This window comes from Hyphococcus sp., assembly GCF_965228385.1.
GTDB lineage: Bacteria > Pseudomonadota > Alphaproteobacteria > Caulobacterales > Parvularculaceae > Hyphococcus.
In genome coordinates, this window is record NZ_OZ245810.1 from 857055 (window position 1) to 1767237 (window position 910183).

Consider the following 910183-nt stretch of genomic DNA (forward strand, 5'->3'; position numbering starts at 1 on the left):
TGGCGGCTTGCGTTCTGACCGCAAGATCGGCGGCCAGGACTTGGCCCACTTCGCCATATCCGATAAGCGCAATCTTATTGATGTTCATGCCGCGCTCCAAGCCGCTGACGGGATATAAATTTCGCCGCGCATTAACAGGCGCGCCGTACGTAACAATGCACAGCGTTTGACCGCAAACGCCTCGCCGTCTTTTTCCAGTTCAAGATCGACCGTGAAAAACCCTGAAGGATGCTCAATATCCATTCGGCGCCAGCCTGCCGACGCTTTCGAAACGCTCGCCGCAACGGAGCCGGGCAGGGCCGCCGCCGCCGCAACGCTGACGGCGCCAAGAACGCCGATGGCTTCGTGAACGCGATGCGGAATGAATGTCCGGGTCGATAGCGCGCCGCCACCTCTCGGCGGAGACACCAGGGTCATTTTCGGCACTGTTTTCGCTTTGACGTCGCCCAGGTTCATCGAAAAGCCAGCTTCAAGTCTTATAGCTTCAATTTGCGATTTCAATTTATCATTGGCCTCGAGGGACGCCGGCGTTTCATCGCCCGTCAGGCCGAAATCCCGAGCGCGGAGAAGCACGACAGGCATGCCATTATCGATGCAAGTCGCTTCAACGCCCGCGAACTTATCGACAATATTGCCTGTTGGCAGCAGTGAACCGCAATTTGATCCCGCAATATCCAGAAATTCAATTGAAACAGGCGCCGCCGCGCCGGGCACCCCGTCAATCGCTGCGTCGCCTTCATACTCGACAATTCCTCCAGGCGTTTGTACCGTCGCAACGGCAAGTGAGCCGTTATTAATTGTCCGTATACGAACACGCGTCTCGCCCTGTAGCGCCGCAATCAGCCCGTTTTCAACAGCCCACGGACCAACGCCCGCCAATATATTGCCGCATGGCTGGCTGTTGGAGACTTGCCGCTCATTAACAGCCGCCTGTAAAAATAGATAATCCACATCCGCATCCGGGTGATCGGACGGTGAAAGCACAGCGATTTTTGACGTGAGCGGATGCGCGCCGCCAACGCCGTCTATCTGTCGCGGATCGGGCGAGCCCATGGCGGCCAATAGTACAGCGTTGCGAGCCGCCTCATTCGAGGGCAAATCGGCAGCGTTGAAATAGAGACCTTTAGAGGTCCCGCCGCGCATTAAAGTTGCTGGAATTGCCCGCAACATAGCCTATTTGAAGTCCTTCTGATCGATATATTTAAGGCCCTTTTCGGCCAGCCGCTCGCGCATCTTGTAAATGTCGAGGCCGAGTTCGCCATTGGCCAGCCGCTGGCGTTTCGTTTCTTCATTCGCCTCGCGATCCTGCGATTTTTTTAGGACGTCAGCGGCGTCCTCACGCGCCACAATTACGACGCCGTCATCATCAGCGATGACGAGGTCGCCTGGTTTGACGAGCTGGCCGGCGCAAATGACGGGCACATTAACGTCGCCCAGCGTTTCCTTGACCGTGCCCTGGCTGAAAACGCATTTTGACCAGACCGGAAACCCCATTGCCGTAAGATCTTTTGTGTCGCGCACGCCGGCGTTGATGATCAGTCCTTTGACGCCGCGCGCTTTTAAAGACGTTGCGAGCAGGTCGCCGAAATATCCGGCGTCAGAGTCGGAAGTTGGCGCCAGCACCAGAACATCGCCCGGCTGGCATTGTTCAACCGCCACATGAATCATCCAGTTGTCGCAAGGCGGCGCAGAAATCGTTATCGCCGGACCGGCGAGATAGGCGCCGGAATAAACGGGACGGATTTGCGGACCGAGCAGGCCCTTGCGATCTTGCGCTTCATGTACGGTCGCGACGCCATATTTACCCTTTAAATAGGCGTCGACGATCTTTCTCTCAGGCCGCGCGATATTGGTTACGACGACTGCCATTAGTTTCCAGCGCTCCCATAAGATTTTTTCCAGTATCGGCAATTGGACCGTTATGATGAAATTAGAAATTTGCACGTATTATAAGGAAACGCTAATGCAGTAATATAGACTGAAACCATGCTGGAGCGGCGCATGAAGGCGCAATGGCCGAATTTATGGCATTTACAGGTATTTTTAATTGTGTTGCAGACGCAAAATCTCTCGCGCGCCGCCATACAGCTTCAGCTAACACAGTCCGCCGTCAGTCAAGCGGTAGCGCGTCTTGAAACATATTTCGAAGCTAGCCTCGCCAGCCGGGATGCAACCCGCGTCCATCCCACGCCGTTCGGAGAGATCGTAGCTGTCAGGGCTGAACGCGCTTATGCTTTCCTGTCTGAAAGTCTTCGTGATGCTGCAAATATCCCAAACCGGCGAGTGATGCAGATTGTCCGGACGATTTCCGCCTCGCGACTTCAAGCGCTTGTCGCTGTCGCGCGCTATCAGGGGTTTGCCGCTGCGGCGCGTTCAGTGGATATATCCGCGCCGTCCCTCCATCGCGCTGCGCGCGATCTTGAACGCACGCTTGAGATTGAGCTTTTCGAATCCACCAGCTTCGGCGTGAGGCCTAATCGGAAAGCCGAGAGAATCGCACGGGCCGCAGCTCTTGCATTCTCGGAAATTAGCCAGGCGCGAGCGGAAATCGATGCAAAAAAGGGGAAGGGGTCCGGCTCCACTGTTATAGGCGCAATGCCGCTGGCGCGAACCCATCTCGTTCCGGCGTCTGTCGAAATGTTCAGCCGCGATTATCCAGATCACAGGTTTACGATCATAGAAGGCGCCTATGACGATCTTCTGGCCGGCCTTCGGCGCGGTGATATTGATATATTAGTGGGCGCCTTGCGAGAAGATTTGGCCTTCCCGAATATCGTGCAGGAAGAAGTTTTCGCTGATCAACTTGCCTTGGTTATGCGAGCCGCTCATCCGCTGGCGCAGGGCGGGCGTTTGACCAAATCCTCTCTGCGCAAATTTGCGTGGGTCGCGCCAAGGGCTGAGTCGCCATTGCGCCGGCATTTTGAGTCTCTCTTTGCTCCTGAAGAGCCGCCGGAAGACTTGATTGAGTGCAACTCACTGGGCGCAGTCCGCGTTATATTGATGAATTCAAATCGATTGGCGCTGCTCTCTGACGCACAAATCAGGTATGAAAAAAAAGCCGGTATGCTTGTGGCAAAGACTGCGCCCGGGCCGGCGAGGGTGCGATCGATTGGTCTTACCAAAAGACAATCGTGGGAGCCGACCGAGATTCAACACCGTTTTCTCACTTTGCTGAAAAAAAACGCACGCATGAAATGAAATCGAACAGCGTGGTTCAGACGCTCTCCCGCAAACCGGGATTATAAGAAGCGATCGCTTATATCGTTGCGCGATCAGCATGGATTTCAGACCGGCCAAATCACAGCTGGCGTCTTCGATTCGTCGGCATTTCATCGGCTTGGTTCACTGGACCTGACCGCCGGCCGCCGCAGGCTCGCGCCACTGGCCGTGATCTGGCATAAATAACCAGAAGACCGGCATTGCGGGTTGCAAAGCATTGAAACCGCCTGTTAATTGCGCCGGTATTGCGGACGTGGCGGAACCGGTAGACGCAACAGACTTAAAATCTGTCGGGAGTAATCCCGTGGGGGTTCAAGTCCCCCCGTCCGCACCACAAGATGAGGGTGGGAACCGCGGAATGCGGAACTTACCTTCGACCTCAAAATACAAGCTTCTATTCAAAACGAAATTGTATCAGTAGCTGTTCTCAACACCCATGCAGCTGTGCAAACGCCTAGTTATCCTTACCCTGTGTGATTTGCTGCCGCGCGTGCGATATAAAACCGGCCCGGTTTTTAAAAAACAATATTCATTTATGGCCGGGTTTCTATACCAGTTTCGAATTCATGCGGCGGAAATTTATCGAGAAGCATCCATTCAGGCATATTGCTGACGTAAAAGAATTAAAAAAATTTACGTTGGTTTCGGCTGATGCGCAATCAATCTTGCTTTGGTGCAAGCTATTGTTTCTCATGCGAAATATTTAGCTGTTTCTTATCTGGCCCTCCATATAAATACCATCAAACATACCAATTATACAAAAGTGGCATAAATAACTTATTGACAGGTGCTTCAGCATTGGTAGATCTTTAAAACAACAATAACAGTCGACGCCATGGGAGGGGTCAATGAAACAGTCGAAATTTACGACGCCGGTAGTGTGCCAACAGAAATCAAATGGACGGCGTCTGCTCTTGCTGACGTCGGCGCTTGCGCCTGCCTTAACGCTCCTGGGGGGGCAAGCCTACGCACAGCAAGAGGATACGCAGGACGTCATCGTTGTTACAGGAAGCCGGAAAGTCGTTCAGGATTCTATCAATCTTAAGCGGAATTCCACGCAGGTTGTCGACGGTCTTTCGGCGGAAGAAATTGGGGATCTTCCGGCGCTTTCCATTGGCGAGGCGTTAGAAAACGTCACGGGTGTTGCGTCTCACAGGGAGAATGGCGGCGCGACAGAAGTATCAATTCGCGGGCTTGGTCCATATCTGTCATCGACGGTTGTAAATGGACGCGCAGCGACAAATGGATCGGGTGACCGCTCGGTAAACTTTTCGCAGTTTCCATCAGAAATGATGAGCAAGCTGGCTGTTTTTAAAACACAAGACGCGAGCCAGCTTGAAGGCGGGGTTGCCGGGCAAATTCAGCTGGAAACGTTGAAGCCTCTGGAATTCGGCAGGCGTCGTTTTCAAGTCGAGGCAAAAGGCAACATCAATCCGGATCAGCTCAATCAGAGCGATACGATAGCGGGGGATATCGGCTATCGCGTAACCGGCAGTTATACAGACCAATTTGACGTCGGCTCGGCAGGCGAGATTGGGTTGTCGATCGGGTACCAGCGCAGTGATATTTCCCAGCCGGAAGCCGAAGCCCGTCAGACTGGTCCCACAAGCAACTCACGTCCGGCTTGCCTGATCACAAATGGATTGGCCGCATATGAAGACCCTGTTAACGGCGGAACTTTCACAGGATTTTCCAACAACCCTGAAACAGCGGACGTAGGCGATGATGACTGCGACGACGTCAACGACGATGAATTCGATATCGCCTTGTCGGGACGTAATTCCCTTGTGGAAGGCGTAGATACGTCTTTGGTCAACGGTGTGGCGGTTGACGCCGGCGTTCCGTTTGTTTTCGCGCCTTCTCAGCGGCATTTTCGTCAGAACGACACCCGCGATGAGCGCGATGCGATTTTCGGCGGATTTCAATGGCAGCCCAGCGATCGCGTTGATATCAATTTTGATGTGCAATGGTCAGAGCGCAAACAATCCGAACTCCGCAATGATCTGACGTTTAATGGCGGCCGCCGCAACGATACGTCGCTGAATATCGGTCCGGGCGGATCGACGACAACGTTGGATTCGCTGGAATATACGGACACGGGCGCAGTTCTCTATCAAATTACTGATAATACGATTGAAGTCCAAGGAGGTGACTTTCAGCGTGTGGAAAGATATTTTGGCGGCGGTCTGAATATCGACTATGCTGTAACCGATCGTCTGACCGTATCGCTCGACGCTTCCTATTCGGATACTGAACGGATGGAGCAGGCGAAGGAATTCCGTATACAGTCGAATCTGTCGCCTGTGATCGTGTATGATCGTACGGATGGCCGCAATGTGCCGCAATACACGCTTTTTGATGACGTGTTTGATGTCAATGACCATTCAAATTACGTTGATCGCCTGCGTGTTCGCATCGACAATGATCTCTTTCGTGACAATACCATCAAGGCGGGACGCTTTGACGTAGACTATGTGGTTGACAACGGCTTTTTTACAAACTTCACAGCCGGTGTGAGGTGGGCCCAGCAAGACTATCTGGAACTGCCGGGCGGGGTTGATTCAGGGGATGCGTACAACATCAACGCCGGACGCTTTTCTTTCGAGATCGAAGACAACACGGACTTGAACATCAACAATACGCAAGTTGTCGATGGCGACGGCGGCATGGGAACAGGTCTCGCCTCCAGTTGGGTCGATATTATCGCTTCGGTGAATTCGGCGTGTCAGACACAGTTTCCGGAAGATAACTTCTTGAGCAGCCAGCGTTCGGGCGACCTCGTCACGAATGTCGCGGATGATGGAACAGTAATCAGCTCTACAAATTCCTGGGCGACTTTTGACGCAGCGTGTGTGGCCGATACTTCCGTTTCAGCTTTGAACTCCATTCTTGATGAAATCAATCTGGCTATTGCTGACCGGGGTGATGTCGATGACCCGCTGACAATGTTGAGCAGCGCGATTCCCGCTCTTGAAGTCATGAACAGCCGGACCATCGATGTAGAGGAAGTCACAAAAGCGTTTTACGCGATGACCAACTATGAGACCAGCCTTGGCGCTTTGCCGGTCTCGGGAAACATTGGCGTACGCGTTGTTCAGACAGAGGTGGAAGCGACAGGTTATCGCTCCGAGTTGACGGTGACCGAAACTGACGGCGTCTTTACGATTTCGGAAGGCTCCCTGATTCCGGTTACCCAGTCACATGATTATACCACCGTATTGCCGAGCGCGACGGCGATTGTCGAACTGACTGATGACAAGCTCTTGCGTTTCGGCGTCTTCCGGGCGTTGTCACGGCCTGATCCGGCGGATATGGGATTTGGCCGCAGCATTAACGTCATCGGTGAAGATGAAGATGCGACGTCTTTGGAAGACCTCATTCAAAACATTACGGCTAGCGGAAACCCATCTATTGATCCGTTGAAGTCGTGGAATTTCGATGCGGGTTTTGAGTGGTACCCGAACGAAGATTCTATCTTTGCCGTCAGTGCATACTACAAGCTCTTCCAGGGCGGCTTTGAAAACGTCATCGCCAATGAGACTTATGTTCTCAACGGGCAGGACGTGGTGTTCCCGGTCGCCGTTCAACAGACCAGCGATCAAACAAGTAATTTGTTTGGCATAGAGGTCACGGCGGCGCATCGCTTCAGCTATCTTCCCGGCCTCTTGAGCGGTCTCGGTGCTAAAGTCAGCTACAATTACGTCGATTCAAATTTTGAATTTGAGGATAGCCGTTATGGCGATCTCTTCACGCGTCAATTAGATGGTTCGATTGTTCAGACCAATGAAGGCATTATCGCGCCGGGCGGATTGCCGGGGCTATCGTCAAATACGTTATCGGCGCAGGTTTACTACCAGATTGGCAAGCTCGATCTTCAGGTTAACTACAAATATCGCGATAGCTATTTTCAGCCATTCGTATCGGACGGGACGCGTCTGCGTTATATTGGCGACGTCGGGGTCTGGGAAGCGCGCGCTTCATATTATCTGACTGATAATGTCCGGCTGACGGCGGAGGCGATTAACCTCTTCAGTGCGCCAAAAGAACAGTTCGCGTTCGTTCGGGACGACCTCTACGAAGTCAATGATTACGGCCCGAGAATATTCTTTGGCGCGCGGGCAAGATTCTAGCCGGATTTTCGCGAGATATATGATTTGACGAGCTTGGTGCGCCTGGCCCGTCTTCAGACCCCGCCAGACCGTCCTCCCGCGGTCTGGCGGGTTTTTTTATTGGGAATTGAAGCGTTATTCGCGACAGATGAGGCGGCTCAAAAATTGGTATGCAAGAACAAAGAATATCTTAAACCAAAAATATAATCCAATTATGGTAATTTGGGCTATTTTTTAAATTGACAAATTTTTAAAAATTGGTCCATTCTCAGAACATAAACAAACAATATCCTGGGAGGGATTTCATGTCTCAAGCGTATCGTCGCGGACGCCGCGAGGTTGCCCGCAATTTCAAAGCAGTACTGCTTTCGTCGGCGATTGCGCCGACCTTGATGATGTATTCCGGCGGCGCTGTCGCTCAGGACGGCGAGCCCGAAGACGTCATTATTGTTTCCGGCATCAGAGGCTCACTGACGAGCGCGCTAAATGAAAAGCGCGCTGCGCCGAGCCTTGTAGAGGTCATCAAGGCTGAGGATATTGGCAAGCTGCCGGACCAGAACCTGGCCGAAGTTCTTGAGAATATCACGGGCGTTCAAATCACCCGTACCGCGGGCGTCGGCACCGGAGTTCAAATCCGCGGCACAAATGACAACCGTGTGGAGATCAATGGCGTGTCGACGGTGGGGTCTGGCACCGGGCGCGGCGGTATAAGCTTTGAAGATATAAACGCCGCTATCATTGCCGCCGTTGAAGTCACCAAAGCGCCAACTGCTAAAACAATTGAAGGTTCAGTAGGCGGCACCGTCAACCTTCGCACAATTCGTCCGCTTGACTTGAGAGGACCATTAATCGCTCTCCGGGCGCAAGGCGAATATAGCGAACTGTCAGACAGCATTTCGCCCCGGTTTGCCGGCAGCTTCGGCAATCGTTGGGAAACGGGTGCAGGCGAAATCGGCATTGTGGTCAGCGGAAGTTATACTGAACAGGAGGCGACGTCATTCCGCCCGCGTGTTGACAGGGATGTTGTGGTCCCTGCCGGCGCAGCCGTTACAGCGAGCGGCGATCCCGGGCCGACCACTCCTTTTCTCGGCATCCAGTTTTTGAATCAGGAACTCGAAAATTTCGAATATGAAACCATCAACATTGCCGGCACGCTGGAATGGGCTCCGAGCGATAATCTGAAATTTTATTTCGATACGATCTACAATGATCAGGAGCGCCGGCAGGATAGTTCGCGCATCCAGGCGTCTGGGGTTAGTTCGCTACTTTTAAACAATGTTCCCTCAACATTCGAAACGGTTGATTTTGGAACGCTGGACGGTGTCGACTTCGGCAGTATAGATGCGGCGGAAACGGGGACCATTCAGCCGAATCTGGCTGTCGATGATGACGACCCGAATTTGCGTTTCTCCAGCGACGTGGGCGCGCGCATCACCACCAGCGAGATTTACAGGGCTGGAACGGAGTTTGAAGTTGGCCGTGCGTCGGTGCGCCTGGAAGGGTCTATATCAACGTCGGATACATTCAGCCCGGACCTCAGTACGACATTGAACTTTATCAACCCCAACCCGCTGACGCCACTCGATGGCACAAGCAATGATAACGCCGTTCCGTTTATTTACGACCTTTCGGGCGGCGCATTAACATTTGGGGTCGATTTTGATTCCCCATTTGCGCCGACGGTTTCTGATTTGCTTGATCCCAATAATGTTGTGCTGGATGCAATCACTGTTGGCCGCAACAGAACGGAAAACGAAGAAAAAGCGTTTCGTGCTGACTTCTCTATCGATACAAATGACAGCTATATAGACGCGCTAATTTCTTCTATTGATATTGGCTTCCGCTTTAACAAAACATCGACCGCCTTTGACCAGGTCCGCTCGACTTTTGGGACCGGTGATATATCGGCAAGCCCTAATGGCGCTCTGTTCTCGGATCTTCTCGTTCCCGGCCCCTCAAATTTTGGTGACTTTGACGGTAGAGAGTTGGCGTTCCGCAACTTCCTTCTTATTGATCCGAACCGGGCCTTTTCCGATGCAGAAGGAACACTGGATGCATTACAGACCGCGCTTGCGACGACAACCGGTTCAATAGATGATCCCACATTTGTGCCTGAAGGCTCGTTTGCCGTCGACGAAAGCACTTTCGCTTTCTATACCCAGGCCAATTTTGATATCGGGATAGTGCGCGGGAACGTCGGTCTGCGTTATGTTGATACGACAATTAATTCCTTCGGCAACAACGTGGCGGCAGGCGTTGCAACGCCTGTAATGGCGAGCGGCGACTATACGGAATTGCTGCCGCGAATAAATGTTATTGCCGATCTGACCGATGATCTGGTGCTCCGGGCGAGTTGGGGCGAAGATATCAACCGTCCGGATTTTAACGATCTCTCGCTCTCGATAAATTTCCCCACTGGCCCGAATGACGCCGTAAACATCGGCAACCCGAATCTGGCGCCGGAAACTGTGACCTCGTATGATATTTCCCTGGGCTGGTATTTCGCGCCTTCATCAGTTGTAAGCGTCGGTTTCTTCCATAAGAGCCGTACAAACTTGTTTGTCGCCCAGCTGGAAGATGTTGCTGTGGACGGGATGGGCTTCAGGGATATCACCCCTCCGTGTGAAGGCGGCGGCATTTTCAATCCGCTGCCGGATCGCAATGTGTTGTCCGACGTGCCGGGAAATGGGTTGTGTGTGCCTATTCAGACGGTCATCAACGACACTGCAAAAACAACGCAAACAGGCATCGAGCTGGCGTTGCAGTATGACCTCTCTGCATTTGAGGATACATTGGGCTTTGCTTCCGGATTCGGCTTTATAGGAAACTATACCTATCAGGAGTTTGGCGGCGGCGAAGCTACCAATAGTGCGTCGACCCGAGGCGCTGATATTTTTGACGCCAGCACCGGAGGCTCCGGACCATACACGGCCGTGCAAGGCTTGCTGGATTTTTCAAAAAATGCTTACAACGTCACGCTGTATTATGAAAAATACGGTATTTCGGCCAGAGCGCGCTACACATGGCGTGATGCATTCCGCACACTGGATACTGCGGGTGGCGCTACGCTCAACAGTACTTTGGGTTTCCCGGTTGTTTCAGAATCTAGAGGACAGCTGAACGCCAGTATCAATTACGCTGTCACTAATAATCTGGATGTGGGCGTTGAAGCGGTGAACCTCACGAAATCTGAAATTACCCAGTCCTGTGTCAATGAAGGCGCGCTACTGTGTTTCCAGGGTTTGCCTGATCGGAGAATAACTTTTGGCGCAAGCTACAAGTTCTAAAGGTCGCTGACTTGGTCTGCTCGCGCCCAGATTATCGTGATTAACCTTCGTAATGGTCCGTTTGTTTTCTCACGGAAGCAGGCGGGCCGTTTTCTTGTCGGCGTCCGGGCTGTGTTTATGAAAATTCAACTGGAAATTGGTATGTAAAATCGATATGGTCTACGCAAAGGCATGGAATCATGACGTTTTATATGCGTAACCGACAGGCAGGCGGATCTCGATGAGTGAAAAACGGCTATATCATACTGTAGCGGAACAAATTAAGGACTTGATTCAGTCAGGATCGTTTCCGCCGGGAAGCCGTTTGCCAGGCGAGCGCGATCTTGCCGAACAGCTGGGTGTTAGCCGGGTAACGGTGCGCGAAGCCGAGATCGCGCTGGAAGCGATCGGGCTGTTGGACATTCGGGTTGGTTCCGGTGTCTATGTTTTACGGAAATTGCGAGAAGACGGGCAGGCCATGCCCGATGTCGGCGCATTCGAATTGACAGAAGCGCGCTCCGCAATCGAATCCGAGGCTGCGGCGCTGGCGGCGGCGGCGATTACGAATGAAGAGCTCGACAGGCTTGATGAAATTGTCGAACGCATGAGCGCGGATACTGATCCAGATAGTCCGCTGGAAGCTGACGCGGATCGCGAGTTTCACCTCACCATTGCCCGCGCAACAAAGAATAATGCGATGCTGGAAACAATAGAACGCCTATGGCGTATCCGGAACGAAAAGCCTGAAGTCAAACAGGCGTATGATTCGATTTGTGAGATAAATCCAGAAAAGCGCCTTAAGGAACACCGGGATATTGCCGTCGCTTTGCGAAAGCGCGATCCGGAACGGGCGCGTAAAGCCATGCGCACACACTTCAAATGCATCATAGAAGCGATGTTAAGCACGATGGAAGCGCAAGCGATCGAAGAGGCGCGCCGCCGGACTCAGGAAAGCCGCGAGCGGTTTCTCAATGGCGCGCCTGCGCTTTCATAAAGCAGCTATTGGCATATTTTATAACATACCAAATAATTTGACCATTTATTTAAATTGGACTGCAAAAACAGTTGTCCAATCCTGAATCTTCCCGTATGGTTCTGAAAAACAACCGCATAAAGCGGCAACAAGAATCAGAAGGGAGAAACAATGGGTGGCCAATCCCTATTATTATTGCGCGCAAGCCGGCTGAAGCGGATTGCAGGATTGACCTTGGCGGCGACATTGCTCGGCGCAAATCCGGTTCTGGCGGAAGACTATCTTGTAAAAGATCAGGGTGCGTATGAGGACGCCCTTAAGCGATTGCAGCCAGGCGATAAGCTTATCCTGGCGGACGGCGTATGGCGGGATTTCGAAATCGTCTTTCAGGCGGTTGGCGAAGAGGGCGCGCCTATTCTCCTGACTGCGCAAACACCTGGAAAAGTCATCATCAGCGGCCAGTCGAATTTACGAATCGCAGGTGAACATCTGGAAGTCTCGGGACTGGTTTTCAAAAATGGATACACGCCTACAAGCGAAGTCATATCTTTTCGCGTGGACTCGAAAACAGTCGCCAATAATTCCCGGATCACTCAAGTCGTTATAGATAACTACAATCAGCCTGAACGGCAGGAAGTCGATTTCTGGGTGATGATGTACGGCAAGAACAATCGGTTCGATCACAATCACATTGTCGGAAAGCGCAATAAGGGAGTGACGATGGCTGTCCGGTTAAACACCGAGGCGAGCCAGGAAAACCATCACCGCATTGATCACAATTATTTCGGACCAAGGCCAATTTTAGGATCAAACGGCGGTGAGACGTTGCGGATCGGTACGAGTCATTATTCGCTGACTGATTCTTATACAGTCGTTGAAAACAATTACTTTGACCGCGCCGATGGCGAACTTGAAATTATCTCGAACAAATCTGGAAAGAACACGTTCCGCAATAACACTTTTTATAAATCCCGCGGCACGCTGACGATGCGGCATGGGAATGACAATCTTGTAGAGGGAAATGTCTTCTTCGGCGAAGATGTGGATCACACAGGCGGCATTCGCGTCATCAATGCGGGGCAGGTAATACGCAATAATTATATGGAAGGCTTGAAGGGAACGCGGTTTGGCGGCGCGTTTGTGGTCATGAACGGCGTACCCAATTCGCCTATCAACAGATATCATCAGGTCAAGGACGCAAGAATAACAAATAACAGTCTGATTAACAGCGATAACATACAACTGGCCGCGGGAAGCGATGCAGAGCGTAGCGCTGTTCCCGTTGACAGCGAGTTTTCCAGCAATCTGATCTATCATGAAAGCGGCGAAAATGTATTCACCGTCTATGACGATGTTTCGGGAATCACGTTTTCCGAAAACGTGATTGCGCCCATGAATCCGCCGGATTTCGCCGAAGGTTTTCGGCTTGAAGAGATTGCGCTTGAGCGCGCGGGCAATGGATTGTTGTATCCGGCAAAGGATATCGACGCCGGCGCGCCGCGCGATCTTGTCGTCGTGACGAAGGAAGAGACAGGCGTCTCCTGGTATCCAAAGTCAGAACCCATCGTCGAGTTCGAATCGGGCCGGACAATAGAGGTATCGCCGCAACAAAACGCGCTTTTCGAGGCTGTCAGCGAAGCTGAGCCCGGCGATACGATAGTGTTGCAGCCGGGAGAATACGTTGTCAGCAAATTTCTCAAAATCAACAAACCAATATCAATCAAGGGAAGGGGGAAGGTTGATATAACCTTCGAACGCTCCGCGCTCTTTGAAATTCTTGACGGGGGCAGCCTCAGGCTGTCGCGCGTCAACATCTCCGGCGGCAAAGCGCCGGATAATGCAGGCAACGCCGTCATTCGCACCAGTCCTTATTCGATGCTGGAGAATTACAGGCTGGAAATTATCGATACGCACTTCACGAACATGGATGTGAACCATTCCTTCAATATCATTTCAGCCGCCAAGGGCACGTTCGCGGACAATATTCTGATCAAGGACTCAAGCGTCAAAGACGTCACCGGCGCAGTATTGAAACTCGACAAGGAAATCGATGATTATGGAATCTACAACGCAGAATATCTGACGATTTCAAACTCGACTTTTGAGAATATACAGGGCGCGTTGGTAGACTTTTATCGCGGCGGCACGGATGAAAGCACTTTCGGACCGCATTTCGAGCTCAAGGATTCGCGTTTGTCGAATGTGGGCGGCGGGAACCGAAACAAATCAAAAACGTCAATTCATCTCCATGGCGTTCAGGTCACGGAAATTTACGGCAACACCATTGAAGACAGCGAGCCGTTCCTCATCAATCACACTGTTGGCGAACCCAAAACGCGGATCCATGACAACGCATTTATCAACACGCCGCTTCCAGAAAACAACGAGCTCAACAGCGGTCTGAAACCGACGGCGGAGATTGAAAACAACAAGGTCAAAAACCGGTGACATTAAATTCTCTCATATTGATGTGCGGATTGGCCATGGCGATAGCGTCATGTCAGCAAGCGGATGATGCATCGATGCAGAACGGCGTAACTGAAACGCAGGCGAGTCAGTCGAGAACAGCTACGGCGAACCCGGAGAATCAATCTATCTCATTTGCAGATACGCTTGATGCGCTGGCGACAAAAATCGACGCTCAAATCACTGTGCCGATTGTCGTGCCGGTCCCTAAAGACGCTGGCGGCGGTTACACGCATGAACAGCATAAAACAAATGCAAAGACGATTTACGAAGCTGGAAAACTGTTTGAGTTTACAGGAGACGATCGCTATGCGGCGTTCGCCGAGAAAATCCTGCTTGCCTATGCGGACATGTATCCCGGTCTTCCGTTGCATCCCGAACAAAAGGAACAGTCGCCCGGTCGTCTTTTCTGGCAAAACCTGAACGAGAGCTGGTGGCTCGTTTACGCCATTCAAGGGTATGACAGCATTAAAAATACACTGTCGTCGGATGCTCGCGAGAAAATTGAAAACGATCTTTTGCGTGAAATAACGACATTCCTGTCAGAAGGGTCGCCGGAGACGTTTAACAAGATCCACAATCATGGCACATGGGCAACCGCCGCTGTTGGTATGACAGGCTATGTGATTGAAGATCAGGAGCTTGTTGAAAAGGCGCTGTTTGGGTTGGACAAGTCGGGAGACTATGGCTTTTTAAAACAATTGGACGAATTGTTTTCGCCTGATGGTTATTACAATGAAGGCCCCTATTATCAGCGCTACGCTTTGATGCCGTTCGTACTTTTCGGACAAGCCATTGAGCAAAACGAACCGCAGCGAAAAATATTCAACTATCGCGACGGGATTTTGCGAAAAGCGATCTATGCGACAATCCAGCAAAATTACGGCGGGCTGTTTTTCCCGATAAACGACGCAATCAAAGACAAAGATATAGCGACCGCAGAATTACAATACGGCGTCGCCATCGCTTATGACCTGACCGGCGATCCGGGGCTGCTTTCGATCGCCAAAGCGCAAGGGCAGGTGGTTCCGACCAAGGGCGGAAAGAAGCTTGCGGATGCGCTGGCGCGCGGCGAGGCCGAGCCTTTCGATTATACGCCCATGCGGCTTCGCGACGGGGCCGCCGGCGATCAGGGCGCGCTCGATATTTTGCGCGCCTCTAACGATCCCGATGATTTGGCGGTTGTGGTGAAGAATACATCGCAAGGGCTTGGGCATGGGCATTTCGATAAGCTCGGACTGCTGGTTTATGATGCGGGCCATGAAATCCTCCGCGATTATGGCGCGGCGAGGTTCCTGAACGTCGAAGCGAAGTTTGGCGGTCATTATCTTCCGGAGAACAACAGCTTCGCCAAGCAGACCATTGCGCACAATGCTTTGGTCGTGGACGAGACAAGCCATTTTAACGGAAGCACTGATACCGGAAATAAATTCGCTCCAAATGTCGGACCATTTATCATTTCGGATAATTTGCAGATCACTTCCGCTGAGATCGAAACAGCGTATGAGGGCGTACGTATCGGCCGCACCGTTGCGATGATTAGTGACGCTGCATTTGCACAGCCGATTATTGTTGATCTGGTCGAGGCGCGTTCTGATCAGGCGCATCAGTACGATCTGCCGTTTTATTTTAACGGTCAGATGGTTGAAACGAATTTTGAAATCTCCGCCGAGCCCGTCTCGCGAACGCCGCTTGGTTCTGACAACGGCTACCAGCACCTCTGGCGCGTCGCCGAAAGTGCGGCCGTAAATGGGAATACGCAACTGACCTGGTTATTGGACAGACGATTTTATTCTGTAACCTCGTCTGTTCCCGATAATACAAAAGTTGTTATTGCTGAAATCGGCGCAAATGATCCGAACTTTAATTTGCGCCGTGAGGCGGCGTTCATCTACCGCGCCCGGGGGGACGGCGGCGCATCATTTGCCTCGGTCATCGAACCGCATGGCGAGTATAATCCCACCGTAGAATACACTTCAGATAGTCATTCCAGCGTTAAATCTGTCACTCATGTTGGGTCTGGCGCCGCTGAATTCGTGGTGATTGAAACCCGGGACGGTCAGCAGATCGGGCTCGGGGTCGCCGATAATAGCGAGGCCGGCGCTGTCCACACAATATCGGTCGACGGACAAGAGTTTACCTGGACCGGCCCCTACAAACTTTTCCACTCACAAAAGCACATGGATGAAGGGAAGTAGCAATGCGCAATGAAAATAAGAAAGAAGCGGAAGGCGAACCCGTTCGAGAAAGCCTTGCTTTCGTGTTCAAGTCACAATCGCCAGTTGAAGCCATCGATCCCGGCATGAAGCGTCAGCTTCTTGGCTATAATGATGAGATCATGGCGGTGCGCGTTTGGTTTGAAAAAGGCGCTGTTGGTCAGCTTCACAAACATCCGCACAGTCAGGTGGCGTATGTCGAATCCGGAAAGTTTGAAGTGACGGTCGGCGATGTAACGAAGACGCTCATCGCTGGCGACAGCTTTTATGTAGCCCCGGATACGATGCACGGCGCCGTTTGCACGGAAACGGGCGTACTCATTGATATGTTCTCGCCGGTGCGCGAGGACTTTCTAGGCGAAAGTGAACGATCATGGTGAAGGGACGCCTCAGATGGGCTGTTGTCAGCCTCGTCGCTCTGGCGACAATCATCAACTATATTGATCGGCAAACAATCAACGTATTGTGGCCGCAACATATTGCGCCGGAACTATGGCCGGACCTCGGACCGGATGGGCACAAACAAATATTGGGCACAATTTCGGTTGCGTTCATTTTCTCCTATGCATTCGGGCAGGCGATCTTCGGAAAAATTTTCGACTGGATTGGCACGCGGTTAGGTTTTGTTTTGTCAATAGGCGTCTGGTCGCTGGCGACAGCGGCGCACGCTTTTGCGCAAGGCGTCTTAAGTTTCAGCATTTTCCGGTCGATTCTGGGCGTCGCCGAGGCTGGTAACTGGCCTGGCGCAACGAAGGCCAACGCCGAATGGTTCCCGATAAAAGAGCGTGCGCTGGCGCAGGGAATTTTTAACTCAGGCGCCGCGATCGGCGGCATTATTTCCATTCCGCTGATCAGTTATCTGGCGATATTTCTGGACTGGAAAGTCATATTCATCTGTGTAGGACTGGTGGGGCTCATCTGGCTGGTTCCGTGGTGGATTATCGTCAAGGCTCCGCCGAAATATCACTCGTGGCTTTCAGAAGAAGAGCGCCATTATATCCTGAGCGGTCAGGCCAACGAGGATTTGAACGAAGACGGTAATCCGGACGGCGGGTACAATCCGTCAACCGCGGAACTTCTGAGCCGTAAGCAAAGCTGGGGCGTTATCATCGCCTCCGCCGCCATTGACCCGATCTGGTGGTTGTTCATCATCTGGATTCCGACATATCTTTTTGAAGTCCACGGGTTCAATATCAAAAGTCTTGCGGCTTCAGGATGGCTTCCGTTTGTAGGAGCTATGTTCGGCGCCTGGTTTGGCGGATTGCTTGCGCAGAACCGCCTCAAAGCAGGATGGAGCGTCGACAGAACGCGCAAATTCACAATCACCTTGGGCTGTTTGATCATGCTCCCGGCATTGCTGACGATGGCGGTCGCTGTAACGCCGGTCATGGCGTTAACGCTGATGTTTATCATCTTGTTCGGATTTCAAACAGCCATCGGCAATGTGCAAACACTGCCTAGTGATTTTTATGGCGGAAAAACGGTCGGCACCCTGTCAGGTTTCGCTGGAATGGCGGCGAAGCTGACGGCGGCGGCGCTCACTTTTCTTGTTCCGTGGCTGACCATGGGCGCCAACTACACGCCTGTATTTATCGTTGGCGCGGCACTCGCGCTAACCGCAATTTTCAGTGTCTGGGTGCTCTGCGGCCGCATTCAACCGCTCAAGCCACGCACTGTTGCATAACAATTTAGACAAGGACGTAACTATGACAAAACCTGTAATCGGTTTCATCGGCCTCGGCCTCATGGGCGGCAATATGGTGGAATGCCTGCAGAAAAACGGCTTCAAGCTCATTGTAATGGACCTTAACAAGGATGCGGTTGCGACGGTGCTTGAACGCGGCGACGCTAGCGAAGCGTCGTCCGCAAAAGAGCTCGCTGAGGCATGCGATATCGTAATGCTCGCACTCACCACATCTGCTGTAGTTGAAAAGGTTGTTTATGGTGATGACGGAATTCTCGCGGGAATCAAGGAAGGGGCTGTACTGATAGATTTCGGCACTTCAATCCCGGCCTCCACCCGCAAGATCGGCGCAGATCTCGCCAAGAAAGGCGCCGGCATGATTGATGCGCCGCTCGGGCGCACGCCTGCGCATGCCAAGGACGGGCTGCTCAATATTATGGCCGCCGGCGATAAAGAGACCTTTGACAAGGTAAAGCCGGTTATCGATGTACTGGGCGAAAACGTGTTTTACCTCGGTGAGCTTGGCGCCGGTCATACAACCAAGCTGATCAACAATTTCATGGGCATGACAACTGTTTGCGCCATGAGCCAGGCTTTCGCTGTGGCGACACGCGCCGGCGTCGATCGACAGCAGCTTTTCGACATCATGTCGAGCGGGCCTTCCAGTTCGCCCTTTATGCAATTTTGCAAAAACTATGCGGTGGACGGCGTGAGCGATCTGGGGTTCTCTATCGCTAACGCCAACAAGGATCTGGGTTATTTTGTAAAAATGGTCGAGGATCTTGATACGCGCGCATTGATCGCCGAGGGGACGTCAACCAATCTGCAGGCCGCTGTCGACGCGGGCATGGGCGCAGGCAACGTTCCCGAAATATTTGATTACTTCCTCAAGCTCGAGGAATAGAGCGACGATGCAAAAGCTTAGCTACTGACGCAATATAGGCGCCTCTTTCTGGCTACTCCCTGAGAGACGCGGGACGACGAATAAGACCTATATGAACGATCGAAAACATAACAATACCATCTACGCACTCGGCGAGTGCATGGTAGAGTTTTCGTGTGCGGGCGCTGAAGAATATCGCCGCTCGTTCGCCGGCGACGTATTTAATACGGCGGTCTATTTGAACCGTCTGGCGCCGGAGGGGTGTGCTGTAGAGTTTGTCAGCGCCGTCGGCGACGATACGATTTCCGCTGCGATGTTGTCAGCGTGGCGCGAGGAAGGTCTTTTTACAAAATACGTCGCCATTCTGCCCGGCAAAGCGCCGGGACTTTATGTTATTGATACAGATGATGCCGGCGAGCGCTGTTTTTCATATTGGCGGAGCCGATCGGCGGCGCGGGAATTGACGGTATCGCTCAAGCACATTGATGGTGATGTTCTGCAGGAAGGCGACTATATTTACTATTCCGGCATTACGCTCGCAATTCTCAATGAGGAACGCCGAAGCGTGCTCTTCGATTTTGTCAAAAAAGCAAAGGCGAAAGGCGTAGTTATCGCTTTCGATCCGAACTTCCGGCCAGCCCTTTGGGAGTCGCATGCCGCCGCCGCCGAAAATACGATGAAGGCTTATGGCCTCTCAGACATTGTTCTGACCGGCGCGGATGAGGAGGCGAGCCTGTTTGGTTGGGGCTCAGAGGCGTCCGAGCTTGGCGAACTTGAACGCATTGGCGTCAAGGAAGCGATTTTGAAGGCGGGCGAACGCGGCGTCTTTGGCGCCAGCAATGGCGAGCGATTTCACATCCCTTTCAATCCAGCAGCAAAAGTCGTTGACACCACGGCGGCGGGTGACTCTTTCGCAGGGGCCTATCTCGCTTTCCGTTTGCGAGGGAAAACCCCGGCCGAAGCGACGGCGCTGTCCGCAAGAGTGGCGCGCATCGTTGTTTCGTCGCGCGGCGCTATTATAGCCCGGCGGGAACTGGAAGCAAAAATGCGACAAGATCCGATACTTTCAAGCGAGTTAGAATATGCGAATTAGTGATATTTTCCGTGTAGCGACGATTATTCCCGTAATTGAAATTACGAAACTGGAACGCGCTGCGAAACTGGCTGAAATATTTTTTCAGGCTAACATACGCGTGATTGAACTTACCCTGCGAACGCCTTGCGCGCTTGAGGCGCTCGCAGCCATGAAAGAGACCGCGCCCGAACTGATAGTGGGTATGGGAACGGTGCGAACCGAGCGCGACATTGAGCGATCGCTGGAGGGCGGCGCTTCATTTCTGGTAAGCCCCGGCGCGACGCCGGCGCTGCTGGAGGCGCTCGGGCGTTCTGGCGCCCCGGCCTTGCCGGGCGTCGCCACAGCCAGCGAAGCCATGGCGGCGGCGGATGCCGGGTTTCGCTCGCTGAAATTCTTTCCAGCCGAACCCGCCGGGGGTGTTGATTACCTGAAATCACTCTCCGGTCCGCTTCCCGATATTGCGTTCTGTCCGACAGGCGGCGTCAGTCCCGAGCGCGCGCCGAAATATTTGTCGCTGCCAAATGTCGCCTGTGTCGGCGGAACCTGGGTCGCGACAAAATCCATGATCGAGAATGGCGAGTGGGATACAGTCATGACCAACGCCAGGCGAGCGGCGCAATTCTAACCGAGACTGTGATCAGTCATACGGCGAAAAACGCCTGGCCTTCACACTCTATTCACTAAGCGCAATTTATCGATTGACGCGATATTGTGAACGTGGCGACGTATCCGTCGCCAGTATTATTTCTCAAGCGTCATTAATCATATAGCCGCACATACAGCGCCGGAACGGGAACATAAAACGGTTGATGCCGGCGCGGATTGACTCTACACCATTGAAATGATGCAAAAAACCAGTCCGCATACGCACAGGTTCTGCGTAGCCCCGATGATGGACGGGACGGATCGCCATTGCCGGTATTTTCACCGGCTGATGACGAAGCACGCGCGGCTTTACACCGAAATGATTACAGCAGACGCCGCCATCCATGGCGATCGCGAATACCTCCTGGGCTTTCACGACAGCGAACATCCCGTGGCGCTACAGCTGGGCGGCAGCGATCCTGCGAAGCTGGCGAAAGCGGCCACGGTCGGCGAGGATTTCGGATACGATGAAATCAATCTGAACGTTGGTTGTCCATCGGATCGCGTGCAGTCCGGCGCGTTTGGCGCCTGCCTCATGAAAACGCCGGAACTTGTGGCTGAATGCGTCAGCGCGATGCAGGCAAAAGTAGATATTCCCGTTACCGTAAAATGCCGTATCGGCGTGGATGACCAGGACCCTGAGCAAAGCCTTTTCAGTTTTGTCCAGACGGTCGCCGACGCCGGAGTTAAGATTTTCATCGTGCACGCACGCAAGGCCTGGCTGCAGGGATTGTCGCCGAAAGAAAATCGCACCGTGCCTCCGCTCGACTATGATCTCGTGCGTAGGCTCAAGCGTGCGCGGCCCGATCTCTCCGTTATTATCAATGGCGGCATTGAAACGATCAACGATGCTGCGAGATTTACTGCTGACTTTGACGGCGTCATGCTGGGGCGGGCGGCGTATGGCGCGCCGTATCTGTTATCACAGGTCGATGCGACTTTCTTTGACAGTTCTGAAACGCCGCCTTTGCGCGATGATATCGCAGTTGCAATGTCGGCATATGTAAAAAAAGAGTTTGAAAACGGCGTCCGGCCGCATTCGATCACCCGGCATATGATCGGTCTTTATCACGGCGCGCCTGGCGCCAGAACCTGGCGGCGATTTTTGTCGGAAAACGCCGGCGTTTTACGCGATGACATTCTTGAAGGGGCGCTTGGCGCCATGCGCGCGCGCCGCGACGCCGCCTAGATGACATTCGCGTTCGAATACGGTCCGCTTGTGATCGCATTACTGATGGCGGGATTTATCGCGGGCTTTGCCGGCGGGCTTTTCGGCGTCGGGGGCGGTATCGTCACAACGCCGGCATTTTACGCAGTGTTTCAAACGCTCGGATTTGACGACGAGATAAGTCTCAAAACAGCGATCGGGACATCTCTGGCCGTCATTATTGTCACATCGCTTCGTTCTCTGGCTGCGCATCACCGCGCCGGCAGTGTCGATGGAGACATGCTTCGCGCCTGGGCCCCGTGGATTGCAGCCGGCGCCGCCATAGGCGGTTTGGCGGTCCGCTGGGCGCCGGCGGAAATACTGGCTGTAATATTTGTTTCCGGCGCTTTTTACGTGGCGTGGCGGCGGTTGTTTTCGAGAAAAAAGGCGCCGCCGGCGCCGCTGAACCTGATGCGCAAACGGATGAAAATACCGTTGGGGCTGGGCACGGGTCTTTTTTCCAGTTTGATGGGAATCGGCGGCGGCGCGCTTGGCGTGATGGTGATGACCCTTTCCGGCCGGAGCATGCATCAGGCGATCGCGACCTCGGCCGGTTTTGGCGTTGCCGTCGCGGCGCCCGCGGTTATCGGTTTCATCATTTCCGGCTGGGGGCTGGCGGGAACGCCTTTTTCCAGTATCGGGTATGTCAACATTGCGGCCTTTACGGCCACAGCGCTGACGGCGGGTTTCGCTGCGCCGCTGGGCGCGCGGGCGGCGCATCGCCTGAACGCTGATATCCTGTCGAAAATCTTCGGCGTATACGTGCTGATCGCCGCCGCCAGCCTCGCCTGGGATATTTTCTGGGGATAAGCTGGATTTTTGTGCGTTGCAGTATCATTATGCAGGAAAGGGAACGCCGGTAAATGTCGAATATGCAGACATGGCGAAAGGGGAAAACGGCATGTCGATAATCGAAACCGTGATTGCGGGCGTCGGGTCCTATTTGCCTGAAAATGTCGTCACCAATCAGGATCTGGCGAAAAAAATCGATACCTCCGATGAATGGATCAGAAGCCGCAGCGGCATCGGCGAGCGTCATTTCGCGGCTGACGGTGAAACATCGTCTGATTTAGCGGCGAAAGCCGCCTGGAATGCGCTGGACCACGCTGGGCTAAAACCGCGCGATATCGGCCTTATTATAGTGGCGACGGTCACGCCGGACAAAACCTTTCCCGCCACCGCCGTTTATGTTCAGGAAAAACTCGGCGTTCCGCCAGGCATAGCTTTCGATTTATCCGCCGCCTGCGCAGGGTTCCTGTATGCCGTGAATATCGCGCATGATTTCATCCGCACCGGGCAGGTGGAGCATGCGCTTGTTATCGGCGCGGAAAAACTGTCATGCTTTCTTGATTGGGAAGACCGCGCGACCTGCGTACTCTTCGGCGATGGCGCGGGCGCGGTTGTCTTGAGCGGCGAGGATTCGCAGACGGCTCGTGAACCTCGCGGCATACTGGCGACGTATTTATCTTCTGACGGCCGGCTTGCAAAACATCTCTACGCAGACGGCGGGCCATCCAGCACGGGAACCGTGGGTCTTGTGCGTATGAACGGCAAGGAAGTGTTTCGGAACGCCGTTGAACAGATTTCCAACGCCGTCTTCGAGGTAACTGAACGCGCGAAAGTCAGCCGGCATGAAATCGACTGGTTTGTGCCGCATCAGGCGAATATCCGGATAATTCAGTCATGTGCGAAAAAGCTGGAACTGGACGAGGACAAGGTCGTCGTGACTATAGACAAACACGCAAACACATCTTCGGCTTCAATCCCGCTGGCGCTGGACGCCGGTATAAAGGACGGCCGGGTCAAACGCGGCGAGCTACTTGTGTTCGCAGCCTTGGGCGGCGGGCTCGCCTGGGGTTCGACCTTGGTGCGTTATTAAGCGAGAAAGGCGGAAGGCCGCACAAGCGCGGCCTTCCTCGGCTCAGATCAGAAATTTACGACGCGTTTTGAACGCGAAGTTTTTTCTTACCGAAACGCCACGCGCCGGCCAAGCCGCCTGTCAAGAACAGCAATGCAGCGCCGGGGATGGGGACTTCGCCAATTTCCGCCGATGCAACCGGCAGTGACGGGCGAAATTCGCCTGCATCGTCTGCAATGGAGCCGGGTACAATGCCGCCATGCAGCACAATTTCACGCAGGAACAAATCAAACAGATCCGCGACTTCAAATCCATCCGCCAGAAGCGAGGAATCAGAAAGGTCATACGTTTGCGAGAAATTCAGCACGCCATCATCGCCCACGGTCGGGAACATGCCGCCGCTATCCGTCAGGCCCAATATGATCGGGCCGTAGGCATTGGCGCCTTCCGGTACGGAAATGACGCCGTCAACGGGTCCGCCATTGCCGTCAAGCGCAAGCGTAGGGTTGACGGAATCGATGGGATTGCCGTCATCATCAAAACGTCCATGGATGTGCTGAGCATGGGTTTGATTGGGCGTTAGCCCTTCGGCGATAATGTTGACATTAAGCAGCATATTGTCGGCGTCGTAGGTGATTGTGCCGTCGCCGCTGACGCCAGATTCATTTAATGGCGTGAATTGAAAATAGCCTTCAAAATCTAGATGCGCGGCGGAGGCGGCTCCGCTGAACATCAGGCCGGTTGCAAGCGCCGCTGCGGGTATCATTTTTCGCGCGCGGCGAATTATCGGTAACATAAAATTACTCCTGACTTTGGCGTTATAAAACTACGCAACATGGTTAATAACGCTGGAAGCGAGTCAGAAGTTTCAAAAAAAAATATAAAATTGAAGAATATGCTCAATCTTCAATACGCATAAGGTCAGATGCGCTGCTCAGCTGCAACTTTCACAGGCTTTTTACCAATTTTCGTATGCGCGATCGGCCATATGAGTTGCTCGGAAATGCTGGTTTCAGGCAAATTCTCAACGCCAAATTCTTCCGGATAGCGCCTCGTTATTTTCGCAGTTCCGAAAATCACATCCCACAAAAATAAAAGATTGCCGTAATTGCCTTTGTAATTCGTGATCCCGTCCGATGCGTATTTTCCATGATGCGCACTATGGGTCGCCGGCGTCGAAATCAGACGCTCGACGACCCACATGGGGGGAGAAAGCCATTTAATCTTATAAAGAGGTTCATCCCAGCGAACATCGCTGTGCGCTGCATAGATGACAGTCATTTTGACGACAACGTAGCCAACGTAAACCCAGCCAAGGCCAAGATAGATCAGCGCTCCCGAAATCCACAGATTTGGCATGAAGAGATAATAAAACAGATTGTTTCTATAAACGACTCTGATGGACAGATAGGGCGCGTTATGATGCGGACGGTGCAGATTATACAGCCAAGGGAATGTATGAGAGGCGCGATGCCACCAATATTGCACCATGTCGTCGCATATGAGGAAAATACCGACGCCGGCGAGTAACGGCAAATGCGCAAGAGATCCGGCGGCTCCTGGCGCGATTGCAGCCGCGATCAGCCCCCCGCCCAGAAGCGCCAGCGGCTGGCTGAGCAAGATGAGCGTCAGGGTGCTGATAATTTCTACAACAGCGTCGCTCGTCGACTGGCCGCGCTTTTTAAAAAAACCGGTAAAAATAATTTCCAGAACAATGAATGTCGCCAGAACACTTAATATAACCACCATATGCGTTTGCATGATTGTAATTCCGTAGCTTTTCCTGGCGTGTTGACTGTATCTGCACTTGCTTTAACGCGAAAAATCCGGTGATAATGCTAAAAACTTAGCATTTGTACATTTATGAGCGAAGATTTTACGCTTGCGACCAACGCAAAGAACGCGCTCCTCTCGCCGCGCGTAATGACGCGGTTAACTAAAGCGGCGGTGCGTGTCGCCTATGCCGATGGCGCTGTTATTCATTCCCGCGGCGACTCCAAGCGCGGGCTTTCCATCATTCATGAAGGCGGCGTCCGGTTCACAAATCCGGGTCTGGACGGCTCGCTTGTCTCAACCGGCGTTATGCGGCCTGGTCATTTCTTCGGCGAAGCTACGTTGTTTGTGGACTTGCCGCGCACCCAAGACGCAATTGCAATAGGGCAAACCCTTATCGATCAGATTTCGAAAAAACGTTTCGACCGTATTTTCGATGAGGAGCCGGAGCTGGCGCGAATGATGATGAAGGTGACAACGGAGCGCTTGTATCTGACGCTGGAATTTCTGGACGATATGCGGCGTTTGCCGCTCAAGGCGCGCGCTGCAAAATTGATTGTCACGCGCGCCTCAATTGCGGAAGATGCAACCGTCGTAAACGCAAATCAATCTGAAATTGCGTTTACGCTTGGCGTATCGCGGGTTTCGATCGGCAAGGCCTTGAGCGCGCTGCAAACTGAAGGATTGATCTCGCTCGGCTACGGCAAAATACAAATCCCCGATCTTTCAGGGCTGAAATCCTGGATTGCGGAAAATACGCCGCTTTCACCGCTCACATACGGGCATTCTTTCTAATGATTGGAACCAAACCCGGGCAGGATGCGTTCAATATTGTATGAGGAAACTATTTTCACTTGCGACGACGGCGCTCGCCTTCGGTAAAGGCGTTATCGCCCTGAACAGTTTTTTGAAAACGCGCCGCAGGGCGCAGGCAAAGGCTGTAGCGAGCGACGCTTTGGAAATCCGCACGTCTGACGGCCAAACGGTGATCTACAAGCCGGTCGACAGCGAAGGGCGCAGCGTCGATACCGTGGAAGAAGCGACATCGTCGACTTCTGACAAATCGGCATCTGACAAGTCCTCAGGCGAAAAACCGCATCAGGACAAGGCCAGCCGCATGAATCTGGCTGAAGACGGCGATACCGCCAAGCAGGCCGGCTAAATTTTCTGATTATATTCGCCAACCTCGGGGTGTTTTCTTAAAACCTCGTCGAGTTCAGCGAACATGGCTTTCATGTTTTTTTCCGAAACCGGACTTTCAATCACCACGACGAGTTCCGGTTTGTTGGATGACGCCCGGATCAATCCCCATGTGCCGTCCTTAGCGGTAATCCGAACCCCGTTCACTGTTACGACATCGCGAACTTTCTGACCGATGATTTCCTTGCGGCCGGATAATTCAGCAACGATTTTTTCAACGACGCCGTATTTTGTTTCATCAGGGCAATGCGGCGACATAGTCGGCGATTGATAAGTCTTCGGCAAAGACTTTCGCAGATCGGAAAGTTTTTTGCCGGGACTTCTGTCCAGCATCTGCAAAAGCGCGATGGCGGCCACAAGACCGTCGTCATATCCGCGCCCGACAGGCGCGTTGAAAAAGAAATGTCCGGATTTTTCAAAACCGGCGAGCGCATTCATCTCATGGCTTTTTCGCTTTATATAGGAATGGCCGGTTTTCCAGTATTCGGTTTTCGCTCCGTTTTCGATCAATACCGGATCGGTAACGAACAGACCCGTCGATTTCACATCGACAACAAACTGCGCATTTTCGTGGATAGCCGACAAATCGCGCGCGATGAGAACGCCAATCTTATCGGCGAAAATTTCTTCGCCTTCGTCATCCACGACGCCGCAACGATCGCCGTCGCCGTCAAACCCCAGCGCCATGTCGGCATCATGTTCACGCACAGCCGCCTGCATGGCGTGCAGCATTTCCATGTCTTCCGGATTGGGATTATAGCGGGGAAAGGTGTGATCAAGCTCAGCATCCATGGGGATCACCTCAACGCCCAGCCTTTCGAGCGCTTCCGGCGCAAAAGCGCCGGCGGTGCCGTTGCCGCAGGCGGCGACAACCTTCAGCCTGCGTTTGATTTGAACGCCGGAGACGATGTCGTCTATATAGCGGTCCCTGAGGCCTTCGACATATTTGTATGCGCCGCCCGCATGCGGCTTACCTTCGCCTTTCAGAACAATATCTTTCAGGCGCCCCATTTCATCAGGCCCAAACGTCAACGGCTTTTCAACGCCCATTTTCACGCCGGTCCAGCCATTTTCATTGTGGCTCGCCGTCACCATGGCGACGCAAGGGATGTCGAGATCGAATTGCGCGAAATAGGCGACCGGCGAGAGGGCGAGGCCGATATCGTTCACTTCAATACCGGCGTTCATCAGACCGACAATCAGCGCTTGCTTGATCGACGCCGAATAGCCGCGAAAATCATGACCGACGACAATGCGCGGGTCTTTCCCCATCTCGCGTATCAATGTGCCAAGCCCCAGACCCAGCGCCTGTATCCCAAGGAGATTGATTTCCTTTTCAAACACCCAGCGGGCGTCATATTCGCGAAAGCCTGTAGGTTTCACCAGGGGCGTGACTTCATACTCATACGTATTGGCGGAAAGATCAGCGCGGGGCTGCGGCAGCATGGGGAAATCCTTTACCAGCTTTGTGGGAGCCGCAATCTAGCGGTGTCTGCGCATGCTGCAACCCATGAATAAAATTGCCGTGAATCAGTGACAATCAGGCCTCGTATGCGCATAGTCCCGGGCTGCAAGAGGGTCATTCAGACGGCGCTGCCGGACAGGCGAGGGGCCGGGGAAGCTGGGGTACGATGGAGCTGCCATTCGAGTTGGCCGATATCGGTTTGCGCGGACAGAGCGCGATAGGGCTCGTCGCGTTTATTTTTATCGCCTGGCTGTTTTCCAGCGCGAAGCTGCGGTTTCCGTTTTTCGCTGCGGTCTGGACTGTGGCGGCGCAAATCGGGATCGCTCTGTTTCTGCTTTATCTGCCGCCGGCGCGCGAAGCGTTGAAAAGCCTGCGCGCCGTTGTGGAAGCGCTGCAGGCGGCCACACAGGTGGGCACGTCCTTTGTCTTTGGCTATCTCGGCGGCGCGGAGCCGCCTTTTGAAATCACCAACCAGAGCGCCATGTTCAATTTCGCTTTTGGCGCGCTGCCGCTGGTGATTTTCTTTTCCGGGCTTTCAGCGCTGTTGTGGCATTGGGGCGTATTAAAGTTCTTTGTTCGCGGATTTGCGTTCGCCCTTGAGAAAATTTTCCGGGTGGGCGGCGCCGTGGCGCTTTCGGCGGCGGCGAACACATTTCTGGGCCAGACAGAAGCGCCGCTTATGATCCGCCCTTATCTTGAACGGGTTTCGAGGTCGGAGCTGTTTGTCATCATTACCGGCGGGTTCGCAACTGTCGCCGGGTCCGTCATGGCGATTTACGCCATTATTCTGCAAAATATCGACCCGTCGATTCTCGGCCACATCATCGTGGCGTCAATTATTTCCGTTCCGGCTGCAATCCTGATGGCGCAGGTGATGATCCCTGAAGAAAAAAACGTCGTGCCGACAAGCGCCGACGCGGCCGATGATTTTTCATACGCCAGTTCGATGGACGCCTTTGTTCGCGGCGTTACTGACGGGTTGGGCCTTTACCTGAACATTATCGCCGCTTTAATCGCATTCACCGCTTTTGCGGCGCTGATTGACATTATGCTGAGCGCCGCTCCGGATGTGGCGGGCGCGCCGTTAACGCTGGAGCGCATTCTCGGCGTGATCTTCATGCCGTTAATGTGGCTGGCCGGCGTTCCCTGGAGCGAGGCGTTCAGCGCAGGCTCGCTTATGGGCGTCAAGACAGCCGTAAACGAGCTTGTCGCCTATTCGCGCCTTTCTGCAGTCCCGGACGGAACGTTCAGTCCACGCAGCTTTTTGATCATCATCTATTCGCTTTGCGGCTTCGCCAATTTTGCAAGCCTCGGCATCGTTATCGGCGGTCTGACTGTGCTGGCGCCGGGTCGGCGTCAGGATGTGATCGCATTGGCGCCGCGCGCGCTTGTCGCCGGCACGCTCGCAACATTGATGACCGGAGCCGTGATCGGTCTGATCTGGATCGGTTAAAATTCACCCGCTAGACGGCCGAACGTAAAAAAACGCGTGCGGCGACAATCGCGCATGTAGCCCGGGAATAAAAGTTGATTTCGCGTGCTGAGGCGAGAGAATAATCGCATGCCTGAAAATCTTCAGCGTCTTGTCAGCAATATCCGCGCCTGCCGTTTATGCGTTGAAACGCCCGCCGGCGATCCGCTCCCCCATGAGCCCAGACCGGTTTTGCAAGTCTCCGGCGCGGCGCGCCTCGCGATATTCAGTCAGGCGCCAGGCAATCTCGTCAACAAAAGCGGGCGGCCGTTTACGGACCCATCCGGCGACAGGCTGCGCGCGTGGCTTGGGGTCAGCGATGAAGAATTTTACGACGCGGCGCGCATCGCGATCATTCCTATGGGGTTCTGCTTTCCCGGATATGACGGCAAAGGGGGCGACCTGCCGCCCCGGAAAGAATGCGCGCCGCAATGGCGTTCCCGATTAATGGCGGCGGCGCCGAACGTGGAAACAGCGATTTTGGTCGGGGCTTACGCCCAAAAATGGCATCTCGGGACGGGCGCGGAAAAAACGCTGACGCAAAACGTGAAAAACTGGCGGAAATTTGCGCCGGAATATTTTCCAACGCCGCATCCGTCCTGGCGCAATAATGGGTGGCTGAAGAAAAACAGCTGGTTCGAGGCTGAGTTGCTGCCAGTGCTGCGCAAGCGGGTTCGAAGCTTGCTGCCGTCCTAGCGACGATAATTCCGCCAGTCGTCAAAGCGCGCGAAAATCACAAATAGGACGGACAGAACAATCAGGATAAGCAGCGCGAACTGCACCTGCGCTTCAACGGCGTGCGCCTCATGCTTGGAGGGACGCTCGGCCGGTACCTCCACCATTTCGCCGGTATCGTCGCCTTCTGCGGAACCGGAGGTTCCGCCATTCGATTCGCTGCTTCCCCCGGCGCTGGGGGGCGGGCTGGAGCCTTCACCGGCGCTGGGATTTTCGGTCATCCCTGTGCCGTTTTCGATGTTAGTTTCGATTTGATCGAGCTCTTCAGCATTGTCGCGTCCGAGCGTGGAGGACGCCACGCCGGCGCCGCCGGCGATGGTCGCGCCTTGCACGGTCCTGCTTTCCGCAACATTGCCGCGCCGCGGCGCGTCTTCCACCGGTTCAGCGCGGGAATTCTCTTCGATATCTTCCGGATCGCGCACACGCGGCGGTTCGGCCGGCGTCAAAAACAGCGCGCGCTCAGAAGCGCGCCGGCGCGTCAGGCCCATCACTTCGCGCAAGACGCCGCCGACCGTCGCCTTGTTCCACCAGGTCAGCGCGTCAGCCGCGCCGACGCGATCGCCCCTGTTCAGGCGTTTTAAGGCTGTGGATCCCCGGAACGCGCCTACGCCCACATTGTAGACAAAGCTGACCAGCGCATCGAATTCATTCTGGTTCAGGGAAACTTTGACGGCGTTATCAACCGCCTGTTCGCGCGGTCTTAAATCGCGCTTTAAAAGCTCTTCAGCGTCTCTTTCGCTGATTTTCATGCCGGGTTCGACATCATCGCCTGTATGGCCATAGCCGATGGTCCAGACACCGGCGATATCCTGATACGCTTCAAGCTCAAGACCTTCAAAACGCTTGATTAGATCAATACCGCTTGGTGATGTTCGCACGGAAAAACTCCCAACCCCGCTACAGTGCTTAATAAAGCATAAACGCAAATCTGGGCGAAAAGTAGCGCACGAACGCAAGGATTCTCACTTTTTCATGAGACAGCGCTTTCGCGCGCCAAGGGCGAGAGCGGTATTTTGTGAGATAAACCCGTGTTTTAGCGAATTTTTCCGGCTTTATATCAAGTAGTTTTGAAGCAACAACAGTGCGTAAAACGCGCGTCGCGGGCGCGGATAAAGTTCAGGCCGTGGCGTCAGCCGGATTCTCCATGAGCGCCTGCTGCTCTTCTAGGCGGGTTTCGAAATCTGTTGTCAGCGTGCGCAGTTCGATCAGCAGCGATTCTTCCACGGCGCAAAACGCCGCCCGGTTGGCCGAGAGCGTTTTTATCGAACGGGCGTGGGAAGCGGCGAGACGCGCTTTTTCAGCCTGATAGGGGCGGATTTCTTCGGCGCGGCCCGCGTTGAGGGCGCTGTTTTCCCGCGCGATGAGGTCGCTGAGCGCTTCTGTAACGCTGATCAGGGAGCGCACGCAATTCGCAGCATTATATTCCCGTTCGAACGTAATGGTCGTCATTGTCTTTGTTCCTCAACTGCTTTTGTGCGCACGCGCGATGCGTTTCTTTTTCTGGTCAGCGACGATCTATAAGCGGTCGTGGAAAACAAAGGCTTTCGGATTTGATTGAAATTGTCTGGATCACGGCGCTCTTTATGTGGCGGTGCAGCAAAACAATTTTGTAAAAGCCGCGCCTTCGGCGCACTGCATGCGCGAGCACCGCAACTGAAAATCAATCATTCGCTTTTAAGGCCGATTGAGAGCTGACCGGGGGCAATTGCGGCTTGAGCCGCCAAGGTCAGATGGCTATAGAAAGCCGCGACTCGTCCGGGGCAAGTTTGCGGCGAGACAATTAGCGTAAGCTGGGAGAAACAGCATGTCGGCGTCCGAGGTAGAAGAATATCGTCCGTCTGAGGACGAAGCGTTCATGAACGATCGACAAAAGGAGTATTTCAAGAAAAAGCTTTTGTCCTGGAAACAGGACATTATCAAGGAAAGTCAGGGCACGCTCAGCAATTTACAGGAAGAAAACAATCAGCTTCCCGATATTGCCGACCGCGCTTCCAGCGAAACGGAAAAAGCGCTGGAATTACGAACGCGCGACCGTCAGCGCAAACTGATCGCCAAAATCGATTCAGCCCTTCGGCGGCTGGAAACGGGCGAATATGGTTATTGCGAAGAGACCGGCGAGCCTATCGGCGTGCGCCGTCTAGATGCGCGTCCGATCGCCACCCTTTCTCTGGAAGCGCAGGAGCGCCACGAAAAGGCCGAAAAAGTCCACCGCGACGACTAGGGTTAAACCGGCCTGACATCGCTTGCATAAAGGTTTCGCCGCGCCTATATGCGGCGCTGCAACTTCTGTTTTGGGCCGCAGCCGAACGCGGCCGACTTTCTGTCTGCCAGGAACCTTTAGCCGGGTTCTTTTTCGACCACTTCCAAGACACGATTTGCGCTAACCGGCCCCGTTGTAAAAAGCGGGGTTATAGATGCTGTTTCTTGGAGAAGAGGCGGCGCGCCTAAATGTCAAGGAGACGAATAATGGCGACAGGTACTGTAAAATGGTTCAATGGCCAAAAGGGCTACGGATTCATCCAGCCGGACGACGGCGGCAAGGACGTGTTCGTTCACGTCACGGCCGTTGAACGCGCCGGCATGCGCCAGCTCGATGAAGGCCAGAAGATTTCTTATGAAATCGCCATGGATCGCGGCAAAGAATCTGCGGCCGATCTGAAAGCGCTCTAAAGCTTTCTTGCAAGTATGAACGAAAAAACGGCGCTCGAAAGAGCGCCGTTTTTGTTTGCGAAGATGACGTTCGCTAACTTTGCGATGGTATGCGCAATGTCTGACCGGGATAGATTTTGTCGGGATCGGACAGCATGGGTTTGTTGGCTTCAAAAATGGCGGGGTATTTCGAAGCGTCGCCGTAGTGCTCCTTGGCGATTTTAGACAGCGTGTCGCCGCTTTTAACGGTATAAAACACAGTCTGGTCCGGCTCGTTTTCAATATCGATGTGGGCGTCGACTTCGCCGACGCCGGGCGTGTTGCCGGCCGCGACAATCGCCTTTTCCGCTTCAGCGCGGTTTTTCGCCCTGCCTTTCAGGACAATGCGGCCGTCGCCGGATTCCTCGACTTCGAGATCTTTCACGTCAGTTTTATGGCCCTGTATACGATCCTTGATGCCGTCAGCCATATTGCTGACGCCTTCGCGGAGTTTTTCCCCGGCTTCACGGGCGAATTTGAATATCATTTCCTCTATCTCCTTTTCGCGGGCTATTTACGGCCGAACAAACCGCCCAGCAGTTTTTTGCCGGCTTGCTCAAGAACGTCGTCTTTAAAATCGCCATCACCATCCTGATCGAGAAAACCCATGAGGCCGCTAAGTTCTTGCGGCGCTGATTGTTGAACACGCACGCTTTCTTCGGTCACCAGACCTGCAAGCCCGGAGGCATCCAGTCCCTGTTCGCGTTTTGCGCGGCCGAGGGAAGCGAGAACAGCCGGGGCGGCCATGGCGAGGAGTTGCGCAATCTCTCCCTGATCAACGCCAGCGGTTTTTGCAAGCGCGCGTTCGGTTTGAGATTGTTTGCCGCCGAGAATATGACCCAGAATTTTCTGACCGTCCGCGAGAACGTCATCACGGCCTAGTTGAGTGACATTATTGAGCAGGCTTCCATCATGACGGTCTAATGCGTTCGCAAGCGCTGCGGCGCCTTCCGGACGAGAAGCGTTTTTCTTCAATCCCGCCATGAGCGCCGCCATGGCCATCGGCATCACTTTTGCGGCAAGGCCTTCATTAAGGCCGGTTTTATGAGCCGCCTGCTGGCTCATCTGGTTTGCGACAACCTGTGTTAGCTGGTCCATCAAAGACATGGATATCTCCACCCCATAATCGGTCCCACGACCGGAAGGGGAACCATAAGGCCAAAATGCAACCGCATCAAATCTCCGTGCGGCGGCGAATGCAGATATAGACCGTAGGAAAGTGGTGCGTAATTTCTAATCAGACTAAGGAAGGCCGTATCTTGATGTCGCGTCAGGTTATGCGGCGGCGGGCGCGGTGCGGGGGCGCTCCTTGTTGCGCCTTTCGGTTCCTGTCGCCGTACCCTTCAGCCAGCGGATCACTAGCGGCGGCTCGAAAACCCAATCGCGCACCTGCTGCAATATTTCGGGATCGGTGTTTTCCACCATCGCCGCCTCTGAAATCAGAACGCCTGCGGTCTGGCTGTTGGATAAATTCAGATCCCGCCGCGTCTTCGCAAGGGCGGAGACAACAGCCGCGGTGGAAATGGCCAGGATCGACGCCGCGTTTCGCGGATCGATTTCCGCCAGATCGGCGATGGCGGTGACCGCGCGGCTGGAGCGTCCGCCGAAAACTTTTCTGAAAACGCGCTCGCCGCGTGCGCGAATATCGGCCGCGCCCAGCCGCTTTTTGTCCGCCAAGAGGTCTTCGCGGAACTGGTTCAGCGCGAAAGAGAGGCCGGCGGCGCCGAGCGGCGCGGCGGTGTTCCGGCGAAGCGCGAAGAGAATTAACCCTACAGTGACCGGCGTCAGCTTCGCTGCGATAGACCTTTCAACGCCAAATCGAAGAGCGGTCTGGTGCGCTGCGTTGGCGACGGCGCGGTGGATGAAATGGCCGGAAAGCGACATGGCGAACATCCTGTCATGGGTGGTTGTTAGATATTAAGCCGAACACCGCGCGGGCGCTTGGGTTCCCGCCATGCGTGCGCGCGCCTGCAGCGGGGTTGAAAGCGGCGATGACTCCGCTATGAAGGCCCATGGAGCGACGCACTTCCTCATCGAAACCGCCCGCAAAACGGCGAAAACGCGCGAAAAAGAGCAATATCGCGTCGACGGCGCTCGGCAAGGAACCTGAAAAGCGCAGTCGTAAAAAAGACGCCCCGAAAAAGGGCGAGGCGGCCAACCGCGAACTCAATGTCCATGTGAAAACCGCCAAGCGCCGCGAATATGGCTCAACGCTCTGGCTGAAGCGCCAGCTCAACGACCCTTATGTCAGGAAGGCGAAGGCGGAGGGCTATCGCTCTCGCGCCGCCTACAAGCTGATCGAACTCGACGAAAAATTCGCGCTGCTGAAGCCGGGCGCGCGCATTGTCGATCTCGGCTGCGCGCCGGGCGGCTGGTGCCAGGTCGCCGCCAAGAAAGTCGGCGCGAAAGGCAAGGTTGTCGGCATCGATTATCTCGCCATGCCGGCGGTGGCGGGCGCTGACGTTCTGGAAATGGATTTTCTTGATGACGCCGCGCCGGAAAAGCTGAAAGAGATGCTCGGCGGCGGCGCGGATGTGGTCCTGTCCGACATGGCGGCGCCGACAACGGGCCATCGGTCCACGGATCATTTGCGCATCATTGCGCTCGCCGAAGCCGCGCTCGATTTCGCGGAAGACGTGCTGGCGCCCGGCGGCGCGTTCGTCTGCAAGGTATTCGCCGGCGGCGCCGAGGGCGATTTGCTGACGCGTCTCAAGCAGAATTTCGAAACGGTCAAACACGCCAAGCCGAAAGCCTCGCGTTCGGACTCGGCGGAGAAATATGTGGTGGCGACGGGGTTTAGAAAAACGGAGAAGGCGGAATGAATATCCGTGAAGCGCTGACATTCGACGACGTATTGCTTGAGCCCGGTCCATCGGAAGTGATGCCGAGCGGGGTGGACGTCAAAGCGCGGCTGACGCGCGAGATTACGCTGGCCATACCGATCCTGTCGTCGGCAATGGACACCGTGACCGAAGCGGAGATGGCCATCGCCATGGCGCAGGCGGGCGGCATCGGCGTTCTCCACCGAAACCTCTCCATTGAAGAGCAGGCCGAGCATGTGCGCCGCGTAAAACGCTTTGAAAGCGGCATGGTGGTCAACCCGCTGACCCTGACGCCGGACGAAACGCTGGCGACGGCGCAGCAGATCATGCTGGAAAAAAGCATTTCCGGTTTTCCGGTGGTGGAAAACCCTGACGCCAACGGCGTCGGCAAACTCGTCGGCGTTCTGACTAATCGCGATATGCGTTTTGCGCGCAATCTCGACCAGCCGGTGCGCGATCTGATGACGTCTGTCGATCTTGTCACCGTCACGCCCGGCGCCACGCAGGATGAAGTGCGCGAGCTTTGCCACAAGCGCCGGATTGAGCGCGTCGTCGTGGTCGATGAGGACTATCGCTGTATCGGTCTTATCACCGTCAAGGACATGGAAAAGGCGCAGAAATTTCCCTTCGCCTCGAAGGACGCCGAGGGGCGCTTACGCGTGGCGGCGGCGTCGTCCGTCGGGGATGACGGGTTCGCGCGGATTGAACGGCTGATCGGCGCGGGCTGCGATGTCATCGTTATCGATACGGCGCACGGTCACTCGTCAAAAGTTGTCGAGCAGGTGGAGCGGGTCAAACGCGCGTCCAATGCAACGCAGGTGATCGCGGGGAATGTCGCCACCTATGACGCCGCCAAAGCGCTGGCGGACGCCGGCGCCGACGCGATCAAGGTCGGCATCGGGCCGGGTTCGATCTGCACGACGCGCATCGTCGCCGGGGTCGGCGTGCCGCAACTGACCGCGGTGATGGACGCGGCGCGCGCAGGGCGCGAGGCCGGCGTGCCGATTATCGCGGATGGCGGCGTGAAATTTTCCGGCGATATCGCAAAGGCTCTCGCCGCCGGCGCCGATACGGTAATGATTGGTTCGCTTCTGGCGGGTACGGACGAGGCGCCGGGAGAGGTTTTCCTCTATCAGGGGCGTTCTTACAAATCCTATCGCGGCATGGGCTCGATCACCGCCATGGCGCGCGGCTCGGCTGACCGGTATTTTCAGGCCGATGTGACGGAGCAGATGAAGCTCGTGCCGGAGGGCATTGAGGGGCGCATACCGTACAAGGGCGCCATCGGGCCGATCCTGCATCAGCTTGTGGGCGGCGTCAGAGCGTCCATGGGCTATGTGGGCGCGCCGAGCATCGCCGAGATGCAAAAGCGCGCGAAATTCGTGAAGATCACCGGCGCGGGCTTGAAAGAAAGCCACGTCCATGACGTCGCCATCACCCGCGAGGCGCCGAACTATCCGACGCAGAGCTGATGCGGTTATCCGGACGCCTTTCGGCCGCCATTGAAATTCTCGAAGACTTCGAACGCCGCCGCGTGCCGCTGAAAACGGCGATCGCCGACTGGTCGCGCAATAACCGCTACGCCGGGGCGAAGGACCGCGCCTGGATATCGGGGCTTTGTCTCGATGCGCTCCGCAAGCGGAACTCTCTTGCTGCGAAAATGGGCGATGAGTCGCCCCGTGCGCTGGCGCTAGGGGCGTTGCGGTTTTTATGGGCGAAACCCGCCGATGAAATTGCTGATGCGGCGGGCGAAGAACCGCATGGGCCCGGGCGGCTAAGCCATGATGAGACGCTTGCGCTGGGCGATGCGGAGGTGTTTTCCTCTTCGCCCTGCGGCGCGGAAGACGTGCGCGCCGAAGAGTGCGCCGTCGCCCTCGCCAGGCCCCATGTGGCGGGCGATTATCCGGAATGGCTGGCGCCGCAAATAGAGCGTGTCTTCGGTGATAACGTCGCCGCCATTATGGCCGCATTCGCCGAGCGCGCCGATATCGATCTGCGCATCAACACGCTGAAAGCGACGCCGGAAAAGACGCTGGCGGCGCTCAAGACCGTGAAGGCCGAAACCGTACCTGTACTGACGGCGGCGGCCCGCATCGCGGCGCCTGATCCCAGCGAAAAAGCGCCGGGCGTTACAGTGATACCGGCCTTCAACAAAGGTTGGGTCGAGGTGCAGGATCTGGGCAGCCAGATCGCCGCAGCGGCGGCGGGCGATATCAAGGGCGCGCAGGTACTCGACTATTGCGCAGGCGGCGGCGGCAAGACCCTGGCGCTCGCGGCGATGATGGAAAATACCGGGCAGCTTTACGCCTATGATCGCGACCCGCGCCGTTTAAAACCGCTCTATGCGCGCGCCAAGCGGGCAGGCGTGCGCAATCTGCAGATACGCTCGCCGGCCGGCGGCGAGAGGCTGGACGATCTCGCCGGTAAAATGGACGTCGTTTTTGTCGATGCGCCCTGTTCCGGCGCCGGAACCTGGCGGCGTCATCCGGACACCAAATGGCGGCTGACAGAAAAGCAGTTGCAAACACGCATGAATGAACAGGATCAGGTGCTGCGCGAGGCGGCCGGTTATGTCAAACCGGGCGGACGGATGGTGTGGGTTACATGCTCGTTCCTCATGGAGGAGAACGAGGACCGCCTTGCGGCGTTTCTGCGTGAGAACAGCGAGTATTTTCAGACGCCGGCGCTCGACGCCATTGAGTCGTCCGGCTTGCTGACGCGCGCCGGACGCGAAACGCTTGAGACTTGCCGCACATCCGGCGGCGCCATTCGCATCACGCCCGATAAACTGCGCGCCGACGGATTTTTTGTCGCGACTCTTGAGAGAACCGGTTAAGGAAACGCATGACACTCGATCCGCACGACCAAATTCACGCCGCCGATCATCATGAACGCGCGCTGATTGTCGATTTTGGCAGTCAGGTGACCCAGCTTATTGCGCGGCGCCTTCGCGAGGCGGGCGTTTATTGCGAAATCCATCCGTTCAACAGGGTCGATAGCGCATTTCTGGACGCATTCTCGCCAAAGGCCGTCATTCTGTCCGGCGGACCCGCAAGCGTGAAACTGGACGCCTCTCCGCGCGCGGCGGCTGAAATCTTCGACTATGGCGTTCCGGTGCTTGGCATCTGCTATGGCGAGCAAGTCATCTGCGCCCAGCTTGGCGGCGACGTGGAGCGTTCCGACCATCGCGAATTCGGCCGCGCGCATATTGACGTTGTGAAAGAAAGCCCGCTCTTTGACGGCGTGTGGGAGAAAGGCTCGCGCCATCAGGTGTGGATGAGCCACGGCGACCGCGTAAACGAAATACCACCCGGCTTTGAAATCATCGCAAAATCCGACGGCGCGCCCTTCGCCGCCATCGCTGACGAGACGCGCCGCATTTACGGCGTACAGTTTCACCCGGAAGTGGTGCACACGCCGGACGGCGCGAAACTCCTAAAAAACTTTGTCGCTAATATCGCCGGGCTTTCCGGCGACTGGACCATGGCGGCGTTTCGCGAAGAGGCGATAGCGCAAATCAGGAAACAGGTGGGCGAAGCGCGCGTCATCTGCGGTCTTTCGGGCGGCGTTGATTCCTCCGTCGCCGCCGTGTTGATCCACGAAGCCATCGGCGAGCAGCTCACATGCGTTTTTGTGGACACGGGGCTCATGCGCGCCGGCGAGGGGGAAGAAGTCGTTCGCCTCTTTCGCGACAGCTACAACATTCCGCTTGTTCACGTTGAGGCGGAAGAGTTGTTTCTGGGCAAGCTCGCCGGGGTCGACGATCCGGAGAAGAAACGCAAGATCATAGGCGCGACCTTTATCGATGTGTTTGACGAAGAAGCCGGCAAGATTGAGAACGCCGAATTCCTGGCACAAGGGACGCTCTATCCGGATGTCATCGAAAGCGTATCGTTCGACGGCGGCCCGTCAGTCACGATCAAGTCGCATCACAATGTGGGCGGCCTGCCTGAGCGGATGAATTTGAAGCTGGTCGAACCTTTACGCGAACTTTTCAAGGATGAGGTGAGGGCGCTTGGCCACGAGCTTGGCTTGCCGGACCATTTTGTCGGACGCCATCCGTTCCCCGGTCCCGGCCTCGCGATCCGCATTCCGGGCGAGGTGACGAAAGAAAAGGCGGAGATTTTGCGCAAGGCGGACGCCATCTATCTGGATGAAATCCGCAAAGCCGGTCTTTACGACGCCATATGGCAGGCTTTCGCTGTCTTGCTCCCGGTGCGCACGGTTGGCGTCATGGGCGATGAGCGCACTTACGATCATGTGCTCGCCTTGCGCGCGGTCACGTCCACAGATGGGATGACCGCGGATTATTATCCATACAGCCATGAATTTTTAAGCGCATGCGCCACGCGCATCATCAACGAAGTGCGCGGCGTCAATCGCGTCGTATACGACGTAACGTCGAAACCGCCGGGTACGATCGAGTGGGAATAGGCCGGCGCTTCAATTCTTCGTATTGGTAATTGTTTTCTTATCAGCGATGGCGAGATAGCCTGAATATGGCGCCAGCGTGCTCGGCGGGCCGTTGTCTTGCGGCGCTGCGTCGGCCTGCGCTATCACAGAAAACCGGTCGTTAAGCGGTGGAGACCACCGCACTTGCTTTTCGGTGATATTAAAAACGCACAATGCACGTTTGTCTTGCAGTGTTCTGTAGTACGCCAGCAATCCATCCGCGTTCTCGATGAATTGAATGTCTCCGAGGCGTAACTCCGGCCGGCGTTTGCGCAGCGCAATGATCTGACGCACGAAATGCAGAACGGAGTTCGGGTCCGTTTTTTGAGTCTCAACTGAAAGCGCCGCATGTCCGGGGTCTACGGGCAGCCATGGCGCGCTCTCAGAAAAACCGGCGTTTGGAACTTCGCTGCGCCAGGGCATGGGCGTGCGGGCGCCGTCGCGGCCAAGGGTCAGCGGCCAGTTTGCAATAGCTTCCGGATCCTGCAGTAACGCAAACGGCACGTCTGCTTGCGGCAGCCCCAATTCTTCGCCCTGATACAAAAACGCATTGCCGCGCAGGCTCAATAAAATCATGGCGAAAAGTTTCGCGGCCTGTGATGCTTGCGCGCCATCAGTCCAGCGGCTGACAACGCGGGGCGCATCATGATTTGAGAAAGCCCAAGAAGGCCACCCTTCATTCGGGTTATCGCCCCATGCGCCCACAGCGTCGATCGTTAATTTGGCTGTTAACTGGTCTGCATACAGAAAAGTGAAATTATAGGCGGAGTGCAATCGCGCATTGCCTTCGGTGAACGCTTTCATTTCTGCAAGAGGTTCTGGACCGACAACTTCTGCAACAGTGAATACGCCTTCGTATTCTTCCGTCACAGTCCTCAGACGTTCAAGAAATAAAGGAATGTCGGGGTGCGAGCGATTGTAGAGATGCCGTTGATAATCGAAAGGCCGCTCGGGCGGTTTATCAGTGACGGGCGCCGGCGGATTATCCCGCAATTTCGGGTCATGCATTGCAAAATTCAGCGCGTCGAGGCGGAATCCGTCCACGCCGCGATCCAGCCAGAAGCGCGCGACGTTCAGGAGGGCGTTTTGTACGGCGTCATTATGCAGGTTCAGATCGGGTTGCGACGCCAGAAAGTTATGCAGGTAATATTGCCGCCGCCGGCTGTCCCACGCCCAAGCGCCGCCGCCGAATACGGACTGCCAGTTCGTCGGCGGCGACCCGTCGGGTTGTGGATCGGCCCAGACATACCAGTCGGCTTTCGGGTTGTGTTTGTTTTGACGACTCTCCTGAAACCAGGGATGGGCGTCGGAAGTGTGCGAGTAGACCTGGTCTATTATAATTTTAAGACCCAGCTGGCGCGCTTTTCCAAGAACGGCGTCGAAATCGGACAACACCCCGAAAACAGGGTCGACATCGCAATAGTCAGCGACGTCATAGCCGAAGTCTTTCATGGGAGAAGTGAAAAACGGCGATAACCAGACGCCATCGACGCCAAGGTCCGCGATGTAATCGAGAGCGGCGAACACGCCTTTCAGGTCGCCGACGCCGTCCGCATTCGTATCGAGAAAACTGCGCGGGTAAATCTGATAGATGACGGCGCCGCGCCACCATTCCGCTTTGCTGGCAGACAACACTTTTTTCACCTACCCCGGTTTTGCAAGCGGCGTGCTGTTTTCAAGACCGCCGCAGGGTCATCTGTATTGGACCTTCGGCGCGGCCATGCACGAATTGATCGACCATCGGGTTGCCTGAGTTTTCCATCTCTTCCGGTTTACCGCGCCAGATAATGCGCCCCTGATAGAGCATCGCGATCTCGTCGGCGATTTTCCGGGCCGACGCCATATCGTGTGTGATGGAAACTGCAGTGGCCCCTAATGCCTTTACCCGCTCCACGATCAGATTGTTGATAACATCCGCCATGATCGGATCGAGCCCCGTTGTCGGTTCATCGAAAAACAGGATCTGCGGGTCCGAGGCGATCGCGCGGGCCAGGGAAACCCGTTTTTGCATGCCGCCGGAAAGAGCGGCCGGTTGCAGATTGCCGACCTCAGGCGCAAGGCCGACTTGCGCCAGACAGTCGATCGCTTTTTCGCGCGCGGTTTTCCGGGATTTTTTTTCGGCGTAGATCAATCTGAAAGCGATATTTTCCCATACGGATAAACTGTCGAAAAGCGCGGCGCCCTGAAACAGCATGCCTGTCTGTCCCGTCATGTGACGCCGGTCGCCGTCGCTATGCCTAGCGATGTTGCGTCCGTCGACTTCAATAACGCCCTTGTCGGGCCGCAATGTGCCAAGCATGCATTTTAACAGGACCGACTTGCCGGTGCCGGAGCCGCCGATGACAACGAGCGAACGGCCTTTTTTAACGTCAAGGTCGATGCCGCGAAGCACGGGTTTGGATTCAAACGCCTTATAAAGACCGCGAACCGATATTTTCTTTTCGTCATCGCGCTTCATGGTTTTAAACTTTCACAAGCAGCGATGTCATGAAATAGTTGGATGCAAGAACGGCGACCGCCGATGCAACGACTGCGGTGCGCGTGGCGGCGCCGACGCCTTGCGCGCCCCCGCGGCTTGCGTATCCATAATAACAGCCCATGACGGAAATCAGGAAGCCGAACACCGCCGCTTTGATAAGGCCGCTGTAAACATCGCGGTTTTCCAGAAACTCGGCGATGTTTGTGACGAAAATCGGCCCTGAAAAATCAAGCGCGTAAACCGCCACGAGATAGCCGCCGTAAACGCCGATGATATCCGCGATCAATACGAGGATCGGCAGGGCGAGCGTTGTTGCAAGGATGCGCGGCGCAATCAGATATTTGAACGGATCGACGGCGAGCGTCGACATGGCGTCAATCTGTTCAGTTACGCGCATGGTCCCGATCTCCGCCGCCATCGCTGAGGAGCAGCGCCCGGCGACCATCAAGGCGGCGAGCACGGGGCCGAGTTCGCGCACAATAGAAACGCCCAGAATTTGCGGCAGAAATGTCTCCGCATTAAATCGCAGGCTGCCGTCATAAATATTCAGCGCCAACGCGCCGCCAGTGAAAATCGCCGTCAGCCCCACAACGGGAAGCGACGCAAAGCCAATCCTGACAAGCGATGCAAAAAAAGCCCGCCAGTAAAAGGGACCGGTCACCCACGCCATAGCGCCGCGCGCGCCAAAATCGGCCATGCGGCCGGTTTCGCGCACCGCGTCGATGGCGACGCTTCCGGTTAAGGCGAATGGATTCATTCAATTCCCCCCTGAGGAATATCTAGACGTAGCGGCGATCAATTCGTCCGCCAAGCCCTGTCAGCAAATCATATGGCACCATACCGCAGTTGGCGGCGGCTTCGTAAAGACTTAGCGCGGGGCCGAAAATCTCCGCTATATCATTAAGTTGCGGCGGATTTTTCAGCGCTGTCACATCGATTGTGATGTAATCCATGGAAACTCGCCCGACAATCGGCGCGCGTTCGCCGTTGATGACGGCTTGCGCCTTGCCGGCGCCGGCGCGCGGAAAACCGTCGCCATAGCCGATGGCGAGCGTTGCGATGCGGCTTGGCCGCGTCGCCGTAAAAGTCGCGCCATAGCCGACCGTTTCGCCTTTTTTGATGTCGCGTAATTGCACGACCGGCGCTTTCAGGGCCGCGACTGGCTGGATGCGGTCATCGTCCGCTTCGAAGGGCGAACCGCCGTAAAGGGCGATGCCGGGACGAACCAGATCGAAATGGAATTTGTCGTCCATGAGTGCGCCGGCGGAAGCGGAAAGGCTTACTTGCGCGCCAGGAAAATGCGCCGCCGCTTCAGCGAAGACATCGCGCTGTGTTTCATTTTTCGGATGCGCAGGTTCGGATGCGCAGGCAAGGTGGCTCATCACCATGGCGATATTGAGCCCAAGTCCGGCGATCGCCGGAATTTCATAAAGCGACGCGCCGCGCCGGTTCATGCCGGTGTCGATATGCAGCCCGGCGGGCGCGCCGCCCATCCGGTTCTGCCATAGCTGCGCTTCGGCGAGACAGTTGAGAGTCGGCGCTAAACTGTATTGTTCGAAAAGCGCCAGCGTGTTTTCGCGCGGCCCGTCAAAAACATAGATAACCGGGTCAGTGTTTTGCAGTTGCGCGCGCAGCGCCGCGCCTTCTTCAGGGTAGACGACGAAAAATGTCCGGCATTTTTCCCGTTCGAAAAGCGTGCGGGCCACCGGCGCCATGCCGAGACCGTAGGCGTCGCATTTAACGACGGCGGACATCGCCGCGCGTGACGCCGCGCTGCGGATCATCGCGTAATTGGCGCACAACGCCGACAGGTCGATTTCGACCCAGGGCCCGTCGCTGATGGATTGGCGCATATCGCTCATAGGCGTAGCCATAAGCGCGTTTTCAGTCGCGGAAAAGAGACAGCCGCCTTGCGCCTTACCCGCCGTAACCGGTGTACATATCGTTGGCGAGATCCGAGAACTTGGTGAATTTCTCTTCAAAATGCAGATCGACCTTGCCGATGGGCCCATGACGCTGCTTGCCGATAATGACCTCGGCCGTGTCGCCGACTTCATCGAGCCGCGACATCCATTTGGCGTGCTCTTCGGTGCCTTCGCGCGGCTCTGCGCGGCTTAGGTAATATTTTTCGCGAAACACGAATAAAACGACGTCCGCATCCTGCTCAATCGAACCGGATTCACGAAGGTCCGCCAGTTGCGGGCGCTTGTCATCGCGAGATTCCACCTGCCGCGAGAGCTGCGAAAGAGCGACGATGGGAACTTCAAGTTCTTTCGCGAGCGCCTTCAGGCCCTGACTGATTTCTGTAATCTCCTGCACGCGACCGTCATTGCGGCGCCCCGATCCGGTCAGAAGCTGCAAATAGTCGACGACCAGAAGATCCAGTCCGTGCTGCCGTTTCAGGCGCCGGGCGCGCGCCGCAAGCTGCGCGATGGAAAGACCGCCGGTATCGTCGATATAGAGCGGCAGCTTTTCCAGCTCTCGCGCGGCGTGATAAATCTTGTCAAACTGTTCCTGATCCACCTCGCCGCGGCGAATTTTTTCCGACGGCACTTCCGCGAACTCGGAAATGATGCGCGTCGCCAGTTGCTCGGCCGACATCTCAAGCGAGAAGAAGCCGACTATGGCGCCGTCAACAGTTTTCAGCGTGCCGTCGGGTTGTTTTTCAGTTTTGTACGCTTTCGCAGCGTTCACGGCGACGTTTGTCGCCAGCGATGTTTTGCCCATGGAAGGGCGCCCGGCGAGAATAATCAGATCGGAAGGGTGCAACCCGCCCAGCATGCGGTCGAAATCACGCAGGCCCGTGGAAACGCCGGCAAGACCGCCGTCGCGCTTCACCGCCGCGTTTGCAAGCTCGATCGCTTCAGTAATGGCGGAGCGGAACGTTTTAAAACCGCCGCCGTATTTTCCGGTTTCGGCCAGCTTGTAGAGCGCCTGCTCAGCATCCTGCAATTGTTGTCCGGGATGATCGTCAAGCGTGGCCACCTTGGCCCGGTCGAACATTTCCGATCCGATGGACATGAGGCCGCGGCAAACAGAAAGATCGAAAACAATCCTGGCATAGTCCGAAGCGCCGGCGGTGGACGGCACATTCGCCGCCAGTTGTTCCAGATAGGTTTTGCCGCCCGCATCAAGATAACCTTGCGCCTTGGCGAGATAGGTGTCGATGGTTACGGGCGAGGCGAGGCGTCCCGAATTGATGAGGTCGCCGCTGGCTTCAAAAATAATCTGGTGAACGGGATCGAAAAAATGTTCCGCTTTCAGGAACAGCGAAATGCGATAAAAAATTTCATTGTCAAACAGGACAGCGCCGAGGATCGCCTGTTCTGCGTCGAGGCTGACGGGGAGTTTTTCCTCCGTACCTTGATGAATTGATGAACCTGGATTTGCGCCGTCCGCCATGTCGGATGTTAAAACAAAAAAAGCGCCGGCTGAACAGTCAGCCGGCGCTTCTATTTTTCCCCTGCAACGGGAAAACGTAACGTAAACTAGTCAGTCTTTTTATCGTCGCTCTCGCTGTCGCCTTTGTCGCTGTCGCCTGCGTCTTCGACGGCGTCGCCTGCGCCTTCATCGAAAAACTCAGGCGCGGCGTCAGCCGTTTCTTCTTCCGCGGCTTCGTCTTCCTGATTGACCAGTACGTTTTCACCGCGCGCCTGGCGTTCGGCTTCATCTTCGGAGCGCGCGATATTAACGCTGATAGTCGCATCGACTTCTGCATGAAGTTTAACCCGTACCGGGAAAACGCCAAGCGATTTTAAAGGCTTGTCGAGACGCACCTGCGCACGTTCAATTTTAACGCCGCTTTCAGAAGCGGCGTCGGCGATATCGCGTGTGGTAACGGAGCCGTAAAGGACGCCCATTTCCGATGATTGACGAATGATAACAAAAGACTCGCCATCGACTTTTTTGGCGACGGCTTCCGCTTCTTTTTTGCGTTCGAGGTTGCGCGCTTCCAGATCGGCGCGCTGCGCCTCGAATACTTTTTTGTTGTTATCGTTCGCGCGCAGCGCCTTGTGCTGCGGCAAGAGAAAATTGCGCGCGTAGCCGGGACGGACTTTGACGACATCGCCCATCTGGCCGAGATTTTCTACGCGTTCTAGGAGGATGACTTCCATGATGTCTTACTCCGAAACGTATGGAAGCAAGGCGATAACCCGGGCGCGCTTGATGGCGCGGGCGAGTTCGCGTTGCTTTTTATGTGAAACGGCGGAGATCCGGGACGGCACAATCTTGCCGCGCTCGGAAATAAAACGCTGCAGCAGTTTCGGGTCCTTGTAATCGATCTTCGGCGCATCGTCGCCGGAGAAAGGACAGGTTTTGCGGCGTCTGAAAAACGGTTTGGCCATTTTAAATTCCTTTCAACGCTTAACGGCGGCGATCGCCGCGGTCGCCCTTGTCGTTGCGGTCGCGGCGCGACAGGACGGGCGAGGGTTCGTCATCCAGTTCTTCAACCTTGACGGTGAGCATGCGCAGCACGTCGTCATTGATTTTTTCCTGGCGCTCAAGCTCGTGCACCGCCTCGGCGGGACCGTCGATATTGAACAGGCTGTAATGGCCTTTGCGGTTCTTGTTGATCTTGTACTGGAGATTGCGAAGACCCCAATATTCGGACTTTTCAATCTTTCCGCCATTGTCGGTGACGACTTTAGCGAGGGTCTCGGTCAACCCTTCAACTTGCGCCGGAGAAATATCCTGACGCGCAATAAATATGTGCTCGTATAGCGGCATGAAGCCAGCTCCTGACTATAGGCGATGGAGACCTTCGAAGATCAGAGCTGGCGATCTCCGGGCGGCCTGCGGCTCGAGAAGCTAAAGGACCATCCTTTGAACCTGAAAGCGTACGTTCAGGCGCCTCACGACCATCGCTCGTGAAGCCGGGGGATGTAACGGAGAAGCCAAGCTTTTGCAAGCGCGAAAAGCGCTCAACCTTCGCCAAACCAGTCTTCCATCAACGACTTGAAAAACCGGACTGTTTCCGCCTCGCTGCAATGTCGGCCCGCATAGGCTCTTGCGGCGTCTCCGAGCGATGCGGCGAGCGCCGGTTTATCGGCTAGTCGCTTGACGGCCTGCGCCATGGCGTCAGCGTCGCCGGCCGGCGTCAACAGGCCCGTTTCGCCGTCGCGGATATATTCCGATACGCCGGCTGCGTCGGTGACGATCTGCGCCTTTCCGAGGTGCATGGCGCCCACAAGCGTGACAAGACCGCATGGCGTATCCCGGCTGCGTAATGGAATAAGGGCGGCTTTTGCATGCCATATGACCGACCACGCCTCGTCGAAGGGAAGGTCAAAAAGCACCCTCATGTTTTGCGGCGGTTCAAGTCCGTCGAAATTATGCGGCCGCGCAACCGCGACGAAATGAATATCCGGGCATCGCTGCGCAGTCTCGCACAAGAGCGCGTAATCTCTGGCTTCGCCGCCGAGCGCAGCGAAATAATCGCCGCTAGCAGGGTGCGCGACAGGCGCGCTAATCGGCGGCGCGACGCCCCAGGGGGCGCGCAGGAATTTGCTTCGCTCGAGCCCGAAATAATCGGCGTAAAGGCTTTGTTCTGCATCGGTAAAAACAGCAAAGGCGTCTATCTTCCTGAAGGCGGCGCCCATGAGGGTTTTACGCGCGCCTGACGGCAGATCGGTAAAGTTAAAGGAATAGGCGAGGTGTTTCTCGCCGCGCCGTCCGCCGGCCATGGCCGTCCAGGCGCTCGCCCACGGCCCGTGCGAGACGATCAGATCGAAGGACTCTTTCGCTGCAGCCAGTTTCCGCGCGCCCTGAAAACGCGTAACGCCGTTTTTTTTCCCTGATAAATCCGCAAGCGAAAACGAGCGCCAGTCAAGCGCACGCCCGGATATAGTGAAATCCGGGCCGACGACATCGCGCAGCCAGGCCCAGTTCGGGTCCGGGTTGTCAGATATGGTGGCGATGCTGATCGGTGGGCGTTTAGACATCTTATCCTGCTCGATTGTGCGCCTGTATTAGCGCGTTTGCGCGTTAGCGCGATAGTTTCCGCCAGGCTTCTTGCCCTTGCGGTTCAGCGCGGCTATGCCCGCTCCTTCTGACCATTGAGGAGACGGCCGCACTATGGCGCGTGCATATATTTTTCCCGGACAAGGCAGTCAGGCCGTCGGTATGGGCGCCGGTCTCGCCGATGCTTTTCCCGCCGCCCGCGAGGTTTTTCAGGAAGTCGACGACGCGCTCGGCCAGAAGCTTTTCAAATTGATGCGCGAAGGGCCGATTGAGGAATTGACGCTGACGGCCAATACGCAGCCCGCCCTGATGGCGCATTCGATTGCGGTTATGCGCGTTCTGGAAAACGAAGCCGGCGCGGATATAGCAAACGCGATGTATGTGGCCGGGCACTCTCTCGGCGAATATTCCGCTCTTTGCGCGGCGAGAGCGATATCGCTATCGGACACGGCGAGACTGTTGCGGATTCGCGGCGAGGCGATGCAGGCGGCGGTTCCGGTCGGCAAAGGCGCCATGGCGGCGCTCATCGGCGTCGATCTGGCAGGCGCGCAAAACGCCATCGATGCAGCGCCTGGCAAGGGCGTTTGCGAAATCGCCAATGACAATGCGCCGGGACAAGTTGTGATTTCCGGCGAGAAGGAACGCGTTGAGGCGGTCTGCGCCGGCGCCAAGGAACATGGCGCGAAAATCGCCAAATTGCTGCCTGTCTCCGCGCCGTTTCATTCGTCGTTGATGCAACCGGCCGCCGATCGCATGGCCGAGGCTTTGGAGAACGCCGACATAAAATCGCCGGCGGCGACCCTCATCGCCAATGTCACCGCGGGTGAATGCGTCAAGCCGGGCGATATTCGCACGTTGCTCGTCAAGCAGGTGACCAGCAGGGTTCGCTGGACAGAAAGCGTTTCCTATATGGCGGGCGAGGGTTGCGATCAGTTTGTTGAAATCGGGGCCGGCAAAGTCCTGAGCGGTCTTGTTAAGCGCATCGCAAAAGATGCCTCGATCCTGAATGTCGGCGAGCCGGGCGATATCGATGTGTTTTTAAAGGCGTAAGAACCTAACGGTAGAACAAGGAAGGCTTCATGTTTGATTTTTCAGGGAAGAGAGCGCTTGTCACCGGCGCATCCGGCGGTATCGGCGCGGCTGTGGCGAAAGCGCTGCACGAACAAGGCGCCAGCGTCGCTGTGTCCGGCACGCGCAAGGAAAAGCTCGATGAACTGGCCGAGGGTCTGAAAGACCGCGTGCATGTTACGCCATGTAATCTTTCCGATCTTGATGCTGTTGACGCTTTGCCCAAACAGGCCAGCGAAGCCATGGGCGGGCTTGATATTGTTATCTCAAACGCCGGCGTGACGCGCGACAATCTGATGATGATGATGAAGCCGGATATGTGGGACGAGGTGCTGAAAATTAATCTCACTGCGTATTTCCGGCTGGCGAAAGCATCGCTTCGCGGCATGACAAAGCAGCGTTTCGGACGGATTATCGGCGTTGTTTCGATTGTCGGCGTTACCGGAAATCCGGGACAGGCGAATTACGCCGCGTCGAAAGCCGGCATGATCGGCATGTCCAAATCACTGGCGCAGGAAGTCGCGAGCCGTAATGTCACTGTAAACTGTATAGCGCCGGGATTTATTGCAACGGCGATGACCGATGCGCTCAATGACCAGCAAAAGGAAACTATTCTGGGCAAAATTCCCGCCGGCGCCATGGGCGCGCCGGAAGATATCGCAGCCGCAGCATTGTACCTTGCATCCGAAGAAGCGCGGTATGTGACCGGCCAGACCATCCATGTAAATGGCGGCATGGCGATGATATAAGCCCGAAGCCTTCAAATGCGTTGGTTTTGGCGTTGCAACAATGCGCAATATGCCGTAATCCCCGCCCTGGAAAGGCGCTTTTCGGGCCGGTCCGCCGCGATAGTCGCGAACCCGTTAGAAAGCGTAAGAAACCCGTAAGACACCGAAGGAGCGTTGAATGTCTGATCTTGCAGAACGCGTTAAGAAAATTGTCGTCGAACATCTCGATGTGGACCCGGCCAAAGTCGAGCCGAAAGCGAGCTTCATCGACGACCTTGGCGCGGACAGTCTCGATATTGTTGAACTTGTTATGGCGTTCGAAGAAGAATTTGACGTTGAAATTCCCGACGACGCCGCCGAGACGATTCAAACTGTCGGCGACGCAATCAAATTTATCGAAGAGCAAAAGAGCTAGCGCTTTTTTGCGTTGACGAGCCGCCGGGCGTCATGAACCTCCGGCGGCGCCGTTTGTTTGCTTTCCTGATTTGCGAAACAGGCGCCGCCCGGTCTTTCGAAACCCGGTTTATCGGTGGACGGAGGATGTAGGCATGCGTCGAGTAGTTGTAACGGGAATGGGCGTCGTCTCGCCGCTTGGCGCCGGGATCGAGCCTGTCTGGCGCCGTCTTGTCGCCGGCGAGTCCGGCGCAGGCCAGATCGAACAGTTCGATGCATCCGGCATGGCGTGCACCATTGCCTGCTCAGTGCCGCGCAGCGACGGTTCACGCGGCGGCGCGGAAGCTGGCGACGCCGCCTTCAACCCGGACGACTGGGTGGAGCCGCGCGAGCAGCGCCGGATAAACGACTTCATTCTTTACGGTATCGCAGCGGCGCAAATGGCGTTTGACGACGCCGGCATTGAGTTGAAAACGCCCGAAGAGAGCGAGCGCGCCGGGGTCATGACCGGTTCCGGCATTGGCGGGCTCAGCGGTATCGAAGATGAAGTTCTTGTCCTGCAGGAAAAAGGCCCGCGTCGCGTTTCGCCGTTTTTCATCACCGGCAATCTGATTAATCTGGTCTCCGGCCAGGTTTCCATCCGCCTGGGGCTGAAAGGTCCGAACCATGCTGTTGTGACGGCGTGTTCCTCTGGCGCGCACGCCATTGGCGACGCGGCGCGGTTGATTGCGCTCGATGACGCGGATGTCATGGTGGCGGGCGGCGCGGAAGCCGCGATCTGTCCCATCGGCATTGCAGGCTTTGCTTCGTGCAAGGCGCTGTCGACGCATTTCAATGACGATCCGAAACGCGCGTCGCGTCCCTATGACAAGGACCGTGACGGGTTTGTCATGGGCGAGGGGGCGGGTTTTGTCGTCCTCGAAGAATATGAGCGCGCCAAGGCGCGGGGCGCAAAGATTTACGGCGAAATTATCGGTTACGGGCTTTCGGGCGACGCCTATCACATCACCGCTCCGGCGGAGGACGGCGACGGCGGTTTTCGTTCAATGAAAATGGCGTTGAAGCGCGCTGGGCTCGATCCCAATGAAATCAATTACATTAACGCGCACGGCACCTCTACGCCGCGCGGCGACGAGATCGAATTGCGCGCCATCGAGCGGCTTTTCGGCGGCGCGGCGGAAAACCTCGTCATGTCGTCAACAAAATCGGCTATCGGGCATTTGCTTGGCGCCGCCGGGGCGGTGGAAGCGATTTTCTGTCTGCTCGCCATGCGCGACGGGATAGCGCCGCCAACGCTGAATCTCGATAATCCCTCCGTGGAAACGCCGATCAATCTGGCCCCGAACAAGGCCGTTGAAATGCCGATCAATGTGGCGCTTTCCAATTCCTTCGGATTTGGCGGGACAAACGCGTCTCTGGTGATGCGGCGCGTAGACGGCTAAGCTCTCCGGGATTCGGAATTGCGGCTGGCGGAGAATTAGAGGGCATGGCGTTCATCAAGGCGAGTAACCGGCGGCGCGCGCAATGCGGCGGCGCGCTGAAATCATTCCTGTCGTTTATCGCCGTTCTGGCGCTGCTCTCGGTTCTCGCGCTCGCCGCGGGCGGTTATTTCGGTTATCGCATGGCGCATGCGCCGGGCCCCTTCGAAAACGACAAAATCGTCCTTCTTCAATCCGGCAGTTCCGTTTCGTCGATCGCCGATGTCTTGAAGTCGGCCGGCGTTATCGAACACGCCGAGCTGTTTATCGCCGCCGTCAGGCTGCGGCGAGAGCAGGGTTCGCTGAAAGCCGGCGAATATGAAATCCCTGCGTCGTCCAGCGTGATGGAAATTATCGATCAGTTGATCGAGGGGAAAACGATCCTGCACTATTTTACGGCGGCCGAAGGGCTGACGACGGCGCAAATTCTCCGTGGACTGAATGCAAACGAAATTTTGACGGGCGATATCACGATAGAACCCGGCGAGGGCGAATTACTGCCTGAAACCTACGCCTTTCATCGCGGCGATACGCGTGATGGCATTATACGCAGGATGATGAACGCGCAAGATCAGCTTATTGAAGCGCAATGGGAAGCGCGGGCGACGGAGTTGCCGTTCGCAACGCCGGATGAAGCGATCATATTGGCGTCCATCGTTGAAAAGGAAACCGCCGTTCCCGAAGAGCGAGACCGCGTCGCGGCGGTTTTCGTCAACCGGTTGAGGCGCGGCATGCGGCTCGAATCCGATCCGACGATTATTTACGGATTGACGCAAGGCGAGCCACTGGGGCGCGGCCTGCGGGTTAGCGAATTGCGCGGCGAAACGCCCTATAACACTTATGTTATCAGTGGCCTGCCGCCGACGCCTATCGCCAATCCGGGCGAAGCCTCCATTCTGGCGGTGCTCAATCCAGCGGATACGGAAGATCTGTTTTTCGTGGCGGATGGAAATGGCGGGCACGCTTTTGCAACGAACTTACGCGACCACAATCGCAATGTCGCCGCCTGGCGGCGGATCGAGCGCGAGCAGCGGGCGGCCGAACAAGAGAACGGTTAGGCAAGTGACGGGTCAGCTTTCTTCCATGACAGGGTTCGCGCGCGCGGACGGCGCCCATGACGCCTGGCGATGGGTGTGGGAGTTGCGCACGGTCAACAGCCGCGGACTGGAATGGCGCGTGCGTATACCGGCTGGCTATGAATCGCTTGATCCGGGTTTGCGCAAGGCGGCGAAAGGAAAATTATCGCGCGGCGCCTTCAACGCAACACTCTCCATCCATTCGGAAAAATCTGAAGCGCAATACGCCGTCAACGAAAAAATGCTGCGCCAGGCGATTTCCATGATCGAACATATACAGGCGCACATGAAATGCGCGCCGCCGCAACCGGAAGGCGTGCTCGCCATAAAAGGCGTCGTTGAACTGGCGGAACATGATGAAGACGAGGCGGACCGGGAGGCGTTGCACGCCGCATTGCTTTCGTCTTTTGAGCGCGCACTCGATAAACTCATCGACGCGCGGCGCGCCGAAGGCGGGGGACTTGCCGCTACGCTGACGGCGCAGATTGACGAGATTGAATCGCTCACGGCCGCCGCGGCGGCGCATGCGGCGTCTGCGCCCGCAGCGCTGAAAGCGCGGCTGGAAACGCAACTGAAAGAACTGCTGGCTGACAGCGCCGTACCGCAGGATCGGCTGGCGCAGGAGGCGGCGCTTCTGGCCGTGAAAGCCGATGTCCGCGAGGAGCTGGACAGGCTGAAAACCCATGTGAGCGCGGCGCGCTCGCTGTTGAACAAGGCCGGGCCCGCGGGCCGCGAACTTGATTTTCTGACGCAGGAATTCAATCGCGAGGCGAACACGCTTTGTTCGAAAGCGTCAGATATGGACTTGAAACGCATCGGCCTCGATTTGAAAGGCGTCATCGATCAGATGCGCGAGCAGGTGCAGAATGTGGAGTAATCACAAGACGGCATGTTAGGCGGAGATCTGAAAGTCGCCCGCAGGGGCCTTATGTTCATCCTGTCCAGCCCGTCCGGCGCCGGCAAAACAACGCTGGCGGACAGGCTGTTGTCGAAAGACGATGAGCTTACCCTTTCTATTTCCGCCACCACGCGAAAGCGGCGGCCTGGCGAGGCGCATGGCAAGGATTATTTCTTTGTCTCCGATGACGAATTCGTCCGTATGCGTGATAATGGCGAATTTCTGGAATCCGCGAATGTGTTCGGTCATCATTACGGCACGCCGCGCAGTCTTGTTGAAGACACGCTGCGGCAGGGCAAGGATGTCTTGTTTGATATTGACTGGCAGGGCGCGCAGCAGCTGGATGAAGTCGCCGGCGAGGATCTGGTCAAGGTCTTTATTCTGCCGCCGTCCCGCGCGGCGCTGGAGGAGCGCTTGCGCAAGCGCGCGCAAGACCCGGAAGACGTCGTGCAGAAACGCATGGCGAAAGCCGACGCGGAAATGTCTCACTGGGCGGAATACGACTATGTCATCATCAACTACGACCTCGACGAGTCGGAAGACTTGCTGCGCTCGATCCTTTTCGCCGAACGCCTCAAACGCCGCCGCCAGATCGGCCTCGCCGCGATTGTGAAGGATATGATCGGGGACGGGTGAAGGTGTCTGCGTAGCAGACGGAGGGGGTGTCTTCTAGGATGTGCAGACAACCCCCCATCGCCCCTTCGGGGCGCTTCCCCCATGAATGGGGGAAGCGTGCGCTTCATTAAAATGACGGCGGCAAAACTGCGAGCGCCTACTTAAAAACCACTTTCTCGATTTCATAAGAGCGCGAGCCGCCGGGCGCCTGTACTTCGACGCTGTCGCCGACGCTTTTGCCGATCAGAGCGCGCGCGATAGGCGATGAAATCGAGATGCGGTGAAGCTTCACGTCTGCTTCAAGGTCGCCGACAATCTGCCAGACTTTTTCTTCTTCGGTGTCTTCGTCGATGAGTGTCACCGTCGCGCCGAACTTCACCGTGTCTCCGTCGAGCGAGGCGACGTCGATCACCTGCGCGCGCGTATATTTGTCCTCCAGATCGACAATCTGGCTCTCGATCCAGCCCTGGCGCTCCTTGGCGGCGTGATATTCGGCGTTCTCGGAAAGGTCGCCATGGGCGCGCGCTTCTGCAATGGCCTGAATGACGGCCGGGCGTTCCTCGTTCTTCAGTTTCTTCAAATCCGCTTCCAGCTTTTCATAACCGCCAAGCGTCATCGGGAACTTTTCCATCGTTGAAGCCCCTTTCTCAAAGGCCCAAGGCGCGCCGCCTTGCAAATAAGCGAAAAAAAATAGCGCGGCCGGGCGGGCGCGCCTGGCCGTCGCTGATTTAGCAAACGATGTATGTAGGCCTCAGGCGGTGCTTTTTCAAGAGCCCGGCCGCCCGAAAAAGCCGCTCTAATGGCCTGTTTTCGGGTGATTTTCCCAAATTTCGGCGGTTTCGCATTTGCGAACGCGCCGCCCTGCCGCCGCCGCCGTCAGGCGCTGTAATAGGACTGAAGCGGCGCCACATCGAGATCGTCAGCCCGCATCGCTTCTATGGCGCGCACGGCGGCGCGCGCGCCCGCGCAAGTTGTGATGCAGGGAATTTTCTGGGCGAGGGCGGTCGTCCGGATGGAGCGCGAATCCTTGATCGATTGCGCGCCCTCGGTCGTGTTGAAGATCATATGGACTTCGCCGTTTTTCAGGGCGTCGACAATATGCGGGCGCCCCTCCAGCACTTTATTCACGCGTGCGATATCAAGGCCTTGCGCTTTCAGGTAGTCCGCCGTGCCGCCGGTGGCGATGATGTCAAAGCCCATGGCCAACAGGCTTTTCGCAGCGTCCACCATTTGCGGCTTGTCGGAATCTTTCAGGGAAACAAAGACGCGGCCGCCCATGGGTATGCGCGCGCCGGACGCGATCAGACTTTTTGCGCGGGCGCGGTCGAAATTGACATCGATCCCCATCACTTCGCCGGTGGAGCGCATTTCCGGCCCCAGCATGGTGTCGACGCCCGGAAAGCGCGCGAACGGAAAGACCACTTCCTTGACCGACATATGCGTGAATGCCGGCCATTTGAGGTCCATGTCTTTTATCTTCGCGCCGGCCATGACTTTTGCGGCGATGCGCGCGACGGGCAGGCCAACGGATTTGGCGACAAACGGCACGGTGCGCGAGGCGCGCGGGTTCACTTCAAGCAGGTAGATGACGTCGTCTTTGATCGCATACTGAACATTCATCAGACCGATAACGCCCAGCTCCAGCGCCATGCGTTTCGTCTGGTCTTTCAACGCCTCAATCATACTGTCGGAAAGCGTGTAAGGCGGCAGCGAACAGGCGCTGTCGCCGGAATGAACGCCCGCCTCCTCAATATGCTCCATTACGCCGGCGATAAAAACATCTTCGCCGTCGCAGATCGCGTCTACATCGACCTCGACGGCGTTTTGCAGATAATGATCGAGCAGCAGGGGTTCTTTTTCATTAATTTCGATCAGCGCCGTCGCCAGGTAATGGCGAAGGGAAGCCTCGTCGCGCACGATTTCCATGGCGCGCCCCCCAAGCACGTAAGAGGGCCGTGTTACGAGGGGGTAGCCCACATCGCCGGCGATTTCGGCGGCTTTTTCCCGGCTCGGCGCGGTTGCATTTTTGGGTTGAACGAGGCCCAGCTTGCGCACCAGCTTCTGGAAACGCTCGCGGTCTTCGGCAAGGTCAATGGCGTCGTAGGGCGTGCCGAGAATGGGGACGCCTTCCGCCTCAAGAACGCCGGCGAGTTTCAGCGGCGTCTGCCCGCCATACTGAACGATAACGCCGAGCAATTCGCCGTTTTCCATTTCCTTTGCGGCGATCTCAAGCACATCTTCGGCGGTAAGCGGCTCAAAATAGAGCCGGTCGGATGTGTCGTAGTCCGTAGACACCGTTTCAGGATTGCAGTTCACCATGATCGATTCAACGCCGATGTCAGCCAGCGCGAAGGCGGCGTGGCAGCAGCAATAATCGAACTCAATTCCCTGACCGATGCGATTGGGCCCGCCGCCGAGAATAATGACTTTCCTGCGCTCGGACGGCGCGGACTCACAGACCGGTTCGCCGCCGAACGATGTTTCGTAGGCGGAATACATATAGGGCGTTCTGGCCGCGAATTCAGCCGCGCAGGTGTCGATCCGTTTGAAGACGGGGCGCACGCCGCGCTCCCGCCTGAAAGTGCGAACGTCTTCTTCTGTTCCGCCGGCGAGCTGGGCGAGGCGCTTGTCGGAAAATCCCATGGCCTTGATGGCGCGCAGGCGTTCCGCGTCGGACGGTACGCCGTCTTTTTCGATGTCTTTTTCCGCCGCGATGATTTCCGCGATCTGGTCGAGAAACCAGGGATCGTACTGGGTGATCGCGCGCACCTGTTCTATGGGCAGTTCATGGCGCAGCGCCTGCGCCGCAACGCGCAGCCTGTCCGGCGTCGGCGCGGCCAGCGCGGCGCGGAATGCGTTGAGATCGTCGTCCTCGCCGAGACCGGCAATCTCTATCGGATCAAGGCCGCAAAGCCCTGTTTCCAGAGATCGAAGGGCTTTTTGCATCGACTCAGAAAAAGTCCGCCCGATAGCCATGGCTTCGCCGACGGACTTCATGGCGGTGGAGAGCATTGGCGCCGCGCCCGGAAATTTCTCAAAAGCAAAGCGCGGAATTTTTGTGACGACGTAATCGATGGTCGGCTCGAACGCGGCGGGCGTTGCGCCGGTGATATCGTTGTCGAGTTCGTCGAGCGTGTAGCCCACTGCAAGTTTCGCGGCGATACGCGCAATTGGAAATCCGGTGGCTTTTGAAGCGAGGGCTGATGAGCGAGAGACGCGCGGGTTCATCTCGATGACCACGAGGCGGCCGGTATCCGGATTGACCGCAAACTGAACATTCGATCCGCCGGTCTCGACGCCGATCTCGCGCATAACGGCGATGGAGGCGTTGCGCATGATCTGGAATTCCTTGTCGGTCAGGGTCTGCGCCGGCGCGACCGTGATGGAATCGCCTGTATGTACGCCCATCGGATCGATGTTCTCGATAGAGCAGATGATGACGCAATTGTCCGCCCGGTCGCGCACAACCTCCATCTCGAATTCTTTCCAGCCGAGCAGGCTCTCATCTATGAGCACCTGACCCACAGGCGATGCATCGATGCCGGAGCGAACGAAATGCTCGAATTCCTCGCGGTTATAGGCGACGCCGCCGCCTGTGCCGCCAAGCGTAAAGGCCGGGCGGATAATGGCCGGCAGGCCGATCTCGTCGAGATATTTCATGGCGCTCGCGACGCCCGATGCGCGGTCATATCCGATCGTTTTGCCGGCGTCGTTTTTAACGGGCGGCGATGAGGCGATGGCCGAGCGCGGGTTTTCCAGCCCGATTTTTTCCATAGCGACGCGGAACTTCTCGCGGTCTTCCGCTTTTTCGATGACGTCCGCGCGCGCGCCGATCATCTCAACGCCGTATTTTTCAAGCACGCCGTTCTTTTCCAGATCGAGCGCGCAATTGAGCGCCGTCTGTCCGCCCATGGTGGGCAACAGCGCGTCGGGACGTTCGCGGGCGATGACCTTTTCCACATAGTCCGGCGTAATGGGCTCGACATAGGTTGCGTCGGCGAGCTCCGGGTCGGTCATGATGGTCGCCGGGTTCGAATTCACCAGAATGACCCGGTAGCCTTCCTCTTTCAGCGCTTTGACGGCCTGTACGCCGGAATAATCGAACTCGCAGGCCTGGCCGATGACAATGGGGCCGGCGCCGATAATCAGAATGGAGGAAATGTCGTTGCGTTTCGGCATTTTTACTCGCGCGCATCCGCGCGGTTCAGACGGCCGCTATTTCAGCCGGCTGCGCGCGGGGATTGAAGAATCAATTGTCGATTAAAGCGTTGTCTTAGGTGAAGAGCGCGGCGAGGGGAAGGGCAAATGCATTGGAAATGTCGCCGCTTGACATAATACCAAAAGGTTTCATATAAAACGAAACCATAAGGTTTTATGTTATGAATCGTATCGAAAAAGATCAAGCTGTCTTCCGGGCGCTGGCGGATCCGACCCGCAGGGCGATTATCGCCATGCTCGCGCACGGAGACCGGCCCATCGCCGATATCGCCGCCGAGTTCGACGTAACAAGACCCGCCGTAGCGAAGCATCTCGCTATTCTGCGCGAAGGCGGAATTATTTCCGTCGAACAGCGCGGCCGGGAACGCATCAACCGCCTCAACCCGCAAGCGCTGAAAACCGCCGCCGACTGGCTGAACGCGTTTGAAAGTTTCTGGGACGAGAGGCTCGCCCATCTCAAAAAAGTCGTGGAGGACAAATCATGAGCAGTATGAAGATCGTCAAAACCATTTTCCTGAAAGCGCCGCCGGAACATGTCTGGAAATTTCTCGTTGAAGCCGACAAGCTGGCCACCTGGTTCCATCAGGGCGAGGCCGATCTGAAAGAAGGCGGCGACTGGGCGCTGCTCATCAACACGCTCGGCAAAGAGGGCGAACGCATGTGCTGGGGCAAGGTGCTGGAGATGAAACCGCCCGCAAAACTTGTGCATACGTTCACGCATCCGCATTTGCAGGAGGTGGAAACGACCTGCACATGGACGCTCGAAGGCGTAAAGGGCGGCACGATTTTAACGCTTGTGCATGAGGGCTGGGAGAATTTCGAAGCCGACCCGTTCGGCATGGCGGCCAATCACGATACGGGCTGGGACGAGCACTTCACCCGTCTGCGCCGGGTGACGGGCTGACGCCCTGAAATCGCGGTTAGCACCTGACAGATTTGTATGGTTTCGGCGGGCCGGGAGCGCGCGCCGGGGCTTAGCCCGCCGGATATCCTGTGGTAGTGTCGTGTCAGAGATTTCAACCACCACGGAGGCGACATACATGATGAAAAGCTCTGCAGCAGCGGCATTGGCGGGCTTGCTCGCACTATCGGGCGCGGCGGCGCAAGACACATCCGCGATGGAAACCATCGATATTCGCGAGTGGGAAGTGCCATATGAAAACTCACGCCCGCGCGATCCGTTTGCGGAAAGCGCCACATCCGTCTGGTTTGTGGGACAGCGCGCCGGTTATCTCGCCCATCTCAATACCGAAACTGGTGAGATTTATAAAGTCGATCTGAAAGAGGGCTCCGCGCCGCACAATCTGATTGTCGGTTCCGACGGCATTGTCTGGTACGCTGGTAATCGCACGGCGCTGATCGGACGGTTTGATCCGCAGACAAAGGAAATTGAAGAAATTCCGATGCCTGATGAAGCGGCGCGCGATCCGCATACGCTCATCATGGATGACGAGGAAGAGCATATATGGTTCACGCTGCAAGGCGCCAACATGATGGGCCGCCTGACGATTGAAGATCGTAAAGTCGACCTTGTTCCGTCCCAGACGGAGGGTTCCAGGCCATATGGCATCAAGATCGCGCCTAACGGATCAATCTGGGTGGCGCTTTTGGGTACGCACAAGCTCGCCAATCTCGATCCTGAGACGATGGCGTTGCGTGAAATCGAGCTGCCGCGCGAGGAAGCGCGCCCGCGCCGTCTTGAAGTCACCGCAGACGGACGGGTCTGGTATGTCGATTACGCTGACGGCTATCTCGGGGTTTATAATCCGGATACGGAAGAATTTGACGAATGGCTGATGCCGCAGGGCGCGGATGCGCGCCCCTATGGCACGGCGTCAGACTCGCAAGGCCGCATCTGGGCGGTCGCCACCGGCGTTCAGCCGAATATGTTCATGGGCTTCGATCCGGAAACGGAAGAATGGTTCAGCGCCACGCCTGTGCCGTCCGGCGGCGGCACGCTGCGGCATATGCATTACCATGAGCCTTCCGGCGCAGTCTGGTTCGGCGCCGACACAAACTATATCGGCCGCGCGATCGTTGAGCCGCAGGACGAGTAGGTTCAAGGAACTGTCATTGCCGGACTTGTTCCGGCAATCCAGCCGATATTTTTAAAGGATTCTGGATCACCGGGCCAGGCCCGGTGATGACAATCGCGAACCGATACAAGTGCTGCAAAAGCTACAAAAGAGGCAGACGGCGTAAGATCCAGGCCTCCAACCTGTGTCCCAGAGCTTCGGGTCACGGATGCTTTCACTGCCAGCGTTTTGACAGTTTCTGATCCATTGCGTTCGCCGGTTTTTTCTCAGCGCCCTTGTAGCCTGTGATGTGGTCGGCGACGAACGGGTTGGACTGGCGTTCGCGGTTGAATGTCGAGGCCGGACCGTGGCCGGGCACGAATTGCAGATCGCCCAGCGGCCAGAGTTTTCCAGTGATTGAGTCGATCAGAGTCTGGTGGTCGCCGCGTGGAAAGTCCGTGCGCCCGATAGAGCCGGCGAACAAGACATCGCCCACAAACGCGATATTGGCGCCGTTGTGATAGATGACCACATGGCCCGGCGTATGGCCAGGCGTATAAACAACGTTGAATTCTATGCCGTCGAGCGTCAGCGTGTCGCCGTCATTCAGCCATGTGTCGGGCGCGCAATTCTCACCCATGCCGGGATGACCATATTGCGCCCAGTGCGCGGCGATCTCGTCGAGCCAGAATGTATCTTCCTTGTGGGGACCGATGATCGGCGCGCCGGTTTCACGTTTCACCGCCTCGGCGCCGCCGGCGTGATCGAGATGTCCGTGCGTCAGCCAGATCTGTTCAATGTCGGCGTCAAATTCTTTCGCCGCGGCCAAGATTTTTTCAGGCTCGCCGCCGGGATCGACCACGGCGGCTTTGCCGCTCGGCGCGCGGATGATGGAGCAATTTTGCTGAAACGGCGTCACCGGTACGATGCGCACCTGAAACGGCGGTTGTGTCTGTTGTTCGCTCATGCCGGGATCAATAGCGGGGAAATCAGCCGATTGCTACAGCGCGCAACGTCACAAGCGACGTCGCACAGTGAACGCGCGTCTCCCCGGTTTCGCCGTACACATCCGATTGAACGACGCCGATCGTGCCGCCGGCGGAGACAACGCGCGCCTCGGCGACAAGCTTGTCGCCCTTGGCGGGTTTCATCAGGTTTATTTTCAACTCCACGGTCAGGCAGACTTTGCCTTCCGGCAGGGTGGAGGCATAGGCCGCGCCGGCGGCGTGATCGGCAAGGCCGGTGACAACGCCCGCATGCACGTAGCCCATGAACTGGGTCAATTCCTCTTTCGACTCAACCTCCAGGGCGACAGCGCCTTTCTCGAAGTCGCGCACGCGAAATCCGGAAGCTTTGGTAAAGCCCTGATCGGTTATTTTTTCAAACAGCGCTTTCAGCTTTGTTTGGTGCATGGCGCGCGAGCGTACATTCGCCTGCGCGCGCGCGAAACAGAAAATAGCAGCGGCGCGACGGGGTTTGTTTACGCGCTGGACGGTTTTTTATCGCTCAGGAGATAACGGTAAACGCCGGTCAGGTTGATCGCCGTCAGGACAATGTTTGTCACCAGGAGGCCGTGGTCGCTTTCAGCGGAAGCAAACCAGATCCATAAAAGGGAAGAAGCGGTAAAAACTACAAACGCAGCGCCGGTGACTTTCACGCTGATATGCGCGGCGATAAGACTGGCGGCGACAATCGTTAAAATCGTCGCCGCCCACTGTACAACATCTATCATGGCGAACGCCCTTAAGCCGCCTCGACGTCATCCTCGTCGATCGGCGAAATGCCGGCGAACACAACGCGCTTTCTGGAGTCAAATCGCGATCCAAGAAGGTCGGCCTGATCCTTGGACAGAAGCTTTTTCGCTTTCGGGAAAAAATCCTCTTCCTCTTCGTCCATATGATGCTCGATCGATTCGGAGAGCGCGCCGAATTTCACGGCCCATTCCTCGCTGTCAACGGGAAAGGTATCGAGTTCTTCCAGCAATCCGTTCGCAACGTGATGTTCGTTAAGCGCTTCGTACGACTCCTTGCTCATCTTGGTGTCGTCGCGAAGATAGGAATAAAATACGGCTTCCTCGACTTTATGGTGCGCCCACATGTCGTTTTTGAATTCGGTAAATAATTTCAGGCGCGTTTTTTCCGCGCGCTCCGTTGTTTCCTTGATTTTTTTCATCACAACGCGGGCGTCGTCATGATCTTTTTTTATGCGCTCAAAGATATCCATGTCTGCCTCCAGTTATTGCAGAGCCAAACACCGGAGTTTTGGATTGGTTCCGGAACGCCTAACGGCGTGAAAAAAATTTGCGGCTCAGGCGGCGCTGCTTTGAAGGCGTCCGATAAAGCGCTTGAAAATATAAAAACTGTCTTCCGGGCCGGGCGAGGCTTCCGGGTGGTGCTGCACGGAAAAGGCCGGCGCGTCCTTTAACGAAATCCCGCAATTGGAGCCGTCGAAAAGGGAAACATGCGTCTCCTCCACATTGGCGGGCAGGGCGGCGGCGTCCACCGTGAAGCCGTGATTCATGGAAACGACTTCCACCTTGCCGGTGGAAAGATCCTTGACCGGATGGTTTGCGCCGTGATGGCCTTGCGCCATCTTTCGGGTTTTTGCGCCGGCGGCGATGGCGAGCAGTTGATGGCCGAGACAGACGCCGAAAACCGGCACCTTGTTCTCGATCAGTTCACGAATGACCGGCGCGGCGTATTCGGCCGTTGCGGCGGGATCGCCCGGGCCGTTGGACAGGACAACGCCGTCAGGCTTCATTTCCATGATGTCGCTATAGCGCGCGCTGGCGGCGACGACGCTGACCCGGCATCCTTCGGCGCTGAGGCGGCGCAGAATGTTCATTTTCACGCCGTAATCGATCACGACCACATGCGGGCCGCCGCCTTGATGGGCGCCGTAGCCCTTGTCCCACGACCACCCGGTTTCGGCATGTACATAGGGTTGAAGCGTTGTGACGCTTTTGGCGAGATCGCGCCCCTCGAGACCGGCCCAGCTCCGGGCGCGTTCCAACAGCGCATCAAAGTCGAATTGTCCGGCGGGATTGTGGGCGATGACGCCGTGCGGCATGCCCTTTTCGCGAATGCGCGCCGTCAGCGCGCGCGTATCGACGCCAGCAATGCCGACAATGCCGCGTCTGCGCATCCACGCGGAGACATCAAGCTGCGCCCGGTAATTGGAAGGACTGGTCGGGAAGGCGCGAAAGATCGCGCCGCGCGCCGCCATGGATTTCGAATCGCTTTCCACATCGTCGGCGTTCGCGCCCACATTGCCGATATGCGGACAGGTGAAGGTGATAAGTTGTCCGGCGTAGGAAAGATCGGTCAAGATTTCCTGATACCCGGTCATCGCCGTATTGAAACAGACCTCGCCGACCGCCTCGCCTGCGGCGCCCACCCCCTGGCCGTAAGCGCTGGTTCCGTCCGCCAGCACTAGTACGGCGGTGCGGCGTTCTGCGGGTGCTTGACTAATTTTCATTGATGCATATCTCTTCGCGGCTTAGTTGCTTCAAGCGTCAGGGCAAGGTTTGCGGCTGGCGATTGCGGTCAGGCCTTGCGCAAACGAGGCCGCGCAAATTGGCGGGAAGCTAGGCGAAGGGACCGAAAGGGTCAATCGACGGATAAGTCAGAATTTATCCTGCAAAAACAACTAGATAAAAAATTGATTGGACGCTGCGGCGCATTTTTTGAATAGCGGGCCGTCATGCGATGGAGAATCATTGATGCTCAAAGAGCAGATTAACACAGCGCTGAAATCAGCGATGAAAGCCAAGGATCAGAAACTGCGCGTCGCCACGCTGCGGTTGATCAACGCGGCCATCAAGGACCGGGATATCGCCGCACGCGGCGACGATCGCTGCGACGGCGTGACCGAGCAAGAGATCCTCGCGATCCTCACCAAGATGGTCAAACAGCGCGAAGAAAGCGCCGCCGCCTTCGAAAAAGGCTGCCGGCCGGAACTCGCCGAACAGGAACGCGCCGAGATCGAAGTGATCCGCGAATTTTTACCGCGCCAGCTTTCCGACGACGAAATCAAAGTCGCCGTCACGGACGTCATTGACGAATATGACGCCTCCGGCCTCAAAGACATGGGCAAATGCATGGGCGCGCTGAAAGAGCGGTATAACGGCTCCATGGATTTCGGTCAGGCCGGCAAACTGATGAAAGATCGTTTGAGCTAACCTTGCGATGGCAGCCGGTCGCGATAGCGGCGGCTGCCGGGCACGACTTCGCCATCAATCATTTCAATCCGAACATCGCCTTCTCCGGTGGGGTCAATCTTTTTGATGTGATCGGCGTTTACGACCCATGAGCGGTGAACCCGCGCGGCTAAAACGCCGGCGTCGGCAAGCTGGTTCTCAATAGCGCCGAGCGTCGCGCGCGCAAGGTGCGTTTCGCCATTCGCTTTTACCTCTACATAGTTCGCCGCCGACTTCGCCCACACCACCGACGCGGCGTCGATGAATATGGATCGTCCGCCGCATTTAAGGGTCAGCTTCTGTGATTTTCTGGCGTCCTCGCGCGCGGCGGCGAGCTCCCGGCGCTGCTGTTCGAGCTGGCGTCCGAAGGTTATGAAAAAGACGATCAGCGAGTAGGTGACGGCGTCCTTGCGGAATTCATAAACGAATTCCCGCAGCAGATTATCCGTAAAGATATACGGCCCATCGAAGACCATGAGAAAGACAGCCTTGCGGATCGCCACCATGGCGATGATGTGGACGATCGAAAAGGCTAGGCAGAACCCGGCGTGAACGGCGATGATGCGCCGCCAGTCATGCTGGCCCGGCGCGGCGTAAGTCACGGCCATACGCATTAACGGATAGAGCGCAAGGATCACCAAAATGCTTGAGCTTTCGTAAAGCGCGTTCCGCGCGACCTCGAGATCGGCAGTGGTGCGGGACTGTTCCGTGATCATGGAAAGAATATCGACAACCAGAAACGCCATGAAAAACCCCGCGACCCAGAACAAAGTCGTCCGGTCGGCGCGGGCGTCGTCGCCGGAAAGCGTACGGGATGGAGGTTCGGCCGCGTTGCTCATCTCGGAAAAGTTTTATGGCGCGCCGGGCGGCGGCGGCAATATCGCGTTTAAAAACCAACGAAAATTCGTCCCCGGCCGCCGCCGCTAGTCCCCAAACGCCACTTGTTTCCGGCCATTCGTCACGGGGCTCCGCCCCTGAACCCTTCATGCTGGCGGGAAACGCCAGCCGTCGCCATCCTTCACGGCACAAAAGAAAAGGAGACCCTCATGGCGGTGGCGGACGGGCATTCAGGCGCTTTTTTTAACGGCGTATCGAGGCGGTACGACCTCGACTGGCTGCGCATCATCGCCTTCGGCCTCCTGATTTTTTACCATATCGGCATGTTCTACGTGACCTGGGGCTGGCACGTGAAAAGCGCGTATGCGGGTCCGGCGGCAGAGCCGCTGATGCTGATCGTCAATCCATGGCGTCTGGCGCTGTTGTTTTTCATTTCCGGCGTCGCGGTGCGATTCGCCTCCGGCAAGGCCGTATCGAACTGGCGGTTCGTCGGATCGCGCGCCTACCGGCTGGGCCTGCCGATCCTTGCAGGCATGATCATGGTTGTCGCGCCGCAGAGTTATTTCGAATTGCGCCAGGCCGGCGCCATTGAGCCGGGCTACTTTGCATTCTGGGGTAACTACCTGAAGCTCGAACAGCTTTATCCAATGATAACACCTACATGGAACCATCTTTGGTATGTGGTTTATCTGTTCGTTTATATCCTGCTGATCTCTCCGTTTTTGCCTATGCTGCGCCGTTTCGCTGAGGGCGCCGGCGCGCGGGCGCTGAATATCATCGCGGGCGGTCCGGCGCGGCTCATGCTGCTCGTGATCGTTCCATTCGTGATTTATGAACTGGTTTTGTCGCCGCAGTTTCCCACAACGCATAATCTTTATGCGGACTGGGCCAACCACGCGCACCGGTTCACGATTTTTCTGCTGGGCTTTTTTGCGGCGAAGCACGACCGTTTCTGGCGTTCGGTCCATGGCGCTTTGCCGCTCGCCGCAGGGTTTGCTGTCGGCTTGTGGCTGCTCGGCGCCTATGTCGAAGCGAACGAGGAAATGGTCGCAGCCTCTTGGGTGGCGCGCATCCCTCATATTGGCGTCATCGAAACGGCGCTTGAAACGCTATATGCGTGGAGCTGTATCGTTGCTTTAATGGCGCTGGCGCAGCGCTTTCTTAATCGGCCATCAAAGCGGCTCACCTATCTGACGGGCGCAGTGTTTTGTTATTACATCCTGCATCAGACCATCATTATCACCGCCGGATATTATCTGACACAGATGGCGCTGGGCGTGTGGACGGAATTTCTGCTGGTTACGACGATCACGATCGCCGGGTGTGTCGCGGGCTACGAACTGTTCCGCCGGATACCGGGATTACGCGTATTTCTCGGCGTCAAAGACCCAGTTCAACAGAAAAAAGTCGCCGCCAAGGCTGAAGCGCTCGCGGCGTAAAGCGCTCTGGACGCCATCGCCAAATTCGCGTGAGGTTGTCTCGCAGCAAGCCGGAAGACGTCTATCCCAAAACAATTCAACATCGCCATTGCCGGCGCGGGCGTCGCCGGGCTTTCGGCGGCGGCGTTTCTGGCGGCGCTCGGACATCGCGTTGTGATCTACGACAAGGCGCCTGCGCCGGCGCCGGTCGGGTCAGGCCTGATTGTGCAGCCCTCCGGACAGGCCGTGCTGCGCGCGCTTGATCTTCTGGAAGCTCTACAGGCGCGGGGCGCCCGGCTCGACCGTCTGGACGGCCGCCTTGAGGACGGGCGGCGCAAGGTGCTGGATGTGCGATACGCAGCGCTGGGCGAGGATGTTCACGGCGTCTCGGTGCATCGGTCGGTTTTGTTCAATCTATTGAGGCAAGGCGCTGAACGCGCCGGCGCGGCGTTCGAGCATGGCAGGGACGTCGCGGGCATCGAACAGAGCGAAGCCGGGCCAATGGTCATTTTCGCCGATGGCGATAAATCAGGCCGTTTCGATTTCGCCATTGACGCTGCGGGCGTACGTTCGCCGCTGGTTGAGCGCGTCAATGCGTTTCTTGATTATGGCGCCCTGTGGGCGAATGCGCCGTTTCCGCATACGGACGGGTTTGATGCTCGCGTGCTGGCGCAGCGTTATCGCAGCGCGGACACATCTTCCGGCGTTATGCCGATCGGCGGGCTGAAGGAAAACGGCGAGCCGCTTGCGGCGTTTTTCTGGACGTTGCGCGCCGATCGCTATCAGGCGTGGCGGGACGCGCCGCTTGACCAGTGGAAACAAGAAGCGCTTGCGCTCTGGCCAGCGCTTGCACCGGTGCTCGACCATTTTACCGGCCACGATCAGTTCGTTTTCGCGCATTATGCGCATCACACGGCGCAAAGACCGGTGGAGGGGCGCATGGTTCATATCGGCGATGCGTGGCATGCGGCGAGCCCGCAACTGGGGCAGGGCGCCAACATGGCGCTCCTGGACGCCGCCGCGCTCTGGCGCGCCTTTGAAAGAACGACGGATGTTGAAATGGCCCTGGACCGCTTCATCCGCATGCGCCGTAACCATGTGCGTCTTTACCAGTTGATGAGCGGCGTGTTCACACCGGTCTATCAATCGGATCTGAAAATTCTCCCCGCCTTGCGCGACGTCTTCGCCGGGCCGTTATCGGCGGCGCCGCCCATGCCGCGCGTCCTGGCGGCCATGGTGTCGGGAACGCTGGGCGCGCCGCTTGAAAGGCTTGGGTTGAAAAACGGTTGAGCGCCTTCGCGCGATTACAACCAGAACCCTCGTTTCTTCAATATTTCCCAGTGTTGGTGGATAGATATCCACCCCCTCCGCCGGCGCCCTTATTATGTCTCTTGCGTTGACATGCGGTTCAATTTTCACGCGCGACAGTCAGACGACGGCGCAATATTCAGAACGGACCCTTTCGGCGTCAGGATCGGGGCGGGAATTTCGCCGCCGGTCCGGGCTCTTTGACATTGTGAATACTATGCGTCCATCGGTCCGTCATTTTCGAGCCCCGTTCTGTCTGGCCAGAGGCCGGCCTGACGCCGGGGCCCGAAAATGACGCGCTGACAGGATGTGAAAGCCTGCGTTCTGACCCGCCCCCGCAAAAGAAAACGGCGCCCGCGAGGCGCCGCTCCATGTGAAATATTTAGAGGCTCAGGCGCGCTTTTTCTTGCGCCGAGCGACCGCGCCAACGCCGGCGAGCCCTGCGAGAAACAGCGGCAGGGCTGCGGGCAGCGGGACGTCGCTTACGCTGAGTTCGGAGATTGTTCCATTCAAAATGTTGTCGTCGATAAAAATATACATGTCACCAACAGCGAATTCATCATCGATAAATACGAAGGTCATAAAGAGCGTGCTTAATGAACCGAGCGCGAGGCCGTCAACGGGAAGCCCCGCAGCTGACGCAAAGTTGTTGATGTCGTCCATGAAAGGGTTTGTAAATACCAATGAGCCGAGATCGTCGGCGCCGGCGCTGGTGCCGAAATTGATGAGGAAACTGGCGCCTGCGTCCAGATTATCGGGATTGCCCGAACTACTCCCTGAGCACGTCGCGCCGCAACTATAGCCGTACCGTCTAAGATTTCCCGGCGTCACCGCCGAAACATCGACTTCAGCCGTGACGGACGTTGTCGCGCTCACCGTGGCGGCGTTCGCGCCAGCAGTGGCCGCCAAAAGAGCAACGAAACCTGAAAGTAAAACCTTGATATTCATAACACTCCCCACATCAATGCCGCCAACCTGACGACCTTTAGGTACAAGGTCAATGAATAAGGCCAGGATTTCCCGGTTAATTTATCGGGCGCCCCTTATGAGGGAATCAGGCGTTTTCTTTCGCGCGTTTTTTTCGCAAATGCGGCTTCAGCGCGATTTTCCGTAGACGGATGGATTTCGGCGTCACTTCGACAAGCTCGTCATCATCGATATAGGAGATCGCCTGTTCAAGCGTCAGACGTTTCGGCGGCGTAAGCTTCACCGCTTCGTCCTTGCCCGCGGCGCGAATATTGGTGAGCTGTTTCGCCTTCAAGGGGTTGACGTCGAGATCGTCGGGCTTGGCGTTTTCGCCGACGATCATGCCTTCATAAACCGCGTCGCCGGGCGAAATAAACATGACGCCGCGCTCTTCCAGGTTCCAGATGGCGTAAGGCACCGCCGAACCGTCGCCATTGGAGATGAGAACGCCGTTGCGGCGCCCCTCGATGGCGCCTTTGTGCGGGGCGTGCTCAAGATAGGACCGGTTCATCACGCCGGTGCCGCGCGTGTCGGTCAGGAACTCGCCGTGATAGCCGATGAGCGCGCGCGACGGCGCATGCATGACGAGACGCGTTTTGCCCGCGCCCGCCGGTTTCATTTCGACCAGCTCGGCTTTTTTCTGCGACAGTTTTTCAATGACGACGCCGGAATAATCGTCATCGACGTCGATAACGACCTCTTCGACGGGCTCGAGGGTCTGTCCGGCATCGTCCGTGCGCGTCACGACGCGCGGGCGCGAGACCGCAAGTTCGAAGCCTTCGCGGCGCATGTTTTCGATCAGCACGCCAAGCTGCAACTCGCCGCGGCCCGCAACTTCGAACGCGTCTTTGTTCACGGTTTCCGTGACGGAGATGGCGACGTCGCCTTCCGCCTGGCGCAACAGGCGTTCGCGAATGACGCGCGACTGCACCTTGTCGCCTTCGCGGCCCGCCAGCGGCGAGTCGTTGGCGGACAGCGTCACCGACAGCGTCGGCGGGTCGATGGGCTGAGAAGGGATCGGCTGGTCGGCGCCAAGGTCGCAGATCGTGTCGGATACGGACGCTTTTGAAAAACCGGCGATGGCGACAATATCGCCCGGATACGCTTCTTCCACCGGCTGGCGTTTCAACCCGCGAAACGCAAGCACCTTGCTGACACGGGCCTGCTCCACGATTTCGCCGTTCCGCGACAGCGCCTTCATGGTGGCGCCGGGTTTGGCGACGCCGGAGACGACCCGGCCCGTCAGAATGCGCCCGAGATAGGGGTCGGCTTCCAGCGTGGTCGCCAGCATCCGGAAGGGCGCTGATGCGCCGTCTTCCGCAATATCCGGGGCCGGCACATGCGCGACCACGGTTTCAAAAAGCGCGTCGAGGTTTTTGCGCGCGCCCTCCAGCGTATGATCGGCCCAGCCGTCGCGTCCCGCGGCGTAGAGAACCGGAAAGTCCAGTTGTTCATCGCTCGCGCCCAGCGCGGCGAACAAATCGAAAGCTTCGTTCAAGGCCTTGTCCGGGTCGGCGCTCGGGCGGTCGACCTTGTTGAGGACGACGATGGGTTTCAGCCCCAGCGCCAGCGCTTTCGACAGGACGAATTTCGTCTGCGGCATGGGGCCTTCGGCGGCGTCGATCAGCAGGAGGCAGCCGTCCACCATGGACAGGATGCGCTCCACCTCGCCGCCGAAATCGGCGTGGCCCGGCGTGTCGACGATGTTGATGCGCACCGGCGAGTCGCCCTGTTCCCAGACGACGCTGGTGCATTTGGCGAGAATGGTGATGCCGCGCTCGCGCTCGATATCGTTGGAGTCCATGGCGCGCTCGGCCATTTCGGCGTTGTCGCGGACCGCGCCGGACTGGCGCAGCATCTCATCGACGAGCGTCGTTTTGCCATGATCGACATGCGCGATAATGGCGATATTCCTCAGAGCCGGATTCATATTTTTACAGCGTCCTTTAAGCGCAGAAAATCAGACGTTCCTTTCAGCATCACGATACGGTCCGGCTCTGACTCTTTAGACTAGCGCCTTTGCGGCATCGGGATTTGGCTGGCGAACGTCTGTCCAGTTCGCTCCGGCGTTGGCGAGGCCAAGGAAATAAGGCGCTGGATGATATATTGCGTTGCGTCATAGGGGCGGCAAGTGCGCGCTTTTAGGCGTCTTGGCAAGGGGCGGCATGGGGAAAAGCCGTTAACGCGCTTTCTATGCGGGGGCGATGGTTGCGCCTATATCTCATTTTTGCAGTTTAAGCCGCCGAGCCATGCCCCGTTTTACGCCTGAATTTCTGGATGAATTGAAGTCGCGGCTGCGGCCCTCCGACGTCATCGGGCGGCATGTGAAGCTGCAAAAGCGCGGCAATGCGTGGTGGGGTCTGTCGCCGTTCAAGCCGGAGAAGACGCCGTCTTTTTCGGTCGATGACCGGCGCGGCACCTATCACTGCTTTTCAACGCAGAACCATGGCGACATCATTACCTTCCTGATCGAGACGCAAGGTTTGAGCTTTCCCGAAGCGGTGGAGCGGCTCGCGACGGACGCCGGGCTTGCATTGCCCGTGGAAAGCCCCGCGGAGGCGGCGCGCGCGGAAAAAGCGAAAGGCCTTGCTGAAGCCTGCGCCGCGGCGGCGAAATTCTATCAGGCGATGCTGCACCGCGCGGACGGCCGTCAGGCGATGGATTACTTGCGCGGCCGGGAGATCACGGACGCGCAGATCGAGAATTTCAGCATCGGTTTCGCGCCTTCCAGCCGCAATGCACTGAAAGACTATCTTCTCAATAAGGGGTTTACGGATGATGTGCTGGTCGACGCCGGGCTCATCATCAAGCCCGATGACGGCGGCGCGAGCTATGACCGGTTCAGGGGCCGCATCATGTTTCCCATTCTGGGCGCGCGCGATCGCGTGATTGCCTTCGGGGGCAGGGCGCTCGATCCGAACGCCCGGGCGAAATATCTGAACTCGCCGGAAACGCCGCTCTTTCATAAAGGCGCGGTGCTCTACAATTTTACGGACGCGCGCAGCGCCGCCGCAAGCGACAAGCAGCCGCTGATCGTCTGCGAAGGTTATATGGACGTGATCGCCCTGTGGGGCGCGGGGATAAAACGCGCGGTCGCGCCGCTCGGCACCGCGCTCACCGAAGATCAGCTTGGCATGCTGTGGCGCGCCTGCGACGAACCGGTCCTGTGCTTTGACGGCGACAGCGCCGGCGTCAACGCCGCGCACCGCTCCATCGACCGGGCGCTTGCTTTGTTGAAACCCGGCGCGTCGCTGAATTTCGCCTTCCTGCCGGAAGGTCAGGACCCGGACGACCTCATCCGCGCCGAAGGCGCCGCCGCCATGAAAGCCGTGCTGGAAAAGGCGCGGCCCTTGGTTGACGTTTTGTGGGCGCGCGAAATCAGCGCCCAGCCGCTGGACACGCCGGAGCGCCGGGCGAAACTGCGCGCGCATCTGCGCGAGCTTGTGAAGTCCATCGCCGACAAGGACGTCAGACGCGCCTACGGCGCGGAGCTTTCCCAGCGCCTCGATGCGCAGTTCAGTCCGGCGCGCCGCGACGCGCTGAGCGGCGGCTACGCGCAGAGCGAACGGCCGCAGGCAAGCGCCAACCCGTTTCGCCGGGGGCCGGCGGGACGGCAGGGCTTTCGCTACGCCGCCCCGGCGCGGCCGACGCCGGGCCTTAAACGCCCGTCCCAATGGGTCCGCGAGGCCTCCCTCATTCTCGCCGCCGTCAATCATCCGGCCCTGATTGAACGGCTGGAATCGGCCTTTCTGGAGCTTGAGATCGCCGATCCGGGCCTGAAAGCGCTGTTAAGCGAGGTTTTATCGGCGATTTCAGCCGATCCCGCCCTTGACAGTCCCGCATTGAAAAGCCATCTCAGCCAGACCGGCGCGGCAGGAAGCTTGGAGCGGGTCGTTAATGATTCCCAGCTCTCGAAACATAAATTCCTGCGCCCCGACGCTGAGATTGACGAGGTAGAACAGGGGTTCACGAACGCCCTGGCGCATCATCTGTTTGAATCGACGTTAAAGCAGGAGGTGGCGCGCTCGGCGTCTCAGATATTCACGGAAGGCGACGATGCTTGGAAAGCGGCGGCGGCCGCGCGCGAGGAAATTGTCAATTCAAGCAAACGCGAGGACGAGAACCCGGAAGAGGATTCACCCAAACGTTTTGACGATGCGCTCGAGCGGATGAGGCGGACAGTCGATAAGAAATTCAGCCGGTAAGGCCCCGGCGATAAAATTCTGGCGGTAAGGATTTAAAAGTCACATGGCGAAAAAAGCAGCGGCGAAAAAAGAAACGGAAACGCAGGAGCAGGGCGACAGCCCGATCCTCGACCTGACCGATGCGGGGGTTAAGAAATTTTTGAAGTCCGCCAAGTCGCGCGGCTTTGTCACCTATGACGAGTTGAACAAGGTTCTGCCGTCGGCGGAGGTGTCTTCCGAACAGATCGAAGACATCATGGCGCAGCTTTCCGAAATGGGCATCAATGTCGTCGAGCATGAAGACGACGATGACGACGACGCCGACAACGACAATGAGGCGAAAACCGCCAAGACCAAAGCCGTCGCCCTGAAAGACGAGAAAAAGGGCGGTCAGGTCGTCACCACCAACACCGGCGCCTCGGCCGACCGCACGGACGATCCCGTCCGCATGTATCTGCGCGAAATGGGCACCGTCGAACTGCTCTCGCGCGAAGGCGAAATCGCCATCGCCAAGCGTATCGAGGCGGGCCGGGAAACCATGATCCGTTCGTTATGCGAAAGCTCGCTGACCTTCGAGGCCATCACCGTCTGGCGCGACGAACTGGAAGAGGGCCGGGTGCTCCTGCGCGATATTATCGACCTTGACGCCACCTATGGCGGCGGGCCGGAAGCGCGCCCCGACATGACGCAGCCGGAAGTCGCCGAGCGGGTCAACCGCGAGGAAGCGGAAAAGGCCGAAAACGCCGAGGACGACGAAGAGGATTTCGACGAAGGCGCGCTGTCGCTCTCCGCCATGGAGGCCGAATTGCGCGACGGCGTCATGGAAAAGTTCGATGAGATTTCCTCGAACTACAAAAAGCTGCGCCGCCTTCAGGACATCATGATCGAGGAGCAGTTGAAGGGCGAGGACCTGACTTCGTCGCAGACCCGCCGCTTTAAAAAGCTGCAGAAAGATATCGTCGAGCGCGTGCGCTCCGTGCGGCTCAACAATCAGCGCATCGAAGCGCTGGTCGAACAGCTTTACGACATCAACCGCCGCCTCATGGCGCTGGAAGGCAAGCTCGTGCGTCTCGCCGACTCCTACGGCGTCAACCGCCAGGAGTTTCTCGGCGACTATATCGGCGCGGAACTCGACCCGGAATGGTTCGACCGCATCTCCAAGAAAACCGGCAAGGGCTGGAAGAACTTCACCGAGCGCGCGGCCGACAAGGTTCAGGACATCCGCGACGAGATCGGCCACCTCGCGACGGAAACGGGCCTCACCGTGCAGGATTTCCGCCGCATCGTCTCCATGGTGCAAAAGGGCGAGCGCGAGGCGCGCATCGCCAAAAAGGAAATGGTCGAGGCGAATTTGCGCCTCGTGATTTCCATCGCCAAGAAATACACCAATCGCGGCCTGCAATTCCTCGACCTCATTCAGGAAGGCAATATCGGCCTGATGAAGGCGGTGGATAAATTCGAATACCGCCGCGGCTATAAATTCTCGACCTACGCAACGTGGTGGATCCGCCAGGCGATCACCCGCTCCATCGCCGATCAGGCGCGCACCATCCGTATTCCGGTGCACATGATCGAGACGATCAACAAGATCGTCCGCACTTCGCGCCAGATGCTGCACGAGATCGGGCGCGAGCCGACGCCGGAAGAGCTGGCGGAGAAACTCTCCATGCCGCTGGAAAAAGTCCGCAAGGTGATGAAAATCGCCAAGGAGCCGATTTCGCTGGAAACGCCCATCGGCGATGAGGAAGACTCCCATCTCGGCGATTTCATCGAGGACAAGAACACGATCCTGCCCATCGACGCGGCGATCCAGTCGAACCTGCGCGAGACGACGACGCGCGTTCTCGCCTCGCTGACGCCGCGCGAGGAGCGCGTGTTGCGCATGCGCTTCGGCATCGGCATGAACACCGACCACACGCTGGAAGAAGTCGGCCAGCAGTTCTCCGTGACGCGCGAGCGCATCCGCCAGATCGAGGCGAAAGCGCTGAGGAAGCTGAAGCATCCGAGCCGGTCAAGGAAGCTGCGGAGCTTTTTGGATAACTAATCAACAAAGCCCCGGCATCGCCCGGGGCTTTTTTAACGGAACCACTGTCCGAATATGTCTGCATTCTACGTAGCAATGGACATTCGTAGACAGAAAGAAAATGTCTGCTTTGGGGCCCTTTGCGGACGGTCGGCGAATATACAATGAATGAGCGAAATGCGGGAAGTGTTGCCGATCTGAAAAATATCTTTCAGCATCGAACAAAATTCATACTTGAGTAGGCTTGTACGTAAGAAGCGATAGTAATGATTTTGTTCTTTTTGATTTGTAATCGTCGCCCACCTTCACAAATTTGAACGAGGTTAGAATGTTTTGCATTGCGCTATTGTCAGAACGAGTAGTTGCGTACACCGCGTGTTCGCCTGATACCTCAATCGCCTTCGTCACAAGACTTTTTGCCAACCCTCTTTTCCTATTCGCGCTGTCCACAAAGATGTAGCCCAGTTCGTAAGTATACGTTTCCGGGCATGCGGAGAAATTCGCTTTTTGAAAGATTTTCTTTCGATAATTGACGTTTGGGCGTTTTAGCACCGCGACGGCGCATATCGCACCTTGATGCGCTACCCATAAAATGGCTTTTGCATTTCGAACCCCTCGTTTAATATCGTCGAGTTCGACCTCCCCGCTATAGGCTGCGAAAGTGGCGAGTTTATCAAGTTCACAATAGAGGCAGTCGGCCGGATGTTTAACGGTGATGTTCACAATTTGACACGCTGAAATGGCCCTAAACCAACTTTGTTTTTTTCTTCAGGGATTGGTTAAAGCTAATTTATTGAGTTCCGATTAAGGGAGGCCGAACATTGAAACAGCCAAGAATCGAACGCCTTTGAAGTAGTGCCGGCGCTGATTTTGCGACAGTTAAAATTTTCATCAATTAGTAAGACGAATTTCAGCTTCGATATCTATTTTTGTTGAAGAAACTGAAATCGCGAGACTGCACATGCGCCCAATATTTTTTATTATGTTCGCCGTGCTATCCTCATGTGCAACGGGCTATGAGGAATTTTATGAAAGCACAACTTCGCAAGGTGAACTTATGGCCCGATTTGAAGAGCCTAGTCATACGCCAGAAGTCGTCGCCGGATACGGCGGGACTTCCGATACAGTGTTAAAGATGTTTGAAAATGGCTACGGTTTGATCGGTTATTCAGCGTTCAATGGACCAATTGAGAAATCGAAGAAAGCGTTAAGCAAAGCTCGGGAAATTGGCGCCACCAAAGTCGTTTTGCTTCGCGAGCATACTGATACAATTCAAGGGGCATACACGATCAACGGTACTAAAGCGGTGACGACGCAGCATAACGGTATGGTCAGCGCATATGGCAGTGGGGGATATGCGTCAGGTAGTTATTGGGGAACCAGCACTTCCTACGTTCCAACACAAACCCAAATTCCATATTCAGTCTCACGATATGACCAGACCGCTTTGTTCTTTGGCCCGTTGAAAACCTCTTGCGTTGGAGTGATGCTGAGTGAACCGTCCGAACAAGAAAAGCGGCTAGTCGATACAAACCAAGTTGTGAAGATTGCAGCGGTTCGGAAAGACTCCGCCGCATACCAGGCGGATATTATTCCTGGAGACTTAATCGCTACAGCAGGTGATAAAGGTATATATCCGGAAAAGCCAAATTTTGGGATGTCAAGCGGCGAACCACACACCATTCGTCTCGCCCGCGGGCGCAGAATTGTTGAAGTTAAATTATTGCCGCAAAACTGTAGTTGAGCAACATTTAAACCATCGAATAGCCGCTGCCGTTTGGCGCAATTTTTCAGAACCGGACCTTCACAGCCGCTGGGCGACCGGCCGCAATGGCGGCGAAACCCCGTCGTTCAGGTTCATTCGGCTTATGTCAGCTTCGCCCATATTTTCGTCGAATCGCGCAATAGACATTTTCAAGGTAAAGGATTCCCGCCCATAACCGCCCCCATCGGCTCGAAAGCCAACAAGTCGCAATTCGATTGCTATGACGATCTCGCAGAGGACGAGCCCTATTTCGTCAACCGCGCCGATGATCCGTTGTCGGACGTTCTAATCGAATGCACGCTGGCGAGCGCGTGAAACTGGTCCGGTAAGACTGGCGGCCGGGACTTTCCTAATCGTCTTGCGCCGACGCCGCAGCCTCATGGGCGCGGCGCACGATGTAGGCGCGGATATTCGCGGCGTCCCGGGGGCTCAGTTCGTCGGCGAACCCGACCATGCCCGCCGGCGTCAGCGCGCCCTCCAGGACAATGCGATTCCATGTTTCTTCATCCGCGAGCGCATAGGAAGAACGCAAATCCGGCAGAACGCCGCCGCTGACGGCCGTATCGCCATGACAGCCGCTGCAATAGCGCGTGTAACTCAGCCGGCCGTCCGCGATCTGCTCGTCGGTTCCGAAGGGGGCGGGGGCCGGGCTCGGCGCGCGCGCCACCGGATAGCGATCGAGGGGCGGGGCGTCGCCGCCCAACCGATAGACGAGAACGCGGCTCCGGTTGACCTGCGCGCCGCTTTCGAGATGCGAAAGCTCGCCGAGCAGAAGCGGCAGGACGCCGCCCCATCCCGCTGCGACAGCGATATATTGCTCTGCGTCAATTTCATACGAAACCGGCGCGGCGATGACGCCGGTCTGCGCATCGCGCTCCCACAGTTTTTCGCCCGTCCGATCGTCATAAGCGGCGAAGCCGCCATTCCGGTTACCTTGAAATACGAGGCCGCCGGCGGTGGAAAGCACGCCGCCATTCCACGGCCCGCCATGGTCGACGCGCCAGACTTCCTTCTGCGCGACCGGATCCCACGCCATCAGGCGGCCTTTCAAAGATCGTCTCACCTGGTCGCGGATTGTCTGTTCTGTAGGCAGAATGATCGGTTCGAGGTCGATGCCGAGATTGGTTGATAGCTTGCTTTTGCGATAATCGGTCTCCGGCGCGTAGGGGAACGCGACGAATTGCGCCGGCAGATAGACGAGCCCCGTCGCTTTACTGAACGACATCGGGTGCCAGTTATGCGCGCCCATGGGGCCGGGCGTTCCCATAAACGGGCTGTCGCCGTTCTCGTGGTAAAGCGCGCCTTCAAGGATGTTGGGTCGTCCCGTTTCGATGTCGACGCCGTCCGCCCAGTTCATCGGCGCGAACGCCTCGGCTGAAATCAGCGTTCCATCCGTACGGTCGAGGACATAGAAAAAGCCGTTCTTCGGCGCCTGCATGATCGCCTTGCGCGGCTCGCCGCCGATGTCGAGATCGGCGAGGATCATGTGTTGCGTGGCGGTATAGTCCCACTGGTCGCCAGGCGTCGTTTGATAATGCCAGACATACTCGCCAGTCTCGGGACGCAGCGCGACAATGGAAGAGATGAAAAGATTATCGCCGCCGCCGGGACTGCGGATCGCCGGATTCCAGGGCGAGCCGTTGCCGACGCCGATATACAAGAGGTCAAGCTCGGCGTCATACGCCATGGAATCCCACACCGTCCCGCCGCCGCCATGCTTCCACCATTCGCCGGACCATGTCTTTGCGGCCATTTCGAGAATCGGATTTTCGAACGGTTTTGAGGGATCGCCCGGCACGGTGAAGAACCGCCAGTCGAGCGCGCCGGTCTCGGCGTCGTAAGCGGAGACGTAACCGCGAACGCCAAATTCGCCGCCGCCATTGCCGATGATGACGCGGCCTTTCACAATGCGCGGGGCACCGGTGATCGTATAGGCCTCGTCCCGGTCGATGATCGTGTCCGTCTCCCAGGCCCGCTCGCCGGACGCGGCGTCAATGGCGATGAGGCGGCCGTCAAACGAGCCTACATAAATTTTACCATTCCAATAGGCGACGCCGCGATTGACGATGTCACAACATCCGCGCACGGCCCATTCGCCGGGAACCTCCGGATCGTACTGCCAGATGAGCTCGCCGGTTTTGGCGTCAAGCGCATGAACCTTACTCCACGCGCTTGAGACATACATGACGCCGTCAATGATGATCGGCGTTGATTCCTGTCCGCGCCGCGTGTCGAAATCGTAACTCCAGGCAAGCTCCAGGTCTGCGACATTACCGCGATCGATCCGCTCGAGCGGACTGAACCTGTCTTCGCCATAGGTGCGCCCATGCAGCGCCCATGAACCCGGATCGCCGAGCGCCTCGACAATTTTGACGTCGGAAGAGGCGGGTGGGGCCGGTTGTCGGTTCTCTTCCGATGCGCGCTCTTGTCCGCCGCAAGCGGCAATCAAGCCGAATGCAAGAAAAATTGGCAAACGAATGAGTGGGTGAATATGCATACTAAGCCCCCGCTGACGCGCCAGCGCGTCATGAAATTTCGATCAGTCCCTTGACGCCATTTCGGCCTGCCGCGGCGCCGATGTCAAATTCTCCGGCGGCGGCTTATGAATCGCGGGCCGCCGCTATCGGAAAAGCCGGCGACGCGCGCCAAGAAAGGAATAAGTGACCGGGCCGAATCGCCCGATAAACCGGCTACAAGTTCCGAGGGTTTTTTCATGTCTCAGCCGATCGGCTCGAAAGCCAACAAGTCGCAATTCGATTGTTATGACCATCTCGCGGAGGACGAGCCCTATTTCGTCATTCGCGCCGACGATCCGTTGTCGGACGCGCTGATCGAACTGCACGCCTATATCGGCGCCGGGCAGTCCGGCGCGGCGCATAACAAGCTCGCGGAGATCATGGAACTGACGCGCGAGCGTCCGCCGCGCCCGTCGGACTCGCCCAAATACCGCGAGACCTTTTCCATCAGCCAGGCCATGGAAAGCTGGCGGCGGGAGAAAAACTGAAAGCGGCGCATGAATTTTTTCACGCGCCGCCTGACAGTGATTGAACGAAAAGCTTATTCCGCCCGTATGTCGTCCAGCCAGGTCAACATCACATCCGCCGTCTGCTCCCAGGCGGGTTCTGCATTTTCCCACCCGTAAGCGGACACAGCGTCTGCATAGCGGCTGTTGCCGTGACCGATATTGTCTTGCACCACAAAAGTCGCCGTCCCCGGGCGCAACCGGTTGACCATGTCGGCGATCACCTGATGGCCGTATTGGCTCTCGAACTGGTCGAACTCATTATAGATGACCAGCACCGGGGCCTCGATGGCGGCCCACGCCGCCAGGAAATTTTTCTTCGCCGCCTGCTGGTGCCACGCGTAAGGCCGGCCGTAATGAGCGCCGTCCTCCATGCCCCTGATGTCCGCGCGGGTTGCCGCCATAGCGTCGCTGTCCTCGGCGATTTCATCCGGGTGGCGATCATTGATCAGATATTCGTAGTGAAATTTGGCGCGGTTGATGATTTCGTCATGAATGTCTTCCGGCGCGACGTCGTCGGGGCGGCGTTCAAGATAAAGCCTGTCGAATGTCAGCATACGCTCGTAATAAGTCTCCGCGCCGCCGCCTTGCACCATAACGCCAGCGATATTGTGGCCTTTGTCCTGCAGCGCTTTCGCCACCAGCGGGGCTGTGGTTGAGCCAAGACTTGAGCCGTAAATATAGACTTCGCTGTTATCGATGCGCTCATCGGCAAGCAGGGCCTCATACGCCTCAATGTAATGGCGCACCTCCGTATCGTAATCGAGTTCGTCACAGGCCGGCCCCTGACTGTCGCCGTCGGAAGAACGCTCGACGCGCATCAGCGCAAGGCCGGATTCCTGCGCCAGTCTGGCGCGTTCGTTCTGGTCGGAACGAAACTCGACGGAACCGCATGAAACCCATTGCGTAAAGAGCAGCGGGTGCGGCGCGCCGCTTGCGCCGTCGGGAATGGTGATGAGCGTTCTTAATGTCGCGCCGTCGGATGTTTCCACCGCGCCGTAATGCGTGGTTACGCCTTCAATATCTTCAAGCGCGCGATCGTCAGCGCGCGCCAGTCCGGCGACCATTTCAGCGCGCGCTTCGCTCGTGTCTTCCTGTGCGCACGCGCTCGCGGTCAATATGCCTGCGCTGCAAGCCGCGGCGCTCAGAACCCTGAAGGTTTTCTGCATTTAGTCATTCTCCTTGCTGTTGATATTCATGCGTATGGGAATTTGTAATTCCGTCAGATATTCGGCGGCGTTGCGCGCCGTCATTTTCTTCGGCAGGCGATAGTCGTCCTGATCGGCGCCAAAGCGGTGATAAACTTCCCGCAGCGGACCGGCGGGTTGCAGCCCGGCGTTATGTATCCACCCGGTCATCTGCGCGAACAGCGTATCGGTCTTGAAATAGCCGCCCGCATAAACCACGGCGCAGGCGATGTCGGCGCCGCCGATGATTGTAACCGCAGCCTGTTCCGGCGCTGCTTGCAAAACGGGAATGCACACTTCCACGTCCAGACCGGTTTTTGTCTCCGGCGGATCGTGAAAAATCAAAAAGGGCGGCAGGGTCGCGCGCGCCTGATTTTCGCCAACGCGCGTCTCGGCTGTCTCGAACATTTTTGTCACCGGCTCGCCGAGATGGGGAACGCGCTGGCGCAGGGCGAAAACCCGCTGAGGCGCAATCGGCGTCAGTTTCAGGGTCGGGGGCGGCGCAGCGCCGCTTGCCGCCGACTGGGCCAGAATATCCGCAATCTTCTGCTTGTCTGCGAGACGCGCCTGCTCGTCCGCCAGCGCCGCCTGCTTTTTCCTGATGGCGGCTTTGACTTCGTCCGGCGGCGGAACGCCGTCGCGCATGATATGGGCGATTTCCGCGATGGAAAAATCGATCAGGCGCAAATTGGTGATGGCGGCCAGCGCCGCCGCCTGCTCCAGCGTGTAATAGCGATAGCCGGTCTGCGCATCCACATGCTCGGGCCGCAGCAATCCCTGTTCGTCATAAAAACGAAGCGCCTTGACGGACACCCCGCCAAGACGCGCCAGCTCCCCGATTTGCAAAAGCCCTTTCACAGCGCAGAAGTGTAGTGTCTCCCCTTGGAGGAGAGTCAAACGCCTGATCGCGCTAAACCTTCGGTTTGCCGCGAAAATCGGCTCCCGCCCGGTTATGCAGCTTCCTCTTGCGCCGCCAAGCCGAGCCGCTAAGGTCGCCCGCGAATCTGGCCTGTCCGCCCGGATCCCGGCGGACCGAAAAAGGAGTGAAAAATGGCTGTTGACGGCAAGTGGAACCTTACGATTAAAACCCCCATGGGCGACCAGACCGGCGTTTTAACGCTCAAACAGGACGGCGATGCGCTGACCGGCGAAATGTCCGGCCCGCAGGGCGCCGCGCCGATCGAGAACGGGCGCGTCGAGGGCGATACACTGAAATGGGACGCGAAAGTCACGCAGCCGATGCCGATTACGCTCGAATTCGCCGGCAAGGAAGAGGGCGGCAATCTGAGCGGCGACGTCAAGCTTGGCGCTTTCGGCAATTCCACCTTTACCGGCGTTCCCGCTTAGCGCCTGATCTGCTAGACTGCGGCATACCGTTTCGCCGGTTGCATTTTTCCCTGTTTCGCGCATTACGTGCGTTTGCGCGAAACAGGGCGTATGGTTGTCTTTCAGTCCGGCGAGCGGCTGCTGTGAACACTAACAACCGGGGTCTCACTCATATGCTGCGCATCACCGCCCTTGCGGCTGCTTTTTTCCTGTCGGCTTGCGGTGATGATACGTCCTCCAAGGAGGCGCCGTCGGCAAAACTCGCCGATGAAATTATCGAGACCGACGTCAAGGAAAGCGAACAGCGTTACATGGTGTCGTCGGAAGACGCCGCCAGCCTTAACGCCATCGCCGAGTCCCTGGTGAAGCTTTCTCTGGCGGCCGGTCAGCACGATCCCGCCTTTGTGGACGCCTATCACGGTCCCGAAGACTGGGCGGAAGCGGCCCGCACGGAAAAACGGCCCCTCGAACTTCTTGAAGCGGACGCAAGAGGATTGTTGATCAGCATTGAGCGCGCCAATGGCGATGCGCCGACCATACGCGGCGCCATGCTGGAAAAACTGACGCGCGCGGCGTTGACTCGGATCCGCATGGTGCGCGGCGAGACTTTCTCGTTCGATGAGGAAACGCAATTATTATACGACGCCGTTGCGCCGGAATATGATATCGCGGCATTCGATGCGATCCTGGAAAAGATCGACGCGTTGTTGCCGGGCGATGCGCCGCTCAATGAACGCGTGGACGCGTTCAGAAACACGCTCGCCATCCCCGGCGACAAGCTCGATCAGGTTTTCGACGCCGCCATAGCCGAATGCCGGCGGCGCACATTCACTCATTACGACCTGCCGGCGAATGAAAGCTTTTCCACCGAATTCGTCACGGAAAAACCGTGGAGCGGATATAACTGGTATCAGGGCGATTATCACAGCCTCATTCAGGTGAATACGGACTTTCCCGTCATCATCGACCGCGCTGTCGATCTTGGGTGTCATGAAGGCTATCCCGGCCATCACACATGGAACGTGATGCTGGAACGCGATCTGTTGAAGGGCCAGGGCTGGATTGAATACGCCGTCTATCCGCTGTTTTCACCGCTATCCGTAACGGCGGAAGGGTCGGCCAATTACGGCATTGAACTGGCCTTTCCGGGCCGCGAAAAAATCGAGTTTGAACGCGATGTTCTGTTCCCGCTGGCGGGGCTTGATCCGGCGATGGCGGAGAAGCTGGAAGCGCTGAACGATCTGCGCCGGGAGCTTTCGCATGCGCGCAATATGGTGGCGCGTCGCTATCTGGACGGTGATATCGACCGGGAAACAGCCATCGAAATGATGATGAAATATCGCCTTGAATCGCGCGAACGCGCCGAGCAGAGCGTGCGGTTCGTGGAAACCTATCGCGGCTATGTGTTAAACTACAATCTCGGGCGCGATATTGTCGCCGGCTATGTCGCCCGCAACGCAGCCGGCGCCGGCGGTGAATGGGAAGCGTTCGAAGTGCTGCTGACAACGCCGCTTTCCGCGTCCGACCTTTCAGTACAGTAAGTTCGCATTCAATGACCTTCAAAGCGATCGTGCAACGGGTTCATTTATGGGCGGGGCTAATCCTCGGGATTCAGGTTCTGCTCTGGATGGCGAGCGGCGTGGTGATGAGCTGGTATCCGATTGAACTGGTGCGCGGCGAGACGGCGGCCTATCGTGCGCCAGCGGCGCCGCTGGAACCGGCGACATACGCATCGCCCGGCGGCGTCCTGGCGCAGGCGGACGGCGCGACCTCGGTTGAGCTGACGCACTTTCTGGGCCGCCCGGTATACATCACCCGCGGTCCGGACGGGGACGGATTATTTGATGCGTCGTCGGGCGAACGGATGTCGCCTTTGCCGGAGCGCCTCGCCCGGCGCGTCGCGGAACAGGATTATCTCGGCGACGGCGAAATCGTTGAGGCGCGGTTGATGTCGTTTCCGCCTCAGGAATATCGCGGGCGCACGCCGGTCTGGCGCGTGGACTTCGACGACAAGCGAAACACCCGTCTTTATATATTACCGGGCAGCGGCGAGGTGAGGGCGCGCCGCAACGACATCTGGCGGCTCTATGATTTCTTCTGGATGCTGCACATCATGGATTATGACGAGCGGGACGACTTCAATAATCCGCTGCTCATGGCGGCGTCGCTCACCGGATTTATCTTCGCGCTGTCCGGCGTCATCATCGTAATTTACAGGTTGTCGCGCGGCCGGTTCGGAAACGACCTCATGCTGATGACCGGGCGGAGGGCGGCGAGGCGGCGCCGCGATGAGAAAAAAGACGCGCAGCAAAACGAGACGCCCTGAAAACGCCAGGCGCGCCCGTCTGATGACGCAATTGTCTGGCGGCGCAATCGTCTGGAGTAAAATTCTAAAAGTCTAGAATGCGAAATAAAGCGGCTCAGGTCCGACCGCGGTTTTTTGCTGATCTTCTTCAGCCCCCTCAGGCGCAGCCGCGGGTTTGGTCTGATTTTCCGGGCAGCTGTCAGCCTCGCTCACGCCATCGGAAGAAGCCGACGCCAGGACGTAATATTGCTGGCCGGCTGAGGGATCCGCGATGGTTTTGAGAATAAGAGACACAAAAGCGTTCGGCTTTTTCGCGCGGGATTTGTCTTCAACCGCGGTCGCCGAGGATGAAACCGTGAAGTGAGCCGTCCCCGAACTGGACGCCATGGCTTCCATCGAGACTAAGAATGGCGTTGCCGCAATAGCGACGGAAATCAAGGTTTTGCGCATTGCACCTCTCCCTGTCCGGAATATGCCCTTGAACCGGCGGCTTCTGCAAGCGAATAAATGGCGTAAACTCTGAACAAATCCTTACTTTGGCGTAATGTCCGCCGTCCGGCGGGGTCTGGCGCGGCGCAGGGGCCGACCAAGATGTTGATCATAAAAATCAACAGCTTAGCAGGCGTGCCCGAGACTACAGTCAGGATTTTTTCAGCGCATGCTCAGCCGGGGTGAACTCGGTGTTCAGCGCTTCAGCGACGGCCTTGTAGGTCACAAGCCCGTGATGGACATTCAGTCCCGCCTGCAGGTGCGGATTGTCGCGCAAGGCGTCGAGGCCCTGATTGGCCAGCATAAGGCCGTATGCGAGCGTCGCATTGTTCAGCGCATGTGATGAAGTCAGCGGTACGGCGCCCGGCATATTCGCGACGCAATAGTGAATGACGCCCTCCACCACATAGGTGGGGTCGGCGTGGGTCGTGGCTTTCGACGTTTCAAAACATCCGCCCTGATCGATTGCGACGTCAACGAGAACGGCGCCTTCCTTCATGCCTTTCAGCATTTCACGCGTGACGAGTTTCGGCGCGTTGGCGCCCGGAATGAGCACCGCGCCGACAACGACATCGGCGACGTCTGTTTCTTCATCGAGCGCTTCGAATGTGGAATAGCGTGTTTTGGCTCGGCCGTTGAAAAGCTCGTCAAGTTCCGCAAGCCGGCGCTGCGAACGGTCGAGGATGGTAACGTCCGCACCGAGACCGACCGCCATGCGCGCCGCATGCGTGCCGACGACGCCGCCGCCGATAACGAGTACTTTCGCCGGTAAAACACCGGGCACGCCGCCCATCAACAGACCGCGCCCGCCCTGATGCGCCGTCAGCGCATAGGCCGCCGCCTGAATGGACAGCCGCCCCGCCACTTCGCTCATGGGCGCCAGCAAGGGCAGGCCGCCCCAACGGTCGGTCACCGTCTCATACGCAACGGCGGTGACGCCTGAATCGATCAGGCCGCGCGCCTGATCGGGATCGGGCGCGAGGTGAAGATACGTATAAAGAATTTGTCCTTCGCGAAGCTGCACCCATTCATTGGGCTGGGGCTCCTTGACCTTGACGATCATATCCGCCTGCTCAAAGACCGATTTCGCATCGGGCGCAATCTTGGCGCCGGCCGCGAGATACTCATCATCGCTGACCTTGATCCCGGCGCCGGCGCCGGTTTCCATAAGCACTTCATGTCCGTTCTGGACATATTCGCGGACGCTGCCGGGCACGAGGCCGACGCGATATTCGTGATTTTTGATTTCCTTGGGAACGCCGACAAGCATGAATAGCCCTCCATATCAGGTTGGTGGGCGTCTTATATTCTCTTTTTTATGGAGCGTTTTGATATTTTTCGGCTCTGCAGCGCCGTAGGTGAATAAATTTCGTTGAATTCGCTTACTATAAGAATACTATTCAATTTATGGATCAGTTTGATACGGCTATTCTCGATATCCTGCAGGAAGACGGACATTGTTCTTTCAGCGACCTTGGCGAGCGCGTCGGCCTTTCCCCTTCGGCCTGTCACAAGCGCGTCAAGGAGATGTGGCGCGCCGGCGTTATCACCCAGCAGGTGGCCATTGTAGACGAGCGAAAAGCCGGGCTTGAAACCTCCGTCTTCGTACAGGCGACGTTAAAGAACCAGCAGCAGGCGACGCTGACCGCATTTGAAAAAGCGGTAACGCTCCACCGGGAAATCATGGAGTGTTATCTGATGGCGGGCTTGTCGGATTATCTGCTGCGCATCCTGTGCCGCGACGGGGCGGACTATGAACGCATCCATAATGAAATTCTGACGCGTCTGCCGGGCGTTGACCGCGTCATCACGAATTTCGCCATCCGCAAGGTTTTCCGGCGCACCGCCGTGCCGCTTTAACGGCCTGATTCTTGCCGCCCGGTAACGAAAAATAAGATTAAATTTCACAGTTGCTGCTTAAGCAACTGGCAAAAATTTTACCGGCATAATTTGCGCGCAACAGACATAAGAGGCAACGATGCTGACCACTGCGCGTGTTGATATTCCGGCCCCCGTCGCCGCGCGCCTGAAAGCCGCCGCGGAATATTCCGACAATGTAAACGATTATGCGCGTGAAGACCTTATCGGTTTCAGCCGGCCCATTTCCGCAGCGTTTGCGCTGGTGGCGCCGCTGGCCATCGCCTTCGCCTATCAGGCGGACCCGTGGTTCGCCGTTCAGATCGCCGGCGCCATCATCATGCTTGTCGCCGGGGGGCTTTACGTGATCGGCCGGCAGGAATGGCCGAACATCGTTGCAAAATTTCAGGACTGCGTAATGACGAAGCGCAAGGCGATCGCGGATCTGCGCTGCGGCTTCGGCGAGTCGTCGTTCCTGAGCAACGGCCGCGCGCCGCAGTTTTTCGCCCATGATCATGGCGTTTTGTTGCTGGCTGACGCCGGCGACATGAAGACGCTGTTTTTCGATATTTCCAATGACGGCACCGATCCGCGCTGGGAGCTTTACGAGAGCGGTGAAATCTGCCGCCGCGTCTGGCGCTGGCTGCGCCTGCCGGTCTCGCGCGAGGTGGTGAAATTCTCCACAGAGGGCGCCCGTCTCGCCCGGATCGGCGAGCCGCCGCGCATCAAATCCATCGAAGCGTGGGAGGCGATTAACGTCTCGCTCGGCGAGCCCATGGACGGCGCGATCATTCACCAGCCTTTCGATGAGGTGATCGATAACGTCAAACGCATGATGTATTAGGGCGCGAAGGCTCCCGGCGACGGCGCAAACGCCTGATTTCAACCCCTTACATTCCGCAGGCGCCGCTGCTACATGGAGCGCATGGCCACGCTAATCGATAATGTCGGCGCGCCGGCGCCTGATAACGGGGCGCGACCGCGCCATCCGGAGAAGCAGAAACGGGAAGATACGCCCGTCCTGCGCAAACCCGACTGGATTCGCGTCAAGGCGCCCGTGTCAAAGGGCTTCTCGCAAACGCGCGACATTGTCCGGTCGAAAAATCTGCATACGGTATGTGAAGAGGCGGCCTGCCCGAATATCGGCGAATGCTGGGACAAAAAACACGCCACCATGATGATCATGGGCGACACCTGCACGCGGGCCTGCGCGTTTTGCAATGTCAAAACCGGCCTGCCGTCCGCGCTCGACGAACAAGAGCCCGCGCATGTGGCCGAAGCGGTCGCGGAAATGGGTCTCAATCATGTAGTGATTACATCGGTCGACCGGGATGATTTAACCGACGGCGGGGCTGCGCATTTTGCGGCGGTCGTGCGCGCCATTCGCGCGCGCTCGCCAGAGACGACGATTGAAATCCTGACGCCGGATTTCCTGCGCAAGGGCGGCGCGGCGGAGACGGTCATCGATTCGAAACCGGATGTGTTCAACCACAATCTTGAAACCGTGCCGCGGCTTTATCTCCAGATCCGCCCCGGCGCGCGCTATTATCATTCCTTGCGCCTGCTTGAAAAAGTCAAAGAGCGCGATCCGCAGATGTTCACCAAATCCGGCATCATGGTCGGTCTTGGCGAAACGCGCGAAGAGGTGATGCAGGTTATGGACGATATGCGCTCCGCCGGCATCGACTTCATCACCATCGGGCAATATCTGCAGCCGACGCGTAAACATGCGGCCATTGACCGCTTTGTGCATCCTGACGAATTCAAGTCCTACGAGACGCTGGCGCGGGCGAAAGGTTTCCTCATGGTCTCGGCGTCGCCGCTCACGCGCTCCTCGCACCATGCGGGCGAGGATTTCGCGAAACTTCGGGCGGCGCGCGCGGCCAGGTCAACATAAGAGAACACCCATGCTGAAACTTTACGATCTGGCGCTGGCTGACCCGGACGTGCGGCCGAGCCCGTTCTGCTGGCGCGCGAAGTTCGCCCTGTTGCACGTGGGAGAGGAATTCGAGACGATCCCTGTACCTTTCGCCGACAAGGACCAGTATCCGGAAAAGGATCACGGCCTTGTGCCTGTGCTTGTGGACGGCGATGAAATGATCTGCGACAGCGAAAACATCTACGCTTATGTGGCGCAGAAATTTCCCGATCCGCCGCTGGTGCAGTCCGCGGGCGAACGCGCGGCCGTCGATTTCTACAACGCCTGGATCGCCGCAGCGCTGTTTCCGAATCTTGCGCCGATGCTGTTCGTGCGCGTGCACGCCGCCGCGCACGAAGACGACAAGGCTTACTTCAGAAAAACCCGCGAACAGCGGCTCGGCAAAACGCTGGAAGAGGCTGCGGCGACGCCCGGTTTGCGCAACAATATCGAGGACGCCCTGCAAACGCTTGCGGCCCCGCTGGCGCGTCACCGTTTTCTTGGCGGTGAAAAACCGAATATGGCCGACTATAATGTGTTCAGCATTTTTATGTGGGTGCGTTTGACCACCAGCGAAGAAATGTTCGAGACGCCGCAGGCTGTCGACGCCTGGCGCGAACGCATGCTAGATCTGTTTGACGGCTACGCCAGGAACGCCAAGCGCGCCTCGTGACGGTTAAAAGGACGCAGACGGAGGTTCCGTATTCGGCGCGCCAGATGTTTGATCTTGTGGCCGACATTGAACGCTATCCGGAGTTTCTGCCCTGGTGCGCCGCGCTGCGTGTTGTGCAAAACGATGTCGCAGACGGCGAGGGGACCATGACCGCCGACATGGTGGTCGCCTATTCGGTCTTTCGCGAACGCTTCCGCAGCCGCGTCAAACTGGATAGAGCCAACGGCCGGATCCACGCCAGTTACGTGGACGGTCCGTTTCGCAATCTGGAAAACCGCTGGCGTTTTACGGACCAGCCGGAAGGCGGCTCGCTTGTGGACTTTGAAATCACGTTCGAGTTCAGGAATTTTCTGCTGCAGGCGACCGCCCAGGCGGTGTTCGACAAGGCCTTCGCGCGGATGAGCGATGCGTTTGTACAGCGCGCCGGGGAAGTTTACGGGTAACGCAATTATGCCGCGCGTTTGCGCTACATGGATTTTTCCTGAATCTTCGCGTGAATATCGTTCACCTTCAACAGCGCCGCGGAGCCGTAATAATTCAGATAATCAACAGTGAAAATCCCGGAGACAATGGTTGGGTCGCCCTCCATCAGGGCTTTCGCTTCGTCGATGCTTTCCACGTTCAGGATGAACAGTCCGCGTTCATCGGTTCCATTGGAAAGCGGCCCGGCGAGAACAAGTTTCCCGTCCTCGGCGAGATTGCGCATATTCGCAAAATGACCGGCGAATAATTCCTGGCGTCTGGCTTCATCCTGAATATCCGCAGGGCCGGTGCGCAGCATCACGAAAATATAGGACCGCATGCCATAGGCGTCCGCTCCAAGTTCCTCCGCGAGCGCCGCATCGAAAGAAGCTTTGTCGTCGCCGGCGCGCGCGCCGCCCGAGGCAATAATAAAACAGAGTGCAGGGATAATGAGGTGAGCAAGGCGCATTTTAAATCTCCGGAATAAATCTAATCGTATTAATGCCTGAAGCGAGCAGGGCTGACAAGCGAGGACGCGCGCAGTACAGCGGGAGGCGCTCGCGCTCATTAAAGGCGAGGCGCCGCGATTTATCCGGTTCCGGTCAACTGCGTCAGGACAAGGTGAAGCGCGGTTTCAACCGCCTTGGTGCGCACGAAATCGCGGCCGCCTTCCGAAAAGACGCGCCGCTCGACGCGCGTAAGGCCGGAACGCTGCGCCAAACCAAACCAGACAAGGCCGACAGGTTTGCGGTCGGTGCCGCCGGACGGTCCGGCGATGCCGGTGACGGCAACGGCAATGTCCGCACGCGAAGCATGAAGCGCGCCAAGCGCCATGGCGCGCGCCACGGGCGCGCTGACGGCGCCGTTCTCATCGATCAGTTTCATCGGTACGCCGAGCATTTCGGCTTTCGCCTCGTTGGAATAGGTGACGAAACCGCGATCGACGACGGCGGACGATCCCGGCACGTCGGTCAGCGCCGCGGCGATCATGCCGCCGGTGCAGGACTCTGCCGTGGCGACGGTCATTCCTTCGGCGCCGGCCTTGTCGATGATCGCCTGCGCCAGCGACCAGATGCGGTGGGTCTGGGTCATGGCGTGCTGCAAATGAAGGCGTTCGCCAGAGCCCCTCTCCACCTGACGGGGGGAGAGGGGTGGCGTTGGTGTCTGATGGTGATAAGAGTTGACGCATCAATGTTCATGATTTCACCTCCGGCAGCGCCACCGTCGCCGTCGCCATGGCGGCGACGCCTTCGCGGCGGCCGGTAAAGCCCAGTTGCTCCGTAGTCGTCGCTTTTACGGAGACGCGCGCAGCGTCGATATTCAGGATTTCAGCGAGCGCGCCGCGCATATTTTCGCGGTGCGGGCCGATCTTCGGCGCCTCGCACATGAGCGTCACGTCGCAATGGGTGATCTTGCCGTTCCGTCCTGCGACCAGATCGCGCGCTTTTTCCAAAAAAACATGGCTGGGCGCGCCCTTCCATTGCGGGTCGGACGGCGGGAAATGATCGCCGATATCGCCTTCGCCGATGGCGCCGAGTATGGCGTCGGTCAGCGCGTGCATGCCCACATCCGCGTCGGAATGGCCTTTCAGTTTTTTGTCATGCGCAATTTCGACGCCGCAGATGATGACGGCGTTTCCATCTTCAAAGGCGTGAACGTCGAAGCCATGGCCCGTGCGGTATTCCATCTGTTTCGCCTTTCGCCCCAATAGCGTTTCGGCCATGCCGAAATCTTCGGCTTGCGTGATTTTCATATTGTCTGGCGAGCCGGCGACCAGCGCAACGGAAAGTCCGGCGGCCTCGGCCACGGCGGCGTCGTCGGTCAGTTGCTGACCGCTGGCGGCGCGATGGGCGGCGAGGATTTTATCAAATCGAAACCCTTGCGGCGTCTGCGCCCGCCACAGCGCATCGCGCGGCACGGTGGCCTCGATCGTGTTGTCCGGTCTCGCGCGCTTTATCGTGTCGTGCACGGGCAGGGCGGCGAGGGCGCCGTCATTTTCACCCAGCGCATCGATAACGCGGGCAATCGTTTTTTCATCGATGAAAGGGCGCGCCGCATCGTGGATAAGCACATGGCGGGGCGCGTCTTCTTCGGCGCTTTCGATACCAAGCCGGACCGAGTCCTGCCGCTCGGCGCCGCCGAAGACCGGTTCCATAAGTTTGGGATGATCGAGGAGCGCGCCCATGGCTGTATTGTATTCGCCGCGATCGTCGCGATGGATAATGACACGCACGGCGCCGATCAGCGGATGATTGAGGAAGGCTTCCGCCGTCCAGGCGATCACCGCGCGCCCCGCAAGATCGCGATACTGCTTCGGCCCGCCGGCGCCGGCTCTGGTGCCGCGCCCTGCGGCGACGATAATTGCGATGGCGTTGTGCGCTGACATCATGCCCGGGCTCCTTTCCTCCCCCATATATGGGGGAGGTCCGGCGAAGCCGGGGAGGGGGTAAAGTCGAATATGCCCCCTCCGTCGCTCCGGATTGCATCCGGTGCGACACCTCCCCCGCAAGCGGGGGAGGAATAGGCGCATAGATCTGTTTGATTAAGCTTCAACACATTTAAATCATCCGGATACTATGTTTGTAACTGCATGCCTTAACGGCTAAATACGCTGATCGCCAAGAACTGATATCAACAATGCTCTCTATCGCCGACATCAAGCTGAAGAACAACGTCGCGCTGGCGCCCATGTCGGGCGTCTCGGACCTGCCGTTCCGGCGCGCGGTCGCGCGGTTCGGCGCCGGGCTTGTGGTCTCCGAGATGACGGCGTCGGAGGAACTGGCGCGGGGCCGGCCGGATGTCGTCCGCCGGGCCGAGGGCGACGGCGAGATTTTCCCCTTTGTCGTTCAATTGGCCGGCCGCGAGGCGCACTGGATGGCTGAAGGCGCGAAGCTGGCTGAAGCCGCGGGCGCGGACGTCATCGACATTAATATGGGTTGCCCGTCGCGGCAGGTGACGGGCGCGGCCTCCGGCTCTGCGCTGATGCGCGATCTCGATCACGCCCTGACGCTGATCGAGGCGACGGTGGCGGCGACGGCGAAACCGGTAACGCTAAAAATGCGTCTCGGCTGGGACTGGAATTCATTGAACGCAGCCGAACTGGCCATGCGCGCCGAAAGCGCCGGGGTGCAAATGGTCACCGTGCACGGGCGAACGCGCTGCGACTTTTACAATGGCGAGGCGAACTGGGCGGCGGTGCGTCCCGTAAAAGAGGCGGTTTCCATTCCGGTGATTGTGAACGGCGATATTCTGAGTGTTGAACATGCGCGCCAGGCGCTGGATCAGTCCGGCGCCGACGGCGTGATGATCGGGCGCGCGGCCACCGGCCGGCCCTGGCTGCCGGGCGCAATCGCAACGGCGCTGAAAACCGGCGGCGCGCTTGTTGAACCGCCGCTGGAACTTCAGCGCGATGCGGCGGCGGCCCATTACGCTGAGACCATCCAGCATTACGGGGCGCCGCTCGGCGTCAGAATGGCGCGCAAACATCTGGCGGCTTACATCGATCACGCCCCGGTCAATATCGATCCTGCGCGGCGGCGGGCCTGCCGCGCCGCGATCTGCCGGATGGCCTCTCCGGTACATGTGGCGGCGGCGCTCGACGCCTGGTTTGAGGGTGATTTCAGTTCGGTTGACGCGCGCGCCGCCTGACGGTGACCAAACGGCAAAAAGCCGTTGTCTCTTTTTAGCAACAAAACTGTTGATTTTTGGCAACAACGGCCGCACGATCCCGCATGGTTCAACGATTGCAACTGTTGCAATCGGAACGTGCCGGTGGAGCGGAGGCCGAATCGGCGGCGGTGCGATTGAGGATTTCGGGCGGATAACGCCTGCCGGGATGGCGTAGTTTTGAGTCACCAGACGGAATTTCATGAAAAGGCCGAGGGCGCACGCGCAAGCGCGCGCCGTTTTGCGCCTGAATGGGTTTTCTCCAACGCCGCCGCCGCCGCCGCGCTGATCGGCGCCGGGGCTGTGGCGTTTTTCACGACGTGGTTCCTCATGTCCCCGCTGGTGGAGACAGTCGACCGCTCGTTCCTGCGGGCGATGATCATCGGCAATATCGTGATCGCCGCCGGTTTCGCGCTGCTTGTGGGCGTCAGGCTTTTCCATGTCTGGACGAACCGCCGGAACCAGCTCGCCGGTTCGCGCACGCATATGCAGCTTGTGGGCATGTTCTCCCTGATCGCGGTCATCCCTGCGGCCATCGCCTTTTTGTTTGCGTTTACGATTTTGCGCGCCAGCCTCAACGACGTCTTCAGTGAACGGATCGAAAAATATCAGGATACCGCGCGCGACCTCGCCAATGCGCTGGTGAATATCAAGGGCGGCGAAATGCGCCAGAATATGAGCCTGATCGCGCAGGATATCGCCAGACAGGAAGAAGCCGGCGTCGGTTTTGAACAAACGCCCATCAGTTTCCGCCGCTATCTTTATGCGCAGGCGCAGGTGAGAGGCCTCTCGGCGCTCTATCTTGTGGACAGTAACGGACAGATCATTGTCCGGGCGGAGATCGAGCGCGGATCCTATGCGCTGCCGGCCGAAGCGCGCCTTTCCGATCTGCGCAACGGCGCGCCCGGTGAAGTTTTCGTTTTCGGCGTCAATAATGACGAAACATTCGATATGTTTCGCGGCGCATTGCGGCTTGAATATTATGGCGGCGGGTTCCTGATCGGGTATCAGCCGGTTGACCCCGTAACGACGCAACGCCTGTTCGCCGTGCGCGAGGTGCGCGAGGACTGGCAGGAGGCGGAGCTTGGCCGCTCCCGGCTGGAACGGGTGTTTCTGGCCGGTTATGTCGTTCTGGCGATCATTATTCTTTTCGGCGCGATCTGGATGGCGCTGTGGGCGGCGACCCGCCTCGTGCAGCCCATTGGCCGGCTTGTGAATATGGCGGAGCGGGTGTCCGGCGGCGAACTCGGCGCGCGCGTTGAAGTCTATAAAGAAGACGGGGAATTGGGCGCGCTGGCGCGATCCATGAATCATATGACCGCGCAGCTTCAGACCCAGCGCGACGATCTGGTGGACACCAACCGGCAGTTCGACGAAAGACGCCGATTTACCGAAGCCGTTCTTTCCGGGGTTTCCGCAGGCGTCATCGGTCTGTCTACGGATGGGTGCGTCACCATCGCCAATACATCGGCGCAGGAACTCGTGGGCGATGAGGACACGGCCCTGACGGGGCGCAATATTTCCGAGATTTTGCCGGAGCTTTCCGCGCTACTGGAGCGTGCGGCGAACTCCCCCTATGCGGAGATCGGCGACCAGATCGACGTGACGCGCCACGGGCAAACGCGCACGCTGAATGTCCGGCTGGTCAAGGACGCTGCCGGCGACGGCGCCAGCTATGTCGCGACGTTCGACGACATCACGCAGCTTATCGCCGCGCAGCGCAACGCCGCCTGGGGCGATGTCGCAAGACGCATCGCGCATGAGATCAAAAATCCGCTGACCCCGATCCAGCTTTCGGCGGAGCGCCTGCGCCGCAAATACGCCGGCGAAGTGCAGTCCAATCCTGAAGTCTTCGAACGCTGCACCGACACCATCATCCGCCAGGTGAATGATATCGGCCGCATGGTTGACGAATTCTCGTCATTTGCGCGCATGCCGAAACCGGTCATCGGGCCGGAGGATGTGCGCGAGCTTGTGAAAGCCGCGATCTTTCCGCAAAAAGTGGCGTTTCCCGATATTGATTTCGTCATCGAGACGCCGGGCGCGCCGGTGCTGGTGCAGTGCGACGGGCGGCTGATCGTGCAGGCCCTGTCGAACCTTCTGAAAAACGCCGCGGAATCAATCTCCGCGCGACTTGCGGATAACGAAGACGGCCCGCCGGGACGCATTGCGGTGCAGGTTGATCCGGGCGAGACGCTAGCGAGCATCCGCATCATCGACAATGGCGTCGGTCTGCCGAAGGAAGAGCGCCACCGCCTCGCCGAGCCCTATATGACGACCCGCGCCAAGGGCACGGGGCTGGGGCTCGCGATTGTCAAGAAAGTCGCCGAGGAACATGGCGGCTCGCTGGAGTTTGCGGACGATCATTCGCTTGGCCCCACGGGCGCGCGCATGACGATATCGCTGCAGATACTGAAATCGAAAGAGGACGCGCCGCATGCCGCGGCGGCGGAGTGAGTGCTGGACGAAAGGGTGTAAAGGGTAAGCCATCATGAGTATAGACGTTCTGGTTGTCGACGACGAAGCTGATATTCGCGAATTGATTTCGGGTATCCTGGAGGATGAAGGATTTAATCCGCGTACGGCTGCGGACTCCGCCTCGGCGCTGGCCGCCGTGCGCGACCGTTGCCCTGCTCTCGTCATTCTGGACGTCTGGCTGCAAAATTCCGAACTTGACGGGATTGAGATACTCGAAACCCTGAAGAAACTGCATCCGGGGATGCCGGTCGTGATTATATCAGGGCACGGAACAATAGAAACAGCCGTGGCGGCGATCAAAAAGGGCGCCTACGACTTTGTGGAAAAGCCGTTTAACGCCGACCGGCTGATCCTGGCGGCGAACCGCGCACTCGAGGCGGCGCGTCTGACGCGCGAAGTCAGCGAGTTGCGCGAGCGGGCGCCAGACTGGGGCCTGATCGGCTCTTCCGCCGCCGTGTCATCATTGCGCAATGTCATTGAGCGCGTGGCGGATGCGCGCTCGCGCGTCCTGATTTCCGGCCCGGCGGGCTCCGGCAAGGAAATGATCGCGCGTCTGCTCCACGCCCGGTCCGGCCGGCAGGGCCGTCCTTTCGTTGTTGTCAGCGCCGCGTCCATCGCGCCGGAGCGGATGGAGGAGGAACTTTTCGGCATTGAAGGCGAGGATGGTTCGACCCGCATGATCGGCCTTATGGAAAAAGCCCATGGCGGCACGCTGATGTTCGATGAGATCAGCGACATGCCCATGGAAACCCAAGGCAAGATCTTGCGCGTGCTGGTGGAGCAGCGGTTCAAACGCGTTGGCGGGCCGAAAGCGGTGGAAGTCGACGTACGCATCGTCTCCACAACGTCGCATGATCTGCTGGCGCTGGCGGCGGACGGGCGGTTTCGCGAAGACCTTTACCATCGGCTCAACGTGGTCTCCATCAATGCGCCGGGCCTTGATGAACGGCGCGAAGACATCCCGGCGCTGGCGGCGTTTTTTGTCGATCGCATCGCAAAAGCGTCCGGCTTGCCGAAGCGGCCGTTCTCATCGGAAGCCATGGCCGCGCTGCAAGCCTGCGCCTGGCCCGGCAATGTCCGCCAGTTGCGCAACGTTATCGAGCGGACGCTGATCCTCATGGCGCGCGATCCGGAAATTGAAATCACCTGCGAACATCTGCCGGCGGAGGTGCTCGATTCCGGCCTGTCGATCCCCGCCGGCGAAGGGCTGGAGCAAATTATCACGCTGCCCCTGCGCGAGGCGCGCGAACGCTTCGAGCGTGAATATCTTATTGCGCAAATCAACCGATTCGGTGGCAATATATCGAGAACGGCGGCGTTTATCGGTATGGAGCGGTCTGCGCTGCACAGGAAACTGAAGGCGCTCGGCGTCAGCGGGCAGGCCCGCGCCGAAAGCGCCTGAAATTGGAAATCTGATCCCGAACGGGAAATGAAAAGGTTTAATATCTCATGCGCGTGATTATTTGCGGCGCCGGCAGGGTTGGCGTCGGCATTGCGCGGCGCCTGTCGCGTGAGAATAATGAAGTGACCGTGATCGATCAGTCGAAAGAGCTGATCCGCGCGGTCGCGGAACGCCTCGACGTGCGCGGCGTTGTCGGGAACGGCGCCTACCCCGAAACCCTGGAAGAAGCCGGCGCGCGCGAGGCCGACATGGTGATCGCCGTGACGTTCTCCGACGAAGTGAACATGGTCGCCTGCCAGATTGCCCATTCGCTTTTCAATGTGCCGACAAAAATTGCGCGGGTGCGCGCGCAAGGCTATCTCGATCCGCGCTACTCCGATCTTTTCTCCCGCGCGCATCTACCCATCGACGTTATCATCTCGCCCGAGCGCGAAGTTTCCGAAGCCATCATTCAGCGCATGTCGACGCCCGGCGCTTTCGAAATCAAATCATTCGTTGACGGACGGGTCTGGGCGGTGGGCGTGAAGCTGCGCGACGACTGCCCCATTATCAACACGCCGCTGCGACAGGTGGCGGAGCTGTTTCCCGATCTCAAAATCACCATTGTCGCCGTCAATCGCGGCGACCAGATCCGCCGGGCGCATTCCGGCGACCAGCTAGAGCCGGGGGATCGTGTTTACTTCATCTCCGACCGAAGCGATGTGACGCGCGCCCTTGAAATCATGGGCGAAGCGGGGCGCCAGGCCCGCCGCGTCATCATTGTCGGCGGCGGCAATATCGGGCTCTTTGTAGCCAAGGGGCTGGAAAAGCACGGCGCCATGAAAATCCGCCTCATCGAACGCGACCGCAAGCGCGCGGAATACATTGCCGAGGAACTTGAACGCACCATCGTATTGGAAGGGGACGGGCTGGACCGTGCGCTGTTGCGCGAAGCGGGCGTTGCGGAAGCGGAAACGGTCGTCTCCGTCACCGACAATGATCAGGTGAATATCCTTGCCTCTGTCGTGGCGAAACGCGAAGGCTCGCGCCGCTCGCTGGCGCTGATCAACGATCTCGACTATGGCCCGATCTCCGAGGCGGTGGGCGTTGATCGCTATGTGGATCCGCGCGCGACGACGGTGTCGACGATCCTGCAGCATATCCGCCGCGGACGGATCAAGGGCGTTTATTCTGTGTCTGACGGCGAAGCGGAGTTGATAGACGCGGTCGCGCTGGAGACGTCGCCGCTGGTCAACAAACCCTTGCGCGACGCAAACCTGCCCGAAGGCGTCATGATCGGCGCCGTCTTCCGGGACGGCGCGGTTCACATGCCGACAGGCGAAACGGTGATCAACGCCGGCGACCGCGTTGTCCTTATGGCCATGCGCGACGCGGTAAAAGACGTTGAACAGATGTTCCGCGTCAGCATCGAGTATTTCTGATCCCATGCGGACAGTGTTTCCATCATGGCGCTGACCGGCATTTTTCGCCTTTTCGCGGCGATGCTGTTCGCTGTCATGCTGGCGCTGCTGCCGCCGGCGGCGCTCGCGCTTGCAACCGGCGCGCCGACGCTCGGCGGTTACGTATTCGCGATTCTCGCGACGGCGATGGTCAGCGCCGGCGCCTATGTTTCTAGCGCAGGCAGACACAACCCGTCCGGCTTTCGCGGCGCGCTGATCGTGGTTTTGTTATGGTGGGTGGCGACGCCGGTGTTTGCGTGCATCCCGATCATGGCCGAGGGACTGAATTTCGCCGACGCCTATTTCGAGACCGTGTCCGCCATGACGACTACTGGCGCATGGCTTTCCAAATCCGGCGCGGTGGCGAGCGCGCCGGGCGCCCTGTGGCGCGCGGAATTGCAATGGCTGGGCGGACTGGCGTCGCTGGCGACAGCGGCTGCGATTTTCATCAGGCCGACATTTATCGGCATCGATACGCTGCTGCCGCCATTTTCACGCGGCGACCATAACTCATTCCTGCGCCCCTTGCGCAACGCCATTGCCTCATTCGCCGGTGTCTATCTGATTGTGACGCTGTTTGCGTTCTCGGCGATCGCCGCCGCGGGCGCCGGCGTGCTCGATGCGGCGATACTGGCGATGACGACGGCGGCGTCGGGCGGATTTATTCCGCACCCGGAAGGGGTCGGCGCCTATCCGCCAGGCGTCATACTATCCATATTCTTTTTTACGTTGCTGGGCGGGGTCAACTTCATCCTGATCGCGCGGATTGTAAAAGCGCAAAAAGAACGATTGCGCGACATTGAAACCGGCGCCTATCTGCTCATCGTGATCTGGGTCGGCGTGCTGTTCTGGATCAGCGCCGGGGCGGGCGATGTCGTACTGATCGCACCGCAACTTTTTAACGCCGCTTCGCTGGTCACCACCAACGGCTACATCATCGGCGAGGCGCCGCCCTTGCTTGCGGTTCTCGTGACCGCCATCATCGGGGCGGCGGCGGTCTCGACAGCCGGCGGGTTTAAAGTCCTGCGCTGGCTAGTCATCATGCGCCGCGCCAATGAGGAAGTGCGCCGGCTGATCACGCCGAGCGCGATTTTCGGCGCGCGCCGCGTCGCCAACGAGCTTGGCGTGTGGATGCATTTTCTGGTGTTCACGCTGACGCTCGCCGGGCTGTTGCTTGCGGTGTCGCTCGGGGGGCATTCATTCGGGCTTTCGGCGGCGGCGGCGACGGCCGCGCTCAGCAACGCCGGGCCGCTGATCGAACTTGCGCAGGGAGACGCTGACGGTTACGCCGTCTTCCAGTCGCCCATCAGGTGGCTTTTGCTGGCGGGCATGATTTTGGGCCGCCTCGAAGCCGCCGTCGCGCTGGCGCTGATCAACCGCGCTTTCTGGAGAGGATAAAAAGCATGTCGCGTTTTGCTTATGTGAACGGGCGCTACGCGCGATTGAGCGAGGCGTATATCCATATTGAAGATCGCGGCTATCAGTTTGCCGACGGCGTATACGAAGTCTGCATCGTGGTTGACGGGAAGCTGTTCGACTTCGCAGGGCATTTCGCACGCTATGAAAGGTCCTTGCGCGAACTACGCATGGCGCAGCCCATGGGCAGGCGCGCTCTGCAAACGGTGATGCGCGAGCTTTTAAGACGCAACAGGTTGAAGACAGCGCTGGTTTATATTCAGGTGACGCGGGGCGTTGCGCCGCGCGATCATGCGTTTCCGGTACCGGATACGCGGCCTGCGCTGGTGATGACGGCCCGGCGGTTCGATCTGCATGCAAGCGACGCAAAAGCCCGCAAGGGTGTTCGGGTCATCACGCACCCGGATATCAGGTGGGGGCGCGTCGATATCAAAACTGTCGGACTCCTTCCCAATGCGCTGGCGAAACAGGCCGCGCGCGAAGCGGGCGCGGCTGAAGCCGTGCTGGTGCGCGACGGCGTCGTCACGGAATGTTCTTCGTCCAATATCTGGATCGTGGACGGGAACGGCGTTTTACGCACGCACCCGAGAGGCAATCAGATTCTCGGCGGCATCACGCGCGAAACGGCGCTCGGTTGCGCGCGGGAATTGCAGATGAAGATCGAAGAACGCGCCTTCACAATTGAGGAGGCGCGCGCCGCAAGCGAGGTTTTCATCACGTCCGCCACTTCGTTCGTGATGCCGGTGGTCGCCATTGACGGCGCACGGATCGGCGACGGCGCGCCGGGACCCGTGGCGGCGCGCCTGCGTGAAGCTTATAAAAATAAGGCCAGCGGCGGCTGAATTGGGACAATCGGCTGAAAATATTCGAAATTTCGGGCTTTGTGCGCCTTAAAAGCGGTTGCAAGGCGGTGATTTCCACGCCAGAATAATATTGCGCTGCAGCATAACAACCGACTCCGAGAAGCGGGACCAATGACCGAAAAAAAACAAAACTTGCAGGATACTTTTCTAAACCACGTCCGTAAGGCCAAAATTCCCGTCACGATCTTCCTGGTGAACGGGGTGAAATTGCAGGGCATTGTGAGCTGGTTTGATAATTTTTGTGTTCTATTAAAGCGCGACGGCCATGCGCAGCTTGTTTACAAGCACGCTATCTCTACAGTGATGCCGCAAGGGCCGATCACGCTGTGGGACGGCGAAGACACCGAATAGCGCGAAAAATTCGCCGTCGTTATATGTTCTGAAACGCGCCAGCGCGGGCCGCGCCGTCCGCGCCAATAAAGTCTTGAGTTACACTTGTCTGACGCCATGTACGCCATAGTCATTCACCCCGCGCTTCGCGGCGGCGAAAGCCTGCGCCTGCCGGAAGCGCGGCTGGAAGAAGCCGTCGGTCTGGCGGCCGCCATCGATTTAACCGTTGTCGAAGCCGATGTTGTGCAGATCGGCCAGCCGCGTCCGGCAACACTGCTCGGCGCCGGTAAGGTCGAGGAGATCGGCCGGAAACTGGATTCGGTTGAACCGCGCCCCGGCCTTGTAATTGTCGACGGCGCGCTCAGCCCCGTGCAGCACCGCAATCTGGAAAAAGCCTGGAATGCAAAAGTGCTGGATCGCACCGCGCTTATTCTGGAAATCTTCGGCGAGCGCGCGCAGACAGCCGAGGGGAGTTTGCAGGTTGAACTGGCGCATCTTGACTATCAGCGTTCGCGCCTTGTCAGGTCATGGACCCACCTTGAACGCCAGCGCGGCGGCGCCGGTTTTCTCGGCGGTCCCGGGGAACGGCAAATCGAATCCGATCGCCGCGCGCTCGACGACAAGATCGTGCGGCTGAAGAAAAAACTCGAAGACGTAAAGCGGACGCGAACCCTGCAGCGCGCGAAACGCAAAAAAGCGCCGCATCCGGTTATTGCGCTTGTGGGATACACAAACGCCGGCAAATCCACCCTTTTCAACCAGATGACAAAATCAAAGGTGATGGCGGAAGATTTGCTCTTCGCCACGCTGGACCCGACCATGCGCGCGATTGATTTGCCGTCGGGCGTGCGCGCGATTCTCTCCGACACGGTGGGATTTATTTCCGATTTGCCGACCGAGCTGGTGGCGGCGTTTCGCGCGACGCTTGAGGAAGTGCTGGAAGCGGATGTGATCGTCCATGTGCGCGACATTTCGCATCCCGATACGGATGCGCAGCGCAATGACGTTATCACGGTGTTGCGCGCGCTCGGGATCGAGGAGGACGATGAGCGCCCCATTATCGAAGCGCTGAACAAGATTGATCTGTTGAGCGCCGAAGACCGCAGCGATATCGAAGCCATAGCGCGCGCCCGGCGCAGCGGACCCGATGAGCATCCGTCAAGGCGCGTCGCGATTTCGGCGCATACCGGCGAAAATGTCGGCGATCTGATGGACGCCATCGAGGATGCATTGACGGCGGCGCATGAAACGCATGCGTTTATCCTGCCGGCGCCTTTTGGCGCCGCGCGCGCTTGGCTGCACAGCCGCGCTGAAATCATCGATGAACAGCAGGCGGAACTGGATCTCCTGTTGACGGCGCGCCTGTCACTGAAAACACAAGGCCAGTTTTTCAAGAATTTTCCCGCCGCGCGCCTCGCGCCGGAAGAGCGCGCCGCCTATAAGAGCGCATGATTATTGACATGGAAAAAACGGCGGCGATCATTGCCGGGATCGCCGAGGAAGAAATTGCGTCGCGTTTCGGCGTACTTGGCAAAAGCGATATCAGCACGAAGACCGGACCCGGCGATTTCGTAACGGCCGCCGATCACGCTGCTGAACGCCGGCTGAAATCGGCGCTGCATGATCTATATCCGGCGGCGGGGTTTATCGGCGAGGAAACAGCGGCGGGCGATCCGGCGATCCTGTCAAAACTGGAAGGGGACGGCGCATTCTGGATCGTCGATCCGCTGGACGGCACGCGCAATTTTGTTGAAGGCGTCTCTGAGTTCGGCTCAATCGTGGCGCTGGTGGAAGACGGCGAAATCCGGCAGGGCTGGATTTACGCAATTCCCAAGCACGCTTTCGCCATGGCCGCAGCGGGAGAGGGCGCCGCATGGCGCGGCGACAAGTTGCAGCCTGTCAATGAACCGGAAGCGCCGGTAACCGGCTATCGCGCCGTCGGCGCGCTATACCCGGAATGGCGGGACCGTATTGTCAAACCCTTGCGGCGGGAATTCGAAACGGCGCCGGCGCGATGTTCCGCATACGCATATATTGACCTCATCCGCGGCAAACGCGACTTCTCTTTGTCGTCGCGTTGCAGCCCCTGGGACCACGCCGCAGGCGTTTTAATGCTTCGCGAAATCGGCGGCCGCGCTGAATATATTGATAATGGGGAGCCCTACGCGCCGCAGACCACAACGGGCCGCCCGATGCTGGCCGCCGGCAATGAAAACGTCTGGAAAGCGGTAAAACAGACGCTTGGCTCCGGCGCCTGAAGGGACTTTCCGGGCGGCTTTCCGGAACCCGCCGCCTTTCTATCTGTTGCACAACTAAGTCCTGGGAACGCAACTGATACGGAAAAGCGCAACATGAAAGACCATCAAGGGCGTTATCGCCGCTTCGCCGCCATGATTGGCGTCTCAATGTTTGTGATGTTCGTTCTTATGTATTTGCACACATATGAATTCGGGCATGCGCGTTTCAGCGAAACACGCCTTACATAAAGGAGACAGCGATGATCGCCGCCGCCGCCGAAACTGACGCCGCGACCTCAACAAAACACGCGAAACTCTATCGTATGGTCATGCCGGAGCATATCTGCCCATTCGGGCTGAAAGCCAAGGCGCTGCTGGAAAGGCAAGGGTTCGAGGTTGAAGACCATCATCTTGAAACGCGCGCGGCGACGGATGCGTTCAAACAGGAGCATCATGTTGAAACAACGCCGCAGGTTTTCATCAACGGCGCGCGTATCGGCGGATACGATGCGGTAAAAGAACATCTGGGCGTATCGGCGCCGAAAAACGAAAGCGATACAACCTACGAGCCAATCATAGCGGTGTTTTCCGTGGCGGCCCTGATGGCGGCGGCGATCGCCTGGGCGGCGTTTGGCGATATCTTCCGTATCAGAACCATCGAATGGTTCATTGCCGTCAGCATGTGCATTCTCGCGGTGTTAAAGCTGCGCGACCTCAGCAGCTTCACCAATCAGTTCCTCGGCTATGATTTGCTGGCGCAGCGCTATGTGCGCTACGCCTATTTTTATCCCTTTGCGGAGGCGTTTGCGGGCGTATTGATGGTTGCTGGCGCGTTTCTCTGGTTCGCCTCGCCGCTGGCGATTTTTATCGGTACGGTCGGCGCAGCGTCTGTCGTCAAGGCGGTCTATGTCGATAAACGGGATTTGAAATGCGCATGTGTCGGCGGCGACAGTAACGTGCCGCTCGGCGCGATTTCGCTGACGGAAAATGTCATGATGGTGATGATGGGGATTTGGATGCTGGTGAAGCCGGCAATTCTTTAACCCGCTTACACCTCCCGCATATCACGCGTCGAGATAGCCGTTTTCCTGCAGATACTCCACAATGCGCGACGCAGCCGCCTCCGCCGCGATTTCCGACGTATCAAGATCAAGTTCCGCGCGCGCCGGGGCTTCGTAATCGCTGTCAATGCCGGTAAAGTTCTTGATTTCCCCGCGCCGCGCCTTGGCGTAAAGGCCTTTGACATCGCGCTGCTCGCACACTTCCAGCGGCGTGGAAATATAAACTTCGATAAATTCTCCGTCTTCCAGCATCTCACGGGCAAGGCGGCGTTCGCTCTGGAAAGGCGAAATAAACGAGACGAGGACAATAAGCCCCGCATCGACCATCAACCGCGCCGTCTCGCCAACGCGGCGGATATTTTCGACCCGGTCGGCGTCTTTAAAGCCAAGATCCTTGTTGAGGCCATGGCGAACATTATCGCCGTCGAGCGTATAAGTGTGGCGGCCCATATCATGCAGCCTTTTTTCCACGAGATTGGCGACAGTCGATTTGCCGGAACCGGAAAGCCCGGTGAACCATAAAACGCAGGGCCGCTGATGTTTGGCGCCGGCGCGCGCAGGCTTGTTGACGTCAAGGTCCTGCCAGTGAACATTTTTGGCGCGCCGCAGCGAAAAGTCCACCATGCCGGCGCCGATGGTGGCGTTCGAGCGCCGGTCGATCAGGATAAAGCCGCCGGTGCGCCGGTTATCCGCATAGGCGTCAAATGCAATCGGGCCCGCCGCGTTAAAATTGCAAAATCCGACTTCATTCAATTCGAGCGTCTTGCCGGACATATGCTCCAGCGTGTTGACATTCACCTTGTGTTTCAGCTCGGTGATCGTCACCGGAACAATGCGGTTGGCCGTTTTCATCAGATACTGACGGCCGGGAAACAACACATCGTCCGACATCCACAAAAGATGCGCGGCGAACTGGTCCGTCTGTTCAGCCGGCGCCTTGCCCGCGCAGATGATGTCGCCGCGGGAAATATCGATTTCGTCTTCGAGGGTCAGCGTTATCGCCATATCAGGGCCGGCTTCGTCAAGTTCGCCGTCCATGGTGACGATGGATTTAACGGTTGAGCGTTTGGCTGACGGCAGGACGACGATTTCATCGCCGGGGCGCACCGCGCCCGACGCCACTGTTCCGGAAAACCCGCGAAAGTCGAGGTTCGGCCGGTTGACCCATTGAACGGGGAGGCGAAACGGTTTTTCCGCCAGCGCGCCGCGAACCTTGATCGTTTCAAGATAGGGCAAAAGCGCGCTTCCCTTATACCAGGGCGTCTCGCGGCTTTTTTTGATGATGTTCACGCCTTCCAGCGCCGACATCGGGATGCAGGTGATGGTTTCGAACCCCAGATCTTTCGCAAATTCGCGATAGTCCGCCTCAATGCGGTCAAACGTCGTCTGCGCATAATCCGCAAGGTCCATCTTGTTGATGGCGATCACCACATGACGGATGCCGAGCAGGGAGACGATATAGCTGTGCCGGCGCGTTTGCGTAAGAACGCCCTTCCGCGCATCGATGAGAATAACCGCGAGATCGGCGGTCGACGCTCCGGTCGCCATGTTGCGCGTATACTGCTCATGGCCCGGCGTATCGGCGACGATGAATTTGCGCTTTTCCGTTGAAAAGAAACGATAGGCTACATCGATTGTGATGCCCTGTTCGCGTTCGGCGGCGAGGCCGTCAACCAGCAGTGCGAAATCGATTTTCTCGCCTTGCGTGCCGTGTTTCTTGGTGTCGCTTTCGAGCGCGGAAATCTGGTCGTCGTAAAGCAGTTTTGAATCGTACAGCAACCGGCCGATCAGGGTCGACTTGCCGTCATCGACGCTGCCGCAGGTGATGAAACGCAGCATGGATTTTTTCTCATGCGCGGCGAGATATTCAATAACGTCGTCGGATGCGTTGAGTGCGACAGCGGACATTCTAGAAATACCCTTCCTGCTTTTTCTTTTCCATGGAGGCGGACTGGTCGTGATCGATGACTCGCCCCTGCCGTTCGGAAGTTCGTGCAATGAGCATTTCCTGAATGATTTCGGGCAATGTCGCCGCGGTCGATTTGACGGCGCCGGTGAGGGGGTAGCAGCCCAGCGTCCGGAACCGCACCATTTCTTCCGCCGGCGCGTCGCCGTTCAACGGCATGCGGTCGTCATCGACCATGATCAGCGCCCCGTCGCGATTGACGACCGGGCGTTTCGCGGCGAAATAGAGCGGCACAATCGGAATGCTTTCGCGATAGATATATTGCCAGATATCCAGCTCGGTCCAGTTGGAAAGCGGGAATACGCGAATGGACTCGCCCTGCGCGATGCGCGTGTTGTAAATGTTCCAAAGCTCAGGACGCTGATTTTTCGGGTCCCACCGGTGGCCGGCCGAGCGGAATGAAAAAATACGCTCCTTGGCGCGGGACTTTTCCTCGTCGCGCCGGGCGCCGCCGAAGGCTGCGTCAAACTTATATTTATCCAGCGCCTGTTTCAGCGCCTGCGTTTTCATGATGTCCGTATGGACCTGGCTGCCATGGGTGAAGGGGCCGACGCCCTGTTCAACGCCTTCCTGGTTGATATGAACGATCAGGTCGAGCCCGAGACGCGCGGCGGTCTCGTCCCGGAATTTGATCATTTCACGGAATTTCCAGGTCGTATCCACATGCATCAGCGGGAAGGGCGGCTTTGACGGGTAGAACGCCTTGACGGCCAGATGCAGCATCACGGCGGAGTCCTTGCCGACGGAATAGAGCATCACCGGATTTTCTGCCTCGGCGGCCACCTCGCGCATGATGTGGATCGCCTCCGCTTCAAGCCGGTCGAGATGCGTCATGGCGATCGGCGATACGAGATCCGCGTCGCTCGGCGCCTGCGCCGGGGCGGGGCCGGCCGGCGTATGCGCCTTGCGCTCGAGATCCGTCAGGCGCGCGCGCGCTGTTTCCAGGGTTTTCAGGGTGCATTGCCCGCCATCCTGAAGCCGGGCGATGGTTTTGCCGTCATTGAACAGCTTGCGGCTGACGGTCGACAGGGTCAGCCCGGAGGCCTCGGCCACAGCTTTCGCGCGCGTCAGTAAGGTGTCGATTTCTGTCATCTTGGGAAATGTCCCACAAATAGTTTGCGCCAATCCGCGCTTCCCATCATATTTTTGCTGAATTTGCAACCGGAAATTAGAAACCCTGCCCCAATAAGTGGGATCATGCCCACGATCAACGATACTGCTTAGCTGCGGCAAGGCGCCCTATGGCGTTCCGGCCGGTGAATTCGGATATTTCTGTCATGACAGAAATTAGTGAAACAAACCCTGCTGTCAGCGCCGCGTCCTTCAGCCCGGCGATGGAGCGGTTCATCCTTCACTGGGGCGACATGGGCGGGAGCTGGGGCGTCAACCGTTCCGTTGCGCAGATCCACGCCTTGCTGCTGGTCCAGGAACGCCCGTTGCACGCCGAGGAGATTGCCGGCCTCCTGGGCATGGCGCGTTCGAATGTATCCACGTCGCTGAAAGACCTTGTGGCCTGGGACCTGGTGCGGCGCGTGCCGATCCGCGGCGACCGTCGCGATCATTTCGAAGCGGAGGGCGACGTCTGGGAAATGGTCTTCCGCATTATCGAGATGCGCAAGGCGCGCGAGATCGATCCGGCGAAATCGGTCCTCAGCCATTGTCTCGATGAAGCGCGCGGCGATCCGCAAACGAATGAAATTGCCGTCAAGCGCCTTAGCGACATCAAGGAACTCATGGATGTGCTCGACGGCTGGTACGGTCAGGTGAAGTCGACGCCGAAAGAAACGTTGCTGCCATTAATCCGTATGGGATCGAAAGCTGTTGATCTTTTGAAGCTGTTTCTGAAAAAGAAGGAAGGAAAAGGCGGGTGATGCATCCCGGCTTCCGCCGGAATGAACGGAGATAGCAAAGGAGACTGAGGCATGGCTTATGATGCGCGCGTTCTGGACAACGGCCTACATGAAACGCCGGCTACGAAAAGTTCAGTCAACACCGGCGCGGCGCAAATGCTCGCCTATCTGGCGTCCGCGCCGCTCATCGCTGCGGCGCTGGTTATTGTCGGGGGCGACCGCGAAACAACGTCCATCGCCGCTTACCTTATGACCGTTTACGGCGCGGCGCTGATCGTCTTTTTCGGCGGCGTCCGCTGGGGCGTCGCCATCATGAAAGCGGGCGGGCCCACATCGCGCGCGCTCCTCGGCGCGGTCCTCCCGCTCGCCGCAGCGATGCCGCTGTTTGCGCCCGCGGGCGGGGTCTTCTGGAAGTTTCCCGTCATCATGGCGCTCGCCGCCTTATTGCTTGTGGACGACCTCAAGGCCACGCGGCGCGGGTCCGGCGCGCCGGAATGGTATCTCGCCGTGCGTCTGCCGCTGACGGTCCTGATCGAGCTTGCTTTTCTAATCGCGATTGTGGGGGTGGCGAAATAACTTGCGATGCTATGAATCATCTCTGTACAAAGAGTTAGAGGGGATCAGTTATGCAAATCGTGAAAGGGTCTGAACGAATTGTAGGGTTAGGCGCGTCAGATCCCGGCGCAGGTAAAGTGATTTGGGCGCCGAAAAAATCCATCTGGATCACTTTCATGACGGCGACTGGCCTCAGCCTTGCGCCATCAACGTTCAGCTGGAGCGCGCTGGCGTTATTTCTGTTTTTAACTGGCGTCACGCTTTGCGCAGGCCATTCCGTCGGCATGCATAGGCGGCTCATTCACAACAGTTTTTCCTGTCCATTATGGCTTGAGTATGTGCTCGTTTATCTCGGCGTGCTGGTCGGCATGGCCGGTCCCTTTGGCATGATGCGTCAGCATGACCTTCGCGATTGGGCGCAGCGGCAAAAAGTTTGCCATGATTACCTGTGTCATCGACGGGAAATATTTCTTGATTATTTCTGGCAGGTCCATTGTGACATCGAACTCGATCAACCGCCAGGTTTCGTGCTTGAAGATCGTTTACAGCGCGACAAAGTCTATCGCTGGATGGAGAGAACATGGATGCTGCAACAGGCGCCGCTGGCTTTGGCGCTCTATTTTATGGGCGGTTGGAGTTACGTTATTTGGGGAGTGGCGCTACGCGTTTGCGTGAGCGTTACGGGTCACTGGCTTGTGGGACATTTTGCGCATCACGAATATCGCGAAACGAATGACGCCATGTCATGGCGTGTTGAGAACGCCAGCGTTCAGGGGCGGGACGTTAAAATCGCAGGTTTCATCAGCATGGGAGAAAGCTGGCACAATAATCATCATGCGTTTCCAGGTTCGGCGAAAATCGGGCTCTTTCCCGGTCAGCCCGATCCCGGTTGGTGGTTTATCTCACTGCTCGAACGGATGGGCCTCGCTTGGAATATCAAAACGCCGGCCAATATGGCGCCGCGCAAAGAAGTGGTGCGCCTTCCTGACAACGGGCGCGGATGGAAAATATGCCAGCTTCGAAAGCTGATCTGGCGGCGTACCTTCGGTCGCGCGCAATGAATAACAAGCTTCATGAACCATACAGCTACAAAGCCGACCCCAACGTCCCGTCCTTCGACGACACGCTCCCGCTGATCATCTTCGACGGCGAATGCGTCTTATGTTCTTCCGGCGTTACGTTCATGATGCGTCGCGATCCGCAAGGCGATACGAAGTTCGCGGTTATTCAGGATGCTTTGCCGCGCGCGCTTTATCGGCATTACGCGCTTGATCCTGACGCCTTCGACACCTTCATGGTGCTGGCGGACGGCGTTCCGCATCTTCGCTGGCGGGGCGTATGCAAGGCGGCGCGGCTGATGCCGGCGCCGTGGAAATGGCTCGGCGCCGCCGGCCGGCTCGTTCCGGATTTCATCGGCGACGCCATTTACGATTTCGTTCAGCGCAACCGCATCGGCTGGTTCGGCGAACGCGACCGGTGCTTCGCGCCCGATGCGCAAATGAGGAACCGCTTCTTGTCGCATCCTTAAGTCTTGCGCTGGCGCCTTGCCCCTAACTGGCGTATGGGCGCGTTCATGGAAATTGATGTATTCAAGGCGGGTTTGCTCTTCGTCGCGGGACTGGCGTCGGGCTGGATCAATGTGATGGCGGGCGGCGGCTCGATCCTCGCCGTGCCGGTCATGGTCTTTCTCGGCCTGCCGGGGCCTGTCGCGAACGGTACAAACCGCATCGGCATCATCGCCCAGAACATCGCCGCCGTTACGGGCTTTTTCCGAAAAGGGTTTTCCGATTTCAAACTCAGCGCATCGCTCGCCGCCTGTGCGGCGTTTGGCGCGTTTTTCGGCGCCAATGTAGGCGTCCGGCTTGAAGGCGTATGGTTCGAGCGCACGCTGGCGCTCATCATGGTGGGCGTGCTGATTATCATGATGACGGGGGCGGGACAAAAACGCGCGCCAGCCGAAGGAAAAGCGAAAAATCTGTTGCTCGGGCATCTTCTGTTCGTGGGCGCGGGCTTCTGGGGCGGGTTCATTCAGATCGGCGTGGGACTGATCCAGATTCCCATTTTGAACCGCGTCATGGGGCTCGATCTGGTGCGCGCCAACATGCACAAGGTTTTTGTCGCGCTGGTGTTCTCCGTGGTGGCGCTCGCGGTTTTCGCGGCGCAGGTTGAAATCGAATGGGGACTGGGCGTTGCGCTGGGCCTTGGCTACGCCGCCGGCGGCTGGCTGGGGGCGAACGCCGCCGTTACCCGCGGTGAGGATTTGATAAAGAAAGTCTTTTATCTTGCGCTGGCCGCCATGGCGGTGAAGCTCATGTTTTTTTAGAGCGCGTAAAAAAACGTATTTCCCGGGGGACGGCGAACCATATATGTCTGGCGCGAAACAGGATCCTGCGGCGAATATTTATTTTCCCGCCTTTGACTGGCTGCGATTGATCCTCGCGATGGCGGTGGCGCTCGCCCATGACGGCGTCTTGCCGGACGGGCGCGCGGCCAATTTCGCGGTGCAGGTCTTTTTCGCCCTGAGCGGCTGGCTGATTGGCGGCATCCTGATCGACAGCGAGCGCAAAAACCTGCCGCGCTTTTATTTCAATCGCGCGATGCGCATCTGGGCGCCCTATTATTTCGCCGTCGCGCTGGTGTTCGCGGTCAGCCTGTTAAAGGAGCCGCTGGATTTCAACTGGCTCGAATATCTGTTTTACGATCTGACCTATACGCATAACTGGTTCATCTCCACCAGAATTCTGGAGATTCAAAATGATTTACCGCTGCAGGGCACGACCAATCATTTCTGGAGTTTGAGCGTTGAGGAACAGTTCTATCTTTTTGCGCCGCTCATCATCCTGTTTGTGCGTTTCGGCCCGGCGCCGGTATTATGGGCGGCGATCGCCGTTCTGGCGGTTGCATTCCAGACTTTCTACGGCGCCATCGCGCTTGGCGTTGCGGCGGTCTCGGTTCAGCGGCGTTATGGCGACTGGCATTTGAGGCCTGCCGCCGTCGCTGTTTTGGGCCTTGGTCTCATCGTGCTGATCGCCGGATACGTCAAAGCGCCGGAATTCTATAATTTTATGGCGCCCGCTGCAGCGGTCTTCATTGTCCTGTTATTGGCGCGCCCCGGGCCGAAACATCAGTTAGGCGTATTCGCCGGCGGCATCTCGTATCCGCTTTATCTTAATCACTGGATTGGAATTTTTGTATCCCATGAAATCGTGCAGCGGTTCGAATTTGTCGAGCGCGGCGCCGGGGTTGTCGCAGGCGCGATCATAAACATCGCCGCCGCGTCGGTGCTGTATCTTCTGATCGACGAACAGGTGCGAAAGCGCAGGTCGCGGATGTATACAGACAGTCGCGGCCGGGCGGCCGCCATTATCGCCTACGGTCTGATTGTTATCGGCGCGGCCGGCGGGCTGACCCTGATGATCGCCCGCCAGTAAATAGTGGATGATGAACCTCGCCTAGCGATATTCAAATGTCGACAGGGCGTCGAGATCGGGTGCGGAATCGTCCAGAAGCAGCTTGCTGGATGAGGCGTCAAGCCGGACGAGGGCGGGATTGATTTCGACCAGCCTGTTGCCGATGGCGCCGACGCCGCCGACGGAAACAATCAGACTGCGCCATTGGCCTAGATCCCCGTAAAGAATGTCGAACGGGTCGGCGATCTCATCGCCATTGGCGTTGACGATCGGGCGGTCGAGGAATTCCCTGACGCTCAACAGATTGCCGGGATTTATGACGCCGTCGGTTGGCTCGAAGGCGAGCGATTCCGTCATCTGGCGCAGATCGCCGTCATTCACCTCGGCGCTGATAATCATTTCGCCATTGCCGGCGACGCCAAAGCGAAAACGGTCGGCGCTGATAACGGCGTTGTCGCCGCCAAGCCCCATGAACGCGCCGTCGCGGATAACCACCGCACGCAATTGCCGGTCATTGGAGAACAACAAATCGTCAATGATCGCCAGCGACTCGCCGGATGCGTCGCGCACCGTCGCGCCGATGACATTACGTGCCGTAAAGCCGCGCGCATTTGATTGCGACAGCTCATTCTCGGCGAAATTCGCCGTTTCACGTACGGCGGTGTCCACAGCTGCGGAAAGCTCCTCGCCGGCGTCCTCAATGGCTTCGCCGGTTTCATCAGCGGCTTCTTCGGCGATATCGCCCGGTTTCGGTTCGTTGGCCGTGCTTTCATCGTCCGCACACGCGCTTAATCCAACACTCAAAGATGCCGCCAGAAGGCCGTACAAATACTTTTTCATGTCTGGTCCCGCCTTTGTTATTTTGCTTATCCGGCAAACACGGTTTTTGCGGGTTGGTTTCAGGCTTTCCCGCGATTTCGGGCGGATAGAGAACGCATCAGGACAATTGACAAATTCTCATAACCCACTGTAAATAAACAATAAGTTTTCCAGAGGCGTTATGACGCCGTTTTCCCCAGGGCGTTTTCTTTGACAGCTTGTCGCAGGCGCGCCAGACAGTGCCGGTATTTCCGGGCCGCCGGCAAACGCGCCCCGCCGATCACGAAAACGCCGATCACGAAAACCTCGAGGATAATTCATGCAAACCCATGCCGTTCACGCCCATCGCTCAAAGGATAATCTGAAGCGCGAAGACCAGCTCGCCTGGAAAATCGCCGCTGTCGCCGCTGACCCGGTCGCCGTAGACGACGAGGCGGCGGATATGATCATTAACCGGATCATCGACAATGCGTCAGTGGGGATCGCATCCTTGAACAGGGGGCCGATCAAATCCGCACGGGCCATGGCGAATGCGCATATGCGTAAAGGCGGCGCGACGCTGTTCGGCTTGCCGGCCGATCATACGGTCTGCGCTGAATGGGCGGCGTGGGCGAACGGCACCGCGGTGCGCGAACTTGATTTCCACGATACGTTTCTGGCGGCGGATTATTCTCATCCCGGCGACAACATCCCGCCCGTGCTGGCGGTGGCGCAGCAATGCGGCAAGGATGGCGCGGCGCTGATGCGCGGCATAGCAACGGGATACGAAATTCAGGTCAATCTCGTAAAGTCCATTTGCCTGCATGAACACAAGATCGATCACATCGCGCATATTGGCCCCTCTGCATCGGCGGCGGTCGGAACGCTGCTTGGTCTTGATACGGAGATTATTTACCAGTCTGTCCAGCAGGGTCTGCACACGACAGTCACCACGCGCCAGTCGCGCAAGGGCGAAATTTCCACATGGAAGGCGTTTGCGCCGGCCTATGCGGGCAAGCTGGCGATCGAAGCTGTAGACCGCTGCATGCGCGGCGAGGGCGCGCCGAGCCCGATTTATGAAGGCGAGGATTCAGTGATCGCCTATATCCTCAACGGCCGGACGGCGCGCGACAAGGGCGACAGCCCCTATGAGCCGACCTATCAGGTGCCGCTGCCGGGCAATGGCGAGGCGAAACGCGCGATCCTTGAGACCTACACGAAAGAGCACTCGGCGGAATACCAGAGCCAGGCGCTGATCGATCTTGCGTTCCGCATGGGCAAGGAAATCGAAGGACGCGGCGGCTTTGACAAGGTGAAATCTATCGTTCTGCATACGTCGCATCATACGCATTACGTTATCGGCACCGGCGCGGGCGATCCGCAGAAGATGGACCCGAACGCCAGCCGCGAAACTCTGGATCATTCGATCATGTATATTTTCGCCGTCGCCCTGCAGGACGGCGAGTGGCACCATGTGAAATCCTATGCGCCGGAACGCGCCAAGCGCGAAGACACGGTGCGCCTATGGCATAAAATCTCGACGACGGAAGATCCGGAATGGACGCGCCGTTACCACTCGCAGGACCCCAACGAAAAAGCCTTCGGCGCAAAAGTCGTGGTGACCTTCGAAGATGGTTCGGAACTGATTGATGAACTCGGCATCGCCAATGCGCACCCGTTCGGCGCGCGGCCTTTCGCGCGGCCCGAATACATCAAGAAGTTCAAAACGCTCACCGACGATATTCTCGACAAGGCGGAAAGCGAAAGGTTCCTCGATCTCGTGCAGCAATTGCCGAATCTGAGCGCAGAGCAGGTAAAACAACTGAACCCCGCGGCGCCAAAAGGCTATCTGGTCGAAAATCAGGCGAATGGGATTTTCTAGCGCACATATGTTGGATGAGCCGTATCCGGGTTGGCTGAGCCATTGGCTACAGTTTTCAGATAGTTGGACCTATACGGCCCTCCGATCACTCAGCCTTATCATTTGTGTTCCGCTCTTCGTGTTCTTCTGGTTTAAGGCTGTTTGGGTGGGACTAAGGTTTTTTGTCAATCTAACCAATGTGACTAGATTAAAAGAATTGTCTTCAGCATTTCTTCTAAATTGGGCGGCCGGATTTGCAGTCGCCGCAATTGGTTGGGGTGCGCCAATGATGACCGCAATGTCCTTTCAGATGTCCAATTGCGAAATGAACATGCTCGTTCTTGGTAGGATAGGGAGCGCTCAATGCGATATAGGTAATGAAAGCCGTGACTAGCAATCTGAATCCTATCAATGAAACCCTTTCCCGCTGGCATGAAATGGTCGCCGCACGCGAACTTTCAAAGGTCGGCGAGATCGCCCGCGAGGATGTAGTGTTCCGCTCGCCCGTGGCGCATACGCCCTATCACGGCCGGGAGGCGCTGACGCTGGTTCTCAATACAGTGATGAATGTTTTCGAAGACTTTAAATATTACCGGGAATTCGTATCTGAAGACGGCAAGAGCGTCGCGCTGGAGTTCAGCGCCCATGTGGCCGGCAAGGAACTGAAAGGCGCCGATTTCATTCGCTTTGATGAAGACGGGCTGATCTCTGAGTTCGAGGTGATGATCCGCCCGGCCTCCGGCCTCATGGCGCTCGGTCAGGCGATGGGCGCCCGGCTGGAGGGCAAGCTGGACGTGCTGAAAGGATAGGCGGCCATGAAGGGTAAATTGAAGACTGCTTTTATCGTCGCGCTTGGCGGCCTGATTATTGGCGGCGCCGTCGCCTTCCTGCTGGCGGGGCTGGTGATTGGCGTTCTCGCGGGGATCGGCCTGGCGCTGGCGCTGGGCCTTGGCGCCTATTGGCGGGTGAAGGACGCGGGTGCGGAAAACGACAAGATCGACCAACGCCCATAGGCGGCGGGATTGAAAATCGCAGGATACTGTTCCGGTCATGAACGATCTTTTTGTAGCAGATTGGAGCCAGGTCGCCAGGACGGCCATCATTGGCGTCACCGGTTATATCGGCATCGTTGTTCTGTTGCGGATCTCCGGCAAGCGCACCCTGTCGAAAATGAACATGTTCGACTTCATCGTCACCATCGCCTTCGGGTCGATACTTGCAACGATGCTTTTATCCTCCGACACGTCGATCGTTCGCGGCCTGACCGCCGTAATCGTTCTGATCGCCCTGCAATTTGCGGTAACCTGGACGTCTGTTCGGTCGAAAACATTCAGCGATATCGTCAAGGCGGAACCGCGCCTCCTGTTCAGCAATGGCGAGTATCTGGAAGGCGCCATGCGCGAAGAAAGAGTCAACAAATCAGAACTCGACGCAGCCATGCGCAACGCATCGATTGGCGTCACGAGCGAAGTGGCCGCCATGGTCCTCGAAACCGACGGCGCCATCAGCGTAATTGCAAAATCAGAAACAGGCGACTGTGATGTCGTTCCGCCCGCAAAGGAGTAAGAATGCTGTTCACGAAAAAATCCGCAACTGAAAAACGCGCCGAATTCCGCAAGGGTCTTGCCTCCGGAAAGCTTTTACAATTTCCGGGCGCTTTTAATCCGCTCTGTGCACAGATGATCGAGCGGAAAGGGTTTGACGGCGTTTACATTTCGGGCGCCGTGATGGCGGCGGATCTGTGCTTGCCGGATATCGGCATTGCAACCATGACGGAGTTTGTCGATCGGGGCCGTCAGATCGCAAATGTCACGGATCTGCCCGCCTTTATCGATATTGATACGGGCTTTGGCGAACCCATGGCGGCCGCGCGGACGATTCGCGCCATGGAAGAGGCGGGACTGGCCGGTTGTCATATTGAAGACCAGGTGATGCCGAAACGGTGCGGTCATCTCGACGGTAAGGAAATCGTTCCCACCGGAACGATGATCCAGCGCGTGAAAGCTGCGGCGGAAGCCAAGCGCGATGAGAATTTCGTATTGATTGCGCGCTCGGATGCGCGCGCCGTGGAAGGGCTTGAGGCGTCAATCGACCGGATGAAAGCCTATGTGGACGCCGGCGCTGATATGATTTTTCCCGAAGCCATGAAATCCGAAAAGGAATTCGAAGCGGTCAGGGCGGCGCTGGACGTTCCGATTCTGGCGAATATGACCGAGTTCGGAAAATCGCGTCTGCTGAACAAAAAAGAGCTTGAAGACCTTGGTTTTAACGTCGTCATATATCCGGTCACAACGTTAAGGCTCGCCATGGGCGCCTGCGATCGCGGGCTTGACGCTATTTTGCGGGACGGAGACCAGAACGGCATTCTCGATGAAATGCAGCATCGCCGCGATCTGTATGATTTGCTGCGTTATCATGAATACAACAAATTCGACGAGTCGATTTATAACTTCCAAGTGGGAGATACGCCCGTTGAGTAGGCGCAAACTTTCAGTGCGGAGCTGTTTCACGAACCCTGGCGTCGCTCGCTATGTTTTATTCTCTATTCAGGCATTCAGAAAAACTAAAGTGCTTGTCACTGACGCAAACAGGGTTCGTTGAATGTCTGAAAAAGGCGCGCGCCGGCGCATTCCTGATGCCAATAAAAGCGCTGTATATAAGGCCGCTTCCGGGACTTTCCTTCGGTTTGGTTATACGCCATAACGCGCGTGTCTTGAATATAGGGTAATGCGATCGCAACCGTCGCCGGCTCCGGCAATTAAGTACGAAGACTGACTAATGAAATTACGCGAGGAGATGAAGACATGACAGATACGGACATCAAATACGGACTGGCGGGCGTCGTCGCTGATGATACGTCAGTATCCAAAGTGATGCCGGAGATTAATTCGCTCACGTATCGCGGGTATAAAGTGCAGGACCTTGCAACGCAGTGCCGGTTTGAAGAGGTCGCGTATCTCATTTGGCATGGAGAACTGCCCAACAGCGAACAGCTCGAGAAATTCAACGCGCTGGAAAAATCCGAACGCGGCCTGTCCGATGACTTAAAGACTGTCATGGCGCTGTTTAATAAAAAAGCGCACCCCATGGATACGCTGCGCACGGCGATTTCATTTCTGGGGCAGGAGGATAATGAGGCCAACGACTCCTCGCCGGATGCATTGATGACGAAATCGGTTCGCATGTTCGCTAAAATTCCGGAAATCGTGGCGGCGGATTTTCGATTGAGACATGGCAAAAAACCGATCCCGGCGACAAAAGACCTGCCGTTTTCGGAAAACTTTTTTCAAATGTGTTTCGGCGAAGTGCCCGCGCCGGAAATTGTCAAATGCTTTGACATTTCCATGACCTTATATGCGGAACATTCATTTAACGCGTCGACCTTTACGGCGCGCACCATCGCCTCATCGACGTCGGATATCTATTCCGCGATTACGGGCGCCATCGGTTCCCTGAAAGGCCCGCTGCATGGCGGCGCCAACGAGGCGGTCATGCACATGCTGGAAGAGGTCGGTTCTCCGGAAACGGCGAAGGACTGGATGCTGGATGCGCTCGCCACCAAGAAAAAGATTATGGGATTTGGCCACCGGGTCTACCGTTCGGGAGACAGCCGCGTCCCCACCATGACCGACGCCTATGAAAAAATGGTCGAGGTGATTGGCACGAAAGAGGCGAAAAAATATTGGGAGATCAGCCAGACGCTCGATGAGACCATGGTGAAAGAAAAGGGGATTTATCCCAATCTCGATTTCCCTGCAGGGCCTGCCTATTATTTGATGGGTTTTGAGATTCCGATGTTCACGCCAATTTTTGTCGTCAGCCGTATTACGGGCTGGACGGCGCATGTCATGGAGCAACTTGCAGACAATAAGTTGATCCGGCCGCTTTCTAACTATAAAGGCCCTGATCAGCGCGAAGTCACGCAGATTAGCGCCCGATAGGAAAACCAATGGCGGGTGGGCCGAAGAAGAGGACCGGACAGGAACGCGAACGCGCCATGAGCGCGGTCCGCGAGCTGATTCGATGGATTGGCGACGATCCGGAGCGAGAGGGCCTGAAGGAAACGCCGCGCCGGGTTGTCGACGCCTTCCTGGAGTATTTCCAGGGATATGAACAATGCCCGGAAGCCTATCTTACCCGCACATTCGAACAGGTCGGCGGCTATGATGAAATCGTTCTGTTGAAAGACATTCCGTTTCATTCTCATTGCGAACATCACATGGCCCCGATTATCGGAAAGGCGCATGTGGCGTATTTGCCGACCGATAGGGTCGTTGGCATTTCCAAACTGGCGCGCGTCGTACAGGCTTACGCAAAACGCCTGCAGGTCCAGGAGCGTCTGACGGCGGAAGTGGCGGACTGCATACAGAAGGTTCTGGAACCACAAGGCGTTGCGGTTGTTGTAGAGGCCACCCACGCCTGCATGACCTGCCGCGGGGTTGAAACCCCGGGAGTGACGATGACGACGAGCCGGATGATGGGCGTGTTCCGTGAAGACGATAAGGCGCGCTCTGAAGTTATCAAGCTTATCGGTCTTGCATAAATCAATCAGCGGACAGGGTTATCCTATGGCTTATGAATGCATTCTTACCGAAACCGAAGGCAATGTCGGCGTGATTACGCTGAACCGGCCTGATGCTTTGAACGCATTTAACAAGCTCTTGATGGATGAAGTCACGCAAGCGGTAAAGGCGTTTGACGCCGACGACTCCATCGGCTGCATGGTGGTGACGGGTTCGGAAAAGGCCTTCGCCGCCGGGGCGGATATCAAGGAAATGGCGTCCAAAAATTATGTTGACGCGATCAATGAGGAATTCATCACCGCAAACTGGGAAGAAGTGACCCGTGCGCGCAAGCCCGTCATCGCCGCGGTCGGCGGTTATGCGCTTGGCGGCGGATGCGAACTCGCGCTGATGTGTGACTTTATCATTGCGGGCGATAACGCAAAATTCGGTCAGCCGGAAATTTCGATCGGCGCTATGCCGGGCGCGGGCGGCACGCAGCGGCTGGCGCGATTTATCGGAAAATCGAAAGCCATGGAAATGTGCCTGACCGGCCGCATGATGGACGCCGAAGAAGCGGAGCGCTGCGGTCTCGTCAGCCGGATCGTGCCAAAGGGAGAGTTGCGCGAAGAAGCGATCCGCGTCGCCAAACAGATTGCGTCCTTTTCGCGCCCCATCGTTTTATTGACCAAGGACTCCGTCAACCGGTCCTATGAAACAACATTAAGCGAGGGCGTGCGCTTCGAGCGCCGGCTGTTCCATTCGGTGTTTGCATTTGAGGATCAAAAGGAAGGCATGGCCGCCTTTCTGGAAAAACGCAAACCGGCCTTTAAAAACAAATAAGAAACAACATCGATGGCGGGGCTATAATGGACAATCTTGTACTGGCTTTCGCTATCATCGGGGCGCTTGGCATTGGCGCGCAATGGCTGGCCTGGCGTTTCAACCTTCCGGCGATTGTGCTGATGGCGATTGCCGGCCTGCTCGCCGGACCTGTGTTCAATATCTTCGCCGCGCCGGACGCCATGCCCGGCGATGCGCCGATGGAAGTCTTGCTGGGCGAATTTTACCGCCCCATCATTGCTGTGGCCGTTGCGGTTATTCTTTTCGAAGGCGGCCTGCAACTCAATTTTTCTGAATTGCGGGGGCTGAGCCGCGGCGTGCGGCGCCTTGTGTTTCCGGGCGTGCCGATTGCGTGGTTTCTGGGGGCCGCCGCGACCTACCTGATCGCCGGTCTGTCCTGGCAGGTCTCGCTGTTATTCGGCGGGATCATGGTCGTCACCGGACCCACGGTGATTATTCCGTTGTTGCGCCAGTCAAAACTCAATCCGCGCCCCGCCACATTGCTGAAATGGGAAGGCATCATCAACGACCCGCTCGGCGCCTTGCTCGCGGTTCTGGTTTATGAATTCCTCGTTATCGGCGAGCATGGCGCAACGTCTATCGATATTATCAGCTCACTGATTCTGGCGTCATTATTGTCGGCGGGGCTTGGCTATGCGTTCGGCCGATTTGTCGCCGCTGCATTCCGGCGCGGCTGGGTGCCGGAATATTTGAAACCGCCCGTCCTGCTGGCGCTGGTGCTCATATGTTTTGAGGTGGCCAATCTGCTTCAGGAAGAAGCAGGCCTTTTGTCGGTGACGGCGATGGGCATAACGCTCGCAAATTCAAAGATTGCAAGCATTAACGATCTGCGCCTCTTCAAGGAAAACATTACAATCCTGCTGGTCTCCGGCGTATTCGTGATATTGACGGCCAACCTGACATGGCAATCGGTCGGCGCGCTCGATTGGTCGATCTTGTGGTTCCTGGCCGCGATGTTGTTCATTGTGCGGCCATTGACCGTGATGATCACGACGATCGGCTCCGGACTGCCGTGGAAGGAACGGTTGCTCGTGGGATGGATCGCGCCGCGCGGCATTGTCGCTGTGGCCGTTTCCAGTTTCTTTGGCGCCTCGCTGGTCGATGCGGGATATATAGACGGTGAAAAACTGATGCCGCTGGCGTTCGGCATGGTGTTCGTCACCGTCGTGCTGCACGGCTTTACCATCTCGCCGCTGGCGCGGGCGCTGGGACTGGCGTCACGCGAACGCCCCGGCGTATTGATCGTCGGCGCTTCGCCCTTTTCTGCATCGCTAGCGACGAAACTCAAGGAAATGGAAATTCCGGTGATGGTGGCCGATACAAGCTGGCGTCGGTTGAAGCCGGCGCGGCTGACGAGCGTTGAAACCTATTACGGCGAAATCCTGTCCGAGGTCACCGAACACCACGTCGACCTCAACCGTTTCGGTTATTTGCTGGCGCTGGGCGGCAATGAATCGCACAATGCGCTGGTGGCGACCGACCTTGCGCCGGAACTGGGGCGTTCGGCGATCTTCCAGGTGAACGCGCGCGGCAAGGACGAAGAAGATCGCAAGGCGCTCTCCTATACGTTGCAGGGGCGCACGTTCCTGCATTCCGGCGCGGCGCTGGATGAACTGTTAAGACGCCATTATAGCGGCTGGACATTTCAACGGACGAAACTTGCCGAAGAATACCCGCCCGAACAGTATAAAAAAGACCTCGGCGCCGAACACGAAATCATTCTGATCATTCGTAAAGGCGTTATTTCCTTTGCTTCGCGCGAAGTGCCGTTAAAGCCGGAGATCGGCGATACGGTGCTGGCCTATATTCCAAAACCGCCTGAGAAAAAGCCCGAGAAGCCGAAATCCGAAACATCGGAAGACGAAAAGCGGGAAAAAGAAGAGCCTGTCTGAGCATTGTCTTAACAGCGCGTAAACGCTCCTTTCGCGGGGATGCTTAACGGCGCATTAGCGCTTGTTTCATAAGCTTTCTTACGGAAAAGCTTATGCGCGCGTTAAAACCATTCAGCCAATCGCAAGGATCGCTGCTTGCGGATTATGCCTCCCGCATGGGAGAGGCGATCGTGCGCCGGCGCGCTGAACTGGAAGCGCGAACAGCCCGTATCGAAGCGGAAATGGCGATAACGGCGCGTTCAGAGTTTCTCGCCAACATGAATCATGAACTGCGCACGCCCCTGAATGCGATTATCGGTTTCGCGACAATGCTGCGCGAGAGCGAAGACTATGAACTTGGCGAAGAGCAACGCGACAGCTACGCCCAGTACATCCTTCAGTCAGCGGACCTTTTGCTGGGCCACATCAATACGCTGCTTGACGTCGCCGCCCTTGAGAGCGGCAAAGTCGACGTACACGATCAGGCGATTGAATGCCGCGCATTGCTGGAAGACGCCGTCAGCCGGGTCAAGGTGAGGGCGCAAGCCGCGGAAGTCGATATTGAAGTTCTTCAGGCAGACGCTGAAGTCATCGGATGGGGCGATGAACAGCGCCTCAGCCAGGCGACGGATCATATACTGCAAACCGCCATCAAATTGAGCCGCAAAGGCGGCCGCGTCATGGCGCGCGCAGGGATCACGGATAAAGGCTGGGCCGAAATCGCCATCCGCGACGAGGGTAAGGGCTTGACCAAGCAGGAACTCTTCGAAGCGCTGGAGGCGTTTCAGCAAACCTTGCGCGGCCTCGACCATTCCTGGGTCGGGCCCGGCGTCGGCTACGCAATTGCAAAGACATTTGTGGAAATCCAGGGCGGCCGGTTCAGCATTGAAAGCCGCCCGGACGAGGGAACGCTCGTGCAAATCTCCCTGCCGCCGCCGGGCGCCGAAGACGCGCCGGACGAAGACTTCGGGGAAGACGATTTTGAAATCGATCTGGAAGATGATGACTTAAGTGCGGAGAGGGAAGATGACGCCGCCTGACAATAACCGGAAAAAAACGCCATTCTCGCGCAAAGGCGCCGCCGCGCCGACGGCGGAAGCGTTCGACATGGCGTTTCAGGACAAGCCGCGCATCGGCGTCGTGGTTTCCGTTACCGGTTCCCATGCGCTGGTCATGCTGGATGAAGACAAGCCCGGCGAAGAACGATCGTCGCGGCCGCAACTGGGCGCGATCATGAGCGTCGATGCGGGAACGTCAATCGTATTGGGCCTCATCTCGGCCATGAGCAATCCGGCGCCCAGTCTCGATCCGGCTGTTCCCGATGTGCGCATTATCGAGATCGAGCTGATCGGCGAGTTTTCAAAACCGACCATCAACGCGCCGGCCCGGTTTCGCCGGGGCGTATCGTCCTATCCGACTCTGGGCGACAGTGTTCATGTGGCGACGCGCGACGAGTTGACGGCCCTCTTTTCGGTCAACGGCGCCGCCAGCGTGCGGGTGGGCGTCGTCAAACAGGACGCGCAGATCCCTGCGACCGTGAATGTCGATGAAATCTTCTCCCGCCACTGCGCAGTACTGGGTACGACCGGCGCTGGAAAATCATGCGCTATCGCGCTGCTTCTGCGCGCGGTCCTGCAAAGGTTCCCCCATGCGCATATCGTTATTCTTGATCCGCACAATGAGTATGCAAAAAGTTTTGACGCGCGCACGGTCGTATTCGATCCGAACAGCTTCACCCTGCCATACTGGCTGTTGACGTTCGACGAACTGGTCGAGGTTTTGTATCCCGGCCGCGCGCGCGATTCCGAAGAGGTGGAAATTCTGGCGGATCTGCTGCCGGCGGCGAAAAAAATGAATCTGGCCGGCTCCGGGCGGGGCGGGCGTTTACGCACGGATATGACGGCGATCACTGTGGATACGCCGACGCCATACCGCATATCCGAATTGCTGGGGCTGATCGACAAGGCGCTGGGCGGTCTCGACGGCGCGCGCAACGGCGCTCCCTACAAGCGCTTGCGCAGCCGCATTTATACGATCAGTCAGGACGCCCGTTACGCGTTCATGTTCGGGGGGCTTACCGTTCAGGATACGCTGAAAGGATTTCTCAGCGAGCTTTTCCGCATTCCGGCCGATGGACAGCCCGTCAGCGTCATTGAACTCGGCGGTCTTCCCGCGGATGTGGTGCAGGTGGTTGTCTCGGTCATTTCACGGCTGGCTTTTGAGTTTGGCTTGTGGAGCAAAGGGGCGGCGCCCATCGCGCTCGTCTGCGAGGACGCGCACCGCTATGCGCCGGCCGACCCGACAGAGGGCTTTGCGCCGACCCGTAAATCTCTCATCCGGATCGCCAAGGAGGGACGTAAAACCGGCGTCGCGCTGTGGATCGCGTCGCAGCGCCCGACGGAGCTCGATCCCACGGTGCTTTCCCAGTGCAACACGATATTCGCCATGCGGCTCGCCAATCAGGCGGATCAGGAGGCTTTGCGCGCCGCGGTGCCCGACGCCTCCACCAGTCTGCTGAGCTGCCTGCCGTCGCTGGGGCTGGGCGAAGCCATCGCTGTCGGGGAAGGCGTCCCCATGCCGACCCGTATCCGTTTTGACGCGCTGCCGGCGAATGCGGTGCCGCGCAGTCTGACAGCCTGTTTTACCGACGGCTGGTCGGTTGAAATCGAGGATAACAGCTTTATCGACCGCATCGTGGAGCAATGGCGCGCCCAGCGCATGCTGACGCCGGACATCGAATAACAAAACCGCCTCTTGATCCGGCGTTCCCCTTTTGCACAATGCTGCGCAAAGGGAGACCATGTAATGAAATTGATGATCTTTATTCTGGCGGCGTTGTCGTTGACGGTCCACGCCTTCGCCAACGAGCATGAGGGCGCCGCACCCGTTACGATTGTGATTCACGGCGGCGCAGGCGCGCTCGAACCCGGACGATACACGCAGGAAGAAGAGGCGGCGTATAAGGCGAAACTGAGAGAAGCCTTGAATGCCGGATACGCCGTATTGAATGATGGCGACGCGGCCATGGACGCCGTTGAGGCGGCGATCGTCATCATGGAAGACTCGCCCTATTTCAACGCCGGCAAGGGTGCGGTTTTTACCCGCGAGGGAACAAATGAACTCGATTCATCCGTAATGGACGGCGCGACGCTGAACGCCGGCGCCGTCGCCGGCGTCACCAGAATAAAAAATCCCATCAAACTCGCCCGTGCGGTGATGGAAAATTCCGTGCACGTAATGTTCACAGGAGAAGGGGCCGAGGAATTCGCGAAAGAACAGGATGTTGAATTTGTCGAGCCGGAATATTTTCACACGGACCGGCGCTGGAGCGAATATGAAAATGCGCTGGCCCGGGAAAATGAAAGCAGGGAAGGCGCGCTGCCGCAGCATCTGAAATACGGCACGGTCGGCGCCGTCGCGCTTGACATGAACGGCAATCTCGCCGCGGGCACATCAACGGGCGGCATGACCCTGAAACGCTATGGGCGGGTCGGCGATGTGCCGATTATCGGCGCTGGAACATTTGCGGACAACAATTCCTGCGCCGTTTCATCTACGGGCTGGGGCGAGTATTTCATGCGGCTCACGATCGCCAGGGATATATGCGCGCAGGTGGAATATAAGGGCGTGAACATAAAGGAAGCGGCAAACGACGTCATTCACAACCGCCTGGAAAATCTCGGCGGCAATGGCGGCGTGATCGTGCTGGCGCCGGATGGCGCTTATGAAATGACCTTCAATTCCGCCGGGATGTTTCGCGGGGTTAAAAACGCGGACACGGAAGATGTCGCCATCTATAAGGAATAATCAGCTTTCAGAGGAAAACAGCCGCTCAACGTCATCGCGGTTGAACAGCGCCGTGCCTTCCGACATCCGCGTTGCGCCCGCCGCCGCCATGCCGTAGCGCAATGCGGCTTCGTTGTCCCAGCCGCGCACAAGTCCGGCGATGAGCCCCGCGACAAAAGAATCGCCGGCGCCGACAGCGCTCGTGGCTTTAATTTTGAATGAGGGCGCGAACGCCACGCCGTCTTTCGTGGCCATAACCGATCCGTCGCCGCCGTGACTGACCACCATCGCTTGCGCCTTGCCCGCCTGCACGCACTCGGCGGCGAAAGCCTTGATCTTGTCCGGCCATTTTAATGTCTTGCCGGAGAGCGCCGGATATTCATGTTCGTTCTGGCGGATCATATAGACCCCTTCCTGTAGCGCCTGTTCCAGTCCGCTGATGGAATCCAGAACAAATCGCGCATCGCATTCTTTCACGATGCGCGCGGCCTGGGCCCAGAAATTTTCCGGCGCGCCCGGCGGCAGGCTTCCGCTCGCCACAACGTAATCGCCGGATTCTGTCTCGTCTTTCACAGCGCGCAGGAACCGTTCGGCTTCTTGTCCGCTCATCTCGGCGCCCGGCAGATTGAAACGGTATTCATTTCCCTTTTCATCATCCTGCACATGGAACGCGAGCCGGGTGTCGCCGGCGATGGGAAGCATGCGCATGGGCACGTTTTCAGCGGCGAGCGATTTCACCAGCGCATCGCCGTAAACGCCGCCGGCTGTGAAAATGGCGAGGCTGTGCGCGCCAAGACGGGTCGTCGCCCGCGCGACATTCACGCCGCCGCCGCCCGGATGCATCTGCGGATCGCGGCAGCGCAGTTTCCGGTTGGGGGCGACAAAATCCGCATGGACGGCGTAATCGAGCGCCGGGTTCGGCGTGAGGGTGATGATGCGGTTCATTTACAAAAGCCCCAGCGATTTAAAACTCGCATGTTTTTCGTGTCCGATCACCAGATGATCATGGACGCGGATATTTAACGCCGCGGCGGCTTTAACGATCTGGTTTGTCATCTCTACATCGGCGCGCGACGGCGTCGGATCGCCGGAGGGATGATTGTGGACAAGGATGATCGCCGAGGCGCCGAGCTCCAGCGCGCGCTTTACCACCTCGCGGGGGTATACAGGCGTGTGATCGACAGTACCGCGCTGCTGCACTTCATCGGCGATCAGAATATTTTTCTTGTCGAGAAAGAGGATGCGGAAGAGTTCCGTTTTTTCGTCCGCCATGGCTGCGCGGCAATAGGATAACAGGGCGTCCCAGGATGAAATCACCGGGCGTTTCAGAACGCGCGCCTGGGAAAGCTTGATGGCGGCGGCCTGCACGATTTTCATCTCCTGCGCCACATTCTCGGAAACGCCCTTGACTTCCGTCAGTCTTTCGATGGGTGCGGCCAGCACTTGCGGAAATCCGCCGAATGTCGCGATCAGGTCTTTCGCCAGCGGTTTGACGTCCTTGCGGGGAATGGCGCGGAAGAGGATCAACTCTAATAATTCGTAATCCTGCACGCCGTCGACGCCGGCTTTTTTGAACCGCGCGCGCAATCGCTCGCGATGGCCTGTAGTGTGAGTTGGAGCGTGGTCCTTGGTACCCGTCTTAATCATATTTGCGCCGTTCGAATTCCACACGACCAGTATTGATAGCACTTGCTAGTTTAGCTGGCTGCTTGGATGATACGAATGAAAGTTTGTCATTGTTCAAATAGATGAGCACCCCAGCATCATGCGAGATGCGAGTCCAGCTAGAAAAAAGCGCCATTCGACCATGTTCTTTCAGTGCTGCATAATAAGATCCAGGCTCTGCACGTGCGACATCTTCAAAGGGCAAATTGTAATATAAAAATATATGCTGGCGAACTGAAAGGCCGTGTTTATCAATAGTGGTAATTTTTTTTTGAAATATAACTAGCGCAGCAAAAGGCGCAATTATGGCCACGAGCATCAAATTTGTTGCTCGATCATATTCATCGGGTGAGTAGAAGAATGCGACTACCGTGAGAAGTAGCATCATTACAATGATGCCTGTAGCAGTTAATAGCGGAGTGCCTTGCCGCTCCTGAAAAATGATCGACTCTTGCCGATCTTTCCCGCCGCACAATGTCCTCATTGATAGGGCGGCTTGTCCAGCCCCTTGGGCGACTTGGTGAAAATCTCGACGCCGTCATCGGTGACGCCGATGGAATGCTCAAACTGTGCGGAGAGGGACTTATCGCGCGACACCGCCGTCCAGCCGTCTTTCAGCAGTTTAACGTCCGGCTTGCCGTCATTAATCATCGGCTCGACCGTAAAAAACATGCCCGCTTTCAATTCCGTATCCGGGGCGCGATGCACGCCGCCCCACCGGTCTTTATATTCAGCATAATGAACAACATTCGGCGCGTCGTGAAAAACGCGGCCAAGCCCGTGACCGCAAAAATCGCGCACAACCGAAAAACCCTGACCTTCCGCGAGCGTTTGAATCGCCTTTCCGATATCGCGCAATGTCGCGCCCGGCTTGACCGCATTAATGCCCGCCATCATGGAATCGTAGGTCGCGTCGACAAGTCGGCGCGCTTTCACCTTCGGCTCGCCGGCGTAAAACATGCGGCTCGTATCGCCATGCCAGCCGTCAAGAATGACCGTAACGTCGATATTCAGGATATCGCCGTTGCGCAGCGCCTTGGGTCCCGGAATGCCGTGACAGATAACGTGGTTCAGTGAGATGCAGCTTGAATGGCGGTAGCCCTTGTACCCGACGGTCGCCGGGACGCCGCCGTGATCCAGCATGAATTCGCGCGCGAGATCGTCGATATGCTCTGTCGGCGTTCCGGGTTTGACATGCTCCGTCAGCATGTCGAGACAAGACGCCGCGAGGGCGCCGGCCTTGCGCATGCCTTCAAAATCTTCCGGCCGGTGGAGTTTAATGGCGCCGGTGCGAATTTCGATGTCTTCGTCGAGGGCTGTTTCAGTCATGGTCTAGTCCAGTATTAGCGCCAGCGGTTGACGGAGAGTTACCGCACCGAGGCTGACTTCGCAATCATAGCACAGGACTTCAACCCCGCTGGAAACCGCTGTTTGCAAGGCGTTTGCATAGGCCGGGTCCAGATCCGCCGCAGGCGAGAAGCGCGTGCAGTCGCTGCGCTGTACGACAAACAGCATGACGGCTCTGGCCCCTGCGGCTTTGACCTTTTCCAGTTCTTGCAGGTGCCGCGTTCCGCGCGCCGTGACGCTGTCCGGAAATTCCGCCAGGCCCGGCGCGCGGGATAGATGCACATTCTTGACTTCCACATAGCAGGGCTTTTGTTTTTCACCGCCCGAAAGCAGGAAATCGATACGGCTGCCTGATCCATACCGGACTTCCCTGGTGATTTTGTCATAGCCGAAAAGTTCGGGAATGGCGTTTGCGTTCAGCGCATCCGCGACGATACGATTGGGGTTTGTCGTGTTGATCGGGATCAGGGTCCGGCCGATCTCTACGAGCTCCCACGAAAAACCAAGCTTTCGTTTGGGATTGTTATGTTCCCAGACCCATACGCGCGCATGTTCCGTGGCGACGCCCAGCATTGAACCGGGATTGGCGCAATGCGCAGTCACCTCCCGGCCGTCATCCAGCAAAATGTCGGCGAGAAATCGTTTGTAACGTCGAAGAAGGCGGCCTGAGCGGAGCGGCGAAGGAAAATTCATGAAATCGCGACATGCCTGTATTTTAACCGCTGCAATTGCGCCAAACCGTTATTTTATGCGCAATCCGTGCGTATGGTGAAAATGCGTTAACCACAAGTTCTAATAAATTTTTATTGTTTGAATGCAAGTTTCGTCTTTTAGGGAACCTTTTGTTAGGCGGTCATGGATTCCTTGCGTAGGGACACAAACGGAAACGTCGCGCTGATGACAGCGCTGTTGAGTCCTGTGCTGCTTGGTTTTGTCGGCGGCGCCGTCGATTTCTATCACTGGTCGAATGAAAACGCGCGCCTGAAACAATTGTCGGACACGCTCGCCACGCGCGGGGCCAGAGAATTTCTGCTGGCGAATGCAACATCCGCACAGGTCGAGGCTGTGGTGGCCAGTGTGCTGGATAGCGGTTTCGCCCATAGCTACGGTTTTTCCGCCGTACAATCAAAAGTCACCATCAATCGGGATAAAGGCGAGGTTACCGTCGATCTCACATCCGAGCCTGCGCGCGCGCTGATCCTCAGCAATTTTGAGCCGTTCAAAGAAAAACTGAAAACGACGTCAACGGCCGTGGCGCTTGGCGGTATGAATGTTTGTGTGATCGCGCTTGAAGATTCCGGGGGCGGCTCTGTGGCTGCGAATATAAATTCGCAACTGATCGCCGAAGAATGCTCCCTGATTTCAAATTCGAGTTCGACACAGGGCGTCGTTTCTTCCGGACTTTCGACAATCGAGGCGGGGATGATCTGCTCTGCCGGCGGCGCGCTTGGCGGATCCAGTAATTTTTCGCCCATGCCGACGCTTGACTGTCCGGTCTATGACGACCCGCTGGCGGAACGCGAACCGCCGCATGTGGGCGCATGCGATGAATACGACGCCGCTTACGGGGAGCGCCTGGACGAAGTTTTAACAGCGGCGACGAACGCGGCTGTCACGGAAGTCACCCGGACCGTCGATGATCTGACCGGCGGGCTGACGGGCGGCCTTACGGGCGGGTTAACCGGCGCTTTGCTGGGCGGTTACACCACATATAATTTATCGCCGGGGGTTTATTGCGGCGGCATCACCATCGGCGCATTCGCGGACGTCAAATTCGCGTCCGGCGCATATATTATCAAGGACGGCGCGCTGAACGCCGACCTCGGCGCCAGAATTACCGGTGAGAATGTATCCTTTTATCTTGTGGGGGACGATGCGACTTTTTACTTCGGCCCCGAAGCAAAAATCGATCTGACCGCGCAAAAAGAAGGCCCGATGGCGGGCATATTGTTTTTTGAAGACCGGCATGCGCCGGCGGATCGCGTACACAGAATATTAAGCGACGACGCGCGCAACCTTTTGGGCACGTTTTACCTTTCCCGCGGCGTGTTGAGCGTCGCCAGCCTGTTGCCGGTCGCCGACCAGTCGGCATACACGGCGGTTGTGGCGAAAAAACTCAATATGACCGGCAGCCCGACGCTGGTTCTCAATGTCGATTACAACGATACCGACGTGCCCGTACCGGAAGGCGTAGGGCCGGTCGGGGGGACAACATATCTGCGCGAGTAGTCCCGGTGATGTAATCGGGAAGCCGAAAGCAAGGACCAATATCGCGTAACATCCCCGCCGCCGCCGGGATAACCGGGCGAGGCGAACACAGCCTTCGGGCGGCAGCTGTGCATCAATCATAATTTAAAATTGCGCTTCTCCCGGCTTTAATTCATAAGCATCACATGGTGCATTCACACACAACCGGGTAGGGATGTCGGATCAGAAAACAGCCGCAATTCTCGCCATCGGCGATGAACTGCTCTCGGGCAGAACCCGCGATGCGAATATGCATTATCTGGCGGGCTGGCTCACGGAACGCGGCGTCAGCCTGAAAGAGGCGCGGGTTGTCGGCGATGAACTTGAGCACATCGGCGAAGCGCTTAACGCGTTGCGCCGTTCCTTCGACTATGTTTTCACGTCGGGCGGCATTGGTCCGACCCATGACGATATTACCGTTGACGCTATCGCGCGCGCGCTCGGCGTTCCGGTCATCGAAAATGAGCATGCGGCGGCGATGATCCGCGCCTATTATCGGGAGCGCAATATTGAAGTGACGCCGGCGCGCCTGCGTATGGCGAGAACGCCGGAGGGCGCCCGGCTGATTGAGAACCCCGTATCCGGCGCGCCGGGCATCCGGATCGAGAATATTTTCGTGATGGCGGGCGTTCCCGGAATATTTCAGGCGATGCTGCATGCGGTAGACAGCGAAATTGAGCGCGGGGCGGTGATCTATTCGCGCGCGGCGACCGCTGTAGGAATGCCCGAATCGATGATTGCCGACGCGTTGCGCGACATACAGGCGGCGCTGAAAGGCGTTTCAATCGGCAGTTATCCCATAGACGGCGACGAAAAAGGCGTCACCGTGGTGGCGCGTTCCACAGATGACAACCTCGCGGCGGCCGCCATAGAGACAGTGTCGGCCGCGATGCGCGCGCTGAATGTTGAACCCGTTCTGGAAGACCGCCGGTAGCGGCCTGATCCGGCCTGGTCCGGCTTGCGCAAAAATCCGTCGGCCATGAGCGGCGCCGCCGCGCCCATCGACGCAGCCCGCATTATAATGTAGGCGTTTGCACGTCCGGCGCTGCAGGGCGCTGCACAAAATGTCCGTGCCTTTTAAGGAGCGCGTCTTTGCTTGGCGTATTTGATATCTTCAAAATCGGGATTGGCCCGTCATCGTCCCACACGGTGGGGCCCATGCGCATTGCCGTGCGTTTTCTGGAAGAGGCGGCGGGCGCGGGCGCGCTGGAAAACGCCGCGCGCGTGAAAGCGGAATTGCATGGATCGCTTGCGCTCACCGGTATTGGTCATGGTACGGATAAAGCGGTCATGCTCGGGCTGATGGGTATGAAACCGGATGAAACGGACCCTGACGACGCGGACAAAGCGCTGGCCGAGCTGCGAAAAACAGGCCGGCTTTCCCTGCATGGCGGGCCTTCCATCCCATTCGACGCCAAAAAGGATATCGACCTGCGCGGCGACATCACGCCCGAGCTTCACCCGAATGAGATGAGCCTGACGCTTTTCGACAAAGCCGGCGAAGAGATTTTCTCGCAGGTTTACTATTCTGTCGGCGGCGGATTTATCGCCAGTGAAAAGCAGTTGAAGGCGCCAGCCGAAGACGATCTTATCGTCGGCGCGCGAAAAGGGCGCCATTTATTTACATCAGCGCGGGAATTGCTGAAGCTTTGCGAAGAGACCGGTCTTTCCATTGCCGATATCATTCTGGAAAACGAAGACGAACATCGCGAGCGCAATGAAACGCTGGCGATGATCGATAATATCTGGTTCGCCATGCGCGACTGCGTTGACCGGGGTCTCAAAACAAGGGGCGAGCTTCCGGGCGGTCTCAAGGTCAAACGCCGCGCGCCGTCCTTATTCGACAAACTATCGGAAACGCCGCTGGCGAATGAGCGCGAGCAGCTTTTCGACTGGCTAAACGTCTACGCCATGGCGGTGAATGAAGAAAACGCCGCAGGCGGGCGCGTCGTCACCGCGCCGACCAACGGCGCCGCCGGAATTATTCCCTCCGTACTCAAACATTATTGCGTCGACGGCGATGAGGAAAATCTCGGTCACATCCGCACATTTTTGCTCACGGCGGCAGGCATCGGCATCCTTTATAAGCAGCGCGCCTCGATTTCCGGCGCGGAGATGGGCTGTCAGGGCGAGGTGGGCGTCGCCTGCTCCATGGCGGCGGGCGGCCTCGCCGCCGTCTGGGGCGGAACGCCGGCGCAGGTTGAACACGCCGCGGAAATCGGCATGGAACACAATCTGGGTCTCACCTGCGATCCTGTCGGCGGGCTTGTGCAGATCCCTTGCATTGAACGCAACGCCATCGGCGCTGTGAAAGCCGTCAACGCCGCGCGGCTTGCCTTGCGCGCATCTGAAGAACACAAGGTCTCGCTCGATCAGGTGATCGAGACCATGCGCCAGACCGGCCTCGACATGTCGCGCAAATACAAGGAAACCTCCGAGGGCGGTCTCGCCGTGAACGTGGTGGAATGCTGAACCGTTTACCCGGGCGGCGCCTGCAAGAGTGGGAGAGAGGGCTTTAATGAAAGAAACATTGAAATTCGCCATCGTCGGCGAGGATGACGCGGTCTATGAAGTCGCCGTTGAGCGGGACACGGACGACACCGGCAATCTGCAGGCGTCCTGCTCATGCGGCAAGGCGCAGGAAGGCGAATATTGCCTCCACCGGTTTGAAGTGCTGGAAGGCGAGACGGCGAACCTGGTGTCGGAAAGCCTCGACGACCTTCAAACACTGCGCGGCTGGATCAAGGGTTCGGACATCGAAGTCGCGATGCAAAATCTGTCGAAAGCGAAAACCGAATTGCTGCTCGCCCATGAAAAACTCGACAAATGCCGCCGCGCCCTGGTCGGGCGCATGCTGGATTAGCGCGAAGCAGCCTATCCGCGTTATTAGGCGCCGCGCTACGCGCCGATGGCGCGATAAATCTCGGTGCGCAGTTCTGTTTCCGGCGTTTTTTGCGGGTCATCCACATAGATTTCCCACACGGGCATGGCTTTGCCGAGATTGTTCTTTTCAACATAATCCCACAGCGCCTTGTGACTCTGGTTCAGCGACGCATAGGGACCCACATGCGTGCCGGTCACCGCTTCGCCGGCCGCTAAGACGTCCGCCTTGACGTTTCCTTCCGCTTTCGCTGCGTCATCGGCGCTGACGAACACGGCGGCGCGAAACTTCATCTTGTCGCCCGCCGGCATCTCCAGATAGATCGATGACGGCATGGTCAGCGGCGCTATGTTTTTCCCTTGCGTAAAGCCGAACACCTCCCCGAAGCCGGACCCCATGGCCGCGCCGATCGACTGCGCATCCATCGCCGTTTCGCGGTCGACGTAAAGATAATGCTGTTCCGGCAGCGTTTTATGCGTGAATTCCATTCTGTTTCTCCCTTTTAGATATGACGCGGTTATCACCCGCTGCGGCGAAAGCCAACTCTATTGCAAAGCCTACTGACGGAGGATTTTCTCCATCGCCTTGCCGCGCGCGAGTTCGTCGATCAGCTTGTCGAGATAGCGGATCTCGCGCATCAGCGGCTCCTCGACGTCCTCCACCCGTACGCCGCAGACGACGCCCGTGATCAGCGCCCGCGACGGATTGAGTTCCGGCGCCTCGGCGAAAAATGTCTCAACATCGACCTGTTTCTTGATCTGGCCAGACAGCTTTTGCGGACTATATCCCGTCAGCCAACGGATGATCTTGTCGACTTCCGCCTTCGTGCGATCCTTCTTCTCCGCCTTGGCCACATAAGCGGGATAGACCTTCGCGAAGCTCATGGAATAGATGCGGTGTCTGATCATGGGGTGAGGATAGGCGAGAGGCCGGGCGGCGGCAATGTTTGCCGGGCGCGCCTGCGAAAGTCGCCTTGGCTGTGAGCGAAACGCTACTTCCCACGCGTAAAGAGTGGGGAGCCGGAGAGGATTGAATGCGCCACCAACAAAAAAACAAGACGCCTTAGCGCCTTGCTTGATTTGGTCGTTAGCCGGTGGAATTCTGGCGGCGTGGTCAGGCCGTCGCGGCTTTACGTTTGCGGCGCATGGCGGCGATTCCGCTCAAACCTAGCAACATCAATGGCGCGGCGGCGGGAAGCGGAACCTCCGAAGGAATCGCGTCGCCAAACACATCCACGCGGAAATCGAACATAAATCTAAAGCCTGAATCAGAGGCCGGCGCCTGAAGATTTTCGATGGTGAGCACGATCGAAGAAATCACGAAACCTTCAAGGTCAATACCGTTGATGCTGGCCGAAGACATGGCGCCGAAGACGCCGGATTCTGGTCCATAACTCACCGAATTTACTGCAGGCGCGCCGCCGATGTTCCTTGCGAGGCCAATGAAAAACTGTTCGTCCGTGCCGTTTGTGACCAAATCCACGAAATAGTCGAACCCGGCGCCGGATGTAATTTCGATAACCGTATCCGCCGTGATCAGCGTATCGCCGAAAATGGAAGGAAACGTGGAAAAAGCGGTACCGAGACTGGGGCTCGGATCAATCCCGAACTCGAAGAACAAACCGCCATCGTTAGAGAAACCAGACGATGAGCTGACGTAGTCTGTCGCGCCATAGCTAACGAGCAGCGCGGCGTTGGCGCTGGTGGCGGTAAAAAATACGGCCAACAGGCCGGCAATCAGTTTTTTCATGGAAGTCCCCCGATACATTTACTTGTGCACCAATGCGTTGTGCATCGCGCCAAGTCAACGCAAGCGGTGAAAAAAATAGCGACAAATGACATTTCCAGCCAAATGCGTGATTCCGTCGCGCGCGATACCCGCAATAGGGGCGCCCGTTCGATGATGTAGTGTTCAATGCTGCGTCATTAACGAGTTGCGACTCTCCACGGCTTGCCCGTGGAGTCCATCACCGCATGGCGCCGCAGGCGTGAAGGCGAAAAATCTGTGATGGCGTTGCGGTCAGGAGATGGACCCCACGCGTAAAGCGTGGGGAGTCGATGGGGGGGTGGATCGCGTTCTAACAACAAACGACTCGCCACGGCTCGACCGTGGCGTCCATCTTGAATTTGACTTGCGTCTCCCTTGCGCGAAGGCGCGCAAATGCAGGGGCTGGAACCTGCATGGCGTCAATGGATTGCGGATCAAGTCCGCAATGACGTGGTGAGAGTTCAGCGCAAAACCATCCGCCATCGTCATCCCGGACTTGATCCGGGATTCATGTTACAAATTCATCCAACCCCTTGCTTGATCAAGTTCATGCAATTGGAATATTTTAATTTCCGCCGATCCAAAGCGCGGTAATTTCGATATAAGCCTTAAGAGTATTCCCGGCTCGTCGCTTACGACTGCAACCCGTTTCAGACTTTTAAAAGCCTCAAGCAACTCTTGGCGCACATTGCCGCCTGTTTGTAATAGCCGCCATAGGCCGTTCGATATTTTGCCGTGTTGCACTTCGAGTAGAGAAAATTCCGGATATTCAGCAGCGTAACGCTTTACGACCTCTTCAAAGTCTTTGCGGTAATTTTCCGGATAACGCTCAAATACTGTAATTTCGATATAAGGCGGATAACGGTGTTCAGTGATTGAATGCATGATCTTAAGCCGCCCGTCGCTTCCGCTTCACCGTCTTCTTTTTCGCTGTCGCTTTGCCCGCCGCTTTGGCGCCCGTTTTCTTCGACGCGGCCCCCAGCATCGGTTTTAAAAACTTGCCCGTGTAACTCTTGGCGACTTTCGCCACGTCCTCCGGCGTGCCCGCCGCGACGATCTCGCCGCCGCCGTCGCCGCCTTCGGGGCCTAAGTCCAATATCCAGTCGGCCTGTTTGATCACGTCTAAATTGTGTTCGATGACGATGACGGTGTTGCCGCCGTCGGTCAGTTCCTGAATGACTTCCATGAGCTTTCGCACATCCTCGAAGTGGAGGCCGGTGGTCGGCTCATCGAGGATGTAAAGCGTGCGGCCCGTGGCGCGTTTTGAGAGTTCCTTCGAGAGTTTCACGCGCTGCGCCTCGCCGCCGGAGAGCGTCGTCGCCTGCTGCCCGATCTTGATATAGGAAAGGCCGACGCGGTTCAGCGTCTCCAGCTTGTCGCGGATCGACGGCACAGCTTTGAAAAATTGCGCGCCTTCCTCCACCGTCATGTCGAGGACGTCGGCGATGGACTTGCCCTTGAATTTCACCTCCAGCGTTTCGCGGTTGTACCGCGCGCCCTTGCAGACGTCGCAGGTGACGTAAACATCGGGCAAAAAGTGCATCTCGATCTTGATGACGCCGTCGCCCTGGCACGCCTCGCAGCGCCCGCCTTTCACGTTGAAGGAAAACCGCCCCGGCTTGTAGCCGCGCGCTTTGGCTTCCGGCAGGCCCGCGAACCAGTCGCGGATGGGGGTGAAGGCGCCGGTATAGGTCGCGGGGTTGGAACGCGGCGTGCGGCCGATGGGCGACTGGTCGATGTCGATCACCTTGTCGAAGTTTTCGAGCCCCGAAATGTTTTTGTGTTCCGCCGGCGCGTCTTTTGAATTGTAGAGCCGGCGCGAGGCGGCCTTGTAGAGCGTTTCGATAATCAGGGTGGATTTGCCCCCGCCGGATACGCCGGTGACGCAGGTGAGAAGGCCGATGGGCACTTCCGCCGTCACGTTTTTCAGATTGTTCGCGCGCGCGCCGGTCACCTTGATGACTTTGCGCTTGTTGAACGCACGCCGCTCGGCGGGCACTGGCACCTCGCGCCGCCCGGCGAGATAATCGCCGGTGAGCGAGCCTTTCGCGTTCATGATGTCTTTCACCGCGCCGCTCGCAACGATTTCGCCGCCATGCACGCCCGCGCCGGGGCCGATATCGACCACATGATCGGCGGTGCGGATCGCCTCCTCGTCATGTTCAACCACAATGACGGAGTTGCCGAGATCGCGCAGGCGCGTCAGCGTTTCGAGCAGGCGCGCATTGTCGCGCTGATGCAGGCCGATGGACGGCTCGTCGAGCACATATAATACGCCCGTCAGGCCCGATCCGATTTGCGAGGCGAGGCGGATGCGCTGCGACTCGCCGCCGGACAGCGTGCCCGATGCGCGCGACAGCGTCAGATAATCGAGACCGACATTGTTCAGGAACAGCAGGCGATCGCGGATCTCCTTCAGGATGCGCGCTGCGATTTCCATTTCTTTTTTGCTGAGCTTGCTTTCCAGCGCGTCGAACCAGCCGCCCGCCGCGAGAATTGAGAAATTCGTCGCCTCTGAAATCGACAGCCCGCCGACCTTTACGGCCAGCGCTTCGGGTTTCAGGCGCAATCCATTGCAAGCTTCGCAATTGGTGATGGACTGAAAACGCGAAAGCTCCTCGCGCACCCATGCCGAATCCGTTTCGCGCCAGCGCCGCTCAAGGTTCGGGATGACGCCTTCGAACGGTTTCACGGTTTCAAACTTGCGCGCGCCGTCGGCGTAGATGAATTTCATCTCTTCATCGCCGGTGCCGTAAAGGACGACATCCTTGTCCTGGTCGTCGAGTTCGTCCCAAGGGACCGTCACCTTGAATTTGTAATGCCGCGCCAGCGCCTGCAGCGTCTGTGCGTAATAGGGGGAGGTGCCTTTCGACCAGGGCGCGATGGCGCCGTTGTTAAGGGCGAGCGATCCGTCCGGCGTGACGAGGTCCTCGTCGAATATCATTTCCGTACCCAGCCCGTCGCAGGATGGGCACGCGCCCGCCGGCGCGTTGAACGAAAACAGGCGCGGCTCGATTTCGTCGATGGTGAAACCGGAAACCGGGCACGCGAATTTCGCGGAGAAAATTGTGCGTTGCGCAACGCCTTTCTCGTCAGTCTTGTCTGCGCTTTCCGCAATCGCGATGCCGTCGGCGAGTTCAAGCGCCGTTTCGAACGACTCCGCGAGACGCGATTCAATACCGTCTTTAATAACGATGCGGTCGACGACGACTTCGATATCGTGTTTCAGTTTCTTGTTCAGCTTCGGAACGTCCGCGATTTCGTAATATTCGCCATCGACTTTCACGCGTTGAAAGCCTTTTTTCTGCAATTCGGCGAATTCCTTCCGGTATTCGCCTTTGCGCCCGCGAATGATCGGCGCCAGCAGATAAAAACGCGCGCGCTCGCCTTCTTTCATGAGGCGGTCGACCATTTCCGTCACGGTCTGCGATGTAATCGGCTCGCCCGTCGCCGGCGAATAGGGAACGCCGACGCGCGCCCACAAGAGCCGCATATAGTCGTAGATTTCGGTGACCGTGCCGACGGTTGAGCGCGGATTGCGCGACGTCGTCTTCTGTTCGATGGAAATCGCGGGGCTCAGCCCGTCAATCTGGTCCACATCCGGCTTTTGCATCAATTCCAGGAACTGGCGCGCATATGCGGACAAACTTTCCACGTATCGGCGTTGTCCTTCGGCGTAGATCGTATCGAACGCCAGCGATGATTTTCCGGAACCGGAAAGGCCCGTCATCACGATCAGCTTGTCGCGCGGCAGTTCAACCGTCACGTTTTTCAGATTGTGTTCGCGCGCGCCGGCGACGCGGATCGATTTCAAACTCATGCGGGCTTCAGTCTCTTTATATAGTGCGAATGCGTTGGGTTGTGCGTGTCAGTCTTTATATCGGCGTTGACAGCAAGAACAAGGTGTGAACATTTGCCCGAATATCAAGTATCTACGTTGTGGAATACCAATCATTGAGCGCGATCCGAATCCGCGCGATGAGCTTCAAGAACCGGGATTTCAGGAGAATTTTTATGGCTGGCAGCGTCAACAAGGTAATTATCGTGGGCAATCTGGGCGCAGATCCCGAAATTCGGCAGACAAAAGACGGCAGACCGATTGCAAACCTGTCTGTAGCGACGTCTGAAAACTGGAAAGACAGAAATACCGGCGAGCGGCGCGAAAAAACCGAATGGCATCGCGTTGTCATCTTCAATGAAGGCCTTTGCCGCGTTGTTGAGCAATATTTGAAGAAGGGTTCGAAGGTTTATATCGAAGGCCAGCTGCAAACGCGCAAATGGCAGGATCAAAACGGTAACGACAAGTATACCACTGAAATTGTGCTGCAGGGATTCAATTCGACTCTAACAATGCTCGACGGTCGAAGCGGCGGCGGCGGCAATTACGATCGCAACGACAACGCAATGTCAGACCAAAGCCGTTCTTCAGGCGGATCAAGTTATGAATTGGACGACGACATTCCGTTTTAATCGCTGAAACGAATCAAAAAATGCAAAAAAAATAACTTGCGCATGCATCACTTTGCGCAAGGACAATACTTTTTTAGGAAATTCGGTTATTGTTCTACTTTCGAATCATGATTCGGAGGTGAACCATGGCGGTCAAAAGAAAAACGACCAAAAGAAAAGCGGTGAAACGAAAAACCGCAAAACGTAAAACTGCTAAGCGTAAGACGACAGCGAAGAAGGCTGCAAAGCGCAAGACAACGAAGCGTAAAACAGCCAAGCGGAAAACTGCAAAGCGTAAGACCGCGAAGCGGAAAACCGCGAAAAAAGCCACGAAACGCAAGGCTACGAAGCGTAAAACGACAAAACGCAAGACAGCCAAGCGCAAGACGGCAAAGCGTAAAACAGCCAAACGCAAGACGGCTAAACGCAAGACGGCCAAGCGTAAAACCGCCAAGAAGGCGACCAAGCGCAAGACTGCAAAGCGTAAAACCGCAAAGCGTAAGACGACCAAGCGCAAAGCAACGAAACGGAAAACGAAACGTCGCTAATCAGCGCGTTTTTCGTCGTTTAGCGGCGTAAAAACTTCGTTTTATCTGTTCGCTGTTCGCAAAAAGTGATGTTTTGAAGCATCACTAATGCAAAAAAAGAACAGCACTTCATCGGGCCGGCGTTACAAGGGCCGATGACTGGCGGGGGCGCTCCGCAGCAAGAATTTCCGGATGCAAATTGCATTCGTACTCTGTCAGAATTCAATTTGAATTCGCTAAAAGCCCCGGCGCACACCGCCGGGGCTTTATTTTTTCCACAATTTTATTTTGGAACCGAATTGTTTTGATGCAAAATTCATAAAGTGCGCCCCGCTTTTGACTCTTTCGCGATGTCGAATGGAACTGAATAGGGAGAGGCGATCATGACAGGCATTGGCACAGTGAAGAGCGGAGCAGCGAACAGCGCGCAGCATGGCTTGTTTTTTCGCAGTGCAATAATTTTTGCAGCGCTCGCTGCATCCGCATGCGCAACTCAGCCTTACGCGTATGAAGAGTGGACGGCGCTGGGCTATCTTTCGCCGGCGGCGACGGGCGAGCCGGAGATCATCGGCGTTTATGAATCGAAGCGCGAATGCGAAGACGCAGGCGAGGCGTGGATGAGCCGTCAGGTTGTTGGAAACCCGGTTTCCGCTGACTGCTTGCCGACGGACCGGAATTGAACGGCGCTGTTTTCGCCGCTTCCGGTTTCGCCTGGCTTCATTCAATTCGTGGGGGATAATATGCGACTATTGAAAATTCTCGGCGGCTTGTTGGCGTTGATCCTTGTCGGCGCGCTTGGGTTTTACGCCTGGCTTGGCGGGTTTCGTTCCGTGCAAATTGAACGCGGCGTGTTTGGCCCGGCGGAAATTGTCTATTCAACCCATCGCGGACCTTACGAAAAGATCGGCAAGAGTTGGGAAGAATTCAGTACAGCTTGGCAGGCGGCCGGTCTTGACGCTTGCGACAGTCTCGCCGTTTATCTCGACCCGCCAGACGCGCCGAAAGAAAGCCTGCGGTCCATCATCGCCTGCCGTATTGACGGTCTGCCGGAAGATGAGCAGGCGAAATGGAGAGCGTCTTTCCCGGGCGTGATGTTGCCGCAATCAGACGCGCTGATCAGCGAATTTCCGTTCAAGAATTATGCGTCATTCATACTGGCGCCGATGAAGGTCTATCCGCATATGGCGGAGCGCATGGAGCGCGACAACCTTCACGGCGCGCTCGCCATTGAAGAATACGGCGTTGACGGCGCAATGGAGACCATTCGCATCATCATGCCCATTGGCGTCAACGCTTCAGCGTATCAGCCGTTACGCGATGCATTTTAAGATTGTAAATTTTATTCTGATCGTGCGGCGCGGTAGAAATCGACACGAAATGTGACTGCGCCGTTGAGGGACACGTAATGTTTCACCGCCGGTTCGATCACGCCGAACGCGCCGGAGGCCAGTCTTCGCGTTTCTTTCGGCGGGCCGGGAACGACATAGTCCAGAGCGCCGTCCTTCACGATGAGTTTGCCCCATACGCCTGGTTTGGTGTCATGTGCTAACGTCAATTTCGCCGGAACGGTTTTTTCGTTGAATTCGGGTGTCCCCCCATATTTAATGAGACCGTCTGGCATCGCATCGCGCATGGGATCAGGGGCTCTTTTCTGTTTGCGGCTTGGGCGCGCCAAGGCCAGCGACGCCAAACATCGCCAGTTGCAGGCTTTCCGCAATGCGCTCCGCCCGTTCCATAAAGTAAGGAACAGCGCCGGGCGCCGGTGCGGTTTCCTCCAGCGTCTCATGAAACAGGGCGAGCCAGATATTGAAATGCCAGGGCTGCGCGCGCGACAGCGCCTTGTGTTTCGGTACGGGTTTCCCGGAATAGCGTCCAGCGTTCATGGCGACGGACGCCCAGAAATCTTTCATGCGTGTAAGATGAACGTCCCAGTTATCGCCGATCTTTTCGTCAAAGACCGGGCCGAGCAGAGGATGCGCGCGCACTTTTCCGTAAAACGTATCGACAAGCGTTGAGATATAGGCGTCGTCAATGCCGAGTTCGTCCGCGCCAACCTGTATCGCTTTCCTGCGCTCGTCAGCCGTTTGAACCTCATTACTCATTACGCGGCGTCTTCCGTCAGCAACAGACGCAGTTTGGCGTTGCGTCTGACGAGGTCATCAAGCGTATAATTGTCGAGCACGCTGAAAAATGCGCAGACGGCTTCGCTCAGCACGTTTTTTAACCGGCAGGCCGGCGTAATGACGCATTCGCCCGCGCCGCCTTGAAAACATTCTACAAGCGCGAAATCCGCCTCCATCTTTCGAACAACTTCGCCGATATTGATTTCGTCAGCGGGAAGCGCGAGCGACAGCCCGCCGGTGCGGCCGCGGATTGTCTCAATATAACCCTCCTTGCCCAGCGCATGCGCGACTTTCATCAAATGATTTTTTGAGATGGCGTAGCGCGCCGCGATGTCTGCAATCGTACACAAGCGATCGGTGTTGACGGCGAGATGCATCAGCATTCTCAGCGCATAATCGGTCTGAAGGTTGAGGCGCATCGCAGGCTCCTAAAAAGATGCATATCATATATTGCATATCAATTCGGGAGACAATATAAAAGATGTATCTTTACTGCATGTTAATGGAGCAATCGCCATGGCGCAGCTGGCCGGAGCAATAGAAACCGCTGTTTTTGAAGCCGAAATCATTTCCGCTCTTGTGGAGCGCGAAACGCCCGATCTGACGCTAGTTGAAGCAGCGAAGACAGAGCCAAGAACAAACACAAGCCTTCATGGCGGCGCATTCAAGGCGCTTGCCTTGATCAACGCCGCCATATTGGGAGTATTCGGGTTGACGTTTTTGCATGACGGCGAGGCGCTGTTCATGGTGGCGATCAGCGCGGTTTATCTCGCAGCCTATCTGGGAACGCCCTATGTTCTGAGCAAAGTCGGCGGCCGTATCGATTCGGCGCAGGAAAAACCGTTTGAACAGTTTCTGGGAGAGCCGTTCGAAACGTGGACAGGCGTTATCAGCGGCCGTGAAGCGCTGTTGCAAATCATGCTGGTGCCCGCCGCGATCCTTATCGCCGTGACCGGCATGGGCGTGATCATCGGACTGAATCAATAGGAAACGGCTAGGGTTCATGCCCTGATAAATCGCCGGCGCAAATTGCGAATCTCACAAAACCATTCGCAAAACTTTTCACCCGCGCCTAGATCTCGAAACTGTCCAGCGCCGCGCTTGTGCCTTCGCCGCCGACTTGTCCTGCGCCGCCCATGACGTAAATCGCGTCGCCAAGCGCAACAGCGCCGAGCCCGTGGCGGCGGCGCGGCATGGCGGCGACCGCGCGCCATTTATCGGTGTCCGGATTATACTCCCACGCTTCGGCGAAGACGCCGCCCGGCCGGGGCGTAAAATACTCGCCGCCAAAGGCGTAGATTTTCCCGTTCAGCACGGCGGCGGCGAGACCGCCCTGCGCTTTCGGCATCGGGCTTGCGCTCGCCCAGCGATCGGACTGCGCGTCGTAAACTTCAACGGCGCCCGTATTGCCTTCGCTCACGGTGCGCCCGCCGATGACGTACAGCACGCCGTTGACGACAGCGCCCGCGGCGGAATTGCGCGGCGTTGGCAACGGCGCCAGTTGAGACCAGGCGTTGGCCGCCGGATCGTAATACCAGTGTTCGTCCGTATCGATATGGTCCGCCCATTGCGCATTGCGGCTGCCCGACGGCGCGCGCCCGCCCACGGCATGGATGTACCCGCCCAGCGAAGCGCATACGAGTTCCGCCTGCGGATGCGGAAGCGGCTGCATGGTTTCCCAGATGCCGTCAATATCGCGCAGCCGCCAGCAGTCGGCGCGCATTTGCCAGCCGCCGCGCGCATCGCGCGCGAAACCGCCGACGCCGAACAGAAAACCGTTGTTGTTGACAAGCGCCAGATGATGGCGCGGCCGGGGAAGGGGCGTTCCATATCCCCATGCATCATAAGCCGGATCGTAAAACGTAACCGCATCGGTGACGTTGAATTCGCCGCCGGGCGTGAGGCCGCCGGCGTTGACGAGAAGGTTGAAAGGATTGGGACGCAATTGCGGTCCCGGATTGCCCGCCTTGCGAAACGGCGCCGGATAAATCTCCTGCACCGGAAACGGCATATCAGAAAGCGGCGTCCAAGCTCCGGCGGGTTCATTGGCGTGCGCCCGCAATGGGGCGCCCGCCAGCCCCGCGGCAAATCCGGCCCCGCCTAACAGCGCGGATCGTCTGTTGATTTTTTCCATAAAAGCTCCCCTACGCAACACCCCAAAACGCGCTTCCAGCGCTTGCTACATCATTCTTGTTTTACTGCGGCGCAGGCGACGCGCGCGCCCGCGCCCCCGATCGGCTGCGTCATATGATCGTCGGCGTTTTCATGCACGACAACTGCAAAACCGTCATTATCCAGAAGATTGTAAAGACCGTTTTCCACCGGACCTTCGGCGCCGACGCTGAGAGACAGGCCCGGCGCAAATATTTCTGCACGCGCATGGCCGCCTGCGCCGGCGTAAAGGTTTGGCAGGTCCGCGCGCTCATGGCCTTGCGGGTTTAACAGACCGTGCTGAAAACCGTCCGGATTGACATGCCCGCCTGACGCCTTGAAGCCTTCCGCGCCGTCTGAGCAGTCGCCAACCTGATGCAGATGAATACCGTGCCAGCCTTGCGCCAGTCCGTTGACCTCAACGCGCAACATAACGCCGCCTTTCGACGCTTCCTTGAAGACAACTTCGCCCCTGACGGCGCCGTCGGCGCCGACAAAATCCGCGCCTGCGTCCGCCCAGTCAGCAGATGGCGCGAGGGCGCCGGCCGAAGTCGCTCGAGCGTTTTCAGCCTCGGTTGAACCGCCGGAATTTCCACAGGCCATCAGCAATAAAAGCGAAACTATGGAAAAGCCTGTATTTTTTGCGGTCAAGATCACCGGATTCCTCAACAATGCGTCAGACATGAGTGTAGCCTATCCGCCGCGCCGAATAAACTCGCGTGAAATGAGCGCCGATGCTTGGCTTTCCGGAGGGCGGATGCTAAGCAAAAACGCTATTTTCCAACTGATTCCAAAGGTTTTATCCCGTGGCCGAAGACGACGGCAATTCCGCTGAAAATTCCGGCGAAACGCCCCCCATCATGCCCAGCGACGGCGTCTCATCCGTCTCCATAGAAGACGAAATGCGTAAATCCTATCTGGATTATGCCATGAGCGTGATCGTCAGCCGCGCGATTCCTGACGCGCGCGACGGGTTGAAACCTGTGCACAGGCGCATTCTCTGGGCGATGCACGAAAATGGCTATGTCTGGAACAAGCCGTATAAAAAGTCGGCGCGCGTCGTCGGCGACGTTATCGGTAAATATCACCCGCATGGCGACCAGGCGGTTTATGACGCGCTGGTGCGCATGGCGCAGGAATTTTCCATGCGCTTGCCGCTGCTCGACGGGCAGGGCAATTTCGGGTCTATCGACGGCGATCCGCCCGCCGCCATGCGTTACACCGAAGTACGCATGGACAAGACGGCGCATGCATTACTTGAAGACATCGAAAAAGACACCGTCGCCTATCAGGTAAACTATGACGGTTCTGAAAAAGAACCGATGGTGTTGCCGGCGCGATATCCAAACCTGCTCGTCAACGGCGCTGGCGGCATCGCTGTCGGCATGGCGACGAATATTCCGCCGCATAATCTCGGGGAGGTTGTCAGCGCCACGCTTGCCATGATCGACAATGCGGACATTTCCGATGAGGAACTGATCGAGATTGTGCCGGGACCGGATTTTCCGACCGGCGGCACGATTCTGGGCCGCGCGGGTTCGAAAGCCGGGCTTTTGCTCGGACGCGGATCGGTTGTCATGCGCGGGCGCGCGACCATCGAGGAGATCCGCAAGGACCGTTACGGCATTATCGTGACGGAAATACCGTTTCAGGTGAACAAATCGATGATGGTGCAGCGCATCGCCGATCTGGTGCGCGAGAAAAAAATCGAGGGCATCGCCGATATACGCGACGAGTCCAGCCGCGAAGGCATTCGTGTTGTTGTCGAGTTGCGGCGCGATGCTGCGCCCGATGTTGTTCTCAACCAGCTTTATCGTCATTCGCAATTGCAGACGAGTTTCGGCGTGAACATGCTGGCGCTGAACGGCGGCAAGCCACAGCAGCTTTCGCTGCGCGACGTGCTGGCGGCGTTTATCGATTTCCGAGAGGAAGTCATAACGCGGCGCACAAAGTTCGACCTTAATAAAGCCCGCGACCGGGCGCATATTCTGGTCGGCCTCGCCATCGCCGTCGCCAATATCGATGAAATCGTTGCGCTGATCCGCAATGCGCCGGACCCGAACACCGCGCGCGAGCAATTGATGGCCAAGGACTGGCCGGCCAAAGACCTCGCGCCGCTGGTGTTGCTGGTCGCCGACCCGCGCCATTTGATGAGCGACGGCAATACGCTGCGGCTCTCCGAGGAACAGGCGCGCGCGATCCTCGATTTGCGGTTGCAGCGGCTGACGGCGCTTGGCCGCGATGAAATCGGCGAAGAGTTGAAAGGCCTTGCGGAAAAAATCGAGGATTATCTCGACATCCTCCGCAACCGCGAACGCGTGTTGACGATTATCAAGGACGAGCTTACCGCCGTGCGCGATGAATTCGCCACGCCGCGGCGTACAGAGATTGTCGATGCGGAAGGCGAGGTTGAGGACGAAGACCTGATCGCGCGCGACGATATGGTCGTGACCGTCACGCACGCAGGCTATGTCAAACGCACGGCGCTATCGACCTATCGCGCGCAAAAGCGCGGCGGCAAGGGCCGCGCCGGCATGAAATTCAAGGACGAGGATTTCGTCAGCCAGCTTTTCGTCGGCGTTACGCACACGCCGCTCCTGTTCTTCACGTCAACGGGCATGGCGTACAAGCTGAAACTCTGGCGGCTGCCGGAAGGCGCGCCGAACTCGCGCGGCAAGGCTTTTGTCAATCTGTTGCCGCTCGGGCCGGATGAGCGCGTCACCAACATTCTGCCGCTGCCTGAAGATGAAAGCGCCTGGGACCAGTTGCATGTGATGTTTGCGACGAAATCCGGCAATGTCCGGCGCAACAAGCTGTCCGATTTCCAGCGGGTGAACCGCAACGGCAAAATCGCCATGAAACTGGATGAGGGCGACCGCATCATCGGGGTGCGGGTCTGCCGCGAGGATGAGGATGTCCTGCTGACGACGGCGGCGGGCATGTGCATCCGCTTCCCCGTTGACGCCGTGCGCGTTTTCGCCGGACGGACCTCGACCGGGGTGCGCGGCATCAGGCTCGATAAGGGCAACAGGGTCATCTCCATGGCGGTGCTGCGCCATGTGGACACCACGTCGGATGAAGCCAAGGCTTATCTCAAGCACGCCGCCGCCATGCGGCGCGCGGCCGGCGACCATGACGCGGAAGATCCGGAAGATTCCGAAACACCAGACGTCGCCATATCGACGGAACGTCTCGCGGAACTCGGCGCAGCGGAACAATTCATTTTGACCGTCACCGAAAACGGTTTCGGCAAGCGAACGTCTTCTTATGAATACAGAACCTCGGGGCGCGGCGGCAAAGGCATTATCGCGATACAGACGACAGACCGGAACGGACCTGTCGTCGCCGCATTCCCCATCGAGGATTCCGACCAGATCATGCTCGTGACAGACGGCGGACAGCTCATCCGTACGCCCATTGACGATATCCGCATCGCCGGACGCAACACGCAAGGGGTGACGATCTTCCGTACACGTGAAGATGAGCATGTTGTTTCGGTTGGCCGCATCGAGGATGTGGACGAGAACGAAGAAGAGGACGAATAGGCGGCGTGCCGGCGCAGCGCCGCCATTTCGGGATTCTCGCCCACAGTGCGGAAGGCGCGGCGCTGTGCCTGCGCACATTCTGCCTTGAAGCTGAGAAATACCTTGGCGATCATATGCATCCGGATGTTTCGCTCGACTGCATCGCCATGGGGCATTCCATGCCGCTGTGGGATGCGGGCGACTACGCGCCGATTCGTGCGATCCATGCGCAATCGGTGGAGCGGCTGGCGAAAGCGGGCGCCGAATTTTTCGCCTGTCCCGATAACACCAGCCACATCGCGCTGGAACAGCCGGGGCCGGACTTCGCCCTGCCGGGATTGCACATTGCGCAAATCGTGGCGGCGGAGGCGGCAAGATGCGGCATGCGCAAAGTCGCTGTTCTGGGGACGCGCTATACGATGGAGGGGCCGGTTTATCCGCAGGCGCTTTCGGCGCATGGCGTTTCAGCGGAGATTCCAGACGCGCCGGAACGCAACTTCATAAACAGCGTCATCTTTGACGAGCTTGTGAAAGGCGATTTTCGCGACGCCGCCAGAGCCGGTTACCTTGAGATCATCGAGCGGATGAAAAAACAGGAATGCGACGGCGTTGCGCTGGTATGCACCGAAATCCCGCTCCTGATATCGGCTGATGCGTCACCGTTGCCCGTGCTTGATTCGACACGGTTGCTCGCGCGCGCCGCGCTTCAGGTTGCGCTGGGCCGCGCGCCCATGCCGGTTTGGCGCGGCGGCGCGTTTGAGGCTATTGTCGGGGCGAAACCAGAATAAAGGCGCGTTGCCCGTGGCGAAACGAATTGGAGTGAATGTCCTCAGGACCGCGGGCTCGGCTATCTTATTTTTCTCATTGATGTTTGTATTTCACTCGATCTACGGAATGTCTAAGCAGATAGACTTTTCTACAGAAGCACAAGCGAGCGCTTTAGTTGCGAGCGCAATGATAACTAGCGTCGTTTTTTTTTATTTCTTCTATTTTATATATCAAGTCATTGTTTTAACCGTTGAGAAGAGAAAGCGATTGTTGGCATATTACCTGCCGCTTGTGGTTTCAGTTATTCTTGCTGTTGTGGGCGGGTATCTTTATTTTTTTGACGAAATGTGGAGAGGCTCAGAAGTTGGTGTAGCGTATATTGGCTACGGCGCCGTTGGCGCGGTATTTAGCTCACTTAACTATAAAATTTTCATAAGGTAGAGCTATGTCGCAGAAACGAATTGGACTTTATCCCGGCACTTTTGACCCGCTGACAATGGGACATGTTGATATTGTCGAACGCGCCGTGAAACTCGTGGACGAACTGGTCATCGGCGTCGCCATCAATCGCGACAAGGGCCCTTTATTTTCCCTCGAAGAGCGCGTCGCCATGGTCGAGGAAGAGATGGCGCGGATTTCCGGCGCCAGCGGCGTGCCGATTTCCGTCAAACCATTTGAGTCGTTGCTCATGCATTTCGCCGAGGCTTCCGGCGCCAATATCATCATCCGCGGCTTGCGGGCCGTTTCGGATTTTGAATATGAGTTTCAGATGGTGGGCATGAACCAAGCCCTGAACGACGATATCGAAACGGTTTTTTTGATGGCCGATGCGCGCTATCAGTCCATCGCCTCGCGGCTCGTGAAGGAAATTGCGCGCCTTGACGGCAATGTAGACGCCTTTGCGCCCGCCCATGTGGTCAAACGGCTGAAAGCCAAATTTTCCGGAAAGTAGATTTCATTTTTCGCGCGCCCTGCGTTATAGGGAGGCGAATTTTCACTGGCTGGGACGGCCCTGAAGGAGTGTATATGCGTAAAATGGCCTTTATCGCGGCAATGGTCGCCGCATACGGTCTGGCGCCGGCTTTTGCTGACGATGACGATGAACCGGCGAAACCGACGCCGGCGGAATTTCTCCTGAACGCGCCTGACGATGTCTGGCGCGCCACAGATCCGGAAAACACGATCTACATGGATCTGCCCGCCGGACTGGTGGTCATCGAACTGCGGCCGGACTTTGCGCCAAATCATGTTCAGCGCGTCAAGGAACTCACGCGCGAGGGATTTTACGACGGATTGAATTTTCACCGCGTCATTGAGGGGTTCATGGCGCAGGGCGGCGACCCGGAAGGCGACGGCACCGGCGGGTCCGACAAGCCTGATCTGCAAGCCGAATTTACGCGAGAGGCCGGCAAGGTCGAAAACTTCATGCAGATCGGCCGCGACCGGATTGCGCCGCGGGTCGGTTATGTGGACGGCATGCCCGCCGCCGCGCAGCCGGAATCGCTCCGGACGTTTCTCAATGCGGGCGATCCCAAGCTCTGGCCGCTGCATTGCCCGGGCGTCATGTCCATGGCGCGCGCCACCGACCCGAACAGCGCCAACAGTCAGTTCTTCTTGATGATCGGCGATTCGCGTCTCAACCTCGATAAACGCTACACGGCCTGGGGCTGGATCATCGACGGGTTCGAAGCGACGCGCCGCATCGTGCGCGGCGAGCCGCCGACGCGGCCGACGCCGATCATCCGTATGCGCGTCGCCGCGGATATCCCGGAATCGGAGCGCACCGATTACCGTGTCATGAGAACCGGCACGGAAACCTTCAACGAATATCTCAACCTGACGGAGGCCGTCGATGAAACGGACTATGTCAAGGATATCTGTGAAATCCGTGTGCCGGTGAAAGTCGATGGAGTGATTGAACGATGAGCGATAAAATGATCCTGAGCCTTGAAACCGGCGATGTCACCATCGAGACCTTTCCGGACAAGGCGCCGCAACATGTGGCGCGCATCAAGGAGCTTGCGGAAGACGGATTTTACGACGGGCTGACGGCGCATCGCGTGATCAACGGCTTCATGGCGCAGATGGGTTGTCCGTCTGGCGACGGCACGGGCGGCTCCGGCCAGAATATCGACGCCGAATTCAACGATGTCAGCCATCAGCGCGGCGTGTGCTCCATGGCGCGCGCGCAAAACCCGAACAGCGCCGACAGCCAGTTTTTCATCTGTTTCGACGACGCCTCGTTTCTCGACGGCCAGTACACCGCATGGGGACGCGTTGTGGACGGCATGGAGCATGTGGACGCCGTCAATGAAGGCGAGCCCCCGGCCAACCCCACGAAAATCAAGTCGTTTCGGGTTGCGGCGTAGGTCTGCGAGAGAAACCGGAGCGTGAGATATGCTGAAACGCAAAATGTTTTTATTTTTGATTTCAGTGGCGTTGGGACCGATATCTCTTCCTAGCTGTACAACGGCGCAGAGTGTTTACGATCAAGCCCCAAGTTATGTTGTTAAATTCAGCAACGTTGACACTTTAAAGCTCGCCACATGCGCGGACGGTATATTCAATGAAAAGCATGAGTCCGCATACTATTCGGTAATCAAAGGCGGCGATCCTTATGTTATCGAACATTGGTGGCGTCTCAAACAGCTTGCACCTATGTTTATTTCTAAATTTTATATGGATCGTGTAGAGATCAATGGGCGGTTTAATGTTTGGGGCGATTATGGAGAACTCTATATCCCTATTGTAAAGGAATGCCTTGCCAGGATGGGCGGCAATGTCATAGGCGAAGTTTAAATTCCTTAAAAGTTAAGAGCTCGTTTGCTTTATCATTTCAAGAAGTCGTTTTGTGAACATCGCCTATCTCATGAACACCTATCCGTTGATCTCGACGACGTTCATCCGCCGCGAGATCGAGGCGCTGGAGCGTCAGGGTCAGCCCATAAAACGCTACGCCATGCGGCGCTGGGACGGCGAACTTGTCGACCCGCTGGACAAGGCGGAGGCTGAACGCACCGACTATATTCTATCGGGCAATACCGGCGCGCTTGTCGGCGGATTTCTGAAAGAGCTTGTTACAAATCCCGGCAAAATCGCAAAAGCATTCGGCCCGTGGCTGTCCTTGATCAAGCGCGCGCGCGGCGGCGTTGTCCGGCATGCGGCTTACTACATGGAAGCGGTCGAGTTCCGCCGCCGGTCGGCGCGCGACGGGATCGATCATGTGCACGTGCATTTCGCCACTAATGCGGCGGCGGTGGCGATGCTCTCGCGGATCATGGGCGGGCCTTCCTACTCATTCACCGTACACGGACCGGATGAGCTGACCGATGCGCCGCTGCTGGATTTTCCGGCCAAAATAGACCACGCGGCCTTTGTCGTCGCCATCTCGAATTTCTGCAAATCGCAGATCGTGCGTTTCTCATCCATCAGGGCGACGAAAAAAATCAAGATCGTTCATTGCGGCCTCGATCTCAAAGATTTCACAGCGGCGCCGCCGCCCGGCGATAAAACGTTCGTCTGTGTCGGGCGTTTGTGTCCGCAAAAAGGCCAGGCGATGATCCCGGAAGCGGTGGCCGCGGTGAAAAAAAACCATCCCGATGTGAAAGTTATGCTGATTGGCGACGGCGAATCGCGCGCGGAGGTGGAGGCTGAAATAAGCCGCTGCGGCGTCAGCGACAATGTTTCCATCGCCGGGTGGATGGAAAACAAAAAAGTACGCGAGCGCGTAGCGGCTGGCCGCGTCATGCTGCTGCCGACATTCGCCGAAGGGCTGCCGGTCGTGATTATGGAAGCGCTGGCGCTCTCGCGACCCGTAATCTCCACATATATTGCAGGCATTCCCGAACTGGTGGACGAGGGCTGCGGCTGGATTATTCCGGCGGGCGATGTTGACGCGCTCGTGCGCGTCATGGTTGAAGCGCTTCAGGCGGATCAGGCTTCGCTGGCCGCGCAAGGCGCTGAAGGGCGCCGGCGCGTCGAGGCGCGGCACGATGTCGACAAGGAAGCGGCAAAACTGAAGACGCTCTTCACGTCGGTTTGCGGGGCGGACGGGCGCGTGCATTCCGCACACGCATAAAGCGAACGGCCCGCCGGAAAATACCTCATAACTGATGAAAATCTAAAGGAATCCCAGTGTTGGTGGATAGATATCCACCCCCCTGTGTAATGGCCTTATGATGCCCTGTGATGACATTGAAACCAGCTACGGATCAAAATAGCGGCGTTGCGTTTCCACTTCCCGCCGACGGGGAGAATGGAAAATCAGCACTGCTGTGTTCGGGTGAGGATGTCCGCGAAATGACACGCCCGATCCGGCGCAATGCTATAGCCTCGAGCGGGAAAAAGCGAAAACAAAATCTCGCCTTCCGCGCGCTGACAGGGGCCCTGCATCGCAAAAAAATCCTGCACAACATTTCCGGCGAAGTTGTGCAACTTCCGCCGCAACGCCTTGCAGAATGCCGATTGCACAACGCGCGAAAAAGGGGGTTGTACAACTTTTCGTCACGCGCCATTCGCCGGCAGGGTAGCGTTCGCCTGTTTTGTCAGCCGTTCAAGCTCCCGGTAAAGACCCGGCGGTGCGTTGTGGCCGGCTGCTTCAAGGCGGGCCACAAGCCGGGTCATTTCCTCAAGTTTCGTGCGGTGCTGAAAACGCCGGAAATCGCGAAATTCCCGCGGCGAAATCAGATAGGCGGCGGGGCGGTTATAGCGCGTGATCGCAACCGGTTCTTGTCTTGCGCGAATCAAAAGCGCCGAAAACCGGCGGCGGGCGTCATAAGCGGAAACAAGTTGCATTCGATACTCCTTACAGGTGCGTTTCGCTTTATTGCGAATTTGAATACGCATAAAAAGGAGTGGGAATTGTCCGGCGCCGTTTCAAGAGAAACCATTCGTAGACAGAAAAACGGCCGCGCGATGCGGCGCCGGCTTGCATATCTGTACAGAAAGCAACATGCTGGTATTGCGCCGCCGCTATTTTCCAAGGCCGCCGAAGAGCCCGTATTTGATGTTGAGATAATCTTCGAGGCCGTATTTCGATCCCTCGCGGCCAACGCCGGAATCTTTTACGCCGCCGAAGGGCGCGACGGGCGTCGACAAAATGCCCTCATTTATCCCGACCATGCCGTATTCCAGCGCTTCCATGACGCGCCACGCCCTGCCGAGATCATTGGTGTAAAAATAGGAAGCAAGGCCGTATTCCGTATCGTTCGCCATTTTGATCGCATCTTCTTCCGTTTCAAAACGGAAAAGCGGCGCAACCGGGCCGAATGTTTCATCATCGGCGATGAGCATGTCATCGGTGACATCGCAGAGCAGCGTCGGTTCGAAGAATGTGCCGCCTTTTTCATGACGCTTGCCGCCGACGGCGATGCTGGCGCCTTTTTTTGTGGCGTCTTCGATATGGTCTTCGACTTTCTGCACTGCGCTGTCGTCGATCAGCGGGCCCTGATCCACGCCGTCCTCAAGCCCGTCGCCGACCTTCAGGGCGCGAACTTTCTCCGACAGTTTCTTGGAGAAGTCGTCATATATGCCGGACTGAACAAGTATCCGGTTCGCGCATACGCAGGTCTGGCCGGTATTGCGGAATTTGCACGCGATGGCGCCCTCGACGGCGTCATCCAGATCGGCGTCGTCAAAAATAATCAGCGGCGCATTGCCGCCAAGCTCCATGGAAACGCGCTTCATATTTTCCATGGCCTTGGAGGAAAGGGATTTGCCTGTTTTGGTGGAGCCGGTAAATGTGATTTTGCGGACGGCCGGGTTTTCGCAGAACTCGTCCGCAATGTCTTGCGCCTTTCCGGTGATGATATTGAGAACGCCTTCGGGCAGGCCGATATCTTCTGCGATGACGCCGAAGGCGAGGGCGGAAAACGGCGTCTGGCTCGCGGGCTTGCTGATAAAAGTGCAGCCTGCGGCGAGCGCGGCGGCGGCTTTGCGGGCGATCATCGCGTTCGGAAAATTCCAGGGCGTGATCGAGCCGACAACGCCGACGGGCTGTTTCGTCACGACGATGCGTTTGTCCGCCCAGGGCGAGGGAATGACATCGCCGTAAACGCGCCGGGCTTCTTCGGCGAACCATTTGAAAAACGCGGCGCCATAGGCGATTTCGCCTTTCGCTTCGGAGAGCGGCTTGCCCATTTCACTGGTCAGCAATTCGCCGAGCGTCTCCTGATTATCCATGAGCGCATCATGAATGGCATGACAATATTTCGCCCGCTCTTCCGCGCTTGCGTCGCGCCATGCGGGAAAGGCGTCCGCCGCCGCCTTGATCGCTTTTCGGGTTTCCTCGCGGCCGAATTTCGGGACCGAGCCGATAATTGCGCCGGTCGCGGGATTGTTCACCTCAATCACGTCGCCGGAAGCGGCGACCCACGCGCCGCCGATGTAACACTTTTCGCGGAAAAAACGGCTATCGGTCATGACGCGATTCCTTGTTTCGGGTTCTGTGGACGGCTTAGTGACTGCAAAGATATTTTGCAATTGCACCGTTCAAAAGCGATATTACGCCAACAAATGTATTCATTGAATTGTTCCTGAGAGAAAGTGGTCATGACTGTAAAATATGAAACGCCCCATGACGGGGTCGCCCTCATCACATTGAACCGGCCAGATAAGCTCAATGCCTATGATCGCCAGATGCGGGCCGATATGGCCCACGCGGTCAAGCAGGCTGGCAGTGATGAAGCGATCCGAGCGGTTGTGATTACCGGCGAGGGGCGCGCTTTTTGCGCGGGGGCTGATGTCAGCTTCTCCAGCGAGGAATACAGTATCGAAGATATTCTGAATACGGAATATGCGGCGTTTCTGCATACTATCAGAAGCATGCCGAAACCGGTGATTGCAGCCGTTAACGGACCGGCGGCGGGTATCGGCATGACGACGGCGCTCACATGCGACTTACGGGTGATGAGCGAAGAGGCTTACCTGATGAGCGCTTTCGCCAATATCGGTCTCGTGCCTGACGGCGGATTATCTTACTTGCTGACGCAGCAGATTGGCTATGCGCGCGCTTATCAGCTCGCGATTGAGGCGGAAAAACTTGATGCGGCGCGGGCGCTTGAATGGGGGCTAGTCAATCGCGTGACGCCGGCGAGTGAAACGCTGGAAAATGCGATTGCGTGGGCGGTGACGCTTACCGAACGCGCGCCGGCGGCCCTTGCGATGACGAAGCGTTCATTCCGCGCCGCCTGCGATGCAGGGCTGTCGAACGCCATGGCGTTCGAAGCCATGGCCCAGCGAACGCTAATTGCGAGCGAGGATTGCGCCGAAGGCGTTAAGGCGCTTTTTGAAAAACGAAAGCCGAATTTTAAAGGCAAATAATTAGCGCCAGTAATAGGACGGCCAGTCAAGCCCGTGGGCGATCATCGCCAGCGCACCTGCCGCGGCGAGGGCCGGGCCGAACGGGACCGGCGTGTCATTCGCAATCCGGCGACCGCTGAATCGCAGCATCGCAATAGACGCGAGCGCGAGAAGCGCGCCGCTGAAAACAATGGGTGCGAGCGCCAGCCAGCCGAGCCAGGCGCCGAGCGCAGCCAGCAGTTTTGCGTCTCCGCGGCCCAGCCCCTCAACACCGCGCGCCCGCACGAATAATTCCGCGATCGCGACAAAAACCAGATACCCGGCGCCGGCGCCGATCGCCGCGCCGGGCCAGGCGACGAATAATCCGAAGCCGTTGGCGATCAGCCCCGCCGCAATCAAGGGCAGCGTCAGCGCATCCGGCAGATATCCTGTCTGCGTGTCGATGAATCCAAGCGCGATGAGAAACCAGAAAAACACAGCCGCGCAAATCGCTGTTACGCCGGGCCCGAACAGGACAAGCGCAAAGACCGCCGCCAGCGCGCCCAGCAGTTCAACCACAGGATAGCGCAATGGAATTCGCATTTTACAGGCTGCGCATTTGCCGCCGAGCATGAAAAACCCAGCAAGCGGAACAAGATGAAAGGGTCTGATCTGTTCACGGCAATGCGGACAATATGAACGCGGCGCTATCAGATCGCCGCGTGACTCGCTCTCAACAAGTTTCCACATAACGGGTCCGCGATAAATCACGACATTCAGAAAACTGCCAATGACCAATCCCGCAACAGCGCATGTGATGAAAATGACCCAATCCGCCATATTCTCAAAACTTTCCTCGACCAGCGAAAAACAGTTTGGCGTGTTTTTTTCGCGCGCGGCCTTGTGTTTTTAAACGATTGATTCGGTAGCGCTAAATTGCAGGTCTTTTATGAAGCAGACATTGAATGCGCACAACATGCGCACGCCAAGACGCACCCCGTGCGCACACTGAATATTTTTCTCCCGGTAAATGTCACCAAACTGAAACAAAGGTGTCATTCCTCTGTCAAACGTCTCACTTAAGCGCCACCCCGAACCGGCGCGTGGGGCGCCCGGTTTTAGCGTGTAATCTTTTTTCCGGGGGCTTCCCAGAATGATCCAGCTTTCCAAAATGAAATCTATCATGTTTGCCGGCGCGGCGCTGTCTTTGGCGGCCTGTACGCAGGGTAATGATATCGAATCACCAGGCCCGACCAATCCAGGTACGCCGCCGGGTGGCGGCGGAGGCGGTGGAGGCGGCGGCGGAGGCGGCGGCGCTTCTTGTCCGTCCGGCTTTACCTGTTCGCGTTCGGTCGCAGGCAATCTCGTGGCCGAGCTTTCAGGCAGCGTATTGAGCAACCTGACCCTGAGAAACGAACCAGGCGTCGTATATGGAATCGACGGCCGTGTTGATGTGGGCGTCGATTGCGGGGCCGATGGTTCCGGCGGCACCTCCGCGACGCTGACGATTGAGCCCGGCGTAACCGTTTTCGGCTCCTCCGGTTCAGACTACATTGTCGTTAACCGATGCTCGCGCATGATCGCGGACGGTACGCAAAGCGCGCCAATCGTTTTTACGTCAGAAAATGATCTTGCGGGGACGCAGGCCGATCCTGAGAATGCAAATTCGGAATGGGGCGGACTTGTAATTCTCGGCCGCGCGCCCATCAACCGCTGCATCGTCGGAACGCCGGGTACTGTTCAGTGCCAGAACAATGTTGAGGGCGTGACCAATCCGGAAGCGCAGTATGGCGGCGCGACCGACGACGACGATAGCGGTGTCATCCGTTACGTTCAGGTGCGTTTCGCCGGCTTCCCGCTGAGCTCAGGCAACGAACTTAACGGCATTACATTCGCAGGCGTCGGCAGCGACACCCTCGTCGATTACGTCCAGGTTCACAACAATTCGGACGACGGCATCGAAATGTTCGGCGGTACGGCTAATCTCAGGCATATCGTTCTGACCGGGAACGACGACGAATCGCTCGACACCGACAATGGCTGGAGCGGCAGCGTTCAGTATATGGTGATCAAGCAGCGCGCATCCGGCGGCGATAACGGCATGGAAATGTCCAGCGTCTCCGAAGGCTTTACGCCGGCGACGGATCCGAAAATCGCTAACTTCACGCTGATCGGCACACAGTCGCGCGCCATTCGCCTGAACACCGGCCATGTGGGCGAGTTCTATAACGGCATTGTCGTTCATCCTGATGAATGTTTCCGCTGGGAAGATGCAGGCGACGCCAATGCATCCTACACGCCCGGCGCCGATCCTTCATTCGACTCCGTGCTTTTTGATTGTCCGACGCTTTTCTCTTCTGACTCAGATGCGGCGGAAGGCAACGCATCGCTTGCCGCAGGTACGAACAACGACACCATGTATTCAAACATGCTGTCGGCCATGTTCTTCCCCGGCATGGCGGCGCAAAACGCCACGGCGTTCGATCTGACGACGCTTGGCGGCGGCTTCTTCGAGGATACCGACTATGTCGGCGCGTTCGATCCGGATACGGAAACCCCGACAAATAACTGGGCGACCGGCTGGACGTTCCGTTTGTTTGACGATCCAGTCTGTCCGTCCGGTACGACGATGACAGGTACAAAAAACGGCCTGAATGTCTGTAGCGTATTCGGCAACCAGACGGCCGATCTCACGCTGACCCGCGGCAATATCTACGAACTCGACGGCCGCGTCGATATCGGCGAGGATGCAGGCTCGGATCTTTCAGGCGGCACGCCGGCGGTCCTGACAATTGAAGCTGGCGCGACAATATTCGGTAACTCCGGTTCCGACTATCTCGTCGTCAATCGCGGCTCAAAAATCTTTTCTCTCGGCACCGTCCAAAATCCGGTCATCTTCACGTCCGAAGGCGATCTGGATTCGCCCAACCGGAATGACGAAGACAATAACTCCGAATGGGGCGGTCTCGTGGTTCTCGGCGCCGCGCCGATCAACCGGTGCATCACGGGTACCCCGGGCACGGTTGCGTGCCAGAATAACATCGAGGGCGTAACCAATCCGGAAGCGCAGTATGGCGGTGCTACACCCGACGACGACAGCGGCGCGATCATGTACACGCAGGTCAAATTCGCCGGTTTCCCGTTAAGCTCTGGTAATGAGTTGAACGGCCTCACCATGGGCGGCGTCGGTTCGGACACAATTGTTGAATATGTCCAGGTTCACAACAATTCCGATGACGGCATCGAGATGTTCGGCGGTACGGCGAACCTGAAATACATCGTTCTGACCGGTAACGACGATGAGTCGCTCGATACTGACAATGGCTGGAGCGGTAACCTGCAGTTCATGATTATCAAGCAGCGCGCCAATGGCGGTGATAACGGTATGGAAATGTCGAGCGTGGCCGAGGGCTTCACGCCGGCGACCAACCCGACGATCGCCAACTTCACGCTGTTCGGCACGCAGTCGCGGGCAATTCGTCTGAACACCGGCCATGTGGGTACGTTCTACAATGGCGTTGTGGTTCACCCGGATGAGTGTTTCCGTTGGGAAGACGCCGGCGATGCGGCGCCAGCTTATGGCGGTCAGAATGTTGATCCTTCCTTCGAAGGCGTCGTATTCGATTGCCCAACGCTGTTCTCATCGGACTCTGATGCAGCGGAAGGCAATGCGGCGCTCGCCGCAGGCGCCGCCATCGACACCGCTTTCTCAGATTCGTTGATCAATATGTTCATCAACGGACCGAATGAGGACGCCGCGACGCCCGCTCCAACGGCGCTGTCCAGCATCGACAGCTTCTTTGTCGACACCGACTATGTGGGTGCTGTTGAAGACTCCAACGATCGCTGGTGGGCTGAGTGGACCTGCGGTTTGGATGCGACTGATTGCTAACACAAGCGTAGTGCGGCGGCGCGCGTCAGCGCGCCGCCCTTATTCGATCGCACACAAATTAAGGTAAATGTCATGAAGTCGTATCTTTCTTCCGGGAGCGTGATGCTTGCGTCAGCCATGTTCCTTCCGCCCCTGACGGCGAACGCCCAGGACGCAACCTCCTCAATTTCAATTCAACCGACGATTGGCGATGAAATCGTGGTTCGCGGACGAAACATTCCGGACCCGCAACGCGCGACATCGGCGGTGGCGACCTTTCTTTCTGAAGAAGACCTTGACCGTACGGGCGATGACACCGCCGCCGAAGCGCTGAAGCGTCTCAGCGGTCTCAGCGTCGTCGGCGGAAAATTCGCTTATGTGCGCGGATTGGGGGACAGATATTCTTCGGCGCGGCTAAACGGCTCGCCGCTTCCCAGTCCCGAACCGCTCCGCCGGACCGTTCCGCTTGATCTGTTCCCGTCAAATATTCTCGGCGGCGCAACAGTTCAGAAAACCTATTCGTCGAATTATCCTGGCGAATTTGGCGGCGGCATTATTGATCTGCAAACCATTCGCGACCCGGGCGAGTCATTTCTGAACGTCAAACTTGGGGTCGGGATCAATACATTTACAACAGCCCATGAAGGAATTTTCGTGCGCGGCGGCGACCGCGACTGGCTGGGCTATGACGACGGCACGCGCGATATCCCGGCGCCGCTCGCGACGGTGATCGATAACGGCCAGGTGCTCGCTGATTTGTCGGACGCGGAAGTTGAAACCATTGGGGAAAGCCTCACGAATTCTCCGCTTAATGTCATTCAAAGCGGCAATATCGGCCCGAATTTCGAAGGCACCATCGACGGCGGGTTTTCGCGTGATTTCAGCAACGGGATGACGTTCGGTTTTGTCGGCGTCGCCGGGTACAAGCAGGACTGGAAAACCGAAGAGGCGCTGAAACAGGTTGCTGCGGATGATGCAATCCGCAGCAGTTACAACTCCGTTGAAACCAGCCTTGACGTGACCGTCAACGCGCTCGGTTCCGGCTCTCTTGAGTGGGACAATCACGGCGTGACTGCGACGGCGCTTTATATTCACTCGACGCGCAAGGAAGCCCAGATTGAAGACGGTTTTGACTTCAACGCCCCGGGCGATGGTTTTGTTTTCGATGAGTCGAGTTCGTTTCTGGAGCGTCAACTCGCCATGGCTCAACTGACGGGAGACCATATTTTCGGCGATCTGGAAATCAACTGGCAGGGTGCGCTCGCGCGATCTGAACGCGATTCGCCATATGAACGTTCGCTTCGCCGCTTCAAGGACACCGTTGACGGCGCGCCGCTTTACAGTTTCGCCAACAACAATTCGATTGCGTTTTCGGATCTCGTTGACGACAGCGTCAGCGGCGGCATTGAGCTACTCTATAATGTGCCTATTTCCGGTGCGCGCGAAATTATCCTCTCGGGCGGTTACGAATATTCCGATCAGGATCGCGAATTCAATTATAATGAATTCCAGTTTGCCGGGATTTCGAACGATCCGGATTTCCAGATGGCCCGGCCGGACTTCCTGTTCTCTCCGGACAATATTGATCCGGCGCGATTGGTCCTGATCGATCTGTCGACCCAAGGGTCGGAGTCCTATCAGGGCGACCTTCTCATCCATGCAGGCTACGCGCAGGCGGAACTGGAATTAATTCCGGCCGTGCGTACGACTGTCGGCGTTCGCTATGAAGACGCGGTGCAAACGGTCAATACGTTTGCACGCAACGGCAATACAGGGCCGGGCGCCAACCTGGAAAATGACTACTTCCTGCCTTCTGCGACCGTAACGTGGAATTTCACCGACAATATGCAATTGCGCCTCGGTTATTCGCATACGCTCGCCAGACCGCAATTCCGCGAACTCTCGCCGTCGCAGTTCGTTGATCTTGAAACAGACCGGACCTATCGCGGCAGCGAACAGCTCGTGGATAGCGAGTTCAGGAATTATGATGCGCGTTATGAATATTATCTCGGGCGCAACCAGTTCATCACATTGGCGGGTTTCTACAAGGAGATCGAAAATCCGATTGAAGAAATTCTTTATGATGAATCAACGTTTTCTTATGTGACAACATTCATCAATTCGCCGAAGGCGGATCTCTATGGCGGCGAGTTTGAATACAGAACGCGTTTTGGCATTCCCTGGAGCGATTGGTTTGACCGCCGGGAGTGGCTGTTCTCGGTGAACTACACATACACCAAATCAGAAATTAAAGTCGCGGCGGGCGATCAGATTATTGATCCTTTCTCCGGCGCACCGCTTGACGCTTCGCTTTACGGTCTCGAAGGCGCGCCGCTGCAGGGCACGCCAGAGCACATCGCAAACGCCCAGTTCGGCTGGGAGGACGAGGACGATCAGTTGACCGTGCTTTTCGGCTGGGTGGATGAGCGAATCCTGCAACGCGGCGACAGAACCGGCGGCGTGTCTGATGTCATCGAAAAGCCCGGGATGCAGCTGGATGTCGTCTATCGTCAGGACATCATCGTCGCCGGATCGGAATTCACGATTGGCCTCAGCGCCCGCAATTTATTGGGCGCGGAGCATGAAGAATTCCAGCTGAGCGATGCGACCGCCAGCGGCCGCAGTGAATTCAACACCTACAAACGCGGCCGCAGCCTCTCGGCCAGCCTGACCGCCCGCTTTTAGGGGCGTTCGGTCTTTTATCGGGAAAGCAACCTTTTCGTGTGCAAAGGCGTAATTGGGTACGGATTGGTTGCTAAGCATAGGGAAAAGCTGAAACTTCCAGGAATTTCAGTCTCTTTTCCTTAATATTTCGGAAGAAATTTTAATGCAGCCGTCCTATTCTATAGGCGGCTGCATATCGTTTTGATAAGGCTTTATGGTTACTGAAGACGCCTATATTGCAAAGCGCGCCCGTCAGCGTGAGGGGCGCAGGTGGTAGAGTTTGGCCAGTCTTGACTTTTTAGCTGTTCCCGATCGGGTCAAAGGCGCGCTGGGCGGCGCGCGGGCGCCCCGTATCGCCGAAGGGCTGTTGGCGATTGGGCTCGGGGCTTTGATCGCATTAGGCTTCGTCAAGCTTCTGGCGCCGCTGCCAACGCCTCAAGGCGATCCGCTCGCGGCTGCGACGCCGCTCAACCACGCGCAACAACGTGAACCACTGGTGGTGAAAAGCCCGTTTCCGAAAACTGAAACTGTAGCGGCGCCTGAAACGGCGCCTGAAGTGGAAGAGACCGCCCTTGATCTGACGCTTACCGGCGTCTGGCCGGGCGACGATCGCGCCTCTGCGATTATCCGCAAACCGGATGGCAAGCAGGACACATTCGCAATTGGCGATACAATCGTATCCGGTGTAACGCTGGCGGCGGTTTATACCGATCAGGTCATCATTCAGCAAAACGGCGTACGGGAATCCCTGCGATTTGAATCCAAACCGCGCGTCCCCTCGCGTGTCTCGGCGCAGAATGCGCAACAGCCGGCGCCCTCACAAGGGCCCGCCAATCCGATTTCTAACGCATCGCTACAAAGTTTATTCCAAATTCGGCCCGTGCAGGCTGATGACGGCGGTATTGAGATTGCAATTTTCGCCGGCTCGGATGCAGGAAAGTTCCGCCAGACGGGATTGCACGACGGCGATATTTTGAGATCGATAAACGGCGCGCCGCCGCCGATGGATCCTCAGGCGCTAACGCAGCTGTTCAATCAACTCGAGAGAAGCGGGGAGGCCGTGCTTGTCGTAGAGCGCGAAAACGAAAGCCAGACCATATCAGTGTCATTAAATGAATTGGGAATAAGGTAATGGGGCGAGCAAGGAAATCACTTCTGGCGTTGGGAATGCTGGCCCTGGTCGGGTTCGCGTCCCCAGCGTTTGGGCAGGAAAATTGCGGCGAGCCGTTCAACTATGAAGAAGCTGATATACGCGCTGTTATCGATGAAATTTCCATGCGCACCGGCCGCACTTTTCTGCTGGACCCGAGCGTACAGGGGCGCGTGACGGTCAAATCGCCGGCGAATGGCGGAATTTGCGCCGATGAGGCATGGGAATTGTTTCAGGCGATGTTGCGCGTAAACGGATTTGTGGCGACCCCGGTCGGAGAGAATAAATATCGTATCGTCCCCTTGCAGCAGGCGGCGCGCGCAGGCGGTGAAGTCGGCGAGGGGCGGGGTTCGGATTTTGTCACACAAATTGTACGATTGAATTTTGTTGATGCGCGGGAAGCGGCGGCGAATTTGGCGCAGATCATCGGCCAGAACGGCGTTGTCAGCCCAGTGCGCACCGGCAACTCTGTCATCATCGTTGACACGGCCGATAACGTTGCGCGCATACAGGAAGTCTTGCGTCAGTTGGACCGGGACGCGACCGTTTTCCGAACCATTCCCCTGGAAAATGCGTCGGCTTCGGATATTGCGCGTCTTGTGCGCGATCTTGGCGCCGAGCTTTCCGAAGACGGCAACAGCCGGGCCTCATTCAGCGTCGTTCCAGTCGACGCCAGCAACTCACTACTCGTTCGAGCGGAACCAACATTAATGCGGCGGCTGGAAATGGTCATTGCCGAACTCGACCGCTATGGCGAAGAGACGTCTGATTTGATCGTTGTTACGCTCAAACATGCAAATGCAGAAGAGCTTGCGCCATTGCTGGCGGAAGTGGCGAACAACGCCGCGGCGGGCGGCCCTGACGAAGCGCCATCGTCCCGCAACCGCGCCACGGTGTCGTTTCACAAGCCCACGAACGCTATTATCATCAATGGCGACGCCAGCATTCAGCGCACGCTGCAAAATGTCATCGCACAGCTCGATATACGCCGTCCGCAGGTGTTGGTGGAAGCGATTATCGTTGAAATTTCAGATACAACGGCGCGCCAGCTTGGCGTTCAGTATTTTCTGACGGGCGATAATATTCCGTTTTCCGCAACAAATTTTTCCGGCTCTCCAAATATTTTTCCGGCGGCCGGCGCGGCTCTGTTAAGCGGCGACCGTTTTTCCAACGTCTTTGAAACAACGTCGACCGTAGTAACCGATGACGGCGTGACAACGAATTCAACGTCAGAAGGCCTGCAGTCTCAACTGGCGACACAGGCGCTGCAATCGTTGCTGGGCGTGCAGGGGCTGACCCTGGGCGGCGGGTTTGAGTTTGGCAACGGCAATATTTTTGGCGGCATATTGACCGCCCTGAAAAATGACTCCGATTCAAATGTCTTATCGACGCCATCAGTCATGACGCTGAATAACCAGACCGCGCGTCTGCAAGTGGGGCAGGAAATTCCAATCACGACGGGCGAAGCCATTGGCGACGATTTCCAGAACGCCTTCCGGACGGTGGATCGCGAGCAGGTTGGCGTCATCCTTGAGGTCACGCCCCAGATCAATGACGGCGACACGGTAACCATGGAAATCATTCAGGAGATTTCAAGCGTGGCAGGTCCAATCAGCACGTCATCCACGGATTTGATTACAAACAAGCGTGAAATCTCAACAACAGCGCTTGTGGACAATGGCGATATTCTCGTCATTGGCGGTCTGATTGACGACCAGCGCGAAGAGCGTGAGGAAAAAGTGCCGCTGCTCGGCGATATTCCCGGCATCGGCAATCTGTTCAAGCAATCCTCGCGCGAGCGCCGCCGCCAGAATCTTATGGTTTTCATTCGTCCGACAATTATTCGCGACCAGCAGGCGGCAAATTCCGCGACGCAGCGCAAGTTTGATTACATGCGCGCGCGCGAACTGTTACGTGATGGCGGCCCGACGTCGGAGATGGAACGGCTTATAAATGAGGTTACGGGCGCCGCCCCGGTGTCTCCGGTGCAATAAAAAGTTAGCGTCACTTAAGATGAGCGAAAACGCAGACATCAAAACGCCGCGGCTTGCTTACGCATTCGCCAAAGAACGCGGCCTGCTTGTGCTGGACGGCGATGCGCGGCCTGTTGTTCTGGGGGCGAGGGGCGAGCCTGATCCCTGGGCGGTGATCGAAGCGCGGCGCGCGGTCGGCGAAGCTGTCATCGTTGACTTGCTGCCGTCTGATGCGTTTGAGCGCAGGCTTTCGGAAGTCTATTCTGTTGAAGGCATTTCAACGTCTGAGTTATATCTCGACAATGACGAAAGCGATCTGGAATCGCTGGCCGAGGGTCTGCCGAAAACAGCCGATCTTCTCGATAGCGAAAATGATGCGCCGGTCATTCGTTTGATCAACGCGTTGATTGCGGAAGCGGTCAAAGTGAAGGCGTCGGATATTCATATCGAGCCCTATGAAACGGCGCTGTCTGTCCGTTTGCGAATTGACGGCGTGTTGCGTGAAGTCCTGTCCTTACCGCCGCGAATGACCCCTGTGTTGACGTCAAGGGTTAAAGTAATGGCGCGGCTTGATATTGCTGAACGGCGAGTGCCGCAAGACGGGCGCATATCCATCGCCCTTGGCGGCAAAGCGGTTGATGTTCGGGTGTCGACTTTGCCGGCGCGGTTTGGCGAGCGCGTGGTTATGCGCATCCTTGATAAGGATGAGGCCCGGCTTGATCTTGATGGCCTCGGCATGCCGGCTGATGTCCTGTCGCGTTTCAAGCATGTGCTGGCTCGGCCAAATGGCGTAATTCTCGTCACCGGCCCAACCGGGTCCGGCAAGACCACGACGCTTTACGGGGCGCTGACGCTGTTAAACGATCCGAGCCGAAATATTCTGACAGTTGAAGATCCGGTTGAATACGCCCTTGACGGGGTCGGCCAGACGCAGATCAATCCAAAAGTGGGCATGACCTTCGCAACCGGGCTGCGCGCCATACTTCGACAGGATCCTGATATCGTCATGGTCGGCGAAATCCGCGATGTGGAAACGGCCGAAATTGCCGTGCAGGCCTCATTGACGGGACATCTTGTGCTTTCCACTGTGCATACAAACTCAGCCACCGGCGCGATTACGCGATTGCGCGACATGGGCGTGGAGCCGTTTTTGTTGTCATCGACGGTGGCGGGCGTGATGGCGCAGCGTCTTGTGCGCAGATTGTGCCCGTCCTGCAAAGAGCCCTATGAGGCGGATGCGGCGACGCGCCGGCTTATGAACGCCGACAATGAGGATTCAATTACACTCTATCGCGCCGTAGGATGCGGTCGATGCAATCATACCGGCTATGAAGGCCGTATCGGCGTTTACGAATTGATCGTCGTTGATGACAAGATGAAACGACTTATTCACGACGACGCCAGCGAGCATGCGTTGGGCGATTATGCTTTTCAAAAGTCGGAAAGCCTCGCGCAAGCGGGTTTTCGGCACGTGCGGTCCGGCGTGACGTCTTTGGAAGATGTCTTGCGCGTCGTGCATCAGGAGGAAGACGATGCCGGCGTTTGAATATGAAGCGCTGGATACAAGCGGGAAGACCAGACGCGGCGTTTTGTCCGCTGACAGCCAGCGTCATGCGCGCCGGGAGTTGCGCGGGCTGAATATGACGCCCATAAAACTTTCAACGCCCCGTTCCAGCGCGCGGTTTCAAACGATCGGGTCCCGGGATCCGCGCATCAAAGCTTCCCAGCTTGTGGTCGTCACGCGGCAGCTTTCAGCTCTTATCGGCGCCGGAACCCCCCTGGAAGAAGCATTGAACGCGGTCGCTGTGCAGTCGGAAAAAGGCCATGCGCGCACGCGTTTGCTTGCCGTGCGTGAGCGCGTGATGGAAGGTTGGCGTTTCGCCGACGCGCTTGGCGAAGATAAGAAATCTTTCCCCGCGCTGTACCGCGCCGTCATAGCCGCAGGCGAAGCTTCCGGCGACCTTGCCGGCGTTCTCGACCGGCTCGCAGGCATGCTTGAAAAAAATCGGGCGATTAAAAACAAGGCGATCGCATCGCTGATTTATCCGGCGGCGTTGGCGGTGATCGCCGGCTGCGTCGTCACCGCATTGATGATATTCGTTGTCCCGAAAATCATCGAGCAGTTTAATGCGTTTGGCGAAGAATTGCCTTTGCTGACGAAAATAGTTGTCGGCATTTCAGACTGGACGGTGCAATACGGCGTTTATGCGCTGTTATTTCTTATCCTTGCTGGTGTGGCGGGGTGGCGCGCGCTGAAGGAGCCATCCATCAAACTGGCTTTTGACCGATTTTTGTTGCGCATTCCGGTGTTCGGGCGGTTGATGCGGGCGGTAGACGGCGCGCGCTTCGCCCGCACGCTGGCAACGCTTTTCTCCGGCGGCGCGCCGTTGCTCGACAGCATAGTCGGCGCGCAGCGGACCATGTCCAATAGTTATATACGCGACCGGCTGAACAAAACGGTCACGATGGTTGGTGAGGGCGCATCGCTTGCGGCTTCGCTGAAACGCGCGAATGCCTTGCCGCCCATGCTGGTGCATATGGTGGCCGCGGGCGAGCGGGCCGGCGCGCTTTCCGAATTGCTGGACAAAGCGGCGGTGCAGTTGGAAGAAGAGTTTGACACAGCCACCACAGTGGCGTTGAGATTGCTCGAACCCGCAATCATTGTCGCGATGGGCGGCGCCGTGCTCGTCATCGTCCTGTCAATTTTGTTACCCATCCTGCGTCTCAACACGCTTGCCGCCGTATAGGGACGGAGAAATTCATGATAGAGGAAAAAGCCGTGCATTTAGCAAGATGTAAACGCCGCAAGCAACGCGGCATTACCCTCGTCGAGCTACTGGTCGTGTTGGCGATTCTGGCGCTGATTTCAGCTATAGTCGTCATCAATGTTTTGCCGGCGCGCGATCAGGCGGCTGTCGACAAGGCGCGGATCGACATCGGCGTTCTGGAAACCGCCCTCGATCAGTATCGTCTGGACATGCTGAATTATCCCACAACGCAACAGGGACTGGACGCGCTGGCGGCCGCGCCCGCTGACGCGCGCAACGCAACGCGTTATCGGCCCGGCGGCTATTTGCGCGGCGGCGCGCCGCTCGATCCGTGGGGCAATCCTTATCAGTACCGAATTCCCGGCGAACGGGGCGGCGCATATGACTTATTTTCCCTGGGCGCCGACGGTCAACCGGGCGGAGAGGGCCTTAATGCTGATATTGGCAACTGGGCGCAAGAACAGTAGCGATTTTCAACAGCGCCGGCGCCAGCAAGGCGTCACGCTCGTTGAGTTGCTTGTCGTGCTCGCTATCATCGCCATGATCGCGAGCGTTGTGGTTCTGAATGCGCCGCCGGCGAGAAGCGACATTGATCGTGCGAGCGAAGTGCTCGCGGCGCGAACCGCCTTCGCCGCCGACGAAGCGATTACGGCCGGAATAACAGTTGGGCTTTCAGTAACGGAATCCGGTTTCCGGTTCTTGCAATATGATGATGGCGAATGGAGCGAGACGAGCAAACCGCAATTGCGTCCGTACACATTCTCGGCAAATTACGCCGTATCATTCGATGCACAGGAAACGGCGGCGCAGAATGAGCGTAGCGAATCTCCAAGAGACGAAGAACGCCGCCCCGAGCCTGAAATTCGTTTTACGCCAACAGGAGAAACAACACCTTTTACCATGACATTCCGGTCCCGCCGCGGAACGGCTGCTGTGTCGCTGAATGATGCTGGAGAAGTCAAATTGTCGGCAGGCGGCGATGAGCAGTAGCGGTTCAGATCGTCAGCACGGGATCACTCTCGTTGAAACGCTGGTGGCGCTGGCGGTGATGGGATTTGTTATTAGCGGTTTGCTCGCCCTGGTTGGTCAGAATACGCGGTTTGCCGCTGCTATGACCGACCGCACATTTGCTTCGATCGCAGCCGATAATCTTATGGTGGAGGCTTTGGCGCTGGAAAACGCAACGGATACCGGCGAGTTGGAAGGAGAGATTACGGTCGGCGAGAGCGTCTGGATGTGGAAACGCACTGTGTCCGAGACGCCGGTGGAAAATATCGTCCGCATCGATGTCGAAATTTTACCGGTTGGCGGCGCACAGGTCTTGGCGAGCGCGACGACGCTGCGGAGAGTAGAATGAGTGTCTCGCGTCAATACGGCTTTACGCTGCCGGAAGTGATGATCGCGCTGTTGGTGTTTGCAGCAATTGCATCAGCCAGCGTTTACGCATTGCGACTTGGCGTAGATTCCCGTGATCAACTCGCCGCCGCTGATGAGCGTCTCAAATCATTTCAGATCGCCCGGACCTTAATAAAGGAAGATCTTGCGCAGGTCGCAGCGCGAAATGTCCGCGATGAGTTTGGACAACCGTTTCCCGCCGCATTTCGCGGCAATATTGTTGAGTTCGGCGGTAACATCCAGGAAGACGAAACATTGTTGCTGGCTTTCGTACGTCACGGCTGGCGCAACCCTAACGCAGCAACGCCGCGCTCATCTCTGCAATATGTTGAGTATCTGTTTAAAGGCGGCGCACTGGTGCGCCGGTCCCGGATTTACCTCGATGAGGCCGCACGCTCCGATACGTCTGAACGCGTCCTTTTTGAAGGTCTCGAAGATGCGCGCGCTTCTTTTCTGATCGGTGAGACGCGAGGCGAGCTGGAATGGGCGGATATCTGGCCTGTATCGAACGCCGTGCAGCCGCCTGCCGCAGTATCGCTCATGTTGATCTGGCCGGATCGCGCGCCGCTGGAACAACGCTTCTGGATTGGCGGGATCGGGAACGCGTCATGAACCCCTTAATTAACCCAGGACGCTCTCAACGCGGCGCGGCCTTGTTGATTGTTCTGCTTCTCGCTGCGACTTTATCGTTTGTGGCGCTCGCCAGTATGGAAAAAACGACGCTCGCGGCAGCGCGCACGATGAATGTACAGTCGCGTGGCGAGGCCATCTGGCGTGGATTTGCAACGGAAGCCCTTGCAGTAGCTGCAATTGAACGCGCTTATTCTGAAAATAACGGGCAAATTTCACTTGATGATCCGTGGGCGTCTGAACCACTGGTCGTGCCGTTTGAAGAGGGCGCGGCGCGCATTGCTTTCGTAGACGCTAGCTTGTGTTTTAACATCAATAGTCTGCGCCAGGTCACGGATAATCCGCTTGAGGCGCCTGCTATTCAGGAATTTATTCGTCTGGCGGGACATTTGGAATTCAGTGAGTTCGAAGCTGCCGCGCTTGCCGAAACAATCGCTGATTGGGTCGATGACGACGCCAGCCGCCGGCCGCAAGGAGCCGAAGACGAATACTATACAGTTTTGCCGTCTCCGTATCGCACGGCGAACCAGCCTGCGGCGTCCGTTTCAGAAATCAGGGCTGTCAAAGGCGTAACCCGCTTCGCCTATCACACGCTGAAGCCATATCTTTGCGCCAGTCCTGACGATGAGCCCAATGAACTTAACGTCAACATGCTGTCAGAACGTCATGCGCCAGTGTTGGCCGCAGCGCTCGGACCAGAAGCGACGTTGCAATCCGCCATCGATATCATTGCTGCGCGCCCTGTCGGGGGCTACGAGAACACCGCTGCGTTTCTTGCCAATCCATTAATCGAGGCGCTGGGCCCGCCGGCGGACGCAGGCGAAAGGTTCACCCTGGTTTCAAAACGCCTCAAGGCGCGTGCAGAGATTATTTATGATACTGCGGTAGTTGAAGTGACAACGGACCTCGCAGTTGACGATACGGGCGCCGCGCGCGTTCTGTCGCGGCGTATCGGAGCGGAAGAGTGAACGAAACGTTAATTCTGATACTCGGACAAACGCCTGCGGCGCCTGTAATCTGGGCTTTCCACAGCGAGGGCCGGGTGCGTCTTGCGAATTTGGCTGAAAATGTCGCTGACCTTGCTTCTATCGCCAGCCGGGCGAATGCGGCGCGGCAAGTTGTTGCGATCCTCCCGGGGGAGTGCGTAACGATGCGCGTAATTCCCGCGCCGCCGAAAACGCAGCGACAGTTTCGCGCCGCCTCTCACTACCTTATGGAAGATGAACTGGCTGAATCTATCTCCAACGTCCATATGGTCGCGGTGCGTCATGAGAGCGGCGCAGGCATGGCTTTTGCGATCAAGCATTCCGTGCTGGAAACTTGGCGGGAGGCCTTGGCGGAATCCGGCGTGTTTCCCGATGTGATGACTGTCGATTTTGCACTTCTTCCTTCAACGTTGGAACGGGCAGTTCTTGTCGACTTTCCAGACCGTCTTTTAGGAAGCGCGGGGCTACAGGGCTTCGCTGTTGAAAAGCCAGTGGCGGACATGATAGCGGCGTCGATCCTCAGCGATGAATCGATTAAAGAAATTGTGCTCTACGGTGAAAGGGCGTTCGATGGCGGCGATTGGGAAAGCTTCACGCTCGACTGGCGCGATCCGCTAACCGACGAGGCGATAATCGCCCTATACGCCGGCGCGCTTGATGCGCGACCGGCGCCGAATTTTTTGCAAGGCGAGTACCGCAAAAAACGGGACTGGAGCGCTGCCGCAGGACCGTGGCGGCGGACGGCCGCGCTCGCCGCAGCGTGCGTGGCGGGGCTGGTGTTTGTTTCTGTCGCCGACAGCGTTCGAACTTTGCGGTTCGCAGAGAGTCTGGAAAATGAAACGCTGTTGCTGCATCAGGCGGCGTTTCCTGACGCGGCCTCAGCAGACCCGCGCACACATGCGCGAACTGTGCTGGCGTCAAGCGGCGGCGGCGCTGCGCTGTTTTTGCCGATATCCACTTACATCGCAGAAACGTTGGAGGAAGTGGGAGACGTACAGATTGACCGCGTGCGGTACAACGCGGAACGTAACGAGTATTCTGTCAATCTGCGTGTCGCCAATGTCGAACAACTGGACGCATTCAAACGCATTCTTGCTACACGCGGCGTGACGGCGACGGAAAGCGGAAGCGTTCGGCGTTCCGGCGGATATTATCTGGGCGAGTTAAGGATGAGCCTGACATGACCGGCTGGTGGAATGACCTTTCCTCGCGCGAGCGCTTGCTGGTTGCATGCGCCGCATTGCTGGCGGGCGCGCTCTTGTTGTCGCTGGTGATTGTGCGGCCTTTGTTTGGCTGGAATTCATCCGCAGACAGTAAGGTTCGTCAGGCGCGCGACGCTTATGAAATGACGGCTGCTGCAGCGGCGGTGTCTGGCCGTGCGTCAACGCCGGCCGCGGCTTCAAACACGCCATTGCGTCAGGCGATTCTTTCTACAGCCAGCAATGCGGGTATTGAACTTGTCCGGATTGGTTCCGCCAGCGATTCCCGGATAGAAATTCAGGCGGCGCCGGCAGATTCCGAAATATTATTTGCATGGTTGAGTGAACTTGAAAGCACTTACGGCATACATGTTACATTCGCTGATATGACAAAGGGCGATATGGGTCGCGTGAACTCGCAAATTCTTGTTTTCGAAGGCGGGTCATGAGCGACAATGGTGTCCATAAAAAAAACCAATGCTGGCTCGGTGCGCTTGGACTGTTGTCTTTCTTCATAACAGCATGCGTTGTCGCGCCAGCTTCGATGCTTGCGAAGTTGGTTGACGTCGAAAACCGGAATGTTGCTTTCGCCGCTATTGAAGGGACGCTATGGCGCGGTTCTATCGCGAATTTAAGCATCAATAACATATCGCTCGGAAATGTTGATTTTCAGCTTGCGCCGTTATCCTTGCTGACCTTATCACCGCGCATCACTCTGAACGCCGAAGGCGGCGACGTATTTGGCAGCGGGGTCATATCCTATGCGCCAAGTGCGAAATATTTCGCTTCAAATGTAAATGCTCAAATCAATCTGGGGGCTACAGCGACGAGCGGTGTTTTGGGGCAGCCGGTCGAGGGGTCGGCCGAACTTTTCGTTGAACAGTATGTTTTCACGGAAAGCAAGGGATGTATCAAGGCCGCTGGCGCTGTCTGGACCGATGTGCTGAATGCGCCGTCAAAGCGATATGATTTGCCTGAGCTTCCGTTAAGCGGCGAATTGCATTGCGAAGAGGGCGCGACGATTATTAAACTCAGCGGTGAAAATGTCCGCGCCGGGACCGATGTCTTGGTTCGTATTTTTCCCAACCTGACATATGAAGTGACGGCGAAGGCGACACCGTCTGAAGCGGAAGTCGCATCGGCGTTACGGTATTTTGGTTTTGAAGATCAAAATGGGGCGCTCATATATGGCGCCGCCGGCGTATTTAAAGGACCTGGATCATGAGAGTGTCTGGAATTTCCGTTTTTGCCTTTTTTCTCGCCGTCAGTGGGTGCGCTTCTCTTGGTCAGTCCAACGATGAGAATTCAAACGCTCAAACAGCAAATTCTGAGCAGACGCTTGGCAATGCAAGGCCGGCGCCCGGCGACCGGCTCAACATCATGCCGCTTCCCGAAGCGGTTCTGCCGGAAAAAAAATGCGGCATGGTTTTGTGGACGCTGGAGGGCAGACGCCCGGCAGCGATTTTTCGTTTTGTTTCAGATGAACGCGCTGAAATGAACTTGTCGGGCGAAATGATCAATTTCAACCGCGTAAATTTTTCCGGTTCAAACGATTTCGGCGTTTTTGAGCAGCAGGTGTTTCGTTCTGAAAACGGGATTGAAGCCGAAGTGAACGCACAGTTTGGTTTGAGTTTTGACGGCGGGGCGTATCTTGAACGCGGCGTTATCAAGCTCCGTGATAATGACGGATGGAGTCTGATAACGCCAGCGGCCGGTATAGCGGGCTGTCGAGATTGATTTAATGCCCGCCAGCCAGACTTTTTAAAATAATCGCTGCGGTGCCGACAATGACGCCTATAGAGGCAATGTCATATCCTCGCTGGTTCGGCGTTTTCGCCGCGTGTGGTCCAAGATGAACGATTAAAACATAGATTAATGCGCCCGCTGCGGCGCCGAGCATCGCGGCTATTGGCAAACCATTTGACGCGTCGATTATCAAATTGGCGAATATTGCTCCGGCGAGTGTCGTAACGGATGCTGCAATTACAGCCAGTATAATCGATCTGGTTTTGCCAAGACCGGCCTGAACCAGAAGCGAATATGCAATAACGCCCTCGGGAAATTCATGGAACAGCAGTCCGCTTGTGGCAAGCCAGCCTGTAAACGCTTCTTCCTGAAACGAGGCGGCGTATATTGCGCCATCGAGAAAAGAGTGCACGGCAAGCGCTAATATGGACACATACCCGAACGTAAGAGCGGCGCCGTCTGCGCGGGGATTAACCAGCGCCTGAACGCCAATGCCGACCAGCACCATGAACATAAATCCAGCCGCCACCCAGCTTAACGCCATAGCGGAGAGGCTCAACGCTTCCGGAATCAGGTGAAACAGGACGCCGACACTCAAAAGTCCAACGGCGAAAGCGGAACAATATGCGCTATTGCGTTGCGCCCAACGCGTGAACATCGACATCGCCAGGATGCCAAAAAGACTGATACTCGCCGCTAGAATACTGGCGAAAAGTCCGTAAAATTTTAACTCAGCCCCAGGCAAACCCCGCAGGCCCCTTCCATGGCCGCTTGCATTCTCGCCTTATACAAAGGCGACGCCGATCAGGATAGCAATGAAAATGTTATCACGTCACTTTTTTTGTGGGCGCATGTGGTAAATTGAACAAACAATTTGTTGAAATTCCTGTGAAACGCTAAGGTTTCGCCTTGCTCTTTGTCAGGCCAACAGACTACTGTTTGCGCGATTCCGAGGGCTGGATTGCGTAAAAAACCGATTTAATTGGCGAGCGCATGGCGAACTGCGACCATCAAATCCATCATGAACCGCATGGCAAGGTTACCTGGCGATTGCTGGCGGCGCTTTGTGTCATTGTCGTATTCATGATCGTCGAAGTCATCGGCGGGATTATATCAGGCTCGCTCGCGCTCCTCGCCGACGCCTCTCACATGTTGACTGACGCCGCAGCGTTAGCGCTGGCTGCAAGCGCGCAATTCTTGGCGGCGCGCCCTGCGGATTCGCGGCTTCATTTCGGATATCGGCGCGCGCAGGTGCTGGCCGCCTTTGTAAACGGCATATTGCTGGTGTTTTTGCTGTGCTGGATCGCTTATGAGGCGTTCAGCCGATTCATGGATCCTGTCAGTGTTAATGCGGGTTTGATGATGTGGGTGGCGATTGCAGGCCTTTTGGCAAACGCTGCGGCGTTTTTCATTTTGCATCGGCGCGGTGAGCGCAATTTGAATGTACGCGGTGCGCTTCTGCATGTTGTCAGCGATCTGCTGGGCTCGGTTGCCGCAATTATCGCCGCTATCGTTATCATGACGACAGGCTGGATGGCGATTGATCCTTTGCTGTCTGTTTGTGTTGCCGTACTGATTGGATATTCCGCATTTCGACTCGTGCGGGAGACCGGTTTTATTCTCCTTGAGGGCGCGCCGTCTCACATTGACATCGATAAGTTGAGAAACGGGTTGAAGTCTGCATCTTCCAAGATAAACGATGTGCATGACATCCAGATTTCACAGATTACGCCTGAGCAGCCACGGTTGACCCTGCATGCCTGCGTTTCTTCACCAGGCGACGTGGCGGAAGCCCTGGAAGAGGCCAAGGCGTTTCTGGATAAGGAATTTCATATCCGTCACTCCACGATCCAGATTGAAGTGGGTGAATCCTGCCCCGATAGCGGCGACCGTCAACCGGAAAAAAACGGCTTTGAAATACGTGAAAAGAAAACGTCCAACGCGTCTGCGAACTTAACGGCTGGCGGCGGCGCTGCAGCTACGGTAGTGGTGGATTAACGAGCCTCTGCGCTCTCTTCATGCAAATCTTCGAAGCGCTTTCGCCCTCGCCAGTTGCGCGCACGGGCGGCCGCCAAAGCAAATCCAGCGGGTTTTTGCTCGGCGACGGCGATTTTTTTCAGCGCGGAAATCAGTGCGATAATGATAAGATAACCATCCCACATTTCCATCGAAGTTGAAGCACCGCCTATGGCGAAAACAACAAGCGACATTTGCGCATAATACGCAAACCGCCACTTCCATGGAGCAAGTTTTGGATTGGTTTTCGATAAATATACGCTCCAGGCTGACAGAAATGCGTACACAAATAAACTCAAGTAGATAAACAGCCCTATAAATCCGGAGCCTCCCAATACCTCAAAATAGATGCTGTGGGCGGCCTTTGCGGTCTCAGCGCGTTCTATATCGACGGTCTGAGCGATTTCTTTATCATAAGAATTACGTAGCCCTACGCCTGTTACGGGATGTGCAGTTGCAAGCTTCCAGTTGATAACCCATGCGTCTACGCGACCTATAAAAGAATCGTCCTGTGTTGCTTCTCCGATGGTTCTCATGCGTTGAGACCATTCGCCAGGCATAAACGTAATTGTAGGGATCATAACCAGCATTAATCCGGCCAGAATGGCGAATTTGTGCCTTGCCCGAATCCAGAAAAACCCCCCGAATACAATCAAGGCGATAAACGCGCCGCGTGAATGCGTGCCGACAATGGCGATAATCGCGAGGCAAAACAGAACGACGAGGCCGCGTTTGATCCACGGATTGGCGGCTTCGGCGCGTAGATAAAAAATTAGCGGCAAGATTGTCGCGACAGCAATGCCGAAATGGTTGTTGTCTTCCAGAACCGTATTCGGCAGACCTTGCACGCGATATTGTCCGAATGTGGCAAGTGTAAAAACAGCGCCTTTCGCGGCAAAAAATCCGATGGCGGCGACTATCGTCCAGACCATGGCATTGAAACGGAGCTTTCCAGCAGCCATTTGCGCGCAAAGCACAATGAATAACAGCGTTTTGATAAAGCGGTCGTAATAGATTTCTGAATTCTCCGGCGCCAGGGAGAAGATTTGCGACAAAGTCAGCCACCCGGCGAACGCGATAATTAATGATGTAATGGGGTCGAACCGGAACTTTGTAATCTCGCCGGATACGATGTAAGCCGCAACGACGACGCCTGCGATGATCACATTGAGTGGAACGCCATAGACGCCGTAAGCCGCCTGATGCGGCGTCATTAAGGTAAACCACGCCCAGGTCAGCAAACCCGCAAAAGGGTGCCGAAGCGCTGCTACGAGGCAGAGCGCTGTGAAACTAAGCAAAATGGCGTCGCGCATGGGCACCGGCCGGTTCAACGCGGGAAAGCCCGCCTGTCAGTTAAGCATATATACAAGGAATGGGCCGGGCGCCTCATCGCTTCGCGATGTTAATAATTTGCTTCGTAAACGGCGCGGGCGATTGAACGGGCGAGACAGTCGGCGGCGGCGGCCCCCACACGCGCAATCAGGCGTTGGCGCGAGAATTCCGGTCCAGCCGGCAATTCTTTTTGCGCTGTAGCAACGGCGAATACAATGTCGCCGTCGAACGCAGTATGAGCAGGGCGGATGGCGCGGGCGATCCCGTCATGGGCCATAATGGCGATGCGTTTTGCTTCAATGTTAGTTAATTGCGCATTCGTGGCGACAATTGCAATTGTCGTGTTTGCGCCGGCTTGGGTTTGTTCCGAGAAGCGAGAATGCGACGGGAAGGGGTCGGCGTTGTCACGCGCGGTGGTTGGCGTATGCGCGCCATACTCGCTGTTCAGTTCCCATGGCCAGGCGTAAAATGTTTTACCGTCCGGCATAAAAACGGAACCAACGGGATTAGCCGCAACCAGTGCGCCGACCATAATTCCGTTCTCAAGTGCAAGTGAAACCGAACCAATGCCGCCTTTGTTAATTCCAGCCATCGCACCACGACCGGCCCCTGTCGCGCCAAGCGTAAATTCAGCGCCGACGCATTTTGCAGCCTTGACGCCAAGCGCGCGGTAGGGAGGCGTTTCACCCCAGTTCTTGTCGCCGTCGTTGGAGAGATCATGGAGGACAGCAGCGGGTACAATAGGAATTGCAGGCCCTTTTACGCCAAGCCGCAAACCAATGTTTTTCGATGATAGCACAGACACAACGCCGTCCGCGGCGGCAAGCCCGAAAACCGATCCGCCCGTCAGCACAATCGCGTCCGCGCGGCCGACCAGGTTTTCCGGAGACAGAACATCCGTCTCCCGAGCGCCCGGCGCGCCGCCGCGTATGTCCACAGCCGTTACAAAAGAAGAAGCGCAGCGTAAAATGGTGACGCCGGTCTTTACAGTCTCGTCGGTCGCATTTCCAACCAGCACGCCCGGCACATCCGTAATCAGGTTCAGCGGACCGGTTTTAAGTCTCTTTTCGGTCATCCCCTTGCTCCATCTGAGTTCGTTGCGTATCTCCACTTTACCACAGGCGCAGCTTCAATGAGTTGATTTGTATATGCCTGCGCTGGATGGTTGAAAATATTTTGCGTCGGCCCGGTTTCAATAATTTTTCCGTCTTTCATCACCATAACGCGGTCAGCAATATCACGTATAACGCTCAAGTCGTGCGTGATGATAAGAAAAGAAACGCCACGTTCGTCACGAAGCGACTGCAGTAAATCCAGTATACGATTTCGTGCAGTTATATCGAGGGCTGACGTCGCCTCATCGAGAACAATTATCGATGGTTCGGTTGCGAGCGCCCGGGCGAGAGCAATACGCTGTCGTTGTCCACCGGAAAATGCGTGCGGATAATTCTGGAGAGCGCTGGCGTCGAGTCCAACCCGATTCAAAAGCACCGCCGCTCGGTCGGTTTTCTCGCTTTGCTCCATATGGCCGCCAAGGAGATGCAAGGGTTCGCAAATTATGTCGCGCACGCGCTGTCGTGGATTAAAACTCGAATAGGGATCTTGGAAAACAATCTGAATATTCCGGCGCAGCGAGCGCATGGTGCTGACAGTAGTTGATGGAAAGGTTTTGTTGTTGATGAACACAGCGCCGCCGGAAAGAGGTTGCAGAGCAAGCAGCGCTCTGGCGAGCGTAGATTTTCCACTGCCGGATTCTCCGACAAGCCCCAGAATTTCGCTTTTCGATAATGAGAACGAAACATTGTCCACTGCTCGAACAGGGTCTAATTTTTGCAAAATACTTCGCGGTTCCGCATAATAACATGAAACGTTCTTTGCGGTTAAAACGGCTGGTTGGGGTGCTGAAGGCCTGGCTTTGCCTTCGGCACGGGCTGGTAAAAACTTTTTCGCGTGCTGGTTTCCGCGGTGCGAATAAAACTGGTCAGCGGATAATGTGTTTTCAATTTTACCGTCTGTCAGGATAACGATTTCATCGGCAACAGCAGAAACTACCGCCAGATCGTGCGTTATCAACAGCAGCGCGATGTTTTCGGTTCTCGTCAGTGATTCCAGAAGCGATAAAATCTCTGCCTGCGTTGTGACGTCAAGCGCTGTCGTTGGTTCATCGGCGATCAATACTGTTGGTTTCATGGCGATCGCGATGGCGATAACAACCCGCTGGCGTTGTCCGCCCGAAAGTTCATGGGGACGGCGCTTCGGAGAAATTTCGTTTGCAGGCAGGCCCACACGGCGTAAAATATCTCCAGCCTTCCTTCTCGCTTCATCGCGTGTAATGTTTTCGTGCGTTAAAAAACATTCTGAAACCTGATCGCCGATCGTCTGCAGTGGGTTGAGCGCAGTCATGGGCTCCTGAAAAACCATTGAGACCTTCTTGCCGCGGAGCCGGCTGAAGTTTTTGTCGTCAAGTTCAAGAAGGTTTTGATCGTTCAGTACGACCGCACCGGTAATTTTGGCCGAACGTGGACAAAGACCCATCATCGCCAATGCGGTCATGGACTTTCCAGAACCGGAACGACCGATCAGTCCCGTAATTTTTCCGCGTTGCAAAAGGAAATTGATATCGGAGAGTATTGGCGCGCCGTCGATCGTTACGGAAAGCGAGTTTATCGCCAGAGCGCTTTTCATAATGTTCCCTTGATATGATGAGGATCAAGATGTTTGCGCAATCCGTCTCCAATCAAATTCAAGCCCAGAACAAATAAGAAAATTGCAAGACCTGGAAAAATCGCCAGCCACGGGGCGAAGCCGATCATTGTCTGGCTTTCTGCAAGCATTCGTCCCCAACTTGGCGCCGGAGGCTGGACGCCAAGCCCGACATAGGAAAGGGCGGATTCAGCGAGCACGGCCAGCGAAAATTGTACAGTTCCCTGAACAATGAGAGTCGGTGCTATATTCGGTAAGATGTGTGCAATAGAAATTTGCAAACTGTTTTTACCTGCAGTACGAGCGCTCATGACGTAGCCACGCGTCCAGATTGGCAGCGCGGCGCCGCGTGTAAGCCGGGCGAAGACCGGAATGTTGAAAACGCCGATTGCAATCACGGCGCTCATGACGCCCGGACCATAAACAGCGGTGATAAGTATAGCTAGGATAAGAGCAGGGAAGGCGAAGATGATGTCGCTCGTCCGCATGAGGATTTCATCCAGAAACCCCTTATTCCCGGCCGCCACAAGTCCCAGCGGTACGCCAATCATCATGCCGCCGACGACTGCAAGAACCGCCACCATAATCGACGCGCGGGCGCCGACCATAATCATGGAAAATACATCCCTTCCAAAGTGATTGGTGCCAAACCAGTGTGTAGCAGAGGGCGCGCTAAGACGGGCGTCTACATTGATGGTCTCAACGTTGTAGGGGGTAAAAAAAAGGGAGATAATCGCCATCGCGATGAACGCGCTGACAATGATTTTCCCGGCGATGTATGCGTTTCGCGTTTCCGATATACGGGCAAATTGCAACATCATGAAGCTTTGACCGCTCGTAAACGCGGATCGACAATCGCATAAGCGAGATCGACAAGGAAGGCGATAGCGATCACTGCAAACACCAGCAGCATGACAATGCTTTCGACAACGATCAAATCGCGCTGGGCTATGCTTTGAAAGACCAGCCGTCCCAGGCCCGGCAGATAAAATACGTTTTCGATAATGACGACGCCGGCCAGCAGGAAAGCAAATTGCAAGCCGAGTATGGTCAGCACGGGAATTAGCGCATTGCGCAATGCATGGCGTATGACAGTATCTCGCCATCTAAGTCCTTTGGCGCGAGCCGTGCGTATATAGTCTTCGCGTAAGGTTTCGAGTGTGGATGAGCGCATGATTTGAGTCAGAATCGCAGCTTGCGGTATGGCGAGAGCAATAGCCGGGAGAACCAGCGCTTTGAGCGCAGGAAAAATACCGGCCTCCCATCCGGGAAAGCCGCCGGCGGAAAACCACTGGAAACTGACAGCGAAAATCATGACAAACAAAATGGCAAGCCAGAAATTGGGAATGGAAACGCCCATTTGCGCCGCCCCGATAATAACGGAGCTTCGCTTTTTATCGCGCATTGCGGCTGCAGCAAGGCCGGCGGGAACGCCTATAAATGTCGAAGTCGCAAAAGCGAGAATTGCGAGAGGCAGTGAAACCCAGATTCGCTCAGCTAACAATTCAGATACTGGTGTGCGATAGGTGTAACTGACGCCCAGATCACCAGAAATAAAACCGCCAAACCAGTCGAAGTATCGCACGACAAGAGAATCATGCAGACCCAGTTCTTTACGCAGCGCCTCTACGGAAGCGGGATCGGCGTTTAGGCCCATCATAAAAGCCGCCGGGTCGCCGGGTGCGATTTCAATGAAAAAGAATATGATGATTGAAGCGGCGGTCACCGTTATTGCCATTGATATGGCGCGGCCGACTAAAAAACCCGGGCTCGGGCGCGCAAAGACCGCCACCCCGATAAACACACCTGCGATCAAGATGAAGAATGGCCATAGCGAGACGGCGCCTGTTTTCTTTGTATTGTTCGTCTTGATCGGCGCGCGGCCGGCTATGTCGGCTTTTGTCAGATCATTGGCTTGCACTGGCGCATTTGCCCATACGCCGGAGACGTCCTTTGACCAGACAGCAAGCTTGGGCCCGGCGGCGATAAAAACATTCACGGCGTCGTTCGCAAGTATGCGCTGCGCTTGATTTAAAAGCTCAAGGCGGCGCTCAGAATTCGATACGCTGCGCAACTCGGCGATCACGGCGTCAAATAACTCATTGTGGTACTGAATATAATAATTGTCGCGGGCGTATATATCGATATCCATGGGCTCCGTGTGAGAGACAATGGTGAGGTCGTAATTTTTGTTGCCAAACACCTGATCCAGCCATTGCGTCCATTCGACATTGCGGATGGTTACATTAATGCCGACGGATTGAAGTTGCGCGGCGACGATCTCTCCGCCACGCCGCGCGTAAGCAGGCGGCGGCAAAGTGAGGGTTAGCGAAAATCCATTTGGAAAGCCGGCCTGCGCCAACAGTTTTCTGGCTTCTATCGGATCGTGTGAATATCGATCTGAAAGATCGACATATCCCGGGCGATGTGGCGGATAGTGGCTGCCGATAGGCGTTCCAAAGCCGAAAAGCGCAGCATCGATGATGGCCTGTTTATCCAAGGCGTGATTGAGCGCGCGCCGAATGTTAATATCGTTAAACGGGACCTTGGCGTTGTTGATGGCGAGCAGAATTTCACCTTCGCCACTACCGGAGACAATTTTAAATCTGTCATCTCGCGCAATCATGCTGAGATTCTCAGCCGCAGGGTAGTTTGGGAATCCGTCTACATCGCCCGCCATTAGCGCCGCAAAAGCGGCTGTCGGGTCCGGAATAAAAATAAAATTTATCTGGTCCAGTTTGGCTGGCGCGCCCCAATATTTGTCGTGACGCGTTAGCACGATTGATGCGCCACGCCGCCATAGCTGAAATTGAAAGGGGCCTGTTCCTACAGGTTTGACCGCATTGGCGGCTGCGCTTTGAGACGAAACGATTACGGCGTCGCCCCATCCAAGATATGTAGGAAAGGCGCCAAGCGCGCTCTTTAGCGTAATCCGGACTGTATAATCGCCATTCGCCACCACTGAGTCGATCATTTCAAATATTGTGCGCTGCGCGTTCGAGGAGGTCGGCGCTTTTGCGCGATTTAAGGAAAACACCACATCTTCGGCGGTGAAAGCAGTTCCATCGTGAAAAGAAACGTTCTCGCGCAATTTGAATTCATAAATCAGGCCGTCGTCAGAAATTGTCCAGTCCGTCGCCAGCAGCGGCGAGACCGAGCCGTCATCATTGATGCGCGTTAGTCCTTCGAAAATGTTGGCGTAAACGATTTCATCAATAGCGGCCGCCGCGCCGCTGGTCGGGTCGAGATTGGGGGGTTCAAGTTGAACGCCAACATTGATAGCTCCGGCGGCGATTGCTTTTCCGGTAATAATTAGCGACGCCGCCAGAATTACGAAAGCGCGATGCAGGATCGGACGAAGCATGTCGGCGATTGCCGGCATTGGCGCTCCTTGAAGCAGGGCTTTAGCTATACAATTGTTTATCAGGGTTTGTTGTCAACACAAGAAAGAGCGAGCGCTATCACGCCCTTTTCATGGCCACTTTGCTTCAGGCGGTAATGACGAAAGGATTGCATCCACGTTACCGCCTGTTTTCAATCCAAAAGCAGTACCGCGATCATATAAAAGGTTGAACTCAGCATACCGTCCGCGTTGGATCAGTTGTTTCTCGCGATCTTCATCAGACCAGGGTCGATCCATCCGTTTAGCGACCAAGGCAGGGTAGACATTCAAAAACGCCTTGCCGATATCCCTGGTGAAAGCGAAATCTTTCTCCCAGACGCCGGTATTGTGCCGGTCAAAAAAAACGCCCCCTACGCCGCGCGGTTCATTCCTGTGTGCAAGCCAGAAATAATCGTCACACCAGTTTTTGAATTTTTCATAATAGGCCTTGTCATGGTCATCGCACGCAGCGCGCATTGCATTATGGAATGAAACCGTATCCTCATGACTTTCACTACGATAATCCGGGTGCATAGGGTTTAAATCGCCGCCGCCGCCGAACCACCACTTCGTCGTTACGATCATGCGTGTGTTCATATGCGCGGCGGGCGCGTGCGGATTGCGCGGGTGCGCTATCAGCGAAACACCTGAGGCCCAGAATCGCGGATCTTCGTCAGCACCGGGAATTTGGCTGCGAAATTCTTTTGAAAATTCGCCATATACAGTTGAGGTATGAATACCGGCTTTCTCGAATACGCGGCCATGTAGCATGCCCATAACGCCGCCGCCCTGATCTTCTGCATTGTCCGGGGTTGCCTGCGTATTGCGTGACCATTCTGTTTTCTGGAAACGACCGGGCTGCATGTTCTCATAAAGCGGACCCGCTTCCTGCTCGATTTGCTCGAACGCTTTAAATAATTTGTCGCGCAGCGTCTCGAACCACTGGCGGGCAAAGTTCTTTTGATTTTCAAGGCTCATATTACAGTCTGTTCAATTGCCTAACGGGTTTAAGCGTATCCTGACGAAGCGTCAAAACCGGCCGGAACAAAGGTTGTTCAAACTTGTTTCCCTAAGGCAGATAAATAAGGTGGTGAAAATGCGTGATTTAGCTGATCAGATTACATGGGTCGCCGTCGCCGACGGCGAAAAAGCGCTGGTCTTTGTAAATGACGATACGCCGGAAAACCCGATTCTTAATGTCATTTCCAAAGACAAGCTGGATAACCCTCCTACACGGGAACAAGCGGCGAACCGGCGCGGGCGGTTTAACGATCCTGGCGCTGGCGGTGCGCAGCGCTCTGCGGTCGATGATACGGATTGGCATGAATTCGAAAAAGAGCGCTTTGCTAAAGATTTTGCTGAAACCTTGAATAAGGCGGCGTTGAAGAACGCTTTTGACCATCTCATTTTATTCGCGCCGCCGCAGGCGTTAGGACGCCTTCGTAAGGAATTTCATAAGGAAACCGATGGAAAACTACTGTTCACGGTGGATAACGATCTAACCAATCATCCTGTTGAAGATATCGAAAAGCATTTGGCGTCGGCGTTTGAAGCTGAGAACAAGCAAGCACCGCTCGTTTAATCCCAGCCAAGTTGCCGGCGCGCTTCGGCAAGGGCCACAGCCGCCGCCACATGAATGTTCAATGAGCGTGCGCCAGGCACCAGGGGAATACGCAAACGGGCGTCGGCGCGTGCATGCACATCAGGGGGCGCGCCTGCGCTTTCGCTTCCCGTCAGTAAAATATCGTCAGCTCTGAATTCAAAGTCCCAGACGGATTGCACTGCTGAAGTCGTCAGCAAGACCAGCCGGGCGCTGTCGATCTGGTTTAGGAAATGGCCCCAGCTTGCATGGGAGGTTGGAGCCGCCTGTTCCCCATAGTCCATGGCGACGCGGCGCAGCTCTCTGGCGTTCAAAGGGAAGCCGCATGGCTCGACAACATCGAGAGCTGCCCCGAAACAGGCGGCGGCCCGTATCGCGGCGCCGACATTCTGGGGAATATCCGGTTGATAGAGAGCCAGGCGCATAATCTTGTTTTTACACCCTTTTTTGAACATTCGCCGCAAAGCTGCAGCGACGCTAGGCCGCAGCGCTTCGTCGCCTAGACTTTGTAAATAGAACATGACAGATAGCCTCGCGATTCTTCTCAATTAGGGCGCAAATTCAAGGGCAAGACAGGTCATGACGACATCCGATGCGACCGAAGACAGCGGCGAAACCAACCGTCGCGATTTTATTCATATTTTTGGAGCCGCGACCGCCGTCGCCGGAGCGGGCGCCGTTCTGTGGCCTTTGGTGCACCAGATGAACCCTGACGCCTCCGTGCTGGCTTTGTCGACCAAGGAAGTCGATCTTTCAGTTGTTCCGGTTGGTCAGGCGATCAAGGTGATGTGGCAAGGAAAGCCGGTTTTCATTCGTCACCGGACTTCAGAAGAAATTTCCGAAGCTGAAGCGACGCCGCTTTCGGCGCTCAAAGACCCTGTTGCACGCAACGCCAATCTTTCCAGCGGCGCCGATGCGACGGATGGTAATTTAACGACAGGGGCAAGCGGAGAGGCGAAGCCCGCGTGGCTGATTCTCGTGGGTGTGTGTACGCATCTGGGATGCATTCCCCTTGGTACCACGGCGGGTGAAAACCGGGGCGATTACGGGGGCTGGTTTTGCCCATGTCATGGCTCACACTACGATATGGCGGGCCGCATCCGGAAAGGCCCGGCGCCGGAAAATCTCGAAGTGCCGCCATATGAGTTCATCACCGATACCATCGTGAAGATCGGTTAGGGAGCGGACAACAATGAGCCATCAATCTACATATAATCCATCGACCGGCATTGAAAAATGGCTGGACCGGCGACTGCCGATCGTTCGCATGAGCGCGGATTTTATGGATTTCCCGACGCCGAAAAACCTCAATTACTGGTGGACATTTGGCGGCATCCTCGCCGTTTGCCTGGTAATCCAGATTATCACCGGCATTGTACTGGCCATGCACTATACGCCGCATACCGATATGGCGTTCGCCAGCGTCGAGCACATTATGCGCGATGTGAACTATGGCTGGCTTATGCGATATATCCATTCCAACGGGGCGTCGATGTTCTTCATCGCCGTTTATATCCATATGTTTCGCGGGCTTTACTACGGTTCGTATAAAGAACCGCGCGAAGTTGTGTGGATGTTAGGCGTTGTCATCTTTTTGTTGATGATGGCCACAGCGTTCATGGGGTATGTGCTTCCCTGGGGCCAGATGTCCTACTGGGGCGCGACGGTTATCACTAATCTGTTCTCAGCGATTCCGGTAATCGGTGATGATATACGCACGCTGTTATGGGGCGGTTTTTCGGTCGACAATCCAACGCTCAACCGTTTCTTCTCGCTACATTATTTGTTGCCGTTCGCCATTTTCGGCGTTGTAGGGCTGCACATCTGGGCGTTTCATACAAGCGGCAATAACAACCCGTCCGGCGTTGAAATAAAAGATGTGAAAAAAGACACAGTGCCGTTCCATCCTTATTATACGGTGAAGGATGGGTTCGCGATTGTTGTTTTCCTAATCCTGTTTGCGGCGTTCGTTTTCTTTAATCCTAACGCTCTTGGCCACGCAGATAATTATATCGAAGCGAACCCGCTGGTGACGCCGGCGTCGATTGTGCCTGAATGGTATTTTCTGCCTTTCTACGCAATTCTGCGCGCGATCACGTTCGATATCCTTTTTATACCGGCCAAGCTTGGCGGCGTGATCGCGATGTTCGGCTCCATTCTCGTTCTTTTCGTTCTGCCATGGCTTGATACGTCGAAAGTGCGCTCCATGCGATACCGTCCGGTCGCCCGGATGTGGTTTTTCCTTTTCGTGATTGCCTGCATTGCGCTCGGCTATCTTGGCGGAAAACCGGCGGAAGGGTCTTACGTGATGTTCGCGCAAATCGCGACTGCGTATTATTTCGCCTTTTTCCTGATCATCCTGCCGCTGCTTGGCATTCTTGAAACGCCAAAACCGTTGCCGCGATCTATTGCTGAATCCGTATTGAACAAAAAACCGTTGAAACCTGAAACATCCGCTGCGCCCGGCGCAACGGTTGCGCCGGCGGAGTAGGGGCCAATGATGAACCGAATGTCTATTGCTCGCACGCTGACCATCGCATTAGGCGCGTCGCTTGCCGTTACTACGGCCGCACATGCGGCCGGCGGCGAATACAAACATCCTGAACATCAGCATTGGCATTTCTCAGGACCGTTTGGAACATTTGATCAGGACGCCTTGCAACGCGGTTTTCAGGTGTACGAAACCGTTTGCTCAAGCTGTCACGGGCTGGAGCTGTTGTCGTTCCGCAATCTTGGTCAAAAGGGCGGACCGTTTTTTCTGGAAAGCTGCCCTGACGGCATTCCAGAAAGCATCGATTGTTCAAATCCCAATGATAATCCGGTGGTCAAATCCATCGCGCAAAATTACAAGTTTAAAGTTGTCGACGGACCAGACGATACGGGCGAGATGTTCGAACGAGATCCGTTGCCGTCAGATCACTTCCCTGGCCCGTTTGCGAATGATCAACTTGCACGCATGGCGAACAATAATGCTCTGCCGCCAGACCTGTCACTGATCACGAAAGCGCGGCACGGCGGCGCGGATTATATTTATAGCCTTTTGGTCGGTTATGAAGATGCGCCGTCAACCGTGGATGTGGCTCCGGGCCAGTATTACAATCCGTATTATCACGGGGACATGGCGCAAGCCATGAAACCGGAATATATGGAAGACGGCCACGTTGTTGAGGGCGTCGAAGTACCGTTGGGCGGCGTGTTGGCCATGGCTCCGCCGCTCGCTGACGGTATGGTGTCATACGGCGATGACAGCCCTCAAACCGTTGAGCAATACGCCAAAGACGTTACCGAATTTTTGATGTGGGCGGCTGAACCGAAGATGGAATCGCGCAAGGCCCTCGGCGTTATGTCCCTCATCTATCTTCTTATACTGGCCGGAATTTTGTACTGGTCATACCGTAAAGTATGGGAAGATCAGCACTAAATTGGCGCCGGTTATATCCGCTGGATAAAAGGCCTGTTGAAGCCGGCTCAAATAAAAAGGGTCGGGTTTTTACATTCGTGTCATCAGGTATCAGGCGACGTTTCAAACGCCCCGCCGGGAACAAGATCAAGATCATCAGCTTCCATAACGCCGGTCGTTGTTTGATCGATTTCCCCAGTATCCGCATTGATGATAATAATTTCATTACGCCGCGGCAGTGTCGCAAATAACCGTCGTTCGCGCGCATCGAAAGCCAACCCCAAGGGTCTGGACGGGAGAGCGATTTCATCAATGATAGCGCCCGTTGATAGAGATATCGATGCAAGGTCAGACGAGGCGTTGCGAAGAATCCAGAGCTTACCGGCATCGTCATCAACCGCTAGTGCGATGGGAAACGCACCGCCGCTTTCGTGACACGTTAATTGCCGTGTGTCAGTGATATCAATTGCGCAAACATTTTTGTCAAAGCTATTCGCGACCCATAAGGTCTTCTCGTCGGGGGAGGCGGCAATAGCTTCAGCGCCGCTTCCGGTTATTATTGTATCAATAGCGCCGTTGTCTGTATCGATAATATATACTTCGCCAGCTTGTGGATTGGATGCAAAAAGTTTTTTTGATTGTTCCAGCAATAAAACTTTATGAACGCCTTTCTTTGTCTTGATGGTGCGTATGATTTTCCCGCTTGCAGGGTCTAATTCGCGAATTTCTGCGCTTTCTTCGCAAGTAATCCACGCTCGGCTCCCTTGCGCTGAAATGGCGGCGCCGTGCGGACGAGGACACTTATCCAACGGATAAAGCTCACTCTCGCCAGTCACCAAATCAATAACAGCAACGCCAGAGCTTGTTACCGATTGCCATTGTAATTGCGAGGGAGAAATTGGATTTTGATGCGGCGCGGGATAAACACCATGTAAGGGCGCAATTGCAATGCGGCCATCTTCGCTGGAAGCAATATCATGCGGACCCTGCCCGACATATATTCTTTTGTTTTCCTTAAGCGTATCCGCGTCCAGCAACACGACATGTCCTGAAGATCGCGCGACGGCGACGAGTTGGGCGGCCAAAACTTCCAGGTCAGTATTTGGCGCGTAATATAAGTTGGAATCGCCGTCTTTAGACGACGAATAGACAACAGATCCGTCTTTATTAAACCGCGCCAGCAAGTCGCTGCCTTGCGTATTCAGCAATGACAACGGTATCGCCGCGCTCCACCGCTCGTTTTCTAAAAAACTGATATACAGGTCACCGGAAGCGGATTTATTTGTCTTTCTTCCTGACGCCTCAAAAATTATTGATGTTCCATCAGGCGAAAAATCAAGATTCCACTCGCCCATAGGGGAATTCAGATCCGCCAAGGGCTCAACTTTCCATTCATCATTGGCGAGTTGCCGGGCGCAATAAAAGTCTCCCTGACCTTGTCCGCCTGGCCGGTCGGAAGAAAAACAAAGCTTACCGGTTGGCGATACAACTGCACTATACTCCTCGCTATCTGAATTTACGGGTTCCGGCAGCCGAACAGTCGAGCCCCATCGGTTTCCTAGCCATTCAACCTGCCAGATATCGCTGTCGCCATAGCGGTTTGAAATGAAATATGCCGTATTGGTCGCTTCACTATAATAAAATCCATATTCATCCGCATTTTGATCGGACCATTCCGGTGTGGAATAAACAGTATCTTGATAGCGATAGATTTTTTGTTGAGAATTTTGCCCCCATGGTCCCGTCATTCTGGTTAAGTAGGCGCCGTCCGGGCCTGCGCTTAATCCGTATTCTGGGTAATCGGTGTTGTATCGGCTCAAATTTTCTGGCGTAAATGTGCCAGCGCCAACAAGCCACGCAAGATAAAAAATATACATCCTGAACTCCCGCAGTATGCGTGTACGTTAGAATTTGTTTTATCGATGCGCCCATGAAAAATGTTAACGAAAGGCCGCACAATGACAACTCACAACCGCGTGCTTGGTTTTATCGGAGGTTCAGGCGTCTATTCTGTGGATGCGCTGGAGGGTGCAGAAAAACTGGTCATGCCAACGCCCTGGGGCGATCCGTCTGATGCGCTAGTGCGCGGCGTGATGAAGGGTGTCGATGTCATCTTTCTGGCGCGGCACGGGAAAGGGCACCGATTGCCGCCTGGGGCTATTAATTATCGAGCGAATATTGACGCCATGAAGCGCGCGGGCGCCACTGATATCATTTCCATATCCGCTTGCGGGTCATTCCGCGAAGACCTGCCGCCGGGAAGTTTCGTTATGGTTGACCAGTTCATTGACCGTACGACAAATCGTGAAAAGAGCTTTTTCGGTCCGGGCTTCGTCGCACATGTATCAATGGCGCGACCGGTCTGTCCGGCGCTGAGCGAAGCACTGGCGGCGTCATGTGCGGCGCTCGATATTTCACATTATCGAGGCGGAACATATATCGCAATAGACGGGCCGCAATTTTCCTCGCAAGCCGAATCAAAGCTTTACCGCGCGTGGGGATGCGATGTAATCGGCATGACAAACATGCCGGAAGCAAAGCTCGCGCGCGAGGCTGAATTGCCATACGCCAGTGTCGCTATGGTCACGGACTATGACTGCTGGCGTGAAACAGAAGCGCCGGTGGAAGTCGGTAAGATTCTGGAGACGCTCAAGCTCAACACGGCAAATGCGGCGAAACTGGTTGGCGATGTCGCTGTTCGTTTGGGGAAGACAAGATCGCTGTCGCCGACTGGCGCTGAGCATGCGCTTGATATGGCGGTTATAACGGCGCCCGCCGCCCGTGATCCTGAAATGATGAAGAAACTGGACGCTGTTGCCGGCAGGGTGTTCAGGCGCTGATCGCCATTTCCGGCGGTTCCAGGGTCAAAATATGGTTTGCAACGGGCGCTGCCCCGATGGCAAAGGACCAGTCTTCGAGGTCTTTATTGACGATGCACACGGTCAAGCCATATGCGGCCGCCATATGTAATTGCCAGTCGTTGAGAGCAATGACGCCATAGCAACGGTCGTTGGGGCGCATGATGGTAATTGCACGCGCTGTCCATCTCGTCTCATTTGACTTGATCCAGATGCTGGCGATATTTTTGAAGAGCATTCTTTCAGCGGCGATAACGCTCAAGTAGTGCTGCTTAAAATTATTTTGCGGGTTCTCTACAGTTGCAATGCGCATTCTCGCTGAGCACGTCGATGTAGCCCTGATAAACGGGCTGACAACAGGATCAGCGGCGTAAAGGGCCGAGAAATCCTCTTTTAGTTCAGATTGCAGCTTGTCTTCAGTATGCGACATTAACTCCAGAGAGGTTTCATTCAACAGAACGGCGAAGCCTTCGGGAAAAGTACGCGCCACTTCTCCTGATATGGACGGTAAGGAACCGAAAGAGACAACGACATGATCGCCTTTCCGGGCTGTGCAATCGCTGCGGATCGCGAGGCTTTTCGATGTAAAATTCAGTGTCCGGCTGATATGTTCAGGACCGCCATTGATGGAAAACCGTACGAAAAGCGCCGCCTCTCGTCTGGGCGCTCTGCGGCGTTCATATTCAGAAATTGCGTTCATGAAAGCAAATTTAGCGAGTTAAGCTTAATTGCTGGTAAAAGCAATTCTGAACAAAGTGTTACGCGATCCGTATGTTGATCAAGTATTAAAACGGAAATGCATGACGTCGCCGTCATGAACAGTATAGTCTTTACCCTCCAAGCGCATTTTTCCTGCTTCCTTGGCGGCCTGTTCTCCGCCCAGGTCCACATAATCCTTGTAGGAAATAGTTTCCGCTCGGATGAAGCCTTTTTCGAAATCAGTATGAATCACGCCTGCCGCCTGCGGCGCGGTGGCGCCGCGGCGCACCGTCCAGGCGCGCGCTTCTTTTGGTCCGGCGGTAAAGTAAGTATGAAGATCAAGAAGGTCGTAACCGGTGCGGATAAGGCGGTTCAGGCCCGGTTCCTGCAGGCCAAGCGTCTCCAAATACTCGGCCTGTTCGTTGTCATCGAGTTGCGCCAGTTCTGATTCGATCTTGGCGGAAATAACAACGGCGGCGGCGTTTTCTTTTTTCGCGCAGCGCTCCACCACCCGGGCATATTCGTTGCCTTCCGCGGCGGCGTCTTCATCCACATTGGCGACGAACAGCACCGGCTTCGCCGTCAGAAGCTGCAATCCGGCCCAGGCTTTTTTCTCCTCTTCCTCAATGGAAGCATTTCTTGCCGGTCGGCCTTCGCGCAATTCCGCCAACGCCTTGTCAATTAATACGAGTGCGGCTTTGGCTTCCTTGTCCTGACCTTTGGCTTTCTTTTCGATATTGACCCGGCGCTTTTCCAGGCTTTCGAGGTCCGCCAGCATCAATTCGGTCTCAACCACTTCGAAATCAGCGATAGGATCGATTTTACCTGAAACATGCGTGATGTCGTCATCGTCGAAACACCGCAATACATAGGCGACGGCGTCGACTTCGCGGATATTGGCGAGAAACTGGTTGCCGAGACCTTCGCCTTTCGATGCGCCTTTTACGAGTCCGGCGATATCGACGAACTGCATGCGCGCTGGAATCACTTCTTTCGATTCAGCGATTTCCGCAAGTTTTTTTAAGCGTGGTTCCGGTACTGCGACATCGCCGACATTGGGCTCAATCGTGCAAAACGGGTAATTCGCCGCCTGCGCCGCCGCCGTCTTGGTAAGTGCATTGAATAAGGTCGACTTACCTACATTCGGCAAGCCGACAATACCGCATTTGAAGCCCATGAAACGTGCTTTCTACTTTTTGCCGTTCAGAAGGTTTTGAAAAGCTTCAGTGAACGGATTTCCTTTTGGTTTGTTCTGCTGACTCTGCGTAGCTTGTGCAATCGCATCACCGGCGTCTTTTGTTTTCTGATTTCTGTTTGCCGCCTTCTTCGCTGGCCGTTCAGGCGTCAAGCGGTGCGCAATATTGCTGGCGAATTGATTGGTTTCACCACTGGCCAACAGGGGCGCTGCGGCGGCGATTGCATCAAGCATCGGATCGAGCCAGTCCCGGTCAGACTTTGCAAAATCGCCAAGAACATGACTGGTCACGCGCGTCTTATCGCCGGGGTGGCCGATACCGATCCGCACACGCTTGAAATGATTGCCGATGTGAGCGTCGATGGAGCGAATGCCGTTATGGCCTGCCGCGCCGCCGCCAATTTTTACCTTCAGTTTTCCGGGCGCAAGGTCAAGCTCATCATAAAATACGACAACATCCTCGGGCGATAATTTATAAAACCGCATTGCCGCGCCCACGGCTTGACCGGATTCATTCATGTAGGTTTTAGGTTTCAATATGAGTGATTTGACCCGTCCGGACGGACCGTCAAGAAACCCCTCGCGCAGTTCACCCTGAAATTTTGACTTGGAGGCGTCAAATCCATGCGCGCCGGCAATGGCGTCTGCCGCCATAAATCCGACATTGTGACGGTGAGATGCGTATTTCTCACCAGGATTGCCGAGGCCCACTAACAGCAGCATGAAACGCTCCCGGGCGTTGACCGCCGGTCAGGGAGGCGGGAAACAAAGAGTTACTCTTCCTTGTCTTCCTCTTCCTTATCGGCTTCATCATCTTCGCTCTCATCGCCAGCTGCGGCGTCCTCATCTTCATCGTCGGAGGAGCGTAGCGCTGAAGGCGCGGCGATCGTGGCGATAGTGAAGTCGCGGTCCGTGATGACGTGCGTCACGCCGTCGGGCAGTGAAATGGCCGAACCATGAATCCCGTCGCCGATTTCGAGCCCCGTCACATCCACTTCGAACAGCTCCGGAATGGCAGTCGCCGGCGCGTAGACTTCTACCGCATGGCGGACAACGTTCAACACGCCGCCTTTTTTCAGTCCGGGAGACTGTTCTTCGTTGATAAAACGAACAGGCACAGCGACGTCGATGCGGGTTTTTTCATCAACGCGCATAAGGTCAACGTGAATCGGCAGCCCTTTCACAGGGTGAACCTGGACATCGCGTGCGATAACCGGCTGCTGGCCATCTTCGCCAGGCACGTCAATTTTCGCCAAATGGGAGCGCAGGCGTCCGTTTTTAAACGCCTTGATAACCTCGTTGCTTTTCAGCTGGATCGCCACAGGGGCGCCGTCGCCGCCATAGAGGACGCCGGGAACCCAGTCCTGACGGCGTGCGGCTCTGGCGCCGCCAGTCCCAGTATTAGGACGGGGCTCGCAGTAAAATACGTCTGTCTCGGCCATGATCGATCTGCGTCCTTCATGCAAAACCGCCGCAGCGGCGAGCCATGGGCTGGCCCGCGCTGGCGGCGCGGAATTCCTGATTAGGCGGCGGTCTATAGAGGAAAGGCTGGCCGACTGCAAGCGCTGAAAAGACCCTATTATTCAATATCTTGATGTTCAGTGATCCGGGCGTCGACGCGGCCGGGCGGCTGATCGAACATCGTTGGACATTCCCGCCGGTTCGAACAATTATGCTCCAGCTAAAAATGGAGGGGTGAAAATGCCCATGACTATCATACAAAACCTGCGGGCGGCGGTGATTGCACCGGCGGCCGGCGTCATTTTCGCCGGCGCATCGTTTGCCGCGGAATTCGAAACGCCAGTGGAATATCACAAGCTCGACAATGGATTGAAGGTCGTTCTTTCAGAGGACCACACTGTCCCGACCACGACTGTCGGCGTTTACTACGGCATCGGTTTCAGAATTGAGCCGCGCGACCGGACAGGTTTCGCCCACCTATTCGAACATATGATGTTTCAGGGGTCCGAAAATCTCGGCAAAGCGGAATTCATCAACCTTGTGAACTCAAATGGCGGAGTTCTGAATGGTTCGACCCGGTTTGATTTCACAAATTACTTTGAGGTTATCCCGTCGCATAAAACGGAGACCTTTATCTGGGCGGAAGCTGATCGCATGCGTGGATTGAAGATCACGCAAGACAATCTCACCAATCAGCAAGGCGTTGTGAAAAACGAAGTCAAGGTGAATGTCCTGAACCAGCCGTATGGCGGTTTCCCATGGCTGGATCTACCGCAGCTTGCCAACGAAAACTGGCACAATGCGCATAATTTTTATGGAGATCTTGAAGACCTTGATGCCGCAACACTGGAAGACGTGCAGAAGTTTTTCAATGATTTCTACGCTCCCAACAACGCGGTTCTGGTCGTCGCCGGCGATATTGATCCTGAACAGACGCTGTCATGGGTCGAAGAATATTTCGGAGATATTCCGGCGTCTGATAATTTGAGTTTTCCGGATATTTCAGAGCCCCGCCAGGAAGAAGAAAAGCGGCTGGAGAAAACTGACGCGCTTGCGCCCCGTCCCGCTATCGCATGGGCTTATCATGTGCCGGAACGCGGAACGCCTGAATGGTACGCCATGCTGGTCATCGACGCGATGTTGACGAATGGCGACGATAGCCGTTTGCATCAACGGATGGTTCAGGAAAAAGGCTTTGCATCGAATGTACCCGGCGGCGTCAACTGGCCGCTTGGAAACGCCTATAATTATAACGGCCCAATGATCTGGTCGGCATTTTTGATTCACGATGATCAGCATTCGCCTGAAACCATCACCGCGGAGCTGGATGCTATCGTGGACGATCTGCAGACCAATCTGGTCAGCGAAGAAGAAATGAACCGCGCTATGACCAAAATCCGCTCCGATCTGTATGATCGTATTGGCGACGGAAACCGCATCGGACTTGTTGATACGCTTGCTGTGTTTGCGTTGTTTGACGACAACCCTGAACGCATCAACGGACTGGAAGAAGAATTCGATGTTGTTACGCCGGAACTCATTCGCGAAACGGCGCAAGAATATCTGCGATCCACAAACCGTTCGGTGATTACATTAAAGCCGGGCGCAGAGCAGTAGGACAGGGAAAGCTGAAATGACACATTTAATGAAACTCGCCACCGCCCTGATCGCCAGCGCTTGCACATTTGCCGGCGCGTTTGCTCAGGAAGTAGAAGCGCCTCCTGAAGGGGGCGAACCGCGCGACTATACGCTGCCGAAACTCGAAACCTACACCTTACGCAATGGCATGAAAGTCACACTCGTTCCCTATGGGCGCGTGCCTAAAGCATTCGTCATGGCGACCGTCCAGGTCGGCAATATCAATGACGGCGATACGCCATGGATATCGGACCTCACCGCCGACATGATGGGCGAGGGGGCTGGCGGCAAGACGGCGTCCGAAATGGCGCTCGCCGCTGCGATGATGGGCGGAGATGTAAACATCGCCGTCGGTCTTGATCAAACGACTGTCAGTATGGACGTTTTGACTGAAAGTGTTTCTGACGCTGTGGAGTTGGTCGCAGACGTTCTGCAGCATCCAACGCTTCCCGAAAGCGAGTTTGAGCGGATTCAGCAAAACCGTCTCAGAAATATTTCCATTGCGGCAACGCAACCGGGATCGCTGGCGCAGGATGCATTCTTAAAAGCAATCTACCCGAATCATCCCTATAGCAATGCGGTCTTGCCGGAGGCGGAGGCCTTTGCAGCGTTAACGTTAGAGGACGCGAAAACCTTTCATGGCGAAAATTTCGGCGCTCAGCGTACGCACCTCTATGTTGTCGGCGAGTTCAATCGCCGAGAAGTAAAACGAGCTATTTCCGACAGCTTCCGCCGTTGGGAAAAAGGTCCTGAGGCGCTCGTGCTTGTGCCTGAACAGCCCGATGCGCCCAAGGTTTCTTTGATTGATCGTCCGGGGGCCGTACAATCGACCATCCGGCTGGGCAAGCGCGTCCCGCCCGTCGATCAGACCATTGATCTGGAAGCGGCGGATACGATCCTTGGCGGCTATTTTTCATCCCGGATTACTCGCAACATCCGGGAAGACAAAGGATTTACATATTCACCCAATTCCGCGATCAGCATCGAAAACGGCGCGGCTTACTGGCGTCAAAATGCTGACATTACGAGTGAGTCCACCGGTCCGGCGCTCGCGGAAATCGTCAAAGAAATCCGCGGCCTGCAGGATGCGCCGCCGCCAGCCGAAGAATTGCGCGGTATCAAAAATTACCTGAACGGCATATTTGTCATTCAGCTTGCTTCGCGAAACGGCGTCGCCAACCGTCTGGCTTTCGTTGATCTCCACGATCTCGGGGCCGAGTATTTGGAAAACTACGTTAGCACTGTCGAGGCTTTAACGCCTGAGACAATTCAGCAGGCGGCGGTTAGTCATCTGGCTGTTGATGAAATGAGTCTTGCAGTGGCCGGCGATCTCGCAAGCGTGCGTGCGCAACTGGAAGCGCTCCCAGACTTTTCCGAACGTCTACCAGAGACTGAATAGTTTCGATCAATCTCACCATTCAACAAGCGCGAGGGCCAAAAGCTCTCGCGTTTTTACTATCTGTTAAAATTTATAGCCAACGGCGCTGAAGGGCCTGTTAACCAAGCTGTCATAGGGTTGTTCGCACCATATCCCGATTTGGAGCGATTTAATCCGGATGAAAATATCGAAATCAATGAGCGGCGCCTCGTCGACACCGTCGGGTGCAAAGCTCCTGGCGACGGCGCTTGCGGCGGGCACATTCGCCGTATTGTCCGTTTTTCTCGCATTTGCAATCTATCATGACCTTTCCGAGCAGGGATTGCGAGAGCGAGAGCTTGAAAAATATCTTCAAACTGTTGGTGAGGCGACCGCATGGGGCGCTGATAACTGGCTTTCAAACCGCATATCCTTGGCGGAAAATCTTGCGAACGCCATAGGTGAGTCGTTTGATGGAACGAATGGCGTAAAGCTGGTCCAAAATCCGGTATACGAACAAAAATTTATCTGGACCTACTTTGGCGAAGTCAATGGTCAATATCATATCTGGCCCGAAGACGAGATGCCCGCCGACTACGACCCGCGCACACGTCCCTGGTATGCAGCGGCGCTTCTGGCGAGAAAAAGCACGCTCACCGAACCTTATTATGACATTTCTACAAATGTTGAGACCATCACTGTTGTTTCACCGGTGTATCGCCAGAGTGAATTGCTAGGCGTAGTTGGCGCTGACTTTTCCACGCAGTCGTTGGGCGATGTGTTGAAAGAAACCAATCTGGGCGGGCTGGGGCATGCGTATCTTGTGGCGGGTAATGGAAAAATTCTCGCGCACCCTAACCGCGACCTGGTATCAAAAGACCTCAGCCATGCTTATCCGGGTCACAGACCAGAAATTGAAAGCGGCGTACAATATCTGGACGATATGAAGGCGCCTGAGATCGTCACGTTTCATAAGATTTCTTCTCTGGACTCGGTTGACTGGTACCTGGCGCTGTCTGTCGACAAGAAAGCGGCTTTTCAAAGTATTTATGAATTCCGGACGACGGCGGCTATAGCGACTCTCGCTGCGGCGCTGGTCTTGGTGCTTGTGCTCGGATTGGTCTTACATCGCGTATTGGTGCGTCCATTAATGAACGCCAGAATAGAGGCCGATGCGGCGAATGTCGCAAAATCCGAATTCCTGGCTTCCATGAGTCATGAAATTCGCACGCCTATGAACGGCGTGCTTGGTATGGCGGAAGTGTTGTCCAACACCAACCTGGACAAACATCAGCACGAACTTGCGTCAATTATTGTTTCCTCCGGAAACGCCCTGTTGACCGTGATCAATGATATTCTGGATTTTTCAAAGCTTGACGCCGGCAAATTGCGCCTGTCGTCCCGGTCCTTTAACTTGCGCCAGACTGTATTTGAAGTTGCGACCATGATGCAGGCGCGCGCGCTTGAGCAGGATATTGAATTGATCGTTCGGTATGCGCCGGAGCTTCCCGAAGGCGTCATCGCCGACGATTCGCGATTGCGGCAGGTTCTTGGCAACCTGATTGGCAACGCCGTTAAATTTACTGAACATGGTTACGTCCTTATAGATGTACGAGGAGTGCGGAAGGGCGAAGAACTCGACCTTGAGTTTAGCGTCCAGGACACGGGGATTGGCATACCCGACGCCGAAATCCCACGGATGTTTGAAAAGTTTGAACAGGCTGACGGCTCGCATACAAGAAAATTTGGCGGAACGGGTCTCGGCTTGGCTATTTGTAAAAACCTGGTTGAGTTAATGGGCGGCGAAATCGGCGCAGAAAGTGAAGTTGGAAAAGGATCGCGTTTCTGGTTTTCGCTGTCTCTACCGGTCGACGAGACAATAAAATCCCTGCCAGTACTAAATCAATCGACATTTGAAGGCGTGAGATTGCTGGCGGTTGACGACAACCCAGTCAATCGAAGGGTTCTGGAAGAATTGATAGCCGGTTGGGGCTTTCGCTCTACTATTGTAGGCGATCCGGTTCGCGCGATGGCCGCGCTTGAAAAATCCGTGAGCGAGAATGATCCATATCACGCAGCGCTTCTTGATTTTCAAATGCCGGGCGAGGATGGGCTGTCTCTCGGTATAAGGATGAAGAACCATCCAAACTTTGCAAGTCTACCCGTCATTATTTTGTCGTCTATTGATGACACCGGCATTCGCGATGCGGCGCAGCATGCGAATATTACGGCATATCTTTCTAAACCAGTGCGGCCGTCGCAATTGATGGATACCCTGGCGCAAATTTTATCCGATGAGGCGACCAGCGTTCTAAAAGACATTTGCCCGTCGAACAAAAAGCTACCGAGCGAAAACCATGCTGATCTGAAAAAAACGAAAAGCATCGCGCGTGCAAAGCTGTTGGTTGCCGAAGACAATATGATCAATCAAATGGTTTTGACAAAATTTATTGATGAGACTTTTTACGAAGTCATCATTGCGGAAAATGGCGAGAAAGCGCTGGAGCTTTACAAGTCAGATCACCCGGCGCTTGTCTTTATGGATTTATCCATGCCGATCATGGATGGCTTTAAAGCGACTAGAAGCATTCGCGCTTATGAAACCAAACATGGCATGCGGCGAACGCCAATTATTGCTACAACTGCACATGTCCTTGAAGAAGACCGGCAGCGCTGTAAAAATGCAGGCATGGATGATTTTCTCTCAAAACCGATAAAGAAAGCAGCTCTCGATCACGCACTAAAACGCTGGATCGATAAGGTGGAAGCGGTTCTTGCAGAAAAATCCGCTTGAAATCACGTAAAATCTTGCTGGTTTTTCTCTGGCCTATCTGATTACGCAATTCAGGCTTGACCCCGGTGAGAAAGAATGTATTAGCGTGATAATACAATAATACATCGCATCCTCATTACCGGCCAGTCAGATTGCATCAGATGAATATCACCGAAGAAGAAAGAGCGCTCTTCAAAGCATTCGCTAGTTTGCGTGACGAATCTGAATCTGCAAAATTTTTGAAAGATCTAGCGACTCCCGCTGAAATCGAAGCTTTTGCGGAGAGATGGCGAATAGCGAGAATGCTCGACGAAGGCGAGTGTTCATATCGAGACATATCCGCCGCCACCGGGGCTTCGACGACGACCATCGGTCGTGTTGCGAGATTTTTACGAGAAGAGCCGTATCAAGGTTACCAGTTGATATTGAACAGGCTCAAAAAGACGCGGAGCACGCATAGATGAGTGAACAACGTTTGCGTATCGCCATTCAGAAATCGGGACGGTTATCGGAAGGCAGCCTTGAGCTGATGAAAAGCTGTGGCCTAAAAATATCCCGCGGGAAAGACAAGCTTTATGGAAGAGTGCAGGAATTGCCAATCGACGTGCTCTTGCTGCGCGACGACGATATTCCTTCCTTTGTGGCGGATAATGCGTGCGATATAGGCATTGTCGGAGAAAATGTTTTTGAAGAAGATCGTCTCAATGGGTCGCGAGAAAACGCAGCTGAGGCGGTGATGCCGTTAGGCTTTGCAAGATGCAAGTTAATGCTGGCTGCGCCCAAGGAATGGGTGTTTGACGGCGCTGAAATGCTGGAAGGCAAACGTATTGCAACCTCTTACCCGGGCTTAACGCTAAAATGGTTGAAGGCGCAGAACGTGTGCGCCAAACCTGTTATGATGAATGGCTCGGTGGAGGTGGCGCCCCGTCTTAAAATTGCAGACGCCGTTTGTGATATAGTTTCTACAGGCGCGACTTTGGACGCTAATGGATTGAAACCAGTTGCGACTGTGTTTGACTCGCAAGCAATTCTGATCAGGCGGAACGCGCCATTCTCTCCTGAAAAACAAACCGTATTTGAAGCTTTGCTAAAACGCATCAATGGCGTGATTACGTCGCGTGACGCTAAATATGTCATGATGAATGCGCCAAAAAGCGCCGTCCGTGCAATCACAGAATACCTGCCGGGCGCAGAGGCGCCAACGGTGCTGGAACTCGCCGGTTCATCTGAAAAAGTGGCCATACATGCAGTATGCCGTGAAAGCGTATTCTGGGACACGCTCGAAGATTTGAAAAAACTTGGCGCCAGCGCAATTCTGGTATTGCCAATTGAAAAAATGATGGCTTGACGTACGAGTTATCTCAATTCCGGCTTGGAACGCGCAATGGCAGCTCCGGCGGTAGAACCACTGCTAGCTTGTGGAGTTGGAAATATTATAAAACGTCGCCGAGTATGGCGGGTCAATTGTAAACAACGCCGGACGCCGGTCCGCGCCGGCTGTTTCCGTCAGAATCTCATCGCCGCCAAACTGTTTTTCGTCAAAAACCGGCTTCCCATCGACGCTGCGCCGCGTTATACCGCGCGCCTCCGGTTTCCGGGCCTTGCGGGTTTCATTTAGGGCTGCCGTAGCTCAGGGGTAGAGCACTCCCTTGGTAAGGGAGAGGCCGAGAGTTCAATTCTCTCCGGCAGCACCATTCAACCACTTTCTTAATCTGCCTAACCATCGACGCCAAAAAGCGTGAAAATATCGGCTCCAACACGCTTTGGTTTACGTGACTGGGCGTGGATCAGGCACCAGTCCGTCAATACTTTTGCTGAGAATCTAGAAGCATTTGGCTTTCGAATATCAACATGGCGCTCGAAACGCGGTCCGGACGCGCGGCCAAGCCAAGTCCGGATTTCCACTTTTTCGCCACTGAACACCTGGTCGCGGTAGTCAATTTCATGGCGAAGTGCGACCCAGACAAAGTCCAGGCGCATGTTTTCAGGCGCGACCGCGCGCCAGTGCGCTACAGCAATATCCTGCGCCCAATTCAAATACACTGCATTATTGACATGCCCGAGCTCGTCAATTTCACGAGCATTGGCGATGCGGGTCATGATTGCAGCCGTGTCATATGACTGCGCGCCCTGCAAGGCGCCGGAAAGCGCGATTTCACTGGTCATAGCGTTCGGGGTTTACGTTAATGACTCTGGCAAGAAAAGCCCGCAATACACCTAAATCGGGCCGGTTGACGAAGTGGCCGCAAGAGCCTTTAAGTCCCGCGATTATGTCGTCAGATACTGATAAATCACGCGAAGAACGAGGCGCCGCCCGAAAAAAACCGCTATCGAGCAGGAAAGGCGAGGACCGTGAAACGCGTCTCGCGGAAGCGCTGCGTGCGAATTTACGGCGCCGCAAACAAAGCGCCCCAAAAGAAGAAAAGAAAGACAAATAAATGGATAAACTGGCGATTATCGGCGGGAGGCCGCTTTTTGGAACAATCCCGATCAGCGGGGCTAAAAATTCGGCGTTGAAAGTGATGGCGGCGGCGCTGCTGACTGATCAACCGATAACGCTGATGAATGTGCCCCGGCTGGCGGATGTCGACATGCTGCTACGCCTGCTTGAACAGCATGGCGCCGAGACGCAATTTGACGGCTCAACACTGAAATTGCACGCCAAGACGATTGCCTCAACTGAGGCGCCGTATGACCTTGTTCGAAAAATGCGCGCCAGTTTCAATGTCTTGGGACCGCTTCTTGCGCGTGAAGGTAAAGCGAAGGTCTCGCTGCCCGGTGGCTGCGCTATCGGCGCGCGCCCTGTAGACCTGCATTTGAAAGCCCTCACATCGATGGGCGCAAACATCGATCTCGATGAAGGTTATGTGCTTGCTGAGGCGCCGGACGGTCTTCGCGGCGCGGAGATATCTTTTCCCTTCGTTTCCGTCGGCGCGACCGAACATACAATGCTGGCGGCGTGCCTCGCCAATGGGGAAACAACAATTGAGAACGCGGCGCGAGAGCCGGAAATCGCTGATCTCGCTGAGTGCCTCAATGCGATGGGCGCCAAAATCTCCGGCGCGGGGGGATCCACCATTACTGTCAAAGGCGTTGATCGCTTACATGGCTGTGAGCATCGCGTTCTGCCCGACCGGATTGAAACCGGCGCATACATGATGGCGGTGGGCGCGACGGGGGGAGAACTGACACTGACGGGCGCGAACAGTGATCTGCTAGGCGCAGCCTGGGCGGTGCTGGAAGAAATCGGTCTCGATATCGAAGCGCAAGATGACGCCATACGTGTCCGGCGCAATGGCGAACGCTGCAAAGCCGTTGATATTGTCACTCAGCCATTCCCCGGCTTTCCGACAGATCTGCAAGCGCAGTTCATGGCGCTGATGACGACCGCGAACGGCGTATCGACAATCAAGGAAACCATCTTTGAAAACCGTTTCATGCATGCGCCGGAGCTGTCGCGCATGGGTGCGAAAATTTCGGTAGACGGTCAAACAGCAACTGTGCGCGGTGTTGAGCGTCTGAAAGGCGCGCCGGTCATGGCGACGGATCTGCGCGCTTCAATGTCGCTCATCATTGCGGCGCTCGCCGCCGAAGGGCAAACCATGGTCAATCGCGTTTACCACCTTGACCGCGGCTTTGAACGGCTTGAGGAAAAGCTTCAGGCGTGCGGCGCGTTGATAGAACGCATCAAGGAATAGGAGAAGGCTTTGGCGTCGCTAAAAGATTATAAACCGCTGCGGCTGATGGCGGGCGATTCGGAAGATCTTGGCGTTATATCGGCCTGTCTTCAGGATGCTGTGGCGAAACTCGGCGATTTTGCCTGGCTTTCAACTGAACGCCGTTTCGCCCTGGTCGCCAATCGGTTTGCCTGGGAGATATCGGCTGACCGGCAAACGGGTCCGTTCTATCGCGTACGGTCGGGTCTGCATTTTGACGACGTCAAGGCGGCGCAATTTCAGCATCTGCGCAAAGACGCCAAGGATGCAGTGGTTGAGCTGCTCGCGATCAACTTCGAGGCGGCTGAAGACGGGACAGGAACGATCATGCTCGATTTCGCGGGCGGCGGCGCCGTGCGCCTCGAAGTGGAAAGCATCAACGCTTATATGTCGGATATGTCCGACCCTTGGCGGACGCGGGCGAAACCGAAACACGAAGAGTAATTTATGGCGCAACGCCTTAACGCCGCCGACACTGATTTTAAAAAATCTTTCGACGCCTTCGTTATGAAGGACCGCGACGGCGGCGAAGATGTCAGCGCTATAGTCCGCGAGGTTGTCGCCAATGTGCGCGCCAACGGACTAAATGCAGTCAAAACCTATACGGAGAGATTTGATCGGTTCAATCTTACCGATAAAAATATGCGCGTAACAGCTGATGAAATCGAAAACGCCGATAAAAAATGCGATATGGCGGACCTGGATGCGCTCGATTTTGCCGCGGCGCGGATCCACTCTTATCATCAGAAACAGATTCCTGCAGATGAGCGCTATACGGATGATGAGGGCGTTACGCTCGGTTGGCGCTGGACGAGCGTCGATGCGGCGGGGCTTTATGCGCCGGGCGGGCGGGCGGCTTATCCCTCGTCTGTTTTGATGAACGCCATCCCGGCGAAGGTTGCGGGCGTCAGCCGCCTCACCATGGTCACGCCGGCCCCGGACGGCGAAATAAACCCACTGGTGCTCGCGGCTGCCAAGCGCGCCGGAATCGACGAAATTTACCGCATTGGCGGGGCCCAAGCGATTGCGGCGCTGGCCTATGGCGCCGGCCCGATCGCCCCCGTTGACGTGATCGTCGGGCCCGGTAACGCCTATGTGGCTGAGGCGAAACGGCAGGTTTTTGGTGTAGTGGGCATCGATAGCGTGGCGGGCCCGTCGGAAATTCTCGTGGTCGCCGATGCTAAAAACGATCCGCATTGGATAGCGGCGGATTTGCTGAGCCAGGCGGAACACGACCCGTCGTCGCAAAGCATTCTGATTACGGATGATAAGGACTTTGCCAATAAAGTAGCCGTTTCGGTGGGCGAACAATTGAAAGAACATACGCGTCGCGAGATCGCCGAAACGGCATGGAATAATAATTCAGCGATCATTGTCGTCGCGTCGCTCGAAGACGCGCCTGCGCTTGTGAACGCCATTGCGCCTGAGCATCTGGAACTGGCCGTGGACGAGCCCGAAGAATTGCTGGTGAATATCCGTCATGCAGGCGCGATATTTATGGGTCGCTTTGCACCGGAAGCCATCGGCGATTATGTAGCCGGGCCTGATCACGTATTGCCGACGGCGCGGGCCGCGCGTTATGCGTCTGGCCTTTCGGTGCTTGATTTCATGAAACGCACATCGATCATTGGCTGCGATGAGACGGCGCTTAAAAAAATCGGGCCTCAGGCTGCGCGTCTTGCCGACGCAGAAGGCCTTCCGAGTCATGCGAAGTCGGTAAGGGTGCGGATTAGAGACTAGCCGCACTCATCTTTACAGACCTGATCCGAAATATATTCTTATCTGAAGACATTATTACATTGATTCCGGATCTAGTCTGGAATTTGGAAACGCAAACTCTTCTCCCGTCTCTTTCCACAACGGATATTTGTCCATCACAGATTTGAACAGGTCCGATTCCATCAGGGTTTTGAGCCAGCGCTGGACGTTTGGAATGGGCGCAGCGTCAAACCATTCCATATCGGCGATGCGGAACTGGCGCACAAAGGGAAAAATCGCGATGTCGGCTAGGGTGCGCGAGGCGCCATAAAGATAATCCGCGCCTGCTAGCTGTGCGTCCAGCTTTTGCAGGAATTTAAAGCCTTCAGCGCGATGTTCCTCGGCGTCAGCGTCTTCATACCGGGTCGAATATTTGTACCGGTCGAGATGATGTTTGAATGGTCCGTCGTTTTCACCGATCAGGTCTTTTGTGTCTTGTGCTGCAAGCCAGCCTTCCGGATCGTTCTGTTCCAGCGCCCAGTGCATGACGTCGATGCTCTCGTCGATAACCCGGTCGCTAAGCACGATAACGGGGACAGTGCCTTTGGGAGACGCCTCAATCATTTCATCAGGTTTGTCGCGCAAGAGGATTTCGCGCAGGCGCACCGGGATATCGCTGACGGCGATCGCCATTCGCCCGCGCATGGCGTAGGGGCAGCGCCGGAAGGAATATAGGATAGGGAGGTCGGTCATGCGGTTAAGATAAAGTTTCAAATAGAGAATTAAACCCCAGCTCCCTCATCCTGAGGTGCAAATGCGTCGGCATTTGCCTCGAAGGACGCGCCGCTGGCCGCAGTGGTTGCAACACATCCTTCGAGGCTTTTCCGCAATCTCCTGATTGCGAAAAAGGCGCCTCAGGATGAGGGCTCTTTTATTTCTTGCCCCCGGCTTTCGCCGGGATGACCGGAGGAGGGTGATTTCGCGCCCAGATGCGTTTCGCCGCGTGCTTTCGCAAGTTCAATTTGCTTTTGCCGTTCAGCGAAGGCGCGGCGTTTTTCTTCCGAATATTTATCGTAACAATGCGGGCAGGAAACGCCGGGCGCGTAATGTTCGGAATGTTTGTCGTCTTGCGTAATTGGCTGGCGGCAGGCGTGGCACATATCATACGAACCGGGGGCAAGGTCGTGACCGACAGAGACCCGGTCGTCGAAAACAAAGCATTCGCCGCGCCATTTGCTTTTTTCTTCGGGAACAGTTTCAAGGTATTTCAATATGCCGCCCCGGAGGTGCACAACCTCGTCTATGCCTTCCGAGCGCAAAAACGCCGTTGATTTTTCACAGCGGATGCCGCCTGTGCAGAACATGGCGACTTTTTTGAACTGGTTTTCCTCGCGAAACTTTCTGAACCATACAGGAAAATCCCGGAAGGATTTTGTTTCCGGATTAATTGCGCCTTCGAAAGTGCCTATGCTGACTTCATAATCATTGCGCGTATCGATGACGATTGTGTCGGGATCGGAGATAACTTTGTTCCAGTCTTGCGGTTCTACATAGTGCTCATGGCTTTTTTCGGGCTCTATGCCCGTCACGCCCATGGTGACAATTTCTTTCTTCAGCCGCACTTTCATTCGCAAAAATGGATTTTCGACTGCATAGGATTCTTTCCATTCCAGCTCAGCGCAGCCGGGCATGGATTTAAGAAATTCCAAGACGGCGCCGACGCCGGCGTGTGGGCCCGCTATCGTGCCGTTCACACCTTCGGGGGCCAGCAGGATGGTGCCCCTTATCCCCGCGTTGTGCGCAGCTGCGTGCAGTGGCGCTTGATAGCGTGCATAGTCCGGCAGGGACGTGAATTTATAAAATGCAGCAACAACGATTTCAGCCATAGCGGCGGCTATGTACGCCAGCCGCATGCATCGCTCAAGCGTTGATGTCTAGAACCCGTAAATCAGCGACGCCTTGGCGATTGTATCGGTGTTTTCACGGCCCAAGGGCGGGTCGGTTTCATAGCGGTATTCAAAGGATATTCCAGTCGAGAGGTCGCCCCAAAGTTGCGTCGTCAGGGCGGTGACCGACTGAATCGTTGTAGTTGGCGATGTCCAGGTGACAGTGACGTCCTGATCGAATTTCAACCCTTCCCGGATCAGCCAGTCGATCTCCGTCGCGGCGTATACTGCGATTTCGCTTTCCACTTCTCGCGTTAAATCAATAGGCGAATAACGGTAGCCGGGACCGCCTTCTATTTTCCACGAAAAAGGCTCGCCTTCGAATAGATAATGTCCAAGACCGGCGCCGGCGAAAAGACGGTAGTCAAATCCTGAAAACTGGTCTTCATCGTAGGAAAAGCGCGCATAGGCATAGGTGCGATCACCAAAATTATAGTCGAGCTTGTAAGATGCGCCCCAGCGTTTCTGATTAGTGACCCCGCCAGACTCTCCAAGATCAAGATAGCCTTTGAAATTATGCTTCCAGGCTCCGGCTGTGCGGGCCGCGTCAATGGAGACGCCGACGGCTGTGTTTTCCGAATTGCCCGAAGAAAGCAGCGCCGATGCGCTGATTTTGCCTTCCCAGGGAGAAATGGCGAACACGCCGTGCGGTGGTTCGTCTGGCGTCTCGCCCGTATTGTCTGCGCCAGATGTTCCCTCTTCCGTCGGGGTCCCATCTTCAGTCGGGGTCAATGACGCAATTCGGGCGTCTGCGCTTCGAGTTATTGCTTCATCATAATCGGGAAATACCGCTTTCACGGCTTTGGCGACCGCAGCAATTTCCTTTGGATCTTCACTCTCGTAGGCGACGTCCAGCATCGCGCGAGCGATGTCAGGTATATTTGCGGGCTCTTGCGCAGCCAGGGCGGGCGTAGAAGCCGTCAGCGCAGCGGAAGCGATTAAGAATGCGATTTTGTCAGTCATGGTTATATTTACTTGAGAATAAACGGTTTAAGGAGCGTTAAGTTCCGTGATTCGATCATTATCGCCTAATTCAAATGAGATACGTGACGCGGCGGGGCGACGCAGTTAAGAAGGAACGTCTATTTTGGAGAGTTCGTGAGCGACGAACAAAGCAACGACGTCAAATTTCACATCGTCAAGATTGATCTTGACGAGCGCTCGCTCGCGCCGGCGACCGCCGATATCGAACATGAGCGAAAAGTTGCGGTATACGACCTTCTTGAGGAGAATTTTTTCAAACCGCTCGGAGCAGGCGAGGGGCCATTCGAGCTGTATCTGTCAAATGTGGAACGGCGGCTGGTTTTCGATGTCCGCCGCGCAGGCGGCGAAGCGCTGGGGCAGATGCATTTGTCAATGACGCCGTTTAGAAAAATTATCAAAGATTATTTCATGCTTTGTGAAAGTTACTACGACGCCATTCGAAACGCTGCGCCTGCGCAGATTGAAACCATCGATATGGCGAGGCGCGCCATGCACGATGAAGGTTCTGAAATTTTGCGGGAGCGTCTAAAGGACAAGATCGAGCTCGACTACAATACAGCCCGGCGGCTGTTCACATTGATCTGCAGCTTTCATATGCGATGAGAACGAAAGTGATAGAAATCATATGACAACATCGGTCCTCTTTGCATGCAACATGAACTCCGTGCGCTCGCCAATGGCGGCGGCGCTTTTGCGCCTGGAAGCTGACGGTGCGTTTACAGTGGATTCAGCTGGCGTTTACGAAGGGGGTCTTGATCCATTTGTCGAGATCGTCATGGGCGAGCTTGGCGTCGCCATGCAGGATCATGAGCCCAAAACGCTGAGCGATGTTGATTTGACGAAGTTCGATGTGATTATCGCCCTGACCCCTGAAGCTGTGATTGAGGCGCGGCGACTCATACCTGACGCAGCGATTGAATTCTGGGACATGGAAAACCCTTCGGAAGAAAGAGGGGGGAGAGACGCCATTATCTCGGCCTACAAGGGCGTTCGAGATACGCTTAGAGTGAAGTTGCGCCGAAGATTCTCCCAAATCTACGAAAAACCTTGATTTTCCACCCGCAGCCAACCATGTTCCCGCCGCACACCGGGCGCAATAGCTGCGGCCTGGCCCTGTTGTATGGTTTTTGAGGAGCGAATGGCGAAAGAAGAATTACTCGAGTTTGAGGGTACGGTGGAAGAATTACTGCCGAACGCGACATTTCGCGTGAAACTTGAGAACGATCACGAGATCATCGCCCATACCGCGGGTAAAATGCGAAAAAATCGCATCAGAGTTCTCGCGGGCGACAAGGTGCTGGTGGAGATGACGCCGTATGACCTGACCAAGGGCCGTATTACCTATCGCTTCAAGTAATTAGTCAGATGCCGGCCCCGCCGCTCATCCTTGCGAGCGCCAGCCCGAGGCGCAAAGAGCTCTTGAAGCTGATTGGCGTTACGCCTGATGAGATTATTCCCGCGGACATTGATGAAACGGAATGCGCTGGTGAAAAACCGGCCGCATACGTGTCGCGTCTGGCGCAGGAAAAAGCGCGTCATGTGGCGAAAGCGAATCCCCGCGCTTTCGTTCTAGGGTCCGACACGGCTGTCGCGTGCGGCAGACGCATCCTGCCCAAAGCGGAAGATGAGCGCACGGCGCGCATATGCCTTGCACTCTTATCAGGGCGGTCGCATCGTGTTTTTTCCGGTGTTGCCCTGGTCAAGCCGGATGGCGAAATACTGTCGAAAGTTTCTGAAACCCGCGTGAAAGTCCGCCGCCTCGATCATAATGCGATAGATGAATATATCGATTGCGGTGAATGGAGCGGCAAAGCCGGCGGGTATGCTATTCAGGGCGTATTTGCAAAGCATATCGTGACGATGCTCGGCTCACATTCAAACGTTGTGGGTCTTCCGCTTTATGAAACGTCAAACCTGTTGACCGGCGCCGGATGGCGTAAATGAAGAGGCGCGTCATAATTGAATGCGGCGTAGCGGAAACGCGCGGTGCATTACTTGTTGACGATGTGGTCTGGAAGTTCTGGTTCGGCCCTGCTTGCGGTGACGAGACGACGGATGAGTTTCCTTTGCCCGGCCGATGTTTCGCGGGCCAGATCAAGGCGGTTAACCGGACGCTCAACGGTGTTTTTGTAGATATAGGAAACGGCCGCGATGCCTTTCTGCCGCTGCAACAGGCAAATCAATCGCTTCTTGTGGAAGGGGCTTTCATACATGCAGAAGTAAAATCGCCCCCGCGTCAAACGAAGGGGGCGATTCTGCGCTTACTCGGTGCGTCAAAACAAAACGCCAGGCCGGGCCGCATTGCGCCGTTTACGAATGCGGCGCTGGAAGCGGCTGAAGCTCTGGGCGCGCTTGACGCCGACATCCTTGTCGATGATGGAGCGTCGGCGCGCCTTTTAAAAAAGGCGGGGTTCCAGCATGTGGCGCATGAGAGTCGACCAGTATCGCTCTTTATAGATAATGGCGTGGAGCAGGATTATTCATCACTATCCTATCCTGAAACCACTCTTCCCGGCGGCGGGCGAATTATAATCGATGAAACGCAGGCGTTGACGGCGATCGATGTGGATACAGCCGGATTGAGCGCATCATCGCCGGCCAGGTTGCGTGAAAAGATTGGCGTCGCCGCTGCGAAAGAGGCGATACGGCAGGTCAGTTTACGGAATATCGGCGGGCACATCGTCATCGATTTCCCGCCGCTCAAAGGGGAAACGCAGCGCAGGCGGTTTCAGGAGCAATTAAAAACTGAACTGAACGCACTAGACGGCGCCGGCGCGGCGAGCTTTTCCAGGTCCGGACTTTTTAGTTTTACAATGCCGCGAAGCATGCCTTCTCTGCTCGAGCGTTTTACGGAAGCAGCAACTGTTGATCCGGTGAGCGGGCGCCGTTTCACCGTGGAGACATGCGCGAAAGCCGCTATTCGTGCGCTGGAAAATCGCCTGCGCGTCGATTCCGGGGTTAAACTGAAAGTTGATATGGGCGCGGCTGTCGCCGAATTTATAGACTTGCATTCAACATGGCGCGCGCGGCTGGCGGAACGTTACGGCGAGCGGTTTCATTTCATGATGAAAGACAATCTGGAGGAGCGGGCTTTTGACCTCACCGAGCAATGACAATGCGGCGCGGCCGCAAAAAACTATGCAATGCCCTATTTGTAACAAGGGTTCGGTTTCGGACTATGCGCCTTTCTGTTCAAAGCGGTGCGCCGATGTAGATCTGCATCGCTGGCTGTCCGGCGGCTATGCAATTCCAGCACAGGAAGACGACAGCGACGGCGCGGTCGAAAACGAAGAATAAGTGGTGGGAGGCGTTTGAGTAACTCTCACCAGGTTATTTTTGGGCCGGAAGGGGTGCATTCGTCTTCCCGATAGACTTTTTACCTTGTTTGTGAAATTATCACACCGTTGAAGCAATTCGCCCTGGAGACTGAATGACGCGCAAAGCGTTGTTAAATTGGCATTCCCGGCTCGGCGCGGCGTTAATAGCGGCCGTGGCGGCTTTCGCTTTGTCTCAAATCCTGGTGTCCTCACACGCCGCCAAATATGGCGACGGCCCCCACGATCATGGCGGACAGCTTTGCGTCCTCTCTCTTGCGGCGCCGCAATCAGACAAGGCTGTCTCTACAGCCGCTGTGGCCATTGTCATGGCGATAGCCGTCTGGCGCGCCGCCGATCAGGTGACGCAGACCGAACGCGCGCTGCTCGTCATCAGAGCCGCCCAACCCCGCGGCCCTCCAAGCTTTTAAACAGTCTGACATTTTAACGCCGATTGTGATTACTGCCAGTAAAACTGCGCAGAATTAGAAGTTTGAGGGATTAATTGAAATGAATACCTATCTGCTGCTGTCCAGCGCAACAACCGCCTATATTGCTCTTGCACAAGGTGCTGGCGCTCAAATTGAACCGTTCGAAAACAAGGAAGATCAAATTATTGTAACCGCTTCTCCCATCGAACGGACAGTAGGCGAAACAATAATCAGCACCTCCGTTGTAAATGGCGAAGAGTTGCAACGCAGGCTGGAAAACTCAATCGGCGAAACACTGCGCCGGGAACCTGGCATTTCTTCAACGTATTTTGGCCCAGGCGCTAGCCGACCAGTAATCCGGGGACTAACGGGCGACCGCATTAGGGTGCTAGACGCCGGAATTGGTTCTATAGACGCCTCTGCCACGAGCCCCGATCATGCGGCGGCGGTAGAGCCGGCGACTGCAGAAAAAATTGAAATCGTTCGAGGTTCAGCAATGCTGCTATACGGTTCTTCAGCGGCCGGCGGCGTTGTGAACGTGTTCAACGGTCGCATTCCTAGCGAGGAACCGGAAGGAGGAATTGATGGCGCGCTACGTATTGGCGGTGCGACAGTCGATGACAGTATTGAAGCGTCCGGCGGATTTGATTTGAAGCTAGGGAGCTTCGGCGATGCTGCGTTAGTCTTTCATGGGGATGGATTTTATAGGGAAGCAGAAGACTACAATATACCGGGATTCGCGGAATCTGCAGCCTTCCGGGCGATGGAAGAAGAAGAGCATGATGATGACGATCATGATGATGACGATCATGATGATGACGATCATGATGATGACCATGATCATGAAGAGGAAGAAGCTTTCGGTATTCTAGAGAACTCTGCGTATGAGACAAAAGGCGGATCAGCCGGGCTGTCGCTGATCTTTGATAATGGTTTCTTCGGTATTTCGGGTACGGCGCTTGATACAAATTATGGCGTGCCGGGCGGTCATGGGCACGGCCATGAAGATGATCATGACGACGAAGACGAAGACCATGATGAAGACGAGGAGCATGGTGAGGAGGAAGAAGGCGGCGTCACTATTGATCTGCGACAGCGGCGTCTCGATCTTCATGGTGAAATTGAAAGTGATTTTGCACTGTTTCAGAAGGCGAAAATCCGAATTGGGTACGCCGACTATGAGCATGCTGAAGTCGAACCGAGTGGTGAAATCGGAACGCTATTTACTAATGAAGGTTGGGAAGGGCGATTTGAACTCGTCGATAAACCTTTCCAATTCGTCGGCGGCGAAGTAAATGGCGCGATAGGGCTACAATATAGAAAACGAGACTTTTCTGCTATCGGTGAAGAAGCGTTCGTACCACCGACAAATTCAAATCAAATTGGGGTTTTTACCGTTAAAGAGCTGTCCTTGGAGAACTGGCGCTTTGAACTTGGCGGGCGTTATGAGCATACAACCCACGAGGTTGAAGCAACCGGACTTGAGCGTAAATTTGATGGTTTCTCCGTTTCCGGCGGGGTGGGCCACCAAATTCATGAGAGTGTTTTTGTCGGCGCTACGGGCTTCCGCACCGAGCGCGCGCCATCTACTGAAGAACTCTTTTCCAATGGGCCGCATTTGGCAACGAATGCCTTCGAAGTGGGTGACCCAAATTTGGATGAAGAGGTTGCGACAGGCGTTGAGGCAACGCTTCGGCTGCAAACTGAACGCTTCAGATTTTCAGTAAGCGGATATCACACTTCTTATGATGATTTTATTTATGAAGCGGCGACCGGCGGTGAAGAAGATGAGTTGCCCGTTTTTCAATTTTTCTCAAATGACGCAACCTTCCGCGGATTTGAAGCCCAAGTGCGGGGAGAAGTTTTGCGTGCTGGGGTATTCGATATTCATGCGGATGCGTCAGTTGATTATGTCAAAGCCACTATTGATGTAGCGGGAAATGATAATCTCCCTCGCATCCCGCCGCTTTCAGGAATTATCGGTCTGGAGGCGCGCTCGCAATTTGCAGATATTCGAGCTGAACTTGATTACGCCGCCAGACAGGATGATGTCAGCGAATTCGAACTGCCAACTAACGGATACCAAGTTTTCAACGCATTTGTGACCTTGCGACCATTTGTGCATCAGCCGAATGTATCAATTAGGCTCTCAGGAAACAATTTAACTGACGAAGATGTACGATTGCATACTTCATTTCTGAAAGACATGGTTCCGCTACCAGGACGTAATTTCAAATTTAGTCTGCGCGGAGAGTTTTAAAGGAAAAAATAGACCCCCGCCGCAATCATGCCGGCGGGGGTCTGTCTTTTTCACAATTGTTTATAACGATGTGCTCGATGAAGGCTTCAATTCTGCAAGCTTCATAAACTTTTTGCGCTCGTCGGTATTCAATTGCTCATCATCGTCTGCGTCGGCTGCATCGAATTGCGCAACGCGGCTATCAATCATTTCGGCTTCTGAAATAGTGTCATCGCCATTGCTGATTTGGGCGAACTGCTCTTCTGCATTGGCCGGCTCGTCAGCCGCAGCAACGTCATTCTCTTCCACAACAGGTTCTTCAGGCGCTGTTACCGGTTGATCGGTACCCTTGAGTTTAGGATCTTCCAGCGGCGCACGAATGACCGCGTAAGCCAGAAACTCGTTACGATCAATCGATCCATCCTGATTGATATCAGCCTGCCTGAATTCCGATTCAGCATATAATTTCGCCTCGTTTTTGGTGTTTACCTGTGAGGCGTCCAAAATTTTGATGTTTGTTGACGCGGTGGTATGCGCCGCATCGTCCATTGGCTGTGAAGTTTCAGCATTTTGCGTTACTGTCTCAGCGGGTGCGGATTGTGATTCCGCTTGTTGTGCATTTTCCTGTGCACATGCGGCAGTCGTCATCAGCGCAATCGTTGAAGCGCTCAAAATAGTTTTGCGTAACATGGCTTACTCCTGATTTTGTTGCTCTCTATTGGCGCTGTGCGCCTCGCAACAAAAGGTAAGAGCATTTGTAATGGTTGTTAGTTAAGTCTGCGTCATGACGTACGCTTAATGACAATACGGTTAGCGCTTACGATCTGGCGCTTAAACCGGCGAATCGACTTTTTCATTGTCAGCGAACATTTCACGCAAATCGACCGACGAACACTCTCCCAGTTTGTCAAAATTCTCATGCAGCCAGGCGTCGGCGATATTTCGGCCCTGTTCCTTCAGTTCTGTTAAAAACGTCCAGTCTGTTCTGTATTTGCTTGCTACATCAAAATCAGCAAGCGCTTTATCTGAACGTACGGAGTGAATCCGTATGTTGCGCAGCCTGTCTCGGTATTCATCCTTAATCCATCCGTCATCCAATAATTTATGAACGAAGTTGATGGCGCGCATTTCTCTCAGCAGAGAGGAATTGAAGCTGATTTCATTGACGCGATTCATGATTTCGGCGGATGTTTTGGGTACGTCGTCACGCTCTATCGGGTTCACATGAACAATCACAATATCTGACGCTTCCGCTTCATAAAAAAACGGATACAGAACTGGATTACCCATATATCCGCCGTCCCAGAAATAATCACCGTCTATCTCTACGGCCTTGAAAAGAAACGGCAGGCAGGCGGAGGCGCAAATCACGTCTGAGGTCACTTCATCTGTGTCAAACACTTTTACCTTTCCCGTGCGCACATTCGTTGCGGCAATAAAAAGTTTTGTGTGTTTGCAATCCTTGAGACTGTCGAAATCAATGCACGCCGCCAGAATTTCGCGTAGAGGGTTTATATCGAATGGATTGAATTGGTAGGGAGAGAGGGCGCGCGTAACTGTTTCAAACATCTGATAGGAAAATGCATTCACCAGATCATTGGCGCCAAAGTTCAGTGGAAAAGGATTTGCGCGCACGGGACTATAGTACTCACCTGCGTTGCTCACCTCGCGCCAAAGGTTATCCAGCGTTTCGCGTGCGCCCTCACACCCGTTCTTGTGCAGTCCGTATGCGACCGCCACGGCATTTACAGCGCCTGCGCTTGAGCCGGAAATGGCGTCTATTTCTATCCTGGGATCTTCCAAAAAACGGTCTGCGACGCCCCAGGTGACGGCGCCGTGAGAGCCGCCCCCCTGTAGTGCAAGGTTAATATGCTTCGTAACTGCTGCGCCGGCCATTATTTGGCGACCCAGCCGCCATCGATCTGATGGGCCGCGCCGGTGATTTGCGATGCGGATGAGGAACACAGAAAGACAGCGAGCGCGCCGACTTGTTCTACAGTGACAAACTGTTTGGTCGGCTGCGCTTCAAGAATAACCTTTTGCACCACTTCTTCTTCGCTCATGCCTCGAGCGTTGGCTGTATCGGGTATTTGCGCTTCCACAAGCGGCGTTTTTACATACCCTGGACAGATTGCATTGCATGTGACGCCAAATTCCGCACCTTCCAAAGCAATCGTTTTGGTAAATCCGACAATACCGTGTTTGGCGGCTACATAGGCGGATTTAAACGGAGACGCGACGAGGCCATGTGCTGAGGCAACATTGATAATTCTTCCAAAGCCTCGCTCTTTCATCTGCGCGAAAACCGCTTTCGTTGTATGAAAGGCGGAAGATAAATTGATAGCGATAATGGCGTCCCATTTTCCGGCTGGAAAATCCTCAATCGGCGAGACATGTTGAATGCCCGCGTTGTTGACAAGAACATCGACCTGACCAAACGCCTCCTGCGCGTCATTGATCAGAGTCTGGATTTCGTCAGGCTTTGTCATATCAGCGTTATTGTATTTCACGTTGACGTCGTATTTCTCCGCCAGCCGGGAGCGTTCGCTTTCAATTTCGTTCTCGTCGCCGAAACCGTTCAGCATCACATTCCAGCCTTCGGCGGCGAAAGCCGTCGCAATGCCAAGTCCGATGCCGGAGGTGGAGCCGGTCACAACAGCATTCAGAGGTTTGCTCATGGGGTCCGTTCCTTTTTTGTAGAATGATACGCGTAGCACACTTGTTGCGACGCACAAAAGAGCGCAATATAAAGCTGCGATTGGCGTTGCAAATAGTGCAAGCGCATGGCTAGGCCGTGGTTTGCGAAGGAGAGGCCAACCATGCGCATGATGTTGATGATTTTTATGTTCGGCGCGGCGGCGTTTCCGGCGGCGGCGCAAATGTCCGTAACGACTATCGGGGCGACTGACGCCGGGGCGTGCTATCAAAACGCGGCGACAGAAGCTTCAAACGATACAGCGCCATGCGACCGTGCGTTAAACGACCAGTCTATCACACGGCTGGATCGGAAAAAAACGTTCGTCAATCGCGGTGTCATACACAATCGCAATGGCGACCTGATGGCCGCACGGAATGATTTTGATGAGGCGCTGGCTATCGATGATATGTTGCCGGAGGCGTACCTTAACCGCGGGAACAGTTATTTTCTGGCGGCGCGCTATTTTGAGGCGCTTGCTGATTATGAACGCGCCCTTAGCGCGGGCGTATCAAAGCCTTGGGTGGCGTGGTACAATATTGGACTTGTGTACGATTCACAAAAGAATACCGATAAAGCGCGCGGCGCATACGAAAAGGCGCTTGAGGAGAATCCAGATTTTACGCTCGCTGAACAAAAGCTAGAGAGCCTTTCTTGACTTTTGTAACTCATCTGGAATGCACTGGAACAGGTAAGCATTATAAAGCCGGCCGTCCGCATAACCTTTCGGAAGCGGGCAAGCCGCTATTTGTGCGTTATGATCTGGAAGGCGTCAAAAACGCACTGAGTAAGGATGAATTGGCCGCGCGCACAAACGGTTTGTGGCGTTATCGTGAGTTCTTACCTGTGACCAATCCGGAAAATGAGGTTTCTCTGGGTGAGGTGATCTCACCGCTTTTCCGGCTGCGCAAGAGTGAAAAAAAGCTCGGTGTAACAGGCGAGGTCTTGATCAAGGATGAAAGCCGCCAGCCTTCAGGTTCGTTCAAGGCGCGCGGTCTCGGCATGGCGGTTTCCATGGCCAAAGAATTTGGCTTGACCCATCTGGCGATGCCAACGAATGGAAACGCGGGTTCGGCGCTGGCGGCGTATGCAACGCGCGCGGGCATTTGCTCTACCGTGTTGTGTCCTGACGACACGCCGGAATGCCACATCAATGAAACGATATATCAGGGTGCTGACGTTTATCTTGTCAATGGGTATATAAACCATTGCGGCAGGATTGTCGCCGAAGGAAGAGAAAAAACCGGATGGTTCGACGTCTCTACGATGAAAGAGCCATATCGCGTCGAGGGTAAAAAAACACTCGGCATCGAAGTGCTTGAACAGCTCGGCTGGGAAATGCCTGACGCCATATTTTTTCCCACTGGCGGAGGGACCATGCCGATTGGGGTATGGAAGGCGTTTGACGAACTGGAAAAGATCGGCTGGATCGGTCCCGAACGGCCAAAAATGATTGTTGTGCAGGCTGCAGGTTGTGCGCCGATCGTTGAAGCCTGGGAAAGAAATGAAGCGCACGCGCGCGTCTGGGAAGAGGCGCATACAGCGGCCGCCGGCATTCGCGTGCCTGCCGCCGTCGGTGATTTCTTGATCCTCAACGCCGTTCGCAAGTCGAACGGTTTCGCCGCTGCTGTAGACGAGGACGTCATTTTTGACGTCTGGCGCGACATTGGCCGCGAGGAAGGGTATATGCTCTGCCCTGAAGGCGCGGCAACTTTCGCAGCTTACCGTCAGGCGCTGCAAGAAGGACGAATAGATAAAACCGAACGCGTCGTGTTATTCAGCTGTGCGTCAGGTCTTAAATATCCATCGACAAGTGCTGTGAAAAATATAGATCGTCATCAGCCCGTTGATTTTAGCCGTTTCAAATAAATTATACCGTAGCATGATTATATGAGGCCCCGTTGACTTTCATATCGCATCTTGAATGCTCCTATACCGGAAAGAAGTATACTGCAGATATTCCTCATAACCTTTCAGAAGCGGGAAAGCCGCTTTTGGCGCGGTACGACCTTGACGCGGTTTCGTCGGCTTTAACCAAGGAAATGCTGGGTGGGAGAAGCGAGGGTTTCTGGCGATACCGCGAGTTACTGCCGGTCTCCAAAGCGGAGAACCGGATTTCTCTTGGAGAAATCGTTACGCCGCTTGTGAAATTGCCGCGCCTGGCGCAACGTTTGAATTTCTCAGGCGATTTAACCGTCAAGGATGAGGGGCGTTTGCCAACGGGCTCGTTCAAGGCCCGCGGCCTGGGGCTTGCCGTTTCAATGGCGAAAGAATTTGGTCTTGAGCATCTCGCCATGCCGACTAACGGCAACGCCGGGTCTGCGCTTGCCGCTTACGCAAAGGCCGCTGGCATGCGCGCTACGGTTTTCTGTCCGGATGATACGCCGCGCGTGAATATTGATGAAATCGCTTTTCAGGGAGCAGATGTTTACTGCGTAAACGGGCTTATCGGAGATTGCGGCAAAATTGTCGGGGAGGGACAACGCGATGCCGGTTGGTTCGATGTTTCAACTTTGAAGGAGCCCTACCGGGTTGAAGGCAAAAAAACCATGGGGCTTGAACTCGCAGAACAATTTGGCTGGGAACTCCCCGATGCAATTTTTTATCCGACCGGCGGCGGCACAGGTCTTATTGGTATGGCGAAAGCGTTTGACGAACTGGAGGCTATGGGCTGGATCGGCTCAAAACGGCCGAAGCTCATCGTTGTTCAGGCTGCGGGGTGCGCGCCTATCGTGAAAGCCTGGCAAACCGGCGCGGAACATGCCGAGCCTTGGGAAAACGCACACACGGCGGCGGCCGGTATACGCGTTCCCGCCGCAATTGGCGATTTCCTGATTTTGCGCGCTGTCCGCGACAGCAATGGATTTGCCATCGCCGTTGAAGAAGATGACATATTCGCTGCGCGTACGGAAGTTTCACAGTCTGAAGGCTTGCTCTTGTGCCCTGAAGGCGCAGCAACCTATGCCGCATTCAAGCAGGCGCTCGCAAAGCAATGGATATCGCCTGGGGACAAGGTCGTCCTGTTTAATTGCGCGACCGGGTTGAAATATCCGATGACAGCGGCGCCCGCGACAATCGATAAGGATGGCGCTATTGATTTCAGCCGGTTTCGCTAAATCCATTAAATGTTTCCGGAGAAATGAATGTCTGTTCAAAACAAAGGACCGGACCCTTCCGCTGCCTATCCCATGCCCGGCGTCAAGCAGGTCGGATTTTTAAAGCCGCTGGTCGATCATCCAATGATCGAAATAGGTGAATACACCTATTATGACGACCCGGCGGGGCCGGCGCATTTTGTTGAGCGCTGCGTTCGCTATCACTTTGAACATATGGGCGACCGTTTAAGAATAGGCCGTTTCTGCGCGATCGCGTCCGGTGTGCAATTCATCATGAATGGCGCCAATCATGCGCTGGAGGGTTTTTCAACCTACCCATTCGCAATCTTCGGCAGCGGTTGGGAAGACGAAACCGCCGATTGGGCCAAAGGTTCGCGCGGCGACACCAACATCGGCAACGATGTCTGGATCGGAACTGACGCGCTGATAATGCCGGGCGTTCGCATTGGCGACGGTGCTGTTGTTGGCGCAAGGGCGGTGGTCGCTGCGGATGTGCCGGCATATGGGATAGCTGTTGGGCATCCGGCGCGGACCAGAAAAAAACGGTTTGATGACAAGACTATTCGCAAGCTGCTGGAGTTGAAATGGTGGGATTGGCCGCCCGAAACGATCACCTCCAATCTGTCCACCATCCGCGGCGGCAATCTTCAGGCGCTTTATAGCCTTGAAATCAAAGACTAATTAAAGATCCGAATTGTTGGCTTCGACGTCGGTTGAAAAAATTTACTCCCCTATATCCCCTTACGACAAGTAGGTGAGTAATGGCACTATCCAGGAAAAGTGACGTTTCCCGAATCGCGCGCGGTCGAGTACCGTCTGCAACCGCGCAAATAAAGGTTCAGGTATGGCCGAGGTTAAATGGCGGGCGGCTTGGCGATGGTTTGTGGACATCGCTATTGGCGAAGCCGTTTCGCGCCTTGTCAATTTCGGCGTCACAAACTGGCAATCCTTGGCCGGGGCATTCGCGGCGTTTGGTCTATCTTCAATGATAGACGGCGCTACTCTTTTTTGGATGTTCATGGCGTTCCTTGGGGGCGGAACCTTGGTCGCCATTTGGCGAAACCAAGCGGTGCAGCGACAAATTTTGTACTCTCCGGAGCACAAGCTGCAAATTGGTCGGGCCGTTTTGGTCGCCGTTGAGCACAAACCTAACACATATCAACTAGGTATTGAGCTTTATAATGCTGGCAATTTCCCAGTATCAACAAAGGTTGATCGAACATATGCGCAATTAGGCAAATCGACCGGCAATCCCGGTAAGCGCCTAAATGACGGCGCTGAAATTGCACCCAGACAAACCTCTGTTCTCTGGATGAGTGAGTATGAACTCGAAGAAAGAAAAAAGCCCTATAAAGGGAAAATTCACTTGGATATTAAGTATGGAAAAAAGGATAAAGAGCGGTATCCGCGCATTGTTTGGAGTCAGGTGGGTTTCCGCATCGACGGCTCGCCAGTTGTTCCCGTGAATGGAAGCCAAGTAGAACCTTTTGCGTTATCGTAATGACTAACACCATCAAGCAACGCTTTGACCGGCTTTTAAAGAAGATGGCGCACGGCGAACCGGCCTCGAAAACGCTTGCAAAAGGATCGGCAACATCAAGTGCGGCTGCTTCCGAAGATTCCAGCGATACTCAAACTCACCGAGATAAACCGGCAGGTACTTCGGTGACATATGAACGTAAGTCCCGCGATAAGCGCCCTTAAACAGGTTCCAGAAGCCTTCGATGGTGTTCGTGTGCGTATCGCCGCGCGCGTATTCTTTTTTCGCGTGATTAATTGTTGAGTGACGGAAACCAAAATCATCAAGATTGTAGAATGCTTTTGCTTCGTCAGTGTTGATGTGCGTTCCCGGCTTAACGAAATGCTTGATGACCGGGCGAATGGCCTTGCGTCCCCGATGAGGAATGATCCACGTCATGACGTTGCCGCCGCGCTCCGCCATGCCGAGAACGATAGACTTGTCGCCAACCGGGTCTTTTGCTCCCTTATCGACGCCGCCAATGAAAGCCTTATCGGCCTCGACAATCGGACCGCCTTTGCCGCCAAGGGGATCGGAGCCGTCAATCTCGCCCATATATTCGCGGATAAGCCGCGCCATGCGCCACGCCGTTTTGTACGTTACGCCTAGCTGGCGTTCCAATTCCTTCGCAGCGACGCCGTTGCGGCTGGCGCAGAACAGGAACATCGCGAAGAACCAAGAGTGGAGAGACGTGCGGGACTTCTCGAAAGGCGTCCCGGCCTTGGGCGCAACCTGAAAGCCGCAATGCTCACAGGCGTACTGCTGGCGCTTTTTGATCCGGTAGTAGTGCGCCAGCTTGCCGCACCCTTGGCAGTCATGGCGCTCGCCGTACCGGGTGCGCATCAAATGCTCTAGGCAGGCGTCATCGTCCGGGAACTCATCGAGGAAGTCTTTGAAAGTAGGCAGTTTTTGCTTGGGCATGGGATCGTCTCTCTCCGATGCCCTTTATGTAGGTATCCCGGCTACTTGTTTCAAGGGGATAATCTCGAATTTACTCGACAAAAGAACAAAAGGAGAATAAGGAACATAAAGGGAACACAATAAGGAGCACGACCTATGGAAAACGAAAGCTTGCGTGACATCGTCGGACTCGGCGTACTCATCACCGTCATCGGCGCGGCGCAGTTCTGGGGCGTGCTACTGGGCGCTTGACCGCCTGTTGAAAACCATATTTCCGGGAGGTCTTGTAGCTGGTTGTGACGGCGCAGTTTGTACATCTTCATCTTCACTCAGCCTATTCCCTGGCGGAAGGCGCTATCCCGATCACGCGGCTCAAGGACCTTTGTCTGAGCGACGGAATGCCGGCCGTCGCCGTTACGGACACGAATAATTTTTTCGGCGCGCTTGAGGCGTCTACGGTACTGGCCGGAGCCGGTATTCAGCCGATTACAGGATTGCAGCAAGCCTTTAACGCGGCGGATTTTAGTCTTCCCTTGTCGCGGGGCGGCCGCCAACCGTCACTTGTGCTGCTGGCGCAATCAGAACTGGGCTATCGAAACCTGTTGAAGATTTCGAGCCGCGCTTTTCTGGATTCCCAATCGGATGACGGTGCGTGTGCGTCGCTGGGTTGGCTGGAGGGGGCTGGCGACGGCGTGATCTGTCTGACCGGCGGTTTCGACGGCCCGGTTGACCGGCTGCTGCGCGAGAACCGTGAGGCTGAGGCCCGCGCGGCGCTGGAACGATTGAAGGCGATTTTTCCGGATCGGCTTTATGTGGAAATTCAGCGTCACGACAAGCGGGAGGAAGAAAACATAGAGGCGGGACTTCTAGATCTGGCGTATGATTTGGACCTGCCGCTTGTCGCCGCAAACGAGCCGTTTTTTCCGCGTCCGGATGACTATGAAGCGCACGACGCCCTGCTTTGTATCGCGCAGGGCGCCTATGTGCATCAGGATGACCGGCGAAAGGTGACGCCTGACCATTACTTTAAAACGGCCGATGAAATGACGGCGTTGTTTGCAGATCTTCCCGAGGCAATCGAAAATACAATCGAAATTGCACAACGATGTGCGTACCGGCCGCGCTTTCACGATCCCATCCTGCCGCGTTTCGCCGCGCAATCGAGCGATGATCTCGAGGCTGAGGCAATGGAGCTCGAGCGTCAGGTTCGCGAAGGGTTGAAACAGCGTTTGCGCTCTGTCGAACTTGCAGAACCTGAAGACGCATATTGGGACCGGTTGAAAACAGAGCTTGAGATTATCAACCGGATGGGATTCCCGGGCTACTTTCTCATTGTCGCCGATTTTATCAAATGGGCGAAGAAGAACGGCGTACCTGTCGGGCCGGGCCGTGGATCGGGCGCCGGCTCGCTGGTCGCCTGGTCATTGACGATCACCGATCTGGATCCCTTGCGTTTTGGCCTCCTGTTTGAGCGTTTCTTGAATCCGGAACGGATCTCCATGCCGGACTTTGACGTCGACTTTTGTCAGTACCGGCGGGATGAAGTTATCCGTTATGTGCAGGAGAAATACGGCCGCGACCGCGTGGCGCAAATTATCACCTTCGGAAAACTGCAGGCGCGCGCAGTCCTGCGAGATGTAGGACGCGTTTTAAACATGCCGTTCGGGCAGGTGGACCGGATATGCAAACTGGTTCCGAATAATCCGGCTAATCCCGTCACGCTCGCCGAAGCGCTTGAGACAGAGCCGCGTCTTAAAGAACAAAGAGATGATGACGAATCAGTAGCGGCTCTCATTGAGAAAGCGCTGAAGCTTGAAGGTCTTTATCGTCATGCCTCTACCCATGCCGCCGGCGTGGTGATCGGTGACCGTCCGCTCGATGAGTTGGTGCCGCTCTATCGCGATCCCCGTTCGGACATGCCCGCGACGCAATTCAACATGAAATGGGTTGAACCCGCGGGTCTCGTAAAGTTCGATTTTCTGGGTTTGAAAACCCTTACCGTGATTGATCGCGCAGTTTCCCTCGCTGCGCAGCGAGGCGTAACGCTCGACATAAGCAAAATTCCGTTTGACGACGAAGCAACATTTAAAATGCTGGGCGAGGGCGCAGCTACAGGCGTGTTTCAGCTTGAAAGCACGGGCATGCGTTCGACTTTGCGCTCCATGAAGCCGGATACGCTCGAGGACATCATCGCGCTGGTCTCGCTTTATCGTCCCGGTCCCATGGAAAATATTCCAACCTATATCGAGCGTAAACAGGGCAAACAGGAGCCTGATTATCTCCACCCCATGCTGGAAGAGGTTTTGAAAGAAACCTACGGGGTAATCATTTATCAGGAGCAGGTGATGCAGATCGCGCAGATCCTGTCTGGTTATTCTCTTGGCGAAGCGGATTTGTTGCGCCGCGCCATGGGCAAGAAAAAGAAAGAGGAGATGGACCGGCAGCGTATCCGGTTTGTCGACGGCGCCAAGGAAAAAGGCGTAAATGCAGCAAAAGCGTCTTCAATTTTTGATCTTGTTCAGAAATTCGCCGGTTACGGGTTTAACAAGTCACACGCTGCGGCTTACGCCTACATCGCGTATCAGACCGCCTGGCTGAAAGCCAATTATCCGGCGGAGTTTCTCGCCGCTTCGATGTCGCTTGACCGGGCCAATACTGACAAGCTTGCGATCTTTTTGAAAGAGGCGCGCCGAACAGAAGTTGCAGTGTTGCCGCCGCATATTAACCATTCGCAACCTGACTTCTCGGTAAAGGACGGCGCTATTGTTTATGCGCTTTCCGCGGTGAAAAATGTCGGGGAAGGCGCTATGGCGCTCATCGCGCAGGAGCGTGAAACAAACGGGCCCTATCGCGATTTAATGGATTTCGCCGAGCGCCTTGACTTAAAACAGGTCGGCAAGAGATCGCTGGAAAATCTCGCGCGCGCGGGCGCCTTTGACGGGCTTTGCGCCTCGCGCGCCCAAAGCTTCGCCGCCGCGGATTTGTTGATCCGCACCTCCGCCGCCATGGCTGAAGAACGTAACAGCGACCAGGCGGGTCTTTTTGCGCTCGATACTGCGCCAGCCCTCGCCAAACCGAAGCTGCCAATTGTTGAACCATGGACGCCGCAAGTGCAACTCGATGAAGAACGTGCGGCGGTCGGCTTTTACTTCAGCGGCCATCCCCTTGACGATTACGAAACAGAATTGAAACGGTTAAATGTCGTTGCGTATACGGAGGCGGTGCAGCGCGCGAAATCAGGCAGATCCGCCATGCAGATGGCTGGCGTTATCCGCACGGTGCGCATGCGCCGTTCGAAAACGGGCAAGCCGTTCGCCTGGGTGGAACTCTCCGATCCAAGCGGCGAGTATGAAGTGACAATGTTCTCAGAAAGCTTGAACGCGTCACGTGAGTTGCTCGAGGCAGGCGCTACTGTGCTTGCAGTCGTTACAGTTGAGCACAGGGACGGCGATGCACGCTTTACCTGCGAATCCATGCGCAGTCTGGACGCCGCCGCCGCCGCGTCGGTTTCTCAGTTGCGCGTTTCGGTTTCGTCGTCTTCTGCGCTCGCAGGTCTGAAACGGCGTCTAGCTTCTGTAAAACCCGCCACCTCCCGGGAAACCGGTTCTGTCGTCGTTGTCATGCGTCTGCCGGATACGGGTCGTGAAGTGGATATTGCCCTGCCGGAAGAAGCCGCGTGCACGCCGGCGATGCGCGGCGCTTTGAAAAGCCTTGAAGGCGTAACCGACGTTGAACTGATTTGAGCCTTCGCGTACGCTGAAGACTCGCATTGCATAAGCTGCATTCAGCTTATGTCGTCCAGAAAATCTTTCAATTTTGAAGCGAACTCGGGCCTTTTCAGACCCAGTGCGATATTCGCTTTGAGCCATCCAAGTTTGTCTCCGCAATCATGGCTGACGCCTTCATATATAAACGCATAAAATGACTGTTCTTTCATCAGCGCGTCCATGGCGTCGGTCAATTGAATTTCGCCGCCCGCGCCGCGGGGTGTTTTTTCAAGCAAATCAAAAATTTCGGGCTGCAGTATATAGCGCCCTGTGATCGCCAGGTTTGACGGCGCCTGTCCCGGCGCCGGTTTTTCGATCATACCGGACATCTCAAACAATGCGCCGACAGCTTCGCCCTTCGGCGCGACGATGCCGTATTTATTTGTCTCTTCAGGCGCAACTCTTTCAACGGCGATAATGTTGCCGCCCGTTTTTTTATAATGCTCGACCATCTGCGCCAGGCAGCCAGTGTTTCCGTCCATGACAACATCCGGGAGCGACACTGCAAATGGTTCCGCGCCGACAATCTGGCGTGCGCACCAGATCGCATGGCCAAGCCCCAGCGGCGCCTGCTGGCGCGTATAGGAGAGTGCGCCGGCTTTCGGTATAGTGTTTCTCACATCATTAAGGATGTCGGTTTTCTTTTTTCCCTCCAGACCGGCTTCCAGTTCAAAAGCGTGGTCAAAATAGTCTTCAATCGCCCCCTTGTTGCGGCCTGTTACCAGCACGGCATGATCGATACCGGCGTCAAAAGCCTCATTCACGACGTAATCGATCAGGGGACGATCGACGAGCGGAAGAAGCTCCTTCGGAATTGATTTTGTTGCCGGTAATACGCGGGTGCCGTGGCCGGCGACAGGAATAACGACTTTGCGTACTGATTTCATGGGGCGTCCGTTTAATTTCTGCTGTAGATGAATGAGTGTTTACGAATTGGCGCGAGCGGAAACGATTTGGATACGTTTGGCCCCTTATCCTTAGTCTGGCAGGCAAGATCAACCGGTTGCAAGGTCTGCCTTCATTTTCCCGGCGGCGCCGCCATAAATTAACCGGACCCGCGCCGCGCGAGGGCCGTAACTGTGATATAACTTGCGCTTGTAGGCGGAGGTCGTACATAAAATCTGCTGCCGGCGGCAACAATCGCCCGGAAAAAATGTTTATGAGCTATCGATGAGCAAAAACGGCGAAAACAAAGATCAAGATTCCGGCGAACGTCGTTCCGGCCTTGGCGGCGACGGCCCGTTGATTCAACCTAAAAAGCAGGGCGTTTTTTCCGGCCTGTGGTCAAATTTTCTTGCCGGCGTGGTGGTTGTCGCGCCGATCGGCATCACGATCTGGCTATTTTATCTGCTGATAACGGGCCCCATGGCGCGGCTGGACTCGTTTGTAAAGCGAACATTGCCTGTCAGCGAGAGTATGCGCGAGCAAGTCTTGCAGGTTCTGCCGGGAGTCGGGGTGCTGGTCGCGATTATTATTCTCGTGTTGCTCGGCGCGCTGGCGAAAAACATTGTGGGCCGGTCCTTTATTCGCGTCGGCGAACGGCTTTTTGAGTCTATTCCGATTATTCGCAACGTATTCGGCTTTTTTAAAAATGTTTTTGAAACAGCGCTGCAGCAGTCCGACCGGTCATTCAAGGAGGTCGCACTCGTAGAGTATCCGCGTAAAGACGCCTGGGTCATGGCGTTTGTGGTCGGATACACTAAAGGTGAAGTCTTATCGAGACTGGATGATATGGGCGATGAGTTGACGTCTATTTTTATTCCAACGGTGCCAAACCCGACTTCCGGTTTTCTGCTTTTCGTACCGCGCAGCGATCTGCGAGTTCTGAAAATGAGCGTAGAGGAAGCAGCGAAAGTCGTATTTTCGCTGGGACTGGTTGTTCCCGAACACGCCGACGGGGCGGAAGCAGTCAGAAAGCTCGAATCCTTAGCCGATGAGGCGGCGTCAAAACGTCCGCCCTTGAAAGAACGCATATTCAAATCCTGGAAAAATTAGCCGGCGCTTAAAAGCTTCACGGCGTCGTCACGGCTGAACAGGTAAAGCAGACAACGCAGCGCTGCGCCGCGTTCGGTTTCAAGTCCTGCATCGCGCTCCAGTATCAGTTTGGCGTCATCGCGCGCTGTAGCAAGTAATTCTGCGTGCACGCTGATATCAGCCAGGCGGAATTGCGGAAAACCGGATTGGGCGGCGCCCAAGACATCGCCTGCGCCGCGCAGGCGCAAATCTTCTTCTGCGATGACAAAGCCGTCTTCTGTATCGCGCAGGACTTTCAGTCGCGCTTTCGCGGTTTCACCAAGCGGGGGCTTGTATAAAAGAATACAACTCGATGACTTGTCGCCCCTGCCAACGCGGCCGCGCAACTGATGTAGTTGCGCAAGGCCAAATCTTTCGGCGTGTTCGATAATCATAATGGTTGCATTCGGGGCGTTTACGCCGACTTCAATAACCGTCGTTGCGATCAATACAGCCAGATCCCCGCGGTAAAACCGTTCCATGACGCTGTCTTTTTCAGGACCGGACATGCGCCCATGTACAAGTCCCACCTTTTCAGCGCCTATCGCGGTTTTAAGGGTTTCAAAACGTTCCTCCGCGGCCGTCAGGTCCAGCAGCGAGGATTCTTCAACGAGCGGACACACCCAATAAGCTTGCTCTCCCTTGTCAGCTGCACGGCGCAAACCCTCGATAACGTCGTTCAAACGGGTTATGGGCAAAGTGCGCGTATCCACCGGTTTGCGTCCGGGAGGTTTCTCCATGATCCGGCTGTGATCCATATCCCCGTAGGCTGTGAGGGAGAGGGTCCGGGGGATTGGCGTCGCGGTCATTACGAGAAGGTCGGGCTTCGGGCCTTTCTGCGTGAGGGCGATGCGTTGGCGGACGCCAAACCGATGTTGCTCATCAATGACAACCAGCGCCAGATCCTGAAACAGGACATCGTCCTGGAACAACGCATGGGTGCCGATCAGAATTTTTATTTGCCCTGAACGAAGCTGTTCCAGTTTTTTTGCGCGCACGCCTGATTTATCCCGGCCCGTTAGAATCTCCAGTTGCACGCCAAGCGCTTGTGCAAACGGTCCCAGTGTTTCCATGTGCTGGCGCGCCAAAATTTCCGTGGGCGCCATGAGCGCCGCTTGTGCGCCGCTCTGTACTGCGCTCAGCATGGCGAAGAAAGCAACGATGGTTTTGCCGGAACCAACGTCGCCTTGCAGCAGGCGGACCATGCGTTCATTGGAGCGCAGATCGGCAAAAATATCATTTAACGCCTGTTTTTGCGCATGCGTCAGGGCGAATGGCAGGGCCTTTTTCATGCGCGCCAGCAACTCTCCGTCGCCCTTTATGGCGCGCCCCCGGGACTTTTTTCTCGCCTTGCGGATCAGCAACAGGGCCAATTGATTGGCGAGCAACTCATCATACGCCAGTCGCTGACGCGCCGGCGCCAAAGGGGATAAGTCTTCCTGTTGTCCCGGCGCGTGCAAGAGTTCGACGGATGTCTTCCAGCCGCGCCACTTACGCGCACTTAGCCAACTTTCATCCTGCCACTCCGCGAGCACCGGCGCACGGTCTAAGGACTGTGCAACGGCTTTTCGTAACACGTTGGAAGACAATCCGGCCGTTAGCGGGTAAACAGGCTCAAAAACAGGCATATCGCCCGGGTTTTCCGGATCAGCTATATAATCCGGGTGCGCCATTTGTCTTTGCCCGTTGAAATCCTCGATCTTGCCGGAGACTAGCCTTTGCGATCCTTCCGGCGCCTGCTTTTTCAGGTAATCAGCGCGAGCGTGAAAAAACACGAGCGTGACAAACCCGGTTTCGTCGGAGCAAATTATCTTATAGGGAAGTCGGCGCCCCTTCGGCGCAGGGTCGTGCTTGTCGATCTGAACCTTTAAAGTGACAATGCGGCCGCTTGGCGCTTCTGCGATCGCAGGCCTGAAAGAGCGGTCTATCAGTCCGGCGGGAGGCGTCAGTACAAGATCGACGATGCGCGGCCCCGCCGCCCTGGAGATTAGCGCAGCTATCTTTGGGCCAACGCCGTTGAGCGTGGTAATGTCGGCGAACATTGAATTCAGAATTTCAGGACGCATAAAAATCTATTAGCCGGGTTTTCAGAAGTTTTCCATTTCTGCAATAACCGCCATAAACTGTGTAGAGGGATTTGGATGTTGAGATCGTTTATTGCGGTGATCGTCGCGGTCGTTGCAGGGCTGACAACGGCGAAATTCGCCGAAGGCGCGGGCGCTGGATTATTGAATTCGGCTCCTCCATCGGGCGCATATCAAATCATTCTATTGATAAGCTGGTTTGCCGGCGCCTTTATCGCAGGGTGCGTGGCCCTGATCATCGCCCGGCGATGGGCGCCTGTGGGTATAATCGCGTCAGCATCCATTTTTATATCGGCGGTTGCAGCCATGCTTGCATCGCCAATGAACTGGTTAGTGTGGTGCGGCGCTGTTGCTGTGACGTTTGCGGGATCGTATATTTCAATATTAATTACGCACGCCAGATTTTCTTTTCCTGATAAGCCTGCGAAAACCGGATTGTTCGAATGAACAGGACATATATACCAGCGGCTACAATCATCTTTTTGCGGGACAAGCCGGAATTTGAAGTGCTGATGGTAGAGCGCCATGCAGAGATCGCATTCGCCGGCGGCGCGATGGTGTTTCCCGGTGGAAGGATTGAAGAGTCTGACAGCGCACAGGAATGGCGTGCGCTATGCAATGGCGCAGATGATTGCCCCGAAGAGCAGTTTGGACCGCGCATTGCGGCCATCCGTGAAGCATACGAAGAAACGGGTCTGTTACTTGCCACGCGAAATGGAGAGCCAATTGGCGCCGAGGCTGAACAATACAATGAGCAGCGCTTGACGATTGAAAATGATGATGCACAGTTTTTGAAATTGATCGGTGACAATAACCTGAAACTGGAACTTGACGGTCTGCATCTTTTTGCAAGGTGGCGCCCGCCGGTAGAAGCCAAGCATAAGCGTTTTGACACCTGGTTTTTTGTTGCAAAAGCCCCGGAGCGTCAACATGCGACGGCTGACGGCGGCGAGGCAGTGAAACTGATCTGGAGCCCGCCGGCTAAGCTGCTTGCAGACCGTGAAGCGGGGCGGCGGAAAATGATTTTTCCAACAGTCCGTAATGTAGAACTTCTGAATGTCAGCCATTCGGCGGAGGACGTACTCAGTTTCGCAAAAGAGCGCGATATCCGGCCGGTAACGCCTGCGCGCATGCGCAGGGACGGGATCGACTATTTAACGATTCCGGCTGATATGGGCTATCCGGTTACGGAAGAGCTGCTTGAAAAGGCGCTTCGCTTCTAGGGCGATGTAGGCTCAATGACAAAGATCGATCCTGTGATGGTCAAAATATAGAGATTTCCGGCAGTATCTTCTCCAAATCCGACGATATCGGACAATGAACCGGCGTCTGGCGCGAAAGCGCTATTTTGTATCAGAAATGACTCCGATGAGAGCGTTGCATCCTGCATCACCGCATCGAGAGGAAAAGACCAAATGTTGTCGGATATAAAGTCAGCGAAAATATAGTGGCCCTGCAATGCGGTAGCGGGCCCGCGATAGACAAACCCACCCGTTATGGAACCGCCCTCCCGCTCGCCTGAACCATGGCTGTACTCCGCTATCGGGGGCGTAAATGCCGGATCATCGGGTCCGGTGTAATTTTGCGTGCCTTCTCTTACAGGCCAGCCGAAATTAAGCCCGCCATCGCCCGCCTCAATCCGGTCTATTTCTTCACGCGCGTTCTGACCGACATCGCCGATATAGAGATCGCCGGTATCGCGATCAAAACTGGCGCGAAAGGGATTTCGCAATCCATACGCCCATATTTCCGGCGCGCCGCCCCCGCCGGCGAAAGGGTTGTCCGCCGGGATTGAATAGTCGCGTTCGGCATCGCCGGGAAAATCATCTGACGCAGGATCAATCCGTAAAATTGTCCCGAGCAACGTGTTTTGATCTTGTCCGTTGCCGAACGGGTCGCCAGCGCCGCCGCCGTCGCCCAGTGAAATGTACAATAAACCGTCCTGGCCAAAATCAATCCAGCCGCCATTATGATTTGTGTCTGGTTGCGCGACGGTGAGGATCACATCCCCGCTCGCGGCGTCAGCCCTGTCGGGATCGCCCGCCGAACGGGTATACCGGCGGATTTCCGTATCGCCGACAGCGTTGGTGAAATGCACATAAAAAATACCGCTAGCGTCATAATCAGGCGCGAGCGCAAGGCCTAACAATCCGCCTTCGCCCGCGGCGCCGACGCTGGCTGAAATATCGAGAAACGCTGTTGTATTGAACACGCCGGTTGCAGGATCAAGGATGCGAATGACGCCATTGCGTTCGCCGACAAGCACGTCGCCGCCAGTCCGGCCGACAAGAGAAAGCGGCGCGGAGGCGGCGGCGGTGACCCGGCGTACCGCGAAGTTTTCTGCAACATCAGTAACAGTCACATTGAGGCCGAGATCCGCCGCTGCGGATCCATCGCTGACCTCAATGGAAATTTCATAAACGTTATCTGTGTTTGCGTCTGCCGGTATCTCAAAATCCGCAGGGGATATGAACGACAAATCGCCGGTTGACGAAAGTGAAAACAGAGCGGCGTCTGCGCCGCCGCCGATTGAATAAGTCAACGTATCGCCGTCCGCATCACTTGCGGTTGCGGTGTAGAAAACGCCAATCGTATTTTCCTGAACATTCGCCGATGCGGGGGACGTAAAACTTGGCGCCGCGTTCGCTGTTCCGCCGCCGCCCCCGCCGGGCATGGGCGGCGGCGTATTATTGTCGCCATCGCCGCCGCAGGCGAGCGTTAAGAGCGAAACCGTAATTGCAGACAATTTTAATGAGTTGCGCACAGCCGCCTCCAGACATTCATTTCGGCGAAATTCCATGATCATTCTCGCCGCGGTAAATTAACACGAAATGGGCGGATTGGTTCAGATGCGATGCGTTCTCCAGCTTTGCACGGCCCGGCGCGTGTATTCCAGCGCCACGGCGTCGTATAAGGCGTGCGTTACCATGGGTGTTATTAAATTCTCGGTGAGTGTGAATATGACGCCAAGATAGACGCCCACCAGGCCGGCGATGAATGCGTAAAGAACTGTCCGCATGTGTAGAACGCCGAATAGTAAATTCGACGCAATAATCGCGACGGCCACAGGGAAAAATCCTGCGAGCCAGGTTTGCAAAACGCCGCGAAACAAAAGTTCTTCAGCGACGCCTGCGGCAATTGCCATCAAGGCAATTCGCATAGGCGTAATAGTAAATCCGATTTCAGCGAAAAACTTTATCTGCGAATTTCGAAAGGCCGCAAGATTTTTCAGCGTCGTATTTGAAAACCACCAGAGAAAAACGGCCAGCGGTAATGTTGCGATCACGCCGATAAAAAAGTCATTGAAGGACAATGCGAATTGCGCGTGCAACGGCGTTTTTAAGATAAAGCTCAACGCGACAGCGATGACGGCCAGCAGCATCGTGCCCGCCAGTACGGCGATGAAGGTGCGCGATTCCGAAGGCGATTGATCGGGCTGGGGGGCGTCCGCCATAGGTTTTGTTTACCGTCTTTTCAGGCTGCCGAGCAAACCGCGCACAAGTTCGCGGGCCAGCGTTCGCGCCGCCGTCTTGAATGCGGCCTCGCTCACGGTTTGACGACTTGACCGGCGTGACTTCGCGGGCTTTTTCGATCGTCGGGATTTTGTTTCTTTCGCGCGGGCCTTTTCTTCCGCTTCAGCTCTTTTCGCCGCGCGTTCTTGCAGTTCCTCGTATGCGGACTCACGATCTACGGCGTCATCGTATTTATCCGTCATATCGGAATATCGCAGAATATCGTTTCGCTCCCGTTTGGTGATTGGGCCCATGCGCGAGGAGGGCGGCCGGATCAGCGTGCGTTCAACCACGCCGGGCGCGCCTTTGCTCTGCAACGTGGAAACCAGCGCTTCTCCAATTCCAAGCTCGGTGATGACGTCGAGCGTTTTAAAGGCGGGGTTTGGTCGAAAGGTTTCCGCCGCAGCCTTGACGACGCGTTGCTCGCGCGGCGTGAATGCGCGAAGCGCATGTTGCACGCGATTTCCAAGCTGACTTGAAACGGAGTCAGGAACATCAAGCGGATTTTGCGTGACAAAAAATACGCCAACCCCTTTTGAACGAATCAATCGAACAACTTGCTCGATTTTCTGAATGAGCGCCTTGGGTGCATCGTCAAAAAGCAAATGCGCTTCATCAAAGAAAAAAACCAGTTCCGGCTTTTCCGGATCGCCGATTTCCGGCATTTCCTCGAAAAGCTCCGACAACAGCCACAGCAGAAATGTCGCATACAGCTTTGGCGTTTGCATTAACCTGTCTGCAGCAAGAATATTGACGACGCCGGCGCCGTCTTCCGTGGTGCGCAGAAAGTCTTTCAGGTCGAGAGCGGGTTCGCCGAAAAACAGCTCGGCGCCCTGTTCTTCAAGCGCAAGCAGCCGGCGCTGGATTGCGCCAACGGATGCGCGAGACACATGGCCGTATTCAGCCGATAATTCCTTCGCGCGTTCAGCGACTTCCACGAGCAAAGCGCGAAGATCTTTCAGATCGAGTAGCAACAGACCTTCATCGTCGGCAAGGCGGAAAGCCAATGTGAGAACGCCTTCCTGGGTGTCGTTCAGGTCAAGCAGCCGCGATAGCAAAAGCGGGCCCATTTCAGAGACGGTCGCCCTGATCGGGTGTCCCTGTTCACCGTAAAGATCCCAGAAGCACACCGGAAAGGATTGCGGCGTATAGTGATCAAGGCCGATTTTGTCCGCCCGTTCCTGTAAAAAATCTTTCATCTCCACAGGCTGCGAAAGGCCTGCAAGATCGCCCTTCACATCCGCCACGAATACGGGAACGCCGGCCTGCGAGAGACCCTCGGTAATGATCTGCAATGTGACGGTTTTACCGGTGCCGGTTGCGCCGGAAATCAATCCGTGCCGGTTGGCGTATTTCAGTTTCAGCGCCTGGGGCGCGCCGCTTTTTCCCAGAAAAACGGATGGGTCAGACATGTTCGCCCCGCATTATCGGTGATCGTGGAAAGGCTGGACTTCGCGGTTTAGAAGGCGTCAGGCGGCTTCGCAACCGCCAAAAGCCGCTATCTGTCCGGTAAATGAAGGTATTATTTACCCCGCTGGAAAATGGGGATAAAATACAAGCAGTTGCACAGAAGGTCGTTGCGCCGGACTACACGGTGAAACGGGGGTGTGTGACGGCGACGACATTGGGCGGAAAGCAACACAGGAAGGGGTTGTTATGTTAAGAATACTTCTCGTCATCGCGGTAGCGCTGGCGGTTATTATCGGGCTGATGAAGCTCACCGACAATGAAGCGACATTGGACGAAGCGGTTGATGCGGTTGAAGAGGCCGCGGACGACGCCGGCGATGCGATCGAGGAAGCGGCGGACGATGTTGGCGACGCCATGTCTTCCGACGATGACCTAGACGGCGACAACGCCATGGAAGAGTCGATGGAAGATGCTGGCGAAGCCATGGATGACGCCATGCAGTCCATGGATGAAGCGGCTGAAAACGCCATGGAAGAAGCCCGGGAAATGGCTGACGACGCCGGCGACGCCATGGAAGAGGCTGCGCAAGACGCCGGCGATGCTGCTGACGAAATGATGGACGACGCAGAAGACGCCGCAGAGGAAGCTGGCGATGAGATGGAAGAGGCTGGCGACGAGATGGAAGAAGCCGCCGATGAGGCGACGGAAGACGATCCCAATAACTGATCTGTTCCATTTTGAACGATAACGATCAACGCCGCATTGTCTTGACCGGGAATGCGGCGTTTATATTTTAACTTTGCGTTAACCAGAGCGAATAAAATTTTAACGAGTTTGAAGCGGCCTTCACCTAGAGTTCTGTCAGACGGAAGAACAAAACAGGGATGGGTGCGCCATGTCAGTATCCAGTGCAATCGATTTCAAACACCTGGACAAATATGTCATGGGCGATGATGATCTGCGCGACGAGGTGCTGGAGATTTTCATCGACCAGTTACATCTTCAATTACGCAACCTCGATCCGTCCAAAGACGATATATCCTGGAAACATACGGCGCATACGCTGAAGGGCGCGGCGCGGGGCGTTGGCGCCTGGGATGTGGGCGATCTTTGTCAGGAAGCGGAATTGCTTGTGGGCGATATCAACAACAAGCAAAAAGCCCGCGAGGCCCTTCTGGCGGCGCTAAGAGATAAAGCGGAAAGCGCTGAGCATGCGGCGCGGAATATCACCGGCGTATCGGCTTAAATATTGAAATAGCGCCGTTGCGCCGCGCTGACATCGCCCGGTGAAAACACAGCCGCCCATGCGAACATTTCCCGATTATCGCTTCAGCTCCCGCATAGCGTACTCAATGCCGCTGAGAGTCAGCGGATACATTCTGTCTCCAATCAGTTCACGGATGAGTTGCGTAGACGGGACATAGTCCCAGCTATTGTCTTTCACCGGGTTCAGCCAGACCACGCGTTCATAAATATCCGTGAGGCGCCTCATCCAGATCGCGCCCGCTTCTTCGTTGAAATATTCCACCGATCCGCCGGGCACGGTGATTTCATAAGGCGACATGGAGGCGTCTCCGACAAAGATCACTTTGTAGTCATGCGGGTATTTGTGAAGCACGTCCCATGTCGGGGTTTTCTCCGACCAGCGGCGCCGGTTGTCTTTCCACACAAAGTCGTACAGAAAATTGTGGAAGTAGAAATACTCCATATGTTTGAATTCCGCCCGCGCGGCGGAGAATAATTCCTCGGTAATTTTGACATACGGATCCATCGATCCGCCGACGTCGAAAAAGATCAGCACCTTGATGGTGTTCCGGCGCTCTGGCCGCATTTTAATGTCGAGATAGCCGGCGCGCGCCGTCGCCTCGATTGTATTGTCCAGATCGAATTCGTCCGGCGCGCCTTCGCGTGCGAACCGGCGTAATTTGCGCAAGGCCATCTTGATATTGCGCGTGCCCAGCTCGACGCTGTCATCAAGGTTTTTATAGTCGCGCTTTTCCCAGACCTTGACGGCGCGGCCCTGCCGCTTGCCTTCATTGCCGATGCGCACGCCTTCCGGGTTATAGCCGCCGGAACCGAAGGGCGATGTCCCGCCCGTGCCGATCCACTTATTGCCGCCCTGATGGCGTTTCTTTTGTTCTTCCAGCCGCTGTTTCAAGGTTTCCATCAGCTTGTCCCAGCCTCCGAGCGCCTCAATTTCCTTCATCTCTTCTTCACTGAAATAACGCTCGGTCATGAGGCGCAGCCAGTCTTCGGGAATTTCGGCGCTCACGCCTTCCGCCACAGATTCAAGGCCCTTGAAGACATGGGCGAAGACCCGGTCGAACTTGTCCAGATTGCGCTCGTCCTTCACCAGCGCAGAACGCGAGAGGTAATAAAAATCCTCCACCTTGCGCCCGGCCAGATCGGCGTCCATCGCCTCAATCAGAGTCAGATATTCGCGCAGGGAAACCGGCAGTCCGGCGGATTTCAGCTCATGGAAAAATTTTGTAAACATGGGGCCATCCTAACAAGGCGCGCGCTTGAGGAAAGGGGCGGGCGCAGCGCCGCGAAACGCATCCGTCGCCGTCGCCGAAAATGTTGTGCAACCCTGAACGTCCCGGCGCGTCTTGTTGGCTTCATTGCTGGCTTTGCGCCGGATGTTGCACAACTTCGCCAAAATATTTGTACAACTTTTTCATTTCGACATGCTTTCCTGTTTTTCCCGGCGCGACGCATGACGCTATCGGGCGATCTTCAACCTGAGGCGCATGATACGGCGCCCGGCCAGGGGGGTGGATATCTATCCACCAACACTGGGAAATATTGAAGACTTTACGGTCTGGGTTGTGCGGCTGCCGTCGGACGCAACTGGCCAACACCTCTCATTCGGGGCCCCCTTCACTTTATTTTTTAACGTGCTAGAGCGGCTTAAAACCCAACGCATATGCGGGAGCCGCCCTTATGGATCACGGAAAGAACGAATTCGCCAGTAATGAGAGCCTGAAAGCGCGCCGCGACGAGGCGTGTCCTGTAGGGTTGCCGTCAAAATCGGGAATATACGCAGCGCGCGCCAAGGGCGCCGAGCTGTGGGACGTCGAGGGCAAGCGCTATATCGATTTCATCGGCGGCATCGGCGTTTTGAATGTGGGGCACGCGCACCCGAAAGTCGTCGAAGCGATTAAAAAGCAGACCGAAAACTTCATCCATACGGCGTTCGGCATCGCGCAATATGAAAGCTACATTGAAGTTGCGGAAAAACTGAACCGCTTGACGCCCGGCGATACGCCGAAAAAGACCGCGCTGTTCAATTCCGGCGCCGAGGCGGTGGAGAACTCCATCAAATTCGCCCGGCAGATCACAGGCCGGCCCGGCGTCATCGCCTTTTCCGGCGCGTTTCACGGACGGACATTGCTGGCGACGACGCTTACCGGCAAATCCAAACCCTACAAGGTCGGTTTCGGCCCTTATGTGCCGGCCGTCTTTCATGCTGAGTACCCTGACGAGTATCACGGCGTTTCGGTTGCCGATGCGATCGCCAGCATCGATCATATCTTCAAGTCCGCGATCAACGCGAATGAAGTTGCAGCCATGATCGTTGAACCGGTGCAGGGCGAGGGCGGCTTCAACCCGGCGCCGAAGGAATTCCTCGAAGCCTTGCGCAAGAAATGCGACGAGCACGGTATTATGCTGGTGGCGGATGAAATCCAGTCGGGCATGGGCCGGACAGGCCATTATTTCGCGTTTGAGCGGTCCGGCGTAGAGCCGGATTTTGTCTGCGTCGCCAAATCCATCGCCGCAGGGCTTCCGCTCTCGGCTCTCACCGGCAAGGCGGAATTGATGGACAAGGTGGTCGCCGGCTCCATGGGTTCGACTTATGGCGGCAACCCCGTCGCCTGCGCCGCGGCGCTGGCCGTATTCCAGATCATCGAGGAAGAGGGGTTGCTGGCGCGCGCAGAAGAGATTGGCGCGCAGACGGAAAAACGCTGGAAGGAACTGCAGTCCGGCGTTGGCAAGGGCGTTATTGGCGACGTGCGCCGCGTCGGCGGCATGATGGCGCTGGAATTTGTAAAAGACGGCGACCCGGCGCAGCCGAACGGCGATGCGGCGGCGGCGATCATGCTCGAAGCGCGCAAGCGCGGCCTTATCATGACGACCGCCGGCGCCTACGCCCAGTGTCTGCGCTCGCTCGCGCCGCTGGTGATTTCCGATGAATTGCTGAACGAAGGGCTCGACATTTTCGCCGATGCGACGGAGGCTGCGCTGAAAGGCTGACAAGTCAAGCACAGAGGAATTTAATCCTTCATCCTGAGGGCAAAATTTCTTTGCCCTTCGAGACGGTCTTTCGGCCTCCTCAGGATGAAGAAATTTTGCGTCTCGAAGGATCGAAGGATTTAAGACTGCCGGGGGAGAGAGCTTCATGCGTTTTATTAAATTATTGTCGGCCGGCATTGCAGCGCTTTGTGCGCCGCTGGCGCCGGCGTTCGCGCAAAAATGCGAACCGGCGGAAGGCCGCAGCGCCTATTTTGTCGAGCGCGAAGTCGCCGGGAACCGCGATTTCAACGAATATCTCGAAGGGCCCGGCTGGACGTTTCAGCTAAAGCGCGCCCCCCATGGCTGGGACATTCGCCTCAACGATGAAAACGGTCTCGACCTGACGCAGATGACGCCGCCATTGCGCGGCGCGCCGAACCCGCGCGAGATTTATGGCTGGCATTTCAGGAACGCCGGCAATACCGGGCCGAACACGGGCGACGTCAACGCGCCGCAACATCTGCGCCTCTTCGGGTTCGATCCGGCGCTTTCCGGCACGGGCGGGTACCGCCCCAATGCGGCGGGCGGGGTCGCGCCTGAGAACCAGCCCGGGCGCGGCGCGCTGACCATCAAGGATATGGGGCTCGCCGACCTCGACGAGGGTGAAAAAGCCCGGCTCAACTATCTGAAATTCAACGTCTGTATGACATGGCCCAAGACGCAACGTGAACATCAGATGGAAGCGGCGGATGCCGCCGAGATGACCGAGCTGCGAAAGGTGACGCCGGAACTGATCGAGATGATGGACTCCTGCGGGCTCGATTATGAAATGTATCAGATCACGCCTTACCTCACGCCGGTGGAGCTGGGCGGCGATTTCGACGCCGACGACGCCCACGATCAGGTTGTGCCCATCATCCGCAAGGCCGACGGCAAGCGCGGTTTGTTTTTCTGCCGGGCGCTGACATACGGCGATGTGGTCGGCATGACGGGACGCATGGGCGCGCATTTGACGCCCGCCTATTTCGACTCGATTGACTGGTGGGCCTTACATACCGGCCCGGCGCGTCAGGGCGCGGGCGGGACGCCGCCGCCGGCGCTGAAGGGCGACGCCGTCACCATCGGCAAGGAAGGCGCGTCATCGGTCCTGATCTATTGGACGGGTTCGGAATATTCGTCTTACTGGCAGGGGGACTAGGCCCATGCGCATGGTCGCCGGTGTGCTGGTCTGGGCGTTGTTCATCGCGTGGGCGGCGTGCGTCGCGCTCGGCTTTAACGCCTATATGACGCTGGAAGCGGACGGGAGCGGCTTTACCCGCGGCTGGAACCGCGTTTCGGCGTTCCTGCAATGGCAGGGCTACGCGCTGATCGCGGCGATCGCCGGCTCCATCGCAGGCCGCGTCGCCAGCGCCACGGGCGTCATGCGCTTCGCCTCGCGCATACCGCTGTGGCTCTCCGGCGGGTTCTTCATTGTACTGACGGTGCTGTTTGTCGGCGCGATTGTTTATACGCGGGTGGTGGGGCAGTAATGCATCCGCTCATCCCGGCGAAAGCCGGGATCCAGCCTTTCTAGAAACTACTTTGCGTTTAAATATTCTTTTCAATATCGGCGTCTTCTGGAAAATCGCTAGGACAAACCATCCGCAGCCCCCACCAACAAGCCAACGGAGCTTTATATCGCGGTTCGATTTTCGAGCTAGCAATCCTTGTCAAATTCTTATCATAAAACACTAACTCTCCATTCTCGGCGCGTAAATATCCGTTTTCTAGGATTAGGACTAGCGCGCCCGTTGCTGAAGGAGCGTTTCCATATTTTTCCCTTATGGAGTTGCTCGAGATTATGCCATGAATTGTCGCAATGCTTACCAAAAACCACACTGTAAGGCATGATTGCAAAAATTTGCGCGAGTTTTCGGTTTCCGGCAGCAAACTATTGCAGGATTGAATTATGCAACCAGCAAAGAATAAGAACGCAAAGCCTGCAAAAAGGATGGGCTGACCGTAATCGATGAAAAATATCAGCAGGAGAACAATTGCTGAAAAAAACAAACTTACTTTTACTTCTGCGGAGATTTTAGTCGGGCCACTTTTTTCCGATTTAGTCTTTATTGAATCGTGATTGCGAAAAGTTGATGTATAACATGCTGTGGCCAATATTATCCAAATCGCCAGGGTGAGTATAACGGCTGCGAAAAGCGAAACAGACTTGTCGAAGTAATCCGAAATTGTGAGAAGCGATGGGTTTAGGCCATCAAACTTTAGAAAAAAAGACGTGTAAAAGACTGAAGAATATATAAGCGCTATTCCAGGAATTAGTATTAAAGCATCTCTTATAATTTTAGTCATGAGACTTGCTTCGCCTAACCCTTCTTCCAGACGCTCCCCTTGCGCAGCGCATCTGCGACTTTGCCCGTGCGTTTGCGCTGGGTTGGGTGGTGATGGGTGAAGGCGTCGTCGAAGCTGGTTGCGGGCGCGCGATAGATAACGCCGAGCGGCATCGGGAACGATCCCATGGGCAGGGTCAAGAGCATCTGCGCCATGACGCGGTTGGTTTCGTCATGCACGAGGACGTCTTCAACCGGCGCGGCGTTCTCGCCCACATCGATGATTTCCAGCGTCAGCGTGGACGTATTGAGCTTCAGGCCCTTTTCGCCCTTCGCGAAGAGGAGCGGCTTGCCATGCTCGCAATGGATCTGCGTTTCCGGAGCGGTTTTCTTGGCGACAAAACCGTCGAACACATCCTTGTTGTAGACGATGCAGTTCTGGAAGATCTCCACAAACGCCGCGCCCTTGAACTCGCGTGCGGCCTTGAGGACCGGCGACAGGTTCTTCGCATCCGTGTCGATGCCGCGGGCGATGAAGCGCGCATTGGCGCCGAGCGCGAACGCGCCGGGCGACACCGGCGCATCGATGGAGCCCGACGGCGTTGAGGGCGAGCGCGTGCCGACGCGGGATGTGGGCGAATACTGGCCTTTCGTCAGCCCGTAAATCTCGTTGTTGAACAGCAAAACAGCCATATCGACATTGCGCCTGAGGACATGCAGCAGATTATTGCCGCCGATGGAAAGCCCGTCGCCGTCGCCGGTGACGAGCCACACGTCAAGTTCAGGGTTCGCGAGTTTGAGGCCGGTCGCAAAGGCCGGCGCGCGCCCGTGGATCGTGTGAAAGCCATAGGCGTTCATGTAATAGGGAAAGCGCGACGAACAGCCGATGCCGGAAACGAAGACGGTCTTGTCCGGGTCGGCTTCGACATCGGCGAGCGTCTTCTGCACGCATTTCAGGATCGCATAGTCGCCGCAGCCGGGGCACCAGCGCACTTCCTGATCGGTGGCGAAATCTTTGGCGGTGAGGGGTTTGTTCATGACGTTATGCCTTGTACGGAATTCTCACCCCCTCCGTCCGCTTCGCGGACACCTCCCCCGTAAACGGGGGAGGAAGGGTGCTCTTTTCTTCCCCCGCTTGCGGGGGAAGTGGCCCGAAGGGCCGATGGGGGTGTAAAACGAAAATGCATCACTCCGCCGCCTGTTTTGCGCCGGGATAGTTCTCGCGGATCGCGCTTAAGATCTCCGCAATCTTGAAAGGCTGGCCGGACGTCTTGTTGAGCTGCACGACTTCCAGGCCCAGCTTGTCGCGTAAGAGCGTCGCACACTGGCCCATATTCATTTCCGGCAGCAATACGCGGTCATAATCGGCGAGGAGCCGGCCGAGGTTCTTTGGTAAGGGCGACAGCCAGCGCAGATGGATTTGCGCCACATCCAGACCCTGCTCGCGCGCTTCATGGACTGCGCGCCAGATGGCGCCATGGGTCGAGCCCCAGCCGACAACCGCGAGCGGACCTTTGGTATTGCCTTGCTCGACGATCTGATCGGGGATGAATTCAGCGACAGCGGCGACTTTTTTGGCGCGCAGGTCCGACATCGCCTGATGGTTCGCGGCGTCATAGGAGATGTCGCCGGTCTCGATGTCTTTTTCCAGCCCGCCGATGCGATGGGCGTATCCCCGCGTACCCGGTTTGATCCACGGTCGCCCGAATGTGGTTTCGTCGCGCCGCCAGATGGCTTTTTTGAGCGCTGACGGATCATCGCCGCCCGCCGCGTCGCCGCCCGCCGCGTCGCCGCCCGCATCGCCGTTTACGGCGTTCGACAGGATCGGTTCATAATCGTCCATGTTCGGCAATTCCCACGGGCCCGCCGCATTGGCGATATAACCGTCGGTCAGGAGAAACACCGGCGTCATGTGGCGGATGGCGGCGCGCGTCGCCTCGATCGCCGCATCGAAACAGTCGCCGGGGCCGGCGGCTGCGATGACGGGCAGGGGCGCATCGGCGTTTCGTCCGTAGACGGCCTGATAAAGGTCCGACTGTTCGGTCTTGGTGGGCAGGCCGGTGGAGGGGCCGCCGCGCTGCGAGTTGACGATGATCAGCGGCAGTTCCACCGCCATGCCGAGGCCGATGGCCTCGCCCTTCAGCGCGATGCCGGGACCGGAGGAGGAGGTGACGCCGATAGCGCCGCCGAAAGACGCGCCGATAGCGGCGCAGCAGGCGGCGATTTCGTCTTCCGCCTGAAACGTCGAAACGCCGAGCTCGCCCATTTTCGACAGATGGTGAAGGATCGACGAAGCCGGCGTGATGGGATAGCCGCAGAACATGATCTCGCGGCCGGCCAGTTCGCCTGCGGCGGCGAGGCCCAGCGCGATCGCTTCCGCGCCGGTGATGGAGCGGTATTCGCCCGCTTCCATGGGCGCTTCGCCGATGACGAATTGCGGGATCTCGGCGGAAAGTTCCGCCGTTTCGGCGAAGGCGTGGCCGGCGTCGAGGGCTGCGAGGTTGCCGGCGAGAATTTCCGGCGCCTTTTTCGCAAACTTCTTGTTCGCCCATTCGACAATCGGTTTCCGGTCGCGACCGAACATCCATAAAACGGCGCCCAGCGCCCAGAAGTTCTTGCACTGTTCAGCGTCGGATTTGGAAAGGCCGAGGGGCTTTACCGCCTCGAGCGTCTGCGTCGAAATCCCGATTTCGATCACCTGAAAATCGTCCAGCTCGCCGGTCTGGCGCGGGTCGGCGGCGATATTGGCTTTCGAAAAGTTCCGGTCGTTAAAAGCGTCCGTATTCAGAACAATCAGCGCGCCTTTCTGCAAAAGCGGCAGGTTCACTTTCAGCGCCGCCGGATTAAGCGCGACGAGAACATCCGGCTGGTCGCCGGCGGTGGAGATGCGCCGCGCGCCGAGATTGATCTGGAACGCGGAAACGCCAAAGGTTGTACCCACCGGCGCGCGGATTTCCGCAGGGAAGTCCGGAAATGTCGAAAAGTCAGAGCCGGCGAGCGCCGTCGATTCCGCGAACTGCGAGCCCAGAAGCTGAACGCCGTCGCCGCTGTCGCCCGCAAAACGTACAACGACCGATTGATTTTCGGGGGTTATTTTACCCATTGATTTGGCCCACCCGTATGCTGGCCGGTTAGCATGTCAAAACCGTCAATAAAAACAAGCGCGTTTCCGGGCTGCGGCGCCGGGTCCCGCGCATTCTCGATTGTCGCATATCTCAAGCCTCATACAAGAAAACAAGACTTTTCCGGTGCGGCCTCTCAGCCTGTTGAACGGCGGCTGCGCCCCCGCAAGAAAAGCTAAAGTTTACAATAGGAAACATTACAAATCGGGATATACCGGCGGTAAGCCGCCATAAGGCGCAAACAGGGACGGCGCGTCAGCATGAACCGGGCCGGACATCGCCGCCGTCAGCCTGTCAGAAAGACCGGCGTTGCTGCTGACAAGGAAATCGCACTCTAGTAGACCTCGTCGGCGAATCTGAAGGAACGTCCTGTTATGAAATTCTTTGTCGACACCGCCGAAATTAGTGAAATCAAGGCGCTCTTGCCAACAGGCCTCGTGGACGGGGTGACGACCAATCCCAGTCTCGTCATGAAATCCGGCCGGGATTTCCGGGAGGTGGTTGCCGAGATCTGCGATCTCGTGGACGGGCCGGTGAGCGCCGAGGTGACCGCGACACAAGCTGACGCCATGATCGCCGAGGGCGAATCGCTCGCGAAGATTGCGAACAATGTCACCGTCAAGCTGCCATTGACGCTTGATGGTTTAATCGCCTGCAAGACGCTGACGGGAAAGGGGATCGACACCAATGTGACGCTGTGCTTTTCCGCCAATCAGGCGTTGCTGGCGGCGAAGGCGGGCGCAACGTTTATCTCGCCATTTATCGGCAGGCTCGATGACGTCAATATCGATGGTATGGAGCTTATTCGCGATATTCGCCTGATTTACGACAATTACGATTTCGAGACGGAAATTCTGGCGGCGTCAATTCGTAGCGCCAATCATGTTAAGGACGCGGCGCTGTTCGGCGCTGATGTTGCAACCGTACCGCCCGGCGTCATCAAGTCGCTGGTAAAACATCCGCTTACGGATAAAGGGCTTGAAGCCTTTCTGAGCGACTGGGCGAAGACAGGCCAGAAAATAATCTAGGAGCGGCGATGCAGGACGCAAGCGCAGCCGGGCCGGCGGGCGATTTCGACACCGGCCCTCCATTCGTTTTCGGATTTGGATTTAACAACGGCGCCGCTGAAGAAATGCGCTGGGAAGACGCCGCCGCGGCGAAATCTTCCTATGACTGGATCTGGCTGCACCTGAACATGAATAATGACGAGGCGCGTTCATGGATTCACGCACAGGAAGATATTCCATACGCTGCGCGCAGCGCGCTTCTGGCGGGTGAAACGCGGCCCAGAGTCAGCAGTTTTGAAAACGGACTGGTCGTCAATTTGCGGGGCGTCAACCTGAATGAAGGCGCTGAGCCGGAAGATATGGTGTCGATCCGCATCTGGTTCAGCAAAAACCAGGTAATCACTACCCGCCGCAGGCGCCTGAAAGCGGCGCAGGACATCCGCAGTGAAATCATAGAAAACGGTCTGCAGCTTTCAGCGCCGGGCGTGCTGGTGGCGCGCATCGCATCGCGCCTGACTGAGCGCATGACGCCGTTTGTTGAACAGATCGAGGATCGCGTCGATGAAATCGAGGATGAGGTTTTGTCCGCCTCAGGCGACGGCGTCAGGCCGCGCCTTGCAGAAGCGCGCCATGATGCGGTGATGGTCCGCCGGTTTATTGCGCCTCAACGCGACGCCCTGACGCGGCTCGCGCAGGATGAATCAACGCTCTTCGATGCGACGACGCGCATCGATTTGCGAGAGACGGCCGATCAGGTGACCCGCCTGACGGAGGAAATCGATGCGGCGCGCGAGCGGGCCATGGTCCTTCAGGATCAATTGACGGATCAGCGTGCGGAGGAAATGAATCGCAACATGATGGTGTTGTCCATTGTTGCGGCGATTTTTCTGCCCTTGGGCTTTTTGACCGGCTTGTTCGGCATCAATGTCGGCGGTATGCCCGGCGTTGAAGACCCGGCGGCGTTCTGGCTGGTTGTGTTCGCCTGCGGCGTTATCGGGGCCCTGCTTCTCGTGATTTTCAGGATGATGAAATGGCTTTGAAGCGAACGCTTCTCTGGCTTCTTTTTTCGCTGACGGTTTTTGCGGCGTTAATCGCGGGCGCGCATGCGCAGTCAGGCCGCTCTGCGGCGATCGAAACGGCGAGCCGTGAAATTGCGGATGTGCGGCGCGCGGTGGATGATGATTCCATCGAAGAACCCGAGGCGCTGGAAAACCGATTGCGGGAAATTCGCGACGGCAGCCGCCAGCGGCTTGGCGCGATTGAGCGCGAACTTGAAGCCAACCGGGCGCAGATCGAATTGCTGGGCCCGGCGCCCGGCGAAAATGATCCGCCTGAAAGCGATTTTCTCGCGGAAGAACGCGCTGCGCTGAACGAGACCCGCGCGCGCCTGTCAGGCCAGCGCACGCGCGTTTTGGCGAACATCTATGAAACCGGCGATTTACTGGCGCGTTTATCCAGCGCCCAGCTCGGAGCGCTTTACCGGTCTCTGACGGAACGCGGCGTTTCGCCATTGTCGCCTGAAATCTGGAGCGGTGCGGCGCAATCGGCGCTGGACGTCGGCGACAGGTTCAGCCGTTATTTTTCAGGCTGGTCGGACCGGAAAAAAGAAAATGGCGTACTCACGCCCACCTTGTTCGCGGTGTTCGCCGCAATCATCATTTCATTGATGTTGTTCGGGCCGGTGCGCGGCTGGGTGATTTCCACATTCACGCATCAGGTGCAGCGTCGCACGCCGACCGCTTCGCGCAGGATTTTTGTCGCCGCCATGACAATGATCGCGCGAACCGCGCCCGGCGTGATCGGCGGTCTTGTCATCATAGAAACATTGCGCGCTACAGGCGTTTTAACCGATGAAGGCGAAAACGCCGCCAGAGCATTCTGGATCGGCGTGCTCGCCGTGCTCACGGTTTCGGGGTTTACTTCCGGGTACTTTTCGCCGCGGGCGCCGTCGTGGCGCATCGCGAAAGTGGACGTGGCGCGCGGAAAGATCATCAGCCGTCTGGCGATGGTCATCGTCGTTGTATTCTCGGTCAAGATACTTTTCACGGCCATCGCCGTCGCCGCCCGCGCCGATGAATCGCTCATTTTGCTGATTAAAGCCGTCTCAAGCATCACCGTGGGCGCATTCTTGTTTTTGATATGCCGAACGCGTTTGTGGCGTGCGGAAGCGCCGGCGAATGAGGACGAACCGCTCGCGGCGGCGGACAATGGGGGCGCCTGGCGCCTGATCCGCCGTCTTGGCCGCGTGCTGGCCGGGGCGATCATTATTGCGACGCTGGCGGGATATATCGTTCTGGCGGACTTCGTCGTGACCAGACTTTGCCTTCTGGCGCTGATCGTCGGCGTTGCATGGTTGTTGCGGGCCATGCTGGCGGAGCTTGCATTGCGCATGCGCGCGCAACTCGCCGTCGCGCCGGAAGAAGCGGCGGCCGCCGAAGAAACCTCTGCGAATTTCCGCTTCTGGTCGCGGCTCATCATCAATATCGTTCTGTTCGCCGCGCTGGCGCCGGTGATACTGGTGCTTTTCGGCGTGCCGGCGGAATCGGTGCGCGATCTTGGCGGTCAGGCGCTGTTCGGTTTCAATATTGGCGGCTTTCACGTTCCGTCCATCGCCAAGCTGTTCTACGCAATTCTTGTTTTCATCATTCTGATGGCGGTGACGCGGCTTGTGCAAAGCGGACTGAAGCGCGGGCCGCTGGCGCATTCACGAGCCGATATCGGCGTGCAGAATTCGCTGACGACGCTGGTGGGTTACGCCGGTCTGGTCATCGCCATGTTTTTCGGCATTTCCGCGCTTGGGTTCGATCTGTCGAACCTGGCTTTGATTGCGGGGGCGCTTTCGGTCGGGATTGGCTTCGGTCTGCAATCCATCGTCAACAATTTCGTTTCCGGCCTGATCCTGCTGTTTGAACGGCCTATAAAAGTCGGGGACTGGATCATCACCAATTCCGGTGAAGGGACAGTCAAAAAAATCAGCGTCCGCTCCACAGAGATTGAAACGTTTGACCGCTCCTCGATTATTATCCCGAATTCCGAATTGATCTCTTCCGCCGTTACCAACTGGACTCACAAGAACAAGCTCGGGCGCATTACGGTGCCGGTTGGGGTTTCCTACAACGCCGATCCTGAACTTGTGCGCGATATTCTGATGAAATGCGCAAAGGAAGAGGAATTGATCGTCTCCTATCCGGAGCCGTTCGTCACCTGGATGGATTTCGGGGCGTCGTCGCTTGATTTTGAACTGCGCGCCTATCTTCGCGATATCTCCGAAGGGTTGCGCGTGCGTACTGCGCTCCGGTTCGCTATTTTCAAGGCGTTGGCCGAAGCCGGCGTTGAAATTCCGTTCCCGCAGCGCGATGTACATATTAAATCGTTACCGGAAGACTATGAGATCGCGCATCGCGATAAAATGAGTGGCGGCCATGCTGAAGCTGAAGGCTGAGTGCGAAAAATGCGGCGCGCCGCTGCCGCCAGACGCCGACGCGCGCATTTGCACTTTCGAGTGCACATTTTGTCCGGATTGCGCGGAAAGAAAACTTGAAGGCGAATGCCCGAATTGCGGCGGGAATTTTGAAAAGCGGCCCATACGGCCGGCGAATTTGTTGCAGAAATATCCCCCGGCGCCAGCCATAACTGAAAATTGAGCCTGTAGCGGCGGAAAGAAGCAGGTTTTTGAATATGGTGTTCGCCAAATGGATTATCGCCGTTGGCGGTCTTGTTTTCCTGCTGCTCGGCGCGATGCATTTTCGCATGACAGTGGCGGATATGAAAAATCCGCGAAAATTCGCGCCGGCAAAGGATGGACTGCTGGAAGAGCTGCAATCGACGCGCATGCGTTTTCGCAAAGATCTTAAAAGTTTTTGGGATTCGTATATCGGCTTTCACTTCAGCCACAGCATCGGGGTCATATTTTACGCGTGTATTGTGTTGTACTTTGCGCTGATACGGCCAGATATTTTGTCCGATTACATTATCAGGGTCGGTATAGTTGTTTTCGGCGCGGCCTATGTGCTGCTGGCGAGATGGTTCTGGTTTATTATCCCTTTTCTTGGCGCGCTCATCGGCGTGTCGGTGATCGCCATTGGTATGGCGATGCTCTATCCTTGAGGGTCCGAGTTTATGAGTTTTGTTTTTGAGCCGCCATCCCGCCCGGGCGTCGCCGTTGACGGCGGCGGTGTATTTCCGGTCCGGCGCGTATTCTGTATTGGCCGCAATTATGCGGACCATGTTCGTGAAATGGGCGGGGATCCGAAATCGTCCGCGCCCGTATTTTTTACAAAACCTGCGGACGCCGTCGTTGGGGAAGGTGAAACTATCCCCTACGCGCAGGCGACGACGAACCTGCATTTCGAGGGCGAACTGGTTGTCGCGCTTGGCGGCGGCGGCAAGGATTTAGCAAGCGAAGACGCCGCCGCCGCGCTGATTTACGGCTACGCCGCAGGATGCGACCTCACAAGACGAGACCATCAGGCGCGCGCGAAAGAGGCCGGCGGCCCCTGGGATACGGCAAAAGCCTTCGATCATTCCGCGCCTATCGGCGCTATCGTCAAAGCGGACGAAATTGATCTTTCATCGGCCCGGTTGAAATCCAGCGTCAATGATGAAACGCGCCAGGATGTGATGCTCGATCAGATGATCTGGCCGGTTCCGGAAATCATTATCGCGCTTTCCGAACAGTTCGAATTAAAACCGGGCGATCTTGTTTTCACCGGCACGCCGGAGGGCGTAGGGCCGCTGGCGCCGGGCGACCGGATTGAAATTGCAATCGGCGACCGGCTTGGTTTGAACTTCAAGATTGGTTAGGAGCCGCGATGACGCCGTCCGAAAAAGCCGCACGATACGAAGACGTCGCCAAGGAAATTGCCGCCGTCATTGACGGCGAACGAAATCTTGTGGCGCGCATGGCGAGCGTCTCCAATATTCTGCATCACGCCTTCGACCACTATTTCTGGACCGGGTTTTATGTGGTCGATCCTGAAAAGCCAGACGAACTTGTGATCGGCCCGTATCAGGGCTCCCTTGGATGTTTGCGCATTCCGTTCGGCAAGGGCGTTTGCGGCGCGGCGGCGAAGACCCGCCAGACGCAACTCGTCGCCGATGTTCACGCGTTTCCGGGTCACATCGCCTGTGACGCACGATCGAAATCTGAAATTGTCGTACCCGTTCTGGATTCAGGCGGACAGCTTATCGCTGTGTTCGATGTCGACAGTGATAAAATGGATATGTTTAGCGACGTTGACCGCACCGGACTGGAATCTATTCTGAAAGCGTCTTTCAGTTCGGAGTAGGGCGGGTTTTTTCATGGCGCTATCCAGCCGGTTACTGCGTGCGTGCCTTATTGCCGGGGCGCTGCTGTGTTCAGCGTGCAGCGTCATCGCTGCGCCGAACGAGACGGTCAGCGCATCCGGCCATGATCTTTCCATCGATCATTTGCAGCGAATTGAACCAGCGCTGCAGGAAGAGGTGGACAACGGCGTGCGCGCCGGTTTTGTGGCTGTAGTCGTCGACAAGAACGGCGCCGTTTACGAAACCGCGGTCGGCATGGCCGATCTCTATAACGCCGTTCCCGCAACGGCGCAGACGCGGTTTCGCATCGCCAGCATGACAAAGCCTGTTGTAACGGCGGCGGTGATGCAACTGGTTGATCGCGGCGACGTCCGTTTGAACGATCCTGTATCCCGGTTCATTCCGGCGTTTGCCGATTTGCGCGTCGCCACATCGCCTGAGCGCAACGGCGACGGTGAATTCGAAACGCGCGCGCCGGCGCGCCAGATGACGATTCACGATTTGCTGACGCACATGTCAGGGCTGGGCTACGTATTCGATTACGAAACCGATCTCGGCAAAGCGTATCTTGCTGCGGATCTTTATGGAAAAACCGGATCGCTGGCCGAACGTATGAATATTCTGGCGGCGCTGCCGCTCTATGAAGATCCGGGCCGCAAATGGCGGTACAGTTACGCAACGGATGTCGCCGGGCGCGTCATAGAAGTCGCCTCCGGCCGGACGCTCGAAGATTTTCTGAAGCAGAACATGTTCGAACCGCTCGGGATGAACGATACGGAATTTTTTCTTGACGAGACTGATTTTGAACGTCTGGCGGTGGTGAATGAATTCGATGAATCCGGCGACCTTGTAAGGCTGGAGGCGGCGAGTCCGGACCGCGCGGGCGTCAATGACGAAGCTTTCGGCGTCATGTCCGGAGGCGCGGGGCTTGTCTCGACGGGGCGCGATTTCTCACGGTTCATGCTGATGTTGCTGAATGAAGGAGAGCTTGACGGTGCGCGCTTACTCTCCCCGGCGACGGTGCGGCTGATGTTGCGCGATCATGTGCCATACGACGCCAGACCGGAAGACTGGCGCGAGAAGGGGCTGACTTTCGGCCTGGGCGGGGCGATTATTGTCGAGCCCGGCTATTTCGGCGCCGTCGCGGCGAAAGGCGAATGGGGTTGGTCCGGCTTTTGGGATACGTGGTTTTTCATCACGCCGGAACTTGGCGTCGGCGCCGTGCTGCTGGCGCAAACCCAATCCAATGCATTCACGCCAACCTCGCGCGCGCGCGACCGGCTGAAGGCGATCGTCTATGGCGCGCTTGAATGAGCAGTTGATGTTTAATCGTCGTCGTCGTGGTTGATGCGGCGGCGTTCGCGCTGGTCGGATCGCAGCGCGGATTTCGCATTCTCGATAATCTTCCGCAATGTGATCGGGTTATCAAGATCGGGCAGCGTAATGACGCCGACGCCCGTGCCGCGCAGGATCAGCTTGCCATAGCCCAGAAAGCGCCCCCAGATCGACTGGTGCAGCGTGATTTCCTCAATCTTGTTGAGACTGACTTCCTGCGTGTCGCGCGAAATCAGGCCTTTTTTGTAAACGAAGCGATAGGTGGTCACGACGATTTCGGTCGTAATCAGAATGATCATGTGATTGAGCAAAATGATCGCGCCGCAAGCCGTCGCGACGCCTGCGGACCACCAGCCGACCTTGAGCTCTTCAAAAGGCACGCCGGCGGCGTATTGCACGAAAAATATCAGCGCAAGGGACGCTGCGCCCAGTGAAAACCAGAAAACCGGAAAAAAACTGTAGGTCCAGTTGAAATTGGCGCGGTGGATAATGTCCTCACCGCCTGCAAGCGTTTTCTCGACGTAACCTGACATCTCGCCCTCATCCCCGCTATTTTGCGCCCACCACCCTATAAGCGATCAGCGCGTGAACGGAAACGTTCTATTGCGTTGAAATGCACAGGCAAGCGCGATAAGACGCCGCGCTGTTCCCCGCTTGCAACGCAAAATCCGCATCAGGAGGCCGAAAGGCGCTATGGCGAAATACCAGTATATCTACTTCATGTCCGGTTTGAGCAAACAGTTCACCGGCGGCAAAAAAATATTGGAAGACATACACTTACAGTTTTATCCGGATGCGAAAATCGGCGTTGTCGGCGTCAACGGGGCGGGTAAATCCACCTTGCTGAAGATCATGGCGGGCGTGGACGGCGAATTTGGCGGCGAGGCCTACGCCGCAGACGGCGCGCGCGTCGGCTATCTGCCGCAGGAGCCGGAACTCGATAGTTCCAAGACGGTTTTCGAAAATGTCCTCGAAGGGGCGGGCGATCTCAAAACCAAGATCGACGAGTTCAACGCCGTCTCCATGGAGCTTGGCGAAAACTACTCCGATGAGCTGATGGAGAAAATGTCGTCGCTGCAGGAAGAAATCGATGCTGCGGACGGATGGGATCTCGATTCAAAAATTGAAATGGCGATGGAAGCCCTGCGCTGCCCGCCGGGCGACTGGGCGGTCGACAAGCTGTCCGGCGGCGAGAAACGGCGGGTCGCGCTGGCGCAATTGCTGTTGTCGAAACCGGATCTATTGCTGCTGGACGAGCCCACCAACCATCTCGACGCGGAATCTGTCGCCTGGCTTGAGCATCATCTGCGCGAATATCCGGGCGCTGTGGTGCTCGTCACGCACGACCGCTACTTCCTTGACAATGTGACCGGCTGGATCCTCGAACTGGATCGCGGCCGCGGCATCCCCTTCGAAGGCAATTATTCGTCATGGCTGGAGCAAAAGCGCAAAAGGCTGGAGCAGGAAAAACGCGAGGAGGGCAACCGTCAAAAGTCACTCGACAGGGAATCCGAATGGATCAAAGCCAGCCCCAAGGCGCGTCAGGCGAAATCAAAAGCGCGTATCAACGCCTATGACGAGCTTTTGAACAAAGCCTCGAAAGAAGACATCAATACCGCGCAGATCCAGATTCCGCCCGGACCGCGTCTCGGCGGCGTGGTCATCGAAGCGGAAGGTCTCAAAAAAGCATTTGGCGACAAGCTTCTTTATGAAGATTTGTCGTTCAAGCTGCCGCCCGGCGGTATTGTCGGGGTGATCGGGCCCAACGGCGCCGGCAAGACTACGCTATTTCGTATGCTGACGGGTGAAGAAACGCCCGACGAAGGGGCGCTGCGGATCGGTGACACCGTGAAACTTGGCTATGTGGACCAAAGCCGGGAAGCGCTGGACGCAAACAAAAATGTCTGGGAGGAAATTTCAGGCGGACTTGACGTTATTCAGCTCGGCAAACGTGAAATTCCCTCGCGCGCCTATGTGGGCTGGTTCAATTTCAAGGGCGGCGATCAGCAGAAAAAAGTCGGCAGTCTTTCCGGCGGCGAGCGAAACCGCGTGCAGCTGGCGAAAATGCTGACAGAAGGCGCTAATCTCCTGCTGCTCGATGAGCCGACCAACGACCTCGATGTGGATACGCTGCGCGAGTTGGAGCGGGCGCTGGAAGACTTCGCCGGCTGCGCCGTCATTATTTCACACGATCGCTGGTTTCTCGACCGTATCGCCACCCATATCCTTTCATTCGAAGGCGACAGCCACGTGGAATGGTTCGAAGGCAATTTTGAAGACTATATGGAAGATAAAAAGCGCCGGCTCGGACCCGATGCGGACGTACCGAGAAGAATTAAATACAAGCCGTTGACGCGCTAGAAGCGTTATGTGGTGCAGTTATTGGCGTCATCGCAAAGCTGCACGCGGTTCGTCAGGCGCGGCCAGCGGATCGACTGCCGATTGAAGACAATTGGCGAGCTGATGAAATGGCCTGTGAGGCTGGGCGTGTAGGTATACGTCATTTCAACGACGATGATGGAGCCGATATCGCTGACAACGTCATCGTCGCTTAAATTCGTATAGCTGGCGCCCTGGGCATAAGGGGTCGCGCCTGTATGGTCTCTGCTCCAGTGAACAATCGGATCGTCGTCATCGTCCAGAATGACGCTCACCAGTGTGAGCTGCAAACCGGTCGGGTCGTTGGGTTCGACAATCGTCATCACCCCTTCAAACAGATCATCCATTTCCGATATGCGAAGCTCGTCGGACTGCGCCGCAAGATCGGCAAGCGTGTTCGATGAAATCGCGACCTTCCGGTTGACCGTCATGGCGTTCGACGCCTCGACCAGGCCGAAGAACAAGATCACGAGGACCGGTAACAGCAGCGCGAATTCGGTCGCTGCAAGACCGCTCGTGCAGCTTTGCAGGTCTTTCCAGCCGTTCAGGAAACGATTGCGCATTTCAGTGCTCATTTAATCTTCATCTTGCTGGTTGAGTTCGTAGGGTTCGTTGCGGAAAATCATGGTCGATACGAGCCGACGCATATTCGTTCCCTCTTCGGCCATGCTGATGCCGATTGCCGGGTTCAGCGTCGTATAGAGATAACAAACACGCACACGGATGATCTGCAATTCCTCGCCGGGATCGAATGGCAAAGCCGCCAGGTCTTCCGGCGGCGCGTCCGCGCAAACCGGCGGGGTGTTGTCGGCGGCCAGCTCGTTGAAAGTGTCAAACGTATCGACTTCCAGCGTCAGGCGGTTGTCGCACCCGCCGAATGAAGAGACAATCCGGCATACGTCGTCGTAAAGACGGTCATATTTTTCTTCATCGTCGCCGTCCCAGCCTTGCACCTGGCCGGTTTTCACGAGCCGCGCCATGTCCGTAATGGAGGCGTCAACCGCCGAGTTGGCGAAATAAAACCAGCCGACCTCGAAAATCGAGAACATCATCACCAGGAAGAGCGGCGCGACAATCGCAAACTCGACCGCCGCCGATCCGTCGGTGTTGCTGCGAAAGCCGCAGCGCCGTCTTTTCAATCGTCGATTTGCCGAACAGCGTAACATGGGCCAGCGCCGCCTATTTACTGATATGAAGATCGACGAGGTCCGCAGCAATATCGCCGAATGCGTCCTCAAGGTCGTTGCCGTCAACCGCGTCATGGAAGTACGGCGCCGTCGGCTTGGTGGCGCAGGCCTTGAACATTTTCCGGACGCTGTTGGAATCGAGGCCGAACATGATGGTGTAGACGAGATAGCCTTCCGCCTTCATGCGGTGACAAACGCGCAGCAGTTTGTCGTCCAGTTCATTTTTCATTTTCGAATGACTGTTTCTGCCGACACCCATGCGTTCTTCAATCGCAAAGCCGTACTGGCCCTGGGTGGAGCCATAATGCGTATTGTTGTCGCTGCCGACGACGTTTTCACCATCGGTCATGATGACAACGGCCTTTTGCCATTTTTCATAATCGGCGTCGCCGGGGCCGATGCCTTCGGTGAAGGGGGCCTGTTTGGAGAGGACGCGCCATCCCCAGGCGGCGCCGTGAGCGATGTCGGTATTGCCGTTAGGATAGAGGGAGTCGACATGGTCTTCCACCTCGTCGCGAACATTTGTCAGCGGCAGAATGGGTCTCGGGCAATCCACCTCCGCCGAAATATAGCTGGAGTTCGGCGTATCGTATTTGCCCTTGTAGGTCATGGTGACGGGGTCCCACCAGCCGACATAGGCCATGCGCAGCAAATATTCCTGCCACCCTCTGCCATGGTTGCTATCGTTCAGCGGCGTTGTGGTGATGCTCAGTTCATCAAGGAAGTCGACAAAGTCGGAATCGGCAATATCGCCTGACAAAACTTCGCGAAAATAGTGCACAACCTTGGCGTACTTATCGAATTGTGCGTTTCCCGCATGCGTATAATTATTGTCGTTGACGAAATAGTAGTGGTTTTGTCCGTACGCGCTTTCGCTGATATTTCTGTTCGATTTGTGGTTGTTATCATCATCCGGGTCATCGAAATAATAGCCATACCATGGCGTGCCATAAATAGTGGTTCCAGAAGCATTGTTATAATCGCTGTCAGATTGGCAATCGGCTGAATTATTGCAGTCTGCAGCGTCAGGCAGGAACACGGGCACCCAGTTGAAGTTTACCGAGCTTGTCAGTTCCGATGAATCGACGGAATATGCGGGCGCGTTATTGAACGCGTCGTACATTTCCTCTTCTTCATCGTTTTCTTCATCCTGATATTCCTCAGGCGTGGCCATATAGACCGCCAGATCCGTGGATGACATCGAGCCGCCGGGCGGAATATCAAGTTCGTCCAGCGGGTAGGGGCGCGCCTCGACGCATCCCTGCCAGTCGGCGCCGGGCGTTGTATTGTAAAGCGTGAAATGATTGACCTTCGTGTCCATATCGACGTTACCGTCTTTATCGACATGGAAAAACCGGCGGCCGTGATAATAGGCGGCGGCGCCGGTGTCCGCCCAGGCGTTATTCCAGCCTGTCGAACCGCCCGGGTTGATGTTGGCGTTGAACGGCACAACGCCGATCTTGATGTTTTCACTCGTCTCGTCGCCGCCGTAAAGCACGTCCATCAGCGTATCGACGGCGTCCTTCAGGCTGTCGATTTTCTTCTCTCCGTCGATTTTGTCGTCCATTGAACCGGTGACGTCGAGAACAAGCGCCAGTTCAACGCGGCCTGAACCTTTTTTGGTAATCTCGACGCATTTATCGATATTCAGATTTTTGATACCGGCGGCGCCGAGCAGATAGGTGTCTATTCTTCCTGTAATGCAGGTTCCGACGACCGCGTCATTATCGAGCGCAAATACAATGTTCCATCCCGCTTCAAGGTTTTGCTCATAGTTGAAGTTCGCTTCGAAAAATTTCCGGCCGTAATCTTTCAGTTCTGCTTCCGTCAGGTCAGGGTTGTTAGCGGCGAGCTGCGCCAGCGCAAGACTGGCGGCGTCCATGGACTCCACCATGTCGGCGCGCACGGCGTTCCAGCGCGAATAATCCACCGCGCCGCCGGCGAACAGAAACAGGAGCGTCGCCATGAACGCAAAAAGAAAGACGATATTGCCGTCGCGATTGGCGCCAAATCGTTTGACGAGATGCGTCAGGCGGCGCCGCGTGCGGGCGCCTGAACGATTTTCAGCATCAACTTTTCTACCGGCATTCTGGACCAGCATCGGAAACTCCCCGCAACTATTTGCGCGAAGGACAGAATGCAGCCGCTATCATTAAAGCGCCGTAAGCAAACGTAGTTAATAAAAAAAGAAAAGCTGCAATTTGAAGAAAAAGTGAAAGCCGCGCGAAACGGGCGCCTTTGCAGATAAAGGATGCACATGGAGTTCTTAAACGGCGTTAACAGGCGCGCTACATTTGCGTTGAAGCGGAAATAATCGCGATCAAAAAAACAAACGCCCGCGCGGCGCCCTATGGCGCCTTCCGGCAGTCTTTTACGAAAGAGGGCGCGGGAAGGACCGGCAATCCTTCCCCGCCGCATGGCTGCGCCGGCGCCCTCGACTGCGGCCCTGAAGCATCACAACTGACATAGCGCGCTGTGGAAAGGCCTTTGGCTGGAAGCGGCCGATTCCGGCGCGCGCCGCAAGAGGCAGGCGCTTATTTCCTAAAGATATCAATTGTATAGGAACATCGCCTGTGTCGTCGCCTATCGCCGCCTGGCGCTCGTTTTCACGCCCCGGCGCTCTCAAAAATTTCACGCAAATCTCGCTGTTTTTCCCAGAATCCGTGTTATTAACCATATTACTGGTCTTTATGGAGGGGAGTCATGGGTTCCAAACTGGCGTATCGCCGCGTCGCCGCAGGCGCAGTCATCACCGCCGCTATGTTGTCGGCGTCGCCCGCAATTGCCGGGCGTTGCGGCTATTCCTATGCGGTGGATTCCCCGACAACGCTCTCCAAGGTTGCGCGCGCCTGTAATGTATCTTTTGCAGCGCTGGTGGAAGCCAATCGCGGCGTCGACCCGGGTTACGTTCGCCCGGGCGAGCATCTGGCTGTGCCCGACGAGGTGGACAATCCCCAAGACGCCGTGGCGCCCGATCCTGATGCGCCTTCCGTCGATACGAGCCCGGCCGCGCCGGTGGTGCGTCATCCCTATATCGCGACGCGCCCGCTGAACACGCAACGCCGCTACGACGCGAGCTATGAAACGAGTTATGAGACTCAGCGGCGCTACGAATATTATGACGGGTACTACAATGATGATGGGCGCCATTATGACGATTATTATCATGATGATGGGCGCAGCGACTTTCGCCCGATCAACGCCAGCGCCCGCGCGCCCGCGACCTATTTCGGGATAAGCGCCGCGCCGGTTGAGACACGCCGGGATTCGCGCCTGAGCTATCAAAAACTGTCCGCGTCGCGAATCCGCAACGCCGGTTATGCGGCGCAACCGCAGATTACGCCCCGGTCTGTCTATTGGGATAACCCCGCGCAGATACGCACCGTCAGCGCCTATCCAACGCCGATTATGGAATGTTCCGTCCTGCGGCGTCAGCCAAACGGAAAAATCCAGCAGGTGCGGGAATTGAGACCGGCGCCGGAGCTGGAACATCAGGAAACGCCGGCGCATTGCGCGTCCGTTAAGCTAGGCAAGCCCGCCAGCGCGATCATGACGCGCAGCGCATTCGCGCAAAACCTGCCGCAAGAGTTTGCGGTGCTGCGCGGCCGCGTCGTCTCGGTGGATTTCGGCTGCATGACGTTACAGGGCGATGATGGATTGCATTGGCGTATCAATGCGCCGCAATCCGCCAGCGATATGTTCGGCAAGGAAGCCACGGTCTGGGCTGCGCCCACGCGCGATCAGTCCTGCGGCGGCCTTATGCTGGATCATGCGGTGTACGCTGAGAAACTATAATTCGTGAGTTGCATCAACGGATAGAGGAACGCGTCGCATTCTGTTGCATTTGCGTGATTGCGAAGGTTTTTCGCATCGGTCTTTCTGCAAATGGCATCACAGCTGCGTCTCTGTCATCCGGCGAACGTTGTGTTGGCGGCCACGATATAATTTTTTGCCGGCGAATGCGGCAGAGTTGACGACCGTTCGCCGCGAAAACGCAAGTGATCTAAAACGGGGGGATTTATGGCCTATTCAAAGACGTGCGGCGCGGCGGTTTTCGCCGCTTTTTTATTGATCGCTTCTTGCGGCTCGCCGGAGGCGAAAACCGAAACCGCCAATGATGCGGCGGCAATGCAGACGCAAAGCGCCGCTGCGGCGTCCGGCGCGCAAACATCACCGGGCGCGGCGGCGCAGACTGCAGCGCAAACGCAACCCGTTTTCGGCTTTGAATCGATCCTGAAAACGCCGATCTACGACGATGGAACCATTGCGCTGACAGAGTATGATCTGATTTTTGCGCCGCAAGGCGAAGTGGACGCCAGCGCCGTCATCAAATCGGGAAACGATACCGCTGCAACATTCGGGTTTTTTCCCACTTACAAGTTCGGGCAGGGCGTCTTTGGCCGTCTGCGTGCGGAAAATCATTCCACCGCCACTTTGACGCCAGGAAATTATAAATTGGACCTCTACGTATCAGGCGCGCTGGCGACGAGCGTACCGTTCAATGTGGTCGCCGGCGCATCGAGCGATGATCCGTTCAATCCGCAGAGCACGGTGAAATTTGTCGGACCGTGGCAGGAATTTGCATATTTCATTTTCACGCCGTTTCAGGACAGCGAAGCGGTGAACGTCAATTTCTGGGCGGGCGCGAGCGATCTGGCGCCGGGCGTGACGCGCGCGCCGGTGCAAATCAAACTGAGCCGCAATGGCAAGCTTGTGGCGCATAGTAAACAGACGCAAGGCATGCTGGACCATGAATTGCTCCGTAAACACACTTTGACGCTTTACCAGCCGCACGACAGGAACGGGGCGGCCAATGCAACCCTGTTCAGCAAGAACGACATTCAACAAAACGGCGACTACACGCTGACAGTGGAGCTGACTGAAACCGGTGAGACAATCCGCGAATACGCCTTCCAGTCGAAAGGCGGCGAACTTGTGCCCCATGCCCGCACGGCGTTGGGCTATCAGCCGCGGGAGGATTACATCGCGCCACGGGTGTTGAAGCCGGGAACGACGTCATATGAATTCGTGGAAGCGTACTGGATAGAGGCGCCCTGAATTGTCAGACGCGGCGCTTGAAAACGCCGCGAAATCGACACGATCACTGACTACCGGAAAGCCCGTCACCCAATAGTCGAGAGGCCGCTTGACGAAGTTCATGCAGATAGACAGTTTGCGCGCCCATTTGCGCAGCCGGGTGGAAGACCGCCTCGACAGGGCCGCCAAGATTTATCTTGGCGATCCCATGCTGGCGAAAGTCAATTTCGCCGAGCCGGCGGGAGAGCCGGCGCTTGTGGGGCCGGATTCAGTTTCCTGGCGGATTTTCAAAAATCCGGTGACGCTGTTTATCGGCGGCGTCGCCGCGGTCATTCTTGAATTCGCCGAACCGCGCGTGCGGTCAGGCGTGTGGGACAACACAAGTTTCCGGACGGACCCGGTGCGCCGGCTGAAGCGCACGGGGCTGGCGGCCATGGTCACTGTTTACGGCGCTCGAAGCGTTGCTGAAACGATGATCGCCGGGGTCAATCGCATGCATGCGCGCATCGCAGGCGAAACCCCGGAGGGAACGCCTTATACAGCGAGCGATCCTGAATTGCTGCGCTGGGTGCAGGCCACCGCCGCTTTTGGTTTCATGGAAAGCTATTCCGCCTACGCATCACCTTTAAGCGACGCCGACCGCGACCGGTACTACGCCGAAGGCCGGCCGGCCGCGCTGTTATACGGCGCGGCTGACGCGCCGCGCTCGCTGGCTGAGGAACGCGCGCTGTTTAAAGACATGCTGCCCGCCCTGGAAGCGTCTGGGATTATTTTTGAATTCCTATCGATCATGAAAAAGGCGGAAGCGTTTCCGCAGCCGGCGCAACTGGCGCAGCATTCGCTGGTGCGCGCGGCTGTCGACATCGTGCCTGAGGAAATCCGCCAAATTCTCGGTCTCACCGAGCGCCATGGGTTGCGACCGTTTGAGGGGCGCGTGGTGAAGCGCATGGCGCGCCGGGCCGACCGTCTGGTGTTGCGATCGAGCCCGGCGGCGCAGGCCTGCAAGCGTCTGGGGCTTGCAGCGGATTATCTGTATAGACCGCGTTATTCCGGCTGATCGCGCGGCGCCTTCCGCATCATTTTCACCCCGAACAGTTCTTCAGTGACGATCATTGCAGCAATATCGGCGTTCACCTCAGGATTGTTCGATGCGGTGAAAATGATCAGGCCGTGATCGGCGTAGTCGGTCCAGTTGGCGAAGAAATTACCATTGCCGCCATTGTGCCAGTAGGACCGTCCAAAAAACGGATCTTCCATCACGACTAATCCATAGCCGTAATGGCCGGGCGCGTTTTCGCCTTCGCGCTGCATGGGGGCCTGCGCCAGTTCAACCGCTGCGGGAGAAACAATATCGCCGCCGGCGAATGCGCGCCGGAATTTTATCATGTCTTCAGCCGTGGCGATCAATCCGCCGTTGCCGATCAGCGCCCAATGGGATTTACCGCCCCAGCTGCCTTCGGCGATGGCTTTTCCATCCTGCATGAGAAGAGATTTTCGGGCGTCAAAAGCCTTCTCATAGCCGACCGCGTCGACGCCCGCGCCTTTCAGTAACTCCTCGCGCAGAAACGCCTCATACGACTTGCCCGAAACCTGCTCGATAATGGCGGCGGCGAGGGAAAATCCTACATTGGAATATTCATACCCGCTTCCCGGTTCAAACAGGAGATCCGACGCCATGGCGCGGTTCAGGAATTCATCCCTGGAAAGAAATTCCAGATCTTCGCCGAGCGCGGGCGCAAAACCGGCTGAATGCGTCAGCAATTGATGGACCGAAATGTTGGCCTTGTCCGCCGGGGCGTCCGGGAAATATTTCGACAATCGATCCGCCATGGAAAGCTTGCCCTGATCCACAAGTTTGACCGCCGCCGCGCCGGTGAAGGTTTTTGTGATCGAACCGACGTCAAGAAGGGTGTCTTTATCAGGCAGCCCGTCTGCGGCGGCGTTCTCGCCAAAGCCGGCGTAAACCGGTGCGGCGCCGTCTTTTGCGAGTGCAATGACGCCGGTAAAGCCCATGTCTCTGAGCCTTTCCCCGGCGCTGTCAAATCCATCGCTGATCTGGACGGCTGTCGGGGTGGAAAGCGGCTGCGCATGGGCGGGCGCGCACAGCGTCAGCAGCGCCACAGCGCAGCATGAGATTTGGCGAATGCGGCGCGCGGTGAAGCGAATAGTGTTTGTGTTGTAGATGAACGTCATTTGGATAAAGTCCTTCGATTAGTTACACTTGTCGCGTTTTGCACCGATGCGGACGTGGAAAGCCTGAAGAAAACATTTCGAGATATGTCATGTCCCTCACGCAAACGACGAAGCATCCTTCTGATCCCGCTGAAAACTGCCACATCCGGCTTGGCGCGGCGACCTACGATCCGAAATTGCGCATTGTGACGGCGAATGGCGGCGCGCAGCCGCTGGAGCCAAAATTGGGCGAGTTACTTGTGCTCCTGGCGACATCAGACGGTCCCGTTTCCAGGGACGCGTTACTGGACCGTATCTGGGGCGATGAAGGCTCGGACGAGGCGCTGACGCAGGCGGTTTCGAAATTGCGCCGCGCATTGGGGGATGTGAACAGGCCCTACGCCATCATCCAGACTGTTCCGCGTTATGGATATCAAATCGGCAATGGCATTGCTGTTCCTGTCCACTCAGTCGAAGCGGCGGATGATTCGCGCAGTATCACATCGGGTTTGCGTGCGCATGTGAACAGGCGCCGCGAGTTTTACTTTGGCGCGCTTTGCGGCGCCGGGCTAGTTATCGTCGCGGTTGCGATTTTGGTGCTGCTCAATCCGCCAAGGCTCCTTGAAAAGGAAGTTATCTGCGGGGAGGGCGTATCGGCGGCGGATTGCGTGACGACCATACGAAGCGGGTCGGACAGCCCTGGCGGCAATCGCATCGATTAAGTCACGCCGTCCCGGCAAGCGCGAATAACGCGCCGGTATTTGGCGTCGGGCGGCAGCTCCATGCTTTTGCCCTGCATGCGAACCGTAAAGGCGCTTTCAGTTTGCATGAGCGCGTCCACAAACAGCCCGTTCGGCGCTGCGGCCCCTTCAACCATGGGAAGGCCCTGGCCTCTGTCGACCACCTCGATATTCGTTGGCGATCCATCGATTTCCATGGTCATTTCACCATTGTCGCCGTTTAAAGGCCCGGCGTGGGTAAAGATGATCTGGCCGTTCTGACAACTGATCGCAAACACCGCTTCACTGGCCGGAGGGCCGAACCCCGCCCAGGGATAGCCGTCCGTTTCTTTATAATGCCACTCGCCGGGAACCGTGGCCACGGATCTGGCGACATTGCGTTCTGAGGCAGTTGCATTCGTGTTTGCGCGCTCCGGCGCCTCGTCAGCGCGGCCGGCGGCGGTTCGATCGTCCGCCGTCACGTCGCTATCGGAATCTCCACAAGCAGCGGCGAGGGCGGCCAGTCCGGCGATGGCAATGATTTTTTTCACAGCGAATTCCTTTGATCCCGCCTTCTACTAACCCGGCCCATTTAAAGCGGTTCCGAACATCGCTATTTGCGCCCCGCGCCCAAGCGGATTAAGGATGCGGCGCATTCAAAGCCTTCACGGATTTCCATGACCGCCATTACCCCTGAAATTGTCGCCGAGCATGGCCTCAAGCCCGAAGAATACGAGCGTATCAAGACACATATGGGCCGCGAGCCCAATCTGGTCGAGCTTGGCGTCTTTTCGGTCATGTGGTCGGAGCATTGCTCGTATAAATCATCGCGCCGCCACCTGAAGAAACTGCCGACCTCCGCGCCATGGGTTGTGCAAGGTCCGGGCGAGAACGCAGGCGTCATCGATATCGGGACGGATAATGACGGCGTCCCGCTGGTGGCGGTCTTCAAGATGGAGAGCCACAACCATCCAAGTTTCATCGAACCCTATCAGGGCGCGGCGACGGGCGTCGGCGGCATCATGCGCGATGTCTTCACCATGGGCGCGCGGCCCGTGGCCAATATGAACGCGCTGCGCTTCGGCGAGTGGGCGCACCCCAAAACCCGCCATCTCGTGGCTGGCGTTGTCGGCGGCATCGGCGGTTACGGCAATTGCATGGGCGTGCCGACCGTCGGCGGCGAGACCAATTTCGACGCCGGCTATAACGGCAATATTCTCGTCAACGCCATGACCGTGGGCGTTGCAGAAAAAGCGAAGATTTTCTATTCCGCCGCGCGCGGCGCCGGCAATCCTGTCGTCTATGTCGGATCGAAAACCGGGCGCGACGGCATTCACGGCGCCACCATGGCGAGCGCTGAATTCGACGACGCTTCGGAAGAAAAGCGTCCCACCGTGCAGGTCGGCGATCCGTTTACGGAGAAATTGCTGCTCGAAGCGTGTCTGGAGCTCATGGCGTCCGACGCGATTATCGCCATTCAGGACATGGGGGCGGCGGGCCTCACATCCTCTTCGGTTGAAATGGCGGCGAAAGGCGGGGGCGGTTTTGAGCTTGACCTCGACCACGTGCCCCAGCGCGAAGACAACATGACAGCCTATGAGATGATGCTGTCGGAAAGCCAGGAGCGCATGCTCATGGTGTTAAAGCCGGGCCGCGAAGACGACGCGCGCGCCATCTTTGAAAAATGGGGCGTCGATTTCGCGGTGATCGGCGTGACCACGGATACGGGGCGGCTGGTCATCATGCATGAGGGCGAGACCGTCGCCGACATGCCGGTGCCGCCGCTGGCGGACGACGCGCCGAACTATGACCGCCCGCATGAGCCGGCCCCGAAGCCCGCGCCGCTGGACGATCCGAAAGTCTCCTATCGAGAGGCCGAAGCGATTTTGAAATCGCCCGGCAAGTCGGAAGAGGAAATGCGCAATGTGGCGCGAACCCTCATCGATGACCGTCTCGCCGATCCTGATCTTGTCGATGCGGTGGGCATGACGGCGCAGGCCGGCGAGGCGCGGGTCTATGTGCGATCCGGGCCCGAGGGCGTCAGCTTCTCCGGATTTGAAGAAGCCGTGCGCAACCTATCGTCGGGCGGTGTCGTTGAAACGACCGAAGTCGAACAGCGCGAGGAAACCTTGTCGCTGGCGGAGGCGCCGGGCGGCGACACCATGCTGACGGCGCTTGCGAAACTTGTCGCGTCGCCCGATCTGTGCTCGCGCCGGTGGATATGGGATCAGTATGATCACACGGTGATGGGCGACACGGTGATCCACCCCGGAGGCGACGCTGCTATTGTGCGCGTGCACGGAACAAACCGCGCGCTCGCCATAACAACCGATGTGACGCCGCGTTATGTGAAAGCTGATCCGCATGAGGGCGGCAAACAGGCGGTGGCGGAAACATACCGCAATATCTGCGCAACCGGCGCCGCGCCGCTGGCGATCACAAACTGTCTTAATTTCGGCAATCCGGAACGCCCGGAAATCATGGCCCAGTTTGTCGGCGCCATTGAGGGCATGGCGGAAGCCTGCGAGGCGCTGAATTATCCGGTGATTTCCGGCAATGTCTCGCTCTATAACGAAACCAACGGCGCCGCGATTCCGCCAACCCCGGCCATTGGCGGCGTCGGCGTTCTGGAAGACGCCACGAAAGCCTGCCGGGTCGGCGGCGCGGAAGCCGGCGAGGAACTGCTCGCCATCGGCGTGACGCGCGGATGGCTCGGACAGTCAATTTACATGCGTGATCTTTTCGCAATTACGGACGGCGCGCCGCCGCCGGTTGACCTGGAGAGCGAACGCAAGACCGGTGAACTTGTCCGTAAGCTGATCAGCGAAGGGCTGGTCACCGCATGTCATGACGTATCGGACGGCGGATTGCTGATCGCGGCGGCGGAAATGGCGCTGGCTGCAGGCAGGGGCTTAAACCTGACGACGCCGGTGAAGCAGCGCAAGGCCGCCTTCTGGTTCGGCGAGGATCAGGGGCGCTATCTTGTGGCCGCCGCGCCCGCCGCCGCCGACACGCTTTTGTTGAAAGCCGCCATGGCGGGCGTTCAGGCGTCGAAGATCGGCCGTTTCGGCGGTCCCGACCTGACGCTGGACAGCAATGATTCGCTCTCATTGCTTGATTTATCTGATATTTTTGAAGCCGCCCTGCCAGATTACATGAACGCCCAGACGAAAAAGGAGCCCGCCCCCATGCCTATGGCCGGAGACGACATCAAGAAACTCATTCTCGACGCGCTGCCCGACGCGGAAATTGAACTGGAGGACCTTGCCGGCGACAATGACCACTGGCGCGCGCGCATAATCTCATCGGCGTTCAACGGAAAGTCCCGCGTTCAGCAGCATCAGTTGGTCTACAGAGCATTGAAAGGCCGCATGGGCGGCGAGCTTCACGCCCTCGCGCTGGAGACGGAGGCGCGGGAGTAGGTTCAAGCGGCAAAGGGGAGACTAATGTTCAAACTTAAACGGCTAGCGATAAAAACAGCATTTGTATTGCTCGGCGTGCTTTGCACATTGGGTTGCGCAAGGAGCGCGGCAGAGAACGATATTCACGATGACATCGATGCGGTCATCATCAATCTTGAAAGCGCCTGGGCGGCCGCCGACGGCGAGGCGTGGTCTGATCAGTTCACCGACGACGCTGACTTCATAGTCTGGTTCGGGCTGCGCCTGCACGGCGCAAAGGAGATCGGCGATGGCCATCAAGGCATCTGGGACGATTTTTACGCCGGAACGGTTTTCGACCTTGAAATAGAATCTGCGCGCCTGATCGCTGACGGCGTTGCAATTGCGCATCTGGATGGCTGGATTTATCGTGCAGGTGAATCTCGTCCGCAAACGCCTGCCGTTTCGAAGCCGATAGTCGTTTTGGCGCAAACCGAACGGGGCTGGAAAATTGAAGCCTTCCAGAACACGCCGGGCTTTGGCCCTCAATGTTTCGGCAACGAACTCGCTGATGTCGTTGCGCGCGGCGGCTGCGTTGCGCCCGGCGGCGGGGAGTGACACGCCCAGCGGGCAGCAGCTTCAGTTGGTCTACAGAGCATTAAAGGGCCGCATGGGCGGCGAGCTTCAAGCCCTGGCGCTAGAGATGGCGGCGCGGGAGTAGTGGGCTTTGGGTCCGGTTAAGGGGCCACTTTCGTTCTTCAGGCCTTTGCTAGCGGATGGCCGAAAATCGCCCTCGAAGTGGACGGTCGAGGCCGACGTGCATCTGTCAAATCGCGGCGCCCTCAAATTCTCCGAGCTTCATTACATGATTTTCCAGGAATTTGTCACGAAGGTTTTGCCGCAAAACGCGAAATTTGCCGCCAACTAAAGTGACCGAACTATTTGGGAGACGCGCAAATGCATAGGACGCGTTCGGAGGGATAATTACATCGCGCCCGTTCACGAGAGACTGAAACGCATCCGTATCATCGTTCGCGCCGTTTCCCCACAGCACAGGGACATGTGCTTTTGCCCCGGCTGGAATTGTCACAGATGAGGCGATTGCGGTCGCGAGAAATGCCCGTCTCGAAAATGCAATCAACTCCGAATCTCCGTCCGCAACACCTACTGAGAATTGCTGCATCAATTTATTCCCTAGTTTGCAGGAGAATGATAGAGCGGGATGCAGTTGAATTCCGGCCGAACAGCAGCCTAGGCCGTTGGATGGAGAATTGTAATGAACCGCCTAAGAAATGATCACCTCTATATGATGCCTGCCCATTTTGGGGGAAAACCGGGAGGTATGACGGCGACAACCTATCATGACACGGTGAGCGCCACCATCCGATACGAAACCGATCAAGACGCACTCGAAGCGCTGATACCAGAAGGTTTTGAACTTCGTTCTGCGGAGATTATGGTTGCCGCAATGATGAATAGAGGCGTGGAATGGATGGCGGGTGAGCCCTATAACATCGTCGCAGTGAATGCGCCGGTGCGATACCGAAAAGCATCACCAAATATCGATGGCTGGTATTCATTGGTTGTATGGGAAAACAAAACCACGCCGATTCTTCCCGGCCGGGAACAAACCGGTATTCCCAAGATTTATTCGGAAATTGAAGAATTTCGGTTCCTCGGCGATGAGATGCGCACTTGGGCGCATTACGGCGGCCATAGTTTTTGCGACCTACATTTTTCGAATATCCGCGAAGCCAGCGCTGATGAGCGGCGCCAAGTTGATGATGAGTTTCGCACAATGAACTGGATGGCATGGCGCCATATTCCCAAACCGGGCGAAGGCGGCGGTGCATCGTTGTCCGAAGCGACCCTGTTTCCGCAAGAATTTGAAAGCAGTCGGGTAAGGCTAGCAGATGCAAGCTGCGTCTGGTCAACGCCGCCCTTTTGGAAAAACCCAATTCAGGCCCATATCATTGCGCGCCTTGAATCTTTGCCAATCGTTTCGCCTGTTGGGCCAGCAATAATCATGAATGCAAAGAATATATTGCGCGGCGATCTAGCGAAGCTGCTCGATTAGCATTTCTGACCCGAATGTCCGAGTAGGGCCCCAAAGCAGTCATGACCACAAAATCAAAATGATGAACATGGCAATCGGCGCGGCGTAACGGATGAAGAACCGCCATTCGCGGAAGCGGCCGCAACGCGTATACACATTTTTTCCACCGATGACCTGCATAAACGCGCGCATCGCGGGCTGAGGTTCCATAGTCGGTGATCCGTTGCTTTATTGCGGCGATCCGGCTTGCTTGCACGGCGTTCCATAGGTCAAAAAGTTCACGTAAAGAGGGGATAGATATGAGACACGGCGCAATTGCGTGTGCAGGCCTGGTCCTGCTGGGCTGCGGCGCAGAAAACGCCGCGCCGCCGGCGCGGCGGCCCGCGCCAGACATACCGGCGCTTATGGCGGCTGCGAATGCGCCCGGCCTGTCGATCGCAACGATTGACGACTGTGAATTGTCGGATGTCTCCCATTATGGCGTTGCGGATATCGAAACCGGCGAGCCGGTTGACGACACCACCCGATTTGAGGCCGCATCCTTGACCAAGACGATCTTCTCGCTGATTGTTAATCAGCTTGCGGATGAAGGCGTGATTGATCTCGATCATCCGATCGCCGACAATTTTGATTACCCGCGTGTGACCGACAAGGACGCCTATGCGGTTTTGACCCCCCGCATGATTTTAGCGCACAGGTCCGGTTTGCCGAACTGGGCGGGCGATCCGCTCGACGCGGAAACCTGGGGCGACATTCCCTTCAACAACCCGCCCGATACGCAGTTCGGCTATTCCGGCGAAGCCTATCAGCTGCTTCAGGCCTATGTTGAGAACGTCACAGGAAAGTCTCTCGATGTTCTGTTCGCAGAACGCCTCGGCGATTTAATGCCGCTTTCTTCCTTGTCGGTGGCGAGAGAGGACGCAAGCCCGAGTTTTGGCCATGACAAAGACGGCGGCAAGGAAAAAGGCCGCGCCATTGGCGAACTGACCAGCGCGGGCGCCGCATATTCGGGGCAGAGCAACGCGCGCGACTATGCGCGGTTTCTCAGTCATCTGTGTGAGGGCGCTGGCATGAGCGCCGATGCGCGCGATGCGATGCTGGAGCCGCAATCCCCGACTGACGCGCCTGAAATCGCGTGGGCGCTTGGCTGGGGCGTGCAGACGGGCGAAAATCCTGTTTATTTCCATTGGGGCGACAATGGACCGTTCAAGGCGTTTACGGCGTTCAACCGGGAAACCGGCGACGGCGTCGTTTATTTTGCCAACGCCATGAACGGGCTGATGCTGATCGAACCCATCGCCGCTCCGGTGGTGGGCGATGTCGGCCCGATCGTTGACTGGCTTGATTACGGACGGGTCGACTAGCCGCCCGACAACATTGCGTTCAACCCAAGCTGAAACTTTGCGTCGATTCCCAGAATTAAAATCAGAAACACCGCAATCGGCGCGGCGTAGCGGATGAAAAACCGCCAGTATCGGAAAACGCCGTCGCTCGTATTGTGCAGTTCCCCGCGCATGATCGCGCGCGGCACGATCCAGCCGGCGAAAATGGCGACGAGCAATCCGCCGAGCGGCAGGAAAACGCTCCCTGAAAAAAAGTCGAGCCAGTTCCCGAGACCGCCGATATAGATCGTCATGGCGCCGATGACCCACGCGATAAGTCCGAAAATTATCGCGGACGATGTACGCCCGAGGCCGAGCTGATCTTCGCCGACCGAAGACGTCACCAGCAATAGCGATATGGACGATGTCAGCGCCGCGATAAAAGCGAGAAAGAAGAACAGCCCGCCGATAAGCGCGCCGGCCGGCATGCCGGAAAAAACTGCGGGCAGGGCGTTGAAAATCAGCCCCATGCCCGCGGCGGGATCCAGCGCATAAGCAAATACGACCGGAAATATCATCAGCCCGGCGACGATGGCGACGAGTGTATCGGCCCCGGCGATGACAGCGGCGTTGTCGCCGATATTTTCGGTTTTGGGCAGGAATGAACCATAGGTCATCATGATCGCGCCGCCGACGCCGATGGAAAAGAACGCCTGTCCCAGCGCGGATAAAACGATGCCCGGCGTGATTTCCGAAAAGCGCGGCGAGAAGAGGTAATCGAATGCCTGGCCCGCAGCCCCTGTCATCAAGGCGTAAAGGCTGAGGCCGATCAGCATCAGGAAAAAGATCGGCATCAGGATTGTCACCACGCGCTCGATCCCGCCTTTCAGGCCGCGCGTAACGATAAAAATGGTGAGCCCCATGAACAGCGTGTGCCAGAACAGCGCCATGCCGGGGCCGTTATAAAGGGAAGTTGCAACGGCCGCGTCCGCCGCCGAGCGCCCGGCGAATTCACCCATGAAAGACATCAGCGAATAGGCCATCACCTGCCCGGCGATCACGCTGTAAGTTGTCAGAACGAGAAAAGCTGCGAGCACGCCTGCCAGCCCGACGACAAGCCAGCCGGGAGATTTCCCGATATCGACGGCAAGCTGTTTCGTGCTGCCGACCGCCGACAAACCCTTGTGGCGGCCGATGGCGAGCTCGCCCATGAGGATCGGGTAGGCGATAAAGGCGACGCAGATGAGATAGACGAAAACAAATGCGGAACCGCCGTTTTGTCCGGTTTGAAACGGAAACCGCCAGAGATTGCCAAGACCGACGGCGGAACCGATCGCCGCCATCAAAAATGCAAAACGTGACGACCATTGTGGCGTGACGCCGCCGGTTGGACCTGCCATGAGACCTCTCAAAAATAGCGCTGCGCGGTTTGCGCGTTTTTTCGAATTATACGTGTTTGCAACCGGCGCGAATAGCCGCGCCGCCGCCTGATTTCGCCCGCGTCTTGCTACGCGCATGCGGGGCGCCTAATGTGCGCGAAAATCCAATATGAGGTATTCCCATGAGTTTACGCGCCGCTGCCCTGGTTTTTTCGCTTTCCGCCCTTGCCGCCGGTTGTTCCCGCGATGGCGGCGACGCGGAGAGGGAGCCGGTAAGCGATGAGCCTGGCGTGGAGACGGAGGCTCACTGGTCGCCGGTCCCGGCGGATGAGGTGCGTGATCCGTTTACCTACTCGAACTATCACGAAGCGCGGGTCACCCATGTGGAGCTCGATCTCGATGTGGATTTTGAGACGAAAACCCTGTCCGGTTCGGCGCAACTGGATTTTGAAAAATTAAGCGACGATGTTTCCACGCTTGTTCTCGATGCGAATGATCTCGATATCGAACTCATTGAGGCGGAAACTGACGACGGCTGGGTAACGGTCAGCTATGAAATCGGCGCCGACGACGCTGTTATGGGGTCGCGTCTCGCCATAGAATTGCCGGACGGCGCTGAATCGGTTCGTGTCAATTATTCAACAAGTCCGGATGCGGAAGGCATACAATGGCTTTCGCCGGAACAGACAGCCAGCGGCGAACATCCATTCCTGTTTACGCAGTTCCAGCCGCTGCTGGCGCGCACCATGGTTCCCTTGCAGGACACGCCCGCCGTGCGCATCACCTACGACGCCCGTATCACGACGCCGCCGGCGCTGCTCGCCGTGATGAGCGCGCGCCAGGATGAAAGCGGCGAACGCGACGGCGATTATTCATTCAGGATGTCGCAGCCGATTCCGTCTTATCTTCTGGCGCTGGCGGTCGGCGATATTCAGTTCGAAGCGATCAGCGCCGATGTCGGGGTTTATGCGGAAGATTATATCGTCAGCGAGTCCGCGGCGGAGTTCGAGGATACGCCGCAAATGGTCGATACGGTGGAGGCGCTTTATGGCCCCTATCGCTGGGGCCGCTACGATCTGATTGTGCTGCCGCCGAGCTTTCCGTTTGGCGGCATGGAAAACCCGCGGCTGTCTTTCATGACGCCGACGCTGATAGCGGGCGATAAAAGCCTCACCAATGTTGTTGCGCATGAACTGGCGCATTCATGGTCCGGGAATCTGGTGACCAATTCCACATGGCGCGATGCATGGTTGAACGAAGGGTTCACCAGCTATGTTGAAAACCGGATCATGGAGGGCCTTTACGGCCCGGAGCGCGCCGTGATGGAGCGCTCGCTTGATAAGCAGAGCCTGATGCGCGACGTCAACGAGGCCGCGCGTCCGGAACTGACGGCGCTGAAAATGCCGGAAGACATCTCCCATCCGGATGAGGCGTTCAGCCAGGTCTCCTACGCCGGCGGCATGTTCTTCCTGAAATTTATGGAGGAGCGTTTCGGGCGCGAAGCCTTTGATGCGTTCCTGCGCGATTATTTCGACAGATTCGCGTTTCAGAGCATCACGACGGAAGATTTCCTCGCCTATTTTGAAGATCATCTCTGGGCGGATCAGCCCGATGCGGTGACCAAGGCGGAGATTGACGCCTGGGTTTATGAACCGGGTTTTCCGGACACGATTGAAAATCCGCAGTCCGACGCCTTCAACCGCGTGGAAAGCCAGCTCAACGCCTGGCTTGGCGGCGGCGATGTGGCCGGTCTGGAAACCGGCGCATGGACGACCCATGAATGGCTGCACTTCATCAGCGTATTGCCTGCGGAGATTTCGTCCGAGCAGATGGCGGCGCTGGATGCGCGGTTTAATCTTTCAACGTCGCAAAATGCGGAGATCGCAAGCGCCTGGTATCTGAAAGCCATTCCCGCCGGCTATGAACCCGCGTTCGAGCCGCTTGATGCTTTCCTGATGCGGGTCGGGCGGGGCAAATTTATCTATCGCCTGTATCAAAGCCTTGCTGATAACGGCCGTCGCGAATGGGCCGAAGCCGTCTATGAACGGGCGCGCCCCGGTTACCATCCGATCGCGCAGCGCCGTATCGACGAGATTTTCGGCGAATAAACCGTTATTGCTGCGTCGCCGCCGGGCCGCGCAGCAATATTTCCAGCATTGGACAGACCATCACGTGTCCGTCAAACACGGCGCCCACAATCAGCGTGTTCGCCCAGACGGCGCCCACCGACGACGCGTTGATTTCGCCGTTGACGGAGATCAAAACGTCCGACGCGAGCCCGTTGCGCGGATTGAGGCGAATAACATGCGACGGCGCCTTTGCATTTTCATCCTTGGCGTGTTCGAGAAATTCAAAAATCCTTGAATGGCCCGCCACCCACAATGCGCCGTCCCGCGAGACCTCTATGTTGTCCGGCGCCGTATTTATTTTCAACGCCTTCACGCGCGAGAGTTCTCCGGTCTCAATATCGCGGTCGAAAACCAGAATACGGCGTTTTAACAGCTCGGCGACATATATTGTTTTTCCGTCAGCCGACTGATTAATACCGTTTGCGTAAGCGATGCCGCCTTTGGCGATCCGGCCGTTTTCACCGTCGTAATAGGCGACGTTCGACAGCGGCAACGCCAGATAGGCTTCCATTGCAGCGAGAAACCCGCGGTCAAATTTCTGATCGTTGGTGACGTAAAACTGCCTTGGCCCGACGGCGACCAGATCGTTGGGCGATTTCATTTGCGGAAAGGAAATCGTTTCCAGATGCGTCAGCGCGCCGTCCGCCGCGATATCGAAAAGTTCGACCAGCTCCTCGCCCGTCGGCGGATGTGAAATCACAAAGAGGCGTTTTTCGCCGTTTGGTCCGCGCCAGAGACTGACGCCGTGCGGCAGGAAATTCTCCATCGGCGGCGACACTTTGCGCACGTCCGATCCGTCCATCGACATGGCGTAAATGCCGTTCCTCGGGTTAACCGATTGCTCTGCGTCCTTGGCGTACCAGCCGCGCCGGTCGGCGGCGGATATGAACGCAAGACCCAGATCCGGGTCGATCGTGACGTCTTCAGCGCCCGGCGCAACATCGACCCTCGCACACTGATTAACGAGCTTGTTGGAAAGTTCTACGCCCGCGCCGGAAGCGGGAATCGCATGCAGCAGCGACCATGCCGCCGCCGCCGCGATAATCGCAGCCGCCCCGCCTAACAGATACTGCATACGTATTCTCACCACACCGGCGCTTCCTCGGCCGAACTCGCCGCAGAAAACTTTACATCACTCGGGAAAAATCCGCTACCCGTGTGGAATTCAACGATTTTTCCGCCATCATGGAAATATTGAGCCTGAATTTGGAGCGAAATTATGACCAGACCCGTCATCGCAACGCCGCGCCGCCTGCCGGAAGCGCTTTCCGGCATGTTTCGCATGAAGTTCGATGTCCGCGAGCCTGATGCGCCGGTCGCGGACCCGGCGGCTTTCGCAGAACTGGCCGGGGATGCGCAGGCGGTCATCGCCACGGCGTTTGACGACATGGACGCTGCGTTTTTCGAACGTCTGCCGGCGGGCGTAAAGTTGATCGCGTCCATCGGGGTTGGCGTCGATCACATCGATCTGGCGGCCGCGAAAGCGCGCAATGTCGCCGTCTCCAACACGCCCGAAGTCACAACCCCCTGTCTCGCCGACACGACCATGGGGCTGATTATTGCGGCTTGCAGACGTTTCCGGGAAGGGCTTGATATAGCGCGCACCGGCGAGGGGCGCGGCATGCTCACCCCCGAAAGCTGGGGCCAGCGTGTGACGGGCAGAACGCTTGGCGTGGTCGGGATGGGAAATGTCGGCCGTGAAGTTGCGAAACGCGCGCGCGCATTCGACATGAACATCATCTATACGACGCCCCGGCCGTCGGCGGATATCGACAAGACTTTCAACGCCCGCGCCATATCCCTTGATGAACTCCTGCGCGAGGCGGACGTCATCACATTGCATTGTCCGTTAAAGGAAGAAACGCACCGGCTGATCGACGCCAAAGCCATCGCGAAAATGAAACCGGGCGCGGTCATCATCAATATTTCCCGCGGGCCTGTAATTGATGAGACGGCGCTGATCGTGGCGCTGAAAGAAAACCGGATATTTGCAGCCGGCCTTGATGTCTATGACACTGAGCCGGGTCCAATCCGCGAAGCCTTGCGCGCCTTGCCGAATGTTTATTGCCTGCCGCACATTGCGTCTGCGACCACCGAAAGTCGTTCCGCCATGGCGGTGCGCGTCCTCGCCAATCTTGACGCGTTTTTCGACACCGGCGCGCCGCTCGACCGGGTTGTGTAGTCTTCATGACGGTTTCGAGCGTGTTGATCTTCGGCGCAGGCGGCGCGGTTGGACTTGAAGCGGCGCGCAATGCGGCGGCGCGCGGGCTATCGGTTGTCGCCGCCTATCGCACAGAGCGCAGCGGCGTCTCTGAAAAAATTCAAAATTGCGGGGCGCGCGCGGTTAAAGCGGATCTTGAAGACACGGATCATATAAAAACGCTGCTGGCGCAGTCAGACGCCGTCATCTTTACGCCGATATTATCGGTCTCGGCGCAGGCCGCGCCGCTGCTCGGAAGAACCCAGCGCGCGATATTTTTCTCCAGCAACAATGTGGCCATCGATCCGCAAGCGGATGATTACGCGAGAATTCTCGAAGCGGAGGCGATGGTGCAGCGCGCCGCGCCCGCGGCGGCGATCCTGCGGCCCACCATGATTTACGGCTATCCGGGCGACGGAAATATATCGCGATTAATGACGCTGATGCGGCGCGCGCCGCTGGTTCCCATGATCGGGCGCGCCAGCGCATTGCAGCAGCCGGTTTATTTCAAGGATCTGGCCCGTGCAGCGCTTGATGAACTGTTCAATGACGCGAAGCCGGCGGGCGTCTGCGCGGTGGCTGGGCCGACAGCCATAACAAAAAAAGAACTCTACCAGGCTGTTGCAGCCGCCTCGGGCGCCAGAACCCATATCTTGCCCGCGCCTGTGGGGCCGGCGGCGGCCATGGCGCAATTCCTCGAGAGGGCCGGCCAGAAAACAGGGTTGAAAAGGGCGCAATTACAACGCGCAGATCTGGACAAGACGCCGAGAGGCGGGCGCCTCATTCTTGGCGAAACCCGCCTGGAAGACGGATTGCGGGCGCTCGCCGCCGAACTCTGACCCATACCGCCGGCGCAACCGGCCTTGACGATGCGCCGGGCGGCGCCTAGCTAACGGTGATCTGTCAGGAGTTTTAATATTATGACCGACGCCGCACATGCCGATATCAAGTCGAAAATCGACGCCAACCCGGTAATGGTTTTCATGAAAGGCACGCCGCAATTTCCGCAGTGCGGATTTTCCTCGGTCGTCGTCCAGATTCTCGACCATCTCGGCGTGGATTATGGTTCCGCGAATGTGCTTGAATCCGACGACTTGCGTCAGGGCGTCAAAACCTTTTCTGACTGGCCGACAATTCCCCAGCTTTATGTGAAGGGCGAATTTGTGGGCGGCTGCGATATTGTCCGCGAAATGTTCGAGCAGGGTGAATTGCGCGGATTCCTGCAGGAAAAAGGCGTTCCGGTCGCAGCCTGACGCGGTTTAAAAAAGATCTTCGCAATATTTGCGGACGCCTCCTCGCCAGGGAGCGCGCAGGCGAATTTGCGCATTGCGCCAGCGCTTTTGCATTTGACCCAATAATGCTAGACATTCCGCTTTCGAGATGAAATTTACGGCGAGGCGGGCGCATCATGAAAGCACGATCCTTTTTGACCGTCATTATCCTGACGGCGTTTGCCGGCGCGTGTTCCGGCGGCGGTGATTCGGAAGCGGAATACGCTGATCGCGACGGCGACGCAGCCGCTTACCAGACCGGCGCGGAGCAGAACGAACCCTATGCGCAATCACAGCAGGGCATGGCGCAACAAGGTATGTCGCAACAAGGTATGGGGCAGTCCGCGCCGGCGCAGCGTTCGATGGCCTCTCAGCAAATGTCCTCGTCGGGAACAGGCACGGGAACAATCGCGGCGGCAAAAGATCTGCCGCCGGGCGCGTACCGCCTGAAGCGGGTTGAGATTATCGACCGGCAAGGCTTTGAAAAACCCATGACGGCGATGACGATGATGGTCCCGGTCGACTGGACGGGACAGGGCGGCGTTGTCTGGGGCGCGAATTCGGGTTGCGGCGCCGGTTCGGGTTATACGACGGACTACACTGTCAGCTCTCCGGACGGGCGTTCGAGGGCGCATCTTTTCCCGTCATATAACTGGGTCTGGAACAGTTTTTCCGGCGGCGCCGGACAGGGCAATTGTCCGTTTCTGCAAATCCGAACCGTCGAGCAATATCTGAATTATCTCGTTTCGCAGACGCGTCAGGGCGCGCGCATCCTTGATTATCGCCCGCGCGCGGATATCGCGGAGGGTTATAAATTCATGAATTCCCGCTCGCCGATGGCGGGCGGTGAAATGCGCAGCTGGGTCGAGGCGGGCGAAGTCCTGATCGGCTATAATCAAAACGGCGCCGAATTAAGAGAAAGCCTCGCCGCGGTGGTCTATTTCAACCAGACGCTGACGCAGCCCTCCATGGGGATGGCGGGTTCTGAAATTATCGCCGGATCGGCCATGCCCGGTTTCGCCATGCGCGCGCCCGACGGCGCCCTTGATTTCAACTTCGCCGAGCTGGTGCGCAAATCCATTAAACCATCGCCTGAATGGTCGCAGCGCATCGCAAGGCATAATTCAAAGATCGCCCAGACCAATCTTCAGGGCGCGCGCGACCGGTCAAAGATCATCGCGCAGACAGGCGAGGAAATTCGCCAGATTCAGTCGGACACATGGCGCACCCAGAGCGAGAGTTTCGACCGCACGTCCAGAGAAACGTCTGAAGCGATCCGCGGCGTCGAAACCTTTAATGACCCTTATTACGGCGGCACCGTTGAACTCGATCATAGCTACGACAATGCGTGGCAACTGAATGACGGGACCTATGTCCTCACCGACGATACGATGTTTGAGCCATACCGCGATCTCGGCGTTGACGGGCAGCGGCTAGAGCCTTCGCAATAAGGGGAATTCAATGAAGCGTTTCGCATATCTGTCGGCCATGTTGTGTCTATGGCCCGGCGCCGCCCTGTCGCAGGACAGTTTTGGCGGCTCCCAGTCGTCCCGCCCACAGCAACAGCAGGAACAGCAACAACAGCAGCAGCAACAATCTCAGAGCCGCGAACAGATGGACCGTCAGTCTGTCCCGCAACAACAGCCGCAGCAGCGTCCTTCGAACGCCGATCCGCAAAGCGCGGCCGAGTTGCAGGATTTTGGCGTTCCGGCGACGAGCCAGTTGCATGCCGGCGCCATGCACGGACCAACGCCGTCAAGCATTCCGGGCGGGCAAATCATCACCACAAAAGGACTGGTTGAATTGATCCAGGGGCGCCAAACGCCCTTTTTACTGCTCGATATTCTGGGCGGCCCGGAAATCTTGCCCGGCGCCGTGTTCGCCGTTCCCGCGCATCAGGCCGGCAATTTCAACGATCAGACGCAACGTGAATTCGGCGGTTTCCTGCAGCAAATGACTGGCGGCGACAAGGAAACGCCGCTCGTGCTTTATTGTCAGTCAACGCAATGCTGGATGTCCTATAACGCGGCGTTGAGAGCGATCAATATGGGGTATACGAACGTATTGTGGTATCGCGGCGGTATCGAAGCTTGGAAAGCCGCCGGCCAGCAGACCACCTATCCGCAGCAATAGGATTTTGTATTCAGGATTTGCGGAGCGCCTTGGGCGGTTCCACAGTCCTGGCGCCGCGCACAAGGATACGTTTGGGGCCGCGCATCAGTTCGCTGGAAAGGTCTGTCTGTTCCTGGTCGCGCAGCCGCCGGAATAACGCGTCCGCCTTGACGCTGCGCGATTGCGACGTCGTTCCAAGGCGCAGGAACAGCTCCTGCGTTGTCGTATCCATACGGCTCATAAGGCCCCCGCCCGATTTTTATTCGCCAAAAGGGTGATTCGTTTTGGTTAACAAAAGGTAAACACGGCAGCGGGGCGCGGGGTCAGGCTTTGACTTTCACGTAACTGCCCGGCGCGTCTTCAATAATAGAGAGTTCGCCGTCGCCTGGCTTGCGCGCATCGGTTTTGCCGGGGCTCACATCGTCCAGCCATTTGATCCAGTACGGCCACCACGAGCCCGGATTGCGTTCTGCCTCGCTCTTCCATTCATCAAGCGACTTCGGCAATTTGGCGTTCACCGAGTGATGATATTTGTGCTTGTCCGGATGGTTGACGACGCCTGCAATATGGCCTGAACCCGCAAGCATATACTGGACTTTTTCATTTCCCTTGGACGCAAACAACCTGGCGGTTCTATAGACTGAATTATGCGGCGCGATATGGTCCGTTTCGCCGGCCTGCATGAAAATCGGAATGTCGACGTCGCCAAGGTCAAGCGTTTCACCGTCAATCACCATTTCGCCATTTGCAAGCCGGTTGTGCTGGTAGAACTCGCGCAGGTAAAACAGATGGACATTTTTCGGCATGCGCGTTGCGTCCGAATTCCAGAAGAGCAGGTCAAAGCGCGCCGGATCTTTGCCTTTCAGGTAATTATCGATAACGAACGACCAGATGAGATCGTTCGAGCGCAGCATGTTGAACGTTGTCGCCATAGCGCGCCCTTCCAGTACGCCGCCCGCCGCGTCCATCTGTTTTTCTATGGCGTCTAGCTGTTCGTCATCCACGAAAAGAAGAAGGTCGCCGGATTCCTTGAAGTCCGCCTGCGCCGTGAAAAAGGTTGCGGAATTGATGCGATTATCTTTCTGTTTCGCCATCAGCGAGAGTGCGGTGGAGAGCATCGTGCCGCCGATGCAATAGCCGATCGTGTCTGCCTTTTTCTCGCCTGTGGCCTGTTTTACAGCGTCCAGCGCCTCGAACAGGCCTTCCTTGATGTAATCTTCAAACGTCTTGTTTTTCAGTTCCGTACCGGGATTAACCCAGCTCATGACAAAGACGGTGCGGCCCTGATCGACCAGCCAGTGAATGAATGAGTTTTGCGGCTGGAGATCGAGAATATAAAACTTATTGATCCAGGGCGGCACAATCAGCATTGGCGTTTTGGCGACTTTTTCCGTAGACGGTTCATATTGAATGAGCTGGAAAATGTCGTTCTGAAACACCACTTTGCCGGGCGTCGTGGCGATATTCTCGCCCAGCTTGAAAAATTCGAGATCAGCCTGACGGATCGCCAGCTCGCCATGGCCGCGATCAATGTCTTCGAGAAGATTTTTCAAACCCTTTAGCAGGTTCTCGCCCTTGCTTTCGATGGTCGCTTGCACAACCTCCGGATTGAGCACGGCGAAATTGGACGGCGCAAAAGCATCAACGAACTGTTTCGTGAAAAATTCGGCTTTCTTTTTGTCGTGCTCGTCCGAATATTCCAGTTGCGCCATGGTTGTTTCCAGCCAGCGCGCGAATATCAGGTAGGACTGCTTGATGAAATCAAGCATCTGGTTTTCCGTCCAGGCCGGATGGGCGAACCGCTTGTCGCCCGGCGGGGGTTCTATGGCCGGTTTGACGGCCTCGCCGGCGGCGCGCTGCGTCATGGACGCCATCAGCTTGGCGTAATCCCCGTAGAGGTTGAATTGCCGCTGCATCACCGTGCCCGGGTCCGCCGAGAGGCCTTTCATCATCTCCTGAAAGGCCTCGCCCACATTGAGCGGGTCAGGGGAAAGCTCGCCGGTAAACCGGCGCATGTCGCGGTTCCGGTCAAAGAATTCTCTGATGACCTCCTGGCTGCGGCCGCTGACATCGGTGAGATATTCCGACAGCGCGTCAAAGTCCTCATAGATGGACTTCGGGGGTTCGGCGCCGCCGGCTTTACCGTTTGCGGCTTTGCTTTCCGGTTTGGCGTCGCGCGCGGTTTTGCCCGCCTTGCCGTCTTTCTTGCCGGCGTTTTGCTTTTTCGCGCCTTTTTCTTTTGAACCTGATTTGTCTTTTTCTTGCGTCATGGAGCCGGTTGGGGGTTAAAGGTGTCCTGTCGCCCTTATAGGATGGACGCGTGCCTTGTGTAAAATCTTCCTCCGCCCGGTTGTGGCGGTTATTCCCGCTCATCGCGCTTTGCGCCTGCGCGAATTCCGAACTTGCCCGTTTCGCGCCGCCGGGGATCGTCAAATATGAAGATATCGCAGGCGATCAGCCGGTGAATCCGCAAGTGGCCGGGCGCATCGCCGAACGAAAATCCGAGCCCGATACGGGAAAATTTCCCATTCTGGCGCAAACGCCTGCTGAACGGCCTGAACAACGCTCCGACGCCGAGGTTGAGCTGATGGAGGAGCAACTGCTTGAATCCCGCGAAAATCTGGAGCTCGGCATTGTCGAGGACCGTGCTGCGGCGGCGGAGGAGGCGGCCGAGACAGGCATATTGCCGGATCGGCGCGATACGTTAAGGAGCGATGTCGATAGAGACAAGAACGCCGCCGCCCGCGAGCGCCGCGAGCAAATCAAACCGCCGCCGCCCCCGGAACAGTAAGCGGCGCAGCGCATCTTTGCAAATCAATTAGTACACGGAAAGAAAAATGTCTGCAGATGAGAAATTCCTCGACCGTATTCTGACAATGGAAGTCGGCCGTTGCACCGAAGCCGCCGCGATCGCCGCTTCCAAGATGATTGGCCGCGGCGACAAAGAGGGCGCCGACGACGCCGCCGTGACCGCGCTTCGCGATGCGTTCAACAAGCTGAAAATCGACGGGACAGTCGTCATCGGCGAGGGCGAGCGCGACGAAGCGCCAATGCTGTATATCGGCGAAAAGGTCGGCTCCGGCGAGGGCCCGAAAGTCGATATCGCGCTTGATCCGCTGGAAGGCACGACCCTGACGGCGAAAGCCATGGCGAATGCGCTGGCGGTGGTCGCAATGGCGCAGGGCGGCACATTGCTGCATGCGCCTGACGTCTACATGGACAAGATCGCCTGCGGTCCCGGCTATCCGGACGGCGTTATCGATCTGGACGCATCCGTTGAGGACAACATCTCGGCGCTGGCCAAAGCGAAAGGCGTGCCGACGGAAGAGATTACGCTGTGTATCCTTGATCGCGAGCGTCACCAGTCGCTGATTGAAGGCGCGCGCAAGATGGGTTCGCGCGTTTTCCTGATTTCCGACGGCGATGTGGCGGGGGTTTTTCACACGACCGAGGCGTCGACCGGTATCGATTTGTATGTTGGACAGGGCGGCGCGCCCGAGGGCGTTTTGGCCGCGGCGGCGCTCAGATGCGTTGGCGGACAGATGCAAGGCCGGCTGTTTTTCCGCAATGACGCTGAGCGGGGCCGCGCAGAAAAGGCGGGCATTACCGATCTTGATCGCAAATATGGCTTGATGGATCTGGCGTCGGGCGATGTTATCTTCGCCGCCACCGGCGTGACCAACGGCACCATGCTGGACGGCGTGAAATGGGAACGCGGCCACGTGTCGACGCATACCGTTGTGATGCGCTCGAAGACCGGCACAGTGCGCTATATTCGCGCCCGTTCGCAGCGCTGAGGGAGGTCTGCAATGTCCGAAGACACGCCGCAATTGCCTGACCGGCTCAGCGTAAATCCGAACAGCCAGTATTATGATGAAGCCGTATTCGACCGGGAAGTGGGCATCCTCTTCAACGGCAAGGAAAAGACCAATGTGGAGGAATATTGCGTGTCGGAGGGCTGGATTAAAGTCGCCGCGGGAAAGTCGGTCGATCGGCGCGGCAATCCGCTGACCATTACGCTCAAAGGCGACGTGAAGCCCTACTTCAAGGAACGCACGTAAAAAATACCGCAAAAAGCGGGCGGGCGTCTGGCGCGCGCGTGATTATGGTGGGCCTCGTGAGAAAGGAGGCTCCCTATGCCGGCAAGCCTGAAGCTGGTGCACTCTGAAAACGAGCTGGAAGCGCGCCGCTGGAAAGCGGTTGAACGCCGCGATGTCGATAGCAACGGCGAATTCTGGACCTGCGTGAAAACAACGGGCGTTTATTGCCTGCCGTCCTGCGCCGCGCGGCCGCTGCGGAAAAACGTCATTTTTGCCGACACCCGGCGCGCGGCGGAAGACGCCGGTTACCGCCCGTGCAAACGCTGTCGACCGGAGAGGTATGTGCAAGGCGGCCTGGCGGAACGGATTGAACGGATTGACTGGGAACGCGCCGGCGCTGTTTTAAACGCTGAGGGGTGGGCGCCGCTCGGCCGAATGCTGAACGATGAAGAATGCCGCCAGTTGATCGGCTCATATGACGAAGACGAACGCTACCGATCCACGGTGGTCATGCGCCGGCACGGCTTTGGCGAAGGCGAATACCGGTATTTTAATGAGACCGCGCCCCGGATCGTCGCCGAATTACGCGCAAGGTTTTACGAAAAGCTGGCGCCGCTGGCCAATCAATGGGCGGGCAAGCTCGGGCGGGAAACAGGCTTTCCGGTCCGGCACGCCGCCTATCTGAAACATTGCGCAAAAGCCGGACAGGCGCGGCCGACGCCTTTAATCCTCAAATACGGTCCGGGCGATTATAACCGGCTGCATCAGGACCTTTACGGCGATGAAGTGTTTCCGCTGCAAATCGCCCTGTTGCTGTCGGCGCCGGGCAAGGACTTTACCGGGGGCGAGTTCGTCATGACGGAGCAGACGCCGCGCCGGCAATCCAGAGCGATCGTCGCGCCGCTGGAGCAGGGCGATGCGATCGCCTTCGCCGTCAACGAGCGCCCGGCGGAAGGCGCGCGCGGGATTTATCGCGTAAAAATGCGGCACGGCGTTTCGGAAGTGAGAACGGGATCGCGTTACTGTCTGGGCGTCATTTTTCACGACGCGGCCTGATTAATCGGCAAGCGGCGCGTAGGCCACCATCCGCAGTTCAACAACACCGTTATTGGGCAGTAGCTCGGAAACCCCGATCGCGCTCCAGGCGGGATGCGGCGCCGGCATGAATTCCCTTTTTACCTCGGCGAGCGCCTCCATATGCGCGCGCTTGTCGCCTGAAAACATGGGACTGCCCCAGACGTGAAACGAAATGATTTCGACGACGTCTTCGAGCGAGGCGTCAGCAGCGCCGAGCACATCGTCGGCCCGCTTGAAAACCTGACGCAGATTTTCCCTGAAGGCGGCGTCGTCCATCGGCTCCCCGCCCCATGCGCCGGCGACAACCCCGGAAAGGTAAACATAGTCGCCAGCGCGATAGGCGCCGGCATAGCCCCATTTGTCGTTGGCCTCGCGGTGGGCGTCGTTGAGATAGACCGCGCCGCCGCCATAGGGGCCGGGGTCGAACACAGGCTCATCCTGGGCGGCGGCCGGGGCCCCAATGAGCGCCGCGAAAACGAGCGCTGCTAAAAATTTTCGCATCAATTCCTCCAAAAATTCCGCCGGAGAAGACTAAAACAAAAACGCAGAAGCGTCGCCACTGTGCTTTGCGGACGCAAATATTCTGGTACTGAGACCGCGTATTTATCCACAAGGGGCGGCGCGCCGGGCCCGAATCAGCGCCTGTTCAATTCATGAATTATCTCGCCCCTCAAACCGCCGCCGGTCTGGAAGCGCCGGTCATCGCCCTGCCGCCCATGGGAACGCCAGCCTCCGGGCGGCGCTGGCGATTGCGCGAAACCGATGCGCGCGAAGCCATGGCGATGGCGCAGGCGCTGGAACTCGATCCGGTGCTGGCGCGCATACTCGCAGCGCGCGGCGTCACGGCGCAAAATGCGGCGCAGTATCTAAGTCCTTCGCTTCGCGACGAGATGCCGGACCCGTTCGTCTTGACCGATATGGAGCGCGCTACAAACCGGCTCGCCGCCGCCGTCGCCAATGGCGAAACGATCGGCGTTTTTGGCGATTATGATGTGGACGGAACGACGGCGGCGGCGATTTTGAAACTCTATTGCGACTGGATCGGCGCGCCGTCGATCGTTTACCTGCCGGACCGCATCACTGAAGGTTACGGACCCAGCGCCAGCGCTTTCAAAGCGCTCCACGCGCAGGGCGCCGGCGTCATCGTCACCGTCGATTGCGGCGCGAGCGCGCAGGAGCCTATTGAAGAGGCGGCGCGGGACGGCGTCGATATCGTCGTTTTCGATCATCATTTGATGTCCGGTCCGCCGCCTGCGGGCGCGGCGGCGGTGGTCAATCCGAACCGGCCCGACGATCTTTCGGGCCTGACAAATCTTTCTGCGGCGGGCGTTGCTTTTATGGGCGTTGTGGCGCTCAACCGGGCCTTGCGCGAGGCCGGTTTTTTTGCCGACCGGACGGAGCCGAACCTGACGCGGCTTCTCGACCTCACAGCGCTGGGGCTTGTCTGCGACGTGATGGCGATCACCGGGCTGACGCGGGTCTTCGTGGCGCAGGGCCTGAAAATGCTGGGCGGTGAATCTAAAGGAAGCGGCGCCAATCCGGGGTTGATTGCGCTGGGCGCGCGCGCCGGCATGAAAGGCCCGGCGAGCGCATATCATCTGGGTTTTCTTTTAGGACCCCGCATCAACGCCGCCGGACGCATCGGCCATGCGCGCCTTGCATTCGAATTGATGACTACGAACGATCCGGCAAAGCGGCTTGAGCTCGCCGAGCGCCTGCATGTTCTAAATGCGGAACGCCAGGAAATTGAAGCGCAAGTGCAGGAAGCCGCGTTGCGCGACATCGAAACCCATCAGCGCCATTCTGACGATGTGATCGTAACGTCGGGCGAGGGTTGGCACCCCGGCGTTATCGGCATTGTCGCCGGACGGCTGAAGGAAATCTACGACCGGCCGGTTATCGTCATCGGGCTCGACGGCGCCGACGGGAAAGGCTCGGGGCGATCAATCGCCGGGGTCGATCTGGGTGCGGCGATCGTCCATGCGCGCGAAGAAGGCGTTCTCACCGCTGGCGGCGGACACGCCATGGCGGCCGGCCTCAGCATAGAGAAAAGCAAAATCGCCGCTTTGCGAAACATGTTGAACGAGCGCCTCAGCGCCGATATCGCAACAGCCCGGCAAAACCGGACACTGGACATTGATGCGGCTGTTGCGCCCGGGGCTGTTTCCAGATCTTTCGCCGATCTAGTGGCCAAAGCCGGCCCCTACGGTCCCGGCAATCCGGAGCCGGTCTTCGCCTTGCTCAACATGCGCCCGGCGCAATCAAAGATTGTCGGCAAAGGTCATTTATCGGTGACGCTGAAAAGCGATACGGGCGAGCCTGTTCGCGCCATTGCGTTTCGCGCCGGGGGCGAACCGCTTGGCGAGATTTTGACATCAGGCGGCAGGCTCCATGTCGCCGGCAAGATCAGGGCGGATGACTGGCGCGGCGGCGACGCCGGACAGCTGCAGATCTCGGACGCGGCGCCGGCGCAAGGCTGAATTTCCGGCGGTCTGGCCAAAAGAGGGCTTGCATGGGCGCGGCGCGGCGCCTATACAGCGCTTCCGCCGCGCGCGGTAAACCGAGCGGGCCCTTCGTCTATCGGTTAGGACGCCAGGTTTTCAACCTGGAAAGAGGGGTTCGATTCCCCTAGGGCCTGCCAGTTTTCACGCCACACCCGCCGGAAAAGTCGCGCATTTTTGCGAATTCGCCGCCTCACAGGCGCAGTCAATCATTGATTTTGGCCGGTTTTTGCCGTCTATTAACCAACGTTAATAGCGTCAGACCGAAGGGGTGGTCCATGAGGGGTTTCATAGCAGTTTTCGCAGCAGCAGCGATGGTTGTCGCACCGGTCTCGCCGGGCTTTGCCGCGAATATATCCAAAAGCGAAATTGAACAGACGCTCTCGTCTCAGGGCTACCGGGTGGAAAGCTGGGGACCGCGTACGCTTGGCGTAACTGTTGACCGGTTTCAGATCCGTATCGATGTTGCGGGCCCGGACGGCGACGTTTCCTATACGACCCTGCTCGATGAAGTGGACGGAAGCGGCATCAGCCACACCATCCTCAATGAATTCAACAACAATATGAAATTCGGTCGCGTATATATCGACAATAATGGTTTTGTTATATTGCAAATGGATCGCAACAGCGCCGGCGGCGCCTCGATCAAGAATATTGAATCGGACTTCGATGTGTTCCTGCAACTGATCAGTTCGTTCCTCGATCATCTCGAAGCAAAAGCGATTGCATAAAACAGCGGCGGCCTCGGGCCGCCGTAATGTTATCTAATCACCACAACCTCACGATGAAAAATAAACGTGAGCAAACTAAAATAGTGCATTTTGTGCGCGAAGGGATTAGTCTTTTCGCGCGGGACCATTATAGTAAATAAAAAAGTCCAAGGTTTAGGGCGCGACAGGGGTACCAAGATTAATATGGACGAGCGGTTTGACCCATCGCACGAGGGCGACGATATTCCTGATACGGAAGAAGAAACGTTTACCGTCAAGGGTATTGTAAAATGGTTTGATCCCACCAAGGGATACGGCTTTATCATTACTGACGACGCTGAAGGCGATATCCTGATCCATTCGTCTTGCCTCAAGGAAGCCGGCATGGTCACGGCGCGCGAAGGGGCGACTGTGGAGTGTGTCGTGGTCCGGCGGGCCAAGGGATTGCAGGCGGCGAAACTTCTGAATATTGACGAATCGACCGCCGCCGCCCTGACGCCGGCCGCGCCCGTGTTGAACCAGACCCCTGCGGGCGATTTCGTCAAGGCGCATGTAAAATGGTTCAACCGCGCCAAAGGCTATGGTTTCCTGACGCGCGGCGACGATACGGAAGATATTTTCGTGCATATGGAAACCCTCAGAAAATGCGGCGTAGGCGAACTGATGCAGGGGGATCGCGTCCAGGTTTCCTTCGCGTCGGGATCAAAAGGGCTGCTTGCGATTGAAGTGCGCGCTGACCCGGACAATTAAAGACTTGCGCTGATCTCCGCATCTTATCATCTGTTTACTGAATAAAATCGGCTCTTTTCCCGCTTGTTAACGCCCCGCTTGTTAACACATCGTCAGGCGTCGGGAAGGGGGCCTGCGTTGCGCGGCGCACGCCGCGGTCGCGAGCGTTCCGGCGGCCGCCGCGCATGCTAAAAAAACCGCGCGTCTCATTCGCCGCCGCCCTGATTGCGGCGGCGGCCAGGCGGTTGACCCTGCGCGAACTATTTCGTCGAGCCCTCGCTGCGCAATCGTCCAAGCCGAAACCATTGATTCGCGGCTCAGGCGCCTTGCGCGCCCGGGACGCATAAATTTTCAGCCAAACGCCGCTTCCGCCGCCGGGGGTCTTTACATCTCCTGCAAGATGACCGATGTCAGCGCCTTGAAAAACCCTCCTGACGGGGCGTAGCGCAGTCTGGTAGCGCATCTGGTTTGGGACCAGAGGGTCGCAAGTTCGAATCTTGCCGCCCCGACCATGAGGCAAACGAAAGCGAAGACCGAGCGGGGAAACGCGAAAACCATGTTCGCACGCATTTTCAAACCATCGAAAACCGCCATGCAGTCGGGCACGGCCAACACCGCCAGATGGGTGCTGGAAGTCGAGGCCGACACCGCCCGCCGGGTCGATCCGCTGATGGGCTGGACCAGCGGCGACAGCGTGACGTCGGGCCAATTGCAATTGAAGTTTTCCTCGCGCGAGGAGGCGGTCGCCTATGCCGAAAAGCATGGCCTGCCTTTCCGTGTGGACGAGCCGAACCAGTCGACGCCCCAGGCCAAAGCCTATTCTGATAACTTCGCCTATCACCGCCGCAAGCCCTGGACGCATTAGGCGGCTCTTGCGGCCCCGTAGCTCAGCTGGATAGAGCACCGGCCTTCTAAGCCGATGGTCGCAGGTTCGAATCCTGCCGGGGTCGCCATTTCCGCTTCGCCGCGCTATCAAGGCGCCGACCGGCTCCGTAGCTCAATTGGATAGAGCATCGGCCTTCGAAGCCGCAGGTTGTAGGTTCGAGTCCTACCGGGGTCGCCAGTTTTCAGTTCTTCACTCAGTCGAGATCCGGCAACGCCGTCGTATCGACGTCCTCGCTCGCGGCGGCGAGTTCGAGCGGCACGACGATCTGTTTTTTGCCGCCGGGGTTCAGCGTTACATATTGCGTCACGAAGCCGGCTTTCGCGATACGCGCTTTCTTGGGGCCGTCGAGTTTTATCACGCACGGGGTTTCGCACTCGCCCGCGCCCTCGACCGCCACCAGCGCGCCCGGCGGGTCGGTCTGCAAATTCAGCCTGTCGCCGGGGCCGCCGAATTCCAGCGTCTGGCAGCCGCTCAACAGGGCAAGGCTCGCGATACCGGCGATAATGCGCATCTTGTTCTACTCCCGTTACCCGAATTTATTTTAGCGCACTCGCCATGGCGGCGAAAGCGCGGTCAAGATCGGCTTTCAGGTCATCGATATCCTCCAGCCCTGCGTGAAAACGCAACACCGCGCCTTCCTCGGACCAGCTCGTGGCGGTGCGGTATTGTTCAGGCCGCACATGCAGGCACAAGCTCTCAAACCCGCCCCATGAAAAACCGATGCCAAAGAGCTTGAACGCGTTGAAAAACGCTTTCAGCGCCGGCAGCGGCGCCGGTTTCAGGACCGCGCCAAAAAGACCGGACGCGCCGGTGAAATCGCGCTTCCACAAAGCGTGGCCGGGGCAGGTTTTCACCGCCGGATGCAAAATGCGCGCGAGTTCGCTGCGTTTGCCAAGCCATTTCACCAGCTCGTTTGCGTTATCCTGATGACGGTCAAGCCGCGTTGACAGCGTGCGCATGCCGCGCAGTGTCATGAAGGCGTCATCGGCTGAAACATTGGAGCCAAGCTGCAACAGCGCGTAATATATTTTTTGCGCAGTTTGTTCGTCTGCGGATGTAATTGTGCCGATCAGGCAGTCCGCATGTCCGGCGAGATATTTAGTGCCCGCCTGAATACTCACATCGGCGCCGAGTACTATCGGTTTATAAAAATAGCCGGCGCCCCAGGTGTTGTCGACGATGAGTTTAGCGCGCGCCTCCTGCGCGGCTTGCGCAAGCGCCGGTAAATCCTGCACCTCGAATGTGAGCGATCCCGGCGACTCCGCGAAAATGAGTTTTGTGTTGGGCCGCATCAGCGCGGCAATGTCATCCTTGCCCGCCACGGGATCGTAAAATGTCGTCTCGACGCCGAAGCGTTTCAGAAACTTTTCGCAGAATTTGCGCGTCGGGTCATAGGCGGCGTCGGTCATCAGGATATGATCGCCAGCGGCGACGAAAGCGAGGATGGCGGCGTTGCACGCCTGCAGTCCCGATGGCGCCAGACGGGTTTCGTAACCGCCTTCCAGCGCCGTCACCGCATCTTCGAGCGCCCTGTGCGTCGGCGTTCCGAGCCGGCCGTAGGTGATCGCTTTTGCGCCTTCCAGATAGTCGTCATAGCTCGGAAAAAGATAGGTGGAGGCGCGCTCCACCGGCGTGTTGACGGGATGGGCGGGGCGATGATGCGGGCGTCCGGCGGCGACAAGCCTGGTTTTGTCTTTCATGGCCGCCTTGTAGCCCGATTTCGCGTTTACTTTAAGATGACGATACATCTGGCGGCGGCAAAACTTCAACGAAGCCCTGGCGCCGGCCAATCACGGAAAAACCGAGCTTTTGATAGAGCGGCAGCGCCGCGGGATGGTCCAGCGTACAGGTCTCCAACCGCACGCGGGGCGGATTTCGCGACCAGACCAGATCGAGAATATTCGACAGGAAAAACCGTCCGAGACCCTTGCCGGTAAAATCGGGCGCGAGGCCGAAAAATTTCAACTCATGGGTGTCGCGCGCCCGCGCATCGATTTCCGCCATGCCGGCGGGCACACCGTCAATATAGAGAATGTAAAGGTAGACCTCTTCATGCCGGATGATGGCGGCGAGATCTTCATCGGTCAGCTTGCGCCGGCTCACCCAGTTATGCGGCCCGCCAATGAGACCATAAAGGTAACGGTAATAGTGGACGGGCGGGTTTTCAGCGCGCAGCAGGGCGGCCTTGCCCCGTCCGGCGGGCGGCGCCGGGGCGAGGGCGGGACGCGATTGCTGCTCCATATAGGTGATGGTGACTTCAACCTGATCGCCGGTTTTCGCCGTCCGGGATAACGGGGAATAACGCAATGTCATTGTTCTCATCTCCCCATTCAGCCCAGGAACCGTCGTAAACGCCATATTCGCGAATACCGGCGACTTCAAGCGCGAGCGCCAGCAGCGCGGCCGTGACGCCCGATCCGCAACTGGTGATGATGCGCGCATCGGCGTCGACGCCCGCCGAGTTTAAAAGATCGCGTATTTCATCGCCAGACTTAAATTCAGCGCCGTCGCGCAAAACAAGATCGAACGGCAGATTAAGGGCGCCGGGCATGTGGCCGGACCGGAGCCCCGCGCGCGGTTCCGGCGCCTGACCGTTGAACCGTTCAGCGGAACGGGCGTCGAGCACCATAGCGCCGTGATCGATGAGCGCGCGGCGCACAGCCTTGTGTGATGCGCAAAGGGACGGAACCGCGCGGGCTTTATAATGCGCTTTGACGATTTGCCGTTCGCCGGATTCGGTCGGGCGTCCCTCGGCCCGCCATCCGGGCAGGCCGCCATTCAGTACAGCGACGCGCCGGTGGCCCATGGCGCGGAACGTCCACCAGACGCGCGGCGCGGAGAAAACGCCTGAGTCGTCATAGACAACGATTTCATCCTTTTCGGTAAGCCCCAGATCGCCTGCGGCGTTTTCAAACGCGGCCGGCGCGGGCAACATATGCGGCAGATCCGTTGATTGGGCGGCGATGCCGTCAATATCGAAAAACACCGCACCCGGAATATGCGATTTAAGAAACGCATCCCTGGCGTTTCCCTGTCCGGGCATGCGCCATGATGCGTCGATAATTTTCACATTGTCGCGGTGCAGGTTTTCTGCAAGCCATGTCGATATGACGAGGGGTCCGAAAGTCATGCAGTTCGGCTCCATCCGTTATCAGCCGGCCTGTGACTGTGTCAGTCAAGCCAGGGCGGCGTCGGCAGCCCTTTTTCCTTCAGGAACTCAGGATTGTAAAGTTTCGACGCATAGCGGTGGCCATAATCGCAAAGCACCGTCACGATGGTATGGCCGGGGCCGAGGTCTTTTGCGAGACGAACGGCGCCGGCGATGTTGATGCCGGACGAGCCGCCAAGACAAAGACCTTCTTCCTGGACAAGCCTGAACAGCACTTCCGCCATTTGCGTGTCGGTGATGCGATACGCGTCGTCAATCGGCGCGTCTTTCAGATTATCCGTGATGCGCCCCTGACCGATGCCTTCGGTGATGGAGCCGCCTTCGGTTTCAGCCTTGCCGTATTTGATAAGGCTCAGGATTTTCGAACCGCCTGGATCAGCCGCGACGGTCCTGACATTGGCGTTGCGCTCCTTCAGCGCCATGGAAACCCCGGCAAGCGTGCCGCCGGTGCCGACCGCGCAGGTGAAGCCGTCGACTTTGCCGCCGGTCTGCTCCCATATTTCCTGTCCTGTCGTCGTCACATGAATGTCGCGGTTCGCCACATTGTCGAACTGGTTCGCCCAGACGGCGCTTCCGGGATTTTTTTCATTCATCCGTTCGGCGAGACGGCGCGAATAGTGCACATAATTATCCGGATTATCGTAAGGGACGGCGTCAACCTCGATCAGTTCGGCGCCGTGCAGGCGCAGCGCGATTTTCTTCTCTTCGCTTTGCGTGCGCGGAATGACAATCTTTGTTTTATAGCCTAGCGCCGCGCCGACCATGGCGAGACCGATGCCGGTATTGCCCGCCGTGCCTTCAACGATGACGCCGCCGGGCTTTAAAGCGCCGGATTTTTCAGCATCGCGGATAATGCCGAGCGCGGCGCGGTCTTTCACCGACTGGCCCGGATTGAGAAATTCCGCCTTTCCCAGAATTTCGCAGCCGGTCTCTTCCGAGGCGCGTTGCAGCCGGATCAGCGGCGTATTTCCAATAAGGTCGAGCATGGTTTGCGGGGCGGTCATGGGCGGTCAGTCTCCGGGTGGCGTATCGTATCTCTATAACCTGTAACGAGAGACAATGCCTGCGGCTCGCAGCAGTTTGAATCGATGATTTCTAAAGAAGAATGCAGATATTATGGATCTCACAAAATGCGCCGCGGAACCGCTCATCCTTTGAGGTAAAGGGATTATTTGATTCATCTTCCTGCCGTAGATTTATCCACCGCCTTCGCTTCTTTCCATACCGCCTCCATTGCATCCAGCGACGCATCGGCGAGGCTTTCGCCGCGATCGGTGAAAGTTTTTTCGATATGCTGGAAACGCCGGATGAATTTCTCATTGGCGCGGCGCAGCGCGCTTTCGGGATCAACGTCGAGGTGACGCGAAAGATTGGCGAGCGCAAAAAGCAGATCGCCATATTCTTCTTCGATATGGCCGGCGTCCGCGCTCTCCATCGCTTCATGGAGCTCTTGCGTTTCCTCCGCGATTTTCGCCAGCACGTCTTTCGCCTCGCTCCAGTCGAAACCGACGCGGGCGGCTCGCTTTTGCAGCTTGACCGCGCGCGTCAGGCCCGGCAATCCGACAGGAACATCCGCAAGCAGACTTTCTTCTCCTTTTGCGGCGCGTTCTTCGGCTTTTTGCTTTTCCCAGGCGTCAGTTTGTTCGCGCGCCGAACGCATGGTCTCATCGCCGAAGACATGCGGGTGACGGCGGATCATTTTTTCAGTGATCGCCTCTGCGACGTCGCCGAAAGAAAATAATCCCTCTTCCTGCGCCATCTGGGTGTGAAAAACCGTCTGGAACAGGAGATCGCCAAGCTCGTCCTTCAGCGCCGCCATGTCGCTTTTCTCGATGGCGTCGGCGACTTCGTAGGCTTCTTCCACCGTGTAGGGCGCAATCGTCCGGAAATTCTGCTCCAGATCCCAGGGGCAGCCGCCGTCTTTCGCCCTGAGGCGGGCCATCACGTCGAGCAGGGCGTCGATTTTCCGGGCGTTTCGGGAAGGCGCGTCAGCCATGAGCGTTACCATCCTTATGGGCGGTTTCTGTCAATTCGGGCGTGCTTAAAGCGTTATCCCGCTAAAGACTACTGGCGGGCGGCGATTGGCGCATCACGTGTCTTGCATTTGCGGCGGAGGTCGGCCATGCAGCCTTTTCAATAACCCGTTGAGACCTGAGAGAAAAAAGGAATATCGCAATGCCAATTCAGGAAGCCAAGCTGATCTGGCGCAATGGTGAAATGATTCCCTGGGCCGAAGCGACGACGCATGTGCTGACGCACGGCCTGCACTACGGAACCTCCGTTTTCGAAGGCATGCGCGCCTACAACACGAAACATAAAGGCGTGTGCGTTTTCCGGAATCGCGAACATATCGAGCGGCTGCAGTTTTCTGCGCGGGTCTATCGCATCGACATCGAAAAATATTCCACTGAAACGCTGATGCAGGTCTGCAAGGACGTGGTGCGCGAAAACGAGCTGGACTCCGCCTATATCCGTCCCATCGCCTATCTTGGCTATGGCGAAATGGGTCCGGCGTCATTCAACGCACCCTCGGAGCTCGCGGTCGCCGCGTTTCCATGGGGCGCTTATCTCGGCGATGAAGGTCTGAAAAACGGCATCGACGTCGCCTTTTCGAGCTGGCGGCGCGCCGCGCCCGGCACGACCCCGTCGGGCGTGAAAGCCGGCGGCAATTATTTGTCGAGCCGGCTTGTCTCGCAGGAAGCCAAACTGAACGGTTTCGCCGAAGGGCTGGGGCTCGCCCATGACGGCACAGTCAGCGAAGGCGCGGGCGAAAACATCTTTATTGTGCTCAACGGCAAAATCTATACGCCGCCCGCCGCATCCTCTATTTTATCGGGCATCACCCGCGACACAGTGATGGTGCTGGCGCGCAAGGCTGGCTACGAAGTGATCGAGCAATCTGTGCCGCGCGAAATGCTCTACGCCGCCGACGAAGTCTTTCTCACGGGGACTGCGGCGGAAGTCACGCCGGTGCGCTCCATCGATAAAATTCCGGTGGGCAAGGGCAATCGTCCGGCCACGTCGCAAATTCAGGACATGTTTTTCGGCATTTTCTCAGGCGACACAAAAGACGAATGGGGCTGGCTCGATCCGGTGGCGTAACGCCTGGGTTTAATTTTCCAGCCCCAGCGCGTCTACAATCACATGGAAGATATAATTCTGTTCAACCGTGCCGGAGAACAGATAGGCCTGTGGGCCGTCAGCGTAGATCGTCACGTCCTGGCCGCCATGGGTTTCTGAACTGGTCGGCACCAGCGACTGCTGCAAAAAGTCTTTCTGTTTGACGGTGTCGCCGGACAGGGCCGGGCGGCCGTCCGAGAGATCCGCATCGCCTGCAAATACCGCGCCCGGACCATTTGCGTAACCGAGCGTGGTGTACGGTTTTCCGTCGGTTGCGCGCGCAATCCCGTCGCCCACGCGGTCATATTCCGGCGCGGTGCTGGCGAGGCCGAGAATATCATTCCCTTTGAGCGGATACCCGGCGAAGGTCAGCGTATGCCCGTGATCGGCGGTGACAATGATCAGCGTGTCGGCCGGATCGGTTAATTCCCGCGCCGCGGCGACGGCCTGCGCATATTCCTGCGCATCATGCAGGGCGCGCGCGGCATTGCCGTCGTGATGGGCGTGATCGACGCGGCCGGCTTCTATCACCAGCGCATAGCCGTTCGCATTGCGGGAGAGAATTTCAATCGCCTTGCGCGTCATCTCTTCAAGCGAGGGCTCGCCCCCGGCGCTGTCATTGCGGTCCGCCTCATATTGCATGTGAGAGCGCTCAAACAGGCCCAGCACGCGCGGGTCCGTGGACGGATCGATGGCGTCAAACTGCGCCTTGTTCCAGACAAAGGCGTGCGCGGCCGATTTCGCCGTCCATTCAGCGACAAGATCGCGCCCGTCCTCCCGGCCGCCGCGCTGTGACGGATCTTCCGGGTCCGCCTGTTCGCCGGTCATGAAATTGCTGCGCCCGCCGCCCATGGCGAGATCGACGCCGTCGCCATGGTCAAAGTCGATAAGCTGGCTGGCGATGTCGCGGCAGCCTGCGGCTTTGGCCTCGTCCGGCGTTGTTGAGTCGCGCTCCCAGTTGCGCTGGGGCGCATGCGCGTAGGCGGCGGCGGGCGTTGCATGGGTAAGACGCGCCGTCGATACGACCCCGGTGGCGAGACCGGCGTCTTCGGCAAGCTCGATGAATGTGGGCGCGGCGGCGTTGAGGCTTGACGCGCAGTCGCCTCGGATCGCCGCATCGGTGAGGGAAATCACGCCGGCCTTGGTCTTGTAGCCGGTGACCATAGCCGACATGGTGCCGGCGGAATCGGGCGTTTGCGAATCCGTGTTGTAGGTTTTGGACATGGCGAGCGCGGCGAACCGCTCGAAAGACAGAAGGTTCTCCTCGCCGTCTTCGCCGCGGGACTGGCCGTCGTAGATCCGCGTCGCCGCGACAGTCGTCGGGTCCATACCATCGGCGACAAATAAAATGACGTTTCGCGCCGGGCGCTTGTTCGGCCTGGCGGCCTTGCGCTGCGCCAGCGTTTCCTGCGCGCCGTCAAACCAGGGATCGCCGGTTTTTGTGAGAACCGGCTGAACCGGCGCATCAACCCGCGCGCTGTTCTTGCCGGCGCCGCCGGCGCAGGCGGCAAGCGCGGCCATGCTGGCGGCGGCGAGAATTGTTCTGGACATATGCGACCCCTCGGTTAACGACAACGTGTTGTATAGACTGACCACTTTGCTGAAAACCATGACAGTGTCATGTCAGGTTCTGCAATTGACAGGAGAAACAAGAAAATTGGTGAAATCATGGGGATGATTTTCCGCTGGGCGCTCGTGGCGCTGGGCGTAGCCGCCTTTGCGGCGCTGTTTTACTTCAAGACACCTGAACCCGCCCGCTTCGATGCGCGCGCCGCAAAAGCGGCCGCCGCCGCTTATGACGCGCGGATTATCCGCGATGCTTACGGCGTGCCGCATATTTATGGGGCCCGCGATGCGGATGCGGCTTTCGGCCTCGGCTATGCGCATGCCGAAGACGACTGGGAAACGATCGAAGAAGTGCTGTTTTTTGCGCGCGGGACGCTGGCGCAGCGCGCCGGGCGCGACGCCGCGCTCACCGATTATCTCGTGGCGGCCATGGGCGCCATGGACGACATCGAGGCGCGTTATGATGCGGACCTTTCGCCGCAAACGCGCGCGCTGGCGGAAGGATACGCCGCCGGGCTCAATCTGTATTGCGCTGAAAAGAAATCGCGCTGCGCGCCGGGCGCCGCTCCGGTAACCGGCCATGATATTGTCGCCGGCTTCGCCACGCGCACGCCGTTCTTTTACGGCCTCGACGAGCACCTGACGAAACTGTTTGAAGGCGATATGGAAATTGCGGACAAGGCCGCGCGCGCAAAAGAGACGTTTTTGCGAGTTCCGCAGGATTTTGAAACCGGGTCCAACGCCATGGCGGTCGCGCCGTCGCGCGCCGCCGACGGTCATACGCGGCTGATGGTCAATTCCCACCAGCCCTATGAGGGACCGGTCGCGTGGTATGAAGCGCGCGTCAAATCCGAAGAAGGATGGGACATGATCGGCGCGCTCTTTCCCGGCGCGCCATTGATACTCCACGGCGCTGGACCCGATCTCGGCTGGACGTTCACCGTGAACAAGCCCGATCTTGTGGACGTCTATGCGCTGAAGGTCGATAATGAGAAAAAACCGGCGCGCTATGAATTTGCCGGCGGGTGGCGCGATTTCGACGTGAAAGAGGTGAAATTCCGCGTTCACATTTGGGGCCCGTTCAGTCTGCCGGTGACGCGCCGCGCCTTATCTTCCGTACACGGCCCGGTATTCGAGACGGACGAGGGCGTCTTCGCCGTGTCCTATGCAGGGCGGGGCGAGATACGCACCATCGAACAATATTACCGGCTTAACCGCGCGCGCAACTACGCCGAATGGCGCGACGCCATGGAGATGATGGCGATACCGAGCCTCAATGTCGTTTACGCGGACGGCGACGGCGTGATCGCTTATTACTATAACGCAGCCTTGCCGGTACGCGCGGAAAATATCGACTGGTCAAAAGCGCAGGACGGCGGCGACCCGGCGCTGGTCTGGCGGGGCAGGCGCAGTCTGAATGACGTCCCGCAGGTCGTCATGCCGGCGTCCGGCTATGTCGTCAACGCCAACCACACCCCGTTTGAAGCGAGCGGAGCGGACGATAATCCGCGTCCGGAAAACTTCCCGCCGCATTTCGGCGTGGATACGCGCGCCACCAATCGCGGCATTCGCATTCAGGCGCTTTACGGCGGTGATGCGTCCATCACGGGCGAGGAATTCGTCGCTTATAAAATGGACGATGTCTACGCGCCCTCATCGCGGCTGATGGAGCTTGTGAACTCATTGATTGTCACGCTGGACGGAAAGGATGCGTCAATGCAGCCGGCGGTGGATCTTTTGAAAGGCTGGGACGGCGCCGTCACCAGAGACAGCCGCGCCGCGCCGCTCGCCATTCTGACGGCGCAGCGGGCGAGGGGTTTTCTTATCAATGACGAAAATCCCGAAACGCCCGATTACGTCGAAGCGCTGACGGCTGTCAAAGGCGAACTGGAAGACGCCTATGGCCGGATCGATCCTGAATGGGGCGAGGTGGTCAGGCTGCAGCGCGGCGATGTTTCACTGCCCCTTGATGGCGGACCTGACACGCTGCGCGCCGTTTACGGCGCGCGCGCAAGCGACGACTATCCGCTGGCGGCGGCGGGCGGCGACACCTATATTCTTTATGCGGACTGGTCTGGCCCGCGCGATGTGGCGATCAAAACCATCCACCAGTATGGCGCAGCGACCCTTGATCGCGCATCGCCCCACTACGCCGACCAGGCGCCGCTATTCGCAGCCGAGGAATGGAAAACGCCGCCCATGGAACTCGACGCATTGCTGGAAGAGGCGACGGCGGATTACCGGGTGGGAGAAAATTGAGGCTAAGTTCAAATCAGCGAACCCCTGCTGCTTCATGCGGGACGCCGCCGGAATTTTCCAGCATTTCGCCTTACGGTTGCATTTTCATGCTGATAACCGCTTTCTAAATTGTCTGAGATCATGCACGGTATCAACATCCTTGTTGCCGAACCGGCATTTATTTTGCAGTGTTAAATTCTAATCAAGGGGGAAGTTCACGATGGGTATCAGAGTTTGGATTTTGGCGGCGTTGGCGAGCTTGGCGGCGACGTCGGCGGGTGCAGTGACGCTTCAGGCGACATTTGGCGGTTCGGTGTCGGACGGCGTCGAAACATTGACGATTTCGGGCGGATTTCTTTATGAAGATTCCGACCCGACGCTGCCGACAGCGATCGCATGGGACGATCCAAGAATTTCAAATTTCGTTTTGAGCCTCACCGGAGGCCCGAGCGCATTCACTTTTGACAGCGGCTCAATCACCAATACAGGTCTTGACCCGGCGCCCTTCAATCTTCAGACGGCGACGATCAATGCGCAAACCTGTTTGCTGGCGAGCGTCCCCGGCTGCAACCCGAACGCTTCGGGTCACGTTATAACATTCATAAATGGAAGCGCTCTCTACAATGCCCTTGGCGGCAACAACATGTCGGGGCCTTTTTCATTTAGCGTCGAAGAGGTCGCCGCCGTTCCGCTGCCGGCCGGACTACCTCTTTTCCTCACAGGTCTTGGGGCGATTGGAGCGTTCAGGCTTCGCGGGAACAAGACGCGTTGCGGTTAGGCGTAACCTAACCATTCCCCTCCGCTGGAAAGCGTAATCGCCATTTGACGCCGTCACGCACAAAGTCCAGCGACGCCTCGCCGTTCAGCGCGGCGGGACAGGCGTCGCGAATAAGCAACAGGCCCAGGCCTGGCCGTTCCGGCGCAATTACAGGCGGGCCCCCGGTTTCGCGCCAGTCCAGCGCAATTTCGCCGTCATTCTGTGACACGGTGACATCCACTTTCCCTTCGTCTACGGACAAAGCGCCGTATTTGAGGGAATTGGTGGCGAGTTCGAACAGCGCCATCGCGATATTATTTGCGGCGTGTGCGGAAACATGCACAGTTTCACTGGTTATATTTATGGCGCCGGAGTCTTCGCCGCTGAATTCCCTGAGCACTTTGCGCACGAGAAGTCCAAGATCAGTTGAGTCCCATTGAGAAAGAGCAAGTTGTTCCTGTGTCTGGGCAAGGTTGCCGAGGCGCTCTTCAAACCGTTGTGGCGAGCGTGTCCTCAACCAGAAGGAAATCTTCCTGCAGGATTGCATGAGCGCAGATCGACGTTTCGAGCGGCGTTTCGTTTACGCCAAGACCAGTCTCAGCCTTGAACCACTGTCGCTCGGTATCAATAAGATTAACGACAGAGATCGGCGCTTCGCACATTTCAGCGGTAAGCGCGACAATTTCGTCGAAGGCGGCTTCGCGCGGCGTATCGAGGACCTCATAGCTGCGAAGTTCAGCGATTCGCTCTTTTTCGCTTGAATGTTTCGCGGCCTCCATGGATTCCCCTTGTTTTCGATAAGAATATAAAGGGTTTATGTATGCTGGTGCTGAAAAGCGCAAACTCTAGAATGTATACCGCTTGAATAGGTCCGGAATCGACGCCACAGGCGCCGGTTCAGTCTGTTTTCGCCCATTCTTTCAGACGTTCAGCGATTTCTTTCTGGACAATATAAGGGTCGGTGTCATGACCTCGCTGCTCATATACGGTGACGGTATATTCCGGAGGATGAAGACCGTTATCCCGCAGCCGTTGTTTCAATATCTGCGGATTGGCCACGGGGACCGCATGATCTTCCGCGCCATACCATGAATGCGTCTGCGGCAAGGTCTCCAGCCAGTATAATGGAGAAGAGGCGATTAACCGGCGGCGGACTTGCCCGAGCGTTTCACCGTCGTCAACAACGCGATCAATGAAATGGTCAAAATCCTGGCCGCCTTCTTCGGTTGGCGCGGGAATCTCGCCCTCGCGCATGACATCCGCCAGCACTTCCCACGTCGTCCAGCCAAGATGCGGGTCCATCGCGGATAAATGGTCCACCGGCCCCACGACGTTGAGAGCCAGATCAATCCTTTTATCGCGGGCGCCAGCCAATAAAGCGACTGAGCCGCCGCGGCTGTAACCGACAATTGCGATTTTGTCCGGATCGGCTTCAGGGGTTACGGAAAGAGCGGCGTTCAGAAAGGCGATGGCGTCATCGGCGGCGCCGTCCCAGGCGTCTGACGGATCGCCTTCAGAAACATAGTCAACATCGTTTATCGTAAGCGTGTTGCCGCGATAATCCGGAACCAGAAATATAAAATTCGATTGTTCCGGTCCCAGTGATCTCAGCGTTGTTGTTCCGGTTGATACATCGCGCGGCGAATAGGTCGGATTGACGCCGCGTGCGTCGATAATAACCGGCGCCGGACCTGGGCCGGCGTTTTTGGGAACGAAGACTGCGCCGAAATGTTTTGATCCGTGTACATTATGGGAAATCACGCGCACGTCAAAAGTCGCATGCGAGAGCGTTAGCTCATGAGTCGAGACGAGCGTCACCTCTTTCGCCTGTAAGTCCCGGTTTGAAACAGCCGCCTTGGTCTCTTGAATGTCTTCCCGTGTCGGCGGCGCAAAGGCGTCGCGCAATAAAAACGGGATGTGTTTTCGATATCCCTCGCCGGCCTGCGGTTCGTCGAAAGTCAGACGGCGGACGGCTTCAAGAGCGACCCTGTTTTCCGGATCCAGCGTCAGCGCTTCACGAGAAACGCGAAGGGCGTCTTCGCGCCTGTTGATTGCGACAAGACTATAGCCATAGAGCGCTTTCAGTTGCGCATGATCTGGATACGCTTCGGAAACGGCATTCAGAAAAATTGCCGAATCTTCGTGCCGGGCGGGGTGGCGAAGAAGCAGCAGCAATGCGTATTCCGCAAGATCATCCGCGCTGAGCGATTGATCTGCAATGGCGGCGCGCGCCGCTTTATGGGGCTCGCGATTGAGAAACAGCAAGGCCGGCGGCGTTTCACCGGCGCCGAGTCGTTCAAAATCTTTCCCGTCGCTGCGCTGTTCCATATTGGCGAGCGTAAATCCGGCGACACGATTTTCCTGATTGCGCGTGAATGTAATCGTCCGGTCCGGCGCCGGGCTTGGCAACATCATGGCGAATGTGTCGTCTGCGCTGCGTTCAAAATAGGGTTTCGATGTCCAGAACGGGGGAACGGCGGCGAGCATATCGTCCACCGCGCTGATTTCTGCGACGGCGAGCGGACCGCTCGCATAAATACCCGCATATTCGGCGAAAACCGGCGGCGTCTCGACGGCTTCGTCTGTAGACGCGCAAGCGAGCGTCGTAATCAAGAACGCAATAGAAATAACAATACGCATGGCGGCCCCGTTCGCTGACAGCATATCTCCTAGCGCCATTTAGCTCATATGTCGCGCGGTGAAAAAAGGGCGTGCGACGAGCGGCGCTTCAAACTGGACGAATGGAACGGGCGCGGGACTTCAACGCGGTTCAAACCGGTCCAGCGTCAGGATATTGCTGCGGTACAGCGCGAAAAGCTCCCTAGATGGCCTTCTGGCGAATAGACAGTTTCCAATTTTTCCAATGCCGCTTTCGCGGCCGGCTCGCCCTATTCCTACACGAAACGGCCGGCGAGCCAGCATTTGTAATTGTGATTTCAGATAATTTTATGGCCGCGTCGTTTCAGCATTACGAAATAGGCGATAAAAAGAACAATAAATACAATATCGCCGACTATCACCACGACGGCGAAATCGGAAGTCCACCCATTAAGGTGCATCACAAGCAGGTTCAGCGCGAAAAGAGCCTTTCCGGTCCCGCCCATGAGGACGATGCCCGTATGACGCACCGGATTTGCAGCCACGATTAAAAACCCGAACCCATAAAGGAAGGCTGTGCCCCAGGCCCCGCGATAAACCGCGACCATGACAGGGTCAGTCAGTTCACGGCCGAATTCGCGTTCAAACATGCCCGCCGTGTCCAGCAAGCCCGGAAAGGCGCCGGCGAAATTCCAGATCGCGGAAATGACAAAAAGCACGCGCAACAGCGTCAGCGTGCGAGCGTCCACGTTATTCATGTGCATCGCCTTTCACAATCGCGGTTTCGTACCGGTTTATCCGCGTCCAGATCTGCTGACGGCAGAGCGGCCCGATGCAACCCTGAACGCGCAGCCGGTCGGGGGAAATCAATTCCAGAGAAGAGCGAAAAGTCTGCCCGGTCTCAGGATTATAGAGCCGTCCTTTTCGCCAGCCTTCCTCTTCACGCAGATAACCCCAAAGAATGGGCAATCCATCGAGCGGCCGGTCTCTGAGAGCCGGGTTTTTATTATTGATATCGCGGGTGTGTCCGCCGCTTACATCATCATCAACTGACTGCAGAAAACCGCACGGTGAAGCATCGCCGCAATCGATGATTTTCACCTCGGCGCCATGGCGCACAGTGCGCCAGGAACCGCTGATTTCGGAGAGGTCGCCGGCTTGGGCCGCGTCTATGAAACCTGACAGACCGGCGAGCGCCAATCCTGCAATTCGGAACATTTCCATATCTCCATTAATTAAATATAACGCGTTATAGAAAAATATGGACTTGGTCAAGCGCCAATGTCAGCATAGGAGTCGCCCATGTCCCCGGCGAAATCATCCAAAGCCGCCTCAAGAGGCCGGCCGGCTCTTTCCGAAGAAGAAATGGCGCACACGCGCCGGCGCATCACCGCGTGCGCCCTTCGGCTTTTTCAGGAGGAAGGCTATGACGCGGTTTCGATGCGCCGTCTGGCCAGCGAAGCGGGATGCACGGTGATGACGCTTTACCGGTATTACGAACGCAAGATCGATTTATTGCGCGAACTCTGGGCGGTCGTCTTCACCGAACTGTTCGACGCGCTTGATGGGGTCGCTGCAAAACATGACGACGCCGTTGAACGGCTGAATGCAGTTGCGCTCGGCTATGTCAATTTCTGGCTTAACCGGCGCGAACATTATTTCCTCGTCTTCATGTCCAGCGGCGTCTCGCAACCGGATGTAAGCATCTTCGTTGAAAGCGAAGGCGCCGTTTTGCAGCGGTTCGGACTGATCTATGACAGTCTTGCCGGCGCGCTCGGATCTGCGGCGGATGAATCGGAAATCATGTTAAAAACTCAATTGCTCTTATGTGCGCTGAACGGCATCGCTCATAATCTGATTACGATCAGCGCTTATCCATGGGCGAAACCGGACGCGCTTGTGGGCGCGGCCGTATCGGGCGCCCTGAATTCGTGAACAAATGCGCCGTCTGGCGCAGCGCCCCAGACGCGTTGCTGAAGAGCGCAGGCAGGGTGTTTTACGCCAGTCCGAATTTTTCCAACGCCGCTTTCGCGATCGGTTCGCCCCATTCCTGTACGAAGTGGCCGGCCTCGGCGACTTCCATGGGTTTCGGACAGTTCCTGATGAACTTGCGCAGCCCGTACATGGCCGGGGGCCCGAGCACAGGATCCTGCATGCCGATCGCCATGAAGGTCTCTCCGTTCCAGTCTTCGGACCAGAATTTGCGCGCCTTCAGCGAGGTTTCAACGCCCTGGCTGGAGGCCGGCGTCAAATCATCCGCGCCTTTTTCCTTCAGCATGACAAGCTCGGGAAAACGCCTGACGCCGCCCTTGTAGGACTGGTCCGGATACGGCGCATTATAGGCGGCGACGTCTTCATCGGTAAGAATTGGCGTTGCGCGCTTCATCAGCCCGCCAACGTCAAGATCGGGCTGGGAGCGGTTGAAGGCGCGCCAGGCGGCGAAGCCTTCGGGCGCTTCCTCTCCGCCGGGCAGGCCGGTGTTCATGATGATCGCCCGCGTATAGCGCGCCGGCGCCGCCATGGGCAGCGTCAGGCCCAGAACGCCGCCCCAGTCCTGCACCACGAGGCAAACGTCGCGCAAATTCATGTATTCGACAAAGGCGAGAAGCGAGTCCCGGTGAAAGTGATACGTATACGTTTCGTCGGCGACCGGCTTGTCCGACCGCCCGAAGCCGAACATGTCGACCGCGACGAAGCGATGCCCGGCCTGCGTGAACACCGGCGCCATCTTGCGGAAGAGATAAGCCCAGCTCGGCTCGCCGTGAATGCATAAAAACGTCGGGCCCTCGCGCTGGCCCTCATCGACATAATGCATGCGAAGCCCCTCATAGCCGGGCAGATCGTCGATATATTTCGGCGTGAAGGGCCAGCCGGAAAGGTTCGCGAAACGGTCGTCGGGCGTGCGCAGGGCCTTGATGGTCATGTTTTTTCCTCGCCGGTTGTTTTCTTCTCATCGCTCGCCGCTATAGTCGCGCGCGAACCAACGAACAGCAAGGATGAGGCGCAGCAGCATGACGGAATTAAATTGTGATCTCGCAGTGATCGGATCGGGCCCCGGCGGCTATGTGGCGGCAATCCGCGCAAGCCAGCTCGGGATGAAGACCGTCATCATCGAGCGCGACGCGCTGGGCGGGGTCTGCCTCAACTGGGGCTGCATCCCCACCAAGGCGCTCCTCAGAACCGCGGAGGTCTACCACCAGATGCGCCACGCCGACGCCTACGGCCTGAAAGCGGAGGGCGTCAGTTTCGATATCGACGCCGTCGTCAAACGCTCGCGCGGGGTCTCGGCGCAGATGGAAAAGGGCGTCGGCTTCCTCATGAAGAAGAACAAGATCGAGGTGGTGAAGGGCGCCGCCACGCTGGCGAAAGGAAAGGACGCGCCGCTGGTCAAGGTCAAGACAGAAAAGGGCGAGACCACGGTCAAGGCCAAACACGTCATCCTCGCCACCGGCGCGCGCGCGCGCACCATCCCGCAGGCCGGGCTGGAGCCCGACGGTAAATTCATCTGGACGGCGAAGGAAGCCATGATCCCCGACATCATGCCGGAAAAGCTGCTGGTCATCGGCTCTGGCGCCATCGGCATCGAGTTTGCGAGTTTCTACAACGCCCTCGGCGCGGAGACGACCGTGGTTGAAATGGTCGACCGCATTTTGCCGGCCGAAGATGCGGAGATTTCGAAATTCGCCGAAAAACAGTTCAAAAAACAGGGCATGAAAATCCTCACCTCGGCGACGGTGGACAAGCTGGAAAAAGGCGGCGAGACCGTCACCGCGACCATCAAGACCAAGGACGGCAAGACGCAAACCGTTGAGGCGGACCGCGTGGTCCTCGCCATCGGCATTACGGGGAACACGGAAGATCTGGGGCTGGAGGCGCTGGGCGTCAAGATCGACCGCGGTCATGTGCAGGTGAACGAATGGCTGGAGACGGGCGTCAAAGGGCTCTACGCCATCGGCGACGTGGTCGGCGCGCCCTGGCTCGCGCACAAGGCGAGCCATGAGGGCGTCATCTGCGTTGAAAAGATCGCCGGGCAAAAGGGCGTTCACCCCATGCAGACGGCGAATATTCCGGGCTGCACCTATTCCCACCCGCAGGTGGCGAGCGTAGGGCTCACCGAAGCAAAGGCGAAGGAGGCGGGGCGCAAGATCAAGGTCGGGCGCTTCCCGTTTGTGGGCAACGGCAAGGCCATCGCGCTCGGCGAGCCGGAAGGCATGGTGAAAACCATCTTCGATGAAAAAACCGGCGAGCTTTTAGGCGCGCATATGATCGGCGCGGAAGTCACCGAGCTTATTCAGGGCTTCGGCCTCGCGCGCTCCATGGAAGCGGTGGAGGAAGACCTCATGCACGCGATCTTCCCGCACCCGACGCTAAGCGAGATGATGCACGAGAGCGTGCTGGATGCGTATGGTAGAGTGATGCATGTTTGATTTGTGCCAAACCCATGTTGGCACTAAATTACAGTTCTCTGCGAAAACTTGAGCCGCGACAAACCTATAACATAACTGCAATTTAACACGCAAAATATTAGATTGACGCTCTCTATTATTTTGAATTCTAATATTCATGGAAGAAAGTAATAATCAGTAATTTCGAGCACAGTGACTAGCTAGGGTGATTGAATGTTCAGGAAACTTTCCGTGAAAAACTACAAGGGGTTTGAAAATGCTAACATTCCAATAAAGCCCCTAACATTACTTTTAGGAAAAAATAGCTCAGGAAAGACCTCTTTAATACAGCTTATTCTTGCGTTGTATCAATCGCATTCCGAAAGGACGGTTCATCCAACGCAGCTACTCCATAATGGTCCCCAGGTTAATTTCGGACCAGCGGAAAATTTATGGCATTCAAAGGATCTTAATCGAAAGTTAGAATTTTCATTTACTTTCGAAAGCTTGGATTTGGCTGAACAAATTACAGGCGGCTTTAAATCATACTTACAGAACGCACTATTTCGCAAGTTGTCATTTTATACAGAGTACTTATTGAGCCAGCTTGAGCCATCAGCGAATGAAATAGAAGAATTTTCGAATTTGCAGGACGCACTAACTCAAGCGACAGAGAAATTTAAGAATCAAAAAGCTTATAATTCTGATGCCACTCTTCCCGTAAACATATTTGAGCCCATACTAGAAATTGAAGAAGTGCTGTCCAAAATTCGATCAAACTTAAAAAATAAGAATCTGGGTCGGTACTTATCCTCGCGGGTTAGGGGTTTCGGAGTTCCAGATCGAGAATTGAAATCAGACTTAGATCTTACATTCAAGTTATTGCGAAACTTTTCAGCCGTAGAAATTGTGCCAAACTTCACGCTACACTACGAAATGGATGTTGATGAGCGGAACAATATTTACGCAAAAACCGTCACGCTCCATGACGCAAATGGAAAATCTATAATTAGCATTAGCTTTGAACGACCAAATAACATTTCAGATAAACAGGTAGTTAAAAACATTCAAAGCGACTTCACTGATGATAATTTGGGGTCATTTGCCGGAACATTAAGCTTAATCGTCGGACACTCATATAACTCATTACTTAGGATAAACGAGGCTAGATTCTACCATGAGGTGGAGGATTTGAAAGGTACGAGGCTGGCGGAATTTGTAACAAAAGTCTTGAGTCACTCTATGGAGGAGTGTTTCACGCCTGACATGACATCAGGTGTAACTCATGTCCCTCCGTTGCGGGCCCACCCGAGAAGATATTACCTTTCAGAGCTTATGTCACAGTCGTTTGATGAGGGTATAATATTTCAAAGCCTCGAGCATAGCCGAACTAAGGCAGAGATAAATGATTGGCTCTCAGAATTCGATGTTTCAATTGACGTGGGTGAATTAGAGCAAGTCATAAAGCGAATAATGATTTCACCAACTAACAATCCCCAGTTATCTTTAGAGATTGCTGACGTTGGTTTCGGCTTCTCGCAAATATTACCGGTAATCTCCCTGATAGTATCGTCGCGTCCAGATTCGCTAATGGTGATAGAGCAGCCAGAGGTCCATTTGCATCCGGATATGCAGGCTGCCTTCGGTGATTTGTTGGTGCGACTTTCGAATTTGCAGGACGGAAATCGTCAGCGACACTTTATTGTAGAGACGCACAGTGAGTACCTTTTAACAGAAGTGCGTGCTCAAATTGCAGCCGGCAATATTTCAGCAGATCAGGTATCAATACTATTTTTTGAATCTATGAATGACGGTAATAACATGGTGAAATCTGCCGATATTGATGAGAATGGAGCAATTACTTGGCCAACTCAGTTTATTGAAAGACACTTTAGAAATCAGAAAATTTTAATTGAAAGACAGATCACCAAATGAGTGTATATGTGGTCTGTCCAAAATATATAGCCGCTCGAGCTCCTGAAGTTGCCGGAGATTTGTGCCACATATTCTTTCGACATTTTCTTGCAGATACAAAATGTCGAATTGCCGTTGATAAGTCAGGGGTAAAATTAGGCTATTTAGTAAGCTGCGCGGGTGAAAATGATGTTATGAGAGGAGTAATCGACTTCCTTTCCAACAATGCTTGTATTGCTGATCGCGCTATCGAACTCCTGCCAGTCGACGAGCCGAAATTGAGCGTTGAGGAGATTGTCCCGCTTCTCCTAGAGTGTTTGTCTAGTGAGAGGAAACTGTTGTGCTATCAAAAGTCGGATTATTCTTATACGGAAGAATATCCACTCATTGATAGAGCAGAGATTAAAGCGTTTATGGAGAATGACTGCAAGGAGATAAATGTGGGAGACAAGCCAAGTATCAAGGTGGGTAATATTCAGGCGCAAAACGTCGCTGTTGGTGGTGAAATTCGCAATAATAGTAATTCGATGAGCGTTGTATCTGAGAGATATGAAAAATCGTACGACGACGTAATATCCGAGATAGAAAGTATCTTGCTTAAAATCCATGAGCAAACGGAAGTCGAATCTGAGGTTATCGAGCCAGTTTTAGTGGCGACTAGAAAAGCTCAGGTCGTACGTGACAAAACTTTGGATGAGTCGATTGGCATGGGTTTGAAGAATATTGAATCCGCGCTGGAGAGGGTGGGAAGTGCGAGTGATCACATTGAGAAAATTTCAAGTCTCTACGAAAAGTTAGGGAATTTAATCGGTTAAGTAGGCATAAAGGCGGGTTCAAATCCTTCGAGGCAAACCCGTTGGGTTTGCGCCTCAGGATGAGGAATGCGGGACTTTCTGGTCCGGGACTTACAGGGCAAGGCGCCTCAGGATGACTCGCCGGGATGAACGCAATCATCCGGAATTCTCACGCCAAAGCGCCGGCGGCGGGCGCCAGTATAAGGCCTGACGGGCGCCGGGGGATAAAATTTAATATATTAAATTCTATCCGCCCCCATGGCCGGCGCCCTTATAGTGGCGGGCGATCCGGATACGGACGGAAAGCGCCGCTCGCGCGACTTGAAGGCGCGGCGCGCCGCCCCCGGCGAAACCAGAAAGGAAAAAAGTTGCACAAGATTTCAGCAAAAGTTGCACAACAATCGCCGCTGCGCCTTGCGGGATGGGGGATAGACGGCGCGCGCACTTTGGGGTTGTACAACTTTCCGGCTTCACGCTTACGGCCCATGGTGCGGGGGCGCCTACGGCCCCATGGGGCGGGGCGCCACAAGGCAGACTTCCGCAATGCCGTCCTCGCCGAAAATGCCGATTTCCTTCGCGGCGGCGCGGGAGAGATCAATGATCCGCCCGTCGACGAAGGGCCCGCGATCATTGATGCGCACGGTCGCGCTTTCCCGGCTGTCGCGGCGCTTGACGCGCACGCGCGTATCGAAGGGCAGGGAGAGATGCGCGGCGGTGAGCGCCTCCGGCGTATAGGTCTCGCCATTGGCGGTAAGCCCGCCGGCGAGGGAGCGGTGATAATAGGAGGCGACGCCGCATTCCGGCTTGAGGCTCGGCGCCGGGGGGATGATACGGGGCGCGGTTCCGGGGGCGCGCGGGCCATCGCCGGAACAGGCGGCGGCCAGCGGCAAAATAAGCGCCAGGATGAGCGCCGACGTGAGCGGCGGGGCGAGCAGCTTCATGGCGCGATTATAATCGCGCTTTGGCGCCCGCGCGAACGGCTTTGTGGTCTAGGCGCGGCGTTTTTTCGGTTTCGCCGGCCGGGTGAACATCAGCGCCGCGGCGAGGGCGGGAAAAAGACCGGATGTGGCGTGCATGGGAAACGCTCCCCTGTTTCATGTTGTCGCCATACCCTTACGCGCTCCGCTTACTGTATGCTGTGATCAGGGTCACAGGAATGCGGCCATACCGGGACCAGAAAAGAAGGAGAAACACGATGGAGCCGAAAACCGCAACCGACCATATCGCGATTTTGTCGCTGATGATGGTGGGCGTGCTGACTAAGCGCCTGAACGAGACCGGCGGGCTGGACGAGGCGACGGCGAATCACCTGCACAAGCTGGTGAAAAGCGTCGGCGGCCATGCGCGCGCCGCCGGTCTGCAGGATCTGAATGTGCTGTTTGAAAATATTGACAAATCTTTAGGCGCGCGGCCGGACTAGCGCGCGTGTAAGGGCTAGCGCGGGCGCCAGGGAACGAATGGCGCCGCGCGGTTGTTTTCATGGGTGAAAATGGGAGGATCTCATGTCCGCAGCGCCAGAGAAAAACGACCGCAACATAGTGCCCGATCAGGACCCTGAAACGCAGGACCTGGAAGACACGTGCGAGAACGAACACAATTATGGCGGACGCGACAATACGCCGGATGCGGACGTCAATGAGGCGGAGCGCATTCATATTGACGACGACGAAGAAGGCGCGCCCGCCAGAACTGAGGATCACGCCGCCCGCCGGCGAAAGGACAGGCCGGCGCCCGGCGGCGACGGAAAAGCCTGATGCGTTTTCCGCCTGACGGGTTTTGCGCCTAACGCGTCTTGCGCAGGGTGCGGCCGGCCTGCACCGCCTCCGGCCCGAATTTTTCGCGCAGGGCGTCTATGGCCTTTTCCGCCTTTGCGATGCGCGCATCCGGCGCGCCGAATAGATCCGCAGGGCGCTCCTCGCTCGCTGCGGGGACGAGGCCGGAAAATCCGACGCCGATCAGGCGGTAGGCTTTCCCGCCCGCCGCTGCGCGCAGCATGGGCGCGGCCGCGGCGAATGCGGTGCGCGCAAGATTGCTGGGGGCGTCCAGCGTGTGCGCGCGGGTGATGGATTTAAAATCGGCGGTCTTCAGTTTCAGGGTGACGGTGCGCCCTTCGAAACCGGCGGCTTTCATCCGTGCAGAAACTTTCTCGCAGAGCGCCCACAGAACGTCTTCCAGCCATCGGACGTCGCGCCGGTCTTCGTTGAAGGTGGTCTCCGACGACAGGCTTTTGGTTTCGCGTTCGGGCTTGACGGGCCGCGCATCCTCGCCGCGCGAAAGCCGCGCCAGGCGCAGGCCCATCTCGCCATAGCGCTTGCCAAGCGTTGCGGCGTCAAGCTGTTGCAGCTGGCCGATGGTCGCGAGCCCGTCTTCGTGGAGCCTGCGGGCCATGGCCTTGCCCACGCCCCAGATCATCGTCACGGGCTGGCGCGCGAGAAACGATGTCGTCTCGGCTTTCCCGATGATCGAAAAGCCGCGCGGCTTGTCGAGGTCAGACGCCATCTTGGCGAGGAACTTGTTGTGGGAAAGGCCGATTGAGGCGGTGACGCCGAGCGCGCTTTGCACCCGCGCCTGCAGCTTCGCCAGCGTGACCGCCGGCGGCGCGCCGTGAATGCGTGCGGTGCCGGAAAGGTCCATGAACGCTTCATCGATAGAGAGCGGCTCAACCATGGGCGTCAGATCGCGCATCATTTCCCGCACGGCTTTGCCGACGGCTGCGTATTTCGCCATGTCCGGTTTGATAATCACCGCGTCGGGGCAGGCCGCTTTCGCCTGGAACATGGGCATGGCGGAGTGCACGCCATAGGTGCGCGCCACGTAACAGGCCGTGGAGACAACGCCCCTGACCCCGCCGCCGATAATCACCGGCCTGTCGGCGAGCGCGGGATTGTCGCGTTTTTCAATCGCCGCGTAGAATGCGTCGCAATCCAGATGGGCGATCGAAAGCGTGAAAATCTCGGGATGCGCGATGATTCGCCCTGTCTTGCAGGAAAAACAGCGCTTTGCCCCGTCCTGCGGGGTGAAACAATCCCGGCAAAAGCCCGTATATTCTGATGAATTAAACATTTAACAAATGGTTACCGCGTTAATATAACTCAAAAAATTACGCCCGCGCCACTCAGGATAAACATTCGATTAAGACCTTTTGCGCAAAACTTTCTATCCGAGGCGCTGATTCGCAGCCGCCTATGAGAGATATGACCGCGAAGGCGTATTATGTCAGCCATGGAAAAGCTTGATTATTCAGCGCTCCCCAAAACGGTGCTCATCGTTGAAGACAACGAGCTGAACATGAAGCTCTTCAGGGATCTGCTTGAAGCGCATGGGTATGAAACGCTGGAAGCGCGTACGGGGCCGGAAGCGCTGGAAGCGCTGAAGGAAACCCGGCCCGATCTGATTTTGATGGATATCCAGTTGCCGGAAGTCTCCGGTCTGGAAGTCACCCAGCAAATAAAAAGCAACTCCGAACTCGCAGATATTCCAGTAATCGCCGTGACCGCTTTCGCCATGAAGGGGGACGAGGAACGGATCCGTAACGGGGGCTGCGAAGATTATATCGCAAAACCCATCTCCGTTGTTTCGTTTATTGAGAAAGTGAAAAGGTATTTGGATTAGGCTCTCGTGCTTAACGCACTGGCTCTAATCAAATGGGGGCACCATGACGGCGCGCGTATTGGTCGTCGATGATCTCGAACCCAACGTCAAACTGCTCGAAGCAAAATTGCGGGCGGAATATTTTGACGTGTTGGGCGCATATTCCGGGCAGGAGGCGATCGATCAAGCCGGTCAGGAAAAGCCTGATATAATCCTGCTTGACGTGATGATGCCTGGCATGGACGGCTTCGAGGCCTGCCGGCGTCTGAAAAACAATCCTGAAACCATGCATATTCCGGTTGTAATGGTGACGGCGCTCGACCAGCAGGCGGATCGCGTCGCGGGCCTTGAGGCGGGCGCGGACGATTTTCTGACCAAGCCGGTCGAGGACCTTGCCTTATTTGCGCGGGTGCGCTCGTTAACCCGTTTGAAAATGATGACGGATGAATTGCGCGCGCGCTATACGACAGGCCAGGATCTGGGCATTGTCGGCAAAATTGACGCTTCCATAAATCCCGGCGAGTCCAGAATTCTGATTATCGACGACAATGAAGAACAGGCGGCGCGTCTGAAATCGTCGATTGGAGAAGACACACATCAAATTACCGTTGAAGCCGAGCCGGAAGTCGCGCTTGGGCGCGCACGGCAGGGTGAATTCGATCTCATTTTAGTAAATCTGTCGATTGAGGCGATGGACCCGCTGCGGCTTTGTTCTTCCATCCGTTCATTTGAAGAAACGCGTCTCACGCCGCTTCTGGCTGTTGTCAGGCATGGCGATACGCGCAAGCTTGTGCGTGCGCTCGATATCGGGGTCAACGACTATGTGACCCGGCCCGTGGATAAAAACGAGCTTTCAGCGCGCATCATGACTCAGCTTCGGCGCAAACGTTACGTTGACCAGTTGCGCTCGTCGTTTGAAGTCAGTCTGGAGATGGCGGTTACGGATCAGCTGACAGGGCTTTATAACCGGCGATATCTCGCCAGCCATCTTTCCGCGATGTTTGACCGATCGTTCTGGACCGGGCGTCCGCTGGCGATCATGGTTCTGGATATCGATCATTTTAAGTCGGTGAATGATAAATATGGGCATGACGTCGGCGATAAGGTTTTGAAACAGTTCGCGGACCGAATCGCCAATTCAATCCGGGGTATTGATCTCGCCTGCCGCTATGGCGGCGAAGAATTCCTGATCGCAATGCCGGATACGGACCTTGCCTTCGCCGCTGTAGTGGCCGAGCGGTTAAGGGCGGAAATCGCCGCCGACAAATTCGTGGTCAATGGGGGGCGCGAGGAACTTGGCGTAACCGTAAGTATTGGCCTCGCGTCTACGGAAAAAGGCGAAGAGGGCGATACGGCGCAAAAACTGATCAAACGCGCTGACGAGGCTCTCTACGAAGCGAAAACGGGCGGGCGGAACCGGGTCATCAACAGCGCCGCCTGAATAATTTCTCACTATCTCTCAGAATCAAAAAAGCCGCCCGGCGGGCGGCTTTGCAGACTTCTCGCAAGAAGGCGGCGTTACTTGATCTTGCCTTCCTTGAACTCGACATGCTTTCGCGCAACCGGGTCGTATTTTTTCAATACGAGCTTTTCCGTCATGGTCCGGGTGTTCTTTTTCGTCACATAGAAAAAACCCGTGCCGGCGGTAGAATTGAGCCGGATTTTAACGGTTGTCGGCTTGGCCATGGGTTGCTCCTGTCAGGACCAGTTACGCGCAAAATGAGCGCGGAACATACCTATCGGTTTTACGGTGTCAAGCGGATGCGGACTGGAAAATCAGGCGTCCGCGGCGGGGTCGGCGTCGGGGCCGGCGAAGCCGTGCATGCCGTTAATCCATTGCAGGCCGACCATGGCGCCTTTTGAAACAGGCAACAGGACAGCGGCGGCCACCGCCATGAGCGGCAGCCAGATCGCGAACTGCATCCACATCGGGGGATCGAAAAGCTGCTTTGACGCAAGGGCGAGGGGAATGGCGATATGACCTACAAGAAAAATCGTGATGTAGGGCGGCGCATCGTCAGCCCGGTGGCCGGAGAAATCGAGGCCGCAGGCGCTGCAACCTGGCGCGATTTTCACGTAATTCGTTAAGAGTTTACCGTTTCCGCAATTGGGACACTTGCCGGCGGCGCCTCGCATAATGGCTGTAAACCAGCCGGGGCGCGCCGTTGCGGGCCCGCCGCCGAATGTCTGCGTCGGATTTGTCATATGAGGTTTATGGGCGCCTGCGCCGCTGATTTCAACGCGCCGTAATATCGCGGGGGTCAGTGATGTTTACCCGCCAAAAACGCGTGAAAAAATAACGTCAACGCTCTTGGTGTGATAAGAGAGGTCGAACAGGCTCTCCAGATCCGCTGCGGCCAGTTTTTGCGTGACGCTGTCATCCGCTTTCAGATTGTCGAGAAACGCGCCTTCCCCGCGCCACGCCGGCATGGCGTTGCGCTGAACCAGCGTGTACGCCTCCTCGCGCGACGCCCCGGCTTGCGTGAGCGCCAGCAAAACCCGTTGCGAAAAAATCAGGCCGCCCAGGCGATCCATATTTTCCTGCATACGATCCGGATAAACGACAAGATTTTCAACGACGCCCGCAAGACGGTGTAGCGCAAAGTCCAGATGCACCGTGGCGTCGGGACCGATGCCGCGCTCAACTGAAGAATGTGAAATATCCCTTTCGTGCCAGAGCGCAACGTTCTCCAGTGCAGGCGCCGCACACATGCGCACCAGCCGCGCCAGGCCGGTGAGGTTTTCGGTCAAGACCGGATTGCGTTTATGCGGCATCGCGGATGAGCCTTTCTGGCCCTTCGAGAAGAATTCTTCCGCCTCAAGCACTTCGGTGCGCTGTAGGTGGCGTATTTCAGTCGCTATCCGTTCGATGGACGACGCGATTACCGCGAGCGCTGAAAAATAAGCGGCGTGCCTGTCCCGGGGAATGACTTGTGTGGAAACGGGCTCGATCTTCAGACCCATTTTTTCCGCCACATGTTCTTCAACGGCGGGATCGATATTGGCGAAAGTGCCGACCGCGCCTGAAATAGCGCAAACGGCGATTTCCTCTCGCGCCGTCTCCAGCCTGCGCCGGCCCCGTGCAAATTCGGCGTAAAAAGTAGCGAGTTTCACGCCGAAAGTTGTCGGTTCCGCATGAATGCCATGGCTGCGGCCAACGCAGACGGTTTCCTTATGTTCCAGTGCGCGCTTTTTCAGCGCGGCCAGCACACGGTCCATACCATCGAGGAGCAGATCCGCCGCCCGCATCAACTGCACCGAAAGGCAGGTGTCGAGAACATCCGAAGACGTCATGCCCTGATGAACGAAGCGCGCATCGTCGCCGACAATTTCAGCCAGATGTGTAAGGAATGCGATGACGTCATGTTTGACTTCGCGCTCGATTTCGTCGATGCGCGCGACATCAAACTCTGCGCTGTCTGCCTTGCGCCAGATATTGGCGGCGGCTTCTTTCGGGATAACGCCAAGTTCAGCGACTTTGTCTGCGGCGTGCGCTTCAATCTCAAACCAGATCCGGTATTTCGCAGCGTCAGACCAGATGGCGGCCATCTCAGGCCGGGTATAGCGGGGGATCATTTTCTGTTTCGTTCCTCGGCAGGGTCGTAATCTATATCCAGCGTGCCCATCGGCGTGTCGCTGTTTTTAGTCATGGGCTGCGCTTTTTGCGGCGCCCCCCATATCCACCAGCCGATCCCAAGCCCTATGCCGAAAGACACGAACAAGAGAACCCAGATATGTACGGCGAGCCAAAGCATCGCTTATGCAAGTCCTTAAAGCCGTCTCAGCGTTTATCGATAGACGCGTAATCCCGTTGCGATGCGCCGGTGTAAATCTGACGGGGACGACCAATCTTCTGATTCGGGTCCTCAATCATCTCGGACCATTGCGCAATCCAGCCGACCGTACGCGCCAGGGCGAACAGGACTGTGAACATATCGGTCGGAAAACCAAGCGCGCGCAAGGTAATGCCTGAATAGAAGTCAATATTCGGGTAGAGCCGCTTATCGACAAAATACGGATCTTCCAGCGCAATGCGCTCCAGTTCCATCGCCACTCTCAGGAGCGGTTCGTCGCGAACGCCCAGCGCATCGAGAACTTCATGACAGGCGTTGCGCATGACCTTGGCCCGGGGGTCGTAGTTTTTGTAAACGCGATGACCAAATCCCATCAAACGGAAAGGATCGTCCTTGTCTTTGGCCCGTTTGATATATTCCGGGATGCGGGACACATCGCCGATTTCTTCAAGCATGTTGAGCGCGGCCTCGTTGGCGCCGCCGTGAGCCGGACCCCAAAGAGATGCTATACCCGCGGCGATACAGGCGAAGGGGTTGGCGCCGGATGACCCGGCAAGGCGTACCGTCGATGTGGAGGCGTTTTGCTCGTGATCCATATGCAGGATAAAGATTTTATCCAGCGCGCTGGAAAGCACAGAATTGACTTCGTATTCTTCCGCCTGCACCGCGAAGCACATTCGCATGAAGTTCGACGTGTAGTCCATGTCGTTCCGTGGAAAGACGAATGCCTGACCGATCGAATATTTATAGGCCATCGCCGCAATGGTCGGCATCTTCGCAATCATGCGGTGGCTGGCGATCAGCCGCTGGGTCGGATCTGTAATATCGGTGGAGTCATGATAAAACGCTGAAAGCGCGCCGACGACGCCCACCATGATGGCCATGGGATGCGCATCGCGCCGGAAACCATTGTAAAAATTCTTGAGCTGTTCATGCACCATCGTATGCATGGTGATCGAATGATCGAATTGCGCTTTTTCTTCCTTTGTCGGCAACTCGCCGTTTAACAACAGATAGGCGACTTCGATAAAATTCGAATGCTCCGCCAACTGGTCGATAGGGTATCCGCGATAAAGCAGCACCCCTTCGTCGCCGTCGATATAAGTGATTTTCGATTCACAACTGGCGGTCGAAGTGTATCCAGGATCAAATGTGAACGCGCCGGTCTGCTTGTAAAGCGTTCTGATATCAACGACATCCGGTCCATGCGTCGCCTTGAAAACAGGCATCTCGGCAGTTTTGCCGTGGATCTCGACATTCGCTGTATCAGTCTGTTTTAAATCACTTTTCATTGGCAGAGCCTTTTCTTCTCGCGGCGCATCATTTGCGTGTTGCGGCGCACACTACCCAGTTTAATCCGGGGATTCCAGCCCTTGAAATCAGTAGATTTGGTCCGTGAGCCGGGCCAGCGATTCTTCGCGGCCAAGGCCATATAACACTTCGCTGAGCCCCGGCGAAGGGCGGCCCGCCGTGAGTGCGGCGCGGGCAGGCTGACCAACAGCGCCAAAACCGATTTCCCGGCTTTCCACAAACGATTTGAGCGCCGCATCAAGCAAATCCGGGGACTTCCAGATATCTGCGCTGTCGAGATTTTTGACCAGATCTTTAAGGATTTCTTTGGCGCCCTCTTTGCGCAATGCTTTAGCGGGTTTGCCTTCCAGCGGCAGAGGCCGTTTGAGGAACAGGTATTCCGACGCGCCGACTGCGTCGGCAAGGGTTGCGCAACGCGCTTTCAGGAAGGGCGCGGACCGCGACAGCCGGTCCATATGATCAGCCTCAAGATGAACCCCCGACTTTTTGATAAACGGCGCACATAAATTGCAGAACTGCGCATCGCTTAACGCCGCAACGTAATGTCCGTTCACATGGTTGAGCTTATCGAGGTCAAGCCGGGCCGGGGCCTTGTTAACGCCTTCGAGGTCAAAAATTTCTGTGGCGCGCTTATACGATATAATTTCCTCGTCACCATGCGCCCAGCCAAGGCGGAGAAGATAATTGGCAAGGCCTTCCGGCAAATATCCAAGATCACGATAGGCTTCGACCCCCAGCGCGCCGTGTCTTTTCGATAGTTTGGCGCCGTCCTGACCGTGGATAAGCGGGACGTGCGCAAACACAGGAACAGGCCATTCCAGTGCGTTATAGATCTGTTGCTGGCGCGCCGCGTTGTTCAGATGATCGTCGCCGCGAATAACATGCGTGACGCCCATATCATGATCGTCCGCCACGACGGCGAGGTTATAGGTTGGACCGCCGTCGCTTCTGAGAATGATCAGGTCGTCAAGCGCGGCGTTCGGAAACGACACCTGTCCCTGTACGGCGTCATTGACAATTGTTTGCCCCTCGCGCGGCGCTTTGAATCTGATGGCGAAAGGCGCGTCAGCCGGTGGAGTTGACGGTTCACGCTCGCGCCACGGGCTTTCAAAACGAACACCCTGATTTTTAGCTTTGTCGCGCGCCTCACTCAATTCTTCCGGGGTCAGATAACAGCGGTATGCTTTGCCGTTTTCAAGTAAACGCTGAACGATATCGGCATGAGCGGCGCGGCGCGAATACTGGGACACTGGCTCACCGTCCCAGTCCAGACCGAGCCATTCCAGGCCGTTGATGATCGCGTTGACAGCCGCTTCGGTGTGCCGTGCGCGGTCCGTGTCTTCAATTCTCAGCAGGAATTTACCGCCGCGCCCGCGCGCGAATAGCCAGTTGAACAGGGCGGTTCGCGCCCCTCCAATATGTAAATAACCGGTCGGCGAGGGAGCAAATCGCGTGACGACAGGCGAATTATCAAATTGATTTTCAGGCATAGCTTGCAGGAGCGCTCTTTTTCCAGTTGCATAGGTGTTTCTCAGAGTGGGCGCGCCATAGCATGGGAATTCTCCAAGGCCTATGCCTGATCAAAATCCATGACTGCTGAACCGGTCGCCACAAGCGCCGCTGCCGGCGCCAGCCGGTCCGGGTTCTTGTCGCCAGCCGTCATGCGAAGACTCTACTTAATACAGGAGACAGCATCGAAATGGGCGGCGCGCGATCTTGCGCGGCTTTCGCTGTGGATGCCTGTCGCGGTCGCTATCGGTGCGGGGCTCTATTTCGGTCTTAAATCAGAGCCGACCTGGTATGCCGGCCCCATGTTGTTGGCGGTTTCCGGCGCCATTGTGATTTTCGCCCCTGGCAAGCGGCGTTTCACGTTCGCCCTTGTTTTTGCAGCAATTGGGTTCACCGCGGCGGATTACAGAACGGCGCATGTCGCTGCGCCCCAGCTGTGGCGGGATCTGGGTATTGTTCAAGCGACCGGCAGGTTGATTTCGGTCGAGGAAAGCGCAGAACAGCGCCGCTATATTTTGGCGCTTCAGTCCATCGAAGGAATTGCGGCGGAAGAGCTGCCGGCACGGGCGCGCATTAGCTGGCGCGGAGAGGAGTTTGAAGCATCGCCCGGCGATACGATTTCGGTGCGGGCGGGGTTGTCGCCGCCGCCGCCGCCCGTAGCGCCGGACGCTTTCGATTACGCCCGGCAACTTTATTTTAAGCGAATTGGCGCGGTCGGGTTCGCTGTGACACCGCCTGAGGTCATAAACAGCAGCGAGAAATCGGCAAGGCAGCGTTTTGCCGCGTCTATTGAGACGTTGCGCTTTTCTCTTTTTAAAAGGATCACGGCGGAAGCGCCGAGCAAGGGTGGGGCGATTATTGCGGCGATTGTCACCGGCAAACGCGACGCCATTTCCGAGGACTCTGAAAATGCGCTGCGAGACGCCGGCCTTGCGCATCTGCTGGCGATTTCCGGGTTACATATGGGATTGGCGACTGGGCTCATCTTTCTTGTCGCCAGATTTGGTCTCGCCGCTATTGAACCGCTGGCGCTGCGATATCCGATCAAGAAATGGGCGGCGCTGGCCGCGCTCGCATCGGGTTTTTTCTACCTTGTTTTATCAGGAGGCGGATGGTCTGCGCGCCGGGCGTTTTTGATGGCGGGCATCATGTTTGTCGCGATACTTGTGGATCGCCGCGCCCTGTCGCTGCGCAATGTCGCCATTGCGGCAATCGTCATCCTGGTGACGACGCCGGAAGCGCTGTTTCATCCGGGATTTCAGATGTCATTCGCCGCTGTCACAGCGCTGATTGCGGCTTATGAATGGTTTGCGTCCAGATCGAAACCGGATCGGGATTTTTCGTGGGGCGCGCGAATAAGGCGATACACTGTTGGTTTGGCAGTAACCGACACAATCGCTGCTTTGGCGACGGCCCCATTTGCCTTGTACCACTTTAACCGGGTCGCGATTTATTCACTGCCAGCGAATATTACGGCAATGCCGCTTATGGGCGTGTGGATTGTTCCTTCAGCCATAATCGCGCTGGCGCTGTCGCCATTCGGCCTCGACGGGTGGGCTTGGCGGGCCAGCGCCGCGGGTATGGATGTTATTCTCTTTATTGCGGTTAATGTCTCGTCATGGCCCGGCGCGGTGTCAGTGACGGCGCAATGGCCGCAGCACGCCATGCTATTTCTTGCTATCGGCGGGTTGTGGCTTTGTCTTTCGCGCGCGCCCTGGCGGCTCGCGGGCCTCGCCGCGATTCCATTGGCGGCTATCGCGGTAAACATGCAGGAGTATCCGCATCTTTTTGTTACGGCGTCCGGGCGGAATGCAGCAGTAATAACAAAGGGAGCGGAGCCGGGCGATGCGCAACTGGCGGCCTTCAATACAAGACGTGAAAAATTCGCTATTGGGATTTTGAAAGAAACAGTCGGGTTTGACCCAGAAGAAAGCCCGACGGCGTCCCTGGAAGACGTCTATGCCTGCGATGGCTCAGGATGTGTCGGCGCTTTTGGCGACACACAGAAAAAAATAGCAGCTTTTACACAAGACAGCTCGACCCTTGCGGAAGATTGCAATCGCGCCGATCTGGTTGTCGCCTTTTTTCCCGTAACCGCAGAAGATTGGCGCGCATGCAGGGCCTATCTTATTGATAGGCGCTCAGTCTGGCTGAGAGGCGCACACGCAGTGCGAATCGACAAACATGGCGAAATGATCGTCGCCAACGCCGCCGAATTCAGAGGCGCGCGCCCATGGACAGGTAATTGAGATCAATAGCGGCGCATCAGGCCGACAAGCTTACCCTGCACCGCGACACGATCCGGACCATAGATCCGCGTTTCAAATGCGGGATTGGCTGCTTCCAGCGCAATGGATGCGCCTTTTTTGCGCAACCGTTTCAAAGTCGCTTCCTCATCGTCAACCAGCGCGACCACAATCGCGCCGCTTTCGGCATCATTGCATCGCTTAATGACGGCGTAATCGCCATCCTGAATGCCGGCGTTGATCATGGACTCGCCTTGCACTTCAAGAACGTAATGGTCGCCTTTACCGATAAGAGCCTCGGGAGCCGCGAATCGGTCAACTTCATGTTGAATCGCTTCAATCGGCGTACCGGCGGCGATGCGGCCTAGAACGGGTAAATCGACGACGCCATTTTGCGCCTCGCGCTGTCGGGCTGCTTTGTTGGGGGCGGCTGAACGGGAGCGCTGAAAATCCGCGTTCACAACGGAAGGCTGGAAACCGCGCGCGGCGGAATTAGCATTTTGTGTCGCCGCGTCGGGCATGCGGACTATCTCCAGCGCGCGCGCGCGATGCGGCAGACGGCGGATAAACCCGCGTTCTTCCAAAGCTGTTATCAAACGGTGGATGCCGGATTTTGATCGCAGATCCAGCGCTTCTTTCATCTCATCAAATGAAGGCGACACGCCGGTTTGCGAAATCCTGTCATTGATGAATATCAGCAGCTCATGCTGTTTTTTTGTAAGCAATTTCGCCTCCCGGCTCGCGTTTCGATTGCGCCGTAACCGCCCAGTTTCAACGAGAGGCTGTTTGCGCGCCCGAAACGACAAAAGAACAAAACAACAACGATGTTCTATTGTTGTTCTTTTGGGGCGTCAACCACCCCTCAGGCGGCTCTATCGCCGTTCAAAAGCGCTCTGGTGGCGCTTTCGACATCGGGCTGGCGCATCAGGCTTTCCCCGACAAGGAAGGCGTTCGCGCCGTAACCGGAAAGGGTCAGAAGGTCTTGATGGTTGGAAATCCCGCTTTCGCTGACCAGTAAGGCCCCATCGGGAGCCGATCTGGACAGTTCCTGTGTTACGTTAAGTGATGTAATAAAAGTCGATAGATTACGGTTATTTATACCAATAAAATCACATTCCAATTTCGCCGCTCTTTCCATTTCCTTCACATCATGGATTTCGACCAGAGCGTCTATGCCGGAATTTTTTGCGCAAAGGTTCAATTCCTGCGCCTGAGAATCGGAAAGGCAAGACATAATCAGGAGGATGCAATCAGCGCCCCAAGCGCGAGCTTCGGCAACCTGATAAGGATCAATCATGAAATCCTTGCGCAATACTGGCAAGGAGACTGCCGCCCGTGCATCGCGCAGATAGTCCGCCGATCCTTGAAAACTGGGGCGATCCGTCAATACGGAAAGGCACGCAGCGCCCCCGGCCTCATAAGCCCTGGCGAGCGCCGGCGGATCAAAATTGGCGCGAATCAAACCTTTTGAAGGACTGGCTTTTTTGATTTCTGCGATCAATGCGAAGCCGTTAGCCGCCCTATCCGCTAAAGCCTTTTTAAATCCGCGCGGCGGAGTATTTTCCTGAGCTTTAGCTTCAAGCGCCGAAAGGGGCGTTTCGGCTTTCGCCAGCGCCACTTCGGATTTTTTATAGGTAATGATGTCGTCAAGTATGGTCATGCTGGACCATTCGATAGTTCAACCAGCTTGTTAAGAGCGGCTTTTGCTGCGCCTTCGTCAATCGCTTTTTCGGCAAGACGCGCCGCGGCGGCGAGGCCGGCGGCTTTTTCGGCGACGATGAGCGCAGCCGCAGCGTTCAAAACGGCAATATCGCGAAACGGGCCCTTCTCTCCGTCCAGCAGGTTCTTGATGGCCTTCGCGTTCTCAGAAGGCTCGCCGCCGACAAGATCGGCGGGCGCCGCCCGTTTCAGGCCGGCGTCTTCCGGCGTGATCTCAAACTCCGTTACTGTGCCGTTCTCAAGCGACGCCACAGATGTCGGGCCCGTGGTTGTTAGCTCATCGAGACCGTCCGAACCATGGACAACCCAGGCCCGCTCTACGCCAAGATGCGGCATCACTTCGGCGATGGGCCTGATGAGGTCTCGCGCAAATACGCCCATCACCTGACGCCTGGCTTTCGCCGGATTGGAAAGGGGCCCCATCACATTGAAAATTGTCCGCACGCCAAGACCTTTGCGGGCGGCCGCCACATGTCGCACCGCTTTATGATGAAGCGCCGCAAACATAAAACCCACATTGGCGTTTTCTATACAGTCGCGAATTCTGTCGGGAGGAATATCCAGCTTCACGCCAAGAGCGTCGAGCACTTCTGACGATCCTGACTTCGATGACGCCGCTTTATTGCCGTGTTTGGCGATCTTGACGCCGCAACCTGCAGCGATCAACGCCGCCGCGGTAGAGATATTATACGTTCCCGCGCCGTCTCCGCCGGTTCCGCAAGTGTCGAGTACGTCGTCTGGCGCGTCCACCTGTACGGCGAGGTCGCGCATGGTCCGGGCGGCGGCGGCGATCTCCTCTACGGTTTCGCCACGTGTTCGCAATGCGGCCAGAAATCCGGCAATTTCAATGTCGCTGGCGTTGCCGGAAAACAACTCCAGCATAGCTGCGCGCATTTCGTCAGCGCTTAAAGGATCGCCCGACATTGCCCGGGCGAGGTGTTTGTTGAATTCAGTCATCGCGCGCCGGCCAGATCGAGAAAATTCATGAAAACTTCGGCGCCGTATTCTGTCGCAATACTTTCTGGATGAAACTGCACGCCCATTATGGGCAGGCTGCTGTGGGAAAGCGCCATAATTTCGTTATCGTCGTCGGATCTGGCGGTAATGGTCAGAGAATTTGACAGGCCTTCAGGACCAGCCACGAGAGAATGGTACCTTGCCGCAGTGAAAGGAGAGGGCACCCCAGCGAAAAGACCCGAACTATCGTGCACGATTCCACAGGTTTTCCCATGCATGAGTTTTTCGGCTTGAGAAATCACGCCGCCGAAGGCCTGGGCGATCGACTGCATGCCGAGGCATACGCCGAAAAGCGGTGTTCTCTTCGCCGCCGCAGCCGTCACGAGCTCCAGGCAAATCCCGGCTTCATCTGGCGTACATGGGCCCGGAGATAAAACAATGGCGTCCGCTTCGAGCGATAATGCTTCTTGCACGCTAAGCGCATCATTGCGCATAATCCGAGTTTCTACGCCCAAACCGCCAATCAAATGGGCCAGATTAAAGGTGAAACTGTCATAATTATCGATTAGCAGGATCATTTGGTCCAAGAATCAGCGATAAATCCAAGTTTTGTAATCGTTTAACGCTGCGTGTGTCTGGCGCAAGCGCTGAACGCGGTGAATTTTCGTAAAAGTACCGTGAATTCAGCCGCTATAGAGAATTTTGAATGAAGCAGCGACGGGATAAGCGGTAAAGTTGGCTCAGCGCAGAAAGATACGAATAGAATTTTTTCGCCGTCGCGTAACACCGCGTCCTCGCGGTTATGCCGGAGACGCAGGATTTGTGGCGACAATCGCGGTGGCCTTCGCGGGCTTGCTGGTCGGCGCGCTCGCCGCCTATATCAGCGAACGCGGGATTGCGGCGACGGCGGCGGGTTCAATCGGGAACGCCTTCAATCGAACACAGGCGACGGGCGAGCCTTCTGAAAGCGCAAGAGACAAGATTGTCGCCAATATTATATCGGGTGATCTGATCCCGGAACGTCTGGTCCCCCCGGCGACATATTTAGCGCCAACGCTTGCCTCAACCCAGAAACCGAAAATCATCATCATCATTGACGACATGGGTGTCGACCGGTGGGCGAGCGAACAGGCGTTGTTATTGCCAGGCCCCGTCACCTATTCATTTTTGCCCTATGCACGAAATGTCGAAGATACAGTCGCAAAAGCCCGAGCTGCGGGCGGAGAGATCATGCTGCACCTGCCTATGGAGCCGCGCGGCGATGCGGATCCTGGTCCCTACGCATTAAAGTCGGGGATGACCGGCGGCGCATTCATAGAAGATCTTGAATGGAATCTGTCGCAGTTCACGGGCTATGTGGGCGTCAATAACCATATGGGCTCCAAATTGACGGCGAATGTCGCTGCGATGAAAACCCTGCTTGCCCACCTCAACCACAAAAATGTTTTTTTTCTGGATTCACTGACAACCGGCGAAACCGCTGTGCGGGAAGCAGCCAATGCGATTGGCGTCGAAGTCTTTGCGCGGGATGTGTTTCTGGACGATGCCGTGGGCGATAAGAATGCTATTCGCCAACAGCTATCGCTTGCTGAGCGCATTGCCCATGAAACCGGTTATGTGGTTGCAATTGGGCATCCGCGAAAAGAGACGCTTGAGGTTCTGGGCCCGTGGCTGACCAGCGCGCCCATGCGCGGTTTCGAACTGGTTTATGCAAGCGATCTCAAAACAATAACAAAACAGCCAAAACCGACAGCGCTGGCGGCTGCGCCAGCGCTGCGGTTATAACGCCGATCAGCTTTTCGTACGTGCAATATAAGCGTCCACCAGTTCTTCCAGAATTGGCAGCGCGACCGCGCCATTTTTCAGAACGACGTCATGAAAAGCGCGAATATCGAAATCGTCCCCCAATTCGTTTTTCGCTTTTTCGCGCAACTCCAAAATTTTGATCATGCCGATTTTATAGGAAAGCGCCTGGGCGGGAAGATCGATATAACGTTCAATTTCTTTTGTCGCTTCCGCTTCCGTCATGGGATTGTTATCGAGCATGTACTTGATCGCCTTTTCCCGCGTCCATTTCTTTGAATGAACGCCTGTGTCGACAACGAGGCGCGCCGCACGGAGCATTTCATTTTGCAAACGCCCAAAATCTTGCATGGGATCAGTGAAGCGGCCTTGTTCTTTCGCCAGGCGTTCGGCGTACAACCCCCAGCCTTCGGAATAGGCGCCGAAGAAAGCGAACTTCTGGAACATGGGAACGTCCGTCAATTCCTGTTGGATGGCGAGTTGAAAGTGATGTCCCGGCGCGCCTTCATGATAGGCGATGGTTTCCAGTTCATGCTTTTGCTTTTTCGTCATGTCGCGCAGGTTGGTGTAATAAATGCCGGGTCGAGATCCGTCTGGCGTCGGCCGGTTATAAAACGCGATCGGCGCGGTTTCTTCGCGCCATTTCTCTACCGCGCGTACCTCAAGCGGGGCTTTGGGCAACACGTTGAAATATTGATCGACATCCTCGTAAATCGAGTCGATGTAGGCCTTTGAAGCGTCCAGATAGGCTTGTCGGCCCTCTTCCGTATCAGGAAAGAAATTCGATGGATCAGTACGCAAGAATTCAAAAAAGGCAGGAAGATCACCGTCAAAACCGACTTCCTTCATGATCTTTGTCATTTCACCGCGAATGCGTTTGACATCGGCAAGACCAAGTTTGTGGACGTCATTGGCGCTGAGACCGGTTTCGGTTGTCCAGAATTCTATGCGGTTTTCATAATATTCTTTTCCCTGCGGCAACGCCCAGACGCCATTTGGCCCGTGGGAATCATCCCGGAGTTCCTCTATCCGCGAAATAATTCTCTCAATGGCCGGTTCGTAGACGCCTGTCAGCGCAGTAGAAGCTTCATTAATAAGGCGTTGTTTTTCATCATCGCTGATATCGAGCGCATTCACCTTTGTCTTGAAATCGGCAAACAGAGCTGCGTCTTCTTCTGAATCATCAAATGGCGCGCCTTTGATGATGTTGCGGGCGTCGGTTATGACCGGGTCAAATGAAAATGACGTCGGCACGATGCCGCGTTCAGCGGCAAGATCAATGCCTTCGATCAGCTGATCTGCTGCGGTCGCGAGCCCGTTTATGCGTGAAATATAGGCTTCCGCGTCTGAAACATTTTCAACACTGTGAATGTTCTGCAGGAACGTGACCGGGAAAGTCACGGGATTATTCATCGTTGAAAAAGCATATCCATGAAACCGGTAGGCGTGATCGCGGATGGCCCGTTCCTGAAGAAATTCAAAAATCCGGTAACTCACCTGCATCTGTTCACTGAGCGCTTCGTAATCAAATTCATCGCGCAATCGCTCAAGATCGCCGACAGTCTGTTCGTGATCGCGAATGGTTTCGGCATCGGAAAAATCATCCCACTCGCCGTAACGTTCCGTCTTCATTCCCAACTGGGCTTGAAATATTGGCGATTCCGACAGCTCTCTTTGAAAAATTTCTTCAAAGAATGCTGACAGTCTCTCATCTTCGGTTTGAACGCTCTCGTTTTGTGTCGCCGCCGAAACTTCCTGGCTATAGGCGCTGGCGGTAGTGACCGCCGTCATGGCGGCCGAGGCGGCAAGCAATAGTTTGAATGATTTACGCATGAATTTCCCCTTCTGGCGGCGCATGAATGCGCGACTGTTTGAAAATACAGATTTAGCTGACTTTACTGGCTTATAACCGGAAAATGCTCTGGATTGACCGCTCCGATCTCTCGGTTCATCGCAAAATCGATCGCCTTCGCACGCACCATCCCTCAATTGCCTGTTCGTGCAAGCGCGGTCTCAGCCGCCGAAAACAGGGCTTGCGCCTTGTTTTCGCATTCTCGTTGTTCCATCTCAGGATCAGAATCCGCGACAATTCCTGCACCCGCCTGCACATGCATGATCCCGTCTTTGACAATCGCCGTTCTCAGCGCAATGCAGGTGTCGACATTGCCATTGGCTGAAAAATAGCCGATTGCGCCGGCGTAAACGCCGCGAGCGGATTTCTCGAGCTCATCAATAATCTGCATGGCCCGAATTTTCGGCGCGCCGGAAACGGTCCCAGCCGGGAAGCCGTTCATGACGGCGTCTACAGGGTGGCGCGTCTCTTCCAGTGCGCCGACTACGTTTGAAACGATGTGCATCACGTGAGAATAGCGCTCTATTGTGAACTGATCGGTCACCCGAACGCTGCCGATCTTTGCCGACCGGCCAACGTCATTGCGCCCAAGGTCGAGCAACATCAAATGTTCTGCGCGCTCCTTTGGGTCTGCGAGCAACTCCGCCGCCAGCGCGCTGTCTTCTTGGGGCCCGACGCCGCGAGGGCGGGTGCCCGCAATCGGCCGGATCGTAATCTCGCCGTCTCTCACGCGCACCAGAATTTCAGGACTGGAGCCGACGATCGAAAAATCGTCAAAGTGAAAGTAATACATGAATGGAGAAGGATTTGACCGGCGCAGTGCGCGGTAAAGCTCGAAAGGCGGCGCGGCGAAGGGAATGGAAAAACGCTGGCTTAATACAACCTGAAATATGTCGCCGGCGCTGATATAATCTTTCGCGCGGTTGACCATGTCTTTATAGTCTGCCTTCGGCGTATTCGAATGCGCAATGTGCTGTTCACGAATAGATGCTGTCGATGATTGCGGGTGCAAAAGCGGCGCTTCAAGTTCTCCAACGGCATCTGATAAGCGTTCGCCCGCACGGGCGTAAGCCGCTCTTGCGGACAGACCATTCTCGGGGCGAATGGGTGAGTATAAAAGAATTTCCTGCCGGATATTATCGAATACAGCGATGATCGTCGGGCGTATAAATATCGCATCCGGCGTTTCTATGTGGACCGGAGGCTTATCTCCCAGGCGCTCCAGCTGACGCGCCATGTCATAGCCAAAAAACCCAAACACCCCGGCGGCCATGGGCGGCGCGTTTTCCGGCGGCGTCAGTTCGGATTCGGCCAGCAGCGATTTCAGATTATCCAGCACAGATCCGGTTTCCGGTTCGAACCGTAGAGTATCTGCTGCAGCGTTTCTATTTATTTCTGATTTATCGCCCAGGCAGCGCCAGATGATGTCCGGTTTCAATCCGATAATGGAAAAACGCCCCAGTTGCTCGCCCCCTTCGACCGACTCCAGAAGAAAGGCGTTTTTCCGCGCGCCGGCGAGTTTCAGATAAGCGGAAACGGGCGTTTCCAGATCATTGACGAGCCGTCGCTGCACAAGCTGCGGGCGCCCGGCGCGATACGCCGTTTCGAAAGCTGGAAAGTCGGGAAAAATGGACAAGACAGCGCGCTATTTTATATCACAGACTATCATTGAAAAGCGCATCGATTTGAGACTGATTGACCTTTACGCCGATATCGTCGCGAACCGTCATAACAAACGCCTCGACCAGTTCCTGATCGATTTGAAACCCGATCATCTCGCGAAGCTGTTCGATCTGTTGCGGCGGTATTGAATTCGGCGCAAAACCGATTTCACGAATCTGAACGATCACCTGGGAGCCGGCGTTTCCGACCGGTCCTGCAACCGTATCATTCAAATCCGTATAGAAAATCTCTTCACTCAAGCTGTCTGAAATGACGTCGTTTTGAAACCGGCGATCGATGACCAGTTCAATCGGCGCGCGATTGAATTCGTCAGCCAAGTCTTCCAGCGATTCATTCGCGGCTAAAGCATCGCGTATTCTGCTGATGGTCGCAGAAACACGGTCGCGCCTTTCCTTCGCGCGCCAGCGTTGTTCGACCTGATCGCGCACTTGGTCAAAGGGTTTCAACGCCGGCGGCGTGATTTCTCTCAGCGCTACGATGAAATATCCGTCTTCGCCGTCCAGCCGCAATGCTTCGCTTTGCTCGCCTTCCTCTAGGATGAAGGCCTCGCGCAAAACTGAACCCGGCACTTTGTCTACGATGGCCCCGCCAGGTTCAAAGCTGACGCGGTCAATCGGGCCAACGGTTTCGACAGAAAAATCGGCCGCTGCTGCTGCGTCCGCAAGATCGGCGCCCGTGTCGCGCACTTCCTCGATTTCATCGATAGCGTCAAGAACGCGCCTGCGGATGTCCTGTTCCAGATAATCGCTTTCAATATCCGCCCGGACGTCTTCGAAGGTTGTTGTCTGCGCAGGCGTAATGCCGGCAATTTGTACGACCGTCCAACCGAACAGGGAGCGTACAGGGTCGATAATATCGCCTTCCTGCAATCCCTCTTCAAAGGCCGCTTCGGCGACGCTTGGGTCCAGAATATCGCGCTTTTGCGCCTCGGTGAAAGTCGCGGCTTCCAGACTGGAGCCTTTTTCAGCGGCGATATTTTCAAAGGGCGCGCCGGAACGAAGCTCTGCAACGGCGGCGCGCGCTTCAGCCTCGGTTTCATACGTCAACTGATAAAGCGTTCGTAGCTCCGGTTTGTCGTATAGACGTTCCTTGCCGGCTTCGTAAAGGCGGCGCAATTCTTCTTCCTGCATCTCCAGACCCTCGCGAAAATCTTCATTGCGAAGCAGGAGCATGTCGAATGTGCGATATTCAGGCGCGGTGAACATGCTTTCATTCGCTGCATAGAATTCCTGCAAATCGTCAGGGCCAGGTTCTGCGGCGACGCCGGCCATTTCATCCGTTACCGTCAGATAGGCGATGCGGCGGCGTTCGGTTTCACGCAGAATCATGGAATCCGCCATCGGCCGTGACGCCGGTCCGGACGCCGCCAGCGCCTGGATCAGCTGTGAACGGGTGAGGTCTTCGCGGATACGGTTTTCGAATTCATCAGCGGTAATCGCATTAACTTGAAGAATGTTTTCAAGCGTGGGCCTGTCAAATTCTCCGGTCGCCGGATTTTGAAATGCTTCATTTTCCTGAAGGTAATCACGAACGAGTTCGCGCGGCATGGTGAGGTTCATTTTTTCAGCGTACTGGGCGAGCGCCGATTGGGTTGCAATGGAATCCACTACGCGCGCCGGCAAGCCGCTCGCGATGGCGTCCTGTCGCGACAGGTCGCCGCCGGATTCACGGTTCTGGCGCTGGTAAATTTTATTGAATTCACTTTGGATATAATTCTGCGAGAAACTCTGTCCGCCGACGCTCACCGTTGAATTCGAAGCAAGGAGTTGGCTCACATTGGGCACGCCCCATAATGCGAACGCCAGAATCAACAGGATCACCACGAGCCATGCAACCGGACCCTTCAGAACACTTCGAACCTTGCTAAGCATTTAAATCGCCTCGATAAATCAGCCCGGATGGCGGGCGCCGCAACTATTTTGCCGGTAACCTAATCGCGCCGCCTTACTGCGACAAGAGCGGCTTTTTGGCTCCTCTGGACAGGTCTCGGGCGTTCCCTTAGGTCCGGATGCGTGAAATTCAGCCTGTAAAGGACTTGGTACATCATGAAGCCATTGATCGCCGGCAACTGGAAAATGAATGGTCTACAGTCCGCCAAACAGGAAATAGAACGCCTGATTGAGAAATTTTCCGGCGCAGCGCCCGATGACCGCGATGTTTTAATCTGTCCGCCGGCAACGCTGATCGCCGGTTTTGCGGCGAATTATTCGGATGAGGCGATCCAGATCGGCGCACAGGACTGTCATCCTGAGACGAGCGGCGCTCATACGGGCGATGTCAGCGCTGAGATGCTCGCCGACGCCGGCGCCGCATTCATTATTGTCGGTCACTCGGAACGCCGCGCCGATCACGGCGAAACCAGCGACATCGTCAGAGCAAAAGCGCAAGCCGCATTGCGCGCAGGTCTAACGCCGATAATCTGCGTCGGTGAAACCCGTGAGGAGCGTGAAGCCGGAGAGGCGTTGAATATCGTTGGCGATCAACTGGACGGTTCGCTGCCGGAGACCGGCGCGGAGATTGTTGTGGCTTATGAGCCGGTCTGGGCGATCGGCACCGGCCTCACGCCGACACTTGAAGACATTGGCGACATGCATGATTTCATCCGTTCAAAAACACCGGAAGGAACGCGTCTTTTATATGGCGGCTCGGTCAAGCCCGGCAACGCCGGTGAAATACTCGCGATCACGAACGTCAATGGCGCGCTTGTTGGCGGCGCGAGCCTGAATGCTGACGATTTCTATCCGATTATCAAGGCTGCGCCGGGCGCAATGTAGGTTTCATGGACCGTATGCGCGTGAGCATCATATTCGTCGCTATCGTGCTGATTACGCTTTTCGGCGTTGCCGGTTGCGCCAGTTGGACAGCGGAACAGAAATTTCCGCCTGCAGGCGCATTCATGGAAATTGACGGCGAGCGGATGCATGTTCTGGACGCTGGCCCGCGCGACAGCGAAAAGCCGACCGTCATCCTTATTCATGGCGCGAGCGCCAATTTGCTCGATATGAAACTGGCGCTTGGCGACGAACTGGCGAAAACCCGGCGGGTAATCATGATCGACCGGCCGGGCAGGGGGTATTCGACGCGCGGCGGCGAGGGCCACCGTCTTGAGTCTCAAGCGAACGCTATAAAAGCAGTCGCCGACAAGTTGAATGTCAAAAAACCCGTGGTTGTCGGCCAAAGCTTCGGCGGTGCGGTCGCCTTGAATTACGCCCTTCAGTATCAGGATGATATGCGTGGAGTTGTTCTGCTGGCGCCAGTCAGTCATGAATGGCCGGGCGGTGTCGCGTGGTACAATAATGTTTCTGAATGGCCCATTGCGGGATTTTTATTGCGGCGGATATTTGTGCCGATTTACGGTCAATTGAGCGCAGAGAAAAATATAGCCGGCTCTTTTGCGCCGAATAGCGCGCCGGAGCGTTATTATGAAAAATCCGGACTTGCGCTATTGTTTCGCGCATCTGATTTCAAGGCGAATGCGGCGGACATCGCCCATCTGAAAGAGCAGATCATCGAGCAACAGGATCGTTACGGAAGTTTGCGTCTCCCGGTGGCTGTAGTGACGGGTACAGAAGACATGGCGGTAAGCCCGAAAATCCATTCCCGCCAACTTGAACGCGATATTCCAGACGCCGAGCTGATATTGTTGCCCGATACGGGCCACGCCCTGCATCACGCGGAAACGCAAAAGATAATACAGATAATTGATGATATGCCAGAGCGGGCCGGCGGCTGATGGACGCGCTCGACAGGAAACGCAAGCGATTGCTTTATCAGGCGAGCTACCGCGGCTTTAAAGAGGCGGATCTCCTGATAGGCGGTTTTGCTCGGACTCATTTGGCGGAATTGACTGACAACGAGCTTGCCGAGTTCGAGGCGCTTTTAAAGATCAATGACCGGGAGCTATACGCCTACGCGACGGGAAACGCACCGGTTCCGGATAATCTTGAGGGCGCCGTCATGGCGAAGCTGAGAGCATTTAAACTCCCTGGCGTTTAGCTTCTGCGTCCATTGGCCGGAGAATACGCGCCGGGTGTAGCAGACCCATTTGATCAGATCGGCGAAGATGACGTGGCGATCAATGCGGAAAAGTTCGTGGATCTTCTCTCATGCGGCGCCGGCGCGTCTCGCAAAGCTGCATGAACAGTTGCGCCTGATCGGCGCCGTCCTTAAGTAAGCGCATCACGAACGCGGGCTGCAAATCAGCGGTCCGCGCATTTTGCGTTGAGGATGGATATGGCTGGCGCTGCAAAATCAATGGTTTCAGGCGTGGCTCTTGTGGGCGCCCACGCGGCCTGGACAACGCAAGGGAGCCTGCCCGTTTTCGGCGCGCCAGAGGGCGCAGACGCCATGGCCGTCGCCGATGCGGCGCGCGCCAGCAACGATATCGTGGCGCATATTGCCCGCGATGGCGCGCGGGCCGCAGCGATGGCGCAGAGTCTGGCTTTTTTTGCGCCGGACATTCCCGTTATCGAATACCCGGCGTGGGATTGCCTCCCCTACGACCGCGTCTCGCCGTCTCCGGCCGTCACTTCGAAACGCATGGCCAGCCTCGCCGCCATTACAAAACGCGGGCCGGGCGCATTTATCGTGATCGCATCTGTAAACGCCGCGACCCAAAAAACGCCGCCTAAAGAAGTTATTGAAAACGCCACGCTCTCATTGGCGCCCGGCGAGATGATGGAAATGGACGTGCTCACGCGATATCTGAGCGGCAATGGCTATGCGCGCTCATCCACTGTCCGCGAGCCCGGCGAATACGCGGTCCGCGGCGGGCTCGTGGATATTTTTCCGCCGGGCGCTGAACAGCCTGTAAGGCTCGACTTTTTTGGCGACAGCCTGGAAACAGTGCGCGCATTCGATGCGGAAACACAACGCACGACGAAACAGCTCGCCGGATTTTCGCTGGCGGCGGCGAGCGAAATATTGCTTTCCGACGCAACCATCTCCCGATTCCGGAAAGGCTATATCGCGACCTTCGGGCCTGCGGGAGACGACCCGCTCTATGAGGCCATCAGCGCGGGGCGCATGCATGCGGGCGCTGAACATTGGCTGCCGCTGTTTTATGAGCGCATGGATACGCTGTTTGATTATCTGGGCGATGCGCTTCTTTTCAGCGACCATCTCGCCGATCAGGCTGTTGAAGAACGTTTGTCTCAGGTTGCAGATCACTATGATGCGCGCGCCGAAGACAGCGAGGTCAAGAAGCCGAAGAACAGTGAATTTTCCGCGCCGGTTTACAGACCGCTTGAGCCGTCAAAACTATATTTGAAACAATCGGAGTGGAACGAAATAGCCGCAGACGCCAATTTACGGCCGCTTTCTCCTTTTGCACCGCCTGACAATACGCGCGGATTTGATTTTGGCGCAAAAATCGGTCGCAACTTCGCCGCCGAACGCGCCGCGGAAAACGTAAATGTTTTCGACGCCGTCAATGCGCACGCCAAATCACTTTTGAACGATAATAAGAACGTTATCATCGCATGCTGGTCTGATGGATCGGCTGATCGTATGCGCACGGTCTTGAGCGATCACGGCGCAAAAGACGTCGCTCACATCAGCGATTGGAAAGCGCGTCCCGCTGCATCTGCAAAGATCGTAACGGCTGTTCTGGGGCTTGAAAGCGGATTTGAAACGCAAGACGCCGCCTTCATTTCCGAGCAGGACATTCTTGGCGACAGGTTGGTTCGACGAGGACGCAAAAAGCGCGCGGAAAACTTTCTGTCTGAAGCGTCAAGCTTGTCGCTGGGCGATTTGATCGTTCATGTTGAGCACGGCATCGGCCGATATCAGGGACTGAAGACGCTGGAAGTCCAGGGCGCGCCGCATGATTGTCTTCATCTTGAATATCACGGGGGCGACAAGCTCTTTTTGCCGGTCGAAAACATTGAACTGCTTTCCCGATTCGGATCGGAAGACGCCGGCGTACAGCTCGATAAACTTGGCGGCGCCGCATGGCAGGGCCGCAAGGCGAAGATGCGCGCGCGCATCAAGATGCTTGCTGAAGAACTTATCGCCATCGCCGCCAAACGGGCTATGCGCAGCGCGGATGTCGTTGGCCCCGCGAGTGGAACTTATGACGAATTCTGTGCGCGCTTCCCATATGCTGAAACGGAAGACCAGGAAAACGCCATTGCCGATGTCGTTGAAGATTTCGCCAAGGGACAGCCCATGGACCGGCTTGTCTGCGGCGATGTCGGCTTCGGTAAAACAGAAGTCGCGATGCGCGCGGCGTTTATTATGGCGATGACCGGCCGTCAGGTCGCCGTCGTGACGCCCACAACCTTGCTTTCGCGTCAGCATTACAAAAATTTTTCAGAGCGTTTTAAAGGATTTCCTTTAAAAGTCGCGCAAGTTTCACGCATGGTCGGCGCCGCTGATGCGAGCGCGGCGAAAGCGGGCATCGCCGATGGGACTGTGGACATTATCATTGGCACCCATGCGCTTTTGCAAAAGTCCATCAAATTCCGCGATCTTGGCCTGGTCATTGTCGATGAAGAACAGCATTTCGGCGTCAAACACAAAGAGCGCCTGAAGGAATATCGCGCCGACACGCACGTCCTGACGCTAACCGCGACGCCGATCCCGCGTACATTGCAACTCGCCATGAGCGGTATTCGCGACCTGTCGCTGATTGCAACCCCGCCAGTAGACAGGCTGGCCGTACGAACCACCGTTGGACCGTTCGATCCTGTTGTCGCGCGTGAAACCCTGCTTCGAGAGCATTATCGCGGCGGGCAGAGCTTTTACGTGGCGCCCCGTATTTCCGACCTTGATAATATTGCAGAATTTTTGAGCGAAGACCTCCCGGAATTGAAATTCAAAATCGCTCACGGACAGATGGCCGCCGGTGCGCTCGAAGATATCATGACGGCGTTTTACGAAGGCAAGTTCGATGTCCTGGCCTCGACGACCATTATTGAGTCCGGGCTTGATATACCGACCGCCAACACAATGATTGTCCATCGCGCGGATATGTTCGGTCTAGGACAGCTTTATCAATTGCGCGGGCGCGTCGGTCGCTCGAAACAGCGCGCCTACGCTTATCTCACGACCAGCCCGCGCAAGAAGCTGACAGCAGCGGCTGAGCGGCGCCTGAAAGTCATGCAATCTCTCGATACGCTGGGCGCAGGCTTTACGCTGGCGAGCCATGATCTCGATATTCGCGGCGCAGGTAATTTGCTCGGGGAGGAACAGTCCGGTCAGGTCAAGGAAGTCGGTGTTGAGTTATATCAACACATGCTTGAAGAAGCTGTTGCGGAGTTGCGCGAGGGCGGCGCTGCAAGCGAGGATCAATGGTCGCCGCAGATCAACATCGGCGCAGCAGTGCTCATTCCCGATACTTATGTCGCTGATCTCGATGTGCGCATGGCGCTTTACAGACGCCTTGGCGATGTCAGCGCGCAGGAAGAAATCGATGGTTTTGCCGCGGAACTCGTAGACAGGTTTGGTCCGATGCCGTCGGAAGTTGAGCACCTTTTGGAAATCGTCGCCATCAAGAGCATTTGCCGCCGCGCGGGCATAGCAAAAATCGATTCAGGGCCGAAAGGCGCGGTCATCACATTTCACAAAGATCAATTCGCCAATGTTGCGGGACTAATAGAGTTTGTTTCAACCTCGCCGCTGGATGTAAAACTCCGTCCTGATCAAAAGTTCGTTTTGCGCCAGGAATGGGTCGGCGAAAAAGACCGCCTTCGCGGAGCAAAGAAAATTGCGGATACTATTGCAAAAATTGCTGAGAAAGCGGTTTGACCGCACGGTTCTCCTGTATCGCTTTCAGCGATAGCGCCACGCATTCCTCAATGCAAAAGCCGGATGGTCTTGCAATCGCGGCCGTCTCCAGTTTGACGCCGTATAACTGTTGATTGTCCGCGCTGCGGAAAACAGTGTTTTCCATAACGCCCTTTATGCGCATTCCCGCCTGTTGCGCATCGGCTTGCGTTGTCGCGGGTGCAAGCACCAAGAACGTATCCGAAGCGATTCGCGCAGTCGTATCTTCTGCCCGCGTAACCCGGTTAATGATACGGGCGGCCTGATGTAATGCGCGGCGGCCCGTTTCCGGTTCTCCGGTATCACACGCGCTTGCGACTATTCTGAGTGCGATCAGCGACATTGGCCGATCTGTCTGGTCGGCCCGGGCACAAAGTCGGGCGCCATGTTCTGAAAGAAAGGCAGGCGTGAACGCGCCGGATGTGGCGTCGCGAATATTGTCGCCTTCGCACACGTTCAAAAATCTCCGCATGGTTTTTAACAAACGCGCCCGGCGGGCGGCGAGTTGCGCCTTTGCGGCCAGGTCTGCGCTGACATGGCCGGCCATGATAAAATCCGCGGCGCCGCGTTTAGTGTAGATTTCTGCATCGTCCGCGTCATGCAGTGGAAACAGCATTGGCAAACTGTTGTGCCGGGGATGGCGGCGCAATGCCTTCACAACGCTTAAGAGCGGATCATTTTCGCGCGCCGGCAAAAAGATAGCGCAATCAAAGCGGGCGTTATCTACAGCGCGCATGGCCTGACCGGCTGAAAATACGCATACGCACTGTTCCGTGATCGGGCGCAAAGCATTGACGGCTGCAAGCGTAACGGCGCCCGGCGCGCCTGCGATCAGGACCCGAAGCGGCGAGGGCGGCGCCGCGATTGGAGGAAATTCATTCAGCCGGCTCAGGCTCGCTAGCGTTTTCAACCGCTCGCCGGCTTCTTCGGCGATGTTGCGAAGCCGCAGAATTTGCCGGCATCGTGCAATCAGGGCGTCGGGTTTGGCGCCGATGACGACGAGTTCGCCGTGCCGACGCAATGCTTGTCGCGCAGGAGCGTCAAGATAGGGATCAATTGCAATAATCACCGTTGATTCCGGCGATTTGCGCCGAAGCAGATTTGCAATCGTCTGCGCTTTTTTAGCGGAGAGCCGCTTTCCTCTCAAATCGATCAAACCAAGATCAGCCGCTGCACCGTCTCTTTCTGAAACGAGGGCGTAACCGGCATCGGTAAAGGGCAGGGTTAACGCAAGCCTGTCTTCTTCCGCGCCGCCAATATAGACAATCCGCGCTTTTGGCGTGACGCCATTTTCGTTCTGCATGCAACCCATCCGGCCGGCGTCGTCGCGCCGCAACATAATCTGAACGCGGCTAGCGTGTTCCCGAGATTTTATTCAAGATACGGGCCGTTGAACGGTCTTCACCGTCAGGTTGAACATCCGATTCCTGATTCGCCGCTGCGGCGACATGGGGTTGCTCTGCAAGACAGATGTCTTCTTCGCCAATAGTCGGGAAAATGCCGTTTGCCGCGCGCTCCTGATAGCAGGGCAGAGCGGCCAAAAATTCCTGCGGTTTATGATGCGGACCGGCTTCGCGATACAGATGCGCGGTTGAAACGCCGACATAGCGCCAATGCCATGGCTCGTAAGGATCCTGACCCGGCAGGTAATTATTGTTGGGCGGATAGGAAAGAATGAACCCAAACCGATAAGCGTTTTCTTCAAAACACTGAAAGCTTTTGTCGCTCGGGCGCATAAAGCGGTCATTTACATTGATGTCGGCGGCGAGACCCGTCTGGTGTTCCGACATCCCGGGCGGCGTCACCGTGCCCCGATCAAGGTTGCGCCGGTAAAGCACGCTCTGTGTATCATAGGAACGATAGCCGGAACGCAATGAGATGCGCTCTCCGGACTCAGACCGGCAAAGGGAAATCAGCTGAGCCAGCCGGACCGGCAAATTCGCTTCCCGCGGATCGGCGTTCGTATCGCCCGCAAGCCGAAGTTTCATTTCGTCTATATTTGGCGATTTTGCAGTCGGTATGGTGAATTCCGCCGCAGAGACCAGGTCACTCGGAGAATAGGCCTTTTCAAGAAGGAACTGCTGTGAGACCGGGCGATTGATATCCTCACGCCGGTCTCTTTCGCGGTTAACCGCATAGCGTTGAGAACCGAATGCGTCGCGGAACAGACGGCGCATATGTTCCTGCAAGGCCTGCGCTTCCGTCAGGCGGCCCTGTTTTTCATAAACGCTGGTCAGAAGTTTTATATAGAGGCTGAGATCCGGGCTGTTGGCGCCTTTTATTTCTTCCTGCGCGTGGAACGCGTCGAGATAAAGACGCTCAGCATCGTCCAACCGTCCCATATTCGTATAAACAGGACCAAGGACAAGCGTTAACTGCACCGTATCCTGATGATCAACGCCAAGCAGTTTTCGGCGGATATGGTATGCTGAAGAAAGCAAACCCGCAGCCGCATATGCGCCTTCGTCGCGCATGGCAAAGAAAGATCCAAGCAACGCCATATTTTTGGTTGTCGCCAGTTGTTCTTCGCGTGCGCCGGCGATCAGTTCGTAAGGTTTTGCATGATTGAGCGCCTCGGCGAACAACTTTTCCGCCTCGCCGACTTTAATGGCGTAATAGGCGCTTAGCGTCGACGGATCTTCAATTTCGCCGCGCGAAGCGTTGTCTCCGGCAAGCTCAAGAAATGAGGCGTAAATCGCGACCGCCGCTTCAATATCGCCGGACAGCAAAGATGAACGGGCGAGTTTGTTTTCAAATGCTGCGCGCTTGCGGCCTGAAAGAACATTAGCAGCATCAGTCGCCAGCGCTTCGCGATACAACTCGGCGGCGCGTTCAAACCTGCGGCGGGCAAACTGGGCGTCAGCCAGCTGCAGCATCATCCCCGCCAGATCTTCGGTTGTCTCACCGTCGCCGGCGCGTAAACGCAAGGCGCGCTCGCCATGTATGGCGGCGCGTTTTTCCGCGTTTCTTTCTATCAGCCAGTCAAACCGCGCTTGCGCAGAATCAGGATCAACACGCACGGCGATATTGAAGTAAAAAGAATACGCAATCGCCAGAGTTAGAAACGCTCCGGCCAGGTAAATCGGCGAACGCAACGCCATCGCCCTAAAAACCCCTCATTACCCCAGAACCACAACCTATAGTGACTTTATCACCCGTTTGCGCATGTTGCGAGCCTTCCGCGTTGATTTTTCTCCTATTATGGCGCCGTGTGCAGGAATTGTTTAAACGGCGCAGGCGTAAAGGGCCGCAAGCAGCAAAGAGGGACATGATGAAGGGGTCGGGCAGAAGGCGCATTTATCTTATGCGCCATGGACATGTGGACTATTTCGCACCGGGACTGACCGATCCGCGCAGCGTTCCTTTAACTGATGAAGGCCGCGAACAGGCGCAAGCCGCGGGAGAGGCGCTGCGCCACGCTCATTTCGATCTTGCCGTTTATTCCGGCTTGCCGCGAACGAAACAAACCGCAGAAATTGTGCTGAAAAACAATGATGCGCCGCCAGCGCTTGAAGCCCATGACGGGCTCGAAGAGGTCAAAAGCAGATGGATCAGGGCAAAAAGCCGAGAGGAGCTGGCGGCGCGCCTTGCATACAGCTTTGACGGCGCAGCAGAACCGAGCGCCAGTTTCCTGCCGGACGGCGAGACATTTGTTGATGCTGAAAGCCGCATTACCAATGCGTTGCAGGAATTGATTTTGGAAAAAACATGGAAATCTGCGTTGATCGTCGCCCATGAAGGGGTCAATCGGATTGTGCTCGGCTGGGCCTGCGGAGGCGGGCTGGCGACCATCGCCGCATTTGAACAGGATTTGTGCTGCATCAACATGATCGACGTCGATGTGACGCCAGACGATGACGGCGACGGGCTCCAGATTGAGCGTATGGCGATCAAAACGCTGAACGTCACCGCCTATGATTATGTAAAAAAAGGACTTTCCCGATCGAGCCTGGAACATCTGTTTGATGTGGATTTCGGGGGACTACGGCCCCGAAAAACGGACGGGAACGCGAAAATATAGGCGATTGCGTGGAAATCGCGTCTTAATCCTTTCTTAATTATGTGGTTAACTGCCCGGCAGGGATATTCCACGTGAGGGAGCTAACCGATGCCGTATGGAGTAAAGCACGGTGTAAAATCACCGGGTAATTTTACGATGGGGGATATGATGGGGCTGGCGCTGTCCGGTTCCGCGGGCATTATCGCCGCACTCGTGACTGACTATCAACAATCGGGCGAAGCGTCGGCGCTCTATACGATCAATCAGTGGGTGGTCCAGCTAGGCTCCATTCTTGGATTTTCGGACATTCCTTTGTGGATGGTCGTGATTGGCATGACGGTTTTGGGCGCCGCGTCGATCTTCTATTTTCAGCCCATCACCAGACAAGGCGCCTTTGCGCAAGGGTTCGGCTTGCTGGCGGTGCTGATGACAGCGGTGCCGGCGAATCTCGCGGGCGGCCTGCAAGGCATCAACGACAATCTGCCCGGGCTTGAACCGGCGGCTACCACGCGAGAAGCGTCACTGCAGGGAAGACTATACAATGCCGCCTATTCGGCTTCACCGGCGCAAGCGATTTTGGTTCAGGACCGGCGAGGCCCCTCGAAATACGATGTCCACTTGACGGTCAATTTTCCGGAAGGGCTGCCGGCTGACATCAGCACATTGATCCGGCGCGGCGCGCTGCGGGGCCGTCTGCATAATGAGGATACGGATCAGACCTGGGACCTTTTCAAATCCTCAGGCGGCACGGTGCGCCAGCAGGGCAATTCGCTGGTGATTCATGCGGGCGTGCCTGCGCGCTCGCAAACAGCGCAATTATGGGTGCGGGTCGAAGCGCAAGGTTACGCCATACAAATTGAATCCTACAGAGCGTCCACGAATAACGCGGTGGAATGGACTGTTAACATGCAGCCATCCAGTACGCCGTTGTTCATGCAGCGTCTGAACAAGAGTTACTGGTTCTAGGAAGCTTTTCCAACCATCTGTTTCTTTTCAAAAAGAAACGTTCTGACAGCCGGATCCGATGCAAGTCCGATAGCGCGATCATAAGCGCTTTGGGCGCCGGCATGTCTGTTCAGCGCGTTTAAAACATGGGCGCGGATCGCCCAATAGGGTTGATAGGAATCAATTAGGTTCGCTGCAATGCTATCCAAGACCAGCAAAGCTTCATCGTGCTGTCCGCCGCTGGAAAGCGCCGCCGCATAGCTGACTTGCGCGCCAATACTCGGCGCGATTTCTATTAACCGTTGATATAGAACAATAATGTCGTCGCTAACGTCGCGGCCTGAAAGTTTGGACGCTGCATGCGCGGATTGAATCGCCGCTTCAATCTGGTAGCGTCCCGGTTGATTCAATCGCCATGCATGCGACAAGGCCCGCTCAGCTTTCTGGATCAGTTGTTTATCCCACAGATTGGTATCCTGCTCGCGCAAGGGCACATAAATACCATCGCGCCGGCGGGCGGCGCGTCGCGCTTCAGCGTGCAGCATTAACGACAGCAGACCCCAGGCCTCCGCTGCATCGGGCGACAAGTCTGAAACTAGCTTGGCGAGAAAAATCGCTTCGAATGTCAGCCCGCGCGAATTCTCGTCCGCGCCGTCGTCATCGTTCCACCCCGTTCCATACGCCGCATAGATAGCCTCAAGCAGTGCGTTAATGCGCAGCGGCAGCGTATCGATTGACGGTTCTGCAAATGGAATATTCGCCGCTTTGATTTTACGTTTCGCACGCACCAGCCGTGCGCTCATCGCTTTCGGCGAAATGAGGAAGGCGGAAGCTATTCGCGCGGCGTCGAGCCCGAGCACGGTTTGCAGCATGAGCGGCGTATGAATACTCGCATCAATCGCCGGGTGGGCGCAGGCCAGCATCAGTTTCAGCCGTTCGTCAGGAAAGACGACTTCATTCTGCAAAGCGTCTTGCGCTTCTTCTGCGGCAAGAAGCAATGTTGATGCTGCATCCGCCCGGGTTTTGTTTTTTCTGGACTGATCGATCAGTTTTCGCCGCGCCGTTGTGAGAATCCACGCTTCTGGCGCGTGTGGAACACCGTTATCCGGCCAATGCTCGAGCGCGGCGCGGAATGCATCAGCAAGAGCATCTTCGGCGCCCGCGACATCGCTTGTGCGGGAGCAAAGCCAGGCGAGAAGTTTGCCGTATGACGCGCGGGCGGTCTGTTCTGCTATCGCCCGCGCATCGTTCACCGCCTAACCGCCAATATTCCAAACGGGGCGGACCTCAACATGCCCGATGCTCGCGCATGGGCAACGCGCCGCCCATTCCAGCGCGTCGTCGAGATTGTCAGCCTCGATCATGTAATAACCGCCAAGCTGCTCCTTGCCGTCTGCAAAGGGGCCGTCCTGGACCTGATCGTTTTGAATGCGTTTTGCTTCGCGCGAATGCACCAGCGGCGCGCCGCCAATATAGGCGCCTGATTTTTTCAGCGCGTCAGAATAAGCGAAATACGATCCAAAAATTTCGTTCCGCTTTTCTTCCGGCATTGAATCCCAGGCGTTTTCATCATCGTAAAGAAGGAATAAATATTTCATTATTCTTCTCCCTCGATTTCCATGATAGCGCGGGCGTCGACAAAGCCGGTTTTCGCCGCAGGGCATTTGGCCGCCCATCGCGACGCCGTGTTCATGTCTGGCGCTTCTATGATGAAAAAGCCGCCAAGCTGTTCCTTGGCGTCGGCGAAGGGGCCGTCTTCGACCGCTCGTTCGCCGTTCCTGACCGAAACCACAGTCGCGGAGGAAGGCGGTTCAAGCGCCGCGCCATCAAGCAACACGCCCTCATTCTTCAGCGCGTCGCCATAGGCGTACCATTCGCCCATATAGGCGTCGAATTTATCCTTATTGTCGCGCAGTGCGAAGTCCTGCGGCGTTTCATTGGCCAGCAACATTATTTTCATCTATGACCTCCTTTGTTGCGCCGGAATGCGCATTTGTATTTTAAAGACGCGCCGGCGCCGTTGATTTCGACGCGGTCCGGCAAAATTAGTCGCCAAACGCGCGCAACAAATTGTTCCGTATGTTCAGCAAGCGATTATATATGGGCAATGGCGTTCCGGTTTGGCGCAAATCTGCAAGCGCCGTCTCAAGCTCTAAAAGCAAGGTGCGATTTTCAAGCGAGCGAATTTTGCTTTTGACCCAGCCGATGCAGCAAATCCGTTCTCCGGAAACGGTCTCTTCGACGCGGTGAACGGCGGTAGATGGGTAGAGAACGAGACTGCCCGCCGCCCCCTTAATGCGGTCTTCTTGCCCGGCGTTGTCGATCACCAGTTCACCGCCCTGGTAACATTCCGGGTCGCTTAAAAACAGCGTGAATGACAAATCCGTTCGTCTTCCGTTGATATAGGCCGCATCAACGTGATCGCCGTAATGCATGCCGGCGCTGTATTTATTAATTGTCGGCCGGATGATCTCTGCAGGTTGCGCCGCCGCCTGAAAAACCGCATGCGCGCTTAAGGCATCGGTGATCTTCGATGTGGCGCCTTTAACAGCCGGCGTGCTTGTGTCCGCCTGAACATTATTCTTTACGGATTTTGCTTCCCCCTTGGCGGTTTTGCGTCCGTCACGCCAAAGGGCGGGGTTTTCGACCGCAGCGCAGACGGCTTCACACTCGATGTGACTTAATACGTTCTCAATCTGCAGGAGCATGCTTCTCTCTATTAATAATCATTTGCATCTGGCGTGGCATTCCATTACATGACGTCAGAAATAATGGAGGGGCAAGATGACGCGACGCCTGAAATTACTGACCGGACTTTCAACCATTGCCGCCGCCGGCGCCCTCGGGCTTTCCGGATGCAGTGTTGAAGGCGAAGGAGAGGGCGGCGAAGGCGAAACGGGTCTTTCCACAGTCGCTGCCGGCGAAGCCGAGGGCGAGGGCGGGGAAAGCGAAGGCGAAGGAGAGGGCGGCGAGAGCGAAGGCTCGGGCGACAATGCCGATCCGGCCGCCAACGACCCGGCTTATCTGCGCCTGCTTGGTCTTGTGCGCGGCCATCTCATCGCATTTATGGAGCTTTACCAGAACGATGCGCGGGAAATGGCGCTGATGCACGTCAAACATCCCGAAAGTGAACTCTATAGTACGCTGGCGCCGGCCATAGACGCGCGCGGGTTGCCGGGGTTCGCAACGCAATTACAGGCTCTGGCCGAGGCCGCGGAATCCGGCGGCGATGTATCGGCCGCTTACAGCGCGGTAATTGGCGCACTCGAAGCGCACGCGCCGCAGACAAGCGTTGCTAATCACCTGCTTGGCGTTTCAGCGATCGTCCGCACGGCGGCCGATGAATTTGATATCGGCGTCGAAGATGACGGATCGATTTCAAACGCCCACGAGTATCAGGACGCTTATGGTTTCCTTATTGCTTCGCGGGAGATATTGGCGGGAATCCGCACCAGCGATGTGAATGAGGTTGAAGCGATAGAGTTGTCGCAAGAACAGATCAGCGTGGCGCTCGAAGCCTTTGAAAGTCTTACCGCTACGCAGACCGGCGGAAAGCCGTCGGCGCTTTATGGCGCAGCGGCGCGGATCGAAATTGCGGCGCGGGGATTGATCTAGTCGCTTCCCACGAGTAGACGCCGGCTCATCAATGTTCTACATTTGTTCTCATGATGCGAAACGAGAACAGCGCGCCTGTTGCGCCGCGCGGCCGCTACAGGGCCGCAGACGGGCTCACCTGTCTTTTTATTGATTTCAACGCTTATTTCGCAGGCGTCGAACAGCACGACGATCCCTCCCTGCGGGGGCGGCCGGTCATTGTCGCGCCGATGGCGTCAGAGCATACGAGCGCCATCGCCGCCAGCTATGAAGCGCGCCCGTTCGGGATCAAACGCGGCACGCCGATCCGCGAAGCACGCGAACGCTGTCCCGGCATCGCCGTGCGTCCGGCGCGTCACGACCGTTATGTTCAGGTCCACAAGCTTTTGATGACTGAAATCGAGCGGCATTTGCCGCTTGAGAAAATTTGCTCCGTCGATGAAGCGGCGTTCCGGCTTTCACGGTCCGAACGTTATCCCGACAAAGCCACAGCGCTTGCGCATCGCGTGAAAAAAGGGATTGCGGAGAATGTCGGGCCCGCCTTGCGCTCATCAATCGGTCTGGCGCCGAGCCGCCTTCTGGCGAAGCTCGCGGCGGAGCGCGTCAAACCTGACGGGCTGACCGTGCTTGAACTGAAAGATCTGCCGCACTCTCTTGAAAATATACCGCTTACGGATATTCCGGGCGTGGGCGCCGGGGTCGCCGCCCGGCTGGCAAAAGCGGGAATTACTGATTTTCTTTCCCTGTGGCGGCTAGAACCGAAACGCGCGCGGGCGATATGGGGCTCGGTGCAGGGAGAACGGTTCTGGTATCAGCTGCATGGATATGAAGTTGAGGAACCGCCGGTAAAAAAATCCATGATCGGCCATAGCCGTGTTTTATCGCGCGAGCATGAAGCCCCGGCGCAAGCGCGCATCGTGGCGCGCGCGCTATTGCTAAAAGCGGCCAGCCGTCTGCGGCATTACGGTTTGTTCGCCAGTTCGCTCAGTCTTTCCGTCCGGCTGCGCCCGGATGGCGGCTGGGAGCGCGGCCGGCGCTTTGCGCATTCGCAGGACAGCTACCGTTTTCTGACTGCGCTGGACGACGCCTGGGATGAGTTTTTGGATGAACGCCGGCGGGACGGCGCGCTCGGGCGCATCGGCGGGGTCACCGTGTATCTGCATGGTCTGGCCAAAAACGGCGACGGCGCCATCGAGCAATTTGACCTCTTCGCCGAACCGGGCGTTGCGGAAACTGAACACCGCCGCGCCGAACTCTGGAGGCTGATCGATAAAATCAACGCCGATCAGGACGCAAAATTCCGGCGCCTGGGCGCAGGAACGCCCCAGAACGGCGCGCCGCTTCAAAGGCATGTCATGCTGGCCAGCCAGGCGGGACTCGATCTTAATTATCTCGGAGCCAAAATTGCGTTTTCCCGCGTGCCTGAAGACGCAGAGTTTCTATACTGAGTTCATACATCGACGCCGGGCGCGGTCGGTTCGGATAAATTTTTCGCCCGCACGCCAAGGTGAGACACGGCAAAATAGACCGCGGCGACAATTTCTGCGGTAATGTCATCTTTCGGGTAGGAAGCATAGACCTTGACATGCCAGTCGAAGGTTTTCGCAATCCAGAAAGCCGTCTTGTAATCAACGCCATTCGTCTGACCAATGGAAAACCCGCCGGCAATGGGTTCTTCCAATCCGGAAAAAAGCGCCGGATTAGACGTATCTTCGTCGCCTGCGGCGAGCGTCACAATCGGCGCCGGCAATTCTTCCGAAACATTGTAGCGCTCAATGATTGACGCCGCAGCCGAGAGGGCGTGATCGTCGCGGGAAACGTCAGGCCAATAAGACGCGAAAACCGCGATGACGGCCCCGCCGGTATTACTCACAAGACCGCAGGCGACGTCCCGCCCGGCGTCGTCAAACTGTGTAATGCGATCCAGCACAAAATGCCGGTTTTCTCCGTCAATGTTTATCTGGCGCTGACAGCTCAATCCGCTTTGCAGATGCACCAGCGCCTCTCCGTTATCGGCCCAGCCGTCGGGTATCGCCGATTGGGTTCTGTGGTAAATGACCTCGCCTTCGCCAGCGCCGCCAAGGTTCTGGATGCGCGAGCCATAATTTTCCGGCAGTTTCGCCATATCGTCATGTGCGGCAGTCAAATCCGATGACGCCGCGCGCAAGACACCGCCTTCAAAAACCGGTGCGGCGCTTTTTTTGAATTTGTAATTTTGCGCAATTTCGACGCGGGAAAAGTTGGCGAGCGACGGCGCCGCAAACGATGGCCGCAAATCCGGATGAGCCGTTTCCGAAGACGTCGCGCAAGCGCTGAGTCCAATTGCGAAAAGCGATACGGCGAAACGAAACAGCATGGGGTAATCCTGACTTTTACGTGATGTGTGAGAAGCGGGCGAGACTAATCGGCGTTGCGCCGCCAAAATGGTTTGCGGCCTGAATTTTCAGAGTCTTTCAGTTTCAGCTCTTTCGGATTCCAGGGGCCATAACTGAAGCTGCGCGCGCCGGGTTGCGGCTGATAGCCCGTGAGCGTGACGCGCTGTTCGGCGAGCGCGCCGGATTGCGGTTCGTCTTCGAGATATTTAACGCTCTTGTTGCGCTTTAATGAATCAGGGAACAGCGCCATCATCTCCATCATGTCTTTGGGCATGTCGTTAGAGACATTGAGACCAAGTTCTCGCGCTTCCCCGTAGGCGATCGGATAATCATGCGTCCAGCGGCCAGACGATAATTGCTCGGCAATGCCGATGGCTGCATTTTCCGAAACGGTTCCGGTTAACAATTCGCGAGCGATTTTTTGCAATTGTGTAATCGCCATGGCCCCTACATCGGCGAGCACAAGCGTATAATCTTCCGTATTCTGAATAGGTTTTTCATTTGCCACCCTGACGACAGAAGCCGCCGGCAAGCCGCCAATCTGCGGATCAATTGGGCCGAGCACGGCGTGCTGGCTGAGAACAACTTCGTCAGCCGCCAGCGCAATGAGCGTGCCGCCCGACATGGCGTAGTGCGGAACAAAAACCGTTGTTTTGCCGGGGTGCGCCTTGATCGCCCGCGCGATCTGGACAGCAGGCAGCACCAGCCCGCCTGGCGTATGCAAAATGAGTTCAAGGGGTTTGCTCGGCGGGGTCTTGCGAATGGCGTCAAGAACGTCTTCCGCATCGTTCAGATCGATGTATCGCAGCATGGGAATGCCGAGCAGGCCCATGGGCTCCTGACGGTGCACAATCGCGATAATACGGCTTTTGCGCTTTTTTTGAACCTTCGCAAATTTACTGACAAGCTCTGCGTGTCGCTGCTTATTGCCTATATTTCGTGCAATAATAAACAACAAAATCAACAGGATGGGCAGCGCGCCCCATAAACCTTCCATGCCCCTGAACCCCTCTACGCAAGACAGGCTAGAACCTTAGGGTCTTTTCGTGAAACTGAAAAGAGCGGAAAATAGTGGCGTTACCGTCGAAACAGAAATCGTTCGCGCTGAAATGGCGCGCATCCATAGCGGTTTCACTGCGCTCTCGTTGAAACTTGTAAAATTTGCGCAGATGCACGTATCGAGCAAAACCGGCTGGCGCCTAGAAGCCAACAGACGCAATGATATTACACGCCTTCACGCCGCGCCAGAAAGGCGAGCCGTTCAAACATATGCACATCTTGCTCATTTTTCAAAAGCGCTCCGTGCAGCGGCGGTATTGCTTTTCGCGGGTCGCGTTCGCTCAATATCTGTTCCGGTAAATCTTCCGCCATGATCAATTTCAGCCAGTCCAGTAATTCGGATGTCGACGGCTTCTTTTTCAGGCCAGGCGCTTCGCGAATTTCGTAAAAGATCTTCAAGGCGTCGGCGACAAGACGCTTTTTAATTCCCGGATAGTGCACGTCTACGATTTCAGCCATCGTGTCGGGATCCGGAAACTTTATGTAATGAAAAAAGCAACGCCGCAAAAACGCGTCCGGCAATTCTTTTTCATTGTTGGAGGTAATAATGACGATCGGGCGCTGTTTTGCGGTGACTGTTTCACCGGTTTCATAAACATAGAACTCCATACGGTCGAGTTCCTGGAGCAGGTCATTGGGAAATTCGATGTCAGCTTTATCAATTTCGTCAATCAGAAGAACCGGCCGTTGATCGGCTGTAAAGGCTTCCCAGAGTTTTCCCTGTTTGATGTAGTTCCGAACATCGCGCGCGCGTTCTTCGCCGAGCTGCCCATCGCGCAAACGGGCGACGGCGTCATATTCATAAAGACCCTGATGCGCCTTGGTTGTCGATTTTATGTGCCATTCAAGCAATGGAGCGCCGAGCGCTTTGGCGACCTCGATTGCGAGCACGGTTTTGCCCGTCCCCGGTTCGCCTTTTACGAGCAACGGCCGCTCCAGCGTTACGGCTGCGTTGACGGCGACTTTCAAATCCTCTGTGGCGACATAATCTTTCGTGCCTGCAAACTTCACTGAATGACCTCACTGCTCCGGCTGTTCAAACTGTGCGCGACTATACGGACGCGCCGCGGGATGGCAATTGACCATAGCAGCGGAGCAAAGCTTTGCATTTTGGAAAAATTTCCGGCAGCTTGCCTCGCCATAAGCTGCGCCGGTTACAGGGGAAGGTCTTTCATGCGCTCATTAGCAATTGCCGCACTCTCATCGCTTGTATTGTTCTCCTGTTCCGCAAGCGATGATCCTGACGAGGACGCCGGGGCGGAAGCGACCGGATCTGAACAAAATCCCGAAGATAATGAAAATAACGGCGTATGGATCGATGAGTCTGTGTCAGACTTTCAGCGAAAGAGCGGTTTTATCACGCTATTTGCAGATGAAAAAGGCGGCCGCGTATTCGCCCAGTTTCCAGCCGCCGATGAAGACGGCGTAGCTCTTCGCGCCATTTATGCATCCGGCCTGACAGCCGGGTTGGGGTCGAACCCCGTCGGTCTTGACCGGGGGCTTTTCGACAGCGGTTCCCTGATCGCATTCCGGCGCGCCGGTGACAAATTGATCGCAGAACGCGAAAACTGGACCTTCCGCGCAAGCGCGGAAAACGAACTTGAGCGAAAGGCCGTAAGGGAATCGTTCGCCCGTTCGTTCCTGTGGGCGGGAGAGATTACAGCCACCGGGCCTGACGGCGAAATTCTTGTGGACCTTTCTTCATTCCTGACGCGAGACGCCCTTGGGGTTGTCAGCTCGTTGAAAAACCATCCGCAAGGCGGCTCGTATACGCTCGCAGCAGATCGTACTTTCGCCGATACATCGAATGCGATGGCGTTTCCTGACAATGTTGAATTTGATTCTTTCATGACGCTGACGAGTGATGCGCCGGGCGCAGAAGTTAATGCAACTGCGCCTGACAGCCGTTCTATCACGCTCGTTCAACACCATTCTCTCGTACGCCTGCCCGAACCCGGTTTTGAACCGCGATTGTTTGATCCGCGCGCCGGCGCCATCAATATTGCGCACTATGATTTTTCGTCGCCCTTGGAAGGTCAAATTCTTCAGTCCGTCGCCAGACGCTATCGTTTGGAAAAGACAGATCCGGAGGCGGCGGTAAGCCCCGCGAAAGAACCGATTATCTTCTATGTCGACTCCGGCGCGCCGCCGCAAATCCGCGACGCGTTGATCGAGGGCGCTTCGTGGTGGGCGGACGCGTTTGAAGCGGCGGGCTTTGAAGATGCGTTTCGCGTTGAGCCGTTGCCTGAAGGCGTGCATCCGCGCGATATTCGCTACAATGTGATTTCATGGACTCATCGCCAGACGAGAGGCTGGTCATATGGCGGGGGCGTCCACGATCCGCGCACCGGAGAGATGCTGAAAGGCAGCGTGATTCTCGGCTCCCAACGCGTACGCCAGGATCGGATGATATTTGAAGGTCTTGTCGGCGCTCAGCAGTCAGGCGAGGGCGGTCCCAGCGATCCTGTCAACATAGCGCTCAATCGCATTAAACAGCTTTCTGCGCACGAAGTCGGCCATTCGCTCGGCTTTGCGCATAATTTCGCCGCATCGTCAAATGACCGGGCTTCCGTCATGGATTATCCGGCGCCGCTGGTCAGCGTTTCGCAAAACGGTGCGCTTGATCTTTCGCAAGCCTATGATGACGGTATCGGCGAGTGGGACAAGCTGGCGGCGACGTGGCTGTACGCAGAATTTCCGCAGGACGCCGATACGCAAGCGGAACTGGAAGCGATCCTGCGTGAAGGTTATGCCGACGGATTGCGATTTATCGGCGACCGCGAAGCGCGCAGCGTCGCAACCGCCCATCCATACGCCAGTGTTTGGGACAATGGCGGTGACGCCGTCGCCATGTTGCGCCAGACAATGGATGTCAGACGTATTGCACTGGAAAACTTTGGCGCCCGCGCGATTAAAGACGGCCGGCCAATGGCGGAACTACGCAATGTGATTGTGCCGATCTATCTCTACCACCGTTATCAGGTCGCCGCCGCCGCAAAGTCAGTGGGCGGGTTTGAGTTTTCCTATAATGCAAAGGGCGATGCATTGTCGGGCGGCGCGCCGGTTTCTGACGATCGGCAACGCGAAGCGCTGGCGGCGCTGGTGGAAACGCTCGATCCTGCCGCGCTCACCTTGTCTGACAGCCTCGTGAACCGTCTGACGCCGCCGCTTGGCGCGTTTGGATCAAATGATATCGCCGAGACATTTGACGGCCAGACGGGTCCTGTATTCGATGTTATTGCTGCTGCTGATACGGCCGGATTGATTACCATGGGCGCGTTGCTGCATCCTGACCGGGCGGCGCGTTTGATGGATTACAAAGCCCGCGATGCATCCCGGCTTGGCCTTACCGACGTCATGAGCGCTATTGAGCGGCAAATCTTCGACAGTCAGCCGACGGATCGGCGGCGCGCTATAGCACACCAGTTACAGGCGCGGTTTGTCTCCACGCTGATTGCGCTGAACGGCGGCGCGCCGGCGCCGGGAGAAGCGCAGGCGGCGGCGGTTGGTCTTTCAAGCGGCGGGGGACAGATCGCTTCCGCCAGCGTACAAAGCACAATCCATCTTTACTTGAAGAATCTGCGCACACGGATCGCCCCGGGCCTTCTGGAGGGGCAGACGGCGGATCGCGCGCATCGCGAATGGCTGATCGCCAATATCGAGCGCCATCTGGAACGCCCGGCGCCGGCGGGATCGGGAATTGTCGCCGCGCCGGAAACGCCGCCGGGCAGCCCGATTGGATCAAGCCCGGTATTCGGCGCGTTCATGGAGACGTGCTGGCATTGCGAATGACGATTTACGGCAAATGCTTGATCATCGCGGTGCGCGGCTTTGCATGAAACCCGTGTGCGGCTTCTACGGCCTGAATGGCGGCGAAATCTTTGTCGCCGGGCGCAAGCGTGAATGCTTTATATCCGATTGAACGGTAAAAGGGTGCGTTCCAGGGGACTTCGGTAAATGTCGTGAGCGTAATATCCCTGTAGCCCTTCTCGCCAGCCCAGCTCTCTCCGGCCGCGATTAACGCGCGGCCTATCCCCTGTTGTTGAAAGCGTTGCGCAACGGAAAGTTCTGCGATATGGGCGCGCCCATCGGCGGGCCAGAGTAAGATAAAGCCGGTTGGTTCCGCGTTTATTTCCGCAACAAAAGTAGCACCGTCCCGCAGGGCGCGCTTGTGTTCTTCTGCGTCGCGAACAGCCCCTTCAGCGCAAAAATCATATCCGATCGCGCGATAGGACTGTGCTGCGTCGTGCTCCAATGCCATGAGCGCCGGAATGTCGGCGGCTTTACCGGAGCGAATGACAAGGCTCATCCCACAAGTCCGATTTCCCGCAACCGCTGGCGCAGGAAATCGTCCGCGCGAATGTCGGGATAGCGCACCCGATCTTGTTTACAGCTTTCCATGCAGGACAGTATCGCATCCGGGTGAGGGTGCATAAAAAACGGCATTGAATATCGTGAAACATTGGGTCCGGACGGATTGACAACGCGATGCGTTGTGGCGGGGATGACGCCATTGGTGATGCGCGCCAGCATATCGCCGGCGTCGACGATAAGATTTTCCGGATCCGTATCAATCGCCAGCCAGTCGCCGTTGCGATCGAGCAGCTCAAGGCCGCCGCCTTCGGCGGCCACAAGTATGGTGATCAGGTTAATGTCTTCGTGCGCAGCGGCTCTTATACAGTCCGGATGTGCGTCATCCGGGATCGGCGGATAATGCAACAGTCGCAGGATCGAGTTACCGTCTGTCGCCATTTGCCGAAAATAATCATCCGGAGCCGCGAGGCTATGCGCCAGCGCTTCGAGCATGACGAGGCCGGCGTCTTCCAGCGCATCGTAAAGCGCAAGGAAAGTCTCTCGAAAGCCGGTTGGCGTTTCAGGCCAGAAATTGCGGGGGTAGATATTCTCCAGCGGGGAGTCATATTCAAATTCGCGTCCCACATGCCAGAACTCTTTCAGATCGGGATGTTGTGAGTCTTTCGCGTGTTCTTTCCCGAACGGCGTATAGCCGCGCTGACCGTCCGGCTGCACAAACGCAGCTTTCTCCTCTGCGGTATGTGCAAAAAACGCTGCGCTTAATCGATAAGCGCGCGAGAGTAGATCATGGCTGATTCCGTGATCTTTCAGGATGATGAAGCCGTAATGTTTGAAACCTTCAAAAAGCGCTTCTTTAAAAGCAGAGCGCGCATCCGCACCGCCATCGGTGTAAGATTTCAGACTGAGTTCAGGAACACCGGCGGTTTTTCGGGGCATGGATTTCTCAAGGACAAATTATCAAACAGGCGCGGGTTTAGGCTGTGCGCCCGATCAGCGCAATGCCGGAATCGATAAACACCGCGGCAATTTCCGGCTATGCGCCGCATTGCTGAATATTCCGGCCCGTCTATAACGCTAGAAAAGAGGAGTTGCTGATGGAAATTTCCGAATTGCTGGCGGAACTCGGCGTTGAAGAAGCGATGAGCGAAAACGGCGATTTGATCGTCGACACGCCCATCGACAGTTCGCAAATTGCGAATGTAAAAATAGACGATACGCAGGCTGTCGAGCGCAAGATCGAGGCCGCGCAAAAAGCGTTCAGCATATGGCGCTCTGTCCCGGCACCGCGCCGTGGTGAAATGGTGCGGCTTTTCGGAGAGGAATTGCGCGCCAATAAAGAGGCTCTTGGCCGACTGGTAACGATAGAGTGCGGTAAAATTCTCTCCGAGGGACTTGGCGAAGTGCAGGAGATGATCGATATCTGCGATTTCGCCGTGGGTCTGTCGCGCCAGCTCTATGGTCTGACGATCGCTTCGGAGCGGCCCGGTCATCATATGCGGGAAGCGTGGCATCCGCTGGGACCGGTCGGCGTCATCTCGGCTTTCAATTTTCCGGTAGCGGTATGGTCCTGGAACGCTGCGCTTGCGATCGTCTGCGGCAATCCTTGCTTGTGGAAACCCTCGGAGAAAACGCCGCTGACAGCGCTCGCGACACAGGCGCTGTTTGAGCGCGCGCTTAAAAAGTTCGGCGACGCGCCTGACGGCTTATCGGCTGTCATCATCGGCGGTCGTGAGACAGGCGAGCAACTTGTCGACGACAGCCGTATCGCACTCGTTTCAGCCACAGGATCGACGCGTATGGGCAGGGAAGTCGCGCCCCGCGTGGCGCAGCGTTTTGGAAGAGTGTTGCTGGAGCTTGGCGGTAATAACGCCGGCATTGTCGCGCCCTCAGCCGACCCTGCGCTTTCCTTGCGCGCGGTTTGCTTCTCCGCGGCGGGTACGGCGGGACAACGATGCACATCGCTCCGCCGATTGTTCGTGCACAATTCTATTTACGATGAATTTACGCCGCGTTTGAAAAGCGCTTATGAATCACTTGAAGTCGGCGACCCGCTCGCCCCGGATACGCTTATCGGGCCGCTGATTGACGGCGCTGCGTTTGACCAGATGCAATATGCGCTGGAGCGCGCAAAGGCGGAAGGCGCCGCCATCACCGGCGGCGAGAGAATTGGCGAGACCGGATTTTACGTCAAACCCGCAATCGTCGAAATCGACAGCCATGACGGTATTGTCAAGGAAGAAACCTTTGCGCCTATCCTTTATGTTATGCGCTATGATTCGCTGGACGAAGCGATTGACTGGCAGAACGGCGTCAGCCAGGGTCTGTCATCGTGTATATTCACTAAAGATATTCTTGAGGCGGAGCGTTTTCTTTCTGCAACCGGGTCCGATTGCGGCATCGCGAATGTCAATATCGGCCCTTCGGGTGCTGAAATAGGCGGTGCGTTTGGCGGTGAGAAAGAAACAGGGGGCGGAAGGGAATCCGGATCGGACGCGTGGAAAGCTTACATGCGCAGGCAAACGCAGACGATTAATTACTCAAGCGAACTGCCTCTGGCGCAGGGCGTAAAGTTTGATATTTGAAAATTATTGGACTACACAAAACTAAGGGGCGCTGATTGCGCCCCTTAGTTTCAAAAAACTTATTGGATCGTTTATACCGGAGGCCGGCCGCGCACTGCACGAGCGACCATCGCCAGAATAAACAGAACGAGAAAGATAAAAAACAGGATTTTGGCGATACCAGCCGCGCCTGCTGCAATGCCGCCGAAACCAAAGATTGCGGCTATAATTGCAATGACAAAAAATGTTAGCGCCCAACCGAGCATGATAACCTCCTTTGGCTATAGCGCTTGCCCTCCAAGGCCAAGCAATCGCGTCAGCGATTAAAGCGAGAACACGGCCATCAGGTCTTTGTTCCAAAGTTTTTGATTGGGCGGCATACGTATTTTATGTGGGATTATGACCGCGTGTCGGCGAACGCCGATTTCACTGGTCTGAACGTATCTGAATCCCCGATCAGCAGACCCACCGGACGCAGGACTTCCGTATAGTCGCAAATTGTTTTGAAAATGACGAGGGCGGGGATTGATATAATAGCGCCCGCCGGACCCCATAGCCATGTCCAGAAACTTATATTCAAAATGATCGCCAGCGGACTGATGGTCAGACGCACGCCGATAAACAGCGGGGTAACGAAATTCGATTCGATAAAATTCAGAGCCATGTAAACCAGGGCGGGCGTCGCCATTTCAATCGGCGTCTCAAAGGTAACGATCCCGGTGATGCTGAGCAGCGCCACAAGCGTCGCCGGACCGAGATAAGGAATGAAATTGAAAAACGCCGCCAGCGCGCCCCAAACGAACGGCGAGGGCATCCCGATTGCGATCATGGCCAGCGTTGTAGCCGCGCCAAGGCCCAGATTGATCAGCAGCATCGTAAACATGTAGGAGCCGACTTTTTGTTCGACAGCCAGCATCATTCGCGACATCTTCAGCATACCCGCCGTGCTGCCGCGCATGAGCATGAGTTTTCTTTGGATATCCCGGCGCGACGCCAGAAAAAAATACGTCAGGACGGTCGTAAACAGCACCTGCACGATGAGCGAACGCGCGGAAGAGAAAATTGCGCCGCTGAAATCTGGCTGTTCCAGCCTCACCTCATTTGCAGGCTGTTCTCCGTCCAGGTCAGTCAGCTCATTGACGCGTTGGGAAACGTCCTGAACTTTATCGACCGCTTCTTGAACGTTTGTAAGTTTGGATTTTGCATCGTCAATCACGTCCGGCAATCGTTCCAGCCATGCTGCGCCGGGTTGTATAGTGATATAGAGCGCGCCGGCAAAAAGACCGAAGGCCAAAGCGACGATGATGAATGCGCCGACGGCGTCGCCGACCGAACGACGCTTCAGCCAATGCGCAGCCGGAGCAAGCAAGACACTTAAGACAAAAGCGGAGGCTATCGGCAGCATTAAAGGCTTCGAAAAGTAAAGCGCGATACATAACGTGACAATCGCGATGATTACGACGCTAAGAGCGATTGTAAATTGCGCTCTGTCGGGAAAGGTCGGCAACGCTTCGGGCAACAGCTTGCGCAAGGCAGCCATTTGCGCCGTTCTTTTAGACGGACGAAAACCGCTGGAGCCTGGTCGTGTCTCTTCTTTTGCCTCGATGACATCCGTCAAGCGCAACCGCCTCGGTCTTTTTTCATATTATAAAACCGTCAATATCGTGGAAAACCCTTGGTTCCGCCATTGGTTCCCGCTTATTCGCCGCCGCCGCCGATCGTAAGATAGAGGAATGCGGCGTAGACCGCCATCATCACGACAGCAAGCGCACCAGCGAGGAGCGCGCGTGGTTTTATTCGGTCGTAAGACGTCGTCCTTGCAATTTCCGCCACGGCTTCAGCCACTTCTCTGGATACGTTATGCGCGGAGTATTTGGACAGCGCCAGCCAGAGGCGGTTGGGGCCCGTTTCCATGGCAAGCATGGCTTCGGCGTAGGTTTTTTCAAATGCAACGCCCGCAACGAATTCCGTCAGCGCACGGCGGGGGTTCCAGCTATGCATACGGACCAGTTGCAGCGCCGGCGCCATAAAGGGAAGGGTCTTCAGCGCGTCGCGCAAGACGAACACAATGATCAGGGTGATAATGATGATGTGAAGGCCTGTATCCGTTAGGTGGCCCTCTAGATACATCCAGTAAGGAAAGGCGATCGCGCCGGCTTTGACGCATAGATTGACGCCAAAGGCGCTGAGCTTCTCGTAGATGACTTGCCCGGTCCTTTTGTCCAGCTCCGCAATAGCCGCCTTTCGCGCAGTTTCGATTTCAACCGGAAGACGTTCCTCGATTTTCTTGTTAATGGCCTTGCGGCCAAGCAATACGCCGCTCCCGATGGCGGCGGCGGCGAAAATGATTATCCGGCTTAGCATTGCATGCCTTTTTTGTAGCCTGGGCCGTCTTTCCCGGTCTTTATATATGCCGGCCGCGAACAATGGCCAGTTAGCAAATAGATGACCGGAACCAACAAATTTGCCAAGTGTTTCATCACCCAAAGGCGGAAAAGGCTGAAATGGCCGATATACTGGAGGGTACTATGGCAGTTGCCGAGAAAAACAATCTTAGCGAATCGACTTCAAGTGAAACGAACGCTGCGTATAAGCAGGTTTCTGACGATCTCAAGTCTTTGCGCGATGATCTGAAGGCATTGCGGCACGACTTTACGTCACTTAGCGAAAGTGCGGCCGGCGATGCGAAACAGCGTTTGAAGGATGGCTTTGAAAGCGCTGAAGAACAGACGCGCGAGGCGTTCGATTCAGCCGCGTCCGAGCTTCAGGAAATTCAATTGCAAGCCGAAAAAGCTGTAAAGAAAAAGCCGATAACGGCCGTCGCGGCGGCGCTGGCGATCGGCTACTTTATCGGCGGTGTAGTACGGCGCTAATTGATGTTTGTATCAGCATTAAAAAAAGCGCATCACGCCGTTGAGGGTGTTGCGTATGAAGCGGCGCTCGGCCTGGCGGCTGTGTTGCTGGCGTGCGGCGCGATTTTGCTCGCTGCCGGCGGGCTCGCCTTCTGGTTAACGACTATTATGCCGGTGTATTCGGCGTTTTTCATCGCCGCGCTGATAGTCGCTATTGCAGCGGCTTTTGTATTTTATCTCAGCCGGCGCGATCCCTCTAAATCCAAGGAAGAGGAAGAAGAGGAAGAAAAACCGGAAAAATCATTTTCTTCTGTAGCGGGCTCGCTCAAATCGATTGCGCAGCCCATGGATGTTGTGGCGTCCGGCTTATTTGCACGGCAGTTTAAAAAAGCGCCCGTGGCGACAATGGTGGCGACCGTTGCGGTTGGCGCTGTTCTGGGCATGATCGCCAATTCGGACGACGACTAGGTCTGAAAAAGCATCTTTTTTTACATAATATAACATCGCGCCGCTTTGCACGTGCACATACTCCCGACAATACCTGTTGCCTTGACCATTGCCTGCGGATTTAGACCGGCGTGAAACGCGCGAGTATACAACTAGAAAACGCGCAATTGCTGATTCTTTTGAATAGCGGGCAGGGGCATTTCTTCTGCGCAAGCGATATTTCACAAAAATAAAACGCTCGCGGACACACATTGTGGAATTTTAATTATCCCCATTTTTTAAATTCTGATTTCAAAAAAACAGAACATGAGCGTCCATTATTACGCGACGGACAGACTTGGCGAGGTCAGGTCGGCTGTAATTATATTGCGATCGATTAACATCTCGGCCTTTACAGCGGCGGTTTCAGAATCTGCGTTAACGGAACCTTCCAGATTCCACTAACAAATCAGCGGTTTGGCTTCGATAAGCACCTATTGATGAACATACGTATGTTACATCGCTTGCGCGGCCTACACATAAAGCTACCGTTACCTGTCTGGCGCCGGTTCAATGAGTTGAAGAAGTGTTGTCAGATCATCTGCATTAGTAAGGTCTACAGGCTGCGCCAGTTCACATCGCCACGTACACGAATTGCTTTGCTATCGAGAAAAGTTCCCGATAACTAGATAACCGCTCAAGTCAATTGAGAGGTGAAAAAATGAGCGCTACAACATTTACTGCTGAAGAACTGAACGATGTAATGCCTGCGCTGCAAAGATTTGCGATGTCGTTGACACGCAATCAGGAAGCTGCGGAAGATCTCGTGCAAGACAGCATTGAACGCGCACTGCGCAAAGCGCATTACTACGAACCCGGAACAAATTTTCGGTCCTGGATGTTCACGCTTTGCCGCCGGTTGTTTTTAAACCAGATCCGCAAACAGAAGTCGCAGGGCGTATCCGTCGAGCTTGATGATTCTCCGCAAGCCAAAATTGCAGAGCCTGCATCACAAGAATCGTCATATGAATTCCATGAGGTCATGGAGCATTTCGACAAATTGCCGGAACGTGATCGCGACGTCATTTCATTGATTGCGATTGAAGGCATGAAATACACCGAAGCGGCTAAAAAGCTGAAAACGCCGGTCGGCACAATCAGGTCGCGGCTGTCGCGCGCCAGAACCCGTCTCAAGGAAATGACGGAAGCGCTGCCCCAGCCGCAGCTTGCCGGCGCCGCGTAAGCGAACGCTGAATAAAAATACAACGCAAGAGGGCGGTCCGTTCATCGCGGCCGCCCTTTTTTAGCGGCTCATCTGGTGAATACGCCTGTCAGCGGAACCGAATGACCAGGGCGATTGTTTGCTCACTGAGTGGATGCAGGAGATACAAATGAATAAAAACGGCATTATTGGGTTGGTTGTGTTGGTACTGGTTGTTGTCGCAGCTATTTTCTTTATTCAAGAAGCTGATGACGGCCCGCTTGAAAATGCGGCGGAAGATATTGAAGACGCTGCGGATGACCTGGAAGATTCAGTAGATCAGTAAACGCGAATATCACAACGAAATGAAAAACGCGCCCCGATGGGGGCGCGTTTTTTTTATATGCGCCGGCGAAAGTAGGGGCCGGGGCGGTTCTCTTTCGCCGGCGCTGCACGTTCCTTCCCCCACTTGCTGAACGCACACAAAGAAAACCCCATATATTAGCGAGGGTTCCGCATTTCATTGATGCTGTTTGTTAAGAAGAGATCAGAAAAAATACGCATTTCGGAAGAGATAAACATGTGCAGAAAATCGCTCCTGGCGCGATCAAATGATGAGTATGGAGCGGGTGCTGATCTTACCCGATTTCAGCACAACGTATGGGCGAGCCGTCTCTTCAAAAATACATCATATGTGTTGAAAATCTCGCTCTTTCCCGCCTTTGGTGGATAGATATCCACCCCCTCCGTGAGGCGCCGTATGATCTGGCTGCTCGTCAATGACAGGCGAAAAACGGAAACTGATCGGAGTGAACTATTGGCGCATTGTGAGGAACATATTCAGCAGGCGAACAACCCGCCATTCCTGCAAGGCGCTCATGACGAGACGCAATTACTTGACTTTTGCGCGCGCTTCTGCTGCACTGCAAAAAGTTTCGGCGCGACGCCGGAGCTCTTTGGGGGTATGTGGGTCGTGGGGAGCGATAGCCATAGCGCCGACTGGCGGCGCAAGCAGCATGCTCAAAATCCGGATGCAAGAGACCGGGAAGCGGATGCTGTTGTGCTGACCGCGCCGATCCCGCCTAATGTTGCAAAACATCCCGATGTTGCAAAAGATATCGCTGGCGATCTGAAAACGTCGGGTCGTCATTCATTAAACCGGTTTAAAACCTCTCTCGGCGTCAAGGGCGCGGGCGCGCGCAAAGCGTTTGAAAAATCCGGTGATGCGCAGCCACAGCGCTGCGCGCCGCAGGTCCTGCCGTTAACGGTGGCGCAACGCGGCATCTGGATCGGCACAAAAATCAGCCGCGTCGGCACGGTTTTTAATGTCGCTGAAGCGATCGAAATTCATGGCGCGGTTGATCCCGGCGTTTTTGTGGACTCAATTCGCCAATTGATCGCAGAAGCGCAAACGACCCGCGCCAACATTTTCGAGGATGCGGCTGGCCCGCATCTGATTATTCACGATAAATATCGCGGTGAAACGCCGTTCCTCGATTTTTCAAACGATGCCGATCCCTGCAAGGCGGCGCGCGACTGGATGATGGCGGACGTCACCGCGCCTTGCGATATGGAGCGGGACGCATTGTGGCTTGGCGCGCTTCTCAAGACCGCGCCGGATCAGTTCTTTTTCTTCCAGCGCGCCCATCATATCGTGCTTGACGGCTTTGCCGGCAGTCTGCTGGTCGCAAGGGTTGCGGAGATTTACAACGCGAAAATTGAAGGACGCGCGCCCCCGCCGGCGAACTTCTCGCCGCTGAGCACGCTTGTTGATCTCGAAAAGCAATATCGCACGGCGAGGGCGCATGAGCGCGATCGCGACTACTGGCTCGAACGCCTCAAGGATTTTCCCGATCCTGTTTCATTTGCGCAGGGCCGGGCCCCCACGGCCGGCGGTCTCGCGCGTGAAACCGCGCGCCTGGCGCCTGAGACGGCAAAACATCTGCGCGAGATGGCGAAAGACTATTCCTGCAGTCTGCCACAGGTGCTGATCGCGATGATGGCCGCCTTCATTCACCGGACCACGGGCGCGCGCGATATCGTTCTGGGCATGCCGGTTTCGGCGCGCAACAAGGCGGCGCGGCGTGTTCCCGGCATGGCGGCGAACGGCGTTATGCTGCGCCTCAATATCGATCCGCAGGACAATTTTCCGGCGCTCGCGGCGCAGGTAAGCCGGGAAGTGCGGCGGGCGCTGCGTCACCAGCAATACCGGTTTGAAGATATGCGCCGGGATCTGGGGCTGACAGGACAGCATGATCATATCACCCGGATCGCGGTGAATATCGAGCCTTTCGATTACAACCTGACCTTCGGCGGCGCGCGAACGACAGCGCACAATCTCGCCAATTCCTCCGTCGAGGATATGGTGATGTTTATTTACGACCGGGGCGACGGCGCCGAACTCAGAATTGATTTCGACGCAAACCCTTCCCTTTATTCTGCACAGGAATTGCTGGGACATCGCGTAAGATTTGAAGAATTTTCGCGCGCGCTTCTCGATTCGCCGGACGCGCCGCTCGAGCATCTTGATTTTCTGTCTGGCGAAGAGCGTCAGAAACTGCTCGCGTTAGGACGGGGGGAGCAAAGAGAAATCGAGAAAATCCCGGCTTTCGTCCTGATCGAACGCCGGGCCGAGCGTTGGCCGCAATCCACAGCCATACGCCACGACAATGAAAGCCTGACTTATAAAGCGCTTAACGCACGCGCCAATCATCTGGCGCGCCGTCTCCTGAACGCCGGTGTCGGCCGCGGCGATATTATCGCCCTGGCGATGGAGCGGACCGCGCAATATCCTGTCGCCATGCTGGCCATTGCGAAAACAGGGGCGGCGTTTTTGCCGCTTGATCCGTGCGATCCGCCGGGGCGCCTTAAAAACCTGATTAAAGACGCCGGCGCAAAATTGACAATCGCCAACGCCGGCGCCGCAGCCAGCCTCGGGGAATCATGCGGCGATGTCTGGCGGGCGGACGAATGCGCAGCAGGCTACGACTCTGACAATATCACTGATGCAGAACGCGGCGGCCCCGTGCAGGACGCGGATCTCGCCTATCTGATATACACCTCAGGCTCCACCGGCGCGCCGAAAGGCGTCATGCTTCACCATGGCGGTCTGACCAACACGGTCTGCGATGCGATTGAGCGGTATCCTGTCGGGCCTGAAGACAAGCTGCTCGCGGTCGCAGCGTTTACATTCGATGCTTCGGTACTTGAAATCTATGCAGCGCTCGCTGCGGGCGCGACGCTTGTCATGGCGCCGCGAAACACGGTCCGCGACCCGGCGGCGTTGTGCGCCTTGATGCAGAGCGAAAGCGTCACCTTCATGATCGCGACCCCGACGCAGTGGGACATGCTGATATCCAGCCGCGGTGTTTTATTGCAGGGCATGAAGGCGGCTGTCGCGGGAGAGGCGCTGACCAGCAGGCTTGCCCGCGCATTGCACGATCTGGGCGCGGTGGTCGCCAATTGTTACGGGCCGACGGAAGCAACAGTGCAGACAGCCACCGCGCCGCTCGGCGAAGCGGACCTTTCAGCGCCGCCCATCGGCAGACCGGTCTGGAATACGCAACTCTATATTCTAGACGATCATTTGGGCCTCTTGCCGCAAGGCGTGGCCGGCGAGTTGTGCATCGCGGGCGCAGGCGTCGCGCACGGCTATCTCAACAATAAGGCCCTTACTGAGGAAAAATTCCCCCTCAATCCGTACGATCCCGACGGCGGGCGATTATACCGCACAGGCGATCTGGCGCGCTGGCGGGAGGATGGAGCGCTGGAATTTCTCGGCCGCCGCGATCAGCAAATCAAACTGCGCGGCATCCGGATGGAGCCGGGAGAAATTGAGTCGGCGCTCATGGCGCAACCGGATGTGCGCAGCGCATTTGTAGACATTATTGAACACGCCAAAAACGGCAAGCGGCTCGCCGCTTATGTTACGGCGAAAGAGAATGCAACGCTTGACGCCGATTCATTGCGTGATGCGCTGCGCAGCGTCTTACCGGCGCACGCCGTTCCGTCGCGCATTTTCATCCTCGACGCCATGCCGGTGACGCGCAACGGCAAGATCGACCGGAACGCGCTGCCGAAAACCGAAGCGCGCGATGAAACCGGCTATGTGGCGCCGCGCACGCCGACAGAACAAAAACTCGCCGATATCTTTACGGAAATGCTGGGTCTTGATCGAATAGGCGTTGAAGATAATTTTTTCGATCTCGGCGCGGATTCCCTGACCGCTGTGCAACTGCTGACCGAGATTGAAACGAAATTTTCAACACAGCTGTCTTTGCTTTCCCTTTTTGATGCGCCGACGATCGCCAATCTCGCGCGCGAAATGGAAAACGCGGAAGCCGGCGATCCGTTTGACGCCGTATTCCCTATTCGCAGGCAGGGCGGCGAAACGCCGATCTTCTGTATACATTCCGTGGTTGGCGTCGCCTGGTCTTACGCCGGTCTTTTGCGGCACCTCAGCCCGCAATCGCCGGTCTATGGCCTGCAGGCGAAAGGCTTGCAACAAGGCGATAACTCCGCATTGCCGGAAACCATTGACGCCATGGCCGATGATTATCTGCAGGAAATAAAGGCGATCCGGCCCCAGGGTCCGTACCGCTTGCTTGGCTGGTCGCTTGGCGGGCTTGTGGCGCATTCGATTGCGGCGAAGCTGGAGGCGGGCGGCGACACGGTAGAGCTTTTGGGTTTGCTCGACGCCTTTCCATTTTCGCCGGCCGTCAATCGCGTCAGCCGGTCGGAGGAGGGGGCGCTGGTCGATATCGCCCTGCAGTTCATCAATCAGCCCGAAGATGCGCTGGGCGGGCGGGACAAAACGCTGGCCTCGCTGGCGGATTACATGTTTACGGCGTTTGACGTCTTCTCAATGCCGCTGGTGCAAAAAGCCGGGCTGGGCGGCGACGCGCTTCGCGATCGTTTTCAGACCGTGATTGCAAATTGTTTTCGTATTACGCTTGAACATCGCCCGCAAACAATTGCGTCCGATATTCATGTTTTCCGTGCACGGAAAGGAAAGACGTCGCCGCTGGACAATGTCATTGAACACGATGCCGGGTCATGGCGGGCCTATACAACAGGCGCCGTGCGTGAATACGATGTTCCTTGCGGACATTTCGAGATGCTCAACGCCGAACCGCTTGAAATCATCGGACCCGCTATCCGCGATGTTCTGCGCTAGTGCCGTTAAAACGAGCAGCCGCAAAACTATAAACCGCGCGGGCATTCGGATCGAGCGATCCGAGGAATGTTATGGGATCAGGGTTTGGAGTAGACCGTGGGCAGTATGAGAAGATAATCCGAGCCGTATCGAACAATGCGAGCCGAAGATGAAGAAATTTTATTCAGCAATTTTAGCGGTAGCTATTCTAGGCTGCCAATCAACGAACCTGTCGATCACTGAGTGTGACCTGAACGGATATTCCTTCTGCGCAAAACTGCCAAAGAATCTGAAGTTTACGAACGAAAGTAAAGGGCCAGATTTTGCAATTTTTAGTTCAAATGACCTTGATAGCGGTTATGGGGTATTCTTTTACGAGGGCAGCTATTCGATCAACGGCGATGATGTGAGGATCATTGAATCGCTTGGGAAAAAGGTATTTGGCGAGGTCGAATACAAAGTCGAAATCGTCTCGACTCTCGGGGAATCATATTCAGTTTTCCTCTCTCGCGATGATATAGCGTTTCCTGATAGCATTCGCATTTTTACGAACAAGAATGAGGGGCAGGAAATGCTCCTGAATCAAGTTCTAAGGGGCTTCAAAGGTTGCGCATCCGTCGAATTTTTTGAGAAGAAGTGCGAATTTTGAATCACAGCAAGTTTAAAGGGTCGGCGCCTCTCGTTTCCTAAGCCTTTGTCTGCACATCGGTTTTGGCGGCGCCACGGCTTGAGGCTGTGGCGCCGACCTGCCGGGCCTTCTCCGCCTAAAATCTGTCCGCTGGACCGATTTTTTTGTTGCGCAAACCGGCTGCGAAGTGCGTCATGCGGGCGAAGGGTAGGACGAGGTTCTGTGCAAGGGTCAAGAGTCGAGTTTTCTGTTGATCTTAAAACAGGATCTGTTGTTACAACAATCACCAGTATCGTTGCAGGAAGTAGAATTCCGCAAAGAGAAAAAATCGAATTTGATATAGGTCAGGAGAATTAAAACCATGATTAGGTTTCTTGGCATGGTTATCTTAATATCTGCCGCGGCTGTTCAATACTCGGCTGCCGACAACATTAAAAACGAAGAACAATTTACTATGAAACGCATTAAATCCATTGAAGTGATGGATTTTTGGCGATTATCTCCATCTGATTTGTCGCTTGTCAATAAAGGTCATCGCATACGTGTTTGGACATTTGACCCGGTTTTTGGTGAGGAATTACAACAGAGCAAAGCGATGCCGGTCGCTATTATCACTTTAGGTGAGAATACGACTGACTCGGAGCCTGTTGCGTATCAAATCAATTCAATGAGGCCGGCACAGATTTCCGGTGCGTCTACAAAGTCCGCTCGAAAAAAGTTGGCCCTGAATTCGGAAATTTTTTGTTTAGAGTAACGCTTTTAACAAAAGAGTGTAGTGATTGTGATGAAGCCGTATTACAAATCGAAACTTCTGAGAATGGGAATTATCGATTTGAAAGTACGAAAATTAGCTTCGGATTTTGACAAGGAGCCCATGCACGGCTGTTTACTCAGTAGTCGGCTTCGCTGTGTAGGCGGGTTGAGCCCAGGCGATACCCGCCGATTGTGTTGTCCTTAATCCTCCGCCCCATGAGGTTCTGGCTTTCTCTTTTCGTTCTGCTGATCGAAACCCCCGCGCGCAAGCGCGCGTTTTAAGATCGTGGGTTGAGAGAAAGCGTCCGTTAGACTATGTTCAATTCAAGCGCTCAAGTTCGGCGTCGATTTCCAAAAGAAACGCCTCACTCTGTTTCCTGAAACGCGTCATCCGAGAAGTCGCGGCTTGGTGCCAGCCTTCGGTCATGATGAACTGGCGACTAAATACGGGATCCTCGCAAAGTTCAGTAAAAGGACGATGCAAGACAATCTGCCCGCGGCTAACATCTCCTTTCGGCGCGACCACGGACACCGAAGGATTTCGAAGAATGTGATCGTCCCACATGAGTTCGTAGTTTATCTTTAGTTGGGACCGTTCATCCGCTAGGCGAGAGTCATATATGTTCAATTCGGCCCGAAAGGCATCTGTTAACAATTCAAGATATTGGTCATTTCTAGCAAGCTCGCGCAGCGAATTGTCAACAAACGACGGAAGGATATCGCCGCTCATGACGTGAATGGTTTTAGTGACGGCACTTATCGCCTCGGGGGAGTCATCGCATCTATCTAGGGCAAGTATAGCGCGATCGCGCGTGGAGCGACTTTCCCCTATCGACGCGATCCTTTCCTCCAACGCTATGGTGCTAAACGACACCTCATTCTTCAACCGTACTAGAGTGTTTTTTGCGCCTTTCTTATTGGACTGCGCCTCACTCCAATTTGAGACCTGCAACGCGAGCAACACGCCCGCTGCCACAATCACGAAATCCAATCCGACTGCGAACCAATTTTGCGTTTTGACGTGTTGAGCAACGCGACGCAGCAGCATTTAAGATCCTCGGCATTGGCGCTCTGCCCCGAAAACACTAAGGGCGCGCATTTATAGTGTTTCTCTCAGGACATTGCCGCTTCGTTCCAACGCGCTTGATTGACGCCGAAGAACGTAAGCCACAATGCAAGCGACGTTTCAGCGATTAGGGCCGGGAGAAGCAAGAACACGCCGTATTCCCCCCTCAACTGCGGTGCCGCAAAAATGGTGAATGTATTCGCGATATAGCCAATTCCGGCGAGTACCAACGCAGCGCCGATTATCCGCGGAATCACCTTTGACCTCAGGATTAATGATGCAAGTATCAGGCAGTGAGCCCCGAAGAAGGCAAGACTTAGAGCAAAACCAGCGTTGAATTTCTGGACGGCGCTATAGGTCAGCGCCGCTCGCTGGGATTCCGTCAGCCCTACAAGGCCTTCTGCATTGATCAAATAACTTAGCGGCTCCAATAAGCTGCGCAGGTTCGCCACTTCCACGATGATGGCGGTCATGAATGTCAGCACCATTAGGTTAGCGATCGACTCGTCAAACACTCGAAACACGCGGTAAAAAACCCAAATCACTGGGATATTACAAGCGAGAAAAACAATCGAAGCGACGATACCGGCGCGGTAAAGACTTTCTTGCTCCATTATATTCGCCGCTGTAGCCGTCGCGTTCCCCGCCACGATAAGCTGTCCACGGACGACAATTTCTGAGAACAGGCCCCCGGCTACAATGATTAGGTAACAGATACCGGCCAACCGCACTGGCGGGATCTTATCTGTCCATTCTGGCGATCGCATTTTGCCTCGAAGATTAGTGTCGCTATCAGTCTGACGTTATCTCTATTGTAACCGTCCGTTGAACGCGGCCTAAAGCCTCTAGGCTGGGTCAGTCACGCTGTTTCTGCAGCGTAAGGCCACGGGAGGAGTTTGTCTAGGCGGATGATTTTGCAGTTTATAATCCGGCCGAGAACGCAAGCACGCGGTTTCACCGCGTAAGGCAGTTTGCGTCCTGATGATACCCGCAATTTGTTTTATCTGCCAATAACATCCGCAAGCGGATCGTGCGCCCGCACGTGGTCGAGACCGATTACGACACCGCGAAGCACGTCGTCCGATATTGAACTGCGCGAAGCCAAAGCGAAAACAGACCGGCGCTTCGCTGATGACGCGTAGCCTTTGACACCAATAAATAGCCGGTTCTTAGTTAAGTACACGATTGGCGGAGGGGGTGGGATTCGAACCCACGGGACGCGTAAACGCCCAACGGTTTTCAAGACCGCCGCATTCGACCACTCTGCCACCCCTCCGGGCCGCGCCCCGCCGAAAGTGACGGGATAAACGCGAAATGCTGGAGCGCACAGATAACGGGCTGCGCGAAAATGACAACCCGAACAGGCGATTTCGCCGCCAGTTGCCGCCGAGTGGCGATTCGATTAATCGGTTAGCGGCGTTCGGCTGCGGCTAAACATTAACAGGCGTGATTACACCCCATGCGCATCTCCCGGTTTTTATTAACGGTTTCGCTTATCTTTCTGGCTGCGGCATGCGCGACAGCGCCGCCTGCAAGCCAGCCGGACGACGCCTCGCCCCATTACAAGATCGGCAAACCTTACAAAGTGAACGGGCGCTGGTATCACCCGAAAGAGGATCCAGATTACGTCGAAACTGGCGTTGCTTCCTGGTATGGGACCCAGTTTCACGGGCGCCTTACCGCCAATGGCGAGATATTCGACATGAATTTGCTTTCTGCGGCGCACACGACGATGCCGCTGCCGTCCATGGCGGAGGTGACCAATCTGGCGAATGGCCGGTCCGTCACCGTGCGCGTCAACGACCGGGGTCCGTTTGCGCATAACCGGATCATCGATATGTCGCGCGAAGCGGCGCGCCATCTCGGATTTGAGCGGGACGGCGTCACCCGCGTGCGGGTCCGCTATAAAGGTCCCGCTCCATTAATGGCCAAAGCGCCGGCGGAGCCGGGCCGGCGCTATGCGCGCGAGACGAGACCGGACCGGGTGGCACGCGCTGCTCCTGTGCGCGATCCTCAGCCGGCAAGCCCGGAAGCTGTCCCTGAACCGCGCTCGGATCGCATTTCCGATCTGCTCACGAGCATGGAAAGCGCTCCTGCGCTCACACCGGGAGCGGAAGAAGTGGCCATTGCAGAGGCTCAGAGCGGCGAGGCGGGCCCAGGCGACCTCCCGGCCGCTGATATCTCCACACCGGATCCGGACGATGCGCGCCTGGTCGATCCAAATGCGAGCCCGGCGGGTGCGCCGCAGGCACTCTACATCATTCGCGTCGCAGCGCTTGCCAGCCTCGACAATCTGGACGCATTGCGCGCGCAGTTGGGCGATATCGGGACATTACGGCTGTCACGAGTGGAGACAGAAGGCGGCGCAACCTTCTACAGGGTCAATCTGGGCCCGTTTTCATCCATCGAAACGGCGGCGCAGCGATTGGAAGCTGTTCGCGAAGCAGGCTATGCTGACGCGGCGCTGGTCACGTTGACGCCTTAACCTTGACGTAAAAACAACAGCTTATATGCACATCTTATGAATAACCCGAGATATTCGAGGAACCGAATGTTGAAATCGTTGAGTTTAATCGCACTGCTTTTTTCGCTTTTTGCTGTACCCGCAGCCGCGCAAACCGCACCGATTGAAACCCCCGCAGAATACGCGATCATCATGGATTACCGAACTGGAGAAATCCTCTTCGAAAAAAATGCGCGTATCCCCACAGCGCCCGCGTCCATGTCGAAACTCATGACGGTCGCGATCGTTTTTGAGCGACTGAAAAACGGCTCGCTTCAACTGACGGATGAATTCGAAGTCAGCGAAAAAGCCTGGCGCGAACGCGAGGGCTCATCCATGTGGGTGCGAGTGGATACGACAATCCCCGTGATTGATCTTTTGCGCGGCATCATCGTGCAGTCCGGCAATGACGCCTGCATCGTGGTTGCGGAGAATATCTCCGGTTCAGAGGAAGCTTTCGCCGAACACATGAATCGCAAAGCGCGCGAGTGGGGTTTGAATGATTCCACTTTTGCAAACCCGCACGGCATGCCGGACCCAAATCAGAAAATGAGCATGCTTGATCTTGCAAAGCTGACCCGGCGTATAATTTCGGAATATGGCGAATATTATGCTTTGTTTGCGGAGCGTGAATTCACCTGGGAAAAAATACGTCAGGAAAATCGCAACCCGTTGCTGGGATACGTTGAGGGCGCGGATGGATTAAAAACGGGGCATACGGAAGAATCCGGATATGGTCTTGCCGGATCTGCAGTTCAAAATGGCGAGCGGCGTATTGTCGTCGTCAACGGATTAACGTCGAACCGCGAACGCACGACCGAATCAGCCCGCCTGATCCGCATCGCTTTCAATGATTTTATAAACAAGACATTTTATGCGCCTGGCGATGTCGTCGGCGAAGCGGATGTTTTCAAGGGTAAAAGCGCAAGCGTCCCCCTTATCGCAAGAACGCAAGTGAATATGCTGTTACACCGCTCCCAGATAGCTGATGCGAAAGCCACGATTGTTTATGAGGGTCCGGTGGCTGCGCCGATCAGGCAAAATCAACAAATCGGCTTTGTGAAAATTGAAACGCCCGGCGGCGCAACACGGGAATTTCCATTGTCGGCGGGGCAGGCGGTTCGTGAAACCGGTATCTGGGGCAAGATTGGTCTTGCAGCGACCAAACTGCTTGCAAAACCCGCCAATGAGGAGGCTGCAGCCGCGCAGGAATAAATGACAACAGCTCAACGACCTACGGGCGTCTTCATCAGTTTAGAAGGCGGGGACGGGTCCGGAAAATCCACACAGTTAAAATTGCTGGCGGATTCGCTGAAGGCGATTGGCCATGATGTTGTTACGACGAGAGAGCCTGGCGGTTCAGACAGTGCGGAAGAAATCAGAAAGCTAATCCTGGAAGGCGATGCGGACCGGTGGTCGCCTTTAACAGAAGCGCTTCTGATGTATGCTTCACGCCGTGATCATCTGGAGCGCACAATTTTGCCCTCGCTGGCGCGCGGGGCCATTGTAATTTCGGACCGCTTCGCAGACTCAACCATGGCGTTTCAAGGAATAGCCGGCGCAGTCGGAGAAGATACAATACACAAGCTGCATGCGCTCGTTGTTGGCGAGCACAACCCCAATCTAACGCTTATATTCGATTTGCCCATTGAGGAAGGTTTGCGTCGATCAGGCGATACCGGCGTCGAACAGCGGTTCGAATCGAAAGGCGCAGCGTTTCAGGAACAGGCAAGACGTGCGTTTTTAAAGATAGCTGAAAGCGAACCGCATCGCTGCGCAGTTGTTGATGCGCGCGGCGATGTCGCGGATGTTGCAATCAGGGTTATGGATAAAGTCCAGAAGCGTTTGCCGGCGCTTTTTAAAAATTGCTGATACTTATTTCCCTGGGCCGCTATTATTGCCTGCTGACGGAGAATACTATTTTACGATGGAAGATGCCGAATTTATCCCCCCGCAAAATCGCATCGACTCGTTTGGTCACGAAGCGCTCGAAAAGCGTCTGCGCCAGACCATGGCGGACGGCGCGCTCAGTCATGGCTGGATAATCTCAGGGCCCAGCGGCGCCGGAAAGGCGACGCTGGCGTATCGGTTGGCGCGTGCGCTGCTTGAACCGCAAGCACTGACTAGCAACGATAGTCTGCAAATGTCGGATATGGCTCGCGCATTCAGATTGATAGCATCAAATGCACATCCGGATCTGTTTGTCGCTGAACGGATATGGGATGCGAAGAAAAGCAAATATCAGACGGATATAACGGTAGACACCATTCGCAGGTTAACCGGTTTTCTAAATAGAACCGCGGCTGAGGGCGGCGCGAGGGTAGCTATCATAGATACGGCTGATGACATGAACCGCAACGCCGCCAACGCTCTTCTCAAAGTACTGGAGGAGCCGCCGCAAGGCGCTGTTCTGCTGTTGCTTTCGGCGTCGCCAGGCCGCCTGTTGCCGACCATCCGATCGCGTTGCAGAACCATTGAAGCACCGCTTCTCGAACAGTCGCAACTTTTCAGGTTTTTATCGCAAGAAGGCGTTGATCCCTCAACCGCAGAAATAGTATCCGCTGTCGCAAAGGGACGACCTGGTTATGCGTTGCAACTTGCGAGTAGTGAAGGCGTTGAGGCGATCAATCTTGCGCGATCTTTTTTGAAAATTGCCGTTTCACATGGCGACCTTTCCCGTATTATTGCCGGCGTGAGTGGAAAAGCCGGTGAAGGGCGATGGCCTATTTTCCGGGATATGATCCTAACGATGCTCAGCGATACCGCCCGGGATGCAGCACGAGGCAATAATAACAATACGCATTTATCGTACGAGACGCCTGCGCTATTAATGGCGTGGGAGGGGCTGAAAGCGCTATTAATACGCGGAGAAGCATTAAACCTGGATCGCGGACAGTTATTACACGCCATGGCGCATGATTTGCGCGAGGCTCTTTTTTTACGGGCCGCATAGGACCAAAATATGTTCGTTGATAGCCATGTTAATCTTCACTCGGAAAAATACGCCGAAGATGCTGGCGAAGTACTGACAAGAGCACGGAGTGCGGGCGTAAAGACTATGCTGACGATTTGCGATCAGTTAGATTCAAATGATGCTATTAAGGCGATTGCTGATTCAGACCGGGATATATGGCGTAGCGTTGGCGTTCATCCCCATCACGCCAATAAACATCCCGACCTTTCCGCAGAAACGCTCATGCAGATGACCAACGATGAAAAAGTGGTTGGCGTTGGCGAATGCGGACTGGATTTTCATTATGAATATTCTGACCGGGACATTCAGAAGACAGTTTTTAAAGCGCATATTGACGTTTCCCGCAATACAGGGCTGCCGCTGATTATTCATACGCGCAACGCGGACAACGAAACCCGCGATATATTGGAGCGAGAATACAGGGAAGGGGGCTTCACGCCTCTCCTCCATTGTTACACGGGAGGCCCAGCCCTAGCGAACGCGGCGCTGGCAATGGGCGGATATATTTCGTTTTCCGGTATCATAACTTTCAAAAACGCCGGCGATGTTCGCGCCATTGCGGAAACGGCGCCGCTCGACCGCATCATCATCGAAACCGATTGCCCTTATCTGGCGCCAGTTCCATATAGAGGCCGACGAAACGAGCCTGCATATGTCGTGCACGTCGCCGAAAAACTGGCTGAAATTAAAGGCGTTTCCTTAGATGAAATCGCCCACGCGACTAGCAATAACTTTTTCCGGCTATTTTCTCGCGCTATTGATCCGCGGACAGCATAATGGCCACAAATCTTCGAGTTACGATTTTGGGGTGTGGGTCGTCTGGCGGCGTACCCAGATTTGGCGGAGCTAACGGCGCTGGCGACTGGGGCGCATGTGATCCGAATGAACCGAAAAATCGCCGGTCGCGATGTTCAATACTCGTACAAAAAAAACATCCAGAGTTTGGGTTTCAACATGATAAAGTGACAAGCGTTCTGGTGGATACGTCGCCGGATATGCGGACGCAATTGTTAGCAGCGCGATGTTCGCGTCTTGATGCGGTATTGTTTACCCATGACCATGCAGATCAATCACACGGCATAGACGATTTACGTGTTTTTGCTTTGCAAATGCGCAAACGAATTCCGGTATACATTGATACTGAAACTTCAGGCGTTCTGCTTGATCGCTTTCGCTACTGTTTCGAACAGGCGCCGGATAGTCCGTATCCGGCAATACTTGACAGAGTAGAGATGCCGGCATGCGGCAAGTGGTTTTCAGTTGATGGACCAAGCGGAGAAATTCCAGTAAAAGCATTCCTGCAATATCATGGTAGCGTTAACTCCCTGGGGTTTCGTTTTGGAGATATCGCGTATTCCAGCGATGTCGTAGATTTTCCCGATGCGAGTTACAAAGAATTAGCCGGCGTAAACTCCTGGATTGTAGACGCGCTACAATATAAGCCGCACAATACGCATGCGCATCTCGATTTAACGCTGGCGTGGATCAAAACGCTCAGGCCGGCGCGCGGTGTGTTGACCAATTTACACATTCATATGGACTATCAGACGCTGAAGAAATCAACGCCGGAAAATGTCGAGCCAGCCTATGACGGCATGCAGATCATGGGTCAGACATAGTCAAACCATTACGCCAAGGTGTATAAATATTACGAATGAGCGATCTTTAAATAATTTACTTTGGACGATATTTTGACCAGAACAGGACCTGTTTTCGCCGCGATTATTAGAGAAAATCTCGGCTAATACTGCTAGGAAATTCGCTATCATGGATCTCCATTATTTTTTGCCTCGGCCAGATTTACGGCCGTATGTACGGGCATATTATTATTTTTCTTCGGAACATGCGTCGGCGCAACCGCTTTGCGCCGAACTTGGAAATATACGCGTGATGTTGGATGGCGGCGGTTTCCTGGTCACGCCAGACGGGGCCAGGCATCATATTTCAAAAGCTTTTCTCATAGGACCCACTATGGGCGCGTACTGTATGCAAGCGCGGGCCGGTACACGCGTCTTCGGCGTCGGGATTCGGCCACAAGGATGGAATGCACTGGCGGGCTTTGATGCTAATGAGGCGGCTGATCAGGTTATAGACTTAACCGATTTTGCGGGCGCGCGTGCGGCCTCCCATATAGATGCAATACGCAATGCAAGCGACTTCCACACGATGGCGGATGCTGCTGACAGGTTTTTCTCAAGTTTGATTTCAATGCGAAAAAAAAATGCTAACGCTTATCCTGCGGCGCTGGAAAAATGGCTGATGGACCCAAATGACCCGTCATTAGACGATTTGTTGGCATCGATGAGCATATCCCAAAGACAGACGGACAGGCTAGCAAAGCGATACTTTGGCGCTTCGCCCAAATTTTTGCAGAGAAAATATCGCGCGCTGAGATCGGCGGATCGTATTCGGGCTGGCGCTGTAGGATGGATGCAAGCAGCCGGTTGTAATTTTTACGATCAATCGCATTTTATCAGAGAATTCAAAACCTTTGTTGGCGTAACACCAAACCAGTTCATTTCAAATCAGGCCGAGTTGATTACCGAAATTCAGAGACGACGCGTACAAAAAAATCCAGGGGGTCTGCTTGGAAGTATTTAGCGGGTTTGTGCGCCTGATGGCCAAAATTTCCTATAGCCAATCATTCTATTCTGTATTTTGCATTTCTCTATGGGAGAATACCGCTACCAGGGCCGTGCTGGGGGAGAGTTTACAGGATGGGCCTTGGTTTCATGGAAGTGCGCCGTTTAGATCAATTTTCAGGCGGCGCACTTCCATTGCACAAAAACATGAACAACAGAATTTTCGACAATACAAATTGTGCGACAATATCTATGATTGTACTAAAAATTGTATATCTCCGCCAAAATGGCAGTTTTCGCTGATTGTTGGGCTGAAGATATTGGGATTTGGCGGTGATACGCGAACTGTAACGGTTCGCGGTGCTGGGCCAAGTATGAGATGGACACAATACCCTCAACAGAATGACGACCAGATTTACAAAGTGCAGATATCAACAATTGTATATCTGACATAAATTCTAATGGTGGAATCTAATTGTTGGCGGAGACCGCAGATAGATTGACGATCATCGTAAAAGATAGCTTTAGTCTGCATAGCTTTTCGTAACGAAGAACATGAGAAAAACCACTTTCATGGTATAATTTTCAAAATGCGCGCATGTTGCTTTATGAGGTAGCCCCGAGAATTCGCATCATTTCCCCTGCTGTTGTTTTAGACCGCTTGTTATTATCCAAAATAGATGATTGAATTTATATAAGTTTTCAATTTTTGAGCCATTAACGCAGAACTTATGACTTATTCAACTCACTCATATTTGACTGACGCACGAAATGATAACATTCTTATTGATATCAATGGCGATTTAACACCTCGAGACGAAGCAAGAGTATCGGTATTCGATTCAGGTTTTGTGCTGGGTGATGGTGTGTGGGAAGGCTTGCGCGTTCATCCGGGGCCTGACGGTAGAGGCGTGACGCCGTATTTAAAGCAGCACCTAAACCGCTTATATGCGGGCGCTAAAACGTTAGACTTTGATATTGGTGTTACACAAAACGCATTAGCAGAAAGACTCTATCGTTGCATAGATGCGAACGAAGCCCATCGCGGCGTCCATATACGCTTGATGGTTACGCGCGGCGTCAAAGCTACGCCATATCAGGACCCTCGGGTTACTATCGGTAAAGCAACGATAGTAATTATTCCAGAGTTCAAAACGCCCTCCCCTGAGGTGTCTAAGGTAGGTTCAAGACTGTTTACGGTACACATCCGACGCGGATACCCTGATGTTCAGGACCCCAAATTGAATTCGCACTCAAAGTTAAATTGTATATTAGCCTGCATTCAAGCTACGAAGGCTGGATATGATGAGGCGCTAATGCTTGACCCTCATGGCTTTGTTGCGACGTGTAATTCAACACACTTCTTTATAGTGCGCGACGGTGAAATATGGACCTCAACCGGAGACTTTTGCCTGGGCGGAATAACCAGAGGCACAATTTTACGCCTAGCCCGTAATCACGACATTACAGTACATGAAAAACGCTTTTCGTTACATGATGTCTATAGTGCGGACGAGGCGTTCATTACAGGCACTTTCGCAGGCGTGACCCCTGTCGCCTCCGTTGATGACCGAACAATATGCGTAGAAAAAGGGCCAATCGTAAAACTTCTACAACAATTCTATAAAGAAGATATTGAATCTGAGGTTAGTAATGGCCGTTAGACCTTATTCAGGTTTCCGTAGAATTGCCATGCTTTCCGGACCACGCAATATATCTACAACTATGATGCGGGCTTTCGAAAGTAGACCTGATACTGCCGTAGTTGATGAACCTTTTTACGCAAGTTATCTCGAGGCGAGCGGCGCCCTTCATCCGATGCGTAAACAAATTATAGCTGCACAATCTTCCGACTGGAAACAGGTACTGGAGCAACTAAACGAGCATAAGAATAAGCAATATCAGTATACATTCGAAAAACATATAGCATTTCATTTTTCATATGCACCGCAAAAGTTGAATTGGCCTGAAAATGCACTTGTATTTCAATTGATCCGAGAGCCTCGCGCTACTATCGCGTCTTATCATGATAAATATGAGGATGTAACGCCGATTATTGACAGTTATAAAATACAGCGAGAAATATTTGAGAATACTAATGCGCCTATCCTGGATTCTACTGAAATTTTAAAGTCTCCAAAACGTGCCCTTGTAATACTTTGTGATGCGCTGAACATTCCATTTTTTGACGAAATGTTGGCTTGGAAACAAGGTCCGCATGAATCGGATGGGCCATGGGCTAGCCATTGGTATAAAGCAGTGTGGGAATCCTCGGGGTTTCGCGAATATAAGAAGAAACCAATAAACCTTACTTCTGATCTGGAAAATGTCGTGAAAAAATGCACCCCAGATTACGAGATACTATATCATAGTCGACTAAAAGTTGACTGAGCTCAGTAAAATATTATCCGGCGAAATTCCTAACGTTACACAGCGCTTTTTTAAGTACAACCGCTGATGAAGACTGACTACCGCAAATTTAAACCTATAAATGCTAACTTGATTTTTCTACTTGAGTAAATTCAAGTTCGACAGGGGTAGCGCGTCCAAAGATGGAAACTGCGACTTTGACGCGTTCAGCATCTTCGTCGACTTCTTCAACAATACCTGAAAATGAAGCAAATGGGCCATCATTGACTCGCACCGTTTCTCCGATGTCGAATGTAATAGTGGACCGGGGGCGCGTTTCACCCTCTTCGATAACACCCCGAATTCGATCAACTTCTTTTTGTGGAACAGGCATTGGTTTATTCCCGGAACCAAGGAATCCTGTTACTTTGGGCGTATCTTTTACCAAATGGTACGTGTCGTCATTCAAAACCATGTTGACGAGAACATAGCCCGGAAAAAAGCGGCGTTCTGTATTGACTTTGCGACCACGTCTTATTTCCGTCACATCCTCAGTCGGAACATATAATTCCTCTATCAGATGCTCGAGGCCTTTTTCTTTAGCTGCAAGCAAGATTGCTTCTGCAACTTTTTTTTCAAAGTTCGAGTACGCGTGAACGATATACCAATTTGCGGCCATGTTCGATAAACCCGGTGTTTGATTAATGGCTAAGGTGAGACACATTCAATAGGCAAAATATTGCAAACAGCGAAACGTAAACCCTGGTCTACAAGAAAAAAGAACAGCGCCATAATCGCAACCATTATCAAAACCATAATGGTCGAAACGATCGTTTCATTTCTCGTTGTCCAGGTTACTTTTGCCGCCTCATTGCGCACCTGTTGAATGAATTCAAAAGGACTTGTCTTTTTTTTATTTTTAACTTCCGTAGCTTTACCTTCAACGAGGGGAGATTTGCCGCCGGACTTTGTTTTTTTAGCCATATTCGATATGCCTTCCAGCCCTGAATATACAGCTTTGTAAACGCCGAAGTGACGTCAATTTACCTACAAGCTTTATGGGATTATTGACCTACGTAAATGATTTTATCGCCGCGTCAAGCGGTAATTTGAAAAAATCAATTGCTTTTGTTTGGTCCCCAGCTCTGATTGTAGGGGTTTTCTGCGCCCAACGGCCCTTCAAACCATGGTTGGCCGCCCAGAGGTCCGGCTAATCCGTAATTTGAAAGAATTGTACCTGGAAATTCCTTAGCTAATGCCTCATTCACAGCGCTGTTTATTCGGCCTCCTGGTTCACCCCACAAAAATGCAAGGTAATGCTCCTCAGTCATCTCGCGAGGCTTTTCAAAATGTGAGCCGCCTTCGTAAGCTCCTATGAATTTCACACCAAATTTTTGAGCAGCTACTCTGTGCGCGCGCCACTGTTTCAGGTTCCAACTTAAAGTTGAGATCGAATTGGCAGGCCCCTCGAGAAACCATTGTTCCAATGCTTGCAGATCATTCGGCTCAACCCCATCGCGTTTAAGGTGAGTGGGATTTGCGCCCCAATAAGAAGCTACCGATACGCCAAATGCTTCGGCGTGGGACGTCCATGACTCATTCTGACTTTCAAAATACGCTTTAGCACCCGCCAGCGCGGATCGTGTCGTTCCTACATTTCCGGCTTGGCCTTCCATAACATATATGAGGTTTTGCGTTCGTCCGGCTTTTTGCAGACTCGCGTCAAGCGCCAGCTTTAGTCGCGCCATAGCGGCGCCATATCCGGTTCTGGTACCCCCGCCCAAACTATTGCCTAGCGCGCCGGCATAACGTGTCGTGAAATTATATTGACCAGCGTAGTTCCAGACTTCATTGGAAACAGTGACATATAAAGCTCGATCCTGTGGGTACCCGCTATCGATGAGTGCGGAGACGAACTTCTCCGCATAATTCTCCCATTCGTCGCTTTCGAAAATATTTTTTTGCTCAGCGGTAATCGCGTCAGTTATATTGTTGAGCCATTGCCCGGCATTTTCATCGTAAATTGCCATGTCAAATATTCCAATTGGCGATCCCAGAGTTATGGGCGCATGAACCCACAATGCAGCGCCGGATTCAACGCCAAGTGCGAATACACTTTTTAGCGGAGGACCCAAAAAAGGTTGCTCGATCTTTTTAGGAGACTTCCATTCGACATTGCCCCAATGAGCAGCTTGCGAACTGGCCAATTGATCAACCGATCGAATAGTGGCGCGATTGGCTTTTTGCATGTCCATTGTACGAATTATGTCATATCCGCTAACCGCCTTTAGAAAAGCAGGGTTGTAAATTTTTCCGGCTTGCAACGCATCTTCATTTACGGCCCGATACATACGCAGTGAAACAAGCGGCGAGCTTAGTTTATGGACTTGTATAGCCATATGGTAAGGCGTGATTTTTCGTTGAGCGTCTCTTGTGAATTCAATCCGGCATTTTCTGGTGCGGGTTATGCTTTTTTCTGGAAAATACAGTAATTTAATACCTGCATTGCAATTACCGTCGGCAGTCTGCCAGTCCAGCACCCATTCGCCGTCCCAATGAGTTATTAGGTCTGTTTTCGGCGGTGAGGAAAAGAAGACCCGGCTTGTTAGGGTCTCACCATCAGGAAGAGAAGACGGTAAACCTATTTTTGAATCCAAATGACCGGTTGCGTATAATTCAGGCACATCAAAGTTTTTTGATGTCCAACGGGCGTCACTAGCGTATATTATATTGATGTACGGCTCTTCAATATTAAACGGCGCAGGCGACCAGGGCCCTACTTGATAAAGTGGTTGTTTGTTATCTGAATTTTCTGTTGAAGGCGCTATAGCTGCATCATCAGAGCTTTCACTCTGTGCAGAACAACCTGAGATTGAAACGTTGGTAACAAGAAGAAAGCCGCAGGCAATACAAAAAATTCTGAATGGCAAAATCTTACTCCAAGAATTCATATGATATAGATACGGTAGAACGTTAAATCTTGTGAGGGCTCAAGGCTTTTATTTTCAGGAATCACAAGTCTTGTTTCAAAGCACAATGGCAGGGGCGGAGGGACTCGAACCCCCGGCCCTCGGTTTTGGAGACCGATGCTCTACCAACTGAGCTACACCCCTAAGGCCTGACTGCATGGATTAAGCCTGATGGCCAGAAATTTCAATAGATTTTAATGATCATACCCTAGCCATTCTAAAATAATATCAGCTGCTAACCCTGCCGCAGGTCCCTGATTTCCGGATAGCTTTTCAATTAAAGGTGGAAATGCAGCAATCTGAGCCTCCCGGATTTCACCGCCAGTAAGCAATGGATAAAGCGCACTGGCTACATCCACAGGCGTCAGGCGCTCTTGGATAAATTCAGGAATAACCTCCCTACCCGCTGCAATATTCACTAAGGATGCGTAGGGCGTTGTAACGGCAAACCGCACATAGGCGGCAGTGAGCCGCGCCATTTTATAGCAAACTACCATTGGCGTATTGTGTATTGCCAATTCAGTAGTAACTGTACCGGATGCGGCCAGAGCCGCATCCGCAGCAGCAAATGCATCATTGCGTTGTCTATGATCGACAATTTGGACTGGAACTGGCCAATCTTCCAAGATGTCCGAAAATTGCGCCGACACACCAGGCGCAGCAACTAGCACTAGGTTGAGTTCGGGAAGCCTTTCCTTGAGCAGTGCAGTTACCATTTTAAATGGTTCAATGTGTCGTTCAACTTCAGTTCTCCTGCTACCAGGAAGAATTGCCAGTATCGGAGCATCTTCTATTTTGTAACGGAGTCTAAACGCATGAGCATCACCCAGATTGCTTTTCGTTTTTTGAAAACCGGAATGGCCTACGCTTCGTACAGGGATGTTTGCATTATTGAAGTAGGGAATTTCAAAATCAAAAAGGCAAAGCAGAAGATCAAAATATTTGGATATTTCTTCGGACCGTCTTGGACGGGACGCCCAGACTTGCGGTGCTACATATTTTATATTTAGTGTTTCAGGTGCGGATTTTTTAATTTTCTTTGCCACTAATTTTGAAAAAGACCAGCTATCCACGAATATTGCACACTCAGGTTTTTCGTCTAATACAGCTTGAGCAAGTTTATTTGATGCGCCAATCGCTTTGGGCAAAGCTTTAATGGCGTCAACTGGACCAAAAACTGATAACTGATCAATATCAATAATACTTTTCAGGCCAACAGAAGCTAACGCAGGACCTCCGCACCCAAATACTGAAATGTCTGAATGACGGTGACGTAACTCTTCAATAAGTTCCGCCGCAAGAGCATCGCCTGATGTTTCGACCGCAGAGATAAATACTTTCATTTTGTATGTTATATTACTCTTTCAAACCATCAGTGGTAATTCCATATATAAAAATATTGGCTTCGTCAGCCAAATTTATGGTTTCGAGCTGATCAATGATCAGCGTTTGATGGCTTTTCACTGCAATCCCGGAAAGCCGCGCCTGCTTAGCGTTTGAAATTGTTTCGGGACCAATTGTAGGTAAATCAATACGTAAATCTTGATGAGGCTTTGGAATTTTAACGAGCACACCGCATTCACTTACATCATTTGGTAACAACGCTGATCGTTTGAGCATATTGTCCGTGCCTTCAGCAGCTTCAACCGCAAGCACATATCCATTTGCTACGATTGCGCCTTGCCCTACATCAAACTTTCCGAGCGTAGAAATTAATGCATGTCCCTTTTTTATATCCATCATATTTTGCATCGATGGTTTGTGCTTACCAATGACTCCTGTTGGAGCAACCAGGTTGTCAGTTATGTCGTTTGCGCCGATAAGGCGAAACCCTTCCTTTTCAATTATCCTAGATAGACTGTTGAGAATATATCCATCGCCGCGCACAGCAGCGGCAATTATTCCGGGTAACAGCCTGGCGCCAAAAGCATCAAGGTTTAAACTTGAAAAATTGGGCCTTTTAACGACACCCGCTAAAACAACAGCGTCACAATTGGACGCTCTTAAGGAGTCGAGGATTTTACCAGCTTGACCAATGCCGCAGTCGACCCCTGGGAATTTATTCAACGTTTCATCTGCTATTGCCGAAAGTCTAATTACAAAGAATGGAAATGATTTTTTCAAACATGCATTAATCAGTTCTGTGGGCAACGCCCCTGCGCCGGCGATAATACCAACCTTTTTCCATGCAGTCATTTTGTTAGCGTGCCGGCGTCATAAGAGGACGAGACTTTGTTTCATCTACAAACTTCAGAATGCGGAGCACTTCTTCACTATGAGAAAAGCTTTTTCGCACAACTTCGACTCTTTCACGAAACGTATCCTTTTCAGAGAATAGTAAAGTGTAAGCTTCACGAAGTTCTTTTATTGTCGCACGAGAAAACTTTTGTCTCTTAAGTCCAACAACATTCAAGCCAACTAAGTATGCATGGTTACCGATAGCTGAAGCAAAAGGAATTATATCCGACGTTACAGCCGCACATCCGCCAATAAATGCATAATCGCCGATGCGGCTAAATTGGTGTACTGCGCATAGCCCGCCCAGGAATGCCATTTCGCCTACCGTGACATGGCCACCCAAAGTTGCATTATTGGCGAAAATTACGTTATCCCCGACGCGGCAATCGTGAGCGATATGCGCCCCAGTCATGAAATAGCCCCCGGCGCCGACACTCGTCTCTCCGCCGCCTTCTATTGTGCCGCAATTCATCGTAACATATTCACGAATGGTATTGTTTTTCCCAATTACCAGTTTTGTTTGCTCATTATCAAATCGAAGATGCTGCGGCGGGCCGCCCAAAACCGAAAATGAGTGCACGGACGTTCCAGCGTGGATTTCTGTATTTCCTGTGACTACAACATGAGCATGGAGACTTACACCGCCGTGAAGCCGTACCTTGCTTCCAACATAACAAAAAGGCCCAACTTGTACTTCGCCAAGTTCGGCTCCATCTTCAATTACTGCTGTAGGATGAATTGACATCACAATACGTTAAACAGCTTGTGCAAGCATTGCAGAATAATTTGCTTCAGCTACGCGTTTATCATCAACAGTGGCTATTCCTTCAAACTTCCACACCGGCGCTCGACGTTGAACTGTTCGAACAGCAATACGTAATTGATCTCCGGGAATGACTGGTTTTCGAAAGCGCGCCTTGTCAACTCCCATAAATAGTACAACTTTTCCTTCAACATCTAATCCTTCAGTATAGGCAACATAAGCTGCAGCGGATTGAGCCATTGCTTCTATTATCAACACGCCTGGCATGACGGGCTTTTGAGGAAAATGGCCTTGAAATATCTGATCACTGTAAGAAATATTTTTAATTCCAACAGCCCCCTCCCCTGGTCTGATATCGACAAGCCGATCCACCAACATAATTGGATATCGATGAGGTAACAGTTGCATTAACTCCTCGACTTCGAGAACATTTTTTCCCGGCTCAATTTTTGCCATGGAACTAACCATTCCTTTTCTTCGTTAATTTTGTCAGCAACGACACTTCCCGAAGCCATTCCTTGATCGGTTTGGCTGGACTTCCGCCCCATTTTTCGTCCGTGGGAACGTTTCTCATCAAACCTGAACCAGCCGCAATCAATGCCCTGTCGCCAATTGTTAAATGATCGGCAACGCCTACCTGCCCGCCCATCATAACGTTATCGCCAATTATGCAACTCCCGGATATACCTGTTTGTGCGGCGATAATACAATTTTGCCCAATAATGACGTTGTGGCCGATTTGAACTAGATTGTCGATCTTCGTACCAGCGCCGATTTCAGTGTCATCAAGCGCTCCACGATCAATTGTTGTATTTGCCCCAATCTCGGCTCTTTCTTTTATAATGACCCGGCCTAATTGTGGAACACGCACCAGACCATTGCGGCCTTGAGTAAATCCAAAACCAGCTTGCCCAATCCTCGCGCCTGAGCTTATACGGGCTTCATCTTCGATAATAGCGTGTTTTATAGAGACGCCGTCTTCAATTACACACCCGGCCCCCAGCACTACACCCGCACCGATGTAGCTGTTCGCACCGACTGTAACGTTTTCTGAAATCATAGCCGACGCAGAAATGTATGCATTTGCCCCTATGTGGACGTCATCAGAGAAACTGAGCCTTTGTTCAGTGTCAATTACCTCTGTATAAAAAGCATCAGCACAAATAGCGAAATCGGCTTTTGGAAAATCTGAAACAGCAATAGCGCCACTTGCAGTAATTCGATCGGCTAATCGTTGGGTGGTTAAACATAAGCCAAATGAAGCCGGGTTTACTTTCTCAATATGCCGGGCGTTATCACAGTAAACAACGCAATAACTATCGCTTTTAGAATGGGATGCTACGCCTGTTAACGTCGTATTCGGATCACCCAATACAAGTTTTGCCCCGGCAAGGCCAAGCATTTCCGTAATCGTCTTGCGAGACGTTACCTTAAAAAAACGGTTGTCTGGCATTGCAAATGTTTCTTTATACAAAAACGGCCGGCGTAAAACGCCGGCCGGGTGAGAGTGAACTCATATCGAAGCAACAGTTAATTACTGATTTTGTGCTTTCGATTGCGCTTCTTGTATGCGTTTTTCGATTTCGGCCAACGATATTTTCTGTACCTCCACGGAGGATAGTTTCTTATCTAACGCCGAAATGACCTCCTGTGTGACATCAGTTTCAGGCGCCGCATACATCACAGCTGAGCGATCCAGCAAAATAGTAGCGCCTCTTTTGTCAACAATATCCTTTAAAATAGGCTGGCTTTCGACGAGAATCTTAGCCTGTGCTTGTTGCACTACGCCGGAAAACGCCTGCTCCATTATCTGAACCCGTTGAGGCAGCCCATACTGAGAGCGAACAGTAAGGTCTTGCTCTGTCTTCTGGCGGACTTCGTCTGACATTAAAGAAGCATTCTTCTGGAAACTTTCAATTTCCTTTTTCAGTTTGCCGGCCTCGCCTTCTAACTCCTGTTCGACGCTGGCTTTTAGCTTTTCAGCCTGTTCCGGAATTGTTTTGCCGGCCTTGGATTGGGCGATTAATTGCGCGCGATCTACGATTAAGATCACGGGCGTTCTGCCGTCACGCTGTGCTTCCGCCTGGCTGAAGAACGCCGAACCCGCTAGTCCGGCAGCCATTAGCGCCAGACACCCGGAAATTGTAATTATCTGTTTTCTCATTTTACACCTCTACCTTATCCTTAAAAGCTCGTCCCCGCGCTAAATCGAAACCCTTCCGTCTGATCATACTCTTCTTTCATCAAAATCTCAGCAAAATCAAATCGAACAGGGCCAAATGGCGAATCCCAGCTTACTGTGACCCCAGCCGTTACGCGTAGGGATAAATCATCTTGAACCGGGGCCAGCATGCGACCGTCACCAACATCGACAAAAAAGTCAGGATTGTCGTTAATTAGCTTCGTACTATCATCCACCAACCCAACGGTGCCAAAGTCACTAAATAAAGCAGCTTTAATACCATATTCAGCAGGAAGAGGCAGCGGTATCAAAATTTCCGCAGAACCAATAGCATAAGCTTTTGCACCAATAGACTGGCTTATGAAACGATCGCGAGTTGTATCGTAGCTACGAATAAAACGAGGCCCCACACCGGCAACTTCAAAGCCTCTAAATGTAGACGCTCCTTCAAAAAATCTGTCTGATAACCGCACACTATCTCCGGCATACCCATTTATGTATCCTGCACGCCCTTTAAGGGCGCCGACAAATCCACCGAAAAGCGGATGGTAGTAAGCGCCGTTAAATTCAGTTTGATAATAGTTCACATCTCCACCTAGCCCGGCAATACTCACGTTAGCGCCAGCTCTCCATCCACGACTCGGAGTAATTGGGTCATTTCGTTTGTCGAAAGAAAGGCTAAACCCAACTAAAGATGTCAAAAAAGATCCACGGGACTCACAACTTGGTGTCAGAAATGCATTAATTTCTTCACATGGTTGTCTGGTGAAGAATTGCTGCTGATTGCCATCATCATCTACGATTGGCTCATTATTATTATTAAAAGCTGGCACCAGATCAAAATCTGCGCCTGGTATCAATACTAGTGCAGGGTCAAAATTCTCATCTACTAAATTTGTTGTGCGATCAATTTCGACTTTATCACGAGTGATTAAATAATTCACACCGCCTCGGCCATATTCAGAGACCTGAAAACCAGCATTAAGACCAAGACCGATCCGGTCACGGACGAAGCCGGATTCTCTGAAATCGGTTCGCTGGTTAAATATTGAGCCACCCGCCGCAAGATTTCGATCAAGAAAGTAAGGTTGGGTGAATCTTAAATCGACCTGTCGCGTTCGAGAGCTTGCCTGCACACGGAAACGCAGAAACTGTCCGCGTCCCATGAGATTACGCTCCTCGACCGATAAATCGACGATAAAATTTTCTGTAGATGAGACGCCTACGCCAACGCTGAACGATCCCGTGGATTGTTCTTCTACTGAAACATCAAGCTCCGTTCTGTCAGGCGCGGAGCCGGGTTTTTCTTCGATTTCCACTTCTTTAAAATACCCAAGCGAACGAATGCGCGCCCTTGAGCGATCCATTAAGACTCGATTAAACGCATCTCCTTCAGCAATTCGAATTTCGCGGCGTATGATTTTATCAAGGGTTCGCGTGTTACCCTTGATATTAATGCGCTCAACATAAACGCGCGGACCCTCGTTTACTTCAAACGTAATATCAATTGTGTTCGACTCAGCGTGTCTGGATAGACGCGGATTTACATCAACAAACGCATAGCCAGCAGCGCCAGTGGCAAACGTTATTGCCTCAACTGATTTTTCTATCTTCTCTGAGTCAAAGATTTGCCCCTCGCGCATAGGAACAAAATTCACAAGGGCGCCGCCGTCCAGCTTTGCCAGCGTCGTCTTTACGCGAACTTCGCCGACAGTATACTCGGGCCCTTCATCGACAGTGAAAGTAATAAAAAAGTCTTTGCGATCGGGTGTTAATTCAGCAACCGCAGATACGACTGAAAAATCAGCGTATCCATTTTGACCGTAATGTTGGCGAAGCAACTCGCGTTCATACTCAAGGCGGTCCGGATCATAATTGTCAAAATTCGTGAAAAACCGCCACCACCGGCTTTCTTTTGTCAAAACTACGCCGCGAAGCTCGTTGTCCGTGAAAACTTCGTTGCCGATAAAATTTACTTTTGCGATGCCTGTTTTTGGCCCTTCGGCGATCTCATAAATGACATCGATACGGTTTTGCTCCAGAGGCGTAACCTTAGGTGTCACTGTCGCCGCAAACCGCCCCTTTGCACGATAAAGTTCTATAATTTTTTGGACATCCGCCTGCACTTTTGCACGCGTGTACACGCCGCGTGGCGCCAATTGTATTTCTTCGGTGATTTTGTCTTCTTTTAAACGCCGGTTTCCTTCGAAAAGCACCCGATTCACAATTGGATTTTCAATTACGTTAATTACGAGAATGTTGTTGGGTTGCATCTCGAGTTTAACGTCAGAAAAAAGCCCAGTTCGGAACAAGGTTTTAAGCGAAATATCGAGAAGCTCTCCATCAGCGGGCATACCTGCTTGCACCGGCAGATAAGAGGCCACAGTTTCGGGCTCAATGCGTTGATTGCCGCGAACAGCAATTCCTTGAATGACTGGCGCCGGTTGGTCAGTGAAAAGCTCGTTTACAACCTGCGCTGCTTGTTGCTGCTGCGCTTGGCTGGGTACATTTCCGTCTTGTGATGTTTGCGCATTTCCCGAACCCAGGGACTGGACAATAATCGCCGCTGTAAACGCCAAAATACGTATCACGTCGCCCCCCGACTTGTACAAACTCATGTCGCCGCCTTAGCTGAAAGATGAAAGAAGATTACTGATGTCGTTCCACGTCACAAAGATCATGAGCGACGCAAGCATTACGAAGCCCAACCGAAATCCCATCGCCTGAGCCTTGGCCCCGAGCGGCCTGCCTGCGACAGCTTCATACGCGTAATACAATAGATGACCTCCGTCGAGAACCGGAACGGGCAACAGATTAAGGAATCCGATAGAAACGGATACAACTGCTGCGAGAAAAATAAAGTCAATAAGACTTGACCGTAACTTAACACCGATTCCCGGCGGCGACCGGTAGGACGAATCATCAAAACCCGACAAGACGGATTGACCGGCATATTGCGCCATTTTTATCGGGCCGCCAAGCTGACTGGCGTCTTCCTGACCAAGAACAATCTTGCCTATGTACTTGATAGTCAGGTTTAAAATTCTACCAAGTTCGCCGATTCCCGCGCCAATCGCCTCAAGTGGTCCATATTGCTTGAAAATAACCTGATCGGCGCCAGGGCCAGCAATTCCAAGCTGCCACCGCTCAATATTGTTGCCGTACCGGTCAACGTCTTCAATCCGCCGCGGCGACACACTTAGCAATAAATTTTGACCATTGCGGTCCACCTCAAAACGCAGTTGTGCCCCTCCACTGACAAGCACGGCGTCTACAAGGTCGTTGAATGACTGAACCCCTTGACCATCAATTGCGAGGATTCGATCGCCAGGCATAAATCCGGCTTCTGCGGCGGGGCTGTTATCCGTCACAGCGCCCACGACAGGTTCAACATAGCTTCGTCCCAGGGTCATGAACATGACGGCGAAAATCACAACCGCCAGAACGAAATTTGCAAAAGGCCCGGCTGCGACAATTGATGCTCGCCGCCATAGCGGTTTAAAATGAAAACAAACTTTTCGTTCTTCTGCAGTCATCCCGCCTTCAAGTTGATTCTTCTCGTCGGGAGCAGGGAACTGAGTCGTAACAGGTTTTTGTTCTGACTCAGGCGGCGCTTGGGATGCGGCGTTCAGATCACCAAAAAATTTTACATAACCGCCAAGCGGCAGCATAGAGACACGCCATTCCGTGCCCTTGCGATCCGTCCACCGGAAAAGCGGCTTTCCAAATCCAATTGAAAAAACATCAACTCGAACGCCCAACAATCTCGCAATGGAAAAATGCCCGTATTCATGGAAAAATACGATAATCATCAATAATACCAAAAAGGCGAAAATCGAAACAGGCAAGATGATCATCGTTTCGAGCATGTTTTCTGTAGCCGGCATTTACCCGTTCCGTACTTTAGCGGCGTTGTTTAGGCCGCTGCTCTGACTGACACACACTCTTCGGCCATTCGACGCGCTTGTGCATCGGCATTGATGACTTCGTCTAAAGTGCGCAGGCTCGATGGTCCGTTCGCTCTTGCTGCGACTTCAAGCACTTGCTCGGTAATAGCGGCGATATCAAGGAATTTGATGCGTCCTTCAAGAAAAGAAGCGACGGCGATCTCATTTGCCGCGTTCAGCGTCGCAGGCGTACTGCCGCCGCTATTGATAGCTTCTCGCGCCAAATGAAGAGAAGGAAACCGTTGAATATCAGGCTTTTCAAACGTCAATTTAGAAATTTCTGCGAAGTTTATAGAAGCGCTAGGGCTTGGTGTGCGTTGCGGCCAGTTCAGCGTAGTAGCGATAGGCGTGCGCATATCCGGCGTTCCGAGTTGCGCCAAAACAGAACCGTCAACATATTCAACCATAGAATGGATGACCGATTGCGGATGCACAAGAATTTCGATCTTGGCGTGATCCACTGGAAAAATATGGGCCGCTTCAATCAACTCCAATCCTTTGTTCATCATTGTAGCTGAGTCGACTGAAATTTTTGCGCCCATTGACCAATTAGGATGCGCTACGGCTTGCGCAGGGGTCGCCTCACTCATTTGTTCTCGGGTCCAAGTTCGAAATGGCCCCCCCGACGCAGTAAGAATAAGACGTGAAACGCGCTGTGGCTGGTCGAAGTCGAAAACCTGAAAAATTGCATTGTGTTCGCTATCGACAGGCAGTAACGCGCCTCCGCCTTCACGAATAGCGGCAAGTACGACCTCACCGGCGCATACAAGGCACTCCTTATTTGCCAGCGCAATGTCCGCTCCACGTTTGGCGGCAAGTAAAGTTGGGCGCAAGCCTGCGGCGCCGACGATCGCCGCCATCACCCAATCTGCATCGCGATTTGCCGCTTCCTCGATGGCCGCAGCGCCTGCTCCTGTCTCAACATTCAAATCACGGACGGCTGCTTTCAAATCATCGCCCATACTCTCATCAGCTACAGCTATAAATTCTGGGCGGAACTGACGGGCCTGCTCCGCCAGCTGCGCTACGTTTTTGTTGGCGGTCAAAGCGATAATTTGAAAATCCGCTTCACCGAGGGAGGCGGCGTGGGAAAGCACGCTCAGTGTGGATTCCCCAATGGACCCCGTGGAACCTAAGATAGAAATTTTTCGGCGTCCTGACCGGGCGCTACTTCGCTGCATATTCCCCATATTCACCCCTGTATATTCTCGGCAAGCATATACACGAGCAGCCCGGCCGTCATGGTCAAAGTGGCTAAAATCATGCCGTCTAGCCGATCTAGCGCCCCACCATGGCCTGGAATCAGGCCGGATATGTCTTTTAGACCGAAATTGCGTTTAAATCCTGATTCTAGGAGGTCTCCGAGTACAGACGCTGCACCGAGCACACTGCCTACAAAAAAGTATATTTTTGCTCCCTGCGGGCCAAAAAACATCATCGCGGCGCAAGCGCCGGCGATACTGCCGCCTAGTACGCCGCCGCCAATTCCAGCCCAGGTCTTATGCGGCGAGAGCGCATAGCTGATTTTCGGCCCGCCTATAAATTTGCCAAAAAAGAACGCCCCTGTGTCTGCAGCCCAAACGACGCTGAAAAGAATAACGGTCATTGCAAACCCGTCGGGTGCATCGAGCCGTAGCCACAACAGGGCTATGCAAGGGACGATAATATAAAAACAACCGAATGCGACCCAGACTCCGATGCCGCCGTCCCGTTTTGCTGTAAAAACGCTAAATCCCGCAGTAAATGCAGCGCCTAATATCGCAAAAACATATTCACCTCTTGCTGCAAAATACATGGCCAGACAGGCGCCAATTGCCAGCACGTAAAATGATTTAGTAAGCGATCGCCTCTCCACCATCCGCGACCATTCATAAAGCATAATAATAGAAGCAAACCCAATCATCGCGGCAAAAAATGCACCGCCCGCAAAAACGCATGCAATAACAATCGGCATTAAAGCAATTGCTGAGAGAATTCTTCTTGTGAGTGGCCCTGATGATACGGGTTTTGCCGTATCGAGTTTGTCTATTGCTGGCGGCATTATGTTTTAACCAGCGCCGCCAACGCCGCCATATCGGCGTTCCCGTCGGCAATATTCGCCTAAAGCTTCAGCGAAGAGCTTTGCGTCAAAGTCCGGCCAGAGCACATCTAGAAAAATATATTCTGCATAAGCGGCTTGCCAAAGCAAAAAATTTGAAATGCGTTTTTCACCGCTTGTTCGAATAACAAGGTCGGGATCTGGCACGCCATGCGTATCCAGAAAGCTGTTGAAGCTTTCTTCGGTTAGATCTTGTACGCCGACGGCGCCGGATTTAAATGCTTTTGCAATTGCACGCGCAGCACGAATCAGTTCGTCCCGGCCGCCGTAATTAAAAGCAATCTGTAAAAAAAATTCTGTGTTGTCATGTGTTTCGTTTTCGGCTCTGCGCACCAATGCCTTTAGATCAGGCGACAGATTTTCGCGGTCTCCAATAATGCGTACTTTGACGCCTTCATCTTTCAAGCGTGGTAAATCATCTCCAATGAATTGCCGTAGCAAGCTCATCAAATCACGAATTTCACCGGCAGGGCGGCGCCAGTTTTCTGTCGAAAATGAATACAAAGTCAGATATTTCAAACCAAGATCACGGGCGCCTTCCACGGCACGCCTTGCCGCTTTTACGCCTTCACGATGGCCGTCGCTGCGCGCCAAACCACGCGCGCTCGCCCAACGCCCATTGCCATCCATGATGATAGCCACATGTTTTGGCGCATGCGCGCTTTCAGCAACCGCATAGTGGTTTCGGTCAGACGCTGGCGACGCGGTCATGGAAGTATCCGCCCGCATATAATACTAACCCGAGAATTTCTAGTTTTTATTGACAATCACTATTCCTGACTTTGGTCAGACCTGCATAATTTCAGCTTCTTTCGCAGCTAGCGCTTCATCCACTTTTTTGACATATTCGTCGGTTAATTTTTGCACGTCTTCCGATAGCTTCTTTTGTTCATCTTCGCCCCCATCAGTTTTTTTGACGGCTTCCATACCTTCCCGCCGTACGTTGCGGATAGCGACTTTCGCCTGTTCACCATATTTCGCAGCGACTTTAGCGAGTTCTGCACGACGTTCTTCAGTCAGCGGTGGAATGGGTACGCGAACATTTTGTCCATCGACAACCGGATTAATACCGAGACCTGCTTCCCGTATGGATTTTTCTACTGCGCCGACAAGCCCTTTATCCCACACATTGATCGTTATCATGCGCGGTTCCGGAACTGTAATTGTTCCAACCTGATTCATGGGCATTTTTGACCCATATGCGTCAACATCAATCGGCTCAACGAGATTTGCCGTCGCCCGGCCCGTTCGAAGCCCGGAAAACTCAGTTTTGAGCGAAGCAATTGCGCCATCCATGCGCTTGCGCAGATCGTTTATATTAAAATCGCTCATCCTGTTTCAGCTCCTCTGTTCTTGTTTTCCGACTTTCCAGCGAAAATCAGATTCAGTCTTGTCAAGATTATGGTTTTTCGTCGGTTATTACCGTAGAGGGCCCCTCTCCCGTCAATGCGCCGATTACGCCCCCGCTCTTTCCTATGGGAAAAACAACAATGGGAATGCCGCTCTCGCGTGTAAGAGATATTGCGGCCTGATCCATGACACGCAAATCGCGCATCAGGACTTCATGGTAGCTCAATTGTTCGAATCGTTCAGCGTCCGGGTTGGTTTTGGGGTCTGCTGAATACACGCCGTCCACCTGCGTTCCTTTTAAAAGCGCGTCACAACCCATTTCCGCGGCCCGTAACGCAGCAGCCGTGTCTGTCGTAAAAAATGGATTGCCAGTTCCTGCAGCAAAGATAACGATGCGCCCTTTTTCCATATGCCGCAGGGCGCGCCGTCGGATATAAGGCTCGCAGATTGCTGTCATTTCAATCGCTGAAAGTACGCGCGTGTAAAGGCCGATACTCTCAAGAGCATTTTGCACGGCCAAGGCGTTCATAACGGTAGCAAGCATGCCCATATAATCTGCGCTCGCCCGCTCCATGCCCTGCGCTGCGGGAGATACGCCGCGAAAAATATTGCCGCCGCCAATGACCAGGGAGATTTCCGCGCCAAGTTCCTTTGCGTCCTTGACCTCATTCGCAATCCGTTTGCAGGTGTCGTTATCGATGCCATATTGGCCGCCGCCCATAAGGGCCTCGCCGCTGATTTTCAGCAATATGCGTTTATATTTCAGCGACGATGAAGGCTTGCTGGCGGATGGCTCGTTCATATGGTTTTTGCCTTCTTGAATCGCGGCACCTTATCCTACCCCGTGGCAATTTTTTTGGGCAGGGCCTCGCCCTAAGCAATCTATGAAAAAGCGCCGCAAAGGCTCTCCCATGCGGCGCTTTTGAAGGGTTTGGCGCGCGGCGTCAAACGCCAGCCCCTGTAATCAATCCTCATCAGCGCTTTTTTCAACGCCGTCGCCAAGTTCAAGACGTGCGAAACCAACGAGTTCGATAGGCTCGCCGACGTCTTTGCCAGCATATTCAATAACTTTTGCGACTTTAGTCTCACCGTCGATTACGAAGATCTGTTCTAACAGCACAGATTCTTCATAGAATTTCCTCAGTCGGCCCTCAACCATCTTTTCGATAATGTTTTCGGGTTTGCCAGAAGAGCGCGCCTGATCGGCCAGAATGTCTTTTTCCTTGTTCACAATTTCAGCGTCCAGATCCTCAATCCGCGCCGAGAGCGGACGGGCTGCGGCGACATGCATCGCGATCTGTTTGCCGACCGCGTGCAGTTTTGCCTTGTCGCCCGATGATTTAAGGCCAACCAAAACGCCGATCTTGCCTGCCCCGTCCGTCACCTGACCGTGAACGTATGATGCAACTACCCCTTCATCGACTACAATGCCCTCAGATCTGCGCAAATTCATGTTTTCACCGATCTGGCCAACCATTTCCGCGACATGTTCATCCACGGACTTGTCGGCCCCCGGAAATGCCGCAGCGCGCAATTTGTCGAGGTCGCCTTCGACCCCAAGGGCTGTTTGCGCGATCTCGTGCACCATTTTTTGAAACAGTTCGTTCCGTGCGACAAAATCAGTTTCAGAATTGACCTCGACGACAACGCCTTTTGCGCCTGCGCCGCTTTCTTCGATAGCAATGACAACAAGACCTTCAGCAGCAGTGCGTCCTGATTTTTTTGCCGCTTTCGATAAGCCTTTTTTGCGGAGCCAATCGACAGCAGCCTCCATGTCTCCACCGGTTTCATTCAACGCTGTTTTGCAATCCATCATGCCTGCGCCAGTCATTTCCCGCAGTTGTTTTACAGTCGCTGCCGTTATGCCAGACATTGTCTGCTCCTCTTGTCTTTTCAATTCAGGCGATTTAACCGCCAATTTATTCAATAACTTCCAGCAATCATAAGAAGAGCGATCGTTACGCCCTGCTGCTTCGCCGCTGAACTTCACACAGCTGAATTTTTAAGCCGTTGCTTTTTCGGGCGACGCGTCTGCATTTTCTTTGTTTTCTTCGGCTACAGCGGGTTCAGCCGGCGCCTCTTCCATAGCGCCAATATCAACGCCGAGTGCGGCCTGGCTTTCACCGATACCGTCAATAACTGCGTCCGCCATCAAGTTGCAGTAAAGCGAGATTGCACGCGATGCATCATCATTACCGGGAATCACGTAATCGATATTATCAGGATCGCAGTTCGTATCGACAACGGCGATAACTGGAATGCCGAGCTTTTTAGCCTCTTGTATGGCGATTGCTTCTTTTTTGACATCAATAACGAACATCAGGTCTGGCAAACCACCCATTTCCCGAATGCCCCCAAGCGAGGCTTCAAGTCGCTCACGTTCGCGATCAAGTTGTAATTGCTCTTTTTTGGTGAGGCCGGAACCGCCGCCGGCGAGACGCTCTTCCATTTCTTTGAGACGCCGAATCGAATTTGAAATCGTTTCCCAGTTGGTTAGCGTGCCGCCGAGCCAGCGTACATTCATATAGTACTGTGCACAGCGTGCGGCGGCCTCAGCTACAGGGCCCTGCGCCTGGCGCTTTGTCCCGACAAAAAGCACGCGCCCGCCGCCTGCCACAACATCGCGAACTTTGACGAGCGCCTGATGCAGAAGCGGGACAGTCTGGGAAAGATCAACAATGTGAATACCGTTACGATCGCCAAAGATGTAACTCTTCATCTTTGGGTTCCAGCGATGAGTCTGGTGGCCGAAATGTACGCCAGCTTCCAATAGCTGCCGCATGGAAAATTCTGGCAAAGCCATATTCCTTGCTCCTTCAGTTTGTCCGCCGCGGCGCGTGTTATCTCCGGTTCGCCCTGAAGCATCCGGATCACTGAGGATCACACCGCGTGAGAGATGGCGCGGCCTATACGCGGGATTTATGCTTTACGCAAGCGCAGCAACAGGTTTTTTGCCAGAACCCCGAAACGGGTCGGGCTAAACATAGCCATGCAGGGACGACCGCGCTTTTGCCAGCGCATCAATCTCCTGCAAATCCTTGATAAACGCTTCAAAGCTGGCCAACGGTATCATATTCGGCCCGTCAGAGGGCGCCTGATCCGGATCGGGATGGGTCTCAGCAAAAACCGCCGCCACCCCGATGGCCGCTGCTGCCCGAGCCAGTGTCGGGACAAATTCGCGCTTGCCGCCGGAGGTTGTGCCAGCTCCGCCCGGCGTCTGGACCGAATGCGTGGCGTCAAATACTACCGGACAATTGGCGGTTTGCGCCATAATCGGGATCGAACGAAAGTCGCTGACGAGCGTGTTATACCCAAAGCTGGCGCCGCGCTCGGTAAGTAAAATGCGTGTGTTGCCAGCTGCGCGAAGCTTCTCCGCGACATTCGCCATATCCCAGGGCGCGAGAAACTGACCTTTTTTGACATTAATAACCTGGCCGGTTTCAGCGGCTGCAACCAGCAAGTCGGTTTGGCGACACAGGAAAGCCGGAATTTGGAGAATATCAGCCACCTCACCCACGACGGCGCAGTGGGCCGGCTCATGAACGTCGGTAAGGACGGGAAGCCCGGTTGTTTCTCGCACTTCAGCAAGAACAGGAAGCCCCTTTTTAAGCCCGACGCCGCGAGCTGAAGACGCGCTTGTCCGGTTCGCTTTATCAAAAGATGTCTTGTAAATGAGGCTAATGTTCAGCCGGCTTGCGATTTCTTTCAAAGCGGAAGCGCATTCGATAGCATGATCGCGGCTCTCCAGAACGCATGGGCCAGCTATGACCGCAAGCGGCAGGTGGTTGGCGATAGAAACAGTGCCGTCGGGCCCTTTGAATTCTACAATATTTTCGCTCTTGATCATTCTTGCGCTCCCGCCGCGATTCTGGCGAAACACCTCTAGGCCCGCGGCATAAGGCGGTGCAAGTGATCTTATGGTATCAGATGCTTTATGACAGACCCGCTTCTCATCGCCCGTGAGGTCCTTACTCAGGAAATCAAAGGGCTCGAAATGCTTAAAATTGCGCTGGGGGAAGATTTCGCCGGCGCTGTGGCTCTGCTGAACAGCGCCGAAGGCCGTGTGGTGGTAACGGGGATGGGCAAATCTGGCCATGTGGCGCGCAAGATCGCCGCCACGCTCGCATCGACAGGCACGTCAGCAATTTTTGTGCATCCAGCCGAAGCCAGTCATGGCGATCTCGGCATGATTTCCGACAAGGATATAATCCTAGCTTTGTCAAAATCGGGTGAAACCGCCGAACTGGGCGATCTTCTTGCTCATGCAGCGCGATTCACCATTCCGGTTCTGGCGATAACGTCCGAATTACAATCGACGCTAGCCAAAGCCGCCGTTGTGACGCTGGGACTTCCGCCCGCGCAAGAGGCGTGCGGTGAGACATTGGCGCCGACAACGTCAACGACGATGATGATGGCGTTGGGAGATGCGCTGGCGGTAGCGCTGTTAAGAGAAAAAGGCTTTACCGCCGGCGATTTTCGGGGCTTCCATCCCGGCGGCAGACTGGGAGCGGCGCTGCGGCGCGCTCGCGATTTGATGCATGGCAGCGAGGCTCTACCGTTGATCGATGAGCAATCGCCTATGCCCATGGTCTTGCAACAGATCACAAATGGCGGATTTGGGTGCGTTGGGGTGATTGACACCAACGGCGTCCTGCGCGGGGTCATCACCGACGGCGACATCAGGCGGCAAGTTGATAAAGTCTCTGACAGGATTCAGGCGCGCGATGTCATGACAAAAGATCCGCGCACGGCCACTCCCGATACGCTGGCTGGAGATGTTCTCGCCTATATGAGCCGGAACAAAATCACGTCAGTGTTTGTTATCGAGGATAAAAGGCCGGTGGGAATTATTCACGTTCATGACTGCCTTTCCATCGGCGTACTTTGATGACTATGCACAGGTGATTTAATCGGCATGGCAGAGCGTCCGGCGATTGTCTGGTTTAGAAACGATTTGCGGACGGAGGACAATCCTGCGTTGCACGCGGCGCGTGAAACCGGAGCGCCGGTTATTCCTATATATATTCTCGACAAGGATATAGCGCATTTTCCGGGCGCCGCTTCGCTATGGTGGTTACATCACAGCCTCTCCAGTCTCGCTGGCGATCTAAAAAACGCCGGCGCAAAGCTGATATACCGCAGTGGAAAGAGTGCGGACGTCTTGAAAAGTCTAGTTAAGGAGACGAATGCAGAACATGTTTTTTGGAACCGGCGATACTACGCCAAGCATGTAGAGATCGACAAAGATCTGAAAAGCGATCTGAAAGCCGGCGGTGTTGCCGTAGAAACATTCAATGGAACGCTTTTGCGCGAACCATGGGAGGTAGAGACGGCGTCCGGCGGACCTTATCGCGTCTATACGCCTTTCTGGAAAGCCCTGAAACAGTTGGGCCCGGCAAGAGCCCACATGCGACCCAATTTACGCAAGATTGTCGGTCCGGCAAATCCACCGAAAAGTGAAAAACTGGCCAGTTGGAACCTGCTGCCAGTCAATCCAGACTGGGCGACGGAAATTGCGGAAACATGGTCGCCGGGCGAACAGGGCGCGCGCGACAGGCTAAACCATTTCCTGAACGACAATATCAACGATTATGCTGACGGACGCGACCGTCCTGATAAGGACTTTACGTCGAGATTATCACCACATCTCTCATTCGGAGAAATCGGACCGCTTCAAATCTGGTCGGCTGTTCATGACAAGATGGCGGACGGAAAAGTCTCTGATAAAGCCGCGATGAAATTTCTATCGGAAGTCGCCTGGCGGGACTTTTCTTATAATTTGCTATTTTACAATGACGATCTCCCGGACAAACCGCTGCGAGAAAACTTCGCCAACTATCCCTGGCGAGACGACCGGGATGGTTTGAAAGCGTGGCGCAAGGGAGAAACGGGATATCCGATTGTGGACGCAGGGATGCGCCAGCTATGGCGCACAGGCTGGATGCACAACCGTGTCCGTATGATTGTCGCCAGTTTCCTTATCAAGGATCTGCTCATTCCCTGGCAGAAGGGTGAAGCTTGGTTCTGGGATACGCTCGTGGACGCTGATCTCGCGAACAACTCCGCCAGTTGGCAATGGGTCGCCGGCTGCGGCGCCGACGCCTCGCCGTATTTCAGGATTTTTAACCCGGTTTCCCAGGGTGAAAAATTCGACCCGGAAGGTCAGTATGTGAGGGAATTCGTACCTGAACTCAAAAATTTGCCGGCGAAATATATTCACGCACCCTGGAAAGCGCCTGAATCCGTACTTGAAGAAGCAGATATAGTGCTTGGAAAATCCTATCCAAATCCTATTATCGATCATGCGAAGGCGCGCGAACGGGCGCTTGAAGGGTATAAAGAGATCAAAAGCGCATAATTTGTGTTCGTAGTGTTTTCGCCCCGCCGTTTGAATACGGCCAAACCGGGAAGAAACATATGGCAAACGATGCAAACCCCGCAGACGCGTTCAAGGATTACCCGTTTTTCTTTCGCCAGGTTTTAAAAATCGCTGGCCGTATCCGCTACGGCACGCTGATGTTTATTTTGCCGGACGGGAAATCGATCACCTTTGAAGGCGAAGACGAGCGCGACGCTAGGGGTGTTATCAGCGTTTCAGACTACGGTTTTGCCAAGCGGGCTATTCTTGGGGGCGATATCGGCTTTTTTGAAAGCTATGCCGACGGACAATGGGACACGCCGGCGCTCGCCGATTGCCTTTATATTTTCGCGCGCAATGCAGAACACGTGCAGGATGCGTTTAAAGGTTCAACCCTGATCAGCCTGGTGCAAAATCTTCGTTCGGTCTGGAACAAGAACACTAAAGCCGGTTCGAAGAAGAACATCGCGGCGCATTACGATCTCGGCAACAGCTTCTATGAGAAGTGGCTTGATCCGACGATGACCTATTCTTCTGCGAAATATGAGGCGCCGCAAGCAAATCTGCGCGACGCCCAACTAAACAAATATAGAAGCCTTGCCGCTGCTATCGATTTGAAAACCGATGAGCATGTTCTGGAAATCGGTTCCGGCTGGGGTGGGTTTGCGGAGTTTGCTGCAAAAGACATCGGCGCGAATGTGACGGGCCTGACAATTTCCCCGGCGCAATATGAATACGCACGCAAACGAATATTCAAACAAGGCTTAAATGACAAGGTTGAATTCAAACTTCTGGACTATCGCGATGTGGACCAGTCTTACGACAAGATTGCTTCCATTGAGATGTTTGAAGCGGTCGGTAAGGAATACTGGAAAACCTATTTTGATAAAGTGCGCGACGCGCTGAAACCCGGCGGCATTGCGGGTCTGCAGATCATTACGATCGCCGACCGGTTTTTTGATCGCTATTCGCGCCAGACTGACTTCATCCAGCGCTATGTTTTTCCAGGCGGTATTTTACCTAGCGATGCGATCTTGAATAATCTCGTGGAAAAAGCCGGGCTTAATATTCGCAGCGCCACTGCGTTCGGCGAAGACTACGCCAGAACATTGCATGAATGGCGAAAACAGTTCTTGTCCGCATGGGACGAAATCAGCCCCCTCGGGTTTGATGAACGCTTTAAAAAACTCTGGCGATTTTATCTCGCCTATTGCGAGGCTGGCTTCAAAGCGGGCACGACCAATGTTCGTCAGGTGGCGGCGCAGCGCGTCTAGGCGGGCGTGTACTCCAGGTCAACGAGCCGCTGTTCTTTAATAATCAATATACGATCCATTCGTTTGGCGAGCCGCTGATCGTGCGTGGCGATGACCGCGGAAAGCCCCTCCTCGCGCACAAGACGCAAGAGGGCGTCAAAAACAACATCAGAAGTTTTGGGATCAAGATTTCCGGTCGGTTCATCCGCCAGCAATATTTTCGGTCTGTTAGCGAGAGCGCGGGCGATGGCGGTGCGCTGCTGTTCACCGCCGGAAAGCTGCCCCGGCTGATGATGAAGGCGTTCGCCCAGCCCCATCACGGTGAGCAGCCGCTCTGCTTCTTTCTCGGCGTCGCCTTTTTTTACGCCGCCAATAAGCTGCGGGAGGGCGACATTACCGAGTGCTGTAAATTCCGGAAGCAGATGATGGAACTGATAAACAAAGCCCAGCGTATCGCGGCGGATACGCGTGCGCTCAGCATCATTGAGGCGCGACGTGGCGCGGCCAAGGATTTCCACCTCGCCCGCCGAAGCGTTTTCAAGAAGACCGGCGATATGCAAAAGCGAAGATTTGCCGGAGCCCGACGGCCCCAACAGCGCGACGGTTTCGCCCGCGACTAAAGAGAAATCGATATGTTCGACGACAACGAGATCGCCATAGCGGCGTGCGACATCGTTCAGGCGTAGGACGGGTGCAGCGCTATTCATAGCGTAGCGCCTCCACCGGATCGAGTTTCGCCGCCCGCCATGCTGGGTAAAGTGTTGTGATAAACGACATGAAAAGTGAGAATCCCGAGATAAGAAGCACTTCGCTGAATTCCAGTTTCGCCGGCACGCCGTCAAGATAATAAACTTCCGCGGGAAACAGGTCGGTCTGGAATAGATTCGAAAGCCCGTTCTCGATAGCGTCGATGTTCAACACAAAAAGCGAACCCAGAATAATTCCCGCAAGCGTGCCGAGCACGCCGATCATCGCGCCTGATAGGACGAAAATGCGCAACACAGATCCTTGCGTTGCGCCCATGGTGCGCAGAACCGCGATGTCGCCTGTCTTGTCTTTCACAAGCATAATCAGCCCGGTGACGATGTTCAGCGTAGCGACGATGATAATCAGAAACAGTACGAGCCGCATTGCGAAACGCTCAATCTCGAGCGCGTTAAAATAACTCTGAAAGCGCTGCTGCCAGTCGAAAACGTTTAAATCCGGTGCGACGCCGGCGAGCTGCTCATGATAGGATTTGATCCGCTCAGGATTTTCAACGAAGACCTCTATTTTCTGCACTGTATCGTCAAATCCAAAAAAGAGTTGCGCCTGTTCCAGCGGCATGAAGCCGTATATGGCGTCATATTCTGCGTTGCCCACATGAAAGATGGCCGCCAGCGTGTAGGTCTTGCGCCGCAAGGTGCGACCGAACGCGGTCTCCGGCCCCTGTCCTGAAATCAGTGTTATCGGATCGCCTGCGCGCACGCCGAGCTGGCTGGCGATACGGCTGCCAAGCGCAATCTCGTTGCCGCCGCGTTCTCCCAGTCCGAAGCTATCGAAACTGCCGTCGACCACATGGTCGGGACCCGTGACATAGTTATTTTTCAAAAGGTCGTCGCGCCGGACGCCGCGCACCACCATGCCGGTTTCACCGGCGGCGCTGGCAAAGACGGGAAGTTCGATCAGCGGGGTTGCGTCCCGCACGCCGTCTACGCGCGACAGCGCATCGGTGAGCGCGTTGTAGTCGGTCAGAGGCGTTTCGGCCTGAACATGCGCGTGACCGTTCACGCCCAGCAACTGGTCAAGCAGCGTCAGGCGAAACCCCTGCATGATAGACATGACGGAGATCAGCGCCGCGACCGCCAGCATGATCCCGCCAAACGCGATCATTGAGATCAGCGATACGCCCTTGCCCGACCGGGTCGCCGCCAGATAGCGTCGCGCGACCATCCATTCGAAAAACGAAAAAGGCTTCGTTGCGGCGGGCGCTGAACGCTCAGTCATATGAAAGCTCTTTTTTCACAGACGCCGCGATCTGCGCAGCGGCGGCGTCAACGGCGCAGGTTGATTTCTCGCCGTCGGCGCGCCGTTTGATCTCCGCCTCGCCATTTTCAAGGCCGCGCGGTCCAATGACAATCTGATAAGGCAGGCCGATCAGATCCATGCGCGCGAATTTTTCACCCGGCCGCGCGCCCGTATCGTCATAGAGAACCTCGACGCCCTGCCCGGTAAGTTCATCATAGATTCTGGCGCAGGCCTCATCACACGCGTCATCGCCCGCCCGCAAATTGACAAGGCCTGCATGAAACGGCGCGACGGACGCCGGCCATTTGCAGCCGTCATCGTCGTGATAGGCCTCGATGATGGCGCCGAGAAGCCGCGACACGCCAACCCCGTAAGAACCCATCTGCACAGGGATTTCGCCGCCTTCCGGACCGGCGACAACGGCCTTCATCGGTTTGGAATATTTATCGCCGAAGAAAAAGATATGACCGACCTCTATGCCGCGTGCCGAAACACGGTTCGCCGCATCGACCTCTTTTTCAAAATCCGCTTCGTCATGCATTTCATCGGTCGCGGCGTAATGGGCGGTAAACTGATCGATGACAGGCTGTAAGTCGCCGTCGAAATCGATGTCCTTTTTCGGCGTGTCCATGTCCACAAGCTGGCGATCGCAGTAGACGGCGCTCTCCCCGGTATCGGCCAGTACGATGAATTCATGGCTTAAATCGCCGCCGATCGGCCCCGTCTCCGCGCGCATGGGTATCGACTTAAGTCCCATGCGGGCGAAGGTGCGCAGATAAGCGACAAACATTTTATTATAGCTTTCGCGCCCAGCCGATTCGTCGATGTCGAACGAATATGTGTCCTTCATCAGAAATTCACGGCCGCGCATGACGCCGAAACGCGGGCGGATTTCATCTCGGAATTTCCACTGAATATGATAGAGCATTTTCGGCAGATCCTTGTAGGACCTGACGCCGGCGCGAAAAATCTCCGTGATCATTTCTTCATTCGTGGGACCGAACAGCATTTCGCGATCGGCGCGGTCGGTAATCCTGAGCATTTCCTTGCCATAGGCGTCATAGCGTCCGCTCTCGCGCCACAGCTCCGCAGACTGGATTGTCGGCATCAGCATTTCCACGGCGCCGGCGCGGTCCTGTTCTTCTCGCACTATCTGTTCGATTTTTTTCAAAACCCGAAAGCCGAGCGGCAGCCAGGCGTAAATCCCTGCGCCTTCCTGGCGGATCATGCCCGCGCGCAGCATCAGGCGATGCGAGGCGATCTGAGCGTCGGCGGGGGTTTCTTTCAATAAAGGCAGATAATATCGGCTGAGACGCATGCGAAATTCCGGATTGCAGTTTCGCATGCCTTCTAGGAAGGCCCGCCGCGCTTGTCTATCCGGGGGTATCCTGCGCAGCGATTTCGGACATCGCAGGCGCCAGTTCAAAGCTGGCGACAAAAGATTGACCAAGCACCGCCACGGCCCAATAGGCGAGCGCCAGACATATGATGAGCGCGCGCACCGCCTAGCGCCCTTCCCGGCAGAATTCGCCGGAGTTGACAATTCGCGCGCCGCCCGGCGTCAGATGCAGATCAAAACGGCGTAATAACCGACGGCTGGCCCATCCGGCTCTGTCTTGCCGGCGGTAGACGATGACGCTGGTATCCGGATTTTCGGGCGTTTCATTGTCCACCCGGACGATGGCGCCGCTGTTCTGTGCGAGCAGAAACGTCTGTTGCGCCGCACAAGGACCGGGGCGCAGAACGATCATGTCTCCGGCGGCCCCCGCCGCGGCGATGGAGAAAGCTATGCCGGCTATGATCATGCGTCCCGCCTCCATGGAGACGGTGTTGCATTGATGGCGCCAGATTAAGGATTAACGCGGATGAGAGGCGCTCCGCCGTGGGCCAGCCGGTCAACGGGGCTGGAAACGGCTGCGGATGGTGCGGTCGAGAAGACTCGAACTTCCACGGGTTGCCCCACAGCGACCTCAACGCTGCGCGTCTACCAATTCCGCCACGACCGCAAATCATCAGCGAAGGGGGCGGGAGATAGCAAAAGCAATCCCCGGTGTGAAGCCCATTCCGGAACGAAACCGCCCTGAAAATCCTGACTTTCAACCGTTTTAACGCCTGCCAGTGGCGAATGGCGCATATTCCGGCGCCTTGCCGCACCGCCGGAAAAGCGCCATCTAGACGGAACGCCGCCAGGCGCCGGATCGCAGCATGAGCCTTGTTACAGACATGACGGACCCGACCCGAACAGAACCGGCTTTGAAAGTCTGGCGCGATGCGCCGGCGCAATGGGCTGTCTCTACCGGGCGCATCGATTATGAAACCGCCGTATCCTTCATGGAGACGCGCGCGGCGGCCATCCGCGCCGGCGATGCGGACGAACTTGTCTGGCTTCTGGAACACCGGCCGCTTTATACCGGCGGCACCGGCGCGAAACCGGACCACCTTCTGCTGGCGGACCGCTTTCCGGTCTATAAAAGCTCCCGGGGCGGACAATACACCTACCACGGTCCCGGCCAGCGCGTCGCCTATGTGATGCTGGACCTCGAAAAACGCGGCAAGGATATCCGCGCCTTCGTGCATGCGCTTGAACAGTGGATCATCGAGACCCTCGGCGAATTCAACGTCCGGGGCGAACGCCGCGACGGACGCGTCGGCGTCTGGGTTGACCGGACGGAACCGGGCGGGCCGCGGCGCGAAGACAAAATCGCGGCAATCGGCGTTCGCGTAAGACGCTGGGTGAGCTTTCACGGCATCGCGCTCAATGTTGAACCTGACTTGTCGCATTTTTCCGGCATCACGCCCTGCGGCATCGCCGAGCCCGGCCTTGGCGTCACCAGTCTCGTGGACCTTGGCCTGCCGATTACGCTGGACGACGCCGACCAGGCGCTTCAGCGCGCTTTCACGCGTATTTTCGGCGCTGCGGAGACAGCGCCCGCGCCGGTTTTAAATGCGGCGGCGCTGACCTAGACAGCTCAAATCAGCGGCGGTTGCGAAAGGCATGCGCCTTTCACGCTGCGCCCGTCTTTGCATCACCTCTCCTCCATCCAGTCGATGGCCGCGCCATAAGCCGCCGATATTTTGTCCGCCGAGCAACACATGGAGACGATTTCCCAGACATATTCATGGCGATTAAGCGCTTCCGGCGTTTCGGCGGCTACGGATGTTTCGTCAGCCCAGCGCCCGCGTTTGCGTTTCCAGTCTCGGGGCGTTTTCCCTTTTCTGCTCTGTTTCATATTTTCGCTCCGTATGCGTATCTGTTCACTGCAGGCGCGTCATAGCCTTTCGCGCCGCGAAAGTGGACAAATCAAGACTCCAGCGCGAGCGCGCAACGCCTCAGCCGTCCGGACAAGTTTTATCGTCACCGCCTTTCATGCGAAAGCGAATGCATAAGGTGGAGAGATTGCGCGAGACGCGAAACTTCCTTTTCAATAACAATAGCGGAGGCTTTGCGCCCCCCGACCGCGAATGCGGTCTAATCATATCGTGCGCGCCTTCGCGCGCGGGCCGGCTTATGCATCATCGCCAACCGAATGCCGCCGGCGCGCGTTCCGCCTCAGACGGGCGTTCCGCGCGTGTCACCCAGGGGCTCGGTTGCAGGTGAATTGGGACCCCAACCCCAATTAACGGCCGGGACTAAGCTGGCGTCCGATCCCCCGTCCGCATGGATTACATGCGTTTGGAGTAACGGGGGCGCCAATCGCCCGACCGCGAACGCGGTCAAATTATAACCTGCGCGCCTTTGCGCGCGGGGCGCCGCGATCCGGATCAGCAAGCTACGGCAGCGCTTACCGTCTCTCCGCATCCGGACTGCCGCGCAGTATAGGCCAGGTTCAAAAGGGGGTGGATATCTACCCACCAACACTGGGTTTTTTTGAAGAATTCAACACATAGGTTGTATTTTTCAACGCGCGATTCACGTAAAAGGGGTGCGCGAATGGCGCCGTTTACGCGTCGGACCGCGAGGCGAAGGGAGAGTGTTCATGCCCAAACAGGTGCTTGTCACCGGGATCAGCGGATTCATCGCCAAACATGCCGCGCTGGAGCTTCTGAAACGCGGATATGAAGTACGCGGTACAATACGTGCGCTGAACAAGGCTGAACAGGTCAAGGCCTCGCTGGCTGAAGCGGGCGGCGATATCGCGCGCCTGTCATTCGCATCCGCCGACCTCACCCGGGACGAAGGCTGGGCGGAAGCGGTGGAGGGTTGCGAAGGCGTGATGCATGTGGCCTCGCCGTTTCCGCTGTCGCAGCCCTCAGATCGCGACGCGTTGACGCCCGCAGCGCGCGGCGGCGTCCTGCGCGTCCTGAACGCCGCCGGAAAAGCGGAACGCATCATCCTCACCTCATCCATGGTCGCCATGATGTACTGTCCGGACCGGCCGAAATCTTTTCCCGTGACAGAAAATGACTGGACGGATTTATCGTGGTCCGCGCTTTCCGCTTATCAGGTTTCGAAAACCAAGGCGGAAAAAGCGGCGTGGGACGCGGCTGTCGAAGGCGGATATAAACATCGCCTGACGACGGTGAACCCCGGTTTCGTCCTTGGCCCGCCGCTTGACGACGATATCGGCGCTTCGCTGGAAGTCATCCGTATGCTTATGACCGGCGCCTATCCCGCCCTGCCGCCCGCCAGCTTTCCCATCATAGATGTGCGCGATCTCGCCGCCATACATGTGAAGGCGCTTGAAAACCCCGAGACCGGCGGGCGCAGATTGATTGCCGCGGGCGAGACCTTGTCCCTGCGCGACATTGCGGAAATCTTGCGCAATGCGTTTCCTGACAGGGCGAAGAGTATCCCGGTCCGCACCCTGCCCGCATGGCTGGTGCGCGTCGCGGCGAATTTCGATCGCAATCTCGCCGCCGTCATTCCGGATCTGAATGCTGTCCCGCAGGCGCAAAGCGACTATGTGAAAGGGTTAACGGGCGTTGCTTTCCGGCCTGCCCGGGACGCCGTTATTGACGCCGCCCGCGCGCTGGAGCGCATTAAAATGATTTAATAATCTCTGGATCAGTCAAACCCTCCGGAATTTTGGGACTTTTTACCCATATCCATGTTAGTCAAGTGAACAAGTACAGGAGTTTAGACCCCGTGAAGTATCAAACGATCATTTTCGCTTTCGTAACGCTTGGCGCCGCCGGTTTAGCGTTTGGCGCAGCCGGGGCCGGCGCGTTTGCGCAAGACGCCGCTGCGCCTGAAAACGCCGCCGCCCAGCAATCTGTCCAGCAATCCGCCCCCCTATCTGACGCAAGTGCAGGAGAGGAAAACACGGTGGAAGTCGACGCCGATAATATGGCGGACATGCTGAACGGGCGCCAGCAGCTGGAACAGACCGTCACCCTGAAGCGGTCCGTGAATGGTGAAGTCATCGAATCCGACAAACGCACCGTTACCTATGACCGTGACGATCCTTATCGCCAGACGGAAGCCGGGCGCAGCACGGTTGAAGAACTGAAAGCCGCGTTTGACGGCGAGGCGCTGACCCGCACAGAAGCGTTTGAGGAAGCAAAGCTCGACTTCGCCATCGCGGATGTCGACCGCAACGGCGCCATGACGGCCGAAGAATTCGCCGGTCTCGTCAACACGTGGCGGGAAAACAACGCGCGCCGCATTGCAGCGCCTACGCGGGAAATTGCCCGCCAGCGCGAATATGACGCGTTTCTTGAAGAGATCGATCCGGATACGGCGGATATGCAGGCCCGCGCTTACGCCCGGGAAAAGTTCGCATTCATGGCGGGCGCTGCAGAAACCTTGAGCCTGCAGGATTTTATCCGCGAACAATTGCTCGACTTTGATTCCATGGATGCGGACAAGGACAGGATTTTACGCGACGAGGAATTGATGCGTTACCGTGCGCTCAATCTCGGCGAGACCATCGCCGCGCAATAAGTTTTCAGTCCCGCATCAGGCTGAAAAACCGGCCGATGCTGATAAATTCATCGCGCATCCGCGCTTCGCGCGCTTTGGCCTCTTCGTCCGCGCCCCAGCGTTCTTCCTGAAAGCGCTCATCGACGCGCGAGGCTTCGAAAACATCGTCAGCGGGATAGGCGCCGCGCCACAGGGCGAGCGCCATCGCCGCCGACCCTGTAATGGCCGTCGCGAGCCGCAGGGCGAAGAGGGTTTCCGGCGCCGCGCCAAGGAGCGCGTTTCTGACGGCTTCGGCGGCGATCCCCGGCTGGGCGACGGCGACAATGCCGCTGGTGGAGATGAGCGCCGCGCCAAGATCATCGCGCAGAAAGTCGAGATAAGGGTCCCAGGCGGCGGCCTGTCTGTCCACAAGCGCCGCCGGCGTTTCCGCCCTGTAGCAGACAAGATCGGAATTCAGATATTCAAGAATTTCATTGCGCCACATTTCGCCGGCCTCTTCGCCGCCGTCGATCGCCGTTGAGAGAATGCCCGTCAGCGGCATGGCGTTCTGGTCGATGATTTTTTCCTGCGCCGCCCATTCATCGGCCAGCGCCGCGCCGAGGCTTTCAGTGGGAGCCGATAGCGGGTTTTTCGCCTTGGTGCGCGCGTTGCGCCCATCGAGCATCAGATGAAACCGGCCGTGGATTTTCTCCAGAGAAACATCCTTGTAAAAAGGTTTGATGGGGGGCGCGGACGTCATTTCAAGTCCTCCGGCCATTCGCAAACCGCTTCGCCATCGAAGGAGAAGAAATTCCATGTCTCGCGCATATGTCCCGTCAGCGGCGCTGTCAGGGTCATGGTCCGGCGGGTGACGGGATGCGCAAAACGCATGGCGCGGCAGAACAGATGCAGCTTTGATGAAACGCCTTCAAGGCGCGCCGCCGCGCCGCCATATTTGCCGTCGCCGACGATCGGGCAGCCTATAGCGGCGGCGTGAACACGCAATTGATGCGTCCGGCCCGTTACCGGCTGCATGGCGAGAAACGCGACGACGCCCGCCTCTTCCAGGGTTTGATAATGCGACAGGGCGGTCTTGGCGTCCTCGCCTTCCGCCGGGACCATGCGCTGCTGGCCGGGGCTCTCCTGACCGGCGCCGCCGATCCGCACCATGCGCTTGGCGACAGGCAGATTGATGGTGCCCTCGGCGGGCCTTGGAACGCCCGCCGTCAGCGCCCAGTAGGTTTTTTCGATATCCCGGCCCTTGAACGCTTCGCTGAGCGCCTGCGCGGCCTTGCGCGTTTTCGCGACCAGCATAAGCCCGCCGGTGTCCTTGTCGAGCCGGTGCACAAGCCGCGGGCGTTCGCCGTCTTTTTCCAGCGCCGCCAGCATGCCGTCAATGTGACGCGTCGCGCCTGAACCGCCCTGCACGGGGAGACCGAACGGTTTGTTGAGCGCGATAAGCGCATCGTCTTCGAAAATAATCAGCTTACGAATGGCGTCCGCGTCTTCCGGATTGAACCGGCGTGGCGGCTTGTTCTGTTTCTGCTCCGTCAGCGGCGGAATGCGGATTTCATCGCCGGTTTCAAGACGGCGGTTCGATTTGGCGCGCCCGCCGGAAACCCGCACCTGTCCCTTTCGCAGTAACTTTTCCAGCTCGCCGTGCCGCACAGCGGGAAAATGCGTCCTGAACCAGCGGTCGAGGCGCATCCCCGCTTCATCGGGTCCGACGGTTTTTGTCTGTACGCCGCTCATGTGAGCTGGCGTCCGATAAAAAGCCCAGCCAGCAATCCGCCGATCGAGAATATGACGGACGCCCCGAGATAGAGTGCGGCGATCATCAGCGTGCGGTCGCGATAGAGTGTGACCGTATCGAGAGAAAATGTAGAAAACGTCGTGAAGGCGCCAAGCAGACCGACTGTCAAAAACGCCCGCAAGGCCGGACTCGCCGGTTCGCGCGCCGAGAGCCAGACGATAACCAGCCCCATAATCATGGACCCGGCGACATTCGCCGCGAGCGTGCCCCAGGGAAAATTCGGGCCCAGCCAGTGCAGCGCCGCGCGCGAAACGCCGTGACGCGCCATGGCCCCAAGCGCGCCGCCGGCGCCGACCGCAATCCAGATTGTGCCGCTCATCGCTCTTTCCTCATGAACGGGGACAGGACTAGCCGGTAAAGTGGTTTGTCTTCAATGGATTCAAGGCCGATTTTCATCTCTCTTGTGCGGACAGTCAGGCTGCGGGATTGAAAGATCCGGTCCCAGAAGCTGAAGATCGCCCCATAATTCGAATGGGTGTCTTTCATCACGGCGTGATGATGCACCCAGTGGATGGACGGCGTGATGATCAAGCGCGACAGACCTTGCTCCCATCGTTCCGGCAGCCGGAAATTCGAGTGATGGAATATCACGGCGCAAATGAAAACCGTTTCGAATATCAATATATGCGTGAGCGGTATGGCCAGCACAATAATGGGAATAAGCCGCAACAACGCGGAGACAACCACTTCGCCGAGGTGAAACCGCACAGCGCTCGTTGAGTCCAGAAATTCATCGAAATGATGCACGCGATGAAATCGCCACATCGCCGGCACGCGATGCCAGGCGCGATGCAGCCAGTAGGTCCACAAATCCAGAAGAATGATATCGGCAAGCAGAACGGTCAGGCTGTTCTGCAATGGCGCCGGGCGCGCCCAGAGCAGATCATTGGCGCCAAAGGCGGCGATCGGCGTGATGATCAGGGGCGATGCAAGCAGGATAATCGCCCAAAGACCCATATTGCGGATGAGCCGCGCCTTGCCGGGCGGATAGGGCGCCGCCGCGCGCAAACGCTCCCCGATAAAAAACAGACCAAACACGCCGCCTGCGACCAGCAGCTTTGCGCCGCCGGGAACCGCCTCGAGGAGTTGCCAACTGTTCGTCACCATCTCAGATATGATCAAAACGCTTCATATGTGAAACGCCGGCCACACAAAGCCTCAGGATGAAGGCTCTTTATTCCGATGGATTGAGAAATTTCCATCACGACCCGGACTGTTCCCGCCGCTTTTTGTTCCAGTAGTCGAGGCGTTTGGCGATCTCCTTGTCAAAGCCGTACTGAGAGGGCTGGTAAAACGCCTGCCGCTCCATGCCGGGCGGGAAATAATTCAGCGCCGCGAACCCTTCTTCCGTATCGTGATCGTAGACATAGCCTTGTGAATAGCCGAGGTCTTTCATCAGCCTTGTGGGCGCGTTCATAGCGTGGGGCGGCGGCATGAGCGAGCCGGTGTCGCGCGCGGCGGCTTTCGCCTGTTTGAACGCCACATGCGAGCGGTTGGATTTCGGCGCCGTTCCCAGATAAGCGACCAACTGCCCGATGGCGATTTCGCCCTCAGGCTGGCCGAGAAATTCGTAGGCGTCTTTCGCCGCGACAGCCAGCGGCAGCGCCTGCGGGTCGGCGTTGCCGATGTCTTCCGACGCGATCACCACCAGCCGCCGCAAAATAAATTTCGGGTCTTCGCCGCCGGCCAGCATGCGCGCGGCCCAGTAGAGCGCCGCGTCCACGTCAGATCCCCGAATGGATTTCTGCAAGGCGCTGGCGAGGTTGTAGTGCGACTCCTGCCCCTTGTCGTAAACGGGCGCCCGGCGCTGGACGATTTCGCCAAGCTCCGCCGGTTCGATGGGTTTGCGTGTCTCGGGCTCGGCGAAAATTTCTTCCGCGAGATTTAGAACGAAGCGGCCGTCGCCGTCGGCCATGCCCCGCAGCGCCGCCCTCGCTTCATCCGTTAGCGGAAGGTCTCGCGCTTCTTCCACCTCGGCGCGCTGCAGTAGTTTTTCCAGCGCGTCGTCATCGAGGCGGTTGAGCGTGAAAACCTGCGCGCGCGACAAGAGCGCGGCGTTCAGTTCAAATGACGGGTTTTCCGTCGTGGCTCCAATCAGCGTAATCACCCCCGCCTCAACATGCGGCAAGAACCCATCCTGCTGCGCCTTGTTGAAACGGTGAATTTCATCAACGAACAGAAGCGTGCCCTTCCCTGCCGCGCGCCGCGCCTTCGCCCGCTCGAACACTTTGCGCAAATCGGCGACGCCGGAAAAAATCGCAGAGATCTGTTCAAATTCGAGATTCGCGTCATCGGCGAGCAGCCGCGCAATCGTCGTTTTGCCGACGCCCGGCGGCCCCCAGAGGATGACGGAAGACAGCCGCCCGGCGTCCAGCATGCGCCTGAGCGGCGCGCCCTTCGCCAGCAGATGATCCTGCCCCACAACATCATCCAGTTTCGCCGGACGCAGTCGGTCCGCCAGCGGCCGCGGCGCGTCTTTTTCAAGCCCGGCGGATTGGAAGAGGTCTGACAATGCGGGTCCTTTTGCGGTTATGCGTCTTCATGGGAGATTGGCTTAACCGAAGTCCTCATCCTGAGGCGCCGCAAAGCGGCCTCGAAGGATGTACGGCAAGCTTAGTCTTTACGTCACATCCTTCGAGGCTCGCGAATGTAATCCGCTCGCGCCTCAGGATGAGGTTTCGTCTCCTCGTCACCGCCCAACGCGCCAGGGCACGATGCGCCCGCCCGTATCGATCTCAAGCTCCCAGCTACGCGCCGTTCTGGCGATCTCACGCGCGAGTTCCGCCGCCGTTTCAACATTTCGTCCGTTGACGGAAACAATCTTGTGGCCGGGGCGCAGGCCGCGCCGCGCCGCGAAAGAACGCGATTGCACATTCGCCACCACAACGCCTTTTGAGAGCGGATCGAGCCCAAGCTCCTCGCTATAGCGCGGCGACAGGTTGGCCACGGTAACGCCGTTCAGCGGATGATTGCCTTCAAGCTCGCGCGGGTCGCGCGCCGGGCTTTCCGGCGGCAGGGCCAGGGTGACGTTTGCGTTCCGGGTCCTGCCGTTCCGGACATAGACAATCTCGGTGCTGTCGCCCTCATTATTGACGCCGACGCGATATTGCAGCGTTTGCGAATCGAACACCGGCTGGCCGTCGACTTCGATAATAACGTCGCCCGGTTCAATGCCCGCTTCATCCGCCGGTCCGCGTTCCCAGATATCATCCACAATGGCGCCGGCCGGCCGGTCAAGCTTCAGGGCCTTGGCCATGTCCGCCGTGACGGTGCTGGAGGAGGCGCCGATCCACGGGCGCACCAGCGCCGTCCCGCTGATCGCCGACTTGATGACCTGCTGCACAAGGCGCGAGGGAATGGCGAATCCGATGCCGTTCGAGCCGCCGGAACGCGAATAGATCGCCGAGTTGACGCCGACGACACGCCCGTCAATGTCAATGAGCGCGCCGCCGGAATTGCCCGGATTGATGGCCGCGTCCGTCTGTATAAAGAACTGATAGTCGGAAATCGAAACCGCCGTGCGCGCCAGCGCTGAAATGATGCCGCTGGTGACCGTCTGGCCGACGCCGAACGGATTGCCGATGGCGAGCACCACATCGCCCACCTCGATTGAATCCGAATTGGCGAAGACCAGATATGGTAAAGGCTCGTCAACCTCAATGCGCAACACCGCAAGATCCGTCTGCGGATCGGCCATCATCAGTTCGGCTTCGTATTCGCGCCGGTCATTCAGGACAACCTTGATCTCCGTCATGCCTTCAATAACATGGTTGTTGGTGACGACCAGCCCCTCCGGACTGACGATCACGCCGGAGCCCAGCGAATTCTGCACGCGCTCGCGCGGCGCGCCGAAATCGCCGCCGCCGAAAAAGCGCTCAAAGAACGGATCGCCGGCGAAGGCGCTGCGCTGCTGCACCACGCGGCGGGTATAGATGTTGACGACCGCCGGCGCCGCCCGCTCCACAACGGGCGCGAAAGACAGTTTCACCGCTTCGAGCGACTGGGGCACGGCGGAAGGCGCGCCGCCGATGGATTCCGCAGCCATTTCCGGCGGCGTCAATTCCTCATCGCTGCGCGTTTCCGGCGCCGGTTGCGCACAGGCGGCGTTCATCGCGAGCATAAGGGCGCCAAGACCGGCGAACAGATAACGAAACATCAAAAAAGTCCTCCAGAACAAAAGAACGCGCGGGAAATATATCCCCGCGCGCCCCTTAATCAAACCATCAGCCGTTTCGGCGAAATGTCTACTCGTCGTCGCCGTCATCCTCGACGCCCATGAAAGGACCGGAATCCTGACCCTTGGCGTCTTCGTCGCGATCGACGAATTCGATGACCGCCAGCGGGGCGTTGTCGCCATAGCGGAAACCCGCCTTCATGATGCGGATATAGCCGCCGTCGCGCGCCTCGTAGCGCGGCCCTATCGTATCGAACAGTTTTTTCGCCATGTCCTTGTCGCGGATTGACGACACGACCTGACGGCGAAGATGCAGCGCGCGGCCTTCGTCCTTTGACGCATGTTTGGCTTTCGTCACGAGCTTTTCGACGATGGGGCGAAGTTCTTTCGCCTTCGGCAATGTCGTTGTGATCTGCTCATGCTTGATCAGCGCGCAAGCCATATTGGCGAACATCGCCTTGCGATGTTCGTGGGTGCGGTTCAGTTTTCTGTGCGCCATCCCGTGTCGCATGGCTTTTTCTCCTTACGCTGACGTTGTGTCAGTTATTCATCAAACTTTTTAGCGAGGTCTTCGATATTGTCAGGCGGCCAGTCCGGCACATCCATGCCGAGATGCAGACCGAGGCCGGCCAGCACTTCCTTGATTTCATTCAGGGACTTGCGTCCGAAATTCGGCGTGCGGAGCATTTCCGCTTCTGTTTTCTGAATGAGGTCGCCGATATAAACGATATTGTCGTTCTTCAGGCAGTTCGCCGAGCGCACGGACAGTTCCAGTTCGTCAACCTTGCGCAGCAGCGCCGGGTTAAACGGCAATTCTTCGCGCGCGTCGCCGCCGGTTTCGCTCTTCGGCTCATCGAAATTGATGAAAATCTGAAGCTGGTCCTGAAGAATGCGCGCCGCATAGGCGAGCGAATCATCCGGCGACAGCGAGCCGTCGGTTTCCACTTCCATGATCAGCTTGTCATAGTCGAGAACCTGGCCCTCGCGGGTGTTTTCAACCCGGTAGGCGACGCGGTTGACCGGCGAGTACAGGCTGTCCACCGGGATAAGACCGATAGGCGCGTCTTCCGGACGGTTCTGCTCGGCCTGCGTATAGCCCTTGCCTGTGTTCACAGTCATCTCGATACGCAGATTGGCGCCTTCGTCGAGGTGACAGATCACATGATCCTTGTTGAGGATCTCGACAGAAGACGTCTCTTCGATGTCGGCGGCGGTGACAACGCCCGGCGTGTCTTTTTTGAGCACGAGGCGCTTCGGGCCGTCCGCATGCATGCGCAAGGCAAGCTGTTTCACGTTGAGGACGATGTCCGTCACGTCTTCGCGCACGCCCTGAATGGACGAGAATTCATGGACGACGCCGTCAATCTGGATCGACGTCACCGCCGCGCCCTGCAGCGAAGACATCAGGATGCGGCGCAGCGCATTGCCGAGCGTCAGACCGAAACCGCGCTCCAGCGGCTGCGCGACAATCACAGCCTTGCGGCTGGAATCGGCGCCGGGCGTGACTTCCAGTTTCGACGGGCGGATCAGCTCAAGCCAGTTCTTTTCAAGAATATTCGTGGAATCCATTTGGATATCGCTCTCTTAATCAGTGTCAGAATTAAACGCGGCGGCGCTTGCGCGGACGGCAGCCATTGTGCGGGATGGGCGTCACGTCGCGGATGATGGTGACCGTCAGGCCAGCGGCCTGAAGGGCGCGCAGCGCGCTTTCCCGGCCCGAGCCCGGACCGCGCACTTCAACGCTGACCGTCTGCATGCCGTGATCCATCGCTTTCTTTGCTGCGTCTTCGGCTGCAAGCTGCGCTGCATAAGGCGTCGATTTGCGCGAGCCCTTAAAGCCCATGCCGCCGGCGGACGACCATGCAATGGCGTTCCCCTGTTCATCGGAGATCGTCACCATGGTGTTGTTGAATGACGCGTTCACATGAACGACGCCGGTCGATATGTTTTTACGCTCGCGGCGCTTGACGCGCGTTCCAGCTGCTTGTTTGGCCATCGTTCAGGTGTCCTTATTTCTTTTTGCCGGCGATCGGCTTGGCCGGGCCCTTGCGCGTGCGGGCGTTGGTGTGCGTGCGCTGACCGCGCACCGGCAGGCCGCGGCGGTGGCGCAAGCCCCGGTAGCAACCCTGATCCATCAGGCGCTTGATGTTCACGGCCACGTCGCGGCGCAGATCGCCCTCGACCATGTAATCGCCGTCGATCGACTCGCGGATCTGCAAGACTTCCGAATCGGACAGCTCGTTGACGCGCCGCTCCGGCGCGATGCCTACCTTTTCGCAAATCTCGGCGGCCTTGGCCGGGCCGATGCCGTGAATATAGCGAAGCGCAATGGTAACGCGCTTGTTCGTCGGGATATTGACGCCTGCAATACGGGCCACGGGATTTATTCCTTTTCCTTCATTCTCCGCCCGGTTCAGGCCGGGGGCGTTCTCCGCCCTGATTCCGGCCGGGCGAGCCGTAAAAATTCATTGCGGCGAAACTGCCGCGAACCAAGCAAAGCCCGCGACGGCGCAAGGGCGAAACGCCCACGCCGAGCGAGCTCATCTCCTGTTGGCGGAGAGCGCGTAGGTATAGCCGCGCGCGGGCCGCCGTCAACCGTTTTCCGGACCTATTTTTTGGCCTGGATCGGGTCGAGAATCGCGTCGATTTCGGCGGAAACGGCCGCAACCGTTTTCATGCCGTCCACGGCGCGCAATTTACCCTGTTTCTCGTAATACGGGACCAGGGGAGCCGTCTCATCGCGATAGACGCCAAGGCGCTTCGCGAAGGTTTCTTCATTATCGTCAGCGCGCAGCTCCTCGCCGCGCTCTTTCGTCTCACGGATACGGTTGCGCATCCGGTCGATGAGCGCCGCCTCGTCCACCTTGAGCTCTATCACCGCATCCACGGAAAGGCCCTTTCTGGCGAGAATGTCATCGAGCATCTCCGCCTGCACCAGGGTTCTGGGAAAGCCGTCGAGCAGGAATCCGTTGGCGCAATCCGCCTCCCCGATACGGTCGGAAACGATATTGCCGACAATCTCATCGGAGACGAGCTTGCCGGAATCCATGACCGCCTTGGCTTTGACGCCCACAGGGGTCTGCGCCTTGACCGCCGCGCGCAGCATGTCGCCGGTAGAGAGCTGCGGGATGGCGTAGCGCTCGACGATGTGCGCGGCTTGCGTGCCTTTGCCCGCGCCCGGCGGGCCGAGGAAAATCACGATCATCGCCGGCCCCCGCGCAGCTTCGATTTCTTGATCAGGCTCTCATATTGCTGGGCGACGAGATGACCTTGAATCTGCGACACCGTATCCAGCGTCACCGACACCACAATGAGCAGCGACGTGCCGCCGATATAAACAGGGATCGACTGCTGATACCCGGCCTTCAAAATTTCCGGCAGAATACACACGAATGTCAGATACATGGCGCCGACAAAGGTCAGGCGCGTCAGCACATAGTCCAGATATTCCGCCGTGCGCGCGCCGGGCCGGTAGCCCTGAATAAAACCGCCATATTTTTTCAGATTATCCGCCACGTCTTCCACGTTGAAGACGACAGACGTGTAGACGAACGTAAAGCCGATGATCAGGAACGCATAAAGTGCGATATAGGCCGGGCGCTGAGGCGCAAAGAGGAATGTCAGATCCTGCAGCCATTGCGGCGAGCCGTCGCCCACGGCGCCGGCGGCCGTGGCCGGCAGCAACAGCAGGGATGAAGCGAAGATCGGCGGAATAACGCCGGAAACGTTCAGCTTCAGCGGCAGGTGCGATTTCTCGCCCTGCGTCATGCGCTGGCCCACCTGACGGCGCGGATACTGGACCAGAACCCGGCGCTGGGAACGCTCCATGAAAACCACAAATGCGATCAGCGCCAGGGCCAGGGCGGCGATAACGAGGATCGCGCCGCCGCCAACGCCTGCGCCCGTGCGGCCCTGATCGAGAAGACCGGCGATAGCGCGCGGCAGCTCCGCCACAATGCCGGCGAAAATGATCAGCGACACGCCGTTGCCGACGCCGCGGGCTGTAATCTGCTCGCCGAGCCATAAAAGGAACATCACGCCGCCCACCAGCGTCACCACGGTCGTCAGCAGGAAGAACGGCCCCGGATTATCAACCACAGGCAAACCGCCGCCCGCATTGGACTGCAGGCTGACGGCGATAAAATAGCCCTGCATCGTTGCGAGAAACACCGTCAGATAACGGGTATACTGGTTGATCTGGCGCCGGCCCTGTTCGCCTTCCTTCTTGATCTGCTCAAGCGAGGGAATAACGGCGGACATCAATTGCATAATGATCGACGCCGAAATATACGGCATGATATTCAGTGCAAAGATCGCCATGCGCTCAACCGCGCCGCCGGCGAAAATATTCAGCGTGCCGAGAAGACCATCCTGCTGGCTTTGAAAGCCTTGCGCGAACGCTTCCGGATTAATGCCGGGAATAGGGACGAAAGTCCCGAGACGATAGACAATCAGCGCGCCCAGCGTGAACAGCAAACGTTTTTTCAACTCCTCCGCCTTGGCGAAGGAAGAAAAATTGATGTTCGACGCGAATTGTTCGGCTGCTGATGTCATCTTAACCCATCACTTGAAATGGAAGCGGGAAGCCACGCCCATGTGGGGTTGCGGTTGAAAACCACAACCCTTGGGCCAAAACCCGCTTACTCGCCGCCCTTGATCGAGACGGCGCCGCCGGCCTTTTCCACGGCCGCTTTGGCGCCTGCTGAGGCGTGAGCCACTTCAATATCGATCTTGGCTTTGAGTTCGCCGGTTCCGAGAAGACGCAAACCGTTCTTGGCGCGGCGGATCACGCCCGCTTCAACCAGCATGCCAGCGTCGATTTTCTTGCCGGCGTCAATCTTGCCGGCGTCGATCGCCGATTGCAGACGGCCAATATTAATCTCGACATAAGCCAGACGGTTCGGCTTTTTAAAACCGCGTTTTGGCAGGCGCATATATAGCGGCATCTGACCGCCTTCATAGGCGCGAATGCCGGAAACGCCCGAACGTGACTTCTGGCCTTTAACACCGCGACCGCCGGTCTTGCCCTTGCCGGAGCCGATCCCGCGGCCAACGCGCATACGCTCTTTGCGCGCGCCCTTATTGTCAGATAATTCGTTGAGTTTCATATCTACCTCGACTTTCGACGGCCTTTTCGCTCCCGAATAGCCGCCTCGCCTTTTAAAAGGTCGTAGGTTGTAGTTGGTGATTATCACCTGCCCTACAAACGATTCCCTACAACCTACAAACTATTCTTCAATCACTTCCACCATATGCGCGACCTTGGCGATCATGCCGCGCATGGCGGGCGTGTCCTGCACGTCGCGTGTACGGCCGATTTTATTCAGTCCCAGCCCGATCAGCGTCGCACGCTGATCTTTCGGACGTCTGATGGGGCTGCCCGTCTGACGGATCTTGATGGTGTTGTTCTTTGCCATTCTCGTTCACCTCTTACGCTGCGTCAGCGCCGGCGCCATTGCCTGCATCAGCGCCGCGGCCGCGATTGGAAAGAATGTCCGAGACTTTCTTGCCGCGTTTCGCCGCCATATTGCGCGGGCTCGACTGGTTTTTCAGCGCGTCTACCGTGGCGCGCACCATGTTGTAAGGATTCGACGAACCGATAGATTTCGCCACGACATCCTGCACGCCAAGCGTTTCGAAAATCGCGCGCATCGGTCCGCCCGCGATAATGCCCGTACCGGCGGGCGCCGAACGAAGCACGACCTTGCCTGCGCCCCAGCGCCCATGGGCGTCATGGTGCAGGGTGCGGCCTTCGCGCAAGGGAATGCGCACGAGGTTGCGCTTGGCTTCCTGGCTGGCCTTGCGAATCGCTTCGGGCACTTCACGGGCCTTGCCCTTGCCGAAGCCCACGCGGCCTTTCTGATCGCCGACAACCACAAGCGCCGCAAAACCGAAGTTCTTGCCGCCCTTCACCACTTTCGCAACGCGATTGATGGCGACAAGCTTGTCGACAAATTCGTCGCGCTCTTCGCGGTCGCCCCGGCCTCTGCCTTGGCCGCGTCCTCGGCCTCGTCCTTCTTCTCGAGCCATGACCGTCTACTCCTTAAAAATTCAATCCGGCTTCGCGCGCGGCGTCCGCCAGCGCTTTCACCCGTCCGTGATACCTGTAGCCGCCGCGGTCGAAGACGACGTTTTTCACGCCGGCCTTTACGGCGCGGTCCGCAAGCGATTTGCCGACTTTCGCGGCGGCGTCCTTGTCCGATCCCTTGCCGAATTCCTTTTCGAGCGACGAGGCGGCGGCAAGGGTTTTGCCGTCCTTGTCGTCGATGATCTGCGCCGAGATGTTTTTCGACGAACGGAACACGGAAAGCCGCGGACGCTCAGTCGTAACGCGCTTCAACTTGCCTCTGGTGCGGGTCGCCCGCGAGTTCATCTGTTTTCGCTTCTGATCGGCCATTGCCGTAATTCCTTATCGAGAGCCGTTACTTCTTCTTGCCTTCCTTACGGAAGATATATTCATCGGCGTATTTAACGCCTTTGCCTTTATAAGGCTCCGGCGGACGGAACGCGCGAATTTCCGCAGCGGTCTGTCCGACCTTTTGTTTGTCGATGCCTGTGACAACGATTTCCGTCGGTTTCGGCGTCGCAATCTTGACGCCGTCCGGCGCCGGATAGTCGATGTCGTGGCTGTAACCGAGCGCAAGGCTGAGGTCCGCGCCTTTCATCTGCGCGCGGTAGCCAACGCCGACAAGCTCCAGCGTTTTCGAATATTCATTCGCGACGCCGTCAAGCATGTTCGAAATCCGCGTGCGGCTCATGCCCCACATGGACCGCGCCGGTTTTGAATTGTCGACCGGCTTGACGGAAATTTCGTTTTCCTCAAGCGCAACCGTGCACAATTCGTTGACAACGAACTGCAATTCGCCCTTCGGGCCCTTGGCGTTCACCGTCTGGCCGTCCACGGAAACCGTGACGCCGCCCGGAACAGGGATCGCTTTTTTACCAATGCGGGACATTTTTGACTCCCAACCCTTAGTAAACTTCGCAGAGCACTTCGCCGCCGACATTGGCGTCGCGCGCTGCCGCGTCTGACATGACGCCTTTCGGCGTCGATACGATAGAGATGCCAAGGCCGTTGCGCACGGTCGCAAGATCGCGCACCGACGTATAAACCCGGCGGCCCGGCTTGGAGACGCGCTTGATCTTCTGAATGACCGGCGCGCCTTCATAATATTTCAGTTCGACGTCAAAGTTCGGCTTTTCGCCTTCCTTTTCCGTACGCGAATAACCGCGGATATAGCCCTCGCTCTGGAGGACGTCGAGAACCCAGCCGCGCAGCTTGGAAGCAGGAACGCTCATAGTGGAGTGACGGCGCATCTGCGCATTGCGGATACGGGTGATCAGATCGCCGACGGGATCATTGATAGCCATTTCGTTTCAGGCTCCCTTACCAGCTCGACTTAACCAGGCCCGGAATTTTTCCGGACGAACCAAGATCGCGCAGCGCGATCCGCGACATTTTCAGCTTGCGATAAAATCCGCGCGGGCGCCCTGTGACGAGACAACGGTTGCGGATGCGCGTCTTGGATGAGTTACGCGGCAGTTCAGCAAGCTTGAGGGCCGCCATGAAACGCTCCTCGCCGGCCTGTTCCTGATCCTTGATGATCGCCTTCAGCCGATTGCGCTTTGACTCAAACTTTTTCGCCATCCGGCGGCGTTTGAGATCGCGCTCGACCATTGCTTTTTTCGCCATGTCTTCTCCTTCTTGGGCCGGTTTCCGCCGCGCGGACCTTGCTCAATGCTTTTTATTTCCGAAACGGGAAGTTGAATTCCCGCAAAAGTTCACGCGCCTCATCGTCAGAGCGAGCGGAGGTGCAGATGATGATGTCCATGCCACGGATTTTATCGACCTTGTCGTAATCGATTTCCGGAAACACGATGTGTTCTTTCAGGCCCATGGCGTAATTGCCGCGGCCGTCAAAGCTTTTTGCATTCAGACCGCGAAAGTCGCGCACACGCGGCAGCGCGATGGTGATGAGGCGGTCGAGAAACTCGTACATGCGATCCTTGCGCAGCGTCACCTTGCAGCCGACGGCCATGCCTTCGCGCAGCTTGAAACCGGCGATGGACTTTTTTGCGTTGGTGATGACCGGCTTTTGACCGGCGATCAGCGTCAGATCCTGCACGGCGGCGTCCACGGCCTTGCGGTCGTTGACGGCGTCGCCGACGCCCATATTGATGACGATCTTTTCGATATGCGGCGTCATCATCGTGTTCGGGTAGCTGAACTTGTCGTTCATCTTGCCCCGGATGGCGTCGTTATAAAGCGTCTTCAGACGCGGTTGATATGCGCTTGCTTCAGCCATCGATTACCTCACCCGACGCTTTCGCGACGCGTACTTTTTTGCCGTCTTCAATCTTGAAACCAACGCGCGTCGGCTTGCCGGTGGAGGGATCTTTCAGCGCCACATTGGAAATGTGCATCGACGCTTCTTTCGAGATGATCCCGCCCTGCTCCGTTTGCGTTTGCTTCTGGTGTTTCTTGATCAGGTTGACGCCGCGCACCACCACGCGGTCGGCTTTCGGCATCACCTGGATCACTTCGCCTTCGGCGCCGCGGTCGCGGCCCGCAAGGACGATGACCTTGTCGCCTTTTTTAATCTTCGCAGCCATGACTACAAAACCTCCGGAGCAAGCGACACGATTTTCATATGCTTGGCGGCGCGAAGCTCGCGCGTCACCGGGCCGAAAATACGCGTGCCGATCGGCTCTTTGTTGTTATTGATCAGAACGGCGGCGTTGCGGTCGAAGCGGATCACCGAACCGTCGCGGCGAATAATGTCCTTGGCCGTGCGAACGACAACCGCCTTCATGACCTGGCCCTTTTTCACGCGGCCGCGCGGGATCGCTTCCTTGACGGATACAACGATTATATCGCCGACGCCTGCGTATTTGCGCTTTGCGCCGCCGAGCACCTTAATGCACTGAACGCGCTTTGCGCCGGAATTGTCGGCGACGTCCAAATTTGTTTGCATCTGAATCATGATGCCGCTCCTAAAAGGCGATACCGCCCGCTAATCTTTCACCTGCCCGCCCGATGGGCGGACCCTTTATCCTTTTGAGCCGCGCCCGATAACTTCCCAGCGCTTCAGCTTCGATTTCGGCGCGCATTCCTGAATGCGCACCAGATCTCCAGTTTTGAATTCGTTGCCAGCGTCATGCGCATGGAAGCGGTTCGACCGGCGCACCGTCTTTTTGAACAGCGGATGCGTGAAAATACGATCGACATTCACGACAACCGTCTGGTTGCCTTTGTCGCTCACGACCGTGCCTTGCATAATCCGTTTGGGCATTGTCTCGCCTCTTAATTCGCCAATTATTTCTACGACCTGGCTTTTTCACCCAGGATGGTTTTCAAACGCGCGATGTCCTTGCGGACCTCGCCAATTCTTGCCGTCTTTTCGAGCTGACCGGAGGCTTTTTGAAAGCGCAGGTTAAACTGCTCGCGTTTCAATTGAAGAATACGATCCTTCAATTCGTCCGGGGTCAAATCTCTTGCTTCGCTGGCGTCCATGTCCTTAATCCCTATTCGCCAATACGCGTGACAATGCGCGTCTTGATCGGCAGCTTCGCAGCGCCAAGCGTCAACGCTTCGCGCGCTACATCGTCCGTCACGCCGTCAATCTCGAACATGATGCGGCCGGGTTTGACTTTCGCCGCCCAGTACTCGACCGAACCCTTGCCTTTACCCATGCGCACTTCGGTGGGCTTTTTCGACACCGGCACATCCGGAAAAATCCGGATCCAGACGCGGCCCTGACGTTTCATGGCGCGTGTGATCGCCCGGCGCGTCGCCTCGATCTGGCGCGAGGTCACCCGTTCCGGCTGCACGGCTTTCAGACCGTGCGATCCGAAATTCAGATCCGTGCCGCCTTTCGCCGCGCCCTTGATGCGCCCTTTGTGCATCTTGCGGTATTTTGTTTTCTTCGGCTGCAACATGGCCAAAAGTCTCCAGATACTTGTTTCTTACGTCGCGCTAGTTGCGCTGCTGATGACCGACGCCGCCCGTTTGCGCGTCAATCAGGCGTTTTTCCTGACCCATCGGATCGTGTTCCATGATCTCGCCCTTGAAGATCCAGACTTTCACGCCGATCGCGCCATAAGTGGTCTGCGCCGTCGCCACGCCGTAATCGATGTCGGCGCGCAGCGTGTGCAGTGGCACGCGGCCTTCGCGATACCATTCCATCCGCGCGATTTCAGCGCCGCCAAGACGGCCCGATACGTTGACGCGGATGCCGAGTGCGCCCATGCGCTGCGCCGTTTGCATGGCGCGCTTCATGGCCCGGCGAAAAGCGACACGGCGCTCAAGCTGCTGCGCGATGTTTTCCGCAACGAGCGTAGCGTCAACTTCCGGCTTTCGGATTTCGACAATGTTCAACACCGTTTCCGATGAGGACAGTTTCGAAAGCTCCTGGCGCAGCTTCTCGATATCGGCGCCCTTCTTGCCGATGACAACGCCCGGACGCGCCGTATAGATCGTCACGCGGCATTTCTTGTGCGGGCGCTCGATGACGATGCGCGAAACGCCGGCCTGGTGAAGACGCTTTTCAAGATAACGCCTGATGCGCAAATCCTCGTGCAGCAAGTCGCCATAGGCGGCCTTGCCGGCGAACCAGCGCGAATCCCAGGTGCGGTTGATCCCGAGGCGCAAGCCGATTGGGTTGACTTTCTGGCCCATTAAGCGGCCTCCTCAACTTCTTTCACTACGATAGTGATTTCAGAAAACGGTTTGTGAATTCTGCCGACCCGGCCCCGCGCGCGCGCTTTCCAGCGCTTCATCACGAGATTCTTGCCGACAAATGCCTGATCGACGATCAGCGAGTCGATATCGAGATCGTGGTTGTTTTCAGCATTGGCGATCGCGCTTTCCAGCACCTTTTTAACATTCAGCGCGACGCGTTTGCGCGAAAAGGTGAGGTCCGCAAGCGCCTTTTCGACCGGCTTGCCGCGGATAAGCTGCGCGACGAGATTCAGCTTCTGCGGCGAGGTGCGGATCATGCGGCCCTTCGCCATCGCCTGCGTTTCGCTGAAGCGCCGGGGATTTTTCTTCTGCCCCATGACTATTTCCTCTTCGCCTTTTTATCCGCGCCGTGACCATAATAGGACCGGGTCGGAGAAAATTCGCCGAACTTGTGCCCGACCATGTCTTCGGTGACATGAACCGGAATGAATTTCTGACCGTTGTAGACGTTGAACGTCAGGCCAACGAATTGCGGCAGGATCGTTGAGCGCCGGGACCAGGTCTTGACGCCGCCTTTATGTTTTCCGTCCTGCGCTTCTTCTGCTTTTTTAAGCATGTAGCGATCGACGAACGGACCTTTCCAAACTGAACGTGGCATATCTTAAAACTCCGTCGCCTTATTTCTTCTTCCGCGCATGACGCGAGCGCAGAATGAATTTGTCTGTTGCTTTGTTCTTGCGGGTTTTGGCGCCCTTGGTCGGCTTGCCCCAGGGCGTCACCGGATGACGGCCGCCGGACGTGCGGCCTTCGCCGCCGCCATGCGGGTGATCCACCGGGTTCATGACAACGCCGCGCACCGAGGGGCGCTTGCCCTTGTGACGGTTGCGCCCGGCCTTGCCGATGGACTGGTTCATGTGATCCGGGTTCGAGACCGCGCCGACTGTCGCCATGCATGAGCCGAGAACGAGACGAACCTCGCCCGACTGCATGCGCACCTGCGCCATGCCGCCGTCGCGGCCGACAAGCTGTGCGTAGGAACCGGCTGAACGCGCAATCTGGCCGCCCTTGCCGGGCTTCAGCTCTACATTGTGAATAATCGTACCCACAGGGATCGATTTCAGCGGCATTGCATTGCCGGGCTTCACGTCGACCTTGTCGCCGGAAATCACCTTGTCGCCGGCTTTCAGGCGCTGCGGCGCCAGAATGTACGCCTGCTCGCCGTCAAGATATTTTATCAGCGCGATAAAACCTGTGCGGTTCGGATCATATTCAAGGCGCTCGACTTTCGCTTCGATGTCAAACTTCGCGCGCTTGAAATCTATTTTGCGATAGGTCTTTTTCACGCCGCCGCCTCGGCGGCGAACGGTGATGCGCCCTGTATTGTTCCGGCCAGCCTTTTCGTTCAGGCCCTCGGTCAGTGATTTGACCGGCTTGCCCTTCCAAAGCTCGCTCTTGTCGACCAGCACAAGCTGACGACGGCTGGGCGTTGTCGGTTTGAATTTTTTCAAAGCCATTGGTCTTGAACCCTTGCCTTACAGTCCTGTGGTCACGTCAATCGTGTGGCCTTCTTCCAAGGTCACGACCGCTTTTTTGACAGTTGAGCGCGTATAGGCGCGCCCGCGAAATTGCTTGCTCTTGCCTTTGACGCGCAGCGTGTTGACCGCTTTGACCTTCACTTTGAAGAGCGTTTCAACGGCTTCCTTGATCTCAGGCTTGGTGGCCGTGATCGGCGTCTGGAAAACCACCTGATTATGCTCCGATGCAATCGTCGATTTCTCGGTGATCACCGGCTGGATCAGGGTGTCGTAATGCGCTTCGGCGCCCATGGTTTTTTGCTCTTTCTTGCTCATTTGAGACGCGCCTCCAGACCTTCGACAGCCGCCTTGGTGAGGATCAGCTTGTCCTTGCGCAAAATGTCGTAAACATTCGCGCCGATGACGGGCAGCATATCGACGCCCTTGAGGTTGCGCGTCGCCAGGCCGAAATTTTCATCGACGCTCGCATCGACAATAAGCGCGTTTGAAATATCGAGCTTCGAGAACGCATCGATCAGCGACTTGGTTTTGGCGTCCGCCAGTTTCGCCTCGTCAATGATGATCAGCGAGTCGCTCGCCGCCTTTGACGACAATGCGTGTTTCAACGCGAGCTGGCGAACCTTTTTCGGCAGAGAAATCGCATGGCTGCGCGGACGCGGACCGTGCGCCTTACCGCCGCCCCGGAAGAGCGGCGCCTTGCGGTTGCCGTGACGCGCGCCGCCGGAGCCTTTTTGCCGGCCGAATTTCTTCGACGTGCCGGTAATCTCATTGCGCTCTTTGGTTTTATGCGTGCCCTGCTGGCGTTTCGCCAGCTGGTACACGACGCAGCGATGCAAAATATCCTTGCGCGGCTCAAGGCCGAAGATGCCGTCGTCGAGATCGATGTCGCCGGCCTTCTTGTTTTCAAGATTGAGGACTTCGCGTTTCATTATTCGTCCCCTTCTTTCTTGGTTTCAGCTTCGTCGCCGCCGGTCTCATCAGTGGACGGAACGCCCGCTTCTTCGTCTTCGGCGCCGGCGCTCTGCTCTTCAAGCGCAGCCTTTTGCTGGGCGAGCTGTTCCTCGCGCGCCGCCTTGGCCGCGGCTTCTTCTTCCGCCGCCGCCTGCGCTGCGGCTTCTTCGGCCTGGCGCTGGGCTTCCTTCTTGGCGGACATCAGCGCCGCCGGCAGAATGGCGTTTTCCGGGTCGGGCTTTTTCACGGCGTCCTTGATCAGCACCCAGCCGCCCTTCGGTCCCGGCACGGCGCCCTTGATCAGGATCAGTCCGCGATCGGAATCGGTCTTGACCACCTGCAGGTTCTGCGTCGTGACGCGCGCGGCGCCCATGTGACCCGCCATTTTCTTGCCCTTGAAGACCTTGCCCGGATCCTGGCACTGACCGGTGGAGCCGTGCGAACGGTGCGAAATGGAAACGCCGTGGCTCGCGCGAAGACCGCCGAAATTGTGCCGCTTCATGGCGCCGGCGAAGCCTTTACCAATGGACGTGCCGGTGACGTCGACGAACTGGCCTTCGTAATAATGATCGGCAATAATTTCTTCGCCCACATCGATCATATTCTCTTCGGAGACGCGGAACTCGGCGACTTTCGCCTTCGGCTCAACATTCGCCTTGGCGAACTGGCCGCGCTCTGCTTTCGTTACGCGTTTTGCTTTCTTCGCGCCGGCGCCGAGCTGAACGGCGCTGTAGCCGTTCTTCTCCGCCGTGCGCTGCGCAACGACCTGGCATCCTTCCAGCTGCATCACCGTGACCGGCACGTGATCGCCGCCCTCGGTGTAAATGCGCGTCATGCCCATTTTCTTTGCAATTAATCCCGTACGCATCGTCAAATGCTCCCTATGCGCCAAGCTTGATTTCGACATCGACGCCAGCCGAGAGGTCGAGTTTCATCAGCGCGTCAACCGTTTGCGGCGTCGGATCGACGATATCGAGCATGCGTTTGTGCGTGCGCATCTCGAACTGCTCGCGGCTTTTCTTGTTTACATGCGGAGACCGGTTCACGGTGTAACGCTCAATCCGGGTGGGCAGCGGGATGGGCCCGCGCACATTGGCGCCCGTGCGCTTCGCCGTATTGACGATCTCCAGCGTCGAAGCGTCGAGCACGCGATGATCAAACGCTTTAAGTCTGATGCGGATATTCTGTTGCATGTTTAGTTCGCTTTGCTTTCCGGTCTAACGCTTCGGTCGGTTTAAAACGTCTTAGGTCTTATCTTCAGAGTCGAAAGCGCGGGCCGATTGGGGCCGGCCCGCGCTCTTCATTCAGTCTTCTACTCTACAATCTTCGCAACAATACCGGCGCCAACCGTACGGCCGCCTTCACGGATAGCGAAGCGGAGCTTCTCTTCCATGGCGATCGGCACGATCAGCTCGACATTGAGCTCTGCATTGTCGCCCGGCATGACCATTTCCGTGCCTTCTTTAAGCGTCACGACGCCGGTCACGTCGGTCGTGCGGAAATAGAACTGCGGACGGTAGTTGGAAAAGAACGGCGTGTGGCGCCCGCCCTCTTCTTTCGTCAGAATGTAGGCTTCGGCCACGAACTTCGTGTGCGGCGTAACGGAGCCCGGCTTGCACAGAACCTGTCCGCGCTCAACGCCTTCGCGCTCGATGCCGCGCAGAAGAACGCCGACATTGTCGCCTGCTTCCCCGCGGTCGAGGAGCTTGCGGAACATTTCAACGCCCGTGCAGGTCGTTTTCTTCGTATCCTTGATGCCGACGATTTCAAGTTCGTCGCCAACGTTCACAACACCGCGCTCAACACGGCCGGTTACAACTGTACCGCGGCCGGAAATCGAGAACACGTCCTCGATCGGCAGGAGGAACGGCTGGTCCACCGGACGGTCCGGCGTCGGAATATATTCGTCAACCGACTTCATCAGTTCCTTGATGGAATTCTCGCCGATATTCTCGTCGCGGCCTTCCAGCGCAGCAAGCGCCGAACCCTTGATGATCGGAATATCGTCGCCAGGGAACTCATACGAAGACAGAAGTTCGCGAACTTCCATTTCAACAAGCTCTAGCAGCTCTTCGTCATCAACCTGATCGACCTTGTTGAGGTAAACAACAATAGCCGGAACGCCGACCTGACGGGCCAGCAGAATGTGCTCGCGCGTTTGCGGCATCGGGCCGTCGGCTGCGTTCACAACCAGGATCGCGCCGTCCATCTGCGCTGCGCCGGTGATCATGTTCTTCACATAGTCGGCGTGTCCAGGACAATCGACGTGGGCGTAATGGCGTCCGTCGGTTTCATATTCGACGTGCGCCGTGGAGATCGTGATGCCGCGCGCTTTTTCTTCCGGTGCGGCGTCAATCTGGTCATAGGCTTTAAAATCGCCGAAATATTTCGTGATCGCCGCCGTCAGCGTCGTCTTGCCATGGTCAACATGACCGATGGTGCCGATGTTGGCGTGCGGTTTTGTACGTTCAAACTTTTCCTTCGACATTTCACTTCTCTCCGTCTTTTGACGTCTCAGTTAACTCTTTTTAATTCCAACCACCTTCAGATAATTCTGGAGGAGGACATCTCTTGGCGATTTGGCTAGCCCGCCAGTTTCGCCTTCACCTCCTCCTCCACTGCCTTTGGGACGCGTTCGTAATGGTCGAACTGCATGGTGTAGTTCGCCCGTCCCTGAGTAGCGGATCGGAGGTTGTTGACGTAGCCGAACATGTTGGCGAGCGGGACCATGGCGTGGACCACGTTCGCATTGCCGCGCATCTCCTGCTCCTGGATCTGACCGCGGCGGGAATTGAGATCCCCGATCACCGTGCCGGTGTACTCTTCCGGCGTGACGACCTCGACTTTCATCACCGGCTCAAGAAGCGCCAGCCCCAGATCGGACTTGTGCTCGCGGAAAGCGCCGCGGGCGGCGATTTCAAAAGCCAGCACTGAGGAGTCCACATCGTGGAAAGCGCCGTCATAAAGCTCGACCTTGAAGTCGAGGATCGGGAAGCCGACCAGAAGACCCGTTTCGCGGATCGAGTTGATGCCTTTTTCGACGCCCGGAATATATTCCTTCGGGATCGAACCGCCAACGATCTGGCTTTCGAACTCATAGCCCGTTCCCGGTTCTTGCGGAATGACGCGGAACTTGATGCGCGCGAACTGACCCGAACCGCCGGACTGTTTCTTGTGCGTATAGTCGATATCAGCGTTTTTCGTGATCGTTTCGCGATACGCCACCTGCGGCGCGCCGATATTGGCCTCAACCTTGAACTCGCGCTTCATGCGATCAACCAGAATGTCGAGGTGCAATTCGCCCATGCCCTTGATGATCGTCTGGCCGGACTCTTCATCCGTGGAAACGCGGAAGGACGGGTCTTCGGCTGCAAGACGCTGCAACGCTATGCCCATTTTCTCCTGGTCGGCCTTGGTTTTCGGCTCAACCGCCAGTTCGATAACCGGATCAGGGAATTCCATCCGCTCCAGCACCACCGGCTTTTGCGGATCGCAAAGCGTGTCGCCCGTCGTCGTATCTTTCAGACCAACCACGGCGATGATGTCGCCCGCATAGGCTTCCTTGATCTCTTCACGGCTGTTGGAATGCATTTGCAGCATCCGGCCTGCGCGTTCTTTTTTGCCCTTAACGGTGTTCATCACCTGCGTGCCGGCTTCCAGCTTACCCGAATAAATCCGGCAGAAAGTCAGCGAACCGACAAACGGGTCGTTCATCACCTTGAAAGCCAGCATGGACAGCGGCTCGTCGTCGGACGACTTGCGCGTCACTTCTTCTTCAGAGTCCGGCAGGTGCCCCTTGATCGAAGGCACCTCAACCGGGCTCGGCAGATAATCCACAACCGCGTCGAGCATGGGCTGAACGCCCTTGTTCTTGAACGCAGAGCCGCACAGCACGGGGTGGAATTCAACCGCGCAGGTGCCTTTGCGAACGAGGCGCTTGATCGTGTCCACATCCGGCTCGTCGCCTTCGAGATAGGCTTCCATGACCGCTTCGTCGATCTCGACGACAGTCTCAATCATTTTTTCGCGATACTCGTTCGCTTTTTCCACGAGATCCGCGGGAATGTCTTCTTCATGAAACGCCGCGCCAAGACCTTCCTCTTCCCAGATGATCGCTTTCATCTTGAGGAGATCGACAACGCCCTTGAAGTCGTTCTCAGCGCCGATCGGCAACTGCAAGACGACCGTCTTCGCAGCAAGGCGACTGTGGATCGTGTCGAGCGAATAATAAAAGTCAGCGCCCAGCTTATCCATCTTGTTGATGAAGAACATGCGCGGCACGTGATACTTGTCGCCCTGACGCCAGACGGTTTCGGTCTGCGGCTCCACGCCGGCGTTGGCGTCGAGCAGCGCAACAGCGCCGTCAAGAACGCGCAGGGAACGCTCGACCTCAATCGTGAAGTCAACGTGTCCCGGCGTGTCGATAATGTTCAGGCGTTTGTCATTCCAGAAACAGGTCGTGGCCGCGGACGTGATCGTAATGCCGCGCTCCTGCTCCTGCTCCATCCAGTCCATCGTGGCGGCGCCGTCATGGACTTCGCCGATCTTGTGGGATTTGCCTGTATAATAAAGGACGCGCTCGGTCGTCGTCGTCTTGCCCGCATCGATATGGGCCATGATGCCGAAGTTCCGATAATCCTCAATTTTATGCGTGCGCGACATGACAGCGAGCCTTTACCCTTAAAATCCGTTACCAGCGATAATGCGAGAACGCGCGGTTGGCCTCGGCCATCTTGTGCGTATCTTCGCGTTTCTTCACGGCCGAGCCGCGGTTTTGCGCGGCGTCCATCAGCTCATTGGAAAGCCTGTCGACCATTGTCGTTTCATTGCGCGATCGCGCCGCAGAAATAATCCAGCGCATCGCCAGCGCCAGCTTGCGGTCAGGCCGCACTTCAACCGGCACCTGATACGTCGCGCCGCCGACGCGGCGGGAGCGAACCTCGATCGCCGGCGTAACATTGTCGAGCGCTTCCTTGAACAGGTCGACCGGCGGACGGCGCAGTTTTTCCTCGATCTTGTCGAAGGCGCCGTAGACAATTTTCTCAGCCGCCGGCTTTTTGCCGTCGACCATGACGTAATTCATGAATTTCGAAACGGTCTTGTCCCCGAATTTCGGATCCGGATGAACGACGCGTTTTTCTGCGCGGTGACGACGTGACATCTGTTAATCCCTTACTTCGGACGCTTGGCGCCGTATTTCGAACGGCGCTGCTTGCGGTCTTTCACGCCCTGCGTGTCGAGCACGCCGCGAATAATGTGGTAGCGGACGCCCGGCAGGTCTTTCACGCGGCCGCCGCGGATCAGCACGACCGAGTGCTCCTGCAGGTTGTGGCCCTCGCCCGGAATATACCCGATGACCTCATAGCCGTTGGTCAGACGAATCTTTGCGACTTTCCGCAAGGCCGAGTTCGGCTTTTTCGGCGTCGTTGTATAAACCCGCGTGCACACGCCCCGCTTTTGCGGGTTACCTTCCAAAGCCGGCACCTTGTTAATGGCGCGCTTTGGTTTCCGCGGCTTGCGGATAAGCTGTTGTATCGTCGGCATTCACCTAATCTCCGGCTTCGCTTCTCGCGGGCGCCAACCCTTAAAACTTCAACGCGTCAGGGAACGCATTTCCATGACGCGAACAAGCGGAGCCCCGTCTGGCGGAACGCCGCTCGAAAAATCATACTGTCTTCAGCTAAAAGCGGCTGCGTTTCAGTGTGTTTCCGCGAGGAATCCTGACGGCCAGCCATTCAGCGGCGCGAGACATAACTGTGCGAATCGTATGGGTCAATATGTTCGCGCTAATATTCAGCGATATATCACTCTTTTTTTCGATTTGGTTCTTCAGGGCCGGTATCCGCGGCGCCGATCCTGTTTTCACAGATGATTTTCAGGCTTTCCGCCTTGTTTTGGCGCAAAAAACGGCATTAAAAACCGCTACTTGTTTGCCGGCCTTTAAGCTCTCGACCCTAGGCTCGGAACATATCGCCCGTCAGCGGGTTCCCGCCGTGACGAAAAGGCCTGAAATCCATGCTTGCGCAAACTGTGTCCGATGAAATTACCGGCCTCGTTGTCGTCCCCGACGACGCCGGGGCCGAATTGCGCCGGCTGATAGGGTTGAAGCCAGACGACGACCTCCGGATTTCCTACATTACAGGCCCGGGCGACGTGCACGGCACCTATGAGTACTGGCTGGACGGAAAACTCGACCCGCGCGTGCCGACAGTCGCCAAAACGGCGATGTATTATGAACTGTGCCGGAAGGTTTCGGCGCGCTGCCAGCTTGTAGCCGATGTACAGCCCGGCCGCGCGCCCCATGACGAAGGCGATGTGCGCTTTGATTACATACCCCGCGCGCGCGGCGGCAATGCGGCGCGGTACTATTGGACGAGCGCCCGGCGCATCAAGCACGCCCTGGCCGAAATCCGCAAGTTCTCGCCGCACTTTGTCGTCGCCTGTACGGATTTTCCGGGCTATGGCTTGCCGCTTTTGAAAGCCGGCGGCGCGAAGCTCATTTTCTCGCTTCACAATACCTTCTGGACCAAGGGCGCCGCGGCGCTGGACCGCAAGGAAATGCTCGCCAATGCAGGCCGGCGGCGCTGGCTGAAAAGCGTGGACGCCGCGCTTTGCACGTCGCTGGAATGCGAACGCCAGTTTCAGGAATTAACCAATGGCGAGATCAAAACGTTCCGGAACATGCCGCAACAGCGCGTTCCCGGCTTTCAACGCGAACCGCAACGGCGCGACGGAAAACGCAAACTTTTGTATCTCGGCCGCACCGAGAAAGCCAAGGGCGTCTTCGATCTGCTCGCGGCTTATAAAAATCTCTGCGATACCTATGACGATATCGAGCTTGTTTTCGCAGGCGACGGGCACGGCGCCGGCGCGCTGGGCGAAGCGATATCCGCTATGGGCGACCCGCGCGTTCGTTATCTGGGCAGGCTGAGCGCTGAAGACGTCTTCGCGCAGTTGCAGGACACTTATCTGGTCGTCTGCCCGACGCGCAACGCCTTCAAGGAAGGACTGGCGCTCGTGGTGATCGAAGCGGCTGTTTACGGCGTGCCTTCCGTGATGAGCACCGCTGTTCCCGCCTCCTACCTGCTGCCGCAATCCGGCGAGGTTTACGAGGCTGACAGCGTGGAAGGCTTAACCGCTTCCATCGATCTTTTTTTGAAGGACCGGGATTTTCAACTGGACCGCGCAAGGCTGGCGCTCGCGGAAAGCCGGAACTTTTTCAAACGCGAACAATCCTGGGGGTCTTATCTCTACCAGGCGATGGTCGAAGCGGCGGGCGATTGATCCGGCGTCTTAGCGGCGGGGCCTCAAACAAAAAAACGCCGCTGTCACTAGGACAGCGGCGTCTTCATGTTTGATTGCAAGAACGCAGCTTATTCAGCGGCGTCCTGAGCGACCTTTTCTTCTTCGTCAGCGGACGCTTCGCATTCGGTTTCCGGTTCCGGCTGGCTCGGCCCTTCAAGCGCTGGCGCATCGGAGACGCCGGCGCGTTTGGCGCGTTCCTCAAGCAGGACTTCGTCGCGGCGTTCCGCCTCGACCTGGTGACGCGACATGGCCCCGCCGGTACCGGCCGGAATAAGACGGCCGACAATGACGTTTTCTTTCAGGCCTTCGAGCGCGTCGATCTTGCCGTTGACGGCGGCGTCGGTGAGAACGCGCGTCGTCTCCTGGAAGGAGGCGGCGGAAATAAACGACCGCGTCTGCAGAGAGGCTTTGGTGATGCCGAGAAGCACCGGCACGGCCTGCGCCGGGCGCTTGCCCTGATCTTCAAGCTTGGCGTTGGTTTCTTCATATTCCAGCTTGTCGATCTGCTCTTCTTTCAGGAACAGAGACTCGCCCGGATCGGTGATCTCCACCTTCTGCAGCATCTGCCGGACAATCACCTCGATGTGTTTGTCGTTAATCGGCACGCCCTGCAGGCGGTAGACTTCCTGGATCTCATCGATGAGGAAGTCGGCGAGCGCCTCAATCCCCATGATCGCCAGAATATCATGCGGCGCCGGGTTGCCGTCCATCAGATATTCGCCCTTGGCGATGAAATCGCCGTCCTGAACCGCAATATGGCGGCCTTTGGGGACGAGATAATCGGAAGGCTCAAGGCTTTCATCCGTAGGAATGATCTTGATACGGCGCTTGTTCTTGTAGTCGCGGCCGAACTCAACCTTGCCGTCCACATCGGCGATGATGGCGTGGTCTTTCGGACGGCGCGCTTCGAACAGCTCCGCCACCCGCGGCAGACCGCCGGTGATGTCGCGGGTCTTGGCGCCTTCCGTCGGGATACGCGCCAGCACGTCGCCCGGACGGATGTCTTCACCGTCTTCAACCGACAAAATAGCGTCCACCGGCAGCATGTAGCGTGCGTCAGAGCCGGTTGAGAGCTTGTTCGGCTCGCCGCTGTCGTCAAGGATCGCAATAGCGGGTTTCATATCGGCCGCGCGCGGGTTCGCCCGCCAGTCCGTGACAACCCGGCTCGCGATGCCGGTCGCCTCGTCGGCGACAACCTGCATGGAAAAGCCTTCCTGCAGATCTTCGAACTTAATCTTGCCGGCGACTTCGGTGAGGATCGGCAGGGTGTACGGGTCCCAGTCCGCGAGACGCTGGCCGCGCGTGACCTTGTCGCCCTCGCCGGCCCGCAATTTCGCACCGTAAGACACCTTGTAGGACGCGTGTTCCTTGCCGTCCTTATCAACGATTTTCACGAGCGTATTGCGGCCCATGACAATGAGATCGCCGTCGGAGTTCTTCAGAACGCTGCCGCCTTCAAGCTTGACGACGCCCTCATGGCTGGCCTCGATAAAGGAGGTGTCGCCGACCTGCGCCGTGCCGCCCACGTGGAAAGTCCGCATGGTGAGCTGCGTGCCCGGCTCGCCGATGGACTGCGCCGCGATGACGCCGACGCTCTCGCCAATATTGACCGGGCAGCCGCGCGAAAGGTCGCGGCCATAACACTTGGCGCAAACGCCGACCTTGCTGTCGCAGGTCAGGACAGAACGCACACGGATTTTCTGGACGCCCGTTCCCTCGATTTCCTCGGCCTGCGCCTCATCGACTTCGTCATTCGCCTTGCCGACGGTCTCGCCGGTGGACGGATGTTTGACGTCTTCGAGCAGCGTGCGGCCGAGAATAATCTGCGACAGCGGCACGACAATTTCACCGCTGCGCACTACAGCTTCGATTGTAATGCCGTTGGTGGTGCCGCAATCGGGCTCGCGCACGATGCAATCCTGCGCGACGTCCACGAGACGGCGGGTCAGGTAACCGGAGTTCGCCGTTTTCAGGGCCGTATCCGCAAGACCTTTCCGTGCGCCGTGCGTCGAGTTGAAGTACTCAAGCACGGTCAAACCCTCTTTAAAGTTCGAGGTGATCGGCGTTTCGATAATCTCGCCGGACGGTTTCGCCATAAGGCCGCGCATGGCGCCGAGCTGGCGCATCTGGGTCGGCGACCCGCGCGCGCCTGAATGCGACATCATGTAGATTGAATTCGGCTCGAGTTGGCGCTTGGTCTCCGGATCGAATTTCGTTTCCGAAATCTCCACCATCATGGCGTCGGCGATTTTGTCCGTACACTTCGCCCAGGCGTCGATGACCTTGTTGTATTTCTCGCCGCGCGTGATCAGGCCTTCAGCGTATTGCTGCTCGAATTCGGAAACCTGATTCCGGGTTTCCTCAACGAGATGCTTCTTCGCTTCGGGAATAACAACGTCGTCCTTGCCGAAGGAAATGCCGGCTTTACAAGCTTCCTTGAAGCCGAGATCCATGATGTGGTCGGCGAAGATCACCGTCTTTTTCTGACCGCAATGGCGGTAGACGATATCGATCAGGCCCTGAATGGTTTTCTTGGTCAGAAGCTGGTTGATCACCGAGAACGGCACATCTGAATTGCGCGGTAAGACCTGCGCAACCTTCATGCGGCCCGGCGTCGTATCGACGATTTCCGTCACCGGCGAGCCGTTCTCGTCGACCGTATTCCAGCGCGCTTTGATTTTCGTATGCAGGGTGACGACGCCGGCGGTGAGCGCGTGCTCGATCTCGTCGATCGTGCCGAAGATTTTGCCCTCGCCCGGCTCGCCTTCTTTTTCCATGGTGATGTAATAAAGACCGAGAACGATATCCTGCGAAGGCACGATGATCGGCTTGCCGTTGGCGGGCGACAGGATGTTGTTGGTGGACATCATCAGGACGCGCGCCTCAAGCTGCGCTTCCAGCGACAACGGCACGTGAACAGCCATCTGGTCGCCGTCGAAGTCGGCGTTGAACGCGGTGCAGACCAGCGGGTGCAGCTGGATCGCCTTGCCTTCGATCAGTTTCGGCTCGAACGCCTGAATGCCCAGACGGTGCAGCGTCGGCGCGCGGTTGAGCAGAACAGGATGCTCGCGAATGACTTCGTCGAGAATGTCCCAGACTTCCGGGCGTTCCTTTTCCACGAGTTTCTTTGCCTGTTTGACCGTGGCGGAAAGCCCCTTCGCGTCGAGGCGCGAATAGATGAACGGCTTGAAAAGTTCCAGCGCCATCTTTTTCGGCAGGCCGCATTCGTGGAGTTTCAGTTCCGGGCCGACAACGATCACCGAACGGCCCGAATAGTCGACGCGCTTGCCGAGGAGGTTCTGGCGGAAGCGGCCCTGCTTGCCTTTCAGCATGTCGGAGAGCGATTTCAGCGGACGCTTGTTGGTGCCCGTGATGACGCGCCCGCGACGGCCATTGTCGAACAACGCATCGACGGATTCCTGCAGCATGCGCTTTTCGTTGCGCACGATGATGTCCGGCGCGCGCAATTCGATCAGGCGTTTCAGGCGGTTGTTGCGGTTGATGACCCGGCGATAGAGATCGTTAAGGTCCGACGTCGCGAAACGTCCGCCGTCAAGCGGCACCAGGGGCCTGAGTTCCGGCGGGATCACCGGCACAACCGTCATGATCATCCATTCCGGCCGGTTGCCGGATTCGAGAAACGCCGTGATCAGCTTCAGGCGCTTGGCGTATTTCTTGGTTTTAAGCTCGGACGTGGACTCGGCGATCTCGACGCGGAGCTTTTCGGTCTCCGCTTCCATATCGATATTCGTCAGGATCTCGCGGATCGCCTCGGCGCCGATGCCGGCGGTGAACGAGTCCTCGCCGTATTCTTCCTGCGCCTGGAGATACTCCTCTTCGGTCAGAAGCTGGTTCGGCGTCAGCGCCGTCAGCCCCGGCTCGATGACGATATACTGCTCGAAATAAAGCACGCGCTCGACATCCTTCAGCGTCATGTCGAGCATCAGCGAAATGCGGCTCGGCAGCGATTTCAGGAACCAGATATGCGCGACCGGGGCAGCCAGTTCGATATGGCCCATGCGCTCGCGTCGGACCTTGGTGAGCGTGACTTCAACGCCGCACTTTTCGCAGACGATACCTTTGTACTTCATGCGTTTGTACTTGCCGCACAGGCACTCGTAGTCCTTCACCGGACCGAAGATGCGCGCGCAGAAAAGCCCGTCCCGCTCCGGCTTGAAAGTGCGGTAGTTGATGGTTTCAGGCTTTTTGATTTCGCCGAACGACCAGGAGAGAATTTTCTCCGGGCTCGCAAGGGAAATGCGGATCTTGTTGAACGTCTGCGCAGGCGCAGTCGGGTTGAAAACGTTCAGCAGTTCCTGTGACATGTAGGCCTCTCAATTCGGTTGCGGGTGATCAGTCCGCGAAGAAACAAAAACAGTGAGCGGGTAACGCAATCTGCGTCACCCGTTCTGAAGCTCAACGTTAAGGCCGAGCGAACGCATTTCTTTCACGAGCACGTTGAAGCTTTCGGGAATGCCCGCTTCGAAACTGTCGTCGCCGCGGACGATCGCCTCGTAAACTTTCGTTCGGCCGGCGACGTCGTCCGACTTCACGGTGAGCATCTCCTGCAGCGTGTAGGCCGCGCCGTAGGCTTCGAGCGCCCAGACTTCCATCTCGCCGAAGCGCTGGCCGCCGAACTGCGCCTTGCCGCCCAGCGGCTGCTGGGTGACGAGCGAGTACGGGCCGATGGAGCGCGCGTGGATTTTGTCGTCGACAAGGTGGTGCAGCTTCAGCAAATACTTGTAGCCCACGGTCACCTTGCGGTTGAACGTCTCGCCGGTGCGCCCGTCATAAAGCGTCACCTGTCCCGATGAGTCGAGCCCGGCGCGCTTCAGCATTTCAAGAATGTCTTCTTCATTGGCGCCGTCGAAGACGGGCGTCGCAATCGGCACGCCGCGGATCAAATTCTGGCCAAGCTCTTTCAACTCTTCGTTGGAGCGCGGCAGGACCTGATCCTCGCCATAGACGTCCTTGAACTGATTGACGAGGTCGTCGCGGGTTTTGGAGCCCGCATCCCACTCTTCGAGCACTTGCCCGATCTGGTGGCCAAGACCGCGGCACGCCCAGCCGAGATGGGTTTCGAGGATCTGCCCTACATTCATGCGTGACGGCACGCCCAGCGGATTGAGAACAATATCGACCGGCGTTCCGTCTTCAAGGAACGGCATGTCTTCCATGGGCGCAATCTTGGAGATCACGCCCTTGTTGCCGTGACGGCCGGCCATCTTGTCGCCCGGCTGCAGCTTGCGCTTCACGGCGACAAAGACTTTCACCATCTTCATGACGCCCGGCGGCAGCTCGTCGCCGCGCTTCAGCTTGTCGACCTTGTCCTCGAAGCGGGCTTCGAGACGCGACTTGGATTCGTCATACTGTTTTTTCAGCGCTTCGATTTCGGCCATGACGGCGTCGTCGGCGACGCCGATCTTCCACCACTGGCCGCGCGAAAGCTGCCCGTCCAGCACTTCCTCGGTAACGGCGCCCTTCTCAAAGCCTTTCGGCCCGGAAACAGCGTCCTTGCCGAGCAGCAGCGGCTTCAGGCGGCCATAGATGTTGCGCTCGAGGATCGCGAGTTCGTCGTCGCGGTCTTTAGCGAGACGCTCGATCTCTTCGCGCTCGATGGCGATGGCGCGCTCGTCCTTGTCGACGCCGTGGCGGTTGAAGACGCGAACCTCAACAACCGTGCCTGCAACGCCCGGCGGCAGTTTCAGGGACGTATCGCGAACGTCGGAGGCTTTTTCGCCGAAGATCGCGCGCAGGAGTTTTTCCTCCGGCGTCATGGGCGACTCGCCTTTCGGCGTAATCTTGCCGACCAGAATGTCGCCGGGATGCACTTCCGCGCCGATGGCGACGATGCCCGCCTCGTCGAGATTGCGCAACGCCTCTTCCGAAACGTTCGGAATGTCGCGGGTAATCTCTTCAGGGCCCAGCTTGGTGTCGCGCGCCATCACCTCAAACTCTTCAAGGTGGATGGACGTGAAGACGTCGTCGCGCACGATGCGCTCAGAGATCAGGATCGAGTCCTCGAAATTATAGCCGTTCCAGGGCATGAAGGCGACGAGCACATTCTTGCCGAGCGCCAGTTCGCCCAGATCCGTGGAGGGGCCGTCGGCGATGATATCGCCTTCGCGCACGACATCGCCGATTTTCACGAGCGGGCGCTGGTTGATACAGGTGTTCTGGTTGGAACGCTGGAACTTGCGCAGGTTGAAGATATCGACGCCGGGCTTTGTCGGGTCTTTTTCTTCCGTGGCGCGCACAACAATGCGCTGGGCGTCCACCTGCTCCACAACGCCGGGACGGCGCGCCGCCACAGCAGCGCCGGAATCGCGCGCAACAATGCCTTCCATGCCGGTGCCCACAAACGGCGCCTCGGCCTGCAGCAAAGGCACCGCCTGACGCTGCATGTTCGAGCCCATGAGCGCGCGGTTGGCGTCGTCGTTCTCAAGGAACGGGATCAGCGCCGCCGCAACGGAAACAAGCTGCTTCGGCGAAACGTCGATATAGGACACGTCCTCGCGCGGGACGAGCGTCGCGTCGCCGCCGACGCGGCAGTTGACGAACTCGTTCATCAGCTTGCCTTCTTCGCTCACCTCGGCGTTGGCCTGGGCGATGGCGAAGCGCTGCTCTTCCATGGCGGAAAGATAGATGACGTCGTCGGTCACCTTGCCGTCGATAACGCGGCGATACGGGCTTTCGATGAAGCCGTATTTGTTGACCTGAGCGTGCGTCGCCAGCGAGTTGATGAGACCGATATTCGGGCCTTCCGGCGTCTCGATCGGACAGATGCGGCCATAATGCGTCGGATGGACGTCGCGCACTTCAAAGCCGGCGCGTTCGCGCGTCAGCCCGCCCGGGCCAAGCGCCGAAAGACGGCGCTTGTGCGTAATCTCGGATAGCGGGTTCGTCTGGTCCATGAACTGCGAAAGCTGCGACGAGCCGAAAAACTCGCGCACCGCCGCCGCCGCCGGCTTGGCGTTGATCAGATCGTGCGGCATCAGCGTGTCGAGTTCGGCTGACGACATGCGCTCCTTGATGGCGCGCTCCATGCGCAACAGGCCGATGCGGTACTGGTTCTCCATGAGCTCGCCGACCGAACGCACGCGGCGGTTGCCGAGATTGTCGATATCGTCGATGTCGCCGCGCCCGTCGCGCAGATTCACGAGCGTTTTCAGCACTGAAAGAATGTCCTCCTTGCGCAGCGTGCGCAGAGAGTCTTCCGTCTCGAAACCGAGACGGATGTTCATTTTCACCCGGCCGACGGATGACAAATCATAGCGTTCCGGATCGAAAAACAGCGAGTAGAAAAGCCCTTCCGCAGTTTCGAGCGTCGGCGGCTCGCCCGGACGCATAACGCGATAAATATCGATCAGCGCCATGTCGCGGTTGCGGTTCTTGTCGGCGTTCAGCGAGTTACGGACATAACCGCCAATATTGATGTGATCGACGTCGATCGTATCGAAGGATTTAATGCCGATCTCTTCGAACGTCTCCAGATGCTCGGCTGTAATTTCCTCGCCCGCCTCGGCGAAAATCTCGCCATTGTCGAAATTGACAAGGTCGGACGCGAAAAAGCGGCCGATCATTTCCTCGTCGCTGAGGAGCAGATCCTTGACGCCGTCCTCGGCGAGCTTTTTGGCGGCGCGGGCGGAAAGCTTTTTACCCGCTTCGAGAATAACTTCGCCGTTCTTGGCGTTGATCAGATCACGGTCAACCTTCACGCCTTTCCAGCGTTCCGGATTGTACGGCATGGTCCAGCCGTCCTTGATCTTCTTGTGGGAAACCCGGTCGTAGAATTCATCGAGGATTTCTTCCTGATCCATGCCGAGCGCATAGAGCAGCGTCGTCGCCGGCAGCTTGCGGCGCCGGTCGATACGGACATTGACGATATCCTTGGCGTCGAATTCAAAATCGAGCCATGAGCCGCGATAGGGAATAATGCGCGCGGCGAACAGGAGCTTGCCGGAAGAGTGCGACTTGCCCTTGTCGTGATCGAAGAAGACGCCCGGTGAACGGTGCATCTGGGAAACGATCACCCGCTCCGTGCCGTTGACGATAAACGTGCCGTTATCCGTCATGAGCGGCATGTCGCCCATGTAGACTTCCTGCTCCTTGATATCCTTGACGGATTTGGCGCCGGTCTCCTCATCGACTTCAAAAACGATCAGGCGCAGCGTCACCTTGAGCGGCGCTGCGTATGTCATATCGCGCTGCTGGCACTCTTCGGTGTCGTATTTCGGGTCTTCGAATTCGTAGGAAACATATTCCAGCGTCGCCGTTTCGGTAAAATCCGAAATCGGGAAAACTGACCGGAAGACAGCCTCGAGCCCGTCAATTGCGCGGTCTTCGTGCTTTACAAAGCGCTGCAGGAACTGCTCGTAGGAATCTTTCTGAACCTGGATCAGGTTCGGCATGGGCGCCGCATCGCCAATGCGGCCGAAATTTTTGCGAATGCGTTTCTTCTCAACGAAGGATTGCGCCATTTCTATCCTCATAAACGGAAGTCAGTCCGATGCGCTTTGGCCCCGCCATTTCAGACAGGGTTAATGAAGACGCGAAAACGACCGCCGGTCGGACATGAACGACCGCGGGTCGCGGATGACTAAATTTAAATCTCGATTAACCGATGCACGTCGCCGCAAAGCCTGAAACCGCCGGCGGACTACCGTCGGCGGCGAAACAGTGTATTAGGCGCGCCGGGATGCGGCTGCAACCCCCCTCAATGCAAAAAAATCGCCTAATTGTTTTTAACAAGGCTGCGACACCTTATCACAAATTTTCCCCGCCGCCTATTCGCCTGTTACTGGCGGCGCGGCGGAAACAAGAAAAAACGCCGCCGCGACCAGTCCGCGACGGCGTTTTGTTCAGTTGAATCAATGCCGGAACTATTTGAGTTCGACTTTGGCGCCGGCGTCTTCCAGCTTTTTCTTGATTTCTTCGGCTTCGGCCTTCGCCGCGCCTTCTTTAACCGCTTTGCCGCCGGCTTCGACGAGGTCCTTGGCTTCTTTCAGGCCAAGTCCTGTGATCGCGCGGACTTCCTTGATCACGTTGATTTTCTTGTCGCCGGCTTCGACGAGAATAACGTCGAATTCGGTTTTTTCTTCAGCCGCTTCGCCGCCGCCCGCAGCCGGACCGGCCGCAACGGCCACCGCGCCCGCAGCCGGTTCGATGCCGTATTCGTCTTTAAGAATGTTTTTCAGCTCAGCCGCTTCAAGAAGCGTCAGGCCGACAAGCTCTTCAGCAAGTTTTTTCAGATCAGCCATTGTCTTTAGTTCCTAGTTGATTGGTTGGATTAGCAAAATTCGTTGTGGTCGATTACGCCGCTTCGCGATTCTCAAGCGTCTCAAGAATGCCCGCAATATTGGACGCCGGAGCGCCAATAGCGCCGGCGATATTCGCAGCCGGAGCGGTAATGGTCGCGACGATGGAGGCCAGAAGCTCTTCGCGGGACGGCATGGAGGCAAGCGCTTCCACTGCGGCCACATCGAGAATTTCTTCGCCCATCGAACCGCCGAGGATGGTGAGTTTCTCATTCTCCTTGGCGAATTTTTTCACGGCTTTCGCCGCTGCGACCGGGTCTTCAGAAAACGCAATCGCGGTCGGTCCCTGGAAAAGATCGGTGAGTTTCTCACTCGGCTTCCCGGAGATCGCGATCTTGGCGAGGCGATTCTTGACGATTTTCATGCTGGCGCCGGCTTCGCGCAATTCCGCACGCAAGCCTTCCATTTCAGCGACGCTAAGGCCGCCATTCGCCACCACGACAACCGAGTTCGAATCGAAAACGCCGCCGATCCACTCGACCACTTCCGATTTTTGGGTTCTGTCCATGAGGCAGTCCCTTCGGTTCAAACAAGGCCTGTCATCACCAGCCGTGATGTCAGGCCCCTAAAATCCCCGCCCGTAACGGGCGGAGGGCTTAACAGGACGAATTTCAGGTGAGAACCAAAAAGGCTCCCCGCGAAATATCGCCCGGAGCCTGCCCCAGAAGGTCTTATGGACATGGCCGGCTTTCCAAAAGGAACGACCGGCTGATCCTTATCCCTCTGTCTATGCGGGAGATTAAGCGAATTGCTCCGCACCCGCAGTCTCGGACAGGTATCGCCGCCCGCGAGGATCAACCCCGTGAACGGCGAAGGCGGTGTCATACCGCCTCTTCTTCAGATTGCAAGCCCGCATTCTAGGCCGCAGCGAAGTTTTTGCGGGAACGGCGGCGTTTTTTGAAATTGCCGCGCCCCGGCTTGTCGGCGCTGGCGCCGGACTTAGCATTCTGCCGTGCGTCCCGGTCGCTCTTTTGCCCCTGCGGGGCGCGTTGTGCGCGCTGACGCTTACCGGCTGGCTTTTTGTTCCTGCTGAATGAACGCCCCCGTCCGTTCCGGGCGCCGCGGCTTTCCGCCGGCGCATCGCCGCTTTCAACCTTGATGCTGACGCGCATCAACTTCTCGACCGAACGTAAAAGCCCGATTTCCTCGGACGAACAAAACGCTATGGCTTCGCCTTCAGCGCCGGCGCGGGCTGTGCGGCCGATACGGTGCACATAATTTTCTGCGACCTCCGGCAAGTCGAAATTATAGACATGGGTAACGCCCGGAATATCGATGCCGCGCGCCGCAACGTCAGTGGCGACGAGAATGCGCGTCTTGCCGCTTTTAAACGCCTTGATGGCGCGCTCGCGCTGGCTCTGGCTTTTGTTGCCATGGATCGACGCGGCGGGCAGGCCAGCGGCGACGAGTTGTTTCATGAGCTTTTCAGCGCCGTGCTTGGTGCGTGAAAATACGAGCGATAGATCGCCGGGGCGTTCGGCCAGACATGTCTTGAGGAGCGCCGCCTTGCCGGATTTTTCAACAAAGTGCACGCACTGCGTCACCTTATCGGCGGCGCGTCCCGACGGCGCTGTTTCAACGCGCACCGGATCGGTAAGATATGCGCGAGACAATTCCTCGATCTGGCGCGGCATTGTCGCCGAGAACAGCATGGTCTGGCGCCCGGTGTTCAAGAGTTTCGCGATCTTGCGCAGGGAATGAATAAACCCGAGGTCCAGCATCTGGTCGGCCTCGTCCAGCACCAGAAATGTCGCCGTATCGAGAAACACCGCTTTGCGATCGACAATATCGAGGAGACGGCCCGGCGTCGCCACGAGAATGTCCGTGCCGCGGCCGAGATTACGGATCTGCCGGTTGATCGGCGCGCCGCCGACTACGCACTCCACTCGCAGGGGCGTGCCCTTTGTGAAGAGTTTCAGGTTCTCGGCGATCTGGTTCACGAGCTCGCGCGTCGGGGCGAGGATCAGCGAGCGCGCGGTTTTCGGCGCCGGCTTGCCGCGCGTGGCGAGAAGATGGTTGACCAGCGGCAGTCCGAAGGCGGCGGTCTTGCCGGTGCCCGTCTGGGCGAGCCCCATGACGTCCTTGCCTTCAAGGACAATCGGAATCGCCTTCTGCTGGATGGGCGTTGGTTGATCAAAACCAAGGGCCGCAATGGATTTGAGAACGGGCGTGGAAAGCCCGAGGGCTTCGAATTGAGTCAAAACAAATACTTTCTGTTGGGCGCAACACTGCGCCGATATTTTCATACATAAACCGTCGGAACGCGCATCCCGGAGGATTGCGCCCTGTGACGATCGACTTCGCGGTTGCGCTCTGAACTGACCCCGGACCGTATTGTCCCGTCAGGCCGTCAGATCGTCAGCACCCCGCGTGATTTGGGAACTTTGATTATCCTGCCGCCTCGGCGATGCGGGAAATCCGCATTGTCTGTTATTGCACCATGCTTGTTTTTGCTTATCGGTGCGGGCTGCTCACGCGGCAGCCATGCGACTGGTCAAACGGCATATCAGCCGCCGCAGGCTTAATGTCAAGGACTAATGCGTCAGGGTTAACATGTTGGAAACGGCGCGGAGGAAGAGACCGCCTGCGCTGGCGTTGTCAGAGGCGCTCAGACCGGCTTGATGAAAATGCAAGAGGCGTTTTTCAGGTTTTCGCGCTCTTCTTCAAGCACCTTGAAGCCTTTCGACTCAACAAGGGGGACCATGATCCCCGGCGTGTTGATAGAAAAATGTTCATTCTGCTTCGCGCGTTCTTTTGTTTTGTCGGAATACTGAATAAAGGCGCGGGCGTCGGGCTTCAGAATTTTCCGGATATTTTCCAGATATCGCTCAATAATATCGAGATCGATATGAACGAAGGTGCCGAAAGTGAAAAGATAGTCGACTGAACCAGGCGCGACGCCGGGAAAATCATCGCCGTTGTTCTTCACATATTCGATATTCGGCGCGTCCACGGTTTTCTTCAGTTCCGCAAACATCTCTTCGTGATAATCGACAGCGTATACTTTCTTGAAGCCGGTGAGATAACGCGTCCACCGCCCGCCCCCGACGCCGATCTCAACGCAGGTCTTTTCAGCATCCACATAAGGCACTATCCACCGGTCGCGGACATTGGCGAGGACCCCGTGCACTTCCGGATCGCCCCAGTGAAGGCCGTAAATCGGCCTGTCCTTATATTTGCGTTTTCCCTGCTCCAGCATTTTCAAATGCAGGTCTGTTTCCAGTCGGGGCATTGTTTCCTCTGACGTGACGCGCCGGCAAGCTATTACAACAAAGCGCGCGCCTTGCAACGGTAAGACCAAAAGGCGCCGTCAGAAAGGGCTCACCGTTTCACTTTGGAAAACAACCCGACCAGTTCGCTGAATTTTTGCCGCTGGTCCGCTTCACTGCCGGAAGCAATTGCTTCAGCCACGCAGGACGCGGCGTGATCGGAAAGGATTGCGTCCTCGACTTTCGACAGCGCCGCTTTGACAGCCTGCACCTGATGCAGAATGTCTATACAATAGCGCTCTTCCTCAACCATGCGCGCAACGCCGCGCACCTGACCTTCGATACGGCTGAGCCGTTTCAGCGTTGATGGTTTATTGCAATCCGTCATATCGGAACCGTGACTTGAAATACCCTATAGGGGTATGTATGTCGTCCTTCGGGATTTGTGAAGCTTACGGTGAAAAATATGCTTGATCGACGCCAGCTTTTAGCCGGCGCTGGGACCATGGGCGCAGGCGCTGTTTCCCAATTCGCCCTTCCCGCATGGGCGCGCGCCGGCGCGGCGAACGATATGACCGGCCTGTCGGCGCTTTCGGGCAATGAATTTCACCTCAAGGCCGGCCGCAGCCGCACCGTCATCGATGGCCGAGGCGGACGCGCCGTCACGATTAACGGCCATCTGCCCGCCCCGTTGTTGCGCTGGCGCGAGGGCGAAGACGTTACGCTGCATCTCCTGAACGGGCTTGATGAAGACACCTCCATCCACTGGCATGGCATATTGCTGCCGCCGGAAATGGACGGCGTGCCGGGACTGTCCTTTCCCGGCGTGAAACCCGGCGACACTTTCACCTATCGATTTCCGGTCAAGCAGGCCGGCACGTACTGGTATCACTCCCACTCCGGTCTTCAGGAACAGTCCGGGCATTACGGACCGATCATTATTGAGCCCAAAGACTCCGACCCGGTTCAGTATGACCGTGAATATGTGATGGTTCTGTCAGACTGGACGTTTGAAAATCCGGATCGCCTCTTCGCCAAGCTGAAAAAGCATTCGGAAAACTATAATTTCCAGAAGCGCACGCTGGTCGATTTCTTTCGCGACGCAAAAGAGGACGGTTTCGGCGACGCGCTTTCCGGCCGCGCCATGTGGGGCGCCATGCGCATGGACCCGGCCGACATCGCCGATGTTACGGGCGAGACATATACGTATCTTATCAACGGTCATGGTCCGGGCGATAACTGGACGGGCCTTTTCAAGCCAGGCGAGCGTGTGCGGCTGCGCATTATCAATGCGTCTGCAATGACAATCTTTAATGTGCGCCTGCCGGAATTGCCGATGACAGTCGTGCAGGCGGACGGTTTGAATGTTCAGCCGGTCGAAACGGATGAGTTGCAGATTGGCGTCGCGGAAACTTATGACGTTGTCGTTCATCCGCAGACGGACAAGGCCTACACCCTCATGGCGGAATCAATCGACCGGTCCGGCTACGCCCGCGCCACGCTGTCGCCGCGCATGGGCCTGACCGCGCCGGTTCCGCCCTTGCGCGCGCGCCCCACCCTCACCATGCGCGACATGACGATGGCCGGTCATGGCGGGCATGGCGATATGAGCGCCGCTGGGCCGGATGACAACGCCGCGCCCCATAATATGCCGATGGAACAAACCGGCATGGAGCACAATCGTCACGGCGCGGCGTCCATGAATCATGACGATCATGACATGGCGTCGATGGATATGTCCGGCGGCGGCGTGCAACAGGCGCACCCTCATGAAACCGGCGCAGGCGTTGCGGGACTGGCCGAAACGCCATTCAGCCGCCTTGATGAACCGGGGCTCGGCCTTGAAAACCAGCCGCATCGCGTCCTGACCTACGCCGATTTGAGCGCGCTCGACATGAATCCCGACATGCGCGACCCGGAACGCGAACTCGAACTCCATCTGACCGGCAATATGGAACGCTATATGTGGTCGTTCGACGGCGTGAAGTTTTCAGAAGTCGAAGACCCGATTGTCTTTCACGAAGGAGAACGCCTCCGGCTCACGCTCGTCAATGACACGATGATGTCTCATCCCATACATCTGCACGGCATGTTTTTCGATGTCGTCAAACAGCCGCATCACGACCACAAGAAGGCGCGAAAACATACGATCATCGTTAAGCCCGGCGAAAAGCTTTCCGTCGACATCACCGCAGACGCCGTCGGCGACTGGGCGTTTCACTGTCATCTGCTGTACCACATGATGGCGGGCATGATGCAGGTGGTTTCGGTGAAACCGGGCGCGCCTGAAGATCATGATAAAATGGATCATGGCGGACATGACGGGCATATGGAGAGCGCGTCATGATTCGGCGCAACGGCTGCATTGGAATTATCGGTATTGCATCGCTGGCCATGACGATCTCTGCTCAAGCGCTGGCCCAGGATACTGCTCACAAAATGAACGAGATGCGCGAGCACATGCAAGACCATCATGGCGGGCAGGTCTTCTGGTACGTGGAAGGCGAAAGGCTGGAGTATCGCAGCAATGAGGGCGATCCTGTATTTTTGTGGGACGCCCAGGGCTGGCTTGGCGGCGATATAAATCGACTTTGGCTGAAAACCGAAGGCGAATTCGATTTCGACGCGGAAGAATTTGAAGACGCAGAAGTCCAGGCTTTGTGGAGCCGCACGATCAGCGATTATTTCGATCTTCAGGCCGGCGTGCGCCACGATTTCGCGCCCGGCGGCGACCGCACTTTCGGGGTCGTCGGTGCGCAGGGATTGCTGCCCTATCTTTTCGAGATCGACGCCGCGATGTTCATCTCCGATGACGGCGATGTCGAAGCGCGCATTGAAACTGAGTACGAACTTCTTATTACCCAACGATTGATTTTACAGCCGCGCGCAGAGCTGAATTTCGCCGCGCAGGATATCCCAGAATACGGCGTCGGCGCCGGGTTGTCCGATATCGAAACAGGCGCGCGCCTGCGATACGAGATCACCCGTCAATTTGCACCTTATGTGGGTGTTTCATGGGAGCGCGCCGTCGGCGGCGCCGCCGATTTTGCGCGCGCAGACGGAGAAGACCCGAGAAGCGTTTCGTTCATCGCCGGCGTGAGAACGTGGTTTTAAATCAACGGGCCGGAGATTGCCGCGAGATCGTCAATCGGCGGCGTATAAAGATCGGCGAGCGTCACGCCATGCGGCTGATAGTGACTGCTGTGTCCGTATTCACCGTCCGAGGGCGTGAGCATCTCGATATCATCTGCATCAGATTCTTTTGAATGGTCATGATCAGCCTGAGCGGCTTCCACGTGGACTTCCTCATGTTCGTCGGACGCCGTTTCATTGCCGGCGTCGCCCGCATGGCTTTCGACTCCTTGATGTCCTGCATGCGCTGCTTGATGATGTGAATGGCCAGTCTGCGCACCGTCGTGACCGGCGTGCGCCACGCCATGCCCCGCGTGACCCGCAAATTCGGTTGCGCCTGTGTCGCCGTGGTGTCCGTGATTTTCGGAAGTCATCTTCTCGCCATGGCCATGCACACTGTTGTGCATTTGCTGACCTGTTCCGCCGCCATGGTTTTGATGATCCGAATGCGGCGCATGGGTCGAATGTGAATCGTGCGAACCGTTTGGCCGATGGTTTTGATGCGTCCCTGCATGCGTATCATGCGTTGTGGCGCGTCTGTCATGATGGCTTGCGTGGTCGCGCGCGTAAGGGCTGTCGAAGCGCGACGCATAAGGGTCGTGCAAATAATGCGGTCCATATGCGCCGCCATGGCGGCCGCTTTCGGCGGCGCCGTTATGATCGTGGGAATTATATGCGGCGTATTTTTCCGCCGACAGGCAGGCTTCATCAAGGCCGCCCAAATCGTCGACGATTTGAAGATTGGCCAGCGGATCGTAAGCCCCCTCTTCCAGCTCTTTGGCCGCCGCCGAAACGCGCGAAGCGCCGATAATTGCTGCAAGACTCAGCGCAGGGGACTTCCCTTTTTTCACCACTGTCTGGATTGACGCCTGCTGGTTACGTTTCTTGATTGCATCGACCAGGGCGGCGATATCGATATTGCGACCGGGCATAGAACACTCAAAACATTACCGGTCCTGTTTTTACGGGGAATGTCTTAAGAACGCCGGCGCGGGCGAATGCAAAATTTGTATCAATTTGTATGGAAATAGTATGTACCGCAGCATTCAGAACTGGCTGCCTTAACATAAAAAAACGGCCCCTCTTGAGGAGCCGTTTTTCGATTGATCTCGCGCAAACGCTTACGCGCTGGGCGCGCCGGCCACATCGATTTTAACGCCGGGGCCCATACTCGAAGAAATCGCAATCTTCTTTATGTAATTGCCTTTGGCGCCCGACGGCTTGGCTTTCGTGACGGCGTCGATAAACGCCTGCACGTTTTCTGCGATGGCTTTTTCGTCGAAGCTCGCCTTGCCGACGCCGGCGTGTACGATGCCGGCTTTTTCAACGCGGAATTCAACGGCGCCGCCTTTTGAATCTTTCACGGCCTGCGCTACGTTCGGCGTCACCGTGCCGACTTTCGGGTTCGGCATCAGGCCTTTGGGGCCGAGCACCTTACCGAGACGGCCGACAATCGCCATCATGTCCGGCGTCGCGATGACCCGGTCAAAATCCATGAAACCGCCCTGGATTTTTTCCATCAGATCTTCGGCGCCGACAATATCCGCGCCGGCTTTCGTTGCTTCCTCTGCTTTCGCGTCTTTTGCGAAAACGGCGACGCGCACATCGCGGCCCGTGCCGTTTGGCAGCGAGACAACGCCGCGGACCATCTGGTCGGCGTGACGCGGATCCACGCCGAGATTCATCGCCACTTCGATCGTTTCATCGAATTTCGCAGACGCATTCGCCTTGACCAGCTTCACCGCCTCTTCAACCGTATGAAACGTGTTCCGATCAACGCCTTCGCGCGCTTTACGGATTCTTTTTCCCTGTTTCGCCATCGTCCCTACTCCTGTACTTCCAGGCCCATCGCGCGCGCCGAACCCATGATGATGCTCGTTGCTGCGTCTAGGTCGTTGGCGTTGAGGTCCACCATTTTTGCTTCAGCGATTTCACGGCACTGCGCTTTGGTGACTTTACCCGCCACTGCTTTACCCGGCGTCGCGCCGCCTTTTGGCAGCTTTGCCGCTTTTTTCAGATAGTAAGCCGCGGGCGGCGTTTTCGTCGCAAAGGTGAACGACTTATCGGAAAAGATCGTGATGACCGTGGGGATGGGCATCCCCTTTTCCATTTCCTGCGTCTTGGCGTTAAACGCCTTGCAGAATTCCATGATGTTCAATCCGCGCTGGCCAAGCGCCGGGCCGATGGGAGGCGACGGAGACGCCGCGCCCGCCGGCACCTGAAGTTTCAGGTAGCCTGCAATCTTTTTCGCCATTTTACTGACCTTCCCGTTTGCGATGGCGGAACCGAGTTAACGGCGCCGCCCGACTGAAGGATCGCGGTGCGGTTCGGAAATGGTCTTGTCCGAAAACCTCCCGCGAAGCCGCGACTCTTAAAGGAGACAGACTTTCTTCGCAAGAGCGAAATCACTGAAAGGAAAGAGAAAAGAAAACGGGCGGCCTCTATGGGGGACTTGAGGCCGCCCGCGTGAAACGCAACTTACAAAATACGCTACTGATTTCACCGAGAACCCGGCGAACCGCCGTGCTCTCGTGATGTTATAAACTTACATTGTTCAGGATGCAAGCACTTGTTCGCACTCGCCTTAAAGGCGAATTTTAACGAATTACAATCGCAACGGGGATAAAAACGGCGAGGCGCTAAACAGCTCGGGGGAGAGAGAAACGCTGCACGCCTCGCCTACGCGAAGCATACACAACACCCTCGCGATGAGCAGAATATTGCATTTAAATAGAATATTGTCGCGGCAAAAAGGCGGCTTTTTTGTGTTATACAATCACGAATTGTAATCTGTTGTTACAATATTACATATGCGCGATTTATCTAACTTGTTGATTTAATTGTATTTTCAGAGCCATCACGCTGAAATTGCAGTATAAGAAGCAAATTCAGATACTTTCCGGCGGAAGCCATACGATCCAAATGGCGACCGACGCTAAAGCAGCATCGCGGCCGGTTCTTCGATAAACGCCTTGAACGCCTGCAGGAACTCCGCGCCGACCGATCCGTCGACCACGCGATGATCGCAGGTCAGCGTTACCGTCATCATCGTCGCAATTTCCATCTTGCCGTCTTTGACGATGACCCGCTCCTCACCGGCGCCCACAGACATGATGGCGCCGTGCGGCTGGTTCACGATCGAGGCGAAGGATGTGATCCCGAACATGCCGAGATTGGAAACAGAAAAGGTGCCGCCCTGATATTCTTCGGGTTTCAGTTTCTTTTTCCGAGCGCGCCCCGCCATATCCTTGATCTCCGCGGAAATCTGCTTGAGGCCCTTTTCTTCCGCCCGCCACACGATCGGCGTGATCAGGCCGCCTTCGATGGCGACGGCGACGCCGATGTCGGCGTGTTTGTGCAAAAGGATCGCTTCATCCGTATAGGTTGCATTGGCCTGCGGTACTTTTTTCAGCGCCATGGCGGACGCCTTGATGATGAAGTCATTCACCGACAGCTTGAACGCCTCATCGCCCTCTTTCGGCGAAGTCGCATTGATGCGCGCCCTGGCTGAAAGCAATTGATCAAGCGCCACATCGATATTAAGTGGGAAATGCGGGACTTCCTGGTTGAAGCTTTGTGTCAGGCGCTTTGCGATCGTCTTGCGCATGCCGTCAAGCTTGACGGCGGTGTAGCTGTCTTCGGGATAAAGCCGCGAATCCACGGAGGCCGGGGTGATTTGCGGCGCGGCGGGCGCACCCTTGCCGGTTCCGTCCTTCAGCGCCTTTTCAATGTCCCGCTTGACGATGCGGCCTTTCGGTCCTGTCCCGTTCAAAGCGGACAGATTGAGACCTTCCTGCTCGGCAATGCGCTTGGCCAGCGGCGAGGCGAGAATGCGCCCGTTCTGCGATGACGCTGGTTGCGGTGAAGGCGCAGCCTCCTTTTTCGGTGCGGCGTATGCGTCGCCATTTGCCGGCTTCGCATCGCCTTTTTTCGGCTCTTCATTTTGGTCAGGCTGTTTCTCAGAAGCGCCGTTCGATCCGCCGCCGCTGAGCGCGCTCTCGTCGATATCCTCGGCGCTCTCCCCGTCATCGAGCAAAACGGCGATAGGCGCGTTCACCTTCACGTTTTCCGTACCTTCGCCCACCATGATCTTGCCGATTGTTCCTTCGTCCACGGCCTCGACTTCCATGGTCGCCTTGTCGGTTTCGATCTCAGCAATGACGTCGCCGGAAGAGACCTTGTCGCCTTCCTTGACGTTCCATTTCGCGAGCGTGCCTTCCTCCATGGTCGGCGACAGGGCGGGCATCAGTATTGGCGTTGGCATGATTTAAATCTCTGCAAAGGCGATAAGAAAAGGACGTAGCACGGTGCGTAAGGCCGAAACAATAATCAATCAAATTTGTAGCGCGGAACGCCGTAATGATCGCGCAGCCAGTCCGACAACCGCTGATAGACGCCGAGCGGCTTCAATTCGATAAAATGGGCGATGGTCGTGTCGTGCTGAACCCACCCCTTCGCCCATAAACGATCGAGAATCCTGAAACCGGTCGGCTTCTTCAACTGCGCGCGGGCGCCGGCGAGATCGAAATCGATATCGGCGGCGCGCCAGGTGGTCGCCATGATGGTTCCCTCCTCCGGCGTATAAGAAATCGGGCGAATACCGTTTCTCGCCATTGCCGCTGAAAAATAGGGCTGATCGGAGAGCCCGTCGCCGCGGCGGGGACGCAACTCGATTAGGTCCGGGTGGCGATCGCGCATCAGTGCGCGCGCATCGTCAAACACTTTCGCGGCGGCTTCGGATTTGCGGAAAAACACGACGCCGCAATTCATGTTGCAGAAATAATCGACGCCCGCCGCCGCCATCATTTTTTTTACGTCGCACCCATAGGCGGACCCGGTGGTCACGACGTCGCCGGAAATCATGAAATCCCGCGCGCCGTATTTCGCCCAGTGGCGGTCCATATCCGGCTTCATGATGAGGCAATCCGCGTCAACATAAAAGTTTTCCGTGTACGGCGCCGGCTCGTAAACGCCGAGTTTGATGGTGACGCCCGGATATTGCGAAGCGTCCGGAAAAGGCGCGCACTGATCGAAAAAGGGCTTCAGGTCTTCCGGCAGCTCAGCCTCTTCCTTGTAGAGAAGCGTAACCGGGCGATCTGGATCGTTGAGCCTTGCCGACAGGGCGAGATTAACGGCCATCTCAAAGAACCGCCGATGACCGTAGGCCATGGTGATATAACCCTGGGTGTTGGCAATGTCGCTCATCACTGCCCTACCCGCTCACCCAGGCGGAAGCCGGGGTCCAGTTCACATAATAAACGGCGGGCTGCGCCCGGCGACTTCATCTTGCTGGATCCCGTCTTGCGACGGGATGAGCGGGTTTTGTTGTTATCTGAGAAACCATCCACCGTCAGTGCGGGCCAAAATTCGAAGCGGCGAGGTCAGGATTTTGAAACCGCGTCGGCGTCCATTTTGCGTAACGCCGCTCGATGCGTTCAGCAGGCGTTTCGGCGCTGTAGTCCATGGGCGCTTCTTCGATGTCAAAAAACGCCTTCATGCGAAGCCCGACAACATTGATCGTTGATACAATCTTCTCGCCCTCGCCCATCACCGCCGCGATATAAACGCCGCATGTCCTGCAGATGAGAAAATCCGCCGTGCGCAGGGCGAATGTATAGCGCTGCACATTGCCCGTTGTGCAGTCGATGGTCGTCAGGCCTTGCGGATCGGAAATATTGACGGCTCCATGAGCGCGGCAGAAGGCGCATTGGCATGTGCGCACACCCAGCGCTTCCGGCGTCTTCTGCGTTTGAAACGTCGCTTTCAGTTTTCCGCAATGACACTGGCCTGTGTGGATCATTTTACTAACCCTACGCCTTCATCCTGAGGGCGCCGCCCCGTCCTTCGAGACGCCCCGCGGGTTTTCAACCCGGCAGGGCTCCTCAGGATGAAGGGGCGGCGCGTCTCGCAGGAGGAAGGCGAATATTTGTCAGAACAAGTCACTGCCGCACGAAGCCCTTGGCGATGATTTTCCACTGGCCGTTTACCTTGGCGAGCGTCAGCGCATCGTAGAACCGATCGGTCGAGCGGAACATCACCGTGGCGATGCGGCTGTCGACGATATTCATGTGCACGATCTCGCCGTCGCGCTCGCCGCCCGGCGGATTGTCGTTGGCCGACCAATTGGCGATCACCTCGTTCATGTCTTTCCACGAGCGGATCGCATCGCTGCCGTCATCGTTCTTAAGGACCCCGACCATGGCGGCGTGATCGCCGGCGAAGGCGCGGTTGAGGCGCTCCGCGCTCGCCTCGCCCTGTCCGTGAAAATAATCCCATACGGCGGCCTCAATAGCGGCCTTGTCGGCAGGCTTGTGATCGTCGGCGCGGGCTGGCGCGAGGGCGAGAACCGTCACCGCTAATATTATTAGTAATTTCATTGTTCAGATCTCCCTCTCTTGCCTCCGTATTCACTATACGCCCGGCCTAAATCATTTTCCTACTCTCCGGTCACGAAAGTTGGATGAGAATTTTTTTGGACTTGAAATATAAATCGACTGGTCAGCCAAGAAGCTCAATGTTTTTCGCCTCTCAATTGACCTTCAAAATTGGCTTTAGCTTTAAGCCGTTTGGAAAAAGCTCTCTCAATTTCAGCATATAAAGTAGCCTCATCACGCGTGGGGTCATCTTGAAGCATGGCGCGAACAGCATGTTTTGCTATGTCAGCGGCGACTGTCCCCCAAACGCTTGGCTCTTTGTCATTGTCAAATAAGCCGATATTCAACGAAACATGATCAACGCCACTACTAATCCAAAAACGGACGAGTTCATGACCTTCTTGTTCTTCATGAATGCCATCAGGAAGGTCAAGAGAATCCAGCTTAGCCATGCCTGCTAATCCTTATACATCACCGTCTTCACCGCCTTGACGATTTTGTCCGCATTCGGAAGGCTTAAGGCTTCGAGGTTGGCGGCGTAGGGAAGCGGCGCGTCTTCCTGCGTCACGCGGGCCGGCGGCGCATCCAGATAATCGAAGGCGTGTTGCGTGACCTGCCAGCCGATTTCGGCGCCGACGCCGCAAGGGCCCCAACCTTCTTCGACTGTGACGATGCGGTTCGTCTTGCGCACCGATTCCAGCACGGTCTCCACATCCAGCGGGCGAAGCGTGCGCAGATCGACGACCTCCGCCGAGACGCCTTCGCCCACCAGTTTCTCCGCCGCTTCCAGCGCGAATTTTACGCCGCGCGAATAGGAAACAATGGTGACGTCGGCGCCCTCGCGCGCGACCTTGGCCTTGCCGATGGGCAGGACCCAGTCGTCAACGTCCGGCACGTCCATTGTGTCGCCGTAGAGAAGCTCGTGCTCGAGAAAAACCACCGGGTTCGGGTCACGGATCGCGGCTTTCAAAAGACCCTTCGCATCAGAAGCCGAATAGGGCGAAATCACAATCAGCCCCGGCACATTGGAATACCACGCAGCATAATCCTGGGAATGCTGGGCGGCGACGCGGCTGGCTGCTGCGTTCGGGCCGCGGAAAACAATCGGCGATCCCATCTGACCGCCGGACATGTAGCGCGTCTTCGCCGCCGAGTTGATGATGTGATCGATCGCCTGCATGGCGAAGTTCCAGGTCATGAATTCGACAATGGGTTTGAGGCCCGCAAACGCTGCGCCCACGCCAAGCCCGGCGAAGCCATATTCGGTAATAGGCGTATCGACGACGCGGCGCGGACCGAATTCATCCAGAAGACCGCGCGAGACTTTATAGGCGCCCTGATATTCCGCGACTTCCTCGCCCATGAGGAACACATCTTCATCGCGGCGCATTTCTTCAGCCATGGCGTCGCGAAGCGCATCGCGGATGGTCGTCGGGATCATCTCCACATCGTCAGGCAGTTCCGGATCGGCGGCGGCGGTGATTTTCGGCTGCGGCGGCGCGCTGTCGTCCTCGCCCTCGGGTTTTTCGTCTTTGGCCCCTGTCTCATCCTCGTCCGAACTGTCTTTCGCATCAGCCTGATCGCCCCCCTGGCTTGCGCCGCCGCCGTTCAGGTTCGACTCGTCGATATCGTCGGCGCTTTCGCCGTCGCCGATCAGGACAGCGATGGGATCATTGACCTTGACGTTCTCGGTTCCCTCGGCGACGAGGATCTTTCCGATCTTGCCTTCGTCGACAGCTTCGACCTCCATGGTCGCCTTGTCGGTCTCAATCTCCGCAATCACATCGCCGGACGAGACGTCGTCTCCTTCCTTGACATTCCATTTGGCGAGTGTCCCTTCTTCCATGGTCGGCGAAAGGGCGGGCATGAGGATCGGCGTTGGCATTGCAATTTCCCAGCGATTTCAGGTGCATTTGCATAGCCGCTAAGCTAGGGGAAGAACAAGACCTGAATAATGGAAGCGGGTTCGCCGATATTCCTGCAATCTCTGCACGGCAAGTCGGGCGATCAGATTGACTGGCAGGTCAAGCGCCGGACGGCTCATCGCCCGCCTGACCCGCCGCTGACAGCCATACGCCCGGCCCTTGCAGAAACCGGGTGATTCCGGTATCCCCCGGCTCCTTCGAAATGAAGCGCTTTGAATTAGGCGCCGGGCTTCCTAGATAACGCCGAAGAATACCTTCCGTTTTCATGTATTCGCCGGCCGGGAATTAAGAGTTTTGCCATGACTGCCGTTATTTTAACGATCCACACACTCATCGTGATGGCGCTGATCGGCGTCGTGCTGCTGCAACGCTCTGACGGCGCCGCGCTGGGCATCGGCGGCGGTGGCGGCGGCGGCGGCGGTTTCATGTCGGGACGCGGCGCGGCAAACGCGCTGACGCGCACGACTTCAGTGCTGGCGGCGCTGTTTTTCGCAACCTCGCTTGTCCTCGCCATTCGCGCCGGCGCCGGCGAAAGCGATGACGACGTCATCGATGAACTCACCGGCGCAACTGGTAACCAGCAGGAAACGCAAGACACCGGGAATGCGCCCGCCTCGGCGGAGGACTTGTTGAATTCTCTCGGCGGCGAAGAGCAACCGGCAGGCGATGAGACAGACGAACCCGCGAGCGCGGCGGAACTCATCGAGTCTCTCGGCGGTGAAGCCCCGCCAGACGCTGCGCCGTCCGGTGCAGAGCCGCAGCAACAGCCTGCGGACCAGCCAGCCCCGGCAAACGAAACACCCGCGGAAGGCGAAGAACCTGAAGAAAACGCGCCCAATCAGTAGAATCGCCGTGATTTTCGCTATCTAGGTTCAGTACGCGTCGAGCTTTATACGGCGCGCACATGCGCCAATGCCGTAAATTCTGCGCCTAATTCAGCCCCTAATTCAGCCCCTGCAATAAATCCATCTCGTCAGCGGAGGTTTGACGCGGCATAATCCGCGCCAGACCGGATTGGCTACGGGGAACATAAGGGGATTTTTTGATGAAACTGGCGGGCAAGATTTTTGGCGGATTATTGGTGTTGATCGTTGCTGCGGCGGCCGGGCTCAGCATGTGGTTCTGGTTCACGCCGGTCGGCGTCAATAATTATGTCAACAAAGTCATGATCGAATTCGCGATCGACACCCCGGAGCTTTTGACCAATCTGGGCGTGGTTGACAATACGCCGCTCGATTTTCACTCCGGCAAGCTGTCCGACTACACCAAGGCGAAGGATGAAAAAGACCGCGCACGGCTGAGGGAAGCGCGCGCCGGTCTCGACAAATATGGCCCCGACGGTCTTGAAGGCCAGGAACGGCTGACTTGGGAAATCACCGCCTGGTTTCTGGACGATCTCATACGCCAGACGGAATATGAATATAGCGGCTATCGTGTCGTGCAAAATTCCGGCGTTACCGTCGACCTACCCAGCTTCCTGACCGACCAGCACGTCATCAAGAACGAGAAAAGCGTCAAGCGTTATATCTCTCGCGTCAATGATTTCGGCCGCGTGCTGCGCGAGGTCAAACGCCGCGTGGAGGACGATCGCGCCAATGGCGTCGTCCCGCCGGATTTCATTATTGAAAAATCGCTCAGCGTCATGCGCAATTTTATCGAAGGCGGCGCGCAGGAAAACGCGCTCGTCACGACCCTGCCGCGCAAGCTCGAAGAGATCGGCCTGTCGGACGAGAAAAAACGGCGCTATATGGCCGAAACAACAAAAGCTGTGGAAACACAGGTTATTCCCGGCTACGAGGCGATGATCGCGCTTTACGAGGAAATGCATGAGACAGCCGATCATAACGCCGGGATCTGGCGCATCCCCAACGGCGACAAGATTTACGCCAATGCGCTGAAATCCAATACCACCACCGACATGAGCGCCGATGAAATTCATAATACCGGCTTGTCGGAAGTCGCGCGCATCGAGCAGGAAATGGACGCGATTCTAATCGCGGAGGGCTACACCGAAGGAACAGTTTCCGAACGCGTCAAGATGCTCATGGAAGAGCCCTCGGAGCTTTTTCCGAATACGGATGAAGGCCGCCGTCAGATGCTCGATTACCTGGTCGCGCTGAACGAAGACGTATTGGATAAGGCGAGCCAGTACTTTGTCGCTCTGCCCCCGCAGGAGCTTGAAATCCTGCGGGTGCCGGAATACTCGGAAGCCTCCGCTCCGGGCGGTTATTACATGCCCGCGGCGCTGGACGGCTCGCGGCCGGGCCGATTCTATATCAATCTGCAAGACACCGCCGACAATCCGCGATGGACACTGCCGACGCTGCTTTATCATGAAGCCGCGCCAGGCCATCATTTCCAGATTTCCACCGCCCAGAATATCAAGGGCGTGCCAATCTTGCGCACGCTGTCGCCGTTCAGCGCCTATAATGAAGGCTGGGGACTTTACGCTGAACGCCTCGCGGCGCTCGACATGAACATGTACGAAGACGATCCGCTGGGCGATCTCGGCCGTCTGCAGGGCGAGATGTTTCGCGCGGTCCGTCTCGTCGTCGATACCGGCATGCATGCAAAGCAGTGGTCGCGCGAGGAAGCGATCGCCTACATGATCGAAAAGACCGGTTATACAGAAGACGAAGCCACGCGTGAGATAGAGCGATATGTTGTCTGGCCGGGACAGGCGACAGCCTACAAGACGGGACAGCTCGCGATTTTGCGGATGCGGGCGAACGCCGAATCGGCGCTGGGGCCGGATTTCGACCTGCGCGAGTTCCACAGGGTTGTCCTGATGAATGGAAGCATGCCGCTCGGGATACTGGAAGGCGTCGTCGAGGACTGGGTGGAAAGCGAACAGGCGCGGTAATTTCCGCCGCTAGAGGCCGCCGCCGGCGCGACAAATGCGCCGCAGAAAATTAGAGTTTGAATGGCGCGCAATCTCCGCTAAGACGGGCTTCCATGACGCGGTATATATTCATTACCGGCGGCGTGGTGTCGTCACTCGGAAAAGGTGTTGCTTCGGCGGCTTTGGGCGCGCTTCTACAGGCGCGCGGCTACAAGGTGCGGCTGCGCAAGCTGGACCCTTATCTCAATGTCGATCCCGGCACCATGTCGCCCTATCAGCACGGCGAAGTTTTTGTCACCGATGACGGCGCGGAGACCGATCTCGATCTCGGTCACTATGAGCGGTTCACCGGGGTTTCTGCTTCGAAAAACGATAATGTCACCACGGGCCAGATTTATTCCCGCATTCTGGAACGCGAGCGGCGCGGCGATTATCTCGGCGCCACGGTGCAGGTCATTCCGCATGTAACCGACGCCATCAAACAGTTTGTCCTGTCGGACGCCGGCGGCGCCGACTTTGTTTTGTGCGAAATCGGCGGCACGGTGGGCGACATTGAAGCGTTGCCGTTTTTCGAAGCAATCAGGCAGCTCGGCAATGAATTGCCGCGCGGCGACGCGGTTTATGTGCACCTGACGCTGATGCCGTTCATCCCGTCGGCGGGAGAATTGAAGACAAAACCAACGCAGCATTCTGTTCGCGAGTTGCGCGCCATCGGCATACAGCCCGACGTCCTGCTTGTGCGCTCTGATCGCGAAATCCCCCAAAGCGAGCGCAGCAAAATAGCACTGTTCTGCAATGTGCGCCCGTCCGCCGTGGTTCAGGCGCTTGATTGCAGGACAATCTATGAAGTGCCGCTGACCTATCACAAAGAAGGCTTTGACAGCGAAGTGCTGGACGCGTTTCAGATCAAAGATCCGCCTGAACCCGAACTTGAAGGCTGGGAGAATATCGTTCACCGCATTACCGAGCCGGACGGCGAAGTCACTATTGCCGTCGTCGGCAAGTACACGGTGCTGAAAGACGCCTATAAATCGCTCATCGAAGCGATCGCCCATGGCGGCATCGCCAATAATGTGCGCGTGAATGTCGAATGGATGGAATCCGACGTTTTTGAAAAAGAGGATTCAGCGCTTTCTGCCCTTGAGGGCGTTCACGGCATTCTGGTGCCTGGCGGATTTGGAGAGCGCGGCGCGGAAGGCAAGATCAAGGCGGCGCAGTTCGCGCGGGAAAAAGAGATCCCCTATTTCGGCATTTGTTTCGGCATGCAAATGGCCATCATTGAGGCGGCGCGAAATCTGCTCGGCGAAGAGGACGCCAGTTCATCCGAATTTGCAGCGTGCGAGCAGCCGATTGTCGGTCTGATGACCGAATGGGTGCGCGGCAACGAAATGGAAGTGCGCACGAGAGAGAGCGACCTTGGCGGCACAATGCGTCTCGGCGCCTATCCGGCGCATCTGAAAGCCGGCAGCCGCGTCAGGGAAATTTACGGCAAGGAAGAAATTGAAGAACGCCACCGCCATCGCTTTGAAGTGGACATGGCGTGGAGCAATCGTCTTGGAGAACACGGGGTCGTTTTTTCCGGCGCCTCGCCTGATGGAGAACTGCCGGAAATCATGGAAATACCGGACCATCCCTGGTTCATCGGCGTGCAATACCATCCCGAGTTGAAATCGCGCCCTTTTGACCCGCATCCGTTGTTTGCATCGTTCATTGAAGCGGCGGTGAAACGCTCGCGACTGGTGTAGCGGCCGCATTAAACGCCGCGATTCTGGTTTTTGCGCGCTACGCGACTTTTTTCCTTAAATTTTTGGAACTTCAAGGCCCGCCTCGCGTTGGCCAACTGTTCCTGTTGAACAAAAGATTGGAGTTTTACCAATGAATTTAAGAACAGCCGTATTATCAGCTTGTTTTGTGACGGCAGCCGGCGTGGGAAGCGCGCAAGCGGCCCCATGTACTGTCGGAACATGCCAAGTAAACGGCGGCCCGCTTGGCGTTATGGATGTCGGCATTGAAGATGAAAATGTCGCCGCCGGTGCGTATGTCGCCGAGGGCAGCTTTGAAGTGGCGACAGCCGCCCCCGCTAATGGATTAGTGGATGTAAACTTTGACGGCCAGTCCGGCTCGGTTCCTTCGGGTTTTAACGACCTGACGATTTCCTTTGAACAGGATTCGATTGACTTAGGGACATTCACCATTACTGACGCAGCAGGATTTCAAATTCTGAACCAGTTTGTTCTCGCCATTGCGAGTACGTCTGACATCTTCTTTGAAATCACTGGCTTTGCCTTTAACGACGGCGTGACGCTGCCTGATTACAATATTCGCATGTCGGCCGTTCCGATTCCGGGTGCAATACCCCTGTTGTTATCCGGTATAGCCGGCCTCGGCTTTGCCGCTCGCCGGCGCAAGCAAGACGCGTAACCCTCCCCAATACGCGCACCCCTGGCGGCGTCTGCACTTCCCCGGTGCGGCGCCGCCTTTTTTTGCGTCGCTTTGCGCCATCCCTGAAGCAGCGTATGTTGCGTTCCCACTGCAACAGGGAGCATTTCCTTGCATCAATCCGTACTGGTCACTGGCGCATCAAGCGGCATCGGTGAAGCTACTGCCGTACATCTCGCGCATAAAGGCTTTCGCGTATTCGCAGCCGCGCGCCGTATAGAAAAGTTGAACGCCCTGAAAGCCCTCGGCGGCGGAAAGATAACCCCTGTCGCTTTGGATGTGACCGACGACGCATCCATTAAAACCGCGCTGGCGGAGATTGAGAACGCTGGCGCCGTTTTATACGGGCTTGTAAATAATGCAGGCGTTTCCGTCATGGGACCGGTCGAACTGGTTTCGTCAGACGAATGGCGCCGTCAGTTCGAAACCAACGTTTTTGGCCTCGTAGCCGTCACGCGCGCCGTCCTGCCGCAGATGCGCGGCGCCGGGCGCGGCCGTATCGTCAATATTGGGTCGATCGCAGGGCGAATCGCTGCCCCGTTTCAGGGCGTCTACGCTTCGTCGAAACACGCCGTGGAAGGATTGTCGGATTCCCTTCGCCGCGAACTGGCGCCGCATGGCGTAAAGGTCTCTGTCGTCAGGCCCGGCTTTATCAACACGCCGTTCGGCCATCAGGAGCAGGAAGCGCTGGAGCGTTTCGAGAATGAAGGCCCCTACGCCGATCAGGTAAAAACATTCAAAGCCTGGCACGCGCGCGGCCATCCATCGGCGCCGGGGCCCAGTGTAGTGGCGGAGGCCGTTCACAACGCGCTGACGGCGCAACGGCCGCATTCGCGCTATACGGCGCCGCCAAAAATGCTGGGCGCGCTCGCCATGAGAAATCTTTTTCCTTCGGCTGTCACCGACCGAATATTCGAACGCGTCAACGGGCTTAACGCCCATCGGAAAGAAGAAAACTAGTCTTCGTAAATTTCGCTCGTTTCGGCTTCAAACACCGACGCAAGAGACGCAAAACGTCGCCTCGGCGTTTCGCCCATCAACGCCTTGCGGTCAGACGGCGCCGTGAACACAATTTCGTTTCCATGTTGTGCTAGTTTGCAGCCCTCAAGCGCGGCGGGCGCCTTGGGCGCAAGCGCCGCGACAAATCGCAACGCCAGTCCGAATTTAGTGGCCTGTGTTTGTGCTTCCCACGGCATGATCGCCATGGCCTGTTCATCCGGCGCCGGCGCTGTACGCCCCTGATGCCGCCGGAATAGCGCAAGCGCCACCCAGAGGCGTTCCGCGTGACTGACGCCTGCAAACGGCGCGCGCAAAGCCGTATCGAATGCATGCCGCCCGCGCAAATCCGGATGAAAATAGGCGCCGATATCGCTTAATAAACAAGCGCCGAACCGTAACCGCGCGCCCTCGGGATCGTCGCCTTCAAACAGCGGTTCGATGATGTTGTAAGCCGCTCGCCAAAGCCTGGCTCCGGCGTCAGGCGCTTTGCATAAAATCGGCAGGCTTCGATAAACGGGTCTTTCTCGCGTTCCTGTTTTGAGAGGTCGCTGTATAACAGGCCTTCGCGAACGCCGCCGGCGGAAACAATAATTTTATCGGCTTTGACGCGCGCAATGACAGCGCGCAGAACCATCGACGCCAGCGGTAGTGTATCGATGCGACGGCGCGGAATACCCGGAATTTCCTCCAGCGATTTGCGGCTCTGACGCGCGATCAGGTCGCACACGTCCAGCGCCTGCGCGCTCGTCATTTCATAATGATGCAGCACCGATAGAGGATAACTTTTCAGGCCCATATGAATCCGGGCGACAGCCCGCCATGCGCCGCCCACAGAATATAATCTGTCTATATGTTTGGGCTTTAGGAATTTAACAGCGTCCAGCTGTTCTTCTATAAATTTTTCCGCCGCTTTCATGTCGCCATTTGCTGCGCGCATCAGGTTGAACGGACCGATCGGCAGACTGATGCTGTCGTCAATTTCGCCTTTGGAAAGCAGCGCCAGTTCAAGGCTGCCGCCGCCCATGTCGCCCACAAGACCGGTCGCCTGCGGTTCAACGGCGGCGACGCCGTAAGCCGCCAGCCTGCCTTCCTCCTCACCGGAGACGACATTAACGTCAAATCCAAGCGCGCACGCCGCCTCGACAAATTTTTTACCGTCACGGGCGTCGCGCACAGCCGCCGTTGCAATCACAGTCGTCGGGGGACGGCCAAGATCATCAAGCACATGTCGGAATCGGGCGAGCGTCGCGAGCGCATCGCTGACGGCATCGGGGTTCAGCCCGCCGTCTTCAGTCATATCGCGGCCAAGACCGCATAAGGCTTTTTCGTTACAGATAGGAATCGGCGCGCGTTTCGGCCCGTCATAGACAACCAGCCGCACCGAATTCGAGCCAATATCCACGACGGCCCGCTTTAGCGACATAGCGCCCTTTTTCGCGATTTTCGTCTCAGACCCCATTTACGGCGCTCGTCATTATAAGTTTCGCCGATTCGACCATTTCGCGATTCGCTTGCGCCTGCCTTTTTATTTCTTGCGCTTGATTTCCTTCGGCGCATTATACTCAAGCGATGCGCCGCGTCCGGAAAGCGACGGATTTGTCATCATATAAGTATGAACGTTGAAATTCTCGCTGTCCGGCGATGTCTTGTAGCGTTCATAAGTTCCGTCAGGGCGGAGCTGCCAACTTTGCGACTCATCATTGAGATTCCCGACCATAATGTAATCGAGAATCTGCTGATGTACCGTAGGGTTTTCCACCGGACAGAACACTTCCACGCGCCGGTTCAAGTTTCGCGGCATCAGATCCGCCGAGGAAACATATATTTTCGCCTGACTGTTCGGCAATGACGCGCCCGCCCCGAAACAATAGATGCGCGCATGTTCCAGAAATCGTCCAATTATGCTCCTTACACGAATGTTTTCGGACAATCCCGGCACGCCCGGCCGCAGGCAGCAGATCCCGCGCACAACGAGATCGATCTGCACGCCCGCCGCAGACGCCTCATAAAACTTGTCAATCAGCGCGCTGTCGACGAGTGCGTTCATTTTCGCCCAGATGGCGGCGGGTTTGCCTTTATTGGCGTTGCGAATTTCCTTGTCGATGAGTTTGGAAATGTGCTGTCTTGCGTTTAGCGGCGCCACAGCAAACTTTTCAAACGACGCTGGCGCCGCATAACCGGTGATATAGTTGAAGACTTTCGCCGCATCGCGTCCGATGGCCGGGTCGCAGGTAAAGAGCGAAAGGTCGGTATAAATTTTCGCCGTTATTGGATGGTAGTTGCCCGTGCCGACATGGACGTAAGTTCGCGCGCCGTCGGCTTCCTGACGTACGACGAGCGACAGTTTCGCATGGGTCTTGTATTCCAGAAACCCGTAAACCACGTTGACGCCAGACCGCTCCAGCGCCCGCGCCCAGCGTATATTCGCCTCTTCGTCAAAGCGCGCCTTCAACTCAACCAGCGCCGTGACGTTTTTGCCGGCTTCCGCCGCTTCGATCAACGCCTCGACAATGGGCGATTGTTTGGAAGTCCGATAAAGCGTCTGTTTGATGGCGACGACTTTCGGGTCCGCCGCCGCCTGTTTCAGGAATTGAACGACGACATCGAAAGACTCATAGGGGTGATGGACAAGAATATCCTTCGCCCGGATGGCGGAAAAGCAGTCGCCGCCATGCTCGCGAATACGTTCCGGAAATCGCGGTTCATAAGGTTCAAATTGCAGGTCAGGCCGGTCGGGCGGGATCAGTTCATTGCTCTGCGCGAGACCCAGCATGCCGTCGACGAAAATCACGTCCTGGGCCGTGGCCTGCAGGCTTTCGCGGATCATATCGCGCAGATGATCGGGCGTGCGGGCGTCAATCTTGACGCGGATCACGTCGCCGCGCCGGCGCCGTTTCAGCATCGTCTCAAAGACCCGTACAAGATCTTCCGCCTCTTCCTCAATTTCAACGTCAGAGTCCCGAAGCACGCGAAAGGCGCCGTGCGACAGGACTTCAAATCCAGGAAAGACGTGATGAATAAACCGCACGAGAACTTTTTCCAGAGCGATAAACCGAACCGGCGGCCTTTTATCGTCAGCGGGCGGCGCATCCGGAAAACGGATATACCGGCCCACCTTGACCGGCACCGGCAACAACGCCTCCATGATTTGCCCGTCTTCGCGCTTCATTTCGAAACACAGCACAAAGCCCATATTCGGGACGAACGGAAAAGGGTGCGCGGGGTCAAGCGCCAGCGGCGTCAGGATAGGAAAAATATTCGACTGAAACTCCGCCTCCAGCCATTCCAGATCATCCCCGGACAGTTCCTCGTCATCCATGACGTGGATACCGGCGTCACGCATCAATGGTTTTAATTCGCGCCAGCACCTTTGCTGCTCTTCCATCAAAAGGCTCGCCCGGTCGGTAATCAGCGAGAGCTGCTCTTGCGCAGACAATCCTTCCTGAGAAATCGCAGAGACGCCTTCACGCAACTGGCCGCGCAAACCGGCGACGCGCACCATGAAAAACTCGTCGAGATTGCTGGCCGATATGGATAAAAACCGCAGACGCTCCAAAAGCGGATGCGTTTCGTTCAACGCCTCTTCCAGAACGCGTCCGTTAAACGACAGCCATGAAAGTTCGCGGTTGATGAACCTGTTCGGCGAGTCCGTCATGATCGGCGCCGCGGTCGTGATATCGTATTTTGCGCCGTCGTCCGCCGCCACGTCCCGTTTTCCTTCAACCAGCATGAGTTTGTAGTTTCCTATTTATGGCGCACTATCGCCTTCAGAAAGGTTAGCAAACAGATTTTGCACGAAAGGCGTTGTTATTTTTCGCTTTTCCGCCATCGCCCGCCGGTCGGCCAGAGCCACGAAGCGATGCGCGGCGGCGAATGTGCGCGCTATGCGCGGCGCGGCGTATTCAATGACCGCAGGGCTCACCATCACTTGCCTGTCGCGAAACCCTTTGGCAATGACCGCGCGGATCAATGTTTCATCAGGGTCGGCGAGAACCGCGCGCGGCGCCGCTTCCAGCCGGGTGCGCAGGTCCTTCAAGCCCAGTGACCAGTCGGAAGGATGTCCCGCGCCAGCCAGGATCAGCCTTTTGCCGCGCGCGCACGCCGTTTCATAAGCGCTGAGGAATTTATGCGGATCGCTCGCAGGCATATCATCGACCAGCACATAATCGGGATCGCCGGTGAAAAAGACGTCAGCCAGCGTTGCCGTTTTATCGTATGGCTCGAGCAAAGCATAAGCGAGATGGGTTTTTCCGGCGCCCTGCGGGCCGCAGATCACCAGCGCAGGCTCATCCGAGCGCAACCACGCCTCCCCGGCGCGCAATGCAGCTTCATTGGATTCCGCTGCGATAAAAGACGCCCGACCGTATTCAGGCGGCGAATCCGGCAGCGCCAGAGAGAGTTGGCGGGCGGCGTTTTCAGTAGACGGCATAATATTCTGACTTGTGATGTATCAAATTTATCCCGTATGACGCCGCCGCTTTAATAACGTACGGGCGCTGGCTGCGTTTCCTCGTAAGCAGCGGGACGCACTGGCGAAGCGGCGCCGCTTTCAAGATCGCCAAACCGGTTGCGCCGATTGCGTCGTTCATCCCGGCGGACACCCTGCGCAGTCGCCGGCGTTGCAACCAGCCAGCGCTCGCCGTCTTCCGTCCACAACACCAGGCCTTGCGATTCCATGGCGACGACAAGTTTGTCCGGATCGCCATAGGCGCGAACCAGCATTTCCGCGCCCTGGCGCGACAGCGATCGCACCTGCACCGAACCGACCAGCGGCGTGGAGATCAGCGCTGACCTGATCTTCGCCCATTCCGTCAGCGTTCGAAAATAGGCGCTCGCTTCCAGAAGCGCCGCCTCCGTATGATCGATCAGCGTACGTTCTTTCCAGGGTTTGGCGTGCTTGGCGATGACCGCCTCGATCGCTTCTTCGGCCAGCGTTGGAAAATTGCCGGCGGGCCGGTTGAAATACGACTCCGCCAGTACGTCGCCGACTTTCGCGGATACAATTGAGGACTCAGGCGCCTGCTGGATGGCCGTCAGGCCTTCATAGGATGAATTTGGCGCATCGATTGCGCCGATTTCATCGACCGCGACTTCCGTCGATTCCCGAAACCCGTTGATCAGACGCACGCGCAATTTGTGCTCGCCGTCGACCTGCCGAAGAAACGCGTGCGCGACAATAACCTGACTGACAGAATACCGGTCCGCCATGGCCTGCAGGGAGCGAGCGTTGAGCGCCAGCGCTTCTTTCGCACTGATGGTCGAGGCGTCTTCCAGATCGCCCAGCGGCGCGGCCATGGGCGTCAATTCATTATCGTAGGGGCGGACTTTCCAGGCGGCCATCCATGGATTGTTTTCTTCCCACAAATAGACGCCGTTGGCTGTTTCCAGCACGGGAAGGACAAGCGCGGTGCGCGTTTGCGCCTCCGAATATGGAATTTGCGCATCGCGCAATAATTTACGGACCGCCGCCGGTTTGAAACGATAGGTGATGAACGCGCGGTATGTGCGCGCCGAACTCTTTTCATTATAAACTTCAAAACCCGCTTCAAGCGCTTCAAGCGCATTATCGTCCAGCGAAACGGCCTGACGGTCGCGGTAGGCGAATGGATCGCTATCTTGCGGACCTTGCGGGCTGACGCCGGCGTCCGGCGCGGACTGATCCGGCGCCGCGCCGTCTGACATGGAGACGACTTGCGGCAGGTACGGCCAGTCCTCCTCAACGGTCAGACGTTTCAAAAGGATACTCAGCGCCCGGCGCCGGCCCTGACGCTGTGCGATAGCTTTCGCCGCCGTTGCGCTGTCCGCCTGCGCCTGCACGGTCACGCGGGGAACGACAAATACGTCTTCTCCCGCGGCCACGGCCGCAGACGCGCCCGCAAAAAACACCGCTAAAATTAATCCTGCCGACCGCATCCAACTCATCCAAAACTCCGTTTTCCGGCTTTGCGCGACTATAACCCTTGATGACGGCGTTTTATAGCCGCTCCAGCGTCCAATATGAGCCAAATTCGCCCTGCGCCGCCGCCGTCTTTACGATATTACAGGGCGCCGCCAGCTATGCTAGATGCTATCTGAAGCCTGGCGCTCTTTAAAAAGGCGATGGAACTTGCGTATGCGTAAATGGATTACGGTTTTGTTGATTTTTTTGGTCGCGCCGGCGGCGGCAAGCGATGGGGCTCCCACGCCGCTGACCCCCTTCGCAACGCATCAGACCACGCAGGACAGCCGGATAGCTGAACTGGACGCTACACTCGAGCGGGCGCTGCAGACAGGCGATTTCGTCGGCCTCGCCGTCGCCGTTGTGCGCGGCGGGGAAACTCATTTTCTCAAAACCTACGGCGATGTGAGCGTTGAAGCCCCCGAACCCGTAACGCCCGATACTTTATTTCGCATCGCATCGCTGTCGAAAGGGTTCGCCTCTTCCCTCGCCGGTATCGCCGTCGATGAGGGATTGCTTTCGCTGGATGCGCCCGCCACTGATTTCGCCCCCATGCTGGCGCTCGCCAACGGCGCTGAAACATCGCTGACCCTAGAACGGTTGCTGAGCCATCGCACGGGATTGCCGCCGAATGCGTACGATAATCTGCTGGAAGCCGGGATAGCGCCTGACGATATTTTGCCGCAATACAGAAAGGTTAAACCGATCTGTCCGGTCGGCGGCTGTTACGCCTATCAAAATATTACTTATGACATCGCCGGCCGTGCTGTTGCGGCGGTCTACGACGCACCCTTTTCAGACATCGTTGCGTCGCGACTTTTCACACCGCTCGGCATGACGACGGCGTCTTATGGAGCGATCGCGCTGTCCGAAAGCCATAGCTGGGCGCGCCCGCATTCACGCAGGAGAAACAGGGACGCAAACGCGCCGGCAAACCCCTGGCGCGTGGTGGACGTCAAAGCGCCCTACTACGCCACGCCCGCCGCTGGGGGCGTAAACGCCAGCATACTCGACATGGCGCAGTGGCTGAAAGCGCAAATGGGCGCGGCGCCTGAAGTGATATCGCCCAGAGTGCTCGACATTATCCATACGCCGCATGTCAACACGCCGTCCGAATCCCGGCGCATGCGCCGGGTCATGCCCAATTTGCGCTCTTCGCAATATGGTCTTGGCTGGCGAATTTACGATTACGCCGGAACGCGCGTTATCGCCCATGGCGGTTCCGTAGACGGTTACGGCGCCCACATCGTGTTCATTCCCGATCTTGAAACCGGCATCGTGATCCTTTCCAACACGCGTACGCGGCGGCTGTGGAGCATCGCGCCCATGTTTCTGGATCTGGCGCTCGACCTGCCGCGCAAGGACTGGCTCGCCCTTGAGGAAACCGGAGACTCGTTCACCGGATCGAAATAGCATCGAGTTTCTGGTGTGATTGCGCACGCCAGAGCAGAGCGTCAAAACTTATTCCGACATACGCAGCTTCCGGTTGTTTCCGCCTTCCCCATCGCCCGCGTCTGAACGCAGAAATCAAAAAATATGCACAATATCACTTGGTTATCGCCGCCATTTGTGCATAAACGAAACGTACAATGACTGGGGGATTATCCAAGATGAAGAAGTATTTGGCATTTGCCTGCGCCCTGACTGTTCTGGCGGCGGGCGCAGTCGCGTCGGCGGCGCCTGTCTCAATCGCGTTTCAGGCGACGAAATCAGACGAGTTTTTTCAAGGCTCGGGTTTTTCCAACCCGAATGTCGGCGCCTACCAGGCGATCAACATGTTGAGCGGCGTCCTGACTTTCGATACTGACGATATCGCCACATCGACCAGCTTTGCTGCGCTTGGCGTAACAATCATGTTTGACGGGATTGATACGGGAACGCCGGATAATACATTCGATGCTCTTGGCCGAGGCGGAACGAGTTCAGGCGGCGTGACAATCAATGAGTTCTTCTTCTTCGAGGATGTATCGCAAAGTTTGAATGTCCGATTCGGGGCGAGAATCTTTGACGACAATCTCGACATACAATCGCTGAGCAATGCCGAGATCGCTGCGAATTTCCCATTCGACTTGTTCGAAAGGTTTGTCATCACCGTCTCTAATTTTAACGGCCTCACTGAATCTATCAATTATACAGCAACGAGTTTCGAGCTGGTTTCAGCCCCGGAAGTGCCGCTGCCAGCCGCTTTTCCGTTGATGCTGGCGGGACTTGCCGGATTCCGGCTGGCTGTACGAAAAAAGCGGAACAGCACGGCGGCCTGAGGTCCATCGCCCTCGCCAGCCGGGCGGGCTCATTACAAATCTGATTAGCCGCCGTCAAAGACCGGCTTTCAAAAACGCATTCGGCGCCGCCTCGGGTTAAACCTGAAGGCGGCGCCCGACTGTCAGATCGGCGTCAAATGCTGCGACAGGACCTCCATCCTTGCGCAGGGGGCCAACCCCGCTTAGGACGGCGCCGAGCAACAGGCGCGATAAATGAGCGACGCATATAAAAAAGCCGGCGTGGATATCGACGCCGGCGACAGGCTGGTCAAAACCATAGGTCCGCTCGCCCGGTCGACGGCGCGTCCCGGCGCAGACGGCGCGCTAGGCGGTTTCGGCGGTCTTTTCGACTTACAGGCCGCAGGCTTTGCCGATCCGATCCTCGTTTCCGGCACCGACGGCGTCGGCACCAAGCTGAAAATCGCTTTCGAGACCGGCATTCACGATACGATCGGCGTCGATCTCGTTGCCATGTGCGTGAACGACGTACTGGCGCAGGGCGCAGAACCGCTTTTCTTTCTCGATTATTTCGCCACGGGAAAACTCGATGAAAACACGGCGGCGCGCATTGTCTCCGGGATTGCAGAAGGTTGCAAACAGGCGGGCTGCGCGCTGATTGGCGGCGAGACGGCCGAAATGCCGGGCATGTACGCCGACGGCGAATACGACCTCGCCGGCTTTTGCGTTGGGGCGGCCGAACGCGGCGCTTTGCTGCCGCGCGCAGCGGCGCCCGGAGACATCATGATCGGGCTTGCGTCTTCCGGCGTTCATTCCAACGGCTATTCGCTCGTGCGCAAGATCGTGGCGGATGCGGGCGCGCAATATGACGCCCCCGCGCCTTTCGATTCCTCCGTTACGCTTGGCGAAGCGCTGATCGCGCCGACGAGAATTTATGTAAAATCCGTACTGCCGTTGCTGGCGCACGAAACAGTAAAAGCCTTCGCGCACATTACCGGCGGCGGACTTACGGACAACGTACCGCGCGTTTTGACCGAGAAGTTGTCGCCTCGCTTCGATGATGCAGCGTTGAAACTGCCGCCGCTGTTTCAATGGTTGCGCGAGGCTGGAAAAATTTCCGAAGACGATATGCGCCGCACATTCAATTGCGGCGTCGGCGGCGTTGTCATCTGCGCGCCAGAAGCCGCCGATGACACGCTGGAAGCGCTTTGCAAAGCCGGTGAAGATGCGCGCATTATCGGCGATGTGAGCGAGACATCCTGATGGCCAAGGCTCGGGTAGCCGTTCTGATCTCCGGCCGCGGGAGTAATCTGCAGGCGCTGATTGATGCGGCCGCACAGCCGGATTATCCGGCGGAAATTGCACTTGTGGTGTCGAACCGGCCCCGCGCCGCCGGGCTGGATCGCGCAGCGAAGGCGGGCATTCAGCAGGAAACCATCGACCACAAGGATTTTGCGACGCGTGATGATTTCGAAGCGGCGCTGAACGATGCCCTGAAAATTTCAAAAATCGATTTTGTCTGTCTTGCGGGCTTCATGCGTCTGCTCACAGACAGTTTCGCCAGCGACTGGCGCGGCCGCCTGATCAATATCCACCCCTCTTTGCTGCCCGCATTTAAAGGCCTGCACGTTCATGAGCGTATGATTGAGGCGGGCGTGAAACTTGCCGGCTGCACGGTGCATTTCGTATCGCCGGAGGTCGACGCCGGACCGATTATTGGTCAGGCGGCTGTGCCGGTCTTGCCGGGAGACGATGAAGACAAGCTGGCGGCTAGAATCCTGGAGCAGGAACACAAGCTTTATCCCGTCTGCCTCAGGCTCCTGATAGAAGGCAAAGCGCGCCTTTCAGGACATACCGTTCCGTTTGCAGACGATATTGTTCCGGACGGCGCCTTCGCCAATCCGCCGATCGAATAAAACTTACTTCAGCGCCGGACCGTTTGCTGGGCGCCCGGTCTCCGCCGTGACCACTCGCCAGAACGGATAAAGCGGCTCTGGCGTGAGGATTTCTCTGGTCCCGATAATCGCCGCCGCAATGGAAAAAGTAGAAGCGCGATTGCCTTGTGCAATGGCGTCGCAGCGCGACAGGCGCAGTAAATCGACCAGCGCCGATTTGATATCCGTGGACCGCATGGTTGAATTCGGACGTTCGATTGCCGCCGTCGCCTCCGGCGCATAAACCTTGCCGCATTTCTTCAGAATACGCACAAAATCGGCGCCCTCCGCCGGATCGTCCGTGAATACGGCATAGCGGCTCTCGCCCTCGCGCGTATGAAATCGCTTCAGCGCGCGGGTGATGGACGCATTTTCGTATTTGCGCACAAACGCATCCGGCGCAAGGCCGTAAAGAGCGCTGAGAGCCGCCGGCAATTCGCGGTTGAGCCCCTGCTTTCGCAACAAAAATGCGCGGAACTGGTCGCGGTGATGTTTAACCCTGTCGGTTCGCCGCAAATGAACGCCGACCAGCGCTTCGGGACACTTTTCACGCCAGCTCCGGACCGAAATCAAGATGTCGTCGCGAAACGCAAGTCCTCTGAGCGCCATAACAAATTTTCGGCAAAACGCCTCTCGTGATAACGACAGCTTTAACGCCTCTTTCAACTGCCGGTGGATCGTCAGCGGCTCCCAGCCATGCGTTTTAAGAACGACAGCGCCCGCCGGCGGCGCGGGGGCGGGAATCAAATTCGGATCGGGCTGAAAAATATCGTCAAACGCGCCGGGACAGGACGGATCGTTGCTCCAGGGAAAATAAATCCTGCGCGCGCCGACACAGGCTTTAAGAGCCGCGATGGCGATCAATCGGTTGCCGAGACCGCATATCGGCCCCGACCACCAGTAATCCGTTGACTGTCCCGTCACTAATCCATCAATCGCCCGCTCATGAAGACGGATAACGACTATGGCGCGACAGCGTCAAGCTTGTCGAAAAATTCCTGTACGCGTTTAGCATTGGCGCCGAGATCTGATCCGCCGACGCGCGATTTCGAACGAACGTCCACCCGCGTCTGGGACCCTTCCGGTGAAAGCCGGACAACAAAATCATCGACAAAACCGTACCAGAACGACGTGTACGCCGCTTCGATCAACCAGCCTTCATCAGTGAGCGTTTCATCCAGAATCACCATGTTCATAGAGGGTATGAGATTTCGGACAATTTCAGCCGTTTCATCAAGACTGGCGTTAACGGTTTTCGGCCCAAGTTCGGGGAAAGCTTCGCGCTGCGCTTGCGCGACCGTCATATCCGTATTGCGCACAAGTTCGTCGCCAACATATTCCGGCGGGTTCACGCGGTCCTCGTCGGCGCCGGCGATGATCGGCGGCGGGTTGTCAAAATCAGTAGTAATGTCGTGAATAAACGGATTGGATGTTGCAAGGTCTCGCATCTTTATCGGAACCATGCCTGCGGCCACTGCCGCAAACGCCGCCAGAATTGCGAACACGCCCAGACCGCGCGGGCGCATGACCAGCGCCGCCAAACCACCCAGCAAGGACAATCCCGCCAGCACGAAAATCGGCGACAGGCTGATACTGCCTTCGATAATATCAATGGGCGACGCTACTTTCCGCATCATGGAAAAACCGGTTCCATAATCCCACCAGCCCATTTTTGCGCCGGGCCCTGCAATTGCAATTGTCAGCGCGCACGCAAACGCTGCAAGCGCTACGATCGTCGTCAATACTCTCATCAGATACTGCCCCTGGTTCTAGCCACCCCAGGCACCTTCTAGAGGAAACCTGTGGAAAATGCACGGGGGCTTATTGAATTGCGCTCGCTTCAAGGTTGAAAACTGCGCCTGAAACCCCATCTATCTCGCGTTTGCGAAAAGGATCGTCAGCATGGCTCGTCCCGTTACCGTCACCGTTTCCCACGAATTGGGCGCTGACGAAGCAAGAAAACGCGTCCGCGAAGGTTTTGGCAGATTAAAAGGCGCGATGAGCGGCGGCATGATGTTCAAATTTACCGAAGAGTGGACGAGCGAAGACCGTCTTTCTTTTACCGCGCGCGGTCTTGGCCAAACGATTACAGGAACCATCGACATCTTCCCCCAGCATGTACGGATCGAAGCCATGCTTCCCGGATTGCTGGCGGCTGTTGCCGAAACCATCACCGGAAAAGTCGAACGCGAGGGTCAGATCCTGCTGGAGAAAAAGTAAGTCTTACGCATGCCCGGCGTGCTGCGCGCGACGCGCTGAAAAGGTTCTCTTTCGAATTCAAAATAACCGATGGTTTGAAACCGAATTCACATCCGGTTTCAAACCGTCTTGGGGTCGCTATTCTCCCAACAATTCCAGCGCGCCGACAGTCATGGCGTGCACGCCGGCTTTCAGGGCCGCTTCCGGCTGCGGCGCGAAGAACGGCGAATGATTTGCCGGCGGCGGCGGCGCCTTGCCTTCGCGGGCGAGTTTCATGGCTTCCCGGTCTTGTCCGCCTGTCCAGAAAATCAGCGTCGGAATGTCCTCGCTCGTCCGGCCGAATTGCGAAAAGTCTTCCCCGCCCATGCTCGGCGGGCGTTCGTAAACGCGATCTTCCCCCAGGCTTTCAGCGATAGCGCCCATCACGCGCGCGGTCATCTCCTCGTCATTATACGTTGACGGCGTGTAATCGCTCTCGATTTTCACTTCCGGCATCAAGTCTTCGGGCAGGCCTGCGGAACGCGCCTGCGCTTCGGCGATGCGTTTTATGCCATCCAGCAGTTTCTGGCGCACGCCGTCTTCATAGGAACGGACCGTGATCTGGAGATGCGCTTCATCCGGAATTATATTGTGCTTGTAGCCCGCCTGAAACGAGCCGACGGTCACGACGCCGGGGGCCTGCGGGTCGATCTCACGCGAGACCAGCGTTTGCAGCGCATTGACAATCTGTGCAGCGATGACAATGGGATCCTTGCCCATCTGGGGCGCTGACCCGTGCGCGCCGACGCCTTTCACGAAAATATCAACGCTGTCCACATTGGCGAGCGCCCAGCCAGGCGTGTACGTCACATCGCCGGCGGCGTCCCATCCGGACGTATGCGTCGCCAGGACGTAATCCGGCTTCGGAAACTTTTCATAAAGGCCGTCATCGATCATCGCCATGGCGCCGAGACCGATTTCCTCCGCCGGCTGACCAATAAGCACAAGCGTGCCGGACCACTGGTCTTTCATCTCCACAAGACGGCGCGCCGTCCCGATCAGAATCGCCATGTGGCTGTCATGGGCGCAGGCGTGCATCACCGGCGCTTCCTGCCCCATATAATCCGTCGAAACGACTTTCGAGGCGTACGGAAGGCCGGTTTTTTCTTCCAGCGGCAGCGCATCCATATCGGCGCGCAGCATCAGCGTCGGCCCGTCGCCATTTTCCATAACCGCGACAAGCCCGTGACCGCCGACGCCCTCGCGAACTTCGCCGGCGTCGGCCCTCGCCTTGGCGCGCGTCCATTCATCTCCGACGCCGGTGGTAATGGTAAAGCCCAATCCTTCCAGTTCGTCGGCCATGCGTGCGGCGCTTTCGCTCTCCTTGAACGATAATTCAGGGTTTTCATGGAAGTGCTTGTAAAGATTGAATACATAATCGTAGTCTTCAGCCACGGCGTCAGCAATGTCATTCGCGGCCGCCGGCCATGCGGCGAGCATGCATGCGGCAAATCCGAGACAGGCGCTTTTCATGTTATTTCTCCTCGTTGGACGAAATTTCAGGTTTATTTCTCTGCATCGATAGTGATGATCGTCCGCAGCAGCACGTCGGCTGCGTTCGCCATGTCCTGCGGCGCTGTAAATTCCTTTGGCGAATGGCTGACGCCGCCGACTGACGGCGCGAAGATCATGCCGGTCGGCGCAATGCGCGCCATGTCCTGTGCGTCATGCCCGGCGCCCGACGGCATATGCATGAAGGAGAGACCCAGCGTTTCTGCAGCCGCCGCTATTGTCTGCCGGATTCGTTCATCGGTCAGCGCGGGATGCGAGGCGACGTCAATATGCTCGAAAGTAATATCGACGCCGCTTTCGTCGGCAATAGCGCCGGCGGCTCTCTCAATTTGCTCGTAAATCGCCGTCATTTTATCCGTTTCGAGATCCCTGATCTCCAGGCTCATGACGACTTCGCCGGGAATGACATTCGGCGCACCCGGCAGCGCCTTGATGCGCCCGACAGTCGCAACGTGCCGGCCGGGCGTCGATACGGCGATGTCGTTGACGGCCTGAACAAGTTTCGACGCCGCCAGCAAGGCGTCACTGCGCCGGTTCATCGGCGTCGTGCCGGCGTGGTTGGCGACGCCCGTCACCGTCACATCCCACCATTCGATGCCGACAATCCCTTCGACAACCCCGATATCGATATCTTCCTCATCGAGGATCGCGCCTTGCTCGATATGCACTTCCAGAAATGCCTTCAAAGCGTCTGGTTCGATAATATCGTTGTCCAGCTTATCAGGATCGCCGCCGATCTTTCTGGTCCCTTCGCCAATCGTGACGCTCGCGTCGCTCATGACTTCGAGCGTTTCTGGTTTAAGGGCGCCCGTCATCGCGAGACTGCCGATCAATCCGCCTTCTTCATTGGAAAAAATTACGACTTCAAGCGGGCTGCGCGTTTCGACTGCGGCTTCATTCAGAAGATCGATCGCCTCGAAAGCCGCAATGACGCCGACGTTTCCGTCATAGTTTCCCCCACCGAGCACCGAATCGATGTGCGAGCCGAACATGATCGGCTTGGCCTCAGGGTCGGTTCCCGGGCGGGTGGCCAGAATATTGCCGCCCGCATCAATTCGCACATTCTCAAGATCGAGAGCGCGCATCAAATCCATGGCCCAGGCGCGCGCCGCAATATCCGCTTCGGAATACGCCACCCGGTCGACGCCGCCATCGTCATTGGCGCCAAACGCGGACAATTGCTCGATGCGCGCTTCCATGCGTGAAGCGTTCGCGCGCGGCAAATCCTGCGCAAGAGCTTGCGACCACATAGCCAATGCCGAAAAGCAGCCCGCAACCGCGATAAGCTTCATAAAGCGCTCCTAATCGTCTGAAAGTTCAAAATCGACGATCGGCATCGGACCGTCTTCGATGCCGCGCGCGGCCTTGTCGTTTGCGACCATTTCCAAGATTTCCTCGCGCAACTTGGCGCCTTCGTAGACGACGCCGTTCTTGATGACAAAATCGACGCCGCCTGTGCGCACCGGCTTGTTAGTGTCGGGATCAAGCTTGATATGACCGGTGGCGAAAAGCGTTTTCAGATTAGCCAGCGGGTTTTCCGAGACAATCACCAGATCGGCGCGCTTGCCGACCTGGACCGAACCGGTTTCACCTTCGACGCCCAATATCTTGGCGCCTTGCAAGGTCGCGGCGTTGATGACTTCCAGCGGATGAAAACCGGCCTCGCGCAATAATTCAAGTTCCTGAATATAACCAAAGCCATAGGTGGAATAGATGTAGCCGGCGTCCTCGCCAACGCCGACCTTGCCGCCGCGATTTTTATATTCGTTGATGAAACGCATCCAGCGCTGGTAATTGTCTTTCCACGCCGTTTCTTGCTCCGTACCCCAATCAAACCAGTAGGAGCCGTGGGCGTTGCGGTCCGGCGCAAAAAACTTCCAGAGGGGCGCCATGGTGTATGTGTCATGCCATTCAGCGCGGCGCATGCGCATCCAGTCGCGGCTGGAAAGATAAATCGAAAATGTCGGGATGATCGAGAATTCCCGCTCCAGAAGGGTCGACATCACCTCTTCCCAACGCGCGCTGCCCGGTTCAGCCGCCTCGGCCCATAACTTGCCGGCGTTTTCAAACCGGTGCTGCTCGTCGGCGTAGTTATAGTCCAGCGGATAATTCTGAATGGTCTGACCGGTAAATAACGCTTCGGGTAATCCGTACCAGTGCTCCATGGAGCCAAGCCCATGCGCCGAGGTATCCATGACATCGGCATGCGCCACATCGAGCTGCGCATGATGCATGGTTGTTTTCAGATCCAGCCGGTCCGCTTCTTCCAACCCGGCCCAGAGAATTTCTTCCGGCGCGCCAAAAAATTTCACGCCGACCGCGCCGTCCCGCTTTAACTGGCGAATACGCGCGCGCGCCTCGTCCGGCGTATCTACCTCGCCCGCCGACCACCCGCGAAACACCGGGTACGGATAGACATTTGGCGCGTCGATTTCATTGTTTGCCGAGCGGCGCGCAATATCCGCTGTCCAAGCGGCTCCTGCGCCGTTGCCCAGATCGCGTACGGACGTGATGCCGTGCGCGAGCCACAGTTTGAAAATATAATCGGAGGGAACGCCCTGACCGCTTTCCTCATTATGAATATGGCCATGCATATTAATAAAGCCGGGCATGAGGTACATGCCCTCCGCGTCGATCACGCGGTCGCCGGCGTCGGGACGCCCATCTTCGTCTATCGCCAGGCCGGGCATGCCAACGGGGACGATCCCAGTGATCCGTCCGCCCTCCACGACAACGTCTATCGGCCCCACCGGCGGCGCGCCGGCGCCGTCTATGACTGTAACGCCGCGAATAACAAGGCGCTCATAGGGGCCCTCTCCGATCGCGCGATCCGGCACTGGTTGAGCAAAAACGGTGGAAATGGTGGAGATGGTTCCGGCGAGCGCAACCGCCAGCAAACAGAGTTTTTTCAAATCGACGCCCCGCATTAGATACAGACTCAGCACCAGCTTAGCGTTCCGGAATACCAATGACGAGAGGCGTGTGAGAAACTAGTTTTCTCAGGACTGCGCCGCAGCCGGTAATCGCGTCCGGATTGTCGTGGAAGGTGGAGTAAACCCGCCTCATGACACAGCGCGGCGAAAAAACACGACAATTTGCCGCTTCACAGTTGACTACATCTGTAATCCAATGCAAAGACTACATTTGTAATCTACCGCACCCTAAGCAAATTCGGCCCCCGAGAAAGACAAAGCATGGCGAAACAAATCAGCTCTGCGGAATTTCAGGTGATGGATGTCGTCTGGAATCAAAATCCGATCGCCGCAACCGAAGTCGCCGAGCGCCTGGCCGGGGATACGGGCTGGAGCCTGAAGACAGTCAAAACGCTTTTGAGCCGTCTCGTTGAAAAAGACGCTGTCGCGCATGAGCCAGACGGGCGGCGCTATCTTTATACGCCGAAATTATCCCGCGCCGATTATGCGCAAGAAGCAACGCGCAAACTTGCTGATCAACTGTTTGGCGGGCGCGCGGCGCCGCTGATAGCGCACCTTGCGGAGGGCGACGGCTTGTCCAGCGATGATGTGCGCGACATCGAAAAACTCATTGAGGACCTGAAACGTGACGGCGATTGATATTCTGAGATGGCTTGGCGAGACATCACTGGCCGTCAGTCTGCTTACGCTTCTTGTGCTGGTCATTAGAAAGCCTTTCGCGAAGACTTTCGGTGCGCGGGCCGCCTATGCGCTCTGGCTGGCGCCCGCCGCACGATTGTTTATGCCGGAATTGAAATTGTTGCCGGCGCCGGCGCAGGGCGCATTCGAATGGGCGGTTGCGCCCTTAACCGCTGAACCATTTGCGTCGTCCGGGGCGGTCGCCGCATCGCCGGCGGGATACGATATAGTCTCGATCGCTGCGGCGACTGCGCTGGTCATCTGGGCGCTTGTTGCTTTTGCATGGTTCAACATCAAACTAGAAACGCAAGCGAAATTCGTAGACGCCATGAAAGCGAAATCCACGCCGGCGGCGAACACGCTTGCAGCAACCGGCGATCACATAGCCAGCACATTTGGATTGAAGCAGGCGCCGAAAATACGCATCGCAGACGATGAAACCGGGCCTTGCGTCGCCGGTCTTCTCCGTCCGGTCATCTTTCTGCCGGCGGCCTTTGAAACCGGTTTTACCGAGCGCGAACGGCATCTGGCGCTGGCGCATGAAATTGCGCATGTGGCGCGCCGCGACATGCTCGCCATGATCGCTGCGCTGGCCGTCCAGTCATTGCAATGGCCGAACCCGCTGGCGCATTACGCTTTCCGCAAATTTCGCGTTGATCAGGAAGCCGCCTGCGACGCCTACGTACTGGCCCGCTTTCGCCAGAATAAAACGGCCGCGATTGACTATGCCGCGGCGATCATGAAATCCGTCAGGCCGGGACATATGAGCTCGCCCGCATACGGATTATCCCTCGCACATCCCGTCAAGGAGAGACTTATGCTGCTCAAAAACCAGAACAACAGCGCCCTTCGCAAGATTACCGGCGCGGTTTGCGCCGCGGCGTTTATCGCCGCAAGCCTGGCAGCGACAGCGTCCTACGGCTATCAGGATGAAGACACAGACATGACGATCATTGACGCTGAACAATCGTCCAAAATGACGATCACCGTTAATGACGAGGAGACGATGGAAATCGAAGGCCTGCGCAATCCGGCGAAGGTTGAATATGATAATCAAAACGGCGCGCGTACCGTCAGGGTTTATAACAAGCGCGGCAAGCTTATTTCCGAGGACATTTACGAGCCCGGCGAGACCATGGCGTTCGATGAAGTGGTCGTCAAAAACAATGATGGCGAGACGACGCACCGGATTAACCTGTCGAAGCCGCCTGCGCCGCCGGCGCCCCCGCAATTCAGCCTCATGAAATCGGATGGACTGGATGGCGACGGCATGGTCTGGAGCTATGAAAGCGACACCGGCGGCGAACACAGGCAGGTCATCATTCGCAAAGGCGCGAATGGCGCCGCCGAACCTTTCGCTTTTTCATCGGGAGGCGAGCCTTTCGCCATGGCGTTTGGCGATATGGATGCTGAATGTATCGACATGGGAGACGACGGGCCGGTTATCATGCAATGGCGTAGTGAAAACGGCTCGGATGATAACGATATTAAGGTGCATAAACGTTCGCATGAGATAGTGTGCCTCGATCGCGAAAACGCCGCGCCCGCCGAACGCGCCGAAGCGTTGCGCAAAGCGATTGCGCACATGGAGGAAAACGCCAAACGCGAAGCCAAACGGCGCGAGGAAATGATCGCGAAAATGCGTGCGCAGTTGCAAGAAGCGGAAGAGGACGCGCGCGACGACTAGGCGGCAAGATGAAGTTGCGGCGAAGCCGCCAAGCCTCATATTGCAATCGCAAGCCTCGTCCTGCGGCTAAGCTTTAACTTACCCCCACGCCTCGCCGATGCTGGAATAGGCGACCCCGCCATCGACGGCGAGCGTGTCGCCGACCACATAATCACCGGCGCGCGAAGCCAGAAATACGGCCGCGCCCGCCATATCCGTATCCCGGCCGATGCGTTTCGCCGGAATCATTTTCGCCACCGCATCGCCGGCGTTTTTCGCCGCCTTGTTCATCTCAGACGCAAAGGCGCCCGGCGCAATCGCAGAAACGCAGATGTTGTCCTTGATCAGCCGCGCGGCCATGCGCCGAGTCAAGTGAATAACCGCCGCTTTCGACGCCTGATAGGCGTAGGTTTCCCACGGATTGATCTTGATGCCGTCAATCGATGCAATATTGATGACCTTGCCGGGGCGGTCTTCGCTGGCCGCCGCTTTCAACAAGCCGTGTACCTTTTGCGTCAGAAAGAAAAGCGACTTGACGTTAAGGTCCATAGTCTTGTCCCAGCCGCGCTCGGGATATTCCGCAAAATCGGCGCCCCAGGCGGCGCCGGCGTTGTTAACGAGAATGTCGAGCTTGCTTTCACGTTCGCCAAGTTCCGCCGCCAGCGCTTCGCAACCTGCAACGGTGGAAAGGTCATGCGGCAGCGAAATGCATGTTCCGTATTGGGAGAGTTCTTCGGCCGTCTGATCGCAGACCGGCGCCTTGCGCGCCGTGATATAGACTTTCGCGCCATATTCCAGAAAACCTTGCGCGATCATCTTGCCGATGCCGCGTGAACCGCCGGTGACGAGCGCAACGCGACCTTCGAGCGAGAACAGGTCTTTCATCATTTGGTCATTTCCTTATTGCGGCGGGAAATACCAGAACCTTTTCACCTTGCCGTCAATAATTTCATACACAACGATTGACGACTGGCTCTGGCGTTCGCCGCCTTCCTCCCATACCGGCGTTTCAACGGCGGTGACGAAATTCCCGTTCGCGGATATATTTTCAAGGCTGGAGGATACAGTCGGATAATTGTCGAAATAGGCGACAAGCTCGCCGTAAAGCTGCGCCGCAGATGACGTCACAACGCTTGCCTGCTGGCCTGAGAGTTCAAGCCAGGTGACATCCGAATGCCAATAATCGCGCATCGCATCGGCGTCATGATCGTTGAACGCCGCCATCAACCCGGTAACCACTTCAACGTTTTTTCCTGAGGCCGGTTCCGGCGCGTTGCGCTCCGCATCCGGCGAACAGGCCGCAATGATAAAAACAAACACAATTGAAAATATGCGCAACATATATCCCCCTACTCGGCGCCAAACTGTGCGCGCCATGCTTCGATCTGATCATCCTCGATTTTGGCGAACAGGACATCCGGCGGCGTAAAGGCTTCTCCACCCTTGAAGCGTGCAAGCGCCTCCGCTGCGGAAGACGGCCAGACCGACGCGTCATCGGGGTCAAGACCGAAGATCGCGAACATCTTATCCGCCGTAAACGGAATGACAGGCCGTGACAGCACGGCGAACAGCACAATCAGATTCAGCGCACACCGCACGGACGCGGCGGCGCGCTCTTTGTCTTCCTTTATCGCCGTCCAGGGCGCCGCGATTTGAAGATATTCATTGCCGGCGACCCAGATCGAGCGTAATTCTACAAAAGCTTTGCGAAATTCCATTTTTTCAAGGCAGTCCGTATACGTTTTGATCCGCCTGTCTAGTTCTTCGACAAGTTTCGCTTCCGCTTTGCCATAGTCGCCTTCGCCCGGAACCTCCTCGCCGAAACGCGCCTTGCAGAACCGCGTGATGCGATTGACAAAGTTACCGAGAACATCGGCCAGATCCTTGTTCACGACGCTGGCGAAGTGTTCCAGCGTAAAAGAAGCGTCGTCGGATTCCGGCGCATTCGCCATCAGGTGCCAGCGCCAGTAATCGGCGGGCAACAGCTCCAGCGCCTGATCCATGAAAATCCCGCGCCCCTGGCTTGTGGAGAATTTCCCGCCATACCAGGTCAGCCAGTTCAGCGACTTCAGCGCATCGACCGTTTTCCAGGGTTCTTCCGAACCAAGAATGGTCGCGGGAAAACTCACCGTGTGAAACGCAACATTATCCTTGCCCATAAACTGAACGTAGGACACGTCGTCCGCGCCCTTGTCGGTGCGCCACCAGCGCGCCCAGTCTTCACCCGATTTTTGCGACCATTCTTCCGTGGCGGCGATATATTCAATCGGCGCGTCAAACCAGACATAGAAAACCTTGTTTTCAAATCCTTCTCTGGCTTTACCCTCATATTCAACAGGAATGCCCCATTTCAGATCGCGCGTGATCGACCGGTCGCGCAATCCTTCTTTCAGCCATTTGCGGGCGATGGACGTTGTCAGTTGCGGCCAGTGCGGTTTTGATTCGACCCACTCGGCGATGCGATCCTGCATTTTTTCCTGCAACAGGTGCAAATGGCGCGTTTCGCGCACTTCCACATTCTTCGATCCGGAAACCGCCGAGTACGGATTTTTCAGGTCAACCGGATCCAGCAACCGACCGCAATTGTCGCATTGGTCGCCGCGCGCTTTTTCATAATCGCAATGAGGACATGTGCCTTCCACGTATCGGTCCGGCAGAAAGCGTTCGTCGTCGATTGAATAAACCTGCTCGTCAGTGCGCTCTTCGATAAGACCTTTTTCTTCCAGCACATGTGCAAAATGCTGCGTCAGGCGATGGTTGGGCGGATTTGACGAACGTCCGAAATGGTCGAAGGAGAGACCGAAAGCCTCCCCGGCGCTTTTCTGGACTTCGTGCTGTTCGGCGCAATAATCGGCAACCTCCCGGCCCGCAGCGGCGGCCGCCAGTTCCGCAGGCGTGCCGTGCTCGTCCGTGGCGCAGATATAGAGCACTTCATGGCCCTGCTGGCGCTTGAACCGGGCATAGACGTCAGCCGGCAGCATCGAGCCCACAAGATTGCCCAAATGCTTGATTCCATTGATGTAAGGCAGGGCTGACGTAATTAGGATGCGGGCCATGGACGGACTTTCATTGGCGTGAAAGCGGTCTATAGCGGCTTGCGGTGCGGTTCTACAAGGCGCGCCGTCTTATGCGCTCAAATCGCGGTACATTATAAAGGCGTCCGACAGTTCGCCGTCCGGCAGCCGGAAAGCATTCGGCACGGTTGCGATAATGTCCATGCCTGCGCGCCGCCAGGCGCGTACGGCGGCGGCGTTCGCCGACACAACCAGATTGAATTTCATGGCTAGATAGCCAAGCGCGCGCGCCTGTTCCTGGGATTGAATGCAGAGCTTTGCGGCGTATCCATGTCCCCGCGCGGTTTCCGCTATGACATAGCCGGCGTTGCACACATGCGCGCCCGGTCCGCCCTGATCGGGCCGTAAGTAATAAACGCCGATGACGCCGCCAGTATTATCGCGCGCCACGCCGTTATACCCGTCTTTCTTGATCCAGTAGGTTTTCGCATCGGCTTCCGTAACGTCGCGCGGTAGCGGATACGACTCGCCAGCGTGAAAAGCAGGCTCCAGCACGCGCCAGACCTCCGGCCAATCCGCTTCTGATTGTTGCGCCACTGTAAAATCCATTAGCGCGAGCATCGCGCAGGCGCCTATACGCTGCAAGCCCTATTAAATGCTTTGCGCTTGCGTCACGGGGATGGAATCGACAACGCCCGCCGCGCTTTGCAGAAAACTCGAGACCATGCCGAGCATGTCGGCAAGCGTATAACCGTTGGCGATAGCCGCTGCGATGGCGATGAATATGATAAGACCTAATGTTCTTGAAACGGTGCGCCGTGCGGCCAGGAACAAAGCAACCCCGCCCAGCAATTCTACCGGCCCGGCCATGCCATTCGCCGCCAGCGAACTCCAGATATTGTCAAGAAAATCTATGCTGCTGCCGCTTGTACCCATAACGCTTTCAGCGCCGGTCAGATGCGTCGCGCCGATAAGCGAGAGAAATCCGGCGCACGCGCCCTGGCAAACATCTTTCGACGCTCCGGCAACACCCGAAAGCGGACCGAAAGCCCCGCGATTTTCTGCGTTTGGCCTGACATCGTAACGTGATCCGGCGCCTGAGACTGCAATGGCCATGATGAAACTCCCCTTGTAACGTCCGCGAAGCCATCTGCTTCGGCGCGATGATCATTTGCGGTAAAATTGCAGGCCGCGCGGCTAAAATCAGGCCGAAACAGGGCGCACGCAAATGTGATCGCTGTATGCGGCTCACCCCGGATTCAATTCACATCAACGCATGTGATGTGCGTTACCCGGAAAAACAGGCAAATGGTGTTCGTCCTTTTCTATATGACGTCACACAGGGGTAATTATGAAAACCATCAGCATTCTGGCCGCCGGCGTATTGGCGCTGTTTTCAATCGCAATCGCTGGCGACACGCCCGCTAACATACAAGCCGCGCTCGATAGCCCGGACCGGTCCGATAACAACCGGGCGAGCGACGCCGACCGCAAACCCGCAAAGGCCCTCGCATTTTTTGGCGTTGAAGAAGGCATGAGCGTCGCGGATCTGGCGGCCGGCGGCGGCTATTTCACAGAAATTCTCTCTGGCGCCGTCGGTCCGGATGGCGAGGTGATCGCCTACTATCCCGCCAATCAGAATTTTGAAAGCGGTAAAGACGCGCTGAAAGCACAATATGCGCCTTTCGGCAATATTGAAATTGTCTCCGCGCCGCGCGGCGAGCCTTTCCCCATTGATGACAGTTCCATGGATATGGTTCTCTTGTCCCAGATTATCCATCACCTTCATTATACTGAGGATTCTGGCGAGGAAATGCCTGCAAGTTCTGCTGCGATCTATGCGGAAATCATGCGCGTTTTAAAACCCGGCGGCGTTTTTGCAGTCATTGAACATACTGCGGCGCCCGGAACGACCCGGGCCGAAAGCGCCGGGTGGCACCGCGCCCCGGAAGATATCATAAAAGCCGACGTCACAAGCGCAGGGTTTGAGTTTGACGGCGCGGCGGATATTCACGTCAATCCGAATGACGATTTGAAGAATAATTTTTTCGAATCGGGTCTTCGCGGTAAAACCACGCGGATGGTTCATCGCTACGTCAAACCGTGGATGTAATCTGAAAATTCAATTCTTTGAAAAGACCGGCGTAACGCCGGTCTTTTTTTTATGCGCGGCGGCGAAAGACCCGCATCCCGATCGCGCCGATTAGAAGGGCAATGATCGCAGCAATGGCCGCCATAATCGGAAACATGAGAATGAGCCCATTGTCCTCGCAGTCATATGCAAGCCCTGCCACTGCAGTTTCTCACAGCCCCTGATCGCGTCTATGACAAGCCATTCGTTGAGACCGTAAACCGCGGCGAAGCCAAGGCCGGCGACCACACCCAGCATCAATAAGAGCGAGGAAAACGCGCTGATGGCGGAGCCGCGCAGTGCTCCTTTACTGATCAGCAGCAGGATAAGCGCCAGAACGAGGCCGGGTCCCACTACGATCGCCAGCTCGACCATCTCGCCGGAGAGCGTCCCATCCATGGCTTACCTGCATCGTTTCCTGCTGAACTTAAGCCCATTTCCGCTTTGTCGCCTTGTAGGATTTCGCCACGATTTTTTCGAGAACGCCTGTATCGACCTTGTCGAGACTGTTGATGTAGAGACACGCCCGGCCAGTCTTGTACGGACCAAGCTTTGTCAAAAGCGGCTCTTCGTCGCCAAGCGATCCGAGCACATAAAGCACCATGTTCGCCTTGCGCGGACTGAAGCCGACCGCGAGCATGTCGCCTTCGCGCCCGCTCTCATATTTATAATGATATTCGCCAAATCCGATAATTGACGGCCCCCACATTTTCGGTTTCTCGCCAGTGACCTTTTTCATCATGGCGAGAAGCTTTGTTGCATCCTTGCGCCGCGTTTCGTTCTCAACGCTGTCTATAAACGCCATTACGTTTGCGCCTGTGGGTATGGTGCGCATGTCGTTTGTTTTCGCCGCTTTTTTCGTTGATTTCTTTGCCGGCGTAGCTTTTTCTCCCGCCGGCTTTTTCGCGGTGGTTTTACGCTTTACCGCCATCGATCGCCTCTCCTGTCGCTTTCGCCCAGTCAGCCGGAAGCTTTTTCGCGAGATACCAGAACCCGCCAATGGAAATTAAACCTGCAATCGCCACAGAAGACAGCGCAACGCGCAAGCCTTGTTCCGACGACAGACCTGAACTGTTCAGAATATCGCTGAGAATACCGACAAATGTCGGGCCGAAGCCGAGCGCGATCATGTTGAGAATAAAGAAAAATATCGCAGTGGAGAGCGCGCGGATCGACACCGGCGCCAAAGTCTGCGCCAGCGCAAAACAGGGGCCGAGATAAAACCCCGTCAGCAGGTGGACGGGCCACCATAAAACGAGCGACCACATGGCGTTGTCGACCCACATGGCGGCGATAAAGATAGGCGCGTTCAATGCAAGCGCAATAACAGGCACCCAGCCATAGGCGGATTTGTTTTTGACCGCCAGCCGGTCAACCAGAGCCCCCCCGATGAAAACGCCCAGCACATAAGCTGTGCCATTAATCACGCCGAGCCAGAAATAAAGGTCGCCCTTGGCGAAATCGGGGTGCGAGCGCTCGAAGAAAACGACAATCCAGTTCGAGATGGCGTATGACGCGAACGATCCAGCCGTCAGACCAATAACAATTGCACGGTAACTGGGTATGCCCAGCAAGTGTTTCGCCGCGCGCCACAACGATGCTAATTCGCCGAACGCAGGGTCGCGCGATCGGGACGGCAGCAGCATGGTCAGCTGCCGGAATATTTTCTCTATAAGGCCTACCGGTTCGGTAACTTTCAAGCCGGCGAAAGCGTCCTGCGCGCCGGCAAGTTCTTGTCCGCCGCGTTTTGGTTCCTTGATTGTGAGCTTGACGATAACGGCGAAAATAACTCCCGGCAGACCCAACGCCAGAAAAGTCATTCTCCAGTCGAAATTCTGCAAGACCCAGCCGCCTGCGAGATAGGCGAGCGTAACACCCACGGGAATGCCCAGCGCATAAACCGCGAGCGCGCCCGCGCGTTTTTCCTTGGGATAGAAATCGGAGATCAGGGAATGCGACGGCGGCGAACCGCCGGCTTCCCCCACGCCGACGCCGACGCGCGCAAGCGCCAATTGCGTGAAGTTTTGTGCAACACCGCAAAGCGCGGTGAAGCCCGACCAGAGAGCGAGCGAAACGGAAATTATCGTGACGCGGTTATAGCGGTCAGCAAGGCGCGCCACGGGGATACCGATCGTGGTGTAGAGAATCGCGAAAGCAATGCCGCCAAGAACGCCAAGCTGCGTATCGTTCAATCCCAAATCCGCCTGCACGGCCGGCGCAACAATCCCCATGATCTGACGGTCAAGGAAATTGAAGGTGTAAACCAGCGTAAGCATTATCAGGACGTAGATGCGATACGGCCGGCCGGCGTCGGTACCGGGCTTTGCAGGCGCTGTTGCGCCGCTCATATCCGAAAGCCTGAAAAGCAGGAGACGCCGGATGCGCCGATGGCCTTGACGGCGCGCGGATTATCGATGGTCATCAGCGACCGGATCGCGCCGAGCGTTGAATCAGCGCGCGACAGACGAAAGGTATATTGCGCAAGATCGGAAAGGTCCTCGCCGGAAAGCCGCTCATCGAGTTCGCCGACCATACAATCGGCTGTATCCGCCGGTATGCCGATAGCCCGGAACCGGTCCTGCAATGTATAGCGCGCCGCCGTTGCGCAACCCGCGAGCAGCAAAATGCATCCCGCCCCCAGAATGAGTCGATTCATGTGTTCTGATCTCCCTGTCGCGCTTCATCTGTCATTGATCGTTTATGCGCGCCGCCACAATGCGTAAGATACCCGCCAAGTGCAAGAACACGCGACATGAGGAAAACAATTGATGAAAGCCATGATGAGCCACGCGCCCGGCGGTCCGGAGACGTTGAAAATGACAGAGGTTGAGACGCCGGAACCCGGACCCGGGCAGGTGCGCATTGCCGTCAAGGCCGCAGGCGTAAATTTTCCCGACACGCTGATCATCCGTGATCTTTACCAGTTCAAACCGCCAAGACCCTTTGCGCCCGGCGGCGAGGTGGCGGGTGTCGTTGAGGCGTCTGGAGAAAATGTATCAAATGTCGCCATAGGCGATCGTGTAATCGCAGGGGGCGTCAATGGCGGCTTTGCAACGCACTTCATCGCCGATGCAGCGCGTACGAACAAAATTCCGGACGCGATGCCATTCGATGAGGCCGCCGCGTTCATGCTGACATACGGCACGTCTCATTATGCGCTGAAAGATCGTGCAAAACTGCAATCCGGGGAGTCGCTTTTCATTCTCGGGGCCGCAGGCGGCGTCGGCGCGGCCGCTATCGAACTTGGCAAGGCCTTTGGCGCAAAAGTCGTCGCCGGCGTATCTTCCGAAGAAAAAGCGCAGTTTTGTAAAGACCTCGGCGCGGACGAAACGCTCATATACCCCCGCGAGCTTGACCGGGACGCGCAAAAAGCCCTGTCGGGAGAAATCAAGAAACTTTGCGGCGGCGAAGGCGCGAACGTCGTCTATGACGCAGTGGGCGGCGATTATGCAGAGCCTGCGGTGCGCGCGCTAAGCTGGGAGGGCCGTTTTCTCGTCGTTGGTTTTCCAGCGGGCATTCCGAAAATTCCGCTCAATCTGACGCTTTTGAAATCCTGCCAGATCGTTGGCGTCTTCTGGGGCGCGTTCACCATGCGCGAACCGGCAAAGAACGCTGAATACATTTCTGAGCTTTTCAATTTTTATGAAACCGGGAAAATTAAACCGCGCGTCACCGCCTCATTTCCACTGGAAGAGGCCGCGGCCGCGCTCGATCTCTTGCGGGACCGCAAGGCCACAGGAAAAGTCGTTTTGAATGTAGCATGAGCAAAAGGTTCCATAGACAGGAAATTCCTGTAGCGTGCCGCAAAAGTCCAATCAATCCGGGGAGGTTCATGTGAAACCGCTAAGACTGATCTGCGCCGCCGCTGTTATGATGACACCGGCAATTGCCGACGAGAATGATAGTGACAGGCGCTTCACGGCGGAACGCGTGTTCGATCTCGAATATGCAAACGATCCTCAAATTTCGCCTGACGGGCGCACGATAGTCTACGCCCGCACGTCAATGGATCGCATGACGGATAAATCCGTTGCTGAAATCTGGGAGATCGATGTTCGCTCGGGCGATCATCGCCCGTTGATCGACGGTGAAGGATCTATCGCGTCGCCGCGCTGGTCGCCGTCCGGCGACAGACTGCTCTATCTGGGCGCCGATGGGGACAAGCTGCAACTGCGCATTCTTTATCGCGACACCGGAAACAGTTTTTCGCTTGCGCAGCTCGACGAAGCGCCCGGCGCGCCCGCCTGGTCGCCGGATGGAAGGTTAATCGCGTTCTCGATGTTCACGCCTTCGGAGCCGAAATCTTTTGCAACAGCGCCCAAGCCGCCGGAAGGCGCAAGCTGGAATAAACCGGTGCGCGTGTTCGATGACATGCAATTCCGTTTCGACGGCGCAGGTTATTCGGAAGAAGGCGAAACGCATGTCTATGTCATCTCATCGGAAGGCGGCACGCCGCGTCAAATTACATCAGGAGATATCAGTTATGACAGTCCGGCGTGGCTCGGTGATGAGACGCTGCTAGTTGTCGGCAATGATGCGCCGGACGCAGAGCTGGACCCGATTGAAAGCGAAATTTACGCCGTCGCGCTCGGTGATTTGTCGATGCGTGCGCTCACGACGCGAGACGGGCCCGATCATTCGCCTGCGGTTTCGCAAAACGGCCGGCGCATCGCGTTTCTGGGGTATGACGACAAGCTCAAATCCTACCAGCAGACCGATCTTTATCTCATGAATGCGGATGGGTCGAACGTTCAGAACCTGACAGCCAATTACGACCGCAGCATTGACGCCATCGCCTGGCGCGGCAATTCGATAGTCGCGCAGGCCGAAGTCGACGGCGAACTGGCGTTGCTCAACGTCACAACAGGCGGCTCGGTCTCCAGCATGACGGGCGATCTCGGCGGCACATCCATCACCCGACCTTATGCAGCCGGTGCGTTTTCCGCCGCAGCCAATAGCGGCGATATCGCCTTCACTGTGGGCAGCCCTGACCGGCCCGCGGAAGTCGGCGTTTTGCGCGGCGGGCGCACGCAAATCCTGACGGCGCTGAATGATGACGTCTTGCCTTATCTCGACATGGCGAGAATTGAGGAAATCAAGGTCCCCTCGTCTTTCGATGAAAAGGAGATCGAGGCGTGGATAGCGCTGCCGCCAGGTTTTACCGCTGACGGAACACACCCGATGATCCTTGAAATTCACGGCGGACCTTTTGCAGAATACGGACCTTTCTTTTCCGCTGAAGTCCAGCGCTTCGCCGCAGAAGGATATGTCGTCGTTTATGCAAACCCGCGCGGTTCGACCGGGTATGGCGAAGCGTTCGCGCAACTGATCGATCTTGCTTATCCCGGCAACGACTATGACGATCTGATGAGTGTCGTCGATGCGGTGATCGCTAAAAATTATGTGGACCCGGAACGATTGTTCGTCACCGGCGGCTCCGGCGGCGGCGTGTTAACCGCATGGATCGTCGGTAAGACGGACCGCTTTGCGGCGGCTGTTTCGGCCAAGCCCGTCATCAACTGGATGAGCATGGCGCTCGCCAGCGACATCGGCGCCTATGTCGCCAGGCACTGGATTCGCGCCGATCCCTGGGCCGATCCTGACGCTTATTGGGAACGCTCGCCATTATCGCTTGCCGGCAATGTCACAACGCCGACAATGTTAATGGTCGGCGAAGAAGACTGGCGCACGCCGACATGGGAGGCCGAACAGTTTTACAGCGCGCTGAAATTGAGAAAAGTGGACACGGCGCTGATACGCGTGCCAGGCTCGCCGCACCTGATCGCCGGCCGGCCAAGCCGGCTGATCGCAAAAACCGATAATATTATGGGCTGGTTTGAAAAGTACGATCCGGCGAAACAAAGTGAGGAAGACGCCAGCGAGGACGACTAGCGATTATTCCTGACGCGGCGATTGCGGCCACATCCACCAGGCAAGGCCGGCCAGGGTGACGCCTGCAAGAAACATGATGGCGGCGCCTTTTTCCGCGAAGGCCGCCGCCTCATTCGTGTCAAAAAGCATTGCCAGAAACTGGCGCAGCTCTGCATCGGCAAGCGCGAAATCACCGACCGCATTGGACAGCGCCACGCCGCCGCCCAGCAAAATAAAACCGCACAGCCCCGTCAGCACCGCTAGTATTTGCCTTATGCCGTGCAAAATCCTGACGCCTTCTTAAATCCCATCAATATCTGAAGGGTCTGGAAGGGCGCCGTCAATAGCGCAAAGCCCCTTTCGCAACCCGAGCAAACTCGGTTAGCCTTTCGGAAAAGCCGGGAGGGATGTCGAAATGGCCGCCAGTCTCGTTGAAAGCGCGCCGCCGGGCGGCGCCCATGAAACCGACGCCATTATCATCGGCGCGGGACCATGCGGACTGTTCGCCGTTTTCGAACTCGGGCTTTTAAATATCAAGGCGCACCTCATTGATATACTCGATAAACCCGGCGGTCAGTGCGCTGAACTCTATCCGGAAAAACCGATACTCGATATTCCCGCCATAAAATCGATCAGCGGCGAGGAACTGACGAAGCAGCTGCTCGAACAGATTGAACCCTTCGAGCCGGTTTTTCATCTTAATGAAATGGCGATAAGTCTTCAGCAAACCGGCGACGGCAAATGGCGTATCGAAACCGACCTCGGCACGTCCATCACCGCGCCCGTGATTTGCATTGCTGCGGGCGGCGGTTCGTTTCAACCGAAAAAGCCGCCCATTCCCGGCGTCGATGACTATGAAGGAAAATCGGTTTTCTATGCGGTCCGACAGCGTGACGCTTTCAAAGGGAAAAACATCGTCATCGCCGGCGGCGGCGATTCGGCTATCGACTGGACCCTGAACCTTCAACCCATAGCTGAGCGTATCACGCTTGTTCATCGGCGTGCTGACTTTCGCGCCGCGCCGGATAGCGTTGACAAAATGCGGGCGCTTGCAGACGCCGGTGAAATCGACTTGCACATTGCGCAGATCAAAGGCCTGAACGGCGCAGAGGGCCGCCTCTCTTCAGTGTCTGTCGAGTCCAAAGAAACCGGCGCCTACGATATCGCATGTGATACATTGCTGGCGTTTTACGGCCTGACCATGAAGCTCGGGCCTATCGCTGATTTCGGCGTCAACCTGACGGAAAACCGGATCAGCGTCGATACGGAAAAATTCGCCACCTCAGCGCCCGGTATTTTTTGCATCGGCGACATGGCGTTTTATCCTGGCAAGTTGAAACTCATACTTTCCGGCTTTCACGAGGCGGCGCTAATGGCGCATGGCGCCTTTCATTATGTTTTTCCCGACAAAAAGCTGAAATTTCAGCACACAACGTCTGCGAAGGATCTGCAGGCCAAACTCGGCGGTCAGTAGGCGGTCAGTAATTGCTCCCTGTTGCCTGAAAGCCGCGACGCATTTCGCACATGCAGCGTGACCGCGCCTGCGCAGAATGGTATTAAATCAGGGGGGACGAGAGGGACGCAGAGAATGCTTTAAGCGTTCGCGCCGTCCCCGGAGGAAACGTCCCGCGGAGGAAACGCCCTTTGGACGGCGCCAGCGCCGGTACGCCAACATCAGTTTGCGCGGCCGGCGCTGACCTTTTAAAGACTTGTCTTCTTAAAGTCTGTCTTCCCGAAATGCGTTTACTGAAAAGCCTGCAATCCTGTCATCGCCCTGCCCAGAATAAGCGCATGAATATCATGCGTGCCTTCATAGGTGTTGACCGTTTCAAGATTCATGGCGTGGCGCAGAATGTGGTACTCGTCAGAGATGCCGTTGCCGCCGTGAATGTCGCGGGCCTGTCTCGCAATATCCAGCGCCTTTCCGCAATTGTTCCGCTTCATGAGCGATATGGCTTCCGGCACATAGGCGCCTTCGTCCAGCAGGCGGCCGAGTTGCAGCGCGCCCTGCAGGCCAAGCGCAATTTCCGTTTGCATGTCCGCCAGCTTCTTTTGCACGAGTTGCGTGCCGGCAATGGGCTTGCCAAACAGAATACGATCCATGGCGTAATCGCGCGACGCCATCCAGCAGAATTCCGCCGCGCCCATCGCTCCCCATGCGATACCGTAGCGCGCTTTGTTCAGACAGGAAAAAGGACCCCGCAACCCTTTTACATTCGGCAACAGCGCATCTTCGGGAACCACGGCGTCCTCAAGCGCGATCTCGCCGGTAATGGACGCGCGCAGGGAAAGCTTGCCTTCAATTTTCGGCGTTGAAAAACCTTTGATGTTTCGTTCGACGACAAAGCCGCGGATTTCTCCGTCCAGCTTTGCCCAGACAACTGCAAGGTCGCAAATCGGCGAATTGGTGATCCACATTTTCGCGCCGTTGAGCTTGTACCCGCCCCCCTGGCTCGATGGTAGTTTTTCCGCTTTCGTCCGCATGGACCCGGGATCGGAGCCTCCGTCTGCTTCGGTCAGGCCAAAACAGCCTATCCATTCGCCGCTCGCGAGTTTCGGCAGATATTTCTGCTTTTGTTCTTCCGTGCCAAAAGCCTCAATGGGATACATGACAAGCGATGACTGCACGGACATGGCCGAGCGATACCCGCTATCGACCCGCTCAACCTCTCGGGCAATCAGGCCGTAAGACACATGGCTTGCGCCGCCGCCGCCATAGTCTTCCGCAACGGTGGCGCCAAGCAGGCCCTGCCCGCCCAATTCGGTCATGATCTCACGGTCAAAACGCTCTTCACGGTTGGCGAGAATGACCCGCGGCATCAACCGGTCCTGACAATAGCCCCGCGCCGCATCGCGGATCATCCGCTCCTCATCGGTAAGCTGGCTTTCCAGCAATAGCGGGTCCCGCCAGTCAAAGCTCTGTTTTTCAACGGTCTTGCCGCTCGCATCCGCCATGAATATCTCCTTGATTGAGCCCGTATGTAGACCCCGGAATAAATCGCTGCAATGCGCGGCCCGGCAGTTTCACCGGCTTTTTTCCCATTGCCAGCGCGCTGGCCCAAACCGCCGGTTTGTGGGATGGTCGGCGCGGGCAACATCCGGGGAACCATCCGACCATGAGAAAACCAACTCTGACACGCCAGGTCATGGCGAGCGCGCTCGTCTTTTCATTCATCGCCGCGTGCTCTCAGGAGCAAGCCGATCCCGACAGCGCCGCCGAACCGGGCGAAACAGCTTCCGCCGAAACCTATGCCGTCATCATCGCCGGAACCCGTGTCGGACATATGAATGTAACGCGCGACGGGCAGAACATCGACATTGATTATGATTACAAAAATAATGGACGCGGTCCCGGCTTCAGGGAAACCCTGACCGTCAATGAAAACGGCGTTCCTGTTTCATGGTCGATTTCCGGAAACACGGCCTTTGGCAATGAGATTGAAGAAACCTATACGTTCAATAATGGAGAGGCCGCCTGGACTGACGCCACCGGCGACGGAACGGCGGCGGTAAGCGAACCATCGCTTTATATCAGCCAGTTCGGCAGTCCTTACGCCGCATACGTTCTTGCCAATGCGCTTTTGCAGGACAGCGACCGGTCGATGCCCGCCCTGCCTGCGGGAGAACTGACCCTGACCGAAATGGATACGCTTACCGTCAGCGCCGGCGACGGCGGCGAGACTGAAGTGACCACCTACGCCATCTCCGGCGCCGACCTCGACCCGGATTATTTCATTCTCGACAGCGACAACAGGTTTTTCGCGTATATCACGCCGCGCTTCATCACGATCCGCGAGGGCTTCGAAGGCGAAGAAGAGCGCTTGCGCAATATGGCCGCCGATTACGGCGCTGCGCGATATGAAGACATTCAGGCGCGCTATGCACATGATTACGGTAAGCCGGTGCGTATCCGGAATGTGCGCGTTTTCCAGCCGGAAACGCTGGATATGTCGGCGCCCGTTTCAGTCGTTGTGGACGGCGAAACAATTGCCTCCATCGATCCTTTGAGCGTCGCAACAGCCGAAGGCGAGATTGAAATCGACGGCGGCGGCGGCTCGCTGATCCCCGGCCTCTGGGATATGCACGGCCACATGGGCGACGACGATGCGCTGATCAACGTGCTGGCGGGCGTTACATCCGTGCGCGACATGGGCAATGAAATGGACGTTCTTGAGCCCTTGCGCGAAAAAATCGAGAACGGCGTTCTTGCCGGACCCCGTATTTCCATGAGCGGCTTCATTGAGGGCGTCAGCGAAACCAACAATTCGACAGGCGAGCTCGCCACTAACGAAGCCGAGGCCGTGGATCTTGTTCAGATGTACGCCGATCGCGGCGGCTATCACCAAATCAAGATTTACAGCTCCGTCAAAGGCGAATGGGTGCCCGCCATGGCGGAGGCCGCGCACGCCAACGGCATGCGCGTTGCGGGACATATCCCGGCCTTTTCAACGCCCGATGAAATGATCGAAGCCGGCTATGACGAGATCACGCATATCAATCAGGTGATGCTGAGCTGGGTGCTCGGGCCGGAAGACGATACGCGCACCTTGAAGCGCATTACCGGCATGGCCAAATTCGCCGATCTCGATCTGGAAAGCGAAGCCGTGCAGCGCACCATTGGCCTGATGGTCGACAACGACATCGCCGCCGATCCGACAACCGTCATTCATGAATACGGCCTTCTCGCCCGCAATGGCGAAACGCGCATCGGCATGGCGGACTACGTGGCCAATATGCCGGTCGCCGTACAGCGCAACGCGAAGGTCGCACTCCTCAATGTCGCCGATGAAGAAGAAGACGCCGCCTATCGCGCGGCGTTCGAGACTATCATCGACACGCTCGCCATGATGCATGAGCGCGGCATTTTCCTGGTGCCGGGAACCGATCTTGGCGGCGCGTTCAACCTGCATCGCGAAGTTGAACTCTTTCAACGGCTCGGTTTCACCCCGGCGGAAGCGCTGAGGCGCGCCACCTACGACATGGCCGATTATATGGGTTTCGCCGACAGCCGCGGCGCCATCGAGCCGGGCAAGCTGGCGGACTTCTTTCTCGTGCCGGGCGATCCGACCGAAAACATCAAGGCGATCAAATCCATCGCCATGGTTTCACGCGGCGGCGTGATTTATTTTCCGAGCGAAATCTATCCGGAATTCGGCATTACGCCGTTTACTGAGGTTCCGGCGGTCAGCGGGGAGTGATTTAAAAAATCCTGGTTTTATTAGCTTTACCAGGGTTAAAAACGGTCGATTGGAAAGCAGACCAGCAAATGAAGCGGATGACTTTCCAACCAAACGACGTGTTTATCATAAATCCCGCGCAAAAAGCCGCATACCCTCATCCTGAGGTGCTTTTGCTGTGCAAAATCCTCGAAGGATGTGCGGCTCACGCATGAAAAGCCACACATGCATCGAGGCTCCCCCTGCGGGCGCGCACCTCAGGATGAGGCTAATTGGCGGAACTACACCAACTCAAGCGCGACACTCGTTGCTTCGCCGCCGCCGATACAGAGCGAGGCGACGCCCTTTTTGCCGCCGGTCTGTTGCAGTGCATTAATCAGCGTGCAGAGAATACGCGCGCCGGAAGCGCCGATCGGGTGGCCGAGCGCAATGGCGCCGCCATGAACATTGACCTTTTCCGCCGGCAGCTTGTGCTCGCGCATTGAAGCGAGCGGCACAACCGAAAACGCCTCGTTGATCTCGTAAAGATCGACTTCATCGGCAGACCAGCCGGCCTTTTCCAAAACAGTTTTTATCGAAGCGACCGGCGCGGTCGTGAACCATTCGGGCTCCTGCGCATGGGTCGAATGGGCGAGAATGCGCGCGACCGGTTTCGCGCCTTTTTTGTCGGCCATGGACTGGCGCATCAGGACGAGCGCCGCGGCGCCGTCGGATATCGCCGAGGCGTTGCCCGCCGTCACCGTACCGTCTTTTTCGAAAGCGGCGCGCAGGGAGGGTATTTTGTTCGCATCCACCAAGCCCGGCTTTTCATCATTCTCAACCGTGACGGAGCCTTTACGGCCTTTCACCTCAACGGAGACGATTTCATCCTTGAACGAACCGTTTTTGATCGCTTCCTGCGCTCTTGTCACCGAGCGCATGGAATATTCGTCCTGCTCTTCGCGGGAGAACTGCCATTCGCGGGCGCATTTTTCGGCGAAAACGCCCATGGCGCGGCCCGGCTCATAGGCGTCTTCAAGACCGTCTATCGCCATATGATCGTAGACCTGCCCCGCCCCGTATTTGATGCCGGTACGGCCCGACGGCAAGAGATGCGGCGCGCCGGTCATGGATTCCATGCCGCCGGCGACAACAATCTCGCTGGCGCCCGCCAGGATCGCGTCATGGCCCATCATCACCGTTTTCATGCCGGAGCCGCACATTTTGTTGACGGTGGTGCAGGCCGTCGAGATCGGCAATCCCGCGCCGAGGGCCGACTGGCGCGCCGGCGCCTGGCCGAGGCCTGCCGGCAGAACGCAGCCCATCAGCACGTCGTCCACATCGCCGGCCTTCACGCCGCCGCGCGAAAGCGCCGCTTCTATCGAGCGCGCGCCGAGCTCTGTCGCTTTGACGTTGGTAAAAGCGCCCAGAAAATTACCGATGGGCGTTCGCGCCATACCGGCGATGACGATGGGATCTTGCTGTGACATGAAATTCTCCTTTGGCGGTCTCAGGCCGCAGATGTCGATTTTACGCCAGACTTGGCGCCTTTGGAAATCACTTCAAGAGCCATCTTGTCAGCGACGGCGCCTGTGGGCGTGTTCTCAGCCTGTGCGCGCTCGAAGATTTCGCTGAGCCGGTCGCCGATTTTATCGATACGGCGGTTCATTTCTTCGGTTGCCCATGTCCCCAGGATTTCCAGCCCGACGCTGATGACGCCGGCGGCGTTGATAACGTAGTCGGGGCAATAAAGAACGCCGCGATCGTGCAGTTTCTGATCCATATCCGGCGTTTTTAACTGGTTGTTTGCAGCGCCGGCGACAATTTTCGCTTGCATCCTTTCAACCGAATCCTGCCTCAGCGATCCGCCCAGCGCACAAGGGGCGAAAATATCCACATCGAGGGCGATTGCATCCTCAGGCGTTGATGTCTCTGCGCCAAAACGCTCAACCGCCTCTTTCATCGCCGTCGGATTGACATCGGCGACCACCAGCCGTCCGCCTTCCTCGTGGATGAGGCGCGCAAGCTCCATCCCAACGGCGCCGACGCCAAGAATGGAAACCGTTAGATCTTTCAGCGTCTCAGCGCCGAATTTGGCGCGCGCCGCCGCCTGCATGCCGCGCCACACGCCGCGCGCGGTGAAAGGCGACGGATTGCCGCCAACGCCCTTGTCTTCCATGCCAGCCGCATAGGGCGTAACGGAGCGGATCATGGCGAGATCGGCTTCCGTAACGCCGCTGTCTTCAGCGGTGTAATAAAGCCCCTCCAGATGATCGACGGCCGCCCCGAAGGCGCGCAACATTTCCGGCGTTTTATCCGTTTTGGGATCAGCGAAAATAACCGCCTTGCCGCCCCCGAAGGGGATGCCGCCAAGCGCGTTCTTGTAGGTCATACCGCGCGAAAGGTTTTTAACGTCTTCAAGACCGGCTTCGAAGCTCGCATAGGGGTAGATCCGGCAACCGCCGCAGCCCGGCCCCAGCGTCGCATCATGAACGGCGATAATTGCGTTCAGGCCCGATTGATCATCGATAAAATGCACCACCTTGCGCCATCCTTCGACGGCCAGAACCTCAGACTTCATGAAGGCGTTCTCCCAAATGCGGCATTGCGGTCCGCTTGTTTCATATCGAGGGCGCGCAATTCAACGCGCCTTTTGATACCGCAGCCCGCGGAGCGCTTCCGGTCAAAGATAAGGTTTTTGATCTTGACGATTAGCATATAATGCTAAATACAGAATAGATTAGCGGAACTGGACCTATGAAACTCGATCAAATCGACCACAAGATCCTGAAGCACCTGCAGGAAAATGCGCGCATCACCAATGCGGAGCTAGCCGAGCGGGTCGGCCTGTCGCCGACGCCCTGCTTGCGGCGGCTGCGCCGTCTGGAGACGGAAGGCATTATTCAGGGCTATCGCACCGAGATCAATCGCGAGGCGCTCGGCGTCAATGTGACGGTCATCATTCTTGTGAAGCTGGAGCGCGAGGACGACAAGACGCTCCGCGAATTCGAAACCGCTATCAAAGACCGCGAAGAGGTGATGGAGTGTTACCTCGTTACAGGAAAATTCGATTATTTCATTCGCGTCGTTGTGCCTTCGCTGGCGACTTACGAAACGTTTCTTTCTGAAACCATGCTGCGTATGCCGAATATTTCAACTGTAGAATCCAGCTTTACACTCAGGGAAGTCGCGCGCCGGGTCGTCACGCCGCTGCCGCAGTCCATTATTCGTTGAGAAAGTTAAGCAGCGCTGGTTCGGTTTTTCTTTTCGCCGGAAGTCATCACGGCATGCTCTATCTCGGCATGAAGCGCCGCTGATTTGACCGGCTTTGTCACATAGCCGTTAAAACCCTGCGCCAAATACTCTTCCACATTTCTCGTCATGGCGTGCGCCGATACGGCGATGATTGGCGTCGGCGAATTCTCGCGACGCTCGCGCTCAAGAAATCTGATCTGGCGCAAGGCTTCGGTTCCATCCAATACCGGCATGGAAATATCCATCAAAATGACATCAAAGGCGCCGTTTTTAAAAGCATCGACAACGGCAAGCCCATCATCTGCATACTGAACTTTGTGGCGGCGCTCTTTCAGGAAGGCGCCAAGCACGGCCTTGTTTACAACATTGTCTTCGCCCACCAAGACGCGAAGACCTGTCAGCCCGCCGTCTTCAGTCTTGTAGCCGCCGCTGGCCGCCGTACGCACCGCATCAGCGGGCGCTAGCGGCATTGGAATATTAATCGAAAAGCACGAACCTGCGCCGGGTTTTGATGCAACGCTGATTGCGCCGCCCATGGCTTCAACAAGCCCCTTGGCGATCGATAGGCCTAATCCGGTGCCGCCATATTTGCGGGTCGTACTCGCGTCGGCCTGGGTGAACGGCTGGAAAATCCTAGCCGCCTGCTCTTTCGTCACCCCAATGCCGGTATCAATCACATCGATCCGCGTGTCGCCGTCTTCTTGAGCCGGCGGCATGATTACAACGCTTACTTTGCCAGCCGATGTAAATTTCACGGCGTTGGCCACGAGATTGTGCAGGACCTGTAACAGGCGATGGCCGTCTCCCAGCCGTGCAGCCGAGCAATCGCCCTTGCAGATAACCGAAAATTCCAGCCCTTTGGCTTTCGCGCTTTGACTATGCAGGTTTTTAACCTTGCGGATTATGTCCTCAAACGTGAAGGGCGCATTTTCGATGACGATCTTGTTGGCCTCGATCTTGGAGATGTCCAGAAGATCATTGAGCAACATCATCATGAGATCGCCGGAATCCTGGATCGCCTGTATCTTTTCGCGTTGCGAATCCGTCAGGTCTTCCGCGTTCAGCGCATCGGCCATGCCGATGATACCGTTCATCGGCGTCCGGATTTCGTGGCTCATATTGGCGAGAAAGGCAGACTTTGCTTCACTTGCATATTCTGCGGCGGCTTGCCGTTTTAACGCCTCCTCGCGCGACTGCCGCATGCCGGCGCTCGACGCCTGATATTCCTTGAATGCGGAAACCAGGTGAGAAAGGTACAACAGGCATGCAACCAGCAACGCCGCAGCGCCCGCCCGCCCCGGCTCTAACCCGGTGAAAAGCGAATACACCGGCAGACCGAAGAAATACAACGCATGCGGAAGACTCGCTGCAATGAACGTCCTCTTTTCATGATGCATATGCATGGTCACATGCAGCAATGCGCCGGCAAGCCAAAGCATGGCGAACGCTTTTCCTGAGGGCCCCCAGAGCCACCAAAGCGCAACGGGAAACAGGGAATATATCAAACTGGCCTGCGCCGCGCTGCCGCATAGCACTAGCCATTCTAACTTTGTAACTGCGCTGCTCCGCTCGGGTTCACGAAAACCCTTCCAGACGAAATCATCGGTCGCCTGACTGATAATCAGCACAGCAAACCAGAACTTGGCGTAGAAAGGATCGACGGCGGCCCACATGATGGCGGCGCCGACGGCGGCGATCACGATACGCGTCGCCAATTGCCTGCGGCGCGTTTGCGCCGTCGATATCAAACCCGACAAAATCGACGGTTCTGAAGAACAGTTTTCCTGCTCTCTCCCCGGCGCGGCGTCGCTCATCGCGCATCTCCAGAAATTCCTTCCGAAAAAATAGAACCAACTTGTTAATGTGCGCCTACCGAACAGCGCGCGGAATGTCTTAAAACGGCACAGAAGTGAAATTGTTACCGCTGAAAATCGAAAAACTTTCCCATTCCAAGAAGAACCGTCAGCGCCTCCATGGCGGCGAAGCTCTCTTCCATCAGCGCCGGGTCTGAAAGATCTTCCGGCGCTATGCGATCACGGTAATGGGCGTTTACCCAATTTTCGAGCGCTGTAATTTTCGCGTCGTCGAGGATGAAGCGCCGGTCGGCTGCGGCGGCTTCCTCTTCGGACAGAACGACGCGCAGACGCAGGCAGGCAGGCCCGCCGCCATTGCGCATGGACTCGCGGACGTTCTTGTAAATGACGCGATTAATCGGATTGTTTCTGGAAACGGTTTCATCGACGAAGGCTTTGACGCGAGGATTTTCCTTCGATTCCTGCGGCAGCAGCAGCGCCATTTCACCGCCCGCTCCGTTACTGGCGGGCAGGGTCAAGAGTTGCGAGTTGAACAGATAGGATTTGATACAGTCTTCCAGCGAAATGGCGGCCGCCGGCGCTTCAATAATCTCGACGAAAGGCGCTTTTTCGCGAATGGCGGCGTATGCAGCATTACGGTCGGCGAAGCTTTGTTCATGCAGGAACAATACAGCCCCATTAGCGACGCCAACGACGTCATTGTGAAACGCACCGGCGTCGAGCGCCGTTGTCGACTGTTGAGCGAATATTGTATGCGCCGGATCGAGCAAATGGTTTCGGGCGACGGCTTCACTCGCGCGCAGTTTCTGACGCGCCGGAAATTTCTCGCCGTCCTGTCCGTAGACGAATAAATGCACGCCTTTATCGTCGTGATTTTTGCAAAGGCGGCCATGGTTTGCCGCGCCTTCATCGCCGAAATGCATGCCCCCCGGCAATGGCGGATGGTGGACGAAATATTTCTCGTCCTTGAAAATATGCTTGAGAACACGCGAGGTCGTATCGGCCTCGATGGAGCGGTGAAAATTCGCGGCGAGATTGGCGGCGGTGAAATGCACCTTGCCGTCGCCGGTGTCGGGCGACGGCGCGACCGTGCCTGCGTTCGCCGTCCACATGGTTGAGGCGGCGTAGCAATTGGCCAGTAATTGCGGCTCCGCCTTCGCCGCCTTTTCGATAATCTGCTTGTCCGTTCCGGAAAAACCGAGGGCGCGCAGCGTTTTGAGATGCGGCCGGTCCTGCGGCGGCAAAAAACCCTGCTTCAGTCCCATTTCCATGGCCGCGCGCATTTTCGCCAGGCCCTGCAGCGCCGCCTCTTTCGGATTCGACGCAGCGCCTGCATTCGTTGCCGAAGCGATGTTGCCGAACGACAAACCGGCGTAATTATGCGTCGGACCGATGAGACCGTCAAAATTGTATTCGCTATAGTTCACAATAAGGCTCGCCAATTATTCATGTTAATCCGGCTTATGGCGCAACGGCCTGTTTGGCAATGCCGCGCTTGAATTTCAGAAAAGGGGCGCATCAAATGATCCATCGGATTTCCGCAACGCTTTCCGGCGCAATGTTAATTCTGCTGAATGCTGCTTGCGCTGCGCAGGTCGAAACGCAAAGCACTCTTCCGCCGAGTTTTCTCGCGGTGATTGTCACTGACGCCGACGCCAGCGCCCAATGGTATGCGGATGTTTTCAACATGCGCGAAATCCGCGACAGAGGCGCGAATGGTTTTGAACAGCTGGTATTAACAAGCGATCATTTGAACCTCGAGATTATTGAAATGACGCCAACAGCGCCAGCGGCGCCGAACCGTGCGCTTGGGCTTTTCAAATACGGCGTGACGGTCGCCGATTTCGATACCTTTGTCGCAGGGCTGCGCGAGCGCAATGTAACGTTTTTCGGCGACGGGCGCGTCATTCTGGACAAGGCGCTTGGACTGCATTCGACGATCCTGCTCGATCCCGATGGCAACCGGATTCAGATTTTTGGCGTCAGCGATCTGGATACGAAGTATGTTTTCGACTGATGTGGCTGTTTACTTTATTCCAACCTGGTCGTCCGCTATCGGAAGAAGCGTCTCGCCTTCCATTGACGCAACCGGATAGGCGCAATAGTCCGCCGCGTAATAGGCCGAGGGTCTGTGGTTGCCGCTCTCGCCGATCCCGCCAAAAGGCGCGGCGCCCGATGCGCCGGTGGTCTGCCGGTTCCAGTTGACGATGCCGGCGCGGGACAGCGCCAGAAAACGGTCCCATTTGCCGCGATCATCGGAAAGAAGCCCCGCCGAAAGGCCAAACTTCGTCGCATTGGCGCGGGCGACGGCTTCATCGAAATCGGCGACGCGCCAGACCTTTAACAGCGGCCCGAAATGTTCCTCGTCCGGCACGGCGTCCGCGCGGGTCACATCGACAATGCCGGGCGTGACGAACGCCGCGCCTTCGTCGCGCACGGAGAGATTGCGGATCGCCTCGCCGTCGCGGTCGAGAAGCTGATCGAAGGCGCGCTCAAGCCCTTCGGCGACTTGCGGCGTAATCACCGGCCCCATGAACGGTTGCGGCTCGTCGAACGGCGCGCCGATGACAAGCCGGTCCGTCAGTTTCGCCAGCGCTTCAATGGCTTTGTCGCCAGAGGCGCCCTCCGGCACGATCAGCCGCCGCGCGCAAGTGCATCGCTGGCCTGTCGTTAAAAACGCCGACTGAACAACCGCCAGCGCAGCGGCGTCCACATCTTTCGTATCCCACCAGATCAGCGGATTGTTGCCGCCGAGTTCGAGCGCGAGAATGACATCCAGCCGGTCAGCAAATTGCTTGTGAATGGCCAGCCCGGTCTTTGCGCCGCCGGTGAACAATACGCCGTTCACATCCGCGCCCGTCAGCGCGGCGCCGGTTTCGCGCGCGCCCTGCACCATGTTGACAACGCCGTCAGGGACCCCCGCCTCAACCATCCGTTCAATGATGAAGGCGCCCGGCCCCGGCGTCATTTCCGATGGTTTGAAGACGGCGGTGTTGCCGGCGATCAGTGCGGGAACAATATGTCCGTTCGGCAGATGCGCCGGAAAGTTGTAAGGCCCCAGCACCGCCATTACGCCATGCGGCCTGTGACGCAAGACAGCGTTCGTGGCCCCGGCGCTGCTGGAGCGCTCGCCCGTTCGCTCATGAAAGGCCTTGATGGAGATATCGACTTTTCCGGCGACTGCGGCCGCTTCGGTCTTGGTCTCCCAAAAGGGCTTGCCGGTTTCGCGAGAGATCAACTGCGCCAGATCGTCGGCGTCGCGCTTGATGAGGTCGCGATAACGCTCCATGATTTCAATGCGCGTTCCAACCGGCGTCAGCGCCCATGTCTCAAACGCTCCGCGCGCCGCCGAAACTGCATCGGAAACATCGGATTTCGTAGCGGACTTGCCGGTCCAGATCTCTTCGCCGGTAGAAGGGTCGCGGCTTGAAAATTCCTCGCCCCGCCCTTCGCGCCATTCGCCATTGATCAGAATTTTATTGGTCATCATGTCACCATTTCACAGCGCGTACGTCATCGCCGGGTTTAACGCCAAGCGCGGCTGCAGTATCTGTTGATATCGTTACGGCGTCGCCATCGATTTTCGCCGGCGCCCGCGCTGTGCGGAACGTTGTTAAATAACCTGCCGCCAGCAGATGCACGGGCGCGTCGCCGGGATCGCCTATCTTTGCGTCGCAAAGCTTGCTGTTCTTGATCGTCGCAATGTCGTCGATATGAGCGTCGACAAGGGGCCCTGCGTCAAATACATCGATATAACCACGGAACGCAAATCCCTCTCGCAGAAGCATATTAAACGCCGGCAGCGCGTCATCATGGGGTTTGCCCAGTATATCGCGCGCCGCCTTCGGCAGCATCGCCACGTAAATCGGATGGCGCGGCAACAGGTCTGAAATGAACTGATTGCCCAGCGCGGAATTCGTCAGATCCGCATCCTCGAATTCCATATCGAAAAACAGTTTTCCAAGCGATTCCCAGAATGGCTGTTCGCCGTTTTTATCGCGCCATCCGCGCAGCTCGGCGCAGACCGGGTCAGCAATCAGCCGGCGGTGCTGCGCAATGAACAGATAGCGTGATTTCGCCAGATATTTTCCGTAACCGCCGCCGCGGGCCTCCGGGGAGAGAAAAAGCGAGCCCACTTCACCGCATCCGGTAAAGTCATGGCTCGGCATCAAGAGGCGCCGCTCAATGCGTTTTTTCAATTGCGATGATACGTGTACGGTCTTGTTAATCCGGTAATTGACAAACCCGTGCTCAAGCCCGATCGCCGAAAACACAGCGGCGGTGCCGAGAACCTTTCCCGCCTCCTCCAGCACCATCATATAGACTTCGCCGGAGGGCGCGTCTGCATTGGCCTCAAAACTTTGCACCGCGAATTCAATTCGCGCCTTCAATGCATCCGGATCGCCTGGCAGATTGGTCATGCCGCCGCCGGATTGCTTGGCGAGCGACAGGACGGCCTCAAAGTCCTCACGCCGCACGGGGCGCATCACGGCCACGCTCATGACGCCGCCTCCGTGGCTGCTTGCGACGTTGCTGCGCCGGGATTGGCGATATCGCCCCCGGCGATCTTCAATAATAGCAATGCGGAAAGCTTTGCGCGTTCCACCAGACTATCGAGCTTTGCATATTCCTGCGCAGAATGAATGTTCGCCCCCCTGACGCCCAGCGTGTCGATAACGGGAATGCCTGCGGCGGCGATATTATTGCCGTCGCAACAACCGCCGGTGGGTTTCCAGTCGATCGCAAGGCCAAGATCCTCGCCGGCCGCGCGCAAGGCGAGAAAGAATTTTTCCAACGGCGGCGTCATCGGTTTCGGCGGACGGGTGAACCCCCCGTTCAACTCGGCGCTGTAACCCTCCCGGGCGTTAATGTCATTGATGAGCGCATCCGCTTTTTTCGTCAGCCATTCGGAGTCTTCCGGCTGCTCAACACGCACGTTGAAACGCACCACTGCAAGATCAGGCACGACATTATTGGGCCCGCCGCCGTCAATGCGCGCCACATTCACGGTCAATCCGTCGCGCCCGCCGGAAAGCTTGTCGATTCCTGACACAAAATCCGCCGCCGCCGCCAGCGCGTTTCGGCCCAGATGATGCTCGCGGCCTGCATGCGCGCTTTTTCCCCTGATGACCGCCGCGAAATTGCCGCTGCCTTTTCTGGCGCCGGCGAGCGTGCCGTCAGCCAGCGCCGGCTCGTAAACGCAAGCGAACTGCGCGCGCGCGGCGGCTTGCGTCAGCATGTGGGCGGATCCGTGCGAGCCGATTTCCTCATCGGCGTTGATCAATACTTCATAACCGATCCGATCGGCCAGCGGCGACGCTTCTATGGCTTGCAGGGCGTACAGCATAACGAGCAGGCCGCCCTTCATGTCGGCGGCGCCAGGCGCATTCAGCGTATCGTCGTCAAGAAAGCGTTCTCCCTGAAACGGATGATCGGCGGGGAAAACGGTGTCCATATGGCCCGACAAGAGTACGCGCACAGGCGCTTGCGGGCGTTTGACGAGGCGCAGCATATCGCCGACCGGTTGCTCGATTTTTTCACCAGCCGGCGTCACAATTTCATGGTTGCGCGAAGCAACCGTTTCCACCGCCGCCTCCAGCGCGCCAAAAGCTTCGCCGAGCGCGGCGTGCATGGCCGCAAGGCCGTCCAGATTGCCGCTGCCGGAGTTGATGGCGCACCACGCCCGCAACGTTTCGGTCATGGCCGCGCGTTTGTCGTCCAGAAACGATAGATCGGTCTGGTAGTCGTGATTTTCTGTCATTGGGCAAAGCACTAGCGAAGCCTGCGAATCCCCGCAAGAGAGGCGGAAAAAGCTAGGCAGATTGGCTATCGCAACGCATTTCTTCCCGGGGCAAAGCCCCCTATAGTCGTAAAAAGATGGCGAAATTGATCAAGACGGGCGTTATTACCGCTGCATGTTGAAATTTATGGAAATGCTGCTCTCCACCTGGGCTGAGGGCGCCCGGAGGGCCGGCGCGCCGTTCGCCGTTTCGATTGTCTTTCTGGCGATTCTGGCCGGCGCATACGCGGCGACGCATCTGAAGGTTAACACCGACACCAGCGCCATGCTTGACCCGGCGCTGCCGTTCCAGCAGCGCGCGGGCGAATTGCGGGACGCATTCCCGCAGATGAAAGAAGACGTAATTGTCGTCATACGCGCCCCAAGCCTTGACGAGGCCGACGCCTATGCGACTGCGTTGCGCGGCGCCCTTCATGAAAGCGACGACTTTACGTCCGTCTTCGCCCCCGCGCAGGAACCGTTTTTTCGCGAGAACGGCCTTCTTTATCTCAGCGAAAGCGATCTGGAGTCGCGGCTTACGCAAATGTCGAAAGCTTCCGGCCTCATTGAAACCCTCATCAAGAGCCCGACCGTCGGCACGCTTTTCACGACCATGGCGGAAAATGACGCGCTCGCTGCGCAATCCGACCTCGGACAGGACACGCTGCAAAGCCTCTACGCCGAACTAACAGAAGTCACAGACGCGACGCTGAACGGCGAGCGCCGCCCTTTTTCCTGGATGGGCGCTATCGATGCGGAAATGTCCGAAAAGGACGCGCATACGCGGCTGCTTTATGCAACGCCGGTGCTCGATTATGCGCGGCTGCAACCGGCGAAAGGCGCGGTGAACGCCCTGCGCACGCAAACCGAACGAATGAATGCGCAGTTCGGCGGACGCGTTGAAACGTATATCACAGGCGATCCGGCCCTGAGGCTTGAAGAGCTTGAAGCTGTCACCACAGGCATCGGATATTCTTTCCTGCTGTCATTCATCCTGGTTACCGTCCTCTTGCTGTTTTGCTACCGGTCGGTTGCGATGGCGGGACTGACGCTGGTCGGGCTTATTATCACGCTGACGCTGACATCGGCTTTCGCCGCCGCCTTCATGGGAGAACTCAATCTCGTATCGGTCGCGTTTACCGTTCTGCTCGTCGGGCTGGGCCTCGATTTCGCGATCCACCTGTTTTTGCATGTTCAGGAACGGCGCGCCGCCGGGCAGGACAATGCAACAGCGCTGAAAGGCGCGCTTCACGAGGTCGGCCCGGCGCTGGCGCTGGCGGGACCGACGACCGCGCTCGCGTTTTTGTCTTTCGTTCCGACCAAGTTTGACGGCATCGCCCAGCTTGGCGTCATCGCCGCGGTTGGCGTGCTTGTCGCGCTTTTTGTCACCATCACCTTCGGACCGGCCTCGCTTGCATTCTTCAAGGGCCGGCCGCGCCAAACCTCCAGCGGACAGATACGAAAACTTTTCGACGGCATATCCAAGATCTCCGGTCCTGTCGCCCTGGCGACAATCGTCCTCGGCGTTCTGGCGCTGGCGCTGATGCCCCAAGTGCGTTTTGACGCGGACCAGATGTCATTGCGAAACCCCGACGCGCCGTCGGTACAGGGTTTCAATCTTCTCTTTGAAGACCCGCAAACGCTGCCCTATCGCCTTAGCCGGCTTGTGGAGTCGCGCGAAGAAGCCGTGGAGACGGCCAAACGGGCGAGCGCGCTGGACACAGTGGCGGCGGTTCGTTCACTGCCGGACTTTGTGCCGGACGCACAGGACGAGAAACTTGAACTGATCGATTTCGGCGCCGGCACGCTTGCTTTTTCGCTCGAGGCGCAACCGAATTCGACGGAAGGACCCTCAGCGGCGGCTGGCATCGAGGCTTTGCATGCGCGCCTAGATGAAGCTTATTCCGAAGGCCCGGGCGCGGAGCTTGCCGCATTGCTCAGCGACATTGATGTGAATGATGAGGCGCGGCTCGCTTTGCTTCAGGAAAACATTTTCGCCTACTGGCCACAGCTCGTTTCGTTGCTGCGCGCGCAGATGAATGCCGATTATATCGAACTCGATTCCCTGCCCGACGCGTTGCGCGCGCGCTATTTGAGCGAAGACGGCAAATGGCGCGTCGATATTATGCCGAAAGCTGATGTCCGCGATTTCCGGGCGCTCGACGCCTTTGTCGATGACGTGGAAGCGGAAATTTCCGGCCTCGCCGGCGGCGCCTACCAGGCCCGCAAAGCCGGCGAGACAATTTCCAACGCGATGCTGCAGGCGACCGCGATTGCCTTTGGCGTTATTGCAATATTCCTGTTGATTCTCGTCCGGCGCCCGCGAACCGTCTTGCTGATGCTGTTTCCGCTGGCGCTCGCGGCGGTGCTGACGGCGGCGACCGGCGTGCTCCTGAATATCCCGTTCAATTACGCTAATGTGATCGTCCTGCCGCTGCTTATCGGCATAGGCGTGGACAGCGGCATTCATCTGGTGATGCGCCAGCGCCAGATAGAGGCGGGCGAAGGCATATACGGCACATCGACGCCGCGGGCCGTGCTATTCGCAGCGCTGACGACGGTGGCGTCATTCGGCAGCCTCATGCTCTCTCCGCATCGCGGGACGGCGTCCATGGGCGAACTCCTTTCCATCGCGATCCTGTTCACCCTGATCTGCACGCTCATCGTGTTGCCGGCTGCATTTCATTACGGGGACAAAAAGCGCTCGATCGGCGATTAGATCGCCAGCAAAATATATATAGTTTACAGGTCGTTAGAACCTGTTCGCCGTTTAGACAAAGCGTAGTTACTGTCCCGTTTCATGAGCGGAAATTAACCGTAGCGCCGCCGTTCCGGCCGGATCATGCTGGAATTCCGCCTCAATCATCCCATATTGGTCGTCACTGGAATTGGCCGGGACGCAACCCGCGCCGGATAAAAGAGGGTTACAGGTCCAATGTTCATGTCACGCGTTCGAATTCTCGCCGCGCTCGTCGCCGCTTCCGCTGTCAGTCCTGTAATCGCACAGGAACCCGAGCCGGTTGCGGAGCAGGAAGTTGATAATGTCGAGGGCGCGACCCAGTTCGCCAAGTCGCTAATCGATGAAGCCTCCGCCACGCTCGCCGACGATAGTCTGTCTGAAGAAGCGCGGCTGCAGACCTTCCGCGCCTTCCTGGGCGACAAAATGGATCTCGATTTCATCTCCCGCATCGTCCTGGCGAAACGTTTTCGAGAGGATATGAGCGACGCCCAGAATGAACGCTATGACGCTGCATTTCCCGCCTACATGACCCGTATCTATTCCGATCAGTTCCACAAAATTTTCGGCAAGCCGTATACGGTTGTCGATTCCAAACCCGCATCGCGCGGCGATGTTTTTGTCTCGACTGATTTTGATATTGGCGACCGCAAGAAGCTGAATGTGGTCTGGCGGATCCGAAATCAGGATGGCGAAAACAAAATCGTGGATATCATCGTCGCCGGCGGCTCGATTATCACGCTGAAGCGCGAGGAATTTTCCTCTTTCGTCGCGGCCAACGGCGTTGACGCATTGATTGACCGGCTGGAAAGCGAAGCCGCGTGAACACATATTGAAAGGGCGTTCAGGCGCGCAAGTTTAGACCGCATGTCAATTCTTCCGCTCAAAGACGAAATCGGCTGCGCCTTTCAGCGGATCGGCGGCGGCGCCGAAGGGGTCGAGATGCGCCTTGCAGCGGTCAACCAGTTCCGCGGCTTTTGTCTTTGCGCCGTCCATGCCGAGAAGCTTGATAAAAGTCGCCTTGTCCATCTCTGCATCCCGGCCCGCCGGTTTGCCCAGCGTTTCCGCATCCGCTGTCGCGTCCAGAATGTCGTCGACAATCTGGAACGCCAGCCCCAGATCTTCCGCATAGGCCGCCAGCGCAGCCACCTCGTCTGCTGACGCTTCAGCGATCAGACCGCCGCCAACCGCGCCAAAGCGGATCAGCGCGCCGGTCTTCAGCCGTTGAAGCTCTTCGATACCTGCAAGGTCGAACTGTTTTTGCTCTGCGTAAATATCGATCATCTGACCGCCCACCATGCCGGCTTTGCCGGAGGCCTGCGCCAGTTCCAGCGCCACGGCGCAGCGCACATTGCCGTCCGGATGGGTTTCCGGACCGGCGAGAATTTCAAAGGCCTGCGTTAACAAGGCGTCGCCGGCGAGGATCGCCGTGGCGTCGTCATATTTTTTATGCACCGAGGGCCGTCCGCGGCGCAGGTCCGAATCGTCCATGGCCGGCAGATCGTCATGGATCAGCGAGTAGCAATGGATCATCTCAACCGCGCAACCGACGCGGATCGAGCGTTCGCGCGGGCAGTCAAACATGTCCGCCGCCGCGATCGCAAGGAACGGGCGCAAGCGCTTGCCGCCGTCAAGCGCGCCCCAGCGCATGGCGCCCGCCACGCGCCCGAGCGGCCCCTCGCGCTGCGGTAAAAATCCCTCGAGCGCGTCTTCGATGAGCGCGGCTGTTTCCTTGATCGTTTCATTGAACGCGGACATGATTTCCATCTTTTAAGTTGTTATGCCCGGGCTTGGTCCCAGGCATCCAGTCATGAGGAGACGTATTCTGGGTCGCCGGCATATAGCCGGCGATAGCGATTGTGAACCCGGTAAAGCGTTTTTGAATCAGCGCTTCGCGACGAAACCTGTTCCGTCGCATTCGCCGCACATCCTTGCGATGAAACCACGCTTGCCGCGACCGCCGCAGTCATCGCAGAGCGCTTTCTTCGCGCCAGCGCCGAGAAAGCTGGCCAGAATATCGACAGGCCTGTCATCAACCGGGGCCGGCGCAACGTTAGCGGCGAAATTTCGCGCCGCCTCCATTTTCGCAGCGGGAAACGCCGCCGCCATGGAAGCCTCTTCCCCGGACAGACCGTGCAGCGTTATCATCAGGTCGCGACGCCATTGCTCCATGATCAGCTTGAACTGCCCGGCGTCAAAATCACCAGTTACGGCAAGTCCCGCCATCAAGAACAGATCCGCGCCTTCAAGAGAAACCATCGAAATATGGAGGTTGCGATTGAGCGCCTCGATCAGTTGGACGTCCACAGGAAAGCCCACAAACCGCGCGAGAAACCCCAATTCGGCGACGCTGCCGGATTGCGGCGCGGTCTGCATCAGCGCCACAACAAAATTGACGCCATTGTCCTCGATACCGAAAACTTTGAGCGCACCCTCTTCCCCGAGCGTTTCGAGCGCGCCAAACTGGCTTTCAAGCGCCGAAACCACTTTCGCCAGCGGCCAGGCCGTCTCCGCTGATGGCGCACCGCGGCCTGTAAACAATTGAAACATTATCGTGAACCCCTGCCCATTTCCCCAGGCGGCGAAGCTACACGAGGGGCGGCGCGCCGCCAAGGCCGTTACCATTCAGTCACACTTGCGCGCGCAGGGCTTGTATTTCGGGGCAAAGGGCACGAGGTTCTTTTGCACTGCAATGCAACACGATATATAGATCAGCGGAAAATTCCGCAGCGTGGTTGTTCCAGCAAGAGCCCCGTGAAATAAGGCGGGTTGGGTTGATTCTTTAGGTATTGGCGGAGGGGGCGTTTTCATGTCCGATCGGGCGCAAGCGTCATCAAACGAAGAAATAAAAGTCGTTCTCGCTCAACCGCGCGGATTTTGCGCCGGCGTTGAAAGGGCGATCGATATTGTCGAGCGCGCACTGGAGAAATACGGGGCGCCAGTATATGTGCGCCACGAAATCGTTCACAACAAATATGTCGTTGATACGCTGCGCGAGCGCGGCGCCATTTTCGTAGAGGAAATTGACGAAATTCCCACCGGCGCCGTGACGGTTTTTTCAGCGCACGGGGTCGCCAGGAAAGTCGAGAACGGCGCTTTGGTCCGGGAGCTTGACGTCATCGACGCCACCTGCCCGCTTGTCACCAAGGTCCACAAAGAGGGTCGCCGTTACGCGGAAAAAGGCTTTGACATCGTCCTGATCGGCCATATCGGCCATCCGGAAGTCGAAGGCACGCTTGGACAAATTCCGGGTACGGTGCATGTGATTTCCGAACCGGAGGATGTTGCGGATCTGAGCGTGACAGACGACGAACGCGTTGCGTTTGTGACCCAGACAACTCTTTCGGTGAATGATACGAAAGACGTCATCGCGGCGCTGAAAAACCGGTTCCCGAAGATCGTCGGCCCTGACACGCGCGACATCTGTTACGCCACGCAAAACCGGCAGACGGCGGTCATCGCCATGGCGAAACAGGTGGATCTTCTGCTGGTTGTTGGCGCGCACAACAGTTCAAACTCTAACCGGCTGCGGGAAATCGGCGAGAATTTCGGCATTCCGAGTTTTCTCATCGAAGACGCATCCATGTTCGACCCGGCCTGGCTGAAAGACGTCAAGACAGTCGGACTGACCGCAGGCGCATCTGCGCCGGAAACGCTGGTGCAGGAAACCATCGCCAGGTTGCGAAACTACCGCACCGTCAATGTGGAAACGCTGGACGGCGTCCAGGAAAATATCCACTTCAAATTGCCGCGTGAACTTGCGGATGTCGAACGTCCGAAAGACGCCATGGAAGCGTGGGCCGTCAGCAACGCTTGAATGTCAGAAGACTGAAAACAAATAAAATCGTCCGGAGAATATCCAATGTCAGTATCGCTTCATCAGCAAATCCGCGTCGGCGCCTATGTGGCCAAGCAAACGCTTATGGGCCGCGATAAATATCCGCTGGTGCTGTTTCTGGAGCCGCTGTTCCGCTGCAATCTCGCATGCCCCGGTTGCGGCAAGATCGACTATCCGGCGCCGATCCTCAACAAACGCCTCTCCGTCAAGGAATGCCTCGACGCTGTAGACGAGTGCGGCGCGCCTGTCGTCGCCGTCCCCGGCGGCGAGCCCCTGATCCACAAGGAAATCGGCGAAATCGTCGAGGGGATCGTCAAGCGCAAAAAATTCGTCTCGCTTTGCACCAACGCGCTGCTGCTGGAGAAAAAGCTCGATCTCTTCAAGCCCTCGCCGTTCCTGTTTTTCTCTGTCCATCTCGATGGTCTTGAAGAAGAGCACGACCACGCAGTCGATCAGAAAGGCACCTTCAAGATCGCCATCAAGGCGATCAAGGCGGCGCAGGACAAGGGCTTTAACGTCAATGTCAACGCCACGATCTTCGATAACATGACGGCGAAACAGGTTGCTGATTATCTCGATTTCGCGACTGACCTCGGCGTCGGCATTTCGATCTCGCCGGGCTACGCCTATGAGCGCGCCGAAGACAAGGACCATTTCCTGTCGCGCGAGAAAACCAAAAATCTGTTCCGCGATATTTTCCGGATCGGCAAAGAGCGCGGAAGGAAGTGGAACCTGTCGCATTCGTCGCTGTTCCTCAACTTCCTCGCCGGCAATGAAGAATATCTGTGCACGCCCTGGGGCTCGCCCACGCGCAACGTCTTCGGCTGGCAAAAGCCCTGTTACCTCCTCGGCGAAGGCTACGTTTCAAGCTTCAAGGAACTGATGGAAACGACCGAGTGGGACAAATACGGCACCGGGAAATACGAAAAATGCTCTAACTGCATGGCGCATTGCGGCTATGAGCCGACGGCCGCCATGGACGCTGTGAAAAACCCGCTGAAAATGTTCAAGATCCCGAACATGTTCAAGATCAAAACCGAAGGGCCAATGGCGCCGGAGATCAATCTGTCAAACGCCCGTCCCGCGGAAGACTATCACGAAGAGATTGTCGAAAGCGAAATGTCAAAGATCGAGGCTGAGAAAAAGCGGGCCAAAGAGAAGGCCGAGGTCGCGGCGTAGCGTTTTCGTCGCGGCGGCCGAGTCAGCGCCAAGCTTCATCAATTCCGGAAACTGTCTGGGGTCGCGCAATGCGGCTCCTAATGTTTTAAGAACGCGGGTCGAGCCGTCCGGCGCCACAGCATCAAGCGCGGCTTTCGGCAGCGCGCGGTCCGCCGGGTCGGCGATGGCGCGGATGGCGGCGAAAGGAACGCCGGCCCTGGCCGCCGCCCGCGCCGCGCCGTGGCTTTCCATATCGACGGCGACGGCCCCATGATTATGAAACAGCGCTGATTTTTTTTGCACGCTGTCGACAATTTCGTCGGCGCCGAAGAGGGCGCCAACAATAATGCTTCGTCCTTCATCTTTCCTCCCCCGCTCGCGGGGGAGGTGTCCGCGAAGCGGACGGTGGGGGCGAGGCGGATGGCTTGTTAGGCCCCCTCCGTCGCCCCGAATAAAATTCGGCGCGACACCTCCCCCATAAATGGGGGAGGAAAAGAGGGCGCCTAGCAAGTCCCGGTCGCTCGCATAAACCGATCCGTCATCGGCGATCACCGTCTCGCCGATGACGAGATCGCCGGGCTTCAGCGCAGGATCGAGCCCGCCGGAAACGCCGATGGAAAGGACCGCGCTCGCGCCCTCGTCGCAAAACCGCTTTGCAATCTCTTCAGCACGCTGTGCATTCGCGCCGGAGACGCCGATGCGAACCTTCGACTGATCAACGCTGGCGGACACAACCGCCGCTTCGGATTTCAGGCCGCAAATGACGCCGATAAACCCTATCACGGCTTATCTTTCTGATGAAACGAAGATGTGGTCGGGCTCTTTAAGTATGGGCTGTTCTGAACATCAACGCCCTTTTCGCGAGCAATATCCAACAACTGGTAAAATCCCCGACGCGTGTTCGAAATTGAAAAACTTCCATCAACGGTCGAAATCCTCGGGCCGTTGGAGCCCATGCTTATAGACTCTACCTCGTTCCAGTAGACGCTTATGTTTCTCCAAAAGGCCTTATATTCTACTTTTTGATCATTAAATCGGATTTTAGCGCAGTAAACGATCAAAAAGTTTTGTAAAAACCAATATCCCATAATCAACATCAAGAGAAAAATCAGAATCGCACCGATATTAAGTTCGTCTAAAAAGAAAGGTGAAAGTACGCCCAAAAAAAGCCAAACTAACGAAAATCCAATTTGTATAACGCCGATCACATGGTCAAAGATAGAACGCTCGGTAGTTACCCAGCCATCATGCCCTATAGGCAAAGGTTTTTTTGCCTGATGCAACGACCAAAATAACGGGCCAAGTATCACTACCACCAACGCGAACATAATTGCGAAGCCAGTCCAACTTGAAAAATCTTGATCCGACATTTTCGCGTTTGACCCCTTACGCCTTCAAAGCCAGCACCGACTCAGCCGCCTTGTCCCCCGACCGGATCGAACCCTCAATCGTTGCGGGGACGCCAGTGTCGATATGATCGCCGGCGAGGAAGACATTGCGCCAGCGCGTTTCGGGCTTGAGGCGTTTGCGCACGCCCTCAGGCGACTGGTCGGGCGTTGCGCGCTTTTCGCGGATGACGCGCACGCGTTCATATTCCTCATCACCCAAATCGAGCGCAATTTGCGTCTCGCGCCAGATTTTCGCCACCACGTCATCATTGGGCCGGTCGTCGGTACCAATGGCGTTCGACGCCGATGTCGTCAGGCTGATCACGTCGTCGCGCACAAACGCCCACTGCCCGTCCGAGCCGATCATGCCGATAAACGGCCCCTCGCCCAGCGCCTTTGTCGGAACCGGTTTCGACATCCGGAAATGAATATTGAGTATGCTGGCGTCATCGTCAGGCGGGTCGATATCCGGCAGCAAGTCTTTCAACCGCGTCGGCGGAATGGCGAAAATAACCCTGTCGCCCTCATCCAGCGTTACGGTTTCGTCGGCGAAGTTGAGGCTAGTCGCTTCTCCGCCTTCCATCCAGATGCTGCGCACGCGTGCGCCCAGACGGACAACGCCGCCATGCTGTTCGATGAACTTCCCCGCAGGATCGACAAACGCGTGGCCGAGGCCTGTTCGCGCCGTCAGCGGGATCGCGGCCTGACCTCCTAACAAAAACGTTTCGCGAATAACGCGCCATAAAAGCTTGGCCTGTCCCTTTTCGGGCGTCGTATTCAGCACCGCGAGCGTCAACGGCTCCCAGAACCGTTCATAAAGGGGGCTTTGCTGATCGACGACATCGGCAACAGTTTTATCTGCACCCGCAAAGGCAATGCCCGCCGCTTTCACATAGTCCATCACGCCGGTATCCGGTACGCGCCAGTGCTTGTCGAACACCCAGAAGGGTATCGGTCCTTCATTGATGCGCACGGTCCAGCGCCGGCCGGACCGCACGTCGACGAACGGATAGATGGCGAATGGCGGCCCTGTAAGCGGGTCTTTCACTGGATCGGGCGCGCCGATGCGTTTCAGATACGACAACGCCGACTTATTGCCGGACATGATCAAATGATTTCCGTTGTCGATGTCGCGCTCAAGATGCTTGTCGTAGAATGTACGGCAGCGCCCGCCCGCCTGCCCGGCGCCCTCATACACTGTGACGGGTACGTCATTTTCGACCAGGCGCACCGCCGCCGCAAGGCCGGAAAGACCGGCGCCGATAATATGAACGCGGCTCATACGTTTGCCTCTCGCCGCGTCAATTTCGGCGCTGCCAGCCAGCGGGCGGCGATGATCGCCTTCTCCGCTTTTGCGATTTTAACCCGCGGCTGCCCGTTCTCCCACCCGCGCGCGGTCATCTTGTCCAGATAGCATTCATAAACGCCCATCATCAGGAGCGCTGGCCTTAACAGGCGCCAGTCGAGCGATGTGAGCGCGGCGCGGGCGTCGGCGAATTTGCGCCGTGCAACGTCCGCCATGTCCGCGCGCACGCCCGGCAGTCCAGCCGCATTGATAATTTTATCGGGCGTCATTGGGCAATCATGCTTTTGTAAGAATTCGAGGGGTAAATAAAGACGTCCCTCTCGCGCGTCTTCTTCGACATCGCGAAGAATATTTGTAAATTGCAAAGCGTCTCCGAGAGAAATGGCGAATTTGTCAGAAACCTCGCCTTGCGGCGCGCCAAAAACCGGCATGGAAAGTTTACCGGCGGCGCCGGCAACCCGGCGCGTATAGGCGAACAGGGTTTCGAGCGCTGGCGCAACAACAGGGCCTTGCGCATCCATCTCCATGCCTTCGATCATCAGGATAAATTCATCTTTAGACAGATCAAAGTCATTGACAGGCGTTAAAAGCGCGACGCCGGTCGGGAATTCCGGTTTGCCGGCGTATAAGCGGTCTATTTCCGCACGCCAATCGGCAAGCGCGCTCATTTTTTCTTCGCGCGTTCCACCTTCATCGGCGATGTCGTCGACCTCGCGGCAGAAGGCGTAAATTGCATACATGCCCTCTCGCCGCGGTTTGGAAAGTATGCGCATGCCGGGACCAAAGGAGGTCTTGGATCGCTTGACCGTTTCTTCCGCATGGCGGCGGGCCGCATCAGGCGAAATGATACTTTCCGAGGTCACTCGTTTGCGCCTTTACCGGCTTGGAAGAATCCAGTGGATGCGCCGCGCAGGCCAGCCGAAGCAAAATCCAGCTTGTTCAGCGCCACGCGCTTCGCCAGCGGATCGCCCTTTCGCAACAGCTGAATCAGCCGGTCGGCAAGGCGCACAATCACCGCCGACTCCATAGCGAGAGATCTTGATTTCAGCGCCGATGGCAATTTCCGGGCGTCGGCCATCAGGTCTTCGCAGCCGTCAAGCATGCGATTGATGACCTTGCGAAATCCGGGCGAAACCTCATTGCGGTCGACGACAGTGATATCCTCGCCTTCTTCTTTCAGCCAGTCTTCGATAATATAGACGCGGTCAAGTTCGCGGCGGTCATCGCCGCAATCCTGCAGATGGTTGACGATCTGCAACACCGTGCACAGAGCGTCGGAATAGCGATAGCCGGAACTGTCTTCTCCATGCAGATCCAAAAGATATCGCCCAACCGGATTGGCCGACAGCTCGCAATAGCCGAGCAGTTCCTCCCATGTGGCGTACCGGTTCTTTTCCGCATCCAATATAAATGCCGCGACAAGGTCGCTACCATGTTTTGTGGTGACGCCTGTTTCCGTCATGCTTTTTCGTAAGGCGTGCGCCTTTTCATATTCCGCGCCATAATCCGGCGCGCCGTTCAAAGCAGCATCGAAGGCCGTGAGCCGTCTGATCTTTTCATCGGCTGACAGCGATCCGTTATCAGCGATATCGTCAATGGCGCGGGCGAAAGCGTAATATTTCGCAACATGCGGGCGCAGCCGCTTGGGCAGCAGAAATGAGCCGACGGGAAAGTTCTCGTCTTTCGCGCCTTTGCCGGAAGGGGTTTCGGCCGGAGCCGCGCCGGTGACTTCGATATCGTGTGTTGTCGACATAGGCGCGCACCTTACGGATTTCGGATGGTTTTCCAAGCGTCAGCGCGCGATTTCAATAGGGCTTTGCGGAGCGGGCGCAAGCGCGCTAATGACGAAACCGGCATGCTGACATTTCTCTCTTTCCTGGCTTTGGCCGCCTGGTTATGGCTGGCGTTTTTCAATGGCGGTTTCTGGCGCGCTTCAGAGCGGCTGACGGACGCGCCTGCGCCGCCTCAGTGGCCGGAAATCGTCGCTGTAATTCCGGCGCGGAACGAAGCGGAAACCATTGGCGATGTTATCGGGGCGCACATGTCATCGGATTATCCGGGCCGGTTTTCCATCATTCTCGCCGATGACGGCTCCAGTGATTCGACGGCGGAAATCGCTTCCGCCGCCGCCGGAACCTCGCGCCACGATTTTGACGCGCTCGCTGTGCCGCCGCTGCCAGACGGCTGGAGCGGTAAATTGTGGGCCGTTCATAATGGGCTGGCCCGTGCAAAAAATACCAGCCCAGATGCGCAATATATTTTTCTCACCGACGCCGATATCAAACCGGCGCCGGATACGCTGACCCGACTGGTCGCGAAGGCTGAACATGAAAACCTGGCGCTCGCCTCGCTCATGGCGAAACTCGACGCCAAGGGTCCCTGGGCGTCATTTTTGATTCCAGCCTTCATTTATTTCTTTCAAAAACTTTATCCCTTCCCGCGGGCGAATGACCCGGACGACAATCTCGCCGCTGCAGCCGGCGGCTGCCTGCTTGTCCGCAAAGACGCAATTGAGTCGATAGGCGGCGTAGAGACGATCAAAGGCGCGCTCATCGACGATTGCGCGCTCGCCAAAGCCATAAAGAATATTACGCCGTCAACCAGAATCTGGCTGGGCCTCGCGCAAACAGAGGCCGTCAGCCTGCGTGACAATCGAGAACTTTCATCTATCTGGAACATGGTGGCGCGCACGGCTTACGCACAACTTCACCATTCTCCCGTTCTACTGGCCGGCGCCGTTCTCGGTATGATGCTTGTCTATCTGGCGGCGCCGCTCATTATACTGACAGTATTCTATCACTGGAACTTTGGGGCGCTGCTTATGGCAGGCCTGGCTTGCGCGATCATGGCGTTCACCTATTGGCCGACTTTGCGTTTTTATGACCGCGCCCCGTGGGAGACGGCCTTGCTGCCAGTTTCAGGCGCGCTATACGCGGCTATGACAGTCTCTTCTGCGGTGCGTCACTGGCGCGGCGAAGGCGGCAAATGGAAAGGCCGTACTTATTCCTGACCCGTCTGCTGCTCTGCGAATTTTTTTGTAACGAGAAAAACCGCGCATGGCGCTTCGCGCACGAGATCGCGCGAGGCGCTGCCCTGAAACAGGGTTTGCCAGAAGCCGCGCTGGTGTGAGCCGGTCACGATCAGATCGGCGCCTTGTTCTTTTGCATATTCGGCGATCTCTTCAGCCGGCTCCCCGTCGATCAGCACTGTTCGCGCGCCCGGCGCAAGCCGGGCGGTCAGATCATGCAGTTGCTTTTCTATTGACTCTCTCCCGACCCGGTTGCGTTCAACCATAGCCTCGGCGGCGACCGCTGAATTCGCCGCCGCCTCGCCGCTGAAGGTAGGGATAGCAGTGCTTAATAGCGGCCAGGCGCTCACAATCTGCAATTCAGCGCCGTCCCGCTCAGCAAGGCTGCGTGCGGCGCGGATGACGCCGTCGGAAAGCTTGTCCTCAACAGCGACGGCGGCGATAATCATTTTGAATTGCATAATCATTCTCCATAAATCGGTGACCGTTGGAAATTTTTACGCCGAAAGCCCTTACAAGGCTGTAAAGTTCCGGACTTCCATCGCGTCAGTCTTCAACCTGATTTGTATATTCACTGTAATCATTGCAATCTCGATGTGACAGTGGGGGAATTTGTTAATGCGTTCCATAGCTTTAAAAACGGCCAGAACCGCCGTTACGGCATTAGAGCGCGCCGGGGCCGCCCCTTCTCTAAACCCGGACAATCTGAAAAACGCAGCAATCCGCCGCGCCAAACTTGATGATTTCGGCGACCTGGAATTCGAACACGGTCTTGCGGCGTTAGTTCGCTCGTCCGAAGAAGACGCACGCTTGAATGCGCTCGGCAGACTCGCGCTGCGGCAATCGATTGTGACGATGCTGGTCACGCGGTTAAAACGCGTCGAGGCGGAGCGCTCACGCCCGGCTTTATTTACGCAGCCCCTCACGCCGCCCATCGTCGTTCTCGGCATGGCGCGAAGCGGCACAACCCTTTTACACAGATTGTTATCTCTCGACCCGCGCCATCGCGGCATACCGGCTTATGAAATTTACAATCCCTTTCCGTGGGAGTCGCAGGCGCAAAAAATTCGCCGCCTGAATCTCAACGCAAAGCTGCTGCTTTTTCTCGCGCCGGATATCGCCGCCAAACACGCCCCGCAAGTGACGGAACCCGAAGAATGCACAGGGCTCCTGGCTACGTCATTCTCATCGCTCGCATTTTGTGCAGCCGCGCCGGTTTACGGTTATGCGGATTGGGTGCTGAGCCAGAATGCAGCAAGGACTTATCGCGAATATGTTTCTTTTCTGCACATTTTACAAAGCACGGCGCCTGAAACGCGACTCACGCTGAAATCGCCGCTGCATACGCCGAGCGCGGATGTTTTTCACGATGCGCTGCAAAGCGGCGTATTCATACAGATTCACCGTGACCCCGCCGAGACCGTCGCCAGTCTCAACAGTTTCGCACACTCCTATCACAGCCTGATTTCCGATATAGATGAAAAACAAATGGCGGCGTTTCACCTGAATTTGCAGGCCGAACTGATAGACCGCAATCTGGAAATACGCGCACGACGCCCTTCATTGATCCACGACGTTTTTTATCCGGAGCTTCTTGAGGATCCGGTGCGCGTGATACGCGATCTCTATGATCGCTGCGGGCTGGGCTGGCGCACTGACAATGAAGCGCTGGTGAACGCCTGGCTGAATGAAAACCCGCAACAAAAATACGGCCGCCATGTTTATGATGCTGAAACGTTCGGACAGACGCCGGAACACATTCGCGCGCGGTTCAGCAATTATCTCGATCAGTTTGGCGAGCGTTTGGGCCTTTAATTTTCAAGCCTCCGTTTCGGGTGCCTGCCGTCAACATACCCCATAAAGGGCGCGCAAATGGAATAACCGATCAGTTCCTGAGCGCGTTCCGGTAAGAGTTTCGCCTTTTCCGCCGACACGGCGAGCGCCATATTTTCAAGCTGGCGCGTCCAGGCGGGACAGTATTGCGGCGTAATGATCAAACGCGCTTTATCCGATCTGTTGGCGCCGCCGCGATGCCAGAGCGTGCCCTTGGCGAGCATGAGCGACCCCGCCGGCATCAGCGCTTTTTTGGCGTCCGCACGGGCCCCCGGATCGCCCATCCGGCGTTGCTCTTTGTTGAAGTCTTCAGCGGCTACCGATCCTTCCACCTGATCATCCCCCCAGAGATGACTGCCGGGCAGAATTTCCGTTGCGCCGTTCTCATCCGTGAGTTCATCGATGGCCCAGAAACACGAAACGCCAAGCGAGGGACGCGGGCGCGGCCAGCGATAATGACTGTCGTCATAGTGCCATGGCTGCGCCGTCTCGCCGGGATGAAGTTTGATGGCGAGGCATGCCGACAGCAGGCAATCTTCGCCGAGGTCCGCTTCAACAAATTTCAGCGCCAGCGGATGAGTTACAAGATCGCCGAAAAGCGGCGATTTCGCCAGCATCGCATAGACGCGATTTGACTCATGCCCTTCAAACTCATTGCGGCCTTTTAAATCCTGCTGAAGATATGGCGCCAGCGCTGCATTTATCGCATCCAGTTCATTCGCCGTCAGAACATTTTCAAAAATCAGATAACCGTCGCGATCGAACTGCGCCCGACACTGTTCGAAAGAGCGGTCAGAAAACCATGTTTCAACATTGCCCGACATCTGCGCCACCTGCACCTGAATAACGGATTACGCCGCGATCATGACGGTTTTTGCCGCATGCTTAAACCGGTTTCAGCAGTTGCTTTTCCCGCGCCCAGTCGAGCATGGCTTTCAGGGACGGCTCGACCGGCGCCGCGCGCCATCCAAGCTCTTGCGCAGCTTTTTCCGACGAAAAAGACACTTGTCGTCCCGCCAGCCTGACGCCCGTAAGCGGCGCTTTTGGCGGTTTGCCGGTAAAAGCTGACACGAGTTTGGTGTCGAGCATCCCGGCTGCGAGCGCCACCCAGTAAGGCATTTTCGTTTTAGGACCGGCCCGCCCAGTGAATTTTTCGATCATCGCAAGCAACTGCGCCATCGGCACGTTGGCGCCGCCCAGAAGATATCGCCCCGCGCGGCGGCCTTTTCCCCTGGCTGCGATCAATCCTTCCGCAAGGCTGTCCACCGGAACGAAGTTCAACACGCAGTCGATGTAAGCCGGCGTCGCGCCATTGGCGAAGTCCAGGATCATCCGTGTCGGCGGCGTCAGACTGTCATCGCCGGGACCCAAAGGTTCCGTCGGTAAAGCAATAACAGCGTCAAGACCGTTCTGGCAGGCGATCTCCACTTCCCGTTCGGCGAGACATTTCGATCGCGGGTAAGGCCCCAGCATATCGTCCGGCGAAAGCATCACGCTCTCATCCGCGTAAGATTCGCCCACAGGCGTTGTTTTTCCGACCAGCGTTGTCAGGCTTGAACAATGGACCAGCCGTTCAACGCCCGCCTGCAACGCCGCGTTTAATATACATTTTGTACCGCCATGATTAATCTGTTCGAAAACGGACGGATCTTTCGCCCAGAGCTGCGCATTGCCGGCAAGATGAAATACGGTGGTTACACCGTCCATAGCGCGTCCCGCGCTTTCCTCATCGGTGATGGAGCCCTGAATATCATCCTCATGCGCGGGCTCGGCAATGTCCAGTGAGCGAACCCGCTCGCCTTGATTGCGTAACATCGCCACCAGCGACTGACCGACAAAACCGGCGCCGCCCGTGACCAGCGTCATGCCGGTCATACCGGCGCCTGACAGACGAGAAGCCCCTCATCCGTTACCGAGCCGGCGACAAGGCCCCTGTTCGTCTCTACGGCTACAGTCGCGGCGCTGAACAATTCCCCGCGCGCGTCATCGAAAAGAACTTTGATCGCTTGCTTTTCCATATCGACTTTCACGATCCGCGAAGGCGCATGGCCGACGCCGAGTTTTCGGTTGAGCGCCAGTTTCACCATTGAAGGATGCAGCGCGGCGATAATCTCCCCGCTGTTAGTCTTCGTCAAATTATCCGGACCGCCCGGAAGCGCAATGCGTTTTTGCACGCTGTAATTTTTTTCATCTACGACAATAAGAGCCTTTTCTCTGGTCGCAGCGATAGCGAGACGGCCATTGTCAAAGCGCGCAATACCGTTCGCAAAAGCCGCAGCGGCGAAAACCGGCTGACCTGATTCCATGACGCCGCTGCGCTTTAAGCGAAAAACATTTTCAATACTGGCGCCGAACCCGCATGACGCATGGTCAAAAGTTGTATAGATACGAGCACCGGACGTCGCCACATCGTTTGCAGCGCAGGGCGCAGACGACGCTTCACCTATGAACACTTCTCCATTGGCGCCGACACGTTGAAGGCGCGGCGTCATACGCCATTTTCGCCCTTGCCGCGCATAGGTGCGATTGACGAAGATCAATTCATGATTTTCAGCGTCATAATGAAGGCCGTGCGGGCGAAGTCCGCCGGTAAAGTCGCCTGGCGAAGCCAGAGAAACAACGCTAATCTTTTGCGTATGCGGATCAAACAGCGTCGCCAGGTTAATTGCATAGACACCGCCATCGGGAGGCGTCTGTTTATTGCTGCGCGCGGCCTTTTCCACGGCGCGCCGGTCATAAGCAGCAACAAACAGCCGGTTGTTCTCCTGATCGAGCGCCAGATCTTCTGCGCCGCGAACAATTTCGCCATGGCTGTCTTCAAGCGCCACGCGCCGGCACATATCGAGGCTGTATTTCGCCGCTCCAATATCGTCTGGCGCGCAAGCCGCTACGGCGAACGCAAAAAAGCCGCCGCATGCCAGCCTAAGCCGCGTTTTCCCCATGGCGCGTCCCCTTGTTGTCCCCGGCCCCGCTTCCCGGCCGTTGATAGCCCCATTTTTCAATGAAGTCGCCGAGACGCGCCTCTACTTTGGCGGCGGCTTCATCTGAATACTCGAATTTATTCTTCTTGAATGTGGAAACGGATGCAAGGTACCGCTCGAAATTCGGTTTCGCCGCCTCGAACCCCGGCAAGGCGAGTGCATTGTAAACTTTTTCAACAGTTTCGAGCGGCGCCGCGTCAAGCTCCTCATAGCGCAATTCCACCAATTGGCCTTCCGGCGTATCGGCCGCATCCCGTTCGTAATCGCGCATCATCCTGTCGTAAACGCTGAGTATGGTCTCATCAATGTCAACGTGATCGTACCCCTGCAGTGCAAATTCCTCTAAAAGTTTTTTATAGAAATTCCGCATGGAAACAAAAACATCATATGGATTGCGATGGATGTGAACAAATTTCGCGTTCGGAAACATATCGCGCAGCATTGCGAAACGGCCCGTGTAAACCGGATTTTTTATGAGCAGCGTCTTTTCGTCCTGATAGAGATAAAGCTTGCGCAGAAAATAGGTGAACTGGCGCCGCCAGTTCCGGATATCTTCCGTTCTGCAGCCATCGAAAAAAAGCCCGCGGCGCACATTGTCCGCAAAATTTCGTGGGAAATAGATTCCGTGATAAAATGAAACCTCCGACATGTTCGCGATGGCGATTTCATCTTCCTGCGGGCTCGTGGGCGTCACCGGAATATTGTCGATATAACGGTGTTTCGGCAAAGCGCGTTCCAGAAGCGGGCTGAAAATCCGCGCAAGTCCGAACAGGTCCCACGGCAATCCCGTTGCGACGGGCGGCACGTAACCCCACTCCCCGCTCTCGCACATGATGTTGTAAAGATGCGTGGTGCCGGAACGCCAATGGCCTAGAATAAAGACCGGCGGGGGCAGGTCTTCCGTTTTTGGAAGCTTGCTTTCGATTGCAAGTTTCTCAATTGTCGACGCTGGCCAGCGCGCCAGCGCTGCAAGCCCGACGCCCAGCCCCTGCAGAGGCTGACTGGGCAGGCCCGAACGGCCGATTACGCTCGCCAATGTTCCGAGATTTGCGCCGCTTAACGGGTGCGCCATGGAATGATCCGCCTTTCAACGTGTTTAATGAAAAAAGGGCATAGCGCACTCCGGCGCGACGGGCCACAATCCCGCCTCGGTTGATCTGTAAAAAACGCCGTGAAATAAGGCGTTGCGCCGGATTTTTCCGCCTTGAAAGAGCCGGTTTGCAGCACAAGGTTAACTATGTCGTGAGAGGGTGCCGCAAAGCGACTCACCACTGGAATAAGCCCGCCGGGTGCAATTGGCGGTGCGGCGACAATGAAACGAGAGTATGTTGCGTCATAAGCGGCGATTTTTCGGACATTTTTGCGCCAGAGCCGTTTCGGTCGCGGTCGGCTGTGCGCTCGTCCTGTCGCCCGCCCACGCCGCCGACACGTACGACGCGACGATCGAGGGCGCGCCGAACGGCTTGAAAGACAAGCTGGAACTGATCTCCGAACTTATAGAAGGGGCGCGTGAATATCCGACCGCAGCGGCGTTGCGCCGCGCCGCGCGGCGCGACATCGAGACTTTCAACGGGGCTCTCCAGGCCGCCGGATATTACGCCGGAAAAGCGAGTTTCGATCTGGTCCCGCCCGACGATGACGGCAAAACGCGCGTTGTCTTTCAGATAGAACCCGGTCCAGCTTTCCAGATTAGCGAATATGAAGTGCTCTTTGAGGATGAGGCTGAGGGACGGCCCCGCTCATTTGACGAAGCCGGGATAGAGACAAAAGGCGCTGCGGACGGCGCTGCGCTACGCGCGCACCAGCAATCGTTTCTCAGCGTGCTCTGGCAAAGCGGGTTTCCTTCGGCTGAAGCCATCGGGCGTCGCTCAATCGCCAATCTTGAGACCGGCGCCGCCAGCGCCGTTTTTGTCTTCCGGTCAGGCCCGAAGGCAAAATTTGGTCCGCCGCAAATTGAAGGCCTTCAAAAAACGGATGCTTCCTTCATTCGCCGCCTGAAAACCTGGGAGGAAGGCGAAGAATTCGATAGATCAAAGCTTACCGCCTATTATGACAAGCTGCGCGAAACCAATCTGTTTTCAACCATCGACGTGGCGCCCGGAACGATTGGCGACGATGGCGTGACGCCTGTGGTTGTAACCCTTGAAGAGCGTAAACAGCGCACCATCGGCGCAGGTCTGTCTTTTTCGACTTCGGAAGGACCGGGCGCACGCATCTATTTTGAAAATCGCAATATATTCGGTCACGGCGAAAACGCCCGTATCGAGATCAAAGGCTCCGAAGTGGAGCAGTCGATTACCGGAAACGTAACGCGGCCGCTCCCCCGTTTTGGCGGACATGCCTTTGGCAGCGCGGCGTTTTCGAATGAAACAACCGACGCATTTAAGGCTCGGACGTTTGTTGTATCGGCTGGCCTTTCAAAGAGGTGGCTGGAGAACAAGCTTGAAACGCGGGGGGCGCTGGCTCTGGAAACGTCAAGCGTCCGCGAAGACGGAATTGAAGAGCGGAATTACTACGTTTCACTGCCGCTTTCCGTAATCTGGAATAATGAAGACGATCTGTTGAACCCGTCCAGCGGTTTTCGCGCCTCATGGTCCGTCACGCCGTATACCGGCTCTGATACATTCACGCAGAGTGAAATATCGGGACGCGGACGGGTGCATGTCGGCGCGGATGAACTCATCACTTTCGCTGCGCGAGGATCGCTCGCCGCGACGCTCGGCAGCACGCTGGATGATTTGCCGCGCAACAAACGGTTTTATGCAGGCGGCGGCGGTTCTGTTCGCGGTTACGGATTTCAGGAGGCCGGCCCGCTCGACGCAGACAACGACCCGATTGGCGGGCTGTCCCGCATAGACGGCGCTTTTGAAACCCGCGTGAAAGTGATGGAAAACCTCCAAATCGCCGCTTTCGTCGATGCAGGTTCCGTATCCGCGAGTAACCTCCCGGATTTCAGCGATGAGTTCTTTTTCGGATATGGCGGAGGCGTGCGCTATATCACGCCTATCGGCCCGATCCGCGCAGACGTCGCCTTCCCGTTTGATAAACGCGAAAGTGACCGTGGTTTTCAAATCTATATTGCTCTTGGACAGCCATTCTGATGCAACGCATAGCGACCATAACAGCGATAATTTTCGCCGCCCTGCTGACGGTGTTCGCCATCATATGGTTTGGCGTTTTTCACACGCCGCCCGGCCGCGCAATGCTGTCCGGCGTCATTGAAAAACAGCTCGGCGCTGCATTGAATTCAGAGGCAGAGGTCGGCGCCTTCAAAGGCGCGCCGCCGGGACATATCGTTTTTGAGGATATCGCGCTTGAAGACGCCGAAGGTCCATGGCTTACGGTTCAGCGCGCGGAGGTGCGCTGGCGTCCCCTCGCGCTCATCCGCAAGCGTATTATCGTTGATCTCATTGACGTCGATAGCCCGCATCTTTTACGCAACCCTCCGCCCGGAGAGCCTAAACAAGAGGAAAGCGGTCAGCTCAGCCTGTCCTTCAACGCGCCTGATTTCACGCTGACGGCGTTCGACCTGAGCGATTTTCAGGCGCCCGTGAACGGCGAAATGGAACGTCTGGATGCGAACGGCTCTATCCGGCTCAACGGAACGGATATCAATCTGCAAACCGCATTGTCGAGCAGCGGTGGGCGCGATCGCGCGGATATTTCGTTCGAGAAGTCTCCCCGGCGGGATATTTTCCTGGTCGAATCGACTTTCCGTTCCGAGTCGGACGGCGTTGTCGCCACTATTCTTGGTCTGGAAGGCCCGCTTGATATCGAAGCGCGCGGAGACGGCGCGATCGACGATGCAGAAATCAACCTGCAGGGCGTTATCGGCGGCTATGGCGAACTGCGATCGACCATTGGCGCCAATTTCGACAATTTCACCGGCGCGGATGTGAACATCAATTTCACCGCCGGCGAAAGGCTATCCGGGGTTGAGGAGCTTTCCGCGCCGATCGATCTGGATGCGCGCATTGATTTGAACAATGACGGCGGCGCAATGACAGTGCGTTCCCTTTCATCAGGCGTCGGCGACACCAACGGAGATATTACGTGGCGTTCTCCGGGCGGGGATGTCGATCAGTTGAATGTAACGATGAACATTCAGTTTGCTGATAATTACCGGCCGGATATTCAAAGTTACCTCGGCGAGACGGCAGATATCATCGCCGAACTCAACTGGCGCAGTGACGACTACGCCTTGACCGCCGCTGTTGACGGCGCACTGGCGAGCATTGAGATTCAGGACGGGCGCACTGATCTCAGCCGCAGATTCGCCGGCGTTATCACGGCAAACCTGGCCGCAAATGATACATTGCCGCCGATTATCGCAAGCGGCGTCGAGGCTAGCGGCGAGGTCGATATCGATCTTGACCGGTCCATGAGCGGTGAAAACCTGGTCGTGCGTACGTCCGACGGCGCATCGTTTAACGGTCGCGGCGCTTACGAAACAGACAGTGAAACAATTACCGCTGCAGGTGATTTTACACTCACCAGCGCAGCGTTGCGCGCGCTGGCGCCTGAAATTGAGGCCGGCGGCGATATCTCCGGCGATTTCGACCTCAGCGGGCCGGCAGACGATTTCACGCTGGAAACCGAATTTGAAACGCCGCAACTGACATTTACAGACGGCGCCCTGCCGCCAATGGCCATGCAGGCAGCGCTTTCCGGACTGCCCAATCGTCCGAATGGCGACATCCTCGCCACCGCACGCAATGACGCGCCCCGGCGTCTGGAAGCGCAATTGCGTTCATCCGGCGACGGTAAAATTCGCGCGCCGAAAATTCTTTACGCCGGTCGCGGATTTCAACTGGACGGCGCTGGAGATTTCGATCCTGGACCGCAAACCGTCAATATCGATCTCAGCTATTCCGGAGAAAATGGCGCGCAACCCTGGCCCGGCCTGACACTTGCCGGCGGCGCAACCATTGACGGTGTTCTTTCCCGTGAAGGCGCGCTGAACAATCTGCAAGTGGAAGCCCCGTCGCTGGCGTTCAATGACATTTCCGTCAGCGGTATGTCGCTCACGGCCGAAGGGCCCCCGGGCGCGGTAAACGTCACGCTTGCAGGCGACGTCTTCTCAGCCCCCGGCGCAGGTGAAATTACGGACTATCGCGCTGAAGCGCAGGTAAACTTGCAGGCCGCGCCTAAGGTCATGCTCACCCAGTTCGAAGCCGTAATCGCAAATAATAACACGCGCATGACCGAACCTGCGACAATCTCATTGGAAAACGGCGTGCGCGTAGAAACGCTGCGTCTCGCCTATGGCGCGAATGGTTCAATCGCGCTTGACGGGGCCTTGCAGCCGGAACGGTGGATAGCCGATGCGAAACTCGTCAATGTGAACATTCCCGAAGCCGACGGCCAGATTACCCTCGACCTTTCTCTGGACACGGACGAACAAACGCCGGCCCGCGCTGATTTCGCCCTGCGCTCGCTTCTGTTAAACGAAGAAGAGGCGTCAATCGCCGGAAATCTGGTCTGGGACGGCGAAAGCCTTACCGTGCGCGATGACGACGCTGATGAAAAAATCGACATGCGCATCGTACTGCCGGCGCGGCTGACGCGCACGCCCGCCATCAGCATCAGCAGCGAGGGACCGCTGGACGGATTTATCCGCTATGACGGCGACATCCAGGCGATTGCGGCTTATCTGCCGCCGACGCTGCAGACCATGGAAGGCAAACTGGACGCGGATTTCAGACTGGGCGGCGACACCAGCGCGCCCGACCTTTCAGGCAGCGCAACTCTTATGGAAGGCGCCTATACAGAACTCAGCTCCGGCTTTTCACTGGCCGGCCTGCATGCCGAGGCGCAAGCCAGTTACGAAAACGGCCGCAGCGTTGTCACCTTTACCGGCGGCGGGCGCGGCGCAGACCAATCCGGCGATGACACGATTACCCTGACGGGCGATCTGACGGTTGGCGAGGATTCCCGCATCGATCTTGAAGCGCAGATGAATGACGCGGAACTATCCGCACACCCGGTAAACAATATTCGCGCCAACGGCTCGCTCAAAATTACCGGCCCCATGGAGGCGTTAAAGGCTGAAGGCGATATCGTCATCGACGAGCTGGATGCGGAAATCGTGACGCCGGAAAGCACTGGTCTCGTCGATATCGAAGTCGTCGCCTATAACGATGAGAATGAAAGCGCCGCGCAAGCGCCGGAAGAGCGCACCTCGAATATTGAATATTCGATCAAACTCAGCGCAGACGACCGCATCTTTATTCGTGGACGCGGCCTTGAAAGCGAGTGGTCCGCCAATGCGACGGTCGTCAACGGCCGCGAACAACCCGTCATTGTCGGCGACTTGTCCTTGCGCCGCGGCTGGCTCGATTTTTCTGGCCGCCGGTTTGATCTGACGCGCGGCGGCGTGAAATTCGATTTGCTGTCCGTAAACAATCCTGTTGTTGATATCCGCGCCGAGCATGAGACAAGCGAGGGCGTGACGGCCGCAATTGTCATATCGGGTCGGGCCATGGAGCCGCAGATAACGCTCGAATCGACCCCCTCCATGCCGCAGGAAGACATCATGGCGCTCGTTCTGTTCGGCAAGCCCGCCGAACAGCTAACGCCGCTTGAATCATTGCAGGCGGCGCAGGCGCTTGCGTCACTCGGCGGGATCGGCCCGTTCGGGGGAAGCGGCGGCGGGCTGACAGGCAGGCTGCGCAGCGCAGTGGGACTGGACCTTCTGAATGTTGACATCGATCCGGAAAGCGGCGGCGGCTCTCTCACCGTCGGCAAGTATGTGGCGGATGGATTTTTCGTATCCGCCTCGCAGGACGCCGAAGGAAAGAACGGCGCTGTGCGCGTAAAATATGAAATCACGGACAATATTACGGTAGAAACCGAAATCGAACAGACCGGCGACCAGACCGTTTCAGCAAACTGGGAAAAGGATTTCTAAAGACGCCTTCGCCGCGCTTAACTCTCTAAAGCGTCTTGTCCGGCTCAGCACCGGTGGGGACTATCCAATAAAGAAAAGCGCCGCTCCTTGGAAAAGAAGCGGCGCTTTTGGGAAACTGTTTTGTGGGAGGATTATTTTTTCGCGTATTTCGCCCGGAATCTCAAATTAACGATCGGACACGAAACCCGCAAAAACATTACAGTTTGGATAAGAAACGGCCGCAAACCCGCATAAATACTGGGGATGGGCTGTTCCTCGCCTTTAGCGTTTCGAGAACTGGAATGAACGGCGGGCTTTCTTGCGGCCGTATTTCTTGCGTTCCACCGTCCGGCTGTCGCGCGTCAGAAAACCGCCCTTTTTGAGGATTGAGCGCAGCCCCGGCTCATAAAATGTCAGCGCCCTGGCAATTCCGTGACGCACCGCGCCAGCCTGTCCGGAGGGGCCGGAACCCGACACCGTGCAATAAATGTCAAATTGATCGTTGCGCTCAGCGGCGACAAGCGGCTGTTTGATGATCATCTGCAAAACAGCGCGGCCGAAATATTCCGTATGATCTTTGCCATTGACGCTGATGCGGCCGGCGCCAGGCTTGATCCAGACGCGGGCGACGGCGGTTTTGCGTTTTCCGGTCGCATAAGAGCGGCCAAGATCGTCGATCTTTGGCTGGGCCTGCGGCGCTTCTTCTTCAGGAGTCGAAACGACCCCTGCTTCCGCGGCGACGTCTTTCAAATCTTCTAGTGATGTCGTGCTCATTTAAGCGTCTCTCTGATTCTTGGAATTCATCGCAGCAACGTCGAGGTTTTGCGGGTTCTGTGCATCGTGCGGATGCTCTGCGCCTGCGTAAATCCGCAAATTCGTCATTTGCTTGCGCGCGAGCGGTGAATCCTTCGGCATCATGCGCTCCACGGCCTTCATCAGCACGCGCTCCGGATGGGCGCCGCCGATAATTTTTTCCATGGTGCGTTCCTTGATGCCGCCCGGATAGCCTGTGTGCCAGTAGAATTTCTTGTCTGACATCTTGGCGCCCGTGAAGACGACTTTTTCAGCGTTCACGACAACGATGTGGTCGCCGCAATCGACATGGGGCGTATAGGCGGGCTTGTGTTTGCCGCGCAGACGGGTCGCGATGACGGATGCGAGACGGCCGACAACGAGGCCTTCCGCATCGATGAGGATCCAGTTTTTCTGATCCGCCGCTTCCGCCGGTTTCATGGCGTAGGTTTTCATGTGTCTTTAATCCTGAAATCTGTCGCGAAACAGGCAAATCGCTGCTCCGCCGTCGAGAAGCGCGGTTGCTAGCGTTGAATTCCGGACGGGTCAACACTATCGGCGGAAATACTGTGAAAACAGTCGATTATTTATGGGGTATTATATTACCGTAAATGTGCGGGCCTGCAAAATTACTGGCCGCTAAAACAAAAGCGGGCTCGCGAGCCCGCTCAAGTTTCACGTCAATTTTGCCTTTTCAGGTATTTGCCCTTTCAGGTAAAAGTCAGCTTTTTTTCCGGCGGCGCGAGGCCAGCCCCAGACCCGCCAGACCGGACAATAACAACGGTATGGCGCCCGGAATCGGCGTTTCGGTAATGACTTCAAACTGGGCGATGTTAAACCCGGCGTTCGGCGTGATGGCGCGGAACTCGAAAATCGTGCCGGTGAAGATATCCGTCAGGAAATCCACCGCCGTGATTGTGGCGAAATACATACCGTCGATCCACAGGTCGAAGTCGCCGCATGGCCCCTCGCCTTGCGGGCCAGAACAATCATTGTCGTCGCCGGCGTTGAATTCAAAATTGGTGATCGACACTTGCGAGTCGAAAATGAATTCAATCGCTTCTAGCGAGCCAAACTGGGTCTGATCGTCCCGGATGCCGCCTTCCGACAGCGCGCCAAGCCCAGAGTTTTCAGGTGAAATATCCTGTATCAACAAAGTCGCATCACGCGCGCTGTAAGTATTGTCGGTGTACTTGTAAGCGGTCGCGTTGAAATTGACCCCGTCCTTGGAATAATTGAAGCCGAGCGCATCAACATCCGTGCACAGGTCGGCGCCGACTGTGCCGCAATCCATGGCCACGTTTCCCGTCGGCGAGTCCAGGAAAGCGCCGCCGGATTTGAAAATAAACGTGGTCGCATTGGCCGGGGCCGCAAGGAGCCCTGCAGCTGTAAACGCAGCCGCCAGCATTCGAAGGGCAGTCATATTTATACCCCCAATTAATTGGTACATACTGTCCGGATTCGCCGGACGCGAACTTTCCGCCAGGCCCGGAACTTGAAACGCCGCGATTTTCATCTTGGTTTGGATCAAAGTCCCGAGCAGACTTTAAGCATTTTTAACTTGCGCTGATTCTGTCGGCTTACATAGCCGAAAACTTTTTATGGCGCCGAAACGATGTATAAAAAATCATAGCAGGCCCAGCATTCAGACAGCCTCAACGTATTGCGCAACGAAAAACGGCAGAACATGTTTGCAATATGATTCGCGTGATCCGCGCGCTTTATTTTAAGGAAATAGGCGCGCACGCGTGAATGCGCGCCTAATTATCACTCGAACCAGTATTTTATAGGTTCTGGTCAGCTTTTTTCCTGCGCCGTGAGGCGAACCCAAGCCCCGCAATACCCGCCAGAAGCAATGGCGCTGCGGCTGGCAGCGGTACGGCCGACGTCGCTTCAAATCCGTTTACATAGAACTGAAGACCGCTTCCCGCATCGTCAAAAGCAAAACGGATGAGATCCACGCCTGACATCACCAGCGCGACCGCTTCAGCAAATGTGAATTGCTGGAATACGTTCGGATCGTTGAACGCGATCAACAGCGTATTGGTGTCATTCGAATTCAAATCATTGTGGAGCGCATCTGTGAAGGAAAAGTCGCTGACCGTGACCGTCTCGGAAAAAGTCAAGGTCACCGCTTCGCCTGAGCGAATATTATCATCGCCCGTATTCGCGCACTCGCTGCCCGGCCCTGCGACCAGCACTTCGCAAACGCCCAGACCGGCCGGCTTGCCCGAGCTCAAATCGTCAAAATAGGCGTAAAACACGCCGGCGCTGAGCGATGAAAAGGTTACGTCCAGTCCGCCGAAGTTGATGACAGTGCCGTCCGCAACGCCGCGTTCATTGCCAGCCGCCTCGGCGACAAAATCTAAAAACACCGCATGAGCGCTACCGGTCAACGCCGCTGCGCTTGCGGCGATAGCCGCTAGAAAGTTCTTCATAGTTCCCACCATATCTTCTTCAAATGATTCAAAAACCATCTGAGAAACTAAACTCATGTCGAATTTACCACGCCCCAAAATTTTCTGTAAATAAAAATCGATACGTCAGTGACGTCACCTATAGCTGCGCATCACAGAATACGCTGCAAGCGCTTTCCCCCTCTGGGTAAAAATGGCGAATACCCAATGCATATAGATATTTGACTGAATTGCTGCATTGCAGATAGCGAAGGCTGTGCAAATCGGACATACACGAATGCAATTCCGGCGGGCGTCTACCGCTGTCGATATCATCGGAGTTCACTCATGAGTTTACGCTTTATACGGTCCACATGCGCTGTTTGGGCGCTCATCGCCATTACCGCCTGCGAGCGGGAAACCGCTGCTCCGGAAGAGCCGGAAACTCAGCCCGCAGAACGGGTTGAAGCCTTGTTCAGCGATGAACTGCCGGGATTGACTTCGCCCGCGTCCGGCGTGGCGTTTTGGGAGCATCCGACATTATCGTTCAACAGCTTGCTGATCGTCGCCAATGAGGACGGCGTCGTCTCCTATACGATGGAAAACGGAACCGAAACCGGCAGGATCGACGGGTTTTCACCGCAAGGCGCCGCGGTGGGTTATTTGGGCTTTGGCGCACAGGCTGCGGGGTTTTTGACCTTTTTTGACGCGGCCGACAGCCTTTTCAGGTTTTACGGCGTCGACAATGCGACGCGCAACTTCCTGCCGTTAAACGACGGACCTGCTATCCGAGGCGCCGTCAGGGGATTTTGCCTTGGCCGCGCGATAACCTCGGAAGCGCCGGCGTTGTTTGTGGTGCAAAACGCCAGGGTGCAGATTTTCAATCTCGCGGCGGATCTGCAAGGCGTTCGGATCGATGGCGAGTCTGCAATCGAAACGCCGGACAATATCGTCAGTTGCGCTGTCGATCATGAGGGCGTTTTACTGCTGGGCGCCGATGACGGCAAAATTTATCGCGTTGCCGGCGAGGATGCGTTTGCCACGCCCTTCGCTGAAGCGGCGGCCGGCGCCGCCGGCGAAATCTCGATTATATCAACAGCGTCGTCCGAATCCGCTGCTTCGCCAGGCGGCCTTCTTTTGTTGCTCGATACAGCAGACGGCGCGCTTCATGTCTTTAGCAGCGAAGACGGGGGCGCGCGCGGCGTTGTCGATCTATCCGGAACAAGCGACATGCCGGACGCCGAACCGGCGACAGCGATGGGCGCGGTTAGCGCCAATCTGGGCGGGGTTTACCGCGACGGCGCCATCGCGTTCAGCGTTGACGGCGATGAAGGGCCAGTGGTTCGGATCGCACCCGTAAACAGCATCTTTAATGCGCTTTCGCTTCCGGTGACCGGCCCCCTGACGCCGCGCGGCGACAATGTTGTTGAAGAACAGGACGGTTTGATGATACCGGCGCCGGAGATCGGCGATCAGCCGGAATGAGCCGCAGAATTGCCGGCGCCATGCGCGGCAAAAAGCGCCGCCGAGAACAACACCAGCGCGCCCGCCTGATGCACAAGGCCTAAAACCAGCGGCGTTGCTTCAAGGACCGTCCAGACCCCAAGCGCGATTTGCAGCGCCGCAGCGCAAATCACCAGGCGCGCGCGCATTTCAAGGGCGGTTTTACGCGCCGCAAGATAAAACCAAACAATACCGCCGGCCAGAAGATAGGCGCCAATCCGGTGGTTGAACTGCACCGCCGCCATCGTTTCGAACAGGTGATGAAACTGCGGGGCGCCAGCGAAATACCCCTCCGGAAAAAACTTGCCGTCCATCAGCGGCCATGTGTTGTAGGTGCGCCCTGCGCGCAAGCCCGCAACAAAAGCACCGAGTATTATTTGCGCAAACACACCCGCGCTCAATGCATAGGCGCCGTATCGCAAACCAGTTGAAACGCTGTGGCGTTTGCGTCCCGGCAATAGGTCCAGTGCAAACCAGAACATCAGCCCGAACAACAGCACTGCAAGGCCCAGATGCGCCGCGAGCCTGTATTGACTGACATCGACCCTGTCCGCGAGGCCGGACGACACCATCCACCAGCCAAGCGCCCCCTGCACGCCCCCAAGCACAAACAGGCCGCTGAGTTTCAGCGCCCAGATTTTTGTCATTTGCCCGGTTGCAGCGAAAAAGATCAGGGGCGCCATGAAAGCGACGCCGATCAGCCGGCCAAGAAAACGATGCGCCCACTCCCACCAGTAGATCGTTTTGAATTCATCAAGGCTCATCCCGAAATTCACTTGCTCATATTCCGGAATGGTCTTGTACTTCTCAAATTCGTCTAGCCAGTGCTCTTGCGTAAGCGGCGGCACAGCGCCAGTGACCGGGCGCCACTCCGTTATCGACAGGCCGGAGTCCGTCAGCCGCGTCGCGCCGCCGACGATCACCATGGCGGCCACGAGCCCGCACATGACGAATAACCAGATCGCAATCCGCTGTGCTGAACGCGCGGATAAAGCGCCGGTGCTTTGCCCGGCGGATGAAGAAGTGGTAAACGCCATGCAGCGTCCTTTAGGCCATTTGGCGGCGTTCAAATATAACCCTGCGGCGCGACCGCGCGTCGCGCCTTAACCTTTGGCACTGTTATTTCCATGCGGCCACGTTCCAAAAAGCTGATTGGGTTTGCGCTCTTCCTGCCGGCGCTCATTCTTTACTTCTTTGCGGCTGCAGCGCTGGGCGAGCGCGTCCCCGATAATCAGTTCCTGAAGGCCGCTTATTTCCTGGTGGCCGGCGTCGCCTGGGCGTTTCCCGCCAAGTTTCTCATGCAATGGATGGACGCTGAACCGCGGCGAAAAGGTTAATCTGGCAAGGGCGTTGCAAGTCTCTCTTCGAGCCGGATGAATGAGGCGAACAGAGGCCCCCATGAGCGTTTTCGACAGCAAGAACCGCACCTTCCGACACCGGAATGAAATAGACGTTCTCTTGCGGCTGAAAGATAGCGACGAGGACGTGCCGGGCGTCATATTCGCAAGCCTTGGCGAAAGAGCGCTGGACCTTTTAAACGACGAGCGCACTTTTATTCCGGTTCGCCGGGATTCAGGCGAAATCATTCTGATCGCCAAATCGCAAATCGCCTCGCTGACCGAGCGTGAAAACGCCAGTAACGCGGACGACGATATCGAGCAGCTTGAAGAAGATTTTTCTCAGGAAACAATCAAGGAAGCGATCGCTAAAAAGTCTTTCGACCCGTACGAAATGCTGCGCGTCTCGCCGGCCGCCAGCCCAGAAGAAGTGCGCGCCGCTTACAAGAAGCGTATCAAGGCGGTCCATCCGGACGCCATCGCATCGCTTGATCTTGACGACGATATCAAAAAAGCAGCGATACTTGCGACGCAAAAAGTCAATTACGCTTATCAGAAAATCATGCGCGAACGCGGTTCAACAACAGAGCGCGTTGTTTAATTTTTAAATACCGACGCAAAAACAAGAGCGATGAAACCTGCGACCCGTTTCACCGCCCTTGCCTTGCGCTTTTATAAATCAAAAGCCGGTTATTGTTCGTTGACAGGTTCATCCATTGAGGCTGCGCCTTCATAAGCGGGCGCGGCTTCAACGTCTTCGGCCGTCATCGAAATCGTATAACCTGACCCGTCGGCGTTCGCTTCCAGTTCTTCAACGCCGACGCTGATTTTCTTAGCGCCAAGGCCGAGAAAACCACCGACGGAAAGAATTGCGTCTTCGCTGCCGTCGGCTGCGACTTCAATGGCTTCGACTGTACCTACAGGCTGGCCGTTTGCATCAAATACGTTTTGACCTTCCAGCTCAGCGCTCTGCGTTGCGGAAGCTTCCGCTTCAACGCTTGCAGGTTCATTTGCGTAGCTTGGCGTTTCCGCCGCGTCTTGAGCGTTGGCGGCGCCAAAGCCGAAAGCAAGCGATGCGATGGAAGCTGTGATAATTGACTTTCTCATTTTCAAACTCCTGTTTGCATTTCCCCGCTCGTTCAAAACTATCGGCATGTTGAATTGAAAATTCGAGTTAACGATACTTCAGATGTGAACGCATGTTCATGATGTAAAATTAAGCCGCTAACAAGGGAACTGTTATCGCACGTTAATTATCATTTTTTTGATACGTATAATGATGAATATACGATATTTAAAATTGAGAAGAATTCGCTGTACCCGTGCGGATTTTTTTCCGCTCTTCAAAAAACACCGCGCAACCACCGGACTGAATTGTGCGCGCGTTGCCGCTGTTGCCTGATCCCGAAAAAACCGATTGACGGCTGACTTACAAATTATTAACTCTTGAACATTACCGCTTGGTAATGGTTATAAGCGTCAGTTAAGGGCCAGTTCGTGCGTTTTTTCCTGCTTTTTTGCGTCACACTCTTTTGCGCGCAGCCCTCGCTCGGACGGGATTACCCGGAATTTCGGCTTCTGAAAATGGATGGCGCGCATGTGAAATGGGGCGCAGCCGAATACGGCGCCGGCGCGGAAGTCAGCTACGCCCTCGTCGACGCGGCGCGCGATTTCCCCGATGCGCGCAATTGCCGGTCAGTTGGCCCTGTAGATCCGATACTCGCCGCCAGCGGCGTCGACCGCAACGCGTTTGACGCCGCGCTGGTGCAAGCCTTCGGCGCCTGGCAGTCTGTTTCCGGTATTAAATTCCGGCCGGCTGACGATCCACAATCCGCCGATATTCTCATTGGATCGGACTTAACGGCGCAAGGCTGGGCGCATGCGGACGTCAAAACGGAAACAAGCGACGACGGCATTGTCAGAATAGAGCGCAGCCTTGTGTGTCTCAGCCCAGCGAAACTCTGGAAAATCGGCTTTGGGGCCAATCCGGACGCGCAGGACATTCGCTATACCCTGACCCATGAAATCGGTCACGCTATCGGGCTGAATCACGCCAGCCCGCAAGGTCAGGTTATGTCATTCACTTATGGCGAGCGTTTTATTGAGTTACAGGCGGGCGATATAGAAGGCGCGCACAGACTCTACGGCCCGGCGAAAGACACCATGATTGCGACCATTCCTGACGCCGCGCCTGTCAACTAAACGTCTTTTCCGGCTAGCCGATCCGGCAATTATATTGGTTCCAGTCAGGCTGCTCCGAACAGTAAGGCAAGGGTTCGGGCTGATTGCGCATGGCGACGAAAGCAGTCAAAGCCGCCAGCACTAGACCGATAGCGACCAGAATCGCCATTGGCCCCGGCGCATGTGGAGCATGCGATAAATGAAAGGGGTCCGGCGCGCGTTTTTTATCTGCGTTTTTGTCTTCATCATCCTCATCATCATCTTCTTCAAACCGGTAAAAGCGGCTTGAACTTGCCGGCGCTTGTTTCGTGACTTGGAGGTTTCTCGGCGTAATTTTTGCGCCGCCAGCGGAAAATCCGGGAACCGCCGTATCGCTGACGGTGAATTTCACCGCGTCACGCTGCGCGCTTTTCGCATTGCTGGGTGCAACGCCGTCAGGCAGTGGTGATACGCGATCCATACACATTCCCCTCATCTCGCCCCGGGCAACTATAGCATAAAATCAGCGGTTCAGGGCAATATCCGCCCTTAAGCTTTTGATGTATATCGGCGATTTTCAGGTATGCTATATCGCCGTCACAATTTGCGTCCATGTTGGTCCGCGCCGGAATAAAGGAAACTGCTTGGGCATGTTGCAAAAACTGAAATCCATGGCGCGAGACGTTCGCGACAATGCGCGCGTTCGCGCCATGCGGGGGGATGATTTTGAATGTTGCTCATGCGGCGCGCAATTGAAAAAATTTCTCGCGCAGGGCGCGAAATTCAGGATTTTCGACGAAAAGCAGATCATCGGGTCTGGATATCGAGAAAACAATTGCTGTCCCGTCTGCTGGTCAACCGACAGGGAGCGACTGGCCCTGAAATATGTCGAATGGGCGAACGGTTTTCTGGCTGAATACTGCGCCATATTGCACGTCGCGCCGGAGCCGAGCATCGCCAGGTATCTCGGCGCGCACCCAAAGATCAATTACGTACGCTCAGATTATCTGAGACCGTCCATGAGCGTTGCGCTCGATATTCAGATCCTCCCCTTCCAGGATGAGGTTTTTGATCTCGTTATCTGCAATCACGTGCTTGAACATGTGGATGACGACCGCAAATCCATGCGCGAATTGCGCCGCGTATTGAGGCCGGGTGCAACAGCGATGCTTCAGGTTCCCTTGGCCATCGACGAATCTGAAACCCACGAAGACAAATCGATTACCGATGGAAAAGCGCGCGAGCGCCATTTCGGCCAGGACGATCACGTGCGCCTTTACGGCCGCGATTATGCGGACCGGATCAAGGCGGCGGGTTTCGCCCTGGAGCTTGTCGACTGGAAAATGCGTCCGGACATATTTGGCGCTGACGCGGAGCGATACGGATTTAATCCGGAAGAATTGCTCTACATAGCGAAAAAAATCTAGCCGAAATAATGAACGAACAGGTCCGGGCGCATCATCAAGGTCAGTATCACGCCTGCGATGGCGCCGCCGAGATGCCCTTCATGGGCGATACGCCCGCCCCCGCCCATCATCCTGGCGGAAATCAGCATGAAAAGAACGCCGAAAATAATTGCTGGAATGCCAATAGGAATGAACAGGAAATAAATCGGCTCAAGCGGAAAAAAAAGGCAAAAAGACAGGATAACGCCGGATACGCCGTCCGAAGCGCCGAGCGAGGTATAGGCGAGATTATCCCGGTTGGCGTAAAACGATACAATGCCGCTTGTCAAAATGGCGCCAAAATAAACGACAAGAAACCCGTCCGTACCAAGAATGCGCTCCACGACAGGACCAAAGAAAAACAGCGTCATCATGTTAAAAAACAGATGAAAATAGTCGCCATGCAGAAATGATGATGTGAAGACGCGATAGTGCTGTTTATGCTTGATCAGCGCGCCGACATTGAACGCGAACTCTTCCGCAAAACTGCGATTAAACGAGAGGGCGTAAACGCTGAGCGCGATATTGGCGATTATCAGCGCATAAACCGCCGGCGCGACGGGTATGTCCATGAAATGAATCCGCTATTGTGCGTCCGCCGATTCTTCGGGCGTCTGGGTTTTCATGGCGAGCGCGTGGATTGGCCCGGCGAGTTCCTGTTTCAGGATATCATTGACCAGCCGCTGGCGCGCCACGCGGTTCAGCCCTGAAAAAGCCGCCGCGACAATGTGCACGCGAAAATGCGATTCGCCGCCTTCGCGGGCGCCTGCATGGCCGGCGTGAAGATGGGATTCATCGACAACGTCGAGCAATTGCGGCTCCAAAGCGCGGTTCAGTTTCTGTCGGATGGTTTCGGCGACTGACATGGCCGCCACACAAGCGGTACCAAGCCCGTTCGTCAAGATTGTGTCAAGCCTCAACCCGCCCCATATTGCACTGCATGACGGAGAAAAAACGATACAAACCGCGGCTCGGCTTCGATATCCGGGTCAAGCCGCCAGGCAAAGAGAAGAAAACCAAGGCCGTGTGGGCGGACCCCGGCGACCAGAGCTGCGCTGCGCCCGATTGCGAAAGCAAGGCGGCCTGCAGCCTGCCGAAATCGCCGCGCGAACCGCGCGAGCGTGTCTGGCTATGCCTTGAGCACGCGCGCAACCACAATCGCAACTGGAATTATTTCGACGGCCTTTCAGACGATGAAGCCAAAAAGGTCCGCGAAGCCAGCCAGTATGGCGACCGCCCCACCTGGTCCATGGGCAAAAATGATCGCGCCCGCGCCGCGGCCAACGCGCGCGGTCCGGCCGATATGGAAGACGCGTTCGGGGTTTTCGGGAAAGAGGCCAAAGTTCAAGCCGAAACCCGCGGCCATTATCGCGGCGGCAAAAAGCTGACGAAACTGCAGGTCAATGCGTTCGACACGCTCGCGCTGCCCTATGCGGCGCCCTCCGGCGATATCCGGCGGCGCTATGCAGAGCTGCTGCGCCGGTTCCATCCCGATTCCAATGGCGGCGACCGCAGCGCCGAAGAACAGCTGAGCCAGGTCGTGAAAGCCCACCAGATCCTGAAAAAAGCACAATTTTTATAGCTTGAAACCGCGTTCGCCTCGCGTTTCAACGTCTGGGCGATTGAATAAAGACAAGCGAGGCCACGTCCTCCCCCGTTCGACGGGATTATGCCCGGGACGGCCCGGCGATATCAGCGGAGGGCCTGGTCTTGGCTTGGATTTATTTATTTTTCGCCGGTTTACTGGAAATCGTCTGGGCCTACAGCATGAAGCAATCCATGGGCTTCACCCGCCTCGCCCCCGCCATCATTACTATTATCTCCATGTTCGCCAGTTTTGGGCTGCTTTCTATCGCCATGAAAACGTTGCCGCTGGGAACGGCTTACACCGTCTGGACAGGTATCGGCGCAGTCGGCGCATTTCTGGTCGGCATCTTCATCCTGAACGAACAGGCTGGGGCGCTTCGACTCTTGGCGGCTGGTCTGATCGTTTCGGGTATCGTTTTGATGAAGTTTACCTCGCCGCCGGTATAGCCCGATAGCGCCGCCGCGATGTGACAATACCGGGCGCCGTGAACCCTTGTCTTTGGCCCGCTTTCAGGCGAGGGTCCGCGCGATTTCGATCTGGCGAACACTTACGAACGAGCATCCAGCCCATGTCCGCGATTACTGAAGATACATTTCCGGAAAAACCTACAAAAACGGTCTCCGCCAAAAAGATTTTTGGCGTTGATATCGATCTGGAGATTCCAGCCTTTGATAAGCCGAACGAATATGTGCCGCCCGTAGACGACGCCTACAGGTTCGACCCGGAAACGACCATGGCGATTCTCGCAGGCTTCGCGCGGAACCGGCGCGTCATGGTGCAGGGCTACCACGGCACCGGCAAATCGACGCATATCGAACAGGTGGCGGCGCGGCTGAACTGGCCCTGCATTCGCGTCAATCTCGACAGTCATGTGAGCCGTATCGACCTGATCGGCAAAGACGCCATTGTTGTCGAAAACGGCGTACAGGTAACGGCTTTCAAGGAAGGGATGCTGCCATGGGCGTTTCAGCGCCCGGTCGCCCTGGTGTTCGACGAATACGATGCAGGCCGTCCGGATGTGATGTTCGTGATACAGCGCATCCTCGAAGCCGAAGGCCGCTTGACCCTGCTTGACCAGAACAAGGTGTTAACGCCAAACCCCTGGTTTCGCCTGTTTGCGACAACCAACACCATCGGTCTTGGCGACACGACCGGCCTTTATCACGGCACCCAGCAGATCAACCAGGGACAGATGGACCGCTGGTCGATTGTCACGACACTGAACTATCTGGAGCATGACGAAGAGGCGGCGATCGTTATCGCCAAAGTGCCGTTATACGATTCCGACACTGGCCGCGAGGCGATTGACGCCATGGTGCGCGTCGCCGACATGACGCGCAACGCCTTTATCGCCGGCGACATCTCTACAGTCATGAGCCCGCGTACGGTCATCACCTGGGCGCAAAACGCCGAGATCTTTCAAAATATCGGTTACGCTTTTCGCGTCACCTTCCTCAATAAATGCGATGAGCTGGAACGCCCGACGGTCGCTGAATTCTATCAACGCGCCTTCGGCGAAGATCTGCCGGAGGCCGCGCCGCAGGTCAGTGTTGCTTGAGGCTTGGGCACGCGTCTGCGCATTGCGCCTCGCGTAGAAAAGCTGCGTAGCGTCCCATGTCTGAAACCGATGAACTCTTGCAAAAACTGGACGTTTTAAGCCGGATCGGCGCTACGCCCGAAGACGGCGTGCGGCGTATCGCGGCGACGCAAGCGGACAAGGCCGGTCGGGACCTGATCGTTCAATGGATGCGTGAGGCGGGACTGACCGTCGAGATCGACCGTATAGGAAACATTTTTGGCGCGCTTGCGGGCGGTAAAAATTTGCCGGCGGTAATGACAGGCTCGCATATCGATAGCGTCGGCAATGGCGGCAAACTTGACGGTCCGCTTGGCGTGATCGCAGGTCTGGTTATCGCATCCGCTTTGAATAAGTCAGGCAAAACGCCCGCGCGCCAGTTCGTCGTCGCTGTTTTCACCAATGAAGAAGGCGTGCGATTTCAACCGGACATGATGGGATCGCTGGTTTTTGCAGGAGGCCTCAATGTAGAGACTGCGCGCGCCGCCAGGGATCGCGACGGTGTACGGCTCGGCGAGGCTCTGGATGAAATCGGATATACCGGCGCCCTTCCCTGCGGCGCCAAACCGCCGGCCTTCTTTGTCGAGTTGCATATCGAGCAAGGCCCGGTCCTTGAGGCGAACCATACGACCATCGGCGCCGTCGAAGCCGTGCAAGGCATCTACTGGACTGGCGTAACGATAACGGGACAGGCGAACCATGCCGGAACAACCCCCATGGCAATGCGGAAAGACGCCGGTTACGCCGCCGCGCGTATCGCAGTCGAGGCGAGAACCATCGCCCAAAGCATAGACGGTCAGGTTGCAACAATCGGCGAGATCGACCTGACGCCCAATCTCGTCAACGTCGTAGCCGGTAGAGCGTATCTCACGGTTGATCTGCGCAACGCCGATGCACAAAGGCTGACCGAGGCGCAGGATCGGCTGGAAAGTGTCATCGAAACGGTCGCGGATGAAGAAGGCGTTGAAATCGCAACTGAAAGCCTCGTGCGCTTCGCGCCGGTGCAATTCGCGCCATCGATAGTCAAGATTGTGGAAGACGCAGCGAAAGATAACGGCTATTCTGTAGCGCGAATGGTTTCAGGCGCTGGCCATGACGCGCAAATGATGGCGCGCCTGTGCCCGAGCGCCATGATTTTCGTCCCCTCAGTCAATGGCGTCAGCCACAACCCTGCAGAACATACGGCGGAAAAAGATATTGCGGCAGGCTATAGCGTTCTTAAAAGAACCATAGAAACGCTTTTGCAAACGCGTTGATGCCTGTGTTCGCACCTTTCCGCATAAAACAAAAACGCCCGCTCAAAAAGCGGGCGTTTCTGTATGTTGGAATGCGCAAAGTCTAGTTGGACGCAATCTCAAGATCGCGCTTGCGCTGATAGCCTTTCAGCTTGGTCTTGGATGTGTAGACCTGCAGCGAATAGCGCCCGGTGAGAAGTTCCGGCGCGCCGCCGACAGTGCTGAGCGGTTGCGGGTCAAGCACGCCGTCGCCGGTGAGATCAGACGGGAAAAATTCATCCGGCGCAGAAACTTCGAGCCGGTAAAATGAATTTTCCGGAAGTTCCGCATCGAAGATTTCCGCGTCGAACAAGCTTTCGAAGCTTTGCAGGTTCGAGGCGATCAGGGTTTCGTTGCCGCGGTTGTCCACCATGTAAAGGCGCAACTGGCCCATGATGCCTTCTTCGAATGTCAGATCTTCGCCAATAACGGAGATCAGCTCGGCGTTCAGATATTCGCCGCGTTTGCCGCGGAAAACATAAGAGTCCGTTTCACCGACGACTGAAATATCGCCCTTGATAACAAGTGCGTCGACGTCGAACTTCTTCCCGGCGTTTTCACCGACAATGATAGTATTCGGCACCTTGATGTTATCGAGGTTGATGCGATAGCGGCCGCCATTCTGCCGAATACGCCATTCGTCAGCGATCTTGCCATCGGCGTTGATGGCGAGGCGCGCCGCAGAGCGTTCGGAGAAGAAGCGATCGCGATCGGAAGAGTCGCCGAGCGAAAGACCGACGCTGGCGCCGGAACCCATCGTATGCCACACGGTTTCCGTAGCGTTCTGTCCCTGATCGAAAACAGGCACGAAATCATTCGGACCGGGCGTGCCGGTGGACGGCAGACCGTCGCCAGGCGCGCCGAAAGAGTTCTGGTGACGCAACCCTTGAATGTGACCGACCTCGTGGGCCGCCGTATTCGCCGTCTGGTTGATCACGGCGTAATTCAACGCGGCTTGCAAATCGCCGCCGAATTCGCCTGCGACATCAATGCCGGAAAACGCCTGGAATAATCCGCCGGACGGGTCGAACTGAACGACAAACTCCCACAGGCTGGCATCCGCGAAAGCGTTGTCGTTGCGATTGCGATTGAGGAAGTCGATGCCGTCCGCCTGACCGAAGAGAATGCTCAAAAAGCCGCCGACGAGCGTTATGTTGCTGCCTTGCGAACAGTCAAACGGCGCGTCGTTGTCGCCGATGCGCACCGTCGAATAATCGCCATAGGCGGGCTCTTCGCTTACAATTTCATAGTTGAAATCATCATAATCCGCCTGAACACGCGCGGTGATTTCAGCCCGTTCCGCCGGCGTGTAGACGTGATCCTGGAATATGCCGAATAAAGTTCCCGTGCTGGTACAGATCGGAAAGGTCGGCAGGCCGCCTGCATCAAAATCAAGAAACACCACTTGAGTCTGGCGGCGCTCCTGCTCCAGCATATGCGGGAAAAAACCGTTGCCTGAGTTGTTCAGTGCGCCGGCTGTGCTGTCCAGCAGCTCCATATAGGCGCGCGCTTCAGCCACATCCGCAAATTCACGCGGACCGCACCCGCGGCAGTCATCCGTTTCAACCCTGTATTTTTCAAGGAATCCATCGCCGCCTTGGGCTCCGCCTTGTGCGTTTGCAGCACCGAAGCTCGCCATCGTCACCGCGGCGATGCTCGCCGCCGAGAATAATAACCCTGTTTTCATTAAGATGCTCCTCTTCCCTTCTCACTGCGCGCTCAGGAGAATGCGCTATTACAAAAGCCCCGCGTAAGCGTATGACGACCGCGGGTCGGAAAACTTGCAGCGCGCAATGGATTGCGCCCCCTGCATGTCTTAAAAGAGTATTCACCTCGTTGATTGCGAACACAAGGCAAATTATCCATGCAATTCATTGAAAACTTTAGTGAAATGAAAGGCCAATTTGCATGACGCCGGAAGCAGGGCCTTGCATGTTCGCGCTACTTTAATCTAATTTGCGCGCCATGCGCATAATCAAGTTCATTCAGTCAACCGCCGCATCAGCGCTCTTGTCTGCACTTTGCATAGGCGCCGCAAATGCAAACAACAGTTCTCAATGCGAAACACTGCCCGAACACATGACGGTCAGTCCCGATCAATTGATCGAAAGAAGTGAGCGAATTGTACTCGCCCGCTTCGCGCCCATGTCCGCCGGCGATGAAACAGAGAAAGCCGACAGCGAACTCGATCGTGAAAACGAAATCGAGAAAGCGGTCGAACAGCGCCGCAACCGCGACATTGACCGTATCATCGCGCCAGTGGGCATTGGACGTTTTTATGTGAAGGAGGATTTGAAAGGCGGCGGCGAGGCGACAATTTACGCTCCTGTTTCCGTGCATACTGACGAGCGCGCCACTTTTGATTTTAGTGATCACAAGGATCCGGCGTTCTGGGATTCCCCCGCGGCGGGCCGCATTATGCCGACGGCGGACTGCCGTTTAGTTCCGAGTTTCGCTGAAGACGAGACTTACTTGTTGTTTATTGGGCCGCAGCACGTGAAATCCTACGAAGTCATTCGCGCTGATGATGATAAATGGCTGGCCTATGTGAAAAGTCAGCTTACCGAATAAGTCACCGGCAAGCTGACTTCTTTTTATTCGGTCTTTATTGCGCCGGCAACGTATAGCCGACTTCCGCGCCCGGCCCCAATGGCAGCCCGAACAGCACCCAGATGAATGTCAGTGCGATACCGCTGATCAAGAGCCAGATCGAATACGGGATCATGGCGGCGGTCAGCGAGCCGAGGCCATAGTTCGGGACCCAGCGCTGCGCAAAAACGAGTACCAGCGGGAAATACACCATGAGCGGCGTGATGATATTTGTGGCGCTGTCGCCCACGCGATAAGCTGCTGTCGCCATTTCCGGACTGACGTTCAACAGCATCAGCATCGGCACGAGGACCGGCGCCATCAACGCCCATTTCGCGCTGGCCGAACCGACGAAAAGGTTCAGCAAACCGGCGAACAACACAATCAGACATATGACAGCCGGCAATGGCAGGCCGGACTCGCGTATCGCGTCCGCGCCGTTCACCGCCGAAATCAATCCGAGATTGGAGATGTTGAACAGCTCCACGAAATACGCCGCAAAAAACGCCAGCACGAGATAGTACCCCATGTCGCGCATGGCGGCGGCCATCATTTCGACGATATCACGGTGATTGGTAATTGTACCCGCCGCCTGGCCATAGGCGACGCCCGTGAAAATAAACAGGATCATGAAACCGGCCACAAGCGACTGGAAAAATGGCACCATCGCCTGCGCGGGTAACAGTCCCGGCGTTTCATCGTAAAGCGGCACGTCGCCGCCATACATGGAGATATCCGTAAACGGAATAAGCGCGACCAGATCGACCGCCATGACAAGCCATATCGCCATCACCACAAGAACGGCGTAACCCGCCCGCCGCAGGCCTTTCTTCTGACCGTCCGTTAAAGGCGCGTTGGGGTCGTCATCGGCGTCGTCGGAGCCTGCAACGGCGCCGCCTGTCCAGGGGCCAAGCCGCCGCTCAACGATCATATCCGTGACGAACCAGATGACCGGCATGTAAATGAATGTCATGACCGCGATAAAATACCAGTTGCCCGTAATGTTCATGACCCATGTTGGATCAATCGGAGCGACAGCGGCTTCGGTAATGCCGAAGAGCAAGGCGTCGAGCTGTCCCGGCAACAGGTTCGCGGAGAAACCGCCGGAAACGCCGGCGAACGCGGCGGTAATCCCCGCGATGGGATGGCGCCCCGCCGCTGCGAAAATAACGGCGGCTAGGGGAATGAGAACAACGTAAGCCGCATCAGCCGCCAAATTGCCCATCATCGCCGCCAGCGCCACTGCGGGCGTCATTAAAAAACGCGGGGCTTTGCGCACAGCGGCGCGCATGGCGGTTCCAAACAGACCGGCCCGTTCAGCAACGCCTGCCCCGAGCATCACAACAAGAACATAACCCAACGGATGGAAGCTGGTAAAAATCTCCGGCATTTCGGTCAGGAGATATTCGATGCTCTGCGGCGCCAGCGCGCTGATTGCATTAACCGCCAGCGGCGCGCCGTCGTCGCCGGTCTGGGTCGGATGCGGAACGGACCATCCCGCAAAGGCGGCGAAACTTGAAACGACCGCCATGACAATAATCAGATAGAAAAAGATGAATGCAGGATCAGGCAGGCGATTGCCCGCTTTTTCGATGAGCCCCAATATCCCCTTTTGAGTCTTCACTTCCGCCATAGCGACTAGCTCCCTGAAATTTTTGTAACTTTGACGATATTTGGCCGAAAGATCAAATGAACGCCTGCTGGATCGCGCCAGCCTTGCGCAGATCAGGGAACGTTTGGCGCCCGCCGCTGTTCAGACGCCAGCGAACAACTTGTAACGCGTAAAGGAGACATAAATGACACCTTTGAAAACAGGTATTCTCGCCGGCGCCGCAACGCTCATCACAGCAGGCGCTGCATCGGCGCAGGGCTATGGCGAAGCGCGCGAAACCTTAGGCCCGTATATTTCGGGCGGATACAACTATCTGGATTTTGATGAAGAAGTCGGCGGCGATGCGAGCGTCAGCGCCATAACGGCGCGCGGCGGCTGGCAATTCGCCAGGTATTTCGCGGTCGAAGGCGACATCAGTTTCGGCATCGACGATGGCGACTTTGATTTCAACGGCGATGAAGACGATCTGGACTTTGATGATAACAATGACGGCGCCTTTGACGATGTAATTGCTGGTCCCGGCGATCTGGGACTGGATTACCTCATTGGCGGCTATGGCCGGTTTATCCTGCCCGTCAGCGACCGTTTTGATGTTTCGGCGCGCGCCGGTTACGCCTTTGCTGAAATCGACTCAACGGTTTCAACGTTCGGCGGCAACGAACTTGTTTTCGGCGGTTCTGACGACGGTCTTGCGTTCGGCGGTTCGGCTTCTTTCGATATTACAGAAGCCCTCGCCATTCGAGCCGACTATACGCATTACGACTTCTCAGACGCCAACGCGGAAAGTTTCGGTTTGAATCTCGAATACAAATTCGGCGGCTAAAGAATCGCGTTTGAAGAATGGAAGCGTTGCGCGGGAATGCGCAGCGCTTCTTTTCTATTCCGGAATCGGTTCGGTCTCCCAGAAATCGCGAATTTCGTTGTCCATACCGGTCATCTGCCAACGAATTAAAGATATGGGCAGGCGCCCGGCGGCCATGAAGTCGTCGTGAAATTCCTTCAGCACAAAGTCATCGCCAAGCTGGGCCGCCCTGTCCGCGAGAAGGCCGCGCATCTGGAAATTGCCGATCGTATAGCCGATGCCGTAGCCCGGCGGCCGGCGCAGATAGATTTCCGCATCGACGCGCGCGACATTTTCATCGAGCCACGGCGTTTTTGACCGCATGAAATCCACCGCTTCCTGCACGGTCATTTCATTGCGTTGCATTCCCACGTCGGCGGGCACGCGCGCCGCACGGAAGATGCCGAACAGGTAAATCAATTCTTCGACCTGCGCATATTCGTCAAGCACGCCGGCGCGCATCATCGATTCTTCAAGATATGTCCCCCACCCTTCTGCGCGAACGCCGTCGGTAATGCGCCCGCGTATAGGGTGGTCATTGTGATCTTCCAAAAGTCCGTCGAAACGGTGGCCGGGAATAACCGCATGCAAATGATCGGGATGCGGGTCGCGAAACTGCACCTGCTCCCAGAAATTCAACCCTTGCGGGCGAGTGATAAAAGGTCCGTTCGTATCGAGTTCGCCCACATAATCGGGTACGGTAATAATCTCTTCACGGACAAGAAATTCGCGAATGTTCCTGTCCGCGGCGTCGATGCGCTTTTGATAGTCCTTTTCCGTTTTCGCGGGCGTCAGATCGGTCAAATCGCGATTGCGGTGCTGCGCCAGCGCATAAAACGAATATAACCGGTCCCATTCCCTGTTACTGAGCACGATCAGTTCATCGCTGGTGAACGGCAGCAATTTGGCGTGTTTCAGGTACCAGTCATATTGCGCCGCGCCGACGCCGGCTTCAGCCGTAAAGGAATCCATATTGTCTTGCAGCCAGTCGCGATAATCGGCGGCGGCGGCGTGCGCGGCGTCTATGGCCGGCATGAGTTCCGGGTGCAGGCCACGCGCGCGTTCACGCAAATCTTCATACCAGCCGATAATACCCGCAGGCGGCTCTGCACGGTAAGGATGGCCATGCCCGACGCCATCCGCTGTCGTCAGATTGTGCAGCGCCAATGCCGCATAATCACCGGCGGGATCGTCAAGGTTCTGTTTCGCCGCCTCGATAATTGCCGGCACGGCCGCAAGCTGACGTTCAAACATCGCCTTGTCTTCTCCCGCCAGAGGCAATTCGGTGAACGTAATCCGAAGAAGTTGATCTGCGTAAAACCCAGGATCGCGCGCCCATGGCTGCGAGACCTCCAACAGAAAAGCTTGCGCGTCAAACTGCGCGCGAACAGCCAGATATTCCGCCTGCTGTGCAATGGGCCACTCGGCGACATTCATATCGTCCAGTCGCGCGCGTAATTCCGTCAGCTCAGCGCGGCGCTTTGCGATCGCGGGCGGCGAATAATCAACCAGGCCGTGATCGGGCGCATCCGGGTCATTAAAATTGGCGTTCCAGGCGGACGGCGCTTTATACGCAAGAAAGTCTTCGAACAGTCCGACGAGGTCAGAATATGTTCCCGCACCCGAAGGCGGAACAGCCGCAGCGGCGCCCGCGAACACAACCGAACACACTACCGTCAGGAAAAAAATTCGAATTCGTCTCATCGCGCACACCCCGTCCAGTGAATCTCACGCGACCTTGTCGGATTTTGCAGCGCCGCGCAATTCAGGCCTGTCAATATCTAGCGCAGCCGCTGCTATTGTGCGAAAACCGCCCAGTGAATTGAAAGGATCAACATGACCAGATTTGCCTTTAGCGCCGCAGCAGCAGCTGCGCTGACACTGTCCCCCGCGATTGCACAATCGCCTGCAGAAACGCAGGCCCCCGCCGCCGCCCAGGATGAAAACATCCTGCAAAAGGTCGACGCACGGTATGATGAAACCGCTGAAGTCGCGCGCCAGCTATGGGAATGGGCTGAGGTCGGTTATCAGGAAGAACAGTCCTCAAAATTATTGCAGGATAAACTGAGCGCCGCCGGCTTCAGTATCGAAAAAGGCGTCGCCGACATTCCCACCGCCTTCATGGCTGAATATGGCGAAGGCGGACCGGTAATCGCAATCCTTGCCGAATTCGATGCGCTGCCAGGCATCAATCAGGACGCAACGCCGACGCGCGACCCGGTCGAAGGCAAGGCCGCCGGCCACGCCTGCGGGCATAATCTTTTCGGCGCCGGATCGCTGACCGCTGCGCTTTCCGTAAAAGAATGGCTCGAGGAATCAGGAACGCCCGGCCGCATTCGCCTTTACGGCACGCCGGCTGAAGAGGGCGGCAGCGGCAAGGTCTATATGGTTCGGGCCGGATTGTTCGATGACGTCGATTTTACGCTTCATTGGCATGCGGATGATGAAAACTCCGCAGCGGCGCGCACAACGCTCGCCAACCGTTCCGCCAAATTCCGGTTCAAAGGTCTTTCCGCACATGCCGCCGGCGCGCCGGATCAGGCGCGTTCCGCGCTTGACGGCGTTGAAGCGTTTAACATGATGGTCAACATGATGCGCGAGCATGTGCCCCAGGACGCCCGCATCCATTATGTCATCACCGCCGGCGGGCTCGCCCCGAACGTCGTCCCCGATTTCGCAGAAGTCTTTTATTATGTGCGCCATCCCAAGCCCGATGGCGTCGACGCCATCTGGGAACGCGTCGAGGAAGCCGCACGGGGCGCAGCTATGGGAACAGGCACGGAAGTGGACTGGGAAGTCATTCACGGCAACAATCCGCTTCTCGTCAATGAAACGCTCGCGAAGATGATGGATCAAAAACTTCGCGAAGTCGGCGGCGTTCAATATTCGACTGCCGAACGCAAATTTGCCGAGAATATTCGCACCAGCTTCGATAACCCTCGCCTCGGCCTTGAAAGCGCCGCTGAAATTCAGCCCTATTCGCGCTCGCTTGGATATGGCTCAACCGATGTTGGCGATGTTTCCTATGCAACGCCCACGGTCGGGATCAGAACCGCCACATGGGCGCCGGGAACATCATCCCATTCATGGCAGGCTGTTGCGGCGAGCGGCATGTCCATCGGTTTCAAGGGCGCGCACAATGCTGCGAAAGCCATGACACTCGGCGCTATTGAACTCTATACAAATCCGGAACTGCGCGAGCAGGCGCGCGAGGAGTTTGATGACGCGCGCGGCGAAGATTACAAATACTCGTCGCTTCTGGGCGACCGCGAACCGCCGCTCGACTACAGAAAATAAGAATACAAAAACAACAAAAACGCGCGGGAGCGATCTCCGCTCTCGCGCGTTTTCCATTTATCCCTAGCCAGCAGACAAGACTTTGCTATTTCAAATGTGTTCTGTTGCGTGGTCCGGGATTCATGTCCGGTCAGATATTCTGTGTGTTTATCAACGCTCCCTTTTTCTCGATTTTTATGCTCAGTTACCGGTACAAGGGGGGATGGTACCTACAAGGACTATCGAATAACACACAACGCCCGCCGTCAAGAACAACAGGCGTTAACCAAGTTCACAATTTAAGAATTTGGTAACAATTCCGAACAAACAATTAACATCATTAGCAGAGCATGCCTCCCCCGTGGAAATCTATGCTTGCTGCAGATGCGAAGTTATGAGTCGCCGCCGACGCGCTGCGCGAGTGCGGCGTTCATGAAATCATCAAGCGCGCCGCCGAGAACCGCATCAGGATCTGGCTTTTCCACCTGGGTGCGCAAGTCTTTCACCATCTGATAGGGCTGCAGGACATAAGACCGGATCTGATGGCCCCAGCCGATATCTGTTTTGGATTCTGCCTGCGCTTGCGCTGCTTCCTCGCGTTTTTGCAGTTCCATTTCATAAAGCCGCGCTTTCAGCATGTTCCAGCATGTCGCGCGGTTTTTATGTTGCGATCGCTCATTTTGACACTGAACTACAATGCCGGTCGGCATATGCGTAATGCGCACGGCGCTGTCCGTCGTGTTGACATGCTGCCCGCCGGCGCCGGATGCGCGGAACGTGTCCACCCGGCAATCGCTTTCGTTGACCTCTATATTGATGTTGTCGTCCACGACCGGAAACACCCACACGGAAGCAAACGACGTGTGCCGGCGCGCATTCGAGTCGAACGGAGAAATACGAACCAGTCTGTGTACGCCGGATTCTGTTTTCAGCCAGCCATAGGCGTTATGGCCTTTCACCTGAATGGTCGCAGACTTTACGCCTGCTTCTTCTCCGGGCTGCTCTTCGATGACATCGACCTTGAAGCCGCGCCCTTTCGCCCAGCGCACATACATGCGCAGCAGCATCGACGCCCAGTCGTTGGATTCCGTCCCGCCGGCGCCTGGATGAATCTCTACAAAGCAGTCATTGGCGTCAGCCTCGCCAGACAACAGCGCCTCGATCTCGGCCTGCGCCGCGCGTTTATGCAGCGCCGCCATCAACTCCTGCGTTTCATCGAGGCTGGCGTCGTCGCCCTCCTCCGCGGCCATTTCCGCCAACCCTACCAGATCATCAAGTTCGGACTGGATTTCACCGACGGCGTTCATCTGCGTTTCCAGGGCTGTGCGTTTTTGCATCAGCGCCTGCGCAGCTTCGGGGTTATCCCAAAGGTTCGGATCTTCCGCGCTGGCGTTTAATTCGCCGAGTTCTTTTTCTGCTTTGTCCCAGTCAAAGACGCCTCCTCAGCAGTTCAATCGACTGCTTGATTTCACCGGCGAGGGTTTCCATTTCGGCGCGCATGGGATGACGTCTCCTGAATTTGAAAACGCACGCAAATCAAAGCGCGCGTTTTTCTATCTTATGGTTTGGTCCCGTGTCTTAGTAAAGACCGTTAAGACCATCGTCGGGCGCGTCGTTCGTCGTTGGCGCTGCGCTTAACGGATCAAGGGAAAAATCATCGCTTGTCCGGTCCGCGCCCGGCTGATCGTCGGGTTTGAACGCTTCCAGAATAACATTGGAGTCGCCGGGTCCGGCGGGCCTGCCGGTTCTCGCATTGACCCGCACAAGACGAATCCCCGACGGCACACGGAAAGGGATGCCAGCTTCTTCTTCTAAAGCGTCCACCATGAAATCCGCAAAGATGGGCGCGGCGACAGTACCGCCCGCTTCGCCCTGCCCGAGCGTTTGCGGCATATCAAAGCCCACATAAACGCCTGCCGCGAGATCGGGCGAAAACCCGACGAACCAGGCGTCTTTATAGTCATTAGTGGTGCCGGTCTTGCCGGCGAGCGGCTTGTTGCTTTTCCCGCCGACTGTCCGCGCCGCGGTGCCGCGAATGACGACGCCTTCAAGGATTGACGTGATCTGGTAGGCGGTGCGCGGGTCCATCACTTGAGCGCGCGTATCCGCCAGTTGCGGTTCGGACTGTTCGGACCAGTATTGCGCATTGCAGGCGGCGCATTCGCGCTGATCGCGTTTGTAGATCGTTTTGCCGGTTCTGTCCTGTATCCGGTCAATCAATACCGGCTCCACAGATTTGCCGCCATTGACGAAAACCGAATACCCGGCCGTGATTCTGGTCAGCGTCGTCTCGCCAGCGCCGAGCGAAATCGCCAGTTCGCGCGGCAAGTCTTCTGACAGATTAAACCGGTTCACATAGTCGAGTATGCGGCCAATGCCGAGATCCTGCGCCAGCCGCGCCGTCATGGTGTTGCGCGACTGTTCGATGCCGAGACGCAAGGTCGACGGCCCGTAATGACGCCCCTCGATGTAATTGCCCGGCTTGTACCAGCTGTCGAGGCTTGGCGCCACGAACGGCGCATCAAGAACGATCGACGACGGATTATACCCGCTGTCGAGCGCAACGGCATAAACGAACGGTTTAAAGGTCGATCCCGGCTGGCGTTCCGCCTGCACCGCGCGATTGAATTCCGACATCTGGAACGAAAATCCGCCGACCATGGCGAGCACGCGGCCCGTATGCGGGTCCATGGCGATCAATCCGCCGTTGACCGCCGGCGCCTGGCGCAATGCATAGGCGTTCTCAGGCGTTGCGCGTCCCTCGCCTTCCGCGTCCGGATCTTTCTTGGGCATGGTCGCGGGTTCATATTTTTCAACGTAAACCACCTCGCCCGGCGTCAGGACGTCGCCCGGCGCATTCACGGCGTCTCCCATGTCATTGGCGGAGATGTATTCACGCGCCCACCAGAGGAGATCGACAGGAATGAAAGCTTCCTCGCCGTCAGGAAAACCGATACGCGCATCGGCGTCGGACACAGACAACACCACCGCCGCACGCCATGGCGCCATATCGTCGGTCACCTTGCGCGCATCACGAAGCCGTTCGACTTCTGCGTCGAGCGTTTCCGCCCAGTCGCCGCCGACGTCAATTTCAGACAAAGGCCCGCGCCAGCCGTGACGCTGGTCATATTCAACAAGCCACTTGCGCAGCGCCTCGCCGGCTTCTTTCTGCATTTCCGGATCGACCGATGTACGCACCGAAAGGCCGCCGTCATAAAGCGCCTCGACGCCGTATAGATCGACGATCTGTTTACGGACTTCCTCGGCGAAATACTCCATCGTCCAGTCGCGCGCGCCGAGCGGCGGCGCGATAACGGCGCCAAGGGGCTGTGACTTCGCATCCTGCGCTTCTTCATCTGTGATAACGCCGTCTTCGTTCAGGCGCGTGATCACGTAATTCCGGCGCTCCACCGCACGCTCTTCATGATCGATAGGGTGATAATTGCTGGGGCCTTTTGTAATCGCCGCCAGATAAGACGCTTCGGCGATGGTCAAATCCGTCAGCGCCTTGTCGAAATAATTCAGCGCCGCCGCCGCCACGCCATAGGACCGGTTGCCGAGATAAATCTCGTTCAGATAAAGCTCGAGAATATGATCTTTGGTGAAGGCGCGCTCCATTTTGCGCGCAATCATCATTTCGCGCAGCTTGCGCTCGACTTTCTGTTCGCTGGTCAGCAAAAAGTTTTTGGCCACCTGCTGGGTAATCGTCGAACCGCCTTCAAGGCGGCGGCCGCTCATCACATTGCCGATGTTTGATAGCTGTGCGCGAACAATACCGCGCATGTCGATGCCGGTATGTTCGTAAAACGATTTGTCTTCCGCCGATACGAACGCGTATTTCACATGATCCGGCATGGACTCGATCGGCACGAACAAACGCCGCTCGCGGGCGAATTCCGCAACCAGCGATCCGTCGCCCGCATAAACGCGCGTCGTCACCGGCGGCGCGTATTCAGCGAGTTGCTGATAATCAGGCAGATCCTGACCGAGACGATGCAGGTACCATGCGGAGAAAGCCGCGACGCTGATCACGCCCAGCGCCGCAACGGCAAAACCAAAACCTGCAAATTTCAGCATGGCGACGCCCCACCCTCCGCCGCCTGAACCGGCGCCGGACGGTCTGCCGCCATCGCCTTTGTCCGGTGCGGAGCCGCCGGCGCGGACCGGCGCGGCAAGCGGCTTATTCTTATCGATCGGAGGCTCCTGATCGTCTTTATCGAGGAGAAATTCATTGTCATCTGTTTCATTCATTGCAATCGCATCATCAGAAGCGACGGGACGATTATAAATCCGGTCGCGATGATCGCCGGGCGCCGCATCCCGGTCACGGCTTGCCGGTTTGCGGGCCGCAAACATGTCATTTTCGATTGGCCCGTCCTCGCGGCGGTGGGCGTCAGCGCTCTCCCCTTCGTCACCGCCGGTCTGGCTGTCGGTGAAGGACAAACGCTCTGGCTCATCGGAAGGCTTTTTGTTCGGCTTTTCGTTGTCGTGATTGCTCATTGAAAATAACGCTTACGATTATCCCGCTATGGCCCGTGATGGATCCGATATCGGCGGCTCGGCTCCCCGCGGGCTTTCCCCGCACTTGCGAACCGCCGGAGAATGCTTCCCTGAAACTGTCTAATACCGCATAAATAGGACGACAGCGAGGCGCAAGAGCGGCGTCAAAGCCCTCATTTTCGTAAGATTTCTCTATTGGCCAGCGCCAGCGCGGGCGTCGGCGTGGCGTTGCGGCGCAGATTCGTCGAAATACTGGTCAATCGAATCGGCGACAGCAGTCATCACGCGGGTGCGCCACGCAGGTGAATTGAGATTCGCCTCATCCTTGGCGTTGGACATGAACGCCATTTCCAGCAGCACCGCCGGGACGTCAGCGGCCAGAAGCACGCGCAAATCGCCGGTCCGGTGGGAACGGTTCAACATCGGCGTTTTACCGGTCAAGGATTCAATGAGAATGGAAGCAAATTTCGAGGAATTGGTCAGCGTGGCTTTCTGGGCCTGGTCGAGAAGAATATCGCCGACGATATTATCGTATTCCTTCAGATCCAGATTATAGACCTGGTTGTCGCCTTCTGATTTCACCAGTTTCGCCGAACGCTCCGTGCCCTTGTCAGATAAAGTGTAGACCGACGCGCCGCGCACCGCCTTTTGATCAAGCGCATCCGCATGCAGGGAAATAAACAAATCCGCCCTGGCCTTGCGCGCCAGTTTTTCGCGCGCGTCGGGCCTGATCGTTTCATCTTCGTTGCGGGTCATCACCACTTCGTAGCGACCGCGTTTCTTCAGAATTTCGCCCAGTTCCTTCGCCGCCGTCAGAGTAACGTTTTTCTCAAGCGTGCCGCTTTGTCCCTGAGCGCCGGGATCGCGCCCGCCATGGCCGGGATCGATAACGACGATCCTTTTCTGTTCCTCCGGCGCGGGCGGTATATCAGCCGTCTTTCGGGTCGGCGTCGGGGGCGTGACGCCCTGCGGTTTTGGCGATGCAGCCGTCTGTTCGCCGGACTGGGCGGTCGCCTGCTCGATCATCAGCGTAAGGTCGCCATAACGCTCCGGCAGGCTCGCCAGAAAGGCGCTCTTGTCTCCTGTGACGAGATCTACAACGAGACGGTGTTTCGTCACCCCGTCCTTCGGCTCCAGGAGAAAGACTTCCTTGATTTTCGCAGTGTTCTTGAACTCAAGGACGGCGCGCACGCCATTATCCCCGCGGTCGGCGAAACCATAGCGCGAAATATGCCCCTTTCCGGGCGCATATTCCTTTTGCGCGGCGTTAAGCGATAGTTCGGCGAAATCCACATACAGTCTGCCATTGCCGGATTTATCGCCGGAAAGCGCGTATTCCGGGGAGCCGGCAAGATCGAAAACGATGCGAGTCGCGTCTTTTGACGGTCCAAAGCGGACATCAAGCAGTTCAGGCGCGGCAGCCGCGCTGACGCCAAAAAAGCCGGCGGCTCCGGCAACCGCAATCGCAAGCGCCGCAAAACGCGTCAACATTCGCCTTAACTCATGAAACACGGCCATTTCGCCCATCCATACGAACCCCGCGCCGCAAATCAACTCCTGCAACGCGCAATATTCTTAAACTGTCCCAACACGGCCGGGACGCAAACGGTCCGGTATCTTGCCTGTGTCAGCCTTAACGCCGCCTTAAGCATTTTGATGAATTGCATGGAACACTGAGTCGGCGTTAACCTTGGGTTTTCTTTTTCCCCGCACTCATGCATGGTCAAAAAATGCTTGCGATTGGCGGTCATATAGGCCACATCGCAAGATGACGTTTTAGAACGGCCCATAAGCGAATTCCACCGGAATACGTTCCTGGCCATTCGATAGAATTTTTCCGGGGAAGCCAGAATTATATAGCTTTTCCAGAAACTTAAGCGCCGGCCGCTCCATTCAGCCGGCCCGCGGGAATGGCCGGCGCGCCAGCCCCGTCCGGAGCAAACAGGCGCTTTTAGCGCCGCAATTGAACCGCGGGCCAGAACCTTCAACGGCGCGGCCCAGCAAGGAAACAGCTTTCGCTGATGAGACGCGACGCACATAAGCAATCCGACGACGCCCTGATGGCGCGCGGACAATGGCGTTCGCTCTTGTTCCAGCGACACATCACAGCCAATGCGCCGGCGCAGCCGCCGCATTGCGGAGCCATAATAAATGACAAAAAAGATGCTGATCGACGCGGCCCACCCGGAAGAGGTGCGCGTCGCGGTGCTCGACAATGGAAAAGTCGAGGATTTCGACTTCGAATCGGCGGCGAGAAAGCCGCTTAGAGGCAATATCTATCTGGCGCGCGTTACGCGCGTCGAACCATCGCTGCAGGCGGCCTTCGTAGAATATGGCGGCAATCGCCACGGTTTCCTCGCCTTCAGCGAGATTCATCCCGATTATTACCAAATTCCGGTGTCCGACCGGCAGGCGCTGCAACGCGCCGAAGCCGAGGTCGCCGAACTCGCCGCTGAGCTGGAACTCGCCCAGCGCGGCGACGAAGACGAATTTGACCATGACGACCATGGCGACCATGATCACGGCTACGAAGACCAGTCCTCTGACCATTCTTCACCAGAAGAAGCGGCCCCTGAGGGAGAGGACGGCGGAGAGGACGCCGATGACTCCAGCTCAAAAACGCGCGTGCGGAAAGCCGCGCAAGATTATTCTGAAACCGCAGACGACGATCCGGTCGATGAAATAGAAGACCTGTCATCGGAAGAAGAGGAAGAAGAAGAGGAGAGCGGGGACGAAGCAAAACCGCCCCGCAGACGCCGGCGAACAAAAAAGAAAGCTGCTGCTGAGGAAAAGCAAGAGCCGGAAAAAGATGAGACCGGTGATGGGCAGCCAGTTCTGGCGGCTGAAGATCAAGCCGGTCCCGAGCCCTCCGACCCTGACGACGCATTTGCCGAAGACATCGCCGAAGATCCGGACGATCCGGCGCCGGCCGCGCTCAGTGATGATGAAGGCATTGATGTCGCCGACGTCGAATCCGGGAATGGCGACGCAACGCCTGAAGACACCCAGCCTGAAGACACCCAGCCTGCAGACGGGGACGCCGCCGGCGAAGAGGATAAGCCAAAAGCGAAAAAACGGGAAAAATCAGCCGCAGCCAAGCGTCAGGAATTGTTTGAGCGCTACAAGGATGCGAAACGCAAACGCTCTCAGCTATTGCGCAACTACAAAATTCAGGAAGTGATCAAGCGCCGGCAAATCCTGCTGATTCAAGTCGTCAAGGAAGAGCGCGGCAACAAGGGCGCAGCGTTGACAACTTATATGTCGCTCGCGGGACGGTATTGCGTGTTGATGCCGAACACGGCGCGCGGCGGCGGCATTTCCCGGAAAATCGCGCATTCGACAGACCGCCGGCGTCTTCGCCGCGTTGTCGACAGTCTCGATGTGCCCCAAGGCATGGGACTGATCATCCGCACGGCTGGCGCCAAACGGACAAAAACCGAAATCAAGCGCGATTATGATTATCTTCTCCGCCTTTGGGAGAACATTCGCACCCTGACGTTAAAATCAATCGCGCCCTGCCTGATTTACGAAGAAGCGAGCCTCATTAAACGTGCGATCCGCGATCTATACGACAAAGATATCAGCGAAGTTCAGGTGGAAGGCGAAGCGGGCTATCGTGAAGCCAAAGACTTCATGAAGATGCTTATGCCGAGTCACGCCAAGCATGTTCAACCGTATAAGGAGCAAGCGCCGATATTTCTGAAACATGGCGTGGAAGCCCAGCTTGACGGCATGTATCAGCCCTCAGTGCGTTTAAAATCCGGCGGTTATATCGTAATTCACCAGACGGAAGCGCTGGTGGCCATCGACGTTAACTCCGGCCGGGCGACGCGCGAGCGAAATATCGAACAAACGGCGCTAAAGACGAATATTGAAGCCGCCTATGAGGCCGCCCGGCAATTCCGCCTGCGCGACCTTGCCGGTCTTGTCGTGCTCGACTTCATCGATATGGAAGAGCAGAAAAACAACCGGAAAGTTGAAAAGGCGCTCAAAGACGCCATCAAGCATGACCGTGCGCGCATACAACTCGGCAGAATTTCGAATTTCGGCCTGCTTGAAATGTCGAGACAACGCCGCCGTTCCGGCATTGTCGACGGTACGACGCAAAGCTGTCCGACATGCGCGGGCGCAGGCGTCATACGTTCTGCGGAAATGGCGGCGCTTCGAATCCTGAGAGCCATCGAAGGCGAAGCCGTTTCCGGCAAAGCGGGCGTGTTGAGCGTCAACGCTTCGCTCGACGTCACTGTTTACGTGCTCAATCATCATCGCGACTGGGTCAAACGTATTGAAGACGAACAGGGCGTGACGATCCAGATCATACCTGATCCGGATAAGGCGGGCGACGACTTTACCCTGGAAAAAAGCGGCGTCCCGCGAGAGCGCACCGGCGGCGCGCCTGTTATTCAGGCCGACCAGATGGACATGATTGAACCGGATCGTGATGAGGCGGCGGCGGAAGCTGACGCCGACTCCGCGGAAGAAGGCGGCGAGCAGAAAAAACGCCGCCGCCGCCGGCGCAGAAAAGACGGCCCGCGCGAGGCCCAAACGGCCAGCGGCGACGATGGCGGCGAAGAAAGCGATGAGGGGCGTCAGGAAAAAACAGAAAAGCAGGCGCGCGACGGCGACGACGATCAGCCGCGAAAGCGCAGGCGCCGCGGTCGGCGCGGCGGGCGGCGCAATCGCCGCACGCGCGAGGATGGCGGTAAAGATCAAGGGGATGCGGCCGAACAGGCCGGAGACAAAGTCTCAGCAGATTCTGAATCCGGTGGACCGCAAGCGGGCATCGCCAAAACTGAAGAAGGCGTAGATACGCCGGCCCCGAAGGCGGAGGCTGAGGTGGAAACGCCTGAAACCGGGAAAGACGATAACTTCGTTTCGCAGTCGCGCGAACCCTCGCCTGCGGCGGAAAAGCCGGAAAAATCCAATGGCGCTTCCGCCGATGAGAATGAAAAAGCACCGGAAGACAGTCAGGTTGATCTGGCCGACGCGCCGCAGCCATCGCCGCCAAAGCGTAAAAGGCGCGGCTGGTGGAGCCGCGCCGGCGACGCCTGAGCGCCAAGCGACGGATAGAGACGTTTTACACGTTAGAATTGATACCGGCGGACCCGGAGCCATGTCTCGCGCCGCGATCACAAAAGCGGCGCCCGCGCGGTTCAAAACCTCGAAATCGCCGCAATGCGCGCCTATAATGAGTACGGTGTAAATTCAGGATTCGCACATGAAAAAGCGAAGACATCTCGTGAAGACGTTGGCCGTCAGCGCAGCCGCTGCGCTAACGGCGTTTGCCCCTGTCAGCGCTAGCGCTCAGAGCATTTCCCTCCTGCGCGATGCGGAAATTGAACAATATCTTGAGGATTACACCTACCCTCTCCTCGAAGCCGCCAACATTCCGCCAAGTTCCATTGAAATTCTCATCGTCAATGACGGGACCATGAACGCCTTTGCCGGCGGCCGCTATATCGGCGTCAACACCGGCATGATTACCTTTGTGGAAACGCCGAATGAGCTGGAGGCCGTCCTTGCGCACGAGGTCGGGCATCTCGCCGGCGGACACGGCGCGCGGCGACAGGATGCAGCCGGCAACGCATCGGCGCCAATGCTGCTGAGCTTGCTTCTCGCTGCCGGCGCCATCGCGGCGGGCGCGCCGGATGCCGGCATCGGTATTCTCGGTCTCGGGCAGACCGTCGGTACAGCGAATTTCCTAAAATATACGCGCAGCCAGGAATCGACGGCCGACCAGTCGTCAATTACCTATCTGGACCGCCTCGGTCATTCGAGCCAGGGCGCAATAGATCTTTGGAGCCGCGTGCGTAATTCCCAGATCATCACCGGAAACCGGATAAATCCGTATTATCAAACCCACCCGCTGGCGAATGCGCGCATGAACGCGCTGAAAGAACGCGCTGAACAATCGCCATATATCAACGTCAAAGACAGCCCGGAAGAAATTCACCGGCTGAAGCTGATCCAGGCCAAAATCGTCGGATTTTTGCATGATCCGAACAGAACCCTGCGCGAATATCCGTTATCGGATCAATCAGAACCTGCGCATTACGCCAGATCAGTGGCGTATTATCGCTATTCAGATATTGATAAGGCGCTGAAAGAGGTGCGCACCCTGACCGGCGACCATCCGGAAAACCCCTTCTACCATGAACTCGAAGGGCAGATCCTGTTTGAGAACGGCCGCACCATGGAAGCGGTTGAACCGCACCGAAAATCAGTAGAGCTAATCCCGAACAATCCGCTGTTTCGCATCAATCTGGGTCGCGCATTGCTGGCGAATGGCGGCCCGGAACAGCTCAGCGAAGCTGAAAAACAATTGAAACAGGCGACATTGCTCGAGCGTGATAACAGTTTCGCATGGTTCGAACTCGCGCGCGTCTATGGCGCGCAAGGCAACGAACCCATGGCGCAGCTGGCCACCGCCGAGTCCCGGTTTCACGCCGGCGCCGAACCCGACGCAAACCAGTTTGCGCGACGCGCCATGACCGGCATCAGGCGCGGCACGCCGGAATGGCGCCAGGCCGCGGATATCATCATGGCGACGCAACCGGCTGAAGGCGGCGCGCCCCTGCCCACGGGCGTCGAGGAGAGCGAACCACAACCCCTGCCAAAACCGGACACAAATCAAGACAAAAAACCGGATGTGCCCGACCCGATTGTGATCGATCAGAGCACTCTTTAAATCTAACGATGGAATAAACAGCGACCGCAAATAGCAGTTGGCGGTGCGGCAAAGGAAAAATTGATGTTCAATACAAAATTTGCAATTGGCGCGGCGCTTGCCGGCGCATTCGTCTTAGGGGCGATCGCCGTCGGTTTTTCATCGGCGCAAACGGATCGCGCCGATCAGACAGAGCGCGGTGCGCAAACCAGTTCAGCGTCGCAGGCGCCGATGCAATCGGAAATGGTCGAGACCTCTTTTTCTGACGGACAGGAAGATGAGATTCGCGACCTCGTCCGCGCTTATCTGCTCGACAATCCTGAAGTGATCATTGAAGCGGTCAATCTTTACAGCCAGCGCCAGCAAATGGCAGGCGAAGAACGCACGCGAGCCGCGGCGGTGCAAAACATAGACTATCTCCTGGATCCCGCGACGAGTTTTGTCGCCGGCAAAAATGTCGAGAAAGCGAAAGTCGCCGTTGTCGAGCTTTACGATTATCACTGCGGCTATTGTAAGCGCGCGGCGGACTTCATTACGAACCTGGCGAAATCAGACGCCGATGTAAAAGTCGTTTTCCGTGAGCTACCGCTCCTGCGCGAAGAATCCGGTTACGCGGCGGAAATGTCTTTAGCCTCGCGGGCGCAAGGAAAATTTCTCGATTTCCATAACGCGCTACTCGGCGCCTCCGGTGTTCTGACCAAAGACCGCGTCCAGAAAATTGCGCGCGAACAGGGTCTTGATGTCAAGAAAATGGAAGCCGCTATTGATGATGAAAATATTGTCGGGATGATCGCCAACAATCATGCGCTCGCAGAAGCGCTGGGCGTCGACTACACCCCCGCTTTCATCGTCGCCTCGACCAACGGCGAATATGTGGAAGTCGTCAGCGGCAACCAGCAGGACGTGCTGAAAGAAAAAATCGAAGAAGCAAAGAAAGCCGCAGGCTAATTGTTGCGCATATCTGTATTCGATTTTTCGGCGCGGTTGGCTTCGCGAAATCTGTGAACGCGCATTGCAATCAAGGCGGCGATCGCCAGAATGCTGGCGCTGTAAGCCGCAGCGATAAAAGGCGTATGCGGTCCAAAATCCATCACGGGTCTACTCACTTGCTTTTGCTGCTACCGGCCTGCTCGGCGTTCGCGTAGCACGTTTCGCCATACGCTGTTGCGCCAGGTCGGTCCGCACGCCGAGAAATACCAGCCAGACAAATAAAGCCGTATAGGCGATAATCATCGCGAATAACGGCCACAGCATGCTTGGATGAATACTCGGGCCGTCGGCGCGCAGAATGCTGGCCGGCTGATGCAGCGAGTTCCACCAGTCCACCGAAAACTTGATGATCGGAATATTGATAAACCCGACCAGCGCCAGGATACGGGCGAACCGCGCGGCGCGCGCCTGTTCGGGCACCGCCTGCCAGACCGCCATATATCCAAAATAGATAAAGAGCAGCAGCAACATAGATGTCAGACGCGCATCCCATACCCAGTATGCGCCCCATGTGGGTTTGCCCCAGACGGCGCCGGTGAAGAGCGCCAGTGCAGTGAAAACCGCCCCGGGAAGCGCTGCGGCCCGCGCCGCCACATCGGCAAGCGAATGTCGCCAAACGAAGGCGACGAGGCTCATCGCGGCAATGAACGAATAAGCGCCCATCGCCATCCACGCCGCCGGCACATGTACATACATGATGCGCACAGCGTCGCCCTGTTGATAATCCGGTGGCGAATAGAACAATCCCGCCGCCAATCCAAAGACGGCGCATATTGCAAAAATCCAGAACGCGACCGGACCGCCGTTGCGCGCCAGTTCGTCAAACTTCGCCGGATTTGAAAATCGGCTCCACATGAAAAAATGCTTCCTATTCCAGACTGATGCGCAATGCGGCGATGGCGAATGCAGGCGTGACCGCCGCCATAAAGAGGCTGAGCGCGCCCAAAATCAAGGTCTCGGGCCCGCCGCCCGCGCCGGAGGCGGCAAGGCTTGTTTTAGTGGCGCTGACGCCGAACACGAGCACCGGCGCAGCGAACGGGGCCGCGATTATCGTCGCCAGCAGGCCGCCGGCGCGCAAGCCGCCCGCAAGCGCCGCCGTTAACAGCGCAATCATCATCAGCGCCGGCGCCCCGATCGCCAGAAGGAGGGCGGCGATAACGCCCTGACCAAAGGGAACGCCAAGCATCGCGAGAAAAAACGGCGATGCAATGATCATCGGCGCCGCCGCCGTTGCGCCAAGGACGCAGGCCTTGGCGAGACAATAATGAAATAGCCCGCCCTGCTCCGCCGCGAATGTCCGCAGCGAGCCGTCGCGCAAATCGCTTTCGAAGATATCCGCCGCCGCGAACTGCACGGCGAGCGCCGCCGCCAGCCAAAGCGTCGCCGGCGCGACGGCAGAGAGCGCGGAAAGCTGCGGCCCGAATGCGATAGCCGCGAGCGCTGTAAACACGGCGAAAAAGAACAGCGCATAAAACCATCCGCCGCCGGAACGAAATGCAATTTTCAGATCACGGGACGCAACCGCGCCCGCAATGCGCAAAAAATGGCTCATCGGCCAAGCTCCAGCCGCTTGAACCCGCCGCCCAGATCGTCATGCGTGGCGATAATCGATATACCGCCGCGCCGCCTGTGCCCATCCGTCAGTTGGCGAATGATCTCAACGCCGGCGCCGTCAATCGCCGCAGCCGGTTCGTCCAGCAGCCAGACCGGGCGGTTGGCCAGAACACTCCGCGCAAGCTCCAGGCGGCGGCGCTGTCCGGCGGAGAGACGGCTGGCGCGCAAGCCAGAAAAATCATCGCCGCCCACAGTGCAAAGCGCTTCGCGCACGCCTTCCTTCGCAGCGCCGTAGATGCGCGCCCAGAACTCAAGATTTTCCAGCGCAGTCAAAGACGGCTTCACGCTCGATTCATGACCCATAAAAAATATGGAATTCTCGAACGGCGTCGGGGATCGCGCCCCGCCAGAGGCCCATGTCAGCGCCCCTTCGACCGGCGCGAACAGACCGGCGAACATCGATAAAAGGCTGGATTTCCCTGATCCGTTCGGCCCGAATAGCTGCAACGCCTCGCCCGGTTTCAGCGAAAAAGTAACCCCCCGCACGATGGCCGCACCGGCGCGGTCGCATCCGGCGTTTTCCGCTTCAAACCCGATCTGTCGCGCGTATTCCTGCATGGGTGCTCCGGCGGTCCCAAAAAACTTCAGGCATTTGAACGGGTTTCGCTCGCCGCGCAACCGGCGCGCGACAATCGGCGCAGGCATTTCCGGTTTGAATCGCGCGCCGCCAAGCCTTAAATATTGTTTCATGAAGCCGATGCATCGCAATCGCCGACTGGGTTTTATCGCCGCCGCCGCCTTTATCCTCGGCGGCGCTGCGTGGCTTGTCTCCACGGCGCTCAGCCAGAATATCTCCTACTTTTATACGCCGAGCGAGGCGCAGGCCGAAGGCGTTACGCCGCATACGCGTATCCGCCTGGGCGGGCTGGTGGAAAACGGCAGCCTCGAACATGGCGACGGTCTTTCCATCTCATTCCGGGTGTCGGACGGCGAAGCGACCATGCCGGTTGCTTATAGCGGTATATTGCCCGACCTCTTCCGGGAGGGTCAGGGCGTGATCGCGCAAGGCGCATTCAATGAGGACGGCGTGTTTGTGGCCGAAACCATTCTCGCCAAGCATGACGAGAATTATATCCCGAAAGAACTGGAAGGGATTTCTCACGATGCGGCGAACGGCGTTTATACGCCGCCTGCGGATTAACCTTTGGTGCCGTAAATACGGTCGCCCGCATCGCCAAGTCCCGGCAGGATGTAACCCTTGTCATTCAATTCCCGGTCCAGCGCCGCTGTAATGATCGGGACGTCCGGATGCGCCTCTGAGAATTTCTCTACGCCTTCCGGCGCCGCGACAAGACAGAGAAACTTCATCTGCATGGCGCCGGCTTGCTTTAGTTCACTGGCCGCCGCGATCGCCGTGTTGCCTGTCGCCAGCATGGGATCGACCATGATGACTTGCCGTTCGTCCAGCTTGTCCGGCGTTTTATAATAATATTTGATCGCTTCGAGCGTTTCATGATCGCGGTAAACGCCCACATGACCCACACGCGCAGACGGGATGAGATCGAGCAATCCTTCCACAAGGCCATTACCGGCGCGCAGAATGGAGACAAAACAGAGTTTTTTGCCTTCCAGATAAGGCGCGCTGATCGCTTCCAGCGGCGTATCGATATCAATCTCGCCAAGCGCCAGATCTTTTGTCGCCTCACAGCCGAGAACAAAGGCGATCTCCCTCAGCACCTGCCGGAAATGCGCGGTCGGCGTTTGTTTATTGCGCAATATGGTCAGTTTGTGCTGGATCAACGGATGATCAACGATGGTCAAGGTTTTGCCCATGCCTGCCGCCTTTGTTGCTGGTTTCAACGACCGTGTTTATCAGGGATAGCACCGCCCTTGTCCATGAAGGAACCAGCACGATGCTGCATGATTTCGACCGCGACTTTATAGAACGCGCCTTCGCGCAGGCGAAAAAAAGCTATGACGAAGGCGGTCTGCCCATCGGTTCGGTGCTGGCGCGCGGGTCTGAGCTGATCTCCGAGGGTCATAACCAGCGCGTGCAGAACGGCGATCCGATCGCCCATGGCGAAATGGACTGCCTGCGCAAAGCCGGGCGGCAAAAAAGCTATCGCGACCTGACGCTCTATACGTCATTGTCGCCCTGCATGATGTGCTCAGGCACGATCGTGCAGTTTAAAATTCCGCGCGTCATTATCAACGACACGCAAAATTTCGGCGGCAATGAAGACTTCCTGCGTGAGCGCGGCGTTAACGTGATCGATGTCGCGCACCCTGCTTCGCTGGAATTGATGGCGAGATTTATAAGGGAAAAGCCGGAATTGTGGAACGAGGATATAATGGAGTGACTAGATCAGTGCACAGATTGCGTCCGTGAACGAACTTGTGGTGTCCTTTCCGCCAATATCGGCCGTACCGCGCCCTGAGCTCAGCGCTTTTGCAACAGCCGCGTCTATAGCGTCGGCGACCTCGCCAGCGTCGAGACTGTAGCGCAGCATCATCGCAGCGCTGAGGATGGCGCCTACAGGGTTGGCTTTGCCCTGCCCGGCGATGTCCGGCGCCGATCCGTGGATCGGTTCATACAACCCGCGCGTTCCCTCGCCCAGCGAGGCCGACGGCGCAAGCCCAATAGAACCCGGGAGCACTGAAGCCTCGTCGCTCAGGATGTCGCCGAAAAGATTCTCCGTCAGGATCACATCGAAATCAGCCGGCGCCAGAATGAGCTTCATGGCCATGGCGTCCACCAGCACATGGGATAATTCGACGTCGCTGTATTCAGCCGCATGTAACTCACTCACGGCTTTGCGCCAGAGCCGGCTCGTAGCCATGACATTGGCCTTGTCGACCGATGCAACCCTGCCGCTACGTTTGCGCGCCGTCTCGAAAGCGATGCGCGCCACGCGAGACACCTCCGCTTTCGTATAGAGACATTCATCGCTGGCCGTCTCATCGCCCTCCATGCGTTTGCCGAAATACATGCCGCCCGTCAGTTCACGGACGATTAAAAGATCAACGCCCCGGACGCGTTCCGGATTGAGCGGCGACAAATGCTCCATCCCGGCAGCGACGCTCACCGGCCGCAAATTGGCGTAAACCCCCAACGCCTTGCGCAAGTCCAGCAGGCCTTTTTCCGGACGGGGGCCGCCGCCGTCCCATTTCGGCCCGCCCACGGCACCGAGAAAAACTGCGTCGGCGTCGAGACAGGCGGCTTTCGTGTCCGCTGGAAAAGGATCGCCCGATGCATCAATGGCGGCGCCTCCGAACAGGCATTCGCGATATTCAAGCGACAGTGAAAACCTCTCGGCCGCCGCGTCCAGAATTTTACGCGCGGCGCCAGCGACCTCTGGCCCGACGCCGTCGCCGGGAAGAAATACGATGTTTCTTGTCATGATCTCGACATTTCAAATTTTTCGATTTCAGGCAATTGATTGAATAGATGCCCCAGTTGATCGACGCCATTCAAAAGGCACTGGCGCGCAAAAGGCTCCATATCAAAATGCGCTTTTTCCCAGACGCTTAACGCAACAATTTGCCGTTCGAGATCAACCGTCGCCTCAGCACCCGGTGATTGAAGCAGACGCGCATGGGTTTTTGGATCGACTTCCACGGCGAGCAATCCGTTTTTCAGCGCGTTGCTTTTGAAAATATCGGCGATATCGGAACTGATAACGGCGCGAAAACCAAATCCATAGAGCGCCCAGGGCGCATGTTCGCGTGATGAGCCGCAGCCGAAATTCGGGCCCGCCACAAGAATTTTATGGCTTTCGGGATTATAGCCATTGAACACGGACGAATTTTTCGGCGACCCGTTTTCATCATAACGCCAATCGTAAAATACTGACTGACCAAGGCCTTCCTTGGAAGTAGTCGTCAAGAAACGCGCCGGAATGATCTGATCTGTATCGATATTTTCCTGCGGCAATACGACGGTGCGTGAAGTGAGCGTACTGAATGGTTCAAAAGACATTTAGGCGCTCTCCTTCATTTGCGTCAGATAAGGGCGCGGATCGGCAATGCGCCCTTCAATGGCGGAAGCGGCGGCGGTCGCCGGGCTCGCCAATACGGTTCTGACGCCCTTGCCCTGACGGCCGATAAAGTTTCGGTTTGACGTGGAGACAACAAGATCGCCTGGCGCGCCTGCGTCGCCGTTCATTGCAATGCACATGGAGCAGCCCGGTTCGCGCCATTGCGCGCCGGCGCCCGTAAAGACCTTGTCCAGCCCTTCGGCTTCAGCGGCGCGCTTGATCGCTTCCGATCCGGGCACGACAAGTGCAACCACCCCACTGCGCACCTTTTGTCCGCGCATGACCGCCGCCGCTTCCCGCAAATCCGAAAGCCGGGAGTTCGTGCAACTGCCGATGAAAACCCGGTTCACGGCGGCGCTGGAAAAAGGCGCGCCCGCCTCGAACCGCATATAGTCGGCGGCGTGTTTTTGCGCAGCCGTCTGCGGGGCAGGCGCGTTAGAATTGACCGGCGCGGCGGCGTCAGGCGAGACGCCAAAGGTGATCATGGGCTGAATGGCGCCCGCATCAATCCGCACTTCCTTGTCGAAAACCGCGCCGGCGTCGCTCGCCAGCGAGCGCCAGTCATTAACGGCGCTCTCCCATTCCTCTTGAGAGGGCGCGTAATCCCGGCCTTCCAACCATGCGAAGGTTTTTTCATCCGGCGCCACCATGCCGGAACGCGCGCCCGCTTCGATTGACATGTTGCACAGGGTCATGCGCCCCTCCATGCCAAGTGAGCGCACAGCCGCGCCGGCGAATTCAATAGCGTAGCCCTGCCCGCCATCGGCGCCGATTTCAGCGATCATGGCGAGCGCCATGTCCTTGGCCCCGGCGCCCGGCGTTAAATCACCGTCGAACGTCACCCGCATGGATTTCGGTTTTCTTTGCAGAACGCATTGCGTCGCCAGCACATGACCGACTTCGGTCGTCCCGATGCCGAAAGCGAGCGCGCCAAAGGCGCCGTGGGTCGACGTATGACTGTCGCCGCAGACAATGGTTTTGCCAGGCTGCGTCAGCCCGAGTTCCGGACCGATGACATGGACGATGCCGCGTCGCGGATCGCCCAGCCCCAAGAGCTCGATCCCGTGCCGCTCGCAGTTTGCAATCAGGGTTTCAACCTGGGTTTTCGCCTCCGGCGTCGCATAAGGCAACTCGCCAGCCGCGTTCGCCGGTAAGGTCGGCGTCGAATGATCGAGTGTGGCAATGGTGCGGTCCGGCCGGCGCACCTGCATCCCGCCTTCATTCAACACAGAGAAAGCCTGGGGCGAAGTCACCTCATGAATGAGATGCAGATCGATATAGAGCACCGCCGGCGCCTCGCGGGTCTCCTCCACAACGATGTGCCGCTCCCAGAGTTTGTCGAATAATGATTTCGCCTTGCTCATGATGCGGCCTTTTCCGACACGGCGCCGGCGCCGGCGCGGATCGCCGCCGCCTGGTTTACCGCCGCAACGAAAGCGGCGACGGCTGCGTCGGCGATATCGACCTCTTCCGCATTGCCGGAATAATGCTGGCCTTCAACCTCAATCACCGCTTCGGCGCGCACGACCCCTTCGGCGGCGATATGATTGAGGTCAAGCGAAAAAATATGGCCCGGCACATCGGCGATGGCGGTGACGGCGGCGAAAGCCGCATCGATTGGCCCCTCGCCTTCATGGGTCACCGTGCGCCGCTCGCCATTGTCATGCTCCATGGTGATGCGCGCATGAGGGCGCGTATCGTCTTCGAAATCCACGTGCAATTCTGTCTTACGCATGCGCCAGGGCCCGATGCGCCCGTCAGTCTCGGCGTTGCCTGTCACAATGCGGACAAGGTCGGCGTCCGTCACTTCGCGGCAGGTATCCGCAAGCCGTTTAAAGGAAGGAAAAATATCCTCGATTTTCTGCTTTGAGACATTAAAACCCAGCGCTTTCACGCGGGCGGCGACAGCGTGTTTGCCTGAATGTTTGCCAAGCACAATAGAGTTTGACGGCATGCCGACCGATTCCGCATCCATAATTTCATAGGTGCGCTTATCCGCGAGAACCCCATGCTGGTGGATGCCGGCTTCATGGGCGAAGGCGTTCTTGCCGACCACCGCCTTGTTGCGCGGGATCGGGTTATGCGTCACGCGCGCCAGCGCCGTTGAGGCGGCGAAAATTTTTGTCGTGTCGATCTGCGTTGAAAGATTGAAGAAATCCCGGCGCGTCGCCAGCGCCATCACCGCTTCTTCCATGGAACAGTTGCCTGCGCGCTCGCCGATACCGTTGATCGCGCATTCAATTTGCCGCGCGCCGCCGCGCACGGCCGCCAGCGAGTTGGCCACCGCCATCCCGAGATCATCGTGGCAGTGAACAGAGAAGGTCACGCGCTCCGCGCCTTTGGCGTTCTCCGTCAGATAGCGGAACAGGTCGGTGATTTCCTCTGACGTCGTATAGCCGACCGTATCGGGGATATTGATGGTTGACGCGCCGGCTTCAATCGCCGCTTCCACGGCTTCAATCAGATATTCACGCTCGGTGCGGATGGCGTCTTCCGGGGAGAATTCCACATCGTCGCAGGCCGTGCGCGCAAAGGCCACGACCTCAGCGATCTGCTTCAAAATCTCATCCTTGGACATTTTCAGCTTGGCGTCGCGATGCAAGGGGCTGGTTCCGATAAATGTATGAATCCGCCTTTTCGCCGCCGGTTCAATGGCGCGAGCCGCCGCCTCGATATCGCTCCTGTTCAACCGCGCCAGCGAGCCGATGACCGGGCCCTCGATTTCGCTTGCTATTGTCTGCACCGCGGCGGCGTCGCCCGGAGACGCGGCTGCAAAGCCCGCCTCGATAATATCCACGTTCAGCGCCTGCAATGCGCGCGCAACGATAAGCTTGGCGTCGGTCGACATTGAAAAACCCGGCGCCTGTTCGCCGTCGCGCAGCGTCGTGTCAAAAATTTTTACATGCGCGTCATCTCTCACTTTCGCGCTATTCGTATCCGATTTTGAATTTGTCATTTTGTATTTCTCTATAGCCTGTTGCTGATTCACCCATTTATTGCGCGCGGCGATTAGCGCCGCGCGGGGCTAAGAAGCAGATTTACAGGATATGAATGTCTATGCGTCACGGCTAATCCTTCTCGACGCCGCGGCGGATGGACAAAACGCCGGTGCGGGAAACTTCGCTCAACCCCAGCGGTTTCATAAGGTCGATAAAGGCGTTGATCTTGTCCCGCGCGCCGGTGATTTCAAAGACAAACGACGTGTGCGTTGTATCGAGGACGCTGGCGCGGAAAACATCGGCGAGCCGCATGGATTCGACGCGCTGCTCGCCTTCATTGACGACCTTGATCAGCGCCAGTTCGCGCTCAAGCGCATCTTTCTCCGCGCTGACGTCGATCACCCGTCGCACAGGCACGAGCCGCCCGAGCTGCGCTTTGATCTGTTCTATTTTCGCCGGCGTGCCGTTGGTGACGACAGTGATGCGGGATGTGTGTTTTTCCACGTCGGTTTCAGCGACGGTCAGGCTTTCGATATTATAGCCGCGCGCGGAGATGAGCCCGACAACGCGGGACAAAACCCCCGGCTCGTTATCGACAATAACAGCGATGACGGCTTCAGCCGCCGCACCCTGATCGGGCGTGACCGGATAAACAGACTGGGAAGGCGCGTTTGGCGTCGAGGTTTGCGCGGTCATACCAGCACCTTTCCTGCATCGCTGACTTCATCGCCCTTGACCTCGCCGAACAGCATTTCGTTATGCGCCGCGCCCGACGGTATCATTGGAAAGACGTTTTCTTCCTGCGTCACCACGCAATCGAAAAGCACCGGCTTGTCGCTATCGATCATTTCACGGATTTTATCGTCGAGCTCATCCGGGGTTTCCGCACGTATGCCATGGCCGCCATAAGCTTCGGCAAGTTTTACAAAATCCGGCAGGCTGTCGGAATAGGAATGCGAATAGCGCCCGCCGTGCAACAGCTCCTGCCACTGGCGCACCATGCCGAGATAAGCGTTGTTCAGGATGAAGATCTTTATGGGCAGACCATGCTGAACCGCCGCTGACATTTCCTGCATGGTCATCTGCACCGACGCGTCGCCCGCAATGTCGATCACCAGCGCGTCCGGGTGCGCCGCCTGAACGCCGAGGGCTGCGGGCAGACCGTAACCCATGGTGCCGAGCCCGCCGGAGGTCATCCAGCGATTAGGCGCGTCAAAATGAAAGTGCTGCGCCGCCCACATCTGATGCTGGCCAACTTCTGTAGTAACGTAAACATCCCTGCCGCGCGTGAGGGCGTAGAGCCGTTCAACGGCATATTGCGGTTTGATCCGGTCTTTTGACGGCGTGTATTGAAACGATTTTTTCGCACGCCAGCCGCCGATCTGTTTACACCATGCGTCGATCCGCTTGCGATCGTGTTTTTCCTGCGCTTCGCGGGCGTTCCATTCCGTCAGCATTGCTTCCATCACGGCGCCGGCGTCGCCGATGATGGCGATATCAACCGGCACGTTTTTATTGATAGAGGACGGATCAATGTCGATGTGAATTTTTCGCGAATTGGGAGAGAACGCATCCAGCCGGCCCGTGACCCTGTCATCGAAACGGGCGCCGATCGCGATCATCAGATCGCAATCGTGCATGGCGTTATTGGCTTCGTAACTGCCATGCATGCCCAGCATGCCAAGCCATTGCGGATGGGAAGCGGGGAACGCGCCAAGCCCCATCAGGGTGGATGTAACGGGAAATCCCGTCGCGTCCGCCAGCGCGCGCAATGTTTCGCTTGCCTGCGGACCCGCATTAATAACGCCGCCGCCCGTATACAGCACAGGGCGGCGCGCATAGCGCATCAAATCAACAAGCTGATCGATTTTTGTCTTGTCGATCTGCGGCGTTTCAATGCAATTGCGATTGTTGGCGTTATCGCGGGAGACATAGGGCGCTTTTTCAAACTGAACATCCTTCGGGATGTCGATCAGGACCGGGCCGGGCCGCCCGCGCCGCGCAATATGAAAAGCCTCATGCACCGTGTTCGATAATGTATGCGCCGACTCCGCCAGATAATTGTGCTTGGTGCACGAACGGGTAATGCCGGTCGTGTCGCATTCCTGAAACGCATCCGTGCCGATCAGCGGGCGCGCCACCTGACCAGTGATGCAGACAATGGGAATGGAATCCAGCAAAGCATCCGCCAGCCCCGTCACCGCATTGGTGGCGCCGGGACCGGACGTCACCAGCGCCACGCCAACCTTGCCGGTGGAGCGCGCATAGCCCTCCGCCGCATGGAGGGCGCCCTGTTCATGACGCATTAGAACATGGCGGATCGTATTGCGCGCATAGAGCGCGTCGTAAATCGGCAAAACGGCGCCGCCCGGATAGCCGAAAATCACCTCCACGCCCTGCTCCTCCAGCGCATCGAGAAGTAGCTCCGCACCGGCTTTCGCCAGCGCGGCGGGCCTGGTCTTTTGCTTTGCAACCGGAGACGTCATGGGAATGTCCTCAAGCCTAATTGATGTTGGCGTCGGGCTTCAGCCACGGCATGCGGGCGCGCAATTCCTTGCCCGTTTTTTCAATCGGATGGTCAAGATCGGCCTGCAGCATCTGGTTGTAACGGACTTTGCCCGCCTGGTTTTCCATGATCCAGTCATGGGCGAAGGAGCCGTTCTGTATGTCTTTCAGCACCTCGCGCATACGCTGCTTGGTTTCTTCATTGACAACACGCGGCCCGGAAACGAAATCGCCGTATTTCGCTGTCTCGGAAATAAATTTGTGCATGCCCTCAAGTCCGCCTTCATAAAACAGATCAACGATGAGCTTTAGCTCATGCATGCATTCGTAATAGGCGATCTCCGGCTGGTAACCGGCTTCCACAAGCGTTTCGAACCCGGCGATGACGAGTTCGGATGCGCCGCCGCAAAGTACGGCCTGCTCGCCAAACAAATCCGTTTCGGTCTCTTCCTTGAATGTCGTTTCAATCACGCCGGCCGTGGCGCCGCCGATGAGGCTGGCGTAAGCGAGCGCCTTGTCCTTGGCCTTTCCGCTTGCATCCTGGTGCACGGCGAACAGGCAAGGCACGCCCCGCCCGCGCTCATATTCGCGCCTTACAAGATCGCCGGGGCCTTTCGGGGCCACCATGATAACGTCAACATTTTCTGGCGGCTGCACCCGGCCATAAAGCACGGTAAATCCGTGTGCGAATAAAAGCGCGTCTCCAGATTTCAAATGTGGCGCTATGTCTTCATTGAAGATTTTCTCATGCGTCATATCCGGCGTGAGGATCGCAATCAGTTTTGCGCCGTCGCAGGCTTTCGACACGGAGGCGACTTCCAGTCCGTCTTCGGCGGCGCGTTTGGCGCCGGGCCCGCCTTCACGCACGCCGACGACCACATCGCAGCCGGAGTTTTTCAGGTTCAGCGCATGGGCGCGGCCCTGACTGCCGTAACCAATAACGGCGACCGGTTCGGATTTGATCAGTTCCGGGCTTGCGTCGTCTTCCGTATAGACTTTCATGTTTTTCTTCCTTCAGTCGTTCAGCGGTTGAATAGTGACGGCGCCTTTTGACGCCGACGAAACGAGTTTTGCGAATTTGTCGTATGCGCCGCCCATACGCTTTGGCGGCCGTGGTTTGTATGCGGCCTTGCGCGCCGCCCAGTCGATATCAGCGTCAATCCGGCGCGCTTCAGCATCAATACTGATCACGTCGCCTTCCTCGATAAGGCCGATCGGTCCGCCGGCGGCGGCTTCCGGCGCGATATGACCGATGACAAAACCGTGGCTGGCGCCTGAAAAGCGTCCATCGGTCATCAGCGCCACCTTGCCGGCGAGACCCTGTCCGGCGATCGCCGCCGTAACGGCGAGCATTTCACGCATGCCGGGTCCGCCCTTCGGCCCCTCATGCCTGATGACCACAACATCGCCTTCCTTGATGTCGCGGTTGGAGACGGCGGCGAAGGCCTCTTCCTCGCTGTCGAAAACGCGGGCGATGCCTTCAAATGCAGCGTCAGCATATCCGGCGGTTTTCAGGACCGCTCCTTCGGGCGCCACATCGCCGTATAAAATGCGCAAACCGCCGGTCTTTTTCATGGGCGCGTCTACAGTGCGGACAATTTCCTGCCCTGGCTTTTCTTCCGCGCGCGCCAGTTCTTCAAACAATGTCTCGCCGCTGACTGTCGGCGTTTCGAAAATTGCGCCGCCTTCCATCAACCGTTTGCCAAAAAGCCGAACGCCGCCCACTTCATACAAATCTTTCGCGAGAAACCGCCCGCCCGGCTTGATGTCGAGGATCACCGGCGTCGAGCGGGAAAGCGCGTCAAACAAATCGATTGAGAACGGCACGCCGGCTTCCGCGGCGATCGCTGCAAGATGCAATACCGCGTTCGTCGATCCGCCGCTGGCGACGACAGACGTGGCTGCATTCTTCAGGCTGGCTTCGGTAATGAAACGCCGCGCCGTAACGCCGGCGTTGACCAGCTTTACAGCTAGTTCGCCGCATCGCGCGGCTTCGGCCGATTTTGCTTCATCCGTCGCCGGCGGGTCGCCGGCGCCGATAGGGGCGAGCCCTAAAAACGCCAGCGCCATGGCCATGGTGTTCGCCGTAAACTGGCCGCCGCATGCGCCTGCGCCGGGGCACGCCGCGCGTTCAATCTGGTCAAGTTCCGCGTCCGAATAATCACCCTTGGCGTGCGCCCCGACAGCCTCGAACACGTCCTGAATTGAAAGATCTTTTTCCTCGCCGCGAAACTTGCAATGGCCCGGCAAGATGGTGCCGCCGTAGAAAATCACGCCGGGAATATCCATCCGCGCCAGCGCCATCGCCGCTGCGGGCAAGGTTTTGTCACAGCCGACCAGAATCACCGCGGCGTCCAGCGAGTGTCCGCGTACGGCGAGTTCTATGGAATCAGCGATTACTTCGCGCGAGATCAATGAGGCGCGCATTCCCTCGCCGCCCATGGTGATGCCGTCGGAAACAACAATGGTGTTGAAGTCGACGGGCGTGCCGCCGCCTTTGCGAACGCCTTCGCGCACCGGCGCCGCCAGCTTGTCGAGATGCATGTTGCACGGCGTAACCGTGGACCAGGTATTGACGACGGCGATCATCGGCTTGGCGAGATCTTCATCTTCAAGACCCGTCGCACGCAGCATCGCGCGGGCCGGCGCCTTGGACGGGCCCTTGGTAATCGCGTCAGATCGTTTTGTTCTCTCGTCGCTCATCCGTTCTTTCCCTCGAACGGAACCGCCAGACATAAAAAAACCCGCTTCCTTTCGGGAGCGGGGTGTCTGGAGTTCCGTGCTGCTTTCTAGCGCGCGGGCTCCATCGCCGCTCCCCGGAAGGGGCTAATAAGGAGTACGACCACCACTAGCAGGCTCACAGACAACATCACCGGGCTCACGGCCGAAACCGCGCCTTCTCCCGCTGAAATTATCCCCGCCATCCCGGCCATGACATTACCTTGTTTTGCGCTTTTTTGCTGCGCTGCACAGCGCTTACAACAGGAAGCCGTTAACAAACAAGCAAAAAATGCCTCTTTTTTCGATTTTCTTCGCCGGAGTATACGCATCGCGCCGCATGGTAGCAGATTATGCTATTGATCGATTCTGCTGTCCAAGACCTGGATATCACGGCCTTACCTGCCCTGACCCGCGCACGATGTTTTTGTAGGTCGTCAGCTCTTCCACGCCCACCGGTCCGCGCGCGTGAAGCCGCCCGGTGGCGATGCCGATCTCTGCGCCCAGGCCGAACTCCCCGCCATCGGCGAACTGGGTTGAGGCGTTGTGCAAAACGATGGCGCTGTCCACGCCGGCGATAAACGCCTCAGCCGTCTCGTTATTTTCCGTGACAATCGATTCCGTATGCCCGGAGGAATATTGCGCAATATGCGCGATTGCGCCGGAGACGCCGTCCACTACAGCCGTCGACAAGACAGGCGCCAGATATTCTGTACGCCAATCTTCGTTACTGGCGGGCGTCGTCTTGGGGTCGAGTTTCACTATGGCCGCATCGCCGCGCAGCTCACAGCCCTTTGCCCGCAACGCCCCGGCGATAACGGGCCAGATTGATTCCGCAACCGTCCGGTCAATCAATAATGTTTCGGCGGCGCCGCAAACGCCTGTCCGCCGCATTTTCGAATTAACGGCGATCTCCACGGCCTTTTGCGGATCGGCGTCGCGATCAATGTAGACATGACAAATCCCGTCAAGATGCGAGAGCACCGGAACACGCGCGTCCGACTGAACGCGCGCAACCAGCGATTTTCCCCCGCGCGGGATTACCAGATCGATATTGCCGTCAAGACCGGAGAGGAGCGCGCCAACGGCGTCGCGGTCAGGCGTTGTGATAAATTGCGCCGCATGTTCCGGCAGGCCCGCGCGCGTTAATCCTTCTGCGAAACAGTCGAACAATATCCGGTTGGATTCGATGCATTCCGAGCCGCCACGTAAAATGACGGCGTTGCCGGCTTTCATGGCGATCGCCGCCGCATCGACGGTGACGTTTGGCCGGCTTTCATAAATCACAGCGATGACGCCGATCGGCGTTCTGACGCGCTCTATATGAAGACCGTTCGGCCGCGTCCAGCGGGCGATGCTTTTTCCGACCGGATCGTCAAGCGTTGCGATATCTTCCAGCGCGCGCGCCATGCCTTCGATCCGCGCGCCGTCGAGCATCATCCTGTCGAGAAACGAGTCCGCAATGTTTTTCGCCTTCGCAGCATCGATTTCCGAAGCGTTAACAGACAGGATTTCGTCCGCCCTCATACGGATCGCCGATGCGGCGTTATTCAGCGCGGCGTTCTTGTGCGCCGTAACCGCACACGCCATCGCGCGCGCCGCCCCTCTGGCGCGAACGCCGATGGCGTTCATGTATTCGGCAAGCGATCCATATGCCGCTGATGCGTCCGCCATCTAATCCGCTTTCAAAATCAAATCGTCTTTTTCTATTACCGCCGGACGGCGCCGGTAGCCAAGGATCGATTCAATCTGATCCGACCGCTGGCCGGCGATTTTTTTGATGTCGCGCGCGTCAAAAGCCGACAGGCCCTTGCCGATGATCTCGCCTTCCGGCCCGGATATCTCGATGGCGTCGCCGCGTGAAAACGTGCCGGTCACTGCGGTGATCCCCGCCGGTAGCAGGCTGGCGCCGCTGCGCAAAGCTTTGGCTGCGCCCTGATCCACCCGCACGGCGCCTGCGGGTTTCAGCCGTCCGGCGATCCACTGCCGGCGGGCGCGGTCGCGCGTATTGGACGGGCGAAACAGCGTCGCCGCGCCGCCCGTCAGAACAGCGTTCAGGGGATAATCGATCAACCCCGGCGCGATCACAGTGGCGCATCCGGCGCCGCAGGCGATTTTCGCCGCGGCGATTTTTGACGCCATGCCGCCCGCGCCGACGCCTGCATCCTGATTGGGTCCGGCGGCGGCGCTTTCTATTTCAGGCGTAATAACATCGACAACAGATATGTGGCGCGCAGACGAGTCGCGCCGCGGGTCCGCCGTATACAAACCATCAATGTCTGACAGAATCACCAGCAGGTCCGCGCCGATGAGCTGCGCCGCATGCGCCGCCAGCCGGTCATTGTCGCCATAGCGGATTTCACTGGTCGCAATAGTGTCGTTTTCATTGATCAGCGGCAATGCGCCAAGGTCCAGCAGGGTGCGCATGGTCGTGCGCGCATTAAGGTAACGGCGGCGTTCTTCTGTATCGTCAAGCGTCAGCAGGATTTGCGCGACATGAATATCATGCGGCGCAAATGCGGCCTGCCATGCTTCGGCGAGCGCCACCTGTCCCGCGGCGGACGCCGCCTGTTTTTCATCGAGCCTCAGTGATCCGGAAAGGCCAAGCTTTTTGCGCCCGAGCGCAATGGCGCCGGACGTCACAACCGCAACCTCAACGCCCTCGCTTCGAAGCCTCGCAATATCAATCGCCAGCGCCGAAAGCCATGCGCTGCGAACAGCGCCGGCGTCGCCGCAAAGGATGGCGGACCCGACTTTAACGACAAGCCGTTTCGCCGCGTGCGCGGCCGCTGCGGCGTCAGACGCCGCACTGAATGTTTCCGGTGAAGACATGAAACGTCTTCTAGTTGAAAAATCCGCTGCGGCGCAAAGAATTTTCCGGGCGTTCGATATTCCGCGACGGTTTCAAACGCGCGATTTTTTCTAGATCGGAAAAGATACTGCCGACCGTGGGCGCCCGGCCCGCGCCCTTGCCTTCGCAGGTGAAGGCGCGACCGTCGGCGTTCGCCACCCGTAACGCATTGCCTTCTTTTTCCACTTTGCGGAAAAACGGATCGTCATCGACCCGCGCGAAAGTCACGCGCGCGGCGATTTCTCCATCCGGGCGGCGTGAAATCTGTGCAAGCTGCTTCCACACGCCGCCGCCCTTGACGAAGCTGTTCGCCCGCTCCGCTGTTAAAGGCTCTACCTGAATGGCGTCGAGATCGATTTCGTGCCCGAACGCCTCATAGGTCAGGATTGAAATCTTCGCCCGGGCATCTTCGCCTGAAAGATCCGCCGTCGGATCAGGCTCGGCAAATCCGGCATCTTGAGCGCGCTTGACCGCTTCGCCAAATGCGGCGCCGTTTTTCATGGCCGACAGAATAAAGTTCACCGTGCCGTTCAAAATGGCGGCGATCTCTCGCGGATCGCCCTGTTCGCGCGCGCGCTGAACGGTTTCCACCATGGGCGCGCCGCCGCCGACTGACGGCGAATAGGCAAGCACCGCGTGGTTTTGTTCGGCGTGCTTGTGCAGCAGCGCCAGTGCGCCGGCGATCGCCTGTTTGTTTGCAGTGACAATACTGACGCCCTGCGCCAGCGCCGCCTCGATCAGGCGCCGCCCCGCTTCGCCTGACGGCAAGGCGTCGACGACAACGTCCGGATGTTCGACCAGCATCACCGCCGGGTCTGAGTATGTCCGCAGGGTTTTTAAAGATACCGCGCGTGTCTTTGCGGGATCACGCACAAGCGCCGCACACAATGCGTAGGGTATATCTTCCTTCGCCAGTTCAAGCGCGGCGCCTTCTCCAATAACGCCAAGACCGGCCACAGCGACGCGAAGGCGCCTCGACGCCGGCGCCCCGCTTCCGTTACTGAATGATAATTCCTTGTCTTCTACATCTAGGCACATTTGCTTGCCGCCCCCTTTGACAGATACGCCACATTGTCTGCGCCCGATGCAAAATCGAGCGCCGTAAATATATCTCGCACGAGATCGTCCGCATGCTCAAGCCCGATGGAAAACCGGACCAGACGATCGGAAATGCCGGCCACCTTGCGCGCCTCCGGCGTCATCGCCGCATGGGTCATGGTCGCCGGCGTGCACACCAGGCTTTCAAAGCCGCCGAGCGATTCCGCAATGGTGAAGATATCAAGGCGGCGTAAAAGTTCGATTACGTCAACGCCTTGTGCAAATTCCACGCTGAACATGGCGCCGAAGCCTGCCTGCTGGCGTTTCGCCACCGCGTGGCCGGGATGATTTTCAAGGCCCGGATAGTAAACGTTTGCGACGCGGTCATCGGCGGCCAGCGCGTTAACCACATCATGGGCGGTTTTCTGCTGGCGTTCGATACGCGGATAAATCGTGCGCAGGCCACGCAGCGTCAGGAACGAATCGAACGGCGCGCCGGTTACGCCGGTGCAGTTCGCCCACCAGGCGAGTTCCTCGCCAAGCTCAGGCGTTCTCGCGATAACCGCCCCGCCGACCACATCCGAATGGCCGTTAATGAATTTCGTCGTCGAGTGGACGACGATATCGCAGCCAAGATCCAGCGGCTTTTGCAGAACAGGCGACAAAAATGTGTTGTCAGCCACGGTGATCGCGCCCGCTTCTTTCGCCAGCGCCACAACGGCGCGGATGTCGGTCACGCGCAACAACGGATTGGACGGCGTTTCGATCAGCACAAGTTTCGGCTGGCGCGCAAACGCGGCGGCCAGCTCTTCAGGGTCGGTCTGGTTCGCATAGGCGATATCGAAATGCCCGCGTTTCGCCCGCGCCGTAAACAGGCGATGCGTGCCGCCGTAACAGTCATGGGGCGCGAGCACGGTTTCGCCGGGATCCACAAGGTTGAGGATAAGATCAAGCGCCGCCATGCCGGAAGAGACAACGACGCCCCGCGCGCCGCCCTCCAGTTGCGCCAGCGCCTGTTCAAGCTGCGTGCGCGTCGGATTGCCGGAACGCGCATAGTCATATTGCGGTTTTTCCAGCGGATCGTTCCAGCCGTAATTCGCCGACAGGTGCAGCGGCGGCGAGACCGAATTAAAAGCGGGGTCTTCGGCGACGCCAGCGCCGGCGATAATGGTTTCCGGACGGAATTCTTCACTCATGACGTAGGCTCCTTTAGAAATTCGCTGATATGCGGACCGATAACGCCGGGCTCTTTCAGAAAGGCGTCGTGGCCGTAAGGGGATTCGATCTGGATGAACCGGCCGCCGGAGATAGCGCCGGCAAGGCGCTCCAGATCGGCAGGCGGCGACAGACGGTCGCTGGAAACGGCGATCACGAGTGTCTGCGCACCAATTTTTGACGTATCGGCGCGGTGACGATCAATGGAATCGGACAAGGTCAGATAGCGCGGCGCCTTCATGGCATAGGCCTCGCCGCGCGCCACGAGATATTCACAAATGTCGTATGGATCGCCCGCAGCGCCGCCCCTTGGCGCGCTCGCGAAGCGCGTTCCGAATTCTTCCGGCGTGCGATACGACACCATGGCGAGCTGGCGCGCCAGCGCAACGCCCGCCTGCGCGTCGCCGGCCTTTTCCGCGAATTCGATAATCCGCCGCTGCACGCCGCGCTGCGCCGTCGCAGCCGGATTTGGCCTGTCCGGCGCGGAAATCGCCACGACTTTTTTAATCCGTTCGGGGAACAGTTCCGCAAAACAAAGCGCGACCATGCCGCCATAAGAAGCGCCGACAAAAGCCTCTACGGTTTCAACGCCGATAATGTCGAGCGCATGGCCCAGCGCGCGGGCCTGGTCTTTCGTTGAGATTGTGCGCGCCGCCTCGCCGTCGCCGGGCAGGAAATCAAATCCCACAAGACAAAACCGGTCAAGGTCGATGGCGCGGCCGGCCCCGGCGAAGTCCCGCCACCAGCCGGTTTCTTCGGCTGTATCGGCGACATTGCGGCCGGCGGAGACGCCGCCCGCCGCGATCACGACCGGCTGCGTCAGGTCGCCGTAAACGCGCACGGTCAGTTCAGGTTTCGACAGGCGCTCGCCGCTGTCCAGTTCGATGTCGCCAGGCAAAAAGACGCTGACTTCGCAAAACGACACCGTTTTGCGACACGCGCTCTCTTCGGTTTTTGTCTGCGCGGTGGTCATCGTTAGTCTCTCGCGTCATTTCCAAAACCGGACCCCGCAAAATGCGCGGCCAACTCATGTTCAGAAATTCGCTAGAGACCTCATCGGACGATCATGACGTCGTTCGTCGTCCGACTCATCTCTCGAGGATCGCCCCTCGAAGGAATTGGCACCTTTCCACGAAAATCGGTCGGATTTTCCGGCGGTTGCCCCAGCGTCAACGGGCCTGTCCCTCGGCTGGTCTTGATGAGTTACCGGCGGTCTTACTTCGCAACTGCGAAGCCGTCAACAGGATATTTTATAGGAACGCTGAAATTGGCAGATACTACTACTTTATTAGCATTTTTTCCAATTGCTGATTTTTTGGTCACGTCCGCCATGACGTGCTGATGGATTGCGTCATTCTATCGTAATTCTCTTTCCAACTTCGATCCGGAAAGCATCTCAATGCTTGCTCGTGTCAAAATGCGCCGCCGGCTTTCTACATTCACCCCACCAGACTGAACGGCGAGGCGTGATTGATCTTCAGGCGTTCTTCCAACGTCGTGCGCACCAGAATATGCGGGCCGTTCATGAACTCCTTCGGCGTGCGCCCGTTGAACAGCTTGAACTCCCTGATGAAATGCGCCTGATCGTAATAGGCGGCGCGCGCAACGTCCCGCCAGTCGTCGAGACTTTGCCAGGTCAGCCGGTTCGCCGCATGCAGCGCGCGAAACTTGCGGTGCAGCTTTTTCGGGCCTGAGCCGAAATAGGACTTACACAGACGTTCGACCTGGCGGTGCGAGATATCCACATGATCCAGAAGATGATGAATTTCGTTCGGCTCCGGATCGACGATCCAGTCTGTCGCCTGATGAATAAACTCTTCATGCACGCTGCGATCATTATCGACCAGCGACAGGAACAGCGCATCGGCGGCGGCGATGACCCCCGCCTGATCCGGCGCATTGAAAATGGCGTCGACGCCGCCGCGCCGGCTCGCCGGAATGGCGTCGGTCAGCGGCATATGCTTATCCGCGGCGTCTTGAGCGCTCATGGAAAAGAGCCGCCGCCAGCCGAGCGGCGTGATGGCCGCGCCAAAGATCCGGGCGCCCGCCTCGAACCTGATTTTGCTGGCGCGATAGGTCGGTCCGCATAATGGCGCCGCGCCGGCATTGAAGGTCACCGCTTCGCCCGACAGCTCTGTCGTGACAGCCCCGTCCAGAATGAAGCGGGCATTGGCGATTTCGGCGCGCATGATATCGGAAATTTCATACGCAAACGCGACGAAGTAGTAGCTGCTGACGAACTGGCGCAAGGCCGGCGCCGGCTCAAAATACGAAAACTCCACTCCCCCGAGACTCCTCAGTTTTCTTTGAAAGCCTTTTTCAAATTTCTTGCAGCTTGCCGGATGCGCTGCTGGTTTTCAACCAGACCGATACGCACATGCCCTTCGCCGAATTCGCCAAAACCAAGGCCCGGCGCAACGGCGACGTCCGCCTTTTCCATCAGCATTTTTGCAAATTCAACCGAGCCCATTGTGCGGAATTTCTCCGGTATCGGCGCCCATGCGAACATCGACGCTTCAGGCCGCGGAACATCCCAGCCCGCCATGTGAAAGTGCTCGATCAGCGTGTCGCGCCGCGTCTTGTAAATGGAGCGGATCTCTTCGACGCAATCCCAGGGACCGTCGAGCGCCGCCACCGCCGCCACCTGGATCGGCGTAAAGGCGCCGTAATCGAGATAAGATTTGACCCGCGCCAGCGCCCTGATCAAACGTTCATTGCCCACCGCCATACCGACGCGCCAGCCGGCCATGGCGAAAGTTTTGGAGAGCGAGTTGATTTCAACGGCAATATCGCGCGCGCCGTCCACCTGCAGGATCGATGGCGGCGGCGCATCGCCAAAATAAATTTCGCCGTAGGCCAGATCGGACAGGATATAAATATCGTGCTTCTTCGCGAGCGCCACGGCTTCCTTGTAGAAATCGAGACCGACCGCCTGCGCCGTCGGGTTTGACGGATAGTTCAAAACCACCGCACGCGGTTTCATGTGTGAGATTTTGATGGCGTCGGCGAGGCCCTGAAGATACGCCTCGGGCGACGGCGCCGCCACCGGCGCAATCACGCCGCCGGCGATAATGAACCCGAAAGCGTGAATGGGATAAGCAGGATTGGGCGCCAGAATGACGTCGCCGGGCCCGGTAATGGCCTGCGCCAGATTGGCGAAGCCTTCTTTCGAACCGATGGTCGCGACAATTTCCGTTTCCGGCGACAGTTTCACATGAAAACGCCGCTCATAATAGCGCGCCATGGCGCGCCTCAGCCCGATGATCCCCCGCGAGACGGAATAGCGGTGCGCTTTCGGATTGCGCGCCGTCTCCACAAGCTTCTCGATAATATGCGGGGGCGTTGGCATATCGGGATTGCCCATGCCGAGATCGATAATGTCCCGCCCCTCGCTGCGCAGCTTTGCTTTCAGCGCGTTCACTTCCTCAAAGACATAAGGCGGAAGCTGTTTGATGCGGTGGAATTCTTCGATTGTTGACGACAAGAATAACTCACATGTTACGGCAGTGTTTCTTTTCACTCATCCAAAATTATCTTCGGCTACATCATGCATACAACTATATCCGTCTCATACTCTCCATCGGGTAATTTTTTGTGAAGTTCATAATTCGCTTTACAAACCCTGTCTGATTTCATTGACGCACATGAGAGGTAATCGCCATTAGAATTTTCAAACCAATTTGTATTCTCAGTATTTTCTGAATCCAGGACGCTCGGATATGATGGCGTGCGGACCCAACCATCGGCAACCAAATCATAGTCGCAGATCGAACTGCTGCTGGCGCAGGCTGACATACAAAATAGAACTCCGGCTAAGAAGCGCGCCATTTATTTCTCCAATTGCCGCCGGTGGGAAACGACTTCAACTCCTTAAGTTTTGCGCCACCTTAATTAAACAGAATTGAACTTCATGCTGATTTGGCGGCGGCTTCCAGCTTTTTTTGCCGGGCGAGTATTTCGCGCGGTTCAATAACCCAGAATTTCGCGCGCGCATTCGCCCAGTCGTCGAGAAGACGGCGCGCTTTCGCGGATTTGGTTTCACGCCAGTGCCTTTCGATCAACTCCAGGCACTGGTGATCGTCATCGCTGTCGATAAAGCCGCGCACGGCGACGCTTTCAGGATTAACGAGGTCTTCAAAACCGCCCTCTTCATCGAAAACATAGGCCCGCCCGCCCGTCATGCCCGCGCCGAAATTCGCACCCACGGGGCCCAGCACCACTGCGACGCCCCCGGTCATATATTCGCAGCCATTGGTGGAGCATCCTTCGATAACGGTTTCGGCCCCTGAATTCCTGACGGCGAACCGCCCGCCCGCGCGGCCGGCTGCGAACAGCGCCCCTGACGTCGCGCCGTAAAGACAGGTATTGCCGATGATCGCGTCGTCTTCGCCCGCCTCGGCGTTGGCGGGCCGGACAACGATTGTCGCGCCCGACAGGCCTTTCCCCACATAGTCATTCGCATCGCCGTCGATAATCATTTTCAATCCGTACGCTGAGAAAACGCCCAGGGACTGCCCGGCGGAGCCCTTCAGCCGCAATGTCACATGATCATTGGTCAGATCTTCAGGCTTGAACCGGCGCACGATTTCCGACGATATGCGCGCGCCGATCGACCTGTCGGTATTCTTGACGGGAAATGAAAGCTGTAGTTTTTCGCGGCGTTCATAAAACGGCGCCAGTTCATCGGCAATACGCTGGTCGAGCGTATCGACGACGTCCTGTCGGCCTTCGCGTTTTGAGCGTTTGGGCCGCTCGCCGGCGTCCACCAGCGTCAGGATCGGGTTGAGATCGAGATCGTCCAGATGCGCGGCGCCGCGGCTGACCTGATCGAGCAGGTCCGCGCGCCCGATGATGTCTTCCAGACAAGAGGCGCCAAGGTCAGCCAGAATTTGCCGCGTTTCTTCGGCGATAAAGGTCATCAGGTGCACGACGTGCTCCGGCAGTCCGGGAAAGCGGCCGCGCAAATCTTCATCCTGCGTACACACGCCGACCGGACAGGTATTGGAATGGCACTGGCGCACCATCAGGCAGCCCATAGCGACAAGTGAGATCGTGCCGATGCCGAATTCTTCTGCGCCCAGCATGGCGGCGATCACGACGTCCCGGCCGGTGCGAATGCCGCCGTCGGTGCGCAGCGTCACCTGCTCGCGCAAATTGTTCAGAGTCAGAACCTGATGCGCTTCGGCGAGCCCCAGCTCCCAGGGTGCGCCGGCGAATTTAATCGAGGATTGCGGGCTGGCGCCGGTGCCGCCGACATTACCCGAAATCAGGATCACGTCGGCTTTCGCTTTCGCAACCCCGGCGGCGATGGCGCCGATCCCCGACGCGGAAACAAGTTTTACGCAGACGCGCGCGTCCGGGTTGATCTGTTTCAGATCGTAAATCAGCTGCGCCAGATCCTCGATGGAATAAATATCATGATGCGGCGGCGGGGAGATGAGCGTGACGCCGGGCGTCGAGTGCCGCATGCGCGCGATAAACTCGGTCACCTTGAAACCGGGCAGTTGACCGCCCTCGCCGGGCTTCGCGCCCTGCGCAACTTTAATCTCCAACTCACGGCACTGATTGAGATATTCAGCCGTGACCCCGAAACGGCCTGAAGCCACCTGCTTGATCGCGGAGTTGGCGTTGTCGCCGTTGGGAAGCGGTTTATAACGTTCCGGCACTTCGCCGCCTTCGCCTGAAACGGACTTGGCCCCAATGCGGTTCATGGCGATATTCAGCGCGCCGTGCGCTTCCGGCGACAGGGCGCCCAGCGACATGCCGGGCGTCACAAAACGGCGGCGGATGTCGTTCGCGGTTTCCACCTTGTCGACGCCGATCGGTTCTCCCTTGGGACGTGCGCGCAAGAGGTCGCGAATTTGCCCTGGCGGCTGGTCTTTCAGCGCTTGCGAATAGCGCGCATAGGCGCCGGCGTCGTCCTCGCGAACCGCCTTTTGCAGATCGTGAACGAGATCCGCTTCAACGATATGGCGCTCGCCGCTGCGCCGGTGCCGGTAAAAACCGCCCACCGGGAGCCGTGCGGCGTCGCTGTCCCAGGCCGACGCATGCAGTTCCACTGTCTTCGCCTCAAGACCCGCGAGACCGATGCCGGATATGCGGCTCGTCATGCCGGGAAAAAATTCCTCGACCAGCGTGCGCGACAGGCCGAGCGCCTCGAAATTGCATCCCCCCCGATAAGCGGAAATGACCGAGATGCCCATCTTGGAGATGATTTTCATCAGGCCGGCTTCGAGTGCGGTTTTATAATTCTTGGCGCATGTCCCGAGCGATAAATCGCCAAAACGGCCGGCCGCATGGCGCTGTGCAATCGAGTCAAACGCAAGATAAGGGCTGACAGCCGTTGCGCCGACGCCGACGAGAACAGCGGCGTAATGGGAATCGATACACTCCGCCGAGCGCACGATGATCGAGCAGAATGTCCTTACGCCAACTTTTGTCAGATGCGCATGCACCCCGCCCGCCACCAGAATCATGGGCGCTGCGACGCGGCCGCGTCCCTGATTTTCATCGGTCAGAACAATATGTCCGGCGCCGTCCTTTACGGCGGCGGCGGCTTCGCGCCGGATGCGCGTTAAAGCCGCCCGCAGCGCCTCGCCGTTTTTCTTGATATCCTTGACGTTGTAGGTGCAGTCAATCTCGACGATCTTCTCATCGAGCAGCCCTTCAAGGCGCGTGAACATGCCGTTTGTCAGAATCGGGCTTTCCAGTACGAACACATTGGTCTGCGTTTTATCCGTAACAAGAATATTGCCAAGGTTCTTGAAACGCGTTTTCAGGCTCATGACGCCGTCTTCGCGCAAGGGGTCAATCGGCGGATTTGTCACCTGGCTGAAATTTTGCCGGAAAAAATGCGAGAGCGGACGGTAGCGTTCAGACAGCACCGCGATCGGCGTATCATCGCCCATGGAGCCGATCGCCTCCTTGCCGGTTTCCGCCATCGGCCGCAAAATCAGATCCAGCCCTTCCAGGTCATATCCTGCGGACCCCTGACGGCGCAGCAATTCCTCGCCGTCAAAAAGCCGGTCCTCCGGTCCGGGACCGATTTTCGGCTCAAGCTCGACGATGTTTTCCAGCCATTCCGTATAGGGATGCTTTTCCGCAAGCAGATCGAGAATCTGCGGCGGCGTGTAGAATTTTGCGTTTTTCATATCAACCGCGATCATGCGGCCCGGCTCCAGCGAGCCGCGCTGCTTGACCTGCCGGCCTTCCAGCGGACACATACCGGTTTCCGAACCGACAGCGAGAATGCCGTCATCGGTGATCGCATACCGCAAGGGCCGCAAGCCGTTGCGGTCAAGTCCCGCAATCGCCCACTGACCGTCATAAGCGGCGATCGCGGCGGGTCCGTCCCATGGCTCCATCACAGCGTTGCAATATTCATAAAGCGCGCGCCAGCGTTCCGGCATGACTGAGGCGCGTTTTGACCAGGCTTCGGGGATAAGGAGCGTCTTGGCCATGGGGGCGGACCGGCCCGCGCGCACCAGGAGTTCGAAAACCTGGTCGAGTGTCGCTGAGTCAGAAGAGCCCGGCTGGATCACCGGTTTGATGTCGTCGCCATTGGCGCCGAAGACCTCGGCCGCCATTGGAATCTCGTGGCTCTTCATCCAGTTGACGTTGCCTTTGAGCGTATTGATTTCGCCGTTATGGGCGAGCATGCGGAAAGGTTGCGCCAGGCGCCATTCCGGAAACGTGTTGGTGGAGTAGCGCTGATGAAAAATCGCCACGCGGGAGACAAAACGTTCGTCTTTCAGGTCCGGATAAAAATTATCGATTTCCTGAGCGAGGAACATGCCTTTGTAGATGACGTCCTGCGACGACAAGGAACAGACATAAAGCTCATGCAGGCCGTCTTCTCTTGCGCGCTTTTCAATCCGTCTGCGGACAATATACAAAATCCGGTCAAGTTCGTCCTGCGAACGCCCTTTGGGATCGTAAAACAGGATTTGCTCGATTTCAGGGCGCGTTGCATTCGCCTTGGCGCCGAGGACCCGCGACTGCACCGGCACCTGGCGCCAGCCGTAAATGTAAAATCCGCGGCGCAGGATTTCCGATTCGACGATGGCGCGCGCGGCGTCCTGCGCGCGTAAATTGGTGCGCGGCAAAAACAGCATGCCGACGCATATATCCGCCTCGACCGCACTATGGCCGGTGCGTTCCACGAATGCGCGAAACAGCTCCTGCGGCACGTTGAGACGAATCCCCGCCCCGTCGCCGGTCTTTCCGTCCGCATCGACGGCGCCCCGGTGCCAGACCGCTTTCAGCGCCGCAATCGCCATCTCGACGATCTCGCGGCGCGGCTCAGCGTCAAGCGCGCAGACGAGACCGACGCCGCAAGCGTCATGCTCAGAAGACGGATCATAAGCGTTGGCGGCGATCAGGCGCTCGCGCTGGCTTACATAGGTCGAAACGCAGTCAGTCATGTTTTTTTACTTCTGTCTTATTCAGCGGCGAGCGGCGTGACGTTGGCCGTCTCCAGCTGTTTTACAATTGCGGCCGCGGCCTTGCGTCCGTCGACGATCGCCCAGACGACCAGAGATGCGCCGCGAACAATATCGCCCGCCGCATAAACGCCCGGCACGCTCGTCTGAAGCGTCGTGCTGTCCACGCGCAACGTGCCGCGCGGCGTCAGTTTCAAGCCGGGTTCGTCAAAAAGCGACGGCAAATCTTCCGCTTCGAAACCGAGCGCCTTGATCACCAGATCCGCTTTCAGATCGAATTCGGCGTTCTTGATCTCAACTGGCGCGCGCCGGCCGCTGTCGTCCGGTGCGCCGAGCTCCATGCGCGCCACGCGGATGCCCGCCGCCCGGGCGGCGTCGCCCATGACGGCTTTCGGCGACGCGAGCCATTCAAAAATGACGCCTTCTTCTTCGGCGTTCGCCGTCTCGCGCGCCGAGCCCGGCATGTTTTTCCGGTCGCGCCGATAGAGGCAGGTGACCGATTGCGCGCCCTGGCGCACCGCCGTCCGGACGCAATCCATCGCCGTGTCGCCGCCGCCAATGACGACAACCTGCTTGCCGGCGGCGTCGAGCGCGCCGCTTTCAAATTCAGGCACCGTGTCGCCGAATCCCTTCCGGTTGGACGCCGTCAGATAATCAAGCGCGGCAATGACGCCTTCATTGCCGGAACCCGGACAGGAGAGATCGCGCGCCTTGTAAACGCCGGTCGCGACCAGGACAGCGTCATGATCGGCGCGCAGCTCCGCCAGCGTGGCGTCGCGGCCGACTTCAAAATTGCGGACAAACTGCACGCCGCTTTTTTCGAGATGCGTTGTCCGGCGTTCAATCACATCCTTTTCCAGTTTGAAATTCGGAATGCCGTAAGTCAGCAATCCGCCCGTTCGGTCATAGCGGTCGTAAATCTTGACCTGGAAACCTTCCTTGCGCAGCTCCTCCGCCGCGGCGAGCCCGGCCGGCCCCGCGCCGATAACCCCGACCGATTGCGGGCGTTCCTGCACCGGTTTTACCGGCTTGATCCAGCCCTTTTCCCACGCCGTTTCGGTGATGTACTGCTCGACAGCGCCGATCGTCACGGTGCCGTGACCGGACTGCTCAATCACGCAGGAGCCTTCGCACAAACGGTCCTGCGGGCAGATGCGCCCGCACACTTCCGGCATATTGTTCGTTGCGGCGGAAAGCGCGTAGGCGTCTTCCAGCCGGCCCTCCGCGACCGCCTTCAGCCAGTCGGGAATATCATTGCCAAGCGGGCAGTGGTCAGAGCAAAACGGCACGCCGCACTGGCTGCAGCGTCCCGCCTGTTCCGATGCGCGCTCATCGGCGAAACGCGCATAGATTTCGTCAAAATCCCGGCGTCTTTCGCCGGGATTTCGCTTCTCTGGCGTTTCGCGATCACGCGAAACAAATTTTAACATCTCGTCTTTTATGTCAGCCTCCAAGCATGACGGCTTTCCAATTAGCTGGTCGCAAATTCCGGATAAGCTTCCAGACCAAGTTCAGATTTGTCCAGACCTATCCGTTCATCTTCATCGCTCGCCCTTACGCCAAGCGTATATTTGAGCGCAAGCCAGCATAATAAACTCACGGCGAACACGAATACGCCAATAACAACGACCCCGGTCAACTGCCCGAAAAATGTCACGCCGCTATTCGACAACGGCACAATCAACGTACCCCAGATCCCGCAAAACAGATGCGCTGGAATAGCGCCGACCACGTCGTCAATCTTGAACTTGTCAAGAACCGGCACTGCAAGCGTGACTATAACACCACCGACGCCGCCGATCAAAATGGCTTGCCAGATCGCCGGTTGCAGGGGTTCTGCGGTAATCGAGACAAGCCCGCCGATGGCGCCGTTCAACACAATGGTCAGATCGACTTTCTTGTAGAGAAGTTGCGTCAAAATCAGCGCGGAGACGACGCCCCCGCAGGCCGCCATATTGGTATTAACGAAAATTTTCGACACATCGGTGGCGTCGGATATTGTTCCGAGCGCCAGTTGCGAGCCGCCGTTAAAACCGAACCAGCCGAGCCACAGGATGAACGTGCCAAGCGCGGCGAGCGGCAGCGATGAGCCCGGTATGGGCGCAACCCTTCCGCCGACATATTTGCCGGCCCGCGGCCCGACCACCAGCGCGCCCGCCAGCGCCGCCCAGCCGCCCGTAGAGTGAACCAGCGTAGACCCGGCAAAATCGTCAAATCGCGCGTCAAGCCAGCCCGCGCCCCAGACCCAGCTTGCCTGGATGGGGTAGATGACGCCGGTCAGCACAGCCACAAAGATCAGGAAGGGAAAAAGCTTGATGCGTTCCGCCAGCGTGCCCGAAACAATCGACGCCGCCGTCGCGACAAACACCATCTGGAAAAACCAGTCTGAATGCGCAGAATATCCGTTGCCCAACGATCCGCTTTCATCGGCGCCCCAGAATATATTCAACGGCGCGATAATACCGCCTTCTCCAACGCCATAGATCAGATCATAACCTATGAGATAAACCATCAGACCCGCGACGGAATAAAGCGCGATATTCTTGACGCAAATGGTAGCGGCGTTCTTGGCGCGCACCAGCCCCGCTTCCAGCATGCAAAATCCCGCCGCCATGAACATGACGACCATGCCCGAGATCATGAATAGAAGCGTGTTGAAGACAAATACCGTCGCTTCTGACGCCTCTGGCTGCGCGGCTGCGGCTTCTGCTACGTCCTGTGCTGCGGCGCCGGACAGCATTGCAGCGCTCGCCGCCGTGATGATGACGGCTGCATTTTTATTGAATGTCATTGATTGTTTCCCGTCTGATTTATAGCGCGGCCGCGCCGGTCTCGCCTGTGCGAACCCGCACGACTTCCTGAAGATCAAGCACGAAGATCTTTCCATCGCCGATCCGGTCCGTTTTCGCCGAAGCGGTAATTGCTTCGACAACCCGGGCGGCCATGCTTGCCTCAACTGCAAGTTCGAGCTTAACTTTCGGTACAAAGTCCACCTGATATTCAGCGCCCCGATAGACCTCGCTGTGCCCTTTTTGCCGGCCGAACCCTTTAACGTCGGAAACCGTCAATCCTTCCACGCCAATGGCGGTCAGCGCTTCGCGTATTGGCTCAAGCCTGTGCGGTTTCACGACTGCAATAATGTATTTCATCTGTGTGCCTCTTTTTTGGTCTTTTTGTAGCGAACCCGAACAGATTGCAGCGTCCGATTCGGATTTCAGGCTAAGCGCAGCAATGCCGCAATGCAACCAATTTTTGCTGCATAGGCGAAAGTTGCGCCATATAATCGCTATTTTATTCCATAATATTGGTGATTATAGCTATAATTGTAGATTATTTTACCAGTTTTTAGCGTGAACAGCGCTTTGTTGCTAAAATGTTATTGTGCGATGCAGCGCTCCATTTCAGTATTAATCCGTAAACCGATTTTTGTATTCAGCATACCTCTCTTTTTAAAACAATAGGGGTAAAAGGAGGACTTTATGTATCGCGCACTCTCCAGCGCCATTGCAATTGCAGTTATGAGCGTTCCGGCCAGCGCCGAAACCTTAGGCGTCTCTACGGATGTCGCTTTTGAATCACGTTACGTATTCAGGGGCGTTCAACTGCAGGAGGCCAGCGTTCAACCTGCAATAACTTTATCATTTGGAAATTTTTACGCCGGCGCCTGGTTCGCCCTTCCCGTAGGCGACGATGATGGTCCGCCGTTGCAGCCATACGGCGATGAGCTTGACCTTTTTGCCGGATATAGCGCACCGCTCAGCGAGGTTGTAACGTTTGACGCCGGCGTTACCTATTATACCTATCCCGACGCCGCGAGCGGCTTTTTCGACGGCTCTACGAATACATGGGAAGCTTATGGCGGCCTTTCATTCGATATTCCCCTGTCGCCGTCCGTCTATGTTTATCGCGATTTCACGCTGGATGCGACAACAGTTGAAGGCGGTGTGTCCTATTCATTTCCGCTCGCCGAAAAAACCAGCTTCGATCTCGGCGGTTCGCTCGGTTATGTCATCGCCGACAATGGCGGAACGGATTATCTTTACGGCGCTGCAACCGCAGACATATCATATGCGTTTTCCGACAATGGCTCGTTCTATGTGGGCGCGCGATTTGGCGGTTCGGACCTGCCCGGCGGCTCAATCATCGACAACTCGGTGCTTGGAACATACGACTCAAGCGGTTTCTGGTGGGGCGTAGGTTTTAGCGCGTCGTTTTAAACAGAACGGGCCTGGCGTTTGCGTTTTCCAGCCGCTCCGTAACCGGCCATGGACTTCATTCAACTAAACCGCCCGGCAGTATCGCCCGGGCGGCTTTTTCCATATGAGGCTTTTCTACGGCCGAAACGATCTGTAAGCTGACGATCACGAATCATGATTGCATTTTAAATTGATTTGCTATATCAATAACTTCCATGGCAAAACCCATCATGTTTCCCGGTTATCATCCCGGAAAAAATTATTGCGAGATTTTCGCGCGCGGAAAATCCACGAATGCCCCCAACGCGCTTGCCGACAGACTGTCAAAATACAAGGTGCGCACGCTCAATCAGCGTAACGCCGCCGCCGAACGCGAACTCCACAATCTCGGCATCACGTTCACGGTGTATTCCGACGCCGGGGCGATCGACCGTATTCTGCCGTTTGACCCGGTGCCGCGTCAGATCACCCAAAAAGACTGGAAGATCATCGACAGCGGCTGCCGGCAGCGCGTCGCGGCGCTAAACGCCTTTCTTACCGATGTCTACGGTTCGCAGAAAATCCTCAAGGACGGCGTAATCCCCAGGGAGCTTGTGCTTGGGAATAAGCATTTCCGTAAAGAAATGATGGGCGTAAAGCTTGTCCACAATACCTACACCCATATCAGCGGCGTTGATTTGATTCGCGACGAAAGCGGTGAATTTCTCGTGCTGGAAGACAATTGCCGCTCCCCTTCCGGCGTATCCTATGTCATCGAAAATCGCCATCTGATGATGCGGTCTTTTCCCGACCTGATGGAAGGCATGAAAATCATGCCGGTGTCCGACTACGGCAAACGCTTGCGCGGGATGCTGATGGAATGCGCGCCGCCGCGCATTCAAAATCCGCATATTGCGCTGTTGACGCCGGGCGTTTTCAATTCAGCCTATTTCGAACATGTTTTTCTGGCGCGCGAAATGGGCGTGCAGCTGGTTGAGGGGCGCGATCTTATCGTCGACGATCAGGACCGCGTTTTCATGAAAACCATCACCGGCCTTGAACGCATTCATATGGTCTACCGCCGGATCGACGATGATTTTCTCGACCCGGAAGTGTTCAATAAGGATTCCATGCTGGGCGTTCCCGGCCTGATGCGCGCGCTCAAGGCCGGCAAGGTTTCCATCGCCAACGCGGTCGGCGCCGGCGTCGCCGACGATAAGGCGGTTTACGCCTATATGCCGCGCATCATCGATTATTATCTCGGCGAAGACGCCATTCTCAATAATGTCGAGACCTACATCTGCCGTGAGGAAGACGACCTCGCCTATGTGCTGGAGCATCTTGAGGAGCTGGTGGTGAAGCCGGTGGGCGAGTCCGGCGGCTACGGCATTGTCGTCGGGCCGAAAGCCACGAAAGCCGAACTCGCCGCAATCCGCCGCGCACTGAAAAAGAATCCGGAAAACTATATCGCTCAGCCCATGGTCAACCTGTCCGTCTCGCCGACGCTCACCGGACAGGGGTTGAAGCCGCGCCATGTGGATCTGCGCCCGTTCGTGCTGACCGGAAAGGAAAGCTGGGTGCTGCCCGGCGGGCTTACCCGCGTCGCCATGCGAGAGGGATCGATTATCGTCAATTCCTCTCAAGGCGGCGGCTCGAAAGATACATGGGTGATGAAATGACGGGACATGATTTGAGCGGGGACGCGCGCTGAACCTATGCTGTTATCGCGATTTGCAGACAATGCGTTCTGGCTGGGGCGTTACATGGAGCGGGCCGAAAGCCTCGCGCGCCTGTTGATGGTGACGGAGTCTTTCGCCGCCGACCAGGAAAGCGACGAGGCGTGGGAGCCGATCCTTTCCGTTTTCGCCGACGGCGCCGCGTTTGAGGCGCGCGGCAAGGCGCTGACGGCGCTGAACGTGGCGCGTTTTTACATCGCCGATGCGGACAATCCGAATTCCGTTCTCGGCGCGGCGCATATGGCGAAAGAAAACGGGCGTTCGCTGCGGCATCTGATCAGCACGGAAAGCTGGCGCCAGCTTTCTGTCTTCCACGCCGATATCGCCGCTTTGAAAAAGCGCCGCTTTTCCCTGTCGAAACTCAGCGACATCTGCTCGGATATCCGCGACGGCTGTTTTACCTTTCGCGGCGTCATGGAGGCGACCTGCTATCGCGACGAGGTGTGGCGGTTCAACCAGCTTGGCGCGGCGCTGGAGCGCGCCGATCAGGTGACCCGCCTCATCGACATCAAATATTTCCGCTTCGACAGGGACGATGACGACGCCGTCTCGCCCCCGGATGTCGCGTGGTGGAACACGCTGTTGCGCTCCGCCTCGGCCTATCACGCTTTCCAGCGTCGCCATTCGTTCAACGCAGACCCCGCGGACGCCGCAAAATTCCTTCTGTGCGACGCGCATCTGCCGCTTTCCGTCACCAATGCGGCGGAAGCGGCGTTCTACCAGATTGACCGGCTGGACCGCGATTTCGGCGCGCAACCGGGCGCTGACGTGAAAAGCGCGGCGAAAGCCCTCGGCGACCGGCTGGCCGCGCCGCCCGCGCGCGCCCAGGGCCGCTCCCTGCACCGCTATCTCGACCAGATCCAGCAGGCGGTGAACGCCCTCGCAAAATCGCTCAATGACCGCTATTTCTCTCCGGCGGCGTGACGCTATATACGCCCTTGAGCGCGCGGCGAAATTGGGGCTTTATCAGCGCCGCCCGCGCATGATAGCCGGCCGGTCACATGAGTATGAAATAATGAACGCGTATGCTTCCGGCGTCAGCACCGATATCTGGCAGGTGCGCCACACCACCCGCTACCGTTATGCAAAACCGGTGGCGTTCGGTCCGCACCGCGCCATGTTCCGCCCGCATGAGAGCAACGATCTGCGCCTGACCGCGTTCGAGGTGACGGCCGCGCCGCACGCCAGGCAGCACTGGGTGCATGATGTTTTCTCCAATTCGAAAGTGATTTTCGATTTTTCAGACGCGCCGCCGGCCGACACGCTGGAAATCTCCTGCGTCTTCAATGTCATCCGCTCCAGCGTCGCGACGCCGGTGTTTCCCATCGCCGCCGCCGCGCAGAAATTTCCGTTCGATTATCCAAAAGAACAGATCCCGGATCTGATCGCGCTCATCAAGCCGGAATACGATCACCCGGAAGCGGCGGTGAATGAATGGGCCAACAAGCTTCGCCGCGAGGCGGGCGACGACACATGGACCATCCTGACCGGCATCAACAGCACGATCCACAAAACGCTGGACTATAAACGGCGCGAGGAGCCGGGCATCCAGCCGCCGCGCAAAACGCTGGAGCTGGCGCAGGGCTCGTGCCGCGACTTCGCCGTTCTGATGATGGAGGCGGTGCGACAGCTCGGGTTCGCCGCGCGTTTCGTCACCGGCTATCTATATGATCCGTACGCTAATCAATCCGGCGCGCTGCAGGGATCCGGCGCAACCCACGCCTGGGTGCAGGTGTTCCTGCCGGGCGCCGGTTGGATCGAGTTCGACCCGACCAACGGCCTCATCGCCAGCGGCAACCTCATCCGCACGGGCGTTGCGCGCACGCCGAGCCAGGCCGTGCCGCTCGACGGCTCGTTCAACGGCGCGGCGGAGGATTTCCTCGGCATGGATGTGGACGTGCAGATCCTGGCGCTGGCCCCGACGCTGCACAATTAGACAGCTTGCCCGCAGCGCCAAAACCGCGCAAGACTTCCGCCAATGACGCCAGAAGACTTTATAAGAAAATGGGGGAAATCGGAGCTAAAAGAGAGCGCCGGCGCCCAACAGCATTTTCTTGACCTTTGCGCATTGCTTGAAGAGCCCGCCCCTGCGGATGTCGATCCCACGGGCGAACGGTTCTGTTTCGAAAAGGGCGCGACCAAATCCACCGGCGGACAGGGTTTCGCCGATGTCTGGAAACGCGGGCATTTCGGCTGGGAGTACAAAGGGCCGAAAAAAGACCTCGACCGTGCGCACCGGCAATTGCTGACCTATTCAGTGGCGCTGGAAAACCCGCCGCTGCTGGTGGTTTGCGACACCAAAAAAATCATCATCCGCACCAACTGGACGAACACGATCCAGGAAACCCATGCGCTGGAGCTGGACGACCTGCTCGATGCGGGCAAGCGCGATCTCCTGAAGGCGGTTCTGTCAGACCCGGAGCGGCTAAAACCGAAAAAGACCCGCACCCAGCTCACCGCCGACGCCGCCAACGATTTCTCCGCCCTCGCCCAGTCCCTGCGCGATCGCGGGCACGAGCCCCATCAAGTCGCGCATTTCGTCAACCGGCTGGTCTTCTGCATGTTCGCCGAAGATGTTGGGCTGTTGCCGAACAAGCTGTTCCAGAAGGCGCTGGAGCGATCCGAATACAAACCCGAAAAAGCCGAAGGTTATCTGCGCCAACTTTTTGCGGCGATGAAGGACGGCGGCGAATTCGGACTCGATGACATTCCGTGGTTCAACGGCGGGCTGTTCGACTCGGATGAGGCCCTGCCGCTGACCCATGACGACGTGGCGCTGACGCTGAAGGCGGCGAAACTCGACTGGCAGGATATCGACCCGTCGATTCTCGGCACGTTGTTCGAGCGCGGGCTCGACCCGTCAAAACGCTCCCAGCTTGGCGCCCATTACACCGACCGCGACAAGATCATGATGATCGTCGGACCGGTGCTCGTCGAACCGCTGACGGCGGAATGGGAAGTGGAAAAGGAAAAGATCGCCGCGGATACGGCCAAGGCCGATAAGGCGAAATCGAAAGCCGCTAAGACAAAGGCGCTGAACGCCGCCGAGCGGCGCTATCAGGCGTTTATTGAAAAGCTGGTCAATTTCCGCGTGCTCGACCCGGCCTGCGGCTCCGGTAACTTCCTCAACCTGTCACTGACGGCGCTGAAAGACCTCGAGCACACCGTCAATCTCGACGCGGAGGCCATGGGTCTGCCGCGCGGGTTCCCCCGCGTCGGGCCCGAGGCGGTGAAAGGCATCGAGATCAATCCGTATGCGGCGGAGCTGGCCCGCGTGTCGATCTGGATCGGTGAAATCCAGTGGATGCGCCGCAACGGTTTCGACGCCGGGCGCAATCCGATCCTGAGAAAACTCGGCAATATCGAATGCCGCGACGCCCTGATCGAACAGGATCCCGAAACCGGCGGCTGGCGCGAAGCCGAATGGCCCGACGCGGATGTGATTGTCGGCAACCCGCCGTTTCTTGGAAACAAGAAAATGATTTCGGAGCTGGGCGAGGATTACGTTTCAACGCTTCGAGAGATTTACAAAGGCCGTATCAGCAGCGGCGTCGATCTGGTTCTCTACTGGTTCCAGAAGGCATGGGAGAAACTGAAAGCAGACAAGCTGCAACGGGCGGGTCTCGTCGCAACGAACTCAATTCGCGGCGGCGCCAATCGGGAGGTACTCAAACCAGTCGTTGAGGACGGCCAAATATTTGACGCGTGGGAAGATGAGGAATGGACAGTGGACGGGGCTGCCGTTCGCGTTTCGCTTGTTTGTTTTAATGCCACACCTGTGAACGCAGTTAGATTAAACGGCCTGCATGTTGCTCAAGTTTATTCAGATTTAACTGCAAGCCAAGAAAATTTTGATATTACATTTGCCGGAGGCCTTGTTGAGAACAAAGGAGTTTCATTTCAAGGTCCAGTAAAGGTTGGCTCTTTTGATGTTGAAGGCAAGTTAGCACGAGCGTGGTTACAATTTCCATCAAATCCAAATGGCTTAACGAATGAACATGTCCTCCGACCATGGACTAATGGGATGGATATTACTCGACGTCCCTCAGGTCGTTGGATTATTGATTTCGATGAACTCACAAGTATCGATGCATCTTTGTTTGAAGCTCCCTTCGAATACGTCGTATCTGAAATCAAACCAATTAGAGCCAAAAACCGGGATCGGCAAAGACGCGAGAACTGGTGGCGATTGGGTCGTTCTGGCGCAGATTTAAAAGCTGCAACTAGCGGGTACCAGCGGGTAATTCTAACACCGCGGGTTTCAAAATATCGCCTATTTATCTGGAGACCTGGTCGCGTTCTTCCGGACTCGGCTGTCGTCGCCATCTCTCGCGACGACGACACAACCTTCGGCATTCTCCATTCGAAATTCCACGAACTCTGGTCGCTGCGCATGGGCACCTCGCTGGAGGACCGCCCCCGCTATACGCCGACAACCTGTTTCGAAACCTTCCCCTTCCCCGAGAGACTGACGCCGAACATTCCGGCCGAGGACTATGCCAACGATCCGCGCGCAATCCGTATCGCCGAGGCCGCTGCGCGGCTTAACGAGCTGCGCGAAAACTGGCTGAACCCGCCGGACCTCGTCAAACGCGTGCCCGAAGTGGTGGAAGGTTATCCCGACCGCATTCTGCCCGTGGACGACGCGGCGGAAAAAATCCTAAAGAAAAGAACGCTCACCAATCTTTATAATGAGCGCCCGGCATGGCTCGACAATGCGCACAAGGCGCTCGATGCGGCGGTCGCTCACAGCTATGGCTGGGAAGAGGACTTCAACGCCGGCGCGCTGACCGACGAGGAAATCTTGAAACGTCTGTTCGAGCTGAATAAGGCGCGCGAGGCAGCGCAGTGACAGCGTCCTAGCCCCGCGTCGGGTCGTCGCTGGCGGCCTGCTCGCCTTCCGCCGGATCGTCAGTATCCGGCGTTTCAGGGTCGGCGTCTTGCGCGTCTTCGAAGTTTCCATCATCCGTATAAATACCAACATCGATAAGTGCGGGCTCTCCCAATTGGTACCGACCGAGAAAACCTGCAGAATTTACAGCCTGGTAATTATCTGATGATTCTCTCAGACCTAACGCATCGAAAAAATCGTCATAAGTACCTTGTGTCATTCAAATTCCTTTATTTTGTGGCGTTACTCAATTTTAGCGCTCGGAAGGGACCAAATCGTTATAGTCTCATCATCGTCCTCATACGGAGATGCGATTGGTGCATTGTTAGTTTCCAGATAGTAAAACGTTTGAACACCGCAAGCATTGAATAAAACTCGTGGAACAGACCAAGAGTAATAATTGGTCACGCCTGCGTCACCCATAGCTAGAGGGATAAAGTTCGTTGTGCCCGCCTGTAAACTGTACAACAATGTCCTGCATCCAGATTGCGGGCAGGGCAATTTATTATTGATAAGGATAATGACGCTTAGGTGTTCACTATTTGCAGCAAAAATAGCAAAGTCACTAAGCTTTTCGTCTCCTGGCAACAGACCCTTTTTTTCCACTTGCGCCAATAATTCTTTATACAAGTTAGGCTTAAAAACAGGCGCCACAGCTTCAGGTGGAAGAATGTCTAGTGAATGACCTTTACCTTGAAATGAATACGTTACTACATGACCATTTTCACAAGGAGGTGCAGTGGTCAAACTTGGATTGTTGCGTTTATCTTCGCTCCCAAGAACATCAATTTCTTCAGCACACGCGCTCAAGCAACAATATGCCAATACCGCGATAATAATTTTTTGAAATCGAAGGGTATTCATCGAATCACTCTCCTTCGTACAACGCTACAAATGACTATCGTCCCGCGTAACCCTTTCTTAAATTTTATGAAGAATGGGTAAATCCGGATAAGCCGGAGATTGAAACTGTCATAAACCAGGCGCGTATTCAGGCGCGGTTTCCTTGTCGAACGGCTTTTCGGGATTTAAACGGCGCGCAAAAGTTTTACGCTGCAAGGCACGCAGCGGCTTCGCCGGATTGCGATTATATGCACAGATTATATGCACAATTGTGGGCGTTTTTCCGGGGCGCGACGCGGATACGCGCGTACAAAAAATCTGAACAATTGTTCGCAAAGCGCTTGCGCAACAGCGCAGTGACAGCGTTCTAGTCTCGCGTCGGGTCGTCGCTGGCGGCCTGCTCGCCCTCCGCCGGATCGTCAGTATCCGGCGTTTCAGGGTCGGCGTCTTGCGCGTCGTCGAACGCGCCTTCCATCTGGCCGTCGCCTTCCGGCACGGTGACGGTGACGTTCGTATCGGAGGCGTCTTCGCGGTCAGTGAGAACATCGGGCGAGACTTCCTCAGCTTCGACGTCCATATCGCTGACGGGGTCTTCCACTTCGACGGCGCGCGTATCGATCGCCGGTACGTCCGATTCCACCGCCGCGTCATCGTCGAACAGCACCCACAGCAAAAAGCCGGCGGCGACAATGACAACCAGAATTGTGATGATGCGGGCCATGGGAAATTCTCCTTGCGATACGATATGGATAAACACTGGCGCGCCGCGATTTGTTCCATGCCCGACGGCGCGCGCGGCGGGGTCAGCGCCGCTTTCACAAGCCCCTTTTCTTTCGGCGCGTTCGCATTATGTTCGCATCCATGAGCAGCAACCCGAAACACCGCCCCGGCTACGACCCGAAAGCCAGACGCCCGTCTTCCCAGCCCGTCACCGATGCGGCCGAGATCACGAAAGGCGGCTTTTCCGAAGCCGTCGCCAGCTATCACGACAGGCTGGCGCAGCCGCTGGAAACATGGGAGCCGCACCGGCCCGAGCGCCCGGAGAAGTCCGGCAAGTCGCGGCCCCTGCGCGTCGTCTCCGACTATGAACCCGCAGGCGATCAGGTGAGCGCGATCCCGGAGCTGACCGCCGGCGTGCGCGGCGGGGAATGGGACCAGGTGCTGCTCGGCGCCACCGGCACGGGCAAGACCTTCACCATGGCGAAGATCATCGAGGCGGCGCAGCGCCCGGCCCTGATCCTCGCGCCGAACAAGACGCTGGCCGCGCAGCTCTATGGCGAGTTCAAGGCGTTCTTTCCCGACAACGCGGTCGAATATTTCGTCTCTTATTACGATTACTACCAGCCGGAGGCATATGTTCCGCGTACGGACACTTATATCGAGAAGGAAAGCTCCATCAACGAGCAGATCGACCGCATGCGCCACGCCGCGACGCGCGCGCTGCTCGAGCGCGAGGACGTGATCATCGTCGCATCGGTCTCGTGCATTTACGGCATCGGCTCGGTGGAGACTTATACGGCCATGACCTTCTCGCTGAAGACGGGTCAGGAGCTGGAGCGCAAAAAACTCCTCGCCGATCTCGTCGCCCTGCAATACAAGCGCAATGACAACGCCTTCGCCCGCGGCTGCTTCCGGGCGCGCGGCGACACCATCGAGATTTTTCCCGCCCACTACGAAGACCGCGCCTGGCGCGTCTCCATGTTCGGCGACGAGATCGAGAGCATTACCGAGTTCGACCCCCTCACCGGCCAGAAAACCGGCGATCTGGAAGAGGTGACGCTCTACGCCAACTCGCATTACGTGACGCCGCGCCCGACGCTGAACCAGGCGATGAAGGCGATCAAAAACGAGTTGAACGAAACCCTCCCCATCATGCGCGAGGAAGGCCGCCTGCTCGAAGCGCAACGGCTTGAACAGCGCGTGCAGTTCGACCTCGAGATGATGGCGGCCACCGGCTCGTGCAACGGCATCGAAAACTATTCGCGCTACCTCACGGGCAGGCAGCCGGGCGAGCCGCCGCCGACGCTGTTTGAATATCTGCCGGAAAACGCCATCGTCTTTTGCGACGAAAGCCACGTCACCGTGCCGCAGATCGGCGCCATGTTCCGCGGCGACTTCAACCGCAAACGCACCCTCGCCGAATACGGCTTCCGCCTGCCCTCCTGCATGGACAACCGGCCCCTGAAATTCGAGGAGTGGGAGAAGATGCGCCCGCAGACGGTGCACGTCTCCGCGACGCCCGGCGACTGGGAGCTGAACCGCACGGGCGGCGTCTTCACGGAACAGGTGATCCGCCCCACCGGCCTCGTCGATCCCGTGGTGGAGGTGCGCCCCGTCACGGGCGACAAATCAAACCAGGTCGACGACGTCATCGCCGAGTGCTTGGGCGTAGCAAAGCGCGGCGGGCGCGTGCTCGTCACCACGCTGACGAAACGCATGGCAGAGGACCTTACCGAATATATGCACGAACAGGGCGTGCGCGTGCGCTACATGCATTCGGATATCGATACGCTGGAGCGGATCGAGATCATCCGCGATTTGCGCCTCGGCGCCTTCGACGTGCTGGTGGGGATCAATCTGTTGCGCGAGGGGCTCGACATCCCCGAATGCCAGCTTGTGGCGATCCTCGACGCCGACAAGGAAGGGTTCCTGCGCTCGGAGACCTCCCTCATCCAGACCATCGGGCGCGCGGCGCGCAATGTGGACGGCCGGGTCATTCTCTATGCGGACAATATCACCGGCTCCATGGAGCGGGCCATGGGCGAAACCGAGCGCCGCCGCGACAAACAACTCGCCCATAACAAGGAACACGGCATTACGCCCGCCACGGTGAAGGCGAAAATCGCCGAGATCGCGACCTCCGACGATGAAGGCGCGAAAGCCGCCATGGGCCAGACCTTTGTGGGGCACAGGAATGTGCGCGCCGGGTTCGCGGAAGAAGCGGAGGAATTCGCCGGCCAGGACGGAAAGCCCGGCCACAACCTGAAAGCCCACCTCGCGGCGCTGGAAAAACAGATGCGCGAGGCCGCCTCCAACCTCGAATTCGAGGACGCGGCGCGCATCCGCGACGAAATCAAGCGGCTGCAAGAGGTGGAGCTTGCTGTGTCGGATGATCCTTTAGCACGCCAGTCTGCGATTGAGGACAGAGTCGAGAAGGCCTCAGAGGGCCGGATTAAAAAGTCCGAAGGTACGGTGAGTAATGTGCGGAGTAAGCCGAGGGGTACGAAGGGGAAGAATCGCTGGAAGTAATATCCAGAGTACTGGAACATGTAGTGAATTGTCAGCTCTAATTAACCCGACGACATAAAAATGACTAATGCCTCACCATTACACGCTCTCGAACAATCAAAAAAGTTCGAAGGGCAATTCGTTGGAGTAGCCGGGCCTTTCTCAAATTGGCCACCAAAGCTTCCTAGTATCATTTTGAACAAGCAGACGGCTGCCGGCACAATACAAGTCACGGCTATGCCTGCATCGACATTGATTGTCGCAACAAGGCAGCATTCAACAATACTGAAACATGTTGAAACATGCCCACTTAAAGGCCCGGACAAATCACCGTTTGTTTTAAGTATTAGATGGCAGGGATCAGAGATTGGCGTATGGGTAAACGGCTCCTGTGCCGCTTCGACGGACACACAGCAAGAGACTGAAACATCCATTGAGTGGCATGCGCCTGTGGATGCAAATCCGATTTTGAGCCTTCACAAAGATAATGAAAGTTCCCGAGAAGCACGCAAAAAAGATTTATTGACCCTAAAGATTCGCGCTAACCGCTTGCCTGCTTCAACAGATCATATGATTAACAAACTTCAATCGGCACGCCTTCAGCTTGCAGACCAGATCGCATCAGTGCAACGAGGCCAAATACATCACGATACCGCGCTTGCAGCTAGATTGCGTGCTTTGATCTGCCATATGAACAACGGATATCCACTATTGCAAAGGCTCGCTGGTGCGTTCGATCTACCGCTCATTGTTTATGCCGTTCCACCAAGCCCCGAACCAAAAGACCTTATTACAGCGGCTCAACTAATTATCGATCAGCATGTTGCGCCATCGGCTACCTATTCAGTTGATGCTGCCATGGACTTAGACTTTTGGCTGAATGCCGAAAAAGCGCACTGTAATGGAAGTGCGTATTCTAATAATGCCATAATTCGTGCTTATGCTGATACTGAAGCGGCACATTATGATGAGGGAATTGAGCCTTTGGTGGCTTCCTTAAAGGAAATGAGTGTCGTAAATCCTCATGGATCGCCAATGATGGCGCTCCATACTTTTCTTCTAAATGTAGCCAAAAGTGTAATGCCACTCTGCGACCAAGTGCTTGCTGCAGCGAGAACACGCTAGTCACTGGCCGGCTTCCACCGGAACGACCGTTAGTGAGAGCCCCCTCCGTCCGATACGCGGACACCTCCCCCGCAAGCGGAGGAGGAGAAATGCCGAATGTGCGGCTTGCGCCCTCTTCCCCCGTTTACGGGGGAAGTCCCGGCGAAGCCGGGGATGCGGGTTAGACACGAACATTGCATCGAACGCGACTTCGTTAGCCTTGGTGTAGCGGCCTCACCCCCTCCCGCAAAAGCGGCTGGCCACCTCCCCCGCAAGCGGGGGAGGAAGAACTTCGCGCTTTTGCGTTAGGCTGGTAGCCCCCTCCGTCTCGGCCTGACGGCCTCGACACCTCCCCCGCAAGCGGGGGAGGAGAAGCGCTGAGCTTGCGGCGAGTTTCCTCTTCCCCCGTTTACGGGGGAAGTACCGGCGAAGCCGGGGATGGGGGTTAGACACAAGCATTGCATCGAACGCGACTTTTTTAGCCTTGGTTTGCGGCTTCACCCCCTCCGTCCGCTTCGCGGACACCTCCCCCGTAAACGGGGGAGGAGAGGTGCCGTGATTGCCGCGAGTTTCCACTTCCCCCGTTTACGGGGGAAGTGCCGAGCGTAGCGAGGCGATGGGGGTTAAGCACATGTTTGCTGCAAACCTCACCCCCTCCGTCTCCCCCGGATTAAATCCGGGGTCGACACCTCCCCGTCCATTGGGGCCCCAACCCCAGTGAACCGGGGGAGGAGGAGTGCATCACTGATCGCTTTTGAAATTATCCTCTTTCATTTTTAAACAGCGCACTGAATTTCCCGCCGCCTCGATAATCGCATCGAGGACGCCGTTCATGTTGTCGCGCACTTCATGATTCCAAAAACGGAGAACCATCCACCCTTCCCTTTCCATGAATGTGTCGCGCGCCACATCGCGCACTGGCGTATTTCCCAATGCGTGCTGTTCGCCGTCGAGTTCGATGACCAGCTTTGCTTCGACGCAGGCGAAGTCAGCAATGTACGGACCGATTGTATGCTGACGGCGGAAGCGAAAGCCGCCGAGCTCTTTGTTGCGCAACCGTGACCATAATCGCCGTTCAGTTTCCGGCATGTCCTTTCGGAGGGTTCGTGCGTTGGGGTGGGGTTTGCGGATCGTCATAGTTTGTCAGTATACCCCCTCCGTCGCCGTTGGCGACACCTCCCCCATTGGCATGGGGGAGGAGAAGTTCGCGGATGGCCGCAAACGCCCTCGATTGGGTCCAACCCCCATCGAAGTCCCCCGTGTACGGGGGAAGGTTGGAAGCATGCTTCCAACGCGAAGCGGGCGATGGGGCTCGGCGCCAGCCTTATTCGAATGCGATCAGACGAACGGTGTCGGCGGCGATCGCCTTGCCTTTTTCATCGAGCAGGCTGACATACAGCATAAGCGTATGGCCATTGCCCAGGCTGCAATGGCCCTGACCGTCTTCTCTCGTGATGCGCGCAAAGATGCGATAGACGCCCGGCGTCACGCCCGACTCATTCTCAGTGCCGCCATCGGATGCCAGCGGTTCGCAGCGAAAACCGGAAGAGGTGACATACTGCACGCGGAACGGGCTGTCGGTTCCTTCAACATGGGAGGGCGTCAGATTGGTCACGGGCCTGCCGTTTTCATCGAGAACGAGAACATGAGCGTAGGTGCGCGCCGGACCGTTTAACGTATAGGGTTTCAGCGAAAACCCTTGCGCGCGCAATTCGTAGTTTTTCGATGGATCGACGCCGTAAACGGGTTTCGGCTGCCATGTGTTTCCGGGCGGCTGTGTTGTCGGTTCTCCCCTGCCTGTTTCTGCGGCGGTTGCCGGCAAGGCGGCGGCGACGCCGATCAGCGCGGCGGCGGCGTATGCAAAACGTAACATGGGTCTCTCCCCTGATTTTTCCGCGGCGGCGAAAAGCCTCCGGTCCGTCCGAATTAACCATCATGCGCGGGCGCCTGTCTGTGACGGCGATCACATGGCGCGCATAGGGAAAATTCGGCGCACGCTGCGGGCGAGTCGGCCTTCGAAAAATACATCCTATCTGTTGAATTCTTCCATAAAACCCAGTGTCGGTGGATAGATATCCACCACCTGGCGATTGGCCCTATACTGCGCGGCATGTCCGGATATGGAGAGCGGTAAGCGCTTCCGTTTCTTATCGGTCCGGACACGCGGCGCGCGGGCGGCGTTCGCCTTCGTCTTTTAACCGGTGTTTCGCCGGGGCGGAGGATCGGACGGACGCTTAGTCCCGGCCTGTCGCTGCAACCGAGCCCCCGGGTGAAAGGCGCGGGACTGTTCCACGGAGCAGGACCGCGCACCGGCGGCATTCGGTTGGCGATGATGAATAAGCCGCGCGCGAGACGCAAAAGCGTCCGTGACTTCAATTTGACGAGGATGTTTTTGCGTCTCGCGCATCTCTCCATTGATATGTTCGGGCCTCAACCGGTCGCGGCAAGGAATGCCTGTGCGGAAAGGATGTCTTAGATGCGCGAGATTTTTGGTTTGCGCGCCTTCGCGCGCGGGCGCCGGAATGATCGGAGTGAAAATGAAAACGCAAAAGAAAGAACACACGCGAAAGCGCGGGAAGCGATCCGCTGAAATACCCGGCGCGGAACCTGACGCGCCGCCGGTGAGCGATGAGAGCATCGCTGCGTTGCATCGGCATCTTGAACGCGAGGTCGCGCCGCGCATTCTCGCCGGCGTCTCCCGCCGGCTCGGCGCCCAGGGCGCGCGCCCGCGCGATTACCGGTGCAATTGCGACCTATCCTATCTCGACGGCCTGCCGATCTGCTGCGGCGTCAAACCGGATTGCCGCTATGCCGGGCGGCTGACGGAGGCCGAGATCGCCGCGCATACGTCCGACGCGGCCCATGCGCGCTATATGATCGTTTACCGCGCCGCCATGGACGCACTCCCGCCGGTGAAACTGCCCGCCAAACTGCGCCGGCAATAACCGTCCGCGAAAAAACCGGCGGGAGTGGAGATCCCGCCGGCTTCGAGTGAACGCAACATTCGCGTTGCGCAGCTTATTGATTGTGCAGCTTTGCTGCTTACTGGACGCAGTTTACTGGTCGATATCGTCCTTGACGTCTTCAGCGCCGTCCTTGGTCTTGTCCCAGGCTTTCTTGGCGCCGTCTTTCGTATCGGTCCAGGCCCTGTTCGCCCGGCTGCCGATGTCAGCGCGAAGGCTGGTGAATGTCGGCGCGGCGTCAAGTTCGGCCTGCGTCATGTCAAGCACCAGGCCGCCGTCGCCCTGCGCAACGGAAAGCTTGGAATAGGCCACCGCATGTTTCTCACCGGCGCCGATGCCGCCGATAATGTTGTTTTGAACGATCAGATGTTCGATAACGCCGCTGTCGGCGATGATAATGTCGTTAACGACAACGTCGTCTTCATTGTCTTCCGACGTTCTGGTCAGATCGACTTCCGCGCCGATCAGCTCGGACGCGAGACTGTAATCGTTCATCTCTTCGGTTTCATATTCCACGGCCGACTGAATCGCTTCTTCCGTCAGCGAGATGTTCACCACCGGCTCGCGGTCTTCTTCCATGGCGATGTCGATGGTGTTGTAATCAAGCGCGCCGCGCTTGCCGCCGAGGCCGAATACGCCGCCCGACAGGAATACAACATCCTGGATCTGGCCGTTAGCGCCGATCACAAGATCGTCGATCCGGGCGATGCGGTCGCCGTCAACGCCGTGAATGCCTTCGCCCAGCAGTTCCTTGACGCTCATGGAGCGGGCGCCGACCTTCATGTCCGCGTTTTCGTCCATGTCCGCGTCAGCATAGGATTTGTCTTTCTGGGCGCTGGTTTTTTGCGCGCTGGTTGTCTGGGCGCTTGTTGTCTGGGCGCTTGTTTCCATGTCGGCGGTTTCAGCGCCGTATGTGGTTTTCGTAACCGTTTCCGCCTTCATTCTATCGGCGTCGGTTTTCATTTTCGACGTAATTTTGGCGTCGGTTTTTCTGTCGACGTTTTCCTGTTCGACAGTCTCCGTCTTCATTTTCGTTTCTTCGGCGTCGCTCTGAGCCGCGTTGACGCCCAACGGCATCAAAATCGCGCTCGCAGCGGCGGTAATGAGGAGCTTATTCATGATAGTCCTTCCTTTCCAATCTGATGTCCGGTTAACAAACGCCGCAGGCGTTCGTTCCAAACGCCGGATGGAAAATTTGAAAGACTTTTTACGAACGAAGCCGTTTGTTACGCCACTTACTGAACAGGCGTCGCTGCGGCGCAGGCATGCGGCGGCGGCGCGGATGCAACGGCGTGTTCATCGGAGAACCATTTCTTTTCAAGCGCGTCCCAGTATCCGTTCAGATCCTGGCCGATCACCCACTCATTCAACGCTTCGTGCAGGGCGTCGCTGTTTTTATCGGTGGCGAAGGCTTCGATCGTGCGGGTCAGTGCAAATTCATGCGGTACAACAAATGTTTTGCCATCAATCTCCTGACTTAAACGAAGGTAGGGGTCGAACAAAACGGCGCCGTCCACTTCGCCATTCGCCATGGCGTCAAGAATGTCGGAAAAGGAGCTGTATCCTTTCAGGCTCGATCCGGGAAACTCGCCATGCGCCACCATGCCGGAAACGCCGCCATGCTGATAGGCGATGGCGATATTTTTACGGTTCACGCCCCGCAGGGTCTTCGCCTGTTTCGCTTTGCGACTTGTCATCGCCAGAAAATACTCCGTATCGTGGTAAGGAAGAGAAAAATCCAGCAGGCGGCGCCTTTCCGGCATGTTTGAAAAGCCGGAAGCGATTATATCCGCTTCCCCGGAAAGCACGGCGTCGGCCAGTTCGCAAAACGGCTTTTCGATATATTCGATTTCAAGGCCCAGATGCTCACCGAGACCGCGCGTTGAATCGATTTCGAAGCCCGAAAGCGTTCCGTCAGCAGCTTTGATGACAAAGGGCGAAAGCGGTGCGACCGCGACGCGCAGGACGCCGCGATCGGCGATTTCATCAAGGTCGGCGGCGACGGCGCTGGAGACCAGCAACAGGACTGACAAAAACGGGGCGAAAATGCGAAACATGTTGAAAGACCTCATATATGAAAACAGCGCCAAAAATGGCCCCGCTATGGCGACAATAATCGCCAAGGTAAAGTTTATGAAACGCCCCGCCAGGAAATCACTCTCCCTCATACGCAACCAGCGCCGTCACATTCATGCCCCGCTCGCGCAATTTTTGCGCACCGCCAAGATCAGGGAGATCTACAATAAAGGAACACAGGACAACCTCGCCTCCAGCGCGTTCAAGCAAATTTATGGCGGCCCCGGCAGTGCCGCCGGTGGCGATCAAATCGTCAACCAGCAGAATTTTTTCGCCTTTTTCAATCGCATCGATATGAATCTCGACTTCATCTTCGCCATATTCCAGCGCGTAGCTTTCACGAATAGTTTTGTAGGGCAGTTTTCCCTTTTTACGGATGGGCGCGAATCCTACGGACAGTTGATGGGCAATCGCGCCGCCCAGAATGAAGCCTCTTGCTTCTATCCCGGCGACCTTGTCAATTTTGGCGCCCGCAAGCGGTTGCACCAGCTCATCGATCGCGCGACGAAACCCGCGCGCATCGGTCAGCAGGGTCGTGACGTCACGAAACATGATGCCGGGTTTGGGGTAATCCGGGATCGTACGAATCACCGATTTCAGGTCCATGGCCATGCCCTCCTTGCTGGCCACACAATGTGCAGGAGTCCGAAAAAATCGGCAAGTAATTTGCTGCGACGCAGTATGTCCTTTTCAGTGGCTAAAATTGAAATGTGGAAAACGTTTCATCCGCGAAAATGCTCTTTTAGTCCCACTCCGCTTGCTCTGCCCTTTGAAATAAGGACATTGGTCGCGGGGAATATAACGCAAGAATAAACCACCGGAATACACGCGAGGAGAAAGCACCGTGAAGAAATTTTTACTATGCAGCGCCGCGACGCTGACGATAGTCGCCTGCGCCGACCAATCCGCAGAAGACGCCTCATCGACCCAGCAGGAATCGAATCAGCCAACAATTGAAACCAGCACTGCCGAAACGCCGGAACTTGGCGAATGGGGTGTTGAAATCGCCGACATTGATCCGGAAACCGACCCTGGCGATGACTTTTATCAATATGTAAACGGCAAGTGGCTGAATAGTTTTGAAATACCGGAAGAGTTTGCTAGTTACGGCTCATTCACAGTATTGTTCGAGCGCTCAGAAGATCGTGTAAGGACAATAATTGAAGACGCCGCAAACAGTAATGCGCCGGACGGCTCCAATGAACAAAAAGTCGGCGATTACTTCAACGCTTATACTGACGTAGAAACTATTAATCAGGCCGGCTATGAAAGCGTCGCCGACGATCTTGCGAAAATTGACTCCGCTTCAACGCATGAGGATGTGGCGCGTATTTTCGGCGAACCGGGTATGATCGGTAACTCGCCATTTGCCGCTTTCGTCAATGTCGATTCAAAGCGCACCGATCAATATATTATGTATATCACACAGGCCGGCCTTGGCATGCCGAACAGGAATTATTATCTCGAAGACGGGTTTGCCGATAAACGTGATCTGTACAAGGATTATATCGCTAAAGTTCTTGAATTAGGCGGCATTGCCAACGCAGAGCAAAAAGCGCAAGCCATATACGATATAGAATACAAAATGGCTGAAGTTCACTGGGAGCCTGCAAAACGCCGCAATCGCGATTTGACTTATAATTTGAAAACACTGGATGAATTGAAGGCGTTTGCGCCTGAAGCGCCCTGGGAAGCGATGTTTGGCGCCGCCGGCCTTGGCGATCAAACTGAATTTGTGGTGAGGGAAGATGACGCCATTGCGAATCTGGCGAAGATTTTCGCTGAAACGCCGGTCGAAAGCTGGAAAGCCTATATGACCTTCCATCACCTGAACACCTATGCCGACGTTCTGCCTTCTGAACTTGATGATGCAAATTTCGCGTTTTTCGGAACGGCGCTACGCGGCACGCCGAAACAGCGTGAACGATGGAAACGCGGCGTGGCTGCTGTTAACGGCGCCATGGGCGAGGCTGTTGGTGAAATTTACGTCGATCAATATTTTCCGCCGGATTCCAAAGAACAAATGCAAGACCTTGTTGCAAATTTACGTATGGCGCTGGATGAACGGCTCGACACCCTCCCGTGGATGAGCGAGGCGACAAAAGAACAGGCGCACGCAAAACTGAACAAGTTCACGCCAAAAATCGGCTATCCAGATAAATGGCGCGACTATTCCGGTTTAACTGTCACCGAAAACGCTTTTGAAAACAGAAAGACGGCCACTGTCTTTCAGTGGGAATGGTCCATCGACAGACTGGGCGGTCCTGTTGATAAAACAGAATGGGGAATGACGCCCCAGCGCGTCAATGCGTATTACTCGCCGCCGCGTAACGAGATTGTTTTCCCGGCCGCAATTCTGCAGCCGCCTTTTTTCGATCCAGCCGCAGATCCCGCCGTCAATTATGGCGGCATCGGCGCGGTGATCGGCCACGAAATCGGACATGGGTTTGACGATCAGGGACGCAAATCCGACGGCGACGGAATATTGCGCGACTGGTGGACCGCAGAAGACGCCGCCAATTTTCAGGAACTCGCAGACGCGCTCGGCGGACAATATGAAACCTACGAACCTGTGGAAGGGTTTTTCATTGATCCCGAACTGACCATGGGTGAAAATATCGGCGACGTGGGCGGCTTGGCCATGGCCTATCACGCGTATAAACTTTCACTCGACGGAGAGGAAGCCCCTGTCATTGACGGTTTCACAGGCGATCAGCGTTTCTTCATGTCCTGGGCGCAGGTCTGGAAACGCGCGACACGCGAAGAAGCCTTGAAAAATCAGGTAAAGACGGACCCGCATTCGCCGGCCGAGTATCGCGTGAACGGCGTCGTTCGCAATATGGATGAGTGGTATGCCGCGTTCGACGTTAGCGAGGATGATAATTTGTACCTGCCCCCCGAGGAACGCGTGCAGATCTGGTAAGCCCCCAATCAGGCGCGCATCGTTCCGGGAAACCCCGCTATATGGCGGGTTTTCCCGGTTGGAAGAATGATTGGCCTATGGTGCGTTCAACGACTATATAAACGCCGATGACGACAAAAGAACAAATCCGCGAAGCCTTTAAAAGAGCGCTTCTTCATACGACGCGCGCACTTTCAGCGCAGCAGGATGTAGACGTTGCCTTCGGCGGCGATCAGGCGGCCGTCCAGGGAAAATCCGCCCGGATTCCCCTGCCCGCCCGGGTTATTGATAAAGCCTCGTCCGCAATCGCCCGGGGTGAAAGCGACTCGGCTGCACTGAGACTGGCGCATCATGACGCCGTTGCGCATCACAATTTCTTGCCAAAAGGCGCAGAAGCACGCGCTGTGTTTTCTGCGCTTGAAAATGCACGATGCGAAGCCATCGGCGCACGCGCTTTGAAGGGCGTAGGCGATAACCTTGCGGCTGCTTTAGAAAAGAATTTTGCAGAGAAGGGATATGACAAACTGAACGTAAAGGAGGCGGCGTCAATGGCTGATGCAGCGGCGCTGATGTTGCGTGAACGCCTCACCGGCCGCACCGCACCAGCTTCAGCGGCGGGTATTGTTGAAGCCTGGCGGGACGATTTGGAATCCCGCGCCGGTAAGTCGTTCGATGCGCTCAGCGACGCGGCCACGCTGAACGATCAGGAAGCCTTTGCAGCTCTCGCACGAAACTTAATTCGCGAACTTGAACTCGACGACAATGATCAGGGAGACCAGGAAGAAGACGGCAGTCAGGAAGGGGAGGACGACCAGGACGAAAGTGATAATCAAAACGATGACAGCGATGAAGAAACCGGCTCCGAAGAAATGCCTGAAGATCCGGGATCTGGAGAAAGCGAAAGTGGAGACTCCGATCTCTCCGAGCAGGATATGGAAAGCGGTATCGAAGAAGATGACGGCTCTACGGAAAACGCTAAAATCTCGTCAATGCGAACGCAATTTGAAGGGGACAGCGGCGCCGCGTACAAAGCCTATACCACAGCATTCGATGAGATTGCTGATGCTGTAGACCTTTGCGATCCTGAAGAATTGCAACGCCTGAGACGTTCGCTGGACCGGCAATTGGAAAATCTACATGCCGTCGTCGCCCGGCTTGCAAATAAGCTGCAACGAAAGCTGATGGCGCAGCAGAATAGAAGCTGGATGTTCGATCTTGATGAAGGCGTACTCGACGCTGCACGCCTTGCCAGGGTTATTGTCGATCCGATGCAACCGCTTTCATACAAAATGGAAAAGGAACAGGACTTTCGTGATACGGTTGTCACCTTATTAATAGACAATTCGGGTTCTATGCGGGGAAGGCCCATAACTATTGCTGCAATCTGCGCTGATATACTCGCACGCACACTAGAGCGCTGTGGCGTAAAAGTTGAAATTCTGGGCTTTACAACGCGCGCCTGGAAAGGCGGCCAGGCGCGAGAAAAATGGGTTGCAGACGGAAGACCGGCCAAACCCGGACGCTTGAATGATTTACGGCACGTTGTTTACAAATCGGCGGATACGCCATGGCGGCGAGCCCGCTCTTCGCTTGGACTGATGATGAAGGAAGGCCTGCTAAAAGAAAATATCGATGGCGAGGCGTTGATGTGGGCGCACTCCAGATTACTGGGCCGGCCCGAATCGCGCCGTATACTGATGGTGATATCGGACGGCGCCCCGGTTGACGACACGACATCCTCCGCAAATGGCGGCGCTTATCTGGAACGTCATCTGCGAGAGGTCATCCATTATGTTGAGAACCGCTCGCCTGTCGAGTTGCTGGCAATCGGTATCGGTCATGACGTAACACGATATTACCGCCGCGCTCTCACAATTGTCGATGTCGATCAACTAGGCGGGGCTATAATTGATAAACTGGCGGAGCTTTTCGATGAAGAAGCACAGCGCCGGTCGGATCAACGTGGCCGCGCAGCTTAACCATCCGGCCGTTATAACGGCAAAGCATAAAAATGCGCGTTGGCGGATGTTCAAAATAATCAAAAACGCGAAACAATTGCATTCATGTCGGGTCGCCCGCGTTCCTTCGGCGACTCCTTTGCAGTACCTATATAGACAAAGCCAGCCGGTCTTTCATGCTCCGACAACCCTAACACTGTACGAATATTCTCGTCGTAGGCGTACCATTCAGTCAGCCACTGGGCGGCAAATCCGTAAGCCGATGAGGCAATCAGCAAATTTTGGCAAACTGCTCCAGCCACTAATATTTGCTCCCATTCCGGCGTTTTGTGAATTGGATTGATTTGGGAGACAACGCATACAATGACGGGGGCGCGCAGAAATCTGGTGCGCTCATACTCGAGTCTGGATTTATCTACATCAGGTTCCTGATCAGCGAAGATGCTGGCAAGAGCGTCGCCAAATCGCTGACGCCCTTCGCCGTCGAAAACAATGAACCGAAAAGGAACAACCCTGCGGTGGTCCGGCGCCCGCGCCGCAAGTTCCAGAAGATCAGCAAGTGTTTCCGTATCCGGGCCTGGCCCGTCGAGAAAATCCGCCGCAGTCGAACGCCGAAATCGAAGCAAGTGAAGCGTTTGCTCGTTCTGGTAAGAAGCGGGTAAAGTCTCTCCGAGGTTGGGTTTTTTCAAGAAATTTCTCCGAAGAATGGTTAATCGCCTTGGCAAACAATGATCGCCTGATATGGAGATAGGCGCAGTACGTGAGTAAGCTCAAGGCGCATGTAGTAACAAATAATTTCGCGAGGAAAAGTATAGAGTATGGCAGGCGCTATCGCTGCATCGGCGGATGGATTTTTGCAACGGTTCAAAGCAGGTCGCCTGCCCCGGCCGGTTAGCGTTACAAGTCTGCGGGAAGCTGACATGACGCCGCAAGACCTCGCGGGGCTATTTGAAAGCCAGCTGACCAGCCGCCGACTCGATCTTGAAGCCCGCCGTCTCGGCGCAGAAAAGCGTGGATTTTATTCGATCGGCAGCGCTGGCCATGAAGGCAACGCCGCCCTCGCCCGCGCGTTCCGTGTCGATGATATGGCGTTTCTTCATTATCGCAGCGGCGCTTTCTATATTGAGCGAGCATCAAAAATTCCTGGCGAAACACCGATCTGGAATATGGCGCTTTCTTTCGTCGCCTCATCCGAAGACCCTATTTCCGGCGGCAGGCACAAGGTTATCGGCTCCAAAACACTCTTTATACCTCCGCAAACATCGACGATTGCATCGCATCTGCCAAAGGCCATGGGCGCTGCTTTTTCGGTTGCGCTAGCGCGTTCTTTAAAAAAGCATGACGCCGAACTGAAGCAAGACAGTGTTGTGCTCTGCAGCTTCGGCGACGCATCGGCGAACCATTCAACTGCCCTCGGCGCAATTAACGCTGCAGCCCATACAGGTTTTCGCGGGTTACCCCTGCCGCTTGTTTTTGTCTGTGAAGATAATGGCATCGGCATTTCGGTGAGAACACCGGAGGGATGGATTGCCGCCAGCTATAGCGCGCGGCCAGGACTACGCTATATTTACGGCGACGCCCGCGACCCTGTTGACGCGATGCGCGCTGCAAAGGAAGCGGAAAGGTATGCGCGCTTAACTCGTAAGCCTGTGTTTTTACATCTTCGCACAGTACGGTTGATGGGCCATGCCGGATCAGACCTCGAAAGCGGGTATCGTGACCGCACGGAAATGGACGCGGAGGCCGATCAGGATCCGCTGCTGCATGCAGCCCGGCGGCTACTGGATTGTGGTCTCATGGGCCACGAAGATATTGAAAAGCTCTACGCTGATATTGCCGGACGCGTGAGACGCGCTATGGAACAGGCGACGCTGCGACCAAAATTAACCAGTGCGTCGGACGTCATTGCTACGCTCATTCCTCCAGCACGGCCTAGACGCGCATTACGAGCGGGGAAAACGCTGACGTCGGCGCAGAACGAAAAGCGCGCCTTAACCGAACCCCAGCACATGTCCCGCCTGATCTCGCTGGCGCTTGCTGAACAGTTGGAAAAGGACGCCAATGTCGCCATCTTCGGTGAAGATGTAGCAAAAAAGGGAGGCGTTTACGGCGCGACTTTAAAGCTGCAACAAAAATTTGGACCGGCGCGAGTCTTCGACAGCATTCTTGACGAACAGTCGATTTTGGGTATGGCCATCGGGCTAGCGCATAACGGTTTCCTGCCAGTACCTGAAATCCAGTTTCTCGCTTATATTCATAACGCTGAGGATCAGTTGCGTGGCGAAGCGGCATCGTTATCTTTCTTCTCCAATGGTCAGTATGCAAACCCGATGGTCGTGCGCGTTGCCGGCCTCGCTTATCAAAAAGGCTTTGGCGGCCATTTCCACAACGATAATTCAGTTGCCGTATTTCGCGACGTTCCGGGCGTTATTCTGGCCTGTCCGTCCAGCGGCGCCGAGGCCGTCATGATGTTGCGGGAAGCCTTCCGGCTCGCCCGCGAAGAAGGACGCATAGTCATCTTCTTAGAACCGATTGCTCTATATGGAACCAAAGACCTTCACCAAGATGGAGACGGCGCCATGACGGCAGTGTTCGAAGAAATTGAGGGCACGGCGCCGTTTGGGTCTGTGAACACGATCGGCGATGGCGCCGATCTGGCCATCATTACCTACGGCAATGGGACATATCTTTCGCAGCGCGCCGCTAAAACCTTGGCGCGGAAAGGCATTGATATGCGCATCATTGATTTGCGCTGGCTTACGCCGTTGCCGATTGAATCCGTCTTGGATGCTATAGGCGGCTGCCAGGATATCCTTATCGTCGACGAATGTCGAAAATCCGGGTCTCCAAGCGAGGAAATCATTGCAATTTTGAATGACCGGCGCGCCGCCGTTAATATAAATCGCATCACCGGCGTAGATACTTTTATCCCTCTAGGCCCAGCCGCCAACGAAGTGTTGATCAGCGAAACTGGCATTGTCGACGCAGCGCTTGCCATATGCGGAAATCTGAAAAAAAGAGCCGCAGAATAATGAAAAAGTCAGCTGTCGTTATTTTTCCCGGCCGTGGCGCCTATGGTAAAGACGAACTTGGATATCTGAGCCGCTATCACACCGAAAAAGAAGATTTTATCACGGACGTCGATAAATGGCGCAAAACGAATGGCCGTGAAACCGTCACAGCCCTCGACAGCGCAAAGGCGTATTCAGCAGCAAAACATGCTTCCAGTATTAATGCATCCCCGCTGATCTATGCTTGCGCTCTTTGTGACTTCGCCGCGATCAATCGTGAGAAATTTGACATCGTCGCTGTCTGCGGCAACTCGCTAGGCTGGTATTTGACGCTCGCCGCCGCTGGCGCCGCCAATCGCGAAAATGCTATTCGCATTATAGATACAATGGGCTCGCTGATGCAAGCGGAAGGCATTGGCGGACAACTGATTTATCCATTTGTGGACGAGAATTGGATTTCCTCTGAAGCCAACCGGAAACGTATCGGCGAAGCACTTCATGCCGGCCGCACCGCCGGCGCGGCATATCTTTCTATTCGTCTTGGCGGCATGGCAATTCTCGCCGGTGATGATGCAGGCATGACGGCGATGGAAAAAACGTTGCCGCAAGCCGAAGGACGTTACCCGTTCCGATTGGCGCGCCACGCGGCGTTTCATACGCCGCTGCTTGAGCATATATCGCAAAAAGCACTCGGCCTGTTTGACCAGAATATAATGCAGGAGCCGGAAATTCCTATGATCGACGGGCGCGGAGCCATTTGGTCACGATACAACATAAACCTCCAAGCGTTATATCAATACACATTCGGCCATCAAATCGTTGAAACTTACGACTTTTCGAAATCAATCGAAGTGGCGATCAAGGAATTCGCACCCGATCAACTTATCCTCGCCGGCCCAGGCGCAACACTGGGCGCAGCCATCGCGCAAGAACTTATCCAGCATGAATGGCTGGGTCTGAAAGAGAAAGCGGATTTCTCCGCCATGCAAAAAGAAAATCCATACTTGATTGCTATGGGACGTGAAGACCAGCGTAAGCGCGCGATCTAGTTTCTTTCGGTATTAAGACTGTCGGGGTCAATACCAAGTGCGGTCATACGATCACGCCAGCGACGATTGGCGAGCACTTGCATATCCTCCACGGTATCCAGTTCATCCATGATTTCAAGACCAATTAAAGTTTCAACGACATCTTCAAGCGTCACTAATCCTTGTACGGTCCCATATTCGTCTACTAGAAGCGCGATATGGCTTTTTTCGTGCATTAGCCTGTCGAAAACATCGGAAGCTGTGACATTATCCAATAAAGCGAGATACTCTCTCCGAAAATCAGAAAGAGGACGGTTAAATTCATCTTTCGCCTGCGCCATCAAAAGGTCCGTTTTTAATACAAACCCGATCACATCATCAGAGTTGGTTTTGTAAATCGGGATACGCGAGAATTGCTTCGTCGAATAGCGTAAAAAATACTCCTGCACCGTAAGGTCAGCAGGCGCTGAAAATATAACAGACCTAGGCGTCATAATATCGCGCGCTGACAAGCTCTGAAGCCGCATCAAATTCGATACAATTTTGAGTTCTTTCGTTTGTAGAAGGCCTTCACGCACGCCGATTTCCGCCATAGCCTCCATTTCGTCACGACTGAATGTAAATCCTCGGGATCCCGATCTTGAGATCAAGCGCGTCAGACGTTCTGACAACCAAACAAACGGCAAAAAGGTGACTGTCAAACCGTGTATTAAGGGACCAAATACCGGTGCAAGCGTACGCCAATGAGTTGCGCCCAAAGTCTTAGGAATAATTTCTGAGAATACGAGAATCAGTAGCGTTAAAATTGCGGATGTCGCCCCAATATATGCACTCCCAAAAACTACTGCTGACTGCGCGCCAACGCCCGCAGCCCCAACAGTATGCGCAATTGTGTTGGCTGTAAGTATTGCAGCGAGCGGGCGATCAAGATTGCTGCGCAGTTTTTTTAACGCCTTTGCGCCACGCGCAGATTTTCGTTCGAGCGTTGCTACATATGTAGGCCTAACTGAAAGCAGAATTGCCTCAGAAATCGAGCAAAAAAAAGATACAAAAATCGCCAGAAAAAGGTAGAATAATAGAAGGGTCAATTGGCTCTCGAACTATAGAGATGAAAGAAACAGCAGAGACGAAAAATCTGCGCGATAAACCGAAACCTATTCCTCGCCTATATTTTTCAGCATATCGGGTTTTAAGACCGTAATCACGCCGCCTTTCTGACGCACAATCCCTTCATGCTCCCAAAGCTTGATCTGGCGATTTACATTTTCGCGCATGAGGCCAGCATGCGCGCCGAGGTTGCCCTGACTCAACTTCATATCGATACAAAGGGATCCGTCCTCGTCGACATGCCCGTAATATTCACCAAGACGCAAAAGCGCGCGCGCCAGACGCGGCCCTGCAGGCAACGTCGCAATATCTTCCAATAAGAAATTTGTGTGGCGAAGCCGTGTGCATAGCGCCGATATTATCTGGAGAGCAACTCCATGATTACGCTCTAGAAAATCTAAGACATCGCGCCTGTATAGGCGCAAAGCGCGCGTTTCCTGTAATGCACTGGCGGCAGCTGAGCGAACGCCGCCATCAAAAACCCCCATTTCACCCAGTATTTCGTTCTCGCCCATAAACGCAAGCACTGTCTCTTTTCCAGTGTCCGAAAAGCTGGAAATTTTTACACATCCTGAAAGTATAATGTAGAGACAGTCACTGTTGTCGCCTTGGGAAAATACCTCTTTTCTGGGCGAGAAGACCACGGTTTGCGCTGCGTTTAACAGGCCTTTCAGAGTCTCATCCGACAAGGCTTCGAAAAAAGGATGACGCTTCAGTTCCCATATGAGACTTGCTGTCGCGGCCGATTTTGCATCTTGTATGGACACCCTATTTCTCCCATGCAGGTCGTCCTTACTCACTACATAGCGAAATAGAAGTCATTTGTCGCGCTCTAGCAGAAAAATGGCGGCGCATCCTTCCCCCAAAGAACGCACCGCCAGTCTAAGATACGGGACGGAATGAGGCATATCCCGGCCCTGGGAGGGTGTTGTCAGCTACCTGGAAACCATAAAGACGCTTGTAACGCCAAGGACGGTATTCATGCCGATAAAGCCTATCAGGATGATTTCTAACGCGCCCATGATTTTCTCCAGTTTCTCGTCTTGTCAGTCATTTCCGAGTGCCGATGTTTTCAATGTAAAGCCGGATCGAACTATCCGCTGTGATGGGCGTCACAGGCTGCTAGGTTTTCAATTTTCCCTGCAACTGCAGGCAAAATATTGGAAAATATCGACGCTTTATCTCAAATTATGCGCGTGAATACTGGGGTTGGGACGTAAAACGGAACGTGGGCGCCAACGGTCAGTAGAGAAGGATCGACTATTGCGACACTGTGAAAATGCTTGAAACACCGAGAACCGCGTTCGTTCCAATAAACCCAATAAGAATGATTTCGATAACGCCCATGATGTTTCTCCCTCTTTTCACTCAATTTCTTTCCACTGCCTATGAGAGAGAAATAAAATACAGGCCGAATTTGTGCTGTGACGACCGTCACAGATAATACAATTTTCGACAAGGTATTGATTTTAAGGGTATAATTCGGAATGGAATTCCAGCCTGTTGACGCGCCGATATCTCCCCTTACGCGTCGCACAACACAGCTTGGCGCCTAACGGCCGGTCGTAAAGAGACTAGAGACGCCCAGGGTAGCGTTAATGCCAATGAAACCGATAAGAATAATTTCTAGAATACCCATTGTCTTTCTCCCGTCGTTCAAAGCTGTCTCAACCGACCGCCATTGAGAGAAAATTATTAGAATTGCTCGTGATCCGCTGTGTTTCACGTCACAGCACTGGCGCTTTAGCAGATGAATTCCTGACACACGCAAATTCACGGTTTTCGTTAAAGCTCAAAACTTTATGGGTCTGTACGCCTGCGGCATCGGTTAGGTACTGCGAATCATGTCTTCTGCACGCCTTTTGAAACTTTTGATGGTTTCCTCAAGGCCGAAAGTCTCCCCCTGCTCGCACGCGCCGAAATGGTCTAGCGCTGCATGGGCGTCCGCATTTTCTAGAGCAACAACACCCATTTCAAATGATCGCCGGAATGACTGAAACGCCAATTTCGCCGCAACAGTATCATCACCAACCAATGCGTAAATAATTGTTGAATCGGTGCGCCCCACCACGGTAGACGCCCCGAGCAACACACCGGCAAAGTCAGGAATACACTCGCGCGTCTGCTTCGACATGATAATGGGCGCGCCGTAAAGTTTCGTCAGTGATTCAAGTCGCGAAGTCAGGTTCACCATATCCCCCAACATCGAATATTCAAGATGATCTTCCGATCCAAAATTGCCTACCCGCGCTTCAGCTGTATGCAGACCAATACCAATTTTAATTTCAGGAACGGGTAATTGATCGTTCTCGCGCCAGACAGCATTCAGCTTTTCAAGCGACTTCAACATTTGCAACGAAGCACGCGCAGCCTGCGCCGGATGATTTGTGACGTCTACCGGCGCATTCCACATGGCCGCCAAACCATCGCCCATAAATTTATCGACTAGTCCTTTATGATTAACCACGATGCGTGTCATCTGAGTAAAATACTGATTAAGCAAGGTTGTGACTTCGGGCGGAGACATTTGCTCCGAAATCGATGTAAAACCACGGATATCGGAGAAGAATGCTGTGATCTCCCGCGATTGCCCTTCCAGCTTCAACAGGGTCGGATCACGTTCCAACCGCTCAACAATAAGGGGAGATAGAAATTTCCCAAAGGCGCCGCGGATAAATTTACGCGCAATCTGTTCCTGTTGAAACATCACGACAAATGAGCCGAAGAAGGATGTCGCGATGATAAGATTCGGCGTTACTGGATCAATAAGTAGACGGCCGAAATGGAATGCGCAAAACGCGCCTGCGAAAAAAGCGGCTGTTAAAATCAGCCAGATTGAAAAACCCATCGCGGCCGACAAGCGTGGTAAGAACAGCAGCATTATCAAGGTTACAAGAATAGCGGCGCCTATTTCAGCCGGGCGCATCAAATCCCAGGCGCGATACAGTGTCTCCTCGGAGAGCGCCTGCTCAACCACCTCTGCGTGAATGTGAACACCCGGCCGCACATCGCCAAGCGGCGTAATTAGCGCATCCCGCAGACCTTCAGCAGATGCGCCAATCATAACGATCCGGCCCTTGACAATCTCACTTAATGAAACCGTTTCACCTTCCAATACATCGACAACAGATAGCCGCCGCTTTTCGATGCTTTCAAGTCTCGAATAATGAATCCAAAGTTGGCCATCTTGCGACGTTGGAAAACGCAAGCTGCAAAGCGCCACCTGAGAGACGGATTGTGTTGCCGTGCTGGTAACGTGTGCTTTGCAAGGGCGCTCTACTGCCTCTTGTACAAAGTCTGTCGGCGCCAACGTGGGGTTAAGCTTGGGCGCGGCGACACGCAAAGCTTCCAGCACGAGGCTTGGATAAATTTCCTTGCCGTCACAAGCGAGCGCAATCAGTGGTACGGTGCGAATGATTGCGTCGTCATTAAGAGCCGCCCGGGCGAATCCTTCTCCACGCGCTGCGTCGCGGAAAATCGGCAATGGCGGCACAATCTGGCGGAAACTCGGCGCAACGCGCGCTAGATCCGATGGCCGTACACCTTGAACGCGCGCCGCTTCCAGAACGGGAGGACAAACTGCAGTCGACGCGCCAGAGCGGGCTGTAATATGCATGACTGTTGGCGCGGCTTCGATCGCAGCCGCAAAACGGCTATCATGATCAAGTTCGTCTAAATTGGATGCGTCAAGCTCGCTTACAATCGGCACGAGCAAAGGCGCGTCTAACCAGCTTGCTGAAACATTGCCCGGGCTTGTGCGGTCGGGCTCCGCAAAAAGTATGTCGAAAACAATTGCGGCGGCGCCAGCTTCATTTAAATTGTCAACTATGGTCGCAAAACGATGGCGCGGCCACGGCCATTGCCCATATTTTTCAAGCGCTGCGTCATCGATTTCAACAACTTTTACCAGATCGCTGTCATAGGCCCGTGGTGATATGCGTTGAAACTGATCAAACAGCCGGTCCCGCGCTACGTTCACCAGCATCGGCTGTTGAAAAACAATGACAAGCGCTAGCGTTGCGCCGATGACACCGGCGATCCGTGGCCCGAAGATACTTCGCAAGTTCTTCATTCAATTACGGAGTTGCGCCATTTTGGCGCAACATATCCTCGTTTACGCCCACCCCGGCGCCGCCATCTCCATCATTGAAATTGAAAAATAGATCTGCAGCATCTCCAGGGGCGCTTCCGTCTCGTATCAGGAACAAGGCATTGTCAATATTGCTGCCGCTGAAATCCTCTGCACCGAGAGCGAAAGCGCCGACGCTGTTGATAGCGTCATCAAAGCTGACAGCGTTCAATAGCTCCGAGAAGGCGAAATTAAATCCACTAGACGGATCGTCTATATTTACGGACACGAAAGAGTTTCCGCCTCCCAATGTGCGGTTTGCAAAATTTATATCGATTGATGCTTCGGATTCGCCAAAAAATAATGCGCCGTCAGCACGTTCAAAATCCACAAAACCGCCAATACCTCGGCCGCCAGCCGTCCCGTCATACCGGAATGTACCTGCGCCAAGGTCAACGGCGAGAACCTCAAGATCGGATATCGAAGTGACTGCACCTTTCGTGTCGCTGAATAGTTCAACATCGGAATAAAGATGATTGCCGTTATTGTCGGAAATAATCGATGAAATATTTGCAGCCAAACCCTCAGGCTCCCAAATGATAGCCTGGCCATTCTGCACCGCCGGATCAGACGACAGAGAAGCGAGCGTGAAGAAGGTAAGCCCGAACAACCCACTGTCAAAGGAAACCGCTTGATCGAGCGCCACATATTGCCCGGTGTTCTCTCCGCCAATAGCCGAATCAGCGCCTGCGGCGACAGCTACGAATGATGATCCGCCGCCTACGGTTCTATTATCAAAATCAATTTCAAGTTGCGCCAACGCCACGCCAGCGAGTTTTGTTGCTCCATTCAGTGTAGAATATACGCTGTCGGAAAATCCGGAAAGTATGGACATCCCGGACGTTGAGACTCCTTCCAGCTCAGTCGGCGTATAAACCAAACCGAGGGGCAGGTTTTGAGTGAAATAAGCCAAATCGCCTTCCCCGGCAGATAGCATGAGGTCAGCGAGAGAACTTGTAACCGAGTACATAATGCCTTGACCATCTGTGTCAGAGTAATCAAGGCTTACATCAGCCATTACCGTATCGTTCGGCCCTTGTCGTATGGTCAGCACGTAGGTTGGCGTTGAGTATTTAGCGACGCCCTCCTCACCATCCGTGAAAGAAATGGCGGCGCTGCCTAGCAGAGCGGCGAAAAACTCTTCGTTGACCGAAAAAGGCGTTGTAAATGAAGATGGACTTTCCTGCGTCAGGTCGTCCGGATTCGACACTGTAAAATCAAACCGCACGAATGAGGCGAGCGCATCAGGTGCAACAGTTCTATTTTGCCAATCAATATCGATTTGAAAAATAACAACCCCATCATACTCGGTGACATTTACGCCGTCATCTACCGTGATAACGGCAGGCGCCAGCGAAAAAATATTGCCGCTTGGACTTGTTTGCATGCCTGCAAAGTCATCGAGGGCATCTAATGGCAAGATGTCTCCTACCGGGATCATCGGATCAGGCGGCTCCATTGGGTCAGGCGGCTCCATTGGATCTGTCGGTTCCTGCGGATCTTCTCCGTCGTTAAATGGCTGCTGAGGCTTTTGCTCTGTTTGTTCGTCCTCTTTTTCGTTGCGTTCTTCAGACTCAAATTGATAAGAATCGCCTTCCTGCGCACCCTGCCCGGAATCATCCAGTGCATTTCCTGCATATTCAAATGTAGATCCGTCGTCTTCGGGAATAACCGGGACAAACGCGCGATAAATACGGCGGAGCAGCGTCCGATCAGCTCGGAAAGGTTCAGACAGTCCATCCGGCCCTATGCGGACAACGAAACCCGGACGTTTCAAAACGGCCTCAATTACACTGCGGTTATCGTTTGTCCAGAACTGCACCAGTCCCTTTGGGGTTAGCCCACTATTGTCACGAAGTGGCCCCTCAAGCAGCGCGTAAACAAAGCCGTCAAGTTCTGCAAGAATAACATTAGTGCCGCGTACACCCATAGTGACGCCTGCGTCCTGAATTTCAACTTCCGTTGATCCCGGCTCTGTTTCACGACCTGAGGAATATCGAAATCCACCGCGCACGTAATTGACTACTCGACGCCGGCCGGCGCCGCGTGCGTCGAAAAATTCGTTGATGGCTGATTCTGAATTCGGTGCGAATGTGTAAGTGCTCCAATCGCACAGCTTTAATTGTAAATGAGACTCATCGCCTGTCCGCACAGTGTCGCCAGTGAACATATCATCGCCGCTTGCAGGCCGAAATGCGCCGTTTCGATTCTGCCTTTCAACATCCACTGACGGGCCTACGACTGCAGTCGCATTTCCAGCTTTTGGATCGTCCGTTTCATGATCAAAACATTCCGCCGCATTTAAGACAACCGGCGTTAAAGACATCGCCGCCGTTGCTACAGCTATTTTCGCAGCTTTAATAAGGCTTGCCCGTTTCATTTTAAAGCCCCCTAAAATGCAATCCGTTTGGATAACAGCAACGCAGCCTTATGCGTATCATAATCAAAATTGAGAATATTCGAATCAACTGTTTCATACTCATACTGCGCGATGATATTTATGTCTTTCACGCCCTCAGGCGCATTTGGCAAGAACACCGACAAAGGTGCGCCGACAGTCGCCCGCGCGCGATAAAGCCATTCGTCTCGAACGATTGACGGGCTGATAAAACGGTCAACGCCATCATATTCCGACCTCTCAGCCCACAATCCGATAAGAGAGAACGCACCTTTCCCTAAAAGCCAGCTGTGCTGCATATTGGCGCCATAACGACCATAAGATTCGCACCCCGACACGGCGCCGGTCAGCGAACATGATGCATCCCCCTGTTTGTCCATATACATGGCCTCCACAGACAAACGTTGCGTTGTGCTGAAGCGCCATTCAAGGCCGCTGCGCGCGCCGAGCCTTCTGCCGGACCGAAGCGGCGCCGACCCAAAATTTGTTGTGGCTCGGAAGTTTTCGTCTTCACCGCGTAAAGTCACATACGCTTTCACATGAGGATTCCAGCGGTATGCGACTTCAAAATCCCCGCCCAGCGTCTTTTGATAGTCCTCGCCCTGAAGCCAGTAAAAGCCGCCTCTAAGTCGCGGTGTAAATGACCAATCACCGGCATACCAAGTACCGCCCAGCGCCAGCGTCGTCGCATCAAGATCGAGTCGATCAACTTCATGTTTGTCGGAATGATAATAGGAAGCTTCCGCATGCAGCGTATGGCCTTCCTGCGATCCGAGGTCATGAATCAAACGTCCTTGTGCGGAGAAGATAAAAGCAGCGTCGCCGTTTCTTTCCTCAGCCGGCAACACACCCAGAAACGATTGCACCATGCCGCTTGATGGCGACTGGTTTCGATTGCGATCCCAGTCGAGCCCCGTGGTCAGCGTTAGCGAACCGCGCGTCTGACGCTGTTCATACTTAATCCGGTTCAGGTATGTTTCCGCCTCGGCCCTCAGCGGCGGCGGCAGGTTATTGCTATCAAGAGCGAGCTCCAGTTCGTAACGCGCGCGATCGAACAGGCCTAACCGATAAAGCACGAGGCCATACAATACTCGTACGTCATGCATGGCTGGGTCGATAAGCAAAATTCGCTCGAGCGTTGATCCGGCTTCTTTAAGATCGCCTCCAATGATCTGTTGGCGCGCATAAGCGATATTGAGTTGGATATTCTCAGGGGTTGCGAGTACTTGCTCAAAAGGAATACCAACAAAATCGCTTTCCCCGCGATCGGAGCCCTGCGCCTGATATTCAAGCAAATTACGATCTACTGTTTCTCGGACAGATTCTTCAGGCTCCTGAGCACTGACAGCGGTCATGAATAAACCCAGCGCAACTGACGCGATTCTGATGAATCGTATTAATAACATGAAAATGGGCCCCTTCCCCATTGCATTTTCCACCAGCCAGCGGGATGTTGCGGCGCAGCGACAGACCACAAATCTATGGTAGCACCGTAGCAAAATCTGCTCACTGGGTCTCTCCTGTCGCAGCGATTATGCCCTCGTGCTCCAGAGCGCCGCAACTCTTTTCTGGCCTTTCCACTCACCAAACCACCTGCATTCCGTCAACAAAGGCGCGAAATTACCGGTAGTTTAAAAGCTGCCAGATTATAAAATAATGCGTCAGGTGATGGACCATTTGATCTAAACCAAATGGAATCCAGTAAGATTGTTTTGTCATATCTGTGAAACGTCCCATCATTATTGGACTCGACTTAATGCGATCCATCGCAAAATGCACTGTAAAATCAACGAAGGCCAGCAACCACAAATCCCGGTTCACAATGAGAACGATAGCTAAGGTCGTCAGCGCGTGAATTAAAACATGCACAGTCAACGGAAAAACAAAATCAACTCCTGTTTTCGTCTTTCCATTCACCATCCACGCTGATTGAAATATGTAATCGCCAAATAACTGTTTAAATTGAAATATGACCAGCATAAGGAATATAAACTGCGCTTCGGACATTGCCGTTATATCCATATCCTATCGCCCTCCCTGCAATCATCGCGCACTTAAACCGCCGCTTAATTTCAGCGAGAATATATCATTCGCCATCTTTCCCCCGATGTGACGCCGCGCACAAACTAAGCTTATATGTACAACTCGTATTGCCTGCGGATTTTACGCGCTTCAGCTCACATGACGCAAGGAACCGTTAACGTTATTTTGTATGGCAGCGAGCGGATCCGCTAAGATATTTTTCTCGGTAGGCTAGCAATAGCGGAATCTGATAAAAAGGATATCGGGAGCATAATGGCTCACCCAAGTGCTCGGAAACTCTTATTCTCTGCTTTAAAAAAACGGCGAACCGCGTCGTTTTTAAAGCGCTATTTTAACGCTGCAATCATATCTCGAATGCTGGCTGCTTCTTGTGAGTCTTCAGGCATGGCGACAAGCAAGCGCTCCCAATAGGTTTTGGCGCGCGCCGCGTCGCCACGCTGGCTGGCGGCGAGCCCTTGAAAATAAAGCGCGAAGGGATGTTCCGGGTTCAGACGGGATACTTCGTCGATGGCGGTTTTTGCATTTTCATCAATCGGTGCGCCTTCCTCCCAAAGGATATTTAGCAAGACTTCCGCTTTACCGAGCCGCAAATCTATGTCCCCTGGCGCCAGTTCGATAGCGCGCGCATAGGCGTCGGCGCTTTTTTGCAAATCGTCCATCACAGCATAAGAACGCGCCAGCATTGTCCAGCCTTCAAGATCATTGGGATCTTCTCTAAGTCGCGAAACAAGCCCCTCGATCATGCCTTCAACCATAACGGTGCGGTCTTCGGTCGACATTCGTTCTGCCGCCTGTATCTGGTCTTGTGTCGGTCCCGCGCCAATAAAGTTATTTTTCATCCCTTGCGATCGCATATTCTCAGAATAATCGTCCTCAATTCCCAGCGTATCAAGCGGGCGACCGAGTTCCGCTGCGATTGAGTCAATCTGTGAACGGACTAGCGGCATCCATCCCGCATTAGCGGGCGAGTCATTGGCAAGCGCCACAAACTCTTTCAGAGCCTTTTCCCTTTCATCCCGCTGATAGGCGGCGAGCGCAAGGTAAAATCTTGCCCGCGGCTCCGCCGAGTCAAGCTGCAGCGCCTGTTGCAGCGCCGCCAAAGCTTCTTTATTAACGACCCCGTCATTCGCCATTGCAAGCGCCTCGCCCTCGGCTGCGTGCAGATTGGCGCTGTCAGGTTCCAATTCGCGGGCCCGGGCAAAGGCGGTAGCCGCTTCCGCAAAACGATCCATGCGGGTATAGCTTTCCCCCAGCATGGCCCAACCGGCGAGATCTTCAGGGGCGTCGGCAAGACGCTGTTCCAAAGCGTTAACGGAAGCGATAAGGCTCGGCGCGCCCTGAGCACCATTACCTGGCTCGGAAAGCTGCGTCCGCTGTGCGAGCTCAATCGCTTTTTGCGTTGTTTGTTGCGCAGGGTTGCCAATCAACGCATAAAGAATAATTGCCGCCAGTGGCGCGGCGCTAATAATTACGATACTGACGTTACGACCGATAAAACCATTGTTGCGTTCATGCGAGCCTTCACTTGTTTTGCTAGCAACAAGCAAACGACGGCGAGCTTCTTTTTCGGTTTCGTCCGCTTCTTTATCACTTAGCAGCCCGGCGGCGCGGTCACGCGCGATATCATCAAACTGAGCGACTAGGTAATCCTTTTCATCAAGATTTTCCGCTTCAGCGGTTTTGCGAAAATAAGGCTCTATCAACAGCGTAAGGACTACAACTGCGATTATTAAAATAAGCGCCCAGATCATTGACTGCGCTCGTAGATGATACGTTCAATTTCTTCTTCATCCTCGTCGCTGAGTTCAAATGCAACAGGTTTTTTAAGACTGCGCAGATAAATCAGTGCAACCACCCCTCCGCTAGCAACAACGAATACCGGGAACAGCCAGAGAAAAATCGTATTGCGCTGAACGCGCGGCATTAGCAGCACATAATCACCGTAGCGATCGACGAGATATTGAATCACTTCTTCATCGCTGTCGCCGACACTTATACGCTCGCGCACGAGAATTCGCATGTCCTTCGCCAGCGGCGCGTTCGATTCCGCCAGGCTCTGGCTCTGGCAGACAACGCAACGCAATTTTTCATCGAGTTCTCTCGCACGCTCTTCCATCACTGGATCGCTTAACACCTCGTCAGGCTCTGCGGCCTCAGCCGAACCGGCGACGACGGCTGCCGCGAGCATGAAGATCAGCAGGATCAAAGGCAATTTCATGAGCGCTTCAATTCCTCGATTAGGGGGCCCAACGTGTTACTCCATGACTGTAGGGTGATCGGGCCAACAAAAACATAACGCACGCGCCCGTCCTTATCGATGACGAAAGTCTCCGGCGCGCCTGTAACGCCGAGATTGATGGCGACGCGCCCATTTTGATCATCGCCTATGCGGGTGTAAGGATTTCCATACCGGTCAAGCCACGCCTTACCGTCGCCGGGCTTTTCCTTCCAGTTGAGGCCATAGATGGGCACCTCCTGACGCGCGGCGAGATCCATAAGCAAAGGGTGCTCCACATGGCAACTGACACACCAGGACGCAAAAACATTCAACAGTGACACCTCTCCCCTGAAATCCTCCGTAGACAGACCGCTAGAGAAACCTTCAGGCGCATCAAGTTCAAATTGCGGTAGCGGTCGATCAATTAGTTGCGAAGGGATACGGGAGGGATCGCGCGTCAAACCCCAGGCGAAGAAAACGCCAATCAGGAGAAAAAGAAATAGCGGCGTGAAGACAATAATTTTTCTCATGCCGGCGCCACCTCAAGCGCTTCCGACTGTTTTGTTTTTTTTCTTTTTAGCCGAGCCGGCCGCCGCCCGCGATCGGCGAAAGCGACAAGCCCGCCAAACGCTGTCAACCCTGCGCCCCACCACAAGCATCCGACAAATGGGTTGTAAAACAGCCTGACCGGCCAGCCGCGCCCGGAGGTATTTTCGCCAAAAGAGATATAAAGGTCTCCTGGCCCGTGCGAACGGATCGCCGCTTCGCTCGTTTCCATTCCTCTGATCGGATAATATCGCCGCTCGCCCGAGAGTGCGAACGTCTCACCACCTTTTGTTGCTGAAAAAACGGCGCGCTCCGCTTCATAGTTTGGTCCGACCAAGTTATCCACTGACGATAATGTGACGACATAGCCAGCAACCTGCGCCTGCTCTCCTTCAGCCATCAGGGCGACTTCTTCTGATTTCCACAGGCTGATCCCAGCTGCACCAAAGGCGAAAAGCGCAAGTCCGATATGCGCCAGCGCTGCTCCCCACGTTGCACCAGGCAAGCCGCGTGCGCGTGCAAAACTTTCGCGAAAAGGAATGCGGGTTAGTTTGGTCCGTTGAACGATTTCACTTAAAGACCCGCCTGCAAGCCAGACAACTAGCATCAAGGCGAAGGCGCCCGCCGCCCGCTCTCTATCCGCAATGACAAGCGCAATCACACCAGCGACGATGGCCGCAACGCCTGCAGGCATCATCGATGCCAAAGTGCTCCGCCAGTTCGCTCGCTTCCACGCTAATAACGTACCAATCGCAGCAAGGGCCAATGTCACGGCAGCGATCTTAGTGAAAATGAGATTGAAATACGGCGCGCCGACCGAAATCTTGTCGCCAGTAAGCACGTCAATAAATAACGGATAGAACGTCCCGACGAAGACTGTAGCACAGGCAGCGATCAGCAAGGCGTTATTGATAATTAGCGCTCCCTCACGACTGACTGGCTCGAATCGGCCTGTCGCGGTTAATGATGATGCTCTTAGTGCATAAACCGAAAGCGCTCCGCCGATTGCGCCGACCAAAATAGCGAGGATGAACACCCCGCGCGCAGGATCAACGGCAAATGCATGCACAGAAGTTAGTACGCCGGAACGCACCAGAAAAGTGCCGACCAGGCTTAAAGAAAAAGTGGTGATCGCAAGCAAAACGGCCCAGCCCTTTAACGCATCACGCCGCTCAACCACACGAATTGAATGAATCAAAGCAGTGCCAGCTAGCCAAGGCATGAATGAGGCGTTTTCCACCGGGTCCCACGCCCACCATCCGCCCCACCCAAGTTCGTAGTAGGCCCACCAGCTTCCGAGCGCGATGCCGATTGTGAGAAACACCCATGCAGCAAGCGCCCAAGGTCGCACCAATCTACCCCAAACCGAATCCGCATTGCCGAGAACAAGCGCTGCAACCGCAAAGGAAAACGGAATAGAAAACCCTACATAACCGAGATATAAAAACGGCGGATGAATGGCGAGTCCCGGATCTTGCAAGAGAGGGTTTAGCCCTGCTCCGTTAGAAGGCGCCGGGAAAAGCCGTTCAAACGGGTTGGATGTGAACAAGATAAACGCAATGAACGCTGTGATAATCAATGCCTGTATACCCAGCGTCAGCATATGGAGCTTCGCCGGCGCCGCCCGGCCTTGCGCCGCCAAAATAGCGCTGAACAAGGTCAAGATCAGCACCCAGAGCATCATGGAGCCTTCATGGTTGCCCCATGTACCTGTTAACTTGTAGATAAACGGCTTTGCAGAATGCGAGTTTTCATAAACATTAATGACTGAAAAATCCGATGCGCCATAGGCGTACATCAGGCAGCCGAACGATAACGCCGTTAAGGAAAATATTATGAATGAGGCGCGTTGCCCGAAAATAGAAAAACGCACATCACCGCTACGAATGCCAATAATTAACGAGATCGCCTGGGCGATCGCGGTCATGAAAGCTAGAACGAGAGCAAAAAGGCCAATTTCAGGAGTCATGCACGTTGTGGGTCAATAAAATCTACAAAGCCGTATTTTACTCAAATTTAGCACTCACGGCGAGCCTTGCGGCCGCGATATATCGCCCTGATTAACGCAAAAAATTGGCAATATCGGCCATAACGCGAAGGTGTTCACCGGCAAAATGACGGCACCGCTCAGGCGACCAGCCCCGGGCAGGATCAGGGTTCACTGCCGCATCCTTAAAAGGCATTTCAAGAGTCATTGAAAGACAGTCCCACGTTTCCGCCACATAAGAATTGGCGACATCAAGATTGGCCTGTCCTGGCGCAGAAGCTGGATAACCGTCTTTAGTCTGGAAGTCTTTGCTGATCTCTAATAATTGGGATGAGTATCGCTCAAACCTTTTCTCATGAACGTCATTCCAGGATGGAATACCTTTGGCGTTATCGAGAAAATTATTGGGTATCGCTTCATCGCCGTGCACATCAAGGAAAAAATCGACGCCGGTTTCGCGCATTCGTTCGCGTACGAGAAAGACTTCAGGGCAATCTTCCATGCTCGCATTTCGCCAGGCGCGGTTCAAGTCTTTGCCCGCAGCATTCGTGCGCAAATGGCCGCGGCGTACGCCGTCAAGATTCATGCAAGGAAGGATATGAACCGTTGCTTTATCCAAGAGCGTTCTGGCTGCGGCGTTGTTCTCATCCGAAAGTCGATCAAGAAATCCTTCCATCCACCACGAACCCATCGTTTCGCCGGGATGCTGTCGCGCAATAACCCAGAATTCGCGAGTTCCCTCGCCAGCTCTAAAATAATCAATACTTTGTCCATCCAGTGTACGGCCTATTACTTGATGCGAAAGCAGTGAAGAAGCTTTGAGAGTCTCTACATACGCTCGGTGCCGTGCCGTCGGATAAGGCGCAAAATAGGCGTAAAAGACAATATCTTGATCTGGAGCATGCTTGATAGTTAACTCGCGCCCGTCAAAAGACGACTCTACACGAAACCAGCTTTCCTGATTATATGACGCAACGGCATTGTAGTTTTTCCAACCATTTATATACGACGCGCCAAATGCATTTTTGAGCCGCATTGTCAGAGGCTGACCGGCGGCGCCATCGACTCGATAATAAAACCACTGATAAAAATCAGCCTTACCGTCCGGTTTAATCTCAAGTTCTAAATTCGATGGATCGGATATATCAAAAGGAATTATATTTCCGCTATCAAAATCACTTGAAATTGTGACCATCTCTGCGCCTTAGTCTTTCTTGTCTGTGATCGGCATGACGACGCGTATATGTACGTCTTTTAATTGTTGCTCCGAAGCGCTAGCGGGCGCATCTAGCAATAAGTCCTCAGCTTGCTGGTTCATCGGGAACATCGTCACTTCACGAATGTTTTCTTGTTCGCAGAGCAACATGACAATACGTTCAATCCCCAAAGCGCAACCTCCGTGAGGGGGTGCGCCATATTTAAAAGCGTTCAACATGCCTCCAAATTTATCTTCGACCACTTGTTTACCGTACCCCGCAATCTCGAACGCTTTGTACATGAGATCGGGGCGATGGTTGCGGATCGCGCCAGAACCGAGTTCATAACCATTGCAGACGATATCGTACTGATAGGCCTTGATAGCAAGTTTCTCTTCATCGGTGCTCGCCGTTTCGAGCGCTTCCAAACCGCCTTGGGGCATTGAAAACGGATTGTGGCCGAATTCAACTTTTTTGTTTTCTTCATCCCATTCGTACATAGGGAAATCGACAATCCAGGCGAGTTCAAATGAGTCTTTCTTTGTGAGATTCAATTCATTACCGATCGCGACACGTGCTTTAGCGGCGACCGCGACGAAGTCAGAGGCTTTACCGGCAAGAAAGAATGCAGCATCGCCAGCATTCAATCCTAATTGGTTACGCACCGCTTCCGCGCGTTCGGCCCCAATATTCTTTGCAAGCGGCCCCTTCACTTCATCTTCGTCGAAGATCATATAGCCCATTCCAGGAAGACCTTCTTTTTGAGCAAATGCGTTCATACGGTCGCAAAAAGCGCGGCTCCCGCCACCCGGCGCTGGGAGAGCGCGTATTTCGTTTTTCGGGTCGGCGTCTAGAATCTGCGCAAAAATCTTAAAACCGGATCCACGAAAATGATCAGAAACGACTTGCATCTCGATCGGACAGCGCAAATCTGGCTTATCTGTTCCATATTTAAGGATGGCTTCGTCATAGCCAATTAATGGGAACGGATATTCTGTAACGCTGCGCTCTCCTGCAAACTTTGTAAAAGTTTCTTCAACTACTGGCCCTACAGCATCAAAGACATCCTGACGTTCTACAAAGCTCATCTCCAGATCGAGTTGATAGAATTCTCCTGCGGATCTGTCAGCCCGCGCATCTTCATCCCGAAAGCATGGTGCAATTTGATAATAGCGATCAAAGCCGGAAACCATTATAAGCTGTTTGAAGATTTGAGGTGCTTGGGGCAACGCATAAAATTTGCCTGGATGCAGCCGCGATGGCACAAGAAAATCGCGCGCGCCTTCTGGAGATGAGGCAGTCAGTATCGGGGTCTGAAAATCCGTAAATCCCTTGTCTTCCATGCCACGCCGAATTTCACGTATCACAGCGGCGCGCAACATAATGTTATCATGCAAGGTTTCGCGGCGCAGATCGAGATATCGATGCCGCATACGAATATCTTCCGGGTAGTCCGGTTCGCCGAAGACAGGCAGCGGCAAATCGTCAGCGGCTGACATCACGTCGTAGGCGTCAATGCGCACTTCGATATCGCCTGTCGGCAGATTTGCATTCACGACCTCAGCTTCGCGGGCCACTACACGGCCGTCTACCTTTATGACGCTTTCCTGTCGAACTTTTTCAATTTCACTGAAAAACGGCGCTTCCGGCTCCACTACCAACTGAGTCAGCCCGTAGTGGTCTCTCAAATCGATAAATAACAGGCCGCCATGATCGCGCTTCCGGTGCACCCAGCCGGATAAACGAACGGTTTCACCAACCTCGGATTTGCGCAGTTGGCCGCAATTGTGCGAGCGATAGGCGTGCATGGTATCCCCTTGTGAATTTTATTGAGCCGGATTGGCAACGCTGCAATGCAAAGTCAAGGCCGTAACTTTAGCGTTAAAAAACTTCACTACATATAAATATAATGTAAAGCTTACTTTACAGGTTTATGTGATAATCTTCGATTGGAATAAAGTGAAAAAAATCATCTGCTTTGTTATCTCAATTTTGACCTGCCAAGGCACCTTCTTTTTGCTGACAGCGTGAGATAGAAGCGCGCTATATGCATATCATCACAACCACCGAAGAGCTACGGAAATTCTCCAAAGAGTTGAGAGATCAGCCTTTTGCCGCTGTTGACACCGAATTCATGCGGGAAAAAACCTACTGGCCTATTTTATGTCTAATTCAGGCTGCGGCTCCGGGAACTGAGGCGATCATTGACCCTATGGCTGAGGACATTGATCTAACTCCATTTCTGGATGTCTTGTTAGACAAGAGCGTCACGAAGGTATTTCACGCAGCACGCCAGGACTTGGAGATTTTTTACAGGCTTCTGGGTAAAGTTCCCGCCCCGCTTTTTGACACACAAATTGCAGCGATGGCTTGCGGCTTTGGCGATCAGATTGGTTACGAGCCATTGATGCGAACATTGTTGAAAGCCAAAATCGATAAAGGGTCCAGATTTACAGACTGGTCGCGGCGACCTCTAACTGACGCCCAGCTTTCTTACGCGTTGTCGGATGTCACTTACTTAAGAGAAGCCTACCCAATTTTGAAACGTTTTTTAGAAGAAAAAGGCCGAAAGCACTGGGTGGAAGAAGAAATGAAAGGGCTAAATGACGACGATATGTATTTTGTTAAACCCGAAAAAGCATGGAAACGGCTGAAACTTAAAGGCGTACGTCCGAAAGAAATGGGCGCTATCGTAAAGCTCGCCGAGTGGAGAGAAAATGAAGCACAGACAAAAAACATTCCACGAAATCGCATTTTAAAAGACGATGCGATTTTCGAGTTGGCTCGTCTCCAACCGAAGGATACAACAAGTTTGTCGCGCGCAAGATCCATACCTTCAGGTTTTGAGCGTTCTCGATCAGGCGCAGCAATCATCAATGCTATAGAAAAAGGCCAGCGTCTGAAGAAGGATTGCTTGCCTCAAATAGAAAAATCAGAACGAGATAAAATCCCTGCAGATGTTTTGGAGCTTTTAAAAGTTTTACTAAAACGTCAGTGTGAAGTATTTCAAGTTGCTCCGAAGCTAATTGCCGCTACGGCGGATTTGGAAAAAATCGCTATAAACGACAACGCGAATGTGCCGGCGCTTAAAGGTTGGCGGAGTGAAATTTTCGGAGACATGGCGCTGCGGCTGAAAAGCGGCGAGATCGCCTTGAAACTCAATGATGGATCCGTTGAAATCATTGAGCTACATTAAACAGCAGTATAGCCTCATGGGCAGGTTTAATTCGCCACGCCATGACCTAGCCCCAGCGAAATTCTAATGAATACCGGAATAGCCCTTTTATTGCCTTTTGCAATCACCAATCAAAACTATACCCGCCGAATTTCAATGCCCCTTAACCGAACCGAAAAGCTGCTCGACGCCATAACAATAAAAATACCTTTGCTCCCCCTTGCCCGCCCTCAAGGCCTTCGCTATACCCCGAATTCCAAATTGCGAATTACAAACAAATTCACTCTTTGGGATAAAGAAAGTTGGCGCGGGGTGGAGCAGCCCGGTAGCTCGTCAGGCTCATAACCTGAAGGTCAGAGGTTCAAATCCTCTCCCCGCACCCAAGTTTCTAATTCATTTCAAGCAGAACTATTACGCTCTTCCCGCTTGCTCTGCGAGATCAGCCAGTATCCCTTCTCGCAATCCGCGATCCGCCACACGAATGCGGCTAGACGGCCATTCCAACAGCAAAGCTTCAAGAATAGCACAACCACAAACCACCAGATCGGCCCGATCCCGCCCAATACAGGGTTCTTTTGCCCGCTCCTCAAAATTCATGGTCTGTAGTCTTATTGCTGTCGCCAGCGCTTCTTTCGAATCTAGCCAGAGCCCATCAACTTTGTCTCTGCGGTACCGCTTTAAGCCGAGAAATACGCCTGCGATTGAAGTTACGGTTCCCGATGTGCCCAATACATGAGCATCATCATTCTGAAAAAAATGTTGTAGACCCGCCGGATCGCCAACTGCTCTAATTTCATGGCGTATTTTCTCAATAATAGCCCGATAGGTAGCCCTATCAATTTCCCTACCGCCCCAGTTCTCCGATAGCGTAACCACACCAAACGACAGTGACGTCCACGCAACGACTTCATGTTTATCGTGCAGTTTGCGCATCCATGAAATTTCAGTAGAGCCTCCCCCTATATCAAACACTAAACCTGCGGAAACATTTGGATCCAGTAACTCTGCGCACCCTGATGCAGCAAGACGCGCCTCTTCCTTTGTCGAAATAATGTCAAATGTTAAGCCTGTTTCCGTTTCAATACTATCAAGAAAAGTCGCTCCATTGCCGGCCGCTCGGCATGCCTGCGTTGCTATACAGCGCATATGAGATACACCGCGTCGTTTGATCTTTTCCGCACATATTATTAAGGCTTCGCGTGTGCGGGCCATTGCATCTTGAGATAACATTCCAGTCTGGGTTAGACCTTCTCCAAGACGTACAATCCGAGAAAATGCATCTACAATTCGTAACCCATTCTTACTTGGCGCCGCTATCAACAATCGACAATTATTCGTACCAAGATCAAGTGCTGCAAACCTTAACCCTTGCCGCCGATGTATTTTTTGTGAGGAGTTGCCTGGCGCTGTTCTAGCAGTTTTTTTTCTGTGCGGTGGCTCGTTTAAAATGCTGTCGGCAGCGCTAACATTGCGCCTTTTAGATGTCATCCGCTGCGTCCTCGCTGGAGCTGCTGGCATGCCGCTCATGAATGAATATTCACCCTAGCCAGCGAGAGAGCTTGGAGCAAGCGCCTTATCACTCTAAAAAATAGTGAATAAACAAATGGGTGCAATATCTTTTCTACAGATGCTCATAGTGTCGCGCGTCGGCTCGAAGTCCAAGAATATCGCTAATGTTGTGAAAACCGTCATTGCAAACAGGACAAGCAGTAGAGCTTTTGCCGTGACCACCAATACAGACATATCATCGCTCCTTAACCACATAAAAATGTGATCGCCATTTTTTTGATATTAAAAGTTTAATGCTATTTCCACACGCCGATTAGACGCCTCGCTCAAGATCGCGAAATGCTTTGTTCAGTCCGTATTCATCAGATGTTACCGTACTCTCAAGATCTGCTATGCGGGTGTCCAATGCGCGAAAGCGGTGTTTTAGATCTGAGAAAGTTGCTTTTGGCCTGGTGGAAAACGTCCTCCAGAAACGTTCTGTTTCTTCATCGATTACTATTGCATGCAGTTCTTCGGTTTTTATCAAGAGTGCAACAGCGAGATATGCTATTGCAGGAAGTGGGAAAAAAAATATTGTGATGAGCACGGATAATACCCTCACCCATTTCACGTTCCATCCGAAATAGTTGGAGAAACCAGAACAAACCCCAGCGATAACACCGCGTTTTGTATCCCGCCTCAGCCTATGAAAATTCGGGCCCGGCCCAGGTTGCCCAGCGGAATGGGCGTAACGATCACGATCGCGCGAATGATAATGATGGTGATGATAATGGCGATCAGGCATGCGGACGCTCCGGATAATCTTTTCGCCAGTCTGGTGTTTCCTTATCGAGAATCGTCTCAAGCGCGTCCACGCGCCGCTCGAGCCGCTGCGCCGTTTTCCAGAGATCATCCACAAGTCGTTCATCGTCGGTTGAAATAGTTTTTGTTTTTCGAAGCTCTGTTTGGTAGTGCAAAAACACCGCCGGCATTGCCACAAATATGATGGCAACTATCGCAATTGGCACTAGTAACTCGTTCATGGATGCGCCCTTTCAGCCCTAATTCAACCTTGCCCGCCCGTCGAAGTGCGGTTTGCAACGCGCTTTTTCAAGGTTTCCAATTCAGCATTGACCGCATCTTCAGATTCGAGTTCCGAAAATTCCTCTTCTAAAGTACGGGGACGGCCCAAAGCCCAGCTTTCAGCTTCAGCCTCTAGCTCATCAATACGATGTTCATACCGATCAAATTTGGACAAAGCCTCCTCGATGCGGCCGTCATTAACCTGACGGCTTATGCGCACGCTATCAGACGCCGCATAACGGCGAATTTCTAGAGATCGTTGCTTTGCGCGCGCCTCTTTTAGCTTGTTTTGAAGCCTTTCAAGGTCTTCATTTGTTTTACCGACTGTCTCATCTATAGCTTTGAGTTCATGATCCAATAAATCAATCATCTCAGCAGCTTTGCGCCGGGCGGAAATTGCGCCTCGGGCCAGATCTTCGCGCCCTTTAGAAATAGCTAATTCTGCTTTGACTTCCCACTCTTTGCCGCGAGATACAAACTCATTTCTTTTACGAGTTACTTCTTTTCTGTCGGCAAGCGCGCGAGCTGCGTTTGAGCGCACCTCAACGAGCGTGTCTTCCATTTCCTGAATAATCAGCCTTACAACTTTTTCCGGATCTTCAGCTTTGTCCAACATGGAATTAATGTTGGAATTGATGATGTCGCTTAGCCTTGAAAAAACGCCCATTTATTTACTCCTAAAATATAACGCCGCCGATAATTACGCCGATGAAAAAAGCGCCCCAGGCAAAACCTGACCGTCCGCGAAGGGTGCGATCAAGTCGATCTTCCCAGTATCGGTAGTCGGACCTGTATCGGCTCATTGGGTTTCTCCTTTTCAAGCAAGCATGTTGTCCCGATATTAACTCTTTTGCGAAAAGCATGCCACTTTCGGAAGAATTCTGTAGTTTGTTGTTTTTAAACACTTTATTTTAATTTTCATAACTTTTTTATGAATTCACCGGTGTGATATTCGCCAATTTAAGGTTATTTTTGCCACATATATGGTAGAATTACCTATGCGTTCCCATCCACAACCGCCTGACCTCATAGGCCAATCAAAAATTTTTCTTGATGCCCTCGACCATGCATCAAGAGTCGCTCCGGTTAATCGGCCTGTCCTGGTGGTCGGAGAACGGGGCGCGGGCAAGGAATTATTCGCCGCACGCATTCATTTTTTATCGTCGCGCTGGGATGGCCCGTTCATCAAAGTCAACTGCGCCGCAATGAGCGAAGAATTGCTTGAGAGTGAATTATTTGGCCATGAAGCCGGGGCTTTCACCGGAGCAACAAAACGTCACAAAGGACGATTTGAAAGGGCGCAAGGCGGATCGCTCTTTTTGGACGAAATAGCTTCAGCGTCGCTCCGTGTGCAGGAAAAGCTGCTGCGCGTAATCGAATATGGCGAATATGAGAGAATTGGCGGTGAAGAAACGCGGCAAGCCGATGTCAGAGTAATAGCCGCTGCAAATGTTGATTTGCGAAACGCCGCCAGGCAAGGAAAATTCAGAGCTGATTTACTAGACCGGCTCGCGTTTGATGTTGTTTTTGCTCCGCCCTTGCGCCAGCGCCCTGAAGATATTTCATTATTGGCGGCATATTTTGCGCAAGGGGTTGCATCCGAACTTGGCGTTGAATTTCCCGGGTTCTCTCCGTCAGGCATAGCGCAGCTTAGAGCATATCATTGGCCGGGGAATGTGCGCGAACTCAAGAACGCCGCTGAACGGGCCATATATTTTTGGGCGGACAGCGGTTCAAAAGCGCCTATCGATCAGATCATCATCGATCCTTTTGAAGCTGCTTTCGGCGCCATTGATGAGACAAAAAATACAGACGTAGACGAGCCCGCCGGTTCAACGAATACGACAAATTGGAGTGAAAAAGTATCTGACTTGCGCGCATATCTGTATGCGATCGAAAAAGAAATTGCCGGCGAGGTCTTACAAAAATATGCCGGCAATCAAACAAAAGCCGCCAAGGCGTTATCGCTTACTTACGATCAAATGCGCGGTATTATAAAAAAACACAATCTGCAAACTGATTAAACCATGCCCGGCCGACGCCGATGCTCTATGGTCTCCGGCAGCAGCGCCGAGGGTGACTTTCCTCAAGCTTCGGGGCGCAAGTAAGCCTGACGGCGTGCAAAGATTGAAAGCTCTGAACGGGTCAGCGCGCCATTTGTATTCAAGTCCGAAGATCTAAAAATGGTATCCTGCAACTGGATGAATTCTTCATTCTGCAACTTTCCATCAGCGCCTGCAAATGTGTAAAAAGTCCGGCGCGCGACAGCATCAATACGTGCATGTTCGCTGGACGAAAGTGCGGACAGTTTGCCGCTGGAAAGAGAAATTGTTTTAACAGCCGCATCATTTTCAACGGAAATAAATCCATTAAGATTGGCGAGCTCGGCGGTCACAATCGTCAGGGCCGCAAATTCGTTCACATCAAGAACATTGTCGCCGTTCCGGTCTGAACGCTTGAAAACACGTTCTGCATGCACGGACGCCTCTTCTGCTGAAAGCCTGTTTAAACTTCCATTTTCGTATGCTGGCGTGTCTTTGACGCCAATAAAGGATACGCCCGCTACACCAGCCGCAGCCAGAATTCCCGTTACAGCGCTCATGAACATCGTGGTGGGCATAGCCGCCTCCTTAATTCTCTCAATCAGGAGACTCACACTTCAGATCGGCAAATGTTCGAATTTTTTTTGATTAAATGCGGGCAAGCATGGCTAAAGCGCGGCGATTTGGGCGAAAATGGGCGAAATTCAACCCTTGCGCGTATTCGCGCTAAGCCCTCCCCTTTTTTCTACTCAGCCGGCTGAACTGCGGCGGGCGGGCTGTCTTCTGGCGCTGGGGATAAGTCTTCGCCCTGTAACCGGCTCCAGCGTTCCTTGATCATGCGCGACGTCAATCGAGAGCCGTCGGGAGACCAGCCGGGCGGCCCGAAAGTGTAACCGAGCACCTCCCTGACCGATTTAGCGGAATAGACGTCTTTGCCTATGCCGAGCCACTCATGGAATGAGATCGTGATGGGATTATATGTGCCCAGATTTTTGATAATTCCGTAACGCGGTTTTTCCTGCGCGTCTTCTTCGATGAAGGTGCCGAAGATCCGGTCCCAGATAATCAACGTTCCCGCGTAATTTGCATCCAGATATTTAGGGTTCGTTGCGTGATGCACCCGATGATGACTTGGCGTGTTAAAAACCCACTCGAATGGACCCATGCGCTTAACAAGCTCTGTATGAATCCAGAATTGATAAAGCAGGTTTATGGCGCCGACAAAAAGAACCATGGCAGGGTGAAACCCGATCAGCACCAGGGGCGTGCGAAACAATACCGGTCCCAGTATCTGACCTGTCCATGTCTGGCGCAGCGCTGTTGTCAGATTATAATGCTGGGATGAGTGGTGAACCACGTGACTTGCCCAGAACCAACGGCGCTCATGGCTTATCCGATGCCACCAATAATAGCGTAAATCATCCAGCACAAAGCAAAGCAGCACCGCCCACCAGACGTTTGGAATTTCCATCAGGCGAAATTCATACGCTGCAGTGAACACCGCCAGCACAATGGCGGCGCCGCCCAGCAACGGCGCCAACTCGCTGCCAAAACCCATAATCAGGCTGGCGGCGGAATCGCGCGCTTCATACCGGCCGCGCTTCAGCAAACGCGCCAGAATAATTTCCGCCAGCACCAGAACGAGAAACGCCGGCACGGCGTAGGCGATGATATCCGGGAACTCCATACGGGCTTTATATCATGTCTTCAGACGAATTTTCGAGCCCATGCTGCAGCTTCAGGCGCGCTTACGGTGACGGCGCGCGAGCCCGGATCGAGCGGCTTAATCCGCAGCGCGCCGGACTGTTCTGTCGCCCGCACCGCCTCTCCCTGAAAACGGCGCGTCACAAGGTCGAGCCCAAGCCTGGAGACCAGCGCATAATCGCCATCCGCCCCTTCGACAAAAACGGCTTTACCTTTATCGTCGACGAGCCAGTGCGCCGGCGTAAAATCCGGTTCATCAAAGGCCAGCCGCTCGCGCGCTTCTTCCTGCGTCACCGGCTTGAAAGGCGTGCGGAACATGACCCATGCGACAAACACCATCAGCCCGATAGCCGCCAGCGAAATTACGGAATCGATAATATAGTCGCCCGTCACGCCGCTATAGCCGCCGCATTAGTAATTTCGTCCGCATACTTCCTTTCCACGCTGACGATATTGTCGCCGGTAATGATATCAACACAGCGCGCAGCGGCTATTCTGCGTCGCATGGAATACGCACCGCAGCCAGCTTGAACGTCTTGACCCATTCATCATTATCGTCCTTGCCGTATGTAATACGCGACCACTGATCCGCGTCATCGATAATAAATTCGGCCCGGAAATTCGGACGGTCAGGATATTCCTGCCACATCGTCAGTACGCCATCTATTACCTTGGCCCGAAGATCCTGAACCTGACGGCCGCCGGTCGCTATCCACATCATGTCCCATTCCTGCGCATCAGGATCATACATGCGGACATTGACGCCGCGCGGCGCGTCCGGATCCTGCGCCGGATCGGGATTAAACCACTCATCGACAATGGCCATGCCGCCGAGGCCATACCAGCCATTCCAGCGCGCCGTTTTGCCCGGCAGGGCCGGAGACCAGTTTTCACCCTGCCATTGATGCAAGAAAATCTGATAATCGCCGATCAGAAAATCGAATTGCGCGGTTTCCGGCGGCGCATTTTCGTGGACTTCGCCGTAATCGCATCTTGGGGGCGCAGTTTCCTGCGCGACGGCTAAACCCGGCGCAAGCGCCGCCAATACGGTCATCATAAATTTCATATCGCCCTCCTGCCGTAAATTATCGGCGATACTCCCCGCGATCATTCGCTGGCGTCAAGCAGTTCTCGCAAATGATCGCTCCATAACACCGCGACTGTATGGCTGCCATGCCCCCGGGTATCATCCGTTATCGCAAGTATGACGGCTTTTCCCTTGGCGACGTTCTGGATCTCTTTTTCAAGAATTTTCAGCTCCGGCGGATTGACCTGATCGTCAGCCGAATTCACAGCCGTCAGGGGCGCGGTGATTTTCTCAAGATGCGGCGCCGGATTGTAATTCCGCGATGCGTCGACGGCGTAAATCGTATCGTTCGGGTCGAGCGCGCCTGTAAACCGCTCCACCAGTGACGCCAACATCGCTTCGGCTTCCTGTCTTGTCGGCGCCATTTTTTGATATTGAAGCGGGCTCGACACCATGAAAATCAACGGATAGGTCGCCGCGGTAAGCCCTTGCACAGGTTTTTCGTCGTACTCTCCTTCATTCCATGCCGGATCCGCCATGATCGCATCGATAATCATCTTGCGCAGCATCCGGTTGCGCCCGGCAATTTCGGTCGGAAGGCTCGCAAGGGGCATGATGGCGTCCATGAAATCCGGATACTTGTAACCCCAGACCCAGGAATGCATGCCGCCCATGGACGTGCCCATGACGAGGCGAAGGTGATTGACGCCAAGCCCCTCGGTCAGCATCAGATATTGCGCGCGGACCATGTCGTCATAATCGTATTTGGGAAAATCCATGCGCAAGCCGTCTGACGGTTTTGACGACTCTCCGTGACCGACGCCGTCCGGAAGAATAATGAAATATTCCTCAGCATCAAGAAGACCGCCTGGCGCGAACAGGACATCGGCGAACGATTCCCGTAACAAACTCGCGCCGGAACCAGTCGTCCCGTGCATGATGAGCACGGCGTTTGTCGCCTGTCCGTTTTCATCGCGCTCTAACTCGCCGATCGTTCGATAATGGATCCGCAACGCGTCAAGCGTCTCGCCAGTTCCAAATTCGAAATCTTCAGCAATATAGTCGCCCTCGACAGGCGTCGGGTATGGCGTCTGCGCGAACGCCATCCCCGCCTGTAACAAACTGGCGACGAGAACTAACAAAACGTTCGCGATCAGACTCATTCACCTTGGCTCCCGGCTGCGCCAGCGCCCGCCATCCTAACGAAATCGTGGATCAAGCGCCATATGCCCGACGTCAACCGACGATTTCTTCTTTCGAAAAGAAATACTCAATCTCCTGTGCGGCCGTGTCCGGACCGTCAGAACCGTGAACGGAATTCTCGCCGATCGACTCCGCGAATTCTGCGCGAATTGTGCCGGAGTCGGCCTCAGCCGGGTTGGTGGCGCCCATAATTTCGCGATTGCGGGCGATGGCGTTTTCACCTTCCAGCACCTGCACGACGACGGGTTCGGAAATCATGAAATCAACCAGTTCGCCAAAGAAAGGGCGGTCTTTGTGGACGGCGTAGAATCCTTCCGCCTGTTCTTTCGTCATATGAATACGTTTGGAGGCGACAACCCGAAGGCCGCCGTCTTCCAGTTTTGAGATGATTTTTCCGGTCAGATTGCGACGTGTCGCGTCCGGTTTGATGATTGAAAAAGTGCGTTCTAGCGCCATGATTGCTATCCTTGATTGTGGAAAAAGTGATTCGGCGCGCTTCCTATCAATGCTTTTGCGCTGCGGCAAGGTTACCATGAACCCGAAAACGCAATATTTTCGGCGGCCGGATTTTCAAAGGCCAGTGAAAAAAGGGGAATTCCATGTCTGAAACGCCAGCGCCGCAAAAGGGCGGCTCACATATTTCCACCAATCCGAACGAAAGCGGCAACGCGAACCTCATCTATATCCTTTACCTTTCGGCGGTTGTGCTGGGCGTTACAGCAATTGTCGGGGTCATCATCGCCTATGTCTCGAAAGATCAGGCGCCGGAGTGGCTTCAATCTCACTATCGCAACCAGATCCATATTTTCTGGAAAGGCCTTTTGTACATGCTCATTGGTTGCGTGCTCATGATTGTGCTGATCGGTTTCGTCATCCTTCTCGTCGCCTTTATCTGGTATGTGGTTCGCATCGTGAAAGGCATGCAGGCGCTTTCCAAAAATGAACCCTACCCGAACCCGCAAAGCTGGGGTTTTTAACGCGCGGCACTCCCGCCAGGGCCCGCCGCCGCATCAAAAAGTTGTGCAACACCGGATCGCCGCGCTGATGCATCCCGCACCATCCAAGGCTTTCAGCCGATTTTTGTGCAACTTCGCGACACTGTCTTGTACTACTTTTCATCCTTTCCAGTCTCCTTTGCCCGCTGCGCATGTCAGGCGGCGTATGAAACCGGGCGCCTCAGCGAATTTTACGACGCTGCAACTGCGCCCGATCAGCTGGTGCAGTATAAGGGGGCGCCGCCAGGGGGTGGATATCTATCCACCAACACTGGGTTTTTTTGAAGAATTCATCAGAAAGGTTGTATTTTTCGCCGTCCGGCTCGCCCGCAACGTGTACGCGATGGGGGGCGTTTAAGAGGGCTCCATGCCGCAAGGCGCGGGCGTTTTCCTCCCATGCCTTGCGGGAAAACGCCGGGGCCGTCATGCAAATGACGGAGGGAGCTTGTCGCTCCCCCCGCCCTATTTTAAGCCGCTTTCGGGTAGAGCGTTTCGCCCTCTTTCGCCATTTTACGGAATGTTTCCGGCGGATTGAAACGGCTTCCGTATTGTTGCGCGAGGCTTTCCGCCTTGCGTACGAAATTTTCAACGCCAACCGTATCGATATGACTCATGGGGCCGCCGGTCCATGGTGCAAAGCCCCATCCGAAAATCGCGCCGATATCGGCCGACTGCGGATCGAATACAATCCCTTCCGCATAACACTGCGCTGCTGGAATCAATTGCGCGTAAAGCAAGCGTTCTTTCGCTTCTTCCAGAGAAGGCTGATCGTCAGCAATCGGAAAATGCTCGGAAAGTCCGGGCCAGAGATATTTTTTGCCGCCTTCCGGGTATTCATAAAATCCGCCGCCGGATTTGCGCCCTTCCCTTTTCAGATCGACAACCATTTTCTCAAGCAGTTCTTCATTGCCTGAAGGTTTATAGGCGTCGCCAAGTTCTTTCTTGGTTGACTGCATCAGCATATGACCGAGCGACAGCGATGTTTCATCGGTCAGCGCCAGCGGACCGACAGGCATGCCGAGTGATTTCGCCGCATTTTCGATAAGCGCGGGTTTGATGCCTTCCTGCACCATGATCATTGCTTCGCCGAGATAAGGCGGCACGACGCGGTTCGTATAAAAGCCGCGCGTATCTTTCACCACGATCGGCGTTTTCTTGATCATGCGCACATAATCGAGCGCAGCGGCAAGCGCCTTGTCGCCTGATTGCTCGCCCGGAATGATTTCCACGAGCGGCATCTTGTCGACCGGCGAAAAGAAATGGATGCCGATGAACTGATCCGGACGCTCGGAATGCTTGGCGAGACCGGTAATCGGCAGCGTTGAGGTGTTCGACGCGAAAATCACATCGGAACCGATGACGGCTTCGGTCTTCTTGATGACGTCCGCTTTCACATCCGGGTCCTCAAACACAGCCTCGATGATCATGTCGACGTCTTTCAAGGCGTTATAATCCGTCGTCGGCGTGATCCGGGCGAGCAGCTCGTCCCCCTTTTCCTTCGTCACCTTGCCGCGCGAGACGCCTTTTTCGACGATCTTCTGCGAATAGCCCTTTCCCTTTTCGGCGTATTCCTGATCGCGGTCGAGCAGGACGACGTCCATGCCGCCTTTTGCGGTGACATAGGCGATCCCTGCGCCCATCATGCCGGCGCCGAGTACGCCGACTTTTTTCAACTCAGTCGGCGGGACATCCTTGGGGCGCTGTTCGCCTTTTTCCGCCGCCTGCTTGTTAATGAACAGGGTGCGGATCATGTTGCGCGTCTGGTCGCTTCTCAAGAGCTTCACGAAATATTTGGTTTCGATCCTGAGCGCCGTATCGATCGGCACGATCGAACCTTCATACATGCAGGAAAGAATATAGCGCACCGCCGGATAATTATGGTTGGTCTCGCGCTGCGCCATGGCGTTCGCCGCCATAAAGAACTGGACCGAGCGCGGATCCATTGCGCCGCCGCCGCCCGGAAACTTGAACCCTTTTTTGTCCCAGGGCTGTGTGACTTTGGGATTGGCTTTCACCCATTCCTTTGCTTTCGCCACAACTTCATCGGCGGCGCGACGTCCTGAATTATGCCCTGGCTTTTGGCGGTGTTCGGATCGATCGGCTTGCCTTGCGTCGCCATCATGGCGGCGTTCTGAAGACCCGCCAGCCGCGGCAGGCGCTGCGTGCCGCCGCCCCCCGGAAGAAGGCCGACCTGCACTTCGGGCACGCCGAGCTGGATTTTCGGATTGTCCGCAACCACGCGATGATGACAGGCGAGAACGAGTTCCAGACCGCCGCCGAGCGCGAGGCCGTTGACGGCCGCCGCAACCGGTTTGGCGTGCGCCGTTCCCTTTTGCAGGTCCTTCGCCGACTGCCCGCCGGTTTCAAGTTTGCGCAGCATTTTGTTCAGGCCAAACGCCGCTTCGAACTGCGCTTCCGGATCACTGGGCGCGCCTTTTCCGTTTTTCGCAGGACCGCCGCTTCCGAGCATGTTCAAATCGGCGCCGGCGAGAAATCCGGATTTTTTGCCGGAGGTGATAACTGCGCCTTTGACCTTGTCGTCGGCGACAAATTCATCAACCCATTTGGAAAAATCCTCGATGAGATCGGCGTCCCACACATTCATGGACTTGCCGGGCAGATCGATGGTGACAAGCGAAATACCGTCGCTGTCCGTCTCAACTTTGATTGTGTTGTAGCTCATGATTCAAATCCGTTTCAAAATTTCTGACTAGACGCGCTCGATGATGGTCGCCGTGCCCATGCCGGCGCCGATGCACAGCGTAATCAGCGCCGTTTCTTTTCCCGAGCGTTCAAGCTCGTCCACCATGGCGCCGAAAATCATTGCGCCCGTGGCGCCGAGCGGATGCCCCATGGCGATGGCGCCGCCATTCACGTTGATATCGGAATGATCGATATCGAGGGCCTGCATGAAGCGTAAGACAACGGAAGCGAAAGCTTCGTTCAGCTCCCACAGATCAATGTCCTTTTTATCCATGCCGGCGCGCTTCAGCGCTTTTTGGGCGGCGAATTCCGGCCCGGTGAGCATGATCGTCGGCTCCGAGCCGATCGACGCCATGGATCTGATGCGTGCGCGCGGCTTAAGCCCGAGTTTTTTGCCGATCTCCTCATTGCCCAGCAGCACCGCGGCGGCGCCGTCGACGATGCCGGAGGAGTTGCCGGCGTGGTGAACGTGATTGATCTTTTCAAGCTCGGCGTATTTCTGGATCGCCACAGCATCGAAGCCGAAATTCTCGCCAAGCATGGCGAAGGACGGATTGAGCGCGCCCAGCGATTGCATGTCGGTGTTTTCGCGTACGGTTTCATCATGATCGAGCACCGTCGCGCCCATTACGTCCTTGACCGGCATGATGGATTTTGAAAACCGCTTTTCCTCCCACGACTTTGCGGCGCGCTTCTGGCTTTCCACGGCGTAGGCGTCCACATCATCGCGCGAGAACCCGTATTTGGTAGCAATCAGATCTGCGGAAATGCCTTGCGGGACGAAATAGGTCTTGAACGCCGTCGCCGGGTCGGCCGGCCAGGCGCCGCCGTCGGACCCCATGGGCACCCGGCTCATGGATTCAACGCCGCCGCCGATGGTCATTTCCGCTTCGCCCGCCTTGACCTTAGCCGCGGCGATATTCACCGCTTCAAGCCCGCTGGCGCAAAAACGGTTCACCTGGATGCCGGACGTGGTTTCCGGATAGCCCGCGTTCAAGATGGCCGTGCGCGTCACGACAGCGCCCTGCTCGCCCACCGGAGACACACAACCGAAAGCCACATCCTCAATAGCGCCCGCATCGATTTCGTTGCGGTCGCGCACAGCCTCCAGCACCTGCGTCGCCAGTTCGACCGGCGTAATTTCATGGAGCGAGCCATCCGCTTTGCCTTTGCCGCGGGGCGTGCGCACGGCGTCGTAAATATAGGCTTCCGTCATGGGGGGCGTTCCTTTCAGGCCTTGACTGTTAAATTTTGGCGCAACGGCTTAAAGCCGACGCTTTTTTCACGCCCTAGTTAGGCCCCGCAAAAGTCCAGCGCAATGGCGCAATGCAGCAGAACCGCTGCAAAACAAGACCAGCGCCGCCAGTTTCAACAACGCGCCGAATGAGCTAAGCCATTGCCGCCATTGAACACGATCCAGGAATCCCATGAGCGCTGAACGCAGTCTGGAAGAACACCGCAAACACATTCGCGATCACTATCTGGAGCCGGAAGAACAGCTCGCGCCCGCCATGGTCGCGGCCGCCGATCTGGATCAGGCGCTGCGGGACGCCGCGCAGGAAAGAGCGGCTGAATTTGTCCGCGCCGCGCGGGCCGGCGCGGCGCGTTCAGGCCTTATCGACAAGTTTTTACAGGAATACGGGCTCTCGACGGCTGAGGGCGTCACCCTCATGCGCCTCGCGGAAGCGCTGTTGCGAACGCCGGACGCCGCGACCGCGGACGCACTCATCGAAGATAAAATCGAGGCCGGCGACTGGGCTTCCCACCAAGGCAAAAGCCCTTTTCCGCTCGTCAATTTTTCCACCCGCGCGCTGATGCTGACCTCCGCCTGGCTCGACGACGTCGAACCGAAAGATCCTTTGGGCAAAATGGCGGCGCGCACCAAGGCCGTCCTCGACCGGCTCGGCGAGCCTGTGATCCGCGCATCCGTCGGTCAGGCCATGCGCATCATGGGCGAACATTTCGTGCTGGGTGAAACCATCGAAGCGGCGATGAAGCGCGCAAGAGGCTTCGCCGAAAAGGGCTACGTTTTTTCTTTCGACATGCTTGGCGAGGCGGCGCGCACCGACCGGGACGCGTTGAAATATTTTGACGATTACAGTGAAGCCATCGCCGCGATTTCAAAACACAGCACGCATGCGCGCGCGGCGGACAATCCCGGCATTTCCGTCAAACTGTCGGCGCTTCATCCGCGCTACGAATACACAAACAAGGAGCGTGTGCTGAACGAGCTTGGCGAGCGCATCCGTGATCTCGCCGTAATGGCGCGCAATGCCAATATGGGATTCAATATCGACGCTGAAGAAGCCGACCGGCTCGATATCTCCCTCGACATCATGGAAATGCTGATGCGGGACCCTGCGCTGGCGGGGTGGGACGGCTTCGGCGTGGTGATCCAGTCCTATCAGCGCCGCGCAATGTTCGTGATCGACTGGCTGGCGACGCTGGCGCGCGATACAGGCCGCCGCGTGATGGTGCGCCTGGTGAAAGGCGCTTATTGGGACTCCGAGATCAAACGCGCACAGGTAATGGGCCTCGAAAGCTACCCCGTTTATACGCGCAAAGTGTTGACCGACGTCAGTTTTATTGCCTGCGCTCGAAAACTGCTTGAAGCGCGGGATGTGTTCTATCCGCAATTCGCGACCCATAACGCCCTGACCGCCGCTATGGTGCAGGCGATGGCGGGCGACGGCGACGATTACGAGTTGCAGCGCCTGCATGGCATGGGCGAAGCGCTGCATGACAAGCTTCTGGCGACCGGCTCTCGCTCGCGCATCTACGCGCCTGTGGGCGGTCATAAGGAACTGCTGCCCTATCTTGTGCGCCGGCTGCTGGAAAACGGCGCAAACTCGTCTTTCGTCAATCAGCTCATCGATCCGGATTTATCCGTTGACGATGTGGTCGCCGATCCCTTCGACGAAATCGCCGAACTGGAGACTTATCCAAACCCGCTCATCCCGGCGCCGCGCGATCATCTTGGCGGACGCCTCGCCGCCAAGGGCTGGGACGAAACCCATCCGCCCACGGCGGCGGCGATGTCGCCGGCAGCGCGCGAAACGCTTCCCTATATTTACGCCCACGCATTGATTGACGGCGCCACGCCCGAGAGCCGCAAAAACGATGAGGCTATAATTCTTAAAAACCCCGCCCGACCCGGTGATGCAATTGGCGAGGTGTCGCCAGCCGCAGCGCATGATGTAAATCGCGCCTGTGAGCAAGCGGCGGCTTTTGCCGGCGAATGGGCGGCGACGCGTGTTCGCGAACGCGCTGACGTCATTCGCCGCGCCGCAGACCTTCTCGAAGAGCGCGGCGAGCATTTTATGGCGCTTTGCGTTTTCGAAGCGGGCAAGAGCTGGCCGGATGCGATCGCCGAAGTCCGCGAAGCCGTGGATTTTCTACGCTATTATCCGGATCGCGCCGAAGCGCTGACCGGCGAGCCTGTGGGCGTCATCGCCTGTATCTCGCCCTGGAATTTCCCGCTTGCCATTTTCCTCGGGCAAATCACCGGATCGCTCTGTGCAGGAAACTGTGTGATCGCCAAACCCGCCGAGCAAACGCCGCTGATTGCATTCGAAGCCGTCAAATTGCTGTTCGACGCAGGCGTCCCGGCCGGCGCCTTATATTATCTGCCGGGCGACGGCCCGTCGGTCGGCGCGCCCCTGACGTCCAATCCGAATATCAACGGCGTTGTCTTTACAGGCTCCACCGGCACGGCGCAGGCGATCAAAAAAACGCTGGTTGAGAGCGGGCGCCATGACGCCGCCCTGATCGCCGAGACCGGCGGCATCAACGCCATGATCGTCGATTCAACCGCGCTGCTGGAAGCCGCCGTTATCGACACAATCGATTCCGCGTTTCAAAGCGCTGGACAGCGGTGTTCCGCATGCCGCGTTGTCTGCGTGCAGGAAGACATTGCCGATCAGTTCAACGACATGCTCGCCGGCGCCATGGCGAAACTGCAGGTCGGCGATCCGGCGAAACTGTCGACCGATGTCGGGCCGGTGATCGACACAGAGGCGCGCGATAACATTCAGCGCAATACTGACAGACTTGAAAGGGATGCAAGGCTGATCGCCCGCACGCCGGAGGTTGCGGGCGACGTGAACGGAACTTTTATCCGTCCGGCGGCGTATGAAATCAGCGCGCTGTCAGAGCTGAAACAAGAGATCTTCGGACCCGTTTTGCATGTCGTGCGCTTCAAGTCGAATGGCCTGGAAGCGCTGGTCGAAGACATCAATGCGCTTGGCTACGGCCTCACCATGGGCGTTCACTCGCGCATCGACGAGACCATGGAGCGCGTGGCGCGGCGGGCGCGTATCGGCAATATCTATGTCAACCGCAATCAGATCGGCGCCGTTGTCGGGGTGCAGCCATTTGGCGGCGAAGGCTTTTCGGGCACGGGTCCGAAAGCGGGCGGTCCGCACTATCTAAGCGCGCTGACAAATCGCTCGCGGCCGGAAGGCGGCGGCTCACCTAATGTCGCCGATGGCGAAATCACGAAAGCTGAACAGGCGGCGTTGTCCGCAGCGGCGAACGCCTATCTTCCCTGGTCGCTCGCCGATCGTTCGACAATTTTGCAGCAGGCTTTTTCCGCCGCCGGTGATAACGCCAGTCTGGACATGGTCGGGCGTATGCTCGCCGCTCTCTCCGCGCAAACAGAACTTCCCGGCCCCACCGGCGAGGCCAATACATTAAAGCAACGCGGTCGGGGCGTCGCATTATGCCTCGGCGGAAACGGCGCCTTGATAAATCAGGTTGCTTGCGCCCTGGCTGCGGGCAATCCCGTGCTGGCGCTACACGATGACGCCATGGCGGCTCTGTCGAACGCGCTCGACAAATCCGGCGCGCCGGACGGATTGCTGACAGTTCTGGGCGAAAATACGACCAGCGCCCTTCTGCTTGACGACCGCATCAGCGCAGTCGTCTTTGACGGCGGCGAAAAAGGCCGTGCAGAGATCGAATCGGTGCTGGCGCGGCGCAGCGGACCGATTATTCCGTTACTTTCCACTATGGATGAGCCCTGGCGTTTCGCGACAGAGCGGACATTAACCATCAATACGACGGCGGCCGGCGGCGACGTTCGATTGTTGTCCCTGACGGAATAGGGTTATTATGACGGGTCGCGGACAAATCGCTGCGACGTTTATCGCATGGCGGAGGCTGTTCGCCGCAGCGCGCCTTGTATTACGGCGAAGACAGGCCTTGTTTCCATGAACAAACCCGAGACTGTAAAAATGAGTGCTGCTGACATCGCCCCCGATCGCGCCGGACCGTTCATTTCCGACCAGGGCCGGTCGCGCCAATGGATGAACTGGTTTTTCGCCGACAAGGGCCGGATGTTCTGGATTCTCCAGACCGCCGGCTGGCTCGGTTTTTTTGCGCTTCATATTCTCAGCGTTTCCACATTCGTGGCGGGGCGCACCTCCATCGCCCTTCTCTACTCCGCCGCATCGTCGCTGATCGGTTTTTTAACGACCAGCATACTGGCGCGCCCGATCTATCGGTTTGCGCGCCGTCAGGGACCGATACTGATCCTTTCCATTGTGATTATTTCCACGATCGCCATGGCGGTTTTGATGTCCGCCATGAAAGCGCAGACATTCGGTTTTCTGATCGGTCAGGAATGGATGGAGCTGAACGGCGATAATCTGGGCACGATCAATTATCTGCTGCTGTTGCTGCCCAGCATGCCCGCGAACCTGTTTCTTCTCGGGTCATGGGCCGGCTTTTACTTCGGCATCAACTATTATCTGAAGCTGCGCAATGAAATGGAACGGACAATATTGTCCGCAAGGCTCGCCGATCAGGCGCAACTGAAAATGCTGCGCTATCAGCTAAACCCGCATTTTCTGTTCAATACGCTGAACGCCATATCGACGCTTGTACTGGAGCAGGACGGCAAACAGGCGAACGCCATGCTGACGCAATTGTCGGCTTTCCTGCGCTATTCGCTCGACAGCGATCCCTTGCAGAAAACCACCCTCGCCGAAGAAGTGCGGGCGCTGGAACTATACCTCGCGATTGAAAAAACCCGCTTCGGCGACCGCCTGACGGTGACCTTTGATATCGAGGAGGAAACGAAAGACGCGTATGTTCCTTCGCTGATCCTGCAGCCGGCCATCGAGAATGCGATCAAATACGCCATCGCGCAAATGGAAAGCGGCGGCGAAATCACCATCATTGCAAAACGCGAAGGCGGCGCGCTGGTTCTGAAAGTCTGCGACAACGGTTTGAATGCGCCGGAAGATCCGGCGGCGCTTTTGCGCAATGTCAAAACCGGCGTCGGTCTTGTGAACATGCGCGACCGGTTGAATTATCTTTATCAGGGACGCGCCGAATTCAGCCTGTGCCATGTGGATCCGCAGGGCTTGTGCGTCAGCCTTAGAATGCCTTTTGAAAATCGGGGACAAAAATGAGTGACGAAAAAATCCGGGTGATGCTTGTCGACGACGAACCGCTTGCCTTGCGGGGGCTGAAACTGCGGCTGGAAAATTTTCCTGAAATTGAAATCATTGGCGAATGTTCAAACGGGCGCGAAGCGGTGAAGGATATCAGGGCGAAATCGCCTGACCTTGTGTTCCTTGATATTCAAATGCCGGGACTGGACGGCTTCGGCGTCGTCCGCGCGCTGATCGGCGGCCCCGCCCCGCTTTTCGTTTTCGTCACCGCCTACGACAAATACGCCATCGACGCCTTTGAGGCGAACGCGCTCGATTATATCGTCAAGCCGGTCGAGGATGAGCGGTTGAGCGACGCAATCCATCGCGCGCGCGAGGCGCTGAAGAGCAAGGTCGCCGCCAATCGCGAATCGAAACTGATTGAAATGCTGGCTTCGCTTTCCGATGACGATCGCGACCGCATCAAGGAACTGATCAACGATCCCGCATGGTCGGAAAAGCAGCGCTATTCCGAAAGGCTTTCGTTCAAGGACGGCTCGAAAGTCGTCATGCTGATGGCCGACGAGATCGAGTGGATCGACGCCGCCGGCGATTATATGTGCATCCATGCAGGCGGCAAAACCCATATTATCCGGGAGACCATGAAAGCGCTCGAGCAGCGGCTTGACCCGGCGCGTTTTCAGCGCGTGCACCGTTCCGCCATCGTCAATATCGGCAAGGTGAAGGAACTGCATCCCCATTCGAACGGCGAATATTTCCTGATTCTGGAAAACGGGTTTGAGCTGAAGCTGTCGCGTTCCTACAAGGAAGTCGTCGCGCGCTTCTTATAGTTTACCTGCTGTTGCTAGACCCGGCGCAAGTCTTTTTCCGCGCGCGCAAGATCTTCGGGCGTATTGATATTGCGGAATAGTTCGCCGCCGGGGAATACGATTTCCATTGCGGCGGCGCGGTTCGCCAGTGTTTTCAGCGCCAGCCCCTCGCCCGGCGTGGACGTCTTAAAGACTTTGCGCAAGTCATCGCACCGCCACCATGCAGATGTCGGATGCGTCCCGGCGTCGTCGCGCGCGACGGCGCTGCAATCCGCCGCGTGGAGTTTTTCAAACAAATCGCCGGGGAAAAACGGCCCGTCCACGGGCGCCGTTACTATTCCATCCGTATCCGGCGCATTTTGCTGAAGCCAGACAAGCGCAGACCACAATCCCGCCGCAGGTCCCGCCGGCCCGTCGTCCCGATCTGGTAAATTTTGACAGCGCGTTTCGTAATCATCGGGCCCGGCAATGAGTATCTGATCGCATTGCGGCGCAAGCCGGGCGATGACAATGTCAATCAACCGCCGCCCGCCAAGCATCAAAGCGGCCTTTTCCGCGCCGCCCATGCGCCTTGCGCCGCCGCCGGCGAAGATCAGGCCATAACGCGGCTTTTTCGCTGTCACGTCACGCCGCCTGCCGCAGCCACAAGATTTCCACCTCGTCGCCTTCCTTTGCCGCCGGCGCGTTCGCCAGTCGCCGGATCAGCGCGTTCGAGCGGGCGAACGGAAACAGTAAGGAACTGTCCTGATCATCGGCGGGAACCGCATTATATCCGTATACTAATGGACTGACCTCCGCGCGCAAATACGCCTCGCGCGCGCTGTTCGCTTTCAAGGGGCGGGAAAGCGCTGCTTTTTCGAACACAGACCCTTCTGTGGCAGCGTGTCCGGCAAGGCGGCGCGCCAGCGGCTGCACAAAGAGCGCTGCGGTCACAATCGCCGAGGCGGGATTGCCCGGCAGGCCGATGATGCGCGCGCTTCCCAGCCGCCCGTGCCATGTGGGCTTGCCCGGTCTGACCGCGACTTTTTCAAAAACAATGTCGCCGCCTTCTTTTGCAAACGCAGTCTTCACAAAATCATAATCGCCGACGGAGGCGCCGCCGATAGGGACGATAATATCGGCGTTTCTTGCGCGCGCGAAAAATTCGCGAATGGCGTCTTCATTATCGGCGGCGCGCCCCAGATATTCCGGAGCGCCGCCCCAGCGCTCCACCATGGCCGACAATGCGTAATGATTGGAATTCACGATCTCGCCCGGCCGCAAATCCCCGCCCGGTTCAATCAATTCATCGCCGTTGGAAAAGAGCGCGACTGTCGGGCGCCCGATGACGCGCGCTTCGCTGATATTGCCCGCCGCGAAAATCGCGCCGTGTATTTCATGCAGCCGCTCGCCGGCCTGCGCCAGCCTGTCGCCTTTTTTGAAATCGATTCCGGCCGGACGGATATGGCGCGGCGCGTCGGCCGTTTCCGTAACGGTGATGCGCTCTCCGTCGCGCGTTACTTTTTCCTGAATGATCACATGATCCGCGCCATCGGGAATGACGCCGCCGGTAAAAATACGCACGGCCTCGCCTGTTCGGATTTCACCTTTAAAAGGCGCGCCGGCAGGCGCCTCGCCGATCACTTTCAATGAAACGCCGGTCTTCACATCGGCGAACCGGACCGCGTAGCCGTCCATGGCCGATGCGGCGAAAGGCGGCTGCGTCAGTTGAGCAATGACATCTTCCGCAGCAATACGTCCCGTCAGCTTTGCCAGCGGCATCGCTTCCGCCTCCAGCGGCGCGGCGCCGCGAAGGATAGCTGTAACAGCTTCGTCAACGCTCAGCATGATCTAATCATCCCGCCTGAAATCCCCGGATTTGCCGCCGGATTTTTCGACAAGCGCCACGTCTTCTATGGTCATGGATTTATCGATCGCTTTCGCCATGTCGTAAATCGTCAGGCAAGCGGTCATGACAGCGGTCAACGCTTCCATCTCAACGCCGGTCTTGCCGGATGTCTTGACCTCCGCCGTCACGACAAAGACGGACGCCTGATCGTCAGGTTCAACGCGTACGGACAATCCAGTAATCGGCAATGGATGGCATAGGGGGATAAGGTCGCTCGTGCGCTTGGCGCCCATGATCCCGGCCAGTTCCGCGATACTTGCTATATCGCCCTTCTTAACCCCCGCCCGCGCTTTTTTAAAAGCGTCCGGCGAAAACGTCACGCGGCCGCGCGCAACGGCGCGCCGTTCGGTATCCGCTTTGGCGCTCACATCCACCATGCGCGCGCGGCCGGTCTTGTCAAAATGCGTAAGATCGTCAGCCATTTATTTTTCCATGAGGCGCGGCATGATTTCCACAAGATTGCAGGGCCTGTGCCGGGAATCGAGCTGGAATGAAATCACCTTGTCCCAGCCGTCCTTGACCGCGCCGTTGGAGCCCGGCAGCGCGAAGATGAACGTGCCTTTTGCAACGCCGGCGCAGGCGCGCGATTGCAGCGTCGACAGGCCCACGCTTTTAAAACTCTCCTGATGAAAAATTACGGAAAAGCCCTCAATTTCCTTTTCAAACAGCGGCGCCAGCGCTTCCGGCGTGATGTCCCGGCCGGTGAGCCCGGTACCGCCGGTTGAGATGACCACATCGATCTTTTCGTCGTGAATCCACCCGCTGACCGTTTTCTGAATTTCTCCAGTGTCGTCGCGAACGATTGAGCGCGCCGCCACCTCATGGCCGGCGGCGCGAATACGTTCCGCCAGCAGATCGCCTGACGTATCGTCTTTCTCCGTTCTGGTGTCCGAGACGGTCAGCACGGCAATCCGTACGGGAATAAATTTCAGCGTTCCATCAATTCCGGGCATTCGTCAGTTTCCCTCCCGCCATCGTTGCGCGTCTTTATAATCCTCATCGCGCGGTTCGATCCACGCTTCACTGGCGCCCCGGATTTCCTTTTTCCAGAACATGGCCTCGGTTTTCAGATAGTCCATCAGAAAATCTGCCGCCTCGAAAGCGTCGCGCCGGTGCGCAGACGCTACGCAGACCATGACAATCGGCTCGCCCGGCGTGAGAGCGCCGACCCGGTGAATAATAAGCGTATTTTTGATCGCCCATCGCTTTTGCGCAGCCGTTTCGATTTTGGCGATGGAGTTTTCCGTGACGCCCGGATAATGCTCAAGAAAAAGCGAAGTCACCTTTTCGCTGTTCGCCTCCTCGCGCACTTTGCCGAGAAAACTGACGACGGCGCCGGCGCCTTTCGCGGCGCGTTCGAAATTTGCGACTTCGGCGCCGGGGTCAAACGGTTTGTCAGTGATTTTTATCATGCCTTCTAGCCGCCGCTGACCGGCGGGAGAAACGCGATTTCGTCCTTGTCGGTAATCGGCGTATCGCCGGAAGCCATTTCTTCATTGACGATAACGCGTACGGAAATTTCCTGTAGCGCTGCGGCGAGCACGCTGTCGTCCTTGCCGATCGCCGCGATAAGGCCGTTTACAGTTTCAGGCTCTTTTGTAAGCGCCACGTTTCGCTCGCGCGCGCCGGCCAGATCGCCGAGCTTGCCGAAAAACAAAATCCGCGCCATCGCTAACCGCCAGTTACCGACATATGCCGTGAAACAGATGGCGCAGCGCCCCGCTCGGAAATATCAAACGCATGGCGCTCCGGCTTTTTCAACATGGCCCGGCCGAGCGCAGCATCAAGCGCCGCGTCCGGCTTCTCGCTTCGGAGCGCCGCACGCAGGTCGATCCGGTCCGAATGCCCGAGGCACATATAGATCTGGCCCGTACAGGTGACGCGCACGCGATTGCAGCCGGCGCAGAAATTATTCGTCAGCGGCGTGATCATACCGAGTACGCCGCCGGTGTCTTCCACTTTGACGTAGCGCGCAGGGCCGCCCGTGCGCATTTCCAGCGGCGTCAGCGTCCATTGCGTCCGAAGATTATCCTCAACCGCTGTCAGCGGGAGATATTGATCGACGCGGTCCGCCTCAATCTCGCCGAGGGGCATAACTTCAATCAGCGTCAGGTCCATGCCGCGTCCGTGCGCCCACGCGATCATGGCGGGGATTTCATCTTCGTTGACGCCTTTCAGCGCTACGGTGTTGATTTTGACTTTAAGCCCCGCCGCCTGCGCCGCATCAAGGCCGGCAAGCACTTTCGACAGGGCGTTGCGCCGCGTCAGGCCGGCGAATTTTTCATCGTCGAGCGTATCCAGCGAGACGTTGACGCGCTTGACGCCGACAGATCGCAAAACGTCCGCGTGGTGAACAAGCTGCGTCGCATTCGTCGTCAGGGTGAGCTCTTCAAACTCGCCCGCTTCAAGACGCCGCCCCAGCCGCGCCATCAACGTCATGATATCGCGGCGCACCAGCGGCTCACCGCCCGTAATGCGAATTTTCTTAACGCCCCGGTCGATAAACGCGCCGGAAAGCTGCTCAAGCTCCTCAAGGCTCAAGACCTCTCGCTTGGGCAGGAACGTCATGTGCTCGGCCATGCAGTAAGCGCAGCGCAAATCGCACCTGTCCGTCACCGAGAGGCGAAGATAGGTGATGTTGCGTCCGAATGTGTCGGTCAGTTTTTTCATCGCCCTAATCATACCACGCCGGCGCAAGGCTGAGCAAACTGGAACAGGGCTTTTCCTCCCCCGTTTATGGGGGAGGTGTCAGCGAAGCTGACGGAGGGGGTTAACCCCCATCCCCGGCTTCGCCGGTACTTCCCCCGTACACGGGGGAAGAGTTCTCTCACGCCAGACCAACGATATCGCCATTTTCATCAAGGCCGATCTCCAGCGCCGCCGGTTTTCTGGGCAGGCCGGGCATTACCATGATGTCGCCGCAAATCGCCACGACAAACCCCGCCCCCGCTGACAGACGCGCCTCGCGCACCTCAAGCGTGTGGGCTTGCGCCGCGCCGACCGCCTTTGCGTCAGTGGAAAAACTGTATTGCGTCTTGGCGATGCAGACGGGCAGTTCGCCATAGCCGAAGGATTCAAACTGCTTCAGGCTGCGCGCAGCGCTGGAATGAAACTCCACATGGTCCGCGCGATAAATTTCCCGCGCGATGGTTTCTATCTTCTTGGCCAGCGGTATTTCATCCGTATAAAGATATTTTGGCTCGCCATGCGCCGCCTCCAGCTGCGCCTTCAAGACTTCCGCCAGCGCAACCGTCCCCGCGCCGCCCTTCGCCCAGTGCTTGGCGATGGCGGAGGAGACGCCCTGCTCCGCGCAGATGCGCTGAACAACGCCGATTTCATCATCCGTATCCTTGACAAAGTGATTGATCGCAACGATCGGCGTGATACCGAATTTTTTGAGATTTTCGATATGCCGGATAAGATTGACGCAGCCGCGCTCAACCGCTTCTGCGTCAGGCGCAACAAGATCCGTTTTGGCGACGCCGCCCTGCATTTTCAGCGCGCGAATGGTGCAGACCAGCACGACGGCGTCCGGCCACAGGCCTGACTGCCGGCACTTGATGTCGAGAAATTTTTCGGCGCCCAGATCAGCGCCGAACCCCGCCTCCGTCACGACCACATCGGCCAGTTTCAGCGCTGTCTGCGTCGCCATTACCGAATTGCAGCCATGAGCGATATTGGCGAACGGACCGCCGTGAATGAACGCCGGATTGTGCTCGATCGTCTGCACAAGGTTGGGCGCAAGCGCGTCTTTCAACAATACCGCCATGGCGCCGTCCGCGCCGATGTCGCGCGCGCGCACCGGGGTTTTGTCATAGCGCAGCGCGATAATAATGTCGCCGAGCCTTCTTTGCAGATCCTTCAGGTCCGCGGCCAAACAGAAGATCGCCATAATTTCGGAGGCGACGGTAATGTCGAAACCGCTCTCGCGCGGCACGCCATGCGCAGGTCCGCCAAGCCCGACATTGATGTTTCTGAGCGCGCGATCATTCATATCGACAACGCGCCGCCAGTTCACGCGTCTCGGATCGATGTTCTGTTCATTCCCCCAGTGAATATGGTTGTCGATCAGCGCCGCCAAAAGAGCGTGTGCGGATGTTATCGCGTGAAAATCGCCGTTGAAATGCAGGTTGATGTCTTCCATGGGCAGAACCTGCGCGCGTCCGCCTCCGGCGGCGCCGCCTTTCATCCCGAAACAGGGGCCAAGCGACGGCTCGCGCAGGCAGACCATGGCGTTCATGCCGATTTTATTCAGCCCGTCGGTCAGGCCGACGCTCGTTGTCGTTTTCCCCTCGCCCGCCGGGGTCGGGGTCACCGCCGTCACCAGCACCAGCTTGCCGTTTTTCTCGCTTTCAAGGGAGGCGATATAATCAAGCGAGACTTTGGCCTTGTGGTGGCCGTAAGGGACAAGCGCCTCGGCCGGCGCGCCAAAGCGTTCTTTTGCAATATCGAGAATTGGCCGCATGGATGCGGCGCGGGCGATTTCAATATCAGGCACGCCCGGCGCGGGCAGTTTTTGTTCGGTCATGAATCCCCGGTCGGCTTTTGTGCTGTTATTACGCAAGGCATTGTTATGGCGATGACTCCAGTACTTCTACGAAACTTTCGCCCGCGCGGCAGTAAAGCGCAATATTGGCTTCCTGCGCCTTCCTGACGGCAAACGCCGTGGGCCCGGAAACGCTCGCGACGGCGCAAACGCCAAGCCGCGCCGCTTTTTCGATAATCTCGTAAGAACACCGGCTCGACATGAGGACAAAACCGTTTTGCAAATTCATTTCTTCACGCGCCAGCGCGCCCAGCACCTTATCCAGTGCATTATGCCGCCCCACATCCTCCCGCGCGAGCAGGATATCGCCATTCATATCCGCCCATGCGGCGCCATGCACTGTTCTTGTCGTATTGTTTAGCGGTTGATGCTCGCGCAGATTTTCAAGCGCGTTTTTCAATGCAGACGAAGGCAAACGCAATTTCTCATCCGCAGCGCGCGGCAGGGTTTCAAAAAACACGTCCGCATTTTCAAGACCGCAGACGCCGCAGCCGGCCCGGCCAACGATATTGCGGCGCTGCTGGCGCAGGTCGAGCCGCTCCAGCTTTTCAGGCGCGATCGCAATATGTAACTCGATACCGCGCGTGCTTTGATGAATATCGGCCGAAGATATCTCTTCCGGCTTATCAACAACCCGTTCGGTGAGCGAGAACCCGACGGCAAAATCTTCCATGTCGGCGGGCGTCGCCAGCATGACGGCGTAGTTTCGGCGGTTGTAAACAAAGGCGACAGGGATTTCGGCGGGTACGGACCATTGTTTTCCATCGCTAATATCAACCGAATGCTTGATATACGGCGGGACGCCGTGCGTTGTGAATGAAATCTTTTTGCTCATTCCGGCCTATTCCTCCCCCGCCTGCGGGGGAGGTGTCCAAACGCAATCGCGACAGCGATGCGGATGGACGGAGGGGGTTATGTCGCAAGCACCCCCCTCGCCCCCTGCGGGGGCACTCCCCCCGTAAACGGGGGGAGAAAAGCGCGTGCTCGTCATCATTCCGCAGGCTCGGCGACACCCGCATCGAGAATACGGCGCAGTTTCGGCGTTGTGGCTTCGTATTCTTCCTGCCACTGAGATTTATGGTTCGCCGGCGCCACCTCGACGGCGGTGACCTTGTATTCCGGACAGTTGGTCGCCCAGTCGGAATTTTCCGTCGTCACCACATTCACCCCGGTTACCGGATGGTGAAACGTCGTATAGACAACGCCCGGCGCCATGCGCGTCGAAATAACCGCTTTCAGCGTAATCTCGCCCTTGCGGCTTCGGATCGACACCCAGTGTCCGTCATGCACGCCGCGCGCCTCGGCGTCGGCGGGGTGGATTTCCAGAACGTCTTCCTCGTGCCAGTCGGAATTTTGCGTGCGCCGCGTCTGCGCGCCGACATTATATTGCGACAGGATGCGCCCCGTCGTGAGTATCAAGGGGAACTTGCGGGTCGTTTTCTCCGTGGTCGGGACATATTCCGTGGTCACGAAGGCGCCCTTGCCGCGCACGAACCCGTCCACATGCATGATCGGCGTGCCGTCCGGCGCCGCGTCGTTGCACGGCCATTGGACGCTCCCCTTTTCGTCCAGCATGTTGTGGGAGACATGAGCGAATGTCGGCGTCAGCGCCGCAATTTCATCCATGATATCGGCGGCGCTCTCATAGTTCATTTCCGCATAGCCAAGGGCGTTGGTCAGCATTTGCGTTGCTTCCCACTCCTGCACGCCGGGCTGCGCGCGCATGGCGGGCCGGACCCGGTTGATCCGCCGTTCGGCGTTGATGAAACATCCGTCTTTCTCAAGAAATGACGTACCCGGCAGAAAAACATGAGCGAAGCGCGCGGTTTCGTTCAGGAAAAGATCCTGCACGATAATGACGTCCATGGCTTTCAGCGCGGCTTCCACGTGCTGGGTGTTGGGATCGGACTGGGCGATGTCTTCTCCCTGTACATAGAGCCCCTTGTAAGACCCGGCTATCGCCTCGTCGAACATATTCGGGATGCGGTATCCGGGCTCCGCGTCCTGCTCGCGCCCCCAGGCTTTTTCAAATTCGGCGCGCACCGTATCGTCGGAAACATGGCGGTAGCCGGAAAATTCGTGCGGGAACGAACCCATGTCGCAGGATCCTTGCACGTTATTCTGTCCGCGCAAGGGGTTCACGCCGACGCCGCGCCTGCCGATATTCCCCGTCGCCATGGCGAGATTGGCCATGCCCATGACCATGGTCGAGCCCTGGCTGTGCTCGGTGACGCCGAGCCCGTAATAGATCGCCGCGTTCCCGCCCACCGTGCTTCCACCAGTCGCGTAAGTCCGCGCGGCCGCGCGGATGTCCTCAGCCGGAACGCCGGTGACTTTCGCGACCGCCTCGGGAGAATTTTCTTCACCTCTGATGAAATCGAGCCATTCTTTGAACGAGCCAAGATCGCAGCGTTCCTTAACGAACGCATCATCGATCATGTTTTCAGCCGCCGCCACATGCGCGAACGCATTGATCAGCGCGACATTCGTGCCGGGTTGCAACGGCAAGTGATGCGCCGCTTCGATATGCGGCGTTCGCACGAGGTCAATGGCGCGCGGATCGGCGATGATGAGTTTGGCGCCTTTCCGAAGACGCCGTTTCATCTGCGAGGCGAAGACGGGATGCGCGTCGGTCGGGTTGGCGCCGATCAGGAGGATGACGTCCGCTTCCTCGACGCTGTCAAAATCCTGCGTTCCGGCGGATGTGCCGAAAGTCTGTTTCAGGCCGTAACCGGTCGGCGAGTGACAGACGCGCGCGCAAGTGTCGATATTATTGTTGCCGAACGCCGTGCGCACCATTTTCACCACCGCCCAGACTTCTTCGATGGTGCAGCGGGACGATGAAATCGCGCCGATGGATTTGCGACCGTATTTTTCCTGCGTGGTTTTCAGGCGCGCCGCAGCGAAGTCGATGGCGTCCGCCCAGTTCACTTCACGCCATGGGTCAGTGATCTTCTCGCGGATCATCGGCTTCGTGATCCGGTCCTTGTGCGTGGCGTAGCCCCACGCAAAGCGCCCCTTGACGCAAGAATGGCCGTGATTGGCCTTGCCGTCCTTGTGCGGCGTCATGCGGATGATCTGATCGCCCTTCAACTCCGCCTTGAACGAGCAGCCGACGCCGCAATAGGCGCAGGTGGTGAGGACGGTTCTGTCCGGTACGCCGTGTTGGACAACCGACTTTTCCTGCAAGGTCGCAGTCGGGCAAGCCTCAACACAGGCGCCGCAGGAAACGCATTCGGAATCGAAAAAGTCCGCGCCGCCGACGGAGACCTTTGAGTCAAAGCCGCGCCCCTCAATCGTCAGCGCCAGCGTGCCTTGCACCTCATCGCAAGCCCTGACGCAGCGCGAGCAGACAATGCATTTCGAAGGGTCGAATTCGAAATAAGGATTGGAGACGTCTTTCGCCTTGTCCAGATGATTGTCGCCGTCATAACCGTATCGCACATCGCGCAGGCCCACCGCGCCCGCCATATCCTGTAACTCGCAATCGCCATTATCCGAACAGGTAAGGCAATCGAGCGGGTGATCGGAGATATAAAGCTCCATCACGCCCCGGCGCAGCTTTGCGAGGCGGTCCGTCTGGGTGCTGATTTTCATGCCTTCCGCGACCGGCGTCGTGCACGAAGCCGGGGTTCCCTTGCGGCCTTCGATCTCGACAAGGCACAGGCGGCAGGAACCGAAGGCCTGCATAGTATCGGTGGCGCAAAGCTTCGGGATGGAGATATCCGCCTCGGCGGCGGCGCGCATGACGCTGGCGCCTTCCTCGACGTCAACCTTGAAACCGTCAATCTCCACCGTCACTTTTTTATCGGTCTTCGGTTTTGGCGTGCCGTAGTCTTTTTCTTTCAATAAACTCATTGCGGGAGGCCCTCCTCCTTGGCGGTCGGCTCGAAACCAATACGGCCCTCATCCTGAGGCGTCTTTTTCGCAATCCGCAGATTGCGGAAAAGCCTCGAAGGATGTGAGACAGTTTCCAAGTGCGCCGCACATCCTTCGAGGCAAACGCGTTGCGGTTGCGCCTCAGGATGAGGCGTTTTTTTGTAGCCAGGGGCAAGCGAGATACCGGTCATCTATGTTTTAATCCCGAAATCTTCCGGAAAATGTTTCACCGCGCTTTGCACGGGGATCGGCGTCATGCCGCCCATGGCGCAGAGCGAACCGTCGACCATTAATTCGCACAAATCGTCGAGCACGGTCAGATTCTTTTCATGGTCCTTGCGCGCCGCAATGCGGTCGATCACTTCGACGCCGCGCACCGAGCCGACGCGGCAGGGCGTACACTTGCCGCAGCTTTCCTCGACGCAGAATTCGAACGCGTAGCGCGCCTGTTCAAGCAGATTGACGCTTTCGTCGAACACCACGACGCCGCCATGACCGACGCCCGCGCCGTTTTCGAGCATGGTTTCGTAGTCCATGGGCAGATCGAAAAGCGAAGGCGGCAGATAAGCGCCGAGGGGGCCGCCGATCTGCGCGGCGCGGACTTTCTTTCCGCTCAGCGTTCCGCCGCCTATTTCGTTCACCAGGCGCCCGAGCGTCACGCCGAACGCGGTCTCGAACAATCCGCCATGCTTGATATTGCCCGCGAGCTGAAACGGCATGGTGCCCATGGACTTGCCCATGCCGAAATCGCGATAGAATTTCGCACCGCGCGCCATGATCGCAGGAACCGAGCAAAGGGTGATCACGTTATGCACCAGCGTCGGCTTGCCGAAGAGGCCTTCTAGCGCCGGCAGCGGCGGCTTGGCGCGCACTTCGCCGCGTTTGCCTTCAAGGCTGTTCAACAGCGACGTTTCCTCCCCGCAGATGTAAGCCCCCGCGCCCATGAAGACTTCTATTTCGAAACCCTTGCCGGCGCCGCGCACATTATCGCCGAGCAAACCAGCCGCCTTCGCCTTTGCAATCGCTTCTTTCAGCACGCGCTCGGCGACGGGATATTCCGAGCGCAGATAGATATAGCCTTTGGTCGCGCCGACGGCGACGCCGGCGATAATCATGCCTTCGATCAGGGTAAACGGATCGCCTTCCATGATCATCCGGTCCGCGAAGGTGCCGCTGTCGCCCTCATCGGCGTTGACGACGATGTATTTCTCGTCGCCCGGCGCCTCGCTCACGGTCTTCCACTTGATCCCCGCCGGAAATCCGGCGCCGCCGCGCCCGCGCAGGCCGCTTTGCATGATCTCTTCGCAGACCGCGCCCGCGTCCATTTTCAGCGCCTTATCCAGACCGGCGAGGCCGCCATGTTTTCCATAGTCTTCCAGCGACAACGGATCGATGACGCCGCAGCGCTCGAAAATCAGCCGCGTCTGCTGCTGAAAGAATGGGATACCCTCAACCGCGCCGACGCATTTGCCGTGCTCGCCGCCGCCGGCGATCGCATCGAGAAGCGCCGCCGCATCATCTTCGCCGACGGGCCCGTAACCGATGCGCGTTCCCTCGCGCTCCACTTCCAGCAAAGGCTCCAGCCAGTGCATGCCGCGTGAGCCGGTGCGAATAATCTCCAGTTTGATCTTGCGCGTCTGCGCTTCGCGCCTCAGCGCATCGGCGAGATCGTCCGCACCCAGCGCAACGGCGGCGGAATCGAGCGGCAAAAAAACCTTCAGCCGGGTCACGCCGCACGCTCCTTCCTTGCGCGCGAGAGCGCCTTGTCAATTTTGCCGGCGTCGGCCCGCGCCACCAACCGGTCGCCCACCATCGCCGACGGCGCGACCGAACACAGCCCGAGGCAGTAAACGGGCTCCAGAGTCAGATCTTTCGCGGCGGCGGCTTCACCCATTTTCACGGCGTATTTCTTTTCAATCTCGGCGATCAGCGCGCGCCCGCCCGCCGCCTGACACGCCTCCGCCGCGCAAAGCCGCATGACGGTCCCGTCTTTCGGGGCGCGGGTGAAGTCATGATAAAAACTGATCACGCCCTTCACCTCAGCCCGCGACAGGTTGAACAGATCGGCGGCGATTGCATCCGCTTCCGCCGGAATATGGCCATACTGCTTTTGCACGGCGCGCATGGCGGCGATCAGACCGCCGGTGCGGCCGACAAAAGGCTGGATAAGACCCGCAAGGTTCATCGCGGTTTTTTTCCTCCCGTTTGTCTTCCATAATAGCACATAAGGCCCCATTTTCGTTACCGAATTTGAGAAATCTTTTGCGATTTTCGCCCGCTTTGGCGCGCCGGCGCGCGCCCTTGCCGTCCGGCGCGGCGCATCGGCTGCGCGTCAAGGGTTCAATTCCGCCCCGAAAAGACGATATAGCGCCCAGCAATGACTTCACGCGAACCCTGAACGGGAGGAGCCTCAGATGCGCGACTACACGAAATTTTATATCGGCGGCGAATGGATCGAGCCAAAAGGCGCGAAAACGCTGGACGTCATCAACCCGGCGACGGAAAAGCCCGCGGGCAAAATCAGCCTGGGGAGCGAGAGCGATGTGGACGCCGCCGTCGCGGCGGCGCGCGCTGCATTTGACGACTGGCGCAATACCTCGCTCGACGATCGCATTGGCGTCATGTCGAAAATCATCGAGACCTACAAATCCCGCGCGAGCGATATCGCCGCTGCAATCACCGAGGAAATGGGCGCCCCCGCCTGGCTCGCCGAAGGCCCGCAGGCCATGTCGGCGCTCGGCCATTTCATGACCGGGATCAAGGCGGCGAAAGACTTCGCGTTTGAGGAAGATTACGGCGCGAGCCGCGTGGTGAAGGAGCCGATTGGCGTTTGCGGTTTCATCACGCCGTGGAACTGGCCGATCAACCAGATCGCGGCGAAGTTCGCGCCGGCGATGCTCACCGGCTGCACGATCGTTCATAAGCCTTCCGAAATCGCGCCCTTCTCCGCCTATCTTTTCGCCGAAGTCCTGCACGAAGCGGGACTGCCCAAGGGCGTCTACAACCTCGTTAACGGCGACGGGCCGACGGTGGGCGCCGCCATCGCCGCTCACGACGGCATCGACATGGTGTCGTTCACCGGCTCGACGCGCGCGGGCGTTGACGTGGCGCAAAAGGCCGCGCCGACAGTCAAGCGCGTGCATCAGGAGCTGGGCGGCAAGTCGCCGAACATCATTCTTGAAGATGCGGACCTCGACAAGGCGATCAAGGCGTCGGTTTCCGGCATGATGGCGAATTCCGGCCAGTCCTGTAACGCGCCGTCGCGCATGATCGCGCCGAATTCCAAAATGGAGGAGATCGTCAAACGCGCCGTCGAGGCGGCGGAAGGCTGGACGCCGGGCGATCCGGCATCGGCGAAAATGGGGCCGGTCGTCTCCGAGGCGCAATGGGACAAGATTCAGGGCCTGATCGAGGAAGGCGTCAAGGAAGGCGCCACCGTCGTCAAGGGCGGTCACGGGAAACCGGAAGGTCTTGAAACGGGTTACTATGTGCGCCCGACGATCTTCGCCAATGTCACCAACGACATGACCATCGCGCGCGAGGAAATTTTCGGCCCGGTCCTGTGCATTATCGGTTACGACACGGAGGAAGAAGCCATAAACATCGCCAACGACACAGAATACGGCCTTGCCGGTTATGTGCATAGCGGCGACATTGAACATGCGCGCGAAGTGGCCGCGAAAATCCGCGCCGGGTATATTTACCTCAATGGCGCGCAGATGGATTTCACCGTGCCGTTCGGCGGGTTCAAACGCTCCGGCAACGGGCGCGAGTTCGGCCGTCACGCCTTTGATGAATTTCTCGAATTGAAATCCGTCGCGGGCTACGCGCCCGCGGCGTAAACGTCCTGTTCCGGAAAAGTTGCGCAACTTTTTCCCGCGCATTTTTCGCGCCGTTCCCTGGCTGGCGGCGAATGTTGTGCAACTTTCAATGGTCATTTTCGTTTTATACTCAAAAAATCTCGTCATCCTTCAAGACAAAATTTTCCTACATCCTGAAAAGGCCGGAAGACCGTCTCGAAGAGCGAAGGAAAATTTTCCTCAGGATGAAGCGCTACCCGTTCATCGATAGCGACCCTACGCGTTAACCATGCGCCCGTGGACAAACGGCGTATTTGCACGCCGCGTTGGTGAGCGCGAATATTCACAAAACGCCTGATCTATTGAGGTTGAACGGGCGAGTGCAGCCCGTGCTTTTCGCCCCAGACGCGATGAATGTTGCGCCGCGCGCACCATTTATTTCTCCTCCCCCATTCATGGGGGAGGAAAAACTGCCTCACAGCCGCTCGGCGTGCCAGCGCAGATGATCTTCGATGAAGGTCGATATGAAATAGTAAGAATGGTCGTAGCCGTCTTGCATGCGCAGCGTCAGTTTCTGTCCGGCCTTGTTTGCAGCCGCCGCGAATAACTCCGGGCGCAACTGCTCTTCAAGAAAATTATCCGCCGTACCCTGATCGATGAGAATTTCGGTCTGCGTCGTATGTTTGGCGACAAGTTCCGTCGCGTCATAATCGGCCCAGTCGGTGGCGTTGGACCCCAGATAATTCGAAAAGGCTTTCTCGCCCCACGGAACCTGTGACGGCGCGACGATGGGCGCGAAGGCGGAGCAGGTTTTGAATTGCTCCGGGTTTTTGAGGTGGATCGTGAGCGCGCCGTGCCCGCCCATGGAGTGACCGAATATTCCGGCGCGCGCGGCATCCACGGGAAACTCTTTTTCGATCAGCGCAGGCAGTTCGCGCGTGACGTAGTCGTACATATTATAATGCTTGGACCACGGGTCTTGCGTGGCGTTCAGATAAAATCCGGCGCCGAGCCCGAAATCATACGCCTCGTCCTTGTCGTCGGGCACGCCTTCACCCCGCGGGCTTGTATCCGGCGCAACGACGATCAGCCCCAGTTCCGCCGCGACGCGCTGAAAGCCCGATTTGGTGATGAAATTCTCTTCGGTGCAGGTCAGCCCCGACAGCCAGGTGAGCACGGGGAACGGCCCCGCCCCGTGCGTTTCTTCCGGCGGCGTGAACACCGCGAATTTCATCTCGCAATGACACGCACCGCTTTGGTGCGCGTAGACGGCTTGGCGGCCGCCGAAGGATTTTGTGGATGAAACCTGCTTCATAACCTATTTCCGATCATTCCGGCGCAAGCCGGAATCCAGTGAAAGAATAAAGCCGGGCTTCGCCCGACAATTTGAAACGCTGGGTCCCGGCTTCCGCCGGGATGAGCGGCGTGTCAATAAGCTTCGGGTCTGCCTCATGGCTCAGCGAATATATCAAATTCACGATTGTTATGATTGGACTTCCGATTCTTTTTGATGCCCCGCAGATCGCAACCAATTGAATATGCGAGCAAGATAGGACGGTCGAAAAGCCATGGCCGACGCGACGATCACTATTGAAAAGTTGGAGATGAAGCTGTTCCAGTGAATGATATTTCGCTGAGACGTTCCAAAGTGAGATTCCTGCGTGGGAGATTCGCCTGCCCGTTGGATAAGCCAGCTCGCCCAATCAATCAGGATTGGAGGCAGATGCATGGCAAGATAAGCGATGCCGATTAAAAAACTACCAATAGCAATCAATGTCTGTGCATCGATATTGAGATTTAAGTCCGGCTTTTTGCTATTGCTGAGTACACGTCGCGAAAGCCACGGGGCGGTGAACCATGCAATAACACCAAGAATCAACCACACTCCAAACGCAGCGAGTTGAAAAATGATACTCCGGTCTGGCGTGCCGCTGAGGGTCATCTCAACGTAGACTGGCGCCAGCATAAGAGAGTTGATGATAGCACTCGCCGACCAGAGTCTGATCATCACAACGATGATTGCGTGAACTGAAGTCATTGCGTTCGACCTCGCTTGAAATGATTTATTCAGTCGAACGCAACTCTATTAGTTATAAGCGCTCGCGCTGCAATATCAATAAACCACCACGCTTCGAATACTCTTTCCCTCATGCATCAGGTCAAACGCCTTGTTGATGTCTTCGAGCGGCATGGTGTGGGTGATCAGCGGGTCGATCTGGATTTTCTTGTCCATATACCAGTCGACGATTTTCGGCGTGTCGGTGCGCCCGCGCGCCCCGCCGAAGGCCGTGCCTTTCCAGACGCGGCCCGTAACGAGCTGAAACGGCCGCGTTGAGATTTCCTTGCCCGCTTCGGCGACGCCGATGATGATCGATTCGCCCCAGCCGCGGTGGCAGCATTCCAGCGCCTGGCGCATCACATCCGTATTGCCGGTGCAGTCGAATGAGTAATCCGCGCCGCCGCCGGTGAGTTCGATGACCTTGTCGACGACATTCCCGGCGCCAATCTCTTGCGCGTTGACGAAATCCGTCATGCCGAATTCGCGGGCGATGCCTTCGCGCGCAGGGTTAATGTCAACGCCGATGATCTTGTCGGCGCCCACCATCTGCGCGCCCTGAATGACGTTGAGCCCGATGCCGCCAAGCCCGAAGACGGCGACATTGGCGCCGGGTTCAACCCCCGCCGTCCACACCACGGCGCCGACGCCGGTGGTGACGCCGCAGCCGATATAGCAGGCCTTGTCGAAGGGGGCGTCTTTTCTGATTTTCGCCACGGAATATTCCGACAGGACGGTGAAATTCGAAAAGGTCGAGCAGCCCATATAATGCGCCAGCGGCTTTCCCTTCCATGAAAAGCGGCTCGTGCCGTCGGGCATCACACCCTTGCCTTGCGTCGCGCGCACGGACGTGCACAGGTTTGATTTCTGCGACAGGCAGGTTTTGCACTGGCGGCATTCCGCCGTGTACAGAGGAATTACATGATCGCCGGGCGCGACGGACGTGACGCCCTTGCCGACCTCGCGCACGATCCCGGCGCCTTCATGACCGAGGATCGAGGGGAAAATGCCTTCACTGTCCTTGCCTTCCAGCGTATAGGCGTCGGTGTGGCAGATGCCCGTCGCCATGATCTCCACAAGCACCTCGCCTTCTTTCGGGCCTTCCAGGTCCACTTCCTCAATAACCAGCGGTTTGTTGGGTTCGACAGCAATGGCGGCTCTGGTTTTCATGTCGTTTCTTCCATTTTGTTACGATTGCGCACACAAGTTTGCTAATTTAACGCAATAAATCAACCTGGCGCCGGCGGCAAAGTGCTACGGGCGCTCCGGACCGGTCGTTGACCCGCCGCCCCGGCGGCGCCAAACCAATAGCGCCGCATTATCGCCAGCAGAACAGATAGGGACCCGCCATGCGCCGCGCCTTTTATGACCGAATCGCCGCGACAATAGAAGACATCCGCGATCAGGGGCTGGAAAAAATCGAGCGCCAGATCACTTCGCCGCAAGGCCCGGTGATCGAGGTCGAGCATAAGGGCGCGCGCAAAAAAGTGCTGAATTTCTGCGCCAACAATTATCTCGGCCTCGCCGACAGCAAGGCGCTGGTTGAGGCGGCGAAAACCACCATGGACGAATATGGTTACGGCATGGCTTCGGTGCGCTTCATCTGCGGCACCACCGATCTGCACAGACGCGTGGAACGCGAAATCGCCGATTTTCTGGGTTATGAGGATTCCATATTGTTCGCCGCCTGCTTTGACGCCAATGGCGGCGTGTTCGAGCCGCTGCTGGAAGCGGAGGACGCGATCATTTCCGACGCGCTCAACCACGCCTCCATCATCGACGGGGTGCGCTTGTGCAAAGCCAAACGCTATCGCTTCGCCAATTCCGATATGGACGATCTGCGCATGCAGCTGCAACAGGCGGAGACGGACGGCGCGCGCACAAAGCTGATCGTCACTGACGGCGTATTTTCCATGGACGGCTATATCGCAAAGCTGGACGAAATTTGTGCGCTTGCGGATGAATTCGACGCGCTGGTCATGGTCGACGATGCGCACGCCACCGGCTTCATGGGACCCCATGGCGAGGGCACGCCCGCCCATTGCGGCGTCGCCAGACGCATCGATATTTTAACGGGCACGCTCGGCAAGGCGCTGGGCGGCGGCATGGGCGGGTATATCTGCGCGTCGGAAAAAGTCGTGCACCTGTTGCGCAATCGCGCCCGGCCCTATCTTTTTTCCAATGCGCTGACGCCGGCGCTTCTCGGCGCGAGCCTGAAAACGCTGGAGCTGATACGCGACGGCGCGGGGCTTCGCGAACAGCTCTTTCGCAATGCGCGCCGGTTTCGCGAACAGATGACCGCGGCGGGTTTTGAACTCCTCCCCGGCGAGCATCCGATCATTCCCATCATGATCTACGACGCCAAAAAAGCCGGCGATATGGCGGCGGCGCTGATGGATGAAGGCGTCTATGTTACGGCGTTTTCATTTCCTGTCGTGCCAAAGGAAAAAGCGCGCATCCGAACGCAAATGTGCGCCGCCCATACTGACGATCAGGTTGACGAGGCCGTCGCGGCTTTCGTCAAGGTCGGGGAACAAATGGGCGTTATCAAGCGTTCCTAGGGACAAGGTTGCAAAGGAGAAGACGCCATGGGCGCCGAAAAGAAACCGACCAAGGAAGAACAGAAGGAACTGGACGAAGCGCTGGACGAATCCTTCCCCGCAAGCGATCCGCCGGCGCCGGCCAGCCCGCCGACCGAAAGTGAGAAGATCGACGAGCGCCGTGAAGACAAGGACGATAAGAAAGACAAAAAATCCTGATCGCCGCGAAAACAGCCCGTGTTCATCCAAGCGTGAACAATAACAGCGCCGTCGCCATAGTGACGGCGCTTTTTTTGCCTGTTAAGAACATGGCCTTCGCGTTCTGTAAAACGCCAACAAATGGTGCGCCATGAAAGCCCTGATGAAAGCCAAACCCGAAGAAGGCATCTGGATGGTCGATACAAGCCGTCCCGAAGTCGGCGTCAATGACGTGCTGATCAAGGTGAAACGCTCAGCCATCTGCGGCACGGACGTTCATATTTATAACTGGGACGACTGGGCGCAGGAAACGATTCCCGTACCGATGACCGTGGGGCATGAATTCGCGGGCGAGATCGTTGAAATCGGCGCCGAGGTTCATCTTGAGCATTTCAACATGAAAATCGGCGACCGGGTCTCAGCCGAGGGCCATGTCACCTGCGGCTATTGCCGGAATTGCCGCGCGGGCAAGCGCCATCTTTGCCGCAACACGGTCGGGGTCGGCGTCAACCGGCCGGGCTCTTTCGCGGAATATGTCGCCGTGCCCGCGTTTAACGTCTACAAACTGCCTGAAGCCGTCTCCGACGATATGGGCGCGATCTTCGATCCTTACGGAAACGCCACGCACACCGCCCTCGCCTTTGACCTTGTGGGCGAGGATGTCCTGATAACCGGCGCCGGGCCCATTGGGATCATGGCGGCGGCGATCGCGAAGTTTTGCGGCGCGCGCCACGTCGTGGTCACCGACGTCAACGATTACCGGCTCGATCTGGCGCAAAAAATGGGCGCGACGCGCACGGTAAACGTGGCCAATGATTCGCTGAAAGACGTCATGTCCGATTTGAAAATGACCGAAGGCTTTGATGTGGGCCTGGAAATGTCAGGCGTGCCGTCCGCTTTCCAGACCATGCTCGATACGATGAATCACGGCGGCAAGATCGCCATGCTGGGGATCATGCCCAAGGGCGCCGGCGTCGACTGGGACAAGGTGATTTTCAAAGGGCTTGAAATTAAAGGCATCTACGGCCGACGCATGTTCGAGACCTGGTACAAAATGGGCGCCATGCTGCAGGCCGGCCTCGACCTTTCACCCATCCTCACGCACCGCTATGCCATAGACGACTATCAAAAAGGGTTCGATGTCATGCGCTCGGGCCAGTCAGGCAAAGTTATCCTGGAGTGGTGACAATCCGCGCGTGACGCGGCAAAACGCCCGTCATGAAGACTCTGCTGAAAATTTTTCTCGGCCTGTCGCTGGTCGCCCTGATCGGTGTCGCCGCCGTCAGTGTGGAGAATGTTCCGGGTTCTGCGGCGACGGCGGAATCGAAACTGCGCCAGCGCGCCGCCGATGCGCTCGGCGTTTCCGCCGCGCAATGGGCGGCATTCGAAATAGACGGACAAAAACTTGTCATCAGCGGGGAAGCGCCAAGCGAAGAAACGCGCGCGGCGCTGGTTCAGCGCATGTCATCGGCGCAATGGCGGGGCGGCGCACTGCTTGGCGGCGTCACAGCCGTTGACGCCAGCGGCCTGACCGCAGCGCCGGCGGCGCCCATCGCGGACCCCTTCACGCTCATTGCGCAATATGAAAACGGCGCCGTCACTCTCACCGGTTACGCGCCCAACGATGATACGCGCCACGCCATGCGCGAACTTGCGCGCGCCGCCTTCCCTGGCGCGGAAATATCCGGAACCATTGATCTCGCAGCCGGCGCGCCGGCGCCGGAACATGAGTGGCTTTCCGCCGTCAATCTCGTTCTCGCCGGTCTTGCGCAATTACAACACGGCGAAGCCGTGATCAGCGGCGCACAAATCGAGATATCGGGAACGGCGCGGTCTCAATCCTCCCGCCAGTCGCTGACGAACTTGTCAGCGCGATTGCCGGACGCCTTTGCGACAACAATCGATGTTGCTGTCGATGCGCCGCCGCCAGAGGAAACACGCACAGAATTACCCGAAGAAACACCTGAATTGACAGCGGAAGCACAATCGCAACCGGACGAACAGGCGGTGGGATCCTCCCCCGAAGCGGCGGCGCTCCCTGCAGACACGCCAGCCGCTCCTGAAGAAAACGAAGAAGAACCGGCGGCGCCCGATTGCGTTGCACTTCTTCAAGCCGCCGCCAATGAAAGACGCATCGGTTTTTCCAGCGCGCGCGCCGATATCGATACGCGTTCGCGCAACCAGCTCCGGGAAATCGCATCGCAGTTAAGCAACTGCCCGCAGGCGCGCCTGCGCGTCACCGGCCACACCGACGCCAGCGGCAACGCCGCGCGCAACCTGCAACTCAGCGGTTATCGCGCTGACGCAGTGCGCACATTTTTAACATCCGTCGGCGCGCCGGCCGCGCGCATTACCGCGCGCGGCGTCGGGTCGGCGCAGCCGCTCGTCAGCAATGCGACGCCCGCGGGGCGTGAACGCAACCGGCGGATTGAGATTGAAGTCATCGCAACCGATGAATAGCTTACGATCATTGTTTGAAAAAAGGACGCGCCCATGACCGGTATCGATGCAAAACTTGACGAACTCGGAATCATCCTGCCTGAACCGGCTGCGCCCGTCGCCAATTACGTGCCGTATGTGATTACGGGCAATCACGTTTTTATTTCCGGTCAGGTCTCCATCGGTCCGAACGGGCTGATCGCGGGAAAAGTCGGCAAGGACGTGTCCTACGAGAATGGCGTCGAAGCGGCGCAGGCCTGCGGCGTGAATTTGATCGCGCAACTGAAAAACGCCTGCGGCGGCGATCTGGGCCGCGTGAAGCGCGTTGTAAAACTTGGCGCATTCGTCAATTGTGCGGATGATTTCACGGATCAGCCGAAAATCGTCAACGGCGCTTCCGACCTGATGGTGGCCGTGTTTGGCGATGCAGGCCGCCATGCGCGGGCCGCGGTCGGCGCGCCAAGCCTGCCCATGAATGCGGCGGTTGAAATCGACGGAGTGTTTGAGATCGATTAATGCCCGACGGTTCACAGTCCCTGGTTGCGCGCACGGTTTCGTCAATTCACGACATTGACGCAAAAGCATGGGACGCGCTCGCCAATCCGTCGGCGAAAACATTCAATCCATTCGTTGCACACGCTTTTCTTTCTGCGCTTGAGGATTCTAAATCCGTAACCCCTGAAAACGGCTGGGCGCCAATGCATCTTGTCGTCGAAGACGGCGCCGCCATCACTGGCGCCGCGCCGCTTTATGCAAAGGGCCACAGCCAGGGCGAATATGTCTTTGATCATCACTGGGCGACGCCTATGCGCGCGCGGGCGGCGCGTATTATCCAAAGCTTTTATGCGCCGCGCCGTTCACGCCCGTTCCGGGCCCGCGTCTGCTGGCTTTGAATGACGCGGCAAAGACGACGCTCGCGCTCGCATTTCGTCAGGTAACGGAACAACTGGGCGCCTCTTCGGCGCATATCAATTTTATGGAGGGGGCGGACAAGACCGCCTCGGAACGCGCCGGCTATCTGGCCCGCATGGGCGAGCAATATCACTGGCTGAACCGCGGCTATCAATCATTCGACGACTTTCTGGGCGCCCTCGCCTCTCGCAAGCGCAAGGCGATCCGCCGGGAGCGGCGCGAAGCCAATGCCGGGCTGGCGATCCGCCGCCTGCGCGGGCCGGACATCACAGAAGCGCACTGGGACGCCTTCTGGCTGTTTTATCAGGATACAGGCGCGCGAAAATGGGGCTATCCGTATCTGACGCGCACATTTTTCCGGCTTATTGCAGAGCGTATGCCCGACAGCCTGTTGCTCATTGTGGCGGAACGGGACGGCGCGCCGGTGGCTGGCGCGTTGAACTTTATCGGCGGCGACGCGATTTACGGGCGCTATTGGGGCTGCACGGAAGATATTCCCTTCCTGCATTTTGAATTGTGCTATCATCAGGCCGTGGAATTTGCGATTGAACATCGTCTGTCGCGCGTCGAAGCGGGCGCGCAGGGACAACACAAGATTGCGCGCGGCTACGAGCCGGTCGCGACATGGTCCGCGCACTGGATACCGGATGAGGGTTTTCGCGATGCGATCGGGCGCTATCTGGAAGCGGAACGCATGGAAACACGCATGGAAATCGACGCCCTGAAAAATTTCACGCCGTTCAAAAAAAGCCTGTAGAAGGATTTTATGAAAGTCATCAAACGCACGCATAATCAGCAGGAAGCCAAAATAATTGTCAGCTTTTTGCAATCGCACAATATTGACGCCGAGTTGCTTGACGGCGCGGTGAACTCCATTCTGCCCGTCGTCATGGGCGTGCGCATCGCCGTGCCCGACGACCAGGAAGCCGAAGCGGTCGCGCTGTTGAAAAACGCGGACCGCGGCGGCGCCCGCATCGATGAGGGTAAGAGCGAATGAGTCTGGATACGGATTACGATAACGACAATATTTTTGCGAAGATTATCCGCGGCGATATGAATTGCGTGAAACTGTACGAGACAGATGACATTCTCGCTTTCATGGATGTGTTTCCGCAAAGCGAGGGCCACTGTCTTGTCATTCATAAACACGCAAAAGCGACCAGCCTTTTCGATATTTCCCCTGACGACCTCTCGGCGCTCGCGCAGGCCGTGCAAAAAGTCGCGAAGGCTGTGAAAGAGGCGCTTGCGCCGGACGGCGTGCGCATTGCGCAGTTTAACGGCGCCCCGGCGGGCCAGACCGTCTATCACCTGCATTTTCATATAATTCCGGTTTTCGAAGGCAAGCGCTTAGACGACCATGCCCGCGGCGGCCCCGCCGAAGCGGCGGCGCTGGAGCCGGCGGCAAAAAAAATCCGCGATAAAATCTGAAACAGCCGGGCTCGCGAATTCGTGTTTTGCGCCGCGCCGCCTCAGCCGGTTATTCAAGCATGGGCGTAAAGTTTCGCCGCCCCTGTTGTGGTGTAGAGTGTGCGGCCGCAAATCCCTTCCAATTCGCGGCTGTTCGCTCGTCCGCTGGCGCGCGGCCTTACCGGTCCTGCGCGCCCGCTAGAAGGCCGCCGCGAACCTTCCCTCGCGGCGGTCTTTTTCGGTTAGCGGAGCGTTTCATACGGCGAAGCGATCGATCATTCATTGCCTTTTGATGACAAATCCGTTTCTCCTGACAGCGAATAATGAAGGGGCGCAACATGAAACGATTTCTGCCGTCAATTTTTGGCGCGCTGGCGCTGGCCGGCGCAGCAGCGGCGCAAGCGCCGCAGACCTATCAGGACCATATGGCGCGCGCAGGCGAAGCCTTTCAGTCTGAAGACTGGGCCGCGCTGAACGAACATCTGGACGCGGCGCAGGAAATCCGCACCTATTCCTTATATGTCTGGCGCAATCGCATCCTCGCGCGGATGCTGGCGGAACGCCCCGATGAAGCGCTGGCGCTCGCCGAAAAAGCGGCGGGACGCGGCCTCGTTCTGAACCTTTCCGGTCATCCGGCGTTCGAGGCGCTGACAGCCTTACCGCAATACGCACCCATCGCTGCGCAGATGGAGGCGAACGCCGCGCCGGCCGGCGAAGCTGACATTGTGTTTAACCATGAACAGGCGGACCTCCTTCCCGAAGCTCTCGCCTATGGCAAACGCAAGATTTTTTATCTCGGTTCGGTCGCAAACGGATCAATTTTAAAAGCCGGCCGCAAGGGCGATGTAGAAACCTTAGCTACCGCGCCGGGCGGCGTTTTTGATATCGAAGCGCGCGGCAAGACCGTCTGGGCTGTCGTCAACAATCAACTCGCCTATAAAGACGCCGACCCGGAAGCGCCGTTTGCAGCGGTCATGGCGTTTCGTGCAAAAGACGGCGCACTCCAGCGCGACATCCGCGCCGCCGAAGACGAAGCGCTGTTCGGCGATCTGGAAATCGCGAAAGACGGAACGGTTTACGCCAGCGATTCATTGACTCCGCGCCTGTTTCGCATGGCGCCGGACGGCGAGACGCTGGACGTCTTCGCCGAAGACCCGCGTTTCGCGAACTTGCAGGGCATAGCGCTCGATGAAAAAAACAACCGCATCTTTGTCGCCGATTATCTCACCGGGCTGTTTGTTATCGATACGCAAACCGGCGCCGCGACGGCGCTTGAAAACACCGCTGACGCGCATCTCGGCGGCATAGACGGGCTTTATCTTTACGATGGCGATCTGATCGGCATCCAGAACGGCGCGACCCCGCAGCGCATCGTTCGTATCGAAATCGACGATGAAGTTTCGGAAATCACAGGCTTCACTGTCATGCAACAGGCGCTGGAGGAATGGAACGAGCCAACGCATGGCGCGGTTGTCGACGGCGCGTTTCACTATATCGCGACCTCCAACTGGCCTTCTTACGATCAGGAGTGGAATGTGCGTGAAGACGCGGCGCTCAAACCGCTGAAAATCATGTCGGTCCCGCTCGAATAACGCCATACTGTGCGCGAAACCATTCAGGAAAACGCGCCTTGCTGGAAATCGCCGACGGACACTACAGCGCATGGATAGCGCCGGAGGCCGGCGGATCGCTCATGTCGCTGCGCTATCGCGGACGGGACATGCTTCGCCCGGCCGCCAATATTGAAACCGTCGCCGCCGATCCGCGAGAGGCCGCATGTTATCCTTGCGTGCCCTGGTTTGGGCGGCTTCGCGGCGGCCTCGATTTTGGCGCCCGTCACTATGACCTCGCGCCAACGCTACCCGCTTGCGATCCGGAACACGCGCTGCACGGCCATGTCTGGACGCAAGCCTGGGAAATTTCGCGCCGCGCGCCCGCGCGTGCAACGTGCCGTCTGGATTATCAGCCCGCGCCGATGATGTTCCCTTTTCCCTTTCGGGCCGAACAGTCATTTTATTTCGATCGGGGGTTCCATCTTTCGCTTCGCATTACCAATATCGGTTGTGGTGCGATGCCGGCCGGGCTGGGCCTGCACCCGTTCTTCCCGAATGGCGAAGACGCCGAAATAAACATAGCGGAAACGACTGGTGAAAACGGCGACCCGGCGGCCATCGAACACAGCGGGCCCGTTCCGTCCAAAGACATCGACAAGACATTACGCGGCTGGAACGGGCGCGCGGAAATTGTACAGAACAGCATGCGTATCGCCATGCGAAGCAATGCGCGGTTCCTGCATCTCTACTCGCCGGAAAATGCGGATTTTTTCTGCGCCGAGCCTATCACGCACGAACCCGGCGACTTCGGGAGCGATCACCTCGCTCCCGGAGAGGATATGGAAATTACCCTGCGCTTGCGCGCTGAGGAATGATTATTCCATCAGCGCGGGGACGTTGGCGCCGTCGCCGCCGTCTTTTGGCTTGTCCGGACTTTCCGGGTCCGGAATATAATCGAATGCGAGCTTGCTCGTGTCTTTTTCATCCACCAGCACCCGCACGACGCCGCCGCCCTTAAGGCTGCCGAACAGGATTTCATCGGCGATCGGCTTTTTGACATATTCCTGAATGGTGCGGGCCAGCGGCCTTGCGCCCATTTCATCGTCAAAGCCCTTATCGGCCAGCCATTTCGTGGCCGCTTCGCTAAGCTCGAAAGTAACGCCCCGGTCGGCCAGCTGCGCTTCGAGTTGCAGCACAAATTTCTCAACGATGCGGTTGATAATCGCCGGCGAGAGTCCCGCGAACTGAATGGTGGCGTCCAGCCGGTTGCGGAATTCAGGCGTGAACATTTTCTTGATCGCGGCTTCGGTTTCGTCGGTCTTCTTGCCGCCTGCGAACCCGATGGCGAACTGCGCCGCGTCAAATGCGCCTGCATTTGTCGTCATGATAATGATCACATTGCGGAAATCGACCTTGCGTCCATTGGCGTCGGTCAACTGTCCGTTGTCCATCACCTGCAGCAGAATATTGAAGATTTCCGGATGCGCTTTCTCGATTTCATCCAGCAGCAATACGCAATGCGGGTTCTGGTCAATGGCGTCGGTCAAAAGCCCGCCCTGATCGAAACCCACATAGCCCGGCGGCGCGCCGATCAGGCGCGATACCGTATGCCGCTCCATATATTCCGACATATCGAAACGCACGAGCTCCAGGCCCATGACGAGACCAAGCTGCTTGGCGACTTCCGTTTTGCCGACGCCGGTGGGACCGGCGAAGAGATAAGAGCCGATCGGCTTTTCCGGCTCGCGAAGCCCGGCGCGCGCCAGTTTGATGGCGGCGGCGAGCTGGTCGATAGCCTCGTCCTGTCCGAAGACGACGCGGCGCAAATCCTCTCCGAGCTTTTGCAGTCGTTCGGTGTCGGATTTGGAAACGCTTTTCGGCGGAATGCGCGCCATCTTGGCGACGACTTCCTCGATCTGCGATTCGCCAATAATTTTCACGCGCTTGTCCTCGGTGAACAGCATCTGGCGCGCGCCGGCCTCATCGATGACATCAATCGCCTTGTCGGGCAATTTGCGGTCGGTCATGTATTTCGAAGAAAGCTCGGCGGCGGCGCGGATGGCTTCGTCCGTATATTCCAGCTTGTGGTGCTTTTCGAAATAGGGTTTCAGTCCCATCAGAATTGCGACCGTGTCTTCTTTCGAAGGCTCGACCACATCGATCTTCTGGAAACGGCGCGCCAGCGCGCGATCTTTTTCAAAATGCTGGCGATATTCTTTATACGTCGTAGATCCCATGCAGCGCAGCGCGCCCGATTGCAGCGCCGGCTTCAACAGGTTCGAGGCGTCCATGGCGCCGCCGGACGTTGCGCCCGCGCCGATGACCGTATGGATCTCGTCAATGAACAAAATCGCGTCTTCATGATCTTCAAGTTCTTTCAGGACGGATTTGATGCGCTCCTCAAAATCGCCCCGGTAGCGCGTGCCAGCGAGCAGCGCGCCCATATCGAGCGCGAAAATCGTCGCCTCGGCCAGCACTTCCGGCACGTCTTCATCGACAATCTTTCGCGCCAGCCCTTCAGCGATGGCGGTCTTGCCGACGCCCGGATCGCCCACCAGGAGCGGATTGTTCTTGCGGCGGCGGCAGAGCACCTGAATCGAGCGCTCGACTTCCGCCTCGCGGCCGATCAGCGGATCAATTTTACCAGCCCGCGCCTTGGCGTTGAGATCGACGCAGTAAGAATCAAGCGCGCTTTCCTGTTTGCCCTGCGCCGCCGCTTCGCCTTCTTCCGGCGCGCCGCGCGCCGGACGCGGCTGGCTCTCGCCGGCCCGTTTCGCAATGCCATGTGAGATATAATTCACGGCGTCGAAGCGGCTCATATCTTGCGCCTGCAGGAAATGCGCGGCGTGCGATTCGCGTTCGGCAAAGAGTGCGACCAGCACATTCGCGCCGGTGACCTCTTCGCGGCCGGAGGACTGCACATGAATGACCGCACGCTGAATAACGCGCTGAAAACTTGCTGTCGGTTTCGCCTGCTCGCCATTTTCAAGCGTCAGGTTCGCAAGTTCATTTTCAATAAATTCGTAAAGCTGGCGGCGAAGAAGATCGACATCCACATTGCATGCGCGCATCACCGCCGCCGCATCGCGGTCATCCGTCAGCGACAACAACAGATGTTCAAGCGTTGCGAGCTCATGTTCGCGTTCCGTTGCAAGCGCGATCGCGCGATGCAGGGCTTCGTCGAGATTTCTACTGAAAGACGCCACCAAACTACTCCCGTTCCATAGTACATTGCAGCGGATGCTGATTGCGGCGGGACAATTCCATCACTTGCGCGACTTTCGTTTCCGCAATCTCGTATGTGTAAACACCGCAAACGCCAATTCCGCTCTGATGGACGTGCAGCATGATCCGCACCGCTTCTTCCGGATCTTTTTTGAATATGGCCTGCAGCAACCACACCACAAACTCCTGCGGCGTATAATCGTCGTTCAGGAGGAGCACCTTGTAAAGCGACGGACGCTTCGTCTTGGGCGCCGTTTTCGATACGACGCCGACGCCCTGGCCCGGACCGACATGTGAATCCTGATCGTTTTCGTTGTCTTCAGCCATAGTTCCTACAGTTTCTGCAACTTGGGCGCGTAATGCAATGCAACGCGGCGCCGCCGTCCTTATTCGCCATCAATCGCGATCTCATTAGATATGTAGTCGGACAGGGTTGAAAAGACGCAAATTTTCCAAGTTTTTCATCACACCGAACTGTGATGAACAAAAAAGGCCCGGCGATACGCGCCGGGCCTCTTACGCAACTGGTACTAAAGTAACTTTGCGGGTTACGGGCGGTAAGCCTGAATTTTTTCCACGAGTTCAGAATAGCGGGCCGTCAGCGGCTCGACTGTTTCTTTTGTGGTTTCTGACCAGATATCAGCCACTTTGTTGATTTGGCCGAGGTTTTTTTCCATCGAGGAGCGCACGAAATCGCTGTTCAGCTCAATCGCTTCCTGCACCGTGGAAGACGATGCGGCGGCTTTCGCCTTGGCGACAGTGTCTTCAAACGCGGATTTCGAAAAAGCGGACTGCTCGGCGGTCAATTTTTCAACGCCTTTGGCGAAAGCGCCGGCGGAAGCCATAAGCGCTTCCAGTGATTCTTTGTGAAAATCGGCGACGGCGGTCATGCCTTCGGCGAATTTTTCGTAGCCGTCTTTGAACGATTCGGGGCTGAACCCGCTGATTTCAAACGCGTCGGCGGCGGTTTTGGTTTTCTTCGTAGCAGCCATGTCTAACATCTCCCTGGACGATTTTGGCATCAAGCTATTGATAAAATTGCGTTCTTTTCTCGAAAACGCCTCTTGTGCAGTGCAACATATGGATTGCTGTTCTATTCGTCAAGGAAAATTTTGTGCGTTGCACAATTTTTATTTCGGCGAGATTCGTAAAGGCTTCGTTAACGCTCCATTTACTGTGATGGGCCATGATGGCGTTTGCCGCTGCCAGCGGCACGGCGTTTGCTCCGCGATAGCGCGAAACCGGTCAAAAATAGACAGGAAGCGTTTTTCAAGGGGATGGGCGATAAAAAAACGCTGAAAAATCGGGGGGCGGCGTCTCTCGCATATTGAAAAATTTTAACGAATGGGCGAGGCTCGTTTCATGGTCATGGCTTGTCGTAGCGTATCAATTTTAGCCCTGGCGCTTGCAGTTGCGTTTTTGTTCACGCCGCAAGCCTATGCGAACTCGAAATATGCGGCATTCGTAATGCACGCTGATTCGGGCGATATCCTGTTTGACCGGTATTCGACGTCGCAGCGATACCCCGCTTCGTTAACCAAGATGATGACGCTCTATATGCTTTTCGACGCGCTCGAGCGCGGCGAGCTGACGCTTGATTCGAAAATCACCGTCTCACAACGGGCCGCAGGGCAGCCGCCGTCGAAGCTAGGCGTTTCATCCGGTTCAAAAATAGACGTCGAAACGGCTATTCAGTCTCTGGTGATCAAGTCGGCGAACGACATCGCCGTGGCCGTCGCCGAGGAACTCGCCGGTTCGGAATGGCGCTTTGCGCAAAAAATGACGGAAAAAGCGCGCGAACTCGGCATGCGGCGCACTACATTCCGGAACGCGTCCGGCCTGCCTAACTCCAAAATGGTGACGACCGCGCGCGACATGGCCACGCTCGGCCGCAGGGTCATGCAGGATTTCCCGCAATATTTTCATTATTTCAACGAGCAGAGCTTTAGCTGGGACGGACGCACCTATCGCACGCACAACTCCCTCGTGAAATCATTCGACGGCGCGGACGGGCTGAAAACCGGCTATACCCGCCGGTCCGGCTTCAACCTCACCACAACCGCCGAACGGGACGGCGTGCGCCTCATCGGCGTGGTGCTGGGCGGCCGCTCATCGCGGACCCGTGACGCGCATATGCGCAAAATCCTTGATGAAGCTTTTGCCGAGATCAAGCAGAAACCCGCGCTTATCGCCGCGCTACACCGCAACAGCCCCACTCCGCGCTTGAAGCCAACGCTCGCCGCCGTCATCGCTGCGACGGAAGCCGCGCCGACCATCGGCGATAATGAAGCATTGCGAAACGAGATTTTGACCGCCGCCGCGGCGATCACCGGAAACGAAAGCGCAGGCGAAACGGCTGTCCCCGATAATATCGGCGTTCTCATCGCACGCGCCGATACGGATGATTTCAACGAATTCGAACGCACCAAGCTCGCATCGCTCTATGCCAATGACGCAGGCTTTATCGGCGAAGGCGATCTTGAAACCGTATCTGTCATGGGCTGGAGCATTCAGATCGGCGCATATTCATCAAAACAGATGGCGCAGGACGAGCTGAACAAGGCCGTTCTGAAAATCGGTCTGGAAAATAGGAACATGGCCGTGCTTCCGACGCCGCTGGACGATGGCAAGACCTTATACCGCGCGCGGGTGGTCAAGCTTTCCGAGATTGACGCCGCAGCAGCCTGTGAAGCGCTGAAGGATAAAAAATTCTCCTGCTTCGTTGTCGCTGACGGCGGCGACGCCGGCGGCTTGACCAAAGCCGTCAACTAAATCCTGCGGAAGGGCAAGGCGAAGCCGCGCGGGCCCTTAAACCCATCATTTCATGCCATGAATTCGCCCGGCGCCTTTGCGCCCCCGGCCCCTTTCCCGTAGGTTTTCCGCGCAAAACGCCGGAGACCCTCATGACGGATCACAAGACGATTAAAGTCAGCGAAAACGCCGCCAGGCGCACGCTCACCAATAAATCCAAAGCAGAATCGCTGCGCGCGGACGCCAGCGCGGATGCGGCGGGGTTCTGGGCGGAGATCGCCGGACGGCTGGAATGGTCAAAACCGTTTTCTGAAGTCAAAGACGTCTCGTTCGACGCTGACGATCTGCATATCAAATGGTTTCATGACGGCGAGTTGAACGCCTGTGTGAACTGCCTCGACAGGCATCTGGAAGACAAGGGCGACGATATCGCCATCATCTGGGAGAGCGACGACCCCGAGATCGACAAGAAAATCACCTATCGCGAAGCCTTCGAAGAAACCTGCCGCATGGCGAATGTCCTGAAAGCGCGCGGCGTAAAAAAAGGCGACCGCGTTGTCATTTACATGCCGATGATTCCGGAAGCGGCTTACGCCATGCTCGCCTGCGCGCGGATCGGGGCGGTTCACTCAGTCGTCTTCGGCGGGTTCTCGCCCGACGCCCTGGCGAGCCGGATTGAAGATTGCGGCGCCGTCGCGGTCATCACCGCGGATGAAGGCGTGCGCGGCGGCAAGAATATCGCCTTGAAACAGAACGTCGACAAAGCGCTTGAAAAAGCAGGCGACGTTCGTCTCGTCCTGACCGTTGAGCGCACCGGCGCGGATATTCCCCTGAAAGCGGGCCGCGATCTGTTGTGGTACGGCGAAGCCCGAAACGATGTTTCGCCGGAATGCCCTGCGGAGCCCATGAATGCGGAAGATACGCTTTTCATTCTTTACACCTCCGGTTCGACGGGAAAACCAAAAGGCGTCCTTCACACGACCGGCGGCTATCTCGCCTACGCCGCCTATACCCATGAAATGGTCTTCGACTACAAGCCGGGCGATATTTATTGGTGTACGGCGGATGTGGGCTGGGTCACGGGCCACACCTATATTGTTTACGGACCGCTCGCCAACGGCGCGACGACACTGATGTTCGAAGGCGTGCCGACGTATCCGGACGCATCGCGTTTCTGGCGGGTTGTGGACAAGCACAAGGTGAATATTTTCTACACCGCGCCGACAGCAATCCGCGCGCTCATGCGCGACGGCGAAAAGTTCGTCACGCAAACGGACCGGTCTTCGCTGCGGCTGCTGGGCACGGTCGGCGAGCCAATCAATCCGGAAGCGTGGCTGTGGTATTACAATGTCGTCGGCGACGGGAAACTGCCGATCGTCGATACATGGTGGCAGACCGAAACCGGCGGTATTCTGATTTCCCCGCTGCCGGGCGCCACGGATCTGAAACCCGGCTCGGCGACCCTGCCCTTGCCCGGCGTTTTCCCGGCGATCGTCGACGCCGAGGGTAAGGAGCTGAAAGGCGCGTGCGAGGGCAATCTGATTTTAACGGATTCCTGGCCCGGTCAGATGCGGACGGTCTATGGCGACCACAAGCGGTTTATCGAGACCTATTTCAGCACCTATCCCGGCGCATATTTCACCGGCGACGGCGCGCGCCGGGACGAAGACGGCTATTACTGGATTACCGGCCGGGTTGACGACGTCATCAATGTCTCCGGTCACCGCATGGGCACAGCGGAAGTCGAAAGCGCGCTCGTGTCTCATGCGAAAGTCGCCGAGGCGGCAGTGGTCGGCTATCCCCATGACATCAAGGGTCAGGGCATCTACGCCTACGTCACGCTGATGGAGGGCGAAGAGCCGAACGAAGCGCTTGAAAAAGAATTGAGCGATCATGTGCGCAGCGAAATCGGACCCATCGCAAAACCAGATCTTCTGCATTTCACCCCCGGATTGCCGAAAACCCGTTCCGGCAAGATCATGCGGCGCATCCTGCGCAAGATCGCCGAAAACGATTATGGCTCGCTTGGCGACACGTCGACGCTCGCAGATCCCGGCGTGGTCGATTCGCTGATTGAAGGCCGGAAAAACCGCTGACACGCGACAAAACAGGCGCGAAGATCATTAACAAAAGGGAAACGCCGGTTTCGTAGTATAAGTCGCGCACGCCATGTGGGGCGAGGAAGCCGGACGGGCAATGGCCGCTTTTGTTTCTGAAATATCGACGGCGCGCCGCAGCGCGTGGACATTGCCGATACTGAGCTACGTCTTGTTCGCGGCGGCGTGCATAGCACTGCTCCACCCGACGGCGCTGCAGATGGCGATGACCTGGCTGCAATCATCCAGTCACCATCACGGCCTCGTGGTTGCGCCGCTGGCGCTCTGGATGATTTTGAGCCGGCCCCGCATCGCACCGTCAACACATGCATTAAGCCTGATCGGCGTGTTTCTCGCCAGCATTTTGTGGCTCGCCGGCCGTGCGGCGGGCGCGGCGATAGTTGAACAGATGGCTTTCGTCAGTCTGCTGATCGCCGGCGCGGGCGTGATTTTCGGCGCTGAGGCGCTGAAGCGCTGGGCCGCGCCGCTTTTGTTCTTATTTTTCATGGTTCCCGTGGGCGCCGTTCTTGTCCCTTATTTGCAGCAGGCGACCGCCCATACTGTTGTCGCGCTGCTCTCTGTGACCGGCATGGATGTCGGCATTGATGGAATTTTCATAGAAACGCCTGCGGGCCTTTTTGAAATCGCCGAGGCCTGCGCGGGTCTCAATTTCCTGCTCGCCGCGATGATGATTGCAGGCTTTTACGCGTGCCAGTTCTTGCGCACAAACAAAACGCGCGCTGCATTTTTTATCATTGCGGGAATTATCGCGCTTGCGGCAAACTTTATACGCGTATTTCTGCTCATCCTGATTGCGACAATCACACAAATGCGCGTGGCGGTAGGGCCGGATCATTTTGTCATCGGGCTTGTTTTTTACGCAGTTGTTCTCGTGATACTCATATCCATCGGTGAAAAAATGCGGGGGCGCGAACGCGCGATCGCCGATCGCGCGCCTTCAATGACAATCCGTCCATGGCGGCCGGTGACCGCCGCCGCGGCATTGGCGCCGCTGGCCGCGGCCTCCATATACGCCGTATGCGTCGTCAATTCGTCTGATCAACCGGCGGCGCCTTCAGAGATTTCACCGTTCAGCGCCGCCGGCTGGCGCATCCTGCCCGGACCGGACAATTGGCGACCGCCCCTTTCCGCCGATCGTGTGACGACGCAAACCTATGAGAGCGGCGCAGGACGCGTTTACACAGCGACGGCGTATTTCACCCATGACCGGCAAGGCGCGGAAATCGTCACCTATCAAAATCGCGCCTGGGACAGCGAGCATTGGCGGCGCATCGGCCGCGCAGAGCAAATGGTTTATCTCTTCGGCAAGGCGCAAATGACGCCGCTGGACCTGATCGCCGGCGCCGAGGGACGCCGCCTCGCCGCCATTACGGCGTATTGGCGCGGCGATGAAGTCTTCCTTGATCGGAATAAAATGAAACTGGCGCAAATGCTCGGCAAGCTGCGCGGTGAAAACCCGCCGGGCGGCGTCATCATTCTGACCGCAGCCTACCGGTCCGATCCGGCTGAGGCGATGGACGTTATTCGTCCGTTTACGCATCAGCTTGAAGAGTTTTCCGCCTGGCGCGCCAGAAACGGCGGCGCTGAATAAAAAATGTGCGGAATTGCCGGTATATTTGACTTGAACGGCGTTCGCGAGATTGATCGCGCCGCGTTGCAACGCATGACCAACGCCCTCATTCATCGCGGGCCGGACGGCGAGGGATATTATTTTGCGCCGGGCGTCGCTTTTGGTCACCGGCGCCTCGCCATCATTGACCGGGCGGGCGGCGTGCAGCCCTATCACGCGCAAACCCGCGACTGCGTGCTTTCCTATAATGGCGAGATCTATAATTACGAAGATCTCGCGCGCGGCATGCGCGCTGACGTCAATTTAAAGACGCGCTCCGATACCGAAGTCTTGGCCGAAGGGCTGGCGCGAAAAGGCGCGGATTTCATTCACGAATTGCGCGGCATGTTCGCTTTTTCATTCTGGTCGCCCGGCGATAACCGTTTGCTGCTGGCGCGCGACCGGCTGGGAGAGCGCCCGCTTTATTACGCTCAAACCGCTGACGGCTACCTCGTATTTGCATCGGAAATGGGCGCGCTCGTGGATTCCGGCATGATTGAAACGAGCCTCGATCCGCGTGCGGTCGCCGACTATTTTTATTACGGCTATACGCCGGATCCAAAAACAATTTATCGCGGGGTTTATAAATTGCCAGCCGCGCATACGCTCATCGCAGAGCGCGGGCGGGCCTTGCGCATTGAGCCTTACTGGCGGCCTGTATTCACGAACGGCGCGGCGCCCGCATTCGAAGACGCCTGCGCGCTGATGCGCGAACGACTGGATGAAGCCGTAAGCGGTCAGATGATGTCCGACGCGCCGCTTGGCGCGTTTCTCTCCGGCGGCGTCGACTCGGCGAGCGTCGTCTCATCCATGGCGCGCGCCGGCGGCGATCTGATTGCCTGCACCGTCGGCTTTGATGAAGAAACCCATGATGAGCGCCCGGCCGCCCGCGAGATCGCCGAAAAATTTGGCGCCGCACATTATGAAAGCACGGCCGCATGCGACGCCGCAGCGCTGATCGAGCGGATCGCCGCCGCATTCGGCGAGCCCTTCGCAGATTCATCAAGCCTGCCCGCCTTTCTTGTGGCGCAAAACGCCCGCCGGCATGTCACCGTGGCGCTGTCCGGCGATGGCGGCGACGAAATATTCGCCGGCTATCGCCGCTATCCGTTTTATCTTGGCGAAGAAAAGCTGCGCGCCGCTGCGCCCCTCTTATTGCGGCAAATGGTATTTGGAACCGCAGGCGCGCTTTATCCCAAGCTCGACTGGGCGCCAAAACCACTGCGATTTAAAACGACGTTTCAGGCGCTTGCGCAAACAGGCGCCGCCGGATACGCGGCCGCCGTCGCCATTAACCTCCCGGAACGGGTCAGCGCCATATTGAATAGCGATTTCAAAAGATCGCTGGACGGCTACAATCCTGCAATGGTGATCGCCGGCGTGATGGATGAAGCGGATACGGATGATCCGCTTGCGCGCGCGCAATACGCGGATATCAAAACCTGGCTGCCTGGCCGCATGCTGACGAAAACCGACCGGACTTCCATGGCGCACAGCCTCGAAGTGCGCCCGCCGTTGCTCGACCACAAGCTCGTGGAATGGGCGGGTTCGTTGCCATCGGCCTACAAGCTGAATGACGGCGAACGAAAGCGCATATTGAAGGCGGCTTTCGCACCGCGTCTCGGCGAGGAGTTCATAGCGCGTAAAAAGCAGGGTTTTGCGCCGCCGCTGACCCAATGGATGCGGCGGGAGCGAAACAATCCTGTTTTTCGCCTAAATGCATCGCGGCGCTGGCGTGAGAGCGGCCTATTCAACGAGCGCGCGGTAGACCGGATGATTCGCGCGCACCAGTCCGGCCGCTCCGATTGCGCGCAGGAATTATGGAGCGTCATTATGTTCGATGCGTTTTTGAAAACCAGCGCGCGCTAGCGTTTCATCATGTTCCGCAAATGATTGCGCCATGTGGGCCGTTCTATAACGAGCGATGTGAGTACGGTTTCCCGAACGCCCAGACGTTTTTTATAGTCCGCCTCGCCTGCGAGAAGGTCGTAAATTTTGTAGCCGGCGTCTGCATAATGTTGCGCCGCCATGACGTGCGCGAGAAAGCCCGGCGTCAGGCGATTGTCGCTTTCATACATGAAACCGCTCTGATAGTTCATGACGCGCTCGCCATGCGCAAAGTTATACAGAACGGCGATTGTCTCATCGCCGGCTTTCACTTCAAACAGATGCAATGCTCCTGGCGAACTCTCCCGAAGCCGTTCGTGAAAAGACAAAAGGCGCTGATTATCGAAAACGCTTTGCGCGCCCCAGCGGGATCCGTGCAAGGCGACTAGTTTGCGCCAGACATGTTCAAATTCGCTCTCGCCGCCGGCGACGGTGCGAACAGATAATGGCCCGCGCTCTTCGTAAAGCCGCATCGCGCGCTTGATCTTGGTTTGCAGCGATTTGCTGAGACCGGCGAGGATATCGCCTTTTTGCAGATTGCAGACAAAAACCGGTTGTTCGTTCAACACGCGGTGCGCCAGTCGCCGTTCTATGGCGCAGGCCCGCACCGCGTGGCTCATGTCAGGAGTTGTATTGCGAAACACACACGCGTCCATCCCGGAATTCGTATCGAGCATGGCGCAGACGGCGCCGTTGCGCGTCTCGCCGGGTGCGTCGGGCGCGATGAGAAAATCATTGTATTCCACGTAAACATCGTCATGCGCAGCAGAGCCGGTTTCCCGGAACCAGACTTCCCGCAATCCCAGCAGCGGCGGCTGGCGGCGGCGGACCGTGAATGCGCCAAGCAGCATAAGCGCACCGCCGCGCATTCCTTCGATCATATACAGCGCCGCATCATCGGGCGCGCCCGACAGCCATGCCGACATCCACGCCGGCGAATTGAAAAATTTCTGGCTGTCACAGCGTTCATATAGCGCCGCCCACCCCGATAAAAACGCAGACCGGTCGTCAAGCGGGCGGATTGCGGTTTCAAGCATGCCGTCCCGCCATGGAACGGTATAAATCACGGTGCGCTGCGACCATCCGCTCTACCGGAAACGCCGCCTTGGCCTTGCGTCTGTTGGCGGCCCCGATATCGGCGCGCGCCGTCGGGTTTTGCAGCATTTGCGCGAGTGCGTGCGTATAAGCCTCGTCATCGCCCGGCGGCGTCACGAAGGGAAGGTTTTCCGGCGACACCATTTTCGCAATGTCGCCGACATTGGTGGCGACGACAGGCAGGCCGGACGCCATCGCTTCCATCAGACTGATGGGCGCCTGCTCCGTGTCTGACGAGAGGGCGAAAATATCGAAACGGGCATAGGCTTTCGCCGGTTCCGATGTTGCGCCCGGCAGCGTGATGCGCCCGTCGCCATCGGCTGCGGCAGCAAGGCGCGCGCGTTCCGGCCCGTCGCCAACGATATGCAACAGCGCGCGCGCGTCGCTGTCGGCGGCTTTGAAGGCGGTGATCAGGCGCCTGTAGTTTTTTTCCGCCCGCAGCGAGCCAAGCGAGCCGACGACAATGTTGTGTGGTTTCGCATGATCCGCAACTTGCATACCGTCGACGTCTACGCCGTTTCCAATGCGCTTTACCTGATCGGCCCGGCGCGCCCATCGCGTGCGCGCCGCGTCTTCGAGACCGTGCGAAGGCGTGACGATTGTGCTCCTGCTCAGGATCAGCCGCCGCGCCCGGTCGCGGTTCCTGTTTTCATTTCCGCCGGTCTCGTCCGGTCCGAAACCATCCTCAAAATGGATATGCGGTTTTGCCGCGCCCATTCGGTTCGCGACCGCCGCTTCGATCGAACCCCAATTATAGGTGCATAAAATATCAGGGCTCGTTCTGGCGATCAGCTTACGGAAGGTCAGGATATTAGTAAGACTGAATCCGGCGGACTTTTTCATGGCGTAGGTGTTGAATTCAATTGGCGCGCCAGCGGCAAACAACCCGCGCGCGTCAAGCGCGCCGTCAAGCGAGAGAACAAGATGATGAAATTGAGGGCCCATCCGGTTTACCAGCGTGGCGAGACGCGCCTGCTGGCCGCCATGGGCAAAGCTCGGGAAAATATGCAGCAGCACCGTATTGCGTCCGGCGCCGGAATTTTCAGCGCTGTGTTGCATAACCGGCATGTGACAGGTTTCGCCGTTTCAGGCAAAGCCCCGCCGCGTCCGGCGTAGATATCGGTGACGCGTCAGGCGTAGATATCGGTGAAAAGCTCTTTCGGATCGGGCTCGGGGCTCTCCGTTGCAAACTCCGCCGCTTCCTTGACGATGGCTTTGACGTCCTTGTCGATGTCTTTCAGCGCCGCTTCATCGGCGTAATCATTGTCGAAAATCCGCGCCTCACATCGTTTGACCGGGTCGTTATGCTCGCGCATCTCATCGACTTCCTCGCGCGTGCGGTATTTCGCCGGGTCGGACATTGAATGTCCGCGATAGCGATAGGTTTTCATTTCAAGAATATAGGGCCCCTCGCCTGTGCGCGCATGCTCCACCGCCTGACGGCCCGCTTCGCGCACCGCCAGCACGTCCATGCCGTCGACTTCCATGCCCGGAATGCCGAACGCCGCGCCGCGGCGATAAAGATGCGTGTCCGAATGCGAGCGCTTGACGCTAGTGCCCATAGCGTACTGATTGTTTTCGATGATGAAGACCACAGGCAGTTTCCAGAGCTGCGCCATGTTCATGGCTTCGAAGACCTGCCCCTGATTGGAAGCGCCGTCACCGAAATAGGTCAGGCTGATATTGTCATTTTCACGGTAGCGATTGGCGAAACCGAGACCCACGCCGAGCGGGATCTGGGCGCCGACAATCCCGTGTCCGCCATAGAATTCCTTTTCCTTGGAAAACATGTGCATGGAGCCGCCCTTGCCCTTCGAATACCCGCCTTCGCGCCCGGTCAGCTCGGCCATGACGCCCTTCGGGTCCATGCCGCAGGCCAGCATATGGCCGTGATCGCGATAGCCGGTGATGGTCTGATCGCCTTCTTTTTTCACCGCCTCCATGCCGACCACGACGGCTTCCTGGCCGATATAGAGGTGGCAGAAGCCGCCAATATGGCCCATGCCGTAAAGCTGGCCGGCGCGCTCCTCGAAGCGGCGGATCAGCAGCATGTCGCGGTAATATTGAAGCAGCTCTTCTTTGGTCGCAGTCAGGTTGGATTTTGAGGCGTCAGCGGCCATTATTCATCTCCGGATGGTTCCCGCCCATTCCATACGCGGCGAAGCATCCGGCGACAAGTTCAAGTTATTTCAAGGAACTGGCCCGCCGCTCTAATACGGCGGCTCATCCAGCAGCCGGTCAAGCTCGCGACGGGGAATGACAACGTCTCCCTCACGCGAATAGCCAAGCACATTGCGGATGCGTTCATCCAGCAGGTCCGGGTCCAGCGATTTCGAATTCAGCAAATTTGCGCGTTTTTCCAGCGCCTTACGGCGATCACTTAAAGCGTCGAGCCGTTTCGTTTCCGTCTCCGCCTTGCTTTGCAGCCCGGAAAGCGTCCGGTAGCCTGTATCGCTCACCACAGCGCTGTAAGTGAGGATTGCCGTCAAACACATAACGAGCGCCGGAAACGCGATGTCGAATAAAAAGCGGATACGCAACATGGGAAAACTTTTCATCTAGCTGTTGCGTTTCAAAAGAATCAATCTTGGTTAATGATTCGTAAACAGACGCGAAATTTATAAATCCAGCGCCAGCGCCTGAATAATCGACGTTGCTTGTCACACGCAGCGCGTTACCGTGACTGCGCCGCTTTCAATGAGGGTCTGTGATTTCATGAAACAATTCGCAATCATATTGTCCGTATTTTTTTCAGCCTCTCCTGCACTGGCGCAGCCAACCGCCGGTCCCGGCGATGTCGTTCCAATTGGTGAAGATTTTGCTGGGATGGCGCCGCAATCGCATGCTTTCGAGGCGTCAGACGGCGAAACGCTCATGATGGACGTCTACGCGCCGGAAGGTGAAGGACCTTATCCGGCTGTGGTCTTCGTTAGCGGCGGCGCGGATACGCGCGAATGGGCGTGGTTTCAACAATACGGAAAGCTTTCCGCCGAACGCGGCGTGATCGCGCTTGTGCCGACCAAGCGATTTAAACCGACCGCCGAAGAAATCGCGCTCGGAACGCAGGATACGCGCGACGCATTGAAATTTGCGCGTACGCTTGATCTGGAAATATCCGGCGTGTGCCTTTGGGTGTTTTCCGCAGGCGGATCGACGATGAGCGCGCTAGCAGGAGAAACCGCTCCAGCCGATTGCGCCGTTGCGTACTATCCGGTTCTGGACCGCACCGGCTCAGCCGAAGCCCTGAGCGATGTAGAACGAGACGCCTGGCTCGCTGTCAACTCGCCCGTCCATACTTTCGCACAAGAAAACGAAGTCCTGACAGCGCCGATTTTGATTGTCCGGGCGGGTAAGGATTCTGAAGGCCTCAATGAATCAATTCGCGCTTTCACCGAACTGGCCCTGACGCGCAATATGCCGCTGACCTTGGTCAACCTGCCTGATGCTGTTCACGGGTTTGACGGTTTCGATCTCACGCCATGGTCGGCTGATATGATTGAGACGAGCTTTGATTTCGTAAAAAAGCACGCAAGCGACTGATCGCGACTATCCGCAAGCTGCTGTCAGTCTTTTAAATCCAGCGCCAGCGCCTGATCGCATCGCCGTTCGAGCGCTGCTGTCTCTGATGGACGAAATCCGGATTTCTCATAGAGGTCTACGGCTTCTTCCAACACGCGCGCGGTCTGCAATTCGATGCGCGCAAAACCAAGCGCCCTGGCTTTTTCAATGGCGTGTTTCAAGAGCCGTTTGCCCAGTCCGCGTCCGCGAAAAGTGGATTTCAGATACATCTTGCGCAGTTCGCACTTACCGTCTCCTAACGGGAGCAGCGCAACCGTGCCGGCGATATCCCCGCCGGGCGCAAGCAGCACATCGAAAGCGCCGCCTTCATAGAACGCTTCGATATCGTAGAGATCCTTGTCCGTAGTTTTCGGCGCAGGCTCTATATCGTATTCGTCGAGCACGGCGAAAATGAGCGCGCGCACTGCTGTGCAATCTTCATTTGTCGCTGAACGGATTGCGAATTCGCTCACGGGTTAAAACGGAAACCCCGCACGCCCGGCGTAACGCGCCATATCGCCCAGTTCTTCTTCGATGCGAAGTAGTTGATTGTATTTCGCAAGCCGGTCGGATCGTGCAAGCGAGCCGGTTTTGATCTGCCCGCAATTGGTCGCGACGGCGAGATCTGCGATGGTCGCGTCTTCCGTTTCACCGGAACGGTGAGACATCACCGCCGTATATCGCGCGCGGTGCGCCATATCGACCGCGGCCAGCGTTTCGGTAAGGGTGCCGATCTGGTTGACTTTCACGAGGATGGAATTGGCGCAGCCCTTTTCAATACCCTGACGCAAACGCTTTTCATTGGTGACAAACAGATCGTCGCCAACAAGCTGGCATTTCTCGCCGATCTCTTCTGTGACCGCGCGCCAGCCGTCCCAGTCATCTTCAGCCATGCCGTCCTCGATGGAAACGATCGGATAGCGCGCGACCAGATCGGCGAGATATTTCGCCATGCCGTCGCCGTCCAGTGATTTGCCCTCACCCGCCAGTTCGTATTTGCCCTTTTTATAAAACTCCGTAGACGCCGCATCGAGGGCGATGAAAACGTCTTCCGCGGGCCGGTACCCCGCCGCCTCAATCGCCTTCATGATGAACCCGAGCGCATCGTCGGTGGATTTCAGATTTGGCGCAAATCCGCCCTCATCGCCGACATTCGTATTGTGTCCGGCGTCTTTCAGCCCTTTTTTGAGCGTATGGAAGACTTCTACGCCCATGCGCAGGGCGTCGGAAAACGTGTCCGCGCCAAGCGGCATGATCATAAATTCCTGAATGTCGATAGGATTGTCGGCGTGCTCGCCGCCATTGATGATATTCATCATCGGCGCCGGCAGAACGCGCGCTGAAACGCCGCCAACATATCGGTACAGCGGCAGCGCCGAGGCTTCGGCGCCAGCTTTCGCCGCCGCCAGCGAAACCCCGAGAATCGCGTTCGCGCCGAGCCGGTTCTTGTTATCCGTCCCGTCAAGTTCAATCATGGTTTGATCGATCAGCGTCTGTTCTTCCGCATCGAAACCGCTGAGCGCGTCGAAAATTTCGCCATTCACCGCATCCACGGCCTGCCGCACGCCCTTGCCGCCGAAACGCTCGCCGCCGTCGCGCAATTCATGCGCTTCATGGGCGCCGGTCGACGCCCCGGACGGAACCGCCGCGCGCCCCATCGCGCCGTCTTCCAGCGTTACATCGACTTCAACAGTCGGATTGCCCCGGCTGTCGAGGATTTCCCGGGCGAAAATGTCCACAATGGCGGTCATGAAAAAAGGCTCCGTAAATTGTACGGAGCCTCTATACATCGCCGCCCGCTATAGGCAACGCGAGGGGCGGCGTTAATCGTCATTTTTCGGTTCGCTTGTGAATTCAGGCTCGCGGCTACCGGCGTCCCGCCGCTGATTGCGCCGCGCCGGCGGCGCTGTTCTTTTTCGCGGCGCTGGCGCTGCTTGACTCGGCGCAGGCTCGGGCGTCGCCGAAGGCGCGGTTCGCACGGGCGGCACCGTGCGGTTTTGCACGGGCGGCGCGGCGCGGCGGCGTTCAGTTTCCGACCCCGAATTGTTATTATTGCGCCTGCGCGGCTCGCTCCGTCGCCCCGGAACCGTTGATTGCGGATTATTGCCGTCGACAAGATTGCCGCCGCGACGGCGGGGATTGCCGATGTCTTCATTCAATCTGTCGCGGCTGCGCCCGGCGCCGTCATTGCCGCGCCGACGCGGCCTTTCTACGCCGTCATTATCACCGCCTCGCCGCCGGCCCGAACCGTCACGGTCACGGCGGCGCGGATTATTGACGCCGTCATTGTTGTAGCCGCGTCTGCGATCGCCCCGCCGTCCCCGCCACGGACGGTCGCTATAGCGATAGCCCGGATGCGCGCGGCGATAGCTGGGATAGCGGTCGAAATAGGTGAAATCGAAATAATAGCCTTGGCGCGGCGCCCACCGGCCGTACCGCCCGTACCATGGGCCGCTGCTATACCCGGACGTGACATAGGTCGACGAATACCCGTAGTCGTAATCCGCCTGTGCAAAACAGCGGTCGACCTCGGCTTCGCAGTCGGCGTGACATGCGCCGTAATCCAGCGCATTCGTCGCAAACTGTTCGCAATATTGATAACAGGCGCCCGCCTCATTGTCGCAAGCGGCAAACGCGGTCTGATACGGATACGTTACACAGCCCGAAAGCAGCAAAAACCCGATCGCGCCGCCCAAAGCGCCCGCAAGCGCCCAGAATCTTTTGATCCCCATGACATCCTCTCCGGCCCCACAGCCGTGAGAAATGATAGTCGCGTTGGCGCCCAAAAAGCAAACGCCGCCTCTAAGGGCGGCGTGAACACGAGAAGACAGGGACGATCGCTAGTCGTCTTTGGGTTCGATAACCTGGCGGCCGCGATATTTGCCGGTTTTCAGATCGATATGATGCGGACGGCGCAATTCGCCCGAATCCTTGTCTTCGATATAGCACTCGCCCTGCAGCCGGTCATGACTGCGGCGCATCCCGCGCTTGGCGCCAGTGACTTTCCTCTTTGGAACAGCCATTTCAAAACCTCTATTCATCGGGGCCGGACAGCGTGGAACCGCCCGGCAAACAACTGAAGCCCGGTCGTCTAGGGCAGGATCGCGGCTATTGCAAGCCCGGAACAGGGGTTTGCGCCGATTTTCGTTTGTTTAGGCGATCCTCGCATTTGCATCAATCCGGTTTAACGGCTGGCAACGCCCATCGCCTATGCTAGTTTCCCTGTTCGTGGAGGGGTCCGGTATGTTTATCCAGGTTATGGCGTCCGCATTTGCAGCGCTGATAAGCGCCGGTGACGGCGATGCGCCGGCGCGCGAAATCACGCCCAACACAACGCCGAGGCTTGTCTCCGTGAACGCGCCCGATCAACTCATGGACGCCATCGCGGCGGAATTTTATGAAAACCGGCTGCGTCTTTCCCAATCGCGGCGGATCGAGGCGGCGACCGCGGACCATTATCTTTCGCTCACCGTAGCAGAGCGGTCCCGGTTTCGCGCTTATCGAAGAGATCTTTGGGATCGCATGAGCGCCGAAGAAAAAGCGGCCTTACGCGGCGCCAAGCAGCCGCGCTATTTCAATCTGCTGGAATCGCAAAAACGCATTTTCCGCCATATCGCCGCGCAAGAGCTCGGCGCAGGCCCTCCGCCGGGTGACGCGACAGACGCACACGGCGAAATCTGAAAGAAAAGAGAATGCCGGCTTCAGGCCTGCGGACGGGGCCGGTGCACGGCGAGATATTCGCGCGCCATGCGCTGCGCTTCCGCCACTTCTTCCGAGCTCATTTCATTGGCAAGCTCGGCGCGGTATGCGCGCGCTTCCATGTTGCCCTGCATCGCCGCGAGGTTGAACCATTTATGCGCCGTGATGAGATCGAATTCTCCCGTCTCGCCGCCCGTGGAAGCCTCAAGCCCCAGCCTGTACATTTCAGAATCACTCAACAGCGGTTCTACGGCGTCGAGTGAAGTCACGCCCATGGCAATCGTCATTTAACAGCCCCTTGTCATGTCCCCGCCGCACCCACGCGAACGGATTAACCATGACAAGAATGAAAGGCTCTAGCCTAAAATCCGGTTAATCGGGCGTTAGTAAAACTTTCAGGTTTTGCAAAGGTTTTGTTAACCCGACTATTTACTCAGTATACTGTTTTACGCATGAAAAAGGCGCGCTGCCTGAAACAGCGCGCCGTAACGAAATTTCTCAAGTCGAAAATTACTGCGAGACAGGCGTCTCAATTTTCGATAACTTTTCGAACTCACCCAGACCGCAACTTCCAAAACTAATACCGGAATTGTCGACCACCTGAATAATATCGCCCCTGCACATCTGGGCCTGTGTAGATTTGCGGACATAACGCTGTTCGCGCTCAAGGCCGATACAGCGCCCGTTCAATTCGTTGAGATAAAGATCGCCGCCTCTTGCCTCGACGAGCAGGGTAAAGTCGTCAACGGCGTCGGTATCGTCTACGCGGCGCAGCGAAAGACAACTGACCGTTTCGCCGGTGCGCTCATATTGCGACAACATCTCTTTCGCCCGGTCGCTTTCGCGTTCCAGAAAGAAAGCGCCGGCGCTTGTAGTTGCGAGAGCGGCGGCGATACCGGCGCAGGATAGTTTTGTAATCAAAGTCTTCATTTCAAATTCTCCTTGTAGACCGTCAGACGGCGCTATTGCGTCTCGACTTTTTCCAGTCTTTCGTAACTGCCAAGGCCGCACGATCCGCCCGGAATACCCGACGTGTTATCGACGACGTTGATGATTTCATTTCGGCATAACTGACCGCCGCTGACGGTATATTGAATACGGTTGCCCGGCCGCGCCGCGCCAAAACAACTTCCTGAAACTCTATTCAGGTAATAGTCGCCGACATTCGCCTCGACCAGGAAATGCCGTTCATCCAGCGGCGTAATCGACCGAATTCTGCTGAGGCTCAGGCAAGTTTCAGTTTCCCCGGTGGCGGTAAATTTGGAAAGCCGTTCAGCCACCCGTTCAGACATTTCATAATTGTCGGTCCCGGCGCTCGCACACCCCGCCGCAAGAAGGAAAGATCCGGCAATCGCAATAGTATTTTTCATAATCCGTTCCTCCGCGCCCCTGCCCGGTCGAAATCTTGGTCATTATAAATGACATCGTTAAAATCAACACTGGGAGGGACGCGCTTTCAGGATCACGCGTTATCAATTTTTTGCGAGAATTAAAGCTGGTAACCCGGCGTGGATTTCGAAATGCCAGCTTCTTCCGCGTTCATATCGGCTTCAATGTCCGCAAATAGCGGCGTTGAGAGATAGCGCTCGCCCGTATCGGGCAGCATCGCCAGAATGGTCGCGCCCTTGGGCGCTGATTTCGCGACTTCCATGGCGCCGGCGAAGGTGGAACCGCCGGAAATCCCGGTAAAAACGCCTTCACGCTGGGCCAGCGCAATTGCCCATTTCATGCCGTCCGCCGGGGACGTCTTGACGATCTGATGTATGACGTCCGCCTCGACGGCCTCGGATGTGATTTTGGGAATGAAATCCGGGCTCCATCCTTGAATGGGATGGGGCGTCCAGGCCGGATGCGACGCTGAAGGACTGCCATCGGCATGGCGTTCCTGCGGCGCGCCGCTGGAAAGCATCGCCGCATCCGGCGGCTCGCAAACGACAATCTTCGTGTCCGGACTTTCTTTTTTCAAAACACGGCTCACGCCTGTCAGCGTTCCGCCTGTGCCAAAACCGGTAACCCAGTAGTCCAGCTTTTCGCCCTTGAAAGCGTCCATGATCTCACGGCCGGTCGTGCGCTCATGCATGTCCGGATTGGCGTCGTTTTCAAATTGCCGGGTCAGGAACCAGCCGTTCTTTTCGGCAAGCTCTTTTGCTTTTTGCACCATGCCGGTGCCCTTTTGCGCGGCGGGCGTTAAAATGACTTTTGCGCCGAGGAAGCGCATCAGCTTGCGCCGCTCTACCGAAAAACTTTCCGCCATTGTTACGACCAGCGGATAGCCTTTCGCAGCGCAAACCATGGCGAGACCGATGCCGGTATTGCCGCTGGTCGCCTCCACCACGGTCTGTCCCGGTTTCAAATCGCCTGACTTCTCCGCAGCTTCGATAACGCCGAGCGCCAGACGGTCTTTCACCGAGCTCAGCGGATTGAAATACTCGCATTTGACATAAAGCTTGACGCCTTCAGGCGCGAGCCTGTTGATGCGGACAACCGGCGTATTGCCGACCGTGCCAAGAATATTTTCATGTTTCATGGGTTTCTCCTTTGGTGCGATCGTGTCTTTAGTCTCCCGCGCGGTAAAGACAGTGACCCGCAACACAACTTGGCGCAGGGTATAGTCGGCGGAAACGCCGTTCGTCCAGCGCCGTCGGCGCCTGCTTAGCCGAAGGACGGGCCTTGCCGCCATGCAGGCTCAATAGCCAAGGCAATCGCGTCTGGAAACGGAAATTATTCGCAGCGCACGCATATCCGGCTGCGGACAGGCCCCGCGCTTTTGCGCATTATAGGTTTGCGCGCGCCGCAACCAGCGCACTCATAATTTAAAAAGGGCTAAAAACCTCAGGCTCATCGCGCCTAGCGGTTGCGAAAAAGGCGCACCGTAAAATAGCCGGCGGCAATCAGCGCCAGTACGGAAGCGGGGTTGTTTCTGGCCGTTTTCACAGCAGTTTCCGCCGCCGCCTCAACACCTTCCGCGCCGTCATGCAGGGCGCGCGCGCCGGTTCGCCCGGCGGACCGCCCGAGACTCGCCAACTCGCGGCGAAGATGGCGAATTTCGTCATGCAGATCATCGATCTGGAAATCGAAATCGCCAGCCTTGTTGCTGACTTTGCGGCTTTCCTCGGCAAGGCTCTGGGCTAGTTTTTCAAAAAAACTCATGACGGACAATCCTTTGTGTTCGCACGCCGCTTGCACGGCATGTGACTAAGGGAACCCAATCGCGTCGCGCTGGTTCCCCGCAAAGGCGAAAACCGCCGAAAATTGGAAGAAAAATCGAAAATACGGGGTCTTACGCCAGACCCAGTTTTTTCCTGAGAATTTCGTTCACCGCCTGCGGGTTCGCCTTGCCGCCGGATGCTTTCATCACCTGCCCGACAAACCAGCCCATGGTCTTCGGCTTTTCCTTGACCTGTTCGACCTGTTTCGGATTGGCGGCGATAATCTCGTCGACGATTTTTTCGATCGCGCCGGTGTCGGTCACCTGTTTCAGACCGCGTTTTTCAACGATGTCAGCAGGCGCGCCGGTTTCCTCACCGTCGAAAATCAGTGCAAAGACGTCTTTTGCGATTTTTCCGGATATGGTGCCGTCCTTGATCAGGCCTATCAGCTCGCCCAGCTGCGCTGCAGAAACCGGCGTTGCAGCGATTGATTTATCAGCCTTGTTGAGCGCGCCGAAAAGGTCGCCCGTCACCCAATTGGCCGCGAGCTTGCCGTCGCCGCATTTGCCGGTGACTTCCTCGAAATAGGCGGCGCTGGCCTTGTCGGCGGCGAGCACGGACGCGTCATATGACGACAAACCGTAATCGTTCATGAAACGGTGTTTTTTAGCGTCCGGCAGTTCCGGCAGGCTCGCCCTGATTTCCTCCACCCAGGCTTCATCGAATTCCAGCGGTAAAAGATCCGGATCCGGAAAATAACGATAATCATGCGCGTCTTCTTTTGAGCGCATGGTGCGGGTCGTTCCAGATTTCACATCGAACAGCCGCGTTTCCTGATCGATTTCGCCGCCGTCTTCCAGCACTTCAATCTGACGCCGCGCTTCGTAATCGATAACCTGTTTCACATAACGCAGGGAGTTGACGTTCTTGGTTTCCGTCCGGGTGCCCAGATATTTGAAGTCGCCGCTCTCGCGGAACTTGGCATAGTTTCCGGCGCGGCAGACCGAGACGTTCACGTCAGCGCGCATGGAGCCTTCCTCCATATTGCCGTCGCAGGTGCCGAGATATCGAACGATGGAGCGCAGCTTGGAGAAATACGCCGCCCCCTCTTCCGCCGTGCGCATGTCGGGTTTGGAGACAATCTCCATCAGCGCCACGCCGGAGCGGTTCAAATCGACATAGGACTCTTTGGGCGCCAGATCGTGGATCGATTTGCCGGCGTCCTGTTCCAAATGCAGGCGCTCAATGCCGACCATGACCGTTTCGCCGCCCTCAAGCTCCACTTCGATCTCGCCTTCGCCGACGATGGGGTCTTTATACTGTGAAATCTGATAGCCCTGCGGCAGGTCGGGATAGAAATAATTCTTCCGGTCGAAACGCGACCAGGTGTTGATCTTTGCGTTAAGGCCCAAGCCCGTTCGGATCGCCTGTTCCACGCAAAATTTATTGATGACGGGCAGCATGCCAGGCATGGCGGCGTCGACCAGCGAGACGTTTTCGTTGGGCCCCGCGCCATATTCCGCCGACGCGCCGGAAAACAGCTTCGATTTTGAGGAAACCTGGGCGTGCACCTCCAGCCCGATCACGACCTCCCAGTCGCCCGTCGATCCTTGCAGCAGTTTTGTCCTGGTCTCGCTCATCGCCTTGCCCTGTTACGATTTACCGTCTCGCGTTCAGGCGGTTTTGCCCGCAGTTTTGAAGACTTGCAACCGTGTGAAATGAACCGGCGCTTCTCCTCCCCCGCTAGCGGGGGAGGTGTCGAGCCCGGATTTAATCCGGGCGAGACGGAGGGGGTTCAGCTTAAATTGACCCCCATCTCCCGCTTCGCGGGTACTTCCCCCGCTAGCGGGGGAAGAAAGTGCAAGTTCAAACCAGGCCCGCCTCCGCCCTTTCGATAACCCGCTCCACCGCCCGATGCAGCCGCCTGGGGTATTGCAGCTCAAGATAATGCGTGCCGCCGGGAATAATTTCCAGATTGGCGACCCCTTCAGGCAGCGCGTTTATCAAGGTTTCCGCATTGGAGCGCGGCACCAGCGCATCGAAATCGCCATGAAGCACTTCCACCGGCGCTCTCATCTCTTTCAAACGGTCCAGCAGCGGCCCGATCTGTTCACGCCGGCCGGCGACTTCCGCCCGCACACGCTGCCAGCGGTTCGGCACGAACGGCTCTACGCCGCTCTCGCCGCCGAGCTGTTCCAGCTTCAGGGCGTAATCGTGCGGCTCGTCGATCAGCGCGGCGACGGTGACGACGCCATTCACCGCGTCCGGAAAATCGAGCGCAGCTTTCAACGCCAGTTCGCCGCCATAGGAGACGCCGAGCGTCACCACTTTCTTGTCGCCGAATTCGCCCCCGGGAAGGAACGGCCTGATCGCCGCCACCTGCTCATCGAAGCTGGTGAAAACGTCCTGATGCCCTTTCCCGAATCCCGGCCGGGAGAGCACCACAACGTCGAGCCCGGCGGGCGCCGTGCGCAACAGCCGGGTGAACAAGAGTTTATTGCAGGGCGTGCCGGGAAAGACGATGAGCCGCCAGCCGCCCTCGCCCGGCAGATGAAAAGCGTCGGTTTCCACCGGCTGGCTCAGGGGCGCGGTGAAACTGATTTCGTGGAAAGGGCCAAAAGCGGACGTCGTTTTTCTCCTGCAACGTCTGACTGCGGCGTTATGCCGATGAAGTCGGCTGTTTTGCGTAAATTGTGCCTGTAGATTTCTATGATAATATCGCGCCTGTCGCGCAAGTGCCTAGCCGCGCGAAAACGCAACCGCCGGAAGCCATGATTGACCAGTATGACTGACCAGACTGTCAACACCTTGCGGGATCTGAAAATCCTCGCGCGCACTGAAACCAGGGGGTTTCAGTGGCCGACGCTCGCCTTTTCGTGCCTTGTGATCGGCATGACCGTGCTGGGTCTGTGGGCGGGTTTTTCCGGCGCGGTTCCCTTGTGGGCCGCAATGCTGTGGAACGCCTTCTGGATGTCGCAAGGATACACCGCGGCGCACGAATGCGCGCACCGGAACATCAACGGCAAGCATCGTAAATTAAGCTGGCTGAACGACGTGTTCGGCGTCGCCGGCTTTTCCTTCACCCTGCATTCCTACACCGTGCATTCGCATGTGCACCGACTGCACCACGCCCACACCAATGACCCTGACCGGGATACGGACGCCTGGGTCTCCGATGCGCCGAATCTCGCCTCGGCGATTTTCCGCTCGCTGATGTTCTATTTCTATACGAATTATTTTGTCTTCAAGATTTATCCGCTGGTGCGCGAAAAACGTAAATTCGTGATCCGTGCGGTTCTGGAGACAGCGATCCCCTATGCGATCCTGATCTGGCTGGCGACGATCGGATACTGGAAAGAAGTGCTGATGCTGTCTTTCATTCCGACCATCATCACCTTCGCGCTGGTCAGCTTTTTCATAGACTGGCTGCCGCATCATGTTGAGGACAAGACTGACGTGATGAAACAGACGCTGATCCAGAAGCCGTCGAAGTCGTTACGCGGGTGGCTGTTTTCGCGGGTTTACGGGTTTCACAACTATCACCTCATTCACCATCTCGCGCCGAGCATTCCGTGGTATGCCCAGGAGCGGACCTTCGCGAAGGCGGAAAATTTTCTGCGCGCGAACGGCGCACGGATCAAGGAGCCGGATGAAGCGCTCAGGCCCACCACTCTTGCGGCCGCCGGTTAGCGCCAGCCGCCTGCTCCAGCGCATACATCCCTTTAAACATGGTTTCCTCGTCGAAGGGACGCGCGAGAAGTTGCAGTCCTAATGGCAGTCCCTGCTTGTCATAACCGGCGGGCACAGACGCGCCCGGCAGCCCTGCGAGATTGCCTGTGACCGTGAAAACGTCGTTCAGATACATCTGCACGGGATCGGACGTTTTCTCGCCGAGACCAAACGCGGCCGACGGCGCCGACGGCGTTAGAATCAGATCGACCTTTGAAAACGCGTCGGTGAATTCGTCGAAGATTTTTTTCCGCACCTTTTGCGCGCGCAAATAATAGGCGTCGTAATAGCCGGCCGACAGAACATATGTGCCAATAAGAATGCGCCGCTTCACCTCGTCGCCGAAGCCTTCGGCGCGGGTGTTCTCATACATCGAAAGAATATCCTGATAGTCGCTCGCGCGGTGGCCGTATTTTACACCGTCATAGCGCGCGAGATTGGAAGACGCTTCCGCCGGCGCGACGATGTAATAGACGGGCAGCGCATATTTCGTCAGCGGCAGGGAGATATCGACGATCTCGCAGCCGGCGTCTTTCATCCACGCGATCCCTTGCGACCATAAGTTTTCGATTTCCTCCGGCATGCCGTCGATACGGTATTCCTTCGGAACGCCGATTTTGAGCCCCTTGATCGACTGACCCAGGGCCGCCTCATAATCCGGAACGGCGCGATCGATAGAGGTCGAGTCCTTGGGATCATGACCCGCCATGGACTTCAGCATCACCGCCGCGTCGCGCACGTCCTGCGCCATGGGTCCCGCCTGATCGAGCGACGAGGCGAAGGCGACGACGCCCCAGCGCGAGACGCGCCCGTATGTCGGTTTGACGCCGACCGTATTGGTGAGAGAGGCCGGCTGGCGGATCGATCCGCCGGTGTCGGTCGCTGTCGCGCCGGCGCACAGCCGCGCCGCAACGGAAGCCGACGAGCCGCCGGATGACCCGCCCGGCGTTAAAGGCGCATCGTCGCCTTCCCGGCGCCATGGGTTGATGACGTTGCCGTAATAACTCGTCTCGTTTGACGAGCCCATGGCGAACTCATCCATATTGAGCTTGCCGAGCATCACCGCGCCGTCGCGCCAGAGATTGGCGGTGACGGTCGATTCATAACGCGGCTGAAATCCGTCGAGAATGTGCGAGCCCGCCGTGGTCAACACGCCCTCGGTGCAGAAAAGATCCTTGACGCCGAGCGGCACGCCTTCCAGATCGCCGACATCAGAATTGTTTGGGCCTTTGGCGAGCCTCGCATCGGAGGCTTTCGCCATGTCGCGCGCCTTGTCGGCGGTGACGGTGACGAATGTGTTCAGCACCTTCGCTTTTTCGATGCGCGCAAGATAGGCGTCCGTCGCTTCGAGCGAGGAGACTTTTTTCGCTTTCAGCGCGTCACGAAGTTGCGCAAGGGTGAGATCGGCTGGGTTTGTCATTCAAAGAGGCCTTGTAATTCTGTCTAAGTTCACGCCATGTTCGATAAGCTTGTCCTTTGCGGCAGAAATCACTTCCGCAGAGAACTTCTCGCTATGTCGCAATACAATTGCTTCCCCTGTGTATTCGGGATGACCAGCGTCGATGAGGATTTGAAACCCATCAGTAGTTTTCGGATTCCTTGCCCAGTCTTCGATACATTTTAACGCGCCATCACGTTCATACTTTTGGCGAGTCCTTGCCAATAATATCGTCTTGCCATGTTCAATTCTTTTGAACTCTTCTGCGCACGCAACCGATTGCCAAAACTCTCGTTCTATTTCATCATCGAATCCGCGACCGGCAAGATCGGCAATTCGAAGCTGGCATTGCAACACAAGATCATCTCTACCGAGCCTCAAAGCATTCTGAATAATGCCGCGTAACTTGGCAGGATCATCGAATTCCTTTGGATTTGGATCTTTCGTCACTAAACTCACCTCAATCAGGGCCGAGACCAAACATCACTCCACCACCTTCGGCACGACGAAAAAATGATCTTCCGTCTTCGGCGCATTGGCGACGACGTTTTCCGGCTGGCCGCCGCCGGTGGGGCCGTCCTGCTGGTTATCCTCGCGCATGGGAAGCTGCACATCGACGGTGGAGGCCATAGCTTCGACGCCCTCCACATCAACCTCGTTCAACTGCTCGATCCAGCCGAGGATGCCTGAAAGCTCCTGCGCCAGCGGCTCAAGACGCTCTTCGGGTTCGGCGATCCGCGCGAGGCGCGCCACCTTGCGCACCGTATCCTTGTCAATCGACATGAAAGCCCCATGAAATTCTGACCGCGCTTGGCCTATCAACGCCGCCTCTCATGCGCAAGCCTCAAAGCGACGCGGCCGGCCTGCGCTGACCCGCCGCCGTCCGGGCCGCGGTCATTAACTTTTCGATCTCCTCGCCCGGCTGCGCCAGCGGCGTATCGGCGAAATAACGCACGGCCTGCGCGAATTCCGCATCGCCCGTGCGCTCCTCGATCAGGTCGTAAACCATCGTCTCGGTATATCCGCCGGCGCGTTCGGCCTTTTCGATCAGCGCGCGCCAGAAATCGACAACGCGCGCGCCTTCGGCAAGCGCGACAGCATCAGCGATTACATGTCCACAGACGTAAAGCGCGCGAAAGTCCTGACGCGCGGCGGCGCCGTTCAGCGATCCCGTCTCAAGTTCGCTGGCGCATTCGGAGCGCGCGCGTTGCGCATTTCGCTCAAAGGCCGCGCCATTCCAGTCGCCGAGGGCGACGCGCGCTTCAGCGGTGATCGCATCGGCGGCGCCTTCATGAATCCATTCCGGCGTTTCATCCGAAGCGGGCCGCGCCGCCGCCTGCCACAGATGCGTAGCTTCATGAATGGTCGAGTGGATGAAAACCTCGCGCGCCTTGGCGTTCGGACGGCTCCACGCGCCGCCGCGCAGCATGATCTGGAATTGCGACGGCAGGGCGTCGCCGGCGTAGCTCAGCCTTCCCGCATCGCCTTCCACATTCGCGGAGAGGAACAGGTTAGGCTTGGTTTCCGGCGTGAAACCGAAAAGCTGCGACAACGCCGAAAAAGCGCGCGGCACAAGCGTGTTGAATTCTTCAGCGATCCATTGCGGCGCGCCGGGATCAACCAGCGCCATCACGTCCTGCGTTTCAACCGGCGCCAGCGGTCCCATATAAACAAATGCAGGATGGTCTTCCGGGCTGCGCCAGTTTTCAATGCGCATGGCGCGATCGCCGAACGCCACGACCTGCCCGGCGGGCGCTGGCGTGAAATCGAACACAGCGTTTACGCGGCCGCCCGATTTTATCATTGGCCAGAAATGGCCGGTATAAAGCAGCGCGCCCCGCTCGCCATATTTCACCAGCGGCTGATACTCCTTATCAAGACGGATATTGTCCGGACGCGCGATAATCTCCACACGACGGAACCGTCCGCCGCCGGCGCGCCGGATATAGTCGGCGCCGCCCTCGCTGAAAATCTCAAATCCGTCCGGAACAATGGTCCACTGGCGTTTCCGATAGCCCTCGGCCACGGTCTGGAAAATCATCCGCCGCTGCGCCCGGCGCCACTCATACACAACGCGTAAATTCGCCTCGCCTGAATGGCGAATGTCGATCCGCAGATCCGGGGGCGCATCCCCCTGGGTCAACGGCGAAGCAAAGACCATGAACGCCGCAAGCGCGAACAGGCCGATCGACAATATGCGAATCACAGGACGATCCAATACGTTACCCTTGACCTTTCATGGTAGTATTGAGCCATGGCGGAGACTTTCGAACAACAGGCGGCGGCCTTCGGCGCGACTGGCGCGCTTTTCGGCCTCGATATAGGCGAGAAAACCATCGGCGTCGCCGTCTGCGACCCCGCGCGGATGGTCGCAACGCCGGTGGACACCATCCGGCGCAAGAAATTCACCCCGGACGCCGAGAAGCTGAAAGACCTTGCACAGGCGCGCAATATTGTGGGCCTCGTCATCGGGCTGCCGCGCAACATGGACGGGTCAGAAGGCCCGAGCGCCCAGCGCGCACGCGCCTTCGCCCGCAATCTGCCCCGTATTCTGGACCTGCCCGCGGCCTTCTGGGATGAACGCCTCTCCACCGCGGCGATGGAGCGGGAGTTGATCGCGCTCGACACCAGCCGGGCCAGGCGCGCGGAAAAGATCGACGAAGCCGCCGCGACGTTTATATTGCAGGGCGCCATCGACAGACTGAGGGGACTGGCTACATGAAACCAATCGTATTGCGGCACCTGATCATCGGGCTTTTGATCGTCACCGGCGTTTTTCATCTGGCGGTCGCGCTCTTGAACATCGCGCCGGGACTTGGCCTGCCGCTTGCCGTTTATGGCGCCATATACACGGGGCTGAGTTTCTACGTCCGCCGAGACGTGCACAAGGGCGCCAAAGTCAACGGCCGCACGGCGATCATCGTCGCCATGCTGGCTTGCGCCAGCGGGCTCGTGCTCGGCGGCGCGGCCTACATAGAAAACGGCGGCCCCATGGCGCTGCCGATCATGTTCGCCATCGATATCGCCATCATCACCGCCGGCGCCATGTGGCTGATGAAAGTCCACGCCAAATAATCCGGTAAGACGCATTCAGCGCCCTATCCGGCCGGACGCAATAAAACATCGAGGTTCGCGATGGACATTCTACTCCCCCTCATCCTCGGCTATCTTCTGGGTTCGATCCCTTTCGGCCTTGTGATTACCAAGGCTGCGGGGCTCGGCGATATACGCGCCATCGGGTCCGGCAATATCGGCGCGACGAATGTTTTGCGCACAGGGCGTAAGGATCTCGCCGCCGCCACACTGCTGCTGGACGGCGGCAAAGGCGCGATTGCGGTGATCATCGCTTACCTTGCCGGTTGGCGGCCGGAAATCGCCGGCGCAGCGGCGTTTCTCGGCCACTGCTATCCGGTCTGGCTGAAATTTAACGGGGGCAAGGGCGTCGCGACATTTCTCGGCACGCTTTTCGCCCTGCATTTTCCCGCCGGATTGTTTGCCGCCGCCGCCTGGCTCGGCGCCGCTTTCACAATCAGATACTCATCTCTCGCGGCGCTCATCGCGGCTGCAGCGACGCCGTTCATCATGTACGCCATGGGAAAGCCCGCCTTCGCCATAGCCGCAATTTTCATGACAATATTGATTTTTATCCGTCACAGGACGAACATCGCGAGACTCATCTCCGGCGCGGAACCGAAGATCGGCGAAAAGAAAGAAGCCGTAACCTGATTGACTATCGCCGCGGCGCCTTGGCCACATAAATTTCCATATCGCCGTCGCGATCGGACGCATAGGCGATATGACGATTATCCGGCGACCAGGCGGGCGCGACATTGCGCGCGTTATTGTTTGTCAGCGGCGTTGTTCGTCTGCCTTCAAGCTCAATGACAAATAGATTTTCCCCAACGTTTCTTTCCGCCGCAAACACAATCCGGCTTGCATCGGCGGACCAGGCCTGCCAGTTTTTTGCACCGTTGAATGTTAGCCGGGATTTTTCTTCGCCGTCCGGTGTCGCCAGATATAAATCCGAACCGTTTTCAGTTTCGGAGAAATATGAAATCCATTTCCCGTCCGGCGACCATAATGGCGCAGTATGCAATCCCTTTTCATCCGTTAGCTGATGGGTTTCGGCAGTCACAACATCGGCCACGAAGATGTTCCATTCGCCGGTCTGGTTTGACATGAAAGCGACCTTGCGGCCGTCCGGCGACCAGCTCGGCGCGAACTCGTCCGCCGCATTATCTGTAATGCGAACTCGCTTGTCCCCGACAAGATCGACTACCCATAACTCCCAGTCTCCGTCCACATTTGAAACATATGCGACGCGCCGCCCATCCGGCGACGGGAATGCGCCGCTGTAGCCTTCAACGATCATGCTCGGCTTAGCGGCGCCGAACGACAACAGATACGAACCCGCCGGGTAACCCGGTGTGGTTTCACTGTTCAGATAAACAAGGCCCTTGTCGGTAGACAACCAATGCGGATGATCGCCCGCCGCGAGCGGCTTTTGTAATCCATTGTTTATGCTTGCGACGTAAACGCGCGGACCATCCTCAGCCGTTCTGTCAAAAACGACGTTTTGCGAATTCGGCGTCCAAGAGGGGTGAAAATCCTGAACAGCGTTATCGGTGAGTTTTGTTTCGCCGCCTGATAATGGCGATTGGTTCGCAAAGCCTGAATTCAATACAGAAAGAAATATTGCGCTGCTCGCCGCAGCGAATACCGCGAGGAGTTTATGCCTGCTTAAACTCATTTCCGCCGCTCCCTGCTTGTCGTTTACAGTACGGAATTCTTCGTGAAATGGAAAGATTTACGGATCGATTGACTGAATTTCCTTGTCGCGATCCTTCACACGTGCATGATCGGGCTATTATATGAACGCCCCTGCATATCCGAAAGGGCCCGCCTTGCAAGACCGACTCGACTGGTTGCAACTCATTCGCACACCGAATATCGGGCCTGTTACGTTTCACCGTTTAATCTCAAGGTACAAAATCGCCGCCGAGGCCCTGAAGGCCTTGCCGGAGCTTTCACGCAAGGCCGGAAGGCGAACGCAATTGAGAGCCGCCGACCGCGGCGCCTGCGAGCGGGAATTGCAGCTTGCTGAACGCCATGACGCCAAGCTGATCGCCGCCTGCGAAAAAGCATACCCGGCGGTTCTGAAAGCCGTTCCCGATCATCCGCCGCTGATTTACGTACGCGGCCACCCTTCGCTGTTCGAGAAACCGGCTGTCGCAATTATTGGCGCGCGCAACGCCTCCGGCGCCGGGCGCAAGATAGCCAGAATGCTCGCGGGCGATCTCGGCGCCGCCGGCTTTGTCGTCGCCTCAGGCCTCGCGCGCGGTATTGACGGCGCCGCCCATGACGCGGCGCTGGCGACCGGCACCATCGCCGTAGTTGCAGGGGGCGTCGACGTGATCTATCCGCCCGAACACGAGGAGATGACGGCCCGTATTGCCCGTGAAGGCGCAGTTATTTCCGAATGCGCCATGGGCGCGCAGCCCACCGCCCGCGACTTCCCGAAACGCAACCGTCTGATTTCCGGCCTTTCACGCGGCGTGGTCGTGGTTGAAGCGGCGGCGCGCTCAGGCACGCTGATCACCGCGAATTTCGCGCTGGAACAGGGACGCGAGGTGTTTGCGGTGCCGGGCTCGCCGCTTGATCCGCGTTGCAAAGGCGCCAATCGCCTGATTCGCGACGGCGCAACGCTGGTTGAGCGGGCTGAGGATATTATCGACGCGCTGTCAGCCCAGACGAGGGGCGTTTCAGACCACGACCGCGATCTTTTCAACTGGAGCGATGGCATGGGAGAGCCGGAACCCGACGCGGCGGCGCTGATGAGCTTGCGCCGGCAAATTCTGGAGCTCCTGTCATTTACGCCACTGCATCGCGACGAAATCCTGCGCGAAGCGGATGCGCCGCCGGGCCTTGTGGCCGATACGCTGCTCGACCTTGTTCTGTCTGGCGAGGCTGCGGAACACGAAGGCGGCCGGTTTTCCCTGTCCGCAACGTAAGACCCCAAAAGAAGATAGCGTGTTATCCCGCTGTATTTTAAAGCATTATACCGTCACATATTGAACCGGAATGAGGTTGCGCGGCCCGGCGGCCCCAGGCGGCGAGCGCATCGTGACAGTTGACATGCGCTATGCGCGCGCCCCATAGGGCCCGCCACGTTTAATTTACCTATGTCCCTGTTGAGGCCTTTCCGTTCATGCAAGTTGTCATCGTTGAATCGCCCTCAAAAGCGAAGACCATCAACAAATATCTGGGGTCCGGGTTCAAAGTCCTGGCGTCTTACGGCCATATCCGCGATCTGCCATCCAAGGACGGCTCCGTTGATCCGAACAACGATTTTGAAATGATCTGGGAGCTGGATTCCAGTTCGAAAAAACGGGTGAACGAGATTGCCGCAGCCGTGAAACAGGCGGACCGGCTGGTGCTCGCCACCGACCCCGACCGCGAAGGCGAAGCGATTTCCTGGCATCTTCTGGAAACGCTTTCCGACAAAAAGGCGCTGAAGGACGTGCGCATCGACCGCGTCGCGTTCAACGCCATCACCAAAAAGGCGGTGCAGGACGCCATGGCCCATCCGCGCCAGATCGATGACGATCTGGTGGAAGCGTATCTGGCGCGCCGCGCGCTGGATTACCTCGTGGGCTTTACACTGTCGCCGGTGCTCTGGCGAAAACTGCCCGGTTCGCGCTCCGCCGGCCGCGTGCAGTCGGTGGCCCTGCGCATTATTTGCGACCGGGAACTTGAAATTGAAACTTTCATTCCTCAGGAATACTGGAGTGTGAAAGCACAGGCGGTTTCAGGCGACTCAACGCCTTTCGAAGCGCGCCTGACATTACATGACGGCGAAAAAGTTCAAAAATTTACGCTTGGCGAAGAAGCCGCCGCCATGGCGGCGAAGAACGCCGTTGAAAGCGCGTCGTTTACAGTCGATTCCGTTGAAGCCAAGCCGGGACGGCGCAATCCGCCCCCGCCCTTTACGACTTCGACCTTGCAGCAGGAAGCCGCGCGCAAGCTCGGTTTCAACGCGCAGCGTACCATGCGCACGGCCCAGTCGCTTTATGAAGGCATCGATATTGGCGGCGAGACCACCGGCCTTATCACCTATATGCGGACCGACGGCGTCGATATGGCGCCGGAGGCGATCGCCGACGCGCGCGGCGCCGTCGGCTCGCAATTCGGCGACAAATATGTGCCGGATAGTCCGCGCGTTTATAAATCCAAGGCGAAGAACGCGCAGGAAGCGCACGAATGTATTCGCCCCACCTCTTTCACGCGCGCGCCTGAAAAAATTCGCGGACTAAATCAGGACGAGTTCAGGTTGTACGAACTGATCTGGAAACGCGCCATCGCCAGCCAGATGGAATCCGCGCGCCTGGAAAACACAACCATCGATCTTTTATCCTCTGACAAAAAAACCGGTTTGCGCGCCACCGGCTCCGTCATCCTGTTTGACGGGTTTCTCGCGCTTTATGAAGAGGGCCAGGATGATCCTGAAGCCGAAGACGGCGGCGGGGTCCTGCCGAAACTGTCGAAAGGCGCCGGTGCGGACATTTCGGATGTAAAAGCCGACCAGCATTTTACACAACCGCCGCCGCGGTATTCAGAAGCCAGCCTCGTCAAGCGCCTCGAAGAGCTTGGCATCGGACGCCCGTCCACCTACGCGTCGATTCTGACTGTGCTGCGCGATCGCGGCTATGTCACCATGGATCGCAACCGGTTCATCCCCGATTCCAAGGGCCGCATTGTCACCGCCTTCCTTGAAAATTATTTCAAAAAATATGTCGAATACGATTTCACAGCGGATCTTGAGGAAACGCTTGACGCAATTTCTGCGGGCGAAGCGGATTGGAAGACTTTTCTCAAAAACTTCTGGTCTGAGTTTCACGCCACTGTCGAAGATATTGGCGAGCTTCGCATTTCCGAAGTTCTTGATGCGCTGAATATATCGCTGGGACCGCTGATATTTCCGAAAAAGGAAGACGGCTCCGACCCGCGCGCCTGCCCCACCTGCGAAAGTGAAAACCGCGAGGGCGGCCAGCTTTCGCTGAAAACCGGCCGGTACGGCGCGTTTATCGGCTGTTCGAATTATCCGGACTGCAATTACACCCGCCAGCTTTCCGCGCTTGCCGACGGCGAAGACCCGGAAGCTTCTAGCGACAAGTTGCTCGGCGCCGACCCGGAAACCGGCATGGAAGTGTGGTTAAAAATTGGACGCTTTGGCCCCTACTTCCAGCTTGGCGAAGTCGAAAAGGGATCTAAAGAAAAACCAAAACGCGCCGGTCTGCCAAAGACATGGGACGTTAAAGACGTCAATCTCGAAAAAGCGCTGATGCTGCTTTCGCTTCCCCGCGAAGTCGGCGCGCACCCGGAAGACGGCGAACTCATCGAAGCCGGCCTCGGCCGCTATGGGCCTTTCGTAAAACACGGAAAAACCTACGCCAACCTTCAAAACATTGATGAGGTTTTTGAGGTCGGTCTCAACCGCGCCGTCACCCTGATCGAAGAAAAGAAAGCCAATCCCGGTCGCGGACGCCGTACGGCGAAGGCGTTGAAAGAGCTGGGAAACCATCCGGAAACAGGCGACCCGGTCAATGTCATGGACGGGCGTTACGGGCCTTACGTCAAGCACCAGAAAACCAACGCGACACTGCCGAACGGAACCGATCCTGAAACGATTACGCTTGAACGCGCGCTTGAACTGATTGTCGCGAAGGAAAAGAAAAAGCCGGCAAAAAAGAAGGCCGCGAAGAAGAAAACAGCGAAAAAGAAAGCCGCGAAGAAAAAAGCCCCTGCTAAAAAAACGGCAAAAAAAACCGCCGCCAAAAAGAAGACGGCAAAGAAAAAATCAACGAAAAAAAGAGCAACTTAACATATACAAACAGCCATATCCGGCGGCGATAATAGCGGAATTGCACTTTATTTATTATTCTTACGCCATGGGAACGTTTTGCAAATTATTGCGTTCGCTTTACGACACTTTTCCTGCGGAAACGCGTGAAGGATGCCCGTCATGGCGTACTGGATATTTGCAGGCCTTTTTGCCGTTGTCGCACTGATTTTATACGGTAAAACCGATCCCGTTTTTCTGATCTATGCGATCGCGATGGCGGCGCCGCTGTTTATAGTCATATCGCTGTTGCAGTTCATGCGGTCGATATTTTCTCGCCACGCGGCCCTGAGCTTGGGACAGCTGTTTGCAAGTTTGACAGCTCTTGCCGTAATTTTTGCATATTTGACAATCGGTTATTACTGATTGCGCCGGCCTGACATGACCCGGATCACATTTTATGTGAGGCGTTAACTTTCCAGCATCGTCAGTGCAGTATGGCTCATAGATTGTTGTGTTTGAGTTGAGTTCATCATGCGCGTCATTCAGTTCGTTTCAGGCGTTGCGGGCTTTCTTATCATTGCCGCCTGTGTGTCCGCGCCTGAAAACGCGCGCATGCCGGCCAAATTATCGTCAACCTTGCAATTGTGCGGGGGTACGGTCATTTCAAATGCGCCGCGAACCAACGCCCGCCGCCATATTATCGGCTACTATCCCGAAACGTCTGTCCGCGGCGAAACGCTTTTTCGCGCGCCAGTGAATTCATGTCTTTCATCCGCATACGGCCCGCGCAGGGGCGGCGCCAGCGGGTTTCACCATGGGGTCGATCTTTATACGCGTAATCCGGCGCCCGTTTACGCCGGCGGCGACGGCGTTGTGAAAGCCGCCGCCCGCATGCGCGGCTATGGCCACACGATTATCATCCGGCATCGCAGCGGCGTTGAAACCCGCTACGCACATCTTTCGGCCTACGCGCCCGGAATCAAGCCCGGCGCGCGCGTCAGGCGCGGCGATTATATCGGGCGGACGGGAAAAACAGGGAACGCGACGGCTGTTCATCTCCATTACGAAGTGCTGGTCGACGGCAGGCGATATAACCCGCTGACGGTGGGCGGATAGCGTATTCGCGCTTTTTGCTGATCCGTGATAGGGGCAAGGGAAATTGTCCACTTACAGCTCAGTGAAAGTCGTTCCTTTGGCCTCCCGAAAAAAAAGCGCTTCCAAAAAGCCGGCGAAAACCGGGCTTCCTTCAAAAGACGACATCATTGCGTTCCTGAAGGACGCCGAGGGAGAAGTATCCCGCCGCGACATCGCGCGCGCCTTTGGCGTGAAAGGCGACGCACGCCGCGAGCTGCGTTCGCTTCTCAAGCAAATGGACGCCGACGATCATATCAACCTGAAAGGCGGCAAACGCATTGAGCGCGCCGACGCCCTTCCGCCGGTGGCGCCGATTGACGTCATGTCCGTCGACGATGACGGCGATCTGATCTGTCTTCCCGCCAACTGGCGGGGCGAAACCGAGCCGCCGATGATCCGGCTTTCCGCAAGGCGCGCGGCGAAAATGAAACCGGCGCCCGGCGTCGGCGACCGCCTGCTCGCGCGCCTGAAACAGGCCGGCGACGATGGCTATGAAGCGGAAGTCATCAAGGCCATCGGCAAGGGCGCCCATCAGTTCCTGGCCGTCTACCGAAAGAAACGGCGCGGCGGGATCGCCGACCCTGTGGAGCGCCGCGCGCGCGCTTCCTTCACCATCGAAGACAGCGACGCCGGCAAAGCTGAAGACGGCGATCTCGTCTGGGTGGAGACGAAAAACGCGCGCGGCTACGGCCCGCAAAAAGCGCGTATCCGATCCGTCGCCGGGCATATCGACGACAAGCACGCCTATTCCACAATTGCGCTCGCCAATCACGGCATTCCGACCGAGTTTCCGGACGCCGTCCTCGAAGAAGCCGGAAAAGCAAAGCTGCCAGCGTTGGGCGAGAGAACGGATTTGCGCGATACGCCGCTCATCACGATCGATCCCGCCGACGCCAAGGACCATGATGATGCGGTTTATGCGGAGCCTGATCCGGACCCGGATAATACGGGCGGTTTTCGCGTGATCGTCGCCATCGCTGATGTCAGCTATTTCGTATCTCCTGGTTCCGCGCTTGATAAAGAAGCCCTGAAGCGCGGCAACTCAACCTACCTGCCGGACCGCGTTGTGCCGATGCTGCCCGAGCGCCTGTCGAACGATTTGTGTTCGTTGCGGGATAACGAAGACCGTCCCTGCATGGCGGTTGAGATGATCATCGACGCGAATGGCGCAAAAAAACGCCACCATTTCATGCGCGGCATGATGCGCTCACGGGCGAAGCTTTCCTATGACGACGCACAGGCGATAAGCGAAGGCGGCGGTAAGGCTCCGGCAGATATTAAAACCGTAGTAAGTCATCTCTACGACGCCTATCGCGCGCGTATGAAAGAACGGGCGAAACGCGCACCGCTTGATCTCGATTTGCCGGAACGCAAAATCATACTTAATAAGAACGGCGATGTGAAAGAAGTCGTCAGGCGCGAGCGCTTCGACGCGCATAAGGTCATTGAGGAATTCATGATCCTCGCCAATGTCGCCGCTGCGCAAGCGCTGGAACGCGCGAGCACGCCGCTGATCTATCGCGTGCACGACCAGCCCGATCCCGAAAAACTGGACAGCGTTCGCGATTATCTCGCGACGCTCGATTATTCGCTGACCAAAGCCGCCGTCAGACCGGCGAATTTCAACCAGCTCCTGAAAATCGCCGGAGACCGGGACGAAAAGGAAATGGTTTCTGAAGTTGTACTCCGTTCACAAAAGCAGGCGGTTTATGACGATGAAAACGCCGGTCATTTCGGGTTGAACCTTGCGCGCTACGCGCATTTTACCTCGCCCATACGCCGTTATGCGGACCTTGTGGTTCACCGCGCGCTCGTCAAAGCGTTCAAACTCGGCGCGCACGGGCAAACCGAAAAGGAAGCCGCCGCGCTCGGCGATATCGCCGAACAGATCTCCGACCTTGAACGGCGCTCCATCGCGGCGGAGCGCGAATCCAACGACCGCTACCTTGCCGGATATCTTGAGAATCGCGTCGGCGCGGAATTCGACGCACGTATTCGCGGCGTTACCAAATTCGGCCTGTTTGTGATGCTGGACGAGACCGGCGCCGACGGGTTCATCCCTATGCGGTCTATCGGCTTCGAACGCTTCCGTTTCGAGGAAAAACAGCACGCCGTTATCGGAGAGACGACCGGCGGCGTCTTCCGGCTGGGCCAGCCCGTGCGCGTAAAGCTCGCCGAAGCGGCGCCGCTCACCGGGGGACTGCGCTTTGAAATGCTGAGCGATCCCCTCCCCGGTTCGCCGAAACGAAAAGGCAAGGCGGGCAAGCCGTCAAAACCCGGGCGAGGAAAAAAATCAAAGACGAAAAAGCGCAGCGCGTCAAAAGGCCGGAAACCGCCAAAGAAGAAAAAACTGTCCAAGGCGAACGCCAAGCCGCGCAAAAATTAGCGACAAGGACAGTTTCGCCTGTTCAACCACGCTCATGCGCCACCGGCGCCGCGTCCTCAATGCCCCAGACTTTCAGCGCGAAAGCATAAAGATGCGCGCGCTCTTCCAGCCGCTCGAAACGCGCCGCCGAACCGCCATGGCCCGCGCCCATATTCATCCTTAAGACGAAGGGGCCGCCTGTCGCGTCATCGCGCAAGCGCGCAATCCACTTCGCCGGCTCCCAATAGGTGACGCGATAATCTGTCAGCCCGCCGGTCGCCATGATCGGAGGGTATTGCGTATTGCGAATATTATCATAAGGCGAATATGCCGCGATCCAGCCATACTGATCGGCCTTTTCGATAGGGTTGCCCCATTCCTCCCATTCCGGCGGGGTCAGCGGCAGATCTGCATCGGAAATCGTATTGATAACATCGACAAACGGCACCGCGGCGATAACGCCGGCAAAAAGTTCCGGACGCAGATTAACGGCAGCGCCAACAAGAAGCCCGCCGGCGCTGCCGCCGTAGATGACAATTTTCTTTTCTGACGTGTATCCCTTTTTAATCAGCGCTTCGCCAGCAGCGATGAAATCGGTGAAACTGTTCATCTTCTTGGCCAGCTTGCCGTCGAGATACCATTGACGGCCCTTGTCGGCGCCGCCGCGAATATGCGCCACGGCGTACACCGCGCCGCGATCAACCAGCGGCAGAATATTCGCCGAAAAATTCGCGGGCATGGCGAGGCCGTAGGAGCCATAGCCATAGAGCAGCGCCGGCGCAGAGCCGTCCATCGGCGTCGCTTTTAATCGCAGAATGGTAATGGGAATGCGCGCGCCGCCTTCGCCCGGCGCTTCGATGCGTTCGACGCTGTAAAGCGAAGGATCGTGCCCGCTGGGGACTTCCTGTGTTTTTAGCAGCGTGCGCGAACGCGTTTTCATATCATAATCGAAAGTCTGCGCCGGAGTAGACGGCGATTCATAGATGAAACGAAGCACGCCCGTGTCGTATTCATAGCCGCTGGCGACGCCAAGGCTGTAAGCCGCCTCATCGAAGGCGACCGCATGCGCTTCGCCGGCGTAATCCGAAACAACAATGCGTGGCAGCGCATTTTCGCGCTCAAGATAGACAATATAATTCCTATACGGTGTGAATGTAACGACCTGAACGCCGGATTGATGCGCGCGCCATTCCGACCAGTTTTCCTTTCCCGGTGAAGAAACCGGCGTCTTGACGATTTTAAAATCCACAGCGCCGGCGTCATTCGTCATGATGAAAAAATCGTCCCCGTGATGTTCGGGGTAATATTCAACGCCGTTTTCGCGCGGCGCGATTAATACCGGCGCCGTTTCCGGATTATCAGCGCGGAGATACCAGGCCTCGCTTGTAATCTGGCTGGTGGGTGAGATGAAAATATAGTCTCCGCTCTGACTTTTCGACAGGCCCAGGAAAAAACCGTTATCTTGTTCCTCATAAACAACGGCGTCATTTTCAGGCGCCTCACCGAGCGTATGTCGTTTCACTCTTTTCGGGCGCTGGTTTTCATCGCGTTCAATATAAAAAAAACATGATGAATCCGCAGCCCACACCGCGCCTGAATCATCCGCGCTTTCGATGACATCCGGATAGTCTTCGCCTGTCTCAATATTGCGAACGCCGATAGTGAAAAATTCCGATCCAACGCGGTCAACGGCATAGGCGACAAGACGATGGTCAGGGCTGTGGGCGACGCTGCCAATATCGAAAAATTCTGAACCGTTGCGTTCCTTGTCGCCGTCGAACAGAACCTGCTCATCGCCGCCGCCGGCGGGTTTGCGCATATAAAGCGGATATTCACCGCCATCGCGAAACTGCGTCCAGTAAAGCCACGCGCCGTCTTTTTGTGGGACCGAGCTGTCGTCTTCCTTAATGCGGCCGCGCATCTCGGCCATCAACGCTTTCCTCAGCCCCTCCAGGTCTTCGGTCACCGCGGCGTAATAGTCGTTTTCCGCCTCAAGCATGGCGCGAATATCGCCGTCGAGCGCATCCGGAGCGCGCAAAACCGTCTGCCAGTTCTCATCGCGCAGCCAGGCGTAGTTATCGTTTCGGGAAACGCCGTGTTGCGTTGCCGTGACAGGACGCTTTTCTACCGCAGGCGGCGTAATGGATGATGCGTCGGAAAAAGGTGCGCGGTCGGACATGAATATCTCTCAGACTATTGAGGGCGATGCCAAGGGTCGTAAGCGCATGACTTAATCGCGATGGCTAAGCGCCGCAATGCCGCCAACACGCTGAAAATGAGGTATTTTTCATCGCCTCACCGCGCCGGGGCGCGGCTCGCGCGCCGTAACAATCCGGTGAATGCGGCAATGAACGCTGGTCCAATGCGTTACACTTTGCGTAACTGTTTATGAAACAGGAGCTTACGCCGTATGAAAAAAACGTTGATCGCCGCCGCTATGGGACTGGCCCTCGTCGTCCCCTTGTTTGCGATGCAGATGAATGACGATAACCCTAGCGAAGACGGAAATTATTCCGCATTTCTGGTTGTCGCCGGCGGATGTTTCTGGTGCGTTGAAGCCGATTTTGAAAAACTCGACGCCGTTGGCGATGTGTTGTCGGGATATGCGGGCGGGTCAAAGCAGAACCCGACCTATCGCGACCATGAAGGACATCTGGAAGTCGCAAAAATTCCTTACGATCCTTCAAAAACAACCTATCGCGAACTGGTCGATTATTTTTTCCGGCATATCGACCCTCTGGATGACGGCGGACAATTCTGCGACCGGGGCCACGCTTACACCACCGCAGTCTTTTATCAGAACGCCGATGAATTCGCCGCGGCGAATGCATCAAAAGCGGAAGCGGAAGCTGCGCTGGGAAAAGACGTTGTAACCCCCGTCAGGGAACTACAGAAATTCTGGATCGCTGAAGACTATCATCAGGATTACTATAAAAAGAATCCTATCCGCTATAAATTTTACCGCACAAGCTGCGGCCGTGACGGCCGCGTTGAAGAATTGTGGGGCGAGTAAAAAAACGCGCCGCCTGCCGGCGATGACAGGCGGCGCCATGAAGTTTTGAGTTTTATTACACTAGTTGCTGTCGCTGGCGTCTCCGCCGCCGGAATCACCCTGATTCTCGCCGGGAACCGGGAAACCCCTGTCGCGCATCAATGCGTCAATTTCCGCATCGCGCCCCCGGAAGGCGCGATACGCTTCAGCCGGATCGACAGCATTGCGCGGCGAGAACAAATTATCCACAAGCCGTTTGGCGACGTCTTCATCATAAAATCCGCCCGGCGCCTCGGCGAAGGCTTCCGCCGCATCGGCGGTAAGCACATCGGCCCACATGTACCCGTAATAGCCGGCTGAATATCCCTCGCCTGAAAATATGTGACCGAAATGCGGCGATCTGTGACGCATGACGATTTCTTCCGGCATTCCGAGCGCAGCGAGCTGCTCGCGTTCAAAAGCATCCGGATCAATGCCTGTTGGATCGACTGTGTGATAGCGCATGTCGATCAATGCCGACGCAAGGTATTCAGTTGTGTCGAAACCCTGATTGAACGTCGCGGCGGCCTTGATCTTCTCCACAAGTTCACCCGGAATCGGTTCGCCCGTTTCATGATGCACGAGATAATTATCAATGACCTCGTCAGTCGCGAGCCAGCGCTCCAGCAACTGCGACTGGAATTCCGTGTAATCCCGGACGCCGCCGTTCAGTGTAGGATAATCGACATTTGAAGAAAGATAATGCAGCCCATGCCCGAATTCGTGGAAAAATGTTTCCGCGTCGGACCATGAAACAAGCACCGGTTCGCCCGGCGCGCCTTCAATGAAATTTGAATTATTGGCGGAGAGCACCGTTTTTTCTTCACCGTCGAGCTTATCGTGGCTGCGGTAGCTGGTCGCCCAGGCGCCGGAGCGTTTACCCGGACGCGCGAACGGATCAAGATACCAAAGCCCGACCGCATCGCCGGATGTCCTGTCCGTCACTTCCCAGACGTGAACATCTTCATGCCATACGGGCACGGTCCCATCCGGAATGGGCGTAAATTCAAAATTGAACAACTCACCGGCAACGAAAAACATCGCCTCGCGTAATTTGTCGAGCTGGAGATATTGTTTCACTTCGTCCGAGTCGAGATTGTATTTCGCCTGACGGACTTTTTCCATGTAATAGCGATAATCCCAGGGCTCGATCGTAATATTTGCGCCTTCAGCGTCTGCGATTTCCTGCTGCTCTGCGACTTCTTCCTCGACGCGGGCAAGCGCCGCAGGCCATACAGCCTCCATCAATTCAAGCGCGTTTTCCGGGTTTTTCGCCATGCGGTTTTGCAAACGCCAGGACGCGTAATTGTCGTATCCCAGCAATTTCACGCGTTCGTCGCGAAGCTGCAATATTTCCGCGATGATAGCGTTATTGTCGTTCTCATCGCCATTGTCGCCGCGGCTGTAATAGGTCCGCCATACCGTTTCACGTAAGTCCCGCTCATCGGAATAGGTCAGAAACGGGTCCATGGACGAGCGCGTATTGGTGATGGCGTATTCGCCTTCCCGATCCCGGTCGGCGGCCGCCGCGGCGGCGGCTTTCACGAAACTGTCGGGCAAGCCGCTTAACTGGTCTTCGCTGATGTAGGTGACGTAGTTTTCTTCGTCGGCGAGCACATTATTGCCAAACTGCGTGTGCAATTCCGCCAAGCGTTTGTTGATTTCCGCATAACGCTCCTTGGCTTCGCCTTCGAGCGTCGCGCCGTTCGTGGCGAATCCATCATAAACGAGCCACACAAGCCGCTGCTGGTCGGGACGCAACGTTTCCATGACATCGCTTTCATAGACGGCTTTCACACGTTCAAAGAGCTTTTCATTCTGATTGATTTTCGAGAAAAATTCGGAAAGCTTCGGCGCCATTTCCTGCTGGATTGTGCGGAATTCCGGGCTCGACATATTCGACGACCAGATGCCCCAATAGGTAAAGACGCGGCCCAGCTCGTCGCCGGTTTTTTCCAGTGCGATAATCGTATTAGCGAAAGTGGGCGGTTCGGGGTTGTTCGCAATCGCTTCGACTTCGGCAAGGTTTTTCGCCATGCCCGCTTCCAGGGCCGGTTTCAGCCCGGATAGGTCCATTTCATCGAAATGCGGCGTTCCCTGATACGGTCCGTCGTATGACGAGAGCAGCGTATTCGCAGCCTCATTGTCGGTTGTCGCCGGCTCAATCCCGGCGAATAGATCTCCGGTGTCCTCATTGATGCTTTCCGCATTCATGTCGGTTTGTTCATTTGTAACGCGGTCCCCTGTTGTGTCTGCATTGCCGGCGTTTTCCGACTCGCTGCAGCCATAAAGCGCCGTAACTAGCGCCATGGTGGAAACAATAGATTTTATCCGGCTCTTTGACCCTGCCCGCATGAGAGGAATCCCTTCATTTTCATAAAATTTCGCCCTGGCCGCCGCACGATATCGCGCAGCGCGCCTTTTCAGCCCTCATCCTGCTTGGCCCCGCAATATCAGGCAAGCGGCAATATCGCCGCGACATGCGGCTTATCGCATGAGGCAAACGCTTTATCGGCGCTACAGGGCTATTTTTGGCGTGCAGGCTGTTGCTGCGTGATGCAGTGAAACGATCCGCCGCCGGTCAGAATATGCGAAGAATCAATCGCAAAGAAATGCGGCCGGTCAACATGGTTCTTCAAAATTTCAATCGCCTCGTTGGCCGCATCCGGATTGCGCGACAAGGCGCCGTAGCATGGCATGATGACAGCCCTGTTTGAGATATAAAAATTCATGTGGCTGGCTGCGGCGGGCTTTTCGTCAATCATGATGCGCCCCGGCGACGGGATAGTTACAACCTCAAGACTGCGTCCGTTCGCATCAATAGCGCCGGATAACGCTTTTTCAATTTCAGCCAGCACTTGCGCGTTCGGGTCGTCATTGCCGCTCGGCCGCATACAAACGACTTTGCCCGGGGCGGCGAAACGTACGAGATTGTCCACATGCCCGTCCGTATGATCGCCCGCCAGCCCTTCATCGAGCCAGATGACTTTTTCGGCGCCCAGCGCTGATTTCAGAACGGCCTCAACGTCTTTTTCACTCATGCCGGGATTGCGGTTTTTATTCAGCAGACACTGACGGGTTGTGATGAAAGTTCCCTCGCCGTCGGCTTCCAGCGCGCCGCCTTCCCCGACAAAATCATCAAATCGCCGCAACCGGACATCCGCCAATGCAGCGATATGGTCCGCGATCTCCTTGTCATTCTCCAACTGATATTTGCCGCCCCACCCGTTAAAAGCGAATGCGCTCGCCGCAAGCGCGCCGTCTTCAGATTTCACGAATATGGGGCCTGTGTCGCGAAGCCAGATATCGCCAATCGGCGCGTCGTGTAGCGTCACGCACGCCGGTTCGGGCAGGCGGCTTCGCATGATGTCCGCCGAAGTCTGGGCTTCCCTGCCGCGGACAAGCAGTTCCACCTGCTCGCCGCGCTCATCCGACGCGGTCCCGCCGGGAAACAGGATGGCGCGGATAAAATCCTCCACTTCCGCGCGCGCCGGCCCCAGATCGTCTTCCCACAAATCGGCGGCGCTTGGCCAGCCGACCCACACAGCGTCGTGCTGCGCCCACTCGGCAGGCTGAAGACGAGACGTGAGCATCAATTCATTCCTTTTCTGCGCGCGGTTATTGCCGGACGGCCGCACCGCCCGTATATAAGCCGGTGCGGAGCAATCCGCGACATAGAAATCTTCGGGGCGGGGTGAAAGTCCCCACCGGCGGTAATGCAGGTTGTTTGGTTTTGAAACAGCGCTGACAAGCCCGCGAGCCAGAGCGGCGTGAGACGGTAAGTCCCGCTTCTTATAGGCAGGATCCGGTGAGAGCCCGGAGCCGACGGTTATAGTCCGGATGAGAGAAGGTTTGCGCAAAGCAAGGACGCGGCTCCCGTAACGGGCGCTTACTCCTTGTCAGCGGGCGGTCGTTTCGACGCGGGGATCCGCTGCGTCCGCCTTGCTTTGCGCGGCATGCCGGCTTGTTTGCCGGCGCCTTTCCCTTGTCATGACCCGGTCAAATAACGCGCTGGAGCCAGCGCCGGGACGGGTATAATGCGTTGGATATTGGTTCTTGTCGTGTCGGCGACTGCGACGATGGGAAACGCAGCGGGACAGACGCCGACAATCGACGAAATCATTGTGGTCGCCGATCCGCTGGAATTGATCGAACTGGAAGACAGCCGCGCCGTCATGGGGCTCGATCTTTCCTACGCCGAGGCGCCGCGCAGCGTAAACGTGATCAGCGACGCGACCATCGAACGCTTCGGCATTGAAACCGTCGATGATCTCGCCGCCTTTGCGCCTGGAGCATTCACGGGCAGTTTTTTCGGCGTACCGGGCGCCGTTTCGTTGCGCGGCAACCGGGCCGACACCTATTTTCGCGGTTTCAAACGGGTGGAAAATCCCGGCACGTTTCCAACGCCCATCGGGGCCAGCGAACGCATTGAAATCATCAAGGGGCCGACGCCCGCGATTTACGGCGCAGGCCGCGTCGGCGGAATACTGAATATTACGCCCCTCACCGCGCGTACGGAAAAGCAAATCGGCGCAACCGGCCGCCTTCTCAGTCTGAGCGCTACGCTTGGCTCATACGACAAGCGCATTTTTCGCGGCGACGCCGGCGCGGCTTACGCACTTAGCGGTTTTGACGTGGGCCTTTACGCGCACGGCGAATACGAAAATTCGGACAGTTTCTATCGCGGCGTAGCGCCGGAACGCGCGCTGGCGCAAACCGCGTTCACACTCGCCGGTGACAATTTCAATTTGGAAATCGGCGGCGCTTATTTTTCATCCGACGGATATAAACAAACCCCGGGCTGGAACCGCGTAACGCAAGACCTCATTGACAATAGTATATATCTCACCGGTCGAGACACGGACCTTGTTGATCTCAACGGCGACGGCAAACTGACCCCTGACGAGGTCGACGCCGCCGCCGGTTCTTTTTTCGGAACATCGAACATTCGCCAGCTCGTGGATTTCGGCGCCTTCACAAATCCTGCGTTCGCGCTTGATACGGGGCTGGGCGAAGCGCGCCTCAATCCGCGCACTGTGTTTATCGCGGATGAAGACATTGCCGATGCAAAGACTTTCACCGCCTATGCCGACCTCGTCTGGCGTCTGGGCGATGACGAACTGCGCCTGCAGGGTTTTTTCGACACGATGGATAGCGATCTTTATGTAAGCTATGGCTTTGCAGCGGAATATATCGCGGATGTTTATGAACTGCGCGGCAGTTACGCCTTCGATATCGATCTCGGCCCCGTCGTGATTGATTCTATCGCCGGCGTGTCGTGGCGCTCTTACGATAATACCAGCCGCCAGACTTTTTTATCCGGTTATCTCGTGCTTGACCGGCGCGATCTCACAGTTGGACCGACGGCCAACGATATTTTCGACGATCCGTTCTCCAGCGAGCCAAATGGAATTGGCTGGGATACGGATCTCGACTCGCGCTGGACCGATCTTGCTTTTTTCACGGCGAGCGACATTGCCCTGCGTGAGCGCCTGCATCTCCTGGCCAGCCTGCGCCTCGACCGTTTTACGGCGTCATCCATCAACACCGGCGCAACAATTTTCGATCCGGCGCTCGGCTATACGCGCTTTGAAGATAGCGAATTCACGCCAAGCTACGAATTCTCGCTGCGTTATGACGCTCTCGACTGGTTGTCGTTTTACGCCACTTATGCGGAAAACAATGCGCTGGAGACCAATGACGGCGGCGGCGTCGAAGTTGACCGCATCGCGCAACATAATTTTGTCGCGGACTCCGATCTTATCGAAGCCGGCCTGAAACTAAAACGCCGCGATCTCGTTGGCTCCTTCGCCGTTTACAAGCAAAACCGGCAACGTCAGGATCCGTTCGGCAATCTTGATGAGGAAAAATCCCAAGGCGTTGAAGCGGAATTGCGCTATTTGATCAACGACGCTTTCAGCGTCAACGGCGCGCTCACCTGGCAGGAAACGGAAATCAGCGCGCCGGGCCCTTGCGGTTCCGGTAATGGCGAATTCGTTGTCATCCCGCCTGAGCGCGCGGGCGTTTCGCCTGCAGATGGCTATGGCGGTTTATTCGCCGCTTTAAACGCATCATGCCTCACCGAACTGCAAGACGGCTATGTCCGCAATGCTACGCCGGAATGGCTCGGTTCCGCCTTCGCAACCTATACGGGACCGCAGACAAGCTACGGCGCATTCGGCGCATCAATCGGCGCCGTTTATGTGGGCGAGACGGGCGGCAAGATCGACGGCGCGGTCGTTTTTCCGGAATATGTGCTGGCGAAAGCGGCGCTTTTTTACGCGTTCGGGGATGTTTCGCTGATCGCCAATATCGATAACCTCTTCAACAAACGGTACTTCACGCCCGTCCAGAATGTCTACGAAGAGGTTGGCGCGCTGCCCGGCCGCGGGCGCGAATTCACAGTCACATTAAAAGCCCGGTTTTAGGAAAATCCCGCATGTTCATATCACTTCGGGCCGCCGGCCTGTTCGCAACGCTCAGCCTGATTTTTTTTCATATCACTGCAACGACATTCGCCTCGCTCGGCGTCGTCCTGCCAGCGATGATTGACGAGCTTGAGTGGAGCTGGACCGAAGCCGGCTTCGGTTTTACGGCGCTTGCGCTTTTTACCGGTGTCTTCAGTCCTATCGCGGCGCAAAGTCTGAAACGGCTGGGTTTGCGCGGAAACTACGCACTCGGCGGCGCCGTGATGGCCTCGGGTTTCGCCATGCTTTCCGTAACGAAGGGCCTCGCCCTCTATCTCGCGGCGGCGTCGCTGCTCGGCGCGGGCTTCGCCCTTCTCGCCAATGTGCCAAGCGTCTATGTCGCCGCGCAAACCGTCACGGACCGTGCGCGCAACACCATGATCGGCGTTTACCTCGCCGGCGGCGGGCTCGGCGGCGTCGCCGGGCCGCTGATCGCAAATGCACTGCTTTCGCAAGGCGCAGACTGGCGACTCTACTGGCAACTCTCGCTCGCGTCCATCCTCGTGCTGACGCTCATCTTTCTTGCCTTCGCCGACCCCCAATTCATGCGCGCCGGGAACGCAGAAACGCACGAACCCGCGCCGGAAGGCGCGCAAACGCCCGTGCGGGACTGGACAGTAACGGAAGCGCTTCGGGCCCCTGCCTTCTACGTTATTGGCGGCGCACTGATGGCGGCGTATTTTTGCGGCGTATCCGTTTCAAGCTGGGCGGTGACGCATCTTTCAGGTCTAGGTTTGTCCATGGGCTTCGCCAGCGCCATGTTGAGCCTGCACGCTGCGTCAAACGCGCTGGCGCGCGCGGCCGGCGGCTTTGCGGTGAAATTTATCCGCGCGCGCTACTTGTTACTGACCGGCCTCGCCGCCGAAGCGATCGGCATGCTGGCGCTCGCCGTGGCGTCAGACCCGGCGACGGCGATCATTTTCGCATTATTCGAAGGCTACGCATTCGGCATGATCCTGTTCGCCACAACAGTATTGCAGATTGAATATTTCGGGCTGAAAAATTCCCCTGCGATATTAGGCGCCATGAACCTGTTCGCCACCGTCGCCATGCTGGGGCCGGTGCTGACCGGCGTCACGGGCGATGTCTTCGGGTCCTTCTCTCCGATTTTCATCGCCTATGGCGCGATCGCCGCAGCCCTCGTCATTGCCGGGCTGTTCATCCACAACCCGAACGAACGGGCGCAATAACCGGAAACAAAAAAGGCGGGCCAAAGCCCGCCTTTTTGCATTCGACTATGTCTTACTCTAGAAATCGTAACGCAATCCGAAATTGATTTCCCAAACCGAGGCCTCAAAGATACGCGATTGCTCAGCCGGATCAGGGTCAAATGAATTGAACTGATACTGACCGGCAACAATTTCAGCCGCTATAATTTCGGCGTTGTGACCGGAATTGCCAAACGTCAGCTCACGATAAACGCCCCAGTCGTCATTCAACAGGTTCGTGAAATTGTCCACATCAATGATGAACCGCAGACGGTCCCCGTCGCGCAGACCCGGCAGTTCCTGTTCGAACCGGAGATCAATTTTACCCCACCAGTCAGACTCAAATCCGTTACGTGGTGCGATTTGTCCCCGATAGGCGTCGAGGCCAGTCGCTGCAAGGAACTGGTTGAAACCAGCAAGGTCAAATCCGGCGCCGTAGATAACGAGCGGATCGTCGCCAGCGCCCGGTCCAGACGGGATATAAAGCAACGAACGGTCTTCGGAACGATCGCTGTCGCCGAAAAGGTTCGTATCGGTAGCGACCGCATCTCCAGAGCTCGATCCGGATGTGTCAAATGTGTAGCTGAACGGCTTGCCGCTGTTCAACTGGCCCGTTAGCGACAAGCGGGTCTGCAAGTCACGAATGAACTCATAGCCCAAGTCAACGCGCGCGGTAAATGCATGCGTGACGCCATAGTTCGAACGGGCGACGATAGGATTATTATAGTCAATTGCAGCAATGTTCTCAAAGTTCGATTGCTGAGTTGAGCTTGTCGCCGGATTAACATCTTCAGAGTCCGTATACGCATAACCGCCATAGAATTTGGCGCTAAAGCGATCAAGGTTAATTTCCTTATCAAAGTAACCGGAGACAACAAATGTTTTCGGCTTCTGATCTGAATTTGTCAGCATCAGAACGCCGGCGTTTCCGTATCCGAACTGTGTATTGTAAATCGGACGTCCGTCCGGCGCTGTACCGATTACCCCGAGATCTAGGTTTTTCCAGATATTCGGATCTTGTTCGATATTGTAGAGCACATCCGCGCCGAAACCCCACTCATCACCCAGTCCGATTGCCGAGAAGTCAGCAACATACTTTGCGCCCAAGGTGAAGCGCCAGATCGACGACATCTTGTAGTCAGGATCAACCAGCGCAGTCGCACCCGTACCCAATGCCGATGAAGCCGCTACTTCATCCTGCATCGCTTGTGGAAGCGTAAAGCCGTCAAAGCCGTTGATCACCATGGGATCAGCTGAGAATGACGAACCCGGAAGAAACCCGGTGTTCGAGAAGCTGTTTGAAAGCCAGACTGAAGGATCGCCGCCTGAGAACCGGCCGACGCCCGCAGAAACGTTAAACCGATCTGTAACATCCCAGTCGAGGCCAACACGCGGTTGAAGCAGGGATAGACCATCAAATGTCGTATCGTTGGGCACCCCAAAGCGGTCCAGCACGATCTGATTGAAGGCGGGAGCGGTCTTCATAGAAATCCAGTCAAAGCGCAGGCCCGCCGTCAGCGTGACATTGCTCTGCAATGACCAGTCGTCTTGCACATAAGCAGTGTTCAATGAGCGTTTGAACGTAGCTGCGCCGTCCGCTTTTACGTTAGTGCCCGCATTTTGGTAAAAAATCGCCGACGGCATCATCGCCTGCAGGTCTGCAATCGAGTCAAACTCAGCCTGACCTTCGGAGAACGGCACAAACAAATTAAAGGCTTCGTATATGTCGCGCTCATACCCAAGTTTGAACAGATGATCGCCATAGGCGTATTCGCCTTTGAATTTTACATTCCATACACTGGCCGCCAGCGCGTTGGCGTGACGGAAAGAGTCCGGACCAACAAAGATTGCGCCGCCGCCGGGGGTGGCGATTTCAAACTGGGCGAAATCCGTTCCATTAAGCGAATTCTGGCCTGTCACCCGGTCCTGGTAAGATATGCGGACTTCCGTTGAGAAGTTATCCGTCCATTCCGAGAAAAGACGGCCGGAATAGGCTTCGAGATCTTCCGAACGTCGATACCAGTTCGACGCGAGGCCAAGGTCGCCCGCTGACGCGCTTGTATTTTGCGGCACAACGTTATCGCCAAATGTGTCCTGATACGCCAGTTCGAAACGATGATTGTCGGTAATGTAGCCGTTTAATTTTACGTAGAAACGCTCGTCCTGAACAGACGCGCTGTTCGGCAAGCCAAGCGGGTCAAATCCATAAACATCATTGAGGATCTGGGTAACGGTATCAACGTCAGCCTGCGTGACGCCGTTAACCTCGTTAGCGCGACCTGATCCTTCCGGTCCTGTATTGAAGCTGTCTGAGCCTTTGAATTTCTCATAGGCAGCGGTGAAGAACAGACGGTCCTTGATGATCGGGCCGGTAATTACAGCGCCATAGGATTTTTCATCGCTCTCAGGCTTGTTGACCGGATCTCCTTCAAGCGAGTCGCCGTGCAGACCTGCAAAATTGTAATCCACAAACAAACGGCCATGGAATTCATTTCCACCCGACTTTGTAACGACGTTCACGTTACAACCTGTGAAGCCGCCATATTCAACGTCCACCGGTGCAATTTCGACAGCGACCTGCTCGGAAACGTCAAAAGGAAACGGCAGTCGTTGTGTTGGGTAGCCGTTATTATTCAGGCCAAAGTCATCATTTTGTCGCACGCCATCGACAGTGAGCGAATTAAAGCGCTCGTTTGAACCGACGCAGCGTATGCCGCGTTCGAATGATTCATCGATTGTAATGCGAGGATCGAGCCGAATAACGTCCTTGATATCGCGGTTGACGACAGGCAGATCAGCAAGATCGGCGGCGCTGAATATTGCGGATGGCCCAGTCGCCACTTCGGCGACCGTGCCGCGGGATGCAACAACAACAATTTCATCGCTAGCAGTGGTGCCGCTAAGCTGAAACGGCACGTTAGTCGTATCGCCAAGAGTTAACCGAATATCCGCTACTGTTTGGTCTGCATATTGATCCGTAACAACGCGTACGGAATAAAGGCCGCTGACGGAAAGACCACGCGCTGAGAAAGCGCCGCTCGGTCCTGTAGTCGCCGATGTGGAGGCGCCGGTCGTCTGATCCGTAATCGTAACCTGAGCGCCGGAAACCGGCTGACCGTTCGGCCCTACAACCGAACCTCTGATGGCGCCCGTTGTAGATTGCGCAAAAGCCGGCGTCGGCGCTGTGACCGCCGCAAACGCCGTTGTGATCGCTATCGCGGCTACGCCGGCGGAAAGCGTTTTTGATAGTGTCATGAAAATATCCCCAAGCTGGAACTCAAATTGCCGCAACCCCAGGCGCGGCGCTGTAAACACGATGGTCCCATAGGTAATTGACATGACATTTGAATGACAATCCTGAACGCTTTTCAGTAAATTTCTGCGACGTTTTGGCGCCGCCGCAAGACTGCGCGGGGTGTGGGAAATTAGGCTTTTGTAAACATGATTTTAGAGGGGCCAGCGCTTCAAACGCGCCACGAAAAGTCCGGCTTGGGGATGGCGGCGCGATAAAATTATTGGGCGCAGTGTGTGCGCCATGCCACACACGATGTTACTTGATTACATGCGTTCAGGCGTCTCAATCCCGAGCAATGTCAGCGCCGATTCGATCTGGGCGCCGGTTTGAGTCGCAATCATCAGGCGGGATGCGCGCTTTTCCGCATCGGCTTCATCGACAATGCGGCAGGCGGCGTAGAACTTCGAAAAGGCCTGCGCAAGCTGGAAAGCATGGTCGCAGATCAGGTGCGGCATCCGCTTGAGATAGGCGTCGCGCACGGCTTCGCCAAAACTGAGCAGCAAGAGCGCCAGGTCGCGCTCTTCCGGTTCGGTAATCGTGATGGCCCCAGGCGCGCCCGCCTTCGCCGCGCTCGCCTTTGCGAGCACCGAGCGGATACGAACGCCTGCGTATAAAAGATACGGGCCGGTTTTGCCTTCAAACGACATGAACCGGTCCAGATCAAAAATATAATCGCTGGTTCGCGGGTTTGAGAGATCGGCGAATTTCAGCGCCGCAACGCCAACCTTGCGCGCAATTTCGGTCGTTTCCCTGTCGTCGAAATCTTCAGCGAGCCCGTTTTCTGCAAGCCGTTCGCGCGCCTTTTCCGTCACCATATCGATGAAGTCGCGCAATTTCAGCGTTCCGCCCGCCCGCGTCTTGAACGGCTTGCCGTCCTTGCCGTTCATCGTGCCGAACCACAAATGTTCAAGGCGCCCTTCTTCGAAATACCCGGCCAGATCCACAGCCCTGAAGACCTGTTCGAAATGCAGCCGCTGGCGCGCATCCACGACATAAAGAATGCGATCGGGATCAAACTCGCGTTTGCGATCGACAATCGTGGCGATATCGGTCGCGTGATAGCCAACCGCGCCTTGTGAATTCAAAAAGATGATGGGCGGCATCTCTTTTTTGTCGCTGTCGCGGGCCACGCGAATGATCTGCGCGCCGTCGGACATTTCAATAACGCCGCGCTTATTCAAATCCTCGGTCAATTCCGGAATGAGCGGATCCGCGTCGGCCTCGCCTTTCCACAAATCAAACTCGACGCCAAGATCATCATAATCCTTGCGCATCGCTTCGACGGACAGATCAACGAAATGACCCCACAGGGCGCGATAGCCGGGCCGTCCGCTTTGCAACTCTTTGGTGGCTTTGCGCGCCGCATCCGCCCGCGCCGGATCGGCTTTGCACGCGGCGGAGGCCACAGGATACATCTCTTCCAGATCGGTGAGACTGATTGGCGGCTGCGCGGGAAACGGCCCTTCGGCGCCGGCCTCGAAATACGCAAGCTCAGGCTGGCGCAATTCCAATTCGGAGATGAGCTGACCCATCTGCAGGCCCCAATCGCCGAGATGCACGTCGCCGGTAACATTGTCTCCGACAAAGCGGCAGAGCCGTTTCAGGCTTTCGCCGATAATCGCCGCCCGCAAATGGCCCACATGCAACGGTTTCGCTACATTCGCGCCGCCATAATCAATGATGATATTTTCCGGCGCCGACCGCCGCCAGTTCCCGCTGCTCTGATCATGCCGCATCGCCTGAAGGCGTTCCGACAAATAATCATCCGTCAACGTCAGGTTGATGAAACCCGGTCCCGCCACCGCGACTTCTGCGAACACGTCCGCATCCGACAGTCTGTCTTTAATGTTCTGCGCAAGATCGCGGGGGTTCTTTTTCGCAGCTTTCGCCGCCGGCAGTGCGCCGTTACATTGATACTGCGCCAGGTCAGGCCGGTCAGCGCGTTTGACCGCGCCCAACCCATGGTCAAGGCCTTCGCTGGCGAAAGCATCGCCAACGATTTTCGACAGTTCCTGGAGCAGACTCATTTTATGTCGGGGAATTTCAGGCTTTTGCCGGACCGGTTGTAAATCGCCTGCTGCGGGGTGACTGCAAAACCGACGACAATTTCGAAATTGACGCCCGAGACCTGGTCGCTGGCTCGCGGAATCAGAATTTCATCAACTTCGACCCGCTGAACCGCCACCGCCTCATCGCCGTCCCACTCCACCGGCACGGCGAATTCGCTTTTAGCGATAACCTCCGTGTTCGTGCGCGTAACGGCGACAAAATATTTGAAGATTTTTTCGCTTTGATCCGCTTTCGGACCCCGGCCAAAAGCAAGATCGATGGACAGCTCCATTTCGATAGGCTCATCCGAGAAGTATCGGCATGCGCTGCCCACATCAACGACCTCGCCGGTATAGGCGATATCCTGCAGCGTTTCTTCACCGCTAAATTCGATAAATCGCGCCGCCTCTTCGAGAACTATAATGTTCGGGCATGGCGCGGGATTGGCCTCTCTCTCCGCGCGAAGTTCTTCAGTTGACCCGCACCCTGCAGCGAGTGCGGCGATTAGCGCTCCAACCAGGAGTTTTTTCATGCGCCAAAACCCTTATATCTAACACGAAATCGCCTCGCCGCCGCCTTGCAACCGCCGCGCTGGCGTCCCTACATCGAGGGCGGTTTCTCGTAGCGCCTCGCTGCGCACAGCGCAATGTCTGGAAAGCCGGGTACGGGCGATCAAAGACACTAAAGGAGATCGGCGTTCAATGGATGCGCCTGACCGCAATGCCGCCGCAAGTAAACCGCCGATAACCGTGCGTCTGTCCTCCCCCCGGGGATTTTGCGCCGGCGTCGAGCGGGCCATACGAACGGTGGAAGAAACATTGGCCCATTATGGGGCGCCGGTGTATGTGCGCCATGAAATAGTCCACAACGTACATGTCGTCTCGCGTCTCGCGGCCATGGGCGCCGTTTTTGTTGAGGATTTGGCTGACGCTCCGGCGGATCGCCCTGTGGTTTTTTCCGCCCACGGGGCGCCGAAAACAGCACATGACGAAGCCGAGCGGCGCAATCTTGTCAAAATTGACGCCACCTGTCCGCTTGTCACCAAGGTTCACAATGAAACCCGCCGCCATATAGCTGCGGGACGCCGCGTTTTGCTGATCGGCCATGAGAATCATCCCGAAGTGATCGGCACAATGGGACAGGCGCCGGCCGGGGCTGTCACCCTCGTCCAATCCGAGAACGACGCCCGCCTGTTGCCGCCCACAGATGCAGCGCTCGCTTATGTGACGCAGACAACGCTTTCCGTGGACGAGACGCGCGGCGTCATTGCGGCGCTCAAGGATCGCTTCCCGCAAATACACGGGCCCGCGCGTGAAGACATTTGTTACGCTACATCCAATCGCCAAGCGGCGGTCAAGGCGGCAGCGTCAGGCGCCGATCTTTTCGTTGTCATCGGATCGTCAACATCCTCTAACTCTGTTCGGCTTGTGGAAACCGCCCTTCAGGCCGGCGCCGTGAACGCCGTTCTGACTGATGACGCCGCAACGTTCGACTGGAAACTCTGCGAAGAGGCAAACACCATCGGGTTAAGCGCCGGCGCGTCTGCGCCGGAGGAGCTTGTAGAAGAATTTCTGGAATATTTGGCCGGCATGCGCATGGTGATCATAGAATCAGTAGAAACGGCGACAGAAAACATCGTATTCAAATCGCCTTTCCGGCTGGCGAGCTAGTCGCGCGGGGACGTACAGGACTTATCGCTATGATTGAAATTTTTACGGATGGGGCCTGCCTCGGCAATCCGGGCCCCGGCGGATGGGGCGTTTTGATATTGAATGGCGATGAGACGCGCGAGCTGAGCGGCGGCGAGTCTCAAACCACAAATAATCGGATGGAGTTAATGGCGGCGATCCGGGCGCTTGAAGATACAGCGCCCGATAAACCGATTACGCTGCATACTGACAGTCAATATGTAAAAAACGGCATTACCACCTGGATACACGGGTGGAAACGCAATGGCTGGAAAACAGCTTCCAAAAAACCGGTAAAAAACCGCGATTTGTGGGAGGCGCTCGACAGGCTGATCGTCGCCCGCAAAATTGACTGGCGCTGGGTGAAAGGTCATGCGGGTCACCCTGGCAACGAACGCGCCGACATGCTGGCGAGTGAAGCGGCGCAATCGGTCCGCTGACCGCGCCGCATTAACACGCTATTTTACAATTACAGCTGTCCGAGCATATGCTCGGCGCTTGAGACGTCGAACGCACCCGGCTCTTCGACATTGAGTTCTTTGACAACGCCGTTCTCAATAACCGCTGAGAATCGTTGTGCGCGCTCGCCCATGCCGAAACCCTTGCCGTCCATAGTCAGTCCCAGCGCGCGTGCGAAATCGCCATTGCCGTCAGCCATCATTTCGACTTTGTCGCCTGCATTCTGATCTTTGCCCCACGCATCCATAACAAATGCGTCGTTGACCGACATACAGACAATTTTGTCGACGCCCTTTGCTTTAAATTCATCGGACTTGTCGACAAATCCCGGCAAATGTTTGGCGGAGCAAGTAGGCGTGAACGCACCGGGTACGGAAAAAAGCGCAACCTTTCCCGAACCGAAGAGCTCTCCAGTTTTCGCCTCCTGCGGGCCATCGGCCGTCGCCAGCATTACCTTCACATCAGGCACCTTGTCGCCAACGGAAATCGTCATCGAAATTCTCCTTTCAGAGGGTTGCTTTGACGCGGGTTGTAAAACGGCGAAAGGCGCGCGTCTACCGCACCGTCCATGAACGGCGCTCTTGCATCGCAATTCGGACAGTCCTACCTTTATGATATATGGCGACGAAAGACTGCAAAGCCCCGGAAGACGCCCAGGATTTTCTGGAAGGCCAGGTGCTGATCGCCATGCCGAATATGGGCGACCCCCGCTTTGACCGCTCCGTGGTGTTTATTTGCGCGCATGACGAAGAACACGCCATGGGCGTCATCGTGAACAAACCGCTGGATGACATCGAACTTTCGGCGCTTCTGGAACAACTAGAAATCGCGGCCCAACCACAAGCGGATGAAACGCCCGTGTATTTCGGCGGTCCGGTACAGACCGAGCGCGGGCTGGTGCTGCATACGCTGGATTACAAACTCGACACGACGCTGGCGTTAAGCGATTCCTTCGGTTTAACAGCCAGTCGGGACATTCTGATCGACATCGCCGGCGTATCGCCGCAACGCCCGGCGCCGCGCCGTTATCTGCTGGCAATCGGCCACGCCGGTTGGGGACCAGGCCAACTTGAGCAGGAAATCGCCATGAACGCCTGGGCGCATTGCGAGCCTGACGAAGAAATCATTTTCAGCGGCAGTAAAGAGCCTGTCTGGAAAAGGGCGCTGTCAAAGCTTGGCGTGACAAGCGCAATGCTGTCGCGCGAATGGGCCTCGGCGCGCGACGACAATCAGCCGCTGAATTAACAATTCTTGTTTTAATTTTTATCAACGCAAACCGTTAGACCGGCCCCATAATCGCCAGCCCCGGTTTTTTCGTTCCTGCGCATTGCCGCCTTCGCCGCCGCCGCTGAAATCGACTTCAATTTTCTTTTCAAAGGATTTTTCTGCAGCCGGGGTTTGATCATCTGCGGATTCAGTCAGTTGCGCGTCGCTCTCCGAAGAGCTTACCGGTGCTTTCAAACGAACGTCAGTCTTTTCCGTCGCCGCCAGATCTGGCGCCGCGAGATCCGATGAGGTTTGTTCCGGCGCCGCCGCAAATTTCAACTTTTCCGAAATCGTCTCTTCTGCGGGTTTATTTGAATTCACATCCATCACCGGACGATCCAGCGCTTCCGGTTTGCCGAATTGATAGCCCTGACCAAACGCGCAACCAAACTGCTTTGCTTTCTGCGCCGCGCTTTTTGACTCAACGCCTTCGATAATCACTTTAAGACCCATAGCTTTACCGAGCGAAGCGAGCGAATTGACGATCTTTGCGCCGTCGCCGCCGGATTCGAGATCGCGGGTGAATGATTTATCAATTTTGAGATAATCGAAGTCGTATTTGCGCAAATTTGAAAGACACGTAAAGCCAGCGCCAAAGTCATCAAAAGCCAGCGCAGCCCCGGCGTCTTTCAGTTTTTTAAAGACATCCGCCGCAATCGCATCGTCGGTCACTGCGTCAGCTTCGGTAAGCTCCAGAACGAGAGATTTTTTCGGAAGATCGTATTTTGAAACGGTGTCGCGAACCGCATTGAGAAATTCATCTTCCCGAATTTGCCCCCATGAGACATTCATGGCGACAAAAAGGTCCTTGCGCTTTTCCTTTTCCAGCGCTTCAGCCAGAAATAACGCCGCCTGATCCAGCATGGTCAGCGCGAGCGCGCCGCCTTGTCCCGCCCGTTCGGCGGCCTTGACAAACTGCTCCGGCCCCTCATCGGCTCCACCCTCCTGATCACGCCAGCGGGCAAGCGCCTCAAACCCGGCGACTTTGTGATTGTCCAGTGCAACAATAGGCTGGAATGCGGCGATGATATCGCCGTTTTCAAGGGCTGTTGCGACTTTCGCCGCCATTGCCCCCGGCGCAGATGGAACGATGGCCGCCTCGGTCGCTGACCGCAAGCTTACTTCATTCACACCATTTGAATCGCCGGTTTTAGGGCCGATATTTTCCACGAAAGCAACGAGGCGCTCGATTTCACCAGTATTGTTATCAGCTGCGCGCGCGCCCCGCATGCGGATGACACGGCCGTCAAAAAGCTTCAGATGAACGTCGAAAGGGCCGTCCTCGCTCGACATCACGTCATTATCAAAACGGGAAACATCGTCCTCGTGAATAAAGTTACGAAATGCATCGGGCGTAAAGGGCGCATCTGAATCAGCGCCGAGCAGCGACGCCAGCGAATGCGTCTGATCAATCGACTGCTCGCTCCAATCCCAGATCCCGACGCCGGAATAGTCGAGAACGCGCGCAATCTGGCTGTCGAGCACGATCTCAGTGCGTTCGCGAGAGGCGCGATACTCTTTATGCCGGCTGTGGCCGTCTGCTTTTTGCTTGTCGTTAAAAGCAAAGCCGTCAGCGGGTGCAACGCCGCGCAGCGGCGTCGCGCCCCCTTCTGTCAGGGCGACTATGCTGGCGGAAAGAACGCCAAGGGTGAACAATCCGTGCGAAGCAAACGCCATTGCCGATGATTCGCCGCCAATCATAGCGATGACAGGCGCGGCGGCGGCCAGCGCTACACCGGGAAGAATCAGCCGGGCGCCGCTGTCGCCCCGAAAGGCCTGCAGCGCAGACAGTATAACGGCGAACCCGCCGACGCCGATCAACGCCGTGCGCATCAGCGGCGCAAGATCGACCCTGTCAAAGAAGTTGATGACGCCCATACCGCCAAGCACAAGCGCCGCCGTAAACATGACGCCGCCCAGGAGCGCGTTATAGCGCGCGGCGCCAATGGCCGCGGAAAGAAACACGATGGCCCCGGCGGCAAATAACGCTTGCATCATCACCAGGCCTTCCGCCGGCATGGCTGAGAAAAACCCGAGCCAGGAGAATTCCAGCGCCGCCGCGCCTGCGACCATCAACAGCGCGCAAACCGCGAGCCCGCTTCGCCTGATCGCCGCATATCCAGCCAGAAACGCCATTGCCACAAAAAAAGCGCCCGCTACGGCGCCGCGCATCAACTCAGCTTGTGCAAAACCAGAAAACCCGTCCGCCAGACCGAAACTACCGACTGCTATCATTTGCCCCAACACCCCTGATATTTACCCCGGTTTCGTCTGTTTGCGCCCAAGCAAACAGCTCTTGTATTAAGCGCAGGCGTTGCAAAAGGCGCGCCTGCGCTTGCCGGCGCTAACCATGATCAACCCCGAAATCCTGATACATATATTCACGCTAATGTGACATTATCGCAAGAGCCGAGCGCGGCGCAGCAGCAATTTTTTCACTCGATTCAACGCAAAGTAGGAGAAGCGGAAATTGCCGGGGCCGGTATGCGATTATCATCTGCAATAAGGCTGAAAATCAGGTGATCGCGCCAGGCGCCGTTGATTTTCAGGTATTCCCGGGCCAGTCCCTCCTGCTTGAAACCGCACCTATCGAGAAGATTTTGCGAAGCAGCATTTTCCGGCTGACAGGCCGCCACAAGCCGATGAAGGCCGATAGCGTCGAATGCGTGATCCACGATCGCACGCACCGCCGAAGACGCGTAGCCGCAGCGCAAATAAGGCGAACCGACCCAGTATCCCAATATGGCTGACCTTGCAGCGCCGTAGCGGATGTTGGACAGCGTTACGCCGCCTACAATAACGCGGTCGTTTCGCCGGAAAATCAACAGCGACAATCCCCCTCCCCGCTGGGCGTCTCTGGTTTGCGCGGCAAGCCGGCGCTTGAAGACGGCGTGCGATAAATCCTGCGGCGCCCAGTCTTCTTCCCATGCAATGAGATGCTCGCGACTTTGCTCGCGCAATTGCGACCATTCCGCATAGTCCGACGATTTTGCGGTGCGCAAATATACCGGATCGCAGACTAACACCGGATCAAACGCCGGATGATTTGGCGACTTCGATAAAAACATGGGCCGGTTTATAGCGCAAATTCGCGAAGACGCGATGCGTTACGCGAATAATGCGTGCACGGCAGCAGCGTCCCCAGGACCCACCATCGATACCGCGCAAAGTCCGCCGGCGGCGCGCTCAGCGCACCTTTTCAAATCGCTGACGGAAATCGCCTCAATACGATCAATAATTTCATCAGGCGTCATCAGGGAGCCGTAGACAAAAAGTTGACCGGCCGCGGCTTCTATCCGGTTTCCCGGGTTTTCCAGACCCATCATCAAAGAAGACCGCAGCATAGCCTTGGCGCGCGCGATTTCCTTATCCTCAAGCGTTGAGGGCGCATTTTGCATCTCATCGCGGATGATTGCCGCCGCCGCCACAATCTGCTCGGCATCTGCGTTTACATAGGCGCCCGTCAGGCCGGATTGTTCAAAGCCATCGGCGAAGGCGTAGATTGAATAGGCGAAGCCATGCTCTTCGCGAACTTTCTGAAATAGCCGGGAAGACATGCCCCCGCCCATAATGTCAGAATAAAGCCGTGTTGCGAAAAAATCTTCGTGCCCTGATGAAACGCCTGGAAAGGCGAGCGCCAGATGCGTTTGCTCGATGTCGCGCGCATCGTGGGTGACCCCGCCGTAAAATGTCGGCTCCCTGCGTTGTAAGGCGTCGCCTTTATCGGCCGCTTCACCGAAATATGTTTCCATCAAATCAAAAAGATCGTCTTCGCTGACGGCGCCAGCGGCGGCAATAATAGTTTCCGACGGCCGATAATGCCGCGTCATAAAATTTCGCAGCGACTGAGACGTCTGCGCGCGCACGCTCTCAGGCGTACCAAGTATTGTCCGGCCGAGCGGATGATCTTTCCAGGCGACTTCAGTCAGGCGTTCGAATACAATATCGTCGGAGGTGTCCGCCACCTCGCCTATCTCCTGAACGACGACTTCGTGTTCTTTTCGTAACTCATTTTCATCAAAAATCGGGTGTTGCAGAATGTCGGCGAGCATATCCACGCCCAGCCGGATGTCTTCCTTCAAAAATCGGGCGTAATACCCCGTACGCTGATGGGAGGTCGCCGCATTCAAATATCCGCCGACAGACTCAATTTCTTCTGCAAGCGCGCGCGCCGTACGTCTTTTTGTGCCTTTGAAAGCCATGTGCTCCAGCAGATGAGCAACGCCGTGTTCGGTTTCACGCTCATCCATGCTGCCGGCGCGCACCCATACGCCAAGGGCCACGGTTTCTAGACTTGGCATCGGGTCCGCAATGACCCGTACGCCATTTTTGAGCTGATGAATTACGCTCACGATTTAACTACCTGAAAATTTACGATCAATAATCGATTTAATTGCAACCATGTCGGCAGCGGCCTTGCACATATCTTCCGGACGGTCAAACAGGTCGGCATACGCCGCGGGTAATGCGGGTGTGCGGCCCGTCGCTTTTTCCACGGCTTCCGGAAATTTGGCGGGATGAGCCGTTGAAAGCGTCACCACTTTTCCTGAAAGCGCGCCTTCCTGACGCAGTCTTATCGCCGCAGCGCGGGCCACGGCCGTATGCGGATCAATCAACGCCCCGGCGACGTCATGGTGGCGCGCAATTTCATCCAGCGTCTCTTGCTCGCCTATGGCGGCGGAGACAAAGTCTTCTTGGATACTATGCAGCGTTGTTCGGTCCATCTTCAACGTCTTGTCGCGCGCAAAGGATTCCATTGCTTCGCGCAACGCATCGTGATCACGATGTTTGGCTTCAAACAATAACCGCTCGAAGTTTGAGGCTACCTGAATATCCATGGACGGCGCGTGCGTCGGCGTTACGCCGTGGGGCGTGTAGTCGCCGGCGCTGATAGCGCGGTGCAGAATATCGTTTGAATTCGCAGCCACGCCAAGTTTTCCAATGGGCAGTCCCATACGTTTGGCGGCGTAGCCGGCGAATACATCGCCGAAATTGCCTGTGGGCACGACGAAGTGAATCTTCTCATTTTGTTTTGCTACGCTTGCCCAGGCTGTGAAATAGTAAACCGTTTGCGCGGCCAGCCTCGCCCAATTGATGGAATTCACGCCGCCAAGCCGAACCCGTTTGACAAAAGCCTCATCGGCGAACAGCGACTTTACGATATTCTGGCAATCGTCGAATGAACCGTCGACGGCGATGTTGCAGACATTGGACGCGATAACGCTTGTCATCATTCTGCGCTGCACGTCGCTGACGCGTCCTTCCGGATGCAGCACAACGATATTCACGCGTTCGCACGATTTTAGCGCCTCTATTGCGGCGGAACCGGTATCGCCCGAGGTCGCGACAATGATCGTCAGTGTTTCATCGCGCCGCGCCAGCGCGGCGTCGAACATCCGGCCGAGAATTTGCATGGCGAAATCCTTGAACGCCAGCGTCGGCCCATGAAACAGCTCAAGAATGTAATCCTCATCGCCGATCTGGCGCAGCGGTGCGACCGCAGGATTGGAAAAGCCGCTGTAAGCTTCAGCGGCCATTGTCTGGAGCGCCGTTTCATCAAGCGTATCGCCTGTAAATAACGATATTACGCCCGCAGCAGCTTCCGCATACGGTCTTTCGCCGAGCGCTCTTGCTTCTCTTTCACTAAGCGCCGGCCATTTTGACGGCATGTACAGCCCGCCGTCCGGCGCAAGGCCGGTCAAAAGGGCGCCTTCAAAATCGACAGCGGACGCGCGTCCGCGGGTGGATATATAGTCCATGGCGGTCTCTTGGCTTAGTTAATGCGTTTAGGCAAATCGCACAGCAGAAATTTCTGCTCATACAGCGCGCCGAGAACCAACCTGTCGCCGGCGCGGGCGGCGACGGTGGACGCGGAAATCTCTTCGCCCGCATTACGGTAAACCGTCCGCGCCCCGCCTTGTTTGTTAATCAATAAAACTTCCGACGGGGCGATCGCTGACGCGTTTTTCTTTAGCGCCGGTGTTTTTAACGGTTTTGGCAACGCGCCAACCCAGACATTTCCATCCTGGTCTATGGTGATGTTGTCCGGCGACGCGCCGATCCTGATTGTTTCAGCGGGACGCAGGGCGCCGGCCTCGCGGTCATAGACGCGCACTGCCATGCCCGCCGTTTCGGCGACATAGAGTTTCTCGCCTTCCGGCGTCAGCGCGAGGCCATTCGCAAAACGCAACCCGCCGGCCGCATGTCTCCAGACATCGCCGTCGACATGATAGATGTCGCCAAGACCGTGCCTCAATAAAAAGTGCAAATTGGCGATGCGGGCATTGCGTCCAGGGCGCACATCGTTGGTCACATAAAAGCTGCGCGGTCCGGTTGCAGCGACGCTGTTGGGGCTTGTCAGGCGCCGTTCGGCGTAGGTTTCAAGGTGCGTCAGATCGCCGTTATCCTCAACGGCGAACATCTCTACCGAGGGTCCGACCTCGTTAACCACGAACAGGCGCCGTACGTTTTCATGTTCGTAATAATCCAGCCCGAGAGGCCGGAAATCCTGCGGCGCGCCCATGGTCCGGTCGCGAAAGCCGTCTGAGGCGAGCGGGTCATCCATATCAAACAAATGAATGGCTCCCCGCGCAGCGGAATCGCGCCTGTCCAGCGATGAAATAAAGGCCAGCCCGCGCTTGTCATCAACGCTGATGTCTTCTGGTCCCGCAATCCCCTTGACAGGCGTACACCCGGGCAGCGGCACAGATTCAACACTTCTGAATTGATTGAAAGAACGCAGATTAATCACGGCCGCACCGCCGGCAAGCAACGCTAACACCGCTAGGAACAACAAAAAACGCATGAATATCGGGCCAGCGCAGCAATCGAACGGAAACTGTCAAAAGCTTAACATTCAGGGCGGAGCGCCGCTAGGCGTGAAATGTCACATTTCAGGGGTTGCGCCGCGGACCCGCCTTGCGTATACGCCCGGCTCTTATCCGTATCAAACCAGACCAATCTGCTCGCGCGAAGGGCCGCCGCCATGAAGAAAGACACCCATCCCGATTATCACACGATCAATGTCGTGATGACCGACGGCACGACTTTCGAGACGCGATCAACTTACGGTTCGGAAGGCGCGACCCTGAATCTGGATATTGACCCGACCAGCCACCCGGCCTGGACGGGCGGACCGCAGCGTGTCGGCGAGCGCGGCCGCGTTTCCAAATTCAATCAGAAATTCGGCAGCTTCGGCCTGAAGAAGTAAGTCTTAGCTTCGGCTTCCAAATGCTTTGAAGAGCGCGCGCTGCTGTGCGGCGGCGTCATTTTTTTGCTCATCGACCTGACGGGCTGAAAACAGCTCGCCGTCCAGGCGGCTGATGCGCGTATAAAGCTGATGCGCCTCATCGATAAGCGTAATTAATCTTTCCGGCAGGCCATCGGATTTGAAACTTACCGACGCCGCTTCGCTTGGCGTCAATCGGTATTTCGTTTCTCCCGCTTCGCCGACGCCCATCTCGCCTTCACGCACGGCGCGCAGGACGAGCAGCCAGGAGGCGATTTGCATAAGCTGCGTTGTCAAACGCATAGAGGCGCCGGCGTAAGAAAGCGCCGCATCACGCGGCAATTCCTTTGACGCATCGCGCCCCTCGCCGTCCAGATAATTCGCCGTTTCCTCGACGAGTTCCATGCCCTCGCGGAACGTGCGGGCGAAAACTTCCGACGATACGAAAGTCGCTGCGCCGCGCGCGTCCGTTTCGCCGATATTCTTGATATTTATGCTCATTACTGTCCCGCCACCTTCAGGATGCCGCTCCCGGTCAATTTAGGCAAGGCTTTGCAACCCGCCAGACGCCCGTTTCAGCAAAAATTCAAAATCGTGGAACAAGTTCAGCAATGCCTGTGCCAGCAACCTGAAGGAGAATGGGCCTGGCTTTACACACGGAAGAGCAAGCTTCAGGCGGAAACGCGTAAATCAGATTCCGGCGAGGCGGCTTCGGTTTCGCGGTAAAGGCGGCCATAAAGCCCTGCTGCGACGCCAAAAGAGAAGAACGACCAGAAAATATTGAACAGAATTTTGGTAATGTTCCAGATCCACACAAAAGTCGGCAGAACCCACTCCCCTGTCACGCCGCTGTTCACCAGCCGCGTGGAAACAGCCGTTGCGGCGTAAAGGCTGTTGATGATCCATGGCAGGAGCGCGCCGAGGAATAGACCGTTAATAATCACGACCTGCACAAACAGCAAAAACAGACTGACAAAGGTCAGGATCACCCACAGTTTCAGAATGTTCCAGCCCCGGGTGGTTTGAAATGCGCCGGCGAAGCTGAATGACTTTCTGCACACGGCCACAGCCGGATAGGGATAAAGCCGAAGATTGAAATAGCCGATCAGCAAATAGGCGACGATGCCGAAAATCAAAATAGCGTCGACCGGCGATCCCGCCAGGTTTTTTGCAGCGTCCCCGCTCAGCCCGGCAATCTGCTGATAGCTTTGCAAAACCTCCTGACGCAGCGCAAAATAGGCTACTGCCAGAAAAGCCGCTGTCGCCATCAAGGTAACCAGCGCCCGTAAAATTGCGTTGCCGCGCTCCGGCGCCTGCGGCCGGTTGCGCGGCGAAAAATGCAAAAACACGATGATCCAGAGAATAATCGCGAAAGGCGCCACGAAGGCCGCAGGCAAGGCGTGGCTGTAAATCCATGCCATGCCCTGTTCCGCCAGCGTTGCGCCGGCGGTTGTAAATTCGATGGTGTGCAAGCTCTCAGGATCGGGAAAAACCGCACGCGTTTCTGTCATGGCGGCGACGATATATTTCAAAGCATAATATGACGCGCCTGCGACCGGACCGAACACGAGCAGGGCTACAAAGAGAAAACTGAACAACCCGGCCACGATGAACCGCACCTGATCCGGACCGAAGGGCGCGCGGATAACGCCCGGCGCCGGCTTTTCGCCTAACCCTGCGTAGCGGATCAGCGGGGCCATAAAAGACGCCACTAGAACGGTTTGCAGAAAAGTCAGCGCTGCGGTGATCGACCACATGCCCGCGGCGTTGTTGGCGAACCCCGTCGCCGCATGTTGCGTATATAACTGCGTCGCACTTAAATAATTCGGTATATCCTCAAAAGTAATCACGCGCCCGGCGATAATTGAAAGATAGCCGAATACCGCCGCCATATTGGCGAGCAGCAAAAGCGACAGCGGCAGCCACGCCACCCTCGCAATCGTTTCCATACGACGGCCGCCAAAATTCAGCGCGTCGCCAATGACTGATAAAATACGCAACCCCATCCCGGCCCCTTATGCGCCGGCGCGCCGGCGGCAATTTTTTTCCAAGCTAACCGCAAAAACTGCTCCAAGCCAACTGTCGCTTCCATTTTGGATTAACCACGTTTGTAGCAGCGGTGGAGAACCCCATTGCACAGCGCAATTTCTTCATTAGAAGCGCTGGATATGACGGAACAGCAGATCATTCACATCATCGGCGGCGGTCTCGCAGGATCGGAAGCGGCCTGGCAGGCGGCCAATGCAGGCGCGCGCGTGATCCTTCACGAAATGCGTCCCTTGCAAAAAACCGAAGCGCACCAGACAGACGGCCTTGCTGAGCTTGTCTGTTCAAACTCATTTCGCTCCGACGATGCTGAAAACAACGCCGTCGGTCTGCTGCATGAGGAAATGCGGCGCGCGGGCTCGCTGATCCTGAAAGCGGCGGACGCCAATAAAGTCCCGGCCGGCGGCGCGCTCGCCGTCGACCGCGATGCGTTCTCTGCTGCGGTGACAAGAAATATCGAGGGCCATCCGCACATTGAAATCAGGCGGGAATTGATCGACGGTTTGCCGCCGGAAAATTGGGACAACGTCATTATCGCCACGGGGCCGCTTACCGCTGCACCACTGGCTGACGCAATCCGTGAATTTACAGGCGAAGAATCTCTCGCTTTTTTCGATGCTATTGCGCCCATCATTTACAAGGAATCAATTGATTTCAACGTGGCGTGGTTTCAGTCGCGCTACGACAAAGTAGGCCCGGAAGGCGACGGCGCCGATTATATAAACTGCCCAATGAATGAAGATCAGTACACGGCTTTTCTGAATGCTCTCAGTGAAGGCGAAAAAACCGAATTCAAGGAATGGGAAAAATCAACGCCCTATTTTGAAGGGTGTTTGCCGATCGAAGTGATGGCGGAACGCGGACCTGAGACGCTGCGGTACGGTCCCATGAAACCCGTCGGCCTCACCAATCCGCATACCGGCGAAAAGGCGCACGCCATTGTTCAACTGCGTCAGGACAATGCTATCGGCACGTTATACAATATGGTCGGTTTCCAGACGAAACTGAAATACGGCGCGCAACAGACAATTTTCCGCATGATACCGGGGCTTGAGAACGCAGAGTTCGCGCGTCTTGGCGGCATTCACCGCAACACGTTTTGAATTCGCCGAAACTGCTTGATAGCGGCCTTCGCCTGAAAACCCGCCCCGCATTGCGTTTCGCCGGACAGATTACCGGCGTTGAAGGTTATCTCGAAAGCGCCGCTATCGGTCTTCTCGCGGGTCGCTTCGCCGCCGCAGACAGCGCTGATGTTGTACCGCCGCCGGTCACGACAGCGCTGGGCGCACTGTTGGCGCATATCACTGGCGGTCATATTTCAGACGGGCATGCGAAGACCTTTCAGCCCATGAATATCAATTTCGGCCTGTTTCCTGAGATTGAAACGCCGCGCAAGGACGCCGACGGTCGCCGCCTCAAGGGCAAGGAGCGCGGGCGAGCGCGCAAGCGGCTGATTTCCCGGCGCGCGCTTGACGACATCGGAAAATGGCTGGGCGACAAGCCCCTGGCGGCGGAATGACGATAATCTCCCCCGCGATGTGGAGTGGGCCGCGACGGGCAATGCCCGCCGCGGCCCCCCCGACGTGCAGCAGGGGGAGAACACCGCACAGCCGGGAAACTGACCACTTCAATGATTGCAGGAATTGCCGGACGCTTGTCCAGACCGGCCAAACCTGTTTAGGTCAGATGACCTAGACGAAAGTCCGGATTTAGGGGGGAGCGGTGGCGTCGTCAACACAGACAGAAGATAAAGTTCGCCAGGCCAAGGTAAATTTCGCGCAATGTGACAATGCTGAAGTCGCAAAAGCGCTTGAAGCCATCACAGCGCATTTAAACGATCTGAAACGCGCCAGGCCAACAAAAGAGATCGGCGACGGCAAACCCGGCCGAACGCAAAAAACCATCAAGCGCATTTTAAGAGCCGCCTATGACGTTTTTACCCGCGAAGGCCACGCCGGATTATCCTTACGCAAGGTAGCGGATGAAGCGGGAATAGCGGTCGGCAACCTTACCTATCATTTTCCGGCCAAGACCGTGCTGATTGAAACCATGTTGCGCGAAGCTCTTAGCGACTATGTGGAAGCACACCTGGAGCATTTGCAGCCCGATCGCGACACGCCGCTGGAAAGCCTGATGAAAGTTGTGGAATTTTATGTACGCAACGCGCGCACGAGCCATCAGTTTTTTTACCAGTTGTGGGGATACGCCGGCAGCGGTGAGGACGCGAAAGCGAATGTCCGCAGCCTGTACCGGCCCATCGGCAGGTTTGTGTATTATCTCGTGAAAGCCGCCAATCCAAAACTGACTGACGACGAGATACGCCGTGCGGTCTTGCAGATCTTCAGTTTGGAAGAAGGCTATAAACTGTTCATCGGCATGGGCCCTGAAGACGCGTCCGCCATTCAAACGGCGGAAGCCGATATACGCATACTCACCAAGCGCATTATCGATATGGGTTGATCATGCGCGCGCGCCGTCGCACATTTATACCATGAGCACAATCCATCTGATCATCGAACCGCGCACCCGCGATCTTGGCGGATTTACAGTCGGCCGCGTCCTTCCTTACGCAAAACGCCGCACTGTCGGGCCGTTTATATTCTTCGACGAAATGGGCCCCGCTGAATTTGCGCCCGGGACCGGTATCGACGTGCGCCCGCATCCGCATATCGGGCTGGCGACCGTAACGTATCTTTTTTCGGGAGAAATCCGCCACAGGGATAATCTCGGATTCGATCAGGTCATTCGGCCGGGCGACGTCAACTGGATGACCGCCGGGCGCGGTATCGTTCATTCCGAGCGCACCGATGACCAGGCCCGCAAAAACGGCCAGAAGATGCATGGCATCCAGAGCTGGGTCGCGTTGCCGGAAGACGCGGAAGAAACCGACGCCTCATTTCATCATCATCCGAAAGCGTCGCTGCCGGTGATAGAACGCGACGGCGTTTCCATGCGGCTGATCGCAGGCAGCGCCTTCGGGCGAACCTCGCCGGTGAAAACATATTCTCCCATATTTTATCTCGGCGTAGAGGCGTCAGCGGGCGCAGATATTCCGTTACCGGATGAATATGATGAACGAGCGCTTTATATATTATCAGGCGTGGCCGATATCGATGGCGAACGCCATGACAGAGCCCGCATGGTTGTCTTCAACGAAGGCGCAAAACCGCACATTAAGGCAATTGAAGACACCCAGGCGATGCTGCTTGGCGGCGCGGCCATGGGCAAGCGCCACATCTGGTGGAATCTCGTTTCCTCCAGCGAGGCCCGCATCGAAAAAGCCAAGGCCGACTGGGCGGCTTCTGCTGATGCCGGTTTCAAGGACAGCGTCTTTTCCCTGCCGCCGGACGAAGTAGAATTCATTCCGCTGCCGTCGGACTAAATCTTGAACAGCTTCTCCGCCGCGTCGCGTGTTGAGCCGCGATCGTTCTTGGCTGCTTCGCAGCGTTTGATTTCCGACTTCAGCGCTTCAATGCGTTCATCGAGATCGCTGACGGAAAGCGGATACAGATCTTGTTTCGCCAGAAATTTCAACGTCATATCCGGCTTGTCATTAAGTGGTTCATCATCCACGGCGAGATCTCCCGATGTTTGCAAGAGAGGCTGGATTTTGCGAAATCATGACCGCGAGCGCAAGAATTCGGTTCATTTTTAGGAGCGACGATGGCTATTCCCTCGACCATGCAGGCTGTGGAAATAGAAACGCACGGCGGCCCGGAGGTATTGAAGCTGACGGAGCGCCCGACCCCATCGCCCGGCGACGGTGAAGTCCTGATCCGCGTCGCCGCATCCGGCGTCAACCGGCCGGACGTCTTGCAGCGCAAGGGACTTTACCCGCCACCGCACGGCGCCAGCGATTTGCCTGGCCTTGAAGTCGCCGGCGAGATCGCCGCAATCGGCGACGGCGCCGGGGAATGGAATGTCGGCGACCAAGTGTGTGCGCTCTTACCCGGCGGCGGCTATGCGCAATACGCTGCGGCGAACGCCGGTTCATGCTTGCCGGCGCCCAAAGGGCTGTCGCCAGAAGAAGCCGCGTCCCTGCCTGAAACAGTGTTTACTGTCTGGGCGAATGTATTTGACGATGCGAAATTAAAAGACGGCGAGCATTTTGTTGTGCATGGCGGGACTAGCGGCATCGGCGTGACGGCTATCGCCATGGCCAAAGCATTCGGCGCGAAAGTCGCCGCCACAGCCGGGACGCAGGAAAAATGCGAGGCGTGTCTAAAGCTCGGCGCGGACGCAGCCTTCAACTATAAAAATGATCCGTGGGAAGAGGAGATTGTTAAATACGGCGGCGCAGACGTAATCCTCGACATGGCTGGCGGGGATTTCGTATCGCGCAATCTCGCCTGCCTCAATCCGGGCGGGCGGCACGTTTCGATCGCATTTCTACGCGGCGCCGAAGCCAGCATCAATATTTTCGCGATCATGCAAAAACAACTCAGGCTTTCAGGCTCGACAATGAAAGCGCGATCAATGGAGGAAAAAGCCCGGCTCGCCCGCGATATCCGCGCAAATGTGTGGCCAAAGCTCGAAAGCGGCGAGATCAAGCCTGTCATCGATCAGGTTTTCACCATGGCGGAAGCCGCCAAGGCTCATAAACGCATGGAATCCGGCGCCCATATCGGAAAAATCATTCTGAAATCGGGGTAATTCCGCCTTGGCGTGACCGGGCAAAGCGTTTATATGCGCTCAAGAAATGCTTTCCCCGACAATCCGGCGGTTAGCGCGGTCCCCGGAAAGGGCCGTAGGAACAAACACTTATGCAAAGCGCGCTAAGTTCGCGCGAATGACTGGAGATGCCTTATGGCCGATCGTCCGCTAATGCCCATCGCCACCGCGGTCTGGCTGATAGACAACACCGCTTTGACCTTTGACCAGATTGCCGATTTTTGCGCGTTGCACCCCTTGCAGGTGAAAGGCGTCGCAGACGGCGACGTCGGCGCAGGCGTACGCGGTATTGACCCGATCGCCACGCATCAGCTGACCAGGGACGAAATTGAAAAAGGTCAGGCTGATTCCGATTACCGGCTTAAATTGTCGCGGCCAAAAACCATCGTGGCTGAAAAACCGCAGAAAGGGCCGCGCTACACACCGGTTTCAAAGCGCCAGAACAGGCCAGATGCGATTGCATGGATGGTGCGCAATCATCCTGAAATTTCTGACGCGCAAATTGCAAAATTGCTCGGCACGACAAAAACCACCATTCAGTCTGTCCGGGACCGGACTCACTGGAATTCGTCCAATCTCGAACCGCGCGATCCAGTGGGCTTGGGTTTGTGCAGCCAGATCGATCTCGATGCTGTTGTGCGCAAGGCGGCCGCCAAAAAAGAGCGCCTGCAAAAAGATCAGCCCCAGCCGGATTCAGGTCCCGCCCTTGAACCGACACAGGATGAAGCGCCTGCGGAAGAAGACGAAAATAAAAAGTCTTTCGACCCTGCAAAAGTGTTTGCCGATTTCAGCACCGATTCGTCAAAAGGCGATAACTAAACAGCGTTGCGCGCTGCATATTGTAAAGAATTTGGCGTAAGACTTCGCAGCCGCTATTCAGGTTTCTTCTTTTTTTCGCCGGCGGCGTTATTCGCCGCCAGCTTGCCGCCGTCCACATAAACTGTCTGGCCCGTCACGTAGGATGCTGCATCGCTCGCCAGAAAGAAAACCACTTCCGCAACCTCGTCAGGATCGCCTATCCGGTTTAACGGCGTTGCTTCGCGTTCCCGGTCCCGCTCGGCTTCCTCGGCGATTTCACCCTTTATGGCGCCGACGCCTACAAGGTTCGCCCGCACGCCATAAGGCGATAGCGCCATGGCGACTGCCTTTGTCAGCTGATGCAGCCCGCCTTGCGATGTCGCAAACGCGACGTGATCAGCCGCGGCCGTGACCGCTTCGACGGATCCGATATTGACGATAGCGCCCGGCACTTCATCACCGTCAGAGTCGTCCAGTCTTTTGATAAACTGCTTTGCAACGGCCTGATTGATCAAAAAGGCGCCGCGTATATTCGCCGCGACTATGCGGTCAAAATCCTCTTCTGTCGTCTTCAGAAAGGGCGCCGAGAACTGTTCCATGACTGTATGCGCTAGAACATCAACGCGGCCGAAAGCGTCAATGGCTTCAGCAATCACGTTGTGAACATCCAGGCGTTTTGACATATCCGCGTGAACAAAAGCCACTTCAACGCCCGAATCTTCTAACTCCTGCGCAAAGGTTTTTCCGCGCATCTCATCAGGATCAGCCAGCAGCAAATTATCGCCGGCTTCTGCAAATCGCCGCGCGCAGGCCGCGCCCACGCCTTTAGCAGCGCCTGTGATAATAACCGTTCGATGCGTCATAAATGCGCTTTCAAAAAATGCGCGGCGCACTTTTGAAAGATGCGCCGCTTAGCTATTCGACTGAATATCAGGTCATTGAAAGACCGGCGGTCTTGACGCCGTATCTATAAGGAATGCTCTCAATTAATATTTTTGCTCTGTACCCTGAGCTCTTCCAACTGATCCTTGATTTTCAATTTCTGGCGCTTCAGCTCCACTAAACGAAGATCGTTATACCCTGGACTTTTGACTTCCGACGAAATCGCCGTTTCCAGCTCCTGGTGCCGCCTGTTGAGCGAATCCATATGAGCTTTTATCGCCATGATTGGCCTCCTTTGGCATAAGTGGAACAATGCCATGATTAAACCACGGAGAGCCCCTGCTTGTCACGGATTCTTGTGTTAACAGCCATAAACCAAGCATATTGCTCCAGGCTTGCCTCTCACCTATAATGTAACGATCAACTATTTGAGTTTATTATGAAATCGCCGGAACGAATCATTTTAGGAGTGACCGGCGCATCAGGCGCGATTTACGCAAAGCGCGCTCTGGAAATACTTCGTGACGCCGGCGTGGAAACCCATCTGGTCCTCAGCCGTGCGAGCGAAATGACGATTCGTTATGAACTTGAGATGTCCGGCGCAGAATTCGCCGCTTTGGCGGATTACCGCTACGCCGTCAGCGATATCGGCGCGCCTATCGCATCGGGCTCTTTCAAAACCATGGGTATGCTGATCGCTCCGTGCTCCATAAAAACGATGTCCGAGATTGCAACGGGCGTGACAAGTACGTTGTTGAGCCGCGCCGGGGATGTCGTGTTAAAAGAGCGCCGCCGCCTGGTGTTGACCCCGCGCGAAACACCGTTTCACCTGGGTCACCTCAGAACGATGACGGCGTTAGCCGAAATGGGCGCTGTCATCGCCCCGCCCCTGCCCGCTTTTTACGCCGAACCGCAAAGCCTTGACGACATGGTCGATCAAACCGTCGCCCGCATACTGGATCTTTTCGGGATTGATACGCCAATCGCAAAACGCTGGGGCGAGGACCTTGAAAAAGGGCGGCGCGACCATTGAGCAATGACGGACAAAATCCGTTCTGGCGCTGGTCTCTAGAGCATTACGCCGACAAGCGTGTAGAGCGCATGCTTTTAAGATTGCAAGACGACATCGGGTTCGACGTCAATGTCGTCCTGTGGTGTTGCTGGCGGGCGCAGCATTCGCCTCCGCTGGATGAAGCGGCGCTGAACGAAGCGATCGAGGCCAAGCGAGAATGGACGGCGGGCGTCGTTCATCCGCTGCGCGCGGCGCGGCGCTATATCAAGATTGTACAGCCTGACGCTAACGACGATATCAGCCGCTTACGTGAAAGAATTAAAGTCGCAGAGCTTGAGGCTGAAAAACATGTCCAGAATTTATTATTTGCGCTGGCGCCGTCAGAAACGGCGCGGAGTACGCAACCTCCTGAACAAACGGCGCTTTGCAACTTAAACCTTTACGCTAAACTGCTCGGAGTGGAAAAAAACCCCGCTTTTTCGAAAAATTTACTTCATGAGCTTGTCGATAATATCTTCGAAACGACGCAAAATGTTTCAGGAACAGGGCTTGGACGACGCCCGGGCGAGAAGCAAGATGACAGATGAAAAACCGCCGGCCAATGGCGATGAGGACGAGGCGGACGACACCCAAAAGCCAACATTCCAGCGCGGCGATCCGCCCGCCCGTTTGACGGCGACTTTACTGTCGAACGATCGTTTTGCGGCCCGCGACTCGGATTTTGACGGCGCCAACGATGAAGCCTTGACCATAAAGCTTGCAATATTTGAACAGGAACATCGCGATCTTGATGCGGCGATCACGTCCCTTGAACAGAATTCTCCCTATGAAAGACTGACCATCGCCCGTCTGAAAAAAAAGAAGCTTTCTCTCAAAGACGCCATTCAGGAAATAAAAGACGCCATGCTGCCTGATATAATCGCTTAGAATCTAAGCTATCCGTTTTTTCGCGCTTTGACTTCATACATAGCGCTGTCGGCGCGTTCCATCGCTTCAACGGCGCTCTGGCCCTTTACGATTTCAACGACACCGCAAGACACTTTCGCGGTGAACTGGTCGCCATTCCATTTTACTGGGATTTCCGCGATTGCCTTTGTCAGCTCTTCGGCTTTCTTTTCCGCTGTTTCCTGATCCGTCTGCGTCAGGAGCAAACCGAATTCGTCGCCGCCCAGCCGGCCCAGCACATCCGTCTGACGGACATTGGCGGCGACGATAATGGCGATGTGGCTCAGGGCTGCATCGCCGGCGCCATGTCCCATGCCGTCATTGATCTTCTTCAGATCGTTGAGGTCGATGAACACGAGACTTGCGCGCATGTCGTAACGGTCAATCATCGCCATTATGCGGTCGAGTTCACGAACAAAGGCGCGCCTGTTATAAACGTCCAGCATCGGATCATGGTCTGCGAGCTTTTCCAGTTCGCTCATGCGCGCGCGCGATTGCGCAAGTTCATCACGCAGGGACTGCACTTCCTGCATCAATGACGTAAGCGCCTCGCGCACCTTAGGCGTTAATTCCTTTTCCGGAATGCCGGCGATTTCGATTTTATCCGGCGCTGAACGCGCACTCCCGACGCCACCGCTGCGGGTCGCGCCGGGTCGGTTAACCCTTCCGGCGTTTGTGGTTTTTGGCCCGTCGCCAATCTTCATATTGTTCTCCCGCAGCGAATACGCCGCATTCCCCGCCGCCGACCTTACAATTGCTTAACGTGATTGGCGGCCGCTCGCCAGAGGCGGTTTTTACCGGCAACGGTCGAATCTCACCCTTGTCTGAAGGAAAATGCTAAGCACATCCTGCAACCCAGCCGGCCAAATCCATTCAGCGCATCCGTCGAACGTTTCGCCGCTTGCCGCTTGTGACAAACGTCGCTGCAGCCCAGTTTGGATCTTGCGGATCAGGTCGTGATCAGTCCCCTTCTATCGACACGACCAGCTCCCGCGTCCGGTGAGAGGAGGCGCTAGTCCTCGCGCCCCCGTCTTAAGGCTGGCGTCTCCTCCTTCCGTTCACCGTCCGGCGCGACAAGCCGCCGGAGCGCGCCGGCAATCTATCTCGCGATCTGTCATTTTCCACAAACTTGCCGTCAGAAAACAGACTGCTATAAGCGCCGCTTTCCGGCGGAGGACGAGGTATGAACGGAGCAGCACCCAAGCCCCAAATCGGCGTTGTCATGGGCTCTCGTTCTGATTGGCCGACAATGCAAAAAGCTGTTGAAATGCTCGACAAGCTTGGCGCCGCCAGCGAGACGATGATCGTATCCGCCCATCGCACGCCCAAACGCCTCTTTGACTACGCCGAAACCGCCCAAACGCGCGGCCTCAAAACGATTATCGCCGGCGCAGGCGGGTCCGCCCACTTGCCGGGCATGATCGCCTCGTTGACGATCCTGCCGGTGATCGGCGTTCCGATCCAGTCCAGAGCGCTTAAAGGCCTCGACAGTTTGTTATCGATCGTCCAGATGCCGGCCGGGGTGCCGGTCGCCACGGTCGCCATTGGCGAGGCTGGAGCGGCGAACGCCGGCCTGTTGGCGGCCGCGATACTCGCCGCCAGCGACGAGGCAATGGCGCAACGCCTGAGTGAATGGCGCGCGCAGCAAACAGCTTCGGTCGCTGAAAGCGTTGAGGACTGATCCGCCGTCATGATCGTTCAGCCAAACGGCACAATCGGCATACTGGGCGGCGGTCAACTGGGGCGAATGCTCGCGACCGCCGCGGCGCAGCTAGGGCTTCGAACGCACATCTTCTGTCCCGACGACCGCGCGCCAGCCTTTGATGTTTCATCGGCCGCGACAAGCGCTTCGTATGACGATGAAACAGCGCTGACTGAATTTGTAAACGCCGTTGACGTTATCACATATGAGTTTGAGAACGTGCCTGCTGGCGCCGTGGCGTTTCTCAACACAATGAACGCTATTGTAAGACCAGGCGCGAAAGCCCTGCAGATATCTCAGGACCGATTGCTGGAAAAAGATTTTGTAAACGCAATCGGCGCAAAAACCGCTGACTATCATGCTGTCGACAATCTTGACTCTCTGAACGCAGGCCTAGCGAAAGTCGGCAGGCCGGCAATATTGAAAACCCGTCGTCTTGGGTATGACGGCAAGGGCCAGACGAGAATCACAAATGAAGATTCTGATATCTCCGCCGCGTATCAACAGGCGATAAAATTCGCCTGGGCGGAAGTCGGCGCCGAACCGTCAATTCTCGAAGCCTACGTTCCGTTCGAGCGTGAAATTTCGATTATTGCCGCGCGTGGCCAAAACGGTGATATCCAACTTTACGATCCGGCCGAGAATGTTCATGTGGATGGTATACTGCATACATCCTCTGTACCCGCATCTATTTCAGGGCGAACTGCGGAGAAAGCGAAAACTGTAGCCGGCGCCATGTTGAATGAGCTGGACTATGTGGGTGTCATTGGCGTTGAGTTTTTTGTTCTTGCGGACGGCGATGTTGTCGTCAATGAATACGCGCCGCGCGTACACAACTCAGGTCACTGGACGCTCGACGGCTGCGCGGTCTCGCAATTCGAACAACATATTCGCGCCGTCGCAGGGTGGCCGCTGGCTCTTCCGCACAGACATTCCGACGCGGTCATGCAGAATTTGATTGGGCGCGATTCAGATCGCTGGCGAGAACTCGCAGCCGAACAAGACACGTGTATCCACCTTTACGGAAAATGCGACGCGCGCGCTGGCCGCAAAATGGGACACGTAACCCGCATTGCGCCGAAAGGCTGATCACCGCCGGTAATCGCATTGGCCGGTCACGCAAATGTCACCGCCTAGAAATCCGACGCCACACTCTGGTCACAGTCTCGGCCTAAATTTTCAGTGTCGAACGATTGATAGTTGGAGGGAGGGCCGGTCGCCGACACACAGTAATGTATGCGTAGAAAGGTGGGTTAAATGCCAGCCTCCCGTTTTGTTCAGCCAGCCGGGCGACCTTTTGCAAGCCCCTATCCTCCCGCAGCAGTGGGCGCAACGCGAAAATTCGTTCAAGGCGTAGGCGCGGCCCTTTTAGTGTTTACCGGCGCCGGCGCCATGACGCAGACATCAGGTTTGCAACAAGCAGCAAGTAGCGCCCGTCCCTTGTTCACTCCGGATTTTTTTTCGTTTGAAGGCGTATTGCAGACATTGACGAGCGGACAATTTGCCGGGCCATTGCAAATAGCACTGGCGGTCCTTCTGTTTGTCGCCGCAGGTCGCTGCATTGCAAGATTTCTGGGCCTCGCAATCGCGGCCGCAGTCATTTTTCTCTATTTGCAGGGCGTCACAGTCGAGGATTCGATGATGTTTTTCGAACGATTTGCGGATAGGATCAGCGCAGCCGTTCAGGCGTTTTTATCCGCCGACGTCGCCCCGCAATAATTTACGGCGTCCAGTACGGCGGATCGCTCGCAGGAAAGCTTTCATCTAGCGTTTCGTCAATTTTTGCTTCCTGTTCGGCCCGGCGGCGTTCCGCTCCATTTTTATTCCGGGCCGGATACCGCAATTTCGCCAGCCACTCGATCGGCTTTATCGGATCGATTGCGAAGTTGCGGATTCTGGATTTTGCCTTCTCCACCTGCATGACATTTTCCATACGCGCATCCAGAAATGCATTCGTTGCGCTTTCATCAACCGTCTCATCCGACAGCCAGCGCATCAGCGTCGACGTCCATACCCCCGCCAAAATCGTGCGCTTTGAGTAATAATTGAAGTCCGTTGATGTGTCGCCAATGCCGCGCCAGATGACGTCCGCGGCATTCCAGGCCAGTTCAGCGCCTAAGGGCGCATAATGCGGCAGCGCCAATGTTGCCGAGGCGCGACGCGCGGCTTCTTTATGAATTCGCAGCGCATTCAAGCGCGCCTTGATTGCAAAGGCGACTTTTTCCCGGATTTTTCGGTTTGCAAAGCCGGGTTCCGCTATCGCCGCCAGCATCTCGCTGTCGGTTTGCGCAGACCAGGTCCGCAAAGCGTCCGCTACGCCTTTAGGGAATGCGGCTCGCAAGGCCGCCGAGCCTGCGCCCGCTTCCTGCGCCGCACTCCGCAAGGCCAGTTCAGTCCAGCCGTCGAAAGCCGCCCTGGCCAGCATTTTTTGTAATATTGCGGCGCGAATAGCCGCAAAACCATCCGTATCGCCGCCGATTTTCGCGTAATTACCGGCTTTTTCATCGTCCGACACTGGCAATATCCTTTCCGGACACAATATATGCGCTTGTTGTAGACAATCGGCGGGGCCTTTGGTATAGGCCGCAACGTCTCACGCGCCTGCATGAAACAGGCGTTTTGTGAGTTGGATTGGTTTTCGCGTCGCGGCCCCAACCCGTGACGTTTTTATTTGAAAGGGAGGCGTACCGCCTTGGTCCAGATTTTTGTACGCGACAACAATGTCGAGCAGGCCTTGAAAGCGCTCAAAAAGAAGATGCAGCGTGAAGGCACCTTCCGTGAGATGAAGCGCCGGAAATTTTACGAAAAGCCGTCGGAAAAGAAGGCCCGTCAGAAAGCGGAAGCCGTTCGCCGCGCACGCAAGCTCATCCGCAAGCGCATGCAGCGCGAAGGCGCGCTTTAAAGCTTGATCCAAGTGTGTTTAGTAAACACTTGAAAAATCATAATGAATTTCGATTGCAAGAGGGCCGTCCGCGCCCTCTTTTCTTTTTTGCGGCGCTGCGCATAATCACGCCTCAAAATTGATAGAAGGATTCAATGCTATGCGGCTCGTTTCACTACTGTTTGCCTGCGTGTTCTTTCTAGCGTCATGCGAAACCATAAAGGGCGTGGGCCGGGATATTGAAAATACCGGCGAGGCCATCGACGACGCCGTGGATAATTGATCGCTACTCATTTCACATCCCTTTTGGGCGGTTGCGCTGTCCCGAAGCCGACAAAGACCGGGACCGCCAAAATCTTGAATTTGGCGCAGAAGAATCGGTCAAGGATAAGAAAAATTAAGCATGTTCGGGGTATTCATCCTCCGGTCCCTGGCCCCGGTCCCTGGAATGTTTTTGCGGCGAATAGCTGCTTGCCGGATATCGTGCGGCCCAATATGGTTAATACATCAGGAATGCGAGATAGTAGCGTGACGAGGGGAAACAAAATGGTCTTACGCGCAGTGAGCGGAGCCGCGTTAGCCGGATTGGTTTTGGCGATAGCCACACCCGCCATGGCGCAACGCCAAATTGACGATCCGCGTCTCAGCCCGATGTTGTTCGGGCCCACCGAAAAAGAAAAACGTGAAAAGGCGCGTCAGGAACGCGCTGAAGGGGCGGAAAATGTAGAAAACGCTCTCATTTTGACGTCTGAACAGGAACAGGACGCAAATTCGCTCGATGATCCGAAAACACGCCCGCTCCTTTTCGGCGACAGTCTGGAGGGCGACGACCCGACGGCCAGTTCAATTACGCTCGGCGAAAAAGATCAAGGCCGCCGGTTTTTCGGCGCCCTCACCTTCCTTGTTCCTGACGAAACCAATCTCTCAATAGGCGTCGGCCCGGTGTATGAACCGGATTATTTCGGATCCGATGATTATGAGTTCGGCGCAGACCCGCAAGTTTATGTGAAATTTCGGAACTTTGTTTTCTTCGATGACGACGGCGCTGATTTTGGCCTGTTCGGATTTTCCCGCTTCAGATTCGGTCCATCCCTGCGCATCCGCGGGCGCCGCGACCAGGATGAAAATCCTGCGCTGCAAGGCCTTGGCGATGTTGGTACAACATTCGAGTTCGGCGGCTTTGTCGCAACGACATTTCTCGACCGTTTCGCCTTTAAAGCCAAAGCGCGACATGGTCTGAAAACCGGACACCGCGGCACGATCGTCGATGGGTATTTGACCGCTCTCTTATTCCGCGCCGGTCCCGTATCGTTTTCGACAAGCGGACACGCAAGCTGGATTGGCAATCGTTACGCGGACGCATATTTTTCCGTAACGCCGGAACAATCAGTTCGCTCCAACGGCGTACTTCCGGTTTTTGATGCCGATTCCGGTTTCAGAAATGTCGGCGGCAGCGTCAACGCCTATATCAATATTCGCGACCGGTGGTCTTTGAACCCCTACGCCAGCTACAATTATATCTTCGACGATTATGCGGCGACACCCATAATCTCGCAATTCGGCGATCGTCACCAGTTTACGGTCGGCTTTCACATTATGCGCGAATTCACGTTTGGCGGCTCAGGTCGCTGAGGGCAAGTCTGACAAGTCAGTAAAAAAGCGGCGCTATTAGCGCCGCTTTTTTTGCTTCTTGTCTGAATTTTATTCCGGCTTGCGAAACTTCAATGTCATACGATCAGACTCACCGATTGCCTGCATCTCGGCGCGCAATTCCGGATTGTCTCCGCTCGTGGCGAGCGACGGAGGAAGGCGCCAGACGATATCGTCAGTCGTTGGTTGATCATTTGGATTGGCGTTGATTTCACTTTCATCCACCAGTTCAAATCCCGCATTTTCAAAAACACTGACGATTTGAGTCTGTTTTACATAACCTGCATCGCCGATGGCCCATTCATCGGGCGTGTCTTCCGGCGCGCGATGCTGAACAACGCCAACAATACCGCCGGGCTTCAGTATCATGTTGATGTCATCCAGCGCTTCAGTGAAAAAACGGCCGTCTTCAAGACGGTTGAAATGGTGCGCAGCGCGCATCATCAATACAACATCCGCGGTTCCGGCGAGCCGCTCAGGCGCAGAACCGTATACGAACGCGTCTATCTGCGGTCCGTCTTCCCCTGCAACGTCCTGCGCGGCGGTGATAAATTGTTCGCTCCAGGTCTGTCTGTTCTCGAGAAATTCAGGTGTCGCGAAATTGGTGAAGAGCGGCCACATTTCCGTAGAGTAGTCCGCGCCGATCAGTTTTCCCTCGGCGCCAAGATAGGGAATGAGAATATTGCCGTACCAGCCGGGCTCGCCAGGCAATGAATCGACAACAGTCATGCCGGGCTCAACGCCGAAAAATTCAAGCGTTTCTTTTGGATGCCGATATTGGTACCGGGCCTTCACATCATCGGGCTGAGAATCAAGAATAGCATCCAGGCTTTCAGAGGCCGCCGCCTGGTCGCCATCAGCGTCAACGGCATTGTTCCGGTTTGTAGTTTCGGAAGACCTTTCCGTTGTATTGTTCCCAGCGTTGTTGTCTGAGCCGTCCTGCGAACAGGCGCCGAGCGCAATCGCAGCTACGCCTAAAAATAGATACTTCATGAGACACCCCTTTTGTTGTTGATTGGCTTCCAGCAATGCCGGCCAATCGTCATTCTAAGACTATAACGATATAAGCAGGCCATGCACCAACGCGCCAAACAGCATATCATGCACTTGTGATTACAGCGCCTTGACGATCTGCTCGCACATCTTCTTTGCGTCCGAGAACAGCATCATCGTATTGTCGCGGAAAAACAACTCATTCTGCACGCCAGCATAACCGGACGCCATGCCGCGTTTGACAAAAAGCACCGTGCCGGCGTTTTCCACGTCAAGAATGGGCATACCGTAAATCGCCGACGATTTATCAGTTTTCGCTGCGGGATTAGTGACATCGTTCGCGCCGATGACGAAGGCGACATCCGCTGTGCGGAATTCCGCATTGATGTCTTCCAGTTCGAAAACTTCGTCATAAGGCACCTGCGCTTCAGCGAGGAGCACGTTCATATGTCCCGGCATCCTGCCCGCCACTGGGTGAATGGCGTATTTTACATCGACGCCTTCTTCCTTCAGCTTGTCCGCCATTTCCTTCAACGCATGCTGCGCCTGCGCAACCGCCATGCCGTAGCCTGGGACGATGATGACCTTGTTTGCATTCTTCATGACAAACGCAGCATCGTCCGCCGAGCCCTGCTTAACCGGACGGTCGTCTTCACCCGCCCCGCCAGACGCGGCGTCCTCACCGCCAAAGCCGCCGAGAATAACCGAAACAAACGACCGGTTCATGCCCTTGCACATAATGTAGGAAAGGATGGCGCCGGACGAGCCCACAAGCGCGCCGGTGATGATCAGCGCCATATTCTCAAGCGTGAAACCAATGCCTGCGGCCGCCCACCCGGAATAGGAATTCAACATTGAAACGACGACAGGCATGTCCGCGCCGCCGATCGGGATGATGATGAGGAAACCGAGCACAAAAGCGGCAATCGTCAGAAGGAAAAACGTGGTCGCCGATTGCTCGCCGGTCATGAGCATTCCGATAAAAATCAGGATCAAAAGCCCCAGTCCCAAATTGATAGGGTGGCGCATGGGCAAAATGATCGGCTTGCCGGACATGTTGCCATTGAGTTTTGCAAACGCGATGACCGAGCCTGAAAAGGTAATCGCGCCAATCGCAGCGCCAAGCGACATTTCCACAATGGACTGCAAGTGGATATGTCCCGGCTCGCCGATGCCGAATGCTTTAGGCGCGAGGAACGCCGCCCATGCGATGAATACCGCGGAAAGGCCGACCAGCGAGTGAAACGCCGCCACCAATTGCGGCATCGCCGTCATCGGAATTTTTCGCGCGATGTAGGCTCCGGGAACAGCGCCAGCGGCGACGGCGAGCAGTACCAAGACCCAGGTGCCGAAGCCTTTGTTCTCAAGCACAAACAGCGTTGTCGCCACCGCAATGGCCATGCCGATCATGCCGAAACGATTGCCCTGCCGCGCCGTTTCCGGCGAAGAAAGGCCACGCAAGGCGAGAATGAAGAGAATGCCCGAAGCGACGTAAAGGAGCGCTGGTAAATTATCAGCCATTAAGTTCCCCTACCGTTCTTTTTTCTTGTACATGCCGAGCATGCGCTGCGTGACGAGAAAGCCGCCAAATATATTGACGCTGGCCAGCGCCACCGCCCCGAACCCTAGAAATTTCGACCACCCGCCAGACGCGGATTCCGACAGATCCGCGCCGAGCGCGATCAAAGCGCCGACGATCACAACAGAAGAAATGGCGTTGGTGACAGACATCAGCGGCGTGTGCAGCGAAGGCGTTACCGACCAGACCACGTAATAGCCAACAAAGATTGCAAGGATAAAAATCGTCAGCAGAAAAACAAATTCGGATATCGGGCTCGCCGCTGCTATCACGGCAAGCTGATCGGCGATATCGCGAGCCTGCGCAGCCGCCGCGGTTGCAGCTTCCGCATTGCCGGTAGCGTTAGCCGCTGCGGCTTCAGCTGACTGGGCGGCCTGCTCCGCTGATTTCGCGGCTTCTTCAATCTGTTCGCGTTTATCCTGCATAGCCCGTTGGCTCCTTTGAAGGATGTGCCCTACTCTTTCGGGGGTGACTGTATTTCAGGCTGTTCGGCCTCTTCATCGGAAGCCGTATCCGCCGGCGTCTCTTGATCCGCTTGTTCAGACGCAGGCGTATCGATGGGCGCTTCCGGCGTCGTTTTCACTTCTTCAAAAGCCGGATGTACAATGGCCCCGTCGCGCGTCAGCAACACGCCCTTGATAATTGCATCTTCCGGATCGGCGACAAATTCATTCGTATCGTTATTATAAAATGCGGAAATGAAATTGTAGACGTTGCGCGCATAAAGGCTGGACGCATCCGAGGCCAGCCGTCCCGGCACGTTTTTAAATCCGAGTATTGTCACGCCGCCGGTTTCTATGGCTTCTCCAGGACGCGACAACTCCACATTGCCGCCGGCTTCCACCGCAAGGTCAACAATGACCGAACCCGGTTTCATGGCGCGCACCATGTCCGCGCTGACAAGCTTCGGCGCCGGGCGGCCCGGAATGAGCGCAGTTGTAATGACAACATCCTGCTTTTTGATATGTTCGGCGACGAACTCGGCCTGGCGTTTCTGGAAATCTTCCGACATTTCCTTGGCGTAGCCGCCTTCTGTCTCCGCCTCTTTCATGGCGTCTTCATCGACTGTGACGAACGTCGCGCCAAGACTTTCAACCTGTTCTTTTGCAGCGAAGCGCACATCCGTTCCTGAAACAACCGCGCCCAGACGCCGAGCCGTCGCTATGGCCTGCAATCCCGCAACGCCCGCGCCCATGACAAAAACCCTTGCGGCAGCGATTGTTCCCGCCGCAGTCATCATCATAGGCAGCGCACGCCCGTAGTATGCGGCGGCGTCAATCACGGCCTTGTAGCCAGCGAGATTCGACTGCGACGACAAAACATCCATGGACTGCGCGCGCGTGATGCGCGGCATGAAATCCATGGCCATCGCGTCAACGCCAAGTCGCGCGTATGCGCCGACAGAATCAGGATCGTTCAGCGGAGATAAAATCGCTATGAGTTTTGAGCCGCGCCCAATCGTTCGCAATTCTTCACTTGAAGGTGCGGCCACCTTCAATATCAAATCGGCGTTTTGGGCTGCATCCGCCGCGCTCGGCGATATTTCAGCGCCCGCTTCTTTGTAGGCCTCATCGCTGAACAGAGCCGCCTCGCCGGCGCCTGTCTGAACAACGATACCAGCCCCAAGCGAAGCATATTTTTTGACAGTTTCCGGCGTCGCCGCGACCCGCGTCTCACCAGACCGCGTTTCTTTCAAAACGGCAATTTTCATCGTGCCTCCCGCGGCGGGTCGCCGCGCCAGTCATAAGAAGAATCAGTGATGCGTGAAGAACAGTTTTACAATGACATGAGAAAACACATAAACAGCCACGCCGGCGAGAATCGAGAGCAGCACGCCATTCGCCATCACAAGACTGGTAAACATCATGGTCAGACCAAGCGCGCCCGGCACGCCGACTTCTGTAGCGACGCCCATAATGCCATCATAAGATTTTTTGTGCTCTTCAGCGTCCTGCAAACGTTGTGCGGCGTCGTCAGACATGAGTACCCCGTTATGTATCAACCGTTTTCCGGTGTTTTGAAGGAATTCAGGAGCTTGAGCAAGGGTTTAAACCCCAAATCTCACAGGCCAGGCGCTTAAAAGCGTCTTGAGCGTGGAGATAAATGCTATTGGCTGATCCATCATGAGATGATGATGTGCATCCGGGATCATCACGAACGGAGATCGGCCGCGCGCCTGTTCTTCAAGGTGAGAAATGCCGTCTCCTTGCGCGAACATGGACTTTTCCCCGTAAACAAACGCCAGCGGACAGCGCGCCGCGCGCAGAATATCGCGCTCGAAGTGGATTTCAAAACCCGTCAGCGGGCTTGGGTCGAATTTCCAGATCCATCCTTCCTCCTCGCTCCCGGGAATTTGCGCCCGGCGCAGGCTCTCCCGGGCGATATAATCGATCAGATAGAGATGCTCGGCCGGCTGATTCGGCAATAAGCGAAACCGGCTCAATGGTTCTTCCTTCGTTGAATAAACGCGGGCCCCGCGCTTGTTTTCCGGCTTCGCCGGTTCGGCTTTTACGACGGTATAACCTTCATGCGGATCCGGCACGCCAAGCGGCGAGTCGACGACAACTGCCCCGCCAAGGCGCTCGCCTTCACGCTCCACCGCCGCCAGCGTCACCCATCCGCCGAAACTATGCCCGACGACAATGGGCCTGCCGCGCGACGCCAGTCCCGCATCCTCTATGACCGCAAAAACCTCGTCGACCAGGAGATCGAGTGAATATTGATCGCGCCAGTCGGAATCTCCCATGCCTGAAAGATCCAGCGCCGCCACACGGCGATTTTCCGAAAAAAACGGCGCAAAAGGCCGCCACCAATTGCGATGCGCCCGCCCGCCATGAACGAACAATAGCCCGCGGCGGCCTTCCTCGCCCCAGGCGGAGTATTGAATGCGCGCGCCTTTCACCAGAATTTCCCGCTCCTCGGAGGGCGCCGCGACCGCCGTTTTAAACCATTCAGGCGCCGGGGGCGCTTCACCGCCAAGATGCGCCAGCGGTCGTATGAGGTCTTTCTGGTTTTCGGCCGACTGTTTGGTCATGGATTCGATTCTTCAGTAAAATCCTTCGATAGCGCATCCGCAGCATCGGCGCAAAGCCCGGCCGCAGCCGCCTCGAAATATCGTAAACAATCTCTTAATTCGTCAGAATACTAACTACTACCGCCGGCATGAGGGTAAATTGTAATAAAAAAACCGTTTCGGAATGGCACGGGTTTAAAGCGTTCTTTACCGAAATCGCCGACTGTCATCGGGCTTTTGTTCAGTATCAGAAAGGCCCGCCTCCCAATGGTGAAAACGATCTTGATCGTCGATGACGACCCTACGCAACGCCGGCTCATGCGCGCCGTTTGCGAAAAAGCGGGCTATCCTGTTTTACAGGCCGATAATGGAGAAAACGCGCTTTCGCTGCTGCAAAGTCAACAGGGCGCCGACATAGCGCTGATTATGCTCGATCTGCGCATGCCTGGCCTGGGCGGTATGGAAACTCTGAAACGCGCGAAATCCTTCCGTGAAGATCTTCCCGTTATTGTGCTTACGGCGCAAGGCGGCATCGATACGGTTGTCGAAGCGATGCAACTGGGCGCGGCGGATTTTTTCGTTAAACCAGCTTCGCCAGAACGGGTCATCGTTTCTATACAGAACGCCTTGAACATAACGACGCTGAAGGGCGAAGTCTCCCGCCTCAAGCGCAAGCGCGACGGCGCCCTGGGGTTTAAGGATCTTGTCGGCGATTCAACGGCGCTGCGCCATGTGATGCGTCTCGGCGAGCGCGCAGCCGCCTCCAATATTCCAATTCTCATCGGCGGCGAGTCCGGCACCGGCAAGGAGATGGTGGCCCGCGCCATTCAGGGTTCTTCCGACCGTGCGGGAAGACCGTTCATTACAGTCAATTGCGGCGCAATCCCTGCGAATCTGGTGGAAAGCATCCTGTTCGGTCACGAAAAGGGGTCATTCACCGGCGCCGCCGCCAAGCATATCGGCAAGTTTCAGGAAGCCGACGGCGGCACCATTTTCCTCGACGAGGTTGGTGAATTACCCGCCGACATGCAGGTTAAACTCTTGCGCGTTTTGCAGGAAGGCGAGGTTGATCCCATCGGCTCAAAGCGGCCGGTGAAAGTCGATGTGCGTCTGATTTCCGCCACCAACCGCGAACTTTCCGAAGAAGTCAAAAACGGCAATTTCCGCGAAGATCTGTTTTACCGTCTCAATGTCTTTCCGATAGAAATACCCGCTTTGCGGGATCGCCGCGAAGACGTGCCGGCGCTGATCGATCACTTTATTCAGCGCTACAACGCCGAAGAGCGGCGCGACGTGCGCGGGGTGCGTCTTGAAGTGATGGACGTTTTGAAGTCGTTCGCCTGGCCGGGAAATGTACGCCAGCTTGAAAACACGATCTTTCGGGCGGTGGTGCTGGCTGAAAGCCCCTATCTGTGCGCCGAGGATTTTCCCTTACTGGCGGACGCATTCGCCGAAGCCGGCATCGAGTCGGGCCCGCCCATGCTTGACGATGACGAATTCGATTGCCCGGACAAAAAGCCCGACGCAAGGCCGGAACAGCAGAGCACCGGCCGCGGCGATCCGCAGGATCGCGTCGCCATTTTCGATCGCGAAGGACAGCTGCGCTCCCTTCAGGAAATCGAAAAGGACCTCATCCAGGTCGCCATTGAAACTTATGAAGGCAAAATGTCGGAAGTTGCGCGCCGGCTCGGCATGGGCCGGTCTACGCTGTACCGGAAATTGCGCGAGCACGATCTGGAAGTGAAACGGGCGAGCTAGTTACTCCCCGATCGCCGACAGGTATAAATCAAGCAGCGCTTCGGCTTCCTGCCGGTCGGCGCGATCCATCTTGCGGATTTTCACGACCTGGCGCAGCGTCTTGACGTCATAGCCCTCGCCTTTCGCCTCGGCGTAGACTTCCTTGATGTCGTTCATGATCGCGGCCTTGTCTTCTTCGAGGCGCTCCACGCGTTCAATGAATGACCGCAACCGGTCCGCTGCAACTGTTGTCGCGCCTTCAACATTCGCCGATCCGTCCGCCACGCGCCGCTCCTTTTTGTTCATCAGTAGGCGGAATGCTCCGCCGTCTTTCCGGCCCATAGCAATAGGAAGCGGGGGCGCGCGCGCCAAGCGCAATCAGCCCGGATGGGGAAAATTAAATCTCTTGACCGTCAAGCTCGCGGCGCAGCACGCGCGATCGCTGGCGCGCATTCTCGTCATGCGGATTCCATTCCAGCGCCTTTTGAAACATCTCGTAGGCGTCGCGTTTTTCCCCGCCGGCGAGAAGCAGCTCCGCGAGCGTTGCGCGCACCTCGAAATGGCGCGGCTCCAGCTCCAGCGTTCTGGTGAAATCCTGGACGGCGCCGGGGCGGTCGTCCGCCGCCAGCCGCACCCGCCCGCGCAGCGCGTAGCCTTGCGCGAAATTCGGCGCGAGGCCGACAACATGATCGAGCAGCGTCAGCGAAAGATCGAAAGCGCCGTTATCGGCGGCCGCTTCGGCGCGGGCGTAGAGCAGATCCACCGTATCGCTCGGCGCATCGGCCCAGATTTCGATGATCCTGCCGATATTTTCCTCGGCCCGCAGGGCGTCGCCGACCCGCAGCTCCTCAAAAAGCGGATCGAGCCGCGGATCGGTCTGATCCGCGAAGGCCCCGCCGGAAAGGCAGGCCAGCCCCGCCACAACGCAAACAAGCTTTCGCATGCGCAAAAGCTTAAGGCGTAAACCGTTAAATCCCAAGGAAATTTCGCGTGAATTGGCTTAAATGAGGGTTAAGCCTGCTTCGCCTTGAAGCGCCGCTGCGTCTTGTTGATCACATAGACGCGGCCCTTGCGGCGCACGACGCGACAGTCTTTGTGCCGGTTTTTCAACGACTTAAGGGACGAACGGACTTTCATGACAACAAGCCTTCCAGGGGCGTTTTTGCAACTGCGAGCCGCGGGAGATAGTCAATGACGGCCCGGAAGTCAACGCCCATAGGCGTTCCCCGCCGCCGTTTTTCAAAGAACGCGAACGCACAAGGACGGAGAGACACGCAGGGCGCAAAACATCCGCTTCAGTAACAAGTTCAGGACGCTTTGCGCCCCCCGACCGCGAATGCGGTCTAATCATATCGTGCGCGCCTTCGCGCGCGGGGCGCCGCGATCCGGACCGCTGAGAAACGGCGAGCTCAACGCCTCTCCATATCCGGACTGCCTTGCAGTATAGGCCCGGTTCAAAAGGGGGTGGATATCTATCCACCAACACTGGGTTTTTTTGAAGAATTCAACAGATAGGTTGTAAAATGCTGCGCCGCCGCTCGCCTCATGGGTGTGCGGATGACGCCCCGCCGTTGCGCCGCTTTGCGAAACTCATCGCGCGTCAAGCATTATCAGAAAATCATCAAGATCGTGACAGAGACCGATCGGATCATGAAGACAGTCGGAATGCCGCTTTAACGCCGCGCGCTGACCGTCCCCTCTAGCGCTCCGGCGGGCGGGGCAGTTCCACATCGTGGCGGTGGTTCCAGATCTCGACGATTTTGCCTTCATCGTTAAACCGGAAAACGTTGATGATCGCCACGCGGTCCACCGGCGTCATCCCCCGCGCTTCGGCCTCGTCGCTCGGGTCCAGCGAGATAAACCAGCGCGTCGCGACCATGTCGTCTTCCGCGATCTGGTAGTCGATCTCGCCGGTCATATCGCCGAAGGAATGAAAAAGATCGGCGATGTTCTTTTGCTCCACCGCCTGTTCGGTGACGTTCTTGCGCGCGCCAAGGTCATGCACGACATAGCTTTCCGCCACATAGTCCGCATACCGATCAGTGTTGTCGGTGAACCAGAGGTCCTGGTAAAAACCTTGCGCGGCCTCTTTGTTGCGTTGCGCGGCGTCCGCGCCCCCTTCCGCACTCACGTCCGCACTCTCGTTCGCATTCTCTTTCGCTGGCCCGCAGGCGGCGAGCATGAATATCCCGCCAACAGCGAGACTGGCGGCTTTCCATCTTTTAGCGTTTCCGGTCATCTGACTCTCCCCTTGATTGATCCGAATCTCCGATGAACAACACCGCACGCCGCTGGCGCCTGTCAACATGCCGTGCGGCGCATGGTATGCGGCCATTCAAGGAATTTGCATTTGCCCCGCGCCCATTCCCCTATAGACTGCCGGCGCAAACGACCGAAGGCGGCTCATGTCCCTTATTGAAGATCTTCTAGACACGCTGGGCGCCAGCCGGCGGCCGCTCCTGCTGGCCGCGCTGGAGCAGCTCGCCGAAGGCGTGATTGTCGCCGACGCGGACGGCAAGCTGGTGTTCATCAATTCCGCGGCGGCGGCGATCCACGGCGTGAAGCGGCTGGACGTGGCGCCGGAAGAGTATTCGGAGGCCTATCAGCTTTTAACGCCCGACGGCGCGCCGCATCCATTCGAAGAGCTGCCGCTCGCGCGCGCCGTGCAGCATGGCGAAACGGTGAAGGACGCCCACTGGAAAATCAAACGCCCGGACGGCGTCATCGTCGACGCCATCGGCGCGGCCCGGCCCGTCTTCGATGAGGACGGCGATCAGGTAGCGTCGGTGCTCACCATTTCCGACCGCACCAAGGAGCTGTCCGCCCGGCGCAGCCTCTCCGACGCGCTCGCCGCCAAGGAGACGCTTCTCTACGAACTCAATCACAGGGTGAAAAACTCTCTCGCCATCGTCTCGTCCATGGTCCGCCTGCAGGGGCGCGCCATCGGCGACGCAGAGGCCAAGCGCGCCTTCGCCGACATTGCGTCGCGCGTCGCGGTTCTCGCCGACCTGCATGGCCGGTTGTATCAGACAGGCGCGCATAACCGGATTGAAGTCGTCAGTTTCCTGAATGAAATTCTGACCGATACGGTGCTGTCGCTCGGCACGGGCGCGGCCGTCGATATTGTCGTGCGCCAGAATGGACGCGCCGAATTCTCCATCGAAAAAGCGGTCACCCTGGCGCTGGCGCTGAACGAGCTGGTGCTGAACTCCATCAAACACGCCTTTGAGGATACAAAAGACCCGGTCATCGAAGTGCAGATCGACGCTGAGGCGGGCGCGCTGTCCATCATCTACCGCGATAATGGCTGCGGCCTGCCCGCAGAACCGGCGGGTCCGCCGGGAATCGGGCGCGCGCTCGTCGCCAGTCTTTCAACGCAATTGAATGCAACAGTCGAGCAGCGCGCCGGCGGGCCGGGTTTCCAGACCACGTTCCGCGTGCCGCTGGCGGCGGCGTCCGGCGGCGAAGAATGAGTTTCGAAAGAAGGCCGGGCGCGGGCGCATACCATCTCAACCGGCGGGCGTTCGCCGGGCTTGGCGCGGGCGCCGTTCTTTCCGGCTGCGCGGGACTGCGCGGCGGCGACGATGATGTGGTGCGCGCGGGCTTCGCTCATCCCCCGCCGCTTGCGCCGCTGAACGTTTCCATAGGCCGGCTCACCAGAATTACCGTCTGTATACGCCCTTTCCGCCCCGCCGGCCCGCGTCTCGAGGCGGAGATGGTTGGCGGCAAGCGCGTGGTGCACAATTACGGCCATGGGGGCGCGGGCTGGTCGCTGTCCTGGGGCTGCGCGCAGGATGCGGCGGCGCTCGCGCTTCAAGGGGGCGTGCGCCCCGTCGCTGTCATCGGGGCCGGCGTCATGGGGCTCACCACCGCGCTGCGTCTTGCGGAGGCCGGCGCCGCCGTGACGATCTACGCCAAGGACTTCCCCATGGAGACGCGCTCGGCGCGCGCCACAGGCGTGTGGTCGCCGTCGAGCCGCATCGTCCTGACCGGCGACGCGCCGCCGGACTTCGCGGACCGCTGGGAAGGCTGGGCGCGCGCTTCCTACAGCGCGCATCAGCGCTATGTCGGCGCCGCCGCCGAGCCGGTGGAATATGTCCGCCAGTATTATCTCTCCGACGGGCAGTCTCCGGGCGTTCCCGCATCGCGTGATTTTCTGCATCCGGACCGGCGCCTTTCCGGCCTCGCGCCGCGCTGGTCGGACGTTCCGGACACGGAAAACCCGTTTCCGGTTGCGCGCGCCCGCGCCGGCCTGATCATGACGTTTAACGTGGCGAGCTACGCGGAACGGCTGACCCGGGATTTTCTGTTGCGTGGCGGTCGCATGGTGCGCCGGTCGTTTCCCGAACGCGCGGAGATCCTGCAACTGTCAGAGCCGGTCATCGTCAATTGCACAGGATATGGCGCGAAGGCGCTCTGGGAGGACCGGACCCTTGCGCCCGTCCGTGGTCAGATCAACTGGCTGGCGCCGCAGCCCGAGGCGCGATACGGCGTGAACTATCGCGGCGTCTTTGTCATCTCACGGCGCGATGGCGTTGTCGTTCAGAAAACCGGCCCGAATGACGATTTCGGTTTCGGCGATGAGAGCGAAACGCCGGACAGGATGGAAATGCAGGACGCGCTGGCGACGATCGCGCCTCTGTTCGCGGACCGCTAAACCGCGCGGCCCATGGCGCGCCCTTGCGCGTCGGGTCTCAGATTTTCCGCGGCGATCGGATAGACGCCTTCACCGCCCATGACCCAGGCGACGGGCTTTGAAAATAACGTCGCATACGCCGCATCGAGAATATTCAAACCGCCCGTATAGGCGCCCATGGCCGGCATAATCAGCCGGTCGGCGCTGCTCGCGAAACAGCGCCGGCGCAGCGTGCGCCCTTCGGCGGCGACACGCGCGCATGGATGCAGATGACCGGCGATTTCTCCGGGGGCGGCGCCCGCCTTCGGTTCGTGACGAAAGATGAGCCGGCCGATCCGGGTTTCAATGTCGCAGGCGCCCCTGAAGCGCGCCGGCGGTTCCGGATCGTGATTGCCGAGAATCCATAGCCACTCGGCTACGCCGGTCATGGCTTCCAGCGCCGATGCGTCTTCGTCAGTCATGCGCGCCTCCGCATACCGGTCATGGAAAGCGTCGCCCAGCGAAATCACCCGCCGCGGGCGATAACGCCGCATCAGCGCGCCAAGCCGCATGAGCGTCGTGCGCGTATCGTAAGGCGGCAGCATGACGCCCCGCGCGGCGAAGCTGGACCCCTTTTCAAAATGCAGATCGGAAACGATTAGTGTATCCTCGCGGCGCCAATAAAGGCCGCCAAGCGGATCGGGCGTGAGCGTTTCGCCATGAATAATAATTGTCGCCATAGCCTTTCTTTTGACAAGTTCACCGCAAAAGGCCAACTAAATTCAACCTCAATGTCGCGATACTTTTTCTGCTGGAAATGGTTTGCCCCCGACATCGCCGCGTGAAGGAATTCTCTTATGCGCCTCGCTCTTCTTGCTTTTTTCGCGCTTGCTTCCTGCTCCGCCGAGAAGGAGCCTGCGGAACCCGCCCCGGCCGATGTCCCCCTCGAAATGCGCGCCGATGCGCCGCCGCCGGTTCCGGTCTGGCCGGACGATACCGTTCCGTTCCGCTTTCGCAGCGAAGACGGGAGCTGGGGCGGCGCCGTGATCGGCCGGCTCATTTATCTCGACAGTCCGACTTCCGCCGGCTGGTATTCAAGCGCGGTCGTAACGAAAGAGATTCCGCCGGGCGGGACGATTTTGCGCACGGGCGCGATCACGCTGACCATTGAAGACGGCGGTTGCAATATCGGGCCGTTGCGGGAGAACCATCCCGACCGCGTTTTCGTCGACTGGGACGGCGGCCGCTTCGCCGGCTGCGGCGGGCGCATGGAAGGGCCGGAGGAAATCGCCGGGACGCACTGGAGCCTGATGGAGCTCGGCGGCGTGGAAGCGGCCGGACGCCCGCCCGCCGCGACGCTGACTTTCTCCGCAGACGGACGGACGGGCGGCACCATCGCCTGCAATGATGGCGGCCTCGATCTGTCATGGACCGCAGAAGGCGGCTTTTCACAAGACGGGGGCGAATTTGCACAAACCGCCATGGAATGCGCGGACCCGGAAGGCGAAGCGTTCGCCCGGCGCTTCTGGATGAAAATGGAAAGCGCCGCCCGCTGGCGGCGCAACGGCGGCGACCTTGTCATCAAGTTCGCCGACGGCGAAACCGCGCGGCTGGAATTTTTGCGTTAGACTGCGCAACCTGTCTTTTGTCACCGTGCGCTGCGCAGCATGAAATGCTGCGCAGCTGACACGGGGGCCCATAACAGAATCATAGGTTTTGGATCAGCGAAGCAGCATTCCCATGCTGCGTCGCATCAGCCGCTTTCAGTATTTCCTCCGTCGCGCCTAGCGCCAGTTCTGGACCAGCCAAGGCACGTTCGGCAACCCCCAAAGCGCAAACGCAGCGACAAGTAAAATCACTACGATCCAGCCAAATATGTTTTTTAAGGCTAGCGGCATTGTCGGCAAAAATCCGCCGAACGCGCCCAATATAAATCCCAACAATGGAAATAGGACGATATAAATGCTGAATACGGGATGATTGGCTGTCCAGAGAATCGCCGAACTCGCGCTGCAATTTTCAAATTCGTAAACAAAACATCCAGTGACATATGAGCCGAGCGACAATACGAGCTGGATTACGAGCATTCACGCCGCCCAAAAAAGACCTCGCGATAGTTTTATTCGCTTCACGATTTTCCCGATTTGAAGACAATACAAGCATTATGTTGTCTTAGGGAAGCGACGGCAAGAACCCGGAAGCCACGGCGTCAATGCTTCGTATTTCTTTGCAGCCCAGAAAGACAGGCGAGAACTCATTTCCCCATCGCGGTTTCGATGATCGCATCGGAGGCGGCTTTCAGCATTTCCTCCGTCGCTGATTTCGCGACCGTTTCCCGCCCGATTTCCAGCATCACCGGCACCGCCAGCGGCGAGACGCGGGTCAGCGGTGAATGCGCCACCCGACCCTTCGCGCGCTTCAGCATGGCTTGCAGACGCGCCAGATCCATGAAGCCGCCGGCGGCGTCATCCCACGCCGCGCGCAGCAATAGATGATCCGGCTCGTGCTCGCGCAACACATCATAAATAAGATCGGCGGAGAACGAGACCTGCCGACCGGTTTTCTCCTGACCCGGATATTTTTTCTCGATCAGTCCGGCGATGGTCGCGCAATTGCGGAATGTGCGTTTCATCACAATGGCGTCGGCGGTCCACTCTTCCAGATCGTCGCCGAGCATGTCCTCGTCGAACAGCGCCGCCATGTCGACATCGGCCATATCGCGCCGCGCCCAGACGGACAGGGCGTATTCGGTCGGCGCGAAACCGATGGGCTGTTTGCCAAGCCGTTCGAGCCTTCTCGTCACCAGCATGCCCAGCGTCTGGTGCGCCAGCCAGCCGTCGAACGGATAGCAGACAAGGAAATGCCGGTTGCTGTGCGGAAAGGTCTCCACAAGCAATTCGTCCGGTTTCGGAATATGCGCGACTTCGCGCTGTTTCTCCAGCCAGTCGCGCACCTGATCGGGATAAGCGCGCCAGCTCTCGGTGTCGTAGAGCATATGGCGCACGCGGTCGGCGAGATAGGTCGACCATGGAAACTTGTTGCCGCCCCATGCCGGCAGTTTCGGCGACTCGTGCACGGTGCGGGAGACAATCGCGTCATTGCCTTCAATCCGTTCGAGTTTTAAAACCTCGCCTGCGAAATAAAACGCGTCGCCGATATTGATCGTCTCGAAGAACCATTCCTCCGCCTTGCCGAGCGTTCGGCCGGGCCGCTTGGGGCCTTTTTTACCCGCAAGGCGGATATTCATTTCGTGCGCGGCGGTGATTGTGCCGACATTCATTTTGTATTGCTGGACGGCGCGCTTGTCGCGCACGCGATAGGCGCCGTCCGCTGTTTTGACGATGCGCCGGTAACGCTCGTAATTTTTCAGCGCGTAGCCGCCGGTGGCGACGAACTGCACAGCGTCGTCGAAATCCTTTCGCGGCAAATCTGCATATGGCGATGCGGCGGTAATTTCCTTGTAAAGATTATCGGGATGAAAAGGTTCGGCGCAGGCCATGCCCAGAATATGCTGGGCGAGCACGTCGAGCGTTCCCTTTCGCGGCGGCTCGCCGTCGAGCGCGCCTTCCTCAATCGCCTGTTTCGCCGCGATGCATTCCAGCACTTCCATGCGGTTCGCCGGGGCCAGGAGCGCGCGCGACGGCTCGTTCATGCGGTGATTGGCGCGCCCGATGCGCTGGGTCAGGCGCGAGGCGCCTTTCGGCGCGCCCATCTGGATAACGAGGTCCACGTCGCCCCAGTCGATGCCAAGATCGAGCGTCGACGTGCACACCACCGCCCGCAACGCGCCTCTGGTCATCGCCGCTTCCACACGCCGGCGCTGTTCCACATCGAGAGAGCCGTGATGCAGCGCAATCGGCAGATTATCGTCATTCAGTTTCCAAAGGGAAGCGAAGGTAATCTCCGCCTGGCTGCGCGTATTGACGAAAACGAGCGTCAGGCTGGACTGGCGGATTTTTTCGTACACTTCCTGAAACGTATGCTTGCCGGAATGGCCGGACCAGGGAATGCGCTCTTCCGACATCAAGATGTCGACCTGCGGTGTCGCGCCGGATTCGCCGCGAATGAGTTTCGCCGATGTGGCGCCCTCTACGTTCTGCGGCGTCAGGTAGTCGATCAGGGGGCGCGCATCCGGAACGGTGGCGGAAAGCCCGCAAAAGCGCACCGCCGGGGCCAGCGTTCTCAGCCGCGCCAGCGCCAGCGACAATAAATGCCCGCGCTTGTTCGGAATGATCGCGTGCAGTTCGTCAAGAATGACGCGTTTCAGTCCTTTGAAATATTCCCGCGCGTCGGGCGACGCCAGAAGGATTGAGAGGCTCTCCGGCGTCGTCATCAGAATGTCGGGCGGCTTGATCTTCTGGCGCTGGCGGCGCGAGGCGGGCGTGTCGCCTGTGCGCGTCTCGATGCTGATATCGAGATCCATCTCACGGACCGGCGTTTCGACATTGCGGGCGACATCCACCGCCAGCGCTTTCAATGGCGAGATGTAAAGCGTGTGCAGGCCCCTCTCCTCGTTATGCCTGCGCGCGCTCAACTCCACGAGGCTCGGCAAAAACCCGGCGAGCGTCTTGCCGCCGCCGGTCGGCGCAATCAGCAGGAAGGAATGACCCAGCCGGTCCGCTTCCAGGCATTCTAGCTGGTGCGCGCGCGCTTGCCATCCGCGCGCGGCGAACCATCCAGAAAAAGCGGGCGGCAATTGCGTCGCCGGTGAAGAAACGCCATCGGGCATAAAAAGACTATAAGCAGGCGGAAGGCTTGAACCAAAGCCGAACTTTGTTTCCGGGTTTTTGTTCCTATCTGTTGCAAATGCAGTTCGACGCGCTTCTCCATCCGACGCCGAAGGGGCTTTATTGTCCGCCGGGCGATTTTTACGTCGATCCGGTCGCGCCGGTCGCGCGCGCCGTCGTCACCCACGGGCACGCCGATCATGCGCGGGCCGGCCACGGCGCCGTCCTGGCGACGCCAGAGACCATCGCCATCATGGGCGCGCGCTATGGGGAGGCGTTTACGCCCGGCCCGCAATCGGCGCGATATCACGACAGAACGGCGATCAATGATGTGAACGTCACGCTCGTTCCCGCAGGCCACGTCCTGGGCTCGGCGCAAGCGGTGATCGAAAGCGGCGGAACGCGCATTGTCGTTTCCGGCGATTACAAGCGCCGCGAAGACCCGACCTGCCCGCCGTTCGAAGTCGTCCCATGCGACGTTTTCATTTCCGAAGCGACGTTTGCGCTGCCGGTCTTCAAACATCCCGAAACCGGCGGCGAAATCAGGAAATTGCTGGCGTCGGTCAAACAGTTCCCTGAGCGCACGCATGTCATCGGCGCTTACGCCCTCGGCAAGGCGCAGCGCATTATCTGTGAGCTGCGCCGCGAAGGCTATGACGACGCGGTCTTTATTCACGGCGCGCTGCAAAAGCTTTGCGGCCTTTACGAAGCGCATGGCGTGTCCCTCGGGCCGCTGGAACCGGCGACGATTGAAAACCGGGGCGCCAAACAGGAATTTGCAGGCCGTATTGTGATTGCGCCGCCGTCCGCCATACAGGACCGCTGGGCGCGCCGCTTCGCCGACCCGCTGCCGGTCTTCGCCAGCGGCTGGATGCGCATACGCCAGCGCACGCGCCAGCGCGGCGTTGAGCTGCCGCTGATCATTTCCGATCACGCCGACTGGGATGAATTGACCGGCACGATCCGCGAAATCGGCCCGGAGGAACTCTGGATCACACACGGGCGCGAGGACGCCCTGATGCGCTGGGCGGAACTGGAAGGGATGAAGGCGCGGCCCTTGCGCCTTGTCGGTTACGATGACGAGAACGAGTGATGGAGCAATTCTCAGCACTCCTCGACCGCCTGGTCGTCACGCCGCAACGCAATGGCAAATTAAAACTGATCGCTGATTACTGCGCCTCGGCGCCGGACCCGGACCGGGGCTTCGCCATCGCCGCCATGACCCGCGACCTCGATATTCCATCAATCAAGCCGGCGATGCTCCGTTCCCTGATCGGCGAGCGCATGGACGAGGCGCTGTTTGCGATTTCTTACGACTATGTGGGCGACCTGGCGGAAACGATTGCCCTCGCCTGGCCGGAAAAGCGCGGCGCCAACCGCACGCCGCCCCTGTCCGAAGTTGTGGAGACACTGCAATCAGCGAGCCGTACGGAAGGTCCGCGCATCATCGAAACCTATCTCGACGCGCTGGACCCGGCGGCGCGCTGGGCGCTCCTCAAACTTGTCACCGGGGGCCTGCGCATCGGCGTTTCCGCGCGCCTCGCCAAAACCGCCCTGGCGCAATTCGGCGGCGTCGACGTCACCGAAATCGAGGAACTCTGGCACGGCATGTCGCCGCCATACGAAGAATTGTTCGCCTGGCTGGAAGGCCGCGCGGAAAAACCGGTCAATGCGGCGGCGGCGCCGTTTCGCCCCGTCATGCTGGCGCATCCGATCGATGCGGAAAAGGATCTTCCCGGCGTCACGCCGCAGGAATTTGTCGCGGAGTGGAAATGGGACGGCATTCGCGTGCAGGCGGCGAGTGAAAACGGCGCGCGCCGGCTTTATTCGCGCACTGGCGACGATATCGGCAAAGCTTTCCCGGATATTCTGGAGGCGATGGATTTCAACGCCGCCATTGACGGCGAATTGCTGGTCTACGACCCGGCCAGCGAAGATTACGCCGTGCAGCCGTTCGGCGAATTGCAGCAGCGGTTAAACCGCAAGACTGTTTCGAAAAAACTGCTCGCATCGCATCCGGCGTTTATCCGCGCCTATGATATTCTTGAGTGGAACGGCGAGGATTTGCGCAAGTTGCCCTTTAGCGAACGGCGCGCGCGTCTGGAACAATTTTTCGCGGACATCGCTTCGGACCGTTTCGACCTGTCGCCGCTTGTGCGGTTTGAAACGACCGATGAATTGCGCGAGGCCCGCGCCAATCCTTCACACAAGGCGATTGAAGGCCTGATGTTGAAACGCAAATCCGCGATATATGTTCCCGGGCGCCCCAAGGGCGAATGGTGGAAATGGAAACGCGATCCTCACCTCATTGATGCTGTCATGATGTATGCGCAGCGCGGCCATGGGAAACGGTCGAGTTTCTATTCCGATTACACTTTCGGCGTTTGGCGGGATGATGAAATCGTGCCGGTCGGCAAGGCCTATTTCGGGTTTACCGATGAGGAACTGAAAGCGCTCGACAAGTTCGTCCGCGACAACACCACCGACCGCTTCGGTCCCGTGCGGCAGGTGGCGTTCGGCGAGGACGGGGGACTGGTCCTTGAAATCGCGTTCGAAGGGCTGAACCGCTCAAAGCGCCATAAATCCGGCGTCGCCATGCGTTTCCCGCGCATTCACCGCATCCGGTGGGACAAGCCGGCGCGCGAAGCGGACCGTCTGGAAACGCTGGAAGCGATGCTGCCCGAATAAAAAAGCCGGCGAAATTTTCCCGCCGGCTTTTCACGATATATACGAGCGATTTTTTAACCTGCCTGCGACGTTGCAGGCTCCCCGCGCACATTTGCCGGCGGTTCTTTTTTCGTCGCCGCAACCGCGTGACGCAAAGCGTCAATACGATTTTCATATTGAGCGCCGGCCGGCAGACAATGATCCGCGTTCAGGCCGGACAGGACATCGCGAACCTTGTCGCTCATGCCGGTAACATAAACGGTCTTGCCGGCCTGGCGCGCATCGCACGCAATCGTTTCAACGGCGCGCGCCGCGGAAACATCGATGAAAGGCACGCGCGAAAAGTCGAGTATTATGGCGCTGGCGTTATTTTTCACGCGTTCGCGGACCCGATGACCGAGATCGGCCGCGGCGCCGAAACTGAGCGGTCCGCCAAAATCGAACATGGTGACGCGGCCTTTTGATTCAGCCAGCAGTTCGCGCTCTTCGGGGGACGTCACTCTCGGGCGCGCCTCGCCAAACGAGGCGAGTTGGTCGTCGGCCATTTTCTTCACAAAAGCCAATGCGGCGAGAACAACGCCAGCAGCGACGGCCGTGATCAGATCGACGAAAACGGTCAGACCAAGCACCAGCGCCATCAAGGCCAGATCCCAGCGCGGACCTTTATGCGCGCGTTTCAGATAAGCGAAATCGACGATGTCGTACCCGACTTTTACAAGGATGCCCGCCAGCACCGCATGGGGGATTTGCGATGCAAGGGGCGCCAGGCTGATGACGACAGCGAGCAGGAGCAGCGCATGCAGCATGCCGGAAATTTTCGTTTGTCCGCCAGTGCGAATATTCACGACCGTGCGCATGGTCGCCCCGGCGCCCGGTATCGCGCCAAAAAAGCCTGCGATGGTGTTGCCGACGCCCTGACCGATCAATTCTCGATCTGAGTTATGACGCGTCCGCGTCATGTTGTCGGCCACGAGCGAGGTCAGCAGCGAGTCGATGGCGCCCAGAACGGCGAGAATGAACGCGGCTTCAAGGACAATCAGAAATGTTTCCTGGCTGAAAGCCGGCATGATGAAAGACGGAAACCCTGTCGGGATGTCGCCGAGAATGGGCGCGCCTTTTACAACGAGGCTTATCAATGTGCCGATAATCAGCGCCGCCAGCGCGCCGGGCACATATTTACCCCAGGATTTCGGCCATGCGAAAATGATCGCCAAAGTCAATGCGCCAATCGCGAGCGCGGCGAAATTCGGGTCCATGACCGCCTCAGGGATAGCCTTCAGCGCCGGAATCGTGCCGCCGCCTTCCGGCTCATGACCGAATAGCCGCGAGAGCTGCAACGCGATGATGATACAGCCGATACCGCTCATGAAACCGGAAATGACCGGATACGGAACAAGGCGGATATACTGGCCGAGCTTAAAAACACCGAACAGTATTTGCAAAATCCCGGCTAGCACAACGGCGCCGAAAACAAGCGCCGGACTACCGCCCAGCGAAGCGTAAACGCCGGCGAAAACGACCACCATCGGCCCGGTCGGACCGGAAACCTGCGAGCCCGTTCCGCCGAACAGGGCTGCAAAGAAGCCTACGAAAATCGCGCCCCACAAACCAGCTATGGGCCCGGCGCCGGAAGCTTCGCCAAAAGCGAGCGCCAGCGGCAGCGCAACAACACCGGCGGTCAGGCCGCCAAAAATATCGCCGCGCAAATTAGATAGATCAAAAAAAGACGCACGCTTATCGGAAGCGTTATTCATCGCCATGAGAGGACTCCAGAATGTAAATTAAATCAGGTCGTATTCGCTTAAGCCGCGCAGCCGCCGCTCGCGAGCTTGGCCATCTCCGCCGCATAGCGCACGTCGACAGGCAGGAACTTGTCTTCCTGGCTGTCATAGGCTGTGACGCCGCCGGACTTGATGTCGTAAACCCAGCCATGCAGCTGGACATCGCCGGTCGCCAGCGCCATGGCGACTTTCGGATGCGTCTTCAGATGCTGCAACTGAAGTACAACATTCTGCTCCAGCAGTAATTTCATCCGTTCCTGATCGCCGAGGTCTTTTCCCTTGGCGTTTACGATTTCCACAGCGGCTTTTGAATATCCGAGCCATTCCCTGACATGCGGCAGCTCGTTCAGCCCCTCAGGGTTCATGGCGCCTTTCATGGCGCCGCATTCAGTATGGCCGCAAATCACAATATGCGGAACTTTCAGCGCCGCCACGGCGAATTCAATCGCGGCGGTGACGCCGCCCGTGTGGCTCGTATGCGGCGGCACGATATTGCCGGCGTTGCGAACGATAAAAAGGTCGCCCGGCTCGGATTGCGTGATCATCGCCGTTTCAATGCGCGAGTCCGAACAGGTGATGAAAAGCGCTTCAGGTTCCTGGCCTTTGCTCAGCTGCTCAAACAGTTCTTTTTTCTGCGGGTAAACTTCATTTTGAAAACGTACGACGCCAGCGGCGAAACGGGGCATTATTGACTCCATCAGGGGGTGACAGTTTTGGACGGCGCCGACCAAAGGCGCCGCGCTTGTTTAATGCTGGATTTGGCGGGTCCGTTGACGCGGCCCTCCACGAAATCCAGTCCATCGACGATCCAGCCGGCGATTTCCGGCTGGGTGAGGTGGTAGAAATGATGCCGCCCGTCCCTGCGCTCTTCTACGAGCCGGTGCGCGCGCATGAGGCTGAGATGCTGCGACACGCGCGCGCCCGGCAGATCAAGCGCCTTCGCGAGCGTGTTGACATCTTTCTCGCCGGATCGCAGTTCCTCGATCATCCGGATGCGATCCGGATGGGCGATGATCTTGAAGATCTCGGCCAGTTCCCTGGCCACAACGTGTCGGCCCGGCATCACATTTCTCCCATAAACGCGGCGGGTGAAAAACCATAGCCAGTGTAGCATGAATTTCCGCCCTTCGCGCATCTTCATATCTGCAAGATCATGCAGATGTGCAGCCATGTAGAACGCGCGGGCGCCTTTTCAAGACCCCGCACGCCGATTTTTTGAACGGACCGGCGCAAGGGCGGTTCGCTTCGCCGCAAGCGCCTCGTCTTGAGCCATGCCCGAACTAGGGTTCCATGACCCGGTAAGGAGATCATTCATTGAAAACTGCTTTTGTCGCTTCAGCGTTCGTCCTTTCAGTTTGCGCAAACGCCTCTGCGGAAACCACGCCTGACAGAAAGGCGGACGAAGCCGCGCTATCGACGATTAAACTCGAAACCTGGCCAGAATTTTTCAGGACTCAGGACGCTGACGGGCTTGGCGCTTTCCTCGACCCGGCTTTCGTGATCATCGGGCCGGACGGCGCGCTTACAACACGCAGCGAAACGCTCGATGGCGTGCGCGCCGCGCCATGGACGCCGTCGAACTTTCGATACGAGATCGGATCGTTTGCATGGCTCAACGACAATCTCGTCATCATTGTCGGAAAAGGAAACAGCGATCGCGAGGATGACGAGGGCCGGCCATGCGCGCATTCCTATACGTCATCAAACCTGCTGGAGCGCGCGCCCGATACGCCAACGGGCTGGCGCGCCCTTTCCAGCCACGTTTCCAACGTACAATGCAAAGCTGACTGACTTTATATCGTCAGGAAAAGAAAAAGGCGGCGGTCGCCCGCCGCCTATGGGTCAAGGAACCGCCAGCCGGTCGCCTAAAGGTTCTGCGCGCCAACCATGGCGAAGAGCATCGGAATGGACAGAACCGTATTTGTTCTGGAAAACAGCATCGCCTTTTTCGCGGACGCTGCTTTCGCCTCCGGCGCAAGATCCGGATGTTTGTTGTCAATGTTGAGGGCCTTGATCTGGTTCGGCCAGATGATGAACCAGACGTTGAACCACATGATCGCGCCGAGCCACATGCCGATGCCGATCAGAACATGATTGCGCACGAAGCCTTCCGCCAGCCCGAATGTGAGCGCGTTCAGGATGTAGCCGTTCATCGCCGCCACAATGAGGCCGGTGACGATCGTCGACATGGCGCCCCAGCGGAACCACCACAACGCTTTCGGGGCGATGTGTTTGCCGATGGCTGGTTTTTGTTCATCGGGGATCGCCGGCATCGTCGGGATCTGGACGAAGTTGAAATACCACAACAGGCCGATCCACATGACGCCCGAGAGAACGTGCAGCCAGCGGAAAAAGAAAGCCCAGTAGGAATGTCCGAAACCGCCGCCCCAGACCGCATAAAGAACGACCAGCAGCGCAGCGAGCACGACGCCGGTAATCACTGCATTGCGCAAATTCGTCAGTAAACCCGTCATTGTTACGTCTCCTCTTGTTTTTTTATTTTCAGGAAAAACGCAACGCCCCGGATAGACGGCGCATCAAATAAAAGACGCCTCTATATCCCGTAATTTAGAGCGCGAATCGGGCCGTAAGCGCAATATGTCTTGTTTTCGAATTTTAGCGGCGATGACGCCTTACCTCGCCGCATAGCGCTTGCTAAATAAAATCAAGGCTGGATTCGCCCGCAATGTGTATGTTTTCCGGCCCCTGCGGAGCGTTCAAACCAGGAAAACGAGAGATCCGGAACGAAAGGCTATCTGAGTGATTGACGCCGTAAATGTAGCGATTTTGGTCGGCGCCAGCCTTATTGTCCTCAGTACTTTCACGAGCCTGATTTCCCAGCGGATCGGCGCCCCGTTACTGCTTGTTTTTCTCGGCGTCGGTCTGTTGGCGGGTGAGGACGGCCTTCTCGGCATTGAATTCAACAGTGGCGGCTCCGCGTATTTCGTCGGATCGCTGGCGCTGGCGATCATTCTATTCGACAGCGGGTTCGATACGCCGCTGCGCAGTTATCGTATCGCCGCCGCGCCCGCCCTGACGCTGGCCACATTCGGCGTTGTGCTCACAGCGACGTTTGTCGGATTGTTTGCGCACCTGCTCTTTGGTCTGAGCCTTGTGGATGGTTTATTGCTCGGCTCGATCATCGCATCAACCGACGCGGCGGCCGTTTTCTTCCTGATGCGAGTCGGCGGACTGAAATTGCGCGACAGGGTCAAGGCGACTTTAGAGGTCGAATCCGGCGCCAACGACCCCATGGCGATTTTTTTAACCACCGTTTTCGTTGAATTGTCCGTCACCCAGAACGATCCCGGTTTCGGCTTCAACTTTCAGTTTATAGCGGAATTTATTCAGCAAATTGGCTTGGGCCTTTTCATCGGCGTTGTTGGCGGTCTCGCGATCGCCGCCATGTTAAACCGCATGCGCGCCCTGGATGCGGGGTTGTTTCCAATCGCCGGACTGGCCGGCGCGCTGGTTATTTTTTCGGCCTGCGGTTTGCTCGGCGGCAGCGGGTTTCTCGCCGCCTATGCCGCGGGCGTCGTCGCCGGCAATCGGCAAATCGTTTACGCCCATCGTCTCAGGCGATTTCATGTGGGGATGACCTGGCTCGCGCAGATCGGCATGTTCCTGACCCTCGGACTGTTGGCGACGCCTTCGGAATTCGGAAGCGTTTTCATTCCCGCCCTCGCTTTGGCGGTCATTCTGATCGTGTTCGCCCGTCCCCTGGCGGTCTGGCTGTGCCTGACGCCGTTCGGATTCAAATGGCGCGAGAAAATGTTTGTCGGATGGGTCGGTCTGCGCGGCGCGGTGTCGATCCTGCTCGCCATTCTTCCGGGCCTTGGCGGAGTGGATAATGGCGATGTGTTTTTCAACATCATTTTTATCATGGTGCTGTCCTCCCTGCTCATACAGGGATGGACCATCAACATATCGGCTCAGATCCTCAACATGATCTCGCCGCAGGAGCCGGGCCTTGTGGATCGGGTTGAACTTGAATTACCGGGGGGCGGCGAGCTTGAACTGATCGGCTATCGCATTCATCCGGAAAGTACGATCGCGAAAGGAGAGCGCGTGCCGCGATGGGCGCGTCCTGTCCTGATCCTGCGCAACGGACGGCCCTACACCATACACAATGCGAGCGGGCTGCAAGCCGAAGACCGCGCCTATCTGTTTTCGTCGCCCCGCCAAACCACATTGCTCGATGATATTTATGCAAAGCCGCATGAATCGAGCAGCGCTGAACAACATGGCGATTTTCAACTGGATGGGTCAACCAGCCTGAACGCCTTTCTGCATCAATACGGGCTGCCCTATTTCGCCAGCGACAAGGCGCTGTCCATCGCCGATTATCTCGCCCGTGAGCTTGGGGGCGAACCCGTGATCGGCGACCGCGTCAATATCGGACCCATCGATATCGTTGTGAATGCGCTGGATGATGAAGGACAGGCGAGCCTAGTCGGGCTCATCATCGATCCGGCGACGAAATCCCGGTCGGCTCAGGCCCGGCTTATCGCGGGCGCGTTAAAACAGTTTCTGCGACAATTGAAAGGCCGTTTTTACACGCTGTTCGATCGCGGCAAACAGGATCGCGCGCAGTAGATTGCGCTTAGTCATCTGCTCTTACGCCGTTGACGAACACCTCGCCGCCGCCATGGCGTATCATTCGGCCGTTAATCTGATCGACGCGGACTTCCGATGAGCCATAAAGCTTCAATTCGGGCTGGGTTACAGCGCCGCCAAAGAAAATCGCGCCCGACCCGTCGATAAAAGCGCGCAGCTTGTCAGCCGTACCGGCCTTTACGGCGACGGCGCCGGAACCCGCGATCCGCACCGTCATGGGACCGTCAAGCCGCGCGGCGCGGACAAGCCCGGACCCCGCAATCGAAATATCGAGCATGCCGTCAATGTCGCCGAGAATGACGTCGCCAGGGCCGGCCACATCCACGTCCACCATCGCGGCGTTCCCGACCCGCAAGTCGGCGTCGCCGGAAACGTCTATCTCCAGCCCGGCCTTGACCTCGCCCATGACCAGCCGCGAGCCGTGGATAATATTGATCACCGCCTCATCGACATCGCTTGTTTCTCCGTATACGAAGCAGGAATCGAGATGCAGCGCGCCGGCCAGCCGCTCCATGGACAGTTTTATCCGCGCATCGATAAACTCCACATCGCCTTCGTAAGGCATGGAGACCTCGATCGTCGGATAATCCCGGAAAAGCTCTTCATCCAGCGGTTCGCCGGTTGTGGTTTCGCGTGTGGCGCGCGCGTCGAACGTTCGGGTGATCCGCCGGTCGCAACAATCGAGCCCTTCCTCTTCCTTCCACGGCTCCATCACGACTGTGACGAGACCGTCCTGTTCCTCGATCTGGACCTGCCGGTACGTCCCGCCCTGACGGACAACGATATCCATTTCGTCGCCGCTGGTGGTTTTGATCTCAACCGCGCCGGTAATGTCCCGAAACGAGATTTTTGAAGCCGCGAATGTTTCGGCGCCCGCAATCCCGCCAAGGACCGAAAGACCGGCCAGACACACCGCCGCCGGGCGGATCATTTGCAACAATAGAGAAATAGCGGGCATGGGTGTCACCTGTACTCTGAACGCGCCGATATTAACCTTTAACACAACATAACTCAGCAAAAACCGCGCCGTTCGGCGCAATTTTAACATTTCCCGCTCCCTCATTCACAAAATCGGCGCTCCTGCGTATAGGTCAGGCATGTGGGACACACTTTTAATGAATGCGTGTTTGGCGACGCTGAAGGGCGGCGCGCCATACGGGCTTATCAGCGAGGGCGCCGTTGGAATCGCCGATGAAAACATCGTCTTCGCCGGCCCCGCCAGAGATCTGCCCGGCCAGCCTGATGCGCTGGCGCGCAACGTCATTGACCTTGACGGCGCGCTGGTGACGCCGGGCCTGATCGATTGCCATACGCATCTGGTCTACGCCGGCGACCGGGCGCGCGAGTTTGAGGCGCGACTTGTGGGTAAATCCTACGAAGAGATCGCGCGCGAGGGCGGGGGTATTCTCTCCACCGTGAACGCAACACGTGCGGCGAGCGAAGACGCGCTCGTCGAAGCCGCCCTTCCCCGTCTCGACGCGCTGCTCGCGGAAGGCGTGACGACGATCGAGATTAAATCCGGTTACGGACTGGATACGCAAACCGAGTTGAAAATGCTGCGCGCGGCGCGCCGTCTTGCAGACGAAAGAAATGTACGCGTCAAGACCACGCTTCTGGCGGCGCACGCCGTACCGCCGGAATTCAAAGACCGTCCGGATGATTATATCGCCCTCGTTTGCGACGAAATTTTAACCGAAGCCGCGCAGCAAGAACTAGCTGACGCAGTTGACGGTTTTTGCGAGGGAATCGGTTTTTCGCGCGCGCAGATAGAGCGTGTTTTTGAAAAAGCGGTATCGCTCGGGCTTTCCGTAAAACTTCACGCCGAACAGCTTTCCGACCTTGGCGGCGCGGTCATGGCGGCGCGCTACGGCGCTTTATCCGCCGATCATCTGGAATATCTGAAACCGGAGGACGCCGCCGCGCTCGCAGATGCGGGGACTGTCGCGGTGCTGTTGCCCGGCGCATTCTATTATTTGCGCGAGACCAGAATGCCGCCCATGGAGGCCTTGCGGGAAGCGGGCGTTCCCATGGCGCTCGCCACGGATTGCAATCCCGGCACGTCGCCGCTGACTTCCCTTTTATTGGCCATGAATATGGGCTGCACCTTGTTTCGCATGACGCCGGAAGAGGCGCTGGCCGGCGTCACCCGCAATGGCGCAAAGGCCCTGGGGGTTGACGCCAACGCGGGAACCATCGAGACCGGAAAGCGCGCCGACCTTTGCGTCTGGCGCGCCAGACACCCTTCTGAACTAAGCTATACTATCGGCCATAACCCGCTGAAAATGCGTATCTTTAATGGACACTTATGAGCATTAGCCTGACCCCCGGATCGGTGAGCCTCGAAACACTGGAAGCCGTTTACCGGGGCGGCGAACCCGCGGCGCTCGACCCCGCCTGTCATGCCGCTATCGAGCGCTCGGCGGCGATTTTATCAAAGGCCGCGACAGGCGACGAACCCGTTTACGGCGTCAACACCGGCTTCGGGAAACTCGCCAACAGGCGCATCGCGCCGGAAGATGTCGAAACGCTGCAGCGCAATCTGATCCTTTCTCATTGCGCAGGCGTTGGCGAGCCGTTCGATATTCCAACGACGCGCCTCATCATGGCGTTGAAACTGATCTCTCTGGGACGCGGCGTTTCGGGCGTTTCCATGAACGTCATCCGTCAGCTCGAACACATGCTGGAACGCGACGTCACGCCGGTGATCCCCTGTCAGGGTTCCGTCGGCGCATCCGGCGACCTGGCGCCGCTGGCGCATATGGCGGCGGCCATGATGGGCGCAGGCGAAGCCTGGTATCGCGGTGACCGTATGCCCGCGAAAAACGCGCTCGCCGCGGCGAACATGAAACCGTTAGCGTTAGGCGCAAAAGAAGGGCTCGGCCTGATCAACGGCACGCAGGTTTCAACCGCGCTGGCGCTCACCGGATTGTTCGATGCGTGGCGCGCAGCCCAGTCAGCGCTCGTCACCGGCGCCATGTCCACGGATGCGGCCATGGGATCGGCGGCGCCGTTCCGCGATGAGATTCATTCGTCACGCGGCCATCAGGGCCAGATCGACGCCGCCGCTTTTTTACGCGCGGTGATGGACGGCTCGGAAATTCGCGAAAGCCACCGCGAAGGCGACGAGCGCGTGCAGGACCCCTATTGCATCCGCTGCCAGCCGCAGGTGATGGGCGCGTGTATCGACTTGCTCAGGCAAGCGGCGAAGACGCTGGAAATCGAGGCCAACGCCGCCACCGACAACCCGCTGGTGTTCGAGGACGGCTCCATTGTTTCCGGCGGCAATTTCCATGCGGAGCCTGTCGGTTTCGCCGCCGACCAGATCGCGCTCGCCATCGCCGAAATCGGCTCGATTGCCCAGCGCCGCATTGCGCTGATGGTCGACCCGACATTGTCCCACGGCCTGCCGGCGTTTTTGACGCCCGAACCGGGCCTCAATTCAGGTTTCATGATCGCCGAAGTCACGTCCGCCGCGCTGATGAGCGAGAACAAGCAGCGCGCCAACCCCTGTTCAACGGATTCAACGCCGACCTCCTGCAATCAGGAAGACCATGTTTCCATGGCGTGCCATGGCGCGCGCCGGCTCGGGCCCATGAACGAAAACCTCATGCGCATCATCGGCATCGAATTGCTCACCGCCGCACAGGGCGTTGAGTTTCGCAAACCGTTAAAGACAAGCCCGGCGTTGCAGGACGTGATTGCGAAACTGCGCGAACATATCCCGGCGCTCGAAGCGGATCGTTTCATGGCGGATGATTTGAGAAAGGCGGGTGAGATGGTTGCGGGGGGTAATGTTATTAGCTCGACAATAGAGAAGCTGTCATCACCGGGCTTGTCCCGGTGATCCAGACTGGATTGCCGGCATAAAGCCGGCAATGACAAGGAGAGACCATGACCAATCCACGCCATAACAAACGAGACGTGCGCAGCCCTCGCGGGGATCAGATCACCGCAAAACACTGGGCCACCGAAGCGCCCATGCGCATGCTGATGAACAATCTCGACCCGGACGTCGCCGAAAACCCGCATGAGCTTGTGGTCTATGGCGGGATCGGCAGGGCTGCGCGCACCTGGAGCGATTTCGACAAGATCGTTGCGACGCTGAAAGATTTGGAAGAAGACGAAACCCTGTGCGTGCAATCTGGTAAACCTGTCGGCGTTTTCAAAACCCACAAGGACGCGCCGCGCGTATTGATCGCCAATTCCAATCTCGTGCCCCACTGGGCGACCTGGGATCATTTCAATGAACTTGATAAGAAGGGCCTGATGATGTACGGCCAGATGACGGCCGGCTCGTGGATTTATATCGGGTCGCAGGGCATCGTTCAGGGTACGTATGAAACCTTCAAGGAGGCGGGCCGCCAGCATTTTGGCGGCGACCTTTCCGGCAAATGGATATTGACCGCCGGGCTCGGCGGCATGGGCGGGGCGCAGCCGCTCGCCGCCGTTCTCGCCGGGGCGTCATGTCTCGCCGTTGAATGCAACGAAGATTCCATCGATTTTCGCCTACGCACCAAATATGTGGACGAAAAAGCAACGTCCCTCGACGAGGCGCTTGAGATGATCGCGCGCTGGACAAAAGCCGGCGAAGCGAAATCCGTCGGCCTTCTCGGCAACGCTGCGGATGTTTTTCCCGAACTCGTCAAGCGCGCCAAAGAAAACCCGCAATGGAAACCCGACATCGTCACCGACCAGACATCGGCCCATGACGTTGTTAACGGCTACCTGCCGCAGGGCTGGAGCGTGGCGGAATGGAAAGAAAAACGCGAGAGCGCGCCGAAAGACGTAGAGGCCGCCGCGCGCAAGTCCATCAAGGTGCACGTGCAGGCAATGCTCGACTTTTGGAACGCCGGCGTGCCCACCCTCGATTACGGCAACAACATCCGTCAGGTGGCGAAGGAAGAAGGTCTCGAAAACGCGTTCGACTTTCCGGGATTTGTGCCGGCTTATGTGCGACCGCTTTTCTGCCGGGGCGTCGGGCCGTTCCGCTGGGCGGCACTTTCCGGCGACCCGGAAGACATCTACAAGACCGATGCGAAAGTGAAGGAGCTGATCCCCGACGATCCGCATCTGCATAACTGGCTCGACATGGCGCGCGAGCGCATCGCGTTTCAGGGCTTGCCGGCGCGCATCTGCTGGGTCGGTCTCGGCCAGCGCCACCGGCTGGGGCTCGCTTTCAACGAGATGGTGAAATCAGGCGAGCTTTCAGCGCCAGTCGTCATCGGCCGCGATCATCTGGATTCCGGTTCTGTCGCATCACCCAACCGGGAGACCGAAGCCATGAAAGACGGCTCCGATGCGGTTTCCGACTGGCCCTTGTTGAACGCGCTCCTCAATACCGCTTCCGGCGCCACCTGGGTCTCGCTGCATCATGGCGGCGGGGTCGGCATGGGCTTTTCCCAGCATGCGGGCATGGTGATCTGCGCCGACGGCACAGACGATGCCGCACGGCGGCTGGAGCGGGTTTTGTGGAACGACCCCGCCACCGGGGTCATGCGCCATGCGGACGCCGGATATGAAATCGCCAGAGAATGCGCCCGAGAACACGGCCTTGACCTGCCCGGGCTTCACGAATAGCGGCGGTAAGGCCCGCCGGCCTTTACATTCCGGCTTCCGGCCCCAATTTGCCGATTGCTAATCGCCCGGTTTCGGGGGATAAATATGGCCGTTTTGTGACATGTTGCATCGGCGCGGCTTCCGGCGCCGGTGTTTCTCGTGTTCGAGAGGCTGGGTGCAGCGCACGCCGATTTGTGCGCGGTTTCCGGACCGGCAGAAAGCATTAAGCAGTTTTGGCGTATGACCGTCGCCAGAGCGTAATATAGAGTCCGTTGCGATGTCGACCGCGTCGATGATTATCAATTCCAAGAGCACACGCAGCCCTCTGCTTGCGGATGATCTGTTATATGTCACCAAGCGCCATGACGACATTCGCCCCTATGTGCTCGAGCATATCAGCGACCTCGACCCGGCGCTCGACGACATTGAAAAAGGCGACTCCAATACGCTGATCCTCGCTGGCGGCGACGGCACGATGCAGGCTACGATCACCAGCGCCATCAACAAACGCCGCTTTCACGATCAGCCAAACTATGTGGCCCTGCCCTGCGGCATGACCAATGTCATCGCCAATGATTGCGGCCTGCATGGACCGCCCGCGACGTCGCTTGATAATTTCCTCTGGCGGCGCGGTCGCGGCGAAATCAAGCGCGTCGAGAGACCCTTGATCGGCATGCAGCTCTCCGAACGGCAGGAAGCCATTTACGGTTTCTTTCTGGGCGCCGGGCTTTTCCATACGGCCGTCCAGTTCAGCCGGCAGAAAGTGCAAAAAATCGGCGCGCGACGGTCCATGGCCGTTGCGCTGAGCACCGCCGCCTTCATTTTAAAAACCGCGTTCGATAAATCGGAAGAGGGAACGCCCCTGCCCGCAAGACTTCGCGGCGAAGACGGCGACTATATCGATCGCGACCTGTCGATTATTCTGATGACGACCCTGAACAGCCTTTCGGCGGGCATTTTCCCGTTCTGGGGAGACGGCCAGGCGCCGATGAATGTGACGGCGATTGACTATCCGCGCAAAAACCTTCTCTGGGCGGCGCTGAATATCCTCACCAACCGGCATCCGAAATGGCTGAAAGATTCTGGATACCATAGCTGGAACAGCGATGTGCTGCGGCTTCGCTTCGACGGGCCAATTGTCTTCGACGGGGAAATTTTCCATACCAATCCGGAAGAAGACCTGATCTTGAAGGTCTCCGAAAAAGCCGCATTCCTGGTTTAATGCATGACGGGACCGAGACCGGACGGCGCGAATATTCGCCGCTGGAGCAGTTGCGCTCGCATGTGCGCGACGTCTCTGCGCCGGCGCTCGCCGAACCTGCAAAAATCCTGCTCGATGCGTTGCTGGAGAAATATCCCGGCGCCGCAGCGCTTTTTTATGGTTCCGGCGCAAGCGTATCGTCGCTTGAGAACCCCGCCGACATCGTGTTCGATTTTTACCTGATCGGCGAAAGCTACAAGAGTTTGTATACGTCGCGCGCATTGCAGATGGCCAACCGGTTGCTGCCGCCGAATGTATTTTATCTTGAAACGCCGTCGCCATACGGAACATTGAGAGCGAAATACGCTGTGCTTTCGCTACGGCATTTTGAACGGCTCGTCAGTAAACAAACCTTTCATTCGTATTTCTGGGCGCGGTTTGCGCAGCCGATACGCATTTACGATCCGGCCGGGCGCATGCAAGCGCGGCTGGAAACGGCGCTGGCGCAGGCCATAACAAGCTTTTGCCGCGCCAGCGCCGGATTGGCGAGCGCGCCTTTTACGGCGCGAGAATTGTGGCTTGCCGGGCTCGGCGCTTCCTACAAGGCGGAATTACGCGCTGAGGATACGACCCGCGCCGCCCGGCTTATCGACAATTACGGCGACTGGGCGGTTCAGGTGACGCCGCCGGCGCTCGCCGCCGCCGGTCTCAGCCCGCAAGAAGAAAACCTCAAAAGTTCTTTATCCCGCCAGCCGCCGCGTTGGCGGACAAAATTCGCCTGGCGGTTGCGCGCGCTCGCAGGCGCGGCGCTTTCCGTGCTTCGGCTGCTGAAAGGGGCGAAAACCTTTAACGGCGGGATTGATTATATCGCCTGGAAAATCCATCGCCATAGCGGCGTCGATGTGGAAATTACCGAGTGGGAGCGCCGTCACCCCATGCTGGGCGCGCCCGGCGCGGCGTGGCGGTATTACAGACGGCGCAAGGCCATAAGGCGCTAGGGCTATCCTATCACCGCGAGCGTCATTGAAATCACCCGGTTTTTCGTCTACATACCGGCCCTCGCGACCCGTGAGCGCTAATTCCGGCCGAGTAAAATGGCCAGCCGATAAAGCGAGGCATTACGCGAAACGGGGTGCGCCTTGGCGGACGAGAAAAATGACCGCTAGAGGGCTGTACTGCGCACTTTGTTGAAGCCTGAACTGCGCCGGAAAAAGGCGCAGCCGCCGGGTTTCGTGATGCGGAGAGGTTCGCCCCATGTCATCTCAATCCACCCTGTCGCAAGCGTCGTCCATTACGCATACTCGAAAAACCACCACAACGCATATCCGCAGCCGTAAAGGCGCAGAACCGATCGTGTGCCTGACCGCTTATACGGCGAACATGGCTGAAATTCTCGATCCTCATGTGGATGTTCTTCTTGTCGGCGATTCCGTCGGCACAGTTCTACACGGACATGATTCAACGATACCCGTTACCCTGGACGCCATGATTTTTCACGCCCAGTCGGTCAGACGCGGCGTGCGTAAAGCCCTGATGGTGGTTGATCTACCGTTCGGCAGTTATGAGGCGAGCCCGCAGCAGGCCTATGCGAACGCCGCGCGGGTCTTGAAAGAAACCGGCGCCGACGCTGTAAAACTCGAAGGCGGCGCTACGCAGCGCGAGACCATACGCTTTCTGGTGGAACGCGGCGTTCCCGTTATGGGGCATATCGGCTTGCGACCGCAGGCTGTCAGAGAAACCGGCGGCTATCGCATTGTCGGAAAGACCGAAGAAGAATGCGATGCGTTGCGCGCCGACGCGGATGCAGTAACAAAAGCCGGCGCGTTTGCGCTCGTTCTGGAAGGTGTTGTTGAGCCGATCGCCCGCGAACTCACTGGCCGGATCGATATTCCAACGATAGGCATTGGCGGCTCGCCCGCCTGCGACGGACAGATTCTTGTTACGGAAGACTTGCTCGGCATGTTTGAGCGGACGCCGAAATTCGTGCGCCGCTTCGCCAATCTGCGAGAAACGATCGACACCGCCATCTCGGACTACGCCAAGGCCGTTCGTGGACGGACTTTTCCAGACCATGATGAGACATATGGCGGCGGAAACGGCGACTGATATGCAAGCGCCAGCACTATCCGGGATCGCCGGGCCCCGCCGGGACATTATCAATAAGGCGCGTGCGGCCCATCCATGCTGCGGCGAGAATGCGCGCAGGCCGGTCGGCGCGTTCGATTTCCTCAAGCGACGCCGCGTCCACGAGATTGACGTAATCAATTTCGCCGAACCCGGCATCGCGCAGCGATTGCACGGCGCTTGTGCGAATTTTCTCCCAGCCGGCGTCTGGCGCAATCGCGGCGCGCGCAGCGCTGAGCAGCGTTTGCTGCAGGGCCGGCGCCGCCGCACGTTCATCCGGCGTCAAGTACATGTTGCGCGAAGACATCGCCAGACCGTCCGTTTCCCGCAATATCGGCCCGGCGAAAATACGCACGTCAATATCAAGATCGCGCACCATCCGGCGAATGACGGCGAGCTGCTGGAAATCCTTCTCTCCAAACACAGCGATATCCGGTTTTACAATCATGAACAGTTTGGCGACGATGGTCGCAACGCCGTCGAAAAAATGCGGACGGGTGATCGCGCAGTGATTTTCGCCGAGGCCGCCAACGGAAATATTGGTGGAAAAATCATCCGCGAACAGTGCGGCGCGCTCCGGCGCAAACACAACATCACATCCGCGCTCCTGAAGCTTTTGATAGTCCGCCTCCAGATCGCGCGGATAGGATTCAAAATCTTCGTGGGGCGCAAATTGCAGCGGGTTGATAAAAATGCTCGCCGCCGTTCGCGCCGCGTTTTTGCCGGAAATATCCAGAAGCGACAGATGACCCTGATGCAGCGCGCCCATTGTGGGGACAAGGCCGATCGTGCGCCCCTCTTCGCGCCACGCCGACACAACTTCGCGGATTTCGCTTTTGGTTCTGCAGATCTGCATGCCCTAGCCGCTACGCCCTTCTTTTCAGCGGGAAAGCCACCGCTGCTAGCATAAAAGCTTTTTTATCACCATATCCCGCCGCGAAACGGCGAACCCATTGGAGACCTGAGACATGTTGCTTTCTATGATGCGCGCAAAATTGCATGGCGCCACCGTGACCGAATGCGATCTTCATTATGAAGGGTCATGCGCAATCGACGAGGCGCTGCTTGAAGCCACAGACCTGCTCGTGGGCGAGGAAGTGCACATCTGGAACGTTTCAAGCGGCGCGCGAATAATAACGTATATTATCCGCGCCGAATCGGGTTCCGGCAAGATCGCCGTCAACGGCGCCGCTGCGCGTCATTTTGCGAAAGGCGACAAGGTCATCATCACAAGCTTCGCACAAATGTCCCGCGAGGAGGCGGGAAAGCATAAACCTGTTGTCGCTATCATGGCCGAGGACAACTCTATTGAAAAAATCATCCGCTAGCCGCCGTAAACGTCAGCGTATCGGCGAAAATATTAATCCCCGGACGCATCAAAATCAGGCCAGGCTGCGTCCAGAAACGCTTCATAGAGGCGCTTCAGATCGCCGGCGCCCTCAAGCCCTTGCAGGTTCCGCGTCACTGTTGTCCGGTCGCGCCTTGCGACAGGGCCGGTCATGGAACCCGTAGGGTTTTCGGCGAAGCGCTCAATGATGCTGGTTAAATAGCTTTCAATGATGTCCTCAGCGGGCGTGTCCGCGAGACTGGAAAGCTCTTTCAAAGCGTTATTCCAGATAAAGGCGGGCAGGTTTCCCGCGAGCACGGCCAGGGCGTGATAGCGCGCGCGGTCGCTCTCTTTTATTATGAAGTTTCTATTGGGGAGGCCGGGAAAAACCGTCTCAAACGCCGGCGCCGACGGCGAACAGGCAAAGGCGATTTCCTTCATCCGTGCAATCGGCAGCGTTGATTGCGGAAAGGAGTAGAGCGGATGAACAGAGTGCGCGCCCGCGACGCTGACGGCGCCGGAAAAATGGATGACGATCTGGCTTTCCCTGAATTCGCACCGCCAGGCATCGCGCCAGACGGATAATTGATCATCAGGAATAGCGGCGGCGATAACATCCGCACGCTGCACGCGCTCGATGCAGGCGGCGCGCCCGGCCTCAAGGTCACGGCGCGAGATCAGATCGACGGTATGACCGTACGCTTCCAGATAGTGCGCTATATTAAGCCCGACGCGTCCGCAGCCGAATATTGTATATGCCGTCATGCTGATTTCCCGATGCGGCGCGCGCCAGTACCTCTCTAGTCAAGATGATCCGGAATTTGCGGCAGGTCTGCAAAGTCTGACAGAGAATGCTGGATCACGACACGCGCATTATATTTGTCAACAAGGTTCTCAAAACGCGTCATTGACGCCAGCGTATCGTCTACATTCGTATTGAATTTCGGAACCAGGCGGCGATCGCGCGACTCTTCCAGATGATAAAGATCGCCCGTAAACAGCACCGGCCCCTCATTGGGAAGATTGACAAGCAACGCCGTATGTCCCGGCGTATGACCCGGCATGGCGAGGATCATCACCGAGCCGTCTTCGAAAACATCGTAGTCGCCGTTAAACTCAATGGTTTCGGCGTTTTCGAGTTCATCGTAGGCGGCGAATGACTGAGCGTCTTCACGCGCTTCTGCGCGAAACATGTGCGCGCGCTCGTCGCTGTCCACAAGAAACGTCGCGCCTGAAAACATATCGCCATTGCCGATATGGTCGAAATGCGAGTGCGATACAGAGAAATAATCGACATCACCGACGTTCATACCGATGGCGTCCAACTGTTCACGAATTGTGACGGGAATGGATAAATGGAACGGACCGTTGGTCAGGCCGTCTTCCATCTCATGCAGCGCCATAGGCAGTCCTGAATCCCACATCAGATCGCCGCCAGGATGACGCACAAGCACGCACATATCTGCGGCGTTGTTTGTGCGGCCCGCATATTCATCCCCTTGTGCAAAAAAGGACAAGTCGTTCATATCCACGCGGCCGCAATCGAGCGCGTAGACTTTCAGCCCCTCGCCGGCCCCGCTGCTGGTTTCAGCTTGCACTGCCGCGTCAGGATTTTCGCCCGCAGAACAGGCGGCAAGCGCCAGCAGCGGCAAGCATGCAAATGACTGTTTCATAGCACTCTCCCATAATTTCAATGTTGGTCTAGCAGCGTTCCAAAGCAATACAAACTGACAAGCGCAGCCCTGAAAAGACAGTTGTTTTCGGGGTTTATTCATCTCGCCGGATCACGCTAGATTGTCGGCTCAGGGGGCTGGAGAGAGACGCCGTATGACCGAATATGAACCGCCCTACATTCTCGCTATTGATCAGGGCACAACTTCCAGCCGCGCCATCGTTTATGATCAGTCCGGGCGCGCGGTGACCAGCGCTCAGGAAGAGTTCGCCCAGATTTATCCGCGCGACGGCTGGGTTGAGCATGATCCGGATGAGATCTGGCGCACGACTTTGGCGACAGCTCGCAACGCTTTTACCGAGGCGGAAAAAACCGGCGGCGCCGTCGGCGCAGTCGGTATCGCCAATCAGCGCGAGACGACGGTGCTGTGGGAACGCGCATCCGGCGCGCCGATCCACCATGCGATTGTCTGGCAAGACCGGCGCACGGCGGATATATGCGAAACCCTGCGCAATGACGGCGCAGAACCGCATGTGGCCGCACGCACCGGACTTCTTCTCGATCCTTATTTTTCCGCGACCAAAGCCGCATGGATACTGGATCATGTGGAGGACGCCCGCGCGCGCGCCGGCAAAAACGAAATTGCATTCGGCACAATAGACAGCTTTTTAATCTGGAGACTGACAAACGGCGCCGTTCACGCAACGGACGCCACCAACGCCAGCCGCACAAGCCTTTATAACATTCATGAGAACCGCTGGGATGAGGCGCTGCTGGAAAAATTCCGCGTTCCCGGCGCCGTCTTGCCTGATGTTTTCGACTGCGCGGCTGATTATGGCGAGACCGACGCGGAAATTTTCGGCCGCCCTATCCCGATCTGCGGCGTCGCCGGCGATCAGCAGGCGGCGGCAATCGGGCAAGCGTGTTTTGAACCCGGCGCGATTAAAAGCACTTACGGCACGGGCTGCTTTGTCTTGATTCATACGGGCGACAGGGTCGTTGAATCCGCAAACAAGCTTCTCTCAACCATCGCCTACCGGCTGAATGGAGAGACAGCCTATGCGCTTGAAGGCTCGATTTTTGTCGCCGGCGCCGCCGTCCAGTGGTTGCGCGACGAGCTACAAATCATCAAATCCGCCGACGAAACGGCGGCGCTGGCGGAAAGTCTGGAAAGCAACGAAGGGGTTTATCTTGTCCCAGCGTTCACAGGGCTCGGCGCGCCCCACTGGTCGCCCACCGCGCGCGGCCTTGTGACCGGCTTGACGCGCGGCGCCGGCAAGGCGCATCTCGCCCGCGCAGCGCTCGAAAGCGTCGTCTACCAGACCGCCGACCTGATGAGCGCGCTTTCAGCGGACGGCGCGTCGCCAAAAACGCTTCGCGTCGACGGCGGCATGGTGGCGAATGACTGGACCATGCAGTTTCTCGCGGATATACTGGGGCTTCCGGTGGAGCGTCCGAAAATACTGGAAACAACTGCGCTGGGCGCCGCATGTCTTGCCGGCTTACAGGCCGGATATTTTCAGGATACCAATGAAATAGCGGAGCGATGGCGGCTTGATGCGCGCTTTCAGCCGGCAATGTCGCCCGCTGAAAGGGAGAAAAATCTTTCCGGATGGAAAGAAGCGCTTCGGCGCACGCTGTCCTGAACGGGCTTTTATCAGGCTTCGATCATTATTCGCGCCGGACCGTCCTCAACCTCGCCAATAACCGCCGCTGCGTCATGGCCGCGCCGGTGAAACGTCGAGAGAACTTCTTGTGCGCTATCAGGGGCGCAGGCGACAAGCAGCCCGCCGCTGGTTTGCGGATCCGTGAAAAGATCGCGCGACAGGGCTGGCCAGTCTGAGGGCGGTTGAACATCCGCCTTTACCGCGTTCCAGTTGCGTTCGCTGGCGCCGGTCTTAACGCCGTCCGCGAGCAGTTTGCGCGCCGCCTCGAAAACCGGAACAGCGCCCTCCCGGAGACGCGCGCCGGCGCCGCTCGCAATGCACATTTCTGACAAATGCCCGAGCAGTCCGAACCCTGTGACGTCAGTCATGGCGTGGACGCCGTCAATCTCCGCAAAGTCGGCGCCGGGCGTGTTCAGCAAGGTCGTCGATGAAATCATGGTTTCGTAACCGGCCTGATCGAGTTTTTCCTGCTTCAGCGCCGCACTGAAAACGCCGACGCCCAACGGTTTGCCGAGGATAAGGACATCGCCTCCACGGGCGCCCGCGTTGGTGCGAATTTTATCCGGATGGGCGAGGCCCAGAGCCGCAAGCCCGTAAATCGGCTCCACGGAATCGATCGAGTGCCCGCCCGCGACCGGCGCGCTGACAGCGTTGCATACCGTCTGCCCGCCCTCGAGGATTCGGCTGATTGTTAGCGCCGATAGCCTGCCGATAGGCATACCGACAATCGCCAGTGAAAATATCGGTCTGGCGCCCATCGCATAGATGTCGGAAAGCGCGTTGGTCGCGGCGATCCGGCCGAATTCGTAGGGATCGTCCACAATCGGCATGAAAAAATCGGTGGTCGCAACTAGGGTCATATCATCGGACAAGCGATAAACGGCCGCATCATCGCTGGTCGCCGCATCGACCATGAACGCCGCATGCGCGCCGGCGCCCGGCGTCTTGAGCAAAATCGCCCGCAAGAGATCAGGCGCAATCTTGCAGCCGCAGCCGCCGCCATGCGCAAGCGAGGTAAGGCGGGGTTCTGTAGGTGTTGGCGACATGGAATACACTTGCCTGTCAGGTGGCTCTTGGCGGCGTGCGCCGCTATCCTGACACTTTGTACACGGGGTAAGGAAGACGCGCAAAACGCAAACCGGAAAATGATTGAAATCCTTGAAAATCTGGAAAGCAGCGTTCGCGACCGGTTCGACCGGATTATAGACGTGCGCTCGCCCGGCGAATTTGCTGAGGATCATATTCCGGGCGCAATCAACCTGCCGGTGCTATCCAATCGGGAACGCGCCGAGGTCGGAACGGTGTACAAGCAGACCTCGCCGTTTCACGCCCGCCGGATCGGCGCCGCTTATGTGGCGCAGAACATTGCCCGGCATCTTGAGGGCGCGCTGAACGACGCGCCAAAAAACTTTCGCCCGCTGATTTATTGCTGGCGGGGCGGCATGCGCTCAAGCGCCATGGCGACGATATTCGATCAGGTGGGATGGCGCACAGCCGTGATTGCCGGCGGCTACAAAAACTGGCGGCGCATGGTCGTCGCCGCACTGCGAAACCATGGACCGCGCTTGAACATCGTCCTGCTGGACGGTCAGACAGGAACGGCGAAAACAAAAGTCCTGCAGTGCGCCGCCGCCCAAGGCGTCCAGACAATCGATCTGGAAACGCTCGCAAATCATCGCGGCTCAGTATTCGGGAATATTGGCGCGCAACCCTCGCAGAAGCGTTTTGAAACCGGACTCTATGCACAATTGGAGCGCTTTGACCTGACCCGGCCAATCCTGATTGAAGCGGAGTCGCATCGCATTGGCCGCTGTGAAATTCCGACGCGCGTGTGGGAAAGCATGATCGAAGCGCCGCGAATCGTCCTGTCGTCCCCGCCGGAGGCGCGCGCCGATTTTCTTTTGAACACATATGCAGACAATGTTTGCCAAAATGGCGCCGCCGGCAAAGCGGTTGACCGGTTGTCGCAGTTTCATTCGCGTGAAACAATCGATCAATGGCGCGGGTTAGCGGACGCCGGCCAGTTTCGCACGCTCGCTTTGGCGCTGATGCGTCAGCATTACGACCCGCTCTATAACCGCAGCCGCGCCCAGTGGAAAAATACCGGGATCGTCGCCCGGCATGATCTGGCGCGGCTTAATAGTCCCGCGTTCGAAGAGGTTGCAGAACAGATCGCTTCTACTCTATCCCGGCATCAAACGTGAAGGATTTCGATAATGACAACGCCAGACCTTTCGGGAAAAACCGCTCTTGTAACGGGCGCTTCACGCGGCATCGGGAGAGCCGCCGCTTTCGCCCTCGCCAAAGCGGGCGCGCACGTGCTGGCGCTGGCGCGCACATCCGGCGGTCTGGAAGAACTTGACGACGACATCAAAGCGGCCGGCGGCGCGGCTTCGCTTATTCCCATGGACCTGGTGGACGGCGCGGGGATTGAACGGTTGGCGACAGCGCTGGCGTCGCGTTTTGAAAAACTCGATATTCTTGTCTTGAATGCGGCGATGCTTGGCGAACTGGCGCCGCTGCCGGACGTCGATCCGAAGATATGGAATCAGACGCTGGATTTGAACGTAACCGTCAATTGGCGGCTCATCCGCGCGCTGGACCCGTTGCTGCGTCAATCGCCGGACGGACGCGTTGTCGTGATGTCGTCCGGCGTCGGCGGTAATTCTGCACGCGCTTATTGGGGGCCATACGCCATCTCAAAAGCGGCTGTCGAAATGCTGGCGCAAACCTATGCAGAAGAAATGAAGAACACAAAATTGCGCGTCGCCATCATCAATCCCGGCGCCATGCGCACAGACATGCGCGCGCAGGCGATGCCCGGCGAGGACGCTTCCACGCTGCCGTCGCCGTCAGCGCTGACGCCGCTTTTTTACGAGGCGGTCACACAAAGGGACAATTATTTTCGTAAATATTCATTCCGCGAATGGCGCGAACAAAATTCCTAGCGCCGGCTTTTGTCTTTCGCATACGGATTATCCGGCTTTTTCAGGATCAGCCTGATCGGCACTGCATTGATATCGAACGCCTGACGAATTCCATTGATCAGATACCGCTTGTACGCCGCCGGCAAATCTTCCGCCCGCGTGCACTGTGCAACAAATGTCGGCGGACGCGTTTTTGTCTGCGCGATATAGCGGATCTTGATGCGCTGGCCGGAAACGGCGGGCGGCGCGTGACGGGAGACTGCTTCATGCAGCCAGTCATTCAGGTCAGAGGTTTTAACGCGCGCATTCCAGTCAACATAAACCGTTGTCACCGCCGGCATTAACCGGTTCAGCCCGGCCCCAGTCATGGCTGACAGCGGGATAATCGGCGCCCCGGGGGCCTGGGGTAACAGACGGCCCGCCATTTCCCGCAACGATTTTATCCGTGTATCCTTGTCCTCAACGAGATCCCATTTATTGACGGCGATGACCAGCGCCCGCCCTTCACGCAGCGCAAGGTCGGCAATTTGCAAATCCTGTTTTTCAAAAGGCGATTCTGAATCCAGCAGCAGTACAACAACTTCAGCAAATTTAATCGCGCGCAGGGAATCTGCGACCGACAGCTTCTCCAGCTTTGATTGGACACGCGCTTTTTTCCGCATACCCGCTGTGTCGAAAAATTTAACCGGCCAGTCGCGGTCCCGGCCGCGCCATGTCCACTCCACCGAAATAGAATCGCGCGTGATGCCCGCCTCCGGTCCGGTCAAGAGCCGGTCGTCACCGATAATCTTGTTAACGAGCGTTGACTTTCCGGCGTTCGGGCGGCCGACGATCGCGACGCGGAGCGGTTTTAAAGGATCGTCCCAGGCGATGTCTTCTTCGCCGTCTTCTTCAGACATTTCTGACAAAAAAGGCTCAATCGCATTGTATAAATCGCCCATACCTTCGCCGTGTTCGGCGGAGATGGCGATCGGCTCGCCTAATCCCAATCCGTATGCGTCATATAAACCGGCATCAGCAGCGGCGCCTTCGGCCTTGTTCGCAAGCAGTATCACCGGCTTGCCGCTAGCGCGTAAAATCGATGCGAATGTCTGGTCCAGCGGTGTCACGCCAGACCGCGCGTCGATAATAAAAAGGCAGACCACAGCCTCTTCAACCGCCCTGTCCGTTTGCCGGCGCATGCGGCCTTCAAGTGCCGCCTCGGGCGCCTCTTCCAGACCCGGCGTATCGATTGCAATGAATGTCAGATCGCCAAGCTTGGCTTCGCCTTCACGCCGGTCGCGCGTGACGCCGGGCGTATCATCCACAAGCGCGAGACGCTTGCCCACAAGCCTGTTGAACAGCGTTGACTTTCCAACATTGGGCCGACCGACGAGGGAAACCTTGATTGACATTTCATATTATTCAAGCGCACGGGCCTTAGCGCATGGCGATAAGCTTGCCCTCTACAGTCAGGATAAAGAGCTTTTCTCCCGCAACGATCGGCGCGACGACAGAGCCGTCGTCAAACTCGGTGGTCGATACAACTTCGCCGTCCTGCGGATTTACTTTTGCAATCTCTCCTTCAGTCGAAACGAGAACGAGATGATCGCCCGCCAGCACGGGGCCGGCCCAGGCTATGCGGCCTTTCAGTTTTTTCTCATTTTCATATCGGCGTAGCTGAGAAATCCAGACAATCGCGCCGTCATTGCGGTTGACGCAAATCAATTCGCTATCGATTGACACCAGATAGATGAAATCGCCGGCCACCCACGGCATCTGCAAACTGGCGATTTCAGATTCCCATACCGGCTCTCCTGACCGGATATCGATGGCTGAAAACCGTCCGCCATGGCTGACGACATAAACAAGACCGCGGTCGATCACCGGACTGCCGGCGATATCGTTCAGTTCCGAAAGCGCGGTCAATCGCGTCTGGCGGCTCAATGTCGTATCCCAGACATTGCGCCCGTTATCGGCGAGAAATGCGACCAGCTCGCCCGATGAAAACGGCGCTACAACTAGATCGCCGGCGGCCGCCGGACTTGATGAGGAAAGAAAGCGGGCGCTTTCTTCAAAAGACTGGAATGACCAGGCCTGTTCGCCGGTCTCCTGCTCAAGCGCTAGAAACTCATTGGTGTTGGTGGATAGATAAACTCTGCCGCGATACGCGGTCGGGGGCGTGCGCACCGGCGCCGTGGTTTGGGTGCGCCATACTTCTTCACCCGACTGTGCGTCGAGCCCGGCGACGAACCCGAAGCCGGAAGTCACAAAAAGCCGGCCCTGATCAAATGCCACGCCGCCGCCAAAACCGATTTCCGCCGGTTCCGGTCCACGAAAAATTTCTCTGAGACGGAACCGCTCGTCGATTTCAGGCGCCAGTTCAGTACGCCAGACAAGCTCGCCCGTTTCCACATCGAAAGAAGAAACCTTCGCTTCGGCGTCAATTACAAACAGCCTGTTATCGACGACAATCGGCGGCGACGTGAGCCGCGCGCGGCGCGATGATGCATCGCCCACATCGACCTTCCAGATTGTCTCAAACGTCAGCGGCGCGCTCAGGTGATGCAATGTATGATCAGCCTCACCGCCCGGCTGTGTCCATGACGAATTTACATAGGACGGCGGTATTTCTATGCTCGCGCCGGCATAACGCGGATCGGCCTGCAGCTGCTGTTCCAGCGCCAGAATCGATATCCGATCTTCTTCATCCGGCGCCTCGCCTTCAGTATTTTCATCATCGCCGTCGAACAGATTCGTGATGGGATTGGAACCGCAGCCGGACAACAACAATAACGCTGAAGCCAGCATCGCTGCGCGGCGACAAGAAAATTTTGCAATGTTCATAGATTACTCTTCGTGGTCATGACCGTCATGGTCATCCTGGTTGCTCTCGCTCGTCCCCGAAGCCTCTGCGTCCTGCTCCCCCAGCATCGCCGCATCGTTTAACTCATTTTCTTCCTGCTGCGCTGGTTCTTCGCGCCCGTCCTCGACCGGCGCGCTGGCGTCTCCCACAGCCTCCAGCAAATCTTCCAGTCGTGTTTCGCCAGATATATTGACGCCGGCCTTAGCCGCTGAAGCAAGCGCTGCAAACTCCTCAGCCCGGCTGCGCACGCCTTCCGGCGCGGACATATCTAAAGAGAGCTGCCGAAAACTGGATTGCGCCGTTTCATAATCCTCGGCGTCCAGCGCCGCCAGCGCCATGATTTCCCTGGCGTAATAACCGAAGCGTCCCTCGGCTTCCGGCAAATCGCCGAGAACGTCAATCACCGCGTCTCGCCCATCGACCAGCGATAGATACCCGGCTCGCAATTGCGCCAGTTGCTTAACACGGTTCGGCGCGCCGCCGCCTGCAATTTCACGATAAATTTCAACCGCTTTCAATCTTTCGCCCCCGGCCGCGTAAGATCCCGCCCGCTGGAGCGCGGCGAGCGCGCCATAACCGCTCGTGTCTTTGGCGACCGTTTCAAGCGATGCGCGGCCCGCTACGCTGTCTTCCGCAAGGACTTCCAGCGCATTGGAATATTCAATCGCGTTTTCCTCAGCGGTGGATTTTTGCACATGGTTCCATATCTGCCAGCCGGCGACCCCGGCCACCACGGCAATGGCCGCGCCGATCACAAGCGGCCCCTGCCTGCGAAACTCGGACCACTGGCGCTCTTCCGCAAGTTCCTGATCGACTTCTCTTAATGCGCTTTCATCGTTCGCCACGGGGCGCGTCCTGTTGTTGTACTGCGTTAAACCGGGCCGGTTCTAACGGCCTTTGAGCCCGGGCGCAACGCGGCCGGCCGGCGTTCCGGCTGGAATATCGACGCGGTGCAGCATTACATCTCATCTGCAGGCGCCGCTCGAATTCATTTGCCCGATCACTCAATAAATTGCACCCTGTAAGCCATTGGACATGAGGGTATATGGACAAATTCACCGTCATTTGCGACGCCGCCGGATCAGCCTCCGCGCCATCACAGACTTCTTTTGAAGAGCAACTCGCGCCGCTGCAAAAGCGTGTCGAACGCCGGCTGACAGAGATATTCCCGCAAGATCAATCCGGCGGCCTTCGTAGCGCCATTGCGCATGGGTTATTATCGCCTGGCAAGCGATTGCGGCCGCTCATTACGATGCTCGCCTGCCGTCAATGCGGGGGCGACCCGCTGGAAGCCCTGAACGCGGCCTGCGCAGTGGAAATGGTTCACGCCGCCTCGCTCATCGTTGACGATCTACCGTGCATGGATGATGCACGGTTGCGGCGAAATGGCGAGGCGACCCATATCGCTTTCGGCGAGAGCACCAGCATTCTGGCTTCCATCGCGCTCGTGAATGAGGCTTTTGGCGTTATCGCCCGCATGCAAACCTGCGACCCTCAGCGGCGCGTGACGGTGGCGGAAAAACTGTCGCAATCTATCGGGGTAAATGGTCTCGCTGGCGGACAGGAGCGCGATCTCCTGCGAGAGACTGAAAATCACCCGGCTGACGTCGCCGAAATTGAACAAAGCCACCTTGAAAAAACCGGCGCGCTCTTCGCGGCGGCCGCCGGTATTGGCGCGGTGATCGCGGGCGCGCGCACCGTTGAAATAGACGCTATGGAAGGCTTCGGTTCCGCGCTCGGGCTGGCCTACCAGACCTTTGATGATGTTATCGATGCGCAATGCGATGCATCGGAAACCGGAAAGGACGCCGGGGCCGATGAAAACCGCACAACTGTCGTCACTATGATAGGCGCGGCCAAGGCTAACAAATCAGGCGCTTTCTGGCTTGATCGCGCGATCCAGGAAGCTGGCAAGGTTGATACCGGCGCCGGAACGCCGCTTGTCATGCTGGCCCGTCTGATCGAAATGAAATTCAGCAAGATGAAGAAAAACGCCTGAAATTGCTATGACCGTCTTGTCGTTCCTCTTTGTATATTTGGCTTTCATAGTGTTGATGGAAGCCGTCGCTTGGATAGCGCATAAATATGTGATGCACGGATGGTTATGGTCCCTGCACCGCTCTCATCACGAACCGCGGGTCGGCGCATTTGAACGCAATGACTGGTTCGCTGTTTTCTTCGCCGTCCCTTCCATCATCTGTATTTTCGTCGGCGTGCAGGGGTGGCTTTTATTCCTTGCCGCGGGTCTGGGAATCCTCAGCTATGGCCTCATCTATTTCTTTCTTCACGATGTTCTTGTGCATCGCCGGATTGATCTGGGATTGCGCCCGAAAAAAGGCTACCTCGCCCGTGTTGTTCAGGCGCACCGGCTGCATCATGCCGTTAAAAGCAAACATGGCTGCGTTTCTTTCGGCTTTATTTTTGCGCCCTCGCCGCAAAGGCTAAAATCTCTGCTCGCCGAAAATGAAACGCGTATATTGCGCAGACCGGCGCACGCCCCGTCTAGCCCGCCCGTCTGACCGGCATCACGCTTCGCCGCCATAACGGTCCGCGCGGGTCGAGCTGGCGCGATGACAGCCTGAATATCGCCTGCATGGCGCCGGCGCCGGCGCCGGCGGCCGCGAGCGTTATTTTGCGAAAACGCGAAACGCCGGTGCGCGTGTCCCAGGCATGGGCGCCGCGATGAATGACCTGCTTTCCGATTTCACGATAGACATTGCGCGCGGCCAGCACGGCCGCCGCAGCGCGAAACGGTAACCGCCTGGCGCCCTGGCCGGCGGAGGCGTAATAGCGATCTGCTTCTGAAAGGATATCGGCGACAACATGCGAAAGCGCCGCGCGGTTATTTTCGTCAAGTACGGCTTCCGGCTCCGGCCCGATACTGCGCGCGCGCAACCATGAAGCCGGTAAATACACGCGGCCGGCATTGGCGTCAGCGACGACGTCGCGGCAGATATTGGTGAGTTGAAACGCCAGCCCCAGATCGCAGGCGCGATCGAGCGTTTCTTCGTCGTCTTTATCAATCCCCATGATAATCGCCATCATGACGCCGACGACCCCGGCGACGCCATAGCAATAGATCATAAGGTCATCGAGTGATTCAAACCGGGTCCCTCGTACATCGCTGGCGAAGCCGTCGAGCAGATCCATCGGATATCGGTCAGGTATGTCATGTTTGCGTGCAACAAGCGAGAACCCGTCAAATGCGTGATCCCCGGTAACTTTCCCGGCCAGCGCCATACCGGTTTTGTCGCGCAGACCATCCAGCCGGCGCGCCATCTCCGCTTGAGACATGTCGCCGTCCGGCGCATCTCCGCCAAGATCCTGCCCGTCGATAACGTCATCGCAGCGCCTGCACCATGCATAAAGCATATGCACGTCCGTCTGCATATCGCGTCCGAAAAGCAGCGAGGCGAGCGCAAAGCTTTTCGATCCTTTCGCGATCGTTTGCGCGCCATGAACTGCGAGTGTTCTGTCCGTCTGCACCGTATTCATTATTATTGCGCCGCAGCGGCGTGATCGGCCAGATCGGCGAGCATCAACCCTGCCGTCGCTTTCGCCGAACCCACAACGCCCGGCACGCCAGCGCCCGGATGCGTGCCCGCGCCGACAAAATACAGGTTAGGAATTTTGTCGTCGCGATTATGTGTCCTGAAATACGCCGACTGCGTCAGAATGGGTTCGATTGAAAAGGCGGAACCGGCATGCGCGTTCAACGCCGATTCAAAATCGGCGGGTGTAAAGATATGCGAAGTCACAAGATCGTCGCGCAGATTTGGAATATATCGCGCCTCCAGATAGTCGAATATCCGGTCCCGGTATTTCGGCCCCTCTGTCGCCCAATCAATATTCGCTTTTTCGAGATTTGGCACCGGCGCCAGCGCATAAAACGCCGAGCACCCTTCCGGCGCCAGATTTGGATCAGTTTTGGTTGGCATATGCAAATAAAGCGAGAAATCATCCGGCAGATCGGGACCTGAGAAAATCTCCGCTATCAGTTCACGATAACGCGGCCCGAAAAGAATTGAGTGATGGGCGAGATGGTCGTGTTTTTTCCGCAAACCGAAATAAGCGACAAACAGCGAGTTGGAAAATCGTTTCTGTTTCAGGGATCGCGCTTTCGTCCGCCCGCGCGAATCATTCCGTAAGAGCTTGTCATAGGTATGAACGATATCGGCGTTGGACGCTACGGCGTCAAACCGTTCGCGAACGCCGTTTTCCAGGACAATTTCGCTGGCCCGTCCGTGAGCTGTAATGATTTCCGCGACCGGTGCGTTCAGTCGCATGACCCCGCCGAGGTCGGTAAAAAGCCTAGCGAGACCTGAAACCAGCGCCCCGGTTCCGCCGCGCGGAAACCAGACACCCCATTTGCGCTCAAGCGCATGAATAAGCGCATAAATAGAAGATGTCTTGAACGGGTCTCCGCCCACTAGCAGCGTGTGAAAGCTGAACGCCTGACGCAGTTGCGGATCTTCGATAAAATCAGCCACCCGTCCGTATACGCTTTTGAAGCTTTGCAGCTGCGTTAATTGCGGCGCCACGCGCACCATGGACCAGAAATTTAAAAACGGAACGGCGCCGAGCTTTTGATACCCTTCCTTGAATACGTCTTCAGAAAACTTGTAAAACTTTTTATAGCCTTCGAGATCAGCAGGGTTTTTCTTCTCAATCTGTTCGTATAGAAGCTCTTCATCGCTGCAATAATCGAATGTATAGCCGTCTTCCCAGTGCAGCCGGTAAAACGGATCGACGCTGATCATCTCCACATAATCGCTGAGCCTGCGGTCCGACAGCGCAAACAATTCTTCGAGCGCCGAGGGATCCGTGATAACAGTCGGCCCTGCGTCAAATGTAAAACCGTCTTTGCGAAAGACATAAGCGCGCCCGCCGGGCATGTCGCGCTTTTCATAAATGGTTGTCTGTACGCCGGCGGATTGAAGGCGGATCGCCAATGAAAGACCGCCAAAACCGGACCCGATAACCGCCGCCTTTTTCATTTCGCCGCCTTTAATTCCTGAGGGTTCGCCACGCTATGTTCACGCAGCACTTTCAGCGCTTCTAAAATAGGCACCGGGGGCTTGCCTGCAAGTATGCGAAGCCGATCCGAACCGCGCGAGCGGCTGGCGTAGAAGCGTTCTATCAGCGCCTGCGGCAATTTATAGAACCGCGCAAGGACGCGATAGCGCTCTTCGGGCGCCGCCGCCCGGAACAGCATGCGCGCCAGCAGTCTGTAAAATCCGCGCTTTCTCCACATGTCGACAGAATAGCCCCGTGTCAGCGCATAAAGAGACCCTGCCGACAGATCGGTAGTCTCGGCTATGCGCAACGCCAGCGCCGCCGCATCCGGCAGGGAGTAGCCCGTTAAAGGATGAAAAAGACCGGCGCGCATGCCCGCGCGTGGAACATCGCCCACTACGCCCTCGTTTTGCGTGTTCCAGAAGACGTCTATGTCGCCGGCCAAGGCGATCGGCAAGACGCCTTGTTCTTCAGCCGCTATGTCAGATATTTTCCAGCCTTTTGATGCGGCGTAGGTGCTGATTTCATTGCGCATGGCTTCAACCGACATATCGGGCCCGTCGGCATATCGCGTATCTTCAACGAGCACCGTCGTTTCATCGAACGGCAACACATAGACAAAGCGGTAGCCGTCTTTTTGCGGTACATTGGCGTCCATGATCGTCGGGTATTCGAGCCCATGCGGATGGGATAATTTCAGCACCTGGCCGACAAATTTTTGATGACCGAGTGTAAGGCCGGCGCCGGCGCCGGCGCCGGCGCCGCGGCAATCAATGACGGCGCCGAAGCGTTCTTCGCGGCCGTCCGCAAAAATGACTGAACCCGGCGTCACTGTTTTCGCTGTGCAATTCAATGTCACGCAATCGCCCAGCCTATCCATCACCACATCGTGAAACCTGGAAGACGTAATTGAATTGTATCCCGTGGTCAGCCGGCGGGAAAATTCCGGAAAAATAACGTTCTGTTCCTTCCACCGGTATGTCGCCAATGGTGAAACCAGGCTGCTCTGTTGCTCATCCAGATCCGTATCGTGAAACGACCATGTATGATTGCCGCCAAGCGCCGGCCCATGCTCTATAATCTGCAAGCCCACCTCTGGACGGCGTTTGCGCAAGGCAAGCGCGATCAGCCCGCCGGCAAGTCCGCCGCCAATGATGGCCAGATCGTTTTTCGCCATGACTGTTTCAATCTCGATTCATTACAACACTTATGACACATTAGACGAAATTACCGGATTTTGCGGATGAATATCACAAACACCGAAACTTTCAGCGCATTCGCCGTTACATATGCTCTGCTCGTACTGCTGATATGGGGACGGTATTTCCTGATCGCCGGACTGTTCTACTGGCTATTATGGGGCCGCAGCGAGGATAAGGTGTGGGCGACCAGACTGTCGGTCAAGCGACCGACCCGTAAAGTGGTGTCGTTTGAAATTACAATGTCGTTGTTTTCATCGCTGATTTACGCGCTGCCCGGCGCCCTGGTGATCGAGGCTTACAAAGCCGGCGGCACGCAAATTTACACAGAGTTGAGTTCACCGCTGGCATGGGCCTGGATTCCGGTATCGATTTTTATTTATCTCGCAATTCACGACACCTATTTTTATTGGACGCACCGCGCGATGCATGATCCGAAATTGTTTCGCACCATGCACCTTGCTCATCATCGCTCGCGCCATCCAACGCCCTGGGCGGGATTTTCATTTCACCCCTGGGAGTCCATTATCAGCGCATGGCCGCTGCCGCTGGCTGTATTCTTTATTCCGATCCATCTGGGCGCAGTCGTCGCCGTTCTGATAGTGATGACATTCGCCAGCATCGCAAATCACGCCGGATGGGAAATTTTTCCGCAACGTATGATTAATGGCGTTTTCGGACGGCACATCATATCGGCGACCCACCACAATCTTCATCATACGGATTATAGCGCAAACTACGGGTTGTATTTTCGCTTCTGGGACAAGGTTATGAGAACCGATAAAGGCTTTGCGGAACCTGCTTAACAAGAAAAACGGCGCATGCTGCAACACGCGCCGTTTATGCTTTCCAAAAAAGACCTAGTTAAGCAAGCCGCCCAGAAAGATCTGCTGATTGAGGTTTCGCGATGTCGCGCTAGCGGCTTTTATCGCGCTCATCTGGGACGCAAAGTTCGGAACGTCCACACTTACCGTGACTTCGGTTGTCACATTCTGATTGTTCAAAGTATTATTCAATACGGTCAGAATGCCTTCCGGGCCAATCCGCTGAATGACTTCCGGGTCGGAAACGTCGGCAAGGGTGAAAGACATGCTGCTCGCGATATCGCTATCTGACAGAGAATCGGCGTCGTTTCCAGTGTTCGACTGCGAAGGCCTTACGCCGACTTGCCTGAGCTCTATAGGCGCTTCGTTCGTATTGGAGCTGTTATTATTGTTATTGGTGTTGGGCGCAGAGTCCTCGGCGGACGCAAGTTGAATAGCGCTGCCGACGGAGCTAGTCGCGGCCTCGCCAGTCCCGTTTCCAGCCGCGGAAGTAGGCCCGTTCGTTGACGGCGTGGACGTTTCGGCGGGCGGCGCAGGTTGCTGAACGGCGGGGCTCGCATCAGCGACGCTGGTCGCCGGGGAATTGCCGCCTGAGCCCGTATTGCCGGCAAGCGGCGTAGTCGTCGCAGGCGTGGTTGTCGGCGCGCCGCTTTGCGGCGTCGCAGCGGCCGGCGTCTGTGTCGCGCCCGAAGACGGCGCAGCATTGTTGGCTGTCTGCGTTGCGGGTGCAGGATTTTGCGACGGCGCCGCAGCCTGGGATGCGCCGCTGTTTGACGGTGCTTGTTGACCGCCTGACGCAGCGGCGTTTCCGGCCACAGGCGAATTCGCCGTGGAAGACCCTGCGCTTGTGGATTGCGAATCGCCGGCGGCGGAGGATTGAGAAGACTGGGACGCGCCAGCCGTACTCGAATTCGGAGCCTGGGAAGTAGTGGTCGCTGGCGGCGCGTTATTTGCGGGCGCGCCGCCCTGTGTATTGCCTGCGGTCTGTGTATTGCCTGCGGTCTGGGCGCTGCCTGCAGATTGAGAAGTCTGCGACTGCGAAGGCGCCGTCTGATTATTAGCTGTCGATTGATCGGACGGTGCGGCGTTGCCTGAATCGGCGGCTGAAGCAGGCGCATCATCGCCAAGGGGGCCGCCTTCACCGAACACGCCGTCCTCGCCTATTGGACCGCCGCTATCGCCAAAGACGCCGTCTTCCCCGAATAGGCCGTCCTCGCCAAATAGGCCTTCATCGCCAAATAGACCGCCGTCTCCGGATTTAGGGGTTACCTTCGGCGTGTGCACAACGACGCCGATATTAAAAACAAGACCGCCTACCTTAAATCCGCCGCGCGCTTTTTGAAGCTCTTCGGTGCTCATTGGCGCTTCGCTGATGTTCAGTAATTCGTCGGCCGCGAAAATAAGCTCGTCAATATCATGTTCTTCCGCAAAAGCGGTGCTGAGCGACGCCATACTCACAGCGCCGGCGAAAGTAACGGTTTTCTTTAAATTGATCATTATCGACTCTCTACAACCGTTCCCAGCGAAATACCCGAAAAGGACGGTCTTGTTTGGCCTAAATATAACGACTGCAATGATTCACTATCGGTAGCCCGGTCATGCGGGGAAGAAGGCGCAAGGCGCCAGTCCGCGATCCGGTTGAAGTTCTCCTTACCGACGAGAACTTCTGAGCGGATAAACAATATGGTCCCGTCCCACCGGTCAGTAAAAACGTTACGGGGAACGGAGGTGACGCCGCTGGACGGATCGCCGACCAGGACAACCTCGTCGGTAATGCCCTTAATGACGACGAAATGCTTGTATCCGCGGACATCAATGAGCGCGATGCCCGGAACGCCGATTTCCTGGATCCGGTCAAGCGTCAGACTGAAACCGTCCGCCTTCAGACCCGTGCTTTCAAGATAACGCTTCATTTCCAGGAGCGAGAAACCAAGTTCGCGAATGCGATCCTTGTCGCCGACATCCCACATGGCCCGAAACGCCATCGTCTCAGTGGTTGGGCGATTGTAATGATGGGTTAAAAGCGTTGCGAGCGCAGCAGAGCCGCAACTGAAATCATATTGCTGCCTGACGACCGTGGCGTACTTTCTTTCCGCCATGCTCGCGACTTTCAAGCGCGCATTGGCGCCGCCGGACATAATATGGAGATCGCTGGCGCCGGCCGAACCGCTCAGCGGCGCGCCGAAAATCGCAATAAGCGGCGCTGCAATCAGAGCGCGCCAGCTGCGTTTGCGATTAACGGCCATAAATCTCCCCCACGCCTTCACCGGCGTATCCTTTACTGCGGCGCTGAAGCGCCGTGCAGATTGATGTTTACGTTTACGATGCTTTGGAAGTTCACGCCATTGCCCGTATTGTTGAATACGGTGGTGATTCCGCCATTATCGGAAATGACATTGTCGGCGATATCGCCGTTTGTTGAATTTGTCGTCGTCACGCCATTCACAGTGGCGGAATTTTCGCCGACATTGGCGTTCAGATTGTTGATGTCGATGGCTGTGCTGGTGCCGCCGGAAGCTGACGACATGGCGCGCTCGTCGAGTGACGCCAATCCGCCAAATACACTGTCTTCTTCAATAAATTGCGCCGGGATCGTTTCGGCATGCGCCGCAAGCTGCTGATCGCGCTCGGTTTCGGTCAAGCCCGGATCGGTAGCGATAAGGATCGGGGTGATAAATAACCCCCATGCGCTCATACTCATGAATTCCCCCTGACTTCACCCGCAAGATTATGAAACAAAACTGATTTGCGAGTTACGCCACACATAAAACTTACCACTTTAGCTTAAAAACAATAGTTATATTTTATTAAGGCGCCGCGGGAGAATTACTTCCCGCGGCGCCCCAATAGGTTGTTTAACCTACGGCGTCATGTTGACGGTGCCAACATTGACATTCTGCGAGTTGGAGAATGTGCCGTTGCCGGTGTTGTTGTTGTTGATCGTCAGACCACTGTTGCCCTGCTGCGTCTGGCCGTTGATCGAACCAGTCGTTACCGGACCCGAACCTGGAACTGTGCCCATGTTCACGTTGCTGACAGATGCAGACAGCTCGGTGCTGTTCAACTGAACATCGCCAATCGTCAGCTCAAGACCAAAGTTGCCTGAGTCGTTGATGGAGTTGTCCGAGTTGTTCGAGTTATCCGAGTTGTTGGAGTTGTCGGAGTTGTCGATTGAGACGCTTGCGCTGTCGTTTGCAATCGCCGCTCCGTCTCCGGCTTCGTTATTGTCGGAGTTGTCGAGTTCGATCGCGATGTCCGTGTTGCCGGAATCGTTGATCGAATTGTCGGAGTTGTCCGAATTGTCGGAATTGTCGGAGTTATCCGAATTATCGACCTGAACCGAACCACTGTCGTTAGCGACGGCGGAACCGTTGTCGGCAGCGTTGTTGTCCGAGTTATCGGAGTTGTCGTTGCCGGAGTTCGAGATGTCGAGATCCAGACCGTCATTGTCGGAACCGTCGCCGTCAATGTCGAGGCCGTCATCGTCAGACGATGAGTTGCCGCTGTCTGCAACATCGATGTTCGTGCTCGTGTTCGTCTGAGTCGAACCGCCGGAAGCGGAGTTCGAACCGTCGGAAGCTTCGTTCGTCTCGTTGCCGTTGTCGGAAACGTTCAGATCGAGGTTGCCCGAGTCAGAGATGTTGCCGGAGTCGTTGATCGAGTTGTCGGAGTTGTCCGAATTATCCGAATTGTCGGAGTTGTCGGAGTTGTCCGAATTGTCGGAGTTATCGATCGCCGAACCGTTATTCGCAGAACCGTTGTCGGCGCTGGAATTGTCGTTGCCCGAATCCTGAACATCCAGATCGAGAACGTCGCTGTCCTCGCCCGTGAACGCTTCGGTGTTGCCGGAGTCGTTCGTGGAGTTGTCAGAATTGTTCGAGTTGTCGGAGTTGTTCGAGTTGTCGGAGTTGTTCGAATTGTCCGAGTTGTCGTTCGCTGTAACAGCTACGGAGCCGTCATTAGCAGCGGCTGACTGATTGTCGGCAGCGTTTGTGTCGCTGGCGTCAAGGTCAAGATTACCCGAATCGTTGATCGAATTGTCCGAGTTGTCCGAATTGTCCGAATTGTCGGAGTTGTCGGAGTTGTCGGAGTTGTCCGAGTTGTCGTTGCCGGAGTCGTTAACGTCCAGATCGAGAACGTCGCTGTCGCCGCCAGTGAACGCTTCGGTGTTGTTCGAATCGTTCGTCGAGTTGTCGGAGTTATTCGAGTTGTCGGAGTTATTCGAGCTGTCCGAGTTGTCGTTCGCTGTAACAGCTACAGAGCCGTCATTGGCGGACGAGCCATTGGAACCGGACGAGTTGTCGTCGCTCGCGTCAAAGTCAAGGTTGCCCGAGTCATTGATCGAATTGTCCGAGCTGTCAGAATTGTCGGAATTGTCCGAGTTGTCCGAATTGTCGGAGTTATCGGAATTGTCCGAATTGTCCGAGTTATTCGTGTTGTCGGAGTTGTCGTTTCCGCTGTCCTGAACGTCAACGTCGAGAACGTCGCTGTCGTCGCCCGTGAAGGCGTCTACGTCGGCGTTCGTCGAATTGTCGGAGTTGTCGGAGTTGTCTGAATTATCAGAATTGTCCGAGTTGTCCGAGTTGTCCGAGCTGTCGTTTCCGTTGTTGGAAATGTCAGCGTCAATGGCGTCATTGTCCGATCCGTCGCCAGAGAAAGCGTCGACGTCGGCGTTGCCGGAGTCGTTGGTCGAGTTATCGGAATTGTTCGAGCTGTCGTTGTTCGAACCGTTGTTCTGATTGCCTTCACCGCCTTCTTGGTTGCCAGGACCAGTTTCCTGATCGCCAGGTCCCGCCTCAGACGGTTGTGCGTAGGCTGAGCCGAAAGACATCAGCAGAGCCGTCGCAGCAATCGATGACAAAAGTTTCAATTTCACTAGTCGTCTCCCACTTTAGGTTTCACTACAAAACGACTTGCGCCCCTCTGTTACTCTTGAGAGGAAAATCGCAAGCCGGGTTGCTGGGAGCGAATGTCCCCCCCAACGCCAATCTTTAATGCAACAGGTGTGCCAATTCGGATCAGGCGTCTGTTAACCTTGGTTAATCAAAGGTAAACTATTGATTACAATGCATAATAATAGGCCGAGGCAGTTTCTCGCGATTTTTCGCTGCAGCGCACAAAAGTGTTCGATTTATTACGCGACTGTTAGAATTGGTTCACACTGACCGGCGAACGCAGCCTCATCAATTCAATTCAGACGTGCGCCAGCCCGCTCACGCGGCCTTCAATGCCGCTTGCGGACGCAAATTGCATGGCCCTAGAATTGCTAACCATGGGGGAATGGTTCGGGTCATGGTAAAAAGTAATCAAACTTCAGATCAGACCGGAGCGCTGGCGCCGCGCTTCATGCTGATTATATTTGCGTTCGCGGCGGTCGCGGTGTTTTTTTCTATTGAAGCCGCGCGCTACGGCGAGATCAAACGGCTGCGCGAGCGAACCGCCGTGCTGCAGAAAGACATCACAAACGCCAATTTGAAAGCTGAGGCGGCGCTTTCGGCCATAATTGCGCCTGAGGCCATAAAGTCCGCGCAAAATTCGGTTTACCTGATTGTCGTTAACGGATCTGCGCGTGGCACTGCGTTTGTGCTCGATCGGGAGAAAGGCATACTCGCTACGGCGGCGCACACTGCCGACTCCCTCCCCCTGTCGGATGCAAATGCGGACGTGCGAATTTTAAACCGGCGCACAAAAACACCGCTGAACGTAAAATCCGTGAAGCTGCATGCCGGTTACGGCGTATTTCGCATGCTTGTGGAGGACTATCAGCCCATACGCAAAAACTCATCGATCTATGCGCCGCAGGCGACCCCATTGCGCGATATGGCGTTTGACGCAGGCCTGATTGTTGTCGATCCGGTTGATCCTGAAACCGGCGAAAATGTACTGGGCGCAAATCTCGATATTGCGTCAGAAGAAACGCTTCTGACGCTTGAAGCCGGCGCGCCAATCGCGGTGATCGGGTTTCCATATGACACACTCGACAACGGGTTTTCACCGGACGCGGCTATCGCGCGCACGGAACGCGGCGTAATCGCCGCCATGACGCCGCCGCTCGATAATGTTCTGGAAAACGCTAATCCCGAGATCGCCAATTTAATCATTCACCGCCTGGCGACAGCCGGCGGCAGCAGCGGCAGTCCGATTTTGAACGCGCAAGGCAAGGTTATTGGCATCCACACCCATGGCATCGAATCTTTGAGCTCCAATGCAGACGGCGCCGCGCAACGCGCGGATCTGATATTTGATTTGTTTGACGCCAAACGGGAAGAGAGCCGGATTCAAAATCTCTTTCTTCCTTCCTGGACACGGTTGCTTTCATACTGGGCGCGCGCGGAAGACGTTTTGCCATGGTCATTCTACATGGAATACGCCAGACCCGGCGAAGATCCTGCGCCGCTGGTTCGCGACTTCAATTTCCAGACTGAGCCGCCCTATTTGAAAACTATAGACCGTCTCGACTTCGAAGCTGAATCACAATCCCGGCGTGTGGAGGCGACAGATGTTGCACAGGAAAAAATCGGCGCCGGCGACAGCGATACAACCAGGCTTCTGGAGGGCCCCAGTTTTTTACTGAAGGAACCGGGCGAGTATGCCGAGACATGGCGCACTGTCGATCGAAGCCGTGAAACGGTGATGTTCGCGTTCGACTACTCGCTGCGATCCACAAGCGGTTTTTGTCCACTGGCGGCGTATTTCCGAAAAAAGGGCGATGTTCGTTTAAGGGCGATGAAGCCGCGCGCTTCCTTTGAATTATATTTACCCGCCGCTGGCGAATTCACCGAAGACTATCAAATCATTCTGCGGCGCCGCGCGGGTTGCGACCCCATTAGCACACAGTATTTTTTCGGGACCGCTTCATGGACCGGGAGCGGCGCGCCGGACGCTATAGCCGCCTCCTTTTCCGACAACGCCGTAGCGGCCGACGAGAGCGGGGAAAACACCCCCGCCCTGAGAATTCGCCAGGCAGTATCGGCATTCTTCGTTTGTACAGTGCAGCGTCGCCAAAAAGACCAGCGTTGTCAGGAGCCTGTCTACATTGAGCTTGAGTAAAAAACGGTTTTTCGACGCTGGAAACGTCTCGTTATACAAGGCGCCGAAACAGACGAAATCGCCTCAGGATTGCAAATACCAGCCCCCTTCTCCCCAAGCGTGAAAACAGCGCTTCAAGGGACGATAATTTTTCCCGTAACACCCGGATTCTTGTTGATTCTTACTGCGTTTGTTCTAGCTTCAGACCATAGTAACTCAGTTACTGTCGTGTGGGAGAGAGTCGCGCCGGTTATGGTGGCGGGCGCGATGAAAATCCGGGGTTGAGTCTTCATACGTGAAGACGGCTAACCGCTGCTTTCCGTTCGATTGTGATTGATGTCCTGAACAGCTTTGGGGGAAGCGAATGGATGATCATGAATACGACGGTTTCGACCGTTCGTCCTCGATTGACCAGGGCTATGCGCCTGGCGGATACGTCACAGAATCCTATGTGCCGTCCCGGATCGATATTGGCTCAAATAACCGAACCGACCGGTTGCGCGCAAAATCGCTGAACATCAAGAAAAACGGACCTTCAGGCCCGGCGGGAAAAGCCCGGCGCGAATCAAAGCCGCTCACGCCGATTATCGGCTCCAGCCCGCAGGCCGCGAAAATCAGAGAACTCATCTCTCTTTACGCGGAAGATGATTCGTCTGTTCTCATTTCAGGTGAAACAGGCGTGGGTAAGGAACTTGTCGCCAAACATCTGCACGCGGCAGGTCGGCGGTCTCAACATGCGTTTTCCGCCATTAACGCGGGCGCCGTACCAGAAACGCTCGCCGCCTCGATTCTGTTCGGCCATGCAAAAGGCGCATTTACCGGCGCCGTCGGCGAACAGGAAGGCGCTATTACCCTGGCCGATAACGGCGTTCTGTTTCTGGATGAGATCGGCGAAACGCCGCTTTCCATTCAAACGCATCTGTTGCGTGTGCTGGAGGACGGCGTTGTCACCAAAATTGGCGGCAGATCGCCTGTTACGGTGGATTTTCGCCTGATCGCGGCGACGAATGCGCCGCTTCGCGAACTGGTGAACCAAAAACAGTTCCGCGAGGATTTATATTACCGGGTTAACGTGCTTTCCATCGACGTTCCGCCGCTTCGCGCGCGCCAGGACGACATGATTGAAATTGCCGAATCGATGATTGCGGGCCATAAGGATGAGCGTTACCACGCATATCGCCTGACGCCCAAAGCCGCCGACCGTCTGCGCAGCCATGCTTTTCCAGGTAATATCCGCGAGTTGCGCAATATATTGGCGCGGGCGCTTGTGCATGCGCGCGACGGGAAAATCATGCCTGAACACATCATGTTCGATCCCCGAAAGTGCTCGGAGGGCATGAAAAATGGCGAAGTCTTTGATATTGATGAAGCCAAGAATCTCGTTAGCCGCTTTGTCATGATGAAAGCGCTCTACACAACCCAGGGTAATGTCACAAAAGCGGCGGCGTTAACCGGCCGGTCGCGCGGCACGCTTCACACATTAAAGAAAAGCATCGAAGGCGAGGATTTTGCATCTGCGTTCCAGAACGCTTGCAATGAGATGAAAGCTTTGCTTAACGGATGCTGAGTCCAGGGGGAATGAAATGAAATCGAATTTACTACGAAACACGGCAGTCGCTGTCCTGGCCGCGACGTTTACCACGCCGGCATTCGCCGATCAGGAAGATCCATCCGTAACTGACACGCCGGCCGGCACAAAGATATTGCCGAGGCCCTCCGTTCAGGAAGACCTTGTTTATCTGAAAGATATTGTCGCCTTGCAGACGTTGCGTCTCGATGAAGCTGAAGAGCTGATCGAACGGCAAAACGCTTTGATCGAAGCGCAGGCGCAACAGCTTTCCGAACTGCGCAACACTGTTGTGGCGCTAAGCCAGGGACAGCCCGCCGCAATGGCGCAGGCGTCGGATGATTACACAGTACAAAGCGGCGACACGCTCTCATCGATTGCACGCGACAACAATACGACCATCGCCGCGCTCGCCGAAGCGAACAATTTAAGATCACCTTACCCGCTGCGCGCTGGTCAAACCATTGTCGTTCCTGGCGCGCCCGCCGCAACAGCGCGCGTCGCCGCCGCGCCGACACCGGCCGCGCCGCAACCGGCCCAGGCTACGCAGCCGGCGCCGCAGCAACAGCAAACAACGCAGCAGGACAAAACGTCTAACACGCCGCAGACGGCAAGCCGGCAGGCGCCAGCGCAACAAACGCAAGTGGCGCAAAACACAACCACGCAGCAACGCCCGCAGGATGAACGGCGCGACGGCGCGCTGCCCACCGAAGTCGGCGTTCGCCCGGAAGACGAAAACGAAAGACCGTACCTTGCGATCTTCTCGGATTCCGGCGGCATTCTGACGCCGAAAGGCTCGCTCTATCTTGAACCTTCCATCGATTATACGGTGACGGCTGACAATCGCTTTTTCTTCCAGGGCATCGAAATCGTCGATGCTGTTCTCATCGGCGCCATCGAAGCCACGGACAGTAACCGTCAGGCGCTGACCGAAAGTCTGTCCATGCGCTACGGGCTGACGAACCGGCTCGAAGTCGACGGGCGCATCTCCTATGTCTCGCGTCAGGATCGCATCGTCGGCGTCGCCATTGACGGCGGCACCGCCAGCGAACGTGATTTCGGCGGATACGGTATTGGCGACGCTGAATTTGGCCTTCATTATCAGCTCAACAACGGAACCAAGCTGCCCTACACCATCGCCAATGTGCGCGTGAAAACGCCCACGGGCGAAGGTCCTTTTGACGTGGACCGCGATCTGAATACCGGTATTGAAACAGAGCTGGCGACGGGCTCCGGTTTCTGGACAGTCGAGCCGAGCCTCACCTTTATCCTGGCGAGCGATCCCGCATCGCTTTATGCGAATATCGGATACCAGATGAATATGTCGACATCGCCGAACCAGGTGATTGTGGACACCACCGGCAGTCCGATGATCGGGACCACGCTCGTGCGCCAGACGCTGGAAGAATTCAACCCGGGCGACGCGCTCAGAACCAGCATCGGTGTCGGGCTTTCGCTTAATGAAAGGCTGTCGTTAAACTTCGGATATGACCAGAGTTACTTTTTCAAGTCATCGAATGAGTTCGAAATCCTGACGCGGCGGCCTCTGTTTGAAACGATGATTGACGGAATGGGCGACGAAGTTCTCGTCATTAATCCGGCCACCGATCAGCCTATTCCAATTGTTGATGAAAATAATCAACAAGTTTACGCCGAGCCCGATATCACCATGCTCACAAGAGAGACGAATTCCGCCACTGTCGGTTCTTTCCTCTTTGGCGGGTCCTACGCGGTGAACGACCGGCTTCGCATTAATCTCAACGGCGCCATCGGCGCAACGGATCAGGCGCCTGACGCCCGCGTTTCAGTACGGGCTTCCTATCGGCTGTTTGACTAAATTTTAAATTGGCGCGGCGGAGATCAGACCTGATTTCCGCCGGCGAAATTCACGAGCGCCTCAATCCGTTTCTCCATCGGCGGATGCGTCGCGAAAACGCCCGCAAACGCATGGGTGTTCTCCACCATCATCTGCTGTACGTCATTCGGCGCTTCGACGCTTGATCTGCCGGAAATTTTTTTCAGCGCAGAAATCATTGCATCCGGATTGCGTGTAAGCTCCGCAGCGCCCGCATCCGCCAGATATTCGCGTTTTCTCGAAAGCGAGAACCGGATCACCAGCGCCAGAAGGTAAGCAATCACAATCATCGCAATTGCAATCAGAATTAATACGCCCCCGCCCCGGCTGTCGCCGTTTCGCGATCGCGTATGGCCGCCGATACGCACGCCGCTGCGAAACATATTGCGAAAGAGAAGTTCTCCAAAAAAGGAGAATATGCCGACAAAAATCACCGCGACGATTAATAACCGCACGTCCTTGTTCATTATGTGCGTCAATTCATGGGCGAGGACAGCTTCAAGCTCATGTTTGTCAAGCGACTCCAACAATCCTCTCGTTACGGTAACCGTATAGTTCTTTTCGCTGACGCCGCTGGCGAAAGCGTTTAACGCGGGCGTTTCAATGACGTTTAGTTTTGGCGTTGCAATGCCGCGCGAAATACAAAGGTTTTCAAGAAGGTTATAGAGATCTGGCGATTGTTTGCGCGTTAGGCCCCGCGCGCCCACAGACGCTTCAATAATTTTCTGATGAAAAATCCATGCACTAAGAAACCAGACAGCAGCGGCGACAAAGGCAAACGGCCAGAGGCGCCGCAAATGTCCGCCTGCAAGCAACAGCCCCTCCCCGACGCTATTCACTGGCGTGGCAAGACCAACATATCCTACGCTGAGCCCATATATCAGGAGCAGCAACAACACGGGAAATCCGGCCAGCAGCAAAACGGATTTAAGGTTGTTGTTCCAGATATGAGTCTGCAGACCGAAGGCGCTCAATGCTTACTCCGAAGTCAGAAGCTGACTTCCGGCGCCGCTTCAATCTGCGCGCGGCTGCCCTCCGGGACTTCAAAATATTCTTTGGCCGTAAACCCGCCCAGCGGCGCTACGAAATTACCGGGAATTTGCTGTATCGCCGTGTTGAACTCCTGAACGGCGTTGTTAAAGAAACGCCGCGCCGCAGCAATTTTGTTTTCAACGTCCGAAAGCTCGCGCTGCAATTCCATGAAATTTTCGTTTGCTTTAAGATCCGGATAAGCCTCCGCCAGCGCAAATAATTTTCCGAGCGCCGCGCCCAGCATACCCTCGGCCTGACCTTGCGCCGCCGGTCCGTTCGCAGCCTGCGCCGCATTTCGGGCTGTTATGACGGCGTCCAGCGTTTCTTTTTCATGGCTGGCGTAGCCTTTAACCGTCTCGACAAGGTTAGGAATCAAATCATGCCGTTGTTTCAACTGCACATCCACATCTGCGAACGCCTGCTCAGTACGCTGAGAAAGAGCGACAATTCGGTTGTAAATAATTATTACGAAGACTGCGAGTACGACGATTACGCCGAGTAGGATTAAAAAACCGGACATGACGCCTCCTGTTGATTCGCAGCGCCAAAAATGGAATACCCCCGGCGCGATCCCGTCTTATATAATCGTTCGCGTCCGCACATCAAACCCGAACAACAATCTCGCCTGCGCCAGTTTTCCGAACCTTTTGAGCGTGTTAACGTTTACGGATCATGACTGTTCTGGCGCATATTTCAGATATACATTTCGGTTCCGTCGATCCGCAGGCGGCGGAGTCGCTGGCTGACCAGATCAATAGTGCGAATGTTGACGGTATCATTGTCACCGGCGACCTGACCCAGGCCGGCCGGAAAAGCGAGTTCGGACAGGCCGGCGCCTATTTGAGGGCCTTTCAGGCCCCGGTGCTGGTCGTGCCCGGAAATCACGACACCCCGGTCTATAATTTAACACGCCGTTTTATCGACCCCTGGGGGCGGTTTCGCGATCATATTCATTCGAATTTATCGCCAGAGCTTAATATCAATGACGTTTATGTGGTGGGGCTCAATTCGGCGCGGCGCGCCAATTTAACGCTGGACTGGTCGCTGGGCCGGCTTTCTTCGCGACAGCTTGACGAAGCGTCCAGAAAATTGCGGCAGGCGGAAAAAAACGCGCTCAAGCTGGTGGCGTTTCATCATCCCGTATTGCCGGGACCCGGCCGTGCGGGCATGGCGGTCATCAAACGGCCGGCGCGGGCTATAAGCAGCTTCGCCAGCGCGGGCGCCGACGCTCTGCTTACTGGTCACGCCCACATTGCAAGAGCCGACCTGCACGAAACCGGCGAACGGTCCATCATCATAACAGCCGCCGGGACGGCGACATCGACTCGAACCCGCGGCGAAGCGCCTTCTTATAACTTGTTGTCATGGAATGGCGCGGAACTTTCTATAGCCATCCATCGTTACACCTCCCGCGGTTATGAAAAAGAAGCCGTGAAATCCTTTCTGCGAAAGGATGAAACCTGGAACACGGCTGAAAATACATGAAAATCCTTTGTTTGATTAACGAAAAATCCGGCGCGGTTCTGGGTTGCGGGGCACAGGTGATTCAGGAGGCCGCCGAAAACGCCGCTGCAAAATCCGGCAACATAGAACTCGAAGTGGTATCCGGCGATTTCGGCGCATTGTGTGAGCGGGTGAAACAGGCCAGCGACGCCGACGCCATACTTTGCGCCGGCGGGGACGGCACGCAAGCCGCCATTGCGGCGTCCCTTCTCAATACCGACATTGCTTTGTTACCGCTGCCTTGCGGTACGATGAATTTGTTATGCCGCGATCTCGGGCTGCCCCTGGATGTCGATGAAGCCATCGCCGCCGGCCTGGCTTCGCCAATTGTTTCCATCGACGCCGGATGTATCGGTGATCGCCTGTTTCTGAACAATATTGTTTTTGGGTCTTACGCTGAACTCGCTGACGCCCGCGAGGATTTGCGCGAAGTCGAAAATTTTGACGATGTCAGCTTTGGCGTCGTCGAAGCTGCGCATGCGCTTTTCAACGCCGATCCGATCAATTTTTCGGTGACGATCGACGGCGCTGACATTCGACAATCGACCAATACGATCGTTGTGTCGAACAACGCCGTGAGCGGAGCCGAAAATTTAATCCCCTACCGGAATCGCCTGGATGAAGGGGAGCTCTATGTTTATTTGAGCGATGCAAGTAACGGAGCGGAGTTCGCCGCGTTGATGGCTGACTTTCTGGGCGGCGAAGTTGAGGCGTCCGAGCGGATATCGGTGCAAAAATGCCGGGAATGCCGCATCTCCTCAAGCGCCGAATCGTTCAGCTACACGGTCGACGGCGACCCTGTTGAAACCACCGAACCCGTCCATATGAAAATCGCCGCCGGCGCATTGAAGGTGTTTCGTCCCGAAGTTCGCCCCGAATAGCAAGAAGCAGCCGCAAATCAGTTGCGTTCCGCATAGAGATCACTGCGCAGTGATGCCGCCGTCAATTTTAAATTCGGCAGCGGTTACATAGCGGGATTCATCGGACGCCAGATACAATACGGCGTATCCCACATCTTCCGGATCCGCCAGCCGTTTCCAGGGAATTTGACGGGCCAGCCTGTCCTCCCCCTCTTTTCCGCCGCCGCCCATCTGCACAAGCGGATCGATTATTGGCGTACGTGTAAATACCGGGTGAACGGAATTGCACCGGATGTCATAACCTGAACGGGCGCAATGGAGCGCAATCGATTTCGTCATCATCCAGACTGCGGCTTTCGCAGTATTATACGACAACATCATACCATCGGCGATCATGCCGGCGACAGACGAAATATTGATGATGGACGCTGGCTGGTTTTCTTTCAGATAGGGCATGGCGAGCTGCGTGCCGATGAAAATGGAATCGACGTCTATTTCCTGCGTGCGCCGCCAGTTTTCATAGGTTTCGCTCTCAATACTGCCCGCGCCGCCGATGCCCGCATTGTTGATCAGAATGTCGATACCCCCAAAAGCATCGGCTGTTTGTTTTAAAGCCGATTCCCATTCGGCCTTGTCGGTGACATCATGTTTCAGGGCTATCGCGCAATCGGGGTATTCGTTATTGATCGCGGCGGCGGCGGCCTCGGCGCCATTGAGATTGATGTCCGTGAGCGCGACTTTGGCGCCTTCCGCTACAAGCATTTTTCCGAAACAGGCGCCGAGCCCTTGGGCGCCGCCCGTGATAAGCGCTTTTTTTCCCGCTACGCGTCCCATGCGTTCCTCCCTTTTCTTTGCAAGGTTAGAACAACTGTTCATCACAAGCGAAAGGTTTCGGCAGTATCCCGGGCTCTTGAAATATGCCGAACCGCTGGATCGCCGCCCCCGCCTTGCTTAAGTAAAACGCCGCAAATCAATCACGAGCGCATAGATCGCTTGTGATCTGCTCGATCAATAAATGTCTACGCTCTGGCGGGATTGGCGGGGTTAACTTCCCTGCTGGATCTGTTGCACGGCTTCGGCGAGAGTTTCATCCATGCGCCGGCGAATCTGGTGGTCCGACTGCTCTACGCCGGCGGCGTCAAAATCTTTGCGGATTTTGCGGAAGACATCTTCATCGCCCGCTTCCTCGAAATCGGCTTTGATGACTTCCTTGGCGTAGCTTTCCGCGTCCGCGCCGGTTTTTCCCAGCAATTCCGCCGCCCACAATCCGATCAGCTTGTTTCGCCGCGCCTCAGCCTTGAAGCGAAGCTCCGCGTCATGGGCGAATTTCTTCTCGAATTTGTCTTCGCGGTCGTCAAAGGTCGTCATTTAAAATGGCTCCACACTTCGTCGCCGCTTCCGGCGAGGCATTCCAGAAAAGTTACTTATAGCCGCTCTCGCTCCTGCGCAACGCACCTGCAAAAATTGATCGCGTCGGAGGGTTTCCAAGCGCATCGCAAAAGCGTAAACCCCCGCGCTTCTCCCGGTGCGCAAGCCGTGCTAGCGACAAGGGGCTGTGTGCTGACCAAAACAGTTTAGAATCGTTCCGCAAGTTAGACCAGACTTCGGAAATCGCCTTTAAGGCATTGAAAGGATTACACAAATGGCTCGCCGAAAGCAAATTTATGAAGGCAAGGCGAAAATCCTGTTCGAAGGGCCGGAGCCCGGGACGATTATTCAGTATTTTAAAGACGACGCCACGGCGTTCAACAACCAGAAAAAAGCAATTCTCGAAGGCAAGGGCGTTCTGAACAACCGGATTTCAGAATTTATCATGCTCGGGCTGGAGCGGATCGGCGTGCCAACCCATTTTATTAAACGTCTCAATATGCGCGAGCAGCTTGTCCGCCATGTGGAAATCGTGCCGCTGGAGGTCGTCGTCCGCAACGTTGCCGCCGGTACGATCACCAAACGCCTTGGCATTGAGGAAGGCGCGGCGCTACCCCGGTCCATCATCGAGTTTTATTACAAGAATGACGATCTCGGCGATCCGCTGGTTTCCGAAGAACACATTACAGCGTTCAACTGGGCCAATCCGCAGGAAATCGATGACATGATGGCGCAAACGCTGCGCATCAATGACTTCCTGTCGGGGCTGTTCGCCGGCGTCGGCATCAAGCTGGTCGATTTTAAAGTTGAATTCGGCCGCCAATATGAAGGCGATATGATGCGCCTGATTGTCGCCGACGAAATAAGCCCTGATTCCTGCCGCCTATGGGACATGGAAACAGGGCAGATTATGGACAAGGATCGTTTCCGCCGGGATCTTGGCGACGTTACGGACGCTTACCGGGAAGTCGCACGCCGGCTGGGCGTTTTGCGCGAGAATGAAAGTTCAGGACAGACCGGACCGGTGCTTGTCACAGACAACGAAAAGTAACGCCCGATCCGGCCATCAATGCTGATCGCCGGCAAGCTCCTTGATCATGATGATCCAGTGATCAAGCCCCCCATAAAACGTCTCCACAGGCAGACGCTCGTTCAGACCGTGTGCGTTTGAACTATCGCCTGCTTTGCCAAACCGTCCGCTTACGCCGTAGGTAGGAACGCCCGCGCGCCGGTAGTGCATCCCATCCGTACCGCCGGAACTCATCGACGGGATAATCTCAACATCGTCAAACCGCGACTGAATGGCGGTACTGAGCGCCGCAACAACGTCTTCACGAAGCTCTGACGCCGGGCTCGCCACATAAAGATCGCTTGCCGGTTTGATCTCCAATGCGTCGTTTTCAATAATTTCGGCGAGCGTTTGCTGAACATCCTCGATTTCCACGCCCGGGAAGATGCGGCAATTGACAGTCGCTACAGCCGACTGCGGCAAAGCGTTTTCCGCGTGGCCGGCGTCTAGCATCGTCGCGACGCAGGTCGTGCTCAACATGGTGGAATAATTACCGTCTTTGCGGATCGCCTTGACGGCTTTCTTGTTCGCCGGATCATCAGCGAACGTAACCAAGTGGCCGCCCAGATCGCCGCCTATGCGTTCGCCATCCGCGCGGGCCGCGGCGCGGGTTATATCGTTCGACATCACCGGAAATATGTGCGCCTCGATTTTGAGAAGCGCTTTGGCCAGATCGTAAATAGCATTGTCCGGACGCGGGCGCGAAGAATGTCCGCCAGAGTTGCGCGCGGTGATTTCAAACGTCGCATAGGTCTTTTCTGCGGCCTGCAGGAGATAGGGAAGCGCCGTACCGTCTTCCAGATAACCGCCGCCGCCAGCATCCGAATTCAACGCATACTCGGCGTCCGTCAAATCCTTGCGGTCATAGGCAAGCAGACGCGTTGTTTCCATGTCCGTTTCTTCATCGCCGGTGAACGCTAGAACAAGATCACGGTTCGGCGTAAAGCCTTCCTGCTTCAGACGCATGAAAGTTTGCGTGAGATTTACGACGCCGTATTTATTGTCGGCCGTTCCCCTGCCGATGAAATAACCGTTCTCTTCACGCAGCGTGAAAGGGTCATATTCCCAGTCTTCGCGTTTGGCGTCGACAACATCCATATGCGCCATAAAGACGATCGGTTTTGCGCCAGAGGAACCGTCGCCTTTATACCGCACAGTAAAGGCGGCGGTTTCGCCGACGCGAATGATTTCGATGTCGGAATCTGAAAATCCGGCGTCTTTCAATTCACCCGCCAGGTAGTTTGCGAGTTCAGGCATTTTCCCCCGCCCCTTCACGGTGGGAATGGCGATCACCGTCGCGAACATCTCTCGCGCCTTGGCCTCAACCGGAGACAGATCGCGTTCAGCCGCGCCGGCCTGGAGTGAAGCGATGAGCGCCAAAAGTGCGCCGCCAAATATGCATTTCATGAAATTCCCCCTTTGTCGCTACGCCTTAAAACAGATTAGGCCAGAGTTCTCCGCCGCGGGCAATATTCTAAACGCCGGTTGCCCGCTGGCCCGGTCCGGCGTATGGCGTAAGAGCAGATGTCAAACACGGAATTGGACCCGCCAATGAAAGCCAAGATCACTATTACCCTGAAAAACGGCGTTCTGGATCCGCAGGGCGCCGCCATCGAAAACGCCCTTGCGGGTTTGGGCTTTGACGGCGCGGAGGGCGTCCGCCAGGGCAAGGTCATCGAGATGAAACTGAACGAAACCGATGAAGCCGCAGCGCGCGCCAAGGCGGATGAAATGTGCAAGAAACTGCTGGCGAATCCGGTAATGGAGAACTACGCAATCGAGATTTTGGCGTAATCCTATGAAATCCGCTGTCATCGTTTTCCCCGCCTCCAACTGCGACCGCGATATCGCCGTGGCTCTGGAACAGGCTACGGGCAGGAAACCGGCGATGGTCTGGCATGGCGACACCGATCTGCCGGACGCCGATTTTTACGCCCTGCCCGGCGGTTTTTCCTATGGCGATTATTTACGCGCGGGCGCCATGGCGGCGAAATCGCCCATTATGCGGGCGGTCATTGAAAAGGCGAAAGCCGGCGCGCCGTTGATCGGTGTCTGTAATGGATTCCAGGTCTTGTGCGAAACGGGACTGCTGCCCGGTGCGCTGATGCGCAATGCGGGGTTGGATTTCGTATGCCGCACTGTGACGCTGAAGGTTGAGAACACGCAATCGATTTTCACTGCCGGCTATTCGAAAGGCGATTACCTTAATTTCCCGGTGGCGCATCACGACGGCAATTATTTCGCCGACGATGAAACGCTGGACCGGCTCGAAGGCGAAGGCCGTGTCGCGCTGCGCTATGTGGATAATCCGAACGGTTCGGCCCGCAACATTGCGGGACTCATCAGCGACGGCGGAAATATCTTGGGGCTGATGCCTCACCCGGAACGGGTGATCTCGCCCCTGCTCGGCGGCGCGGACGGTGCGGCTTTTTTTAAAAATATCGTCAACGCCGTTAGCTGACGCAAATCAACCGAAAATCTGGGGCCGCCGGCCGGCCCAGGGGGATGCTTCTTCCAATTCATAGGCGAGCCCCAGCAATGTCGCCTCGCCGCCGAGCGCCGCGCCGAACATGGCGCCGATTGGCAATCCGCCGGATGACATGGATAAAGGCAGAGAAATCGCCGGCGCGCCGGTGATATTATAAAGAACTGTGTACTGAACATAATGAAACAGGCGTTCTATTAATGTTTCATAGTCAAGCGCGCCGTCAAGATAGCCAATCTCAGGCGGCGGCGTCGTGACAACCGGCGAGAGAATAACATCATAGTCCTGATGAAACGCCGCCATAACGCCCGCCACCGCCTGTAATCTCTTAATACTTTCTTCAAATTGATCGCGCTGCTCTTCGAAACGCCGCGCCAGCCCTAAAGTAAATGGCTCGAAAGCGAGCGCATTGCGCGGAAGCCCCGTCGCATCTTCCCAGGTTTTTACGGCGCCATGCGCAAACGCAGCCCAATAGAGGCTGAAATCCTTTTCCAGACTGGCGTCAATCGGCAGTTTTACGGGCGTCACGATATGGCCGAGCGTTTCGCAAATGTTTGCAACATTCATGGTTGCATTCTCAACCTCGCTGTCAGGCCTGGCGCCGCCCAGCCCCTCGGTCGCGACCCCTATGCGTAATCGTTTTTTGTCAGGCGCAGCAATCAGCTCCAGAGGCGCAAGACCGGTTTTGTCTTCCGGAAACGCCAGCGCGGCTGAAATCGCCGCCGTATCGCGCACGGTGCGGGTTTGCACCCCATGCACCGAAAGCGAAATCGGGCCGACCAGCGTGTCGGGACGCGATAGCGGATTACGCCCGCGTGAAACTTTTAAACCGACATTGCCGCAACAAGACGCCGGTATGCGAATGGAGCCGCCCCCGTCGCTTGCGTGCGCAATCGGGGTAACGCCGCTCGCCACCAGCGCTGCGGCGCCGCCGGAGGAGCCGCCGGTGGAATGAGCGGTATTCCACGGATTGCGCGTAGCGCCGGAGCTGATCGGCTCGGTTGTCGCAGAAAGTCCGAATTCCGGCGTAGAGCTTTTACCGAGACTGACAACGCCAAGGTTTAGATATTTCTCGATGAGCGGTGTCAGCGCCTCACCCTTGTAACCCGGAAACGCGCGACTGCCGAATTTGGTGGAGACGCCTGTCACATCGTCAAGATCTTTGATAAATGTCGGCACGCCCGCCCATGGACCAGTCGCCGCTTTTGCGGCGTCGCGCGCACTGTCATAAGTTTTCGTGACAATAGCATTGAGTTTTCGATCAATACGCTCCGCCCGGTCGATAGCGGCGTCGACCGCCTCTTGCGCCGTCAACTCCCCGGACTTGATGCGCGCCGCGGTCTCGACCCCGTCAAGTTCGGCGAGGTCGCTGGAACCGCTTTGATCAGAACGCGCGCAGGCGGCGCCCATGGCAAGCAAAGACACGCCAATCGCGCTGTTTTCGATCAGAACTCGACGTGTCACCGACATGCATTGCTTCCTTTTATTCGCCGAGCGATTCCGGCATCATGCGTAACTGAAAAGGGCTCGCGCCAATCGTCAAGAGTCGGGCGCACATACGGGGATGAAAGACAATGAAACCAGTTGGAACGAGGTTAATCTTCGCGGCCGCAGCAATTTTGTCGCTGGGCGCGTGCGATCAACAAGAAGCGCCGCCAGCGCCCGGAGACGCCAGTTATCAGGAAACGCTGATGACAAAGCTGATCGACGCCAAACCAGGCGATATCATTGAAATCCCTGTCGGCCGCTATGGTTTTGACCGCTCGCTCAGCCTTACTGTCGACGGCGTGACGATCCGCGGTCAGGGCATGGATAAGTCCGTGCTGACTTTCGCTGAACAGGTCGCCGGCGCCGAAGGGCTGCTTGTCACTGCGAGCGACTTTACAATTGAGGATCTGGCGATTGAAGACACGAAAGGCGACGCCTTAAAAATTTCCGACGGCAAAAATATCACCATTCGCCGCGTTCGTGCGGAATGGACAACCGGCCCAAAAACCGAAAACGGCGCTTACGGAATCTATCCGGTGCAAGTCGAGAATCTGTTGATGGAAGACAGCGTCGCTATAGGCGCTTCCGACGCCGGTCTTTATATCGGTCAGTCCCGGAATGTTGTTATCCGCAACAATCGCGCCGAATACAATGTGGCCGGCATTGAAATTGAAAATACGTTTGACGCCGATGTTTACGGCAATGTAGCAACAAATAATACCGGCGGCATCCTCGTGTTTAATATGCCAAACCTGAAACAGCCCGGCGCCCGGACCCGTATCTTCGACAATGAAATATACGAAAACAACACCAGGAATTTCGGCCATAAAGGCACGCCGGTCGCGTCAATCCCCGCAGGCTCGGGCGTCGTCGTCAATTCCAATGATCAGGTGGAAATATTCAACAATGACATTCGCGAGAACAAGACCGCCAATGTCATCGTGGCGAGCGTTTTTTCTTCCGATATCGGGCAAGGCGATATGCAAGCTGACTTCGACCCTTACCCGGACAGTATTTATGTTTACGACAACACTTTCGACGGCGGCGGCGACAACCCCGACGGTCTGGAGTTGCAAGCGCTGAAACTGGCTGTCGCCGGGCCCATGGGTCGTATTCCGGATGTGTTGTGGGACGGGTACATAGATCCACAAGGCGGCGATCCGCAGTCGGTTTTATGCGTTCAGAACGGCGATGCAAAAGTGCTGAATGTTGACGGCCCGAACAACAATAAAAATCCCCGAATCGTTGATGACGGAACGCATGATTGCGCGTTTGAAAAACTCCCGGCGGTGATGTTAAAGGGACCGCTTGCGGAGTAGCGTTCTGTCATCCCGGACGCGGCGCAGCATGAAATGCTGTTCCGCTGATCGGGAACTCATAAGCGATGGCTATGACTATTTTCCTACATCAGAGAATCCCCGTTTCAGCAGCGCATTACTGTGCACTGCGCTGCGCAAGGGATGGCATAGGCAAATTTGCGCTTGCAGCCATTGCTTTCTTTTTAAACGCCTGTGCACAGCAGAATGACACAGCGCCAACATTTCACGCCAGGGAAAACCCCCGGAACTTAAGCGACTGGGGCATGCTGCGGACGGATAAAGGTGAATTGATACTCGCCGAGGGCGTGACCCCCTACGATCTCGCCACGCCGTTATTTTCAGACTACGCCCTGAAATTACGTACGATCTGGACGCCGAATGGGGCGCCGGCCGTTTATAACGCCGACAGGGCTTTTGATTTTCCCGTCGGAACAGTTATCACCAAGACTTTTTATTACCCTGTCGCCGGAGATAACAAAGACGGCGCCGTTTCGATCGGGCGCGAGCGCAGCGTCAATGACCGCGTCATGTCGCTCGATCATCTGCGGCTGATTGAGACGCGTATTCTGGTCAACCGCGACACCGGATGGGAGGCGTTGCCGTATTTGTGGAATGAAGATCAGACTGACGCCGTTTTGATGCGTACGGGCGCTGTTGTTCCCATGACATTGCAGCGCGATGATGGCCGCACTAAGCAATTCGGCTATCTTGTTCCTAATGTAAATCAGTGCGCCGGGTGTCATGCGACGGATGCAACGGCCAATGCAATTCAGCCGATCGGCGCAAAGGCCCGCCATCTCAATAAGCCGTCGTCATACCAGCCTGGTTTCAATCAGCTCGATCACTGGCTGGCGAAAGGGCTGTTGACCGGCGAGATCGCGCAACCGGCGCCGAAAAACGCTATCTGGACGGACGAGATTGCACCGCTCGCCGACCGGGCGCGCGCCTATCTTGATGTCAATTGCAGTCATTGCCACAGTCCGTCGGGACCAGCCGACACATCCGGCCTCAACCTGGAGCCGGATGCGGAAGGGCCCGCTCTTGGCATATGCAAAACGCCGATCGCGGCCGGCGTCGGCACGGGTGAGCGGATATTCGACATCGTACCGGGTGAACCCGAAAACTCCATCACCATCTTTCGCATGGAAACGAACAACCCCGGCGCCATGATGCCTGAACTCGGCCGCGCCGTAATGCACGAGGAAGGCGTGGCGCTGGTTTCGGAATGGATCGCAGCGATGGAAGGCGGATGCGATTAAGGGGATTGCGCTTCGAAAACAGCAGGCAGCATCTCGCCAAACATATAATCATTTTCGTCCCATCGGCCGAAAAGAGTAACGCCAATCGCGGCAATTTTTCCGGTCTCCATATCCATGGCCCAAAGCACATTTGTACCGGGACCATCGCCTTCCGCAGCGACGACAACTCCGGCTTGTGTTCGATAGGCCCGAAGAACGCCTAGCGCCTCGTCTTCTTCATCTGCAAGTTCGGCGACAGCCAACACAAATTGTCGGCTCTTCAAACTGATCAGATCGCCTTTTAGAAAAGCGTTAGCAAAGCGGACAAGATCCGGCGCTGTTGTGATGACGCCGGCGGCGCCGTCGCTTTGCTCTTGCGCATCTGTTGTGTCGATCAATCCGAGGCTATCCGCTGTTAGCGCAGGATCAAGCCCGATGGAACGGAGAATTTCGGAATCGACCGTATAACCGCGCGCGCGCGAACGGTCCCTGTCGTCGGACATAAAATATGTATCCTGCATGCCGGCGCGTTCAAAAATTTCCGACCGAACAAATTCCTTGAATGGCCGGCCGGAAACATTTTCAACGACAAGGCTCAAGAGCACATAATTGATATCGCCATATTGCTGGCCATCGCCGGGAGAAAATAACGGCGCATTGTCAGGATTAGCGGCGAACGCGATAATTTCCCGGGCCGACCAAAATTCTTTCTCCAGTCTCTCCGGTCCGATATATCGCGCCAAATAGTCCGGATCGTTATTCGGTGAATAAATACCGCTTGTATGCAGTAACAGATCCCGAACAGTAATGCGGTCGCCATTAGGGACGAGATCAACAATTTCCGGTTCCAGCACATCCGGCAAAGTTGCGTCGAGATCAAGCGCGCCTTCATCCCAGAGTCGCAAGATCGCGGCGGCGGTAAACGGCTTTGTCGTACTCGCTGCATGAATCCGATCATCCGGTTTCATCGGCGTCCCGGATACGCGGTCGGAAACGCCGGCGGCGCCCGTGACAACAATGTTCGGAGCCTCCGACATAGCGATAACAACCCCCGGAAAACCATCAGAAGCGGCTTGTTCAGCGATGGCGTCCAATGCATCTGTGCGCAGTGGGTCATTGACAGACGGCGCAGAATTACATCCCGAGACGAGCGCCACGACACCGATCAAAAGAAGCGGGATAAATCTTTTATTAAACATATCAGTATGCCTGTTGAAATCGCGCCAGTTACTGCGCCATCATCTTCCGCACCCGCCCCATCGCCATCATCGGGAAGTAATGCCGATAAAGATTGTAATTGATCATGAAGGCGCGTGAAAGTTCCGGCCCCTGTTTCAGTTGTTCCTGCAATGCGGGATCGCCAAGCTTTATGTGCTGACCGACGCCATAGCCGGGGAAGCCTGTCCCCGTATATTCCGGCTCTTCCCAAGTGCCGTCTTTCTGGCGCTCGATCAGAAACTGAACGCCGTCGGCGATGGCGCGCTCGTCTTCCGGGCGGCCGACAGCGGCAAGGCCCATGAGCGCCCAGGCGGTTTGCGAAGCTGTCGATTTCCCGCGTCCCATTTGTTTTACATCCATGTAAGACGCGCAGCTTTCGCCCCAGCCGCCGTCTTCGTTCTGGTGCAGGATGAGCCAGTCCGACGCTTTACGTATGTAACTCTGGCTCATATCTTCGCCGATGGCTTCGAGCGCGGGAAGCACCGCGCCCGTTCCATACACATAATTGACGCCCCAGCGCCCGAACCAGGCGCCGTCTGCATGCTGTTCCGATCGCATGTAGTCGAGCGCGCGCACCATCGATGGATGATCCTTGCTGATGCCCAGCTTGCCGAAGGCTTCGACGATATGTGCGGTGACATCGACCGAAGGCGGGTCCAGCGCTTCACCGAAATCGCAGAAGGGAATTTTCGTCAATATCTGCTTGTCATTATCCTTGTCGAATGCGCCCCAGCCGCCGCCTTTCGACTGCATGCCGATGAGCCAGTTGACGCCTTTTTCAATCGCGTCTCCGATGCCTTTATCTTTCCATTTCGGATCGTCGCGAAACGGCGCCAGCGCAATCAGCGCCACCGCCGTATCGTCCGTATCTGGATAAAAATAGTTTTTGTACTCAAACGCCCAGCCGCCGGGCTCCAGCCTGGGACATTTTACTTTCCAGTCGCCGGGCCGCAAAACCTGTTGCGACAACAGCCAGTCCAATGCTTTTTCGCCTTCCGCCTCATGGCGTTGGTTAAGATCGCAATCTTCCAGCGCGAGCAGCGTCAGTTCCGTATCCCATACCGGGCTGGTGGAGGCTTGAATCCATGTCGCCTCTCCTGCATCCACGCGCCAGCGCGGATCGTCGAGCGCGGCGAGGCCTTTCGCGACGACCGCATGATCGAGCGCATAGCCTTCATTGTAGAGGGCCATCAGAGAATAAATCCAGGGCGGCTGGATGCCGCCCCAAACGCCGTCTGCATCCTGATGTTTAATTACCCACTCCAGCGCGCGTGAAACGGCGCCATTGCGAAAGAGACCGATACTCGCGGTTTCGCCGAAGCTCTGCAGGGCGTGCAGCACTCTGTCGGCGGCCAGAAAAAATGCTTCAAGAAAACCTGCGCCCGGCTTTTCCGGATAGGCGTAATCATGTGACTCTCGCCCTTCGGGAAACAGCTCGTCCAGCCTGCGCCCCTGCGGCAATGGCCGCGCCGGGCGGCGCGCCGAAAGAACGGCAATCGGCATAAGCGTGGCGCGCGCCCACTGCGCGAAATTATAAATCGAAAACACGAACCAATTCGGAAAAAAAATGACTTCCGGCGGCAGGTTCGGCGTTTTCTTCCATGGCCACTCGCCAATAAGCGCCAGCCAGTATCGCGTAAAAACGCGGATGTTTTTCAAACCGCCTTTGGACATGATCCAGTCCCGCGCGCGCTTCATGTGCGGCGCATCTTTGCGGTCCCCCATTGAACGCAACGCAGCGTAAGCCTCGACCGTCGTATTGATATCGCCCGCCGGAGCGCCATAATAAATCTGCCAGGAGCCGTCTTCGCGTTGTGTCTCCCGCAACGCATTCGCCAAGCGCGGGCGCAAATGATGGTCTTCCAGCCCCATGAACCACAAGGCCAAAATCCACTGCGCTTCCATGCAGGCGTTCGATTCAAGCCGCCCGACCCAGTAGCCTTCGGGCTTTTGCCGCTCAACCAGCCACTGCGCCGCCGCATCGATTGCGCCTTCCAGTTGGCGGTCGAAATTGGAACGCTTGTGCGCATTGTCTATTGTATCGTCGTACATGCCATGCCCGAAACAGTTAGCTTTAACTGCCCTCTCTTACAGCGGCGGCGCGCGCCGGGCTAGGGTCTCGTCAGACTGCGGCAATGCGCCTAACATGCGGCATGACCAACGCGAATTTTTTCACAACGCTTGCCCGGGCCTATAAACCGGCAATCGATAAACCATTTTTGACAATTCCGAACGGCCGAACCATTTCCTATGGCGAAATCGATGTGCTTTCGGCGAAAATCGCAAGCGCGCTCTTGGCCGCCGGGGCTGCGCCGGGCGAGCGGATTGCAGTGCAGGTTGAAAAGTCGCCGGAAAATGTCGCGCTCTATCTGGGCGCGATGCGCGCCGGATTAATATATGTCCCGTTAAATTCGGCTTATACCGCAGAAGAGATTGCCTATTTTCTGCATGATGCGTCACCGGCGATTTTCATTTGCGACCCCCACCGAGAAGAAGCGCTTTTTCCGGCCGCGCAAGCGGCGGATGTCAAGTCTTTACTCACTCTGGGCGCTGACGGCGATGGTTCGCTGATGAATTCATTGAAACATATAAAGCCGCGCGAAGAGATTTGCATCCGGGGAAGCGACGACATCGCCGTCATTCTTTATACGTCAGGCACGACGGGCCGTTCAAAAGGCGCAATGCTGACCCATAACAACCTGCAATCTAACGCGCTTGCGCTGAACTCTCTGTGGGGTTTTTCAGGCGATGATATTCTGCTTCACGCTTTACCCGTTTTCCATATTCATGGACTGTTCGTCGCGCTGCATACCGCAATGCTCAGCGCCTGCGAAATTATTTTCCTGCCAAAATTTGATATTGAAGAAATAGTGACCTGTCTGTCACGCGCTACGGTAATGATGGGCGTGCCGACTTTTTACGCTCGCCTGCTAGAGTACGAAAAATTCACGAAAGCGCTTTGCGCCCATATGCGGCTTTTCATTTCCGGCTCGGCGCCGCTTACAAAAGAAACATTCAATGCGTTTGAAGCGCGCACCGGCCACACAATTCTGGAACGCTACGGCATGTCCGAAGCCGGCATGATCGCCTCAAACCCTCTCGATGGCCCGCGCATCGCCGGCACCGTCGGCCATGCGCTGCCGGAAGTTTCGATTAGAATTTCGGGCCCGGCCCCAGGCGAAATCGAAATCAGGGGACCGAACCTTTTCGCCGGCTATTGGGAAAACCCGGAAAGCACGTCCAAAGCCTTCACGGAAGACGGCTGGTTCAGAACCGGCGATATGGGCGTGATAGACGATGACGGCCGCCTGTCGCTCGTGGGCCGGGAGAAAGATCTGATCATTTCCGGCGGATTTAACATCTACCCGGTCGAGATCGAACAAACGCTTGACTCATCGCCCGGTGTTCTGGAAAGCGCTGTCATTGGCGTTCCTCATGCAGATATGGGCGAAGGCGTCGTCGCCGTCATCGTGGAGACTGACGGCGGCGTAACGGATGAGTGTTTAACGCACGCAGTGGAAAGCCTGGCAAAGTTCAAACGGCCGCGAAAGTTTTTCAGATTAAACGCGCTTCCCCGAAACGCCATGGGCAAAGTCCAAAAACAAAGACTGCGCGAACAGTATAAAAACGCGTATCAATGATTTAATTTTTCTCGCCGCGATGAAAAATGATGATGTCGTCGTCCTTGTATTTTGTGCGCGCGGATTCGGTAAACCCGCATTTTTTCGCAACACGGATAGACGGCGCATTATCAATATCGATGATGCATGACATCCGGGCGCCGTTGAAATGTTCATCGCCCCATTCCAGTGCGGCTTTTGCGGCTTCTGTAGCGTACCCCTTGCCATGAGCAGCAGCGGCGAAGACCCAGCCGATTTCCGGCTGACCTTTCAGCGAAGGCGTCAGCGTTCGTTTGAAATCAACAAAACCAACTTCGCCGACCAAATCGCCCGTGTCCTTTTCAATCACCATCCAGTATCCATAACCCATCATTGGCCAATGGCCGGCAATCCGCAAAAATCCGAACCAGGAATTCTCTTCATTCAGCGGATCCTTGGTAATGTACCGGATAACATCGCGGTCGCTCCACATGGCGGCGAAAGCAGGAAAGTCATCAGGCTCCGGACCGCGCATGATCAGGCGTTCGGATTGTAATCTGGGCGCCGCGCCGGTCCAGCGCAAACGCAAGATATCGCCGCTCATTTGGCTTTTTCTTCCTCGATATAGTCACGGATCTGGGCGCGAAGAATATCAAGCGGCAAGCCGCCGCCATTCAAAACAGCATCATGAAACGCGCGGATATCGAAGTTCTCTCCGAGTTCGGACTCGGCCTGGCGGCGAAGCTCCCAAATTGTCAGCTCGCCCATTTTATAAGCCAGAGCCTGGCCTGGCCATGCAATATAGCGGTCAACCTCCGTCTGCACATTATGCAGCGATAACGCAGTGTTGGACGCCAAATAATCTATAGCTTGCTGGCGCGACCATCCTTTTGCGTGAATGCCTGTATCGATGACCAGCCGGCACGCCCTCCACATTTCATAGGAAAGACGCCCGAAATGATCATAAGGCGTTCCGTATACGCCCATCTCCACGCCAAGTTTTTCCGCATATAGCCCCCACCCCTCGCCGAAAGCGTGCGGATAGAACTGTTTGCGAAACTCCGGCGCATTTTCGATCTCCAGCGCCAGGGCGTTCTGCAAATGGTGACCGGGTACGGCTTCATGCAGGGTCAGCGCCGTCAGCGCATAAAACGGGCGTTTATCGAGCGAATACGTATTCACCCAATATTGGCCGCCCCGATCAGCGCCCATAGGCGCGCCAATATAACGACCAGTCGTATAGTTTGGGGCGATTTCGGCGGGAACCGGTTCAACCGAATAGGGCTGCCGCGGAAGCTTGCCAAAATATTTTGGCAGGCGGCCGTCTATATCTTTTGAAAGCCATGCCGCGCGTTCAAGCAACTCTTCGGGTGTTTTCGGATAAAATTGTTCATCGCTCCGCAAAAACTCAATAAAGTCTTCAAATGCGCCCTCAAAGCCGGTTTCAGCAATGACCGAGTTCATCTCTTTGCGTATACGCGCAACCTCTCTCAAACCCAGTTCGTGGACGCTTTCAGGGGTGGCGTCCTCAAGCGAGGTGTAATAGCGAACCAGCGCAGCATAATATTCATCACCGCCCGGCAACGCTTCGGCCCCCAATGTCTCGCGCGCGCCGGGAATATATTCATTTTCCATAAAATTCAGCGCACGCTCGAAAGCCGGGATCACGTCTTCAGCGATGACCGTCATCGCTTCTGACCGCAGCGCAGACTGATCACGCGTTTGGATCGTCGAAGGCATTTCCTGGAACGGCGCGTAATAGGGATGCGCCGCCGCATTATCCTTTATTTGAGCCTTGAACGATGGAATGATAAACGGGAGAATTTCCGCAGGCTGCGTAAAACCGTCCTGTAACCCGCGCCGCATATTTGCGATGTTCTGATCTATATATTCAGGAAATTTTTTCAGCCGCGATAAATAATTTTCATAATCTTCCGCCCTGCGAAAGGGCGTGGCGCTTACGACGTAAGCGAAGTCGGTATGAAACCCTGTATCCGCCAGAAAAGGAATGCGCCATCCTTCAAAACCAGCCAATGCGACGTCATAGGTCAGAATAAACTCGAGCAGGTCAGCGCTAAGCGCCTGGTCGTCACTCAAGCTATCGCGTTCTATTTCGTTCAAGCGCTCAAGAAAACTTTCTGCAGTCTGGGCGCGTCGCTCATGGTCGGCGGGAGCAATGGCGGGTATTTCGGCATTGTAGTCATTGACGCCGGATTGGGTCGCTGAAAACGGATTTTCCCGCATTTCGTTTTGCCAGTATTCTTCGAACAGTGCGTTCAGATCGTCGGCGGGGGCTGCGAATACGGCGAGGGTGGAAAATAACCACGCACAGACTGCTAGTCGCACCATTTTTAATCTCCTTATCGCCTGAGCAAAACCGGTAGCGGCGGAATCACCTCACCCTGGATTATACCATGACGCAGATATGGTCAGAAATCATGCGTTGCTGGAACATTTCCAAGCTTCAGATGTTATTGAAGAGAATTTCAACAATCAACGCGAAGTCTTTGAATACGGGGGCAATTTGATGAAATCCCTGCTGAACAGCTTTATACAGGCCACACCTGCAGACGAGGGCGGCGACGGCGCCGAAGACGCCGCGAAAGACGCAGCCGGCGAGGTTGAATCCTTTTTCGAAAGCATCGGCCCAAAATCAGAAGCTGCGTGGGAGTGGATCCAGAACAATAGCTCGGAATTCGCCGTCGCCGTGGGCGCTATTGCCGGCGCTTTTATCGCGTTGCGTATCCTGCGCGCGGTCATCGCCGGTATCGTCGGAAACAAGAAGAAAGATTATTATGCGATTTCGAATGTTTTCTCACGGCTGATAACCAGCACGACGAGTTTGTTTTTGATTATTCTCGCGGCTGTTCTTGTGACGCCATTTGTACCCGCAATACCGTCTGACTGGAACGCATATGCGCGTACAGCCGCCATTATCGTAGTAATCATACAACTCGCCGCCTGGGCGAGAGAATTGTTGACCGCCGGCATTGTCGGATATGCGCATACGCGCGCTGAAAATTCGGGCGTTATGACGAACGCCGTTAACCTGATTAAAACGCTCGTCGCTATCGGCGTCTGGACCATCGCGTTGCTGATGATCCTTTCCAATCTCGACATTGAGATCACCGCGTTGATAGCGGGCCTCGGAGTTGGCGGCATCGCCATTGGTCTTGCGGCGCAGAATATTTTCAAGGACTTGTTTTCATCGCTCGCAATTGTGTTTGATCAGCCGTTTCTCCGTGGCGACTTCATCAGTTTCGACAAGGGAAGCTTCTGGGGCGATGTGGAACGCATCGGCATGAAAACAACCCGGATCCGCTCATTGAGCGGAGAAGAGATCATCATCTCCAATTCGCAGTTGCTGGATAAGGAAATCAGGAATTACAGACGCATGGATGAGCGCCGCTCGATCTTCACTGTCGGCGTGCTTTACCAAACGCCTCACGACAAGCTGCGGAAAATTCCTGACCTCGTGGAAGAAGCCGTTAAGCCTGTTGAAAAAGCCCAGTTCGAGCGCTCCCATTTAAAGGAGTACGGCGACAGCTCCATTAATTTTGAAAATGTTTTCTGGATCAAAAGCCGCGATTATAGAGTTTATATGGATATCAATCATCAGGTCCTATTAAATCTTCACCGGGCGTTTGAAGAAGAAGGCATAGACTTTGCCTTCCCGACACGAACGCTTCATGTGGAAACGATGCCCAACATGAGCGATCGCGAAGATGAATGACCGCCGACCTATCCGCTTCGCATTGTTGTGAATGGAGTTGAATTGCGCCTCCGGTCATTGCGAGGGACAACCTCGCTCTATCCTGAGAGGAGCGCACAGATGATGTTCAAAAAATATTTGCTGGCGGTTTTGGCCGGTTTATTCATGTCCGGCGTCGCCGCGGCTGACGACACTGTTTATACGGGATTATTTTCCAACACGGCTGTCGACGGATATGACGCGGTTTCCTATTTCGAAAATAGCGCGCCCGCCAAGGGCTCGAAAGATTTTTCCTACCAATATAACGGCGCCGAATGGCGCTTTGCCACGGCGGAAAATCTGGAAGCTTTCAAATCCGACCCAGATAAGTACGCGCCGCAATATGGCGGCTATTGCGCCTGGGCGGTTTCGCAAGGGTATACCGCGCGCGGCAATCCGGAAAACTGGACGATTGTCGATGACAGGCTTTATCTGAACTACAATGATGAGATTCAAAAGCGCTGGGAGAAAGATATTCCCGGCTTTGTTGCGCTTGCTGAAGAGAACTGGCCCTCGGTCTTGGGCGAGTAGTCGCTATTTATGAAAAACGGCGCCGGGATATGCTCCCGGCGCCGTAGAATTTTTGCTTTTTCGTATATCTAGTCGGCGGACGCGCGTTGCTCATCACGAAGCGCGCGGAATTCATTGCCTTCATACCAGTTTGGCCAATTGTCCGAATACGCCATGTCGGCGCCGACTTCGAATAAAATCGTCATGGTTTTCGCCATGCCGGTGAGGTCCCAGTCCTCGGAATACTCATCCGCCGCGTTATGGTAACGATTTGTTCTGTAATCGTCCGCCAGCGCCTGACCAGCATCCTCACCGCCATCGATCAAATCTATTCCTGAGTCGGCGTACAGCATCGGCACGCCTTTCTTGGCGAGGGAAATATGGTCGGAGCGATAAAAATATCCTTTCTCCGGCTCTGGATCAGCGCGAAGATACATATCTCTTTTCTCGGCGGCGTCATTCAGCAGATCTTCCAGTTCAGACGCGCCGAAACCGACCACCATCAGGTCATTCGTAGGCGGCGTGGGCAATACGCCGTCCACATTGATTCCACCGACAATCTGGGCGAACGGAACAATAGGATCTTCGCCAAGATAGGCCGAACCCAGCAACCCGGATTCTTCCGCCGTCACGGCGACGAACATGACAGAACGCTCCGGACGCGGCTCGCTGTTCATGAATGCTTCGGCGATCGTGAGAATGCCTGACGTTCCCGTTGCGTTATCAACGGCGCCATTGGAGATTTGGTCGCCCTCAGCGTCTGGGTTGACGCCGAGATGGTCCCAGTGCGCCATGTAGAGAATATATTCATCCGGCCTTTCAGCGCCTGGAATGACGCCGACGACATTCGCGGATTCTGATCTTCGAATGGCGTTTTTGATAACGCCGGATGAAGTCAGACCTTCCATCGGTTGCGCCGTAAAATCATTGGAGCGGGCGGCTTCAGCGGCCTCGTCAAAATCCATGCCCGCCTGTGTGAAAAGATTGCGGGCGACGCTTTCCTGAACCCAGCCTTCGAGCGCTACGCGCCCGGCGCCGCCGTCGGGGCGCTCAAGATCCAGTTGCGCCCCGCTCCAGCTTCCTTCGACGACGCCCCAGCCGTATGCCGCCGGTTCCGTTTGATGTACGATGATCGCCGCAGCCGCCCCTTGCCGCGCTGCTTCTTCATACTTGTACGTCCAGCGGCCATAGTAAGTCATGGCTCTTCCATTGAAGAGGTCAGGATTTTCCGTTGCATAGCCGGGATCATTGACGAGGATGACGACAGTTTTGCCGGCGACGTCGACGCCGGCGTAGTCATCCCAGCCATATTCCGGGGCCACGACGCCGTAACCGACAAATACCAGTTCGCTGTCCGCGTAGGACACGTCTTCCTGCACGCGTTTTGTCCAATACATGGCTTCCGGCCCGTAAGCGAGTTCTTCGACGTTGATGGTCAGGCTGGAGTCATCTTTTTGCAAAGTCAGTTCAACGAGCGGTACGTTCTGTTCGAACGATCCATCCACACCGGGTTCGAGACCGATCGCGCGCATTTCATCAGCCAGCCACTGGCGTGTTTTTGCCCCGCCTGGCGTCGCCGGCGCGCGTCCCTCAAATTCATCGGAAGAGAGCGTCGCGATCCGTTCGCGCAGCTTTGCTTCATTGATTGGCGCAAGATCGATGTCGCTCGGGTCATTGGCGGCTTCCCGCTGCGTGTCGGAAACATCATTTTCATCAACCGCCGGCTGTGTTTCATCGGCGGCGCCGGTGTCTTCGCCGCCGCAGGCCGCCAGGGTAATTGCTGCGGCAAACGCGAAAATCGCGCTGATCTTCAGGGTCATGGAGTTCGCCTTTTTCAAGAATCACATTTGAGAAGGCGCGAGATTGCCCCCGTCTGACCAACCCGTCAAACGCAAGGGCTTTTTACATGCGATATCAGATGAAAATTGCGCCGTTTCTCGACAAAACGGCATTTCGATGCATTCACAGGCAATTTTAGGCACGATCAACGGGTTATTGACGTGATTTTCAATGCTCTGGCGCCGTCGCGATTTCCCAGCGCCCCCGTCATCTTCAGGCGGGACAGCGTACTGAAGACTGGCGCAAAACCGACATCGTCGATGGTGGCGCCCGATAAATTGATGACATCACCAGCTTTCATATTCATGAGCTGATTGATGTCGATGGATTGGGAAGCCAGCACAGTCCGCAATTCAACAACGGAAAATGACGCCAGCCGCAATAGTCCCTTTTTCCATTTTTCGTCCGCAACCGCACGCTGGGCGCGATTATGGTCGCGCACGGAAACAATAATATTTTCCGAGGCGATGATCGTCATCGCGCCTAATGCATCGCCCTCTATGGTTTTCGCTGCGAGCGAAAATACGGCCGAGCGTTGATACGCGTTCAGCAGTTCGAAACGCCGCGGATCGGCGCCGCTCGCGATCAGTTCCAGCGATCCTTTGACGGCGCCGCATTGAGCAGCTTTTTCGAAAATCATTTCCGCCGCCGGTTTCACCAGCGCTTTCGCCAGCCGCCGGTCAATAGCGCTTACATCTTCGGGCATAGGATCGGGCTTGTCGCGCAGGGCTGACAGCGACCAGCCGGCGGCGACCATTGCTGCGTCCATATCCAGAATGACGATGACATCGTCTTCACCGTTCAACCGGAAATGATAGATCGCAGATTTGGAATTAAAATTTGCAAAGGCCGCGCCCATGCGTTCAAAGACGGCGGCTACTTTTTCGTCAACTTCGCATTTCTCGCCGTAATACTGTGAAAAAGCCGGCGCAATAACGGACGCAACCGCGCCTGGAAACGGTTTTATCAGTTCGATTGGGCCTTCATCGCGAACGCCGCAGCCGATTTTTTTCTTTAAAATGTTCGTTCCCGCATCGCTCATATAAGTACGAATTCCAAATCTGACGACAATCCCTGCGAAGGTATTAACCGCCAATAGCTATAAATTAAGTAAACGCGTAAAACCGCTCGTAAGCAATTTTCGCTATCCATCGGAATTGATTGCAATCCGGTGGGACGTATGGCTGGGCGAACGGCGAATGCTGCGCCAATTATCATTAAGAAAAAGAAGGTGATCGCCGGCGGCGGTCATCACGGCGGGGCATGGAAAGTCGCCTATGCCGACTTCGTGACAGCCATGATGGCGTTTTTTCTCTTGATGTGGCTGCTCAATGCAACGACGGAAGATCAGCGCAAGGGTCTTGCGGACTATTTCAATCCATCCATTCCGATCTCCAAGGTTTCCGGCGGCGGCAGCGGCGCGCTTAACGGTTCGTCAGTATTTACAGACGAACAGCTTTCCCGCGACGGCACGGGCGCGGTGAACGAATATCCGAACAGCCGCGAAATCCCCGTCAATGGTCCTGAAAACTCCATGGACGCGCCCTTGGAAGGTAAAGGCGTCGATAATGAAATCGGCGCTGCGCAAAAAAGTCTGGAAGCGGTGCAAAACGAGATCAATGCAGAATCCATTCAGGCGCTGGAAGGCAATCTCGCCAAGCATATTCAAACGCGCATGACGCCGGACGGCCTCGTTATCGAACTCGTCGATGCAGACGGACAACCCTTATATGATATCGGCTCGTCAAATCCGTCGCGAATTCTTGACGATTTGTTAAAAGTCGTCGGCCCTGTGCTAGCGACGGTCAGTAATAATATGGCGATTGTCGGTCACACGGACGCCCTCGCCTTTTCCAGAAGCGCCAGCTATTCGAACTGGGAGCTTTCAACCGATCGCGCACACGCCGCCCGCCGCATGCTGATAACAAACGGCATTGCGTCTGCGCAAATCAAGGAAGTCACGGGGAAAGCCGACACCGAACCTTTTTCAGAAGACCCATACGCCCCGCAAAACCGCCGTATCGCGATTATATTATTGACAAAATAATAACCACAAAAGCGGCTTATCCATTAGGGGTTCTTTAAACAGCGGTGAGATAAAACTAACAACAGCAATAAAATTTTTTCCGGAGTGGAGAGCTGTTATGGGGATTTCGTCGTCGCTGAATGCGGGCGTGATGGGACTGGCCGTCAATGCCGTGAAATTGGGGACTATTTCAGACAATATCGCGAATTCCCAGACATATGGGTACAAACGCGCCGAGTCCGAATTCGCCGATATGGTGCTGCGCCAAACCAGCGGGGATTATTCCGCAGGCGGCGTTCGGGCGATGACATATCGCGATGCGGGCGCGCAGGGCGCGCTCGTGACGACGGCGAATTCGACTGATATTTCAATCAGCGGCCGGGGCATGCTGCCGGTGACAGATGTTGGCGGCGTCACCGCCTCTCCAAACGACCGGTCGTTAATGCTGGCGTCCACAGGTTCTTTCTATACGGATGAACAGGGTTACCTGCGCACGCTGTCCGGTTTGTACCTCATGGGCTGGCCGGCTGATATTAACGGCAACGTCGCCTCTCCGCCGCGCGACAGCTCTATCGCGCTGGAGCCGGTGCGCGTCAATCTCAATCAGTTTGCCGCTGCGCCGACGACGCAGATCCAGCTTGGCGTTAACCTGCCCGCGACTGAAACCGAAGCAGGCTCGGCCGGTACGGATTTCGACCTCCCGATTGAATATTTTGATACGCTTGGCCGCTCGCAGACGTTGAATGTAGAATTTACGCCCGTCGTGCCGGGTTCCGGCGCTTCGAACGAGTGGAACGTCAATATATACGATGAAGCTGGCGACCCCGCCGTTTCAATCGCAAGTTTCAACGTCACCTTTGACGACAGCGTCAACGGCGGCGGTTCCGTCGCCAGCATTACGCCGGGCGCCGGCGCAACATATGACGCGGCAAGCGGTAATATAACGATCAACACCGCCTCAAGTCCCCTCGATATCTATGTCGGAACGGCCGGCCAGCCTTCTCCGCTGACGCAATTGTCCGGCAGTTTCGCGCCCCTCTCCGTGACGAAAGACGGCGCGCCGATCGGTAATCTGAGTTCGGTGGAAATCGACGAGCGCGGATTTTTACAGGCGATCTACGAGACCGGTTTCCGCCGGACAATCTATCAGGTTCCTGTCGCTGACGTTCCGAACTTCAAGGGGCTGAACGCCGTCGGCAATTCCGCCTTTTCTGTGACGCAGGACAGCGGCGATGTTTATTTCTGGGACGCGGGCGACGGACCGGCCGGTTTGACAATCGGCTTTGCCCTGACCGAATCGACGACCGATATCGCCGCAGAGCTTACAGATCTTATTCAAACGCAACGCGCTTATTCATCGAACGCAAAGATCATTCAAACGGTCGATGAGATGTTGCAGGAAACGACAGATATCATCCGGTAAGCGCCACGGACGATTAAGGGAACGTCATTATGACAATCTCCCAGTCTTTATTGAATGCAACATCCGGTCTCGCCGCCGCATCGCGGCGGGCGAGCGTGACGTCAAACAACATCGCAAACGCCCTCACGGAAGGTTACAGCCGGCGCGAGGTCGGTCTGACCGAGCGTGTTGTGGCGGGCGCCGGCGCCGGCGTTGACGTCGCGGGCGTATCGCGCGCGACCAATCCGGCGGTCACCTATGAACGCCGGCTCGCGGATACCGAGTTCGCATTCAACAGCGCAACAGCCGGCGCCTTGACGCGGATCACAGATCTCCTTGGCGGGCCGGAAGACCCGAGTGCGCTTTTCCAGAAATACGCCAATCTCGAATCGGCGCTTAAAAACCTTGCCGAAACGCCGGACAGCGGCGCGCTGCAACAACAGGGCGTCACCTCTGCGAACGATCTCGCCGCCACGTTCAACAGACTGTCTGAAGCCTATCAAAAAATCCGGGCGGACGCCGACGCTGAAATCAACAATCGCGTCAACACCGTCAACGAAGCGCTGCAGCAGATCGAGGATTTGAACGCCTCTATCGGGCGCGGCTCCGCCAACGGAACGGACGTCACCGCACTGCTCGATCAGCGCCAGCAATTGATCGATACGGTCAATGAAAATATTCCGGTGCGTGAACTCCAGCGCGAAAACGGCAAGGTCGACCTGATGACGCCCGAGGGCGTTTTCCTTCTCGCCGGGTCCGCGCGCACAGTTGAATTTACGGCGTCTCCCGTCATCACGCCGGGAAACGCCTATGACAACGGGGCCGGCGCGCTTTCCGATCTGTCCGTAGGCGGAACGGATATTACACCGTTCGGACCGGGCGGGCAGTCCGCGAAAAGCGGCGCGCTTGCGGGCCTGTTTAATGTGCGCGACAATGTCGTACCCGAACAATCGGCGGCGCTTGACAGCCTGGCCTTTGATCTCATTGGCCGGTTCCAGGATCCATCCGTTGATCCAACGCTTAATCCGGGCGATCCGGGTCTTTTCACGGATGGCGGCGCCGCAGCGGACGTTGCCAATATTACCGGCCTTGCCGGACGCATCGCCGTCAACGCATCGGTCGACCCGGCGCAGGGCGGCGAGACCTGGCGTTTGCGCGACGGCGTTCAGGCCGTGATCCCCGCGGCTGCTGGATCGGAAGCTTTCGTGCGGGCGATGATCGCCGCCATGTCGGACTCGCGCCCGTCCCATGCAGCCTTGCAATCGCCTGGCGATCTGTCTGCGGCGGAAAGCGCCGCGCATCTGACGTCCCTCGCCGGCGGGGCGCGCGCTGTCGCCGCCGGCCGCGAAAGCGCGTCGGCAAGCCTCGCGCAAGGCTTGAAAGAGGCCGAAACGCTTGAAACGGGCGTAGATACGGATCGCGAGCTGCAAAATCTGCTCGTCATCGAACAGGCCTACGCCGCAAACGCGCGCGTGCTGCAAACGATCGATCAGATGATCCAGCGGCTGATGGAGATTTAACGCAACATGCCCTCCTACGGATTTCCCACGCTTCTTCAGTACAGCCGGCTGAACGCATCCATCTCTGACATTAAACAGCGCAGCGAACAGACGCGCGTTGAGATTGTCACCGGACGCATCGCTGATCTCAACGCAACGCTCGCAGGCGGGGTGGGCGACGCACAATTGATGCGCAAAGCCATCGACGATATCGCCGTTCAGCAGACATCCATTACCCGCGCGCTTGGCCGGGCGCAGGCCTCGCAACTCTCTCTCTCCCGCGCGGCCGACGGCGCCACACAGATCGGCGTCAATGTGCTTGACGCTGTCGGACGCAGAGATGAAAACGCAATCGGCATTGCAAGCACGCAGGCCGGACTTCAGCTTGACGCCGCCGTCGCGGCCTTTAATCAGCGCTATGAAGGCCGCGCGCTCTTCTCCGGCGACGGAGTGCAGCAAAATGCGCTCGCCGATTCCGATACATTGCTCACCGATGTGCGCGCTATCTTCGCTGGCGCAGCCGACGCAGCGCAGCTCGAGGCCGATCTCGACGCCTATTTCAATACGCCGGGCGGCGGGTTTGACACCAATATTTACGTCGGCGGCGCCGGCAATGCAGCGCGTACGGAAATTTCGGACGGCGAGCTTGTGAATTACAGCGCCAAGGCGGACGAACAGCCCGTGCGCGATCTGTTGCGCAGCCTTACGAGCCTGATCGTCGCCGAAGAACAGACCGGCTTCGCCGACCGCGACGCCGCGCTTTCCGCCGCTGCGACGGGTCTTATAGAATCGTCGAACGGCGTTGCGGAAATCCGCTCGCGCATCGGCGCCGTTGAAGAACGCATGGTCGCGGCGCAAGCCCGGCTTGATGCGGAAAACACAGCGCTTGGCGAGACCTACAACGAACGCACCGCGCGCGATCCTTACGAAGCGGCGACGCTGTTGCAGCAGCTCGAATCGCAATTGCAGACCTCTTTTATTCTCACCGCGCGCATCTCCCAGCTCACGCTCTCCAATTACATCTAGGGTTCCATGTTTGACCGTTTGAAAGTTTTTCTCGCCGCCCTCCTCGCCGGCTTTGTGTTTCACGCCGACGCATCGGCGGACGTGCGTTTGAAAGACATCGTCAATGTCGAGGGCGTGCGCGGCAACGATCTCGTCGGTTACGGCCTTGTTGTCGGTCTTGACGGCACGGGCGACGGCGTTCGGAACTCGCCGTATACGGAAGAGGCCCTGTCGAGCCTGCTCGAACGTCTCGGCGTCAACGTCCAGGGCGAGGATTTCCGTCCGCGCAATGTCGCCGCCGTTGTGGTCACCGCTACCCTGCCGCCTTTCGCGCGCGCCGGGTCGCAAATCGACATTACCGTTTCCGCCATCGGCGACGCCAGCAATTTGCTTGGCGGCACGCTGATCATGACGCCGCTGCATGCGGCGGACGGCGAAGTTTACGCCGTGGCGCAAGGGCCGGTTCTCGCCAGCGGTTTTTCCGCCGAGGGCGCGGGAACCGAAGTCACTTTCGGCGCGCCGACATCCGGCTCGATCCCTCAAGGCGCGCGCGTTGAACGCGAAATCAATTTCGATTTCGCCTCCATGCAGAATCTGCGTCTGGCCCTGCGCTCGCCTGACTTCACGACGGCGACGCGCATCGAGACCGCCATCAACGCCGCGTTCGGCGGGTCCATCGCGACGGTGCTGGACCCCGGCACAGTAGAAGTTTCCCTGGTGAACTCGGCCATGAAACCGGTTCACATGATGGGCCGTATTGAAAACTTGCGCGTTTCGCCGGAACAAAAAGCGCGCATCGTCATCGATCAGAAATCCGGCACGGTCGTGCTCGGCGCGGATGTGCGCATATCGCGCTTTGCGGTGACGCAGGGCAATCTTACAATTTCCGTGCGTGAAACGCCGGTCGTCTCCCAGCCCAATCCGTTTTCGCGCAATGGCGAGACCATCGTCCTGCCGGATACGACCATCAGCGTCGATCAAAACACCGAGCGGCGCATCGGTCTTGTGGAAGAAAACGTCGCCCTCTCCGACCTGATCGAGGGATTGAACGCCCTCGGCGTCGGCCCGCGCGAGCTTATCGACATCCTGAAATCGGTAAAAGCCGCCGGCGCGCTCCACGCCGAACTGGTGTTGATGTAACGCCACGCTAGAAGCCAGACAAACTGCCGGCGGAAAGTTGTACAACTCCAATTCCCGCCGCTTCTTCAATCGGCTCTCTGCAAGGCGTACAGCCTAATGTTGTACAACTCCGCCCGCTGGTTTTGTACAACATTTCCGACATGACAACCCTTTCTTTTTCTCCTTCGGCTGGCCTTGCGCTACTTAAACATTGCGCGTTTTTGCGGCGCAGCCTGGGAGCAACAACTTGATCCAGCGTGCATCATAAGGCCGCCAGAAAAAGCGTGGATATCTATCCACCATGTTTTTTTCCGTGCTATCATGAACGGCGCCCGCCCGTCCTGGCGCCGTTTTTTCCCGCTACGGATGATTGAGCCGCGCGGTCTTCCCTTTCCGGAAGTCTGCCGCTCCGCGCAATTCGCGATAATTTGTTAACCGCGCCGCAGGCCGCCGGGGATTAGCATGACGGCCAGCACCGGAAACGCCAAAATATGCCTCTTAAGAAATTGGATAACGTCCTCGCCTTTGGCCCGCTCCAGCGAACCCGATCGAAACCTCGACAACGGCCGCGAAAAAAAACTCGCCGCCTTCGCTTCGGCTTCGCGCATGGCGTCTTCCTGTTCGCCGTTTTCTTCGTCTTCACCAAAACCCCGATGGCGATTTCATCCGGCGGCGAGATTGAAGGCGTCGTTACGCGTGTCGTCGACGGCGACACTTTTTACATAAGCGGGACAACGACGCGCATCAGGCTTTGGGGTCTGGATGCGCCGGAGCGGGCGCATGCGGCGGGCCCGGCCGCAACGCGCGAATTGAAACGGCTGGCGGAAGGCAGGCGCGTGACCTGCAGGAAAGTCGACGAGGATCGCTATGGCCGCATCGTCGGCCAATGCTTCCTCTCTGACGGCGACGACATCGCAGCGCTTATGATAAAAAGCGGAACGGCGCGCGAATTCCTGCGCTACTCCGGCGGGTACTATTCGGCGGGCGGCCTCTTCGGAAGGCGCGAATAAAGGCGCCCTGGCGGACTTGATCCGGTATCCATGGCGGTCTATCCAGCATCCTTTAAAAATGGAGGGCGTCATGAAGAAGAATCACCGCATTAGCGACCTGCCCTGCTTTCGAGCCGTCGTCAAAACGGCGTAAGGGCTTCCCATCCGAAACGAACGTCAAGCGCGGTCATCGCACCATTAAAGGCGGCGAAATCGAGCTTTTGGAAAAGCTTGGCCGCAACGACCCGTGCCCGTGCGGGTCAGGACGCAGATTTCAAGCAATGCTGCATGCGGTCTGGCCGATATGACGGCGCCAACCGTGGAGAGTATTTTTAGGTAAGCTACTCCGCCTTCTCCGTTTCCGGCTCTTCAATCGCGTTCAGCTTGAACTCGCCGTCGCGCACGAGGCGGCGCACGGCGGCGGTGATTTCGCGCTGGGCGGCTTCGCCGTCAGTCTCGGAAGGCTCGTCCATTTCGGCGAGTTCTTCCTTGTACTGTTCAACCATGCGTTTGGAGATATTGCCGAAGAGAAACTCAACCGTTTCCGGCGCGTTTTTCTCGCCATGCTTGATCGCCGTGAGCAGCGTTTCGCGCTCAATGTCGCGCATGACGGCGGGCGCGCCATTGGCGGGCACGCGCGCATGAAGGTCTTCAAAGATGAGAAGCGCGCGTTTCACGGCCGCGCCCACTTCCGGATCGGATTCCTGCAAGTGCGCGAGAAACGCATCGCGTTTCGCGCCCGGCAGATTGTTGACGATCTCGCCCACCGCGCCTGTCGCGCCGCCTGCGCCGTCGGATTTGGCCTCTTCGCCGTCTCCCTCTTCGCCGTCTTCCGCGGCGCCGGGAGCGGGCTTTAACAAGTCTTCTTCCAGAACCTGCGCAATCGCCTCGATGGCGGCGGGCGACGGCGGTTTTTTGCGCGCCAGCTCGATCAGGATCTGCTTGGCGTAGCCGTCATCGGCCTTGTCGAGCACGGCGGCGGTTTTTTCATAATCCAGCTTGGCGAGAATGGCGGCGCCCACGGGCATGCGCTGCTTTTGCACATAGTCCGCCAGCACCTCATCGTCGAGTTTCTCCACCCGCTCCCAGACATTGCCGCCATCGCCGGCGCCGCCGTCAAGATCGGAAAGAATACGGTCGGCGCGTTCTTCGCTCGCCATCAAGCCAAGGACCCGGCGGGTTTCATCGGCGCCGCCGGCAAGATCGTTATTTTTCTGGTTGATCTCGGCGAGAAACTCCTGCGCCACCGCGTGCAGAAGTTGCGGCGGGACGGATTTCAATTCGCAAAACGCCTTGGCGAAGGTTTTGAGCTGCGCGTCGGAAATATCGTCCACCACCGCCGCCGCCGTTTCCGCCGACAGGGAGGCCAGAACGATCGCCGCCTTGTGGGACCGGGTGAACCAGGTCTCCATGGGCTGGGCGGTATCGACTTTTTGCAGGGCGTTCGCCATGTGTTACGTATATCCTCTTACCAGCGCGCCGGAAACTGCAACCCACCCATTCGTCAGCACAAAGAAGGCGACCTTGAAGGGCAGCGAGACAATCGCGGGCGGCACCATCATCATGCCCATGGCCATCAGGATTGAAGCAACAAGCAAGTCGATCACCAGAAACGGCAGCAACACCACAAATCCGATTTCAAACGCGCGCTGAATTTCAGACAGCACAAAAGCCGGCACGAGCAGCGACAGCGGCGTTGCGCCGTCTGCTGGCGTTTGCGTTTCAAGCGGTCTCGCATCCTCCAGAATATCGACAGCGCCGGGGTCGACCCGCGCCTCCATAAAGCCGCGAAAGGGGTCCATCGCCGCGCCGAAGGCGGCGTCCTCCGCCATTTCGCCGTTCAGCATGGGCTGCACGCCGGAAGTCCAGGCGTCTTTAAACACCGGCTCCATAACGAAGTAGGTCAAAAATATAGCGACGCTGACAATCAGCATGTTCGGCGGCGCCTGTTGCAGACCGACGCCCTGCCGCAAAATAGACAGGACAATGATCATGAACGGCAGGCAGGTCACCATCATGGCGATGCCCGGCGCCAGGGAGAGGATCGTGACCAGCAGGAAAAGCTGAATGATACGCTTGGAAAGTCCGCCGGCCTCGTCAACGGCGTCGAGCAAACCCGCCTCGGCGCCGACGCCCTCGCCCGGCTGCGGCGCGATCTCCTGCGCTTGCACAGGCGCTGCGAAAAAAATCGCCGCCGCCGTCAGCACAGCCAGAACTATTGCCCATCGACGCATCGCCGTTCCCGCCTAGTTATCGAATCCGCAGACTTCGAGAAGCTTCACGCCGATGCCGTTTTCATCGTCAGTGGCTTCGACCAGTTCGCCGCGTGCGATCAGCCGTTCGCCAACATAAATATCAACGGGATCGTCTATGCGCGCTTCCAGGTCGATAATCGCGTCCTGCTTCAGGTCAAGCAGGTCTTTGACGCACACTTTCGCGCCGCCGACCGAAACCGTAATGCGCACCGGTAGATCGAGAATATTCTTGTTGCGCAGCGAGGCTTCGTCAGCCGCAGCTTCGGCGATCACTTCGTCGTCTGCGACAACTTCATTTCCGGCGTCACTCATCATCGGACTCCTTTGAACACTCTGTTTCACAACCGAGCGCGTTTAATATTTCCTGAATCAATGTTTCCGGATTGCTGACAAATCCGCCTTTCGACCAGCGTGCGTCAATTGACGCCGGCGCGCAGGTTTCATCCACAATCAAACGGATCGACTGCTTTTCATTCAGCGATTTCTGATTTTGTTCAGACAGATGCGCAATCAAATCCGGATGCACGCGCAGTGTCAGCACGTCATCCGATTTCATCACGCGTTCCTGCGCGATAGCCATGACGTCTTCGAGCGCGTTGTTGCGCGCCAGCCTGGGGGCCGCCGCCGCAAATAACCTTCCGATCAGCGACAGCGCCTCCGCGCGGTAGCGCTCCTCGATTTCAGCGAGCATCGCGCCGACGCTGTCTGCAAACGCCTCATGCCGGCGTTCGCGATCAGCTTTGTCTTCCGCCATCCCGATGGACGCATCGCGATAACCGGCCTTGTACGACTCACATGTTGTATCAACGCCATGTGTTTGCGGCGTGCGCCCCGGCAGCACAGGATAATGCACGCCCCGCCCGCCATGTTCGTCTTTTTTTGAAAGCTGAAGCGACGTATTCGGCATCTAGGCCGCCTTCTCGGTGTCGCCGAGCCATGACTTAAGGAGGGTCGCGGTTGCTTCCTTATCGGCGGCGCTGGCGTCGCGCAATTCTTCAAGCGGCGACTTCGGCGCAGCCAGCTGCGGCGCGGCGCCGCCTTGTGCGTCAGCCGTCAGATCCGCCAGCGCTTGCGGCGATGCGCCGGCGACGTCCTGCGTCAGCACAGGCTTCAACACGAACATGCCCAGCACGATAACGACCAGCGCCGGGATAATGATCTGCAACAGCGACATGACGTTCTGCTGCGCCCATAACATAATCCCGCCGCTTTCTTCCGGCGTTTCAACGGGCGCATATTCGTGGAACGGCATTGATTTGACAGTGACGACATCGCCGCGGGCCTCTTCAAATCCGACGGCAGCCGTCACCAGTTCGCGGATGGACTCGAGTTCTTCCTGCGCGCGCGGCGTTGCGGCTTCGCCTTCCGCCGGCGCCGGCTCGTTAATCAAGACCGCCACATGAACACGCGAAATTGCCCCCGGCATTTTCTCGCGCTGGCGCTGCACTTCTGAAATATCGAAACGCGTCGATTCATTGGTTTCGGAGCGCGATGAACTGGACCCGGTCTGCTGCGCGCCCGCATCGCCGTCAGGCAAATTGCTGGCGACCGTCACCGCGCCTGTACCGCCGGTGCCGGATTCGCTCATTTCTGTTGTTTCGCGGCCCATCATCACCCGCGTTCCGGGATCGAGGATGCGCTCTGACACTGTCTCGCGCTCGCGATCGAGATCGAGCGATACGGTCACCCGCGCATTGCCGGGCCCGACCCGCGCTTCAAGCAGGTCCATCAAATTTGTTTCAAGCTTGCGCTCGCGGTCGCCGACCTCGCCTTCCGCCATTTCCATGGGATCGCCCGCCCCCGGCTTCAGGACGACGCCGTTTACAGAATCGATGACGCCCACCTGTTCCGGCTGCAGATCCGGCACGGCGAGCGCGATGAGATAGCGCATGGCCGTCGCCTGACTGACGTCAAGCCGGCCGCGGCTCATGGTGATGGTCGCCGACGCGCTCGGCGGACGGCGGCGGCGCGCGAATGACGATGATTTCGGCACAGCGATATGCACACGCGCAGAACCCACGCCCGGCGTCGCCAGCAATGTCCGGGCGAGTTCGCCCTCTTTTGCGCGCCAGTAGGCTGCGTCAAACATTTCCGAAGTCGTTGCAAAGCCGTTTAATTCGTCAAGCAATTCAAAACCCGGCTGACCCTGTCGCGGTAACCCTTGCCGCGCGAGCGCCATGCGCAGCGCATCGCGCCGCGGCTCCGGCACATAGATCGCCTCGCCGCGAACTTCGGCCTCCACATCCATCGCCTCAAGCGCGGAAAGCACGTCGCCCGCCGCCGATGCGTCAAGACCGCCATAGAGAAAAGCAAGACGCGGCTTGCTCGCCATATTCATGACGCTGGCGCAAACAATCAGCGTCGTCACCAGTACGCCGACCAGAATCGCCTTGCGAGAAAAAGAAAGTTCGTTCCAGACAGAAGCCAGTTTCAACATCACCACAATACCGTTTTGGAGGAGTCCTTGTCGTCGCCCCTCAACAATTGTGGTTAATTTCTATGTTCTTGATTAATTTTGAGTTTACGAATGCATGCCTATTGTGCCGCTGAACATTAATGAACAATGCGCGATTAACGCGCGTGACGCGCAAGCAGGCGAAACACGTGGCCGATAAAGAAAAAGCAGCGGAGGAAGCGCCGGAAAACGGTGAAGACGCCGAACAGCCCAGGAGGAAGGGTCTCGGCCTCATCCCGATGATTATCGGCGCCGTTGCCGCCGCCGGCGCGGCAGCGGGCGCGGCATTTGTGTTGGCGCCGGCGCCGGGCGGAGACGCACCCGAACACGCCAGCGCTGACGGCGCGCATGAAGGCGAAGCCGGCAAGGAAAACCACGACGGCGCCAAAGGCCATGACGAAAAAAAGGCCGGCAAGGAAAAGAAAAAGAAAAAGAAAAAAGGCGGTCACGGCAAAAAAGGCGGTGAAGGCGACGTCAAGGCGATCGGTCAAATTCAACACAGTGAATACGCAACTTTTTTGGTTCTGGACCCGATTATCGTCTCGATACAGCCGATCGGCAGGTCAAAGCACCTGAAGATTTCACTCGTGCTTGAAACAGGCGAAGAAGACGCCGCAATGCTGTTGGAGAACGGATTTTACGTCAAAGACGTGCTCAACACATTCTTGCGCTCCGTCGATGCTTCCGTTTTGGAAGACCCGGCGGCGATGTCGCGTCTGCGCGCGCAAATCCTGCGCCGGATTCGCGCCATCGTTCCGGGCGCACATGTCGAAAATGTTCTTATTACTGAATTTGTTTTAACGTAGACGGGGCAAGGCCAATGGAAATGATCGTCAATTTTATGCTGCTTGCAGCCTCAGGCGCAGCGACATTTTACTGCTTCATTCTGAGCCGGAAACTTGAAGCGCTGAAGAACACCGAAAAAGGCCTTGGCGCGACAATCGCCACCATGTCCCATACGGTCGATCAGGCGCGCTCAACCGTCGCACTGGCGAAAGAGTCGAGCGCGCAGAGCGTTTCCGAACTGACGCCGCTGATCGAGGAAACAAAGGAAATCCTGCCGCAGCTTACTGAAATGATTGATGTCATCAGCGAGCTGGCGGAAATCGCCATCCGCGACGTCAACGACGCGTCGGCCAAGGGTTCCGCCGCATTGGACGAGCGTCTCGCCAAGGCGCGCGCGCTTCAGGAACGACTGGACCAGCAGATCGATTTCTTCCTGGTGGACGATCCCGACCCAGACGGGCCGGGCGGCGGGCGCACGCCTGACGATCATGACGATGTGGTCGCCTATCTCGACGACGAAGACGAGCCCGCACCGAAAAAACAGCGTCAATCCAAAATTTCCGCGGCGCTGATGAACGCCCGCAACCAGCGGCAAATGAAGAAACTCGCCGGCTAGGTCATGAAAACAAGAGCACTTTTCGTTCTGGGTCTCATCTTTTGCGGGTCCTTCATCGGCCGCATCGCCGTTATGGCGTCGGACGCCGCCAGTGCTGATGCGCCGGCGGATCCGGCGCAGCAGGCCGGCGCGCCGGCGGATGCCTGTATCGGCGGCGAGCTTGCCGCTGCAGTGAAAGACCGCATGTCGGCCCTCGACGGTCGCGAGAGGAAAATCGCCGACCGCGAAGCCGAGCTCAAAACCTACGAACGCCAGGTCGACAAACGCCTCGCCGAACTGGAAGAGGCCAACAACAAACTTCAGACGAGCATCAAGATCGTTCAGGATGCGCGCAACGCCGACATCCAGAAACTGGCGGCCATCTACGCCGGCATGAAACCGGCGCAGGCCGGCGGTATCATTAATGAAATGGACGCAAAGTTCGCCGCTGGACTGATTTCATCGATGAATAGCGAGCAGGCCGCGCAGATCGTCGCCAATATGGATTCGCAAAAGGCGTATCTCGTCAGCGTTATCCTGGCGAACAGAACGCAGGGCGAATAAATTCTCGCTCTGGTTGGGCGGCGAAAAATCATTCCCGGAATGAAAAAATACGAACACGGGTTTCAGTGAAGATTAACTTCTCCGTGAAACACTCGTTAAGCGAGTCGTTAAACTTTTACGCTTTAAAATCGTGGGATCATGGGCAGTATACTCGGTATAATCATAACGCTTGGCATGGTGTTCGGCGGTTATCTGATCGCGGGCGGCAAGATGGAAATCATCATGCATTCCCTGCCCTATGAGATCATGATTATCGGCGGCGCGGCCATTGGCGCGTTTTTTGTCGGTAACAGTTTCGCCGTCATCAAGCAGGCTGGCGGCGATATCGTCAAAGCCCTGACCGGACCAAAATGGAAGCGCGCAGACTATCAAGACCTGCTTTGCTTGATGTACGAACTATTGCGCGTCGCCAAGGAAAGCCCCGTTCAGGCCGAAGCGCATATTGAAAACCCTGAAGAATCCGCGATTTTTTCACGCTATCCGAAAATCGCGCAAGATCACGAAGCCGCCGACATTATCTGCGACACGATCCGCTCTATCCTGATGAATTTCGACAACCCCCATCAGGTTGAGGATTTGCTCGAAAAACAGCTCGACACATTGCATGAAGAAAGCCTGCATGGCGGCCACGCCCTGCAAAACATGGCTGACGCGCTGCCCGCGCTCGGCATTGTCGCCGCCGTACTTGGCGTCATCAAAACCATGGCCTCGATCGACAAGCCGCCTGAAGTGCTGGGCCAGATGATCGGCGGCGCGCTGGTTGGAACGTTCCTCGGGGTCTTTCTCGCCTACAGCCTTGTGGGTCCGCTCGCCGCGAAAATCATGGCGGTGCGCGAGGAAGAGGCCCGCTTTTATCAACTGATCCGCGAAACGATCGTCGCGCATCTGCAAATGCATTCGCCGCAAATGTGCGTGGAAGTCGCCCGCCGTAATATCCCAAGTCACGACAGACCCAATTTCAGCGAAGTCGAAGAAGCGCTGAAAGCGCTGAAAAAGGAAGCCGCCTGATCATCATGCTCCGCGCAATATTCATATTCGTAATGGTGCTGTTTCCGGCCGCCGCACCGGCGTCGGAAACATTGCCCGTTCGCGCAGGCGAGCACGGCGAATATTCGCGGCTTGTCATTCCCGCTGCGCCAGAAGACTGGCGTATTGCAACGTCGGACCGCAAGGTCGAGATCGCCCTGCCCGGCAAGGATTACGAATTCGAGCTTTCGGACATCCTGGAAAAACGCAAAGCCCACCGCGTTTTATCCGCGCGTGTGGTGGATAGCGCCGAAACGCGATCGCTTGTTTTAACGCTCACCTGCGATTGTCCTGTGCGCACCTCCAAGGGCGATGAAGGCTTGATCGTCATCGATATTTTCAACGACGGCCCCACGCCGCTGGTTCCCGCTGACCCGCAGACAGGGCCGACGCAAGCCATGCTGCAGGCGGCGAACCAGGAGCAATCCGCAGAAACTTCCACATCTGAATCCATGCGCGCCGCGCGCGACCGCATGATCGCCCTTCTCGCGGAAGCCCGTCACCAGGGCGTCGTGCAGCTCAAGATTGATGAAGAAGATGAAACCAAAAACGACATTGCGCAAAACACTCAACCAAATGCAGCAGTGGAGCCAGCGCAAGCTTCGTATACGGCGCCTGAATTCGATCCAGCGCCGTCGCGCGACGCGCCGCTCACGCACGAGACGCGCCTTGACCCGCCGCAAATAACGCCGGCGGTAAATGGTTCCGACGCGGATTGTATCGATCCATCCGTCTTCTATAACGCAGCCGGTGACGCCGGGGTGCTGGATTATTCATCCATCGCGTCGTTGCGCCAGCAGTTTGAAACGTCAACTGATCCTTCCGAACGAGATGATCTCGCGCGCGCGTTAGCGCTCGGATATATTCATATCGGGTTTTTTGAAGAAGCCTACGCGATTGCAGGGCCGCGCGCGTCCGGCGGCGATCACGATATGGCGGCCGCCGCCGCTGTCGCCAACCTTGCGGCGGGCGCCGCGCGCCGCGCCCATGAAACGATTGCGCCATACACAAGCTGCGGGCCGTTTTTTGAAATGCTGACGGCGGCGGCGGCGCGCGCGGAAGATGAAACCGCCCCGGCCATGACCGACGCGCATATTGAATCCCTCAATATGCTGACGCGCGCAGCACGCGGGCCAGTGGCGGAAACGCTGGCGCTCAACGCCGTTGAACGCGGCGATGAGACCCTGGCGCGCGTTGTTTACGCCATCGCCAAAGAAGCGCGCAATGGCGAGCAATCACCGGCGCTTGCAATTCTGGAAAAGGCATTGGGCGCGCCCGGCGAGGAAACGGCGGCCAAACTCAAAGCACAGATTACCGAAACGGCGCAAACGCCCGGCCCGTTGCAGAGCAAGGCGCTCGCCCTTTTGTCGGAAGATTATGAAAAACAGGCGCAGATCGCCTATGAAGGATTTCTCGACGATCTGGCGCAGCAGACCGCAAAGCGGGAAATGAGCGTTTCTGATGCGCGCGCTTCTTTTTCAGGCGCCAAAGCGCTTGCAGCCGCGGGGCGTCTTGGCGAGGGCGTGGCTGTCCTGAACGCATCGGCGCAGTCCGCGCCCGGCGCCGCGCCGGCTGCTCAAGCCGTCGCCCGCTCCATGATTATCGATGCGCTTCTCGCCGACGATGAAACGCGCCTGAAAGCGATCAAATCCTATTTTCAGCATCAGGAGTTTGTTGGCGGCGAAGGCGGATCTGAAGTCAGCCTCGCCGTGGCGCGCGAATTGTCCGGCTTCGGCGCGAAATATCTGGTCGAAGACGCGCTGCGCGATGTTCCCGCATCATGGTCCGCAGATATCAATCTCATCAAGGCGCAAACAGCGCTGAACGCCGGAGACCCTTCGGCGGCGCTCGAATTTACAGCGCAGGCGCCTGAAACGGCGGCTTTGCTCGCGCTGAACGTCAAAGCGCATGAACGTCTGGGCGACAGCGCCGGCGCGCTCGCCGCGGTCAAGAATGCAGTGAAAAAAGACGCCGCCAGCGACGCTATGAGCCGCGCAGCCTGGCGCGGACAGGACTGGCCGCTCGCCATGGAGGCTTTTGCAAAGTCGCCTGCGAAAGATCGGACAAAGGGCGCCGCGGCGCGTATTTCACTGGCCGCGCTCAATGCAGGGCTGAAATCCATACCTGCAACGGCGCGTGAGGCGCTTTCACAGGACGCCGGCATGCTCGCGGCCATCACCCATATGTTCGCGCCGGCGCCGGCCGTGAATGTGCGCGCCATCGACGTCCTCGCCGATTATTCCACCGGCGTCGCACGAGAAACAAACTTCATGCAGGAAGGATTGGGCGATGAATAACACCAGTTATGTCGCGCTATCGAAACAGGCGGGGCTCGCCAAAGAACTGACGAGCATTGCGAACAATGTCGCAAACGCCGACACCGCCGGTTTTCGCCGCGAGAGTTTCGTATTTTCCGAATATGTCCGCATGCTGGAGCCGCAGGACAGATCATTGTCGCAATCGAATGTCGGCGGCCGCTTTTTTGACGCGACGCCGGGCGCGATTGTCAAAACCGGATCGCCCTACGACTTAGCCATTCAGGGCGAAGGCTATTTCCAGGTGCAAACGCCGAATGGCGAGCGCCTCACCCGCGCCGGCTCCTTCGCCCTCGACCGCGAAGGCCAGTTGACGACGCCAGAAGGATATCTCGTGCTTGGCGAAGGCGCATCGCCGATCGCGGTGCCGCAAAATGCAACGACAATCATAATCGCGGAAGACGGCTCTATCGCGGCGGACGGGCAGCCCGTCGGTCGCGTCGGCCTTGTCAACGCCGATCCCACGACCCTGATGCGCGAAGGCGGCAACCTGATGCGCTCAACAGGCGACTTGGAGCCCATTGAAAATCCGAAAATGCAACAGGGTTATATCGAAGAGTCGAATGTCAACCCGGTGCTTGAGATCGCGCGTCTGATTGAAGTCCAGCGCGCTTACGAGATGGGTCAGAAATTGTTGAAAGATGAAGACGAACGGATATCGAAAACCGTCGAAGCCATGAGAACACGGTAAAAGATTTTTATAAGGAGGGTTTGATATGCAAGCCTTGAGAATCGCAGCTACGGGCATGGACGCGCAACAAACGCGCGTTGAAGTCGTTTCGAACAATATCGCGAATATGAGCACGACGGCGTATTCAACGCGCCGCGCTGAATTCGCTGATCTGCACTATCAGCAATTGCGCGCGCCGGGCGCGATTTCCTCATCCACGGGGCTGGTCGCGCCTTCAGGCGTTGAGCTGGGTCTCGGCGTGCGCACGGCGGCGGTTTCCGTCAACCACGAACAGGGTCCCTTGCGCCAGACCGGCGGCGATCTTGATCTCGCGGTTGAGGGGCGCGGCATGTTCGAGGTGACCCTGCCCTCCGGCGACCCGGCCTACACGCGCGACGGCAGTTTCAAGCGAACTGGCGAAGGTCTCGTCGTGACGTCCGACGGCTATCCGCTGGCCGGGAATATTACAATTCCCGAAGACGCAAGATCCATCACCATCAACAATGACGGCGAAGTCTACGCCTATTTTGACGGCCAGACCGGCGGACAGCTGGTCGGTACGCTGACATTGACCTTGTTCGTCAACGAAAAAGGCCTTGAAGCATTGGGCGGCAACCTCTTCCGCGAAACCGAGGCCTCAGGCGCGCCCATTCCCGGCGAACCGCAACTCGACGGCCGCGGCGCCATCCGCCAGGGGTTTCTTGAAGATTCATCCGTCGATGTCGTGCAACAGATCGCCGACCTTATCGAGGCGCAGCGAGGTTACGAACTGAACTCGAAAGTCATTTCCGCCGCCGACCAGATGCTCGGCTCAACGACGCAGATACGGTAATCGCATGAAACCTGTCATAATCTTTCTGTTTGCGTTCAGCGCCATGTCAACCGCTGTCGCCGCCGGCGATAACGCATCGACCGCCAGCCCGGCGCAAGCTCAGGCAAGCGACGACCTGCCGATTATCGCCACGGTCGCCGCGCGCAAGAAACCGGCGCCGGTAAAAGCCGCGCAGCATCTGCGCGCCGGAACGGTCCTTCATCTGTCCGATCTGACTGTTGAAAGCGACGATCCGGCCGCGTTTGACGGGCTCGTCGGCATGGAACTGAAGCGCGCCGTTTACGCGGGAAAAATTATCTCGGCCAGCGATGTCGGTCTGCCGACCATTATCGAACGCAACGCCCTCGTCCATCTGGAATTCGAACGCGGCCCGCTGCTCATCACCACGGAAGGCCGCGCGCTCGACGCCGGGGCCAAAGGCGAAACCGTGCGTGTCATGAATCTCGCATCGAAAATCATTCTGACAGCGGAAGTTGTCGGACCCAACAAGGTGAAAACCCGGTGACGGCTATGAAACATCTGAAATCCGCTCTTTTGATCATGACCGCGGCGTCGCTGGCGGGCTGTGGATCGTCTCGGCTCGATCACATGTTTAAACCGCCCTCCATGTCGCCCGTGGGCGAGATGCGTAATCCCATGCCGGCGCCCTCGCCGGAGCGGTTTAACGTACCGCCGAAAAACGCGCGGGCGCATCAGGGCGGCGTGACGGAACCGACGCACACAACCGCGTCATTATGGCATTCCGGACCGACATCGCTGTTCGGCGACCGCCGCGCGCGGCAAACCGGCGACATTGTAACTGTTGTGATCGAGATCGACGAAGAAGCGGAATTCAAGAACAGCACGGACCGATCGCGTTCCGCGTCGGATGATCTGTCCGTACCTGGTTTGTTCGGGTTGCCGTCGCTGGCGCAGGATGTTTTGCCCAACGGCGCCGGTCTGGACCCGGCTGTCGAAACATCGTCAAACACCTCGTCTTCCGGTGATGGCACCATCAAACGCGAGGAACGCATTACCCTGCGCGTCGCCGCCACTGTGGTCGGTGAATTGCCGAACGGTCATCTTGCGATTTCCGGCAGTCAGGAAATCCGCGTCAATTACGAGCTGCGCGAATTGCTCGTCGGCGGAATCATCCGGCCGGAAGATATCTCGCGCAGTAATGTCATCACCTATGACAAGATCGCCGATGCGCGCATTTCCTACGGCGGGCGCGGCCAGATCAGCGATTTGCAAAGAGCCAGATACGGCTCGCAAATCCTCGATATGATTTCGCCATTCTAGCGGACAGTACTGAATGCAAAAGTTTCTTCCCATTATCGTCATCGTGATTGCCGCCATCGCCGGCGGCGGCGGCGGCTATTTTTTCAAAACGCAATCCTCGCAGGCCAAAGAGCACGCCAGCGCGACGGATGAAGCGCATGGCGAGTCTGCTGACAATCACGGCGACAAAAAAGACAAGAAGAAAAAGAAGAAGAAAAAAGGCGGCCACGGCGAAGAGGAAACTTCCAGCACGGTCTACATGAAATTCGGCCGCCAGTTTGTGGTGCCTGTCGTGCGCGGCGGCCGGCCGCAGGCCATGATGATCATGGATATCAATATCGAGGTTGACAACGAGCTTGGCGAAACGGTCTACGCTTACGAGCCGCGGCTGCGCGATGCGATGCTGGAGCACCTCATCATGAAAGCCGGCGAAGGCGATCTGCCGCAAATGCTCGAAGACACGGCCATGATGGAAGAAACGAAAGCCGAGCTGCTCGCCATTTCAAAAACCATTATCGGCGAAGGCGCGCTGGACATCCTGATTCAGGATATTGGGATCCAGAGTTACTAGCGTCCTGAAAAAAAACCATCCAACCGGTACAATGAACCGCCGTCTGGCGCAGCGCTATAAAGTATACTTTAGATTATGAGCCGGCCGATTGTTCTTTCGGCGCGCCGAGCCCGGCGATCTGCGCGGGCGTGATCTCGACGCCGCCTTCAAGCACGATGGCGGGCTCGCCCTCGCTGTTCAACCGGACTTCACGCACGCCGCCAAACGTATTCGCGGCTTCCTGACCGAGCACATTGCCCTGTGCGTCGTAGTAAATGGCGTTCACCGCATAAGCGCCCTGCGGCGCCGGCGCGCCGTTCACATTGCCGTCCCAGCTTTGCACGCCGGTTGTGTTGGCGGCGGGAAAGCGCGCAATCTCGCGGCCAAGACGATCAGAGATGACGGTCTCCACGAACGCCGCTTCGCTGGAACCGGAGAGTCTGTATTCGACCGGATCGCCGTCGAAATAAGCCGGCGCCCCGCTCGCTTCCGCCTGCTTGCCAATCCAGCTTGCATATTTGTCGATGCCGCCGGCGACGATCGCCGAGGCGATGGAGTCCAGTTTGTTGTTGGCGTTGACGAGCTGTTCAACGGATGAGAACTGCGCCAGCTGCGCGACGAATTCAGTTGAATCGGCCGGATCAAGCGGATCCTGATTTTTCAACTGCGCGGTCAGCAGTGTCAGGAAATTCTGAAAATCGACGGCGTTCAGCGCGCTGTTCTGCGCATCGCCCTCAGCGCTCGCGCCCGCCGCGGCGGTTGCGGCCGCTGTTGACTGCGTTTGCTGATTTTGCGTTGTCGTTCCGATTGGCGTTGCAGCCTGCATGACAAATCCCCGAAATGAATGCGCTAGAGCCGGCGGTCGAGACGGCCGAGTTCGATATAGCGTGTGGCCGGTTCGTTTAGAGAGCTATCAAGATCAATGTTTCCCGGCGCGTCGCCTGCGGAAAGGAACCGTTCCGCGCCTGCATTATCTTCCTGCGCGTGATCTGCATGGCCTTCCGCAAAGGTCAGATCAAGGCCTTCAAATCCCTGCTCCTGCAAGGCGCGCTGAAACGCATCGGCGTGACGGCGCATCAGATCAAGCGTTTCCGGCGTGTCGGCGGAAATCACCGCACGGACAAGTTCTGCGCCGTCGCCTTCAAAATTGATAAGCACGCGGCCAAGTTCTGGCGGATCCAGGCGGACTTCAAGGCGCCCTTCGCCCTGCCGGGCCACCACGGCGGCGACAATCTGATCGCGCACCGGGTTGATCGAAATGGTTTTGTCGCCCGCGGCGGAAAGCGCATCGGCGCGCGTTAACGCGCTGCGCTCGCCTGCCGGCGCATCGGCGTCAAGACTGCCTAAAAACGCCTGATTGTCAGTGGGCGCCATATCCGCAAACGCCGTAGACACGATCTGGCTTTGCGGCCCTGCAATCGGCTTGTTCGCATGATTTTGATGCAAATTCGAATAATCCGCACCGCCTGCCGTTGTTGAAATACTCTCTCGCGCGCGCTGTTCGCCAATGGATGTCCCGGCCTCAGGCGCAAGCTGTGAGTGCTGCGAGGTGTTTGCGTTTAAACCAGCGCCTTTCAGCGTTGCGCCGGAAACTGAGCTGAGCGTTTCCGCGGAAGAAAGGCTTGTTTTCGCCGGAACGCTTTCGGCTGTCGCAGCGATCAGGGTATTTGTCGTCTGCGCATCGCCGTCGGCGGCGGCGTCAAACGGCGCGATCCAGATATTATCGACCGGTTCGCTGGTGAGAGCGATTTTTCCGTCTTCGAACAGTTCGCCAGTAGCGCCCGGCATGCTGTCGGGCGTCGCCGATAGATTGACATCCGCCGGCGTCCCGCCTGAGGCGCCCGTTAACAAACGATTCACAATTGCAAAAAAGCCGTTAGCCTCGCCTTCGGCGCCGCCGGCCGCTGCAAGCGATTTCGCGCCGCTCGCACCCTCTCCGGTAAGTTTGCCGCCCAGCGATGTCAAAAACGCAAGATGAGTGTTTTCCATAAAGCTTTTCTACATTTGATAACTTATTTTTTAGTTACGGGGCCTAGGGTTCGATAAAATTTTTCGTATCCGGAGCGTTTGATGAACGTATCTTCCCTGCCGCCGGCGCTTGCCCTTTCCAAAGCGGAACAGCTTCATGCTGCGTCTGAGGAGAGCGATGCGCGCGATGCGCAGATGCGTGAAAAAGCAAAAGAATTTGAATCGATCTTTATCGCCGAGATGTTGAGCCATGTCGGGTTTGACAAGGCGCTTTCGGAAAACGCCGGGTTCGGCGGCGAAGCCTTCTCGCGCATGCTGGTTGAAACCTACGCGGAGCAACTCTCCGAAAAAGGCGGCTTTGGTCTCGCGGACCAGATTTACCGCCAGTTAAAAGGTGAAATCTCGTGAAAGCCCAGATTGAACGCGTGAAAACAATTGTCAGCCGGCTGGCGAGCGTTACCGAAGAAGAGCGCTCGGCCATTGCAAAGCGCGCTTTTGACGCGGTCGCCGACTTGACCACACAAAAAGAAACGCTGCTTGTGGAATTTGAAGCGGCGGCGGCTGAGCTTGGTGAATCGGCGTTAACGCAGTCCCTGCTGCAGGAACTGGAAACGATCCGCACGAAAGCCGAAGAAAACGCCGCAATTTTGAAAGCAACAGCGGAAGGCGCGCGCAACGCCCGCGCGCGGTTGCAGTCATTGCGGGAAGCAGAGCTTAAAACCGGCATGTATGGCGCGAACGGCGCCGCCGTCAAAAACCCCAACGCCTCGACATTCGCCGCTAAAGCATGACGTTAAGAGCTTATTATACCGTTCAGTGTACTTATGAGGAATACAGCCCATCAGGGTTGTTGCGGACTCGCCTAAATGGCGCGCCGCGAACCAAAAGGTTCGAAAACCCTGCGCGACCCGCAGGACTCCCGGCAACTCTTTCACGAGGTCGGACCGTTACCTTTAACGATCCAACAGGAGTATAAAATGAATAGCCTTTTGACAAATACATCCGCCATGGTGGCGTTGCAGAACCTGCGTTCCGTCAACAAAGATCTGTCGATGGTCCAGGAGCAAATCTCTACCGGTAAAAAAGTCGGTAACGCTCGCGACAACGCAGCTATCTTCGCTATCTCGACGGTCATGCAGTCAGACGTGAAAGGCTTTGAAGCCATTTCTCAGTCGCTGAACCTTGGCGCTTCTTCCGTTGCCGTTGCACGCGGCGCCGCAGAAAAAGTCACCGAGCTTCTCGTTGAAATGAAAGGCCTCATCGTCGCCGCTCAGGAAGACAATGTTGACCGCACCAAGATCCAGACCGATGTGGCGCAGCTTCGCAGCCAGATCGACTCGATTGTGAATGCGGCGCAGTTCAACGGCCTGAACTTCCTGAAAGGCAGTGATTCCACGGACTTCCTCGCATCGCTTGATCGCGACTCCAGCAATAATGTGACTGCGAGCTCGATCTCGATCTCGGCGCAGAGCCTTGAAACAGCCGCCGGCGTGGCGACTGCGGCTCTGGCGACCACAACGACTGGCGCCAACACGGCCCGGACCGACGCAGCACAGCTTGTCGCCACCGGCAACACGTTTGCGCTCGACCTTGAAGGCACAGATACGCAAACCGCCGGCGACACCTATGTCGTTCAGATTGACGGCCGTAAGTTCACCTATGAAGTTCAGACGGGCGACGACGAAAACGATGTTGGTCAGGCGTTGACAAACGCCATCAACGACGCCGGCATCACGGGCATCGCCGTGACCTTTACGGGCGGCGACGGAACGACAGACGCTCAGGTTGATATCGCCAATACGTCCGGCAATACGGTGGCTATTGAAGTCAACGTCAATGACGGCACGGGCGGCGGTCTCGGCAATCTTGACGGTCTGAATGTTGCAACCGAGGCGGGCGCCGCTGCAGCGCTCGTTTCCATTGAAGGCCTGATCCAGACCGCTGTTGACGCATCGGCTGAGTTCGGTTCTTCGCAGAAGCGTATCGAAATTCAGAATGATTTCATCTCTGGACTGACGGACTCTCTGAAGACAGGTATCGGCGCCCTGACGGACGCTGATCTGGAAGAAGCTTCGGCTCGCTTGCAGTCCCTGCAGGTGCAGCAGCAGCTTGGCATCCAGGCGCTGTCGATTGCGAACCAGTCGCCGAACGCAATTCTCGGCCTGTTCCGCTAATAAAGCCTGCTTCCGCGAAGGCCTTCGGGCCTTCGCGGGAGACCTGATAAAAAAGATGGGGACAAGGGGTAAAAGAAGACTATGACGGCTACAGCACTCGCCAGAAACGCCTACCAGCAATCAACAAAATCGACGGCGTCGCCGCGTTCAGTGGAGCGGCAACTATTGTCGCGGCTCACAAGCGCATTGATCGCCGCGGACAAGAACCGCGAGCAGGACCGTGCGGATTTCGCCAGAGCGCTCGGCAAGAACCTTGAATTCTGGACTGTTGTCGCAACGGATGTCGCCAGCGAAGGCAATCAGTTGCCGAACGAATTACGCTCGCAGCTATTTTATCTGTTCGAGTTTACACGCCACACGACAAACAAAATCCTTGGCGGCGACCATGCGGTCAGCGCAACGCCGCTGATTGAAATCAACCAGAATATCATGGCCGGTTTGCAAGGCTCGCCGGAAGCATAAACATCATGACCGGCCTCGTCATAAAATTAAAACCCAACGAGAAAGTGCTCGTCAACGGCGTGATCCTCCAGAACGGAGATCGCGCCGCAAGCATAAGGGTGCGCTCAAACGACGTCGCCATATTGCGCGCGCGCGACGCCATACAAAAAGATGAGGCGAATACGCCGCTGAAGCGAATTTATTATATCGCCCAGCTCGCCATGGCCGGAGAAGCAGAGAACGAAAGCGCCGCAAAGGAAATTCTGCAGGCGCTTGATCCTTTGAAAGCGATATTCGCCGGCGACGCCTTGAATGAAATCAGCCGCGCCCAAAGCGCCGCTGCAAGCCACAAGTTTTTCGTCGTCATGCGCGCGGTAAAAAAACTGTTCCCCATTGAAGAGGCGTTATTGCACCGCGCGCCCGTTACGGCGCGCGCGTCATGACATTTTATCCAGCCATTCCGCTAAGCGGCTATCTGGGCTGGAAAGTCTTTGACAATTCGGCAAGCCGGCAGTTCGATGTCTTCAAGGACACGCCGAGCGTCGTGCGAAATGTCGACTATTTTCGTGAAAACATCGCCGAGGCGACAACCGCGGAAAAGCTCGTCAATGACCGGAGGCTATTGACGGTGGCGCTTGGCGCATACGGGCTGTCGGAAGAAATCGACAAACGCGCCTTTATTCAGCGAATTCTTGAGGACGGCACCGAACTGGACGGCGCTTTCGCCAATCGCTTGAGCGATTCGCGCTGGCGTGAATTCGCCAAGGGTTTTGGATACGGTAATATCACCGGTACGCGAGTCGGCATTGAATCCTTCCGTGAACAGACGGCGAATAATTATCTGGAACGCGCGTTCGAAGAACGCGTGGGCGAAGTCGATACGGATATGCGCCTCGCCATGAATTTCCGCCGCGAAATCGCAAAGATCGCTGAAAGCGAAAGCGCGGAAACAAGCGGCTGGTTTCAAATCATGGGCCGACAGCCGCTGCGCACCGTCATGGAAGGCGCGCTGGCCTTGCCCTCCTCTATCGGCCAGGCCGATATCGACCAGCAAAAAGAGCTGTTCGAGCGCAAGGCGGAACAGTTTTTTGGCGGCAAGTCACCGGCTATTTTCAAAGATCCGGTGAAAGTGGAAGACGCATTGCGCCGCTTTTTTCTCTATACCGAGATCCAGAATGGCCCAACGCTATCAACCCCGGGGATTGCCGCCCTTTCCATTCTTGGCGGCAATAGCGGTCAGGCGACGAACCTGTTTTTGTCGAATACGTTATAAAGATTACCGGTTCAGAATATTTTCTGATCGCTTCCGCAAGAGCGGAAATCCATTAAACAATCCAGCTTTTAACTCAGCGCATTCGCACTGGCGGACGACGAGCCGCGCCGTCCGTGAATCGCCCTGTTCAGTTTTTCAAAACTCGCCGCGACCCCTTCCGGGCTTTTTTCCGAGATAAATGCATCAAGTTTTGGCCAGATTTCCAGCGCGCGATCGATCTGCGCATCGGCGCCGTGCGCATAAAGACCCGCGCGCACAATGGTTTCGGAATCTTCGTAGGCGCGTAAAATCGCGCGCGCTTCACGCAGGAGCAGATTTTCCGCCTCGCTCGCCGCGCGCGGCAGGGATCGGGAAACACTGCGCGAGACATCAATTGCGGGAAAGCGGCCGCGCTCGGCAATGGCGCGTTCGAGTACGATATGCCCGTCAAGAATACCGCGGATCATGTCGGCGACCGGTTCATCGTGGTCGGAACCGGCGACCAGAACGGAAAAAACCGCGGTGATATCGCCCTGCGTTTCTTCCCCCGGTCCTGAGCGCTCCACCAGTGAGGCTATGGTTCTGAACGTGGAAGGCGGAAAAGCGTGCAGCGACGGCGCTTCGCCCGCCGACAATGCGATTTCGCGATGCGCTTCCGCGTAACGGGTCAGTGAATCGAACAGCAGTAGAACCTGTTTACCTTTATTGCGAAAATATTCCGCCGCCGCCATGGCGACATGGGCGCCGCGCTTTTTCGCCAGCGGCGACTGGTCCGCCGTAGACGCGACGATGATGGTTTTCTTCATCCCTTCGGGGCCAAGAACCTCTTCCACAAAGCCGCGCACTTCGCGCCCGCGCTCGCCGATCATCGCCACGATCGCCACATCGCAGTCAACGCCATTGGCGATTTCGCCCAGCAGGGAAGATTTGCCGACGCCCGAGCCGGCGAAAAGACCGATGCGCTGTCCGCGGCAAATCGGCAATAGCGTATCAAGAACGCCAAGTCCGGTCTGCAGGCGCTCGCCCAGGGTTTTTCGCAAGGCGGCGTTGGGCGCTGGATGCTCCAGCGCGACAGGCGTGTCGCCGTTCGCCAATGCGCCGCCATCCATGGCGTTTCCGAACGGATCGACAATCTTGCCGATCCAGTCCTCGCAAGGCATGACGTCGCCGCCAGCGCGATCCAGAACGGCAATGTCGCCGACGGACGCGCCGGTCAGCGAGTCATATGCAAATCCTGTCGCCTTGTCCCCATCCATTGCCACAATCTTAACGCGGACGTCTCGGCCCGCGCCGGTTTTAATCATGATCGTATCGCCAAGCGACGCGTAGCCAGCGAGCCCTTCGATTTTCAGCGACAGTCCGTCCGTCGCCGTCACAACGCCGAAATGTTGCGGACCTGCGCTTTTCAGAATTTTTTCAAGTTCCGCCGGAGCGAGCGACACAGCCATAAATTCAATCGTGGTTAACAGTTCATTCAACTAATAGGCGCATTTATTCCTTACCGCTGGTTAAAGCGAGGTGTACATGTTTAACGATTTGAAGATTTTACACACGGCTTCCCTGATGGCGCGGCACTCTGTGCAGCGTCACGGACAAATCGCTGAGAATATCGCCAACGCCGACACGCCCGGCTTCAAGGCGAAAGACCTTGAACCGTTTGCGCAGGCCTATGCGCGCAGTGAACGCAGCGTGGTCGACGGCGCATCCGCAAAAGCCTTCCGCGCAGAACGCGTCGAAACGCCGGGCGTTGCATCGCCGAACGGCAACACGGTCTCGTTAGAAGATCAGATGTCGCGCTCGACGCAGGCATCGCGCGACCATGACACGGCGCTGACGATCTATTCCAAAACTTTATCCATGCTGCGCTCCAGCCTGGGCGGCCGGTAAGAGGTAGACAATGAACCCTTTCGACAAAATTTCCTCATCCGCCATGTCAGGCATGCAGGCGCAAGCGCAGCGCTTGCAGGTTGTCAGTGAAAACATCGCGAATGCGGATACGCACGGCTACAAGCGCAAGCTGGTGACGTTTGAAAACGTTTACGACCGTAGCAATGCGACGACCAAAGTCGAAATCGGCCGGCTGTTCCTGGACCAGAAGCCCGGCGAAGAACTTTACGACCCGAGCCATCCGCTCTCGAATGAAGAAGGTTACGTCACCATGTCCAATGTCAACATGATGACGGAATTCGCCGATGCGCGCGAAGCCACCCGCTCTTACGAAGCGGGCCTCGAAGTCTTCAAACAGGCGCGCGATATGTATTCATCGCTCCTCGACATTCTGAAAAAATAGGGGAAGTCATCATGAAACTCGCCACCTTTCAGGCCGCGCAGAATTATAATCTCGCAAAGTCAGCGCTCAAAACGGAAAACCCCGCCGCCAAGGCCAGCCAGAATATCGCTGATGCGTCGCAGGCGGGAGAACCGAACGCCGCATTCAAAGCCGTGCACGACGTTGCGGCGACGATCGCCAAGGGTGAAACCGCTTCCGTCAATTACATGACAGGCAAGGCCGATCCGCATTCCGTTGTCGAAGCGCTCGCTGCGGCGGAACTCGCCGTGGAAACAGCGGTGACGGTGCGCGACAAGGTCGTCGAGGCCTATCAGGAACTGATCCGGATGCCGGTTTAAAGGACTTGCCAAAATGACCGAAGCGGAAATCGCGGACATTATGCGACAATTTTTGTGGGCGGGCGTCTGGATGGGCGCGCCGATGATCGGCGCAGCCCTTGTCGTCGGCATCGTGGTCGGCCTTTTTCAGGCGTTGACCTCTATTCAGGAACTCACCCTCACCTTTGCGCCGAAACTGCTGGTCATGCTGCTCGTCTTCTGGCTGTCGGCCGGACATATGGCGCGCATGCTGGGCAATCTTTTCGATCAGGTCGTCTTGAGAGCTATCGCCGGAACGTAGCCGCGCCGCGCAACCGTCTTTGAGTATATCAGGGGTTTATGGACAGTATACTGAAATTAAATCTGCCGGGACAAACCACGGTTCTCCTCGCCTTCGGCCTGATGGCGATAATCGTCATGATGGTTGTGCCTGTGCCTGCGGTGCTGCTCGATATCGGTCTGACGCTTTCATTTGCGCTGGCGATCCTGATTTTTACGATGACGCTCTTTATCGAGCGTCCGCTTGATTTTTCCGCATTTCCTACAGTGCTGCTCGGCTCGCTTATGCTGCGGCTGTCGCTCAACGTATCCTCGACAAAACTGATCATTGGAGAAGGCCACACCGGACCCGATGCGGCCGGCAGCGTCATCGAAGGTTTCGCCATGTTTGTCATGGGCGGCAATATATTCCTGGGGCTGGTGGTCTTCGGCGTCCTTCTGATCGTCAATTTCATGGTGATTACGAAGGGCGCCGGGCGCATGGCCGAAGTCGGCGCGCGTTTCGCGCTGGACGGGATGCCGGGCAAACAGCTCGCCATCGACAGCGACATCGCCGCCGGCGCCATCAGTCATGAAGAGGCGAAAGAGCGACGCCGGTCCGAACAGGATGAAACCACCTTTTTCGGTTCGCTCGACGGCGCGTCAAAATTCGTCAAGGGCGACGCCATCGCCGGCTTGCTGATTACGCTGTTAAATCTCGTTGTCGGGCTGGCCATGGGGATTACCGTCCACGGTCTTTCCGTCGGCGATGCGGTATCGTCTTACTCAATTCTGACGGTCGGCGACGGTCTCGTATCGCAAATTCCGGCGGTCATTATTTCAATTGCCGCCGCCCTGCTTCTTTCAAAAGGCGGCGTAGCAGGCTCCGCCGACAAGGCCATGCTTTCGCAACTCGGCGCGAACCCGCTGGCGATCGGCACCGTCGGCGCCATTCTCGCCATTTTCGCGCTGATGCCGGGACTGCCCTTCATTCCGTTTTTCGCGGCTTCAGCGCTCGCCTTCACAGCAGCGTATTTCATTTACAAGGATGTGGAGGCAAAACGGCAATCAGAAACAACAAAGCCTGCGGAAAAACCGAAAGACACGAAAAAACCGCTGGGCGATATTCTCGATGTCGATGAAATTCACGTTGAATTCGCAGGCGATCTGACGCCGCTGGCTCTTGATAACGTCAACGGGCTCGAGCCGCGCATCGTCAAGATCAGGCAATATATCGCCGGCGAATTCGGGTTTATTATTCCCCCGATCCGGCTGACGGATAATCTGGAACTGAAGGCCAAGGAATATGTCGTAAAAATCCAGGGCGTCACCGCCGCCCGGGGCATCCTTCATTCCGATAAAGTTCTTGTCATTGTCGATGATCTGAATCAACTCCCCATTCCCGGCGATGATGTGGAAGAGCCCGTTTACGGCGCCCCCGCCCGCTGGATTGAACGCTCTGCGCGCGACGACGCCGCCGGCATGGGGCACGCTGTGGTCGAACCGGCGGAAGTGGTTTCCACACACCTGCTTGAAACGATCAAGCAAAGCTTTGGCCAGCTCGTCACTCGCCGGTCGGTGCAACGCATCTTCGACGAATTCTGCAAGAATTCCGATCAGGAACGCGCCGCGTCCAACCGCCGCCTGCTGGATGATTTCGTACCGGACAAGGCGCCGCTGGAATTCGTGCAATCCATTTTCCGTCTGCTGTTGGAAGAGCGCATTCCCATCCGCAATTTGCCCGTCCTGCTTGAAACCATCGCGGAAGGCCGGACGATGTATAATTCGGCCGAAGACGTTACGGAATTTGTCCGCCAGCGGATTTCGCGCCACTTTGTGCACACAATGATGTCCGATGACGGTTCGCTTCCACTCATTCAGGTTGGTCTTGACTGGGAGTCGACTTTTTCAGAGCATGAAACGCAAGCGCCCAACGGGCACAGCGACGTCGCGTTGCCGCCGGAGGATTTCAACAAGCTCGCGCAATCGGTTGTCGAGCAGATCAATCAGGCGACAGCGCGTAATCTCTATCCGGCTATCGTCACATCCGCCAAACGGCGCCGTTTTATCCGTGCTGTGATGCATGCGAAGAAAATCCGCAATCCGGTGCTTTCCTACGAGGAAATCGATTCGGGCGTAAAACCGCTGCTGATCGGGACGGCGTAATTCATGGATTTCCTTGATCCGCTGACGCCGATACTGGAAGCGGGCGCCCCGGCGATCCTGCTCCTGGGCGCGATTTTTTCACGGATTTCGGCGGTTGTCTTTCTGGCGCCGGGCCTCGGCGAACGGGCGATACCGGTGCGCGTACGCTTGGCCGCCGCGATCGCCATCACGATCATTATTGCGCCGATCGTAATGACCCCCGATATGCGCCCGCCTGTACAGCCGGCGGCTATACTGGCGCTTTATGCAGCGGAAACTGTAAGCGGTCTCGTGATCGGATTCGGTTTGCGCATTCTTATTTTTATCTTGCAGATTGCCGGCGCGATTACAGCGCAGCACTTGTCGCTGGCGCAACTTTTCGGCCCGACCGTCGGGTTCGATTCTGAATCGCCGTTTGCGGCCATCCTGGTCATGGGCGGCGTTGCGCTCGCCGCCGCGACCGGCGTTCATATTCATCTGGTCGGCGCGATTGCCGATGTCTATGAAACGCTGCCCTTCGGATATTTTCCGGGCGCGGATGCAACCGGCGAATGGTCAACGGCGCGCGTCGGCGAAGCGCTATTCAAAGCACTGGCGCTATCGTCGCCATTTGTAATTCTAGGCTTTCTTTATTCACTGGCGCTTGCCGCCGCGAGCCGGGCGATGCCGCAGCTTATGGCGGCGTTTGTGGGCGCGCCCGCAATCACGCTCGCAGGCCTTGCGCTTTTCGCCGCCGCCGCGCCCATTCTGCTTTTTGAGTGGCTGGAAGGGTTTCAAAACGTTCTTTTTGACGTTTTTGCGGGGCGGCTATGAGCGACAACCAGTCAGAAGACGGTCAGGAAAAGTCGCACGACCCGACGCCGGGACGCATTCAAAAAGCCCGCGACGACGGCGACGTCGCCCAGTCCAAGGAAGCGAACGCGGCAGCGTCTTATCTCGGATTTTATCTCGCCGTCGCCCTCGCCAGCGGCGGCGCCGCCGCCTCGCTCGCTTTCGGCCTGTCGCAGTACCTGCGCGATCCCGCCGCTTTTGCAGCGCAGGCGTTCAGCGGCGACGGCCAGGGTTTTATTCTTTCAGTTTCCATGGAGGCGCTGAAAAGCGCGCTGCCTTTTTTTGCGCTTCCCATGCTGGGGGTTCTGGCCTCTTTGATCGCCCAGCAGTCCATTGTCTTTTCATTCAAGAAGATCAAACCAAAACTCAATCGCCTTTCGCTCGTCGCCAATGCAAAAAAGAAATATGGAACCGACGGGCTTGTTGAGTTTGCGAAAAGCGCGACGAAGCTGATCATTATCTGCATTTTATTTGGGGTGATTTTTGCAACGCGATTCACGCAATTGCCGGCGGACTCGCTTCTGCCTGCGCAAGCGCTGCCGCAGTCGCTGTTACGCGAAGGCGTGATCTTCGCCGGGCTTATTGTTTTGTTCTCTGTCGCCATCGCTCTCATCGATCTGCCCTGGAGCCGTCATCAGCACACGAAAAAGCTGAAGATGAGCCTTGAGGAAATGAAGAAAGAATCAAAAGAGCAGGAAGGCGATCCGACCATGAAGCAGAGCCGGCGCGAACGCGGACAGGCCATCGCCCGCAATCGCATGATGAAAGACGTGCCGGACGCCGATGTCGTGATCGTCAACCCGACGCATTATGCAGTCGCGCTGAAATGGGACCGCAAAGGCGGCGGCGCGCCCCTGTGCGTCGCCAAGGGAACGGACGAGATCGCCGCCAAAATTCGCGAAGTGGCCACTATGGCGGGTGTGCCGATCCGTTCAGACCCGCCGACGGCGCGCGCGCTGCACGCCAGCGTCGATATTGGCGAGGAAATTTCGCGCGAGCATTACGCCGCCGTCGCCGCCGCGATTCACTTTGCTGACACGATGCGCCAGAAAGCGAAATCACATGGCGGTTGATAAAAATAAGTTGAAACAGCTTGCGGAGCTCAAAAAAATCGCGGCGATCAAGGTTGACCGTGAAAAACATGCGCTGTCGTCCATCAAGGATGAACTGAGCCAGCTCGCCGAAGAACGCAAAGCACTCCAGAACCGCATGGGAACCGTCGCTGAGGCAAAAGAAAGCGAGCCGGCGGCGTTCATCAACGCGCAGTATTATCTCGACTCGCTTTCCAGCCGCGCCCGGCATATTGAAGACGCGCAACGGGATGCGCATAACCGCACGCAAGCCCAGCGCGAGAAGATCAAGCAGGCGTTGGCGACGAAAGTGCGCATTGACGGCTTGAAAGCGCCGTAAGCCAGCCCATTCAGAATGTATTTCTATACGCCGGTTAATGCGCGTAATCGCTGAAAATCGTCATGCGCCGTGCGGATATCTTTGCGATCGGCCGCAACGCGCATATCCCGCAGGACTTCCAAAGCGCTCATCAACACCTCAAGCGGCGGCCCGCTGGCGGTGACCTGCGCGTATTTTTCCGGCGTCAGCGCCGCTGAAGGCTTTTCGATGAAATCTTTCACAAGTTTATCATGGTGCTGACGGGCTGTTACGCCATGCAATTTGCAGACAGTAAGGTAGGACTCGACGTTTTTTCGGAAAGCCGCGTCATTTTTATTCACCGGCGCCGCATCGAGAAACTGCAGGAGAAAACTGCGCTGGCGCATGCTCTCGCGTAATGAGATCTGGTCGCGCGGCTCCATGAACAGCATTTTTTCAACGAGGAGCTGCGAATAATAAGGATCGTTGGCGGAACAAAGGCCAAGCAGCAGATCAATCTCGTTAATGCCGGAAAAATCGCCGCCATTCGCGCCGCGATATTCCTGACGCGCCACGCGATAGGGCTTGTAATAGGGCCGGACGCAGTAAAAGAAGCGATCCCGGTCAAGCTTTTTAAACAGAAGATCGTTCGATTCAATCACGTCTCTCAAGGCGTCCGCCGCATCGTCAAACAGAATGGCCGCCGCAGGATGGGTCACGCCCAAAGGCAGAATGCGCGACAATAATTCGGCCGCGCGCTTGAAGGCGAAAATACTGCGTAAATTGTAATCGAGGAAAAGGTATTCGTCCGGTAACGTTGTAAAACTCTTGATCTTGCCGTCGACGGCGCGATTGCGCGTTGTCAGATGGGCGGTCGCAAAGCGCGGAACAACGCCAAGAAACGATGAAATATGCATGGCCAGCGCGGATGCTTCCTGCAGCGGAGAGACATCCTCCCGCGCCGGGTTTGTCACCTCGTGACGGCGCATGGACGCCATGTAAAGACCGACATCGCCAAGAAGATCGAAGGCGTTTTCAAAGCCTTCATCCGTATTGCCCTCATCGAGCAGCTTACAGATAAAACCGTGACCTTCGGCGCGCATCTGGTTTTTTATATCGTCGCCAACGCCCTCGACATTCTCCCGCGCCTCGCGCGAAAAATACATCTCTTCGAGCGCGGTATTCATCTCCACGAACGAAGTTCTGATCCAGTGTTCGTAATCCTGCGATAGGGTCATGAATACGTTTCTCCCCCCTGCCTTGCAGGGATGGCGCGCCGGGACTCTTTCGTCGTCCTAACGTATTCGCGGGCGAGATGAAACGCTAATCAGTCAGCGCCGGGCGTATAGTTCAGAACAGGGGCAAGCCAGCGCTCGGCCGTGCGCAGATCCCAGCCCTTGCGCCGGGCGTAGTCTTCCACCTGGTCTTTCTCAATGCGGCCAACCGCAAAATATTTGCTTTCTGGGTGAGAAAAATAAAGCCCGGAAACGCTCGCCGGCGGCGTCATGGCGAAACTTGACGTCAGTTCCACGCCTGCACGCTGCGGCGCCTCGAGAAGCCGGAAAAGCGTTTCCTTTTCCGTATGGTCAGGCTGCGCGGGATACCCAGGCGCGGGCCTAATTCCCGCATATTTTTCGGCGATCAGATCTTCGCAGGAGAAATTTTCATCCGGCGCGTAGCCCCATAATTCGCGGCGAACGCGCTGATGCAAATATTCCGCAAATCCTTCGGCAAAGCGGTCAGCAAGCGCTTTGACCATAATCGCGGAATAATCATCATTAGCGTTTTTAAAGGCGTCCGACTTTTCCAGTTCGCCATGACCGGCGGTTACGCAAAAGCCCCCGATCCAATCCGCGCCGTCGCCCCTCGGCTTCAGGAAATCCGACAAGGCGTAATTCGCCCCTTCCTGTTTTTTGATCTGCTGACGGATCGTATGAAAACGCGCGCTTTCGCGTTCACGCGCGTCGTCGGTCCATACGATGATATCGTCGCCCTCGGCGTTGGCAGGCCAGAAGCCTGCGCAGGCTTTCAGCGTCAGCCATTTTTCGGCGACGAGGCTTTTCAGCATGGCCTGGGCATCGTCCCACAAGCCTCGCGCCGCTTCACCGCGCTTGTCATCATTGAGGATCTGCGGATATCGCCCCTTCAGGTCCCAGCTCATGAAAAACGGCGTCCAGTCGATAAAGGGCAGAACGTCTTCAAGCGCCACATCGTCGATCGTGTGGGCGCCCGTAAAGGACGGCGGCGCCCCGTTTTGAAGGGACCAGTCAGGCTGGAAAGCGTTTGCCCTTGCGCTGGCGATATCCAGGCGTTCCTTTGGCCCGCCTCCGGCCCGCGATTCACGGATGCGTGCGTATTTGGCTTTCGTGTCTTCCCAGACGCGCGGGCGTTCCGTTTCCGACAATAATGATGAAACAACGCCGACGGCGCGGCTCGCGTCTGATACATGCAGCGTCGGCGCGCTATTATAACCGGGCTCTATTTTCACCGCCGTATGCGCGGGCGATGTCGTGGCGCCGCCGATGAGCAGCGGCAGATTCATTTTCCTGCGCTGCATCTCCGAAGCGACGAACACCATTTCATCAAGCGACGGCGTAATCAGGCCGGACAGGCCAACAATATCGGCGCCTTCTTTCTCCGCGGTCTCCAGTATCTTTTCCGCCGGAACCATGACGCCGAGATCGACAACTTCATAACCGTTACATTGCAGAACGACGCCGACAATATTCTTGCCGATATCGTGAACGTCGCCCTTGACGGTCGCCATGACAATCTTGCCGTTGGACTTGCCGGTAAGCCCCATCCGTTCCTTTTCATCTTCCATAAAGGGAAGCAAATACGCCACCGCCTGTTTCATGACGCGGGCGGATTTCACGACCTGCGGCAGAAACATTTTGCCGTCGCCGAACAGATCGCCGACGATGTTCATCCCGTCCATCAACGGTCCTTCGATGACATGCAGCGGGCGTTCGGCTGCGGCGCGCGCCTCTTCGGTGTCGTCTTCGATATATTCGGTAATCCCGTGCACAAGCGCGTGGGAAAGGCGTTCATTCACCGGCTTCTCGCGCCAGCTTAAATCTTTCTTCCGGCTCTCGCCTTTCTTGCCGCGATATTGTTCGGCAATTTCAAGCAGGCGTTCCGTGCCGTCATCGCGGCGGTTGAGAATAACGTCTTCAACACGCTCGCGTAAATCCGGTTCAATATCGTCATAGATATCGAGCTGACCGGCATTGACGATCGCCATGTCCATGCCGGCTTTGATGGCGTGGAAAAGAAACACCGAATGCATGGCCCGGCGCACCGGCTCATTGCCGCGGAATGAGAATGACACATTGGAAAGCCCGCCCGAAACATGGCAGCCAGGTAATTCCTTCCGTATACGTTTTACCGCTTCGATAAACGCTTTGGCGTAGTCATTATGCTCTTCTATGCCTGTCGCAACGGCGAAAATATTCGGGTCAAAAATAATGTCTTCCGGCGGAAAGCCCGCCTTTTTTGTCAGGAGGTCATAAGCGCGTTTGCAAATGCGGAATTTTTCATCCGCTGTTTCCGCCTGCCCTTTTTCATCGAACGCCATGACCACGCTCGCCGCGCCGTAGGATCGGATAATCCGCGCCTGCTTGAGGAATGGTTCTTCGCCTTCCTTCAGCGAAATCGAATTCACCACCGCCTTTCCCTGCACGCATTTCAGGCCCGCTTCGATCACATCCCATTTCGAGGAATCGATCATGACCGGCACGCGCGCAATATCGGGCTCCGCGGCAATAAGGTTCAAAAACGTCGTCATGGCGGCGACGCCGTCAAGCATCCCTTCATCCATGTTGACGTCGATAATCTGTGCGCCGTTCTCCACCTGCTGGCGCGCCACGTCCACCGCATCGGCGTAGCGGCCTTCTGTAATCATCTTTCTGAATACAGCTGAACCGGTGACATTGGTGCGCTCGCCGATATTGACGAATGTGGCGGTCTGATTGGTCATAATCTTTAATTAGGCCAGTTCGAACGGTTCAAGGCCGGCAAGGCGCATAACGCGTTTGCGCGCAGGGATTTCACGCGGCGCCAGTCCTTCGGCTGCTTCGGCGATTGCAGAAATATGTTCGGGCGTCGTGCCGCAACACCCGCCCAGCAAATTGACGAGACCCGATTGCGCCCAGTCGCGCAGCATCGCAGCGGTTTCCTCCGGCTTTTCGTCATATTCGCCAAAGGCGTTTGGCAGTCCTGCGTTCGGATAAGCCGCGACCAGCGTATCGGCGACGCGGGCGAGTTCAGCGATATGCGGGCGCATCAACGCTGCGCCAAGCGCGCAGTTCAATCCGACCGCGAAAGGTTTGACATGTCGCACGGAATTCCAGAAGGCTTCCACTGTCTGGCCGGAAAGCGTTCGGCCTGACTTGTCCGTAATCGTACCGGAAATCCAGACGGGCAGCTTTTCCAGGCCTTCCGCCTCCAGATCCATGATCGCCTTCAGCGCCGCCTTGCAGTTCAACGTGTCTGTGATGGTTTCGATAAGATAAAGGTCGACGCCCCCCTCGTTAAGCGCGGCAATCTGCGTTTTATAGGCGTTGTAAACCTGATCGAACGTCACCGACCGGGCGCCCGGATCGTTTACATCAGACGACATGGAAAGCATTTTGTTCAATGGCCCGATTGAACCGGCGGCGAAACGCGGCTTGCCCGGACTTTTCGCTGTCCATTCATCGGCTTTTTCGCGGGCGAGTTTGGCGCCTTCCAGGTTAATATCGCGCACATCGGTTTCAGGCAGCTTGTAATCGTCCTGCGCAATCACCGTGGCGGAAAATGTATTGGTCTCGCAGATATCCGCGCCGGCCCCATAAAACGCATCGAGCAGGTCGCGGACAATATCCGGCCGTGTCAGGCACAAAATGTCGTTGTTGCCTTTGAGGTCGTCAACATGTGAAGCGAAGCGGTCGCCCCGAAAGTCTTCTTCATTCAGTTTTTTTGACTGAATCATGGCGCCCCAGGCGCCGTCGAGAATGAGAATGCGTTCTTTGGCGGCGCTTTTCAGCGCAGCAATACGGTCCGGCCGGTTCATTACGCCGCCTCTTCGGCTTGCGCCACGCCAAGAAGCCTGCACGTCGCTAAAGAAAGACTGGCGCGGTTCATCGTATAAAAGTGAAAGTCCCTGACGCCTTGCTCGCGAAGCCTGTTGCAAAGTTCCGCCACAACTTGCGCCGTGACCATATCGCGCGTCTGCACGTCGTCATCAAGCCCGTCATATAACGCCGCAATGCGTTCCGGAATATGCGTTTTACATAGTTTCGCCATGCGGGCGAGCCCTTTGAAATTTGATTGCAGCATGACGCCAGGCACAATCGGCTGCGTGATCCCCGCGTTGCGCGCTGCATCAAGAAAGCGAAAATAGTAATCCGGCTCAAAAAAGAATTGCGTGACCGCGCGGGACGCGCCGGCGTCAAACTTTCTTTTTAAATTCTCGATCTCGAATTTGAGATCGGGCGCGTCAGGATGCACTTCCGGATAGCAGCCGACGGAAATATCAAAATCGCCGATTTCACGCGCGCCCGCGATCAAATCTGATGCAAATCCATAGCCGTCCGTACGCGGCGTATAGGGTGCGCCCGCCCCGTCCGGCGCATCGCCGCGCAGTGCGACGATCCGGCGAACGCCGGCAGTCCAATAGCGCTGCAGCACTTCGTCAATTTCCGCGCGCGATGCGCCGACGCAGGTAATATGGCCTGCGGGCTTGAGCTGTGTTGAACGCGCCAGCTTCTCCACGACGCCCAGCGTGCGCTCCCGTGTTGAGCCCGCCGCGCCATAGGTAACCGAAACAAACGCCGGGTTCAGCGCCGAAAGACGCTCGACGCTGTCCCACAGCTTTGCTTCCATTTCCGGCGTTTTCGGCGGGAACAGCTCAAAAGAGTAGCGAATATCGCTCATTGCGCAGGATCCTGGCTGGCATATAATGATATAAAGATATCCTTATATGGTACGCCTTCGCAAGCGCAGAATCCTGCAAACTACGCATAGATTCAACCAATCGGCTGGGAATGGGGATTGCTGTTTCCGAAAGGCCATTGCCTTGTCAGGCGCCTGCCCGGCCGCATTCGGTGAGAATCTGATTTCAGCTAAACTCCAAAGCGCAGCCAAGCTCTCCGGTTCATGGTAGCGGGGGCGAGACTTGAACTCGCGACCTCAGGGTTATGAATCCTGCGCTCTCACCAACTGAGCTACCCCGCCAAAAGGGTCCGGCGCGGATTTTCGCCCGCGCCGGAGGGCGGTCTATAGCCGCGCCGGCGCGCCCTCGCAAGACCCGTTTCAGCCGGAATGGGCGATAAGCGCAGCCGCATGGTCAGCGACGGCCAGGCATGTGGTGAGCCCTGGCGATTCAACGCCGTAAAGGCCGAGATAGCCGGCGACGCCATGGGTTTTTACGCCGGAAAAGAGAAAATCGCCTTCTTCGCCCGCGCCCTTCAATTTTGGACGGATGCCTGCGTAGCCGGGCTGGAGTTTCGCCGCCTCGATATCCGGCCAGAAGCGCCGGGCGGCGGCGGCAAACGCGTCGCGCCGCGTCTCATCGAGCGAATAGTCTGTATTCGTATCAATAAAAGTAATGTCCGGACCGAGTTTCGCCTGCCCGCCGAGATCACGCGTATAATGAACGCCCTGACTGTCCGGCGACGGCAGAGGATAAATCAGCCGCTGGAAGGGCGCAGCGCCGGAATAGGTGAAATACTGACCTTTGCCATATCGCAGTTGCGGGATTGACTGTGCGGGAACGCCTTCAAAGGCGTGCGCGACACGGTCCGCCCAAAGCCCTGCGCAATTCACAACCGTCCTCGCCTGCAGCGTGACCGGGTCGGCGCCGCCGACATCGATTTCCAGGCCTGCGGCGTTCACACGCCCGCCGGTTACAGGAGACGACAGAGCGAGCACGCCGCCATGATTTTCAACTTCGCCCACGAGCGCGAGCATCAACCCGTGCGTATCGACAATGCCGGATGAGGGCGACAGAATCGCCGCGTCGCATTGAAGGCTAGGCTCCAATGCGCGCGCTTCTGCGCCGCTAATGATGGTAAGGTCGTCAACGCCGTTTTGTTCGGCGTTCGCTTTCAGCGGCGCCAGCCCGGTGACTTCCCTGTCGCCGTTCGCCACCAGCAGCTTGCCGCAGCGCGCGTGATTGACGTGATGTTCCGCACAGAACCTATAGAGCGCATCGCGCCCTTTGACAGCAAGCGCGGCGCGTACGCCGTCAGTTTTATATTGAATGCCGGCGTGAATGACTTCGGAGTTGCGTGACGACGTTTCTTCGCCGAAGGTCGCGTTCTTCTCCAGAATGATCACCTCCCGCCCCGCCAGCGCCAGCGCGCGGCCGACAGCGAGGCCAATGACGCCCGCGCCGATAATAACGGCGTCGACGCGCTCAGCCATGGTGAATCAGTCTGTCGTCGCCACCCATTCTGGATCGTCCTGCACTTCGCGCTCCCATATCAGGAACTCATAATATCCGCATCGCTTCTGCGTCGGAAATTCGCGGCAGATCTTGGGGCGCGCCTCATAGATCGTGCAGTTGCGCGTATCCTTGTCGAGAAACATGCAGGATGTCACGAAATGCTCATCATCGGTGTGACGCAAGACGCGCGGATTTTCCTTGTCGCCTTTTTTCGTATATTTCTTTTCCGCCTGATCCGGAGATAATTCAAAATATTTGGCGAGACGTTTGATATCGGTCTTGTTTGTTGGAATATGCGTATAGGAGCAGCAATAGGCTGAGCACTTCAGGCAATCATATAACTTTTTTTTAGCCATCAAACTTCCCGCGCAAGGCTATACCGATACGCGGTAGTGAACGAATCCGGTTAATGATGCAACCTTGTCATATAAACTTCGCGCAATCTTGTTGTCTTCCTGCGTGCGCCAATAGACCTGGTCGCATTCCCGCGCTCTGGCTTCATCATAAACTTGTTCAATAAGCGCGCGCGCCGCTCCGCCGCCGCGCGCATCAGGGTCTATAAACAAGTCTTCAAGATAGCATGCGTTCTTCGCCGACCATGTGACCGGATGCATGAGGCAATGAACAAATCCGATAACCCGCCCTTTCTTCTCGGCGACAAAAGAGAAAAACCGGCCATCATTCAAAAGGCGGTCGAATGTCAGCCGCGTCACCGCTTCGGGTAGCGCTTCAACTTCATAAAAATCGAGATAGCCGCGCCAAAGCGTGCGCCATTGCGGCTCGTCGATGGCGCTGAGCGGCCGGATATTCACGCGGCCGTCCTCGTCCCCGCGATCCAGCCGCCGCCGAGCACACGATCATTGGCCGCATCCGGAGAGTAAAAAACACAAGCCTGACCGGGCGCGACCCCTTCTTCCGGCTCTTGCAGATCCACCGCCCAGCCCGAAGCGCTTTGACTGTCCCAGACAAGCGAAGCCGGCGCAGGCGGCCGTGTAGAGCGTACTTTCACGGCAACGCGCGCACCGGCGCGCGCAGCGTCGGCGCCTTCGCCGTCGCCCAGCCATGTGACGTCTTTCAGATAAACGCGAGAAATCAGCAACGCATCGCGCGGGCCCACAATGACGCGCCGCGAATCGGGTTCAAGCCGCACCACATAGAGCGGGTCGCCCGTTGCGACGCCAAGGCCTCGGCGTTGTCCGACCGTATAATGAATAACGCCGGGATGCCGGCCCATCACCGTTCCGTCCACGTGAACGATTTCTCCAGGGTCCGCCGCACCCGGACGCAGGCGCTCCACAACGGAAGTGTATTTTCCTTCCGGCACGAAGCAAATGTCCTGGCTGTCGGGCTTGTCGGCGACCACAAGACCCAAAGCGCCTGCGATGCGGCGGACTTCGGATTTAGGCAACTCGCCCAGCGGAAAACGCAGATAGTCGAGCTGTT

At 56.6% G+C, this 910183-nt stretch carries 850 protein-coding genes, 11 tRNA genes, 5 pseudogenes and 2 riboswitches (2 of these 868 only partly in view); of the genes and pseudogenes, 409 read left to right on the plus strand and 457 right to left on the minus strand.

What is annotated here, in order from left to right; all coding sequences use genetic code 11:
* The 3 genes in view from ACQK2Q_RS03945 to ACQK2Q_RS03955 are tightly spaced (at most 3 nt apart) and all read right to left on the minus strand, a layout consistent with a single transcriptional unit that may run on beyond the window.
* Positions 1-88 carry the beginning of a DUF1932 domain-containing protein gene (locus ACQK2Q_RS03945; protein ID WP_425408447.1) on the minus strand. The gene continues 815 nt to the left of window position 1, outside the view, so 88 of the gene's 903 nt are visible here — the first part of the coding sequence; its start codon is at positions 86-88; the stop codon falls past the left edge of the window.
* Entirely contained in the window at positions 85-1170 is a 1086-nt protein-coding gene (locus ACQK2Q_RS03950; protein WP_425408448.1) for a 4-oxalomesaconate tautomerase, read from the minus strand. Before ACQK2Q_RS03950 ends, ACQK2Q_RS03945 begins: the two co-directional genes overlap by 4 nt.
* Positions 1171-1173: 3 nt before the next feature.
* Positions 1174-1869, minus strand: coding sequence for a 4-carboxy-4-hydroxy-2-oxoadipate aldolase/oxaloacetate decarboxylase (locus ACQK2Q_RS03955; RefSeq protein ID WP_425408449.1), 696 nt, complete (start codon positions 1867-1869; stop codon positions 1174-1176).
* Positions 1870-2001: 132 nt separating this feature from the next.
* On the opposite strand from ACQK2Q_RS03955, the gene ACQK2Q_RS03960 reads away from it, so the two are divergent.
* The 15 genes from ACQK2Q_RS03960 (at position 2002) to ACQK2Q_RS04030 (ending at position 23622) form a co-directional block, all read left to right on the plus strand.
* Positions 2002-3198, plus strand: a complete 1197-nt coding sequence (locus ACQK2Q_RS03960) for a LysR family transcriptional regulator (RefSeq protein ID WP_425408450.1) — start codon at positions 2002-2004, stop codon at positions 3196-3198.
* A 268-nt stretch (positions 3199-3466) separates the two neighbouring features.
* Positions 3467-3553, plus strand: a tRNA-Leu gene (locus ACQK2Q_RS03965).
* A 514-nt stretch (positions 3554-4067) separates the two neighbouring features.
* Positions 4068-7349 carry a TonB-dependent receptor gene (locus tag ACQK2Q_RS03970; RefSeq protein ID WP_425408451.1) on the plus strand — a complete coding sequence of 1094 codons (3282 nt, stop codon included), beginning with the start codon at positions 4068-4070 and terminating at the stop codon, positions 7347-7349.
* A gap of 371 nt (positions 7350-7720) precedes the next feature.
* The gene (locus ACQK2Q_RS03975; RefSeq protein ID WP_425411116.1) at positions 7721-10615 is read left to right on the plus strand and encodes a TonB-dependent receptor; all 2895 of its coding nucleotides are present in this window, start codon (positions 7721-7723) and stop codon (positions 10613-10615) included.
* Positions 10616-10835: 220 nt separating this feature from the next.
* Positions 10836-11588, plus strand: coding sequence for a FadR/GntR family transcriptional regulator (locus ACQK2Q_RS03980; RefSeq protein WP_425408452.1), 753 nt, complete (start codon positions 10836-10838; stop codon positions 11586-11588).
* Positions 11589-11738: 150 nt separating this feature from the next.
* Positions 11739-14015 carry a chondroitinase-B domain-containing protein gene (locus ACQK2Q_RS03985; RefSeq protein ID WP_425408453.1) on the plus strand — a complete coding sequence of 759 codons (2277 nt, stop codon included), beginning with the start codon at positions 11739-11741 and terminating at the stop codon, positions 14013-14015.
* 35 nt (positions 14016-14050) lie between these two features.
* Positions 14051-16231, plus strand: coding sequence for a heparinase II/III domain-containing protein (locus tag ACQK2Q_RS03990; protein WP_425408454.1), 2181 nt, complete (start codon positions 14051-14053; stop codon positions 16229-16231).
* A gap of 2 nt (positions 16232-16233) precedes the next feature.
* On the plus strand, positions 16234-16629 hold the full coding sequence (locus ACQK2Q_RS03995; protein ID WP_425408455.1) for a cupin domain-containing protein: 396 nt from the start codon (positions 16234-16236) through the stop codon (positions 16627-16629).
* Positions 16623-17933 carry an MFS transporter gene (locus ACQK2Q_RS04000; RefSeq protein ID WP_425408456.1) on the plus strand — a complete coding sequence of 437 codons (1311 nt, stop codon included), beginning with the start codon at positions 16623-16625 and terminating at the stop codon, positions 17931-17933. Before ACQK2Q_RS03995 ends, ACQK2Q_RS04000 begins: the two co-directional genes overlap by 7 nt.
* Before the next feature lie 22 nt (positions 17934-17955).
* Complete coding sequence (locus ACQK2Q_RS04005; RefSeq protein ID WP_425408457.1) at positions 17956-18837, plus strand: NAD(P)-dependent oxidoreductase; 882 nt, start codon at positions 17956-17958, stop codon at positions 18835-18837.
* A gap of 91 nt (positions 18838-18928) precedes the next feature.
* Positions 18929-19909: a sugar kinase gene (locus ACQK2Q_RS04010; protein WP_425408458.1), complete on the plus strand. Its 981-nt coding sequence runs from the start codon at positions 18929-18931 to the stop codon at positions 19907-19909.
* The gene (gene eda / locus ACQK2Q_RS04015; protein ID WP_425408459.1) at positions 19899-20516 is read left to right on the plus strand and encodes a bifunctional 4-hydroxy-2-oxoglutarate aldolase/2-dehydro-3-deoxy-phosphogluconate aldolase; all 618 of its coding nucleotides are present in this window, start codon (positions 19899-19901) and stop codon (positions 20514-20516) included. The genes ACQK2Q_RS04010 and eda overlap by 11 nt, the downstream gene beginning before the upstream one ends.
* 219 nt (positions 20517-20735) lie before the next feature.
* Positions 20736-21725, plus strand: a complete 990-nt coding sequence (gene dusA / locus ACQK2Q_RS04020; RefSeq protein WP_425411117.1) for a tRNA dihydrouridine(20/20a) synthase DusA — start codon at positions 20736-20738, stop codon at positions 21723-21725.
* Complete coding sequence (locus tag ACQK2Q_RS04025; protein ID WP_425408460.1) at positions 21726-22553, plus strand: sulfite exporter TauE/SafE family protein; 828 nt, start codon at positions 21726-21728, stop codon at positions 22551-22553. It abuts the gene before it with no gap.
* 16 nt (positions 22554-22569) lie between these two features.
* On the plus strand, positions 22570-23622 hold the full coding sequence (locus ACQK2Q_RS04030) for a beta-ketoacyl-ACP synthase III (RefSeq protein WP_425408461.1): 1053 nt from the start codon (positions 22570-22572) through the stop codon (positions 23620-23622).
* Positions 23623-23677: 55 nt separating this feature from the next.
* Here ACQK2Q_RS04030 and ACQK2Q_RS04035 read toward each other — a convergent pair whose 3' ends face one another.
* Together ACQK2Q_RS04035 and ACQK2Q_RS04040 are read right to left on the minus strand one after the other, a co-directional pair.
* On the minus strand, positions 23678-24397 hold the full coding sequence (locus ACQK2Q_RS04035) for a hypothetical protein (protein WP_425408462.1): 720 nt from the start codon (positions 24395-24397) through the stop codon (positions 23678-23680).
* A 125-nt stretch (positions 24398-24522) separates the two neighbouring features.
* Entirely contained in the window at positions 24523-25362 is an 840-nt protein-coding gene (locus tag ACQK2Q_RS04040; RefSeq protein WP_425408463.1) for a sterol desaturase family protein, read from the minus strand.
* A 102-nt stretch (positions 25363-25464) separates the two neighbouring features.
* Between ACQK2Q_RS04040 and ACQK2Q_RS04045 the strand changes: the two genes are divergently transcribed.
* Both ACQK2Q_RS04045 and ACQK2Q_RS04050 read left to right on the plus strand, forming a co-directional pair.
* Positions 25465-26169 carry a Crp/Fnr family transcriptional regulator gene (locus ACQK2Q_RS04045; protein WP_425408464.1) on the plus strand — a complete coding sequence of 235 codons (705 nt, stop codon included), beginning with the start codon at positions 25465-25467 and terminating at the stop codon, positions 26167-26169.
* 40 nt (positions 26170-26209) lie between these two features.
* Positions 26210-26536: a hypothetical protein gene (locus ACQK2Q_RS04050; RefSeq protein WP_425408465.1), complete on the plus strand. Its 327-nt coding sequence runs from the start codon at positions 26210-26212 to the stop codon at positions 26534-26536.
* Here the strand turns inward: ACQK2Q_RS04050 and ACQK2Q_RS04055 are convergent.
* The gene (locus ACQK2Q_RS04055; protein ID WP_425408466.1) at positions 26533-28020 is read right to left on the minus strand and encodes a phosphomannomutase/phosphoglucomutase; all 1488 of its coding nucleotides are present in this window, start codon (positions 28018-28020) and stop codon (positions 26533-26535) included. The two genes, ACQK2Q_RS04050 and ACQK2Q_RS04055, sit on opposite strands and share 4 nt — an antisense overlap.
* Positions 28021-28205: 185 nt before the next feature.
* Between ACQK2Q_RS04055 and ACQK2Q_RS04060 the strand changes: the two genes are divergently transcribed.
* Both ACQK2Q_RS04060 and ACQK2Q_RS04065 read left to right on the plus strand, forming a co-directional pair.
* Positions 28206-29492 carry a NupC/NupG family nucleoside CNT transporter gene (locus tag ACQK2Q_RS04060; RefSeq protein WP_425408467.1) on the plus strand — a complete coding sequence of 429 codons (1287 nt, stop codon included), beginning with the start codon at positions 28206-28208 and terminating at the stop codon, positions 29490-29492.
* A gap of 108 nt (positions 29493-29600) precedes the next feature.
* On the plus strand, positions 29601-30206 hold the full coding sequence (locus tag ACQK2Q_RS04065; protein ID WP_425408468.1) for a uracil-DNA glycosylase family protein: 606 nt from the start codon (positions 29601-29603) through the stop codon (positions 30204-30206).
* 479 nt (positions 30207-30685) lie between these two features.
* On the opposite strand, the pseudogene ACQK2Q_RS04070 reads toward ACQK2Q_RS04065, so the two are convergent.
* Positions 30686-31123, minus strand: a pseudogene (locus ACQK2Q_RS04070) (lysozyme); the annotation flags it as partial.
* Between the two features lie 238 nt (positions 31124-31361).
* Positions 31362-31694 (minus strand): hypothetical protein, encoded by a 333-nt coding sequence (locus ACQK2Q_RS04075; RefSeq protein ID WP_425408469.1) that lies wholly within the window; start codon positions 31692-31694, stop codon positions 31362-31364.
* 355 nt (positions 31695-32049) lie between these two features.
* Between ACQK2Q_RS04075 and dksA the strand changes: the two genes are divergently transcribed.
* Both dksA and ACQK2Q_RS04085 read left to right on the plus strand, forming a co-directional pair.
* Positions 32050-32466 carry an RNA polymerase-binding protein DksA gene (dksA, locus tag ACQK2Q_RS04080; RefSeq protein WP_425408470.1) on the plus strand — a complete coding sequence of 139 codons (417 nt, stop codon included), beginning with the start codon at positions 32050-32052 and terminating at the stop codon, positions 32464-32466.
* Between the two features lie 245 nt (positions 32467-32711).
* The gene (locus tag ACQK2Q_RS04085; RefSeq protein WP_425408471.1) at positions 32712-32915 is read left to right on the plus strand and encodes a cold-shock protein; all 204 of its coding nucleotides are present in this window, start codon (positions 32712-32714) and stop codon (positions 32913-32915) included.
* Positions 32916-32988: 73 nt separating this feature from the next.
* Here ACQK2Q_RS04085 and lysM read toward each other — a convergent pair whose 3' ends face one another.
* The 3 genes from lysM to ACQK2Q_RS04100 all read right to left on the minus strand — a co-directional run bounded on the left by lysM (position 32989) and on the right by ACQK2Q_RS04100 (position 34817).
* Positions 32989-33420, minus strand: a complete 432-nt coding sequence (lysM, locus tag ACQK2Q_RS04090; protein ID WP_425408472.1) for a peptidoglycan-binding protein LysM — start codon at positions 33418-33420, stop codon at positions 32989-32991.
* Between the two features lie 23 nt (positions 33421-33443).
* Positions 33444-34040 (minus strand): DUF937 domain-containing protein, encoded by a 597-nt coding sequence (locus tag ACQK2Q_RS04095; protein ID WP_425408473.1) that lies wholly within the window; start codon positions 34038-34040, stop codon positions 33444-33446.
* Between the two features lie 168 nt (positions 34041-34208).
* Positions 34209-34817 carry a DUF937 domain-containing protein gene (locus ACQK2Q_RS04100; protein WP_425408474.1) on the minus strand — a complete coding sequence of 203 codons (609 nt, stop codon included), beginning with the start codon at positions 34815-34817 and terminating at the stop codon, positions 34209-34211.
* Between the two features lie 128 nt (positions 34818-34945).
* Here ACQK2Q_RS04100 and ACQK2Q_RS04105 point away from each other — a divergent pair, with 128 nt between their 5' ends.
* Genes ACQK2Q_RS04105 through guaA form a run of 4 tightly spaced genes read left to right on the plus strand, consistent with a single transcriptional unit; the run spans position 34946 to position 40189 of the window.
* Entirely contained in the window at positions 34946-35755 is an 810-nt protein-coding gene (locus ACQK2Q_RS04105; protein ID WP_425408475.1) for an RlmE family RNA methyltransferase, read from the plus strand.
* Positions 35752-37227, plus strand: a complete 1476-nt coding sequence (guaB, locus tag ACQK2Q_RS04110) for an IMP dehydrogenase (protein ID WP_425408476.1) — start codon at positions 35752-35754, stop codon at positions 37225-37227. The genes ACQK2Q_RS04105 and guaB overlap by 4 nt, the downstream gene beginning before the upstream one ends.
* Positions 37227-38591, plus strand: coding sequence for an RsmB/NOP family class I SAM-dependent RNA methyltransferase (locus ACQK2Q_RS04115; protein WP_425408477.1), 1365 nt, complete (start codon positions 37227-37229; stop codon positions 38589-38591). The genes guaB and ACQK2Q_RS04115 overlap by 1 nt, the downstream gene beginning before the upstream one ends.
* An 8-nt stretch (positions 38592-38599) precedes the next feature.
* Entirely contained in the window at positions 38600-40189 is a 1590-nt protein-coding gene (guaA, locus tag ACQK2Q_RS04120; RefSeq protein WP_425408478.1) for a glutamine-hydrolyzing GMP synthase, read from the plus strand.
* A gap of 9 nt (positions 40190-40198) precedes the next feature.
* Here guaA and ACQK2Q_RS04125 read toward each other — a convergent pair whose 3' ends face one another.
* From ACQK2Q_RS04125 to ACQK2Q_RS04165, 9 genes are all read right to left on the minus strand, one after another.
* Entirely contained in the window at positions 40199-41839 is a 1641-nt protein-coding gene (locus ACQK2Q_RS04125) for an alpha-glucosidase (RefSeq protein WP_425411118.1), read from the minus strand.
* A 43-nt stretch (positions 41840-41882) separates the two neighbouring features.
* Positions 41883-42665 carry an ABC transporter ATP-binding protein gene (locus tag ACQK2Q_RS04130; RefSeq protein ID WP_425408479.1) on the minus strand — a complete coding sequence of 261 codons (783 nt, stop codon included), beginning with the start codon at positions 42663-42665 and terminating at the stop codon, positions 41883-41885.
* Between the two features lie 4 nt (positions 42666-42669).
* Complete coding sequence (locus ACQK2Q_RS04135) at positions 42670-43443, minus strand: MlaE family ABC transporter permease (protein ID WP_425408480.1); 774 nt, start codon at positions 43441-43443, stop codon at positions 42670-42672.
* A 22-nt stretch (positions 43444-43465) separates the two neighbouring features.
* Positions 43466-44548, minus strand: a complete 1083-nt coding sequence (alr, locus tag ACQK2Q_RS04140; RefSeq protein WP_425408481.1) for an alanine racemase — start codon at positions 44546-44548, stop codon at positions 43466-43468.
* Between the two features lie 55 nt (positions 44549-44603).
* A complete protein-coding gene (locus ACQK2Q_RS04145) occupies positions 44604-46088 on the minus strand; it encodes a replicative DNA helicase (protein WP_425408482.1) in 1485 nt (494 codons plus the stop codon).
* Positions 46089-46174: 86 nt separating this feature from the next.
* Positions 46175-46801: a 50S ribosomal protein L9 gene (gene rplI / locus ACQK2Q_RS04150; RefSeq protein ID WP_425408483.1), complete on the minus strand. Its 627-nt coding sequence runs from the start codon at positions 46799-46801 to the stop codon at positions 46175-46177.
* Positions 46802-46807: 6 nt separating this feature from the next.
* A complete protein-coding gene (gene rpsR, locus ACQK2Q_RS04155; protein WP_425408484.1) occupies positions 46808-47032 on the minus strand; it encodes a 30S ribosomal protein S18 in 225 nt (74 codons plus the stop codon).
* Positions 47033-47051: 19 nt separating this feature from the next.
* Entirely contained in the window at positions 47052-47414 is a 363-nt protein-coding gene (rpsF, locus tag ACQK2Q_RS04160) for a 30S ribosomal protein S6 (RefSeq protein WP_425408485.1), read from the minus strand.
* A 194-nt stretch (positions 47415-47608) separates the two neighbouring features.
* Positions 47609-48628, minus strand: a complete 1020-nt coding sequence (locus ACQK2Q_RS04165; protein ID WP_425408486.1) for a glycosyltransferase family 4 protein — start codon at positions 48626-48628, stop codon at positions 47609-47611.
* 133 nt (positions 48629-48761) lie between these two features.
* Between ACQK2Q_RS04165 and fabD the strand changes: the two genes are divergently transcribed.
* The 7 genes from fabD to gmk all read left to right on the plus strand — a co-directional run bounded on the left by fabD (position 48762) and on the right by gmk (position 54924).
* Complete coding sequence (gene fabD / locus ACQK2Q_RS04170) at positions 48762-49697, plus strand: ACP S-malonyltransferase (RefSeq protein ID WP_425408487.1); 936 nt, start codon at positions 48762-48764, stop codon at positions 49695-49697.
* Positions 49698-49726: 29 nt separating this feature from the next.
* Positions 49727-50464, plus strand: a complete 738-nt coding sequence (fabG, locus tag ACQK2Q_RS04175; RefSeq protein ID WP_425408488.1) for a 3-oxoacyl-[acyl-carrier-protein] reductase — start codon at positions 49727-49729, stop codon at positions 50462-50464.
* A 157-nt stretch (positions 50465-50621) separates the two neighbouring features.
* Positions 50622-50858, plus strand: coding sequence for an acyl carrier protein (locus ACQK2Q_RS04180; RefSeq protein ID WP_425408489.1), 237 nt, complete (start codon positions 50622-50624; stop codon positions 50856-50858).
* A gap of 133 nt (positions 50859-50991) precedes the next feature.
* Complete coding sequence (gene fabF / locus ACQK2Q_RS04185) at positions 50992-52278, plus strand: beta-ketoacyl-ACP synthase II (RefSeq protein ID WP_425408490.1); 1287 nt, start codon at positions 50992-50994, stop codon at positions 52276-52278.
* A 44-nt stretch (positions 52279-52322) separates the two neighbouring features.
* Entirely contained in the window at positions 52323-53372 is a 1050-nt protein-coding gene (gene mltG, locus ACQK2Q_RS04190) for an endolytic transglycosylase MltG (RefSeq protein ID WP_425408491.1), read from the plus strand.
* Positions 53373-53376: 4 nt separating this feature from the next.
* On the plus strand, positions 53377-54267 hold the full coding sequence (locus ACQK2Q_RS04195) for a YicC/YloC family endoribonuclease (RefSeq protein ID WP_425408492.1): 891 nt from the start codon (positions 53377-53379) through the stop codon (positions 54265-54267).
* Between the two features lie 12 nt (positions 54268-54279).
* Positions 54280-54924, plus strand: a complete 645-nt coding sequence (gene gmk, locus ACQK2Q_RS04200) for a guanylate kinase (RefSeq protein WP_425408493.1) — start codon at positions 54280-54282, stop codon at positions 54922-54924.
* 136 nt (positions 54925-55060) lie between these two features.
* On the opposite strand, the gene greA is transcribed toward gmk, so the two are convergent.
* On the minus strand, positions 55061-55534 hold the full coding sequence (gene greA / locus ACQK2Q_RS04205) for a transcription elongation factor GreA (protein WP_425408494.1): 474 nt from the start codon (positions 55532-55534) through the stop codon (positions 55061-55063).
* Between the two features lie 245 nt (positions 55535-55779).
* Positions 55780-59082 carry a carbamoyl-phosphate synthase large subunit gene (gene carB, locus ACQK2Q_RS04210; protein ID WP_425408495.1) on the minus strand — a complete coding sequence of 1101 codons (3303 nt, stop codon included), beginning with the start codon at positions 59080-59082 and terminating at the stop codon, positions 55780-55782.
* 200 nt (positions 59083-59282) lie between these two features.
* Between carB and ACQK2Q_RS04215 the strand changes: the two genes are divergently transcribed.
* From ACQK2Q_RS04215 to ACQK2Q_RS04225, 3 genes are all read left to right on the plus strand, one after another.
* The gene (locus tag ACQK2Q_RS04215) at positions 59283-59606 is read left to right on the plus strand and encodes an ArsR/SmtB family transcription factor (RefSeq protein WP_425408496.1); all 324 of its coding nucleotides are present in this window, start codon (positions 59283-59285) and stop codon (positions 59604-59606) included.
* Positions 59603-60025, plus strand: a complete 423-nt coding sequence (locus tag ACQK2Q_RS04220; protein WP_425408497.1) for an SRPBCC family protein — start codon at positions 59603-59605, stop codon at positions 60023-60025. Before ACQK2Q_RS04215 ends, ACQK2Q_RS04220 begins: the two co-directional genes overlap by 4 nt.
* 136 nt (positions 60026-60161) lie before the next feature.
* Positions 60162-61178: a virginiamycin B lyase family protein gene (locus tag ACQK2Q_RS04225; RefSeq protein ID WP_425408498.1), complete on the plus strand. Its 1017-nt coding sequence runs from the start codon at positions 60162-60164 to the stop codon at positions 61176-61178.
* 193 nt (positions 61179-61371) lie between these two features.
* Here the strand turns inward: ACQK2Q_RS04225 and ACQK2Q_RS04230 are convergent, their stop codons facing one another.
* The 5 genes from ACQK2Q_RS04230 to carA all read right to left on the minus strand — a co-directional run bounded on the left by ACQK2Q_RS04230 (position 61372) and on the right by carA (position 64613).
* A complete protein-coding gene (locus ACQK2Q_RS04230; protein ID WP_425408499.1) occupies positions 61372-62103 on the minus strand; it encodes an MBL fold metallo-hydrolase in 732 nt (243 codons plus the stop codon).
* 22 nt (positions 62104-62125) lie between these two features.
* Positions 62126-62548, minus strand: coding sequence for a PaaI family thioesterase (locus tag ACQK2Q_RS04235; RefSeq protein WP_425408500.1), 423 nt, complete (start codon positions 62546-62548; stop codon positions 62126-62128).
* Between the two features lie 68 nt (positions 62549-62616).
* Positions 62617-62868 carry a hypothetical protein gene (locus ACQK2Q_RS04240; RefSeq protein WP_425408501.1) on the minus strand — a complete coding sequence of 84 codons (252 nt, stop codon included), beginning with the start codon at positions 62866-62868 and terminating at the stop codon, positions 62617-62619.
* An 11-nt stretch (positions 62869-62879) separates the two neighbouring features.
* A complete protein-coding gene (locus tag ACQK2Q_RS04245; protein ID WP_425408502.1) occupies positions 62880-63359 on the minus strand; it encodes a hemerythrin domain-containing protein in 480 nt (159 codons plus the stop codon).
* An 84-nt stretch (positions 63360-63443) separates the two neighbouring features.
* Complete coding sequence (gene carA / locus ACQK2Q_RS04250) at positions 63444-64613, minus strand: glutamine-hydrolyzing carbamoyl-phosphate synthase small subunit (RefSeq protein WP_425408503.1); 1170 nt, start codon at positions 64611-64613, stop codon at positions 63444-63446.
* A 244-nt stretch (positions 64614-64857) separates the two neighbouring features.
* Here carA and ACQK2Q_RS04255 point away from each other — a divergent pair, with 244 nt between their 5' ends.
* Positions 64858-65316: a GatB/YqeY domain-containing protein gene (locus ACQK2Q_RS04255; protein WP_425408504.1), complete on the plus strand. Its 459-nt coding sequence runs from the start codon at positions 64858-64860 to the stop codon at positions 65314-65316.
* Here the strand turns inward: ACQK2Q_RS04255 and ACQK2Q_RS04260 are convergent.
* On the minus strand, positions 65313-66173 hold the full coding sequence (locus ACQK2Q_RS04260; protein ID WP_425408505.1) for a LytTR family DNA-binding domain-containing protein: 861 nt from the start codon (positions 66171-66173) through the stop codon (positions 65313-65315). The two genes, ACQK2Q_RS04255 and ACQK2Q_RS04260, sit on opposite strands and share 4 nt — an antisense overlap.
* Positions 66174-66380: 207 nt before the next feature.
* On the opposite strand from ACQK2Q_RS04260, the gene ACQK2Q_RS04265 reads away from it, so the two are divergent.
* Complete coding sequence (locus ACQK2Q_RS04265; RefSeq protein WP_425408506.1) at positions 66381-67610, plus strand: acyltransferase family protein; 1230 nt, start codon at positions 66381-66383, stop codon at positions 67608-67610.
* Positions 67611-67697: 87 nt separating this feature from the next.
* A complete protein-coding gene (locus ACQK2Q_RS04270) occupies positions 67698-68879 on the plus strand; it encodes an FAD-dependent oxidoreductase (protein WP_425411119.1) in 1182 nt (393 codons plus the stop codon).
* 408 nt (positions 68880-69287) lie between these two features.
* Here ACQK2Q_RS04270 and ACQK2Q_RS04275 read toward each other — a convergent pair whose 3' ends face one another.
* Positions 69288-69845, minus strand: coding sequence for a VPLPA-CTERM sorting domain-containing protein (locus tag ACQK2Q_RS04275; protein ID WP_425408507.1), 558 nt, complete (start codon positions 69843-69845; stop codon positions 69288-69290).
* Between the two features lie 106 nt (positions 69846-69951).
* The gene (typA, locus tag ACQK2Q_RS04280) at positions 69952-71793 is read right to left on the minus strand and encodes a translational GTPase TypA (RefSeq protein WP_425408508.1); all 1842 of its coding nucleotides are present in this window, start codon (positions 71791-71793) and stop codon (positions 69952-69954) included.
* 319 nt (positions 71794-72112) lie between these two features.
* Here typA and dnaG point away from each other — a divergent pair, with 319 nt between their 5' ends.
* Both dnaG and rpoD read left to right on the plus strand, forming a co-directional pair.
* Positions 72113-74068: a DNA primase gene (dnaG, locus tag ACQK2Q_RS04285; protein ID WP_425408509.1), complete on the plus strand. Its 1956-nt coding sequence runs from the start codon at positions 72113-72115 to the stop codon at positions 74066-74068.
* 43 nt (positions 74069-74111) lie between these two features.
* Entirely contained in the window at positions 74112-76091 is a 1980-nt protein-coding gene (gene rpoD, locus ACQK2Q_RS04290) for an RNA polymerase sigma factor RpoD (protein WP_425408510.1), read from the plus strand.
* A gap of 207 nt (positions 76092-76298) precedes the next feature.
* On the opposite strand, the gene ACQK2Q_RS04295 is transcribed toward rpoD, so the two are convergent.
* Entirely contained in the window at positions 76299-76793 is a 495-nt protein-coding gene (locus tag ACQK2Q_RS04295; protein ID WP_425408511.1) for an N-acetyltransferase family protein, read from the minus strand.
* Between the two features lie 334 nt (positions 76794-77127).
* Here ACQK2Q_RS04295 and ACQK2Q_RS04300 point away from each other — a divergent pair, with 334 nt between their 5' ends.
* On the plus strand, positions 77128-77814 hold the full coding sequence (locus ACQK2Q_RS04300; RefSeq protein ID WP_425408512.1) for a hypothetical protein: 687 nt from the start codon (positions 77128-77130) through the stop codon (positions 77812-77814).
* 33 nt (positions 77815-77847) lie between these two features.
* Positions 77848-78150 carry a hypothetical protein gene (locus tag ACQK2Q_RS04305; RefSeq protein ID WP_425408513.1) on the plus strand — a complete coding sequence of 101 codons (303 nt, stop codon included), beginning with the start codon at positions 77848-77850 and terminating at the stop codon, positions 78148-78150.
* A 34-nt stretch (positions 78151-78184) separates the two neighbouring features.
* Here ACQK2Q_RS04305 and ACQK2Q_RS04310 read toward each other — a convergent pair whose 3' ends face one another.
* Positions 78185-80332: a PQQ-dependent dehydrogenase, methanol/ethanol family gene (locus ACQK2Q_RS04310; protein ID WP_425408514.1), complete on the minus strand. Its 2148-nt coding sequence runs from the start codon at positions 80330-80332 to the stop codon at positions 78185-78187.
* 216 nt (positions 80333-80548) lie between these two features.
* Here ACQK2Q_RS04310 and ACQK2Q_RS04315 point away from each other — a divergent pair, with 216 nt between their 5' ends.
* Positions 80549-80839: an aspartate decarboxylase gene (locus tag ACQK2Q_RS04315; protein WP_425408515.1), complete on the plus strand. Its 291-nt coding sequence runs from the start codon at positions 80549-80551 to the stop codon at positions 80837-80839.
* Between the two features lie 53 nt (positions 80840-80892).
* Here the strand turns inward: ACQK2Q_RS04315 and ACQK2Q_RS04320 are convergent, their stop codons facing one another.
* Both ACQK2Q_RS04320 and ACQK2Q_RS04325 read right to left on the minus strand, forming a co-directional pair.
* Positions 80893-82026: a hypothetical protein gene (locus ACQK2Q_RS04320; RefSeq protein ID WP_425408516.1), complete on the minus strand. Its 1134-nt coding sequence runs from the start codon at positions 82024-82026 to the stop codon at positions 80893-80895.
* Entirely contained in the window at positions 82027-82890 is an 864-nt protein-coding gene (locus ACQK2Q_RS04325) for a MerR family transcriptional regulator (protein ID WP_425408517.1), read from the minus strand.
* Positions 82891-83094: 204 nt separating this feature from the next.
* Between ACQK2Q_RS04325 and ACQK2Q_RS04330 the strand changes: the two genes are divergently transcribed.
* From ACQK2Q_RS04330 to ACQK2Q_RS04340, 3 genes are all read left to right on the plus strand, one after another.
* Positions 83095-83391 (plus strand): hypothetical protein, encoded by a 297-nt coding sequence (locus tag ACQK2Q_RS04330; protein ID WP_425408518.1) that lies wholly within the window; start codon positions 83095-83097, stop codon positions 83389-83391.
* Positions 83392-83543: 152 nt separating this feature from the next.
* Entirely contained in the window at positions 83544-84911 is a 1368-nt protein-coding gene (locus ACQK2Q_RS04335) for a hypothetical protein (RefSeq protein ID WP_425408519.1), read from the plus strand.
* 11 nt (positions 84912-84922) lie between these two features.
* Positions 84923-85696 carry a PepSY domain-containing protein gene (locus ACQK2Q_RS04340; RefSeq protein WP_425408520.1) on the plus strand — a complete coding sequence of 258 codons (774 nt, stop codon included), beginning with the start codon at positions 84923-84925 and terminating at the stop codon, positions 85694-85696.
* Positions 85697-85768: 72 nt separating this feature from the next.
* Here the strand turns inward: ACQK2Q_RS04340 and ACQK2Q_RS04345 are convergent, their stop codons facing one another.
* The gene (locus ACQK2Q_RS04345) at positions 85769-86125 is read right to left on the minus strand and encodes a hypothetical protein (protein ID WP_425408521.1); all 357 of its coding nucleotides are present in this window, start codon (positions 86123-86125) and stop codon (positions 85769-85771) included.
* 190 nt (positions 86126-86315) lie between these two features.
* Complete coding sequence (gene ald / locus ACQK2Q_RS04350; protein WP_425408522.1) at positions 86316-87434, minus strand: alanine dehydrogenase; 1119 nt, start codon at positions 87432-87434, stop codon at positions 86316-86318.
* 137 nt (positions 87435-87571) lie between these two features.
* Between ald and ACQK2Q_RS04355 the strand changes: the two genes are divergently transcribed.
* From ACQK2Q_RS04355 to ACQK2Q_RS04375, 5 genes are all read left to right on the plus strand, one after another.
* The gene (locus tag ACQK2Q_RS04355) at positions 87572-88024 is read left to right on the plus strand and encodes an Lrp/AsnC family transcriptional regulator (RefSeq protein ID WP_425408523.1); all 453 of its coding nucleotides are present in this window, start codon (positions 87572-87574) and stop codon (positions 88022-88024) included.
* Between the two features lie 118 nt (positions 88025-88142).
* Positions 88143-88865: a hypothetical protein gene (locus tag ACQK2Q_RS04360; protein ID WP_425408524.1), complete on the plus strand. Its 723-nt coding sequence runs from the start codon at positions 88143-88145 to the stop codon at positions 88863-88865.
* Between the two features lie 81 nt (positions 88866-88946).
* Entirely contained in the window at positions 88947-89918 is a 972-nt protein-coding gene (gene lipA, locus ACQK2Q_RS04365) for a lipoyl synthase (protein WP_425408525.1), read from the plus strand.
* Between the two features lie 10 nt (positions 89919-89928).
* Positions 89929-90612 carry a glutathione S-transferase N-terminal domain-containing protein gene (locus ACQK2Q_RS04370; protein WP_425408526.1) on the plus strand — a complete coding sequence of 228 codons (684 nt, stop codon included), beginning with the start codon at positions 89929-89931 and terminating at the stop codon, positions 90610-90612.
* On the plus strand, positions 90609-91055 hold the full coding sequence (locus ACQK2Q_RS04375; RefSeq protein WP_425408527.1) for a type II toxin-antitoxin system RatA family toxin: 447 nt from the start codon (positions 90609-90611) through the stop codon (positions 91053-91055). Before ACQK2Q_RS04370 ends, ACQK2Q_RS04375 begins: the two co-directional genes overlap by 4 nt.
* A 23-nt stretch (positions 91056-91078) precedes the next feature.
* On the opposite strand, the gene ACQK2Q_RS04380 is transcribed toward ACQK2Q_RS04375, so the two are convergent.
* The 3 genes from ACQK2Q_RS04380 to ACQK2Q_RS04390 form a co-directional block, all read right to left on the minus strand.
* Positions 91079-91543, minus strand: coding sequence for a YciI family protein (locus ACQK2Q_RS04380; protein WP_425408528.1), 465 nt, complete (start codon positions 91541-91543; stop codon positions 91079-91081).
* Positions 91544-91662: 119 nt separating this feature from the next.
* Entirely contained in the window at positions 91663-92166 is a 504-nt protein-coding gene (locus tag ACQK2Q_RS04385; protein WP_425408529.1) for a CinA family protein, read from the minus strand.
* A gap of 103 nt (positions 92167-92269) precedes the next feature.
* The gene (locus tag ACQK2Q_RS04390; RefSeq protein ID WP_425408530.1) at positions 92270-93463 is read right to left on the minus strand and encodes a bifunctional 2-C-methyl-D-erythritol 4-phosphate cytidylyltransferase/2-C-methyl-D-erythritol 2,4-cyclodiphosphate synthase; all 1194 of its coding nucleotides are present in this window, start codon (positions 93461-93463) and stop codon (positions 92270-92272) included.
* Between the two features lie 248 nt (positions 93464-93711).
* Between ACQK2Q_RS04390 and dusB the strand changes: the two genes are divergently transcribed.
* The 11 genes from dusB to ACQK2Q_RS04445 all read left to right on the plus strand — a co-directional run bounded on the left by dusB (position 93712) and on the right by ACQK2Q_RS04445 (position 105948).
* Positions 93712-94722 (plus strand): tRNA dihydrouridine synthase DusB, encoded by a 1011-nt coding sequence (gene dusB / locus ACQK2Q_RS04395; protein ID WP_425408531.1) that lies wholly within the window; start codon positions 93712-93714, stop codon positions 94720-94722.
* Positions 94723-94920: 198 nt separating this feature from the next.
* The gene (locus ACQK2Q_RS04400; protein ID WP_425408532.1) at positions 94921-97197 is read left to right on the plus strand and encodes an ATP-binding protein; all 2277 of its coding nucleotides are present in this window, start codon (positions 94921-94923) and stop codon (positions 97195-97197) included.
* Between the two features lie 34 nt (positions 97198-97231).
* Positions 97232-98620: a sigma-54-dependent transcriptional regulator gene (locus ACQK2Q_RS04405; protein WP_425408533.1), complete on the plus strand. Its 1389-nt coding sequence runs from the start codon at positions 97232-97234 to the stop codon at positions 98618-98620.
* A 47-nt stretch (positions 98621-98667) separates the two neighbouring features.
* Positions 98668-100041, plus strand: a complete 1374-nt coding sequence (trkA, locus tag ACQK2Q_RS04410) for a Trk system potassium transporter TrkA (RefSeq protein WP_425408534.1) — start codon at positions 98668-98670, stop codon at positions 100039-100041.
* A gap of 24 nt (positions 100042-100065) precedes the next feature.
* Complete coding sequence (locus ACQK2Q_RS04415) at positions 100066-101457, plus strand: potassium transporter TrkG (RefSeq protein ID WP_425408535.1); 1392 nt, start codon at positions 100066-100068, stop codon at positions 101455-101457.
* A 5-nt stretch (positions 101458-101462) separates the two neighbouring features.
* A complete protein-coding gene (gene dat, locus ACQK2Q_RS04420; protein ID WP_425408536.1) occupies positions 101463-102317 on the plus strand; it encodes a D-amino-acid transaminase in 855 nt (284 codons plus the stop codon).
* Positions 102318-102449: 132 nt separating this feature from the next.
* On the plus strand, positions 102450-102689 hold the full coding sequence (gene hfq, locus ACQK2Q_RS04425) for an RNA chaperone Hfq (protein ID WP_425408537.1): 240 nt from the start codon (positions 102450-102452) through the stop codon (positions 102687-102689).
* 96 nt (positions 102690-102785) lie between these two features.
* Positions 102786-104120 carry a GTPase HflX gene (gene hflX, locus ACQK2Q_RS04430; protein ID WP_425411120.1) on the plus strand — a complete coding sequence of 445 codons (1335 nt, stop codon included), beginning with the start codon at positions 102786-102788 and terminating at the stop codon, positions 104118-104120.
* A complete protein-coding gene (locus ACQK2Q_RS04435) occupies positions 104117-104926 on the plus strand; it encodes an inositol monophosphatase family protein (RefSeq protein WP_425408538.1) in 810 nt (269 codons plus the stop codon). The genes hflX and ACQK2Q_RS04435 overlap by 4 nt, the downstream gene beginning before the upstream one ends.
* Positions 104927-105019: 93 nt before the next feature.
* Complete coding sequence (locus tag ACQK2Q_RS04440) at positions 105020-105154, plus strand: hypothetical protein (protein ID WP_425408539.1); 135 nt, start codon at positions 105020-105022, stop codon at positions 105152-105154.
* Between the two features lie 11 nt (positions 105155-105165).
* Positions 105166-105948: a MauE/DoxX family redox-associated membrane protein gene (locus ACQK2Q_RS04445; protein WP_425408540.1), complete on the plus strand. Its 783-nt coding sequence runs from the start codon at positions 105166-105168 to the stop codon at positions 105946-105948.
* 21 nt (positions 105949-105969) lie between these two features.
* Here the strand turns inward: ACQK2Q_RS04445 and cysN are convergent, their stop codons facing one another.
* Positions 105970-107874, minus strand: coding sequence for a sulfate adenylyltransferase subunit CysN (gene cysN / locus ACQK2Q_RS04450; protein ID WP_425408541.1), 1905 nt, complete (start codon positions 107872-107874; stop codon positions 105970-105972).
* Between the two features lies 1 nt (position 107875).
* Positions 107876-108766 carry a sulfate adenylyltransferase subunit CysD gene (gene cysD / locus ACQK2Q_RS04455; protein WP_425411121.1) on the minus strand — a complete coding sequence of 297 codons (891 nt, stop codon included), beginning with the start codon at positions 108764-108766 and terminating at the stop codon, positions 107876-107878.
* Positions 108767-109209: 443 nt separating this feature from the next.
* Here cysD and ACQK2Q_RS04460 point away from each other — a divergent pair, with 443 nt between their 5' ends.
* From ACQK2Q_RS04460 to ACQK2Q_RS04485, 6 genes are read left to right on the plus strand one after another with little or no spacing between them, the layout of a single operon-like run.
* Positions 109210-109803: a GbsR/MarR family transcriptional regulator gene (locus tag ACQK2Q_RS04460; protein WP_425408542.1), complete on the plus strand. Its 594-nt coding sequence runs from the start codon at positions 109210-109212 to the stop codon at positions 109801-109803.
* Positions 109804-109854: 51 nt separating this feature from the next.
* Positions 109855-110358, plus strand: coding sequence for a DUF3429 domain-containing protein (locus ACQK2Q_RS04465; protein ID WP_425408543.1), 504 nt, complete (start codon positions 109855-109857; stop codon positions 110356-110358).
* Between the two features lie 50 nt (positions 110359-110408).
* The gene (locus ACQK2Q_RS04470; RefSeq protein WP_425408544.1) at positions 110409-111398 is read left to right on the plus strand and encodes an acyl-CoA desaturase; all 990 of its coding nucleotides are present in this window, start codon (positions 110409-110411) and stop codon (positions 111396-111398) included.
* A complete protein-coding gene (locus ACQK2Q_RS04475) occupies positions 111395-111865 on the plus strand; it encodes a thiol-disulfide oxidoreductase DCC family protein (protein ID WP_425408545.1) in 471 nt (156 codons plus the stop codon). Before ACQK2Q_RS04470 ends, ACQK2Q_RS04475 begins: the two co-directional genes overlap by 4 nt.
* Before the next feature lie 45 nt (positions 111866-111910).
* Complete coding sequence (locus ACQK2Q_RS04480; RefSeq protein ID WP_425408546.1) at positions 111911-112660, plus strand: sulfite exporter TauE/SafE family protein; 750 nt, start codon at positions 111911-111913, stop codon at positions 112658-112660.
* Positions 112661-112703: 43 nt separating this feature from the next.
* Positions 112704-113768, plus strand: a complete 1065-nt coding sequence (locus ACQK2Q_RS04485; RefSeq protein ID WP_425408547.1) for an acyltransferase family protein — start codon at positions 112704-112706, stop codon at positions 113766-113768.
* A gap of 21 nt (positions 113769-113789) precedes the next feature.
* Here ACQK2Q_RS04485 and ACQK2Q_RS04490 read toward each other — a convergent pair whose 3' ends face one another.
* Positions 113790-114587: a PRC-barrel domain-containing protein gene (locus tag ACQK2Q_RS04490; protein WP_425408548.1), complete on the minus strand. Its 798-nt coding sequence runs from the start codon at positions 114585-114587 to the stop codon at positions 113790-113792.
* A 298-nt stretch (positions 114588-114885) separates the two neighbouring features.
* On the opposite strand from ACQK2Q_RS04490, the gene ACQK2Q_RS04495 reads away from it, so the two are divergent.
* From ACQK2Q_RS04495 to ACQK2Q_RS04550, 12 genes are all read left to right on the plus strand, one after another.
* Positions 114886-116427, plus strand: a complete 1542-nt coding sequence (locus tag ACQK2Q_RS04495) for an MmgE/PrpD family protein (protein WP_425408549.1) — start codon at positions 114886-114888, stop codon at positions 116425-116427.
* A gap of 356 nt (positions 116428-116783) precedes the next feature.
* A complete protein-coding gene (locus ACQK2Q_RS04500; RefSeq protein WP_425408550.1) occupies positions 116784-117215 on the plus strand; it encodes a nuclear transport factor 2 family protein in 432 nt (143 codons plus the stop codon).
* Positions 117216-117221: 6 nt separating this feature from the next.
* A complete protein-coding gene (locus tag ACQK2Q_RS04505; protein ID WP_425408551.1) occupies positions 117222-117419 on the plus strand; it encodes a hypothetical protein in 198 nt (65 codons plus the stop codon).
* Between the two features lie 37 nt (positions 117420-117456).
* Positions 117457-117972, plus strand: coding sequence for a DUF421 domain-containing protein (locus ACQK2Q_RS04510; protein WP_425408552.1), 516 nt, complete (start codon positions 117457-117459; stop codon positions 117970-117972).
* A gap of 2 nt (positions 117973-117974) precedes the next feature.
* The gene (gene prpB / locus ACQK2Q_RS04515; RefSeq protein ID WP_425408553.1) at positions 117975-118886 is read left to right on the plus strand and encodes a methylisocitrate lyase; all 912 of its coding nucleotides are present in this window, start codon (positions 117975-117977) and stop codon (positions 118884-118886) included.
* Positions 118887-119210: 324 nt separating this feature from the next.
* Positions 119211-120347, plus strand: a complete 1137-nt coding sequence (locus tag ACQK2Q_RS04520) for a bifunctional 2-methylcitrate synthase/citrate synthase (RefSeq protein ID WP_425408554.1) — start codon at positions 119211-119213, stop codon at positions 120345-120347.
* An 8-nt stretch (positions 120348-120355) separates the two neighbouring features.
* Positions 120356-120949, plus strand: coding sequence for a GTP cyclohydrolase I FolE (folE, locus tag ACQK2Q_RS04525; protein WP_425408555.1), 594 nt, complete (start codon positions 120356-120358; stop codon positions 120947-120949).
* A 25-nt stretch (positions 120950-120974) separates the two neighbouring features.
* Positions 120975-121751, plus strand: coding sequence for an enoyl-CoA hydratase (locus ACQK2Q_RS04530; RefSeq protein WP_425408556.1), 777 nt, complete (start codon positions 120975-120977; stop codon positions 121749-121751).
* A 26-nt stretch (positions 121752-121777) separates the two neighbouring features.
* A complete protein-coding gene (locus ACQK2Q_RS04535) occupies positions 121778-123664 on the plus strand; it encodes a cation:proton antiporter (protein WP_425408557.1) in 1887 nt (628 codons plus the stop codon).
* Positions 123665-123756: 92 nt separating this feature from the next.
* Entirely contained in the window at positions 123757-124683 is a 927-nt protein-coding gene (locus ACQK2Q_RS04540; protein WP_425408558.1) for a sensor histidine kinase, read from the plus strand.
* Entirely contained in the window at positions 124670-126385 is a 1716-nt protein-coding gene (locus ACQK2Q_RS04545) for an ATP-binding protein (protein WP_425408559.1), read from the plus strand. The genes ACQK2Q_RS04540 and ACQK2Q_RS04545 overlap by 14 nt, the downstream gene beginning before the upstream one ends.
* 63 nt (positions 126386-126448) lie before the next feature.
* Complete coding sequence (locus ACQK2Q_RS04550; RefSeq protein ID WP_425408560.1) at positions 126449-127450, plus strand: isoaspartyl peptidase/L-asparaginase family protein; 1002 nt, start codon at positions 126449-126451, stop codon at positions 127448-127450.
* Here the strand turns inward: ACQK2Q_RS04550 and ACQK2Q_RS04555 are convergent, their stop codons facing one another.
* Genes ACQK2Q_RS04555 through sfsA form a run of 5 tightly spaced genes read right to left on the minus strand, consistent with a single transcriptional unit; the run spans position 127451 to position 131134 of the window.
* The gene (locus ACQK2Q_RS04555) at positions 127451-128374 is read right to left on the minus strand and encodes a 1-phosphofructokinase family hexose kinase (protein WP_425408561.1); all 924 of its coding nucleotides are present in this window, start codon (positions 128372-128374) and stop codon (positions 127451-127453) included.
* On the minus strand, positions 128375-129076 hold the full coding sequence (gene radC, locus ACQK2Q_RS04560; RefSeq protein WP_425408562.1) for a RadC family protein: 702 nt from the start codon (positions 129074-129076) through the stop codon (positions 128375-128377).
* On the minus strand, positions 129069-129578 hold the full coding sequence (locus ACQK2Q_RS04565) for a hypothetical protein (protein WP_425408563.1): 510 nt from the start codon (positions 129576-129578) through the stop codon (positions 129069-129071). The genes radC and ACQK2Q_RS04565 overlap by 8 nt, the downstream gene beginning before the upstream one ends.
* Positions 129575-130423, minus strand: a complete 849-nt coding sequence (gene map, locus ACQK2Q_RS04570; RefSeq protein ID WP_425408564.1) for a type I methionyl aminopeptidase — start codon at positions 130421-130423, stop codon at positions 129575-129577. Before map ends, ACQK2Q_RS04565 begins: the two co-directional genes overlap by 4 nt.
* 3 nt (positions 130424-130426) lie before the next feature.
* Positions 130427-131134, minus strand: coding sequence for a DNA/RNA nuclease SfsA (gene sfsA / locus ACQK2Q_RS04575; protein ID WP_425408565.1), 708 nt, complete (start codon positions 131132-131134; stop codon positions 130427-130429).
* 204 nt (positions 131135-131338) lie between these two features.
* Here sfsA and ACQK2Q_RS04580 point away from each other — a divergent pair, with 204 nt between their 5' ends.
* The 4 genes from ACQK2Q_RS04580 (at position 131339) to ACQK2Q_RS04595 (ending at position 135551) form a co-directional block, all read left to right on the plus strand.
* Entirely contained in the window at positions 131339-132670 is a 1332-nt protein-coding gene (locus tag ACQK2Q_RS04580; protein WP_425408566.1) for a hypothetical protein, read from the plus strand.
* 193 nt (positions 132671-132863) lie between these two features.
* The gene (locus ACQK2Q_RS04585) at positions 132864-133622 is read left to right on the plus strand and encodes a competence/damage-inducible protein A (RefSeq protein WP_425408567.1); all 759 of its coding nucleotides are present in this window, start codon (positions 132864-132866) and stop codon (positions 133620-133622) included.
* Positions 133623-133780: 158 nt separating this feature from the next.
* Positions 133781-135160, plus strand: a complete 1380-nt coding sequence (locus tag ACQK2Q_RS04590; RefSeq protein ID WP_425408568.1) for an L-serine ammonia-lyase — start codon at positions 133781-133783, stop codon at positions 135158-135160.
* A gap of 46 nt (positions 135161-135206) precedes the next feature.
* Positions 135207-135551, plus strand: coding sequence for an SWIM zinc finger family protein (locus ACQK2Q_RS04595; protein WP_425408569.1), 345 nt, complete (start codon positions 135207-135209; stop codon positions 135549-135551).
* 35 nt (positions 135552-135586) lie between these two features.
* On the opposite strand, the gene ACQK2Q_RS04600 is transcribed toward ACQK2Q_RS04595, so the two are convergent.
* From ACQK2Q_RS04600 to uvrA, 5 genes are all read right to left on the minus strand, one after another.
* Entirely contained in the window at positions 135587-136057 is a 471-nt protein-coding gene (locus tag ACQK2Q_RS04600) for a GyrI-like domain-containing protein (protein ID WP_425408570.1), read from the minus strand.
* A gap of 69 nt (positions 136058-136126) precedes the next feature.
* The gene (locus ACQK2Q_RS04605; protein ID WP_425408571.1) at positions 136127-136477 is read right to left on the minus strand and encodes a DUF2200 domain-containing protein; all 351 of its coding nucleotides are present in this window, start codon (positions 136475-136477) and stop codon (positions 136127-136129) included.
* Between the two features lie 205 nt (positions 136478-136682).
* Positions 136683-137318 carry a VPLPA-CTERM sorting domain-containing protein gene (locus ACQK2Q_RS04610; RefSeq protein ID WP_425408572.1) on the minus strand — a complete coding sequence of 212 codons (636 nt, stop codon included), beginning with the start codon at positions 137316-137318 and terminating at the stop codon, positions 136683-136685.
* A gap of 531 nt (positions 137319-137849) precedes the next feature.
* On the minus strand, positions 137850-138221 hold the full coding sequence (locus ACQK2Q_RS04615) for an STAS/SEC14 domain-containing protein (protein WP_425408573.1): 372 nt from the start codon (positions 138219-138221) through the stop codon (positions 137850-137852).
* 4 nt (positions 138222-138225) lie between these two features.
* Positions 138226-141156 (minus strand): excinuclease ABC subunit UvrA, encoded by a 2931-nt coding sequence (gene uvrA, locus ACQK2Q_RS04620; protein WP_425408574.1) that lies wholly within the window; start codon positions 141154-141156, stop codon positions 138226-138228.
* A 194-nt stretch (positions 141157-141350) separates the two neighbouring features.
* Between uvrA and ACQK2Q_RS04625 the strand changes: the two genes are divergently transcribed.
* The 4 genes from ACQK2Q_RS04625 to ACQK2Q_RS04640 all read left to right on the plus strand — a co-directional run bounded on the left by ACQK2Q_RS04625 (position 141351) and on the right by ACQK2Q_RS04640 (position 143640).
* On the plus strand, positions 141351-141806 hold the full coding sequence (locus tag ACQK2Q_RS04625) for a single-stranded DNA-binding protein (protein WP_425408575.1): 456 nt from the start codon (positions 141351-141353) through the stop codon (positions 141804-141806).
* Positions 141807-141931: 125 nt separating this feature from the next.
* The gene (locus ACQK2Q_RS04630; protein WP_425408576.1) at positions 141932-142333 is read left to right on the plus strand and encodes a hypothetical protein; all 402 of its coding nucleotides are present in this window, start codon (positions 141932-141934) and stop codon (positions 142331-142333) included.
* Between the two features lie 362 nt (positions 142334-142695).
* On the plus strand, positions 142696-142992 hold the full coding sequence (locus tag ACQK2Q_RS04635) for a hypothetical protein (protein ID WP_425408577.1): 297 nt from the start codon (positions 142696-142698) through the stop codon (positions 142990-142992).
* Positions 142993-143052: 60 nt separating this feature from the next.
* A complete protein-coding gene (locus ACQK2Q_RS04640; protein WP_425408578.1) occupies positions 143053-143640 on the plus strand; it encodes a hypothetical protein in 588 nt (195 codons plus the stop codon).
* Between the two features lie 11 nt (positions 143641-143651).
* Here ACQK2Q_RS04640 and ACQK2Q_RS04645 read toward each other — a convergent pair whose 3' ends face one another.
* From ACQK2Q_RS04645 to ACQK2Q_RS04655, 3 genes are read right to left on the minus strand one after another with little or no spacing between them, the layout of a single operon-like run.
* Positions 143652-143945: a DUF1971 domain-containing protein gene (locus ACQK2Q_RS04645; RefSeq protein WP_425408579.1), complete on the minus strand. Its 294-nt coding sequence runs from the start codon at positions 143943-143945 to the stop codon at positions 143652-143654.
* A gap of 4 nt (positions 143946-143949) precedes the next feature.
* Positions 143950-144414 carry a group III truncated hemoglobin gene (locus ACQK2Q_RS04650; protein WP_425408580.1) on the minus strand — a complete coding sequence of 155 codons (465 nt, stop codon included), beginning with the start codon at positions 144412-144414 and terminating at the stop codon, positions 143950-143952.
* A complete protein-coding gene (locus tag ACQK2Q_RS04655; RefSeq protein ID WP_425408581.1) occupies positions 144414-144854 on the minus strand; it encodes an RrF2 family transcriptional regulator in 441 nt (146 codons plus the stop codon). The genes ACQK2Q_RS04650 and ACQK2Q_RS04655 overlap by 1 nt, the downstream gene beginning before the upstream one ends.
* A gap of 97 nt (positions 144855-144951) precedes the next feature.
* Between ACQK2Q_RS04655 and ACQK2Q_RS04660 the strand changes: the two genes are divergently transcribed.
* Positions 144952-145422, plus strand: a complete 471-nt coding sequence (locus ACQK2Q_RS04660; protein WP_425408582.1) for a hypothetical protein — start codon at positions 144952-144954, stop codon at positions 145420-145422.
* An 85-nt stretch (positions 145423-145507) separates the two neighbouring features.
* On the opposite strand, the gene ACQK2Q_RS04665 is transcribed toward ACQK2Q_RS04660, so the two are convergent.
* Together ACQK2Q_RS04665 and ACQK2Q_RS04670 are read right to left on the minus strand one after the other, a co-directional pair.
* Complete coding sequence (locus ACQK2Q_RS04665) at positions 145508-146569, minus strand: Kelch repeat-containing protein (RefSeq protein WP_425408583.1); 1062 nt, start codon at positions 146567-146569, stop codon at positions 145508-145510.
* Positions 146570-146619: 50 nt separating this feature from the next.
* Complete coding sequence (locus ACQK2Q_RS04670; RefSeq protein ID WP_425408584.1) at positions 146620-147270, minus strand: superoxide dismutase family protein; 651 nt, start codon at positions 147268-147270, stop codon at positions 146620-146622.
* Positions 147271-147446: 176 nt separating this feature from the next.
* On the opposite strand from ACQK2Q_RS04670, the gene gyrA reads away from it, so the two are divergent.
* The 8 genes from gyrA (at position 147447) to ACQK2Q_RS04710 (ending at position 154956) form a co-directional block, all read left to right on the plus strand.
* Positions 147447-150131, plus strand: coding sequence for a DNA gyrase subunit A (gene gyrA / locus ACQK2Q_RS04675; RefSeq protein WP_425411122.1), 2685 nt, complete (start codon positions 147447-147449; stop codon positions 150129-150131).
* Between the two features lie 5 nt (positions 150132-150136).
* The gene (locus ACQK2Q_RS04680) at positions 150137-150898 is read left to right on the plus strand and encodes an aspartate/glutamate racemase family protein (protein WP_425408585.1); all 762 of its coding nucleotides are present in this window, start codon (positions 150137-150139) and stop codon (positions 150896-150898) included.
* A 13-nt stretch (positions 150899-150911) separates the two neighbouring features.
* Positions 150912-151319, plus strand: coding sequence for a hypothetical protein (locus ACQK2Q_RS04685; RefSeq protein WP_425408586.1), 408 nt, complete (start codon positions 150912-150914; stop codon positions 151317-151319).
* Between the two features lie 4 nt (positions 151320-151323).
* Positions 151324-151830, plus strand: a complete 507-nt coding sequence (gene coaD, locus ACQK2Q_RS04690) for a pantetheine-phosphate adenylyltransferase (protein ID WP_425408587.1) — start codon at positions 151324-151326, stop codon at positions 151828-151830.
* 74 nt (positions 151831-151904) lie between these two features.
* Positions 151905-152804 carry a peptidylprolyl isomerase gene (locus tag ACQK2Q_RS04695; protein ID WP_425408588.1) on the plus strand — a complete coding sequence of 300 codons (900 nt, stop codon included), beginning with the start codon at positions 151905-151907 and terminating at the stop codon, positions 152802-152804.
* On the plus strand, positions 152801-153247 hold the full coding sequence (locus ACQK2Q_RS04700) for a peptidylprolyl isomerase (RefSeq protein ID WP_425408589.1): 447 nt from the start codon (positions 152801-152803) through the stop codon (positions 153245-153247). The genes ACQK2Q_RS04695 and ACQK2Q_RS04700 overlap by 4 nt, the downstream gene beginning before the upstream one ends.
* 28 nt (positions 153248-153275) lie before the next feature.
* Positions 153276-153677: a hypothetical protein gene (locus ACQK2Q_RS04705; RefSeq protein WP_425408590.1), complete on the plus strand. Its 402-nt coding sequence runs from the start codon at positions 153276-153278 to the stop codon at positions 153675-153677.
* A 52-nt stretch (positions 153678-153729) separates the two neighbouring features.
* Complete coding sequence (locus ACQK2Q_RS04710; RefSeq protein ID WP_425408591.1) at positions 153730-154956, plus strand: glycosyltransferase family 4 protein; 1227 nt, start codon at positions 153730-153732, stop codon at positions 154954-154956.
* Between the two features lie 425 nt (positions 154957-155381).
* On the opposite strand, the gene ACQK2Q_RS04715 is transcribed toward ACQK2Q_RS04710, so the two are convergent.
* Together ACQK2Q_RS04715 and ACQK2Q_RS04720 are read right to left on the minus strand one after the other, a co-directional pair.
* Positions 155382-155672, minus strand: a complete 291-nt coding sequence (locus ACQK2Q_RS04715) for a type II toxin-antitoxin system Phd/YefM family antitoxin (RefSeq protein WP_425408592.1) — start codon at positions 155670-155672, stop codon at positions 155382-155384.
* A 177-nt stretch (positions 155673-155849) separates the two neighbouring features.
* A complete protein-coding gene (locus tag ACQK2Q_RS04720; protein WP_425408593.1) occupies positions 155850-157298 on the minus strand; it encodes an NAD-dependent succinate-semialdehyde dehydrogenase in 1449 nt (482 codons plus the stop codon).
* Between the two features lie 129 nt (positions 157299-157427).
* On the opposite strand from ACQK2Q_RS04720, the gene ACQK2Q_RS04725 reads away from it, so the two are divergent.
* The gene (locus ACQK2Q_RS04725) at positions 157428-158198 is read left to right on the plus strand and encodes an enoyl-CoA hydratase/isomerase family protein (RefSeq protein WP_425408594.1); all 771 of its coding nucleotides are present in this window, start codon (positions 157428-157430) and stop codon (positions 158196-158198) included.
* Here the strand turns inward: ACQK2Q_RS04725 and ACQK2Q_RS04730 are convergent, their stop codons facing one another.
* On the minus strand, positions 158199-158996 hold the full coding sequence (locus tag ACQK2Q_RS04730) for a prepilin peptidase (RefSeq protein WP_425408595.1): 798 nt from the start codon (positions 158994-158996) through the stop codon (positions 158199-158201). It abuts the gene before it with no gap.
* Positions 158997-159309: 313 nt separating this feature from the next.
* On the opposite strand from ACQK2Q_RS04730, the gene ACQK2Q_RS04735 reads away from it, so the two are divergent.
* The 15 genes from ACQK2Q_RS04735 (at position 159310) to ACQK2Q_RS04805 (ending at position 176529) form a co-directional block, all read left to right on the plus strand.
* Positions 159310-162048, plus strand: coding sequence for a hypothetical protein (locus ACQK2Q_RS04735; RefSeq protein WP_425408596.1), 2739 nt, complete (start codon positions 159310-159312; stop codon positions 162046-162048).
* Positions 162049-162120: 72 nt separating this feature from the next.
* Complete coding sequence (locus ACQK2Q_RS04740; protein ID WP_425408597.1) at positions 162121-164712, plus strand: TonB-dependent receptor domain-containing protein; 2592 nt, start codon at positions 162121-162123, stop codon at positions 164710-164712.
* A 259-nt stretch (positions 164713-164971) separates the two neighbouring features.
* Positions 164972-165823 (plus strand): type II secretion system protein N, encoded by an 852-nt coding sequence (locus tag ACQK2Q_RS04745; protein ID WP_425408598.1) that lies wholly within the window; start codon positions 164972-164974, stop codon positions 165821-165823.
* Entirely contained in the window at positions 165823-167835 is a 2013-nt protein-coding gene (gene gspD, locus ACQK2Q_RS04750; RefSeq protein ID WP_425408599.1) for a type II secretion system secretin GspD, read from the plus strand. Before ACQK2Q_RS04745 ends, gspD begins: the two co-directional genes overlap by 1 nt.
* Before the next feature lie 19 nt (positions 167836-167854).
* Complete coding sequence (gene gspE, locus ACQK2Q_RS04755; protein ID WP_425408600.1) at positions 167855-169360, plus strand: type II secretion system ATPase GspE; 1506 nt, start codon at positions 167855-167857, stop codon at positions 169358-169360.
* Positions 169347-170561, plus strand: coding sequence for a type II secretion system inner membrane protein GspF (gene gspF, locus ACQK2Q_RS04760; RefSeq protein ID WP_425408601.1), 1215 nt, complete (start codon positions 169347-169349; stop codon positions 170559-170561). Before gspE ends, gspF begins: the two co-directional genes overlap by 14 nt.
* A gap of 14 nt (positions 170562-170575) precedes the next feature.
* A complete protein-coding gene (gene gspG, locus ACQK2Q_RS04765; protein WP_425408602.1) occupies positions 170576-171049 on the plus strand; it encodes a type II secretion system major pseudopilin GspG in 474 nt (157 codons plus the stop codon).
* Positions 171015-171572 (plus strand): type II secretion system minor pseudopilin GspH, encoded by a 558-nt coding sequence (gspH, locus tag ACQK2Q_RS04770; RefSeq protein ID WP_425408603.1) that lies wholly within the window; start codon positions 171015-171017, stop codon positions 171570-171572. Before gspG ends, gspH begins: the two co-directional genes overlap by 35 nt.
* Positions 171562-171939 (plus strand): type II secretion system minor pseudopilin GspI, encoded by a 378-nt coding sequence (gspI, locus tag ACQK2Q_RS04775; RefSeq protein WP_425408604.1) that lies wholly within the window; start codon positions 171562-171564, stop codon positions 171937-171939. The genes gspH and gspI overlap by 11 nt, the downstream gene beginning before the upstream one ends.
* Positions 171936-172589, plus strand: coding sequence for a type II secretion system minor pseudopilin GspJ (gene gspJ, locus ACQK2Q_RS04780; RefSeq protein WP_425408605.1), 654 nt, complete (start codon positions 171936-171938; stop codon positions 172587-172589). Before gspI ends, gspJ begins: the two co-directional genes overlap by 4 nt.
* A complete protein-coding gene (gene gspK, locus ACQK2Q_RS04785; RefSeq protein ID WP_425408606.1) occupies positions 172586-173575 on the plus strand; it encodes a type II secretion system minor pseudopilin GspK in 990 nt (329 codons plus the stop codon). The genes gspJ and gspK overlap by 4 nt, the downstream gene beginning before the upstream one ends.
* Positions 173572-174777 (plus strand): type II secretion system protein GspL, encoded by a 1206-nt coding sequence (gspL, locus tag ACQK2Q_RS04790; RefSeq protein WP_425408607.1) that lies wholly within the window; start codon positions 173572-173574, stop codon positions 174775-174777. The genes gspK and gspL overlap by 4 nt, the downstream gene beginning before the upstream one ends.
* Positions 174774-175241, plus strand: a complete 468-nt coding sequence (gspM, locus tag ACQK2Q_RS04795) for a type II secretion system protein GspM (RefSeq protein ID WP_425408608.1) — start codon at positions 174774-174776, stop codon at positions 175239-175241. The genes gspL and gspM overlap by 4 nt, the downstream gene beginning before the upstream one ends.
* Positions 175238-176017 (plus strand): type II secretion system protein N, encoded by a 780-nt coding sequence (locus ACQK2Q_RS04800; protein ID WP_425408609.1) that lies wholly within the window; start codon positions 175238-175240, stop codon positions 176015-176017. The genes gspM and ACQK2Q_RS04800 overlap by 4 nt, the downstream gene beginning before the upstream one ends.
* On the plus strand, positions 176014-176529 hold the full coding sequence (locus ACQK2Q_RS04805) for a hypothetical protein (protein WP_425408610.1): 516 nt from the start codon (positions 176014-176016) through the stop codon (positions 176527-176529). Before ACQK2Q_RS04800 ends, ACQK2Q_RS04805 begins: the two co-directional genes overlap by 4 nt.
* A 1-nt stretch (position 176530) precedes the next feature.
* On the opposite strand, the gene ACQK2Q_RS04810 is transcribed toward ACQK2Q_RS04805, so the two are convergent.
* On the minus strand, positions 176531-177196 hold the full coding sequence (locus ACQK2Q_RS04810; RefSeq protein WP_425408611.1) for a ZIP family metal transporter: 666 nt from the start codon (positions 177194-177196) through the stop codon (positions 176531-176533).
* Positions 177197-177531: 335 nt separating this feature from the next.
* Between ACQK2Q_RS04810 and ACQK2Q_RS04815 the strand changes: the two genes are divergently transcribed.
* Positions 177532-178536, plus strand: a complete 1005-nt coding sequence (locus ACQK2Q_RS04815; protein WP_425408612.1) for a cation diffusion facilitator family transporter — start codon at positions 177532-177534, stop codon at positions 178534-178536.
* On the opposite strand, the gene ACQK2Q_RS04820 is transcribed toward ACQK2Q_RS04815, so the two are convergent.
* The 6 genes from ACQK2Q_RS04820 to hemF all read right to left on the minus strand — a co-directional run bounded on the left by ACQK2Q_RS04820 (position 178533) and on the right by hemF (position 186949).
* On the minus strand, positions 178533-179867 hold the full coding sequence (locus ACQK2Q_RS04820; protein WP_425408613.1) for a putative O-glycosylation ligase, exosortase A system-associated: 1335 nt from the start codon (positions 179865-179867) through the stop codon (positions 178533-178535). The two genes, ACQK2Q_RS04815 and ACQK2Q_RS04820, sit on opposite strands and share 4 nt — an antisense overlap.
* Before the next feature lie 89 nt (positions 179868-179956).
* Positions 179957-180961: a P1 family peptidase gene (locus tag ACQK2Q_RS04825; protein ID WP_425408614.1), complete on the minus strand. Its 1005-nt coding sequence runs from the start codon at positions 180959-180961 to the stop codon at positions 179957-179959.
* Positions 180958-182571: a dipeptide ABC transporter ATP-binding protein gene (locus tag ACQK2Q_RS04830; protein ID WP_425408615.1), complete on the minus strand. Its 1614-nt coding sequence runs from the start codon at positions 182569-182571 to the stop codon at positions 180958-180960. Before ACQK2Q_RS04830 ends, ACQK2Q_RS04825 begins: the two co-directional genes overlap by 4 nt.
* Positions 182568-183410 (minus strand): ABC transporter permease, encoded by an 843-nt coding sequence (locus ACQK2Q_RS04835; RefSeq protein ID WP_425408616.1) that lies wholly within the window; start codon positions 183408-183410, stop codon positions 182568-182570. Before ACQK2Q_RS04835 ends, ACQK2Q_RS04830 begins: the two co-directional genes overlap by 4 nt.
* Entirely contained in the window at positions 183407-185971 is a 2565-nt protein-coding gene (locus ACQK2Q_RS04840; protein ID WP_425408617.1) for an ABC transporter substrate-binding protein, read from the minus strand. Before ACQK2Q_RS04840 ends, ACQK2Q_RS04835 begins: the two co-directional genes overlap by 4 nt.
* 90 nt (positions 185972-186061) lie before the next feature.
* Positions 186062-186949, minus strand: a complete 888-nt coding sequence (gene hemF / locus ACQK2Q_RS04845) for an oxygen-dependent coproporphyrinogen oxidase (RefSeq protein WP_425408618.1) — start codon at positions 186947-186949, stop codon at positions 186062-186064.
* 118 nt (positions 186950-187067) lie between these two features.
* Here hemF and ACQK2Q_RS04850 point away from each other — a divergent pair, with 118 nt between their 5' ends.
* The gene (locus tag ACQK2Q_RS04850) at positions 187068-187553 is read left to right on the plus strand and encodes a host attachment family protein (protein WP_425408619.1); all 486 of its coding nucleotides are present in this window, start codon (positions 187068-187070) and stop codon (positions 187551-187553) included.
* Here the strand turns inward: ACQK2Q_RS04850 and ACQK2Q_RS04855 are convergent.
* Positions 187550-188092, minus strand: coding sequence for a tRNA (cytidine(34)-2'-O)-methyltransferase (locus ACQK2Q_RS04855; RefSeq protein ID WP_425408620.1), 543 nt, complete (start codon positions 188090-188092; stop codon positions 187550-187552). The genes ACQK2Q_RS04850 and ACQK2Q_RS04855 overlap by 4 nt on opposite strands.
* Before the next feature lie 58 nt (positions 188093-188150).
* Between ACQK2Q_RS04855 and petA the strand changes: the two genes are divergently transcribed.
* Genes petA through ACQK2Q_RS04870 form a run of 3 tightly spaced genes read left to right on the plus strand, consistent with a single transcriptional unit; the run spans position 188151 to position 190992 of the window.
* Positions 188151-188750, plus strand: coding sequence for a ubiquinol-cytochrome c reductase iron-sulfur subunit (petA, locus tag ACQK2Q_RS04860; protein WP_425408621.1), 600 nt, complete (start codon positions 188151-188153; stop codon positions 188748-188750).
* Between the two features lie 13 nt (positions 188751-188763).
* Positions 188764-190062, plus strand: a complete 1299-nt coding sequence (locus tag ACQK2Q_RS04865; protein ID WP_425408622.1) for a cytochrome b — start codon at positions 188764-188766, stop codon at positions 190060-190062.
* 18 nt (positions 190063-190080) lie between these two features.
* Complete coding sequence (locus ACQK2Q_RS04870) at positions 190081-190992, plus strand: cytochrome c1 (RefSeq protein ID WP_425408623.1); 912 nt, start codon at positions 190081-190083, stop codon at positions 190990-190992.
* Between the two features lie 83 nt (positions 190993-191075).
* Here ACQK2Q_RS04870 and ACQK2Q_RS04875 read toward each other — a convergent pair whose 3' ends face one another.
* Positions 191076-192848, minus strand: coding sequence for an SMP-30/gluconolactonase/LRE family protein (locus tag ACQK2Q_RS04875; protein WP_425408624.1), 1773 nt, complete (start codon positions 192846-192848; stop codon positions 191076-191078).
* Positions 192849-192929: 81 nt separating this feature from the next.
* Between ACQK2Q_RS04875 and ACQK2Q_RS04880 the strand changes: the two genes are divergently transcribed.
* Positions 192930-193811 carry an S-methyl-5'-thioadenosine phosphorylase gene (locus ACQK2Q_RS04880; protein WP_425408625.1) on the plus strand — a complete coding sequence of 294 codons (882 nt, stop codon included), beginning with the start codon at positions 192930-192932 and terminating at the stop codon, positions 193809-193811.
* On the opposite strand, the gene ACQK2Q_RS04885 is transcribed toward ACQK2Q_RS04880, so the two are convergent.
* The 4 genes from ACQK2Q_RS04885 to ACQK2Q_RS04900 all read right to left on the minus strand — a co-directional run bounded on the left by ACQK2Q_RS04885 (position 193801) and on the right by ACQK2Q_RS04900 (position 197165).
* On the minus strand, positions 193801-194529 hold the full coding sequence (locus tag ACQK2Q_RS04885; protein ID WP_425408626.1) for a hypothetical protein: 729 nt from the start codon (positions 194527-194529) through the stop codon (positions 193801-193803). The genes ACQK2Q_RS04880 and ACQK2Q_RS04885 overlap by 11 nt on opposite strands.
* A 78-nt stretch (positions 194530-194607) precedes the next feature.
* The gene (gene ychF / locus ACQK2Q_RS04890; RefSeq protein ID WP_425408627.1) at positions 194608-195705 is read right to left on the minus strand and encodes a redox-regulated ATPase YchF; all 1098 of its coding nucleotides are present in this window, start codon (positions 195703-195705) and stop codon (positions 194608-194610) included.
* 12 nt (positions 195706-195717) lie between these two features.
* Positions 195718-196446, minus strand: a complete 729-nt coding sequence (pth, locus tag ACQK2Q_RS04895) for an aminoacyl-tRNA hydrolase (protein WP_425408628.1) — start codon at positions 196444-196446, stop codon at positions 195718-195720.
* A 50-nt stretch (positions 196447-196496) separates the two neighbouring features.
* Positions 196497-197165: a 50S ribosomal protein L25/general stress protein Ctc gene (locus ACQK2Q_RS04900; protein ID WP_425408629.1), complete on the minus strand. Its 669-nt coding sequence runs from the start codon at positions 197163-197165 to the stop codon at positions 196497-196499.
* A gap of 259 nt (positions 197166-197424) precedes the next feature.
* Between ACQK2Q_RS04900 and ACQK2Q_RS04905 the strand changes: the two genes are divergently transcribed.
* The 6 genes from ACQK2Q_RS04905 to ACQK2Q_RS04930 all read left to right on the plus strand — a co-directional run bounded on the left by ACQK2Q_RS04905 (position 197425) and on the right by ACQK2Q_RS04930 (position 204646).
* Positions 197425-198801 carry a M16 family metallopeptidase gene (locus ACQK2Q_RS04905; protein ID WP_425408630.1) on the plus strand — a complete coding sequence of 459 codons (1377 nt, stop codon included), beginning with the start codon at positions 197425-197427 and terminating at the stop codon, positions 198799-198801.
* Positions 198802-198817: 16 nt separating this feature from the next.
* Positions 198818-200221: a M16 family metallopeptidase gene (locus ACQK2Q_RS04910; RefSeq protein ID WP_425408631.1), complete on the plus strand. Its 1404-nt coding sequence runs from the start codon at positions 198818-198820 to the stop codon at positions 200219-200221.
* Positions 200222-200378: 157 nt separating this feature from the next.
* Entirely contained in the window at positions 200379-202973 is a 2595-nt protein-coding gene (locus ACQK2Q_RS04915; protein WP_425408632.1) for a response regulator, read from the plus strand.
* Between the two features lie 140 nt (positions 202974-203113).
* Positions 203114-203416 (plus strand): YerC/YecD family TrpR-related protein, encoded by a 303-nt coding sequence (locus ACQK2Q_RS04920; protein ID WP_425408633.1) that lies wholly within the window; start codon positions 203114-203116, stop codon positions 203414-203416.
* Positions 203413-204300 (plus strand): ATP phosphoribosyltransferase, encoded by an 888-nt coding sequence (hisG, locus tag ACQK2Q_RS04925; RefSeq protein WP_425408634.1) that lies wholly within the window; start codon positions 203413-203415, stop codon positions 204298-204300. The genes ACQK2Q_RS04920 and hisG overlap by 4 nt, the downstream gene beginning before the upstream one ends.
* Positions 204301-204571: 271 nt before the next feature.
* Positions 204572-204646: transfer RNA gene (locus tag ACQK2Q_RS04930), tRNA-Thr, on the plus strand.
* Positions 204647-204668: 22 nt separating this feature from the next.
* On the opposite strand, the gene ACQK2Q_RS04935 is transcribed toward ACQK2Q_RS04930, so the two are convergent.
* A complete protein-coding gene (locus ACQK2Q_RS04935; RefSeq protein ID WP_425408635.1) occupies positions 204669-205052 on the minus strand; it encodes an acyl-CoA thioesterase in 384 nt (127 codons plus the stop codon).
* Positions 205053-205390: 338 nt separating this feature from the next.
* On the opposite strand from ACQK2Q_RS04935, the gene murA reads away from it, so the two are divergent.
* The 3 genes from murA to hisD are packed head-to-tail and all read left to right on the plus strand — an operon-like array spanning position 205391 to position 208408.
* Entirely contained in the window at positions 205391-206650 is a 1260-nt protein-coding gene (murA, locus tag ACQK2Q_RS04940; RefSeq protein ID WP_425408636.1) for a UDP-N-acetylglucosamine 1-carboxyvinyltransferase, read from the plus strand.
* Positions 206651-206659: 9 nt separating this feature from the next.
* Positions 206660-207112 carry a DUF2948 family protein gene (locus tag ACQK2Q_RS04945; RefSeq protein WP_425408637.1) on the plus strand — a complete coding sequence of 151 codons (453 nt, stop codon included), beginning with the start codon at positions 206660-206662 and terminating at the stop codon, positions 207110-207112.
* Positions 207113-207115: 3 nt separating this feature from the next.
* A complete protein-coding gene (gene hisD / locus ACQK2Q_RS04950; protein WP_425408638.1) occupies positions 207116-208408 on the plus strand; it encodes a histidinol dehydrogenase in 1293 nt (430 codons plus the stop codon).
* A gap of 54 nt (positions 208409-208462) precedes the next feature.
* Here the strand turns inward: hisD and ACQK2Q_RS04955 are convergent, their stop codons facing one another.
* From ACQK2Q_RS04955 to ACQK2Q_RS04965, 3 genes are all read right to left on the minus strand, one after another.
* Positions 208463-209119 (minus strand): glutathione S-transferase, encoded by a 657-nt coding sequence (locus ACQK2Q_RS04955; protein WP_425411123.1) that lies wholly within the window; start codon positions 209117-209119, stop codon positions 208463-208465.
* 161 nt (positions 209120-209280) lie between these two features.
* Complete coding sequence (locus ACQK2Q_RS04960; RefSeq protein WP_425408639.1) at positions 209281-210252, minus strand: rhodanese-related sulfurtransferase; 972 nt, start codon at positions 210250-210252, stop codon at positions 209281-209283.
* Positions 210253-210300: 48 nt separating this feature from the next.
* Positions 210301-211275: a DUF481 domain-containing protein gene (locus ACQK2Q_RS04965; RefSeq protein WP_425408640.1), complete on the minus strand. Its 975-nt coding sequence runs from the start codon at positions 211273-211275 to the stop codon at positions 210301-210303.
* Positions 211276-211410: 135 nt separating this feature from the next.
* Between ACQK2Q_RS04965 and ACQK2Q_RS04970 the strand changes: the two genes are divergently transcribed.
* From ACQK2Q_RS04970 to ACQK2Q_RS05005, 8 genes are all read left to right on the plus strand, one after another.
* On the plus strand, positions 211411-211899 hold the full coding sequence (locus ACQK2Q_RS04970; RefSeq protein WP_425408641.1) for a UPF0262 family protein: 489 nt from the start codon (positions 211411-211413) through the stop codon (positions 211897-211899).
* 22 nt (positions 211900-211921) lie between these two features.
* On the plus strand, positions 211922-212347 hold the full coding sequence (locus ACQK2Q_RS04975; protein WP_425408642.1) for a low molecular weight phosphatase family protein: 426 nt from the start codon (positions 211922-211924) through the stop codon (positions 212345-212347).
* A gap of 87 nt (positions 212348-212434) precedes the next feature.
* Positions 212435-212653: a translation initiation factor IF-1 gene (gene infA / locus ACQK2Q_RS04980; RefSeq protein ID WP_104830882.1), complete on the plus strand. Its 219-nt coding sequence runs from the start codon at positions 212435-212437 to the stop codon at positions 212651-212653.
* Between the two features lie 8 nt (positions 212654-212661).
* Entirely contained in the window at positions 212662-213240 is a 579-nt protein-coding gene (locus ACQK2Q_RS04985) for a Maf family protein (RefSeq protein ID WP_425408643.1), read from the plus strand.
* Complete coding sequence (locus tag ACQK2Q_RS04990) at positions 213237-214409, plus strand: ribonuclease E/G (protein ID WP_425408644.1); 1173 nt, start codon at positions 213237-213239, stop codon at positions 214407-214409. Before ACQK2Q_RS04985 ends, ACQK2Q_RS04990 begins: the two co-directional genes overlap by 4 nt.
* Complete coding sequence (locus ACQK2Q_RS04995; RefSeq protein WP_425408645.1) at positions 214390-214593, plus strand: DNA gyrase inhibitor YacG; 204 nt, start codon at positions 214390-214392, stop codon at positions 214591-214593. Before ACQK2Q_RS04990 ends, ACQK2Q_RS04995 begins: the two co-directional genes overlap by 20 nt.
* Before the next feature lie 133 nt (positions 214594-214726).
* The gene (locus ACQK2Q_RS05000; RefSeq protein ID WP_425408646.1) at positions 214727-215041 is read left to right on the plus strand and encodes a hypothetical protein; all 315 of its coding nucleotides are present in this window, start codon (positions 214727-214729) and stop codon (positions 215039-215041) included.
* Between the two features lie 79 nt (positions 215042-215120).
* The gene (locus tag ACQK2Q_RS05005; RefSeq protein WP_425408647.1) at positions 215121-217301 is read left to right on the plus strand and encodes a TonB-dependent receptor; all 2181 of its coding nucleotides are present in this window, start codon (positions 215121-215123) and stop codon (positions 217299-217301) included.
* 60 nt (positions 217302-217361) lie between these two features.
* Here the strand turns inward: ACQK2Q_RS05005 and ACQK2Q_RS05010 are convergent, their stop codons facing one another.
* The 3 genes from ACQK2Q_RS05010 to ACQK2Q_RS05020 form a co-directional block, all read right to left on the minus strand.
* Entirely contained in the window at positions 217362-217970 is a 609-nt protein-coding gene (locus tag ACQK2Q_RS05010; protein ID WP_425408648.1) for a hypothetical protein, read from the minus strand.
* Positions 217971-218111: 141 nt separating this feature from the next.
* Positions 218112-219176 carry a patatin-like phospholipase family protein gene (locus tag ACQK2Q_RS05015; RefSeq protein ID WP_425408649.1) on the minus strand — a complete coding sequence of 355 codons (1065 nt, stop codon included), beginning with the start codon at positions 219174-219176 and terminating at the stop codon, positions 218112-218114.
* The gene (locus ACQK2Q_RS05020; protein ID WP_425408650.1) at positions 219176-219958 is read right to left on the minus strand and encodes a 3-hydroxybutyrate dehydrogenase; all 783 of its coding nucleotides are present in this window, start codon (positions 219956-219958) and stop codon (positions 219176-219178) included. The genes ACQK2Q_RS05015 and ACQK2Q_RS05020 overlap by 1 nt, the downstream gene beginning before the upstream one ends.
* A gap of 141 nt (positions 219959-220099) precedes the next feature.
* Between ACQK2Q_RS05020 and ACQK2Q_RS05025 the strand changes: the two genes are divergently transcribed.
* The 5 genes from ACQK2Q_RS05025 to ACQK2Q_RS05045 all read left to right on the plus strand — a co-directional run bounded on the left by ACQK2Q_RS05025 (position 220100) and on the right by ACQK2Q_RS05045 (position 224592).
* Entirely contained in the window at positions 220100-220633 is a 534-nt protein-coding gene (locus tag ACQK2Q_RS05025) for a tetratricopeptide repeat protein (protein WP_425408651.1), read from the plus strand.
* The gene (locus ACQK2Q_RS05030) at positions 220630-221844 is read left to right on the plus strand and encodes a threonine synthase (protein ID WP_425408652.1); all 1215 of its coding nucleotides are present in this window, start codon (positions 220630-220632) and stop codon (positions 221842-221844) included. The genes ACQK2Q_RS05025 and ACQK2Q_RS05030 overlap by 4 nt, the downstream gene beginning before the upstream one ends.
* A gap of 32 nt (positions 221845-221876) precedes the next feature.
* Entirely contained in the window at positions 221877-223091 is a 1215-nt protein-coding gene (locus ACQK2Q_RS05035) for a threonine synthase (protein ID WP_425408653.1), read from the plus strand.
* Positions 223092-223118: 27 nt separating this feature from the next.
* Positions 223119-223772: a CatB-related O-acetyltransferase gene (locus ACQK2Q_RS05040; RefSeq protein WP_425408654.1), complete on the plus strand. Its 654-nt coding sequence runs from the start codon at positions 223119-223121 to the stop codon at positions 223770-223772.
* Between the two features lie 163 nt (positions 223773-223935).
* Complete coding sequence (locus ACQK2Q_RS05045) at positions 223936-224592, plus strand: hypothetical protein (protein WP_425408655.1); 657 nt, start codon at positions 223936-223938, stop codon at positions 224590-224592.
* Positions 224593-224604: 12 nt separating this feature from the next.
* On the opposite strand, the gene ACQK2Q_RS05050 is transcribed toward ACQK2Q_RS05045, so the two are convergent.
* Complete coding sequence (locus ACQK2Q_RS05050) at positions 224605-225531, minus strand: IS1595 family transposase (protein ID WP_425408656.1); 927 nt, start codon at positions 225529-225531, stop codon at positions 224605-224607.
* 275 nt (positions 225532-225806) lie between these two features.
* Here ACQK2Q_RS05050 and dnaE point away from each other — a divergent pair, with 275 nt between their 5' ends.
* Positions 225807-229253 (plus strand): DNA polymerase III subunit alpha, encoded by a 3447-nt coding sequence (gene dnaE / locus ACQK2Q_RS05055; RefSeq protein ID WP_425408657.1) that lies wholly within the window; start codon positions 225807-225809, stop codon positions 229251-229253.
* A 41-nt stretch (positions 229254-229294) separates the two neighbouring features.
* Here dnaE and galU read toward each other — a convergent pair whose 3' ends face one another.
* Positions 229295-230164 (minus strand): UTP--glucose-1-phosphate uridylyltransferase GalU, encoded by an 870-nt coding sequence (gene galU, locus ACQK2Q_RS05060; RefSeq protein ID WP_425408658.1) that lies wholly within the window; start codon positions 230162-230164, stop codon positions 229295-229297.
* Positions 230165-230447: 283 nt separating this feature from the next.
* On the opposite strand from galU, the gene ACQK2Q_RS05065 reads away from it, so the two are divergent.
* Entirely contained in the window at positions 230448-231272 is an 825-nt protein-coding gene (locus ACQK2Q_RS05065) for a DUF502 domain-containing protein (RefSeq protein ID WP_425408659.1), read from the plus strand.
* On the opposite strand, the gene recG is transcribed toward ACQK2Q_RS05065, so the two are convergent.
* The gene (recG, locus tag ACQK2Q_RS05070) at positions 231269-233356 is read right to left on the minus strand and encodes an ATP-dependent DNA helicase RecG (protein WP_425408660.1); all 2088 of its coding nucleotides are present in this window, start codon (positions 233354-233356) and stop codon (positions 231269-231271) included. The two genes, ACQK2Q_RS05065 and recG, sit on opposite strands and share 4 nt — an antisense overlap.
* Positions 233357-233431: 75 nt before the next feature.
* On the opposite strand from recG, the gene ACQK2Q_RS05075 reads away from it, so the two are divergent.
* Both ACQK2Q_RS05075 and ACQK2Q_RS05080 read left to right on the plus strand, forming a co-directional pair.
* A complete protein-coding gene (locus tag ACQK2Q_RS05075) occupies positions 233432-233821 on the plus strand; it encodes a hypothetical protein (RefSeq protein WP_425408661.1) in 390 nt (129 codons plus the stop codon).
* On the plus strand, positions 233818-234597 hold the full coding sequence (locus ACQK2Q_RS05080) for an NUDIX hydrolase (protein WP_425408662.1): 780 nt from the start codon (positions 233818-233820) through the stop codon (positions 234595-234597). Before ACQK2Q_RS05075 ends, ACQK2Q_RS05080 begins: the two co-directional genes overlap by 4 nt.
* Here the strand turns inward: ACQK2Q_RS05080 and ACQK2Q_RS05085 are convergent.
* From ACQK2Q_RS05085 to ACQK2Q_RS05095, 3 genes are read right to left on the minus strand one after another with little or no spacing between them, the layout of a single operon-like run.
* Complete coding sequence (locus ACQK2Q_RS05085; RefSeq protein WP_425408663.1) at positions 234594-236174, minus strand: PQQ-dependent sugar dehydrogenase; 1581 nt, start codon at positions 236172-236174, stop codon at positions 234594-234596. The two genes, ACQK2Q_RS05080 and ACQK2Q_RS05085, sit on opposite strands and share 4 nt — an antisense overlap.
* A 45-nt stretch (positions 236175-236219) precedes the next feature.
* Positions 236220-236828, minus strand: a complete 609-nt coding sequence (locus ACQK2Q_RS05090) for a CPBP family intramembrane glutamic endopeptidase (RefSeq protein WP_425408664.1) — start codon at positions 236826-236828, stop codon at positions 236220-236222.
* Positions 236829-236837: 9 nt separating this feature from the next.
* Positions 236838-238298, minus strand: coding sequence for a helicase HerA-like domain-containing protein (locus ACQK2Q_RS05095; protein WP_425408665.1), 1461 nt, complete (start codon positions 238296-238298; stop codon positions 236838-236840).
* Between the two features lie 244 nt (positions 238299-238542).
* Between ACQK2Q_RS05095 and ACQK2Q_RS05100 the strand changes: the two genes are divergently transcribed.
* Both ACQK2Q_RS05100 and ACQK2Q_RS05105 read left to right on the plus strand, forming a co-directional pair.
* Positions 238543-239022: a hypothetical protein gene (locus tag ACQK2Q_RS05100; protein ID WP_425408666.1), complete on the plus strand. Its 480-nt coding sequence runs from the start codon at positions 238543-238545 to the stop codon at positions 239020-239022.
* Between the two features lie 169 nt (positions 239023-239191).
* Entirely contained in the window at positions 239192-239542 is a 351-nt protein-coding gene (locus ACQK2Q_RS05105; RefSeq protein ID WP_425408667.1) for an Hpt domain-containing protein, read from the plus strand.
* Positions 239543-239617: 75 nt separating this feature from the next.
* On the opposite strand, the gene ACQK2Q_RS05110 is transcribed toward ACQK2Q_RS05105, so the two are convergent.
* Complete coding sequence (locus ACQK2Q_RS05110; protein ID WP_425408668.1) at positions 239618-240793, minus strand: vWA domain-containing protein; 1176 nt, start codon at positions 240791-240793, stop codon at positions 239618-239620.
* A gap of 446 nt (positions 240794-241239) precedes the next feature.
* Between ACQK2Q_RS05110 and gabT the strand changes: the two genes are divergently transcribed.
* The 3 genes from gabT (at position 241240) to ACQK2Q_RS05125 (ending at position 244058) form a co-directional block, all read left to right on the plus strand.
* Complete coding sequence (gabT, locus tag ACQK2Q_RS05115; RefSeq protein ID WP_425408669.1) at positions 241240-242550, plus strand: 4-aminobutyrate--2-oxoglutarate transaminase; 1311 nt, start codon at positions 241240-241242, stop codon at positions 242548-242550.
* A gap of 145 nt (positions 242551-242695) precedes the next feature.
* Entirely contained in the window at positions 242696-243727 is a 1032-nt protein-coding gene (locus tag ACQK2Q_RS05120; RefSeq protein WP_425408670.1) for a hypothetical protein, read from the plus strand.
* Between the two features lie 4 nt (positions 243728-243731).
* Complete coding sequence (locus tag ACQK2Q_RS05125) at positions 243732-244058, plus strand: hypothetical protein (protein WP_425408671.1); 327 nt, start codon at positions 243732-243734, stop codon at positions 244056-244058.
* A 58-nt stretch (positions 244059-244116) separates the two neighbouring features.
* On the opposite strand, the gene ACQK2Q_RS05130 is transcribed toward ACQK2Q_RS05125, so the two are convergent.
* The 3 genes from ACQK2Q_RS05130 to ACQK2Q_RS05140 form a co-directional block, all read right to left on the minus strand.
* Positions 244117-244875, minus strand: coding sequence for a hypothetical protein (locus ACQK2Q_RS05130; RefSeq protein WP_425408672.1), 759 nt, complete (start codon positions 244873-244875; stop codon positions 244117-244119).
* Positions 244876-244889: 14 nt separating this feature from the next.
* Positions 244890-245891 (minus strand): 2-oxoacid:ferredoxin oxidoreductase subunit beta, encoded by a 1002-nt coding sequence (locus ACQK2Q_RS05135; protein WP_425408673.1) that lies wholly within the window; start codon positions 245889-245891, stop codon positions 244890-244892.
* A gap of 148 nt (positions 245892-246039) precedes the next feature.
* Positions 246040-247956: a 2-oxoacid:acceptor oxidoreductase subunit alpha gene (locus ACQK2Q_RS05140; protein ID WP_425408674.1), complete on the minus strand. Its 1917-nt coding sequence runs from the start codon at positions 247954-247956 to the stop codon at positions 246040-246042.
* A 393-nt stretch (positions 247957-248349) separates the two neighbouring features.
* Between ACQK2Q_RS05140 and fsa the strand changes: the two genes are divergently transcribed.
* Genes fsa through ACQK2Q_RS05180 form a run of 8 tightly spaced genes read left to right on the plus strand, consistent with a single transcriptional unit; the run spans position 248350 to position 255582 of the window.
* Entirely contained in the window at positions 248350-249003 is a 654-nt protein-coding gene (gene fsa / locus ACQK2Q_RS05145; RefSeq protein ID WP_425408675.1) for a fructose-6-phosphate aldolase, read from the plus strand.
* A gap of 8 nt (positions 249004-249011) precedes the next feature.
* Positions 249012-250022 carry a zinc transporter ZntB gene (locus ACQK2Q_RS05150; protein WP_425408676.1) on the plus strand — a complete coding sequence of 337 codons (1011 nt, stop codon included), beginning with the start codon at positions 249012-249014 and terminating at the stop codon, positions 250020-250022.
* Positions 250013-252424, plus strand: a complete 2412-nt coding sequence (locus tag ACQK2Q_RS05155) for a mechanosensitive ion channel domain-containing protein (RefSeq protein ID WP_425408677.1) — start codon at positions 250013-250015, stop codon at positions 252422-252424. The genes ACQK2Q_RS05150 and ACQK2Q_RS05155 overlap by 10 nt, the downstream gene beginning before the upstream one ends.
* Entirely contained in the window at positions 252405-252626 is a 222-nt protein-coding gene (locus tag ACQK2Q_RS05160; RefSeq protein WP_425408678.1) for a DUF1272 domain-containing protein, read from the plus strand. Before ACQK2Q_RS05155 ends, ACQK2Q_RS05160 begins: the two co-directional genes overlap by 20 nt.
* 34 nt (positions 252627-252660) lie before the next feature.
* Positions 252661-253089, plus strand: coding sequence for an LIC_13387 family protein (locus ACQK2Q_RS05165; RefSeq protein WP_425408679.1), 429 nt, complete (start codon positions 252661-252663; stop codon positions 253087-253089).
* 12 nt (positions 253090-253101) lie between these two features.
* Complete coding sequence (locus tag ACQK2Q_RS05170; protein WP_425408680.1) at positions 253102-253785, plus strand: fumarylacetoacetate hydrolase family protein; 684 nt, start codon at positions 253102-253104, stop codon at positions 253783-253785.
* An 8-nt stretch (positions 253786-253793) separates the two neighbouring features.
* Entirely contained in the window at positions 253794-254270 is a 477-nt protein-coding gene (locus ACQK2Q_RS05175) for a GAF domain-containing protein (protein WP_425408681.1), read from the plus strand.
* Between the two features lie 13 nt (positions 254271-254283).
* A complete protein-coding gene (locus tag ACQK2Q_RS05180; protein ID WP_425408682.1) occupies positions 254284-255582 on the plus strand; it encodes a serine hydrolase domain-containing protein in 1299 nt (432 codons plus the stop codon).
* A gap of 11 nt (positions 255583-255593) precedes the next feature.
* Here ACQK2Q_RS05180 and ACQK2Q_RS05185 read toward each other — a convergent pair whose 3' ends face one another.
* A complete protein-coding gene (locus ACQK2Q_RS05185; protein WP_425408683.1) occupies positions 255594-256136 on the minus strand; it encodes a PH domain-containing protein in 543 nt (180 codons plus the stop codon).
* 160 nt (positions 256137-256296) lie between these two features.
* Here ACQK2Q_RS05185 and ettA point away from each other — a divergent pair, with 160 nt between their 5' ends.
* Positions 256297-257964 carry an energy-dependent translational throttle protein EttA gene (gene ettA / locus ACQK2Q_RS05190; RefSeq protein WP_425408684.1) on the plus strand — a complete coding sequence of 556 codons (1668 nt, stop codon included), beginning with the start codon at positions 256297-256299 and terminating at the stop codon, positions 257962-257964.
* Positions 257965-257969: 5 nt separating this feature from the next.
* Here the strand turns inward: ettA and ACQK2Q_RS05195 are convergent, their stop codons facing one another.
* From ACQK2Q_RS05195 to ACQK2Q_RS05205, 3 genes are read right to left on the minus strand one after another with little or no spacing between them, the layout of a single operon-like run.
* Positions 257970-258557, minus strand: coding sequence for a TadE/TadG family type IV pilus assembly protein (locus ACQK2Q_RS05195; protein WP_425408685.1), 588 nt, complete (start codon positions 258555-258557; stop codon positions 257970-257972).
* A complete protein-coding gene (locus tag ACQK2Q_RS05200) occupies positions 258558-259148 on the minus strand; it encodes a TadE/TadG family type IV pilus assembly protein (protein WP_425408686.1) in 591 nt (196 codons plus the stop codon).
* Positions 259149-259161: 13 nt separating this feature from the next.
* On the minus strand, positions 259162-261270 hold the full coding sequence (locus tag ACQK2Q_RS05205) for a pilus assembly protein TadG-related protein (RefSeq protein WP_425408687.1): 2109 nt from the start codon (positions 261268-261270) through the stop codon (positions 259162-259164).
* Between the two features lie 602 nt (positions 261271-261872).
* On the opposite strand from ACQK2Q_RS05205, the gene ACQK2Q_RS05210 reads away from it, so the two are divergent.
* The 3 genes from ACQK2Q_RS05210 to ACQK2Q_RS05220 all read left to right on the plus strand — a co-directional run bounded on the left by ACQK2Q_RS05210 (position 261873) and on the right by ACQK2Q_RS05220 (position 265263).
* The gene (locus tag ACQK2Q_RS05210; RefSeq protein WP_425408688.1) at positions 261873-262964 is read left to right on the plus strand and encodes a LysM peptidoglycan-binding domain-containing protein; all 1092 of its coding nucleotides are present in this window, start codon (positions 261873-261875) and stop codon (positions 262962-262964) included.
* Between the two features lie 225 nt (positions 262965-263189).
* Entirely contained in the window at positions 263190-264227 is a 1038-nt protein-coding gene (locus ACQK2Q_RS05215) for a hypothetical protein (RefSeq protein WP_425408689.1), read from the plus strand.
* Positions 264228-264327: 100 nt separating this feature from the next.
* Positions 264328-265263: an oxygenase MpaB family protein gene (locus ACQK2Q_RS05220; protein ID WP_425408690.1), complete on the plus strand. Its 936-nt coding sequence runs from the start codon at positions 264328-264330 to the stop codon at positions 265261-265263.
* Here the strand turns inward: ACQK2Q_RS05220 and ACQK2Q_RS05225 are convergent.
* Complete coding sequence (locus ACQK2Q_RS05225; RefSeq protein ID WP_425408691.1) at positions 265251-266399, minus strand: serine hydrolase domain-containing protein; 1149 nt, start codon at positions 266397-266399, stop codon at positions 265251-265253. The two genes, ACQK2Q_RS05220 and ACQK2Q_RS05225, sit on opposite strands and share 13 nt — an antisense overlap.
* 89 nt (positions 266400-266488) lie before the next feature.
* Between ACQK2Q_RS05225 and ACQK2Q_RS05230 the strand changes: the two genes are divergently transcribed.
* Positions 266489-267100 carry a winged helix-turn-helix domain-containing protein gene (locus tag ACQK2Q_RS05230; RefSeq protein WP_425408692.1) on the plus strand — a complete coding sequence of 204 codons (612 nt, stop codon included), beginning with the start codon at positions 266489-266491 and terminating at the stop codon, positions 267098-267100.
* Here ACQK2Q_RS05230 and ACQK2Q_RS05235 read toward each other — a convergent pair.
* A complete protein-coding gene (locus tag ACQK2Q_RS05235; protein WP_425408693.1) occupies positions 267097-267648 on the minus strand; it encodes a hypothetical protein in 552 nt (183 codons plus the stop codon). The genes ACQK2Q_RS05230 and ACQK2Q_RS05235 overlap by 4 nt on opposite strands.
* Before the next feature lie 126 nt (positions 267649-267774).
* On the opposite strand from ACQK2Q_RS05235, the gene purL reads away from it, so the two are divergent.
* From purL to ACQK2Q_RS05255, 4 genes are all read left to right on the plus strand, one after another.
* Positions 267775-270519, plus strand: a complete 2745-nt coding sequence (purL, locus tag ACQK2Q_RS05240) for a phosphoribosylformylglycinamidine synthase subunit PurL (protein WP_425408694.1) — start codon at positions 267775-267777, stop codon at positions 270517-270519.
* A gap of 24 nt (positions 270520-270543) precedes the next feature.
* Entirely contained in the window at positions 270544-271095 is a 552-nt protein-coding gene (locus ACQK2Q_RS05245) for an SgcJ/EcaC family oxidoreductase (RefSeq protein ID WP_425408695.1), read from the plus strand.
* A 658-nt stretch (positions 271096-271753) separates the two neighbouring features.
* Positions 271754-272554, plus strand: a complete 801-nt coding sequence (locus ACQK2Q_RS05250) for an acetoacetate decarboxylase family protein (protein WP_425408696.1) — start codon at positions 271754-271756, stop codon at positions 272552-272554.
* 278 nt (positions 272555-272832) lie between these two features.
* Positions 272833-273897: a serine hydrolase domain-containing protein gene (locus ACQK2Q_RS05255; RefSeq protein WP_425408697.1), complete on the plus strand. Its 1065-nt coding sequence runs from the start codon at positions 272833-272835 to the stop codon at positions 273895-273897.
* Here the strand turns inward: ACQK2Q_RS05255 and ACQK2Q_RS05260 are convergent.
* On the minus strand, positions 273894-275255 hold the full coding sequence (locus ACQK2Q_RS05260; RefSeq protein WP_425408698.1) for a sodium-dependent transporter: 1362 nt from the start codon (positions 275253-275255) through the stop codon (positions 273894-273896). The genes ACQK2Q_RS05255 and ACQK2Q_RS05260 overlap by 4 nt on opposite strands.
* A gap of 161 nt (positions 275256-275416) precedes the next feature.
* Here ACQK2Q_RS05260 and ACQK2Q_RS05265 point away from each other — a divergent pair, with 161 nt between their 5' ends.
* Positions 275417-277342 (plus strand): M1 family metallopeptidase, encoded by a 1926-nt coding sequence (locus ACQK2Q_RS05265; RefSeq protein WP_425408699.1) that lies wholly within the window; start codon positions 275417-275419, stop codon positions 277340-277342.
* A gap of 4 nt (positions 277343-277346) precedes the next feature.
* Here the strand turns inward: ACQK2Q_RS05265 and ACQK2Q_RS05270 are convergent, their stop codons facing one another.
* Positions 277347-278438, minus strand: coding sequence for a strictosidine synthase family protein (locus tag ACQK2Q_RS05270; protein ID WP_425408700.1), 1092 nt, complete (start codon positions 278436-278438; stop codon positions 277347-277349).
* A gap of 144 nt (positions 278439-278582) precedes the next feature.
* Between ACQK2Q_RS05270 and ACQK2Q_RS05275 the strand changes: the two genes are divergently transcribed.
* The 5 genes from ACQK2Q_RS05275 to ACQK2Q_RS05295 all read left to right on the plus strand — a co-directional run bounded on the left by ACQK2Q_RS05275 (position 278583) and on the right by ACQK2Q_RS05295 (position 282967).
* On the plus strand, positions 278583-279545 hold the full coding sequence (locus tag ACQK2Q_RS05275; protein WP_425408701.1) for a 2-hydroxyacid dehydrogenase: 963 nt from the start codon (positions 278583-278585) through the stop codon (positions 279543-279545).
* A gap of 5 nt (positions 279546-279550) precedes the next feature.
* On the plus strand, positions 279551-280402 hold the full coding sequence (locus ACQK2Q_RS05280) for an NmrA family NAD(P)-binding protein (protein WP_425408702.1): 852 nt from the start codon (positions 279551-279553) through the stop codon (positions 280400-280402).
* 81 nt (positions 280403-280483) lie between these two features.
* A complete protein-coding gene (gene grxD, locus ACQK2Q_RS05285) occupies positions 280484-280816 on the plus strand; it encodes a Grx4 family monothiol glutaredoxin (RefSeq protein ID WP_425408703.1) in 333 nt (110 codons plus the stop codon).
* Positions 280817-280971: 155 nt separating this feature from the next.
* Positions 280972-282285, plus strand: a complete 1314-nt coding sequence (locus ACQK2Q_RS05290; protein ID WP_425408704.1) for a hypothetical protein — start codon at positions 280972-280974, stop codon at positions 282283-282285.
* 10 nt (positions 282286-282295) lie between these two features.
* Positions 282296-282967 carry a rhodanese-like domain-containing protein gene (locus ACQK2Q_RS05295; protein ID WP_425408705.1) on the plus strand — a complete coding sequence of 224 codons (672 nt, stop codon included), beginning with the start codon at positions 282296-282298 and terminating at the stop codon, positions 282965-282967.
* Positions 282968-282977: 10 nt separating this feature from the next.
* On the opposite strand, the gene ACQK2Q_RS05300 is transcribed toward ACQK2Q_RS05295, so the two are convergent.
* Together ACQK2Q_RS05300 and ACQK2Q_RS05305 are read right to left on the minus strand one after the other, a co-directional pair.
* Positions 282978-283187: a hypothetical protein gene (locus tag ACQK2Q_RS05300; RefSeq protein ID WP_425408706.1), complete on the minus strand. Its 210-nt coding sequence runs from the start codon at positions 283185-283187 to the stop codon at positions 282978-282980.
* A gap of 82 nt (positions 283188-283269) precedes the next feature.
* Positions 283270-285216: a PHA/PHB synthase family protein gene (locus ACQK2Q_RS05305; RefSeq protein ID WP_425408707.1), complete on the minus strand. Its 1947-nt coding sequence runs from the start codon at positions 285214-285216 to the stop codon at positions 283270-283272.
* A gap of 50 nt (positions 285217-285266) precedes the next feature.
* On the opposite strand from ACQK2Q_RS05305, the gene ACQK2Q_RS05310 reads away from it, so the two are divergent.
* From ACQK2Q_RS05310 to ACQK2Q_RS05325, 4 genes are all read left to right on the plus strand, one after another.
* A complete protein-coding gene (locus ACQK2Q_RS05310; protein ID WP_425408708.1) occupies positions 285267-285737 on the plus strand; it encodes a hypothetical protein in 471 nt (156 codons plus the stop codon).
* Between the two features lie 46 nt (positions 285738-285783).
* Positions 285784-286743, plus strand: coding sequence for a class II fructose-bisphosphatase (gene glpX, locus ACQK2Q_RS05315; protein WP_425408709.1), 960 nt, complete (start codon positions 285784-285786; stop codon positions 286741-286743).
* 12 nt (positions 286744-286755) lie between these two features.
* Positions 286756-287007: a DUF3297 family protein gene (locus tag ACQK2Q_RS05320; protein ID WP_425408710.1), complete on the plus strand. Its 252-nt coding sequence runs from the start codon at positions 286756-286758 to the stop codon at positions 287005-287007.
* A gap of 75 nt (positions 287008-287082) precedes the next feature.
* Entirely contained in the window at positions 287083-288042 is a 960-nt protein-coding gene (locus ACQK2Q_RS05325) for a 2OG-Fe(II) oxygenase (RefSeq protein WP_425408711.1), read from the plus strand.
* Here ACQK2Q_RS05325 and ACQK2Q_RS05330 read toward each other — a convergent pair whose 3' ends face one another.
* On the minus strand, positions 288043-288564 hold the full coding sequence (locus ACQK2Q_RS05330; RefSeq protein ID WP_425408712.1) for a Rid family hydrolase: 522 nt from the start codon (positions 288562-288564) through the stop codon (positions 288043-288045). It lies immediately after the preceding gene.
* Between the two features lie 152 nt (positions 288565-288716).
* On the opposite strand from ACQK2Q_RS05330, the gene recJ reads away from it, so the two are divergent.
* From recJ to ACQK2Q_RS05370, 8 genes are all read left to right on the plus strand, one after another.
* Positions 288717-290543 carry a single-stranded-DNA-specific exonuclease RecJ gene (gene recJ / locus ACQK2Q_RS05335; protein ID WP_425408713.1) on the plus strand — a complete coding sequence of 609 codons (1827 nt, stop codon included), beginning with the start codon at positions 288717-288719 and terminating at the stop codon, positions 290541-290543.
* A gap of 86 nt (positions 290544-290629) precedes the next feature.
* Positions 290630-290704, plus strand: a tRNA-Glu gene (locus tag ACQK2Q_RS05340).
* A gap of 138 nt (positions 290705-290842) precedes the next feature.
* Positions 290843-291295 (plus strand): YbjN domain-containing protein, encoded by a 453-nt coding sequence (locus ACQK2Q_RS05345; protein ID WP_425408714.1) that lies wholly within the window; start codon positions 290843-290845, stop codon positions 291293-291295.
* Positions 291296-291478: 183 nt separating this feature from the next.
* Positions 291479-292024: a cold-shock protein gene (locus ACQK2Q_RS05350; RefSeq protein WP_425408715.1), complete on the plus strand. Its 546-nt coding sequence runs from the start codon at positions 291479-291481 to the stop codon at positions 292022-292024.
* Between the two features lie 414 nt (positions 292025-292438).
* A tRNA-Pro gene (locus tag ACQK2Q_RS05355) sits at positions 292439-292515 on the plus strand.
* Positions 292515-292868, plus strand: a complete 354-nt coding sequence (locus ACQK2Q_RS05360; RefSeq protein WP_425408716.1) for an ETC complex I subunit — start codon at positions 292515-292517, stop codon at positions 292866-292868. Before ACQK2Q_RS05355 ends, ACQK2Q_RS05360 begins: the two co-directional genes overlap by 1 nt.
* A gap of 11 nt (positions 292869-292879) precedes the next feature.
* Positions 292880-292956 (plus strand) — tRNA-Arg (locus ACQK2Q_RS05365).
* Positions 292957-292989: 33 nt separating this feature from the next.
* Positions 292990-293066, plus strand: a tRNA-Arg gene (locus tag ACQK2Q_RS05370).
* Positions 293067-293082: 16 nt separating this feature from the next.
* On the opposite strand, the gene ACQK2Q_RS05375 is transcribed toward ACQK2Q_RS05370, so the two are convergent.
* The 6 genes from ACQK2Q_RS05375 to mazG all read right to left on the minus strand — a co-directional run bounded on the left by ACQK2Q_RS05375 (position 293083) and on the right by mazG (position 298054).
* Positions 293083-293400 (minus strand): PEGA domain-containing protein, encoded by a 318-nt coding sequence (locus tag ACQK2Q_RS05375; protein ID WP_425408717.1) that lies wholly within the window; start codon positions 293398-293400, stop codon positions 293083-293085.
* A 25-nt stretch (positions 293401-293425) separates the two neighbouring features.
* Positions 293426-294589, minus strand: a complete 1164-nt coding sequence (gene metC / locus ACQK2Q_RS05380; RefSeq protein WP_425408718.1) for a cystathionine beta-lyase — start codon at positions 294587-294589, stop codon at positions 293426-293428.
* A 31-nt stretch (positions 294590-294620) separates the two neighbouring features.
* Entirely contained in the window at positions 294621-295202 is a 582-nt protein-coding gene (locus ACQK2Q_RS05385; RefSeq protein ID WP_425408719.1) for a GNAT family N-acetyltransferase, read from the minus strand.
* Positions 295147-296019 carry a 3-mercaptopyruvate sulfurtransferase gene (gene sseA / locus ACQK2Q_RS05390; RefSeq protein ID WP_425408720.1) on the minus strand — a complete coding sequence of 291 codons (873 nt, stop codon included), beginning with the start codon at positions 296017-296019 and terminating at the stop codon, positions 295147-295149. Before sseA ends, ACQK2Q_RS05385 begins: the two co-directional genes overlap by 56 nt.
* Before the next feature lie 41 nt (positions 296020-296060).
* A complete protein-coding gene (locus ACQK2Q_RS05395) occupies positions 296061-297062 on the minus strand; it encodes a cysteine synthase A (protein WP_425408721.1) in 1002 nt (333 codons plus the stop codon).
* A 173-nt stretch (positions 297063-297235) separates the two neighbouring features.
* On the minus strand, positions 297236-298054 hold the full coding sequence (gene mazG, locus ACQK2Q_RS05400) for a nucleoside triphosphate pyrophosphohydrolase (protein ID WP_425408722.1): 819 nt from the start codon (positions 298052-298054) through the stop codon (positions 297236-297238).
* 179 nt (positions 298055-298233) lie between these two features.
* Here mazG and ACQK2Q_RS05405 point away from each other — a divergent pair, with 179 nt between their 5' ends.
* Positions 298234-299160: a branched-chain amino acid transaminase gene (locus tag ACQK2Q_RS05405; RefSeq protein ID WP_425408723.1), complete on the plus strand. Its 927-nt coding sequence runs from the start codon at positions 298234-298236 to the stop codon at positions 299158-299160.
* Positions 299161-299169: 9 nt separating this feature from the next.
* Here ACQK2Q_RS05405 and ACQK2Q_RS05410 read toward each other — a convergent pair whose 3' ends face one another.
* Positions 299170-300729 (minus strand): alkaline phosphatase, encoded by a 1560-nt coding sequence (locus tag ACQK2Q_RS05410; protein ID WP_425408724.1) that lies wholly within the window; start codon positions 300727-300729, stop codon positions 299170-299172.
* Positions 300730-300798: 69 nt separating this feature from the next.
* Here ACQK2Q_RS05410 and ACQK2Q_RS05415 point away from each other — a divergent pair, with 69 nt between their 5' ends.
* Positions 300799-303003 (plus strand): penicillin acylase family protein, encoded by a 2205-nt coding sequence (locus ACQK2Q_RS05415; protein ID WP_425408725.1) that lies wholly within the window; start codon positions 300799-300801, stop codon positions 303001-303003.
* Positions 303004-303202: 199 nt separating this feature from the next.
* Positions 303203-303760 (plus strand): VPLPA-CTERM sorting domain-containing protein, encoded by a 558-nt coding sequence (locus tag ACQK2Q_RS05420; protein WP_425408726.1) that lies wholly within the window; start codon positions 303203-303205, stop codon positions 303758-303760.
* Positions 303761-303767: 7 nt separating this feature from the next.
* On the opposite strand, the gene ACQK2Q_RS05425 is transcribed toward ACQK2Q_RS05420, so the two are convergent.
* The 5 genes and pseudogenes from ACQK2Q_RS05425 to ACQK2Q_RS05445 form a co-directional block, all read right to left on the minus strand.
* Positions 303768-304286 (minus strand): sensor histidine kinase, encoded by a 519-nt coding sequence (locus ACQK2Q_RS05425; RefSeq protein ID WP_425408727.1) that lies wholly within the window; start codon positions 304284-304286, stop codon positions 303768-303770.
* Positions 304246-304518, minus strand: a pseudogene (locus ACQK2Q_RS05430) (histidine kinase); the annotation flags it as partial. The pseudogene ACQK2Q_RS05430 and the gene ACQK2Q_RS05425, both read right to left, overlap by 41 nt.
* Positions 304519-304636: 118 nt before the next feature.
* Positions 304637-306403, minus strand: a complete 1767-nt coding sequence (locus ACQK2Q_RS05435; RefSeq protein ID WP_425408728.1) for a hypothetical protein — start codon at positions 306401-306403, stop codon at positions 304637-304639.
* Positions 306404-306675: 272 nt separating this feature from the next.
* The gene (locus ACQK2Q_RS05440) at positions 306676-307095 is read right to left on the minus strand and encodes a hypothetical protein (RefSeq protein ID WP_425408729.1); all 420 of its coding nucleotides are present in this window, start codon (positions 307093-307095) and stop codon (positions 306676-306678) included.
* Complete coding sequence (locus tag ACQK2Q_RS05445) at positions 307088-307555, minus strand: DUF2147 domain-containing protein (protein ID WP_425408730.1); 468 nt, start codon at positions 307553-307555, stop codon at positions 307088-307090. The genes ACQK2Q_RS05440 and ACQK2Q_RS05445 overlap by 8 nt, the downstream gene beginning before the upstream one ends.
* A gap of 84 nt (positions 307556-307639) precedes the next feature.
* Between ACQK2Q_RS05445 and ACQK2Q_RS05450 the strand changes: the two genes are divergently transcribed.
* Entirely contained in the window at positions 307640-308272 is a 633-nt protein-coding gene (locus ACQK2Q_RS05450; protein ID WP_425408731.1) for a TetR/AcrR family transcriptional regulator, read from the plus strand.
* Between the two features lie 61 nt (positions 308273-308333).
* Here ACQK2Q_RS05450 and ACQK2Q_RS05455 read toward each other — a convergent pair whose 3' ends face one another.
* A complete protein-coding gene (locus ACQK2Q_RS05455) occupies positions 308334-309260 on the minus strand; it encodes a haloalkane dehalogenase (protein ID WP_425408732.1) in 927 nt (308 codons plus the stop codon).
* 88 nt (positions 309261-309348) lie between these two features.
* Between ACQK2Q_RS05455 and lpdA the strand changes: the two genes are divergently transcribed.
* The 3 genes from lpdA (at position 309349) to ACQK2Q_RS05470 (ending at position 313451) form a co-directional block, all read left to right on the plus strand.
* Positions 309349-310764, plus strand: coding sequence for a dihydrolipoyl dehydrogenase (gene lpdA / locus ACQK2Q_RS05460; RefSeq protein WP_425408733.1), 1416 nt, complete (start codon positions 309349-309351; stop codon positions 310762-310764).
* 210 nt (positions 310765-310974) lie between these two features.
* Entirely contained in the window at positions 310975-312657 is a 1683-nt protein-coding gene (locus ACQK2Q_RS05465) for an AAA family ATPase (protein WP_425408734.1), read from the plus strand.
* Positions 312654-313451 carry a hypothetical protein gene (locus tag ACQK2Q_RS05470; protein ID WP_425408735.1) on the plus strand — a complete coding sequence of 266 codons (798 nt, stop codon included), beginning with the start codon at positions 312654-312656 and terminating at the stop codon, positions 313449-313451. Before ACQK2Q_RS05465 ends, ACQK2Q_RS05470 begins: the two co-directional genes overlap by 4 nt.
* A 479-nt stretch (positions 313452-313930) precedes the next feature.
* On the opposite strand, the gene ACQK2Q_RS05475 is transcribed toward ACQK2Q_RS05470, so the two are convergent.
* Positions 313931-314371 (minus strand): septal ring lytic transglycosylase RlpA family protein, encoded by a 441-nt coding sequence (locus ACQK2Q_RS05475; protein ID WP_425408736.1) that lies wholly within the window; start codon positions 314369-314371, stop codon positions 313931-313933.
* Positions 314372-314625: 254 nt separating this feature from the next.
* On the opposite strand from ACQK2Q_RS05475, the gene ACQK2Q_RS05480 reads away from it, so the two are divergent.
* Positions 314626-314850: a hypothetical protein gene (locus tag ACQK2Q_RS05480; protein ID WP_425408737.1), complete on the plus strand. Its 225-nt coding sequence runs from the start codon at positions 314626-314628 to the stop codon at positions 314848-314850.
* An 82-nt stretch (positions 314851-314932) separates the two neighbouring features.
* Positions 314933-315184, plus strand: a complete 252-nt coding sequence (locus tag ACQK2Q_RS05485; protein WP_425408738.1) for a hypothetical protein — start codon at positions 314933-314935, stop codon at positions 315182-315184.
* A 28-nt stretch (positions 315185-315212) separates the two neighbouring features.
* On the opposite strand, the gene ACQK2Q_RS05490 is transcribed toward ACQK2Q_RS05485, so the two are convergent.
* Positions 315213-316493, minus strand: a complete 1281-nt coding sequence (locus tag ACQK2Q_RS05490) for a DNA polymerase IV (RefSeq protein WP_425408739.1) — start codon at positions 316491-316493, stop codon at positions 315213-315215.
* A gap of 159 nt (positions 316494-316652) precedes the next feature.
* Between ACQK2Q_RS05490 and ACQK2Q_RS05495 the strand changes: the two genes are divergently transcribed.
* Positions 316653-317042, plus strand: coding sequence for a response regulator (locus ACQK2Q_RS05495; protein WP_425408740.1), 390 nt, complete (start codon positions 316653-316655; stop codon positions 317040-317042).
* A 43-nt stretch (positions 317043-317085) separates the two neighbouring features.
* A complete protein-coding gene (locus ACQK2Q_RS05500; protein WP_425408741.1) occupies positions 317086-318462 on the plus strand; it encodes a PleD family two-component system response regulator in 1377 nt (458 codons plus the stop codon).
* Positions 318463-318539: 77 nt separating this feature from the next.
* On the opposite strand, the gene rpmG is transcribed toward ACQK2Q_RS05500, so the two are convergent.
* The 6 genes from rpmG to gltX form a co-directional block, all read right to left on the minus strand.
* Complete coding sequence (gene rpmG / locus ACQK2Q_RS05505) at positions 318540-318707, minus strand: 50S ribosomal protein L33 (protein WP_274492925.1); 168 nt, start codon at positions 318705-318707, stop codon at positions 318540-318542.
* A 90-nt stretch (positions 318708-318797) separates the two neighbouring features.
* Positions 318798-319226 carry a DUF983 domain-containing protein gene (locus tag ACQK2Q_RS05510; protein WP_425408742.1) on the minus strand — a complete coding sequence of 143 codons (429 nt, stop codon included), beginning with the start codon at positions 319224-319226 and terminating at the stop codon, positions 318798-318800.
* A gap of 66 nt (positions 319227-319292) precedes the next feature.
* Positions 319293-320597 carry an adenylosuccinate lyase gene (gene purB / locus ACQK2Q_RS05515; protein ID WP_425408743.1) on the minus strand — a complete coding sequence of 435 codons (1305 nt, stop codon included), beginning with the start codon at positions 320595-320597 and terminating at the stop codon, positions 319293-319295.
* A complete protein-coding gene (locus ACQK2Q_RS05520) occupies positions 320594-320776 on the minus strand; it encodes a hypothetical protein (RefSeq protein ID WP_425408744.1) in 183 nt (60 codons plus the stop codon). The genes purB and ACQK2Q_RS05520 overlap by 4 nt, the downstream gene beginning before the upstream one ends.
* Positions 320777-320802: 26 nt before the next feature.
* The gene (gltA, locus tag ACQK2Q_RS05525; protein ID WP_425408745.1) at positions 320803-322107 is read right to left on the minus strand and encodes a citrate synthase; all 1305 of its coding nucleotides are present in this window, start codon (positions 322105-322107) and stop codon (positions 320803-320805) included.
* An 87-nt stretch (positions 322108-322194) separates the two neighbouring features.
* Positions 322195-323616: a glutamate--tRNA ligase gene (gene gltX / locus ACQK2Q_RS05530; RefSeq protein WP_425408746.1), complete on the minus strand. Its 1422-nt coding sequence runs from the start codon at positions 323614-323616 to the stop codon at positions 322195-322197.
* A gap of 99 nt (positions 323617-323715) precedes the next feature.
* On the opposite strand from gltX, the gene ACQK2Q_RS05535 reads away from it, so the two are divergent.
* Positions 323716-325884: a ComEC/Rec2 family competence protein gene (locus ACQK2Q_RS05535; protein WP_425408747.1), complete on the plus strand. Its 2169-nt coding sequence runs from the start codon at positions 323716-323718 to the stop codon at positions 325882-325884.
* Positions 325885-325886: 2 nt separating this feature from the next.
* On the opposite strand, the gene lexA is transcribed toward ACQK2Q_RS05535, so the two are convergent.
* From lexA to ACQK2Q_RS05555, 4 genes are all read right to left on the minus strand, one after another.
* Positions 325887-326606: a transcriptional repressor LexA gene (lexA, locus tag ACQK2Q_RS05540; RefSeq protein ID WP_425408748.1), complete on the minus strand. Its 720-nt coding sequence runs from the start codon at positions 326604-326606 to the stop codon at positions 325887-325889.
* Between the two features lie 137 nt (positions 326607-326743).
* Entirely contained in the window at positions 326744-327541 is a 798-nt protein-coding gene (gene trpC, locus ACQK2Q_RS05545; protein ID WP_425408749.1) for an indole-3-glycerol phosphate synthase TrpC, read from the minus strand.
* Complete coding sequence (gene trpD / locus ACQK2Q_RS05550; protein WP_425408750.1) at positions 327538-328557, minus strand: anthranilate phosphoribosyltransferase; 1020 nt, start codon at positions 328555-328557, stop codon at positions 327538-327540. Before trpD ends, trpC begins: the two co-directional genes overlap by 4 nt.
* On the minus strand, positions 328554-329135 hold the full coding sequence (locus ACQK2Q_RS05555) for an anthranilate synthase component II (RefSeq protein ID WP_425408751.1): 582 nt from the start codon (positions 329133-329135) through the stop codon (positions 328554-328556). The genes trpD and ACQK2Q_RS05555 overlap by 4 nt, the downstream gene beginning before the upstream one ends.
* A 244-nt stretch (positions 329136-329379) precedes the next feature.
* On the opposite strand from ACQK2Q_RS05555, the gene ACQK2Q_RS05560 reads away from it, so the two are divergent.
* Entirely contained in the window at positions 329380-330342 is a 963-nt protein-coding gene (locus ACQK2Q_RS05560) for a divergent polysaccharide deacetylase family protein (RefSeq protein ID WP_425408752.1), read from the plus strand.
* Between the two features lie 6 nt (positions 330343-330348).
* Here ACQK2Q_RS05560 and ACQK2Q_RS05565 read toward each other — a convergent pair whose 3' ends face one another.
* From ACQK2Q_RS05565 to ACQK2Q_RS05575, 3 genes are all read right to left on the minus strand, one after another.
* Positions 330349-332193, minus strand: a complete 1845-nt coding sequence (locus ACQK2Q_RS05565; protein ID WP_425408753.1) for a DUF885 domain-containing protein — start codon at positions 332191-332193, stop codon at positions 330349-330351.
* 152 nt (positions 332194-332345) lie between these two features.
* Positions 332346-333848 (minus strand): anthranilate synthase component I, encoded by a 1503-nt coding sequence (gene trpE, locus ACQK2Q_RS05570; RefSeq protein ID WP_425408754.1) that lies wholly within the window; start codon positions 333846-333848, stop codon positions 332346-332348.
* Between the two features lie 19 nt (positions 333849-333867).
* Entirely contained in the window at positions 333868-335766 is a 1899-nt protein-coding gene (locus ACQK2Q_RS05575; protein ID WP_425408755.1) for a SurA N-terminal domain-containing protein, read from the minus strand.
* A gap of 174 nt (positions 335767-335940) precedes the next feature.
* Here ACQK2Q_RS05575 and tpiA point away from each other — a divergent pair, with 174 nt between their 5' ends.
* The 4 genes from tpiA (at position 335941) to mfd (ending at position 341644) form a co-directional block, all read left to right on the plus strand.
* Positions 335941-336669, plus strand: a complete 729-nt coding sequence (tpiA, locus tag ACQK2Q_RS05580) for a triose-phosphate isomerase (RefSeq protein WP_425408756.1) — start codon at positions 335941-335943, stop codon at positions 336667-336669.
* 20 nt (positions 336670-336689) lie between these two features.
* Complete coding sequence (locus ACQK2Q_RS05585) at positions 336690-337628, plus strand: alpha/beta fold hydrolase (protein WP_425408757.1); 939 nt, start codon at positions 336690-336692, stop codon at positions 337626-337628.
* Entirely contained in the window at positions 337628-337891 is a 264-nt protein-coding gene (locus ACQK2Q_RS05590; RefSeq protein ID WP_425408758.1) for a succinate dehydrogenase assembly factor 2, read from the plus strand. The genes ACQK2Q_RS05585 and ACQK2Q_RS05590 overlap by 1 nt, the downstream gene beginning before the upstream one ends.
* Before the next feature lie 258 nt (positions 337892-338149).
* A complete protein-coding gene (gene mfd / locus ACQK2Q_RS05595) occupies positions 338150-341644 on the plus strand; it encodes a transcription-repair coupling factor (RefSeq protein WP_425411124.1) in 3495 nt (1164 codons plus the stop codon).
* On the opposite strand, the gene ACQK2Q_RS05600 is transcribed toward mfd, so the two are convergent.
* Together ACQK2Q_RS05600 and ACQK2Q_RS05605 are read right to left on the minus strand one after the other, a co-directional pair.
* Complete coding sequence (locus ACQK2Q_RS05600; RefSeq protein WP_425408759.1) at positions 341613-342965, minus strand: transporter substrate-binding domain-containing diguanylate cyclase; 1353 nt, start codon at positions 342963-342965, stop codon at positions 341613-341615. The two genes, mfd and ACQK2Q_RS05600, sit on opposite strands and share 32 nt — an antisense overlap.
* Before the next feature lie 49 nt (positions 342966-343014).
* Positions 343015-344763, minus strand: coding sequence for a D-alanyl-D-alanine carboxypeptidase family protein (locus ACQK2Q_RS05605; protein ID WP_425408760.1), 1749 nt, complete (start codon positions 344761-344763; stop codon positions 343015-343017).
* 203 nt (positions 344764-344966) lie between these two features.
* On the opposite strand from ACQK2Q_RS05605, the gene ACQK2Q_RS05610 reads away from it, so the two are divergent.
* Positions 344967-345683 (plus strand): histidine phosphatase family protein, encoded by a 717-nt coding sequence (locus ACQK2Q_RS05610; RefSeq protein ID WP_425408761.1) that lies wholly within the window; start codon positions 344967-344969, stop codon positions 345681-345683.
* Positions 345684-345770: 87 nt separating this feature from the next.
* On the plus strand, positions 345771-346628 hold the full coding sequence (locus tag ACQK2Q_RS05615) for a hypothetical protein (RefSeq protein ID WP_425408762.1): 858 nt from the start codon (positions 345771-345773) through the stop codon (positions 346626-346628).
* Here the strand turns inward: ACQK2Q_RS05615 and ACQK2Q_RS05620 are convergent.
* The 4 genes from ACQK2Q_RS05620 to ACQK2Q_RS05635 all read right to left on the minus strand — a co-directional run bounded on the left by ACQK2Q_RS05620 (position 346625) and on the right by ACQK2Q_RS05635 (position 349315).
* Positions 346625-347860: an RNA polymerase sigma factor gene (locus tag ACQK2Q_RS05620; RefSeq protein WP_425408763.1), complete on the minus strand. Its 1236-nt coding sequence runs from the start codon at positions 347858-347860 to the stop codon at positions 346625-346627. The two genes, ACQK2Q_RS05615 and ACQK2Q_RS05620, sit on opposite strands and share 4 nt — an antisense overlap.
* A gap of 3 nt (positions 347861-347863) precedes the next feature.
* Positions 347864-348205, minus strand: a complete 342-nt coding sequence (locus ACQK2Q_RS05625; RefSeq protein ID WP_425408764.1) for a YciI family protein — start codon at positions 348203-348205, stop codon at positions 347864-347866.
* A complete protein-coding gene (locus tag ACQK2Q_RS05630) occupies positions 348205-348567 on the minus strand; it encodes a YciI family protein (RefSeq protein WP_425408765.1) in 363 nt (120 codons plus the stop codon). The genes ACQK2Q_RS05625 and ACQK2Q_RS05630 overlap by 1 nt, the downstream gene beginning before the upstream one ends.
* An 85-nt stretch (positions 348568-348652) precedes the next feature.
* Positions 348653-349315: a Fe2+-dependent dioxygenase gene (locus ACQK2Q_RS05635; protein ID WP_425408766.1), complete on the minus strand. Its 663-nt coding sequence runs from the start codon at positions 349313-349315 to the stop codon at positions 348653-348655.
* A gap of 76 nt (positions 349316-349391) precedes the next feature.
* Here ACQK2Q_RS05635 and ACQK2Q_RS05640 point away from each other — a divergent pair, with 76 nt between their 5' ends.
* Together ACQK2Q_RS05640 and ACQK2Q_RS05645 are read left to right on the plus strand one after the other, a co-directional pair.
* The gene (locus tag ACQK2Q_RS05640; RefSeq protein ID WP_425408767.1) at positions 349392-350222 is read left to right on the plus strand and encodes a hypothetical protein; all 831 of its coding nucleotides are present in this window, start codon (positions 349392-349394) and stop codon (positions 350220-350222) included.
* A gap of 50 nt (positions 350223-350272) precedes the next feature.
* Positions 350273-351649 carry a Y-family DNA polymerase gene (locus ACQK2Q_RS05645; protein WP_425408768.1) on the plus strand — a complete coding sequence of 459 codons (1377 nt, stop codon included), beginning with the start codon at positions 350273-350275 and terminating at the stop codon, positions 351647-351649.
* Between the two features lie 2 nt (positions 351650-351651).
* On the opposite strand, the gene ACQK2Q_RS05650 is transcribed toward ACQK2Q_RS05645, so the two are convergent.
* The 3 genes from ACQK2Q_RS05650 to ACQK2Q_RS05660 form a co-directional block, all read right to left on the minus strand.
* A complete protein-coding gene (locus ACQK2Q_RS05650) occupies positions 351652-352557 on the minus strand; it encodes a hypothetical protein (protein ID WP_425408769.1) in 906 nt (301 codons plus the stop codon).
* Positions 352558-352601: 44 nt separating this feature from the next.
* A complete protein-coding gene (locus ACQK2Q_RS05655) occupies positions 352602-353573 on the minus strand; it encodes an SDH family Clp fold serine proteinase (protein WP_425408770.1) in 972 nt (323 codons plus the stop codon).
* Positions 353574-353800: 227 nt separating this feature from the next.
* Positions 353801-354646 (minus strand): AAA family ATPase, encoded by an 846-nt coding sequence (locus ACQK2Q_RS05660; RefSeq protein ID WP_425408771.1) that lies wholly within the window; start codon positions 354644-354646, stop codon positions 353801-353803.
* Between the two features lie 162 nt (positions 354647-354808).
* Between ACQK2Q_RS05660 and ACQK2Q_RS05665 the strand changes: the two genes are divergently transcribed.
* Positions 354809-357427, plus strand: coding sequence for a zinc-dependent metalloprotease (locus tag ACQK2Q_RS05665; protein WP_425408772.1), 2619 nt, complete (start codon positions 354809-354811; stop codon positions 357425-357427).
* A 4-nt stretch (positions 357428-357431) separates the two neighbouring features.
* Here the strand turns inward: ACQK2Q_RS05665 and ACQK2Q_RS05670 are convergent, their stop codons facing one another.
* Both ACQK2Q_RS05670 and ACQK2Q_RS05675 read right to left on the minus strand, forming a co-directional pair.
* Complete coding sequence (locus ACQK2Q_RS05670; RefSeq protein ID WP_425408773.1) at positions 357432-357944, minus strand: GNAT family N-acetyltransferase; 513 nt, start codon at positions 357942-357944, stop codon at positions 357432-357434.
* Complete coding sequence (locus tag ACQK2Q_RS05675) at positions 357941-358885, minus strand: isopenicillin N synthase family dioxygenase (RefSeq protein ID WP_425408774.1); 945 nt, start codon at positions 358883-358885, stop codon at positions 357941-357943. Before ACQK2Q_RS05675 ends, ACQK2Q_RS05670 begins: the two co-directional genes overlap by 4 nt.
* 158 nt (positions 358886-359043) lie before the next feature.
* On the opposite strand from ACQK2Q_RS05675, the gene amaB reads away from it, so the two are divergent.
* Entirely contained in the window at positions 359044-360531 is a 1488-nt protein-coding gene (gene amaB / locus ACQK2Q_RS05680; protein ID WP_425408775.1) for an L-piperidine-6-carboxylate dehydrogenase, read from the plus strand.
* A gap of 71 nt (positions 360532-360602) precedes the next feature.
* On the opposite strand, the gene ACQK2Q_RS05685 is transcribed toward amaB, so the two are convergent.
* The 3 genes from ACQK2Q_RS05685 to ACQK2Q_RS05695 all read right to left on the minus strand — a co-directional run bounded on the left by ACQK2Q_RS05685 (position 360603) and on the right by ACQK2Q_RS05695 (position 362874).
* Positions 360603-360776 (minus strand): DUF1328 family protein, encoded by a 174-nt coding sequence (locus ACQK2Q_RS05685; protein WP_425408776.1) that lies wholly within the window; start codon positions 360774-360776, stop codon positions 360603-360605.
* Positions 360777-360907: 131 nt separating this feature from the next.
* Positions 360908-362050, minus strand: coding sequence for an AI-2E family transporter (locus tag ACQK2Q_RS05690; protein ID WP_425408777.1), 1143 nt, complete (start codon positions 362048-362050; stop codon positions 360908-360910).
* A 158-nt stretch (positions 362051-362208) separates the two neighbouring features.
* Positions 362209-362874 carry a hypothetical protein gene (locus tag ACQK2Q_RS05695; RefSeq protein ID WP_425408778.1) on the minus strand — a complete coding sequence of 222 codons (666 nt, stop codon included), beginning with the start codon at positions 362872-362874 and terminating at the stop codon, positions 362209-362211.
* A 164-nt stretch (positions 362875-363038) separates the two neighbouring features.
* Here ACQK2Q_RS05695 and ACQK2Q_RS05700 point away from each other — a divergent pair, with 164 nt between their 5' ends.
* The 7 genes from ACQK2Q_RS05700 (at position 363039) to ACQK2Q_RS05730 (ending at position 371526) form a co-directional block, all read left to right on the plus strand.
* Positions 363039-363383, plus strand: coding sequence for a DUF883 family protein (locus tag ACQK2Q_RS05700; RefSeq protein ID WP_425408779.1), 345 nt, complete (start codon positions 363039-363041; stop codon positions 363381-363383).
* Between the two features lie 3 nt (positions 363384-363386).
* On the plus strand, positions 363387-363830 hold the full coding sequence (locus tag ACQK2Q_RS05705) for a hypothetical protein (RefSeq protein WP_425408780.1): 444 nt from the start codon (positions 363387-363389) through the stop codon (positions 363828-363830).
* A 679-nt stretch (positions 363831-364509) separates the two neighbouring features.
* Positions 364510-365031: an RNA polymerase sigma factor gene (locus ACQK2Q_RS05710; RefSeq protein WP_425408781.1), complete on the plus strand. Its 522-nt coding sequence runs from the start codon at positions 364510-364512 to the stop codon at positions 365029-365031.
* Positions 365032-365179: 148 nt separating this feature from the next.
* Entirely contained in the window at positions 365180-365335 is a 156-nt protein-coding gene (locus ACQK2Q_RS05715) for a hypothetical protein (protein ID WP_425408782.1), read from the plus strand.
* 414 nt (positions 365336-365749) lie between these two features.
* Positions 365750-370165, plus strand: coding sequence for an amino acid adenylation domain-containing protein (locus ACQK2Q_RS05720; RefSeq protein WP_425408783.1), 4416 nt, complete (start codon positions 365750-365752; stop codon positions 370163-370165).
* Positions 370166-370313: 148 nt separating this feature from the next.
* Positions 370314-370793, plus strand: a complete 480-nt coding sequence (locus ACQK2Q_RS05725) for a hypothetical protein (protein ID WP_425408784.1) — start codon at positions 370314-370316, stop codon at positions 370791-370793.
* Positions 370794-371133: 340 nt separating this feature from the next.
* Positions 371134-371526 (plus strand): hypothetical protein, encoded by a 393-nt coding sequence (locus ACQK2Q_RS05730; RefSeq protein ID WP_425408785.1) that lies wholly within the window; start codon positions 371134-371136, stop codon positions 371524-371526.
* Positions 371527-371844: 318 nt separating this feature from the next.
* Here the strand turns inward: ACQK2Q_RS05730 and ACQK2Q_RS05735 are convergent, their stop codons facing one another.
* The 3 genes from ACQK2Q_RS05735 to ACQK2Q_RS05745 form a co-directional block, all read right to left on the minus strand.
* Positions 371845-372573 carry a hypothetical protein gene (locus ACQK2Q_RS05735; protein ID WP_425408786.1) on the minus strand — a complete coding sequence of 243 codons (729 nt, stop codon included), beginning with the start codon at positions 372571-372573 and terminating at the stop codon, positions 371845-371847.
* A gap of 65 nt (positions 372574-372638) precedes the next feature.
* Positions 372639-373358 (minus strand): DUF4386 domain-containing protein, encoded by a 720-nt coding sequence (locus tag ACQK2Q_RS05740; RefSeq protein WP_425408787.1) that lies wholly within the window; start codon positions 373356-373358, stop codon positions 372639-372641.
* A gap of 419 nt (positions 373359-373777) precedes the next feature.
* A tRNA-Ser gene (locus ACQK2Q_RS05745) sits at positions 373778-373867 on the minus strand.
* A gap of 183 nt (positions 373868-374050) precedes the next feature.
* Here ACQK2Q_RS05745 and ACQK2Q_RS05750 point away from each other — a divergent pair.
* From ACQK2Q_RS05750 to ACQK2Q_RS05790, 9 genes are all read left to right on the plus strand, one after another.
* Positions 374051-375076, plus strand: coding sequence for a septal ring lytic transglycosylase RlpA family protein (locus ACQK2Q_RS05750; RefSeq protein WP_425408788.1), 1026 nt, complete (start codon positions 374051-374053; stop codon positions 375074-375076).
* Positions 375077-375142: 66 nt separating this feature from the next.
* Positions 375143-376309 (plus strand): D-alanyl-D-alanine carboxypeptidase family protein, encoded by a 1167-nt coding sequence (locus tag ACQK2Q_RS05755; protein WP_425408789.1) that lies wholly within the window; start codon positions 375143-375145, stop codon positions 376307-376309.
* A complete protein-coding gene (gene tmk, locus ACQK2Q_RS05760) occupies positions 376310-376966 on the plus strand; it encodes a dTMP kinase (protein ID WP_425408790.1) in 657 nt (218 codons plus the stop codon).
* A 55-nt stretch (positions 376967-377021) separates the two neighbouring features.
* On the plus strand, positions 377022-378047 hold the full coding sequence (locus tag ACQK2Q_RS05765; protein WP_425408791.1) for a DNA polymerase III subunit delta': 1026 nt from the start codon (positions 377022-377024) through the stop codon (positions 378045-378047).
* A 9-nt stretch (positions 378048-378056) separates the two neighbouring features.
* Positions 378057-378845 (plus strand): TatD family hydrolase, encoded by a 789-nt coding sequence (locus ACQK2Q_RS05770; RefSeq protein WP_425408792.1) that lies wholly within the window; start codon positions 378057-378059, stop codon positions 378843-378845.
* A gap of 185 nt (positions 378846-379030) precedes the next feature.
* The gene (locus tag ACQK2Q_RS05775) at positions 379031-379687 is read left to right on the plus strand and encodes an MBL fold metallo-hydrolase (RefSeq protein WP_425408793.1); all 657 of its coding nucleotides are present in this window, start codon (positions 379031-379033) and stop codon (positions 379685-379687) included.
* 148 nt (positions 379688-379835) lie between these two features.
* On the plus strand, positions 379836-380669 hold the full coding sequence (locus ACQK2Q_RS05780; RefSeq protein WP_425408794.1) for a helix-turn-helix domain-containing protein: 834 nt from the start codon (positions 379836-379838) through the stop codon (positions 380667-380669).
* Positions 380670-381381: 712 nt separating this feature from the next.
* On the plus strand, positions 381382-382314 hold the full coding sequence (locus ACQK2Q_RS05785; protein WP_425408795.1) for an aminotransferase class IV: 933 nt from the start codon (positions 381382-381384) through the stop codon (positions 382312-382314).
* Positions 382304-383041: an HAD family hydrolase gene (locus tag ACQK2Q_RS05790; protein ID WP_425408796.1), complete on the plus strand. Its 738-nt coding sequence runs from the start codon at positions 382304-382306 to the stop codon at positions 383039-383041. Before ACQK2Q_RS05785 ends, ACQK2Q_RS05790 begins: the two co-directional genes overlap by 11 nt.
* A gap of 103 nt (positions 383042-383144) precedes the next feature.
* Here ACQK2Q_RS05790 and nusG read toward each other — a convergent pair whose 3' ends face one another.
* The 20 genes from nusG to kdsA all read right to left on the minus strand — a co-directional run bounded on the left by nusG (position 383145) and on the right by kdsA (position 402393).
* Positions 383145-383678 carry a transcription termination/antitermination protein NusG gene (gene nusG / locus ACQK2Q_RS05795; RefSeq protein WP_425408797.1) on the minus strand — a complete coding sequence of 178 codons (534 nt, stop codon included), beginning with the start codon at positions 383676-383678 and terminating at the stop codon, positions 383145-383147.
* 29 nt (positions 383679-383707) lie between these two features.
* A complete protein-coding gene (gene secE / locus ACQK2Q_RS05800) occupies positions 383708-383983 on the minus strand; it encodes a preprotein translocase subunit SecE (RefSeq protein ID WP_425408798.1) in 276 nt (91 codons plus the stop codon).
* Between the two features lie 134 nt (positions 383984-384117).
* The gene (locus ACQK2Q_RS05805) at positions 384118-385929 is read right to left on the minus strand and encodes a hypothetical protein (protein ID WP_425408799.1); all 1812 of its coding nucleotides are present in this window, start codon (positions 385927-385929) and stop codon (positions 384118-384120) included.
* A 107-nt stretch (positions 385930-386036) separates the two neighbouring features.
* Positions 386037-386112 (minus strand) — tRNA-Trp (locus ACQK2Q_RS05810).
* Between the two features lie 50 nt (positions 386113-386162).
* On the minus strand, positions 386163-387311 hold the full coding sequence (gene lpxB / locus ACQK2Q_RS05815) for a lipid-A-disaccharide synthase (RefSeq protein WP_425408800.1): 1149 nt from the start codon (positions 387309-387311) through the stop codon (positions 386163-386165).
* Between the two features lie 13 nt (positions 387312-387324).
* Positions 387325-388164, minus strand: coding sequence for an LpxI family protein (locus ACQK2Q_RS05820; RefSeq protein ID WP_425408801.1), 840 nt, complete (start codon positions 388162-388164; stop codon positions 387325-387327).
* A 4-nt stretch (positions 388165-388168) separates the two neighbouring features.
* Positions 388169-388951: an acyl-ACP--UDP-N-acetylglucosamine O-acyltransferase gene (gene lpxA / locus ACQK2Q_RS05825; protein WP_425408802.1), complete on the minus strand. Its 783-nt coding sequence runs from the start codon at positions 388949-388951 to the stop codon at positions 388169-388171.
* Positions 388952-388960: 9 nt separating this feature from the next.
* Positions 388961-389425, minus strand: coding sequence for a 3-hydroxyacyl-ACP dehydratase FabZ (gene fabZ / locus ACQK2Q_RS05830; RefSeq protein ID WP_425408803.1), 465 nt, complete (start codon positions 389423-389425; stop codon positions 388961-388963).
* Positions 389426-389429: 4 nt separating this feature from the next.
* Positions 389430-390443 carry a UDP-3-O-(3-hydroxymyristoyl)glucosamine N-acyltransferase gene (lpxD, locus tag ACQK2Q_RS05835; RefSeq protein WP_425408804.1) on the minus strand — a complete coding sequence of 338 codons (1014 nt, stop codon included), beginning with the start codon at positions 390441-390443 and terminating at the stop codon, positions 389430-389432.
* Positions 390444-390503: 60 nt separating this feature from the next.
* Complete coding sequence (locus tag ACQK2Q_RS05840; RefSeq protein ID WP_425408805.1) at positions 390504-391133, minus strand: OmpH family outer membrane protein; 630 nt, start codon at positions 391131-391133, stop codon at positions 390504-390506.
* Between the two features lie 20 nt (positions 391134-391153).
* The gene (gene bamA, locus ACQK2Q_RS05845; protein ID WP_425408806.1) at positions 391154-393769 is read right to left on the minus strand and encodes an outer membrane protein assembly factor BamA; all 2616 of its coding nucleotides are present in this window, start codon (positions 393767-393769) and stop codon (positions 391154-391156) included.
* 9 nt (positions 393770-393778) lie between these two features.
* The gene (locus tag ACQK2Q_RS05850) at positions 393779-395038 is read right to left on the minus strand and encodes a M50 family metallopeptidase (RefSeq protein WP_425408807.1); all 1260 of its coding nucleotides are present in this window, start codon (positions 395036-395038) and stop codon (positions 393779-393781) included.
* A gap of 29 nt (positions 395039-395067) precedes the next feature.
* Positions 395068-396279 (minus strand): 1-deoxy-D-xylulose-5-phosphate reductoisomerase, encoded by a 1212-nt coding sequence (locus ACQK2Q_RS05855; RefSeq protein WP_425411125.1) that lies wholly within the window; start codon positions 396277-396279, stop codon positions 395068-395070.
* 11 nt (positions 396280-396290) lie between these two features.
* Entirely contained in the window at positions 396291-397139 is an 849-nt protein-coding gene (locus tag ACQK2Q_RS05860; RefSeq protein WP_425408808.1) for a phosphatidate cytidylyltransferase, read from the minus strand.
* Positions 397140-397145: 6 nt separating this feature from the next.
* On the minus strand, positions 397146-397907 hold the full coding sequence (locus tag ACQK2Q_RS05865; RefSeq protein WP_425408809.1) for an isoprenyl transferase: 762 nt from the start codon (positions 397905-397907) through the stop codon (positions 397146-397148).
* 75 nt (positions 397908-397982) lie between these two features.
* Positions 397983-398528: a ribosome recycling factor gene (frr, locus tag ACQK2Q_RS05870; RefSeq protein WP_425408810.1), complete on the minus strand. Its 546-nt coding sequence runs from the start codon at positions 398526-398528 to the stop codon at positions 397983-397985.
* A 67-nt stretch (positions 398529-398595) separates the two neighbouring features.
* Complete coding sequence (pyrH, locus tag ACQK2Q_RS05875; RefSeq protein WP_425408811.1) at positions 398596-399348, minus strand: UMP kinase; 753 nt, start codon at positions 399346-399348, stop codon at positions 398596-398598.
* 162 nt (positions 399349-399510) lie between these two features.
* Complete coding sequence (gene tsf, locus ACQK2Q_RS05880; protein ID WP_425408812.1) at positions 399511-400419, minus strand: translation elongation factor Ts; 909 nt, start codon at positions 400417-400419, stop codon at positions 399511-399513.
* 129 nt (positions 400420-400548) lie between these two features.
* Positions 400549-401349 (minus strand): 30S ribosomal protein S2, encoded by an 801-nt coding sequence (gene rpsB / locus ACQK2Q_RS05885; protein WP_425408813.1) that lies wholly within the window; start codon positions 401347-401349, stop codon positions 400549-400551.
* A gap of 174 nt (positions 401350-401523) precedes the next feature.
* Entirely contained in the window at positions 401524-402393 is an 870-nt protein-coding gene (kdsA, locus tag ACQK2Q_RS05890; RefSeq protein ID WP_425408814.1) for a 3-deoxy-8-phosphooctulonate synthase, read from the minus strand.
* 87 nt (positions 402394-402480) lie between these two features.
* On the opposite strand from kdsA, the gene ACQK2Q_RS05895 reads away from it, so the two are divergent.
* The 3 genes from ACQK2Q_RS05895 to ACQK2Q_RS05905 are packed head-to-tail and all read left to right on the plus strand — an operon-like array spanning position 402481 to position 406178.
* Entirely contained in the window at positions 402481-403434 is a 954-nt protein-coding gene (locus tag ACQK2Q_RS05895) for a KpsF/GutQ family sugar-phosphate isomerase (RefSeq protein ID WP_425408815.1), read from the plus strand.
* A 27-nt stretch (positions 403435-403461) separates the two neighbouring features.
* Entirely contained in the window at positions 403462-404904 is a 1443-nt protein-coding gene (locus ACQK2Q_RS05900; protein ID WP_425408816.1) for a cryptochrome/photolyase family protein, read from the plus strand.
* A gap of 59 nt (positions 404905-404963) precedes the next feature.
* A complete protein-coding gene (locus ACQK2Q_RS05905; protein WP_425408817.1) occupies positions 404964-406178 on the plus strand; it encodes a class I SAM-dependent methyltransferase in 1215 nt (404 codons plus the stop codon).
* Here the strand turns inward: ACQK2Q_RS05905 and ACQK2Q_RS05910 are convergent.
* The 6 genes from ACQK2Q_RS05910 to ACQK2Q_RS05935 all read right to left on the minus strand — a co-directional run bounded on the left by ACQK2Q_RS05910 (position 406175) and on the right by ACQK2Q_RS05935 (position 410170).
* Entirely contained in the window at positions 406175-406864 is a 690-nt protein-coding gene (locus ACQK2Q_RS05910) for an ABC transporter ATP-binding protein (protein ID WP_425408818.1), read from the minus strand. The two genes, ACQK2Q_RS05905 and ACQK2Q_RS05910, sit on opposite strands and share 4 nt — an antisense overlap.
* Positions 406857-408143: a lipoprotein-releasing ABC transporter permease subunit gene (locus ACQK2Q_RS05915; RefSeq protein ID WP_425408819.1), complete on the minus strand. Its 1287-nt coding sequence runs from the start codon at positions 408141-408143 to the stop codon at positions 406857-406859. The genes ACQK2Q_RS05910 and ACQK2Q_RS05915 overlap by 8 nt, the downstream gene beginning before the upstream one ends.
* Positions 408136-409482: a proline--tRNA ligase gene (gene proS / locus ACQK2Q_RS05920; protein ID WP_425408820.1), complete on the minus strand. Its 1347-nt coding sequence runs from the start codon at positions 409480-409482 to the stop codon at positions 408136-408138. Before proS ends, ACQK2Q_RS05915 begins: the two co-directional genes overlap by 8 nt.
* Before the next feature lie 55 nt (positions 409483-409537).
* The gene (locus ACQK2Q_RS05925) at positions 409538-409666 is read right to left on the minus strand and encodes a hypothetical protein (RefSeq protein ID WP_425408821.1); all 129 of its coding nucleotides are present in this window, start codon (positions 409664-409666) and stop codon (positions 409538-409540) included.
* Between the two features lie 3 nt (positions 409667-409669).
* Complete coding sequence (locus ACQK2Q_RS05930; RefSeq protein ID WP_425408822.1) at positions 409670-409969, minus strand: hypothetical protein; 300 nt, start codon at positions 409967-409969, stop codon at positions 409670-409672.
* 116 nt (positions 409970-410085) lie between these two features.
* Positions 410086-410170, minus strand: a tRNA-Leu gene (locus tag ACQK2Q_RS05935).
* A 217-nt stretch (positions 410171-410387) separates the two neighbouring features.
* Between ACQK2Q_RS05935 and lipB the strand changes: the two genes are divergently transcribed.
* Positions 410388-411128, plus strand: a complete 741-nt coding sequence (gene lipB, locus ACQK2Q_RS05940; protein WP_425411126.1) for a lipoyl(octanoyl) transferase LipB — start codon at positions 410388-410390, stop codon at positions 411126-411128.
* A gap of 62 nt (positions 411129-411190) precedes the next feature.
* On the opposite strand, the gene ACQK2Q_RS05945 is transcribed toward lipB, so the two are convergent.
* Positions 411191-411394 carry a hypothetical protein gene (locus ACQK2Q_RS05945; RefSeq protein WP_425408823.1) on the minus strand — a complete coding sequence of 68 codons (204 nt, stop codon included), beginning with the start codon at positions 411392-411394 and terminating at the stop codon, positions 411191-411193.
* Between the two features lie 747 nt (positions 411395-412141).
* Here ACQK2Q_RS05945 and ACQK2Q_RS05950 point away from each other — a divergent pair.
* Both ACQK2Q_RS05950 and ACQK2Q_RS05955 read left to right on the plus strand, forming a co-directional pair.
* The gene (locus tag ACQK2Q_RS05950) at positions 412142-413158 is read left to right on the plus strand and encodes an SDR family oxidoreductase (protein ID WP_425408824.1); all 1017 of its coding nucleotides are present in this window, start codon (positions 412142-412144) and stop codon (positions 413156-413158) included.
* Between the two features lie 92 nt (positions 413159-413250).
* Complete coding sequence (locus ACQK2Q_RS05955; RefSeq protein WP_425408825.1) at positions 413251-414048, plus strand: hypothetical protein; 798 nt, start codon at positions 413251-413253, stop codon at positions 414046-414048.
* A gap of 4 nt (positions 414049-414052) precedes the next feature.
* On the opposite strand, the gene ACQK2Q_RS05960 is transcribed toward ACQK2Q_RS05955, so the two are convergent.
* The 37 genes from ACQK2Q_RS05960 to rpsL all read right to left on the minus strand — a co-directional run bounded on the left by ACQK2Q_RS05960 (position 414053) and on the right by rpsL (position 438704).
* Positions 414053-414766, minus strand: coding sequence for an ATP12 family chaperone protein (locus ACQK2Q_RS05960; protein ID WP_425408826.1), 714 nt, complete (start codon positions 414764-414766; stop codon positions 414053-414055).
* Positions 414763-415758 (minus strand): RluA family pseudouridine synthase, encoded by a 996-nt coding sequence (locus ACQK2Q_RS05965; protein ID WP_425408827.1) that lies wholly within the window; start codon positions 415756-415758, stop codon positions 414763-414765. Before ACQK2Q_RS05965 ends, ACQK2Q_RS05960 begins: the two co-directional genes overlap by 4 nt.
* The gene (crcB, locus tag ACQK2Q_RS05970; protein WP_425408828.1) at positions 415755-416138 is read right to left on the minus strand and encodes a fluoride efflux transporter CrcB; all 384 of its coding nucleotides are present in this window, start codon (positions 416136-416138) and stop codon (positions 415755-415757) included. The genes ACQK2Q_RS05965 and crcB overlap by 4 nt, the downstream gene beginning before the upstream one ends.
* Positions 416135-416941 (minus strand): sterol desaturase family protein, encoded by an 807-nt coding sequence (locus ACQK2Q_RS05975; protein WP_425408829.1) that lies wholly within the window; start codon positions 416939-416941, stop codon positions 416135-416137. Before ACQK2Q_RS05975 ends, crcB begins: the two co-directional genes overlap by 4 nt.
* Before the next feature lie 79 nt (positions 416942-417020).
* Positions 417021-418331 carry a replication-associated recombination protein A gene (locus ACQK2Q_RS05980; RefSeq protein ID WP_425408830.1) on the minus strand — a complete coding sequence of 437 codons (1311 nt, stop codon included), beginning with the start codon at positions 418329-418331 and terminating at the stop codon, positions 417021-417023.
* A 177-nt stretch (positions 418332-418508) separates the two neighbouring features.
* Positions 418509-419975, minus strand: a complete 1467-nt coding sequence (locus tag ACQK2Q_RS05985; protein ID WP_425408831.1) for a DegQ family serine endoprotease — start codon at positions 419973-419975, stop codon at positions 418509-418511.
* A gap of 88 nt (positions 419976-420063) precedes the next feature.
* Positions 420064-420504, minus strand: a complete 441-nt coding sequence (gene rplQ, locus ACQK2Q_RS05990) for a 50S ribosomal protein L17 (protein ID WP_425408832.1) — start codon at positions 420502-420504, stop codon at positions 420064-420066.
* A gap of 32 nt (positions 420505-420536) precedes the next feature.
* Positions 420537-421547: a DNA-directed RNA polymerase subunit alpha gene (locus ACQK2Q_RS05995; protein WP_425411127.1), complete on the minus strand. Its 1011-nt coding sequence runs from the start codon at positions 421545-421547 to the stop codon at positions 420537-420539.
* Positions 421548-421593: 46 nt separating this feature from the next.
* Entirely contained in the window at positions 421594-421989 is a 396-nt protein-coding gene (gene rpsK / locus ACQK2Q_RS06000) for a 30S ribosomal protein S11 (RefSeq protein WP_425408833.1), read from the minus strand.
* 13 nt (positions 421990-422002) lie between these two features.
* The gene (rpsM, locus tag ACQK2Q_RS06005) at positions 422003-422371 is read right to left on the minus strand and encodes a 30S ribosomal protein S13 (protein ID WP_425408834.1); all 369 of its coding nucleotides are present in this window, start codon (positions 422369-422371) and stop codon (positions 422003-422005) included.
* 230 nt (positions 422372-422601) lie between these two features.
* Positions 422602-423198, minus strand: a complete 597-nt coding sequence (locus ACQK2Q_RS06010; RefSeq protein ID WP_425408835.1) for an adenylate kinase — start codon at positions 423196-423198, stop codon at positions 422602-422604.
* Positions 423195-424547, minus strand: a complete 1353-nt coding sequence (gene secY / locus ACQK2Q_RS06015; protein WP_425408836.1) for a preprotein translocase subunit SecY — start codon at positions 424545-424547, stop codon at positions 423195-423197. Before secY ends, ACQK2Q_RS06010 begins: the two co-directional genes overlap by 4 nt.
* An 86-nt stretch (positions 424548-424633) precedes the next feature.
* Positions 424634-425101, minus strand: coding sequence for a 50S ribosomal protein L15 (gene rplO / locus ACQK2Q_RS06020; protein ID WP_425408837.1), 468 nt, complete (start codon positions 425099-425101; stop codon positions 424634-424636).
* Between the two features lie 120 nt (positions 425102-425221).
* Positions 425222-425410 (minus strand): 50S ribosomal protein L30, encoded by a 189-nt coding sequence (rpmD, locus tag ACQK2Q_RS06025; RefSeq protein ID WP_425408838.1) that lies wholly within the window; start codon positions 425408-425410, stop codon positions 425222-425224.
* A gap of 13 nt (positions 425411-425423) precedes the next feature.
* Positions 425424-426023 carry a 30S ribosomal protein S5 gene (gene rpsE / locus ACQK2Q_RS06030; RefSeq protein WP_425408839.1) on the minus strand — a complete coding sequence of 200 codons (600 nt, stop codon included), beginning with the start codon at positions 426021-426023 and terminating at the stop codon, positions 425424-425426.
* A 13-nt stretch (positions 426024-426036) separates the two neighbouring features.
* Entirely contained in the window at positions 426037-426390 is a 354-nt protein-coding gene (gene rplR, locus ACQK2Q_RS06035) for a 50S ribosomal protein L18 (RefSeq protein ID WP_425408840.1), read from the minus strand.
* 25 nt (positions 426391-426415) lie between these two features.
* A complete protein-coding gene (gene rplF, locus ACQK2Q_RS06040) occupies positions 426416-426949 on the minus strand; it encodes a 50S ribosomal protein L6 (protein ID WP_425408841.1) in 534 nt (177 codons plus the stop codon).
* A 16-nt stretch (positions 426950-426965) separates the two neighbouring features.
* The gene (gene rpsH, locus ACQK2Q_RS06045; RefSeq protein ID WP_425408842.1) at positions 426966-427364 is read right to left on the minus strand and encodes a 30S ribosomal protein S8; all 399 of its coding nucleotides are present in this window, start codon (positions 427362-427364) and stop codon (positions 426966-426968) included.
* A 16-nt stretch (positions 427365-427380) separates the two neighbouring features.
* A complete protein-coding gene (gene rpsN, locus ACQK2Q_RS06050) occupies positions 427381-427686 on the minus strand; it encodes a 30S ribosomal protein S14 (protein ID WP_425408843.1) in 306 nt (101 codons plus the stop codon).
* 52 nt (positions 427687-427738) lie between these two features.
* Positions 427739-428299 (minus strand): 50S ribosomal protein L5, encoded by a 561-nt coding sequence (rplE, locus tag ACQK2Q_RS06055; RefSeq protein ID WP_425408844.1) that lies wholly within the window; start codon positions 428297-428299, stop codon positions 427739-427741.
* Positions 428292-428606 (minus strand): 50S ribosomal protein L24, encoded by a 315-nt coding sequence (rplX, locus tag ACQK2Q_RS06060; RefSeq protein ID WP_425408845.1) that lies wholly within the window; start codon positions 428604-428606, stop codon positions 428292-428294. The genes rplE and rplX overlap by 8 nt, the downstream gene beginning before the upstream one ends.
* Before the next feature lie 2 nt (positions 428607-428608).
* Positions 428609-428977 (minus strand): 50S ribosomal protein L14, encoded by a 369-nt coding sequence (gene rplN / locus ACQK2Q_RS06065; protein WP_425408846.1) that lies wholly within the window; start codon positions 428975-428977, stop codon positions 428609-428611.
* A gap of 66 nt (positions 428978-429043) precedes the next feature.
* Positions 429044-429286 (minus strand): 30S ribosomal protein S17, encoded by a 243-nt coding sequence (gene rpsQ, locus ACQK2Q_RS06070; RefSeq protein WP_425408847.1) that lies wholly within the window; start codon positions 429284-429286, stop codon positions 429044-429046.
* 29 nt (positions 429287-429315) lie between these two features.
* Positions 429316-429507, minus strand: coding sequence for a 50S ribosomal protein L29 (rpmC, locus tag ACQK2Q_RS06075; protein ID WP_425408848.1), 192 nt, complete (start codon positions 429505-429507; stop codon positions 429316-429318).
* Positions 429508-429518: 11 nt separating this feature from the next.
* Entirely contained in the window at positions 429519-429932 is a 414-nt protein-coding gene (gene rplP / locus ACQK2Q_RS06080; RefSeq protein ID WP_425408849.1) for a 50S ribosomal protein L16, read from the minus strand.
* 37 nt (positions 429933-429969) lie between these two features.
* Entirely contained in the window at positions 429970-430671 is a 702-nt protein-coding gene (gene rpsC, locus ACQK2Q_RS06085) for a 30S ribosomal protein S3 (RefSeq protein WP_425408850.1), read from the minus strand.
* On the minus strand, positions 430671-431051 hold the full coding sequence (gene rplV, locus ACQK2Q_RS06090; RefSeq protein ID WP_425408851.1) for a 50S ribosomal protein L22: 381 nt from the start codon (positions 431049-431051) through the stop codon (positions 430671-430673). The genes rpsC and rplV overlap by 1 nt, the downstream gene beginning before the upstream one ends.
* 2 nt (positions 431052-431053) lie before the next feature.
* Positions 431054-431332, minus strand: coding sequence for a 30S ribosomal protein S19 (rpsS, locus tag ACQK2Q_RS06095; RefSeq protein ID WP_425408852.1), 279 nt, complete (start codon positions 431330-431332; stop codon positions 431054-431056).
* 19 nt (positions 431333-431351) lie between these two features.
* On the minus strand, positions 431352-432188 hold the full coding sequence (rplB, locus tag ACQK2Q_RS06100; RefSeq protein WP_425408853.1) for a 50S ribosomal protein L2: 837 nt from the start codon (positions 432186-432188) through the stop codon (positions 431352-431354).
* An 18-nt stretch (positions 432189-432206) separates the two neighbouring features.
* The gene (locus tag ACQK2Q_RS06105) at positions 432207-432524 is read right to left on the minus strand and encodes a 50S ribosomal protein L23 (RefSeq protein WP_425408854.1); all 318 of its coding nucleotides are present in this window, start codon (positions 432522-432524) and stop codon (positions 432207-432209) included.
* A complete protein-coding gene (gene rplD, locus ACQK2Q_RS06110; protein ID WP_425408855.1) occupies positions 432521-433138 on the minus strand; it encodes a 50S ribosomal protein L4 in 618 nt (205 codons plus the stop codon). The genes ACQK2Q_RS06105 and rplD overlap by 4 nt, the downstream gene beginning before the upstream one ends.
* Positions 433138-434028 carry a 50S ribosomal protein L3 gene (gene rplC, locus ACQK2Q_RS06115; RefSeq protein ID WP_425408856.1) on the minus strand — a complete coding sequence of 297 codons (891 nt, stop codon included), beginning with the start codon at positions 434026-434028 and terminating at the stop codon, positions 433138-433140. The genes rplD and rplC overlap by 1 nt, the downstream gene beginning before the upstream one ends.
* Before the next feature lie 13 nt (positions 434029-434041).
* Complete coding sequence (rpsJ, locus tag ACQK2Q_RS06120; protein ID WP_425408857.1) at positions 434042-434353, minus strand: 30S ribosomal protein S10; 312 nt, start codon at positions 434351-434353, stop codon at positions 434042-434044.
* A gap of 119 nt (positions 434354-434472) precedes the next feature.
* Entirely contained in the window at positions 434473-435648 is a 1176-nt protein-coding gene (tuf, locus tag ACQK2Q_RS06125; protein ID WP_425408858.1) for an elongation factor Tu, read from the minus strand.
* 95 nt (positions 435649-435743) lie between these two features.
* Positions 435744-437822, minus strand: a complete 2079-nt coding sequence (gene fusA, locus ACQK2Q_RS06130; protein WP_425408859.1) for an elongation factor G — start codon at positions 437820-437822, stop codon at positions 435744-435746.
* A 28-nt stretch (positions 437823-437850) separates the two neighbouring features.
* The gene (rpsG, locus tag ACQK2Q_RS06135) at positions 437851-438321 is read right to left on the minus strand and encodes a 30S ribosomal protein S7 (RefSeq protein ID WP_425408860.1); all 471 of its coding nucleotides are present in this window, start codon (positions 438319-438321) and stop codon (positions 437851-437853) included.
* Positions 438322-438332: 11 nt separating this feature from the next.
* Positions 438333-438704 (minus strand): 30S ribosomal protein S12, encoded by a 372-nt coding sequence (rpsL, locus tag ACQK2Q_RS06140; RefSeq protein WP_274492805.1) that lies wholly within the window; start codon positions 438702-438704, stop codon positions 438333-438335.
* Between the two features lie 471 nt (positions 438705-439175).
* Here rpsL and ACQK2Q_RS06145 point away from each other — a divergent pair, with 471 nt between their 5' ends.
* Positions 439176-440444, plus strand: a complete 1269-nt coding sequence (locus tag ACQK2Q_RS06145) for a glycosyltransferase family 4 protein (RefSeq protein ID WP_425408861.1) — start codon at positions 439176-439178, stop codon at positions 440442-440444.
* An 89-nt stretch (positions 440445-440533) separates the two neighbouring features.
* On the opposite strand, the gene rpoC is transcribed toward ACQK2Q_RS06145, so the two are convergent.
* The 7 genes from rpoC to ACQK2Q_RS06180 all read right to left on the minus strand — a co-directional run bounded on the left by rpoC (position 440534) and on the right by ACQK2Q_RS06180 (position 453379).
* Complete coding sequence (rpoC, locus tag ACQK2Q_RS06150) at positions 440534-444790, minus strand: DNA-directed RNA polymerase subunit beta' (protein ID WP_425408862.1); 4257 nt, start codon at positions 444788-444790, stop codon at positions 440534-440536.
* A 75-nt stretch (positions 444791-444865) separates the two neighbouring features.
* The gene (rpoB, locus tag ACQK2Q_RS06155; protein WP_425408863.1) at positions 444866-448945 is read right to left on the minus strand and encodes a DNA-directed RNA polymerase subunit beta; all 4080 of its coding nucleotides are present in this window, start codon (positions 448943-448945) and stop codon (positions 444866-444868) included.
* Positions 448946-449347: 402 nt separating this feature from the next.
* Complete coding sequence (gene rplL / locus ACQK2Q_RS06160; RefSeq protein ID WP_425408864.1) at positions 449348-449725, minus strand: 50S ribosomal protein L7/L12; 378 nt, start codon at positions 449723-449725, stop codon at positions 449348-449350.
* Between the two features lie 52 nt (positions 449726-449777).
* A complete protein-coding gene (gene rplJ, locus ACQK2Q_RS06165) occupies positions 449778-450290 on the minus strand; it encodes a 50S ribosomal protein L10 (RefSeq protein ID WP_425408865.1) in 513 nt (170 codons plus the stop codon).
* A 349-nt stretch (positions 450291-450639) separates the two neighbouring features.
* Entirely contained in the window at positions 450640-451983 is a 1344-nt protein-coding gene (locus tag ACQK2Q_RS06170; protein WP_425408866.1) for a DEAD/DEAH box helicase, read from the minus strand.
* A gap of 407 nt (positions 451984-452390) precedes the next feature.
* Entirely contained in the window at positions 452391-453014 is a 624-nt protein-coding gene (locus ACQK2Q_RS06175) for a class I SAM-dependent methyltransferase (RefSeq protein WP_425408867.1), read from the minus strand.
* Between the two features lie 89 nt (positions 453015-453103).
* Positions 453104-453379: a metal-sensitive transcriptional regulator gene (locus tag ACQK2Q_RS06180; protein ID WP_425408868.1), complete on the minus strand. Its 276-nt coding sequence runs from the start codon at positions 453377-453379 to the stop codon at positions 453104-453106.
* Positions 453380-453457: 78 nt separating this feature from the next.
* Between ACQK2Q_RS06180 and ACQK2Q_RS06185 the strand changes: the two genes are divergently transcribed.
* Together ACQK2Q_RS06185 and ACQK2Q_RS06190 are read left to right on the plus strand one after the other, a co-directional pair.
* Positions 453458-455338: a copper resistance system multicopper oxidase gene (locus ACQK2Q_RS06185; protein WP_425408869.1), complete on the plus strand. Its 1881-nt coding sequence runs from the start codon at positions 453458-453460 to the stop codon at positions 455336-455338.
* A complete protein-coding gene (locus ACQK2Q_RS06190; protein ID WP_425408870.1) occupies positions 455335-456105 on the plus strand; it encodes a copper resistance protein B in 771 nt (256 codons plus the stop codon). Before ACQK2Q_RS06185 ends, ACQK2Q_RS06190 begins: the two co-directional genes overlap by 4 nt.
* Here ACQK2Q_RS06190 and ACQK2Q_RS06195 read toward each other — a convergent pair.
* From ACQK2Q_RS06195 to ACQK2Q_RS06235, 9 genes are all read right to left on the minus strand, one after another.
* Complete coding sequence (locus ACQK2Q_RS06195) at positions 456102-457055, minus strand: hypothetical protein (protein ID WP_425408871.1); 954 nt, start codon at positions 457053-457055, stop codon at positions 456102-456104. The two genes, ACQK2Q_RS06190 and ACQK2Q_RS06195, sit on opposite strands and share 4 nt — an antisense overlap.
* Before the next feature lie 189 nt (positions 457056-457244).
* Positions 457245-457943 carry a 50S ribosomal protein L1 gene (rplA, locus tag ACQK2Q_RS06200; protein ID WP_425408872.1) on the minus strand — a complete coding sequence of 233 codons (699 nt, stop codon included), beginning with the start codon at positions 457941-457943 and terminating at the stop codon, positions 457245-457247.
* 5 nt (positions 457944-457948) lie between these two features.
* Positions 457949-458377, minus strand: a complete 429-nt coding sequence (rplK, locus tag ACQK2Q_RS06205; RefSeq protein WP_425408873.1) for a 50S ribosomal protein L11 — start codon at positions 458375-458377, stop codon at positions 457949-457951.
* 681 nt (positions 458378-459058) lie between these two features.
* A complete protein-coding gene (locus ACQK2Q_RS06210) occupies positions 459059-460387 on the minus strand; it encodes a pyruvate dehydrogenase complex dihydrolipoamide acetyltransferase (RefSeq protein ID WP_425408874.1) in 1329 nt (442 codons plus the stop codon).
* A gap of 65 nt (positions 460388-460452) precedes the next feature.
* On the minus strand, positions 460453-461328 hold the full coding sequence (locus tag ACQK2Q_RS06215) for a hypothetical protein (protein ID WP_425408875.1): 876 nt from the start codon (positions 461326-461328) through the stop codon (positions 460453-460455).
* Between the two features lie 145 nt (positions 461329-461473).
* Positions 461474-461923, minus strand: coding sequence for an aldehyde-activating protein (locus tag ACQK2Q_RS06220; protein WP_425408876.1), 450 nt, complete (start codon positions 461921-461923; stop codon positions 461474-461476).
* A 139-nt stretch (positions 461924-462062) separates the two neighbouring features.
* Positions 462063-462500, minus strand: coding sequence for a nuclear transport factor 2 family protein (locus ACQK2Q_RS06225; RefSeq protein ID WP_425408877.1), 438 nt, complete (start codon positions 462498-462500; stop codon positions 462063-462065).
* 134 nt (positions 462501-462634) lie between these two features.
* Entirely contained in the window at positions 462635-462949 is a 315-nt protein-coding gene (locus ACQK2Q_RS06230; RefSeq protein ID WP_425408878.1) for a DUF5076 domain-containing protein, read from the minus strand.
* Between the two features lie 5 nt (positions 462950-462954).
* Positions 462955-464382: a pyruvate dehydrogenase complex E1 component subunit beta gene (locus tag ACQK2Q_RS06235; protein ID WP_425408879.1), complete on the minus strand. Its 1428-nt coding sequence runs from the start codon at positions 464380-464382 to the stop codon at positions 462955-462957.
* Positions 464383-464451: 69 nt separating this feature from the next.
* Between ACQK2Q_RS06235 and ACQK2Q_RS06240 the strand changes: the two genes are divergently transcribed.
* The 6 genes from ACQK2Q_RS06240 to ACQK2Q_RS06265 all read left to right on the plus strand — a co-directional run bounded on the left by ACQK2Q_RS06240 (position 464452) and on the right by ACQK2Q_RS06265 (position 470663).
* Positions 464452-464598 carry a hypothetical protein gene (locus tag ACQK2Q_RS06240; RefSeq protein ID WP_425408880.1) on the plus strand — a complete coding sequence of 49 codons (147 nt, stop codon included), beginning with the start codon at positions 464452-464454 and terminating at the stop codon, positions 464596-464598.
* Positions 464599-464721: 123 nt separating this feature from the next.
* Complete coding sequence (gene secG / locus ACQK2Q_RS06245) at positions 464722-465267, plus strand: preprotein translocase subunit SecG (protein WP_425408881.1); 546 nt, start codon at positions 464722-464724, stop codon at positions 465265-465267.
* 200 nt (positions 465268-465467) lie between these two features.
* Complete coding sequence (locus ACQK2Q_RS06250) at positions 465468-467285, plus strand: DUF885 domain-containing protein (protein WP_425408882.1); 1818 nt, start codon at positions 465468-465470, stop codon at positions 467283-467285.
* A gap of 92 nt (positions 467286-467377) precedes the next feature.
* Positions 467378-469009 carry a CTP synthase gene (locus ACQK2Q_RS06255; RefSeq protein WP_425408883.1) on the plus strand — a complete coding sequence of 544 codons (1632 nt, stop codon included), beginning with the start codon at positions 467378-467380 and terminating at the stop codon, positions 469007-469009.
* Positions 469010-469259: 250 nt separating this feature from the next.
* Complete coding sequence (locus ACQK2Q_RS06260; RefSeq protein WP_425408884.1) at positions 469260-469685, plus strand: VPLPA-CTERM sorting domain-containing protein; 426 nt, start codon at positions 469260-469262, stop codon at positions 469683-469685.
* A gap of 129 nt (positions 469686-469814) precedes the next feature.
* Positions 469815-470663, plus strand: a complete 849-nt coding sequence (locus ACQK2Q_RS06265; protein ID WP_425408885.1) for an SDR family oxidoreductase — start codon at positions 469815-469817, stop codon at positions 470661-470663.
* Here ACQK2Q_RS06265 and ACQK2Q_RS06270 read toward each other — a convergent pair.
* The 5 genes from ACQK2Q_RS06270 to ACQK2Q_RS06290 all read right to left on the minus strand — a co-directional run bounded on the left by ACQK2Q_RS06270 (position 470660) and on the right by ACQK2Q_RS06290 (position 476624).
* Positions 470660-471145, minus strand: coding sequence for a hypothetical protein (locus ACQK2Q_RS06270; protein ID WP_425411128.1), 486 nt, complete (start codon positions 471143-471145; stop codon positions 470660-470662). The genes ACQK2Q_RS06265 and ACQK2Q_RS06270 overlap by 4 nt on opposite strands.
* Entirely contained in the window at positions 471076-472161 is a 1086-nt protein-coding gene (locus tag ACQK2Q_RS06275; RefSeq protein ID WP_425408886.1) for a hypothetical protein, read from the minus strand. The genes ACQK2Q_RS06270 and ACQK2Q_RS06275 overlap by 70 nt, the downstream gene beginning before the upstream one ends.
* Before the next feature lie 66 nt (positions 472162-472227).
* Positions 472228-474432 carry an RNA degradosome polyphosphate kinase gene (locus tag ACQK2Q_RS06280; RefSeq protein WP_425408887.1) on the minus strand — a complete coding sequence of 735 codons (2205 nt, stop codon included), beginning with the start codon at positions 474430-474432 and terminating at the stop codon, positions 472228-472230.
* Between the two features lie 18 nt (positions 474433-474450).
* Positions 474451-475131, minus strand: a complete 681-nt coding sequence (locus ACQK2Q_RS06285; protein ID WP_425408888.1) for a hypothetical protein — start codon at positions 475129-475131, stop codon at positions 474451-474453.
* A 50-nt stretch (positions 475132-475181) separates the two neighbouring features.
* Complete coding sequence (locus ACQK2Q_RS06290; RefSeq protein ID WP_425408889.1) at positions 475182-476624, minus strand: DUF2066 domain-containing protein; 1443 nt, start codon at positions 476622-476624, stop codon at positions 475182-475184.
* 190 nt (positions 476625-476814) lie between these two features.
* Between ACQK2Q_RS06290 and ACQK2Q_RS06295 the strand changes: the two genes are divergently transcribed.
* From ACQK2Q_RS06295 to purN, 4 genes are all read left to right on the plus strand, one after another.
* A complete protein-coding gene (locus ACQK2Q_RS06295; protein ID WP_425408890.1) occupies positions 476815-478053 on the plus strand; it encodes a serine hydrolase domain-containing protein in 1239 nt (412 codons plus the stop codon).
* A 197-nt stretch (positions 478054-478250) separates the two neighbouring features.
* Entirely contained in the window at positions 478251-478901 is a 651-nt protein-coding gene (locus ACQK2Q_RS06300; protein ID WP_425408891.1) for a VPLPA-CTERM sorting domain-containing protein, read from the plus strand.
* Between the two features lie 213 nt (positions 478902-479114).
* A complete protein-coding gene (gene purM, locus ACQK2Q_RS06305) occupies positions 479115-480122 on the plus strand; it encodes a phosphoribosylformylglycinamidine cyclo-ligase (protein WP_425408892.1) in 1008 nt (335 codons plus the stop codon).
* Positions 480122-480775, plus strand: coding sequence for a phosphoribosylglycinamide formyltransferase (gene purN, locus ACQK2Q_RS06310; RefSeq protein WP_425408893.1), 654 nt, complete (start codon positions 480122-480124; stop codon positions 480773-480775). Before purM ends, purN begins: the two co-directional genes overlap by 1 nt.
* 3 nt (positions 480776-480778) lie before the next feature.
* Here the strand turns inward: purN and ACQK2Q_RS06315 are convergent, their stop codons facing one another.
* Positions 480779-481717, minus strand: coding sequence for a hypothetical protein (locus tag ACQK2Q_RS06315; protein WP_425408894.1), 939 nt, complete (start codon positions 481715-481717; stop codon positions 480779-480781).
* 38 nt (positions 481718-481755) lie between these two features.
* On the minus strand, positions 481756-482544 hold the full coding sequence (locus tag ACQK2Q_RS06320; protein ID WP_425408895.1) for a DUF1499 domain-containing protein: 789 nt from the start codon (positions 482542-482544) through the stop codon (positions 481756-481758).
* Positions 482545-482695: 151 nt separating this feature from the next.
* On the opposite strand from ACQK2Q_RS06320, the gene ACQK2Q_RS06325 reads away from it, so the two are divergent.
* On the plus strand, positions 482696-483013 hold the full coding sequence (locus ACQK2Q_RS06325; RefSeq protein WP_425408896.1) for a polyhydroxyalkanoic acid system family protein: 318 nt from the start codon (positions 482696-482698) through the stop codon (positions 483011-483013).
* A gap of 117 nt (positions 483014-483130) precedes the next feature.
* Here the strand turns inward: ACQK2Q_RS06325 and ACQK2Q_RS06330 are convergent, their stop codons facing one another.
* The 3 genes from ACQK2Q_RS06330 to ACQK2Q_RS06340 are packed head-to-tail and all read right to left on the minus strand — an operon-like array spanning position 483131 to position 487455.
* The gene (locus ACQK2Q_RS06330) at positions 483131-484504 is read right to left on the minus strand and encodes an amidohydrolase (protein WP_425408897.1); all 1374 of its coding nucleotides are present in this window, start codon (positions 484502-484504) and stop codon (positions 483131-483133) included.
* Between the two features lie 32 nt (positions 484505-484536).
* Positions 484537-485835, minus strand: coding sequence for a Zn-dependent hydrolase (locus tag ACQK2Q_RS06335; protein ID WP_425408898.1), 1299 nt, complete (start codon positions 485833-485835; stop codon positions 484537-484539).
* Between the two features lie 9 nt (positions 485836-485844).
* A complete protein-coding gene (locus ACQK2Q_RS06340) occupies positions 485845-487455 on the minus strand; it encodes an amidohydrolase family protein (protein WP_425408899.1) in 1611 nt (536 codons plus the stop codon).
* A gap of 282 nt (positions 487456-487737) precedes the next feature.
* Between ACQK2Q_RS06340 and ACQK2Q_RS06345 the strand changes: the two genes are divergently transcribed.
* Together ACQK2Q_RS06345 and ACQK2Q_RS06350 are read left to right on the plus strand one after the other, a co-directional pair.
* Positions 487738-488115: a BlaI/MecI/CopY family transcriptional regulator gene (locus ACQK2Q_RS06345; protein WP_425408900.1), complete on the plus strand. Its 378-nt coding sequence runs from the start codon at positions 487738-487740 to the stop codon at positions 488113-488115.
* Positions 488102-489841 (plus strand): M56 family metallopeptidase, encoded by a 1740-nt coding sequence (locus ACQK2Q_RS06350; RefSeq protein WP_425408901.1) that lies wholly within the window; start codon positions 488102-488104, stop codon positions 489839-489841. The genes ACQK2Q_RS06345 and ACQK2Q_RS06350 overlap by 14 nt, the downstream gene beginning before the upstream one ends.
* Positions 489842-489919: 78 nt before the next feature.
* Here the strand turns inward: ACQK2Q_RS06350 and ACQK2Q_RS06355 are convergent, their stop codons facing one another.
* The 5 genes from ACQK2Q_RS06355 to ACQK2Q_RS06375 form a co-directional block, all read right to left on the minus strand.
* Complete coding sequence (locus ACQK2Q_RS06355) at positions 489920-490708, minus strand: SDR family oxidoreductase (protein ID WP_425408902.1); 789 nt, start codon at positions 490706-490708, stop codon at positions 489920-489922.
* A gap of 12 nt (positions 490709-490720) precedes the next feature.
* Positions 490721-491161, minus strand: a complete 441-nt coding sequence (locus ACQK2Q_RS06360; RefSeq protein ID WP_425408903.1) for a nuclear transport factor 2 family protein — start codon at positions 491159-491161, stop codon at positions 490721-490723.
* A gap of 8 nt (positions 491162-491169) precedes the next feature.
* Complete coding sequence (metG, locus tag ACQK2Q_RS06365) at positions 491170-492876, minus strand: methionine--tRNA ligase (protein WP_425408904.1); 1707 nt, start codon at positions 492874-492876, stop codon at positions 491170-491172.
* Positions 492877-492945: 69 nt separating this feature from the next.
* Positions 492946-493455, minus strand: a complete 510-nt coding sequence (locus ACQK2Q_RS06370; protein ID WP_425408905.1) for an N-acetyltransferase family protein — start codon at positions 493453-493455, stop codon at positions 492946-492948.
* Positions 493456-493485: 30 nt separating this feature from the next.
* Positions 493486-493950, minus strand: coding sequence for a hypothetical protein (locus ACQK2Q_RS06375; RefSeq protein WP_425408906.1), 465 nt, complete (start codon positions 493948-493950; stop codon positions 493486-493488).
* 235 nt (positions 493951-494185) lie between these two features.
* Here ACQK2Q_RS06375 and ACQK2Q_RS06380 point away from each other — a divergent pair, with 235 nt between their 5' ends.
* Complete coding sequence (locus tag ACQK2Q_RS06380) at positions 494186-494947, plus strand: class I SAM-dependent methyltransferase (protein WP_425408907.1); 762 nt, start codon at positions 494186-494188, stop codon at positions 494945-494947.
* Positions 494948-495037: 90 nt separating this feature from the next.
* Here the strand turns inward: ACQK2Q_RS06380 and ACQK2Q_RS06385 are convergent, their stop codons facing one another.
* Genes ACQK2Q_RS06385 through ACQK2Q_RS06400 form a run of 4 tightly spaced genes read right to left on the minus strand, consistent with a single transcriptional unit; the run spans position 495038 to position 497621 of the window.
* Complete coding sequence (locus ACQK2Q_RS06385; RefSeq protein ID WP_425408908.1) at positions 495038-495364, minus strand: hypothetical protein; 327 nt, start codon at positions 495362-495364, stop codon at positions 495038-495040.
* A gap of 28 nt (positions 495365-495392) precedes the next feature.
* A complete protein-coding gene (locus ACQK2Q_RS06390; RefSeq protein WP_425408909.1) occupies positions 495393-495896 on the minus strand; it encodes a DUF1801 domain-containing protein in 504 nt (167 codons plus the stop codon).
* Positions 495880-497313: a spinster family MFS transporter gene (locus tag ACQK2Q_RS06395; RefSeq protein WP_425408910.1), complete on the minus strand. Its 1434-nt coding sequence runs from the start codon at positions 497311-497313 to the stop codon at positions 495880-495882. The genes ACQK2Q_RS06390 and ACQK2Q_RS06395 overlap by 17 nt, the downstream gene beginning before the upstream one ends.
* Positions 497310-497621: a hypothetical protein gene (locus tag ACQK2Q_RS06400; protein ID WP_425408911.1), complete on the minus strand. Its 312-nt coding sequence runs from the start codon at positions 497619-497621 to the stop codon at positions 497310-497312. The genes ACQK2Q_RS06395 and ACQK2Q_RS06400 overlap by 4 nt, the downstream gene beginning before the upstream one ends.
* A 112-nt stretch (positions 497622-497733) precedes the next feature.
* Between ACQK2Q_RS06400 and ACQK2Q_RS06405 the strand changes: the two genes are divergently transcribed.
* The gene (locus ACQK2Q_RS06405) at positions 497734-498729 is read left to right on the plus strand and encodes an NADPH:quinone oxidoreductase family protein (RefSeq protein WP_425408912.1); all 996 of its coding nucleotides are present in this window, start codon (positions 497734-497736) and stop codon (positions 498727-498729) included.
* Positions 498730-498799: 70 nt separating this feature from the next.
* A complete protein-coding gene (locus ACQK2Q_RS06410) occupies positions 498800-500857 on the plus strand; it encodes a S9 family peptidase (protein ID WP_425408913.1) in 2058 nt (685 codons plus the stop codon).
* A 3-nt stretch (positions 500858-500860) separates the two neighbouring features.
* On the opposite strand, the gene ACQK2Q_RS06415 is transcribed toward ACQK2Q_RS06410, so the two are convergent.
* Complete coding sequence (locus tag ACQK2Q_RS06415) at positions 500861-501121, minus strand: hypothetical protein (protein WP_425408914.1); 261 nt, start codon at positions 501119-501121, stop codon at positions 500861-500863.
* A gap of 130 nt (positions 501122-501251) precedes the next feature.
* Here ACQK2Q_RS06415 and ACQK2Q_RS06420 point away from each other — a divergent pair, with 130 nt between their 5' ends.
* Positions 501252-502310: an NAD(P)/FAD-dependent oxidoreductase gene (locus ACQK2Q_RS06420; protein ID WP_425408915.1), complete on the plus strand. Its 1059-nt coding sequence runs from the start codon at positions 501252-501254 to the stop codon at positions 502308-502310.
* Positions 502311-502579: 269 nt separating this feature from the next.
* Here the strand turns inward: ACQK2Q_RS06420 and ACQK2Q_RS06425 are convergent, their stop codons facing one another.
* Positions 502580-503791, minus strand: a complete 1212-nt coding sequence (locus ACQK2Q_RS06425) for an acyl-CoA dehydrogenase (protein ID WP_425408916.1) — start codon at positions 503789-503791, stop codon at positions 502580-502582.
* A gap of 161 nt (positions 503792-503952) precedes the next feature.
* Here ACQK2Q_RS06425 and ACQK2Q_RS06430 point away from each other — a divergent pair, with 161 nt between their 5' ends.
* Positions 503953-506034, plus strand: a complete 2082-nt coding sequence (locus ACQK2Q_RS06430) for an amidohydrolase family protein (protein ID WP_425408917.1) — start codon at positions 503953-503955, stop codon at positions 506032-506034.
* A 260-nt stretch (positions 506035-506294) separates the two neighbouring features.
* On the opposite strand, the gene ACQK2Q_RS06435 is transcribed toward ACQK2Q_RS06430, so the two are convergent.
* Both ACQK2Q_RS06435 and ACQK2Q_RS06440 read right to left on the minus strand, forming a co-directional pair.
* Positions 506295-507482 carry an acetyl-CoA C-acyltransferase gene (locus ACQK2Q_RS06435; RefSeq protein ID WP_425408918.1) on the minus strand — a complete coding sequence of 396 codons (1188 nt, stop codon included), beginning with the start codon at positions 507480-507482 and terminating at the stop codon, positions 506295-506297.
* A 20-nt stretch (positions 507483-507502) separates the two neighbouring features.
* The gene (locus ACQK2Q_RS06440; protein ID WP_425408919.1) at positions 507503-508573 is read right to left on the minus strand and encodes a Glu/Leu/Phe/Val dehydrogenase dimerization domain-containing protein; all 1071 of its coding nucleotides are present in this window, start codon (positions 508571-508573) and stop codon (positions 507503-507505) included.
* Between the two features lie 176 nt (positions 508574-508749).
* Here ACQK2Q_RS06440 and ACQK2Q_RS06445 point away from each other — a divergent pair, with 176 nt between their 5' ends.
* Positions 508750-509226, plus strand: coding sequence for an Lrp/AsnC family transcriptional regulator (locus ACQK2Q_RS06445; RefSeq protein WP_425408920.1), 477 nt, complete (start codon positions 508750-508752; stop codon positions 509224-509226).
* 5 nt (positions 509227-509231) lie between these two features.
* On the opposite strand, the gene ACQK2Q_RS06450 is transcribed toward ACQK2Q_RS06445, so the two are convergent.
* A complete protein-coding gene (locus ACQK2Q_RS06450) occupies positions 509232-511061 on the minus strand; it encodes an ATP-binding protein (RefSeq protein WP_425408921.1) in 1830 nt (609 codons plus the stop codon).
* Between the two features lie 104 nt (positions 511062-511165).
* Positions 511166-512488 carry an N-succinylarginine dihydrolase gene (gene astB, locus ACQK2Q_RS06455; RefSeq protein WP_425408922.1) on the minus strand — a complete coding sequence of 441 codons (1323 nt, stop codon included), beginning with the start codon at positions 512486-512488 and terminating at the stop codon, positions 511166-511168.
* Positions 512489-512583: 95 nt separating this feature from the next.
* Between astB and ACQK2Q_RS06460 the strand changes: the two genes are divergently transcribed.
* The gene (locus ACQK2Q_RS06460) at positions 512584-513078 is read left to right on the plus strand and encodes a VOC family protein (protein WP_425408923.1); all 495 of its coding nucleotides are present in this window, start codon (positions 512584-512586) and stop codon (positions 513076-513078) included.
* A 9-nt stretch (positions 513079-513087) separates the two neighbouring features.
* On the opposite strand, the gene astD is transcribed toward ACQK2Q_RS06460, so the two are convergent.
* The 3 genes from astD to ACQK2Q_RS06475 are packed head-to-tail and all read right to left on the minus strand — an operon-like array spanning position 513088 to position 516822.
* On the minus strand, positions 513088-514548 hold the full coding sequence (gene astD, locus ACQK2Q_RS06465; RefSeq protein WP_425411129.1) for a succinylglutamate-semialdehyde dehydrogenase: 1461 nt from the start codon (positions 514546-514548) through the stop codon (positions 513088-513090).
* A 4-nt stretch (positions 514549-514552) separates the two neighbouring features.
* Positions 514553-515563, minus strand: a complete 1011-nt coding sequence (locus ACQK2Q_RS06470) for an arginine N-succinyltransferase (protein WP_425408924.1) — start codon at positions 515561-515563, stop codon at positions 514553-514555.
* Entirely contained in the window at positions 515560-516822 is a 1263-nt protein-coding gene (locus tag ACQK2Q_RS06475) for a hydrolase (protein ID WP_425408925.1), read from the minus strand. Before ACQK2Q_RS06475 ends, ACQK2Q_RS06470 begins: the two co-directional genes overlap by 4 nt.
* 154 nt (positions 516823-516976) lie before the next feature.
* Here ACQK2Q_RS06475 and ACQK2Q_RS06480 point away from each other — a divergent pair, with 154 nt between their 5' ends.
* Entirely contained in the window at positions 516977-519559 is a 2583-nt protein-coding gene (locus ACQK2Q_RS06480) for an MMPL family transporter (RefSeq protein ID WP_425408926.1), read from the plus strand.
* A gap of 222 nt (positions 519560-519781) precedes the next feature.
* Complete coding sequence (locus ACQK2Q_RS06485) at positions 519782-520402, plus strand: MlaC/ttg2D family ABC transporter substrate-binding protein (RefSeq protein WP_425408927.1); 621 nt, start codon at positions 519782-519784, stop codon at positions 520400-520402.
* A 45-nt stretch (positions 520403-520447) separates the two neighbouring features.
* Here ACQK2Q_RS06485 and ACQK2Q_RS06490 read toward each other — a convergent pair whose 3' ends face one another.
* Together ACQK2Q_RS06490 and ACQK2Q_RS06495 are read right to left on the minus strand one after the other, a co-directional pair.
* The gene (locus ACQK2Q_RS06490) at positions 520448-521335 is read right to left on the minus strand and encodes a polyprenyl synthetase family protein (protein ID WP_425408928.1); all 888 of its coding nucleotides are present in this window, start codon (positions 521333-521335) and stop codon (positions 520448-520450) included.
* A gap of 126 nt (positions 521336-521461) precedes the next feature.
* The gene (locus ACQK2Q_RS06495) at positions 521462-522127 is read right to left on the minus strand and encodes a hypothetical protein (protein ID WP_425408929.1); all 666 of its coding nucleotides are present in this window, start codon (positions 522125-522127) and stop codon (positions 521462-521464) included.
* 259 nt (positions 522128-522386) lie between these two features.
* On the opposite strand from ACQK2Q_RS06495, the gene ispH (ACQK2Q_RS06500) reads away from it, so the two are divergent.
* Together ispH (ACQK2Q_RS06500) and hpnH are read left to right on the plus strand one after the other, a co-directional pair.
* Entirely contained in the window at positions 522387-523394 is a 1008-nt protein-coding gene (ispH, locus tag ACQK2Q_RS06500) for a 4-hydroxy-3-methylbut-2-enyl diphosphate reductase (protein WP_425408930.1), read from the plus strand.
* Between the two features lie 45 nt (positions 523395-523439).
* On the plus strand, positions 523440-524594 hold the full coding sequence (gene hpnH, locus ACQK2Q_RS06505; RefSeq protein WP_425408931.1) for an adenosyl-hopene transferase HpnH: 1155 nt from the start codon (positions 523440-523442) through the stop codon (positions 524592-524594).
* On the opposite strand, the gene ACQK2Q_RS06510 is transcribed toward hpnH, so the two are convergent.
* The 5 genes from ACQK2Q_RS06510 to hpnC are packed head-to-tail and all read right to left on the minus strand — an operon-like array spanning position 524538 to position 529020.
* Positions 524538-525356, minus strand: coding sequence for a hypothetical protein (locus ACQK2Q_RS06510; RefSeq protein ID WP_425408932.1), 819 nt, complete (start codon positions 525354-525356; stop codon positions 524538-524540). The genes hpnH and ACQK2Q_RS06510 overlap by 57 nt on opposite strands.
* On the minus strand, positions 525353-525943 hold the full coding sequence (locus tag ACQK2Q_RS06515) for a hypothetical protein (RefSeq protein WP_425408933.1): 591 nt from the start codon (positions 525941-525943) through the stop codon (positions 525353-525355). Before ACQK2Q_RS06515 ends, ACQK2Q_RS06510 begins: the two co-directional genes overlap by 4 nt.
* 16 nt (positions 525944-525959) lie before the next feature.
* Positions 525960-527243, minus strand: coding sequence for a hydroxysqualene dehydroxylase HpnE (gene hpnE, locus ACQK2Q_RS06520; RefSeq protein WP_425408934.1), 1284 nt, complete (start codon positions 527241-527243; stop codon positions 525960-525962).
* Positions 527240-528130: a squalene/phytoene synthase family protein gene (locus ACQK2Q_RS06525; RefSeq protein WP_425408935.1), complete on the minus strand. Its 891-nt coding sequence runs from the start codon at positions 528128-528130 to the stop codon at positions 527240-527242. The genes hpnE and ACQK2Q_RS06525 overlap by 4 nt, the downstream gene beginning before the upstream one ends.
* Positions 528127-529020: a squalene synthase HpnC gene (gene hpnC / locus ACQK2Q_RS06530; RefSeq protein ID WP_425408936.1), complete on the minus strand. Its 894-nt coding sequence runs from the start codon at positions 529018-529020 to the stop codon at positions 528127-528129. Before hpnC ends, ACQK2Q_RS06525 begins: the two co-directional genes overlap by 4 nt.
* A 102-nt stretch (positions 529021-529122) precedes the next feature.
* On the opposite strand from hpnC, the gene ACQK2Q_RS06535 reads away from it, so the two are divergent.
* Positions 529123-530277 (plus strand): glycosyltransferase, encoded by a 1155-nt coding sequence (locus ACQK2Q_RS06535; protein WP_425408937.1) that lies wholly within the window; start codon positions 529123-529125, stop codon positions 530275-530277.
* On the opposite strand, the gene ACQK2Q_RS06540 is transcribed toward ACQK2Q_RS06535, so the two are convergent.
* Positions 530268-530756 (minus strand): universal stress protein, encoded by a 489-nt coding sequence (locus tag ACQK2Q_RS06540; RefSeq protein ID WP_425408938.1) that lies wholly within the window; start codon positions 530754-530756, stop codon positions 530268-530270. The two genes, ACQK2Q_RS06535 and ACQK2Q_RS06540, sit on opposite strands and share 10 nt — an antisense overlap.
* A gap of 157 nt (positions 530757-530913) precedes the next feature.
* Between ACQK2Q_RS06540 and ACQK2Q_RS06545 the strand changes: the two genes are divergently transcribed.
* The gene (locus tag ACQK2Q_RS06545) at positions 530914-532110 is read left to right on the plus strand and encodes a sulfotransferase family protein (RefSeq protein ID WP_425408939.1); all 1197 of its coding nucleotides are present in this window, start codon (positions 530914-530916) and stop codon (positions 532108-532110) included.
* Here the strand turns inward: ACQK2Q_RS06545 and ACQK2Q_RS06550 are convergent.
* The 4 genes from ACQK2Q_RS06550 to ACQK2Q_RS06565 form a co-directional block, all read right to left on the minus strand.
* Entirely contained in the window at positions 532107-532952 is an 846-nt protein-coding gene (locus ACQK2Q_RS06550) for a phytanoyl-CoA dioxygenase family protein (RefSeq protein WP_425408940.1), read from the minus strand. The two genes, ACQK2Q_RS06545 and ACQK2Q_RS06550, sit on opposite strands and share 4 nt — an antisense overlap.
* A 61-nt stretch (positions 532953-533013) precedes the next feature.
* Entirely contained in the window at positions 533014-534003 is a 990-nt protein-coding gene (locus ACQK2Q_RS06555) for an NAD-dependent epimerase/dehydratase family protein (protein WP_425408941.1), read from the minus strand.
* A complete protein-coding gene (locus ACQK2Q_RS06560; RefSeq protein WP_425408942.1) occupies positions 534000-535070 on the minus strand; it encodes a hypothetical protein in 1071 nt (356 codons plus the stop codon). The genes ACQK2Q_RS06555 and ACQK2Q_RS06560 overlap by 4 nt, the downstream gene beginning before the upstream one ends.
* Entirely contained in the window at positions 535051-536181 is a 1131-nt protein-coding gene (locus ACQK2Q_RS06565) for a sulfotransferase family protein (RefSeq protein WP_425408943.1), read from the minus strand. The genes ACQK2Q_RS06560 and ACQK2Q_RS06565 overlap by 20 nt, the downstream gene beginning before the upstream one ends.
* A gap of 253 nt (positions 536182-536434) precedes the next feature.
* Here ACQK2Q_RS06565 and ACQK2Q_RS06570 point away from each other — a divergent pair, with 253 nt between their 5' ends.
* Both ACQK2Q_RS06570 and ACQK2Q_RS06575 read left to right on the plus strand, forming a co-directional pair.
* Positions 536435-538210, plus strand: a complete 1776-nt coding sequence (locus tag ACQK2Q_RS06570) for an autotransporter assembly complex protein TamA (RefSeq protein ID WP_425408944.1) — start codon at positions 536435-536437, stop codon at positions 538208-538210.
* A complete protein-coding gene (locus ACQK2Q_RS06575; RefSeq protein WP_425408945.1) occupies positions 538210-542019 on the plus strand; it encodes a translocation/assembly module TamB domain-containing protein in 3810 nt (1269 codons plus the stop codon). Before ACQK2Q_RS06570 ends, ACQK2Q_RS06575 begins: the two co-directional genes overlap by 1 nt.
* A gap of 261 nt (positions 542020-542280) precedes the next feature.
* Here the strand turns inward: ACQK2Q_RS06575 and rpsI are convergent, their stop codons facing one another.
* The 4 genes from rpsI to ACQK2Q_RS06595 form a co-directional block, all read right to left on the minus strand.
* Positions 542281-542772 carry a 30S ribosomal protein S9 gene (gene rpsI / locus ACQK2Q_RS06580; protein WP_425408946.1) on the minus strand — a complete coding sequence of 164 codons (492 nt, stop codon included), beginning with the start codon at positions 542770-542772 and terminating at the stop codon, positions 542281-542283.
* A complete protein-coding gene (rplM, locus tag ACQK2Q_RS06585) occupies positions 542773-543246 on the minus strand; it encodes a 50S ribosomal protein L13 (RefSeq protein WP_425408947.1) in 474 nt (157 codons plus the stop codon).
* 265 nt (positions 543247-543511) lie between these two features.
* Positions 543512-544213, minus strand: a complete 702-nt coding sequence (locus tag ACQK2Q_RS06590; RefSeq protein ID WP_425408948.1) for a hypothetical protein — start codon at positions 544211-544213, stop codon at positions 543512-543514.
* Between the two features lie 361 nt (positions 544214-544574).
* On the minus strand, positions 544575-545228 hold the full coding sequence (locus tag ACQK2Q_RS06595; RefSeq protein ID WP_425408949.1) for a VPLPA-CTERM sorting domain-containing protein: 654 nt from the start codon (positions 545226-545228) through the stop codon (positions 544575-544577).
* Between the two features lie 306 nt (positions 545229-545534).
* Between ACQK2Q_RS06595 and ACQK2Q_RS06600 the strand changes: the two genes are divergently transcribed.
* Positions 545535-546671: a hypothetical protein gene (locus ACQK2Q_RS06600; protein ID WP_425408950.1), complete on the plus strand. Its 1137-nt coding sequence runs from the start codon at positions 545535-545537 to the stop codon at positions 546669-546671.
* Here the strand turns inward: ACQK2Q_RS06600 and ACQK2Q_RS06605 are convergent.
* Complete coding sequence (locus ACQK2Q_RS06605; RefSeq protein WP_425408951.1) at positions 546659-547726, minus strand: COX15/CtaA family protein; 1068 nt, start codon at positions 547724-547726, stop codon at positions 546659-546661. The genes ACQK2Q_RS06600 and ACQK2Q_RS06605 overlap by 13 nt on opposite strands.
* 90 nt (positions 547727-547816) lie before the next feature.
* On the opposite strand from ACQK2Q_RS06605, the gene ACQK2Q_RS06610 reads away from it, so the two are divergent.
* Both ACQK2Q_RS06610 and ACQK2Q_RS06615 read left to right on the plus strand, forming a co-directional pair.
* The gene (locus tag ACQK2Q_RS06610) at positions 547817-548026 is read left to right on the plus strand and encodes a DUF2842 domain-containing protein (RefSeq protein WP_425408952.1); all 210 of its coding nucleotides are present in this window, start codon (positions 547817-547819) and stop codon (positions 548024-548026) included.
* A 61-nt stretch (positions 548027-548087) separates the two neighbouring features.
* A complete protein-coding gene (locus ACQK2Q_RS06615; protein WP_425408953.1) occupies positions 548088-548627 on the plus strand; it encodes a J domain-containing protein in 540 nt (179 codons plus the stop codon).
* 89 nt (positions 548628-548716) lie between these two features.
* Here ACQK2Q_RS06615 and ACQK2Q_RS06620 read toward each other — a convergent pair whose 3' ends face one another.
* The gene (locus ACQK2Q_RS06620) at positions 548717-549133 is read right to left on the minus strand and encodes a PRC-barrel domain-containing protein (protein ID WP_425408954.1); all 417 of its coding nucleotides are present in this window, start codon (positions 549131-549133) and stop codon (positions 548717-548719) included.
* A gap of 390 nt (positions 549134-549523) precedes the next feature.
* On the opposite strand from ACQK2Q_RS06620, the gene ACQK2Q_RS06625 reads away from it, so the two are divergent.
* A complete protein-coding gene (locus ACQK2Q_RS06625; RefSeq protein WP_425408955.1) occupies positions 549524-550228 on the plus strand; it encodes a matrixin family metalloprotease in 705 nt (234 codons plus the stop codon).
* A gap of 13 nt (positions 550229-550241) precedes the next feature.
* On the opposite strand, the gene ACQK2Q_RS06630 is transcribed toward ACQK2Q_RS06625, so the two are convergent.
* On the minus strand, positions 550242-550667 hold the full coding sequence (locus tag ACQK2Q_RS06630; RefSeq protein ID WP_425408956.1) for a hypothetical protein: 426 nt from the start codon (positions 550665-550667) through the stop codon (positions 550242-550244).
* A gap of 169 nt (positions 550668-550836) precedes the next feature.
* Here ACQK2Q_RS06630 and ACQK2Q_RS06635 point away from each other — a divergent pair, with 169 nt between their 5' ends.
* Positions 550837-551613, plus strand: coding sequence for a class I SAM-dependent methyltransferase (locus ACQK2Q_RS06635; protein WP_425408957.1), 777 nt, complete (start codon positions 550837-550839; stop codon positions 551611-551613).
* Here the strand turns inward: ACQK2Q_RS06635 and ACQK2Q_RS06640 are convergent.
* On the minus strand, positions 551610-552203 hold the full coding sequence (locus ACQK2Q_RS06640; RefSeq protein ID WP_425408958.1) for a rhomboid family intramembrane serine protease: 594 nt from the start codon (positions 552201-552203) through the stop codon (positions 551610-551612). The two genes, ACQK2Q_RS06635 and ACQK2Q_RS06640, sit on opposite strands and share 4 nt — an antisense overlap.
* A gap of 12 nt (positions 552204-552215) precedes the next feature.
* Positions 552216-552497 carry a BolA family protein gene (locus ACQK2Q_RS06645; RefSeq protein WP_425408959.1) on the minus strand — a complete coding sequence of 94 codons (282 nt, stop codon included), beginning with the start codon at positions 552495-552497 and terminating at the stop codon, positions 552216-552218.
* Between the two features lie 74 nt (positions 552498-552571).
* Between ACQK2Q_RS06645 and ACQK2Q_RS06650 the strand changes: the two genes are divergently transcribed.
* The 4 genes from ACQK2Q_RS06650 (at position 552572) to ACQK2Q_RS06665 (ending at position 556051) form a co-directional block, all read left to right on the plus strand.
* A complete protein-coding gene (locus tag ACQK2Q_RS06650) occupies positions 552572-553213 on the plus strand; it encodes a J domain-containing protein (RefSeq protein WP_425408960.1) in 642 nt (213 codons plus the stop codon).
* A 128-nt stretch (positions 553214-553341) separates the two neighbouring features.
* A complete protein-coding gene (locus ACQK2Q_RS06655; RefSeq protein ID WP_425408961.1) occupies positions 553342-553665 on the plus strand; it encodes a DMT family transporter in 324 nt (107 codons plus the stop codon).
* Positions 553666-553787: 122 nt separating this feature from the next.
* Positions 553788-554777 carry a cobaltochelatase subunit CobS gene (gene cobS, locus ACQK2Q_RS06660; RefSeq protein ID WP_425408962.1) on the plus strand — a complete coding sequence of 330 codons (990 nt, stop codon included), beginning with the start codon at positions 553788-553790 and terminating at the stop codon, positions 554775-554777.
* Positions 554778-554833: 56 nt separating this feature from the next.
* On the plus strand, positions 554834-556051 hold the full coding sequence (locus ACQK2Q_RS06665) for a M20 family metallo-hydrolase (RefSeq protein WP_425408963.1): 1218 nt from the start codon (positions 554834-554836) through the stop codon (positions 556049-556051).
* A gap of 82 nt (positions 556052-556133) precedes the next feature.
* Here ACQK2Q_RS06665 and ACQK2Q_RS06670 read toward each other — a convergent pair whose 3' ends face one another.
* On the minus strand, positions 556134-557756 hold the full coding sequence (locus ACQK2Q_RS06670; protein ID WP_425408964.1) for a hypothetical protein: 1623 nt from the start codon (positions 557754-557756) through the stop codon (positions 556134-556136).
* Between the two features lie 392 nt (positions 557757-558148).
* Between ACQK2Q_RS06670 and ACQK2Q_RS06675 the strand changes: the two genes are divergently transcribed.
* Positions 558149-558640: a hypothetical protein gene (locus ACQK2Q_RS06675; protein ID WP_425408965.1), complete on the plus strand. Its 492-nt coding sequence runs from the start codon at positions 558149-558151 to the stop codon at positions 558638-558640.
* 34 nt (positions 558641-558674) lie between these two features.
* Here the strand turns inward: ACQK2Q_RS06675 and ACQK2Q_RS06680 are convergent, their stop codons facing one another.
* A complete protein-coding gene (locus ACQK2Q_RS06680) occupies positions 558675-560291 on the minus strand; it encodes an AbgT family transporter (protein WP_425408966.1) in 1617 nt (538 codons plus the stop codon).
* 163 nt (positions 560292-560454) lie between these two features.
* Between ACQK2Q_RS06680 and ACQK2Q_RS06685 the strand changes: the two genes are divergently transcribed.
* A complete protein-coding gene (locus tag ACQK2Q_RS06685) occupies positions 560455-561093 on the plus strand; it encodes an outer membrane beta-barrel protein (RefSeq protein WP_425408967.1) in 639 nt (212 codons plus the stop codon).
* 54 nt (positions 561094-561147) lie between these two features.
* Here the strand turns inward: ACQK2Q_RS06685 and ACQK2Q_RS06690 are convergent, their stop codons facing one another.
* Positions 561148-562815 carry a DUF885 family protein gene (locus tag ACQK2Q_RS06690; RefSeq protein ID WP_425408968.1) on the minus strand — a complete coding sequence of 556 codons (1668 nt, stop codon included), beginning with the start codon at positions 562813-562815 and terminating at the stop codon, positions 561148-561150.
* Between the two features lie 132 nt (positions 562816-562947).
* On the opposite strand from ACQK2Q_RS06690, the gene ACQK2Q_RS06695 reads away from it, so the two are divergent.
* Complete coding sequence (locus ACQK2Q_RS06695) at positions 562948-564408, plus strand: amidohydrolase (protein WP_425408969.1); 1461 nt, start codon at positions 562948-562950, stop codon at positions 564406-564408.
* A 371-nt stretch (positions 564409-564779) separates the two neighbouring features.
* Here ACQK2Q_RS06695 and prfB read toward each other — a convergent pair.
* From prfB to ACQK2Q_RS06710, 3 genes are all read right to left on the minus strand, one after another.
* Positions 564780-565887, minus strand: a protein-coding gene (prfB, locus tag ACQK2Q_RS06700; RefSeq protein ID WP_425408970.1) for a peptide chain release factor 2 whose coding sequence is annotated in 2 segments (ribosomal slippage) — positions 564780-565817 and positions 565819-565887 — 1107 coding nt in all. Because the reading frame shifts where the segments join, the coding sequence is not laid out codon by codon here.
* Between the two features lie 78 nt (positions 565888-565965).
* Entirely contained in the window at positions 565966-568464 is a 2499-nt protein-coding gene (locus ACQK2Q_RS06705) for a penicillin-binding protein 1A (protein ID WP_425411130.1), read from the minus strand.
* Between the two features lie 615 nt (positions 568465-569079).
* On the minus strand, positions 569080-570378 hold the full coding sequence (locus ACQK2Q_RS06710; protein ID WP_425408971.1) for an N-acetylmuramoyl-L-alanine amidase: 1299 nt from the start codon (positions 570376-570378) through the stop codon (positions 569080-569082).
* A 660-nt stretch (positions 570379-571038) separates the two neighbouring features.
* On the opposite strand from ACQK2Q_RS06710, the gene ACQK2Q_RS06715 reads away from it, so the two are divergent.
* From ACQK2Q_RS06715 to ACQK2Q_RS06725, 3 genes are all read left to right on the plus strand, one after another.
* Complete coding sequence (locus ACQK2Q_RS06715; RefSeq protein ID WP_425408972.1) at positions 571039-573939, plus strand: Rne/Rng family ribonuclease; 2901 nt, start codon at positions 571039-571041, stop codon at positions 573937-573939.
* A gap of 166 nt (positions 573940-574105) precedes the next feature.
* Positions 574106-575575: a M48 family metalloprotease gene (locus tag ACQK2Q_RS06720; protein WP_425408973.1), complete on the plus strand. Its 1470-nt coding sequence runs from the start codon at positions 574106-574108 to the stop codon at positions 575573-575575.
* Between the two features lie 63 nt (positions 575576-575638).
* Positions 575639-576502, plus strand: a complete 864-nt coding sequence (locus ACQK2Q_RS06725) for a DsbA family protein (protein WP_425408974.1) — start codon at positions 575639-575641, stop codon at positions 576500-576502.
* Here the strand turns inward: ACQK2Q_RS06725 and ACQK2Q_RS06730 are convergent.
* From ACQK2Q_RS06730 to ccmA, 4 genes are read right to left on the minus strand one after another with little or no spacing between them, the layout of a single operon-like run.
* Entirely contained in the window at positions 576499-576660 is a 162-nt protein-coding gene (locus tag ACQK2Q_RS06730) for a heme exporter protein CcmD (protein WP_425408975.1), read from the minus strand. The two genes, ACQK2Q_RS06725 and ACQK2Q_RS06730, sit on opposite strands and share 4 nt — an antisense overlap.
* Positions 576653-577399 (minus strand): heme ABC transporter permease, encoded by a 747-nt coding sequence (locus ACQK2Q_RS06735; RefSeq protein ID WP_425408976.1) that lies wholly within the window; start codon positions 577397-577399, stop codon positions 576653-576655. The genes ACQK2Q_RS06730 and ACQK2Q_RS06735 overlap by 8 nt, the downstream gene beginning before the upstream one ends.
* A 13-nt stretch (positions 577400-577412) precedes the next feature.
* Positions 577413-578096, minus strand: a complete 684-nt coding sequence (locus ACQK2Q_RS06740; protein WP_425408977.1) for a heme exporter protein CcmB — start codon at positions 578094-578096, stop codon at positions 577413-577415.
* On the minus strand, positions 578093-578848 hold the full coding sequence (gene ccmA / locus ACQK2Q_RS06745) for a heme ABC exporter ATP-binding protein CcmA (RefSeq protein WP_425408978.1): 756 nt from the start codon (positions 578846-578848) through the stop codon (positions 578093-578095). The genes ACQK2Q_RS06740 and ccmA overlap by 4 nt, the downstream gene beginning before the upstream one ends.
* A gap of 7 nt (positions 578849-578855) precedes the next feature.
* Here ccmA and ccmE point away from each other — a divergent pair, with 7 nt between their 5' ends.
* Positions 578856-579299 (plus strand): cytochrome c maturation protein CcmE, encoded by a 444-nt coding sequence (gene ccmE, locus ACQK2Q_RS06750; RefSeq protein WP_425408979.1) that lies wholly within the window; start codon positions 578856-578858, stop codon positions 579297-579299.
* On the opposite strand, the gene upp is transcribed toward ccmE, so the two are convergent.
* On the minus strand, positions 579296-579931 hold the full coding sequence (gene upp, locus ACQK2Q_RS06755) for a uracil phosphoribosyltransferase (RefSeq protein ID WP_425408980.1): 636 nt from the start codon (positions 579929-579931) through the stop codon (positions 579296-579298). The genes ccmE and upp overlap by 4 nt on opposite strands.
* A gap of 80 nt (positions 579932-580011) precedes the next feature.
* Between upp and ACQK2Q_RS06760 the strand changes: the two genes are divergently transcribed.
* Complete coding sequence (locus tag ACQK2Q_RS06760; protein ID WP_425408981.1) at positions 580012-580458, plus strand: nucleoside deaminase; 447 nt, start codon at positions 580012-580014, stop codon at positions 580456-580458.
* Here ACQK2Q_RS06760 and leuB read toward each other — a convergent pair whose 3' ends face one another.
* From leuB to ACQK2Q_RS06855, 19 genes are all read right to left on the minus strand, one after another.
* Entirely contained in the window at positions 580459-581499 is a 1041-nt protein-coding gene (gene leuB, locus ACQK2Q_RS06765; protein ID WP_425408982.1) for a 3-isopropylmalate dehydrogenase, read from the minus strand.
* Positions 581496-582077: a 3-isopropylmalate dehydratase small subunit gene (gene leuD / locus ACQK2Q_RS06770; protein ID WP_425408983.1), complete on the minus strand. Its 582-nt coding sequence runs from the start codon at positions 582075-582077 to the stop codon at positions 581496-581498. The genes leuB and leuD overlap by 4 nt, the downstream gene beginning before the upstream one ends.
* A complete protein-coding gene (gene leuC, locus ACQK2Q_RS06775) occupies positions 582078-583499 on the minus strand; it encodes a 3-isopropylmalate dehydratase large subunit (RefSeq protein WP_425408984.1) in 1422 nt (473 codons plus the stop codon).
* Entirely contained in the window at positions 583496-585091 is a 1596-nt protein-coding gene (locus tag ACQK2Q_RS06780; protein ID WP_425408985.1) for a 2-isopropylmalate synthase, read from the minus strand. Before ACQK2Q_RS06780 ends, leuC begins: the two co-directional genes overlap by 4 nt.
* 112 nt (positions 585092-585203) lie before the next feature.
* Positions 585204-585770, minus strand: coding sequence for an acetolactate synthase small subunit (gene ilvN / locus ACQK2Q_RS06785; RefSeq protein ID WP_425408986.1), 567 nt, complete (start codon positions 585768-585770; stop codon positions 585204-585206).
* The gene (locus ACQK2Q_RS06790) at positions 585767-587560 is read right to left on the minus strand and encodes an acetolactate synthase 3 large subunit (RefSeq protein WP_425408987.1); all 1794 of its coding nucleotides are present in this window, start codon (positions 587558-587560) and stop codon (positions 585767-585769) included. Before ACQK2Q_RS06790 ends, ilvN begins: the two co-directional genes overlap by 4 nt.
* Positions 587561-587576: 16 nt before the next feature.
* Positions 587577-588581 (minus strand): ketol-acid reductoisomerase, encoded by a 1005-nt coding sequence (ilvC, locus tag ACQK2Q_RS06795; protein ID WP_425408988.1) that lies wholly within the window; start codon positions 588579-588581, stop codon positions 587577-587579.
* A 12-nt stretch (positions 588582-588593) separates the two neighbouring features.
* A complete protein-coding gene (gene ilvD / locus ACQK2Q_RS06800; protein ID WP_425408989.1) occupies positions 588594-590282 on the minus strand; it encodes a dihydroxy-acid dehydratase in 1689 nt (562 codons plus the stop codon).
* 405 nt (positions 590283-590687) lie between these two features.
* Complete coding sequence (locus ACQK2Q_RS06805; protein WP_425408990.1) at positions 590688-591971, minus strand: glutamate-5-semialdehyde dehydrogenase; 1284 nt, start codon at positions 591969-591971, stop codon at positions 590688-590690.
* A complete protein-coding gene (gene proB, locus ACQK2Q_RS06810; protein ID WP_425408991.1) occupies positions 591972-593129 on the minus strand; it encodes a glutamate 5-kinase in 1158 nt (385 codons plus the stop codon).
* Positions 593130-593139: 10 nt separating this feature from the next.
* Positions 593140-594186, minus strand: a complete 1047-nt coding sequence (locus ACQK2Q_RS06815; RefSeq protein WP_425408992.1) for a homoserine dehydrogenase — start codon at positions 594184-594186, stop codon at positions 593140-593142.
* A complete protein-coding gene (gene metB / locus ACQK2Q_RS06820; protein ID WP_425408993.1) occupies positions 594177-595382 on the minus strand; it encodes a cystathionine gamma-synthase in 1206 nt (401 codons plus the stop codon). The genes ACQK2Q_RS06815 and metB overlap by 10 nt, the downstream gene beginning before the upstream one ends.
* Positions 595379-596374 carry a homoserine O-succinyltransferase MetX gene (gene metX, locus ACQK2Q_RS06825; protein WP_425408994.1) on the minus strand — a complete coding sequence of 332 codons (996 nt, stop codon included), beginning with the start codon at positions 596372-596374 and terminating at the stop codon, positions 595379-595381. Before metX ends, metB begins: the two co-directional genes overlap by 4 nt.
* 112 nt (positions 596375-596486) lie before the next feature.
* A riboswitch (SAM riboswitch) is annotated at positions 596487-596606 on the minus strand.
* Positions 596607-596840: 234 nt separating this feature from the next.
* Positions 596841-597683 carry a helix-turn-helix domain-containing protein gene (locus ACQK2Q_RS06830; protein ID WP_425408995.1) on the minus strand — a complete coding sequence of 281 codons (843 nt, stop codon included), beginning with the start codon at positions 597681-597683 and terminating at the stop codon, positions 596841-596843.
* Positions 597684-597697: 14 nt separating this feature from the next.
* The gene (locus tag ACQK2Q_RS06835) at positions 597698-598885 is read right to left on the minus strand and encodes an LL-diaminopimelate aminotransferase (RefSeq protein ID WP_425408996.1); all 1188 of its coding nucleotides are present in this window, start codon (positions 598883-598885) and stop codon (positions 597698-597700) included.
* Positions 598886-599309: 424 nt separating this feature from the next.
* On the minus strand, positions 599310-603824 hold the full coding sequence (gltB, locus tag ACQK2Q_RS06840; protein WP_425408997.1) for a glutamate synthase large subunit: 4515 nt from the start codon (positions 603822-603824) through the stop codon (positions 599310-599312).
* A 17-nt stretch (positions 603825-603841) separates the two neighbouring features.
* Complete coding sequence (locus tag ACQK2Q_RS06845) at positions 603842-605272, minus strand: NAD(P)-dependent oxidoreductase (RefSeq protein WP_425408998.1); 1431 nt, start codon at positions 605270-605272, stop codon at positions 603842-603844.
* Positions 605273-605313: 41 nt separating this feature from the next.
* The gene (locus ACQK2Q_RS06850) at positions 605314-606633 is read right to left on the minus strand and encodes an ammonium transporter (protein WP_425408999.1); all 1320 of its coding nucleotides are present in this window, start codon (positions 606631-606633) and stop codon (positions 605314-605316) included.
* A gap of 19 nt (positions 606634-606652) precedes the next feature.
* Positions 606653-606991: a P-II family nitrogen regulator gene (locus tag ACQK2Q_RS06855; protein ID WP_425409000.1), complete on the minus strand. Its 339-nt coding sequence runs from the start codon at positions 606989-606991 to the stop codon at positions 606653-606655.
* Between the two features lie 330 nt (positions 606992-607321).
* Between ACQK2Q_RS06855 and ACQK2Q_RS06860 the strand changes: the two genes are divergently transcribed.
* From ACQK2Q_RS06860 to ACQK2Q_RS06880, 5 genes are all read left to right on the plus strand, one after another.
* On the plus strand, positions 607322-608059 hold the full coding sequence (locus tag ACQK2Q_RS06860) for a TorF family putative porin (RefSeq protein WP_425409001.1): 738 nt from the start codon (positions 607322-607324) through the stop codon (positions 608057-608059).
* 194 nt (positions 608060-608253) lie between these two features.
* On the plus strand, positions 608254-609696 hold the full coding sequence (locus tag ACQK2Q_RS06865) for a circularly permuted type 2 ATP-grasp protein (protein WP_425409002.1): 1443 nt from the start codon (positions 608254-608256) through the stop codon (positions 609694-609696).
* Positions 609697-609732: 36 nt separating this feature from the next.
* Positions 609733-610677 carry an alpha-E domain-containing protein gene (locus tag ACQK2Q_RS06870; RefSeq protein ID WP_425409003.1) on the plus strand — a complete coding sequence of 315 codons (945 nt, stop codon included), beginning with the start codon at positions 609733-609735 and terminating at the stop codon, positions 610675-610677.
* Between the two features lie 91 nt (positions 610678-610768).
* On the plus strand, positions 610769-611689 hold the full coding sequence (locus ACQK2Q_RS06875) for a transglutaminase family protein (RefSeq protein ID WP_425409004.1): 921 nt from the start codon (positions 610769-610771) through the stop codon (positions 611687-611689).
* 42 nt (positions 611690-611731) lie between these two features.
* Complete coding sequence (locus ACQK2Q_RS06880; RefSeq protein ID WP_425409005.1) at positions 611732-614605, plus strand: class I SAM-dependent DNA methyltransferase; 2874 nt, start codon at positions 611732-611734, stop codon at positions 614603-614605.
* A 7-nt stretch (positions 614606-614612) separates the two neighbouring features.
* Here the strand turns inward: ACQK2Q_RS06880 and ACQK2Q_RS06885 are convergent, their stop codons facing one another.
* The 3 genes from ACQK2Q_RS06885 to ACQK2Q_RS06895 all read right to left on the minus strand — a co-directional run bounded on the left by ACQK2Q_RS06885 (position 614613) and on the right by ACQK2Q_RS06895 (position 616208).
* Positions 614613-614864: a hypothetical protein gene (locus ACQK2Q_RS06885; protein WP_425409006.1), complete on the minus strand. Its 252-nt coding sequence runs from the start codon at positions 614862-614864 to the stop codon at positions 614613-614615.
* A 23-nt stretch (positions 614865-614887) separates the two neighbouring features.
* Positions 614888-615508 carry a hypothetical protein gene (locus ACQK2Q_RS06890; RefSeq protein WP_425409007.1) on the minus strand — a complete coding sequence of 207 codons (621 nt, stop codon included), beginning with the start codon at positions 615506-615508 and terminating at the stop codon, positions 614888-614890.
* A 346-nt stretch (positions 615509-615854) separates the two neighbouring features.
* Entirely contained in the window at positions 615855-616208 is a 354-nt protein-coding gene (locus ACQK2Q_RS06895) for a hypothetical protein (RefSeq protein ID WP_425409008.1), read from the minus strand.
* A gap of 128 nt (positions 616209-616336) precedes the next feature.
* Here ACQK2Q_RS06895 and uvrB point away from each other — a divergent pair, with 128 nt between their 5' ends.
* Positions 616337-618736, plus strand: coding sequence for an excinuclease ABC subunit UvrB (gene uvrB / locus ACQK2Q_RS06900; RefSeq protein ID WP_425409009.1), 2400 nt, complete (start codon positions 616337-616339; stop codon positions 618734-618736).
* A 60-nt stretch (positions 618737-618796) separates the two neighbouring features.
* Positions 618797-619840, plus strand: coding sequence for a hypothetical protein (locus ACQK2Q_RS06905; protein ID WP_425409010.1), 1044 nt, complete (start codon positions 618797-618799; stop codon positions 619838-619840).
* A 720-nt stretch (positions 619841-620560) separates the two neighbouring features.
* Here the strand turns inward: ACQK2Q_RS06905 and ACQK2Q_RS06910 are convergent.
* Complete coding sequence (locus ACQK2Q_RS06910) at positions 620561-620956, minus strand: endonuclease domain-containing protein (protein WP_425409011.1); 396 nt, start codon at positions 620954-620956, stop codon at positions 620561-620563.
* A 187-nt stretch (positions 620957-621143) separates the two neighbouring features.
* A complete protein-coding gene (locus ACQK2Q_RS06915) occupies positions 621144-621692 on the minus strand; it encodes a hypothetical protein (RefSeq protein ID WP_425409012.1) in 549 nt (182 codons plus the stop codon).
* Positions 621693-622356: 664 nt separating this feature from the next.
* On the opposite strand from ACQK2Q_RS06915, the gene ACQK2Q_RS06920 reads away from it, so the two are divergent.
* Positions 622357-622764 (plus strand): hypothetical protein, encoded by a 408-nt coding sequence (locus ACQK2Q_RS06920; RefSeq protein WP_425409013.1) that lies wholly within the window; start codon positions 622357-622359, stop codon positions 622762-622764.
* Between the two features lie 111 nt (positions 622765-622875).
* On the opposite strand, the gene ACQK2Q_RS06925 is transcribed toward ACQK2Q_RS06920, so the two are convergent.
* The 3 genes from ACQK2Q_RS06925 to ACQK2Q_RS06935 form a co-directional block, all read right to left on the minus strand.
* Positions 622876-623901 (minus strand): hypothetical protein, encoded by a 1026-nt coding sequence (locus tag ACQK2Q_RS06925; protein ID WP_425409014.1) that lies wholly within the window; start codon positions 623899-623901, stop codon positions 622876-622878.
* Positions 623902-624017: 116 nt separating this feature from the next.
* Positions 624018-624839 (minus strand): substrate-binding periplasmic protein, encoded by an 822-nt coding sequence (locus ACQK2Q_RS06930; RefSeq protein WP_425409015.1) that lies wholly within the window; start codon positions 624837-624839, stop codon positions 624018-624020.
* Between the two features lie 97 nt (positions 624840-624936).
* On the minus strand, positions 624937-625464 hold the full coding sequence (locus ACQK2Q_RS06935) for an adenine phosphoribosyltransferase (RefSeq protein WP_425409016.1): 528 nt from the start codon (positions 625462-625464) through the stop codon (positions 624937-624939).
* A 238-nt stretch (positions 625465-625702) separates the two neighbouring features.
* On the opposite strand from ACQK2Q_RS06935, the gene ACQK2Q_RS06940 reads away from it, so the two are divergent.
* Positions 625703-627781: a M13 family metallopeptidase gene (locus ACQK2Q_RS06940; RefSeq protein WP_425409017.1), complete on the plus strand. Its 2079-nt coding sequence runs from the start codon at positions 625703-625705 to the stop codon at positions 627779-627781.
* A 107-nt stretch (positions 627782-627888) separates the two neighbouring features.
* Entirely contained in the window at positions 627889-629739 is a 1851-nt protein-coding gene (gene cobT / locus ACQK2Q_RS06945) for a cobaltochelatase subunit CobT (RefSeq protein WP_425409018.1), read from the plus strand.
* A 59-nt stretch (positions 629740-629798) separates the two neighbouring features.
* On the opposite strand, the gene ACQK2Q_RS06950 is transcribed toward cobT, so the two are convergent.
* Complete coding sequence (locus ACQK2Q_RS06950) at positions 629799-630407, minus strand: nitroreductase family protein (protein ID WP_425409019.1); 609 nt, start codon at positions 630405-630407, stop codon at positions 629799-629801.
* Positions 630408-630536: 129 nt separating this feature from the next.
* On the opposite strand from ACQK2Q_RS06950, the gene ACQK2Q_RS06955 reads away from it, so the two are divergent.
* Positions 630537-632750 (plus strand): dehydrogenase E1 component subunit alpha/beta, encoded by a 2214-nt coding sequence (locus ACQK2Q_RS06955; RefSeq protein WP_425409020.1) that lies wholly within the window; start codon positions 630537-630539, stop codon positions 632748-632750.
* Positions 632750-633778: an ACP S-malonyltransferase gene (locus tag ACQK2Q_RS06960; RefSeq protein WP_425409021.1), complete on the plus strand. Its 1029-nt coding sequence runs from the start codon at positions 632750-632752 to the stop codon at positions 633776-633778. Before ACQK2Q_RS06955 ends, ACQK2Q_RS06960 begins: the two co-directional genes overlap by 1 nt.
* On the opposite strand, the gene ACQK2Q_RS06965 is transcribed toward ACQK2Q_RS06960, so the two are convergent.
* The 12 genes from ACQK2Q_RS06965 to aspS all read right to left on the minus strand — a co-directional run bounded on the left by ACQK2Q_RS06965 (position 633775) and on the right by aspS (position 651189).
* Positions 633775-634845: a hemolysin family protein gene (locus ACQK2Q_RS06965; RefSeq protein ID WP_425409022.1), complete on the minus strand. Its 1071-nt coding sequence runs from the start codon at positions 634843-634845 to the stop codon at positions 633775-633777. The genes ACQK2Q_RS06960 and ACQK2Q_RS06965 overlap by 4 nt on opposite strands.
* Before the next feature lie 66 nt (positions 634846-634911).
* Positions 634912-635631, minus strand: coding sequence for a Crp/Fnr family transcriptional regulator (locus tag ACQK2Q_RS06970; RefSeq protein WP_425409023.1), 720 nt, complete (start codon positions 635629-635631; stop codon positions 634912-634914).
* A 1061-nt stretch (positions 635632-636692) separates the two neighbouring features.
* Positions 636693-638936 carry a CHASE2 domain-containing protein gene (locus ACQK2Q_RS06975; RefSeq protein ID WP_425409024.1) on the minus strand — a complete coding sequence of 748 codons (2244 nt, stop codon included), beginning with the start codon at positions 638934-638936 and terminating at the stop codon, positions 636693-636695.
* Positions 638937-638940: 4 nt separating this feature from the next.
* Positions 638941-641373: a hypothetical protein gene (locus ACQK2Q_RS06980; protein ID WP_425409025.1), complete on the minus strand. Its 2433-nt coding sequence runs from the start codon at positions 641371-641373 to the stop codon at positions 638941-638943.
* An 11-nt stretch (positions 641374-641384) separates the two neighbouring features.
* Positions 641385-642746: a hypothetical protein gene (locus ACQK2Q_RS06985; protein WP_425409026.1), complete on the minus strand. Its 1362-nt coding sequence runs from the start codon at positions 642744-642746 to the stop codon at positions 641385-641387.
* Positions 642747-643011: 265 nt separating this feature from the next.
* Positions 643012-643413 carry a DUF3307 domain-containing protein gene (locus ACQK2Q_RS06990; protein WP_425409027.1) on the minus strand — a complete coding sequence of 134 codons (402 nt, stop codon included), beginning with the start codon at positions 643411-643413 and terminating at the stop codon, positions 643012-643014.
* A 347-nt stretch (positions 643414-643760) separates the two neighbouring features.
* Positions 643761-645185, minus strand: a complete 1425-nt coding sequence (gene ccmI / locus ACQK2Q_RS06995; protein ID WP_425409028.1) for a c-type cytochrome biogenesis protein CcmI — start codon at positions 645183-645185, stop codon at positions 643761-643763.
* A complete protein-coding gene (locus tag ACQK2Q_RS07000; protein ID WP_425409029.1) occupies positions 645182-645652 on the minus strand; it encodes a cytochrome c-type biogenesis protein in 471 nt (156 codons plus the stop codon). The genes ccmI and ACQK2Q_RS07000 overlap by 4 nt, the downstream gene beginning before the upstream one ends.
* The gene (locus tag ACQK2Q_RS07005) at positions 645649-646182 is read right to left on the minus strand and encodes a DsbE family thiol:disulfide interchange protein (RefSeq protein ID WP_425409030.1); all 534 of its coding nucleotides are present in this window, start codon (positions 646180-646182) and stop codon (positions 645649-645651) included. Before ACQK2Q_RS07005 ends, ACQK2Q_RS07000 begins: the two co-directional genes overlap by 4 nt.
* Positions 646179-648167: a heme lyase CcmF/NrfE family subunit gene (locus tag ACQK2Q_RS07010; protein ID WP_425409031.1), complete on the minus strand. Its 1989-nt coding sequence runs from the start codon at positions 648165-648167 to the stop codon at positions 646179-646181. The genes ACQK2Q_RS07005 and ACQK2Q_RS07010 overlap by 4 nt, the downstream gene beginning before the upstream one ends.
* A 91-nt stretch (positions 648168-648258) precedes the next feature.
* Entirely contained in the window at positions 648259-649380 is a 1122-nt protein-coding gene (locus tag ACQK2Q_RS07015) for a M14 family metallopeptidase (RefSeq protein ID WP_425409032.1), read from the minus strand.
* 9 nt (positions 649381-649389) lie between these two features.
* Complete coding sequence (gene aspS, locus ACQK2Q_RS07020) at positions 649390-651189, minus strand: aspartate--tRNA ligase (RefSeq protein WP_425409033.1); 1800 nt, start codon at positions 651187-651189, stop codon at positions 649390-649392.
* Positions 651190-651428: 239 nt separating this feature from the next.
* Between aspS and rnd the strand changes: the two genes are divergently transcribed.
* Together rnd and ACQK2Q_RS07030 are read left to right on the plus strand one after the other, a co-directional pair.
* Positions 651429-652577: a ribonuclease D gene (rnd, locus tag ACQK2Q_RS07025; protein ID WP_425409034.1), complete on the plus strand. Its 1149-nt coding sequence runs from the start codon at positions 651429-651431 to the stop codon at positions 652575-652577.
* A 285-nt stretch (positions 652578-652862) separates the two neighbouring features.
* A tRNA-Met gene (locus ACQK2Q_RS07030) sits at positions 652863-652939 on the plus strand.
* A 28-nt stretch (positions 652940-652967) separates the two neighbouring features.
* Here the strand turns inward: ACQK2Q_RS07030 and ACQK2Q_RS07035 are convergent.
* From ACQK2Q_RS07035 to ACQK2Q_RS07055, 5 genes are all read right to left on the minus strand, one after another.
* On the minus strand, positions 652968-654044 hold the full coding sequence (locus ACQK2Q_RS07035; protein ID WP_425409035.1) for a Ppx/GppA phosphatase family protein: 1077 nt from the start codon (positions 654042-654044) through the stop codon (positions 652968-652970).
* A gap of 334 nt (positions 654045-654378) precedes the next feature.
* Positions 654379-654849, minus strand: coding sequence for an envelope stress response membrane protein PspC (pspC, locus tag ACQK2Q_RS07040; RefSeq protein ID WP_425409036.1), 471 nt, complete (start codon positions 654847-654849; stop codon positions 654379-654381).
* Positions 654842-655087 (minus strand): envelope stress response membrane protein PspB, encoded by a 246-nt coding sequence (gene pspB, locus ACQK2Q_RS07045; RefSeq protein WP_425409037.1) that lies wholly within the window; start codon positions 655085-655087, stop codon positions 654842-654844. Before pspB ends, pspC begins: the two co-directional genes overlap by 8 nt.
* A gap of 23 nt (positions 655088-655110) precedes the next feature.
* Positions 655111-655794 carry a phage shock protein PspA gene (gene pspA, locus ACQK2Q_RS07050; protein WP_425409038.1) on the minus strand — a complete coding sequence of 228 codons (684 nt, stop codon included), beginning with the start codon at positions 655792-655794 and terminating at the stop codon, positions 655111-655113.
* A gap of 10 nt (positions 655795-655804) precedes the next feature.
* On the minus strand, positions 655805-655930 hold the full coding sequence (locus ACQK2Q_RS07055) for a hypothetical protein (protein WP_425409039.1): 126 nt from the start codon (positions 655928-655930) through the stop codon (positions 655805-655807).
* A 195-nt stretch (positions 655931-656125) separates the two neighbouring features.
* Between ACQK2Q_RS07055 and pspF the strand changes: the two genes are divergently transcribed.
* Positions 656126-657151: a phage shock protein operon transcriptional activator gene (pspF, locus tag ACQK2Q_RS07060; RefSeq protein WP_425409040.1), complete on the plus strand. Its 1026-nt coding sequence runs from the start codon at positions 656126-656128 to the stop codon at positions 657149-657151.
* 62 nt (positions 657152-657213) lie between these two features.
* Here the strand turns inward: pspF and ACQK2Q_RS07065 are convergent, their stop codons facing one another.
* From ACQK2Q_RS07065 to ndk, 6 genes are all read right to left on the minus strand, one after another.
* Positions 657214-657747, minus strand: coding sequence for a hypothetical protein (locus tag ACQK2Q_RS07065; protein WP_425409041.1), 534 nt, complete (start codon positions 657745-657747; stop codon positions 657214-657216).
* Between the two features lie 167 nt (positions 657748-657914).
* A complete protein-coding gene (locus tag ACQK2Q_RS07070) occupies positions 657915-658856 on the minus strand; it encodes a sterol desaturase family protein (protein WP_425409042.1) in 942 nt (313 codons plus the stop codon).
* Positions 658857-658876: 20 nt separating this feature from the next.
* The gene (locus ACQK2Q_RS07075) at positions 658877-659266 is read right to left on the minus strand and encodes a hypothetical protein (RefSeq protein WP_425409043.1); all 390 of its coding nucleotides are present in this window, start codon (positions 659264-659266) and stop codon (positions 658877-658879) included.
* A gap of 97 nt (positions 659267-659363) precedes the next feature.
* Entirely contained in the window at positions 659364-659939 is a 576-nt protein-coding gene (locus tag ACQK2Q_RS07080; protein WP_425409044.1) for a hypothetical protein, read from the minus strand.
* Between the two features lie 41 nt (positions 659940-659980).
* Positions 659981-661063 (minus strand): alpha/beta fold hydrolase, encoded by a 1083-nt coding sequence (locus tag ACQK2Q_RS07085; protein WP_425409045.1) that lies wholly within the window; start codon positions 661061-661063, stop codon positions 659981-659983.
* Between the two features lie 73 nt (positions 661064-661136).
* The gene (gene ndk, locus ACQK2Q_RS07090) at positions 661137-661559 is read right to left on the minus strand and encodes a nucleoside-diphosphate kinase (protein ID WP_425409046.1); all 423 of its coding nucleotides are present in this window, start codon (positions 661557-661559) and stop codon (positions 661137-661139) included.
* Between the two features lie 143 nt (positions 661560-661702).
* Here ndk and ACQK2Q_RS07095 point away from each other — a divergent pair, with 143 nt between their 5' ends.
* Positions 661703-662080 carry a DUF4870 family protein gene (locus tag ACQK2Q_RS07095; RefSeq protein ID WP_425409047.1) on the plus strand — a complete coding sequence of 126 codons (378 nt, stop codon included), beginning with the start codon at positions 661703-661705 and terminating at the stop codon, positions 662078-662080.
* A 485-nt stretch (positions 662081-662565) separates the two neighbouring features.
* Here ACQK2Q_RS07095 and ACQK2Q_RS07100 read toward each other — a convergent pair.
* Together ACQK2Q_RS07100 and ACQK2Q_RS07105 are read right to left on the minus strand one after the other, a co-directional pair.
* Positions 662566-664781, minus strand: a pseudogene (locus ACQK2Q_RS07100) (3-hydroxyacyl-CoA dehydrogenase NAD-binding domain-containing protein).
* A 27-nt stretch (positions 664782-664808) separates the two neighbouring features.
* Positions 664809-666017 carry an acetyl-CoA C-acetyltransferase gene (locus tag ACQK2Q_RS07105; protein WP_425409048.1) on the minus strand — a complete coding sequence of 403 codons (1209 nt, stop codon included), beginning with the start codon at positions 666015-666017 and terminating at the stop codon, positions 664809-664811.
* A gap of 211 nt (positions 666018-666228) precedes the next feature.
* On the opposite strand from ACQK2Q_RS07105, the gene putA reads away from it, so the two are divergent.
* The 3 genes from putA to ACQK2Q_RS07120 all read left to right on the plus strand — a co-directional run bounded on the left by putA (position 666229) and on the right by ACQK2Q_RS07120 (position 672029).
* Positions 666229-669906 (plus strand): bifunctional proline dehydrogenase/L-glutamate gamma-semialdehyde dehydrogenase PutA, encoded by a 3678-nt coding sequence (gene putA / locus ACQK2Q_RS07110; RefSeq protein WP_425409049.1) that lies wholly within the window; start codon positions 666229-666231, stop codon positions 669904-669906.
* Between the two features lie 105 nt (positions 669907-670011).
* The gene (locus ACQK2Q_RS07115; RefSeq protein WP_425409050.1) at positions 670012-671217 is read left to right on the plus strand and encodes a sensor histidine kinase; all 1206 of its coding nucleotides are present in this window, start codon (positions 670012-670014) and stop codon (positions 671215-671217) included.
* Positions 671214-672029, plus strand: a complete 816-nt coding sequence (locus ACQK2Q_RS07120; RefSeq protein ID WP_425409051.1) for a LytR/AlgR family response regulator transcription factor — start codon at positions 671214-671216, stop codon at positions 672027-672029. Before ACQK2Q_RS07115 ends, ACQK2Q_RS07120 begins: the two co-directional genes overlap by 4 nt.
* A gap of 14 nt (positions 672030-672043) precedes the next feature.
* Here the strand turns inward: ACQK2Q_RS07120 and mobA are convergent, their stop codons facing one another.
* The 12 genes from mobA to ACQK2Q_RS07180 all read right to left on the minus strand — a co-directional run bounded on the left by mobA (position 672044) and on the right by ACQK2Q_RS07180 (position 684506).
* Complete coding sequence (mobA, locus tag ACQK2Q_RS07125) at positions 672044-672631, minus strand: molybdenum cofactor guanylyltransferase (RefSeq protein WP_425409052.1); 588 nt, start codon at positions 672629-672631, stop codon at positions 672044-672046.
* A 1-nt stretch (position 672632) separates the two neighbouring features.
* Positions 672633-673835, minus strand: coding sequence for a gephyrin-like molybdotransferase Glp (glp, locus tag ACQK2Q_RS07130; RefSeq protein WP_425409053.1), 1203 nt, complete (start codon positions 673833-673835; stop codon positions 672633-672635).
* 3 nt (positions 673836-673838) lie between these two features.
* Positions 673839-674318 (minus strand): cyclic pyranopterin monophosphate synthase MoaC, encoded by a 480-nt coding sequence (moaC, locus tag ACQK2Q_RS07135; RefSeq protein WP_425409054.1) that lies wholly within the window; start codon positions 674316-674318, stop codon positions 673839-673841.
* A complete protein-coding gene (gene moaB / locus ACQK2Q_RS07140) occupies positions 674319-674849 on the minus strand; it encodes a molybdenum cofactor biosynthesis protein B (protein ID WP_425409055.1) in 531 nt (176 codons plus the stop codon).
* Positions 674850-674852: 3 nt separating this feature from the next.
* Positions 674853-675308 carry a molybdenum cofactor biosynthesis protein MoaE gene (locus ACQK2Q_RS07145; protein ID WP_425409056.1) on the minus strand — a complete coding sequence of 152 codons (456 nt, stop codon included), beginning with the start codon at positions 675306-675308 and terminating at the stop codon, positions 674853-674855.
* 5 nt (positions 675309-675313) lie between these two features.
* Positions 675314-675565: a MoaD/ThiS family protein gene (locus ACQK2Q_RS07150; RefSeq protein WP_425409057.1), complete on the minus strand. Its 252-nt coding sequence runs from the start codon at positions 675563-675565 to the stop codon at positions 675314-675316.
* Between the two features lie 2 nt (positions 675566-675567).
* The gene (moaA, locus tag ACQK2Q_RS07155; protein WP_425409058.1) at positions 675568-676566 is read right to left on the minus strand and encodes a GTP 3',8-cyclase MoaA; all 999 of its coding nucleotides are present in this window, start codon (positions 676564-676566) and stop codon (positions 675568-675570) included.
* A 157-nt stretch (positions 676567-676723) separates the two neighbouring features.
* Positions 676724-678424: a formate--tetrahydrofolate ligase gene (locus ACQK2Q_RS07160; RefSeq protein ID WP_425409059.1), complete on the minus strand. Its 1701-nt coding sequence runs from the start codon at positions 678422-678424 to the stop codon at positions 676724-676726.
* A 43-nt stretch (positions 678425-678467) separates the two neighbouring features.
* Positions 678468-679277, minus strand: coding sequence for a formate dehydrogenase accessory sulfurtransferase FdhD (gene fdhD, locus ACQK2Q_RS07165; protein WP_425409060.1), 810 nt, complete (start codon positions 679275-679277; stop codon positions 678468-678470).
* Positions 679278-679432: 155 nt separating this feature from the next.
* Positions 679433-682300: a formate dehydrogenase subunit alpha gene (fdhF, locus tag ACQK2Q_RS07170; RefSeq protein WP_425409061.1), complete on the minus strand. Its 2868-nt coding sequence runs from the start codon at positions 682298-682300 to the stop codon at positions 679433-679435.
* 212 nt (positions 682301-682512) lie between these two features.
* Positions 682513-684051 (minus strand): formate dehydrogenase beta subunit, encoded by a 1539-nt coding sequence (locus tag ACQK2Q_RS07175; protein WP_425409062.1) that lies wholly within the window; start codon positions 684049-684051, stop codon positions 682513-682515.
* On the minus strand, positions 684048-684506 hold the full coding sequence (locus ACQK2Q_RS07180) for an NAD(P)H-dependent oxidoreductase subunit E (protein WP_425409063.1): 459 nt from the start codon (positions 684504-684506) through the stop codon (positions 684048-684050). Before ACQK2Q_RS07180 ends, ACQK2Q_RS07175 begins: the two co-directional genes overlap by 4 nt.
* A 229-nt stretch (positions 684507-684735) precedes the next feature.
* Between ACQK2Q_RS07180 and ACQK2Q_RS07185 the strand changes: the two genes are divergently transcribed.
* Positions 684736-686163 carry an aldehyde dehydrogenase family protein gene (locus ACQK2Q_RS07185; RefSeq protein ID WP_425409064.1) on the plus strand — a complete coding sequence of 476 codons (1428 nt, stop codon included), beginning with the start codon at positions 684736-684738 and terminating at the stop codon, positions 686161-686163.
* A 433-nt stretch (positions 686164-686596) separates the two neighbouring features.
* On the opposite strand, the gene fghA is transcribed toward ACQK2Q_RS07185, so the two are convergent.
* The 3 genes from fghA to ACQK2Q_RS07200 form a co-directional block, all read right to left on the minus strand.
* Entirely contained in the window at positions 686597-687436 is an 840-nt protein-coding gene (fghA, locus tag ACQK2Q_RS07190) for an S-formylglutathione hydrolase (RefSeq protein ID WP_425409065.1), read from the minus strand.
* A gap of 168 nt (positions 687437-687604) precedes the next feature.
* Positions 687605-688159 carry a hypothetical protein gene (locus tag ACQK2Q_RS07195; RefSeq protein WP_425409066.1) on the minus strand — a complete coding sequence of 185 codons (555 nt, stop codon included), beginning with the start codon at positions 688157-688159 and terminating at the stop codon, positions 687605-687607.
* A gap of 75 nt (positions 688160-688234) precedes the next feature.
* Positions 688235-689347: an S-(hydroxymethyl)glutathione dehydrogenase/class III alcohol dehydrogenase gene (locus ACQK2Q_RS07200; RefSeq protein WP_425409067.1), complete on the minus strand. Its 1113-nt coding sequence runs from the start codon at positions 689345-689347 to the stop codon at positions 688235-688237.
* Positions 689348-689526: 179 nt separating this feature from the next.
* Here ACQK2Q_RS07200 and ACQK2Q_RS07205 point away from each other — a divergent pair, with 179 nt between their 5' ends.
* The 10 genes and pseudogenes from ACQK2Q_RS07205 (at position 689527) to ACQK2Q_RS07250 (ending at position 698101) form a co-directional block, all read left to right on the plus strand.
* A complete protein-coding gene (locus ACQK2Q_RS07205) occupies positions 689527-690738 on the plus strand; it encodes a glycine C-acetyltransferase (protein WP_425409068.1) in 1212 nt (403 codons plus the stop codon).
* Positions 690739-690765: 27 nt separating this feature from the next.
* The gene (locus tag ACQK2Q_RS07210; RefSeq protein ID WP_425409069.1) at positions 690766-690936 is read left to right on the plus strand and encodes a hypothetical protein; all 171 of its coding nucleotides are present in this window, start codon (positions 690766-690768) and stop codon (positions 690934-690936) included.
* A gap of 130 nt (positions 690937-691066) precedes the next feature.
* A complete protein-coding gene (gene tdh, locus ACQK2Q_RS07215; RefSeq protein WP_425409070.1) occupies positions 691067-692101 on the plus strand; it encodes an L-threonine 3-dehydrogenase in 1035 nt (344 codons plus the stop codon).
* 32 nt (positions 692102-692133) lie between these two features.
* A complete protein-coding gene (locus ACQK2Q_RS07220; RefSeq protein WP_425409071.1) occupies positions 692134-693375 on the plus strand; it encodes an OmpA family protein in 1242 nt (413 codons plus the stop codon).
* Positions 693376-693408: 33 nt separating this feature from the next.
* Positions 693409-693870 (plus strand): RidA family protein, encoded by a 462-nt coding sequence (locus tag ACQK2Q_RS07225; protein WP_425409072.1) that lies wholly within the window; start codon positions 693409-693411, stop codon positions 693868-693870.
* Positions 693870-695023, plus strand: a pseudogene (locus ACQK2Q_RS07230) (GNAT family N-acetyltransferase). The gene ACQK2Q_RS07225 and the pseudogene ACQK2Q_RS07230 overlap by 1 nt, the downstream one beginning before the upstream one ends.
* Before the next feature lie 9 nt (positions 695024-695032).
* Complete coding sequence (locus ACQK2Q_RS07235; protein ID WP_425409073.1) at positions 695033-695263, plus strand: putative signal transducing protein; 231 nt, start codon at positions 695033-695035, stop codon at positions 695261-695263.
* Complete coding sequence (locus ACQK2Q_RS07240; protein WP_425409074.1) at positions 695260-695694, plus strand: HIT family protein; 435 nt, start codon at positions 695260-695262, stop codon at positions 695692-695694. Before ACQK2Q_RS07235 ends, ACQK2Q_RS07240 begins: the two co-directional genes overlap by 4 nt.
* A gap of 317 nt (positions 695695-696011) precedes the next feature.
* On the plus strand, positions 696012-697265 hold the full coding sequence (locus ACQK2Q_RS07245) for an SMP-30/gluconolactonase/LRE family protein (RefSeq protein ID WP_425409075.1): 1254 nt from the start codon (positions 696012-696014) through the stop codon (positions 697263-697265).
* Positions 697266-697303: 38 nt separating this feature from the next.
* A complete protein-coding gene (locus ACQK2Q_RS07250; RefSeq protein ID WP_425409076.1) occupies positions 697304-698101 on the plus strand; it encodes a hypothetical protein in 798 nt (265 codons plus the stop codon).
* On the opposite strand, the gene clpA is transcribed toward ACQK2Q_RS07250, so the two are convergent.
* The 3 genes from clpA to ACQK2Q_RS07265 form a co-directional block, all read right to left on the minus strand.
* The gene (gene clpA, locus ACQK2Q_RS07255; RefSeq protein ID WP_425409077.1) at positions 698102-700432 is read right to left on the minus strand and encodes an ATP-dependent Clp protease ATP-binding subunit ClpA; all 2331 of its coding nucleotides are present in this window, start codon (positions 700430-700432) and stop codon (positions 698102-698104) included.
* A gap of 4 nt (positions 700433-700436) precedes the next feature.
* Positions 700437-700778, minus strand: coding sequence for an ATP-dependent Clp protease adapter ClpS (gene clpS, locus ACQK2Q_RS07260; protein WP_425409078.1), 342 nt, complete (start codon positions 700776-700778; stop codon positions 700437-700439).
* Positions 700779-700999: 221 nt separating this feature from the next.
* Complete coding sequence (locus tag ACQK2Q_RS07265) at positions 701000-701443, minus strand: phasin family protein (protein WP_425409079.1); 444 nt, start codon at positions 701441-701443, stop codon at positions 701000-701002.
* 352 nt (positions 701444-701795) lie between these two features.
* Between ACQK2Q_RS07265 and ACQK2Q_RS07270 the strand changes: the two genes are divergently transcribed.
* The 4 genes from ACQK2Q_RS07270 to asnB all read left to right on the plus strand — a co-directional run bounded on the left by ACQK2Q_RS07270 (position 701796) and on the right by asnB (position 708797).
* Positions 701796-703223, plus strand: coding sequence for a D-alanyl-D-alanine carboxypeptidase (locus tag ACQK2Q_RS07270; RefSeq protein ID WP_425409080.1), 1428 nt, complete (start codon positions 701796-701798; stop codon positions 703221-703223).
* A 131-nt stretch (positions 703224-703354) separates the two neighbouring features.
* Complete coding sequence (acs, locus tag ACQK2Q_RS07275; RefSeq protein ID WP_425409081.1) at positions 703355-705298, plus strand: acetate--CoA ligase; 1944 nt, start codon at positions 703355-703357, stop codon at positions 705296-705298.
* Between the two features lie 100 nt (positions 705299-705398).
* Positions 705399-706910, plus strand: a complete 1512-nt coding sequence (gene xrtA, locus ACQK2Q_RS07280; RefSeq protein ID WP_425409082.1) for an exosortase A — start codon at positions 705399-705401, stop codon at positions 706908-706910.
* A gap of 3 nt (positions 706911-706913) precedes the next feature.
* Entirely contained in the window at positions 706914-708797 is a 1884-nt protein-coding gene (gene asnB / locus ACQK2Q_RS07285; protein ID WP_425409083.1) for an asparagine synthase (glutamine-hydrolyzing), read from the plus strand.
* Here the strand turns inward: asnB and ACQK2Q_RS07290 are convergent.
* The 4 genes from ACQK2Q_RS07290 to ACQK2Q_RS07305 form a co-directional block, all read right to left on the minus strand.
* On the minus strand, positions 708794-709852 hold the full coding sequence (locus tag ACQK2Q_RS07290) for a GNAT family N-acetyltransferase (RefSeq protein WP_425409084.1): 1059 nt from the start codon (positions 709850-709852) through the stop codon (positions 708794-708796). The genes asnB and ACQK2Q_RS07290 overlap by 4 nt on opposite strands.
* On the minus strand, positions 709845-710978 hold the full coding sequence (locus ACQK2Q_RS07295) for a glycosyltransferase family 4 protein (protein ID WP_425409085.1): 1134 nt from the start codon (positions 710976-710978) through the stop codon (positions 709845-709847). Before ACQK2Q_RS07295 ends, ACQK2Q_RS07290 begins: the two co-directional genes overlap by 8 nt.
* A 62-nt stretch (positions 710979-711040) precedes the next feature.
* Positions 711041-712030 carry a pyruvate dehydrogenase (acetyl-transferring) E1 component subunit alpha gene (gene pdhA, locus ACQK2Q_RS07300; RefSeq protein WP_425409086.1) on the minus strand — a complete coding sequence of 330 codons (990 nt, stop codon included), beginning with the start codon at positions 712028-712030 and terminating at the stop codon, positions 711041-711043.
* 90 nt (positions 712031-712120) lie between these two features.
* Positions 712121-712468: an FtsB family cell division protein gene (locus tag ACQK2Q_RS07305; protein ID WP_425409087.1), complete on the minus strand. Its 348-nt coding sequence runs from the start codon at positions 712466-712468 to the stop codon at positions 712121-712123.
* Positions 712469-712625: 157 nt separating this feature from the next.
* Between ACQK2Q_RS07305 and ACQK2Q_RS07310 the strand changes: the two genes are divergently transcribed.
* A complete protein-coding gene (locus tag ACQK2Q_RS07310; protein ID WP_425409088.1) occupies positions 712626-713450 on the plus strand; it encodes an alpha/beta hydrolase family protein in 825 nt (274 codons plus the stop codon).
* A gap of 23 nt (positions 713451-713473) precedes the next feature.
* Here the strand turns inward: ACQK2Q_RS07310 and ACQK2Q_RS07315 are convergent, their stop codons facing one another.
* The 4 genes from ACQK2Q_RS07315 to rpmF all read right to left on the minus strand — a co-directional run bounded on the left by ACQK2Q_RS07315 (position 713474) and on the right by rpmF (position 716491).
* Positions 713474-713941: a GNAT family N-acetyltransferase gene (locus ACQK2Q_RS07315; protein WP_425409089.1), complete on the minus strand. Its 468-nt coding sequence runs from the start codon at positions 713939-713941 to the stop codon at positions 713474-713476.
* 3 nt (positions 713942-713944) lie between these two features.
* Positions 713945-715219 (minus strand): phosphopyruvate hydratase, encoded by a 1275-nt coding sequence (gene eno / locus ACQK2Q_RS07320; protein WP_425409090.1) that lies wholly within the window; start codon positions 715217-715219, stop codon positions 713945-713947.
* A gap of 72 nt (positions 715220-715291) precedes the next feature.
* Positions 715292-716200: a hypothetical protein gene (locus ACQK2Q_RS07325; protein WP_425409091.1), complete on the minus strand. Its 909-nt coding sequence runs from the start codon at positions 716198-716200 to the stop codon at positions 715292-715294.
* 108 nt (positions 716201-716308) lie between these two features.
* On the minus strand, positions 716309-716491 hold the full coding sequence (gene rpmF, locus ACQK2Q_RS07330; protein ID WP_425409092.1) for a 50S ribosomal protein L32: 183 nt from the start codon (positions 716489-716491) through the stop codon (positions 716309-716311).
* Between the two features lie 220 nt (positions 716492-716711).
* Between rpmF and ACQK2Q_RS07335 the strand changes: the two genes are divergently transcribed.
* The gene (locus tag ACQK2Q_RS07335; protein ID WP_425409093.1) at positions 716712-717149 is read left to right on the plus strand and encodes a hypothetical protein; all 438 of its coding nucleotides are present in this window, start codon (positions 716712-716714) and stop codon (positions 717147-717149) included.
* 20 nt (positions 717150-717169) lie between these two features.
* On the opposite strand, the gene ACQK2Q_RS07340 is transcribed toward ACQK2Q_RS07335, so the two are convergent.
* The 7 genes from ACQK2Q_RS07340 to ACQK2Q_RS07370 form a co-directional block, all read right to left on the minus strand.
* Entirely contained in the window at positions 717170-717454 is a 285-nt protein-coding gene (locus tag ACQK2Q_RS07340; protein ID WP_425409094.1) for a sel1 repeat family protein, read from the minus strand.
* Positions 717455-717677: 223 nt separating this feature from the next.
* Positions 717678-718097 (minus strand): hypothetical protein, encoded by a 420-nt coding sequence (locus tag ACQK2Q_RS07345; protein WP_425409095.1) that lies wholly within the window; start codon positions 718095-718097, stop codon positions 717678-717680.
* Between the two features lie 32 nt (positions 718098-718129).
* Positions 718130-718537 carry a DUF6491 family protein gene (locus ACQK2Q_RS07350; protein WP_425409096.1) on the minus strand — a complete coding sequence of 136 codons (408 nt, stop codon included), beginning with the start codon at positions 718535-718537 and terminating at the stop codon, positions 718130-718132.
* Positions 718538-718656: 119 nt separating this feature from the next.
* On the minus strand, positions 718657-719694 hold the full coding sequence (gene cysK, locus ACQK2Q_RS07355) for a cysteine synthase A (RefSeq protein WP_425409097.1): 1038 nt from the start codon (positions 719692-719694) through the stop codon (positions 718657-718659).
* A gap of 320 nt (positions 719695-720014) precedes the next feature.
* Positions 720015-720317: a hypothetical protein gene (locus ACQK2Q_RS07360; protein WP_425409098.1), complete on the minus strand. Its 303-nt coding sequence runs from the start codon at positions 720315-720317 to the stop codon at positions 720015-720017.
* Positions 720318-720447: 130 nt separating this feature from the next.
* Positions 720448-721956: an Asp-tRNA(Asn)/Glu-tRNA(Gln) amidotransferase subunit GatB gene (gene gatB / locus ACQK2Q_RS07365; protein WP_425409099.1), complete on the minus strand. Its 1509-nt coding sequence runs from the start codon at positions 721954-721956 to the stop codon at positions 720448-720450.
* Between the two features lie 226 nt (positions 721957-722182).
* Positions 722183-722887, minus strand: a complete 705-nt coding sequence (locus ACQK2Q_RS07370) for an alpha/beta fold hydrolase (RefSeq protein ID WP_425409100.1) — start codon at positions 722885-722887, stop codon at positions 722183-722185.
* 213 nt (positions 722888-723100) lie between these two features.
* On the opposite strand from ACQK2Q_RS07370, the gene ACQK2Q_RS07375 reads away from it, so the two are divergent.
* Positions 723101-724006: a fatty acid desaturase family protein gene (locus ACQK2Q_RS07375; protein WP_425409101.1), complete on the plus strand. Its 906-nt coding sequence runs from the start codon at positions 723101-723103 to the stop codon at positions 724004-724006.
* Here the strand turns inward: ACQK2Q_RS07375 and gatA are convergent.
* The 4 genes from gatA to ACQK2Q_RS07395 form a co-directional block, all read right to left on the minus strand.
* A complete protein-coding gene (gatA, locus tag ACQK2Q_RS07380) occupies positions 723975-725465 on the minus strand; it encodes an Asp-tRNA(Asn)/Glu-tRNA(Gln) amidotransferase subunit GatA (protein WP_425409102.1) in 1491 nt (496 codons plus the stop codon). The genes ACQK2Q_RS07375 and gatA overlap by 32 nt on opposite strands.
* Entirely contained in the window at positions 725466-725933 is a 468-nt protein-coding gene (locus tag ACQK2Q_RS07385) for a hypothetical protein (protein ID WP_425409103.1), read from the minus strand.
* A 33-nt stretch (positions 725934-725966) separates the two neighbouring features.
* Positions 725967-726266 carry an Asp-tRNA(Asn)/Glu-tRNA(Gln) amidotransferase subunit GatC gene (gene gatC, locus ACQK2Q_RS07390; protein ID WP_425409104.1) on the minus strand — a complete coding sequence of 100 codons (300 nt, stop codon included), beginning with the start codon at positions 726264-726266 and terminating at the stop codon, positions 725967-725969.
* A gap of 61 nt (positions 726267-726327) precedes the next feature.
* Complete coding sequence (locus ACQK2Q_RS07395; RefSeq protein WP_425409105.1) at positions 726328-727701, minus strand: hypothetical protein; 1374 nt, start codon at positions 727699-727701, stop codon at positions 726328-726330.
* A 36-nt stretch (positions 727702-727737) separates the two neighbouring features.
* On the opposite strand from ACQK2Q_RS07395, the gene ruvX reads away from it, so the two are divergent.
* The 3 genes from ruvX to plsY are packed head-to-tail and all read left to right on the plus strand — an operon-like array spanning position 727738 to position 729209.
* On the plus strand, positions 727738-728205 hold the full coding sequence (gene ruvX, locus ACQK2Q_RS07400) for a Holliday junction resolvase RuvX (protein ID WP_425409106.1): 468 nt from the start codon (positions 727738-727740) through the stop codon (positions 728203-728205).
* A complete protein-coding gene (locus ACQK2Q_RS07405; RefSeq protein WP_425409107.1) occupies positions 728202-728558 on the plus strand; it encodes a hypothetical protein in 357 nt (118 codons plus the stop codon). The genes ruvX and ACQK2Q_RS07405 overlap by 4 nt, the downstream gene beginning before the upstream one ends.
* Positions 728559-728618: 60 nt before the next feature.
* On the plus strand, positions 728619-729209 hold the full coding sequence (gene plsY / locus ACQK2Q_RS07410; RefSeq protein ID WP_425409108.1) for a glycerol-3-phosphate 1-O-acyltransferase PlsY: 591 nt from the start codon (positions 728619-728621) through the stop codon (positions 729207-729209).
* A 4-nt stretch (positions 729210-729213) separates the two neighbouring features.
* Here the strand turns inward: plsY and ACQK2Q_RS07415 are convergent, their stop codons facing one another.
* Complete coding sequence (locus tag ACQK2Q_RS07415) at positions 729214-730233, minus strand: hypothetical protein (RefSeq protein ID WP_425409109.1); 1020 nt, start codon at positions 730231-730233, stop codon at positions 729214-729216.
* A gap of 154 nt (positions 730234-730387) precedes the next feature.
* On the opposite strand from ACQK2Q_RS07415, the gene dprA reads away from it, so the two are divergent.
* From dprA to rnr, 5 genes are all read left to right on the plus strand, one after another.
* Positions 730388-731494: a DNA-processing protein DprA gene (gene dprA, locus ACQK2Q_RS07420; protein ID WP_425409110.1), complete on the plus strand. Its 1107-nt coding sequence runs from the start codon at positions 730388-730390 to the stop codon at positions 731492-731494.
* Positions 731495-731691: 197 nt separating this feature from the next.
* Positions 731692-734364 carry a type I DNA topoisomerase gene (topA, locus tag ACQK2Q_RS07425; RefSeq protein ID WP_425409111.1) on the plus strand — a complete coding sequence of 891 codons (2673 nt, stop codon included), beginning with the start codon at positions 731692-731694 and terminating at the stop codon, positions 734362-734364.
* A 141-nt stretch (positions 734365-734505) separates the two neighbouring features.
* The gene (locus tag ACQK2Q_RS07430) at positions 734506-734748 is read left to right on the plus strand and encodes a hypothetical protein (protein ID WP_425409112.1); all 243 of its coding nucleotides are present in this window, start codon (positions 734506-734508) and stop codon (positions 734746-734748) included.
* Between the two features lie 108 nt (positions 734749-734856).
* A complete protein-coding gene (locus ACQK2Q_RS07435) occupies positions 734857-735441 on the plus strand; it encodes a M23 family metallopeptidase (RefSeq protein WP_425409113.1) in 585 nt (194 codons plus the stop codon).
* A 43-nt stretch (positions 735442-735484) separates the two neighbouring features.
* Entirely contained in the window at positions 735485-737845 is a 2361-nt protein-coding gene (gene rnr / locus ACQK2Q_RS07440) for a ribonuclease R (RefSeq protein WP_425409114.1), read from the plus strand.
* 22 nt (positions 737846-737867) lie between these two features.
* Here the strand turns inward: rnr and ACQK2Q_RS07445 are convergent, their stop codons facing one another.
* Positions 737868-740003: a S9 family peptidase gene (locus tag ACQK2Q_RS07445; protein ID WP_425409115.1), complete on the minus strand. Its 2136-nt coding sequence runs from the start codon at positions 740001-740003 to the stop codon at positions 737868-737870.
* Positions 740004-740234: 231 nt separating this feature from the next.
* Here ACQK2Q_RS07445 and msrA point away from each other — a divergent pair, with 231 nt between their 5' ends.
* Positions 740235-740837: a peptide-methionine (S)-S-oxide reductase MsrA gene (gene msrA, locus ACQK2Q_RS07450; RefSeq protein ID WP_425409116.1), complete on the plus strand. Its 603-nt coding sequence runs from the start codon at positions 740235-740237 to the stop codon at positions 740835-740837.
* A 60-nt stretch (positions 740838-740897) separates the two neighbouring features.
* Here the strand turns inward: msrA and ACQK2Q_RS07455 are convergent, their stop codons facing one another.
* Both ACQK2Q_RS07455 and ACQK2Q_RS07460 read right to left on the minus strand, forming a co-directional pair.
* Positions 740898-743210 carry a M3 family metallopeptidase gene (locus tag ACQK2Q_RS07455; RefSeq protein WP_425409117.1) on the minus strand — a complete coding sequence of 771 codons (2313 nt, stop codon included), beginning with the start codon at positions 743208-743210 and terminating at the stop codon, positions 740898-740900.
* 170 nt (positions 743211-743380) lie between these two features.
* Positions 743381-744448 carry an agmatine deiminase family protein gene (locus tag ACQK2Q_RS07460; protein WP_425409118.1) on the minus strand — a complete coding sequence of 356 codons (1068 nt, stop codon included), beginning with the start codon at positions 744446-744448 and terminating at the stop codon, positions 743381-743383.
* Between the two features lie 83 nt (positions 744449-744531).
* A riboswitch (FMN riboswitch) is annotated at positions 744532-744711 on the plus strand.
* 181 nt (positions 744712-744892) lie between these two features.
* On the opposite strand from ACQK2Q_RS07460, the gene ACQK2Q_RS07465 reads away from it, so the two are divergent.
* The gene (locus tag ACQK2Q_RS07465; protein ID WP_425409119.1) at positions 744893-747283 is read left to right on the plus strand and encodes a TonB-dependent siderophore receptor; all 2391 of its coding nucleotides are present in this window, start codon (positions 744893-744895) and stop codon (positions 747281-747283) included.
* 11 nt (positions 747284-747294) lie between these two features.
* Entirely contained in the window at positions 747295-748512 is a 1218-nt protein-coding gene (locus ACQK2Q_RS07470) for an MFS transporter (protein ID WP_425409120.1), read from the plus strand.
* A 57-nt stretch (positions 748513-748569) separates the two neighbouring features.
* Here the strand turns inward: ACQK2Q_RS07470 and ACQK2Q_RS07475 are convergent, their stop codons facing one another.
* The 3 genes from ACQK2Q_RS07475 to ACQK2Q_RS07485 form a co-directional block, all read right to left on the minus strand.
* The gene (locus ACQK2Q_RS07475; protein ID WP_425409121.1) at positions 748570-751785 is read right to left on the minus strand and encodes a TonB-dependent receptor; all 3216 of its coding nucleotides are present in this window, start codon (positions 751783-751785) and stop codon (positions 748570-748572) included.
* 303 nt (positions 751786-752088) lie between these two features.
* Entirely contained in the window at positions 752089-753852 is a 1764-nt protein-coding gene (argS, locus tag ACQK2Q_RS07480) for an arginine--tRNA ligase (protein WP_425409122.1), read from the minus strand.
* Complete coding sequence (locus ACQK2Q_RS07485) at positions 753849-754406, minus strand: hypothetical protein (protein WP_425409123.1); 558 nt, start codon at positions 754404-754406, stop codon at positions 753849-753851. Before ACQK2Q_RS07485 ends, argS begins: the two co-directional genes overlap by 4 nt.
* Before the next feature lie 169 nt (positions 754407-754575).
* Between ACQK2Q_RS07485 and ispH (ACQK2Q_RS07490) the strand changes: the two genes are divergently transcribed.
* Both ispH (ACQK2Q_RS07490) and rnhA read left to right on the plus strand, forming a co-directional pair.
* A complete protein-coding gene (gene ispH, locus ACQK2Q_RS07490; RefSeq protein ID WP_425409124.1) occupies positions 754576-755544 on the plus strand; it encodes a 4-hydroxy-3-methylbut-2-enyl diphosphate reductase in 969 nt (322 codons plus the stop codon).
* 29 nt (positions 755545-755573) lie between these two features.
* On the plus strand, positions 755574-756002 hold the full coding sequence (rnhA, locus tag ACQK2Q_RS07495) for a ribonuclease HI (protein WP_425409125.1): 429 nt from the start codon (positions 755574-755576) through the stop codon (positions 756000-756002).
* 29 nt (positions 756003-756031) lie between these two features.
* On the opposite strand, the gene ACQK2Q_RS07500 is transcribed toward rnhA, so the two are convergent.
* Positions 756032-756514, minus strand: a complete 483-nt coding sequence (locus ACQK2Q_RS07500) for a peroxiredoxin (protein WP_425409126.1) — start codon at positions 756512-756514, stop codon at positions 756032-756034.
* Positions 756515-756639: 125 nt separating this feature from the next.
* On the opposite strand from ACQK2Q_RS07500, the gene ACQK2Q_RS07505 reads away from it, so the two are divergent.
* A complete protein-coding gene (locus tag ACQK2Q_RS07505) occupies positions 756640-757266 on the plus strand; it encodes a YqgE/AlgH family protein (RefSeq protein WP_425409127.1) in 627 nt (208 codons plus the stop codon).
* A gap of 21 nt (positions 757267-757287) precedes the next feature.
* Here ACQK2Q_RS07505 and ACQK2Q_RS07510 read toward each other — a convergent pair whose 3' ends face one another.
* From ACQK2Q_RS07510 to ACQK2Q_RS07530, 5 genes are all read right to left on the minus strand, one after another.
* Positions 757288-759522, minus strand: a complete 2235-nt coding sequence (locus ACQK2Q_RS07510) for an EAL domain-containing protein (RefSeq protein WP_425409128.1) — start codon at positions 759520-759522, stop codon at positions 757288-757290.
* A gap of 209 nt (positions 759523-759731) precedes the next feature.
* Complete coding sequence (locus ACQK2Q_RS07515; protein ID WP_425409129.1) at positions 759732-760355, minus strand: GNAT family N-acetyltransferase; 624 nt, start codon at positions 760353-760355, stop codon at positions 759732-759734.
* Between the two features lie 39 nt (positions 760356-760394).
* Positions 760395-761639, minus strand: a complete 1245-nt coding sequence (locus ACQK2Q_RS07520; RefSeq protein WP_425409130.1) for a M16 family metallopeptidase — start codon at positions 761637-761639, stop codon at positions 760395-760397.
* Positions 761640-761642: 3 nt separating this feature from the next.
* The gene (thrC, locus tag ACQK2Q_RS07525; protein WP_425409131.1) at positions 761643-763046 is read right to left on the minus strand and encodes a threonine synthase; all 1404 of its coding nucleotides are present in this window, start codon (positions 763044-763046) and stop codon (positions 761643-761645) included.
* Between the two features lie 14 nt (positions 763047-763060).
* Positions 763061-764092: an SMP-30/gluconolactonase/LRE family protein gene (locus tag ACQK2Q_RS07530; RefSeq protein WP_425409132.1), complete on the minus strand. Its 1032-nt coding sequence runs from the start codon at positions 764090-764092 to the stop codon at positions 763061-763063.
* Between the two features lie 180 nt (positions 764093-764272).
* Here ACQK2Q_RS07530 and rpmE point away from each other — a divergent pair, with 180 nt between their 5' ends.
* Entirely contained in the window at positions 764273-764497 is a 225-nt protein-coding gene (gene rpmE / locus ACQK2Q_RS07535; RefSeq protein WP_425409133.1) for a 50S ribosomal protein L31, read from the plus strand.
* 3 nt (positions 764498-764500) lie between these two features.
* Here rpmE and ACQK2Q_RS07540 read toward each other — a convergent pair whose 3' ends face one another.
* Both ACQK2Q_RS07540 and ACQK2Q_RS07545 read right to left on the minus strand, forming a co-directional pair.
* Positions 764501-765016, minus strand: a complete 516-nt coding sequence (locus ACQK2Q_RS07540; protein ID WP_425409134.1) for a DUF1465 family protein — start codon at positions 765014-765016, stop codon at positions 764501-764503.
* 170 nt (positions 765017-765186) lie between these two features.
* Positions 765187-766521: a hypothetical protein gene (locus ACQK2Q_RS07545; RefSeq protein WP_425409135.1), complete on the minus strand. Its 1335-nt coding sequence runs from the start codon at positions 766519-766521 to the stop codon at positions 765187-765189.
* 162 nt (positions 766522-766683) lie between these two features.
* On the opposite strand from ACQK2Q_RS07545, the pseudogene trmFO reads away from it, so the two are divergent.
* The 3 genes and pseudogenes from trmFO (at position 766684) to ACQK2Q_RS07560 (ending at position 769943) form a co-directional block, all read left to right on the plus strand.
* Positions 766684-768080: pseudogene (gene trmFO / locus ACQK2Q_RS07550) on the plus strand (methylenetetrahydrofolate--tRNA-(uracil(54)-C(5))-methyltransferase (FADH(2)-oxidizing) TrmFO).
* A gap of 203 nt (positions 768081-768283) precedes the next feature.
* Positions 768284-769021, plus strand: coding sequence for a TetR/AcrR family transcriptional regulator (locus tag ACQK2Q_RS07555; RefSeq protein WP_425409136.1), 738 nt, complete (start codon positions 768284-768286; stop codon positions 769019-769021).
* Between the two features lie 31 nt (positions 769022-769052).
* Positions 769053-769943, plus strand: coding sequence for a pirin family protein (locus ACQK2Q_RS07560; protein ID WP_425409137.1), 891 nt, complete (start codon positions 769053-769055; stop codon positions 769941-769943).
* Here the strand turns inward: ACQK2Q_RS07560 and ACQK2Q_RS07565 are convergent.
* Positions 769940-770134 carry a DUF1192 domain-containing protein gene (locus tag ACQK2Q_RS07565; RefSeq protein ID WP_425409138.1) on the minus strand — a complete coding sequence of 65 codons (195 nt, stop codon included), beginning with the start codon at positions 770132-770134 and terminating at the stop codon, positions 769940-769942. The genes ACQK2Q_RS07560 and ACQK2Q_RS07565 overlap by 4 nt on opposite strands.
* Before the next feature lie 90 nt (positions 770135-770224).
* Here ACQK2Q_RS07565 and ACQK2Q_RS07570 point away from each other — a divergent pair, with 90 nt between their 5' ends.
* Positions 770225-771214 carry an NAD(P)H-quinone oxidoreductase gene (locus ACQK2Q_RS07570; protein ID WP_425409139.1) on the plus strand — a complete coding sequence of 330 codons (990 nt, stop codon included), beginning with the start codon at positions 770225-770227 and terminating at the stop codon, positions 771212-771214.
* A gap of 153 nt (positions 771215-771367) precedes the next feature.
* A complete protein-coding gene (locus ACQK2Q_RS07575; protein ID WP_425409140.1) occupies positions 771368-772051 on the plus strand; it encodes a DUF1013 domain-containing protein in 684 nt (227 codons plus the stop codon).
* A 53-nt stretch (positions 772052-772104) separates the two neighbouring features.
* Here the strand turns inward: ACQK2Q_RS07575 and ACQK2Q_RS07580 are convergent, their stop codons facing one another.
* On the minus strand, positions 772105-772893 hold the full coding sequence (locus tag ACQK2Q_RS07580) for an SDR family NAD(P)-dependent oxidoreductase (RefSeq protein WP_425409141.1): 789 nt from the start codon (positions 772891-772893) through the stop codon (positions 772105-772107).
* A gap of 119 nt (positions 772894-773012) precedes the next feature.
* Positions 773013-773195, minus strand: a complete 183-nt coding sequence (locus ACQK2Q_RS07585) for a YdcH family protein (protein WP_425409142.1) — start codon at positions 773193-773195, stop codon at positions 773013-773015.
* 156 nt (positions 773196-773351) lie between these two features.
* On the opposite strand from ACQK2Q_RS07585, the gene ACQK2Q_RS07590 reads away from it, so the two are divergent.
* Genes ACQK2Q_RS07590 through ACQK2Q_RS07600 form a run of 3 tightly spaced genes read left to right on the plus strand, consistent with a single transcriptional unit; the run spans position 773352 to position 774851 of the window.
* Complete coding sequence (locus ACQK2Q_RS07590) at positions 773352-773945, plus strand: UbiX family flavin prenyltransferase (protein ID WP_425409143.1); 594 nt, start codon at positions 773352-773354, stop codon at positions 773943-773945.
* Positions 773942-774511, plus strand: coding sequence for a TIGR02444 family protein (locus ACQK2Q_RS07595; protein ID WP_425409144.1), 570 nt, complete (start codon positions 773942-773944; stop codon positions 774509-774511). Before ACQK2Q_RS07590 ends, ACQK2Q_RS07595 begins: the two co-directional genes overlap by 4 nt.
* Positions 774501-774851 carry a YdcH family protein gene (locus tag ACQK2Q_RS07600; RefSeq protein ID WP_425409145.1) on the plus strand — a complete coding sequence of 117 codons (351 nt, stop codon included), beginning with the start codon at positions 774501-774503 and terminating at the stop codon, positions 774849-774851. The genes ACQK2Q_RS07595 and ACQK2Q_RS07600 overlap by 11 nt, the downstream gene beginning before the upstream one ends.
* A gap of 8 nt (positions 774852-774859) precedes the next feature.
* Here ACQK2Q_RS07600 and ACQK2Q_RS07605 read toward each other — a convergent pair whose 3' ends face one another.
* Positions 774860-775573, minus strand: a complete 714-nt coding sequence (locus ACQK2Q_RS07605; protein ID WP_425409146.1) for a GGDEF domain-containing protein — start codon at positions 775571-775573, stop codon at positions 774860-774862.
* A gap of 479 nt (positions 775574-776052) precedes the next feature.
* Between ACQK2Q_RS07605 and purE the strand changes: the two genes are divergently transcribed.
* The 3 genes from purE to ACQK2Q_RS07620 all read left to right on the plus strand — a co-directional run bounded on the left by purE (position 776053) and on the right by ACQK2Q_RS07620 (position 778290).
* A complete protein-coding gene (gene purE / locus ACQK2Q_RS07610) occupies positions 776053-776550 on the plus strand; it encodes a 5-(carboxyamino)imidazole ribonucleotide mutase (RefSeq protein WP_425409147.1) in 498 nt (165 codons plus the stop codon).
* A gap of 9 nt (positions 776551-776559) precedes the next feature.
* Positions 776560-777660, plus strand: coding sequence for a 5-(carboxyamino)imidazole ribonucleotide synthase (locus tag ACQK2Q_RS07615; protein ID WP_425409148.1), 1101 nt, complete (start codon positions 776560-776562; stop codon positions 777658-777660).
* Positions 777661-777963: 303 nt separating this feature from the next.
* Positions 777964-778290, plus strand: coding sequence for a hypothetical protein (locus ACQK2Q_RS07620; protein WP_425409149.1), 327 nt, complete (start codon positions 777964-777966; stop codon positions 778288-778290).
* Between the two features lies 1 nt (position 778291).
* On the opposite strand, the gene ACQK2Q_RS07625 is transcribed toward ACQK2Q_RS07620, so the two are convergent.
* Complete coding sequence (locus tag ACQK2Q_RS07625) at positions 778292-779086, minus strand: COQ9 family protein (RefSeq protein ID WP_425409150.1); 795 nt, start codon at positions 779084-779086, stop codon at positions 778292-778294.
* Between the two features lie 177 nt (positions 779087-779263).
* Here ACQK2Q_RS07625 and rpsU point away from each other — a divergent pair, with 177 nt between their 5' ends.
* The 3 genes from rpsU to ACQK2Q_RS07640 all read left to right on the plus strand — a co-directional run bounded on the left by rpsU (position 779264) and on the right by ACQK2Q_RS07640 (position 781084).
* On the plus strand, positions 779264-779473 hold the full coding sequence (gene rpsU, locus ACQK2Q_RS07630) for a 30S ribosomal protein S21 (protein WP_425409151.1): 210 nt from the start codon (positions 779264-779266) through the stop codon (positions 779471-779473).
* Positions 779474-779612: 139 nt separating this feature from the next.
* On the plus strand, positions 779613-779735 hold the full coding sequence (locus ACQK2Q_RS07635; protein WP_425409152.1) for an entericidin A/B family lipoprotein: 123 nt from the start codon (positions 779613-779615) through the stop codon (positions 779733-779735).
* A 329-nt stretch (positions 779736-780064) separates the two neighbouring features.
* The gene (locus ACQK2Q_RS07640; protein ID WP_425409153.1) at positions 780065-781084 is read left to right on the plus strand and encodes a MipA/OmpV family protein; all 1020 of its coding nucleotides are present in this window, start codon (positions 780065-780067) and stop codon (positions 781082-781084) included.
* Between the two features lie 69 nt (positions 781085-781153).
* On the opposite strand, the gene ACQK2Q_RS07645 is transcribed toward ACQK2Q_RS07640, so the two are convergent.
* The 6 genes from ACQK2Q_RS07645 to ACQK2Q_RS07670 all read right to left on the minus strand — a co-directional run bounded on the left by ACQK2Q_RS07645 (position 781154) and on the right by ACQK2Q_RS07670 (position 786708).
* Positions 781154-782095 (minus strand): class I SAM-dependent methyltransferase, encoded by a 942-nt coding sequence (locus ACQK2Q_RS07645; RefSeq protein WP_425409154.1) that lies wholly within the window; start codon positions 782093-782095, stop codon positions 781154-781156.
* 120 nt (positions 782096-782215) lie between these two features.
* Positions 782216-783616 carry an NAD(P)(+) transhydrogenase (Re/Si-specific) subunit beta gene (locus ACQK2Q_RS07650; RefSeq protein ID WP_425409155.1) on the minus strand — a complete coding sequence of 467 codons (1401 nt, stop codon included), beginning with the start codon at positions 783614-783616 and terminating at the stop codon, positions 782216-782218.
* Between the two features lie 9 nt (positions 783617-783625).
* Positions 783626-784099 carry an NAD(P) transhydrogenase subunit alpha gene (locus ACQK2Q_RS07655; RefSeq protein WP_425409156.1) on the minus strand — a complete coding sequence of 158 codons (474 nt, stop codon included), beginning with the start codon at positions 784097-784099 and terminating at the stop codon, positions 783626-783628.
* Between the two features lie 29 nt (positions 784100-784128).
* Positions 784129-785385, minus strand: a complete 1257-nt coding sequence (locus ACQK2Q_RS07660; RefSeq protein WP_425409157.1) for a Re/Si-specific NAD(P)(+) transhydrogenase subunit alpha — start codon at positions 785383-785385, stop codon at positions 784129-784131.
* A gap of 42 nt (positions 785386-785427) precedes the next feature.
* On the minus strand, positions 785428-785655 hold the full coding sequence (locus ACQK2Q_RS07665; RefSeq protein ID WP_425409158.1) for a hypothetical protein: 228 nt from the start codon (positions 785653-785655) through the stop codon (positions 785428-785430).
* Positions 785656-785721: 66 nt separating this feature from the next.
* Positions 785722-786708: an alpha/beta fold hydrolase gene (locus ACQK2Q_RS07670; RefSeq protein ID WP_425409159.1), complete on the minus strand. Its 987-nt coding sequence runs from the start codon at positions 786706-786708 to the stop codon at positions 785722-785724.
* Between the two features lie 246 nt (positions 786709-786954).
* Here ACQK2Q_RS07670 and ACQK2Q_RS07675 point away from each other — a divergent pair, with 246 nt between their 5' ends.
* On the plus strand, positions 786955-788445 hold the full coding sequence (locus tag ACQK2Q_RS07675) for a sigma-54-dependent transcriptional regulator (RefSeq protein ID WP_425409160.1): 1491 nt from the start codon (positions 786955-786957) through the stop codon (positions 788443-788445).
* On the opposite strand, the gene ACQK2Q_RS07680 is transcribed toward ACQK2Q_RS07675, so the two are convergent.
* From ACQK2Q_RS07680 to ACQK2Q_RS07695, 4 genes are all read right to left on the minus strand, one after another.
* Positions 788446-788709: a DUF2312 domain-containing protein gene (locus ACQK2Q_RS07680; RefSeq protein ID WP_425409161.1), complete on the minus strand. Its 264-nt coding sequence runs from the start codon at positions 788707-788709 to the stop codon at positions 788446-788448.
* 112 nt (positions 788710-788821) lie between these two features.
* Positions 788822-789367 (minus strand): tetratricopeptide repeat protein, encoded by a 546-nt coding sequence (locus ACQK2Q_RS07685; protein WP_425409162.1) that lies wholly within the window; start codon positions 789365-789367, stop codon positions 788822-788824.
* 68 nt (positions 789368-789435) lie between these two features.
* Positions 789436-789561 carry a type B 50S ribosomal protein L36 gene (gene ykgO, locus ACQK2Q_RS07690; protein WP_104830315.1) on the minus strand — a complete coding sequence of 42 codons (126 nt, stop codon included), beginning with the start codon at positions 789559-789561 and terminating at the stop codon, positions 789436-789438.
* 562 nt (positions 789562-790123) lie between these two features.
* The gene (locus ACQK2Q_RS07695) at positions 790124-790663 is read right to left on the minus strand and encodes an ester cyclase (RefSeq protein ID WP_425409163.1); all 540 of its coding nucleotides are present in this window, start codon (positions 790661-790663) and stop codon (positions 790124-790126) included.
* 166 nt (positions 790664-790829) lie between these two features.
* On the opposite strand from ACQK2Q_RS07695, the gene ACQK2Q_RS07700 reads away from it, so the two are divergent.
* Both ACQK2Q_RS07700 and ACQK2Q_RS07705 read left to right on the plus strand, forming a co-directional pair.
* On the plus strand, positions 790830-791897 hold the full coding sequence (locus ACQK2Q_RS07700) for a sensor histidine kinase (RefSeq protein WP_425409164.1): 1068 nt from the start codon (positions 790830-790832) through the stop codon (positions 791895-791897).
* Positions 791894-793081 (plus strand): FAD-dependent oxidoreductase, encoded by a 1188-nt coding sequence (locus tag ACQK2Q_RS07705; RefSeq protein WP_425409165.1) that lies wholly within the window; start codon positions 791894-791896, stop codon positions 793079-793081. Before ACQK2Q_RS07700 ends, ACQK2Q_RS07705 begins: the two co-directional genes overlap by 4 nt.
* On the opposite strand, the gene pdeM is transcribed toward ACQK2Q_RS07705, so the two are convergent.
* On the minus strand, positions 793078-793779 hold the full coding sequence (gene pdeM / locus ACQK2Q_RS07710) for a ligase-associated DNA damage response endonuclease PdeM (RefSeq protein ID WP_425409166.1): 702 nt from the start codon (positions 793777-793779) through the stop codon (positions 793078-793080). The genes ACQK2Q_RS07705 and pdeM overlap by 4 nt on opposite strands.
* A gap of 117 nt (positions 793780-793896) precedes the next feature.
* Here pdeM and ACQK2Q_RS07715 point away from each other — a divergent pair, with 117 nt between their 5' ends.
* Positions 793897-794667: an META domain-containing protein gene (locus tag ACQK2Q_RS07715; protein WP_425409167.1), complete on the plus strand. Its 771-nt coding sequence runs from the start codon at positions 793897-793899 to the stop codon at positions 794665-794667.
* A gap of 79 nt (positions 794668-794746) precedes the next feature.
* On the opposite strand, the gene ACQK2Q_RS07720 is transcribed toward ACQK2Q_RS07715, so the two are convergent.
* Together ACQK2Q_RS07720 and ACQK2Q_RS07725 are read right to left on the minus strand one after the other, a co-directional pair.
* Complete coding sequence (locus tag ACQK2Q_RS07720; RefSeq protein ID WP_425409168.1) at positions 794747-795055, minus strand: hypothetical protein; 309 nt, start codon at positions 795053-795055, stop codon at positions 794747-794749.
* 238 nt (positions 795056-795293) lie between these two features.
* Positions 795294-797768: a ligase-associated DNA damage response DEXH box helicase gene (locus ACQK2Q_RS07725; protein WP_425409169.1), complete on the minus strand. Its 2475-nt coding sequence runs from the start codon at positions 797766-797768 to the stop codon at positions 795294-795296.
* Positions 797769-797845: 77 nt separating this feature from the next.
* Between ACQK2Q_RS07725 and ACQK2Q_RS07730 the strand changes: the two genes are divergently transcribed.
* Together ACQK2Q_RS07730 and ACQK2Q_RS07735 are read left to right on the plus strand one after the other, a co-directional pair.
* Entirely contained in the window at positions 797846-798859 is a 1014-nt protein-coding gene (locus ACQK2Q_RS07730; RefSeq protein WP_425411131.1) for a ligase-associated DNA damage response exonuclease, read from the plus strand.
* A complete protein-coding gene (locus ACQK2Q_RS07735) occupies positions 798859-800454 on the plus strand; it encodes a cisplatin damage response ATP-dependent DNA ligase (RefSeq protein WP_425411132.1) in 1596 nt (531 codons plus the stop codon). Before ACQK2Q_RS07730 ends, ACQK2Q_RS07735 begins: the two co-directional genes overlap by 1 nt.
* Before the next feature lie 53 nt (positions 800455-800507).
* On the opposite strand, the gene ACQK2Q_RS07740 is transcribed toward ACQK2Q_RS07735, so the two are convergent.
* The 3 genes from ACQK2Q_RS07740 to ACQK2Q_RS07750 are packed head-to-tail and all read right to left on the minus strand — an operon-like array spanning position 800508 to position 803355.
* On the minus strand, positions 800508-802193 hold the full coding sequence (locus ACQK2Q_RS07740; protein WP_425409170.1) for a SulP family inorganic anion transporter: 1686 nt from the start codon (positions 802191-802193) through the stop codon (positions 800508-800510).
* A 41-nt stretch (positions 802194-802234) separates the two neighbouring features.
* Complete coding sequence (locus tag ACQK2Q_RS07745; protein WP_425409171.1) at positions 802235-802900, minus strand: carbonic anhydrase; 666 nt, start codon at positions 802898-802900, stop codon at positions 802235-802237.
* A gap of 11 nt (positions 802901-802911) precedes the next feature.
* The gene (locus ACQK2Q_RS07750) at positions 802912-803355 is read right to left on the minus strand and encodes an ArsR/SmtB family transcription factor (protein ID WP_425409172.1); all 444 of its coding nucleotides are present in this window, start codon (positions 803353-803355) and stop codon (positions 802912-802914) included.
* 173 nt (positions 803356-803528) lie between these two features.
* On the opposite strand from ACQK2Q_RS07750, the gene ACQK2Q_RS07755 reads away from it, so the two are divergent.
* Positions 803529-804005 (plus strand): nuclear transport factor 2 family protein, encoded by a 477-nt coding sequence (locus ACQK2Q_RS07755; protein WP_425409173.1) that lies wholly within the window; start codon positions 803529-803531, stop codon positions 804003-804005.
* A 74-nt stretch (positions 804006-804079) separates the two neighbouring features.
* On the opposite strand, the gene ACQK2Q_RS07760 is transcribed toward ACQK2Q_RS07755, so the two are convergent.
* Positions 804080-804688 carry a urate hydroxylase PuuD gene (locus tag ACQK2Q_RS07760; protein WP_425409174.1) on the minus strand — a complete coding sequence of 203 codons (609 nt, stop codon included), beginning with the start codon at positions 804686-804688 and terminating at the stop codon, positions 804080-804082.
* A gap of 286 nt (positions 804689-804974) precedes the next feature.
* Here ACQK2Q_RS07760 and ACQK2Q_RS07765 point away from each other — a divergent pair, with 286 nt between their 5' ends.
* On the plus strand, positions 804975-806810 hold the full coding sequence (locus ACQK2Q_RS07765; RefSeq protein ID WP_425409175.1) for a potassium/proton antiporter: 1836 nt from the start codon (positions 804975-804977) through the stop codon (positions 806808-806810).
* Positions 806811-806817: 7 nt separating this feature from the next.
* Here the strand turns inward: ACQK2Q_RS07765 and ACQK2Q_RS07770 are convergent, their stop codons facing one another.
* Positions 806818-807879, minus strand: coding sequence for a GIN domain-containing protein (locus ACQK2Q_RS07770; protein WP_425409176.1), 1062 nt, complete (start codon positions 807877-807879; stop codon positions 806818-806820).
* Positions 807880-807928: 49 nt separating this feature from the next.
* On the opposite strand from ACQK2Q_RS07770, the gene hutI reads away from it, so the two are divergent.
* The 6 genes from hutI to panB all read left to right on the plus strand — a co-directional run bounded on the left by hutI (position 807929) and on the right by panB (position 815694).
* Entirely contained in the window at positions 807929-809140 is a 1212-nt protein-coding gene (gene hutI / locus ACQK2Q_RS07775; protein ID WP_425409177.1) for an imidazolonepropionase, read from the plus strand.
* Positions 809137-810675, plus strand: a complete 1539-nt coding sequence (gene hutH, locus ACQK2Q_RS07780; protein WP_425409178.1) for a histidine ammonia-lyase — start codon at positions 809137-809139, stop codon at positions 810673-810675. Before hutI ends, hutH begins: the two co-directional genes overlap by 4 nt.
* A gap of 47 nt (positions 810676-810722) precedes the next feature.
* Positions 810723-812408 (plus strand): urocanate hydratase, encoded by a 1686-nt coding sequence (hutU, locus tag ACQK2Q_RS07785; protein ID WP_425409179.1) that lies wholly within the window; start codon positions 810723-810725, stop codon positions 812406-812408.
* 256 nt (positions 812409-812664) lie between these two features.
* The gene (locus tag ACQK2Q_RS07790) at positions 812665-813609 is read left to right on the plus strand and encodes a diacylglycerol kinase family protein (RefSeq protein ID WP_425409180.1); all 945 of its coding nucleotides are present in this window, start codon (positions 812665-812667) and stop codon (positions 813607-813609) included.
* Entirely contained in the window at positions 813609-814586 is a 978-nt protein-coding gene (locus tag ACQK2Q_RS07795; protein ID WP_425409181.1) for a hypothetical protein, read from the plus strand. The genes ACQK2Q_RS07790 and ACQK2Q_RS07795 overlap by 1 nt, the downstream gene beginning before the upstream one ends.
* A gap of 256 nt (positions 814587-814842) precedes the next feature.
* Positions 814843-815694, plus strand: a complete 852-nt coding sequence (gene panB, locus ACQK2Q_RS07800; protein ID WP_425409182.1) for a 3-methyl-2-oxobutanoate hydroxymethyltransferase — start codon at positions 814843-814845, stop codon at positions 815692-815694.
* Positions 815695-815710: 16 nt separating this feature from the next.
* Here the strand turns inward: panB and panC are convergent, their stop codons facing one another.
* Positions 815711-816568, minus strand: a complete 858-nt coding sequence (gene panC, locus ACQK2Q_RS07805) for a pantoate--beta-alanine ligase (protein ID WP_425409183.1) — start codon at positions 816566-816568, stop codon at positions 815711-815713.
* A gap of 112 nt (positions 816569-816680) precedes the next feature.
* On the opposite strand from panC, the gene panD reads away from it, so the two are divergent.
* Complete coding sequence (gene panD, locus ACQK2Q_RS07810) at positions 816681-817040, plus strand: aspartate 1-decarboxylase (protein WP_425409184.1); 360 nt, start codon at positions 816681-816683, stop codon at positions 817038-817040.
* A gap of 32 nt (positions 817041-817072) precedes the next feature.
* Here panD and ACQK2Q_RS07815 read toward each other — a convergent pair whose 3' ends face one another.
* Both ACQK2Q_RS07815 and ACQK2Q_RS07820 read right to left on the minus strand, forming a co-directional pair.
* On the minus strand, positions 817073-817804 hold the full coding sequence (locus tag ACQK2Q_RS07815) for a DUF2520 domain-containing protein (RefSeq protein ID WP_425409185.1): 732 nt from the start codon (positions 817802-817804) through the stop codon (positions 817073-817075).
* A 35-nt stretch (positions 817805-817839) separates the two neighbouring features.
* A complete protein-coding gene (locus ACQK2Q_RS07820) occupies positions 817840-818712 on the minus strand; it encodes an N-acyl homoserine lactonase family protein (RefSeq protein WP_425409186.1) in 873 nt (290 codons plus the stop codon).
* 154 nt (positions 818713-818866) lie between these two features.
* Between ACQK2Q_RS07820 and glpK the strand changes: the two genes are divergently transcribed.
* Positions 818867-820357: a glycerol kinase GlpK gene (gene glpK / locus ACQK2Q_RS07825; protein ID WP_425409187.1), complete on the plus strand. Its 1491-nt coding sequence runs from the start codon at positions 818867-818869 to the stop codon at positions 820355-820357.
* Positions 820358-820368: 11 nt separating this feature from the next.
* Here glpK and selD read toward each other — a convergent pair whose 3' ends face one another.
* Positions 820369-821424, minus strand: a complete 1056-nt coding sequence (gene selD, locus ACQK2Q_RS07830) for a selenide, water dikinase SelD (protein WP_425409188.1) — start codon at positions 821422-821424, stop codon at positions 820369-820371.
* A 99-nt stretch (positions 821425-821523) separates the two neighbouring features.
* Between selD and mnmH the strand changes: the two genes are divergently transcribed.
* A complete protein-coding gene (gene mnmH, locus ACQK2Q_RS07835) occupies positions 821524-822582 on the plus strand; it encodes a tRNA 2-selenouridine(34) synthase MnmH (RefSeq protein WP_425409189.1) in 1059 nt (352 codons plus the stop codon).
* 12 nt (positions 822583-822594) lie between these two features.
* Positions 822595-823326, plus strand: coding sequence for an SDR family NAD(P)-dependent oxidoreductase (locus tag ACQK2Q_RS07840; RefSeq protein WP_425409190.1), 732 nt, complete (start codon positions 822595-822597; stop codon positions 823324-823326).
* On the opposite strand, the gene der is transcribed toward ACQK2Q_RS07840, so the two are convergent.
* The 3 genes from der to ACQK2Q_RS07855 are packed head-to-tail and all read right to left on the minus strand — an operon-like array spanning position 823323 to position 826995.
* The gene (der, locus tag ACQK2Q_RS07845; RefSeq protein WP_425409191.1) at positions 823323-824699 is read right to left on the minus strand and encodes a ribosome biogenesis GTPase Der; all 1377 of its coding nucleotides are present in this window, start codon (positions 824697-824699) and stop codon (positions 823323-823325) included. The genes ACQK2Q_RS07840 and der overlap by 4 nt on opposite strands.
* 25 nt (positions 824700-824724) lie before the next feature.
* On the minus strand, positions 824725-826131 hold the full coding sequence (locus ACQK2Q_RS07850; RefSeq protein WP_425409192.1) for a PQQ-binding-like beta-propeller repeat protein: 1407 nt from the start codon (positions 826129-826131) through the stop codon (positions 824725-824727).
* A 3-nt stretch (positions 826132-826134) separates the two neighbouring features.
* The gene (locus tag ACQK2Q_RS07855) at positions 826135-826995 is read right to left on the minus strand and encodes a tetratricopeptide repeat protein (RefSeq protein WP_425409193.1); all 861 of its coding nucleotides are present in this window, start codon (positions 826993-826995) and stop codon (positions 826135-826137) included.
* 200 nt (positions 826996-827195) lie between these two features.
* On the opposite strand from ACQK2Q_RS07855, the gene ACQK2Q_RS07860 reads away from it, so the two are divergent.
* Both ACQK2Q_RS07860 and ACQK2Q_RS07865 read left to right on the plus strand, forming a co-directional pair.
* The gene (locus tag ACQK2Q_RS07860) at positions 827196-828149 is read left to right on the plus strand and encodes a polyprenyl synthetase family protein (RefSeq protein WP_425409194.1); all 954 of its coding nucleotides are present in this window, start codon (positions 827196-827198) and stop codon (positions 828147-828149) included.
* Between the two features lie 7 nt (positions 828150-828156).
* Positions 828157-828669 carry a sterol desaturase family protein gene (locus ACQK2Q_RS07865; protein WP_425409195.1) on the plus strand — a complete coding sequence of 171 codons (513 nt, stop codon included), beginning with the start codon at positions 828157-828159 and terminating at the stop codon, positions 828667-828669.
* On the opposite strand, the gene ACQK2Q_RS07870 is transcribed toward ACQK2Q_RS07865, so the two are convergent.
* From ACQK2Q_RS07870 to crtY, 3 genes are read right to left on the minus strand one after another with little or no spacing between them, the layout of a single operon-like run.
* On the minus strand, positions 828653-829645 hold the full coding sequence (locus ACQK2Q_RS07870; RefSeq protein WP_425409196.1) for a phytoene/squalene synthase family protein: 993 nt from the start codon (positions 829643-829645) through the stop codon (positions 828653-828655). The genes ACQK2Q_RS07865 and ACQK2Q_RS07870 overlap by 17 nt on opposite strands.
* A gap of 2 nt (positions 829646-829647) precedes the next feature.
* Positions 829648-831147, minus strand: a complete 1500-nt coding sequence (locus tag ACQK2Q_RS07875; RefSeq protein WP_425409197.1) for a phytoene desaturase — start codon at positions 831145-831147, stop codon at positions 829648-829650.
* Positions 831144-832343, minus strand: a complete 1200-nt coding sequence (gene crtY, locus ACQK2Q_RS07880) for a lycopene beta-cyclase CrtY (protein WP_425409198.1) — start codon at positions 832341-832343, stop codon at positions 831144-831146. The genes ACQK2Q_RS07875 and crtY overlap by 4 nt, the downstream gene beginning before the upstream one ends.
* 66 nt (positions 832344-832409) lie before the next feature.
* Between crtY and ACQK2Q_RS07885 the strand changes: the two genes are divergently transcribed.
* Entirely contained in the window at positions 832410-833171 is a 762-nt protein-coding gene (locus ACQK2Q_RS07885; RefSeq protein ID WP_425409199.1) for a sterol desaturase family protein, read from the plus strand.
* A gap of 54 nt (positions 833172-833225) precedes the next feature.
* On the opposite strand, the gene ACQK2Q_RS07890 is transcribed toward ACQK2Q_RS07885, so the two are convergent.
* The 4 genes from ACQK2Q_RS07890 to ACQK2Q_RS07905 all read right to left on the minus strand — a co-directional run bounded on the left by ACQK2Q_RS07890 (position 833226) and on the right by ACQK2Q_RS07905 (position 838065).
* Positions 833226-834686, minus strand: coding sequence for a hypothetical protein (locus tag ACQK2Q_RS07890; RefSeq protein WP_425409200.1), 1461 nt, complete (start codon positions 834684-834686; stop codon positions 833226-833228).
* On the minus strand, positions 834686-835435 hold the full coding sequence (locus ACQK2Q_RS07895; protein WP_425409201.1) for a C39 family peptidase: 750 nt from the start codon (positions 835433-835435) through the stop codon (positions 834686-834688). The genes ACQK2Q_RS07890 and ACQK2Q_RS07895 overlap by 1 nt, the downstream gene beginning before the upstream one ends.
* A gap of 32 nt (positions 835436-835467) precedes the next feature.
* Positions 835468-835890, minus strand: a complete 423-nt coding sequence (locus tag ACQK2Q_RS07900) for a hypothetical protein (protein WP_425409202.1) — start codon at positions 835888-835890, stop codon at positions 835468-835470.
* A 159-nt stretch (positions 835891-836049) separates the two neighbouring features.
* The gene (locus ACQK2Q_RS07905) at positions 836050-838065 is read right to left on the minus strand and encodes a hypothetical protein (RefSeq protein WP_425409203.1); all 2016 of its coding nucleotides are present in this window, start codon (positions 838063-838065) and stop codon (positions 836050-836052) included.
* A 470-nt stretch (positions 838066-838535) separates the two neighbouring features.
* On the opposite strand from ACQK2Q_RS07905, the gene ACQK2Q_RS07910 reads away from it, so the two are divergent.
* From ACQK2Q_RS07910 to ACQK2Q_RS07920, 3 genes are all read left to right on the plus strand, one after another.
* A complete protein-coding gene (locus ACQK2Q_RS07910; RefSeq protein WP_425409204.1) occupies positions 838536-840239 on the plus strand; it encodes a trypsin-like serine peptidase in 1704 nt (567 codons plus the stop codon).
* Positions 840240-840582: 343 nt separating this feature from the next.
* On the plus strand, positions 840583-841785 hold the full coding sequence (locus ACQK2Q_RS07915; protein WP_425409205.1) for a sigma 54-interacting transcriptional regulator: 1203 nt from the start codon (positions 840583-840585) through the stop codon (positions 841783-841785).
* Between the two features lie 16 nt (positions 841786-841801).
* On the plus strand, positions 841802-843622 hold the full coding sequence (locus tag ACQK2Q_RS07920) for a LysM peptidoglycan-binding domain-containing protein (RefSeq protein ID WP_425409206.1): 1821 nt from the start codon (positions 841802-841804) through the stop codon (positions 843620-843622).
* 23 nt (positions 843623-843645) lie between these two features.
* On the opposite strand, the gene ACQK2Q_RS07925 is transcribed toward ACQK2Q_RS07920, so the two are convergent.
* A complete protein-coding gene (locus ACQK2Q_RS07925; protein ID WP_425409207.1) occupies positions 843646-844614 on the minus strand; it encodes a M48 family metallopeptidase in 969 nt (322 codons plus the stop codon).
* 14 nt (positions 844615-844628) lie between these two features.
* The gene (locus ACQK2Q_RS07930) at positions 844629-845192 is read right to left on the minus strand and encodes a LemA family protein (RefSeq protein ID WP_425409208.1); all 564 of its coding nucleotides are present in this window, start codon (positions 845190-845192) and stop codon (positions 844629-844631) included.
* A gap of 152 nt (positions 845193-845344) precedes the next feature.
* Between ACQK2Q_RS07930 and ACQK2Q_RS07935 the strand changes: the two genes are divergently transcribed.
* Both ACQK2Q_RS07935 and ACQK2Q_RS07940 read left to right on the plus strand, forming a co-directional pair.
* Entirely contained in the window at positions 845345-846157 is an 813-nt protein-coding gene (locus ACQK2Q_RS07935) for a metallophosphoesterase family protein (RefSeq protein WP_425409209.1), read from the plus strand.
* Positions 846154-847056, plus strand: a complete 903-nt coding sequence (locus tag ACQK2Q_RS07940; RefSeq protein WP_425409210.1) for a diacylglycerol/lipid kinase family protein — start codon at positions 846154-846156, stop codon at positions 847054-847056. The genes ACQK2Q_RS07935 and ACQK2Q_RS07940 overlap by 4 nt, the downstream gene beginning before the upstream one ends.
* 39 nt (positions 847057-847095) lie before the next feature.
* On the opposite strand, the gene ACQK2Q_RS07945 is transcribed toward ACQK2Q_RS07940, so the two are convergent.
* Together ACQK2Q_RS07945 and ACQK2Q_RS07950 are read right to left on the minus strand one after the other, a co-directional pair.
* Positions 847096-847869 carry an SDR family oxidoreductase gene (locus ACQK2Q_RS07945; RefSeq protein WP_425409211.1) on the minus strand — a complete coding sequence of 258 codons (774 nt, stop codon included), beginning with the start codon at positions 847867-847869 and terminating at the stop codon, positions 847096-847098.
* A gap of 210 nt (positions 847870-848079) precedes the next feature.
* Complete coding sequence (locus ACQK2Q_RS07950) at positions 848080-848403, minus strand: DUF1476 domain-containing protein (protein WP_425409212.1); 324 nt, start codon at positions 848401-848403, stop codon at positions 848080-848082.
* Positions 848404-848677: 274 nt separating this feature from the next.
* On the opposite strand from ACQK2Q_RS07950, the gene purC reads away from it, so the two are divergent.
* Positions 848678-849454, plus strand: coding sequence for a phosphoribosylaminoimidazolesuccinocarboxamide synthase (purC, locus tag ACQK2Q_RS07955; protein WP_425409213.1), 777 nt, complete (start codon positions 848678-848680; stop codon positions 849452-849454).
* A 15-nt stretch (positions 849455-849469) separates the two neighbouring features.
* On the opposite strand, the gene ACQK2Q_RS07960 is transcribed toward purC, so the two are convergent.
* The gene (locus ACQK2Q_RS07960) at positions 849470-850879 is read right to left on the minus strand and encodes a M20/M25/M40 family metallo-hydrolase (RefSeq protein WP_425409214.1); all 1410 of its coding nucleotides are present in this window, start codon (positions 850877-850879) and stop codon (positions 849470-849472) included.
* A 144-nt stretch (positions 850880-851023) separates the two neighbouring features.
* Here ACQK2Q_RS07960 and purS point away from each other — a divergent pair, with 144 nt between their 5' ends.
* Both purS and purQ read left to right on the plus strand, forming a co-directional pair.
* Positions 851024-851266 (plus strand): phosphoribosylformylglycinamidine synthase subunit PurS, encoded by a 243-nt coding sequence (gene purS, locus ACQK2Q_RS07965; RefSeq protein ID WP_425411133.1) that lies wholly within the window; start codon positions 851024-851026, stop codon positions 851264-851266.
* 4 nt (positions 851267-851270) lie between these two features.
* Positions 851271-851933 (plus strand): phosphoribosylformylglycinamidine synthase subunit PurQ, encoded by a 663-nt coding sequence (purQ, locus tag ACQK2Q_RS07970; protein WP_425409215.1) that lies wholly within the window; start codon positions 851271-851273, stop codon positions 851931-851933.
* Positions 851934-851939: 6 nt separating this feature from the next.
* On the opposite strand, the gene ACQK2Q_RS07975 is transcribed toward purQ, so the two are convergent.
* Positions 851940-853427 (minus strand): amidase, encoded by a 1488-nt coding sequence (locus tag ACQK2Q_RS07975; RefSeq protein WP_425409216.1) that lies wholly within the window; start codon positions 853425-853427, stop codon positions 851940-851942.
* 104 nt (positions 853428-853531) lie between these two features.
* Between ACQK2Q_RS07975 and ACQK2Q_RS07980 the strand changes: the two genes are divergently transcribed.
* Complete coding sequence (locus ACQK2Q_RS07980; protein WP_425409217.1) at positions 853532-854764, plus strand: parallel beta-helix domain-containing protein; 1233 nt, start codon at positions 853532-853534, stop codon at positions 854762-854764.
* A 71-nt stretch (positions 854765-854835) separates the two neighbouring features.
* Complete coding sequence (locus tag ACQK2Q_RS07985) at positions 854836-856023, plus strand: SO2930 family diheme c-type cytochrome (protein WP_425409218.1); 1188 nt, start codon at positions 854836-854838, stop codon at positions 856021-856023.
* Here ACQK2Q_RS07985 and ACQK2Q_RS07990 read toward each other — a convergent pair.
* A complete protein-coding gene (locus ACQK2Q_RS07990) occupies positions 856020-857201 on the minus strand; it encodes a serine hydrolase domain-containing protein (RefSeq protein ID WP_425409219.1) in 1182 nt (393 codons plus the stop codon). The two genes, ACQK2Q_RS07985 and ACQK2Q_RS07990, sit on opposite strands and share 4 nt — an antisense overlap.
* Positions 857202-857229: 28 nt before the next feature.
* Entirely contained in the window at positions 857230-859272 is a 2043-nt protein-coding gene (gene shc / locus ACQK2Q_RS07995; protein WP_425409220.1) for a squalene--hopene cyclase, read from the minus strand.
* 101 nt (positions 859273-859373) lie between these two features.
* Here shc and ACQK2Q_RS08000 point away from each other — a divergent pair, with 101 nt between their 5' ends.
* Positions 859374-860861: an AMP-binding protein gene (locus tag ACQK2Q_RS08000; protein WP_425409221.1), complete on the plus strand. Its 1488-nt coding sequence runs from the start codon at positions 859374-859376 to the stop codon at positions 860859-860861.
* 1 nt (position 860862) lies between these two features.
* On the opposite strand, the gene ACQK2Q_RS08005 is transcribed toward ACQK2Q_RS08000, so the two are convergent.
* Positions 860863-861423 (minus strand): GNAT family N-acetyltransferase, encoded by a 561-nt coding sequence (locus tag ACQK2Q_RS08005; RefSeq protein ID WP_425409222.1) that lies wholly within the window; start codon positions 861421-861423, stop codon positions 860863-860865.
* The gene (locus tag ACQK2Q_RS08010) at positions 861420-863168 is read right to left on the minus strand and encodes a DUF885 domain-containing protein (protein ID WP_425409223.1); all 1749 of its coding nucleotides are present in this window, start codon (positions 863166-863168) and stop codon (positions 861420-861422) included. The genes ACQK2Q_RS08005 and ACQK2Q_RS08010 overlap by 4 nt, the downstream gene beginning before the upstream one ends.
* 76 nt (positions 863169-863244) lie before the next feature.
* On the opposite strand from ACQK2Q_RS08010, the gene ACQK2Q_RS08015 reads away from it, so the two are divergent.
* Complete coding sequence (locus ACQK2Q_RS08015; RefSeq protein ID WP_425409224.1) at positions 863245-864552, plus strand: mechanosensitive ion channel family protein; 1308 nt, start codon at positions 863245-863247, stop codon at positions 864550-864552.
* A 99-nt stretch (positions 864553-864651) separates the two neighbouring features.
* Positions 864652-865101 carry a YHS domain-containing (seleno)protein gene (locus ACQK2Q_RS08020; RefSeq protein ID WP_425409225.1) on the plus strand — a complete coding sequence of 150 codons (450 nt, stop codon included), beginning with the start codon at positions 864652-864654 and terminating at the stop codon, positions 865099-865101.
* A gap of 68 nt (positions 865102-865169) precedes the next feature.
* Here ACQK2Q_RS08020 and ACQK2Q_RS08025 read toward each other — a convergent pair whose 3' ends face one another.
* Positions 865170-866900: a M28 family metallopeptidase gene (locus ACQK2Q_RS08025; RefSeq protein ID WP_425409226.1), complete on the minus strand. Its 1731-nt coding sequence runs from the start codon at positions 866898-866900 to the stop codon at positions 865170-865172.
* A 164-nt stretch (positions 866901-867064) separates the two neighbouring features.
* A complete protein-coding gene (locus tag ACQK2Q_RS08030) occupies positions 867065-867961 on the minus strand; it encodes a FliM/FliN family flagellar motor switch protein (protein ID WP_425409227.1) in 897 nt (298 codons plus the stop codon).
* Positions 867962-868099: 138 nt separating this feature from the next.
* Here ACQK2Q_RS08030 and ACQK2Q_RS08035 point away from each other — a divergent pair, with 138 nt between their 5' ends.
* From ACQK2Q_RS08035 to ACQK2Q_RS08065, 7 genes are all read left to right on the plus strand, one after another.
* Positions 868100-868966: a flagellar motor protein MotB gene (locus ACQK2Q_RS08035; RefSeq protein ID WP_425409228.1), complete on the plus strand. Its 867-nt coding sequence runs from the start codon at positions 868100-868102 to the stop codon at positions 868964-868966.
* Positions 868967-869063: 97 nt separating this feature from the next.
* Positions 869064-870368, plus strand: coding sequence for a flagellar hook protein FlgE (locus ACQK2Q_RS08040; protein ID WP_425409229.1), 1305 nt, complete (start codon positions 869064-869066; stop codon positions 870366-870368).
* Positions 870369-870397: 29 nt separating this feature from the next.
* Positions 870398-871867, plus strand: coding sequence for a flagellar hook-associated protein FlgK (gene flgK / locus ACQK2Q_RS08045; protein ID WP_425409230.1), 1470 nt, complete (start codon positions 870398-870400; stop codon positions 871865-871867).
* Between the two features lie 6 nt (positions 871868-871873).
* Positions 871874-872872, plus strand: a complete 999-nt coding sequence (locus ACQK2Q_RS08050; RefSeq protein ID WP_425409231.1) for a flagellin — start codon at positions 871874-871876, stop codon at positions 872870-872872.
* 6 nt (positions 872873-872878) lie between these two features.
* Complete coding sequence (locus tag ACQK2Q_RS08055) at positions 872879-873991, plus strand: flagellar basal body P-ring protein FlgI (RefSeq protein ID WP_425409232.1); 1113 nt, start codon at positions 872879-872881, stop codon at positions 873989-873991.
* A 632-nt stretch (positions 873992-874623) separates the two neighbouring features.
* The gene (locus ACQK2Q_RS08060) at positions 874624-874980 is read left to right on the plus strand and encodes a thermonuclease family protein (RefSeq protein ID WP_425409233.1); all 357 of its coding nucleotides are present in this window, start codon (positions 874624-874626) and stop codon (positions 874978-874980) included.
* A 200-nt stretch (positions 874981-875180) separates the two neighbouring features.
* Complete coding sequence (locus ACQK2Q_RS08065; RefSeq protein ID WP_425411134.1) at positions 875181-875267, plus strand: SEC-C metal-binding domain-containing protein; 87 nt, start codon at positions 875181-875183, stop codon at positions 875265-875267.
* 33 nt (positions 875268-875300) lie between these two features.
* Here ACQK2Q_RS08065 and ACQK2Q_RS08070 read toward each other — a convergent pair whose 3' ends face one another.
* Genes ACQK2Q_RS08070 through fliF form a run of 5 tightly spaced genes read right to left on the minus strand, consistent with a single transcriptional unit; the run spans position 875301 to position 879651 of the window.
* A complete protein-coding gene (locus tag ACQK2Q_RS08070; RefSeq protein WP_425409234.1) occupies positions 875301-876410 on the minus strand; it encodes a FliG C-terminal domain-containing protein in 1110 nt (369 codons plus the stop codon).
* Between the two features lie 3 nt (positions 876411-876413).
* Positions 876414-877193 (minus strand): flagellar type III secretion system pore protein FliP, encoded by a 780-nt coding sequence (gene fliP / locus ACQK2Q_RS08075; protein WP_425409235.1) that lies wholly within the window; start codon positions 877191-877193, stop codon positions 876414-876416.
* A gap of 12 nt (positions 877194-877205) precedes the next feature.
* Positions 877206-877526, minus strand: coding sequence for a FliM/FliN family flagellar motor switch protein (locus ACQK2Q_RS08080; RefSeq protein WP_425409236.1), 321 nt, complete (start codon positions 877524-877526; stop codon positions 877206-877208).
* A complete protein-coding gene (locus tag ACQK2Q_RS08085) occupies positions 877519-878121 on the minus strand; it encodes a hypothetical protein (protein WP_425409237.1) in 603 nt (200 codons plus the stop codon). The genes ACQK2Q_RS08080 and ACQK2Q_RS08085 overlap by 8 nt, the downstream gene beginning before the upstream one ends.
* Positions 878122-879651 carry a flagellar basal-body MS-ring/collar protein FliF gene (gene fliF, locus ACQK2Q_RS08090; protein WP_425409238.1) on the minus strand — a complete coding sequence of 510 codons (1530 nt, stop codon included), beginning with the start codon at positions 879649-879651 and terminating at the stop codon, positions 878122-878124.
* Between the two features lie 167 nt (positions 879652-879818).
* Between fliF and ACQK2Q_RS08095 the strand changes: the two genes are divergently transcribed.
* From ACQK2Q_RS08095 to ACQK2Q_RS08140, 10 genes are all read left to right on the plus strand, one after another.
* Entirely contained in the window at positions 879819-880475 is a 657-nt protein-coding gene (locus ACQK2Q_RS08095; protein ID WP_425409239.1) for a flagellar basal body-associated FliL family protein, read from the plus strand.
* Between the two features lie 14 nt (positions 880476-880489).
* On the plus strand, positions 880490-881071 hold the full coding sequence (locus ACQK2Q_RS08100) for a hypothetical protein (protein ID WP_425409240.1): 582 nt from the start codon (positions 880490-880492) through the stop codon (positions 881069-881071).
* Between the two features lie 3 nt (positions 881072-881074).
* Positions 881075-881614, plus strand: coding sequence for a MotE family protein (locus ACQK2Q_RS08105; RefSeq protein WP_425409241.1), 540 nt, complete (start codon positions 881075-881077; stop codon positions 881612-881614).
* Positions 881615-881752: 138 nt separating this feature from the next.
* Positions 881753-882622, plus strand: a complete 870-nt coding sequence (motA, locus tag ACQK2Q_RS08110; RefSeq protein ID WP_425409242.1) for a flagellar motor stator protein MotA — start codon at positions 881753-881755, stop codon at positions 882620-882622.
* 5 nt (positions 882623-882627) lie between these two features.
* On the plus strand, positions 882628-884937 hold the full coding sequence (locus ACQK2Q_RS08115) for a hypothetical protein (RefSeq protein ID WP_425409243.1): 2310 nt from the start codon (positions 882628-882630) through the stop codon (positions 884935-884937).
* Positions 884930-885646 carry a flagellar hook-basal body complex protein gene (locus ACQK2Q_RS08120; RefSeq protein ID WP_425409244.1) on the plus strand — a complete coding sequence of 239 codons (717 nt, stop codon included), beginning with the start codon at positions 884930-884932 and terminating at the stop codon, positions 885644-885646. Before ACQK2Q_RS08115 ends, ACQK2Q_RS08120 begins: the two co-directional genes overlap by 8 nt.
* Positions 885647-885671: 25 nt before the next feature.
* Positions 885672-886457: a flagellar basal-body rod protein FlgG gene (gene flgG / locus ACQK2Q_RS08125; RefSeq protein WP_425409245.1), complete on the plus strand. Its 786-nt coding sequence runs from the start codon at positions 885672-885674 to the stop codon at positions 886455-886457.
* Positions 886458-886461: 4 nt separating this feature from the next.
* Positions 886462-886962, plus strand: a complete 501-nt coding sequence (gene flgA / locus ACQK2Q_RS08130) for a flagellar basal body P-ring formation chaperone FlgA (RefSeq protein ID WP_425409246.1) — start codon at positions 886462-886464, stop codon at positions 886960-886962.
* A 5-nt stretch (positions 886963-886967) separates the two neighbouring features.
* Positions 886968-887738, plus strand: a complete 771-nt coding sequence (gene flgH, locus ACQK2Q_RS08135) for a flagellar basal body L-ring protein FlgH (RefSeq protein ID WP_425411135.1) — start codon at positions 886968-886970, stop codon at positions 887736-887738.
* A gap of 13 nt (positions 887739-887751) precedes the next feature.
* A complete protein-coding gene (locus ACQK2Q_RS08140) occupies positions 887752-888288 on the plus strand; it encodes a hypothetical protein (RefSeq protein ID WP_425409247.1) in 537 nt (178 codons plus the stop codon).
* Positions 888289-888361: 73 nt separating this feature from the next.
* On the opposite strand, the gene ACQK2Q_RS08145 is transcribed toward ACQK2Q_RS08140, so the two are convergent.
* Positions 888362-889093 carry a flagellar hook capping FlgD N-terminal domain-containing protein gene (locus ACQK2Q_RS08145; protein WP_425409248.1) on the minus strand — a complete coding sequence of 244 codons (732 nt, stop codon included), beginning with the start codon at positions 889091-889093 and terminating at the stop codon, positions 888362-888364.
* Between the two features lie 23 nt (positions 889094-889116).
* Positions 889117-890256, minus strand: coding sequence for a flagellar hook-length control protein FliK (locus ACQK2Q_RS08150; protein WP_425409249.1), 1140 nt, complete (start codon positions 890254-890256; stop codon positions 889117-889119).
* A gap of 81 nt (positions 890257-890337) precedes the next feature.
* Here ACQK2Q_RS08150 and ACQK2Q_RS08155 point away from each other — a divergent pair, with 81 nt between their 5' ends.
* The 6 genes from ACQK2Q_RS08155 (at position 890338) to ACQK2Q_RS08180 (ending at position 894123) form a co-directional block, all read left to right on the plus strand.
* Positions 890338-890643 (plus strand): rod-binding protein, encoded by a 306-nt coding sequence (locus ACQK2Q_RS08155; RefSeq protein WP_425409250.1) that lies wholly within the window; start codon positions 890338-890340, stop codon positions 890641-890643.
* The gene (locus ACQK2Q_RS08160) at positions 890640-891026 is read left to right on the plus strand and encodes a hypothetical protein (protein WP_425409251.1); all 387 of its coding nucleotides are present in this window, start codon (positions 890640-890642) and stop codon (positions 891024-891026) included. The genes ACQK2Q_RS08155 and ACQK2Q_RS08160 overlap by 4 nt, the downstream gene beginning before the upstream one ends.
* Positions 891027-891212: 186 nt before the next feature.
* On the plus strand, positions 891213-892409 hold the full coding sequence (locus tag ACQK2Q_RS08165; RefSeq protein WP_425409252.1) for a flagellin: 1197 nt from the start codon (positions 891213-891215) through the stop codon (positions 892407-892409).
* An 81-nt stretch (positions 892410-892490) separates the two neighbouring features.
* Positions 892491-892871, plus strand: coding sequence for a flagellar biosynthesis regulator FlaF (gene flaF, locus ACQK2Q_RS08170; RefSeq protein WP_425409253.1), 381 nt, complete (start codon positions 892491-892493; stop codon positions 892869-892871).
* A gap of 5 nt (positions 892872-892876) precedes the next feature.
* On the plus strand, positions 892877-893293 hold the full coding sequence (locus ACQK2Q_RS08175) for a flagellar biosynthesis repressor FlbT (protein ID WP_425409254.1): 417 nt from the start codon (positions 892877-892879) through the stop codon (positions 893291-893293).
* Complete coding sequence (locus ACQK2Q_RS08180) at positions 893290-894123, plus strand: DUF1217 domain-containing protein (RefSeq protein WP_425409255.1); 834 nt, start codon at positions 893290-893292, stop codon at positions 894121-894123. Before ACQK2Q_RS08175 ends, ACQK2Q_RS08180 begins: the two co-directional genes overlap by 4 nt.
* A gap of 68 nt (positions 894124-894191) precedes the next feature.
* On the opposite strand, the gene ACQK2Q_RS08185 is transcribed toward ACQK2Q_RS08180, so the two are convergent.
* Positions 894192-895580, minus strand: a complete 1389-nt coding sequence (locus ACQK2Q_RS08185) for a FliI/YscN family ATPase (protein WP_425409256.1) — start codon at positions 895578-895580, stop codon at positions 894192-894194.
* A gap of 46 nt (positions 895581-895626) precedes the next feature.
* On the opposite strand from ACQK2Q_RS08185, the gene ACQK2Q_RS08190 reads away from it, so the two are divergent.
* From ACQK2Q_RS08190 to ACQK2Q_RS08225, 8 genes are read left to right on the plus strand one after another with little or no spacing between them, the layout of a single operon-like run.
* Positions 895627-895989: a FlgB family protein gene (locus ACQK2Q_RS08190; protein ID WP_425409257.1), complete on the plus strand. Its 363-nt coding sequence runs from the start codon at positions 895627-895629 to the stop codon at positions 895987-895989.
* A 10-nt stretch (positions 895990-895999) separates the two neighbouring features.
* Positions 896000-896392, plus strand: a complete 393-nt coding sequence (gene flgC, locus ACQK2Q_RS08195; RefSeq protein ID WP_425409258.1) for a flagellar basal body rod protein FlgC — start codon at positions 896000-896002, stop codon at positions 896390-896392.
* Between the two features lie 11 nt (positions 896393-896403).
* Complete coding sequence (locus ACQK2Q_RS08200; protein ID WP_425409259.1) at positions 896404-896730, plus strand: flagellar hook-basal body complex protein FliE; 327 nt, start codon at positions 896404-896406, stop codon at positions 896728-896730.
* 13 nt (positions 896731-896743) lie between these two features.
* Complete coding sequence (locus ACQK2Q_RS08205; protein WP_425409260.1) at positions 896744-897010, plus strand: flagellar biosynthetic protein FliQ; 267 nt, start codon at positions 896744-896746, stop codon at positions 897008-897010.
* Between the two features lie 38 nt (positions 897011-897048).
* Positions 897049-899133 carry a flagellar biosynthesis protein FlhA gene (flhA, locus tag ACQK2Q_RS08210; RefSeq protein ID WP_425409261.1) on the plus strand — a complete coding sequence of 695 codons (2085 nt, stop codon included), beginning with the start codon at positions 897049-897051 and terminating at the stop codon, positions 899131-899133.
* A gap of 3 nt (positions 899134-899136) precedes the next feature.
* Entirely contained in the window at positions 899137-899925 is a 789-nt protein-coding gene (locus ACQK2Q_RS08215) for a flagellar biosynthetic protein FliR (RefSeq protein ID WP_425409262.1), read from the plus strand.
* On the plus strand, positions 899922-901016 hold the full coding sequence (flhB, locus tag ACQK2Q_RS08220) for a flagellar type III secretion system protein FlhB (RefSeq protein WP_425409263.1): 1095 nt from the start codon (positions 899922-899924) through the stop codon (positions 901014-901016). The genes ACQK2Q_RS08215 and flhB overlap by 4 nt, the downstream gene beginning before the upstream one ends.
* The gene (locus tag ACQK2Q_RS08225; protein WP_425409264.1) at positions 901006-901353 is read left to right on the plus strand and encodes a hypothetical protein; all 348 of its coding nucleotides are present in this window, start codon (positions 901006-901008) and stop codon (positions 901351-901353) included. The genes flhB and ACQK2Q_RS08225 overlap by 11 nt, the downstream gene beginning before the upstream one ends.
* Positions 901354-901376: 23 nt before the next feature.
* On the opposite strand, the gene ACQK2Q_RS08230 is transcribed toward ACQK2Q_RS08225, so the two are convergent.
* From ACQK2Q_RS08230 to mnmA, 9 genes are all read right to left on the minus strand, one after another.
* Positions 901377-902549, minus strand: coding sequence for a PrnB family protein (locus ACQK2Q_RS08230; RefSeq protein ID WP_425409265.1), 1173 nt, complete (start codon positions 902547-902549; stop codon positions 901377-901379).
* An 89-nt stretch (positions 902550-902638) separates the two neighbouring features.
* Positions 902639-905290: a methionine synthase gene (gene metH / locus ACQK2Q_RS08235; RefSeq protein ID WP_425409266.1), complete on the minus strand. Its 2652-nt coding sequence runs from the start codon at positions 905288-905290 to the stop codon at positions 902639-902641.
* 9 nt (positions 905291-905299) lie between these two features.
* Positions 905300-906364 carry a homocysteine S-methyltransferase family protein gene (locus tag ACQK2Q_RS08240; protein WP_425409267.1) on the minus strand — a complete coding sequence of 355 codons (1065 nt, stop codon included), beginning with the start codon at positions 906362-906364 and terminating at the stop codon, positions 905300-905302.
* Entirely contained in the window at positions 906364-907227 is an 864-nt protein-coding gene (metF, locus tag ACQK2Q_RS08245; protein WP_425409268.1) for a methylenetetrahydrofolate reductase [NAD(P)H], read from the minus strand. Before metF ends, ACQK2Q_RS08240 begins: the two co-directional genes overlap by 1 nt.
* Positions 907228-907450: 223 nt before the next feature.
* Positions 907451-907527 (minus strand) — tRNA-Met (locus tag ACQK2Q_RS08250).
* Between the two features lie 78 nt (positions 907528-907605).
* Entirely contained in the window at positions 907606-908718 is a 1113-nt protein-coding gene (locus tag ACQK2Q_RS08255; RefSeq protein WP_425409269.1) for an NAD(P)/FAD-dependent oxidoreductase, read from the minus strand.
* 6 nt (positions 908719-908724) lie between these two features.
* Entirely contained in the window at positions 908725-909096 is a 372-nt protein-coding gene (locus tag ACQK2Q_RS08260; protein ID WP_425409270.1) for a YkgJ family cysteine cluster protein, read from the minus strand.
* Positions 909097-909114: 18 nt separating this feature from the next.
* Positions 909115-909552, minus strand: a complete 438-nt coding sequence (locus ACQK2Q_RS08265) for an N-acetyltransferase family protein (RefSeq protein ID WP_425409271.1) — start codon at positions 909550-909552, stop codon at positions 909115-909117.
* Positions 909549-910183: the 3' portion of a tRNA 2-thiouridine(34) synthase MnmA gene (gene mnmA / locus ACQK2Q_RS08270; protein ID WP_425409272.1), read on the minus strand. The gene runs 538 nt beyond the window's last position; the window shows 635 of its 1173 coding nt (coding positions 539-1173); its start codon lies beyond the right edge, outside the window — the gene reads right to left on this strand; it ends in the stop codon at positions 909549-909551. The genes ACQK2Q_RS08265 and mnmA overlap by 4 nt, the downstream gene beginning before the upstream one ends.

What these genes read in the sequence shown, in the direction of transcription:
- ACQK2Q_RS05860 (WP_425408808.1), bottom strand. Translation starts at nt 397,139, where the DNA reads ATGCCGCCAGCAATAGACAAACTCGATACGGCAAAACCCGTATCATCA.
- ACQK2Q_RS04975 (WP_425408642.1), top strand. Translation starts at nt 211,922, where the DNA reads ATGACAACATCGGTCCTCTTTGCATGCAACATGAACTCCGTGCGCTCG.
- fabF (WP_425408490.1), top strand. Translation starts at nt 50,992, where the DNA reads ATGCGTCGAGTAGTTGTAACGGGAATGGGCGTCGTCTCGCCGCTTGGC.
- ACQK2Q_RS04955 (WP_425411123.1), bottom strand. Translation starts at nt 209,119, where the DNA reads ATGACCGACCTCCCTATCCTATATTCCTTCCGGCGCTGCCCCTACGCC.
- xrtA (WP_425409082.1), top strand. Translation starts at nt 705,399, where the DNA reads ATGGCCGCTTTTGTTTCTGAAATATCGACGGCGCGCCGCAGCGCGTGG.
- ACQK2Q_RS07660 (WP_425409157.1), bottom strand. Translation starts at nt 785,385, where the DNA reads ATGAAAATTGCCGTTTTGAAAGAAACGCGGTCTGGTGAGACGCGGGTC.
- gspJ (WP_425408605.1), top strand. Translation starts at nt 171,936, where the DNA reads ATGAGTGTCTCGCGTCAATACGGCTTTACGCTGCCGGAAGTGATGATC.
- ACQK2Q_RS06220 (WP_425408876.1), bottom strand. Translation starts at nt 461,923, where the DNA reads ATGATCCACACAGGCCAGTGTCATTGCGGAAAACTGAAAGCGACGTTT.
- ACQK2Q_RS04960 (WP_425408639.1), bottom strand. Translation starts at nt 210,252, where the DNA reads ATGGCTGAAATCGTTGTTGCTGCATTTTATAAATTCACGTCCCTGCCG.
- ACQK2Q_RS06915 (WP_425409012.1), bottom strand. Translation starts at nt 621,692, where the DNA reads ATGTTACGTTTTGCATACGCCGCCGCCGCGCTGATCGGCGTCGCCGCC.
- ACQK2Q_RS06475 (WP_425408925.1), bottom strand. Translation starts at nt 516,822, where the DNA reads ATGACAGAAAATCACGACTACCAGACCGATCTATCGTTTCTGGACGAC.
- ACQK2Q_RS05500 (WP_425408741.1), top strand. Translation starts at nt 317,086, where the DNA reads ATGACGGCGCGCGTATTGGTCGTCGATGATCTCGAACCCAACGTCAAA.
- ACQK2Q_RS06740 (WP_425408977.1), bottom strand. Translation starts at nt 578,096, where the DNA reads ATGAGCCATTTTTTGCGCATTGCGGGCGCGGTTGCGTCCCGTGATCTG.
- gspE (WP_425408600.1), top strand. Translation starts at nt 167,855, where the DNA reads ATGAGCGAAAACGCAGACATCAAAACGCCGCGGCTTGCTTACGCATTC.
- gatC (WP_425409104.1), bottom strand. Translation starts at nt 726,266, where the DNA reads ATGTCGATTGACAAGGATACGGTGCGCAAGGTGGCGCGCCTCGCGCGG.
- ACQK2Q_RS04700 (WP_425408589.1), top strand. Translation starts at nt 152,801, where the DNA reads ATGAGCGATAAAATGATCCTGAGCCTTGAAACCGGCGATGTCACCATC.
- ACQK2Q_RS06865 (WP_425409002.1), top strand. Translation starts at nt 608,254, where the DNA reads ATGGCAAAACCCATCATGTTTCCCGGTTATCATCCCGGAAAAAATTAT.
- ACQK2Q_RS04100 (WP_425408474.1), bottom strand. Translation starts at nt 34,817, where the DNA reads ATGTCGCTTTCCGGCCATTTCATCCACCGCGCCGTCGCCAACGCAGCG.
- tdh (WP_425409070.1), top strand. Translation starts at nt 691,067, where the DNA reads ATGAAAGCCCTGATGAAAGCCAAACCCGAAGAAGGCATCTGGATGGTC.
- ACQK2Q_RS05200 (WP_425408686.1), bottom strand. Translation starts at nt 259,148, where the DNA reads ATGTTACGCTGTTCGGCAAATCGACGATTGAAAAGACGGCGCTGCGGC.
- ACQK2Q_RS05480 (WP_425408737.1), top strand. Translation starts at nt 314,626, where the DNA reads ATGGAGCCGAAAACCGCAACCGACCATATCGCGATTTTGTCGCTGATG.
- tsf (WP_425408812.1), bottom strand. Translation starts at nt 400,419, where the DNA reads ATGTCTGGCATAACGGCAGCGACTGTAAAACAACTGCGGGAAATGACT.
- ACQK2Q_RS05655 (WP_425408770.1), bottom strand. Translation starts at nt 353,573, where the DNA reads ATGGAAGGTTTATGGGGCGCGCTGCCCATCCTGTTGATTTTGTTGTTT.
- ACQK2Q_RS07435 (WP_425409113.1), top strand. Translation starts at nt 734,857, where the DNA reads ATGCGCGTCATTCAGTTCGTTTCAGGCGTTGCGGGCTTTCTTATCATT.
- ACQK2Q_RS08165 (WP_425409252.1), top strand. Translation starts at nt 891,213, where the DNA reads ATGAATAGCCTTTTGACAAATACATCCGCCATGGTGGCGTTGCAGAAC.
- ACQK2Q_RS06685 (WP_425408967.1), top strand. Translation starts at nt 560,455, where the DNA reads ATGACACCTTTGAAAACAGGTATTCTCGCCGGCGCCGCAACGCTCATC.
- ACQK2Q_RS03975 (WP_425411116.1), top strand. Translation starts at nt 7,721, where the DNA reads ATGATGTATTCCGGCGGCGCTGTCGCTCAGGACGGCGAGCCCGAAGAC.
- ACQK2Q_RS04725 (WP_425408594.1), top strand. Translation starts at nt 157,428, where the DNA reads ATGACTGTAAAATATGAAACGCCCCATGACGGGGTCGCCCTCATCACA.
- ACQK2Q_RS05695 (WP_425408778.1), bottom strand. Translation starts at nt 362,874, where the DNA reads ATGCTAAGCCGGATAATCATTTTCGCCGCCGCCGCCATCGGGAGCGGC.
- ACQK2Q_RS07530 (WP_425409132.1), bottom strand. Translation starts at nt 764,092, where the DNA reads ATGCGTTTTTTGTTGTTCCTAGCGGTGTTAGCGTTGCTTGCCGGCGGT.
- ACQK2Q_RS04415 (WP_425408535.1), top strand. Translation starts at nt 100,066, where the DNA reads ATGGCGCTGACCGGCATTTTTCGCCTTTTCGCGGCGATGCTGTTCGCT.
- ACQK2Q_RS05155 (WP_425408677.1), top strand. Translation starts at nt 250,013, where the DNA reads ATGGCTTTGAAGCGAACGCTTCTCTGGCTTCTTTTTTCGCTGACGGTT.
- ACQK2Q_RS06495 (WP_425408929.1), bottom strand. Translation starts at nt 522,127, where the DNA reads ATGTTTCAATTGTTTACAGGCCGCGGTGCGCCATCAGCGGAGACGGCC.
- pspC (WP_425409036.1), bottom strand. Translation starts at nt 654,849, where the DNA reads ATGCCTGATCGCCATTATCATCACCATCATTATCATTCGCGCGATCGT.
- ACQK2Q_RS08200 (WP_425409259.1), top strand. Translation starts at nt 896,404, where the DNA reads ATGAAACTCGCCACCTTTCAGGCCGCGCAGAATTATAATCTCGCAAAG.
- ACQK2Q_RS05040 (WP_425408654.1), top strand. Translation starts at nt 223,119, where the DNA reads ATGTCTGTTCAAAACAAAGGACCGGACCCTTCCGCTGCCTATCCCATG.
- ACQK2Q_RS04165 (WP_425408486.1), bottom strand. Translation starts at nt 48,628, where the DNA reads ATGTCTAAACGCCCACCGATCAGCATCGCCACCATATCTGACAACCCG.
- ACQK2Q_RS07695 (WP_425409163.1), bottom strand. Translation starts at nt 790,663, where the DNA reads ATGACCGGAAACGCTAAAAGATGGAAAGCCGCCAGTCTCGCTGTTGGC.
- ACQK2Q_RS04880 (WP_425408625.1), top strand. Translation starts at nt 192,930, where the DNA reads ATGACAACTCACAACCGCGTGCTTGGTTTTATCGGAGGTTCAGGCGTC.
- ACQK2Q_RS04495 (WP_425408549.1), top strand. Translation starts at nt 114,886, where the DNA reads ATGCAAACCCATGCCGTTCACGCCCATCGCTCAAAGGATAATCTGAAG.
- rpsL (WP_274492805.1), bottom strand. Translation starts at nt 438,704, where the DNA reads ATGCCGACGATACAACAGCTTATCCGCAAGCCGCGGAAACCAAAGCGC.
- ACQK2Q_RS06370 (WP_425408905.1), bottom strand. Translation starts at nt 493,455, where the DNA reads ATGCTCGCGCTAATGGATTTTACAGTGGCGCAACAATCAGAAGCGGAT.
- ACQK2Q_RS04870 (WP_425408623.1), top strand. Translation starts at nt 190,081, where the DNA reads ATGTCTATTGCTCGCACGCTGACCATCGCATTAGGCGCGTCGCTTGCC.
- moaC (WP_425409054.1), bottom strand. Translation starts at nt 674,318, where the DNA reads ATGGCTGACGATCTTACGCATTTTGACAAGACCGGCCGCGCGCGCATG.
- ACQK2Q_RS07095 (WP_425409047.1), top strand. Translation starts at nt 661,703, where the DNA reads ATGTCTGAAACGCCAGCGCCGCAAAAGGGCGGCTCACATATTTCCACC.
- tuf (WP_425408858.1), bottom strand. Translation starts at nt 435,648, where the DNA reads ATGTCGAAGGAAAAGTTTGAACGTACAAAACCGCACGCCAACATCGGC.
- ACQK2Q_RS04310 (WP_425408514.1), bottom strand. Translation starts at nt 80,332, where the DNA reads ATGCATATTCACCCACTCATTCGTTTGCCAATTTTTCTTGCATTCGGC.
- hpnC (WP_425408936.1), bottom strand. Translation starts at nt 529,020, where the DNA reads ATGTCGACAACACACGATATCGAAGTCACCGGCGCGGCTCCGGCCGAA.
- ACQK2Q_RS04660 (WP_425408582.1), top strand. Translation starts at nt 144,952, where the DNA reads ATGGCGCAGCTGGCCGGAGCAATAGAAACCGCTGTTTTTGAAGCCGAA.
- ACQK2Q_RS05045 (WP_425408655.1), top strand. Translation starts at nt 223,936, where the DNA reads ATGGCCGAGGTTAAATGGCGGGCGGCTTGGCGATGGTTTGTGGACATC.
- ACQK2Q_RS04010 (WP_425408458.1), top strand. Translation starts at nt 18,929, where the DNA reads ATGAACGATCGAAAACATAACAATACCATCTACGCACTCGGCGAGTGC.
- ACQK2Q_RS07500 (WP_425409126.1), bottom strand. Translation starts at nt 756,514, where the DNA reads ATGACGATTTCCGTTGGCGACAAGGTGCCTGATGTGAAGGTAATGCTG.
- rplO (WP_425408837.1), bottom strand. Translation starts at nt 425,101, where the DNA reads ATGAAACTCAACGAATTATCTGACAATAAGGGCGCGCGCAAAGAGCGT.
- ACQK2Q_RS05420 (WP_425408726.1), top strand. Translation starts at nt 303,203, where the DNA reads ATGGGTATCAGAGTTTGGATTTTGGCGGCGTTGGCGAGCTTGGCGGCG.
- ACQK2Q_RS06600 (WP_425408950.1), top strand. Translation starts at nt 545,535, where the DNA reads ATGAGTTTACGCTTTATACGGTCCACATGCGCTGTTTGGGCGCTCATC.
- ACQK2Q_RS05665 (WP_425408772.1), top strand. Translation starts at nt 354,809, where the DNA reads ATGCGCTCATTAGCAATTGCCGCACTCTCATCGCTTGTATTGTTCTCC.
- ACQK2Q_RS07910 (WP_425409204.1), top strand. Translation starts at nt 838,536, where the DNA reads ATGCTGATTATATTTGCGTTCGCGGCGGTCGCGGTGTTTTTTTCTATT.
- rpoD (WP_425408510.1), top strand. Translation starts at nt 74,112, where the DNA reads ATGGCGAAAAAAGCAGCGGCGAAAAAAGAAACGGAAACGCAGGAGCAG.
- ACQK2Q_RS05270 (WP_425408700.1), bottom strand. Translation starts at nt 278,438, where the DNA reads ATGCAGTATCTGTTAGGCGGGGCGGCTGCGATTATCGCGGCGGCGGCG.
- ACQK2Q_RS05435 (WP_425408728.1), bottom strand. Translation starts at nt 306,403, where the DNA reads ATGCTGTCAGCGAACGGGGCCGCCATGCGTATTGTTATTTCTATTGCG.
- ACQK2Q_RS05405 (WP_425408723.1), top strand. Translation starts at nt 298,234, where the DNA reads ATGCCAATTCAGGAAGCCAAGCTGATCTGGCGCAATGGTGAAATGATT.
- ACQK2Q_RS06190 (WP_425408870.1), top strand. Translation starts at nt 455,335, where the DNA reads ATGATTCGGCGCAACGGCTGCATTGGAATTATCGGTATTGCATCGCTG.
- ACQK2Q_RS06330 (WP_425408897.1), bottom strand. Translation starts at nt 484,504, where the DNA reads ATGAAAAGCGCCTGTCTCGGATTTGCCGCATGCATGCTCGCCGCATGG.
- ACQK2Q_RS06325 (WP_425408896.1), top strand. Translation starts at nt 482,696, where the DNA reads ATGGCTCGTCCCGTTACCGTCACCGTTTCCCACGAATTGGGCGCTGAC.
- ACQK2Q_RS07120 (WP_425409051.1), top strand. Translation starts at nt 671,214, where the DNA reads ATGAGTGACGAAAAAATCCGGGTGATGCTTGTCGACGACGAACCGCTT.
- ACQK2Q_RS04665 (WP_425408583.1), bottom strand. Translation starts at nt 146,569, where the DNA reads ATGGAAAAAATCAACAGACGATCCGCGCTGTTAGGCGGGGCCGGATTT.
- ACQK2Q_RS06725 (WP_425408974.1), top strand. Translation starts at nt 575,639, where the DNA reads ATGTTCAATACAAAATTTGCAATTGGCGCGGCGCTTGCCGGCGCATTC.
- ACQK2Q_RS05755 (WP_425408789.1), top strand. Translation starts at nt 375,143, where the DNA reads ATGTTGAAATCGTTGAGTTTAATCGCACTGCTTTTTTCGCTTTTTGCT.
- ACQK2Q_RS06650 (WP_425408960.1), top strand. Translation starts at nt 552,572, where the DNA reads ATGACGGAGAAAAAACGATACAAACCGCGGCTCGGCTTCGATATCCGG.
- guaB (WP_425408476.1), top strand. Translation starts at nt 35,752, where the DNA reads ATGAATATCCGTGAAGCGCTGACATTCGACGACGTATTGCTTGAGCCC.
- ACQK2Q_RS05425 (WP_425408727.1), bottom strand. Translation starts at nt 304,286, where the DNA reads ATGCAATCCTGCAGGAAGATTTCCTTCTGGTTGAGGACACGCTCGCCA.
- ACQK2Q_RS06705 (WP_425411130.1), bottom strand. Translation starts at nt 568,464, where the DNA reads ATGCTGAAATTTGCAGGTTTTGGTTTTGCCGTTGCGGCGCTGGGCGTG.
- ACQK2Q_RS06675 (WP_425408965.1), top strand. Translation starts at nt 558,149, where the DNA reads ATGACGGTCAGTCCCGATCAATTGATCGAAAGAAGTGAGCGAATTGTA.
- ACQK2Q_RS07415 (WP_425409109.1), bottom strand. Translation starts at nt 730,233, where the DNA reads ATGAGTTTAAGCAGGCATAAACTCCTCGCGGTATTCGCTGCGGCGAGC.
- clpS (WP_425409078.1), bottom strand. Translation starts at nt 700,778, where the DNA reads ATGGCTGAAGACAACGAAAACGATCAGGATTCACATGTCGGTCCGGGC.
- pth (WP_425408628.1), bottom strand. Translation starts at nt 196,446, where the DNA reads ATGCTGCTGTTAGTGGGCCTCGGCAATCCTGGTGAGAAATACGCATCT.
- glp (WP_425409053.1), bottom strand. Translation starts at nt 673,835, where the DNA reads ATGCTGAGCGTTGACGAAGCTGTTACAGCTATCCTTCGCGGCGCCGCG.
- rplP (WP_425408849.1), bottom strand. Translation starts at nt 429,932, where the DNA reads ATGTTGCAGCCGAAGAAAACAAAATACCGCAAGATGCACAAAGGGCGC.
- ACQK2Q_RS06805 (WP_425408990.1), bottom strand. Translation starts at nt 591,971, where the DNA reads ATGGCGGACGCATCAGCGGCATATGGATCGCTTGCCGAATACATGAAC.
- ACQK2Q_RS05865 (WP_425408809.1), bottom strand. Translation starts at nt 397,907, where the DNA reads ATGACCGCGTCGCCAGCGTCTGACCGAAACCACTATGCGGTTGCTGAA.
- der (WP_425409191.1), bottom strand. Translation starts at nt 824,699, where the DNA reads ATGTCAATCAAGGTTTCCCTCGTCGGTCGGCCCAATGTTGGAAAGTCA.
- ACQK2Q_RS07885 (WP_425409199.1), top strand. Translation starts at nt 832,410, where the DNA reads ATGAATATCACAAACACCGAAACTTTCAGCGCATTCGCCGTTACATAT.
- ACQK2Q_RS05105 (WP_425408667.1), top strand. Translation starts at nt 239,192, where the DNA reads ATGTCAGTATCCAGTGCAATCGATTTCAAACACCTGGACAAATATGTC.
- ACQK2Q_RS06665 (WP_425408963.1), top strand. Translation starts at nt 554,834, where the DNA reads ATGTCTGAAACCGATGAACTCTTGCAAAAACTGGACGTTTTAAGCCGG.
- ACQK2Q_RS04355 (WP_425408523.1), top strand. Translation starts at nt 87,572, where the DNA reads ATGGATCAGTTTGATACGGCTATTCTCGATATCCTGCAGGAAGACGGA.
- ACQK2Q_RS07235 (WP_425409073.1), top strand. Translation starts at nt 695,033, where the DNA reads ATGAAAGTCATCAAACGCACGCATAATCAGCAGGAAGCCAAAATAATT.
- ACQK2Q_RS07200 (WP_425409067.1), bottom strand. Translation starts at nt 689,347, where the DNA reads ATGAAAACCAGAGCCGCCATTGCTGTCGAACCCAACAAACCGCTGGTT.
- ACQK2Q_RS06515 (WP_425408933.1), bottom strand. Translation starts at nt 525,943, where the DNA reads ATGTCGGATCAAGATTTTTCAAGTTGGACTGGCTTCGCAATTATGTTC.
- msrA (WP_425409116.1), top strand. Translation starts at nt 740,235, where the DNA reads ATGAAAAAAACGTTGATCGCCGCCGCTATGGGACTGGCCCTCGTCGTC.
- ACQK2Q_RS04615 (WP_425408573.1), bottom strand. Translation starts at nt 138,221, where the DNA reads ATGCATTCAATCACTGAACACCGTTATCCGCCTTATATCGAAATTACA.
- gyrA (WP_425411122.1), top strand. Translation starts at nt 147,447, where the DNA reads ATGCCCAGCGACGGCGTCTCATCCGTCTCCATAGAAGACGAAATGCGT.
- gspG (WP_425408602.1), top strand. Translation starts at nt 170,576, where the DNA reads ATGATAGAGGAAAAAGCCGTGCATTTAGCAAGATGTAAACGCCGCAAG.
- ACQK2Q_RS05495 (WP_425408740.1), top strand. Translation starts at nt 316,653, where the DNA reads ATGGAAAAGCTTGATTATTCAGCGCTCCCCAAAACGGTGCTCATCGTT.
- ACQK2Q_RS05245 (WP_425408695.1), top strand. Translation starts at nt 270,544, where the DNA reads ATGTTCAAACTTAAACGGCTAGCGATAAAAACAGCATTTGTATTGCTC.
- ACQK2Q_RS04595 (WP_425408569.1), top strand. Translation starts at nt 135,207, where the DNA reads ATGAAAGAAACATTGAAATTCGCCATCGTCGGCGAGGATGACGCGGTC.
- ACQK2Q_RS04340 (WP_425408520.1), top strand. Translation starts at nt 84,923, where the DNA reads ATGACCTTCAAAGCGATCGTGCAACGGGTTCATTTATGGGCGGGGCTA.
- ACQK2Q_RS04545 (WP_425408559.1), top strand. Translation starts at nt 124,670, where the DNA reads ATGACGCCGCCTGACAATAACCGGAAAAAAACGCCATTCTCGCGCAAA.
- ACQK2Q_RS04315 (WP_425408515.1), top strand. Translation starts at nt 80,549, where the DNA reads ATGTCTCAGCCGATCGGCTCGAAAGCCAACAAGTCGCAATTCGATTGT.
- ACQK2Q_RS06275 (WP_425408886.1), bottom strand. Translation starts at nt 472,161, where the DNA reads ATGGGGTCTGAGACGAAAATCGCGAAAAAGGGCGCTATGTCGCTAAAG.
- ACQK2Q_RS06980 (WP_425409025.1), bottom strand. Translation starts at nt 641,373, where the DNA reads ATGAAACGGGCAAGCCTTATTAAAGCTGCGAAAATAGCTGTAGCAACG.
- fdhD (WP_425409060.1), bottom strand. Translation starts at nt 679,277, where the DNA reads ATGAGCAAAAAGATTTCATTCACAACGCACGGCGTCCCGCCGTATATC.
- flgA (WP_425409246.1), top strand. Translation starts at nt 886,462, where the DNA reads ATGAAACCTGTCATAATCTTTCTGTTTGCGTTCAGCGCCATGTCAACC.
- ACQK2Q_RS07245 (WP_425409075.1), top strand. Translation starts at nt 696,012, where the DNA reads ATGAAACGATTTCTGCCGTCAATTTTTGGCGCGCTGGCGCTGGCCGGC.
- ACQK2Q_RS06355 (WP_425408902.1), bottom strand. Translation starts at nt 490,708, where the DNA reads ATGATGAAAGACCTGTTCTCGCTCGAAGGTCGCGTTGCGCTCGTCACC.
- rpsE (WP_425408839.1), bottom strand. Translation starts at nt 426,023, where the DNA reads ATGGCTCGAGAAGAAGGACGAGGCCGAGGACGCGGCCAAGGCAGAGGC.
- ACQK2Q_RS05690 (WP_425408777.1), bottom strand. Translation starts at nt 362,050, where the DNA reads ATGGCTGCCTTGCGCAAGCTGTTGCCCGAAGCGTTGCCGACCTTTCCC.
- ACQK2Q_RS05785 (WP_425408795.1), top strand. Translation starts at nt 381,382, where the DNA reads ATGACTTATTCAACTCACTCATATTTGACTGACGCACGAAATGATAAC.
- ACQK2Q_RS05610 (WP_425408761.1), top strand. Translation starts at nt 344,967, where the DNA reads ATGCGCCATGGACATGTGGACTATTTCGCACCGGGACTGACCGATCCG.
- tpiA (WP_425408756.1), top strand. Translation starts at nt 335,941, where the DNA reads ATGAAGCCATTGATCGCCGGCAACTGGAAAATGAATGGTCTACAGTCC.
- ACQK2Q_RS05455 (WP_425408732.1), bottom strand. Translation starts at nt 309,260, where the DNA reads ATGACCATCAAGGCCCTGCGCACGCCCGACGACCGTTTCGCGAACCTT.
- ACQK2Q_RS06735 (WP_425408976.1), bottom strand. Translation starts at nt 577,399, where the DNA reads ATGTGGAGCCGATTTTCAAATCCGGCGAAGTTTGACGAACTGGCGCGC.
- ACQK2Q_RS06590 (WP_425408948.1), bottom strand. Translation starts at nt 544,213, where the DNA reads ATGACTGCCCTTCGAATGCTGGCGGCTGCGTTTACAGCTGCAGGGCTC.
- ACQK2Q_RS07985 (WP_425409218.1), top strand. Translation starts at nt 854,836, where the DNA reads ATGACTATTTTCCTACATCAGAGAATCCCCGTTTCAGCAGCGCATTAC.
- ACQK2Q_RS07645 (WP_425409154.1), bottom strand. Translation starts at nt 782,095, where the DNA reads ATGAAGTATCTATTTTTAGGCGTAGCTGCGATTGCGCTCGGCGCCTGT.
- ACQK2Q_RS05780 (WP_425408794.1), top strand. Translation starts at nt 379,836, where the DNA reads ATGGATCTCCATTATTTTTTGCCTCGGCCAGATTTACGGCCGTATGTA.
- proS (WP_425408820.1), bottom strand. Translation starts at nt 409,482, where the DNA reads ATGCGTCTCAGCCGATATTATCTGCCTTTATTGAAAGAAACCCCCGCC.
- ACQK2Q_RS07600 (WP_425409145.1), top strand. Translation starts at nt 774,501, where the DNA reads ATGACAGATGAAAAACCGCCGGCCAATGGCGATGAGGACGAGGCGGAC.
- ACQK2Q_RS06405 (WP_425408912.1), top strand. Translation starts at nt 497,734, where the DNA reads ATGAAAGCCATGATGAGCCACGCGCCCGGCGGTCCGGAGACGTTGAAA.
- ACQK2Q_RS04245 (WP_425408502.1), bottom strand. Translation starts at nt 63,359, where the DNA reads ATGGATATCTTTGAGCGCATAAAAAAAGATCATGACGACGCCCGCGTT.
- fabG (WP_425408488.1), top strand. Translation starts at nt 49,727, where the DNA reads ATGTTTGATTTTTCAGGGAAGAGAGCGCTTGTCACCGGCGCATCCGGC.
- ACQK2Q_RS04075 (WP_425408469.1), bottom strand. Translation starts at nt 31,694, where the DNA reads ATGACGACCATTACGTTCGAACGGGAATATAATGCTGCGAATTGCGTG.
- ACQK2Q_RS05910 (WP_425408818.1), bottom strand. Translation starts at nt 406,864, where the DNA reads ATGAATAGCGCTGCACCCGTCCTACGCCTGAACGATGTCGCACGCCGC.
- ACQK2Q_RS04850 (WP_425408619.1), top strand. Translation starts at nt 187,068, where the DNA reads ATGCGTGATTTAGCTGATCAGATTACATGGGTCGCCGTCGCCGACGGC.
- ACQK2Q_RS05635 (WP_425408766.1), bottom strand. Translation starts at nt 349,315, where the DNA reads ATGCTCCTGCAGATTGAGAACGTATTAAGTCACATCGAGTGTGAAGCC.
- ACQK2Q_RS07705 (WP_425409165.1), top strand. Translation starts at nt 791,894, where the DNA reads ATGAGTTTCGAAAGAAGGCCGGGCGCGGGCGCATACCATCTCAACCGG.
- dat (WP_425408536.1), top strand. Translation starts at nt 101,463, where the DNA reads ATGTCGCGTTTTGCTTATGTGAACGGGCGCTACGCGCGATTGAGCGAG.
- ACQK2Q_RS04320 (WP_425408516.1), bottom strand. Translation starts at nt 82,026, where the DNA reads ATGCAGAAAACCTTCAGGGTTCTGAGCGCCGCGGCTTGCAGCGCAGGC.
- metG (WP_425408904.1), bottom strand. Translation starts at nt 492,876, where the DNA reads ATGGCCCGCATCCTAATTACGTCAGCCCTGCCTTACATCAATGGAATC.
- rplQ (WP_425408832.1), bottom strand. Translation starts at nt 420,504, where the DNA reads ATGCGACACGGGATGGCGCACAGAAAACTGAACCGCACCCACGAACAT.
- ACQK2Q_RS04655 (WP_425408581.1), bottom strand. Translation starts at nt 144,854, where the DNA reads ATGCGCCTCAACCTTCAGACCGATTATGCGCTGAGAATGCTGATGCAT.
- ACQK2Q_RS06640 (WP_425408958.1), bottom strand. Translation starts at nt 552,203, where the DNA reads ATGGACATACCCGTCGCGCCGGCGGTTTATGCGCTGATAATCGCCAAT.
- folE (WP_425408555.1), top strand. Translation starts at nt 120,356, where the DNA reads ATGGCGGGTGGGCCGAAGAAGAGGACCGGACAGGAACGCGAACGCGCC.
- ACQK2Q_RS07150 (WP_425409057.1), bottom strand. Translation starts at nt 675,565, where the DNA reads ATGGCGCGGATTTTGTTTTTCGGCAAGCTCGGCGATCTGGCCGGCGCG.
- ACQK2Q_RS08190 (WP_425409257.1), top strand. Translation starts at nt 895,627, where the DNA reads ATGTTTAACGATTTGAAGATTTTACACACGGCTTCCCTGATGGCGCGG.
- ACQK2Q_RS04360 (WP_425408524.1), top strand. Translation starts at nt 88,143, where the DNA reads ATGCTGACCACTGCGCGTGTTGATATTCCGGCCCCCGTCGCCGCGCGC.
- glpX (WP_425408709.1), top strand. Translation starts at nt 285,784, where the DNA reads ATGTCTGCAGATGAGAAATTCCTCGACCGTATTCTGACAATGGAAGTC.
- frr (WP_425408810.1), bottom strand. Translation starts at nt 398,528, where the DNA reads ATGAGCGATTTTAATATAAACGATCTGCGCAAGCGCATGGATGGCGCA.
- ACQK2Q_RS04385 (WP_425408529.1), bottom strand. Translation starts at nt 92,166, where the DNA reads ATGACCCAGACCCACCGCATCTGGTCGCTGGCGCAGGCGATCATCGAC.
- ACQK2Q_RS08060 (WP_425409233.1), top strand. Translation starts at nt 874,624, where the DNA reads ATGGCGATTTCATCCGGCGGCGAGATTGAAGGCGTCGTTACGCGTGTC.
- rpsQ (WP_425408847.1), bottom strand. Translation starts at nt 429,286, where the DNA reads ATGCCCAAACGGATTATGCAAGGCACGGTCGTGAGCGACAAAGGCAAC.
- ACQK2Q_RS04650 (WP_425408580.1), bottom strand. Translation starts at nt 144,414, where the DNA reads ATGAGTAATGAGGTTCAAACGGCTGACGAGCGCAGGAAAGCGATACAG.
- ACQK2Q_RS03955 (WP_425408449.1), bottom strand. Translation starts at nt 1,869, where the DNA reads ATGGCAGTCGTCGTAACCAATATCGCGCGGCCTGAGAGAAAGATCGTC.
- ACQK2Q_RS07560 (WP_425409137.1), top strand. Translation starts at nt 769,053, where the DNA reads ATGAGCACAATCCATCTGATCATCGAACCGCGCACCCGCGATCTTGGC.
- ald (WP_425408522.1), bottom strand. Translation starts at nt 87,434, where the DNA reads ATGCTTGTCGGCGTTCCCAAGGAAATCAAAAATCACGAATATCGCGTC.
- galU (WP_425408658.1), bottom strand. Translation starts at nt 230,164, where the DNA reads ATGAAATCAGTACGCAAAGTCGTTATTCCTGTCGCCGGCCACGGCACC.
- ACQK2Q_RS07895 (WP_425409201.1), bottom strand. Translation starts at nt 835,435, where the DNA reads ATGGCCGTTAATCGCAAACGCAGCTGGCGCGCTCTGATTGCAGCGCCG.
- rplJ (WP_425408865.1), bottom strand. Translation starts at nt 450,290, where the DNA reads ATGGACAGAACCCAAAAATCGGAAGTGGTCGAGTGGATCGGCGGCGTT.
- secE (WP_425408798.1), bottom strand. Translation starts at nt 383,983, where the DNA reads ATGGCTAAAAAAACAAAGTCCGGCGGCAAATCTCCCCTCGTTGAAGGT.
- ACQK2Q_RS07180 (WP_425409063.1), bottom strand. Translation starts at nt 684,506, where the DNA reads ATGAACCTTGCGGGTCTTATCCAGCCTTTTGTCGGCCGCACCGGCGGT.
- flaF (WP_425409253.1), top strand. Translation starts at nt 892,491, where the DNA reads ATGACGGCTACAGCACTCGCCAGAAACGCCTACCAGCAATCAACAAAA.
- ACQK2Q_RS07070 (WP_425409042.1), bottom strand. Translation starts at nt 658,856, where the DNA reads ATGGAGTTCCCGGATATCATCGCCTACGCCGTGCCGGCGTTTCTCGTT.
- ACQK2Q_RS03990 (WP_425408454.1), top strand. Translation starts at nt 14,051, where the DNA reads ATGGCGATAGCGTCATGTCAGCAAGCGGATGATGCATCGATGCAGAAC.
- cobS (WP_425408962.1), top strand. Translation starts at nt 553,788, where the DNA reads ATGTCCGCGATTACTGAAGATACATTTCCGGAAAAACCTACAAAAACG.
- ACQK2Q_RS05170 (WP_425408680.1), top strand. Translation starts at nt 253,102, where the DNA reads ATGAGTTTTGTTTTTGAGCCGCCATCCCGCCCGGGCGTCGCCGTTGAC.
- hutI (WP_425409177.1), top strand. Translation starts at nt 807,929, where the DNA reads ATGTGGGACACACTTTTAATGAATGCGTGTTTGGCGACGCTGAAGGGC.
- ACQK2Q_RS04050 (WP_425408465.1), top strand. Translation starts at nt 26,210, where the DNA reads ATGAGGAAACTATTTTCACTTGCGACGACGGCGCTCGCCTTCGGTAAA.
- lipA (WP_425408525.1), top strand. Translation starts at nt 88,947, where the DNA reads ATGGCCACGCTAATCGATAATGTCGGCGCGCCGGCGCCTGATAACGGG.
- glpK (WP_425409187.1), top strand. Translation starts at nt 818,867, where the DNA reads ATGACCGAATATGAACCGCCCTACATTCTCGCTATTGATCAGGGCACA.
- ACQK2Q_RS04530 (WP_425408556.1), top strand. Translation starts at nt 120,975, where the DNA reads ATGGCTTATGAATGCATTCTTACCGAAACCGAAGGCAATGTCGGCGTG.
- ACQK2Q_RS08080 (WP_425409236.1), bottom strand. Translation starts at nt 877,526, where the DNA reads ATGAGTGACGCCGGAAATGAAGTTGTCGCAGACGACGAAGTGATCGCC.
- ACQK2Q_RS07570 (WP_425409139.1), top strand. Translation starts at nt 770,225, where the DNA reads ATGGCTATTCCCTCGACCATGCAGGCTGTGGAAATAGAAACGCACGGC.
- leuD (WP_425408983.1), bottom strand. Translation starts at nt 582,077, where the DNA reads ATGTCTTTTGAACCATTCAGTACGCTCACTTCACGCACCGTCGTATTG.
- rpmF (WP_425409092.1), bottom strand. Translation starts at nt 716,491, where the DNA reads ATGGCTGTTCCAAAGAGGAAAGTCACTGGCGCCAAGCGCGGGATGCGC.
- gspM (WP_425408608.1), top strand. Translation starts at nt 174,774, where the DNA reads ATGACCGGCTGGTGGAATGACCTTTCCTCGCGCGAGCGCTTGCTGGTT.
- eno (WP_425409090.1), bottom strand. Translation starts at nt 715,219, where the DNA reads ATGACCGCCATTGTGGACATTTTCGCCCGGGAAATCCTCGACAGCCGG.
- ACQK2Q_RS07915 (WP_425409205.1), top strand. Translation starts at nt 840,583, where the DNA reads ATGGATGATCATGAATACGACGGTTTCGACCGTTCGTCCTCGATTGAC.
- ispH (WP_425408930.1), top strand. Translation starts at nt 522,387, where the DNA reads ATGTCCGATCGGGCGCAAGCGTCATCAAACGAAGAAATAAAAGTCGTT.
- ACQK2Q_RS06445 (WP_425408920.1), top strand. Translation starts at nt 508,750, where the DNA reads ATGAAACTCGATCAAATCGACCACAAGATCCTGAAGCACCTGCAGGAA.
- ACQK2Q_RS05100 (WP_425408666.1), top strand. Translation starts at nt 238,543, where the DNA reads ATGTTAAGAATACTTCTCGTCATCGCGGTAGCGCTGGCGGTTATTATC.
- gatA (WP_425409102.1), bottom strand. Translation starts at nt 725,465, where the DNA reads ATGACAAACCCAGCCGATCTCACCCTTGCGCAACTTCGTGACGCGCTG.
- ACQK2Q_RS07540 (WP_425409134.1), bottom strand. Translation starts at nt 765,016, where the DNA reads ATGAGCATAAATATCAAGAATATCGGCGAAACGGACGCGCGCGGCGCA.
- ACQK2Q_RS05630 (WP_425408765.1), bottom strand. Translation starts at nt 348,567, where the DNA reads ATGAAAATAATGTTGCTGGCCAATGAAACGCCGCAGGACTTCGCACTG.
- ACQK2Q_RS06760 (WP_425408981.1), top strand. Translation starts at nt 580,012, where the DNA reads ATGCTGCATGATTTCGACCGCGACTTTATAGAACGCGCCTTCGCGCAG.
- lysM (WP_425408472.1), bottom strand. Translation starts at nt 33,420, where the DNA reads ATGATATTCAAATTCGCCCGTGAAGCCGGGGAAAAACTCCGCGAAGGC.
- metB (WP_425408993.1), bottom strand. Translation starts at nt 595,382, where the DNA reads ATGAGTGAAGAATTCCGTCCGGAAACCATTATCGCCGGCGCTGGCGTC.
- ACQK2Q_RS07455 (WP_425409117.1), bottom strand. Translation starts at nt 743,210, where the DNA reads ATGCGGGCAGGGTCAAAGAGCCGGATAAAATCTATTGTTTCCACCATG.
- ACQK2Q_RS07065 (WP_425409041.1), bottom strand. Translation starts at nt 657,747, where the DNA reads ATGCCCACCACGATGTTCATGAGCGCTGTAACGGGAATTCTGGCTGCG.
- ACQK2Q_RS06605 (WP_425408951.1), bottom strand. Translation starts at nt 547,726, where the DNA reads ATGGCGTTTACCACTTCTTCATCCGCCGGGCAAAGCACCGGCGCTTTA.
- ACQK2Q_RS08180 (WP_425409255.1), top strand. Translation starts at nt 893,290, where the DNA reads ATGACATTTTATCCAGCCATTCCGCTAAGCGGCTATCTGGGCTGGAAA.
- ACQK2Q_RS04900 (WP_425408629.1), bottom strand. Translation starts at nt 197,165, where the DNA reads ATGGCCGAGACAGACGTATTTTACTGCGAGCCCCGTCCTAATACTGGG.
- ACQK2Q_RS04520 (WP_425408554.1), top strand. Translation starts at nt 119,211, where the DNA reads ATGACAGATACGGACATCAAATACGGACTGGCGGGCGTCGTCGCTGAT.
- ACQK2Q_RS07840 (WP_425409190.1), top strand. Translation starts at nt 822,595, where the DNA reads ATGACAACGCCAGACCTTTCGGGAAAAACCGCTCTTGTAACGGGCGCT.
- ACQK2Q_RS04630 (WP_425408576.1), top strand. Translation starts at nt 141,932, where the DNA reads ATGGCGGTCAAAAGAAAAACGACCAAAAGAAAAGCGGTGAAACGAAAA.
- ACQK2Q_RS07585 (WP_425409142.1), bottom strand. Translation starts at nt 773,195, where the DNA reads ATGGCGATAAAAGCTCATATGGATTCGCTCAACAGGCGGCACCAGGAG.
- ACQK2Q_RS07335 (WP_425409093.1), top strand. Translation starts at nt 716,712, where the DNA reads ATGTTTATCCAGGTTATGGCGTCCGCATTTGCAGCGCTGATAAGCGCC.
- ACQK2Q_RS06385 (WP_425408908.1), bottom strand. Translation starts at nt 495,364, where the DNA reads ATGGATGGGACGCTCTCCGGCGAGATGGTCGAGCTGGCGATCGTAGTG.
- ACQK2Q_RS05210 (WP_425408688.1), top strand. Translation starts at nt 261,873, where the DNA reads ATGGGTTCCAAACTGGCGTATCGCCGCGTCGCCGCAGGCGCAGTCATC.
- metC (WP_425408718.1), bottom strand. Translation starts at nt 294,589, where the DNA reads ATGAAAGACAAAACCAGGCTTGTCGCCGCCGGACGCCCGCATCATCGC.
- ACQK2Q_RS05010 (WP_425408648.1), bottom strand. Translation starts at nt 217,970, where the DNA reads ATGTTACGCAAAACTATTTTGAGCGCTTCAACGATTGCGCTGATGACG.
- petA (WP_425408621.1), top strand. Translation starts at nt 188,151, where the DNA reads ATGACGACATCCGATGCGACCGAAGACAGCGGCGAAACCAACCGTCGC.
- fliP (WP_425409235.1), bottom strand. Translation starts at nt 877,193, where the DNA reads ATGCGTCGATGGGCAATAGTTCTGGCTGTGCTGACGGCGGCGGCGATT.
- ACQK2Q_RS06320 (WP_425408895.1), bottom strand. Translation starts at nt 482,544, where the DNA reads ATGAGAGTATTGACGACGATCGTAGCGCTTGCAGCGTTTGCGTGCGCG.
- rpsJ (WP_425408857.1), bottom strand. Translation starts at nt 434,353, where the DNA reads ATGCAACAGAATATCCGCATCAGACTTAAAGCGTTTGATCATCGCGTG.
- ACQK2Q_RS04405 (WP_425408533.1), top strand. Translation starts at nt 97,232, where the DNA reads ATGAGTATAGACGTTCTGGTTGTCGACGACGAAGCTGATATTCGCGAA.
- ACQK2Q_RS07270 (WP_425409080.1), top strand. Translation starts at nt 701,796, where the DNA reads ATGGGCGAGGCTCGTTTCATGGTCATGGCTTGTCGTAGCGTATCAATT.
- rplR (WP_425408840.1), bottom strand. Translation starts at nt 426,390, where the DNA reads ATGGCCGATCAGAAGCGAAAACAGATGAACTCGCGGGCGACCCGCACC.
- ACQK2Q_RS06555 (WP_425408941.1), bottom strand. Translation starts at nt 534,003, where the DNA reads ATGACCGGCATGACGCTGGTCACGGGCGGCGCCGGTTTTGTCGGTCAG.
- lpxB (WP_425408800.1), bottom strand. Translation starts at nt 387,311, where the DNA reads ATGAAAGTATTTATCTCTGCGGTCGAAACATCAGGCGATGCTCTTGCG.
- cysK (WP_425409097.1), bottom strand. Translation starts at nt 719,694, where the DNA reads ATGAAACATGAAAATATTCTTGGCACGGTCGGCAATACGCCGGTTGTC.
- ACQK2Q_RS07360 (WP_425409098.1), bottom strand. Translation starts at nt 720,317, where the DNA reads ATGAGTTTTTTTGAAAAACTAGCCCAGAGCCTTGCCGAGGAAAGCCGC.
- ACQK2Q_RS06920 (WP_425409013.1), top strand. Translation starts at nt 622,357, where the DNA reads ATGAAAACGCAAAAGAAAGAACACACGCGAAAGCGCGGGAAGCGATCC.
- ACQK2Q_RS05180 (WP_425408682.1), top strand. Translation starts at nt 254,284, where the DNA reads ATGGCGCTATCCAGCCGGTTACTGCGTGCGTGCCTTATTGCCGGGGCG.
- ACQK2Q_RS04130 (WP_425408479.1), bottom strand. Translation starts at nt 42,665, where the DNA reads ATGAAGCGCGATGACGAAAAGAAAATATCGGTTCGCGGTCTTTATAAG.
- ACQK2Q_RS06430 (WP_425408917.1), top strand. Translation starts at nt 503,953, where the DNA reads ATGAGAAAACCAACTCTGACACGCCAGGTCATGGCGAGCGCGCTCGTC.
- eda (WP_425408459.1), top strand. Translation starts at nt 19,899, where the DNA reads ATGCGAATTAGTGATATTTTCCGTGTAGCGACGATTATTCCCGTAATT.
- ettA (WP_425408684.1), top strand. Translation starts at nt 256,297, where the DNA reads ATGGCGAAATACCAGTATATCTACTTCATGTCCGGTTTGAGCAAACAG.
- ACQK2Q_RS06990 (WP_425409027.1), bottom strand. Translation starts at nt 643,413, where the DNA reads ATGGATATAACGGCAATGTCCGAAGCGCAGTTTATATTCCTTATGCTG.
- ACQK2Q_RS03950 (WP_425408448.1), bottom strand. Translation starts at nt 1,170, where the DNA reads ATGTTGCGGGCAATTCCAGCAACTTTAATGCGCGGCGGGACCTCTAAA.
- asnB (WP_425409083.1), top strand. Translation starts at nt 706,914, where the DNA reads ATGTGCGGAATTGCCGGTATATTTGACTTGAACGGCGTTCGCGAGATT.
- lpxA (WP_425408802.1), bottom strand. Translation starts at nt 388,951, where the DNA reads ATGTCAATTCATCCTACAGCAGTAATTGAAGATGGAGCCGAACTTGGC.
- ACQK2Q_RS08205 (WP_425409260.1), top strand. Translation starts at nt 896,744, where the DNA reads ATGACCGAAGCGGAAATCGCGGACATTATGCGACAATTTTTGTGGGCG.
- ACQK2Q_RS04550 (WP_425408560.1), top strand. Translation starts at nt 126,449, where the DNA reads ATGAAATTGATGATCTTTATTCTGGCGGCGTTGTCGTTGACGGTCCAC.
- rplD (WP_425408855.1), bottom strand. Translation starts at nt 433,138, where the DNA reads ATGAAACGCGAAGTCCTCAATCTTGAAAACAAGAAGGCCGGCGACATC.
- ACQK2Q_RS06230 (WP_425408878.1), bottom strand. Translation starts at nt 462,949, where the DNA reads ATGGCTAAGCTGGATTCTCTTGACCTTCCTGATGGCATTCATGAAGAA.
- fghA (WP_425409065.1), bottom strand. Translation starts at nt 687,436, where the DNA reads ATGAAGCAGGTTTCATCCACAAAATCCTTCGGCGGCCGCCAAGCCGTC.
- rplE (WP_425408844.1), bottom strand. Translation starts at nt 428,299, where the DNA reads ATGGCTGAAGCAAGCGCATATCAACCGCGTCTGAAGACGCTTTATAAC.
- ACQK2Q_RS05275 (WP_425408701.1), top strand. Translation starts at nt 278,583, where the DNA reads ATGACCAGACCCGTCATCGCAACGCCGCGCCGCCTGCCGGAAGCGCTT.
- ACQK2Q_RS04825 (WP_425408614.1), bottom strand. Translation starts at nt 180,961, where the DNA reads ATGACCGAAAAGAGACTTAAAACCGGTCCGCTGAACCTGATTACGGAT.
- ACQK2Q_RS04370 (WP_425408526.1), top strand. Translation starts at nt 89,929, where the DNA reads ATGCTGAAACTTTACGATCTGGCGCTGGCTGACCCGGACGTGCGGCCG.
- ACQK2Q_RS06235 (WP_425408879.1), bottom strand. Translation starts at nt 464,382, where the DNA reads ATGCCAACGCCGATCCTCATGCCCGCCCTTTCGCCGACCATGGAAGAA.
- typA (WP_425408508.1), bottom strand. Translation starts at nt 71,793, where the DNA reads ATGAATCCGGCTCTGAGGAATATCGCCATTATCGCGCATGTCGATCAT.
- ACQK2Q_RS04000 (WP_425408456.1), top strand. Translation starts at nt 16,623, where the DNA reads ATGGTGAAGGGACGCCTCAGATGGGCTGTTGTCAGCCTCGTCGCTCTG.
- ACQK2Q_RS07930 (WP_425409208.1), bottom strand. Translation starts at nt 845,192, where the DNA reads ATGTCCGGTTTTTTAATCCTACTCGGCGTAATCGTCGTACTCGCAGTC.
- ACQK2Q_RS05320 (WP_425408710.1), top strand. Translation starts at nt 286,756, where the DNA reads ATGTCCGAAGACACGCCGCAATTGCCTGACCGGCTCAGCGTAAATCCG.
- ACQK2Q_RS05950 (WP_425408824.1), top strand. Translation starts at nt 412,142, where the DNA reads ATGCCCAAACAGGTGCTTGTCACCGGGATCAGCGGATTCATCGCCAAA.
- ACQK2Q_RS07115 (WP_425409050.1), top strand. Translation starts at nt 670,012, where the DNA reads ATGAACAAACCCGAGACTGTAAAAATGAGTGCTGCTGACATCGCCCCC.
- ACQK2Q_RS05855 (WP_425411125.1), bottom strand. Translation starts at nt 396,279, where the DNA reads ATGCAGCGAAGTAGCGCCCGGTCAGGACGCCGAAAAATTTCTATCTTA.
- ACQK2Q_RS04180 (WP_425408489.1), top strand. Translation starts at nt 50,622, where the DNA reads ATGTCTGATCTTGCAGAACGCGTTAAGAAAATTGTCGTCGAACATCTC.
- hflX (WP_425411120.1), top strand. Translation starts at nt 102,786, where the DNA reads ATGTACGCCATAGTCATTCACCCCGCGCTTCGCGGCGGCGAAAGCCTG.
- ACQK2Q_RS06180 (WP_425408868.1), bottom strand. Translation starts at nt 453,379, where the DNA reads ATGACGGATTGCAATAAACCATCAACGCTGAAACGGCTCAGCCGTATC.
- trkA (WP_425408534.1), top strand. Translation starts at nt 98,668, where the DNA reads ATGCGCGTGATTATTTGCGGCGCCGGCAGGGTTGGCGTCGGCATTGCG.
- ACQK2Q_RS04145 (WP_425408482.1), bottom strand. Translation starts at nt 46,088, where the DNA reads ATGGCGGACGGCGCAAATCCAGGTTCATCAATTCATCAAGGTACGGAG.
- ACQK2Q_RS06885 (WP_425409006.1), bottom strand. Translation starts at nt 614,864, where the DNA reads ATGACACAAGGTACTTATGACGATTTTTTCGATGCGTTAGGTCTGAGA.
- ACQK2Q_RS05375 (WP_425408717.1), bottom strand. Translation starts at nt 293,400, where the DNA reads ATGCGCATTATCGCCGGTATCGCGAGCCTTGCCCTGTTGAGCGGCTGC.
- ACQK2Q_RS04035 (WP_425408462.1), bottom strand. Translation starts at nt 24,397, where the DNA reads ATGTTACCGATAATTCGCCGCGCGCGAAAAATGATACCCGCAGCGGCG.
- ACQK2Q_RS06490 (WP_425408928.1), bottom strand. Translation starts at nt 521,335, where the DNA reads ATGTCCGCGTTCAATGAAACGATCAAGGAAACAGCCGCGCTCATCGAA.
- carB (WP_425408495.1), bottom strand. Translation starts at nt 59,082, where the DNA reads ATGCCGAAACGCAACGACATTTCCTCCATTCTGATTATCGGCGCCGGC.
- ACQK2Q_RS06400 (WP_425408911.1), bottom strand. Translation starts at nt 497,621, where the DNA reads ATGAATCGACTCATTCTGGGGGCGGGATGCATTTTGCTGCTCGCGGGT.
- ACQK2Q_RS05445 (WP_425408730.1), bottom strand. Translation starts at nt 307,555, where the DNA reads ATGTTCCGAATTGCAGGATTGGCGCTCGCCGGTCTGTCAGGTTTCATA.
- rplL (WP_425408864.1), bottom strand. Translation starts at nt 449,725, where the DNA reads ATGGCTGATCTGAAAAAACTTGCTGAAGAGCTTGTCGGCCTGACGCTT.
- ACQK2Q_RS05175 (WP_425408681.1), top strand. Translation starts at nt 253,794, where the DNA reads ATGACGCCGTCCGAAAAAGCCGCACGATACGAAGACGTCGCCAAGGAA.
- purB (WP_425408743.1), bottom strand. Translation starts at nt 320,597, where the DNA reads ATGATCCCCCGCTATACCCGGCCTGAGATGGCCGCCATCTGGTCTGAC.
- ACQK2Q_RS04500 (WP_425408550.1), top strand. Translation starts at nt 116,784, where the DNA reads ATGAAAGCCGTGACTAGCAATCTGAATCCTATCAATGAAACCCTTTCC.
- ACQK2Q_RS04905 (WP_425408630.1), top strand. Translation starts at nt 197,425, where the DNA reads ATGCCCATGACTATCATACAAAACCTGCGGGCGGCGGTGATTGCACCG.
- ACQK2Q_RS04485 (WP_425408547.1), top strand. Translation starts at nt 112,704, where the DNA reads ATGTCTGGCGCGAAACAGGATCCTGCGGCGAATATTTATTTTCCCGCC.
- ACQK2Q_RS03980 (WP_425408452.1), top strand. Translation starts at nt 10,836, where the DNA reads ATGAGTGAAAAACGGCTATATCATACTGTAGCGGAACAAATTAAGGAC.
- ACQK2Q_RS04225 (WP_425408498.1), top strand. Translation starts at nt 60,162, where the DNA reads ATGATGAAAAGCTCTGCAGCAGCGGCATTGGCGGGCTTGCTCGCACTA.
- ACQK2Q_RS07665 (WP_425409158.1), bottom strand. Translation starts at nt 785,655, where the DNA reads ATGTCTGACGACGCCGCACAACGTTTGCAGGACGCTGAAGAGCACAAA.
- ACQK2Q_RS08120 (WP_425409244.1), top strand. Translation starts at nt 884,930, where the DNA reads ATGAATAACACCAGTTATGTCGCGCTATCGAAACAGGCGGGGCTCGCC.
- amaB (WP_425408775.1), top strand. Translation starts at nt 359,044, where the DNA reads ATGGAAATTTCCGAATTGCTGGCGGAACTCGGCGTTGAAGAAGCGATG.
- ACQK2Q_RS05000 (WP_425408646.1), top strand. Translation starts at nt 214,727, where the DNA reads ATGACGCGCAAAGCGTTGTTAAATTGGCATTCCCGGCTCGGCGCGGCG.
- ACQK2Q_RS07650 (WP_425409155.1), bottom strand. Translation starts at nt 783,616, where the DNA reads ATGGCTGATAATTTACCAGCGCTCCTTTACGTCGCTTCGGGCATTCTC.
- ACQK2Q_RS04480 (WP_425408546.1), top strand. Translation starts at nt 111,911, where the DNA reads ATGGAAATTGATGTATTCAAGGCGGGTTTGCTCTTCGTCGCGGGACTG.
- ACQK2Q_RS05255 (WP_425408697.1), top strand. Translation starts at nt 272,833, where the DNA reads ATGAGACACGGCGCAATTGCGTGTGCAGGCCTGGTCCTGCTGGGCTGC.
- ACQK2Q_RS04505 (WP_425408551.1), top strand. Translation starts at nt 117,222, where the DNA reads ATGAAGGGTAAATTGAAGACTGCTTTTATCGTCGCGCTTGGCGGCCTG.
- ACQK2Q_RS07675 (WP_425409160.1), top strand. Translation starts at nt 786,955, where the DNA reads ATGGTGAAAACGATCTTGATCGTCGATGACGACCCTACGCAACGCCGG.
- cobT (WP_425409018.1), top strand. Translation starts at nt 627,889, where the DNA reads ATGACGACAAAAGAACAAATCCGCGAAGCCTTTAAAAGAGCGCTTCTT.
- ACQK2Q_RS05965 (WP_425408827.1), bottom strand. Translation starts at nt 415,758, where the DNA reads ATGAGCGGCGTACAGACAAAAACCGTCGGACCCGATGAAGCGGGGATG.
- ACQK2Q_RS07790 (WP_425409180.1), top strand. Translation starts at nt 812,665, where the DNA reads ATGTCGACCGCGTCGATGATTATCAATTCCAAGAGCACACGCAGCCCT.
- rpsR (WP_425408484.1), bottom strand. Translation starts at nt 47,032, where the DNA reads ATGGCCAAACCGTTTTTCAGACGCCGCAAAACCTGTCCTTTCTCCGGC.
- murA (WP_425408636.1), top strand. Translation starts at nt 205,391, where the DNA reads ATGGATAAACTGGCGATTATCGGCGGGAGGCCGCTTTTTGGAACAATC.
- ACQK2Q_RS04935 (WP_425408635.1), bottom strand. Translation starts at nt 205,052, where the DNA reads ATGACCCGCATCGCCAATGCTCGTGAAATTGACGAGCTCGGGCATGTC.
- ACQK2Q_RS05300 (WP_425408706.1), bottom strand. Translation starts at nt 283,187, where the DNA reads ATGAGCCGTATGGATACGACAACGCAGGAGCTGTTCCTGCGCCTTGGA.
- ACQK2Q_RS07735 (WP_425411132.1), top strand. Translation starts at nt 798,859, where the DNA reads ATGGAGCAATTCTCAGCACTCCTCGACCGCCTGGTCGTCACGCCGCAA.
- ACQK2Q_RS07340 (WP_425409094.1), bottom strand. Translation starts at nt 717,454, where the DNA reads ATGACGATTGCCATGGGCGTGACTTCACTCGACGCCGTAGAACCGCTG.
- ACQK2Q_RS07460 (WP_425409118.1), bottom strand. Translation starts at nt 744,448, where the DNA reads ATGCTCACGTCTCGTCTTCAGCCTGCCGAGTGGGCGCAGCACGACGCT.
- ACQK2Q_RS05165 (WP_425408679.1), top strand. Translation starts at nt 252,661, where the DNA reads ATGGTGTTCGCCAAATGGATTATCGCCGTTGGCGGTCTTGTTTTCCTG.
- ACQK2Q_RS06720 (WP_425408973.1), top strand. Translation starts at nt 574,106, where the DNA reads ATGAAAAAGCGAAGACATCTCGTGAAGACGTTGGCCGTCAGCGCAGCC.
- ACQK2Q_RS05485 (WP_425408738.1), top strand. Translation starts at nt 314,933, where the DNA reads ATGTCCGCAGCGCCAGAGAAAAACGACCGCAACATAGTGCCCGATCAG.
- ACQK2Q_RS05215 (WP_425408689.1), top strand. Translation starts at nt 263,190, where the DNA reads ATGGCCTATTCAAAGACGTGCGGCGCGGCGGTTTTCGCCGCTTTTTTA.
- ACQK2Q_RS06240 (WP_425408880.1), top strand. Translation starts at nt 464,452, where the DNA reads ATGGAAGCGGGTTCGCCGATATTCCTGCAATCTCTGCACGGCAAGTCG.
- ACQK2Q_RS05600 (WP_425408759.1), bottom strand. Translation starts at nt 342,965, where the DNA reads ATGCAGAACGAAAATGGCGTCACGCCAAAAGCGCGGATTGTCTATATT.
- ychF (WP_425408627.1), bottom strand. Translation starts at nt 195,705, where the DNA reads ATGGGCTTCAAATGCGGTATTGTCGGCTTGCCGAATGTAGGTAAGTCG.
- hutH (WP_425409178.1), top strand. Translation starts at nt 809,137, where the DNA reads ATGAGCATTAGCCTGACCCCCGGATCGGTGAGCCTCGAAACACTGGAA.
- guaA (WP_425408478.1), top strand. Translation starts at nt 38,600, where the DNA reads ATGACACTCGATCCGCACGACCAAATTCACGCCGCCGATCATCATGAA.
- fliF (WP_425409238.1), bottom strand. Translation starts at nt 879,651, where the DNA reads ATGTTGAAACTGGCTTCTGTCTGGAACGAACTTTCTTTTTCTCGCAAG.
- ACQK2Q_RS05790 (WP_425408796.1), top strand. Translation starts at nt 382,304, where the DNA reads ATGGCCGTTAGACCTTATTCAGGTTTCCGTAGAATTGCCATGCTTTCC.
- ACQK2Q_RS05080 (WP_425408662.1), top strand. Translation starts at nt 233,818, where the DNA reads ATGAACAGGACATATATACCAGCGGCTACAATCATCTTTTTGCGGGAC.
- ACQK2Q_RS05895 (WP_425408815.1), top strand. Translation starts at nt 402,481, where the DNA reads ATGACAGACCCGCTTCTCATCGCCCGTGAGGTCCTTACTCAGGAAATC.
- carA (WP_425408503.1), bottom strand. Translation starts at nt 64,613, where the DNA reads ATGAAAATTAGTCAAGCACCCGCAGAACGCCGCACCGCCGTACTAGTG.
- ACQK2Q_RS07305 (WP_425409087.1), bottom strand. Translation starts at nt 712,468, where the DNA reads ATGAAAAGTTTTCCCATGTTGCGTATCCGCTTTTTATTCGACATCGCG.
- ACQK2Q_RS05640 (WP_425408767.1), top strand. Translation starts at nt 349,392, where the DNA reads ATGACGCGACGCCTGAAATTACTGACCGGACTTTCAACCATTGCCGCC.
- ACQK2Q_RS06535 (WP_425408937.1), top strand. Translation starts at nt 529,123, where the DNA reads ATGCTGACATTTCTCTCTTTCCTGGCTTTGGCCGCCTGGTTATGGCTG.
- hisD (WP_425408638.1), top strand. Translation starts at nt 207,116, where the DNA reads ATGGCGCAACGCCTTAACGCCGCCGACACTGATTTTAAAAAATCTTTC.
- pspA (WP_425409038.1), bottom strand. Translation starts at nt 655,794, where the DNA reads ATGGGCGTTTTTTCAAGGCTAAGCGACATCATCAATTCCAACATTAAT.
- ACQK2Q_RS06435 (WP_425408918.1), bottom strand. Translation starts at nt 507,482, where the DNA reads ATGTCACAGCAAGATCCCATCGTCATCGCCGGTATGGCGCGAACGCCC.
- ACQK2Q_RS05605 (WP_425408760.1), bottom strand. Translation starts at nt 344,763, where the DNA reads ATGGCGTTGCGTTCGCCGATTTACCTGGCCGGAGCGTTTCTAACTCTG.
- ACQK2Q_RS05625 (WP_425408764.1), bottom strand. Translation starts at nt 348,205, where the DNA reads ATGAAATATTTATTCCTTCTTTACGATGATGAAAACGCCTGGGATTCA.
- ACQK2Q_RS06345 (WP_425408900.1), top strand. Translation starts at nt 487,738, where the DNA reads ATGGCGAAACAAATCAGCTCTGCGGAATTTCAGGTGATGGATGTCGTC.
- dusB (WP_425408531.1), top strand. Translation starts at nt 93,712, where the DNA reads ATGCTCTCTATCGCCGACATCAAGCTGAAGAACAACGTCGCGCTGGCG.
- ACQK2Q_RS04490 (WP_425408548.1), bottom strand. Translation starts at nt 114,587, where the DNA reads ATGAAAAAGTATTTGTACGGCCTTCTGGCGGCATCTTTGAGTGTTGGA.
- rpsF (WP_425408485.1), bottom strand. Translation starts at nt 47,414, where the DNA reads ATGCCGCTATACGAGCACATATTTATTGCGCGTCAGGATATTTCTCCG.
- ACQK2Q_RS06260 (WP_425408884.1), top strand. Translation starts at nt 469,260, where the DNA reads ATGGATGTCGGCATTGAAGATGAAAATGTCGCCGCCGGTGCGTATGTC.
- ACQK2Q_RS05005 (WP_425408647.1), top strand. Translation starts at nt 215,121, where the DNA reads ATGAATACCTATCTGCTGCTGTCCAGCGCAACAACCGCCTATATTGCT.
- ACQK2Q_RS04715 (WP_425408592.1), bottom strand. Translation starts at nt 155,672, where the DNA reads ATGCAACTTGTTTCCGCTTATGACGCCCGCCGCCGGTTTTCGGCGCTT.
- ACQK2Q_RS07740 (WP_425409170.1), bottom strand. Translation starts at nt 802,193, where the DNA reads ATGGCGATGAATAACGCTTCCGATAAGCGTGCGTCTTTTTTTGATCTA.
- ACQK2Q_RS05985 (WP_425408831.1), bottom strand. Translation starts at nt 419,975, where the DNA reads ATGTTTCGTTATCTGTTCGCCGGTCTTGGCGCCCTTATGCTCGCGATG.
- pspF (WP_425409040.1), top strand. Translation starts at nt 656,126, where the DNA reads ATGCGTTCCCATCCACAACCGCCTGACCTCATAGGCCAATCAAAAATT.
- ACQK2Q_RS06855 (WP_425409000.1), bottom strand. Translation starts at nt 606,991, where the DNA reads ATGAAATACATTATTGCAGTCGTGAAACCGCACAGGCTTGAGCCAATA.
- purE (WP_425409147.1), top strand. Translation starts at nt 776,053, where the DNA reads ATGAACGGAGCAGCACCCAAGCCCCAAATCGGCGTTGTCATGGGCTCT.
- ACQK2Q_RS05770 (WP_425408792.1), top strand. Translation starts at nt 378,057, where the DNA reads ATGTTCGTTGATAGCCATGTTAATCTTCACTCGGAAAAATACGCCGAA.
- ACQK2Q_RS04045 (WP_425408464.1), top strand. Translation starts at nt 25,465, where the DNA reads ATGAGCGAAGATTTTACGCTTGCGACCAACGCAAAGAACGCGCTCCTC.
- ACQK2Q_RS07085 (WP_425409045.1), bottom strand. Translation starts at nt 661,063, where the DNA reads ATGAGTCTGATCGCGAACGTTTTGTTAGTTCTCGTCGCCAGTTTGTTA.
- ndk (WP_425409046.1), bottom strand. Translation starts at nt 661,559, where the DNA reads ATGGCGCTAGAACGCACTTTTTCAATCATCAAACCGGACGCGACACGT.
- rpmE (WP_425409133.1), top strand. Translation starts at nt 764,273, where the DNA reads ATGAAGAAAGACACCCATCCCGATTATCACACGATCAATGTCGTGATG.
- shc (WP_425409220.1), bottom strand. Translation starts at nt 859,272, where the DNA reads ATGTACGACGATACAATAGACAATGCGCACAAGCGTTCCAATTTCGAC.
- fabZ (WP_425408803.1), bottom strand. Translation starts at nt 389,425, where the DNA reads ATGGCAAAAATTGAGCCGGGAAAAAATGTTCTCGAAGTCGAGGAGTTA.
- grxD (WP_425408703.1), top strand. Translation starts at nt 280,484, where the DNA reads ATGACCGACGCCGCACATGCCGATATCAAGTCGAAAATCGACGCCAAC.
- ACQK2Q_RS07875 (WP_425409197.1), bottom strand. Translation starts at nt 831,147, where the DNA reads ATGAAAAAGGCGGCGGTTATCGGGTCCGGTTTTGGCGGTCTTTCATTG.
- ACQK2Q_RS05085 (WP_425408663.1), bottom strand. Translation starts at nt 236,174, where the DNA reads ATGGAATTTCGCCGAAATGAATGTCTGGAGGCGGCTGTGCGCAACTCA.
- coaD (WP_425408587.1), top strand. Translation starts at nt 151,324, where the DNA reads ATGTCGCAGAAACGAATTGGACTTTATCCCGGCACTTTTGACCCGCTG.
- ACQK2Q_RS08155 (WP_425409250.1), top strand. Translation starts at nt 890,338, where the DNA reads ATGAACGTATCTTCCCTGCCGCCGGCGCTTGCCCTTTCCAAAGCGGAA.
- ACQK2Q_RS08225 (WP_425409264.1), top strand. Translation starts at nt 901,006, where the DNA reads ATGGCGGTTGATAAAAATAAGTTGAAACAGCTTGCGGAGCTCAAAAAA.
- map (WP_425408564.1), bottom strand. Translation starts at nt 130,423, where the DNA reads ATGACTGAAACAGCCCTCGACGAAGACATCGAAATTCGCACCGGCGCC.
- ACQK2Q_RS05015 (WP_425408649.1), bottom strand. Translation starts at nt 219,176, where the DNA reads ATGGCCGGCGCAGCAGTTACGAAGCATATTAACCTTGCACTACAGGGG.
- ACQK2Q_RS05470 (WP_425408735.1), top strand. Translation starts at nt 312,654, where the DNA reads ATGAGTGTATATGTGGTCTGTCCAAAATATATAGCCGCTCGAGCTCCT.
- ACQK2Q_RS06935 (WP_425409016.1), bottom strand. Translation starts at nt 625,464, where the DNA reads ATGGACCTGAAATCGGTGATTCGTACGATCCCGGATTACCCCAAACCC.
- motA (WP_425409242.1), top strand. Translation starts at nt 881,753, where the DNA reads ATGGGCAGTATACTCGGTATAATCATAACGCTTGGCATGGTGTTCGGC.
- dusA (WP_425411117.1), top strand. Translation starts at nt 20,736, where the DNA reads ATGCAAAAAACCAGTCCGCATACGCACAGGTTCTGCGTAGCCCCGATG.
- ACQK2Q_RS06880 (WP_425409005.1), top strand. Translation starts at nt 611,732, where the DNA reads ATGACGCCAGAAGACTTTATAAGAAAATGGGGGAAATCGGAGCTAAAA.
- ACQK2Q_RS04230 (WP_425408499.1), bottom strand. Translation starts at nt 62,103, where the DNA reads ATGAGCGAACAACAGACACAACCGCCGTTTCAGGTGCGCATCGTACCG.
- ACQK2Q_RS08145 (WP_425409248.1), bottom strand. Translation starts at nt 889,093, where the DNA reads ATGCAGGCTGCAACGCCAATCGGAACGACAACGCAAAATCAGCAAACG.
- ACQK2Q_RS07145 (WP_425409056.1), bottom strand. Translation starts at nt 675,308, where the DNA reads ATGATAAAAATCACTGACAAACCGTTTGACCCCGGCGCCGAAGTCGCA.
- ACQK2Q_RS05395 (WP_425408721.1), bottom strand. Translation starts at nt 297,062, where the DNA reads ATGACCGCCCCGCAAACCATGCTCGACCTTATTGGAAATACGCCGCTG.
- ACQK2Q_RS05135 (WP_425408673.1), bottom strand. Translation starts at nt 245,891, where the DNA reads ATGAACAAACCCCTCACCGCCAAAGATTTCGCCACCGATCAGGAAGTG.
- rpmD (WP_425408838.1), bottom strand. Translation starts at nt 425,410, where the DNA reads ATGGCAAAGAACAACACCATCAAGATCCGTCAGACGGGCAGCCCCATC.
- ACQK2Q_RS07620 (WP_425409149.1), top strand. Translation starts at nt 777,964, where the DNA reads ATGACGCAGACATCAGGTTTGCAACAAGCAGCAAGTAGCGCCCGTCCC.
- ACQK2Q_RS07890 (WP_425409200.1), bottom strand. Translation starts at nt 834,686, where the DNA reads ATGATCAATTTAAAGAAAACCGTTACTTTCGCCGGCGCTGTGAGTATG.
- flgC (WP_425409258.1), top strand. Translation starts at nt 896,000, where the DNA reads ATGAACCCTTTCGACAAAATTTCCTCATCCGCCATGTCAGGCATGCAG.
- gspD (WP_425408599.1), top strand. Translation starts at nt 165,823, where the DNA reads ATGGGGCGAGCAAGGAAATCACTTCTGGCGTTGGGAATGCTGGCCCTG.
- pspB (WP_425409037.1), bottom strand. Translation starts at nt 655,087, where the DNA reads ATGAACGAGTTACTAGTGCCAATTGCGATAGTTGCCATCATATTTGTG.
- ACQK2Q_RS07975 (WP_425409216.1), bottom strand. Translation starts at nt 853,427, where the DNA reads ATGTCGGTGACACGTCGAGTTCTGATCGAAAACAGCGCGATTGGCGTG.
- ACQK2Q_RS07345 (WP_425409095.1), bottom strand. Translation starts at nt 718,097, where the DNA reads ATGAAGACTTTGATTACAAAACTATCCTGCGCCGGTATCGCCGCCGCT.
- ACQK2Q_RS07580 (WP_425409141.1), bottom strand. Translation starts at nt 772,893, where the DNA reads ATGACGCATCGAACGGTTATTATCACAGGCGCTGCTAAAGGCGTGGGC.
- ACQK2Q_RS04095 (WP_425408473.1), bottom strand. Translation starts at nt 34,040, where the DNA reads ATGTCTTTGATGGACCAGCTAACACAGGTTGTCGCAAACCAGATGAGC.
- ACQK2Q_RS05130 (WP_425408672.1), bottom strand. Translation starts at nt 244,875, where the DNA reads ATGACTAAAATTATAAGAGATGCTTTAATACTAATTCCTGGAATAGCG.
- ACQK2Q_RS05710 (WP_425408781.1), top strand. Translation starts at nt 364,510, where the DNA reads ATGAGCGCTACAACATTTACTGCTGAAGAACTGAACGATGTAATGCCT.
- mltG (WP_425408491.1), top strand. Translation starts at nt 52,323, where the DNA reads ATGGCGTTCATCAAGGCGAGTAACCGGCGGCGCGCGCAATGCGGCGGC.
- fusA (WP_425408859.1), bottom strand. Translation starts at nt 437,822, where the DNA reads ATGTCGCGCACGCATAAAATTGAGGATTATCGGAACTTCGGCATCATG.
- ACQK2Q_RS06560 (WP_425408942.1), bottom strand. Translation starts at nt 535,070, where the DNA reads ATGGGGAAAACGCGGCTTAGGCTGGCATGCGGCGGCTTTTTTGCGTTC.
- ACQK2Q_RS06565 (WP_425408943.1), bottom strand. Translation starts at nt 536,181, where the DNA reads ATGGCGCACCCGTTAAGCGGCGCAAATCTCGGAACATTGGCGAGCGTA.
- putA (WP_425409049.1), top strand. Translation starts at nt 666,229, where the DNA reads ATGAGCGCTGAACGCAGTCTGGAAGAACACCGCAAACACATTCGCGAT.
- ACQK2Q_RS06670 (WP_425408964.1), bottom strand. Translation starts at nt 557,756, where the DNA reads ATGAAAACAGGGTTATTATTCTCGGCGGCGAGCATCGCCGCGGTGACG.
- ACQK2Q_RS08140 (WP_425409247.1), top strand. Translation starts at nt 887,752, where the DNA reads ATGCAAAAGTTTCTTCCCATTATCGTCATCGTGATTGCCGCCATCGCC.
- purS (WP_425411133.1), top strand. Translation starts at nt 851,024, where the DNA reads ATGAAAGCCAAGATCACTATTACCCTGAAAAACGGCGTTCTGGATCCG.
- ACQK2Q_RS05150 (WP_425408676.1), top strand. Translation starts at nt 249,012, where the DNA reads ATGCAGGACGCAAGCGCAGCCGGGCCGGCGGGCGATTTCGACACCGGC.
- purL (WP_425408694.1), top strand. Translation starts at nt 267,775, where the DNA reads ATGACCGCCATTACCCCTGAAATTGTCGCCGAGCATGGCCTCAAGCCC.
- ACQK2Q_RS06395 (WP_425408910.1), bottom strand. Translation starts at nt 497,313, where the DNA reads ATGAGCGGCGCAACAGCGCCTGCAAAGCCCGGTACCGACGCCGGCCGG.
- ACQK2Q_RS06285 (WP_425408888.1), bottom strand. Translation starts at nt 475,131, where the DNA reads ATGCCGTCTACTGAAAACGCCGCCCGCCAACTCTCTCTGGCGCTGCCG.
- ACQK2Q_RS07545 (WP_425409135.1), bottom strand. Translation starts at nt 766,521, where the DNA reads ATGGGGTTGCGTATTTTATCAGTCATTGGCGACGCGCTGAATTTTGGC.
- recG (WP_425408660.1), bottom strand. Translation starts at nt 233,356, where the DNA reads ATGCGTCCTGAAATTCTGAATTCAATGTTCGCCGACATTACCACGCTC.
- ACQK2Q_RS06375 (WP_425408906.1), bottom strand. Translation starts at nt 493,950, where the DNA reads ATGGCCATTGCAGTCTCAGGCGCCGGATCACGTTACGATGTCAGGCCA.
- ACQK2Q_RS04800 (WP_425408609.1), top strand. Translation starts at nt 175,238, where the DNA reads ATGAGCGACAATGGTGTCCATAAAAAAAACCAATGCTGGCTCGGTGCG.
- ACQK2Q_RS06570 (WP_425408944.1), top strand. Translation starts at nt 536,435, where the DNA reads ATGTTGCGTCATAAGCGGCGATTTTTCGGACATTTTTGCGCCAGAGCC.
- ACQK2Q_RS05140 (WP_425408674.1), bottom strand. Translation starts at nt 247,956, where the DNA reads ATGGGTAAAATAACCCCCGAAAATCAATCGGTCGTTGTACGTTTTGCG.
- ACQK2Q_RS06425 (WP_425408916.1), bottom strand. Translation starts at nt 503,791, where the DNA reads ATGGCGGATGCGAGCGGCAAGACCGTTGAAAAACAGAGCTTTGACTGG.
- ACQK2Q_RS07715 (WP_425409167.1), top strand. Translation starts at nt 793,897, where the DNA reads ATGCGCCTCGCTCTTCTTGCTTTTTTCGCGCTTGCTTCCTGCTCCGCC.
- ACQK2Q_RS06910 (WP_425409011.1), bottom strand. Translation starts at nt 620,956, where the DNA reads ATGACGATCCGCAAACCCCACCCCAACGCACGAACCCTCCGAAAGGAC.
- ACQK2Q_RS04465 (WP_425408543.1), top strand. Translation starts at nt 109,855, where the DNA reads ATGGCTTATGATGCGCGCGTTCTGGACAACGGCCTACATGAAACGCCG.
- ACQK2Q_RS04260 (WP_425408505.1), bottom strand. Translation starts at nt 66,173, where the DNA reads ATGAGCAACGCGGCCGAACCTCCATCCCGTACGCTTTCCGGCGACGAC.
- ACQK2Q_RS07475 (WP_425409121.1), bottom strand. Translation starts at nt 751,785, where the DNA reads ATGACACTATCAAAAACGCTTTCCGCCGGCGTAGCCGCGATAGCGATC.
- ACQK2Q_RS05645 (WP_425408768.1), top strand. Translation starts at nt 350,273, where the DNA reads ATGATGCGAAACGAGAACAGCGCGCCTGTTGCGCCGCGCGGCCGCTAC.
- ACQK2Q_RS08115 (WP_425409243.1), top strand. Translation starts at nt 882,628, where the DNA reads ATGCTCCGCGCAATATTCATATTCGTAATGGTGCTGTTTCCGGCCGCC.
- ACQK2Q_RS04695 (WP_425408588.1), top strand. Translation starts at nt 151,905, where the DNA reads ATGCGTAAAATGGCCTTTATCGCGGCAATGGTCGCCGCATACGGTCTG.
- rplB (WP_425408853.1), bottom strand. Translation starts at nt 432,188, where the DNA reads ATGGCTTTGAAAAAATTCAAACCGACAACGCCCAGCCGTCGTCAGCTT.
- ACQK2Q_RS08175 (WP_425409254.1), top strand. Translation starts at nt 892,877, where the DNA reads ATGACCGGCCTCGTCATAAAATTAAAACCCAACGAGAAAGTGCTCGTC.
- ACQK2Q_RS07960 (WP_425409214.1), bottom strand. Translation starts at nt 850,879, where the DNA reads ATGAAATGCATATTTGGCGGCGCACTTTTGGCGCTCATCGCTTCACTC.
- ACQK2Q_RS06930 (WP_425409015.1), bottom strand. Translation starts at nt 624,839, where the DNA reads ATGTTTCGCATTTTCGCCCCGTTTTTGTCAGTCCTGTTGCTGGTCTCC.
- ACQK2Q_RS04440 (WP_425408539.1), top strand. Translation starts at nt 105,020, where the DNA reads ATGAAAGACCATCAAGGGCGTTATCGCCGCTTCGCCGCCATGATTGGC.
- ACQK2Q_RS04875 (WP_425408624.1), bottom strand. Translation starts at nt 192,848, where the DNA reads ATGTATATTTTTTATCTTGCGTGGCTTGTTGGCGCTGGCACATTTACG.
- ACQK2Q_RS07310 (WP_425409088.1), top strand. Translation starts at nt 712,626, where the DNA reads ATGAAACAATTCGCAATCATATTGTCCGTATTTTTTTCAGCCTCTCCT.
- hemF (WP_425408618.1), bottom strand. Translation starts at nt 186,949, where the DNA reads ATGAGCCTTGAAAATCAAAAGAACTTTGCCCGCCAGTGGTTCGAGACG.
- ACQK2Q_RS05670 (WP_425408773.1), bottom strand. Translation starts at nt 357,944, where the DNA reads ATGAGCCTTGTCATTCGCTCCGGTAAAGCCGCCGACATTCCGGCGCTC.
- ACQK2Q_RS07795 (WP_425409181.1), top strand. Translation starts at nt 813,609, where the DNA reads ATGCATGACGGGACCGAGACCGGACGGCGCGAATATTCGCCGCTGGAG.
- ACQK2Q_RS06010 (WP_425408835.1), bottom strand. Translation starts at nt 423,198, where the DNA reads ATGATCGTGATTTTCCTCGGCCCGCCGGGCGCGGGCAAAGGCACGCAA.
- ACQK2Q_RS07485 (WP_425409123.1), bottom strand. Translation starts at nt 754,406, where the DNA reads ATGAAAAAACTCCTGGTTGGAGCGCTAATCGCCGCACTCGCTGCAGGG.
- ACQK2Q_RS07295 (WP_425409085.1), bottom strand. Translation starts at nt 710,978, where the DNA reads ATGCCGGTTATGCAACACAGCGCTGAAAATTCCGGCGCCGGACGCAAT.
- ACQK2Q_RS04810 (WP_425408611.1), bottom strand. Translation starts at nt 177,196, where the DNA reads ATGTTCACGCGTTGGGCGCAACGCAATAGCGCATATTGTTCCGCTTTC.
- ACQK2Q_RS07935 (WP_425409209.1), top strand. Translation starts at nt 845,345, where the DNA reads ATGACTGTTCTGGCGCATATTTCAGATATACATTTCGGTTCCGTCGAT.
- ACQK2Q_RS06680 (WP_425408966.1), bottom strand. Translation starts at nt 560,291, where the DNA reads ATGGCGGAAGTGAAGACTCAAAAGGGGATATTGGGGCTCATCGAAAAA.
- ACQK2Q_RS07670 (WP_425409159.1), bottom strand. Translation starts at nt 786,708, where the DNA reads ATGACCAAACAGTCGGCCGAAAACCAGAAAGACCTCATACGACCGCTG.
- ACQK2Q_RS05475 (WP_425408736.1), bottom strand. Translation starts at nt 314,371, where the DNA reads ATGAAGCTGCTCGCCCCGCCGCTCACGTCGGCGCTCATCCTGGCGCTT.
- ACQK2Q_RS04065 (WP_425408468.1), top strand. Translation starts at nt 29,601, where the DNA reads ATGCCTGAAAATCTTCAGCGTCTTGTCAGCAATATCCGCGCCTGCCGT.
- ACQK2Q_RS07990 (WP_425409219.1), bottom strand. Translation starts at nt 857,201, where the DNA reads ATGTTTAATAAAAGATTTATCCCGCTTCTTTTGATCGGTGTCGTGGCG.
- ACQK2Q_RS04135 (WP_425408480.1), bottom strand. Translation starts at nt 43,443, where the DNA reads ATGAATCCATTCGCCTTAACCGGAAGCGTCGCCATCGACGCGGTGCGC.
- gltA (WP_425408745.1), bottom strand. Translation starts at nt 322,107, where the DNA reads ATGAAAAGTGATTTAAAACAGACTGATACAGCGAATGTCGAGATCCAC.
- ACQK2Q_RS05820 (WP_425408801.1), bottom strand. Translation starts at nt 388,164, where the DNA reads ATGACTGCATGGAAAAAGGTTGGTATTATCGCCGGCGCAGGGGCGTTG.
- ACQK2Q_RS05305 (WP_425408707.1), bottom strand. Translation starts at nt 285,216, where the DNA reads ATGACGCAAGAAAAAGACAAATCAGGTTCAAAAGAAAAAGGCGCGAAA.
- ACQK2Q_RS05555 (WP_425408751.1), bottom strand. Translation starts at nt 329,135, where the DNA reads ATGATCCTGCTAATCGATAATTATGACAGTTTCACCTTTAATCTGGCC.
- ACQK2Q_RS04705 (WP_425408590.1), top strand. Translation starts at nt 153,276, where the DNA reads ATGCTGAAACGCAAAATGTTTTTATTTTTGATTTCAGTGGCGTTGGGA.
- ACQK2Q_RS08035 (WP_425409228.1), top strand. Translation starts at nt 868,100, where the DNA reads ATGGCTGGGCGAACGGCGAATGCTGCGCCAATTATCATTAAGAAAAAG.
- metF (WP_425409268.1), bottom strand. Translation starts at nt 907,227, where the DNA reads ATGAGCGATATTCGCTACTCTTTTGAGCTGTTCCCGCCGAAAACGCCG.
- ACQK2Q_RS07815 (WP_425409185.1), bottom strand. Translation starts at nt 817,804, where the DNA reads ATGACGGCATATACAATATTCGGCTGCGGACGCGTCGGGCTTAATATA.
- ACQK2Q_RS04580 (WP_425408566.1), top strand. Translation starts at nt 131,339, where the DNA reads ATGACAGCGCTGTTGAGTCCTGTGCTGCTTGGTTTTGTCGGCGGCGCC.
- ACQK2Q_RS07725 (WP_425409169.1), bottom strand. Translation starts at nt 797,768, where the DNA reads ATGCCCGATGGCGTTTCTTCACCGGCGACGCAATTGCCGCCCGCTTTT.
- ACQK2Q_RS05915 (WP_425408819.1), bottom strand. Translation starts at nt 408,143, where the DNA reads ATGACTGAGCGTTCAGCGCCCGCCGCAACGAAGCCTTTTTCGTTTTTC.
- ACQK2Q_RS07615 (WP_425409148.1), top strand. Translation starts at nt 776,560, where the DNA reads ATGATCGTTCAGCCAAACGGCACAATCGGCATACTGGGCGGCGGTCAA.
- ACQK2Q_RS04645 (WP_425408579.1), bottom strand. Translation starts at nt 143,945, where the DNA reads ATGCGCGATGCGATGCCAGACGGTCTCATTAAATATGGGGGGACACCC.
- ilvD (WP_425408989.1), bottom strand. Translation starts at nt 590,282, where the DNA reads ATGAGCGACGAGAGAACAAAACGATCTGACGCGATTACCAAGGGCCCG.
- ACQK2Q_RS07505 (WP_425409127.1), top strand. Translation starts at nt 756,640, where the DNA reads ATGGCGACGAAAGACTGCAAAGCCCCGGAAGACGCCCAGGATTTTCTG.
- aspS (WP_425409033.1), bottom strand. Translation starts at nt 651,189, where the DNA reads ATGCACGCCTATCGCTCGCACAATTGCGGCCAACTGCGCAAATCCGAG.
- rpsK (WP_425408833.1), bottom strand. Translation starts at nt 421,989, where the DNA reads ATGGCCAAACAAGCAGCTGGAACGCGCGTCAAGCGCCGCGAGCGTAAA.
- rplC (WP_425408856.1), bottom strand. Translation starts at nt 434,028, where the DNA reads ATGCGTACGGGATTAATTGCAAAGAAAATGGGCATGACGCGCATTTAC.
- ACQK2Q_RS05930 (WP_425408822.1), bottom strand. Translation starts at nt 409,969, where the DNA reads ATGATCATAGCCGGCATAGCTTTCTCCATCGCCGCGGCGGGGGCCGCC.
- ACQK2Q_RS06360 (WP_425408903.1), bottom strand. Translation starts at nt 491,161, where the DNA reads ATGTTGCGCATATTTTCAATTGTGTTTGTTTTTATCATTGCGGCCTGT.
- ACQK2Q_RS08055 (WP_425409232.1), top strand. Translation starts at nt 872,879, where the DNA reads ATGTTTGACCGTTTGAAAGTTTTTCTCGCCGCCCTCCTCGCCGGCTTT.
- ACQK2Q_RS05520 (WP_425408744.1), bottom strand. Translation starts at nt 320,776, where the DNA reads ATGCTTTGGCTCGCCGTACATATCTGGGTTCTCTTGTTCGTGTCTTTC.
- ACQK2Q_RS04885 (WP_425408626.1), bottom strand. Translation starts at nt 194,529, where the DNA reads ATGAACGCAATTTCTGAATATGAACGCCGCAGAGCGCCCAGACGAGAG.
- ACQK2Q_RS04915 (WP_425408632.1), top strand. Translation starts at nt 200,379, where the DNA reads ATGAAAATATCGAAATCAATGAGCGGCGCCTCGTCGACACCGTCGGGT.
- topA (WP_425409111.1), top strand. Translation starts at nt 731,692, where the DNA reads ATGCAAGTTGTCATCGTTGAATCGCCCTCAAAAGCGAAGACCATCAAC.
- ACQK2Q_RS06960 (WP_425409021.1), top strand. Translation starts at nt 632,750, where the DNA reads ATGAAAAAGTCAGCTGTCGTTATTTTTCCCGGCCGTGGCGCCTATGGT.
- ACQK2Q_RS04380 (WP_425408528.1), bottom strand. Translation starts at nt 91,543, where the DNA reads ATGCGCCTTGCTCACCTCATTATCCCTGCACTCTGTTTTATTATTGCC.
- ACQK2Q_RS06300 (WP_425408891.1), top strand. Translation starts at nt 478,251, where the DNA reads ATGAAGAAGTATTTGGCATTTGCCTGCGCCCTGACTGTTCTGGCGGCG.
- bamA (WP_425408806.1), bottom strand. Translation starts at nt 393,769, where the DNA reads ATGAGTTTGTACAAGTCGGGGGGCGACGTGATACGTATTTTGGCGTTT.
- purM (WP_425408892.1), top strand. Translation starts at nt 479,115, where the DNA reads ATGAGCGACGCATATAAAAAAGCCGGCGTGGATATCGACGCCGGCGAC.
- rplF (WP_425408841.1), bottom strand. Translation starts at nt 426,949, where the DNA reads ATGTCCCGCATTGGTAAAAAAGCGATCCCTGTTCCGGGCGGCGTCACG.
- trpD (WP_425408750.1), bottom strand. Translation starts at nt 328,557, where the DNA reads ATGACTGAATTCAACAAACACCTCGCCCGGGCAATGTCGGGCGATCCT.
- pyrH (WP_425408811.1), bottom strand. Translation starts at nt 399,348, where the DNA reads ATGAACGAGCCATCCGCCAGCAAGCCTTCATCGTCGCTGAAATATAAA.
- ACQK2Q_RS07750 (WP_425409172.1), bottom strand. Translation starts at nt 803,355, where the DNA reads ATGAAGATGCGCGAAGGGCGGAAATTCATGCTACACTGGCTATGGTTT.
- ACQK2Q_RS05725 (WP_425408784.1), top strand. Translation starts at nt 370,314, where the DNA reads ATGAAGAAATTTTATTCAGCAATTTTAGCGGTAGCTATTCTAGGCTGC.
- ACQK2Q_RS05705 (WP_425408780.1), top strand. Translation starts at nt 363,387, where the DNA reads ATGTTTGTATCAGCATTAAAAAAAGCGCATCACGCCGTTGAGGGTGTT.
- ACQK2Q_RS05250 (WP_425408696.1), top strand. Translation starts at nt 271,754, where the DNA reads ATGAACCGCCTAAGAAATGATCACCTCTATATGATGCCTGCCCATTTT.
- ACQK2Q_RS07080 (WP_425409044.1), bottom strand. Translation starts at nt 659,939, where the DNA reads ATGAAATTTATGATGACCGTATTGGCGGCGCTTGCGCCGGGTTTAGCC.
- rplX (WP_425408845.1), bottom strand. Translation starts at nt 428,606, where the DNA reads ATGGCTGCGAAGATTAAAAAAGGCGACAAGGTCATCGTCCTTGCGGGC.
- secY (WP_425408836.1), bottom strand. Translation starts at nt 424,547, where the DNA reads ATGACATCAGCAGCCGAACAATTCGCGTCGAACATCAATTTTTCTTCC.
- ACQK2Q_RS05905 (WP_425408817.1), top strand. Translation starts at nt 404,964, where the DNA reads ATGGCAAACGATGCAAACCCCGCAGACGCGTTCAAGGATTACCCGTTT.
- ACQK2Q_RS05590 (WP_425408758.1), top strand. Translation starts at nt 337,628, where the DNA reads ATGGACGCGCTCGACAGGAAACGCAAGCGATTGCTTTATCAGGCGAGC.
- ACQK2Q_RS04220 (WP_425408497.1), top strand. Translation starts at nt 59,603, where the DNA reads ATGAGCAGTATGAAGATCGTCAAAACCATTTTCCTGAAAGCGCCGCCG.
- ACQK2Q_RS05685 (WP_425408776.1), bottom strand. Translation starts at nt 360,776, where the DNA reads ATGCTCGGTTGGGCGCTAACATTTTTTGTCATTGCAATTATAGCCGCA.
- rplM (WP_425408947.1), bottom strand. Translation starts at nt 543,246, where the DNA reads ATGAAAACCTACGCCATGAAACCGGCGGAAGCGGCGGATCAGAAAAAC.
- proB (WP_425408991.1), bottom strand. Translation starts at nt 593,129, where the DNA reads ATGTCTTCACCGGAAACATTCAGTGCGGCGTCTGACGCCGCAGCGGCC.
- ACQK2Q_RS06450 (WP_425408921.1), bottom strand. Translation starts at nt 511,061, where the DNA reads ATGAGCGACGCCGCGCCGGGGAGAGAGCAGGAAAACTGTTCTTCAGAA.
- ACQK2Q_RS04535 (WP_425408557.1), top strand. Translation starts at nt 121,778, where the DNA reads ATGGACAATCTTGTACTGGCTTTCGCTATCATCGGGGCGCTTGGCATT.
- ACQK2Q_RS04040 (WP_425408463.1), bottom strand. Translation starts at nt 25,362, where the DNA reads ATGCAAACGCATATGGTGGTTATATTAAGTGTTCTGGCGACATTCATT.
- ACQK2Q_RS06195 (WP_425408871.1), bottom strand. Translation starts at nt 457,055, where the DNA reads ATGCCCGGTCGCAATATCGATATCGCCGCCCTGGTCGATGCAATCAAG.
- ACQK2Q_RS04840 (WP_425408617.1), bottom strand. Translation starts at nt 185,971, where the DNA reads ATGCCGGCAATCGCCGACATGCTTCGTCCGATCCTGCATCGCGCTTTC.
- ACQK2Q_RS04985 (WP_425408643.1), top strand. Translation starts at nt 212,662, where the DNA reads ATGCCGGCCCCGCCGCTCATCCTTGCGAGCGCCAGCCCGAGGCGCAAA.
- ACQK2Q_RS04215 (WP_425408496.1), top strand. Translation starts at nt 59,283, where the DNA reads ATGAATCGTATCGAAAAAGATCAAGCTGTCTTCCGGGCGCTGGCGGAT.
- ACQK2Q_RS05900 (WP_425408816.1), top strand. Translation starts at nt 403,462, where the DNA reads ATGGCAGAGCGTCCGGCGATTGTCTGGTTTAGAAACGATTTGCGGACG.
- ykgO (WP_104830315.1), bottom strand. Translation starts at nt 789,561, where the DNA reads ATGAAAGTCCGTTCGTCCCTTAAGTCGTTGAAAAACCGGCACAAAGAC.
- ACQK2Q_RS06630 (WP_425408956.1), bottom strand. Translation starts at nt 550,667, where the DNA reads ATGGATCGCGTATCACCACTGCCTGACGGCGTTGCACCCAGCAATGCG.
- ACQK2Q_RS05295 (WP_425408705.1), top strand. Translation starts at nt 282,296, where the DNA reads ATGAAGCGTTTCGCATATCTGTCGGCCATGTTGTGTCTATGGCCCGGC.
- crcB (WP_425408828.1), bottom strand. Translation starts at nt 416,138, where the DNA reads ATGAGCGGCACAATCTGGATTGCGGTCGGCGCCGGCGGCGCGCTTGGG.
- metX (WP_425408994.1), bottom strand. Translation starts at nt 596,374, where the DNA reads ATGACCACCGCGCAGACAAAAACCGAAGAGAGCGCGTGTCGCAAAACG.
- ACQK2Q_RS07940 (WP_425409210.1), top strand. Translation starts at nt 846,154, where the DNA reads ATGAAAATCCTTTGTTTGATTAACGAAAAATCCGGCGCGGTTCTGGGT.
- ACQK2Q_RS08100 (WP_425409240.1), top strand. Translation starts at nt 880,490, where the DNA reads ATGGAAATGATCGTCAATTTTATGCTGCTTGCAGCCTCAGGCGCAGCG.
- ACQK2Q_RS06850 (WP_425408999.1), bottom strand. Translation starts at nt 606,633, where the DNA reads ATGACATTCAATAAAAATGCAGCCGTCATCATCACGGCGGCGAGCGCT.
- purC (WP_425409213.1), top strand. Translation starts at nt 848,678, where the DNA reads ATGGCTCGCCGAAAGCAAATTTATGAAGGCAAGGCGAAAATCCTGTTC.
- prpB (WP_425408553.1), top strand. Translation starts at nt 117,975, where the DNA reads ATGCTGTTCACGAAAAAATCCGCAACTGAAAAACGCGCCGAATTCCGC.
- ACQK2Q_RS07430 (WP_425409112.1), top strand. Translation starts at nt 734,506, where the DNA reads ATGGCGTACTGGATATTTGCAGGCCTTTTTGCCGTTGTCGCACTGATT.
- metH (WP_425409266.1), bottom strand. Translation starts at nt 905,290, where the DNA reads ATGACCAATCAGACCGCCACATTCGTCAATATCGGCGAGCGCACCAAT.
- ACQK2Q_RS06175 (WP_425408867.1), bottom strand. Translation starts at nt 453,014, where the DNA reads ATGCCCCGACTGGAAACAGACCTGCATTTGAAAATGCTGGAGCAGGGA.
- ACQK2Q_RS07325 (WP_425409091.1), bottom strand. Translation starts at nt 716,200, where the DNA reads ATGGGGATCAAAAGATTCTGGGCGCTTGCGGGCGCTTTGGGCGGCGCG.
- rpmC (WP_425408848.1), bottom strand. Translation starts at nt 429,507, where the DNA reads ATGGACGCCAGCGAAGCAAGAGATTTGACCCCGGACGAATTGAAGGAT.
- ACQK2Q_RS05575 (WP_425408755.1), bottom strand. Translation starts at nt 335,766, where the DNA reads ATGCTTAGCAAGGTTCGAAGTGTTCTGAAGGGTCCGGTTGCATGGCTC.
- ACQK2Q_RS07850 (WP_425409192.1), bottom strand. Translation starts at nt 826,131, where the DNA reads ATGAACATTGCAAAATTTTCTTGTCGCCGCGCAGCGATGCTGGCTTCA.
- ACQK2Q_RS07640 (WP_425409153.1), top strand. Translation starts at nt 780,065, where the DNA reads ATGGCGCAACGCCAAATTGACGATCCGCGTCTCAGCCCGATGTTGTTC.
- ACQK2Q_RS06540 (WP_425408938.1), bottom strand. Translation starts at nt 530,756, where the DNA reads ATGCAATTCAAAATGATTATCGCCGCCGTCGCTGTTGAGGACAAGCTT.
- gltX (WP_425408746.1), bottom strand. Translation starts at nt 323,616, where the DNA reads ATGCCTGAAAATCAATTTGATAATTCGCCTGTCGTCACGCGATTTGCT.
- ACQK2Q_RS06620 (WP_425408954.1), bottom strand. Translation starts at nt 549,133, where the DNA reads ATGAGAAAGTCAATTATCACAGCTTCCATCGCATCGCTTGCTTTCGGC.
- ACQK2Q_RS04540 (WP_425408558.1), top strand. Translation starts at nt 123,757, where the DNA reads ATGCGCGCGTTAAAACCATTCAGCCAATCGCAAGGATCGCTGCTTGCG.
- moaA (WP_425409058.1), bottom strand. Translation starts at nt 676,566, where the DNA reads ATGAAAAAACTGACCGACACATTCGGACGCAACATCACCTATCTTCGC.
- ACQK2Q_RS04635 (WP_425408577.1), top strand. Translation starts at nt 142,696, where the DNA reads ATGACAGGCATTGGCACAGTGAAGAGCGGAGCAGCGAACAGCGCGCAG.
- ACQK2Q_RS07035 (WP_425409035.1), bottom strand. Translation starts at nt 654,044, where the DNA reads ATGACATCTAAAAGGCGCAATGTTAGCGCTGCCGACAGCATTTTAAAC.
- ACQK2Q_RS05715 (WP_425408782.1), top strand. Translation starts at nt 365,180, where the DNA reads ATGAATAAAAACGGCATTATTGGGTTGGTTGTGTTGGTACTGGTTGTT.
- rplA (WP_425408872.1), bottom strand. Translation starts at nt 457,943, where the DNA reads ATGGCGAAACAGGGAAAAAGAATCCGTAAAGCGCGCGAAGGCGTTGAT.
- ACQK2Q_RS07760 (WP_425409174.1), bottom strand. Translation starts at nt 804,688, where the DNA reads ATGACGGGTTTACTGACGAATTTGCGCAATGCAGTGATTACCGGCGTC.
- ACQK2Q_RS03985 (WP_425408453.1), top strand. Translation starts at nt 11,739, where the DNA reads ATGGGTGGCCAATCCCTATTATTATTGCGCGCAAGCCGGCTGAAGCGG.
- ACQK2Q_RS07240 (WP_425409074.1), top strand. Translation starts at nt 695,260, where the DNA reads ATGAGTCTGGATACGGATTACGATAACGACAATATTTTTGCGAAGATT.
- ACQK2Q_RS04275 (WP_425408507.1), bottom strand. Translation starts at nt 69,845, where the DNA reads ATGAATATCAAGGTTTTACTTTCAGGTTTCGTTGCTCTTTTGGCGGCC.
- fdhF (WP_425409061.1), bottom strand. Translation starts at nt 682,300, where the DNA reads ATGAGTTTATTGAAAGAAAAAGACTACGGCACGCCAAAACCGAAGACC.
- ACQK2Q_RS06550 (WP_425408940.1), bottom strand. Translation starts at nt 532,952, where the DNA reads ATGTCGGGCAATGTTGAAACATGGTTTTCTGACCGCTCTTTCGAACAG.
- ccmE (WP_425408979.1), top strand. Translation starts at nt 578,856, where the DNA reads ATGCATCGCAATCGCCGACTGGGTTTTATCGCCGCCGCCGCCTTTATC.
- ACQK2Q_RS04025 (WP_425408460.1), top strand. Translation starts at nt 21,726, where the DNA reads ATGACATTCGCGTTCGAATACGGTCCGCTTGTGATCGCATTACTGATG.
- secG (WP_425408881.1), top strand. Translation starts at nt 464,722, where the DNA reads ATGACTGCCGTTATTTTAACGATCCACACACTCATCGTGATGGCGCTG.
- ACQK2Q_RS07265 (WP_425409079.1), bottom strand. Translation starts at nt 701,443, where the DNA reads ATGGCTGCTACGAAGAAAACCAAAACCGCCGCCGACGCGTTTGAAATC.
- ACQK2Q_RS06420 (WP_425408915.1), top strand. Translation starts at nt 501,252, where the DNA reads ATGGCCGCCAGTCTCGTTGAAAGCGCGCCGCCGGGCGGCGCCCATGAA.
- ACQK2Q_RS08050 (WP_425409231.1), top strand. Translation starts at nt 871,874, where the DNA reads ATGCCCTCCTACGGATTTCCCACGCTTCTTCAGTACAGCCGGCTGAAC.
- rpmG (WP_274492925.1), bottom strand. Translation starts at nt 318,707, where the DNA reads ATGGCCAAGCCGACAACCGTTAAAATCCGGCTCAATTCTACCGCCGGC.
- ACQK2Q_RS06695 (WP_425408969.1), top strand. Translation starts at nt 562,948, where the DNA reads ATGACCAGATTTGCCTTTAGCGCCGCAGCAGCAGCTGCGCTGACACTG.
- ACQK2Q_RS06815 (WP_425408992.1), bottom strand. Translation starts at nt 594,186, where the DNA reads ATGTGCCTAGATGTAGAAGACAAGGAATTATCATTCAGTAACGGAAGC.
- ACQK2Q_RS06610 (WP_425408952.1), top strand. Translation starts at nt 547,817, where the DNA reads ATGCGGCCACGTTCCAAAAAGCTGATTGGGTTTGCGCTCTTCCTGCCG.
- ACQK2Q_RS04105 (WP_425408475.1), top strand. Translation starts at nt 34,946, where the DNA reads ATGGAGCGACGCACTTCCTCATCGAAACCGCCCGCAAAACGGCGAAAA.
- pdhA (WP_425409086.1), bottom strand. Translation starts at nt 712,030, where the DNA reads ATGGCCGCTGACGCCTCAAAATCCAACCTGACTGCGACCAAAGAAGAG.
- ACQK2Q_RS07055 (WP_425409039.1), bottom strand. Translation starts at nt 655,930, where the DNA reads ATGAGCCGATACAGGTCCGACTACCGATACTGGGAAGATCGACTTGAT.
- ACQK2Q_RS08240 (WP_425409267.1), bottom strand. Translation starts at nt 906,364, where the DNA reads ATGAACCGGCCGGACCGTATTGCTGCGCTGAAAAGCGCCGCCAAAGAA.
- ACQK2Q_RS08015 (WP_425409224.1), top strand. Translation starts at nt 863,245, where the DNA reads ATGGTCAGAAATCATGCGTTGCTGGAACATTTCCAAGCTTCAGATGTT.
- ACQK2Q_RS05065 (WP_425408659.1), top strand. Translation starts at nt 230,448, where the DNA reads ATGAGCAAAAACGGCGAAAACAAAGATCAAGATTCCGGCGAACGTCGT.
- ACQK2Q_RS05345 (WP_425408714.1), top strand. Translation starts at nt 290,843, where the DNA reads ATGAGGGGTTTCATAGCAGTTTTCGCAGCAGCAGCGATGGTTGTCGCA.
- ACQK2Q_RS06875 (WP_425409004.1), top strand. Translation starts at nt 610,769, where the DNA reads ATGAACGCGTATGCTTCCGGCGTCAGCACCGATATCTGGCAGGTGCGC.
- ACQK2Q_RS06215 (WP_425408875.1), bottom strand. Translation starts at nt 461,328, where the DNA reads ATGAGCGACATTGCCAACACCCAGGGTTATATCACCATGGCCTACGGT.
- ACQK2Q_RS06185 (WP_425408869.1), top strand. Translation starts at nt 453,458, where the DNA reads ATGCTTGATCGACGCCAGCTTTTAGCCGGCGCTGGGACCATGGGCGCA.
- ACQK2Q_RS04855 (WP_425408620.1), bottom strand. Translation starts at nt 188,092, where the DNA reads ATGTTCTATTTACAAAGTCTAGGCGACGAAGCGCTGCGGCCTAGCGTC.
- ACQK2Q_RS06870 (WP_425409003.1), top strand. Translation starts at nt 609,733, where the DNA reads ATGCTGTTATCGCGATTTGCAGACAATGCGTTCTGGCTGGGGCGTTAC.
- ACQK2Q_RS07105 (WP_425409048.1), bottom strand. Translation starts at nt 666,017, where the DNA reads ATGACGGAAGCCTATATTTACGACGCCGTGCGCACGCCCCGCGGCAAA.
- ACQK2Q_RS05110 (WP_425408668.1), bottom strand. Translation starts at nt 240,793, where the DNA reads ATGTTTACAAAATTTTTCCATGAGCTGAAATCCGCCGGACTGCCGGTT.
- hpnH (WP_425408931.1), top strand. Translation starts at nt 523,440, where the DNA reads ATGTCAGTATCGCTTCATCAGCAAATCCGCGTCGGCGCCTATGTGGCC.
- ACQK2Q_RS07655 (WP_425409156.1), bottom strand. Translation starts at nt 784,099, where the DNA reads ATGCAGGATAAACGCGAACAGATTGAAGAAGCCGCGAAATCAGCGGAG.
- ACQK2Q_RS04605 (WP_425408571.1), bottom strand. Translation starts at nt 136,477, where the DNA reads ATGATCAGACACCGCATCTATTCCATGAGCTTCGCGAAGGTCTATCCC.
- panC (WP_425409183.1), bottom strand. Translation starts at nt 816,568, where the DNA reads ATGCAGATCTGCAGAACCAAAAGCGAAATCCGCGAAGTTGTGTCGGCG.
- ACQK2Q_RS05700 (WP_425408779.1), top strand. Translation starts at nt 363,039, where the DNA reads ATGGCAGTTGCCGAGAAAAACAATCTTAGCGAATCGACTTCAAGTGAA.
- ACQK2Q_RS04990 (WP_425408644.1), top strand. Translation starts at nt 213,237, where the DNA reads ATGAAGAGGCGCGTCATAATTGAATGCGGCGTAGCGGAAACGCGCGGT.
- ACQK2Q_RS05120 (WP_425408670.1), top strand. Translation starts at nt 242,696, where the DNA reads ATGCGTTTTATTAAATTATTGTCGGCCGGCATTGCAGCGCTTTGTGCG.
- ACQK2Q_RS08260 (WP_425409270.1), bottom strand. Translation starts at nt 909,096, where the DNA reads ATGGCTAAAAAAAAGTTATATGATTGCCTGAAGTGCTCAGCCTATTGC.
- ACQK2Q_RS05720 (WP_425408783.1), top strand. Translation starts at nt 365,750, where the DNA reads ATGATCTGGCTGCTCGTCAATGACAGGCGAAAAACGGAAACTGATCGG.
- ACQK2Q_RS04435 (WP_425408538.1), top strand. Translation starts at nt 104,117, where the DNA reads ATGATTATTGACATGGAAAAAACGGCGGCGATCATTGCCGGGATCGCC.
- rpsI (WP_425408946.1), bottom strand. Translation starts at nt 542,772, where the DNA reads ATGAGCACGACATCACTAGAAGATTTGAAAGACGTCGCCGCGGAAGCA.
- ACQK2Q_RS05290 (WP_425408704.1), top strand. Translation starts at nt 280,972, where the DNA reads ATGAAAGCACGATCCTTTTTGACCGTCATTATCCTGACGGCGTTTGCC.
- ACQK2Q_RS06890 (WP_425409007.1), bottom strand. Translation starts at nt 615,508, where the DNA reads ATGAATACCCTTCGATTTCAAAAAATTATTATCGCGGTATTGGCATAT.
- gspI (WP_425408604.1), top strand. Translation starts at nt 171,562, where the DNA reads ATGAGCAGTAGCGGTTCAGATCGTCAGCACGGGATCACTCTCGTTGAA.
- ACQK2Q_RS05225 (WP_425408691.1), bottom strand. Translation starts at nt 266,399, where the DNA reads ATGACGTTCATCTACAACACAAACACTATTCGCTTCACCGCGCGCCGC.
- ACQK2Q_RS05735 (WP_425408786.1), bottom strand. Translation starts at nt 372,573, where the DNA reads ATGCTGCTGCGTCGCGTTGCTCAACACGTCAAAACGCAAAATTGGTTC.
- panB (WP_425409182.1), top strand. Translation starts at nt 814,843, where the DNA reads ATGTCATCTCAATCCACCCTGTCGCAAGCGTCGTCCATTACGCATACT.
- ACQK2Q_RS04055 (WP_425408466.1), bottom strand. Translation starts at nt 28,020, where the DNA reads ATGCTGCCGCAGCCCCGCGCTGATCTTTCCGCCAATACGTATGAGTAT.
- mfd (WP_425411124.1), top strand. Translation starts at nt 338,150, where the DNA reads ATGGTTTCAGGCGTGGCTCTTGTGGGCGCCCACGCGGCCTGGACAACG.
- ACQK2Q_RS03995 (WP_425408455.1), top strand. Translation starts at nt 16,234, where the DNA reads ATGCGCAATGAAAATAAGAAAGAAGCGGAAGGCGAACCCGTTCGAGAA.
- rpsB (WP_425408813.1), bottom strand. Translation starts at nt 401,349, where the DNA reads ATGGCTTTGCCAGAATTTTCCATGCGGCAGCTATTGGAAGCTGGCGTA.
- flhB (WP_425409263.1), top strand. Translation starts at nt 899,922, where the DNA reads ATGAGCGACAACCAGTCAGAAGACGGTCAGGAAAAGTCGCACGACCCG.
- purQ (WP_425409215.1), top strand. Translation starts at nt 851,271, where the DNA reads ATGAAATCCGCTGTCATCGTTTTCCCCGCCTCCAACTGCGACCGCGAT.
- ACQK2Q_RS05440 (WP_425408729.1), bottom strand. Translation starts at nt 307,095, where the DNA reads ATGAATAACGTGGACGCTCGCACGCTGACGCTGTTGCGCGTGCTTTTT.
- ACQK2Q_RS05410 (WP_425408724.1), bottom strand. Translation starts at nt 300,729, where the DNA reads ATGTCCAGAACAATTCTCGCCGCCGCCAGCATGGCCGCGCTTGCCGCC.
- ACQK2Q_RS07820 (WP_425409186.1), bottom strand. Translation starts at nt 818,712, where the DNA reads ATGAAACAGTCATTTGCATGCTTGCCGCTGCTGGCGCTTGCCGCCTGT.
- ACQK2Q_RS04740 (WP_425408597.1), top strand. Translation starts at nt 162,121, where the DNA reads ATGAAGTCGTATCTTTCTTCCGGGAGCGTGATGCTTGCGTCAGCCATG.
- ACQK2Q_RS04830 (WP_425408615.1), bottom strand. Translation starts at nt 182,571, where the DNA reads ATGAAAAGCGCTCTGGCGATAAACTCGCTTTCCGTAACGATCGACGGC.
- ACQK2Q_RS04720 (WP_425408593.1), bottom strand. Translation starts at nt 157,298, where the DNA reads ATGACCGATAGCCGTTTTTTCCGCGAAAAGTGTTACATCGGCGGCGCG.
- ACQK2Q_RS04235 (WP_425408500.1), bottom strand. Translation starts at nt 62,548, where the DNA reads ATGCACCAAACAAAGCTGAAAGCGCTGTTTGAAAAAATAACCGATCAG.
- ACQK2Q_RS04910 (WP_425408631.1), top strand. Translation starts at nt 198,818, where the DNA reads ATGACACATTTAATGAAACTCGCCACCGCCCTGATCGCCAGCGCTTGC.
- hfq (WP_425408537.1), top strand. Translation starts at nt 102,450, where the DNA reads ATGACCGAAAAAAAACAAAACTTGCAGGATACTTTTCTAAACCACGTC.
- ACQK2Q_RS05765 (WP_425408791.1), top strand. Translation starts at nt 377,022, where the DNA reads ATGGAAGATGCCGAATTTATCCCCCCGCAAAATCGCATCGACTCGTTT.
- ACQK2Q_RS07860 (WP_425409194.1), top strand. Translation starts at nt 827,196, where the DNA reads ATGGACAAATTCACCGTCATTTGCGACGCCGCCGGATCAGCCTCCGCG.
- mnmH (WP_425409189.1), top strand. Translation starts at nt 821,524, where the DNA reads ATGATTGAAATCCTTGAAAATCTGGAAAGCAGCGTTCGCGACCGGTTC.
- rpsH (WP_425408842.1), bottom strand. Translation starts at nt 427,364, where the DNA reads ATGGCTATCAATGATCCCGTCGGCGATCTGATCACCCGTATCCGCAAT.
- ACQK2Q_RS07205 (WP_425409068.1), top strand. Translation starts at nt 689,527, where the DNA reads ATGCGCCGCGCCTTTTATGACCGAATCGCCGCGACAATAGAAGACATC.
- gspK (WP_425408606.1), top strand. Translation starts at nt 172,586, where the DNA reads ATGAACCCCTTAATTAACCCAGGACGCTCTCAACGCGGCGCGGCCTTG.
- leuB (WP_425408982.1), bottom strand. Translation starts at nt 581,499, where the DNA reads ATGACAAGAAACATCGTATTTCTTCCCGGCGACGGCGTCGGGCCAGAG.
- ACQK2Q_RS06390 (WP_425408909.1), bottom strand. Translation starts at nt 495,896, where the DNA reads ATGGCGGTAAAGCGTAAAACCACCGCGAAAAAGCCGGCGGGAGAAAAA.
- alr (WP_425408481.1), bottom strand. Translation starts at nt 44,548, where the DNA reads ATGAGCGATATGCGCCAATCCATCAGCGACGGGCCCTGGGTCGAAATC.
- ACQK2Q_RS06255 (WP_425408883.1), top strand. Translation starts at nt 467,378, where the DNA reads ATGACGCGGTATATATTCATTACCGGCGGCGTGGTGTCGTCACTCGGA.
- rpsS (WP_425408852.1), bottom strand. Translation starts at nt 431,332, where the DNA reads ATGCCACGTTCAGTTTGGAAAGGTCCGTTCGTCGATCGCTACATGCTT.
- ccmA (WP_425408978.1), bottom strand. Translation starts at nt 578,848, where the DNA reads ATGAAACAATATTTAAGGCTTGGCGGCGCGCGATTCAAACCGGAAATG.
- ACQK2Q_RS04005 (WP_425408457.1), top strand. Translation starts at nt 17,956, where the DNA reads ATGACAAAACCTGTAATCGGTTTCATCGGCCTCGGCCTCATGGGCGGC.
- flgK (WP_425409230.1), top strand. Translation starts at nt 870,398, where the DNA reads ATGACAATCTCCCAGTCTTTATTGAATGCAACATCCGGTCTCGCCGCC.
- hpnE (WP_425408934.1), bottom strand. Translation starts at nt 527,243, where the DNA reads ATGAGCCGCGTTCATATTATCGGCGCCGGTCTTTCCGGCCTTGCGGCG.
- ACQK2Q_RS07470 (WP_425409120.1), top strand. Translation starts at nt 747,295, where the DNA reads ATGTTCATATCACTTCGGGCCGCCGGCCTGTTCGCAACGCTCAGCCTG.
- ACQK2Q_RS04475 (WP_425408545.1), top strand. Translation starts at nt 111,395, where the DNA reads ATGAATAACAAGCTTCATGAACCATACAGCTACAAAGCCGACCCCAAC.
- ACQK2Q_RS04115 (WP_425408477.1), top strand. Translation starts at nt 37,227, where the DNA reads ATGCGGTTATCCGGACGCCTTTCGGCCGCCATTGAAATTCTCGAAGAC.
- ACQK2Q_RS07185 (WP_425409064.1), top strand. Translation starts at nt 684,736, where the DNA reads ATGCGCGACTACACGAAATTTTATATCGGCGGCGAATGGATCGAGCCA.
- moaB (WP_425409055.1), bottom strand. Translation starts at nt 674,849, where the DNA reads ATGCCCGGAATTGATGGAACGCTGAAATTTATTCCCGTACGGATTGCC.
- ACQK2Q_RS07745 (WP_425409171.1), bottom strand. Translation starts at nt 802,900, where the DNA reads ATGCCCCGTTTCGCCGCTGGCGTCGTACGTTTTCAAAATGAAGTTTAC.
- ACQK2Q_RS06710 (WP_425408971.1), bottom strand. Translation starts at nt 570,378, where the DNA reads ATGTTGACGCGTTTTGCGGCGCTTGCGATTGCGGTTGCCGGAGCCGCC.
- ACQK2Q_RS07575 (WP_425409140.1), top strand. Translation starts at nt 771,368, where the DNA reads ATGGCCGATCGTCCGCTAATGCCCATCGCCACCGCGGTCTGGCTGATA.
- cysD (WP_425411121.1), bottom strand. Translation starts at nt 108,766, where the DNA reads ATGACGCATCTCGACCGGCTTGAAGCGGAGGCGATCCACATCATGCGC.
- ACQK2Q_RS06225 (WP_425408877.1), bottom strand. Translation starts at nt 462,500, where the DNA reads ATGAAATTACTAATAATATTAGCGGTGACGGTTCTCGCCCTCGCGCCA.
- flhA (WP_425409261.1), top strand. Translation starts at nt 897,049, where the DNA reads ATGGACAGTATACTGAAATTAAATCTGCCGGGACAAACCACGGTTCTC.
- ACQK2Q_RS04060 (WP_425408467.1), top strand. Translation starts at nt 28,206, where the DNA reads ATGGAGCTGCCATTCGAGTTGGCCGATATCGGTTTGCGCGGACAGAGC.
- ACQK2Q_RS07635 (WP_425409152.1), top strand. Translation starts at nt 779,613, where the DNA reads ATGCGGCTCGTTTCACTACTGTTTGCCTGCGTGTTCTTTCTAGCGTCA.
- ispH (WP_425409124.1), top strand. Translation starts at nt 754,576, where the DNA reads ATGGATGCGCCTGACCGCAATGCCGCCGCAAGTAAACCGCCGATAACC.
- ACQK2Q_RS04085 (WP_425408471.1), top strand. Translation starts at nt 32,712, where the DNA reads ATGGCGACAGGTACTGTAAAATGGTTCAATGGCCAAAAGGGCTACGGA.
- ACQK2Q_RS06975 (WP_425409024.1), bottom strand. Translation starts at nt 638,936, where the DNA reads ATGAAGAACTTGCGAAGTATCTTCGGGCCACGGATCGCCGGTGTCATC.
- ACQK2Q_RS04835 (WP_425408616.1), bottom strand. Translation starts at nt 183,410, where the DNA reads ATGATGTTGCAATTTGCCCGTATATCGGAAACGCGAAACGCATACATC.
- ACQK2Q_RS05360 (WP_425408716.1), top strand. Translation starts at nt 292,515, where the DNA reads ATGAGGCAAACGAAAGCGAAGACCGAGCGGGGAAACGCGAAAACCATG.
- ACQK2Q_RS04330 (WP_425408518.1), top strand. Translation starts at nt 83,095, where the DNA reads ATGGCTGTTGACGGCAAGTGGAACCTTACGATTAAAACCCCCATGGGC.
- ACQK2Q_RS06895 (WP_425409008.1), bottom strand. Translation starts at nt 616,208, where the DNA reads ATGGCCCGCATCATCACAATTCTGGTTGTCATTGTCGCCGCCGGCTTT.
- ACQK2Q_RS06440 (WP_425408919.1), bottom strand. Translation starts at nt 508,573, where the DNA reads ATGAAGTCTGAGGTTCTGGCCGTCGAAGGATGGCGCAAGGTGGTGCAT.
- radC (WP_425408562.1), bottom strand. Translation starts at nt 129,076, where the DNA reads ATGATTAAGACGGGTACCAAGGACCACGCTCCAACTCACACTACAGGC.
- leuC (WP_425408984.1), bottom strand. Translation starts at nt 583,499, where the DNA reads ATGAGCAAGGCGAAATCATTATTCGACAAACTCTGGGAGCGGCACATC.
- ACQK2Q_RS04240 (WP_425408501.1), bottom strand. Translation starts at nt 62,868, where the DNA reads ATGATAGATGTTGTACAGTGGGCGGCGACGATTTTAACGATTGTCGCC.
- ACQK2Q_RS06635 (WP_425408957.1), top strand. Translation starts at nt 550,837, where the DNA reads ATGTTGCAAAAACTGAAATCCATGGCGCGAGACGTTCGCGACAATGCG.
- ACQK2Q_RS04820 (WP_425408613.1), bottom strand. Translation starts at nt 179,867, where the DNA reads ATGCGCGACGCCATTTTGCTTAGTTTCACAGCGCTCTGCCTCGTAGCA.
- ACQK2Q_RS06925 (WP_425409014.1), bottom strand. Translation starts at nt 623,901, where the DNA reads ATGAATAAGCTCCTCATTACCGCCGCTGCGAGCGCGATTTTGATGCCG.
- ACQK2Q_RS06145 (WP_425408861.1), top strand. Translation starts at nt 439,176, where the DNA reads ATGCTTGCGCAAACTGTGTCCGATGAAATTACCGGCCTCGTTGTCGTC.
- ACQK2Q_RS07005 (WP_425409030.1), bottom strand. Translation starts at nt 646,182, where the DNA reads ATGAGAAAAATTATTGTCTTCACGCCGCTATTTCTTTTTCTCCTGATT.
- ACQK2Q_RS05280 (WP_425408702.1), top strand. Translation starts at nt 279,551, where the DNA reads ATGACGGTTTCGAGCGTGTTGATCTTCGGCGCAGGCGGCGCGGTTGGA.
- ACQK2Q_RS07220 (WP_425409071.1), top strand. Translation starts at nt 692,134, where the DNA reads ATGAAGACTCTGCTGAAAATTTTTCTCGGCCTGTCGCTGGTCGCCCTG.
- upp (WP_425408980.1), bottom strand. Translation starts at nt 579,931, where the DNA reads ATGGGCAAAACCTTGACCATCGTTGATCATCCGTTGATCCAGCACAAA.
- ACQK2Q_RS08085 (WP_425409237.1), bottom strand. Translation starts at nt 878,121, where the DNA reads ATGCCGAATACGTCGCTTCAGCTTTCAAAAAAAGACGAACATGGCGGG.
- rplV (WP_425408851.1), bottom strand. Translation starts at nt 431,051, where the DNA reads ATGGGGCAGAAGAAAAATCCCCGGCGCTTCAGCGAAACGCAGGCGATG.
- thrC (WP_425409131.1), bottom strand. Translation starts at nt 763,046, where the DNA reads ATGGACTATATATCCACCCGCGGACGCGCGTCCGCTGTCGATTTTGAA.
- ACQK2Q_RS06105 (WP_425408854.1), bottom strand. Translation starts at nt 432,524, where the DNA reads ATGAGCAAGAAAGAGCAAAAAACCATGGGCGCCGAAGCGCATTACGAC.
- ACQK2Q_RS07945 (WP_425409211.1), bottom strand. Translation starts at nt 847,869, where the DNA reads ATGGGACGCGTAGCGGGAAAAAAAGCGCTTATCACGGGCGGCGCCCAA.
- ACQK2Q_RS06280 (WP_425408887.1), bottom strand. Translation starts at nt 474,432, where the DNA reads ATGCTGGTTGAAGGAAAACGGGACGTGGCGGCGGACGACGGCGCAAAA.
- ACQK2Q_RS05450 (WP_425408731.1), top strand. Translation starts at nt 307,640, where the DNA reads ATGTCCCCGGCGAAATCATCCAAAGCCGCCTCAAGAGGCCGGCCGGCT.
- ACQK2Q_RS07870 (WP_425409196.1), bottom strand. Translation starts at nt 829,645, where the DNA reads ATGAATACGGTGCAGACGGACAGAACACTCGCAGTTCATGGCGCGCAA.
- ACQK2Q_RS05840 (WP_425408805.1), bottom strand. Translation starts at nt 391,133, where the DNA reads ATGAGAAAACAGATAATTACAATTTCCGGGTGTCTGGCGCTAATGGCT.
- gspF (WP_425408601.1), top strand. Translation starts at nt 169,347, where the DNA reads ATGCCGGCGTTTGAATATGAAGCGCTGGATACAAGCGGGAAGACCAGA.
- ACQK2Q_RS05025 (WP_425408651.1), top strand. Translation starts at nt 220,100, where the DNA reads ATGCGCATGATGTTGATGATTTTTATGTTCGGCGCGGCGGCGTTTCCG.
- ACQK2Q_RS06295 (WP_425408890.1), top strand. Translation starts at nt 476,815, where the DNA reads ATGCGTAAATGGATTACGGTTTTGTTGATTTTTTTGGTCGCGCCGGCG.
- flgH (WP_425411135.1), top strand. Translation starts at nt 886,968, where the DNA reads ATGAAACATCTGAAATCCGCTCTTTTGATCATGACCGCGGCGTCGCTG.
- ACQK2Q_RS05020 (WP_425408650.1), bottom strand. Translation starts at nt 219,958, where the DNA reads ATGAGCAAACCTCTGAATGCTGTTGTGACCGGCTCCACCTCCGGCATC.
- ACQK2Q_RS05160 (WP_425408678.1), top strand. Translation starts at nt 252,405, where the DNA reads ATGCTGAAGCTGAAGGCTGAGTGCGAAAAATGCGGCGCGCCGCTGCCG.
- ACQK2Q_RS07210 (WP_425409069.1), top strand. Translation starts at nt 690,766, where the DNA reads ATGGGCGCCGAAAAGAAACCGACCAAGGAAGAACAGAAGGAACTGGAC.
- flgG (WP_425409245.1), top strand. Translation starts at nt 885,672, where the DNA reads ATGCAAGCCTTGAGAATCGCAGCTACGGGCATGGACGCGCAACAAACG.
- ACQK2Q_RS04670 (WP_425408584.1), bottom strand. Translation starts at nt 147,270, where the DNA reads ATGTCTGACGCATTGTTGAGGAATCCGGTGATCTTGACCGCAAAAAAT.
- ACQK2Q_RS08040 (WP_425409229.1), top strand. Translation starts at nt 869,064, where the DNA reads ATGGGGATTTCGTCGTCGCTGAATGCGGGCGTGATGGGACTGGCCGTC.
- gspH (WP_425408603.1), top strand. Translation starts at nt 171,015, where the DNA reads ATGCTGATATTGGCAACTGGGCGCAAGAACAGTAGCGATTTTCAACAG.
- ACQK2Q_RS07980 (WP_425409217.1), top strand. Translation starts at nt 853,532, where the DNA reads ATGAAACCAGTTGGAACGAGGTTAATCTTCGCGGCCGCAGCAATTTTG.
- ACQK2Q_RS04390 (WP_425408530.1), bottom strand. Translation starts at nt 93,463, where the DNA reads ATGATGTCAGCGCACAACGCCATCGCAATTATCGTCGCCGCAGGGCGC.
- sseA (WP_425408720.1), bottom strand. Translation starts at nt 296,019, where the DNA reads ATGACTTTCGGACCCCTCGTCATATCGACATGGCTTGCAGAAAACCTG.
- ACQK2Q_RS05260 (WP_425408698.1), bottom strand. Translation starts at nt 275,255, where the DNA reads ATGGCAGGTCCAACCGGCGGCGTCACGCCACAATGGTCGTCACGTTTT.
- ACQK2Q_RS05565 (WP_425408753.1), bottom strand. Translation starts at nt 332,193, where the DNA reads ATGCGTAAATCATTCAAACTATTGCTTGCCGCCTCGGCCGCCATGACG.
- ACQK2Q_RS04965 (WP_425408640.1), bottom strand. Translation starts at nt 211,275, where the DNA reads ATGACTGACAAAATCGCATTCTTAATCGCTTCCGCTGCGCTGACGGCT.
- pdeM (WP_425409166.1), bottom strand. Translation starts at nt 793,779, where the DNA reads ATGGCGACAATTATTATTCATGGCGAAACGCTCACGCCCGATCCGCTT.
- ACQK2Q_RS07010 (WP_425409031.1), bottom strand. Translation starts at nt 648,167, where the DNA reads ATGACTCCTGAAATTGGCCTTTTTGCTCTCGTTCTAGCTTTCATGACC.
- ACQK2Q_RS05205 (WP_425408687.1), bottom strand. Translation starts at nt 261,270, where the DNA reads ATGCTGGTCCAGAATGCCGGTAGAAAAGTTGATGCTGAAAATCGTTCA.
- trpC (WP_425408749.1), bottom strand. Translation starts at nt 327,541, where the DNA reads ATGACCATACTTGACGACATCATTACCTATAAAAAATCCGAAGTGGCG.
- ACQK2Q_RS04610 (WP_425408572.1), bottom strand. Translation starts at nt 137,318, where the DNA reads ATGAAAAAACTGATTGCCGGCCTGTTGGCCGTATTTTTTACCGCCACC.
- rplI (WP_425408483.1), bottom strand. Translation starts at nt 46,801, where the DNA reads ATGGAAGTCATCCTCCTAGAACGCGTAGAAAATCTCGGCCAGATGGGC.
- ACQK2Q_RS05750 (WP_425408788.1), top strand. Translation starts at nt 374,051, where the DNA reads ATGCGCATCTCCCGGTTTTTATTAACGGTTTCGCTTATCTTTCTGGCT.
- tmk (WP_425408790.1), top strand. Translation starts at nt 376,310, where the DNA reads ATGACAACAGCTCAACGACCTACGGGCGTCTTCATCAGTTTAGAAGGC.
- ACQK2Q_RS06790 (WP_425408987.1), bottom strand. Translation starts at nt 587,560, where the DNA reads ATGACGTCTCCGGTTGCAAAGCAAAAGACCAGGCCCGCCGCGCTGGCG.
- greA (WP_425408494.1), bottom strand. Translation starts at nt 55,534, where the DNA reads ATGGAAAAGTTCCCGATGACGCTTGGCGGTTATGAAAAGCTGGAAGCG.
- ACQK2Q_RS06290 (WP_425408889.1), bottom strand. Translation starts at nt 476,624, where the DNA reads ATGAGTTGGATGCGGTCGGCAGGATTAATTTTAGCGGTGTTTTTTGCG.
- rpoC (WP_425408862.1), bottom strand. Translation starts at nt 444,790, where the DNA reads ATGTCACAGGAACTGCTGAACGTTTTCAACCCGACTGCGCCTGCGCAG.
- ACQK2Q_RS05850 (WP_425408807.1), bottom strand. Translation starts at nt 395,038, where the DNA reads ATGCCGGCTACAGAAAACATGCTCGAAACGATGATCATCTTGCCTGTT.
- ACQK2Q_RS05095 (WP_425408665.1), bottom strand. Translation starts at nt 238,298, where the DNA reads ATGTCTGACCCATCCGTTTTTCTGGGAAAAAGCGGCGCGCCCCAGGCG.
- ACQK2Q_RS07700 (WP_425409164.1), top strand. Translation starts at nt 790,830, where the DNA reads ATGTCCCTTATTGAAGATCTTCTAGACACGCTGGGCGCCAGCCGGCGG.
- ACQK2Q_RS06335 (WP_425408898.1), bottom strand. Translation starts at nt 485,835, where the DNA reads ATGAAGCTTATCGCGGTTGCGGGCTGCTTTTCGGCATTGGCTATGTGG.
- ACQK2Q_RS05325 (WP_425408711.1), top strand. Translation starts at nt 287,083, where the DNA reads ATGCCGGCAAGCCTGAAGCTGGTGCACTCTGAAAACGAGCTGGAAGCG.
- ACQK2Q_RS06715 (WP_425408972.1), top strand. Translation starts at nt 571,039, where the DNA reads ATGACAAAAAAGATGCTGATCGACGCGGCCCACCCGGAAGAGGTGCGC.
- ACQK2Q_RS07465 (WP_425409119.1), top strand. Translation starts at nt 744,893, where the DNA reads ATGCGTTGGATATTGGTTCTTGTCGTGTCGGCGACTGCGACGATGGGA.
- ACQK2Q_RS04625 (WP_425408575.1), top strand. Translation starts at nt 141,351, where the DNA reads ATGGCTGGCAGCGTCAACAAGGTAATTATCGTGGGCAATCTGGGCGCA.
- ACQK2Q_RS07950 (WP_425409212.1), bottom strand. Translation starts at nt 848,403, where the DNA reads ATGACGACCTTTGACGACCGCGAAGACAAATTCGAGAAGAAATTCGCC.
- ACQK2Q_RS04510 (WP_425408552.1), top strand. Translation starts at nt 117,457, where the DNA reads ATGAACGATCTTTTTGTAGCAGATTGGAGCCAGGTCGCCAGGACGGCC.
- ACQK2Q_RS05675 (WP_425408774.1), bottom strand. Translation starts at nt 358,885, where the DNA reads ATGCCCCGAAAAACCGCCGGTGTTCCTGAACTCAGTCTGAAATCTTAC.
- ACQK2Q_RS06845 (WP_425408998.1), bottom strand. Translation starts at nt 605,272, where the DNA reads ATGTTAAAATTTGTTTCGCGTGATCGCGAAACGCCAGAGAAGCGAAAT.
- ACQK2Q_RS08255 (WP_425409269.1), bottom strand. Translation starts at nt 908,718, where the DNA reads ATGGCTGAGCGCGTCGACGCCGTTATTATCGGCGCGGGCGTCATTGGC.
- ACQK2Q_RS06470 (WP_425408924.1), bottom strand. Translation starts at nt 515,563, where the DNA reads ATGAGCGTGGCCGTGATGCGCCCCGTGCGGCGTGAGGACTTTGAGGCC.
- purN (WP_425408893.1), top strand. Translation starts at nt 480,122, where the DNA reads ATGGCCAAGGCTCGGGTAGCCGTTCTGATCTCCGGCCGCGGGAGTAAT.
- ACQK2Q_RS03960 (WP_425408450.1), top strand. Translation starts at nt 2,002, where the DNA reads ATGAAGGCGCAATGGCCGAATTTATGGCATTTACAGGTATTTTTAATT.
- ACQK2Q_RS06380 (WP_425408907.1), top strand. Translation starts at nt 494,186, where the DNA reads ATGAAAACCATCAGCATTCTGGCCGCCGGCGTATTGGCGCTGTTTTCA.
- ACQK2Q_RS06645 (WP_425408959.1), bottom strand. Translation starts at nt 552,497, where the DNA reads ATGTCAGTCGCCGAAACCATCCGACAGAAACTGAACCGCGCTTTGGAG.
- hutU (WP_425409179.1), top strand. Translation starts at nt 810,723, where the DNA reads ATGACCAATCCACGCCATAACAAACGAGACGTGCGCAGCCCTCGCGGG.
- ACQK2Q_RS07160 (WP_425409059.1), bottom strand. Translation starts at nt 678,424, where the DNA reads ATGACCGAACAAAAACTGCCCGCGCCGGGCGTGCCTGATATTGAAATC.
- ACQK2Q_RS05265 (WP_425408699.1), top strand. Translation starts at nt 275,417, where the DNA reads ATGAGTTTACGCGCCGCTGCCCTGGTTTTTTCGCTTTCCGCCCTTGCC.
- ACQK2Q_RS06690 (WP_425408968.1), bottom strand. Translation starts at nt 562,815, where the DNA reads ATGAGACGAATTCGAATTTTTTTCCTGACGGTAGTGTGTTCGGTTGTG.
- ACQK2Q_RS04585 (WP_425408567.1), top strand. Translation starts at nt 132,864, where the DNA reads ATGTCGGATCAGAAAACAGCCGCAATTCTCGCCATCGGCGATGAACTG.
- ACQK2Q_RS08020 (WP_425409225.1), top strand. Translation starts at nt 864,652, where the DNA reads ATGATGTTCAAAAAATATTTGCTGGCGGTTTTGGCCGGTTTATTCATG.
- ACQK2Q_RS08070 (WP_425409234.1), bottom strand. Translation starts at nt 876,410, where the DNA reads ATGGCGAACGCCCTGCAAAAAGTCGATACCGCCCAGCCCATGGAGACC.
- ACQK2Q_RS05050 (WP_425408656.1), bottom strand. Translation starts at nt 225,531, where the DNA reads ATGCCCAAGCAAAAACTGCCTACTTTCAAAGACTTCCTCGATGAGTTC.
- dksA (WP_425408470.1), top strand. Translation starts at nt 32,050, where the DNA reads ATGTCGGCGTCCGAGGTAGAAGAATATCGTCCGTCTGAGGACGAAGCG.
- selD (WP_425409188.1), bottom strand. Translation starts at nt 821,424, where the DNA reads ATGTCGCCAACACCTACAGAACCCCGCCTTACCTCGCTTGCGCATGGC.
- ACQK2Q_RS08030 (WP_425409227.1), bottom strand. Translation starts at nt 867,961, where the DNA reads ATGAGCGATGCGGGAACGAACATTTTAAAGAAAAAAATCGGCTGCGGC.
- ACQK2Q_RS06905 (WP_425409010.1), top strand. Translation starts at nt 618,797, where the DNA reads ATGACTAATGCCTCACCATTACACGCTCTCGAACAATCAAAAAAGTTC.
- ACQK2Q_RS05510 (WP_425408742.1), bottom strand. Translation starts at nt 319,226, where the DNA reads ATGACAAATCCGACGCAGACATTCGGCGGCGGGCCCGCAACGGCGCGC.
- ACQK2Q_RS07225 (WP_425409072.1), top strand. Translation starts at nt 693,409, where the DNA reads ATGACCGGTATCGATGCAAAACTTGACGAACTCGGAATCATCCTGCCT.
- ACQK2Q_RS04265 (WP_425408506.1), top strand. Translation starts at nt 66,381, where the DNA reads ATGGCGGTGGCGGACGGGCATTCAGGCGCTTTTTTTAACGGCGTATCG.
- ACQK2Q_RS04470 (WP_425408544.1), top strand. Translation starts at nt 110,409, where the DNA reads ATGCAAATCGTGAAAGGGTCTGAACGAATTGTAGGGTTAGGCGCGTCA.
- ACQK2Q_RS04255 (WP_425408504.1), top strand. Translation starts at nt 64,858, where the DNA reads ATGCTCAAAGAGCAGATTAACACAGCGCTGAAATCAGCGATGAAAGCC.
- rpsG (WP_425408860.1), bottom strand. Translation starts at nt 438,321, where the DNA reads ATGTCACGTCGTCACCGCGCAGAAAAACGCGTCGTTCATCCGGATCCG.
- kdsA (WP_425408814.1), bottom strand. Translation starts at nt 402,393, where the DNA reads ATGATCAAGAGCGAAAATATTGTAGAATTCAAAGGGCCCGACGGCACT.
- ACQK2Q_RS08215 (WP_425409262.1), top strand. Translation starts at nt 899,137, where the DNA reads ATGGATTTCCTTGATCCGCTGACGCCGATACTGGAAGCGGGCGCCCCG.
- ccmI (WP_425409028.1), bottom strand. Translation starts at nt 645,185, where the DNA reads ATGATCTGGGCGCTTATTTTAATAATCGCAGTTGTAGTCCTTACGCTG.
- ACQK2Q_RS04815 (WP_425408612.1), top strand. Translation starts at nt 177,532, where the DNA reads ATGGCGAACTGCGACCATCAAATCCATCATGAACCGCATGGCAAGGTT.
- ACQK2Q_RS04805 (WP_425408610.1), top strand. Translation starts at nt 176,014, where the DNA reads ATGAGAGTGTCTGGAATTTCCGTTTTTGCCTTTTTTCTCGCCGTCAGT.
- ACQK2Q_RS05230 (WP_425408692.1), top strand. Translation starts at nt 266,489, where the DNA reads ATGTCCCTCACGCAAACGACGAAGCATCCTTCTGATCCCGCTGAAAAC.
- ACQK2Q_RS08105 (WP_425409241.1), top strand. Translation starts at nt 881,075, where the DNA reads ATGAAAACAAGAGCACTTTTCGTTCTGGGTCTCATCTTTTGCGGGTCC.
- hisG (WP_425408634.1), top strand. Translation starts at nt 203,413, where the DNA reads ATGAGTGAACAACGTTTGCGTATCGCCATTCAGAAATCGGGACGGTTA.
- ACQK2Q_RS07000 (WP_425409029.1), bottom strand. Translation starts at nt 645,652, where the DNA reads ATGAAATTGCCTTTGATCCTGCTGATCTTCATGCTCGCGGCAGCCGTC.
- ACQK2Q_RS04555 (WP_425408561.1), bottom strand. Translation starts at nt 128,374, where the DNA reads ATGAACCGCATCATCACCCTCACGCCGAACCCGGCGCTCGATTACGCC.
- uvrA (WP_425408574.1), bottom strand. Translation starts at nt 141,156, where the DNA reads ATGAGTTTGAAATCGATCCGCGTCGCCGGCGCGCGCGAACACAATCTG.
- rplK (WP_425408873.1), bottom strand. Translation starts at nt 458,377, where the DNA reads ATGGCGAAAAAGATTGCAGGCTACCTGAAACTTCAGGTGCCGGCGGGC.
- ACQK2Q_RS04300 (WP_425408512.1), top strand. Translation starts at nt 77,128, where the DNA reads ATGGCCCGATTTGAAGAGCCTAGTCATACGCCAGAAGTCGTCGCCGGA.
- rpsC (WP_425408850.1), bottom strand. Translation starts at nt 430,671, where the DNA reads ATGGGCCAGAAAGTCAACCCAATCGGCTTGCGCCTCGGGATCAACCGC.
- lipB (WP_425411126.1), top strand. Translation starts at nt 410,388, where the DNA reads ATGACGGACCCGACCCGAACAGAACCGGCTTTGAAAGTCTGGCGCGAT.
- infA (WP_104830882.1), top strand. Translation starts at nt 212,435, where the DNA reads ATGGCGAAAGAAGAATTACTCGAGTTTGAGGGTACGGTGGAAGAATTA.
- ACQK2Q_RS08005 (WP_425409222.1), bottom strand. Translation starts at nt 861,423, where the DNA reads ATGAGCGGCGATATCTTGCGTTTGCGCTGGACCGGCGCGGCGCCCAGA.
- ACQK2Q_RS05330 (WP_425408712.1), bottom strand. Translation starts at nt 288,564, where the DNA reads ATGCGAAAATTTTTAGCAGCGCTCGTTTTCGCGGCGCTCATTGGGGCC.
- recJ (WP_425408713.1), top strand. Translation starts at nt 288,717, where the DNA reads ATGAATTATCTCGCCCCTCAAACCGCCGCCGGTCTGGAAGCGCCGGTC.
- ACQK2Q_RS04565 (WP_425408563.1), bottom strand. Translation starts at nt 129,578, where the DNA reads ATGAGGACATTGTGCGGCGGGAAAGATCGGCAAGAGTCGATCATTTTT.
- ACQK2Q_RS08230 (WP_425409265.1), bottom strand. Translation starts at nt 902,549, where the DNA reads ATGACCCTATCGCAGGATTACGAACACTGGATCAGAACTTCGTTCGTG.
- ACQK2Q_RS05650 (WP_425408769.1), bottom strand. Translation starts at nt 352,557, where the DNA reads ATGCTGTTTCGTTTCGCCGTATCGCTTTTCGCAATTGGACTCAGCGCT.
- ACQK2Q_RS08000 (WP_425409221.1), top strand. Translation starts at nt 859,374, where the DNA reads ATGACCAACGCGAATTTTTTCACAACGCTTGCCCGGGCCTATAAACCG.
- lpdA (WP_425408733.1), top strand. Translation starts at nt 309,349, where the DNA reads ATGACGGAATTAAATTGTGATCTCGCAGTGATCGGATCGGGCCCCGGC.
- ACQK2Q_RS04865 (WP_425408622.1), top strand. Translation starts at nt 188,764, where the DNA reads ATGAGCCATCAATCTACATATAATCCATCGACCGGCATTGAAAAATGG.
- ACQK2Q_RS06480 (WP_425408926.1), top strand. Translation starts at nt 516,977, where the DNA reads ATGTTGAAATTTATGGAAATGCTGCTCTCCACCTGGGCTGAGGGCGCC.
- ACQK2Q_RS06250 (WP_425408882.1), top strand. Translation starts at nt 465,468, where the DNA reads ATGAAACTGGCGGGCAAGATTTTTGGCGGATTATTGGTGTTGATCGTT.
- ACQK2Q_RS06545 (WP_425408939.1), top strand. Translation starts at nt 530,914, where the DNA reads ATGCGTTCCATAGCTTTAAAAACGGCCAGAACCGCCGTTACGGCATTA.
- ACQK2Q_RS07605 (WP_425409146.1), bottom strand. Translation starts at nt 775,573, where the DNA reads ATGAAGATTGGCGACGGGCCAAAAACCACAAACGCCGGAAGGGTTAAC.
- ACQK2Q_RS07195 (WP_425409066.1), bottom strand. Translation starts at nt 688,159, where the DNA reads ATGACTTCAGTTCACGCAATCATCGTTGTGATGATCAGACTCTGGTCG.
- ACQK2Q_RS05740 (WP_425408787.1), bottom strand. Translation starts at nt 373,358, where the DNA reads ATGCGATCGCCAGAATGGACAGATAAGATCCCGCCAGTGCGGTTGGCC.
- ACQK2Q_RS08150 (WP_425409249.1), bottom strand. Translation starts at nt 890,256, where the DNA reads ATGGAAAACACTCATCTTGCGTTTTTGACATCGCTGGGCGGCAAACTT.
- ACQK2Q_RS05945 (WP_425408823.1), bottom strand. Translation starts at nt 411,394, where the DNA reads ATGAAACAGAGCAGAAAAGGGAAAACGCCCCGAGACTGGAAACGCAAA.
- ACQK2Q_RS07920 (WP_425409206.1), top strand. Translation starts at nt 841,802, where the DNA reads ATGAAATCGAATTTACTACGAAACACGGCAGTCGCTGTCCTGGCCGCG.
- ACQK2Q_RS06780 (WP_425408985.1), bottom strand. Translation starts at nt 585,091, where the DNA reads ATGACAAATTCAAAATCGGATACGAATAGCGCGAAAGTGAGAGATGAC.
- ACQK2Q_RS07685 (WP_425409162.1), bottom strand. Translation starts at nt 789,367, where the DNA reads ATGCGAAAGCTTGTTTGCGTTGTGGCGGGGCTGGCCTGCCTTTCCGGC.
- rpsN (WP_425408843.1), bottom strand. Translation starts at nt 427,686, where the DNA reads ATGGCGAAAAAAGCAATGGTCGAGCGCGATCTCAAACGCCGCCGGATG.
- ACQK2Q_RS04445 (WP_425408540.1), top strand. Translation starts at nt 105,166, where the DNA reads ATGATCGCCGCCGCCGCCGAAACTGACGCCGCGACCTCAACAAAACAC.
- ACQK2Q_RS05960 (WP_425408826.1), bottom strand. Translation starts at nt 414,766, where the DNA reads ATGACGTCCGCGCCCCCCATCAAACCTTTTTACAAGGATGTTTCTCTG.
- ACQK2Q_RS07405 (WP_425409107.1), top strand. Translation starts at nt 728,202, where the DNA reads ATGAAACCAATCGTATTGCGGCACCTGATCATCGGGCTTTTGATCGTC.
- rplN (WP_425408846.1), bottom strand. Translation starts at nt 428,977, where the DNA reads ATGATTCAGATGCAAACAAATTTGGACGTCGCCGACAATTCCGGCGCA.
- ACQK2Q_RS06210 (WP_425408874.1), bottom strand. Translation starts at nt 460,387, where the DNA reads ATGCCAACGCCAATACTGATGCCCGCCCTGTCGCCGACCATGGAGGAA.
- ACQK2Q_RS07015 (WP_425409032.1), bottom strand. Translation starts at nt 649,380, where the DNA reads ATGGTCACAATTTCAAGTGATTTTGATAGCGGAAATATAATTCCTTTT.
- rpoB (WP_425408863.1), bottom strand. Translation starts at nt 448,945, where the DNA reads ATGGCGCAATCCTTCGTTGAGAAGAAACGCATTCGCAAAAATTTCGGC.
- fabD (WP_425408487.1), top strand. Translation starts at nt 48,762, where the DNA reads ATGGCGCGTGCATATATTTTTCCCGGACAAGGCAGTCAGGCCGTCGGT.
- ACQK2Q_RS05535 (WP_425408747.1), top strand. Translation starts at nt 323,716, where the DNA reads ATGACTGCTGAACCGGTCGCCACAAGCGCCGCTGCCGGCGCCAGCCGG.
- ACQK2Q_RS06985 (WP_425409026.1), bottom strand. Translation starts at nt 642,746, where the DNA reads ATGACCGCTGTCAGTGCTCAGGAGCCTGAAGAATCTGTCCGAGAAACA.
- argS (WP_425409122.1), bottom strand. Translation starts at nt 753,852, where the DNA reads ATGAGTCTGCTCCAGGAACTGTCGAAAATCGTTGGCGATGCTTTCGCC.
- rnd (WP_425409034.1), top strand. Translation starts at nt 651,429, where the DNA reads ATGCATATCATCACAACCACCGAAGAGCTACGGAAATTCTCCAAAGAG.
- ACQK2Q_RS07290 (WP_425409084.1), bottom strand. Translation starts at nt 709,852, where the DNA reads ATGCTTGAAACCGCAATCCGCCCGCTTGACGACCGGTCTGCGTTTTTA.
- gmk (WP_425408493.1), top strand. Translation starts at nt 54,280, where the DNA reads ATGTTAGGCGGAGATCTGAAAGTCGCCCGCAGGGGCCTTATGTTCATC.
- ACQK2Q_RS06615 (WP_425408953.1), top strand. Translation starts at nt 548,088, where the DNA reads ATGAGCGTTTTCGACAGCAAGAACCGCACCTTCCGACACCGGAATGAA.
- dnaG (WP_425408509.1), top strand. Translation starts at nt 72,113, where the DNA reads ATGCCCCGTTTTACGCCTGAATTTCTGGATGAATTGAAGTCGCGGCTG.
- ACQK2Q_RS05730 (WP_425408785.1), top strand. Translation starts at nt 371,134, where the DNA reads ATGATTAGGTTTCTTGGCATGGTTATCTTAATATCTGCCGCGGCTGTT.
- ACQK2Q_RS03970 (WP_425408451.1), top strand. Translation starts at nt 4,068, where the DNA reads ATGAAACAGTCGAAATTTACGACGCCGGTAGTGTGCCAACAGAAATCA.
- ACQK2Q_RS05090 (WP_425408664.1), bottom strand. Translation starts at nt 236,828, where the DNA reads ATGGCGGACGCCCCCCAGCCCGATCAATCGCCTTCGGAATCGCGCACC.
- ACQK2Q_RS04460 (WP_425408542.1), top strand. Translation starts at nt 109,210, where the DNA reads ATGACAGAAATTAGTGAAACAAACCCTGCTGTCAGCGCCGCGTCCTTC.
- plsY (WP_425409108.1), top strand. Translation starts at nt 728,619, where the DNA reads ATGGACATTCTACTCCCCCTCATCCTCGGCTATCTTCTGGGTTCGATC.
- crtY (WP_425409198.1), bottom strand. Translation starts at nt 832,343, where the DNA reads ATGGCGAAAAACGATCTGGCCATCATTGGCGGCGGACTTGCCGGCGGG.
- gltB (WP_425408997.1), bottom strand. Translation starts at nt 603,824, where the DNA reads ATGACTGACTGCGTTTCGACCTATGTAAGCCAGCGCGAGCGCCTGATC.
- ACQK2Q_RS05195 (WP_425408685.1), bottom strand. Translation starts at nt 258,557, where the DNA reads ATGAGCACTGAAATGCGCAATCGTTTCCTGAACGGCTGGAAAGACCTG.
- ACQK2Q_RS07375 (WP_425409101.1), top strand. Translation starts at nt 723,101, where the DNA reads ATGACTGACCAGACTGTCAACACCTTGCGGGATCTGAAAATCCTCGCG.
- ACQK2Q_RS07865 (WP_425409195.1), top strand. Translation starts at nt 828,157, where the DNA reads ATGACCGTCTTGTCGTTCCTCTTTGTATATTTGGCTTTCATAGTGTTG.
- ACQK2Q_RS07900 (WP_425409202.1), bottom strand. Translation starts at nt 835,890, where the DNA reads ATGAGTATGAGCGCATGGGGGTTATTTATCACCCCGATCCTTATCGCT.
- ACQK2Q_RS07515 (WP_425409129.1), bottom strand. Translation starts at nt 760,355, where the DNA reads ATGTTTTTATCGAAGTCGCCAAATCATCCGGCGTTTGATCCGGTGTTA.
- gatB (WP_425409099.1), bottom strand. Translation starts at nt 721,956, where the DNA reads ATGAGCGAGACCAGGACAAAACTGCTGCAAGGATCGACGGGCGACTGG.
- ACQK2Q_RS05615 (WP_425408762.1), top strand. Translation starts at nt 345,771, where the DNA reads ATGCCGTATGGAGTAAAGCACGGTGTAAAATCACCGGGTAATTTTACG.
- ACQK2Q_RS05350 (WP_425408715.1), top strand. Translation starts at nt 291,479, where the DNA reads ATGGACGAGCGGTTTGACCCATCGCACGAGGGCGACGATATTCCTGAT.
- ACQK2Q_RS04730 (WP_425408595.1), bottom strand. Translation starts at nt 158,996, where the DNA reads ATGGCGGATTGGGTCATTTTCATCACATGCGCTGTTGCGGGATTGGTC.
- ACQK2Q_RS05125 (WP_425408671.1), top strand. Translation starts at nt 243,732, where the DNA reads ATGCGCATGGTCGCCGGTGTGCTGGTCTGGGCGTTGTTCATCGCGTGG.
- ACQK2Q_RS05075 (WP_425408661.1), top strand. Translation starts at nt 233,432, where the DNA reads ATGTTGAGATCGTTTATTGCGGTGATCGTCGCGGTCGTTGCAGGGCTG.
- ACQK2Q_RS04600 (WP_425408570.1), bottom strand. Translation starts at nt 136,057, where the DNA reads ATGGAATTCACGCATAAAACGCTGCCGGAACAGCATTATCTTTACGTC.
- ACQK2Q_RS04640 (WP_425408578.1), top strand. Translation starts at nt 143,053, where the DNA reads ATGCGACTATTGAAAATTCTCGGCGGCTTGTTGGCGTTGATCCTTGTC.
- ACQK2Q_RS07730 (WP_425411131.1), top strand. Translation starts at nt 797,846, where the DNA reads ATGCAGTTCGACGCGCTTCTCCATCCGACGCCGAAGGGGCTTTATTGT.
- ACQK2Q_RS04920 (WP_425408633.1), top strand. Translation starts at nt 203,114, where the DNA reads ATGAATATCACCGAAGAAGAAAGAGCGCTCTTCAAAGCATTCGCTAGT.
- rnhA (WP_425409125.1), top strand. Translation starts at nt 755,574, where the DNA reads ATGATTGAAATTTTTACGGATGGGGCCTGCCTCGGCAATCCGGGCCCC.
- mazG (WP_425408722.1), bottom strand. Translation starts at nt 298,054, where the DNA reads ATGGCTGACGCGCCTTCCCGAAACGCCCGGAAAATCGACGCCCTGCTC.
- ilvC (WP_425408988.1), bottom strand. Translation starts at nt 588,581, where the DNA reads ATGAAAGTCTATACGGAAGACGACGCAAGCCCGGAACTGATCAAATCC.
- ACQK2Q_RS06485 (WP_425408927.1), top strand. Translation starts at nt 519,782, where the DNA reads ATGTCACGCGTTCGAATTCTCGCCGCGCTCGTCGCCGCTTCCGCTGTC.
- ACQK2Q_RS07770 (WP_425409176.1), bottom strand. Translation starts at nt 807,879, where the DNA reads ATGTTAAAATTGCGCCGAACGGCGCGGTTTTTGCTGAGTTATGTTGTG.
- ACQK2Q_RS07590 (WP_425409143.1), top strand. Translation starts at nt 773,352, where the DNA reads ATGAAATCGCCGGAACGAATCATTTTAGGAGTGACCGGCGCATCAGGC.
- ACQK2Q_RS06860 (WP_425409001.1), top strand. Translation starts at nt 607,322, where the DNA reads ATGTATCGCGCACTCTCCAGCGCCATTGCAATTGCAGTTATGAGCGTT.
- ACQK2Q_RS07510 (WP_425409128.1), bottom strand. Translation starts at nt 759,522, where the DNA reads ATGATAGCAGTCGGTAGTTTCGGTCTGGCGGACGGGTTTTCTGGTTTT.
- uvrB (WP_425409009.1), top strand. Translation starts at nt 616,337, where the DNA reads ATGTTCGCATCCATGAGCAGCAACCCGAAACACCGCCCCGGCTACGAC.
- ACQK2Q_RS05415 (WP_425408725.1), top strand. Translation starts at nt 300,799, where the DNA reads ATGTCAGGTTCTGCAATTGACAGGAGAAACAAGAAAATTGGTGAAATC.
- ACQK2Q_RS05490 (WP_425408739.1), bottom strand. Translation starts at nt 316,493, where the DNA reads ATGTTTAATTCATCAGAATATACGGGCTTTTGCCGGGATTGTTTCACC.
- ruvX (WP_425409106.1), top strand. Translation starts at nt 727,738, where the DNA reads ATGGCGGAGACTTTCGAACAACAGGCGGCGGCCTTCGGCGCGACTGGC.
- ACQK2Q_RS08010 (WP_425409223.1), bottom strand. Translation starts at nt 863,168, where the DNA reads ATGGTGCGACTAGCAGTCTGTGCGTGGTTATTTTCCACCCTCGCCGTA.
- acs (WP_425409081.1), top strand. Translation starts at nt 703,355, where the DNA reads ATGACGGATCACAAGACGATTAAAGTCAGCGAAAACGCCGCCAGGCGC.
- astD (WP_425411129.1), bottom strand. Translation starts at nt 514,548, where the DNA reads ATGACCAATAAAATTCTGATCAATGGCGAATGGCGCGAAGGGCGGGGC.
- ACQK2Q_RS05185 (WP_425408683.1), bottom strand. Translation starts at nt 256,136, where the DNA reads ATGTCAGGTTACGTCGAGAAAACGCTTGCAGGCGGTGAGGACATTATC.
- ACQK2Q_RS05220 (WP_425408690.1), top strand. Translation starts at nt 264,328, where the DNA reads ATGCAGATAGACAGTTTGCGCGCCCATTTGCGCAGCCGGGTGGAAGAC.
- ACQK2Q_RS06955 (WP_425409020.1), top strand. Translation starts at nt 630,537, where the DNA reads ATGGCAGGCGCTATCGCTGCATCGGCGGATGGATTTTTGCAACGGTTC.
- panD (WP_425409184.1), top strand. Translation starts at nt 816,681, where the DNA reads ATGTTGCTTTCTATGATGCGCGCAAAATTGCATGGCGCCACCGTGACC.
- ACQK2Q_RS04335 (WP_425408519.1), top strand. Translation starts at nt 83,544, where the DNA reads ATGCTGCGCATCACCGCCCTTGCGGCTGCTTTTTTCCTGTCGGCTTGC.
- ACQK2Q_RS06575 (WP_425408945.1), top strand. Translation starts at nt 538,210, where the DNA reads ATGCAACGCATAGCGACCATAACAGCGATAATTTTCGCCGCCCTGCTG.
- ACQK2Q_RS04735 (WP_425408596.1), top strand. Translation starts at nt 159,310, where the DNA reads ATGATCCAGCTTTCCAAAATGAAATCTATCATGTTTGCCGGCGCGGCG.
- nusG (WP_425408797.1), bottom strand. Translation starts at nt 383,678, where the DNA reads ATGGCCGCAAATTGGTATATCGTTCACGCGTACTCGAACTTTGAAAAA.
- ACQK2Q_RS05385 (WP_425408719.1), bottom strand. Translation starts at nt 295,202, where the DNA reads ATGACATTGCGTTATTCCCCGTTATCCCGGACGGCGAAAACCGGCGAT.
- ACQK2Q_RS07445 (WP_425409115.1), bottom strand. Translation starts at nt 740,003, where the DNA reads ATGTCCGACCGCGCACCTTTTTCCGACGCATCATCCATTACGCCGCCT.
- ACQK2Q_RS06460 (WP_425408923.1), top strand. Translation starts at nt 512,584, where the DNA reads ATGATCCATCGGATTTCCGCAACGCTTTCCGGCGCAATGTTAATTCTG.
- ilvN (WP_425408986.1), bottom strand. Translation starts at nt 585,770, where the DNA reads ATGACCGCGCAAACCTCGACGCCAAACGCGCCTTCCCAGTCTGTTTAT.
- gabT (WP_425408669.1), top strand. Translation starts at nt 241,240, where the DNA reads ATGGATCACGGAAAGAACGAATTCGCCAGTAATGAGAGCCTGAAAGCG.
- ACQK2Q_RS04345 (WP_425408521.1), bottom strand. Translation starts at nt 86,125, where the DNA reads ATGCGCAAAACCTTGATTTCCGTCGCTATTGCGGCAACGCCATTCTTA.
- ACQK2Q_RS08025 (WP_425409226.1), bottom strand. Translation starts at nt 866,900, where the DNA reads ATGACCCTGAAGATCAGCGCGATTTTCGCGTTTGCCGCAGCAATTACC.
- sfsA (WP_425408565.1), bottom strand. Translation starts at nt 131,134, where the DNA reads ATGAATTTTCCTTCGCCGCTCCGCTCAGGCCGCCTTCTTCGACGTTAC.
- ACQK2Q_RS06595 (WP_425408949.1), bottom strand. Translation starts at nt 545,228, where the DNA reads ATGAAGAACTTTCTAGCGGCTATCGCCGCAAGCGCAGCGGCGTTGACC.
- ACQK2Q_RS07350 (WP_425409096.1), bottom strand. Translation starts at nt 718,537, where the DNA reads ATGAAAAATACTATTGCGATTGCCGGATCTTTCCTTCTTGCGGCGGGG.
- fsa (WP_425408675.1), top strand. Translation starts at nt 248,350, where the DNA reads ATGAAATTCTTTGTCGACACCGCCGAAATTAGTGAAATCAAGGCGCTC.
- cysN (WP_425408541.1), bottom strand. Translation starts at nt 107,874, where the DNA reads ATGTCCGCTGTCGCACTCAACGCATCCGACGACGTTATTGAATATCTC.